Source organism: Paraburkholderia sp. A1RI-2L (assembly GCF_048957375.1).
Classification (GTDB): Bacteria; Pseudomonadota; Gammaproteobacteria; order Burkholderiales; family Burkholderiaceae; genus Paraburkholderia.
On record NZ_JARBTA010000001.1, the window covers coordinates 1,813,076 to 2,735,821 of the forward strand.

The window sequence follows — 922,746 nt, forward strand, 5'->3', positions numbered from 1 at the left end:
GCGAGCCGCGCCCTGCGAACTCCGACGAGTCGATGGGCGGCAGCGGCCCCGACGCATTGCCGAAGCTCACGAACAGGCCGAGCGGCGCAAGGCAGTCCAGCGACTTCGTGTACGTATCCTTGCCGATCGAGTCGTACACCACGGGCACACCCGCGCCGTTCGTGATCTCGCGCACGCGCTTGTGGAAGTCCTCGCGCGTATAGACGATCGCATGATCGCAGCCGTGCGCCTTCGCGATGGCGGCCTTCTCGTCCGAGCCCACCGTGCCGATCACGGTCGCGCCGAGCGCCTTGGCCCACTGGCACACGATGAGACCCACGCCGCCTGCGGCGGCCTGGATCAGGATCGTGTCGCCGGCCTTCACGCGGTACGTGCGGCGCAGCAGATATTGCGCGGTCAGGCCTTGCAGCATGATGGAGGCGGCCTGCTCGTCGCTGATCGCATCGGGCAGCCGGATCACCTGGTCCGCGCGCAGCACGCGCTCCTGCGCATACGCGCCCGGCGGACGCCCGACATACGCCACGCGATCGCCCGGCTTCACGAGCGTGACGCCCGGGCCCACCGCCACGACTTCGCCCGCGGCCTCCATGCCGAGCCCGGCGGGCAGCGGCTGCGGATAGAGCCCGGTGCGAAAGTACACGTCGATGTAATTGAGTCCGCAGGCGCGCTGCTTCACGCGGATTTCGCCCTCGCCCGGCGCGCCCACCTCGACGTCCACCCACTTCATCACTTCGGGGCCGCCGGTCTTCTCGTAACGGATTGCCTTGGTCATGCTGCCTCCTTCGTCCTGTGAATGATGGTCGTTCTGCAAACCGGGCGACGCGGCGCTCAGATCTCGTCTTTCAGACGCAGCGTGAGCACGTCGAGGATCATGCGCGCCGTCGAGATGTTGGTCGCGCACGGCACGTCATGCACGTCGCAGGCACGCACGAGTGCGTTGATGTCGGGCTCGTGCGGCTGCGGAGTCATGGGATCGCGCAGGAAGATCACCACGTCGACATTGCCCTCGGCGAGTTGCGCGCCGATCTGCAGGTCGCCGCCGTGCGGGCCCGAAAGCATGCGCTCGACGTTCAGGCCGTGTGCTGCCGCAATGCGCCCGCCCGTCGTGCCGGTCGCGAGCAGTTCGCAGCGGCGCAGCGTGTCGACGTACTCGCCGCTGAGCTTGACGATGTCGTCCTTCTTGTGATCGTGCGCGATCAGCGCGACGCGGGTAGGCATGGCCTTCTTCCTTGTATTTCGATGAGTTTGAGTGTGTCGCGCGCGTGGCCGCGCGCGACACAGAACGTACCGGATCAGAACGTTCCTGGATACGCGCCGCCGTCGATCAGCCAGTTTTGTCCCGTGATATAGCCCGCATGGACGCTGCACAGGAACGCACAGGCGCGGCCGAATTCCTCGGGCATGCCGAAGCGGCCTGCCGGAATCGCTTTCACGCGGCGCGCGCGCACTTCGTCGAGCGACAGATTGCTCGCCTTCGATTGCGCGACGATGGTGGCCTGGATGCGGTCGGTGTCGAACGAGCCCGGCAGCAGATTGTTGATCGTCACGCCCGTCGCCGCGACCTGGCGCGCGACGCCCGCAACGAAGCCCGTGAGGCCCGAGCGTGCGCCGTTCGAGAGGCCGAGCACATCGATGGGCGCCTTCACCGAGGAACTCGTGATGTTGACGATGCGCCCGAAGCCGCGCTGGCTCATGGCGTCGATAGTGGCCTGGATCAGCGCGATCGGCGTCAGCATGTTCGCTTCGAGCGCGGCGAGCCAGGCTTCGTGCGTGTAGGTGCGAAAGTCGCCCGGCGGCGGGCCGCCCGCATTGTTCACGAGAATGTCCGGCGCCGGGCAGGCGGCCAGCGCGGCGGCGCGCCCGGCCTCGGTGGTGATGTCGCAGGCCACGGCCTTGACCTCGACGCCGGTCGTCGCGCGAATCCGCGCAGCGGTTTCCTCGAGCGTTTGCGCCGTGCGCGCGACGATCGTCACGTTCACGCCCTCGGCCGCGAGCGCCTCGGCGCAGCCGCGCCCCAGTCCCTTGCTTGCGGCGCACACCAGCGCGCTGCGTCCTGCGATACCCATGTCCATCTTTACGGTCCTTGTGGTTGGCGTGACGAATCGGTGACGGCGGGGATTGCGAGGCCACCGCGCGCCACTGCGCCATTGCGGCGGCCGGCGCACCCAATTTTGCGATTCTAGAAGAATCGCGCGGCGCGTGGGACGCCGCGAGCCGCGAGCCGCGGGTCGCGGCTCGCGGGTCGCGGGTCGCGGGTCGCGGGTCGCGGGTCGCGCAGCGTGGCCCCGGCGCGCCCCCAGCACGGCACCAATCGCGCTCCGTTCCTGCCCGGTTCTCGTATACTTGCGCCTGTAGCGCGGCCCAGCGCTCGCGCGAGCCCCGCCGAACCCAGGCAGCCGGCAGCGCCGCGGCCGACACCCCCACACCCCTTGCAGCCTCGTGCGCCCCGCCATGAAACAGGACAGCCGCTTTCCGAATCTCTTCATCCTCGATCACCCGCTGATCCAGCACAAGCTCAGCCACATGCGCGACAGGGACACGTCCACTCGCACGTTCCGCGAGCTGCTGCGCGAGATCACGCTGCTGATGGGCTACGAAATCACGCGCGAGCTGCCGGTCACCACCCGCCGCGTGCAAACGCCGCTCGTCGAGATCGACGCGCCGGTGATCGCCGGCAAGAAGCTCGCGATCGTGCCGGTGCTGCGCGCGGGCGTGGGCATGTCCGACGGGCTGCTCGAGCTGATCCCGTCGGCGCGCGTGGGCCATATCGGCGTCTATCGCGCCGACGACCACCGCCCGGTCGAGTACCTCGTGCGCCTGCCCGACCTCGAGGACCGCACCTTCATCCTGTGCGATCCGATGGTCGCGACCGGCTACTCGGCGGTGCACGCAATCGACGTGCTCAAGCGCCGCGGCGTGCCGGGCGTGCGCATTCGCTTCCTCGCGCTGGTGGCCGCGCCCGAAGGCGTCGAAGTGTTTCAGCAGGCGCATCCGGACGTGCGGCTCTACGTGGCCTCGCTCGACACGCACCTGAACGAGCACGCCTATATCGTCCCGGGTCTCGGCGACGCCGGCGACCGCCTGTTCGGCACCAAGAACTGATGCCGCTGGGGGGCAGCGCCCTCGCCGCCCCGTTTCGGGCCTGCGTCGATCCCTCTTCGGGCCCGTTTCGCCCCCATCCAGGCCTGCGTCGATCCCCCTTCGGGCCCGCGTTGGCCCTGCTTCGCCGCCGTTCGCGCGCGCGAAATCCCCGCTCTGGCGCATCCAGGCCGTCGAGGGGTGCGGCCGAGCGAGCCCGGCGTGATAAAATTCAGGTCTGCCCGACCGGGTCTGGCCCGACCGGGTCTGCCTGACTGTCCCCAAAAGTCCCCAGGACTTCGCGAAACGCGCCCCAATGCGCCTGACGCGCCCCCGGCGCGCGTCCCGCACAAAGCGCCACCGGCAAGCCCGGCCGCACGCGCGAGCGCCCGCCGCGCGACGAGTGAGCGACGTGCGACCGGCTGCGGGCGACCGGCATCGGGCAGACAGACACTCACGGATGGACACACCGGCAGGCAAGCATGGGCCGCGCACGCATGAGCGCACCACGCCGGCCCCGGCATCGTATTGAAAACTGCGGTAACGACAACTGCACCATGCACGCGTGAAGCGTGCGACGGAGAAAGGTATGGCGGGTCATTCGAAATGGGCCAACATCAAGCACAAGAAGGCGGCTGCTGACGCGAAGCGCGGCAAGGTCTGGACGCGGCTCATCAAGGAAATCCAGGTCGCGGCGCGCATGGGCGGAGGCGAGATCGACTCGAACCCGCGCCTGCGCCTGGCCGTGGACAAGGCCTATGACGCCAACATGCCCAAGGACAACATCAACCGCGCGATCCAGCGCGGCGTGGGCGGCGTCGACGGCGCGAATTACGAGGAAATCCGCTACGAAGGCTACGGCATCGGCGGCGCGGCGGTGATCGTCGACACCATGACCGACAACCGCACCCGCACCGTCGCGGAAGTGCGCCACGCGTTCTCGAAGTTCGGCGGCAACATGGGCACGGACGGCTCGGTGTCGTTCATGTTCGATCACGTCGGCCAGTTCCTGTTCGCGCCGGGCACGCCCGAAGACAAGCTGTTGGACGCCGCGCTCGAAGCGGGCGCCGACGACGTCGTCACGAACGACGACGGCAGCATCGAGGTGATCTGCCCGCCCAACGACTTCCAGAAAGTGAAGGACGCGCTCGAAGGCGCGGGCTTCAAGGCCGAAATGGCCGAAGTCACGATGAAGCCGCAAACGGAAGTCGAATTCACGGGCGACGACGCGGTGAAGATGCAAAAGCTGCTCGACGCGCTCGAAAACCTGGACGATGTCCAGGAGGTGTATACCAACGCGTCGATCGACGAGGAATAAGCGGCTCGCGCCGGGCGGGCGCCGCGGCTGACCGGCCGCGCCACGCTCGGGCGCACTTGAGTCGCGGGTCTGCGATTCGCCGCACGGCGCGTGGCCGCCCGGCGCTTCGCCGCACCGACGCTTTCACGGCCGGCGCATTGACGCGCCGGCCGCAACTGTTTCTGGTTCTGGTCTTTCGGGGATTTACATGAAGTTACTCGTCGTCGGTTCTGGCGGCCGCGAACATGCGCTGGCGTGGAAGCTTGCGCAGTCGCCGCGCGTCCAGCTCGTCTACGTCGCACCGGGCAACGGCGGCACCGCGCAGGACGAGCGGCTCGCCAACGTCGACATCACGGACATCAACGAGCTCGCCGATTTCGCCGAGCGCGAACAGGTCGCCCTCACCGTGGTCGGGCCGGAAGCGCCGCTCGCGGCCGGCATCGTCAACGTGTTCCGCCAGCGCGGCCTGAAGGTGTTCGGCCCCACGAAGGAGGCCGCGCAGCTCGAAAGCTCGAAGGACTTCGCCAAGGCGTTCATGAAGCGCCACCACATCCCCACGGCCGCCTACGAGACCTTCTCGGACGCCACGGCCGCGCACGCCTACGTCGAGAAAAACGGCGCGCCCATCGTGATCAAGGCCGATGGCCTCGCCGCGGGCAAGGGCGTGGTGGTGGCGATGTCGCTGGAAGAAGCGCATCAGGCCATCGACATGATGCTCGCCGACAACAAGCTCGGCGACGCCGGCGCGCGCGTGGTGATCGAGGAATTCCTCGCAGGCGAGGAAGCGAGCTTCATCGTCATGGTGGACGGCAAGCACGTGCTCGCGCTCGCTTCGAGCCAGGACCACAAGCGCCTGCAAGACGGCGACCAGGGCCCGAACACGGGCGGCATGGGCGCCTACTCGCCCGCGCCCATCGTCACGCCGCAGCTGCACGCGCGCGTGATGCGCGAAATCATTCTGCCGACCGTGGCGGGCATGGAGAAGGAGGGCATCCGCTATACGGGCTTCCTCTACGCGGGCCTGATGATCGACGCGCAGGGCAACCCGAAGACGCTCGAATTCAACTGCCGCATGGGCGACCCGGAAACGCAGCCGATCATGGCGCGCCTGAAGGGCGACTTCTCGAAGGTCGTGGAGCACGCGATTGCGGGCACGCTCGACCAGGTCGAGCTCGAATGGGACCGCCGCACCGCACTCGGCGTCGTGCTGGCCGCGCACAATTACCCGGACACGCCGCGCAAGGGCGACCGCATCAACGACATCCCCGCCGAGACCGATGCTTCGGTTACGTTCCATGCGGGCACGCAGTTCGTGGACGGCAAGCTCGTGACCTCGGGCGGACGTGTGCTGTGCGTGGTGGGCCTCGCCGATTCCGTGCGCAGCGCGCAGAAGGTGGCTTACGAAACGGTGAACCGCATTTCGTTTGACGGCATGCAGTATCGCCACGACATCGGCTATCGCGCCGCTGGACGCAAGCAGTAAGGTGCCAGGCGCAGGCACGGCGCTCGAGCGCGGCCCGGCCTGATTTCGGCCAGGCTGCGCGGCGGGCGCCTCACCGCATGGCGAACTGCCTGAAGCCAGCGCACGCTGGCCGGCGACAGCGGGCGAACCTGCCGTTGCCCGCCACGCAGGCAAGACGAACGCTGTAGCGCCGGCCCGCCCCCGAGCAGCACGGTAAGCGGCACAACAAGCAGTGCAACAAGCGGCCGCCGCATGGGCGGCATAACCGCGAAGCCGCGCCGAACGGCGTAAGCTTGCCGCTAGCGGCCGCGCCGCGCGACCCGCACCCCGATTCCGAACCCAATCCTGGCGCAGTGCCGGCCCCGCCGCCTCGCCCGCCCACCGATGACCGAACCGACTCAAAACGGCTCTAGCCCCGTTACGCCCGCAGGCGCAACCGCAGGCGCAACCCACGATAGCGCCGCCGTACGCGCCTGGCTCTCGGGCCTGCAGACGCAGATCGCCGACACGCTCGGTGCGTTCGACGGCACGCCCTTCGCCACCGACGCATGGCAGCGCGAGCCCGGCGAGAAGCTGCGCGGCGGCGGCTGCACGCGCATTCTCGAAGGCGGCCAGTTCTTCGAGCGCGGCGGCATCGGTTTTTCCGACGTCGCGGGCGACGCCCTGCCGCCCTCGGCCACGGCCGCGCGCCCCGAGCTCAATGGGCGCGGCTTCGAGGCGATGGGCGTTTCGCTCGTGCTGCATCCGCGCAATCCGTACTGCCCGACCGTGCACATGAACGTGCGCATGCTGCTCGCCACCAAAGCCGGCGAGGCGCCGGTGTTCTGGTTCGGCGGCGGCATGGATCTCACGCCCTATTACGGCTTCGAGGAAGACGCGCAGCATTTCCACCGCGTCTGCCGCGACGCGCTCGCGCCCTACGGCGCGGATCTCTACCCGCGCTTCAAGCGCTGGTGCGATGAATATTTCTTCCTCAAGCACCGCAACGAGGCGCGCGGCGTGGGCGGCATCTTCTTCGACGATTACGCCGAAGGCGGCTTCGACCAGGCATTCGCGATGCTGCGCAGCGTGGGCGAAGGCTTCCTGAAGGCGTATCTGCCGATTATCGAAAAGCGCCGCGCCACGCCTTATGGCGAAGCCGAACGCGAATTCCAGGCGTACCGGCGCGGCCGCTACGTCGAGTTCAATCTGGTCTGGGATCGCGGCACGCACTTCGGGCTGCAAAGCGGCGGGCGCAGCGAGTCGATCCTCATGTCGATGCCGCCCTCCGCGAACTGGCGCTACGACTGGCAGCCGCAGCCGGGCACGCCCGAAGCGCGCCTGTACACCGACTTCCTGCCGGTGCGCGACTGGATCTGACGCCGTGACGCAACACCTGTCCGCCACCGCGAGTGCGCCAGCCGGCGCCCCCCCTGCGGCGCTCGCGCGCCGCGTGGGCCTGCTCGGCGGCACCTTCGATCCGATACACGAGGGCCATCTCGCGCTCGCGCGCCATTTCGCGCGCGTGCTCGGCCTGACCGAACTGATCCTGCTGCCCGCCGGCCAGCCCTGGCAGAAGCCCGAAGTGAGCGCCGCCGTTCATCGCCTTGCGATGACGCGCGCGGCGGCGGCCTCGCTCGTGCTGCCGGGCGTCACGGTCAGCGTGAGCACCGACGAGATCGAGCACGACGGCCCCACCTATACGGTGGAGACGCTGCGCCGCTGGCGCGCACGCAGCGAAAGCAACGCACAGGCGGCGCTCACGCTGCTGATGGGCGCCGATCAACTGCTGCACCTCGATTCGTGGCATGCGTGGCGCGAGCTGTTCGCGCTCGCGCATCTGGGCGTGGCGAGCCGGCCAGGCTTCAATTTCGCGGCGCTGCCAGACGCCGTGTCGGCGGAAGTGGCCGCGCGGCGCGCCAGCGCCGCCACGCTCGCGGCCACGCGCTGCGGGCATCTGCTGATCGACGCCACGCTCGCGTTCGACATTTCGGCCACCGAAATCCGGCGCGAACTGGGCGCGCGCGTGGCGGCGCAGACAACCCGGGCGGTACAGGCCGGGGCGCCCGCACACTCGCCCTCGACGACTGAACCACGCGGTGGCCGCGCCGCCGACAAGGTCCCCGCAGCAGTGTGGGACTACATCCTTCAACATCATTTGTACAGGCATCACGGGTAAATATGGACATCCGCAAACTTCAACGCGCCATCGTCGACGGTCTCGAAGACGTCAAGGCACAGGACATTCGCGTCTTCAACACGAGCCATCTGACCGAGCTGTTCGATCGCGTGATCGTCGCGAGCGGCACCTCGAACCGCCAGACCAAGGCGCTCGCCAACAGCGTGCGCGAGAAGGTCAAGGAAGCCGGCGGCGACATCGTCAGCACCGAAGGCGAGGACATCGGCGAATGGGTGCTGGTCGATTGCGGCGACGCGGTCGTCCACATCCTGCAGCCCGCGCTGCGCCAGTACTACAACCTCGAAGAGATCTGGGGCGACAAGCCGGTGCGCGTGAAGCTCGCGGCCAACACGGGCTTCACGGGCGCGCGCCCGAGCGAGCCGATCGACGACGAAGACGACGAAGAAGTCGACCTGCCCGCCGTGAAGAAGCCCGCGCGCAAGGCCGCATCGCGTCGCAGCGCGAAGTAATTCCACCATCCACGCGAAGTGAACGCGCATGCTGAATATACGTTGATGAGCACATCGATCAATACGTTGAGCACGCAGCGATCTCACAAGCGCGCCACATGGGCCACACGCATTCGTTTAGCATCATGAAACTGCATATCGTCGCCGTTGGGCACAAGATGCCGGACTGGGTGGCCGAAGGCTTCGAGGAATACACGAAGCGCATGCCGCCCGAGTTGCGCATCGAGTTGCGCGAGGTAAAGCCCGAGCAGCGCTCGTCGGGGCGTTCGGCCGAAAGCGTGATGGCCGCCGAGCGCACGCGCATCGAAGCCGCGTTGCCGAAGAACGCGCGCATCGTTGCGCTCGACGAACGCGGCAAGGACTGGACCACCATGCAGCTCGCCCAGGCGCTGCCCGGATGGCAGCAGGACGGGCGCGACGTGGCGTTCCTGATCGGCGGGGCGGATGGGCTCGATCCGCAGATCAAGACGCGCGCCGATACGCTGCTGCGCCTGTCCTCCCTCACGCTGCCCCATGCGATGGTGCGCGTGCTGCTTGCCGAGCAGCTTTACCGCGCGTGGACCATCACGCAGAATCACCCCTATCATCGCGTTTGAAGCGCTCGCGCATGGCGTCCGCCGGAATGCGCGCCGCGGAGACCCACGTGCCGCGGCCGCCCTCGCAGGTGCGAACCCGTGTGAAGCTGCGTAAAGCCGCGTGAGCCCGATCCCCGCCTCATCAAGACGTAAAAACGCCCCGATGACCACTACCGCGCCCTATCCGTTCGTCTATCTCGCCTCACAGAGCCCGCGCCGCCAGGAACTGCTGCAACAGCTCGGCGTGCGCTTCGAGCTGCTGCTGCCGCGCCCCGACGAAGACGCCGAGTCGCTCGAAGCCGTGCTGCCCGGCGAGTCCGCCGCCGTCTATGTCGAGCGCGTGTGCGCCGCCAAAGCCGATGCCGCGCGCGCCCGGCTCGTTGCGGGCGCCCACGAGCATGCGCCGATTCTCACCGCCGACACCACAGTGAGCATGGACGGCCATATCCTCGGCAAGCCGCACGACGCAGCCGATGCCTACGCGATGCTCGAACGGCTTGCCGGCCGCGAGCATGAAGTGCTCACCGCCGTGGCTGTGGTCAACGCGGAAGGCGTGTGCCTGCCGCTTGTGCTGTCGCGCTCGCACGTGCGTTTCGCCCCTGCGCTGCCCGCCGCGCTCGCACGCTACGTCGCGAGCGGCGAGCCGTTCGGCAAGGCCGGCGCATATGGCATCCAGGGGCGCGCCGCCGAGTTCGTCGAGCGAATCGACGGGTCCTATTCGGGTATCATGGGTTTGCCGCTTTTCGAAACGGCCGCCCTCCTGCGCGCCGCCGGCATCGACTTCTAAAAGCAATCATGAACGAAGAAATCCTGATCAACGTCACGCCTCAGGAGACGCGTGTTGCGCTGGTCCAGCAAGGTGCAGTCCAGGAGCTTCACGTCGAACGCACGCTGTCGCGCGGACGCGTCGGCAATGTCTATCTCGGCAAGGTCGTGCGCGTGCTGCCGGGCATGCAGTCGGCGTTCATCGACATCGGCCTCGAGCGCGCCGCGTTCCTCCACGTTGCCGATATCTGGCATCCGCGCATCGCGGGCGAGGCGCATGCAAGCGTGCATCATCAGCCCATCGAAAAGACCGTGTTCGAAGGGCAAACGCTGATGGTCCAGGTCGTGAAGGATCCGATCGGCACCAAGGGCGCGCGTCTTTCGACGCAGGTGAGCATCGCGGGCCGCACGCTCGTGTATCTGCCGCAGGAGCCGCACATCGGCATCTCGCAGAAGATCGAAAGCGAGGCGGAGCGCGAAGCCGTGCGCGCGCGCCTGACCGCCGTGCTGCCCGCCGACGAGAAAGGCGGCTATATCGTGCGCACCATCGCCGAAGACGCCACCAGCGAGGAGCTCGCCGCCGATGTCGCGTACCTGCGCAAAACGTGGACGACGATCCTCGCGCAGTCGCAGCGCATGCCGGCCACGAGCCTGCTCTATCAAGACCTCAATCTCGCGCAGCGCGTGCTGCGCGACTTCGTGAACGACGAGACCTCGCGCATTCAGGTCGATTCGCGCGAAACGTTCCAGAAGCTCACCGAGTTCGCCACCGAATTCACGCCCGCCGTGCTGGCGAAGCTGCATCACTACACGGGCGAGCGGCCGCTCTTCGACCTCTACAACATCGAGGCCGAGATCCAGCGCGCGCTCTCGCGGCGCGTGGACCTCAAGTCGGGCGGCTACCTCGTGATCGACCAGACCGAGGCGATGACAACGATCGACGTGAACACGGGCGGCTACGTGGGAGCGCGCAACTTCGACGACACGATCTTCAAGACCAATCTCGAAGCGGCGCACACCATCGCGCGCCAGTTGCGGCTGCGCAATCTGGGCGGCGTGATCATCATCGACTTCATTGACATGGAGAACGTCGAGCACCGCGATCAGGTGCTCGGCGAGTTGAAGAAAGCGCTCTCGCGCGACCGCACGCGCGTGACCGTGAACGGCTTCTCGCAACTCGGCCTCGTGGAGATGACGAGAAAGCGCACGCGCGAATCGCTCGCGCATGTGCTGTGCGAGCCCTGCCCGACCTGCCTTGGCAAGGGGCAGGTGAAGACCGCGCGCACCGTGTGCTACGACGTGCTGCGCGAGATCCTGCGCGAGTCGCGCCAGTTCAATCCGCGCGAATTTCGCGTCGTGGCTTCGCAGCAGGTGATCGATTTATTTCTCGAGGAAGAGTCGCAGCATCTCGCGATGCTGATCGACTTCATCGGCAAGCCCGTGTCGTTGCAGGTGGAGTCGAACCTGAGTCAGGAGCAGTACGATATTGTGCTGATGTAGGGGGCTGCGGGATTACTCGAGTCGGTGTGCGCCCCTAAACGCCGCTAGACGGGGTTCCAGGCACAACGCCGTTTAAAGCGTGAGTTCCGCCGAGAGTGTGTCCCACGGCGCGCGCAACCGCCCGCCTTCGCGCACGATAAGCCCGGCCGCCTCCACTGTCGCCACGTCCTCACGCACGCGCTTGTAGTCGCGCTTCAGTGCCCGCGCGAGCGCTATCACGCTCTCCGCTTCCTCGCGATGCAGATAATGCAGCAGTTCAATGCGCCGGGGCGTCAGCGCGGCGGTCATTTCCTCGAACGACATGAAGGTGACGGGCCGTTCCTCGATGTCCTCTCCCGCCGCCGCACGGTCGAACGCGCGCGCGAAGTAAACCCGGACTCTGCATTCGGCATTGTGCTGACATCGTGGGAGCCGCACGCCGCACCGCCGCCTGCCCCCACACCGCCGTCGGCCTTCGCACCGTATATCATTCGCTATTGGCCCTGCGCGACACCAGCGCAGGGCCGTCGCACGCCCTAACGGAGCACCGCAGTTGAATCACCAGCGCGCCACCCTTTCCCAACTCGGCGAGTTCGACGAGATCATCGACGTGAGAACGCCGCTCGAATACGCCGAGGACCATGTGCCCGGCGCGATCAACGCCCCCGTGCTCAGCAACGAGGAGCGCGTGCTCATCGGCACGATGTACAGGAATTCGCCCTTCGACGCCACGCGCGTAGGCGCGGCTATCGCCGCACGCAATATCGCCATGCATCTGGACACGACTTTCGCCGATCGTCCGCGCAACTGGCGCCCGCTCGTCTATTGCTGGCGCGGCGGCAAGCGCTCGGGGTCGATGACGACCATGTTCAACATGATCGGCTGGCGCGCGCGGCAGCTCGAAGGCGGCTACAAGACCTACCGGAACGCCGTGGTCGAGGCGCTCGGCATGCTGCCCGGTAGCTTGCGCTACATCGTGCTCGCGGGGCCCACGGGCAGCGGCAAGACGCGCCTGTTGCAGGCGCTCGGCCAGGCCGGCGCGCAAACGCTCGATCTCGAAGCGCTTGCCGCGCATCGCGGCTCGCTGCTCGGCGCGCTGCCCACGCGCGCGCAGCCCGCGCAAAAGTCGTTCGACACGGCGCTCGTGCAGCAACTGCGCACGTTCGACCCCGGGCAGCCCGTGTTCGTGGAAGCGGAAAGCCGGCGCATCGGCGCGATCACGCTGCCTGTCGCGCTGGTGGAGGGCATCCACGCGGCACCGTGCGTCATGGTCGAGGTCGCGCTCGAGGAGCGCGTGGCGCTTCTGCTCGCGGATTATGGCCACCTGCTCAGTGACGCGGCCTACTTCCGCGAGCAACTGCTGAAGCTCACGCCGCTGCATGGACGCGAGCGCATCGAGTCGTGGTGCCGTCTGCTGGAGGAAGGCCGCCACGCGGCGCTGTCCGAGACGCTCGTGACCGAGCACTACGATCCCGCGTACTCACGCAGCACGCGCAAACACTATCCAACGCTGGCGACGGCGCTGCGTTTCGTGTTTCATCCGATGACGGGAGAGCCAATCGAAGAAGCGCGCGCGCTGCTCACGCAACTGCACGCCGCGAATCTGCCCGGCGAGATGTCGGTGCGATAGCCCGGCCGGCGTTTGTCTGCGGCCTGGGCAATCGCCAGCGGGCAATCTTCACACGCCGCTCCGTCCTTTGACCGCGCGCCCTCTGGCGGTGCGCCCTCTGGCGGCGCGGCGGTCATCGAGCCGGTATTGGAGCGGCGCCGATGGCTTAGGGATGCGCATACATCGCGTTCCAGTCCTCCGCCGACACCTTCGCGCCGCGCGCCCCCGATTCCGTCGCGTTCGCGACACCGCCGTAGGCGCTGTTGGCATTCATCGCGGCCACCTTGGCCTGGGCGGCCTGAATCGCTTCGGGGTAATGCACCTGATCGCCGTCCCCGACGTGGTAACCGGCCTTCTGCAACTGCACGAGTTCTTCGCGCACCTGAGCGCGGGTGATGGTCGAGTGCGACTGGGCGAACGAAGCGACGGGAGCAACGAGGACAGCGGCAACAGCAACGGCTTGAATCAGGGACTTCATGATTACGACCTCCAGTTGGTTCAGGGCGGCCGATGTGCGACTGTTTGTCTGTGCATGCGGCCGATGTACGCATCGTATGCCTGTCAGAACCCAGGGTTAACGCCTAAAACCATGGAGGACTTTTCCAGACCGCAGAAGAATCACTGAAGACGCCGTGCGTCGTGCGTGGGCGGCGCGAGGCTCGAACTAGCGGGTCGGGGAGATGTCCGCCATGAGTTCGAGCAGCGCGTCCACGTGTGCCTGCACGGTGGCGTCGTACAGGACGGCGGGAGGGGGACCGCATGGGTCACCCGCGTCGGCCGGGTCGACGCGCCGTCCGCGCGCCGCGACGGCCGCCTCGATCGCACGGCGCAGATCGGCGGCATCGCCGGGTCGAAACAGATATTTGGCGCTGTCGCCGATGGCGTCGCAGCAGCCGATATTCGACGAAAAGATCACCGGCGTGCCGCACATCACCGATTCGATGCCAACGAGCCCGAACGGCTCGTAGGTCGACGCGAGGATCGAGTAATCGGCCGCGCGATAGGCGTTTTCGAGATCCTTCACATAGCCGAGATAGCGCACGCGCGCGCTCGCGCGCTCAGGCGGACGCCCCGCCACGGCCACCACGACCGGCAGATCCAGCGCGGCAAGTGCCTGCTCGATGAGCGGCAAGCCTTTGCGCTCATGGCTGCTCGACGCAAACAGCAAGACCGTTTCGTGGTCGCCGAACCCATATTGACGGCGCAGCGCAGCGCGCGTGCCGGCATCCACGGGCGAGAAGCGTTCGCCATCCACAGGCGGACAGAGCACGCGGATCTTCGCCTCGTCCACCCCATACAATTCGCGAAGTTCGGAACGCATCAATTCAGAATGCGCGACGATCACGCGCGATCGCGCATATTGCTGGCTTTCGAGCGCGATTTGCCGGCTGTCGGAGCCGCGCATCGGGCGCCTCATCGCACGCAGAAAGCCGCGGTGCGTGCCGCCGCAAATGGCGATCTCTGAGCCATCCACCCGGTTACAGCCGATCAGCACGTCCACGCCCGCGCGACGGCGCAAGGTGGCCAGCCGCCGCGAAAACCACATGTCGCGCAGCTTTCCCGGCAGCAAGGAAACGTTGATGCGGTGTGGCTCCACGAGCGCGTATTCCGGCACGGAGGGATCGAACTTGCGCGCAAAAAACACGGGCCGCACGCCGCGTGCGGCGAGACCCCGGATAAGGTCCATCGCGTAGCGTTCCAGGCCGCCGCTGTGCTTGAGCGCGTTGCAGGAGATTCCAACCTTCATGACCCGTCCGACATGTGAATTATTTTGTGCGCAGTTCTCGCGTGGGCCGATTATAAGGCGCCAGTTCCACCCAATGCCGCAGCGGACCAGGCGGCGCCTCACCCGATGCGGGACGACGCCCACAATACGGCGGGCCGCATCTCTGTCAGAGCATCGCGCATACCCAAAATCCGCTCCGGTATAATCGATCGGTTTAAGGGCAGTTGCGCCTGTCCGGCTCCGCCGGCATGACCACTGACTGCCCGTCCGATTTGTGCCGGCCGACATGAATTACGATACGACGACCTATCTTCGCCGCCTGGCTCCAATCGTTACCCTGCTGCTCGTGATTGGACCCGCCACGAATCTGGTCTGGCGCGGCGGAACGGGTTACTGCTTTTTCCTGCTGCTCGCGTTCGCGCTTCATGGCGCGTACGTGAATCGGCACGACGGCGGCTATTTCGCACCCTGGCGCGAATACCGCTGGTACACCGCCGCGATGCTCGCGCCGGTCGCCGTGGTCGCGCTCCAGCAGCCGCTGCTCGGCTACTGGGCGCCGCACCAGTTCGACGCGCTTTCGCGCTTCGCGCTCGCGCTGCCGATCTTTCTGCTGCTAAGCCGCCTGCCTTCGCGCCATCTCACGGTCATCGGCTGGGGCTGCGCGCTGGGCGCGCTCGCGGCGAGCGCCTGGGTTTTCATCGACCGCCCCCCAGGCGGCTGGAACGACACCGAGCGCCTCTCGAACTACTACACGAACGCGATTCCATTCGGCGACACCGCCCTGCTGTTCGCTTTCCTCTCGGTGTTCACCTTCGGCTGGGACCGCAAGGCGCGCCCACTCGCGCTCGTCGTCAAGCTCGCCGCGCTCGTCGCGGGCGGCTTCGTCTCCTATCTGTCGGGCACGCGCGGCGGCTGGATCGCGGTTCCCGTGTTCGCGCTCCTGCTCGGCGTGCAGTACGGATGGTTTTCACACTGGAAGCGTGTCGTCGTGACGCTGGTGCTGCTCGCCGCCGCGACCGGCGCACTGTTCGCGACCAACGGCATCCGCCACCGCGTGGCCGACGCCGGCAGCGACTTCGCCCTCATGCAGCGCGGCAACAAGGACACCTCGGTGGGCCTGCGCCTGCAGCTCTGGAACGCCTCGATCATGCTGTTCAAGCGCCATCCGGTCTATGGCGTGGGCAAGGGCCGGCTGGAACACGCGCTCGGCGATCTCGCCCAGCACGGCGAGGCGAGCCAGCAGATCGTCAATGAGCGCGCGCACAGCGACTTCTTCTCGGCCATCGCCGAAATGGGCGCGATGGGCGCGGCGGCCCTGCTGCTGCTTTACTTCGGCACGTCGGTCTATTTCTGGCGCGCGTGCCGCGCCGCGGATTCGGTCATCCGCACTGCCGGCTGCAGCGGCCTCGCAGTGTCGTTCAGCACGATCCTTTTCGGGCTCACCATCGACGTGCTGGTGCCGATTCAGGTGGTCGTCCTGATCTCGCTGCTCACCACCGTTTTCATGGCGATCGTCGTGTCGCGCAAGCGCGAACTCGAAGGCGGCGCGGCAAGCCGCTGATCATTCGGACGACGCGCCTGCCAATCGGGACCAATCGGGACCAATCGGGACCAATCGGGACCAATCGGATAGTCACGATCAGCTAGTCGATCAGACAGCAAGCAAGCGCCCGGCATCGGGCGCCTCTCTGCGACGCCTGTGATCTCTTAAGCGGCGTTCTGCTGGAACTGGATCTTGTGCAGGTGCGCGTACAGCCCGCGCTGTTCGAGCAACTGCTGATGCGAGCCGCGCTCGACAATGCGGCCCGCCTCCATCACCAGAATGCGGTCCGCGCGCTCGATGGTCGAGAGCCGATGCGCAATCACGAGCGTCGTGCGGCCCTTCATCAGCGTTTCGAGCGCCGCCTGCACGTGGCGCTCCGACTCCGAATCGAGCGCCGAAGTCGCTTCGTCGAGAATCAGGATCGGCGCGTCCTTGTAGATCGCGCGCGCGATCGCCAGACGCTGCCGCTGCCCGCCCGAGAGCTTCATGCCGTTGTCGCCGACTCGCGTCTCAACGCCTTCGGGCAGCGCCGCGATCGTGTCCCAGAGGTTGGCCGCGCGCAGCGCTTCTTCCACGCGCGCGAGATCGGCCTTCTCGCCATAGGCCACGTTGTTCGCGACCGTGTCGTTGAAGAGCGTCACGTCCTGGCTCACCATCGCGATCTGGCTGCGCAGCGCATGGATGTCGTACTCGGGCAGCGGCACGCCATCGACCAGAACCTCGCCGCCGCTCGGATCGAAAAAGCGCGGCAGCAGGTTCACGAGCGTGGTCTTGCCGCTGCCCGACGGGCCCGCCAGCGCGATCATCTCGCCCGGCGCCGCGCTGAACGTCACGCTCTCCAGGATCGAGCGCGCACCGGGCCCATAGGAGAACGACACGTTGCGGAACTCGATCTCGCCGCGCGCGCGCTCGAGCGGCTTGCCGCCGCCGGCCGGCTCGACCGGCTCGTCGATGAGGCCGAAGATCAGCTCGGCGGCCGTCATGCCGCGCTGCAACGGCTGGTTCACGTCGATCAGATGCTTGAGCGGCGAGATCACGAGCAGCATCGACGTCACGAACGCGACGAAGCCGCCCACGGTGGTCTGGTCGTGCGAGGCCTGCACCACGGCGATCGTGATGACGACCGCGAGCGCGATCGAGGCAAGAAACTGCGTAAGCGGCTGCGCGAGGCCGCCCGAGATCGTCATGCGCATCTGATAGCCGCGCAGACGCTTGCTCATCTCGCCGAAGCGGTCCATTTCGTACTGCTCGCCGTTGTGAACCTTGACGACCTTGTAGCCGCCCACCGTCTCCTCGACGATGTACGACAGCTCGTTCGTGAGCGCCTGGTGCTCGCGGTTCAGGCGGCGCAGGCGCCGGTTGATCTTGCTGACGAGCCAGCCGATGGCCGGCAGCAGCACGGCCACGATCAGCGTTAGGCGCCAGTTCAGAATGAACAGATAGCCCAGCAGAAAGATCACCGTGAGCGAGTCGCGCACGGACGTGACCAGCACGCTCAGCAGCACGCCCAGGATCTGGTTGACCTCGAACACGATGGCGTTGATGACCGTGCTCGCCGTCTCGCGCTGGAAAAACCCGACGCTCGCATGGATCATGCGCTCGAACATCTTCAGGCGCAGCTCCAGCAGGATTTTGTTGGTCATGTACTGGAGCAGATAGCCGGACGCGTATTGCGCCAGGCCGCGCACGAGCGCGAGGCCGATCACGGCGGCGGGCACGATCCATCTGGCGCTCGTGCTGCCCTTGGTGCCGAAGCCGTGGTCGAGCAGCGGCTTGAGGAGCGCCGGAATGCCGGCCTCGGTCGCGGCCACGATCGCCAGCGTGACGATGGCGGCGACCGCCACCCAGAAGAGCGGCTTGATATACGGCCAGAGGCGCCGGCCAACCGACGAGGCAGTCGACTTCGTGCCGGAGCCGATCGGCTTGCTGAGAGTGGATTGTGGGGAGGTCTCGCTCAAGGAATCCTCTGGAAAAGCGTGTGCTGGAAATGCGAGTGGAAATGCCGGCGGGACTGCATGCGTGACTGGGCCGCTAGCCCAGCCGGCCGGTTCAAGGCAGATCGTCTGACGGATGGCCCGGCGGCGCGGTACGCATTGTATACGCTTGACGCAGCACGCCGTGCGATCCGCCGGGAATGCAACAGCGGCGATCAGGCCCCGCATGCTCGCCCGCCAGCGCCCAGCCCGCTCCGGCACGTCGTCCGGCATCGTCTAGAATACGCACCTCCGCGCCCGGCTGGCCTCCAGCGGGCGCGGCGCGGTACACCGCTTCCGACATTCCTCCAGAACAGGCGTCTTTCCATGTCCGACGGACTTTCTCCGATCCGCCCGAGCGGCTCACCGCATGCCACCCTTTCGGTCATCGTGGTGGCGATGAACGAGGCGCACGACATTCGCGACTGCCTCGAATCGGTGCGCGGGCTCGCGATGGAAACCATCGTGTTCGATTCCGGCAGCACCGACGGCACGCCCGACATCTGCCGCGAGCTAGGCGCGCGCGTGTTCGAAACCGACTGGCCCGGCGACGGCCCGCAGAAGAACCGGGCGCTGGCCGAGGCGCGCGGCGACTGGGTAATCTGCCTCGACGCCGACGAGCGTCTGAGCCCCGAGCTGCGCGCCGAACTGGAACGCCTGCTCGCCGAGGGCACGACGCACGCCGCATTCAGCACGCCGCGCCGCTCGAGCTTCTGCGGGCGCTTCATGAAGCACTCGGGCTGGTGGCCCGACCGCATCGAGCGCCTGTTCCGGCGCGGCAGCGCGCGCTTCACCGACGTGCGCACCCACACGCACCTCGAGATTCAGGGCACGATCGGCCAGCTCAACGGCCCGATCATTCATATTTCGATGCCTGATCTGCACGAAGCGCTCGAAAAGACCAACGCCTATTCGACGGCCGGCGCGCTCACTATGGCCGAGGACGGCAAGCGCTCGTCGCTCGCCAAAGCGCTCGGCAAGGGCTTCTGGGCGTTCTTTCGCACCTGGGTGATACGCGCGGGATTTCTCGACGGCGCCGAGGGACTGATGCTCGCGATCAACAACGCCGAGACCACGTACTACCGCTACGTCAAGCTCGCGCTGCTCACGCGCGACGGCAAAGTCGCGAAGAAACGCTGAATCGGGGCGGAAGGACAGGCAGCGCAAGCAGCAGCCATTGCCGCTCGCGCTGCCAGAAAAGACATCGTCAGTAGACGATTTCGATGGAACTGCCCGCGAACTCGCCGCGCAGCGCCGCAATGAGTTCGTCGGTGGGCTTCACGCGCCAGGCGTCGCCCAGACGCACTTCGCCTTGCGCGCGTTCGTTGCTATAGACGATCTGCACCGCGAGGCCGTTCGGAATGGCCACGTGCTCGCGCTCGCGACCCCGGCCTCCACCATAACCTCCGCCGCCGTCGCGTCCGCCACGCCCGCGCGTTTCCACCACCGGCGCGGGCAGCGAATCATCGGGCTTCGCGCGATGCGCTTCGAGCACCGAGCGCAGCGCGAGCGCATTGGCATTGCCGTTCATCTGCACCTTCACGGCCTGCGCGTAGCGGCTGCGGGCGCGCTCCAGATCCATCACAGTGTCCACCGTGAAGCGGATGCCGCCCGTGAACGCGTCGTTGCGCGCCCCGCCCTGCACGACCAGCAGTTCGTCTTCCTTGAAGAGCGCCTTGTGTGCCTCATACTGCTCGTTGAACACCGTCACTTCGCACTGGCCGGTGCCGTCGTCGAGCAGCGCGATCAGCATCTTGCCGCGCTGGGTCATCTGCGTGCGCAGCGAGGCGATCACGCCCGCGACGAGCTTGTCGCGCCCTTCCTTGAGATCGCCGATCTTCTGGCGCACGAAGCGGCGCACTTCGTCCTTGTAGGCATCGAACAGGTGCCCGGACAGATAGAAGCCGAGCGCGCCCTTCTCTTCCTGCAGCCTGCGCTTGTCGCCCCAGGCGGGTTCGTCCACGAGTTCGTGCGCGGCCAGCGGCGCGTCGCCCATGTCGAAGAGACCCGCCTGCATGGCGTTGGCGCTCGCCTGGTCGGCGGCCTCCATCGCCATCGGCACCGACGCGAGCAGTTGCGCGCGATTCGCGTGGATCGAATCGAACGCGCCCGCGCGGATCATCGCCTCGATCGTGCGGCGATTCACGAGGCGGCGGTCGATGCGCTCGCAGAAGTCGAACAGGTCCTTGAAGAGCCCGCCTTCTTTGCGCGCGCGCAGGACTTCTTCGATGGCGTTCTGGCCGCTGCCCTTGATCGCCCCAAGGCCATAACGGATGGTGCGCGAGCGCTTGCCTTCGGCCACATGAGCATCGGCCACGGGCTCGAAGCGATACGCCGACGCGTTCACGTCCGGCGGCAGCACTTTCAAACCGTTGGTGGCGCAGTCCTCGAACAGGATCTTCACCTTGTCGGTGTCGTCCATGGCGAGCGACATGTTGGCCGCCATGAATTCGGCCGGATGGTGCGCCTTGAGCCACGCCGTGTGATAGGCGAGCAGCGCATAGGCGGCCGCGTGCGACTTGTTGAAGCCGTAGCCCGCGAACTTCTCCATCAAGTCGAAGGTCTCGTCGGCCTTCTCGCGCGTGAGACCGTTCTTCGCCGCGCCCTCCGCAAAGATCTCGCGGTGCTTGGCCATCTCCTCGGGCTTCTTCTTGCCCATCGCGCGGCGCAAAAGGTCAGCGCCGCCAAGCGAGTAGCCGCCGATGATCTGCGCCATCTGCATCACCTGCTCCTGGTAGACCATGATGCCGTAGGTCTCTTTCAGAACCGGTTCGACGCGCGGATCGGGATACTCCACCACTTCACGGCCGTGCTTGCGCGCGCAGAAGCTCGGGATCAGGTCCATCGGGCCCGGACGATACAAGGCCACGAGCGCGATGATGTCCTCGAAGCGGTCGGGCTGCGCGTCCTTCAACATGCCCTGCATGCCGCGGCTTTCCAGCTGGAACACGGCAACCGTGTTGGCCTTCTTGAGGATCTGGAAGGAAGCGGGATCGTCTAGCGGCACCTGCGCGAGCGACCAGTCTTTCTTCGACGGATCCAGCATGCGGATATAACGCTCGGCCCAGTCGAGAATCGTGAGCGTGGTGAGGCCCAGAAAGTCGAACTTCACGAGGCCGACGGCTTCCACGTCGTCCTTGTCGTACTGGCTCACGACGCCGCTTTCGTCGCCCTGGGTGTAGAGGGGGCAGAAGTCTGTGAGCTTGCCGGGCGCGATCAGCACGCCGCCCGCGTGCATGCCCACGTTACGCGTGAGACCTTCCACGAGCTGCGCGAGGTCGAGCAGCTGGTGCACTTCGTCTTCGTTGTCGTAGCGCTCTTGCAGCAGCGGCTCTTCCTTCATCGCATCGGCGATGGTGACGTGCTTGCCCGGCTTGAACGGAATCAGCTTGGCCACGCCGTCCGTGAAGTTATAGCCGAGGTCGAGCACGCGGCCGATGTCGCGCACCGCGGCCTTCGCGGCCATGGTGCCGAAGGTGGCGATCTGCGAGACGGCGTCCGCGCCGTACTTCTCCTTCACGTACTGAATGACGCGGTCGCGCCCGTGCTGGCAGAAGTCGATGTCGAAGTCGGGCATCGAGACGCGTTCCGGATTCAGGAAGCGCTCGAACAGCAGGTTGTAGCGCAGCGGATCCAGATCGGTAATGCCGAGCGCGTAAGCCACCAGCGAGCCTGCGCCCGAGCCCCGGCCCGGTCCCACCGGCACGCCGTTGTTCTTGGCCCAGTTGATGAAGTCCGCGACGATCAGGAAGTAGCCCGGGAAGCCCATCTTGATGATGGTCCCGCACTCGAATTCGAGGCGCTCGTTATAGCGTGCGCGCTCGTTCTCGCGCTCGGCTTCATCGGGATAAAGCTGCACGAGGCGTCTTTCGAGCCCCTCTTTCGAGAGCTGCACGAGATAGTCGTCGAGCGACATGCCGTCGGGCGTCGGGAAGAGCGGCAGCTTCGGCTTGCCGAGCTCGAGCGTGAGGTTGCAGCGCCGCGCGATTTCGATGGTGTTCGCAATGGCCGAGGGAATGTCCGCGAACAGCGCGACCATTTCGTCCTGGGTGCGAAACCGCTGCTCGGTCGTGAAGCGCTTCTGGCGGCGCGGATTCGCGAGAATGTCGCCCTCCGAGATGCATACGCGCGCTTCGTGCGCCGTGTATTCCTCGTCGGTCATGAACTGCATCGGATGCGTGGCCACCACTGGCAGCTTCAGTTCCGCCGCAATCGCCACAGCCTGCTCGATGTACTGTTCGGCGCCCGGCTGGCCGCAGCGCTGCAACTCGATGTAATAGCCGTTCGGGAACAGTTTCGCCCAGCGCTGCGCATGACGCTTCGCGCTTTCGACGTTGCCCGCCGCGAGTGCGAGCCCCACGTCGCCCTGCTGCGCGCCCGAGATCGCGAGCAGCCCTTCGCCCAGCCCGCTTTCGAGCCACGCGACATCGACTTCCGCGCGCCCACGATATTGATTCGTGAGCCATGCCTTGGATAGCAGTTCGCAGAGATTGAGATAACCGCGTTTGTCCTTCACGAGCAGAAGCAGACGCGAAGGTTTGTCGCGGTCGTCCGGATTCATGATCCAGACATCGCAGCCGGCAATGGGTTTGACCCCTTTGCCACGGGCTTCCGTGTAGAAACGAACGAGGCCGAATGCGTTGCCGAGGTCGGTGAGCGCGAGCGCGCCCTGGCCGTCCTTGGCCGCCGCCTTGACGAGGTCGTCGAGGCGCACGATGCCGTCGGCAATCGAGAATTCGGAGTGGACGCGGAGATGGACGAAGCGGGGATCTGACATGGGCGTGATTGTACCTCCACGGCCACGCGATTTTTGCCGTGGCCTGCGTGCCCGACCATTCGGATAAGGCCCAGCGCGGCATCGGACACGCGCAAGGCTTGCGGGGAGCGAGGCAATGCGCTGCAGGCGCTGCACGGCCCGGTTGAGGGATAATAGCGGATTACGCCCGCCGCGCCGCGGGCCCATCGGATTCAGGTTTTCAAGTTGGCCATGCGTATTCTCAATCTCTCCGCCTACCAGTTCGCGACACTCGACAAGACCGCCGAATGGCGTCCGCTCGTGCTCGAACGCTGCAAGTCGCTCGATTTGCGGGGCACCATCCTGCTCGCGCCGGAAGGCATCAATCTGTTCGTCGCGGGCGACGAAGGCAACGTGCGCGCCTTCATGGACTACATCAACCACGATCCGCTGTTCGAGGGCAAATTCGCGACCCTGCAGTTCAAGGAAAGCTTCTCGGAAACGCGCCCCTTCAACCGCATGCTGGTGCGCCTGAAGCGCGAGATCATCACCATGAAGAAGCCCGCGATCCGCCCCGAGGAAGGCCGCGCGCCATCGGTCGCGCCGGTCGTGCTCAAGACGTGGCTCGACCGCGGCTTCGACGACGAAGGCCGCCCGGTCGTCATGCTCGACACGCGCAACGCGTTCGAGGTGGACCTCGGCACGTTCGACCAGGCGCTCGACTACCGCATCGCCAAGTTCAGCGAATTCCCGGGCTTGATCGAGGCCAACCGCGCCGATCTCCAAGGCAAGACCGTGGTGTCGTTCTGCACGGGCGGAATCCGCTGCGAAAAGGCCGCGATCCACATGAAGGAAGTGGGGATCGAGCACGTGTATCAGCTCGAAGGCGGCATTCTCAAGTATTTCGAGGAAGTGGGCGGCGCGCACTACAACGGCGACTGCTTCGTATTCGATCAGCGCACCGCGCTCAACCCGCAGCTCGAAGCGACCGATACCGTGCAATGCTTTGCGTGCCGCGCGGTGGTTACGCCCGCCGGGCAGGCGTCGCCGCTTTACGTCGCGGGCAAGAGCTGCCCGGCGTGCCATCCGGAGCGCGCGGAGCCTGTTCAAGCGGCCGCCGCCACCACGCCGGCACACGCTGCGTGATGTGTGCGTGATGTGTGCGTGAGGCGCGCGTGAGCGCACCGGCTCAAACGCATCAGGGGTATCGCGGGCGCTTCGCGCCCTCGCCTACCGGACCGCTGCATTTCGGCTCGCTCGTCTCGGCGCTCGCGAGTTGGCTCGACGCGCGCGCGCATGACGGCGCGTGGCTCGTGCGCGTGGAGGACATCGACGGCCCGCGCACGGTCCCCGGCGCCGCCGAAGATATTCTCGCGACGCTGGAGCGCTTCGGCTTTCACGCCGACGAGCCGCCGCAATGGCAAAGCCAGCGCCTCGATCTTTACCGCGCGGCGCTCGACCGGTTGATTGCGGCGGGCCATGTGTATCCGTGCGGCTGCACGCGCAAGGAAATCGCCGATTCGCAACTGCACGCGCACCGGCGCAATACCACGCTGATCTATCCCGGCACCTGCCGCGCGGGACTGCACGGCAAGCCCGCGCGCGCGTGGCGTCTGCGCGTGCCGGACGACACGCCCGGGGCCGGGAGCAATCCCGCGCTGATCCGCTTCGACGACCGCTGGCAAGGACCGCAGGCGCAGGATCTGGCGACCGAAGTCGGCGACTTCGTGCTGTTGCGCGCGGACGGCCAGTGGGCGTATCAACTCGCCGTGGTGGTCGACGACGCCGCGCAGAACATCACCCATGTCGTGCGCGGCGCGGACCTGCTCGACTCCACGGCGCGCCAGATCTGGCTCCAGCGGTGCCTCGCCGTGCCCACGCCCGTGTATCTGCACGTGCCCGTCGTTACCAACGAGGAAGGCGAAAAGCTCTCGAAGCAGACCGGCGCGCAAGCGCTCGACGCCGAGCGGCCGCTCGTGGCGCTGCTCGCCGCCGCGCGCCATCTCGGGCTCGAACTGCGCGCCCCCGCGCCCGCGACGCTCGAAGCCTTTCAGGCCGATGCGATCGACGCATGGGGGCGCCGCCTCGCGCAATTAGCGGCCCGATGAAATGAGCGCATAGCCACACGATTGCAGGCAGAAATGCAAAAGCGGCGTGCCGGTCGAAACCGGCACGCCGCTTTTTTTCATCGCGCGAAGCAGAAGCCTCGCCAGGACATCAGCTTCAGGACGACGAAGACGAGGTCGGCTTGTTGCGCCACGACGAACCCAGCCCACCGAGCAGCGCCGCGAGCGGCTGCTTCTGCTTTTGCGACGCGGCGGCGGCCGGCGCGGGCTTGTCTTCGGCCGCGCTGCGCGCGCTCGGCGACGGCTCGTACGGCTTCAGGAAGAAGTCGTCGACGGGCTGCGCCGGACGGTGGTGATGCGGCCGCTCGTACGCACCGGCGCGGCGATGGCCGACGCGCTCCCCGCGTCCTTCGCGGCCTTCATGACTGTCGCGCTCGCGACGCCGGCTGCCGCCTTCGTGATGCGCAACCGGCGTGTCGACCACGAGACGCTCGACCGTCAGCGGCCGCTTGATCAGCTTTTCGATATCGGCGAGCTGCTTCTTCTCGCTCGGGCTGCACAGCGAGAGCGCGTCGCCCGAGGCGCCCGCGCGGCCCGTGCGGCCAATGCGGTGCACGTAGTCTTCGGCGTTAAAGGGCAGGTCGAAGTTGATCACGGCCGGCAATTCGGCGATGTCGAGGCCGCGCGCGGCCACGTCGGTCGCCACCAGCGCCTCGATCTCGCCGCGCTTGAACGCGTCGAGCGCCTGCATGCGCTCGTTTTGCGAGCGGTCGCCGTGAATCGCCGCGGCCACGATGCCCTGCTTCTCGATCTGGCGCGCAAGACGGCTCGCGCCGATCTTGCTGTTGCAGAACACGATCACCTGTTTCAGGCCGCGCTCGCGTATCAGCTGCACGACCGCGCCGGTTTTGTCGCCTTCGGCCACTTCGTAGACGACCTGCGTGACGTTGGTGGCCGTCGAGTTGCTGCGCGCGACCTCGATGGTCTGCGGCGTGCGCAGATAGGTGGCGGCGAGCTTCTTGATCTCTCCCGAGAAGGTCGCCGAGAACAGCAGCGTCTGGCGCTCCTTCGGCAGCAGATTCAGGATGCGCTGGAGGTCCGGCAGGAAGCCCATGTCGAGCATGCGGTCGGCTTCGTCGAGCACCAGCATCTGCACCTGGCCCAGATTCGTGGTCTTCTGCTGCACGTGGTCGAGCAGGCGGCCCGGCGTCGCAATCAGGATTTCCACACCGCGGCGCAGTTCATCCGATTGCGGATTCATGTCGACGCCGCCGAACACCACCGCACTGCGCAGCGCCGTGTGCTGCGCGTAGGTGCGCACGTTGTTGGCGACCTGGTCGGCCAGCTCGCGCGTGGGCGTGAGGATCAGCGCGCGCACCGGGTGGCGCGCGGGCGAGGCGCTCGTGCTTGCCAGCGGCAGCAGACGCTGAATGATCGGCAGCGAAAAACTCGCGGTCTTGCCGGTGCCGGTCTGCGCGGCGCCCATCACGTCGCGGCCCGTGAGGACCACGGGAATCGCCTGCGCCTGAATGGGCGTGGGCGTCGTGTAGCCCTGCTCCTTGATCGCCTTGAGGATCTCGGGTGCGAGGCCGAACTGATCGAAGGTCTCGGTGCTGGGCTTGACGGCTGTGTCGGACATGGTGGCTTCGCTATAAAGGCGCTATGCGCGCGAGGCGCGACGCGCCTCAAATATTCACTGCAGGGTACTGCCGGATTGCTTCGAAAAGTGCGGGCAAACTGGGCGAGCGTTACTGAGTTACGGCGCTGCGGGGCCGCAGCGGCTTTTTCCGCCTGGCTGCCGGCCGCAGCGGCCGCGTTGGCCGTCCAGCGGACGGCTCGCGGAAAATGCCGGCAGATTCGCGCGGGAACGCCGTCGAGTCAACTCATCGCGGTGTGCAGGGAGCGCCGGCTGCACGGCCGCGCTCGACCCGCTCGTTCCCTTGTTGCCAGCCGGTGCGCCCGGCTGTTTCAGTCGATGTCGTAACGCCTGGGCGTCTGCCTCGTCCCGGCGCTCGCGGGCGCGGCAGTCTGCCTCGTCGCCGGCCAGAACCCGCCACGAGAGCAGGCGCAATTCGGCGAAAGGCCGGTATTGTAACACCTTGGCATAAATCCCTATGGCTGGGCAGTCCGGCTTCTGCACGCCGCGCACCGGAACGGCGCGGGCGCAAAGCGCCGGGGGCCTTAGCGCATGATCGTGGCGCAACCGGAAACGAGGGGCTTGGGACTGGCTTCGGACATGTCGTCGTAGAGGTCGGCGCCGGGGCCCTTGGTCCACCAGGTATAGCGGTCGGCGACGTATTTCACGCCCGACGCGGCAATCACGCCGACAAACAGCAGCGTGCGGCCCGCAACGGGAACGAGCGCGAAGCTCTGCCCGTTGGAGCCGTTGATGTAGGTCACCTTGAAGGTCTTGCCGTCCGCGCAGGTATAGCGATAGGTGTGGCGAGACTGGGTCTGGATCTCGCGCACGTCGAGCGAGGCGGCTTGCGCGGCAGTTGCCGCAAGGCTCGCGCCGGCGCCGAGGACGGCGAACGCGAGCACGCCCGCAGCAAATCGGCGCGGCATGCGTAGACGGGCGGCAAGACGAAGGGCGGCGTCGCATCCGCGGATCATGGCGTGTTCTCCCGATACCCGGTTGGACCGGCGCGCTGCGCCGGCGTGGTGATTGGCCGTGTTGCGCCGCTGCACGGGCTTCACGGGTCAGGGGTCGATCACGTCGGCGCAGGCGTCGGTGGGCGCGGCAGCGAGGCCGCAGCCCGAGAGCGCGAAAGCGCACACCACCATCAGCCCACGCGGCCACCACAACGCGATCGACTTCTTCATTCCCAATTTCCTGCAATGGCTTGACACGATAACCCGGCGCATCGCGCCGCGCCCCGTGCATGCCTGGCCATGCACAGCGGCAGCGCGGACCGAGCGGAAAGAACAGCGATTATCCGGCGCTACGACGGCAGCACGAATGCGCCCGATCAACACGGCCTCAAGTCATGCGCCGCCACGCCAGCGCCCGTTACGACGCGCTTCCCGGCACCGGGCGCACCGCCGAGGCCGCCGCGCGTGCGCGCGAACGTGCTTCGTCGATATCGACGCCCGTCGCGAGCGCGACGCCCATGCGGCGCTTCGCGAAGCTCTCGGGCTTGCCGAACAGGCGCAGGTCCGCACCCGGCACGGCCAGCGCTTCTGTCACGCCTTCGAAGGCAATGCCGCGCGCATCCATGCCCCCGTAAATCACCGCCGATGCGCCCGGCCCGCGCGCCGTCGTATCGACGGGCAGCCCGAGAATCGCGCGCGCATGCAGTTCGAACTCGGAGAAGCGTTGCGACGCGAGCGTGACGAGCCCCGTGTCGTGCGGACGCGGGCTCACTTCCGAGAACCAGACGTCATCGCCGCGCACGAACAGCTCGACGCCAAAGAGGCCGCGGCCGCCCAGCGCCTCGGTCACCTTGTGCGCAACCTCGCGCGAGCGTTCGAGCGCCTTCGGGCTCATCGGCTGCGGCTGCCACGACTCCACATAGTCGCCGTCGACCTGGCGGTGGCCGATCGGATCGCAGAAGTACGTCTGCACGGCGCCGCTCGCCGGATCGGTCGCGCGCACGGTGAGCTGCGTGATTTCGTATTCGAAGTCGATAAAGCCCTCGACGATCACGCGGCCGTGATTCACGCGTCCGCCCGCGAGCGCGTATTGCCAGGCACGCTCGACATCGGCATCGCTCTTGAGCACCGACTGCCCCTTGCCCGAGGACGACATCACTGGCTTCACCACGCACGGGTAGCCGACCCTGACAATGCCGGCCTTCAGTTCGTCGAGCGAATCCGCGAATGCGTAAGGCGAGGTCGGCAGGCCCAGTTCCTCTGCGGCGAGACGCCGGATGCCTTCGCGGTTCATGGTGAGCTGCGCGGCGCGCGCGGTGGGGATCACCACGGCTGCGCCTTCGGCCTCGACGGCCGCCAGCGCATCGGTGGCGATGGCCTCGATCTCGGGCACCACGAGGTGCGGCCGCTCGGCGTCGATGAGCGCGCGCAGCGCCTTGGGATCGGCCATGTCGATGACGTGAGCGCGATGCGCGACCTGATGGCCGGGCGCGTTTTCGTAGCGGTCGACGGCGATCACTTCGACGCCGAGGCGTTGCAGCGCGATGATCACTTCCTTGCCGAGTTCGCCGGCGCCGAGCAGCATGACTCGGGTGGCGGAAGCGGAAAGCGGCGTGCCGATGCGAGTGCCGGTCTGCATGATGTCTCCAGGATGAGAGTGAGGCGGCGCGTGATTCGCGCGCTTCAAAGGAATGCGAATGCGAGGGAGCGCCGATGTTAACACCCCGTGCCCGGTCTCGCGCCACCCGTGCGTGAATTGAGCGGGCATTGCGCGAGAAATAGGTCCCACGCAGGTCCCACGCGCCTCGATCGAGCGCGTGAGGCAGGCTTTTGCAGATCTCCAGCGAGCCTTTGCGCTCGCATGCGGCCCCTTGGTGCGTTACGCTTACGCCTTCGCCAGTTATAAGGAACGATGCGATGCCCCACCGCTCGAGCACACGCCCCGCCGCACGCAAGATTGCGCGCCTGCTCGCCTCGCGTGCGTCATACACCGCGCCGTTCGCGGCCGCCGCTGCGGCTGCGCTCCTGCTTGCCGCCTGCAAGCTGCCGGTTCACCAGGACACGTCCGTACCGCCGCCCGACCCGTTCAATCCCGCCACGACTCAATTGCTCGACAACACGCATTGGCAACTCGTCGAATGGAAACGCGCCGACGGCACGCAGCGCGCGGTGCCCGCAGTGCCGAGCGCATCCACCGACAGCGGCGCCCCTGATGTTCGAGCCGCGCGGCCCATCACGCTCGATCTCTCGACCGGCAGCGGCCAGCGCCGTGCGAGCGGCTTCTCGGGCTGCAATCGCTACATGGGCAGCTACTCGCTCAAGAACGGGCTGCTCTCGTTTGGCCAGCTCGCGGGCACGCGCATGGCGTGCATCGGCACGGGCGGCGAAATCGAAGGCCCGTATCTCGACGCACTCGCGCACATCCAGCGTTCGGGCGTGCAAATGCGCGAACCGCAAGCACTTCTGGTCGTGCTCGAAAATGGCGACCGCCTGACCTTCGCCCAAGCGGGTGGGCCCGCTGCGGCCGGTGCGCCCGCAAGCGCGCCGTCCGCAGCGTCCGCCTCCGCCGCCATGCCCGCGAAGCAGGGCAAGTGAGGCACCGCGCCATCCGGCAGCCGCGCCCGCTTGCGGCGCAGCTCTTTTTGGCGCACCGTCTCGCACCTTGCGCGCGGCACACTGGTCCACAGTCTTCTTCCTGCTAAGTACCGCACGGTTTCCGGCGTGGTTTCCCGCAGCGGCCCGCCCTGCTTATAGCCCTGCGCGCCGGGCTTGCAGCACGCTCGCCAGGCGCCTGAGCGGCCACCCCGGTTGCGGCGCGGCAACGCGCATTGCGGTGCGCAGGGGCCTGGCGGTTACACTCGATACGTTGCACATCTTTTAAGCGTTGATCTCTGGCATGCACACGGTAGTCCCTGGCTGGTTCGGCTTATCCGCCATCTGGTTCGTCCCTCTGATCTGGCGTCTCGTGAAGTCGGTGCTGCCTGGCGGCGCGGGCTTGCGCGGCCCTGGCACGATCCGGCTTTGGCTCGGCTTTGTCTGCGTGTTGCTGGCAAGCTGCGCGCTCGAAGCCACGCTCCTGAACATCGACGGCTTCGATGCGCTCGGGCATGCGCTCGCGGGCGGGCTCGGCAAGCTGATCGGGCGTATCGCCGCGCCGCTCGCGATGGCGGCGCTGCTGTTCGTGAGCCTGCCCTGGCTCATCGATTTCCGCTGGCGCGACTTCTTCGCCTGGGCCGACGTCTCGCTCGGCCTCGGGCTCAACATCCGTCCGTCGAACAAAGAAGACGACGATGAACGCCGCAGCCGCCGCGCGTCCAGACAGGACGCCGCGCAGCCGCACGGCGCGGCGCGCTCGCGCTCGGGCTCGGGCTCGGGCTCGGGCTCGGGCTCGGGCTCGGGCTCGCATGGCATGAGCGGCCTGGGCGGCCTCGGCAAGCTGGCTAGCGGCCTTGGCAGCGGCCTGGGGCTCGGGGGCAGGACGGCTTCGGGCGCGAGGCCGGCGCAGGGCATCGGTGCCAGCAGCGCAAGCGGCACGCCTGGTGCAGGCGGCTTTGCCGAACCGCTCGATGGAGCACGCCGCAAACGTCCAACCGTATGGCGTCCGCAGATGCCGGGCAAACGCGCGGCGAGCGCCGCCGGCGTGGCAAGTGCGGCGGCAAGTGCGGCGGCGGGCGCGACGGCTCGGGACGCGGATGGCGCATTCGCGGTGAATGGCGGGACGCGTAGCAGCGCCTCGCCGTGGCGTACAGAACCGGATTTCGCGTCGCCTGAGCCAAGCCCCGCCGCCGCATGGGCGCGCTCCGAACCGACCGCCCCGGCTGGCTGGCTACGCGAGGGTCAACCGATCGATGCGCGCCGCAGCCCGGCAGCGGGCGCGAACGGTGTACCGTCCACTACCCCACCAGCCGGCTTCCCCCCCGACTCGCGCCGCCAGGCATTGGCCGACATCGGCGGCGCACCGTTCGGCGGGGCTCCGGCAGGTGGCGCGGCGCTTGCCGGCGCAGAAGGCAGCACGACGACGCGGCGCACGGCTCGGATCCCCCCGGCTGCCCCCATTGCCGCCCCGCTCTCCTCCGCGATGTCGCCGCCGATTTCACCCATGAGCGCGCCGGGCATGCGCCAGGCGGCAGCCGCCGCCACACTCGCATCGACGGCCGCAGTCACGCCGCGCGGCTTGTCCGCGCCGCGCGATCCGCTGGTTTCGCCGTTTGCGCAACCGGCCCCGGCACGCCGTAGCGCGCCGCCGCCCGTCGCGGGCAGCACCGCCGCGCGTGCAGCGGCCGCAGCCACGCCACAAGCACGCCAGCAGAAACCGCAGCGTCCGTTCGTCTGGCCGGCCAAGGGCGCATCCAACCCGGCACAGCGCGCGCCCGACGCGTCATTCAGCACCCGGTTCGGTGCGCCCGCAACGACGCCGCTCGCGGGCACCGCCACGCCGGCCTACTCCCGCCCGGCGCAGGGCACGGCATCCGCGCCGCAAGCGCCCCTCTCGACCGGCGTGCTCGAAACGCTGCGCTCGATCGAGGAAAACGCCGCGCGCTGGACGACGCTCGCGGGCGCGAGCCTCGCGCGCCGCAACACGATCGACCAGGCTACAACGCAAACGGAATTGCGCGCGAACGCCGATGCCGCCGCTGACCTGCCGGCCAGCGACGCGAGCCTCGCCACGGCAGCGCCGCTTGTCGAATCGCAGATCGCTCCGCTGCCCGAGGCGGCAGCGCTCGATAGCGCGGCTCCCGCAGATGCGGCGAACGAACCGCCTCCGCTGGCTTGCGCAGCCCCTCTGGCGCATGCGCCGGCCGAACTCGCCCAAACGCCCGCGAGCGTGCGCCGCGACGCGTCGCCGGCTCCCGCGCAACCGGAACAAACCGCTGAATCCGGCCTGGCGTCCGCTGCATCGACCGCCGCGATGCCGTCGGTCACCCCCCCCGCTGCCGAATCGGTCGCGCCGTGGACTGACGCCGACGATGCCCCGAACCCGCGCCACCCGAGCGCTCTCCCCGCGTTCCTCATCGATGCGCAAGAGGAAGACGTGCTGCCAGAGCCTGCAGCGCCCGCTGCAACGGCAACGCCGCCCGCACAGCCGCTCGCAACTTCGCCCGTCCACTGGCCGACCTTCGACAACGGCATGCCGTGGGTCATGCTCGACGACGAACCGGAAGCCGCCGAACCAGCCGCCGAACCAGCCGACGCAGCGCCTGGCCAGGCCGCTTCGGCGCCCGAGCCCACGGCTCAAGCCGCGAGCCTTGCGCCGTCGGAGAACGTTGCCCAGACAATCCGCGCCGCGCTGCCGCCTGCCACGCCGCTCCCGCATCACGATGCCGTCGACGAGACGAGCGAGCCGCCGCAGCCTGAAGCAACGCTGGACGTAACGCCCGATGTACCGGAACCGCAAAGCGCCGAAAACGTCGTCCAATTCCCGCGCGTTGCGACGGTAGCGCTGCACGCCGTGCCGTCCACGCCGGCAAGCCATGACGCGATCGCAGAGACATCGCCTGTGAACGCCGTGCAACCGGACGACACGCCAGCCGGCCACGACGCCTCGCTGCCCGCGCACCAGGCCCGCGCTTTTGCACCGGCACCCGCCGTTGAAGTGCCTTCGTTTCTGGCTCGGGTACCCGATACTGCATCCAGCACGATGCCCGACGCAACGCCGGGCGCCATGGCCACGACGCCCATTGCGCCGGCGAGTTTCGCGCCCTGCTCGCCCGTGGCGGCCCGTGCTCTGCCCACGCCGGCCCCGTTCGCTGCCGCGCCTGCCACGCCCGCGGAACCCAAGCCCGAGGCCCCTGCGCAGCCGGCTCCGCCCGCGCAGCCCGCAATCACCGCGACGCCGCCATTTGCATCGATCGGCTCCGCAAGCGCGCCCGCCGTCGCCGCTATTCAGGCATCAGCGGCAGCGCCGTTCGTTGCCCCGGCAGTCGAAGCCACGCAGCAAACCGCCGCGCACGAGGCCCCTGCGCCACTGTCGCCCGCCCCGGTTGCAACAGGCGGCTACGCCAGCATGACACCGCCGTGGGCGCAGGCAACCGCAACCGCGCTCGACCACGGCAACGGCGCGCCCGCTATACCGCCCGAAGTCCAGCCCGAAGTCCAGCCCGACGTCCAGCAAGCCCCCGCGCCGCGCCAGCCCGTGCGCGGCCACGCGCCGACCTCGTTCGAGTTCCAGCCGCTCAGCGCATCGGCGGTCGAGTTGCCCGGCATCGAACTGCTCGAGCGCGCCTCGTCCGAAATCGAGCCCGTCTCCGAGCAAAAGCTCGCCGAAACGAGCCAGCTGATCGAGCAGCGCCTGCAGGAATTCAAGGTGCCCGTGACCGTAGTGGGCGCGTCGGCGGGCCCGGTCATCACGCGCTTCGAAGTCGAGCCCGCGCTCGGCGTGCGCGGCAGCCAGATCGTCGGCCTCATGAAGGATCTTTCGCGCGGTCTCGGCCTCACGTCGATCCGCGTGGTCGAGACCATCCCCGGCAAGACCTGCATGGGGCTCGAACTGCCCAACGCGCGCCGCCAGATGATCCGCCTCTCGGAGATTCTCGAATCGGCGCCGTACCACCGCTCGCAGTCGAAGCTCACGATCGCGATGGGCAAGGACATCGTCGGCCACCCGATCGTCACCGACCTCGCCAAGGCGCCGCACATGCTCGTCGCGGGCACGACCGGCTCGGGCAAGTCGGTGGCGATCAACGCGATGATCCTCTCGCTGCTCTACAAGGCCACGCCCGAGGACGTGCGGCTCATCATGATCGACCCGAAGATGCTGGAACTTTCGGTGTACGAAGGCATTCCGCATCTGCTCGCGCCCGTGGTCACCGACATGAAGCTCGCCGCCAACGCGCTGAACTGGTGCGTGGGCGAGATGGAGAAGCGCTACCGGCTGATGTCGGCGGTGGGCGTGCGCAATCTCGCGGGCTTCAACCAGAAAATTCGCGACGCCGAAGCGCACGAGAAGAAGATCGGCAATCCGTTCTCGCTCACGCCCGAGGCGCCCGAGCCGCTCTCGCCGCTGCCGATGATCGTGGTGGTGATCGACGAGCTCGCCGACCTCATGATGGTCGCGGGCAAGAAGATCGAAGAGCTGATCGCGCGTCTCGCCCAAAAGGCGCGCGCTGCGGGCATTCATCTGATCCTCGCGACGCAGCGCCCTTCCGTGGACGTCATCACCGGTCTCATCAAGGCGAACATTCCGACGCGCGTGGCGTTCCAGGTCTCGTCGAAGATCGACTCGCGCACGATTCTCGACCAGATGGGTGCCGAGTCGCTGCTCGGCCAGGGCGACATGCTGTTCCTGCCGCCGGGCACGGGCTACCCGCAGCGCGTGCACGGCGCGTTCGTCGCCGACGAGGAAGTGCACGCCGTGGTCGAGTATCTGAAGCAGTTCGGCGAGCCCGAGTATGTCGAAGGCATCCTCGACGGCCCCGCCGGCGAAGGCGCGCCGCAGGATCTGTTCGGCGAATCGCCCGATGCGGAAGCCGATCCGCTCTACGACGAAGCGGTCGCATTCGTCGTGCGCACGCGGCGCGCGTCGATTTCCTCGGTGCAGCGGCAGTTGCGCATCGGCTACAACCGCGCCGCGCGCCTCGTCGAGCAGATGGAAGCGGCGGGCCTCGTCTCGCCGATGGGCATCAACGGCAGCCGCGAAGTGCTCGTTCCAGGAGGCCAGGCCGAGTAAGCCTCGCGATGCGTGCCGTGAGGCACGAACGCCTGAACGCAAAGCGCCGCGCCGGAGCGATACAGCGCGGCGCTTTGCTTTTTACGGCGCGACGAACTTGAAGTCGACGGGCGAGCCGATGTCGATGCGCTTCGGATTCGGCTCGAGCAGGCCCGTTTCCTGATTGCGGCGGAACACCCATGCCGTATCGCTGTTCTGATTGCCGACGATGAGCCACTGGCCGCTCGGATCGATCGCGAACTCGCGCGGCGCCTTGCCGAGGCTCGATTGACGGCCCACGCGCCTGAGCTTGCCCGTGTGGGCGTCGACGGCGAAGATCGAAATGTCGTTGGCGTCGCCGCGATTCGAGACGTACAGGAACTTGCCGTCCGGCGACAGATGCAGCGCCGCCGCACCCACCGCGCCCTTGAAAGCCGGCTCCGTCAGCTTTTCGACCTGTTCTAGCGTCAGGCGACCGTCGTGGTAAGCGAACACGCTCACCGTGGCGGCCAGTTCACTCGTGAGGTAGGCGAAGCGTCCGTCGTTGCCGAAGACGAGGTGGCGCGGTCCCGTGCCGGCCTTCACGTCGGTGTAGCGCCACTCGGCCGGGCTCACGAGACCGCGGCTGCCGTCCGGCATGTAGCGGTAGGTCCAGAGCTTGTCGGTGCCGAGATCCTGGGTGAAGAGATAGCGCCCGTCCGGCGAGAACACCGTGGAATGCACGTGCGCGCTGTCCTGACGCCCTTTCACCGGACCGCTGCCCTCGTGATGCACGGTGAGCACCGAGGCCCCGAGCTTGCCGTCCTGCTCAATGGGCAGCACCGCGAAACTGCCGCCGGGGTCCGCCGCCACCGAATAGTTGGCGACGAGGAGATAGCGCCCATCGGGTGAAAGGCTCAGATAGCATGGGTCGTTGCCTTGCGCGGACACCTTGTCGAGGAACGTAAGCTGGCCGCTCGCGGCGTCGAAGCCGAATGCGCTCACGTCGCCGCGCTGGGTCGCCGGGCCATTGTCGCCGGGCAGCTCGTTCACCGCGTAGACGAAGCGCTTGTCCTTGCTGACCACGAGATACGACGGATTCACCGTCTTCGCGACGCTCACCTGCCGGGCGTCGCCGGTTTTCGAGTCGAAGCGATAGACGTAGAGCCCCTCGCTCTTGCCGCCGGTATAGGTGCCGACGATCAAGTCATACACGCCATTGGCTGCCGTATCGGCTGATGCGCCCGCGCTGGTCTGAGCGAACGCCTGGGTGGCGGCGACTGAAGCCATGATGACGATACCCTTGATGATCTGATGAATGAGCGCGCGCCTTTTCGCGTGCGGCGCATAGTTACGATGGCGGCGATCGAGCCGGCGTGCGGGCACGGCGATTGCTGCGTCATGGACCTGAAACATGTCGACCTCCATTTTTCTTGTCGAAGCGCGAGCGCATCGGCGGCGTGAGGATTCGCGGCCCAGTATAGGAGAGCTTGCGCCAGGCTGGCCGCTGGCCGCCAGGCCAGGCCCGCTCTGCCCAGGGAGGAACCAGTCAATGAACATCCATCTTGCGATCGGCCCGCTCGTCTCGCTCATCGCCGGCATTCTGATTCTCGTTGCGCCGCGCCTGCTCAATTACATCGTTGCGCTTTATCTCATCATCATCGGGCTGGTCGGGCTCTTCGGCACCGGCGGCCACTTCGGGCATTTTTGATGCAGGCGTGCATGGCATGCAGCAAAACGCGTTGCGCGAGTCCCCCCGCACCCACTAATCTTGTGCGTGCATCTGCCGTTTCCGCTCCAGGCGCAACGCTGTCAATCTGCTTACCATGCCCGCACTCATCGAAGACTATGCAATGATCGGCGACGGCCACACGGCCGCGCTCGTGTCCCGCGAGGGCTCCATCGACTGGCTCTGCTGGCCGCGCTTCGATTCCGGCGCGTGCTTCGCGGCGCTGCTCGGCACCGAGAACAACGGCCGCTGGCTGATCGCGCCGGTCCCGCCGGCCGACGGCTCCCAGGCCACGATCAAAACCACGCGCCGTTACCGCGGCGAGACGCTGATCCTCGAAACCGATTTCGAAACGCCCGAGGGCGCCGTCACGCTCATCGATTTCATGCCGCCCGGCAATGGCTGGAGCGAACTCGTGCGGCTCGTGGTGGGCCGGCGCGGCACCGTGCGCATGCACTGCGAACTCGTGCTGCGCTTCGACTACGGTTTTTCGGTGCCCTGGGTGAGCCGCCTCGCTTACGAGAGCGGCATCAAGGCGACGGTCGGCCCCGACACCGTCGTGCTGCGCACGCCCGTCGACCTGCAAGGTGAGAACATGCGCACCGTCGCCGAATTCGATGTGAGCGAAGGCGAGCGCGTGCCGTTCTCGATGGCCTACGCGGCCTCGCATCTGCGCCTGCCGCCGCCGCGCGACCCCTTCACGGCGCTCGCGCGCACCGAGAACTTCTGGGAGGAATGGTCGGCGCGCAGCACCGTCGAAGGCCGCTGGGCCGAGCCGATCCGCCGCTCGCTCATCACGCTCAAGGCGCTCGCGTTCGAGCCCACCGGCGGCATCGTCGCCGCGCCCACCACCTCGCTGCCCGAGCAGCTGGGCGGCACGCGCAACTGGGACTACCGCTACTGCTGGCTGCGCGACGCCACCATCACGCTGCTCGCGATGATGCGCGGCGGCTACTACGACGAAGCGCGCGCCTGGCGCGCATGGCTCGGCCGCGTGATGGCGGGCTCGCCCTCGCAGTTGCAGATCATGTACGGCATTGCCGGCGAGCGCCGCCTGCCCGAGTTCGAGCTCGACTGGCTGCCCGGCTACGAAGGCGCGAAGCCGGTGCGCGTGGGCAACAACGCAGTCGGGCAGTTGCAGCTCGACGTTTATGGCGAAGTCATGAACGCGCTGCACCTCGCGCGCGTGGTCGGCCTGCAGGCCGACGAAACCGCGTGGTCGATCCAGTGCACGATGCTCGAGCACCTCGAAAAAGTCTGGACCGAGCCCGATGAAGGCATCTGGGAAACCCGCGGCGGGCGTCAGCACTTCACGTTCTCGAAGGTCATGGCGTGGGTGGCGTTCGACCGCTGCATCCGCTCGGCCGAGAAGTTCGAGCTGCCCGGCCCGCTCGATCACTGGCGCACGCTGCGCGACACCATTCACGCGACCATCTGCGAGCGCAGCTTCAATCCCTCGCTCAATTCGTTCACGCAGATCTACGGCGGCACCGACCTCGACGCGAGCCTGCTGCTGATGCCGCTGGTGAGCTTTTTGCCGGCCTCGGACCCGCGCATCGCGGGCACGGTCGCGGCCATCGAGCGCGACCTGATGGTGGAAGGTTTCGTGATGCGCTACCGCACCACCGACTTCAACGACGGCCTGCCGCCCGGCGAGGGTACCTTCCTCGCCTGCAGCTTCTGGATGGTGGACAACCTCGCGCTCCAGGGCCGCGTAGACGACGCGCGCAAGATGTACGAGCGTCTGCTTGCGCTCGCCAACGACGTGGGACTGCTCGCCGAGGAGTACGACCCGGGGGCGGGCCGGCTTGTGGGGAATTTTCCACAAGCGTTTTCTCATGTGGCCCTCGTTCATACGGGGCTGAATTTGATGCGCCACGAGCAGGACATGGCCCGGGCGACCGGGCATCCGGCCGTTGCCGGGCCTCCGCCGATCGATCCGGATCTCGCGACGGCGGCGAACGAGGCATCGTAAAAGTACGAAATCGATGCCAAACAGGTACGCAAGCGCACGAAAACCCCCATGCGCCTGCGCCAAGTGCGCTACACTTGGGAATTGGGTTGCTGCATTGCACAACGATCCGGAAGCCGCCAGGCACGGGAGGTCCGAGCCTGGCGCCGGGATCCGCATCTGCTTGCGGCAAACCGTACGCCGCGCCGTTCAGGCGGCAGGCTGCAAAGCCGATAAACAGGCTAACCGACCAACTACAGGCCGCGTTCCGTGCCGCGCGGGCGCGAACCGTCCCCGATGCTGGAGCACCCATGCTCTACCAAATCCGTGAATTTCAACGCGCCCTGCTGAGCCCGCTTACTGCGTGGGCGCAGGCCGCCTCCAAGTCGTTCTCGAATCCGGCGAGCCCGTTCTCGCTCGTGCCGGGCGCCACCCGCCTCGCGGCGGGCTACGAGCTGCTCTATCGCCTCGGCAAGGACTACGAGAAGCCCGAATTCGACATCCGCCAGATCGAGAAAGACGGCTTCAACATTCCGATCGTCGAGCAAACCATCATCGAAAAGCCGTTCTGCCGGCTGCTGCGCTTCAAGCGCTTCGCCGACGATACGACCGCCGTCGCGGCGCTCAAGGACGAGCCCGCAGTGCTCGTGTGCGCGCCGCTCTCGGGCCACCACTCGACGCTCCTGCGCGACACCGTGCGCACGCTGCTGCAGGACCACAAGGTCTACATCACCGACTGGATCGACGCGCGCATGGTCCCGCTCGAAGCCGGCCCGTTCCATCTGGACGACTACATCGCCTACATCCAGGAATTCATCCGCCATATCGGCGCGAGGAACCTGCACGTGCTTTCGGTGTGCCAGCCCACGGTGCCGGTGCTCGCGGCCATCTCGCTGATGGCGAGCCGCGGCGAGGCCACCCCGCTCACCATGACGATGATGGGCGGCCCGATCGACGCGCGCCGCAGCCCCACGACGGTCAACTCGCTCGCCACCGAGCACTCGATGGAATGGTTCGCGAACAACGTGATTCACACGGTGCCCGCCAACTATCCGGGCGAAGGGCGCGCGGTCTATCCGGGCTTCCTGCAGCATGCAGGCTTCGTCGCGATGAATCCGGGCCGCCACACCACCGCGCACTGGGACTTCTACAAGAGCCTGCTGCGCGGCGACGAAGAGGATGCCGAAGCACATCGCCGTTTCTATGACGAATACAACGCGGTGCTCGACATGGCCGCCGAGTACTACCTCGAAACCATCCGCACGGTGTTCCAGGAGTTCAGCCTCGCCGAAGGCACGTGGGACGTCGCGGGCGAGCGCGTGAAGCCGCAGGACATTCGCGAGACCGCGCTCTTCACGATCGAAGGCGAACTCGACGACATCTCGGGCTCGGGCCAGACGCACGCCGCGCACGACCTGTGCACGGGCATCGCGGAGCAGCACAAGCATCGCCTGACCGCGGAAAAGTGCGGCCACTACGGCATCTTCTCGGGCCGCCGCTGGCGCACCATCATCTATCCGCAATTGCGCGACTTCATCCGCGTGCACCAGCGCGCGAAGAAGACCGCGAAGGAAAGCGCCGTGGCGTGAGTCGCCTGAGAGGGCGCACGCGCAGCACGCAACGCCCAACCCCGCGCCTGGTTCGCACCGGGCGCGGGGTTTTTCATTTGCGCATCAAGAACGCAAGCAGCATCTCGGTGTTGAGCTGGATGATCTCGGCGCGCTCGGCGGCGGTGCTGAAGTCGCGCCCGAGCGTGGCGTTGAGCGTGTAGCGGTTGGACACGATGTAGTAGCCCATGCCCGAGAGCGTCACGTAAAGACGCAGCGGATCGACGTTCGCGCGAAACAGCCCCGCGGCCTCGCCGCGCGCGAGGATCGCGCCGAGCGTCGCGATGATCGGCGAGATCATCTCGTGTATGCGCGTGGACTTCTGCATGTAGCGCGCCTCGTGGAGGTTCTCGTTGTTTATGAGCCGCAGAAGGTCGGGATGGTCGCGGTAGTAATCCCACACGAAATGCGCGAGCCGCGTGATCGCCTCGACCGGTGCGAGCCCGGCCAGATCGAGCGCGCGTTCGGCCTCGTTCAGCGCGCCGAATGCATGCTCCAGCACGGCAGTGAACAACTGCTCCTTGCTGCCGAAGTAGTAGTACAGCATGCGCTCGTTGGTTTCCGCGCGGCGCGCGATCTGGTCGACGCGGGCTCCGAACAGGCCGCCATTCGCAAACTCTTCCGCAGCAGCAAGCAGGATGCGGCGGCGCGTGCCTTCAGGATCTCTTTTGATTTTCGTCTGATTCATGGTGGCAGGATCGCTCGATAGGCGCGGCTTTCCACGTTGCGCTGCCGGGCCTCTCCAAACCCATCGTGCGGCAGCGTGCATGGAGCGCGCCGGGTTAATGAACCTACACCCTTCGCTTCTCGATTTTTCTTTGTTTGCAGTCGTCTTGACCCCTCGCCCGACGCTGCAGATGTGACGCCGTCCTGCGGACTCGATCCAATGCCATGCGCCGATGATGCAAGCGCTGCGAGAACATTCGAATTAAGCGCTTTGATTATGGCACATGGCCCGCCGATGGCAATGCGGGAAATCGGCGATAATGCGGGCTTTGGCGCGGGGCGAGCAGCCCCTGGGCGTGCAAGCCCGAGGCGTGCGCTCGCGCAGCCACGCCGCCGCCGGCCAAGCAATCGCAACCGTGAACGATTCCAAGACACTCGCAGATCGCATCGAAGATCTGCTGCCCCAGACGCAATGCACCAAGTGCGGCTACGACGGCTGCCGGCCCTATGCCGAAGCCGTCGCCGTCGGCGCCGCGAGCTACAACCAGTGCCCGCCCGGCGGCGCCGAGGGCGTCGCGCGCCTCGCGAAGCTGCTCGGCAAGCCGGTCATTCCGATCAACCCCGTGAACGGCGCCGAGCGGCCGCGCCCGGTGGCCTTCATCGACGAGCAACTGTGCATCGGCTGCACGCTGTGCATGCAGGCATGCCCGGTCGATGCGATCGTCGGCGCGCCCAAGCAGATGCACACCATCGTCAAGGATCAATGCACGGGCTGCGACCTGTGCGTCGCCCCCTGCCCCGTGGACTGCATCGCGATGATTCCGGTAACCGGCGACGCAACGGGCTGGGACGCGTGGACCCAGCAACAAGCCGATGCAGCACGCGTGCGCCACGACCGCCGCCAGGCCCGGCTCGCCGCCGAGCGTCATGCCGCGGAAGCGCGCGCTGCCGCGCGGCGCGCAGCGGTGGCGCCCGCCGAAGCGGCTTCCGATGCGTCCGGCGCTTCGGCCGCGTCAGCCTCGCCGGCTGCGGCCTCGCCCGCCGACGACGCCGAAGCAAAGAAAAAAGCCATCATCCAGGCCGCGCTCGAACGCGCGCGGCGCAAGAAACTGGAGCTCGCCGAACGCGGCGTCGGCCCGCGCAACACCGAGCACGTGAGCGCCGACGTGCAGGCGCAAATCGACGCCGCCGAGGCCCGCCGCCGGCGTCTCGGCATCGCCGCCGACGCGGGCTCGGCCGACAGCAAGGCCGAGGGCGCAGCCACGCCCGAACAGCCCGCGCCGGACGCCGATCAGAACGACAAGCCCGCATGAACGCCACCAAGCGCCGCGCCATCTACGAGACGCTCCAGAGCATCAACCCAAACCCGACGACCGAGCTGGAGTTCACGACGCCCTTCGAACTCCTGATCGCCGTGATGCTCTCGGCGCAGGCCACCGACGTTTCGGTGAACAAGGCCATGCGCAAGATGTTTCCGGTGGCCAATACGCCGCAAGCGGTGCTCGCGCTGGGCGAGGAAGGCGTCGCCGATTACATCAAGACGATCGGCCTCTATCGCACCAAGGCGAAGAACGTCATCGCCACCTGCAAGATCCTGATCGAGCAGCACGGCGGCGAGGTTCCGCAAACGCGCGAAGCGCTCGAAGCGCTGCCGGGCGTCGGGCGCAAGACCGCGAACGTGGTGCTCAACACGGCGTTCGGCCATCCGACCATCGCCGTGGACACACATATCTTCCGCGTCGCCAACCGCACCGGCCTCGCGCCCGGCAAGGACGTCAAGGCCGTGGAAACCGCCCTGGAGAAGTTCACGCCGGCCGAGTTCCGTCAGGACGCCCATCACTGGCTGATCCTGCACGGCCGCTACGTGTGCAAGGCGCGCCGCCCGGAGTGCTGGCATTGCGTGATCGAGCCGCTGTGCGAGTTCAAGCCGAAGACGCCGCCCCCCGAACTCTGACGAACCGGCCCGGCGTAGCGACGCCCGGCGTAACGACGCCCGGCGTAAAATCGAGGCCTGAGCCACCGCATCACATGGAATCAGGCTCCGACCACCCCGCCCTCACCACTGCACGATCCAGCACCCGATGTTCAATCCCAGCCGCGACGAAGTCCGCCATTTTTTCACCGAGACCTGGCGCAAGCAGCGCGCGGGCGAGATTCTCACGCCGCTCGAGGCGATGGCCGCTGACTGGATCGTCGAGCATCCCGAGTACCACGCGCAACTCGCCGATGCCCAAGCCGCCTCCGCGCAGGACTATTCACCCGAGCGCGGGCAGAGCAATCCCTTTTTGCATCTGTCGATGCATCTCGCGATCAGCGAGCAGCTTTCGATCGATCAGCCGCCGGGCATCCGCGCGGCCCACGACCGGCTTGCGGCGCGCCTGGGCTCCACCCACGACGCGCAGCACGCCATCATGGAATGTCTCGGCGAGACGATCTGGGAAGCGCAGCGCACCAACACGCCGCCCGACACCGACGCTTACCTCGCGCGCATCGAGCGGCGCGCCTCGCGCGACTGAGCCCGGGCCGCCGCCGGCGAGCGGGCCGAAAGCGCGCAGGCCCATGCAAAAACACCCCGTGCGAGAAAGCGCCTGAAGCGCGTCTCGCACGGGGTGTTTTTGCATGAATCGCAAGCGCATCGCGCACAAACGCCATGCATGCCGCATGGCGCCTGCCGGATTGCGCTTACTTCTTCTCGACCAGATCGCCCTTGAGCGATTCGACGTAAGCAGCCAGATCCTTCAGGTCACGCTCGGAGAGGCTCTGTACCTGCGCCTGCATGATCGGATTGCTGCGGCCGAAATTCGCGTTGCCGTTGCCCATCTGATATTGGCGCAGCGCCCAAAAGATGTAGTCGGCATGCTGGCCCGCGAGCTTCGGGTAATCGGGGCTTACCGGCTTGTTCAGGTTCACGCCGTGGCAGGCCGCACAGTTGTGGCTGTCGGCGAGCACCTTGCCGTTGGAGGCATCGGCGGCCTGCGCCGATTGCACGCCGAACGCAAGCGTGAGGGCGGCCGCCGAGGCGGCCTTCAGAAGCGACGCGCGCGCAGCCGTATAGGGCTTGTTCATGAATTCTCCTGTGTCGGCCAGAGTTGGCGCTTTAGCGCCTTGCTCTGGTCCCATTGCGCTAGAGCGCCCGTGCCGGTTACTTCTCGGGATTGTTTTTCGTGGCGGCCGTCTGCGACGAGTAATAAGCCGCGATATCGGCGATGTCCTGCTCGGACAGGGACGCCGCGATCGCGTGCATGGTCCCGAAGTGGCGATCACCCTTCTTGTAGCCGTGCAGCGCGCTAGCGATGTACTGCGCGTTCTGGCCGCCCAGGATCGGCACGTGATAGACCTCGGGATAAGCGGTGCGGTAGTCGGGAATACCATGACAGCCGATACACATCGCAACCTTACCCTGCCCTGCCTTCGCGTCGCCCACGACATCCGCGTGGGCCGAGGCCGCGAAGCCCGCCAGCACTGTCAATGCGCCAAACATGACGTGCTTGCTGACAATTTTTTTCATAGCATCCAACCTGGCTTGAGGGGATTCGAACGCCCGAACCGCAGGCCACGGCCTGCGACGCATGACTGCTGTTTTACTTTTGGGTCGCCGTGCAGGCCGAAAAAAATCGGTCCGAGTATACCGCGACGCCCCGCCGCACGTCCACCGGGCTGCCGCCCGGGCAAGGCCCGCTGACGCCCGCCGGACGGGGCTCGGGCGTGAGTGAAATATTCGCGAGCGGCCTGGCGCGTGACGTGCGGGTCATCCCTGATGCGTCTCGCGCGCTGCTTGCGAGCCGCAAACGAGTGGCGCAAAGGTCCACATCGCGGGCGGACCCAACGATACGCGAGCCCCTCCCGGCCCAACACCCCTTCTGACTTATACTGAGATTTTTTTAGCGAGCGGTTCATCATGCGCGCCACGCGTTTCGAAGGCTCTTCGCAGTACGTCGCCACCGACGATCTCAAGCTCGCGGTCAATGCCGCGATCACCCTCAAACGGCCGCTGCTCATCAAGGGCGAGCCCGGCACGGGCAAGACCATGCTCGCCGAGGAAGTGGCCGCCGCGCTCGACATGCCGCTCATGCAGTGGCACATCAAGTCCACCACGAAGGCGCAACAGGGCCTCTACGAGTACGACGCGGTCTCGCGCCTGCGCGACTCGCAGCTCGGCGACGAGCGCGTGAAAGATATCGGCAACTACATCGTGAAGGGCGTGCTGTGGCAGGCGTTCGAGTCGGAGCAGCAAAGCGTGCTGCTAATCGACGAGGTCGACAAGGCCGACATCGAGTTCCCCAACGACTTGCTGCGCGAACTCGACCGCATGGAGTTCTACGTGTACGAAACGCGCGAGCTCGTGAAAGCGAAGCAGCGCCCGCTCGTCATCATCACGTCGAACAACGAGAAGGAACTGCCCGACGCGTTCCTGCGCCGCTGCTTTTTCCACTACATCAGCTTCCCCGACCCGGCCACGATGCAGCGCATCGTCGAGGTGCACTACCCCGGCATTCGCAAGGATCTGCTCAGCGCGGCCATGGAAAGCTTCTTCGAGCTGCGCAACGTCGCGGGCCTGAAGAAGAAGCCATCCACTTCCGAGCTGCTCGACTGGCTCAAGCTGCTGCTCGCCGAAGACATTCCGCCCGACGCGCTGCGCGCGGTGGACGGTTCGAAGTCGATGCCGCCGCTCGCCGGCGCGCTGCTCAAGAACGAGCAGGACATGACGCTCTTCGAGCGGCTCATCTACATGAACCGTCATAACCGCTGACCACGCGCCAAGCGCGGAGCAAGCTCGCAAGGCCGGAGAACCTGCATGCTGATCGACTTCTTTTACACGCTGCGCGACGCGAAGCTGCCGGTCTCCGTGAAGGAGTACCTCACGCTCGTCGAAGCGCTCAAGGAACGCGTGATCGCGCCTTCGCTCGACGACTTCTACTACCTCGCGCGCATGACGCTCGTGAAGGACGAGCAGTACTTCGACCGCTTCGACCAGGCCTTCGGCGCGTACTTTCGCGGCATCGAGAAAAAATCGGAGCTGGCCTTCGAGATTCCCGAAGACTGGCTCAAGAAGCGGCTCGAACGCGACTTCACGCCTGAGCAGCGCGCGCAGATCGAGGCGATGGGCGGGCTCGACAAGCTCATGGAGCGCCTCAAGGAGCTCTTCGAGGAACAGAAGGAGCGCCACGAAGGCGGCAGCAAGTGGATCGGCACGGGCGGCACCTCGCCGTTCGGCAACGGCGGCTATAACCCCGAGGGCATCCGCATCGGTGGCGAAGGCGGCCAGCGCAGCGCCGTGAAAGTGTGGGACGCGCGCGCCTACCGCGACTACGATGACCAGGTCGAGATCGGCACGCGCAACATCAAGGTCGCGCTGCGGCGCCTGCGCCGCTTCGCGCGCGAAGGCGCCGCCGAGGAACTCGATCTCGCGGGCACGATCCGCAGCACGGCGGCCAACGCGGGCTGGCTCGACCTCAAGATGGTCCCGGAGCGCCACAACAACGTGAAGGTGCTGATGCTGCTCGACGTGGGCGGCTCGATGGACGATCACATCAAGCGCACCGAAGAGCTTTTCTCGGCGGCGAAGGCCGAATTCAAGCACCTCGAGTTCTACTACTTCCACAACTGCGTCTACGACTACCTGTGGAAGAACAACCGCCGGCGCCACGCCGAGCGCACGCCCACCTGGGATCTGCTGCACAAGTTCACGCCCGACTACAAGCTGATCTTCGTCGGCGACGCCACCATGAGCCCCTATGAAGTGCTGCAGCCGGGCGGCTCGGTCGAGTACAACAACCCCGAGGCCGGCGCCGTGTGGCTGCGGCGTCTCGCCGACCAATTCCCGCATTTCGCGTGGCTCAATCCCGAGCCCGAGCGGCTATGGGAGTATCGGCAGTCGGTGTCGATCATCCGCGAGATACTCGGGCATCGCATGTATCCGCTCACCGTCGCCGGGCTCGAAACCGCCATGCGCGTGCTGAGCAAATAGCCGCGCGGCCGCACTGCATCGAAACGCCGCGCCGCGCACTCGCGGCCAGACTGTTGCGCACACAACCATAAAACCAGGAGATTTCCAGCATGACCGCGCCTTCGTCCCCGGACCTGCCATCGACATTCCGGCCCGGACCGCTGCGCCCCTTCGCCGACACCTCGGTTGCCACGATCGTCGCGGGCTTCGTCGCGATGATGACCGGCTACACCAGCTCGCTCGTGCTGATGTTCCAGGCCGGCCAGGCCGCGCACCTCTCGCCCGAGCAGATCTCCTCGTGGATCTGGTCGCTCTCGATCGGCATGGGCGTGACCACCATCGCGCTGTCGCTCTGGTACCGCGCCCCCACCGTCATTGCCTGGTCGACGCCAGGCGCGGCGCTGCTGATCAGCTCGCTGCCGCACGTGCCGTATGCCGAGGCGATCGGCGCGTATATCGTGTGCGCGCTGCTGCTCACGGCCGTGGGCGTGACCGGCTGGTTCGACGCGCTCATGAAACGCGTGCCCGCCGGCATTGCGGCGGCGCTGCTCGCGGGCATCCTGTTCGAGATCGGCATCGAGATTTTCCACGCCGCGCAGGTGCAAACGCCGCTCGTGCTCACGATGTTCTTCGCTTACCTGCTGATGAAGCGCTGGGTCGCGCGCTACGCGATCGTCGGCACGCTCGTGGTGGGCGTCGCGGCCGCCGCCGCGCTCGGGCTGCTCGACTTCAGCCACTTCCACGTGGCGCTCGCGAAGCCCGTGTTCACCATGCCCGCATTCTCGGCGTCGGCGATCGTGAGCATCGGCATTCCGCTCTTCGTCGTGGCGATGGCCTCGCAGAACGTGCCCGGCATCGCCGTGATACGCGCCGACGGCTACAACACGCCGTCCTCGCCGCTCATCGCCACGACCGGCATCGCCTCGCTCGTGCTCGCCCCGTTCGGCTCGCACGGCATCAATCTCGCGGCCATCACCGCGGCGATCTGCACCGGCCCGCATGCCCACGAAGACCGCACCAAGCGCTATATGGCGGCTGTCTGGTGCGGCATCTTCTATCTGATCGCGGGTGTCTTCGGTGCGACGATCGCGGCGCTGTTCGCGGCGTTTCCGCCCGCGCTGGTGGTGTCCATCGCGGCGCTCGCGCTGTTCGGCTCGATCATGAGCGGACTCACCAACGCGATGCAGAACCCGCACGAGCGCGAAGCGGCGCTCGTGACTTTCATGGTGACCGCTTCGGGGCTCACGCTGCTCTCGATCGGCGCGGCGTTCTGGGGGCTCGTGGCAGGCGTGATCACCCAGGTGATCCTGAACGCGCGGCGGGCGTGAAGGGGCCTGAGGGCGCGTGAGGGTGGCCGAAGCTCGCGTAATCGCATCGCCACCCGATCCGCCATAAAATGATGAGGTAAGCCGTGCCTTCCGGCACGGCATCGTGTGCCGCCCTTCGCGCCCCGCGCCACGCCAAAAGCGCGAAGCCGTTCAACTCCCACCGATGCCGGCGCACATGCGCCCACAAGGCCTGACATGACTAACGCACTCGATCAGCTCAAGCAGTACACCACCGTCGTCGCCGATACGGGCGACTTCCAGCAGTTCGTCCAGTACAAGCCCGAGGACGCGACCACCAATCCGTCGCTGATTCTCAAGGCCGTGCAGAAGGCCGAGTATCGGCCGCTGCTCGAAAAAACCGTGCGCGATCACGCGGGCGAATCGGTCGAGTCGATCATCGACCATCTGCTGGTCGCCTTCGGCACCGAGATTCTCAAGATCATTCCGGGCCGCGTCTCGACCGAAGTGGACGCGCGCCTCTCGTTCGACACGAAGAAGTCGATCGACAAAGCGCACCACATCATCGATTTGTACAAGCAGGCCGGCATCCCGCGCGAGCGCGTGCTGATCAAGCTCGCATCCACGTGGGAAGGCATCCGCGCGGCCGAGGTGCTGCAAAAGGACGGCATCCGCTGCAACATGACGCTGCTGTTCTCGCTCGCGCAGGCCACCGCATGCGCCGAGGCGGGCGCGCAGCTGATCTCGCCGTTCGTCGGCCGCATCTACGACTGGTTCAAGAAGGCCAAGGGCGCCGACTGGGACGACGCGAAGGACGGCGGCGCGAATGATCCGGGCGTGCAGTCGGTGCGCAAGATCTATGCGTACTACAAGAAGTTCGGCTACCAGACCGAGGTGATGGGCGCGAGCTTCCGCAACACCAGCCAGATCGTCGAGCTGGCCGGCTGCGACCTGCTCACGATCAGCCCGGACCTGCTGCAGAAGCTGCACGACAGCAACGAGAAGGTCGAACGCAAGCTCTCGCCGCAAGCGTTCAAGGACGCACAGATCGCGCGCGTGGCCGTGGACGAGCCGTCGTTCCGCTTCCAGCTCAACGAAGACGCGATGGCGACGGAGAAGCTCGCGGAAGGCATCCGCGCCTTCGCCGCCGATGCGATCAAGCTCGAAAAAATGATCGAGGAGCTGCGCGCGCGTTAAGCGCGCACGAGCACGCGAAAGCGTGCCTGGCCGCAGCAGCCGATTCCTTTTAAAGGGCCGCACATCCACCCTGTGCGGCCCTTTTTGCATGGCACGAAAGCCCGCAGCAGGGCGCAAATGCCATTCCCGCATGCGCTCTCGCAAACCCTGGCGACACCGGCTCCCGAAACGCGCATACGGTCACCCGAAGCGCCTAGAATCAGGCCAGCGGCGCAACATGCCGCACCATCCCCGGCCCCGCCCTGCCGCGCCCGTCACCCAGGTTGCGCGACGCTTCTTCACGGGACCGGCCATCGTGGGACCGCCCACCGGACAAGTCCGCAAGGAAATCGACGATGCAAATCCAGCCCTATCTGTTTTACAACGGCACCTGTGAGCAGGCGATCGCGTTCTACCGCGAAGCGCTCGGCGCGCAGGAGCTGTTCAAGATGCGCTTCAAGGACGCCCCGCCCGACCCCGAGCGCCCGATGCCGCCCGAGTTCGCCGAGAAGATCATGCACGCGACGCTGCAGATCGGCGACGCGCAGTTCATGATGTCGGACGGCGGTTGCATGACGCAGAACGACAAGTTCGCCGGCTTCGGCGTCTCGCTCACGGGACCCGACGCAGCCGCCGCGCAGCGCTACTTCGACGCGCTCGCCAAGGGTGGCCAGGTGACGATGCCGTTCCAGAAGACCTTCTGGTCTCCGGGCTTCGGCATGCTCACCGACAAGTTCGGCGTGCCGTGGATGGTCAGCGCGCCGCATTCCGAAAGTCCCGCCGCCTGATTGGCAACCAGGTAGTCACACCTGAGCGGCCCCGACACGCTCGCGAGCGCGCACGTCACACCATGCGGCGCCAATGCGCGCGCTCGATGTTCCATCTCGGCTCGGTTTCGAGGAGCAAGGCACGCAGTTGTCCCACCTGCTCCTCGAAACGCTGTTCGAGCCAGTAAGGCCCCTGCATCTGCGACGCGGTGTCGGGCTGCTGCTGCGGCACCACTGCGGGCATCGCCCCCGGCGCCGCGTCGAGCGGGCTCGAGCGCAGCGCCCGCGCCGCCGCCTCCGGATGATGCCGCGTGCCGCCAAAACGCAGCGCCCGGGCCGTCGCCAGCAGCGCGACGCGCACGCTCTCGCCGTACCCCGCGAAGGCCGCCCGCACGCGCTGCTGCTCGTAATGGCCCAGGCCGGTAGCCATCATTTCCAGCGAACTGAGCAGCGCGCGGTGCAGGCGCTGCACCTGCTCGAGCCGCGCGAGCGGCACATCGATTTCCCGCGCCACCGAAGGCATCAGCCCGCGCAATTGCACGAGCCGGGCGTTCAGGCGCCGGAAAGCTTCGACCTGCGCATCGGGATCCACCTGCGCGCCGCTCACCACCTGGGCATGAACGCGCGCAATCTCGCGCAAATTGTCGGCGAGCCGGTAGCGCCACGAGTAGGTGGCATGCAGCGGCAGCGCGAACGAAAACGCCAACGCGATCACGATGCCGATCATCACGTTGAGCGTGCGCCACAAGCCCGTGTCGATGAGGTTGTCGCCGTGGCCCGCGACGATGCACATCGTGATGGCCGTGAGGAGCGGCACGTAGCCCTCCTTGCCGATCGCATAGTAGCTGCACACCGCCGCGACGATCGCCATGAGCGAATAGGTGAGCCACGTGAAGCCCGTCACCGCCTGCACGATGATGAGCGTGAGGCCGATGAGCGCGCCGAGCACCGTGCCGAGCGCGCGCTCGGCGGCCTTCTTGCGAATGTTGCCGTGGTGCTGGAGCCCGCCGATCACCACGAGCAGCGTGACCGACGCCCAGATGCCGTGCGGAATGTCGATGCCCGTGGTGGCGAGAATCGACACGAGCATCGCGAGCCCCACGCGCACGCCGTGAATGATTCCGGCGTTGCGATAGCGGTAAAACGGCGAGGTGAGCGCGCGCCAGAAATTCTCCACGCGCACCCGCACGCGCGAGCGCCGACGCGGCGGCTTCCCATACGAGGCAGCGTTGGCGCCGTGGCGCGCTGCATCGCCCGAAGCGGCTGCGGGTTCGGTATCGTGGTCGTGATCGGACGTAGTCATGGTGCGCTAGCAGCCTGCTGGACGTGACGCGAGTTAGCGGAAAAAGCGGCCCCTGCAAGCATCGTGCACCGGAAAAACAAATGCCCGCAACCGTGAAGTTGCGGGCATTGCAGGCGCAACACGAATTGCGCGCCGGATCAGCCTTCCTGCACGTCGAGATAGTCCTCGGGCCGCGTGCGGTCCACGCCCTTCTGCATGCCGAACAGATGCACGAGCACCGACACCGCCACGGCAACCACGAGGTTCACGATCAGCGACCACACCGCCGCATAGCCCGGCACGGCCACGCCGAACAGGTGCACGACGAAGATCGAGCCCTTGAGGTGCAGCGAAATCGCCATCCATGTGCCAGTGACGATGCCCGCCGCCCAGCCGATCAGGAGGCCGCGCCAGTCGAGCATGCGCGTGTAGAGGCCGAGCACGATCGCGGGCAGCGTCTGGATGATCCAGATGCCGCCGAGCAGCTGCAGCTGGATCGCATACGTGAGCGGCAGGCCCAGGATGAACGCCACCGCCCCCACCTTCACGATCAGCGAAACCAGCTTGGCCACGTTGGTCTCCTGCTCGTGATTCATGTTGCGGTTGATGAACTCCTTGTGGATATTGCGCGTGTAGAGGTTGGCGGCCGCGATCGACATGATCGCCGCCGGCACCAGCGCGCCGATGCCGATAGCCGCGAACGCCACGCCCACGAACCACGACGGGAAATACTGCAGGAACAGCGCCGGCACCGCGAAATTCGGGCCGAAAGCCTTGAAGTACGGCGCATATTGCGGCATGTCCTTTACGCCCGAAGCGAGCGCCATGTAGCCGAGCAGCGCGAGCAGGCCGAGCACGAGCGAGTACGCGGGCAACATCGCCATATTCCGGCGGATGCTGTTGCCCGACGACGACGAAAGAATCGCCGTGACCGAGTGCGGATACAGGAACAGCGCGAGCGCCGAACCCACCGCCAGAGTCGCATATGCGCTATAGCCGTTCAGGCTCGTCGCATCCGGAGCCTTGAGCAGCAGCTTGGCCGGCGGCACCGCGCCGAAGATATGGCCGAAGCCGCCCAGCTGCGCGGGGATCACGATGATGGCCGCGATGATCGTGATGTAGATGAGCACGTCCTTCACCACGGCAATCATGGCCGGCGCGCGCAGGCCCGAAGTGTAGGTGTAGGCCGCAAGAATCGCGAACGCGATGATGAGCGGCAGGTCGCCGATGAAGCCCGTGGTGTCGAAACCGAGCCCGCCGATCACCACTTCGATGCCCACCAGCTGCAGCGCGATGTAAGGCATGGTCGCGACGATGCCGGTGACCGCGACGGCGAGCGCGAGCACGCGGCTGCCGTAGCGCGCGCTCACGAAGTCGGCCGAAGTGACGTAGCTGTGACGCTTGGCGATGGCCCAGAGTTTGGGAAACACCACGAACGCGAACGGGTAGATCAGGATCGTATAGGGCAGAGCGAAGAAACCCGTTGCCCCCGCACCGAACACGAGCGCCGGCACCGCCACGAAGGTGTACGCGGTATAGAGATCGCCGCCGAGCAGGAACCACGTGACGATCGTGCCGAAGCGCCGGCCGCCGAGCCCCCACTCGTCGATATGGGCGAGGTCGCCCTTGCGCCAGTGGGCGGCAAGGAAGCCGACGATCGTGACGCCGATGAACAACAGGACGAAGACGAAGGTTGCCGTAACGTTCATTGCGCACCCCCTGCCTTGCCGCTGTTCTTCGAGCGATCCTTGGTCTTGAGATAGACGAACACGGTGATGACCGCGCTGATCAGCACCCAGAGCAGCTGATACCAGTAGAAAAATGGGAAGTCCCACAGCGTGGGCTCGACCTTGTTGTACGACGGCACCCAGATCATTGCGATCCAGGGCAAGATCAACAGCCATAGCCAGTGCTTGCTGGCTTTTGCGGCGTCGGCGTCGTGAGCCATGACGTCTCCTCGTTACTTATGTAGTTATGGGGTTTTCGAGGTGGTCCGCCGCCCGATATCGAGCGGCCCCTGGCCCGCGAGATCGTGCCTCGCAAGGTCCCCGAAAGCGCAGAAAAGAGTAGCGATGCCGCAGCGACGGGTCAAGAAGGGCGGACCCCAATTTAGATCATGTTGTCAAGACACGACTGGCGGTGCGTTTGACCCTGAGTCGTCAGCATTTAGAAAGCTTGGTGATCCGAAACACAAAAAAGCCGGCCCCGTTTGTCATGGGGCCGGCCTTGCGTTGCGCGCCGCGATGCCTCGCGGGGGTGCGCGTCAGATGGCGAACGTGTCGCCGCCCTTGTCGTTCTTGTTGCTCTTGCTGTTTTCGGCGTTGGCTTCACGCAGCGCCTTCACCCACTGGTGCGCCGGCAAGCCGAGCTTGCTTTCGAGCAGGCGCGCGCGCTTCTCGAGCGCCGCCCAGCTCACTTCGAGCGCCGGACCCGAGAACGCCAGCGCAATGCGGTTGCCCTCGTGCACCTCGGGCAGCGCGATCACGCGGCCGTCGAACGCTTCCTTCAGGCGCTTCATGTTGCGCACATAGCTCGGGTGGTCGCCGAACAGGTTGATGGTCGCAATACCGGCATCGGTGAGGCACGCGCGCGCCGCACGATAGAACGCCACGCTGTCGAGCACCGGACCGCGCGCGGTCGCGTCGTAAACATCGATCTGCAGCGCGCCGATCGTGCCGTGGTTCGCGCGGTCGTGCACGAAGTCCCACGCATCGAGTTCGCGCACCGTGAGGCGTGCATCATCATGCGGCAGTTCGAACATCGTGCGCGCGGCCACCACGACGGCCGGGTTCAGCTCGATTGCCTCGACCTTCGCCGGACGCAGGTAGCGATGCGCGAACTTGGTCAGCGCCGCAGCGCCAAGACCCAGCTGCACGATGCGCGCCGGCGTGGCGAGAAACAGCAGCCAGGACATCATCTGCTGAGCGTATTCGAGCTCGATGTGCTGCGGTTTGGACAGACGCATCGCACCCTGGACCCACTCGGTGCCGAAATGCAGATAGCGCACGCCGCCCTCTTCCGAGAACGTCACGGGCGCAAAGCGCGGCTTGCGCGGCGCTTCGATGACCGGTGCGTTGTCGAGGTCGGCATCGGCGTGCTTCGAGGCGTGCTTCGAGGCGGTCTTGCTGCGGGTCTTGCTGAATGCGCGCGCTTCTGCCGAAGCACGCTTGATGAGAGTCGTCATGTGAAGATGTTTTGCTTTCTTGCTTATGAGGAGCAGATGCGGATGCGCAATCCACAGCGTTTTGGGTGCGAGTTCAAACGCAACTTGGGATGCAATGCCGGCCGCAACTGCGCGGGCGACCGAGAGCATAGCATTCGCGGCGCATCGGGCCGGTTTTAGGCGACGGCGAACTCGCCCAGCGCGCGCCATGCCGCGAGCTTCGCGGCAAAATTCATTGACGCATGAGCGGGACTACTGGACGGCATCCGCAAGATGCGAAAGCGCTGCGCGTGCGGCCCGAGAATGCGCCCGCCGATACGCGCCGCCGTGCCGCCGTTGAACGCGATCGCTTCGAGCGCGGGCAGCCCCTCGATCAACGCGATGAGATCGTTGCCTGCGTGGTCGCGGATATTGCCGTCGAGACTGCCCTCACGCCGCGCCTGCGCGACCACGTCCCACAAACCGACGCGATGTTCAAGCAGCGTTTGCAGCCTCGCGTCGTAGGCCATCGCTGGAAGGTTGGCGCCGATCACCTCGCCCACCAGATGCCAAAACCGGTTCTGCTTGTGCGCGTAGTACTGCTGATGCGCCAGCGACGCCTCGCCCGGCAGACTGCCGAGAATCAGTACGCGCGTATGCGCGTCGACGACCGGCGCAAAGCAGCGCTTGATGCTCATCCGCGAAAACCCGCTGGAGGAAGCGGCACATGCGCGGCGCGCGAGGCCGTATGGCCAAGCGGTCCGCGCTCGCGTGCCGAGTGAGTGGCGTGTGCCAGCGCCGCCGGTTGCGCATCGCCCGCCAGACACGCAAGGCGCGCCCACAACGCAGGCAGCATGCATTCCGTCACGAGGAGCGGCGCGCCATAGCGCTCGAACACGGAACGGCGCGCGACAAAGACATGCGGCACATGTCGCTGCGTTTCGCGCGCGGCCAGCGCATGCAGCGGATGCCGCGCATTCACGCGCCGGCTCACGAGCGCCGAGCGCGCGACGCCGCTATCGGTGTAAAGCAACTCCGCAAGCGGGCGTGTGCGCAGGCGGCGCATGGCTTGCCAGATACCGTGGCTCGCCGCGATCGGCGTCGCACTATGCGCGGCCACGAACGGCACGCCGTCGACTTCGAGCACGATCTCGCGCACCCACGCGCGTGCGCGCGGCGCGAGGCCGAGGGCGGCGTATTCGTCGGGCCAGGGCATGTCGACAGCTTCGCGCGTCACGCGCACGACGACATGGCCGAGCGCGCGCAGATGCGCGGTCAGCGAACCGCCGCGGGTAAGCCAGTCTTTCTGGTCGGCACTGAAGGCCGCGAGGGGCGCGACGCGCCAGTGCGCGTCGGCGGCATCGAATCGGATGAGCATGGCGCGCATTATAGGCTGCACGCATTTCAATTCGCTGCGGGGCGAGCGTCGCAACGCAGCGGCGAGAAACCATGCGTCAAAGAAAAATCCCCTTGTCGCACGAGGCTGTAAGGGGATCGGCAATTCAACACACGCCTCCTGCAAGCGAAGCGCGTGCTTTCTACATTAACCCGCCCGCGCCAGCAACAACGCATTAGTCCGCTTCACAAAGCTCGCCGGATCCTCCAGCGCGCCGCCTTCGGCCAGCATCGCCTGATCGAACAGCAGATGGCACCAGTCGCCAAAGTCCGCGCTATCGGTACGCAACGCCTTCACGAGCGGATGCTCGGGATTGACTTCGAGAATCGGCTGCATCTGCGGCGCCTGCTGGCCCGCGGCCTTGAGCATGCGCTGCAGGTAACCGCTCATGTCGCCTTCATCGGCCACGAGGCAGCTCGGCGAATCGGTCAGCCGGAACGTGAGGCGCACGTCCTTGGCCTTGCCCTTGAGCGCTTCCTTCATCTGCTCGACGAGCGGCTTGAGCTCTTCGCCCACCTTCTCCTGCTGCTGCTTTTCTTCGTCGTTGAGCGCGCCCAGATCGAGGTCGCCGCGCGCCACGCTCGCAAGCGGCTTGCCGTCGAAGTCGTTCAGGAACGACAGCATCCATTCGTCCACGCGATCGGTGAGGAGCAGCACCTCCACGCCCTTCTTGCGGAACACTTCGAGGTGCGGGCTGTTCTTCGCGGCCTGCCAGGTATCGGCGGTCACGTAGTAGATCTTCGTCTGCTCGGGCTTCATGCGCGCGACGTAGTCAGCGAGCGAGACAGTCTGCTCATCAGTGTCGTTGTGCGTCGATGCAAAGCGCAGCAGCTTTGCGATGCGCTCGCCGTTCGCCTGGTCCTCACCCACGCCTTCCTTGAGCACCTGGCCGAACTCGGTCCAGAAGGTCGCGAACTTCGCCTTGTCCTCTTCCTTCGCTTCGGCATCGGTTTGCGCCGAGGCGAGCTCTTCGAGCATCGACAGCACGCGCTTGGTCACGCCGTCGCGAATCGCCTTCACGTCGCGGCTTTCCTGCAGGATTTCGCGCGAGACGTTGAGCGGCAGATCGCTCGAATCGACCACGCCCTTCACGAAGCGCAGGTAGTTCGGCAGCAGTTGCTCGGCTTCGTCCATGATGAACACGCGCTTCACATAGAGCTTCAGGCCGCTCTTGTGATCGCGATTCCACATGTCGAACGGCGCATGCGACGGCACGTAGAGCAGTTGCGTGTATTCGCTGCGGCCCTCGACGCGGTTATGCGTCCACGCGAGCGGATTCATGTGGTCGTGCGCGAGGTGCTGGTAGAACTGCTGATACTGCTCGTCGCTGATGTCGTTCTTCGCGCGCGTCCACAGCGCGCTCGCCTGGTTGATGGTCTCGTATTCGTCCTTCGTGACCATCTCATTCTTTTCGGCGTCCCACTCTTCCTTCTTCATCTCGATGGGCAGGCCGACGTGATCCGAGTACTTCTGGATGATCGACTTGAGCTTCCATGCCGAAAGCAGTTCGTCTTCGCCTTCGCGCAGATGCAGCGTGATGGTGGTGCCGCGCTGCGCGCGCTCGATCATCTCGACCGAGAACTCGCCCTCGCCGGCGCTCGTCCAGCGCACGCCTTCGCTTGCGGGCAGGCCCGCGCGGCGCGTTTCGACGGTGATCTTGTCGGCGACGATGAAGCCCGAGTAGAAGCCCACGCCGAACTGACCGATCAGCGCCGCGTCCTTTTGCTGGTCGCCCGAGAGCTTGCCGAAGAATTCCTTGGTGCCCGAGCGCGCGATCGTGCCGAGGTTGGCCACGGCTTCGTCGTGGCTCATGCCGATGCCGTTGTCGTCGATGGTGATGGTGCGCGCGGCCTTATCGAAGCCTACGCGAATGCGCAGGTTCGGATCGCTTTCATAAAGCGCGCTGTTGGCGAGCGCTTCGAAGCGCAGCTTGTCGGCGGCGTCCGATGCATTCGAAACCAGCTCGCGCAGGAAAATTTCCTTGTTGCTGTACAGCGAATGGATCATCAGGTGCAGAAGCTGTTTCACTTCCGCCTGGAAGCTCATGGTTTCTTGTGCCATGGTCGGGAGTCCTCGTTCGTTGCAGTCAGTAGGTCGGCCGCGTGTGCAGCCACGCGACGCGTCGAGCGCGCATATGGGGACGCGCCGCGCCGGTTTCAAGGGTTTTCAGGCAGGTTTCAGGCGAATTTCAGGCGCGCCGCGCCGCCCCGTCCAGATAGCCGGCGAGAAAGGTCGGCAGCGCGGGGTCGCCGCAGTTCGCGATGTTAAAGCGCATCCACGTGGTGGGCGACTGGTGCGGCGAAAACAGGCTGCCCGGCGTGAGCAGGAAGCCTGCCTCGTGGCCCGCGGCCGTGAGGGTGTCGGCGTCCACGCCGGTGTCGGCCCACAGGAACATGCCCGCGCCCGGCGCGACGAAGAGCTTGCAGCCTGCGCGCTCGAGCATGCGCGCGGCCTTGTCGCGCACGGCGTCCAGCCGCGCGCGCAGGCGCTCTACGTGGCGCCGGTAATGGCCTTCGGTGAGCACGCGAAACAGCACCCGTTCGTTGAGCTCGGGGCTCGTCATGCCCACCAGCATTTTCTGGTCCGCGACCGCCTGCGCCACGTCGAGCGCGCTCGCGATGAAGCCCACGCGCAAATTGGGCGCGAGCGTCTTCGAAAAGCTGCCGAGGTAGATCACGCGGCGCAGCTGGTCGAGGCTCGCGAGGCGTGTGGCCGGATAGCCCGCCGGGCAGAGATCGCCGTAGATATCGTCTTCGACGACGAGAAAGTCGTACTGCTCCGCGAGGCGCAGGATGCGAAACGCCTGCGCCGCCGTGAGCGAAGTACCGGTGGGGTTCTGCAGCACCGAGTTAATGACGAGCAGCTTCGGCCGCCACGTCGCCACCAGCGCTTCGAGCGCGTCGAGGTCCGGCCCCTCGGGCGTGTACGGCATGCCCACGAGGCGCGCGCCTTGCGAGACGAAGCGGCCGAACATCTGGAACCACGCGGGGTCGCCCACCACGACGGTGTCGCCGGGCCGCACGTACAGGCGAGCCAGCAGATCGATGGCCTGAGTGACGCCCGAGACCATCACGAACTGCTCGGGCGTCGCGCCGATCTCGAACTCGGCAAGACGCGTCTGCAACTGCTGGCGCAGCGGCAGGAAGCCTTGCGGCGAACCGAAACCGAGCAGCTGCGCGCCGCTCTGGCGTCCGAGCGAGCGCATCGCCCCCGCCAGCAGCTCGCCGTCGAGCCAGCGCGCGGGCAGGTAGCCGAGCCCCGGCCCCTTTTCCGGGTGCGTCGACGAATGGAGCATGTTGCGCAGCAGCCAGACGACGTCGAGGGTGGGCGGCGGCGCGGGGTCGGCCGCCGCATCGACGCCGCTGTCGGGCGCGGCGGGACGGTGCTCCAGCGGCGCCACCACCGCAAGCCGCTCGCGCACATAGAAACCCGAGCCGCGCCGCGAATCCAGGTAGCCCTGCGCGACGAGGCGCTCATAGGCCTCCACCACCGTGAAGCGCGAGACGCCCTTGTCGAGCGCGAGCTTGCGGATGGACGGCATGCGCATGCCGGGGCGGAACACGCGCTCTTCGATGCGGCGGCGGCCCCACTGGACCAGCTGATCGACGAGTGTGGTCGTGGCGGCATCGTGCGGCGCCGGAATCTGGTCGAGAGGGACGGACGCATGGGGTACGGACGACATGGCGGCTCCGACTGTACAGAACACTATCGGAGCGATTGTACCGTTACTGTCTGCGACCATACCGGTACATTTCTTCGAATACCGACCGGTAAGGCTCGATTCCTCTGTCGCGCAATACGTCCGCGCGGGCAGGTTTCGCGCCATAATTGAAAGTTCGGCGCCCGTTCAAGCCCTCGTTCCCGACCTCAACAAGGAGACCTCATGGACCAAAGCGATCTCAAGGCTGCCCCCGCGTGGCAACTGTCCGAGCGTGCGATCAAGCTGACCAGCTCGGCGATTCGCGAAATCCTGAAGGTAACGGAACGGCCCGAGGTCATTTCATTCGCGGGCGGCCTGCCAGCGCCGGCGTCCTTCCCGGTCGAGGAAATGCGCGCAGCCGCCGACCGTATCCTGCGCGACAACCCCACCGGCGCGCTCCAGTACAGCGCGACGGAGGGTTACCTGCCGCTGCGCGAATGGGTCGCCGAGCGTTACTCGGTGGGCGGCGCCAAGATCCGCGCGTCGCAGGTGCTCATCACCACGGGCTCGCAGCAGGCGCTCGACCTGCTCGGCAAGGTGCTGGTCTCGCCGGGCAGCCCCGTGCTGGTCGAAACGCCCACCTACCTCGGCGCGCTGCAATCGTTCTCGCTCTACGAGCCGCGCTACGTGCAGGTCCCCACCGACGAGCATGGCCTCGTGCCCGAAAGCCTCACGCCGGAACTCACCCAGGGCGCGCGCCTGCTCTACGCCATCCCGAACTTCCAGAACCCGACGGGCCGCCGCCTGCCGCTCGAACGGCGCGAGGCGCTCGCCCGCTTCGCGCAGGGCGCGCCCTTCCCGGTCATCGAGGACGATCCTTACGGCGCACTCGACTACGCGGGCCAGCCGCTGCCCACGCTGCTCTCGATGGCGCCCGAACGCATCGTCCATCTGGGCTCGTTCTCGAAGGTGCTGGCGCCGGGCCTGCGCGTGGGCTACATCATCGCGCCCGAGGAGCTGCACTTCAAACTGGTGCAGGCCAAGCAGGCCACCGACCTGCACACGCCGAGCTTCACCCAGCGCGTCGTCCATGAGGTCGTGAAGGACGGCTTTCTCGACACCCATATTCCCAGGGTGCGCGCGCTCTACCGCGACCAGTGCGCGGCGATGCTCGACGCGCTCGCGCGCAACATGCCCGAGAGCGTGAGCTGGAACCGCCCCGAAGGCGGCATGTTCGTGTGGGTCTCGCTGCCCGAGGGCATCGACACCATGAAACTGCTCGAAGCAGCGGTCGCGCAAAACGTGGCCTTCGTGCCGGGCGCGCCCTTCTTCGCGAGCGAGCCGCAGCACAACAAGCTGCGCCTGTCGTTCGTGACCGTGCCGCCCGCAAAGATCGAGGAAGGCGTGGCGACGCTCGCGAAACTCATCCGCGCGCGCCTCTGAGGCGAGCGCGCTGCTCAAACCCATCTTCATTTTCACTTTTACTGCAAAAGGACTCCTGATCATGGCTGACCTCAACGTCTACGACCGCCTCAAAGAACTCGGCATCGAACTGCCGACCGCCGGCGCCCCCGCCGCGGCCTACGTGATGAGCGCGCAAAGCGGCAACACCGTGTACCTCTCGGGCCACATTGCGAAGAAGGACGGCAAGGTCTGGGCCGGCAAGCTGGGCGAGTCGCTCACGACCGAGGAAGGCAAGGCCGCCGCTCACTCGATCGCGATCGACCTGCTCGCCACGCTGCATGCCCACGTGGGCGACCTCAACAAGGTCAAGCGCATCGTCAAGCTGATGAGCCTCGTGAACTCGACGCTCACCTTCACCGAGCAGCACATCGTCACGAACGGCGCATCAGAGCTGATCGCCGACGTGTTCGGCGAGAAAGGCAAGCACGCGCGTTCGGCATTCGGCGTCGCGCAGATTCCGCTAGGCGCGTGCGTCGAGATCGAGCTGATCGCCGAAGTCGAGTAAGCATTCGGTGTATAGCTGCCCGGCCCGGTCTGTCGCGACCGGGCCGGGCTTTTTTTCGTTCTGCTCCCCGTTCTCGCGCCATGGCCCTACGCAACGTCCGCTTCAAACAGATCGACGTATTCACGTCGCATCCCTTCAAAGGCAATCCGCTCGCGGTCGTGTTCGACGCGGACGGGCTCGATACGGCGCAGATGCAAGGCATCGCGCGCTGGACCAATCTCTCCGAAACCGCGTTTCTGCTCGCCCCCACCGATGCGCGCGCCGACTATCGCGTGCGCATCTTCACGACGCAAGGCGAATTGCCCTTTGCGGGCCACCCGACGCTCGGCACGGCGCATGCGTTCCTCGACAGCGGCCCGCAGCCGAAAATGCCTGGCCGGCTCGTGCAGGAATGCGGCGCGGGCCTTATCGAGCTGGCCGCGAAGCAGCGGGCCGGACACGACGACGATGGCGCGCCGCGCTGGGCCTTCGCCGCGCCGCCCGCAACGATGACCCCGCTGCCTGAGGCGCGATACGACGCGCTGCGCGCGGCCCTGCGCACGGATGCGATCGATTTCAGCGCGCCGCCGTGCGGTGTCGACAACGGCGCGCCGTGGCTCGTCGTGCGGCTCGCCTCGGCGCCGGCGGTGCTCGCGCTCGACATCGATTACGAAGCGCTGGCGAGCGTGGCCACGAGTGTGGGCGCGCAAGGGCTCGCGGCCTATGGCGCGCATGCTGCGCAGGGGCCCGCCACCTTCGAGGTGCGCTGCCTCATGACGGATCTGGGCATAGGCGAAGACCCGGTGACCGGCAGCGCCAATGCTGCCATTGCGATGCTGCTCGCGCAGCAAGACCGCCGCCCCGGCAGCGGCTATACCGTGCGCCAGGGCACCGCGATGGGGCGCGACGGCCGCGTCTTCATCGACTACGACGATGCGGCAGGCAAGATCTGGATCGGCGGCGCGTCGCTCACGGTGGTGGACGGCACGATTCAGCTCGCATGAGCGACACGCGATCGGCACCCTTGCGATCGCTCTTCTGAACACTTGGGGCGCGCATTCACCGCGCGCGGCGCGTCCGTGCCCGCGGGCATGCATTCTGCGTGAACTCGCGCCTATCGCCCGATGCGCGGCATCCCGGCTATGCGCGACGAATAACGGGTGTCGACGTTTGCCCTCGATGGGCGCCTCGACTCGCGTATACCCAGGGAGGGATAGCTTCCTAATTCATTGTCCAACCATTAAGATCCAGACATCGGATACAACGATGCATCCGAGGGTTCTCGTTCGCGCACTCCGCGCTATTTCCACAGCCGTTTCGATGCCGCCGATCCAACCGAGCGCCTTGTTGCCGTCCCGGCCGCCGCATCAGCGGCGCGGCGGTGCGCGCGTACGGCGGGCTCCATGAGCACGCACCGGCGCCTCCTCTCGCGCGACGCCGCGCTGCGCGACGCGCCCGGGCCGGCCTACACGCGCCCGCGCACGCTGCTGGCCATCCCGGCGCTCGGCGTGCTGGTGCTGATCCTGCTATGGGCCGTGATCTTCACGCGCCTTGCGGTCGAGAAGGAAGCCGCCCAGCGCGAGGCCACGGCTTCGGCGGCCATCCTCTCGTCGGCGCTCGAGCAGCACACGGTTAAGGCGATCCATCAGGTCGACCAGATCACGCGCTTCGTGAAGTACGAGTTCGAGAAGACGCCCGAGCACTTCAATCTCTCGAGCACGGTCGAGAAAGGCGTGGTGCAGAGCGACTCGCTCGTGCAGGTGTCGATCATCGACGAGCACGGCACGCTCGTCGCCAACACCGTGGACCCGAATCCCAAGCCCATCGACCTCTCCGATCGCGAGCACTTCAAGGTGCACGAGCACGAGAACGACGATCAGCTCTATATCAGCAAGCCGGTGCTCGGCCGCGTGTCGGGCCACTGGACCTTGCAGATGACGCGCCGCCTCAATCACCCGGATGGGTCGTTCGCGGGCGTGGTGGTGGTCTCCGAAGACCCGAGCTACTTCACGAGCGACTTCTACAACAACGCCGCGATTGGCCGTGACGGCGTGATCGCCGTGATCTCGGACACCGGCGCCGTGCTCGCGCGCCGCACCGGCAACGCCGAGCGCGCGAGCGGCGCGTTCTCGGCCAGCGGCGTGTACCCGATAGCCGAGCACGTCTCGGGCACCTACACCGATCCGATCGACCACGTCACACGCATCGTCTCGTACCGCCACATCGACGGCTATCCTCTCGCGGTGCTGGTCGGCCTGTCGCAAGCCGAGCAGTTCGCCGACTACAACCACACGCGCAACGTCTACCTGATGATGGCGACGTTCATCTCGCTCGCCATGCTGTCGTTCTTCGCCGTGGCCACGGGGTTGATCGGCAAGCTGCTCGGACGCGAGCGCGAGATGTCGCAACTCGTGCAGTACGACCTGCTCACGGGCCTGCCCAACCGCTACGCCACCTTGCAGCGGCTGCGCCACGAAGTCTCGCAGCCCGGTAACCTCGGACACCTCGCGATCCTCTTCATCGACCTCGACAACTTCAAGACGGTCAACGACACGCTCGGCCACAACGCCGGCGACATCGTGCTGCAGATGAGCGCCGCGCGTCTCGCCGACGCGGTGGGTGGCGCAGGCACGCTCGCGCGTATCGGCGGCGACGAGTTCGTGGTGATCGTCAAGGGCGACGAGATCGAGAAACGCGCGAGCGCGCTCGCCGAAGTGACCAACGCTGCGTTCACGCATCCGTTCGATGTGCGCGGCAGCGCCTTCGTGCTGCATGCGAGCACGGGCATCGCGCTCTTCGCCGTGGCGCACGAGAGCGAAATCGATCTGCTCAAGAAGGCGGACCTCGCGATGTACGCCGCCAAGGAAGCCGGCCGCAACTGCTTTCGCTTTTACTCGCCGCAGCTCGCGCACCGCGCCGACCACCTGATGAAGTGGGAGCAGCAACTGCGCATCGCGCTCGGCGAAGGGCAGCTCTTTCTCGCCTATCAGCCGAAGATCGATCTGCGCCGCCGCTGCATCACGGGCTTCGAGGCGCTGGTGCGCTGGAATCATCCGCAGTACGGGCTGATTCCGGCGAGCGAATTCATTCCGGTGGCCGAGTCCACGGGCCTGATCGTGCCGGTGGGCGACTTCGTGATCCGCACCGCGTGCGCGCAGCTCGCGCAGTGGCAACAGCAAGGTTATGAAACGCTCTCGCTCGCGATCAATATCTCGGCGGTGCAATTCTGGCGCGGCGACCTCTACGAGACGGTCGCGCACGCAATCGAGGAAACCGGCATCGCGGCGCACAAGCTCGAACTGGAGATCACCGAGACTGCGATGATGGAGTATCCCGAGCTCGTCTCGGAGAAGATCTTCGCGTTGAAGCGCCTCGGCGTGCGAGTGGCGCTCGACGACTTCGGCACCGGCTATTCGTCGCTGTCCTACCTGAACCGCTTCGCCGTCGACACGCTCAAGGTGGACCGCTCGTTCGTGCAGGCGATTCCGGCCGACCGCAGCGTCTGCGTGATGGTCGCGGCCATCGTCAATCTCGCGCGCTCGCTCGGCCTCACCGTGGTCGTGGAAGGCACCGAGACCGAGGAGCAGATCGCGTGGCTCTCCGCGCTCGGTCCGATCGAGGCGCAGGGCTTCCTGTTCTCGCGGCCCGTGCCGGTGGAGGGCGTGCCCGCGCTGATCGAACGCTTCGGCGTGTGCGGCGCGGCGCTGCCGGGCGCGCAAGACGCGCGCAACGAACGCGTGAGCGACGCCCCGCAATCGCGTTGAGCGGCGCGCGGCATGTTGCGCCAGCGCCGCTTTACTGCATGATTTCTTGCGCCCGGCGCCCTATCGCGCGCCCGCCCTCGCAAAGCCCCCGAAGAACGCTTGCGCGTTGGCCTCGAGACTTTCGAGGTGATAGCCGCCTTCCTGCACGATCACCGAAGGCAGGCCCAGCGCGCCAATCGCCTGGCCGAGCTTGCCGACCCCCCCGGTGCTCACCGCCACCTTCGACTGCGGATCGTCCTTGTAGATGTCGAAGCCGAGCGCCAGCACGAGCGCGTCGGGCTGAAAGCGCTTGAGCACGCGCAGCGCCGCGCCCACGCGCTCGAAGAACGCTTCTTCCGACGCGCCGTGCGGCATCGGCAGGTTGACGTTGTAGCCCTCCCCCGCGCCCGCGCCGCGCTCGTCCTCGTAGCCCGCGACCACCGGATAGAAGTTGGTCGGGTCACCGTGGATCGACACGTAGAGCACGTCGTCGCGGCCGTAGAAAATCTCCTGCACGCCCTGGCCGTGGTGCATGTCGGTGTCGAGGATCGCCACGCGTTTGAAGCGGCCGCGCAGCGACTGCGCCGCAATGGCCGCGTTGTTCAGGTAGCAGAAACCGCCCGCCGCATCCGCGCGCGCGTGGTGGCCGGGCGGCCGGCACAGCGCGTAGCTCGCGCGCGCGCCGTCGTTGACGGTCGCCGCCGCCGCCAGCGCGCTCTGCGCCGACCAGTACGCCGCACGCCACGTGTTCGCGCCCACCGGGCAACTGCCGTCGGCGAGATAGCGCGCCGCCTGGGCAAGCACGCCGCGCAGCGGATTCGGATCGCGCACGTAGATGTTCGACATGACTTCGTCGCCCCAATCTTCGGGCATGCGCTTCCACTCAGCATGCGATTCTTCCAGGAAGCGCAGATAGTTCATGTCGTGCACGGCAGCGATCGGCGCGGTGCCGAAGTCGGCGGGCTCGCTCACCTCGAAGCCGAGCGCGTGCGCAGCGGCAACGAGGCGCGCGGCGCGCTCGGGCACTTCCTGCGGCTCGCGCATCTGGCCGCGCGAAAGATAGGTGCGGGGATGATGGAGCAGCTGTTCGGGATGAAACCAGGTCTTCATGTTCAGTAATCCTTTAGATGGGTCTCATGCACTCGCGTGTTCGCGTACGCAGGCGCGCGCGGCAACCGCGTTGAGCAGCACGTTCGTGCCCGCCGTGACATCCTCGGGCAAGGCATCCTCGGCCTCGTTGTGCGAAAGGCCGTCCACGCAAGGGATGAAGACCATCGCCGTCGGGCAATAGCGCGCGAGGTGAATCGCGTCGTGCCCCGCGCCGCTCACGATGCGCTCGTTCGGATAGCCGAGGCGCTCGACCGCGTCGGCCACGAGCGCGACGCACGCCGGGTCGAACGGCGTGGCGGGCGAAGTCCAGCAATGCGCGATCTCCACGCCGAGCCCGCGCGTGCCGCCCACTGCCGCGCACACCGCGCGCAGGTCCTGCTCCATCGCGTCGAGCTGGGCGTCGTCGGGATGGCGCAGATCGACCGTGAAGGTCACGTTGGCCGCGATCGTGTTGCGCGACGAGTTCGCGATCTGCACCTGACCGATCGTCACGAGGCCGAGCGGCGCGTGACGCGCCATCGCGCGCTCGATTTCCAGCGCCATGTGCGCCGCACAAAAAAACGCGTCCTTGCGGTAGCGCATCGGCGTGGTGCCCGCGTGCGCGGCCACGCCCGACACTGTCACGTCGAACCAGCGGATCGCCTGGCCGCCCGTCACCACGCCGATGGTCGTGCCATTCGCCTCCAGGATCGGGCCCTGCTCGATATGCGCTTCGAAGTACGCATCGACGGCCACGCCCTGCACGGGCCGCGTGCCGCGCGCCGCGCATGCGTCGAGCGCCTCGCCCAGCGTCACGCCTTGCGCATCGCGGCGCGCGAGCGCATTGTCCAGCGTCATCGCACCCGCGAACACCGCCGAGCCGAGCATCGCGGGCGTGAAGCGAGCGCCTTCCTCGTTGGTCCACGAGCAGATCTCGATGGGCTTGTCGGTCACCACGCCCGCGTCGTTGAGCGCGCGCACCACTTCGAGCGCGGCCAGCACGCCGTAGACGCCGTCGAAGCGCCCGCCCTCGGGCTGCGTGTCGAGATGGCTGCCCATCAGCACAGGTGCGGCGTGCGGGTCGGCACCCTCGCGCCGCGCGAAGAGATTGCCCACCTCGTCGGTCCACACCGTCATGCCGGCCTCGCGGCACCAGTGCGCGAACAGTTCGCGGCCGCGCTGGTCCTCTTCGGTGAGCGCGAGGCGGCGCACGCCGCCGCCCGCCGTCGCGCCGATGCGCGCCATCTCCGTGAGACTCGCCCACAGGCGCGGGCCGTCGATATGCAAAAGGTCATTCATCTGTAAGCCCAGCTCCGATCTGATAATGGCTCATATCTGCACGGATGCCTCAATGCGAACTGAGCGCTTCGGCAACCGCTTCGTCGTGCGAGTGAGCGGCACGGCGCGCATCGAGCGCGATGATGCACACCAGCGACACGCCTGCGAGGCAGGTATAGAACACCGCGAGCGGCCACCATTGGCCCACGTAGCGATGGGCGAGCCAGGTGCCGACGAGCGGCGTGAGCCCGCCGGCCACCGCGCCGCACACCTGATAGGCGAGCGAGATGGCCGAGTAGCGCACGCGCGTGGGGAACACGCCCGAGACGAAGCCCGCGATCACCGAGTAGAAGCTCGCCATGCAGACCACGGCGATGGCGATGCCGATCACCATCGGCACGACCTTGCCGCTTTGCACGAGCACGAACATCGGGTACGGCGAAAGCATGGCAGCCAGCGCCGCGCACTTGAGGAAGCGCGCGCCGCCCATGCGCTCCGCGATCCACGCCGCAAGCGGCTGCGCGAGGAACTGGATGATCGCCACCGCGAACAGGCAGTCGAGAATGAGCGAGCGCGTGATGCCGACGTACTGCGTCGTGTACGCGATCATGAAGGTGTTGGTGAAGTACACGCCCGCGATGCCGATGGTGTTCGCGCCGATGCACAGCAGCACGAGCCCCCGCGCCGAGCGGAACACTTCCGCGACCGGCAGCTTCACGGTGCGGCGCTGGTCCTTGAGCTTCTCGAACTCGGGCGACTCGTTCACGCCGAGACGGATCATGAGGCCCACCACCAGCAACGCCGCCGACGCGAGAAACGGCAAGCGCCAACCCCACGAGAGGAAGTCGGCCTTGTCGAGCGAGGTGACCGAGCGGAACACCAGCAGCGAGAGGATCAAGCCCGCGGGCGAGCCCAACTGCGCGAACGAGGCGAAAAAGTTACGGCGGCCAGCGGGCGCATGCTCGCCCGCCATCAGCACCGCGCCTCCCCACTCGCCGCCCACGGCCACGCCCTGCACGACGCGCAGCAGCACGAGCAGCACCGGCGCGAGCATGCCCACCTTCGCGTACGACGGCAGCAGACCGACACAAACGGTCGCGACGCCCATCATCATGAGCGTGGTCATGAGCGCCTTCTTGCGGCCGATGCGGTCGCCGAGATGGCCGAAGATCAGACCGCCGAGCGGCCGCGCAAAAAAGCCGACCGCGAAGGTGGCGAACGACGCCATGGTGCTCACGAAGCGGTCTTCGGACGGGAAATAGAGTTCGCCGAACACCAGCGCTGCGGCCGTGGCGTAGATGTAGAAGTCGTACCACTCGATCATGGTGCCGATGAACGCCGCTAGCGCGGCGCGCACCGGTTGGCGGGTGGATGTGTGTTGTCCGGGTGCGGTCATGGGGTTGTCTCCTGGCGCTTTTGCCCTGCTGCTACGTGCCGTAGGACTTGCAATACGCATGAAAGCTTTATCCCCTGCCAGAAAACATTAGTCAAATTTCGAGTTATTATTTAGCGTATAAATTTGACTAATACAAAGCCGGAGACGAACCCAACGCGCGTCCCTGCCACCCCGGAGAACACCCCCATGCGCGCCGATACCGCCCGCTTTCTCAACGACCGGCTCGACTGGAATCTACTGCGCACCTATCTCGCGATCATGCAGGAGCGCAGCCTGAGTCGCGCCGCCGCCCGGCTCTACGTGACGCAACCTGCCGTGAGCCAGGCGCTCAAGCGGCTCGAAGACACGCTCGGCCGCAAGCTCATCGAGCGGCGCGGCACGCATTTCGTGCCGACCCAGGCCGGCGAGGAGGTCTACCGCATCGCGAGCGACATCTACGGCACGATGTCCCAGCTCGAAACCGGGCTCGACGCGCGCACCGCCGACATCACCGGTTCGATCCGCCTGCTCACGGTCAGCCGGATCGAGTCGCGCGTCTACGACGAGTTCCTTGCCGAACTCCACTCGGCGTATCCGCGCGTCGATCTGCAGATCGAAGTGATGCGCTCGTCGGACATCATCTCGTCGCTGCTGCAAAAGACCGCGACCGCGGGCCTGAGCCTGTGCCGCACGCCGGTCGAAAAGCTCGAGATGCGCTGCTTCCTGCGCCAGCGCTATGCGATGTTCTGCGGCCGGCACCACCGGCTATTCGGCCTCTCGCAACTGACGATGGAAGACTTGCTCGCGGAGAATTTCGTGTCGTTCACGAGCGATCAGATTGGCGACAGCCTCTCGCCGCTCACGGTGTTTCGCGACCAGCGCGGCTTTACGGGGAGAATCGTGGCGTCGTCGCCGAGCCTCGACGAGGTGCGGAGGCTCATTTTCGCGGGCTATGGCATCGGCTGCCTGCCCGAGCACATCGTGAAGGACGACCTGGCGCGGCAGCGCCTGTGGCGGCTGCCGCCGGAGGAAGGGCTCGTGGATGTCGACATCCACTTGCTGTGGCATCGCGACCGCAAACAGAATGCGGCGGAAAAAGCGTTCTTCGACGCGATGGAGCGCTGCATGCAGCGTCATGCGCTCGCGGAGCGGCTGTGAAGAAGTGAGCCGGCGAGTGCACTACGTTTGACGACGGGCAGAGTGTTCAGGCAACACGTGTGTCTATGCTGATGCTCCGCTTAACCATGGAAACATTCGGAATGGCCGCCAAGCACGCTCACTCCCACCGCCCAGTAAAGACCGCCCGGCGCGGCTGGACTGAAAAACCCGTTAGCATTGTGCCGCTTCCTGTACAAAGCGCACTACGCGACGGCATGCGCGCCGAGAATATCGCTCCAACAGACTTCAACGATTTATTGTGGATCATGGCGCAGGAATCCGCCGGTGTTGTAAATGCCCGGAATGGCGCATCCACGGCTCGCGGTCTGTTCCAGTTGCTTCGGGCACAATACGGCCTGAATCCCCGCGGCGAAGCATCGTTTGGCAATGCCCAAGAAGAATGCCAAGGCGGTATCCGATACATTTACGGCCGTTATCATTCGGCGCGGGCCGCAAAGGCGTTCTGGAAAAATCACCACTGGTATTGACCCATGCGCACACGAATCCGCATCTTTGCCGCACTTGGCGTGGGCGTGCTGGCGATCTCCGCCCATGCTCAGCGTCTGCCGTCATTCGAGGATTGCCCCGTAACGGTTCAAGCGAAACACGTTACGCCGCGCCTCACATTTGCAGATGCGCGCGGCCGGCAATATAAAACTACCATTCAGGAAGCCGCAAGAGGACCGGTTGATTTTGCCGGCCGATACATCCTCGCGACCTGGGGCTGCGGAGCCGGATGCGTCATGGCCGCAGCCATCGATGCGCAATCCGGCCGTGTTACGTCGCTGCCGTTTACGGTTTCCGACTGGCCCCTCGACGTCACCGGACCGCTTTCGTATCGCGCCGATAGCTGCCTGCTTGTCGTGCGCGGAAGCCGCAACGAAAGCGCTGGGCATGGAACCTACTACTATGCGTTCGACGGCAAGACGTTCCAGCTCCGCGCCTCGACAACCGATTCAAAGCATTAAAACCCCCGCGCCATCACCGCAACGCCAATCGTCACGACGCCCAGCACGAGATTGACGATCACGAGCCGGCGCACGGTGCCCACGGCGCGCGCGCCGTCGGGCCACTTCTGCGCCTGCACCGCGCGGCGGATGCGCGGAAACACGGCGAAGCGGATATGGCCGAAGATCAGCATCATGATCACGCCGAGGCCGGCCATGGCGTGCAGTTGCCAGGTGGCGTGACCGCCGCCGAACTTCATCAGCAGAAAGCCCCCCGTGAGCAGGATCACGATCACGGCGATGCCCACCCAGTTGAAGAAGCGGCTGAACACCGACTCGATGAGCGGCAGCCGCAATTGCGGCGAGAGGTCTTCGAGCGCCGGACGCAGACAGAAGTGTGCGAACACCATGCCGCCCACCCAGACGGCCACGCTCAGCAGATGCAGGAAGAGCGCGATTTCGATCGCGTGAGCCATGCTTGAGATTCCTTGTACGTAGATTTATTGCGCCAGCACCGGACGCATGCCCGTGATGACCTTGAGCCTGGAATCCGGCGCACGGCCCTTGCGCGCGCGCTTGCCGATCTGCGGCGCGAGCACCGCGCCCGCCATCTGATCCTCGCCCGCCTTGCCGCCGCGGCCCGTGCCTTCCAGCACCACGCCCGCCGCCGTGATCGCGAGCGCGCGCACCAGCGTCTCCTTCTCCTCGAGCTGCATCAGAATGACGCCGCGCCCGCCGCCCGAGAGCGTCTTCATCTCGTCGAGGCCGAACACGAGCAGGCGTCCGCCCGACGAAAGGCACGCCACCTGGATCGCATTGGGCAGCATCGGCATCGGCGCGAGCGGCACGCAGCCTTCGTCGATCGTCATGAACGCCTTGCCGGCCTTCACGCGGCTCACGAGGTCGCCGATCTTCGCGATGAAACCAAAACCGTTGCTCGACGCGAGCAGCAGTTGCTGGTCCGCGCTCGCCGCGAAGTAATGGAGCAGATGCGTGCCCGCTTCCAGCTCGATGAGCGAGGTGACCGGCACGCCGTCGCCGCGGCCGCCCGGCAGTTGCGCGACCGATACCGAATACACGCGCCCGTTGCTGCCCCACGCGATGAGCGTATCGGGCGTGCGGCACTGGAATGCCGCATAGAGCCCGTCGCCGGCCTTGAACGTGAAGCCTTGCTGATCGAGCCCGTGGCCCTTGAGCGCGCGCACCCAGCCCTTCTGCGACACCACCACCGTAACCGGCTCGTCCACCACGCGCACTTCGAAGCTCGCGCGCTTTTCCTGCTGGATCAGCGTGCGGCGGTCGTCGCCGTACTGCTTGGCGTCGGATTCGATTTCCTTCACGATGAGCCGCTTCATCGACGACTCGTTCGCGAGCAACTCTTCGAGCTTCGCCTTCTCTTCGCGCAGCTCGGCGAGTTCCTTCTCGATCTTGATCTTTTCCAGCCGCGCCAACTGGCGCAGACGGATTTCGAGAATGTCCTCGGCCTGGCGCTCGGAGAGGCCGAACGCGCTCATCAGCGCGCTCTTGGGCTCGTCCGACTCGCGGATGATGCGGATGACCTCATCGATATTGAGGAAGACGATCATCCGCCCTTCGAGGATGTGGATGCGGTCGTCGACCTTGGTGAGGCGATGCTGCGTGCGGCGCGTGACCGTCGCGAAGCGGAACCCGATCCACTCGCCGAGGATCTCGCTGATGCCCTTCTGGCGCGGACGGCCATCGGCGCCGATCATCACGAGATTCAAAGACGCATTCGATTCGAGGCTCGTGTTGGCGAGCAGCGAATTGACGAACTCGCCCTGGTCGATCTTGCTCGTCTTCGGCTCGAACACGAGGCGCACGGGCGCGTCCTTGCCCGACTCGTCGCGCACGGCGTCGAGCAGCGCGAGCATCGACTGCTTGCTCTGCAACTGCTCGGGCGTGAGCGTCTTCTTGCCGAGCTTGAGCTTCGGATTGGTGAGCTCCTCGATCTCTTCGAGCACCTTCTGGCCCGAAGTGTTCGGCGGCAGTTCGGTCACCACGAGCTGCCACTGGCCGCGCGCGAGGTCCTCGATCTTCCAGCGCGCGCGCACCTTGAGGCTGCCGCGGCCCGATTCATAAGCCGCCGCGATTTCCGCCTCGCTCGAAATGATCTGCCCGCCGCCCGGGAAATCGGGCCCGGGCAAACGCTCCATGATCTCCGCGTGCGAAAGCTTCGGGTTCCGAATCATGGCCACGGCCGCCGCCGCGACTTCGCGCAGGTTGTGCGAGGGAATTTCCGTGGCGAGACCCACGGCGATGCCCGATGCGCCGTTGAGGAGCAGCATTGGCAAACGCGCCGGCAGGGTCTTCGGCTCCTGGAACGAGCCGTCGTAGTTCGGCATGAAATCGACGGTGCCCATGTCGATTTCGTCGAGCAGGAGCTTGGCGATGGGCGTCAAGCGCGCTTCGGTGTAGCGCATGGCCGCCGCGCCGTCGCCGTCGCGCGAGCCGAAATTGCCCTGGCCGTCGATGAGCGGATAGCGCATCGAAAAGTCCTGCGCGAGGCGCACGAGCGCGTCGTAGGCCGACTGGTCGCCGTGCGGGTGGTATTTACCGAGCACGTCGCCGACCACGCGCGCCGACTTCACGGGCTTGGCGTTGTCGCCGAGGCCCATCTCGTTCATCGCGAAGAGAATGCGCCGCTGCACCGGCTTCTGGCCGTCGCAGACGTCGGGCAGCGCGCGGCCCTTCACCACGCTCACCGCGTAGTCGAGGTAGGCGCGTTCCGCGTAGTGGCCGAGCGTGAGCGTATCGTCGTCCGGGGCGCCGGTGTCAGTGACTTCAGCAAAAAGATCGTCCATGTTTCAATCAGTCCGTATTCGTGTGCGTGGGCTTAGATGTCCGCTTCGACTTCGTTGCCCTTTTCTTCGAGCCACGAGCGGCGCGAAGCCGCCTCGCCCTTGCCCATCAGCATCGTCATGCGCGCGACGGTGGCTTCGTAATCGAGCTCGCCAAGCGCGATGGGCGACAGGCGCCGCGTGTCGGGGTTCATCGTCGTGTCCCAGAGCTGCTCGGCGCTCATTTCGCCGAGGCCCTTGAAACGGCTGATGGTCCATTGCGTTTCGCGCACGCCGTCCTTGCGCAGCTTGTCGAGAATCGCTTCGAGCTCGCCTTCGTCGAGCGCGTAGAGCTTCTGCGCGGGCTTCTTGCCGCGCGCGGGCGCATCGACGCGGAACAGCGGCGGGCGCGCCACGCACACGTGGCCGCGCTCGATCAGCTGCGGGAAATGCTTGAAGAACAACGTGAGCAGCAATACCTGGATGTGCGAACCGTCGACGTCCGCGTCCGAGAGAATGCAGATCTTGCCGTAGCGCAGGTTCGAGAGATCGACGGTGTCGTCGGGGCTGTGCGGATCGACGCCGATCGCCACCGAGATGTCGTGCACCTCGTTGTTCGCGAACAGACGGTCGCGCTCGGTCTCCCACGTGTTGAGCACCTTGCCGCGCAGCGGCAGGATGGCCTGATATTCCTTGTCGCGGCCCATCTTCGCGGAGCCGCCCGCCGAATCGCCCTCGACGAGGAAGAGCTCGTTGCGCGCGATGTCGGTCGACTCGCAGTCGGTGAGCTTGCCGGGCAGCACGGCCACGCCCGAGCTCTTGCGCTTTTCCACCTTCTGGCCCGCGCGCGTGCGCGCCTGGGCCTGCTTGATGACGAGATCGGCGAGCTTCTTGCCGTGCTCGACGTGCTGGTTGAGCCACAGTTCGAGCGCGGGACGCGAGAACGACGAAACGAGCTTCACGGCGTCGCGGCTATTGAGTCGCTCCTTGATCTGCCCCTGGAACTGCGGGTCGAGCACCTTGGCCGAGAGCACGAACGAGACGCGCGCGAACACGTCTTCGGGCAACAGCTTCACGCCCTTGGGCTGCAGATTGTGCAATTCGACAAAGCTCTTCACGGCCTGAAAGAGACCGTCGCGCAGGCCGCTTTCGTGCGTGCCGCCCGCGGGCGTCGGAATCAGGTTGACGTAGGACTCGCGCGTGAGCGGGCCTTCCTCGCTCCACGCGACCACCCACGCGGCGCCCTCGCCTTCGGCGAAGGTGTCGTCGGTGGTGCGGGCGTCGGCGTAGCGCTCGCCTTCGAAGAGCGGGATCAGCAAGTCGCTGCCGCCCATGCCTTCGAGCAGATAGCCGCGCAGGCCGTCTTCGTATTTCCACGAGAGGCGCTCGCCGGTCTTCTCGTTGACGAGCTCGACCTCGACGCCGGGCAACAGCACCGCCTTCGAGCGCAGCAGACGCTGCAGTTCGCCGAGCGGCAGATTGGCCGAGTCGAAGTACTTCGCATCGGGCCACGCGGTCACGCGCGTGCCGGTCTTCTTCTCGTCGCGCGCGGCGTTGCGCGTGGTGAGCGGCTTGACGACGTTGCCATCCGCAAAGCCGATTTCGGCGACCTTGCCGTCGCGCCAGACGGTCACGTCCAGCCGCGTCGAAAGCGCGTTGGTGACCGAGACACCCACGCCGTGCAGGCCGCCCGAGAACGTATAGGCGCCGCCGGCGGCCTTGTCGAACTTGCCGCCCGCATGCAGGCGGGTAAACACGATCTCGACGACGGGCACCTTCTCTTCGGGGTGCAAGCCGAACGGAATGCCGCGGCCGTCGTCGTCGACGGAGACGGAATGGTCGGCATGCAGCGTGACGGTGATGCGCTTGCCGAAGCCGCCGAGCGCTTCGTCGGACGCGTTGTCGATGACTTCCTGAATGATGTGCAGCGGATTCTCGGTGCGCGTGTACATGCCCGGCCGTTGCCGGACGGGCTCGAGGCCCTTGAGCACCTTGATCGACGCTTCGCTATATCCAGCGTTTGCAGCGTTTGACTTCTTCGTTGCCATGGTGATCCGCAGGGGGTTATCCGCGCGCTTGTCCACAGGTCCTGTGGACATCTGCGGGGAAAACGCGTTGAGTGTTCAAAAAAACCGTGTCGAAACAACGGGGTGAGCGCGCTGCGCAACGCCCGTGCAAACCTCGCCGGGCCGGCGCGCGCTCCCGCAGTTGTTCGAATGCGCGAGGTATTGTACTGATTTGGGCTTGCGCGGCAATTTGGAAGGGGGTCGGCCGTTCGGCCGAGGGGTAGCGAGGTGCGGGAGTCGCGTAGAATTGGGCACGTGCGGCGTGGTGCCTGCCGCCAGGAATTCAACCGGCCTGTTGCCCTGTTTGGGAGCGTGGAGTTGTTATGAAACCGTCCGAAGCCTTGCGCGCGCATCGCGCCGAAATACGCGAAATTGTCGCAAGCCATCATGCAATGAATGCGCGCGTGTTCGGCTCGTCGGCGCGCGACGAGGACGACGAGGATAGCGATCTCGATTTACTCGTCGATCCGACGCCGGAGACTACGCTTATCGATCTCGCGCAAATCCAGTTGCGCCTGGAAGCGCTCATGGGCGTGCGAGTGGACGTACTTACGCCCAAAGCGCTGCCCGAGACCTTCCGCGCACGCGTAATCGCCGAATCGGTACCGGTATGAGGAAAAAAGATCTGCGCACCCCGGATTACTTGCAGCATATCCTCGACGCCATCGAACGCATTCGCACATACACGGAGCCTCTTTCACACGATAGCTTCGAGGCAACACCGATGGCTGTCGATGCCGTCGTGCGAAACATCGAGATCATTGGCGAAGCGGCCCACAACATCACGCAAGGCGATCCTGACTTTGCGGCCGCGCACCCGGAGATACCGTGGGAGGCGATGTACGGAATGCGCAACCAGGTCTCGCACGGCTACTTTGCCGTCGACATCGACATTGTCTGGAGCACCGTACAGACCTACTTGCCCGACCTGAAACACAAGCTCTCGAAGCTGAAGCGCACATAAAAAAAGCGGCCTTCATCAGGCCGCCTTCTCTGCGCATCACATCACTTGCGCTTGCTCTCCAGCTCTTCCCACCGCTCCAGCGCAACCAGCAATTCCTCGTCGATCGCCGCATAGCGCTCGGTGAGCCGAGCCCCCTCCTGCGCATCCTTCGCGAAGATCGAGCCGTCCTCGATCTTCGCGCCGATATCCTTCTGCTCGGCCTCCAGCGCCTCGATACGTTTGGGCAGCTCTTCTAGCTCGCGCTGCTCCTTGAACGAAAGCTTCACGGTGCGCTGCGCGTTGCGGCCCGCAGCGCTCTCCTTCGGCGCGGCGGCCACGCTCGCTGCTTCCTTCGGCGCGCGCGCCTCGGCAATCTCTTGCGCACGCGCGCTCTGCGTCTGCCAGTCGGTGAAGCCGCCCACGTACTCGCGCCACTTCCCTTCGCCTTCGGAGGCGATCACCGAAGTCACCACGTTGTCGAGAAACGCGCGGTCGTGGCTCACGAGCAGCACGGTGCCGTCGTAATCGGTCAGCAGTTCTTCGAGCAGTTCGAGCGTGGGAATGTCGAGGTCGTTAGTCGGCTCGTCGAGCACCAGCACGTTCGCGGGACGCGCGAAAAGACGCGCGAGCAGCAGGCGGTTGCGCTCGCCGCCCGAGAGCGACTTCACGGGCGAGCGCGCGCGCTCGGGCGCGAACAGGAAGTCGCCCAGATAGCTCATCACGTGCTTCTTCGCGCCGTTGATCTCGACCCAGTCGCTGCCCGGGCTGATGGTGTCGGCGAGACTCTTTTCGAGGTCGAGCTGCGCGCGCATCTGGTCGAAGTACGCCACCTGGAGGTTCGTGCCCACGCGCACGGTGCCCGCGTCCGGCTTGAGCTCGCCGAGGATCAGCTTCAACAGCGTGGTCTTGCCCGCGCCGTTCGGGCCGACGAAGCCGATCTTGTCGCCTCGCATCACCGTGCCCGAGAAGTTGTCGACGATCGTGCGGTCGCCATAGCGCTTCACGACGTCGGTGAGCTCGGCGACGATCTTGCCCGACTTCTCGCCCTGCGCGACGTCGAGCTTCACGTTGCCCTGCACGTTGCGGCGCTCGGCGCGCTCGTTGCGCATCTGCACGAGCCGTGCGATGCGTCCGACGCTGCGCGTGCGGCGCGCCTCCACGCCCTTGCGGATCCACACTTCTTCCTGCGCGAGCAACTTGTCGAACTTCTCGTTTTCCACGCGCTCGACTTCGAGCTGCTGCGCCTTGCGCTCCTGATACTGCGAGAAGTTGCCCGGATACGAAAGCAGCTTGCCGCGATCGAGCTCGACGATGCGCGTGGCCACGCGGTCGAGGAACGCGCGGTCGTGGGTGATGAAGAGCAGGCTCGAGCGCTGCGCGACGAGCAGTTCTTCGAGCCAGCGGATGCCGTCGAAGTCGAGGTGGTTGGTCGGCTCATCGAGCAGCAGCACGTCGGGCTGCACGACGAGCGCGCGCGCCAGCGCCACGCGCTTTTGCATGCCGCCCGAGAGCGCGCCCACGCGCGCGTCGCCTTCGAGGCCGATTTGCGCGAGCGTGGTGGAGACGCGCGTGCGCCAGTTCCAGGCGTCGGCGTGATCGAGCGACGACTGCAGCGCGTTCATGCGCGCGAGCAGCGCGTCGTGTTCCGCGCCTTCGGGCGTGTCCGCGAGCCGGTGCGCGACCCCGTCGAATTCGTCGAGCAGCGCGCGCACGCCCGCGAGCCCCGAGGCGACTGTGTCGAACACGGTGGCGTCGGTGTCGAAATCGGGCTCCTGCGGAACGTAGACGGTCGTGAGATCCTGCTGGCGCGTGACGAGGCCGTCATCGGGTCTCGCGAGGTCGGCGACTATCGTGAGCAGCGACGACTTGCCCGCGCCATTGCGGCCGATCAGCCCGACGCGCTCGCCGGCTTCGAGCGAAAAGTCGGCGTGATCGAGCAGCGCGACGTGGCCGAACGCGAGTTGCGCGCCGGTAATGGTGTAAAGCGACATGAATGGAGAGCGTTGCCTGCGTTGGAGAGCAAGCGCGTATTGTACCGGGGCGCGCGCGGGGCCTATGAGGGGCGCATTGAGCCCCCCGGCGCGCCCCGTCGTGGCGAGGTTCGCGGGCGTAGCCGCCCGCACGGCCTACTTCACATGAACCGTGATTGTCTGGCTCCACTCGGGACCATACGACTGATGCGCGCCGTTGGCGAATTGCGCCGTGAGCGTGTGGTCGCCGGGCGGCAGTGTGACGTCGGCTTCGGACTGGCCTTTGCCGTAGTGGATCGACTTCTCGCTGGCCGGTACGACCGTGCCTTGCGGCAGCGCCGCGCCGTCGATCAGCAGATGGTGATGTCCGGTTTTGGGCGTGGTCGTGCCGGCGGGCGCAACCGTCATGCCATCGACTCCGAATTTCACGTGCACCGGGTTGCTCACCGTTGCACCGTTCTTCGGCTCGACGAAGTAGACGCCCTCGGCGCGCGCGATGCTGCTCATCGCGAGGAGTGCCGTCGTCGAGGCCATCAGCGCTGCGCCGGCCAGCCATGTCCTTCTGGTCATTGTTCGCTCCTGGGGGATTGCCCGGTGGTTGCTCAGTGGGTTGCGGTGCGATGCGTCCGCGTCCCAGCATACACCGCAAGAACTACGCCACGCGCCGCGGGTGCGCCGTTTCCGGTAACATCGCGGGTCGCCGGCCGCTCGCCCCGGCCCGTGCAACGGGGTTCATGGGGCCATATGGTGGGCAAACCAGCGGGCAAAACCGCGTCGAACCGAACGAAAAGGTGTGTGTTGTGAGCGAAGTGATCGAATACAAAAGCTGGGTCTGCCTGATCTGCGGCTGGGTCTATAACGAAGAGGAAGGTCTGCCCGACGAAGGCATCGCGGCAGGCACGCGCTTCGCGGATATCCCCGACGACTGGCGCTGCCCGCTGTGCGACGTGGGCAAGGGCGACTTCGTAGCCGTGGAATTCTGACGCGCGCGGTTCGCGACCCGCGGTGCGCGACCAGGGCACGCGGGAACGACGTTTTCGAGGTGAATGGCGTTTGCTATACTCTTGCGCCTGCACCGACTCCGCGCCATGACGGGTGACTTGGGAAACATGGCGATCCGGCGGAGTGGGAATTCGTGCGCCCCGCAGCGGATTTGACGGCTCCCTGTAGTTCAATGGATAGAACAAGTGCCTCCTAAGCGCTAGATGCAGGTTCGATTCCTGCCAGGGGGACCAGCCGCCCGCACCCATCCCCGCCTTGCCGCGCGCCCGCGCCCGCGCCCGCCTCGCAACATCTTCACTCCAGGCCGATCCCGCATGGACATCAACAAGCAACTCGCCGCCCTCACACATTCCGAACTGCAAACCGCAGGCGCCAGCCAGGCAACCGCCATCGCCGTGAGCGTTCTGCTGCGTCATCTGAGCTCGCCGGAACTCGTCAAGCTACTGTCGTCGGCGTTCGAAAATCATCAGGCCGTGATGCTGCAAACGCCCTGGCCCGAGCAGATGCTCAATTCGTTCGAGGCCACGCGCCGCTTCCTCGAAACCGCCGCGCAAGGGCCCACGCCCGAGACGCCGGCCGAATAAGCCGCCTGCCCGAACCCGCGCCCGACTGCGGGTAAACAGGGAGCCGCCCGGACCTAAAGCCGGGGCCGAAACTGCCGTAATCTTCGGACATGGACCCACTACGTCCCCTTCCGGCCGGCCACCTGATGTCGACTCTCCTCGACCAGGATATCGCCCATATTCGGCGCGTCATGCCGCTTTCGCTCTCGGGCGACCTCGCCGGGCCGATCCTCGCCCCTTCCTACTGGCGCATGCGCCTGCACCGGCTGCTCGACACCGGCCACGTCAATAAAGGCCAACTCGCCGATATCGACAGCCTGCTGCTCCAGATCGAACTGTACGAACTGAATGCCGCATCGGCGGTGACGGCCAGCCCGAAGCGCGCCGTCGGCAACGGCGATGGCCGCCGCTAGTCGCCACTAATCGCCACTAGCCACTGCTAGCGGCCGTGAGCCGCCCATCCGCCGCGCGCGGAAATCCTGGTGTCGGGGTCGTCCATCGGACATAATGTCCGCCAAAATACCCAGAGAGGACTTCGTGCACCCGGCCCATTCGCGAGACCTGCTTCAGCAGGCACGCCAGCGCTTCACCCAGCAGCAGATCGCCGCCCACGTCGGCAAGGACGTCAAAACCGTGCGACGTTGGGAAAAAGGCGAAACGCCGTGCCCCGCCATGCTCGAAGCCGCGCTGCGCGAGCTCTTGCACCGCGCCGAAACGGGCCTGGGCTCCCGCGCGAAATCGTCCAGCCGGCAGCCCGCGCGCTTTCGCTTCGTCGATCTGTTCGCGGGCATCGGCGGCATTCGCAAGGGCTTCGAGGCGCATGGCGGCGCCTGCGTCATGACGAGCGAGTGGAATCCGTTCTCCAAGAAAACCTATCTGGAAAACTACGGGCAGACGGATGGCGAAGACCATGCGTTCGTCGGCGACATCGTCGAGTTTCCCGCCGCCGAGGTGCCCGATCACGACGTGCTGCTCGCGGGCTTTCCGTGCCAGCCGTTCTCGATCGCGGGCGTTTCGAAGAAGAACGCGCTCGGCCGTCCCCACGGTTTCGAGTGCACGACGCAAGGCACGCTGTTCTTCGACGTCGCGCGCATCATCGCCGAGAAGCGGCCCGCCGCCTTCCTGCTCGAGAACGTCAAGAATCTCCTTTCGCACGACCATGGCCGCACCTTCGACGTGATCCTGCAGGTGCTGCGCGACGAACTCGGCTACGACGTGCATTACCGCGTAATCGACGGACGCCATTTCACGCCGCAGCATCGCGAGCGCATCATCATCGTCGGCTTTCGCGAGCCCACGCCGTTCACGTGGGACGCGCTCAGCCTGCCCGAGGAAGGTCCGCGTCTCGGTTCGATCCTGCACCGCACCGATGGCAGCGAGCCCCTCCTGCCATGGGACGGCGAACGCTTCTTCGATCACGCGGCGCGCCGGGTCCAGCCGAAATACACGCTCACGCCGGGACTGTGGGCCTATCTGCAGCAATACGCGGAGAAGCACCGCGCGGCCGGCAACGGCTTCGGCTACGGCCTCGCGTTTGCGGGCAGCGTCACGCGCACGCTCTCCGCGCGCTATCACAAGGACGGCAGCGAGATCCTCGTGCATCAGGGCGAAGGCCTGCGTCCGCGCCGCCTCACGCCGCGCGAATGCGCGCGCCTGATGGGCTTTCCCGACACTTTCCGCATTCCGGTGAGCGACACCCAGGCGTACCGGCAATTCGGCAATAGCGTCGTGATGCCGGTGATGCGCGAAGTGGCGCGCACGATGATGCCGCACCTCGATGCGGCGCTGACGCGCGCTGCGGCTGCGTCCGTCGATTCGGCGCAGGATTCGCCGCCCGCCTCGCCGCTCGTCCCGCCGATCGCGTCCCAACCGGCGAGCGCGCCGGCCTGAGCGCCGGCCCGGGCGAACCGCAAAAGGCGCGCCATGGTCGATGTCGTCGACACCGCCACGCGCAGCCGGATGATGTCGGGCATCCGCGCGCGCAACACGAAGCCCGAAATGCTGGTGCGCAGCCTGTTGCACCGGCGCGGCTTTCGCTTTCGGCTCGACGTGCGCGAGCTGCCGGGGCGCCCCGACATCGTGCTGCCCCGCTATCGCGCCGTGGTGTTCGTGCATGGCTGCTTCTGGCACGGCCATCAATGCGCGCTCTTCAAGTGGCCGGCCACGCGGCCGGAATTCTGGCGCGCCAAGATCGCGCGCAACCGCACCAACGACGCCAAGGCCCTCGCCGCGCTCGCGGCCCAAGGCTGGCGCGTCGCCGTGATCTGGGAATGCGCGCTGCGCGGCGCCGCGCAGGATCCGCAGGCCGTCGTCGAGCGGCTCGCGCATTGGCTCGAAGACCCGGCAAGTAGTTGGTTCGAGGCGCGTGCCTGAGCGCGTCGACGACCCGGGCATGCCCCAGGCACAGCCGGCACACGGCCATGGCGCGAGGCCCCGCAGTGATAAACTGGATCGTCTGCCGGCGCTCCCTGCAACGCGACGCCCGACCTGCGACGCCCAGCGTCCGACGCCCGCCATATCCATATCAGAATTGAACGAGAAGGAGGCAACCGATGGCTGATTTTCGACTCTGGTCCGATGACTTTCCGAGTAACGGCTTCATGCCGAAGGCGCAGGAGTTCGACGATCGGGCCTTCGGCGTCGATGGCGACAATGTTTCGCCCTCCTTGCAATGGGACGCGCCGCCCGCCGACACACAAAGCTTCGCGCTGACCGTCTACGACCCGGACGCGCCCACGGGCAGCGGCTTCTGGCACTGGGTGGTCGTCAACATCCCGGCCGACGTGCGCTCGCTCGCGCTCAACGCGGGCAAGGCCGATGGCAGCCTGTTGCCGCAAGGCGCGGTGCAGGTGCGCAACGACTACGGCACGGTGGGCTTCGGGGGCGCCGCGCCGCCGCGCGGGGACAAGCCGCACCGGTACATCTTCCGCATCCATGCGCTGAAAGTCGCGCAATTGCCGGTCACGCCGGAAACCACCAACGCAGTCGCCCGCTTCATGACGCACCTGAACGAGATGGACTCGACCACCTGGGTCGGGCTCTACGAGCTTAAGTAACGCGGAAGTCACCGCGGCTTGCGCACGCAGCGCGCCGCAACACGACACAACGCAGCACCATGAAAACGCCCGGCGGCGCACGTCAGGCTTGACGCGCGCCGCCCCTCTCATCGATGCCCACATCCACGCTTGCCGCCTCGCGCGCCGGTCCCGCCAGCCCCGTCGATCCCTCCGACGACTTCGAGACCGGGCTGCCCTTCCCGCAACGCTATTACGCGATCCTCGTCGTCGCGCTCGGCATCACGCTCGCCGTGCTCGACGGCGCGATTGCCAACGTCGCGCTGCCGACCATCGCGCATCATCTCAATGCGAGTCCCGCGAGCTCGATCTGGATCGTCAACTCGTATCAGCTTTCGGTGACGATCTCGCTGCTCCCGCTCGCCTCGCTCGGCGACCGCATCGGCTACCGGCGCGTCTACCTGTGGGGCATGGCGCTCTTCACGCTCGCTTCGCTCGGCTGCGCGCTCGCGACCTCGCTGCCTGAGCTCGCGATCGCGCGCACGGTGCAGGGCTTCGGCGGCGCCGGCATCATGAGCGTGAACACCGCGCTCGTGCGCATGATCTATCCGCGCGCGCAACTCGGGCGCGGCATCGCCATCAATGCGATGGTGGTGGCGATCGCCTCCGCAGTCGGCCCGACGCTCGCTTCGGGCGTGCTCGCGATCGCTTCGTGGCCGTGGCTGTTCGCGATCAATGTGCCGATCGGCATCGCGGCCCTCGTGCTGGGCCTGCGCGCGCTGCCCGTCAACGAACGGCACCCCGCGCCCTACGACCTGCTGAGCGCGGTGCTCAACGCCCTCGTCTTCGGGCTCCTGATCTTCGCTGTCGATGGCCTCGGCCACGGCGAGCGCCGCGCGTGGGTCGCGCTCGAATTCGCAGGGGCGCTCGTGATCGGCTGGTTCTTCGTGCGGCGCCAACTCACGCAGCCCGCGCCGCTGCTGCCCGTCGACCTGCTCGCCAACCCGGTGTTCGCGCTATCGATCGGCACCTCGATCTGCTCGTTCTGCGCGCAGATGCTCGCGTTCGTCGCGCTGCCGTTTCTGCTGCAGGAGACCTTCGGCTTTTCGCAGGTGCAGACGGGCCTGCTCATGACGCCCTGGCCGCTCGTGATCATCGGCGCGGCGCCGCTCGCGGGCGTGCTCTCCGACCGCTATCCGGCCGGCATGCTCGGCGGCGTGGGGCTCGCGCTGTTTGCGCTCGGGCTCGTTTCGCTGGCCTCGCTCGCGACGCTGCACGCGCAGCCCACCATCGTCGAGATCAGCTGGCGCATGGCGTTGTGCGGCGCGGGCTTCGGCATTTTCCAGTCGCCCAACAACCGGCAGATTCTCTCCGCCGCGCCGCGCGAGCGCAGCGGCGGCGCGAGCGGCATGCTCGGCACGGCGCGGCTCACCGGCCAGACGCTCGGAGCGGCGCTGGTCGCGCTGATCTTCGGCATCGCGCCGCAGCATGGGCCGACCGTGGCGCTCTATGTGGCGACCGCTTTCGCGGCCATTGCTGCGGTGGTGAGCGTGCTGCGGCTCGTGCCGGGGCGCGGCGCGGCCACGCTGGAATAACGACAGCCCTCCCCGTTCCCAGCCAGGCCCGCTGCATCGGCCGTACGCCGGTAGCCCGCTCGAACATGCACTAACATGGATGCATGGTAGCCGGCCCCCGGCATCCGCCGAGGGTTCGGCGCCGTTCTCCAGGCGAGTCAACCTTGCAAAGGGGGATTCCCATGTCTCTGATCGTCGCTGGCCGGTTCACGACCTTCCCCGCCGCCGAAGCCGTAGCCGAAAAGCTGTTCGCGCGCGGCTTCATCGAAGAAGACGTCAACCTGTTTTTCGTCAATCCGCGCGGACAGCACGCGCGCCATATGGCACATACCGTGCACGCGAGCGCCGCATCGACGCACCGCAAGCGCAATCTCGTCATCGGCGCGGTCGCGGGCGCCGTGGTAGGCATCGCGCTGTTCGGCGCGCTGCTGATGGCATCGCTGCCGTCCACCGCGATTGCAGCGATCGTGGGTGCGTGGCTTGGCGCACGCATCGGTGCGGGCTGGCAGCACCATGCCGAGCACGAGGAGCGCGTGCATCGTGAAGCGCGCCAGTCGGGCGTGCTGCTCACCGTGCACGTGAGCGCCGAGAATCAGGCAACAGCTGCGGAGGTCTTGCGCGAAGCCGGCGCCGATGATCTCGAGCGCGCCTCGGGGCAATGGAGCGGTGGCCACTGGGCCGACTTCGATCCGACCCGGACACCCACTCCCTATAGCCAGACGGGCGCACAGCGGGCCTGAAAACGCCGGCTGCCGATGAAAGCCGGCGGCACGTCGGGCACGGCGCGCGGCCGTGCCCGAATCGTTGCGCTCGCGCCGTGCGCGCCCGGCACACCTGGGGCAATCAGCGCGCGCGGGCTCAGTTCGCCTTGCTCGTCGTAGCGGCCTTCACCGGCGCTGCGCTGCGCGCCTTCGCGGTGACGGACGCCGCCGTCGCCACGCTGCGCAGGTCGGCGAGGAAGTTGTCGCGCCACACCGAGAGATTGTTCTCGCGCAGCAAGGCCATCATGTCCTCGTAGCGCGAGCGGCGCTCCGCGTGCGGCATCGAGAGCGCGCGCTCGAGCGCCTCGGCGGTCTGGTTCAGATCGTAAGGGTTCACGACCAGCGCGCCCGGCAACTGTTCGGCGGCGCCCGCGAACTGCGAGAGCACCAGCACCCCCGGATCTTCGGGGTCCTGCGATGCGACGTACTCCTTCGCAACCAGGTTCATACCGTCGCGCAGCGGCGCGACATAGCCCACCTGCGCCTGGCGGAACAGCGCCATCAGCAGATCGCGCTCGTACTTGCGGTTCAGGTACTGGATCGGCGTCCAGTCGAGCTGCGCGAAACGGCCGTTGATGCGGCCCGCCTCGCCTTCGAGATTGCGGCGGATCGCCTGATAGGTCTGCACGTCGGAGCGCGTGGGCGGCGCGATCTGCAGGAGCGAGACGCGGCCATGCCAGCCCGGACCGTTCAGCAGCATGCGCTCGAACGCCTGGAAGCGCTCGGCAAGCCCCTTCGAGTAATCGAGCCGGTCGACGCTCATGATGAGCTTGCGCCCGCGCATGGCGTCGCGCAGGCTGCGCACCGGCTTGCGGTCGGTGAACTGCACGGCGGACTTCGCGATCGCGTCGGGATAGATGCCGATCGGATAGGCGCCCACCTTCAGGAAGCGGTCCCATGCGTGGACCATGCCATCCTCGCTCGACGTGCCGTGGCCGCCGCGCTCGACGTAGTCGAGGAATGCCTGGCGGTCGGCGTCGGTCTGGAAGCCCACCACGTCGTAGTCGCACATGAAGCGCATCAGTTCTTCGTGCGGCGGCACCGAGCGCATTACCTCCGGCACCGGCAGCGGAATATGCAGGAAAAAGCCAATCGGGTTCTTCACGCCGAGCTCGCGCAGGCTGCGCGCGAACGGGATCAGGTGATAGTCGTGCACCCAGATGATGTCGTCGGGCTGGAGCAGCGGCTGCAACTGACGCGCGAGCGTCGCGTTCACCCGCAGATAGCCGCTGTATTCCTGGCGCTCGTAGCGCGCGAGGTCGTTGCGATAGTGAAAGGTGGGCCAGAGCGTCGTATTCGAGAAACCTTTGTAGTACTGGTCATAGTCGCGCCGGGTGAGGCCCACCGTGGCGTACGTGACGCTGCCCTGCTGCTCGATGACCGGGGCCGCCTGCTCCGTCACGGTCTCGCCGCTCCAGCCAAACCAGACTCCGCCGGTTTCCTTCAGCGCGTCGAGCACGCCGACCGCCAGCCCTCCAGCTGCGGGGCGCCCTTCCTGTGTCGGTGCAACGCGATTCGATACCACGATCAGTCTGCCCATTACGGGTGTACCTCCTGTTTCGTTGGGTCCAGGGGACGGTGCAAGAACAACTCACGCAAGAGTCGTGCCTCCCGTGAACCCAGACGCGAATCGCGGTGAAGAGCGGGCTCGCACGGCAAGTGCAAGCCGCATGCGCTCCACGCCCGGCCAACCCGGCAAATCAGGCGTCCTGTTCCGACCCCAGATCGCGCTGGTAGTCGAGTCCCTCCGCGCGCGCACCGCCCTGATTGTGATCGCCATCGGGCGGCACGCCGGGCGCCGGGCGGTTCTGTCCGGCGGGATCGTGGGTGGCGCCGGAAGCCGGACCGGCAGGGGGATCGCCGCTCTTTTCCGCAGTGTCGCGCGGGCCGCGCTTGCCCGTGTAGCGCGCCGAACGGCGCATGGCGGGATGTCTCATATCGATGCCTCCTGAGGCCTTGGCCGCGAACCGGCGGCCAAGACGGCAGTGTGCTTACAGTCTAGGGGCCGTCGCGTGAAAATGCCGGTAAAAATGGCGAAGCGTTTGTAACTCGTACATAAAAAGCACGAGTATCAGCGAACTTGCCTCGGCGACGCAGCGGTGCCCGGCCCAGCGGCGCGCGGCGCTTCGCCGGGCTCGGGCGGCGGATCGCCGATGGGCGGCGCGTCGGGCGTGTCGGGTTCGCTGGGCGGGGGGTCGTCGGGCTGCGGCGTATGCGCAAGCGAAGGCGGCATGCGCGGCGGATCGGCGGGATTCGGTAATCGGCAGGTCAGCATCGGTTGCTCCTCGTGAAGTTGCACAGAGCAGGTCACAAACCCCATACCAGCGCATCTGTCCGAGCGCAATTCCGTGCAGACCGCGCGCGTGGATGCGCGCGGCCGTCGCCGGGCGCAGGCGCTCAGGCGCCGCCTGCGGCGCGTGCGGGCGCGTCGCCCTTGCCGCTCTCATTGCCGTACTCGACGAGCCGGTTATAAAGCGTCTTCAGACTGATGCCCAGAATTTCCGCCGCACGCGTCTTCACGCCACCGCACTGCTCCAGCGTCGCGAGAATCAACTGGCGATCGGCATCGGCGAGCGAGGTGCCGAACGGGATCGTCACCGCCGTGCCCGCCACGGGCTTCGAAATCGAGATCTGCAGCGGCACGGCCGCTGTGAGATCGCCTTCGGTGCCGGCCATGATGTGCGCGCGCTGCACGTAGTTCTTCAACTCCCGCACGTTGCCCGGCCACGGATAGCCGGCCAGCGTCTCGCGCACCGCCGCGGGGAACTGCTTCTTCGTGCCGTGGCGTTCGTTGAGCTCGTCGAGGAACGCCTGGGCGAGCAGTTCCACGTCCTTGCCGCGCTCACGCAGCGGCGGCAGGCTGATCGGAAACACATTCAGCCGATGGTAGAGGTCGAGCCGCAGCTTGCCCTCCTCGACGGCCTGCTCCGGGTCGCGGTTGGTCGCCGCGATCAGGCGCACGTCAGTCTCGATCTCCTTGGTGGTGCCCACGCGCATGAACATGCCGGTCTCCAGCACGCGCAGCAGTTTCACCTGGAGCTCGATCGGCATTTCGGTGATTTCGTCGAGGAACAGCGTGCCGCCGTTCGCGCGCTCGAAATAGCCCTTGTGCTGACGATCCGCGCCCGTGAACGAGCCGCGCTCGTGGCCGAACATCTCCGACTCGATCAGGTTCGGCGAGATCGCGCCGCAGTTCACGGCGAGGAATTCGTGCTTGCGGCGCAGGCTCAGCTGATGGATGGTCTGGGCCGCCACTTCCTTGCCCGTGCCCGACTCGCCCACGAGCATCACCGACGCGGGCGTAGGTGCGACGCGGCTGATCTGGTCGTAGACCTCCTGCATCGCCGGCGAATTGCCCATCATGAGACCGAAGCGCCCCATGCGGCGCAGCTCGCCACGCAGCGTGCCGATTTCGGCCTTGAGATCGCCCGCGCGCGGCAGGCGGTTGAGGATCGCCTTCACGCGCTGAAGGTTGATCGGCTTGACCAGATAGTCGATGGCGCCCGACTTGAGCGCATCGACCGCCGTTTCCACGCTCGCGTGACCGGTGATGACAACGAGTTCCACGCCCGAACGCGGGTCGAGGTCCTGGAACAGGTCCGTGCCGCTGCCGTCGGGCAGCTTCAGATCGGTGAAGACGACGTCCGGCATCTGCCGGATCAGCTGGATGCGCGCCTCGCGCAGGTCGCCGGCCTGCGCGGTGGTGAGTCCGTCTTCGGCCACCACGGCGGCGAGCGCTTCGCGGGTTTGCGCATCGTCATCGACAATCAATACATGTGGCATCGCGTCTCGTCAGCCCTGAAAGATGAATGGCTCCCATGCGCGGCAAGCACGGGCCGCGAGGCAACGTGAGCCCGCGCCGCAAATTTCGCGGCGCATGCTGTCGCGCTGCAGGGGAGTACGAAACGGTCGGGGGCGCTCAAGACGGCGATTGAGCGGTTTTAGCTGCACTTACGCAACAATACCGCGGCCAGCACGCAACCCGAACCTCGATTGTTGTGGATATGACCATTATAGACTTAATCGAGATAGGCTTGCGCACGTTTGTCGGCGCCCTGTCGACGTACGACAGCACGGCCAGCGCACCCGTTACCCGCATGCGGTTTCAGTGTCGCGTGACCGGGTCGCTGCCTCCGTGCGGAAACGGCCAGGCCGCGCCCGGGTCGTCGTTCGACACGCCGTTGGGGGCCTCGCGCGCCGTCTTGCTGACCGTGCGAGCGGCTTTGATCGGATCGGCCATGCTCGCGCCACCGCTATCCGCAGCAGCCACACCCGGCACGCCTGCGCCGTTCTCAACCAGTGCGCCGCCCTCGCCTTCCCAGCGGCTCAGATCGCGATAAAAACTCTGCCGCTGCATGCGATGCCGTTGCGACCAGCGCAACGCCAGCATCCCTGCCGTCGCGCCCAGCGCACCCACCGCGAACAGGGTTCCAATCAGTCCAGGCTTGTTTCTTGCCATATCGCATTCTCCCAATTTCGTCGCCGGCGAAGCGGGTTCGGAACAGTTCGGCCTGCGCGGCCCAGACGCCACGCAGGATACGCGCCCGCTAGTAGCGTAGACGCGCTGCGCCAGTCCGAGTTGCACAGCATGAGACATGCCATGGGATCGAGTCCATTGCCGTGCAAGGCGCGGCAATGGTTAAATGTTTACGGGATGGAGATTCCGAGGCCGTCGGCGCCGCATCGTCCGCGCACGTCCTGGACGGCCTGTCAGGACAGACTGCGGTATAACCAATGATAGCGGCCTGCCGGCTCCGCTCCCGGACCTCGCCCACGCACCGCGCGCCTCTACGACTGGCATCGCGAGCGTTTTCCGGCTTCTGGCCGCACACCCCAATATGCAGGACGACTACGCCATGGCGTCAATCGAGCCGGGCTTGCCCGCCGCCGAACGAGACGATGAGCGCGCCGAAGGGCGCCACGAGAAGAGCAACGACGCGCGCCGCAGCGACCCGGCCGGCCCGCGTGTTGCCGGCTTGCAGCCGTACGGCTTGCTGTACGGCTCGTCGGCGATCATGCGCGAGCTTTACGGGCAGATCGAGCGCGTGGCGCTCACCGACGCCACCGCGCTGATCGTCGGCGAGTCGGGCACGGGCAAGGAACTCGTGGCGCGCACGATCCACGCGCAAAGCACCCGCCGCGACGGCCCGTTCATCGCCGTGAACTGCGGCGCGATTCCCGACGATCTGATCGAAGCCGAGCTGTTCGGCCACGAAAAAGGCAGCTTCACCGGCGCCGTGCAGGCGCGCGACGGCCACTTCGAACATGCGCGCGGCGGCACGCTGTTCCTCGACGAAGTCACCGAGATGTCGCTGCTGCATCAGGTCAAGCTGCTGCGCGCGCTCGAAACCGGCGAGTACTATCCGGTCGGCAGCAACGAGGCGATACGCGGCGACGTGCGCATCATCGCGGCCACCAATCGCGATCCGGTGACCGCCGTGAAAGAGAACGCGCTGCGCGAGGACCTGATGTATCGCCTCGCCGTGTTTCCGCTGCGCGCGCCGCCGCTGCGCGAGCGCGAGCGCGACCGCGAACTGCTCGCCCAACTCTTTCTCACCGAACTCAACGAGGAAAGCGGCACGCAAAAGGTCTTTAGCAAGCGCGCGCTCGAGACCGTGCGCAACTGGTCGTGGCCCGGCAATGTGCGCGAGCTCAAGAACGCCGTGTACCGCGCGTTCATCCTTGCGGAGAAGACCGTCGAGATCGCCCATCCGCAGCTCGTGCCGCGCGTGAAGAAGCCCGTCACCCAGGGTGACTCGATGAGCGTGTGGATCGGCACGCCGCTCGCCGACGCGCAAAAGCAGATCATCCTCGGCACGCTCAAGTACTGCGGCGGCGACAAGCGGCTCGCGGCGCGCACGCTTGGCGTGAGCCTGAAGACGCTCTACAACCGGCTCGGCAGCTACGGCGCCGAGGACGGCGACACCAGCACGCCCGACGAAAGCACGAGCGATGACGAAACGGACAACGCGCACTAAACCCACTGACGTCGATACCCACACGCCAGCACGAGCGCATCGATTCAAAACGCACACGATGGTGGCGCACGCAAGCATGTAACAACAAACGGCGCACGACGTTTTGCAATTTCTTGCACTTTCCCTATCCCCTTCGTATAGGCCATCCTGCACAATCCGCAGCACGAAAACGTGCTGGAGGCCCGCGCCGGGCAGCTTCCAGCCGCTAGCGGCAGGGAAAATGACATGCAAGAACGAAGTGCTCTGGCGTGCAATGCGCCAACGTCGGCTCCGCGAATCGCGCCTTCAGCCATCGCGGCACGCTCCCGCACCCTCGCTTCGAGTGCCCACTGGCGACGCACGGTATCGCTCACGCTGCTCGCCGCCGTGGCGAGCTTCGCCTGCTCCGCGTGCAGCTCGCTCTACTCCGAAGGCGCACAGGCGGGCGCCGGCATTGCCGGCGCGGCCATCGCCTCGAAGGTGACGAGCAACGCGGCGGTCGCCACCGGCATCGGCCTTGGCGCCGTGGCCGCCGCGAAGGCCGGCGTGCAGTATTCGGAGCGCGTGGTACACCGCAACACCCAGGACAGCATTGCGAAGGCCGCCGGCCCGCTCGACGTGGGCGGCGTGGCGCCCTGGTCCATCAGCCATTCGTTTCCCATCGAGGACGATGCGCATGGCCGCGTCACGGTAAGCCGCACGATCAGCACCGGCGCGCTCGACTGCAAGGAAATCGTGTTCTCCGTCGATCAGGACGCGACCAAGGACGCGGCGGCCTCCAGCGCGTTCTATGTGGCCTCGGTCTGCCGCGACGGCGAGACATGGAAATGGGCGTCGGCGGAGCCGGCGACCGACCGCTGGGGCGCGCTGCAATGAGCGGGGCGCACGACTTCGATGCGCGCAGGCACTGCATCCCGCGCGCCACCGCACACGTCATGCCACGCGCGGCTGCGCGTGTCGTCGCGCTTGCCGCGCTGTGCGTGAGCGTCGCGCTCGCGTCGAGCGGCTGCTCGTCGATCGGCGCGGCCAGCGGCGCGGCGGCGGCGGCGGCCACGGGCATCGTGACGGCGAACCCGGCAGTGGGCCTGGGCGTTGGTATTGCGGTGCAGGCGGCCACCGACGAGGCCGTCAACCGCTTCACGAAGAGCATGCACGCCGACCAGCAGGAAATGCTCGCCGAAACGGCCGGGCGGCTGCCCGTGGGCGGCATGGACATCTGGCGCATCAAGCACCAGTTGCCGGTGGAAAACGGTCACGGCCAGGTGCGCGTGACGCGCGCGTTTGCTTCGGCGCTCGCGCTGTGCAAGGAGTTCGTGTTCTCGGTGCAGGACGGCGAAGCCGCCAACGCGCCCGAGCAGTGGTACACGGCCAGCACCTGCCACGACCAGGGCGGCTGGAAATGGGCGACGGCCGAGCCGGCCGTGGAGCGCTGGGGCACGCTGCAATAGCGCCGGGCGGTGTCTGGGGCGGTGTTTGAATTGCGTCTGATTTGCGCCAGGCGCGTGCCTCGCCCCAACCCGCTCAGGACTCCACGTCTTCGAGACTGAAGATCTCCGACTGGTCGTTGTACGAGAAGATCTCGCCATAACGGCCCCAGTCGATCACGGTGTCGAGCGTCTCTTCCGCGGCGCCGTCCGAAAGAAAATCCTCCAGTTCCTGCTCGAAGCGCACGCGCGGCGCGCGGTGCCCGGGTCGCTCGTTGAGCACCTTCTTGATGCGCGCCGCGAGCGGCACCTGGCGCAGCAGATGCTCGGCGAACATCATCTTGCGCTCCTGCGTCCCGAATTCCGCGAACACGCGCGCGGGCGGCGTAAGCAGCACATCGCCTTCGCGCACGTCGGCGAAACCGAGGTGCTGGAGCACTTCGGCGATCGGGAACAGGTCGTCCACTTCCAGGTGCAGCGAGCGCGCGATTTCCGGCATGTCGGCGCGGCCGTGATAAGGCGCCGCCGCCAGCGTTTCGATCAGACCGGCCATCAGGTTGGTCGACACACGCGGCAGCCAGCTGCCGAGCTCGAGCCCCTTGCGGGTGGCCTCACCGGTCTGGCGGGCGGTCATCTTCGCGTAGATGTCGTCCACGAGCTTGCGGAACGCCGGGTCCAGACGGTTGCGCGGGTGCTTGAACGGCACCTTGATCTCGGCCACTACGCGCCCCGGATTCGACGACAACACCAGAATGCGGTCGCACATGAACACCGCTTCCTCGATGTTGTGCGTGACGATCAGCACCGACTTGATCGGCAAGCGCCCTTGCGTCCAGAGATCGAGCAAGTCGGTACGCAGCGTTTCGGCGGTCAGCACGTCGAGCGCCGAGAACGGCTCGTCCATCAGCATGAGCATCGGGTCCACCACAAGCGCGCGCGCGAAGCCTACGCGCTGGCGCATGCCGCCCGAAAGCTCGCGCGGGTAGGCGTTTTCGAAGCCGTCCAGACCGATCAGGTCGATGGCGGCCAGCGCCCGCTCGCGGCGCTCGCGCGCGCCCACTCCCTGCGCTTCGAGGCCCGCTTCCACGTTCTGCAGCACCGTGAGCCACGGAAACAGCGCGAAGGTCTGGAACACCATCGCCACGCCTTCGGCCGGCCCTTCGAGCGGCTTGCCGCGCCACGCGACCTCGCCGGAGGTCGGAGAAATCAGCCCCGCGATGATGCGCAGCAGCGTGGACTTGCCCGAGCCCGAGCGGCCGAGCAGCCCGACGATCTCGCCTTCGCGCAGCGAGAGATTGGCGTCGTCTAGCACGAGCAACTCGCCCTGGGTCTTGTTGAAGCCCCGGCACACGTTCTGCACGCGCAGGATTTCCTCGCCGACGCGCGGCGGAATCGGGACGCCCTGCGCGTCGCCCAGCGTAGTCGTAGTGCTTAGGGTCTTGGGGTTTTGCATCGCTTTACCTTCGAGCCTTCGATTATTCGATCAGTCGAGCCGCAGCCGGGACTCCGCGTAAGTGTAGAGGGGACGCCAGAGCACGCGGTTGAACAGCGTGACGAACAGCGACATCACGGCAATGCCGAGAATGATCTTCGGGTAGTCGCCGGCTGCCGTCATCTGCGCGATATACGCGCCCAGGCCGTGCGCAGCGACCCTGGTGTCGCCCCACTGCACGAACTCGGACACGATGCTCGCGTTCCACGCGCCGCCCGAGGCCGTGATCGCCCCCGTGACGTAGTACGGAAAAATGCCCGGCAGCATCGCCTGGCGCCACCACTGCCAGCCGCGGATGCGGAAGTTCCTGGCCGCTTCCTTGTAGTCGTTCGGATACGCCGTGGCGCCCGCAATCACGTTGAACAGGATATACCACTGCGTGCCGAGCACGATCAGCGGCGAGAGCCAGATGTCCGGGTTCAGATGGAAGCGCACGATCACGATCACGAACACCGGGAACAGCAGGTTCGCCGGGAACGCCGCGAGGAACTGCGCGAGCGGCTGCACCTTTTCGGCAAGCGCCGGACGCAGGCCGATCAGCACGCCGAGCGGCACCCAGATCACCGAGGCAATCGCGATCAGCAGCACCACGCGCAACAGCGTGATGAGGCCGAGCACGAACACATGGCCGACTTCGTCGAGCGTGACGCCGGTGCGCACGAACGCGACCACGCGCCAGACCACGTAGACCGTGAGCGCGATCACGAACACGGCCCAGATAACATCGCCGATCTTCGCGCGCAGACCTTCGCCGCGCGCCGGAGCGGGCGCCGCGATGGACGTCAGTGACGAGGTCAGCGCGGCGGGCAGCCGGAACGGCACGCGCGCGAGCGTGGCCAGCAAAAAGCCCATCGGCACGAGCGACTGATGAATCAGATGCGTGCGGCGAATCAGGTCGAGCAGCCACGACTCGGGCGCGTCGCCCGAAGAGGTGTTCTCCATGCGGAACTTGTCAGCCCACGCCACCAGCGGGCGGAACAGGAACTGGTCGTAGGCCAGGATCACCACGGTCATCGTGAGAATCACCCAGCCCACCGCGTGCAGGTTCTTCTCCGTGATCGCCTGCGCCAGGTACGCGCCGATGCCCGGCAGCGTGATCGTGTTGTTGCCCACCGTGATCGCCTCGGAGGCCACCACGAAGAACCAGCCGCCCGACATCGACATCATCATGTTCCAGATGAGACCCGGCATCGAGAACGGCACTTCGAGCTTCCAGAAACGCTGCCAGCCCGTGAGGTGAAAGCCGCGCGAGACTTCGTCCAGATCGCGCGGCACCGTGCGCAGCGACTGATAGAAGCTGAAGGTCATGTTCCACGCCTGGCTCGTGAAGATCGCGAAGATCGCCGCAAGCTCCGCGCCCAGCACGCGCGAGGGAAACAGCGCGAGAAAGAAGGTGACCGTGAACGAGATGTAGCCGAGCACCGGCACCGACTGCAGGATGTCGAGGATCGGCACCAGCACCTGGCCCGCGCGCCGGCTCTTGGCCGCGAGCGTGCCGTAGACCAGCGTGAACGCGAGCGAGGCGACCATGGCCGCGAGCATGCGCAGCGTGGTGCGCATGGCGTACTCGGGCAGGTTGGCCGGGTCGAGCGAGATCGTCTGCGTCTTGAGCGTGGCGATGGGCGCCATGGTCTCGTGAAAGCCCACCACGGCCATGGCGATCAAACAGATGATCAGCGGGAACGCCACGAAGTCCCAGCGATTGGGCAGCACGCGCCACGCCGAGGCGTTGGCCGTACGGTTCAGGTTGAAGCTGAAGTCCATTCAGGCGCTCTCCCGTGCTTGCCCGCTTCCGAAACGGCACGACACTACACAACCTTCATGACAGATTCAACCTCGCGTCCGATGCCTGCGCCTCATGGCGAAGCATGCGAGTTGCATCGACACAGTCCGCCCCAAGGCGTCCGCGGGCTCCATCGCTCCATTCGAGAGTTAAAATCGTCGCACGGCAACGGCGGTCACCTGTAAAACGGTTGTCACACGCGGCCCCCTAATGTTTCACCGATTGCCCCCGCTTTACCGGGACGCCGGGCATCCCGCCCGCTAACGCACCATCTGCACCCTGCGCGCCATGCGCCTGACCGAACCAGAAGGCCAATGAACAGGAGACTCTTGCGTCAAGCCGCCTTGCCCCCCGTGGTCACGGTGGCGGCTGTCGTGGCGCTCGCGCTCGTCTGCTGGCTGGTCGCGGGCGGGCTCGCCAACCGCATGATGCGCCAGGAGCTCGACACCGCGCTCCGCGTGCAGCGCCAGATGACGCGCTCGGTCGTCGACAACATGGCCGAGGTCATCGCGAGCGATCTCTCGATGTCGCGCGCCATCCCCGCGACCATGGCCGAAACCCACGTGGTGCAGCAGGCGCTGGTCGAGGCCGAAAATTATGCCGCGTCGCGCACGTCCACGGAACTGGTGCGGCGCGAAGCATTGCAGCACGCACCCACGCTCGCGGCCGTCAACGGCTTCCTGCACGACGCCCAGGGCTTCTCCGGCTTCGACGCCATCTGGCTCGTGAACAACAACGGCATCTGCATCGCGTCGAGCAACGCCATGGAGAAAATCTCCTACGTGGGCGTCGACATGCGGGCGCGCAACTATCTGAGCGACACCCTGCTCGGCGCGTTCTCCGAGACTTATGGCGTCGGCACTTCGAGCGGCGAGCCGGGCATCTTCGTGGCCGCGCCCGTGTACGACAACGGCCTGCTGGTGGGCGCGGTGCTCGCCAAGGTCAGCATCGCGCGGCTGCGCCACTGGGTCACCCACCCGGGCACCTTTGTGTCCGACAGCAATGGCGTGATCGTCATGGCGCACGACAGCAAGCTCGAAGGGCTCGCCATGCCCGGCTCCCATGTGCAGGAGATGAACGCCGTCGACCGCGTGAACACCTATCTGCGCGAACGCTTTAGCGAACTCCCGCTGCATGGCGCCGGCGAGGCGGCGGCGCACGAAGCGCCGTGGATATCGGAAAGTGCGGCACAGGCGCTCGTGGAATTGCCCCGCCAGCGCACCCCGGCGCTTTACGAGCAGCGCGGCGGGCTCAATTCGGGGCTCACCGCCCATCTCGTCGATCCGCTCAATGCGTGGCCCGAACTGCTCGCGAATCACCGGCGCGACCGGCTGCTGATCTTCTTTACGCTGGCGGGTTCGGTCACGCTCGCCGCCGTGATCTCGATCTCGTGGGTTCGCGAGCGGCGCCTGCACCGCGCAAGCCGGGATCTCGCGGAGCAACTGCAGGCCGCCAATTCGCTGCTGGCCGCCGAGGCGCGCCACGACGCGCTCACGGGCGCGCTCTCGCGCCGCTATTTCCTCGACCTGCTGCGCCACGAAATCGACGCGGCCTACGCGAGCGGCAAGCCGCTCTGCATGGCGATCGCCGACCTCGACCACTTCAAGCAGATCAACGACCGCTTCGGCCACCCGGCCGGCGACCGCGCGCTACAGCACTTCGTCGAGACCTGCCGCACCGAGCTGCGCTCCGACGACGCGGTCGGGCGGCTCGGCGGCGAGGAGTTCGGCATCTTGCTGCCGGCCACCACGCTCGCCGCCGGACAAGACGTGATCGAGCGGCTGCGCCGCCAGGTGAAAGCGAACGTCTGCACCGGGTTGCCCAGCGAGGCGTATCTGAGCGTGAGCATCGGCATCACGGAGCTCGCGGCGGCCCTGGACCAGCCCGAACGCCTGATGAGCCGCGCCGATCTCGCGCTCTATATGGCGAAGGCGGGAGGTCGCGACCGCTGCGAAGCGATGGCTTCGGACGGCGCCGCGCCGCCGCGCACCGCCGCGGCGACCTGGTAATCCGCGCCACCGTCCGCGCGCGCTCAGGCGCGCTCACGCGTGAGGAGGGGAAGTCACCACTCACTTAATTGTGGAACCCGTCCAGGGCTTTCCTCTCCAACGCGGTATCATCGAACGATCCGAGCGCGCGGCATCATGCGGCGCGCATCGCCGTGGCAAGTCGCTCAGCACATAGGAGGCATGCATGAAGGGAAATCTGGTCATCGTCTGCCGCGATCAGGATGCTCTCGCGTTCGACCAGCTGATGGTCGAATACGGAGCGTTTCAGACGCGCCTGTCATCGACCGCGTGGTACCTGAAGCTCGAAGCCGCACCCGAGCTGGTTCAGGAAGAAATTCTTGCCCGCCTCGGCAAGTACACGACGCACTACATCTTCGAGGCCGACAGCGTCGTCTACAACACCGTGGACAGCGAGGCCGCCGCCGCGCTCGACACGCTGTTCTCGGCCTGACGCACCCGCACGCATATCACGTGACATCCGGCGGCCTTGCCCGCCGCACTCTCCCCCGCCAATATGCGCCGCACGCCGGCGCTCACCAGATCTGCGCCGCCTCGGCAACCGTGCGTTCGACCACTTCGAACGGAAACGCCATGCGCACTTCGAGGCCGCCGCTCTCGCCATTGCCGATGGCGATCTCCCCCCCCGCGCGCCGCACGAGCCGCTCGACGATCGCGAGACCCAGGCCGCTATGGCCGTTGCCGCCGCGCGCCGGATCGAGCCGCACGAACGGGCGGCTCGCCTGCGTGAGGTCCTGGTCGGCAATGCCCCTGCCGTGGTCGCGCACGGTGAGCGTGAAATCCTGCGCCCCGCGCGCAGTCTCGATCACCACGGGCGGCGCGCCGTAGGCGTGCGCGTTGTCGAGCAGGTTCGACACCACGCGCTCGAGCGTGGCCGCGGGCAGGCGGAACACCGCTCCCGCATTCAGGCGGCGTTCGATCACGAGCGTCTCGCCGCCGACTGTACGGTAGTTGCGCGCGATGCGCTCGCACTGGTCGTCCACTTCAACGGGCTCGCTGCGGTCGGCGCCATCGTGCGCGAACACCAGGAACTGGTCGACGATATGCGCCATGGAAGCCACGTCGCGCACCACGCCGTCACGGACCTTCTGCTCGTCCATCATCTCGGCGCGCAGACGCAAGCGCGCGAGCGGCGTCTTCAGGTCGTGCGCGACTCCCGCGAGCATGACCGCGCGGTCTTTCTCGGTGCGCTCGACCTCCTTCACCATCTGGTTGAAACCGCGCGTGAGCTGGCGCATCTCGCGCGGCCCGCGCTCGGGCAAGGGCGGCACGGGCAGGCCGCGGCCGAAGCGCGCGACCGCCTGGGCGAGCGCGCGCAGCGGCTGCTGGAGCATCCAGGCGGCCACCAGCGCAGCGATCACCGCCGCCGTGAAAATGATGATGAACCACGGCACCGCGCGGTCGATCGGGCGCATCGGGCGCAGCGGCTGCGCCGGCACCACGATCCAGCGCGCATCCTGCGGACCGCGCACCCACAACATGGGCGGATGCCCGGGCGGGCCGATGCGCACGTCGGTGCCGGCCGGCATGCGGTCGCGCAGGTCGTCGATGAAGCGGCGCAGACCGGCGGGCATGTCGGGCTTGATCGCGGGCACCGCGACGCTCGCCGGGTCGACCAGCTGCACGCGCGAGGGCAGCGGCTGATCGGGCTCGCGCTGCACATGCTGACGCACGGCATCGACGAGGAACACGGCCTCTTCCACCGCGTAGCGCGACTGCATCTGGTCGCGCTCGAGGCGCATCAGCGCGAACCATGCGACGTGAGACAGGAGCAGAACGCCGATGAACAGCAGCGCGAACCGCCCAAACAGCGAATCAACCGGCCGGCGCATGGCTGGCCTGCTCGCCATCCGGCACAAAGACGTAGCCACGGCCGCGCACTGTCTGAATGAAGCGCGGCGTGGACGGGTCGGTCTCGAGAATGCGGCGCAGGCGCCACACCTGCACGTCGATGCCGCGGTCGGTGCCGTCGTACTCCGGACCATGCAGCAGCTCGAGCAGGCGCTCGCGCGTGAGCGTGCGCATCGGATGATTGACAAAGATCTTCAGGAGCGCGAACTCGCTGCCCGACAACATGATGGGCTTGCCCTCCTGCTGCAGCGTGCGCGACTGGAAGTCGAGCACGAAGCGGCCGAACGAGAACGGCTCGCGCTGCTCGGGCGCGGCGGCCGAGGGCACCGTGTGGCGCCGCCGCAGCACGGCCTGCACGCGCGCGAGCAGCTCGCGCGGGTTGAAGGGCTTGCCAAGATAGTCGTCGGCGCCAAGCTCAAGGCCGACGATGCGGTCCACGTCGTCCGCGCGCGCAGTCAGCATGATCACGGGAATATCGTCGCCCGAGGCGCGCAGCTTGCGCAGCGCCGTGAGCCCGTCCACGCCGGGCATCATGAGATCGAGCACGATCAGGTCGGGGCGCTCGCGCTCGAGCCGCCGCTCGAGCGAGCCCGCATCGTGCAGCACCGACACTTCGATCCCCTGCCGCGCCAGATAGTCGCGCAGCAGGTCGCGCAGTTCGACGTCGTCGTCGACGACCAGAATTTGAGTAGCCATGGGACGAAGTTTAACGCGCGCGAGAAAGCCGTTTGCTTACACGGACGCGCTTTGGGTTACAGGGTGTTACCGCGAAAGGCGCACGTAATGTTGCGTAATGCCGGCGGCCAGAGCGGTAACACGCGGGGCGGATCTGCTCGATACGCTAGGGACACCGGTTGCGAACGCCATCGACTTCCCTTGGCGCCGTGCCAGACCGGACACCTTCGAGGATTTGTCAGGAGCTTCACCATGAATAAGACCACTTCGCGCCTTCTCGCCATCGCCGCCACGTCGTTTGCGCTCAGCTTCGGCGCCGCCACCGCCGCCAACGCTCAAACACCGCCTCCCCCTGCCGGCCCCGGCATGATGCACGGCGGCCCGGGCATGCATGGCGGCCACGGCATGCACGGCGACTTCATGATGGGTTTCAAGAAGTTGCACGACAAGCTGAACCTGAACGCCGCGCAGGAAAAGCAATGGCAAGCCGCGCTCGATACCATGAGGCACAACCATGAAGCCATGCGCAAGAACCGCGAGCAGCTCAAGCAACAGTTCGATTCGATGAAGAGCCAGCCGATCCTCGACATGAACGCGCTGCACGCCACGCATCAGCAAGTCGAGCAGAAGGACGCGCAACTGCGCGAGCAGACCGCGCAAGCGTGGCTCGCCTTCTATAACGGCCTGAACGATCAGCAGAAGACCACGGTGAGCTCGGCGCTCAAGGAGCGCTTCGCGAAGATGGAACAGCGCCGCGAGAAGATGCGCGAGCGCTGGGAGCAGCACCAGAAGGACAACAAGAGCGCGGCTTCGGCGCCGGCGCAGTAAGCGCCTCTCGAGGCGCAGCACGGGTGGAGCACCGCGCCGGCCCTTGGCAACCACATCGGCGCAACGCCGCGGGATGCGAATCCCGCGGCGTTTTTCTTGGCGAAGCGGTAGCCGACCGCGCCGGCCCGCGCATCGGGTAAAATACCGCGCTTTTCAGCCGCCCGGTTAGGGCGCCCGTTAAGGACAACCCGCCAGGTATCGCCCATCAGGTACGGGCAACCGGCGTTGTCCGCGTCCGACCCGCATTTTTGATCGCCTAAAATGACGGCGCCCTTACTACGCGGCGCCCATGCGGCGTCGCGCCCGTATCCGCTTTGCATGGGACTGGAGTTACGCGCCAAAGCACGAATTCTGGTCTACAGGAGAATGATGAAGAAGTTCGCAGTGTGCCTCGCACTCGCCCTGTTGGCGGGCAGCGCCGCGGCCAAGGAATGGAAGACCGTGCGCATCGGCGTCGATGCGAGCTATCCGCCGTTCGAATCCAAGAACGCCAGCGGCCAGATCGTCGGATTCGACGTCGACCTGACCAAGGCCCTCTGCGCGCGCATGAACGTGAAGTGCGTCTGGGTCGAGAGCGACCTCGACGGCATCATCCCGGCGCTCAAGGCCCGCAAGTTCGACACGATCGTCTCGTCGCTGTCCGTCACCGACCAGCGCCGCCAGCAGATCGACTACTCCGACAAGCTGTTCGACGCGCCCGCGCGCATGCTCGCCAAGGCCGGCTCGCCGCTCCAGCCCACCGTCGCCTCGCTCAAGGGCAAGAACGTGGGCGTCGAGCAGGGCTCGACCCAGGAGGCCTACGCGAAGGCGCACTGGGCCGGCAAGGGCGTGAACGTCGTGACGTATCAGAATCAGGATCAGGTGTATCAGGACCTGATGTCGGGCCGCCTCGATGCGGCGCTCCAGGACGAGGTCCAGGCCGACTTCGGCTTCCTGAAGACGCCGCGCGGCAAGGGCTTCGCGTGGGCGGGCCCGGCCGTGGAGGATCCGGCGACGATCGGCGACGGCACCGCGATCGGCCTGCGCAAGGAAGATACCGACCTGAAGGCGAAATTCAATGCGGCGCTCGCCTCGATTCACAAGGACGGCACGTTCGACCGACTCGCGAAGCAGTATTTCGACTTCGATATCTATAAAGGCAAGTAAACAACAAGACGGGGACACACGGCGCTCATGGGCGCCGCCGTCGCGAAGCACGCGGCCAGCCACGCCGGCCGCGCATGAACCGACTTGAACCGCGGCAGCCTCTGCCGCGCCTTTCGCGGGGCGCCGTCCAGCGTTGCGACGCCCCGTTGAGGACTCACCTATGTTTCTTCAAGGCTACGGACCGCTGATCCTCGCCGGCACCTGGCAGACCGTCAAGCTCTCGGTGCTCTCGCTCGCGCTCTCGTTCCTGCTCGGGCTGATCGGCGCGGCGGCGAAGCTCTCGAAAAACCGCGTCGCGTATGGCGCGGGCACAGCCTACACCACGCTCATTCGCGGTGTGCCCGATCTGGTGCTGATGCTGCTGCTTTTCTACAGCATCCAGATCTGGCTGAACATGCTCACCGATTACCTGGGCTGGGACCAGATCGACATCGACCCGTTTCTCGCGGGCGTGATCGTGCTGGGCTTCATCTACGGCGCGTACTTCACCGAGACCTTCCGCGGCGCGTTTCTCGCGGTGCCGCGCGGCCAGCTCGAAGCGGGCCACGCCTATGGCATGACCAACTGGCAGGTGTTCACGCGCATCATGTTCCCGCAGATGATGCGCTTCGCGCTGCCCGGCATCGGCAACAACTGGCAAGTGCTCGTGAAGTCCACGGCACTCGTCTCGATCATCGGCCTCGCCGACGTCGTGAAGGCCAGCCAGGACGCCGGCAAGGGCACCTTGCGCTTCTTCTTCTTCACCCTGCTCGCAGGCGCGATCTACCTCGTCATCACGACCGTCTCGAACTTCGTGCTGATGTATCTCGACAAGCGCTACTCCACGGGCGTGCGCAAAGCGGATCTCTGAAACGCGCGAGGCCAAGACCATGCAAGACTTCGTCCAACTGATCCAGCAATACTGGCGCAACTATCTCTATAGCGACGGCTATCACTTCACGGGCGTCGCCATTACGGCGTGGCTGCTGGTGATTTCGATCGGCATCGGCTTCTGCCTCTCGGTGCCGCTCGCGGTCGCGCGCGTCTCGAAGCGCAAGTGGCTCGCGCGGCTCGTGTGGCTCTACACGTATGTGTTCCGCGGCACGCCGCTCTACGTGCAGCTGCTGCTCTGCTACACGGGCCTCTACAGCCTCGACATCGTGCGCAACCACGAGCTCACCAGCGCGTTCTTCCGCAGCGGCATGAACTGCACGCTGCTCGCATTCGCGCTCAACACCTGTGCGTACACCACCGAGATTTTCGCGGGCGCGATCAAGGCGACGCCCTATGGCGAGATCGAGGCCGCGCGCGCCTATGGCATGTCGCCCTTCACGCTGTATCGCCGCGTGATCCTGCCTTCGGCGCTGCGCCGCGCGCTGCCCTACTACAGCAACGAAGTCATCCTGATGCTGCACGCCACGACCGTGGCGTTCACGGCCACCGTGCCCGACATCCTGAAGATCGCGCGCGACGTGAACTCGGCGACCTACCAGTCGTTCGGCGCGTTCGGCATCGCCGCCCTGCTGTACTTGATCATTTCTTTCACGCTCGTCTGGCTGTTCCGCCAGGCCGAGCGCCGCTGGCTCGCGTATCTGCGACCTCAAGGTAAATGAGGGCAAGTGAGCCCGCACCGAGGTATTTGATGAATTCCCAGAAGCAAAAACTTTTCGTCGATTCGCTCCACAAGAAGTACGGCGACCATGAAGTCTTGAAGGGCGTTTCGCTCAAGGCGAACGCCGGCGACGTGATCAGCGTGATTGGCTCGTCCGGCTCGGGCAAGAGCACGATGCTGCGTTGCATTAACTTCCTCGAACAGCCCAACTCGGGCCGCATCGTCGTCGACGGCGAGGAAGTGGCCACGCGCGCCGACAAGCGCACCGGCGCGCTGCACGCCGCCGACCTGAAGCAACTGCAGCGCGTGCGCACCAAGCTCGCGATGGTGTTCCAGCACTTCAATCTGTGGTCGCACATGAACGTGATCGAGAACGTGATCGAGGCGCCCGTGCACGTGCTCGGCATCTCGCGCAAGGAAGCCGAGGAGCGCGCGCGCACGTATCTGGAAAAGGTCGGCCTCGCGCCGCGCGTGGAAACCCAATATCCCTCGCACCTCTCGGGCGGCCAGCAGCAGCGCGTGGCGATTGCGCGCGCGCTCGCGATGAACCCCGACGTGATGCTGTTCGACGAGCCTACCTCCGCGCTCGATCCCGAACTCGTGGGCGAAGTGCTCAAGGTGATGCAGAAGCTCGCCGAGGAAGGCCGCACGATGATCGTCGTGACGCACGAGATGGGTTTCGCGCGCAACGTCTCCAATCATGTGATGTTTCTGCACCAGGGCCGCGTGGAGGAAGAAGGCGTGCCGGCCGAAGTGTTCGCCAGTCCGAAAAGCGAGCGCCTGCGCCAGTTCCTCTCGGGCAGCCTCAAGTAAGCCGGGCCCTCATGTAGTCGACTACATGCCGTCGCGACAATGTAGTGAAAGTAGTATTTCAAGGCGCTTTCGGCGCCTTTTCTTTTTGCCTTCGGAATCCCGTTCGAACGCCTCTTTGTGCGGCCAATTTGCGCATTCCGCCTTACGCCTGACGATATTTCGCGTCAATAGTGGCAATCCTGAAGATCCTCCGCCAGCAAACGTGTGTGCCTTGTCCCGCAAGGCTTTAGACATACTTTTCAGATCGTGCGGACCACCATCCAGGAAACACGTATGGCAATTTGGCGACACCCCAGCACCCACAAGCGATTTCGGTCGCCAGCGCCCCTCTTTTTTGCTAAATTAGTAACCAAAGTAGCAAAACGAAGTTCATTAAAAGTAGTTTCACTTCAAATAAGAACGGGAGATGCCAGTCAACCAGGGGATCTGCAAGACGACTCGACCAGGTTGTCCTGCTCGCATCGTTTCCGTACGCCGATCCTCAGGTCACGCTCCCCACGCGACAACTTCTGTCCGCGGCGCCCCGAACGCGCGGACGTCATTGGCAGTACTTAGGTTGACTCTTTGACAGGGTATGGAGGAGAAAAGATGAAGAAAGCTCTGCTCGCCGCAGCGTTGATGTCGGCTGGCGTAGTCGCGCATGCGCAAAGCAGCGTGACCCTTTACGGCCGTCTGGATGCAGGTATCGCATACATGAACGGCATCGGCGCAGGCAGCGACGCCCAAGGCCGCGCCACTCATGGCACGAGCCAGGTTCAGCTCGAAAGCGGCTACTGGGGCACGAGCCTCTGGGGCATGAAGGGCGTTGAAGACATCGGCGCGGGCAACAAGGTGCTGTTCCAGTTGGAAGGCAGCTTTAGCACGGCAACCGGTCAAGGCCCAGGCGGCGGCGGTCTCTTCAATCGCTGGGCAACGGTCGGCATGGCCAACGACAACTACGGCACGCTGCTGATGGGTCGTGAGCTGTTCATCTCGAACGGCATTTGGGACTTCGATCCGTTCGGCCAGTCGAACTGGTCGTCGGCGTCGATGGTCCGTGGCCGCAACTGGCCGCAATCGAGCAACAACATTTCGTACCAGTCGCCGAAGTTCTACGGTTTCGACGTGTACGGCCAGTACTCGTTCTCGAACGCCACGAGCTGGAACGGCAACGGCACCACGTCCCAGGGTCGCCAGGACGGCCTGCAGCTGACCTACACGAACTCGCTGTTCCAGATCCGCGGCCTGTACGACGAAATCCGCAACCCGATCAACGGCCAGCTCAATGGCGACCCGACCGTGACCGACCCGGCCACCGGCCAGACCGGCGGCCCGTTCACCGCGTCGCGCGAATACACGATCATGGCGAACGTGTTCCTGGGTCCGTTCAAGGTCCAGGGCGGCTATCAGGCCATTCGCACGTCGGGAATGAACGGCGCATTCACGATGCCCGGCCAGCCGACCACGCTCGATCACGAGTGGGGTGGCGTGACGTGGCAAGCCACGCCGGCAGCCGCGCTGATCGCGGCGGTCTATCACGTCAATGCGAACAACGGCGGCGGCAATGCCACGCTCTACACGGTTGGTGGCTCGTACAACCTGTCCAAGCGCACACTGCTCGACCTCCAGGTCGCGACGGTGCAGAACAGCAAGTCGGCCAACTTCGGTCTGAACGCGAACAACCCGGGCTTGGGCGCCGGAACGGGCAACCCGCTGCCGGGCCACAGCCAGACCGGCGTGTACGCAGGCATCCAGCACTCGTTCTAATTCGCGAGAAGTCTGGACAGAACAGTTACATCGAAGTTTTCACGCTGCTGCGAGAGGCGCGTATCGGTGCGGTATCCCAACGGGTATCGCACCGTTTTTTATTTTGGGGACGGGCCGTGCGAGCGGCGCCGTCCCCTGCTTTTTCTGATTTCAGACCGCCGCTTCGTTCTCTTCGCCGGTGCGGATCCGGATCACGCGCTCGACGTCGGTGACGAAAATCTTGCCGTCGCCGATCTGCCCGTGCGCGCCGCACCAATGATTGCATCGATCACCTGGTCGGTCTGCGCGTCGGCGACCACCACCTCGATCTTCACTTTGGGCAGGAAGTCCACCACATACTCGGCGCCGCGATAAAGCTCCGTGTGGCCCTTCTGGCGGCCGAAGCCCTTCACCTCGGTCACGGTCAGGCCCGTGAGGCCCACTTCGGCAAGCGCTTCGCGCACTTCGTCGAGCTTGAACGGTTTAATGACGGCTGTAATGCGCTTCATGGCGATCCTCGTCTGTCTCAGTTTGTTTGCGGTTCGTCCGCAGGTTATCCGCGATTTTACGCTGTGCGCGACGATTTCAAGACGCAGCGGCGGGCGGCGGCACGGTCGCGCGCTCCTGATCGGGCACGCGCTCGAGATCCGCGAGCCACACGACCGACTCGGAATCGCTCGGCGCGCGCCAGTCGCCGCGCGGCGAGAGCGAGCCGCCCGAGCCCACCTTCGGCGCGTTCGGAATGCAGGTGCGCTTGAACTGGCTCGTGCGGAAGAAGCGGTCGAGGAAAATCCGCAGATTACGCTTGATGGCCGCGAGATCGTACTGATTGCGCGCGACCTTCGCGTTCTCGGGCCACGCGCCCGTCTCGCGCTCGCGCCACGCATGGCGCGCGAGGAACGCGACCTTCGAAGGCGCGAAGCCGAAGCGCAGCGTGTAGTAGAGATTGAAGTCCTGCAGCTCGTACGGGCCGATCGTGTTTTCGGTCTTCTGCTCCGGCGCGCCGTCGGTCTTGCCCGGAATCAGCTCTGGGCTGATGTCGGTGGCGAGAATCGCTTCGAGCACGTCACGCCCGCGTTCGTCACCCCGGCCGTTCTGGCCGATCTGCCCCGTCTCCGCGACCCAGCGCACGAGATGCGTGATGAGCGTCTTCGGCACGCTGGCGTTCACGTTGTAGTGCGACATGTGATCGCCCACGCCGTAGGTGCACCAGCCAAGCGCGAGCTCGGAAAGATCGCCCGTGCCGATCACGATCGCGTGGTTGAAATTGGCGAGGCGGAACAGGTGATTCGTGCGCTCGCCCGCCTGCACGTTCTCGAAGGTGATGTCGTAGCTCTCCTTGCCTTCCGAATACGGGTGGCCGAGGTCTTCGAGCATCTGCATGCAGCTCTGGCGAATATCGATCTCGCGCGCCGTGCAGCCCACCAGCGTCATGAGCTCGCGCGCCTGGCGCAGCGTGCGCTCACTCGTCGCGAAGCCAGGCATGGTGTACGCGAGAATATTGGCGCGCGGCAGCTCGAGGCGGTCCATCGCCTTCGCGCAGACCAGCAGCGCGTGCGTGGAATCGAGCCCGCCCGACACACCGATCACCACCTTCTTGATGCCGGCCTGCGAGAGCCGCTGCACGAGCGCCTGCACCTGGATGTTGTAGACCTCGTTGCAGCGCTCGTCGCGGCGCTTCGGATCGGCCGGCACATAAGGGAAACGCTCGACGCGGCGTGCGAGCGCCAGCGTCTCCTGCTCCCAGGCGCCCTTGCCTGTGGCGCCCAGCTCGCAATGGATCACGCGGAACTTCGCGATCTCGTCGGCATGACGGCGCACCGAGTCGCCGAAGGTGGTCTGCCGGATGCGCTCCTGCCGGAGCCGGTCGAGATCGACATCGGCATAGATCAGGTGCGAGTCGTCGAGGAAACGCCCGGACTGCGCGAGCAGCTCGCCGTTTTCGTAGACGAGCGCCTGGCCGTCCCAGGCCATGTCGGTGGTCGATTCGCCCTGGCCCGCCGAGGTGTACAGATACGCGGCGAGGCAGCGCGCCGACTGTTGCGAAACCAGTTGATGCCGATACCCGGCCTTGCCCACCACCACGTTCGACGCGGACAGGTTCACGAGCACCGATGCCCCCGCGAGCGCCGCGAACGACGACGGCGGAATCGGCACCCAGACGTCCTCGCAGATTTCCACGTGAAAGCGCAGGCCCGGGATCGGCGCCGCATCGAACAGCAGCGACGCGCCGAACGGCACGTCCTGGCCGGCGAGGCGCACCGTTTCGGTGCTCGCGCAATCGGCAGCGCTGAACTGGCGCGGCTCGTAGAACTCGCCGTAGTTCGGCAGATAGCTCTTGGGCACGACGCCCGCCACGCGCCCGCCCGCAACGACCGCCGCGCAGTTGAACAGCGCATGGCCGACGCGCACCGGCAACCCCACGATCATCGCGAGCGGCAGCGTGGCCGACGCGGCGGCGATCTGCGCGAGCGCGCGCTCGCACGCATCGAGCAGCGCTTGCTGGTGAAAGAGATCATCGCAGCTATAGGCGGAAAGGCCGAGCTCGGGAAACGCGATCAGCACCGCGCCGCCGTCTGCGGCCTCGCGCGCGAGCGCGAGCGTCTGTTCGGTATTGAAGGCCGGATCGGCCACGCGGCAGCGCGGCACGCCCACGGCCACGCGCGCGAAGCCATGCGAATAGAGATTGAAGAAGCGCTGTTTCATCTGGATGACCGATAAGCGATTGGGGGCATGGAGACGCTCAGGCGACGCCCAGTGGACATTCAGTCCGACTCGCGCCCTCACCCGTTCGGATGGTTTGCTTTACCATGACCGTTTGCCGCGGCGCGGCACTGCGACCAAGCCACAACGGGCACGCAAGTTGAATAAGGAACATTTCGATTATCGCACGGGCATTCTCGGCTCACCGGCCGAGGTCGACGCTGCGCAATGGAACGCGCTGCTCGCGCGCCAGGCGCAGCCGACGCCCTTTTTGCGCCACGAATTCCTCGCGGCGCTCGACGCCACGCGCTGCGCCACGCCCGACGCGGGCTGGGCACCCCAGTTCGTCACGCTCACCGACGCGCGCACGGGCCAGCTAGCCGCCGCCGCGCCCGTCTACCTGAAAGGCCACTCGTACGGCGAATACGTGTTCGACTGGGCCTGGGCCGACGCCTACAAGCGCAACGGCCTCGAGTACTACCCGAAGCTCCTGTGCGCGGTGCCCTTCACGCCCGTGCAGGGCACGCGCCTGCTGGCCGCCGACGAGCACGCGCGCCGCCATCTGGCCGCCACGCTGGTCGCGTTCGCCGAGCAGGCCGACGTCTCGTCGCTGCATGTGCTGTTTCCGAGCGCCGAAGACGCGGCCATGCTCACCGACCTCGGCATGATGCAGCGCGAAGGCGTGCAGTTTCACTGGCTCAACGACGGCTACCGCGACTTCGACGACTTTCTCTCGACGCTCGAACAGAAGAAACGCAAGAACATCCGCGCCGAGCGCCGCAAGGTGCGCGACGCGGGCCTGACGCACCGGCGCATTCGCGGCGAGGACATCCGCGACGAGCACTGGCGCTTTTTCAGCCGCTGCTACCGGCAGACCTATCGCGAGCACTTTTCGTCGCCGTATCTGAATCTCGACTTCTTCCGCGCGATTGGCGAAACGATGCCCGAGAACCTGATGCTCGTGATCGCCGAATACGAGGGCAAGCCGATCGCAAGCTCGCTCGTCGTCTACCAGCGCGACGCCGACGGCAGCGGCGGCACGCTCTACGGCCGCTATTGGGGCGCGCTCGAGCACGTGCCCTGCCTGCACTTCGAGACCGCGTACTATCAGCCGCTGGAGTTCTGCATCGAAGAGAAGCTCGCCGTGTTCGAAGGCGGCGCTCAGGGCGAGCACAAGATGGCGCGCGGCTTCATGCCCACGGTCACGCGCTCGACGCATTGGCTCGCGCATCCCGCGTTCGCCGACGCCGTCGCCCACTTTCTGCAAGGCGAGGCGAACCAGATTCATGCCTATGTGCATGAGCTGAACGAACATAATCCGTTTCGCAGCTAGATTCGGCAGCTGAGTCCGGTAGCTAGATTCGCCCCCATCACCGTTCAAACGATCATCGCCCCCCCAGTCATGCCGTGGTTCCTCTACCTGCTCGAATGCGCCGATGGCAGCGTCTACACGGGCATCGCCGTCGACGTCCAGGCGCGTTTCGCGCAGCACGCGAACGGCACCGGCGCACGCTACACGCGCTCGCGCAAGCCGGTGCGCGTGCTCGCGCAGTTCGAGCTGGCCGACCGCGCCAGCGCCCTGCGCGCCGAATACCGTGTCAAGCGCCTCACGCCGCGCGAAAAGCGTGCGCTCGCGGCTGGCGAGCGCACGCTGGAGTCGGTGCTGCCGGCGCCAGCCGAGCCGTCCGGGCGTACGGAGCCGGAGGAGGAGACGCCGGCTTAAGCGTCCACACGGACACACGCCCATCGCCGCCCATCGCCGCCCATCGCCGCCCGTCACTGCCCAAGCCTAAAGCCCGCCCCGCTTGCGCCGTTATCCTTCACAGGACCGCCGAGCGTTTGCCCTCGACGCGAGCCGTCACGTCATTCCGTAAAGCGACCGGAGCGGTAAGGCCTGATGAGACGATTCAAAATGGAGCCCTCGCGGCAGACCCCGGAGTGGCATGGACTGCGGCGCACCACGGCCGTCCTGCTGCCGCTGTGGCTGCTCGCGGTGGTGATGACGGTGATCGCGTCGATCAGCCTCGCGATCATGTCGATCCTGCTCGCCTATGTGGCCGGGGAAAGCACCTGGTCGAAAGGCCAGAAGGATGCCGTATATGCGCTCGACCGCTACGCCCGCCTCGGTGACGAAGCCGACTACCGCTCCTTCCTCGATTGGATCGCCGTGCCGCTGGGCGATCGTGCGGCCAAGCTCGAAATGAACCGGCCGCAGCCCGATGTGGCGGCGATCCGGCGCGGCTTCGAGCAGGGCCGCATCGCGGCCGCCGACGTCGACGGCATGACCTGGGGCTACCGCACGCTCAAGAACACGCCGTGGATGCGACCGGCGGTGGCGTACTGGGACATCGGCGACCGCGACATCCTGCGCCTCGCCGAAACCGGGACGCGGCTGCATGCGCTCGCGCAGGCGGGCAAGCTGCACAGCGCCGAGTCCGCCGCGCTCGTGCGCGAACTGCACGCCATCGACAGCGAGCTCGCGCCCATCGAAAACGGCTTCTCGCGATCGCTCGACGATGCCGCGCGCGCCACGCGCTCGCTTCTCACGTTCACACTCGCGGCTTGCGCGTTCTTGCTGCTCGCCGTGTTCACGCTATTCATCCGCCGCGTGCTCAAGCGCAGCGACCGTCTCGAAGCCGAGGTGCGCAAGAACGAGGAGCGCCTGAGCCTCGGCTTCACGGGCATCAACGCGGGGCTCTGGGACTGGGAGGTCGGCAGCCGCCAGTGCTACTTCTCGAACTGGCTCTACGAGCAGCTCGGCTACGACGCGAGCCCTGCCGCGGGCACCCCGTTCGACAGCGAAACCGGCCTCGTGCAACTCGTGCATCCCGACGATCTGCCTCGCGTGCGCCAGGCGCTGCGCCGTCACCTCGCGCGCGCGACGACCTTCGATGTGGAATTCCGCCTGCACACGCTGGCCGGCGGCTACTGCTGGTGCCGCGCGCGCGGGCAAGCGGTGCGCGACGCGCGCGGCCGCGCGGTGCGCATGGTCGGATGCCTGTTCGACATCTCCGATCTCAAGACGGCGGAAGCGCAGGCGCATACCGAGCACGAACTCGCGGAGGTCACGCTGGCCTCGATCGGCGAAGCCGTGATCCGCACCGACGAAGACGGGCGCGTCACCTACTGCAACGCTGTCGCCGAGCGCATCCTCGGCCGCCGCGCCGCCGCGCTCCTCGACCAGCCCTTCGGGGCTATCTGCGACCTGCGCAACGGCGCCGGCGAGGCCTGCGGCCTCGACATTGCTGGCAGCGCGCCCGCCGTGTGCGCAGCCGATGGGACCAGCGGGATAAGCGGGATAAGCGGAACAGGCGGCGGCGCGGCGGATCTCTACGTCGCGCGCCCGGACGGCTCGCGGCTCGCAGTCGACTACTCGGTCTCGAGGCTGCGCGACGCGCGGGGCGGCACCATCGGCACTGTCATTGTGCTTTACGACGTGAGCGCGCTGCGCGAGCACGCGGCGCGCCTCTCGTATCAGGCCACCCACGACGAGCTGACCGACCTGTACAACCGCCGCGAATTCGAGCAGCGGCTCGGCGCGCTGCTGGAAGGCGGCGCGGGTAGATCAGGTTTCCCAGCCATCACCGGCGAACCGCGCGAGCGCTCCGCGCACTCGGTCATGTTCCTCGACCTCGACCAGTTCAAGGTGGTCAACGATACCTGCGGCCATTCGACCGGCGACGAACTGATCCGGGAAGTCTGCAGCGTGCTGCGCAACACGCTGCGCGGCACCGACATCATCGCGCGCCTTGGCGGCGACGAATTCGGCGTGGTGCTGCCGCACTGCCCGGTCGTGCATGCATGGGCGCTCGCCGAAGACCTGCGCGAGGCCATCGCCGGCATCCGCTTCACGGGCGGCGGCCGCATCGTGCAGACGAGCGTGAGCATCGGCCTCGTCGGCGACGTGGCGAGCCTCGCCTGCGTGAAGGAAGTGATGAAGGCAGCGGACGTCGCCTGCTACATGGCAAAAAAGAAAGGACGTAACCGCGTGCACCTCTTTCGCTTCGACGACGAGGAGCTCTCCGAGGCTCACACGCAAATGGCCTGGGTCGCCGACATCAAGGCGGCGCTAGAAGACGACCAGTTCTGCCTGTTCGGCCAGGAGATCGTGCCGCTCGCACCCGACTCCGGCCCGCAGGACGCGCATGTCGAGGTGCTGCTGCGCATGCGCTCGGCCGCGGGCGCGCTGGTGAGCCCGGCGGGATTCATCGGCGCGGCGGAGCGCTTCGACCTGATGCCTGCGATCGACCGCTGGGTGATCGCGCGCGCGTTCGCGACCATCGCCGCCGGCGCGCACCGCTACGGCACCTGGTCGATCAACCTCTCGGGCGCCTCGCTCGGCGACGAGCGGCTCGCCGACTATATCGAAGAGCAGCAGCGGGTCTGGGACATTCCGTTCTCGCGCGTGTGCTTCGAGATCACGGAGACCGCCGCGATCACGAACATGCACGACGCCATCACGCTCATCTCGCGCTTGCGCGCGCATGGCTGCCGCTTCGCGCTAGACGACTTCGGCGCGGGCATGTCGTCGCTCAACTATCTGAAGCACCTGAGCGTCGACTATCTGAAGATCGACGGCAGCTTCATACGCGGCATCGTCGACAGCCCGCTCGATCAGGCCATCGTCCGCTCGATCAACGAGGTCGCGCACGCGGCCGGCAAGGAAACCATCGCCGAGTGCGTCGAGGACGCGGGAATCGTCGAGTGCATGATCGCCATGGGCGTCGACTTCGTGCAGGGCTATGCGCTCGGCAAGCCCGCGCCGCTCGACGCCCTGCGCGTGCCGCAGGCGCGCGACATGGCCGAGCTCGATTGAGCGGCCGGGCAGACGCGGCGCCAGCGCCTGGCGCGAACGCCGCGGACGAAAAAAAAGCGCCCCTTGCGGAGCGCTCTGGCCAGCGGTGCTGGCTTCGCGATTACTTCTTGAAGTTCGCGACGCCGTCGGTGATTTCCTTGTGGGCGGCTTCGATGCCGACCCAGCCTTCCACCTTGACCCACTTGCCCTTTTCGAGCGACTTGTAGTTCTCGAAGAAGTGCTTGATCTGATCCATCAGGTACGCGGGCACGTCTTCCAGCGACTTGATGTTGGCCGTCATCGGGCAGACCTTGTCGTGCGGAACGGCGATCAGCTTGGCGTCGACGCCCGACTCATCGGTCATCTGCAGCATCCCGAGCGCGCGCGAGCGCACGACCGAGCCTGCCAGCAGCGGGAACGGCGTGATCACCAGCACGTCGACGGGGTCGCCGTCACCGGAGAGCGTCTGCGGAATGAAGCCGTAGTTCACCGGATAACGCATGCCCGTGCCGACGAAGCGGTCGACGACCAGCAGGCCCAGGTCCTTGTCGGCTTCGTACTTGACCGGATCGCTTTGCGCCGGAATTTCGATGATCACGTTGAAGTCTTGCGGCAGATCCTTGCCGGCGGGGACATTTGCGAAGCTCATGAGCGCTCTCTGTTGAGAAGGGAAAAAGCGACGGTTGCATGCGCGGGGCGCGGCGCGGACCGGCACGAATCAGCACCATCGGCCAAAACGCGCACGACGCTCCAGCGTGCAACCGGACGTCGGAAGTTGGCGCCCATTATAGCCAATCGCCCGCCGCGTCCGACGGTTCGGCCCAGGGCTTTCCCGCAAGCGGATGAAGCACCTGCTGAATTGGCGTGATAATGGTCGCGCCGGAGGCTTTGCCCCTTTTGGCGTTGCTCGTTTTGCATTCCCCTTCCCTCGTTTCATCCCCCATTTACGAGGCGCATGCATGGAAGAAGCGAAGCACTTCATTGGCGGCGCGTGGCGCTCGCCCGCCAGCGGCGAGACCCTCGCCGCAATCGACCCCTCCACTGGCCAGCCGTTCGCGCAGCTCGCGCGCGGCAATGCCGCCGATATCGATGCAGCCGTATCCGCCGCGCGCGCCGCGTACGAAGGCGCCTGGGGCGCACTGAGCGCAGCGGAGCGCGGACGCTTGCTGTTCAAGCTCTCGGCGCGCGTGGCCCAGCATCAGCAGGCGCTCGCGCAGCTCGAAGCGCGCGACACCGGCAAGCCGCTCAAACAGGCGCGCGCCGACGCCGCCGCGCTCGCGCGCTACTTCGAGTTCTACGCGGGCGCCGCCGACAAGCTGCACGGCGAGACGCTGCCCTACCAGGCAGGCTATACGGTGCTCACGGTGCGCGAGCCGCATGGCGTGACCGGCCACATCGTGCCGTGGAACTATCCGATGCAGATTTTCGGGCGCAGCGTGGGCGCAGCGCTCGCGGCCGGCAACGCCTGCGTCGTGAAGCCCGCCGAGGACGCCTGTGTCTCGCTGCTCGAAGTGGCAGCGCTCGCGCACGACGCGGGTCTGCCCGCCGGCGCGCTGAACATCGTGACGGGCCTCGGTCACGAGGCGGGCGCGGCGCTCTCCGCGCACCCCGGCATCGACCACATCTCGTTCACGGGCTCGCCGCAAACGGGCAAGCTCGTCGCCCAGACAGCCGCCGGCAATCACGTGCCCGTCACGCTGGAGCTGGGCGGAAAGTCGCCGCAAATCGTGTTCGCCGATGCCGATTTCGACGCCGCGCTGCCCGTGCTCGTCGCCGCCATCGTGCAGAACGCGGGACAGACGTGCTCGGCGGGCAGCCGCGTGCTGATCGAGCGAGCCGCCTATGAGCCGCTGCTCGAACGGCTCGCGGCGGCGTTCGGAGCGTTGCGCGTCGGGCCCGCGAGCGCCGACCTCGATTGCGGGCCGCTCATCAGCGACAAGCAGCGGCGGCGCGTGCGTGCGTTTCTCGACGAAGCCCAGCGCGACGGCATCGCGACCGCTGCGCGCGGCAAGCTCGAAGCCGATGCGCCCACCGGCGGCTTCTACGAAGCGCCGGCGCTGCTGCGCGACGTGCCGCCGCAAAGCCGCCTTGCCCAGGAAGAAGTGTTCGGCCCGGTGCTCGCGGCCATGCCCTTCGACGACGAAAGCGAGGCGGTCACACTCGCCAACGGCACCCCCTACGGGCTCGTGGCAGGCGTATGGACGCGCGACGGCGCGCGCCAGATGCGCATGGCGCGGCGCGTGCGCGCGGGCCAGGTGTTCGTGAACAACTACGGTGCGGGCGGCGGCGTCGAGTTGCCGTTCGGCGGCACGCGCCTGTCCGGCTATGGGCGCGAAAAGGGCTTCGAGGCGCTGTACGGCTTCACGGTGCTGAAGACCATCGCGCTGCGGCACGGCTAGCGCGGCGTAATAGCGCTCGCGCACCTCCGCGCATAGTCAGGAAAACGGAATAAATCCACCAACACACGGAGACATCATGCGACTCAAAGGCAAGACCGCTGTCGTGACGGGCGCCGGCTCGGGCTTCGGCGAGGGCATCGCGAAGACTTACGCGCGCGAAGGCGCGAACGTCGTCGTCAACGACCTGAACGGCGCCGCCGCGCAGCGCGTCGCGAGCGAGATCGCGCTCGCGGGCGGCAAGGCCATCGCGGTGACCGGCGACATCACGCGCGAAGCCGACTGGCACGCGCTGCGCGAAGCCGCTGTCGAGGACTTCGGCAGCGTGCAGATCGTCGTCAACAATGCGGGCACCACGCATCGCAACAAGCCCGTGCTCGAAGTGAGCGAGGCCGAATTCGACCGCGTCTACGCCGTCAACGTGAAGGGCCTCTACTGGAGCGTGCGGGTGTTCGTGCCGCACTTTCGCGAGCATGGCGGCGGCGCGTTCGTCAACATCGCCTCCACGGCGGGCATCCGGCCGCGCCCGGGGCTCGTCTGGTACAACGGCAGCAAGGGCGCGATGATTGTCGCCAGCAAGGCGCTCGCCGCCGAGCTCGGTCCCGACCAGATCCGCGTGAACTGCGTGAATCCGGTGATCGGCGATACGGGCCTGACCGCCGAATTCATGGGCGTGCCCGACACGCCCGAGAACCGCCAGCGCTTTATCGCGGGCATCCCGCTCGGGCGCTTTTCCACGCCGCAGGACGTGGCCAACGCGTGCCTCTACCTCGCCTCCGACGAAGCGGCCTTCATCACCGGCGCCTGCATCGAAGTGGACGGCGGGCGCTGCGTATAGCACGTTCTGGCACGTTCCAGCGCGTTCCAGCGCGTTCCCCAGGCAGCCAGCACGACGATCGAGTCTATGGAGAAACTATGGCCAGTCCAGCGAATCACCTGCCGCAAGCAGGCGCGGGCGCTCCGCCCTCCGCCTTCGAAGAAGCCACCTACCGCAAGGTCGCGTGGCGCCTCATCCCGCTGCTGATGCTCTGCTACGTGGTCGCGTATCTGGATCGCGTCAACGTGGGTTTCGCCAAGCTGCAAATGAGCGCCGCGCTCAATCTCTCCGATGCGGTCTACGGCTTCGGAGCGGGCATTTTCTTCATCGGCTATTTTTTATTCGAAGTGCCAAGCAATGTGATCCTGCATCGCGTGGGCGCACGCGTATGGATCGCGCGCATCATGGTCACGTGGGGCCTCGTCTCCATCTTCACGATGTTCGTGACCACGCCCACCATGTTCTACGTGATGCGCTTTCTGCTCGGCTTGTGCGAAGCCGGCTTCTTCCCGGGCATCATCCTCTATCTCACGTACTGGTATCCGGCGCACCGGCGCGGCCGCATGACCACCTGGTTCATGACGGCCGTCGCGCTTTCGGGCGTGATCGGCGGCCCGGTCTCGGGCTGGATCCTCAAGTCGTTCAACGGCGTGAACGGCTGGCAGGGCTGGCAGTGGCTGTTCCTGCTCGAAGGTCTGCCTTCGATTATCGTCGGCGTGCTGGTGTTTTTCGTGCTCGACGACCGCATCGGCGACGCGAAGTGGCTGAGCGCCGAAGAACGCGCGCTGCTCGAGCGCAACATCGCCGCCGAGGACGCCACCAAGGAAAACCTCCCGCTCGCCAAGGTGCTCATCAACGCGCGCGTGCTCGTGATGAGCCTCACCTACTTCTCGTTCGTGATGGGCCTCTACGGCGTGAGCTTCTGGCTGCCCACCATCATCAAGGCGACGGGCGTAAAGGACGCGCTCATGATCGGGCTGCTTTCGGCGATTCCGTTCGCGGCGGCGGTGGTCGGCATGGTGCTCGCCGCGAAGAGCGCCGACCGCCTGCGCGAGCGCCGCTGGCATATCGCGATTCCGGCCGCGATCGGCGCGATCGGCCTCGTGCTCTCGGTCGCGTGGGCGCACGACACCACGCTCGCGATGACGGCGCTCACGATCGCCACCATCGGCATTCTCACCACGCTGCCGCTGTTCTGGAGCCTGCCCACGGCCTGGCTCGCGGGCGCCGGCGCGGCGGCGGGCATCGCGCTCATCAACTCGATCGGCAATCTCGCGGGCTTTCTGAGCCCCTATGCGGTGGGATGGCTCAAGCAGGTCACGTCGGCGAACGATTCGGGCATGTATATGCTTGCGGCGTTCATGATCCTCGGCGGCTTGCTCGCGCTGTGCGCACCCGCGAAACTGGTGAACCGCTAGCGCTGCCGCGCGCGCCAACATGCAAACGGCCGCTCGAAAGCGGCCGTTTTGCGTTGCGTTGTGAAGCGAAGCGCGCCAGGTCTTAAACGACGTTCATCGCCAGTGCGCTCTCGCGATAGTGCGTGGCCGCCTTGCCGGCGTCGCCGAGCTGCTCGTGCAGGCGTGCGAGCGCGCGATGCGAGCGGATCTTGAGCGGCTCGTTGTCGCTCGCCTCGGCGGACTTGAGCGCGGCCTCCAGGAACGACTGCGCCTTGCCCCAAAGCTGCTGCTTCAGGCACAGGCGGCCCAGCGCGAACAACAGGTCGCCGTCCTCGGGACGCTCCTTGCGCCATGCCTCGGCCTTCTGAATGAGCGGCAGCGCGTCGTTGCCCGCGGTGTCGGGATAACGGCGCAACAGGCGCGCATCCCAGCTCTGCCCCAACGCTTCTTCGACGATCTTGCGCGCCTCGTTCGGGCGGTCGAGCGCGATCAGCAGTTCTGCGGCGCAGTCGGCCAGACGCGGCGAATGACGCTCGACCGGCGTGAGCGCGTGCCAGAGCTCGAGCAACGCGTCCGCGTTGTGGCGCCGGTCGCGCAACAGGTTCTCCGCCGCGAGCTGGCGCAGGCGCACCGCCACGGCCGGATGCAGCGCCTCGCGCTTTTCCAGCGTCTTCACGAGCTTGAGCACTTCGCCCCAGTTCTTGAGCTGCTGCTGCGCGCGCAGCGCGATCTGCTGCGCGTGAATGCGGCGGCCGCCCTGCGAGCGCATTTCGGTGAGCGCGGCGAGCGCCCCGTCCGCGTCGCGCCCATCGGCGCGCATGTCGGCGGTGGCCATGAGGCGCGCTTCCTGGAGGTCGGGGTCGTCCACCTGCGTGAGCCAGTCGTCGCGGCGCGCGTACTCGTGCAGACGATGCGCGGCGTTCGCGGCGATCAGGCCCGCGGCGCCCTTGTTCTTCTCGTCGACGAGCGAATCGCGCGCGGCCTTTTCGGCCCGCGAGAAGCGGCCCGCGTAGAGATTGCCCACGGCGTCGCGCAGCGCCGAGTTGGCCTTTTCCGTGCGCATGCGCGCGCGGTAGGCGGCGACGCGGCGCGGCATCGTCACGATGTTGCGCGCAAAGCGCAAAAGCGCGTAAAGCAGCAGGAACGCGACGACGATGCCCACCACGAAGAGATTGAGCGAGACGTCCACGCGATACGGCGGGTAGACGAGCAACACCTGCCCCGCGTCGAAACGGCCCACGGTGGCGAGCGCGACGGCGACCGCGAAGAGGATCGCCAGCCAGATAAGTCCACGGATCGCCATGTATTACCCCCGGCTCCGGTATTGCTGGAGTGCCTTCAGGCTCGTGTCGAGCGTGGGCAGCGCGACCGCGCCCGAACCCGCATCCACCTGCTTGAGCAGGTCGCGCACGTTCTGTGTTTCCTTCGACGCGCTGTCGAAGTAGCGCGCGAGCGCCGTGTCGGCGGCAGCGAGGTCGGACTTGAGCGTGGGCCCGTTGCGCGACAGCAGCGACAGGCGCGCCGAAAGCAGGCGCAGCTTCAGGTTCTCGCGCACGAAGTAGCCCTGGTCGGGCGAAGTGAGCATGGCGTCGGCGTTGTCGATGCGGCGCACCTGCACGAGGCTCGCGATCTGCTTGCCGATGCCCGAGACGAAGGTGTCGAGCCACGCGCGCCAGCGCGGCTCGCCGGTGGCGGCGGCCACTTTAGCGGCGTCGAGCGGCGGGGCGACTTCGGGCTTGGTGTGCGCGACCAGCGCTTCGCCCGCGAGCGGCAGCGAGTCGACCGCGTCCAGCGCGGTATCGAGCTTGATCGCGAGGCCCGCGAGATCGGTGGATGGCGCGGCCTTGAGCTTGTCGACGTCCTGCGCGATGGCCTTGCGCACGGCGAGCGCCTGCGGGCTGTCCGAGGCGGCGAGACGCGTGTCGGCGCTTTGCAGCGCGAACAGCGCGAGCTGCGTGTTGCCGGTGAGCTGCAGCTGCTCGCTCGCGCTCGACAGCATCTGGCCGACTTCGGCGAGCGTCCATTCGTCGCGGTTGCGCGCGAGATCGGCGTACTGCTGCGCGAGCGCCTGCTGTGAGTTCTGCGCGTCGGCGATCTTGCCTTCGAGCAGCGACATCTGCTTGTCGACCTGCTGGGCGTTCGCGACGGCCTGATCGGTGCGTGCGCGCAGCGCGGCGCTCTGCTGCTCGGCTGCCTGCTGGCGCTGCATGAGCGCTGCGTCCACGCGGTCGAGCTTGCGGTTGAGCGCATAGCCGCCGGCCCCCGCGCCTGCGGCGACCAGCACCACCACGAGCCACAGGACGGCCACGCCCGCACCGCCGCGCCGCACGGGCTGCGATGAAGCGGGTGGCGTGGAGGAATAAGAGGAAGAGGCGGATGCCGGGCGCGCACTCGCGGCGGCAGGCGAAGCGCCGCTGCTGCCCTGGGATGCCGCGCCCCGATTGGAAACCTGGCTGGAATCGTTCGAATCAGTCATGCGTGGTTGTGCCGGCGACGACGCCGGGGTGTTCTGAACCGGTTGAGCTGCCTGTGCCCCACCATGAGGCGCAGCTGAATGCGCTACGGAAGAAACCGAGGATGTTGAAAGGGACAACGCAAGGCCCAGCAGCGTTTCGACGATGCGCTCGTCGCCCGCGCCGGACACCGTAATCCTATCAAAACCCAAACTGCGCGCCGTCTCGCCGATCCGCGCATGGGGCGCGACCAGCGGCGCGTGGCGCAACTCGACGAGTTCGCCTGCAGTAAGATGATCGCGCGCGAGTTCGTCGAGATTGCGCACGCCTTCGGAACTGGTCACGAGCCACGCGTGCGGCGCGCCGCCGAGCAGCGCATGCACGGTCTCCCAGACGCCGATGGGCGGCTCGGGCATGGCGCGGCGGTAGGCAGCGACGGCCTCGACTTCGGCGCCCGCCTCGCGCAGGCGCTCGGCGAGCCATTCGCGGCCGCCGTCGCCGCGCACGATCAGCACGCGCTTGCCCGCGAAAGCGTTCTCGCCGAGCGTTTTTTCGAGCGCGGCGTAGAGCGACTCGGAGTCGAAGCGCGCGGATTCCTCGTCGGCGGGACGCGCCGGGCTGATCACGCGATGCTCGGGCGCCGCGACGCCGTGACGCGCGAGGGCAGCCACGCTGGCCGGCCCCACCACGGCGACGGGCAGCGCATGCGGCCAGATCGACGAAATCGCACTGTAGTGGCCGAACGCACGGTCGACGGCGTTGGGCGAGACGAACACCACCAGCGCGTAGCGGTCGAGCGCGCCGAGCGCTTCGCGCAAGGGCGCGTCGTCGCGCACGGTTTCGATGGCGATGAGCGGGAATTCAAGCGTGCGCAGGCCGCGCGACTCGAGCTGTGCGGCAAGCGAGCGCGACTGGCCGGCCGGTCGGGTAATGACGACGGTGAACGGCCCGGCAGCACGATTGGAAGCAGCACCACCCGCGCCCGCGCGAGGGTCGGCGGGGCCGCCCCACTCATCGGGCTGCGCAGGAGCGCGCCGCGCGCGCGACGCGGCTGCCAGGGGCCGTCATCGCGCGCCCGTCTCGTCCGGCTTGCTGGCCGGCGGCGCGTTCGGCGCACGCGCATCGTCGGCGCTGGCCTCGGAAAGCGCGCGCACGATCTCGAGCGCGCCCTGGCGATCAGTCCGTCCGCGACCCGGCGCCCCAGCGCGACGGCGTCTTCAACGGTGGCCGGCGCCGTGTCGCCTTCGGCGGCGAGCACGCGGCTCGCGTCGGGCGTGGCGATCGTGCCGCGCGCGCGAGCCGCCCGTCGCGCCACTGCGCGTACGCGGCCAGCGGCACCGAGCAGCTGCCGCCGAGCGCGCGCGACACCATGCGCTCGGCCTCCACGGCCTTCGCGGTGGCGTCGTCGTGCAGCGGCGCGAGCCACGCGGCCAGATCGGCGCGATCGGCGCGGATCTCGATGCCGAGCGCGCCCTGCCCCGCCGCTGGCAGGCTGTCCGCCGGCTCCAGCAGCGCGCGGATGCGCGCGCCGAGGCCCAGGCGCTTCAGCCCCGCCGCCGCGAGAATGATGGCCGCGTAGTCGCCGCGATCGAGCTTGGCAAGGCGCGTGTCGAGGTTGCCGCGCAGCGGCTTCACGTCCAGATGCCGATAGCGCGCGCGGATCATCGACTCGCGGCGCAGGCTGGAAGTGCCCACGACGCTGCCCGGCGGCAGCGCCGCAAGCGATTCGTAATCGTTGGACACGAAGGCGTCGCGCGGGTCCTCGCGCTCCATGATGGCCGTGAGCACGAAGCCCTCGGGCAGCTCCATGGGCACGTCCTTGAGCGAATGCACGGCCAGATCGGCGCGCCCTTCGGCCAGCGCCTGCTCCAGCTCCTTGACGAACAGACCCTTGCCGCCGACTTTCGACAGCGTGCGGTCGAGAATTTGATCGCCGCGTGTCGTCATTCCGACAATTTTCACGTCGCAGGATGGATATAATTTGTGCAGCGCAGCTTGCACATGCTCGGCCTGCCACATCGCCAGGCGGCTCTCCCGCGAAGCGATCACAAGGGTGCGGGGCGTGGGCGCGGATAACATCTCGGTGTTCATGGCAAGCACATCGAATGACGGGTTCGAAAAACAGAATCGGATAACGGGCAATGTTAGCACGCGCCCCTTTTTCGGCCTGCCGCCCGCAAGCCGATGGGGCTCACGAAGCCCCTCCCCGGCAACACCGGCCCTGTCCGAACTGTCCGCACGCTGTCTCATAATATGCGCGATGCACGTGCGGCACGCGCAAGATGGCGCATTCATTCCAGGTTACACCCGTTGTACCCCTGACCGCGGCCCGCGCCGCGGCCATGCAGTTGGCAGTTCCCGATCAACTTGTCCATCTCCTGGCTAGTCCTGAGGAAAACATCGTGAAGTCTTCCGGATCGGCGCGTGCAGAGCGCCGCAACAACGCATCGCAACCCGCCTCTTCCACGGCCGCCGAAACGGCCGCCCCGTCGACGGCCAAAAAGGCCAAGTCGACGACCACCGTGAAAGCCTTGACCCCATCGACCCAATCGACGAAGGCGGCAAAGGCCACGAAAGCGGCAGACGCGACGAAGACCACGAAGGCCACCCCAACCCCCAAGGCCCTGAAAGTCACTCGAGCTGCCAAGCCCGCGGCGAAGTCGGCGGCGAAGCCCGCGACCGCCGCGCGCAACGCCCGCGCACGCGACGACAAGGACCAGCCGCTGTTCGAGGACATCCGCTACCTCGGCCGCCTGCTCGGCGAAGTGCTGCGCGAGCAGGAAGGCGACGCCGTGTTCGACGTGGTGGAAACCATCCGCCAGACCGCCGTGCGCTTTCGCCGTGAAGACGACAACACCGCCGCGCTCGCGCTGGAAAAGCAGTTGCGCGCGCTCTCGCCCGAGCAGACCGTGAGCGTGGTGCGCGCGTTCAGCTATTTCTCGCATCTCGCGAACATCGCCGAGGACCGCCATCGCAACCGCCGCCGCCGCATCCACGATCTCGCGGGCTCGGCGCCGCAGGCGGGCACCATCGCGCATTCGCTCGAACGTCTCGCGCAGGCGGGCGCGGCCGCGACGCCCGTGCTCCAGCAGTTCTTCAACGACGCGCTGATCGTGCCCGTGCTTACCGCGCACCCCACTGAAGTGCAGCGCAAGAGCACGCTCGATTCGCAGCACGACGTCGCGCGCCTGCTCGCCGAACGCGACCAGCCGCTCACGCATCGCGAGCGCGAGCAAAATGAGGCGCTGTTGCGTGCGCGCGTGACCTCGCTCTGGCAAACGCGCATGCTGCGCGACTCGCGCCTGACCGTGGGCGACGAAATCGAAAACGCGCTTTCGTACTACCACACGACCTTCCTCACCGAGATCCCAGCGCTGTACGGCGAGATCGAAACGTCGCTGAAAGAGCACGGCGTCGATGCGCGACTGCCCGCGTTCTTCCAGATGGGCAGCTGGATCGGCGGCGACCGCGACGGCAACCCGAACGTCACCGCCGCCACGCTCGAAGAAGCGAGCGAGCGCCAGGCGCAGGTGATCCTGCAGCACTACCTCGATGAAGTGCACAAGCTCGGCGCCGAGCTATCGGTGTCGAACCTGCTCGCGGGCGCGAGCGACGCGCTCAAGGCGCTCGCCGCGGCCTCGCCCGACCAGTCGCCGCACCGCGTGGACGAGCCGTACCGCCGCGCGCTGATCGGCGTCTATACGCGGCTTGCGGCCAGCGCGCGCGTGCGCCTCGGCGAAGGCGTGGTCGCCGTGCGCAGCGCGGGCCGCAACGCCCAGCCCGTGCGCGCGCAGCCCTACGCCGACGCAGCCGAGTTCTCGCGCGACCTGCATATCCTGATGGATTCGCTCGCCGAGCATCACGGCGCCTCGCTCGCGACCACGCGTCTTGCCCCGCTCATGCGCGCCGTCGACGTGTTCGGTTTCCATCTCGCGAGCATCGACTTGCGCCAGAGCTCGGACATCCACGAAGCCGTGATCGCCGAGCTGCTCGCGCGCGCGGGCGTGCAAGCCGATTACGCGTCGCTCTCCGAAGACGACAAGCAGATCGTCCTGCTTGCGCAGCTCGCCGACGCGCGCCCGCTGCGCTCGCCCTGGCTCGACTACTCGGACCTCGTGAAAAGCGAGCTCGGCGTGCTGGAGATGGCGCGCCTGACGCGCGAGAAGTTCGGCGCGCGCGCGGTGCGCAACTACATCATCTCGCACACCGAAACGGTTTCCGACCTGCTCGAAGTGATGCTGCTGCAAAAGGAAACCGGCCTCATGAGCGGGCGTCTCGGCCATGCCGACGATGCCGCGAAGGCCTCGCTGATGGTGATCCCGCTGTTCGAGACGATCCCCGACTTGCGCAACGCCACGCGCATCATGCGCGACCTGCTTGCGCTGCCGGGCATCGACAGCATCGTCGAGCACCAGGGCAACGAGCAGGAAATCATGCTCGGCTACTCGGACAGCAACAAGGACGGCGGCTTCCTCACCTCGAACTGGGAGCTCTACCGCGCCGAGCTCGCGCTCGTCGCGCTCTATCGCGAGCGCGGCATCACGCTGCGCCTGTTCCATGGCCGCGGGGGCACGGTGGGCCGCGGAGGCGGCCCGACCTACAACGCGATCCTCTCGCAGCCGCCGGGCACGGTCGAAGGCCAGATCCGCCTGACCGAGCAGGGCGAAGTCATCGCTTCGAAGTTCGGCAATCCGGAGATCGGCCGCCGCAACCTCGAAACGGTGATTGCCGCCACGCTCGAAGCCACGCTGCTGCCGATGGGCAAAGCCGCCGGCAACGCGCCGGACCAGTTGCCCGTGTTCGAAGAAACCATGCAGATGCTCTCCGATGCGGCGATGGCGGCGTACCGCTCACTCGTCTACGAGACGCCCGGCTTCACCGACTACTTCTTCGCCTCGACGCCGATCACCGAAATCGCCGAGCTCAACATTGGCAGCCGGCCCGCCTCGCGCAAGCTGCAGGACCCGAAGAACCGCAAGATCGACGACCTGCGCGCGATTCCGTGGGGCTTCTCGTGGGGCCAGTGCCGCCTGCTGCTCACCGGCTGGTACGGCTTTGGCAGCGCGGTGGCCGCGTATCTCGACGAAGCGGACAACGACGCGGAGCGCACGCGCCGCCTCGCGCTCTTCAGGAAGATGTACAAGACCTGGCCGTTCTTCTCGAACCTGCTTTCGAACATGGACATGACGCTTGCGAAGACCGATCTCGCGGTGGCGTCGCGCTATGCGCAGCTCGTCGCCGACAAGAAGCTGCGCAAGCTCGTGTTCGACCGCATCGTGGCTGAGTGGGAGCGCACCACGCGCGTGCTCGACGAGATCACGGGCGCGAGCGGCCGTCTCGCGGATAACCCGCTGCTGGCACGTTCGATCAAGAACCGCTTCCCGTATCTCGACCCGCTCAATCACTTGCAGGTCGAGCTGATCAAGCGCTATCGCGCCGGCGACCCGAGCCCGCGCGTGCGGCGCGGCATTCATCTGACGATCAACGGGATTGCGGCGGGGTTGCGCAATACGGGTTGATCTTTACGCGCATCGAGAAACGGCGTCATGCCCCTACGGGCACGACGCCGTTTTTTCTTGCGCCGATTGCGTGAAGGGCTTTAGTCGCGCCGCGTCGCCTCGATCATCAGTGCATCGAGCTTGAACGAGCCATCACTTTGGACATCGAAGTATTGCCTCACTTCATCGGGCGCACGCTCCCACATCGAGCGGATCGCGCTCACGCGCTCGGGCGGCGTGCGCATGCGCGCCACCCACGTGTCGAAGTCGAGCGCGATGCGCCAGCGCTCGGCCACCTTCGCGTCGAACCCCGCGCGATCGAGCATCGCGAGCCACTCGTCGGCGCGGTAGTCGCGAATATGCGAGGCGTCGCGCAACAACTCGATCGCCTGGATATGCGTGTCGTAAAGCGGATCGTCGATACCGGCGATGTCGATGAACTTCAGGCGCCCACCGGGCTTGAGCACGCGATGCACCTGGCGAAGAGCGCGCGGCACATCACGCCAGTGGTGCGCGCTCATGCGACTGATCGCCCAGTTGAAGGTCGCATCGGCAAACGGCAGCGACTCGGCAGCGCCCTGCTGCGTGCGGATAGTCGCGAGGCCGCGCGCCTTCGCGGCGGACTCGACCGTGGCGAGCATCGGCGCCGCAATGTCGTAGGCCACGACTTCGCGCACGTGCGGCGCCACCGCGAAGCTTGCATGCCCCGCGCCGCAACCCATGTCCAGCACCACGGCGTTGCCGCAGGTGGCCGCAAAAGTGGCGGCGAGATTGTCCAGATCCGCACCGCTCGCGTGAACCTGGCTCGTGAGATAGGCGGCGGCGGTCGAGCCGAATGCGTCGGCGACCTGATCGTGATGCTTCATCGCGTGCTCCTGTAGGTGAACGGCCTGCGCGGCAGCGAGTCCAGCGCCGCGTCAGCCGTTACAATAGAGGCCGTTTTGTACCAGTACAAGTTAAGCGATTATTCTGGTATCGCGAGCACCTGCCCCACGCCTCATGAGCCCCGACACCCCTGCCTCCGGAGCGCCGGCCGCCGACCTCGGCGCCGCCAAAACGCTCGACGCCACGCCCGCCCGTGCGCTGGGCGAATTTATCCGCGCCCACCGCGAGCGGCTCTCGCCGCAGGAAGTCGGCTTGCCGCCCGGCCCGCGCCGCCGTACGCCGGGGTTGCGCCGCGAGGAAGTCGCGCAACTGTGCGCCGTGAGCCCCACCTGGTACACGTGGATCGAGCAGGGCCGGCCCGTCTCGGCTTCGGCGGACGCGCTCGCGCGCATCGCCGTCGCGCTGCGCCTCTCGCGCGCCGAGCGCGCCTATTTGTTCGAACTGGCCGCCCAGCGCGATCCCGCCGAGCCCGATCCGTCCAGCGCTGCCGATGCACCCGCCACGCTCCTGCAAACCGTGCAACTGGTGGATGCGCCGGCCTACGTGCTCGACCGGCAGTGGACCGCGCTCGCGTGGAACGCCCACGCGGCGGACCTGTTCACGGGCTGGCTCGATGCCGGGCACGACCGCAACCTGCTGCGCTTCACCTTCACGCAGCCGCTCGGGCGCGAGTTGATCGTCGATTGGGAAACGCGCGCGCGGCGCCTCGCCGCCGAATTTCGCGCCGACTCGATCCGCCATCTGAACGACGCCCCCACGCGCGCGCTGATCGATTCGCTGCTGGCCGCGAGCGACGAGTTCGCGCGCTTCTGGGCCTCGCAGGATGTGTTCGAGCGCGAAGGCGGCCGGCGCGAGTTCAATCATCCGCGCCACGGCCGCATCGCCTACGACCAGATCACGCTCAAGCCCGCGCATCGCGAAGACCTGAAGCTGGTGGTGCTGGTGCGGCTTTGAACGCCGCGGCGCCCGGCGCTTTGCGCGCCGCCGCCGCGCATCGCTTCATGCGGCGCAGCGCCGGGCGGCCCACGCACCGGCGGCCCACTGCGCCGATGGTAAAATCGTCGTCTTTCCCGCCGTGCGCCGCGTCTGGCATCAGAATGCGCTGCTGAGCTTCCTGCCTGAGCACACGGCCCGCTTAATCACGCTCGTTCACGCCCATCACCATGACGTCCCAACTGCACAAAAAAGGCGAAGCCTGGTCGGCTCGCTTCTCCGAGCCCATGTCGGAGCTGGTCAAACGCTATACGTCGTCGGTCTTCTTCGACAAGCGCCTCGCGCTCGTCGATATCGAGGGCTCGCTCGCGCACGCGTCGATGCTGGCTGCGCAGAAGATCATCTCCGCCGATGACCTCGCCGCCATCCAGGGCGGCATGGCGCAAATCAAGGGCGAGATCGAGCGCGGCGAATTCGAATGGCTGCTCGATCTCGAAGACGTGCACCTGAACATCGAGGCGCGCCTCACGGCGCTGATCGGCGACGCGGGCAAGCGCCTGCACACGGGCCGCTCGCGCAACGACCAGGTCGCGACCGACATCCGCCTGTGGCTGCGCGGCGAGATCGACCGCATCGGCGGCCTGCTCGGCGACCTGCGAGGCGCGCTGCTCGACCTCGCCGACCAGCACGCGGGCACGATCATGCCGGGCTTCACGCACCTGCAAGTCGCGCAGCCGGTCACGTTCGGCCATCACCTGCTCGCCTACGTGGAGATGTTCACGCGCGACGCCGAGCGCATGGCCGACTGCCGCAAGCGCGTGAACCGTCTGCCGCTGGGTGCGGCAGCGCTCGCGGGCACGAGCTATCCGATTGACCGCTTCGCGGTGGCGAAGACGCTGGGCTTCGACGGCATCTGCACGAACTCGCTCGACGCCGTCTCCGACCGCGACTTCGCGATCGAATTCACGGCCGCCGCCGCACTGGTGATGACGCACGTGTCGCGCTTTTCGGAAGAACTGGTGCTGTGGATGAGCCCGCGCGTGGGCTTCATCGATCTGGCCGACCGCTTCTGCACGGGCTCGTCGATCATGCCGCAGAAGAAGAACCCGGACGTGCCCGAGCTCGCGCGCGGCAAGACCGGCCGCGTGAACGGCCACCTGATGGCGCTCCTCACGCTGATGAAGGGCCAGCCGCTCGCGTACAACAAGGACAACCAGGAAGACAAGGAGCCGCTGTTCGACACCGTCGACACGGTTGCGGACACGCTGCGCATCTTTGCGGAAATGGTCGCGGGCATCTCGGTGAAGGAGCCGGCGATGCGCGCAGCGGCGCTGCAAGGCTTCTCGACGGCCACCGACCTCGCCGACTACCTCGTGAAAAAGGGCCTGCCGTTCCGCGACGCACATGAAGCCGTGGCGCACGCGGTGCGCATCTGCGTGGACCGCAACTGCGATCTCGCGGACCTCACGCTCGACGAAATGCGCCGCGAGCTGCCGGCCGTTGCGCATCTGCTGGCCGAGGACGTGTTCGCGGTGCTCACGCTCGAAGGCTCGGTCTCGGCGCGCAATCATCCGGGCGGCACCGCGCCGGAGCAGGTGCGTGCGGCCATCGCGGCGGCACGCGCAGCGCTGAAGTAAGGGGCGCGGCGGCGCATCATTCGGGCTGGATGATGCGTCCATGAGGTCACGACAAAGCGGGCGCGCGACGAATACCGTCGCGCGCCCGCTTTGCATTGGAGCGCCGCTGCGCACTGTGTTCCCTGCAAAATGCACGAAGTGAGCGCCCGAGGTTCGCGCCCCTTCGCCTATCATGGCGCATGATCCCGGCTGGCCGACCCGCCGGCCCCCGCCCAACCTCACTCGCCCGACCCGATGATCGTCCGCCCTCACCTGCACTGGTTCCGCATGCTGCTCGCCTGGCGCGGTTCCGTGCTGCCGCAGCTTCTGCCGCGCCTCATGCTCGTGCTGGCGATCTCGATCGTGGCTGTTGCCTCCCACGACCACATCCTCAAGGTCACGGTGAATCTGAGCACGGTGCCGTTCTCGCTGATCGGCATCGCGCTCGCGGTGTTCCTCGGCTTTCGCAACAGCGCGAGCTACGACCGCTACTGGGAAGGCCGCAAGCTGTGGGGGCAAATGCTCAACCAGACGCGCTCGCTCGTGCGCGAGTCGCTCACACTCGTGCAAAGCGATGATTCTCGCGCGCACGTGCGCCCCTTCGCTGCGCTGCTCTGCGCGCTGCCGCATGCGCTGCGCCACCAGTTGCGCCGCACCGACCCACGCGCGGACCTCGAGGCGCGCCTGCCGCGCGACGTGGTGGAACGCGTGATGGCTTCGCGCTACCGTCCCATGACGCTCGTGCAATGCGCTTCCGAATGGCTGCGCGACGAAGCGCACGCGGGCCGCGTCGACGGCTACGCCGTGCTCGCCTTCGAGCACAATCTCAATGGACTTTCCGACGTGATCGGCGGCTGCGAGCGCATCGTCTCCACGCCGCTGCCGTTCGCTTATACGGTGATGATTCACCGCACGGTGTACTTCTTCTGCGCGCTGCTGCCCTTCGGGCTCGTCGACAGCATCGGCGCGCTCACGCCCATCTTCGCGGTATTCGTGGCCTACGCGTTCATGGCGCACGAAGCAATCGCCTCGCAGCTCGAAGACCCGTTCGGCACTGATGAAAACGACCTCGCGCTAAACGCGATGTCGGAGAGTATCGAGGTCGCGCTGCACGACCTGCTGGGCGACCCCACCACGCTCGCGGCGCGCGCGCCCGAGCAGTTCATCTTCGACTAAACGAACCGGCCGGGGCTGACGGCTCAGCGGTTATTCACCGTCTCCGACAAGCGCTTGAGCGTCGCAAGCCGCGCCCCGAGCAGGTCGAGGCGAGCATGCTCGTCGACGAGCGGCGTGGTCGCGTCGCGATACGCGCGCCACGCGCTTTGCGCCCGCGCGAGCGCGGGCCGCGAATGCGCCGGCATGCGCGCATACAGCTTGCGGTAATAGCGATCCAGGTCGTAGCTCACGTGCTCGCAGCGCGCATCGGCGCTACAGGCGCGCACGCGCGGCGGCGCGTCGCCCGATGCCGCCGCGGCCTGCCCGCGCAGCGAGAGCGCGCGGTCGCGCACCGGCTGCAGGCGCATATCCGCCTCGTAAAGCTGATAAGTCGAGCCGCTCGTGCTCGCAAAGGCCGCGCCGAGCAACGTGTCCTCGGCGTCGCGCCACGCTGCCCATTTGGTCTGGCTGAGTCGCCAGCGCTTTTGCTGCGCAGGCGGCAACTGCGAGACCAGTTGCGCGAGCGCCGCGTCGGCGGCGCTGTGCCATGCGGTGCGCGCCTCGTCCATGCACTGGATCTGCCCCGCCGTCGAGGAACGGTCGGCGCGCGCAAGACAGGCGCGCATGCCCGCATCGATCGGGTCGGCGGCCGCCACTTCGGCGTGCGCCGCCGGCGCTAGCGCCACCAGCCCGGCCGCCACCCCCCCTGCCACATTCGCCGCCAGCGTAGCCGCCGTTGCCAGCGCCGTCACGAAAGAACGCACCATCATGCCGCTCGACCTTCTCCTGGCGCTCAAGCGCGCACGCAATCCACGAAATACTCGATGCGGCCGTTGATGGTCTCGCCCACGAGTCCGTGGATGTCGGTGTGGAAGCCCGGGAAGCGCTCGTTGAATTCGCGCGCGAACTTCAGGTAATTCACGATCGTCTTGTTGAAGCGCTCGCCCGGAATCAAGAGCGGAATGCCCGGCGGATACGGCGTGAGCAGAATCGACGTGACGCGGCCTTCGAGTTCGTCGATCGGCACGCGGTCGATCTCGCGGTGCGCGAGCTTGGCGAACGCGTCGGACGGCTTCATCGCGGGCTCCATGTCCGAGAGATACATCTCGGTCGTGAGGCGCGCGATGTCGTTGGCGCGGTAGACGCTGTGGATCTGCTGGCACAGGTCGCGCAGGCCCACGCGCTCGTACATCGGATGCTGCGCGACGAACTCGGGCAACACGCGCCAGAGCGGCTGGTTATTGTCGTAGTCGTCCTTGAACTGCTGGAGCTCCGTGACCATCGAGTTCCAGCGGCCCTTGGTGATGCCGATCGTGAACATGATGAAGAACGAATACAGCCCCGTCTTCTCCACGATGATGCCGTGCTCGGCCAGGTACTTCGTGACGATGGCCGCGGGAATGCCGGTTTCGCCGAAGTCGCCGTCCACGTCCAGACCCGGCGTGACGATGGTCGCCTTGATCGGGTCGAGCATGTTGAAGCCCTCGGCGAGCTTGCCGAAGCCGTGCCAGCGGTCATTCGGCCTCAGCATCCAGTCTTCGCGCGAGCCGATGCCTTCCTCGGTCAGGTCGTCCGGGCCCCAGACCTGGAAGAACCAGTCGTCGCCGTATTCGGCGTCGACCTTGCGCATGGCGCGGCGGAAGTCCAGCGCCTCGGCAATCGATTCTTCGACAAGCGCGGTGCCGCCCGGCGCTTCCATCATCGCGGCGGCCACGTCGCACGACGCGATGATCGCGTACTGCGGGCTCGTGGACGTGTGCATGAGGTAGGCCTCATTGAAGCGGTGGCGATCGAACGCGCTGTCTTCCGAGTCCTGCACCACGATCTGCGAAGCCTGCGAAATGCCGGCCAGCAGCTTGTGCGTGGAGTGCGTCGCGAACACCAGCGCCTTGGTGCGCGGACGGCCCGCGCCGATCGCGTGCATGTCCTGGTAGAACGCGTGGAATTCGGCGTGCGGCAGCCAGGCTTCGTCGAAGTGCAGCGTGTCGAGCATATCGCCGAGCAGGTCCTTGATCATCTCGACGTTGTAGATCACGCCGTCGTACGTGCTTTGCGTGATCGTGAGGATGCGCGGCTTGACGTTCGGGTTCTTCGCGAGCACTTCACGGGCGAACGGATTCGCCTCGATCTTCTTGCGGATGTTTTCCGGCTTGAACTCGTCGCGCGGAATCGGGCCGATGATGCCGAAATTGTTGCGCGTGGGCGTGAGAAACACGGGAATCGCGCCCGTCATGGTGATGGCGTGCAGGATCGACTTGTGGCAGTTGCGGTCCACCAGCACGATGTCGCCCGGCGCCACGGTTGCGTGCCAGACGATCTTGTTCGACGTCGACGTGCCATTGGTCACGAAGAACACGTGGTCGGCGCTGAAGATGCGCGCCGCGTTGCGCTCCGAGGCCGCGACCGGGCCGGTGTGATCGAGCAGTTGGCCAAGTTCCTCGACCGCATTGCAGACGTCCGCGCGCAGCATGTTCTCGCCGAAGAACTGGTGGAACATCTGGCCGAGCGGGTTCTTCAGGAACGCCACGCCGCCCGAGTGGCCCGGGCAGTGCCACGAGTACGAGCCTTCGTCGGCGTACTTCACGAGTTCCTTGAAGAACGGCGGCGCCAGCGCGTCGAGATACACGCGTGCTTCGCGAATCACGTGACGCGCGACGAACTCCGGCGTGTCCTCGAACATGTGGATGAAGCCGTGCAACTCGCGCAGGATGTCGTTGGGCAGGTGGCGCGAAGTGCGCGTCTCGCCGTACAGGAAGATCGGAATGTCGGCGTTGCGCTTGCGCACCGCTTCCACGAACGCGCGCAGCGCGATGATCGCGGGCGCGTGGCCGGGCGCTTCGCCATCGGAACCTTCGACGTAGGGCAGCAGCTCGTCGTCGTCGATGGAGAGGATGAAACACGCGGCGCGGCTCGATTGCTGCGCAAACGACGTGAGGTCGCCGTAGCTCGTCAGCCCGAGGACTTCCGCGCCCTCTTTCTCGATGGCTTCGGCGAGTGCCCGGATGCCGGAACCCGAGATGTTCTCGGAGCGAAAGTCTTCGTCAATGATGACGACGGGAAAACGAAACTTCATGGGCGAATTCTCCAAAAGAAACGACCGCTGCCAGGATGCGCAGCGGTCCCCGTACGTATGCGATGGGTTTGTGGTGCGCTCGAACGTCAGGTCTTCGGCAAGGTGACGCCGTGCTGGCCTTGATATTTGCCGCCGCGATCCGCGTAAGACACCTCGCAGACCTCGTCGCTCTCGAAGAAGAGCACTTGGGCCACGCCTTCGTTCGCGTAGATTTTGGCAGGCAAAGGTGTCGTATTCGAGAATTCGAGCGTCACATAGCCCTCCCACTCGGGCTCGAACGGCGTGACGTTCACGATGATCCCGCAGCGCGCATAGGTGGACTTGCCCAGACACACGGTCAGGACATTGCGCGGAATGCGGAAGTACTCGACCGTGCGCGCGAGCGCGAACGAATTCGGCGGGATGATGCAGACGTCGCCCTTGAAGTCCACGAACGACTTTTCGTCGAAGTTCTTCGGGTCGACGATGGTCGAATTGATGTTCGTGAAGATCTTGAATTCGTCGGCGCAGCGGATGTCGTAGCCGTAGCTCGAGGTGCCGTAGCTCACGATCTTGCGGCCGTCCTCCGACATGCGAACCTGGTCGCGCACGAACGGCTCGATCATCTGCTGCTCTTCGGCCATGCGCCGGATCCACTTGTCGGATTTGATTGCCATGTTGGGCTACGGTCCAGAAAAAACGGGGAACAAAAAAGATAACGCCGGAAACCACGCAGAAACGGCGCGGGAATGGCCCGAAAGCGCGCCTCGCGCGTTCTGCCGCCCGCTTCGGGGCGCACCGCCGCTGTACGAAAGGCGCCTATTTTACGCGATGTGGATCGGCGTGCCTGGAAGTGCACGCGAGGCGCCCCTAGGCGGGGCGTCATCGCGTGCGGTACGGCCGCGCGTCACTGCGCCTTGATCACGCCGCAGGCGAGCGCCGGGCCGGTGCCGCGCGCGGGAAAGGCGTAGGGATCGATGGGGTCGCGATGCACGAGCACCGCGCGTTGCAGCACGGAGCGCACGCCGTCGAGCGAGACCTCCGGCGCCACGATGAAACCGATGGCGACGCCGTTGGAATCCGCGTGGATATTGCCGAGATCGCCCTCCACGCGCACGCCCGGCTTGAGGCGGTCAGCCGCGGGCGCGAACACGCTGCCGGCGCTCGAAGCGTCGGCAGCGTTGCAGTCGCCGCGATCGTGGACCTGGACCGCGTGGTCGCTGTCGGGCGCAAGGCCGATGAGGTTGTAGCTCACCTGCACGCCGTCCGAGCGCTCGACGAACGAGACGGTGCCCCGCACCTGGCTGCCGACGACAGGCAAGACCTGTGCGAGCGCACGCTTGTCCTGCCGGCCCATGAAGCTGGTGCAGCCGGCCAGCAGCATGCACGCCGCCACGGCCAGCACGGCTGCGCGGCCCGCGCGCCTTGCGTCTCCCCTGTCGATTCCTTTGCCCATGCAATCCTCATGTCCGCACGCGGTGCGCCCCTGCGCCCGTCGATCCGGACCCTTGAATGTCACATGATACCGCGCGCGAGGCCTTGTGCGCGCCCCGCGTGAGCGCTGCCGCACGCGCCGCAAGCCTTATGCAGCAAGGCTTAACGAGGTATGCCATGCGGCCTCGGCTCCGTATCGGCTCAAACAGGGACAGTTTGCCGGCCTGGCCCGCCAGCCGCGCGATGCGCCGCTCAGGTGTTTTGCACGACGATGGTCGGGAACTTCGAGCTCATGTCGCGCGCGCGCTCCGCGATCTGGATCGCGATACGGCGGGCGATCGCCTTGTAAGTCGCGGCCACCGAGCCAGCCGGATCGGCCACCACGCTCGGATGGCCCGAGTCGGCCTGTTCGCGAATCCCGATGTCGAGCGGCAGGCTGCCGAGCACCTCCACGCCGTACTCCTTCGCCATGCGCTCGCCGCCGCCCGCGCCGAAGATATGCTCGGCGTGACCGCAGTTCGAGCAAACGTGCACGGCCATGTTCTCGACGATGCCGAGGATCGGAATGCCCACCTTCTCGAACATCTTGAGACCCTTCTTCGCGTCGAGCAGCGCGATGTCCTGCGGCGTCGTCACGATCACCGCGCCCGTGACCGGCACCTTCTGCGAGAGCGTCAGCTGGATGTCGCCCGTGCCCGGCGGCATGTCCACCACCAGGTAGTCGAGCTCGCGCCAGTTGGTCTGGCGCAGCAACTGCTCGAGCGCCGAGGTGGCCATCGGGCCGCGCCAGACCATCGGGTTGTCCTGCTCGATCAGAAAGCCGATCGAGTTGGCCTGCACACCGTGCCCTTCGAGCGGGTCCATCGACTGGCCGTCCGGCGATTGCGGGCGGCCAACGATACCGAGCATCATCGGCAGCGACGGACCGTAGATATCCGCGTCGAGTACGCCGACCGAGGCGCCTTCGGCCGCCAGCGCGAGCGCGAGGTTCACGGCAGTCGTGCTCTTGCCCACGCCGCCCTTGCCCGAGGCCACGGCGACGACGTTCTTCACGTTCGGCAACAGCTTCACGCCGCGCTGCACGGTGTGCGCGGTAATCTCATGGCGCACCGCGACCCGGCTCCCCTTGACGCCGGGCACGCCGGCAAGCGCGCCTTCCACCTGGGCGCGGACCGCGTCGTACTGGCTCTTTGCCGGATAGCCGAGCACGATTTCGACGCCGACCGTATCGCCGTCGACCGTAACGTTTCGCACACCTTTTGCCGTTGCGTACGGCTTGCCCGTGTTCGGATCCACGAGGGCCGCCAGCGCGGCGTCGACCAATGCCCGATCAATGCTCATTCAAACTCCGTGTGCAAGAATGCGCCGGCGCCCGCGCGGCCGGAATGCCGTGAGGTGTCATGTCAGCGCCGGAAATCGCAAGAAATTGTTAAGCTGGATTGCGCAAATGCCCGAGGCAAGGCACGCTTCGCGGCATCGGCCCTTTTTGCACCGCTGCTTGTGCCGAATGTGCACTTGTCAAGCCGTCGCAAAAAAGGACCCATCATTGCCAGACGACTCGCGCATGTGCCCAAGTCGTCATTGTAGTAGTTGCAGCCGCGCGCCGTCCGAAGACCCTGAGCCGAATCGGGCCCAATCGGGAGCAGTGACCGGCACAAGCGACTGTGCAGTTCCACCCAAGAGAGGATTGAAAATGAACACAAGAATCTTGACCCGCCTGTCCGTCTTCGCCGTTGCCGGTGCGCTCGTCGCCGGTTGTGCAACCCAGCAGGGCACCAACACCGCCATCGGCACCGGTGTCGGCGCTGGCACGGGCGCGGCCATCGGCGCGATCTTCGGCGGCGGCAAGGGTGCAGCCATCGGCGCGGGCGCCGGCGCGCTGGTCGGCGGCATCACGGGCTACAACTGGACCGCCATCCACAACAAGCTCTCCGGCGCCACCAAGGGCACCGGCACGCAGATCAGCGAGCAGCCGGACGGCTCGCTCAAGCTCAACATCCCGAGCAACGTGACGTTCGACACCAACAGCTACGCGATCAAGCCGTCGTTCGCGCCGGTGCTCGACCAGGTCGCGCAGACGCTGCAGCAGAACCCGGAAGTGGTCGCGCAGGTCGTGGGCCATACGGACAACACGGGCCAGCCCGCTTACAACCAGACGCTGTCGGTCAACCGCGCGCAGAGCGTGGTCAACTACCTGGGGTCGCGCGGCATCCCGATGCAGCGCATGGCCGCCGAAGGCCGCGGCGACACCCAGCCGATCGCGGACAACAGCACCGAAGCCGGCCGCACCGCGAACCGCCGCGTGGAAATCTATCTGCGCGCGACGGCGCAGCATCAGGGGGGCTAAGCGCGCCTCGCGGCGCCGCATCAGCAATATCGCAGCGCCGGCAACACCATGAAGCGGGACGGCTGCAAGCCGTCCCGCTTGTGTTTTGGGCGTGCGCAAACTGCAGCAGGCAGGCCTTCGGGCAGACCCACGGCGAGCGAAGTTAGCGGATTGAAAAATTTTTCGAACTCTCCCCCAACTCCGCTGTCTTTCTTTACGGTACGTGTGCGGCGACGCCGCCGCGTCACCATTCTCCTCTTGTCGTTGTTGCTCCGGGGCCATCCTGCCCCGGTTTTTTTGCCTGGCATTTTTGCATGCGCGTGGGCCGTCCTTCCCCGGCCGAACGCGCCCCGCCCCCGCCCTGCTAAAATCGTTGTTTCCCCCGCAACATCGGATTCCCCCCAACTTATGTCAGCACCCGCCACCGACCTCGTCGCAGCCGGCGCGTCTACCGTTCAAAGCGGCCGCCGCCAGATCCTCGTCACGTCTGCTCTGCCCTATGCCAACGGGCAGATCCACATCGGCCATCTGGTCGAGTACATCCAGACGGACATCTGGGTTCGCGCGCTGCGAATGCATGGCCACGAGGTCTACTACGTCGGTGCCGACGACACCCACGGCACGCCCGTCATGCTGCGCGCCGAGAAGGAAGGCCTCACGCCGCAACAGCTGATCGCGCGCGTCTGGCAAGAGCACAAGCGCGACTTCGACAGCTTCGGCGTATCGTTCGACAACTACTACTCGACGGACTCCGACGAGAATCGCGTGCTCTCGGAAGCGGTATATCTGGCGCTCAAGGCGGCGGACCTCATCGAGACGCGCGACATCGAGCAGGCCTACGATCCGGTCAAGAACATGTTCCTGCCGGACCGCTTCATCAAGGGCGAGTGCCCGAAGTGCGGCGCGAAGGACCAGTACGGCGACAGCTGCGAAGTGTGCGGCTCGACCTATGCGCCCACCGACCTGAAGAACCCATATTCGGTGGTCTCCGGCGCCACGCCCATCCGCAAGACCTCGACGCACTACTTCTTCCGCCTCTCCGACCCGCGCTGTGAGCAGTTCCTGCGCGGCTGGGTGAGCGGCCTCGCGCAACCGGAAGCCACCAACAAGATGCGCGAGTGGCTCGGCGACGCGGGCGAATCGAAGCTCGCCGACTGGGACATCTCGCGCGACGCACCGTACTTCGGCTTCGAGATTCCGGGCGCCCCGGGCAAGTACTTCTACGTGTGGCTCGACGCGCCCGTCGGTTATTACGCGAGTTTCAAGAACCTGTGCGAGAAGCGCGGCCTCGACTTCGACGCGTGGGTCAAGCCCGACACGAAGACCGAGCAGTACCACTTCATCGGCAAGGACATCCTGTACTTCCACACGCTGTTCTGGCCAGCGATGCTGCAGTTCTCGGGCCATCGCACGCCCACCAACGTGTTCGCGCATGGCTTTCTCACGGTGGACGGCGCGAAGATGTCGAAGTCGCGCGGCACTTTCATCACCGCGCAAAGCTATATCGACACGGGCCTGAATCCCGAGTGGCTGCGCTACTACTTCGCGGCCAAGCTCAATAGCTCGATGGAAGACCTCGACCTGAACCTCGACGACTTCCAGGCGCGCGTGAACAGCGACCTCGTCGGCAAGTACATCAACATCGCGAGCCGCGCGGCGGGCTTCCTCATCAAGCGCTTCGAGGGCCGCGTGCAGGACAGCGCGATGAACCATCCGCTCATCGCGCAACTGCGCGCCGCGATCCCGCAGATCGCCGCGCACTACGAGGCGCGCGAGTATGGCCGCGCGCTGCGCCACACGATGGAGCTCGCCGACGCGGTGAACGCATACGTCGATACGGCCAAGCCATGGGAACAGGCGAAGGACCCGGCCAACGCGGCGGCGCTGCACGAAACCTGCAGCGTGAGCCTCGAAGCATTCCGCCTGCTTTCGCTGGCAATGAAGCCGGTGCTGCCCACGCTCGCCGAGGGTGTCGAGCAGTTCCTCGCAATCGCGCCGCTCACTTGGGCCGACGCCGGCAAGACGTTGTCGTCGCAACAACCGATCAACGCGTACAAGCACCTCATGACACGCGTGGACCCGAAGCAGATCGAAGCGCTGCTCGCCGCGAACCGCGATTCGCTGCAGGCAGCCGAAGCGCCCGCCGCCGATGCGCAGCACAAGGCAAAGGCTGCGAAGGCGGCCGCGCAAGCGAAGGCGAAAGCCGAGCCCGAACCCCCCGAAGTCATCTCCATCGACGACTTCGCGAAGATCGACCTGCGCGTGGCGCTGATCGTCGACTGCAACATCGTGGAAGGCTCGGACAAGCTGCTGCAACTCACGCTCGACGTGGGCGAAGGCAAGACGCGCAATGTGTTCTCGGGCATCCGCTCGACGTACAAGCCCGAGGACCTCAAAGGCAAGCTCACGGTGATGGTCGCGAACCTCGCGCCGCGCAAGATGAAGTTCGGTATGTCCGAAGGCATGGTGCTCGCGGCATCCGCCGCCGACGAGAAGGCCGAACCGGGCCTGTACATTCTCGAGCCGCATAGCGGCGCGAAGCCGGGCATGCGGGTGCGGTAAGGCGTAGCGCGAGGTGCGCTTCGCACCCGTGCTGGAGACGAAAAGGCACACTATGACAGTGTGCCTTTTTGTTGGGTGCTCATCCCTCGCCCGACGTCCCGCAGCGGGAAATAGCGACCTGGCCAACCTCGTTTTAGTTATACGTAAAATTGACCGTCGCCGTGGCCGTCACCGATCCCGCCGTCAACGTACCGAGCCGGTAGAACTGCGCCACCATCGGGATCGTCATCGCACCCGTGCCGTCCACCGTGCCGAGACTGACCGCGCTGTTGATGACGACCGGAGCGCCTGTCGTCGCACCTACGCTCGACGCCTTCAGAATCTGCACCCCCACCTGCGTGGCCGTTCCGGTGTTCTTCAGCACGCTGGACACGGTGTCGATCGTGCCCGTCATCGACATCGTCACGCTCGTCCCCACCGCGCAGTTCACGAGGTTCAGGTTGAACGCCGTGGCATTGCCGGTGCTGCCGACGGCGCTGAAGTCCACGAGCGGCGCGCTTCCGAGCGGCACGATCTTGTTGACTGAGGAGCTGTCCACGTCGCACGACGGCTGCCGGATCGTGCCCGCGAAGTTCAGGTTGGCGTCCGCTGCGAACGCCGATCCTGCCGCCATGGCGGCGAGCAGGGCCACTAACCATTCAAGCCTGCGCATGTTCGTACCTCCCCTCTTCAGTTTATGTGCGATTGCCGGCCACACGAACTTCAGCGCCATGCATCGCTTCGCGAATATGTCCAGGGAAATCATGTCGCTTACCTAAGTTGCCCGTCGCTCACTGACAGCTCGCACCCTCGAACACCGTCGCAGCAGCCTTGCTCTTCTCGGCCACCGGCAGGTCATAGCGCACCCTGCAGCTCTGCCCGATACCCTCGCCCCACTTCACCGTCAACTCGCCGCTCACCGCCTGGGTGTAAAACATCGCTCGGCTGCCCTGGCTCACCGTGCCAAGGTTGCCACCCTTCGCGTCCAGCACGTCCGCGCCAAACGGCACCGCGTCGCCGTTCGCGCGACGCAGGCGCATCACCACTGCGCGCCCGCGATCTTCGGTATCGAACTTCACGCGCACCACCGCGCCCGCCGTCGGCGCGAAACGCTGTTCGGTGCTCTTGAGCGTGACGCCCATCGGCAGGCCCTTCGTGTCGATGTCGATGGTGTTCATCGAGTACGGGTCCATACCGGCGATGGCCGCATGCCCATGCGAGTCCACGCGCACGCCAGGCGAAGTGGACACGCGTGCATTTGCTGCGTCCTTGGCCTCGATGACCGCGAACGTGTCGCCGGTCTGCGGCGAAAGCACCACACCGCCCTCGTAGGCGACGATCGAGCCCGTGAGGCCGCCGCCCGCCTGCATGTAGCCGTTGGTATAGCCGGCGTTCGCCCGCATTTGCGTGTACCGGCTCAAATAGCCCGCATTCATGCTGACGTTGCCGTTGTTCCGGTTGCCCGACGTGTAACCTGCCGTGACGCCGTAGTTAAATGCGTTGTCGGTGCCCGCCGTGCCGGTGAACGTCTCCTGGATCTGGTTGCTGCCGTCGCGAGAATCGTGGGTGTAGCTCGTCGACGTATTGGCGATCTTCGAACCGAGGTCGAGCGGAATGTTCAGCGTCAGCATCACGCGGTTGTCCCAGCGCCCGGAATCGATATCGAGCTCGCGCGACGCGGACACACCCACGCCGATACGGCGGATATTGGTGTTGTAGCCCACCTGGTACGAAGTATCGTTGCCCGACTTGTTCCAGTAGTTACGCGTGTAGCCCGACGCGTACACCGAGCCCCAACTGCCGAGATTCTGGTTGAGCGTGAGCTGCAGACGCCCTTTCTGGACACCGTTGTTCGTATCCGCAATGCCACGCGCCGAAAGATCGCGCAACGTCATGGCATCCGAAAGGTTCAGAAAGCCTCTCGTGGAATAGCGGTAGGCCGCGAGCGTCACGTCCGTGCTGGTGGGCTCGAACACCCGCGAGTATGAAAGCCGCAAGCTCTGCCCGCTGCGACTCCCCTGGCGGGGCAGGCTCGTGTTCGCCTGGGTCACGTCGAACGAGAAGGCGCCCACCGGCGTATCGAGCGCCGTGCCGGCCGCCGCGGAGAAATAGCCATCGCCCGCGATCGTGCCGCCATATAGCGTGACGAAATTGTTCAGGCCGTGCTGTACGGTTGCCTGGAAGACGAACGGATGATCGCCCACGCTCGTGTTGCGATACTGGCCGACGGCCACGTTGTAGCGCCAGCGGCCATCGCGCAGCGCGTTCACGGGCGCTGCATACGGCACTGAGGACACGTGCTCGCTGCCGTCGGCTTCGGTCACGACGACCTGCAAATCGCCGCCGTAGCCGGTCGGATAGAGGTCGTCGATGACGAACGGCCCAGGCGCGACCGTAGTCTCGTAAATGATGTTGCCGTTCTGCCTGACCTCGACCTTCGCGTTGCTGTTCGCGATGCCGCGCACGGTCGGCGCATAGCCGCGCTGCGACTCCGGGTACATGCGGTCGTCGGTGCCGATCTGCGCGCCGCGCACGCCGAACGAGTCGAAGATCGAGCCATCCGTGTACGAATCGCCCAGCGTCAGCTGGCTCTTGATGGGCGTAAACGAGCGTTGCAGATAGGTCTGCATACTCTGGACGTGCGTGCCGGCGCCCGAGTTGCTCGTGATGTTGCCGTTGTAGCGGAAGCGCCAGGCGCCCACGTTGACGCCGGTATTGAGGCCAAGATAGGCCTGAGTATTCGACAGACCGCTGCCGGCCGTGTGGTAGACGTTGGCGTTGTACTGAACGGTCGCCGCCGGCACGCCGTTATCCCAGTACTTTGGATCGACCCAGCCGCGCGCGTTGCGGCTCATCATTGCCTGCGGGATGGTCACGTCGAGCCGCTGCTCGCCCATGTCGAACGTCGCCGTCGCCTGCGGAATCAGTTCGGGCAGCGGCGCGGCGCCATGGTCCGCGGATGCTGCGTCGAGCTTCGCGCGCGCCGCGTCGCCCAGGCGCGTAACGTCCACGCCCGCACGGGTGAGCAGATCGAAATCGAATACTGGCTGGACGTTGTGATTCCGGCCGCCCATGTCGCACAAATTGACGTCCGTCACGCCAATCCAGATCCCGTTCACGTACAGCGCCGCGCGATAGCGACCCGGCGCCGCGACGTTGCCTTTCGCGAAGCGGGAAATGTCCAGATTCTCCGCGCCGCTGCCAGTCAGGAACTGCGCATTGAACTCCACGGCCTGGGGCTCGACCACGCGCGCAGGCACAATCTCGGTGGCCGATACCGCAGGTACTGGAGACCCGGCATTGAGCGCCGCGTGGCGGGCTTCGCTTGCTGCAGCAGGAGCCGTCGGGACCACGGACGCGGTGTCCGTATCGATCGACAACCGTGTGGCAGTGACGACCGGGGCCGCCACACCCATCAGGTTCGGCACGGAGGCAGGCAAGCCATCGGCACTCGCCGGCGGCGTGTCGCGTTGCGCGTCGGCGGACCCGCCCGACTCTGGCTGCGCGGCGCGGAGGGACTCAGGAAGCACGTCCGCCTGGGCATGAACAGCGGCGAACGCGAGCATCACTGCCACGCTGGCCTGACTCAGGGAAGGAGCGTCGGCATGTACGCGCCTGGAGTGACGGGTTTTAGGGTTTCGATTGTCCATGGTGAGTCGGATTCGCGGGCAAAGCTGTCCCCTGCCGGTGGTCGGGCCACCTGCTCCCGGACTGTCTGATTCGCGAAGATTTATGCTGTTATGGGCACACCGGAATACATGCCCTGTCCCGGCAGGCCCTTTCCGACTGACGAAAGTTTCGTAATCCTTCGCAGTTTCAATATGGTTTGCCTGCGACTTTTGCAGGGCACGGCGTTATTGCAACGCCGCTTCGTGCTTCATCGGGCCACCGTAGTCGTTCAGCGTCGTGAACGAAACCTTGCCCCCCGCAGCAGGCGCGGCGGACAGCGGCAGCGCGAGTTCGCCGCCCGGGGCCACCATGCCGCCTGCATCGAACTTCGGGGCATGCAGACCTTCGCCCACCTGGGCTTCGATGATCGTGACGTGATACGGCGTGGGGTTCGAGATCAACAGTACGGGCTTGCCATCCTGCGTGCCGGCACGCCAAACGAGCTTGCCCGGCGCGTCGTCGGCCTTGCCTTGCAGTCCCACGGGACGGAAGAAGAATTTCAGGCGCGAGCGGAAAGCCAGCTGCACATAGTTCGGACCGGCAAGTTCCGCCGTGGGCTTGGGCGGCACTTCGAGCATGTTGAACCACAGCAGGGTCTCGCGGTCTTGAGGCATCGCCTCGCCGGTGTACGCCATGCGGATGGTCTGCGACTTGCCCGGGTCGATGCGCGCGAGCGGCGGCGTCATCACGAAAGGAAGATCGAGCTTGCTCGGATCGGCTTTGGGATCGCCCTTGTCGAGCCACACCTGAATCAACGCGGGCGACTTGCCGACGTTCGAAAGCTTGAGCGTCACTTCGCTATCTGTCGCGTTGTAGATAACGCGCGTACCCGCGATGACGACGGACGCTTGTGCCGCACAAGGCAACATCGCGCCCAGGACCAGCAGGCAGGCGGCCATGGCGCTGCTGAGAAGTTTTCTGATATTCACGGCATTTGACCCGATAGCGAATATTGAGACAGCGGCTGCAACCTTCCTTTCATCAGTTATCCTCATGGACGGATGGCCGATAAGCCCTCCGTCCACTGCCAGCGATTACTCGTAAGCCATCGAGTAAGTGACGTTGGTCGTCACGCTGCCGGCGCTTGCATTGCCGGTCGGCGAGATGTACTGCGCTGCGTACTGCAGGCTGGCCTTGCCGCTAGCGATCGAGACCGACTGCGAATTTTGCGAACCATCGACTTTGCTGACGTCGATCGGCTTCTGGGCGCCGTTGTAGTCAACCAGTTGCACTTCCACGTTCGTGGCCGTGCCGTTGTTCAGCAAGTTGCCGTCCGGCAGCGTGTTCGCGCCGTACTCCCAGAACGTGTGCACCTTGCCGGTGTCCGGCGTGCAGTTCGTCAGTGCGATGTTGAACCCCGTCGAACCCGCGGTTGAGCCCGCCGCGGCAAGTTCCGATGCAGAGAGAGTCGGCAGCGTGACCGTGAAGTTGTTGCCCTGGCCATTGCCGCTCACGTCGCAGGTGTTGGACGTCAGTTGACCGTTGATCGTGAGGACACCGCCGTTGCTGGCGGGTGCGGCATGCGCAACCGAAGCGGCCAGGCCCATCGCCGCGACGATCAGGGGAACAGCGATTTTTTTCATGAGGAATGCTCCAGGATGTCACCGGGGTGACGGAAAACGCATTGTGAAATGAAGTCTATTGATCACCGAAAGCGTGCTGAACCCGAACGTCCGCCGGTGTGCGGTAACGAAGGCATCTACACTCAGCCGCTCGCCCCGATTGATGAGGCCCTCGAATTGTTGTCGGAGACACCATGAAATTTCCATAGGAACATTCTGAAACAAACGCCTTGCAAGTCAGGTTTATCTAGTTTCAGATGTCAATCTACTGCGCTTGTCGTGTTTAATTTTGACGAAAATCTGACGGTAAGCACTACTGATACGTCATGGTCAAGGTCATCGACGTGTTGGCCGTGCCGGCCACCACGGTCGCCGCAGTCTGGTAGTAGCGCGCCCTCATGGCAATCGCGTAGCTACCGCCCGTGCTGGTGTTGTAAGCACTGAAGGTCTTCACCGTGCCCAGCGGAAACACCGCGCCGGCGCCGTCGAGCAACTGGACGCCAACGCCCGCCGCACCGGAACCGCCGTCGAGCGCCACCACGGAATTGCCGGCGTTGAGCACAGCCGTTACGGGATCGATCCGGTACGTGATGCTCTTCATGCCTGCCGGGCAGTTCGAAAGCGTGATATTGAACGATGTCGAAGTTGTGAACGTGTTGATTCCCTTGAACTCCGAAAGCAGGTGATCACCGAGAGGAACCGTCACATCGGGCGTCGTGCACGCCGCGGCCGTCACGACGATGTCGTTGGCAAGCACCATGTCGACGACGTTCAGTCCGCCGATGGCCCCGTACGCAACCACCGTTCCGCCTGGCACGACCGTTCCGGCTGGAACCGTGCCGACCTTGATCAGGCGAAAGGCATGCGGCGTGTTGTATGGCGAGCCGGATCCGCTATAGGTGTAGGTTCCATAGGACGTTGCGGGCGTGCCGTTGTAGATCCACTGAAACGCCAATCCTGTGGGATTGCCATTGGAGTAGATCGGAAACTGGTTCGCGCCTATACCAGGCTGAGGCCCGAGATTGCCCAGAATGCCGGAGGGCGCGGAACTCGGGCAGGTGACGTAGGCATTCCCGCCCGGCGAGACATTGGGCGACGTGTACAAGGTGCCATTCGCCGCATCCCGGCTGACGGTGAGCGTCGCCGGAACCGGCATGACGATGGTCTGCTCGCTGCCGCCCGAGCTGAAATTGCAGGTTGCCGCGAAGACCGGCGCGGATAAGCCTCCCAGAGACAGCGCAAGGACCATCAGACACGTTTTTACTGAACCGGACATACCTGTCTCTCCGTCGCGCAAGCTCGCGCCGCCAGTTTCGTGAAGGAATGACGGCGACGACACGGTTCACGACGGCCAAAGCCTGGATTTCAGCCGCTCGACGCCTCATTGCGAAATGACCTTCAAACTACGGAGCCACACGCCGAGGCACCATGAGACTATTCTGAATTTGTATAGGCCCGCATAAGATTTCTCTTTTATCCCGGTCGAAAAGCCGTGTCAGCATAGCGCCAACATGGCTCAATGCTCCTTTTCTTCTCCCTCGAGACCTTCGGTTTCCCTGCGGTTTCCTTACTGGGCAGACAAGGCTGAACCGGGCCAGTACATTCTCGATCCGCATAGCGCTGCCTCAATCGGCTGGCGGCGGTGGCACGGGGAAGTTCGATTCCACAACGGCTGCTGGTACTGCCCGTTGCCCACCAGAATGACAACGCTGAACCTCCGCTACCACCGGATGCGGTCGTAGCGCCTTGTATAGAGCACGTCCGCGCCATAGAACGTGCCGCCGTAAGCGGTCACCGACCAATAGCGCGTGAGGTTGATGGTGGCCTTGATCGCGTTCGACGCCGACTGCAGCCCTTGCTCGTAGCCGAGCACGAACCGTTCGTTGATGGCTTTGGACACCATCACGACCTCCGGATCGGTGAGGCCGACCTCGCTGCGCCCGATCGAGAATTCGTCGAGCCCGATGCTCTGCGCGATGCGCTTGCCCTGCTCGCTGCCGAGCAGCGCCAGCGCCGTCGTCATCGCGTTCTGCTGGCCGACGTTGTTGCCCTGGTCGGTGCCGTGGCCAAACAGCAGCCACGAAAGCTTGTCGCTGTCAGGCACGTTCGGCTCGGAAACGAGCTTCGCCACCGGCGCCTGGACCGTTCCGGTCACCTGCACGCCCGCCTCGACCTGCTGGTTGCGCCGCATCGCGAGGATGTTGATGCCCGGATTGCCGACCGGTCCGTTGAAGGTGAAGAAGCCGTTCTCGATGTTGAGCTTGGTGCCGAACGCCGTGTACGTGGATCCTTCGGTCACGCGCACGTTGCCGACCGCGCGCAGCGGCACATCGGGCGCGCTATTCACGGTGATCGTGCCGGCCAGTCCCAGGTCCGCGCCCTGGCCATGGAAGCGGAAGTCGCGCCCGAGGCTGATGGCGATGTTCGAGCGCGGCGAGAAGCGCGGCGCGGGTTTTTTCGACGCCGTCTCTTCGATCGGCGGCGGCACGCCGCCCGTGGTCGTGCCGTCGGGGCGCACGATCACGACGTCATCGCCGAGCGCGGGCGCCGCTGACTCGGGCATGTCGAAGCGCGCGTGATCGACGGTGAACTTGCCATCGATCTGCATGCCGCCCAGATGCCCCCCATTGGCGATGGTCGCGCTGCCCGACAGCGACAGCTTGCGGTCGGGCGAAGCAAAAAGCTCGAGCTTGTCAGCGATGATGCTCGCGGTGAGATCGGGCTCCGCATTGTCGAGCCGCACGCGGCCCGTCGCGCGCAGCGTGCCGCTCGTCGCGCCGTGGAACTCGACCTGCTGGAAGTCGACGAGATTCTTCGAGAGCGCGATGCGGATCACGCCGTCCTTCAGCTCGACGCCCTGATCGACGACCGTGGCGGAAATGCCGTCGCCGACGAGCGAGCCCGTGAGGTTCGGCTTCGCGACCGTGCCGCCCAGCGCGAGGTCGAGCGCGAGATGGCCGTCGAGCAGATAGCTCGGGCCCAGCAGGCCGCCGGTGGTCTTGAGCGAGGGCACGTTCGCCTTGATCGTGCCGCCGAGCGGGGCTTCGTCGGCTATCGTGAGGATGCCGTCGCGCGCCACCAGCGTGGTGTTAGTGTCGATGTCGAGCACGCCCACGCGGCTCGCCTGCGCATGCGCCGTGAACGTGAGCCGGTTGCCGCCGCTGAAGGCGGCGCGCGCATGTAGATCGCCGATGCCGAGCGAGGCAAACCCGCGCCCGATCTCGGTCGTGATGTCGCCCGAGCGGCGCTTCAGCTGCACATAGCCGCTCGCGCTCTGGCCGAGCGAGAAGTCCCAGTCGCCATCGAAGATCAGGTCCGATCTGAGCGTGGACGGCACTCCCGTGAACTGCTGGCGCAACTGCAGGATGCGCGCGACCGAGACGTTCGTGAGCGCGCCCGCCGAGCGGATGCGGCCATGATCGAGGTCGAACGACGTCAAGTCGAGCAAGGCGCCAACGGCCGCGATGCGCGTCGCGCCAAGCGTGAGCTTGCCCGGTCCCGCGCTCACCGTCACCGGCGCCTCCAGTTTCACACCCGGCACGCCGCGATTCTCGAGTTGCGTCACCGTGCCGTCCCAGCGCGTGCCTTCGCGGGTGTCCGAGAGCTTGCCGTTGGCCGCCACCGCGACGTCGATCGGCTGCCCCTGCAGCCTGCCCTTCGCGCTCGCGGTGAGCGTGTGCTTCGCGCGCGTGCCGACAAGGCGCGCGCTCAGCGTCGTGATGTCGACGCCCGCCACGGCGATGCCGCTCGCATCGGCGCTGAAGGCGAGCGCGCCGTTCGCGCCGTCGCGCGCCTCGGCGCGGCCCTCGGCGTGGCCGACGCGGTTCTCGCCGAACACCACGTTCTCGGCCTTGTAGTCGAGCATCACGTCGGGATGCGCAAACGTGCCAGTCAGGTCGCCGCTCGCCGCCAGCTGGCCCGCGACGCCGAAGCCGAGCCGGTCGAGCTGCGGCGCGTCCACGCGAAAGCGCAGGCGGTCGCCGCGCGCGCCGAAGCTGCCCTGCAGGTCGACGGTGTTGCCCGCGACCGAGAGGTTCGCGCGGCTCGGCAGGATGCGCGAGCCCGCGAGCTGGACGAGGCCCTCGCCGGTGAGCGGCAAGTCGTCGTAGACGCTCGGGCCGAGCTTGAACTCGGCCTTCGTCGTGAAGGCGGGCGCAAGCATGCCGCTTGCACTGAGCGTGCCGTTCACGCGCGCCGTGATGCGGCGCGCCGGGGCCTTCGGCGCGGCTTTGCGCAGCGCCGCTTTCGGCGGGGGCGTTTTGGGGGCGGCGGCTTGCGTGGCGTTTCGAGTGGCGTTTCGAGTGGCGTTTCGAGTGGCGCTTTGAGTCGCGCTTTGGGTCGCGCTTTGGGTCGCGCTTTGGGTCGTGTTGCGCGCGACATTCTGCGCGTCCGCCTGCTCGCTCGTCTGGGCCGGATTGAGCGCGGGGTTCATCGCCGGATTGAGCGCGAGGTTGCGCTTCGGATTCAGGGCGTTCTTTTCCGCGGCGCGCTGCGCATCGGTAGGCGCCGCGGGCTGCGCCGCCTTGTGCGCCGCGTCTGTGCGCGCCGGCGCCTGCGACGTCAGCGAGAGCGGATCGAAATCGGTCAGCACCGCCTTGAGCGTGTAGCTCGAATTGGCGTCATGCTTGAGCGCGCCCGAGAGGTCGAGACGTCCGGCACCCGAACTCAGCCGCACGTCGTTGAACGCGAGGCGCGCGGGATCCTGCGTCGCCTTGCCTTGCAGGCGCAGCGCGGCCTTCGGATCGGCGAGATCGAGTGCGACGCTCTGCGCGTCGCCGGCGAGGCGCACCGTGACCGGTCCCGCGAGCTGGGTCGGGATCACGCTTGCTTCGATCGCGTTCAGGTCGAGTGCCGCCACCTTGAGGTCGAAGCGGCCATTGCGCCCGCTCAGCACGCCGCCGCCCGTCACCGTGGCGTTCTTCACGAGCCGCACGTTCAGGTTCGAGAGGCGCTGCGTGTGCGCATCGAGCACGACGTTCGTGTGCGCGTCGATGAGCGGCAGCAGATGCGCGTCGATGGCGCCCGGCTTTGCGTTGACGATCGACACCGTGCCCGCGACCGTGAAGCCCGCTGCGTTGGCGTTCTCGTGACGCGCCGCGGCGCTGGAAGCGCCCGATGCACCTGATGCGAAGCCTGCGGCGAGAGCCGGTGCAGAGGCCGACGCGCCGGCAGACGCGCCAGCCGAAGCGACCCGCGCCTTCGCCGGCTTCGCCATCCTCCCCGCCAATGCATCCGACGCGCCCTTCGCCCCGGACGCCGCAGCCTGCGACGCCGCCTCAGGCATGAACGGCTTGACCCCGCCCTGCGCGGGCGCGAGGTCGGCGCGCAGCGCGAGGTCGGCGAACGGCGCGCCCGGCGAAAACGCCTGGGGGTTCACGTGATCGAAGGCCAGCGTCACGCGCTTGAGCGGCACTGCGGCGAACGGCGCCGCCTCGGCGTGGGCTTGCCCCGTCAGCTTCATGCCGCTCGCCGCGATATCGGCGGTGAGCGCCTCCAGCGACCCGCCGAGGCGTGCGCTCACCTGCACGTCCTCCTTGTTGACCTTGCCCGCATAGCCGAGGTCGCCCGAGAGCGCGAACGGCCGCACGCCGTCGAGCTTCGCGCTCGCGTTCACCGCGCCAAATGGCGTGTCGAGCTGCTCGACGGCCGCCTCGTGATGCCGCCCGTCACTGCGCGCGTGGAATGCGAAGTTCGAGAACTCAGTGGCCGAGGCCCCTTCGTGCAATGTGAGCTTCGCCACGCGCAAATCGCGAATCTCGAGCGCGAGCGGCAGCCGCAGGTCGCCCGGCAGCGTCATTGGCGACGAAGGCTTGGTGGACGGCACGATGCGCGCGTCGATGTCGCCCACATGCAGATAATCGAGCACGAAGCGCCAGGGCCGCCCCTCGTGGATCTCCAGCGCCCACTGGCCGCTCGCGCGGTCGACCGCGAAAGTCGTGCCGTCCTTGCCGCGCCAGCGCACGTCGCGCAGGCGCAGGCCCGTTGCGAGCGTGCCGCCATCGAGCCGGCCTGCCAGTTGCCCGCCCAGCGCCTTGACGGCGACGCGCCAGGCCCAGGCCGTGCCGCGCTCGGTCGTCGCCACGCCATAGACGAGCCCGGCCACCAGCGCCACGATCAGCACGGGCGCCGCAACCGCCCACGCAAGCGATTTCCACAGGCGGCGCCGGCGGCGCGGCGGCGGCGCATCTGCGCCACCGCTGCGGTTCGCGCCATCGCCGCCCGGTGGTGTTCCGGAGGGCGGCGCCCCGCCACCCTCCGAGGGCGCGGCAAACGCCACCGCAGGCACGGGCCAGCCCGCGCGACGCCAGCGTTCGCGCGCGCTCATGCGGCGCCCCGCACGGCGGAACGCCCGTTGGCGGAGCGCCCCCTGGCGGGCAGCGGCGTCGAAACAGCGCGAAACGTGGCGAGCGTCATGATCAGAAAGCGATACCGAGAGTCACGTAGGGCCGCACTCGGCGGTCGCGAAAGCCGTACGCGAGGTCGAGATTGACCGGGCCGACGGGGCTGCGCCAGCGCGCGCCGAAACCGGCGCCCGGATAGAAGACCTTTTCTCCCCACGTGTCGGTGGCGGTGCCGACATCGAAGAAGACCGCGCCGCCCCAGTCGTGATTGAACCAGTGCTGATATTCCGCCGACCCGGTCACGAGATACTTGGTCGGCAGAACCGAGCCGTCGACGTTGTCGCCGATGCTCTGGAACGCATAGCCGCGCACCGAGTTCGAACCGCCCGCGCGGAACAGCAGCGACGCCGGCACGTTCGACGAGCTGCTTCCCGTGAAGACGCCGCCCATCTCGCCACGAAACAGCACGATGTCGTCGCGGCCGATCGGCAGGTACTGCTGGCCGCGCATGTAGCCGCGCACAAAGGTGGCGTCGGAGCCCGCGCCCTTCACGCCGAAACCCGCCTCCACGCGCACGAGGTTGCCGGAGCGGGGAAACAGCGGGTCGTCGACGTTGCGGCGCGTCCACGACCACTGAGGCATCAGCGCGCGGGCCATGGTGGGCGGCCCGGCGTTCTGGTAGAGGCGGTCCTGGTAGTAGAGCAGCGAATACGCAAAGTCGATGTTCTGCGACGTGCGCGTGCGCTGCACGCCCGCGCGCAGGCTGTAGATCGTGGTGTCCGAGACATCGGTGGTCGTGTACGACGCGAGCACGCTGTTGGTCCACGCACGCTCGCCCGGCGGCATCGATAGCTGGATCTGGCCGTACTTCTGGATCTGGTCGAGCCGGCCCGAAAGCTGCAGCGGCCATGCCGAACCAAAGGTGTTCAGATACGTGTACGAGCCTTGGACATGCGCGCCGGTATCGGTCGAATAGCCCACGCCGCCGCGGAAATTGTTGTACGGATATTCGCTCACCTTCACGTGCAGCGGCGTCTGATCGGGCTTTTGCGGGTTGTCGTCGACGTCGATGGCCACGCTCGCGTAGTACGGCGTGTTCTGGACCTGGCGCTGCAGTTCGGTCACGCGGTGGACGTCGTAGATTTCGCCGGGCGTGATCGGGTTCACGTTGTTCACGATCCGCCCTGGATAGCGCCGCGTGCCCGAGACGTCGATCTGCCCCATCGTGAAGGTCGGGCCGCTGTCGAATGTGACGGAAAGTTTCGCGTCATGCTTGAGCGGGTCGATGCGCGCCTCGGAGCGCACGATCTTCGCGCCCAGGTAGCGGCGCGCCTGCAGCGCCCTGAGCGCCGCGCTCTTGGCGCCGTTCCAGCCGGATTGCGTGAAGGCTTCGCCCTCGTGCAGCGAGAACGCAAAACGCGTGGCGTTTTCCTGCGCGGGATCCTCGGTCAGCACCGGCCCGGTGAAGGTCAGGCTCACCGCCGCGATGATCGTGCGCGGGCCCGCATCCACGTGCACGATCACGCGACGCTTGCCGTTTTCGCCGCTGCGCACGTCGGTTCGCACGACCGGCGTGAAATAGCCTTCCGTGGACGCAAGGTCGCGCACCTGCTGCGGCGTGGCCGTGATGAGAAAGTCGAACTGGTCGTCGCTGACGCCTGGCCGCGTGGAAAAGCGCGCGATGTCGAGGTGCGCTTCGAGCAGCTTGGCCAGTTCGCGCGGCGAGGTCTGGACTTCGACGTCGTAATAGGTGCGCTTGTGCGACCACGGCAGCAAATCGACCAGATCGGCCCGCGCGGGCGCCGCGCTCATGAGGCTGACGAGAAGGCTCACGGCGAGCCACGCGGCGAAGCGCAGCGAGCGCGTCCGCGCGCGCGCAAGGCGTGCGACGCGCGCGGCGCGTACAATGCGCCCGCCGATGACGCGCCGCGCAACGGCGTGCCCGTGCCGCGTCACCCGCGAGGGACGCTGCTTCACGCGCAACGCTTCGTTCACCCTTCCCGCCAAACAAAACCTCCAGCCGTCGTTCTTTTTCCATTGCACACGCCTGGCGCGGGCGCAAACGTGTTATTTCACCACATCGGCGCTCGAAAACCCCAGGATGCGGCGCAAAAAGGGCCGCAAGAAGCGGGGTAACCGGGCACCATGGCCGCCCGGGGCGCGGCTCCAGCGTCGCCCGTCCGGATGTTCCGCGTCCCGCGCTTGCGGTAAAATTCCCGCCGACACGCGTCAATCACACTGAATCGCACTAATCGCAAACTACCCGCGACGGACATTCGCCATGTATCAGTCGGAAATCACGCAGTTCCTGAATCAACTCAAAGAGCAGAAGCCCGGCCTGGAAGAGCAGCAGCGCAAAGGCCGTGCGCTCCTTTGGGACAAGCAGCCGCTCGACCTCGACGAGCGCGAGCGCCAGCAAGCCTCGCGCGTCAAGCAAACGCCCTACGTCTACTACCAGAACTTCTGATGGCCGAGGCCGACGGGGCCGACATGGCTAACGAGGCCGAAGGGAAGGCCGCCGCGGGTCATGCCCTTCCGGCCGCAGCCGAAGCGCATCACGCTGCGGCGGGCCCGGCCAGCGCGGGTGACGCACTCACCGCTCCCGCCACGGATTCGACGCCCGACACGGTCGACGGCGTCGCTTTCGCACGCCTGTACGGCGAGCCGCTCTTCAAGCTTCCGCAAGACCTCTACATTCCGCCCGACGCGCTCGAAGTCTTCCTCGAAACGTTCGAAGGCCCGCTCGATCTGCTGCTCTACCTGATCCGCAAGCAGAACTTCAACGTGCTCGACATCCCGATGGCGGATGTCACGACGCAATACCTCGGCTACGTCGAGCAGCTGCGCAAGACCAACCTCGAGCTCGCCGCCGAATATCTGCTGATGGCGGCCATGCTCATCGAGATCAAGTCGCGCATGCTGCTGCCGGTCAAGAAGGCCGACACGGGCGAGGAAGCCGAAGACCCGCGCGCCGAACTCGTGCGGCGCCTGCTCGAATACGAGCAGATGAAGCTCGCCGCGCAGCGCATCGACCGTCTGCCGCAGCTCGGCCGCGACTTCCTGCGCGCCGAGGTCCATATCGAGCAGAGCATCACGCCGCGCTTTCCCGACGTGGACAGCAACGACCTGCGCGCCGCATGGGCCGACGTCATCAAGCGCGCGAAGCTGGTCCAGCACCACAAGATCTCGCGCGAGGAGCTCTCGGTGCGCGAGCACATGAGCGTGATCCTGCGCAGGCTCCAGGGCGCACGCTTCATGGAGTTCTCCGAGCTCTTCGACACCACGCGCGGCGTGCCCGTGGTGGTCGTGAACTTCATCGCCATGCTCGAGCTCGCGCGCGAGTCGCTCATCGAGATTACCCAGGCCGAGCCGTTTGCGCCGATCTACGTGCGCCTCGCCTATCTCCCGGCCTAGCGGCCCGCCCGGCGCTCCGCCTGACGCTCGATGAAGGGGCGATAAGACTCCATCAAGGCAGGCCAGGATAACCCCCCATCCGGAACGGCTGCGCCGCGCGCGCAAATCCTCTACAATCGCCCGCGCCTGCCCCTGACGGGCCGGGCACGCCATCCGGGCGGCCGCGCCGCGCGCCATCCGCTTGCCGCAACCCGTCTTGCCCCGTGCGAGGCATAACGCATCCGATCATGAAAGTCATCAGCTCGATTCAGGAACTGCGCGACCAGTTGCGCGGCCAAAACCGCACCGCGTTCGTGCCGACCATGGGCAACCTGCACGAAGGCCACCTTTCGCTGATGCGCCTCGCGCGCCAGCACGGCGACCCGGTGGTCGCCAGCATCTTCGTGAATCGCCTGCAGTTTGGCCCGAACGAAGACTTCGACAAATACCCGCGCACGCTCCAGGACGACATCGAGAAGCTGCAAAAGGAAAACGTCTACGTGCTGTTCGCGCCCACCGAGGCCGACATGTATCCGCAGCCCCAGGAATACCGCGTGCATCCGCCGCACAATCTGGGCGACATTCTCGAAGGCGAGTTCCGGCCCGGCTTTTTCGAAGGCGTGTGCACGGTCGTCATGAAGCTGATGTCGTGCGTGCAGCCGCGCGTGGCGGTGTTCGGCAAGAAGGATTACCAGCAGCTGATGATCGTGCGGGCGATGTGCCAGCAGTTCGCGCTGCCGACCGAAATCATTGCCGCCGAAACCGTGCGCGACACCGACGGCCTCGCGCTCAGCTCGCGCAACCGCTATCTCTCGCCCGCCGAGCGCGCGGAAGCGCCGCAACTGGCGCTCGCGCTGCGCGGGATTCGCGAAGCCGTGCTCTCGGGCCGCCGCGACTTCCAGCAACTCGAACTCGAAGCGATGGCCGCGCTCGCCGCGCGCGGCTGGCAGCCCGACTACATCGCCATCCGCAAGCGCGCGAACCTGCTGCCCCCCGCAGCCGGCGTTGCCGCCGATACGGATGCGCCGCTCGTCGTGCTGGCCGCGGCCAAGCTGGGCCCCACGCGCCTGATCGACAATCTCGAGATCTGAGCGCGGCGCGCCGTTTCATACGTTTTCCAGCCGATTTTTCCCGTATTACCCGTGGCGGGCCGCGCGCCCGCTCGCATGAGGAGACTCACCATGCAACGCCATATGCTTAAGTCGAAGATTCACCGCGTCGCCGTCACGCACTGCGAGCTGCACTACGAAGGCTCGTGCGCGATCGACGAGAACCTGCTCGAAGCGGCGAACATCGTCGAAAACGAGCGCATCGACATCTGGAACATCAACAACGGCGAGCGCTTCACGACCTACGCGATCAAGGGCGAGCGCGGCAGCGGCATGATTTCGCTGAACGGCTCGGCCGCGCGCCGCGCGCAACTGGGCGACCTCGTGATCATCGCGGCTTTCGCGAATGTGGAAGAAGAAGAGCTGAAGGCGGGCTGGAAGCCGGACCTCGTGTTCGTCGACGAGAACAACCGCATCAAGGGCAGCCGCGACCACGTGCCGACGCAAAGCTGGACCTGATCGCGCCAAACCCGGGCGGCCTCGGCCTTGAGCGCCGGCGCCGCCCGCAGGCAAGGCAGGCGCCGCCGGGGTTGCCGCTTATTTGCTGCTCACTTGGCATTTACCCACTCGATAATCGAGCGCCACTGGTCGAGATCCTTCTCCACGCGGCTTTTCGCGACGTCCCATAGCGTGAGGCCGTGGGCGGCCATCTGCACGTAGTTCTGCGTGTCGCGCACATAGCCCAGCACGGGCAAGTCCAGCCCCTCCACGAAACGCTGCAGCTGCTCGGCCGAGCGCGTGCGCGCGTCCACCCGCATGCCCACCACGCCCACCTTGATGGCGCCCTTTCTCACCGCCTTTTCCTTGGCGAGCCGGTCGAGAAAGTCCTTGGTCGCGAGAATGTCGAACATCGAGGGCTGCAGCGGCACGATCACCTTGTCCGCGAGCGCGACGATCGCGGCGAGCCGGTTGCCGTGCAGCCCCGCCGGCGTGTCGATGATGGCGTGCTCGAGCCCCTTGGGCGGTTTCGCCGGGTTATCGAGATCGACGCTCCAGCTCTCGATGGCGGGCAGCGTCTCGGGCCGCAGGTCGAGCCATGCGTGCGCCGACTGCTGCCGGTCGAGATCCGCGAGCGCGACCCACTCGCCTTGTGCCGCAAAATAGCCGGCCAGATTGGTGGACAGCGTGCTCTTGCCAACGCCGCCCTTGGGGTTCGCCACCACGATCACCGTCATGAATGCTCCCGTCAGGATGGCTGGCGCGCGGGCCAGCCGGTTTGCCGATTCTGCCGAATTCTGCCGATTTCGCTTCCGCCGAGCCGCCGCTGCCACGCCGTTGCGCGCGCGAGCCGCCGGGAAGCCGCGCGGCACACCGATGCGCCGACGCAACCGTCCGATAATATCGGCAAATGCGGCGGCGCCGAAGTCCGGGCCGGTGCCTGCGTCGAGCTTCGCCCCTATTTTCCGACAATCAAGGAACCCTCCTGCCATGAGCATCTTGCGCACCGATATCACCATCGATTCCCTGCACCAGCGCCAGCGCGGCCGGCTGCCCGAGCTGATCGGCTTTCGCGCGGTCGCGCTCGACCAGGGTCTGCTGCGCGCCGAACTCGATATCCGCAGCGAACTGCTCGCGCCCAATGGCTTCCTGCATGCCGCCACGGTCATCTGCCTCGCCGATACGGCCTGTGGCTATGGCTGCTTCGCGCACCTGCCGCCAGGCGCGCAGAATTTCACCACCATCGAGCTCAAGAGCAACTTTCTGGGCACGGCGCGCGAAGGCACGCTGAGCGTGGTCGCGACCGGCGTGCATCTCGGGCGCAGCACGCAAATCTGGGATGCCACCGTGACAGGCCCGGACGGCAAAACCACCGCACTGTTCCGTTGCACGCAGATGGTGCTGTACTGAAGCGGCAGGCCTCGCTGAAATGCGCCGTTTTCAGCCCCTCGCGCCGTAAAGGCGTGCCAGGCTACGCGCTCCCGCCGCGCTCGCCGTCAATCTGCCAGAGAAGAGGCTGTTCACATTAGAAGCAGGCTTGCGCGGGCCGCTACAATCGCACGATGATTTCACGCGACTTCACCTTCATCGTCGGCGGCGCGCGTTCGGGCAAGAGCGCCTACGCCGAACGCCTCGCCACCGAAAGCGGCCTGCCAGTCACCTATATCGCCACCGCCAGCATGCCCGGTGGCGCGCATGCCGATGCCGAATTCGCCGCGCGTGTCGCGCATCATCGCGCGCGGCGGCCCGCCCATTGGGGGCTGATCGTCGCGCCGCACGATCTCGCGGGCGCGCTGGACGCCGCGGCCACGCCCGGCCAGTGCGTGCTGATCGATTGCCTCACGCTCTGGCTCGCCAACCTGCTGTGCCCGCCCGAGTCCGAGACGCCGCTGCCCGACTGGCGCGCCCGCCTCGACGCCTTCGCCGCCGCCTGCGAGCGCGCAAAGCGCGCCGACTGCACCGTGCTCGTGGTGAGCAACGAGATCGGCATGGGCGTGGTGCCGATGGGCGCGGCCACGCGCCTTTACGTCGATGAACTCGGCCGCCTGAACCAGCGCATCGCCGCGCTCGCCGACCGCGCGACGCTCGTGGCGGCCGGTTTGCCGCTCGTGCTCAAAGCGCCGCCGTCGTGCTGACAACGCTGAGCCGGCCCGCCACCGCCGCCCTCGCCGTTGCCGGCGTAGTGGTCGACCGCTGGCTTGGCGAGCCGCGCCGCGCGCATCCGCTGGTCGCGTTCGGCGCGCTCGCGAACCACATCGAAAAGCGGCTGAACACCGGCCGGCGCGGCCGCCCGCTCACCCAGGCGCTCTTCGTGGCGGCTTGCGCCGCGTTCGCACCCGGAACCGCCCGTGCCGGCGCGATCAGCGCCGTCGACGACGCCGGCGAAACCGTCACGCTCGCCGCGCCCGCACAGCGCGTCATCAGCCTCTCGCCGCACGCAACCGAGTTGATCTACGCAGCGGGCGGCGGCGCGAGGCTGGTGGGCGCGGTCGCCTACAGCGATTACCCGCCGCAGGCGCGAAGCGTGCCCCGCGTCGGCGACAATCGCGCATTCGACCTCGAACGCATCGCCGCGCTCAAGCCCGACCTGATCGTCGTGTGGCGGCATGGCAATGCGCAGCAGCAGATCGACCGTCTGCACGAGCTGCACATCCCGCTCTTCTTCAGCGAACCGCGACGGCTCGACGATGTGGCGACCTCGCTCACGCGGCTCGGCGCGCTGCTCGGCACGGAAAAAACCGCTGCGGAAGCGGCGCTCGCGTATCGCAGCACCATCGCGCAATTGCGCATGCGTTACGCGCAGCGCGCGCCGGTGAAGGTGTTTTACGAAGTCTGGGACCGGCCGCTCATGACGATCAACGGCGAGCACATGATCAGCGACGTAATCGCGCTATGCGGCGGACGCAACGTCTTTGCCTCGCTGCATCCGCTGGTGCCCACGCTCTCCACCGAAGCCGTACTGGCCGCCAATCCCGATGCGATCGTCACCGCGTCGCAAGGCGCAACGGCGCCGGCCCAGCCGCTGCCCGCGCTCGCGCACTGGCGCGCGTGGCCCCAGATGCATGCAGTGGCGCGCGGCAATCTCTTCGCCATCGACGGCGATCTGCTCACGCGGCCCGGGCCGCGCATCGCACAAGGCGCAGCGCAGTTATGCGAGGATCTCGATCGCGCGCGTTCGCGCGATGCAAACACCAATTAGTCTGGAATCCGAATAAACCGGCAGTGCACATCACGCGTTCCAGCGCGCGAGCTGCCACTCGCCGCCCGACGCCTCGCGGCGCAGCGTGACGATCGCCGCCATGGCGAGCGGCCAGCGTGCGCAGCGCTCGAGCGGAAAATCCAATGCGCGCGCGGCAACCGCGCGAATCACGCCCGCATGCGCCACCGCCCACACGCGCTCGTGCGCCCCGGCGTCGAGCGCATCGAACCACGTCGACACTCGCGCGTAGAACTGCGCGACGCTCTCGCCGCCGTGTGTGCGCGCCTGCGCGAAATCGGCGGCCCAGGCGTCGATCTGCGCACGCTCGATGGCGTCCCAGCGCTGCATCTCCCACGCACCGAAGTCCATCTCCGCGAGACGCGCATCTTCATGCGCAGCCATGCCGTCGTGCATCTGCCCGAGCAAGCGCGCCACGCTCGCGCAACGCACGAGCGGGCTCGTTTCGATACGTTGCGGCGCGCGCACGGCGAGCGCGGCGAGGCGAGCGGCAATCGATGCCGCGCCGGCATCGGCGGCTGCGGCAAGCGCGACGTCGGACTTGCCGTAGCACACGCCTGCCTCCACCGCCACGGCAGGATGACGAATCAGGACGAGATCCAAGCGAGCCCCATCAGATAGATCGCAAGCTCGAACACCTGCTGCGCGAAGCCGAGGCAATCGCCCGTATAGCCGCCGATGCGCCGCACGAAATACCGCCCAAGCCCATAGCGCAGCACGCCGAGCACCGCGAGCGTCGCCACACCCGCACGCCAGTCCGGCCACGCGGGCCAAAAGAGCCACGGCAGGCCGAACACGAACGCGCAGCCGAGCGAGCGCGCGCTCATGCGCTGCGCGAGCGGCTTGGCCTTGCCATCGGGCCGCACGTAATCGAGCGAGACGAGGTAGCTGATGGCGAGCGCGCGGCTCGCGGCATGGCCGGCGAGCATGAGCGTGGCGGCGCGCAACGGCGGCAGCGCGGCCAGCGTCTGCCACTTCAGCGCGAGCGAGATCACGATGCCGATGGCGCCAAACGCGCCGATGCGCGAGTCGTGCATGATGCGCAGCACGTCCTCGCGCTGATACGCGCCGCCGAATGCGTCGATGCAATCGGCAAGACCGTCTTCATGGAATGCGCCGGTCGCGAGGAGCGTCGCGGCCATCGAGAGCAGCACCGCCACGCTCGCGGGAAACACGTGGAGCGCCGCGAGGTACACGAGCGCCGCCAGCGCGCCGATCAACGCGCCGACGAGCGGAAAATAGCGCGCCGCCGCGTTCAGCCATTGCGGCTCGAAACCGACCCAGCGCGGCACCGGCACGCGCGTGAAATAGCCGAGCGCCGTGAAGAAGTAACGCAGTTCCGCGAGCGGATTCAATGCCCACGCTCGCTGCGCTCGTCCACGCCAGCGGACTCGAAGCTCGCCATTTCATTGAGAAACGCCACGGCCGCGCGCAGGAGCGGCACCGCCAGCGCGGCGCCCGTGCCCTCGCCCAGACGCAGATCGAGCGCGAGCAGCTCGCGCGCGCCGAAATGATCGAGCATGCGACGATGCCCCGCCTCGTTCGACGCATGCGCGAACACGCAGTAATCGCGCACGTGCGGCGCGAGCGCATCCGCCACCAGCAGTGCCGCAGTCGCGATGAAGCCATCGACGAGAATCGCCATGCGCTGGCGCGCCGCTTCGAGAAACGCGCCCGTCATCATCGCGATCTCGAAGCCGCCGAAGGTTGCGAGCACATCGATCGGCTCGCGCGCATTCGGGTGACGCGCGAGCGCCGCCGCGAGCACATTGCGCTTGCGCGCGAGGCCCGCGTTGTCGAGCCCCGTGCCGCGCCCCACGCATTCGTCGATGGGCACGCCGCACAGGCGGCTCATCAGGCACGCAGCCGACGACGTATTCGCAATGCCCATCTCGCCGAAACCGATCACGTTGGTGCCGAGCGCCGCGTGATGACGCACGCGCGCCGCGCCCGCCGCGAGCGCAGCAATGGCCTCGTCGCGCGTCATCGCCGCTTCGTGCGCGAAGTTGCGCGTGCCGCGCGCGACCGGCACCGAGACGAGCTTAGAACCCTCAGTTGACGGCGGCAGCGGCGGCAATGGCGTTGCGACGCCGGCATCGACGACCTCCAGCTCGAGCCCGGCCACGCCGCTGAACGCGTTGATGGCCGCGCCGCCCGCGATGAAGTTCGCGACCATCTGTGCAGTCACCGCCTGCGGATACGGGCTCACGCCTTCGTTGGCGATGCCGTGGTCGCCGGCGAACACGATCATCGCGGGACGCTCGACACTCGGGCGCGTAGTGCGCTGGATCAGGCCGAGTTGGCGCGCGAGCGCCTCGAGACGGCCAAGGCTGCCCGGCGGCTTGGTCTTGGTATCGATGAGGTGCTGAAGCTCTTCGCGCAGCGACGGATCGAGCGGCTCGACAGCCAGCAATTCGGAAAGCGTTGAAGTCATGTTGGTTTCAGTTCGGTTCAATGCGCGGTTCAATGCGCTGTTCAATACCGCTCGCGCGCGCAAAAGGCGTCAGCGCTGGCGTGGAAGTTCGAAAGCGGCGACGAGCGCCTCGTGCGCGCCCTCGCGGATCAGCCTGAGCGGGTGGCCGAAGGCCGCGCTCGCGCGCTCCGCCGTGAGCACGTCGCGCACCGCGCCCGCGAAGCAGCCGCCACGGCCGTCGAGCAGCAGGGCGTGCGTCGCGTAGCGCCGTGCAAGATTGAGATCGTGACAGGAAAACACGACCGCGCGCGACCCGGTATTCACCCAGTGCGAAAGCGCTTCCAGGCACGCGATCTGATGATGCAGATCCAGATGCGAGAGCGGTTCGTCGAGCAGCAAAAGCGGCGCGCCCTGGCAGAGCACCGCCGCCAGTGCGACGCGCTGGCGCTCGCCGCCCGAGAGCGAAAGCACGTCGCGCGCGGCGAGGGTCTCGAGACCGAGCAGCGCGAGCGCGGCGTGCGCGGCGGCGCGGTCGTCTTCGCTTTCCCATCCCCAGCCCGCGAGGTGCGGATAGCGGTTGAGCAGCACTGTATCGAGCACGCTTGCGCTGAATGCATCGCGCACGTCCTGCGGCATCAACGCGCGGCGTTGCGCGAGGCGTACCGGCAGCCAGTCGCGCAACGCAATGCCGTCGACTTCGACGTGGCCAGCCGCGCTCTCGCGCAACCCCGCGAGCGTTGCGATCAAGGTGGTCTTGCCCGCGCCGTTCGCGCCGGCCACGCACCAGATCTCGCCCGCGCCGAAGCGCTGCGTGAGGCCTTCGACCAGCGTGCGCGCGCCCGTGCGCAGCGTGAGCGCATGCACGGCGAGCGGCGGCTTTTCGTGAGCCGGGTCGTAACCTGGAGCGCGGCGGCCAGCGTTGCTGCTCATGGCGTGCGCCTTTTGAGCAACATCCACAGGAACACGGGCACGCCCGCGAGCGCGGTCACGACGCCCACGGGCAACTGCGTGGGCGCGGCAATCGTGCGCGCGACGAGATCGGCGCCCATCACCGCGAGACCGCCCGCGAGCGCGGCTGCGGGCACGAGCATGCGCTGGTCGTTGCCGAACGCGAGCCGCAACATGTGCGGCACGACGAGCCCGACGAAGCCGATGGTGCCGCCCGTTGTGACGGCCGCCGCCGCCGCGAGCGATGCCGCGAGATAAACGCCCACGCGCAAGCGCAGCACCGGCACGCCGAGCGCCTGGGCGGCCGCGTCGCCGCGCAGCAGGACGTTCAGGCGCGGCGCGGCGCTCACGCCGAATGCAAGCACGAGCGCAAGCGCCATCAGCGCAGGCCATGGCATGCCGGCGCCATTGAGGTCGCCGGTGAGCCAGAACAGCATGCCACGCAGGCTCGCTTCAGGCGCGAGCGTCAGCAGCAGCGTGATCAGCGCGCCCCACCCCGCCGCCGTCACCGCGCCCGTGAGCAACAGACGCGGAGAACTGTCCTGCGGTTCGCCGCGCCAAAGCTCGCGGCGCGCGAGGCCGAGCACGAGCAGGATCGACACGAAAGCGCCCGCGCAGGCGCTCGTTTGCACGACCCACCACGCCGCGCCCGCGATCATCGCCACCAGCGCGAATGCGGCAGCGCCACCCGAGACGCCGAGCACGTAGGGTTCGGCGAGCGGATTGCGCAACAGCACCTGAAGCAGCGCGCCCGCGAGCGCGAGCAACGCGCCACACGCGAAGCCGCCGAGCGCGCGCGGCAAGCGCAGCGTGCGCACGATCTCGCTTGCCATGTCGTTGGTGCTTTGTGTGGCCGTCGTGCCCGGCGTGGCGGGCACGAGCGCATGCAGCGCCTGCGCGAGCGTCACCGGCACGCTGCCGATCGCAAGCGACGCCACGAACACTGCGAGCGCGGCCACGGCAAGCACACACCAGATCGTTGCCGCGCGGCGCGCATTCATCGTGCGACGCAACACATTGGCGCCAGAAGCGCGCGGCAAGGCCGGCGCAGAGGTGCTGCGCGATTTATCGGAGTTGACGGTTCGCATCGTCGAAAGGAGTCGATCCCGGGACACTGACACGCGCGATCGCTAGAGGGCGAAACGGGGCCGGCAAGTGCAGGAGGGCCCCGTGCGGGCGTCAAGAAAGCGCCATTATTGCGCGAAACGCGGTGACAACCACGATATGAAGGCCGGCCTCGCGCATGGTGCAAGATGCGTTCCCGGGCGTCGCCTGCCCACACATGGCGGTTCAAAAACAGCAAGAAGCCACCATGAAGCGGTGCTGTTACGTCTGGAAACGTCGCAGTTATCGGAATACGCGACAATCCGCGCTAGAATGCCTGTCTTTAGAGGACGCAGCAGATGCTCAACGAACTCGAAACACTCTCACAAAACATCGGGCGGCTGATCGAGATTAATCAGCGCCATCATGAAGCACGCGTGGCGCTCGAAGAGCAACTCGCGCAATTGCAGGCGCAATGCGAAGCGACCCGCGCCGAACTCGAACAGGTGCGCGAAGAGCGCAACGCGCTGCAGGCCGAGCGCGATGGGCTCTCGGCCAAGATCGACGACGCCCAGGTCCGTCTGAACGCGATCCTCGAAAAGCTGCCGCGCGCGCGCACGGGCGCGGAGCGCGACAACCAGCTCGACTTGCTCGAGCCGTCGCAAAACGCCAGCGACGAAGGCACGGGTCAAAACGCGGCTCGCCACGGAGAAAATGCATGACGACCAAACAGATCGAAGCGACGATTCTCGGCCAAAGCTATCGCCTCGCCTGTTCGCCGGAAACCGAAGGCGCGCTGCTCGAAGCCGTGGCGCGCGTGGACGCGGAAATGTCGAAGATCCGCAATCACAGCAACGTGCGCGGCACGGACCGCATCGCCGTGATGGCCGCGCTCTCGATCGCATCGGAATTGCTGCGTTTGCAGACGAGCGTGCGGCACGGCGAAGCATTCCCAGCGGAAGAAATCCGTCGTACAATGCACCAAATGAATGAGCAGCTTGGCGCAGTCATCCAGCAGTACGGGGTTCAATAAAACCCGCTACATAAAGGATTAAAATCGCGCTAAAGTGATGTTCACGAAAACGTCCACAAGACGTTTTCGAACAGCAGCACACAGCAGAGCAACAAACAGTTTAGTCAGCTTCCCTGCCTGGTTCGCCAAGGTCATATATTCCTTGAACCAATGCCATGTGCACGGTTGCGGAAATTTGTAGCACGGGCGTGCGCGTCACTAGTCTGATGTACCCGATGTGCTGCTAACTGCGACCAATTCTGAACCTCCGGTTCAGGATGCCGGCCTAGCGGCTAAGGCGGGGACCTATTCAAACGGCATCGGACTCACGTCCGGTGCCGTTTTCCTTTTGTATTTTCCTTTTTGTGCTTCCCTTTTGGCGTTCCCTGCGCCAACGCTGTTTCCCCCTCCACTTCCGACGTGTTACTTCGAGTCATGCGCTACTGGCTGATGAAGTCCGAACCCGACGAAGCAAGCATCGACGATCTCGCGAACGCCCCGCAGCGCACGCTGCCATGGACCGGCGTGCGCAACTATCAGGCGCGCAATTTCATGCGCGACACCATGCAGATCGGCGATGGCGTGCTCTTCTACCATTCGAGCTGCCCCGAGCCCGGCATCGCGGGTCTCGCACAAGTCTCGTCCACGCCGTACCCCGATCCCACGCAATTCGATCCGAAAAGCCCTTACTACGACGCGAAATCCACGCAGGAAACGCCGCGCTGGATGCTCGTCGACGTGGTGTTCAAGAAGAAGTGCCCGCTCATTGCGCTCGCCGCGTTGCGCGAGCACGAGGCACTCGCCGGCATGCGCGTGCTCGCCAAGGGCAATCGCCTGTCCATCACGCCGGTCACCCAGGCCGAATGGGACTTCATCACCAGGCGGCTGATGTAAGTCTCGACATGAGCCGTTGACGTGCGCGTGCAGCCAATCTTTAATGATTGCAAAGCCGCCCTGCTCCGGCGGGAACCCTGCGCGGCCCACCCCGCCTAACGAACACGCAAACGGCACGCACGTGCCGTTTTGCGAATCTGTTCTGCCAGGAGCCCCAATATGAAGAAAAAAACTGTCGTCACGCTCGCCGCCGCACTCGCAGCCGCTGTACCGCTAGCCATGACACTCGCGCCGGGCGCCGCATTCGCGCAGAGCGAAGCGCGCTATCAACCGGCGGGCGTACTTTCGCTTTCCGCCCAGGCAAGCGCCGAGATCCCCCAGGACGTCGTCACGATCACGTTGTTCTACGAGCAGGAAGCGAAGGATCCCGCATCGCTCACGACCACGCTCAATCAGCGCGCCGACCAGGCGCTGCAAAAAGCCAAGGGCGTCGCGGGCGTGACTGCACGCTCGGGCCAGTTCTCGATCTATCCGTCGACCGATCGCGACGGGCGCATTTCGGCATGGCGCGGCCGCACGGAAGTCGTGCTCGAATCGCACGACTTCGCCGCCGCCTCGAAACTCGCCGGCGATATCGCTTCGGTGATGCAGGTGGGCAACGTGCAGTTCTCGCTTTCGCCCGAAGCGCAGCGCGCCGCCGAGCAAAAGCTCTCGGGCCAGGCGATCGCCTCGTTTCGCGAGCAGGCGGCCGCGAATGCGCGCGCATTCGGCTATAGCAGCTACACGGTCCGCGACGTGAACGTGGGCCATCAAGGCGTAATGCCGCGTCCGATCATGATGATGAACGCGCGCGCCATGTCGGCCGACGCGAAGGCCGCACCGCCGATGCCGCTCGAAGGCGGCACGTCCACCGTCACGGTCAACGTGTCGGGCTCGGTGCAGATGAAGTAACGCGCGCCCGGCGCACAACAAAAAAGAAAGCCACGGCAAAACCGTGGCTTTCTTCATGGTGCGTTCAGTGCAGCGCGAGTCGCATCAACCGCGGCATCAGCTCCTGGCACTCACGGCTTGCTGCGCACCGTTGTCGCGTTTGGCGCGGCGATAGACCCAAATCATCATCAGCACGCCCACGACGATCATCGGCAACGAGAGCCATTGCCCCATCGAAAAACCCAACGCGAGCAAACCGAGGAAATCGTCGGGCTCGCGAGCGAACTCCACGGTGAAGCGCGCGAGACCATAGCCGATCAGGAACATCGCCGAAATCGCGCCCACGGGACGCTGCTTGCGCGCGAACAGAATCAGCACGATGAAGAGCGCAATGCCCTCGAGGGCGATTTCATAGAGCTCGGACGGGTGACGCGGCAGCAAATGATATTGTGCGAACACCTCGTTCAGATGCCACTGCGCAGCCTGTTGCGGATGCGCGGCAAGCCACGCGGCGTCGTCGTTGGCGGCGCCCGGGAACAGCATGGCCCACGGCGCGTCCGGCGAGGTCACGCGGCCCCACAGCTCGCCGTTGATGAAGTTGCCAAGACGCCCTGCGGCGAGCCCCGTGGGCACCATCGGCGCGACGAAGTCGGTGACCTGCAGCCAGGTGCGCCCGCGCTGCCACGCGAACAGGACCATCGCGAAAGTCACGCCGAGAAAGCCGCCGTGGAACGACATGCCGCCTTCCCACACCTTGAAGATGTCGAGCGGATGCGCGAAGTACCAGCTCGCCTTGTAGAACACGACGTAGCCGAGGCGCCCGCCGAGCACCGTGCCGAGCACGCCGTAGAACAGCATGTCGTCGATGTCCTTGACGGTCCAGCCCTGCGCGGCCACGTAAGGCAGACGCAGGCGCAGCCGGCCGATCACGATCGCGAGGATGAAGCCGACGAGATACATGAGGCCGTACCAGCGCACGGCGAGCGGCCCCAGATGAATGGCGATGGGGTCGAAATTCGGGTGGATGAGCATCGTGAAATCAGTGCTTGTCGGCGGTGAGGTTTGAAATCGAGTTGTAAAAATCAGCACAAAAATGCGCGGCGCGTGCGTTGGACGGCTTCAAGGCTGCACAGTTCGCTTCGCGTGCTGCGGCGACACATTATCGCCGAGACGAGCGGGCATGAACCAAAACGCGCCTCCCACGCGGCTCACTGCGGGTTCACTGCGGGTTCGGGGGACAGATGGCGCGGAGAATATATTGGACATTGTGCTCGCGAAACTCCATTCTTCTTCGCACACGCCGGCGCATTCCCCAGAGCCCCCAGCCCGGCAACCGACAAGATTCGAGACACTGTCACGGAGCGTCCCCATGGCCTATAACCGTCGTTCGAAGCACATTACGCAAGGCGTCGCCCGCTCGCCGAACCGGTCGATGTATTACGCGCTCGGCTATGAAAAGGCCGACTTCGACAAGCCGATGATCGGCATCGCCAACGGCCACTCGACCATCACGCCCTGCAACGCGGGCCTGCAGCGCCTCGCGGACGCGGCCGTCGCGGCGGTCAAGGGCGCAAACGCCAATCCGCAGATCTTCGGCACGCCCACGATCTCGGACGGCATGTCGATGGGCACCGAGGGCATGAAGTACTCGCTCGTCTCGCGCGAGGTGATCGCCGACTGTATCGAGACCTGCGTGCAGGGCCAGTGGATGGATGGCGTAGTCGTGATCGGCGGCTGCGACAAGAACATGCCCGGCGGCATGATCGCGCTCGCGCGCATCAACGTGCCCGGCATCTACGTGTACGGCGGCACGATCCGCCCCGGCAACTGGAAGGGCAAGGACCTGACCATCGTGTCGGCGTTCGAGGCCGTGGGCGAGTTCACCGCGGGCCGCATGACCGAGGAGGACTTCGAGGGCGTCGAGAAAAACGCGTGCCCGTCCACGGGTTCGTGCGGCGGCATGTACACGGCCAACACGATGAGCTCCTCGTTCGAGGCGCTCGGCATGTCGCTCCTGTATTCGTCGACGATGGCCAACCCAGATGAGGAAAAGGTCGATTCGGCCGCCGAGTCGGCGCGCGTGCTCGTCGAGGCGGTCAAGAAGGACCTCAAGCCGCGCGACATCATCACGAAGAAGTCGATCGAGAATGCCGTGGCGCTGATCATGGCCACGGGCGGCTCGACCAACGCGGTGCTGCACTATCTTGCCATTGCGCATGCCGCGGAAATCGACTGGAGCATCGACGACTTCGAGCGCATGCGCAAGAAAGTGCCGGTGATCTGCGATCTGAAGCCTTCGGGCCAGTATGTGGCGACCGATCTGCACAAGGCCGGCGGTATTCCCCAGGTGCTCAAGATCCTGCTCGACGCAGGCCTGTTGCACGGCGAGTGCATGACCATCACCGGCAAGACCATCGCCGAGGAACTGAAGGACGTGCCGGCGAAGCCGCGCGCCGATCAAAAGGTCATCTTCCCGATCGACCAGGCGCTCTATAAGGAAGGCCACCTCGCGATCCTCAAGGGCAACCTCGCGCTTGATGGCGCCGTCGCCAAGATCACGGGCCTGAAAAATCCCGTGATCACCGGCCCGGCGCGCGTGTTCGACGACGAGCAAAGCGCAATGGAAGCGATCCTCGCCGACAAGATCAAGGCCGGCGATGTGGTGGTGCTGCGCTACCTCGGCCCGAAGGGCGGCCCGGGCATGCCGGAGATGCTCGCGCCCACCTCGGCGATCATCGGCAAGGGGCTCGGCGAATCCGTGGGGCTCATCACCGACGGCCGCTTCTCGGGCGGCACGTGGGGCATGGTGGTGGGCCACGTCGCGCCCGAAGCGTTCGAAGGCGGCGCCATCGCGCTCGTGCAGGAGGGCGACTCGATCACCATCGACGCGCACCAGCTGCTGCTGCAACTGAATATCGACGACGCCGAACTCGCGCGCCGCCGCGCGGCCTGGAAACAGCCGGCGCCGCGCTACACGCGGGGCGTGCTCGCGAAATACGCCGCGCTGGCGCGTCCCGCGAACAAGGGTGCGGTCACGGGCTGAGAACCGGAGGCCGAGAACCCGCGGAGCTGAGAACGATCAGACCCGCGGCAGGCGCAAAATCGGCGCAACGTAAAGGCGTCGGGGACGCCGTAAGGAGGGCGCACGGACCGTGCGCCCTTTGCTCTTATAATGCGACCACACGGCCGGCGAACAAGCTGGCGGAGACCAGTATGAAACTGAAGTCGCACGCGAAGAACGACACAGCGACGCCCGTTGCCGCGCTGGCGCTGGCATTGGCGCTAGCCACGACGAGCGCCCACGCACAGAACGGTCCGGGCCCGAGCGGGCTTGCCCTCGCGCAACAGCAGAACTGCATGAGCTGCCATTCGGTGACGCGCACCTTCATGGGCCCGTCGCTCCACCACGTCGCGGCGAAGTACGCGGACAAGGCCGACGCGCAAAGCTATCTCGCGCGCAAGATCCTGGAAGGCAGCAACGGCGTGTGGGGCTCGGTGCCCATGCCCGCGAACACCCAATTGACTTCCGCTCAGGCGGCCTCGCTCGCGAACTGGATCCTCACGCTGAAATAATCCATACGGGCCTGCGTGCAGCACGGCCCGCCGCAAAACCGCTTCAGGCCGCCGGAGGCGTCGATTGCGCCGCGCGCGCGGCCAGTTCCTCGCGCACCGCAGCCTTCACCCAGCCCTTCAATTCAGCTTCGAGCGCGAGACCGATTTCGCGTGACACCTGCCCGACGATCCAGTGCGCGTGCTCCTGCATTGCCGCGGCGCAGCGCGCCTCGATCACGTCGCGCCCATCGCCAGTGAGCCAGCTCATGGCCCGTCCGCTCAGCCGTTCGACGAGCGCTTCGGCGTCGGGAGGAAGGGGGCTATCGGGAACTTCGGCGCACACGCCAGCCCTCGGCTCGGGTGTGGATGCCTGTGCCGACACGGTCTCGAACGGCGACCCATGACGACCGCGCAGCAGGTTGCCCTGCACGAGCGGTTCATTCAGCATCGGGATCTCGGGTTCGTCAGCGCGATGAAAATCGGACACGATCACCTCCTTTGGATTTCGATCAAACAATAAAGGAGAGACAAGCAGCCGGCGTGCCGGGTTCAATAGGGGTCAAGCGCCCTGCTTGTAGTTGTTCAACGCATAGCCGCGGTCGCGGTAGAAGCGGTAGCGCTCGCGCCCCGAGGCGAGCTCCTCGGGCGTGTCGCCGATCACTTCGAGCAGGCGCTCGAAGCGCGCGAACTGCGGCGGGACCGCCGAGCCCAGGTTGAGCAGCACGCCATGATGCGGCGCCTGCTCGAGATCCGCGCTCAGCACGATGGGCGTTTGCGCGGCGTGCGCGCTGCCGGCCATGCAGTGCGGCACGAAATCGAGCGGCGAAAAAGTCCACAGCATCTCGTCGAACGCGCGCAGGCGCGCGGGCTCGGCCAGCACGACAGCTTGCTGGCCGGCCTGATACGCCTTGCGCACGAGCCGGCACGCGTACATCAGCGAATCGCCGACGTTCGTGTGGAAGTCGATGCGCGTCATTGCCCTGCGCGACCGTCCGCGGCCCGATCGATCAAGAACTGCGCGAGCAGCGGCACGGGACGGCCCGTCGCGCCCTTCGCCGCGCCGCTCTTCCATGCGGTGCCCGCGATGTCGAGGTGAGCCCACGGATAGTTTTGCGTGAAGCGCGAGAGGAAGCACGCCGCCGTCACGCTGCCCGCCGGACGGCCGCCGATATTGGCGAGATCGGCGAAATTCGACTTGAGCTGGTCCTGGTACTCCTCGTCGAGCGGCAGGCGCCACGCCGGATCGATCGCCTCGCGCGAAGCATCGAGCAATTCGCCCGCGAGTGCATCGTCCGTCGAGAACAGGCCGCTGTTGTGATGGCCGAGCGCGATGATGCAAGCGCCCGTGAGCGTGGCGATGTCGATCACGGCGGCCGGCTTGAAGCGTTCGGCATAGGTGAGCGCGTCGCACAGGATCAGGCGGCCTTCGGCGTCGGTGTTGAGTACCTCGACCGTGAGGCCCGCCATCGTCGTGACGATGTCGCCGGGCTTCGTGGCGTTGCCCGCGGGCATGTTCTCGCAGGTGGGAATGATGCCGATCACGTTGAGCTTCAGGCCCATTTCGGCGACTGCGCGCAGCGTGCCGAGCACCGAGCCCGCACCGCACATGTCGTATTTCATCTCGTCCATGCCCTCGCCGGGCTTGAGCGAGATGCCGCCCGTGTCGAACGTGATGCCCTTGCCCACCAGCACGACCGGCGCGGCCTTCGCGCTCGCGCCCTGGTAGTGCAGCACGATGAATTGCGGCGGCTCGACCGACCCCTTTGTAACAGAAAGAAACGATCCCATCTTGAGCGCTTCGATCTGGCGCTGGCCGAGCACTTCGACCTTGAGCTTCCAGTCGCGCGCGAGCTTCTTGGCCGTGGCCGCGAGGTAGGTGGGCGTGCAGACGTTGCCCGGCAGATTGCCGAGGTCGCGCGTGAGGTCCATGCCGTTGGCGAGCGCCACGGCCTGCTTGCCGGCGAGCTTCGCGGCCTTTTCGTCCGCGGCGTCGACGCTGAAGACCACGCGCTTGAGCGCGCGCTGCGCGAGCTCAGGCTTGCTCTTCATCTGCGTGAAGCGGTAGGTCTCGTTGCGCAGCGCAAGGATTGCAGCGCGCACGCCCCAGTCGCTCGTGCGATCCTTGACGGGCAGCTGTGCGAGCGTGAACGTGACCTGTGCGATCTTGGTGCCGAGAATCGCGCGCCACGCGGCCTTGACGGCCTCGCCATAGGCCTTCTGGCCGAATGCATCCTGCTTGCCGAGGCCGACGAGCAGCACGCGCGAAGCGCCGATGCCGGTCACTTCCGGCAGAAACAGCGTCGAGCCGGCCTTGCCGTCGATGTCGCCGGACTTCACGAGGCGAACGATTGCGCCGCCGATGGCGCGGTCGATCACGAATGCCGGGCCCGAAAGGGTCTGCGCCTCGAAGACGCCCACCACGACGCAATCCGACTTGCCAGTCAGGAAGGGACCTTCCCCGCCTTTGCTCCAGTCACAGGCTTTTATGCTAAAGTCCATCGCGCTTGTCCTCGGATAAAATCAGGGCTTAGGATGAAAGCCGCAATTATCCGCTATTTTTCCCGCGGCGGCTCCCGAGCCGTTGCGCGAGCCGCGCGCCGCCCGGCGCGGGCCGCCCGCCCTCTTCATCAACAATGATCTTCGAACGTTCCCTGCAGCGAGAACTCGCGTATACGGCCGGCGCCGTGTTCATGGTTCTGCTCACGATCATGCTGACGACGATGATGATCCGCATCGTCGGCTTCGCGGCTTCCGGCCAGATCGACCCGCGCGACGTGCTGGTCCTGATCGGCCTGACCGTGATCGGCTATCTCGCGGTGATGCTGATCGTCACGCTCTTCGTGTCGATCCTGTTTGTGCTCACGCGCTGGTACAAGGATTCCGAAATGGTCGTCTGGCTCGCCTCCGGGGTGAGCCTCACGCGCCTCATCAAGCCGATCGCCGTTTTTTCGACGCCGATCATCCTGCTGATCGTGTTTTTCGCCTTCGTCGGCTGGCCGTGGTCGAACGCGCAAAGCAAGCTGATCCGCGCGCGCTTTCAGCAGCGCGATGAAGTATCGCTCCTCGCGCCGGGCCAGTTCCGCGAATCGCCCACCACGCACCGCGTGTTCTTCATCGAGAGCATGAACCCCGACAAGGGCCGCGTGGACAATGTGTTCGTCACGAGCACCGAAAACGGCAAGGTCAACGTGATCGTCTCGAAGACCGGCCACACCGAAACCGAGAAGAACGGCGACCGCTTCGTCGTGCTCGAGAACGGCCGCCGCTACGACGGCGAGCCCGGCCACCCCGACTTCCGCATCACCGAGTTCCAGCGCTACGGCGTCAAGGTCCAGAGCCAGCCCGTGGTCGCCACGCCCACGGCGAGCAGCACCTCCACGCTGGATCTGCTGCGCAATCCGAGCGGCGACAATCTCGGCGAATTCGCCTGGCGCGCGGGCCTGCCGCTCATCGCGATCAACCTGATGCTGCTCGCAATCCCGCTCGCGTATCAAAACCCGCGCCGCGGGCGCACCATCAATCTCGTGATGGCCGTGCTGATCTACCTCACCTACTCGAACTTGCTCAACGTCGTGCAATCGCAGGTCGAGCAGGGCAAGATGCTGTTCGGCGTCGGCCTCGTCGCGCTGCACGTCGTGGTGCTCGCGCTGGTCGTCTTCATCTTCTGGCTGCGCGTGCGCAACCGGCCGCTCTTCACGCGCGCGATGTTCCAGCGCACGTCCCAGGGGAGCTGACCGATGCGCATCTACGAGAAGTATTTCGCACGCCAGGTCTACGTGACCTTCGTGTTCATCCTGTTTGCGTTTTCGGGTCTGTTCTTTTTCTTCGACCTGATCAACGAGCTGAACTCGGTCGGCCACGGCAACTACAAGTTCATGTACGCGGTGCTGCGCGTCTCGCTGCAGGCGCCGTCGCGGCTCTACGAGATCATTCCGGTGGCGGCGCTCATCGCCGCGATCTACGTGTTCGCGCAGATGGCCGCCAATTCCGAGTACACGATCTTTCGCGTGTCCGGTCTCGCGACCGGTCAAGCGCTGCGCTCGCTCCTGAAGATCGGCATTCCGCTCGTGCTGCTCACCTACCTCATGGGCGAAGTGATCGGGCCGTACACCGATCAGCTCTCCGAGCGCGTGCGCCTCGAGGCGCTCGGCTCCGCCGTGTCGTCCGACTTCAAGTCGGGGGTGTGGGTGAAGGACACGCTCACCGCGCGCGCCGACGGCCAACAGGCCACGCGCTTCGTCAACGTGGGCGAACTGCTGCCCGACGCGACGATCACCAACGTGCGCATCTACGAATTCGATTCGCAGTTCAGGCTCTCGAACGTGCGCGTCGCGAAGAGCGGCAAGTATCAGCCGCCGGGGCACTGGCTGCTCAAGGACGTGACGGATACCCAGCTCATCAGCGTGACGCCGCCGCCGAGCCAGCCCACGGATGCGCTCAATCCGGTCTATCGCGCGCAGCAAACCGCCGTGCCCGAGTACTCGCTGCGCTCGGAGCTCACGCCGCAGATTCTTTCGGTGCTGCTGGTCTCGCCCGATCGCATGTCGATGTTCAACCTGTTCCGCTATATCCAGCACCTTGCGGAAAACCATCAGGACACGCAGCGCTACGAGATCGCGTTCTGGCGCAAGCTGATCTACCCGTTCGCGGTGTTCGTGATGCTGGTGCTCTCGCTGCCGTTCGCGTACCTGCATACGCGCGCGGGCGTGGTGGGCATCAAGGTGTTCGGCGGGATCATGCTCGGCATGAGCTTCCAGCTCGTGAACACGCTGTTCTCGCACATCGGTACACTGAACACGTGGCCTGCGCCGCTCACTGCAGCGACGCCGGGTCTCATCTATCTGGCGCTCGGGTTGTTCAGCCTGAAATGGGTCGACCGGCACTAACGTCGATCTGACGCGCGGGTATCGATTAGCGGCCAGACCACGCTCCTCAGGAAAATACGGCGATGGGCACGCACGGCATGATCCTCTTCGGCCACGGCGCGCGCGATGCGCGCTGGAAAGAGCCGTTCACGCGGCTCGCGGGCAAGCTCGCCGCCACGCGCGGCGCGGCGCGGCCCGTGAGTCTCGCCTTCCTCGAACTCATGACGCCGAGCCTGCCCGAGGCCATCGCCGAACAAGCGGCGCTGGGCTGCGACGCCATCACGGTGGTGCCGGTGTTTTTCGGCCAGGGCGGCCATATCCGGCGCGACCTGCCCGCACTCATCGCGCAATGCCAGGCGGCGCATCCGCACGTGCGGCTCTCGTGCGCGAGCGCCGTGGGCGAGGACGACGGCGTGCTCGACGCGATCGTGCAGTACTGTCTCGCGCAAGAGCATGACTAGAACGCACTAACGCCTGCACCAAAGCAAACGGGCCGCTTCATTCAGCGGCCCGTCGCACGTTCTGCTACCCCTGTTGTTTTTCGTTGCCTCATGCGGCCCGACAGCCCGGCATCTCGTCCCGGGTCTCGTCTTCAGCCTGCGACTGCTGCACCGACCGCTCGGCAAAAGCCTCGCCGATCATGAGCAGGCTCGGCTGTGCCGGATCGAGCCAGTCGTGCGCCTCGCCCGCTTCGAGCCCCGCGAGCGTCAGCGTGAGCGTGCGTTCGCGCGCCGTGCTGCAGGCCTCGACGATCGCCACGGGCGTCGCGCCCGCGCGGCCCGCTTCGATCAACTGCCGGGCGATCTCCGGCGCGCTGTCGCGGCCCATGTAGAACACCAGCGAATCGGCATTGACCTGCTCGCGGATCTCCTCGCTGCCCGCTGCGCGCGAGTACGTCGCAAGCGCGACGCTGCGCGACACGCCGCGCAGCGTGAGCGAGCGTTGCAGCGTGGCCGCGCTCGCCAGCGCGGCCGTGATGCCCGGCACGATCTCGTACTCGATGCCCGCCGCTTCGAGCGCGCGCATCTCTTCGTCGGCGCGGCCGAACAGCATCGGGTCGCCGCCCTTCAGGCGCACCACCACGTCGTGCTCGCGCGCCGCATCGACGATCTGCTTGTTGATGAAGTGCTGCGCCGTCGAGCGCTGGCCGCAACGCTTGCCGACCGCGATGAATTTCGCGTCCTGCGGGGCGTAATCCAGCATCGCCGGCTCGACGAGCGCATCGTGCAGCACGACCTGCGCCCGCGCGAGCAGACGCGCGCCGCGCACCGTGATGAGGTCCGCCGCACCTGGTCCGGCGCCGATCAGATAAACCTTGCCCATTTGCCTCGTTGACTCCTGTGTCGGCGCGCCGCCATCGAACCCTGGCGGCGGCGCGCTGTCACCTACGCGCCGTGCCGCGTCAGGCGGCAACCGCGCGAATCATGCCTGCGGCCACCGTGTGGTGCGTCGCCTCGTCGATGAGGACGAACGCGCCGGTGCCGGGGTGCACATCATACAGGTCCGCTACGACCGGCCTTTGCAGCGTGAGCGCCACGCGGCCGATGTCGTTCATCGCGAGGTTGTGGCGGTCGGTGGCGTGCGAGAGCGTGTGCACGTCGAGCACTTCCTTGACCGCGCCGATCTTCGCGAACACCGTGCTGGTGGTCTGCTTGAGCAGATACTTGCGCTGCGACGAGAGCGGCTCTTCGTCGAACCAGCAGAGGTCCGCTTCGAGCTTCTTCGCGGGCTCCACCGTGTCGTTTGCCGGCACGAAAGTGTCGCCGCGCGAAACGTCCACATCTTCGGCGAGACGGATCGTGACGGTCTGGCCCGCGAACGCGCGGTCGACCTGCGCCGTGCCGCCCGGCACCGGCGCGATGATCTCGGCCACCGTAGCCGCACGCCCCGCCGGCAGCACCGTGATGGCGTCGCCAATCTTCACTTCGCCCGCTTCGATGCGGCCCATGTAGCCGCGGAAGTCGTCGGCGCTCGAGCCGTCCTGGCGCGCAACCCACTGCACCGGGAAGCGCAGCGCGTCGCCCGTGGCCTGCTCGACCGGCAGCGCCTCGAGCACGTCGAGCAGCGGCTCGCCCGCGTACCACGGCATGCGCTCGCTCGCGGCCACGATGTTATCGCCCTTGAGCGCCGAAACCGGCACGAAGCGCACGTTCTCCAGACCGAGCTGGCGCGCGAGCGCGACGTAGGCGTCGCGGATCAGATCGAAGGTGGCTTCGCTGTAGTCGACCAGATCCATCTTGTTGATCGCGACGATCACGTGCTGGAGGCCCAGCAGCTTGACGATCGCGCTGTGGCGCTTGGTTTGCGGCAGCAATTGCGTCACGCCGTTCTCGACCGTCACGCGCGTGGCGTCGATCAGGATGATCGCGGCGTGGGCCGTGGAAGCGCCCGTGACCATGTTGCGCGTGTACTGCTCGTGGCCCGGCGTGTCGGCGATGATGAACTTGCGCCGTGCCGTGGCGAAGTAGCGGTACGCCACGTCGATCGTGATGCCCTGCTCGCGCTCGGCTTCGAGGCCGTCGGTGAGCAGCGACAGGTCGATCTCGTCGCCCACGGTGCGCTTGTTCTTCGCGCGCGAGAGCGCCGAGAGCTGGTCGCTCAGGACTGCTTTGCTGTCGTACAGCAGGCGGCCGATCAGCGTGCTCTTGCCGTCGTCCACGCTGCCCGCCGTGATGAAGCGCAGCACGCCGAGGTCTTCAGGTTGGTGCGTCGTAACCATATTCGTTTCTTCCTCTGCGTGCTCTTTAGAAATAACCTTGCTTCTTGCGCTGTTCCATCGCGGCTTCCGACGCCTGGTCGTCCATGCGCGTCGCGCCGCGTTCCGTGATTTCGGTCACGGCCGTCTCGGCGATGATCTTCTCGACGTTGTCGGCATCGCTTTCCACCGGGCATGTGCAGCTGATGTCGCCCACCGTGCGGAAACGCACCTGCGCCATTTCGCTGACTTCGCCATCCTTCATCGGCGTGAGCGGCGTGACCGGCACGAGCAGGCCGTTGCGGCGCACGATCTCGCGCTGGTGCGCGTAGTAGATCGACGGCAGTTCGAGCTTCTCGCGCTCGATGTACTGCCACACGTCCAGCTCGGTCCAGTTGGAAATCGGGAACACGCGCAGATGCTCGCCCTTGTGCAGGCGTGCGTTGTAGATGCTCCACAGTTCCGGGCGCTGCGCCTTCGGGTCCCACTGGCCGAATTCGTCGCGGAACGAGAAAATGCGCTCCTTCGCGCGAGCCTTCTCTTCGTCACGGCGCGCACCGCCGATCATCGCCGTGTAGCCGTATTGCTCGATGGTTTCGAGCAGCGTGACGGCCTGGGCGGCGTTGCGCGAATCGGTTTCGCGGCGCAGGCGCACGGTGCCCTTCTTGATCGAATCCTCGACGTGGCCCACCACGAGCTCGGCGCCGATTTCGGCGGCGCGGCGATCGCGGAAGTCGATCACCTCTTCGTAGTTGTGGCCCGTGTCGATGTGCACGAGCGGGAACGGCAGCGAGGTCTTGCGGTTCGCGCCGAGGCCGAAGGCCTTGAGCGCCAGCGCCAGCACCACCACCGAGTCCTTGCCGCCCGAGAACAGCAGCGCGGGCTTGCTGCACTCGGCAACGAGTTCGCGCAGGATGTGGATCGACTCGGCTTCGAGCCAGTCGAGATGGTCCATGCGGTTCGCCGTGACCTGGAGCGGTGCGTTCACTGCGGAATCGAGCGTCGTGCTCATGTTCGGATCCTTCGTCTAGGCGCCCCCGTTGATGGGACGCGGTGCTCTGTGTTCGACTTCGCGCCGCCTTTGCAGGCATTGGCGCGACAACCTTCAAATCTAGTTCGCCTGGCCGGCGGCTGGCGCTTGCACAACCGGAATCGCGGAAACCGACGTGATGTGCAGCCCGCATTCCTTCGTGTCGCGCGACTCCCACCACCAGCGCCCCGCCCGGCTGTCTTCGCCCGGACGCACGGCCCGCGTACAGGGCTCACAGCCGATGCTCGGGTAACCGCGCGCGTGCAGCGGGTTCACCGGCACGTCGAAGGCGCGCAGATACGTCCACACCTCGGCTTCGGTCCAGTCCGCGAGCGGATTGAACTTGGCGATGCCGCGCGCGCCGTCCTGCTCTTCCTCGTGCAGCTCGGCACGCGTCACCGACTGCTCGCGACGCTGACCCGTGACCCAGGCCGAAACGTCCGAAAGCGCGCGGTTCAGCGGCTCGACCTTGCGGATCTCGCAGCAGCGCTTGCGCAGATCGATGCTCTCGTAAAACGCATTCAGGCCATGCTGCGCGACGTATTCATCGACGGCGTCCTGTTGCGGATGGAACTGCTCGATCTCGTAGCCGTAGCGCTCGCGCACGCTGTCGACCATGCCGAGCGTTTCCGCATGCAGGCGGCCCGTGTTCAGCGAGAAGACACCGATCTTCACGCCGCGCGAGAGGATCGCGTGGGTGAGCAGCATGTCTTCGGCTGCGAGGCTGCTCGCGAGCTTCACGCTGGCGTGGCGCGCGGCGATCGAATCGAGCAGCGCGTCGAGGCGCTCGATCTTCGCCTGCAGTTCAGCCGGGATGTCGTTGGCCGTTGTGTCCAAAGCGGTGCTCATGCTGCAGCGCCTTGTTGGGCTGCCAGCGCGGCACGGCGGCGGAACAGCGGCGACGGCTCGTCGAACGCGCCCTGGTATTGCACCGTGAACTCGGTGAATGCGTTGAGCGCGTCGTTGATGTCCTTGTCGGCGCGCAGCGCGTACGCATCGAAGCCGCAGCGCTCATAGAAGCGCAGCTGGTCGCGCAGCACGTCGCCGATCGCGCGCAGTTCGCCCTTGTAGCCAAAGCGCTCGCGCAACAGACGCGCGATCGAATAGCCGCGGCCATCGCGGAACACCGGGAAGTCCACGCCGATCAGCGCGATCTTCTCGAAGTCGCCGGCGATGTCGGCCGGTTCGCTGTCCGGCGCGAGCCACACGCCCAGTTCGTCCTTGCCGCGCGAAGCGACCAGCGCGTCGCGCTCGGCCTGCCACAGCGCGAGCGGCACCAGCACCTTGCCGGCGGGCAGCGCCGACACTTCAGGCAGGGCGCCGTCTTCGGCCGCACGCACGACTTGCCACGTGTCTTCAACGATCTCGCGATTTTTGATGATCAATGCCATTGCTCTTACTCTCGTGTCTCGTTGCGTTCAGGCGTGGGCCGGCTGGCGCGATGCGTACACGCGCTCCTTGAAGGGCGCGATGCCGATACGGTCGTACGTGTCGATGAAGCGCTCGCCGTCGATGCGGTGCTCGACGAACGTGTCGATCACCTTTTGCACCACCTCGGGCATCTCTTCAGCCGAGAACGACGGGCCGATCACGCGGCCAAGGCGCGTGCCGCTGGCGCCGTTGCCCTGCTCGCCGCCGAGCGTGACCTGATACCACTCGGAGCCGTCCTTATCCACGCCCAGCACGCCGATATTGCCGACGTGGTGGTGACCGCACGCATTGATGCAGCCCGAGATGTTCAGCGACAGGTCGCCCAGGTCGTAGACGTAGTCGAGGTTCTCGAAGCGCTCCTGGATCGCGAGCGCGATGGGGATCGACTTCGCATTCGCGAGCGAGCAGAAGTCGCCGCCCGGGCACGCGATGATGTCGGTCAACAAGCCGATGTTCGGCGTGGCGAAGCCTTGCTCCTTCGCCTTTTCCCACACTGCGAAGAGGTCGCGCTTCTTGACGTCGGCGAGAACCAGGTTCTGCTCGTGCGAGATACGGATCTTGCCGAACGCGTATTCGTCGGCCCAGTCGGCCACGGCTTCCATTTGCTTGTCGGTGGCGTCACCGGGCGCGACCTTGCCCGTCTTGAGCGAGAACGTCACCGATGCATAGCCCGGCACGCGGTGCGGACGCACGTTGCGCTCGACCCAGCGCGCGAACGCGCGGTTCTCGAGCAGATGCTTCTCGTACGAGGCGTCCGTATCGGCGAGCTTCTCGTAGGCCGGCGGCACGAAATATTGCGCCACGCGGTCGAGCTCGGCTTGCGTGAGCGTCGAGGGGCCGTCCTTCAGATGCTGCCACTCCTCTTCGACTTGCTCGGCGAACTTCGCCGGCGAGAGCGCCTTCACGAGGATCTTGATACGCGCCTTGTAGATGTTGTCGCGGCGGCCATAGCGGTTGTACACGCGCAGCACGGCTTCGCAGTAGGTCAGCAGATGCTGCCACGGCAGGTCGCGCTTGATGATGGCACCGACGATCGGCGTGCGGCCGAGGCCACCGCCCGCGAGGATGCTCGCGACCACTTCGCCCTTCTCGTTACGGTCGAGATAGACGCCCAGGTCGTGGATCTGCACGGCCACGCGGTCTTCCTTCGTACCGCAGACGGCGATCTTGAACTTGCGCGGCAGCCACGCGAACTCGGGGTGAAACGTCGACCACTGGCGCAGGATCTCGGCCCACGGACGCGGATCGACGATCTCGTCGGGCGCGACGCCCGCGAACTGGTCGGCGGTGATGTTGCGAATGCAGTTACCCGAAGTCTGGATGGCGTGCATCTGCACCGAGGCGAGCTTGCGCAGGATTTCCGGCGTCTCTTCGAGCTTGATCCAGTTGTACTGGACGTTCGTGCGCGTCGAGAAGTGGCCATACCCACGGTCGTGCTCGCGGGCGATGCGGCCGAGCATGCGCAACTGGTCGCTGCGCAGGTTGCCGTACGGCACCGCGATGCGATGCATGTAGGCGTGGCGCTGATAGTACAGGCCGTTCTGCAGGCGCAGCGGGCGGAATTCTTCTTCGCTCAACTCGCCCGAGAGGCGCCGGCGAACCTGGTCGCTGTATTGCGCGACGCGTTCGTCAACGATGGTCTGGTCGTACTGATCGTATTGGTACATTCGGGGACCCCAGGGTTGTTCATTCGCAGCGTTCCGGTTACGCCGCGCGCTCCGATTCGATTCGACCGTCTTGATCTGGCTTCCGGTTGGCGTGCTTGAAATGCGCCGTTCCTTTGCTAATGACCAAAACAGATATCCATATTGGAAAACTTGGAGGAATGGTAATAAACTCGCCTTATAATTCAAACGATCTAAAAATCAGGTTGATATGCCAAGGGGTTATATATGAACCTCCACCAGTTCCGTTTCGTGCGCGAGGCCGTGCGCCAGAATTTCAATCTCACGGAAGCGGCCAAGGCCCTGTATACAAGCCAGCCGGGCGTCTCGAAGGCCATCATCGAGCTGGAGGATGAACTCGGGGTCGAAATCTTTACGCGCCATGGCAAGCGCGTGCGCTCGCTCACGGAGCCAGGACGCATCATCCTTGCCTCTGTTGAGCGCATCCTGCAGGAGGTGGAAAGCCTCAAGCGCGTGGGCAAGGACTACGCCGCGCAGGATCAGGGCAACCTGACCATCGCCGCCACGCACACTCAGGCGCGCTATTCGCTGCCGGCCGCCATCGCGGAATTCAAGCGGCGCTTCCCGAAGGTCCACCTTTCAATTCTGCAAGGCAGCCCCACCCAGGTGGCCGAGATGGTGCTGCACGACCAGGCCGACCTCTGCATCGCGACCGAGGCCATTTCCGGCTACAAGGAACTGGTGTCGCTGCCCTGCTTCACCTGGCACCATGTGGCGATGATGCTGCCGGACCATCCGCTGCTCGAGCGCAAGCCGCTCTCGCTCGACGATCTGGCCCAATTTCCGCTGATCACTTATGACAATGCGTTCGCGGGCCGCACCAAGATCAACGACGCGTTCCGCCTGCGCGGCCTCTCGCCCGACATCGTGCTCGAGGCCATCGACGCGGACGTGATCAAGACCTACGTGGAACTGGGTCTGGGCGTGGGCATCATGGCCGATATCGCGTTCAACGCCGAACGCGACCGCCATCTGCGCGCCGTGCCGGTGGGGCATCTGTTCGGCAGCAACGTGACGCGGGTGGCCCTCAAACAGGGCGCGTACCTGCGCAGCTACGTCTATACGCTGGTGGAATTGCTCTCGCCGAGCCTGAACCGCAAGCTGATCGAGCAGGCGCTCAAGGGCGAGCACGAGACCTACGAGCTGTAACGGCGCGCGAGCGCCGGAAGAAACCACAACGCAACACGACAACAACGCTTTTCGCTTCATATCCTCCTGGAGACCCATCGCATGAAGCTGCAACCGCGCCTGATTCCGTCCTTGTGCTCGTTTGTGCGCTCGCCCCTCGGCGCGCTACGCCCGCTCGCAGCGGCTGCCGCGCTGGCGACGGCCGCGTTCGCGCCCGCCGCGCACGCCGACCTCAAGGTCGGCATCGATCTGTCGAGCACCGGCCCCGCCGCGGCCATCGGCATCACGAGCAAGAACGCCATCCTGATGTGGCCCCCGGAGATCGCAGGCCAGAAGACCGACTACATCGTGCTCGACGACGGCTCCGACCCTGGCGCGGCGGTGCGCAACATCCGCAAGCTCATCAACGAGGACCACGTCGACGTGATCGTGGGGCCGAACATCACGCCGGCCGCGCTCGCCGCGCTCGACCCCGTGGCCGAAGCCAAAACGCCGATGATCACGCTGGTGGGTTCGGCCTCGGTGGTCGAGCCGCAGCAAGGCGCGCGCGTATGGGCCTTCAAGATGGCGCAGACCGACGCCGCCATGGCCGACGTGATGACGCACTACATGGCCGCGCACGGCGTGAAGACCGTGGGCTTCATCGGCTTTGCCGACAGCTACGGCGACAGCTGGCTCAACGAGTTCACGAAGTTCGCGAAGGACCGCAACATCCAGATCGTGGCGACCGAGCGCTTTAACCGCACCGACGCCAGCGTGACCGGCCAGATCCTCAAGCTGATGGCCGCGAAACCCGACGCCGTGCTGATCGCGGGCGCCGGCACGCCCACGGTGCTGCCGCAGCGCACACTGGTCGAGCGCGGCTACAAGGGCGCGATCTATCAGACCCACGGCATCGCCACGCCGGAGTTCATCAAGCTCGGCGGCAAGGACGTGGAAGGCACGCTGTTCCCGACGCAGCCCGTGGTGGTCGCGCGCACGCTGCCGGCGGACCACCCGGCGCACAAGGCCGCGCTAGCGTTCGTCGATGCTTATGAGGCGAAATACGGCCCGGGCACGGTCACGCAGTTCGCTGGCGACGCCGCCGGCGTCTACCCGCGCCTTCAGGATGCGGTGAAGCGCGCGCTCAAGACCGCCCAGCCCGGCACCGAGGCGTTTCGCGTGGCGCTGCGCCGGGAGCTCGAAGGCGCCCACGAGCTGGTGGTGCCCAACGGCGTGGTCAACACCAGCGAAAAGGACCACGTGGGCCTCGACCAGCGCGCGAGCGTGATGGGCACGATACGCGGCGGCAAGTTCGTGTATCTCGCGCAGTGATTCGGGTTGCCGGCTGGTTCGGCGGGCTCGGCCGGTTCGCTAGCCGGCAACAGCCGGCCAGCGCGGGCGGCGGCCGTTCGAGCTTCAAGTTTTACTCCCGCGAGCGGGCGCAAGGCCCGGCCGCGGGTCTTCCAGCGCCTCGCGCGCCTTCGCGCGGAACCAGGCATCGTGCGTGGCCGGATCGAGCGCGAAGTCGAGGGGCAAAGCGCCTTCGTTCGCGACGCTCGTGAGCAGGATGCGCACGGCGTCCGAAACCGTGAGCCCCATGTTTTCGAGCACCGCCGACGCGCGCTCCTTGAGCGCCGGATCGACGCGCACCTGGACCAATGCGCTTGCGCCCATCCCCCAACTCCTTCGCGTGATGTTCGAAGCCACCCTGTAATTCATCTGTATTACGCCAGACATGCTGTTCCTTTGAAGCGGGTTAGAGACGCTTCGAGTTTCGCTGCCCGATGCGTTCGCGCACATTCGTCCGAATGGCCAGGCGGGCCTCCCCACGCATTCGAGCCAGGACAAATACTGATCCGCTTGTGCATTTCCAGCGCCGGCCGCAAGGCGCGGCGCGAAAGCCCTTTGGTACAATCTCGCGGTTGCCTGGCACCGTTTTCAGCGTGTGTTTGCTGGTTTTCCGAGGCCTGGCCATCTGCACAGAACCCGAACCATAACGCCGAGTCACCATGAATATCGAACAAGCGCGTTTCAACATGATCGAGCAGCAGATTCGCCCCTGGGACGTGCTCGACCAGGACGTCCTGAACCTCCTTTCGATCGTCAAGCGAGAGCATTTCGTCCCCGCGGCCTATGTCGATCTCGCGTTCGCCGACCTCGAAGTGCCACTGCCCAACGGTCAGCACATGCTGGCGCCGCGCGTCGAGGCGCGCGTGCTCCAGGAGCTCGCGGTGAAAAAGCACGAGAGCGTGCTCGAGATCGGCGCGGGTTCGGGCTACATGGCGGCGCTGCTCGCGCATCGCGCTCAGAAGGTGCTGAGCGTGGAGATCGACCCGGAACTCGCCGAATTCGCGCGTGCCAACTTCGTGAAGAACGGCGTGCTCAACGCCGAAGTCGTGCAGGGCGACGGCTCGCGCGGCTGGGCCGCGAATGCGCCCTACGACGTGATCTGCGTCTCGGGCGGCCTGCCGGTGGTGCCGCAGGAACTGCTCGAACAATTGAAGGTGGGCGGGCGGCTGGCCGCTTTCGTCGGCGACGCGCCGGTCATGGAAGCGCAGATCATCACGCGCATGGACGAGAAGCAATACCGCATCGCGACCGTGTTCGAAACGTATGTCGAGCCGCTCGAGAACGCAGTGCAGCCCTCGCGTTTCAAGTTTTAAACCACGGTGTTTCCGGCGGGCCGCATAAGCGGCTCGTCTCATTTCTACGACTGAGTCTCCCATGCAGAATCTGACCGCCCCCGCCCTCGCCGAATGGCTCGCCGACACCTCGCGCGGCGCCCCCGTGCTGCTCGACGTGCGCGAGCCGTGGGAAATCCAGACCGCCAGCATCGCCGGCAGCGTCCCGATCCCGATGGCCCAGATTCCGGCGCGCAGCGAAGAACTGGACGACGAAGCGCAGATCGTCTGCATCTGCCACCACGGCGCGCGCAGCGCCCAGGTCGCGATGTTCCTCGAGTCGCGCGGCTTCACGAAGGTGTTCAACCTGCAAGGCGGCATCGACGCGTGGTCGCGCCAGGTCGATCCGAAGGTGCCCACCTACTGATCGCTCACGGTTCACCGACGAATCGCGCGAGGCATGGCCGGCGCGTGATGCGCTACCCTGCGCATCCAGTCGCCGCCCGCACCTGCCCCATATTTTCCGCATGCCGCTTCACGAAGATCTCGCCGCGCCCGCCAGCCCCGCCTCGCGCAACCCGATTCATCACGAATGGGCCGCGAAACTCGAACTCGGCTTCGAGCTTCGCGGCGAGCGCACGACGCTCGCGCACCGGCTGCACACGGGACCGTTGCGCGTGCAACGACCGCTCTATCCCGAAGGCGATGCGATCTGTCACGCGGTGATCGTGCATCCGCCGGCGGGCATCGCGGGTGGCGACCGGCTCGACATCGACGTGAATGTCGGCGCTGGCGCTCATGCCGTGCTCACCACGCCGGGCGCCACCAAGTGGTACAAGTCCAATGGCCGCGTGGCGCGCCAGCGCATCAAGCTGCGCGTGGGCGCGAACGCCAGTCTCGACTGGCTGCCGCAGAACAATCTCGTCTTCGATCACGCGCACGCCGAGCTCGACTTCTCGCTCACGCTCGCCGAAAGCGCGACGGCGATCGGCTGGGACGCCGTGCAACTCGGCCGCCAGGCCGCCGGCGAGCGCTGGTCGGCCGGCATGGTGCGCTCGCTCACTCGGGTCGCGCGCGCCGCCGCACCCGGTGCTGACGAACAACTCCTCTGGTTCGAACGCGCGCTCATGGACGCCGCCGACCCGCTGCGCGACGCTCCCCAGGGCCTCGCCGGCTATCCGGCGTTCGGCATGCTGTGGGCCGTTGGCCCGGCCTGCAACGAGGCGCTCGCGCAAGACCTCGCGCTCACGCTCCCCTTCGACGACGCGCTGCGCGCGGGCGCCACCTGCGTTGCGCCAGGCGTGCTGCTGGTGCGCGTCATCGCGCGCTCGATGGAGCCGCTGCAGCAAACGCTCGCGCAGTGCTGGAGCCGGCTGCGCCCGATCGTGCACGGCGTAACGGCAGCGCCGCTGCGCCTCTGGACGACCTGACCCCCACCGCCCCTTTCACGCACCACGTCGGCGCGTCTATACGCCATCGAAGCGCATCGATGCATCAACAAGGTGCGCAAATTCCGCGCGAAGGTGCATTCAAAGTGTCCCGTCATTGGCATACACCTTGCGTAATGCCTGCATCGCCATGTCCGCGCGATCCCAAGGAACTGCAAGCTGCCCGTAACCTCGCTGCCGTAAGCTGACGCGGCACGATCGGGCCCGGATGGTTGGCCCCCGGTTAGCCGTTCCAACTTATTAAAAACGATGAAGCTCACGCCACGCGAGAAAGACAAGCTCCTGATCTTCACCGCCGCGCTGCTCGCCGAACGGCGTCGCGCGCGCGGCCTCAAGCTCAACTATCCGGAAGCGGTCGCCTTCATCAGCGCCGCGCTGATGGAAGCCGCCCGCGACGGCAAGACCGTCGCCGAGGTCATGCACTACGGCACCACGCTGCTCACGCGCGACGACGTGATGGAAGGCGTGCCCGAGATGATCCCCGACATTCAGGTCGAGGCCACCTTCCCCGACGGCACGAAGCTCGTGACCGTCCACCATCCGATTCCTTGAGAGTGCCGCTCATGATCCCCGGCGAAATGCTGATCGACGACGGCGAAATCGAGCTCAACGCGGGCCGCGAAACCGTGACCGTGACCGTCGCGAACACCGGCGACCGCCCCGTGCAGGTCGGTTCGCACTATCACTTCTACGAAGTCAACGAAGCGCTCTCGTTCGAGCGCGAGGCCGCGCGCGGCTTTCGCCTGAACATTGCGGCGGGCACCGCCGTGCGCTTCGAGCCCGGCCAGGAGCGCACCGTCGAGCTGGTCGCGTTCGCGGGCGAGCGCGCCGTCTACGGCTTCAACGGCAAGGTCATGGGCCCGCTCTGAGCGCGGCGCCCGCCTCCGAATTCATCAGGATTCCGATATGACATTGAAGATCGGCCGCCGCGCCTACGCGGAAATGTTCGGCCCCACGACCGGCGACCGCGTGCGTCTCGCCGACACCGCCCTGCTCATCGAGATCGAACGCGACTACACGGTCTACGGCGACGAAGTGAAGTTCGGCGGCGGCAAGGTGATCCGCGACGGCATGGGCCAGTCGCAGCGCCTCGCAGCCGAGGTGGCCGACACGGTCGTGACCAACGCCGTGATCGTCGACCACTGGGGCATCGTGAAAGCCGACATCGGCATCAAGGACGGCCGAGTCTGGCGCATCGGCAAGGCCGGCAATCCCGACGTGCAGCCGGGCGTGACGATCCCCATTGGCGCCTCGACCGAAGTGATCGCCGGCGAAGGCCAGATCGTGACGGCGGGCGGCATCGACACGCACATCCACTTCATCAGCCCGCAGCAGATCGACGAGGCACTCGCCTCGGGCGTCACGACGATGATCGGCGGCGGCACCGGCCCCGCCACCGGCACCAACGCCACGACCTGCACGCCGGGCCCGTGGCACATGGAGCGCATGCTGCAGGCCGCCGACGGCTGGCCGATCAACCTCGGCTTTCTCGGCAAGGGCAACGTGAGTCTGCCAAAACCCGCCGAAGAGCAAATCGCCGCGGGCGCGATCGGCCTGAAGCTGCACGAAGACTGGGGCTCGACGCCCGCGGCCATCGACAACTGCCTCACCGTCGCCGACGCCACCGACACCCAGGTGGCCATTCACACCGACACGCTCAACGAAGGCGGCTTCGTCGAAGCGACGGTGAACGCGTTCAAGGGCCGCACGATCCACACGTACCACACCGAAGGCGCGGGCGGCGGCCACGCGCCCGACATCATCAAGGTATGCGGCGAGGCCAACGTGCTGCCCTCGTCGACCAATCCCACGCGCCCCTACACGATCAACACGCTCGACGAGCATCTCGACATGCTGATGGTGTGCCATCACCTCGACCCGTCGATTGCCGAGGACATCGCGTTCGCCGAGTCGCGCATCCGCCGCGAGACCATCGCCGCCGAAGACATCCTGCACGACCTCGGCGCACTCTCGATGCTCTCTTCGGATTCCCAGGCGATGGGCCGCGTGGGCGAAGTCATCATCCGCACGTGGCAGACCGCACACAAGATGAAGGTGCAGCGCGGCGCGTTGCCCGAGGATGGGGGTGCCAACAGCGCGCGCAACGACAACTTCCGTGTGAAGCGCTATGTCGCGAAGTACACGATCAACCCGGCGCTCACGCATGGCATCGCGCACGAGCTCGGCTCGATCGAGCCCGGCAAGTGGGCCGACCTGGTGTTCTGGGATCCGGCGTTCTTCGGCGTCAAGCCGGCGATGATCCTCAAGGGCGGCATGATCGCGATGGCGCAGATGGGCGACCCGAACGCATCGATTCCCACGCCGCAGCCCGTGCATTATCGCGAGATGTTCGGCACGCGCGGGCGCGCGCTCACGCAGACCTCGCTCACGTTCGTCTCGCAGCTTGCGCTCGACAAAGGCATGCCCGAGCGCTACGGCCTGCAAAAGCGCATAGTGGCGGTACGCAACTGCCGCAACGTCACGAAAGCCGACATGATCCACAACGCGTGGCAACCTTCGATCAGTGTCGATCCCGAAACCTATCAGGTGATCGCAGACGGCCAGTTGCTGACCTGCGAGCCCGCCACGGTGCTGCCGATGGCGCAGCGCTATTTCCTGTTCTGAAGCCTGAAAACGCTAGTCCGACATGCGCACGATAGACAAACGACTCAACGCGAAGCTCGCACCCGTGCTGATCAAGCGCGCGCCCACGCTCACGCTGGCGTACGACGCGCGCTGCAAGAGCCGCTTCGCGGCCACGCTCGATTCGGGTGAGGAAGTGGGTGTAGTGCTGCCGCGCGGCACGGTGCTGCGCGACGGCGACATGCTGGTCGCCGACGACGGCGGCCTCGTGCGCGTGATCGCCGCGCAGCAAAGCGTGCTGCTCGTGCGCGCGCCCGAGCGCCTCACGCTCATGCGCGCCGCGTATCACCTCGGCAACCGCCATACGCCCGTGGAAGTGGACATCGACGCACTCAAGCTCGAAGCCGATCCAGTGCTCGAAGACATGCTCAAGCGCCTCGGTGCGCGGGTCGAGCGCGCCGAGTTGCCGTTCCAGCCCGAAGCCGGCGCTTATGGCGGAGGACATCGTCATGGTCACGACGAAACCTTCGCCGAAGACTATGCACTCGCGCAAAGCGTGTTCGACGAGCATCACGGGCATGCCCACCATCATGACCATGGCGACCACGCACACGGCGCCGACTGCGGCCACGATCACGGTCATTGCGACGGCCACGCGCACGACCACAGCCATGAACATCGCTGAGCTCACCGCGCTGCTGCATCTCGCTTCGCCGGCGCTGCCGATCGGCGCGTTCAGCTATTCGCAGGGGCTCGAAGCGGCCATCGACGCCGGGCTCGTCGCCAACGCCGACGACGCCGCGCACTGGATCGCAGGCGGCCTCGCGAACGTGCTCGCGCCCGGCGAGCTGCCGTTCATCGCGCATCAGCTCGAACGCTGGCGCACACACGACGCCGATGCGCTGATCGAAGTGAACGAGGAATTCGTCGCGAGCCGCGAATCGGCGGAGCTGCGCCGCGAGACCTCGCAGATGGGCTGGTCGCTGCGCCAGCTTTGCGCTCAGCTCGAATGGGGCGATGCCGCGCGCCGCGCGACGCTCGAATGCATGACGCCCATCGCGCAGCCCACCGCATTTGCCTTTGCGGCCTTCGCGCATGACGCGTCGGCCGACGCCACGCTCGCGGCCTATGCGTTCAGCTGGGTCGAGAACCAGGTCGCCGCCGCGCTCAAGGCGGTGCCGCTCGGGCAGGTCGCGGGGCAGCGCATCGTGGTCGCGCTGCGGCCAGCCATCGAAAGCGCGGTCGCGCGCGCGCTCGCCACGCCGCCCGACGCGCTCAACACCTTCGCGCCCCAGCTCGGCATTCTGAGCGCACGGCACGAATCGCAATACTCGCGGCTCTTTCGCTCCTAGCGCTCCTAGCCGTCTGACTGAACACACACACACACGCACACGAACCATGAATCCGCACTCCAGACGTACCAGGAAACTGCCGCCGCTGCGCGTCGGCGTAGGCGGCCCGGTGGGCTCCGGCAAGACCACGCTGCTCGAAATGCTCTGCAAGACGATGCGCGAGCGCTACGATCTCGTCGCCATCACCAACGACATCTACACGAAGGAAGACCAGCGCCTCCTGACCGTCGCGGGCGCCCTGCCCGCCGAGCGCATCATGGGCGTGGAGACCGGCGGCTGCCCGCACACGGCAATCCGCGAAGACGCGTCGATCAACCTCGAAGCCGTCGACCAGATGCTCACGCGCTTTCCCGACGCGGACATCGTCTTTATCGAATCCGGCGGCGACAATCTCGCGGCCACCTTCAGCCCCGAGCTTTCGGACCTCACGATCTATGTGATCGACGTGGCGGGCGGCGAGAAGATTCCGCGCAAGGGCGGCCCCGGCATCACGAAGTCGGACCTGCTCGTCATCAACAAGACCGATCTCGCGCCGCTCGTGGGTGCCAATCTCGACGTGATGGCCTCGGATGCGAAGAAGATGCGCGGCGAGCGCCCGTTCGTGATGTGCAACCTGAAGGCGCTCGAGGGCCTCGATCAGGTAATCGCGTTTATCGAAAAGCAGGGACTGCTAATCAATGGCGGATGCAGCGGAACCGGACCACGGTGACACGCACCGGCGCGGGGCCGAATCTGGAGCCCAGACGGGTGCTCAAGCGCTGATCAACGCCGCGCGCGAAACGCCCCGTCGAGCTCCGCCTGTCCAGTGCTCGCGCCACCTGTTCCCCGACCCTCATTCCATCCTGCGGCCTCGCAAAACACGCAGTGCTTTTGCATGGCGATCGCACAATCGTCGGCGTACCTCGCCGCGATAACCCATCCACTCTCCCTCCCCGTTTTCACCCAACCGCCTTCCTTTCAGGCGGAAATATCTGCCGAAAACATTCTGTAATCATCTGATCAAAAAGCCGTTTATAAGGCAAAAACTGGCGCCGCTTTACGCCTCTATTCAACGGATCACATGAATGCGACCGGCAATACGATTCGCATCAGGGAAGGCATTCACACCGGATGCCAGGCCGCGTGCAATGGGCTCAAGCTTGCGGGCCAATTGCCGTTAAAGAGTCTCGGGGGATGAGTTCGTCCTCCTTCGGGGCCAGTCGGCATAGCAAGCATTGTCACGCAAGCGTTACTTCAACAAGGAGTCCTCTCATGCTGCGTTTTATTCGTTCCATCTCGCGCGACGAGCGCGGCGTCAGCTCGCTGGAATATGCGGTTCTTGGCGGCATCATCGTCGCTGTCCTGGTCGCGCTCGGTACGTACCTGTCCGGTAACACGGGTTTCCAGGCGCTTTTCCAGACGCTGATCACCAAGGCAACCAACGCAATCTAGCGCTCGTGATGCTCCGGCACAGCATGAACAGTGCAAGCCGGAGACCGTCTTCCTCGCATATACGGCAAACGATGTTTTACCTGGGCATAGTGAAAGCGGCTGCGAGCATGACTCTCGTCATGCTCGCAGGTTGCGATCTGCGCATGCGGCGTTTGCCAAATACCGCCGTGGCCGCATTCGCCGCCCTGTATTTCGTCAGCGCCGCGATGACAGGGTTCGGCCGAGCCGCGTGCGAGATCCATGTGGCGGCGGGCGTGGCGGCGCTTGTCGTGGCTGCGGTGATGTTTCGATTGGGCTGGCTCGGCGGCGGCGATGTGAAGCTCGCCGCTGCGGTCTTCCTCTGGGCAGGGCCGCAATCGTGGCCGGTGCTGGTAGTCGTTTCGACATGCGGATTGTTTGTGGCCCTTGTCATGCTCGCAGTAGCCTGCATGCAGCGCATTCCCGCCCTCGCGGGTGTGAGCGTGCGGCTTGGCTGGATCGCACCGGCGCGCGGCGTCCCCTATGGCGTTGCGCTCGCGTTGGGCGGCCTGGTCGCGGTCTGGCTGCAGCCCGCATCCGGCCATCGCACGACGCTTGCCATGTTGCAACTGCTTGTTTAGTTCAACCGAAGTCTCGCCCGCCGCGTCTACGCCGCTTGCCCGAATACAACGCCGCCCATATGCAAAATTTCATCAAGCTAGTCGCGCTCGTTGTCATCGCCGCGATTGGCGCATTCATCATCCGCGCGCTGTTCATTGCCGCATCGAACCCGAAAGCCGCGGCTCATGCGTCCACGGTGCACGTGCGCGCCGCAGCCGACGATTTGCCGGACGGATTGCTGCTGCGCGACGCGGACCTCGTATGGAAAGCGGTGCCACGTGATCAGGTTCCGTCCGGCGCACTCGTCGAAGAGGCCACCGAAGCCGGCAACCCCAAAGACCTCAAGGGCGATCTGCTACGGCACGCGGTTCGCGCAGGAACGCCGCTTGGCGTGGCCGACGTGATCTTGCCGGGCGCTCCAGGTTTTCTTGCAGCGGCGCTCAAGCCCGGCATGCGCGCGATCTCGGTTGCCGTCGATGACGTGTCGGGCAACGCCGGGCTCATTCAGCCCGGCGATTATGTCGACATCCTGCTCACACAGCAGATGCGCACCGAAACAGGTATTCATGTCGATCCCGCGCGCGCCGTCGAATCGGAAACGGTTGCCGAGCGCGTGCGCGTACTCGCGGTCGGCACAGCGTTTCGTCGTCCGAAGGATGATGACGGCGCCCCGAGCACCAATGCCCGCACCGTGACTATCGAGGTCACGCCGGCGAGCGCACAGTCGATCACGGTGGCAGCGCACCTCGGCACGCTCTCGCTTGCGCTGCGCAGTTTCGCTACGCGCGACAGGCACGCACCGGACGCCGAGGACATCGCCATGGCGCACACGCCGCCCGTATGGGCCGGAGACGTCTCGCGCGCGCTACGCGGCATGAGCGCGCCGGCAACAGCACCGCGCCAGACGAAAGCACCGGCACAGGCGCCGCATGTCGTCATCTACCGCGGCTCGAAGGTCGAGCAGGCAGACGGCGAATTGCCCGGCAGCACTTCCACTGGCGCGCCGGGGGTGCCGCCGCTGCCTGGCGGCATGCCGCCCGCGGCGCCCACTCCGTCCGGGACACCCGTCACGCCCGCACAGGCGCAAGCGGCCCCCGCCCCTGCCGCAGGATCATAGGACGACACATGTTCAGCCTCACATACGGCAAGCTGCTTTCACACGGTGCGCAGCGCCACGCTAGCGGCCGCCCTGCCGTCACCGCCCTGTTCGGCGCGCTGCTTGCCATGGCCATACTCGCCGGCCCGGGAGCGGATGCTGCACGGGCAAAAGAGCCCGCGGCGCCCGCCGATGTGCTGTCGGTCGCCGCAGGCAGCGGCACGTTAATCGAATTGCCGCAACCCGCTGTTGCCGTCTTCGTTGCCGACCCGAACGTTGCCGATGTCCATGTGCCGACGCCGCGCTCGGTTTTCGTGCTCGGCAAGAAGTCCGGCACGACGACACTCTTCGCACTCGGCCCCAACAATCGGGAAATCCTGCGCAAGACAATCAGCGTGTCCACGGATACGGCTTCGATCCAGCGTCTTATCGACGCGCGCTTTCCCAAACTCGCGGTGACAGTGTCGGGCGCGCCCGGCTCATTGATGGTGACCGGCGCGGTGCCGAGCGCAGCGGATGCCGATGCCATCGTCCAGACGCTGCAGCCGTATCTTCACGCCAACGAGCAACTCGTGAACCGCCTCTCGATCGCGCACCCGATCCAGGTGCTGCTGCGCGTGCGCATTACCGAGGTGGATCGCAACATCACGCAACAGCTCGGCATCAACTGGAATGCCATTGCCGCGAGCGGCAACTTCTTCGGTGGGCTGTTCAACGGGCGCGCCATCCTGGACGCGACGACGAATCTCTTCAACCTCCAGTCCAACGGCGCGTACTCGGTGCTTGGCGGATTCAAGGTCGGCAAGACGAACATCCAAGGCGTGCTCGACGCGCTCGATCAGGAAGGCTTGCTGACCATGCTGGCCGAGCCGAACCTGACGGCGATGTCGGGTCAAACGGCGAGCTTCCTCGCCGGGGGCGAGTTGCCGATCCCCGTGCCGCAGAGCGGCACGACGAGCACGATCACGGTCGAGTACAAGCCTTACGGCGTCGCGCTGAATTTCACGCCTACCGTCCTCGCCGACAACCGCATCAGCCTGAACGTGCGGCCTGAAGTCAGCCAGATCGACCCGAGCAACAGCGTCACGCTGAACTCGATCGTGGTGCCGGCGCTATCGGTTCGCCGCATGGAGACCACCGTCGAGCTCTCGAGCGGGCAGAGCTTCGCAATCGGCGGACTCTTGCAGAGCTCGACAAGCGATGTGCTCTCCCAGCTTCCCGGTGTGGGCAGTCTGCCCGTTCTCGGCAAGCTGTTCTCGTCGACGAAATACCAGAACGACAAGTCGGAGCTCGTCGTCATCGTGACGCCGTATATCGTCGGGCCGACCGGGCCGGGCCAGTTGCACGGCGCGCTGGACGATGTCATCACGCCCAGCAGCGACATCGAGTTTGCCGTGCGCCAGTCGCTCTCGATCGACCCGCTTTCGGGTAATTCGCCGCGCCTTGTTGGCGCTGCGGGCTTCGTTTACTGACACTGACATGGGAACCATGATGAAGCCCCGGCTCTCGCTCGTTGCCACGATTCTCGCCGGCGTGGTCAGCACCGGCCTCGCGTCCTGCATGTCGGCGCAGCCGCCGATTGGCATGCCCGATCCGTCGGTGATCGGCTTTGCCCCCGGCGACGGCGGCCACGCGACGCCCCCGGCGTGCGCGGCGCTCAACCAGCGCTCCGGCATGCTCGATGCCGGACAGGCGCGGCCCGGCGTGGCGTTCGGCTGCGCGACCTACTCGAACCTGGCCGCGATGCTCGCGCGGCCGGCTGACCTCGTCGCACCCGTGCCGTACGCGGGCGCGGACGCGCCGCTCGCCGCGAGCGCAGTGCGGCGCTACGAGGAGGACCGGACGAAACCGCTGAACTCCGACTATTCGAGCGCTACGTCATCTTCGCCGTCCTCGTCGAACTCGTCGACGGGATCCCGATAACGGAGCGTGCACCCATGGGCGTTTTCGAATCGACCATCCTCAAACGCCGGGCACAGCCGTCCGGCGCCGAAAAACTCATCGCCGTCGTCGCCGACGCGCAAAGCACGGAAGTCATCAAAAGCGTCGTCATCGATCAGGGCATCGCGACCTCGCATGTCACGCTCGGCTCGCTCGACGATGCGGTCGCGGTCATGTCTTCGCTCAAGGAGTCGCCGCGTCATCTGATCGTCGATATCACCGGATCGACAATGCCGATTTCCGATCTGACGCGGCTCGCCGAGGCCGTCGATCCTTCGGTCGCCGTCATTGTCGTGGGCGAGCGCAACGATGTCGGGCTCTTTCGCAGCCTGTTGCACATCGGCGTGCATGACTATCTCGTCAAGCCGCTCACTGCGGAGCTCGTGCGGCGCGCGCTCACATCCACGGGCGGCGGCGCGTCGACACGCATGGGCAAGGTGCTCTCGTTCGTGGGCGCGCGAGGCGGCGTCGGCGTCACGACGATCACAACGGCGCTCGCGTCTCATCTCGCCGATGCAACGCGGCGCCGCATTGCCTACATCGACCTCGACCCTTACGGCGGTGCGGCCACTTCGATGCTCGGCGTCGCCGCCAACAACGGCCTCATCGAATTACTGCAAAACCCGCAGCGGCTCGATCAGCAATTGATCAATCAGGCTTTCGTCGCGCAGAGCGACCGCCTTCTCGTGCTGGCCTCGGAACTTCCGTACAACCAGGAGTTCACCCTGCGCCAGGGTGCGCTAGGCGAGCTCGTCGCGATGCTCAAGCACCACTTTCACTACATCATGCTCGACCTGCCGGGGCGCGCCGGCCGGGTCGTCGAGGAAGCCCTCGACGCGAGCTCGACGATCCACGTGGTGGCCGATCTCTCCGTGCATTCGGCACGCGAAGCGGCACGCCTTTGCCGTTTTGCCCAAACGCTCGACAGCACGCCCGCCATCACGGTGTTGCTCAACGAGGCGCGGCAACCCGTGTCAGGACGCGTTCGCGAGGACGATTTCGTCAACGCGCTCGCACGCGGCTCCGTGCATTCGCTGCCCTACGAGCCGCAGAGCCTCGCGCTCGCGGAAAACCTCGGCGAAGCACCAACGCTTGCCAACGCACAACGCTCGCCGTTCGCCGCGGCCATCGTGTCGCTCGCCAATGCGATCACGGGCAGCGAGGCGGCCGTGCCACGCGAGCCGTGGTACAAGCGCCTCGTGCCCACGCGGAGGGCAAGCTGATGTTCGGCCGCCGCAACCCCCTCGCCGGCTGCCCCTCGCCCGCTTCAGGCGCATCAGCGGCATCAGGCGCATGCGCCGCATCCGCCGATGACCCAGGCAGCGCGGCCTGCGCCGCCGCTGCCGCCGAGCCGCAAGAAGGCAGGCGCGAAGCGCCGCTGGCCTCGCTGGCAGGGCCGCACGCCGCCGCCAGCCTCTCGAGCGCGGACCGCCACGAAGCGCTGATCCGCTCCGAGACGTTCAAGGCGATTCGTTCGGCCGTCTTTTCATCGATGAACATGTCGGCGGCGCTCATGATGTCGCGCGCCGAAGTGCGCACGGGCATCGAGCAGATCGCAGCCGAGACGACGGCGCGCGAGCGTTTGTCGCTGACGCTGACCGAGCAGACGCTCGCCGTCGATGAGATTCTCAACGACATGTTCGGCATCGGGCCGATCGAGCCGCTGCTCGCCGACGAGCGGGTCACCGACATTCTCGTGAACGGGCCGGACCAGGTCTACGTGGAGCGCGGCGGCCGCCTCGAGCTCACGCCGCTGAAGTTCCGCGACAACGCGCACGTCATCAACGTGGCGCAGCGCATCGCGGCGGCAATCGGGCGGCGCGTCGACGAAAGCAGTCCGATGGTCGATGCGCGTCTTGCCGACGGCAGCCGCGTCAACGTCGTGCTGCCGCCGATCGCCCTGCGCGGCGCATCGATCTCGATCCGCAAGTTCGCCAAGCGCAACATCACGCTCGGCCGCATGGCGCAGCAGGGCAATATCTCGACGCAGATGGTGGACGTGCTGCGCATCGCCACCGCGTGCCGCCTGAACGTCGTGATATCGGGCGGCACCGGCTCCGGCAAGACCACCCTGCTCAATGCGCTCTCGCGCTTCATCGACGAAGCCGAGCGCGTGGTCACGATCGAGGACGCCGCCGAGCTGCAACTCCAGCAGCCGCACGTCGTGAGTCTCGAGACGCGCCCCGAAAACAGCGAAGGCTTGGGCGGCATCTCGCAGCGCGACCTCGTTCGCAACGCGCTGCGTATGCGCCCGGACCGGCTCATCCTCGGCGAGACGCGCGGCACTGAAGCATTCGACGTGCTGCAGGCAATGAATACGGGCCACGACGGATCGATGACGACGATCCACGCGAACACGCCGCGCGATGCGATCACGCGGCTCGAGAGCATGGTGATGATGGCCAACGGCAATCTGCCGCTAATGTCGATTCGCAGACAGATCGCCAGCGCCGTCCATCTGATCCTGCAGGTCGAGCGCATGCGTGACGGCGTGCGGCGCGTGACCCACGTGACCGAGATCGCGGGCATGGAAGGCGACGTCGTCATCACGCAGGACCTGTTCACCTTCCGCTACAACGGCACCGCTTACGAAGAGCAGGTGCGCGGGACGTTCGAATGCTCGTCGCTGCGGCCCGTGTTCGCTCAGCGCGCTGCTTACTTCGGCCTCGAAGAGGCGCTGCTCACGGCGATGCAATCATGAGATCCGCGGACATCATCGGCTTTGGCGCCTTCTTTGCTCTCGTGATGGTCGGGCTCATCGTCCATTCCTTGCGCAGCATCGCCCGCCAGCAGCCGCGCACGCGCATCCGCGCGCGCGTAATCACGGTACGCGATGAGAGCAAGGCCGCCCTCGTCGAGCACGACGCGAAGCAGCAGGCGCAACTGCTGCAGCCCAAGCGCCGCTTCGCGAATCAGGACGCCCTTTTTGCGATCATCCCGGCCTGGCACGAACGCATCCATACGGTCAGTGGGCCGGGCGGCATTCGTGCGCTTTACGTCGTCGCGATCGTGGCGCTCATGGCGTCGGTGATCGGCACCGCGCTCGCTCCCGTGGGCCCCGTACTGCGTGTGCTCGGCTGCATCGTCATCCCCGTGCTTGTCGTGCGCGCGGCCTACCAGTGGTTGATCGCGCGTTTCAGGAACCGCTTTCTCGCGATCTTTCCCGATACGATCGACCTCATCATCCGCGCGGTGCGCGCCGGCATTCCCGTTGTGCAGGCGATCTGCGTGGCAGGGGTCGAAAGCGACGAGCCGGTTCGGACGACCTTTCGCGCGATGGGCGATGCCCTGCTCGTTGGCGCCGACCTGAAAGACGTGCTCGAACAGGCAGCAGCGCGCATGCGGCTCGCCGACTTCTCGTTCTTTACCGTTTGCCTGATCTTGCAGCGCGAAACGGGCGGCAATCTCGGCGATACGCTCGAGAACCTTTCGGGGATCGTGCGCATGCGGCGCGACATCCGCGCAAAAAGCAAGGCGCTCACGGCGGAGGGACGGCTCGCGAGCAAGATGATTGCAGCCGTGCCGTTCGCGCTCATGGGGTTTATCTACATCGTGAATCGGCCCTACCTGGACATGCTCACGCATACCCGGGCCGGACACAAGATCCTCACCCTCGCCGCCGTGCTGCTCACGATCGGACTTTGGCTCATCAACAAGATTTCGAACCTGGACACCTCGCGATGATGAACGCCGACTTCTGGCGCAATGCCGCCTTGCTCGTCCTGCTTGCCGGCTTCACGCTGTGGCTCGCCATGCGCGACAAGGGCCAGCGCGCGCGCATTGCCCAGCGCACACGGCAAGCCGTGGCCCGCGTGGGCGTCATGGGCGTCGACAGCAGCGCGACGGCCGATGTCGCCAAACGCATGCCGCAGCGCTTCGCAAGACGCATCGCCGCACTCGGCGAGCGGCTGCCGGTCGTGCAGGCCGAAGACCGCGCCAAAGTCGCCATGCGTCTTGCCAGCGCGGGATTTCGCGACCACCGCGCGGTGGCGGTTCTCTCGGGGCTCAAGATCGTCGTGGGCGCCTGTTTCGCGCTCGGCGCCATCGCCCTTGGCGGGCATCTGCCCGCGGCCGGCCAGATATTCGTGATCCGGGCGCTGCTGATGGCGGGCGCATTCGTCATCGGCATGATGTTGCCGGAATATGCGCTCGCGTTCTTCGTCCGGCATCGTCGCCGCGCCATCGCGGCCGCGCTGCCCGATGCGCTCGACCTGCTCGTTGTCTGCACCAACGCGGGCAATAGCCTCGTCGTCGCCATCAAGCGCGTGGCGCGCGAGCTGCGCGTGATCTGCCCGCCGCTCGCCGATGAATTCACGGTCACGGCGGACGAGCTCAGCATCGGCAGCGACACCGCGCAGGCGCTCAATGCGATGTCGGCGCGAGTCGGCCTGTCCACCATGCGCGCACTGGTGACCACCCTCGTGCAGTCGCAAAAGTACGGCACACCGATCACGCAATCGCTGCGCACGCTGTCGCGCACCGAGCGGGCCATGCAGATGGTCGCGCTCGAGGAAAAGGCCGCCAAGCTCGCACCAAAAATGACCATGCCGATGATGTTTTTCATCATGCCGACCGTCTCGCTCATTGCGGCGGGCCCAGCCGTCATTCGGCTCATCGCCGTGTTCCGCGGCCATTGAGCGCTTCAGGAATGCAGGAGTTCAAATTGATCCCATCTCGACCCATGCCTGCGCGCAGGACACTCACCGCGCTGCTGACGCTGCTGGCACCGCTGGCCGCCGCGCTGCTCGCCACGGGATGCGCCAGCAATCACTTCGTGACGCCGCAGCCTGCCGCCACGCACCTGCCCGATGCGCAAGCCGACATGCATGTCGCCGAAAGCGCGCTCGAAGCCGGAGATACGCAGCTGGCCATATCGCTTTTCGGCAAGCAGTTGAAGGCCGATCCGCAATCGAAAGCCGCCCAGCTCGGCCTCGGCGACGCGATGTATCAAAGTGGCGATCTCGCGCGCGCCGGCGTCCTCTATGCGCGGGTTGCAGCCAGTGCGCCGGACGATGCGCGCGCCATGCTCGGGCTCGCACGCGTCGCGCTGCGCCAGCGACGGCTCGACGAAGCCGAGCAGCGCTACCGGAAACTGCTCGCGGCTCACCCTGAGCATGCCGTAGCCGCCGAAGGCCTGGGCGCGACGCTCGATCTCGAAGGCAAGCACCCTCAAGCGCAGGCGGTCTATCGGGCCGCCTTGCAGCAACACCCGGAAGTCGCAGGCCTCAAGGCGGACCTGGGCCTCTCGCTCATCCTGGCGGGTGACGTGCGCGCCGGCGCCAATGTCCTGCTCGATGTCGCGGGCTTGCCCGACGCGCCGCCCCAGGCGCGCGAGAACCTCGCGCTGGCCTACGGATTGCTCGGCAACAACGAGGCCGCGAGGCGTATCCTGGTCACCGACATGCCGCCCGACTCGGCGGATGACAATCTGCGCTTCTACCGGCAACTGCGCGAGCGCCTTGCCGCCGCCGGGCCAGATGCGAGCGCTGCGGGTGCGGCGCAAACCCAGCCGGTATCGGCAGCGAGCGTCGCGCGTGTCGGAGCGCTCCAATGAAGGCGCGCGGGCGCGCGAGCCCCGGCGCCCGCGTTCATGCGCGCGGCGTCGTCTCGCTCGAATTCGTGCTGGTGCTGCCGTTCCTGCTGATGATGCTCTTTGGCATCGTCGACGTGAGCATGCTCCTTTGCGACAAGGCCGTCATCACGAATGCCGCCGGGGAAGCGGCGCGCCAGGGCGTAGTGCTGCGCGTGCCGACCTACACGCAAACCCAGATCAGGAATGTCGCGCTCGCCTATACGAACAACGGTCTGGTAACCAGCGGCACCGCCACGCCTCCAACCGTGACGGTGAGCCCCGCAGGGGGCTGCGCAACGGCCGGCAGCAGCAATCCGCTTCAGGTGAGCATCGCGTACACCTACAACGGGGTCGTGCTCGGCTCGGCGTTGAGCGTGCTGACAGGCCCCATCACCGTTACCGCCGTCGCGGTGAAAAACTGTGAATAACCGCGTGTCTTCCAGCGTGTCTTCCCGCGCGCCGTCCCGCGTGCCTCCGGGCCGGGCAGCAGCCGCCCGCTATCGGTCGCCGGTGCGCCACGGCCGGCGCCCGCACCCGCACCCGTTGGCAACGGCACGATCGCGCTCGCGCGGGGCGGTCACGCTCTGGTTCCTGTTGACGTTCACCGCCCTGCTGATCATTGGCGCCTTTGCGATCGACTTGCCGCGTGTCTTCACGGTCAGCGGCGAACTGCAAAACGGCGCTGACGCGGCGGCACTCGCCGGGGCCGGGGCGCTCTCCCGGGGCAGCACGAGCGGACCGAACTGGACGGCGGCGGCCGCGTCCGCCACGACCGCCATCGCGTTGAACAAGTCGGATGGTGTCACGCTTTCCAGCGGCGCGGTCAAAGCGGGATATTGGGACGTCGCGGCATCCTCGCCCACGCTGCTCGCCCCAAGCCAGGTCACGCTGCCAGCGCCATCGGGGCAAATGCCCGAACCCGCGGTGCAGGTGACGATCGCCCGCAATGCCTCGAGCAACGGCGGGCTGGTGTCGCTGCTGCTCGGCTCGCTGCTCGGCGTACCGACGACGGCCGACAGCGCAACGGCCGTCGCGATCATCGCACCGCCGTCCACGGTGCCGGCCGGATCGCTCTTTCCCGTGGTCATGGATCAGTGCGTGTACAACCAGTACTGGGATTCAAAAACGAATGCGCCCAAAGTCGACGCGAAAGGCCAGCCTTACGAGTTCCAGATCGGCAACGGTCAAACCTATGGCTCGTCGTGCGAGGCGGGACAGTGGACGTCGTTCAACACGATCGCCAACGACACGACCGCGATCATCAATCTGATCAATTCCGGCAATCCGACCTCGCTGTCGATCGGAGACAACATCTACGTCCAGCCGGGCGTCAAGGACGTCGTCTATAGCAACGTCCCCACCGGAACCACTGTCCTCCTGCCGGTCGGCACGCAAATCGCGAGCAAGACGTCCGTCCCGATCGTCGCATTCGCCGCTTTATATATCGACAGCTCGGTCGGTCAGAACAGCAAATACATCCAGGGGCACTTCGTAGCAGGCTACACGATGCGGACCCAGGGAACCGGCGTCTCCACGTCGGACTACGGTGGCTATGTCGCGCCGCGTCTTGCGTTCTGAGCCGACCATTAAAGATCGAACGACGCCGACGCCCGTTCGGGCAACAACGTGGCAAGCACGTCCACCGTGCGCCCCGTGGCGCCGCGATGACGCGCCGCGAACGCCGCTGCCGCTGCGGCCATGGCCACGCGGCGCGGCTTGTCGTTGAAGAGTTCGCGCAAGGCGCGCGCGAGATCGGCGGGATCCTGCACTTGCAGCGCCGCGCCGGCCGCAACAGCGTCGGCAGTGGCCTGGGTGAAGTTGAACACGTGCGGGCCGATCAGCACCGGCACGCCCACCGCGCACGCCTCGATCAGATTCTGGCCGCCCAGCGGCAGCAAGCTTCCGCCGATAAACGCGAGATCGGCGGCGGCGTAATACGCGCCCATCTCGCCCATCGAGTCGCCGAGCAGCACGTTCACGTCCTGCGGCAGCGCGCGCACGCCTTCATGCGGCGCGGCGGAGCCCACCTTCGAAGCGGATGGCGTCGGGTTTGGAGCCGGGTTCTGAACCCAGCGCGAGCGCCGCTCGAGCTTGAGATTCTTGCGCGCGACAAGCGCGGCCACCTCGTCGAAACGCTGCGGATGGCGCGGCACGAGAATCAGCAGCGCATCTTCTACGCCCAGCGCCGCGAACGCCTGCAGCACCAGTTCCTCTTCGCCTTCGCGCGTGCTTGCCGCCACCCACACGGGCCGCGCGCCAATCGCGCGGCGCCAGTCACGCCCGCGCGCCACCACCGCGGCAGGGCTCGCCATATCGAACTTCAGATTGCCGAGCACGCTCACGTTGCGTGCGCCCAGTGCGCAGAGGCGCTCGGCATCCGCCGGGCTTTGCGCGAGCACGCGCGTGAAGCCGCCGAACACCTCGCGCACATGCGCGCCGAACTTCGCCGCGCGCTTGAACGAGCGCGCCGACATGCGCGCATTCGTGAGCACGAGCGGCACGTCGGCGTGCTTGCATTCGTCGATGAGCGTCGGCCACACCTCGGTCTCCATCACGAGTCCGAGCGACGGACGCCATGCGCGCAAGAAGCGCCGCACGGCATGCGGCATGTCGTAGGGCAGGTAGCAGCGCAGCACGCGATCGCCGAACAGTTGCTCGCCCGCCGCACGCCCGCCGGGCGTCATGTGCGTGAGCAGGACGCGCGCGTCGGGGCGCGCCGCCAGCAAGGCGTCGACGAGCGGCTGCGCCGCGCGCGTCTCGCCCACGGATACCGCATGCACCCAGATGAGCGGCGCGTCGTCCTCGGGCACGCGCCCGATGCCAAAGCCGAAACGCTCGCCGATGTGCTCGCGATAGCCGCGCTCGCGCCGCGAGCGGATGAAAAGACGCAGCACCGCGAGCGGCGCGATCAGCCACCAGGCCGCGCGATAGACGGCCCTCAGCATCGGGCCTCCGCGACGCGAGGCATCATGCCCGCCCAGGCGAGCGAACCCGCGATGAAATTCAAGCCCGGCTTCAAACGAGTTCCTTGCCCTTGATACGCTGGAGAATGCCGAGCGGCGCCCATTCCGGATGCACCATGTCTTTCGCGGGCAGGAAGAAGGTCTGCTCCATCATGAACTGGCCGGACATGACCGCATGCGACGCATGATCGGAGAAGCACACCCACACGCAGCCCGGCGGAAAATTGATGGTCTCCTGCGGAGCCGTCTTCTGATAGTCGAGATCGGCCTTCATGCTGTCGTGCAGGTTCAGCATCAGATGGTCGTACTCGCTGCGCGGCGACTTGGTGATGTGCAGCAGGTTCTGCAGCCAGGCCGAGCCCGGCATCTGCGGCTTGATGTTCGGCAGGAAGCGCCGCGCCATGTCCTCGAACGGCTCGCCCACGCGCCATACGCGCGGCACGCCGTGCGGGTTCACGTTGGTGAACACGCGCAGGATGCGCTCGCCATAGTTCGGGCGCGACGGAAAGGCGTCCACGTGCAGGCGCGAATCGTCCTTGCGCCACGAGGTCTGGCGCGTTTCCACCTGATGCAGGCGCAGGCTCGTGGGCGCGACGCGCAGCTTGCCGCTGTATTCCGGAAAGAGCCCGTCGACGAGCGTGCGCGCACAGGCCTGATAGCGCGCGACCATGGCGCGCACCGCCGACTGCGTGACCGTGTCGCCCAGCACGCCGCGCAGCGCGCCGCCGTTCGGGTCGAGGCTGATGTTCTTGCGCTTGGGGTCCGCAATGGCCGGATCGAGCAGCGCGCGCTCGCCGCCCTCGACCGGAAACTCGAGCTTCGGGAAATACAGGACCTTGCCCTGCTCGACGGCATCGAGCAGCGTCTCGCGCGGCTGCGAAAGATATTGGCCGTGCCAGTCGGCGGAAGTGATTTCGATGATCTGGGATTCGTTCATGGTCGCCCCTGGGAAGCGATGGATCGGGTTGCCGGGCGGGATGCCCGGCGCCGACCCTTATACCGCGCGCGCCGCGTGGCGCGCCTTGATGTGCGTTGACGTGCCTTGATGCGACCTGATGCGACTTGATGTGACCTCGGGCGCGCAGCCTGCTCAAAGCAGGCCGAAGCCCGCCAGCGCGCCCTTCACCTGCGCGAGCGTGGGCGGCTGCCCCGCCGTGCCGAGATTGACGACCTTCGGCGACCAATAGCCGCCGGTGCGCCAGGCGGTCGCGAAATTGTACAACTCGACCGTCGGGCGCTTGAGCGCCGCCGCGATGTGCACGAGACCGGTGTCCACGCCCACCGTGGCCGCCGCGCCGTCGATCAGGCCGACCACGGCTGGCAGAGAGAGCCTGGGCGGCACGATGGCCGCCTCGCCGAACTCGCGCGCGAGGCGCTCGCTCGTCGCGCGCTCCGCCTCGCTGCCCCACGGCAGCACGATCGACGCGCCGCGGCGCACGAGCGCCTGGCCCAGCTCGATCCAGTGCGCGTCGGGCCACTGCTTGTCGGCGCGCGAAGTGGCGTGCACGAACACCACATAGGGCACCGGCAGATTCAGGCCGACCGCCGCGAGCGCCTGCGCTGCGCGGTAGGTGTCGAGGCCGAACTCGATGTCGTCGGCGGGCTGCGGCGGCGGCAGCTCCAGTGCGCCCGCAACCAGTTGGCGCGTGCGCTCGACCACATGCGTGCGGGGCTCGATGCGGATCGAGCGCTTGTAAAAGAGGCGCACCGGCCATTCGTAGCCCGCGCCGTCGGTGCGATTTCCGAGGCCAACGAGCGGCCCGCGCGCCCAGCTCGCGACCCAGGCGGTCTTGATGAGCCCCTGGCAGTCGATCACGAGGTCGTACTTCTCGGCGGCGAGCGCGCGGCGAAACGCGCCGATCTCGCGCCAGTTGGCCGCCGAGAAGAGCCCCTTGCGCCAGCGGCGCAGCGAAAACGGAATCGCGCGGCGCACGCCGTGCACGAGCTCGACGAGCGACTGGAAGCTTTCTTCGACGAGCCAGTCGATTTGGGCGTCGGGATACCGCCGCCGGATATCGGCGATGGCGGGCATGTTGTGGACGACGTCGCCAAGCGACGACACGCGCACGATGAGGATCTTTTGCACGCTCAAGGCAGAAATAGGCGGACTGATTAAAAGGTCCGCAATTTTAGCGCGTCAAACGAAGTTAAGCGAAAAAGCGGGAAGAAAGTGCGGATATGGGCGCTGGAATCGGCGCCCGAAGAGCATCGAAGCAGCAAGCCGCGGGCAAGAGAAAGGCGCGGCGCCGATCGCCGCGCCCGAGTTGCCGGGCATGCATGTCGAAGTGTGCTGCCTGGGCTACGGAAAATCCTTCCTACTGGACCAGTCTCGGCGGCGTGTAAGCGCCGTAACTCGGCCCGACCCCTCCCGAATTGGGTGTCTCGCAATGACTCATGTCGTTGCTCATCTGCACGAGCACATAGGGATTCGCGCCGTTACTCGCATCGAGAATGTGCAGGCAAGCAAATGCCAGGACCGGCTGAAACCCGCTCGTCGACGGATCGGCCACCACCACGACCGTCGCCCATGCGCATTGACCATTGCCCGCCGCGCTACAGGCCGCAGTCGCGTTGAAGATCGAGTTTTTCTCGCCCGTCTGAATCCACGTCCCCGGCTGAGCACCGACGGAGAAGCCGGTGCTGTTGCCACTCGTCAGCAGGCTAGTGGCATAGCTGGCACTGTTGTCGTTGACATTGAATGTCGTCCACTGGCCGGATTGACAAGTTCCGTACTGGTAAGCGGACCCTATCCGGAAGATGTACGGCTGTCCCGCGATCTGCGGGTCCGAAAAGCCGGACACGGTGCCGGTGGTGGGCGAAGTCAGCGGTGAATCGGTCGACGAACTCCAGTAGGTGTTGTACAAGCACTGCGACATCGCCAGTGGAAACAACCCGCCTGGCCCCACATTGCCGGGCGAAGAAAGCACGGCCGTCGCCACTGCACTGGCTTTCAGGATATTGACCCCGAGCACGCCGCTCAGAAAGCCCGACACCGCTCCGTTCGCGTTTGACCCGTTTTTATTGATCGTCACCTGCACGGCGGGCAGGTCGTTCGAGCCCGGTGTGAACGGCAGCGCTTCGAGGCCGTAGGGCGTGCCCGTGGCGTTCCAGTATCCGGTCGCTACCGTGCTGGCTTGCACATAGGCACCCTGGACCTGGTTGGTCGAGGTCGACGTCGAGAACGTCGAAGCTGTTGCCGACGCGGTCGTAAAATCCGGCTGGGTCGCGCTGGTATTGCCGCATTCGCTGCGCGGTTTCAGACAACCCGCGCCCGCCAGCGCGGCCGCATCGGCCGCGTTCTGGAGCTCGTTGCGAGCGACCATCAGATTGCCGATGTCGATGGCGAGCGCCGCGGTTCCCAGCAGGAAGACCATGAACACAGCGACCGTGACGGCCACTGCCCCTTTCTGTTTCCCTTTGCTCCCCCTGCGCATGATCGTCCCCTTTATTCGTTATTCATGACAGTGGTGGCGGTCAGCGTAATCGGCCCCGTGATGGGGGCCACCATCCGTCCCAAAGCCAGCCCGCTGTACTGATAGGAGACGGTCACCGTAAGCGGTTGACCGAACGTGCCGCCGGTGCCAGACGTGGTGACCACCGGCGTATTTTGCGAGCCGAACGTCAGCAGGTAGTTCGAGGTGTAGTTCGTCACGACGTTCTGCACGTCGGTCGAGGTGGCCTTCGGACTCTTCAGCACGATTCCGGCGCGCGCGCCCTCCCGGCTGGCGTTGGTAAGGACCGCTTTGTCGTACAGGAACAAGCCCATTTCGATGATGCCGAACACCAGCAGCAGCAGCACCGGCAGCACGACGGCGAACTCGACCATGGCCACCCCGCGCTGCGCGCGCCACAGGCGCCCGCGCACGGGGCTCACTGCCCCCCTTCTTCCTCGTACCGCGCGTAACTGAAGGCGTAGCGCGCCGGTCTTTGCTGGTTCCATAGGTCCCCCGATCAAATCGCCCATACCGGGCCAGGTCCTGCCACATCGTCCGTTACGGCCGCCGGTTAGCCGCCCATTGCCGGAAGCATGGTCCGGTAGATATGCAGCATCGCCGGCCCCATCAGCACCACCAGCAGCGCGGGAAAGATGCAGAACATCAGCGGAAACAGCAGCTTGAGCGCGATTTTCGCGGCCTTCTCCTCGGCAAGCATGCGACGGCGCGTGCGCAGCGTGTCCGAGAGCACGCGCAGCGAATCGCCAATGCTCGTGCCGAAACGCTCCGCCTGGATGAGCATCGTGCTGAACGAATCGACATCGTCCACGCCCGTGCGCAGGGCAAAGTTGCGCAGCGCTTTTTCCTTCGCATACCCCGAGCGCATTTCCAGCAGCGTGAGCTCCATCTCGCTCGCCACCACCGCACTGCGCAATTTGATCTCTTCCGCGACGCGCATCAGCGCAGCATCGAGGCCGAGCCCCGCTTCGACGCAGACGGTCAACAGATCGATTGCGTCGGGGAAGTCCTCGAAAATCACCCGCTTGCGGCGCGCCACAGCGCGCCCGAGGACGAAGGCCGGCAGGTAGTAGCCGAAGCTCACCAGACTCACGAGGACCACCGCGAAGCTCGTGACCGAACTCGCCCCACCGCCGCCGAGCATCCACATGGCCGCCATGGTGGGCAAGAGCAGCGCCAGCACCGTGCGGGTCCCAAAGTAGGTCGCCACGGCACCCGGCGTGCGCCAGCCGGCGTTCATCAAGCGCACGCGCAACGCCGAAACCTCCCAGCCCTCCTTGGGCGCAGAGAGCTTCGAAAGCGGCTCCGTGACGTGCACGAGCTTTTCGTACCAGGGCTCGTCCCCACCGTCCGGCTGGGCACTGGGAGCAGCCGCGCCGCCCCCGCCCGCCTGTTCGATGCGCCTGCGCATGGTTCGGGGCGCGAAGAGATACATGGCGCCCAAACTCAGGCCGAACACACCGGCAAAGAGACAGACCAGCAACATCAACCGCGTCGTATCGAGCGCTAACATGGCTCCCCCTTTTTCGAATTTCCTGCTGGCGCGAAGCCTGACGTTTTCAGACGTGAATGCGCACGATGCGGCGCACCCATATGGTGCCGATCACCATCAGCACCGAAACGCCTTCGAGCAGCATCACGCCTGTCGGGTCCTTCCACAGCACCTCGAGAAAATCCGGATTGAGGAAGGCAATGGCTCCTGCCGTAAAGACCGGCAGCAGACACAGCACCCGCGCCGAGAGCACCCCTTCCGCGGCGAGCACGCGCACCTTGTCGAACAGCTTGAAGCGCTCGCGCACGAGGCTCGCAATGCTGTCCAGCAGCTCTGCCAGGTTGCCGCCGGTCTCGCGCTGGATCAGCACGGCGATGACGAAGTAACGCAGGTCCCCCACCGGCACGCGCTGCGCAAGGCCCAACAACGCGTCGTTGAGCGAGACGCCATAGTTGATCTCGTCGAACGTGACGCGAAACTCGGCGCCCATGGGGTCGGCGAACTCGGTGCCGACCATGTCGATGGCCCCCGTGAACGCATGACCCGAGCGCAGTGCGCGCGCGAGCATGTCGCAGGCATCCGGCAACTGCTTTTGAAAGCGCAGCAACCGCTTTGCGCGCCGACGGCTCACGTACAGCAACGGAAGCAGCGCGGAGGCGCCCGCGGCCGCCGCCAGCATCGCAAACGGCACGCGAACGAACAGCCCCACGACGAGCACGAAAACCGGCATCACCGCACAGAGTGCGATGAGGCGCGCTGCGGTCCAGGAGATGCCCGACTGTTGCACCCATGCCTCGAACGAGCGGATCTTCGGCACGAGCAGCAAGGCGCGGCCGAAAAGTGTCGACCCATCGAGCCGCCGCGCCTTGAGGATGGACATCGTCTCCTTGCGTCCCGTGCCCCCCGTGGCCACGGCCTCGAGGCGCGCTTCGAGACGGCGCGCGACGGCGCCATGCCGGCTGTTCCACCATTCCCACGCGCCTTGGGCTGCGAGCACTACCGCCACGAAGAGCAGCAGGATCGCCAGAAAGAAAGTTGTGCTCATGCCACGCTCCCCCGCAAGAACGTCGAGAACATCAAGCCGTTTCGAAACGGCGGCCCGGTTCGAAAATCTGGTCCGGCACGTTCACCCCAAACGCCGCAAAGCGTTCGCAGAACTTCGGACGCACGCCGGTCGCGCAAAAGTAGCCGCGCACGTTGCCATTTGAATCCATGCCGGTGCGCTTGAACGTGAAGATTTCCTGCATGTTGACGATGTCGCCTTCCATGCCGGTCAGCTCCGAAATGCTCATGATCTTGCGGCGGCCGTCGGTGAGGCGCGCGGCCTGCACGACCACCGAAATTGCCGACGAGATCTGGTGGCGCATCGTGCGCGGCGGCAACGACAGGCCGCCCAGGCTGATCATGTTTTCGAGCCGCGTAAGCGCGTCGCGCGGCGTGTTGGCGTGGATCGTCGCAAGCGACCCTTCGTGGCCGGTGTTCATGGCGTTGAGCATGTCGAGCGCTTCCGCGCCGCGCACTTCGCCAAGGATGATGCGGTCCGGGCGCATACGCAGCGCATTGCGCACGAGCGCGCGCTGGGTGATCTCGCCGCGCCCCTCGATGTTCGGCGGGCGCGTTTCGAGCCGCAGCACGTGATCCTGGCGCAGTTGAAGTTCGGCCGCATCCTCGATCGTGACAATGCGCTCGTCGTTCGGAATGAAGCCTGAGAGCACGTTGAGCAGCGTCGTCTTGCCGCTGCCAGTGCCGCCCGACACGAGAATGTTGACCTTGGCGCGCGCAAGCCCCTCCAGCACCTGGGCCATGGGCGGCGTGAGCGTCTGCAGCTCGATCAGATCCGAGACCTGCAGCGGCGAGACCGCGAACCGCCGGATCGAGACGAGCGGCCCGTCCACGGCCGAAGGCGGAATAATGGCGTTCACGCGCGAGCCATCGGGCAGGCGCGCGTCCACCATCGGGCTCGACTCGTCGATGCGCCGTCCCACGCGCGAGACGATCTTCTCGATCACCTTCATGAGGTGAGCGTCATCGTAAAAGTTGACGTCGGTGAGCTCGAGCTTGCCACGCCGCTCCACGAACGTCTGGCGCCACGTGTTCACGAGAATGTCCGAGACCGTGGGGTCGCGCAGCAGCGGCTCGAGCGGACCGAATCCGAACATCTCGTCATACACGTCGATGGCGAGCTGCTTGCGTTCGATGTCGTTCGCCAGCGCCTTCTGATCTTCGAGTATCCGGCCGACCAGCGCACCGATCTCACTGCGGATCTGCTCCTGAGGCATGCGCGAAAGACGCTCGAGCTCGACGCGTTCGAGCACCGCCTGGTGGATTTCGTACTTCAGCTTCTGATACGCCTCGGTTTTCACCCTGGCAGGCGCGGAGGCTGCGGCTGTAGCGCCGATACCGGCGCCGGCGCTGACGCCGGTATCGGCACGCTCGACGATCGTCGGCTCGAAGCGCTGCGCAAAGATTTGCTCGCGAAGAGACATGTTTTTTCTCCTTTACATCAAGCCGAATTTGGCTGGCGCCTGACGACCGATCAGGCGTGCGAACAACGAGTCGCCTTTGCCGCGCGATGCCGTGTCCGTGGCATTCGAGGCCGCCACACTGGTCGCCAGCGCGCGCAGGCTGCGCGTCACCGCGCTGCCGGGCGCCACCACGGAAATCGGCAAACCTTGGTTGACCGCTTCGGATACGGCACGCGCATCGTCCGGAATGACCTGGAACGGCTTGACGCCAAGCACGCTTTCGGCGGCCTCGCGCACACGCTCGCCGTGTTTGGTCTGGCGGTTGAGCAGCACACGAATCCGTTCAGGCCCATAGCCGAGTGATTGCAGGATCTCCTGCAGACGGCGGCCTGCCCGGAAGTGCGGCATGCTCGCCTGCAAGACGATATGGATCTCGTCACTGCGGTCCAGTGCAAGCATGGAAAGCGGATTGATGGTCTGCCCGAGATCGAGGACCACGCAGTCGTAACGCGGCATCGCGACACCAAGCACCCATTCGAGCCGGTCCTGACGCATTTCGCTCGCCTTGATCGGGTCGCCCGCGCCAGCCAGGATGTCGAAGTTCTCGGCGACATGGATCACGCTCGCATCGAAGAACGCCACGTCCATGCGGTCCACTTCCGCGCACAACTGGGGCAGCGTCGAGGGCGGCGTCTGCTCCGTCACGAGGAACGCGGCGTCCGCGTAAAGCTGGTTCAGATCGATCAGCAGCACGCGCTGGTTCTGCGTCTGCGAGACGATGTGCGCCACGTTCGCCGCGATGAAGCTCGTCCCCACGCCGCCCTTGCACGACATGTACGACACGATGCGCGTCGAGCGAGCACTGCCCTGCGCGCGCTGACCGATCGCGCGCTGCAGCGCATCGCCTATCGCCACGGGGTCCAGCGGCCCCGTGATCACGTCCCGGAAACCCGCGCGCATCGCCGCAATGAGCGCGTCCGGTGACGCCTCCGGAATCAGCAGCATGCACAGGAGCCGGTCGCGACGGCGGCACAGCTCCGTCACGGAAGGCAGCTGCGCCTCCTGCAATCCCCTCGCATCGACGATCAGGACATCGAATGCATCGAGCGTGTCGCCACGCTCGACGAGATCGAACGGCGTGCCAACGGTACGCGTCGTGCGGTAGGGACCGCATCCCGCGATCACGCGCATGATCTGCGCGAGCCGCTCGGTGTCCGTGGAAGTAATGAGTATGTCGATCATGATCGTATGCCCCGGTTTGGTCTCGTTCTCCGGCCTGTCGTGCGTGCCCCGGCTTATTGCCCCGAGCTCACGCCAATCGTGTAGGGCGACGCGGACACCGGCGGCTGCGTAAAGGACTTGTCGTATCGGTCCATCGCCGCCGCAGCGGCCTTGCCGTCCACCCCCGGCTGCGAGCTGACGTGCATGGCCGCGTCCGGGTCGATGATCTGCGCTTGCATCGAGTGGTGCAGCGCTTCGCCGAAATGCGCTTCCCAGATGGGCGAGCTGGTCATGCAACCGCCAAGCGCAACGCCAAGCGGCGCGATCAGCAGAGCCCGGCGAAAGAATGCGAAAGTATCGAGTTTCATGCTGGTCTCCTGATCGCCGGGTCAATGAACGACGGTTTGGTTCGACGCGATACGCGCGGCTTCCTGCTCGATGCGCTGCGCATGCGCTGCGTTGTCGTCGCCCGCTGACGGCGCGAGAGACTGCACGCTCACCTGCTGTGTGGCGACCGGCTGTGTAACCGTTTCCTCGGGCGCCGGCCCGGAGGACGCCGGCGCCTCGCGCCGCGAAGAGACCTGCGGTGCGGGCAGCGCCGCGGGCGCGGCCGGCGCCGGCGCAGGTGCGGCTGGCGCAGCCGGCGTGGCCTGAGTGCCCGCGGGTGCCGCAGGTGCCGCCGGTGCAAAGCGTCCCTCGTTGCGCTTGGCACGGCCTTCCATGTTGCCCGTCGCGTACACGTCGGCCTCGAGGGGCTCCGAGAAGCTGTCCGTGGGCATCTGAAGTTGCGCGATACTCTTCACGGGCTTCACGAGGTGCGGCGTAATGATGAAGATCAGCTCCGAGCGGTCGTGCTGGAACGAAGTGCTGCGCATCAGCGCGCCCAGCACCGGAATTTCACCGAGGCCAGGCACGGCCTTGAGCGAGCCCGTAATGTTGTTGTTGATCAGCCCGCCGATCGCGAACGACTCGCCATCAGCCATCTGGACCGTGGTGGACGCGCGCCGCGTCGTAATGAGCGGCAGGATGCTCACGCCGCTCACGTTCGACGCGCTCAACGTGACGCCCGTGGGCGACAGCTCCGAGACCTCCGGTGCCACCTTCAGGTTGATGCGGCCGTTGCCGAGCACCGTCGGCGTAAACTTGAGCCCTACGCCGAACTCCTCCTGCTGCAGGGTGATCGCCGTGGCCGAAGTGCCGCCGCCGCTTTGCGGCACGGGGATGAAAATCTTGCCGCCGGCGAGGAAAGTGGCTTCCTGACCGCTGATGGTGACAAGGTTCGGCTCCGCGAGGATCTTCACGAGGTTGTCGGTCTTCTGCGCATCCACGGCGAGGTTGAACGGCCGGTTATTCGCCTTGGAGGCCAGGAATGCGCTCGAGACGCCCGCGAGGAGATTGCTCACGAGCGCGCCTGTCCACGACCCGAAGCCGCCCTGGATATTGATTGCCGAGCCAAGCTGATCGATCAGGGTCTTGTCGACTTCGGCGACCTTCACTTCGAGCATGACCTGCTGTGGAGCGTCGACGCTCATCATGTTGATCACGCCGCCCGACTTCGATCCGTTGCCGCCGCTCACGCCGAACACCCTGGCGATTTCCATGACCTGCTGCGCCGCCTGTGCGCTCGACACATGACCGGCGAGCACGATGTTGTCGGCAGCCGTGGAAACCCGGATGTCGCGCTCTTGCGGCATGAGTTGCGCGAGCGCGGTCTGGAGCCCGCCCGAATCGGCGCTGACGATCACGTCGATCACCTGACACGCACCGCTCTTGCCCTGGATGATCATGTTGGTGGTCCCGACCGACTGGCCAACCAGGTAGAGCGTCTGCGGCGAAACCATGGTCGCCTGCGCGATCTCCGGATTGCCGATCGTGCGATTTCGCACCGGCTCGTCGATCGGCACAAGCGTCGACTTGCCAAGCGGCACGACCACGTTGCTCTCGCCGCGAATGGCCCCGACGCAGCTCGGTCCGTGCAGCGGTCCCGCCACGGCCTTGGGCGCGGCGTTGGCGCCCTGCGCGGGTCCCATGCTGATGGTCATCTGCACGGGGCCCTTGCCCACGGGCACCTGGGCAGTCGAAGCGGACTTCTCCTGCGCCGCGTTCCCGGCCTGCTCCTGCGCCCAGCCAGGTGTCGCGTTCATCAACCCCGCGCACACCCAGGCCAGCGTCGCGACGCGCCACGTACCGATGTCCTTGCAGGCCCCCGTGGACCCCACCTTTACTTTGGTATCCATATCGTTATACCCCGTGTTTTACCAGCGTTCTAGTAGCGGCTTCGCCGCTATCGCAACCTGTCCCGGGTGGTCAACGCCGGGCTTGGACGGCCGCTCTGCAGTGCTTCAGAAACACTCCTGACTACCCGTGACGCCCGACAGAACGCCAATGCAATCACGCTTGACCTGCGCATGGGCCACGTACTTCACCCGCACCGGACGAGCCGGCTCGGGCGCCGACGCCGGCAGCGGCGCGGCCTGCCCCAGCAGCGTCTGCTTGGTCACACCGTCCGTGACGAGCTTTTTGTCGTCCACCTGGTTGCGCAGGACGAGTGAGAGCGTCCCCACGCTTCGCGCCAGATCGAGTTTCTCCGCCTGCTCGGGCGTCACCTCGAGGGTCACGGCGTTCACGACCTTCGGCGCGGTGTCGTCGCGGTTGACCTGCTGCGCGACGGCGAGCACCAGGATCTTTTCGAGCACGATCTTCGAGATGCTCTGGTCCTGCGTCTCGGTCTTTTTCTGCGGCTCCTGGGTGTTGACGATCACGTCGACGTAGTTACCCGGCAACGCAAAGCCGGCTACGCCCACCACGTCGTTCACGCGCACCGTAATCGCTCGCCGCCCCTCGCCAATCACTGCGGACAGACCGCCTTTCGTGCCCACGGGCGCCAGCTTCGAAGCGAGCACCGGTTCACCACGCGCGAGGCTCGCGCGCACGACCCGGCCGTCAAGGTCCTTCGGCGCACTGAATGTTCCGGGTGGGAGGCTGTCCTTGGGCCAGTTGACCGTCCGGATCATCGTTTCATTGATTGGCTGACCGAGATTGATGTCGTCGGATGCGACGGCAACGGGTACCGTGGCCCCCGAGGACGTCTGAAGCAACCATTTGGAAGCGAACACCACTGCGGCCAAGCCGGCCAACAGGGCAATCGCGAGCATGGCAAGCGCGCGGCCGTTTTTCATGACAACCCCCATATGCTTTCGAGAAAATTCGATCTCTTTCGAGCCCCAAGTCGCCGCCGGGGCACGTTACCGCCAGACACTGCGCTGCGGCCAGCGCTTTAATGCACCATGGCAAACAGCGCCGCTACCGTTCCCGCGCCGATCGCCACACCATAGGGAATCGACCCGACCGACTCCCGCGTCACCTGCGTGCCAGGCGACACACCCGGCACGCGCATGAACCGGCCGGACCCCGCGAGCAACGCCGCGACGTTTCCGATCAGCCGGACCAACCGCCCTCGCATCAAGGCGACGCCGAATGACCACACCCCACCGATAATGAAGGTGTTCACTGCGATATCAACTGTTGCAGCCGCCCCCAGCCAGGCGCCCAGCATCATCAGCAACTTGACGTCACCGGCAGCCATGCCCCGCAGCAGGTAGAACGGCAGCAACAGCGCGAACCCGGTCGCTGCGCCGCTCAGCCAGATCGCGCTGCCCGAGAGCGCTCCGCGCAGCGCGATCTGGACCGCGAGCGCTGACACAAGCCCCAGCATGATCAGCCGGTTCGGAATCCGGCGGCTGACGAGGTCCGTGCTGGCAGCGAGTATCACCAGCGCGATCACGCACAGCGGAACGGGTTGCGGCGGCAATGAAACCGAAAGCAATGTGAAATCCATTTGTCCGCTCCCCGGCCAGGTTCTTTTAGACTGCTGCGGCAATGTCGGAGAACACGTTCTGGAGCACCGAGCCAATGGTCGCGATGCTGGCGATCAGCAGGACCGTGATCAGGCCCGCGAGAATCCCGTACTCCAGAGCCGTAATACCCTCTTCGTCGCGAATGAAGCCCTTAGCTTGAGCGATGATCCTTTGCATTTCGATCTCCCTGAAAGTGAACTGCTGAGCCCCGTTCCCTGTGGGTTTGAGGGCTGGTTGGACTACCTCGCTGTGGGCAGCTCAGTAGTCGCGTTCGCACTTTGTACCCGTCCGAAACCAATAACTTTGTGCGATCGGCAACATCTGAAGTCATTTCCTGAAACTGCCCTTCCATCGCAAAACCCTATTCGGAAAGCCTTGTGGCGCGGGCCCTGACTCATGACATACGACGCTGTTGCCGGGACGCATGGTCTCCCGACGTTTCCGGATCCGGTCTCGAGTATTTCCAGTTACAAAGGTCCGCTTCTGGTGACACTGGGCGAGTGTGGCGCGCGCGGCAAACCCACTCGCCCATACATCGGTTAGACCGCTGCGGCAACGTCGGAGAACACGTTCTTGAGCACCGAGCCGATCGTTGCGATGCTGGCGATCAGCAAGATGGTGATCAGACCGGCGAGGATCCCGTACTCGAGAGCCGTAATGCCGTCTTCGTCACGAACAAAATTCTTTGCCTGAGCGATGATGTTTTGCATTTTTGATCTCCAAATGGATGTGTACATCGTTAACCCCCGTTCCATGTGGTTTTGAGGGTGATGGGACTACGTCACTCAACCTGGCGGACTAGTCCCGGGTGCAGTTTTACGCGACTCAAATTAATAGCTTTGTGCGATCGACCACGCCTGAAACCATTTCCCGCTCCTGCTCTTGATTGCAAAACCGCATTCGGAAATGCTTCACGTCGCGAACCCGCCTCATGGCACACGACGCTGCTCGAAGGACGCCCGGCTTCCAGACGTTTCCGAATGCGGTCTCGAGCAGTTCCAGCTTCAACGTCCGTTTGTTGTGAAAGTGAGCGAGTGTGGCGCGCGTTGCCAGCCCACTCGCAAACGCGTTCGCTAGACGGCCGAGGCGATGTCGGAGAACACGTTCTTGAGTACCGAGCCGATCGTTGCGATGCTGGCGATCAGCAGGACCGTGATCAGGCCTGCCAGGATGCCGTACTCAAGAGCCGTAATGCCGTTTTCATCACGAACAAAGTTCTTTGCCTGGGCGATGATCTTGTTCATTTTGATCTCCGAATGGATGTGAACATGGTTAACCCCCGTTCCATGTGGTTTTGAGGGCAGGTGGGACTACGTCACTGGCTCGCGCCGTAGCCTCAGGCGCAGTTCTACGCGACCCAAACCGATACATGTGTGCGCTCGGACACACCCGCAACAATGACGCGTACGCCGGCGCTCATATTCGGTACTTTTGACCTTCGACATGTGGGGCACCTCGCTTAACGAACGCGCCGCGACCCCTCATCTCCCGCTCGCGACCGGTCGCGCGCGCACGCAACTTCGGCCCGCAAGTCGAAATATGCGACCCGGACCTTCAGCACGGTCGATCCGTTCCCGCCAGTGTTCGCTCCCGAACGCTGGCGACGCACTCTGTGTTGCTCCGAAAACGCCCTGCTCACCATAATCCCGCAACACGCCAGGACTGCCATGCATCACACCACTGGCGAGTACGGGGCAAAAAAAACGGCGGCGGCGCCGCCAAGCCGAAAAATTCAGCGGGGGCTGAAAAAAATGCGACCACTAGAGTGGAATGCCACACGTTCGCACTCGATAGCGTGCTCCTGGCTTTCTCGGGAACGGCTCATTGTTTACAGCACCGCCATGCTCGTCATGGGCGTCGGCTTCGTGGGGCTGTGGGCGGTGGTGACTCGCGGCTTTTCCGACACAGGCGGATGGAGCCCAGGCTCCGATCTGCGCGTGTTCTGGTCGGCCAGCCACGCGGTCCTTCACGGCCAGGCCGCCACGGTCTTCGACTACTCGGCGTTCTCCCGAATCGTGATCGCAGCAACGGGCGGCCTGCCCAAGAGCGCGTTTGTCCCCTGGCTCTACCCCCCCACGTTTCTGCTATTCATCACGCCACTCGCGCTGTTGCCGCTTCCGCTTGCCTACTTTGCCTTCCTTGCCGCGAGCGCTTCGGCGTATGTCTGCGCAACCGTTCGTGTCTCCGGGCTCGCACAGGGCACGCTCGGCATCGCGACGGCCCGCTATATCGTGCTCGCCATGCCCTGTGTATTGGTGTGCGCCATCTTCGGGCAGAACGGTTTGATTACGGCAGCGCTGGCCGCGCTCGCCATCGCATCGATCGAGCGGCGTCCCGTGATCGCCGGAATTTGCATCGGACTGCTGGCGATCAAGCCGCAGTTGGGCATCTTGTTCCCACTCGTTCTGGTCGCGGCACGGGCGTGGAAGGTGTTCGGATACGCCGCCGTGACAGCCGTGCTCCTTGCTCTTGCAAGCGTGATGCTTTGCGGGCCGGCTTCGCTTCGGCTGTTTGCCGGGAACGTCGGAATGGCACGCGAGCTTCTGCTCGAGCACGACGTCCGTTTCTGGCTCGCTTCTCCGTCCGTGTTCGCTTCGCTCCGGCTCATGGACGCATCGCTGATCGTGGCGAGACTCGCGCAAGCAGTCGTTGCCATCATCGCCATCTGCAGCGCATGGAAGGTCTGGCGCACGACGCGCGACACCGCCATGCGCGCGGCCGCGCTCGCGACTGCCACGCTGATTGTCAACCCCTATGTCTGGCACTACGACCTGACGTGGTTCGGACTGGCATGCGCCAGTCTGCTCGCGACCGGATTGCGTCGCGGATGGCTGGCCGGCGAACAGCCCGTGCTGCTCCTCGCCTGGCTCCTTCCCGCATACGAGTTCTTCAATCAGGTTCTCAGACTGCCGCAAGTCGGCCCGGTCATTCTGTTGCTCATGCTGCTCGTGGTGCTGCGCCGCGCGCGCATCGAACGCACCCATTCCATTACGCGCGAGGCCACTCAATGAACCAGACGACCCTCCGTGAACTGACCGGCACCGCCAAGGCGGCGCCCGCTCAGTCGCCCGACAGCAGCACGCCCCGCTCGCACTGGTTGAGCGGGCAACGCCTGTGGATCTATCCGCTTGCCGCACTCATCTACTACCTTGGGGTTGCGCTTGCGTACCTGTATCACCTGGTGTGGCTGAAGGATCCACAGATGAGCGTGCTCGCCGTGGACTGCCTGCCGTTCTGGAGCGCCTCGCATCTTGCCCTGCAGGGACATGCGGCGGATGCCTATAACCTCAGTATCCTGACGCCCATCGAGGAGCATGTGGCCGGCCGCCCCGTCGGCGTCCTCCCCTGGCTCTACCCGCCGACATTTCTGCTGTTCGTCTATCCGCTGGCGCTGCTGCCGTTCACAATTTCGGCTCCCATCTTCCTGTTCGGCACGCTCGCCCTGTTCGTCAAGGTGACCACGACGATCGTGCCCCACCCGCGCACCGCACTCATCGCGATTGCCTTCCCGGGTTCCGCGCTCGTGCTGACGTCCGGCCAAAACGGATTGCTTACCGCATCGCTGGTGGGGCTCGGTCTGGTGCTGCTGCGCCGCCGCCCGATACTCGCCGGCCTGTGCTTTGCACTCGTTGCCATGAAGCCGCAACTTGCTGTGCTGATTCCGCTTGCGCTGCTCGCTTCGCGCTCGTGGCGCGCACTGGGCGCGATGGTCGCAGGCGTGGCAATTTCAATGGCGCTCGCGTTACTGGCGTTCGGCAGTGAAACGTTCGTCGCGTTCCTTCACAACGTGGCGCTCGCCAACAGCTACGTCGAAACCGGACGGGCACTGCTGTTTCGAGTGCCCACGTTGTTCGCAGCATTCAAGCTGCTCCATGCGCCAACCGCCCTCGCCGCTGCGGCGCAAGCCCTGTCTGTCGTTTGCGCCGCCTCGGCCGTCTGCTATGCATGGGGCCGCCCGAGCGCCTTCGGTCTGCGCGCTGCGGTACTCGTGTGCGCCAGCTTGATGGTGAGCCCGTACCTCTACGATTACGACCTCGCATGGTATGGAATCCTCATCGCATGGATGATCGCGCACGCTAAAGAACACGGTTTCCAGAGCGGACAACGTGAATGGCTGGCCGTACTCTGGCTCGCGCCCATCGCCGGACTCACGCTCGTGTCGAATCTACACGTCCCGTTCACCCCACTCATCTCGATTGCCACGCTCTGGATGCTGGTCGCGCAGATTGCGCGCGAGCGCAACACGCAGGCCATCGCCACTACCGCGAACTCGTTGTAACAAGGGAGCCAACGTCATGAACAGGCCTATTGCAGAGGAAACGCGCCGCTCCAGATCCGCGTTCTCGAACCCTCTCGTCTCCATCGTTGCCCCGTTCTACAACGAGGAAGACGGTGTCGAGGCATTTTTCACGCAAATCATCGCGACGCTGGAGTCGGTCGAATCGATCCGCTTCGAGATTGTCTGCGTGAACGACGGCAGCCGCGATGCCACACTCGACAGACTGGTCCACGTGAGCCAGCGCGACAGGCGCGTGCGGATCATCGATCTCTCGCGCAACTTCGGCAAGGAGGCGGCGCTCACAGCGGGCCTCGACGAAGCCGCTGGCGACGCTGTTATCGTCATCGATGCGGACTTGCAGGATCCGCCTTCGTTGATCCCCCAGATGATCGAGCGTTGGCGCGAAGGCGCCGAGGTCGTGCTCGCCCGACGCGCGAACCGCGCCTGCGACTCCTTCCTCAAACGCACGACCGCGGCGTTGTTCTATCGCGTTCACAACGCACTCTCGGAACTCAAGATTCCCGAGAACGTTGGAGACTTCAGGCTGATGGATCGCCAGGTGGTGAATGCACTGCGCAGCCTTCCGGAGCGTCATCGGTTCATGAAGGGGCTGTTCGCGTGGGTCGGGTTCAATTCGGTGACCATCGACTATGAACGCACGCCACGCACCGCAGGTAAAACCAAGTTCTCGGGATGGCGCCTGTGGAATTTCGCGCTGGAAGGCATTACGAGCTTTAGCACCGTGCCTTTGCGCAGCTGGACGTATATTGGCTGCGCGATAGCAGCACTGGCGTTTTGCTACGGCGGTTTTATGGTCGCTCGCACGTTGCTGTTCGGCAATCCGGTCCCCGGTTACGCTTCCCTGATCTCCGTCGTGCTGTTCATGAGCGGCATTCAGTTGACAGGCATCGGTGTCATTGGCGAATACATCGGGCGCATTTATGACGAGTCGAAAGAGCGGCCCATCTACCTCGTGCGCCGGCGCTACGAGTCGCGTAGCAAGATCAGCACCTTGCCAGTCGAACGTGCAGAAGTCCATTCCAGAGGCGCGGCGCTGGAGCTGGTTCGCGGACGCAGTGCGTCGCAGGTCCGGGCAGCTGGCCGGTGATCATGCGTCGAGCGGGGGTCGCTGTCGACGGGGACGGCCTGGCGACGCGTGTCGTATCCGAGTTCAACCTGCGGCTGTTGCGGCAGGACAGAAAACGTGGCTGCCCCGCGAGCGCCATTGCGCTGTGTAGCGCGGCATTATTTATTCTGCAGGTCACTCTGATCGGAATCTCGGCAGCGGCCTATTCTCATGCATGCCTTGCGCGACCACGCAGGGCATACAGCGCGCATCCTTGAAAGCTCCCACAGTAAAAAGAGCGGAGGGCGGCTTGAAAACTACAAATCGGAGCCTCGAAGGCCTGCGGGGTGCCGCTGCACTGCTCGTCGTATTCTTCCACATCGGCCTTTTATCGCCCTTCTCAGCAATCACCCGCAACGGTTATCTCGCGGTTGACCTCTTCTTTGTGCTGAGCGGGTTTGTGATCTGCTCTGCCTATGTAGACCGGCTGAAAACGGGGCAAGACGTATGGCGCTTCGTCGTGCGCCGCAGCGGGCGATTGTGGCCGCTACATATTGTTTCCGCCATTCTCGCTTGCGCATTCCTAGGCATGATTTTCGCGCTCGGTGGCAGGCCCCCCCATATGCCAACAGGCGGGGAAACGATGGCGATCGTGACCATGACCCAGGGACTGGCTTTTCCCGATCGCGACATTGGCAATCTGGTTGCCTGGAGCACTGGCGATGAGTTCTACGTGTATCTGCTCTTCGCGGTAATCTGTCTGCGTATGCGACGCTGGCGTCGAATAATTTTCGCTGTCGCTGCTGCAACAGGATTTGCCGTAGTCCTTTACGTCGACGCAGGAACTTGCGTTTCGATCCAGCACTGCATGGATCTGCATTCCTCCTTCGGCTGGGCACGATGCCTTGCAGGATTCTTTGTCGGTGCGCTGCTTGCTCTCTCGCGAACCCATCTCCGGTGGTTTGACACGCCAGCCGTCCAGATCGCTTTGGCCATTGGCAGCTTTGTGTTCCTCGCTAGCGCGTCTGAATTTCCTCTCGCAGCCTTCGCGGCGCCCCTCGTGTTCGCCGCACTTATCGCGTCGCTCGTTAGCGACCGCGGGCCACTGGCAACCATTCTCCAAACTCGCCCCATGCAGTATCTCGGGAGAATTTCCTACGCCTTGTATCTAGGTCATGGCGTAATTGTGCTTCCGTTTGCCTCATGGCTGAAACAAAGCAAGTACGCAGTTGATTATCAATTGATTGCTATTGCCGTACTCGTCTTCGTGTCATTTGCGCTTGCCCATCTCTTGCACCGGTATATCGAAGTCCCTTGCCGCGACCGCATCTACGCATGGTCCGACGTGCGTATCGGCCATGACAGGACCACGCTATCGCGGGATTGCCCCGAAGATTGCGGCCGTCATCCTGATAAATCAATCGGATAAAGTAACGGCGTAATCGAGGCCGACTGGTTGGATTGCACTCTTGAACAGTACCGCAGAAAAGAGGGAATCGTAACCGGGAACCCGATTGCCGTAGAGCAACTGATAAGCGAGGCTCAGCGAGAGTGGCTGCGCTCTCCTGCCGCAACCGCGCAGGCACACATGTTAGCGTTTACGGCTCGTTGGCCCATATAGCGCCGCATCACTACCAGCAGCAGTGCAAAAACGATGAACGGCACATAAGCGCCGGCCGCCCAACCTCCGGGCGTATAAGAGACGAGCGGTGACAGCCACGCACTCACCATCACGACGGTGTCGCCCCGAATCCAGCCGTTGCGGGTGCCGTCTCGCACGAGCCACAAAATCGGCAAACCCAGCAATAGCAAGTCGTAGGGCATCAGATAAGTTGGGACCAGCAGCGTCGCGAGCACGAGCGCCGACGCCCGCAACTCGAAACTCGCGCGCGTGGCCCACAGCCAGGCAACGGCACTAGCAGCCAGCGCAGCCATGATCGCGTGAAGTAGATACGCGGTTGGTACAGCCACGCCGAAATGACGTGCCGTGCCGAACACCGTCAAAATCCCGCGCGGCCAGCGATCCGAATACTGAACGACGAACTGGTTAAAGGCGGGGAGCGCCTCGGCAAATCGAGCGAACGTACTGAACCCAAGCACAAGCCCCGAGAGTGCGCAAAACACGCCCACGCTCAGCGCCGCCGATACGAATGCGCGCCAATTCCTGCTGAACAGCAGCGCAACGGGGATCATGAGTCCGAGTTGCGGCTTGATAGCAAGCAAACCGAAAAAAATTCCTCCGAGCCATGGCCGCCTCTCTAGACAGACGAGGCCGAGTCCCATTAGTGCAAACGTCAGAAACGAGTTCTGCCCAGCACCTACCGTCACCCAGATTGCAGGAAACGCGATGACCGGCAGCCACCAGGACAGGTCCCGTACTGGCGGCAGAATGCGTGCGCACGCCTTGAACGCGAAGGCAATCCCGGCCAGGAGGTACGCGATGCACGATACCTGGAACGGCAACAAGGCTGCCGGAAGCATGACAAGCAGGAACGTTGGAGGATAGGTCCACGGGGTGACAAACGGCGACGGCAGCATGTTTTGAAGTGGCAGGGCGATCGGCTCGATCAGAGCGGTGTCGAACGCATTGACTGCCGGACCGTGCAACGCGAGCCAGGAGGCGCTCCAGAATACGGCGAAATCCCAGCCAGGCGGACTGATGTTGGGCACCGGGTCGATCGCCCCAAGCCATATCCGCAGAGAAAAGTAACCGATATTGACTAGTAGCACGAACGCCGCGTAGGCGCGGATACGTTGCGCATCGAGCCAGCGGGGTGGTCGATTCAACGCCCCGGAGGCGGATTGAACGGGATCGTGCATGGTCAGGCTGCCTGATAGGTCCATCGTGCATGCAAAACGTAGGATAGCGCAGGAATGCAGATGACAACAGCGAAGGTAGGCAGCCAGATCGTCTGCCGCCCGCACAGCAACGGAATCAGCGCAGCGGCCAGAAAACCCGCGATCGAGACCGTGGCAAAGCGCAGGAAACGCGCGACGGTCGGACGCGAGGAAAAGCTCCACAGCGTCTGCAGCAAAAACGAGACAATGTTGGCGACAACGAACGCCGCAACGTTAGCGACGGTAGAGTCACGAACCAGCCAGTTGAACACCGACCAGGCGACTGAGACATGAACGCCGGTCGCAATGCCCCCCGAAATTCCAAACCTGATGATCCGCGGCATCCCCCGTCGCTCCTTGAAATGCGCGACGCTTGGGCCGGCAGGTCATGGCGCTCTACCCTTTAGTCAGGTGGCGCGCCTCGTGCCGGTCGTGCCTCGCGATAGCTTGTATCTCGAGTATGAGGGATTCGCGAGCCGCGCAGCAGCTGGAATAACTGCTGGATCGTTCGCGAACCCACACACTGCAGTCAAATCAGCCATGTGCGGGTTCGCCATCCACGTGCCGTCCCTACTGACATGCGTTTGCAAAAGTGTCCGAATTTATGTCGATATCGGAACCCAAGATCAGGGTCATCCGATCAATTTTCGATACTCCGGCCATAGTCGTCGGAGCAATTACGCAAAAGCGGTGCTGCGTTCTCATGCGTGCGAGAGTCCGCCCATGCATAAATCCGGTCACGAAAGGGGATTTCTACGTACTTGTGCATAAAGTGGGTCAGTGTTAACGACGCGAACAAGAACGCCACCGCGCCAGTAAGCTGATAGCCAATTCTATAGTTGCCATGCAAAAGCCATTCCGTGAGCGGCATGACGAATACGGCGTGACTGAGATACATGGCGTAGGAAGTCCTGCCGAGATATTGCATGGGGCGCGCTTGCAGGAGCGTCGCCAGTGGTCCGTTGTCGGAAATGAGAGCCGCAATGAGCGTGCCGAACACTAGAGGTGCCGTAAAAGCCAACAGCGGAATCGCGTATGCACCCATCATGAGCGCAGGAGCGCAGATTGCCACTGCCACCTGAATCTTCGGTGTACATGGCGACCGGAGGCGCTCCCTTGAAAAAGCAATCAATACGCCGATAAAGAAACCGCAAATGCATCGTGCCCATCCAAAGTTGGAAGCCAGATCCATGCAGTGGCGGTTAGATACGCATGTACCGGCGTCGACAAATATGGCGATGGCAAGGCCGATAGCTGCAAAAGCAAATGCAAAAGCAATCTGCACGTGGCGGCGTGCAACCAGGCTGATGGCAGCGAACAGGAGATAGACGTAAAACTCGTCGCTGGTACTCCATGCGTTCGGGTTGCCGAACGAGTGGATGACGATACTCAGACCCTGAGTCATTGTGACAATTGACAGAGCTTCCGCGCCCGTCGGTGCGAATACGCCGCTGTGGGTGAGGATCAGCGGCAATCCGCCGATCACATAATAGAGGACTGCGGTAGAGATATGCAACGGCCACAGCCGCCCGAAGCGGCGCACGACGAAGCGCCACACGTCGTACCCCGACTCCAAGCGCTCCCCGTATGCTGAACAGATGACGAATCCGCTTAGCACGAAAAAAAGATCGACCGCGAGATAGCCGTTTCGAATGACACCGGGGACGTGTGACACCTGGCCCAGATGAAAGAGCACGACGAGCAACGCTGCTGCTCCGCGCAGGCCTTCGAGGCTTCGATTTGTTCTATGCACGTTGGTCTCCCGCTGCGGGCGGTTTCCTCACACATGAATTCTGGGACTTCCCCCGGAAACCGAATGTGTGACAGCGTACAACTGAATCGCAGTTGAATTACCAACCGACGATCGCGCGGTAAAACTGTGCCTGGAAGAACGAGATTAGTCATTCATTCGCTGCCAGCCCGGTCTCGTTTCGGCCCCGGATGGCAGGCATTTTCTCCGCAAAAGCGTAGATCTGCTCCCGTAGTGGAATCTCAATGTATCGATGCAAGAAATGTGCGAGCGCAAAGGAGGCGAATAAGAAGCCTGCACAGCAGCCTGCCCGCCATGCCAATTGATGCCCCGGAACGTCGACCATGTTTATAAAGTAAACCAGGAAGACGGCATGGCTCAGATACAGTGCATAAGATACCTCTCCAAGGTATTGCAGCGGTCGCTTGCGCAGCAGGCCGGCTACGGGCCCACTATCTCGCGCTAACGAGGCGACGAGCAGGCCGAAGACAACCGGCGCCCCGAAGGCCAATGGCGGGACAACGGCTGCAATCTGAAGCAGCACCAGAGCACCAACCGCAGCGATCACCTGGCATTTTTGCGACGTCACTAAATGTAGGGCGTTGCCGTGCCGAGCCACAAGTGCGCCAAGGAAAAAGCCAGCCAGGCAGCGCGCCCAGCCGAAAGAGTAGGTCATGTCATAGCAAGCGCCATGTGTAAAGCAATAATCGGCGTTGATCCGGAAGGCTATCAGGGCGCCTATGATCGCGAAGGCAGCAAACAGCACGAACGCCCGCACGCGCAGTGCAATGCATGTCACCGCGAAAACAACGTAAACGTAAAGCTCGTCCCCTGCGCTCCAGCTGACACTGTTCCCGATGTTGTGGTCAAAAAGATTGAACCCGTTTGTCATCGTGAGCAGCGAAACGAATTCCGCTAGCGTAGGTACCAGAACTGGTTGATGGGACGTGACTGCGTGCAAGGAGAGCAAGCCATAGAAGAGCACGGATGAGAGTACGTGCAGCGGCCAGAGCCGTCCAATGCGACGAACCACGAAGCGGAAGACCTCGCGGCTGTTCGTCACGCGAGATGCGTAAGCAGAACAGATCACATACCCGCTTAGGACGAAGAAGAGGTCGACGCAGAGATATCCATTCTGAACGACTCCAGAGTAGGCGGACAGTATCTTCATGTGAAAAAGCACGACCAGGAGCGCCGCCGTACCGCGCAGGCCTTCGAGGCTTCGGTTCGTTGTATGCAAGTTGCCCTCCCGTCAGGCGGTTTCCTCATACATGGAATTCTGGGCTTCCTTCCAGGGCGTCACGTTCAAGGCACCGACACCCTCCCCGGGCAAACCGTGAATCGCTTGCAGTGCGGCAACTCTGTATCACGACGCGGTGTGGGTAATGCAGGCGTGGTGACGTGACCGCACGCGGATTTCCTGAATGAAGCGCCGGGCGACGACTGTCATCAAGACGACCAGCAAGACCACTGCCCACCGGCTCTTGAAAGGCGTGAACCACGTAATCAGTGACGCAAGAGGGGCGAGCCATGCGAGCACCGCAACGACATATTCCACGCGAGCGGGCCGAGGTGAATTCCGAAGATCATCAGCTAGATAAAGAATGGCTAACAGGAGCCATGCCAGATCGTAGTACAGCAAATAAATCGGCATCAACAATGCGGTCGTAACGGCTGCCGCCTTCGCCAGCGATGAGTGCGGCTTGCGCAGCCATATCGAGATCGTGAACAGCAACGAGCCCAAGGCAACCAAGGCGTGAAGCGCGTACGCGACGCCGATGCTGACCCCTGAGTGACGCGCGATCGCGAAGACCGTAGGCATGGCGTCCCATAGGTTGGCATAGTTGTTCTGGACTGCGGAGTTGAACCATGCGGCCATCTCGAAGAAGCGAAGCCAGAGAGGCATACCGAAAACGATTCTACTCACAAGGCAAAGAAGTGCTGCCGTCACTCCGGCAGCAAAAAACGCCTTGAAGTTCCGGCTGAACAGGAAAAGCAGAGGAAATATGGGCGCGAGTTGCGGCTTGATGATAAGAAGTCCAGCACACACACCGGCTGCAATCGGCCGTTTCTCGAGTAACCCCAGCGCGCCGGCGGCGAGCGCGAGCGTGATCAGCGAATTCTGACCATGAATGGTGGCGACCCAAATGCCGGGAAATGCGATAACGGCCGCCCATGGCAGCGGCCTGGATTTCATCATTGGTGCGCACGCTAACAGACAGCACGCGATGCTAGCGCAGCAGAACAACGCATACGCCGCAGGGTATGGAAGTATCGCGAGCGGAAAGATAAGCAGCTGAAACGGAGGGGGATAAACCCAGAGGGCACACGGGCTTTCCACTCCGGTGCCCTGAAGCAAGGTGTTTTCGACCGCATGCAGGAGATCTGGATTGAATGCAGCAATGGCCCCTTGATGTATGGAAATAAAGGAGGCGCTCCAGAACACACGGAAGTCGAGACCGGGAGGCGGCACGTTGCGAGTGTGCAATAGCCAGCACGATACGACCCAGACCCCGATCACCACGAGTTGCCCGACAAGCAATGCGCTGCTGTACACCGCGATTCTTTCTCGCGTGAAGAAAGCAGATTGCTGGACCTCCCGGCGAACAATGGCTTTCAAGAGGCCCCCGATTGGTATGTTATGAGTGGCGATTCACCCGTCGGGAGATTGTGTAGGGGGAAAACGAAATAAGGTGTGTGCCAGCGAACACCCGTATAGCAAGTTAAACGACCAGCCGTCCACGGGCGGGGTATTTCGGGGTCGTCGCAGGAGGCCCATGAGGAGCCAACCGTAGAAAAAAGCACGGCGCCGGGCGGTGAAACCGCGCGGCGCCGCGTCAGGCTCTACTTCGAATACAGCGTCAGGACGGCGTCAAACGCACACTGAAGCCTCAGAACGGCAGCTTCGCGTCCGGCTTCTCGGCCAGAATCACGCGCTTGAAGTCGGCCTGAATGCGCGCAAGCGCCGCATCGTTATCGGCCTCGAAGCGCATGACCACGACCGGCGTCGTGTTCGACGAACGCGCCAGGCCGAAGCCGTCCGGATACTCCACCCGCAGGCCGTCGATCGTAATGACGTCGTCGGCGCCCGTGAACTTCGCGTTCTGCTGAAGCTTCGCGATCAGCGCGAAGTTCTCGCCCTCTTCGAGCTTGAGCTGGAGCTCCGGCGTGGAGTGCGAATTCGGCAGATCGTTGAGCAGCTTGCTCGGGTCGGCCACGCGCGTCAGGATCTCGAGCAGACGCGCGCCCGTGTACAGGCCATCGTCGAAACCGTACCAGCGGTCCTTGAAGAACACGTGGCCGCTCATTTCGCCGGCCAGCGGCGCGCCGGTCTCGCGCAGCTTCGCCTTCACGAGCGAGTGGCCCGTCTTCCACATGAGCGGCTCGCCGCCCTTCTCCTTCACCCACTTCGCGAGATTGCGCGTGCACTTCACGTCGTAAATGATCTGCTTGCCCGGATTGCGCGAGAGCACTTCCTCGGCGAACAGCATGAGTTGGCGATCCGGATAGATGATCTCGCCGTCCTTCGTCACCACGCCGAGACGGTCGCCGTCGCCGTCGAACGCGAAGCCCACTTCGGCGTCGGTTTCCTTGAGCGCGCGAATCACGTCCTGCAGGTTCTCGGGGTGCGCCGGGTCCGGATGGTGGTTCGGGAAGGTGCCGTCCACTTCGGTGAAGAGCTCGACCAGTTCGCAGCCGAGCGCCTTGAACAGGCGCGGCGCGAGCGCGCCCGCTACGCCATTGCCGGTATCCACGACGATCTTCATCGGGCGCGCGAGTTTCACGTCGCCCACGATGCGCGCCACATATTCATCGGCGATGTCGTAGTCGGCATAGGTGCCCGAACCCGACTCGAAACGCTCGTCGACGATGCGCTGATAGAGCGCCTGAATCTGGTCGCCATAAATGGCCTTGCCGCGCAGGACCATCTTGAAGCCGTTGTAGTCGGGCGGATTGTGGCTGCCCGTGACCACGATGCACGAGTCGATGCTGCGCTCGCCCGAGGCGAGCTTGAGCGGCACGCTGGCCGCGAAATAGCCGACCGGCGTGGGCACCATGCCCACGTTGACGACATCCACGCCCGCGGCGCGCAGGCCATCGGCCAGCGCCGCCGAGAGATCCGGCCCCGAAAGACGGCCGTCCCGCGCGATCACCACCGCATCGCCGCCCTGCGCACGCACCTCGCTGCCGAACGCCCGACCGATCGCGCGTGCGGTGTCGGTGTCGAGCGTCTTGCCGATCACGCCACGGATGTCATAGGCCTTGAAAATCGATTGAGAAATCATGGTGAGGCTCACAGTGCGATAGAAAGTCGGAGTGTATTCGTAACATGGTTCACCCGGCTGGCGGGGCCAGTGGTTACGAAAAGTCGGAATCGTTACAACTATAATTGCCGTTTTTTGGCGTCGGCCGTTGCCCGGCCGAGGCTCTTGTTGGTTACCTGTGGGTTACCTGTCGGTCATTCTGCTGATTACGCACCTATTTTAATGCCTCGCTGTTTCCTTCAGACGACAAAAGCCGCGCCGGGCCCGGCAGGACTGGACCTGGCCGCATGCCCCCGCACGCGGCGTGCCCGCCTCAACGCAAGCGCTACAGGCACCACGGGCACCACAGGCACCACGGGCGCGTTCCGCCGATGCTGACCCTCAAACGCTACGCGAACCCCGACGTCATGCGCGCGGTCGCCAACATCGTGTGGCTCGGCCTCGAGCGCGTCACGCAGATCGCCGTGGCCATCGTCATCAGCGGCGTGCTCGCGCGCTATTTCGGGCCGGATGTATTCGGCAAATGGCAATACGCCAACACGCTGCTGCTCGTGCTCGCGCCCATCACCTGGGTCTGCGGCGCTGAAATTCTCGTGCCGACCATCGTAAACAAACCTCGCGAGGAACTGGGCACGGTGCTCGGCAGCGCCTTCGCGCTGCGCATCGGCGTCTCGGCGGCGGCGCTCGCCGTCACCTGGGGCGGCATCGCGCTGGGCGTGACCGACCCGCTCGTCGGCGCGATGCTGGCCGGGCTCGCCGTCACGATGCTGTTTCGCGAGCCGTTCGTCGGCGTGATCAACGCCTGGCTGCAGAGCATGACGTACAGCAAGCCGCAGTTGCTCGCGAGCATGAGCACGGCCGTGGTCAAGGCGCTGCTCGTGTTGCTGCTCGCGCGCGCGGCCTTCGCGCCCGCCAGCTTCGGCTGGCTCTGGGCGCTCGAGTCGGCGGCCATCGGCGCGGCGCTCGTGCTCTATTACCGGCGCCAACACGGCGGCAAGCTCGGCTGGCACGTGGACCGCGCGCTCCTCAAGCATTTCGCGACCGCGGGCACCGTGTTCTGGCTCGGGCTCATCTGCATGTACCTGTTCCTGAAGCTCGACCGGCTCATGCTCGAGCGCACCATCTCGTTCGCCGATCTCGGCCGCTACTCCGCCGCGCAGCAGCTCAACGAAAACTGGATCACGCTCGCGCTCATGCTCTCGCAGACGATCGCACCCGCCTTCGTCTATCGCGTGCAGCAGACCGCGCAGCTGCGCCGCAACCTCGTGCGTCTCTTCGCGATGACCGCCGCGCTGATGGTTGCGGGCGCACTCGTGCTCGACGCGCTCGCGGGCTTCATCATCGGCCACGTGTTCGGGCCGGACTATGCGGGCGCAATCGGCATCTTCCGCTGGGCCGTGTGGCTTTCGCTGCCCGCGGGCGTCGAGGCGATCGGCAACCTCGTCGTGCTCAAATATCAGGCGAAGTTCGTGCTGCTCGCCAAATGGCTGCTCGCTCTCGCGGTGGCATTCGCCGTGAACCTTGTGGCGATCCCGCGCATGGGCGCCTACGGCGCGCTCGTCGGGCTCGCGTGCGGCTATCTCGCGGCGGCTTGCGTGAACTTCTATTACATCCGCTTCAAGTTGGCTTCATGACGAACTCCCCCGCTGCCGCGCCCGCCGATCGATGGAGCGGTACCCGCACCGGCGCACTCGCCGATGTGGCCGTGCTGATGCCCGCCTTCAACGGCCAGGCCGACGTCGAACGCACGCTCGCCTCGTTCGAGGAAAATGCGCCGGTGTACGCGCTCATCGTCGACGACGGCAGCACGCCGCCGATCGTCGCACCGAGCGTCCCGGGCATGCAAGTCGACGTGCTGCGCATGCCGCAAAACGGCGGGATCGAGCGGGCACTCAAGGCTGGCGTGGAAGCGCTCGCGGCACGTGGCTTTCGCTACGCGGCGCGCATCGATTCGGGCGACCTCGCCGCGCCGCAGCGGCTTGCGAAGCAGCGCGCACGTATGGAAGCGGAGCCCCGGCTTGCCGCGCTGGGGACGTGGACGCAGGTGGTGAACCGCGCAGGGGCCCCGCTCTTCATGCTGCGGCCCGCCGCCGATGCGCGCACGCTGCATCGAACGCGCATGCTGCGCTCGCCGCTCGTGCATCCTTCGGTGATGCTGAGAATCGACGCGGTGTTGGCGGTCGGGAATTATCGCGTGCAGTATCCCGCCGCCGAGGACCTCGATTTGTTTTTGCGGCTGATGCAACGCTATGACTGCGCGAATCTGCCTGAGCTCGGACTTTATTACGAGCTCAACGAAGGCGGTATCAGCGCGACGAAGCGGCGGCGGCAGATTGTGTCCACGCTGCGTTTACAGGTGCGTTATCTGAACGTGCTGAATTGGCGCGACTGGGCGGGGATTGGGAAAAGCCTGCTGCATTTCGTGACGCCGTATGGCGCGTTGCAGAGGATGAAGCGGGCGGTGTTTGTGCGCGGAGCGTGACGCGCCTGCATGATCGTTGCGCGAACAACACCGCTCGATAGAAATACGGCCCTTTGCGCGAAGAATCGAAACGCGCATGTTTCAGGACTGAACGTTTCTATGCACCGCGCTCGCAGTGCGACGCAGCTGAATCAAATCCGAACGATTCCATGCACGCCCCGGCTATGCGGCCGGGGCTCCGGACGCGCGTGTTTCAGCATGGAGTCATTTCCGCCCCCTGCGCCGAAACGAAGAATAATCAAATCAATTCAATGAGTTGCAAGTTAATCAAGGTCAGCCGGCGGCGCTGCTCAGATGACGCGTCGTACATATCTGAAACAAAAACGCGGGGATACGCCGGCGAGTTCGCGCCGTAACGCTCGCGCGCTCGCGGTTTGCAGCGCCTTGGCACATACCGTGCTTGGCCGGATGAGCCGTGCCGCGTGACGCATACAACCGATATCGCGAACGCAGCGGGCCTACGGGGTCGGCAAGACGAGCCAGCAGTCGCTATGGGAAGCGACCAACAACAAGCGGTTCGGCAGCCGGAATGACAAAACACGAAGCGGGAAAAGCCGCTTCGCACGGGGACCAATCATGCTAGCCCTTCAATCGGATCTGCACGGCAACCACTTGCTCGGCGCATTGCCGTCACACGAATGGCACGCACTCGCACCGCACCTCGAACTCGTCCATCTACGTACCGAGCAATTGCTTTGCGATTCCGGCCAGCGCATTCACCACGCTTATTTTCCGACCACGGCAATCATCTCCATACTTTCGACGATGCAAGACGGCAGCTCGGTGGAAATCGCTGCGATCGGCCGCGAAGGCATGACCGGCGTGCCCGTGCTCACGGGCGGCGAAGCCATGCCCAATCGCGTGCAGGTGCAATGCACGGGCTTTGCGTATCGCATGAGTGCACAAGATCTCAGAGAACACTTCGCGCGCTCGGACTTCCTGCGCCGCCTCATGCTGCTCTATATGCACGTACTGCTCACGCAAGTGGCACAAACCGCGGCCTGTAACCGCCATCATTCGCTCAGCCAGCAACTCTGCCGCTGGCTGCTGATCGAAGTGGACCGCGTGGCTTCGAACGACCTGACGGTCACGCAGCAGCTCATCGCCGACATGCTTGGCGTGCGCCGCGAAGGCGTCACCGAAGCGGCCGGCAAGCTGCACAACGAAGGCCTGATCCATCACAGCCGCGGTCGCATCCGCGTGCTCGACCGCAAGGGTCTCGAAGCCCGGGCCTGCGAGTGCTACGGCCTCGTGCGCCGCGAGTTCGACCGACTCTTGCCACTCCTTCACGAAGAAAAGGTGGAGTGAAGCGCTGCACACGAAAGCGGCATCGGTGCGACCAGCGATTGAACCGTTCCACCGCAAAAAGAAGCCGTATTGGTTCGTTTGCCGACAAACATTCATTTACAACGCCCCCAAACTGTCACGATTCACCGTTGGCGGAATCAATGCAGAAGCAGGAATTGCGGGGGAGTCGTTCATGGGCCGCAGTACGCACTGGCTGAATCGGGAGCGAATCAAAATCTACCCGCGAATCGTGCTGGGTCTGATTGTAGTCGTCTTCATTGCCTGGGTTCTGCTGTCGAAGGATATGCTGGACCTGCAAGGCAAACCCCTCGGCGCCGACTTTATTGCGTTTTGGGCTGCCTCTCATATTGCACTTGCCGGGCATGCTGAGGATGCCTACAACCTCTCGTCGCTATTCAAGGCCGTGCAGGTTGCGGTGCCTGCCTCGCAGTCAATCTTCGGCTGGTACTATCCGCCCAGCTTCTATTTGGTCGTGCTGCCACTGGCACTACTGCCCTACCTGGCGGCATATTTGACTTTCATTCTGTCGACACTGACCTGCTATCTGCTGGTCTTGCGTCGCATCGTCTTCAACACGACAGCGAAGTGGTGTCTGGCGGCGTTCCCCGGCTTATGGATGAATGTCTTTCATGGTCAGAACGCATTCCTCACAGCGGCGCTCGCCGGGGCCGCAATGCTTTGCCTCAGGCGGCGGCCCGTCCTGGCCGGCGTGTTCATCGGACTGCTCACGCTGAAGCCTCAACTTGCCGTGCTATTTCCGGTTGCGTTACTCGCGATCGGCGCGTGGCGTACATTGATCTCCGCCGCTTTGACTGCCTTGTGCTTCTTCGGTCTCGGTACCGCAGTGCTGGGGGCCGACACGATCCGTGGATGCATTGCCAGCCTGGGTGATGCGCGGCACTTTCTCGAAAGCGGCGTGCTCCCCTGGGCCAAGATGCCGAGCGTCTTCGCGTTCCTGCGATTACTCGGCACGCCCGTCATCGGCGCGTACGCCGTGCATGGCCTGGTCGCGGCGTGCGCCGTGTTTGCCGTGTGGTATGTGTGGCGCCGTTGCGCTGACTGGGAACTGCGCGGCGCCGCCCTCTTTGCAGCGACGTTCCTTTGCAGCCCTTACATGTATGACTATGACCTCGCATGGCTGGCGTTTCCGATCGGCTGGCTGGCACTGACTGGCTTGCGCATCGGCTGGCTACGCGGTGAACGGGAAGTACTCGTGGCGGCGTGGTTATTACCGTTGGCGATGGACCCGGTCGCGACTGTGCTGCATGTTCAAGTTGCTCCGTTTGTCCTGATCGCGCTGCTGGTAATCGCCGTGCGTCGTGCAGCCAGGTCGCCAAGAACGGCCTCTATGGTCGTTCAAAGCCAAAATAGCGGATTCATTTCGGCACAATAGCTTTCATGCTCGATGCGCTCGCGAGCTTCATCATCGGTCGAGTGCCTGGCCCGGTGGAGCAGGTGTGTTGAGCACGACGAGATCGCGAATTGGCTGCTCGTGGTCGCTGACGAGAACCAGGTTACAGGCCGAGCTATTCGTTATCGAGTGCGATCGACACAAGCAGCAGCAGTACGGACGACCAGACGAACAGATCTCCAAACAGATTGGACGTACCGAATCCAGCACCTGCCATCACGCTCGACAGCCAGAAAGTGAATGCACTCATCATGAGCACAGCATGATGAAGGTTACATTGCGTCGCTTTGCTTCTGCTGTCGCTTTCTTCGCGTCGCTGTGCATCATCGAGTGAAGAACCATTGTCATCAATTTCCGCATTGCGCAGCGGGGACGTGAAATGTTTCCATGTCCGCGCGGGGCGCGTCCGTGCGCAAGCCCATACAGCGTCGTATCTAACATGACTTTCACAATGTTCCCCGTTGGGCAGTAATCAGTAAGTCACGATTCGGCCAGCGCCGGCCCGCTGCATCAAGTCCACAGCATTAACCTGAACGCAATGACCGAGCTGGGCATGCCGGTGACAATGCCGTGCCGCACAGGCTCCGCGGCACCGACTTTGCGGATTAATGGAAGTCGCGTTTTGTGGCGGCCGATGGCCTTGCACAGTCGGCACACCCAACCGTATATGCGTCGCCTGGGCCGGTGACTGTCGGGAATTTTTCGCCGTTTAGACAGCCTCGCTTTCACGCGGAGAGAATGCGCTTCTTCAGGCTGAAATCCTCCGCCCTGAAGGGCGGAGGATTTCGGTAGCAGGCAGCCGCGAGGTGCGGCTGTTCACTGCAATGCCTTTCCAGGCACCCGCAGACGATTGACTTCTAGTGCGTACCGCCGTGCCCGCCGTTGCCGTTGCCGTTGCCGTTGCCGTTGCCTTGACCGCCGTTGCCGTGGCCACCGCTACCCTGGCCACCGTTGCCCTGACCGGCCCCCCCTTGGCCTCCGGTGCCCTGACCACCGGTACCCTGGCCACCGGTACCGTGGCCTCCGCTACCCTGGCCCCCGTTGCCCTGACCACCGGTACCCTGGCCACCATTGCCGTGGCCGCCGCTTCCCTGGCCGCCGTTGCCCTGGCCGCCGTTGCCCTGACCACCGCTGCCCTGACCACCGGTACCGTGGCCACCGCCTCCCTGGCCACCACTTCCCCGGCCGCCGCTACCTTGGCCTCCGCTACCGTGACCACCGCTTCCCTGACCACCACCACCCTGACCACCGCTACCATGGCCGCCGCTACCTTGGCCGCCGCTTCCCCGGCCGCCGCTTCCCTGGCCTCCGCTACCTTGGCCGCCGCTTCCCGGCCTCCGCTACCTTGGCCTCCGCTACCTTGGCCGCCGCTACCTTGGCCGCCGCTACCGTGGCCGCCACTTCCCCGGCCACCGCTTCCCCGGCCGCCACTTCCCCGCCGCCGCTTCCCTGGCCGCCACTTCCCCGGCCGCCGCTTCCCGGCCGCCGCTTCCCTGGCCGCCACTTCCGTGACCACCGCTTCCCTGACCGCCGCCACCCTGACCGCCGCCACCCTGACCACCGCTACCGTGGCCGCCGTTGCCCTGACCACCGCTTCCCTGGCCGCCAGCACCTTGCGAACCGCCACCCTGACTACTGCCACCCTGACCGCCGGCACCTTGCGAACCGCCACCCTGTCCACCGCCACCCTGTCCACCGCCACCCTGACCGCCAGCACCTTGCGAACCGCTACCCTGACTACTGCCACCTTGACCGCCGGTACCTTGCGCCCCGCTACCTTGGCCGCTGCCGGTCTGTGCCCCCGCACCCTGACCACCGGCACCCTGCTGGCCACCGCTGCTTGAACTACCCGCGGTGGTACCTCCCATGCCACTACCGGTTGTTCCAGTGTCACCAGCGCCACCGTTTGCAACTCCTGCGTTGGCTGCCCCCAAATTTGCACCGACACTGCCAGAGAGGCCGCCCCCACTGCCAACACCCGAATTTCCGGTGCCGCCGCCCGTGCCGCCGTCCGTCGCAACGCCTCCCGTGCCGGGCCCACCCGAGCCGCTGCCATCGCCCGGTCCCTGTCCCGGGCTCGCAGCCGAGCCGACGCCTACTCCCGTCCCACGCGCGCCGCCTGGCATCTGCGGACCGGCCGCAGCGAAAGCATCAGCTGCGCCCATAGACCAATCGATACTGCCTTGCCGAAATGACAGACCTACGCCATCTGCGAGGACGTCGGGCGCGTTCCCTGCAGTGGATGGACTGGCCACCGCCGTCGCCGCTTGCAAACTAACCGCCAGCATCGCCAGAACTGGCACCCATTCCTTACCCCCCCGGGCCTTGGTTTTCATTTTGGATTCCCAATTAACCATTCTTCGACGTCGATCATGGACGCCTCTCAAGCAGCGCCACTGATCGCTCAGCGTGGCCGCCCCCCTTTTACGTGTCGTTAAGGTATCCGGGACACAGAGAGCGAACCGTTCGCTACCTCACTGAGCGATTGAAAGCGGGAGGAAATCCGAAATAACGAATCCGACAGGCGAGGGCTGGGTAGCCCAGCCTCAGGAAGTTCGCCGATTCGACAGTTGACACGTTGCGCAGCCAACGATCACTTTGGCAGTGATGTCGCGATTGGGCGTTCGGCGAGTGAAGGAGTGGATCAGCCGTTCGAATGACGGCATGGCGGTGTGTGCGGCCGACAACATTTGGCCGCGGCCGATTGCGCGTAAACGCGAGGCAATCGGCCAATCGGTAGACTTCGGTGCTTTTAGGACCGTCGATCGACGGCAGGACACATGACGAGATGCATCAACCCGCGCCAACAGCGTACCGCGCGACGCGTTTCATCATCGAATCGCAGCCGTGAAGTTGTTCGACCGTCAGATATTCATCGGGTTTGTGCCCTTGATCCATGCTGCCCGGGCCGCACACGACAGCAGGAATGCCCGCGAAGTTGAATAGCCCGCCCTCGGATCCGTACGCTACCGTACCAAACTCCTGGGAGTCGCTTAGCATTGCCAGAATACGCGCCGCTTCGCTGTCTGGCGGCGTGGCGAGCCCTGGATAGGCGCAAAGCAATTCGAAGCGGATCTCGGTATCGGATTTCACGGCGCGCATCTTCGGTAGCAGTTCCGTTCGCGCATACGTCTGCAAATCGTCGGCAACCTGGTTTGCGTCGAAGCCCGGCAGCGCGCGCACTTCGAAATCGAATTCGCATTCCGCCGGCACGATGTTGAGCGCGCGGCCACCTTTGATGACGCCCGTCTGCACCGTGGAATACGGCGGATCGAAGCGCTCGTCATGATGCTCCGGCCGCGCCAGGCGCTCGCCTATCTCCTCCAGGCGACTGATCAGACGCGCCGCGTGCTGAATGGCGTTGACGCCATACGGCGCATACGCGGAATGGCAAGCCGCGCCCTTCACCTGGCAGCGCATCGCGAGTTTGCCCTTGTGGCCCAGCACGGGCTTCAGTTCGGTGGGCTCACCGATCAGACACAACAGCGGCTTGTGCGGACGCCTTTCCAGCTCGGCGAGCATCGGCCTCACGCCGAGGCATCCGACTTCTTCGTCGTAAGAAAACGCGAGATGCACCGGAATCTTCAATTCGCTTTCGAGGAACAGCGGCACCGCCGCCAAAGCCGACGCGAGATAGCCCTTCATATCGGCCGTACCACGTCCGTAGAGCCGCCCGTCTTGCTCGGTGAGCCTGAACGGATCGACACTCCACGCTTGTCCGTCGACCGGCACGACATCCGTATGCCCCGACAGCACGATCCCGCCACGATCGCGCGGCCCGATGGTTGCGAACAGGTTCGCCTTCGTACGCTCCGGGTTGTAGAACAGTTCGCACTCGACGTGCAGTTGCGCGAGGTAATCGCGAATAAACTCGATCAGCTTCAGATTCGAATCGCGACTGACCGTCGCGAAGTCAACCAGACTTTCGAGCAGATCGCGGCTCGTCGTTTCACTCATCGCCAGGGACTCCGTAGCTTGGCGCGGCGGTCGGGTTCAATGCGCGAGTCACGTAGTCCTGCATCTGCGGCTGGTACGCGTGCCAGAGCCCATCGAGCTTGCCGATGGGATCGTCATCGGCCCAATCGACGCGCAGATCGACGAGCGGCCAGCTCTGCTCTCCGGCGATTTTCAGCGCGGCCGAATGCACGGGCCCTGCTTCGCCGCCCGCCGCGAGCGCCGCATGCATCGCCGCAAGCAATCGGTCGGCGAGGTGACGCGACGCATTCTCGAACGCGGGAATCATCGCCTCGATCACATGAACGCCCGAGAGCATGTTGCCCGCCGCGACGCACTGCTTGCCCGCGACCGCGTGATATGTGCCGAGCGCTTGCTTGCCGCTGAAAAACGCGGTGCGTCCTTGTGCATCGACCACCGTCACCTGCCGGTACTCGCTCCATTCGCTCTCGCCCAGCGCTCGATCCAGCGCTGCCGCCGGGTCGAGCTTCGCACTCTCCATATGATCGAGGATCCGCGGCCCGAGCGCGGGCAGCGTGACGTTCTGCGTCGCGACCACGCCAACGCCCGCGCGCACCCACGGACAGCGCGCGCCCACCGCGATGCTCGATGAACTGATCGCAATGCCAAGCTGGCCGGTCCGCTCGCAACGCCCGACGATAGAAAAAGTCATGTCCTCTCCTTTAACGCCCCTTTAACACCCCTTTAACGTCTTTCAGGCCTGCGGCGGCACCCATCCGTCGGGAATGACGGCGATCACGTCGATTTCCATCAGCCATTCCGGCTGCCCCAGCGCCACGACAGTGAGACCGGTGGAAATGGGGAATACGCCCTTGAGCCATTTGCCGACTTCGCGATACACGGGCTCGCGAAAGCGCACGTCGGTGAGATAGGTTGTCGTCTTGACGATATGCGAGAGATCGCTGCCCGCCTCTTCGAGCAACTGCTTCACGTTCTTCATCGCCTGCTCGGCCTGCGCGCGCGGATCGCCGAGACCGACGAGATTGCCGTCGAAGTCCGTGCCGATCTGGCCGCGCACGTAGACGGTGTTGCCGGCACGCACGGCCTGGCAAAGATCGTTGTCGAGCGATTGATTGGGGTACGTATCCTTCGTGTTGAACATGCGGATACGGGTATGCGTAGGTTGACTCATCGATGCACCTTGCTGGATATGTTCGAAATCAGTTCACGCCCATCTCGCTGACCTTGCGGACCTTCGATTCGTCGGATGCGCTCTCGACGCTTTCGACGCGCTTGTCTTCCACATGGCGTTGCGGCGTATCGTAATAGGTCTGGTATTTGCGCTGCGTGACGATGTGGTCGGCAATATGCTTCGCATCGTGCCACACGCCCCAGATAAACGCGGAGCCGCGGCGCGAAAGCCATGGCAGACCGAGGAAATAGATGCCCGGCTCCTTCGCGACGCCGCGCTGATGTTTGGGCTTGCCCTTCTCGTCGAACGTATCGACTTTCAGCCAGTTGAAGTCGACCGCATAACCGGTGGCCCAGATGATCGACGTCACGCCTGCCTTCGCCAGATCGAGTTCGGAAAGCGGATGCGTCATGCACTCCGGATCGGGGCCAATGATGCGCGCTTCGGGCTCCTCGGGAAGATCGAGGCCGTTGCGTCGAGCATAGGCATCGGCTGCATCGAGCAGCGACAGATAGTTCTCGTCGCCGCGGCGGATGTTATCGGCGAGATCGGCCTCGAACGTAACGGCCGTGCCGTTGAACGATTTCGTCAGGCCCACGAGCGTGATGCCCTGCTGCGCGAGGCGCCTGAAGTCGACCGTATGACCGCCGCGCGCGCCGCTCACCGCAATGGTCACGTGCTCGCGGCCCGGCTTCATGACTTCCGCGTCCCATTCGCCGAGCACGCCGAGCCACCAGCAGAAGTCGCGTCCGCGATACCCGCGCGGCGGACGATCGTGCGCGCCCACCGACAAATAGACGCGTCGCCCCGAACGCTGCAATTCATCGGCGATCTGCACGCCCGACGATCCGGCGCCGACCACCAGCACGCCGCCTTCAGGCAATTGCTGCGGATTGCGATAGTCGGCGGAGTGGATCTGCGTGAGTCGATCCGAGGTTGGCGCGATGGGCGGAATCACTGGCCGCTGAAACGGTCCGGTCGCAACGACGACGCGCTGCGCTTCGAACGTTCCGTCCGTTGTATCGACGGTAAAGCCGGGCCGCCCGACATTGCGCACGACCTTCTTTACTTCGACGCCGGTGCGAATTGGCGCGTCGAACTTCTTCGCATAGGCAACAAAATAGTCTGCGATCTGCTCTTTCCCCGGGAAGCCGTCGGGATTGAAATCAGCGAATTCGAGGTTGGGAAAACGATCGTGCCAGGCAGGCCCGTTGGCGACGAGCGAATCCCATCGCCCGGTGCGCCAGCGTTCGGCGATGCGATCGCGCTCGAGCACGATATGCGGGACGCCGAGCTTGCCCAGGTGCTCGCTCATGGCGATACCAGCTTGCCCTGCGCCCACAACGAGCGTGTCCGTTGCCTTTATTTCGACTGTCATGGCTGAGTCCTTCGAAGGAGCAAAGTTCGGTGTGCTTGCGTCGGCTTCGCGCCGCCTCCAGACACCCTGCGTAATCTTTCGGATAGGAATCTACGCCCGCTTGCAAAATCCGAAAAATATATTAAAAAAATGCAGAGCATCGGATTCGGCTATGCAGTGATTTTTGATCACTTCACAATGCGATCCATCTGAGGACGTCAACCCGGAGCGAAGCTTATGGAAAGTCAGCCGTTGCGTTACTCGCTGCGCCAGTTGCGGTACTTCGTGGTGACTGCCGAAGTCCTGTCGTTCACGGCCGCTGCAAAGCGGCTGCATATTTCGCAGCCATCCATCTCGACCGCTCTGGCCGATCTGGAGATTTCATTCGGCGTGCAGTTGTTCATCCGGCATCATGCGAGCGGCCTGTCGCTCACTCAGGCGGGGCGCGATCTTCTCGGCCAGGCACGCAATCTCCTGAAGATTGCCGAAGAACTGCAGATGACCGCCACCGAAATGGACGGTGGCATGACGGGATCGATTGCGCTCGGCTGCCTCGTTTCTCTGGCGCCGCCGCTAATGCCGGGGCTCATCAGCCGCTTTACGAGCGAGCATAGCGGCATCAGTTTTCGCACCGTCGAGGCGCATCAGGACGAGCTATTAAAAGGCCTGCACGACGGTTCGCTCGATATCGTGCTCACCTACAGTCTCGACCTGACCGAAGACATCGCGTTTACCCCACTGCTCCCCTTGCCGCCTTACGCGATCCTGCCGGCCACGCATCGGCTCGCGCGCGCGCGCAAGGTATCGCTGCAGGATCTGATCGACGAACCCTACGTGATGCTGGACCTGCCGCACAGCCGGGACTATTTCGCCGCGCTCTTCGATGCCGTAGGCAGCCGGCCCGTGCCGGCTTTTCGTTCGTCGCAGCCCGAAGTGGTGCGGGGGATGGTCGCCAACGGGCTTGGCTACAGCATCCTGAACTTCCCGCTGAGTTCGACGCGAACCGTCGACGGCAGCGAGTTCGTGATCAAGCGATTCAGGGACAACGTCAACGCAACGACGCTCGGGATCGCCCAATCAAAAACGATGAAAGCGCGCCAGGTAGTGGCCCGGTTCTCATCGTTTAGCGAAAGCTATATACGCCGCCTGAAGCTCGACACGTGACGGACCATCACAACGGCGCGCACTTGCTTCGCAAGCCTGCATAGCCAAATCCTGTCTTTAGTATCCGAAAACAATATTTTGACTGGTAATTTGGCTTGGTAGATTACCTGTCAGACGAGACGATTAAAGCGCAGATTTTCCCCGTAGCGCGAACGCACTCGACATCAGGAGCGCCTCATGGAAAACCCCACCGTGCACACCGTGCAAATGGCAGCCCATGCTTTGGTCGACGCACTTGTGACCGGCTGCGAACGACCATTCAGCGATGCTCGCTCGATGCCTCCCGGCGTGTACACGTCGCCCGAGTTCCTGTCGCTCGAAGAGCGCGCGATCTTTGCGAAGGAATGGCAATGCGTGGGGCGTGCAAGCGCGCTGAAGGCGCCTGGCGACTACCTCACCGCGAACATCGCGTCTCAACCGGTCGTCGTGGTGCGCGACGAAAAGATGGGGCTGCGCGCAATGTCGAATGTGTGCCTGCATCGCATGTCTGTTCTGCTCGAAGGCCGAGGGAACATACGACGGATCATCTGTCCGTATCACGCGTGGAATTATGGGCTCGACGGCGCACTGAAGGGCGCACCCCTGATGGACCAGCAAGTGGGCTTCTGCAAGGAAAGCTACCGGTTGCCGGCGATCCGCTGCGAAGAATGGCAAGGCTGGATCTACGTGACACTCGATCAAGACGCACAGCCGGTTCATCAGCAGCTCGCGCAACTGAGCGACCTGATTGGCGCTTACGGCATGACGGACTACATCGAGACCTTTTATGAAGAGCACGTCTGGGATACCAACTGGAAAATCCTCGCCGAAAACTTCATGGAAAGCTATCACCTGCCGATGCTGCACCGCGCAACGGTCGGGCCGCATTCCAGACTCGAAGAGATGGAATGCCCGCCGGGTTATCCCGCGTTCAACTATCACTGGATCACGAAGGAAGCGTCGCTTCCCATCGGGAACGCTCATCCCGACAACAACCGCCTGACCGGACACTGGCGCAAGACCACCGCGCTGCTCGCGATCTATCCGACGCATCTCATCACCCTGACGCCGGGTTACTTCTGGTATCTGGTGTTGCAGCCGCAGGGCGTCGGCCGTGTGCATATCCGCTTCGGCGGCGGGCTTGCGCCCGAATTCATCGCCGATCCCGAAGCCAACGCGCACATGGCGACGCTCAAGACACTGCTCGACGAAGTGAATGCGGAAGACAAGCGCGGCGTGGAAGCGGTATTTCGTGGCGTGCATGCGCCGCTTGCCAAGCCCGGGCACCTGAGCCACCTCGAACGTCCGAACTTTGACTTCGCCCGTTATCTCGCGTCGAAGCTCACTGCGCGTTAATCGAAGCACCCTCGACAGGACGCTATCACGATGTCTAACCCATCCTTCATTTCGTTCTCAGGTGTGAGCAAGTCGTACGACGGCGTGAATTACGTGGTCGACGATTTGAACCTTGATGTGCGAAAGGGCGAGTTTCTGTCGCTGCTTGGTCCGTCGGGGTCGGGCAAAACGACCACGCTCATGATGCTTGCGGGCTTCGAGTCGCCCACGCAAGGCGAAATACGCCTCGACGGAAAGCGTCTCGACGACAAGCCACCGCACCAGCGTGACATCGGCATGGTCTTTCAAAACTATGCGCTCTTTCCGCATCTCACGATTGCGGAGAACGTCGCATTTCCCTTATCCGTGCGACGTGTGAGCCGCGCAGACCAGAAAGTGCGCGTGAAGCGAGCGCTGGAGATGATCGAGTTGCCGCATCTGGCCAACCGGCGTCCAGCGCAACTCTCGGGTGGACAACAGCAGCGCGTGGCGCTGGCGCGCGCACTCGTCTTCGAACCGAGCGTCGTCCTCATGGACGAGCCGCTCGGCGCGCTCGACAAGCGGCTGCGCGAAACCATGCAGTACGAAATCATGCGACTGCATCGCGAGTTGTCGCTCACCATCGTCTACGTGACGCACGATCAGGCGGAAGCCTTGACCATGTCCGATCGGGTCGCGGTCTTTTCCGATGGTCGCATCCAGCAGGCCGCGTCGCCCACCGAGCTCTATGAAAACGCGCGCAACGCCTTCGTCGCGAACTTCGTGGGCGAGAACAACGGCCTGCGCGGACGCGTCGTGACGGTGAATGACAACTGGGCGACCCTCATGCTCTCGGATGGCAGCGTCATTCGCGGCCGCTGTGAACAAGACCTGAGCGAAGGAAACGAGGCGATGCTCGCCTTGCGTCCCGAGCGCGCGCATATTCGCGGCGCGGAGGAAACAGAAGCCGACACGCATAGCAACGTCGTGCGCGCCAGGGTACAGGAACTCGTGTATTGCGGCGATCACCACCGGGTGCATTTGACGCTCGGCGCGCGCGACGCGCTCGTTGTAAAGGTCCCCAACACGCAACGCCACAGCTTGCCGGCGGCCGGCGACACCATCGAGGTGGCCTGGCGCCACGACGACTGCAAGATTCTCGCTGCGAGCGCACCTCGCAGCGCCCCCGCAGTGCCTCCCCCAGCATCGCCCTCACCTTCCATCATCTCGACCGCACCCGCAGGAGCCAACTGATATGCGCACTCACATCAAAGCACAATGCGCTGCACTCGCTGTAGTCGCCTTCGCTTCCGTTTCGGCGCAAGCTGCGCAGACGCTCAATGTCGTCACCTTCGGCGGCGCCTATGAGGCGGCGGCGAAAAAGGCCTATTTCGATCCATTCACGCAATCGACCGGCGTCAATTTTTCGCTGGAATCGTACGATGGCGGCCTCGCGAAGCTTTCGGCGATGGAGCAGGCGAAAAACACGACATGGGATCTCATCGATCTCGAGAGCAATGACGCGATCACGGCCTGCGACGAAGGGCTCCTCAAGAAGTTCGACAAGAAGAGTCTTGGCAATACGAGCGATTTCATTGCCGGATCCATCAGCGACTGCGCGGTGGCAAGCATGGTGTGGTCCACGGTCTACGCCTACGATGCGAGCAAGCTCAAGACTGCGCCGCAGACCATCAGCGACTTCTTCGACTTGAAGAAATTCCCCGGCAAGCGGGGCTTGCGCAAGTCGCCGAAGGGTTCGATGGAATGGGCGCTCATTGCCGATGGCGTGGATCCGAAAGACGTCTACAAGGTGCTCGGAACGCCTGCGGGCGTCGACCGTGCCTTCAAGAAGCTCGACACGATCAAGAAGAACATCGTGTGGTGGGAGTCCGGTGCGCAGGCGCCTCAGCTGCTCGCCGACGGCGCCGTCGTGATGACACAGGCGTACAACGGCCGAATCGACGACGCCGCGAAGAAGGATCAGAAGCCGTTCAAGATCGTCTGGGACGCGCAGGTCTACGACTATGAATGGTGGGGAATTCCGGCGGGCGCAAAGCATGCCGACGAGGCCGCGAAGTTCATCGCGTTCGCATCGCAGCCGAAAGCCTATGCCGATCTTTCGAAGTACATCGCGTATGCGCCGCCGCGCAAGGACGCGATTGCGCTCGTGGACAAACAACGGCTCGCCGATCTGCCGACCGCGCCGGATAACTTCAAGCGCGCCATCCAGATCAATTCGACCTTCTGGGCCGATAACGCCGACGAGATCAACAAGCGCTTCCAGGTTTGGCTGACGCAGTAATTCCGCAGTAAAACGCCCATCGAAAGAGAGCCCGCTGTGACCGCGACTACCCATAAGCCCATGACGGCCAGTTCTCCGGCCACGGGCTCTCCGACGAGAGCCGCCGGCCGCGCGTCTTATCAAAAGGCGCAACGCCGTGCTTCGATTCGAGCGCTGATGCTGGCGCTTCCGCTCATCGTGTTCCTGCTGTCGACGTTCATTGCACCCATCGCGCTTTTGCTCGCCCGCAGCGTGCAGAACAGCGAAGTGCCCGACAGCATGCCAGCGCTATCCCGCGCGCTCGATGCATGGGACGGCCTTGGCGTGCCCGACGAACACACGTTCGCCCTGCTCGCATCCGGAATAAAGGACGCGCAGCAAAGCGGAGAACTCGGCACTGTCGCGAGACGCATGAACTTCGCGCAACCGGAATTCCGCAGCCTGCTGTTGAAAACGGCGCGCGGCGTTCGCCACGATGCGCCTGCCGCGTGGAAGCCGGCGCTGATCGAAATCGATGAACGCTGGAACTCGCCCGAGACGTGGCGTCTGCTCAAACGTGCCGCCACCTCGCCGACGCCCGACTATCTCTTGAACGCCGTAGACGCGAAGGTGACGCCCCAGGGCTCGATCGTCTCGCTGCCGGCGAACGCCACGGTCTATCGCGAAGCGTTCTTGCGCACGATCTCCATCAGCTTCACCGTCACCTTGCTTTGCTTGCTGCTCGGTTATCCCGTTGCGTGGCTGCTCGCGAATCTGCCCGAGAAAAGCAGCAGCAAACTGATGCTGTTCGTCATCGTGCCGTTCTGGACCTCGCTGCTGGTGCGCACGACGGCGTGGTACGTGCTCCTGCAACCGGGCGGTGTCGTCAACAGCCTGCTGATGAGCCTCGGCCTCGTGACGCATCCTGTAGCGCTCGTTTTCAATCGCACAGGCGTGTTGATCGGCATGACGCACGTGCTGCTGCCATACATGATCCTCGCGATTTTTTCGGTGATGAAAGGCGTTTCGCCAGTGTATCTGCGCGCCGCCAGGTCGCTGGGCGCGCACCCCTTCACGGCTTTCGTGCGCGTCTATATTCCCCAGACTTTGCCAGGCGTCGGAGCGGGATGCTTCCTTGTGTTCGTGCTGGCGCTCGGCTATTACATCACCCCGGCCCTGCTCGGCGGCGCGGGCGACGAGATGATCAGCCAACTCATCGCGAACCAGACGAACACGCAACTCAACTGGGGACTCGCGGGCGCGCTATCGGCCTATCTCGTGATCTTTACCGCGATTTTCTATTTCATCTTCAATCGCATCGTCGGAATCGACCGTTTGCGGTTTGGTTGAGGCATATACCGCACCCGTATAGCCAGAGGAACGATCATGCAAGACAAACGCAATACGGTACTAACGGAGCGCGTCGCTTTCCGCTGGGCACGCGTGCATTGCGCGCTCGTTCTGTTCTTTCTGGTCGCGCCGATTCTCGCGATCATTCCGCTCTCGTTCAACTCCGGCTCGTACTTTTCATATCCGCTGCAAGGATTCTCGCTGCGCTGGTATGAGCAGGCACTCACGAGTGCGGACTGGCAACTTGCGCTTCTGAACAGTGTCGGGATAGGCGCTGCGTCCACGCTGATTGCGACCTGTCTCGGGACGCTGGCAGCGCTCGGCCTGTCGCGAACGCAGTTTCCGCTACGTTCGATCGTCATGCCGATCATCATCTCCCCGATGATCGTGCCGATTGTCGTCGTCGCGGCGGGCTTCTATCTCGTGTTCGCTCCGCTCGGGCTCGTGAATTCGTACCCCGGTGTTATTCTTGCGCACGCCGCGCTCGGCACGCCGTTTGTGGTCATCACGGTGACGGCGTCGCTGCTGTCTTTCGATCAGAGCCTGCTGCGCGCAGCGTCCGGGCTAGGTGCGCCGCCATGGGTCGCGTTCAGGCGCGTGACGCTTCCGATGATCACACCTGCGGTAGCGACGGGAAGCGTATTCGCTTTTGCAACTTCGTTCGATGAAGTGATCGTCATTCTGTTCATCGGCGGCCCCAATCAAAAGACCGTTCCGCGACAGATGTGGAGCGGCATCAGGGACTCCATCGATCCGTCGATTCTGGCCGTGGCGACCATGCTGATCGTGTTCGCGGTGCTGTTGTTCATGAGCATCAACTGGCTGCGTAGCCGCGCTGCAGCCGCGAGTCAGACGCTAATCTGATCTGCCCAGGAAGGGGCGAAACGGCTCAGGAATCGGACATCGAGCGAAATCGGCTCTCGGCGTACTCCAGGAACAATCGAGCGGGCACGGTCAGCTGATTTCGTTTCAACCAGGCAGCCACCAGGGCTGAACCGGCTACCGGCTCCTTGATCTGGACCGCAACGACTTCGTGCCCGTCATAGGTAGTCGGTGCGTGCGGGCGCGTGACCAGAAGGGAATATCCGAACCCCTGACCCACCATGCCGCGAACCAGTTCCAGCGACGGCGAACGGAACCCGACTTTCGGGCTTAGCCCGTAAGGTTCGAACAGAGCGACAAAATAGTCTCTGCTCGGTGCGACATCGAGCAGAATCAGTGGCTCGTCGCATAGATCGAAGAGACTGACCTGCCCTGCTCCAGCCAGCCGGTGCGTCGCCGGCAACAAGACATACGGAGCCTGGCCCGCCGCCAGTATGTGCGTGGAGAGCGTCTCGTCGAGTCCTGGCTCGTACACCACGACAAGATCGAAGCGACCTTTCTCGAGCCCTTGCAAAAGCTCATCCTGATCTCCATCCCGCACCTTGATTTCGATGCCGGGGTAAAGCGTGTTGAAGCCGCGGATCAAACCCGGAAGATACAGCGGTGCGAATGTCTCGAAACAGCCGATGTCCACTCGGCCCGATGAAACATCCCCATCGGCAAGCGCGTTTTGCTCGAATTCGTGTACGGACTGAAGAAGCGCCTTCGCGCGCTCATAGAAGCGCGTGCCAGCCGGAGTCAGTGAAATACCCTGCGCGTGATGCCGGATGATGAGCTGTGTGCCGAACCCTTCTTCGAGGCTCTTGACGGCAACCGATATGGCCGGCTGCGCGATAAAGAGTTTTCGCGAGGCCTCCGCAACGCTCCCGTAGTCCACCGTGGCAACGAAGTATTTAAGCTGGCGCAACGTGAATGGAGGCGACATTCGGGCTCGCTGGGTATGTGCTGAAGCCATGAATGATAGCGGTGGCCGAACTATCTCGGCTACCCAACGCATTCGCCCGTTTCCTGAGGCAGTCCTGCATAGAGAAAAGCTGGGAAGCGCATTGAAAAACAATGGTTTCCCCGTTGTTTTAACCCGATTACTTTATGAGCATCGGCGCTCGACCGGGTCAGGAGATTGAACAGTGATGAATGCGCCAGCAGTTGTAGCTACCGATATCCTTGCGCCAGGCGACCGGGCGCTGCTGGACCGGCTGTCGACATTGTCGCGGCCCCCCGGTCGCGCGACGCACGGCATGCCAGGGGCGTTCTATACCTCCGCTCACTTCGCTGAACTCGAACGACAACGCGTCTTTCGACGCACCTGGGTTTGCGTCGGCCACGCGGGCGAAATTCCTGATGCAGGTGACTACTACACGACTGAAATAGTCGGAGAACCGCTGCTGGTTCAGCGCGACGCGCAGGGTGAAATTCATGTGCTCGCGAACGTGTGCCGGCATCGCGGCAATCTGGTTGCGCTCGGCCGTGGCAATGCGCGCGTGCACGCTTGCGCGTATCACGCGTGGAGCTACGAACTCAACGGCAGGCTCAAACGCGCTCCGCTGATGCAAGATTGCAAGGATCTCGATGCCGCGCGATGCGCGCTGCCAAAAATCCATTCGACGATCTGGCAAAATTTCATCTTCGTGAACATCGATGGCAACGCGCCGTCGCTCGGCGATGCGCTTCGTCCTCTCGAGGCTCATATCCGCAACTATCACAACGAGGGTCGCGAGCTTTACCACTTCCAGGAGGAGGTCTGGAACACAAACTGGAAGTGTCTGGCGGAGAACTTCATGGAGGGCTATCACCTGAACGCCACCCATCCACGAACCTTGAGGCCGGTGACGCCAACCGAGCTTTGCGAATACGTGCCCGGAAACGGCCACTTCTCGGCCTATCGCGCGCACTACACACTCGACTCGCCTCAGCGCGCGCCATTTCACGAAAGCCTCACGCAGATCGAACGGCGATCCAGTTTTCTCTTCAGCGTTTTTCCCAACCTCGTCGTCACCTACATGCCTCATCAGACGATCTATCTTTGCCTGAGGCCAGCTGCAACCGATCAGGTCGCGCTGAGGTGGGGTATCGCCGGGCACGAACGCGCACCGGGAAAGGACAGCATCGAACGATACGTTGCGTTCGCCAACGCGTTCAATGCCGAAGACCGTGCAAAGCTGGAGACGTTGCAAAAAGGGCTGAGTTCGACGTTTTATTCGCCCGGGCCACTCTCCGCCGAGAATCTGGAAGGCACGCTACGCGACTTTTATAGCTTCATAGCGCACCGGATCTGTGACTGATGCCGAATATGCCTTCCACCGCTTTGGCGCCATGCACGATCAGACGACGAACGGAAATTCCTCTTCCGGCAGCGGATCGCCCGGAGCGAGTCGATCGGCCAGATGGCGGTACGGCGGCGAAGTTTCGCCGCCTCTGTCGACATACACTGCATTGTCGCCGAGCCAGCGAAACGACACCACGCGCCGGGAAATGGACCTCGACCGATTTCCCGGGGCACCGTGCACCGTGAGATAGTTAAAGGCCACTGCGTCGCCGGGCTTCAGATCCCAACCAAGAATCTCGTAGTCGCTGCGATGAGCGTCGATGTCCGGCATTTCTTCCAGTGCATCAGTGTTGCGGTCATACGCGATACCCGTAAATTTCCGCGGTCGAAAGAGTTTTCCCCAGCGATGCGAGCCGGCGACGAATTCGAGCGTGGTTTCGCGCGGCACAGGATCGAGCGGCACCCACATGCTCACCGACTGCTCGGCGCTCACGCAATAGTAGGGTTCGTCGTGATGCCAGGGCGTGATCTTGTCCGCGCCCGCCTCCTTGACGAGAACGTGCTCGTGAAAGATGCGCGCGCGCTTCGATGCCATCAGGTCTCTTGCGATGCGTCCCGCCGGGCTTTCCTCGACGAACCGGCGAAACGGCTCGATACGCTGCCAGTTGCAATAGTCTCCGAAGAACCGTCCTGACGACGTGCCCTTGGTGTAGTCGCGAAAGTCTGGCCCGGGGTGCTTTTCGTTGAAGTCCACGCCATCGCGCAAAACGTCCACCCAGTCAGTGAACACGCCCCGCAAAACCGTCACTCCATCGCGTGCAAATGCTTCTCGCTCGGCGCTCGACATGCTTGTCTCCTCTCGGTTCGGTGGTGTAGAGGGAGAGTGACACGACATGTTGCTTCACGAAATTAACAAAATCCTATAACCGAACCAGCAAAGTCTTATGCCGGTGCTGTGCGCGTTTTAGGGGATCCAGCACGCGCTCGCGTTGACTTCGCGGATCAATGGAAACACGTTTTGCGGCGGGGCGTGAGTCTGCCCCGTTGGGACAGCCGGTCGTATATGCGTTGCGCGTACCGGTGGTCGTCTAAAATTTCCTCCCGTCCTTCCGCCCCGTTTTCAGGAGGGGAGAATGAGCTTCTCCCGGTTGAAATCCTCCGTCCCTGTGAGGGACGGGGGATTTCTGGAACAAGCAGGCGCCAGTGGTTGATTGTTTGCTAGTGCAAACCACGTCCGCCGCTACCTTGACCGCAATCGTATGGAATAACTCGACGCAGCCTTGCAGCTCATTTGACACGACGAAGGCGAAGAGGTCCAAGGGACCGGTTGGAGCGTCACGCCGGATACCGGCGACACTCTACAACCACTGCAGAAGCACTGGCAGCAAAACAGGCACGACAAACGCCGTGAACACCCCGTTCAGCCCCATGCCAAGACCTGAGAACGCGCCCATCTCCTCGCTCACCTGAAACGCCCGCGCTGTCCCGATGCCGTGCGAGGCCACGCCGATCGCAAAACCGCGCACCTCGGGCTCGCGCACCTTCACGACATCGAGAATCCAGCGCGCGTTCACCGCCCCAAAAACGCCCGTCGAGATCACGAGCACCGCAGTGAGCGAGGGAATGCCGCCTACCTTCTCGGCGACGGCCATGGCGATGGGTGTCGTGACCGACTTCGGCGCGAGCGACGCAAGCGTTTGATGCGAAGCACCGAACATCTTGGCGATGCCGACTGCTGAAGCGATTGCGGTAAGCGAGCCCGCCACGAGTCCGCCAAGAAGCGGCAGAGCGCTACGCTTGAGCTTGCCCCACTGCCGATACAGCGGCAGCGCAAGCGCCACCGTTGCGGGCCCGAGCAGGAAGTGGACAAACTGAGCGCCCTCGAAATAGGTGCGATACGGCGTATCGGTGATCTTCAGCGCGACGACCACGATTGCCACCGCAATCAGCACCGGGTTGGCGAGCGGGTTGTGTTTCGCGCGGGTGTAGATGCTCAGCGCGATCAGGTACGCGACGAGCGTGACCGTGAGACCGAGCAGCGGCGAGGCTGCGAGATACACCCAGATAGCGTCGAGCTTCGCGAGCGGCAGATGCGGATTCATTACGCGCTCTCCCCTGCGTTATCGCGGCCACGCTGACGCCGCAGCAGCGCACGGGTGACGAGCGCAGTTACTGCGATGCCAAGCGTCGTACTCACGACAAGGCTCGCGATCACCGCAAGCGCCTCGCCGCGCACGGCCTGTGCAGAGACCATGATGCCCACGCCCGCCGGAATGAAGAGCAGCGAAAGATGGCGCAGCAGCTCGAGCGCGGTGGGCTCGAGCGCCTCGGCCGCATCGGGCCGGAATATCGCAAACGCGAACAGCAGCAACATGCCAATCACGGGACCGGGAACGGGCAGCGAGAACACGTAGGAAACGCTCTCACCAAGACACTGGAAGATCAGGAGAGCGGCCAGGGAACGGAGCATGGATGGGACTCGGAGAAAATAGCGCACTGCGGCGGGCCGCGCGGCCGGCAGTTTAGCCGAGGAGAGGCGAACGCGCAGCGCGGCAAGCAACCCACGGTATTTGGCGGGACACGGTTGAGCGCTCCGACGAGGCTCAACCACGCTCGGCTAAAATGGGGCCCCGGCGACGCGGCACGCAAGAGCCATGCCCCAGCCTCATCCATTCATCGACGCTCATCAGCGAACAAGCCTTCGTGAATTCCCCCGCTGCCCCATCCGCACTAGCCCAGCGCGAAGCTCCAAGCCGACGGCTCCCGTTGCACATCGCCCTTGTCTGCAACACCGCGTGGGCGATCTATACCTATCGCCAGGGCTTCCTGCGCGCACTCAACGCAGCCGGCGCGCAAGTCACGATCATCGCGCCGCGCGACCGCACGTTCGAGCCGCTTGCGGCGATGGGCTGCAACTGTGTCGACCTGCCCGTCGCTTCGAAGGGCACGAATCCGCTCGACGACCTGCGCACGCTGCTCGCCCTCTTCAAGCACTATCGCGCGCTCAAGCCTGACGTCGTGTTTCATTACACGATCAAGCCGAATATTTACGGCTCGGTCGCCGCGTGGCTCGCGCGCGTGCCATCGGTGGCGGTGACGACGGGGCTCGGCTACGTGTTCATCCAGAAGAGCCGTGCGGCGCAGGTGGCCAAGCGCCTCTACCGCTTCGCCTTCCGGTTCCCTCGCGAAGTCTGGTTCCTGAATCGCGATGACGAAGCCGCCTTCCAGCAAGAAAACCTGCTCGTGCATCCCGAGCGCGCGCGCCTGCTGCACGGCGAAGGCGTTGATCTGGACGAATATGCGTTCGCCCCGCTGCCGGAGCGCGAAGCGTTTGCATTCGTGCTGATCGGCCGGCTGCTCTGGGACAAGGGCGTGGGCGAGTACGTCGAAGCCGCGCGCCAGTTGCGCGCGCGCTATCCGCATGCGCGGTTTCGTCTGCTGGGCCCGGTAGGTGTCGACAATCCGAGCGCCATTACGCGCGAGGAGGTCGCCGCGTGGGAACGCGAAGGCGTAATCGAGTACCTGGGCGAAACCGCCGATGTGCGCCCTTATATCGCCGATGCGGACTGTGTCGTCCTGCCGTCGTACCGGGAAGGCGTGCCGCGCACGCTCATGGAAGCGAGTGCAATGGGCCGCCCGATCGTGGCGACCGACGTGCCTGGCTGTCGCGAAGTGGTGACGGATGGCGAAAACGGCCTGCTCTGCGCGGCACGTGACGCGGCATCGCTCGCGGGCGCGCTTTCTCGCATGCTCGATATGACCCCATCAGCGCGCGCCGCCATGGCCGAGCGGGGCCGAAAAAAAATTGCAAAAGAATTCGACGAACGGGTTGTGGTACAACGCTACCGGGAACTGATCCGGGAATTGACCGGATTGACGTTTTGAACAGTTAGAGCGATCACACGGGAATATCCAATGGCAGCAATAAACTCCAAAGGCACGATCCTCGTTACAGGCGGCGCCGGTTTTATCGGCTCGCACACGAGTCTTGAGTTGCTCAACGACGGCTATGAAGTGGTCGTGGTCGACAATCTCGTGAACAGCCGCCAGGAATCGCTTGCACGCGTCACGCAGATTACCGGCAAGCCAGTCGCCTTCTACGAAGCAGATGTGCGCGACGCGCAAGCCCTCAATCGCATTTTTGAAGCGCACAAGATCACCGGCGTGATCCACTTCGCGGCACTCAAGGCCGTAGGCGAATCGGTCGCCAAGCCCATCGAGTACTATCGTAACAACATCGACGGGCTGCTCGTGGTGCTCGACGTCATGCGCCAGCACGGCGTCAAGCAGTTCGTGTTCAGCTCGTCCGCAACCGTGTACGGCGTGCCCGAACGCTCGCCCATCGACGAGAACTTCCCGCTTTCGGCCACGAACCCGTATGGCCAGTCCAAGCTGATCGCCGAGCAGATTCTGCGCGACGTCGAGATTTCGGACCCGACCTGGCGCATTGCAGTGCTGCGCTATTTCAATCCAGTGGGCGCGCATGAGAGCGGCTTGATCGGCGAAGATCCGGCCGGCATCCCGAACAATCTCATGCCGTATGTCGCACAAGTGGCGGTGGGCAAACTTGAAAAGCTACGCGTGTTCGGCGGCGATTATCCGACCCCGGATGGGACCGGCGTGCGCGATTACATTCACGTGGTCGACTTGGCCCAAGGGCACCTCAAGGCGCTGGATGCGCTCGTGTCTCTCGACAAGGGCTTTGTCGTGAATCTCGGCACCGGCCAGGGCTATAGCGTGATCGACGTCGTGAAGGCGTTCGAGAAGGCTTCGGGCCGCCCCGTCCCCTATGAAATCGTTGCACGCCGGCCTGGCGATATCGCAGAGTGCTACGCGAATCCCGCAACTGCCGAAAAACTGATTGGCTGGAAAGCGCAGTTCGGGATCGAGCGCATGTGCGTCGATCACTGGCGCTGGCAGGAGAAGAATCCGCGGGGGTTTGAGTAAGGGTGATCCCAATCTACCGGTACCGCCGATCCAAGGCTGAGGCCTCTACCGGTACGAAAGCAGCCCACCAGGAAACGATCGCACAGGGCAGCCACTCATACCTGCATCGCCATGGCGATGCAGGTATGAGTGGCTGCCTACTGAGCGCGCGTACCGTCAGGACGCGCGCCGCGACGAAAACGCGCGCCGCCACCCCGAGATAATTGTTTCGACGATCGCCGCCGAGGGGAACCGCGCCAGTGCGTGCTCGCGTCCGCTTCGGGCCATGGTCTCCAGTTCGAGCTGGCCATCGAACACGCTTTCGAGCATATCGGCAAGCTCGTCTTCCGACTGGTAGGTGAGCATGTCGCGGCCGTGAATGAAATGCGTCTCCAGAATTTCGTTGGGACCGGCGATCACGCCAGCGCCCGCCGTGAATGCGGCAAGCGCGCGTTCATGAAATCCGGTGTGGTGCTGAACCGGACAGACCACGCATTTCGCGTCGCTCATGGTGCGCAACAGGTCCGGAAACGATCTCTCACCGATCGAGTTCATTCGGGTATGCGGGTAGCGCTCGCGCACGTCATAGTCAGATATAACCGTCACCGGCAAGTGATTGAGAGCCCTGACGAGACGATCTCGTCGCTCAAACTTGACGAAGTCCCCAACCGACGTGACCAGGAAGCGCACTTCCGCATCTCGCATGTCGGCGTTAATGCCAGCCTCCTGACACGCCATCAGAACCTGAACAAGTGGATCGATCCTCAGGTCGCTGAGCGAGAAATCCACGACGCTCTCGAAGATTTCGCGAAACACGCGGTCTCTGTAATTGCGCATATAGGTGTACCGCTCGCGAACCTCGTCCGAACGGGAAAGCCCGACAGGAAGCAGAACGTCGATGCTGCGCGACGCGTGTGGACACTCTCCTTCAGTGATCGTGTTCGCAAACGTGATGCTGGGCACGGCTTGCACGTTCTTTGCTCCGAGCAATCGCGCGATGTGAGCGTAGGTGTAATCGGTACAAAGCAGCCGCCTGAATTCGCCAACCGAACCGATCTGATGCGCCATCGATTCATGTACGGGGCAATCATGCATGAAATCGAATAGCGTTTTGCCGTAGTACTCGAACACCGATCCGAGAACGCCAGGCGTTCCCGCCGCGTACATAAGTTCCGAACCGAATCCGTTGAAGCAGACGAAAAAAACACAGTGTTTGTCCCGAACTGCCTCCGACACGGCTCTGACATCGCGAAGGTAATCAAGGCTGAGTACATGCAAGCCTTGCGCGAGAAACGCAGGTGCGAGTTCGCTCGCGAAACATTCGCTATGTCGATACTTGTCCTTGTCGCCACACGTGAGCACGACGGCGTAGTCATCAGCATTGAAGTTTCGTGTGCCCATCGAAGCGCCTGAGTCGTCGTTGCTCATTTATGCACCTTGCGGTTCTGATACAAGCGCCACAAACGATAGCTCGCGCGCGAAGACCCCGCACGCCGCGACATCGCGCAACCCGGACGAAACACCCCAAATTCGGCACGCTCTAGCGTGCCAAGTGGCGCATCGCCGTCCGGCTTCCTCTGTTCCGGCGCCGCGGTACGCAAATGGGACGAAGGCGCATCGAGCACTTGCAACGCCTTGGCCGCATCCGAAGAACGCATAGCCTCAAGCTCGTTAGTGAGAGTAGCAAGACGCGCACTGAGCGAAGCGTTCTCATTGCGCACCGACTCGAATCCTTTGGCGAGGGTCGCGTAGGCGGCTGCGAGATTATCGTGCCGCGTCAAGGCATCCTGCAGATTGACGTTCAGTTGACGCAACACCTCTTTTTCCACTGCGAGCGCCTGCCGCCCATTCTCGCGGACGGACTCTAAAACTTTGGAGTCCATCAGGCTCATCTGCGGCGACGGACGCACGATCAACGCTTCCGGTTGCAGCAGTTGCTCAAGGATCACACGCGAGCGCTGCCATAGCTGGCGGTCTGTGTCGAACACGTCGAGAAACTTTCGCCAGTTCGCATAGGCCATTTCGTAAAGCTTGTCTGGATCGCTCAGCAGCCCTGACAGCTTCCGGACAGTCTCGTCCGTGTCAAAATCGACAAGCACAATGTCCTGGCCGTCCGAAAACGCCACATTGAGGTTCAACGGATCGCTCACGCAATTGAGCACACCGCGAAAGCCGGCTTCCATACATGCACCGGTCGGAAAACCGTCGAATGCGCCTGCGTCGATTTCCGACGGCCTGTTCACGGACAATATGATGTCCATGCGCGGGTAGAACTCTTTGAAGAAGCTGCCCGACTGCTTGCCGTGAAACGTAATGCGATCCGCAGCGCGGTCTAGCGGAATCTGATCCGGTGTGTAGTCACCCACGACATGGAAACGCACCGCCGCGAATTGTGCGCTCAGCGCCTTCGCGACAGCCACGAACTTGTCGTAGCCCTTCTTTTTTGTATCGTCGCCATAACGATGTGCAACGAAGCAGATGTCGAGCGTGTCCTTGTCCCGCGCGAATAGTTTCTTGTCGCGCGTGAAGTCGAATCCGTTGCGCGTGTCGTAGACACCACCATAAATGAGTTTGATCTTTTGCGGATCGCAACCAATCTTCTCCAGCAGATAATCGACCGAAAGCCTTTGCGTCACGATGATCTTGCGGCATAACGGCGAATGTACGATCTCGCGCAGCTTTTCGTCGCTCGAAGCCACATTTGGCTCGAAACCGCCCCCTGGATAAAGCTGCAGCACGAACGGAATCCGGCGCTCCGTCAAATTCGGAAATACTTGCCACGCGTTATTCAGGAACGTAATGTATGCCAGCTTCGGCACAATTGAAGTGAACTCGGAAAAGCGTTCAATCTTCGCCTTGACGGATTCTTCGAGTTCGCTTTGCGCAAGCTGCTCATCGAAGTCAAGATTCGAGAGCCAAGCGTGCCAACCTTCAGTCGACAAAAGCACAGGGGAACTGAAATAGTTCAGATAGTGCCTATACTCCAAGGTTCGGAATGGCGAAAAATCGCACGGCAACATCTCGTCGATGATCAATAAATCGCAATAGCGCAAGCTCACGGTAAATTGTCTATCAAATTGATTTGAATTTACTGTCGCGCAGAGCGCGACAACCTAAGCCGTACGACGTCGAACGATGCGCTAGCGTCCCGAGCATGTTCGGTAAGCGGGCGCATTTATCCTGCAGGAAATGATGGTTGAGTTGCCGCCGGTGTGCTAGCAGCATGCTTCACATTGCATGCCGACGTAGGTTGCCCCTCCACATCCGTCGCTTTTTTGCGCCTGGTATCGTGCTCTATATCCCTGGCCGCCCTTCACGATACACGAACCACATCTTTTAACATACTCGCTGACCACCAAACAAAATGAAGGCCGAGGCGGCAGAGAGGGAGCACGTGATCTGTCACCCTAACTCACGCGGAGCCTCACGGCCATTTTCTGCTTTATTCGTCGAAGTGGCAGAAAGCGTTCTCGTAGGCGTCGAGCATCGCGTCGCGACCAAAACGCTCGTGCGCGAGCGCGAACGAGGTTTGCTTCAATCGTTGCAGGGCTTCAGGGTGTGCGGTCCATTCACGCAGAAGATCTGCAATCCGTGGCGTTTCACGCGGTGACGCGAGGTAGCCGTTGCGTCCCTCTTCGATCATCTCTGGCAAGCCACCAACCGGCGAGGCGATCACGGGCACGCCACACGCGTTGGCCTCCATGACGATATTGGGCCGTCCGTCGAACTTCGACGGTACGACAAGCACGTCAAGGTTATGCAGCGCCTCGGGAGTATGCTCAACGAAGCCCTTGAACCTGATGCGCGAACGCGCCCCGCTTTCCTCGATTCGCTGACGCACAGCATCGGCCTGATTACCGCTGCCGTAGAGTTCAAAGACCAGGCCAGGATCATTTTCAGCGAGCACTTCCGCCATCGACACGAATCCGAGGGGGTTCTTCTCGTCTGACATTCGGCCAACGTAGCCCACCACGAGTGAACGACTCGCCACGCGCAGCTTCGAAGGATGGAACTTCGTGAGATCGACGCCGTTATTTACGACGACTATGTTCGGGCTCTCCTTGAGTGAAGAGCCTTCGACGAAGCGTCGCATGTACTCGCTCTCCACAATCACGCCGTCGTAACAATTTTCGTAGAGGAAGTGATTGATGGTGTGCCCGAACTCGTTGTACAGGGTGTCGACGAGCCGAATTTCCGGGCGTCGCTCCTTAATGTACGGGAGTTGATGGTAGAGGTCATTGGCACCGATTTGCAGAACCAGATCGATCCCGCGATTGTCGATTTCCTTCAGCAGCACTTGCGGCCGATGTGGATGATTCACTCCGATCAGATCGAGCGCGCAGCCATCGGCGGCGAAGTCCTCGAGCGCATCCGGCTTGTATACGGACGACGCGTCATCGCAGAAAGCGATCGTCACCTGGAAACCGCGCGACCGCATCGCGCGCATGACGTTGATCGACAGCGCCCCCTGAACGAGGAACGGAAGAAGTACGAGTATTTTTGGCTTGTTCATTGCTGCAAGCGTAGAGTGACCGAAGATCCGGGCCATTCCGAGTGGACGGGCGCTGATCGCTCAGAGAAAGAACAACAGGCTCAGGAAGCGCGCGCGACGTTCATGTACTCGCGCTCCCAAGTCTGGCTGTGCTGCCGCCAGTATTCGGCTGCAGCAACCTGAGCCGCAACCTCCTTTTGCAGCGTCCGCACGTCTTGATACGGGCCAGCACCGTCGCTGAACAACGCCATCGCGCGGCGACCCGTCGTCAGCCACTCCGCGTCATGTTCAGGACTCGAGAGGGTCGACTTGAAACTCGCGAAATCTCCGATCTCTGTCGCCTGCATCATCATGCCCATCAACCGATAGCGCTGGATCGGGAGAAGGCGGCTCAGTTCCTGATTCCGGCAGACCCAAGCCAGAATGCGCTGAATCGTCGGGTACAAGGAGCGTTGCTCCGCAAGCGGCATCAGGTTGCGCAACATCGCATAGGCAATTTCGAGCAGCGTGCCGAGCGGATCGGCATGCGTCACGCCACTCGAGTGCAACCGCAGAAAGGTGAGCTTCTCGGGTACCGTCGCAATGCCGCAGCCTTCGCGCAAGGCGCGCGTCCAGAGCTCGTAGTCGGGAGCGCGCGCCATGTTCGGATCGTCAAGACCGATGCGCATATGCGCCGAGCGCCGCATCATGACCGATGAGCGGCATAGATTGTTAGTGCCGACCCACGTATCCACGCGACCGAACTCATGCGGCTGATTGACCGTACCTTCGAGGACTTCGGCGTTGGCATGCGGGGCGCCGTCCGCATCGAGAAAAACGACGTAGCTGCCGATGATATCCACATCCGGATGCTTCTCCGCGAATTCGAGCTGAACTTCTGCCTTGTGAGGTGCGATCCAGTCATCCGCATCCAGATTGACGAGCCATTCGCCGCGCGCAGCCGATACAGCGCGGTTGTAGCTGCCCGCGCCGCCAAGATTCTTTTCATTGCACAGCAGCCGAATCCGCGGATCGCGGAAGCTCTTCACGACTTCCACCGAGTTGTCCTTCGAGCAATCGTCGACAACCACGATCTCGAAGTCCTGAATGGTCTGGCGCAGAATGCTTCGAATCGTATGATCGATATAGTGCTCGTAGTTGTAGGACAGAACGATGTAGGAAAGGAGAGGCGTCATGGCAAGCACCGAACGATTCGATCCAGATCGACGTCGGAAAGGAGGTTATGGAAAGGCAGGCCGATCACCCGATGCGAAATCGACTCCGTAGTCGTCAGATCGCCGCGCGGCAAGTCAGCGAATGCCGGATGCTTGTGACAGCCAAAGCCCCACCATCGACGCCATTCGACCTGCTCCTCGTCGAGCCGCGAGATGGTTTGCGTTACCGAATCCGTTGGCAATATCACATTTAGGGTCATCGTGAGCCAGTTTTCGCCCACGTGTTCCTGAAGACGGGAGCGCTTGCCGGAATCAAGGCGCGCACGGTAGCCGTCTGTGAGGCGCTGCAACTCCGCGAGCCGTTCAGGTAATGCGTCGAGCACAGCCAAACCGACCGCGCCAGCGTATTCGGAAATGCGGTAGTTGCCCGCGCGAATGGCCGATACACGCTCTGCGCCGAGGAAGCCGAAACCCGTGATCGCACTTGCGCGCTCGATCAATTCCTTGTCCGAACAGAGGATCGCACCACCTTCGCCGATGCCCAGTGCCTTGGTGGCGTGCAGACTAACGCATAGTGGCTGTCTGCCCACCGATTTGATCGACGTCGTCGCCGCAGCCGCATCGAAGACGACCGGGACTCCGGTCTCTTCTTCGAACGCCTGCCATGCGGCCTGATCGGGCGGCGCACCGAACGCACTCACGACCAGCACCGCCGCGGGTTGCTCGTCGAGTTCGCGCAGCGCGGCTCTCGCCAGTTCCGGCGTCAGCGTAAGCGTCTGCTCGGACACGTCGAGCAAATAAGGCGTGAGCCCGGCGTTGCAGACTGCATGCGCACTCGCGATAAAGGTATAAGAAGGCATCAGGCAATAGCGCGCGCCCGGACGAGCCCGGATTCTCAGCACGACTTCGATCGCCGTCGTGCCGTTGCTCGTGAGGGTGGCACCCGCCGCCCCAGTTAATGCACTCAGACGGTCGCGAAATTCGGTCGCGAGCGGGCCATAATTGCTGTATGTCCGCTTCTCGTCGATACGCCTGAGGTAAGGCAGGATTGCATCGGCCGTCGGCAGTTGGGGAATCAGAACCTTAATCTTTCCGTTACTCATATTTGCTCTATATCTCAGGTCGGTTGAGCATTCGCTCAGACTGCATAATCTCAACTCGCGGCCGTCCGGGCCGCGCCGCCGCGATTGAAGGCGCGTAGCCCAATCAGTGCGTTCATGCGCCCTGCGGCTGTCTTCTGACGATGGGTCGCGCGGGAACGCCTACCACCGTAGCGCCCTGCTCGACGTCGCGGATCACGGCCGCGCCCGCGCCCACGGTCGACCATGCACCTACTACGATACCGGGCGCCACCACCGCGCCGACGCCAAGATTGGCCCCTTCCTCGATCGTCACCCTGCCCGCGAGCGACACGCCCGGGCCAAGGCTTGCGAAGTCGCCAACGCGGCAATCGTGCGAAATGTTGCAGCCCGGATTGATCAGCGCATGCCGCCCGATCGTGACGTCGGTCGTCATGCTGACGCGTCCGATGATCATCGCTCCAGCAGCGATATCGACATACGGGCCGATCGTGGCCGCAGGGTGAATTACGCTCACATAGTCGGCGTGCGGATCGAGCATCTGCGACAGCCTGCGGCGATGACCGTTCACACCAACGGCGAGCACATAACGCGCGTCGCAACGCGTGTCCCCCGCTCCTTGCACAATCTCCCGCACGGAAACTCCACGAATGGGCTCGCCAGCAAACCCGGGCTCGACGAGGAAGCATTGCACTTCATCGCCGAGCAAGCGCAGCGCTGCGAGAACCTCGCGGCCCAGTGCTCCGGCGCCTACGATCTTGACCGGCTTCATTTCACCCCTCGAGATCCGATGCCGACGGCGTGCCCGGCTTAACGTGCGCATCAGCCAGCAGCGCATCGAACGCGCTTTCGTAGGCGCGCAACATGACGTTCATATCCAGACGTTGCTCAGCATAGCTGCGCGCCTTGCGCTTGATCTCGCCGAGCAGCCGCGGATTCACCGCAAGTTCATGCACGCGGTTCGCGAAGGCCGCATAGTCGCCCGGTGCGCACAGGTAGCCGGTAACGCCCTCTTCCACCATTTCCGGCAATCCCCCGACACGGGACGCGATCACCGCCGTGCCACTAGCGAGCGCTTCCATCACGGCATTGGGCCGGCCATCAACGCGCGACGGCACGAGCAGGATGTCGCAGGCGCTCATATAACTCCCTACGTCGCCGACCGGACCCGCGATGATGAACCGATCAGGCGTGAGTCCGGCATGCTGCGCGGCCGCGCGGACGGCGCTCTCCAGCACGCCACCGCCGAGCATGATGAACACAACAGGCAGATCGGCTGGCATCCTCCTGGCGATCTCTACGATGGCCAGCGGGTCCTTTTCCTCCGACCAGCGGCCCGAGAATCCGACGAGGACGGCGTCCGCAGGCACGCTCAGTTCACGCAGGAGCGCGCTATCGTCCAGCACCGGACGGAATGCGTCGAGATCTACACCGCTCATGATGCGCTTGATTCGCTCCGGCGCCTCTCCTGCATCGATCAGCCATTGGCGCACCTCGTCATTTTCGACGAGATGCATATCGATAACGTTCGAATAGCGCCGGTTGTTCGCCGTATGACCCACGGTATTGAAAAGCAGATCGGCGACCTTCAGGTCCGGGAATCGCTGCGTTAGTGCAGGCAGGTAATCGTAAAAAAATATGCTGCCCGCGTTCCACAGGACGTTGATATGGCGACTCGCGAACAGGTAATCGACGAAGTCCTTCCAGCGATCCTGCGGCAGGAAGCGTGGCAAATGATAGATCTCGCTGGTGAACGGCCGGAACCATTCGGTCGTGTCACCGTGAACCGTATCGACCGGCACCGTCGAGACAATAATGATGCGCCAGGCGTGCTCTGCAAGACGACCAGCGATCTTGCTCAGCAGACGTTCCGCGCCGCCGAGGATGAGACACGGCACAGTCAGCACGAGAGTCGGACGCTGCTCATCCACCAGTGCCGTGCGCAGCATGTTGCTAAGCGGCTTGGGGACGCGGCGGTCTTGCGAGATGCGTTGCCGCGACCTGGCGAGCGCCTCGGGCGAAAGTACATCGGCATTGAACTCGCTGACGTAGCTCGCCTGCGCTTCGTTGTCGATGACGGAACTACCCTTGCTCAACGTCTCGCCGTGCGTTCGGTAGAGCAGCAACGGCTCGCGGAAATTGAGGAATCGCGCCCCGAGTGCCGCAAGGCGTGTCCAGAACAGCCAGTCTTCGTGGATATGGCCGTACTGGGGATCCGAATCCCGGAATCCGCCCGCCGCCCTCCACAACGAGCGCGGGTACACTGAGCACGTCAGAATGGAATTTGCCTTGAGTAAGCTGGCAAGATCCGGCTGCTCCGTGGGTGCGAACACATCACTACGTTCACCGAAGTATTCCATCCCCGGCGAGACGACGTCATAGCCGTATTGTTCGAGCAGAAAGACCGCCTTCTCGAGGTATGTCGGATCGAGGCGATCGTCCGCGTCGAGGCAGCACACGTACTTGCCCCGCGCGTGACTGATGCCGAAGTTGCGATTTGCACCGGCTCGATGCGCCTTGTCCTGCAACAGCACGCGGATCCGATCCGACGCACCTTCGATGAGGGAATCGAAGTACCGCCGCGACTGGACCGCAGTCGAACCGCCCTCCACGATGATGATTTCGACGTCCTGAAAGGTCTGTGCCTCGACGGACGCAACCGCCTCGCGCACGAGATGGCCGTAGTTGAAACATGGAATGATCACGCTAACGAGCGGTCGTTCGGCAGGCCATACAGGGCCGCGCACGTCACTTTCCAATTCCGGAGCGAAGTTTTCGACGGGCAGCAGTCTCGCTCGAGGAGCCTCGATCGTTGCGGTCGCGCGCGCCGCAGCAGCCTGCTCTTCGGCGAAAGCGATCCGGCGGCGCTTAACTTCACGCAAGTTGGCGCGCAACTTCAGTTTAGCCGTCCACCACATGACGCGGGCGAATTGGCGCGCACGTCTCGCGGCCTGCGGATACCGAATAAGCATATTACGAATTGGTGCCGTCGCGCGCCAGAACGAACTGTTGCGCATGGCTTCGTAGTCGCCATAGAACGTCAGCAGCCGCTGCTCTGCCTGAATCGCCCGAAGCTCCGCGCCATTCGCCCGCGCTTCGAGGAGGGCCGAGCGTTCCATCTCGTACGCAACTGCCTGGTTCGCTTGTGCGACATTTAGCTTCCCGTCACGCACGACGACATCGAGCTTCGCCACGAGCCGGCCGGTCTGGGCCTCCAGTTGCTCGGACTTCTTCCTCCACGACTGTTCCCATCGCAATGCACGATCGAATTGCTCGTCGCGGCTGGCTTTGAGCGACTCGATCTGCTCGCCGCTGTCATGCAGCTGACGTAAATCGGACGCCCACAGCCGCGCAGCCTTTTCCAGCAGCTCAGCGCTAATCTCGGACGGCTTCACACGCTCGAGGTCACGGATCAACCCACTCGTGGCACGGCGTAGATGTTGAACGTTGAAATACAGGCGCGCCAGCCGCTCCTCGGGTGAAAGGTTGTCCACCTCCGGCTGCAGCAATTTGCCAAGTACGCTTTGCAGCCGCTGTGCAAGATCCGTATTGGCTGTCAGAAAGCCAACGAAAATAGGGGCATAATCGTCCTCAGGCAGTTCTGCCTGAATCAGCTGACATCCGTGTTCGGCGGCAAGCCGCTTAAGGCATGCAGCGTTCGGATAGAAGCGCTGCAACGGCCCCGGCTGTTCATCTTTCAGCGCACGCAGCGTAGCGACGCTCAATAGCGCGACACCTGCAGGCAGAATGCAGTCTACTAGTTGCCCGAACGCCAGACCGAAGTCATCGGCATGACCAAGCACGCCCGTCGAGACGACGATGTCGTGCTGGCTGCTCACTGCTGCAGGCGGCCTCGTAATAGGCTGCAACTCGTCAATGATTTGTGCTCCGGAGTCCACCTCGCGACGGGCGGCGTCGAGCCCTGCGCTACTCGGCGAATATGACACGGCCGCTGGACGGCTCATCACGTCCCCGTTTCCCGCCGCGTGGTCGTACACGCGGCGTCCCGGTCCGCCGACGAGCGCCAGAAGTCGCTCGATCCACTCTGGTCGCTCACCCATCGCGGCAGTCTTCGCCTTGCCAGAATCGTCGCCGACAACGCCAAGGCCGCAGATACGGCATTGAAAGACCTGCGAACCGTCGGATCGAATGGCGAACGGAGCAAATTGCCGGCCTCCACAGCCGGTGCAAGGTAAAAGGTTATATTTCGGCTGACCCATAGTGTTTCGTTTAAACCGAGTTGGAAGCGGCACGCGAGAATTCGGTCTTTTTGCAGCAATTTTCTGGGTAGGCCTGACCGTGCTTTCCAACGTCACACGCCCTACTGGCGCATACGCCTCAATGCCGAGACTGGGTTCTGCGGCAATCCCATGATAGATCGTACCTAAGAACATTCGCACGGGCGACACGCCGCGCGTCGCTCAGTTGCGGCCATCCCTTATGCGCGACAAGCGTAGATTTGCGGGCGGTCGGCTGGATAGGCAAGTTTGTCATTCCCGAATCATCGGTGTGGCGACAAAACACATGCACCCGTTCGACGTAGCATCGGTAACTCAATGCTTCTAAAGGGCCAAATAATCTCACAACTGCCTGACCAGTTCCACCCACAATGCCTACCCGGAAACCCCTGCCGTCAAATCGGGACATGTTCGCGCAAATCCGTGCGTCGCATACCACTGCCGGGTGGTCGCAGCAATACGAGGCGCGCCGCGCTTTACCTCAATCGCAAACTGCAACTGAACAATAAACCCGGAACAGATCGCCACCCGCACCGCCTGCTTTACTTTACCTTCCTGTTCCTTTCGTCCCCCCAACCGACCGAATATTCAAGCGGCCCCGCACGCGCATCTCTGCGTCAATCTGCCGCCCTCGGGCACGCCAACGAGTTCGTATGGTGCCTAGGCTCGCATCATTCCAGCGTACCGGGGTGAGGGACGTGATCGGTTCGGTATCCTTGCGCGTCACGCGCATGTGCATCGGCGGCGACAGAATTTCGCCGAAAGTCGACGCGCGCGAAGGACCTGCGCCAGGCGCCGTCATTCTTGCAAGGAGTTGCCTCGCAATCCCCGCATTCAACTTCAGCCTGCCGCGCGCGCTGGCGCTCCACCCACACTCTGCAGCTTCGGCGCACTCGAAGGCTGATACTCGGGCACCCAACGGCGCAAATCCCGACGCACTTCATCATCGGTGGGCACGCGGTGCTGCATCAACCAAGGCAATAGCTCGTCGAGGAGGTGTTCCGGCACCTCACGTGCGCGTGCAATACGCAGTTTGGGATGCGGCGTGCGCGTCGTGGTTTCATCGTCGGCAAGCAGTTCTTCGTAAAGCTTCTCGCCAGGCCGCAAGCCCGTAAAGGCAATACGAATATGCTCGTCGGTGAATCCGTATAGTCGAATCAGATCACGCGCGAGATCGACGATCTTGACCGGCTTGCCCATGTCGAGAATGAAAATTTCGCCACCATGCCCCATGCTCGACGCCTGCAGCACAAGTTGCGAAGCCTCGGGAATCGTCATGAAAAAGCGTGTGATCTCTGGATGTGTGACCGTGACTGGCCCACCCTTCGCGATCTGCTGCTGGAACTTCGGAATCACGCTGCCCGCACTACCCAGCACGTTGCCAAAGCGCACCGTCTCGAACTGGGTGCGCTCGCTCGTTTGCTGCAACGCCTGGCAGGCCATCTCCGCAAGCCGCTTGCTCGCGCCCATCACGTTCGTCGGGTTGACGGCCTTGTCAGTCGAAATAAGCACAAAATGCCGGACCTGGTGCTTGATGGCCGCCCGCGCCACGCGATACGTGCCCAACACGTTGTTGCGAATCGCCTGCCACGCGTTGAGCTCTTCCATCAGTGGGACGTGTTTGTATGCGGCGGCGTGGAACACGATGTGGGGCGTGTAGCGCGCCATCACTTGATCCAGCAATAATGCGTCCTTTGCATCGCCGATGATGGGAATGACGGAAAGCTCGGGGAAACGCTCGCGAAACTCCTCCGTAAGCCGGTACATCGCATATTCGGAGAGATCGACTGCAACGAGTTGTGCGGGCACGAAGCGCAGAATCTGGCGGCATAGCTCGGAGCCGATCGAACCGCCAGCCCCCGTGACCATGACCACTCGCCCGCTCAAGAGAGCCCCGACATGCGGCGTATCGATGTTGACCGCGTCTCGTCCAAGCAGGTCTTCGAGGTCGATGTTGCGCACCTGCGAAAGGAAACCCTGGCCGGGTGCGAGCTCCGTCAACGCAGGCAGCATCAGCGCCTTCACACCCGCGCGCAGACACTGTGAGGCGACATGCCGCTGCACCTCCGCCGACGCGGAAGGAATCGCGATGATGGCGAATTCGCAGCGCAGCGTGGCAGCCCAGTGTTCGATCTCGCTGATGGGCCCGAGCACCTTGTAGCCGTAGATCTCGCGCCCCTTCTTGGCCGGGTCGTCGTCGAGCAAGCCCACGAGGCGCCACTCTGCCGAACGGGATAACTCACGCGCGAGACTCGCGCCGGCCCCGCCCGCGCCCGCGACGATCACGGGCTTTCCCTGCGCAACGAGACCACCGTACAGATAGAACTCTTTCGACGCGCGATAGAGTGCGCGCGCGCCGCCCATGACGAAAAACAGCAGAAGCGGAGAGACGATCAACACCGAGCGCGGGATGATCGGCGACGGCTGCAGCATGACCGAGGCCACCATGACGATAAGCGCAGCCGAAGCGATCGCCTTCGAAATGCGCATCAAATCGGGCAGACTCGCGAAGACCCACATGCCGCGATACAGCCCAAAAATACGGAACATGACGGCATAGACCGGCAGCACCCAAACGATGTTCTCGACGGCACCGTGCCAAAATTCATTCGGTACGGACGCGTTGAAGCGCAAAAGATAGGCCGTCAGCCATGCAGCGGCGACCGCGCCTATATCGAAGAGAAAGGCGCTGAATGAGAGCCAGGAGGCTTTATTGCGGAGCATCAGCGTTCGACCTCAGGGTTGTCGGGTGAGGGACCGGAAACGGCGCCAGCGCACATCAATTGCCGCTCCCATCAGGACTAGAATGACAGCCCAAACTGCAACGATCCGCCACTGCAGGGCCGTGGACAATGCCAAGGCCCAAAGAGCAAGTATTATGCCGATAAACATGACCAGATACCATGCCAGTGCCGTTGCTGCGTGACCAGCCCCAAGGCGAATCATGCGTTGGTAATAATGTTCGCGGTGCGCTTGCCAAAATTTTTCGCCGTGCAGCAGGCGGCGGATCAAGGTCGCCGAGGCATCGCCGATAAAGGGCGAGAACACGAGTGCCGGGAACCAGATCGGCCAGGCTCCGCTGCGCCAACCCCAGTACCCAAGCGCGCCGGCGAGAAAGCCCGTGGGGATCGACCCGGCATCCCCAAGAAAGATCTTCGCCGGATGAAAATTGAAGAGCAAAAACCCTCCCGCCGCACCGGCGACCGCGGCGCAAGCACAACTCAATTCACGCGTTGGCGCCGGCCCAAGCAACGCTGCAACCGCATACGCGCCGAAGCCAAGCAGCGCCATGCCGCCAGCAAGACCATCGGAGCCGTCCATAAAATTGTAAAGATTGACTAGCCACAACATCAAGAATGCCAAGCCGGCGAGAAACCACCATGGAACCGGGGCCGGATAGATGACGATCAGTGCCAGTACCGCAACGAAATGCGCAGCAAAGCGCGCGCGCGCGGGCAGGCCGCGACGGTCGTCGATCTGTGAGACCGCAGCCAGGAAGGCAACGCCAACGCCAATGAGCCATAGCGACGGGGCAAGAAGGAATATCGCAAGCACGACCACCGGCATCATGCCCCAACCGCCCACGCGGGGAGTCGGCCGCTCATGAAGCGAACGCTCGTTCGGAATATCCGTGGCCAGGCGCCACGCAAGTCCTGTATTAAGCAGTACGCGTAGCACCGCTGCGCATAACGCGGCGCAAGCAACGGCGGTCGTCGCGGCGCATAGAAAAGTCGACATCTGTGCCTGCAACATTAGCTTCAGCGCTCCCCAGTAATTCAATGCATGGAGCGATACCAGCGCGCCGTCGCGGCTAGTCCTTCGTCCAAGGTATAAGGGCCGTTCCATCCGAGCGTCTCGCGAATATGCGAATCGTCGACTCTCAGGCTCTGGGTCAGGCGGTGCATTTGCGCGCTGCGCCCAGTCAGTGCGCCTGCTGCACGCAACAGTGCTACCGGTACAGCCAGGAGCCGCGCAGGACGGCCTAGATGGCCGCCCAATAAGCGCAGAAGCCCGGCTACGGACGGATCCTGGTCATCGCGCACATAGAAGCAGGCGTTCGAAGCACGCGGGTCGGTGGCGCAGTGCAGCAGCGCATCCGCAAGGTTTTCCACGTAGACGAGGCTGCGACGCGCATCGACCGCCCCGAGTGGCAGCGGCAGACGTCGCCACAGCGCATTCATCATCTGCAGGAAGTTTGCGCCCACACCCGGGCCATATACGAGCGGCGGCCGCACGATCACGATCTCAAGACCACTCTGTTCGCCATATTGCCAGAGTGCGTCCTCCGCCTGCAGTTTTGACAGACCATACGCATCATCAGGGGCCGCCGGCATGGACTCTGCAAGCGGCGCGCCGCCGTCAAACTCGGCTGCCGCCTTCACGCTGCTCACGAACACAATGCGCCGTGCTCCACGCTCGCGGGCCGCACGCGCCAGCCGCAGCGTACCTTCGACGTTGGTAGCGCGAAACGCCGCCAGCGGATCCGCCGCCGTGTCGTTCATCACGTGCACGCGCGCCGCGAGGTGCACAACGCAGTCCACCTGCACGTCCGCAGGCCACACAGCGCCGATGCCATCGAAATCGGCAGGCGCATGGACCCATCCGCGCACTCCCGGCACGCACCCACCGGGGCGCCGCACGAGCGCGGTCACGTCATGACCCTGTTCGTGCGCGAGCCTGCTGAATGCGCGCCCGACGAAACCGTTGGCACCACTCACGACGATACGGGTCACCATAGCCTCCAGCCGAAGCGGTTGAAAAACCGGAAAGCCGAAACCCCGAACATCTTGATATGCGCCCAGCCTTTGCGCGACGCGCCGCCGCCGTGGTGAACGACCTGCACGGCAGGGACGTATGCGATCCGCGCGACCTCGTGCGTGCGCAGGCTGAGATCGTAATCCTCAAAATACAGGAAGTAGCGCGGATCGAAGCCCTCGAGGCGCTTGAGAACTTCGGTGCGGAAGAACATGAAGCAGCCGCTGGCGATAGGTGGATCCCAAAGCGGGTCGGATTCCGTGATGACATCTCGCATTTCGTAACGCGCGAGCCGTGCCGAGAAACGCCGTCTCACACCGGCCGGCGCGAAGCCGCGCACGAGCAGGTCAGTGAGCGTTGGGAAGCGGCGGCACAGATACTGCAGCCCGCCGTCGTCGTCGCGAATGCTCGGTGTCAGCAAACCTGTGTCCGGATGCGCGTCGAGAAACCCAAGTGCGACGAACAAGGCAGAAGGCGCAATATCGATGTCGGGATTCAGAACGAGATGATAGCGGCTGGAAGTCTGCTCAATCGCAAGGTTGTGGCCGCGTCCGTAGCCGACGTTGCCGTGTCCCGAAATCGTCGAGGAACTGACACCGCTTGCGCTCAATGCGCGCTGCGCATCCGACACGTCTCCGAGCCCCCCGTTGTCGACAAGCACGAGACGCGCCGCGAAACCCGGCACGCGCTCGCGCACGTACTCGCAAGCCTGCGCGAGGCTCGACATCGTGCGCGCCAGCAGCGCTTCGTTTGGCCGGTATACGACGACTGAAATGGAAAGGCTCGCGGCCTCGGTTGGCGGCAATTCTTTTGAACTCATGCTGGGAGTACCTGATTCCTGTTTAAAGCGCGCGCTCGCGCTAACTGATCGCCCGACATGTTCACGTCTGTCGCTCAAAAGACCTTCGCACCGCCCTTTCCTGCTAATCCATCACATAGCCCCTGCCACATCCGCAGCAACCTGAGCCGTCGCGGCGCGACGCCCAACCCGAAAAACACCATCGAGCCGATCATGCGAACGACCAAAAACGTACGCCATGCGCTCGGCATCGCGTTACTGCGCAACACGAGTATCGTATTGCGGCACATATAGTAGTCACGCATCGGCGAATGTACGAACGCTTCGCGCCAGCGCCCCATCCAGACGGGAATCACCTCATCGCCAAGCGAATGGTCGAGATACGCATCGCGCACCGCGAACAGCTGATAGCGATGACTGGCCGCGCGCAGGCACCATTCGGTATCCACGTGATCGATGAACAGACGTTCGTCCATGCCGCCAACGGCATCGAGCACATCGCCTCGCACCAGCGTGCCGGACGCGATCAGAAAGTCGACGCGCTGCGCGGCATCACCTTCTGCGCTCATCGGCACGCGGGCAAGCCAGAACCGGCCAGCGACGATAAAACGAGCATGTGTGCGCGTCCGACGATCGACCGTAACGGGGCCGACCGCACCGACACGTACGCCGCGCGCACGCAACTGCAGGTCCGACGCCAGCAGGCGCTGCACCATGTCATGGCCCGGAATGCTGTCGTGATCGAGCAGCAGCACATACTGGCCTTCGGGCGGCACGCCGTCGAACAGGCTCCGCATTCGCTCGATACCGCGATTCTGCGCGGTCGCAATGCCCGCGTTGTCGCCGAGCGCGTCCACGACGCAGTCGAATCGGCTCGCAAGTTCGTTCAAGCGCTCTACCACATGCGGCTGCGAACCGTTGTCGACGATCACGATCCGGTCGACCTGGGGCCTCAGCGATGCCAGCATGGCATCAAGCGTCGGTATGTCAGGGTTGTACGTAACAATCACCGCGGCAACGCAGACGCCATCATGCGCGCTGGGTTCCGGCACGATGGCGTGAGTCGAAGTCATCAATTACGTGCACCGTAGAAGCGCTTTGCGGCGCGTGCCATTTTCGCCCTGGCCCGGGCGCGTAGAACCAGCGCACGAATGCGGGTATGCCCGAACCAGCGACGGGCGCGAATGTACGCGACGCCTGCACGGCCTGTCTTCGTGCCGATGTCGACCGCTTTTGACTCCTCCGCGAATTTCAGCAGAAATTCACGCCAGTGGTCTGCAACGACATTCTGTGCGTAGTGCGTGCGGATGTCCGCATACGCGGCATCTGCGATGCGCTTACGCAATGGTGTGTCGGCAATCAGCTTCTCAAGCGCCTGAAACCACGCCTCAGGGCTATGCTCGACCAGCATGCCGGTCACGCCATCAGTCACGCTTTCCTTGTACGGCGACGTGTTCGTGTAGATGCCCGCGATCCGCATGGCGCCATATTCGCGGTACTTGTTGTTGGTCTTGTACAGATTCGACGCGAGGTCAGCCATCGGTGCAAGTCCAATGTCCAGTCCATACGACGCCTTCATACGAATAAAATCCGAATACGACGCGACGTGCGGCACGAACGTGACCCGCTTCCTGCCAACCAGTTCCGGCGGGCAATAGCCGAAGAACACCAGCGTGACATGTGCGAAGGTATCGAGCACGCGCTCGAGCGCCGGCAGAATCTCGATAAAGTCGTCGGCGCGCGTAATACTGCCCGCGAAGCCCACGCGCACCTCACCAGCCGGTTTGACTGGCGCAGGCAGACCGTCGATCAGCGAGAAGTCGAATGGTGCATTCAGTTGCACAAGCCGCGCGGACGGATAGCGCTCCTTGATGTATTCGCCCAGGCGCGGTGCATTGACGATAACGTGCCGAGCCTCCTCGATCGAGCGGTCGAGCGTAGTGCGCACAGGCGCACTCTGGTAGAACTGCGCTATCGGGGTCTCCCCGGTCAGTTCCCAGAAATTGTCGTCGATATAATAGACGAACGGCACGCCGTGCATGCGCATCCAGTCGAGCATCGGCAACGACGCAGGGCTCGCGGTCCGGCTAAGGATCACGAGACCGCCTTCATCGAGCGCTTCCGGCGTGAATTGCGGCAGCAGCAACCGCGTGATCTGTCCGCTCTCGCCGAGTGCCTCGGTGATGAGCCGCTGGATGATCTGATTGGTCGGAATATCACCCTCGACAACGAACTTGACGTCGAGTAGCGCCGGATCCGGCGTGAGCGCTCCGTCGGCGCCTAATAGCGACCGGCCCTTCTTGCGCGTTGGATCTGGCGGCAGAATTTCCATGAACGGGCTCGGCGGCCCGTAAAACATCCCGAGCCCCCTTCGGTTCACGATTTCGTAGACGTAGACGGGCGTCGATGTACGACACCGCACCCGGATGCGCCAGATCGCATTCGCGTCGATCTCCACGGGATCGAACACGAAGCGCACAGGCTGGCTGAGGTCCGCGCGCGCAAGATCGCGCTCTACGCGCGCGACGCGCTGCCCGGCAGGCGAGATCAGATCGACCGTCACTTTGCCCGCCCCAAGCCCATCGGTCGCAAAGGCAAAGGCAACACCGCCGAGCGTGCCGGCGGGCAGCACGACGTCATAGTCACGGTGCGGCACCATGTGCAGGCTGTCGCTAAATTCCAGCGTGCCGCCCCTGCGGCGCCAGCCGTAGTTCGACGTATCGCGCTTGAGCGCCCAGAACGCAGGGCTGCAGTACTCCCAAAGATCCAACGGACGGGCAAGCACGCGGTGGCGCCACGAATAGCGGCGCATATGGCGCAACGCATGCAATTCTTCGAGACTGCGCGCCCAGGCGCCGTTCTGGTCGTGAGCGGCGGCGCCGGTCGACACGCCGTGCATCAGAGCGTCGAGACGACGGACCTGACGCGGCCATGAAGGCACGCCCCACGCAGCCGCGGCGATACTGCGCAGTGTGGCGACGTTGACATCACCAGAAAATTCGCGCATGCAAAAGTCGTCGTTGTTTCGCTTGGTGCGTGCGGCATCGACGCGCCCATCGACGATCCGGCGCAGCACCGCGTACCAGTCGTCTTCTTCGAAAGGCCGATCCACCATCACTGCAAGCGAACCGTCTTCGATATCCATATACGGGTCTGTGCGCGGCAGCACCGCAACCGCATCGACGAGGGCCGCCGTCAGCAGCGGATGCAGCGTCTTGTAGCGGTTGTTGAGCGTCTTGCCAGGCGCAAGCAGCAGGTAATCCGGTGACAACGATGCAAAGCGGCGCAGCGCGAATGCATAGCCGGGATCCCACGGGAGCAGCGTGACGCGCAGCGAAGCCGGCAAGCCGTCGAGTCTGCCGTCGCTGCCGGTGCCCGGAGCAATGAAATGAATGCGCTGCCCTTCACTAGCGATTTTTGCCAGCGCGGGCAGGATGACATCCCATACTGCGCTAGAGCGATGCAGACCGCCCATGAACGCGAACACCACTTCGCCATCGTCGGCGATGCGGCGCCCAGCGGTTAGCTGCGCGCGAGTAAGCTCGACATCGGCACAGACCACCGGGAAATGCAGCAAGCGCGGATGCATGTTGCGCTCGCGGAAATACTCTATGAGGGGTGTGCTGCTGAGCAATACACCGTCGAATTGGCTCAGGTCCTTGCGCAACGCATCGATGGTGAAATCTTCGCCGTCCATACGCGCCTCGCCATTCTCGACGAGTACCGGCATGTTGTCGTCGAGGAAGTAGTACGCCGGCACGGCGACCTCTCGCGCTGCGTCAAGCCAAGCACGGTAGTGGCGGATGGCCCGCGACACGATCAGCACGCTTGCGCCAGCGAGCACGCTCAAGTCGGGATTGGGTCCGTGCTCTACCACTCGTACGCGGTGCTGCCACGGTTCCGGAAGCATGTCGAAGTAAAGCGCGGTGGACGCGTCATACCGCAACGTCACAATCAGGATGCAGCCTTCTGTGCCGCCGGCGGCGGCGTCGCCGCCTACCCGCCCGTGCGCCAAGTCCAGCGCGAGATCCGTGCAGACCTCACGCGTGGTCCGACCGTGTGCCGGATTCGGCGCGATCATGTCGTAACTGCCAATATTTCGCGGCAGAAGGCGCTCATTGCGCCGCGTGCGCATCCACTCTTCGAGCGCCCATCCATCCTGGCCCAAGGGTGCCGCAGGACTGCTCGTCACGCCGACCGCGACATCAACCGCCTTGAGTTCGAAGCGCTCCGACAAACGGCGCCAGAAGTCCCACTCGGCGGCCTGTGCAAGTAGAACATGGGGATCAACGAACCCGATCGCATCGACGGCCTCGCGAGGGATCAGGACCGCGTGCCGTCCGATGAAGTTACGGGTGCGCAGTACGGCCATCGACTGGCCGCCACCGGAAGCCGCCGACACCACGGTTACACCGCTGCCCGCTTCGGCGCGCTCCACTGTTTCGACATAGCCGAATGGAATCACTGCGGGATCGGCACGCGTGCACGCGAGCAACGCGGCCAGCGCATCTTCGTGAAACACGTCGCCGCTACGAGCAAGAACGAACCACGGCGCGCGCGCATGCGTGAATGCCTCGATCCAACCCACGGCCGGAACGCCGATGGCGTACGCACGACGCGATACAACGATGTGCGGATCGCGCGCACGCGCTGTCTCTAGCCACTGCGCCACCTGCGCACTGCCGGAATCGTCGACGATGACAAGCTGGACGGCCGTGAGGGTTTGGCTCAGCACGGACTCGACGCTCAACGCGAGTTCTCGCGTATCGTTCGCCCCCGCGTACAGCAAAACGGAAATGTCGGGCTGCGAGCTATCTGACTCGGCAAACCATCGAGTATCGCGGATTACCGTTTCGATTTTCATTGCGTTTCCTTCCACATCTCTGCACCCTGCATCCCGTTCGCCCTTGCCATCGCCGCCTGCGAACCTTGCTAACTTATTGCCCCGCCTTTCTCTCGTATTCCCCAAGCACCTGCTTCGCGGGGCCATCCATCACGATCTCTCCCTTGCGCAGCCAGATCACGCGCTCACAGAACGATTCCAGCATTTCAAGGCTATGACTGGAGAAGACGAGGATTTTTCCCTGCTCCATGAACTCATGCATCCGCCGCTTTGCCTTGTTCGCGAACTGCACGTCGCCCGCACCCATCACTTCGTCAAGCAGCAAAATTTCCGGGTTGATCGCCGTGGAGACCGAGAACGCCAGCCGGATAAACATACCGGCCGAATACGTCTTGACCGGATAATCCAGAAACTCGCCAAGTTCGGAAAACTCGCCAATCTGCTGGATCCGTTCCTCGACCTGGGCTGGCGTGAGCCCGAGCAACATGCCACGAATGCGGATGTTGTCCCAGCCCGTCTGCGTCATCTCGAAACCGGTCGCGAGCTCGAACATCGCAGACACGTGACCATTGATCACGGTGGCACCCGAAGTCGGCGGATAAATACCCGCCATGACCTTCAGGATCGTGCTTTTGCCAGCGCCGTTAAGGCCAATCAGGCCAACGCGCTCCCCGTGCTCGATTTCAAGATTGATGCCTTTGAGCGCATGCACGTAGCGCTTCTCGCCCCCCCCGTTACGCGCCTTCCTGCCACGCAGCGCATTGAGCATTGTGGATTTCAGGCTGTCGGTACGCGCGGACACGTCGAACGTGACGTCAACGTCACGCAAGCTGATTTTCAGATTCTGCGTCATAGCACGTACACGATCCGCCGAGACATTTTCTTCACCACAACGACCGCGAGAATGCCGACCACAGCACAATAGCCGAGAGCCACGTATATGACCTCGCGTGGAGCAGCTTCGCTGTTGAGCAGCGGATAGCGCATGATCTCGATCAGGTAGTAAAGCGGGTTAAACGCATAGATGAACGACAGACCGCGATCCTTGAGCATCGCAACGGTAAACATCACCGGCGTCATATAAAAAAGGATCTGCATCAGACTGCCGAGAAGGTGCGGCAAATCGCGGAAACGCACACCGACGTGCGCAACAATGACCACATGGAAGAAGTTAATCGCGAGAAACAACGCAAAACCGGGAATCGCCCAAAGCGCCCCCCAGCCAATATGGCGCTCGTAGAAGGCCACCACCACGAAGTAGACCAGCAGCCCTATCATGAACACGATTGTGTATGGGACAAGTGCCCGAAATAGATAGATTGGCTTCGGAAACGGAAACTGCTTGATATAGCCTTCCGCCACCACGAACGCCATCGAGCCTTCGACCAGGGATGAGCCGATGAACGTCCAGATCACGATGCCGAGCGTGAGGAACGGCAAGAACTCATTCATCGGCTGATGAAACAGGCGGCCATATATCAACCCGACGGCGCCGATCACAGCCGCGAGATTCACGAGAATCCACCCCGGCCCGAGTGCCGAACTGCGAAACCGGCTCTTCATGTCCTGAAGCCCCATGTGAAGCCAAACACGCCAAAGCTTGGCAGCGCTGACGAACTCCTTCAATGATGAGCTCGCACTAGCACTGTTATAGGTAACCATTAATTCTCCGATCCATTCGAATCAAACCGTCTGCACGCCCGCGCTCTTCGAAGCCAAGCTTCTCGTACAGGCGGCACGCCCGCTCATTGGACTCGAGCACGTCCAGATAAACGGCAGCGAGCGACAGTTCACTTGCAGCGAATCGCATCAGCACACTGATCGCTTCCTTCATCACCCCTTGCCCCAAAAACTCGGGCGATGCGACAAAACGGCCGATCTCGGCCGTTCGCGCGCCGCGGTCGATCGCATAGATTGCGACCTGGCCCACCCGCTCTCCGGTGGCGGCCAGTTCGGCGATGAAGACGAGATCGTCCGACTTTTCGCTATAGCGCACGAACCATCCATGATGCTGTTCATACGCGAGCAGGTCGGAATTCTTGAACTGCTCGCGCGCACCGTCCCGGTTGCGCCATTCCAGCGTAGCTGGCAGATCGGCCTCGGTGAGCAGGCGCAGCCGGATGCGCCCATGCGTGTACGGTTCGTACGCGTACTTCATGCGGCGTAGCGGATGATGAGGTCGGCGATCAACTCGACGTCCTTGTGCGTTACACCCATGTGCATCGGCAGCGAAAGGATTTCATTCGATGCGGCGTGCGCCTTCGGGCATTGACCCTTGCCGCTTTCGTACATGCGGTACTCTGTGTTGTCGCGGTAGTGGACGCCCGGGTAAACCTCATGCTCGTTCAGCGCGAGCATCAGCTCGTCACGATTCTTGACACGAATCTGGAACAGATGGCGCGACGATTCGCAACCGTCCGCGATCTTGACCAGGCGGATATTCTCGCGGCCTGACAGCAGATCCTCGTACCAACGCGCGAGTTGGCGACGATACGCGTTGTCGTTGTCCAGGTATTTCAGCTGGACGAGGCCGATTGCGGCCATGATCGAATTCCCGTGGTACTTATAGCCGACTTCCTCGACGTCATACATCCACTTGTAGGCACCCTGCGACGCAGTACGGGCGTACGTATCCTTGTTGATGCCGAGCCAGCTCATCTTGCGCACGCGTGCGTCGTCTTCGGCGTCCTGGAAGCAGATCATGCCCGAGTCGGCCGTCGGCAGGTTCTTCACTGCCTGGAAGCTGAAGACAGTGACGTCGGCATCATGGCCGACGTGCTTGCGCTCGTGGCGTGTGCCAGACATATGCGCTGCGTCCAGAATGACCTTGATGCCGCGTTCCCGGCATAGCTTGAGCACGCGCTCATATTGGCCAACGTTGCCGCCGATGCCCACGAAAATGACCGCGCGCGTCTTGTCAGTGATGCGCGCTTCGACGCTCGCCGGGTCGAGGCACAACGAATCGTCAACGTCCGCGAAGACCGGCGTGAGGTTCGAATAGAGGATTGCGTGGTTCGACGACACAAAGGTCAGCGGCGTCGTGATGACTTCGTCACCGTCGGCCCAGCCGTACTTCGTCTTGAACAGTTCGACCGCCAGGTGCAGACCAACGGTGTTCGAGCTCAGGAAGTGAGCGTGCGGCAACCCGGTGTAGGCTTTCCATGCGTCTTCGAACTGGTTGGTCTTGAAGCCGAGTCCCGTCCAGCCCTTTTCCAGGCACTCGCGGATGGCTTCCAGGCACTCGTCGACGCGAAAGTGCGGCACAAACAATTGAATGGCCATGGTAATACTCCTTATCTTTACTCGAAGACTTCGGCGTCTGCCAGCGTGAGCGCCTGCCGGTCTTTCTGTGAGAGGGTCGGCTCGCCGTCGATCGGCCAGTCGATCTTGAGCGCCGGGTCGTTCCAGAGGAGCGAGCGCTCGTATTGCGGTGCGTAATAATCCGTCGTCTTGTACAGGAACTCAGCGTACTCGGAGAGTACAACAAACCCATGCGCGAAGCCTTCGGGCACCCAGAGCTGCCTGCGATTCTCCGCAGACAGTTCAACGCCGACCCAGCGCCCGAAATTCGGCGAGCTGCGACGGATGTCGACGGCGACGTCAAATACGCTGCCGGAGACGACCCGCACCAGCTTGCCCTGCGGATTCTGAATCTGGTAATGCAACCCGCGCAGCACATTTTTTGCCGAGCGCGAGTGATTGTCCTGGACAAATTCGCGTTCTACACCAGTGCATTCTTTGAAAGCCTTCGCGTTGAAGCTCTCGTAGAAAAAACCGCGCTCGTCGCCAAAGCATTTCGGCTCCAGAACGAAGACTTCCGGCAGCGCTGTCGATTGGCAGGTGAAATTCATGCCACTGACTCCTTAAGCAACCGGCTCAGATAACGACCGTACTCGTTCTTCGAGAGTTCGCCAGCAAGCTGCCCCAAGTCATCGGCGGAAATCCACTTGTTGCGGTAGGCGATCTCTTCCGGACACGCGACCATCAGGCCCTGCCGCTTCTGCAGCGTCGAGATGAACGTCGACGCCTCCTGCAGCGAATCGTGCGTGCCTGTATCGAGCCACGCGTAGCCGCGGCCCATGATCTCGACGTTGAGTTGTTGCGCGCGCAAGTATCTCAGATTGACATCGGTGATTTCCAGTTCTCCACGCGCCGACGGCTTAATATCGGCCGCGATGTCGCATACCTGGTTATCGTAAAAGTAGAGGCCTGTCACCGCATAGTTCGAGCGCGGCTCCTTCGGCTTTTCTTCGAGCGACATCGCGCGGAAATTCTCGTCGAATTCGACAACGCCATAGCGCTCCGGATCGTGCACGTGATACGCGAACACGCTCGCCCCGCTTTTGACAGCCGTGGCGCGTGCCATCAGCGCATTGAGATCGTGGCCGTGGAAGATGTTGTCGCCGAGAATAAGCGCCGACGGATCGTTGCCAACGAAGTCCTTGCCGATGATAAACGCCTGCGCGAGACCGTCCGGAGACGGCTGTACCGCATACTGGATGTTGAGCCCCCAGCGGTTGCCATCACCCAGCATGTCCGCGAAGCGCGGTGTGTCCTGCGGCGTCGAGATAATCAGGATGTCGCGGATTCCCGCGAGCATCAGCGTGCTTAGCGGGTAGTAGATCATCGGCTTGTCGTAGACCGGCAGCAACTGCTTCGATACCGAACGCGTGATCGGATAGAGGCGAGTTCCAGAGCCTCCTGCCAGGATAATTCCTTTACGTTTCATCTGTCTCTCGGATAATTGGCCCTACACCCGCATTACGCCATGAGCTGTGCTGCTTCCACCAGCTGATCGATGACGTAGTCCACGCCGCGCTCCCAAGCCGGCAGCGTAATGCCGAACGTTTCACACAGCTTCGCGGTATCCAGTCGCGAATTTGCCGGTCGGGGCGCCGCGCTCGAATACTCGCTCGCAGAAATCGGACGCACCGCGTCCTCGGAGACGCACAACTGGACACCCTTCGCACGCAGTAAGCGGAGCGCATGATCGGCATATCCAAACCAGGTCGTCTCGCCCGCCGGTGCGGCATGATAAACGCCCGACGGGAACTGCTCCGGCGCAGAAAGATACTGCGCGATCATTACGGCGCTAATGTCTGCGATCAGGTGAACCGGGGTCGGCGCGCCGAACTGGTCGGCCACGATCGACAATGCATCGCGGCGGCGCGCAGCGCCAATGATCGTCTTCAGGAAGTTGCTGCCATGCAGGCCGAATACCCAGCTCGTGCGAATAATCGCATGCGTGGCGCCGCTCACCTCAACCGCGCGCTCGCCATCGAGCTTCGATTGCCCATACACCGACACCGGATTGGGCGCGTCGGACTCCTGATACCAACCTTCCTTTGCCCCGTCGAACACATAGTCCGTCGAATAATGGATCACGAGGCTGCCGAGCCGAGCCGCCTCGCGGGCAATCAACGCCGGACCTTCGGCGTTGACTGCATGTGCCAGCTCACGATCGGACTCGGCGCGATCAACTGCCGTGTAGCCAGCGGCGTTCACGACGATCCGGGGCCGCAGCGCTTGCATGACCTGAACGATCTTCGCCTCGTCCGTCACGTCGAGCGCGGCGCGATCCAGCGCCGTCACATCGCCCAAGAGGCTCAACGCGCGACGCAACTCAAATCCGAGCTGCCCCTGTGCGCCCGTCAGCAGAATCGCTGGGCGCATCAACACGCCATCATTAGCCATACTGGCGCGACACCCACTTGACGTACTCGCCCGACGCAACTTCATTGACCCACGCCTGGTTATCCAGGTACCAGCGCACCGTCTTCGCAAGACCCGTCTCGAACGTCTCGGCCGGCTTCCAGCCCAGCTCGCGCTCGAGCTTGCGCGCGTCGATCGCATAGCGGCGGTCATGGCCAGGGCGATCCGTCACGTAGGTAATCTGGTCGCGATACGAGCCCACAGCCTTCGGCCGCATCTCGTCGAGCAGGTCGCACAGCGTGTGCACGACCTCGAGGTTCTTCTTCTCGTTCCAGCCGCCCACGTTGTAGGTCTCGCCGCTCTTGCCGCGCGCGAGCACTTCACGGATCGCGCTGCAGTGGTCGCCCACGTAGAGCCAGTCGCGCACGTTCTGGCCATCGCCATACACGGGCAGCGGCTTGCCAGCGAGCGCGTTGGCAATCATCAGCGGAATAAGCTTTTCGGGGAACTGGTACGGACCGTAGTTGTTCGAGCAGTTCGTGGTGAGCACCGGCAGCCCGTACGTGTGGTGGTAAGCACGCACGAGATGGTCCGAGCCGGCCTTGGTGGCCGAATACGGGCTGTTCGGGGCGTACGGGGTGGTTTCGGAGAATTGCGGGTCGGTTGCAGAAAGCGAGCCGAACACTTCGTCCGTGGACACGTGCAGGAAACGGAAAGCGGCCTTTTCTGCCTCGGGCAGGGTGTTCCAGTACTGGCGCGTGGCTTCGAGCAGCGTGAAGGTGCCGACCACATTGGTCTGAACAAAGTCAGCCGGACCATGGATCGAGCGGTCGACGTGGCTTTCCGCAGCGAAATGCAGCACGGCGCGCGGCTTGTGCTCGGCGAGCAGCGCGTCGAGCGCGGCGCGATCGCAGATGTCCACGCGCGCAAACACGTGCTTCGGATTGCCCTGCAGCGAGCGCAAGGTTCCAAGATTGCCCGCGTAGGTCAGCTTGTCTACGTTCAGAACGGCTTCGTCGGATTGACGGAACCAGTCAAGCACAAAGTTGGCGCCGATAAAGCCGGCACCGCCCGTTACCAGGATCATGGAACTCCCTTTTTTGACGCGAGATTGGAGGCTGGTCTGGCGCATATCCCCGTGGCCAGACGCTCGAAAGAATGCTGTAAAAGTGGGCTTCAGGCAGGATATCGCCTGGTTATAGCCACGCAGCATACTTTGACTCTGATTTTGTAACAGCAATTATACGGACAGCTTGAGCGAAAGCCATACCCCTAACATCTTGAAACAGCTTGACAATTTCTGTCCTTTTCGCTCCGGCACGTAAATATTCGATTGCCGTTCCACAACTCGCCTGCGTCAATTTGCGCCAGAACAAACCCGACAATTCAGCCGCACTCATACCGCAATCGTTTTCCTGTGATACCGTCACTCTCTTGTCCCGACATCCTGTCACGCTCACCCGCAGCTGATCCGCACCTGTTTCCGTTTCGATGACCAAGCTCGCGCCCTTTCCGCCGCCTCTCGCTTTTGGCGATCTTCAAGGCTGTCTTACCCCATTCCGTGAGCTGCTTGCCAAGGCTGGCCCTTCCGCCGACACCCCGCTCTGGTTCGCGGGCGACCTCATCAATCGCGGTCCCGACTCGCTCGAGACGCTGCGCGAGGTGATCGCGCTCGGCGATCGGGCGGTGGCGGTGCTCGGCAATCACGATCTGCACCTGCTTTCCGTCGCGGCGGGCATCCGCAAGTCGAAAAAGGGCGACACCATCGACGACATCCTGAGCGCTCCCGATGCCGAGGACCTTCTGCACTGGGTGCGTCATCGTCCGATAGCGCATTACCAGCATGGCATGCTGATGGTGCACGCCGGCGTGCTGCCGCAATGGGATGTCGAACTCACGCTGGAACTCGCGCGCGACCTCGAAAAGGCGTTGCGCGGCGATAGCTGGAAAGAAGTGCTGGCCGGCCTCTACGGCAACGAGCCCAACCGCTGGTCGAAGAATTTGAAGGGGATCGAGCGGCTGCGCATCACCTGCAGCGCGCTCACGCGCATGCGCTTTTGCGATGCCGATGGCGTCATGGACTTCTCCACGAGCGGCGGGCTCGATTCCGCTCCGCCGGGTTTCATGCCGTGGTTCGACGTGCCGGGCCGCAAGACCGATGACGCCACCGTGGTGTTCGGCCATTGGGCGGCGCTTGGCCTCACGTTGCGCGAAAAGCTGATCGGCCTGGACTCGGGCTGCGTCTGGGGCGCGCGTCTTTCGGCGGTCAGCCTGCAAGCCGATCCCCACCAGCGCGTGCTCACTCAGGTGCCCTGCTCGAACTGCCGCGCGATCTCGGGCTGAACGAGCGGCGCGCAGCGCCCTGCCTCAACCGTCAACCTCGCTGCGCAGCCCCTGCCTGTCCACCCGCCCCGGCGAGCGCAGCACTTCCAGCGCCTCCCCCACCGCTCCCTGCGCTTGCGCCGCGAGCCTGCGGCGATCATCGCCCGGCTCGATCGCCTCGCATACATACACGTGCGCCGTGATCGGCCCGGCCTTGAGCAACATATCGAGCGACTCTTTGAGCGAGACATCGCCGATATACGCGGGTGCCGCCGACTGCCGCCCCTGCGCGTCTTCGTAGAGAATGCAAATGGGCTGCACGGGCGTGCCCGCCGACACCGGCGCCTGGAACATATTCGCGTGAAACGGCTTGATCGCGAGACCGTCGGTGGTCGTGCCCTCCGGGAACACGCACATCAATTCGCCGCGTCCAAGGCGCGCCGCCAGTTCGTGCATGATGCGGTGCGCGTCGCTGCGCCTCTCGCGCTCGATGAACACGGTGTCCAGATTCTGCGCGAACCAGCCGATCAGCGGCCAATTGCGGATCTCGGCCTTCGAGACGAACGGCGTCGGCCGCCACGCGTTGATCACGTAGATGTCGATCCACGAAATGTGATTGCTCACGACGAGCGCGCCCGCATCGAGCCGCGCCGCGTCGTTATGCACGACGATTTTCATGCCGCACAGTTCGAGCATCCGGCGCGACCAGGCGCGGTTCATGGCGTGGCGCGCCTGGGGCGTCGCGCGCGGAAAGCGCACGCCGACGGTCCAGGCGCCGCGCAGCAGGTGCCCGAGCAGCCGGGCTTTACGTATAAAGAGCCTCATGGGGATATGAATGTCGATGGCCGTCGCGAGTGTGCTCGATGATCCTCAATGATGTCCGGCGTCGCGCTCGAAGCCGACGCGCCCCGCCACCAGCGTTGCGCGCACCACGGCGGGCAGTTCGTAGCCGAGGAACGGCGTGTTGTGCCCCTGGCTCTTGAGCGCGCGCGGATCGACGCGCCAGTGTGCGTTCGCGTCGAACACGCAAAGGTCGGCGGCTGCGCCTACGGCAAGGCGCCCTGCCTCACGCTGCATCACCCCGGCGGGCGCCGAAGTGATCGATGAAAGCGCCTTCGCAAGCGGCACGCCCGCTTCCTGCGCCCACTTCACCGTTAGCGAAAGCAGCAGTTCGAGCCCGCTCGCGCCCGGCGTGGCTTCGGCGAACGGCAGCAGCTTCTCGTCGTCGTCCACGGGCGTGTGCTGCGAGCAGATCGCGTCGATGGTGCCATCGGCAAGGCCTGCGCGAATCGCTTCGCGGTCGCGTTGCTGGCGCAACGGCGGGTCGAGGCGGAACTGGGCGTCGAAGTAGCCGATGTCCATGTCGATCAGATGCACGTGGTTGGCCGTCACATCGCAGGTCACTGGCAGGCCTTCGGCCTTCGCCGCGCGCATGAGCTCAACGCCCGCCGCCGACGAAAGATGTTGCACGTGCACGCGCGCACCGGTCACGCGCATCAGTTCGAAGAGCGTGAAGAGCGCGATGGTCTCCGCGCTCACCGGCACGCCCGACAGCCCGAGCCGCGAAGCCAGCGCGCCGCTCGCGGCCACGCCGCCCTTCGCGAGATACGCGTCCTGGGGGCGCAGCCACACGGCGTAGCCGTAGGTGCTCGCATACTGGAGCGCGCGCAGCAGGACCTGGGTGTCGGCAATCGGCTTGTCGGCCTGCGTGAAGCCGATGCAGCCGGCCTCCGTGAGCGAAACCATCTCGGTGATCACGCCGCCCTTCAGGCCGACCGTGAGCGCGCCGAGCGGATATACATGCGCGCGTTCGAGCTTGCCCGCGCGGTACCTGAGCATCTCGACGAGGCCCGCTTCGTCGAGCACCGGATCGGTGTCGGGCGGACACACGAGGCTCGTCACGCCGCCCGCGAGCGCCGCGTTCATTTCCGAGTCGAGCGTGGCCTTGTGCTCGTAGCCCGGCTCGCGCAGCCGCGCGCTCAGGTCGACGAAACCCGGCGCGACCATGAGGCCCTTCGCGTCGAGCGTTCGGTCCGCCTGAAAACCGGCGGGCGCGGCGCCGAGCGCGGCAATCTTGCCGTCGGCGATATACACGTCCTGCTGCGTTTCAGTTCCGCTCGCTGGATCGATCAGCGTGCCGCCTTGAATCTGAATCTTCATGCCCTGCCCTTGTTGTTCTCGCCCGTTCATTCGTTGTTCCCGGCGACGATGCCCATCACCGCCATGCGCACCGCAATGCCGAAGCTCACCTGGTTGAGGATCACCGACTGCGGGCCATCCGCGACCTGCGAGTCGATTTCGACGCCGCGGTTCATCGGCCCCGGGTGCATCACGATTGCATCGGGCGCGGCGAGCGCGAGCCGCTCGGGCGTCAAGCCCCAGCTCTTGAAGTACTCCTGCGCCGACGGCAGCAGCGCCCCGCTCATGCGCTCGTTCTGCAGGCGCAGCATGATGATGACGTCGACGTCCTTGAGCCCCTCGTCGAGGTTGTGGAACACGCGCACGCCCATCTGCTCGAGCCCGCCCGGCAGCAGCGTGCGCGGGCCAATCGCGCGCACTTCGGGCACGCCGAGCGTGGTGAGCGCGTGAATGTCCGAGCGCGCGACGCGCGAATGCAGGATGTCGCCGACGATCGCCACGCGCAGGTTCGTGAAATCGCGCTTGTAATGGCGGATCGTGTACATGTCGAGCAGGCCCTGCGTCGGGTGCGCGTGGCGGCCGTCGCCGGCGTTGATCACGTGCACGTGCGGCGCGCAATGCTCGGCGATCAGGTACGGCGCGCCGCTCGAGGCGTGGCGAACGACGAACATGTCGGCGTGCATCGCCGAGAGATTGCCGATGGTGTCGAGCAGCGACTCGCCCTTGCTCGTCGACGAGGCGTTGATGTTCAGGTTGAGCACGTCCGCCGAGAGACGCTTGGCCGCGATTTCGAAAGTCGTGCGCGTGCGCGTGGAGTTCTCGAAGAACAGGTTGAATACCGACTTGCCGCGCAATAGCGGCACCTTCTTCACGTCGCGGTCGGTGACGCTCACGAACTGCGTGGCAGTGTCGAGAATGTGCGTGAGGATCGCGCGCGGCAGCCCCTCGATCGTGAGCAGATGCTTGAGCTCGCCGTTCTTCGTGAGCTGCGGATTGCCCTTGAGAAAGCCATAGCGAAAGCGCTTGTCGTCCGGTACGTCCGGGGCCGGCGTGGGCTGTGTGTTCATCGCGAAATTCCTGCGCGGGTGTCTGACTGGGTCTGGCCGGGTCGTGTCGGATCCGGCCTGTTGTATGGGGTTCGGTGATGTCGCCCGAGCGTAGCGTTGCTCAGGCAAGGGGTTCAATGCGCGTCGCGAGGTTCGACGCGCAACACGAAGCGGCCATCGTCGGCGCGCTCGAGCACGAGCGTCGAGTCCGGGTCAGTCTGCTGCGCCTCGCCGCCTGTGAAGCGCGCCGCCACGGGCAACTCGCGCCCGCCGCGGTCGACGAGCACGGCCAGCTCGACCGAAGCGGGCCGGCCATAGTCGTAGAGTTCGTTGAGCGCCGCGCGCACGGTGCGCCCGGTGTGCAGCACGTCGTCGACGAGCAGGATGCGGCGGCCTTCCACTTCGAACGGCAGCGCGGTCGGGCTCGCCTGGCTGTGCAGGCCCTTCTTCGCGTAGTCGTCACGATGCAGTGCGACGTTCACCACGCCCCACTGCGCGGCTCCGAGGTCGTGCGCGAGCCGCTCGGCCAGCCACGCGCCGCCGCTATGGATGCCGGCAATCGCCACGCCATCGGGCGCACCGAACGTGCCGGCCGGGTAAGCCGCGCGAATCTGCTCGAGAACGGCGCGGTACAGCGCCTCGGCGTCGGGTGTGTTCATCGGGTGAATTGGGGCGGGGGTTTGTCGACAATCTCGTCGAGGTACTGCTGGAGGATCACACAGGCCGCTTCGGCGTCCACATGCTCCGCGCGTTCGCCGCGCTCGCGCAGGCGCGCTTCGGCGTCGACGGAGGAATAGCGCTCGTCCACCCAGACCACGGGCAGATTGAAACGGCCGTTCAGTTGATTGCCGAAGCGTTTGGCCAGCTTCGTCATGACATGCGGCGTGCCGTCGGGATGGCACGGCAGGCCCACCACCAGCAGATCGGGCTGCCATTCGCGCAGCAGCGCGCTGACGGCTTCGAAGCGATAGTCGATGCTGCGGTTCTGGATCACGGTGAGCGCGCGGGCGCTGCGCGTGAGCACATTGCCGAGCGCCACGCCGATGCGCTTCTCGCCGTAGTCGAACGCCAGCAAGGTCGCCTCGGCGGCGCCTCGCCCCGCGGCCACGCTCATGCGTGGCCCGCCTCGCCCGAAAGCATCGTCGACGAAATGCCGAGCAGCGCGAGCGCCGCTTCGAAGCGTTCCTCGGCGGGCACGTCGAAAACGATCTTCGGATCGGCTTCGACCGTGAGCCAGCCGTTCTTCGAGATCTCGTCTTCGAGCTGGCCCGCGCCCCAGCCGGCATGGCCGAGCGTGAGCAGGAACTGCTCGGGGCCGGTGCCGCTGGCGACGGCTTCGAGCACGTCCTTCGAGGTGGTCATTTCGAGGCCGCCGGGCACCGACATCGACGAGGTGTAGTTGGTGCCGGTCTTGGGCGCATGCAGGACGAAGCCGCGCTCCGTCTGCACCGGGCCGCCGAAATAGACGGGTACGTGCAGCAGCGGTTCGATTTCGAGCTTGAGGTCGATGCGCGAGAACAGCGCTTCCAGATCGATATCGGTAGGACGATTGATCACGAGGCCGAGCGCGCCGCGCTCGGAATGATCGCAAAGGTAGACCACCGTTCCTGAAAACGTGGGGTCCGCCATGTTGGGCATGGCGATCAGGAACTGGTTGGTCAGATTGATGCGATCGTTACTCTTGGACATGGTTTGAATTCTAGCAAAGACGGTACGGAACGGCGGTTGGCCTCAACGCCTTTCTGGGTCCCGGTCGGGCCGAGCTCCGTAGCAAGGAGATGATCACTCTATCATGCGCAGGCTACACGGCTGCAACGCCGCCGGTGCGTGCGCGGACGCACCAGTACGCCAAACGGACGACGGAAAAAACGATGCGCCTCAACGCGGCGCGAGTTGCGCCGCCGCGCCCGTTGCGCCAGCGCCACTGGTTGCGCCCGCCGCAATTGCCGCGCCAAGGGCGCGCACTGCCGCGCTCGCATCGGGTTGCGCGACGCCCGCCGCCACCTTGTGCAACATCGCGCGCAGCGCCTCGTTGGCGTGCTCGATCGCCTGCGCGCCAGGTGCTTCCACGGCCACATGGCCTGAGGCTGCTTGCGCCCCCTGCGCCCCGCCAGCGGCCGAATGCGCGGTGCGCCGCCAGGCCAGGCCGAGCGCGTCGGAGAGCAGGCCCACGTGGCCAAGCCCGAGCGCCCACGCCGCCGCGCCGATGCGATACGCCGCATCCGCCGCCACGAGCGCCGCCGGGGAATTCGCGGGCGCACCGGCAGGCCGCAGCGAAAGTGCGCGAGACGCTGTGCCTAGCTCCAGCATGGCGGCATCGGCGGTCTGCAGGAAATCTTCGTAAGCGTTGCCGTTCACCACGAGCGCGCCCAGCTCGCGCGTGGGCGCCACGCGCGCCGCCAGCGCGTCGGCCTGCGCGCTGCCCGCCTCCCACAGCGCCTCGGACGCCTGGGTGCCCGCAACATGCCAGTCCACGGTCAGGCCGTAGTCGAGCAACAGATCGACATCGGCGGTGTCTTCCGCAGCGGCGCCGAAGAGCGCGTAATCGCGCCACAACACCGCGAGCGCCACGCACACGAACGACTGCGGCGCGACGCGCAGGCCACGCGCCTGCTCCGCAATCAGCAGATTGCAACGCGCGTAAAACGAGCGCATGGGACCATCGCCCCAGATCGTCACGCCGTTGCGCAGCATCCGGGCACAAGCCGAAGCAAGACGCCAGAAGTCGTAGGTATTGGCGCTCGCGAGTTCCGCGATGCAGGCGTCCATCTCGCCGAACGCGGCCTGCGCGAACTGCTCCGCCGCGCGGCTGCCATTGGCCATCCGCGCCTTCAACGCGGGCAGCAAAGCTGCCTCGTAGCGCGCCCGAATCTGCGCGAGCCGCTGCCCCGGTTGCGCGGCCAGCGTGGCGACCGCGACGGGCCGGCCGGACAGCGCGACATCCTCATAAGCAAGCACGACGCCCGCTCCATGCGAGGCGAGCGCCTCGAACAGCACGCGCTGGCGCGCATACAGCACCGGCGAGCACGACAGTTCACGCAGATTGTGACGCTCGAGCGCGGCGACCAGATCCATCAGCGCATCGCGAAACGCCTCGCGAATGTGCCCCTCGTCTGCTCCATCGTGATCGTGCGCGGGGCGCGGCGGCATGCCGGGCGGCGGCGGCGCGGGCACCGATGCCGCCAGCGCAAGCGGCGAGGCCAGCAGCAACGTGTCCGCAAAACGCGCCGCCGCGAACCAGCCCGCGTCGCGCAACGCGCGCGCCGCCTGGCGCAGCGGCCGCGCGACATCGCGCTGCTCGTCGAGCGCGGCAAGCGCCTGGGTGAGCGCCGCATGCGCGAACGGCACTTGCCCGCCACGCGGATTGGGCAACGCTTCGAAACGGGCAACCGACGTCGTATGAAGGCTCATGGGCAGCGCCAGGAACAGTTGTGCGATACGGTGCGAAAAGCGGCTAGCCGGCCGGCTGACCGACTACCGCCTCGCGCGAATACCGGCGGGGTCAGGCAAAAAAGCGCGGGCGCCAGCCACGGACGCCAGGGGCGCCGGTAAAACGTTCGATAACGGTACTAACAACAACTGACGACGATCAGGCCAAAGCCTCGCACGAGACGCCTCAGATCTGGACCATCTCGAAGTCTTCCTTGCGTGCGCCGCACTCAGGACAGGTCCAGTTGATGGGAACGTCCTCCCAGCGCGTGCCGGGGGCGATGCCTTCGTCTGGCAAACCGGCTTCTTCATCGTAGATCCAGCCGCAGATCAGGCACATCCAGCTTCTATATTCCATTCTTATGCCGCGTCGAAAAGTCCAAAAAACCGCCTGCGGACAAGCGCCGCGGACGATCGGGAAAACTGTCTGAAAACAGGAGCCATGATGGTACCGTGTTGCCGATTCCATGCCTAGCAACTGTGGCCGCGCCCGAGTCGCGCGCCTCGCACGCCGTCCCGACGTGAAAATCCCTCGCGTGTGGCAGGTCATCCGTCCCCGGCAACGCCCGCGAGGCCGCATAATCGAACCGTCGGCGCGAGATAGCCGCCGTCACCCGCAGCAACCACGAGCCAACCTAACATTCCCGTCAACGCACATGCCCGGCGACACCCCTCCCATCGTCCTTACCTTCGGCCTTTCCGATCCGACCGGCGGCGGCGGCCTGCAAGCCGATCTGCTCACGCTCGCCAGCATGGGCTGCCACGGCGTGAGCGTGCTCACCGGCTACACCGTGCGCGACTCGGCCGGATGCGACGAAGTCACCGGTCTCGACCCCGAAACCGTCGCGGCCCAGGCACGCATGCTGCTAGAAGACATGCCGGTGTCGGCGTTCAAGGTGGGCGCGGGCACGCGCGCCGAAGTGGTGAGCGCAATCGCCGAAGTGGTCGCTGACTACGACGAGTTGCCGCTCGTTGTCGCGCCCGACTTCACGCTCGACGACGAGCACGTGCTCGCCGCCGACGAGCTGCGCGAAGTCGTCACCGATCTGCTGGTGCCGCAAACCACCGTGCTGGTCGCCGACGTCTCGGTGCTGCTCGCGCTCGCGCAGCCCGACGGCGACGCCGATACGCCCAGCATCGACACCGCGATCTCGCATCTGCTCGCCACGGGCTGCGAATACATTCTCTCGATGGAAACGGGCTCGCACCGCGTGGTGAACACGCTCTATAGCGAAGAGGGACAGTTGCGCCAGGACTTCTGGGACCGCTCGAACCAGCCGATGATGGGGCTGTCCGACACGCTCGGCGCGGCGATCGCCGCGTTGCTCGCGAACGGCCAGGAACCGCCTGAGGCGGTACGCGAGGCGCAGGAGTACCTCTATCAGGCCGTGCAGAATGCGTTCCGGCCGGGTATGGGTGCGTGGATGCCGGACCGGTTTTTTTGGGCGCGGAGTAATGATGCGGAAGGTGACGCCGAGGGCGACGAAGCGTCGCCAGATAACGCCTGATTCCAGACCGCATCCGGACTGCAAAACGAAAAACCCCGCAGCGATAAACTGCGGGGTTTTTCTTTCGGGCTTGGGGAAACGCACCTCACGACGCGTCCCCCGCACTTCAATGTAATCGGGCGTTAAGCCTCGATTACATGTCCATGCCCATGCCGCCCATGCCGCCGGGCATGCCGCCAGGCATCGGAGCATCTTCCTTCGGCACTTCCGCAACAGCTGCGTCCGTCGTCAGCAGCAGGCCTGCGACCGAAGCTGCGTTTTGCAGCGCGGTGCGCGTGACCTTCGTCGGGTCGACCACGCCGGCTTCGACCATGTCGACGTACTCGCCCGTCGCTGCGTTGTAGCCGTAGTTGCCCTGGCCAGCTGCAACAGCTGCCACGACCACCGAAGCTTCTTCGCCGCCGTTCGTGACGATCTGGCGCAGCGGCTCTTCCATTGCCCGCAGGACGATCTTGATACCTGCGTCCTGGTCTGCGTTGGCGCCCTTGACGTTCGCGATTGCCGTGCGTGCACGGATCAGCGCGACGCCGCCGCCGGGGACGATGCCTTCTTCAACGGCAGCACGGGTTGCGTGCAGCGCGTCTTCCACGCGTGCCTTCTTTTCCTTCATTTCGACTTCGGTCGCAGCGCCGACCTTGATCACTGCAACGCCGCCTGCCAGCTTGGCAACGCGCTCTTGCAGCTTTTCACGGTCGTAGTCCGAGGTCGCTTCTTCGATCTGCGTGCGGATTTGCTTCACGCGCGCTTCGATGTTCACGGCTTCGCCTGCGCCGTCGATGATCGTCGTGTTTTCCTTGCCCACTTCGATGCGCTTCGCTTGACCGAGCTCGTTCAGCGTTGCCTTTTCGAGCGTGAGGCCGGTTTCTTCAGCGATGACCTGACCGCCGGTCAGAATCGCGATGTCTTCCAGCATGGCCTTGCGACGGTCGCCGAAGCCCGGAGCCTTCACAGCAACGGTCTTCAGGATGCCGCGGATGTTGTTGACGACCAGCGTGGCCAGTGCCTCGCCTTCGACGTCTTCAGCGATGATCAGCAGCGGACGGCCAGCCTTCGCGACTTGTTCCAGAACCGGCAGCAGGTCACGGATGTTCGAGATCTTCTTGTCGAACAGCAGGACGAACGGGTTTTCCAGGACGGCGACTTGCTTGTCCGGGTTGTTGATGAAGTACGGCGAGAGGTAGCCGCGGTCGAACTGCATGCCTTCGACGACTTCCAGTTCGTCTTGCAGCGACTTGCCGTCTTCGACGGTGATGACGCCTTCCTTGCCGACCTTGTCCATCGCTTCAGCGATGCGATCGCCGATCGACGTGTCGCTGTTCGCCGAGATCGAGCCGACTTGCGCGATTTCCTTGTTGGTCGTGCAGGGCTTGCTGACCTTGCGCAGTTCGTCGATAGCTGCTGCGACGGCCTTGTCGATGCCGCGCTTGAGGTCCATCGGGTTCATGCCCGATGCGACGTACTTCATGCCTTCGCGCACGATCGACTGGGCCAGGACCGTAGCGGTCGTGGTGCCGTCACCGGCGTTGTCGCTGGTCTTGGAAGCGACTTCCTTGACCATTTGCGCGCCCATGTTCTGGAGCTTGTCCTTGAGCTCGATTTCCTTTGCGACCGAGACACCGTCCTTGGTGACCGTCGGGCCGCCGAACGAGCGCTCGAGGACCACGTTGCGGCCCTTCGGACCCAGCGTGACCTTCACTGCGTTGGCGAGAATGTTCACGCCTTCAACCATCTTGGAACGGGCGGAATCGCCGAACACGACGTCTTTAGCTGCCATCTTCTAACTCCTTGAATTCTTGATGAATGAGCGGTGGTCTGAACTTACTTGTTCACCACGGCCATGATGTCTTCTTCGCGCATCACGAGCAGTTCGTTGCCGTCGACCTTGACGGTCTGGCCTGCGTACTTGCCGAACAGGACGCGGTCGCCGACCTTCACGTCGAGCGCGATCAGGGCGCCCTTGTCGTCGCGCTTGCCCGGGCCGATGGCCAGGACTTCACCTTGATCCGGCTTTTCTGCCGCTGCGTCCGGGATCACGATGCCCGAAGCGGTCTTGGTTTCTTGATCCAGGCGCTTGACGATCACGCGATCATGCAAAGGACGAAGGTTCATGGATAGATCCTCTATCTTGGTTGGGACTTGAAGAGACAAAACCTGGCTGACGACAACCACCAGCCAGCGATGTTTGGCACCAGAGTTGTTAGCACTCTCATGCGGTGAGTGCTAATTATATGGACGGGGAATGACAAATTCAAGAACGGGCCGGATGGGTTTTTTTGGCACACCGCGGTGGCCGGCGAGCCCACGATTCCGAGCCTCGGGCACCCGAACCCGAGCTCGCCAAACGGGCGCAAGCCGCGGAATCATGGTCATTTTTATCATTAAAAACAAAGATTTATATTAACCACCCGCTGACCCACGAGTCTTCTGACGATAGCTAACACATGACAGGCTGACGCATCCTTCAAATCATGCCCCAATTTCACGACGCGCCCCAGGGGAATCCCTAAACATCGAGCAAGTATTGAGGTCTTGATCAAATTCCTGGCGAACCCCAGCCTCATTGATCATTGATGTATGACCTGGATCCGCCCCGACTTGACCGCTATCTTCAAGACCTCCCAATCGGCTTCATTGCGGTCGGCGTAAGCGAGCGCGAATCGCTCGACTGCCTCGTCGAAAGCACTCGACTTGCCGATATAGCCGCAGATGAGTGCCGGATCGCCCGCCTTGGCCATCGAATGGGCCAGCGCGTGCGCGCAGGAGACCGCATATTCCCCGAGATCCTCGGCACCGAAGGTGGTGAAATCGAATGCGCCTTTCATGTCCCGCAACTGGCGCACGTAGCAGTCGTTTCCGGTGTGCCGCATCTTCGACCACCCGAGAAAGATATCGCTCGCCGACTGCAGCAGGCGCTGTCCGTTCACCACACGCTGGCCGTGGTTCGGAAAACGGCTCGGCGGCACATAGCCCTCCAGCACGGAGGCGCGCGCCTCCTTCAATTGAAGGAATAGCGGGGACTCGCCATCGGCCATGAACAGCGCCTGATAGCACCGCGTCCCGACCGAGCCAATGCCCACGACCCGAATGGCCACATCCACGAGTTCATAGCGGTCGAACAGTGCGCGCCTGTCATCGGGGAGCGTCAAGCGGTAGTCGGCGAAAAACCGCCGGACCTGCGCCTCGTACTGCTTTTGGTCGTGCGGGCTCGCCAGGGGAACGTGATACACGAGCGGCGCCACGTCCTTGATGCGCAGCTTGCCGTTGACGATCTCGGTGGCATGCCCCATCTCGGAACGCGACGACTGCAGCCGCGCCTTCTCGATCACCGCCAGTTCTTTCTGTTTTTCCTCCAGCGTATCGGCAATCGCGAGCATGCTCGCGGCCCTGAACTGGTAGTACCAGACGTCGAGCGTATCCATCTGGCTGAACCTGACGATCTGCTGCCGAAACGTCTCGCACAGCCGCCGCACCACGGCGCGCTGATCGCGCGTCGCCAATCCGCGTTCGCGCGCGGCGATCACGAACGAGGTCGCCAGCCTGCGCAGATCCCAGTCGAACGGGCCGGGCAGCGTTTCGTCGAAGTCGTTGGGCCCGAACAGGATGCGCCGCTCCGGGCTCGCGAACAGTCCGAAGTTCGCGAGGTGCGCATCGCCGCCCAGCTGCACGGTCACGCCGGAATGCGGCAGCTTCGAAAGGTCATGGGCCATCAGCGGCGCGGCGCCGCGATAGAACGCAAACGGATTCGCGACCATGCGCCCGTAGCGAATCGGTATCAGCTCGGGCACCCGCCCCACGTTGGACGCGTCGAGCAACGCGAGCGGATCCCGATCGTCGAGCCGGCACACCGCCAGCTTCGCGCGCGGCGCCATTTTGCGCGCCGCCTTGCCGCGCCCGATTCGCGACGCCAGCGAGCCGCGCCCGCCAAACAGCATGGACGGATCATCCAGCACAGCCACGGCTCCCGGGCCAGCGGGTTCTTTCGCAGGTTCATTGCGCTTGTCTGCAGCGGTTTTAGCCACGCGTCATCCCCTCTTCCTGTTCGTTGGCTTCAGCCTGGTTTCGCATCGTCGGGCGAAGCCGCCGGTGTGTCCGGAGCAACGTTGCTGAGCGCCTCGATCGCGGCATCGACCGTCGCGAAGATCTCGCGATGCGCGCCTCGCGCACGCAGCGCCTTGTAGCGCTCGATCTCACGGCGCACGCCGGTTGGAAGCGCGACGGCCGCAATGCCGATACCGCGCCGGTCGAGCTCCTCAGCCAACTGGATCAACGCCTTGCCGCCCGTGTAGTCGATGTTGTTGATCACCGACGCATCGATCACCACCCAGCGCGGCGCCGGATTCGCGCCGTTCACGAGCATCAGCACTTCCTCGGTGAAGCGTCCGGTATTCGCATAGAAGAGATCCGCTTCGAACCGGTAGACGACGATGCCTGGCACCGCGAACAGATTCGGCTCGACGCGATGCGGAACCCAGTGGCCGGAGGGACTGCGCGTGAGCACGCGCGTATGCAGGCGGTAGCTATGCCGCACATGAGCGATCAGCGACAGCACGACGGCGGCGAGAATGCCGTGCATCACATCGACGAACACGACCACGCCCGCCGTCAGCGAGGCGACGATCAACTCGTCTTTCTGCATGCGATAGAGCTCGGCCAAACCTTTCGCGTCGATCAGCTTCACGCCGATCATGAAAACGATCGCCGATAATACCGCCGCGGGCAGCAGGCTCAGCGGGCGCGTGAGGAACAGCAGCACCAGCAGCACGATGGCGGCCGTCGTGAGATGCGCGATCTGGGTGCGGCCGCCCGCTTCGTCGACCATCTCGGTCTTGGTCGGACTGCCATTCACGACGAAGGTCCCCGTGAAGGCCGCCGCGGCGTTCGCGGCGGCGAGCCCGACGAGGTCCGCGTTGTCGTCGCCCTTCTCGTTGTAACGGTTGGCATAGGCGCGCGCGGTCGCCGCGCTCTGCGCAATGATGACGATGAAGCACGAGGCGGCCGTGACCAGCACCTCGTTGATATCGGCCGCCGCCAGGCGCGGCAGGAACAGCGACGGCAGGCCGCCCGGCACGTTGCCCGTTACCGCGATGCCACGCCCCGCGAAATCGAAGACGCCGCTCGCGAGGATCGAGCCGATCACGGCAATCAGCGCACCCGGCGCGCGCGGCGCGAAACGCTTGCAGCCGATGATCACCGCCAGCACGCTGAACGAAAGCGCCGCGGTTGCAGCGTGCGCTGCGGGGATGCGCTCGAACGCCGAGACCGCTTGCATGATCGGACCATGCCCCTCTTTCGGCAGCCCGATCAGCCCGGCGAACTCGCCGGCGGCGACCTGCACGCCCACGCCGGTCAGAAAGCCGATCAGTGCGCTGCGAGAAAGAAAGTCGGCCAGAAACCCCAGCCGGAACACTCGCGCGATCACGAGCATCACGGCAACGGTGAGGGCCACCGTGCTGGTGAGCCCGACGTATTTCGGACTTCCCAACGCAGCGACGGTCGTCAGTTCGCCCGCAAGGATCGCTGCGGTTGCGGAGTCCGCGGCGACCACCAGTTGCCGCGACGCACCCAGCACCGCGAACGCGATCAGCGGCAGCAATATCGTATAGAGCCCGGTCACGGTGGGCGTGCCGGAAATCTTCGTGTACCCCATCACCTCGGGAATGCCGAGCGCAGCGAGCGTGATGCCCGCAATGATGTCGTGTGGCAACTGGGCAGGCTTGACTGGCAAAACGCCTTGCAGAAATGGCAGGCGATGCGAACGGGACTCCGTGGCAGCAGCCGGTTTCATTTCGTCGCCTCCACCCGGGTGTCGTGGCGAAATTGCTCCATTCCTGAACGCTGCCCCCTGAAAACCATTTGTCAGGAAATGCGGCAGGGGATGGGATCCGATCGAGACAACAGCAAACCTGATTCGAGACTGACACCGTCGTCTCTTTTATACGAATAGTCAATAGTTCGGGACACTACGCTCCGCTCGGGCACACCGCGAAATGCAGGAACGACACTGGGTTAGCTAGCGAACGGAAACAATCGATAGCTGTTGATAGCTTCCCTGAAAACAACGCGCGTCGAAGAGGCTTTGATCCAAACCCTGCCTCATCTTGTTTGATTCCTGGCCGCGTCCGGTGAATGCCGCCGATCCCGACTTGGCGCTGGACCAACGTCCGCGCTCCCGGCGCGCTTCGATTCGAGCCGGTCGCATTCGTTACGCCGTTTCCGGTATCCGAAGCTATCTTCAACGCGATTCGAGGTCGTTGAGAGATGACGCATTTTATCGATTTCGAAGCAGATGCCGCGTCGCCCATCGGGTGCGAGCCGTTTGATCTCATCGTAGTTGGCAGCGGAGCGGCCGGATTGACCATCGTGCGCGAACTGTCCGGCCTTGGGCTGAAGATTCTACTGCTGGAAAGCGGTGGACTCCAGGAGTCCTCCAGCCACGAGGCGCTGAACAAGGTGGAAGTACAGGGTGCCCTCAACGACGCGAGCATGCGCGAAGCGCGTCAGAAATTCCACGCATATCAATTGAAGTTCTGGAGCGCCGAAATCCAGAAGTTCGGCGTCCGATGCCGTGTGCTGGGGGGATCGACGACTGGCTGGGCGGGCAAGGTTGCGCCCTTCGACACGACGGATTTTATTCAGCGCGACTGGATACCGAACTCCGGATGGCCAATCGATTCCGCCACCATCGCACCTTATATCGACCGGGCGGCCGATTGGCTCGACCTGGGGCCGACCATCCACGACCGCACGTTCTGGGGCACCGCGAAACTAAAGGAACCAGCCGAAGTCTCGCGAATGCAGCACTTGACGTCCTTCTTCTGGCAATTCTCCCGCTCTCGTCACGACGCAAAGGACATCATGCGATTCGGGCCAGACTTCATGCGAGAAGCACATGACAACGTGACGGTCCTTTTTAACGCGACGGTCTCCGCGGTGAATGTCGATGCAGACGGGATAACGGGCGTGCACATCATCTCGTCGCTCTCAGGCAGCAGGAGGCGAACCATTGAATCGGCGCATGTGGTGCTTGCCGCCGGCGCGATAGAAAATGCCCGCCTGCTGCTCATGTCTAAAGATCTCACGGGCGGCGCGCTGGGAAACCAGCATGACGTCGTCGGACGCTACCTGACGGACCATCCGTGCATTGCGCTGGGCGTTGTTTCGCCCGATAGCCACGCTCGTGTCGCCACATTGCTGGGATTTTTTCCACTGCGCCTGAAGTATCGGGCCTTTATGTATTTTCACGGACTCGCTCTTCGCCATGAGGTGCAACAAGGCGAGCGTCTGCCCAACATGGCCGTTTTTGCGCACATGCATATTTCGGATGATGATCCAATGGTCGCGCTCAAGCGCTTGATCAGGCGGCAGAGCGAGCATCCCGTGTCGGACATGCTGTTGGTCGTGAAAAGTTCGGGAATCGTCTTGAGTCTCATCGGTCGCAAAATCCTGGGCAGCCAGAAAGTGCCCTACCGGCTACGCCGCGCGATTGCAGACGCCGCAGTTCTGCTGAATGCCAATTTTGTGGCGCGAGACTATGTGACCAAAGGCACGGCGAGAAAGATCGAAGCGCTGACGCTAAATCTGATCTGCGAGCAAACACCACTGCCCGAAAACCGTATCACCCTCTCCGACAAGCGCGATCGCCTCGAACTCCCGCTTGCCCATGTCACCTGGGAGCCGGGAGTTTTCATGAGGCGCTCCGTGCTGAGGTTCTCGCAACTGCTGAAACAGGATCTATCCGCCGCAGGTATCGGCTTTGAATTTGCTCCGGATCTGGCAACCGGCGACATGACGAAGCTCGTCTTGCACGATATGGCCCATACCGCCGGGACTACGCGAATGGGCATGAACCCCGCGACGAGCGTCGTGGACGACACGTGTCAGGTACATGGCATACGCGGCCTTTACGTGGCAGGCGCTTCTATCTTCCCGACGAGCGGACATGCCAATCCGACGATGGTCATCATGGCTCTCGCGATCCGGTTGGCCGACCATCTTAAAACCCGAGTGGTCGCGCATCGCCTGACACACTTCGAGAGCTGACGCATCCCTGCATTGCTTAAGGGCGGGAATGACGCCGACGCCAGACGCAAAAAGGCCCGCAGTTCATCACTGCGGGCCCTTTTTTGCGCGGGCGGTGGACCGCCCGGGCAACCGTTCTTGTTCGGCCTGGCAGCATAGGGATACGTCTCACGATGCGCCCATGCTTTCAAAGAACCCACATTTATCAAACGTTGAGCCAACTTACAGGAAAGCCTCTTCATCGAATAGGCTAAATCTACCGTTATGCGTGCGACGGCGCACGAACGCACCCATTCCTTGATCTCCACAATATGCGTCACGCATGCAGCGCGACTGTCCTGGGGCATCAATCCGACGCAAACACACCCTCGTTCATACAAGAGCGAAATCAGGAAATCAGGCACGAGATGAGGCGCGACTTCGAAAATCTCTATGGAGTGAGCGTAATAATTCCACACTACAGTCGTGTTGATTTTCTTTTTATCGCCATAGAATCAATATCCAGACAAACCATCGCTCCGCGCGAAATTATTGTTATAGATGATGCATCGGGACTGCAATTCGAATTGCCAAGTCATTGTGGAGACAAGATAGCGTTGCGCCTGATTCGCGAGCCCGAGAATCGCGGAGCGGCGTGGTGTCGAAACAGGGGCATAGAGGAAGCGACTGGTGACCTGATCGCTTTTTTGGATGCGGATGACCGATGGCTACCGGACAAGCTGGAACGATGCATCGCCGCGCTTGGCCCCAAGCCTCCACAGCACGCCGCGCGGGTGTTGTTCAGCAACGTCATGCTCGTCGACGGGAGCCGGCGCATACCTGGCAACCCGTTCCCATACGATGGTCAATCGATGTTTGACTTCATTTTATTGGAAGGCGGATATTGCCAAACTTCATCTATTATGATGTGGCGCCATCAGTATCCGCTGATTAGCTTCGACGCATCTTTGCGTCGTCATCAAGATTGGGATTTTGCAATCAATGCGGAGATGGTGGGCAGCGAATTCATCTATATGCACGAGGCCCTGGTTGAATACTCGTTGAGCGCAAATGCCAAAAGACTATCTGCCGGGACCAATTGCGAGCCAAGCTGGAAATTTCTTAGAAAATACGAAAAATTCATGTCAAAGCAGCACGTGTCCTGGTTCGTATTCAACGTATTGATTTACAAGAACCTCGATTTACTGTCCAGATTTCATATCGCCAGAAAACTTATGGCGAATGAAATAAAACTACCAGGAAAAGGAAAGATATCATATTTTATGCGATTGATTGTCGGGAGAAGCGGAATCAATATGATCAAGCGAATGAAGCAAAAAATTTGAATTCGACGCATTACTCGACCAGGTTATCCATGTCCGAATGTAGACACTCCGGCAGCCTTGCTCCGCGGAGCATCTGGCTGCCAGGACCCTCCGCCAGTTCGCGCCCATCGATCCTGTAGAATCGGCAAGCACCGCCGACAATTGATTCCAGGCATGCAATGTCCTCTCCTCCCCTACCACCGCCCTCGTCACAAGACGTGCATATCTGGCAGTGGGATCTCGATGACTGCGGCGATTTCAATCTGGACTGGCAGATATTGTCCGCACACGAACGCGAGCGCGCCGACAAATTCCGCTTCCCACTGCATCGCCATCGCTACGTGGCGGGACGAGGCGAGCTCAGGCGAATCCTCGGCCGCTATCTGGCGCTACCGCCTCAGGCAATCGCGCTTGGCTACGGCCCGGAAGGCAAGCCTTTTTGCGCGGCCCAGCCGCCCGAGGGGAGAATTTGCTTCAACCTCAGCCACAGCGAGAATACGGCGGTTCTTGCAATCTCGAGTGGTTTCGAGGTCGGCGTCGATGTCGAGCTCGTTCGCCCGATCGAAGAGTCGATGCCCCTTGAAGTCTTTTCCCCCCGGGAACGCGCCGAGTTCACCGCCCTAGCACATGGCGAACGGCAAACCATTTTCTTTGAAACCTGGGTGCGCAAAGAAGCCTGTCTGAAAGCACTAGGCACCGGCTTCATCCTGCCTGCCAGCCACTTCGAGTTCGATCTTTCCAGCCGCGGTGACACGACACCCCGCCTGGTCGGCGGCAACGCACTGGAAGCAACACATTGGCGCATTCGAACCCTCCCGGTGAGTCCGGCCTGTGTCGGAGCGGTGGCGGCCCGGCGCACGGGCTGGTCAATTCTTAAGATGAATTGAGCGGCAGCGCCCGCAGGAGCCGCCCTTACGACTGCGCGCCCATTCGGGCGTTCGCTTTTGCGGCTTCGCCGGCATTGCGTTGCCCACCGAACACAGTCGTGCTGCCTGGGCCGCTAGACTCACTGACAGCTAAGGCCAGAGTGTGAGGCGGCTGCCTTGGGGTTGTGGGTCCCGGACGACAGGGGGTGTGATGGCTCCGAGCAACAGCAGATACGATGCCCTCGACGGTTTGAGAGGCGTCGCCGCCATTGCAGTGATGCTGCTGCATATTACCCAGGGCGCCATATTCAAGAACGCGTACGCGGCGGTCGATCTCTTCTTCATGCTGAGCGGCTTTGTCATTGCTCACTCTTATCGCGCACGGCTCCTCGGCGGCATGACGGCATATGAATATGTAAAAAGACGCATTATCCGACTCTATCCCATGCTCGTGATTTCGTTGCTGCTGGGCTTGCCCGTGTTGATCGAGGCAGGAACGCTCGGCATATCGAACTATCCGATGCGCAGCATCATCTCTGGAACCATCTCCAACCTGTTCTTCACGCCGTACATTGCCCATTACGGCACCGCGAACATGGCGACGGCGGGCGCCGATAGCGCAGCCTATCTCACGGTCGGCGAAATATTCCCGACCAATCCCCCCGCGTGGTCGCTTTTCTTTGAAATGGTGGCAAGCATTGCGTTCGTGTTCATCGTCCGGCTGGGCAGGCCCGCAATGCTCAAGATCATCTTCGCGAGCGGCCTCATGCTTCTAATATCAGGTATCCTTACCAGTTTCGAGATTCATGGGCACTCAATCGTCGATCTCGAGGATGGTTCGGTTGGCAGCGGAATCGATGGCGGATTCTATCGCGTAATATTCGGCTTCACGATTGGCGTCCTGCTCCATAAGACAAAAATCTCCGGCGTCGATCTCCGCGTCATAGATGGACTGAAACAAGTGCTTCGCAATTCATACGGCTTGTATGTCGCGGCACTGCTCCTGTTCATGTTTCCGCTGTCGCTTCGCGGCATGTACCCGGTGTTCGCCATTTTCTGCGTTGCACCCTGCCTGGTGATGGTCGGCGCCAATCTCGCCTGTGCGGGCGTGTTCGAAGCGAAAATCGCGCGGTTTCTCGGCTGGCTCTCCTACCCGATTTATCTCCTGCATTTTCCGATCGGCCGAGCCGTATACATGCTTGTCGGCATGCCCAACGGATCGGTGATCGTTCCGGCACTCGTCACATGCGCAGTCACGCTCGTGAGCGCAATCATCGTGACGCGATACGTCGAGGAGCCCGTGCGCGCTTTCCTGTCGAAGCGATTTACAGGACAACCGGCCATGACACCGAGTGGATTGACGGATCGGAACGCTGGATGAGCACAGCGCATGGGGCGCATGGCTGTGCGAGACGCGGCCCGCCCCGACGTGGCAGGTCCTGCAAGCCATACATCGGGTTCGTGCGTCTTCGCCACGCTGACGTTGCATTGTTCTGGGCCTGGTGCGGCCACTATCTCTTCGATTCCGTTGCCGGCTCGCATTAGCGGCACGCGGGACCATGCCTCGTCGGCACCTTGGTGTAGTGATTGTTGCATCGCAATGTATGTACGAAGGCGAACGGATCGGTAACCCGCAAGAAGATTAAATTTGACTTACAGCACATGCCGCGCTTGAGACACGGATCAGACGCGCATCGCCTCGTGCTGCTTGCACCAGCGTGACCGGCCGCCGATCGGTGTGCGAATAGCGCTCGCATCGCGAGACGTGACTCATTGCAAGGCCCCTCATCACCATCATTGGAGAGCGGCAAATGTCACATAGAGATGGATTGTCAGGCGCCCTGCCGGGCGAAACCGATCGCGGACCTTGCCTGGCAGCACGCTTCGATGCCATATGTGCTGAGTATGCCGATCATCTCGCCGTGATCGACGCAACAGGCGAAGAAAGCTATGCCACACTCGCCGGGCGTTCGGCCCGCCTTGCCACCATCCTGAGCCGCCAGGGACTCGAACGAGGCGAGCGCTGCGCCATCATGGTTCCGCGCAGTCGGGACACGCTGGCTTTGATGCTCGCGATCCTGCGTCTTGGAGCCGTCTATGTGCCGCTCGATCCGGCCTATCCCAGGGCGCAGCTCGATTTCATCGTTTCAGATTGCTCGCCCAAGCTTATCGTTGCCGAAGGCGCGGCTCTCGCAGACGTTGGCGGGCTCGATGGAGTACTAATCGATCTCGCGGATATCGTAGCGTCATCGGAGGCTGCCGAACCCGCCACGCTCCGGGCCTGCGGTGGAGACGATCCTGCCTACATCATGTACACCTCCGGCTCGACCGGCAAGCCGAAGGGTGTGATCGTGCCGCACCGCGCGATTTTGCGCCTGGTGCACGATCAGTCTTTCACTGAGCTCTCGTCGCGCACCCGCTTTCTCAACCTCGCGCCGCTCGCCTTCGATGCAAGCACACTGGAAATCTGGGGTCCGCTTCTCAACGGCGGCTGCGCCGCCATCATCAACGAGGTTCAGCCCTCGCTCGACACGATCGCCGCCGAAATGGCGCGGCTCGGCGTCACGAGCGCCTGGTTCACAGCCGGCCTTTTCAATGCGCTCGCCGACTATCAGCTGGAAGCCTTCCAGCCACTCAAGGAAGTGCTCACCGGCGGAGACGTGCTCTCGCCCGTCCATGTGCGCAAGGTCATGCAGGCGCACGCGGGGCTGCAGATCATCAACGGCTACGGTCCGACCGAAAACACGACCTTCACGTGCTGCTACCGCATTCCGCGCGACGGCGAGGCCCTGGCCCATGGCGAGGCCATTCCCATCGGCGAGGCCATCGCAGGCACGCGCGTCTACATCGTGGACGACAAGCTTGAGCCTGTTGAGGAGGGAGAAGTCGGTGAGCTCGTCACGGGCGGTGACGGCGTTGCGCTTGGCTACCTCAATCGCCCGGAACTGACTGCGGAAAAATTCGTCGACGACGTTTTCAACCCCGGCGCCAAACTCTACCGTACCGGCGACCTGGTCCGCCAGCGCCCGGACGGTGCCATTGCTTTCCTGGGACGCAACGACCGGCAGATCAAGATCGCCGGCAAACGCATCGAGCTAGACGAAATCGAACACGCATTGCGCGTGGCGCCCGGCGTGGCCGACGCCGCCGTGGCGGCATTCGAAGGCCGCACGGGCAAGTCCATCGCCGGCTTCGTGAAGGCCGACGTGGCCGATGTCGCCGAGGGTGCCGAGGGTGCCGTCTTCCTGAGCGGCTTGCGCGCCCATCTCAAGACGGCATTGCCCGACTACATGGTGCCGGCGGAACTGCGCGTCCTCGCGGCCTTTCCCTTGACACCGAACGGCAAGATCGATCGCAAAGCCCTGCTTGCGGGACTTGATACGCAAGCCGAATCACCGGCCGGGCCGCAGCCGGTCAATGACGATATCGCCGACAAGCTCGCGGCGGTTTTCGAGAGTCTTCTCGGCAAACCCGTCGATCGCCGCGCGAACTTCTTCGACCTTGGGCTGCGCTCGCTCGACCTGATGCGCGCGCACGCCATCATCATGCGCGACGTAGCGTCAACGATCGCACTGGTAGACCTGTTTCGTCATCCGAATGTTGACGCGCTGGCCGCCCATATGCGCGCCACGCTCGACAACGCCAACGGTCTCGCAGTCCAGCCCCGCGGTGACACGCATGGCGGGGCGATCGCCGTGATCGGCATGGCGGGACGCTTTCCCGGGGCGCAAAACGTCTCGGAGCTTTGGGGCAATATCCTCGCGGGGCGCGACTGCGTCACGCATTTCGACGTGGCGGAGCTGGAAGACAGTTTCGACGAGGGCGCGAGGCGCGAAGAAAGTTATGTGAAAGCGCGGCCGATTCTTCCGGACGTCGACCGCTTCGACGCCGGCTTCTTTGGAATGCTCGCGCGCGAAGCGGCACTCACCGACCCGCAACAACGGCTCTTTCTCGAGATTGCCTGGGAGGCGTTCGAAGACGCCGGATACGATCCAGCGACGATTGCTGGCGCCGTCGGGGTGTTCGCCGGCACCTCGATGAACACCTACTTCCTCAAGCACGTCTTGTCCGACCGCGCGGTCATCGACGAATTCACGAGCCAGTTTCAGATCGGCGAGTATCAAAAGCTCGTCGGCGCCGGCGATTTTGTCGCCACGCGCACCGCCTACAAGCTGGGCCTGACCGGCCCCGCTATCTCGGTACAGACGGCATGCTCGACCTCGATGACAGCGATTGGCCTCGCCGTCGAGAACCTTCGCGCGGGCCGCTGCGAAATGGCGCTGGCTGGCGGCGTGTCGATCACCTTCCCGCAAAAGCGCGGCTACTTCTACGAGGAAGGCGGAATGGGCGCGCCCGATGGCATTTGCCGCCCGTTCGATGCCGATGCCAGGGGCACGGTGTTCGGCAGCGGCGCCGGCGTCGTCTTGCTCAAGCGGCTTGACGACGCCATCGCCGACGAGGATCCAATCTATGCCGTGATCCGTGGCGTCGGCATCAACAACGACGGCTCCGACAAGGTAGGCTTCACGGCACCCAGTGTCGATGCGCAGGCCCGCGCCATTGCCATCGCCCACGCGGAGGCCGGTATCGATCCGGCGTCCGTTGGCTATATCGAAACTCATGGCACGGCGACACCATTAGGAGACCCGATTGAGTTCGCCGGCCTCGTCCAGGCATTCCGCCTCGGCGGCGTCGAGGGCGGCCAGTTCTGCGCGCTCGGCTCGGCCAAAGCCAATGTCGGACATCTCGACGCGGCGGCTGGCGTAACGGGTTTCATATCGGCGGCACTCGCCCTGCGCCACCATACCCTGCCGCCGCTCACGCATTTTCGCTCGCCCAATCCGGCCATCGATGCAGCCAACAGTCCCTTCTTCTTCAACACGGCGGCACGTCCATGGGCGCAAGGGCCCACACCGCGCCGCGCCGGCGTGAGTTCGTTCGGCGTCGGCGGCACGAACGTCCACGTAGTGCTTGAAGAAGCGCCATGCCGTGCCAGCGCGTGCGAGGCGGAAGAAGGGCTCCAGATCTTGCCGCTTTCCGCGCGCAGCGCACCTGCGCTCGATCGCGCGAAGGCAAGGCTCGCCGGCCATCTGGCGGCCCATCCCGCGCTCTCGCTCGCAGACGTGGCCGCGACGCTCCAAACGGGTCGCCGTGCCTTTACCCACCGCGCCGTGGTCATCGCCGACAGCCTCGATCAGGCACAGGCGAAGCTTCAGAAGGGTGCCATCGAAGCCCAGGCGCCTCAGACCCCGCCAGCGGTGGTCTTTATGTTTCCCGGCCAGGGCGCCCAGTATCCTGGCATGGGAGAAGCGCTCTATCGCACCGAGCCGGTCTATCGCCAGTGGATCGACAAGGGCGCCCAGGCGCTGATGCCGCACCTGGGGCTGGACATCCGCACACTGATGTTCAGCGATGCGGCCCAGGGGGACGACGCCGCGCACCCCATCCGTTCGACAATCTACGCGCAGCCGGCGCTGTTCCTCGTCGAATACGCGCTGGCGCAACTGTGGATCTCGCGCGGCATCAAGCCGGCGGCCATGATTGGCCATAGCATCGGCGAACTGGTCGCGGCCTGCGTGGCCGAGGCGATCGCCTTCGACGACGCGCTGTACCTGATTGCCAGGCGTGGCGCGCTCATGCAGTCGGCCGAACCGGGCGCGATGCTCGTCGTGCGCCTTTCGGAAGCCGAATTGCGGCCGCTTCTGCCCGCCGATGTCGATCTGGCCGCCATCAATGCGCCGACGCTCAGCGTCGTGGCCGGCCCCTTCGCGGCCATCGAGGCCTTCGAGGCCACGCTCAAGGCGAGCGACATCGAGCATCGACGCCTGCACACCTCGCATGCCTTCCACTCGCGCATGATGTCCGGCGTCGTCGAAGCGCTTGCGACGGTCGCCGACAGCCTGTCTTTCGCACCGCCAAAGACCCCGTATGTATCCTCGGTGACCGGGCAGTGGGCGGCCATGGATCAGCCCGTGTCGGGACGTTACTGGGCCAGCCATTGCCGGGACGTCGTGCGCTTTGGCGATGCGCTCACCACCGCGACGGCAGAAGGCAAGCCGCTTCTGCTCGAAATCGGCCCCGGCCGGACGCTGACGACCTTCGCCATGCAAGGGTTGTCGAAGGACCGCTATCTCGCCGCGGTTGCCTCCCTGCCTGATTTCGCCATGCGCGACCGGGAACTTGCCGTCCTCGCCGATGCGACCGGGCGGCTGTGGATCAACGGCGTCACGCCGATCTGGAAAACCGTCCAGACCGAAGGTGCGCGCCGCATCGTGCTGCCGACTTACCCCTTCGAACCCGAACGGCATTGGATTGAAGCGCCCGGAGCCGGGTCTGCAGCTGGATCGGCAGTTCGGTCGGCCGTTGCGCCTGCACCTGCTTGCGCAACCGCGAGCGCAGCGACCACCGCAGCTGCCATTGCCCTTCAACCGACTGCGGAAGCCGCGCCAATAGCCGCGCCGGCCTCGTCCGCCGCCATCACCGACATCGCCCAGACCGCCATGGCCCAAACCGCCCCAATCGACCGCAAACCGCGTCTCGTCGCCGAACTGGCATCGCTTCTTGCCGAGATGTCCGGCGAGGCGCCGGATACGTCCAACCCGGATGTGACCTTCTGGGATCTCGGTTACGACTCGCTCTTCATGGGGCAAGTCTCCCGCCAGCTTCGCCGCCGCTACGATGTCACGATCAGCTTCCGGCAAATCATGAGCGACTATCCCACGCTGCCTGCCCTGGCGGCGTTCCTCGATGGCGCTTTGCCGCCCGATCCCGAGCAGCCGGTCGCGCCCGTCACGGCCGCTGCGCCCGCCGCTGCATCCTCCGCTGCACCCGCCGCTGCCGCAACGGCCGCCGCGAGCGCGCCGCCTGCCGCTGCGGCACCGGCAGCTTCCATCGTTGCCACGCAATTGGCCGGCGTGCCGGCGGCGGGCGACCTCCACGCGGTCATCCGCGACCAGCTCGCTGCGATGCAGTCCCTGATGGCGCGTCAGCTCGAGATGCTTCAAGGGACGCCGCTCGCGCTCCAGCAACCCTCGGCGGCGGCACCCGCCCCGTCTGCGGCGCCAATCCAGCTCGCAGCCGCACCTGCGGCGCCGGTGCACGACGCCGCCTCGCGCGCCACCAGCCCCGAGATCAAGTTCGACGAGAGCCGGCCATCGCGCTTTAACGCGTACAAGCCCGGCGCAACCAGCTCGGCGCAGATGACCGCTGCCCAGACGGCGTTCGTCGCGGATCTGGCGGCGCGCTACTCGGCGAAGACGCTCACCTCCAAGGCGCGCACCCAGTCTTATCGCGCTGTGCTTGCTGACCCGCGCACTGCCAGTGGCTTTCGCGAGGAATGGAAGGAGCTCGTCTATCCCATCGTCGCCCAGCGCTCGAAGGGCTCGAAGATCTGGGACGTCGACGGCAATGAATATATCGATCTGGTCAACGGCTATGGTCAAACCGCGTTTGGCCATACGCCGGATTTCGTGGTGGAAGCGGTCAACGCCCAGATGGCCGAGGGCTTCGCCATCGGCCCGCAGTCCCCGCTTGCGGGCGAAGTCGCCCAGATGTTCGCCGAAATGACCGGGCATCAGCGCGTCACGTTCTGCAATACCGGTTCCGAGGCCGTGATGGCAGCAATGCGTCTCGCACGCACGGTGACCGGCAAGGACAAGGTCGTCTGCTTCGACGGCGACTATCACGGCCAGTTCGATGAAGTCCTCGTCAAGCCAGGCAGCGAAGCGGGCCAGCCGCGTGCGTTCCCGGTCGCGCCGGGCATCCCGCAGAGCTCCGTGGGCAATATGCTCGTGCTGCCCTACGCGAGGCCCGAAAGCCTCGAGTGGATCAAAGCCAACATCGACGACATCGCCGCTGTCCTGATCGAGCCCGTGCAATCGCGCCACCCCAACCTGCGGCCGAGGGACTTCGTGCAGCAACTGCGCGAGCTCACGGCGGCCAACGACTCCGCCCTGATCTTCGACGAGGTCGTGACCGGCTTTCGCGTCCATCCGGCCGGCATGCAAGGCTACTGGGGCATCAAGGGCGACATGGCGACCTATGGCAAGGTAGTCGGCGGCGGCCTGCCCGTCGGGGTGCTCGCCGGCAGCGCGCAATTCATGGACGCGCTAGACGGCGGCCAGTGGCAATTCGGCGATGCATCGGTGCCCGAAGTCCCGCCCACCTTCTTCGCCGGCACGTTCGTGCGTCATCCCCTCGTCCTGGCGGCGATGAAAGCCGTGCTGCTGCATCTGAAGGAGGCGGGCCCGGCGCTGCAGGCAACGCTTGGCGCGCGCATGGACGGCCTCGTGCAGCGTATCAATGCCCATCTGGAGAAAGTCGGCATCGCCACGCGGGCGGAATGCTTCTCGAGCTGGTTCTATATCAACTTTGCGGGCGAGGACCGCCTGGGCAGTCTGTTCTTTGCCTATATGCGCTACCTCGGCATCCACATCATGGAAGGCTTCCCGTGCTTTTTGACCACGAGCCATTCGGATGAGGACATCCGCAGGATTGGTGACGCCTTCATCGAAACCCTCGCGGCGCTCCAGGCCGTGGGCATTCTCGGCGGAACGACGCAAGCCCTCGCTGGCACGCAGCCGGCCGAACGCGAGCCGCTCGTGCAATCGCCGCTCACCGAGCCCCAGAAAGAAATCTGGATGTCGGCTCAGCAGGGTCACGAAGCATCGCTCGTGTTCAACGAGTCATTCACGCTCGAACTCACGGGCAAGCTGAACGAGGCCGCTTTCGAGCGCGCCTTCAATGCGACCGTTGCGCGCCACGATGCGTTGCGCGCGCACTTCTCGCGCATCGGGACCACGATGTACGCGGATGCGGCCACAACCGTTCCGCTCGTGCTCATCGATCTCCTGGGCCACGCCGATGCGGCAGGCGAACTCGCGGAGATTGTCGATGCGGAAGCGCGCGAAGTCTTCGATCTCACCCGCGCGCCGCTCGCGCGCGCCGCGCTCGTGCGCCTTGAAGCCCAGAAGTGGGCCTTCGTGTTCACGGCCCATCACATTGTCTGTGACGGATGGTCGATCAATATCATCCTGCGCGACCTGGCTGCCCTCTACGCAGCCGAAGTGTGGGGCACGCAGCCGCAACTCGACGAAGTGCAGAGCTTCCTCGCCTTCGCCAAGGCACAGGACGAGGCCGGCGTCGATGGACAAACGCGTGAATTCTGGTTGAATCTCCATCGCGACCCGGCACCGCAGCCCGAACTGCCCGGCGACCGCCCGCGCCCGGCGCTCAAGAGCTTTAACGGCGCATCGACCACACGCCATCTCGGTGCCGATCTGCTCAAGCAGGTCAAGACCGCTGCCTCGAAGCAAGGCTGCTCGCTCTTCGCCGCCCTGTTCGGCGCGGCCCAGGTGCTGTTTGGCAGGCTGTCCGGCAATGACGATGTCGTCATCGCTGCGCCCATGGCGGGCCAGTCTCAAGCCGGCGAAGCGCTGCTGGTCGGGCACTGCGTGAACTTCCTGCCCTTGCGCGTGAGGTTCGAGCGCGACAAGCCTTTCGCCACGCACATGAAGGCCGTGCGCGACCATCTCTACGACGCGGGTGACCGGCAGAACTACACCTATGGCGCGCTGGTGCGCGACCTCGGCATCAAGCGCGATTTCAACCGCCTTCCGCTCACCGATCTGCAGTTCAACCTGGAGAAGGTCGACGGCGAGCTCGACATGGCCGGCGTGACGACGCGCTTTACGCCGAACGCGAAGGCCTACAGCAACTTCGATCTGTTCCTGAACGTGATCGAATCGGCGCACGGCCTGCGTCTGGACTGCGATTTCAACACCGACATCTATGACGAGTCGACGATCCAGCGCTGGCTTGGCCACTACGAGACCTTGCTGGGCGCGATCGCGCGCGATCCCGAAACGCCGGTCGCCGCATTGCCGCTCTTGCGCGAAGAAGAGATCCACCATCTTCGCGACGAGCTGAACGCTTCCCTGTGCGGCTTCGATTTGTCGCAGACGGTCCCGGCGATGATCGCCACGCAGGGCCGCCAGACGCCCGATACGACCGCCGTATCTGACGAAACTGCAAGCCTGTCCTATGGCGATCTCGACGCACTCGCGAACCAGATCGCGCGCCGGCTCGTGGCGGCGAACATCGCGCCGCACTCACGCGTCGCCATCGCGATGGACCGGACGGCGTTGACCGTGGCCGCCATGATTGGCGTGTGGCGAGCCGGTTGTGCCTATGTGCCCCTCGACATGACGATGCCGCCTGCACGCGTGCGCCAGATCCTCGACGGCGCTGAGCCCGCCGCCATCCTCAGCGATCAAATCAGTCGCCTCGCGCTCGAAGCGGGCGCACATCGCGTGCTGAATCTCGAGGCCCTCCTCGAGCAAAGCGATGACGAAGCCGTGCCTTTGCCCGTCGTGTCCGATGCGCATTCGGCCTACGTGATCTTCACTTCGGGCTCGACCGGGCAACCCAAGGGCGTAGAGATTGGCCATCGCGCGCTGAGCAACTTCCTGTTGTCGATGGCGCAAGCCCCCGGCTTCACGGCGAGGGACAGCATCGTCGCGGTCACCACGTTCTCCTTCGATATTTCGGGGCTCGAACTATTCCTGCCGCTCATCGTGGGTGGGCAAACCTTCATCGCCGGCCATGCAGAGGTGCGCACCGGCTACGAGCTGGTGACGCGGCTAAAAGAGGAAGCCGCCACCGTCTTGCAGGCGACGCCAACACTTTGGCGCATGCTGCTGGAGGCGGGCTTCAAGGCACCGAAGGGCTTCAAGATCCTTTGCGGCGGTGAGCCGTTGCCACGCGATCTCGCCGACGCGCTGCTCGCAACCGGCGCTCAGGTGTGGAACCTCTACGGCCCGACCGAGACGACAATCTGGTCTTCGGCTTCTCGAGTGGACGCGAACGGACCTGTGGTGATCGGCGCTCCGCTCGCCAATACGGAACTGCATGTGCTGACCGACGACCTGCATCTGGCGCCGCAAGGCGTGAGCGGCGAACTGTGGATTGGCGGTGCGGGCCTGGCGAAGGGGTACTTCAACCGCCCCGATCTCACCGACGCCGCCTTCAAGTCGGTCGCGATCGAAGGCGCCGCGCCGCGCCGGCTCTACCGCACCGGCGATCTCGCCAAGCGGCTCGCCGACGGCTCACTGCAGCACCTCGGCCGTCGCGATCAGCAAATCAAGCTGCGGGGATTCCGGATCGAGATCGAGGAGATCGAGGCGGCCTTGCGTCAGGCGCCGGGTGTTGCCGCGGCGGCCGTCGCGCTGCATACGGTCAGCGGCAATGCCCGCCTCGTGGGCTACCTTGTCGATGCGAGCTCCGGGAAGGCCGACCACGCGGCGGTAGCGGCGCATGTTGGCGCGCAGTTGCCTGCCTACATGGTGCCCACCTTGTGGATGACGCTCGACGCGCTGCCTCAGACCAGCAATGGCAAGCTCGACCGCAAAGCCCTGCCCGTGCCAACGCCGGACATGGTGGCCACGCCCGTGCGCCAGCCGCATGCCGCGCTCAAGGTGGTCCCGCACTCCCCCATGCCGAGCGAAGCGGCGGCAATCGACACTACACTCTCCGAGCCTGTGTCGGCCGAGTCAGTGGCCGATTCAGTGGCCGACTCAGCGGCCGACTCAGCGGCGGACTCAGCGGCGGACTTGGTGGCCGAAACAGCAGCCGATTCAGTGACCGACCCGGTGACCGACTCCGCGGCCAATGCAGCAGCCGAACCCGCTGCCATGACGCCGACTCAGGACGCCATCGCCGCGGTCTGGCGCGATGTCCTCGGCCTGCAGTACATCGACATCGACCAGAAGTTCTTCAGCCTTGGCGCGGACAGCCTCCAGCTCTTTCGCATCGTCGCGCGAATGAACGAACGCGGGCTGGGCGTGGATGCGCGCCAACTCATGAAGAACGTGACGATCGCCGAACTGGCCGCGAGCCTCGATGGCACGCAGGCGCAGGAGCCGACGCAGGCTCCGGCCGTGATGCGGCCTTCGATTCTCAACTTCAAGCGCAGGCATGCCGAGGGGTGAGCGATGAACGGGATAGCCTTGAACATCGCCGATACTCAAGAGCTCGAGACCGGCTACGCCCTCTTCCCGGCAACCGCCTGCCAGGTACGGTTCTGGCATGAGCAGAGGGCATCGCCGAACGCCTCGGCGCTGAACATCGCCTTCCGGCTGCAGCTGTCGGGGCCGCTGAAAGCCGCGAGTCTCGAACAGGTGCTCGGCGAGCTGGTCGCGCGGCACGAGATCTTGCGTACCGGCTTCCTGATGACGGGCGCAGGGCTGCGCCAGCAAGTCTGGAGCGACGTGCCCTTCCAGCTCGAAGTGGTCGACCTCGCGGGCATCGAGGAAAATGCCGCCCTTGCACAAGCCGAGCGAGTCGGTCGGGAGCAGGCCCGCACACCGTTCGAATTGACCTCGCGCTCCTTCTTTCGGGCTGTATGGCTGCCCAGGTCGGTCACGCAGGGAGAGTTGCAGCTGACCTTCCACTCGCTCGTCATGGACGGCTGGTCGCTTGGGATCCTCGTGCGCGAGCTCGTGGAAGGGCTTGCCGCATTGCATGGCGGCCACGCCCCCGAACTGCCCGATGTCGAGCTTCACCATGGCGACTATGCGCTATGGAAGGAAGAGTTCCTGGCGAGCGGCGCGCTCGATCGTGCGCGCGCCCATTGGCGCGAGGAGCTTCGGGATTTCAGCCGCTTCGACGTGCCCGGAGATCGTCCCCGACCTCAGGAGCGACGCTTCCAGGGCGTGATTCGCTCCACGCTGCTGCCCGGCGCGCTGAGCGAGCGCCTGATAGCAGCCGCCAAGGCCCAGGGGGTGACGCTCTTCAGCGTGGCGGCGGCGGGCCTTGCAATGGCGCTGCAAGCGGCGGCGGGCCAGACCCGCGTTGCCATGGGCACCCAGATGTCGCTGCGGGATCAGCAGGAGCTGGAGGGCGTGGTCGGCCCGCTCATCAATACGGTGATCCTTCGCCTCGACGTTCCCGAAGGCAGCACGCTCGCCTCCGTCACCGCGCAGTGTGGCGCGAAGCTCAGTGAAGCCATCGAACATCTCCATTTGCCGTTCGAGGAGATGATGGAGCTGGCTGGCGAAGTTTCCGAAAAGGATCGTCCGCCACTTTGCTCCGTCAATTTCGCTCTGCAAAAGAGTTTTGTCGGCATGGACGATGAAGTCCGCCGGCACGATTTTGCCGCCACGACCTCGCCCTCATTCAATGCGGGCGCGCTCTACGACCTCAATTTTTTCATGGTGCGGCGCCCGGATGGCTGGCGCATCTCCTGTGAAGGCGACACGGATCTCTACGATGTGGAGACGATCGACCGCCATATCGCAAAGTGGCGCGAGGTGCTGGAAACCGTCGAGATCGTGGCGCAACGGCCATTGGCGCCGGTTCACGTCAATGTGCCTGGCAAAGGGACGCCGGGAGCCGTGGCAGGCGTGGGCGCCAGTGGATTCATGAGTCAGGCCGAGCTGGAGGCGAAAGCGCGCAATATCGTTCAGTTCAACGAGCAAGCGCCGGGAACGCCCATCATCGCGCTCAACAACACGGCCGTGCTCTTCGGGCTGGCTCAGCAGTTCGCCTGTGAGCGGCCGCTCATCGACATCCCGATGGTGCCCGAAGGCGCCCCGCGCGAGTTCCCGCAGCGGGCCTTCCAGGATATCGCAGCGGATGCCGTGCGGCTCATCAGGCTCGCACGGCCACGAGGCCCCTATATCCTCATGGGGCACTGCGTGCTGGGCGCGATGTCGCTGGAGGCGGCCCATCAGCTGCGGCGCGAGGGCGAAACGGTGGAGCTCATCATCCTCAACGATTCCTGGTGCCCGGGTTATCGCGAAACGATGCCCTGGTACGACCGGCAGCTGCGCAAAATGCAGGTGCGCGCAGACAACATCCCGCGCGACTTTCGCAAGGCCATGCGCGGCGAGACCTCCATGGCAGCCTTCCTCAACCAGTACCGGATCGTGCGTTGGCTCCACATTGCAGACGTTGCGCTGAAGCTTGGCCTGATCAAGGGCGACGCTTCAGAGCATCTCGTTGCCGAGAATCGCTGGTACATCGAGTATCTGCTGGCTCAGCAGGCGCGATATCGTCCAGCGCCCTATGACGGCGACGTGCAAATCTTCCGCAGCGATCAAGCGCTCAAGGGGAGGCTGTTCGCCTGGGATCTGGGATGGCGATCGGTGGTAACGGGCACTCTGGTCGTGACCCCGGTCCCGGGCATGCACGACCAGATCTTCCGCCCGGCAGGCGCCGCGGTCATTGCAAAACAACTACATGAGCGCCTGAGCGGAATCGGGCCCAACCCTGCAGTCGACGACGCTCCAGGCGAGCAGGATGTTCCCACGGCAGACCTGAATCGCGCCAATGCCTAGAGGCCGGTGGGTTGCCGAGCGGCTTGATAAAGACTGCTGGGCACGCCGTGGCGTGTCCCAGCAGACCGGGCGATAGCTGATTTGCGCGAAGCGTTCGTGAACCGAAGCGCGATCGAAATGAGAAGCGACTGTGCGGGCGACGCATGCGACGCCCGCGTGTGCGCTCAGCGCTTGACCAGCCGCCGGACCGCGTTCAGCGGCGATATCAATCTGCTCACTGGCGAGTAGACAACATCGGAAAAGGACTTCGGATTGCGGTGCTCCAGCGTCGAGATGGCCCGCCTCTTCAAGCTGTCACGCAATGGCGAAAGTCCGGGCGGCAACGGCTTGATGCCCATCTTGCGCAGAAGGTAGTTGGCCTGATAGACCCGGGCACGTCGCTCGAGCGACTTCATGCAGTAGTTGATGCTGAGGCTCACCGAGATATTGTCGCCGTTTTTTACCCAGTGCGGCGCCAATGAGGGGTGATGCACCACCTCCCCCGGGGAGAGCCGATAGACCGTGCCGCGATCCTGCAGTTGCGGGCGATACAGCGCCGCCTCGAAGTTGCCGCTGTAATAACGCTCGATCTCCTGCTCCGGCACCAACTCGCGATCGGTCGCAGGAAAAAGACAGACGTCCTTCGAGCCCTGCAACTGGAAAAGGAAGTTGGTCTCGTGATCGATATGAAAAGGCGTGGCGATCCTGGGCGAGGTGAGCAGCAGTGTCATCGACACCCAGGTCATATCCTTGCGTAGCGGCCAGCCAGACAGGTCCTCGAGTTCGGATGTAACGACATCAAGCACCTGCGCATACTCGGGGTCGTAATCCTGCGCCCGGGTGAGCTTGATCCATGTGCCGTTTTCGCCAAGACGGGAAACCGTCTCGGCCAGTTGCTCGCTGCGCGACAAAGCGCTGAATTTTTTGTCGATGGTGCCGTGCTTAAGCGCACAGAAATGACCATCTTTTCTGTCAATCATCCGCTTGGCGAGCTCGACGAGTCGAGGGATCTCGAACAAGCCGCTTTCGTGCAACGTATGATTGAATTTGAACGGATGCAAATTGAAATTACTTTTGAATTCTTTCTCGCAGACCCGAAGAATGTTCTCATCGGCGCGGAGTTGGTGTGACGAATTCGCCGAGACGGTACCATCGCTGAAAACAGACATGGCACACCTTCATAGGTTGGGGAGCACTGCTTGTTGGAGAGCACTGCTTTCAGGCTACGCCCCCGCATGGCGGCCAGATGTGCGCTGACGAACACCTGTATTCATTTCGGATCACCCTGGCTTGCGCCCACCTCCTCGCGCACCCGCGAAGCTGACTGCGCGCTTTCAGCAAAGCTCGGTTGCAGAAACGCGATGACCTCGGCATCGGTGATCGGCTTGATATGCAAACCCAATGCGGCATTCAGGGAAGCCACGAGGTGCTGCGTCCAAAGGGTATTCCAGACGACCCCGGCATGACTGTCCGACACGACGGCGTTGTGCGGATCGTCGCCGGACGTATTGGTGATTGCCCAGCCTGGTGACAGACGCACCGTCTTGTAATACGGGCGGCCCTGTGGGTCGCGCGTGCCCCACAGGCTCCTGAACCAGGCGCGATCATCAAGAAAGTAGACATGGGGATTTGCCGCGGCCAACTTGCGCAAGCCATCATCGAATAGATCCATGCCAGCATCGATATTGGCCATTTGCCTGGCCGATTGCCAATTATCGAACTCTGCGGACCAGTCCGCGTTGCTGAGTACGCCCACGAGCACAATGTAGGTGTCCGGATGGTGCGCGCGGATCAACGCGACTGCCGCGCCGATTTCCTTGATACAAGCGTCGACGAGAGCCCGGGGATGCGCTGCATTCCGGTCACGGGACAACTCGTCGAGTACGCCGTGCGCACCGATATCGTTGATGCCGATGCGGATCAAGACGATGCCGCCTCGCCAGGCCTGCGGCTCCGTGTTCATCAAGTCCACGAGCCGGATCGCCTCGCGCAGCGGATGTCCCATCAACTGGTTGCAGGTCGCGCCGCTGACTGCAAAGTTGTAGCGGTAGTCGTCTTTGGGGGGCGTGCGGGCAAGCAAGCCGAAGGCTTCGTCGAAATAGGCGCGATATTTTCCGGTTCCCCACGCGCCCCATTTGCCCAGGTCAATCTGGTCGCCGCGCAGTCGCCCAAGCACCTCGGTCCACTGCCAGGTGGTCGCACGCCGGGGGCCCCCTCGCGCGTCAGGATCGCCCAACATCAACGTGTCATGGTAGGACTGGCTATCGGAATCCCCGAGCACGGCAAATCGTATCCTGCCAGAGTCCCCCGCAGCCCCTGCACTCTCTGCGGACCCGACAGCAACGGCGGCTGAAGGCGAGCGCAGCAGACTGGGCACGGCCAGTCGTGCAGCGATGAGGCCGGCCAGGGTCATCGTGCCGCAGACCGCAACCACCACCACTTTACGCAAGCGAGACATAGCACACGGTTTTCCCATGTATCGGCCGTGAACATGCCGGTTCAACACCGGCCGCCCAACTCAGTTTCACGAAGTCAGTACCGGTTGGCGCATTCGCGATCGCTTGCCCTCGAACCAGGCAAGCACCGGTTTTTCGATGTACAGGTGAACACCCAGTGCGAACATGACCGCCATCCCTGCAACGCAGCATGCCGCCACGTAAAGGCTGAGCGCGTGGTGGAAGGTCCCGGATTTGATCGCCTTGGCGAACAGGATCATGAAAAATCCGTGTGTGAGGTAGAGGACATAGGAAGCGTTTCCGAGCACGGTCAAGGCACGCCCCGCCCTGCCGCCGCTATCGACCGATTGCGCGAATGCGGCTACGAGAAGCGTCGCCGGAATCCCCCAGGCCCACCATCTGAGAGAGAACGGCAGGCCCGATGTGGCTTCACTGGGCGAGGCCAGCGCAGCCCACCAAAAGAGCGCGACACACGTCATCGACACGATCCATTTCAAGCGCAGGCCCGATTCCGGCAGCCTCGCGCTTGCCATGCCAAGGAAGATGCCACCCAAAAACTCGATCACGATCGGGTTGCCGTAATACTGGCCTTGTGCGGTGGCCCCTGCCAGATCGAGCGCTATCGGAACACCCGCGAGCAGGGCGGCGATCAGCGCCACGCGGTACCTTTGCCACGGAAGACACAGCACAGCGGTACAAATGAGGTAAAAATAAAATTCATAGACGAGTGTCCACGCCACGCCGAGCACCAATCCAGCCGATGTCGTGGGGGGAAGCAATAGCACCGACTCGCCGAGGCCAACGGCACCGATCTGCACGTGCCGATACGCGATCCCGCTGCAAGACAGCGCAACGACAATGGCAAGACACGCCCAATAGGGCGGCATGATGCGCGTAAACCGACGGGCGAAGAAGCGCCTCGCTGATGCTTGCGATGAAAAGCCTCGCGTCGTGTGCCACATCACCAGCCCACTGATGACGAAGAAAATGTCGACGCCGCACGCGCCCACGCGCTGCACACTCGGGAATACGTGCGTCAGCGAACTTCCCGAAGCCTCTTCAAGGATATGGTGCGCCAACACCGCAAAGGCGGCAACGAAGCGCAGATGTTGCAGGCCATAGAGTCTGGTATGACGTTCCATACGGGCCGCCAATAGAGCGATGCGGTTGGAAATGCGGAAATCACGGGCTCGCGGCTGGGGTTTCTGACCACGAGCCCTATGGGCGGTATTGCCCGTTCGTGAGGATCAAAGAGGCCAAATTCGGGAGCCTCCGTCATTCAAACTCCGTCGACATACGTGGACCGAATTTTTATTCGGCCGCTATGCCAGACACGCAGCGTTTCAACCCAGTAATAAGCGCCGCGCAAAGGCGATTTCAATCTCTCGAGCCAGCCGGCGCGATGATCCGTCTCGGATCGCGCCGCTCCGATATCAGAGGCCATCCCCTTGCCCCCATGTTTTAGCAACATGTCCTGGATGCATGGCGCAGGGTGCCATTGAAACACGGACATTTCGTCCAGATCGCCGTCAAACATGACGAGATCCACTGCGCGATCCGCTCGCGCAAAACGCTCGACCATCCTGCGGCACCCATCTCTCGAAATGATATAGGCGGCGGTGCCCGAGTGATTGCTCCGTAACCGGTGCAGTCCCGTGTGACCCGGCAAATTCACGCCTTGCCTGTCAACGAATATCCCCGCCAGGAATGTCTCCAGCTTTATGATGTCGTAGCAAAATCCTCGGGATATTTTCTCCTGGATGGATTCGACAAGCATTCTTGCGTCCCGGCAGAAGTGAACATCATCCTCGAGCACGAGCGCATGATCGATGCCTTCGTCCAGCACCTTTTTCCAGATGGTGTAGTGACTGAGCGCGAGTCCCTTTTCGGGCGCGGTGCACTTGCCGCGCAGCAATGGCAGCGCCAGTGTTCGACTCATGGCTTCTATGTGCGCGGGCCCCAAAGCGGGAAACCGTTCCCAGGCATAGCCCAGCCTGTCGAGCTGCTCCGCCATGTGGCTTAGTCTGTCGGTGGACCTGTCGAGATTGATGACGAATATCTTCATTGACTCCGGCAACGTGCTGCGTTGCCCCCCCCTTTTTTGCGTCGCATGCGAATATCGGCGTCGGCGCTCGCCTTGACACATGCCGCGCTTAGCCTTGACCAATCGTAAGAAGGCTTTCTATTACCGGTCGGTGGGTTGCCCAACAATTCCGGGCGGGAAAGGCTGTCTCGCGACCACCGCGCACCGCCACTCGTGGCAGTCTGGGAGACTCGGCTGAAAGCCGCCGCTGGGGTACGCAAGCGCACAAACAAGGCCACGATCCACCAGGCACAATTGATCTAACCTGTTTGCCGGGCGGCAGCGCGCTGTTCCGGGATGGCCCAGACTGCCACATATCATGACCGCCAAGCCCACACTCAAACGAAACGTAATCTTCAACTTTCTGGGTAGCGTGCTACCCATTTTTGTTTCGCTCGTCAGTACGCCGGTCTATCTGCATCACATTGGCGCGGAGCGCTTCGGCGTACTCGCCATTCTCTGGATGCTTCAGGGATATTTCGGATTCTTCGATCTCGGCCTGTCCTTCGCCGCATCCAACCGCATTGCACAGCTTTCCGACGCGACGCCTGCCGAGCGGGAATCCGTATTCTGGACCGCGTTGCTGCTCAACCTGGGCTTCGGTCTCGTCGGGGCGCTCCTGTTGTTTGCGCTCATGCACGTCATGCTCGCGCAATTCGACATCGGTCCCCTGCTGAGTGCGGAACTCAGGCCCGCGCAGGCCTGGATCTGCGCTCTCGTGCCGCTTACGAACGTGATTGCCGCATGCAATGGGGCGATGTCGGGGCGCGAACAGTTTGGCATCGCCAATGCCGTGCAGTTTGTCGTCATGATGCTGTTCCAGCTGCTACCGCTATGCGTTGCGATCGTGTTCGGACCGAACCTGCACTATCTCGTGTTCGCGACCCTCTTTGCCAGCGTGATCTCGCTCATCATCACGTTTTGCACAATGGCCTATGTTTTCCCGCTGCGGCTTGCCGCTGGGCCCAACCGCAAGCATGTGCGGCCGCTCTTTTCCTATGGCGCCTGGATCAGCATTACCGGTTTCGCGACGCCGGTGCTCGAGACGGCCGATCGATTGCTGATCGGCCATGTGCTGGGCCCACAAGCCGTGACCTACTATCAGGTGCCGTTCAGCCTTGCTGTACGCGCGCGTCTGGTGCCAACCGTCATCACCCGCACGCTGTTCCCGCGACTGTCCGCCCTCGGCGGTCACGATGCCGCCCAGCTTTCCCTGCTCGCCCTGCGCGGGCTCACGCTCGTGATGACGCCGGCCATCGTGTTCGGCATCTTTCTGATGCGACCGTTTCTTTCGTTGTGGGTGGGCCACGACTTCGCGAACAGTGCATCCTCGGTTGGCGAGACCATTCTGCTCGGCGTCTGGATCAATTGCCTCGCGGCTGTTCTGTCTTGTCATTTGCAGGCTGAGGGGCGACCGGGCGTCGTGGCACGATTTCAGCTAGTCGAAATCGTGCTTTTTATCGCCGGCCTCTGGTGGGCGCTTCATGCCTTCGGCGTACTGGGTGCAGCCCTTGCGTGGAGCGGGCGATGCGCGCTCGATGGCGCCCTGCTCTTTTGGGCCGCGCATTTCGGCCGGCAACACCTTCGCCAAATCGTGGTGCCCGCACTGTTGATTCTCGCCGCCTACGGGAGTTCGTTCGTGCTGGATTCGCTTTCGCTCGCGGGCGTGGCGGCCTGGGCGGGACTCACCTGCGCGGCCATCGCATGGTCGATTTCGGCAGAGCCTGGGGTCTGCGCGCAAATCGTCCCGGTGCTCGCGTCTTTCTTCCAGCGCAATCGCGAGCGCATCTGGAAAAGAAAACGCGCTCAGGTAGCGCGCAACGAGATCGCCCCCAAACGCACAGCGCGCGAAAGCAGTCAGCAGCCCATGTCTTCCGAAGCGATACCCGAAGCTGCGGCTTGCGGCGACACGCGTTTGCGCAGCAATGCATCCAGTGTTACGGAGACATGCATCGGACGGACCCTGCGTTAGGGCAGCCTTGATTTCACGCATCTGGCCATCTGCGGGTCGTCAGCTCCGATCAGGGCATCGGAGCCCTCGTCCGAGCGCACATGACATTTATCGAACGGCGCGCGATCGCCGTGTCCATCGAAAGTGCGTCCTGGAGTTTTCTGGCTGGTGGCCGCGTGGCCAGTTGATCGGTGGCGCATCGCGCTGGGCGACTGGCTGGCTCGCCCGACTATAGGTCAAAGCCCATCTTCGGGAATGATCGCCCTGTCGTGCGCTGCATTCAGGCGAGCCGCCGCGGTTCCAGCGCACGGCTCGGAGCGCTTCGCAAGGCGAGGGCTAGGTCTGCGCTGCCACGCGTTCGAAGTAATAACCGTAGTAACTATCGACTTCGTACTCGGTCTTGAAGGGGATGCGCATGCGGCGCTCGTTCAGGTCCCAGTGATCCCGCACGCGATAGCCAAGGGCCTGCATGTCGGCGACCAGACGCCCGATCGATTCCACCCGGTACGGGCACACCGCAACCCCTAGGTTCTGCAAGGTGAAGAATGCTTTTTGGGGGTGCAAGGGTATGAGATTGAACAAAACGTGGCGCGGCGGATGCGAAAGCTCGCCAATCAGCGTCGGCAAGCTATATCCAAGGTACTGCAACGCGCCGGTGCTGATTAGCACATCAAAGCCGTCCGCTCCGTGAGGCGTTTCGCAGAATTTCAGCGCGCCCAGTTTGTCGCGTTCCGAGGCAAGGCGCCTGCCGGCGGCTACCACGTGAGGCAGGTCATGCACGCACCAAACCAGGTCGGCCGGAAATGAAATGTAATGCTGATATCCGTAGTAGGCGAGACCCAGGTGGCCGCCGATATCGAATATCCGGCGCCCCCCTGCACTCAAGATCTGGTTGATCCAGAAGAGCGCTGGGTAGTCGCATGTCCGCAGCGAATGCAATTGATCCAGATATCTCGTGGTCACTTCTTCGACGTCGTAGGTCGAGGGCAATTTCGCCGAAGAAATACGCTGCGCCTCGTCGAGCGCGTCCTCATAAGTGTCGTAGACGCCAAAGTACAGGTTTCCGCTGCGATAGGGCTCGCGAAAATAGCGTCGGTACAGAGGCGCACTCAAGAGCCTGATGCCAGGCAGCTCCGAGATCTCACGCGCGATGCGCAGTAGCCCACGACGCAGGTGCTGTCGTCTCACGGCGGAATCGTATGTGCTCATACCGATCTCCTGACACGATGTGGATTTTGAGTACCTTCTAAACGGGCGCCAGGTGCCCGGCGGTGCGTCTATCAGGCAGCGCACACAAAGAGGTCGAAGCGCCAGCAGGCGCAGATATGGACCGTGCTTCTAGGCTACTACCCGGCCCATCAGCCAGATGTGCGTTGACGAACATCCGCCGCGCTGGCCCAGGGCGACCCGGTCGAGCGTGGCGTGCCCTGACATGAGGTTGCACCGTGATGAGACGCTCGACCTCCTGGTGCCGAAAGCATTACTGATTGGCCGCTTTCACCGCTTCCAGCAGCTCTCGTGCGGCCCTTTCCCAGGTAAAAGCGGCGGCATGCCGGCGACCTTCGGCGATCAATGCTTCACGCAGCGCTTCATCGTCGAGCACCGTGCGGATCTTCAGACTCCACGCATGCGGATCGAACGGGTCCGCATAGAGCGCGGCGTCGCCACAAACCTCAGGAAGTGCGCCGAGCGGAGCGGCAAGAACCGGGCAGCCGAGCACCATGGCCTCCAATGGCGGCAGGCCAAATCCTTCGGTTAGCGAAGGGAAGGCAAGCGCCCCCGCATTGCTCATCAAGCCCGCCAGTTCCGGGTCGGAAACGCGGCCCGCGAATCGCACATTCGGAGGCACGACGTGCCCGAGCGCTTCGAAGTCGGCTTTTGTCGCCCCCCCGAACAGCACGAGTGCAACGTCCCGAAGCGCCGGCGCTGAAAAGGCCTTGAGCAGAACGGCGATGTTCTTGTGCTTCTGGGTGTTGGCGAGCGCGAGAACATAGCGCCTCGATTCAAGGTTCAAAGCCGCCAGCGGCCGCGCGTCGGGCTGGACGAGCAGGACGTGGTCGCAGCCGTTATGTATGACCGTGATCTTTTCCGCGCTGGCAATGCCGTATCGCACGAGCTCGCCTTTGGAGAACTCCGAGACGGTAAAGATAATCTTGTGCCGTCTGCCTATGAAAAAGAAAAGGAATTTGTACCAGAGCCGAAAACCCGGCGAATAGGAATCCGGCGCGGAATAGACCTGGGCGTCGTGAATCATCGTCGCGGAGTCACGGTGCAACAGGGGCCCGAGGTTGCAGAGATTGAGGATGAAGTCCTTTCTGCGCGCCATCGGAAGATAGCATTGCTCCCACGCTATGCGGTGCATCCTGCGAGCCAGCGCGTTTTCGCGGACGCACAGAATATTGCGGTAAGGTGGAACGTCGATGCGATTTCTCACCACCAGCGCATAGTCGACGCCATTGCCGGTTTGCTTCGCTATCAACGCATCGGTCGCGGCGATCAACTGTTCGGCCACCCTGTGCACACCCGTCGGCGCGGCCCCGAAGAATTTGCCGTTGAACGCTATCGTCCTGTACGGCGCGGCGCTCATAGCTTCTCCGCTCGCTCAGGTGTCAGCCTTCCTCGCATACAGTCCCAAAAGCCGATCAGATTGCCGCTCAGCCGGCCACGGCGGTCGATCCAGGGCTCCGGCGCGAGGCTACGCACCACATTGCTGGCGACGTTGCGCACGACATGATCGAGCGCATCGCGCACAGACATCGTCTTCCTGCTCACCAGATAGAGTGGATTGACGACCTGCGAATAGCCCAGTTTGCGCCCCGACACCCGCCCACCTTTGGTTCCCAGGTGCACGCCGACCGCGCTGGTGATACGCACGACGCGTCCCCCCCGGTTGCGGATCTGGCCTCCGAAATCACGGTCCTCCTGCCAGCCGTAGAGTACAAGGCGCTCGTCAAAACGCAGGCCGGCAATGCTGCTTGCCCGGAACGCCATGTTGCAGCCATAGGGCCCCCGGGTGGGAATCACCGTCAACGCCTGCCTCGCCGTGCTCGCGCGCGCGAGAATAGCCTGCCCCTGTTCAATGGACAGACCCGGCCCGTGGATGCCGTCCGCGAGTAGCGTGCCCGTAACACAGGCGATAGTGGGATCGCTGTTTAGCGCATCGACGATTTCGGAAATCCACGTGCGATGCATGAGGAAATCATCGTCCAGGAAAATCACGACGTCGAAGCCGGCCGGCACATGATTCAGTGCCGTATTGCGTTGAACGGTAAGGCCGGGCCGTCCCTTGACCACGAGTAATCCGGGGCGATCTGCAAGGTCGCCGGCATCCTCGTTCAACACGCAGGAAACGATGATCAGCTCCGGCTTCAGCGTCTGCGCATCCACGGAAGCGATGACATGCTTAAGGAGTTCTGCGCGGCCCCGCGTGGCGAAAATCAGGCAGATTCTTGGCGCTTTTCCGGGCGACGGCCGGATGCATTTTCTCGACACGGTTTCCCCCGGGCTGACACTCGATTCCATCGCTTACCTCATTGTTCAAGAGTCCGTAGCGGACTGTTGTTCGCGGCCTGGGCACGCGTCGTGGCGCCAGCGAGAGCGCGCCTGCCGCAGCCGCAATCAGGTAGAAACACACTCCAAGCTCGAATACCCCGCCAGACGCCGAAGCGACGATCAACGCCGAGATCGTGCTATGCCGGGCTGCGTAGCAAACCGCGCGCTCTGTGAACGGGTACTGGGGCGACACCGGCAAGAACAGCGTTTTGCCGATGAATAGCCCATAGCACACGACCCCCACGATGCCGAGGCTTGCCAGCAGCACCACGAGGAAACTCGACGCGCGAATGCTGCCGAGGCCGACACCGATTCCATAGGTATCGAAGAAGTTGGTCACGCCCTGGGCGTTCCACCCCATTCGCTCGACGCCCGACGAGCTAGCGGCCTTGCTCAATATCGTGGTGTCGACGAATTGCGCGAGCGTGTCGGCCACCACAGGGAGGAAAAGCACGACATAGAGCGCCCCGAGCGCGGCCAGGCACACGCCCATGATCCACATACGGTGCTTGCGCGCGCAAGCGGCACGAGCAACGCGCTGAGGGCGACTAAACAGCAGCACGACCAGATACCCACCGAGCCCGACATAGGCGCTCCCTGAGGTGGACAGCAACAGCAGCGCCCCCGACGCGGCGGCCAGCATGGCGGACCATCTTGGACGAAAGCCGACCAGCCAGAGATTGAGACAAAAGACAAAGAGCGGAACCGTGAAGCCCGAAAAGCCCGACGTTTCGCTGAATGTCCCGCTGATACGGACCAATCCCTCCATCTCGGCGCCGGTCAGGTACGCGAACTGAGCGGTCTTCACGAACGAAAGCGCATCTACGCCAACAGCGTGCGACGCAATGTCGATCACGCCGGCGAGTACATCGAGCGCGGTGAGCAGAAGAATCGCGTTCGCGAGCGTGCGGTACACACCGCGAAATTGCAGAAACGCGTACATGCAGCAATACACGAGCGTGTCTGCAATTAAATAGACTGCCTGCGATAAATTCCCCGAAACAGGCGCGAGCGGACGCAGCAGGATGTCCAGGCCGGCGCCGCTGGCATCGCGGTCGACCGGGAACACCAGCGTAGAGCCGGCCAGCAACCGCGGCAGCACGATGGCGCCTGCGACTCCCCACACGCAGGTGCAGAGCAGCCAAAATCCTGGCTTGTCCAAAGAGAAGGCGTCAGCGAGCTTGCGCCCACCGACGAGATTGAAGGCTCTCAATGCGAAGAAGGCGAGAAAGAGTTGCGCCGGCATCACACCCGTCGCACCCAACGACAGCGCAAGCGCGCATCCGAATAGCGCGTACACCGCCATCCCGTAGATCACGCCGCGATACGACGCATAGAGCGCCGCCAATCCGCTGACGATGACTACGATTCCGAATATCGACAATCCCACTTGCCTCGCCCCCATCCGCTCGCCGCACGCGTACGTGCGCAAGCGCTCTTGTCTCGCGCTGCTTCAGGCAGAACGCCAACGCCGGGCCGGCGGCTCGCTGGGCGCCTCGTTGCCCTCCATTGCGCGCTCGACGACACCCAGGAATTCACGCCTGAAACGGTCCGCCGCAAAGCGCATGGCATTGCGGCGGCACACGTCCGGGCGGAACGGCTGATGTTGCTCGAAGCGCTCCACCGCATCGACAATCGATGCGACGTTCTGCTCGCCGAAAAGGAGCCCGGTACTGCGTTCCGGATCCGTCGAATCGATGACGATTTCCCGCACACCGCCACGGCCAAACGCAATGACCGGCGTCCCGCAGGCTTGCGCCTCGACCACCGAGATGCCGAAATCCTCTTCCGCCGCGAAGACAAACGCCTGTGCGCGCTGCATATAGTCGATCAGTACCGCGTCGGGCTGATAGCCGAGCAGCGTCACATTGGCCGCCGCCGCTGCACCGGCGCGCGCCAGATCGGGGCCTTCGCCGATCACCACGAGACGCCGCGAGGGCATTGCTGAGAACGCCTCGACGATGAGCGGAACGCGCTTGTAAGGCACCATACGCGAGGCCGTGAGATAGAAGTCCTCATGCTGTGTGCGCAATTCGAAGCGCTCGACGTCGACCGGTGGATAAACGACGACAGCTTCGCTACCGTAGGCCTTGCGGATGCGCCGCCCCACGAAGGCGGAATTGGCGACAAAGGCATCGACGCCATGCGCGGTGCGCTGATCCCAGATGCGCATGTAATGAAGCAGGGAGCGCGCGATCCAGCTCTTCACTCCGCGCTCGAGGCCCGCTTCGGCCAGATATTGATGCTGCAAGTCCCAGGCGTAGCGAATGGGTGAATGCACGTAGCTCACATGAACCTGATCCGGACCGGTCAACACGCCCTTGGCCACCGCGTGGCTCGACGAAATCACCAGATCGTAGGACGAGAGATCGAACTGCTCGATCGCCAGCGGCATGAGCGGAAGGTAGTGGCGAAACGCTTTGCGCGCACGAGGCAGATGCTGAATGAACGAGGTCGTCGCATGTTTTCCGCCCAATGCACTGCGCTGCGACTCGGGGAAAAAATCAACGACACTGTAGAGATCGGCGTGCGGAAACAATTGAAGTATCTGCTCGACGACCTTCTCCGAGCCCGCGTAGGCGGTGAACCAGTCGTGCACGAGCGCCACGCGTCCGAAACGGCGCGTGTCGTTCGCAGGCGGAGGAGCGAGGGTTACATTAGCCACGGCGAAATCTCCTCGATCAGTTTGACGACTGTGGCGCGCCAGGTCAGTTCCGCGGTCCGCGCACGACCACGCTCGCGCAGACTCGCACGCAACGCGGCGTCGCCCGTGATCCGTTCGAGCAGGTGCGCGAGCTCGGCTGGATCGTCTGGCGAGGTGTAGAGAATCGCATCGCCGCACGCCTCCTGCACCGCAGGCAAGCGCGAAGCGATGACGGGACAGCCGAGCGCCAGCGCCTCGACGGGCGGCAGCCCGAAGCCTTCGTAGCGCGACGGATACACGAAACATGCTGCGCGCCGGTACAGCGCGGCCAACGCACCATCGCTCACATAACCGAGGTGCTTCACGAACCCGGGCAGCGCATCCTGGCCACTGCCATAGACCCGGGTATCGCCCCCGCCCACGACCACGATGTCGAACTGCGCGTCGGGAATCAGGCGCGCAGCCTCGGCAACGAGTTGAAAATTCTTGTGTCGGTTCATGCTTCCCACCGCGAGCACGAACGGACGCCCGTTCAGCGTAGGCGTGACCTCCCCTTCATCTTGTTGCACGCGCAACATATGTTCGCCGCTCTCAGGCACCACACCGATCTTTCCGGCTGGAATCCGATAAGCGTCGCATAGCTCGCGCCGCGAGAACTCCGACACGGTGATCACCCGCTGCGACACGCGGCCGAGGTGCGGCACCATCAGGCGGTACCAGGCCACGAAGGACCGACTGTAGCTGTCGGGAACGCGTGCTGGCGCCGCATCGTGCAGCACCGTCACCTGGCGCCTGCACAGCAGCGGCCCAGAATTGCATAGATTGAGCAGCAGCCTCCCGCGCGCTGCCTGCGGCAACGCGAACTGCTCCCAGCGCAGGCCGCCGCCTTTACCGCTCGCCCGAAGCCGGACATACCGAAACGGATTCACCATGCCTGCCACGGCTTCCGGCACGACGATTTCAGCCCGCACTTCGGCGACCAGCGGCTCGCGGGCCTCGAGCATCTGGTCAAGCGCACGAATCGTTTCGAAGGCAAAGCGATCGACCCCCGTCGCGCGGCGAGCGAGGAAACGGCCATTGATCAGCAGATTGGGAAAGCCTACGGGTTTCATCGACGGATTCCAGGACATCGTTCAGGCCCGGTCACCTTCCGCCCGCAAGGTCACCTTGCCAAAAACGACCGGAGTAGACGGGCTCACGTGATGCGAGTCATTGATCCAGAGTGTGACCGACGCGCATGAGTAAAAATGTTCGCCGCCGCGCATCCGACGTCAGTTTGCGAACCACGTTGCGCGGCCCTTGCACGGGTCGCGTTCGAGAGCGCTCGGCGGTTGAATCCGGGAGATGAGCTAACGCTCGGGAAATTTTCCGGCTGCATGGCTTGCGCCGCACAGCCGTTGAAATTCGTACTGCGACATAAATCCAGATGCGCTTACCGGTTCGCCGGCCCCACGTCCTTCGCAAACCCGTAGCTAGCGTAGCCGTACGTGCCGTATTGGTTGCCGTAGCGGCCAGGGCGCGATGTCATGTCGTTGAAGATCACGCCGCGAATCGGGACGCCAACCTGTTCCAGGCGACGCACGGACTCGCGCAGATCGGCCACGCTCGTCGCGCCCTGGCGCGCGACCACGAACACCGTGCCCGCGAGCTTGCCGACGATCCCCGCATCCGCGACCGGCAAAATCGGCGGCGCGTCGATCAGCACGAGGTCATACGCGTCATTGGCCCAGGCCACGAACTCAGTGAAACTGTCTTCGCGCAGCAGCTCGCTCGCATTGGTCACGTAGCCGCCCGTCGGGACGAAGTCGACGCCTGGCATGACTTCGCGGCACACCGCTTCGCCAAAGTTCTGACTGCGGTCGACGATGTCCGTCACGCCAGGGGCGCTTGGCACACCCACGTGGCGGTTCAGCGAGCCGCGCCGCAGATCGGCGTCGATCAACAGCACCCGCTTGCCAGATGCGCCAAACACCGCCGCCAGATTGACCGAGACGAACGACTTGCCCACCATCGGCGTCGGCCCCGCCAGCAGCACGACATGATTAGCCGCATCGGCCAGCGAATATTCGAGCGCACTGCGGAAGCTTCGCAGGCTTTCAACCGCTGCATCGAACATGGCCGTACGAGCAAGCACCGTGTTCACGCCCGGAGCCGTGCGCGGCAGACGCCGCGTAAGGGATTGCTGAATGCGGCTGCGCGGCACGGCTGCATAAACGGCCAGGCCGGTGTGCACTTCAATTTCGTCCACCATGGACACGCCGCGGTTGAGCCGTTGACGCAGCAGCACGATGGCGGCACCGACAAAAAGGCCCGTGAAGAACGCCGCGACCACCAGAACGACGCGCTTGGGCCGAACGGGTTGTTCCCCTGGCACCGCAGCGTCGATCATGCGCACGTTCGACACACGGCCGGCCTTGAGCAGACGCATCTGCTCGCGGTTGTTCAGCAGATTCGTATAGATGTTCGTATCGACGGTCACTTCCCGCTGCAGGCGCACAAGGCCCTGTTCTACGGGCGGCAGCGCACGCGTCTGCCCCACGAGGTCGCCGAGCGACTTCTGCGCTTCGGCCAGTTGTCCGTCCACGGCGACCACGGCAGGATTGTCCGGCGTGAAGCGAGCCATCAATTGCGCGCGCTGCTGGCGCAGATCGGCGATGCGCTGCTGGGCGAGTGCCGAGCTTTGCAACAACGCTGTCGCTTCGGCACCCAGGTTCACCGCGCCATGCTGCGAGCGGAACGTGTTGTACTCGTTCTCTGCCTTCTCGAGCTGCGCCTTGAGCATCGGGAGTTGCTGGTCGAGAAAGGCAATGGACTTCTGCGCTTCCTCCTGCGTGCGCTGCGCGTTCTGCCGGATATATTCAGTGCCGATCGCGTTGAGAATGGTACTGGTGAGGACCGGGTCGTCGCCTTCCAGCGCAACGCCTATAACATCGGATTCCTTACCTTTTTCGGAAATCAGCAGCGCGGTTTGCAAGGTCTGGATTGCACGCAGTTCGGACAGGCGCATCAGATCAAAGGTCGCTCCTGGCTGCCCATCGATGCGGTTCACCAGCAGATCGATCGCACCGCCCACAGCCTGCGCGTGAAGGGGTTCGCCCACACGCCCTTCGAGCCTGATGCTGCCGGAGGACAGTGTATAAGCGCCGTCGCCCTGATAGTTCAGGAGGAATGGGCTGCCGTACAGGCGATCCGGCACATCGAATTGCGTCACGTCGATGGCTTCATTGGTCCACGCGTAACCGCCCCATCCCGACCATCCGTTCAGATTCAGATGTCGCGCGGCCCAGCGACCCACGAGCGGAAAATAGTGCGGCGTCGCGCGGATATAAAGTTTCGTCGCATTCACCGCCGACGATACGACCAGCCGCGAGCGCAACACTTCTATCTCTGCCGTGGCTGCGGTCTTGATCGCAAACTGCGCGGAAAGGTCGGCGAGTGCCGTTTTTGCGGGGTTCTGCCCTTCCTCCACCTGGATGAGCATGTCCGATTGGTAGACAGCGGGCGCCAGCAGCGCATACGTGCAGCCGATCAGCGTGAAGATCGCCGTCACGATCAGGATCGTCCGGCGTCCCGCGTACAGCACGTCGAGCAGATTGCTCATATGCCCGCCCTCGGGCGCCTGCGGTAAAACCACCTCGGCAGGGCCCTCAAGCATGTAATCGCGATGAATCATCTTTTCCTCTTTATACGGTGACGCGCTGCCGTGGCGGGCGCGCGTTCATGCCGCTATCAAAAACCCACCGCTCGGCTGGCCGCGGCGGCTTGGGTCGTGGGCAAAATCAGGCTGATGACGCGGCTCCACTTCACGAGCGCTGACGTATCGACGAAAACGACGTCGTTGGGCTTCAGATCAAACGAATCGGCCGTGGCCATCGCGGCGGCATTGCTGGCATCGAGATGAAAAACGACCGGCTTGCCGGTATCGCGACCACGCACGACATAAACCTGCGAGGCATCGCCCGACGCCTGATTGATCCCGCCCGCGTTGCCGAGCGCCTCGTTCAGTGACATATGTCCATTGTTGAAGACCACCCCGCCGGGGCGTTCCACCTCGCCGACCACGAATACCTTGCTGTCCGTCTGCGCATAGACGCGCACGAGGTCGCCGTCGCGCAGAACGACGCGATCAGGATTGAAGCCCTTGCGAATCATGTCGGGCATGTCCACTTCCACGGTGGTGTCCCCGCGCGTCACCGCGACATGCGAACGGTCGGCGTTGTTGGTGAATCCGCCCGCCCGGTTAATCGCCTCCGGCAAAGTCATGGGCCGGTCGTTGAGCACTTCCACGCCCGGCGTTTTGACTTCCCCATCCAGATAAACGCGTTTGCTGCGGTAGGTCTGGATGCGCACGGTGACTTGCGGCTCACGCACGTAGCGCGCGAGCTTCGCCGCAAGGGCATCGCGCACGCCCATTTCCGAGAGACCCTCAACCTTCATGGGCCCTATGTAGGCATACTGAATAAAGCCGTTGGTATCGACGGTATAGCCCGGAGCGACAGAACTGGCGCCATTGGCGGCATCGGCGCCGCCGCCCGCAAAAGGCAGGTTGAGCTCGGGATGGTCCCACACCACGATGCTGAGAATGTCCCCCGGACCGATCTCGTATGGCTTGGGCGTGGCAAAGAGCTTCTCCACATCGGCGGGAATGCCCTTGGGCCGCTGCTCAGCCTCTTTTTCCACAAGATGGCTCGTGATCTCTATGACCTGGCCGGGTGGCGCACCCACGACCCCCTTGGCCACCATGCTATCCGGCACCTGCGAGCCGGGTACCGTACTGGCCGTGGCTGCGGCACCGCCTGGTGGCGCACTGACCGTCATGCCCGGCGCCAACGCGCAACCGCCCAACCCCGCGAGCGCCAGCCAGGCGACGCACGCGGCCTGGCGCCGCAACATTGACGACACTGCGCGATTGTGCGCAACGCACGCGGGAGCCACTCCGCTCGACTGCTTCGCATTCAGTCCCATTGCGATACTCCACATCCCGCTACATCCATCCCCGTTGCCCACACGCGGGGCGTTCCCGATGTTCCAGGAAGCCCGCATCCTTATCTGGCCGCGTCCTTACGCTGCTCAATACGCGCCGTTACCATGAATCACCACGAAGAAGGTCTTGAACAGAATTCCCATGTCCGTGCGGAAGGTCCAGTTTTTCACGTAGGAGACGTCCAGCAGTACCCGTGTCGCGTAGTCGATGTCATTGCGTCCGCTCACCTGCCACAGGCCAGTGATCCCGGGCGTCACCATCAGGTAGTACTGGCTGGCCTCGCCGTAGCGCTCCAGTTCCTGGTCGATAACCGGCCTCGGCCCGACAAAGCTCATTTCGCCGCGCAACACGTTCCAGATTTGCGGCAGTTCGTCGAGGCTCGTGCGCCGCAGAAAGTGGCCGATCCGCGTCACACGCACATCGTTCTTGAGCTTGAATTCGCGCTCCCATTCGGCACGCGCCTCGGGATCGTTCGCGAGTAGTTCCTTGAGCACCTGCTCCGAGTTGACGACCATCGACCGAAACTTCAGACAACGAAATGTCTTGCCGTGACGCCCCACGCGGGTATGCCCATACAACGCGGGCCCGCCGTCGAGCCTGACCAATAGCGCGATGACAAGCAGCACTGGCAAAAGTACGACGATGCCTGCCACCGCAGCGACGATGTCGAAGATCCGCTTCATCGCATGTCCAAGGACGGCACTGCGCACCGCACTGCGCGGCGCGATCTCGAGCGGCTCGCGGCGCCACCACGCACGCGTGAGCCGCAGCACGCTGAATTCCGCAAAGAACAGCGTGTGCGACGCCAGCAGGGCAATGCCGGTCGTCAGCGTCCAGTAGATGAACCACGGCAACGACAGCAGATGATCATGATGGATTGCGTAAAGCAGCACGAGTCCACAGAACTGCACGGCGAGCCAGGCGAGCGCCGTGCGGCCCGCAACGCTGAAAAGCGAACGGCTGCCGCGCGAACCATAGGTCCCACAGGCCGGGAACACCGACAAGGCGAGCGCTGCGCAGAACGCCACCAGCGCTGGGTCAGGGTGATGCACGGCACCTACATGCGCAAAATTCGGGTTCAGGTGGACTGCGCCTACTGCGCCAAGCACAATCAGCGCGATGTCGATCGCGCGCTGCGTTAGTTCAGACATATCCCTACCCCAGTGCGAGTCGTATTCGTCAGACTGTCGTGGTCGGTCGCGATGGGCTGCTGCGAGAGAACGACCTGATAAGCCACAACAACACGATACGAAACGAGCACGCGGGGATCCGTGCGCAATCCCACCAACTTCGCACGATCGTGTTCAGATGCCTTGATGGTTGAATGCGCAGCGTATTCGCCACGTCAATTCTGAATACGAATGCGGTCCGCGCAGCAGCGTGCGAATCCGCAAGCGCGGAGCGCATTTGCATTCATGCGTGCGCCCCTGTGTGCTTCTGTGCACGCGGGCCGGTCGCCAGCGGGAGATGGGTTGCAATTGAATATGCGCATGACTTGTCATGCGCATCCGTTCGCGATCCCACACACGAGGACTCCAGGACACGTCAAAATGTCTGCGCCGCAGAAACAGCGGTTCAGCGACGCCCGCGTGAAGCAAGGTGCTCGAAACCGGCAGTCGCACCACGCGAGGAATGCGCCGTGAAGGATTACTTAGTAACTCGCTCCAGCCTGCTTGCTCGCGCAGCCGTCCGGTATCGTTCCCGATACTCGTGCATCACCCGCTGGCGCTTGCAGCCTGGCACGCGCATGGCGCATGTTTTCGCGATCCTTGGCGCGCTCGCGTGCGCATCGTTGGCGCAGGGAAGCGATGCGATGCGCGTAATGCCCGCCGACGCTTTCCTCGACACGCTTGCCGTCAACACGCACGTCAATTACACGGACGGCGCCTACGCGAATGTGCAGAACATCGCCGACGATCTGGCGTGGCTGGGCATTCGTCATGTTCGCGACGCGTCGCCGGCCAGCGGAGCCGCGCCGTTCTCGAGCTATGTCTATCTCGCGCAGCGCGGCATCAAATTCGACTTCCTCGTACATGGGGACATCAGCGAGTCGATCGAACAAATCGCGCGCCTGAGCACAGCAGTGCCCGGCAGCATCGCGAGCGTCGAAGGCTTAAACGAGATCAATAACTGGCCGCCCACCTATCGCGGCCTTACCGGCACCCCCGCCGGACTCGCCGTCCAGCGCGAGATCTATACGCGCGTACACGCCAGCCCGGAACTCGCGGGCGTGAGCGTCTACGACCTCACTGGCTACGAAACCAAGCCGGTCGAGTCCCGCGCGAACGCCGCCGATTACGCGAACCAGCACTTCTATCCGCAAAACGGCGAACAGCCGTCCTACGAGGCAAACGGCGACAGGTGGCTGGGCAATGCCATCGACAGCGTCAAGAAGTTCCAACTGCCGATCGCGATTACCGAATTCGGATACTTCTCGATGCCTCAGTCTGGCTGGTACATGCTGGGTGTCGATGAGCCGACGCAGGCCAAAGGCATACTCAATGGCTATATGGGCGCGGCGGCGGCAGGCGTGAAGCGGACCTATGTCTATGAACTCCTGGACCAGAAGCCCGATCCGCAGAAGAAAAACAACGAGATGCACTTCGGTCTTTTTCGCAACGACAACAGCCCGAAGCCCGTGGCTCACGCGATCCGCAATCTCACGTCGATTCTGCGGGCGGACGCCGTGCATCGGGCCAACGGGGCAGTGCCGGGCACATTGGCCTGGTCGCTATCTGGCATGCCGGTGTCGGCAAACAGTCTGCTGCTGCAGAAGAAGGACGGCCGCGTCGTGCTGGTACTGTGGAATGAAACGCGGATTTGGGATCGCGCGGCAGGCACCCCGCTCACGAGCCCACCCGCGAATGTGGAAGTCGACTTTGGAGCGACAGCGAGCCGCGTCGACCTTTACGATCCGAGTGTATCGGCGGCACCGCTCGCCACCCACCGGGAGGTGCGCAAGCTCGGCGTGGCCGTACCCGACCACCCGGTCCTGCTCGAAGTAACCCTTGGTGGCCAGCCCCGCTCCTGAGCCTGATGGCGACGTCAACGCTTCACGAAATTGCGCAGCGCGAAAAACGGCCTGTACACGCAGGGGCAGGCGGCGTAGAGGAACATGCGGACCTTGAAGCCCATCTTCACGCCCGGCGTGCGCAGCATCAGCCCGAGCTTCGCGCCGAAGCCGCGCGCCGCGAACACGTCGCGCGCGTAGTGTTCGCGCGCGAGCTTGGGCACGAGCAGCGCGCGCATCGGCTGGCCAACGCCCGCAATCTGCGCATCGTGCTGAAACTGCTCCGACTCGACGAGGCCGAACGCCGTGGTGAGCTTCACGCGCGCAATGAACTGCTCGACGGTGCGATAGCGCCTCTTGCCCGAAAGGCCGCCGCGCCGGTAGCGCACGAGCGGCTCGCGCAGGCTGTGCGCGCCGCCCGACATGATCGCGCGAAACGTCATGATCTGGTCTTCGGCCATGGCGCCCGGCAGCATCGGCCCGAAGCGCTCGAACAGACGCCGCGACCATGCATGCGCCGCGCCCACCAGCCACGGGCGCTCGCGCGCCCAGTCGTCGAAATTCTTGTACTGGTCGAGATCGGTGGGCGCGATGCGGCCCGCCTGCCCCGCAGCGCTCTCGAACTCTTCGAGGTCGGAAGCGATGAGGTCCGGACGCCGCCCCAGCGCGTTCCAGCAATCGACGAGGCGCGCGCAGCGCTCGGGCACCGAGACGTCGTCGCCGGCGGTCACCACGAGCAGGTCGCCCTGGCTCATGGCGGCGAGCTTCGAGAGATGCGCGCTGATGCCCGCGTTCCGCTCATTGCGATTGAGCACGAGCCGATGCGGACCGCGATAATCGCGCACGGCCGCTTCGATGGCGGCCCACGTGCCGTCGGTCGAGCAATCGTCGGAGATCAGGATTTCCAGCGGCGACCAGGTCTGCGCCAGCGCACCGGCGATGGCGTCGGCCACCACATTCGCCTGGTTATAGGCAATCAGCAGCATCGAGACGAGCGGGCGCGAAGCGTCGTTCGCGCGTGGCTCACTGCGTTCGGCGGGTCCTTGATCTTGCGAGTGATCCTGAGGCATCGGCAATGACGAGCCCGCGAGCGCGGGCAAATGAGTTTGAGCGCGGGGTTCGATCGCGCCCGTGATGGGCTTGCGGGGCTCCCGGGGCTCCCGCCCCGGCGCGGGCGCCATACTATCACGCGCGCGCCCCGCCTTTCGGCCCGCGCTACAGCCCGGCCGACTGCACCCCGCCTGCCCCGCCCAAGGCGAACACCGGCTCGCCGTTCACGGCCCGCGCGATCCACTCCTCGGCGCTCGCGAGATCGATGCCCCGGGCCGCAAACCATGCGTCGTCGTAATAGGTCGACCGGTAGCGCTCGCCGCTGTCGCACAAGAGGCTCACGATCGAGCCCGACTCGCCGCGCGCCTTCATGCGCCCGGCCAGCCACAGCACGCCGACAAAGTTCGTTCCCGTCGAGCCGCCCACGCGCTTGCCGAGCCGCCCCGCCAGGTAACGCATGGCCGCGAACGAGAGCGCGTCGGGCACCTTCACCATGGCGTCGATGCAGGTGGGAATGAATGAGCGCTCCACACGCGGGCGGCCGATGCCCTCCACGCGCGAGCCGATGTCGTGCGTGAGCCCGGCCTCGGGCCGCCCCGCCAGCACACTGCGGAAATAGTCGAAGAACACCGAGTTCTCGGGGTCGGCGCAAAGCACGCGCGTGAGGTGCCGCGTGTAGCGCACGTAGCGCCCGAGCGTGGCGATCGTGCCGCCGGTGCCGCCGCTCGACACGAGCCACGCCGGCACGGGATGCTCCTCGGCCGCCATTTGCCGGAAAATCGATTCGGCGATGTTGTTGTTGGCGCGCCAGTCGGTCGCGCGCTCGGCGTAGGTAAACTGGTCCATGAAGTGGCCGCCCAGCGACTGCGCGATGCGGTGCGACTCCTCGTAGATCTCCGAGGCCTTGTTCACGAGATGGCAGCGCCCGCCGTAGAACTCGATCTCCTCGATCTTCTGGCGCGACGTGCTGGCCGGGATCACCGCGACGAACGGCAGCCCGAGCAAGCGCGCGAAGTAGGCTTCGGAAATCGCGGTCGAGCCGCTCGACGCCTCCACCACGGTGCTCTTCCCGTGAAGCCAGCCGTTGCACAGCGCGTAGAGAAACAGCGAGCGCGCGAGACGGTGCTTGAGGCTTCCGGTGGGATGGCTCGATTCGTCCTTCAGATAGAAGCGCAGATCGGGATAGCCCGGCAGGTCGAGCGGCACGAGATGCGTATCGGCGGAGCGGTTGAAGTCCGCGTCGATCTTGCGGATCGCTTCGCGGACCCAGGCGGAATGGGGCATGGGCGGATCCCGTCAAATGAAGGTCCGGCCATCATGGCACAAGGGTGCGCGCCGGGTTTCGAAGCTGCGCGCGGCGAGCCGGCGCCACGCCCGCGCGCCTTCGGCACGGGCCGCGCACCGGACGCGCCGCGCCGCCTTTGTATAATCGTGGATTCCGTCTTCCTGCCCTGCGTTCACCTTTCATGCTTAGTTTCGCACTCGGCTTTCTTGTCTCGCTGCTGGTCACGCTGCTGATCGTGCGTTACGCGCATCTGCATGAAAAATTCTCCGTCGACTCCGACCTCGCCGGCGTGCAGAAATTCCACGCGCGACCCGTGCCGCGCATCGGCGGCACGGGCATCCTCGTCGGGCTCATCGTCGCGGCAACGCAGCTGCATTTCACGTATCCGGCCGTGTCGGGCGGCATTCTCGGCATCGTCGCATGCGGGCTGCCCGCGTTCGCGTCCGGGCTCGTCGAGGACCTCACCAAGAAAGTCTCGCCGCTCGCGCGCCTCGTCTGCACCATGGCCGCTGCCGCGCTCGCGTACTTCCTGCTCGACATCGCGGTCACGCGCATCAGCGTGCCGCCGCTCGACTTCCTGCTCTCATACGCGGTCATTTCCTGCACCATCACCGTGCTGGCCGTGGCGGCGCTCGCCAACGCGATCAACATCATCGACGGCTTCAACGGCCTCGCCTCGATGGTCGCGTTCATGATGTTCGCCTCGCTCGCCTACGTCGCGTTCCAGGTGCACGACGCGGTCGTGCTCTCGGCCTCGTTCATCATGATGGGCGCGGTGCTGGGCTTCTTCATCTGGAACTTCCCGGCCGGCCTGATCTTTCTCGGCGATGGCGGCGCGTACTTCATCGGCTTCATGCTCGGCGAGCTGGCGATCCTGCTCGTGATGCGCAACCGCGACGTCTCGGCGTGGTATCCAGTGCTGCTCTTCATGTACCCGATCTTCGAGACCTGCTTCTCGATCTACCGGAAGAAGTTCGTGCGCGGCATGTCACCGGGCATTCCCGACGGCGTGCACCTGCACATGCTCGTCTACAAGCGGCTGATGCGCTGGGCCGTCGGCGCGCGCACCGCGCGCGAACTCACGCGCCGCAATTCGCTCACTTCGCCGTATCTGTGGCTGCTGTGCCTCGTGGCCGTAATTCCGGCCACGCTGTTCTGGCGCCACACGCTGCACCTGTTCTGCTTCGTGGTGGTGTTTGCGCTCACTTACGTCTGGCTCTATGTGAGCATCGTGCGGTTTCGCTCGCCCAAGTGGCTCGTGGTGCGCAAGCATCAGCGGCGGATCTGAGCGGCCCAGGGGCAAATGCCGCGGAAATATGTGCTTACGCATACGTCCCCACATCGAACGTACAATTCCGGCACGCGCCGCGCTGGCCCCGCCGGGCCAGCCCAGCGAGCGCCCGAACATTCGTCGTAATCCGTCGTCGTCAACATAAAAGGAAAACCAGAATGCGCCGCTATCTCGCGATTGCTCTCGCTCTCTTCACTGTCACGCTGGCCGCCTGCAACACCATGGCCGGCTTCGGCCAGGATCTTTCGAAGGGCGGCAACGCCATCACGAATTCGGCCGAAAAAGCCAAGTAAGCTCGCCTGACCGCCGGAACCGGCCGCCAACGACGCTTGAGCGATGTTTGCGGCCGGTTCCGTTCGTTTTGCCGAGTGCGTTTTTGCGTACCTTGCAGCCCGTTTGACCCTCAGCCGCGCGCGAACTCCCGCAGCCGCGCCACTTCCGCCTCCAGTTCCCGCACGCGCGCCTCGCGCCGCTGCGCCGCCGTCTCCATCTCGCGGATCCGTTCATCGCGCTCGTCGAGCGCCGCCTTCACGTCCTGCGCCTCGAAACGCTGCGGAATATGCTGCGGGCAATTGCTGTCCCACGCCGCGACCGAAAAACGGATCGCCCGTTCGGCGCGCGCCTTGTAGCCCGCCGGCATGAGCCGCTGCACCAGCGCCGCATCCTCTACGACGCGCGCCTCGCCCCAGATCTTGATGCGCCTGCGCCGCGCGTAATCGATCAGGAACAGATACGCCTTCGGGTTGTCCGTCAAATTACCGAGGGTGATGTATTGCTGATTGCCGATGAAGTCCGCGAACGCGATGGTGCGCGCGTCCAGCACCTGCAGGAAACCCGCCGGACCGCCGCGATGCTGGATGTAGGGCTGGCCGTCGGCGTTCGCCGTGGCGAGGAACACGCTGCGCTGCGCCTCGATGAACGTGCTCACGTCGGGCGTGAGGTCGGTGCCGAAGCCGCGCTGCGCTTCCATGCGCGCATAGAGGTCGCGCGAGCCAAGGCGCGCCTGCATGGCCTTCACGGTGGGGGTGAACGCGATGTCGCTCGGATAGCGGATTGCGGACGTATTCATCTGCGGCTCCTTCGCTGCACACTCTGGAGCCTGCAAGATAGATCCTTCCGTTGGGAAACAGAATCCGGCATCGGCTGGAATCATCCTCCCAAAATCCGGAAAGACGCGGACATGCCGCAAACGTGCCGCCCCACCCATGCCGCGGCAGGAGGCGCGCCCGATGCGGCACTCGCCCATGTCGCGCCGCCGCAAACCGCGAACGCGCTACCCTTGAAACTCGCGCCGCGCCGCGCGAGTCCACTCACCGCTTCGGCCGTCCACTGCGCCGAGGCACTGGCAGGGAGACACGCATGTCGAACATGATCTGGGTCGTCGTCGCCAACCGCGTGACCGCGCGCATCTTCGCAACGGAAAACCCGCAAGGAACCATCGAGGAAATCGAAACGCTGCTCCATCCGGAAGGCCGTGTGCGCGAGCAGAGCCTCGTGACCGACCGCTCGGGGCGCACCGAGCGCGCCACCGCCGGCCGCCAGCAGAGCGATCCCGACACCACGCACCACGAACACGAGACCAGCCTGTTCGCCTCGCAGGTCGCGACCACGCTGGGCCAGGCGCGCCACGCGGGCCGCTACGGCACGCTCGTGCTAGCCGCGCCGCCAGCGTTCCTCGGCGCGCTGCGCAAAGCGCTCGACGCGCAGACGCGCAGCCTCGTCACGCTCGAACTCGACAAGGACCTCGCGCTGCTCGACGCGCGCACCTTGCGCACGCATTTTCCGGAGCGCTTCGTACGGGCGCAGACCTGAGGCGCCTCTGCGGACGTCTGCGGACTTTGCGTGCCGGCCTCACTCGCCGCGACGGCAATCCGGTGGCGACAACGCACATTCAGCTCCGGAAATGGACGATGCATGTGCGCACGCAGCCGATGGAATGCTCGCCCGCCAGCTTGCCGAAAAGGCGATCAGCGCGATGGTGCGCGGCGCGGGCGACTTCACGCCGCAGGCTTGTAGTAGCGGATTGCGCAACCCGCGCCGCCTCTCTTCAAAGCGCGTTCAACGGAATCTTGAGATAGCGCACGCCGTTGTCCTCGGGCTCGGGCATGCGCCCCGCGCGGATGTTCACCTGGATCGACGGCAGGATCAGGTTGGGCATGGCGAGCGTGCGGTCGCGCGCGGTGCGCATCTGCACGAAGGCTTCCTCGGTTACGCCGTCGTGCAGGTGGATGTTGGCGCGGCGCTGGTCGCCCACCGTGGTTTCGAAGCACGGGCCGCGCGTCTCAGGCGGATAGTCGTGGCACATGAAGAGGCGCGTCTCGCCCGGCAGATCCAGCAGCTTGCGCACCGAGCGGTACAGCGTGTGCGCGTCGCCGCCCGGGAAGTCGCAGCGCGCCGAACCCACGTCGGGCATGAACAGCGTGTCGCCAACGAACACCGCGTCGCCGATCTGATAGGCGAGGTCCGCGGGCGTGTGGCCCGGCACGTGCATCGCGCGCGCGGCGAGCGGGCCGACTTCGAAACGCTCTTCGTCCTTGAAGAGGTGGTCGAACTCGCGGCCGTCGGCGGCTATCGTGGCGCCCAGGTTGAAGACCGTGCGGAACACGCCCTGCACCTCGCGAATGTGCTCGCCAATCGAGATTTGGCCGCCCAGTTGCTGCTTCAGGTACGGCGCTGCCGATAGATGGTCGGCGTGCGCATGCGTCTCGAGCAGCCATTGCGTCGAGAGCGCGTGTTCGCGCACGAACGCGACCACGCGGTCGGCCGATTCCGTGGACGTGCGCCCCGACTTCGGGTCGTAGTCGAGCACCGGATCGACGATCGCGCACGCCGACCCGCGCCCAGAATGCACCACGTAGGTGACGGTGGACGTGACCGGGTCGAAGAACGGCTCGACGAGCGTGGCGTGCGTGGCGTGCGTAGCCACGGGGACAGAAGTGGGGATGGACTCGGACATCGGGAACTCCATTTGGCCGGATGTGTTGCCGAAAAGGGGTTGAATGAAGGTCGGGTTGCGTGGCGGTTGCGCGGTCGAATACCGGTTTGCCCGGCCCACAATTCATTGACTGACATACTATAAATTTATATAATGTTTGTCAATGAACTGTCAGTTGGCGCACGTCAACCTCAGTGCTCACCATTCCATTGCGTGTCAGACGCCTGCATACATGAACCCATCGCTTACTTCTGAAGCGCGCGAGACACTGCGCGAATCCGCCGAGAAGTGCTGTGCGCTGCTCAAAGCGCTCGCGCACGAAGACCGCCTGCTGCTCTTGTGCCAGCTCACCGAAGGCGAGCGCAACGTGGGCGAGCTCGAAGCGCTCGTCGGCGTGCATCAGCCGAGCCTCTCGCAGCATCTCGGCGTGCTGCGCGAAGAAGGCCTCGTCGAGACGCGCCGCGAAGGCAAGTACATCTACTATCGCCTCGCCAGCCACGAGGTCATCCAGGTCATGCAGACGCTCTCCAGCCTCTACTGCGGCCGGCTGAAGTCAACTTCGGCTTCCTCGACACATTCAGAGCCATCGGTATGAGCCTCGATCTCGCCCACTTCACGCCGCTCGCTTCCCTCGCGGGCGGCCTCATGATCGGCGCGGCCGCCGCGCTCCTCGTGCTCGGCAACGGGCGCGTCGCGGGCATCAGCGGCATCGTCGGCACGCTGCTGCAAGGCGCGCGCACGGAACCTGGGGGCCGCGCCTGGCGCGTCGCGTTCATCGCGGGCCTGTTCGCCGCGCCGTGGCTCTGGCGGCTTGTCGTCGGCATCAGCGCAGGGGCCGGCAGCGCGGCCTGGTTGCCCACCATCGCGCCCACCATCGCCGCCTCGCCCGCCACGCTCGTCGTCGCCGGGCTGCTGGTGGGCCTGGGCACGCGCTACGGCTCGGGCTGCACGAGCGGCCACGGCGTGTGCGGCATCGCGCGCGGCTCGCTGCGCTCGCTCGTCGCCACCGGCGTCTTCATGGCTGCCGGCTTCGTCACCGTGTTCACGGTGCGCCACCTCGCAGGAGGCTGATATGAATCCACGCAACATCACTGCCTTCGCTAGCGGCCTGCTGTTCGGCCTCGGCTTGATCGTGTCGGGCATGGCGAACCCGGCCAAGGTGCTAGCCTTTCTCGATCTGGCCGGGCGCTGGGATCCGTCGCTCGCCTTCGTGATGGTGGGCGCCATCGCCATCGCGAGCATCGGCTTTCGCCTCGCGCGCGCTCGCACCACCAGCGTGCTCGGCGCACCCATGCAATTGCCCACGGCACGCCACCTCGATCCGCGCTTGATCGGCGGCGCGCTCGTCTTCGGCGCGGGCTGGGGCCTCGCGGGCTTCTGCCCCGGCCCCGCGCTCGTCAGCGCCGCGAGCGGCCAGCCGCGCGCGTGGCTCTTCGTGGCCGCGATGCTCGCCGGCATGGCCATCTTCGCCGCACTCGAGCGCGTGGCCGCGAATCGCAGTCAACAGCGCCGTCAATCTACAAGCTAGCCAGGAGTTTTCGAGATCATGCAAATCGTGCAACACGACGCGCGCTTCGCCAGCGCCGACCAGATCACGCCCGCCGACCTCGCCGAGATTGCCGCAGCGGGCTACCGCTCGATCATCTGCAACCGGCCCGATGGCGAAGGCGGCCCGTCGCAACCGGCTTCGGCGCTGATCCGCGAGGCCGCGAAGCAGCTCGGCCTGCAATTCGCGTATCTGCCCGTCACGCCGGGCAAGATCGGCCCCGATGAAATCGCCCGCTTCGAGCAACTGCTCGCCGACATGCCCGCGCCCGTGCTCGGGTACTGCCGCACCGGCAACCGCGCGACCAATCTGTGGCAGTTCGCGCAGGCGAGCACGCAAGCCCATCCCGTCCCCGCGCCGGTCGAGGCGGGCCACCCGGCCGCCGCCGCATGGGATTCGGGCAACGCCGTCGACAAAACCGCTGCGCAAAGCGGCGACAAGGCCGCCGCATCGAGCGGCGCGGGCAAGCGCTGGGACGTCGTCGTGATCGGCGGAGGCTCTGCGGGCATCAGCGTTACCGCGAGCCTGCTGCGCCGCCAGCCGGGCTTGAGCATCGCAATCGTCGAGCCCAGGGATCACCACGACTATCAGCCCGCGTGGACGCTGGTGGGCGGCGGCGCCTTCGACGTGAAGAAAACGCGCCGCCCGATGGCGAGCGTGATCCCGCGCGGCGCGACGTGGATCCGCGCGGCGGCCGAGCGCGTCGAGCCGCATGCCGATCTCGTGCGCCTCTCGAACGGCGAGACCCTGACGTACCGCCAGCTCGTCGTGGCCCCTGGGCTGCGCCTCGCGTGGGAGCGCATCGACGGGCTCGAAGCGACGCTCGGCCAGAACGGCGTCACCTCGAACTACCGCTACGATCTCGCGCCCTATACGTGGGACCTCGTGCAGAAGATGCGCGGCGGCACCGCGCTCTTCACGCAGCCGGCCATGCCGATCAAATGCGCGGGCGCGCCGCAAAAAGCCATGTACCTGGCCTGCGACCACTGGCTCAGAACCGGCGTGCTCGACAAGGTGAACGTGGAATTCGACCTCGCCGGCGCGGTGCTGTTCGGCGTGCCGACCTTCGTGCCGCCGCTCATGGAGTACGTGAAGCGCTACGACGCAAAGCTCGCGTTCACGTCGAATCTGGTCGCCATCGACGGGCCCGCGCGGCGCGCCACCTTCGAAGCAAAGGACGCCGACGGCAACGTCACGCGCATTGAAAAGCGCTTCGACATGATCCACGTGGTGCCGCCGCAGGTGCCGCCCGACTTCGTCCGCGACAGCGAGCTCGCCGACGCGGCGGGCTGGTGCGAAGTCGATCACGCCACGCTCCAGCATCCGCGCTGGCTCAACGTGTTCTCGCTTGGCGACGTGTGCTCGGCGCCCAACGCGAAGACGGCGGCGGCGGCGCGCAAGCAGGCGGTGATCGTCGCGGAGAATCTGCTCGCCGCGCGCGCGGGCCAGCCGCCACGCTACCGCTACGACGGCTATGGCTCGTGCCCGCTCACGGTCGAGAAGGGCAAGGTCGTGCTGGCCGAGTTCGGCTACGGCGGCAAGCTGCTGCCCACCTTCGCGCTCGAACCTGCGCAGCCGCGCCGTCTCATGTGGTTCCTCAAGGCCACCGTGCTGCCGCGTTTTTACTGGAGTGGCATGCTCAAGGGCCGCGAGTGGTTCACCGGGGCGCGGGCGTCCGAGGCGCAGCACTGAGGCGCTAACGCGCTAACCGCGACAGAAAAAGGAGATCACCGCCCATGGACGCCACCACGCTCGCAAGCGCCGCGCTCGGCTCGGTCGTCGGGCTCATCCTCGCGCTCACGGGTGCGGGCGGGGCCATCGTCGCCGTGCCGCTGCTCGTATTCGGCCTCGGGCTCGGCGTCGCGCAAGCCGCGCCGATTGGGCTCTTCGCGGTCGCGCTCGCGGCGGGCATCGGCGCCCTGCTGGCGCTGCGCGACGGCACGGTGCGCTACAAGGCCGCCGCGCTGATGGCCGTCGCCGGCGCGCTCATCTCGCCCGCCGGGCTGTGGGTCGCGCACCGCGTGCCAGACGCGCCGCTCATGCTCGTGTTCGCGCTCGTGATGATGCGCGTGGCGTGGCGCATGTTCCGCCAGCAGCGGGCTCAGGAAAACGGCGCAGCGCGCGCCCCGCAAGGCGAGCCCTGTCCGACCGACCTGCCCTGCCGGCTGAACCTCGAACGCGGCAAGCTCGACTGGACCGCGCCCTGCGCGCGGGCGCTCGCGCTCTCGGGCGCGATGGCCGGCTTTCTCTCGGGGCTGCTCGGCGTGGGCGGCGGCTTCGTGATCGTGCCCGCGCTCAAGCGCGCGTCGGACATTCCGATGCAGGGCATCGTGGCCACCTCGCTCGCGGTGATCGCGCTGGTCTCGACGGCGGGCGTGGCCGCGTCGGCGGCCAGCGGCAATATGCTCTGGCTAAACGCGCTGCCCTTCGCGGCGGGTGCGCTCGCCGGCATGCTGGGCGGACGCGGCTTCGCGCGGCACGTGAGCGGCGCGCGGCTGCAGCAGTCGTTCGCGGTGTTCGCGGGCTGCGTGGCGCTGGGCATGGCCGTGAAGGCCGTTCATGCGATCGCGCTTGCGGGCGCGATCTGAAATCTGAAACCGGCGTGAAAACCCGCGCACGCCTGCCGCATCACCCCTCGAAATCGAGCCCGCCCAGCAGCACTTCCGGCTCGCCTTGCGTGCGCGAGGCGAAGTCCAGCGGGCGCGCAGTCTCCCACGAGGCCAGCTTGCGCCTGAGCGCGTCCAGATAATGCGCGAAGCGCGCCTCGCCGCCAGGCCCCATGAGGCGCTCGACCTCATCGACGTCCCATGTGAGCGACACGTTCAACGCAAACCCATATGGATGCCGAAGCTCGCTCGGCGCGCCCAGGATGCGCACGCGCGTGGGATGCCCGCGCCCCTCGCCCGGCACGACCTCCACGCGCACCGAGGGGCCGAAATGGCTCGCGAGCGCGGCAGCGACACGCGGCGCGAATTCAACTTCGAAACGGTAAGCGGCTACGCTAGTCATGCGCGGGTGTCTCCCATTTTGGGTGTTTCAGGTGCGTTGCGCGTCCGGCGTCAGGCTGTCTCGCGAGCGCGCCGCATCGCGAGAAGCGTAGCGCGCAGCCCCTCGAACGAATAGAGCGCGAGCGCGACCCAGATCGCCGCGTAGCCGATCGCGCGCACCGAGCCGAACGGCTCGCCGTACACGAGCACCCCGGTGAGCAGCTGGAGCGTGGGCGTGACGTACTGGATCAGGCCGAGCATCGACAGCGCAATGCGCCGCGCCGCCGCCGCGAAGAGCAGCAGCGGCACGGCCGTGATCGGTCCGGCGGCGACCAGCAGCAGCTTGATCCCGAGCGACGCATGCCCGAAATGGCTCGCGCCGGCCATGCCGATGATCGTCAGGTAGACGATGGCGACCGGAAACAGCAGCACCGTCTCGAGCGCCAGCCCTTCGAGCGCGCCGAGCTGCGCGGTCTTGCGCAACAGGCCGTAACCGCCGAAGGTCAGCGCCAGCGCGAGACTGATCCACGGCGGCGCGCCGTTCTGCCAGGTGAGCCACGCCACGCCGAGCGCCGCGACCGCCACGGCGCACCACTGAACCGCCCGCAGCCGCTCGCGCAAAAACGCATAGCCGAACAGCACGTTGACGAGCGGATTGATGAAATAGCCGAGGCTAGCCTCGACGATATGCCCTGCGTTCACGGCCCAGATGTAGATGCCCCAGTTGGCCGAGAGCAGCACGGCGCTGGCGGCGAAGCGCGCGATGAGGCGCTTGTCGCTCAGCGCGGGCCGCAGCCATGCCCAGCGGTGCCGCACCAGCAGCACGAGGACGATGAACACGAGCGACCATGCCATGCGATGCGCGAGCATCTCGAGCGCGGGAATCTGGTGGAGCGTCTTGAAGTAGACGGGAAAGAGGCCCCAGATGGTGAAGGCGCACAGGGCGTAGGCGATGCCGGGATTCATGAGTGGATTTATCGTGGCGAGGCGTGGCGAGGCGGTGCAGGCAAGCGGCGATGTTATTCCGCGAATTTGGAAGGGGATTCAAACCAACCCCAGCGCCGATCCGCCGGTTTTGCGACAATAGCGGATTTTCGCCGCCAGCCTTTGCCGCTGTCCAGCCTGACGCGACGCCCAGTTTGGGTATGCGTGAGCGTTGCCGCGTCATCCGCGAGGCGTGAACCCGCGGCCCCGTCGGCCGGCGGCCCACTCTTTTCAACAGGAAAGCTGCGCGTTTTCGCGCGCGCCCGCGATGGTCCTACCTCATATCGATCCGCTCTATTCGCTCTCCGGCCTGCTGGTCGGGTTTCTGGTCGGCCTGACGGGCGTGGGCGGCGGCTCGCTGATGACACCGATCCTCGTGCTGCTGTTCCACGTGCATCCCGCCACTGCCGTGGGCACCGACCTGCTCTACGCGGCGGCGACGAAATCGGCGGGCACGCTCGTGCACGGGCTCAAGGGCTCGGTGGACTGGCGCGTGACGCTGCGCCTCGCGACGGGCAGCGTGCCGGCGGCCACCATCACGCTGATCCTGCTGCACCGCTACGGCATGGACACGCCGCGCGCCGGGCATCTGATCCAGTCGGTGCTGGGAGCGGCGCTGCTCATCACCGCGGTCGCGCTGATCTTCCGGCCGCAGCTCGCCGCGTTCGCCTCGCGCCACCGCCACGGGCCCAGCGAGGCGCGCACGCTGTTCTTCACGATCTTCACGGGCGCGGTGCTGGGCGTGCTGGTGTCGCTGACCTCGGTGGGCGCGGGCGCGATCGGCGTGACCGTGCTGCTGCTGCTCTATCCGACGCTGCCAACGCTGCGCATCGTCGGCTCCGACGTGGCGCACGCCGTGCCGCTCACGCTACTCGCGGGCGCGGGGCACTGGCTGCTCGGCTCCATCGACTGGTCGATGCTGCTCTCGCTGCTGTGCGGCTCGCTGCCTGGCATCGCGATCGGCAGCATGCTGTCCTCGCGCGCACCCGAAAAGCTGCTGCGCGGCCTGCTCGCCGCGACGCTCACGCTAGTGGGCGCGCGCCTCGTGCTCGCCTGACCGGCGCGGCAGCCGGAACAGCTGCGCCGCTCAAGCGTGCGGTGCGCTGCTGAAGAAGCGGCCGTTCAGATCGGTCTCGAACTGGCGCAGCCACTGGCCGCGCGCGTCGATGCGGTAGGCCTGCGCCCAGGCTCCGCGCCGCACGATCACGAGCTCGCTGTGCTCGGGATCGTCCGGATCAGTTTCTCCATGGACATCGAAGTGAATCGGAGCAAAGCCGTGCCGCGCGCACGCCAGCTCGAACGCCGCCCGGTCGACGAGCGGCAAATCGGTGTAGCTGTGAATAATCATGGCATTTCCCCGCGATGAGGCCGCGCGCGCCTCTGTAGAGTCCGCGCAACTACAACGTATACCCCCAATCGCAGGATTGCTGTGTGTCAGTCCACACAGGCGAGCGGGACATCGATGAACGGCGCCTTCCGCGTGACAATAAAACGGGCCCCGGCAACCTGCCGGGGCCCGTCCGCACGGATCGTGCCCGCGCTTTATCCGCATGCGCGGCCAAGCGCGGCTTACCGCGGGTATTACTGCTGCATGACCGTGAGCTTGTTCGACACCGACTTCACGCCGGCCACGCCCTGGGCGACCTCACCCGCCTTGTCGATCTGCGCCTGAGCGGGCACCGAGCCCGTGAGCACGACCGCACCGTTGTGCGAGCGCACAGTGATGTTCGCGACGTTGATGCCCTGGGTCTTCGAGAGCGCCTTGCGCACCGCGTAGCCGAGCTTGCGGTCGACCTTCTTGCTCGAGGTCGGGGCCGCTGCCGCCGGAGCCGCTGCCGTTGCGGCAGCCGCACCGCTCGCCGCCGAATTGTCCTGGGCGTACACGCTGCAGGCGACCGTCACGCAGGCTACTGCCGTCAGCGTCTTCAGAAAAGCGACCGATTTCATGTTTTCTCCTTGTTGCTTTCGCGTTGTTGCTTCGCTCGTTGCGAGGATAGACCGCCTTCCGGGGCGGGCGGACTGGCCGTCCGCCAGACCCGGTTCGGCGGCTTCGTTACGACACCCACGGGCAGCGGGCGAGCACGCGAAGCGCGCCCGGACACTGCCATGGTCCGGACACGCTGCTGCGAGAGGCAAGGATTGAGTGGCACGCGACGGCACATTGGACCGTTGCGACGGCAGTGGCGGCGCGCGGCGGCTGTTCCGGTCTGTTCTCGCCGGTGTGCCGGTAGCCCGCGCCTGCTTCGATTGCCTGATTACGCCAGATAGTTTGTTATGGGTTGCACGGCCTCGCGGCGCGTGCCGCATGGCGCAAGCGCCATGGCGACCCACAATTTAGCCTGGGTGAAGCGCGAGTGCAAAGAGTTTAGCGGCACGGGCCGCGGCGGACATGCCGTTGCAACGTCCAATCTCGGGTAACATCGGCTGGCATGGCGCTGGCGCGCATTCCGGCACGACACCGGACGCAACCCAGGACGCATCGCGCCGCGCAATTTTTTTCCTGAATTTCCCGAGGCCCCAGCCCTTCCCCAATGAAGTTCCCCACCGGCCGCAAACCTCCCACCCATCTCGTCGCGCGCTTCGTGGCGATTTCATGGCGCGATCTGGCGGTCTCGTTCGGCCCCATCCTGTTGATCAGCGCCGCCGCGATCTGGCTGGCCGTGCGCCTGATCCAGCCCGCCCCGCCCAGCACGCTCACACTGAGCGCGGGCCCCCAGGGCAGCACATTCTGGAACGCCGCCCAGAAGTACAAGACGATCCTCGCGCGCAACAACATCACCGTGAACGTGCTCGAATCGGAAGGTTCGGCGCAAAACCTCCAGCGTCTGTCCGACCCGGCCTCGCACGTGGACGTCGCATTCGTGCAGGACGGACTGGCGAGCACGCCGCCCGAGGGCCTGGCTTCGCTCGGCAGCGTGGCCTACGTGCCGCTCGCGGTGTTCTATCACGGGCCGCCCGTGCGGCTGCTCTCCGAGTTCGAAGGCGAGCGCATCGCCATCGGCGCCGAGGGCAGCGGCACGCGCGAGCTCGCGCTCAAGCTGCTCAAGGCCAACGGCATCGAGCCGGGCGGCAAGACCAAACTGCTGCCGCTCTCGGGCGACGACGCCGCGCGCGCGCTCGTCGAGGGCAAGATCGATGTCGCCTTTCTCGCGGGCGACTCCGCGCAGCCGCCGGTCATGGGGCGCCTGATGCGCATGCCGGGCGTGCGCTTCTTCGACTTCGCCCAGGCCGACGCCTACGCGCGGCGCTTCCCGTACCTCACGGCCATCACGATCCCGATGGGCGCGTTCGATTTCGGCCGCAACCTGCCCGCCGCGCCACTGCATTTCATCGCGCCGACGGCCGAGCTGGTCGCGCGCGATTCACTCCATCCGGCGCTCTCCGACCTCCTGATCGAAGCGGCCAAGCAGGTGCACGGCAAATCGTCCCTGTTGCAGCGCGCGGGCGAATTCCCCGCGCCGCGCGCGCAGGACTTCCCGATCAGCGACGACGCCGCGCGCTACTACAAGTCGGGCAAGAGCTTCCTGTACCGCGTGCTGCCCTTCTGGCTCGCGAGCCTCGCCGACCGCCTGATCGTGGTGCTCGTGCCGATCATCGTGGTGCTGATCCCTGGCTTGCGGCTCGTGCCGAGCCTTTACGCGTGGCGGGTAAAATCGCGCATCTACCGCTGGTACGGCTCGCTCATCGCGCTCGAGCGCGCCGCGAACACCGACAACTCGCCCGCCGAGCGGCGCGCGCTCACGCGCCAGCTCGACAAGATCGAGGAGTCCGTGAATGGCATGAAGATGCCGCTCGCCTACGCGGGCCAGTTCTACGTGCTGCGCGAACATATCGGCTTCGTGCGCGAGCGGCTGCTGGCCGTGCGCGAGCGGCTGTCGGCCATGGACGATGAAATGGGCGATGAAAGCGGCAGCCACAGCAGCGGCCACAGCGGCGATGGCGTCCGGACGTGACCCACGCGCCGGCGCGCAAGACCGGCGCGTCTGCGCGGCGAAAAAAAGCAGCACGCAGCAGCCAATTCGATCGATACTCGCGATCACTACTCGAAAAGCGGGCCGCCGACGCGGCCCACAAGAAGCTCATATCGGAGGAACAGCATGATCAGCGGCATCGACGCCAACCGGCCAGCCTGGTTCTACGACTTCGTGTCGCCGTTCTCGTATCTGCTGCTGGAGCAATACGACAAATGGCCGGGCTTCGACTTCGCGCCCACGCCGGTGCTGCTAAGCGACCTGTACCGCCACTGGGGCACGCCGTACGGCTCGACGATTCCGGCCAAGCGCGTGTTCACCTACCGGCACGCGTTGTTTCGCGCGGAGCAGCTCGGCATTCCGTTCAAGATGCCGCCCGCGCATCCGTTCGACTCGGTCAAGCCGATGCTGCTCGCCATCGCCGCCGGCGGCGAGTTCGCGTGCGTGCGCGAGATCTTCCGCTTCATCTGGCGCGAGGGGCGCGACCCGTCGAGCGACGAGGGCTTCGAGCAACTGTGCGAACGCGTGGGCATCGCGCACGGCGAAGCGATGATCGAGCAGGAATCGGTGCGCGCGCAACTACGCCGCAACACCAACGACGCGATTTCGCTGGGCGTGTTCGGCGTGCCTACCTTCTGGATGAACAAGCAGCTCTTCTGGGGCGAGGACACGCTGCCGATGGTGCTCTACTGCGCGCGCACGCCGAACTGGCTCGACTCGCGCGAGGTGAAGCGCATCAGTTCGCTGCCTTCGGGGCTCACGAAGCAGGACAAGGCGTAAGGCGGGTGTAGCGCGGATGCAGCGCACCGCGCTCGGTCACCCAGGCGGCACGGCGCGCGCGCCTGCCCTGCTGATGCCGGTCATACCAGGCGCCCTATGGCGGCTGCGCACTCAGCGGAATATCGTTATATGTCGAGCCGCGCGCACGAAGTGCACCAAAACGCGCGGCACCTCCCCCGAGCATACGCATCGCCATGGACGACACTGCCCTTTCTCTCGACATCTGGCTCGTGCGCGTGCTGCGCACGCTGCTGATCGAGCGCAGCGTCACGCAGGCCGCGCTACGGCTGAATCAAACCCAGCCGGCAATCAGCACGGCGCTGCGGCGGCTGCGCGAAATTCTCGGCGACCCCATCCTCGTGCGCGGCAAGGCGGGCATGGTGCCGACCGAATACGGCGAGTCGCTGCTGCAACACGCGCAACGCGTGCTGCGCGACGTCGACTTCGTGGCCACGCCCCACGGCGACTTCGACCCGGAGCGCTCCAAACGCATCTTCCGCGTGGCCGCGCCCGACTACCTCAACGACTTCTTCATGCCGACGCTGATCGCCTGCTTTCGCGAAGCAGCGCCTTCGGCGCGTCTGGAGATCATCTCGCTGTCGCCTTCGCTCGATCATCACGCGGCGCTGGAGGCGGGCGAGATCGACATCGTGATCGGCAACTGGCCCAAGCCCGACCCGCACTTCTCGCGCAGCGACCTGTTCACCGACAAGATCGTCTGCATGATGCGCGCCGACCATCCGCTCGCGCGCGCGCCGCTCACACGCGACGCGTATCTCGCTGCGGCGCATCTGGCGCCCACGCCCTATACCGGCGCGAACGCGAGCCCCGTCGACCTGGGCTTCGCGAAGGCCGGCGCGCACCGGCGCATCGTCGCGACGCTGCCCTACTTCGGGCTCGCGCCCCAGGTGCTGCTGCAATCGGATCTGATCTTCACGACCACGCGCCGCTTCGCGACGCATTACGCCCGGCTTTTGCCGATCGCGGTGGTCGAGCCGCCGTTGGCGTTTCCGCGCATTCGCTGCTATCAGCTGTGGCATCCGCAACCGGACCGGCCGAGCGATATCGACTGGCTGCGCGGGTTGATCGAGAAGGTGTCGGCGACGCTCACCGAGCCGGTGAGGAAGGCGAAGGCGAAGCCGCGCAAGGCGGATGCCAGCTAAGTCCAGACAAAAAAACACCCCAACCGCAGGATAAGGTCCAGCGTTTGGGGCGCAACTCACGGCAGAAATGAAATTTTTTCGTCCACCTGCCCATGCCCGGGTTCAGGTGGACGCTCGACCTCACACTCGCGCGAACCTGGCCGCGCTCGCGGCCTCGCCCGCAGCGGCGAGCGGCATGCGCATCTGCATCAGCTGCGCAGCCACCGCAATCGCAATCGACGAAGGCGCCTTGTCGACGATGCCCGGCACGCCGATCGGGCAAGTCATCTCGCCCATGCGCTCCGCCGCCACGCCGCGATCGATCAGGCGGCGCTCGAACTTCACCCGCTTGGTCTTCGAGCCGATCAGCCCGAACCACGCGAAGTCGCCGCGCTCCATGATGCGCAACGACAGATCGAAATCGAGCGCGTGATTGTGCGTCATCACGATGAAGTACGCGCCCGGCGGCGCTTCGTCGACGATTGCGGCCGGCGAGTCGGTCGCCTCGACTTGCACGTTGGCCGGCACTTCGTCGGGAAAGAGCTCGTCGCGCTCGTCCACCCACTGCACCACGCACGGCAGCATGCCGAGCAGCGTGACCAGTGCATGGCCCACATGCCCCGCGCCGAACAGCACGATGTGCATCGGCCCATAGTGGGGCACCGGCGTGCCGCGCCGACCGATCACGACGCGCCCCGCGGCATCGATCCGTTCACAGTGGTTCGCGCTTTTATTCGCACTGCTGCTCATCTGACGAGACTCCTTCAAAGCATCACGCTAGTTCACACTCAGCCGCGTGCCATCGTCCGCACCGCGCGCACGCCCTTCAAGATTTCCTCGGCGGTCGCGGGTGCATTCATCGGCGGATTGAAGCGGTGGTCGGCCACGCTCGCCACGGCGTCGCGAATCGCGAAGAACACCGAGAACGGCAGCAAGAGCGGCGGCTCGCCCACGGCCTTCGAGCGATGAATGCTGTTCTCGACGTTGCGGTTCTTGAACAGCTTCACGTTGAACTCGACAGGCGTGTCGTTCACGGTCGGGATCTTGTAGGTAGACGGCGCGTGCGTCATGAGCTTGCCGTCCGGCTTCCACCACAGTTCCTCGGTCGTGAGCCAGCCCATGCCCTGAATGAAGCCGCCTTCCACCTGCCCCACGTCGAGCGCGGGGTTGATCGAGTCGCCCGCGTCGTACAGCGCGTCGGCGCGCAGCACGCGCATTTCGCCCGTGAGCGTGTCGATCACGACTTCGGAAACCGCCGCGCCATACGCGTAATAGTAGAACGGGCGGCCTTGCAGCGTCTTCTGGTCCCAATACAGCTTGGGCGTTGCGTAGAAGCCGTCTGACCACAATTGCACGCGCGCGAAATAAGCCTTCGAAACAAGCGTCTCGAACGGCACGATCTCGTCGCCGACAATCACGGTGTCGTTGGCGAAGCGCACCTCGGCGGCGCTCACGCGGCCCTCGCCCCACGTGGCGGCCGCGAGCGTGGCCAGCCGCTCGCGCAGCTGGCGCGCGGCGTCCTGCGCGGCCTTGCCGTTCAGGTCGGTGCCCGTCGATGCGGCAGTGGCCGAGGTGTTGGCCACCTTGCTCGTGTCGGTGGCGCTCACGCGCACGCGGCCGAACTCGATGCCAAGCTCGTGCGCCACCACCTGCGCGACCTTGGTGTTCAGGCCCTGGCCCATTTCCGTGCCGCCGTGATTCACGAGCACGGAACCGTCGGTGTAGATATGGACGAGCGCGCCCGCCTGGTTGAAGTGCGTGACGTTGAACGCGATGCCGAACTTCACCGGCGTGAGCGCGATGCCCTTCTTCAGCACCTCGTTGTTCGCGTTGAATTCGCGGATCGCCGCGCGGCGCGCGTGATAGCCGCTCGTTTCCACGAGTTCGTCGATGAGCTCGTGAATCACGTTGTCATCGATCGTCTGGCCGTACGGCGTCAGGTTCTTGTCCGTCTTGCCGTAGAGATTGCGCTTGCGCACCTCGAGCGAGTCGAGGCCGAGCGAGCGCGCGACGTCGTCGATGATGTACTCGATCGCGAACGCGCCCTGCGGGCCGCCGAAGCCGCGGAACGCGGTGTTCGACTGCGTATTGGTCTTGCCGCAGTAGCCGGCGATGGAGACGTCGGGCAGCCAGTAGGTGTTGTCGAAGTGGCAGACGGCGCGCGTCATCACCGGGCCGGACAGGTCGGCCGAGAAGCCGCAGCGCGAGGTCATGTCGACCGAAATGCCGTCGATCGTGCCCTCGTCGTCGTAGCCTACTTCATACGTATAGTGGAAGTCGTGGCGCTTGCCCGTGATCATCATGTCGTCGTCGCGGTCCGGACGCAGCTTCACGGGGCACAGCAGCTTCCACGCGGCAAGCGCCGCGCAGCACGCAAAAATGCCCGACTGCGATTCCTTGCCGCCGAAGCCGCCGCCCATGCGCCGGCATTCCACCAGCACATTGTGCGAGTGCACGCCCAGCACGTGCGCGACCAGATGCTGCATCTCGCTCGGGTGCTGCGTCGAGCACCAGACGTGCATGCCGTCGTCGTCCTTCGGCACTGCGTAGGCAATCTGGCCTTCCAGATAGAACTGCTCCTGGCCGCCCAGCAGCATTTCGCCTTCGTGGCGATGCGCGGCGCGTGCAGCGCGCGTGGCGGCATCGCCGCGTGCCAGCTTCATCGGCGGCAGCACGTATTGCTCGGCGGCGCGCGCCTGCTGCGCGGTGAGCACGGCAGGCAATTCTTCGTATTTCACTTCGGCGCGGCGCGCGGCCTGGCGCGCGATGTCGTGCGAGGTCGCCACCACGATGAACATCGGCTGGCCCACGTACTGCACTACGCCATCGGCCAGAATCGGATCGTCGTGGATGATCGGGCCGCAGTCGTTCACGCCCGGAATGTCGCCGGCGGTGAGCACGGCCACCACGCCCGGCGTCGCGCGCACCTTGGCGAGATCCATCGAGACGATGCGCGCATGCGCCTTCTGCGAGAGGCCAAGCGCCGCGTGCAGCGTGCCCGCCACGAGCGGAATGTCGTCGGTGTAGGTCGCGCGCCCGCTCACGTGCAGGTGCGCCGATTCGTGCGCACGCGAGACGTGCACCTGCGCGAAATCTTCAAGCGCCTTCGCTTCTTCCAGGAACGGTTCGGCTTGCTGGTTCATTGTTTCGATCTCCGTATGTTGTCCGTTTCCTGGGGGGTCAAGCAGCGCTTTGTGCACATTCGGCCGCGACGGCGCGCACGTTGAGTGCTTGCGGCGCGAGCGGATTGTTCGGGCGCGTTTCGAGCCAGAAGCGATACAGCGTGTTCTTCGCGGCTTCGAGGCGGTAGTCGCTCGTCGCGCGCATGTCGGAGAGCGGGGCGTAGTCGTTGGCGAGCGCGATCATCGCGGCCTGCGCGGTGGCTTCGTGCCATTGAGCGTCGGCGAGCACGCCTTCGGCGTGGGTCGCACGCTTGGGCGTCGCGGCCATGCCGCCGAACGCGATGCGCGGCTCACGGATCGTGTCGCCGTCGGCGATGAAAGCGTACGCGGCGCACACGGCCGAAATGTCGGAGTCGAAGCGCTTCGAGATCTTATAGGTGCGGAACTGCAGGTTCGCACGTGCGCCGGTGCGGGTCGGCACTTTCAGCGCGAGCACGAACTCGTGCTCGGCCATGTCCTTCTTCTGATAAGCGAGGTACAGGTCTTCGAGCGGCATCTCGCGCACCGTGTCGCCGCCGCGCAGCACCACGCGTGCGCCCAGCGCGATCAGGCCCGGCATCGAGTCGCCGATCGGCGAGCCGTTCGCGACGTTGCCGCCGATCGTGCCCGCGTTGCGGATCGGCAGCGAAGCAAAGCGCTGCCACATCTCTTCGAGCTCGGGATAGTGCTTCGCGAGTTCGGCATAGCCGCGCTCGACGGTGACGCCCGCGCCGATCTCGATCCACGCGTCGCTCACCTCGATCTGGCGCATCGCCTCGACCTGGCCCACGTAGACGATGTCACCGAGTTCGCGCATCTGCTTGGTGACCCACAGGCCGATGTCGGTGCTGCCCGCGAGAATGCGCGCGTTGGGGCGCGCGGCCTTGATCGCGGCGAACGCGTCGACGGTGCGCGGCGCGTCGTATTGCTGGCCGTCGTGCTCGTAGTGGAAGGTCTCGCCGCGCTCGAGCGTGGCGAGCGTCTGTGCGAGCGCCTTCACGTCGATGGGCGCCTTGGGCGCGTCAGCCTTGAACATCTGCTCGGCGGCGTCGAGGATCGGACGATAGCCGGTGCAGCGGCACAGATTGCCGGTCAGCGCGTTGGCGATCTCGTCGCGCGAGGGCACGCTGCATGCGGCCTTGCGGGGACAGCCGTGGCCGGCCTGGGCGCCTTGAGTACCCTGCGCGGCGTGCTCATGGCCATGCTTTTCGTAGAGCGCCCACATCGACATGACGAAACCCGGCGTGCAGAAGCCGCATTGCGAGCCATGGCAATCCACCATCGCCTGCTGCACGGGGTGCAGCGAGCCGTCGGGCTGGCGCAGGTCTTCGACGGTGAAGAGCGCCTTGCCGTCGAGCGTCGGCAGGAACTGGATACAGGCATTGACGGCCTTGAAGCTCACGCCGCCTTCGGCCGTGCGCTCGCCGACGACGACCGTGCACGCGCCGCAGTCGCCTTCCGCACAGCCCTCCTTGGTGCCGGTGCAGTGCGCGTCTTCGCGCAGGTACTGGAGAACAGTACGGGTGACGTCCGCGTCGCTGACTTCACGGATCGCGTTACGGTGATAAAAGCGGATCGGCTGACTCATGGTTTTTCGTCTCGTCGTGTTCTGCGGCTCGCAGGACGCCCCGAATGGAGGTGTGTGCGCCGCGCTTCTGTGGACGGTACGAAAATTAACACTGCCAATATCGCGAACCCATAGGCAGAGGTACATGTGGGTTATATCGTTATCGCGATGAATCGTCGGGCCGGGCGCGGGCTGTGCTTATATGTCTGGAGGGTGGCCGAAACGCGCTATTTTTCGTGAAATTCGTGCGAATCGGCCAGAAAGCGGTGGAAAAATGCCCGGCGTCGCCCCGCTGAACGCTTTCGCGTCACCAGCAAAAGAACCGGTTCCATGGGACAATCTCGCCTTTCCCGCCGTTATCCATCCGTATTTCCCCCATGTCCGCCGAGTCAGCGCCCCAGCGCAATGCCGCATCGACGACCTTGCAGATCATTCCGGTCGTCTTTTTCACCTTCCTCTGCTATCTGACCATCGGCATTCCGCTCGCGGTCCTGCCGGGCTACGTGCACAACGACCTCGGCTTCAGCACGATCGTGGCCGGCGGCGCAATCAGCGTGCAGTACATCGCGACGCTCTGCTCGCGGGCGCTGGCCGGGCGCTCGGCCGATACGCTCGGCCCCAAGAAGACGGTCACCATCGGCATGATCCTCTGCGGCGCGAGCGGCATGCTGCTGCTGCTCGCCACGCTCGTCGCGCACTGGCCAGCGCTCTCGCTCGCGCTGCTCGTGACGAGCCGGCTGGTGCTCGGCTGCGGCGAGAGTCTCGTCGGCACCGGCGCGATTCTCTGGGGCATTGGCCGCGTGGGCACCGCGAACAACGCGCGCGTGATCTCGTGGAACGGCATCGCCACCTACGGCGCGCTGGCGCTCGGCGCGCCGCTCGGCGTGGAAATGGCGCATTTCCTCGGCTTCTGGTCGCTGGGCGTTTCGGTGATCGCGCTGGCCGCGCTCGGCTTCTGGCTCGCGCGCCCGATGGCGCCGGTGCCGATCGTGCATGGCGAGCGCATGCCTTATCGCAGCGTGCTCACGCGCGTGCTGCCGCATGGCCTCGGCCTTGCGCTAGGCTCGGCGGGCTTCGGTTCGATCGCCACCTTCATCACGCTGTTCTACGCGGCTCGCCACTGGCCCAACGCGGCCTTCGCGCTCACGCTGTTCGGCCTCATGTTCATTGGCGCGCGCCTGTTGTTTTCGAACACGATCAAGACCTTCGGCGGCTTTCGCGTAGCCATCGCCTCGTTCTCGTGCGAATGCGCGGGGCTGGTGCTGCTGTGGCTCGCGCCCACGCCCACGGTCGCGCTGATGGGCGCGGCGCTCACGGGCTTCGGTTTCGCGCTGGTGTTCCCGGCGCTGGGCGTGGAGGCGGTCAGTCTCGTGCCGGCCGCTAGCCGTGGCGCGGCATTGTCGGCGTATTCGGTGTTTCTCGACCTCTCGCTCGGCATCACCGGGCCGCTCGCGGGCTATGTGGCCAATCTGTTCGGCTACGGGTCGGTGTATCTGTTCGCGGCCATCGCGGCTGCCGCGGGCGTAGCGCTTTCCGTCTCGCTGCATCGCAAGAGCGTGCGCGGCACCGCATCGCAAGCGGAATAACGGCTCGAAACAAGAAACCGCCCCCGGTGCGCCTGCGCCGGGGGCGGTTCGTTTCCGGGTTCCAGGGCGAAGCGGCATCGCGCCGCCGCGCCCGTCCTCCTTACTTCTTCACGGCATTCGGGTCGAGCTTCTTGCCGGTGGCCTCGTTGTAACGCTGCACGTACTCCTCGGTGAGCTTGCGCATCGCGCGGCCGATCTTGCGGTAATCGGCTTCGTTCAAGTTCGCGAGGGACACGCGGCCCGACGGATGCGCCGTGCCGAAGCCCTTGCCCGGCAGCAGCACGACGCGCGCCTCACTGGCGAGGCGGAACAGCAACTCATTGGGCTGAACCTGCTTGAGGAGCCAGTCGACGAAATCGCGGCCGAAGCGCTTCTCGCCGAAATACTCCATGTCGATGATCGTGTAGTAGTCGACCTGATTCGGATCGCCACCGTCGAAGGGGATGCCCATTTCCTCGTAGAGCGCGCGCTTGCGGCTACGGATCAGGCGCTTCAACGCGTTCTTGTACGCGTCGGGCGTATCCATCAGCGAGAACAACGAGAACAGCACCATCTGCACCTGCTGCGGCGTCGAGAGGCCGGCCGTGTGATTGAGCGCGACGGTGCGGCTGTCCGCGACCAGACGGTCGATGAACTTGAGCTTGTCCGGCTCTGTCGTGATCGACTTGTAGCGCTCGTGCAGGATCTTCTTCTCATCCTTCGGGAGCTTCGCGATCGCGGCGTCGAGCACGTTGTCCTGATGCGTCGCGATCGTGCCCAGACGCCAGCCCGTCGCACCGAAGTACTTCGAGTAGGAGTACACGAGAATCGTGTTCTTGGGCGCGAGCGCGAACAGCGAGACGAAGTTGTCGGCGAAGGTGCCATACACGTCGTCGGTGAGGAGGATGAGGTCGGGGCGCTCCTTGACGATCTCGGCGACGTATTCGAGGCTCTCGTCGCTGATCTTCACCGAAGGCGGATTGCTCGGATTCACGAGGAAGAACGCCTTGATCTTCGGATCGCGCAGCTTGTCCAGCTCCTTCTTCGAGTACTGCCAGTTGTTCTCGACGGTCGCGTTGAGGTGCACGACGTTGAGCTGGTAGTCGTTGAGCTCGGGAATTTCGATGTACGGCGTGAAGATCGGCATGCCGAGCGCGATGGTGTCGCCCGGCTTGATCAGGAAGTTCTCGCGCATCGTGTTGAAGATGTACGTCATGGCCGCGGTGCCGCCTTCCACCGCGAACACGTCGAACTCGCCCACGAACGGATGCTTGCCAACCATCTCGCGCCGCAGGTATTGGCCGACGATGATCTCCGAGAGCTTGAGCATGCGGTCCGGCACGGGATAGTTGCAGGCCAGAATGCCCTCACACATTTCGTACAGGAAGTCGCCCGCCGACAGGCCCAGCTGGTCGCGCACGTACGACACCGCGCCGCCGATGAAATCGATGCCGGGCTGGCCCTTGTTTTCGCGCAGGAACTGGTCGAAGCGCTCGACGATGCCGGCGCGCTGCGGGAAGCCGCCCACCCCCTCGGGCATATAGGAGAACGAGCGCTCCGACTCGCGCATGGCGAACAGGCCCAGTTGCCAGAAGCCGTGACGCGGAATCGTGGCGAGGAAGTTGGGATTGCCGCGGCCCGCATTGAGCATCGAATAATTGGCCGGGCGCTCGGTTGCGCCGCCGCCCGCCGCCTTGATCAGCTCGTCCTTGAGCTCGAACGGGCTCAGTGCTTCGATGCCTGACTTTGCCTTCGATTCAGCTTTACCTTTTGCCATGATGCTCTCCGTTGGAAGACGTTGAGCGTGCCGCCGCTGCATGTGCTCGATGCACAGTGCGAGTGCGGCACGCGACTTCGACTAATCGATGCAAGCGGGCCTGCGTCTTGAGAACTTCCCGCGCGGCCGACCTGCGCGGCCCGCTTGACTTCATGTCACACAAGACCCACCACGAGCGGCCCGAGCAGCGTGAGCAGCACGTTGGCGATCGCATAGGTGATGGCGAACGGCGCCGTGGGCACGGCGCTCTCGGCCTTGTCGAGAATGCCGCCGAAGGCCGGGTTCGCGCTGCGGGAGCCGGACAGCGCGCCCGCGAGAATCGCCGCGTTGTTGTACTTGAGGACGTAGCGGCCAAACAGCATCGTGAGAATGAGCGGCACGATGGTCACGACCACGCCGAGCAGGAAGATCGTGATGCCGCTCTGCTTGATCGTCACCACCGCCTGCAGGCCCGAATTGAGCCCCACCACGGCAACGAACGCCGCCAGACCGAAGTCCTTGAGCAGTTGCGAGGCGGCCGGCGGCATCACGCCGTACATCGGGTGCTTGCCGCGCATCCAGCCGAACAGCAGCCCCGCGAGCAGGCAGCCGCCGCCCGAGCCGAGCGTGAGCGGAATGCCCGCCACGTTCACGACGACCAGGCCGACCAGCAGACCAAGCACCAGACCCACGCCCATGTAGATGAAGTCGGTCTTGTTGCTGTAGGCGAGCTCGTAGCCGGCGGCCTGCGCGACGCGCTTCGTGTCGGTTGCCGTGCCATAGACGGTGACCACGTCGCCGTGCTCGAGCTTCGAGCCCGGCAGCAGCGCCACGGGCTGCCCGGCGCGCTCGATCTTCTCGATGTACACACCGTGACGCAGGTCGCGGTCGACGTTCTTGCGCACTTCGCCGATCGTCGTGTGGTTCATGCCCTTCTTCGTGAACACGATCTGGCGCGTCTGCATCACGAGGCTCATGCCGCCCGAGTCCGGCATTTCCGGACCGATCAGCGCGCCCACTTCGACCATCTGCTCGCGGCGGCCCACGACCAGCACGAGGTCGTCGCGGCTCAGCACGAACTCGGGCGTGGCGTCGACGACCTTGCCCGAGCGGCGGATTTTCTCTATGGCGACGAAATCCTGCTGGGCCAGTTCGATCTGCTTGACCGTCTTGCCGGCTGCAGCTTCCACGCGGAACACGCGGCCGAACAACTCGGGCAGCGCAGTGAGCTGGCCCGGCCCCGCCGAGGCATTGCCGCCCGCCATTTCGCGCTCGGCGTCCATGGAGGCATCTTTGAGGCTGCGGCCCATGAACTTCGGCAGGATGTTCACGCAGACGATGATCGCGCCGAGCGAGCCGAACACGTAGGTCACGGCGTAGCCGATCGCGACATCGGCCTGCATGGCCTTCACCTGGTCGGGCGGCAGGCCGAGACGCGCGATGGCGTCGCCCGCCGTGCCGATGATCGCCGACTGCGTCATGCCGCCCGCGGCGAGACCGGCGGCGAGGCCCTTGTTGAGGTGAAAGAGCTTCGCGCATACGAGCACGGTGACGAGACCCGCGACGGCCATGAACACGGCCATGGCGATTTCGCGCAGCGTCTTGCGGTTGAGCGAGTTGAAGAAGCCCGGACCGGAGTCGTAGCCCACGGCGTAGATGAAGACCGCGAACATCACCGCCTTCACGCCGTTGTCGATCGTCACGCCAACCTGACTGATCACCACGGCGGCGAGCAGCGACCCGCCTACGCCGCCAAGCTGGAACTTGCCGAAGTTGATCTGCCCGACCCAGTAGCCAACGGCCAGTGAGAGGAATAAGGCGATTTCCGGGGATTTGTGAAAGATGTCATGTAGCCATTCCATCGTGCCCTCGCATGGGTAGAAGTGACTGCTTGCTGCCGTTGAAGCAGGACGGCCAGTTGGACAACCGGTTGAAACCGGACGGACGACCTGACGAAAGCGCGTCAAAATTAACGCGGCCATCATCGGCCACGAACGGACCCGGTACGCGCCATGTGCTCAAGCGCGGCACGCACCGCTGATCAGCCGAAATCAGCCGAATTTCGTTGCAAGCGCAACCACCACGGGCCCCATGAGCGGCAACAAAATATTCGACAGTGCGTAGGTGATCGTGTAGCCGATCACCGGAATCGAGTTGCCGGTCACGCCCACCAGCGCACTGATTGCCGGGGTGCTGCACTGCTGCCCCGCGATCGCGCCGAGCAGCATCGGGGTTTCGAGCTTGAGAAACATGCGCCCGATCCAGAGGGACATGAGACCGGGAATCAGCACCATCATGATGCCGACGAGCGGCAGCGCGAGACCGTATTCGCGCACGAGCTTGATGGCGTCCGGGCCAGCGGAGAGACCCACGGCCGCGATGAAGGTCGCGAGGCCGAAATCCTTGAGCACCTGCGCCGCCGCCGAGGGCAGCGAGCCGACCACCGGGAAATGCGAGCGCAGCCAGCCGAAGAACAGCCCCGAAAGCAGGCACCCGCCGCCCGTGCCGAGCTCGAGCGCGACGCCGCCCAGCTTCACGCCGAAGCGGCCGATGATCATGCCCACGAGCACGCCGAGGCCGAGGTAGACGAAGTCGGTCTTCTGGGTCTGCTGGATCACATAGCCGAGGCGCTTCGCGCCGCGCGCGACGTCGCCGGGCGCGCCGATCAGCGTGAGCACGTCGCCGCGGCGCACCATGGTGCCGGGCAGCGCGGGCAGCGCGGCGTCCAGACGCGTGATCGCGCCCACGTAGATGCCGCGCCCGTCTTCGGGCGAAGCGCGCTCGCGCATCTGCGCGAGCGTGAGGCCGTCGGCGTCGCGGCGCGTGAGCATCACGTCCATGCGCTGCGCGAACAGTTTTACGAAACCCTCGCCCGAAACCTCGGCGCCAAGGCTGCCCGACGCCTCCACCACGGCCTCGCGCCGCCCGCCGATGAACACGATGTCGCCCGCCTGCAGCACAGTTTGCGCGACCGCGTCGATCTCCTGCTTGCCGCGCACGATGCGCTCGACCGTGACGTTGTTGCCGAAGCGCGCCTCGAATGCCGAGACATGGGCGCCCGCTGCCTGCCCGACCTCGAACGCGCGCGCCTCGAGCAGCGGCAGCGCGAGCCGCTGGCCTTCGTCGAGCACGCCGTCGCCGCCAAGCTTGCGAAAAAGGCGTGCGGCCTCTTCGCGCAGGTTCACGCGCAACAGGAGCGGCGCGATCTGGCTCGTGAACAGCACGATGGTGATCAAACCAAAGAGGTAGCTCACGCTATAGGCGGTCACCACGTGCGCCTGCAGGGTGCTCACCTGGGCGTCGCTCAAGCCCAGCCTGGAGATCGCTTCGGAAGCCGTGCCGATCACCGCCGACTCGGTGGCGGCTCCGGCCAGCAGGCCGGCCGCGGTGCCCGCGTCGAGCTTCATCACGACGACTGCGATCATGATGAGCGTCATGACCGAGACGATCTCGATGATCGAAAGGAATCCATAGCGCCAGCCGCGCCCGATGTTCGCGAAGAATTGCGGGCCGCCCGTGAAGCCGAGCGCGAAGATGAACAACGCAAAGGCAACGTTCTTGAGATCGGGCGAGATGCGCGCGCCCGTCTGGCCCAGCACGAGCGCGACGATCAGCGTGCCACACACGCCGCCGAGCGAAATCGGCCCAAAACGGATCGAACCGATCAAATAACCCAGCGCGAGACTGACGAACAGGGCAATCTCGGGCTGCGACTTCAGCAATTCGACGATCATGTCTGGTCCGCCGATTTACGTTTTAGTTTTCAGAAAAATGCATTAAGAAAACATGCACTCAGCATGCACGTCTCTGTTCCGGTGCTTCGCAGCTATTTTGCGCGAAGCACAAAAAAACCTCGCCCGACCGAATCAAGCTTGTGTGAAAAATGCTGGACAAAGCCGAAACCAGATTTTCAACGCATCGACAACAAACATTCTGCAACCGCAGCGCCCAAAGGCCGGCTCAGGCCGGATCTGAGCCGGGCGCGGCGAGATTCACTCCGGCAATGTCATCGCGCATGGCAAGCATGCGGGTGAATTATGCAATTGATTCCGCGATCGACGTCGATTGCGTGTCCACTGTTCGCGTCATTGCCCAAATACTCTAATGTATTGCCAGGAATGCTATTCCTTTACGAGCGTGAAACGCCGGCACTGTTTGCGATAAATATTGCAATTCCTTACAACTGTCAATATTATTTTCCTTCCAATATCGCCACCGCAATCGCACAACAGGGCTGAATCTAGCGCGCACATTGACGTCATCTCCGCAATGCCAAACGGAATGCCCTTAATCGGGTAAATGCAATCAGCATACGAGGCGAAATTCCATGAACCAGATACACGCCATGCGCGTCTTCGTCACGGTTGCGCAATCACAAAGCTTTCGCCGGGCCGCGCAGCAACTCGATGTCTCGAATGCCCTGGTCACCCGCTCGGTCGCCATGCTAGAAGCGCATTTGCATACCCGGCTGATCAACCGCACCACGCGCAATCTGTCGCTTACCGAAGCGGGTGAACGCTATCTCGAAGGCTGCCGCAGCGTGCTCGACGAACTGGACCACCTCGAAAATGCGCTCGCGCACACCGAGCGCGAGCCCGGCGGCACGCTGCGCGTGGCCGCGGCCAGCACGCTGTCGCTCGTCACGCTCACGCCGCTCATCGACGGCTACCGGCGGCGCTACCCGCGCGTGAACGTGCGCCTCACGCTCGCCGAGCGGCGAATTTCGCTCGTCGAGGACGGCTTCGACGTGGGCATCGTCTCGGCCTCGCCCACGCGCGACGGCGACCCGGATCTCGTCGAGCGGACGCTCGGCGTGGCAACGTTCGTGCCATGCGCGTCGCCCGGCTGGCTTGCCGAGCATGGCGAGCCGCGCACGCCCTCGCAACTCGCGCGCCACGCGGCGGTCACCCTGCCGCCCGAGGCGCGCAGCGTCACCTGGCAATTCGCAAGGCCCGGCGAGCATGCGCAGCAGGTCACGCTGCGGCCCGCCTATGCCGTCAACAACATGCTGATGGTGCGGCACGCCGCGCTCGCGGGCATGGGCCCGGCTATCGTGCCGACGTCGCTCGTCGCCGAAGACCTCGCCGCCGGCACGCTCGTGCGCCTGTTGCCCGAGTACGAGATCGACGACCCCGACGCCAACATGTCGATCGTCTATCCGAATCGCCAATATCTGCCCGCGAAAACGCTGCGCTTCGTCGACTACGCCATCGAGCATTTCCAGCGTGCGAGCGACGCCTACGAGCGAAACACATTCACGCCCGCGGCACTCCCGGCATCCGGTCACGCCGCCCCGCGGCCCGTGAACGGCACACTCGGCAGCGGTGCGGCGCTGCATATGTCGAACGGCGTCTGAGGGCTCGCCTGGCGCCGGTTACATGTTGCCAGGCGCTAACCCGATACAAGCGCGGCGCAAACCCAACACCGCTACGCAGGCCCTGGTGCCGCGCCCCGCCCGCGTTCTTCCAGTCCGATGGCGCCACACTGTTCGCGCAGCAGCGGCGCTTCGCGCTCATGCACCTCCACCGGCAGCCACTTCGCACCCGCCCACGAGAGGTAGCGCGCACGATGCTGGCCGTTGCGAAACGCCACCACGCCCTCGTGCGCGAGGCCGAGCCACCCCGCGAGCCCGGCCGCGCGCCGCTTCACGATCGTCACGTAGGGCATTTGCGGCACCCGCTCGTTGCGCGGGTCGAGAAATTCGCGGATGCCGCGCACCTTGCCCACGTGCCAGTCATCAACGGGCTTGAGCACGTAATCGGTGTCGTCGCGGTCCGCACAGACCAGCAGCTTGTACAGATCGACGACCACCACCTCGTGCCGCGTGCCGGCGGTCGCAAACACGCGCTTCAAACGTACGTGATCGTAGGGATGACGTCCGGGCACCGGCACGATCCAGAAAGGTCCGGACGCAGACGGCAGCAGCGGTGGCGGAATCGATGGCATTTCGATGGGCGTGGACAGGGACGTCTGCGGCATGCGTCAGGCACATCCTCTTGTAGCGGTGAAAAGGGGCCTAAGCTACGGGGGATATGTGAATCCCTCGTGACCTATGCGCGGCGAATGAAGGCTGCCCGCACCCCGGAAAAAGCTGACGAAACACGCACCCATCGCATGCCGCAAACACCGCTCGCTGCTTCTTGAAGGTCGCCGTGCGAGCCGCTAAATTTAAATTCGACAGCCGCTTCGAGCCCCCCACCGATCGACCGGCTGCCTGCATCGCCCGCACCGAGCGCCGCCAGAATCGCCTACGTCATCTGTTGCACGATGGTGCATTCCCTGGACGAAACATCGCCGCGCACGACCCATGATGCTGCATCAGGGGACCTCCCATGCCGACGGATCGAATCATCCGGTTCGCGGATTTCGAGCTCGACGTCGAGCGCTACCAGCTTCGCCGCGCGGGCGAAGCGGTGCGGCTGGAGCGGCTGCCGATGGACCTCCTGATCCTGCTCGCAACGCGCCATGGCGAGTTGATCTCGCGCGCGGACATCGTCGAGCGGCTATGGCACGGCAATCCCTGGCGCGACACCGAGAACGGCATCAACACCGCGATCCGCAAGATTCGCATCGCGCTCGCCGACGACCCGGCGCAGCCGCGCCATCTCGTCACGGTGAAGGGCAAGGGCTACCGGCTCGACGGCGCCAGCTTCGCGGACCCGGCAGCCGCCGCGGAGCCCAGCGTCGTGCACAACGCGGTGCGCGTGCTGGTGCTGCCGTTTGCAAACCTCACCGGCGACGGCAAGGAAGAGTCGCTGTGCAGCGCGCTCGCCGACGAAATCTCGGCTACGCTCGGCGCGCTCGGCGCGGACCGTCTGCGCATGATCGCGCGCACGACTGCCGCGCGCTATCGCGACACGTCCAAGAGCATCGGCGAGATCGCGCGCGAGCTCAAACTCGACTACGTGCTCGAAGGCTCGTTCTCGCGCGAAGCGCACAAGGTGCGCATTCTCACGCGCCTGATTCGCTGCGCGGACGAAGTGCAGATCTGGAGCCGCGCACACGAACCGGTTTCGCAAGGCGCGCTCGACCTCCTCAAGGAGGCCGCCGACGCGCTTGCGCAGGAGCTCGCCTCCAAGCTCTCCGAACAGCAGCGCTCGCTGCTCGCGCGGCGGCTGCCCGTCGATCCCGCTGCGCACGACGCCTATGTGCGCGGGCGTTACTTCTGGTACCGGCGTGTGCATTTCGATGCGGGGTTCTGCGCCCAGCACGGCGTCGACGGCGAAGACTTCGCGCGCAGCCGCGCCTATTTTGAAGCGGCACTCGAGCACGACCCGAACTATGCGCTCGGTTACGCCGGGCTCTCGAACTACTATGGGGCGTCGGTCGTGCACGGCCTGTTCGCGCCCGACGACGGCTGGCCCATCGCACGCGCCCTCGCACAAAGCGCGCTCGAGCTCGACCCCGATCTGCCCGAAGCCCATCACGCGCTGGCTGCGGCGCGCTACTTCTTCGACTGGGACTGGCCGCGCGCCGAGGCCGGCTTCAAGGAAGCACTGCGGCGCAATCCGAGCTACCCGGAGGCACACCGGCTCTACGCACGGCTGCTGCTCGCAGCGGGCCGCCATGCCGAAGGCCAGGCCGCGATGGCGCGCGCCGAGAAAATCGATCCGCACGCATTCCAGGGCTCGCGCGCGTTCGGCATGGTCCTCGCGGGGCAGCACGCGCAAGTCGTTAGCGAATATCTCTCGCCGGGCCATATGGAACATTCACCGCTCGTGTACCAGGTGCTGGCAACCGCGTTCGAAGTCAAGAAACTCTTTGCGCAGGCCGTGGACGCAACCGCGGAAGCGCTCGATTGCTGCAATCTGCACGCACGCTCGGCGGCCGTGCGCATGCATTGGGAAACGGGCGGCTATGACGCGGTGCTGCACTGGTATCTGGACGACCTGCTGGCGCGACGGCGCAGGCAATACACCTCGCCCTTGCTGATTGCCGAGGCCTATGCGCGGCTCGCCCAGCCCAAGGAAATGTTCCAGTGGCTGGACGCGGCGCTCGCCGAGCGCAGTTCGCGCCTGTGCGAGTTGCGCATGAATCCGTGGTTCCAGCCGTATCGCGCAAGCGGGCGCATGCGGCGCATCGAGCAGCACATCGGCGACGGGTCCATGCATTGAACTGCGCGAAGGAACGGATCTTAAGCGATCCTCACGGACGCACAAAGGGCGCTTTTTCAAGCGCCCTTTGTGCGTCTATTGGCCGGTTCGGCCGGGGTTTCGTTCGAGGTCTCCGTGCTCGTCTCAATTGCCGTGATAGAGGCCGTTGTTCAGGCGGTCGCGCTCACCCGACTTGATCGAGCGTTCCAGGTCCTGATACACCTGCGCATGCGACATCGATAGCGGCGCCCCCGCGGCGCTATTGGTCATGGGCATACCGCCCACGTCCTGCGAAGCCGACGGCCCGCCCTGTGACGGATCGGACGACGTATCGGCAAGCGCGATTCCTGCGAAGAAAGCGGCCGAGCAGGCCACTGCGATGCGTACGGTGCTCATCGTGTTCATGTCATCGCTCCAGGAGAAAAGCGCATGCACCCCACCCGCCATGCGCAACGCGGACGAAACCAGTAGTCCCCCCGCAAGCTGAAGAATGGGCATTGCACCGGATAACGCGCACTGGATCGTAGGCCAATGGTGCGGCCCGTCTGCGGGGCGCACCATGGACGCAACCTGAAGAAATCGTCAAGGCCATCCGCAGCAGGACGCTGTTACGTAAGAAGAACGCAAGCCACGCGGAACGCTCGCGCCGCGCCAACCGCACCCGTAGTAGGATCTCGCCCGATGAAAACCATCTTCACCCGCGACTTCCTCGCACTGATCCTGAGCGTGGCCGTGGTCGGCCTCGGTTCCGGCGCAACCCTGCCGCTCACCGCCCTCGCCCTCACCGACGCCGGCTACGGCGCCGCCATCGTCGGCTTGCTCACCGCCGCGCAAGCGTTCGGCGGGCTGCTCGTGGTGCCGGCCACGGCGTGGATCTCCACGCGCTTCGGCTCGCGCCAGGTGATCGTGGGTTCGGTGCTGGCCGCCGCCGTCGCCACCGCGCTCATGCAGTTCGGCTCGAACCTGTGGCTCTGGGCGCTCTTGCGCATGGCCTGCGGCGCGGCGCTGATGCTGCTGTTCACGATCAGCGAAGCATGGGTGAACGAGCTCGCCGACGACACCAATCGCGGCCGCGTGGTCGGCATCTACGCGACTACCTTCACGCTGTTTCAGATGTCCGGCCCGGTGCTGGTGAGCCAGATCGAGGGATTCACGGCGTGGCGCTTCGCGATCTGCGGCGCAATCTTCCTCGTCGCACTGCCGACGCTTGCCGCCATCCGCACGAGCGCACAGACCGCCGACCTGCGCGAACCGCACGGCAGCTGGCGCCATATCCTGCCGAAGATGCCCGCGCTCATCGTCGCCACGGGGTTCTTCGCGCTCTTCGACACGCTCGCGCTCTCGCTCTTGCCGCTCTTCGCGATGGGCCACGGCATCGACAGCGAAACGGCGGTGCTGTTCGCCTCGGTCGTGCTGCTCGGCGACACGACGATGCAGTTCCCGATTGGCTGGCTCGCCGACCGGCTCGGCCGCGAGCGCGTGCACGCGCTGATGGGCGTGCTCGTGGCGGTACTCTTGCCGTTGCTGCCATTGGCGGTCGCGGCGCCGTGGCTGCGCTGGCCCCTGCTTTTCGTGCTGGGCGCGGCGGCAGGCTCGATCTACACGCTCGCCATCGTGGCGTGCGGCGAGCGCTTCGAAGGCGTGGCGCTGGTATCGGCAAGCGCTCTCGTGAGCGCCTCGTGGAGCGCGGCGAGCTTCGGCGGGCCGATCGTCACCGGGGCACTGATGGAGCGCGCAGGTCACGACGCCATGCTGTGGGTGCTGTTCGCATGTGCATTGATGTTTCTCGGGACGCTGCGCTGGGAACGCGCGCGGGGAATCATGCGCGCGAAGGCTTGATGAGCCGACGCCAAGCCGGCGCCGGCGCGCTTTCCTCGTTACTTCAACGCCGGCAAAATCTTGCCGACGCACTCTCCGAACCCCACGCGATAACCTTCGCCCTGGCACCAGCCCGCGAGCGTGAGTTCGTCGCCGTCTTCGATGAAGCCGCGCGTGCCGCCGCTCTTCAATTCAAGCGGATGCTTGCCGTTCCACGTGAGTTCGAGCAGGCTGCCGAACGAATCGGGCGTGGAGCCCGAGATCGTGCCCGAGCCCATCAAATCGCCCACGCGCGTGTTGCACCCGGCCACCGTGTGATGCGCGAGCTGCTGCGCCATCGTCCAGTACATGTGCCGGAAATTCGTGCGCGCGATCGAGGTGGCCTCGCTCGCCCCTTCGGGACGCAGCAGCACTTCGAGCGCGATGTCGAACGCATGATTGCCCGCATGACGCAGATAGTCGAGCGGCTGCGGCTCCTGCGCCGGCTGCGCGACGCGAAACGGCTCCAGCGCGTCAAGCGTCACGACCCACGGCGAGATCGTGGTGGCAAAGCCCTTCGAGTTGAACGGCCCGAGCGGCACGTATTCCCACTGCTGGATATCGCGCGCGCTCCAGTCGTTGAGCAGCACCATACCGAAGATATGCGCCTCTGCGTTCTCGCATGCGATCGGCTCGCCAAGCGCATTGCCACGCCCGACGATGAAGCCCGTCTCCAGTTCGATGTCGAGCTTGCGGCACGCGCCGAACACCGGACGCTCCTGGTCGGGCAGCTTCAGCTGGCCATTGGGGCGGCGCACCGGCGTGCCGCTCACCACCACCGACGAAGCGCGCCCGTTATAGCCGATCGGCATCTCGGACCAGTTCGGCAGCAGCGCATTCTTCGGATCACGAAACATCGAGCCTACATTCGTCGCATGCTCCTTCGACGAATAGAAGTCCGTATAGCCGGGAATCTCCACGGGCAGATGCAGCTTCGCATCGGCGAGCTTCACGAACGCGCGTTGGCGCAGACCCGCATCGTCGCGCAGCGTGGCGCCGCTCGTCGTGTCGCGCGCGAGCAGCGACGAAAGCTGCACGCGCACACTGCGCCACGCATCGCGGCCAAGCGCGATGAAATCGTTCAGCGAGGCACGCGCGAAAACGTTCTCGCTCCCCGGGGATCCGGCCGGCACGCGCAGCAATCCGGCCTCGTGCAGCACCGCCAGGTCCATGACCGAGTCGCCGATCGCTACGCCCACGCGCGCGTTCTCCTGGCTTGCCGTGCTGAACACGCCGAACGGCAGGTTCTGAATCGGGAAATCACAGGCCGCATCGTTTGCGCTTTCGATCCAGCTCTTGCGCTGCGGATCGAGCGTTGCCTGCACATCGGCGGGAATGGGATTGCTCATTGCTGCTCCGGATTGAAGTGTTTCTTGAGGCCTTGCCAGCACTCGTAGTAATGCGCCTGCAGTTGCGCCGTTTCGAGCGCGAAGCGCGTCGGGCGAATCAGCGTGCGGGTTTCGAACATGAACGCCATCGTGTCGGCGACCTTGTTGGGTTTGCTCGTATCGATGCTCGAAGCCTTCTCGAAGGTCTCGGCATCGGGGCCGTGGCCCGTCATGCAGTTGTGCAGGCTCGCGCCGCCCGGCACGAAGCCCTCGGCCTTCGCGTCGTACACGCCGTGCACGAGGCCCATGAACTCGCTCGCGACGTTGCGGTGATACCAGGGCGGACGGAAGGTGTTCTCGGCCGCGAGCCAGCGCGGCGGGAAGATCACGAAGTCGATCGCGTCGACGCCCGGGGTATCGGTGGGCGACTGCAGCACGAGGAAGATCGACGGATCCGGGTGGTCGTAGCTGATCGAGCCGATGGTGTTGTAGCGGCGCAGATCGTATTTGTACGGCGCGTAGTTGCCGTGCCACGCGACCACGTCGAGCGGCGAATGACCGATGTCGGCGCGCCAGAGCTCGCCGTTCAGTTTCGTCACGAGCTCGAACTGCCCTTCGCGGTCTTCATAGGCCGCGCGCGGCGTGAGGAAGTCGCGCGGGTTCGCCAGCCCGTTCGAGCCGATCACGCCCAGGTCGGGCAGACGCAGCAGCGCGCCGAAGTTTTCGCAGATATAGCCGCGTGCCTCGCCATCGGGCAGTTCGACCGTAAAGCGCACGCCGCGTGGAATCACCGCGATCTCGAAGGGCTCGACGTCGAGGCGGCCCATCTCCGTGCGGATGGCAAGGCGCCCTTGTTGCGGGACGATCAGCAGCTCACCGTCGGTGTTGTAGAAGAAGCGGTCGGTCATCGGGCGGTTCGCCGCGTACAGATGAATCGCACAGCCGCTCATCGAGGCCGCCGAGCCGTTGCCGGCCATCGTCACCCAGCCGTCGATGAAATCGGTGGGCGCCGTGGGCATCGGCAGCGGATCCCAGCGCAATTGATTGGGCGGCGTAGGCGGCACGCCGCCGAAATCGGCAACGAGGCGCGGCGCGCGGCCTGCGTCGCCATCGACGTTCGTACGGGCCGCAAGCGGCGTAAACGGCTGATGCACCGCGCCAGGGCGGATCCGGTAGAACCACGTCCGGCGATTGTGCGCGCGCGGCGCGGTGAAGGCCGTGCCCGAAAGCTGCTCGGCGTAGAGGCCATAAGCGCAACGCTGCGGCGAATTCTGGCCATCAGGCAAGGCGCCGGACAGCGCCTCGGTCGCAAACTCATTGCAAAAGCCGCTCATATAGCGATCGGCCGCCGTGTCTGACCCGCTTTTTCCTGGTGCTCTCTGAGTTACGTCCCGCAAGGGTGCATTCATCACTGTCTCTCCACGTTTTACCGGCGAAGGTTGCCGCGCGATTTACGAATAGTAAAACGGATTATGATTAGTGAAATTACATGTAAACCCTGGTTTCCTCGGGCGCAGCCCCGGAAATGCGTCTCTGCGTGGATATCGTTATCACTAATCGGTGCATGCCGAAGCGTCCCAGGCTGCTACCATCAAGCCATACGGCCCTGTCGCCGCGACAACACAACCGGCGCGGGCCGCCCGCGCATTCCCGTTACGCCACATTCATCGCGTCATGATCGCTCCAACCATTCCCGAGCTCGTCGTTCGCGCTGCCAATCACCCATTTCTCGGCGAGCACCTGACGATGGGCAGCGGCACGCATCACGCGGAGGCCGTCGCGCACCGCAAAGGCGTGGAGCTCCTGAGCGCCTACGAGCCGATCTACGACATCAGCGTGCACGGCGGCGCGCAGTCGCTCACAGCGGACCTTTCACTGGCTTCGCGCTTCGGCGACGAACTCGGCTTCCAGGCGGTGACGCTGCGCGAGCACGACGGCAAGACCGAGCTCTTCGATCCATTCGCCACCACGGTCGACGACCCGGAGCTCGTCGCGCTCGACCGCTGCGTGCGCGCGCTCCACGCGATCAACTTTCTCGGCTCGCAGCAGCACGGGCTGCTGTTTCTGCGCGTGCACGAGCAACTGCTCAAGAGCGTGAAGTACGACCACGGGCGGCACTTTTCGAATGTGCTGGTCTCGTTCGGGCTGAACCCGGGGCGCGTGGTGATCGAATTACCGGAGGCGGCGGTCGCGCACCGGACCTTCGTCGGTTATCTGACGAAGAGCTATCAGCGCTATGGGTTCAAGGTGGCGGGCAATCTGCCCAACGCGGGGCAGATTCTTTCCGTGTCGGACATGGCGCGGCTCGACTTCCTGAAGATGGATGCGAGCGCGGCGCTGCGCGATTCGATGGTGAAGCCGCTGGTGAGCTACGCGGCGCGGCTGCGCATTCCGCTGATCTTCAATCGCGTGGTGGACGCCCCGCAGTTCGAGCAGTTGCAGCAGTACGACGTGCGCTTCGTGCAAGGGCCCGTCTTCGCCACGCAGCACAGCGCGGCGTAGTGCCGATACACGAAGGGTTGCGAGGGTCTACAGGCTGAGAGGTTCCTGCTCCAGCTCCACGCCGAAGCGCTCGAACACGTCACGGCGGATCGCCTGTGCCAGCTCGATGATGTCGTTGCCGGTGGCGCCGCCGAGATTCACGAGCACGAGCGCCTGCCGCTCATGCACGGCCGCCCCGCGCAGCGTGCGGCCTTTCCAGCCGCATTGATCGATCAGCCAGCCTGCGGCGAGCTTCACGCGGCCATCCGCCTGCGGGTACGAGACGATGCGCGGCTCGCGCACGACGAGCGAGTCGAACTGCTGCGCGTCGATCACTGGATTCTTGAAAAAACTACCCGCATTGCCGAGCGCGAGCGGATCGGGCAACTTCGCGCGGCGCACCGCGACCACGGCGTCGAATACGTCGCGCGCGCACCGCGCCTCCGACAGCCCGCGCTGCGCAAGCTCGCGCGCGAGGTCGGCATAACCGGCGTTGGGTCGCCACGCCTTCGGCAAACGAAAGGTCACCGAGGTAATCAGGAAACGGTCGAGCCCTTCCTGCTTGAAGAAGCTGTCGCGATAGCCGAAGCGGCAATCGGCGGCGTCGAACTCGTATGGCGTGCCGGACTCGATCTCGATCGCGCGCACGCTCGCGCAGCGCTCGGCCATTTCCAGTCCATAGGCGCCGATGTTCTGAATCGGCGCCGCGCCCACCGTGCCGGGAATCAGCGCGAGGTTTTCGAGGCCCGGCATGCCCGCGTCGAGCGTCCACGCCACGAAGTCGTGCCAGTTCTCGCCGGCGCCGGCTTCGACGTACCAGGCGTCGCTGTCCTCGCGCGTCACGCGCTTGCCCGCCAGCGCGACGAGCAGCACGAGGCCATCGAAGTCGCGCGTGAGCACGACATTGCTGCCGCCGCCCAGCACCAGCCTGCGCAGGCCCTGGGCACGCGGATCGCGCACGGCGGCGGCCAGATCGGCCTCGCTCTCGATGCGGCAGGCAAAGCGCGCGCGCACGTCGAAGCCGAAGGTGTTGTGCTCGCGCAGCGGGTAGCCGGCGGCGAACCACACCGGGGACGGAACGACGGACGTGGCGGAAGCAGGCATCGAGGATGGATGTGACACGAAAATACCGGAGACGAAAAAACGGGCGCTGAAGACGAACGACGCAAACCGGAAAACACACACCCGCGCGATGCGAAGCAGCAGGCACGCCGGCTGCGAAGCCGCCGGCACACAACGCCGCGCCGCCTTGGGCAAACGCGGCGGCGCCGGTAAAATGGCGTCGGTCCGTGATTATAGCGAGTACAGGGCGCCGCACCGGCGAGCCCCGCTGCGGCCCGCGAGCCGCACAATACGTGCCGCTCGTGCACCACTCGCACTTTTGGGAGAAAGCAATGCCATCGTTTGACGTCGTCAGCGAAGCCAACATGATCGAAGTAAAGAACGCCGTCGAGCAATCCAACAAGGAGATCTCCACGCGCTTCGACTTCAAGGGCTCGGATGCGCGCGTCGAGCAAAAGGAACGCGAACTGACCGCGTTCGCCGACGACGATTTCAAGCTCGGCCAGGTCAAGGACGTGCTGGTGTCGAAAATGGCCAAGCGCAACGTGGATGTGCGCTTCCTCGACTACGGCAAGATCGAGAAGATCGGCGGAGACAAGGTCAAGCAGGTCATCACCGTGAAGAAGGGTGTCTCGGGCGACCTCGCCAAGAAGATCGTCAAGCTCGTCAAGGAAAGCAAGATCAAGGTTCAGGCCAGCATCCAGGGCGATGCCGTGCGGGTAGCCGGCACCAAGCGCGACGACCTGCAAAGCGTGATTGCCATGCTGCGCAAGGACGTGACCGATACGCCGCTCGACTTCAATAACTTCCGCGACTGATTCGTCGCGCCGGGCCGCATGTTTTGCGGCCATTCACGGCTTTCCGCGGTTTTTCACACGATCGCTCGCCACGAGGCGGCTCGCACCGCCTCGTTCTCACGCCCCCTTCTGTCTGCCTAGTCGCTCGTCGTGACGAGCGGCATCAGCGTCTCGCCCGTCTCCAGCAGCGTCTTGAGATTCGACAGGATGCGCGGCCAGCCGCCCGACACGGCCTCGATGAACTTCGAGCCCGGACGCTCCATGCGATGCGTAACCGTGAGCTTCACGGCGTACTCCACCTGCTCGATCTGCAACGTGCACAGGGAATCGCCCTCGGCGTTCAGTTCCGGGCGGAACATGTTGCGCCAGCGGATCACGAGACGATGCGGCGCGTTCGACTCGACGATCTCGCCCGAATCGGCCACCCGGCCATCAGAAAAGCGCAGCGACCACGGCGAGCCGGCCTGCCAGTCGCACTCGTGATGCATGCCGAACCAGTACCGCTCCGTGAACGCAGGGCTGGTGAGCGCGTCCCATAGCCCTTGTGGCGTGGCGCGCATGAACGTGACGTAGACGAACACGGATTCGCTCACCGCGCCGCCCTTTTCGCTCTTTTCACCCTTGCCACTCACGTGGCCTTCACTGTTGCTCATGATGGCTACCTCCGTTTCCTTCGAGCGCGCGGCTGGGTGCGACGAGTGCATCCGCAACACGCCAGTCGAGGTCTCCTGAGCGCACAAGGCAGGCGGCTACTTGCGCGGCCGGACTTTCCCGTGCCGCCCGGGTCGCGGCGTCGAACTGCTCGTAGCTGATATCGACCATGTGTGCAGTTCTCCATGCTGCAATACTTTGCCATTCCCTGCACAAGCGCCCGACTTCCGGTTCGATCGCGCCAGCAAGGCGCACGGCCGGCGTCAACGCGCAGGCAAAAAACGGCGCCGTAGCGCCGTCCCTTTCCTGCCGCTCTCTCGCACACCTTCCCGCGACTGGTGGCGTGCTCAATCGAGCCTGAACTGCCCCACCGTCTGCGCGAGGTTCGCGGCCTGTCCGCGCAGCGCGGCGGCGGCGGCCGTCGACTGCTCGACGAGCGCCGCATTCTGCTGGACCATCTCGTCAAGCTGGCTCACCGCGCGGTTCACCTCCTGGATGCCGCGCGTCTGCTCGCCGGCTGCCTGGGTCACCTCGGAAATGATGGTGGTTACGTTCGACACGTTCGCAAGGATCTCGTCCATCGTCTCACCAGCGCTGCGCACGAGTTGCGAGCCCGAATTCACGCTCGCCACCGTCGACTCGATCAGCGCCTTGATCTCGCGCGCGGCCTGCGCGCTGCGCTGTGCGAGGCTGCGCACCTCGCCCGCCACGACTGCGAAGCCGCGCCCCTGCTCGCCGGCGCGCGCCGCCTCCACCGCCGCGTTCAGCGCGAGAATGTTGGTTTGAAAAGCAATGCCGTCGATCACGCCGATGATGTCGGCGATTTTCACCGAGGCGTGCTCGATCGCGCCCATCGTGTCCACCACGTCCGAAATCACCGCGCCGCCGCGCGAGGCCACCGCCGAGGCCGACGACGCCGTCACGTCCGCCTGCTGCGCCGCGTTGGCGGACTGCGCCACCGTCGCCGTGATCTGCTCCATCGAGGCCGCGGTTTGCTGGAGGCTCGCCGCCGCCGACTCGGTGCGGCCCGAGAGATCGACGTTGCCTGCGGCGATCTCGTCGCTCGCCGTGCGCACCGATTCGCTCGCATCACGGATGTGGCGCATCACGTCGCGCAGCTTGTCCATGAACGCGTTGAACGCGCGCGCGATCTGCGCGACTTCGTCGTCGCCCGCCGCGGGCAGGCGCTGCGTGAGATCGCCCTCGCCCTTGCCGATGGCGTCCATCGCATCGCGCACGCGCGAAAGGCGCTGGAACGACACCGCCGTCACCGCGCCGACCACCAGCGCCGCCACCACCGCGATCACCACCAGCGCGGCGAGCGAGGCCGTGAGGAGCGAGCGCATGCCCGCCGTGGCCTCGGCGCGATCGAGCGCGACCACCAAGCGCCAGTCCGTACCCGCGATCGGCTGCGCGCGCATCAACCGGGCATCGCCGCCCGCCTCGACCACGAGCGGCGCACGCGCCGCGAACAGCGCGGCCAGCTTGTCGCCCGTGAGCGCGGGCGCGATTTCGGTGACGGGCTTGAGCGTGAGCTTCGCGTCGTTGTGCGCGACGATCTGGCCCGCGCTGTCGATCAGCATGCCGAAGCTCGCGGGCGTCGGACGAATCGCGCGCACGTTGGCGATCACGCTGTCCATGACGACGTCGCCGGAAACGACGGCCTTCACGGCGCCCTCGCGGATCACGGGCTGCGCGAACGACACCACGAGCTTGCCCGTGGCCGCATCCACGTACGGCGGCGTCACCACGCCCTTGCCCGCCGCCACCGCCTGCTGGTACCAGGGCCGGCCGGTCGGATCGTAACCGGCGGGAATGCCGGCGCTGTCGGCGAACTTCGCGCTCTTGTCGGGGTAGCCCACGTAGACGTCGAGGAAGCCGCCGGCGGCGGCGACCTGCTTGAGCATGGGCACGGGATCGGGTTGCAGCACGGCGTCCTGCAGGGAATCGATCATGTGCGCATGGCTTGCGACCCATTCGCCGATGCCCCGCGCGTGGCTGTCCTCGACGGCCGTGAGCGTGGCGTCGATCGAATCCCGGTTGTGCGAATCTGCAACGATGTAGTCGAGCGCCGTGTTGGCCGCCAGCGCGGCGACGACGATAACGACGCATAGCGCGACGATGCGCGCCCGAATGGTGGTGAACATAGAACGAAAGGCGCCGTATGAAGATGAGTGAATCGAGCTGCGGTATCGATCTGCGATACCTGCGGCAAAAATCGAAGATCCACGCGTTTACGGCGTCCAGCGCACAAGACTTGAGCCCGGTTTATCGGAGCGCGCGCAACGACGCGGCCCCTTCCCGGTTTCCTCCCGGTTTATTTGCTTGCCGCGGCTTTCTTCTTGTCGCCGATACGGCTCTCAGTGCCGCTCACGAGCTTCGAGATATTGGTCCGATGGCGCCAGAACAGCAGCACGCTCATCGCGAGAATCGCGAGCGCCATCACGTGTGCGCCGAACATGAGCACGCAAAAAAACGGCGCGAACACCGCGGCCGCGAGCGCCGCCAGCGACGAATAGCGCGTGAAGAACGCGACGATCAGCCAGGTGAGCAGCGTGGCGCCCCCCAGCACCGGGCTCACGGCGAGCAGCACGCCCGCGGCGGTCGCCACGCCCTTGCCGCCCTGGAAACGGAAGAACACCGGATACAGGTGGCCAAGGAACACGGCAATGACCGACACGGCCACGGCCGTCTCGCCCAGACCGAAACGCGGCCCGAAGCGCATCGTGAGCCAGACCGCGAGCCAGCCCTTGAACGCGTCGCCGATCAGCGTGAGGATGGCGGCCTTCTTGTTGCCGCTGCGCAGGACGTTGGTCGCGCCCGGGTTGCCGGAGCCATAGGAGCGCGGGTCGTCGAGGCCCATGACGGCGCTCACGACCACGGCAAACGAAATCGAGCCGATCAGATAGGCAGCAACGGCAACAAACAGGTTGTACATGCACGAAACCCGAAGGAAGAAAAACAAAGCGCGGCGCCCCGGTGCGGATAAGCGGGGGTTGCGCGCGCGAAGACGCTCATTCTACCGAAGCGCGGGCGGCTCTTGCCGCCACCCCAGGGCAATCAGGGAACGCGGGGGGCGGCCTGCGCGTGCCCGGACACCGCCATCACTCAACTCCGGGCGTCGCCACGCCGGGCGTCGCTACGCTTGCGCACTGCACCGGTTTAGCCCCCAGCAGCGCCGTGAGCACGGCGGGCGCAAGGCTCACGAGATAGCCGCGCCGGCCGCCGTTGAGCCAGATCTGGTCGAGTTCGAGAATGCTCGATTCGACGTACACGGGCATCGTTTTCTTCGTGCCGAACGGCGAGGTGCCGCCCACGAGGTAACCCGAGTGGCGGTTCGCGACCTCGGGCTTGCAGGGCTCGACGCGCTTGGCGCCAATCTGCCGCGCGAGGTTCTTGGTGGAGACCTTGCGGTCGCCGTGCATGAGGACGATTAGCGGCTTTGCGTGCTCGTCCTCCATCACGAGGGTCTTGACGACGCGATGCTCGTCCACGCCGAGCTGGCGCGCGGATTCGCCCGTGCCGCCGTGCTCGACGTACTCGTAGGGATGCTCGCCGAACGCCACGCCCGCGCGGCGCAGCATCTGCGTGGCGGGCGTTTCGGAGACATGTTTCGATTTGCTCATGGCGCGCATTTTAATGTGCAACGGCGCCCCGTGGTGGCGTTGCAAGCGGCGTTGCATGTGCCGTTGAAGGCCCGCACCACGGCACCCTACCCGCGCGGATGATGCGCTTCGTGCAATTGCCGCAAGCGCTCGCGCGCGACGTGCGTATAGATCTGCGTCGTGGAGATGTCGCTATGGCCGAGCAGCAGTTGCACCACGCGCAGGTCCGCGCCGTGATTGAGCAGATGCGTGGCGAACGCGTGGCGCAAGGTGTGCGGCGAAAGCGGCGCGTGCACGCCCGCGTTGAGCGCGTGGCGCTTGATGATGTTCCAGAACTGCTGGCGCGTCATGCCCTCGGCGCGCGCGGTGACGAACAGCGCATCGGCCGGGCGCGCACCGAGCAGCGCGGGCCGCGCCTCGCGCAGATAGCGGGTGATCCATGCCGCGGCCTCTTCTCCGAAAGGAATCAGGCGCTCCTTCGAGCCCTTGCCGAGCACGCGCACGACGCCTTCGTTCAGACCCACCTCGACCGTCTTGAGCGTGACGAGCTCGGTCACGCGCAGGCCGCTCGCGTACATCAGCTCGAGCATCGTGCGGTCGCGCAGGCCGAGCGGCGTGGCCACATCGGGCGCGTTCAGCAACGCTTCGACCTGCGCCTCGCTGAGCGTCGACGGAAAGCGCGGCGCCTGCTTCGCCGAGCGCACGCGCACGGTCGGGTCCACGCTCACGCGCCGCTCGCGCAAGGCCCAGCCGAAGTAGCGCCGGAATACCGAAAGACGCCGGTTCGCCGAGGTCGATTTGTCGTCCTTGCGGCGCGCGCTGTAGGCGAGCAGATCGTCCTCGCGCACTGTGTCGAGGCCGTGCGAGCGCGCCTGCGCGAGCCACTCGGCAAAGAGGCGCAAATCGCGCCGGTAGGCGTCGAGCGTGTTGCGCGAGAGGCCGTGCTCGAGCCACATGGCGTCGCAGAAGGTGTCGATGGCGAGCAGGCTTGCGGAAAGCGCCTGCGCGGAGGCTGGAGCCAGCGCGGGAGCTTCGGCTTCCTGCATGCCGTTCATCGCGCCTGTCATCGCGCCTGTCATCGGATCGTTACGCCTTCATGGTTAAGCAGCCAGCGCTTCACGTCGCGAAAGAAGCCGTCGCCGCCGTGATGCGCGAAGCCGCCGATGCCGCTCGCCGACACCACGCGGTGACACGGAATCACGATCGGAAAAGGATTCGAGCCGCAGGCCTGCCCCACCGCACGCGCGCTGATGCTGCCGATGCGCTTCGCGAGCGTGCCGTAGGTGAGCACCTCGCCCGCCCCGATCGCGCTGATGCCGCCCCATACGCGGCGCTGAAACGCCGTGCCGAGCGGCGCGAGTGGCAAGTCGAAGTCTGTTTGCGCGCTCGCGAAATAGCGCGTGATCTGCACGGCCGCGCGCTCGGCGAGCGGGCAATCGGGCGCGAGCGCACGTGTAGATTCGGGCAGATAGACGATCTCGCGCACCGCGCCATCGCCGGTGCGAATGCCGACCTTGCCGAACGGCGCTTCGATTACTGCGTTGAACATCGCTTCTCCTTACCTCGATCCCGTGCAAGCTCGATACGTGCGCCAGTCTAAGCCGCTTCCAGCGCCCATTGCACATGCTCGCGCACCAGCGCAGAAGCATCGTGCTCGCGCGCGCGCAACGCCGCCACGATCGCCGCCCGGCCTTCCTGCCGATCCTGCCGATCCTGCCGATCCTGCCCATCGTGGCCGTCACGCGGCGCACGCAGCGCATTGCCCATCGCCACGGCGAGATTGCGCAACCACGCCTCGTGGCCGATGCGCCGGATCGCGCTGCCCTGCATGCGCTCGTCGAACTGCGCGGCACTCCAGCCGAAAAGCTCGACGAGACTCGCCCGGTCGAGCCCGTGGCGCACATCGAAATCCGCGACCGGCGCGGCTTGCGCGAACTTGTTCCACGGACACACGAGCTGGCAGTCGTCGCAGCCGTAGACACGATTGCCGATCAGCTCGCGCAATTCCAGGGGAATGCTGCCCTTCAATTCGATCGTCAGATAGGAAATGCAGCGCCGCGCATCGACGCGGTACGGCCCGACGATCGCCCCCGTCGGGCAGGCGCCGATGCAGCGCGTGCAGCTGCCGCAATGCGCGCCGGGCTGCTCGGGCGCCTGCGAGGCGTGATCCCGCGCGCCCTGCACGTTCTGCACCTGCACGTGTTGCGCCGCGTCCGCATCGATGGGCAACGGCACGTCCACGTAAATTTCGCCGAGAAAGAACAGCGAGCCCGCATCGCGTTGCAAGAGCAAGGTGTGCTTGCCGCGCCAGCCGATGCCGGCCTTCTGCGCGAGCTCGACTTCGAGCACCGGCGCGGAATCGGTGAACACGCGAAAGCCAAACGCGCCGATCTCGGCCTCGATGCGCTCGGCCAGCTGCTGCAGCCGCGCGCGCAGCACCTTGTGATAGTCGCGGCCGCGCGCGTAGATCGACACCACGGCCGCGTGCGGATCGTCCAGCCGCGCTCGCTCGTGCTGCCGCCAGTCCTCCGAAAGCATTTTGTCGGCGAGCGTGGCGGCGGGCAAATAGGCCATGCGCGCAGTGATGACGCGTCGCGTACCGGCCACAAGCTCTGCGGGCCTTGCGCGTTTCATCCCATGTTTGGCCATATAATCCATCTCGCCATGGCAGTCTGCTTCGAGCCACGCAGCAAGGCCCGCCTCGGCATGAGATAGATCGGTGTCGCTGATGCCGATCGCACCGAACCCCAGTTCGCGTCCCCATGCGCGGATGCGATCCGCGAGTGCGGCCAGCGCCGCTTCATCGAGCGGCGCAGTCTCATCGCGCGGCGCTAACCTGCCGGCTCCCGACATGGCACCGCCCGCTGCAGCCGCTTGTGCTGTCGACGGTGCAGCCAACGGCGCGGGCGAATTCGCCGATGTCTCGACCGGCGTGCGCGCATCGACCAAATCGTGCGCTTCGTGCTGATCGTGCGAATTGTCGTGCATCGGGTTCGAAGGGGAATGCGAGGGATTCATTACGCTATTTTACGAGAATGCCCGGAACACCCGACATGCCCGGACACGACCACGCGAGCCTGCCTGGCGCGCCCATTCTGCTCGAACGCCGCTTCGCGCTCGCGGATGAAGCCGCCACCGATGCGTTCGGCGCGCGCTTCGCGCACGCGCTCGAAAGCCTGTGCACGCAAGAATCCGGCCTTGCGCAGTTCAGCGGCCTGCACGTGCAGCTTTTCGGCGACCTGGGCGCAGGCAAGACCTCGCTCGTGCGCGCCGCGCTGCGCGCGCTCGGCCATGCCGGACGGGTGCGCAGCCCGACCTATACGCTCGTCGAGCCCTATACGGTGGCCACGGCGAGCGGGGAACTCCAGCTCTATCACTTCGATCTCTATCGTTTTAGCGACCCGGCCGAATGGGCCGACGCCGGCTTTCGCGAATATTTCGCGCAAGGGGCGGTGTGTCTCGTCGAATGGCCGCAACGCGCGGGCGGCCTGCTCGGCGTGCCGGACCTCGTGTTCCATCTCGAACCGGGTCCGTACGGTGAAGGCCGCGTGCTCACCGCGTACGCATACAGCGCATCAGGAAAGGCATGTCTAGAAAGATGTTAATCAAACCGTTCCGCTCGATCGAATCCGCGGCCACCGCCACCCACAACTGGCGGCGCAGGCAGATTCTGAAAGCGGGCGCGTCCACGCTGATGCTCGGCCTCACGGTCGCGGCGCCACGTCTCGCGTGGGCAACATCGGTGATCGGCGTGCGCGTGTGGCCCGCGCGCGACTACACGCGCGTCACCATCGAGTCGGATCAGCCGCTGCAGAACTCGCAGCAATTGCTGCAAGGCCCCGACCGGCTCGTCGTCGACCTGAACGGCCTCGACCTCGACGACGCGCTCAAGAATCTCGTCTCCAAGATCACGCCGAACGATCCGCAGATCCAGGCCGTGCGCGTGGGCCAGTATCAGCCGCACGTGGTGCGCATGGTGTTCGACCTCAAGGGGTCGGTCAAGCCGCAGGTCTTCAATCTGCAGCCCGTGGGTTCGTACAAGTACCGGCTCGTGTTCGACCTCTATCCGGCGGTCGCGCCCGATCCGCTCATGGAGCTGCTTGCCCAGACCGAGCGCAAGCAGCAGCAACTCGACTCGCGCGAAGCGATGGGCAACCAGGCGCCGCCTGCGCCACCCTCTACGCTCGCGGGTCCCAACAACCCGCCCGTGCACGATAACAGCGATGCCTTTTTCGAGCGCTACGCGCAGAACGATGCGGGCTCGAACACGCCGGGCACGCCAGCAACGCCGTCCTCGCCGCACCCGACGGTGCCGCCAGTCGTGCCGCCGGCGACGATCCTGCCACGCCCGAAGCCCGCGCCGAAGCCACCCGTCATCGCGCAGGACAACGACAGCGGCCCGGCGGACGACAATTACGGTTTCACCACGCCGAAATCCAGCAAGGGCGGCACCACGCGTCTCCTGACGGTGGCGATCGACCCCGGCCACGGCGGCGAGGATCCCGGTGCAATCGGCGGCGCAGGCACGTACGAAAAGCACATCGCGCTCGACATCGCGAAGAAGCTGCGCGTAAAAATCGACGCGCAGCCCAACATGCGCGCGATGATGACGCGCGACGCCGACTTTTTCGTGCCGCTGAACGTGCGCGTGCAGAAAGCGCGCCGCGTGGGCGCCGACCTGTTCGTGTCGATCCACGCCGACGCGTTCACCACGCCGGAGGCGCGCGGCTCGTCGGTGTTCGCGCTTTCCGAGCACGGCGCGTCGAGCGCGGCCGCGCGCTGGATGGCGAACAAGGAGAACTCGTCGGACCAGATCGGCGGAATCAACGTGAAGACGGCAGACGCATACGTGAACCGTGCGCTCTTCGACATGTCGACCACGGCGCAGATTCGCGACTCGCTGCGCTACGGCGGCTTCGTGCTCAACGAAGTCGGCTCGATCAACAAGCTGCACAAGGGCTCGGTCGAGCAGGCGGGCTTCGCGGTGCTCAAGGCGCCCGACATTCCGTCGATCCTCGTGGAGACGGCTTTCATCAGCAATCCCGAGGAAGAGCAGAAGCTCAACGACAACGCCTATCGCGACAAGATGGCGAACGCCATCCTCAAGGGCATCACGCGCTACTTCGCGGCGAATCCGCCGCTCGCGAAGAGCCGGATGACGTAAGCCAGGCCACACGAATTGCCGCGAACTTCCGAAGCGAGCGGCAAGTGGCGACCAAGCGGCGAACGTCTGCGTTCAGGAACGCGCGGCCAGCATCGACGCCAGCCGCGCCCCGACCCGCCCGCCGAACACATTCACGGCCAGCCCGGCCATCACGAGCGCCGCGCCGCCGATCTGGGCGGCGGAAAGACGCTCGCCGAGCAGCAGCGCCGCGGCCGCCAGCCCGACGATCGGCACGAGCAGCGAAAACGGCGCGACCTGGCTTGCCGGATACTTCGAGAGCAGCCGGCTCCAGAGGCTGTAGCCGAGTATCGTGGCCACGAACGCGAGATAGACGATGGCGCCGATCGAATCGACGCCGATGCCGCCGAGCGCCGCCTCGATGCGCTGCGGCCCCTCGACAAGGTACGAAAGCGCGAGAAACGGCAGCGGCGGAATCAGGCTCCCCCATACCACGAGCCCGACGAGATCCACTTTCCCCGCCTTCTTCGTGACGATGTTGCCGAGCGCCCACATGCAGGCCGAGCACAGCGTGAGCAAGAAGCCGGCCACGGTCATCGCCTGCGCGCCTGGGCCCGCGGCCGCGGAAGACGATTGCAGGCCGATCACCGCCAGCCCGCACGCCGCGATCAGCAAACCGAACACGTTCTGCGCGCGAAAGCGCTCGCCAAGGAAAATCGCCGCGAACACGAGCGTGAAGAACGCCTGCGCCTGCAGCACGACCGAGGCGAGCCCGGCGGGCATGCCCACGTACATGGCCGTGAAGAGAAACACGAACTGGCCGAACGAGATCGTCGCGCCATAAGCGAGCAGCCAGCGCAGCGGCAATTTCGGGCGCTTGACGAACAGCACCGCCGGAAACGCCGCCAGCAGAAAGCGCAACGCGCCGAGCAACAGCGGCGGCACGCCGTGCAGCCCCACCTTGATCACCACGAAATTCACGCCCCACGCGAGTACGACCACGAGCGCACTCAGCAAGTCCTTCGGTGACATCTCCGGCTCCGCTTATTGTTCAGTCGAAACTGCGAGTTTACCGGCCAGCGCGCGCTCGTGCTCGCGTCCCGCGCGGCGCCCCGGCGAGGCCGGCGTTAGAATGAGCGCCTGCTCGCGCGCCGCGCCCTCCGCACTGCCCTCCGCCGTGCCTCCCCGCCGTGCCTCCATTCGTGCCGTCCAACTTATCAAGGAAGTGTTCATGTCCTCATCGATCAAAGCGGTTCTCAAGCCCCATCAGCGCGACATCGGCAATCTCTATGTGCGCCGCGTGCTGCCCGCGATGGCCGCGCGCCTCGTCGGCCCGTTCATCTTCTTCGACCACATGGGGCCGGCCACGCTCGCGCCCGGCGCCGGCGTCGACGTGCGCCCGCATCCGCATATCGGTCTCGCCACCGTCACCTATCTGTTCGACGGCGCGCTCATGCATCGCGACAGCATCGGCTCGGCGCAGAAGATCGTCCCCGGCGACGTCAACTGGATGACGGCCGGGCGCGGCATCGTCCATTCGGAGCGCACGCCCGATGAAGCGCGCCAGAGCGGCTTCACCATGCACGGCATCCAGACCTGGGTGGCGCTGCCGCTCGAGCACGAAGACACCGAGCCGTCGTTCTTCCATCACGCCGCCGACACGCTGCCGAACCTCGAGCGCAACGGCGTCTCGATGCGCGTGATCGCGGGCACGGCGTTCGGCGCGACCTCGCCCGTCGCGACCTTCTCGGGCACGCTCTACGTGGCCGCCGACTTCGCGCCCGGCGGCGCCATCGCGCTCGACGCCGAGCACGAGGAGCGCGGCGTCTATCTCGTCGAAGGCGACCTGTCGATCGACGGCACGCCGCTCGAGCAATACACGATGGCCGTGCTGGAACCGGGCGAAACCGTCACGCTCGCGAGCACCGGCGGGGCACGCGTGATGCTGCTCGGAGGCGAGAAGCTCGCGGGCGAGCGCTTCATCGAATGGAATTTCGTCGCCAGTTCGCGCGAGAAGATCGAGGCCGCCAAGCACGCGTGGACACGCCAGGAAATGGGGCACGTTCCCGGCGAGACCGAATGGATTCCGCTGCCCGAAAAGAAACCGCAGCATTGAAGCGCGCCGATCCGCCCTCATCTTATGCCCATCGTGCGCAATGGATTTTCCCCAACGAGGACCTGATGGATACCACCCTGGCCACTTTTGAAAAGGACGTGATCGAAGCGTCGGCGCTCGCGCCGGTGCTGGTCGACTTCTGGGCGCCCTGGTGCGGCCCGTGCAAGACGCTCGGACCGTTGCTCGAAAAACTCGAAGCCGAATACGCAGGCAAATGGAAGCTCGTGAAGGTCAACGTCGACGAGAACCAGGAGCTCGCCGCGCACTTCCAGGTGCGCAGCATTCCGCACGTCGTGGCGTTCGTCGACCAGCAGGCGGTCGACCAGTTCATCGGCATGCTGTCCGAGGGGCAGTTGCGCGAGTTCCTCGACCGGCTGATCCCGGATTCCGCGCTTGCCGCGCGCCAGGCCGCCGAGCAAGCGCTGGCCGAAGGCCGCCGCGAGGATGCTTACGAGGCGCTGCAAGCCGCGCTCGCGTTCGACCCGGGCATGGAAGACGCCCGCATGGACCTGATCGAGCTGCTGCTCGCCGACAACCGCGCCGATGAAGCGCACAAGGAAGTCGAGCTGCTCTCGCCCAAGACCACGCAGGGCATCGACCCGCGCTTTAACGCGCTCAAGACGCGTCTCGACGCGCTCGACGCCGCCGCGGACCTGCCGCCCACCGATGCGCTCGAAGCTCGCGTGGCCGCGCACCCCGAGGACCTCGAAGCGCGCTTCGACCTCGCGAGCGCGCTGATCGCGCGGCGCAAATACGCGGGCGCGCTCGAACACCTGCTCGAGATCGTCAAGCGCGACCGCGCGTTCCGAGAGGACATCGGCCGCAAGACCATGCTCTCGGTGTTCGATCTCGCGTCGCATCAGCCGCAGCTCGTGAGCGAATGGCGGCGCAAGCTGAGCGCCACGCTGAACTGAGCACGCAGTACTCAGCACGCGAATGCAAAAAAGCACGGCCAGATGGCCGTGCTTTTTTTACGCCCACACCCGAGGCAACTTCATAGGCAACTTCAGCCCGCCGCGCTCCGATGTGCAAGCGTGCGCAGCACATACGCCGCAGCAGCAAAACCGAAGCTCGCCGTCACGCACACGCTCGAACCAAAGCCCGCGCAATTCAGGCCCACGGGCCCATGGTGGCCCGGCGAAGTGCTCACGTGCTCGGCCTCGTTGTCGATGTCGCACACGGCCGCTTCGGGGTAGATGAGCGGCTCGTCGGAATACACGGCGCTCACCTTGAAACGCGCCTTGGGGCCGCGCGGAAAACCATGGTGCTTGCGCAATTGCCCGCGCACCTTCGAGAGCAGCGGGTCCTGAATCGTGAGCGCGAGGTCGTCGATGCGAATGCGCGTGGGATCGAGCTGGCCGCCCGCCCCGCCCACGGTGATGAGCGGCACGCGGTGCTCGACGCACCAGGCGATCAGCGCGGTCTTGGTGCGCACGCTGTCGATGGCGTCCACGACGAAATCGAAGCCGCCGCAGAGCAGCGCATCGAAATTCGACGGCTCGACGAAATCCTCGACGAGCCGCACGTCGCAGGCCGGATCGATAAGCTTGATGCGCTCGGCCATGGCCTCGACCTTCGGCTTGCCGTAATTGCCGTCGAGCGCGTGAATCTGCCGGTTGGTATTGCTCTCCGCGACGTTGTCCAGATCGATGAGCGTGAGCGTGCCGATCGCGCTGCGCGCGAGCGCCTCCGCGACCCACGACCCCACCCCGCCAATGCCGATCACGGCAACGTGCGCGCGCTCGAAGGCTGCCAGCGCGGGTGCGCCGTAAAGCCGCGCCACGCCGCCAAAGCGGCGCGCCCGGTCGGCAACATCGGTTGAAGCGGGCGCGGTAAGATCGGCGAGGCCGGTCGAACCGGCTGCAGCGGAAAGCGGAGTACTGGACATGGCGATAGCGGGTCGAAAGCGGACCGATCGCGCACTGCCACGGTCCCAGGCAGCCGGTATTTTGCCCGATCGCGATCAAACGCGCGCGGCCCCGCCCGTTCGCCACCGCCTTCGCAGTATGTTCGCGCTGTCTTCTGTATATACTTGTCCGCATTGAAGCGTTTGCATAAAAATGACCTCGCTCGCCCACCTCCGCAAGAATTACTCACTCGGTTCGCTCGACACCTCCGACGTCGACCCCGACCCGATCCGCCAATTCCAGACCTGGTTCAGCCAGGCGCTCGACGCCAGGCTGCCCGAACCCAACGCGATGACCGTCGCAACCGTCGACCAGCAAGGCCGCCCCGCCGCGCGCATCCTGCTGATCAAGGGCGTGGACGAGCGCGGTTTCGTTTTCTTCACCAACTACGACAGCCGCAAGGGCCGCGAGCTTGCCGCCAATCCGCACGCGGCGCTGCTGTTTCACTGGATCGAGCTCGAGCGCCAGGTGCGCATCGAAGGCCGGGTCGAAAAAACCAGCGATGCGGAAAGCGATGCGTATTTCCACTCGCGCCCGCTCGGCTCGCGCATTGGCGCGTGGGCCTCGGAGCAGAGCGAGGTGATCGGCAGCCGCGCCGAGCTCGAAGCGCGCGAGCGCGAGATCAGCGCGCAGTACGGCGAGCAACCGCCGCGTCCGCCGCATTGGGGCGGCTACCGGCTCGTGCCGAGCGCCATCGAGTTCTGGCAAGGACGTCCGTCGCGGCTGCACGACCGCATCCGCTATACGCGGGACAACGCACGGGACGGCTCAACGTGGCACATCGAGCGGCTAGCGCCCTGAGCGGACCGGACAAGCCGGCGCACGTCCCGAAGGTTCCACCAGCCTGATCCGCAATACCACGCAGTACTGTGCAGCACTCTGCAACACCCCAGCATCACGCGCGCCGCGCTTCGCCGCGGCGCAGCGCCAGTCAGTCAGTCAGTCAGTTTTGCCTCGTAACACGCCTTGCAATTCGCTTTTGTCTTTGAGCCTCAATCGTTCATCTGACACGGAGAGAAACGCATGTTCTGGGAGAAAAAACTCGCTCAATGGGTCGACGAAGTGCGCCACAAGGCCAACCTGCCCGCGCGGCTCGTGCTGTGGAGCGGCCAGCAATATGATTTCGGCCACTTCGCTGCCCCGCAGGTCACGCTGAAGGTCAATAGCGCGGCAGCGCTGCCGCTGCTGCTCGAGCCGAGCCTCGACAATCTCGGCGAGGCCTACGTGAAGGGCAAGATCGACATCGAAGGCAAGCTCGCCGACATCATCGCCATCGGCTACTCGCTCGCGCACAACACCATCACGAGCGCAGGCAAGCTCGCGCGGGTGCGCCGCTACTTCACGCACTCGAAGCACTCCGACCAGAGGGCCATCCAGTACCACTACGACGTCTCGAACGCGTTCTACAAGCTGTGGCTCGACGAAAACATGGTCTATTCGTGCGCCTACTTCGAGAACGGCGACGAAGACCTCGCCGCCGCGCAACTCAAGAAGATCGACCACATCCTCACCAAAATCCAGCTGCAGCCGGGCCAGACGCTGCTCGACATCGGCTGCGGCTGGGGCGCGCTCGTGCTGCGCGCCGCGCAGAAGTTCGGCGCGCGCTGCGTGGGCGTGACGCTCTCGCAAAACCAGTTCGACCTCGCCACCGAGCGCGTAAAGGCCGCGGGCCTCGCCGATCGCATCGAGATCCGTCTGCAGGATTATCGCGATATTCAGGGCCAGTTCGACCGCATCACGAGCGTAGGGATGTTCGAGCACGTCGGGCGCAAGAACCTGCCTGGTTATTTCACCAAGGTGCGCGAACTGCTCGCCGACGATGGCATCGCCATGAACCACGGCATCACGTCGACCGATGCCGAGAGCGGCGAGGCGGCGCTGGGCGCTGGCGAGTTCATCGACCGCTATGTGTTCCCCGACGGCGAGCTGCCGCACATCGGCCTCGCGCTCGAAGCGGCGCAGCGCGGCGGTCTCGAGGCGGTTGACGTGGAGAGCCTGCGCCGTCACTATGCGCACACGCTTGGAATCTGGGCGGAGAACTTCGAGGCACACGCCGAGGAAGCGAAAACGCTCGTCGACGACGAGAAGTTCCGCATCTGGCGCGTCTATCTGGCCGGCTGCGCCTACGCGTTCGAGCACGACGACGTGTCGATCTACCAGATCGTCTGCCGCAAGGCCGGCCGCAATGCGAATACGCTGCCGTGGTCGCGCCGGTATATGTACGAGAAGCCGCTTTGACGCGGCTTTGGCGTCAGGCAGGTGGGGTGGCAGCCGCGCTGCTGCGTTCGCGCCGGACGTAGCCGGACGTAGCCGGACGTTTTGCCGGACGGCGCGCATCGGCTCGGCCCACCCACGCGCATCGCTGCGAGCGGCTTCGGCTACACGATCGCCATCACGACTCACACGCATGAACGAAAGCGACGACGGCCTTTTCGGGGCATTGGAAAACGATAGCTCCGGCGCGGGGCGCAACCCGGCGCAGGCCTCGCCGCGAACGGGCGCCACCGGCCGCCGCACGCCGCGGAGCACGCGCGAGAACTCGCCACCCGATACCCAGACGGACCTGTTCGGCTTCGTGCCGCCCGAGCCATCGGCGGGGCGTGCAGCGCGCAGAAACACCGATGCCGACGCATCCGCGACAGAAGCCGACGACAGCGCACAGCAGACAATTACGGCAAAGCCCGCCAAAGCGCCGAAATCGACGCCCGCCGCCGACTCGCCCGCCCCGCGCCGCCGCGCGAAAGGCGTGCTGCCGGCGGTTCCCGGCCAAGACGTGCTCGACCTCGCCGCGGAGCTGCCGCCGGGCGTGCGCCTGGGCACGTCGTCGTGGTCGTTTCCGGGCTGGCGCGGCATCGTCTACGGCGACGACTACAGCAATTCGAAGCTCGCGCGCGATGGGCTCGCGGCCTATGGCGCGCATCCGCTGCTGCGCTCGGTGAGCATCGACCGCTCGTTCTACGCGCCGCTCACCGTCACCGATTACCTGCGCTACGCGCAGCAGGTGCCGGACCACTTCCGCTTCATCGTGAAGGCGCCCGCGCTCATCACCGATGCGAGCGTGCGCGGCGATCGCGGCGAGCCCGTCTCGGCCAACCCCTGCTTCCTGAACGCCGATCTCGCCGCCCGCGAATTCGTCGAGCCGTGCCTTGCAGGGCTCGGCGCGAAAGCCGGTGCGCTCGTGTTCCAGTTCCCGCCGCTGCCCGATCAACTGCTTGCGGATCCAGCCGCGTTCATCGAGCGCCTCGCGGCGTTTCTCGCCGCGCTGCCGCCACTGCCCGCAGTTGCTTCGGCACCGCCGGTAGACGCCGAAGCCGGCGAAGCGGCTTCAAGCGGCGCACTCCCTAGCGACGGCCCCTGTTACGCGGTCGAGATCCGCGACGGCATTCTGCTCACACCGCGTTTCGTGCGCGCGCTGCGCGCCGCGGGCGTGCGCTACTGCGTGGGATTGCACGCCCGCATGCCGGACCCGCTGCGCCAGGCTGCAGCGCTCGCGCTGATGGACGGCGAAGCGCCCGCAGGCCCGCTGATCGTGCGCTGGAGCCTGCACAGCGGCTTCAAGTATGAGCAGGCGAAGGCGCGCTACGAGCCCTTCGACAAGCTCGTCGACGAAGACCCCCACACGCGCGACGCCCTCGCCGAACTGGCCGCGCGCTATGCGATCGCCGGCCAGCCGGTGCTGATCACGACCAACAACAAGGCCGAGGGCTCGGCACCGCTGACTTGCGCGAAGCTCGCGCGCGCCATCGTCGACGAGATGCTGCGCATGCGCGGCGACGGCGCCTGAAGCGCTACGTCACTCGGCCTTGAGCCGGTGCGCGAACTTCTGGCGGAACTTGGCCACCTTGGGCGCCACCACGAACGCGCAATAACCCTGATTCGGGTGCTGCGCGAAGTAGTTCTGGTGATACGCCTCGGCCGGGAAATAGTTGCCGTTGAGCGGCAGCACCTGCGTGACGATCTCGCCGTCGTACACACCCTCTGCTTTCAACTCGCGAATGGCCTGCAGCGCCGTCTCGCGCTGCGCCTCCGAGTGCGTGAAGACCACCGAGCGGTACTGGGTGCCGACGTCGTTGCCCTGGCGGTTCAACTGGGTCGGATCGTGAATCGCGAAGAAGATGTCCAGAATCTCGCGGTAGCCGATCTTCGCCGGATCGAAATCCACTTTCACGACTTCGGCGTGGCCGGTGTCGCCATCGCACACCTGCTCATAGGACGGGTTCGGGGCATGGCCGCCCGCGTAGCCCGATTCCACCGCCATTACGCCATCCACGCGCAGAAAAACCGCTTCCAGGCACCAGAAACATCCGCCGCCGAGCGTGGCGGTTTCGATCGTCTGAGTCATGCTGAACTCTCCATTGTTGCCGCGCGGGCCCTCCCGCTTCGGGGCCCTCGCACATTTGCGGGGATTGCCGCTCCGTCCCTGCGCCGTCTCGCGCAACCAGGCCGATGAGCCGTCGCCCGCCGCTTTTCGTTAAAATTGGGACAATTCGCCGAAATTACACATGACGTTCACATCGACTTCCGCTTGCGCCGCCGGTACCGCTCACGCCGCGTGCGCCGCCATCCCCGTCCAGCCCGCGCCGGACACGCGCCCCAACGCCCGGGGCCTGCGCTCATGACCCGCCGCGCCAGCCCGCCCAACTTCGACGACGGCGCGTTCCGCCGTGCGCTCAGCCAGTTCGCCACCGGTGTGACGGTCATCACGACGCGCGCGCCCGACGGCCAGCTGATCGGCATCACCGCGAGCTCGTTCAACTCCGTCTCGCTCACGCCACCGCTCGTGCTGTGGAGTCTCGCCACGCGATCGGCTTCGATGCCGGTGTTCCGCAGCAACAGCCATTATGTGGTGAATGTGCTCGCCGCGTCGCAGCTCGACTTGTGCAAGCGCTTCGCCACCGTGAAGGGCGACCGCTTCGAAGGCGTCTCGCATGCGGCCGGCGACTCCGGCATGCCCGTGCTCGACGGCGCCATCGCCTGGTTCGAGTGCCATAACCGCAGCCGCTACGACGAAGGCGATCACGTGATCTTCGTCGGCGAGGTTGAGCGCTGCGGCGTTCGCGAACCCGGCAAGGACGACCAGGGCAGCGCCGCGCCGCTCGTCTTCCACGGCGGCGCATTTCACCAGCTGCAACCGCTCTAGACCCGCTCCAGGCGAGCCAAACGCAACCGAAGCGGCGTTATGAAGCCTTCGGCTCGCCGCGATGGGCGATCAGGTCGACCGGCAGCCCCGCCTCGACCTTGAGCGTCGTGAGCACGATATTCGAGCGGATATCCATCACGCCCGGCGCCTTGTAGAGCTTGTTGAGCACGAAGTCCGAGTAGTGCTTGAGGTTGTGCGCGAGCACGCGCAGCAGATAGTGCGTCTCGCCGGTCACCACATAAGCGCCCACCACTTCGGGCCAGTCGCGCAGCGCGGAGACGAAGCGCTCGTGCCAGCTCTCCTGGTCGTTGCGCATCGAGACCTGCACGAAGGCCTCCATTTCGAAGCCGAGCACTTCCCGATTCAGGCACGCGCGATAGCGCTCCACCACGCCCTGCTCCTCCAGCAAGCGCAGCCGCCGCAGGCACGCGGAAGGCGACAGCGAAATACGCTCGGCCAGATCGAGATTGCTGATGCGCCCCTCGTTCTGAAGCACCGCAAGAATCCGGCAATCGGTTGCATCAAGCGAGATAGCGTTCATATTTGGTCTCCGTTCCCGTCTTGAATCAAATTATGTGCCAAGAACTGTAGCGTATGACGTTTTTTTCGCAAGCACATTTCGCGACGAGTTGCCTATCATTCGAAAAACATTGAGACAACCTCGTCAACGCGATGAACGACCTCTGGGACATTTCCCCGCCCATCCGCCCCGAAACGCCCGTCTGGCCAGGCGACACGCCCGTTGGCGTCGAGCGCGTCTGGCGCATGGAAGCCGGCTCGCCGGTCAACGTGGCGCGCGTGACGCTTTCGCCTCACACCGGCGCGCACACCGACGCCCCGCTGCACTACGACGAAGCGGGCGCGCCCATCGGCGCGGTGCCGCTCGACGCCTATATCGGCGCGTGCCGCGTGATTCATTGCGTGGGTGCCGCGCCGCTCGTGCGGCCCGAGCATGTGCAAGCGGCGCTCGCTGGCATCCCGCCGCGCGTGCTGCTGCGCACCTACGCCAAGGCCCCGCAGGAGCGCTGGGACAGCGCGTTTTGCGCCGTCGCGCCCGAGACGATCGACCTGCTGGCTGAGCACGGCGTGCGCCTGATCGGCATCGACACGCCCTCGCTCGACCCGCAGGAATCGAAGACGATGGACGCGCACCACCGCATCCGCGCGCACCGCATGGCGATTCTCGAAGGCATCGTGCTCGACGCCATCGCGCCCGGCGACTACGAACTGATCGCGCTGCCGCTGAAATTCGCCACGCTCGATGCCAGCCCCGTGCGCGCCGTGCTGCGCACGCTGTCCGAGCGCCAATGAACCTTTGCTACCTCCGCCCCAACACCTCACTGCCCCGAAGAACCCCTATGAACGACCGTAACGAAGCCCTGGCGCTCGATCGCGCCGATCCGCTCGCCGCGCTGCGCGAGCAATTCGCGCTCGCGCCCGAAACCATCTATCTCGACGGCAACTCGCTCGGCGTGCCGCCGCGAGCCAGTGCCGCGCGCGCACAAGCCGTGATCGGCGGCGAATGGGGTGAGGGCCTCATCCGCAGCTGGAATACGGCGGGCTGGTTCGCCATGCCGCGGCGCCTCGGCAACAAGCTCGCCCCGCTGATCGGCGCGGCAGAAGATGAAGTCGTGGTCACCGACACCATTTCCATCAATCTCTTCAAGGCGCTTTCCGCCGCGCTGCGCGTCGCAAACGCGCGCGATCCCAAGCGCCGCGTGATCGTCTCCGAGCGCTCGAATTTCCCGAGCGACCTGTACATCGCGCAAGGGCTCATCGAGCAGCTCGACCGCGGCTATGAGCTGCGCCTCGTCGACGACCCGAGCGAGCTGCACGCTGCCGTCCGCGAAGACGTGGCCGTCGCGATGATCACGCACGTGAACTACCGCACCGGCGAAATGCACGACATGCGCGCGCTCACCGCGCACATTCATGCGCAAGGCGCGCTCGCGCTGTGGGACCTCGCGCACTCGGCGGGCGCGGTGCCCGTGGACCTGAACGGCGTGAACGCCGATTACGCGGTCGGCTGCACGTACAAGTACCTGAACGGTGGCCCAGGGTCGCCCGGCTTCGTGTGGGTGGCCAAGCGCAATCAGGACACGTTCTCGCAGCCGCTTTCGGGCTGGTGGGGTCACAAGTCGCCGTTCGAGATGAACCCCGTCTACCGACCGGACAACGGCGTCGGCCGCTATCTGTGCGGTACGCAGCCGATCGTTTCGATGGCGCTCATCGAATGCGGCCTCGATGTCTTCCTGCAGACCGACATGCAGGCGATCCGCCGCAAGTCGCTCGCGCTCACCGACCTCTTCATCGAGCTCGTAGAGACGCGCTGCAAGGAATACCCGCTCACGCTCGTCACGCCGCGCGAGCATGCACGACGCGGCTCGCACGTGAGCTTCGAACATCCGCACGGCTATGAAGTGATGCAGGCGCTGATCGCGCGCGGCGTGATCGGCGATTATCGCGAGCCGCACGTGCTGCGCTTTGGCTTCACGCCGCTGTACCTGCGTTACGTCGATGTGTGGGACGCCGTCGAGACGCTGCGCGACGTGCTCGCGACCGAAAGCTGGCGCAAGCCCGAATTCGCCGCACGCGGCGCGGTGACCTGAGGAGCGCGAAATGACCGATCACATGCACATTCCCGGCGTGCCCGACACCGACTCCTCCCGCACGCCTTCCAGCGCCCCGAATGCCAGCCCGAATGCCAGCGAGCCCGCGCGCGGCGGCTGCCCGTTCGGGCATGGCGCAGCGGCTTCCGCCGCGCCCGTCGCTGCGCAGCCAGGCGAAGGCTGGCACGACGCGCAGCTCGACTTCTCGAAGTCGATGAGCTATGGCGATTACCTCTCGCTCGACTCGGTGCTCAACGCGCAGCATCCGCTCTCGCCCGATCACAACGAGATGCTGTTCATCGTCCAGCATCAGACGAGCGAACTGTGGATGAAGCTCGCGCTCTACGAATTGCGCGCGGCTCTCGCGTGCGTGCATCGCGACGAACTGCCTCCTGCGTTCAAGCAGCTCGCGCGCGTCTCGCGCATTCTCGAACAGCTGGTGCAGGCATGGAATGTTTTGTCCACGCTCACGCCGTCCGAGTACACGGCGATGCGGCCGTATCTGGGCGCTTCGTCGGGGTTCCAGTCGTATCAATACCGGCAGATCGAATTTCTGCTGGGCAACAAGAATGCGCAGATGCTCAAGCCGCACGAGCATCGGCCTGAGGTTCTTGCGCAGGTCAAGGCCACGCTAGAAGCGCCTTCGTTTTATGACGAGGTGATTCGCCTGCTGGCGCGGCGCGGCTTTGCGATCGCGCCGGAACGCCTCGCTCGCGACTGGACGCAGCCGACGCTGCACGATGCGTCGGTGGAAGCGGCCTGGCTCGAGGTCTATCGCAATCCTTCGCAGTACTGGGATCTGTATGAAATGGCCGAGGAACTCGTAGATCTCGAGGATGCGTTCCGGCAGTGGCGGTTCCGCCATGTCACGACGGTCGAGCGGATTATCGGCTTCAAGCAGGGAACCGGTGGGACGAGTGGCGCGCCTTATCTGCGGAAGATGCTGGATGTCGTGCTGTTTCCGGAGCTTTGGCATGTGAGGACGGTGTTGTAAGGCCACGCACACACCAGAAATGAATTCGCGCCGGCCGGCGGGACTTTGGTAAGCCCGCTGGACCGGCGCGAATGTTTTGTGCCGCCAGGAGTGCGCGCGTCAAACCACTACAGTCTGCGCCTCGCCTTCCTTGCTCTCACGCACCACGCCAATCTTCCACACCTGCTCGCCCGCGGCAGCCAGCAGCGAAGCCGCCGCGTCGGCCTGATCGGCCGCCACGATCACGGCCATGCCGATGCCGCAGTTGAACACGCGGTGCATTTCCGCATCGGCCACGCCGCCATGCTTCTGCAGCCACGAGAACAGCGGCGGCAGCGGCCATGCCGCGTGGTTCAGCTCTGCGGTGAGGCCCTCGCGCAGCACGCGCGGGATGTTCTCCACCAGACCGCCGCCGGTGATGTGCGCCATGCCCTTCACAGCAATGGTTTCCATCAGCTTGAGTAGCGGCTTCACGTAGATGCGCGTGGGCGCCATCAGCGCGTCCGCCAGCGAGCGGCCGTCGAAGTCGGCGTTCATGTCCGGGTTCGCACGCTCGATGATCTTGCGCACGAGCGAGAAGCCGTTCGAATGGATGCCGCTCGACGCGAGACCCAGCACGACGTCGCCGGGGACGATCGTGCTGCCGTCGATGATCTTGCTCTTCTCCACCGCGCCAACCGCGAAGCCCGCGAGATCGTATTCGCCGTCGGGGTACATGCCCGGCATTTCCGCCGTTTCGCCGCCGATCAGCGCGCAGCCCGAGAGCTCGCAGCCCTGGGCGATGCCCTTCACGACCGTGGCGGCCGTATCCACATCAAGCTTGCCGCAGGCGAAGTAGTCGAGGAAGAACAGCGGCTCGGCGCCCTGCACGAGGATGTCGTTCACGCTCATGGCGACGAGATCCTGGCCGACCGTGTCGTGTTTGTTCAGATGAAACGCGAGGCGCAGCTTGGTGCCCACGCCGTCGGTGCCCGACACGAGCACGGGCTCCTTGTACTTCTTCGGCACTTCGAAGAGCGCGCCGAATCCGCCGATGCCGCCCATCACGCCTTCGCGCAGGGTCTTCTTCGCAAAGGGCTTGATGCGATCGACGAGCGCGTCGCCCGCGTCGATGTCCACGCCCGCGTCACGGTAGGAGAGGCCTTGCTCCTGCGCTTGGTCCTGATTAGCGGGGCCGGATTTCGGTTGATTCATGGGGAAGAGGCAGAAGGTCGGTAAAATGCGATTTTAACCGATTGACGGCTCCCCGCCGCCGCCGCTTGCGTCAGGACGCGCGAGTTTTTGGTCGTAGCGGGATGGGCCTGTCAGCGGGAAACCACGTTTTGTCGCCGAACCTGCCTATTTTCAAGCGATAACTGACACACCGCCTTCGGCCAGACACACCGTGCAGCGACAGCTAACGCTCGATCTCGGCACCCCGCCGCCATCGACCTTCGACAACTTTCATACCGGCGCCAATGCGGAGCTGGTCGCGCGGCTGCGCGGGCTCGACGCCGCGCTCGCGGCAGGCCCCGCCGTGGACCCGAAGACCGACCGCACGTTCTATGTCTGGGGGGAGCCCGGCAACGGCCGCTCGCATCTGCTGCACGCGCTCGCGTTCGAGGCGCCGCCTGGCCACGTCCGCTACATCGGGCCGAAGAGCGGTCTCGCCGCGTTTACGTTCGATGCCCGCGTGCCGATTTACGCGGTCGACGACTGCGACGCGCTCTCGGGCGCCCAGCAGATCGCCCTGTTCAATCTGTTCAACGAGGTGCGTTCGCACCCGAACACGGCGCTCGTCGCGACCGGTAACGCGCCGCCGATGGGGCTCGCCGTGCGCGAGGACCTGCGCACGCGCCTTGGCTGGGGTCTCGTGTTCCACCTCGCGCCGCTCTCGGACGCGGGCAAGGCTGCCGTGCTCAAGCAGGCGGCGCGCGAGCGCGGCATCAATCTCGCCGACGACGTGCCCGCTTACCTGCTCACGCACTTCCGGCGCGACATGCCGAGCCTGATGCGCCTGCTCGACGCGCTCGACCGCTTCTCGCTCGAGCAAAAGCGCGCGGTAACGCTGCCGCTGCTGCGCACGATGCTGGCGAATAGCGAGGCGGGGCCGGGCGAAACGGATGCCGCCGCCGTTGCGCGCATCGAAGCCGCAACGGCCGCTGACCATCTGGACGAGGCCAGAACGACGCCGCAGACGGAAGAACACAACGCGCCCGCGCATGCCGGCAACCATGCGCAAGGCGTCGAGCTGGAGCTATTTCCGTCTCACGACACACCGAACGCCGCAGCCCCGGCGGAGCCGTCCAGCGCTGCGTACGAAGCGCCGCGGGCGCCCGCGCTGCAACCGCGCGCGCCGCTCGGCGCGCCGCCGTTCCAGCCGCCGACCGACAATGTCGAAGGCGAACTGGGGGCCAGATTCCGCGACGTCGTCCACCGCGAGCTGGGCGCCGAACTCCAGGGTGAAGTGGAAGCCGATGTCAGCGGCGAGATGAACGGCGAGCTCGATGGCGACCTCGATCCCTCCACCGAGCCTGCCGATCCCGCCACGTCCACCGAGCCCGCCGCGTCCACCGAGCCCGCCGATCCAGCACCGCCCGGCGCCACGCGCGAAGCCCCGCCCGCCGAGCCCGCGGCGGCGAATCCACCGGCGTCGGCGCCGGCGTCCGAACCCTCTTCCGTATCGCCGGACGCCGCAGCCGGCGCCGGCAACGGCATCACCCGCTTCAAGTAAAATGAGCGCCCATGGCTAATCTCGCACTTTTTGATCTCGATCACACGCTGATCCCCACTGACAGCGACTACGAATGGGGCCGCTTCATGGTGAAGCTTGGCATCGTCGACGCCGAACGCTTCGCGGAGCAGAACGACCGCTTCTACGCCGACTACAAGGCCGGCCAGCTCGACATCCAGGCGTACCTGCTCGCCATGCTCACGCCGCTCGCGAAGTATTCGCGCGCGCAGTTGAAGGAATGGCACGACCAGTATATGCACGAGGTGATCAACCCGACCATCGTGCCGGCCGCGCTCGAACTCGTGAAACAGCACAAGGAAGCGGGCGACCTCTGCTGCGTGGTCACGGCCACCAACGAATTCATCACGGCGCCCATCGCCGGGGTGTTCGGCGTGGACAAGCTGATCGCCTGCGAAGTCGAAACCGTGGACGGCCATCCGGCGTCTGCCTTCACCGGCCGACCGACCGGCACGCCGAGCTACCGCGAGGGCAAGATCGTGCGCGTGGAGGCCTGGCTGGCCTCGCTCGGCAAGCGCTGGTCCGATTTCGAGCACAGCTACTTCTATAGCGACTCGCACAACGACATTCCGCTGCTCGAAAAAGTCACCGACCCGATCGCGACCAACCCCGACGACACCCTGCGCGCGCATGCGCAACAAGCAGGCTGGCGCATCCTCGATTTGTTCCAGGCATCGTGATCAAGAAATTCATCCGCAAACTGTTTGGCCAGGACGACGCCTCCGCGACCCAGGGCGCCCCGGCCAGCGACACCGCATTGGCTGCGGCGTCGCATGAAAGCGAAGCCGCGGGCGAGGCCACGACGCGCCCGCGCCGCAAGACGGTCACCGCGAAGAAAGCCACCAGGCCCGGCGCGGGCCAGGGCGCCGGCGACCCGGCCACGCCCGTCGTCCTCTCCGCCGATATCCACGGCATCGATCCCTCGCTCATCTCGCGTAACGCCGTACGCGTGACCGACGGCCTGCAGCAAGCGGGCTTTCGCGCGTTCATCGTGGGCGGTGCGGTGCGCGACCTGCTGCTCGGCGTCGCGCCCAAGGACTTCGACGTGGCCACCGACGCCACGCCCGATCAGGTGCAGAAGCTGTTCCGCCGTGCCCGCATCATCGGCCGGCGCTTCCAGATTGTGCACGTGCAGTTTGGCCAGGAGATCATCGAAGTCTCGACCTTCCGCGCGCTCGTGGACGCTCCGCCCGCCGAGGCCGCCGGTGGAGCGGGCCACAAGCGCCTGCGCCGCGACGAGCTCGACCGCAAGACGCACCACGTGGACGCGAGCGGCCGGGTGCTGCGCGACAACGTCTGGGGCGAGCAGCACGAAGACGCCACGCGCCGCGACTTCACGATCAACGCGATGTACTACGACCCGTCCACGCAGACGGTGCTCGACTATCACAACGGCATGGCCGACATGCGCGCGCGCCTGCTGCGCATGATCGGCGACCCGGCCACGCGCTTCCGCGAAGACCCGGTGCGCATGATGCGCGTGGTGCGTTTCGCGGCGAAGCTCGGCTTTGAGATCGAAGCCCACACGCGTGCGCCGATCCAGGAGCTCGCGGACCTCATCAACAACGTGCCGGCGGCGCGTCTGTTCGACGAGATGCTCAAGCTGCTGCTCTCGGGCCACGCGCTCGAGTGCCTCAAGTGGCTGCGCAAGGAAGGCCTCCATCACGGCCTGCTGCCCCTGCTCGACGTGATTCTCGAGCAGCCGCAGGGCGAGCGCTTCATCACGCTCGCGCTCTCGAACACCGATGCGCGCGTGCGCGCGGGCAAGCCGGTCTCGCCGGGCTTCCTGTTCGCGACGCTGCTGTGGCACGACGTGCAGCAGCGCCTGCAGCAATACACGGCCGAGGGCGAATTCCCCGTGCCGGCGCTGCATCGCGCGATGGACGACGTGATCGACGCGCAAACCGAAAAGCTCGCGATCCATCGCCGCTACTCGTCGGACATGCGCGAGATCTGGGGCCTGCAACTGCGCCTCGAAAAACGCGGCCGCAGCGCGATCAAGCTGCTGGAACACCCTCGCTTCAGAGCGGGGTATGATTTCCTCCTGTTGCGCTGCGAATCGGGCGAGCTCGACGCCGAAGTGGGCCAGTGGTGGACCGACTTCATCAGCGGCGACCCGGCCGCACGCGAGACGCTGCTCGCCCAAGGCGGCAGCAAGGAACGCGCGCCGCGCAAGCGCCGCCGCCGTGGCGGCGCGAAGAACCGCAAGACGGGCGAAGCCGCCGCGGGCGCCGAAAGCGCCGCAGCGGCCTCCGTCGATGGCGGGGGCAACGACGAGCCGCACGAGGACTGAAGCCATGCAGCACGCAACCCGGCGCAGGCAGGTCGAATGCACTCGCGCAACACAGGAAGTGAAGCCATGACGGTTGCCTGGCTCGGAATCGGCGCGAATCTGGGGGATGCTCGCCAGACCCTCAAGGACACGGTGGTGTGTCTCGCGCAGCAGCACACCATCACCGTGCTCGCCAAATCGAGTCTGTACCGCACCGCGCCCATCGACGCGGGCGGCGACGACTATTTCAACTGCGTCGTGAAGCTCGATACACGGCTAACGGTGCGCGAGCTGCTCGGCCTGTGCCATCGCATCGAGCACCACTTCGGCCGCGAGCGTCCGTTTCGCAACGCGCCGCGCACGCTCGACATCGACATCCTGCTGTACGGCGAAGCGATCATCGACGAGCCCGACCTGATCGTGCCGCATCCGCGCATGACGGGCCGCGCGTTCGTGCTCGCGCCGCTCGCCGAGATCGATCCCGAGCTCGCCATTCCGGGCCAGGGCGTGGTCAGCAGCTTCTTGCCCGCCGTCGCGCAACAGCGCATCGAAAAATTGAAGCCGCTGTGCCAGTGTCTCGCCGACCCCGAAGCGGGCAAGTCCACGGGCGTTGCGGCCGATCCCAGCGATTCCGCCGCCTCCGCCGATAACACGCCGCGCTCTTCGGGCACCTGCCGATGAGCACGCCTCTGTCTTTCGCCACCACGGTCTCCGCACGCCCCGCCGCGCTCCAGTACATTGCGATCGAAGGGCCGATCGGCTCGGGCAAGACGCCGCTCGCGACGCGTCTGGCCGAGCGCTGGTCGATGCAGACGCTGCTCGGCTCGCGCGCGGACAACCCGTTTCTCGAACGCTTCTACCGTGACACGTCGCGCCACGCGCTGGCCGCGCAACTCGCGGTGGCGCTGCAGCGCGAGCATCTGTCGCGGCAAGTGGCTGCGCAGCTTGCCGCCGGCACCCCGCTCGTGACGAATTTCCTTGCCGAGCGCAACGAGCTGTTCGCGCGCCTGACGCTCGCCGAAGAAGAGCTGCAGCTGTTTCAGGCACTCGCCGCGCGCCTGCGCGTGGCGTCGCCGCCGCCCGACCTCGTGGTGTATCTGCAGGCGAGCCCTGAAGCGCTCTATGCGCGCATCCAGAAACGCGCGGTGGCGGCGGAGCAGCACATCTCCGACACCTTCCTGCGGGCGCTGTGCGACAGCTACAACGAATTTTTCTATCATTACGACCGTGCGCCGGTGCTGACAGTGGGCGTCGAGAATCTGAACCCGCTCGACTCCGACGCGGACCTTGCGCTGATCGTCGAGCGTATCGAATCGATGCGCGGCCGCAAGGAATCGTTCGTCAAGGGCGCGACGCTTTGAGCGGCGCGCCGTCCGGCATTCCCTTTCCCTAACGGACTCCCCATGACTTACCTGCAGGAAACGAGCCGTAGCGCGGTCACCGTGCCCAAGCTCCAGGCGATGCGCGACGCTGGCGAGAAGATCTCGATGCTCACGTGCTACGACGCGAGCTTCTCGGCGCTATGCGACCGCGCAGGCGTGGATACGGTGCTGATCGGCGACTCGCTCGGCAATGTGCTCCAGGGCCATGCCACGACGCTGCCCGTCACCATCGACGACATCGCCTATCACACGGCCTGCGTCGCGCGCGCGCAACCGAAGGCGCTGATCATCGCCGATCTGCCGTTCGGCACGTTCGGCACACCCGAGGACGCCTTCGCGAATTCGGTGAAGCTCATGCGTGCGGGCGCGCAGATGGTGAAAATCGAGGGCGGCGAGTGGCTCGCGCCCACGGTGAAAATGCTGGTCGAGCGCGCGGTGCCGGTGTGCGCGCACATCGGCCTCACGCCGCAATCGGTGCACGCGTTCGGCGGCTTCAAGGTGCAGGGCAAGACCGATGCGGCCGCCGTGCAGCTCGTGCGCGACGCGCTGGCGCTCGAAGCCGCGGGCGCTCAGCTCGTGGTGATCGAGGCGGTGCCGGCGACGCTCGGCGCACAAGTCACGAAGCAGTTGCGCATTCCGACCATCGGCATTGGCGCGGGCCTCGATTGCTCGGGCCAGGTGCTCGTGCTGCACGACATGCTCGGGATCTTCCCCGGCAAGCGTCCGCGCTTCGTGAAGGACTTCATGGCGGGACAGCCCGATATCGAATCGGCCGTGCGCGCCTATGTGACGGCGGTGAAGGAAGGCACGTTCCCTGGACCCGAGCACGCGTTCTGATCGCGTGCTGCCTCAAAAGAAAAAAGCGCGCCCTTGCTGGGCGCGCTTTTTTTATGCCGGTGCGTCTACCACGCGCTCATCGAATCAAGCGCAAATCAAGTGCGTATCAAGCGCGTATCAAGCGCGCCGCCACGGCCCCGCGCAGCGCGTTGGTCAGCACGAGCGCCTCGGCGTTCAGCACGTCGTCGCGCGTAAGCACACGCTCGCGCGCCCCGAACGCCGCATCGTCGAGCAGCACGCCGCGCATAACGCCGGGCAACAGCCCCGACGCCAGCGGCGGCGTCCACCATTGCCCATCGCGCTTCACGAACACGTTCGAGCGCCCGCCTTCGGTCAGCTCGTCGCGCTCGTTGAAGAACAGCATGTCGAAGCCACCCTGCGTTTCGGCCTCGCGCCATGCGCGGTCGAACTCGGCGCGCCGCGTCGACTTGTGCAACAGCAGCGCATCGCCTGACGCAACTGGCGCGAAGCCGTGATCCGGCGCGAGCAGCACGCCAACGGTGTCGTGAGCGAGCGGGGCAAGCGGCGCGCTGGTCAGCGTTGCCACGCCACTCTTGCCGAGCGCGAGCCGCAGCCGATGCGGCACGTCCGCTTCCGAGAACGCAGCACACGCCTCAACGAGACGCTCGCGCAACGCTTCCACATCGCACGGAAAACCGAACCAGGCCGCCCCCGCCGCAAGCCGCGCGAGATGGCGCTCGATATGACGCACGCCCTGCGCGCGCGTCGCATACATCGTTTCGAAGAGTTCGATGCCGGGATCGGCCTCGGTGAGAAAACGCGCTTTCAAGCGGCACTCGTCGTATTCATCGGCCGCTACGCTGTCCAGCACGATGCCCGCGCCCACGCCCATCTCGCCGCGCCGCATTGCGCCATCGCCGGCGCTGGGGGCGTCGAGCGTGAGCGTGCGGATCACGACCGAGAGACAGAAATCACCACAGGCCTCGCCTTCTCCAGGAGCGTCCAGCCAGCCGATGGTGCCCGTGTAGAGCCCGCGCGGGCTATGCTCGAGCGCCTCGATCAATTCCATCGTGTGGTGCTTGGGCGCGCCCGTGATCGAGCCGCATGGGAACAGTGCGCGCATCGCGTCGGCGAAGGTCGTGCCGGGGCGCAGTTTCGCCTCCACCGTGGAGGTCATCTGCCAGACCGAGGCATACGGCTCCACGCTGAAGAGCGCGGGCACGCGCACCGATCCCGTCTGCGCGACGCGTGACACGTCGTTGCGCAGCAAGTCGACGATCATCACGTTTTCGGCGCGATTCTTGGGGTCGCTCGCGAGGAATTGCGCGGCGGCGGCATCTTCGGCGGCATCGGCGCGACGCGCGGTGGTGCCTTTCATCGGCTTCGCGCGCAACGTTTCGCCGTGCTTCTCGACGAACAGTTCCGGCGAGCACGAGAGCACCCAGCGATCGCCCGGCAACGCGATGAGCGCGCCGTAACGCACGCGCTGGCGCTCGCGCAGGCGCCGGTACAACGCCACCGGTGCGCCGAACGCCTCGAAGCCCAACCGGTACGTGTAGTTAATCTGATACGAGTCGCCGATGCGAAGCGCGTCCTGCACCGCACCGATGTCGCGCTCGAAGCGCTCGCGGTCGACGCCCATCGTCACACCGGCAATGCCAGCCGGCGCGGGGGCCGCGCTGCCCTCGCGCGCGGCGAGCCACGCGTCGGTCTCGTCGCGCGAAAGCCGCTCGCAGCGCGCGAACAATAAAAAACGCAACGCGGCGTGGCCGTGCTGCGTTTCGCTAGATGAGGCGTCGCGCTTCGCGAATTCGAGCGCGCGCCCGAATTCGTAGTCGCCGAGCACGAGCGCATGAAGGGCCGCGCCTGCTCCTGCACTCAATGCTGCATTGACTTCGCGGCACGCCGCGTCGAGATCCGCCGCGCGCTCGCACGCGATCTCGCGCACGAACCCCGTATACAGGCGGCTCGAACGGCTCGCCGCCGTCGAGTCGCCATCGTCGAGCAGCGCGAAAATCGCGTCGCTGGCCGCGCCGCCTTGATTCACTGCCATTGAACGTTACCGCCTGCCTGCTACCGCACGAAATCCCGACGCGTGCATTAATCGAAGAAGCTCTTTACGCGGTCGAACCAGCTCTTGCTCTGCGGACTGTGGCGCGAGCCACCTTCCACGAGCGACTTCTCGAACTGCTGGAGCAAATCGCGTTGCTGCTCGGTGAGCTTGACCGGCGTTTCGACCTGCACATGCACGTACAGATCGCCGGCGATACTCGAACGCAGACCCTTGATGCCCTTGCCGCGCAGACGGAAAGTCTTGCCCGACTGCGTGCCCTCGGGCACCGTGAAGCTCGCGCGGCCTGCCAGCGTCGGCACTTCGATCTCGCCGCCGAGCGCCGCCGTGGTGAACGGAATCGGCATCTGGCAATGGAGGTCGTCGCCGTCGCGCTCGAAGACCGCGTGCTGCTTGATGTGGATCTCGACATAGAGATCGCCCGACGGCCCGCCGTTGATGCCCGGCTCGCCGTTGCCGGCCGAGCGAATGCGCATCCCGTCGTCGATGCCCGCCGGAATCTTCACTTCGAGCGTCTTGGTTTCCTTCACCTTGCCCGCGCCGTGGCAATTCGTGCAAGGCTCGGGAATATAGGAGCCCGTGCCGTGGCACTTCGGGCAGGTCTGCTGGATGCTGAAGAAGCCCTGCGACATGCGCACCTGGCCCGAACCGTGACAGGTCGGACAGGATTCAGGCTTGGTGCCGGGCTTCGCGCCCGAGCCGTGGCAGACCTCGCAGCTGCTCCAGCCCGGCACGCGAATTTGCGTCTCGTAGCCGTGCGCCGCCTGCTCCAGCGTGATTTCCATGCTGTAGCGCAGGTCCGCGCCGCGATACACCTGCGGGCCGCCGCGCGCGCCACGGCCACCGCCGGCCGCCTGGCCGAAAATATCGCCGAAGATGTCACCGAAAGCGTCCGCGAAACCACCGAAGCCCTGCGCACCCGCGCCGCCCATGTTGGGATCGACACCCGCATGGCCGTACTGGTCGTAAGCCGCGCGCTTTTGCGAGTCCGACAGCATCTCGTAGGCTTCTTTCACCTCCTTGAAATGCTCTTCCGCATCCTTGCTGTCCGGATTGCGGTCGGGGTGATACTTCATCGCAAGCTTGCGATACGCCTTCTTGATTTCGTCGTCGCTCGCGTTCTTCGCGACGCCCAGAACCTCGTAGTAATCCCGTTTCGCCATATCGGTTCAACGCCGGCCGCGCACCTTTCCCGCACGCGCCGGCTCCTCTTGAATGCTGGATCTCGTGACCCGTTTGCCGCTCCTTCGCACCTTCCGCGCGCGGGCGCTTTCGCGCCCCGGCGGCCCCTGCAAGAGAACGGCCTCCATAAAACAAATGTGCCCGGAGAGCCAAAAGGCCCGCCAGGCGCTGCAATGCCGAAGCGCATCGTAACCGATGCGGCCGGGCTTGGGTCGGCTCAGTCCTTTCGATCCGGGCCGCTGATCGAAGCATCCAGAGCGAAGCGCGCCGGATGCCCTGGCCCTGAACGAGCAGACTTAGTCCTTCTTGACTTCCTTGAACTCGGCGTCGACCACGTCTTCGGCGGCATGCTGCGGGTTGGCTTCGGCGCCCGCGGCACCTGCAGCCGCACCCGCCGCGCCTTGCGCCGCCTGCATGTCGGCGTACATCTTCTCGCCGAGCTTCTGCGACGCTGCCGACAGCGCCTCGACCTTCGCTTCGATCGTCGCCTTGTCGGCCGACGTGTCCTTCAGCGTGTCTTCAAGTTCCTTCAACGCGGCTTCGATCTTTTCCTTCTCGCTGGCGTCGATCTTGTCACCGTACTCGGCCACGGCCTTCTTCGTGCTGTGAACCAGCGCGTCGCCCTGGTTGCGTGCGTCGGCCAGCTCGCGCAGACGGTGATCTTCTTCCGCGTTCGCTTCGGCGTCCTTCACCATCTTCTCGATTTCGGCTTCCGACAGGCCCGAGTTCGCCTTGATGGTGATGCGGTTTTCCTTGCCGGTCGCCTTGTCCTTCGCGCCGACGTGCAGAATGCCGTTCGCGTCGATGTCGAAGCTCACTTCGATCTGCGGCACGCCGCGCGGTGCGGGCGGAATACCTTCGAGGTTGAACTCGCCCAGCAGCTTGTTGCCAGCCGCCATTTCGCGTTCGCCCTGGAACACCTTGATCGTCACGGCGCCCTGGTTGTCGTCGGCCGTCGAGTAGACCTGTGCGTGCTTGGTGGGGATCGTGGTGTTCTTGTTGATCATCTTCGTCATGACGCCGCCGAGCGTCTCGATACCGAGCGAGAGCGGAGTGACGTCGAGGAGCAGCACGTCCTTGCGGTCGCCCGAGAGAACCTGACCCTGAATCGCAGCGCCCACGGCCACGGCTTCGTCCGGGTTCACGTCACGGCGCGGATCCTTGCCGAAGAATTCCTTCACCTTCTCCTGCACCTTCGGCATACGCGTCTGGCCGCCGACGAGAATCACGTCGTCGATGTCGCCGACCTTCACGCCCGCGTCCTTGATCGCCACGCGGCACGGCTCGATGGTGCGCTCGATCAGGTCTTCGACCAGCGCTTCCAGCTTGGCGCGCGTGATCTTGAGGTTCAAGTGCTTCGGGCCCGAGGCATCCGCCGTGATGTACGGCAGGTTGATTTCGGTCTGCTGGCCCGACGACAGTTCGATCTTGGCCTTTTCAGCAGCTTCCTTCAGGCGCTGCAGCGCGAGCACGTCCTTCGAGAGGTCTACGCCCTGCTCCTTCTTGAACTCGCCGATGATGTAGTCGATGATGCGCTGGTCGAAGTCTTCGCCGCCGAGGAATGTGTCGCCGTTGGTCGAGAGCACTTCGAACTGCATTTCACCGTCAACGTCTGCGATCTCGATGATCGAGATGTCGAACGTGCCGCCGCCCAGGTCGAACACGGCGATCTTGCGGTCGCCCTTTTCGGCCTTGTCCAGACCGAACGCGAGTGCAGCCGCGGTCGGCTCGTTGATGATGCGCTTGACTTCCAGCCCGGCGATGCGGCCGGCGTCCTTGGTGGCCTGACGCTGGCTGTCGTTGAAGTACGCGGGAACCGTGATCACGGCTTCGGTGACCGGCTCGCCGAGGTAGTCTTCAGCGGTCTTCTTCATCTTGCGCAGCACTTCGGCCGACACCTGCGACGGCGCGAGATTGTTGCCATGCGCCTGGACCCATGCGTCGCCGTTGTCGTGCTTGACGATCTTGTAGGGCATCAGGTTGATGTCCTTCTGCACTTCCTTCTCGTCGAAGCGGCGGCCGATCAGGCGCTTGACCGCGTACAGCGTGTTCTTCGGGTTCGTGACCGACTGACGCTTGGCCGGCGCGCCGACCAGCACTTCGTTGTCGTCCATGTAAGCGATGATCGACGGCGTCGTGCGAGCGCCTTCCGAGTTCTCGATCACCTTGACCTGATTGCCTTCCATCAGCGCCACACACGAATTGGTGGTGCCGAGGTCGATGCCGATGATTTTGCCCATTTTGTCAATTCTCCAGATTTTGATCGCTGTGCGTTCGCCGCGTCTCGCGTGGTGCGGGGGCGTTCGCCTCAGCTCAATTCGGTTTGTTTCAATTCACTGTTGCCCAAATAGGTGCCGCAAGGATGTTTTCAAGAGCTTTGGGCTATGAATTCCTTAATTTTTTTCGATCGGCGGCGTGTCGCTCGAAACAGCGCCGCCCAGACTTTCCAACGCCTTACAAAACAACGGCGAATCGACCGGCAGACGCCTTACTTCGGCTGCGAAACCGTGACCAACGCAGGGCGCAGCACGCGGTCGGCAATCACATAACCTTTTTGCAGCACCGCGACGACCGTGTTCGCCTCCTGCTCCGAAGGCACCATCGAGATGGCCTGATGGCGATGCGGATCGAACTTCTCGCCCACCGGGTTGATCTGCATCACCTTGCCCTTCTCGAGCGCGCCGATCAGTTGCTTGAGCGTCAGCTCGACGCCTTCGTTGACCTTCGCGAGGTCGTCCGAACCATGCGCCAGCGCGGCTTCGAGGCTGTCCATGACCGGCAGCAGATGCTCGGCGAAGCTCTCGATGGCGAACTTGTGCGCCTTGGCAACGTCTTCCTGACCGCGGCGGCGGACGTTTTCCGTCTCGGCCTTGGCGCGGATGAATGCATCCTGCAGTTCGGCGACCTTCGCCTGGGCCTCTGCCAGCGCTGCTTGCGCGTCGCCTTCGGGCGCCTGCGCGGCGCCTTCGGCCGCGGATTGTTGCGGCTGAGCAGCGGCTTGCGACGCCTCGTCCGCGGGCGTGGGGTTCTGGCTCGTCGGGTTCTCTTGCGTGTTTTCCATGTCGCTGAACGTCGTTGAATAGTAAAAGGGGAAACAAGGCGCGGACCGTTCTGGCCAGCTCGTTTGCTACGCCGGCGCGCGTTGCGCCAACGCTACAGCCGCCCTTGTCCATCGCGACAGCACGTGGGTGCCGGATCATTTATTTCAAGGGCCTCGCGAGGTTTTTTTATACATGGATCAAACCGCCGAAATCGCTCGTTACAACCATTACTGCAGTGCCGCAACAATGAAATTGAGTACGGGGCAACCCTGACCTACACTCAGGAACAGGTGCTGCTCACAGGGCGTTTACCCTGAGTCCGGCACCGCACCGATGGGGCCCTGCTGTTGCGTCTGTGGCCCATGTATTGGCCGTTTTGCAGCTTTTCTTCCCTTGGGGGAGTACCGTGAAACTGACCTTTGCCATCTCGGTGGTCGCTTTGGTACTCATCGCCGGGACCACCACCATCTGCATGTCCGGCGTCGTGAACGAAAATACGACGGAATACGGGGGCGTTCACGCCACAATGGAAGCGCTCTTCAATCCTCACGCGAAAGTTTGTCGATAGTGCGACGGTCGCGCTTGGTGGGCCTGCCGTGCAGCACGGCGGCGGGCTCGCGAAAGAGCCGCCTGCGCTCCTGTTCGGCCGTGCGCTGCGCACGGCCGGCCTCTGTCTCCGCATAGAGCGTCTGGGCAATGCTCGCCGGGCCGCGCACCTCGCAGATGCCGAGCACCTGCACCTCCCATACCGCGTGATCGATCTCGATCTTCACGAAGTCGCCTACGCGCACGTCCCGGGAAGCCTTCACGACATCGCCGCCGATCCGCACGCGGCCTTTGCCGATGGCGTCCGACGCCTGCGAGCGCGTCTTGAAGAAGCGCGCGGCCCAAAGCCATTTGTCGATGCGCAGACGCGCGCCGGGTTCGGTCGAAATCTTGTAATTCATGGATGCTTCCTGATTGAGCGCCGCTAAAGTCCCGCGCTCAGGCCGTCGCGCCGGCTGGAACCGGCGCCCGCACCGGCCAGCCCTGCAGGTTCTGCGCAACGATTTCGCCGAGCGCTGCGATCCACGCAGGCGACGCGTTCAGGCACGGAATACGGTGGAACTCCTTGCCGCCGCCATGCAGGAACTCGTCGCGGACCTCCATGCCGATTTCCTCGATGGTCTCGAGGCAGTCCGCCGTAAAACCAGGACAGAACACGTCGGCGCGGCGCACGCCGCCCTGTCCGAGCTCCTTGAGCGTCGGCGCGGTATAGGGCTGCAGCCACTGCGCGCGCCCGAAGCGGGACTGGAACGTGACGCGGCATTCCACCGGCGTGAGTTCGAGCGCATGCATGAGGAGCGAGGCCGTCTGCTGGCATTGATCGTGGTACGGGTCGCCGAGATCGAGCGTGCGGCTCGGCACGCCGTGAAAACTCAGCACGAGGCGATCTCCCGCCGCGAAGTCGGGGCGGCCGTGCGCCTGCCAGTACTCCCGCACCTGCGTCGCGAGCGCCCCGATATAAGCCGGATGGTCGTGATATGCGCGCACCGTGCGAATTTCCGGCTGGTTGCGCATGCGCCGCAGTTTGGCGAACGCCGCGTCGAAAGCCGTGGCCGTGGTCGACGCCGAGTATTGCGGATACATCGGCATGAGCAAAATGCGCTCGGCGCCGGCGAGCTTGAGCTGGCTGAGCATCGCCGCGATATCGGGCGTGCCGTAGCGCATCGCATGGTCCACGAGCACGGCGTAGTCGTTCAGATGCAGCAGATGGCGCAAGCCGTCGGCCTGCTTCTGCGTGTGCACGCGCAGCGGGGAGCCTTCGGGCGTCCAGACCGCCGCGTATTTCTTCGCCGACGAACGGCTGCGAAACGGCAGGATCAGCCCGCGCAGGATGACCTGCCAGATGGGCGCGGGAATCTCGACCACGCGCGGATCGGAAAGGAACTGCGCCAGATAGCGGCGCACGGCGCGCGGCGTGGGCGCGTCGGGCGTGCCCAGATTGATGAGCAGCACCGCGACGCGATGCGCACCGGCTGACTGCAGGGGTCGCTCCAGGTCGAAACGCATAGGCGGTCAGGGACGCCGCGCTTCAAGGCGCGGCAAAGGTTGCACCAGTGCGCATTATAGCGGGCGTGACTTGCGCCGGGCCGGCTCCAAAGCCCGCTCACGAGGCGCGGGATGCACGGCGGCGGCGCACGCCAACCCCCCACCGTTAGCCATTCGGCCAGTGGCGCGCGGCCCGGCTCCGGGCGATGATCGGTGCAAAGGGAAACGCGGGCAAACCGCGCGGCAAGCGCTTTCAGCTCTGGCTAAGCGTGAGCGAGAGCAGGCGCGCGGTGATGTCCACGATCGGAATCACGCGGTTGTAGGCCATGCGCGTCGGGCCGATCACGCCGAGCGTGCCGACAATCTTGCCGTTCACTTCGTAGGGCGCGGTCACCACGCTCATTTCCTCGATCGGCACGAGGTTCGACTCGCCGCCAATGAAGATCTGCACGCCCTGGGCGTGGCTCGACACGTCGAGCAGCTGCAGGAGACTCGTTTTCTGGTCGAACACGTCGAAGAGCTTGCGCAGGCGCGCCATGTCCGACGACAGATCGGCCACTTCGAGCAGGTTGCGCTCGCCGGAAATGAGCACGGTCTCGCCAGTATCGGTTTCGTCGGTGCTCGCGGTCACGGCAGCGTGCATGAGCGTGGTCATGTCGCCGCGCAGCGCGTCGATCTCTTCGCGCAGGCGCCGCCGCACCTCGTCGAACGAAAGTCCGGCGAAGTGCGCGTTGATGTAATTGGAGGCTTCGATGAGCTCGGAAGGCGTGAAGTCGCGCTGCGTCGCCATGATGCGGTTCTGCACGTCGCCTTCGGGCGTCACGATGATGAGCAGGATTCGCTTGTCCGACAGGCGCATGAACTCGACCTGCTTGAACACGTGCGTGCGCCGCGGCGTGAGCACCACGCCAGCGAACTGCGAGAGATTCGAGAGTACGCTGGCCGCCGCCGCCACCACCTTTTGCGGCTCGCCGGGGCGCAGCGTGGTCTTGACCGCCCGCGTGAGCGCGTCGTCGTCGGCCGAGGGCTCGACGGTGAGCAGGGTGTCGACGAACAGGCGGTAGCCGCGCGGCGTGGGCACGCGCCCTGCCGAGGTATGGGGGCTCGACACAAGCCCCAGCTCCTCGAGGTCCGACATCACGTTGCGGATCGTCGCCGGGCTCAGCTCCAGGCCGGAAAAGCGCGACAGCGTGCGCGAGCCGACCGGCTGACCTTCGGCGATGTAGCGCTCAATCAGCGTTTTGAGGAGGGTTTGTGCGCGAGGGTCTAGCATGACTGAAAATTCTAGCCTAATGCCGGGTTGGCGGCGAGTCCGCCCGCGCTCGCGCCTGCGGCCCGGCCGTCCGGAAACCGTGGCAGCCTGCGCACTGTTTTGGCCGGTCTGTCATCGCCGCGTCACGCCGGCCTGCAAAAAAGGGGCGCAGCCCCTGCCCACGCCCCGTGGACAAGGGCTGCCAGGTTCTTTTCGAGACCCGACTATGGTGTAATGCCGGCATGCAGATCCAGAAGATCCAGAGCCAGTTCAAAACGGTTGCGCTCGTCGGGCGCAGCAATACGCAAGGCATCGGCGAGCCGCTGATGGCGCTCGCCCACACGATTTCGCAGCGCGGCTTCGACGTGGTGTTCGAAGCGCACACCGCCCAGGAAATCGGCGCCACCGGCTATCCTGCGCTGCAGATCGCCGAAATCGGCGCGCGCGCAGACGTAGCCGTGGTCCTCGGCGGCGACGGCACGATGCTCGGCACCGGCCGCCAGCTCGCGCCCTACCGCACGCCGCTCATCGGCATCAACCACGGGCGTCTGGGCTTCATCACCGACATCCCGTTCGCCGACATGCAGGAAGTCGTGCCGCAACTGCTCGCGGGCAGCTTCGAGCGCGAGGAGCGCTCGCTGCTCGAATCACGCATTACGCGCGGCGGCGACCCGATCTACCACGCCCTTGCGTTCAACGACGTGGTGGTGAACCGCAGCGGCGTTTCAGGCATGGCGGAACTGCGCGTGCACGTGGACGGCCGCTTCATGTACAACCAGCGCTCGGACGGGCTGATCGTCGCCACGCCCACTGGCTCGACCGCCTATTCGCTCTCGTCGCAGGGGCCGTTGCTGCATCCGCAGTTGCAGGGCATCGTGCTCGTGCCGATTGCGCCGCACGCGCTCTCGAACCGCCCGATCGTGCTCCCCGACGACTGCAAGGTCAGCATCCAGATCATTGCGGGACGCGACGTCAACGTGAACTTCGACATGCAGTCGTTCACGGCCCTCGAACTCAACGACGTAATCGAGGTGCGCCGCTCGCGCCATACCGTGCCTTTCCTGCACCCGGTCGGCTACAGCTATTTCCGGACGCTGCGCCAGAAGCTGCACTGGAACGAACACCCCTCGCTGCAAGACGACCCGGAAGACTGACGCCGCCATGCTCCGCCATCTTTCGATCCGCGACTTCGTGATCGTCGCCGCGCTCGACCTTGAATTCGATAACGGCTTTTCCGTTTTCTCCGGCGAAACCGGCGCGGGCAAGTCGATCCTGATCGACGCCCTTGCGCTCACGCTCGGCGCGCGCGCCGACGCCGGCGTGGTGCGCACGGGCGAAAGCCGCGCCGACATCACCGCCGAGTTCGACGCCGCGCCGCACGTGGCGCAGTGGCTCGACGAGCAGGCGCTCGCCACGCCCGACGGCGAGGACACCGTAATGCTGCGCCGCGTAGTCGACAGCGGCGGGCGCTCGCGCGCGTTCATCAACGGCACGCCGGCCACGCTCGCGCAACTGCGCGAGGTGGGCGAGCGCCTCGTCGACATTCACGGCCAGCACGCACATCAGTTGCTCATGCGCCCCGACGCGCAGCGCGAGCTGTTCGACACGCACGCGGGCCTGGTCGACACGGCTACCGCCGTCACGCGCGCGTGGCGCGCCGCCCGCGACGCGCGCCTCGCCGTGCAAACCGCGATGTCGCGCGACCGGGAACTCCAGCTCGAGCGCGAGCGCCTTGCCTGGCAACTCGCCGAACTCGACAAACTCGCGCCGCAGCCCGGCGAGTGGGAAGAGGTGAACGCCGAGCACGTACGGCTCGCGAATTCGGCGAATCTGATCGAAGGCGTGCAAGGCGCGCTCGCGGCGCTCTCCGAATCCGACGAGGCGATGATCTCGCATCTGAACTCGATCGTCTCGAAGCTGCGCGATCTCGCCGAAGTCGATCCCGCGCTTGGCGACGCGCTCGCCGCGCTCGAACCCGCGGCGATCCAGTTGCAGGAAGCGGCCTACTCCCTCTCCCATTACGCCCAACGGCTCGATCTCGATCCGCAACGGCTCGCGCAGGTCGAGCACCGGCTCGACGCGCTGCACTCGGCGGCACGCAAGTTCCGCCTGCAGGCCGAATCGCTGCCCGAGGAACACGCGGCGCGCCGCGCCCAGCTTGCGGCGCTCGACGCCGCCTCCGACCTCGACGTGCTGCGTGCCGCCGCCGACAAGGCGCACGAGGCGTATCTCACCGAGGCCCGCCAGCTTTCGAAAGCGCGCGCGAAGGCCGCCAAGGCGCTTGGCGCGGCGGTCACGCAGGGCATGCAGGAATTGTCGATGGCGGGCGGCAGCTTCGAGGTCGCGCTGGTGCCGCTCGGCAGCAGCGCGAACGGCGAGCCGATCGGCAGCGCGCATGGTCTCGAGCAGATCGAATTTCGCGTGGCCGGCCACGCGGGCGTGCCGCTGCGCCCGCTCGCGAAGATCGCCTCGGGCGGTGAACTCGCGCGCATCAGCCTCGCACTCGCCGTGATCGCGAGCGCCGCGAGCCCCACGCCCACGCTGATCTTCGACGAAGTGGACACCGGCATCGGCGGCGGCGTCGCCGAGGTGGTCGGGCGCTTGCTGCATCAGCTCGGCCGCCAGCGCCAGGTGCTGTGCGTCACGCACCTGCCCCAGGTTGCCGCGCGCGGCGATCACCACTTCCAGGTCTCGAAGTCCGGCGACGGCAATGGCGGCACCGTCTCGGTCGTCACGCCGCTCGACAGACCGGGCCGCGTGGAGGAAGTCGCGCGCATGCTCGGCGGGCTGGAGATCACCGCCACCACGCGCCGGCACGCGAAGGAGATGCTGGCGGCTTGAGCCCGCCCGAAGGCCAGCGCAAATGCGCTGACGCACAGCGCGCGCTTCCTGCAGTGCAGGCGTGGCGGCAATCGCCACGCCAGTGAGCTTCCTTCCCTAACTGTTTTCCGCCCTCACCGGCTGCGGCGCCGCGCGCACCGCCTTGCGCACCTTCGCGACCTCGGCGGCGCTCACCGCCGGCGCACGATTGCCCCAGCTCGAACGCACGAAGGTCAGCACGTCGGCGATATCGCGGTCGGTGAGACGCTCCGCAAAGCCAGGCATGCCGAACTGTGTCGGCGCAGCCTTCGTCCACGGCATCCGGCCGCCCTTGAGCACAATGTGGATCAGCGAGGTCGGATCGTCGCTGTTGACCACGGAACTCAAGGCAAGCGTCGGGAACGTGCTCTCGTAACCGCTGCCGCTCGTGCGGTGGCAAGCCGCGCAGTTGTCCACGAAGGTCAGCGCACCATTGCTACGATCCGCGCCCGCGCGCAGCTTCCGGGTGGCGGTGGGGTCCGCTGCCAGCGCCGACCCATCCGCATGAGCAGGCGAAAGCGTCTTGAGATAGGCCGCAATCGCCGCAAGATCCGCATCGCTCATGTTCTGCGTGCTGCGCCCGACGACTTCCGCCATGCCGCCGAATGCCGCCGCGTGGGCATTGCGCCCGCTCCTGAGGAACGCGACGATCTGCTCCGGCTCCCATTCGCCAAGACCGTCCTTGCGGTCGCCGCGCAGGTTCTTCGCCAGATAGCCATCGACCACGCCGCCGGACAGGAACAGCCGGGAATCGTCGGTCAGCGCCTTCTCCTGGAGCCCGAAGCCGCGCGGCGTGTGGCAGGTGCCGCAATGCGCGGGGCCTTCCACCAGATAGCGGCCGCGCGCGACCATGCCATCGGTGGCGCCGGGTGCGCTGTCGTTCACGACATCGGGCGCGAACGCCATGCGCCAGAAGCGCAGCGGCCAGCGCATCGAAAGCGGCCACGCAATGCCCGTAGCCTTGTTCTGCTGCTCGACTGGCGCGACGTCGTGCATCAGATACGCGTACAACGCCTTGACGTCCGAGGGCGGCATCTTCGCGTAGGAGACGTAAGGCATCGCGGGATACAGCGTCGAGCCGTCCTTCGCGATGCCGCGACGCACGGCGCGGTCGAACGCTGCGAAGCTATAGCCGCCAATGCCCGTCGTCCTGTCGGGCGTGATATTGGGCGAGTAGATCGTGCCGATCGGCGAGGCGATGGCCACGCCGCCCGCATACGGCTTGCCGCCTTTGGCCGTATGGCAGGCGATGCAGTCGGCGGCCGTCGCGAGGTAGCGTCCCTGTTCGATCAGTTGCGCTTGAGCGCCCGCTGACAGCGCGAGAGGCTGCTGTACCTTCGCCGGCACGCTGGCCGGCTGCGGCTGCTCCTGGGCAAGCCCATGCGCGGCCCACGCAGCGGCGGCCAGCAGCGCGGACGATACCGCCGCCATCGTCATTTTCTTCATCGTCATGGCCTTCTCCTCAAGCCTGCACCAGCGGTGCGGGATGCTTCAGGTATTGCTCGCGGATTGCCTTCGCCGCGTGCCAGGCGAGCGCCACCACAAGGCCGGTCGGGTTGTAGCCCATGTTCTGCGGAAACGCCGATGCGCCCGTGACGAACACATTGGGCACGTCCCAGCTCTGCAAATACTTGTTGACCACACTCGTTTGCGGCGACGCCCCCATCACCGCCCCGCCCGTCGTGTGCGTCGATTGATAAAGGCGCGTGTCGTAGTGCTGCCCCTTGACGCGCACCGCCTTGAAATACGCCTCGGGCTTCATCGCCTTCGCGACCTCCTCCATGCGGCTGCCCATGTAGCCGAGCATGGCGTACTCGTTGTCGTGCCAGTCGAAAGTCATGCGCAGGAGCGGCAGGCCGTGCGCGTCGCGATAGCTCGGATCGAGATCGAGGTAAGCGTCGCGGTACGGCATGACCGAGCCCGAAATGCCGATCGACATGAAACGCTGATACGCATCGGCCACGCCCTCCTTCCATTTCGCGCCCCAGGCGGGCGTGCCGGGTACGGTCGCCGCCTGCTGGATCGGACGCCCGCCGGAGCGCGCGTGACGGATGTTCGCGCCGCCGACGAAGCCAAGCGGACCGTGATCGAACTGGTCGCCGTTCAGGTCGTCCAGGGCGACGCCGCCCGCGCCCGTGCCAATGAACGGGTTAAGCTGCGTGCCCTTGGGCAGCAGCACGTTCACCGCGCCGTTCATCTGGTACGCGTAATTGCGGCCCACGACGCCCTCGCCGGTCTTCGGGTCGTATGGCTTGCCGATGCCGGACAGCAACAGAAGACGCACGTTGTGCATCTGGAACGCCGAGAGGATCACGAGGTCGGCGCCCTGCTCGACCTCGCGGCCCTGGGCGTCGATGTAGGTCACACCGGTTGCCCGCGTCTTGTCCGCATCGAGCAGCACCTTCGTCACATACGCATTGGTTCGCAGTTCGAAGTTGGGCTTTTTCAGCAGCACCGGCAGGATAGTGGTCTGCGGCGAGGCTTTCGAGTACATATAGCAGCCGAAATCCTCGCAGAAACCGCAGAAGTTGCACGGTCCGAGACGCACGCCGTACGGATTCGTATACGGTTGCGAGCAGTTGGCGGCGGGCGCCGGATAGGGATGAAACCCCGCTTCGCGCGCGGCCTGCTCGAACAGCGTCGCGCCATAGCCGTTCTTGAGCGCGGGCGTGGGATATTCGCTCGTGCGGCGTCCCTCGAGCGGGTTGCCGCCCGCCTGGATCGTCCCGTTCAGGTTGCCGGCCCGGCCGGACGTCCCGAACACCTTCTCCGCGTAATCGAAGTGCGGCTCGAGTTCGTCGTAGGTCACGCCGAAGTCCTGCACCTGCATGCCTTCGGGCATGAACCGCTTGCCGTAGCGCTCCTCATAGCGCGTGCGCAACTGCAACTCTTCCGGCAACACGCGATAGTGCATGCCGTTCCAGTGAAAGCCCGCGCCGCCCACGCCATTGCCGAGGTAGAACGAGCCGTGCTGGCGATACGGCACGGCGAGATCGTTCACGCCGTGCCGTATCGTCACCGTTTCCTTCGAGAGATCCTGGAACAGCTTGCCGCGCACGGCGTACTTGAGTTCGTCGATGACCTTGGGGTAGGCGGCGTCGGTGGGCGTATCACGCATGTCGCCGCGCTCCAGCGCGACGACGTCGAGACCCGCATCGGTCAGTTCCTGGGCGAGAATCGCACCGGTCCAGCCAAGCCCCACGATCACGCAATCGACATGCTTCTTCTTGATGCTCATTTCGCTTCACCCCCGTCTTCCGTCGATCGACACCGGCCCGTATGGGTACTTCGCCCCAGGCTGATCGATCCAGTCCGCGTAATCTGCGCGCGTGCCCGGAAAGCCAATCGTCTTCCAGCCCACCATGCCCTTGTTGCCGCCATAGATCGGATCGGCAAAGAAGCCTTCCTTCGTATTACTTAACAAAAATGCAAAGAAGGTGGCTGAAGGAACCGCTTCGAATTCGATCTTTCCATGCTCCATCTGGCCGAGCACGGCGTCCTGATCGGCCGCTGCGAGTTGCGCGAATGGCTTGCCGCCATAGTGCCGGCGGCAGTGCTCGTCGCAGGCTTTGATGCCGTGACGATAAATCTCGCGTGGCGCGAGATTCAACTGGAAGCCGAGTTCCGGCGGCTGGTCCGGATGGAACGGGCCATGCATGTACCAGATCTTGCCGTGCCCGTATGGCGTATCCATCTGGTTGTCGATGTACTCGGGCACGCCGGCCTTGAGCGCGCCGGGACCCGAGGCGTCTTCGGGAATCAGGCGATCGACGGCGGCCTGGAGAAAGCGCCACTCGTCGGCGGTGAAGTATTCGGGATGCGATGCATGGCCGGCGCCGTCGTCCGCCGCGGCCGTCGCGGCGGACGGCGCCGCAGCATCGCTGCAAGCCGTGAGCGACAGCGCGCCGCCGGTGGCGACCGAAGCAGCAGGCACGACGGCCAGCATCTGCCGCAAGAAGCGGCGACGCGGTTCGTGAGTGTTTGACATGACGTGTTCCGGTTTGGCCTGCGACGCGGGGAAACCGGCGCCGGCACCGCGAAGCGCGGGCCAGTCGCGACGCACTTGCTGTGCGTTTTTCGATTTGGATGCGCAGGCAACGATCGATATGAGGCGTTGATATGCCAGTGGCGTCAGCACCTTAAACGATGCGCAGGCCTTTGCGAGTGGCCAGCCGGGTGTTTCATCCAGATGGATTGATACAAGTCAGACGGCGCCCGACAAGTCACTCGGCGGACACCGTCAAATCCGACGGATAAATGTTAAATATAGGAGCGAAACCGATGGAGATATTTCAATGGCAAATCCGATGCAATTACATTGCATACCTAAACATCTAGAAGCCGCTTCCGAAAACTGGAAATCGACGGCGACGCGGCGTGCGCAAACAGCAAGCCGCGTCGCTCGCCGCTCCTTAGCCCTGCTCCCCAAACACCCGTTTCCAGAGCGCCAGCACGGCTTGGCGCTCGCGCTCGACCCGCGCGGGATCGACGCGCGCCGCCTCCATGCCGTCGAGCCTTAACTGGTGCTGGAGCTTGCGATAGAGCCGGTAAGCCGAGCCGATCGTGTCGGCCTCCTCCTCGCTCATCAGCCCGAAGCGCGAGACCTCGCGCAGGAGCGCGATATTGCCCGTGTTGCGGATCAGCTCGGGGTCCTGCGCCGCGTGCAGCAGCACCCAGTACTGCACGAGGAATTCGATATCGACCATGCCGCCGCGGTCGTGCTTCAGATCGAATAGCTCGGTGCGGTTCGGGTGGCCGTCTTCCACGCGCTGGCGCATTTCGACGATCTCCCGGGCGAGCAGCGCCGCATCGCGCGGTGTCGTGAGCACCTGCACGCGAATCGCCTCGAAAGCATTGCCGATGTCCGCGTCGCCCGCCGAAAAACGCGCGCGCGTGAGCGCCTGGTGCTCCCACACCCACGCGGTATTTGCGGCGTCGCCCTCGCGCAACTGGTAGCGCCGGAACGAGCCGAGATCGGTGACCAGCAGCCCCGATTCGCCGTTGGGCCGCAGGCGCAGATCGACGTCGAACAGCGTGCCCGCGCCCGTGGAGGTCGTGAGCCAGGTGATGAGCCGCCGCGCGAACGTCGCGTAGATCTCCGAGGCGCGCTCGTCCTCGTCGTCGTAGAGGAAGATGAGATCGAGATCCGACGCGTAGCCCAGTTCCTTGCCGCCGAGCTTGCCGTAGGCGATCGCGGCGAAGCGCGGCACCTCGCGGTGGCGCTTCGCGAACTGCTTCCACACGGTTTCGATGGTCACGTCGAGCACCGCGTCCGCGAGCTCGGAGAGCCGGTCGCTCACGTGCTCGACCGACAGCCGGCCCGCGAGGTCGTTGAGCAGGATGCGGAACACCTCGGCCTGGTGCGCGTGGCGCAGCAGGTCCATCTGCTGCTCGACGTCGGCAGCGGCCGCCAGGCGCGCGCGCAGCAGACGCGAAAACGCCGGCCAGTCGAACGGCGTGGCGACCGCTTCGTCGTCGAGCAACTCGTCGAGCAGTTGCGGATGGCGGACCAGATAGCCCGCCGCCCAGCGCGACGCGCCCAGCACCTTGAGCACGCGATTGAGCGCATCCGGATATTCGGTGAGCAGTGCGAGATACGCGCCGCGCCGGATCACGGCTTCGAGCAGATCGAACATGCGCGCGAGCGTGTCGCCGCGCCGCTCGCGCGGTTCCAGCGTGCGCGCCGCTTCGAGCGCGCGCTGCGCGACGCTGTCGAAGCGCTCGCGGCTCTTCTCGGGCAGCCCCGTATAGCGCGACGACTGCCACAGCCCGCGCAGGCGCGCGAGCAGCGGCGCGGGATCGTCGATGCCGAGTTCCGCGAGACGTTCGAGCAGCGTGCCGTCGGCGCCCTCTTCGGTTAGCGCGTCGCTCCAGACCCAGGCGGCCGCGCCGTCCCCGGGCGCGCCGCAGCCGCTGTCGCCGCTCACTTTGTCGGAGAAAATCTGGTCGAACTGGCGCTCGACCTTCTCGCGATGCGCGTCGAGCACCGTCATCAGCGCGGCGTAGTCGTCAAAGCCCATCGACTTCGCGAGGGCCACGCGCTCTTCGGGATCGACGGGCATCGCATGGGTCTGCGCGTCATCGCGGTATTGCAGCCGGTGTTCGAGCTCGCGCAGGAAGTTATAGGCGCTCGTGAGCTCGCTGCAAACCTCGGGCGCGATCAGCCCGCGCGCCGCCGCGTAGCCGAGCACCGCGAGCGTCGGGCGCACCCGAAAGCCCGCGTCCTGGCCGCCGCGAATCAACTGGAACACCTGCGCGCTGAACTCGATCTCGCGGATGCCGCCGCGCCCGAGCTTGATGTCGTCGGCCTTGTCGGGGCGCATGGAGGCGCGGCGCTGCGCTTCATGGCGGATCTGCATGTGCAGCGAGCGGATCGCGCTGATCACGCCGAAGTCCAGATAGCGCCGGTAGACGAACGGCTTCACGAGCCCTTCGAGCTGCGAGGCGAGCCGCAGCGCGCTTTCGCTCGACGTCTCGGAGACGAGCCGCCCCTTGATCCACGCATAGCGCTCCCACTCGCGGCCCTGCACGTAGAAGTACTCCTCGAGCATGCCGAGGCTGCATACGAGCGGACCCGAGTCGCCGTTGGGGCGCAGCCGCATGTCGACGCGAAACACGAAGCCGTCCGCCGTCACGTCGGAGAGCGCGCCGATGAGGCGCTTGCCCACGCGCGCGAAGAAGTCCTGGGTGGCGATGGGCGAGCGCTGGCCGCCCGTGGTTTCGCCGTCGTCCTCGTAGACGAAGATCAGGTCGATGTCCGACGACACATTGAGCTCGCGCCCGCCGAGCTTGCCCATGCCCACCACGCCCAGCGTCAGGCGCTCGCCGTTCGGCCCGCGCGGCTCGCCGAAGACCGCCTCGAGGTCCGCGCTCACGACCGCCAGCGCGCGCTGGATCGTCAGTTCGGCGAGATCGGTCATGGCGCCGGTGACCTCGACGACATCGGCCGCGCCGGCGAGGTCGCGCTCCATCACCGCGCCGATGACCTCGGCGCGCAACTGGCGCAGCGCCTTCTTCAACTGCTCGTCGGTGAGCGGCGCAGCGGCGACGGGGATGGCATTATCCACATTGGCCGCATTGGCCGGGCCGCCGCGCGCCTCGTCGCACAACGCATCGAGCCGCGCGGACAGCGTCGCGCGCGTGAGCGGCGCAGCCGCAAGCGCCTGAACCTGATCGGCCAGGCCAGCGCGGGCCGCATAGGCACGCGCCGCATAACGCGAATATTGGGAACTCAGAAGGGAAATGTCAGTCATGGTGGATCTTTGCCCGGCTCGTGGAGCGGGGGTTGGGTGGAGGATGGGTCAACACCGGCATTGCGTCAGCCGCCCCCGCCGCCGTGCCAAAAACCCCGTGCACCAGCGCGCGACAGGCCATCCCGGCTTCCCCGGATGGCCGGCTCCATGGCCCCCTGTGATACATTTCGACGTCAGAACGCAACGCTACCATACCCCACCCGCCGCAGCATGTCCGAGCGTAACGACCCCGCGGGCCAGCATCAAACCGGACATGCCAGCCGGGAAAATGCAGGCGTGGGCTCACAGCACCATCACCCTGTCCTGCGCCACACGTTCCGCGTGCTGGCCGGCATCGCACTCGTCCTTTATTTCATCGTCGCGGTGCTGCTGCTCGGCCTGCGCTATGTCGTGCTGCCTTACGTGGACGATTTTCGTCCGCGCATCGAAAAGCTGGTCTCCGACAAGATCCACGCCGAGTTTCGCATCGGCAAGCTCTCGCCTCACTGGTCGGGCTTCCAGCCCGGCATCGACGTCGCGGGCCTGACGATCCGCGACCGCCACGGCAACCTCGCGCTGAACGTCCCGCACGCAACCGCCGCGGTCTCGTGGCGCTCGCTCGTGAGCTTCGAGCTGTTGCTCTCCAGCGTCGTGGTCGAGCGCCCCGACGTGCTGATCGCGCGCGAGGACGACGGCATGCTCACGGTCGCCGGCGTGCCGGTGCCCACGGCGCATACGGGCAACGCCACCTTTACGACCTGGCTCATGCGCCAGCAGGCCATCGTGCTGCGCGGCGGCACGCTGCGCTGGCACGACGCCACGCGCGACGCGCCCGAGCTCAAGCTCTCGGACATTCGCCTCGCCATCCTCAACGACGGCTACGACCACCGCGTCGCGCTGCAAGCGCCCGCCGAGGGCACGGTGCTGCACGGGCCGCTCGACTTCCGCGCGCACTTCCGGCACGCGCGCAACGCGCAGGCGGGCAAGCCGCTCGACTGGAGCGGCGACGCCTACGTCTCGACCGGCCCTGTGGACCTGCCCACGCTGGCACGCTACATCGCCTTGCCGCTCACGACCTATGCCGGGCGCATCAACAATGCAATCTGGGCGCACTTCGAGGCGGGCCGCATCAAGTCCGCCGACGGCGTGCTGAGCGGCAACGACATCGCGCTGCGCGTGAAGGCGACCCAGCCGCGCCTCGACCTGCCGGTCGCGCAATTCAGTTGGCGCATCGCGGCCGAGCCCGGCGACTACACCCTGCAAATGCGCGATTTCCATGCCGAGCTCGGGCAACCGCCGCTCGACGACGGCACGCCGCTCACGCGCTCGCTCGCGTTCACGACGCTGGACGGACATATGCGCCAGCAGTCGCTGCAGCACGGCCAGCTCCTTTCGGTCAATGGCGACCGCATCGATCTGGGCATCCTCGCCGAATTCATGCGCGCGCTGCCATTGCCGGGGCGCGTGCAGAACGCGCTCGTGCGCTTCAATCCGCAAGGCGTGATCGCCAATTACGATCTCGCGCTGGAGCGCGCAAGCCCCGAGGGCGGCGAAGCGGCCGCCGAGCAGCGCGACAAGAGCGTCGAGCCCATCGTCCACTATCGCTTCAAGGGCGACCTGCAAGGCATCAGCGTGGCAGCCCAGGAGCCGGGGCCCGGCCTCACGCCGCGCGGCCATCCGCGCGCGGGCCTGCCCGGCATCGAGAACCTCTGGGGGAAAATCGACGCCGACGAATCGCGCGGCTCGCTACACCTCGACACGGCCGCGAGCACGCTCACGCTGCCGGGCGTATTCGACGATCCGCGCCTGAAGTTCGACCGCCTGTGGGGCGCGATGACCTGGACGATCGCCGCGCAGCGCCAGCCCGGCGACAAGCTCAAGGCGTTCGCGGTCAACGTGAGCGAGCTGGGCGTGCAGAACGCCGACGCGCGCGCGACCATGACCGCGCACTACACGAACCCCGGCCACGGACGCGGCGCGCTCGACCTCGTCGCCAAATTCGATACGGCGCAGGTCAAGGCCATCGCGCGCTATCTGCCCACCAGCATCCCTGAGAAGACCCGCGTCTATCTGGGCCACGGGCTGCAGGCGGGGGTCTCGAAAGGCGGGACCATCGAGATCCATGGAGATCTCGCCAAATTCCCCTACTCGCGCGACCCGGAGGCGGGCCAGTTCCGCATCGTCGCGCCGTTCCAGAACGGGCGCTTCGAGCCGACGCCGTTTCCGCCGCGCACGCTGCGCAACGGCGCGCCGAACGTCTGGCCCGCGTTCGACGGCATCGACGGCGTGTTCCAGCTTCACGAGAACAAGCTGCGCTTCGACGTCGCGCGCGGTCATTACCGCAACTTCGTGCTGCGCGACGTGACCGGGCGCATCGACGAACTCGGCATCAAGGGCTCCGACATCGTGATCGAGGGCGCGGGGCGCGGGCCGCTCGCGGACCTGCTCGATTATGCGGACAACAGCTCGATCGGCGCGATGTCGAAACACGCGACCGAGAAGGTGCAGGCGCAGGGGCCGGCCACGCTCGCGCTCAAGCTCACGATCCCGCGCAAGCCGATGCCCACGGTGAAGGTGGCTGGCGCCATCGGCTTGGAGAACGACACGCTCACGGCCAATAACGTGCCGCCGCTGTCCAGCCTCACCGGCAAAGTGCACTTCACGAACCGCAGCGCGCAGGTGGAGCGGCTCACGGGACGCTTCCTTGGCGGCGAGGTGCGCGCGAACGGCGGCCTGAGCGATGACGGCCGCTATCACGTGAACGTGGCCGGCAACGTGGCCGTCGACGCGGCGCGCGGGCTGAACCTGCACGGCACGGCGGCGGCGGTGCTTGGCCGCTTTTCGGGCTCGGCGCCGTGGTCGCTCTCGGTGGCGGGCGAGCGCGGCCATCTGCCCGACGTGAAGGCGCACTCGGATCTGACCGATCTCGCGATCGACTTGCCCGCGCCATTCGGCAAGACCGCGGGCGCGCCCATGCCGCTGCGCTTCGAGCTGCAGCCCGGCGCCGGCGACGGCAGCGACACGGAGACGACGGCCGCCGCCGACGTCCCGCTGTACGAGCATGCCGATCTCACGCTCGGGCCGCTCGCGGCGCGCTACGTGCTGCGCCGCAATCCGGGCCACGTGCCAGGCGTGGTGCGCGGCGTGATCGCCATGAACCGGCCCGCCGATCTGCCCAGCGAAGGCGTGGTCGCGGTGGTCGACGTGCCCACCTTCAACGCCGACGCATGGCGCGGGGTGGCGCAGGAGCTGCGCGGCAGCGCGGCAGCAAGCGAAGCCGCGGCTGCAGCGGCGCCGCCCGCATCGCAGGCGGCGGCAAACGCCCGCCCGCCACAACCCGCATCGCAGACAACGGCGAGCGCCGGGAACACCGCAAGCGCAACGAGCACAGCAAGCGCGCCCCAAGCCGCATCGACAGCAAGCGCCGAAAGCCCAACCACCGCGCCCGTCCCCGGCGGCGCGTTCGCATCCTATCTGCCCTCGCGCTTCGCGGTCCACGTCGGCATGCTCACGCTGCTCAAGCGTCACTGGGAAAACGTGATCGTGGGCGCCACGCGCACCGGCAAGCAATGGCAGGCCAACGTCGCGTCGAATCAGGTCTCGGGCCACGTCGCGTGGAAGCCGGGCCCCGTGGCGGGCTCGCCCGGCACGCTCGAAGCGCAGCTCGCCCGCCTCGTCGTGCCCGCCGCGACCGAGAACGATCTGCTCGGCCAGGCCATGTCGCAGCGCGCCCAGAACATGCCGTCGATCGACCTCGTCGTGAACCAGCTCATCGTGCGCGACCACGACTTCGGCCGCCTGCAGATGAGCGCCCACAATTACGTCGACAACGGCGTGCCGGTCTGGCAGCTCGACAACCTCGACATCACCAACCCTGACGCGCACTTCACCGCGACCGAGAACTGGCGAGCCGTGGGCGACGAAGCACCCCCCGCCGACACCGCGGGCGGCGCGAGCGAAACACCGCGCCGCACCGCGCTCGACTTCCACCTCGACATCAAGAACGCGGGCTCGCTGCTCGAACGCGCGGGCGTCGCGCATGTGGTCAGGGACGGGCAAGGCACGTTGAGCGGCAAGCTCGCGTGGCGCGGCGGCCCGACGGCGCTCGACTATCCGACGCTTGAAGGCAGCCTCGCGCTCGACCTGCACCACGGCCAGATTCTCAAGATCAATCAGGGGGTGGCGTCGCTGCTCGGGGTGCTGAGCCTGCAAAGCTTCGCGCACTTTCCCGAGATGGATTTCCACGACCTGTTCGGGCCGGGCCTGCCGTTCACGAGCGTGACGGGCACCGGACAGATCCAGAACGGCGTCGGCCGCACCGACGACTTCAAGCTCGTGACTGCGCCGGGCCGCGCGCAGATGGCCGGCACCATCGACCTCGCCCACAAGACCCAGGATCTGCGTGTGCACGTCGTGCCCACGGTGAGCGCCGGCGCGGGCGTGATCGCCGCGACGATCATCAACCCGTTCTTCGGGCTTGGCGCGCTGATCGCCGATATCGTGCTCCTGCATACCGTCGAAGTGGCATTCGCGCGAACCTATGCGATCACGGGTTCGTGGTCCAAACCGCATGTCGAGCGACTGCCGGACGATCAGGGTAAGATGAATACGCCGGTTCCGGCGGCGGCGCATTGAGCGGCGCAGCGGCTTGCCGCGCGCCTTCGTGCCGTGTACCGCAACCGGCCCCCCCCGTCTCTCTTCTCAAGAGCCGTCGATGAGCCATCCCCCCTCTCCCGCAACGCCCGTCCCCAGTAGTCTCAGTGACTCTGGCAGCACGCGGTTTCGCGTCGCCGCGTTGCAGATGGTCAGCACGCCCGATCGCGAGCGCAACCTGGCCGACGCCGAGGGCCTGATCGGAGAGGCCGCCAGTCAGGGCGCGCGCCTCGTGCTGCTGCCGGAATACTTCTGCTTCATGGGCCACAAGGACACCGACAAGCTCGCCATCCGCGAAGCTTACGAAGACGGCCCGATCCAGCGCTTTCTCGCCGCTGCCGCGAAGCGCCACGGCGTCTGGATCATCGGCGGCACGCTGCCGCTGAAAGCGCCCGAAGAAAACCGCGTGCTGAACACCACGCTCGTGTTCGATCCGAGCGGCGCGGAGCGCGCACGCTACGACAAGATTCACCTCTTCAGCTTCGAAAAAGGCGCCGAATCGTTCGACGAAGCGCGCACGATCCGCCCCGGCGCCGAGGTGCGCACCTTCGACGCGCCGTTCGGCCGCGTCGGCCTGTCGGTCTGCTACGATCTGCGCTTTCCCGAGCTTTACCGGCGCATGGGCGACTGCGCGCTGATGGTGGTGCCGTCGGCGTTCACGTACACCACGGGCCGCGCGCACTGGGAGACGCTGCTGCGCGCCCGCGCGGTCGAGAACCAGTGCTACGTGCTCGCGGCGGCGCAAGGCGGCCAGCACGAGAACGGCCGCCGCACATGGGGCCATAGCATGCTGATCGACCCGTGGGGCGAGATCCTCGACGTGCGCGACGAAAACCCCGGCGTGGTGATCGGCGACATCGACCTGGAACGCATGGCCGCCGTGCGCGCAAGCCTGCCGGCCTGGCGGCATCGCGTGCTGGGCAACCCCTGAGACGCCATCCACGAACCGTAAACGAGGCGCTTGAATTCAAGGCGTTTCACCCGAACCTATTCCGACAGACACCGCTAACTGAGATTGCTAACTGAGCGCATGAACATCATCGAACCCGGCATCCGCAATCTGGCGACCGCGAAGGACCTGCTCCTTACGCCCTACGGCCTCGACGAGGCAGTGCTCACGCGCACGCTCGGCGAGATTTTCACGCACCGCGTCGACTACGCCGACCTCTACTTCCAGACCACGCGCAGCGAGGCCTGGAGTCTGGAAGAAGGCATCGTCAAGTCGGGCAGCTTCAGCATCGACCAGGGCGTGGGCGTGCGCGCCGTGTCCGGCGAGCGCACCGCCTTCGCCTACTCCGACGACCTCTCGCCCGAGGCGATCCGCCAGGCCGCCATCGCCACGCGCTCGATCGCGCAGGCCGGCGGCGGCAAGCAGAAGATCCAGGCGGCCACCTCGCTCAAGGGCATCGCGGGCCGCGACCTCTACCTGCCCGCCGATCCGCTCAACTCGCTCGACGCCACCGAGAAAGTGAAGCTGCTCGAGCGCATCGAGCAGATGGCGCGCGGGCGCGACCCGCGCATCAGCCAGGTGATGGCCGCGCTCGCGGGCGAATACGACGTGGTGCTGGTCGCGCGCAGCGACGGCGCGCTCGCCGCCGACATTCGCCCGCTGGTGCGCGTCTCTGTCACAGTGATCGCCGAGCAGAACGGTCGCCGCGAGATCGGCAGCGGCGGCGGCGGCGGTCGCTTCGACTACGCGTATTTCACCGACGAGGTGCTCTCGAAGTACGTCGACGATGCCGTGCACGCGGCGCTGGTCAATCTGGAAGCGCGTCCGGCCCCGGCTGGCGCGATGTCGGTGGTGCTCGGCCCGGGCTGGCCCGGCGTGCTGCTGCACGAAGCCATCGGCCACGGGCTCGAGGGCGACTTCAACCGCAAGGGATCGTCCGCGTTCGCGGGACGCATCGGCGAGCGGGTGGCGGCCAAGGGCGTCACCGTGGTCGACGACGGCACGCTGCCCAACCGCCGCGGGTCGCTGAACATCGACGACGAAGGCAACCCCACGCAGTGCACGACGCTGATCGAGGACGGCATCCTCAAGGGCTACATTCAGGACTCGCTCAACGCGCGCCTCATGAAGATGCCCGTGACCGGCAACGCGCGCCGCGAGTCGTACGCCGCGCTGCCGATGCCGCGCATGACCAACACCTACATGCTCAACGGCGACAAGGATCCGCAGGAGATCATCGCCTCGGTCAAAAACGGGCTCTACGCCGTGAACTTCGGCGGCGGCCAGGTCGACATCACCAACGGCAAGTTCGTGTTCTCGGCCTCCGAGGCCTACATGATCGAGAACGGCAAAGTCACCTACCCCGTGAAGGGCGCGACGCTGATCGGCAGCGGCCCGGAATCGCTCAAGTACGTGAGCATGATCGGCAACGACATGCGCCTCGACTCAGGCGTGGGCGTGTGCGGCAAGGAGGGCCAGAGCGTGCCGGTGGGCGTGGGCCAGCCGACGCTGCGCATCGATCGCATGACGGTGGGCGGCACGGTCTAAGCGTCCAGAACTGCAGGATTCATGCGCGGCGATGCGGAAAAACCGCATCGTAGCGCGGATTTTCTGCAGCTAGCGCTGGTAGCGCGCGGATAATCCGCATTTTTTCACGACCCAGCTTGTCAGCCACGAGAAGCTCGGGTTATAAAGGCATTCACCCTTTTCGACGTAACGAACGTTTTCGAGTCCGAATCCGCCATGTTCGCCACGAAGTTTTATTTTTACTTTTTTTGGTATCTCAGACCGCTGGCGGATCGAGAGGGTTGACAGTACGCGCAGGAACCCGAATACACGAAAAACCGCCAGCAAAGCCTGGCGGTTTTTTTTCGCCCCACAGTTTCGTCATCGAGCACGACGCACGCTACACACCGGATCAGGAGAAAACGACCATGCCCCCGCACAACACCGACGATGTCCGCATCCGCGAACTCAAGGAACTCACGCCGCCCGCTCACCTGATCCGCGAATTCCCGTGCTCGGAAGCCGCCTCCACGCTGATCTTCGAGTCGCGCCGCGCCCTGCACCGCATCCTGCACGGCATGGACGACCGCCTGATCGTGATCATCGGGCCGTGCTCGATTCACGACACCAAGGCCGCGCTCGAATACGCGAACAAGCTCGTGGAGCAGCGCACGCGCTTCAAGAACGAGCTCGAGATCGTGATGCGCGTGTACTTCGAAAAGCCGCGCACGACGGTGGGCTGGAAGGGCCTCATCAACGATCCGTACATGGACAACAGCTTCAAGATCAATGACGGCCTGCGCACCGCGCGCGAGTTGCTCGTCTCGATCAACGAGCTCGGCCTGCCGGCGGGCACCGAGTACCTCGACATGATCAGCCCGCAGTACATCGCCGACCTCGTTTCGTGGGGCGCGATCGGCGCGCGCACGACCGAGTCGCAGGTGCACCGCGAACTGGCCTCGGGTCTCTCGTGCCCGGTCGGCTTCAAGAACGGCACCGACGGTAACGTCAAGATCGCCGTGGACGCGATCAAGGCCGCCTCGCAGCCGCACCATTTCCTCTCGGTGACGAAGGGCGGCCATTCGGCCATCGTCTCGACAGCCGGCAACGAGGACTGCCACGTGATCCTGCGCGGCGGCAAGACGCCGAACTACGACGCGCAAAGCGTGGACGTGGCGTGCAGCGACATCGGCAAGGCGGGCCTCGCGGCGCGCCTGATGATCGACGCGAGCCACGCGAACAGCTCGAAGAAGCACGAGAACCAGATTCCCGTGTGCGCCGACATCGGCCGCCAGGTCGCGGCCGGCGACGAGCGCATCGTCGGCGTGATGGTGGAGTCGCACCTCGTGGCGGGCCGCCAGGATCTCAAGGAAGGCTGCGAGCTGACCTACGGCCAGAGCATCACCGATGCCTGCATCGGCTGGGACGAAAGCGTGGGCGTGCTCGAAGGGCTCGCCGAAGCGGTCAAGCAGCGCCGCGTCGCGCGCGGCAGCGGTAACTGAGCCGTTTTTCGCGCTGCAACGAAAAATGCCCCGGCGCTGAACGGCACCGGGGCATTTTTTTGTCCGCGGGAAACGCGGCTGCGAGCGCCGCAGTGCTTCAGTCGAGCATGCCCGAACCGAAGATCTCCGTGTAGATGCGCGCGGGATCGACGCCGCGAGCGACCAGCGCGTCGCGCTGCGCGCGCATGAACGCGACCGGGCCGCAAACGTAGTAATCGGCATCCGGCAGGATCGCTTCGGCGGCGATGCGATCGAGCTCGACGCGGCCTTCGAAGTCGTAGTCGATGCCCACGCGGTCCTGTGCGCCCACTTCTTCGTAGAACACCGCGACCTTCACGTTCGGATGCTCGGCCGCGGCGCGGCGCATCCACTCGCCGAACGCGTGCACGTCACGGTTGCGGCAGGCGTGCACGAAGGTCACCTTGCGCTCGCTGCGCTCGGCCAGCAGCGTGGCCAGCATCGACGCCATCGGCGTGATGCCCACGCCGCCGCTCATCAGCACGACCGGCGAGGCCTTCTTGCGATCGAGCTTGAATTCACCCATCGGCGCGCTCACGTGCACGACCGCGCCTTCCTCCACGCCGTCATGCATCAGGTTCGAGACGTGGCCCGGCTCGACTTCGCCCCGGCCGTCCTCGCGCTTGACCGAGATGCGCAGCCAGCGGCCGTGTGGTGCGTCGGAGAGGCTGTACTGGCGCGGCTGGTCGACGCCCAGCTTGTCGACATAGCGTGTCACGCTTACGTACTGGCCCGGCTCGAAGCCGCCCGCCGGCGCGCCGTCCGCGGGCGCGAGGTAGAACGACGTGATCTCGTCGCTTTCGACGTGCTTGCGCATCACCTTGAACGGACGGAAGCCGCTCCACGGCGCGGCTTCGTAGAGCTTCGCCTCGGCGCCGATCATGATGTTCGCGAGCTGCTCGTAAGCCACCGCCCACGCGTCGAGCGTGGGTTGATCGACGGCGTCGCCCAGCACGTCCACCACCGCGCCCAGCAAATGCCGCCCGACGATCGGATAGTGCTCCGGACGGATGTTCAGGCTCGCATGCTTGTTCGCGATGTGCGAGACCGCGCCGCCGAGCGCGCCGAGGTTGTCGATGTTCGCCGCGTAGGCATAGACCGCGCGCGCGAGCGTCTCCGGCTGGCTGCCGCTCTTCTGGTGCGTCTGGTTGAAGAGGTTCTTCAGTTCTGGATGCGCATTGAACATCCGCGTGTAGAAGTGCTTCGTGATGGTGGTGCCGTGTTCGGCGAAAACAGGCGCGGTGGCCTTGACGCGGGCGATCTGGTCGGCGGTGAGCGCAGTCATTGAGGCTTCTCCTTGTTAAACATGCGGATACGATACATGTTTAATGAGATACGCCGCCCCAGGCATTTTGTCGCACCACAGCATTTTCCGCGTTGCGGGATGCGGGCAGCATGGCGGTCCGGCTTTGCAGGCCGGCCGCCCGTATTCCACGCCCGTGCTTCGGTCCCGTTATTTGCTGGAGCCGGTGTCGGGCTCGCTGCCCGGTTTATCCGCTGATTCACCCGACGCCGCGCCGCGGTCGTGAAGCCAGAGCACATCGGCGCCGCCGGCCGCGCGGTTGAGCACGCGCGCGAGCACGAACATCAGGTCGGAGAGCCGGTTCACATAGCGGCGCGGCGTTTGCGCGAGCGGCGCGGCCGATTTCCCCGCCCCGTCTGCCCCACCCGCCGCGCTCGCGTCCTGCGCCGCGCCGAGCGCGACGATCATGCGCTCCGCGCGCCGGCACACGGTGCGGCAGACGTGCGCGAGTGCCGCCGCGCGCGAGCCTCCCGGCAAGATGAACTCCTTGAGCGGCGGCAGCGTGGCGTTGTACTCGGCCAGCCAGCCATCGAGGCGCTCGAGTTGCGCGTCCGTGACGATGGTGTGCCCGGGCATGCACAACTCGCCGCCCAGGTCGAACAGGTCGTGCTGGATGTCCGTGAGCGCGGCGCGCACGTCGTCCGGCAGCGTCTCGCACAGCAGCACGCCGATGTGCGAATTTAGTTCGTCGACCTCGCCGATCGCAGCGATGCGCGCGTCGTCCTTGCGCACGCGGCTGCCGTCGCCGAGGCCCGTCGTGCCGTCGTCGCCGGTGCGCGTCACGATCTTGCTCAGGCGGTTGCCCATGGTATGTCTCTCCGAATAGCAAACTGATTGAAGCGCAATTGTGCCGAACCCGGCCTGCATGGGCCAAGGCCTGTTTGCGGGCCTGTTCGCGAGCGAGCCGTGGGCAGCGGACCGCGTCCTCAAACGTTGGGCGTAAAATGAACCGCGCTCCGAATTCCACCACGCGTTACGTTCAAATGAAGGAGACCCCCGCGTGAATCATCCCGCGCCGCCGGCCTTTGCACGCCGCCCGTTCCCCACCGATCTCCTCGACAAACTGCGCAGCGCGTTCGGCGAACGCGTCTCCACGTCCGAAGCCGTGCGCGCGCATCATGGCCGCGACGAATCGCGCTTCGACCCGCAACTGCCCGACGCCGTCGTGTTCGCGCAGAACACCGAGGAAGTCCAGTCGATCGTGAAGCTGTGCGCGCAATATGGCGTGCCCATCATTCCCTACGGCAACGGCTCGTCGCTCGAAGGCCATCTGCTCGCGGTGCAGGGCGGCGTCTCGATCGACCTCTCGCAGATGAACCGCGTGCTCTCGATCAACGCCGAAGACCTCACCGTCACCGTGGAGCCCGGCATCTCGCGCAAGGCGCTCAACGAAGCGCTGCGCGACACCGGCCTCTTCTTCCCGATCGACCCGGGCGCGGATGCGAGCATCGGCGGCATGTCGGCAACGCGCGCTTCCGGCACCAACGCCGTGCGCTACGGCACGATGCGCGAGAACGTGCTGGGCCTCACCGCCGTGCTTGCGGACGGCCGCGTCATCAAGACCGGCACACGCGCGCGCAAGTCGTCGGCGGGGTATGACCTCACGCGTCTCTTCGTGGGCTCCGAAGGCACGCTCGGCGTGATCACCGAAATCACCGTGCGGCTTTATCCTCAGCCCGAAGCGGTGTCGGCGGCGGTATGCGCGTTTGCCTCCATGGCCGAGGCCGTGCGCACGGTCATCGAAACGATTCAGATGGGCGTGCCGATCGCGCGCGTGGAATTCATCGACTCGCTCGCAGTGCGCGCGATCAATCGCCACTCGAACCTGACGCTGCGCGAAAAGCACACGCTGTTCTTCGAGTTCCATGGCACCGAAGCTGGCGTCGCCGAACAGGCACAGCTCGTGCAGGAACTGGCCGCGCAAAACGGCGGCGAGGGTTTCGAATGGGCGACCCGCCCCGAAGACCGCAGCCGCCTGTGGAACGCGCGCCACAGCGCCTACTTCGCGATGCTGCAACTGCGGCCCGGCTGCCGCGCCGTGACGACCGACGTATGCGTGCCGATCTCGCGCCTCGCCGAATGCGTGGTGGAGACGGAGGCCGACCTCAAGGCCTCGCCGCTACCCTGCCCGATCGTGGGCCACGTGGGCGACGGCAACTTCCATGTCGCGATCCTGATCGACCCGGACAAACCCGAGGAAATCGAGGAAGCCGAGCGCCTGAACCACCTGATCGTGCAGCGCGCGATCAGGATGGACGGCACCTGCACGGGCGAGCACGGCGTGGGCCTGCACAAGATGGACTTCCTCGTGGAAGAGCATGGCGCCGACACGGTCGACACGATGCGCGCCATCAAGCACGCACTCGATCCGCACAATCTGATGAACCCCGGCAAGATCTTCAGCTGGGCGGCATAACACGCAGTCAACAATCATCCTGCATGGGAGCGGAGAAGACATGAACGCACCGGAGGCGAAGTTGCCGGAACTCACGCCGGAAGTGCTCGCGCAGCGACAGCGCGAAGTGGTTCAGGCGTTGATGGCGGTACTGCCAGCGCACTGCCTGCTGCACCGCGAAGAAGACACGGTAGCCTATGAATGCGACGGTCTTGCGGCCTACCGGCGCCTGCCGCTTGCCGTGGCGCTGCCGGAAACGGAATCGCAGGTGCAGCGCATCGTGCAGATCTGCCGGCGCCTGGACGTGCCTGTCGTGCCGCGCGGCGCGGGCACGGGCCTCTCGGGCGGCGCCATGCCCATCCGCCACGGCATCGTGCTCTCGCTCGCGCGCTTCAAGCGCATTCTCGAAGTCGATCCCTACGCGCGCACGGCCACGGTGCAGCCCGGCGTGCGCAACCTCGCGGTGTCCGAAGCGGCTGCGCCTTACGGCCTTTATTACGCGCCCGATCCGTCCTCGCAGATCGCCTGCACGATCGGCGGCAACGTCTCCGAGAACTCGGGCGGCGTGCATTGCCTCAAGTACGGCCTTACGGTGCACAACGTGCTGCGCGTGCGCGCGGTGACGATGGATGCCGAGATCGTGGAATTCGGCTCGCTCGCCCCCGACGCGCCAGGCCTCGATCTGCTCGCGGTGATGATCGGCAGCGAGGGCATGTTCGCCATCGTCACCGAGGTCACGGTCAAGCTGATTCCGCGCCCGCAGACGGCGCAAGTCATCATGGCGAGCTTCGACGACGTCGTGAAAGGCGGCGACGCGGTGGCGGGCATCGTTGCCGCAGGCATCATTCCTGCCGGCCTCGAGATGATGGACAAGCCCGCCACGCGCGCCGTGGAAGAGTTTGTCAACGCGGGCTACGACCTCGACGCCGCCGCGATTCTGCTGTGCGAATCCGATGGCACCCCCGAGGAAGTCGCCGAGGAGATCGCGCGCATGACGGTCGTGCTGCGCGAGCACGGCGCGACCCGCATCCAGATATCGCGCACCGAGGAGGAGCGGCTGCGGTTCTGGTCCGGCCGCAAGAACGCGTTTCCGGCGGCGGGCCGTATTTCGCCAGACTATTACTGCATGGACGGCACTGTGCCGCGCCGCGCGATTGGACCGCTGCTTGCGCGCATCCACCAAATGGAAACGCAATACCGGCTGCGCTGCATCAATGTGTTCCATGCGGGCGACGGCAACATGCACCCGCTCATCCTCTTCAACGGCAACGACCTCGACGAGTGGCACCGCGCCGAGGCGTTCGGCGCGGATATCCTCGAAGCCTGCGTGGAACTGGGCGGCACGGTCACGGGCGAGCACGGCGTGGGCATCGAGAAGATCAATTCGATGTGCGTGCAGTTCTCGCGCGAGGAGCGCGACGCGTTTCATGCCGTGAAGCACGCGTTCGACCCGGCCGGCCTGCTCAATCCCGACAAGGGCATTCCCACGCGCGCGCGCTGCGCCGAGTACGGCAGGATGCACGTGCGTGGAAACCTGCTGCCGCATCCGGATCTGCCGCGCTTCTAAACCGCACCTTCAGGCCGCGCTTTCAAGCCGCATTAGCAGGTCCGGCGTGCGCACCGCGAGCCGGTGCGCACGCTGAAATGCAAGATGCATGACCCATGCGGGCCTGCCCCGGGTTGCCAGAGTGAGGCGCGTCAGTACAATCGAGCGAACCACAACGACAAACGCGCCATGGAAATCATGGAAGAGGACGATATCGTCACGACGTGGTCCGAGCGCATTCGCGCGGCCACCGCGGACGGACACACGCTGCGCATACGCGGCGGCGGCACAAAAGACTGGTATGGCCAGACACTCGAAGGCGAAGTGCTGGATACGCGCTCGTACCGGGGCATCATTTCTTACGACCCGGCCGAGCTCGTCATTACCGCGCGCGCCGGCACGCCGCTCATCGAAATCGAGCACGCGCTCGCGACGCACGGCCAGATGCTCCCCTTCGAGCCGCCCCACTTCGGCCCGCAGGCCACCTTCGGCGGCTGCGTCGCCGCTGGCATTGCCGGGCCGCGCCGCGCAAGCGCGGGTGCCGCGCGCGACTTCGTGCTGGGCGCGGTCGTCATGAACGGCCACGGCGAGGTGCTGCATTTCGGCGGCCAGGTCGTGAAGAACGTGGCCGGATATGACGTCTCGCGACTGATGGCAGGCTCGCTCGGCACGCTTGGCCTGATTCTCGAGCTATCGGTGAAAGTGCTGCCCTTGGCGCAAGCCGAGACCACGCTCAAGTTCGACATGAACGGCACGGACGCCGTGCGCAAGCTCAACGAATGGGGCGGCCGGCCGCTGCCGATGACCGCGAGCGCCTGGCGCAACGGCACGCTGGCCGTGCGCCTCGCGGGCGCGGAGGCCGGCGTGAAGGCCGCGCGCGCGCTGCTGGGCGGCGAAGTCGTGGATGCCGTGGAAGCCGAGCGCTTCTGGGCGGGACTGCGCGAGCAGACCGACCCGTTTTTTGCCTCGATCGCGCCGGACGCCGCGCTGTGGCGTCTCGCCCTGCCCTCGATTGCCGAGCCGTTGCAACTGCCGGGCACGCAACTGATGGAATGGGGCGGCGCGCAGCGCTGGTGGATCACCGAAACCGATGCGCAAACGGTGCGCATCAGCGCGAAGCAGGCCGGCGGCCATGCCACGATGTTCCGCACGGGCGCCAACTACGACCGCAGCGCCGGGGTGTTCACGCCGCTGCCCGCGCCGCTCATGAAGATCCACCGCGGCCTGAAGGCTGCGTTCGACCCGGCCCGCATCTTCAATCGCGGACGCCTTTATTCCGACTTCTGACAAGACCTTCACGCCGCAATGCAGACGAACCTCGCGGACTTCATTCGCAACACTCCCGACGGCGACGAAGCCGACGCGATCCTGCGCAAGTGCGTGCACTGCGGCTTCTGTACCGCGACCTGCCCGACTTATCAGTTGCTTGGCGACGAGCTCGACGGCCCGCGCGGACGCATCTATCTGATGAAACAGATGGTGGAAGGCGCGCCGGTCACGAAAAGCACGCTCACCCACCTCGACCGCTGCCTGACCTGCCGCAGTTGCGAGACCACCTGCCCTTCCGGCGTGCAATACGGCCGGCTCGTGGAAGTGGGCCGCAAGCACGCCGAGCAGATGGTGTCGCGTCCGTTGCGCCAGCGTCTCGTGCGCCGCTTCCTCGCGGGCTTCCTGCCCAGCCGCATGCTGTTCTCGCCTACCATGCGCGTGGCCCAGCAAATGCGCGCACTGCTGCCGCGCCGCCTGCGCGACAAGGTGCCGGTGCGCCAGCGCGCGCTCGCATGGCCCACCACGAAGCACCCGCGCAAGATGCTGATGCTCGCGGGCTGCGTGCAGCCTTCGATGATGCCGAACATCAACGCGGCCACGGCGCGCGTGCTCGACGCGCTCGGCATCGAAACCGTGGTGGCGCCGCAAGCCGGCTGCTGCGGCGCTATCCGCCTGCATCTGGGCTACGTGGACGACGCGCTCCACGACGTGCGCGCGAACATCGACGCCTGGTGGCCGTACGTCGAGCAAGGCGTGGAAGCGATCGTCATGAACGCCTCGGGCTGCGGCGCGACGGTCAAGGAATACGCGCACCTGCTGCGCAACGATCCGGCCTATGCGGACAAGGCGCGGCGCATTGCCGGGCTCACGCGCGATCTCTCGGAGATCCTGCCCGCGTTCCAGGACCAGCTCCTCGCCGCCACGCGCCGGCGCGGCATTCACACCGTGGCGTATCACCCGCCCTGCACGCTGCAGCACGGCCAGCAACTGCGCGGCGGCGTGGAGAAGGTGCTCGCCGCGCTGGGCATCGACGTGCGGCTGCCCGTGGACAGCCACCTGTGCTGCGGCTCCGCCGGCACTTATTCGATCACGCAGCCGCGCCTGTCCTACACGCTGCGCAATCAGAAGGTGGAGCGGCTCAAGGCGCTGGAGCCGCAACTGATCGTTTCGGCGAACATCGGCTGCATCGCGCACCTGCAAAGCGGCACGACCATTCCGGTCACGCACTGGATCGAACTTGTGGAACATATGCTGGCGGCCAATTGAATCCCGCGGTTTCGATGACGATCCAGCATAGCGAGACGCAACGCTCGCCAACAGTCGGCCAATCGGCATAGGGCTTTCGACAAGCCGCAAAGCGGATTTCATGCGCCGGGCGCGGTCCGAATGGTCCGTATAATTGCCCTTTCGCACCCATGCGCCACTTGCGGCTGCGCAGCCAGCCTCCATGCCGATGACCGATTTCGCCCACAATCTCGAAGCCGTCCGCCAGCGCATCGCCGCCGCCGCGCGCAATGCCGGCCGCGCGCCGGAATCCGTCGCGCTGCTCGCGGTATCGAAAACCTTTCCGGCACAGGACGTGCGCGCCGCACACGCAGCGGGCCAGCACGCTTTCGGCGAGAACTACGTGCAGGAAGCCGTCGACAAGATCGAGGCGCTCGCCGACCTGCGCGCCAGTCTCGAATGGCATTTCATCGGACCATTGCAGTCGAACAAGACGCGCCTCGTGGCCGAGCGCTTCGACTGGGTGCATTCCGTCGACCGCCTCAAGATCGCGCAGCGCCTGTCCGAGCAGCGCCCGGCCGGCATGGCGCCGCTCAACGTGTGCCTGCAGGTGAACGTGAGCGGAGAGGCCACCAAGAGCGGCGTCGCCCCGCAGGAAGCCGCGCAGGTCGCGCACGCGATTGCCGCGCTGCCGAATCTGCGCCTGCGCGGGCTGATGTCGATCCCGGAGCCCGAAGCCACGCTCGAGGCGCAGCGCGCGCCGCATCGGCAGTTGCGTGAACTACTCGACTCACTGCGCGACTCACTACACGATTCGTTGCGCACCGACGGCCTCACGCTCGACACGCTCTCGATGGGCATGTCGGCGGACCTCGAAGCCGCCGTGCTCGAAGGCGCGACCATCGTGCGCGTCGGCACCGCGATCTTCGGCACACGCGATTACTCCCACTGATTCACTGACGCTCACCATCACCATGAAAATTGCCTTCATCGGCGGCGGCAACATGGCCGCTGCAATCATCGGCGGCTTGATCCGCAAGGGCGTGTCCGCCAGCGACCTGTACGCGATCGATCCCAACCAAGACGCGCGCAAGCGCAGCGCGGATCAGTTCGGCATCCGCACCGGCGCGGCCCCTGACAGCACGCTCGCCGAATACGACGCCATCCTGCTCGCAGTGAAGCCGCAGATCGCCAAGGCGGTGGCGCAATCGCTCGCGCCGCACCTTGGCGCGCATCAGGTCGTGATCAGCATCATGGCGGGCATCCGCATCGAAGATCTGTCGCGCTGGCTGGACGGCCACGCGCGCGTCGTGCGCACGATGCCCAACACGCCCGCGTTGATCGGCATGGGCGCGACGGGCCTCTGTGCCGGCAGCGGCGTCGACGCGGCAGGCCGCGAACTGGCGTCGAACGTGCTCGGCGCAGTGAGCCAGACCGTCTGGTTCGACGACGAGAGCAAGATCGACGCCGTCACGGCCATTTCGGGCAGCGGCCCGGCCTACGTGTTCTATTTCATCGAAGCGCTCGAAGCCGCGGCCCGCGAACTCGGCATGGACGAGCAGCAAGGCCGAGCGCTCGCCATCGCCACCTTCACGGGCGCGGCGCAGCTCGCGCTGCAGTCGGACGAGCCGCCCGGCGTGCTGCGCGAGCGCGTGACGTCGAAGGGCGGCACCACCGCCGCGGCGCTCGCGTCGTTCGACGCGTCGGCCATCAAGGACGCGATCGTGCGCGGCGCGCTGGCCGCCGACGCGCGGGCGAAGGAGATGGGCGAAGAATTCGGCAAGCAGTAATTCGCCGGGCCTGCCAGGCCGCCCACGTAAAAAAGCGCCCATGGGCGCTTTTTTAACAACTGGTCCGGGCGGAGCCGGATCGGCTACATCGCGCCCGCAGCGTAGTGCGCCGCGATCCCCGCAAACAGCGCGCCGCCCAGCCAGTTGTTATGGCGGAACGCTGCGAAGCACGGCATGCGCTCGCGGTCCTTGATCAGCGTGTAGTGGTAGATCGCGCAGCCCGCCGCCGCCGCCCAGCCGAGCCAGTACAGCGCGCCCAATTGCAGCGTCGCGCCCACCCAGACGTAGATGCCGAGCGTGGCCGCATAACAGAGCATGACTGCGAGCACGTCGAACCGGCCGAACGTGAGCGCGGAGGTGCGGATGCCGATCTTGATGTCGTCGTCGCGGTCGACCATCGCGTATTCGGTGTCGTAGGCCACCGACCAGAACACGTTCGCGACGAGCATGATCCACGCGAGCATCGGCACCTGATCCTGGATGGCGGCAAACGCCATCGGAATGCCAAAGCCGAACGCGATGCCCAGATACGCCTGCGGAATTGCGAAAAAGCGCTTCGTGAACGGATACGACCCCGCCACGAACAGCGCCACCACCGAAAGCTGCTTGGTGAGCGCATTGAGCGGCAGGATCAGCAGGAACGAAACGAACGCGAGCACGATGGCAATCGCCACCGCTTCCCATGCGTGGATGCGGCCCGAGGTGATGGGCCGCTCGGCCGTGCGCTTCACGTGGCGGTCGAAGTCGCGGTCGGCGTAGTCGTTGATCGCGCAGCCCGCCGAGCGCATGAGCACCGTGCCCACCGTGAAGATCACAAGCAGCGAGAGCGACGGATGGCCATTCGAGGCGATCCACAGCGCGTTGAGCGTCGGCCACAGCAGCAGCAGGCTGCCGATCGGCTTGTCCATGCGGACGAGCCGCAGATAGAGCGGGAGTCGGGCGAACATGATGGGAACGGGAAAAACAATGCCGCCTATTGTAGGCGAGAGCGGCGATGCGCCGCCGCCCGCCCATCATCGGGCCCGCAATCGTCCCCCACGCCGGCGGGCCAGCATCGATCCCCGCATCAAGGCCAGCATCAGCCCAGCATCGAGCGCAACATCCACGCCGTCTTCTCGTGCGTCTGCATGCGCTGCGTGAGCAAGTCGGCGGTCGGCTCGTCATTGGCGGCTTCCGTCGCCGGGAAGATCGCGCGCGCGGTGCGCACCACGGCTTCCTGGCCTTCCACGAGCTGGCGAATCATGTCCTCGGCGGCCGGCACGCCATCGGCTTCCGGAATCGACGAGAGCTTCGCGAAATCCTTGTAGCTGCCCGGCGCGTGCACGCCCAGCGCGCGAATACGCTCGGCGATGGCATCCACGGCCAGCGCCAGTTCGTTGTACTGCGTCTCGAACATCAGATGGAGCGTGTTGAACATCGGCCCCGTGACATTCCAGTGGAAGTTGTGCGTCTTCAGATACAGCGTGTAGGTGTCCGCGAGCAGATGCGAAAGCCCCTGCGCGATCTTCTTGCGATCCTTGTCGCTAATGCCGATGTTCACGTGCTGCACAACAGGTTTCTTAGCCATGAGAACTCCTTTCGGTTATTCGGGCTCAATGGCCCATCAGGGTGACGAGGTGCGCGAGCCCTTGCGTAGCGGGCGCCAATGCAACGCCGCGCCCCATCTCTCTTTCGCGACTACCGCGCCGCCTTGCGCGTCTCGGCGAGCGCGGCCATCGCCGCGATCACGCCTTGTGCGTATGCCGGATCGGCGCGGCGGAAATGCTCGATCTGCCGCTGCACGACGTCGTCGGGCACGCCCTTGATGGCTCGCGCGATATTGCCGAAGAGCCGTTCGCGCTGGCCCGCATCGAACAGGCGGAACAGCGCGCCTGGCTGGCTGTAGTAATCGTCGTCCTCGCGGTGATCGTAGTGACCGACCGCCCCCGCCGCGAGCGCCGGCTCGCCGGTCTGCGGACGCTGCGCAAAGTCGCCGAAGCGGCTCGGCTCGTAGTTCACGGTGCCGCCGAGGTTGCCATCGGTGCGCAGCGCGCCGTCACGATGGAACGAGTGGAACGGGCAGCGCGGCGCGTTCACCGGAATCTGATGGTGATTGACACCGAGGCGATAACGCTGCGTATCGCCATACGAGAACAGACGCCCCTGCAACAGACGGTCCGGCGAGAAGCCGATGCCCGGCACTACGTTGGCGGGCGTGAACGCGGCCTGCTCGACATCGGCGAAATAGTTCTCCGGATTGCGATTGAGCTCGATCGTGCCCACGTCGATCAACGGGTAATCCTTGTGCGGCCACACCTTCGTGATGTCGAACGGGTTGTACGGAACCCTGGCGGCATCGGCCTCGGGCATCACCTGAATACGGAAATGCCACTTCGGGAAGTTCCCCTTCTCGATCTCGTTGTAGAGATCGCGCTGCGCGGACTCGCGGTCTTGCGCGACCACCTGCGCCGCTTCGGCGTCCGTGAAGTTCTCCACGCCCTGCGCCGACTTGAAGTGGAACTTCACGTAGAAGCGCTCGTTGTTCGCGTTGATGAACGAGAACGTGTGCGAGCCGAAGCCATGCTGCTGCCGGTAGTTCTTCGGAATGCCGCGATCGCTCATGACGATCGTGACCTGATGCAGCGACTCCGGGTGACGCGACCAGAAGTCCCACGCGGCGACGTTGCTGCGCAGGTTCGTGCGCGGATCGCGCTTTTGCGTGTGGATGAAATCCGGGAACTTGAGCGGATCGCGAATGAAGAACACCGGCGTGTTGTTGCCGACGACGTCCCAGTTGCCCTCTTCCGTGTAGAACTTGATCGAGAAGCCGCGCACGTCGCGTTCGGCGTCGGCGGCGCCGCGCTCGCCCGCGACCGTCGAAAAGCGCATGAAAAGCGGTGTTTCCTTGCCGACTTCGCTAAACACTTTGGCCTTCGTATAGCGCGAGATGTCGTGCGTGACCTTGAGCGTGCCGAACGCGCCGGAACCCTTTGCGTGCACGCGGCGCTCGGGAATCACTTCGCGGTCGAAGTGTGCGAGTTTTTCGATGAGCCACACGTCCTGCAGCATCACGGGACCGCGCGGGCCGGCGGTGAGCGAATTCTGGTTGTCGACGACGGGCGCGCCTGCTGCTGAGGTAAGGGTACGGTCTGTCATTCTGGACTCCTGATAAGAGTGGGTAGGTCGGTCAGGCGGCGAGCGCCCGGTCAACGAGCAACGAAAACGCGACAGTACGCAGACCCTTAATGACGCTCGCTGAGGCGGGCGCCTGAGTCATTACGGCGACGGTATTGGGAACGTTGGTTTGCATCGCTTTCTCCAGTTCGTCCTGAGTGGATCGGTGTGAAGAACTTTATCAAACGCTATTGACAATAGAAATTTGATTTATTTAATCTATCGAATAGGCGTGACTTATTGGGGGTCGCGCGATAGAAAGCGAAGGGGAAAGTCGGGAAGGTAAGCATGGCCCCACGCGCAATGGACGCGCGGGGCGATAAAACCCAGGCGTGCCTCAAGCCGCCTCGGCGGGCGCTTCGACCCGCTTCACGCCCGGCAGCTCGCAGGCGTGAATCGCATCGACAATCGCCTCGATTGCCGGCATCCGCGTGAAGCTCTTGCGCCACGCCAGCACGACCCGGCGGTCCGGCACCGGCTCGTCGAACGGCACGTACGAAAGCAGGCCCGAATCCACGCCGCCCGCATGCGGCTTCACCTCGGTGACCGACATGCGCGGCAGCACCGTGATGCCCACGCCGCTTGCCACCATATGGCGGATCGTCTCAAGCGACGAGCCTTCGAAGGTCTTCTGGATGCCGTCGGCGTTCTGCGAAAAGCGCATCAGCTCGGGACAGACGCCCAGTACGTGGTCGCGGAAGCAATGGCCGCTGCCGAGCAGCAGCATGGTTTCCTGCTTGAGGTCGTCGGGGTCGATCTTTTCGCGCTGCTCCCACGCATGGCCCGAGGGCAGCGCGACCACGAACGGCTCGTCGTAGAGCGCACGCAGCGTAAGCCCGGTTTCGGGAAACGGCAGCGCCATGATGGCCACGTCGATCTCGCCTTGCTTGAGCAGCTCGATCAGCTTGAGCGTGTAGTTCTCCTGCAGCATCAGCGGCATCTGCGGCACGCGCTTGATCATCTGCTTGACGAGCGTGGGCAGCAGGTACGGGCCGATCGTATAGATCACGCCCAGACGCAGCGGGCCAACGAGCGGGTCCTTGCCCTGCTTCGCGATTTCCTTGATGGCGAGCGTCTGCTCGAGCACGCGCTGCGCCTGCGTCACGATTTGCTCGCCGATGGGCGTCACGCTCACTTCGCTCGTGCCGCGCTCGAAAATCTGTACGTTCAGCTCGTCTTCGAGCTTCTTGATTGCCACTGACAAGGTTGGCTGGCTCACGAAGCACGCCTCGGCGGCCCGTCCGAAGTGGCGCTCGCGGGCAACAGCAACGATGTATTTCAGTTCTGTGAGCGTCATTTCTTTGGGGACCAATCAAAAGAGGTGAATCAATAGTTTGTACTTATACACCTATGGCGGTCATTCGCCAATAATCAACACCCCTATGCGGGGCGGGATCACATGAACGCTCAGACGGCACAGCGGCGCTCGGGTTCCGCGCATGTGTCACTTGCGCTGGCGACGACGTCCGCAGTCAGCCCGGTGCCTTCGTCAGGCCTTCAGGTACTGCTCGCGCGCACCGAGCCAGCGGTTCAGATGCTTCGTGACGACGTGCGGCCATTCGCGCAGCAGACACTCCGCCGCGTCTCGCGCGGGGTCGATCAGCCAGGCGTCGTTTTCGAGGTTCGCGAAGCGCAGCATGGCCGCGCCCGACTGGCGCGCGCCGAGGAACTCGCCGGGACCGCGAATCTCCAGATCGCGGCGCGCGATCTCGAAGCCGTCGGTGGTCTCGCGCATGGTTTGCAGCCGCGCGCGTCCGGTCAGCGAGAGCGGCCCGCTATAAAGCAGCAGGCACACCGACGCCGCACTGCCGCGCCCCACTCGTCCGCGCAACTGGTGCAGTTGCGCGAGCCCGAAACGCTCGGCGTGCTCGATCACCATCAGTGAGGCGTTGGGCACGTCCACGCCCACTTCGATCACCGTGGTCGCGACCAGCAGCTGCACTTCGTTGCGCGAAAACGCGTCCATCACGGCGGCCTTGTCCACCGACGCAAGCCGCCCGTGCACGAGCCCGACCGTGAGCTCGGGCAGCGCGGCCACGAGCGTTTCATAAGTCTCCACCGCGGTCTGCAGCTGCAGCGTCTCGCTTTCCTCGATCAGCGGACACACCCAGTACACCTGGCGCCCTGTGAGCGCCGCCGCGCGCACGCGCGCGATCACCTCTTCGCGGCGAGAGTCTGAGATCAGCTTCGTGAGAATGGGCGTGCGGCCGGGCGGCAGCTCGTCGATGGTGGAGACGTCGAGGTCCGCGTAATACGTCATGGCGAGCGTGCGCGGGATGGGCGTCGCCGACATCATCAACTGGTGCGGCTGGAACTCGCGCGCGGGCGCGGCAGCCGTTCTCTGCCCCGTGGCCTGCTCCGGCGTCTTCGCGTTCTGGGCCTTGGCGCGCAGCGCGAGTCGCTGCTCGACGCCGAAGCGATGCTGTTCGTCGACGATCACCAGACCGAGCCGCGCGAATTCCACGGCGTCCTGAATGATCGCGTGCGTGCCGATCACCAGTTGCGCGGTGCCCAGCGCCGCGGCTTCGAGCGCGGCGCGCTTTTCCTTCGCCTTGAGGCTGCCCGAGAGCCACGCCACCTGCACGCCGAGCGGCTCGAGCCAACCGCGCAGCTTGCGCGCGTGCTGCTCCGCGAGGATTTCGGTGGGCGCCATGAGCGCGGCCTGATAGCCAGCGTCGATGGCCTGCGCGGCCGCGAGCGCCGCGACGACGGTCTTGCCGCTGCCCACGTCGCCTTGCAGCAGACGCTGCATCGGGTGCGGCTCTTCGAGGTCGCGCGCGATCTCCTCGACCACGCGCTGCTGCGCCCCGGTGAGCGTGAACGGCAGCGCCGCGCGCAGGCGCGCGAGCAGCGCCGTGCCCGAATCGCGTCCGGCCACGTGGCGCGCCATCGCGGGCGCGGCGCGCGTGCGGCGCTCCTCGTGCGCGCGCTTGAGCGAAAGCTGCTGCGCGAGCAGTTCGTCGAACTTGATGCGCGTCCACGCGGGGTGCGTGCCGTCGATCAACTCGTGCTCGTCGGCGTCCACGGGCGGATGGTGCAGCGTCTTCACCGCATCCATCAGTTGCGGCAGATTGAGCGGCGCCAGGAACTCGCGCGCAACGGCTTCGGGCAGGAGTTCAGGCAGCGAGGCGCGCGAGAGCGCATTGTCGATCGCCTTGCGCAAATACGCCTGGCTCACGCCGGCCGTCGACGGATAAACCGGCGTGAGCGCCTGCGGCAGCGGCGTCTCGCCTTCCACGACCTTCACCGCCGGATGCACCATCTCCATGCCGAAGAAGCCGCCGCGCACGTCGCCGCGCACGCGCAGGCGCTTGCCCACGGCCATTTGCGTGACCTGCGAGCCGTAGAAGTTCAGAAAGCGCAGATGCAGTTCGTCGCCGCCCGCGCGCTCCGGGTCGCGCAGCTTCACGAGCAACTGGCGGCGCGGGCGATAGGCGATCTCGTTGTCGAACACCACGCCTTCGGTCTGCGCCATGCCGCCCGGCAACAGCTCGCCGATGGGCGTGAGCGTGGTCTCGTCCTCGTAGCGCATCGGCAGATGCAGCACGAGGTCGATGTCACGCGTGAGGCCGAGCTTGGCGAGGCGGTCAGCGGTTTTGGCGAGCTTGGGCTTGGGCTTGTCCTTGGCCGTAGCGCCCTCGCCGCCTTTCGCTGTGGCTTTGTCCGTGGCTTTGTCGGCGGATGGCTTGCGGGCCGCGCGTTTGCGCGGCGCTGCGGTTTGCGGCGCTTGCGGCTCGCGCACGTCGTCGTGCGCTTCGCTCGTGGCATCGGCTTGGGAAATCAATCGGCTAACGGACGAGGGCATGAGCAGCTTCGCAAGTACAATATCGGCTTTCCGGCAAGGCGCGGCGCGTAACGCGCGACTCGCGCGTTCCACGGGCATGTCCCAAACGCGCGGGCACGTCCCGCAATCATAGCCGCTCGCTGTACGCAGGCGGCCATTGCGGCCGCATTTTGGGGCGCAACCGCGGGCCATCGCCCGGCGGTTCATCGGCTCGAAAGCAGCGCACCCCGGGTCTTAAGCCGTATTTCCGTTTCATCAGTCCGCATGTTCAAGCTTTCCGATTTCGACTTCGATCTCCCTGCCGAGCTGATCGCTCAAACCGCCCTGCCCGAGCGCAGCGCGAGCCGTCTGCTGGAGGTGGACAACACCGCGCAGTTGCCACGCCAACCCGCGCGCCTCACCGACCGCCGCTTCGCGGAGCTGCCCGCGTGCATCGCGCCCGGCGACCTGCTCGTGTTCAACGATACCAAGGTGCTCAAGGCGCGCTTCTTCGGCCAGAAGGCCAGCGGCGGCAAGATCGAGGTGCTCGTCGAGCGCCTGACCGGCGCGCGCACGGCGCTCGCGCAGATCCGCGCGAGCAAGAGCCCGGGGCCCGGCACCGTGCTGCGTCTGGCCGATGCGTTCGACGTCACGGTGGGCGAGCGCGTGGAACCGTTCTACACGCTGCATTTCCCCGACGACTGCCTCACGCTGATCGAGCAATTCGGCCGTCTGCCGCTGCCGCCCTACATCACGCACGACGCCGACGCGAACGACGAGACGCGTTACCAGACCGTGTTCGCGCAAAACCCGGGCGCGGTGGCCGCGCCCACGGCGGGCCTGCATTTCGACGACGCGCTCCTCGCGCGGCTCGACGCGCAAGGCGTTGAGCGCGCCACGCTCACGCTGCACGTGGGCGCGGGCACGTTCCAGCCGGTGCGCGTGGAGAACATCGCCGATCACACGATGCACAGCGAGTGGTATCAGCTGCCGCAATCGCTCGTCGACAAGATCGCCGCCACGCGTGCGCGCGGCGGCCGCGTGATCGCGGTGGGCACCACCTCGATGCGCGCGCTCGAAGCCGCCGCGCGCGATGCGGCGAACGCGGGCCGGGAACTCGCCGCCACGTCCGCCGAGACCGACATCTTCATCACGCCGGGATACCAGTTCCGCGTGGTGGACCGGCTCGTCACGAACTTTCACCTGCCGAAGTCGACGCTCCTGATGCTGGTTTCGGCGTTCGCGGGCATCGAGACGATCCGCGCCGCCTATCGTCACGCGATCGAAGAGCGTTATCGCTTCTTCAGCTATGGTGACGCGATGCTGCTGAGCAGAACCGAAAACGCGCTCAGCGCCTGACAGGGTTCGCACACTTTTCCCAAGCCGTCGCGCGTAACACATACGTGCGACGGCGTTTCACTATCTGCGCCGGACTGTTTTCCGGTTGCACAGGAGTTACCGCATGACCGACGGTCATCCAAACAACGCACGCGCCGAACACGGCGCATACCTGGGCGAACGCCCGCAAAACGGCCTGAAATTCGAACTGCTCGGCACCGACGGCCAGGCACGCCGTGGCCGCGTCACGCTCAATCACGGCGTGGTCGAAACGCCGATCTTCATGCCGGTGGGCACCTACGGCACCGTGAAGGCCACCCAGCCGCGCGAGCTCGAGGAGATGCAGGCGAAGATCATCCTCGGCAACACCTTCCACCTGTGGCTGCGCCCGGGTCTGGAAACGATCGAGGCGCACGGCGGCCTGCACCGCTTCATGGGCTGGAACCGGCCGATCCTCACCGATTCGGGCGGCTTCCAGGTGTTCTCGCTCGGCGACCTGCGCAAGATCTCGGAAGACGGCGTGCGCTTCGCCTCGCCCGTGAACGGCGACAAGCTGTTCCTCTCGCCCGAAGTGTCGATGCAGATCCAGAAGGTGCTGAACTCGGACATCGTCATGCAGTTCGACGAATGCACGCCCTACGCGACCAACGGCGTGCCGACCACGCACAAGGAGGCGGCCGATTCCATGCGCATGTCGATGCGCTGGGCGCAGCGCTCGATCAACGAGTTCAATCGCCTTGGCAATCCGAATGCCCTCTTCGGCATCGTGCAGGGCGGCATGTTCGAGGACCTGCGCGACGAATCGCTCGCCGGCCTCTCGCAGATGCCGTTCCACGGCTACGCGATCGGCGGACTTTCGGTGGGCGAGCCCAAGGAAGACATGATGCGCGTGCTGGAATACATCGCGCCGAAGCTGCCCGCCGACAAGCCGCACTACCTGATGGGCGTGGGCACGCCCGAAGACCTGGTGGCGGGCGTGGCCTCGGGCGTCGACATGTTCGACTGCGTGATGCCCACGCGCAACGCGCGCAACGGCTGGATCTTCACGCGCTTTGGCGACATCAAGATCCGCAACGCCGTGCACCGCAACTCGCTGCGCCCGCTCGACGAGCAATGCGGCTGCTACACCTGCCGCAACTTCACGCGCGGCTACCTGCACCATCTGCACCGCGTGGGCGAGATTCTCGGCGCGCAGCTCAACACGATCCACAACCTGCACTACTACCTCGAGCTGATGAGCGAGATGCGCACGGCCATCGAAACGAAGACGTTCGAGGCGTTCAGGACGCGTTTTGCCGAAAACCGCGCGCGCGGCGTGGATTGAGCGCGGTCGTGGCGGAAGTGTTGGCCGCGGCGCTTTCGAAGCTTTCCGATATCGGAATACGACGAGCGCCGCCAGACTTTACAATTACCTTTCGCTTCGATGGTGCTTCATGAGCGCTTTTCCGGCCAGGCCAAACGCGTCGCATCCCACCCAGGCGGGCCAATACGTGATAACAGCTTGATCGGAAAGCCCATTTTGCGCCGTCGTCGCGTATCTTGCCGGTGGTAGAATATCCGGCTCGCTTTTTGATCGTATCTTTGATCGTAGTGATCGTATAAACGGAGAGACCAACGTGTCGTTCATTTCCAATGCCTTCGCCCAAGGCTCCGCAGTCGGCGGCGCAGAATCGAGCCTGATGAGCTTCCTGCCGCTCATTCTGATGTTCGCCGTGCTGTACTTCATCATGATTCGTCCGCAGATGAAGCGCCAGAAGGAACACCGCAACATGCTCGCCGCCATGGCCAAGGGCGACGAAGTCATCACGAGCGGCGGCATCGTCGGCAAGGTGACCAAGGTTAGCGAAGCCTACGTCGGCGTCGAAATCGCGGACGGCACGGAAATCACCGTGCAGAAGTCGTCGGTCTCGACCATCCTGCCGAAGGGCACGATCAAGTCGCTGTAAGCCTTTAGCGATCGTCTTCTCCAGGCCGCTGCGTTTATCGGTGGCCTTGCGCGTCCGGCCCTGCCGCTGAAACGCCCGCAAGGGCATCATGAAGGCGCGGTCGGACGCGCGCACATCGTGCAGGCCATTTCCCTCCCCCGTTGGGCCAACCAATGAACCGTTACCCCCTCTGGAAATATGTCGTGATGCTGGTGGCGCTCGTCATCGGCCTCGTGTACACATTGCCCAATTTCTTCGGCGAAGCGCCGGCGGTCCAGGTATCGAGCGGCAAAGCCACCGTCAAGCTGGACTCGGGCACGCTCGCGCAGATCGAAGCCGCGCTGCCCGCGAACAACATCAAGGCCGACGACGTCACGTTCGACAACTCGTCGCTGAACGCGAACATCCGCGTGCGCGTCGCCGACACGGACACGCAGCTGCGTCTGAAGGACGTGCTCGCGAAGACGCTGAACCCCGACCCGAACGACCCGAGCTACATCGTCGCGCTGAACCTGCAAAGCGCCTCGCCCCGCTGGCTGACGGCGCTGCACGCGCTGCCGATGTACCTCGGTCTGGACCTGCGCGGCGGCGTGCACTTCCTGCTGCAGGTCGACATGAACGGCGCGCTCAACAAGAAGCTCGACTCCGACGCTTCGGACGCACGCACCATCCTGCGCGACAAGAACATCCGCGACGGCGGCGTGAACCGCGTCAACCAGAGCGTCGTGATCAACTTCGCCGACCCGGCCGTGGCCGAGCAGGCGCGCAAGGTGCTCTCGGGCTCGAGCGGCGTCGCCGAGCTCGTCTGGGCCACGCAGAACGCGCCCGATGGCGGCGCGCAGCTCGTCGGCACCTTCACGCCGGCCGTGAAGAAGTCGGTGCAGGACGCCGCGCTCAAGCAGAACATCACCACGCTGCATAACCGCGTGAACGAACTCGGCGTGGCCGAGCCCGTAATCCAGCAGCAAGGCAACGACCGCATCGTGGTCGAGCTGCCGGGCGTGCAGGACACCGCGAAGGCGAAGGACATCATCGGCCGCACGGCCACGCTCGAAGCGCGTCTCGCCGACCCGAACGGCCTGCATCCGAACCCGTCCGATCCGGTGCCGCCGGGCGACGAGCTCTTCACGCAAGGCAACGTCGGCCCCGTGCTGCTGCGCAAGCAGGTGATCTTCACGGGCGACCGCATCATCGACGCCTCGGCGGGCTTCGACGAGCACAACCGCCCGTCGGTGAACATCCGTCTCGACTCGGCGGGCGGGCGCTCGGTGCGCAGCGTCTCGCGCGACAACATCGGCAAGCCGATGGCGATGGTGCTGTTCGAGAAGGGCAAGGGTGAAGTGCTCACGGTGGCCACGATCCAGTCGGAGCTCGGCGACCGCTTCCAGATCACGGGCCAGCCCACGCCGCAGGCGGCCGCCGACCTCGCGCTGCTGCTGCGCGCGGGCTCGCTCGCCGCGCCCATGGACATCATCGAGGAACGCACGGTCGGTCCGAGCCTGGGCGCGGACAACATCCGCAAGGGTTTCGACTCGGTGGTCTACGGCTTTGCCGCGATCGCCGTTTTCATGATCTGCTACTACCTGCTGTTCGGCCTGATCTCGATGATCGGCCTCTCGGTGAACCTGCTGCTGCTCGTGGCCGTGCTCTCGCTGATGCAGGCCACGCTCACATTGCCGGGCATCGCGGCTATCGCGCTCGCGCTCGGCATGGCGATCGACGCGAACGTGCTGATCAACGAGCGCGTGCGCGAAGAACTGCGCCACGGCGCGCCGCCGCAACTGGCCATTCAGAACGGCTATGCGCACGCCTGGGCCACGATTCTCGACTCGAACGTGACCACGCTCATCGCCGGTCTCGCGCTGCTCGCGTTCGGCTCGGGCCCGGTGCGCGGCTTCGCGATCGTGCACTGCATCGGCATTCTCACTTCGATGTTCTCGGCGGTGTTCTTCTCGCGCGGCATTGTGAATCTCTGGTACGGCGGCAAGAAGAAGCTCAAGTCGCTGGCCGTGGGCCAGGTGTGGCGTCCGGAACCCGAAACTGCAGGTGCGCCCGCGCTGGGCGCGTCCGACGCCGGCACGGATCTCGGCCGTGCCATGGCAACGGCTGCGAAGCCTCGCGAAACCGGAAAAGCCGCGGCGAAAGCCGGCTCCAAGGGCGCCGTGCGCGCCAAGCCGGTCGTGCGCCGCCGCAACAATCCTGGCGACCCCGGCACGCCGGGCTCGTCGCGCTGACACGGAGTCGAGAACATGGAATTTTTCCGCATCCGCAAAGACATCCCGTTCATGAAGCACGCGTTGATCTTCAACGCGATTTCCTTCATCACGTTCATCGCGGCGGTGTTCTTCCTGTTTCACCGCGGCCTGCATCTGTCGATCGAATTCACGGGTGGCACGGTCATCGAGGTGCAGTATCCGCAGGCGGTCCCGCTCGAGCCCGTGCGCGATTCGCTCGCGAAGATCGGCTATAACGACGCCCAGGTGCAGAACTTCGGCACCTCGCGCGACGTGTTGATCCGCCTGCCGATCAAGCAGGGCCTCTCCTCGGCGCAGCAAAGCGACCAGGTGATGTCCACGCTCAAGGCCGACAATGCGCAGGTGCAGTTGCAGCGCGTGGAATTCGTCGGCCCGCAGGTCGGCAAGGAACTCGCCACGGACGGCCTGCTGGCGCTCGCGTGCGTGGTCGCCGGCATCATCATCTATCTGTCGTTCCGCTTCGAGTGGAAGTACGCCGTGGCCGGCGTGATCGCCAACCTGCACGACGTGGTGATCATTCTCGGCTTCTTCGCGTTCTTCCAGTGGGAGTTCTCGCTCTCCGTGCTCGCTGCGGTGCTCGCGGTGCTCGGCTACTCGGTGAACGAGTCGGTGGTTATCTTCGACCGGATTCGCGAGACCTTCCGGCGCGAGCGCAAGATGACCGTCATGGAAGTCATCAACCACGCGATCACCAGCACGATGTCGCGAACCATCATTACCCACGGCTGTACGGAAATGATGGTGCTCTCCATGTTCTTCTTCGGCGGCCCGACGCTGCACTACTTCGCGCTTGCGCTGACGGTGGGCATCCTGTTCGGCATCTACTCGTCGGTGTTCGTGGCCGCGTCGCTCTCGATGTGGCTCGGCGTGAAGCGCGAGGATCTCATCAAGGACAAGAAAGAGAAGTACGATCCGAACGATCCGAACGCGGGCGCCCAGGTTTAAACCCTGCCCGGCGTCGCATACGATCGAACGCGATCGAACGCGATCGAACGCAATGGAAAGCAAAAAGCCGGTTCTCGCGAACCGGCTTTTTTTTCGCGCGTTGCTCACTCGTTGGCCGCTACTTGCGCGTAACGACGATGTGAAACTTGATCAGCACTTCGTCCGCAACGGTCGAGGTGTCCTTCCACTCTCCCGTGCCAATGTCGAACGCGAGCCGATGAATGGGCAGCGTGCCGTCGAAGGTCTGCGTCGCGCCCTGCTGGGTGAGCACAACCGGCGCCACGACGGGCTGCGTATGCCCCTTGATCGTCATGTTGCCGCTCACGCTGTACTGGTTCGGACCCGTCGGCGTGATCGACGTGGAGACGAAAGTGGCCTGCGGGTAGGCCTTCGCGTCGAACCATTGGGGACCGCGCACCGAATCGTTGTAGCTCGCGTCGCCGAGATCGTAACTGCCGGTATCGACCGTCAGGCGCGCCGTGCCCGCCGCCGGCTTCGCCGGATCGAAGTTGATCTGCGCATCGAACTTCGTGAAGCGGCCCTCCACGGGCACGCTCATTTGCCGCGAGACGGCCACGATCGTGCTCTTGCCCGCGTCCATTTGCGCCCAGACCGCACTGCTCGCGGCCAGCAGCGCCGGCACCACGAGCACGCGGGTCACGATGGCCACGGCGCGTGCGAGCGCCGCCCGCACCTTGCCCGCGCGCGCCCGGCCTCCAGCCAAACGCGCGATTGCGATCAATGCTTCCATGCTCTTCCCCACCCCGGGCGCCGGGAGCCTCCGCCAATGGTACCCGCCGCCCGCGCGAGCCCCTGGAGGGATGGCCGGTCACTCGGCCGCTCAGAACGAAAGATAACCTGGCGGCGCGCATGCATGCACCTGCGGGATCGCGCGTTGCTCCGCCCGCGTGATGCGGCGCAACACGGGAATGCGGCAAGACCCGCGACGGGAAGCCCGCTTGCCTACTTGCGTTGGCGCACAACTGTGGCACAGCCGCGGTACGCAATAGCAACAAACATGGCACACTCTCGCGCCGCTCGGGCGGTGACGCAGCCCGCCGCCTCCGCTCGCCGAAGCACGTATTGCCGGCCTCCTTTGGTAACATGGCCGGCAGTGCAGATGCCGTGCCGTTGCGGCACCAGCGCTTTTCGTTCCTTTCACGTCGTTTTGCGTCTTCTGCCCGCATGGCCCTGGACAATCTGATCGCGTGTCACGAATGCGACGCGCTCTACCAAAAGCCTCGCCTGCTCGGGCGACAAAGCGCACGCTGCACGCGTTGCGGCGCCACGCTCTATAGCAGCGCGTCGTCGCAGCTCGACCGCATCTGCGCCATCACCGTCGCCGCGCTCGTCACGTTCGTCATCGCCCAGTCGTTTCCCATCATCGAGCTCGATGCCAACGGAATCGTCTCGCAGTCGAGCCTCTTCGGCGCGCTCGTGGTGCTGTGGAACGAGAACATGCAGATCGTCGCGGTGATGGTCTTTTGCGCCACCATCCTTAGCCCGCTCACGGAACTGGTCGCGCTGCTCTATGTACTCCTGCCGATCCGGCGCGGCGTCATTCCACCGGGATTCAACCTCGTGCTGCGCACGATCCAGTTCGTGCGTCCCTGGGGCATGCTCGAAGTCTTCATGCTGGGCGTGCTCATCACCATCGTGAAGATGGTGAGCCTTGCCCGCGTGATTCCGGAAACCGCGCTGTTCGCGTTCGGCACGCTCACGCTCATGATCACCGTGGTCCTGACCTTCGACGCACGCACGCTATGGGACATCGCCGACGACCTGCGCGAACGCCAGCGTGCCGCGCGACTGGGCGGCGCAGGGCCGGCGGACAGCGGAACGGGGTCGGGCGGCGGACCCGACATCGGCCCGGACGGACCAAGCGGACCAAGCGGACCAAGCGGACCAAGCGGACCAAGCGGACCAAACGGCCCGAAGCTCCCGAACCACCCGCTCTCCAGCCCCGAAATTCGCGATCCGGCCGCGCCGAAGCAGCCCGGCGGCAGCGCCGACGCCTCTGGCTTGAGCCCTCGATGAACCCAACGAACCCCCAGCGCACCGAGGCAACCCGATGAAATTCGTCACCGCCAGCGACGCCGGCCTCGTCTCCTGCCACGCCTGCGGCCACGTGCAACCGCGCGAGCGCCAGGCCGCCCATGTACGCTGCGCGCGCTGCCACTCGCCGATGCACGTGCGCACCCCCGACAGCCTCACGCGCACCTGGGCACTGCTGTTCGCCGCCGCGATCCTGTACATCCCCGCGAATCTGCTGCCGGTGATGCACACGGCCTCGCTCATCGGCGATGAGGACGACACCATCATGAGCGGCGTCGCCTACTTCTGGACCTCGGGCGACGCGCCGCTCGCGGTGATCGTCTTCATCGCGAGCATTCTCGTGCCCATGCTCAAGCTCTCCGTGCTCGCGCTGCTTTGCCTCACGGCGCAGCGCCGCTCCCGGTGGCGCCCCGCCGAGCGCACGAAGCTCTACAGGCTCGTCGAGTTCATCGGCCGCTGGTCGATGCTGGACGTGTTCGTTGTCACACTGACCGTCGCGCTGGTACGCTTCCAGTCGCTTGCGGTGATTACGGCGGGGCCCGGCGCGATTGCGTTCGGCTCGGTCGTGATCCTGACGATGCTGGCGTCGATGCAGTTCGATCCGCGCCTCATCTGGGATCCGGTAGACGAAGACAAACAGCAACCGCCGCAACACTCTCAGGATCGCCCTCATGATTAGTCCGCAAGGACCGAACCCGCCTTCAGGAGGCGGCTCGCTGCCGCCTGACCTCCCCGAGCCGGACATCGTCAAGCCGAGGCGCTGGCTCCCTTCCCTCGTCTGGATCGTGCCGCTCGTCGCGGCGTTGATCGGCATCGCACTCGTGGTGAAATCGGTGACCTCGCGCGGCCCGACCATCACGATCAGCTTCCTGAGCGCCGAGGGACTGGAGCCCGGCAAAACCAAGGTCAAATACAAGGACGTCGATATCGGCTCGGTGCGCGCCATCAAGCTTTCGCCGAATCTCTCGCGCGTGCTGGTGACCGTGGAGCTCACCAAGGACGCAGAAAAATTCGCCAAAAAGGACAGCCACTTCTGGGTCGTGCGCGCGCGCATCGGCGCGAGCGGCGTCTCGGGTCTCGGCACGCTGCTCTCGGGCTCCTACATTGGCGCCGACCCGGGCCGCTCGGAAGATACCGCGAGCGACTTCGTCGGGCTCGAGACGCCTCCCGCCGTGACCATCGACGAAAAGGGCCACCGCTACACGCTGCATAGCGAAGCGCTCGGCTCGCTCGATATCGGCACGCCCATTTTCTACCGGCGCATCCAGGTGGGCCAGGTGACGGGCTACTCGCTCGACAAGGACGGCAACGGCGTCACCGTGCAGGTGTTCGTGAGCGCGCCCTACGATCAGTACGTGGGCACCAACACGCGCTGGTGGCACGCGAGCGGCGTGAATGTGCAGCTCGATTCGAACGGCATCAAGATCAACACGCAATCGCTCGCGACCGTGGTGGTAGGCGGCCTCGCGTTCCAGGCGCCGTCGGGTCAGGGAATGGGCCCGCAGGCACCCGACAACTCGACCTTCACGCTCGCCGCCGACGAGGCCGAAGCCATGCGCGAGCCGGACGGCGCGCCGCAGCGCGTGGTGATGTACTTCAACCAGTCGCTGCGCGGCCTTTCGGTGGGCGCACCAGTCGACTTCCGCGGCATCGTGCTCGGCCAGGTGACGGGCATCGGCATCGAGTACGACCCGAAGGAGCGCAACTTCACGATGCCGGTGACGATGGACCTGTATCCGCAACGCCTCGCACGACGCGTTCACGGCGAGGCGCCCGTACCGGGCACGCCGCAAGGCCAGGAGCTCGTCAAGCGGCTGGTCGCGCGCGGCCTGCGCGGCCAGTTGCGCACCGGCAACCTGATCACCGGCCAGCTCTACGTCGCGCTCGACATCTTCCCGAAGGCGCCGGCCGCGAAGGTGGACTTCGACCACGTTCCGATGGAACTGCCGACGATCCCGAACTCGCTCGAGGAACTGCAGGCACAAGTCGCCGACATCGCGAAGAAGCTCGACAAGATCCCGTTCGATCAGATCGGCAACAACCTGAACGACTCGCTGAAGAACGCGAACCAGTTGTTCGGCAAGGTCAACGACGAGATCCTGCCGCAGATGCGCGGCACGCTCGACCAGGCGCAGAAGACCTTCAACGCCGCGCAGTCCACGCTGCAGCAGGATTCGCCGCTGCAATCGGACGTGCATCAGGCGCTGCAGGAACTCACGCGCACGCTGCAATCCCTCAACGCGCTCTCCGACTATCTGGAGCGTCATCCCGAATCGCTGCTGCGCGGCAAATCAGGAGACAAGCCATGACGTTTCGCCGGCTCCCCCTGCGGCTCCCGGCAGCCCCAGCCCTCGCAGCGCTCGCCCTCGTGGCCGCGCTCGCGGGCTGCGCCTCGCCCGGCAGCCGCTTCTACACGCTGAGCCCCACTGACGACGCCGCACACGCGAGCGTCGCCTCGACCACGGGCAATCAAGCGTTGCTCGTGGCGGTGGCGCCGGTCGACGTCCCGCCGCAGGTCGCAAAGCTGCAGTTCGTCGTGCAGAACGACGCCAACCAGGTCAAGGTGCTCGAGCAGGAACGCTGGGCCTCGCTGCCCGGAGACGAAATCCGCCGCGCGCTCTCCGGCGATCTCACGCAGCAGCTCGGCGCCATCGACGTGTACGGCTCGCCGCATCCCGAGGACGTGCCGGTCTATCGCGTGAGCGTGAACGTTCAGCGCTTCGAATCGTGGCCGGGCTCGCATGCCCTCATCGACGCGGTCTGGAGCGTGCGCGCACTCGACTCGCAGACGGTCATGACCTGCCGCAGCGTGCTCAACGAACCCATCGGCGACGGCTATGACGCGCTCGTAGTCGGCCACCGGCGCGCGGTGGCGGCGCTCTCGCAGGCCATCGCGAGCGGCGTGCGCACGCTCGCCGCCGCGCCGCAGGCGAGCGCGACGTCCAGCACCAGGACCACGGCGAAGAACGGCGCGAAGGCCTCTTCCGCGCACCTGCCGCCCGCGACCAGCATCGCCTGCCCGCAGGCCGTGTCCACCGCCGCAACGGCGGGCTGAGTCCCAGCGCGGACACCCGAGCGGACGCGGCCCGCCGCGTCCGTATTCGCGTTCCCTCCCGCTCCTCGCATGCGCACTAGCACACGCTAATACGCAATAGTGCGCATTAGCGCGCACAACGCCATGATCACCCCACGGCGCCCGCCGGCTTGGCCGCCGCCCCTGTGCGCCAACGCTGCCACGGCGCGCGCTCGCTCCCGTGTGCCGCCAAACGGCTCGCATCGGCCGCTTTCGCGCTGTCCAACTCGAACCGCCCAATCCGCGCGAGCCGCGATAATGCCGCTTTACCCTACTGCCTGACGCATTGGTATGTTTCGTTCGCTCAAGACGCTCTGGAAGAAATGGCGCGCTTCGCGCAGTGCAGTTCAGCAACTCGATGCGTTGCTCGCCATCGCGGATGCCGATGCCCCCTACGCGGAACGCAGCGACTGGCTGATCGAACTCGCACACTGGATCCACCGGCGCGGCCAGCTCGACACCGATGCCCCCGCAGCCGCCGCCACCGCGCCCGATGCGCCGCTGCGCGCGCCGCCCGAGCATGCGCGCGTGCGCTACCTGCTGCACGTGCTGGACCGCAATCCGGCATGGAAGGCCAACGTCGGCGCGATGGTGCGCAAGCTGATGCGCGAAAGCGACAGCATCACCCTGCTCTGCGACGCAGGCATGCCGGTCCACTCGAACCTGTTCGGCGCGCTCGTGGGCCGGATGCAGGCGCAGTTGATCCCGCCCGCGCCGAACCGCCGCGACCTCGCAGCGCTCTTCACGCTGATGTTCCCGTCGCCCCACGACCCCGAGTGGATCGCCACACTGCCGCGCGACCTGCTCGCCCGGCTGCGGACCCTGATCGCCGAGCCCGGCGCGGTGCAGCCGGAAGCGGCGGTCGAACCCGCCGTCGCCCCGGCCCAGCTTCCCGACGAAGACGGCGCGGGCGCCGCGCGCCCTGTCGCTTCAGCAGCGCTGCCCAACGAGTTCTCGCTGGACCTGCTCACGGCGCTGCACAACCTGACCTGCCAGATCAGCTCGACGGGTCTCTCGCCGACGGTGCGCAGCCGCCTTTCGAACGAAGACGCGCACGTCGCCGTCGAAAAGCTGTCGTTCTTCCGGCTCACGCGCGCGATGCTCGCAGTGGAAAACGCACGCGACGCGGGCGAGCCCACGCGGCTGCTGCAGGAAGTGACGTGGCTGCGCCTCTTGCTCGACGACTGCCGCAAAGCCACCGACGGCGTCTTCGCGCATCTCTACCGCCACGGCGTGCGCGTGGACACGGTGTTCCAGGTCCAGCGCATGCGCATGCGCATCGTGCGCGCGGAGCGTCTGCTCGACGCGTGGATGGCCGCCGACGATCCCGCGACGCAGGCGCGCCTCGTTGCCGATCTCGTCCGCGCGAACCAGAAAAGCCAGAGCATGGCCCACCTCGTGCGCAGCAACTTCGCGCTGCTTTCGCGCAAGGTGGTGGAGCTCTCCGCCGACACGGGCGAGCATTACATCGCGCGCGACCGCGCCGAATACCTCACGATGCTGCGCATGGCGGCGGGCGGCGGCCTCGTCACGGCGGTGACGGTCTACGTGAAATTCGGCATCACGGGCGCGCACCTGCCCTCGATGATCGAAGGACTCTTCGCGGGCATCAACTACGCGCTGAGCTTTCTCGTCATGCACTTCTGTCACTTTTCGCTCGCGACCAAGCAGCCCGCGATGACCGCGCCCACGCTCGCGCGCGAACTCGACGGCGCCAACGAGCCCGCGGGGCGCGCGCGCTTCGTGTCGTCGGTGGTGGCGCTGATCCGCACCCAGGCCGCCGCCGTGCTCGGCAACGTGCTGCTCGTATTCCCGGCCTGTCTCGCGATCCAGCTCGCGTTCGGCTGGCTGTTCCACGCGAACCTGATCGCGCCGGCGAAGGCGCACGCAACGCTCCAATCGTTCTCGCTAATCGGCCCGACGCCGTTCTACGCCGCGCTCACCGGCGTGCTGCTGTGGGCGTCGAGTCTGTTCGCCGGCTGGGCCGACAACTGGTTCGTGCTGCATCGCGTCGAGGACGCGCTCGCGTGGAACCGGCGCCTGCGCATGACGCTGGGCGCACCGGGCGCCGCGCGCCTCGCACGCTTTTGCCGCGTGAACGTGGCGGGCGTATGGGGCAACGTCGTGCTGGGCATGATGCTCGGCCTCGTGCCGGCGATCGTTTCGGCCGTCGCGTTCCACTTCGAAGTGCGCCACGTGACGCTCTCGGCGGGCTCGATCGGCGTGGCGCTCGGCGTGCTCGGCACGGCTACGCTCAAAACCGGCGAGCTCTGGTGGGCCGTGGCCGGCGTGGCGAGCATGGCCGTTCTCAACGTGACGGTGAGCTTCGCGCTCGCGCTGCACATGGCGGTGCGCTCACGCGACCTCGGGCGTCAGGACGTGCGTCCGCTCATGCGTGCGTTCTGGCGGCGCGTGACGCGCCATCCGATCGATCTGGTGTGGCCGATCCGGCGGGGGCGCGGCGCGAATCAGGAGGGCTGAAAGCCAATGAAAGGCATCGTGCCGTGAGCTGCCGGACGATAAGACGGGATGGGCGTGGAAGACGCCCCGAGCAATGGCGCGGCATGCAAACCCAGTGGAATCTTTGGCAAGTCCGCCGGCCCTCGCGTGAGAATCAGGCCGCTCGCACGGCCGGCCGCCTGAAGGGACTCACGCCAACCCGCGTACAATAGCGCCTTCCTCGCAGCGTCCCCTCTCTTCTCATGTCTTTCGATTTCTTTGCTCCCTGCCCGCGCGGCCTCGAAGCCCCGCTCGCCGCCGAACTGGCCGAAATCGCGCAGCGGCGCCTGCCGCCCGGCGCGCTCCAGGTGGGCGCCGAAGTGCCCGGCGGCGTGCATTTTCGCGGCAACTGGGCCGGCGGCATGGCCGCGAACCTGCATTCGCGCATTGCCAGCCGCGTGCTCCTGAAAATCGCCCAGCGGCCCTATCGCGGCGAGCAGGACATCTATGCGCTCGCGCGCGAGCAGCAATGGGAAAAATGGTTCTCGCCGAACGAGACCATCCGCATCGACATCACCGCGATCAAGTCGCCGCTGCGCAGCCTCGAATTCGCCACCCTGCGCGTGAAGGACGCGATCTGCGACCGCATGCGCGACAAGGCCGGCGCGCGCCCCAGCGTCGATACCGCCTATCCCGACGTGCGCGTGTTCGCCTTCCTCACCGCGAACGATTGCACGCTCTACCTCGACACCTCGGGCGAGCCGCTCTTCAAACGCGGCTGGCGTCTGGACAAGGGCGCCGCGCCCCTGCGCGAGAATCTCGCCGCCGGCATCCTGCGCCTCACGGGCTGGACGCCCGAGATGCCGCTCTATGACCCGATGTGCGGCAGCGGCACGTTTCTGGCGGAAGCCGCCCAGGTCGCGCTCGACATCGCGCCGGGGCTGTCGCGCAGCTTCGGCTTCGAGCGTCTGAAGCAGGCCGACACCGCCGCGTGGCGCCATCTGAAGAGCGAGGCGAACACGTTGCGCAACACCGCCATGAGCCGCGCGACGGAGCTGCGCATTTTCGGCAGCGACATTTCCGACGTCATGCTGGAGAAGGCGCGCGCCAACTTCGCGCGCGCGGGTCTTGGCGAGGTGCCGCTCAAGCAGCTCGATGCGCGCAACATGACGCCGCCCGCGGAAGGCAACGGGATTCTCGTGGCGAATCCGCCGTATGGCGAGCGTATCGAGGTGCGCGGGCGCAACGCGCGCGGCGAAGCCCGCGCGCCACGCAGCGACGACTACGAGGAGCAAGAGGCCTTCCGCCGCGTCCATACCGACGCACCCGACGCCGAATTCTTCCAGGCGCTCGGCGACGCGCTCAAGCAGCGCTTCACGGGCTGGCGCGCGTTCTTCCTGACCTCGGACCGCAAGCTGCCTGGGCAGCTGCGTCTGCGCGAAGCGGCCAAGACGCCGCTCTTCAACGGCGCGCTCGAATGCCGCCTGTTCCGCTTCGACCTGATCGCGGGCAGCGTGCGCCAGCGCCCTGCCGGCGCCGGCCAGGACGCCGCCGCTGGCAAGAACCCGGACAGCGCCGGCCCAAACAGCTAACGAGCCGCACGATGTAACCCCTGCGCCGCGTCCGCGTTTCAGACGCGCGCAGGCCCGACCGCCGCTCCGCCCGGTTCGACGGGCAGCGGATATCCTTGGTACTCCGGAAAGAGTCTCGGCAGCAGGAAGACCGGCAGCGAATACCGCGAAAAGCAGCGCGACGTGGAAGCCGGGTGAATCAGATGCAGGCAGCTCGCCTGGGTGTCGTCGGCGGCGAGCACTTTCTGTCCCGACTCCACCACGCGGCGGATGAAGCTCTCGTCTTCGCCGAGGTTGACGTCGTCAAAGCGCGCGATGTCGAAGAGCGCCTTGCGGTAAACGTATGCGAAACCATAGAAAAGAATGAAATCGGCGCCGATCTGCATCTTCTCGTGGAAGGTCACCGTGCCCACTTCCTTGCCCTTGAGCACGTAATGCAGGCCCACGCGCGCATTCAGGTCCATATAGCCCAGAAACTGCGTATGCGGCGCGTACATCCAGAACGTCGATAGCTTCATGAGCTGCGCGCCGCTTTCGCGCAACAGCCGCGCCATGGTCGCGAGATAGTGCGAGGCGTAATGATCGTCGTCGTCGAAATGGGCGATCAACTCGCCGCGCGACTCGCCCACGAGGAAATTGCGCTTCGCGCCGATCGACATAGGCATCTTCGACCAGTAGTAGCGCACGCGCGGGTCGGTGTCGGCGAGCTGGCGCATGAAGGCGCTGGGCTGGGGGCTGTCGTCGAGCACGAGCCACTCCCAGTCGACCTGCTGACGCGCCACACAGCGCGCGATCGCCGGCAGAAAGGCCGCGCGGTTGGCCGTGGGCGTGATGATGGAGATGTTTGGAGACATGAAGCGCAAGGCAGGCCACGAGCCGCCGGATCGAAAGAACAAGGAAGAATCAATCCGTCGATTACAGCAGATTTGCGCGCGCCTCTCTCTCGAAAACGCCTGCCGGCATAGCGCGGCGCAGCGCGGTGAACGTGCTGTCAAAGCTACTGACAACACGTTGTCAGCAGCCCCACGGCACACTCCTTCCTACGCCAGCCCGCGCGACATCACGTGCGTTGCGGGCAGGCCGGCGCCACGGCATCCCGCCAGCCGCCGCCATTTCACCGCATCCGTCATCGACACCATTGGCATCCGAGGAGCGCATCATGTCGACCGAAGTTTCCCGTGTCATCTCGTGGTTCGAAATCCCCGCACACGATCTGGACCGTGCCGCCACCTTTTACGAAACCGCCCTCGATACGTCGCTGCAGCGCGAAGTGGTCGGCGGCGTGCCGATGGCGCTGTTCTCGCATACGGAAGCCGAAACCGGCGGCTGCATCGTGTTCAATCCGCGCGACGCCAAGCCGGACCCGAAAGGCGTGCTCGTGTATCTGAACGCGCAGCCGTCGATCACGGCCGTGCTCGAGCGCGTGGAAAAGGCCGGCGGCAAGAAGCAAGGCCCTGCCGTGGAGCTGCCCAACAACTACGGCTATATCGGCTTCTTCATCGATACCGAAGGCAACCGCGTCGGCTTGCACGCTGCCAAGCTGGGCTGAGCGCTGGGGCGCTATCATCCTCGGGACCGTTTCCGGTCATGCTTGCGGCCACACGGTTCTTCGCTGTCCGGACCGGCCGTTTTAAGCGGCCGTTTCAAGCGGCCATCCCAACTGGCCGTCCGAGCTGCCCGTCCGAACCAGTCGACCGTTCTGGCCCACCCCCAACGACCCACCCATGACCCGCCGAGCCGACCGCCTGTTCCGCATCGCCGAGCTGCTGCGCGGCCGCCGTCTCACTACCGCGCAGCAGCTCGCGCAGTGGCTCGAGGTGTCGCCGCGCACCGTCTATCGCGACGTGCGCGACCTGCAGCTTTCGGGCGTGCCGATCGAAGGCGAAGCGGGCATCGGCTACCGGCTCGCGCGCACGGCAAGCCTGCCGCCGCTCACCTTCACGGCCGACGAGCTCACCGCGCTCGCCGTGGGCGCGCGCATGGCCGAATCGTGGGGCGGCGCGGTGCTCGCGGGCGGGGCGCGCGGCGCGCTCGCGAAGATCGCCGCGGCCATGCCCGCCGACAAGCGCGCGGTGCTCGAACGCATCGCCGTGTTCGTGCCGTCGTATCACGTCGATCCCGCGTATTCGGAGAAAGTGGACGCGCTGCATCGCGCCGTCGATTCGCGGCTGGTGGTGCGCTTCGCGTATTGCGACCGCATCGGCGCGCATACGCAGCGGCGCATCTGGCCGCTCGGGCTCGTGTACTGGGGGGCGCAGTGGACAGTCGGCGCGTGGTGCGAAATGCGGGAGGATTTCCGCAACTTCAACATCGCGCGGATGAACGACGTGGAAGTGCTCGAGCCGTTTCCCGACGTGAGCGGGAGACGGCTCGGCGATTATTTGCGGCGCGTAGAAGCACCGTCGACGTAACACCGCGCGGGGTACGCGTGACGGTCTGATCCAGGCGTAAAAAAAGCGCGCATCGCTGCGCGCTTTTGTGTAGCCAGGAAACTTCGGCGATGGCGCTTATTCCACCGCCTTCACCATCTCCTCGATCACCTTCTTCGCGTCGCCGAATACCATCATGGTCTTGTCCATGTAGAACAGTTCGTTGTCGAGCCCGGCGTAACCCGCCGCCATCGAGCGCTTGTTCACGATGATCGTGCGCGCCTTGTAGGCCTCGATGATCGGCATGCCCGCGATCGGCGACTTCGGATCGTTCTTCGCCGCCGGATTCACCACGTCGTTCGCGCCCAGCACCAGCACCACGTCGGTCTGGCCGAACTCGTTGTTGATGTCCTCCATCTCGAACACCATGTCGTAGGGCACTTCCGCTTCCGCGAGCAGCACGTTCATGTGGCCCGGCATGCGGCCCGCCACGGGGTGAATGGCGTAGCGCACGTCCACGCCCTTCTCCACCAGCTTGTCCGTGAGCTCCTTCAAGGCATGCTGCGCGCGCGCGACCGCCAGCCCGTAGCCCGGCACGATCACGACGCTCTCGGCATTGCCCAGCATGAACGCGGCGTCGTCCGCCGAGCCCGACTTCACCGGACGCTGCTCCTGCGCGCCGCCCGCCGATGCCCCGCCCGCCTCGGCGCCAAAGCCGCCCAGCAGCACATTGAAGAACGAGCGGTTCATCGCGTGGCACATGATGTACGAGAGAATCGCGCCCGACGAGCCCACCAGCGAGCCCGCGATGATCAGCATCGCGTTGTTCAGCGAGAAGCCGATACCCGCCGCCGCCCAGCCCGAGTACGAGTTCAGCATCGACACCACGACGGGCATGTCCGCCCCGCCGATCGGGATGATGATGAGCACACCGAGCGCGAACGCGATCGCCGTCATGATGATGAACGGCAGCCACGACTGCGTGAGGAAGAACAGAATGCCGAAGCCGATCATGCCCAGCGCGAGCATCAGGTTGATCAGGTGCTGCCCCGGATAAACGACCGGTGCGCCCTGGAACAGGCGGAACTTGTACTTGCCCGAGAGCTTGCCGAAGGCGATCACCGAACCCGAGAACGTGATCGCGCCCACGAAGGTGCCGATGAACAGTTCGATGCGGTTGCCGTAAGGCAGGAAGCCCGGATACGGCGCGTCCTCGGCCACGAGCCCGAACGCGGCCGGCTCCGAGACCACCGCATACGCGATGCACACCGCCGCGAGACCGATCAGCGAGTGCATGGCGGCAACGAGCTCCGGCATCTTGGTCATCTCGACGCGCGCGGCCACGAATGCCCCCAGGCCGCCGCCCACCACCAGCGCCCCGAACAGCAGCCCGAGGCCGAGCCCGAGGTTCGAGCCGAACTGGGCCGACTGCTTCGCAATCAGCGCAACCGTGGTGAGAATGGCGATGGCCATGCCCACCATGCCGAACATGTTGCCGGCGCGCGCGGTGCGCGGGTTCGAGAGACCCTTGAGCGCCTGGATAAAGCAGACCGACGCCACCAGATAGAGCAGCGTAACGACGTTCATGCTCATCATGCGCCCTCCTTGCTGCCGGACGCGGCCTTCTTCGGCTCCTTCTTGCGGAACATTTCGAGCATGCGCCGCGTGACGAGGAAGCCGCCGAACACGTTCACCGCGGCGAGCAGCACGGCGAAGGTGCCGAAGAACTTGCCGGCGCCGCCCACCGTGAGGCCGGTCGCCAGCATCGCGCCCACGATCACGATGGCCGAGATCGCATTGGTCACGGCCATGAGCGGCGTATGCAGCGCGGGCGTGACGTTCCATACGACGTGATAGCCCACATACACGGCCAGCACGAAGATGATCAGGTTGATGACGGTATGGTTGATCAGTTCCATTGCCGGGTCTCCTCAGGTCTTGCGCGTGACGGTGCCGTCGCGGGCCAGCAGCGTGGCCGCGACGATGTCGTCCGCGAGATCGATATTGAGCGCGCCTTCCTTCGTGACGATCAGCTTCAGGAAGTCGAGCAGGTTGCGCGCGTAGAGCGACGAGGCATCGGCGGCCACCATCGACGCGAGATTCGTGTAGCCGCAGATCTGCACGCCGTGGTGCGTGACCACCTTGTCGGCTTCGGTGAGCGGACAGTTGCCGCCGCGCCGGCCGGTGGCCGGATCGGCGACGGGGCCGCGCCCGGCCGCGAGGTCGATCACGACCGAACCCGGCTTCATCGCCTGCACGGTGTCGGCGGGCAGCAGCGTGGGCGCGTCGCGGCCCGGGATCAGCGCGGTCGAGATGACGATATCGGCTTGCTTCGCGCGCTCGTGCACCAGCGCCGACTGGCGCGCGAGCCACGAGGGCGGCATCGGGCGCGCGTAGCCGCCCACGCCCTGCGCCGCTTCGCGCTCCTCATCGGTTTCGTAGGGCACGTCGATGAATTTCGCGCCCAGCGACTCGATCTGCTCTTTCACCGCCGGACGCACGTCCGAAGCCTCGATCACGGCGCCCAGACGCTTCGCGGTGGCGATCGCCTGCAAGCCCGCCACGCCCGCGCCGAGGATCAGCACGCGCGCGGCCTTCACCGTGCCGGCCGCGGTCATGAGCATCGGCATGAAGCGCGGATAAAGATTGGACGCCACGAGCACCGCCTTGTAGCCGGCGATGTTGGCCTGCGAGGACAGCACGTCGAGACTCTGCGCGCGCGTGGTGCGCGGCGCGGCTTCGAGCGCGAACGCCGTCACGCCCGCTTCGGCGAGCTTCTGGGCATTTTCCGCATTGAAGGGATCGAGCATGCCGACCAGCACCGCACCGCGCTTCATGAACGCGAGCTCGCTGACCGAGGGCGACTGGACCTTGAGCACGAGCTCGGCGCCGAAGGCGGCGGCCGCGTCGGCAATCTGCGCGCCCGCGGCCGTGTAGGCATCATCGGGAAAGCTCGCGCCAACGCCGGCGCCTGCCTGAATAGTGACCGTGTGACCCTGCGCGACGTACTTCTTGACTGTCTCCGGCGTCGCGGCCACGCGGGTTTCGTTCGCCCGCGTCTCTGCGGGCACTCCGATATGCATCGCTGTTTCCTCCTCGACCTGCTTTCTTTCTAATCTGGCTCTAATCGAGCGGAGTGAAGCCGGCGAGACCCGCCGGCTTTCTATTGCAACGGCAAACTGCCGCACCACTTTAACCGAAACCGCGAGCGCGACTGAAGCCGAAATTGCGCGTTTTTGTGCACTGCACACAACACTTTTAGATGTCCGACCGGACGGTCGACGATACCCCGCATAGGGCGCCTTCGTGCCCCCATGCGCACTGGATAGCGGGACCGGGCGCGCGATCCGGCCCCCGGCAGTCTTGGGCGGGTGCCGGTAAAATAGCGGCCCATGAATGATGAAACCTGGGCACCCCACGTCACCGTGGCGTCAATCGTCGAGCGCGACGGGCGCTTTCTGCTCGTCGAGGAGCACACGCCGGCCGGCTTGCGCCTGAATCAGCCCGCCGGGCATCTGGAAGCCGGCGAGACGCTCCATGAGGCGGTCGTGCGCGAAACGCTCGAAGAAACCGCTTATATGTTCGCGCCCGAGGCACTGGTCGGCATGTACATGACACATTTCGGCAAGCCCGGTGAAAGCGGCACGACATATCTGCGCTTCACTTACTGCGGCAGCGTCGCGAGCGAGCCGCAGCCGCGCGCGCTCGATCCGGACATCGTCCGCGCGCTGTGGATGAGCGCCGATGAGCTGCGCGCCGCGAGCGCGCGCCACCGCACGCCGCTCGTCATGCAATGCGTCGACGATTACCTCGCGGGCAAGCGCGTGTCGCTCGATTTCGTGCACACCCACGCGGTCGGGCCGAAGGCAGGTCCGAAAGTGAAACCCCGGGATTGAAAGCAGCAACAAGGCAGCAGACAAATGAGCAAACGTAAGGTCGTGGTAGGCATGTCGGGCGGCGTCGATTCGTCGGTTACCGCATGGCTGCTCAAGGAGCAGGGGTTCGACGTCGTCGGTCTCTTCATGAAGAACTGGGAAGACGACGACGACGGCGAGTACTGCTCGACGCGCCAGGACTGGATCGACGTGGTGTCGGTCGCGGACCTGATCGGCATCGACGTCGAGGCGGTCAACTTCGCCGCCGAGTACAAGGACCGCGTGTTTGCGGAGTTCCTGCGCGAATACTCGGCGGGCCGCACGCCGAACCCCGACGTGCTCTGCAACGCCGAGATCAAGTTCAAGGCCTTCCTCGATCACGCGATGTCGCTGGGCGCGCAAACCATCGCCACGGGCCATTACGCGCGCGTGCGTCAGAACGAACGCAACGGACGCTTCGAACTGCTGAAGGCGCTCGATCACACGAAAGATCAGTCGTACTTCCTGCATCGCCTGAACCAGGCGCAGCTTTCGAAGACGATGTTCCCGCTGGGCGAAATTCCCAAGACGAAGGTGCGCGAGATCGCCGAACAGATCGGCTTGCCGAACGCGAAGAAAAAGGATTCGACTGGCATCTGCTTCATTGGCGAGCGGCCGTTCCGCGATTTCCTGAACCGCTATCTGCCCACGAAGCCCGGCCCGATGATGACGCCCGAAGGCAAGGTCGTGGGCGAGCATATCGGCCTCGCGTTCTATACGTTCGGGCAGCGCAAGGGCATTGGCCTGGGCGGCAGCAAGGACGGCAGCGGCGACCCGTGGTTCGTGGCGGGCAAGGACATGGCCGCCAATACGCTCTACGTCGTGCAGGGCCACGATCATCCGTGGCTGCTCGCGCACGGGCTGCGCGCGGGCAATGTGAGCTGGGTCGCGGGCGAGCCGCCCGCCGACGGCCATGCATGCGGCGCGAAGACGCGTTACCGCCAGACCGACGCGCCCTGCACGTTCAAGGCCGCGTGCGTAGATGGGGAAAGCGGCGAAGGCCAGTTCGCGCTGCACTTCCCAAGCGCGCAATGGGCCGTGACACCGGGCCAGTCGGCGGTGCTCTACGACGGCGACGTGTGCCTCGGCGGCGGCATCATCGAAGCCGTGACGACGCTGGAGCCGCATGTGCCCGCCGTGCCGCCCCCCGTCGCGCCGAAGAAAAAGCGCACGCCGCGCAAGAAATCGGCACAGTTCGCTGCCTCGGCCGCGCGAGATTTGGCTTAATTTCTGGCTTATTGTCTGGCTTACTTCCTGGCTTACTTCCTGGCTTAAGGCCTGACACGAGCGCACTCGCGCGGCGCACCCGGTGCCGCGCGTTTTCCCCTCCTTACGATCGTACGATCGGCCCCTTCGGTTTCACGCCGGCTTTTTGTCTTCCTGCCGGCCAGATTCACCAACTTGCGGCATCATTCGGGCACCGTCGCGCCTCACCCGGGCGCGGCCGGCGCGCGCGGCCGCAACCCGCCTCGCGCAGCGAATCAAAAGATCGAGGAGTCCCCACCCATGTTTTCCCGACGTTACCTTGCCATGTGGTGCGCGGTGCTGCTGCTGGCAGCCTGCGTGCTTGCAGCGGCGCTCCATCATCTGTCGTGGCTGTGCGCCGTCGTGCCGGCGCTCATCGTCGCGCTCGGCATCTGGGACATGACCCAGCAGCGCCACGCCATCCTGCGCAACTATCCGCTCTGGGGTCATCTGCGCTTTCTGTTCGAGTTCGTGCGTCCCGAAATCCGCCAGTACTTCGTCGAAGACGACACCGACGAAAAACCCTTCTCGCTCGTGCAGCGCAGCGTGGTCTACCAGCGCTCGAAGAACGTCGTCGACAGCCGCCCGTACGGCACCGAGCTCGACGTGAAGGCCGTAGGCCACGAGTGGATCAGCCATTCGCTCGCGCCGACCAAACTCGCGGGCAGCGACTTCCGCGTGCTGGTGGGCGTGCAGCGCGCGCAGCCGTATTCGATGTCGATTTTCAACATCTCGGCGATGAGCTTCGGCGCGCTATCCGCCAACGCCATCCGCGCGCTCAACCTGGGCGCGAAGAAAGGCGGCTTCGCGCACGACACCGGCGAAGGCTCGATGTCGAAGTACCACCGCGAGAACGGCGGCGACATCATCTGGGAAGTCGCCTCGGGCTACTTCGGCTGCCGCAACGACGACGGCACCTTCAGCGCCGAAAAATTTCAGCGCCTCGCCCAGGAGCCACAGGTGAAGATGATCGAGGTGAAGCTCTCGCAGGGCGCGAAGCCGGGCCACGGCGGCATGCTGCTGGCCGCCAAGGTCACGCCCGAGATTGCCGAGACGCGCGGCATTCCGATCGGCCAGGATTGCGTCTCGCCCGCGCGCCATTCGGAGTTCTCCACGCCGCGCGGCCTGCTCGAATTCGTCGAGCGCCTGCGCAAGCTCTCGGGCGGCAAGCCCACCGGCTTCAAGCTGTGCATCGGCCACCCGTGGGAGTTCTTCGGCATCGCCAAGGCCATGCTCGAAACCGGCATCTTGCCCGACTTCATCGTCGTGGACGGCGCCGAAGGCGGCACGGGCGCCGCGCCCATCGAGTTCACCGATCACATCGGCACGCCGCTGCAGGAGGGCCTGCTGCTCGTGCACAACACGCTCGTGGGCATCGGCCTGCGCGACAAAATCAAGATTGGTGCAAGCGGCAAGATCATCACCGCATTCGATATCGCCAAGACGCTCGCGATCGGCGCGGACTGGATCAACTCGGCGCGCGGCTTCATGTTCGCGGTGGGCTGCATCCAGGCGCAGAAGTGCCATTCGGACCGCTGCCCCACCGGCGTCGCGACCCAGGACCCGGCACGCCAGCGCGCACTGAACGTGCCGGACAAGGGTGAGCGCGTCTACTACTTCCATCGCAACACGCTGCACGCGCTGCAGGAAATCCTCCAGGCCGCGGGACTCGAGAGCCCCGCCGATCTGCGCGCGCATCACATCGTGCGCCGTGTTTCGTCGTATGAAGTCAAGCTGATGTCGGAACTGCTCAAGTACCTGAAGCCTGGCGACCTCATCGAAGGGCGTTACCGCTATCAGCTGTACGAGAAGTGGTGGCCGGTCGCGCGCAGCGATTCGTTCGTGCCGGATATCGACAAGATGGGCTGACGCCCGGATGGTTGCGCGCGCAACGCCATGGCGGCGTGCGCGCGTCCTGCGTAACGAGGTGTTTGACGTGTTTCACGCCTGCGGCACGGTATCGGCGAACGACGGCCGCTGCATGAGCTTGTCGAAATGCCGGGCGAGATTCGGATGCGGCTCGCGCCAGTCGAGCTCCGGCATGCGGAAGTCGAGATAGCCGAGCGCGCAGCCCACCGCGATGTCGGCGAGCGTGTAGCGGTTGCCCGCGCACCACGCATTGCCCGCAAGACCCTTGGCCATCGCGTTCAAGCCCTCGCGAATTTTGCGCTGCTGGCGCGCGACCCATGCCTCGCTGCGCTGCTCGGGCTCGCGCTGCGTGCCTTCCAGGCGGATCAGCACGGCGGCGTCGAGCATGCCGTCGGCGAGCGCCTCCCAGCACCGCACCTCCACGCGCTCGCGCCCGCCCTGCGGAATCAGCTTGCCGACCGGCGAGAGCATGTCGACGTACTCGCAGATCACGCGCGAATCGAACACGGCTTCGCCGTCCTCCATCACGAGACACGGCACCTTGCCGAGCGGGTTGAAATCGTGAATCGCCGTGTCGGCGCCCCACACGTTTTCAAGCACCAGCTTGTAGTCGATTTTCTTTTCGGCGAGCGTGATCCGCGCCTTGCGGACGTACGGGCTGCCGAGCGAACCGATAAGTTTCATCACACCTGCCTTTTCTGGAATCCGGCGAAAGTATACGTTGGAATGCCCTGATTCTGACGGGTCGCCTTCGCTAGCAGCAGATTTCTCCGATCAGCGTTGTCGGCTCGATGCAACAACGCACGCGAGCGGCCCCCGGCGACGCGCGTGCTGCACAGAAGCCACTGCGCAGGCGCAACTACGCAGGCGCTACAATCGCAAGATGGACACGACCCTCACGGAAAGCGCCTCGGCCGCCTCGCGCGCCGCAGCCGATGCGCCGCGCGGCCCCGATGGCGGCGCCGCGCTGTACCGCGCGCGCCGCGAACGCGTGCTCGCCGCGCTGCGCGCCAAAGGCGGCGGCGTGGCGCTGGTGCCCACCGCGCCCGAGGCGCTGCGCAACCGCGACACCGAATATCCGTATCGGCACGACAGCTACTTCTATTACCTCACCGGCTTCACCGAGCCCGAGGCGCTGCTCGTGCTCGACGCGAGCGCGGGCGAGAACCAGCCCGCCACGATCCTGTTCTGCCGCGCGAAGAACGTCGAGCGCGAGACGTGGGAAGGCTTTCGCTTCGGGCCCGACGGCGCGCGCGAGGCATTCGGCTTCGACGCCGCGTTTGCCGTCGACGATATCGACACCCAGGTGCCGCGCCTGATCGCCGATCGCCCGGCGCTCCATTACGCGCTGGCGGCCTCGGACCGCTTCGACGCGCAGGTCAAGCGCTGGATCGACGCCGTGCGCGCGCAGTCGCGCAGCGGCGTTGCCGCGCCGGCTGCCGCGTACGACCTCGTGCCGCTGCTCGACGACATGCGCATCGTCAAGGACGCACACGAGCTCGACACCATGCGCCGCGCCGCGAAAATTTCGGCGCTCGCGCACGTGCGCGCCATGCAGGCGTGCCGCCCCGGCATGCGCGAATACGAGCTCGAAGCCGAGCTGCTCTACACATTCCGCAAGCACGGCGCGCAGGCGCCCGCCTACGGCTCGATCGTCGCGACGGGCGCGAACGCCTGCGTGCTCCACTACCCGGCCGGCAACGCGGTGGTGCGCGAAGGGGACCTGATCCTGATCGACGCCGCCTGCGAGCTGAACGGCTACGCCTCGGACATCACGCGCACCTTTCCCGCGAGCGGGCGCTACACGAGCGCCCAGCGCGAGCTCTACGAGATCGTGCTCGCGGCTCAGCAGGCCGCCATCGACGCCACGCGCGCGGGCGTGAACTTCGAGGCGCCGCACGAGGCCGCCGTGCGCGTGCTCGCGCAAGGGCTGCTCGACACGGGCATCGTGGACAAGCAGCGCTTTGCCAGCGTCGACGACGTGATCGCGGAGCGCGCCTACGCGCGCTTCTATATGCATCGCACCGGGCACTGGCTCGGCATGGATGTGCACGACGCGGGCGACTATCTTGAGCGCGGCGAACGCGACGCGAATGCCGCCTCTGCCAATACCAATACCAATACCAATACCAATATCAATACCCCTGCCGCCGCCGCGCCACCCTGGCGCACGCTGCGGCCCGGCATGACGCTCACGATCGAGCCCGGCCTCTACGTGCGCGCCGCCGAAGACGTGCCCGAGCGCTACTGGGACATCGGCATCCGCATCGAGGACGACGCCATCGTGACCGCCGCCGGCTGCGAGCTGATCACGCGCGACGTGCCCGTGGCCGCCGACGAAATCGAGGCGCTGATGCAGGACGCGCGACGCGGCGCGTGAGCGCACTTAAAATGCCAACGATCTGAAGCGAACGCAGCGACATGAATGCAGCGAACACCCCGGCAGGCGGGGCCACGAGCGGGATGATGAGCGGGACCGCAAGCGCAGCCACGCACGCGCCCAACGAATATGACGTGATCATCGTCGGCGCGGGTCCGGTCGGGCTCGCGCTCGCCGGCTGGCTCGCGCGGCGCAGCGCGACGGCGGCCCTCTCGGTCGCGTTGATCGACGCGCGCGAACCCGACGACAGCGCCGGCGACCCGCGCGCCATCGCGGTCTCGCAGGGCAGCCGCACGCTGCTGCAGGCGCTCGCGTGGCCGCAGGACGCAACGCCGATCGAGCGCATCCACGTCTCGCAGCGCGGCCACTTCGGCCGCACGCTGATCGACCGGCACGACTACGACCTGCCCGCGCTTGGCTATGTCGCGCGCTACGGCGCGATCGTGCAGTCGCTCGCGCAGGCGGTGCGCGGCACGCGCGTGCACTGGCTGCACCACACGCACGCGCACGCACCGGTCGTCGAACACGACGGCGTGACGCTGCCCGTGCAAAGCGCGGGCGTCATGCGCACGCTGCGCGCGTGCATTCTCGTGAACGCGGAAGGCGGGCTCTATCGGGCGCAAACCGCGCACCAGCCGCCGCGCACCGGCACGGACGGTAACGACGAACAAGGCGAAACCGCCGATGCTTCGGGCGAGGCCGGCTCCGCCACCGCCACCGCCACCGCCACCGCCACCGCCACCGCCACCGCCACGGACACGGACACGCGCAAGCGCACCCGCGACTACGGCCAGACCGCGCTGGTCGGCGTGGTGACGGTTTCTTCGCCGCAGCCGCACGTGGCTTGGGAGCGCTTCACGAACGAAGGCCCGATCGCGCTATTGCCGATCGGCGGCGTGCGCGGCGCGGACTACGCGCTCGTGTGGTGCTCGTCGCCGGTCGAGGCCGAGCGCCGTGCCCAGCTTTCCGACGCCGATTTCCTCGCCGCGCTCGGCGCCGCCTTCGGCACGCGGCTGGGGCGCTTCACGCAGATCCATGGCCGCGCGGCGTTCCCACTCGGCCTGAACGCGCTCGACACGCTGGTGAGCGGCAACAACCGCATCGCGGCCGTGGGCAACGCGGCGCAAACGCTGCATCCGGTGGCCGGCCAGGGCCTGAATCTCGGCCTGCGCGATGCCCACGCGCTCGCCGATGCCCTTGCGCAACACAGCGCGACCCCGCATGCGCTCGCCGACTTCGCGGGCCGCCGCGCGTTCGACCGGCGCATGACGATCGGCGCGACGGACATGCTCGCGCGCCTGTTCACCATCGATTTCGCGCCGCTCGCTGCGCTGCGCGGCCTCGCGCTCACGGCGCTCGAGCTCGCGCCGCCGGTGAAGACGGCGCTCGCGCGGCAGATGATGTTCGGGCAGCGGAATTAACAGGACGAATCGGCGCTCACTCTGAAAGGGTCGAATCGCGTTTCATATCAAGGTGTTGCGCCCGAGCCTTGGCCCGTCTGCCAGAACAACACCAGGGTCCACAAGCCGAGACCGCCCATCTCGTTAACGCTAAAATATGCGTTTCCCCTTTTCGAGCCGCCGCCGCGCCGATGCCTTCGACGTTCATCGAAGCCAGCCGGGCGCGCTGCCGCTTTCGTCCGTGCATCATGTTCACAATTGGCCGACACACCCTGCGCAACAACCTGTTCGTCGCCCCCATGGCGGGCGTCACGGACCGGCCGTTCCGCCAGCTGTGCAAGCGGCTGGGCGCGGGCTATGCGGTTTCGGAGATGGTCGCGTCCAACGCGCAGCTCTGGAAGAGCGAAAAGACCATGCGCCGCGCCAATCACGCGGGCGAGGTCGAGCCCATCGCCGTGCAGATCGCCGGCGCGGACCCGGAGATGATGGCCGAAGCGGCGCGCTATAACGTAGCGAACGGCGCGCAGATCATCGACATCAACATGGGCTGCCCGGCCAAGAAGGTCTGCAACGTGGCGGCCGGCTCCGCGCTGCTGCAAAACGAGCCGCTCGTCGCGCGCATCGTGAAGGCCGTGGTGGACGCCGTGGGCATCGGCCCCGACGCCGTGCCCGTCACGCTCAAGATCCGCACGGGCTGGGACCGCGAGCACCGCAACGCGCTCACCATCGCGCGCATTGCGGAGGAAAGCGGCATTTCCATGCTCACCATGCACGGGCGCACGCGCGCCGACCTCTACCACGGCGAAGCCGAGTACGAAACGATTGCCGCAGTGAAGGCCGCCGCGCGCATTCCGGTGGTCGCCAACGGCGACATCACGAAGCCGCAGAAGGCGTGCGACGTGCTCGCCTTCACCGGCGCCGACGCCATCATGATCGGCCGCGCGGCGCAGGGCCGCCCGTGGCTCTTTCGCGAGATCGAGCATTTTCTCGCGACCGGCGAAGTGCTGCCGCCCCCGCGCGTGGACGAGATCCAGGCGATCATGAACGAGCACCTCGAAGACCACTACGCGTTTTATGGCGAATTTACGGGTGTGCGTACTGCGCGCAAGCATATCGGCTGGTACACTCGCGGCCTTTGCGGCGCCAATGCGTTCCGGCATCGCATGAACACGCTGGACACCACGCGCGACCAACTCGCCGCCGTCAACCAGTTCTTCGACGAGCAAAAGGCCGTTTCCGAGCGCCTCGTCTATGTCGACGACGAAACCGGCGCCCACGGCGAGCGCGAACCCACCGATCGACTGGCAGCATGAGCAAGCACAATATCGAACAATCCGTCCGCGAGAGCCTGGGGATTTATTTCCAGGATCTCGACGGCAGCAACCCGCACGACGTCTACGAAATGGTGATGGCGTGCGTCGAAAAACCGATGCTCGAGGTGGTGCTCGAGCAGGCAGGCGGCAACCAGTCGCTGGCCGCCGAGTATCTCGGCATCAACCGCAACACGCTGCGCAAGAAGCTTCAGCAGCACGGCCTGCTGTAACGGCCCCTGCAACAACCGTCATCGCTCCACGGACGGTACTGGACTTCCGGCGCGGACTCCTCGATCCCTCGGCAAATTCTCCCCATCATGATCAAGCAAGCGCTCATCTCCGTTTCCGACAAGGCTGGCATCGTCGATTTCGCGAAATCGCTGTCGGACCTCGGCGTCAAGATCCTGTCGACCGGCGGCACCGCGAAACTGCTCGCGGACGCGGGCCTCAACGTCACCGAAGTGGCTGACTACACTGGCTTTCCGGAAATGCTCGATGGGCGCGTGAAGACGCTGCACCCGAAGGTTCACGGCGGCATTCTCGCGCGCCGCGACCTGCCCGAGCACATGGCCGCGCTCGAAAAGCACGACATCCCGACGATCGACCTGCTGGTGGTGAACCTCTACCCGTTCGTCCAGACGATCTCGAAGGACGAGTGCTCGCTCGAAGACGCGATCGAGAACATCGACATCGGCGGCCCGACCATGCTGCGCTCGGCCGCGAAGAACCATCGCGACGTGACCGTGGTGGTCGATCCCGCCGACTACGCGAAGGTGCTCGAAGAAATGCGCGCGAACGGCAACGCCGTGAGCTACGCCACCAACTTCCGCCTCGCGACCAAGGTGTTCTCGCACACGGCGCAGTACGACGGCGCGATCACGAATTACCTCACGAGCCTCACGAATTCGCTCGAGCACAGGGAGCGCAATACCTATCCGGCCGTGCTGAACCTCGCGTTCGACAAGGTCCAGGACCTGCGCTACGGCGAGAACCCGCACCAGAGCGCCGCGTTCTACCGCGATCTTTCGACGCCGGCCGGCGCGCTCGCGAACTACATGCAGATCCAGGGCAAGGAACTCTCGTACAACAACATCGCCGACTCGGACGCCGCGTGGGAATGCGTGAAGACCTTCGACGCGCCGGCCTGCGTGATCATCAAGCACGCGAATCCGTGCGGCGTGGCCGTGGGCGCGGACGCGCTCGAAGCGTATTCGAAGGCGTTCCAGACCGACCCGACCTCGGCGTTCGGCGGCATCATCGCGTTCAACCGCGAAGTGGACGAAGCTGCGGCGCAGGCAGTCTCGAAGCAGTTCGTCGAAGTACTGATCGCGCCGTCGTTCTCGGCAGCCGCCAAGGCCGTGTTCGCCGCGAAGCAGAACGTGCGCCTGCTCGAGATCGCTTTGGGAGAAGGCCATAACGCATTCGACTTCAAGCGCGTGGGCGGCGGCCTGCTGGTGCAATCGCTCGACGCGAAGAACGTGCAGCCGCACGAGCTGCGCGTGGTGACCAAGCGCCACCCGACGCCGAAGGAAATGGACGATCTGATGTTCGCGTGGCGCGTCGCGAAGTTCGTGAAGTCCAACGCCATCGTGTTCTGCGCCAACGGCATGACGATGGGCGTGGGCGCGGGCCAGATGAGCCGCGTGGACTCGGCACGCATCGCCAGCATCAAGGCCGAGAACGCGGGTCTGAAGCTCGCGGGCACGGCCGTGGCGTCGGATGCGTTCTTCCCGTTCCGTGACGGCCTCGACGTGGTGGTCAACGCGGGCGCGACCTGCGTGATCCAGCCGGGCGGCTCGATGCGCGACGACGAGGTGATCGCCGCCGCCGACGAGCACAACATCGCCATGGTGATGACGGGCATCCGCCACTTCCGTCACTAATCGCCCCGGCGCGCGAGACGCGCCGATACTGCGAGAAGCCCGCCGGACCTCGCGTCCCGCGGGTTTTTCTTTACGCCGCGCCCGGCGTTCCCGCGTGCCGCCAAGGCTCGCGGCCGCTGTGCCGTTCGTTGTACCATCGCAGGCACATCCTCGACACACAGCGCTTTCCCCCGCATTTCATGAGAATTCTCGGCATCGACCCCGGCTTGCGCGTGACCGGCTTCGGCGTGATCGAGCGTCACGGTCACCAGCTCACGTATGTCGCAAGCGGCGTCATCCGCACCGCCGATGCCGATCTGCCCACGCGCCTCGGCACCATCTTCGAAGGCGTCTCCACGCTGATCCGCCAGCACGCGCCCGACCAGGCCGCCATCGAAAAGGTCTTCGTCAACGTCAATCCGCAGTCGACGCTGCTGCTCGGCCAGGCGCGCGGCGCGGCCATCTGCGGGCTCGTCTCGGGTGGCGTGCCGGTGGCCGAATACACCGCGCTGCAACTGAAGCAGGCCGTCGTGGGCTATGGCCGCGCGACCAAGGAGCAGATGCAGCAGATGGTCGTGCGCCTGCTCGCGCTCACGGGCACGCCCGGCACCGATGCCGCCGACGCGCTCGGTATGGCGATCTGCCACGCACATAGCGGCGACACGCTCGCGGCGCTCGGCGGTATCGCGCCCACGCTCGCGAAGAAGGGCGTGCGCGTGCGGCGCGGACGGTTGATCGGCTAAACAACGCCCCTGGCCATCAGGCCAACGTTCAGAGGAAGCGCGCCGCGCAGCAGCGCGCTCCGCTACACTCTGCCCTTTCCCACATCACTGAACTTGCCATGATCGGTCGCATTGCCGGCGTATTGCTGGAAAAGAACCCGCCGCACCTGCTCATCGACTGCAACGGCATCGGCTACGAAGTCGACGTGCCGATGAGCACGTTCTACAACCTGCCCGGGACCGGCGAAAAAGTCGTACTGCTCACGCAGATGATCGTGCGCGACGACGCGCACCTGCTTTACGGCTTCGGCACCGCGCAGGAGCGCGCGACGTTTCGCGAACTGCTCAAGATCACCGGCATCGGCGCGCGCATGGCGCTGGCCGTACTCTCGGGCATGAGCGTGCACGATCTCTCGCAGGCCGTGACGCTGCAGGACTCGGCGCGCCTCACGCGCGTGCCCGGCATCGGCAAGAAAACCGCCGAGCGCCTGCTGCTCGAACTCAAGGGCAAGCTCGGCGCGGATCTGGGCGCGATGGCCGCGGCGGCGTCGCCCTCGGACCACGCGAACGACATCCTCAACGCGCTGCTCGCGCTCGGCTATTCGGAGAAAGAAGCGCTCGCCGCCATCAAGAGCGTGCCGGCCGGCACGGGCGTCTCCGAAGGCATCAAGCTCGCGCTGAAGGTGCTCTCGAAGGCGTGAGGGCCGCGTGATGCCGCATGATGGCTGCGTGATGGCTGCGTGATGATGCTGCCTTGTGGCGGCGCGCGGTGCGTGCGATACGCGTGGTACAGCGCGGTACAATCGCTGCATGATCGAAACCGACAAACTCGCCGCTAGCGGTGGCGCCAGCCCCAGCCGCGTGATCGCCGCCACGCCGGCCTCGTCCAACGAGGAGGCGTTCGAGCGCGCGCTGCGCCCGCGCCAGCTCGACGAATACGTTGGCCAGGAAAAGGTGCGCGGCCAGCTCGAAATATTCATCGAGGCCGCCAAACGCCGTTCTGAACCGCTCGACCACGTGCTGCTGTTCGGGCCGCCGGGCCTCGGCAAGACCACGCTCGCGCACATCATCGCGCGCGAAATGGGTGTCAATCTGCGGCAGACCTCGGGCCCCGTGCTCGAACGCGCGGGCGACCTCGCGGCGCTGCTCACCAACCTCGAAGCCAACGACGTGCTGTTCATCGACGAAATCCACCGGCTCTCGCCGGTCGTCGAGGAAATTCTGTATCCGGCGCTCGAGGACTATCAGATCGACATCATGATCGGCGAAGGGCCGGCCGCGCGCAGCGTGAAGCTCGACCTTCAGCCCTTCACGCTGGTGGGCGCAACCACGCGCGCGGGCATGCTCACGAACCCGCTGCGCGACCGCTTCGGCATCGTCTCGCGGCTCGAGTTCTACAACGCAAGCGAGCTCTCGCGCATCGTGCAGCGCTCGTCGGCGCTGCTCGGCGCGCATATTCATCCTGACGGCGCGCTTGAAATCGCGCGCCGCTCGCGCGGCACGCCGCGTATCGCCAACCGCCTGCTGCGCCGCGTGCGCGATTACGCCGAAGTGAAGGCCGACGGCACGATCACCGCGCAAGTGGCCGACGCCGCGCTCAAGATGCTCGACGTCGATCCTGTGGGCTTCGACCTGATGGACCGCAAGCTGCTCGAAGCGATCCTGCACAAGTTCGACGGCGGCCCGGTGGGCGTGGACAATCTGGCGGCCGCCATTGGCGAAGAGCGCGACACGATCGAGGACGTGCTGGAACCGTACCTGATCCAGCAAGGCTTCCTGCAGCGCACGCCGCGCGGACGTGTGGCCACCCAGCTCACCTACCGGCACTTCGGCCTCGTCGTGCCCGACGACGCATCGACGGGCGGCGACTGGAGCCCGGACGCGTCGTAAGGCGCGGCAAGGCGCACAGCGCGAACGAGAGCACGATGTCCGATCACGCCGGCCGTCCCCCCAACGCTCCCGAACCGACTGGCCTCGTCGGCCAGATCGCGCGGCGCCTGCGCATGACGCTCGCCGAAAACGTCACGCATCTCACCACGGGCAGCGGCCCGAAGCTCGACTACTCGTCGCCCCCCGGCGACCCGGGTCTGTTCGGCCCGAACGCCATCTGCTGGAAAGTGCATGCCGACTTCGCCGCGATGATGGCGGGCGGCATCAGCGCCCTGCTGCTGCAAGCGCTGCACCCGCTCGCGCTCGCGGGCGTGTGGGACCACTCGACGTTTCGCAGCGACATTCTCGGCCGGCTGCGCCGCACCGCGACCTTTATCGCCGGCACCACCTACGGCAGCCGCGCCGATGCGCTCGCGCTCATCGAGCGCGTGAAGACCATTCACCTCGCGGTGACGGGCACCGCACCCGATGGCCGCGCGTATCGCGCAAGCGACCCCGCGCTGCTCACGTGGGTGCATGTGGCCGAGGTATCGAGCTTTCTGGCCGCCTATTTGCGCTACGTGAATCCCGCGCTGCCTGGCGAGGCGCAGGATCAGTACTACTCGGAAGTCGCGCTCATCGCACAGTTGCTGGGCGCGACCGAAGTGCCGCGCTCGCGCGCTGAAGTCGCGGCCTATCTGCAAGCGATGCAGCCCGAGCTCGTCGCCAGCGAGCGCACGCGCGAAGTCGTGCGCGTGCTGATGGAAGTGCCGGTGCCGCGCCCGGCGATGCGCCCCGCAGGCGCGTTGCTGCGTAATGCGGGCATCGACCTCCTGCCGCCGTTCGCCCAGCAGATGCTCGGCTTCGACCGCTTCGCGCTCGCCCGCCGCGCGATGGTGCAGCCGGGCATGCGCGCGGTCGCGCCCATGCTGCGCTGGGCGCTTGTCAATGGCGTCTCGAAACGCGCGCGCCGGCGCGCAGCCGCGCCACCAGCGCCCTGAATCTCTCCTCGTTGTGCTCGCCATGAAAAAACGGCCAGGCTGCTTGCGCAGGCTGGCCGCTTCATCGGAAACCTCATCCGGTCGAGGACCGGACGTTGCTTACATCTTCACCACGTCGAGCAGCGACTTCTTGCCCGCCTTGTAGTTGTAGAGCGAAATCACGCCGTGCTTGAGGTCGCCCTTCGAATCGAACACTGTCTCGCCGATCACACCCTTGTAGTCGGTGCCCGGGATCTGCGCGAGGACCTTCGCGGGATCGGTCGAGTTCGCGCGCTTCATTGCGTCGACGACGATGTACACCGCGTCGTAGGTGAACGGCGCATCGTATTCGACCGCGTGGCCAAAGCGCTTCTGGTATTTCGCCGAGAACGCCGCTCCGCCTTCCATGCGCTCGAGCGCCATGCCCGCTTGCGAGCAGACGATGTTGTCGGAAGCCGAGCCCGCGAGTTGCGCGAGGCTTTCCGTGCACACGCCGTCGCCGGCCAGCACCTTCGCGCGCAGGCCAAGCTGGCGTGCCTGCTTGGCGAACGGGCCGCCGGTGGCGTCCATGCCGCCGTACATGATCGCGTCGGGATTCTCACCCTTGATCTTGGTGAGAATCGCGCGGAAATCGACGGCCTTGTCGTTGGTCGCATCGTGCGAGACGACCCTCATGCCGAGCGACTTCGCGGTCTTCTCGAACTCGTTCGCGAGGCCCTGGCCGTAGGCGGTCGAATCGTCGACCACGGCCACCGTCTTCACGTTCAGGCTTTTCGCGGCGTAGTTGGCCAGCGCGGGACCTTGCTGCGCGTCGGTCGCAACCACGCGATAGGTGGTCTTGAAGCCCTGCTGCGTGTAGGTCGGGTTCGTCGACGAGGGCGAGATCTGCACGATGCCCGCGTCGCTATAGATCTTCGAGGCGGGAATCGACGCGCCCGAATTCAGGTGGCCGATCACAGCCACGACCTTGTCGTCGACGAGCTTCTGCGCGACCTGGGTCGCCTGGCGCGGGTCGGCGCCGTCGTCCTGGCCGTCGAGCGCGAGCGTGACCTTCTGGCCGCCGATCGTGAGGCCCTTGGCGTTGATCTCTTCGATGGCGAGACGCGCGCCGTTTTCGTTGTCCTTGCCGAGGTGCGCCGAGCCGCCCGTGAGCGGGCCGACATGACCGATCTTGACGACCTGGTCAGCGGAAGCGTTGGCCGACGCAGTGGCCAAACTCGCCGCGAACGCCACGACAGCGGCGCTCACCGGCAACAGCTTGTGAAGCTTGAACGTCATTAAGAATCTCCTGCGGTTGTTCTTGAAACTGCGCTTCGTTTTTTCGTCTGCAAACCTGGCCTTGCCAACACCGCATGCACGGGGTGCGCGCATCCCTCTTCAACGCACGGCAAAGCGCAATGGTCTGGCAAATGGTATCAGGCGCTCCCGCTTTGCGGTTGGCCTTTGGAAAGCAATTGAAAGCAACAGGTAAGAGACTTGACGTCCGCAGCGGGCGCTGCACGCGCGAAATGCGCCGGTCGAGCGACGAGCGGCGCGGCGAACCTCTTGGGGCTCAGCGGTTCGCTCAGGAGGAACGCTTGAAGCTGTCGTCGTCGCTTGGGCTCGGCAGATGCATGACGTCGCCCCACGCGAGCACGCGCGCTTGCGTCGCCGCGCCGTCGCGCTCGAAATCGACGACGTTCACGCTCGTGTTCAAGAGCGGCCACGCGCGCGGCGCGTCGAGCGCGAGACCGTTCGCGAAACGATAGATGCAATCGAGCACGCCGCCATGCGCGACGCAGGCGATGCGCCCCCCGGTGTGCTTCGCGAGGATCGGCTCGAGCGCGTGCAGCACGCGGTGGTAGAACACGCGTTGCGACTCGCCCTCGGGCGGCGAGAAACCGGGGTCGCGGGTTTGCCAGTGTGCGTATTCGTCGGGAAAGCGCTCGGCGATCTGGTCGCTGTCATGGCCCTGGAACGCGCCGTAGTTGCGCTCGCGCAGGCCTTCGGTGAGCTGGAGCGTCAGTCCGAGCGCATCGGCGACCGGCTGGGCCGTTTGTTGCGCGCGCATCAGGTCGCTCGACCAGATCGCGTCGAGGCGCACGCCCGCGCACGCCTCGTTCGCACAACGCGCGGCGAGCAATTGGGCCTGCTCGATGCCGCTCTCGGCGAGCGGGATATCGATGTGCCCCTGAATGCGCTTGATGCGGTTCCAGGCTGTTTCGCCGTGGCGGATAAAGAGGATCTGCGTGGTCATGATGAATTGCGCACTTTCAATTGCGCGCTTTAATTGCGCACTTGCAGCCAGAACGTAACGGGCCCGTCATTGACGAGCGAAACCTGCATGTCGGCGCCGAACTCGCCGGTCTCGACCGTGGGGTGCTTTGCGCGCGCGGCGGCAACGAAGTAGTCGAATAGACGCCGCCCCTCGTCGGGCGGCGCGGCGGGCGTGAAGCTCGGGCGCAGGCCGCTGTTGGTATCGGCGGCGAGGGTGAACTGCGAGACCAGCAGGAGGCCGCCCGCCGCACCGTTGCCGTCGATGTTCTGCACCGGCAGATTCATCTTGCCCGCGGCGTCGCTGAACACGCGGTAGCCCAGCAGTTTCGCGAGCAGCTTGTCGGCGTTTGCTTCAGTGTCGCCGCGCTCCGCGCAAACCAGCGCGAGCAGGCCCTGGCCGATCGCGCCGGTCACGCGCTCCGCAGGGCCATCGGCGACGCGGACTTCGGCGCGGCGCACGCGTTGAATCAGCGCAATCATCGCGTGCGCTCCACGTCCAGAACGCGAATCGTCATCACGCGGTCAGCGTCACGCGCGCGAAGCGGCGCTTGCCCACCTGCACGACGAACTCGCCCGCGTCGACCTTCAGGCCCTTGTCGGACACGGTGGCGCCATCGATCTTCACGCCGCCCTGCTCGATGTTGCGCAGCGCCTCGCTCGTGGACGGCACGAGCCCCGCCTGCTTGAGCAGCTGGCCAATGGCGAGCGGCGCGCCCGCGAGCGTGACCGACGGGATATCGTCGGGCACGCCGCCCTTCGCGCGGTGGTTGAAGTCTTCGAGCGCGCGCTCGGCGTCGGCCTGCGAGTGAAAGCGCGCAACGATTTCCTGCGCGAGCAGCACCTTGAAGTCGCGCGGGTTGCGGCCCGCTTCGATCTCGCTCTTGAAGCCTTCGATTTCGTCCATCGGACGGAACGAGAGCAGCGTGAAGTAACGCCACATCAGCGTGTCCGAGATGCTCATGAGCTTGCCGAACATGTCGTTGGGCTTCTCGCTGATGCCGACGTAGTTGTTCTTCGACTTCGACATCTTCTCGACGCCGTCGAGGCCTTCGAGCAGCGGCATCGTCAAAATGCACTGCTGCTCCTGACCGTACTGCTTCTGCAATTCGCGGCCGACGAGCAGGTTGAACTTCTGGTCCGTGCCGCCGAGCTCCAGATCCGCATTGAGCGCGACCGAGTCGTAGCCCTGCATCAGCGGATAGAGGAATTCGTGGATCGAGATGGGCACGCCGCTCTGGAAGCGCTTGGTGAAGTCCTCGCGCTCGAGAATGCGCGCGACCGTGTAGCGCGACGCGAGCTTGATCATGCCGTCGGCGCCGAGCGGCATCGACCATTCGCTGTTGTAGCGGATCTCGGTTTTTTCGCGGTCGAGCACGAGCGCGGCCTGCTCGAAGTACGTTTTCGCGTTCGACTCGATCTGCTCGCGCGTGAGCGGCGGACGCGTGGCGTTGCGCCCCGACGGGTCGCCGATCAGCGAGGTGAAGTCGCCGATCAGGAAGATCACGGTGTGGCCGAGATCCTGAAGCTGGCGCATCTTGTTGAGCACGACCGTGTGACCGATGTGGATGTCGGGCGCAGTCGGATCGAGACCGAGCTTGATGCGCAGCGGCTTGCCCGTGGCGGCGCTGCGGGCAAGCTTCTGCTGGAATTCTTCTTCGATCAGCAGTTCGTCGACGCCGCGTTTGGTGACGGCGAGCGCGTGACGGACTTCGTCAGTGACCGGAAAGGCGTCTTTGGCGCCGCTGTTAGGAGTGGACTCGGTGCTCATGCTTCGATCGTTTCGTTGGGTTTAGACCGGGATTTTACGTGATTCGCGCGACAAGGCGGCTTACGCTCAATGGCCATTGCCGCGATAATCACCGTCAGAATCCCTTCCCGCACTCACGAAAGGAGCATCAACGTGGCGCCCGCACGCAAAGACAGCGCATACCCAGCCGACGGCGTGTATTTCGGCCTGATGTCCGGTACCAGCATGGACGGCGTGGACGGCATCGCCGTGCGATTCGAACACGGCAAGCGGCCCGTGGTGCTCGCGGAGGCCTTCGTGGGCTTCGCGCAGGGCCTGCGCGACGCGCTCTTTTCGCTGCAGCAGCCCGGTGAGAACGAGATCGTGCGTGCCTCGCTCGCGGGCAATGCGCTCGCGGCCCGCTATGCGGTCTGCTGCCACGAGCTGCTGCGCTCGGGCAATCTCTCCTCGGACGAGGTGCGCGCCATCGGCGCCCACGGCCAGACCGTCCGCCATCGGCCCGAGAAGGGCTTTACGGTGCAGATCCAGAATCCCGCGCTGCTCGCGGAGCTCGCACACATCGACGTGATCGCCGACTTCCGCAGCCGCGACGTCGCTTCGGGCGGTCAGGGCGCGCCGCTCGTGCCGGCGTTTCACGCGACGCTGTTCGGCTCGCTCGACGAAACGCGCGTCGTCTGCAATCTCGGCGGCATCAGCAACATCACGGTGCTCTCGTCGACGGGCGCGGTGCGCGGCTTTGACTGCGGGCCGGCCAACGCCCTGCTCGACCTGTGGGCCGAGCGGCATCTGGGCAAGCCCTACGACGACAACGGCCAGTTCGCGGCGAGCGGCGCGCTGCATCAGCCGCTGCTGAACGTGCTGCTCGACGAGCCGTTCTTCGAGCAGCCACCGCCCAAGAGCACGGGGCGCGATCTTTTCAACGCGCAATGGCTCGATCAAAAACTGAAGGGCTTCGAATCGCTCGCGCCGGCCGACGTGCAGGCTTCCCTCGTCGCGCTCACGGCGGTGAGCGTCGCGCGCGAAATCGAGCGTCATGCGGGGGATTGCCGGACCGTTTACGTGTGCGGCGGCGGCGCGCGCAACAAGGCGTTGATGAGCGCACTGCAAAAGGCGCTGGAAACCAGCGGCGTGGCCGGCGTGCCGGTCGCGACAACCGGGGCGCTAGGCGTGCCGCCGCAGCAGGTCGAGCCGCTCGCCTTTGCGTGGCTCGCGATGCGCTGCGTCGCACGCGAGCCGGGCAACCTGCCGGCCGTAACGGGCGCGGCGGGCGAACGCGTGCTGGGTGCGATTTATCCGAAATAGAAAGCCCGCGCATGAATTCGCGAGCGCAGAAATGAAAAACGGGGCTTGATGCCCCGTTTTTTTACTGCCGGACGTGTGCGCTCAAACCGAGAACGACGAGCCGCAACCGCAGGTGGTCGTGGCGTTCGGGTTCTTGATGACGAACTGCGCACCGTTCAGATCGTCCTTATAGTCGATCTCGGCGCCGATGAGGTACTGATAGCTCATCGAATCGATCAGCAACTGGACGCCGTTCTTGTTCATCACGGTATCGTCTTCGTTGACGGCCTCGTCGAACGTGAATCCGTACTGGAAGCCCGAACAGCCGCCGCCCTGCACGAACACACGCAGCTTCAGCTCCGGATTGCCTTCCTCGTCGATCAGTTGCTTGACCTTGTCAGCCGCTGCGTCGGTAAAGACGAAGGGACCGGGCATTTCAGTCACGGGGGTCTCGGTGACAGCGTTCATTCGAACTCTCCAAAAAAGCTTCTAGTCGCTATTGTAGGGCTCTTCCGCAGTTCGTGCTGAAACCCACGAAATCAAGGGGTTTTCGCCACTTGTTTGCGGCCGGGCATAAATGGATGCCCATCAAACGAAAAAGCCGTCCGGCGCATGAGCGCGGACGGCTTTTGCAGCAGCGCTGCGCCCGGTGAAGAGCGCCGCGCCGAAGCGCAAATTAACGCTTCGAGAACTGCTTGCGGCGACGTGCCTTGTGGAAACCGACCTTCTTACGTTCCACTTCACGTGCATCGCGGGTCACGAAGCCAGCTTGCGACAGTGCCGGCTTGAGCGTTGCGTCGTAGTCCATCAGCGCGCGCGTGATGCCGTGGCGAACTGCGCCGGCCTGGCCGGTTTCGCCGCCGCCGTTCACGTTCACCTTGATGTCGAACGTCGTGGCGTGGTTCGTGAGTTCCAGCGGCTGACGCACGATCATGAGCGACGTTTCGCGCGAGAAGTAGTCGGCGATGGGCTTGCCATTGACGATGATGTCGCCCTTGCCCGACTTGATGAAGACACGAGCGACGGCGCTCTTGCGGCGGCCCGTACCGTAATTCCAGTTACCGATCATGTGGGCTCCCCTTAGATCTCGAGCGCCTTCGGCTGTTGTGCCGAGTGCGGGTGCGTTGCGTCTGCGTAGACCTTCAGCTTCTTGATCATCGCGTAGCCGAGCGGGCCCTTGGGCAGCATGCCCTTCACGGCCTTCTCGAGCGCACGGCCCGGGAAGCGCTCTTGCATCTTGCCGAACGTCGTTTCGTAGATACCGCCCGGGTAGCCCGAGTGACGGTAGTACTTCTTGTCGGTGGTCTTGTTGCCCGTGACCTTCAGCTTGCCGGCGTTGATGATGATGATGAAATCACCCGTGTCGACGTGCGGGGTGAACTCAGGCTTGTGCTTGCCGCGAAGACGGCGTGCCACTTCGCTGGCGACACGGCCGAGAACCTTATCCGTCGCGTCAATCACGTACCATTCGCGCTGCACTTCATGTGCCTTGGCGGAAAAAGTCTTCATGATCGATCCAAAAAATATGCTGTGCCCTGTTTTTTGGTCCTGCTTGTGTAGTGACGCTCGTTGACGTCGGCGCAGGCTCTCCCTGGTTCGGGTTGCCCCGTCTCCGCTCGGACATGGATGCGGAGAACCTACGATTATAAAGGGAAAATTGGCGCGTCGTCAAAGTTTTCGCGCGCCGGCGCAGGGGCGGCGCCAAAAACAGCGGACGAAAAAAAGCCCAAGCGCGTTTGCCTGGGCTTAATCCACCTTTTGGAGGAGGGTGGAGGAGACATGCTGAGGTGTCGTGAAACACGACAACCAATGAGACGAATTATACGGATCGACCTTGTGCGACGCAAGGGAATTTGCATCATGAAAACATACACCATAATATGAAATAAAAGTGCGGCGCGCATCCATATTTTCCATATAAAAATCAACGCGTTAAAAATAAACATAGGCAAAACGACATGCATCGACTAGAGCACCCCCCAATTACACGAGGGAAATCCGACTTATTCGGAAGATGTCGCGCCGCAGCATTCAAGCCGGGCGCATGACTCGCATGCACCCTGTCCTCCCGGACATACCAGTAGGGCCGGGCTACAATGCCGGCTGAATCGAGAAATTTGCGCAGGGGCAAACGCATGGAATGCAAAGTAAGCTGGATGGGTCAGGATGGCATGGCATTCGCAGCCGAAACGGGTAGTGGCCATCTCGTCAACATGGACGGCGCGCCGGAAGGCGGCGGCCACAATCTCGCGCCGCGCCCGATGGAAATGGTGCTGCTCGGCACGGGCGGCTGCACGGCCTACGACGTGGTCCTGATTCTGAAGAAGAGCCGCCAGGAAGTTACCGGCTGCAACGTGACGCTGAAGGCCGAACGCGCGAGCGAAGACCCCAAGGTCTTCACGAAGATCCATTTCCACTTCACCGTGACCGGCAAGAACCTGAATCCGGCCACCGTCGAGCGCGCGATCAATCTCTCGCACGACAAGTACTGCTCGGCGTCGATCATGATCGGCAAGACTGCCGAGATCACGCACTCGTTCGAGATCGTCGCAGCCTAAGATCTGCGGCGAAAATCGGCGGCAAAAGAAAAAGCCGGCGCGGTTCTTCAATGAACCGCGCCGGCTTTTTGCGTGAATGAGGCGGCAAAGCAGGCCGATAAGCCGGATTCTGTGCACGCGCCGCGCCCGAAGGCACGCCGCGCGTGGCAGCCATTCCTCTAGGCGCGCCATTGCTGACGCGCTCAAGCTTCCTACCCGCAGACGAGACGGGGGCCCCGTCCTGCATCTCGAAGATGCGCGCCTGCCTACTTGGAATTGCTCCGGGTGGAGGTTACCGTGCCGTCTACGTCGCCGCAGACGCGGTGCGCTCTTACCGCACCGTTTCACCCTTACCTGATCCCGACCGAAATCGGGCCATCGGCGGTCTGTTCTCTGTTGCCCTGTTCCGCGTGTCGCCACGGATGGCCGTTAGCCATCACCCTGCCCTGTGGAGTCCGGACTTTCCTCGCCCCCTCGGCGTGAACCTCGGGGCCGCGACTGCCTGGCCTGCTTTGCGAGGCGCGATATTAGCACGGGTGAGTCCGTCGCGCGCAGTGCCTGCCGAATGCGCCGGGCACCTCACGCGACGCACTTAGCGTGCGCGCCGGCCCGGGCGAAATACGGCGGTGTCGTTGTAGAACGACGGGTCTTCGTTCGGCGCCCACCAGCCCGGAATGCCCAGCACTGGCAGCGGCGAGAAGCTGCGCCCGTTCAGATGCGCGTCGGCGGCGAGCGTCGCGCTCACCGTTTCGTCCAGATACGCGTTTCGCTGCGCGCGCGGCCACGCAAAGTACGCCGGCGGAACGTCGATTACCCACGCGTGCGCCGTGCACGCGGCATAGGGCACGATCAGCTTCTCCAGCAACGCATGGCCGAATACGTGGACCTCGCAGCGCACCAGCGGGTGTGCCACGGTGGCCGTTGCCCCCGTCGTCATCGCCGCGGTCTCCCATGCAGAGAGTCCCTCGACGAACAACGCGCGCCAGTCGAAGCCGCGCAACGCCTGTGTGAGCGCAGGATCGGCGCTCGCGAACAGCACTGCGTTCTCGTCGAATAACGTCAGCGCGTCGCGCACGCCGCCGCGCGTGGGCCCCACGCCGAGCACGTCGATCGCCGCCGCCTGGCGCGCGTTGAGCGCCGCCTTGATGCGCGGGAACGCAAACCAGGCCAGCGCGTTAAAGAAGTCGTGGAGATTGTGGCGCGTGGGCACGCACCCCGTCGCGGCAATGTGGGCCTCGTAGGCGGCGCCTTCGGGCAGATCGTCCTGCGCGATGAATGCGAGCCGCTGGCCGCGGCCCGTGAACTGTTGCGCGGCGCACGCATCGGCGTTCAGCTCGTCGAGATAGTGCGCATAGCCCGCCAGCGCGGCTTGCTGCCAGCGCCGGCCGCGCGCCTCGTGCTGGGCGAACCAGGGGCGCGCCCAGTCGATGTCGGCGAAACTGCCTTCTGGCAAAGTCCGGCGCGCCGCGCCGGGCTTTGGCGCTCCGGGCGTCGCTGCGCCGGGCATCGCTACGTTCAAATCAGCTTCCAGCCGATCGTCTCGCCGCCACGCAGCGGCACGACGGGCGCGTCGCCAACGCTGATTTCCGCCGGCAGCGTCCATGGCTCGCGGCGCAGCGTGACGGTTTCCGCACTGCGCGGCAGCCCGTAAAAATCGGCGCCGAAAAAGCTCGCAAAGCCCTCGAGCTTGTCGAGCGCGCCGGCGTTGTCGAACGCCTCGGCATAGAGTTCGAGCGCGTGCAGCGCCGTATAGCAGCCCGCGCAGCCGCATGCGTGCTCCTTCAGGCCCTTCGGGTGCGGCGCACTATCGGTGCCGAGGAAAAAGCGCGCGTCGCCCGAGGTAGCCGCCTCGACGAGCGCCACGCGATGCGTCTCGCGCTTGAGCACCGGCAGGCAGAAGTAATGCGGACGAATGCCGCCTTGGAACAGCGCGTTGCGGTTGTACAGCAGGTGGTGCGCCGTGATCGTCGCGCCCAGCAGGCCGGGCGCCGCGTGGTCCGCGCGAATGTAATCGACGGCGTCCTTGGTCGTGATGTGTTCGAAGACCACCTTCAGGGCCGGAAAATCGCGGCGCAGCGGCGTCATCACGCGGTCAATGAAAATCTTCTCGCGGTCGAACAGATCGATGTCGGCGCTCGTCACTTCACCGTGCACCAGCAGCGGCATGCCCACTTCCTGCATCGCCTCGAGGGTCGGCGCGCATTTGCGGATGTCGGTCACGCCCGCGTCCGAATTGGTGGTCGCGCCCGCCGGGTAAAGCTTCACGCCATGCACGAAGCCGCTCGCCTTCGCGAGGCGGATTTCCTCGGGCGGCGTGTTGTCGGTGAGATAGAGCGTCATTAGCGGCTCGAACTTCGCGCCCGCGGGCAACGCTGCGAGAATGCGCTCGCGGTAGGCCGCGGCCTGCGCGGTCGTCGTGACCGGAGGCTTCAGGTTCGGCATGATGATCGCGCGGCCGAACTGGCGCGCCGTATGCGGCAGCACCGCTGCAAGCATCGCGCCGTCGCGCACGTGCAGGTGCCAGTCGTCAGGGCGGGCTAGCGTGAGAGTCGTGGGTGTGGAAGCGTTCATGGCTAGTGTGAGGCGCGGTGCGCCACGGATGATCGGACTGCGAAATCAGGGTGCAAAGCACGGGGCTGCAAGGCGTTGGACGCCAGGCGCGGCGTCGCGCGCGCACGACAGTCCGCGCGGCAACCCGCACGCGGCCATCATGCGCCAATGCCGCGCCGGTGCGCTTAAGCGAGCGCCGGGAATGTGTCCGACAAATTTCGTACTGGCGCGCCGCAGCCCGGTGATATGCTTGGAAAATCGTCATTGTACCGGGTCGCCCTTCACGGGGAGCACGCCAGAGCTCCCGCACCCCGTACCTGCGTTACGTACGTACCATAAGCATCATGTGCCAACTTCTCGGAATGAACTGCGCCGCGCCAACGGACGTCACGTTCTCCTTCACAGGATTCGCGGCGCGCGGCGGCGCCACCGACCACCATGCCGACGGCTGGGGCATCGCATTCTTCGAGGACAAGGCCTGCCGCCTGTTCATCGACCACGAGGCGTCGGCGCGCTCGCCCATCGCCGAAATGGTCAAGCGCTACCCGATCAAGTCGCGCAACACCATCGCCCACATCCGCAAGGCCACCCAGGGGCATACGTCGCTCGAGAACAGCCATCCGTTCCAGCGCGAGCTCTGGGGCCGCCACTGGATCTTCGCGCACAACGGCGACCTGCAGGACTTCAATCCGGTCATGACGGACGTCTATCAGCCGGTCGGCACCACCGATAGCGAACTGGCTTTCTGCACGCTGTTGCAAGGCCTGCGCAAGGCTCATCCGGGGACCCAGCCGCCGCTCGACGAACTGTTCGCGACGCTGGAATCGCTAACGCGCGAAATTACCCAGTTCGGCGTGTTCAACTTCCTGCTGTCGAACGGCCAGGCGCTGTTCGCCCATTGCTCCACGCATCTGTACTACCTCGTGCGCAGTTGGCCGTTTTCCACCGCGCATCTGGTCGATGCCGATGTCTCGATCGACTTCGCCAAATACACCACGCCCGAAGACCGCGTGTCGGTGATCGCCACCGCGCCGCTCACCGACAACGAGATCTGGACGCGCTTCGCCCCCGGCGATCTGCTGATGTTCCAGCATGGCGACGTCGTCGCGCGCAGGAGCGTGCCGGTGCCGCAAAAGGTGCTCGACAAGCTCAAGAATCCGTCGACGGACGCCTCGGCGAGCGCATCGCGCGTGGCCGCCCAGCCGGGTGCGGTGGACCCGCAAGTCGTCGCCGCCTTGCAGACCTGGGGCGAATGACGCGGCGCTCATGCCCGAACGAAAAAACCGCGCAAGGCTCGAAGGCCTGCGCGGTTTTTTTATGCCTCGCGGCGCGAAACACTCAGTGCAGGATCTTCGCGAGAAAGTCCTTCGCGCGGTCCGACTTCGGATTCGCGAAGAAGTCTTCCTTGCGGTCGTCCTCCACGATGAGCCCCTTGTCCATGAAGATCACGCGGTGCGCGACCTTCTTGGCGAAGCCCATTTCGTGCGTCACGCACATCATGGTCATGCCTTCCTGCGCGAGCTCCACCATCACGTCGAGCACCTCGTTGATCATCTCGGGGTCGAGCGCCGAGGTAGGCTCATCGAACAGCATCGCGATGGGATCCATCGACAGCGCGCGCGCAATCGCCACGCGCTGCTGCTGACCGCCCGAGAGCTGGCCCGGGAATTTGTCCGCATGCGCGCGCAGGCCCACGCGGTCGAGCAGCTTCAGGCCCTTCGTGGTGGCCTCGTCCTTGCCGCGACCAAGCACCTTGATTTGCGCGAGTGTGAGGTTCTCGGTGATCGACAGGTGCGGGAACAGCTCGAAGTGCTGGAACACCATGCCCACTTTCGCGCGCAGCTTCGAGAGATTGGTGCGCTTGTCGCCCACCGACTGGCCGTTCACGAGGATCTCGCCCTGCTGGAACGGCTCGAGTCCGTTGACGGTCTTGATGAGCGTGGATTTGCCCGAGCCCGACGGCCCGCACACCACCACCACCTCGCCCTTCTTCACTTCCGTCGTGCAGTCGGTCAGCACCTGGAACGGGCCGTACCACTTCGAAACGTTCTTAATTGAAATCATCTTGCGACCTTTTTCTGAAGACTTTTCACAAGGGTCGACGCGATCACGCAGATCACGAAATAGCATGCGCCCGCGAACAGTACCATCTCGACCATCGTCCCGTCACGGTCGCCGATATTGGTGGCGGTGCGGAAGAAGTCAGCGAGGCTGATCACGTAGACGAGCGAGGTATCCTGAAACAGCACGATGGCCTGCGTGAGCAACAGCGGCACCATCGCCCGGAACGCCTGCGGCAGCACCACGTAGCGCATTGCCTGGCCGTAGCGCATGCCGAGCGCGAACGAGGCATTCACCTGCCCGCGCGGCACCGCCTGAATGCCGGCGCGGATGATCTCCGAATAATACGCGGCCTCGAACAGCGAGAACGCGACCATTGCGGAAGCCAGCCGAATGTCGATATCGGGCGAGAGGCCGAGCACATTCTGCAGCAACTGCGGCACGATCAGGAAGAACCACAGCAGGACCATCACGAGCGGAATCGAGCGGAACACCGTGACATAGCCCTGAGCGAACCAGGCGAGCAGCTTCACGCCCGAGAGGCGCATGAGCGCGATCAGCGTGCCCCACAGAATCCCCACGACGATCGCGCAGACCGTGATCTTGAAGGTGACGATGGCGCCGGTCCACAACGTCGGCAGCGCGCCCGGAATACCGCTCCAGTCGAAATGATGCATCACTTGCCTCCGATATAGCCGGGCAGCCTGGACTTCGCCTCGACCCAGCGCATCAACGCCATGACGATCAGGTTGATCAGCACGTAGGCGAGCGTGACCGAGATGAACGACTCATAGCTTTGCGCGGTGTAGTCGACGAGCTGGCGCGCCTGCGCGGAAAGATCGAGCAGGCCGATGGTCGACGCCACCGCCGAGTTCTTGAAGATGTTGAGAAACTCGGAGGTGAGCGGCGGCACGATGATGCGGTAAGCCACCGGCAGCAGGACGTAACGATACGTCTGCCACTGCGTGAAGCCCATCGCGAGACCGGCGGCACGCTGGCCGCGCGGCAACGCGTTGATGCCCGAGCGCACCTGCTCGCACACGCGCGCCGCCGTGAAGAGCCCGAGACAGATCACCGACGACGTAAAGAACTGCACGCCGGGCGGCAGTTGCTTGAACGCGTTGCCAAGCGACGGCGGCACGATTTCCGGCAGCACGAAGTACCAGATGAAGAACTGCGCGATAAGCGGGATGTTGCGGAAGATCGCGACATAGACGGTGCCCGCGGCGGCCGCGTACTTGTTCGGCACCGTGCGCAGCACGCCGAACAACGAGCCGACGATGAGCGCGATCACCCACGCGCAGAGCGACACCGACACCGTCACCCAGAGGCCCGAGATGATCCAGCCGAGATAGGTGGTGGGTTCGCCCGTCGAGACCGGGCTGAGCAATATGCCCCAGTTCCAGTGGTAGGACATGAAGAGCCTCCAACAAAAAGAACGGAAGAAGCGCGGCTTCTTCCGTTCTGTTTTACACGCCGATCAGGCTTCTCGCCCAGATCAGTCGATTGCCTTGTCGTTCGGGCTCTTGAAGAGCGCCTTCATGTCGTCGCTTTCCGGGAAGTTCAGGTTGAGGCCCTTCGGCGGAATCGGCGATTCGAACCACTTCTTGTAGATCGCATCGGCTTGTCCCGAGGTCTCGACCTTCGCGATGGCGTCGTCGGCGACCTTCTTGAACTCCGGGTCGTTCTTGCGCATCATGCAGCCGTAGGCCTCATGCGATTGCGGCGTGCCGACGATCACGAAATCGCCAGGATTGTTCGACTTCGCGCGCTCGCCCGCGAGCAGTGCGTCGTCCATCATGAATGCGGCTGCGCGGCCCGTGGAGAGCGTCATGAACGACTCGCCATGGTCCTTCGCGCTGATGATGTTCATGCCCAGGCTCTTGTCCTGGTTCATCTTGCGCAGGAGGCGCTCGGACGTCGTGCCTGCCGTCGTCACGACGGTCTTGCCCTTGAGGTCGGCGAAGTCCTTGATGCCCGAATCCTTCTTCGTCATGAGACGCGTGCCGATCACGAAGATCGTGTTCGTGAAGGCGGCCTGCTGCTGGCGTTCGGCGTTATTGGTCGTGGAGCCGCACTCGATGTCGATCGTGCCGTTCTGCACGAGCGGAATGCGGTTCTGCGAGGTGATCGGCACCATCTTGACCTTGAGGTTCGGCATATTCAGCTTCTGCTTCACCGCCTCGACGATCTTCATCGCGAAGTCTTGCGAGTAGCCGACCACGTTCTGCTTGTCGTCATAGTACGAAAACGGAATCGACGATTCACGGTGACCCAGCGAGATGACGCCCGTGTCCTTGATTTTCTTGAGCGTGCCCGAGTCCTGCGCATGTGCGCTCACGGCAACGAAACCGAGGGTGGCGAGAACGAGCGCAGCCTTTTTGATTTTCATCCTTGATCTCCTTGGCAAGAATCGCCGCCAGTGTAGCAAAGTAATTTTATTGAAAGAATTAAGGTGGACCCTGGCGCTGGCATGAATGTTTTATACACCGCCAATGCAAAAGCAGGCGGCCCTTTTTGAGGGCCGCCTGCCTTCTTTCAGCAACGATTCAAAACGTAATTTTTACCGCCGCCGGATGATTTGCGCTTCGGGGGTGCGCTCCGAAGTTGCGCTTCGATCAGGGGTACAGGCCGCGCATTTCGCGCGCCATCAAGATGCGCTTACATGCAACGATGAACGCCGCCGTACGCATCGACACGCCCTGCTCGCTCGCCACCTGCCAGACCGCCGTGAATGCTTCGCGCATCACGCGCTCGAGACGCTCGTTGATCTCGGACTCGGTCCAGAAGAAGCTCGAGAAGTCCTGCACCCATTCGAAGTACGAAACGGTCACGCCACCCGCGTTCGCCACGACGTCCGGAATGATGAGGACGCCCTTGTCGTGCAGGATGTCGTCGGCGGCCGTCGTGGTCGGGCCGTTCGCGCCTTCCACGATGATCTTCGTGCGGATCTTGCCCGCGTTGTGCTCGGTGATCTGGTTTTCCAGCGCGGCCGGAATCAGGATATCGGTTTCGATGGTCCAGAATTCTTCGTTGCTGAGCATGTCCGCGCCCGGGAAACCTGCCACGCCACCCGTCTTGCCCACGTGCTCGAGCAGCGCTGCTGCGTCCATGCCGGTCGACTTGTAGAGCGAGCCGGTGTGATCCTGCACGGCCACGATCTTCGCACCCGCTTCCTGGAACAGACGTGCGGCGATGCCGCCCACGTTGCCGAAGCCCTGCACGGCGATGCGTGCGCCTTCGATCGACAGACCCTTGCGGCGCGCCGCTTCGCAGCCCACGACGAACACGCCGCGGCCGGTTGCCTCGCGCCGGCCCAACGAGCCGCCGAGCGAGATGGGCTTGCCCGTCACGACGCCCGTGGCCGTCTGGCCCTGGTTCATCGAGTAGGTGTCCATCATCCACGCCATGATCTGCTCGTTCGTGTTCACGTCCGGCGCAGGAATGTCAGTGTTCGGTCCGATGATGATGCCGATCTCGCTGGTGTAGCGGCGCGTCACGCGCTCGAGTTCGCCACGCGAGAGCGTGCGCGGATCGACGCGGATACCGCCCTTCGCGCCGCCGTATGGCACGTTCACTGCAGCGTTCTTCACCGACATCCACGCGGAGAGCGCCATCACTTCGGAGAGCGTAACGTCCTGGTGGTAACGCACGCCGCCCTTGCCGGGACCGCGTGAAACGTTGTGCTGCACGCGATAGCCTTCGAAATGCGCAACGGTGCCGTTATCGAGTTCGATCGGGCAGTCCACGATCAGGATGCGCTTCGGACGCTTGAGCGTTTCGAGCCAGCGCGACAGCGAGCCGAGATACGGCGCCACGCGGTCGACCTGACGAAGATAGTTGCCCCACGGACCAAGATCGTCCGCGTGAAGGTAAGAAGGAACCGACGACACTGCAGACTGCGATTGGGAAGACATGAACGCTCCGGCGATCGATGAAGTGGAGCCATTGTCAGAAAACGCCCACACGAAATCCAATGCCGTTTGATCATCCCGTTATGCATTTCATGCATAACGTTTTCAAAATCGAAAAAACGTGTCGCGCCCGGTTGGTGCTCAGTTGCGCGCAACCTCGTCGCTCACGACGTTCCACAATGCGCGCACGAGCGCTTCGCGCGCGTCCTCGCCCTGCGAGGCGAGCTTGTCGCGGTAGAGCCGAATCTCCATGTCGATCGTGAACTGGCCCTCAGGCACGCCGCGCGTGCCGCGATCGAGCCGGATCAGCTTGCCCTGCGCGACGGCGTCCTCCACCGCGCTATGCGGCAGGAACGCGATGCCGTGGCCCGCGAGCGCCATGGCCTTGAGGCCTTCGGCCATGTCGGTTTCATAGACGCGGTCCAGATACAGCCGCCCCGGCGCATTGGAGACGATCACCTCGGTCATGCGGCCCAGATAGGCGTTCGGCGTATAGGAGAGATACGGTGTGGGCGCATCGGCCGTGCCGGGCAACGTATAGCGCGCGCGGCCCGCGCGCTGCGGCGCCGAGTACGGGCTGATGGGTTCGATGCCGAGCGTGAGCGTGTCGTAGCGCGCGGGGTCGAGCGTCACCGGGTGGCTCGGATGGTGATAGCCCATCACGAGATCGCAGCCGCCCTCCACGAGCGAGAGCACCGCGTCGTGCACGTTCAGCGCGCGCAGGCGCGTATGGATCCGGCCGAGCTTCGCTTCGATACGTTGGAGCCAGCGCGGGAAATACGTGAGCGAGAGCGTATGCGGCACCGCGAATTCGATCGTCGCGGCGGGCGTGGCGGTATGGCCGCGCAGCACGGTGCGCGCTTCGTGAAACTGCGAAAGCATCGCGAGCGCCTGCTCGTAGAACACCTGGCCCGCGGAAGTCAGCCGTGTGGGATAGACCGAACGATCGATCAGTTCGGTGCCGAGCCACGCTTCGAGTGCCTGGATACGGCGCGAGAATGCCGGCTGCGTGACGTGCCGCAGCTCGGCCGAGCGGCTGAAACTATGCGTCTCCGCCAGTGAAACAAAGTCTTCGAGCCATTTGAGTTCCATGCGAAGCCACAGTGCGGATGAGAAGTCCGCATTCTAGGCCCGCTCGCGCCTGCATGGGATGCTTTCAGCCCGGTACGGCTCGGTTCGAGCGGTCGTGAGCGCCGCCTTCAGTTCGGTCACCACGCTGTCCCAATCGCCGAGCGTGGTTTGCCGGAACAGCCGCGCCGATGGATACCAGACCGAATCGGTGCGCTCCATGCCCCAACGCCAGTCGGGCTGTGCGGCAAGCAGCACCCACACCGGCTTGCCGAGCGCGCCCGCGAGATGCGCAACCGAGGTATCGACGGTAATCACGAGATCGAGGCTTTCGATGAGCGCCGCGGTGCTCGCAAAATCGTGGAGATCGTCGCCGAGCGCGTGCAGCGGCCAGCGCCCTGCGACCTCGGCGAGCTGCGCGGCACCGGGCCCCTTCTGGATCGCCAACCACGCGTTGCCCGCGAGCGCGGCGAGCGGCAGCAAGGACGTGAGCGGCACCGAGCGGAACGTGTCGAACAGGTGAAGCGGATTGCCGGCCCAGACCAGCCCGATGCAGCGCGGCGCGCCGCCAGCGAGGGCCTCTACGCGCGCGCGCCAGGCGGTGGCCTGCGCGGCATCGGCGTGCATGTAGGGCACCGGCGCATGGATCGGCCGGCCAGGAAACTTCAGCGGCAAGCTCATCACATCGCACCAGTAGTCGTAGCGCATACTGATCGCTTCGTCGGCCGGCGCGGCGTCGAGCACATTCGCCACGCCCGGCACGGCCGCGGCGAGCGCGGCCAGTTCCGGCGCGACCCACGCGTCGACCTGCGCGCCCATCTCCGCCAGCAGACCCGCATAGCGCACGAACTGGATCTGGTCGCCCACGCCCTGTTCGCGCGCAATCAGGAAGCGCTTGCCCGCGAGCGGCTCACCCTGCCATTCGGCGCACGGCAGCTTGCGGTAATTGGGCTTGCCGGTCGTCGTGGTCTTGCGGTGCTCGAAAAGCGGCCAGCCCCCGGCATATTCGCCGCGGCGCAGCATCAGCATGCCGAGCTGGAACTGCGGCTCCGGCAAGCCCGGACTGATTTCGAGCGCGCGGCGATAGTTCACCTCGGCCTCGTCGTAACGTGCGAGCGCTGTGAGCGCGAACGCGAGATTGTTCACGGCGCCCGCTGCGTCGGGCTTGAGCGCCATGGCGCGCCGATAGTGAGGAATCGCTTCCGCATAACGATGCATTGCGTCGTAGACGTAACCCAACTCGAAATGCGCATTGGCGTTCTCCGGCTCGAGCACGACCATCCGCTCGAAGCAGGCGGCGGCCTGTGCGTGTTCCTTGGCCAAGCGCAGGAGCTTGCCGAGATGCGTGAGCGTTTTCGTATCGTCTGGATCGAGTGCGCGCGCATCCTGATATTGCGCGACCGCCTCCGGCGCGCGGCCGGCCTTTTCGAGCGCGCGGCCCAGATTGAACGCGAAATGCGCCGAGTGCGGGTCGAGCAAGCGAGCCCGCCGATAGTGCTGCTCCGCGCAGGCGAGATCGCCGAGATCCATCAGCGCATTGCCAAGATTGTTGTGCGCATTCGCAAACTCGGGCGCGATCTCGATGGCCTTGCGTTGCAGCGCGGCAGCTGCCGCGTGATCGCCCAGCCGCGCCGCGACCACGCCACGATTGCCCAGCAACTCGGCGTCGCCGGGCGCCTGCGCAAGCGCGCGATCCATCAGTTGCGCGGCGCGTTCGGGGTCGCCGTGATTGAGTGCCAGCACGCCGAAGTAATGCAGCGCGGCGGGATGATCAGGCTGCAGGTCGAGAATGCGCGCGTAGAACGCCTGCGCGTCGCCCAGCCGGCCGGCGCGGTGATGCGCAAGGCCGGCTTCGAGCAGCGCGGCAATCTCATGGCGGGGCGCGGGAGAGATATCGTGGTTCATGCGAGGTGCAAAAACAAAAAGCGACCGAAGCCGCAAACCGCGCCACTCTATATCCGTCTCGTATATCACCATCGTCCCGTGCGGCATCCGATGGCACCCAACGGCACCCCGGTGCGTCACGCTTGGGGGAATCGCTCCGGCCCCTGTCAGCGTGGTGATAAAATATGCGGCTCCCCCCGGTTCCTTTCTGACCGTAACGCCATACGTTACGTCCCCATCATGTCCGATACTCGTCCCGATACCCTCTTCGCGCTCAACGCGCTCTCCCCGCTCGACGGCCGCTACGCCTCGAAAACCGAAGCCCTGCGCGACTGGTTGTCGGAAGCCGCGTTCATGCGCAACCGCGTGACCGTCGAAATCCACTGGCTCATCGCGCTCTCGCAAGCCGGTTTCGCGGAAGTGCCGCGCTTTTCGGCAGCCTCGGAGCAATTCCTGCTCAAGCTCGCCGAGAACTTCACGGCGCACGACGCCGCGCGCATCAAGGACATCGAGCGCGTGACGAACCACGACGTGAAGGCCGTCGAGTACTGGCTCAAGGAATCGGTGAAGGGCCAGCCGGAACTGGAGCGCGCGAGCGAGTTCATCCACTTCGCCTGCACCTCGGAAGACATCAACAACACCTCGCACGGCTTGATGCTCGCGGGCGCTCGCGAGCACGTGATCCTGCCGGCGCTGCGCTCGGTGCATCAGCGCCTCGTCGCGCTCGCGCACGCGCAGGCCGACCAGCCGATGCTCTCGCGCACGCACGGCCAGCCCGCCAGCCCGACCACGCTCGGCAAGGAAGTCGCCAACGTCGCGGCGCGTCTTGCGCGCGCGATCCAGCGCATCGAGAAGGTCGAACTGCTCGGCAAGATGAACGGCGCGGTGGGCAACTTCAACGCGCATCTCTCGGCGTATCCGGAATTCGACTGGGAAGCGTTCTCGAAGGACGTCGTCGAAAAGCGCCTGAAGCTCACCTTCAACCCGTACACGATCCAGATCGAGCCGCACGACTACATGGCGGAACTGTTCGACGCCATCGCGCGCGCCAACACGATCCTGCTCGACCTCGACCGCGACGTGTGGGGCTACATCTCGGTCGGCTACTTCAAGCAGAAGACCAAGGCCGGCGAGATCGGCTCGTCGACGATGCCGCACAAGGTCAACCCGATCGACTTCGAGAACTCGGAAGGCAACCTCGGCCTCGCCAACGCCACGCTGCGCCACCTCGCGGACAAACTCCCGGTCTCGCGCTGGCAGCGCGACCTCACCGACTCGACGGTGCTGCGCAACATCGGCGTCGCGTTCGGCTACTCGCTGCTCGCGTACGACTCGCTGATCCGCGGTCTGGACAAGCTCGAAGTGAACCCGCTGCGCCTGAACGAAGATCTCGACGCCACGTGGGAAGTGCTGGCCGAGCCGGTGCAGACGGTCATGCGCCGCTACGGCATCGAAAACCCGTATGAGCAGTTGAAGGAGCTCACGCGCGGCAAGGGCATCACGCGCGAAGCGCTGCAGACCTTCGTGAGCGGTCTTGCGATTCCGGAAGACGCGAAGCAGCGTCTGATGGCGATGACGCCGGCTTCGTACGTCGGCAAGGCGGCGGAACTGGCCAAGCGTATTTCGTAAGCCAACTACCCGCCGTCTCAACAAAAAGGCGCTTCGTTCATTGCGAACGAAGCGCCTTTTTTACATCCACACAAAGCGCAGCGATCAACTCGCGCGGCGCGTCTCCAGCTGCGTGATCACCTCATCGACGATCTGTTCGGGCGTGTGCTCGATGCTCACCTCGATCGCCTCGTCCGGTCCCGGCGCTTCGAGCGTGTCGAGCTGGCTTTGCAGCAAGGACGGATCGAAGAAGTGGCCCGTGCGCGACGCGAGGCGCTCGTGCAGCACCTCGAAGCTGCCCTTCAGATAAACGAAGAACACGTCGCGGTCGCTGCCGCGCAGGATGTCGCGATACGACCGCTTGAGCGACGAGCATGTGAACACTGCCGTCTCCTGCGCGCGCTGCTTTTCCTCGATGGCTGCGCGGATCGTGCGCAGCCACGGCCAGCGGTCGTCGTCGGTGAGCGGGATGCCGTCGTGCATCTTCTTCTTGTTGGCTTCGCTATGGAAAGCGTCGCCGTCGGTGAAGCTGCAGTGCAGGCGCTCGGCCAGCAACTCGCCGATGCGGGTCTTGCCCGCGCCCGACACGCCCATCGCGATCAGAATCATTGCTGCGCCCTCTTCTCTTTACACCACGCTCGCCAGCACAAAGGTCAGCCCGAGACCCATCAGCGAAATAATAGTCTCGCACAGCGACCAGGTCTTGAACGTCTGGCCGACCGTCATGCCGAAGTATTCCTTGATCAGCCAGAAGCCGCCGTCGTTGACGTGCGAAAAGATCAGCGAGCCCGAGCCCGTCGCGAGCACCAGCAGCTCGGGGCTCACAGCCGCGCCGCTCGCGGCCGCAACCGGCGCGACGATGCCGCAGGCCGTCGTCATGGCAACGGTAGCCGAGCCGGTCGCGAGACGGATCAGCGCCGCGACGAACCAGCCGAACAACAGCGGCGAAAGATGCGCCGACTGCGCCACCGCGACGATCTCCTTCGAGATGCCGCCGTCCATCAGCACGCGGCCGAAGCCGCCGCCCGCGCCCACGATGAGCGTGATGCCAGCGATCGGTGCGAGGCAGTCGCCGCAGAACTTCTGGATCTGCGCGCGGTTGAAGCCGCGTTGCGCGCCGAAGGTCCAGAAGCTGACCAGCACCGCAATCAGCAGCGCGACGTCCGAAGTACCGACAAAGTGCAGCAGACTGTTCGGCAGGGTCTTGGGCGTGAACACGAGGTCGGCCCAGCTGCCGATCAGCATCAGGATCACCGGCAGCAGAATCGTGAAGAGCGTGATGCCGAAGCTGGGCAGCTCGTGATCGGCCTTGATCTTCATGTCGCCGATGAACTGGTCCGCGAGCGGATTGTTCTCGGGCAGCTTGACCGCGCGGTGAATGAGCAGCGCGAACAGCGGGCCGGCGACGATCGCGGTCGGAATCCCGACGATCAGGCCGTACGCGATGGTCTTGCCGATGTCGGCGTGATACGCCTGCACCGCGAGCAGCGCGGCCGGGTGCGGCGGAATCAGGCCGTGCACGACCGACAGGCCCGCGACCATCGGCAAGCCGACGAGCAGCAGCGATTTGCCCGTGCGCTTGGCGACGTTGAACGCGATCGGAATCAGCAGCACGAAGCCGACTTCGAAGAACACCGGCAAGCCCACGATGATCGCGACGAACATCATTGCCCAGTGGATGTTCTTCTCGCCGAACCAGCTGATCAGCGTCGTGGCGACGCGCTCGGCGCCGCCCGATTCGGCCATCATCTTGCCGAGCATGGTGCCGAGGCCCACCACGATGGCAATGTGGCCGAGCGTATTGCCGTTGCCGGTTTCGAACGATTTGACGATCGTATCCATCGGCATGCCGGCAGCAAGGCCGAGCAGCAACGAAACGATGATCAGGACAAGGAACGGATAAACCTTCCAGCGCGTGATCATGAAGATCAGCGCAGCGATCGCGACGACCGCGTAAATCAGCAGCGTACTGCCGTGGGCCACTCCCATGAGGCTCTTCTCCTGTTAGTTGTCTTTGTTCTTCCGCAGCGGCGCGAGCACGTCACCAGGCTGCACGGAAGGGCTCGGCTGTCGAGGGGCCGAGGTCGTAGAGGTTATAGCGGCTTTCTGAGCCGCGTGCGTGAAAAACGGGCGCAAGACAGTCGAGCCGCGCAGGCCATGCGCCCCGAAGGGCGCTGCCTGCGCGGCTCGCGGATGCAGCAGAACGAAACCGGGGCGCGAACGTCCGGAATACCGCCCGCCACATGCAACGTCAGCGCACCGGGCGCGACAGCTCGCTCGCGGCGCGCGCAAGGCGCGTCACTTCAGCCCAGTCCTGGGCGGCGAGCGCCGCCTTCGGCGTGAGCCACGAGCCCCCCACGCAGACCACATTGGGCAGCGCGAGGAAGTTGATCGCCGATTCGGCGGTGATGCCGCCCGTGGGGCAGATCTTGAGCGTCGGGAACGGGCCATGGAAGGCCTGCAGCATGTTGAGGCCGCCCGCAGGCACCGCCGGGAAAAACTTGACGATCTCGTAGCCGAGCTCCATCGCCACGATGATGTCCGTCGGCGTCATGACGCCGGGCAGCAGCGGCAGCCCCGCATCGAGCGATGCCTGATGAATCTCGCGCGTGAGGCCCGGCGAGACGCCGAACTGCGCACCGGCCTTTTTTGCGAGCGCGCAATGCTCGGGCTTCGTGATCGTACCCACGCCTACGACGATGTCCGGCGCGATCTGCGCAGCACGCTCGATTGCCTGGAGACCGGCCGCCGTGCGCAGCGTGATCTCCAGCACCTTCACGCCGCCCGCATGCAGCGCGCGCGAAACGTGCTCGCCTTGCTCGGGCGTGTCGAATGCCAGCACCGGGATCACCGGGCCGAGGCGGACAATGTCGGCCACCGTGCTTGTTGCCATGATCAGGCTCCTTGATGATGAATTCAGTTTGTCGTGCTGTTCGCGCCGCTCAGTGCGTCGCTCAGTGCGGCGCGCGTGCTGCAGCGGTGGCAGCAGCCGGCGTGGCCCGCGCTTCACCGACGAGCGATCCGAACACCGACGCGCCCAGCTCCGCGGGCGCGGCAGCAGCGCGGAACACGCCGAACAGTTCGCGGCCAAAGCCCACTTCGTTGCTTTCCTGGTGCGCGGGCTGCGCGACGGGGCGCGCGTTCCACTCGGCCTCGTCCACCTCCACGTCCAGCACGCCCGCGACCGCGTCGATCACGACGATGTCGCCATTGCGCACCTTGCCGATCGGCCCATGCAGCAGCGTTTCGGGCGAAATGTGGATCACGGCCGGCACCTTGCCTGACGCGCCCGACATGCGCCCATCGGTCACGAGCGCGACGTGGAAGCCCTTGTCCTGCAGCACGCCGAGCAGCGGCGTGAGGCGGTGCAACTCCGGCATCCCGTTGGCGCGCGCGCCCTGGAAGCGCACGACGGCCACGAAATCGCGCTCGAGTTCGCCGCGATCGAACGCTTCCTGCACGGCCTCCTGCGATTCGAACACGATGGCCGGCGCACGCACGAGGCGATGGTCGGGCGCCACCGCCGAAATCTTGATGACGCCGCGGCCGATGCGGCCTTGCATCAGACGCAGGCCTCCGTCGGGCTGGAACGGCTCGGCAAGCGGACGCAGCACGGCCGTATCGGCGCTCTTCTCGACCGCCGGCACCCACGCGAGCTTGCCGTCGAGCAGCTTCGGCTCTTCGGTGTAGTGGCGCAGGCCCTCGCCCGCCACCGTCTTCACGTCTTCATGCAGCAGGCCGCCGTCGAGCAGCTCGCGCACGAGGAAGGCGATGCCGCCCGCCGCATGGAAATGATTCACATCGGCCTTGCCGTTCGGATAGACGCGCGCGAGCAGCGGCACCGCAGCCGAAAGCTCGTCGAAGTCGTTCCAGTCGATGATGATGCCCGCCGCGCGCGCCATCGCCACGAGGTGCAGCGTATGGTTGGTCGAACCGCCCGTCGCCATCAGCGCGACGATGCCGTTGATCACCGCCTTCTCGTCGATCACGTGGCCGATCGGCGTGTAATTGCCGCGCTCGACTGTGAGCTCGAGCACGCGGCGCGCAGCCGCTGCCGTGAGTTCGTCACGCAGCGGCGTGTGCGGATGGATGAACGCCGAGCCCGGCAGATGCAGGCCCATGACCTCCATCAGCATCTGATTGCTGTTGGCCGTGCCGTAGAACGTGCAGGTGCCGTGGCCGTGGTATGCCGCGGCCTCGGATTCGAGCAGCGCCTCGCGGTCGCACTGGCCCGTCGCGAACTTCTGGCGCACCTTCGCTTTGTCGTCGTTCGAGATGCCGCTCGTCATCGGGCCGGCGGGCACGAAAATCGTGGGCAGATGACCGAATTGCAGCGCGCCGATCAAGAGGCCCGGCACGATCTTGTCGCACACGCCAAGGCACAGCGCCGCGTCGAACATATTGTGCGTGAGCGCCACGGCCGTGCTCATCGCAATCACTTCGCGCGAGAATAGCGACAGCTCCATGCCGGCATTGCCTTGCGTGACGCCGTCGCACATCGCGGGCACGCCGCCCGCGAACTGCGCGACGCCGCCCACTTCGCGAGCGGCCTTCTTGATGATGTCGGGGAAATCTTTGTAGGGGGCGTGCGCCGAAAGCATCTCGTTATAAGACGAGACGATGCCGATGTTAGGCTCGCGGATCGCCTTGATGGCGATCTTGTCGCGCCCTTCGAGACCGGCGAAACCGTGCGCGAGATTCGCGCACGACAGCGCGCCGCGCGCCGGGAAATGGCCCTGCGCCGCTGCAATGCGCGCGAGATAGGCCTCGCGTGTCGGCTTGCTGCGCTCGATCACGCGCCGCGTGACCTTCATCAACTGCGAATGCGGGGAAACCATCGAATCTCCTTCCATTTTTATCTCGCGGGACGCTCGGGGACACATCGCGCGATCCGGTCAGCGATGCGGCGATGTTAGTAGAAAAACTACAAGCCCGCAATCCCAGTTTTGCCTGGAAAGTTGAATCATGCAAACGCTGAACACCCAATACCTACGGGAATACGCCTTGCTCCGGTTAAACCCCGCTTGCAACTTCCCAGCGATCCTTGTAGTTTTTGTACAAACCAATCGACCCGCTATTGTCAGCGGATCTTTCAGCATAGTGCGAGTTTCCCGATGCTGCTGTCCCAAGTGAAGGCCATCCACGAACAGTTGCGCCCGTCCGAGCGCAAGCTCGCCGATTACATCGTCGAAGCACCGCGAGAACTGCTCGACCTTTCCATGACCGAGGTCGCGCAACGTGCGGGCGTGAGCCAGCCGACCATCGCGCGCTTTTGCCACGCACTCGGGTTCTCGGGATTTCGGGAGTTCAAGATTCGCCTCGCGCAAGCCGTGGCCGCCGATCTGCCCACGGAAATGCCTGCGGTTTACCGCGACGTGAGCCCGGACGAGCCCGTGTCCGGTGTCGCGGCCAAAGTGCTCGACCGGACGATCGGCGCACTCGTGCAGGTGCGCAACAACCTGTCCACGGACGCGCTCGGCGCCGCGATCGACCTGCTCGCCAAGGCATCGCGCATCGAGTTCTATGGCGCGGGGGGTTCCGGCATCGCGGCGCAGGACATGCAGCACAAGTTCTTTCGACTCGGCATGCCGAGCGTCGCTTATTCCGATCCGCACACATTCCTGATGTCGGCCGCGCTGCTCGGGCCGGGCGACGTGGTCGTCGCCATCTCGAACACCGGACGCACGCGCGACGTGGTGGATGCGGCGCAAACAGCGCTCGACCGCGGCGCGAAGGTGATCGCGATTACGCACGGCACGTCGCCGCTTGCGCGCCTCGCGAGCGTGGGCCTGCACGCGAATGTCGACGAAGACACCGACGTCTTCTCGCCGATGACCTCGCGCACCTCGCACCTCGCGATAGGCGACATTCTTGCGGTGGGTGTGGCGCTGCAGCGAGGCCCGGCACTAGCCGAAAAGCTCGCCAACGCGAAGGACATCATCGCGCGGCGCCGGCTGGACGCGAACAGCTAAACACATCGCGCGACGGGCTGCGCCGAAAATCGTGCCCCCAATAGAAAAAGCGGACTCACGAAGGAGTCCGCTTTGTTTTTTCGGCTGAAACTACGGGCCTGGCAATAGCAGTGTCCTGGCTCACCAGAAGCGGATGTCCCGCTCCTGGATTGCCATCAGACACTTACCACTGGTACGACATACCCGCGCCGTAGGTAGCCCCGCCACTTGCTGCATAGCCACCGCCCAGCTTCACCTTGATGTTCTGGGTGATGCGGGCCGTTGCCCCGATTGCAGCCGCCTGGTAGCCCTGGAAGTTGGCCGTACCGACACCGACCGCAATGGTCTTGCCCTGGTCGACGTCCGGGATCATAGTCAGCGCGGTTGCTGCCGCGACACCACCGTAGGCATTACGCGCCACGGAACTCAAGCCGCTCTGGAGCGAATTCATGCCGCTCTGGAACTGCCCCATGTTTACCGCGTCAGTCGGGTTGACGCCCGCTGCGACATTGGTGATCCGGCGCTCGTTACCCGCCGAACCAACAGACACCGTGTTCGCTTCGTCCGCCACCGAGTTCGCACCCAGCGCGACCGAGTTGTCCGCCTTAGCCGCGGCCTTGTCGCCCATTGCGGTCGAGTTCGCGCCCGTTGCCGTTGCGCCGCCGCCCGCCGCGATCGAGTTGGAGCCCGTGGCCGAAGCCGGGCCGCTCGTCGAGTTGGTCGACATGTATTCAGAACCGGTGATGTTGATGTTCTGAATGGCCTGGTTCAGGTTCGAGACTTCCACGTTCGTCGCGTACAACTGCGCACCCGTGACAGCGTCCGTGCTGCTGGCCGAAAGTTCGCCATCCTGCAGGTTGGTCAGCTTGACCGCCGTGGACGCGTCCGTGCCGCCCAGCGTGATCTTGTCGTGAGCCGACGAGTCATACTGAACCGCATTGGCCACCGAGCCCGCGATGTTGGTCACCGTGTTCTCGATGTTAGTCACGCGGCCGTCAAGACTCGTAAGCGCACCACCCACGTTGGTGTACGTGCCGCCGCCGATCACGAAAGTCGGTGCCGAGATCGAACCGTCAGCGTTGACCGTCGAACCACCGCCCAGCGAGTCGGCCGTGCTCGACGCAACGTTGTACAGCTGTGCGCCGTTGATCGCGTCGGTGCTGCTCGACGTGACGGCGCCCGCGGCGACGTTGTGCAGCTTGACTGGCGCGGTCGCGCCGATGCCGCCGAACGTGACCGAACCCTTCGTGGCGTCGTCGTAGGCAACGAACGAATTCGTCACGTTACCCGAGCTGTCCACGATCGCGCCCATCGCCTGAAGCTGTGCGACGTTCACGGCATCGTTGGCTGTCACACCGTTCGCCACGTTATGGATGGCAACCGGCGTGGTCGAACCCTTGCCGCCCAGGGTGATCGAGGACTTCGACGTGTCGTCGTAGGCCACGAACGCATTCGTCACGTTGCCGGAGGTGTCGACAGTCATGCCCATCGCTTCGAGCTGAGCGAGGTTCACTGCGTCGCTGGCTTCCGAGGCGTTTGCGAGGTTCGTTACCTTGACAGGACCGCTCGTGGAGTTTTTACCGCCCAGCGTGATCTTGTCGTGCGCCGATGAGTCGTACATTACCGCATCAACACTGCCACCACCGGCGTAAGCCGCGACTGCGTCGATTGCCGTACCGACGTCGTAGTACGAACTACCGTCCACGACATAGGTAGGTGCGGTGATCGTGCCGTCGGCGTTGACCTTCGTTTTGCCACCGAGCGCGGTAGCCGTCGAGTTAGCCAAGCCAAAGAGCTGCGAGCCATTCACCGCGTCGAAGCTCGCCATGCTCACCGTGCCGTTAGCCACGTTGTGCAGCGCCACCGGCGTGGCCGAACCCTTGCCGCCAAACGTGACCGAGCCCTTCGACGTGTCGTCGTACGCTACGAACGCGTTCGTCACGTTGCCCGAGCTGTCCGTCGTTGCACCCAGCGCGTACAGCTGTGCGCCATTCACCGCGTCGTAGCTCGATGCGCTCAGCGCGCCGTTTGCCACGTTGTGCAGCGCTACCGGCGTGGTCGAGCCCTTGCCGCCGAACGTGACCGAGCCCTTCGACGTGTCGTCGTACGCTACGAACGCATTCGTCACGTTGCCCGAGCTGTCCGTCGTCGCACCCAGCGCGTACAGCTGTGCGCCATTCACCGCGTCGTAGCTCGATGCGCTCACCTGGCCATTCGCCACGTTCGTCAGCGTGACCGGTACGGTCGAACCCACGCCGCCAAACGTCACCTTGTCGTGTGCGGGCGTGTCATACACCACGCCATTCACGTTGCCTGAGCCGGCCTTTGCATTGATGGCATCCAGCGCCTTGCCCACGTCGGAGTATGAGTTGCCGTCCAGCACGTAATTCGGCGCAATGATCGAGCCGTCCGTTGAGCTCACGCCCGCACCGCCGCCTAGCGCAGTCGTGATGCCCTTGAGCTGCGAGACGTTCACGGCGTCATTTGCCGTGACCCCGGCCGCAACGTTGTGCAGCGCCACCGGCGTGGTCGAACCCTTGCCGCCAAACGTGACCGAGCCCTTCGACGTGTCGTCGTACGCTACGAACGCGTTCGTCACGTTGCCCGAGCTGTCCGTCGTCGCACCCAACGCGTACAGCTGTGCGCCGTTCACTGCGTCGTAGCTCGATGCGCTCACCGCGCCGTTTGCCACGTTGTGCAGCGCCACCGGCGTGGTCGAACCCTTGCCGCCAAACGTGACCGAGCCCTTCGACGTGTCGTCGTACGCTACGAACGCGTTCGTCACGTTGCCCGAGCTGTCCGTCGTTGCACCCAGCGCGTACAGCTGTGCGCCATTCACTGCGTCGTAGCTTGACGCGCTCACCTGGCCGTTCGCCACGTTCGTCAGCGAGACCGGCGCATGGCCCGTGCCACCAAACGTCACCTTGTCGTGTGCCGGCGTGTCATATACCACGCCATCCGGCGAGCCGCCTCCCTTTGCGTTGATAGCCGCCAGCGCAGAGCCCACATCCGAGTATGAACTGCCGTTCAGCACGTAATTCGGTGCAATGATCGAGCCATCCGCTGAGCTCACGCCCGCGCCGCCGCCGAGTGCATTCGTGATGCCCTTGATCTGCGAAACGTTCACAGCGTCGGTATCGTTCTGGCCTGCCGACATGTTCACAATACGACGCGTATTGGCCTGGCTCTGAACCGTGGTAACAGAGTTGTCCGGATTGACCACTGTACGCGTAGCCGTGCCATCGCTACCCACCGAAACCGTGTTCGCGACATTGGCGACCGAACCCGAACCCAGCGCCACCGAGTCGCCTGCCGTGGCCAGCGACTGGATACCCACCGCCGTGCTGCCGCCACCGTCCGCTTCCGTATTCGAACCGATGGCAATGCTGCCGGCACCGTTCGCGCGCGCGACGTCGGTCGGTGACGTCGAGCCAACTGCGTTACCGGTACCGCGGACCTGCGAGTAATATGCCGCCGTCTTGTACGGAGCCCCGGTCGCCGTCGAGAGATCGACCCCCGACCCCTGCGACGCACCCAGCAGCATGCGCGACGATCTGAGCAGCATATTCGGCGCCATCACGCTGGCCTCGCCCTGCCCATTCATGATGTCCCACACCTGGCCAACGTTTGCCGCGTCCGTATCCTGAATACCGGATGCAACGTTACTGATGACCGTGCCCTTGGGCAAGAATCCGTCATTACGGTTGCTGTTGCGGTAGTAGATGCTGTTGCCGGTGCCCGGCTCCAGCGTAACGGTCGGCGAACCCGAAGCAATCGAACTCTGGTCGTACGTAACCGCCTTGTTCAGCACGGATCCCGTCGACGAATCGACCTGGAACCCTGCCGAGGTCAATTGACCCACGTTCACGGCGTCATTGGTCGTGATACCGGCCGCAACGTTGTGCAGCGCCACCGGCACGGTCGCGCTCGTGCCGCCGAGCGTCACCGAGTTGTGTGCGGACGAGTCGTAGACCACCGCATCAGCGATCTTGCCGTTGATGTTGGTGATGTCACCCTGGATGTTGGTGACGTCGCCCGCGAGGTCCGAAATGCTCGAGTTCGTGGCGTAGAGTTGGCCGCCGTTGACTGCGTCGGTGCTGTCAGCCGAGAGTGTGCCGTTCGCGACGTTGTGCAGCGCGACCGGCGCGCTTGCGTCCTTACCGCCGAGCGTCAGCGAATCGTGCGCGGACGAATCGTAGGTCACCACATCAGCGATTTTGCCATTGATGTTGGTGATGTCGCCCTGGATATTGGTGACGTCGCCCGCGAGGTTCGACACGTTCTGATTGGTAGCGAACAACTGCGCCCCGTTCACCGCGTCGGTGCTCGATGCGTTCAGCTTGGCGTCCGCAACATTGGTGAGCGTTACGGTCTTGCTTGCGTTCGTTCCGCCCAGCGTCACCTTGTCGTGCGCCGAGGTGTCATACATCACCGCGTTGGCCACCTCGCCCGCCAGGTTTGTCACGCCCTGGTCCACCGCGCTCAGCGCTGAGCCCACGTCCGTGTATGTACCGCCCGACAGCGCATATGTCGGAGCCGCGACCGAGCCGTCGGCATTCACGGTAGCGCCACCACCCAACGCACTCGTCACGCCCTTGAGCTGCGACACGTTCACCGCATCGGTGTCGCTCTGGCCAGCGGCCATGTTTACGACACGGCGCGCGTTGGCCTGACTCGTCACATAGCTCGTGCTGCCGTCCGGGTTGACCACCGCACGCGTGGCCGTGCCATCGCTACCCACCGAAACCGTGTTCGTTAGATTGGCGACCGAGCCCGAACCCAGTGCCACCGAGTCGTTCGCCGTTGCCAGCGACTGGATACCCACCGCCGTGCTGCCGCCACCGTCCGCTTCCGTATTCGAGCCGATGGCAATGCTGCCAGCGCCGTTCGCGCGCGCGACGTCGGTCGGCGATGTCGAGCCAGACGCGTTGCCGGTACCACGAACCTGGGAGTAGTACGCCGCGGTCTTGTACGGCAGCCCGTCCGCGGTGGAAAGATCAACGCCGGAGCCCCCCGGCGATGCGCCCAACCGCATGGCGCCGGCCTTGAGCAGATTCGGCGTCTGTTGCAGGCCGCCCGGGATTTGGGAGGCGATCATGTCGGCCACCTGGCCCACGTTGGTCGCATCGGTATCCTGAATGCCGTCCGCCACATTGCTGATGACCGTGCCCTTCGGCAAAAAGCCCTGGGTACGATCGCCATTCACGAAGTAGGCGCTGTTACCCTGGCCCGGATCGAGAACGATCTGTGCGTTCGCCGTGCCAATGGTATTCGGCACATAGAGGACCGCCGGGTTGCTCACCGTGCCGTCGGCTGCGACGTTGAAACCGCCATAGGTATAACCGGTCGGATTCGACGACGAGGCCTGTGCGCCCCAACCAGCCGTGGTCAACGTGTTCTGGATCTTGGTGACGCTGTTGTCGATGTTCGTGACCGATGTGCTTACGTCATTGAGCTGCGCGCCGTTCACCGCATCGGTGCTGTTGGCACTCACGACACCGTTCGCCACGTTGTGCAACGCGACCGGCGCCGTAGCGCCCACCCCGCCCAAGGTCACCGACGTATCTGCCGGCGAATCGTAACGGACCGCGTCTTTGACCGCTCCGTCACCAAGTGCCGCCAGAGCCGACCCTACATCGTTATAGGTGGAGCCGGAAAGCACATACGAGGGCGCGCTAATGGAGCCATCCGCCCCGACAGCCGCCCCGCCGCCGAAATTCTTCGCCACGCTCGAGATCGAGCCGTAGAGCTGCGAGCCGTTGACCGCGTCCGCGCTGGCCGACGAGATTTCGCCGGGCGCAAGTTGCACGATCTTCTGGTTGCTCATCGTGACGACATCATGGAACGTCGTGGGCCCGTAGACCTGGACGTCCGTTCCCTTGATGTTGAGCAAGCCGCTTTGATAGCCGGCAACTTGCGCCGTCGAAGCGTCAAAACCGTAGCCGCCCTTGGTATCGCCTGCATTGTTCAGGGAGAAAGCGAGCCCGTCACTCGTGCCCGTGCTGCCGGACGAACAATTCAGCGACTGGCTGCCGCCCGACGAGCCCCAGGAATAGCCGCTCGAGCCCGAGCAGATTTCCAGACCGCCTTGCCCGACGGTGCCGACAGTTGCCGAAAACGCGTGCGCCGACAGCAGGCTAGTCGCAACTCCCATCGCTCCGGTGGCCAGAACAATCGGCTTCGACGAGCGCTTGCTCCGCGATGCGACGTTTTCCTGGACGGCAACCCACGTCCCCGTGGACTCATTCCAGATTGATCGATATGTCTTGTTCATTCTTTGCCTTACCTTGATTAAAGACGGGATCCCAACCGGCGCCTACGCACCCCACGCAGACGCATTACGAGCGGATTCACAAACCGCCCTAATGCAACTCCCTTGAGCCGGAAAAATCGCCGCGTTATACGAACGACGAACGAAAAATCATTTCCCGGGCGGGCTTAAAAATCTGACGCCGTCAGATTTAACTGAGAATTTTCGGCGCAGCCCATTACTCAAGAGGCATTAACAAGGCGTAACTCTATTAACCAGGCAAAACAGCGAATATAAGAAAATTCCCAAACCAACAAGCCGATCAAAAATGCGGACAACCCATGCGGAATAAGGCCATTCAGTGTGCCGAGGATGCTAACAAATCATCCAAATCGGGCTTGATCATTGAATGAAAATAAAACAGAGGGGCTACAGATTTAACTGAGCAACAACAACCACCAGATCAGTCAATCCCTATCAGAATCTCTCACACACGAAGCTAATACGTCAGAAATAGCCCTACAGATTCTTATTTTAAAACCGCCAAAATGAGAGCACTCCATATAAAATCATATTATTTATTTATATATTCTGATATCTCCACAGAAGACGCTATCACACTTAAACACGCAGACCACCCTCGGTTATTCGCGAAATAGCGGCGCAATGTCGCATGACGCTTCGTGTTGCACATTGGCCACGCGAGCCGCTTCTCCGTTTTTGAGACTCGTCCTATATCTGACGATCCGTAGGATAAGTACACTTTCTACGTCGGGAAACGCAGACACCACGTCCTGCGTGCCACGTATGGCTTTCGCGCTCAGTGCCTCTTTGGCCGGCTACCGCCGGCGATCATGCGATCGTTTCCCGTTTTTGCGAACCGCAGGGTTCGCCGGATCGAACCAGGAAACGCCATGAAACATCTGTTCGCCGTCGCCGCCTCGTGCGTGGCAGCCACTACCGTTTTCGCCTCCGTCCCGAGCAATCCCGTTGCGAGCGAAGCGGTTCAACTGCAGATCCTCGAGCAGCAATGGACCAGGGCGGCCGCCACGGGCGACCGCTCCATGCTCAACGATCTGCTGGACGATAAGTTCCTCGAAGTCCTGCCTAATGGCATGCATCGCTCGAAGCGCGATTTGCTCGCCGCCGCGGCACTTGCGCCGGGCGGCTCGCAGGTGCTCGAGGACGTACGCGTTCAGGTGCTTGGCGATCTGGCCGTCGTCACCGGCATCAACCGCTATACGCCCGCGCCGGGCTTCAAGCCGGTCGAATACCGCTTTGCCGATGTTTTCATGAAGCGTGACGACGGCTGGCGCGTCGTCGGCGCGCGCATGCGCCGCAAGGAGTCGGGCACCATCTGAGAGCGCCCGTCAGGGGGAAGGATGGAAGCAGGGAAGCGCGAATCAGAACGGCTTGATGACGACCAGCGCCACCGCCGCCAGCATGCCGAGCACCGGTAGCTCGTTGAACATGCGATACCACTTGTCGGAGCGTCGGTTCTCGCCGCGCTCGAAGGTCTTGAGCAAGCGCCCGCAATACGCGTGATAAACGATGAGCAGCAACACCACGCCCACTTTCGCGTGGATCCACCCCTGACCGCGGCCGATCCCCACTACGAGCCACAGCCATAGCCCGCACAACAGCGCGGGCACGGCGATCATCGTCATGAAGCGGTAGAGCTTGCGGGCCATGATCAGCAGGCGCTGGACGGCTGCGGGTTCGGTTTCCATCGCGAGATTCACGAAGATGCGCGGCAGGTAGAACAGGCCAGCGAACCACGAGGCAATCAGAACGATGTGAAACGTCTTGACCCAGAGCATCGGCGATCCTTGTTGTTATTGGCGTATCGAATTAAGGAGGGCGGCGCGCCCCGCATTGCACGCGCCGTGCGACTTATTGCCGCCCTTCGCCGTGGCCCAGCACGACGTACTTGAGCGAGGTCAGCCCTTCCAGGCCGACCGGGCCGCGCGCGTGCAGTTTGTCGTTGGAGATGCCGATCTCCGCGCCCAGGCCGAACTCGAAGCCATCGGCGAAACGCGTCGAGGCGTTCACCATCACGCTCGCTGAATCCACTTCGCGCAGGAAGCGCATCGCGCGGTCGTGATCTTCGGTGACGATGGCGTCGGTGTGATGCGAGCCGTAGTGGTTGATGTGCTCGACAGCCTGATCGAGGTTGTCGACGATCTTGACCGCCAGCACCGGCGCGAGATACTCGGTGCGCCAGTCTTCCTCGGTGGCGTCCACGAGCGGGCCGATGTTCGCGTCCGCGAAAATCGCGCGCGCGCCGGCATCCACGCGCAGTTCCACGCCCTTGTCGCGATAGAGACGGCCAAGCGGCGGCAGCACCTCGTGCGCGATGCCGCGCGCGACCAGCAGCGTCTCCATCGTGTTGCAGGTGCCGTAGCGGTGCGTCTTGGCGTTGTCGCAGACGGTGAGCGCCTTCGCGAAATCGGCGCGATCGTCCACATAGACGTGGCATATGCCGTCGAGGTGCTTGATCATCGGCACACGCGCTTCGGCCATCAAACGCTCGATCAGGCTCTTGCCGCCGCGCGGCACGATCACGTCAACGAACTCCGTCATGGTGATGAGCTTGCCGACCGCCGCGCGATCGGCGGTTTCCACCACCTGCACCGCGTCCTGCGGCAGGCCGGCCGCCGCCAACCCTTCGCCGATCAGCTTCGCGAGCGCCGTATTGCACTCGAGCGCCTCGGAGCCGCCGCGCAGAATGGTCGCGTTGCCCGACTTCAGGCACAGTGCTGCGGCGTCGATGGTCACGTTCGGGCGCGATTCGTAGATGATGCCGATCACGCCCAGCGGCACGCGCATCTGGCCGACCTGAATGCCGCTCGGACGGAACTTGAGGTTGCTGATCTCGCCGATCGGGTCGGGCAGCGCCACCACCTGGCGCAGGCCTTCCACCATGGTCTTGAGCGCCTTGTCGGAGAGCGTGAGGCGATCGATGAACGCCGCATCGTGGCCCTTTTCCTTCGCGCGCGCGAGGTCGCGGGCATTGGCGTCCTTCAGTTGCTGCGCCTCGCGCTCGATCGCCTGCGCAACGGCTTCCAGCGCAGCGTTCTTTGCGGCCGTCGAGGCCCGGGCCATCGCGCGCGAAGCATTGCGGGCGCGGCGGCCGAGGTCGGTCATGTACTGGTCGATATCCATGGTTTCTGTCGTGATGCGGCGCAACCGGTCGATGCTGTATGAGGCTGCGCGGTTCAGGTTAGGTCGATTTTAAGGCCAGCCGGCCGGCTTTGCTGAGCATGCGCCGGTATGGGGTACGGCTGGCGCGGCGCACCGGCGGGCTGGAACAGGCGGCGCGGCGCGCCCCCTTGCGATGCCGATAGCAGCTGCCGGAACGGGACGTCCGGCCAGCACAACTAGCCTGGCCTGCGCCCCGGCCCTGCGGTGCGCGCGTCGGGAGGCGGCAGCGGCCGCCGCAGCCGCCGCGGCTGGGCTCGCCGCCGGGCCGCCGGTTGCGCGCGCCCCGAAGCCCCGGCGCCGCGCGCGGACGGCCCTGAACGCGCCGGCGCGCCGGTGCCGCGTGGCGCGGCGACCGTCATCGCCAGCTCGAACAGGCCGTCCCAGGCATCGGGCGGCAACGCGTCGCGCCAGTCGGCGCGCGAATGCCCGGAAAGCCCCTTGACCTGCCGGTCGAGCCGCGCCGCGAGCGCGAGGCCGCGTTCGAGCGTCGCCTCGGTCAGCCTCGAGAGCGCGGGTCCGATGAGCCGCTCGCGCGGCCCCCAGACACGGTTCTCGCGCAACAGCATCGCGAGCGGCTTGCCCGCTGCGACACCGCGCTTGATGCGCAAGAGCGTGCGGACTTCTTCGACGACGGCCCACAGCACCAGCACCGAAGCCTCGCCTTCGCCTTGCAGGCCATCAAGCATGCGCGCGAGGCGCCCGACGTCGCCGGTGAGCATCGCTTCGTTGAGCTTGAAAACGTCGTAGCGCGCGACGTTGAGCACGGCGTCGTGAATCTGCTCGAAGCTCAGCACGCCCTCGGGGTACAGCAGCCCAAGCTTCTGGATTTCCTGATGCGCCGCAAGCAGGTTGCCTTCCACGCGTTCCGCAACGAATTGCAGCGCACGCCGTCCGTCCTCGCCAGGCGCCACGCGTTGTCCCTGAAGCGCGAGACGCTGACCGATCCAGTTCGGCAGCGCCGCGCGCTCGACCGGATCGATCTTGATCGCCACGCCGCTGTCCGCCAACGCCGTGAACCACGCCGACTTTTGCGTGGCGGCGTCGAGGCGCGGCAGGGTGATGAGCGTCAGCACGTCGGGGTTCGCCGCCGCTTTTGCCGATGCGGCGAGTGTCTTGAGCGCATCAGCGCCTTCCTTGCCGGGCTTGCCCGATGGAATGCGCAACTCCACCAGTTGGCGATCGCCGAAAAGCGACATCGACTGGCTTGCGCCAAGCAGCGCACTCCAGTCGAATCCGCGCTCGACCGTGAACACCGAACGGTCGGTAAAGCCCGCGGCGCGCGCACTCGCGCGGATGCGGTCGCACGCTTCCTGGGCGAGCAGATGCTCGTCGCCGAAGACGACGTACAGACCCGCCATCCCTTTGGCGAGGTGCGGCTCGAGTGCGTCCAGTCGCAGTTGCATAAGGTGCGCTTCAGGAGAAGGACGAGACGCGCATCACAGCGGCGGCGGCGGCAGCGGCGCGCGGGGCGCGACGCCCGGCACGACCTGGGCCGGCGTGGGGTGCAGGGTCTTCAGAACCGCAAGACGGCGCGTGAGCTGGTCGACGGCGTCGTTCTGCATGTCGGCGTAGAGCAGATCGGATTCGGAGACCTTCGCGGTCGCGTACTGGTCGCTATAGGTCATCGCGCGATTGAGCGCGATCGTGCTCGGCTGGATCAGCGGGGAGCCATCCGGCGCCGTGAGCGTGTAGTTCAACGAATAGTTGACCTGATATTCCTCGACCACGCCGAGCGAATTCAGCGTAAGCGTGCTGAAGCTGCGCGATTCGGTCACGCGCAGCACGGCGTCGGCATTGGCCGTCGAGTCGACCACCACCGAATCGCTGCCGCCTTCGACCATGCGCGTGAGGCGCGCCGTCACGGGCGCCGACGCGCCAACGACGGCGAGGCGCTTGAACGCGTAATTCTGCTCGCCACGCAGCTGGAACCCGCACGCCGAAAGCATCAGCGCGCTGCCCGCCAGTAACAGGAACGATCTGCGAATCACCTGGACTCCCTGGTTCAGAACGGCGGTGGCGCTGTTGATCGCGCGCCGCCGCCAGCACGTCATGTCAGACCACGACGTTCACGAGACGGCCCGGCACGACGATGATCTTCTTCGGCGCGCGCCCTTCGGCGAACTTCGCGAACATCTCGTGTGCGAGCGCGGCCGCTTCGATTGCGTCCTTCGGCGCATCCTTGGCCACGGTGACGGCGCCGCGCACCTTGCCGTTCACCTGCAGCACGAGCTCGATCTCGGCCTGCTCCAGCGCCCTTTCGTCGACCTTCGGCCACGGCGCATCGAGCAGCGTGCCGTATTCGTCGGCATAGCCGAGCGCCTTCCAGAGCTCGAACGTGAGGTGCGGCACGACCGGATACAGCACGCGCAGCAGCACGCCGAAGGTCTCGCGCTGCACGCCCGCGCCCGCCCCCTTCGCGCTTTCGATCGCGTTGAGCATCTTCATCGCCGCCGACACGACCGTGTTGTACTGCAGACGCTGATAGTCGAAGTCGGCCTGCTTGAGCACGCCATACACTTCGCGGCGCACCGTCTTCTCGACATCGCTGAGCGCCGCTGCGTCGAGCGGCGCGCGCGACTTGATCGCCGCAGCGTTCGCATAGCCGAACGTCCAGACGCGGCGCAGGAAGCGGCTCGCACCCTCCACGCCCGCGCCCGACCATTCGAGCTGCTGCTCGGGTGGAGCGGCGAACATCGTGAACAGACGCGCCGTGTCCGCGCCGTACTGGTCGATCAGCACTTGCGGGTCGACGCCGTTGTTCTTCGACTTCGACATCTTCTCGACGCCGCCCAGCACCACGCTCTGGCCATCACTGTTGAGCGTCGCGCCAACCGGGCGGCCCTTGTCGTCGTGCGTGACGGTGACGTCGGCCGGGTTGTACCAGGTCTTCTTGCCCGACGCATCTTCGCGGTAGAACGTCTCGTTGAGCACCATGCCCTGGGTGAGCAGGTTCTTCGCGGGTTCGCCGAACTTCACGAGGCCGAGGTCGCGCGAGACCTTCGCCCAGAAGCGCGAATACAAGAGGTGCAGGATCGCGTGCTCGATGCCGCCGATGTATTGGTCCATCGGCATCCAGTAGTCGGTGCGCTCGTCGACCATGGCCTTCGCGTCGGGTGCCGCATAGCGGTAGAAGTACCACGACGAATCGACGAACGTGTCCATGGTGTCGGTTTCGCGCTTCGCATCGGCGCCGCACGTCGGACACTTGCAGTTCAGGAATGCTTCGGACTTCGCGAGCGGGTTGCCCGTGCCGTCCGGCACGAGGTCTTCGGGCAGCACGACTGGCAGATCCTGCTCGGGCACCGGCACGTCGCCGCAGCTCGGGCAATGGATGATGGGGATCGGCGTGCCCCAGTAGCGCTGGCGCGAAATTCCCCAGTCGCGCAGACGCCACGTTACCTGCTTGTCGCCGTAGCCGTGCGCCTTGAGGTCGGCTGCGACGGCGTCCACGGCCTGCTGATAGTTCAGGCCATCGAACTTGCCGCTGTTGATGCAGACCGCGCGCTCCTTCTCGCCGTACCACTCCTGCCAGCCGTCGAGCGAGTAGGTCTCGCCTTCCGCCGCGATCACCTGCTTGATCGGCAAGTCGTACTTCTTCGCAAACGCAAAATCGCGCTCGTCGTGGCCCGGCACGCCCATCACCGCGCCTTCGCCATAGCTCATCAGCACATAGTTGCCGATCCACACCGGCACTTGCTCGTTCGTGATCGGGTGGGTGACCGTGAAGCCCGTGTCGACGCCCTTCTTCTCCATCGTCGCCATATCGGCTTCGGCCACGCCGCCGCGCTTGCATTCGTCGATGAACGGCAGCAGCTCCGGCTTTTCCTGCGCGAGGCGCGTGGCAAGCGGGTGCTCGGCCGCGATCGCGCAGAAGGTCACGCCCATGATGGTGTCGGCGCGCGTGGTGAACACGCGCAGCAGCTTCTTCTCGCCGTCGAGCTCGTACGGGAAGCCGAAGTTCACGCCGAAGCTCTTGCCGATCCAGTTCTGCTGCATGATCTTGACGCGCTCGGGCCAGCCGAGGCCGTCGAGATCGCCCAGCAGCTCATCGGCGTATTGCGTGATGCGCAGGTAGTACATCGGGATTTCGCGCTTTTCCACGAGCGCGCCCGAGCGCCAGCCGCGCCCGTCGATCACCTGCTCGTTGGCGAGCACGGTCTGATCGACCGGGTCCCAGTTCACCGTGCCGGTCTTCTTGTAGGCGATGCCCTTCTCCAGCATCTTCAGGAAGAACCACTGGTTCCACTTGTAGTAGTCGGGCTTGCAGGTGGCGATTTCGCGCGACCAGTCGATCGCGAGGCCCATCGACTGCATCTGGCCCTTCATGTACTCGATATTGTCGTAGGTCCACTTCGCCGGCGGCACGCCGTTGGCCATCGCGGCGTTTTCGGCGGGCATGCCGAACGCGTCCCAGCCCATCGGCATCAGCGTGTTGTAGCCGTTCATGCGCAGATAGCGGTACATCACGTCGTTGATCGTGTAGTTCCGCACGTGACCCATGTGCAGCTTGCCCGACGGATACGGCAGCATCGAGACGCAATAGAACTTGGGCTTGTCGGCCGTTTCGGCCGTCCGGTAAGCGTCGCTGACGCGCCATTCGCCTTGCGCGGCGGATTCGACGTCGGAGGGAACGTATTTTTCGAGCATGGTGTGGATGGGGAACGCGGATTCGGGCGGATTCAGCCGGGCCGGTCGTGCGCGGCCAGGACACAAGCCCGGGCGGGGCGCTCGCTGGCTGCGGCAGGTTCAGCAGCCCCGCTTTTTTCAGGGAAACGATGATTATACCGTCGAGTTGGCCGCGCTTTCCGCTGCCGCTTCGCATGGCGGGATTCCGGGCCGGCCGGCGCGGCTGGCGAGGACTCGGTGCTGGCCGCTCAATGCTGACCGGACGGCGGCTCGGTCACGAAGCCGATGCGCGCCAGCCCGGCCTGCTGCGCGGCGCCCATGACCTGGGCGATCACTTCATAACGCGTTTCGCGCGCGGCGCGCAATTGCAGTTCGGGCTGCTGCGCCTCGGACGCCTTGCCCGCGGCGGTGAAGCGCGTGCGCAGCTCGTCGAGCGAAATGCGCTGCGCATTCCAGTAGAGCTTGCCCGTTGCGTCGATGGAGAGCGTGACGGTCTGCGGCGTCTGCTGCACGGGCGCAGCCGCGACTTGCGGCAGATCGAGCCGGATGGCGTGGGTGAAGAGCGGCGCCGTAATGATGAAGATGACGAGCAGCACGAGCATGACGTCGATGAGCGGTGTCATGTTGATATCGGCCATCGGCGCCGAGTCGCGCTTATTCTCGAGTCCGCCAAATGCCATGTGTGTCGTTCCTCGCGGGTTGCCGGCCGGGCAGTCCAGCCGATGAGCGGATCAGAACGATCCGGCACGCACGTCTTCGCGCGGCACGCCTTGCGCGCCTTCGCGGCGCGGCGCGGCACCCTCGGGCGCGCAGGCCCAGGCATGCAGATCGTGCGCGAAGCCGTCGAGATCGTCGCCGAGCTGGCGCGCGAGGCGGCCCAGCACGTTATAGGCGAGCACCGCGGGAATCGCCACCACAAGGCCGAACGCCGTCATGATGAGCGCCTCGCCCACGGGCCCGGCCACGTTTTCGATCATCGCCTGGCCGCTCGTCGCAATGCTGCCGAGCGCGTGATAGATGCCCCAGACCGTGCCGAGCAAGCCGACGAAAGGCGCCGTGCTGCCCACCGAGGCCAGCAGCACTTGCCCGAACTCGAGCCGCCGCTGCGACGCCTGGAGCGCGCCGCGCAGCACCCGCAGCACGCGTTCGCCGCGGTCCACGCGCGCGAGCAGCGCACCGGTCGTGTCGGCCTCGGCGCAGGCGAGCGCCGCCTCGGCAAGCGGCAGGAACACGCGCTCGCGGTCGAGCGCGCGCATTGCGCTCACACCGTCAGCAAGCGAATGCGCCTGCCAGAACCGCGCGACCGCGCGAGGCCCCTGACGCTTCGCGCGCACCAGCACCCAGCTCTTCACCAGCAGAAAGCACCAGCTCGCAATCGACATGGCCAGCAGCACCCACGCCACGGCGTGCGTAACCGCGTCGCTCGTCTGCAGATAGTGGATGACCCCAGTACTCGCTGCCATTGAATCTCGCCTGCCTCCGTGTCACTTGCCTGCTGTTGCCGGCCCCGCGCGGCGCGCACGCGGCGCCACACGCGCCAATGTCGCTCAGCGCAAGCCGAGCACGTCCTGCATATCGTACAGGCCCGTGGGCTTGTCCTGCAGAAAGCGCGCGGCGCGCAAGCTGCCTTGCGCGTAAGACTGGCGGTTCGACGACTTGTGCGTGATCTCGATGCGCTCGCCGATGCCCGCGAACAGCACGGTATGGTCGCCCACGATGTCACCGCCGCGAATCGCCGAAAAGCCGATCGTCGAAGGATCGCGCTCGCCGGTCACACCATGACGGCCGTACACTGCGCAGTCGTCGAGATCGCGCCCGAGCGCACGCGCCACGGCTTCGCCCATCGCAAGCGCGGTGCCCGAGGGCGCATCGACCTTATGGCGATGGTGCGCCTCGATGATCTCGATGTCGTAACCGGTCTCGAAAAAGCGCGCCGCGTATTCGAGCAGCTTGAGCGTGACGTTCACGCCCACGCTCATGTTGGCCGCGAACACGATGCCGATCTTCTGCGCGGCGGCGCCGAGCTGGGCCTTTTGCTGCGCGTCGAAACCCGTCGTGCCGATCACCATTTTCACGCCGTGGCGCTGCGCGGCCTCCAGATGGACGAGCGTGCCTTCGGGGCGTGTGAAGTCGATCAGGCAGTCGCTTTGCGCAAAGACCTGCTCGATGTCGTCGGTGATGTGCACGCCGGTTTCCTTGCCGAGGAACGCGCCCGCGTCCTTGCCGATGGCGGCCGAGCCCTTGTGTTCGAGCGCGCCCGAAAGCGTGATTTCGGGGGTATTCAGGACCGTTTCGATGAGCATGTGGCCCATGCGGCCCGATGCTCCGGCGATTGCGATTTTCATGGCTCTTCCTGCGAACGTGAAACCGGCAGCCCCGCCAGCGCAAACCCGTCGATGACCGTGCAGCGATCAAGCAGACGCGCCGCCGAGGCGGGGGCATTGCCAAAAAGCACGGCGGCCCGAAGCCGCCGATGGAATGCCTGGCGCGTGGCCAGGCCCTTGTATTACCCGAGTCACCCGAGCCGAATCGCTGCGGATCGACCCGAGTCGGCGCGCAGCGACATCAGCCGCCCGATCCCGACGTCGAATTCGCGGGCGGCGCGGTGAGCGGGGCGTTCTGCGACGGCGGCAGCGGATTCGACTCGGTATCGCCGGTGCCCTGTGCGCCCGGGGCCGGGCCCACGGGATTCGTCGGCGGCACGCCCTGGATCTGCGGCATCGGCTTGCGCTGCAACTGAATCTGCGACGGCATCGTGCCCACGCCCTGCGGCAGCGCGGACGAAGTCGGCGTGCCCGCACGCACCGACGGCGTCAGGCTCGAAGGCATCTGCACCGCTTCCGTGGCGCGATTCGCGGCTGCGGCGGCCTGTGCGTTCGCGTCGAGCGGCAATTGCGAGGTCGCGGTGCCGAGTTCCGAGGACGGCGTGCGCGCCGTGTCGCCGACAGTCGGGCCCGTGGCGCTAGAGGCCGAGGCCTGCGCGGCCGCAGGCGCCGATGCACCCGAAGCCGGCGCAGCCGCGACGGCCTTGACCTTCTTGCCCGATTTGTCGCCGTCGATTTCGGCCAGCAATTCGAGATTCGACGGCAGATCTTCGCCGCCCGACCAGCTCGCCACGCGGTCGCCCTCGAACATCACGACGAAGTCGCGCTGCTGGACCACGGCGGTCGAGCCCCGCTTGAAGTAGAAGACGTAGTCCCAGCGATTCGCATGGAACATGTCGGTCAGGAGCGGCGTACCGAGCAATTGCTTGACTTCGGCGCGCGACATGCCCGCATGCATCTGCGCGGCGGCTTCCTTCGAGACGAAGTTGCCCTGCACGATGGTGATGCGATACGGCGTGATGCTTTGGGCAAAACGCTGGGTCACGCTGTCATAAGTACTGCAACCGGCGAGCGTTGCGAACGCGGCCGCAGCCAGCAGGGTGCACGCCACGCGGCGGCCGCTCAGGCGGCGGCCCATCGTTGTGAATTCTGGAATCATTTCCCTCACCGTGCGGGCTTGTCGCGAAGCCGCGCGTATCCTGTAGACGTTCGTTTGAGTTCCGCCAAAAATGCCCGGGACGGCAAAAACCCGTTAACATAAGAACCCAGCATTGTACTCCAGGGACTTATCGTCATGACCAATCCAACCGATCTCAAGAACATCGGCCTCAAGGCGACACTGCCTCGCCTGAAGATCCTGGAGATTTTTCAGCATAGCGCCGTGCGTCACCTCACCGCCGAAGACGTGTACCGCAACCTGCTGAACGAAGAACTCGACATCGGCCTTGCCACGGTTTACCGGGTGCTCACGCAATTCGAGCAGGCGGGCCTGCTGACCCGCAGCAACTTCGAATCGGGCAAGGCCGTCTTCGAACTCAACGAAGGCAGCCACCACGACCATCTCGTATGCCTCGATTGTGGCCTCGTCGAGGAATTCTTCGACCCCGAAATCGAAAAGCGCCAGCAATCAATTGCTAACGAACGTGGCTTCAAGCTGCAGGAGCACGCACTCGCGCTGTACGGCGCGTGCACGAAGGAAAATTGCCCGCACCGCAAGCACTGAGCGGGCCGCGCGTGGTCGCGGGGCGGGGAACCCGACCCGCACGCATCAACAAAAACACCACAGCAAGACCCGCTGTGGTGTTTTTGTTTGGCGCGAAGATTTTAAGAAGCGTTGAGGCTGGTGCGATTTAGCGCGTGCGCCGCGGGACCCAGCCTTGTCCCGAGGGCGCATTGCCGCTGCGCCGGAACTCAGGCAAGCACGGCAGCCTCGGTCGCATGCACGAGCCGCCAGACCCCATCCAGCGCCACCTCATCGCAATTCGGCTGCTGGCCGCCACGGTCGACCACGAGAAAATCGCTCACGCGGTCGAACGCGAGCAGCGGGTGGTGCCAGACGCCTTTCGCATAATTGACGCCCTGCCCGCCCTCGACCCAGAACGCGCGCAGTTGCGTCGGATCGAGTTCGCCCGCCGGCGCGACGACCACGGCGTAGCGCACCTCGCCGAGCGGCACGAACGCCTGGCTGCCCAGCGGATGCCGCTCCATCATCGAGATCTCGACCGGCCAGGCGCGCGGCTGGGCGCGAAATACGCTGACGATGGGCCGGCCGCCGGCCTCGCATGTATCGATCGACGCCAGATCGTGAAAGCGCTCGGTGGTGCCGCCGTTGATCGGGAAATGACGCGCGCCGTCGAGTGCGATCACGTCGCCGAATGGCGCGAAAGCCTCGCGCGTCAAAGGTTCCAGCAGCAGGGTTTTCATGCGTGCTCCTTGTTCAAAAGCCAGTGCGCGGCTTCAAAGCGCGTGGGCAGGCTTGCCGCCGAGCGCCGAAGCGTCCTCGGCAGCATCGTCCTCGCCCGCCGGCACATACAGGTAGCCCGGCTCGAGGTTGAGCACGCGCTTCGCACGCGCCTTGTCGATGTCACGCTCCCACACCGCGACCACCACCGTGGCAACGCAGTTGCCGATCAGGTTCGTGAGCGCGCGGGCGATGCCGACAAACCAGTCCACCGGCAGAATCAGCACGAGGCCGAGCACGGGGATCGCGGGAATCGCGGACAGCGTGGCGGCGAGAATCACGATTGCCGAGCCCGGAATGCCGTGCGCGCCCTTGGACGTGATGAGCGACACGAGCACCACCACGATCAGGTCGTGCACCGAAAGCGGCGTATTGGTGGCCTGCGCGATGAAGATCACCGCGAGCGTGAGGTAGATCGAAAAGCCGTCGAGATTGAACGAATAGCCGGTCGGAATCACGAGGCCGACGGTGGAATCCTTCACGCCCATCCATTCGAGCTTGCGCATGATCTGCGGCAGCACGGCGTCGGACGATGCGGTGCCGAGCACGATCGACAGCTCTTCACGCAGATAGCGGATCAGCTTGAATACGTTGAAGCCCGCGAGGCGCATCACAATGCCGAGCACGACTGCGACGAACACGATGCAGCTCGCGTAGAACACGACCACGAGAAAACCGAGCTGCTTGAGCGAAGCCACGCCATAGGTGCCGGTCGTAAACGCGATCGCGCCGAGCACGCCGAGCGGTGCGAGCTTGATGATGAAGCCCATCACGCGGAAGAACACCTGCGAGAGCTCGTCGATGAGCACGTTCACGCGCTGGGCCTTCGGGCCGAGCAGCGAGAGCGCGCTGCCGAACAGCACCGAAAACACGAGGATCTGCAGGATATCGCCCTTCGCGAAGGCATCGAACGCCGTGTCGGGAATGATCTTCAGCAGAAAGCCCGCCGTGTCCTTCAGGCTCTTGGCATGCTCGGTGTAGGTCGCGAGCGAGGCCGCGTCGAGCGAATGCAGGTCAACGTTCATGCCGGCGCCCGGACGCGTGACATACGCGAGCACGGCGCCGATCAGGAGCGCGATGGTCGTCATAATCTCAAAGTAGACCACCGACTTCAGCCCGACCCGCCCCACCTTCTTCAGATCGCCCGCGTGCGCCATGCCGCTCACCACTACGCAGAACACGATGGGGCCGATCACCATCTTGATGAGCTTGAGAAAGCCGTCGCCGAGCGGCCGCAGGGATTGGGCGAAATGGGGAAATACCGCGCCGACTACGATGCCCAGCACAAGGGCAATCACTACGCGGCCAAACAGGGAATTGAGGAACTTCGTCACGACTTTCTCCTTCGAGCAGGGGGAGCGGGCAACTGTTCTTACTGGTCTGACCAGTACTGTTATGGCAAATAGTAGAAAGCCGATATACTGGAGTCAAGAATGCGCTGCGCGGTGTTTACCCTTGCGTCGCCTGCCCAGCCCGCTGCTCCGGACTACAATACCGGTCAGACCACGCGAGGGTTCCGAGCCGTCCGATGAAGAACGTTCCGCACACCGTCACCGATGCCGCCATTGCCACGATCCGCACCCGGATCGAAGCTGGCCTGTATCCGGTTGGCAGCCTGCTGCCCGCCCAGCGGCAACTCTCCGAGGAGCTGGCGATCAGCCGCGCGTCGCTGCGAGAGGCGCTCTCCACGCTCGAAGCGCTCGGCATGTTGTCGATCCGCGCGGGCAAGGGCGTCTACGTCACGAGCGCGCAGGCCACGAGTGCTCACCCGTGGCGTTTTGCCGACCAGTCGTCGCTGCCCGACACCTACCAGATGCGCTACGCGCTCGAAGGCTTCGCCGCGCGCATGGCGGCGCTCGCGATCAGCGACATCGATATCGCCTGGCTGGAGCACAACACCGACACCCTCCACGAAGCACTCGCCTGCGACGAACTCGACGAAGCCGCGCAACTGGACTTCGAGTTCCATATGCGCATCGTGAATCTCGCGGGCAATGCGGCGATCGAATCGATCCTGCGCAACAGCGCCGACATCATGAAAGAGAGCCAGCGCATGCCGTTCTACCGGCGCGAGCTCGTGCTCTCTACCCATCGGGAACACAGCCTGATCGTGGCGGCGCTCAAGGCGCGTGACGGCGCCGCGGCGGGTTCGGCCATCGAGGCCCACATCGCCAATGCCGCCCAGCGCGCGGGCGTCTATTTCCCGAGACCGCCCGCGCCCGCCGCTGTTCCCGCTCCTTTTCCCGCTCCTGCCGCCGCCATCGACGAAAAAAAGTAGGGGCGAAAAAAAACCGCCCGGTCGATGGGCGGTTTCTTCATCGCGCGCACCGGACCGCGAGGCCCGGTGGCACGGCAATACAGACTTACTTCGCGTTCGCGAGCGCAATCGCCGTGTCCAGCATGCGGTTCGAGAAGCCCCACTCGTTGTCGTACCAGCTCGACACCTTCACGAGACGGCCCGAGACCTTCGTGAGCGTGGCGTCGAACGTCGACGATGCCGGGTTGTGGTTGAAGTCGATCGAAACCAGCGGTGCGTCGTTGTAGCCGAGGATACCCTTGAGCGCGCCTTCCGAAGCTTCCTTCATGATCGCGTTGACTTCTTCAACCGTCGTGTCGCGCTTGGCGATGAACGACAGATCGACGACCGACACGTTGATGGTCGGGACGCGGATCGCGTAGCCGTCCAGCTTGCCGTTAAGCTCCGGCAGCACGAGGCCGACTGCCGCAGCCGCGCCCGTCTTCGTCGGGATCTGGCTTTGCGTGGCCGAACGCGCGCGGCGCAGGTCCTCGTGGTACACGTCGGTCAGGACCTGGTCGTTCGTGTACGCGTGGATCGTCGTCATCAGGCCGGTTTCGAGGCCGATCTTGTCGTTCAGCGGCTTGACGAGCGGCGCCAGGCAGTTGGTCGTGCACGATGCGTTCGAGATGACCGTGTGCTCGGCCTTCAGCACGTTGTGGTTCACGCCGTAGACGATCGTTGCGTCGACGTCCTTGCCGCCCGGCGCCGAGATGATCACCTTCTTCGCGCCGCCCTTCAGGTGGGCGCTGGCCTTTTCCTTGGTCGTGAAAAAGCCCGTGCATTCCATTACGACGTCGACACCCAGCTCGCCCCACGGCAGCTCGGCCGGGTTGCGGTTGGCCAGCACGCGGATCTTGTCGCCGTTCACGACGAGGTAGTCGCCGTCCACCGAAACTTCACCCGGGAACTTGCCGTGCGCGGTGTCGTATTGCGTCAGATGCGCGTTGGTCTTCGCATCACCGAGGTCGTTGATCGCAACGATCTGGATGTCGTGCTTCTTGCCGTTCTCGTAGAACGCGCGAAGCGTGTTACGGCCAATGCGGCCGTAGCCGTTGATAGCGACGCGGATCGTCATGGTTCATCTCCTGATGAGTAAAAATTCTGGTGCCGCTGCTGCAGGCGCTATGGCGCGTACAGCAAAAGGCCCGCGCAAGGCGGGCCGTATAGCAATACTTAGTTGTCCAGCGCAGCCTTGGCCGTCGCGACAACGTGTTCGACCGTGAAGCCGAAGTGCTTGAACAGCACGCCTGCCGGAGCCGATTCGCCGAACGTGTCGATGCCAACCACGCCGCCTTCGAGGCCCACGTACTTGCGCCAGAAGTCGGTCACGCCGGCTTCGATCGCGACGCGGCGCACGCCCTTGGGCAGCACGCGCTCCTTGTATTCGGCGTCTTGCTTGTCGAACACGTTGGTGGACGGCATGGACACCACGCGTGCGCCAATGCCTTCGCGCTGCAGCGCCTCGACGGCCTTCATCGCCAGTTCGACTTCCGAGCCCGTCGCGATCAGGATGATCTTGCGGCTCGGAATATCGTCGTTCCAGTCCTTGAGCACGTAGCCGCCCTTCGCGATGTTGGCGATCTGCGCATCGGTGCGCTCGTTGAACGCGAGGTTCTGGCGGCTGAACACGAGGCTCGACGGGCCATGGTGGGCAATCGATTCGGTCCAGGCCACCGCGGTTTCGACCGTGTCGGCCGGACGCCAGAGCGTCATGTTCGGAATCAGGCGCAGGCTCGCGACCTGCTCGATCGACTGGTGCGTCGGGCCGTCTTCGCCAAGGCCGATCGAGTCGTGCGTGAACACGAAGATCGACGGGCACTTCATCAGCGCGGCCACGCGCAGCGCGTTGCGGCTGTAATCCGAGAACGTCAGGAAGGTGCCGCCGAACGGCTTGTAGCCGCCGTGCAGCGTGAGGCCGTTGAGCGCCGCGCTCATGCCGAACTCGCGCACGCCGTAGTTGATGTGGTTGCCCCACTGAATGCCAGTCTCGCCCGCCTTCGGCGCGCGCACGGGCTTCGAGGCCTTCCAGTTGGTGAGGTTCGAGCCGGTCAGGTCAGCCGAGCCGCCGAGCAGTTCCGGCAGCACCGCGGCAAGCCCTTCGATGGCTTGCTGCGAGGCCTTGCGCGTAGCGACGGTTTCCTTGCGCGAATCCGCGCCGGCGATGATCTGGGCAGCCTTCTGCGCCCAGTCGGCGGGCAGCTTGCCGGCCATGCGGCGCGTGAACTCCGCGGCTTCGGCCGGGTACTTCGACTGGTACGCGGCGAACGAATCGTTCCACGCGGCTTCGAACTTCGCGCCGGAAGCCTTGGCGTCCCAGTCTGCGTAGACTTCCTGCGGCAGCGTGAACGGCTCCCACTTCCAGCCCGCGGCTTCGCGCCACTTTGCGATTTCTTCGCCGCCGAGCGCCGCGCCGTGCACGTCGTGGCCGCCCTGCTTGGTGGGCGCGCCCTTGCCGATGATGGTCTTGCAGCAGATCAGCGTGGGCTTGTCCGAGGCCTTCGCCTTCTGGATGGCTGCGTCGACGGCGTCCACGTCGTGGCCGTCCACGTGCGGGATCACGTTCCAGCCGTAGGCTTCGAAGCGCTCGGGCGTGTTGTCGTGGAACCAGTTGACCACGTCGCCGTCGATCGAGATGCCATTGTCGTCGTAGAGCGCGATCAGCTTGTTCAGCTTGAGCGTGCCGGCGAGCGAGCAGGCTTCGTGCGAGATGCCTTCCATCAGGCAGCCGTCACCAAGGAACACGTAGGTGTGATGATCGACGATCTTCGCGTCCGCCTTGTTGAACTCGGCGGCGAGCAGCGCTTCAGCCAGCGCCATGCCGACCGCGTTCGCAATACCCTGGCCGAGCGGGCCCGTGGTGGTCTCGACGCCCGGCGTGATGCCGAATTCCGGGTGGCCCGGCGTCTTCGAGTGCAGTTGACGGAAGTTCTTCAGTTCCGCCATCGGCAGGTCGTAGCCGGTCAGGTGCAGCAGCGAGTACAGCAGCATCGAGCCGTGGCCGTTCGACAGCACGAAACGGTCGCGGTCGCTCCAGTGCGGGTTGGCCGGGTTGTGGCGCAGATGACGCGACCACAGCGCGACGGCGATCTCGGCCATGCCCATGGGCATGCCGGGGTGACCGGAGTTCGCTTGCTGAACGGCGTCCATGGACAGCGCGCGAATCGCATTGGCCATCAATTGGGTGGTAGCGGGGGAGGACGAGGTCGTCATGTCGAGTCCGGGGAACGAGGGCAAAAACGGCTTGGGCGACTGCATTCAGCAGCGTTCGCGCGGCAGCGCACGGTTCCGGAAGCTCGGCAGAAATGTTCGCTGCGGCGCGCGATGCGGCGCCAGGAAGACGCAAACGGCCAGAGCAAATGGACAGGGCTGCAAAGGGCGATATTCTAACAGATCGTGCGGATTTTCCCTGGCTGCAGGACCTGGCGATGTACGCCACTGCCCCGAAATCGGCAGCAGACCCGCCCGGGTTACATTTCATCGCACCCGATGCGCGCCGCGAGGCGGCGGTCGCCCTGCCGGCTGCCCGTATAATGTGGCTACTACCCTGATTTACACCCCAATCAGGCCCGATTTATATTCATTTGTAACGTGACGCCGACATTGCGCTCGCCGGTTTTGTGCGCACGCTGCATGAGCTGGGCCGAATGCACCGCCAGCCCCCGTTTCACCGGCTCTCCCCTCGCTCGATACTACCTTGACCTTGCCGCGCCTCCTTCGCCCCTCCCCGATACGCAGTAAGGTTTTCCCGACACGCGCACACGCGCCCGCCCACGTCCGGGGCGTGGTTGTAAGCCGCACGCCCGCGCGCAGCGCGCCTGACGGCGCTTCGGTCCTCCCGCGACAAACTAGGCCAATTCCTACAGATTTAGGATGTGCAACGTTGGAGAATCGCAGCGTTCATCACATTTTCGCGTGCCATCCGACCCAGACAGCCTCCAACAACCCGCTCGTCCCTCAACCCGAATCTGGAGATATCCGATGACCCCACCCCGCCCCGCAGGCGTGCCGTGGCTGACGCCGTATCTGACGGTGCGCGACGCGCGCGACGCAATCCAATTTTTTCGGGCGGCGTTCGGTTTTGCGGTGCGCGATTGCGTGGAAGACGACGGTGCGGTCATGCATGTGGAAATGACGTATCACGATCAGCTGATCGTGATGTTCGCGCCGGAGGGCGCATTCGGTTCGACGGCGCGCACGCCGAAGAGCGCGAACGCGGTCGCCCCCCAATCCTTTTACCTTTACGTCGACAATGTCGACGCGGTGTATGCGCGAGCGCTGGACGCTGGCGCGAAATCGTTGAGCGAGCCGCAGGACCAATTTTGGGGTGACCGTTTTGCTCAGGTCGAAGACCTCGACGGCTACCGCTGGGCGCTTGCTCGCCATCTGTCATGAAGCAATGAGAACTTGTCTTATGCCCCGTTTTTTCGTCGGAAACTCCCTGCAGTCCGGCGACGTCTTCACTCTCCCGGATGAAGTGACGCGACACGTTCAGGTGCTGCGGCTGCAGCCCGGCGACACGATCGTGCTGTTCAACGGCGTGGGTGGTGAATACAGCGCCGAAATCATCTCCATGGAGCGCCGCGACACACAAGTGCGCGTAGGCCCGTTCCGCGACGTCGAGACCGAGCCGCCGTACCGGCTCACGCTCGCGCAAGGCATTGCCGGCAGCGACAAGATGGACTGGCTGATCGAAAAGGCTGTCGAGCTGGGCGCGACGAACTTCGTGCCGCTCACCACCTCGCGCAGCGTCGTGCGCCTCGTGGGCGAACGCGCCGTGCGCCGCCAGGTTCACTGGCAGCGCATCGTCCAGGCGTCGTGCGAGCAATGCGGACGCAATCGCATGCCCGAAGTCGCCGCCACCCGCGAAATCGGCACCTGGCTCGGCTCACTGCCCAAAACGCCTGCCGAAGGCGAGTTGCGCGTGCTGCTTTCGCCGCGCGCGAACGTCTCGTTCGCCACCCTGCCCAACACCCCGCCGCAAGGCGAGATCACGGTGCTGGTCGGCCCCGAAGGCGGGTTCTCATCGCCCGAAGAAGCGGCGGCGCTCGATCACGGCTTTATCGCCGTGGGGCTCGGGCCCCGCATCCTGCGCACCGAGACGGCAGGCATCGCCGTGCTCGCGGCGCTGGCCGCGCGCTGGGGTGGCTGGTAAAAATGACAAGGCCCGCCGCATGGGATCATGCGGCGGGCCTGCGTATTTTTGTCGCGAGAATGCGACGATATTCAGATAGCAGACGAATTGGCCAGCAGCGCCGTCAAAAGCCACGCATCGCTCAGGCGAACGAATAAAAGACGCGGAACGGCACCTTGCGCTCGCCCCAGTACTCCGAAGCTTCGCGGAACACGTCGAGCAGCGTCTCGCGCCCGTCTTTGTCGAACTTCTGCGCGATCGGCAGGCCATCGAGCACGATCACAAAACCGGGTTGTTCACCGGCTTTTTGCACCAAATCGGTCAGGCAGTCGTACAAGCCATCGTAGTTCTTCCCGAAATGCTTCGGAAACAGAAACGATGTGGCAATGGTTTCGAGCACTTCCTGCTTGGTCTGCGCACTGGCGCAATACGCATAGAGGAAATGCTGTTGCAGCCGCTGCGCCTCGTCGGCGAGATCCTGCACGCGGAACGCACGGATCGATTGGACGATATTCGGCCGCACGGTCGCAAACAGGTCCATGGCCTCCTCGTTCGATGAATTTGCCTCACCCCTGCGCGCGGCTTCGCGCTGCTGGTCGTCGTGATGCATCTGCATAACGCGCTGGAACAGGTTGCCCTCGCCGGACGCGAACAGATCGCTCGCGACCCGCGGGTCGTGCGCGTAAGTGTTATCGCTCATGCCGCTTTTCCCGGTGTCATTCAACAATTCGCTTAAAACTGGCGTAGTGGTCGTCGGTGTAGTAGCAGTTGTCCGTGCGCCTGAGCGGACCGCCGCAGACAATGCGCCGCGCGCCGCGGTTGTGTGCTCGGGGCGTCGGGACAGTGTATTCGTGGTAATAACCGCGCCGATGCTTCGGCAACTGCTGCTCGTAATTGCCGAACACGATGCCATCCTTCTCAAACGGATAAGGCCCGCCTTCGGCAACCAGACTGAGTGTATTGACCGCTTCGCGCGGCAATTCGCCCACGCTCACGGTGCCTGACGACACCCCCGATGCTCCGGCATCGTCCGGCGCCTGAGTGCGCGCCACTGCGCCTTGCGAGCACACCAGCGCCGCCGCCAGAAACGCTGCCGACGCAACGGATGCCAGCCGCTGAATATCGCGCGAACGACGCCAGAAATTCCCGCAAAAACAATGACTTACATGTACAGACTCGGCCGATGCAGCAGTGTTTTCGAGCGTTGAAACAGCAGGCAGTCCTATGCGTACCATCTTTGGATTCCTGCCTCTCCGATCACGCGCTCGACGATCATTAAAGATGTAAGGGTATCGCTAATGGACCTTGGAAGCAATCTCGCACCGGCGACGACAAACAGGGCTTGACCGCGCACAAGCGGCCAGATGGTAAATTTTACAATTAGGGAGAGGGTGCCGGAACGCGGCCGGACATTGGCCTGAAGGGCGCCGGAATACCGGCGGCGAGCAGTGCCGCCGGTGTAAAACCCAAAGCCGCGGAGATACGGCTTGACGAAAACCCGACGCGGAAAACTTAACGCGTGGCGTTCACATCGGCGACCAGCAGCGCGGTCATGTTGACAATCCGGCGCACGGTGGCCGAAGCAGTCAGGACGTGCACCGGCTTGGCCGCGCCGAGCAGCATCGGGCCAATGGCGATGTTGTTGCCCGCCGCCGTCTTCAGCAGGTTGTACGAAATGTTCGCCGCATCGATGTTCGGCATGATGAGCAGGTTCGCGTCGCCCTCGAGCGTCGAATCCGGCAGGATCTCGCGGCGCATGTTCGCGTCGAGCGCGACGTCGCCATGCATCTCGCCGTCCACTTGGAGGTCCGGCGCGCGCTCCTTGAGAATCTCCAGCAGATCGCGCATCTTCTGCGCCGACGGCGCGAGGCTCGAGCCGAAGTTCGAATGCGAGCACAGCGCGACCTTCGGCTCGATGCCGAAGCGGCGCACTTCCTCCGCCGCCATGATGGTGATTTCGGCAAGCTGCTCGGGCGTCGGGTCGACGTTCACGTGCGTGTCGACGATGAAAATCTGCCGGTTCGGCAACACCAGCGCGTTCATCGCCGCGTAGACGTTGCAGCCCTCCTTCTTCCCGATCACTTGATCGATGAAGTGCAAATGGCGGTGCGTCGTGCTGACCGTGCCGCAGAGCATGCCATCAGCCTCGCCCTTTTCCACCAGCATCGAGCCGATCAGCGTGGTGCGGCGGCGCATTTCGAGCTTCGCCATTTGCTGCGTGATGCCCTTGCGCGCCATGAGCTTCGCGTAGCTCTGCCAGAAGTCGCGATAGCGCGCATCGTGGTCGGTGTTGACGACCGTGTAGTCGTGCCCCGCGACCAGACGCAGCCCATAGCGCGCGATGCGCTCCTCGATCACTGCCGGACGGCCGATCAGGATGGGCGTCGCGAGTTTCTCGTCGACCACGATCTGCACCGCGCGCAGGATGCGCTCCTCTTCGCCTTCGGCGAACACGATGCGCTTCTTCCCCGGCTCGGCGGCGCGCGCGAGCTGGAAGATCGGCTTCATGGTCGTGCCGCTGTGATAGACGAACTGCTGCAGGTGCTGCATGTAGGCATCCATGTCCTCGATCGGACGGGTCGCCACGCCCGAATCCATCGCGGCCTTGGCGACGGCCGGCGCGATCTTCACGATCAGGCGCGGATCGAACGGCTTCGGAATCAGATATTCGGGTCCGAATTGCAGGTCCTGGATGCCGTAAGCCGTGGCCACGACATCGCTCTGCTCCTGGCGCGCCAGTTCCGCGATCGCATTCACGGCGGCGATTTCCATCTCGCGCGTGATGGTGGTCGCGCCCACGTCGAGCGCGCCGCGGAAGATGAACGGGAAGCACAGGACGTTGTTCACCTGGTTCGGGTAATCCGTGCGGCCCGTGGCCAGCACCGCGTCCGGGCGCACCTCGAGCGCGAGCTCCGGCAGGATTTCCGGCGTGGGATTGGCGAGCGCGAGAATGAGCGGCTTCTCGGCCATCTGCTTGACCATGTCCTGCTTGAGCACACCGCCCGCGGACAGGCCGAGGAAAATGTCGGCCCCTTCGATTACTTCGGCGAGCGTGCGCGCGCTGGTTTCGCGTGCGAAGCGCTCCTTGTCCGGATCCATCAGCTCGGTGCGGCCCTTGTAGACCACGCCCGCGAGATCGGTCACGTAGATGTTTTCGAGCGGCAAGCCGAGGTCGACGAGCAGGTCGAGACACGCCAGCGCCGCCGCGCCCGCGCCCGAGGCCACGAGCTTCACCTGCTTGATGTCCTTGCCCACGACCTTCAGGCCGTTGGTGAACGCAGCCGCCACCACGATGGCCGTGCCGTGCTGGTCGTCGTGGAAGACCGGAATCTTCATGCGCTTGCGCGCTTCACGTTCGACGATGAAGCACTCCGGCGCCTTGATGTCTTCCAGATTGATGCCGCCGAAGGTGGGCTCGAGCGCGGCGATCACGTCCACGAGCTTGTGCGGGTCCGTCTCGTTCAGCTCGATGTCGAACACGTCGATGCCGGCGAACTTCTTGAACAGCACCGCCTTGCCTTCCATGACCGGCTTCGAGGCGAGCGGCCCGATATTGCCGAGGCCGAGCACGGCCGTGCCGTTCGACACGACGCCCACGAGGTTGCTGCGCGCCGTGAAGCGCGCGGCGTTCAGCGGATTCTCGACGATCGCCTCGCACGCGAACGCAACACCCGGCGAGTACGCGAGCGAGAGGTCGCGCTGGTTGATCATTTGCTTGGTCGGCGCAATCGCGATCTTTCCCGGCGCAGGAAATTCGTGATAGTCGAGGGCGGCTTCGCGAAGCTTGTTCGTGGCGGAATTCGACATGGCGGGCAGGCCTTGAGTGCGGACTAGAATGGCAAAATCTGGATCGATCGCATTGTAGCGCCAATCCCTGAAGGCATTCCTTACAGTTCGGGCGCGCCTGCTGCGACCGCAATGAGGGGAACGCCCCTGCCGGCGCGGCTCGCGCCGGACCACCCAAGTCATTCGTCATAGACCATTCGTCATGCTTTCCGAGTTTTCCCTGATCGACCGTTATTTCGCGCGACGCGCACGCACGAACACGCGCCGCGCCGCGCTCGGCATCGGCGACGACTGCGCGCTGATCGCGCCCGCCGCCGGCGAGATGCTGGCCGTCTCCACGGACATGCTCGTGGAAGGCCGTCACTTTCTTCCCGATGTCGACCCTCGCGCGCTCGGCCACAAGGCGCTCGCCGTGAATCTCTCCGATCTCGCCGCGATGGGCGCCGCGCCGCTCGGCTTCACGCTCGCGTTCGCGCTGCCCAAGCCGCGCGAGGACTGGCTCGAAGCGTTCAGCCACGGGCTTTTCGAGCTGGCCGACCGCTACGGCTGCGAATTGATCGGCGGCGACACCACTGCCGGGCCGCTCAATCTATGCATCACGGTGTTCGGCTCGGTGCGTCCGAACGATGCCCTGCGGCGCGACGCGGCCCAGCCCGGCGACGACATCTGGGTGTCGGGCACGCCGGGCGACGCCCGCGCGGGTCTCGGCATGCTGCGTGGAGAGTGGCCGCAAACGCCGATCGATCGCGCCGATGCCGCGCATTTTCGCCATGCGCTCGAATATCCCGAGCCGCGCGTCGCGCTCGGCCTCGCGCTCGCGGGCGTTGCGCGCGCGGCGCTCGACATCTCCGACGGCCTCGCGGGCGACCTGCGGCACATCCTCGAGCGCTCGCGCGTGAATGCCGAGATCGACGTGGACGCGCTGCCGCTCTCGGCCGCGCTCACGCGCCTGCCGCGCGCGCTGCAACTGCAATGCGCGCTGGCCGGCGGCGACGACTACGAACTCTGCTTCACGGCAGCGCAAGCGCAGCGCGAGGCCGTCGAGGCAGCGGCGCAACAGGCCAGCGAACGCGTGACGCGCATCGGTACAATCACTTCATCCGAGACGGTTGGATCGCCCCTCGCGCCCGCGATCACGTGGCGCGACGCCTCGGGTGCGCCGCTCAACCTGACGTTGCAAGGCTTCGACCACTTTCATGCAGACTGACCCTACGCCCTCGCCCGTCGACAAACTCGCGACGGCCGGCCAGCCCGCCCCTGCCGGCGCGAGCGCCGCGGCCGCGAGCGCGGAACCCCGCCGCGCCGACGCGCGCTTCATGCTCACGCATCCGCTGCATCTGATCTCGCTCGGCTTCGGCGCCGGACTCTCGCGGCTCGCGCCAGGCGCGGCCGGCACCCTCTTCGCGTGGGCCGCCTTCGAAGTGCTCAACCGCTACTTCACGGTGCTCGACTGGGGCCTGTTGATCGTCGTGGGCTTCCTCGGCGGCATCGGCATCACCGGGTTCACCGCGAAAATGCTGCGCAGCGAAGATCCGCCCGCCATCGTCTGGGGTGAAATCGTCGCGTTCTGGCTCGTGCTGCTGATGATCACGCCCATCGACTTCATGGGCAAATTCTGGGCGTTCGTCGTGTTTCGTTTCTTCGACATGGTGAAGCCGCCGCCCATCCGCTATTTCGAGCGGCGCTTCACGGGCGGCTTCGGCATCATGCTCGACGACCTCATTGCCGCATTCTTCACGCTGCTCGTGATCGCGCTCTGGCGCATGTCGGTCTGAGGCCGCGCACGCCGCCGCCCCCAAGCCACACTCGAAAAAACACAAACCGGCACACCGCTACGGACATTTCCCCATGCCTACCGACTCCGTCGTTCACCAACTCGCCATTCGCGCCGGCAATAAGCTGCGCGACGCACGGCTTATGCTCGCCACGGCCGAATCCTGTACCGGCGGCATGGTCGCCACTGCCATCACCGATATTTCCGGCAGCAGCGGCTGGTTCGACCGCGGCTTCGTCACGTACTCGAATCAGGCGAAGACGGAGATGATCGGCGTGCCCGCCGAGCTCATCGAAAAACACGGCGCCGTGAGCGAACCGGTCGCGCGCGCGATGGCCGAAGGCGCGCTGCGCAACAGCCGGGCACAAGTTTCGCTCGCCATCACGGGCATTGCCGGGCCGGGCGGCGGCACGCCGGAAAAGCCGGTCGGCATGGTGTCGTTCGGCTGGAGCAACCGGCTGCACACGAGCGTCGAAACGCTGGTCTTCAAGGGCGACCGCGAGCAGATCCGCGTGCAGGCCGCCACCCACGCACTGCGCGGGCTGCTTGCGCTGATCGACGAGAAGGAGCGCTAGAAGCGTCTGGCCGGGTCGAACGCTGGACGCCCGCGGATAACCGCCCCGACGGGAACCCAACCGCTTCATGCAATCGACAAGGAGCCCAGCACCCATGACTACCGTCAAGTCAACCGAACTGGCCAGCGCCGGCAATCCCGTCGACGAACTGATCCGCCACTTCGGGCTCGAACCCCATCCTGAAGGCGGCTACTACAGCGAAACCTACCGTTCGGACAAGTTGATCCGCCGCGACGGCGCACCGGCCAGCGAAGGCCCGCGCACGGCCTCGACCGCGATCTACTTCCTCCTCGCGAACGGCGCTTACTCGACCTGGCACCGGATCCGCTCCGACGAACTCTGGCATTTCTACGCGGGCTCGCCCATCGAGATTCACTCGATCGACGAGCGCGGCGTGCTATCCACGCGCAAGCTCGGCCAAGCGCTCGACCATCCGGGCACGGTTTTTCAGGCCGTGGTGCCGGCGGGACACTGGTTCGCGGCGCGTTGCTGCGACCCGTCCACGTATGCTCTCGTGGGCTGCACGGTGGCGCCGGGGTTCGAGTTCAGCGAGTTCGAGATTGCGGATGTGAATGCGCTCGTCGACAAATATCCGCTGCATCGCACGATTATCGAGCTATTCAGAAAGCCGGCGGCGGTGATGGCAGCTTCAAAGGATTGAGCTGCGCACAAAAAAAGAAGCGGCGCTCCCATGGATGCGCCGCAAAAGCCCTGCCAAATGTGCAGACGGTGACCTAAACCATCCGCGACACGCTCCCTACAGCGTGTTCCGTTTCACCGCCGCCTGACTGGCGACGATCGCCATTCGTCGACCGGGAACGAGATGTTTGCTGACGGAGGAAATCTCTCTTCCTACATCTCGCCCCGTGTTGACTCAGATATTACTGAGGGACTGCTGGGCTTTTAATAAGAATGCTCTTAAAAATTTTTAAGGGACAAGGACACTTCTTGATATCCGGAGACCCGAATACAGACTTCAGCGTACAGCACCGATGCGGACCGGCTCCATGCACCGGTCCGCGTCCGCATCAGCGATACGCATTGATCTTGTCGCGCGTATCCTGCGCGGCTTTTGCAGCCGCCAGCGCATAATCCTCGCCCTTGCTCGCGTAGATGATCGCGCGCGACGAGTTGATGAGCATGCCCGTGCCATTGGCACTGCGGCCCGCCTTCACCGTGGCTTCGACGTCGCCGCCTTGCGCGCCGATGCCGGGAATCAGCAGCGGCATGTCGCCGACGAGCGCGCGCACCGTCTCGATTTCCTTCGGGAACGTCGCGCCCACCACGAGGCCGAGCTCGCCGCTCGCGTTCCACTTTTGCGCCGCGAGCGAGGCCACGATCTGGTAGAGCGGCTTGCCATCGACGGTGAGGAATTGCAGATCGGAGCCGCCGGGGTTAGAGGTGCGGCACAGCACGATCACGCCCTTGCCCTCATGCGCCAGCCACGGCTCGATCGAGTCGAAGCCCATATAGGGATTGACCGTCACCGCATCGGCCTTGAAGCGCTCGAACGCCTCGCGCGCGTACTGCTCGGCGGTGCTGCCGATGTCGCCGCGCTTGGCGTCGAGGATCACGGGCAGGCCCGGATGCTTCTCGTGGATATGGGCGATCAGCGCTTCGAGCTGGTCTTCGGCGCGATGCGCGGCGAAGTACGCGATCTGCGGCTTGAACGAGCATGCATAGGGCGCCGTGGCATCGACGATGTCACGGCAGAATTCGAAGATCGCGTCGCTGCGGCCCGCCAGCGCGGCCGGGAATTTCGTGGGCTCGGGGTCGAGGCCGACGCACAGCAGCGAGCCGGTGCGCTGCCAGGCGGCACCGAGGGTCTGTGTAAAGGAAGTCATGGTGAAGACTCGCGGTGAGCCGGTGTAGGGAAAACGGCGCGTATTTTACCCGGCTTGGCGGCCGGCATCGCGCCGCGCCACGAACACCGCGGCCCCGGCGGCATCGGTCAACAACAGTCAGCCCGCCGCGCGCCGTCCGCGCGACCCCTTCGCGCCTCGCGCCCCGGCCCGTCCACGCGCGCCCTCGCGGTGCGGATTCGCCGTCGCACGCATATCCATGCGCTCGACGGTGAAGCTGAATGTGCGCACGAGCCGCTCGCCGTGACCCAGCACGGTCATCCCATGCGCCCCGCCGCCGCCTTCGAGATTGACCGCGTTGATCGGATGATCGACGGGCTCGAAGCAGAAGAAGCGCTCGCCGGGCGGCGTGTAGAGCACGTAATAGTCGGTGTTCGCGCAGATCGAGAGCGACAGCCGGCGGCGTTCCCAGACCACGGCGGCGCGCCCGCTCCAGCCGCTGAAGGCGTGGTTCACCAGTTGCGCCGGCAACGGATACGCCACGCCGAACTGCCACGCGGGCGGGGCGGGCACGTGGCGCACCGGCAGCCAGTCGGCGCCCGATAGCCACAGGCCGCTCGCGGGCGCCGAAAGCTCGGTGCTCGCGTCGCGTGCAAGGAACGGATGCACGCCCAGGCCGAACGGCAACGCTTCGCGGCCCGTGTTCTCCACTTCCAGCGTCATCGCAAGCGTCGCGCCGTCGAGCGCATAGGTGAGCACGGCGCGATAGGCGTAGGGCTCGCCGTCACTGCGATCGAGCACGAGGCGCACGCGCTCGCGATCGGCCTCCTCGATACTCCAGTGCGCGAGCCACCCATCGCCGTGGATCGGCAACGGCTCGCTCGCGCGATTGCGCGGCACTTCGATCTTCCGTCCGCCAAACTGAAAGCGCCCCGCGCCGATACGATTCGAATACGGCAGCAGCGGGTAGCACGCAAGTTCGTTCGGGTCCATGCGTGCGTTCACGCGCTCGCAGCGCCGGAATACCGGCTCGAGCGCGCCTTCGCTGCGCCAGTCGAAGCGCGTGATGCCGCCGCCCAGTTGCGGCGCGACGTCGAGTCTCAGATACGCGTTCGCCAGCGTCACACAGGCCACGTCGCCCGTGCCTGCCGCACCAATCGCCACCGCCGAGGTGCTCGGCCCCGCGAGGACTGGATGGGTGGCGGCTTCGAGCCGCGCACGCCGTGCAGCGGCAGGTGACACCGCGGAAGCCGTTGAGGCGGACGAGGCGCCAGGCCGACGCACAGCGGAATTCGCAACGCTCATGAGATGCTCCTCGAGAGGCTTGATCGATCGCCGCCGCAACAGGCGGCTCACCGGTGGCCTGCCGGCACCGTGCTCGCGCGTCTTGCCTGCTCGTGCACGGGTCCTGCGGCCGCTTCTTGTGTTCGCCCTGCTCTTTCTTTATCGGGTGCTTTCTGTTGCCGAACTACAACGCGTCTACACGCGCTGGCCACCTTGCAAAACGGTTCCAGCGCGATTCCGGCGCAACGCTCGATACCTTCAATCAAGCGCGCCGAGCGCCTTGAAACGGCGGCTCAACAAGACCCGCATGGCTGATTCGGACTGCGAAGACACCGCCCGCATACGGCTCACGCGCCAGCGTCGCCGGTTCCATTTCCGCACGCGCGCTCGTGACATAAAGCGTGTCCAGCAACACTCCGCCGAGGGTAACGCAGCTAGGCTGCGCTGTGGGAATCTTTACGCGCGTAGTTTCCACGCCATCCGCACCGTAGCGCACCACGCGCCCGCCGCCCCATTGCGCGTTCCACAACCCGCCTTCTGCATCGACGGTCGAGCCGTCCGGCACGCCGGTCTCGTCCGTCAGCGTGGTAAAGACGCGCAGGTTTGCAATCGTCCCGTCCACACCGCCCGCGTTGTAATCGCACGCACAGATCTTGCGCGTGAGCGAATCGCAGTAATACATCGTCGATCCGTCGGGGCTGAACGCGATGCTGTTCGAAATCGCCGGCGCGGGCAACGGCAGGCGCTCGAGCGTAAGGTCGCGATTCAAACGATAGAACCCGCCGATTGCCTGCATCGGCGTTGCCTCGTACTTCGTGCCGAACACGAAACGCCCCTCGCGGTCGCAGCGCCCGTCATTGAGGCGCGTGGGCACGCCCGGCTCGACCTCGACGATGGTGTCGACCACGCCCGTTTCCAGATCGAAGAACGCCAGCCGCGACTCGAGGCCCAGCAGCAGCGTGCGCGCGTCCTCGCAAAGCGCGAAGCACGCGAGGCGCTCCGGCATCGCCCACGTCACGTGCTGGTCCTCGCGCACGTCGTAGCGCCACAAACGCTTGCCTTCGATGTCGGTCCAATACAGCCGGCCGCTGCGCGCGCACCATGTCGCGCCTTCGCCCAGCTCGCATTTCGCATCCACCAGCAGCGCGGCCGACGCGTTGTCCGGTGCCTTTGCGTGATCGCTTCGGTGACCGCTTCGGTTCGCGCTCAAGCCCAGCCTCCGTCCACCACCATCTCCTGTGCGGTGATCATGCGGCTGTCGTCGGCCGCGAGAAAAAGCGCCATGCGCGCGAGGTCCTCGGGCCGCAGTTCGGCGTCGATGCATTGCCCGCGCTTGATGTTCTCGCGCCCTTCGTCGGTGAGCCACAGGCGTCGCTGCTTCTCGGTCATCACCCAGCCCGGCAAGAGCGAATTCACGCGGATGCCGTATTGCCCGAGGTCTTTCGCGAGCCCGCGCGTGAGCCCCTGCACCGCCGATTTGCTCATCGTGTAGACCGGCAGATCGGCCTGCTTGAGCATCCAGCTGATCGAGCCGAGGTTGATGATCGAGCCCGCGCGTGCGGCCTTCATGTCCTCCGCTACTGCCTGCACCGCGAAAAGTTGATGCCGCAAGTTCACGGCGACCCCGGCGTCGAACGACTCGGGCGTGACTTCGGCGAGCGTATGCCGGCGGTCATTCGCGGCATTGTTCACGAGCACCTCGATGGGCCCGAGTGCCGCTTTCACATCGGCGATGGCCGCGCGCAGCGCGGCGATATCGGTGAGGTCGCAGGCGAGAAAGAGCGGCTTGTGGCGCGAATCGCCGAGCGTATCGGCCAGCGCCTGGCCCGCGCTCACATCGATATCGAAGAACGCCACGCGCGCGCCCTGGGCGGCGAAGTGCTCGACGAACGAGGCGCCGATGCCAGTCGCACCGCCCGTTATCAACACCACGCGGCCCGCGAGGCTCGGGTAGCGTGCATAGCCTTCATGCGCGTTGCTGGAAGACATTGTCATATCGATTCCTGATTAATCGCTCCGTTAATCGCCCGATCGCAGGCTTCAATCACGCGCGCCACGATTCTTCAACTGGTCGAGCAGAACCGCCGCGAGCAGGATCGCGCCACGCACCAGGTACTGGTAGAACGCGTCAATGTTGAGCAGGTTCATCACGTTCTCGACCGTGCCCATGATGAGCACGCCGATCACCACGCCCGAGATCGTCGCGCGGCCACCGAGCAGCGACACGCCGCCCAGCACGCACGCGGAAATCACGTTCAGCTCGAAGCCTTCGGCTGCGTTCGGCTGCCCCGAGGTGATGCGCGAAGCGAGAATCACGCCCGCGAGCGCCGTCACCGCGCCCTGGATCAGGAAGATCCACACGCGCGTGCGCTCGACCTTGATGCCCGCGAGCCGCGAAGCTTCCGGATTGCCGCCGATGGCGAGCGTATTGCGCCCGTACACGGTCTGGTTGAGCATCACGCCGAACACGATGAAGCACACGAGCGTGACCCAGATCGGCAGTTGCACGCCGAAGAACGATGCCGTGCCCATGGCGATGAAGGTGTCTGAGGACACGCCCACGGCCTGGCCATGCGAGACGATGAAGCCGAGCCCGCGCACGATCTCCATGGTCGCGAGCGTGGTGATCAGCGCATTGATGCGCAGATACGCGATCACCGCGCCGTTCACGAAGCCGATCGCGGCCCCCGCAGCCACGGCGGCAACGATCGCGATGAAGGTGTTATTGGTGGCGTTGAGCACCATCGCGCAGAGCACGCCAGCGAACGCGACAGTCGAGCCCACGGAAAGATCGAAGTCGCGCGAGGCGAGACAGAACATCATCGTGCAGGCCACCATGCCGATCTGCGAGATCGACAGCGCGAGGCCAAGCATGTTCTCGATCGAGAAGAAATGATCGACGGTCAGCGACATCGTGATGAACATGATCGCGAAGATCACGATGAGGCTGTACTCGGTGATCTGCTGCCACCACTTCTGCTTGTCGCTGGCCTTCGGAATCAGCGCTTCGGCGGCGCTGTGCGCGACGCTCTTCGCTGCATCGGCGGCTTCGGCCGCCAGGTTTTCTCTCGCTTGCATTTCAGTCACTCCTCCCCGTCCACTCATGCGGCTTTTGCCTGCGCGCCCTGCGGCAGCGCAAGGTCCAGCACCGCATGTTCGCTCGCCGCGCTGCGCGGCAACTCGCCGGAAATGCGGCCTTCGCGCATGACCACGATGCGGTCCGACACGCCAAGCACCTCCGGCAATTCCGATGACACCATCACGATCGCGCAGCCGCGCGCAGCCAGCTGGTAGATCACGTTGTAGATTTCGTGCTTCGCACCGACGTCGATGCCGCGCGTGGGCTCGTCGAGAATCACCACTTTGAGGTCGGGCTCGGCGAGCCAGCGCGACAGAATCGCCTTCTGCTGGTTGCCGCCCGAAAGAAAGCGGATCTTCTGGCGGCGGCTCGGCGTCTTGATCTTCAGCAGCTTGATGAAGCGGTCGGCCGTTTCGGCTTCCTTCTTGCGATCGAGAAACATGCCCGCGCGCAGGAAATGGCGGCGGCAGCTGATGTTGATGTTCTCCGATACCGTTGCCATCGCAACGATCCCCTGTTCCTTGCGGTCTTCCGGGCACAGCACGATGCCATGGCGAATCGCGTCGCTCGCGCACTTCACGCGGACCGGCTTGCCGTCGAGTTCGATCTCGCCCGCACGCCGCTTGTGCGTGCCGTAGATCAGCTGCATGAGCTCGCTGCGACCCGCGCCCACGAGCCCGAAAAAGCCGACGATCTCGCCCGCCTTGACTTCGAAGCTGGCCGCCTCGTTGAGCGGATGCCCTTCGATGCCGCGCACCGCGAAGCGCACCTTGCCATGCTCGCGCGGCGAGTAGTTGTAGATGTCGCTGATCTCGCGACCCACCATTTCGGCCACGAGCGTCGTGCGCTTGACCTCTTCGAGCTTCTCATGCGAGGCGATCTTGCGGCCGTCGCGGAAAATCGTGCAGGCATTGCAGAGCTCGTAAATCTCGTCCATGCGATGCGAGATGTAGATAAGCGCGCGGTTATCGGCACGCAGCTCGCGCACGAGCTTGAAAAGCACTTCGGTCTCGCGGTGCGAGAGCGAACTCGTGGGCTCGTCGAGCGCGAGCACGCGCGCATTGCGCAGCAGCGCCTTGCAGATTTCCACCATCTGGCGCTGCGCGATGGAGAGCTTGCGCAGCTTCGCGGCGGGATCGAGATCCACGCCCATCGCGCCAAGCCGCTCGCGCACGAACCGGCGCGCCTCGCCGCGCTTCACCCAGCCGAGCGCATTGGGCAGCGCGCCCAGCAACAGATTCTCCGCGACCGTGAGGTCGGGCACATATTGCAGCTCCTGGTGAATCACGGCAATGCCCGCGCCGATCGACGCGGCCGCATCGGCGAAGCGCACCTCGTTGCCATCCATCAGGATGCGGCCCGAATCGGGCTGATACTCGCCGCCGAGGATTTTCAGCAGCGTGGACTTGCCCGCGCCGTTCTCGCCCATCAAGCCATGCACTTCGCCCGCATGCACGTCGAACGACACGCCATCGAGCGCGCGCACGCCGGGAAACACCTTGCCGATATTGTCAAAACGCAGTGTCGCTGACACTTCGGTTTCCTCTCATTCGATTCACTGCCGATTCGCCGCATACGGCCGGCGCGCGCGCTTCGCCTGCTTCGCTCGCACGCCGGCCGCCCTGCAGTGGGAAATACCTCAAACCCTTTCCTTCGCGTGAAAGCTTTTCTTTCCTACTTCGAGGCAAGTCCCATCTGCTCGCGCACCTGACCCACGTTGTCGCGCGTCGCCAGCATGCCGGTCGTGAGCGTGAGCATCGGCGGGGTCTTGCCTTGCGTGATCCACGCGTACATGAGCTCCGACGTCTCCTCGCCGTGGCGCTTCGGGCTGATGATGACCGTGCCGAAGAAGCCGGTCGGCTCGGGCTTCTTGAACTCGTTGAGCGCGGAGTCCGAGCCGCCGATGCCGATGCCGATCATGTTGTCGGCCTTGAAGCCGCGGCCTTCCGCAGCGCGCACGGCGCCCAGCACGGCTTCGTCGTTCAGGCCGTAGGCCACCCAGTGCTTGAACTGCGGGTTCTTGGTGAGCGCGATATTGGCGGCGTTGAAGGCGTTCTCCGTATCGGTCTTGGCCTGCGGCGCGGCGATGATGTTGGCCTTCGGGAAGCCCGCGGCCACCAGCGCGTCGGTCGCGCCCGTCGTGCGGTCATGCGCGGTCGGCAACTGCTCGTAGGTCACGTCGATGGCGCCCACGTCCTTCATGTCCCAGCCGCGCTTCTTGATCTCGGCAGCAATGCCGTCGCCCACCTGCTTGCCGATGTTGTAGGCGGAGATGCCCATGTGCGGCACGGCTTCGATCGGTTTGCCCGCGCCGTCGACGAGGCGGTCGTCCACGGTCATCATCTTGAGCTTGTCGGCCTTGGCCTTGGCGACGATGCCCGGCCCGAGCTTCACGTCGGGCGTGCAGATGATGAAGCCCTGGGCCTTTTGCGCCGCGAGATTGTCGATCGCGCTCATGACCTTCTCGCCCGAAGGCGCGCCGATCTTCACGAGCGTGAAGCCATCCTTCTTGGCAGCCATCTCGGCAAACTTCCACTCGTCCTGGAACCACGGCTCTTCGGGCTGCTTCACCAGAAAGCCGATCTTGACCGGGTCGGCGGCCTGCGCAACAGGGGCCTGTGCGAGCATCGCGGTCGTTGCGGCGGCCAACAGCGTGAGGAAAATCCTGCGTTGCATGGTGTCTGTCTCCTGTCTTCTTCAGTCACGGGAAGGTAGCGGCCGCTTTTTCTTCATCCGCCCGCGCGCGGCCAGCGCTGCGGCGAAGGTCCTGCGTGTTCTTTTCTTCTCTACTCGTGATGCAGCGCCGTGCGTCCGCCATCGATCGTGATGCAGCTCGCGTTGATGAACGGCGCTTCGTCCGAGGCGAGGAACACGGCTGTCATCGCGACCTCCTCCGGCCGGCCGATGCGCTTCATCGGCGGCAATTCGAGCGTCGCGCGGCGTGCCGCCTCGGGGTCGGGCTGCGCGTTCCACCAGTCGTGCGTGAGTTGCGTTTCGATGTAGCCCGGCGCGATCGCGTTCACGCGCACGTTCTTCGGCGCGTATTCGATGCCGAGGGCCCGCGTGAGGCCGATCACGCCGTGCTTCGCAACCGGGTACGGGAAGCAGCCCGGAATGATCTGGAACGCGTGCGTCGAGGCGATGTTCACGATGCTGCCTGCGCGGCGCTCGATCATGCCGGGCAGCACGGCGCGGCAGCCGTTCCAGACGCCGTCCAGATCGACGGCGAAGCAGCGGCGCCAGTCGTCGTCGGTCATCGTGAGCGGGTCCGCGAACACGTTGATGCCCGCGTTGTTCACGAGCACGTCGACGGGGCCGAACGCGCGCCCGGCGGCGGCCACTGCTGCTTGCATCGACGTTGCTTGCGTGACGTCGGTAGGCACCGCGAGCGTGCGCGCGCCGGGCTGCGCCTGCGCGATCTCGCGCGCCGTGGCCTCGGCGCTCGCGCCGTCGAGCTCGGCAAGCACGACCGCCGCGCCCTCGGCCGCAAACGCGCGCGCGATCGCGGCACCGATGCCGCGTCCCGCGCCGGTCACGATCGCGACCTTGCCGTCCAGGCGGTTCACGCTTTCGCTCCTTGCACGCCGGCTTGTGCGTTTTGGGTGGCGCGCCAGCCCGCGATGAACGCGAGCGCATTCGCACGCGTCGCCGCCACGTCCTGGCCCGGCTTGTAGAGCGCGGACCCCAGGCCGAAGCCGCTCGCGCCCGCCGCCAGCTGCGGCCCCATGTTGTCCGGCTTCACGCCGCCCACGGGCAGAAGCGGCACGACGCCGGGAATGACCGCGCGCCATGCCTTCGTCACCTCGGGGCCCAGTTGCTCGGCGGGGAACATCTTGAGCGCATCGGCGCCGTATTTGAGCGCCGCGAACGCTTCGGTCGGCGTCGCCACGCCCGGCACGCAGGCGAGGCCTTGCAGTTTGGCCGCGAGAATCACGTCGGTGTCCGCGTGCGGCATCACGATCAGTTCGCCGCCGGCAGCCTTGACGTCGCGCACGTGCGCCGTCGTGAGCACCGTGCCCGCACCGATCATGGCGTCGGCGGGCAGCGCCGCGCGCAGCGCCGCGATGCTCTCGAGCGGCGACGGCGAATTGAGCGGCACCTCGATGAGCCGGAAGCCTGCCTCGTAGAGCGCGCGGCCATGGTCGGCAGCTTCGGCGGGCTGGATGCCGCGCATGATCGCGACCATCCGGCAGGCGCCAAATGCGGCCATGAAGCCTGCGTGAGGCGTGTACGGGGCCGGCAAGTTCAAGTCGGGTTCCATCGTGCGTAGTCCTGTGAGTTGCTTTCTGCCCGGCTCACGCCGTCTGGTTCGTCTGGTTCGTTGGCGCCACGAGGCCCGCGCGCACCGCGATGCGCCACAGCCCGCGCTCGGTCGCCCGATGCACGATCTGCGCGCCGCCGCAGCCGAACTGCGCGAGCGCGAGCCGATAGCGCTCACACAGCGCATCGGCGCCAATCAGGCGCGGCGCGCATGCCGCCAGCTCCACGTCGCGGCGCGCGAGCACTGCGTCGAGCCCCGCCAGTTCGTGACCAATCAGGAGGCCCGAGAGATAGTCGGGCTGCTCATCGGCGGCAAGCTGATCGGTGAGGCCCAGCGTGCGCGTGCTGAACGCAGTCGCCAGCACGCCCGCACAACCGTGTTCGCGCGCCACCGTCACGCCGCGCAGGAACGCCGCCGTATCGGGCGTGGCGGGCCGCTTCATGGTGCGGCCGAGGATCGTGTGCGCCGTGAGCGCCGCGTAGACTTCGCCCGTCATGAAGGTGTAGAAGCGCGCAATGCGCGCGCCCTCCACCACCACCCATTTCGCGTGCGTGCCGGGCAAGCCGATCAGCGCCGGCTGCGCCGAAGGGTGTTTCGTGGATGGGCTCGACTGATCCGCATCGATCTGCGCACCCAAAGCGCCAAAGATCTGCGTTTCCTCGCCGCGCATGACATTGGGCAACGCGCCCGGCTCCAGCACGCCCGGCACCACGGCCACCTCCACACCGCTGGCCGTGCGCACCCTGACGATGCCGGCCACCAGCGCGTCTTCGCCTGCGGGCGTTTCCACATACGGCGCCGACACCCAGCCCTGTGCGCTGCCGACCATGCCCGCCGCGAGCACCGGCAGCGCGCTCGACTGCGCGAGCCACACGCCGCAAGCCTCGTCGAACGCGGCGTCGAAACCGCCTTCTTCTGCCGGCACCGGCAGATTCATGATCCCAGCCGTCGACATGCGCGTGTCGAGCACTTCGCCCGCCGCATCGAACAAATACGCGCGCAGCGAAGTCGTGCCCCAATCGAGCGCGATGAGCGCCGCTGGTTTCGCCCTGGCGGCATCCGGTTTGCCCTGCGCCCTGCGCGCCGCCGTGGTATGCGCGCTCATCGTCGGATCCGGCGCGTCGCGGGCTGCGGCACGCGCCAGCCGAGCTCCTGCGAGATCGCGCGCGCCTCGCGCTGCACGACCGCAATCAGTTCGTCCATGCGTTCGAGCGGCATGTAGGGAATCGTGCTCGCCACGGATAGCGCCGCCACGATCGCCCCCGACGCATCGCGCACCGGCGCGGCCACGCAGCGAATCGAAATTTCGTTTTCCTCGAGATCGAACGTGTAGCCGCCGGCCGAGTACGTGGCCATGCGCTTGAGAAAGGTATCGGGATCGAGATTGTGATCGGGGCGAAAGCTCACGCCCGCCAGCGCGCGCCGCGACGCCTCGAACAAGTCGCGCCACGACTGCGGCGAGAGATCCAGCATCATCGCCTTGCCGATGCCCGTGGACGCGAGCGGCATGCGGTGCCCCACGCGCGAGCGCATTTCGAGGCCGCGCTGGCCGGGGATCTTGTCGATGTAGAGCACGTCGTCGCCATCGCGCACGCCGAGGTGAATCGTGTCGAGCGTCGCCTCGGCGAGCGCTTCGAGATGCGTGCGCGCGACGGCCGTGAGCGGCATTTGCTCTAGCGCGATCGTGCCGAGTTCGATGAGCTTGGGTCCGAGCAGATAGCCGCCCTGCACCTGGCGCAGATAGCGCGCCTGCACGAGGCTGGAAACAAGCCGGTGCGTGGTGCTGCGCGTCGTGCCGAGCACGGCGCCGAACGAGCGCAGATCGCGCACGCCGGCAGCGGCGGCTTCGAGAATGGCGAGGCCGCGCAGGAGCGTCTGCGTGCCGGCTTGCGCCGAGCCGTCGAGCAGCGCGCCCGGCAGGCCGACGATTTCGTCGGCGCCGGCGCGGGATTTGGCTTGTGATTGCGCGCGGCCAGCGGCGCCTGGAGCGTCCGCGGCGGATTCAGCGGCCGACTCTGCCTCGGCATTCGTAAAGCGTTCGGCGAAATTCGGGGACATCGCTTTGTTCATGGCGAGGCCGTTCAGAAAGACGGGGATAAACGCACGGCGTCAAGCGACAGCCTGCGGACCATGGTGCGAATCGCTGGGGCGCGCTTTTGCGCGCGACGGTGGACGGCACAAGGCCACGCGATTCGCGGACTGGAACATGGCTGACGTCTCCGATGCTTGCCCGCTGAACCGCACGCATTGCGCGGCCGCGAGCTTTTGTCTGGGCTATGCCGACTGCCAACTGCCACCCGCTGTCTGGGGCGTGTGGCGCGTCATGTCGGATGGATCGGATTGTAGATCGGTTTTTCCGCGATCTCCAATATGTGATTGGGGCGCTCACATATTGGGAATTTCATCCCATGACCGGGTGGCTAACGGCATGTCGCTGGACGTCCAAAGATGCCGGCAATGAGAATAAAAAAACGGCCGCCAGATCGCCGGGCGGCCGCTTGTACGGTTTTTGCGTGCTTGTCGCACAGTGATCAACGACATTCACGAAGCGCTCTCACGCGCCACCCGCATTACTTCCCTGCCGGCGCCTTGTAAGCGACGCAATCGACTTCGACCTTGCAGTCCACCACCATGCTCGACTGCACGCAGGCGCGCGCCGGCGGATGCTCGCCGAAGTACTCGCGGAACACCTTGTTGAACGACTGGAAGTCGCGCGCATCGTCGAGCCACACGCCGCAGCGCACCACGTGCTCCGCGCCATAGCCCGCTTCCTTCAGGATTGCGAAAAGGTTCTGGATGGCTTTATGCGATTGCTCGACGATGCCGCCGTTGATCACCTCGCCGCCTTCCATCGGCGTCTGGCCCGAGACATACAGCCAGCCGTCGGCCTCCACCGCGCGCGCGAACGGCAGATGTTGTCCGCCCTGGCCCTTGCCGCCTTCTGCTCCAATTCGTTTCATCGTTTGCTCCTTTGAGTTCGCCTGGCGCGCAACCATGTGCGCGAAAAAATAACTTAGAAAACCTGAGCGTCACGCGTGCCCCGCGCGACAAAGTGGCCCGCGCGTTCGCCGGTTGGCTGGCCGTCGCGGTACGACAGCACGCCGTTCACCCACACTGCGTCGATGCCTTCCGCCACCTGCTGCGGCTGCTCGAAAGTCGCGGCGTCGCGCACCTTCGCGGGATCGAACAGCACGAGGTCGGCATGCCAGCCCACGTGCACCTCGCCGCGCTGCGTGAGACCGAAGCGCCGCGCCGACAAACCCGTCATCTTGCGCACCGCCTCTTCGAGCGGCAGCAGCGCAACGTCGCGCGCGTAATGGCCCAGCACGCGCGGGAATGCGCCCCACAGGCGCGGATGCGGCAGCGGGTCGTTGGGCAGGCCGTCCGAGCCCACCATCGTCGCGGGATGCGAGAGGATGCGGCGCACATCGTCCTCGGACATGTTGTGATAGACCGCGCCCGCTGGCTGCAAGCGCTTGCCGGCCTCCTGCTGCGAGACGCCCCACTCGGCCGCGATGTCCTTGATGAGCTTGCCCGCCTGCTCGGGATGCGGCGTCGACCACGTGATCGTGATGTCGATGTCGCCCGTCACCTGCTTGAGATCGAGCGTCGATGAACTGCGGCTGTACGGATAGCAATCGCAGCCCACCGGCTGATACTTGCGCGCGCCTTCGAGCGACGCGAGCACTTCCGCGCTGCGCCCCCAGTTCGACGGGCCCGCGCATTTGAGGTGTGAAATGACGACCGGCACGCGCGCGTGCTTGCCGATGTAATACGCCTCCTCCATGGCTTCGAGGATGGCGTCGAATTCGGTGCGCATGTGCGTCGTGTAGAGCGCGCCGGCGGCGGCGAGCGGCTCCGCAAGCGAGAGGACTTCTTCGGTCGACGCCGCGAAGGCGTTGCCATACGCGAGGCCCGTGGAGAGTCCGAGCGCGCCATGCGTGAGCGCCTCTTCGAGCTGCGCGCGCATGGCCGCGATCTCGTCGCCGGTGGCGGCGCGCTTGAGATCGTCCATGTGGTTGCTGCGCAGCGCCGTATGACCGATCAGCGCGCCCACGTTCACCGCGGGCTTCGCGGCGTTCACGGCGTCGACGTACGCCGCGAAGGTCGGGTACTGGAACGCGTCGCGCTCGCCGAGCAGATTCATCGGATCGGGGGGGCCGCCATCGGCAGGATCGCCCTGGAGCGACACCGGCGCAGCGCTGATCCCGCAGTTGCCGACGACCACCGTGGTCACGCCCTGGCTGATCTTGGGCAACATCTGCGGCGAGCGGATCACGTGCGTGTCGTCGTGCGTATGGACGTCGATGAAGCCTGGCGCAAGCGCGCGCCCCTCGGCCTCGATCACTTCCTCCGCCAGCCAGTTCGACAGATTGCCGATGGCGGCGATGCGCCCGTCGCGCAGCGCGACATCGCGCTCGACGCCCGGCGCGCCCGTGCCGTCGTACAACATGGCGCCGAAGATCAGGGTGTCGGCGGCTTCCGGATGCGAATGCATGGCACAGTCTCCTGTCGATAGCGCGTGCGGCGTTGGCGGCTCGCGCGTATTGGGGTTCAGTCGCCCAGTGGTTGACGCTCGCCGCCGCGCCCGGCAATGCCGCGATGCGTGTCGAGCGTAAGCTTCATGCGGCGCAGCAATTCGCGGCTCGCTTCAGGCTGCGCCAGCGCGAGCTCCGTCACGAGCACGTCGATCGCCATCATCATCGCGTATCGCGAGGACGAGGGCTTGTAAATGAAATCGGTCTCGCTCGCGACGAGCGGAACGAGCCAGTCGGCGAGCGCGGCCAGCGGCGATGCCGGCGCGGTAAGCGCGACCAGCTTCGCGCCGTAGTCGCGCGCGATGCGGCACGCATCGAGCAGCTCGGGCACGCGTCCTGTTACGGAAAGCGCGATCACGACACAATCGGACGATAGCGTGCTTGCGACCATCCGCTGCAGCAAGCTGTCCTGATACGACGCGACCGGCCGGCCGAGGCGCACGAGGCGAAAGCGCATTTCGTCGGCGAGCGCGCTGGAACCGCCGCCCATGCCGAACACATAGATCATGCGCGCCTTGGCCAGCTCAGCGGCGACCTCGGCAAACGGCGCGTGGCGCAGCAGCCCATGATTGCGCGCGAGCGCTGCGTGGATTTCGTCGTAGACGCGCGTGGCGAGCCCATCTTCGGGCTGTGCCGCCGGCGACGCCGCCCCGCGGCGTGGTTTGCCAGATCCGCCTTTGCCCGCGCCCCGGCGGCTGCCTTCGTCCTGAGCCGCGCGCAAGAATCGCTCGCCCACGGCGGCGGCCTGGGCGAGCCGCAGCTTGAGCTCGCGCACATCGTGACAGCCCACCGCCTTCGCAAAGCGTGTGACGGAGGCCACGCTCACGCCCGCGCGCCGCGCCAGCTCGCCGATGCTCGCCCGCGAGGCGGCAGCGAGGTCGTCGAGAATCAGGGCCGCGACATCGCGCTCGGCCGGACGCAAATCCGGCGCGCATTGCGCGATTCGGGCGACGATGTCGAAACGTCCCGGTTCGGCGGCTGAATTCATGTTTTGTTAATAAATAACATTTCCCGAACCGATGGTACTTTGTGTACTATCTCCAAGTCAACGCCGGACCTGCAATGCATGCACGGTTTCCTTGCGGGCCGGCGCAACGGACCGTAGATGGAGCGAACGGAAATGAAAGTTACAAACTATCAGAGTGCAACGATCGACCCGAACAGCAAGGGCCTTGGCAACCTGCCGGGCGCAAGCGTGCCGCTGGGCGACGCTGCGCGCCTCGAATGGAATCTGCTCGCCGAGGACGTGAGCTTGCCGGCGGCGGTCCTGTATGCGGACCGCGTCGAGCACAACCTCAAGTGGATGCAGGACTTCGTCACGCACTACGGCGTGAAGCTCGCGCCGCACGGCAAGACCACGATGGCGCCGCAACTGTTTCGCCGCCAGATGGAAACGGGCGCGTGGGGTATCACGCTCGCCACGGCGCATCAGACGCGCGCCGCGTATCGCGGCGGCATCTCGCGCGTGCTGATGGCGAATCAGCTCGTGGGCCGTCACAACATGGCGATCATCGCCGAATTGCTGAGCGATCCCGATTTCGAGTTTTTCTGCCTCGTGGACACGGTGGAAGGCGTCGAGCAACTGGGCGAATTCTTCCGCGCCTCGCATCGCACGCTGCAAGTGCTGCTCGAACTGGGCGTGCCGCGCGGACGCACCGGCGTGCGCGACGCGGACTCGCGCCGCGCCGTGATCGACGCGATCGCGCGCTATCCGGATTCGCTCCAGCTCGCGGGCGTGGAGATCTACGAGGGCATCCTCAAGGAAGAGAGCGAGGTGCGCACCTTCCTGCGCGACGCGCTCAACGTAACCGAGGAACTCGCCGCCGCCGGCCGCTTCTCGCGTTCGCCGGCACTGCTTTCGGGCGCGGGATCCGCATGGTACGACGTGGTGGCCGAGGAATTCGCGAAAGCCTCGCAGGCCGGCACAATCGACGTCGTGCTGCGCCCCGGCTGCTATCTCACGCACGACGTGGGCGTCTACAAGCAGGCGCAGTCGCAGATCCTCACGCGCAATCCGGTCGCGCGCGAGATGGGCGTGGCGCTGCTGCCGGCGCTGCAGTTGTGGGCCTATGTCCAGTCGATTCCGGAGCCGGGGCGCGCGATCATCGGCTTCGGCAAACGCGACGCCGCCTTCGACGCAGGCTTTCCAGAGCCGACGCGCCACTATCGTCCTTCACGCGATGGCGCAAGCATGCCGCGCGAAATCGCCGCGAACGAGGGCTGGGAAATCTTCCAGATGATGGATCAGCACGCCTATCTGCAGATTCCGGGCGGCGCGGACATCAAGGTCGGCGACATGATCGGCTTCGACATTTCGCACCCCTGCCTCACGTTCGACCGGTGGCGCCAGGTGCTGATGGTCGACGGGCAATATCGCGTGACGGAAGTGATCGAAACGTTCTTCTGATCGTTCTGCGGTTCGATTCACTCCGGCCCACGGCGGCCAGGCGCTTGCAGCCTGGCCGGCTGATGGCCGGTGACTTGAGCGCTCGACTCAAGCGCCTTCCTTCGCTTCGGCGGCCTCGGCTTGCGCCACTGCCACGCTAATCCGTTCTTCCATCATCCGCAGTGCGCTCGACAGCGCCGTGAGCGCATCGTCAGGCAATGACATCGTCTGGTTCAGGAACGCGTTGCGCCGCGGCAGACTCGCCTCGACAGCATCGTGCCCCGCCTGGGTGAGCTGCACATTGGTAATGCGGTTGTCGCGCGCGTCGGCGCTGCGCGCGATCCAGCCCAGCGCCTCAAGCGGCTTCAATTGCCGCGTGAGCGCGCCCGGGTCCACGCGCAGACGCTCGACGAGCCGCTTCTGCGACGACTCGCCATTCTGCTCATGCAGCGCCATCAAAATGCGCCAGCGCGGCAGCGGATGCCCCACCTGCGCCTCGAACGCGGACATGAACGTGCGGTAGGTTCGTCCGAACTGCTGGACGATGGCGACGCGATCCTGTGTTTCCATGCTGTGTGTTCCTGCCTGTCTTCCTGTCTCTGGCGGCGAGCCGTGCGTGCCTCACTGCCTTGTTCTGCGTCCCGACGCATCGCCAGCCCTCAGTCGGCGTGGATCACGGGCTCGATCTTGCGCTGAAGCCTGATGGGCGGCACGCGCCGCGTCTGCCAGATCGACACCAGCGCGATCACTGCAGCCACCGCAATCCCCAGATGAATCGCGCCCACCAGCGCCTCGCGCGCGGCCTCCAGCAACGGCGCGCCATTGTGCCCGGCCTTGGCGAGTTCGCCAATCAGCACGTGCTGTGCGTCGCGGTTGATGAGGATCTGCGGGTCGGCGAGCTGGGCGAACCAGTGCGTCGCGTGATCGGCATCCAGTGCCTTGTGCACGCCGCCCTTGTAAAGCTGCGTGACCATCGTGCCGGTCAGCGCGGTGCCGAACATCCCGCCGATCATGCGCAACGACTGCAGCAGCGCCGTGGCAATGCCCAGATGCTCGCGGCCCGCGGTCTGCTGCGCGAACACGGTGAGATTCGGCATCACGAAGCCGAGCCCGATGCCGCCCACGATCATCAGCGCCATCAAGAGCACGCGCGGCGTGTTGTGCGACGCCAGGGCGACCGCGAAGCAGGCGAACGCGAGCATCCCAAAGCCGATGTAGAGCATCCGGTTCGGATTGCGGATGCGCGACACGACGCGTCCGTTCGCGATGCTGCCGATCGTGATGAACACCACGAGCGGCGTGATGACCATGCCAGCCTCGTTCGGCGTCATGCCAAAGCCGCCCTGGAACAGCAGCGGCGCATAGAACAGCAGCGAGAACATGGTGAAGCCGCCCAGCACCGCCAGCTTGAAGAGCGCGTTGAGGCTCGCGTTGCGGAACATGTCGACGGGCAGGATCGCCTGCGGGCAGCGCCGCTCCCACTGCCACAGCGCCCAGCCCGAGGCCGCGGCCAGCACGAGCAGGCCCAGCGCGGAAAACGTCACGCCGTGCGCGGGTAGCCGCTCGACGAACAGTTGCAGGCTACCGAGCGTCACGGCGATCAGCAGCGCGCCTGGCCAATCGAGCCGCATGCGCTCCTTATGCACGACATGGCGCAAATGCGGCAGATAGCGCCAGACGAAGAACAGCGAAAGCAGCCCGACCGGCAGGTTCACGTAGAACACCGAACGCCAGCCGTAATACTGCGTGAGAAAGCCGCCGAGCGAAGGCCCCACCGCGTTGGCGATGCCGAACGCCGAACTCATCAGCACCTGCCATTTCAGGCGCACGACCGAATCAGGAAAGAGATCGGGAATGCACGCGAACGCCGTGCCCACCAGCATGCCGCCGCCGATGCCCTGCAGGCCGCGCGCGAGCACGAGGAACATCATGCTGTTGGCCGCGCCGCACAGAACCGAGGCGCCCGTGAAGACGACGATCGACGCGATCACGAATGGCTTGCGCCCGTAATAGTCGCCGAGCCGACCAAAAATAGGGACGGTGATGACAGAGGTGAGCAGATAGGACGTGGCGACCCACGCGTAAAGCTCGAAGCCGCGCAGTTCGGCGACGATGGTGGGCAGCGCCGTGCCAACGACGGTCTGGTCCAGTGCAACCAGCATGCTCACAAAGGAGACGCCGAGCATCGCCAGCAGCGACTCCCGGAACGGCAGCACCTGCCCGCTCGAATGATGGGCGGCAGTACGGACGGCCATTTTTGATCCCGCAATGATTGATACGTCAAAGAATTGAAATCATAGCACGATGCGATCCACTACACTGGGCGTCGAGGAGCACTTGCCGAACCGCTTTCCCGGGAGATTTATGGGGCCGTATTCTGATTTTTCCGAAGCCGATCTTGCCGCGCTCAAGCGCGCGAAGCACGAATTGGAAACGCCGCCGCTCGGCATGAAGCTCGCCGCGATCGTCGGTGCGCCGGTCGAGAAACTGATCGCCAAGCTGCCCGCCGTGGCCAACGACAAGGTCAACGACGCCACCCAGGCAGCGCTGCGCAAATGCCTGCAGCTGGCGCTCAAGACACTTGGCAAACCGGGCGAGCGGGCGCCCGGGATCGCCGATGCAAGCGCAGCCGCTGAATCGACATCAATCGCCACAACAATCGCACAGCACGCAGGCCCACCGGGCGCGAAGCCGAGCAACCTGCTGCACAAGTTCGCGGTCGCCACGACGGGCGCGGCGGGCGGCGCGTTCGGCCTGTTCGCGTTGCCGGTGGAGCTACCCGTCACGACGACGTTAATGTTCCGCTCGATTTGCGACGTCGCGCGCAGCGAAGGCGAGGACCTCGCGAGCGCCGACACTCAACTCCAGTGCCTGACCGTGTTCGGCATGGGCGGACGCTCGGCCGCCGACGACGAAGCCGATTTCGGCTACTTCATCGTGCGCGGCGCGCTGGCGCAGGCGGTATCGAAAGCGTCGTCGGAAATGGCGACCAAGGGCTTCGCCGCGCACGGCTCGACTGCGCTGCTCAAGCTCATGCAGACCGTGGCCGCGCGCTTTTCCGTGCAGGTCAGCGAACAGGTGGCCGCGAAATCGATTCCGGCCATCGGCGCGGTGCTCGGCGCCATGGTGAACACCGTGTTCATCGATCACTTCCAGAACGTCGCACACGGCCATTTCACCGTGCGCAGGCTCGAGCGGCGCTACGGCGAAGCCACCGTCCGCGCGGCCTACGAAGAGATCGACGTCACGCTCGATTGAGCCGCTCGATGCGCGCCCGGTGGTGTGCTCAATTGCGCCCCCGCCCCAGGCTCCGTTTGCATGTGTGCGCTCTTCTGCGCACGGGCGGTGTCGTCGGCCGTCGTCACGCGCTTCACGAAGCGCGCGGTCTCGTCGAGCGCACGCCGCGCCTCGGGCATGAACGGCGCGTAAATCGGCCAGACATGCGGTAGACCGCGCCCGATCTTGCACTCGACACTCACGCCGGCAGCCTGTGCGCGTTCCGCCACCCGGCGCGTGTCGTCGAGCAGCGTCTCGGTGCTGCCCGCCAGCATGAAGAGCGGCGGCAAGCCGTGGAGATCGGCGTAAAGCGGCGAAGCATGGGGATCGGTCGCGCTCGTCTCGCCGAGGTAAAGCGGCGCAACGCGCGCGAACACGTCGCCGCAGAACATGGGATCGCGCCCGTCGTTTTCGCGTATCGACGCGCCTGTGACGGCGAGATCGGTCCACGGCGAGTAGAGCACCGCGCCGGCCGGCAGCGGATCGCCGGCGTCGCGCAAGGCGACGAGCGTGGCGAGCGCGAGCCCGCCGCCCGCCGAATCGCCCGCGATCACAAGCGACTGGGCACGCGCGCCGTCAGCCAGCAAGCGCCGATAAGCAGCCACTGCGTCAACCAGTGCCGCCGGAAACGGATGCTCGGGCGCAAGACGATAGTCGAGCGAAAAAAGGTCGGCTTCGGCGCGTGTGGCGAGGCCGAAGGTGATGGCACGGTGCGTCTTCGGCGAGCAGAAGTAATAACCGCCACCGTGCAAATAGAGGATCGTGCGCGGCGCCCCACCCTCGCGCACGAGCCATTCGCCACTCGATGGCGCGTCGGCTGCGCTGCGCTCGCTGGCGGCCCGATACTGCTCGCGTAATTGCCAACCCTTGGGGACCTGAGGCAGCCATACGCGTTTCGCGGTTTGCGCGCGTACGCGTGCGACATCGATCGGGCCGCGCGTCGCCGGAAGAAAGCTGCGGCGCAAGAACCAGCAGATCAACCTGCTTTGCAAACTCATGGGGCACGGCTCCTCGCAATGCGCTCACTACGCGCGCAACCCAGCGGATGCTCAGTTCGCCGGCAGCACCTGCCCGCGAATTTCGCCGGACGGGTTCTGTTGCGTATGCACGTTGAAATACCACTGGCCGGCCATCAGATCGGTGACCTGCTTTTCGTTGAGCGTTGCGGAACCCTTGATCGGAGTGGCAAGTTCACCCTTCGGAATCGGCACCTGTACGTTCGCGTTCTGGCCGACGGGCGCGGGACCATGGAAATGCGCACCGGTCACCGGCCCCGACAGGCCTTCGTAAGTGATGGTCCAGTTCAGCGATTTTGTCGAGGTGTCGAACGTGGCATTGAGCATGCCGTGGCCGTGACTCACACGCGGCGGCACTTCGCTGGAAGGTTCGAGATCGGCCTTCAGCGCAACGGTATCGGCAAACGCGGCACTGGAAGCAAGGACACACAGGGCGAGAGCAAACTGCAGCGGACGAAGCGCTTTCATGGGAATTCTCCGTTTGTTGTGGCGCGCTGCACCATCAGGCGGCAGCCACCTCGTCACATGCTAGAGCAAATCCGGAAAAGGCGTCCGATCCGGCATGATCGACGGCCATGAAAACGCTGGAATGAAAAGTGCGGGACAAAAAAAGAGCGCCGCGAGCGGCGCTCTTAACCCAAGTACTACCTTCTACTGCTTTTCTTCGTAATGGGTTCTGCAGCCCGGAAGCCGGGCCGCCCGCATCATTAGAAGCGGTGACGGATACCGGTCGTGACGATACCCTGATTCTTCGACGACGAGTAGTTGTCCGCGCCCTGGTAGCCCACCTGCGTGATACCCACTGCAGCCTGACCGGCACCCCAAACGCCCACGCCCTCGAGGTACACGTCCGTGCGCTTCGAGAGCGCGTAGTCGGCTTGCAGGCCGAACTGGTTCCAGTGCGCGGTTTGGCCACCGCCCGCGTTGGAGAGGATCGAACCGTTCGCGTTGGTATAGGTGTACATCGCGCCGATGCCGAGTGCCGGCGTCAGGTTGTAATGCACGTTGGCTTCGATGTTGTTGTAGCGGATCGACAGGTTGTCGTTCAAGCCGTTCAGGCGCGATTGCGTGAACACCACGCCACCGACAGCAGGACCATAGGTATAGCTCACGCCACCGCCCCAAACGCGCGCGCGCTGGGCGCTGCCGAACAGGCCGAACTGGTCGTTGGTGACCGCACCATTGGGGTTGTTCAAGGTGCCCGTGTTGTTGGCCTGCAGGTAAGCCGCAGCGACGCGCAGGCCGCTATTGGCGTAGCTCATGCCGGCGCTATACGCGCGGTTGTTCGCGAAGCCTGCCTGGTTAGAGAACGCGTACGCGCCACCGAACTGGAAACCCGAGAGATTTGGGCTGGTGTACTTGATCGCGTTGTTCAGCGAGAACGTGGCATTTCCGTTGTCGTTGTCGCCCACGTGTGCCGTGTACGTGCCGCCCCACGTGCCGACAGCCATGAGCGGGCCAAGGTAGTCGACCACGGAGTCGTACTGGCGGCCGAACGTCAGCGTGCCGTACTGATCCTGCGTGAGACCGACGAAAGCCTGACGGTTGAACAGGCTGCTGTTATTTGCCTGACGGCCGTTCGCCACGTTAATGCCGCTTTCGAGGGTGAAGATCGTCTTCAGGCCGCCACCGAGATCTTCCGTGCCACGCAGGCCCCAACGGCTCTGCTGAATGTTGCCGCTGCCCAGAGCGTATTTGGTGTTGCCATCCACGTTGGTCGTGTAGACGAAGCCGGCATCGACGATGCCGTAGAGCGTCACGCTGCTTTGCGCGTACGACGCCGATGCGAAAGTCGCGACAACTGCGGCCGCGATAGCCAGACTCTTTTTCATATGCTTCCTTAGATGCAAAGCCTTTCGGCAAAAATAGACGCCGTCGCCGGCAATACGCCGGCTCGCTTGATCCCACAGCACCGCAAACGTTAGTGCCGCATTGATACGCAGCCCAAAGTTTATTGGCGTCACTTTCAAGCCAGCCATCCCGATCCAAGGCAAAAGTTTTTTTGAAGAAGTCGAATACTGCCGTGACGCTCGCCGCAATCGCTTGCCACTCAATGCGCGCGCTTAATCTTGAATTCACGCGCGCGAGAATCGATCACACACTATCCCGATATAACGTTGCCGCCCAGCAACATAATTAATTCAAGACAATTAACGGTTTAGGAACAGTCTCATTCCTTAGGGCATAGCCCTGTCGGTACTATCCGGCAACGCTCGCGTCGCAGTCCTGCGCCGAGCCTCATGTGTACGCAGGAAAACATCGCTTCAACGCAGCCAATCCCGTCAGCCCCATGTCAATGCGACCCAAAGCCATGAATCAGCTTCAGGCGATGCGCGTATTCGTGAGCGTCGCCGAACACGGCTCGTTCGGTCGCGCTGCGGCAAGCCTCGATCTTTCGAACGCCGTTGTCACGCGCTATGTCGCACTGCTGGAGGCGCATCTTCACACCCGCCTCATCAACCGCAATACGCGCAGCATTTCGCTGACCGAGGCAGGCAACGCGTATGCCCAGGCGTGCCGTCATATGCTCGAGGACCTGGAACGCGTCGAAACGCAGATCGCGCATGGCGTGTCTGTGCCCTCGGGCACACTGCGCGTGGTCGCGCACGCCTCGTTCTCGCTGCATGACCTCACGCCCCTGCTCAAGCAGTATCTCGCCGAATTCACACAGGTCCGGCTCACGCTCACGCTGTTGCACCGCCCCGTCGATCTCATCGAAGAAGGCTTCGACGTGGGCATTGTCGCGCCGCGCCAGGTCAGCGGCGGCACACTGATCCGGCGTCCGCTCGTTTCGGTCACGCCGGTTGCGGTCGCCTCGCCCGCCTATCTCGACGGCCGCCGCGCACCGCGGCATCCCGCAGAACTCACGCACCATACGCTGCTTGCGCCGTCCATCGACATTCACGGCAACGAATGGCAGTTCGCGAGCGCCGATGGCGTGCGTGAGGCGGTGCGGATCGAGCCGGCCTATGCCGTCAACAATTCGGTGATGCTGCGTCAGGCGGCTCTCGCGGGGATGGGCATCACGATCCTGCCGGCAAACCAGGTGGACACCGATCTCGCGCTGGGCACGCTCGTGCGCGTGCTCGACGACTACCAGATCCGCGACGCCGATAAGGAACTCTCGCTCGTCTATCCCGGGCGACGTCACATCCCCGCGAAAACGCGAACGTTCGTGGACTTCACCGTCGAGTGGTTTCGCGGCCAGGACGCTTCTCGCCAGACGATTACCGAGATATCCGGCAATAAATAATTGATCGCTTTTATCTCGATTTCTGGCGGCGTGCGAACTATGCTTTCTTTTGCGAGAAGTGACTCTTCATCGAAGGGTCTCCAACCTTGAACGCGGCTTCGGCCGCGTTTTTTTCGCCGGCTTTCCGCCCGTGGCCCGGTCCGTGCGCAGGCGGAGCGCTCAGGCGAGCAACGCAGCCTGCTGCTCGATGCCGTCGAGCATCGCGTGGCAGGTGCGGATGAGCGCGAACCCTTCCTCGCGCAATTGCTCCGACGTATGCGTGTTCATGTGAGCGCGCCAGGTTTCGAGCACCGCGAGCAGTGCAGGATAGTGCAGCACGCCCACCGCACCCGCGAGCCGGTGATGCCATTCGCGCAGGCGCGCGATGTCGATGTCCTTCAACAACTCCGGCAGCAAATCCAGATCGTCGCGCATCGCGCTGACGAACGAGCCCAGCAACGTCTTCACCGTCGCCTCGCTGCCCCACACCTCGATCATATGCGCGAGATCGAGCGGCTCGGCCACGCCCGCTTCGCCGGCTTCGTCCGACATGGCGGCATCGTCGCGCGTTCCGGCGCCGGCGCGCGGACACGGCGCGGCTTGCTCCTGCGCGACACGCAGCGCGTTCTCCGCGCCGAACCAGCGCGCGAGCTGGTCGCGCAGCGTCGCGACACGCGTGGGCTTAATGAGGCACTCGTCGATGCCGGCCTCGCGGCACAGCCGCAAGTTTTCGGGCGCGGTGTTCGCCGTGATGGCGAGAATCGGCAGACGCGGCGTCGCGCACGCAGCCTTGCCTTTCTTGCGCGCCTCGGCCGCTTCGACCTCGCGTATCCGCCGCGCAAGGTCATAGCCCGATACATTCGGCATATGGCAATCGGTTATCAAACAACCGTAGCACTCCTTCTCCAGCGCCTCGAGCGCCTGCGCACCGTCGTCGACCACGTCGCATGCAAAGCCCAGCAGCGCGAGCTGATGGCGAATCAGCTCCTGATTCACCGGATGGTCCTCGGCGACGAGAATCAGACGCCCCGCCGCGCGCTCCTTCTCGCGATCGGGCGCCGCGAGCACCGTTTCCGCCGCCAGCGCGGGCCGCACAGCGACCGCGGGCAGACCGGTGAGCGCCATCGCACAAGCGGCGCCTAAACCGCGCCACGAAAGCGGATTGACGCTCACCCGCACACCGCTCTCCACCACCCGGTAGCCGCTCGGCTTGGGATTCTCGGTCAGACAGACGACCGGCACGCCCAGCCCGTCGAACACGCCCGCGAGCGCCTCCGAGACGAACACGAGATCGACGCCGCCATGGGCCGTCAGCTTGCGCATGGCGGCGTGGCCGCGCGGGCCTGATTCGATGCGCGTCATCTTCATGCCGAGCGACACGCCGAAATGCATGAGCGCGCCGGCCACGCGGGCATCGTCACACACCACGAGCGCGCGCTTGCCGCGCAAGCCGTTCGCGTGGCCGGCCTGCGCTTCGAGCGGCAATTCGATATGCAGTTCGAGACTGGTGCCCTTGCCGACCTCGCTGCGCAACTCGAGCGTGCCGCCCATCAGGGCCGCGAGCTTGCGACTGATCGTCAGGCCCAGTCCGGTGCCGCCAAAGCGCCGCGTGGTGGACGTTTCCGCCTGCACGAACGGCTCGAAAAGCTGGGCCTGCGCCTCGGGTGCAATGCCGATACCCGTGTCGGTCACCGTGATCGAGATGCGCTGGCGCCGCGCCTTGCCGCGCGGGCTCGCCACGTCGCGCGCCGTCACGCTCACGCTCACCTCCCCATGAGGCGTGAACTTGATCGCATTGCTGAGCAGGTTGAACAAAATCTGCCGCAGACGCACGCTATCGCCGCGCAGCAGCGCCCCCACGCTCGCCGTGACGTCCACGCGCATCTTGAGTCCCTTCTCGTGCGCCCGCCCCGCCAGCAAGCCCACGGCGTTGTCGACGAGCTCGCGCATGTCGAACGGCTCCGAGGCAATCGCGAGGCGCCCGGCCTGAATCTTCGAGTAGTCGAGCAGGTCGTCGAGGATCTGCAAAAGCGCGCCCGCCGACTCGTGCACCATGCGGACCATCTGCGTCTGATCGGGATTGAGCGGCGTGCGCTCGAGCACCTCCACGAGACCGAGCACGCCGTTCATGGGCGTGCGGATCTCGTGGCTCATCATCGCGAGAAAGTCATCCTTGGCGCGCGACGCGGCCTCGGCAAGGTCGCGCGCGCGCGCGAGTTCGTCGGCACGGGCATGCTCGACATTCGCGTCCACCGCGTAGCCGCTCCAGACCACCGTGCCGTCTTCGCCGCGCCGCGGCACGAATTCCGCGCGCACCCAGAGCAATCCCGCCGCACCGTGGAAGCGGAATTCGGTGTTCACCGGCGTGAGCAAACGCGCCGATCGTTCGAGCGCCGCCGCAAGCCGCGCGCGATCACGCCGATTCACCCGCGCGAGATCGAGCGCGCTCGCACGCATGAGTTGCGCGGCGGCGTCGCCGAGCAAACGCTGCGTGTCGCCGCCGAGGTATGGGAATGCGTAGCGGCCATCGGTGCCGCGCCGCAGTTGAAATACGATCGCGGGCAGCGAGCGCGTGACGTCCGAGAGCAGCCGTTCGGACGCGCGCGCGCGCATCTCGGCGCGGCGAATCTCGGTGATGTCGATCATCGTGCCGAGCACGCACAGCGGCGCATTGCGTGCGTCGCGGCACAGGCGTGTCCAGAAGATGCCGTGACGTTTGCCGGCTTCGGGTGCGCCGGAACAGCCCGGGCCGTCGAATACGAACTCGATGCGCTGGCCCTTGCCTTCTTCGAGCGTCTTTTTGTAGAGATCGTCCACCCGCAGACTGTTTTCCGCGCCCCACGCCGCCACCGCGGTCCCGGTGCGGCCAAGCACCTCGCCGCGCCGCACGCCGGTCATCTCTTCGTATGCGCGATTCACCGACAGGTAACGGTTTTCGAGGTCGCGCACACCTAGCGGGTACGGAATCATCTCCATCATGGTGTCCTGCAACTCGACCTGCTTCGCGAGCACGTGCTCGGCGCGGCGGCGGCGGCGCATTTCGCGCTGCAAGAGCACGTAGGCCCGCAGCGTCACGAGCAGCACCACGCCGAACGCGATCAGGAGCGGCAAGAGCCTGAGCGCATTGACGCTCCACCCGCCGCTGCGCTCGGCGGCCACCGCCGTCCAGCGGTTGCGAATCTCCTGCTGCTCGACGGGCGACATCGCGTCGAGCGCGCGGTCGATGAGGGCCTTGAGCGGCGCGAGGTCGGTGCGCACCGCGAAGGCCGTCGCGCCATCCGTGCCGATCGCGCCCACCACCTTGAGCGATTCGAGGTACTGGCGGCTGAGCGGTCCGTCGAGTGCCGCGGCGTCGCCAACCAGCAAGTCCGCGTCGTTGCGCTGGACCAGCGCGAGCCCTTGTGCGAGCGTGTCGGCGCGCACCGCGCTCATGAGCGGCACCTCGCCAAACAGCACCTGCGCCGCCGGCGCGTGCGGCGCCAGCACCACCCGGCGACCGGCGTAATCGTTCAGGCTGCGCGCCATCGGCTCGTCTCGGCGGCCAACGATCACGAGCGGATAGCGTTCGAAGGCCTGGGTATAGAGCGTGTCAGCGGGCAATCCGCCATCGCCCACCGTGGTCGCCAGCATGGCAAATTCGCCACGCTGGAACGCGCTGTCCGCATCCGGCCAGCTGGTCGCCGGCACGCGCTCAAAACTCACGCCCAGCTTGCGGCTCAGATAATTGAGGTAGTCGCTCGCCATGCCCGTGACTTCCCCGCGCCGGCTCGCATGGCTAAACGGCAGCCAGTCCGTGTCGATTCCCACCTTCAACGGCGGCAGCGAACGCAGCCATGCGCGCTCGCCGGCGTCGAGGACGAACGGCGGCGAATGCCGCTCCGCACCGAATCCAGCGCCCTCGGCACTGTCGAGCCAGCGCGCCCGCAGCGCAGCCGCCACGGCTGGCCGCACACCGCCTGCGGCCAGGTTCAACCGATCGCGCAACGCCATCTTCGAGACCGGCACCGCGAAGCGCAGCTCGCGCACCTTGATGCGCTCCTCGTAGGCGACCCGCAAACCGCGGTAGTCGTTGTGGCGGGCGAGCTGATAGCGCACGGCGGGCGCGAAACCCGCGTAGACGTCGGCGCGGCCCTCGGCGACGGCATGCATGGACAGGCTCGTGTCGGCAAACGCAAGAATTTGCGCTTGCGGAAAGCGCTCGCGCAACAGTGGTTCGAGGACATAGCCGCTCTCGACGGCGATGCGCGCGCGCGCAAAGCGGTTGGGCGTGGTGGCGATCGCCTCGTTGCCCACGCGCGTGACGAGTGCAACATTACCGCTCAGATAAGGCACGCTGAACGCGAGGCAGCGCTCGCGCTGGACGTTGCGCGCGAGGCTCAAGACGATATCGAATTCAGCGGCGCACGCGCCCGCGAGCAACGCGGTCATATTGGGATAGACGCGCGGCACGAGCTTCACCCGCGAGCCAACGACGAGCCGCAGATAGTCGGCGCTGAAGCCGCTCAAAGTGTTGCCTTCGAGCAGCTCGAACGGCGCCCAGCCTCCCGCGACGACGCCGACGACGAGCACCTTGGGAAAAACACCCGGCTCGCTCGCCGGGGTTGAGAAATCGACCGTCAGGCCCGACTGGAGCGGTGTGTGGGCCGATGATCCGGCGGACTGCGCCGCGCCGGTTTGCCCGGCGCGCGCAGGACCGCCCATCGCGAGGCAAAACAGAAAGCACGCGAACAGCGTCAGGCGAAGCATCTGGGCAAGCGCAGCAATCGGCGCGCGGGTCACCGGCGGCAAAGACGGCAAAGGCAGCACACACCGGACAACCAGTCGAACCGGCGACATCGCTTTCATGGAGGCGTGGGCAGCTGCGCTCAAGCGTCGCCGAGCGCCCCGCCCGCGCTCGCGTCCGGATTTGTCCGACGTTGCATCAGCAACCTGTAACAAACACCCGCAATCACGCCGCCCAGCATCGGCGCCGCCCAGAAAAGCCAGAGTTGATCGAGCGCCCAGTCGCCGACGAAAAGCGCTGGCCCCGTCGAGCGGGCAGGATTCATGCCGCCGTTGCTCACCGGAATGGCAATCAGGTAGATGACCGCGAAACACGCGCCCAGCGCGGCGGGCGCCGACTTGCGGCGCTGCGGTGCTGCCGACACGACAAGATGAACGAGCACGAATGCAAACGTCATGACCAGTTCGACGGCAAACACCGCGGCGAATGCGTACTCGGAAGGCGAATGCTCGTCGTAACCATTGCTGCCGAAGTCCGAGACCACGAAGGCGAAGCCCGGCCGGCCGCTCGCGACGGCGGCGAGCAGCGCCGCACCCGCGAGCGCGCCGACGGTTTGCGCAGCGACGTACGGCGCGACGTCACGGGCGGGAAAGCGACCCGAAATGGTGTAGCCGATCGTGACAGCGGGATTGAAATGCGCGCTCGACGCGCGCCCCGATGCATAGCTCGCGACGGCAAGCGCAAGACCAAATGCCGCCGCCATGTCGAAGACGTTCCAGCCCTGTGCCGGCGCGCTGGCATTGAGCGCGGCGCTCGCACAGCCCACGAACACGAGCCATGCCGTGCCTGCGCCTTCCACTGCCAAACGCCTACCGAGCTTCATTGTCTTGCCTCCGTGCCCCGCCGCTCCTACCTGCAAACCGGCGCGCGACCCTCTTGCAGGCATGCACGGCGGCTCGCCAGCGATGTCAGAGGCGGAATCGAATGAGAGTCGCGCTGTACGACAGTTCGCGCGTTGAGTGGGAAATTATGATCAGACGACTCTCATTGCCGGATAGGACAACTCTTAAAAATCGGATGACATGACGGGCTTCAGCATGACAAATTCTGACAAACGACAACATGCGCGCCTGTCAGGTTCGCCTCAACCCTTTGAGAAACCGCGGCTATGAGGCGCGTGCGGCCGCGCCCTCATCAGGAGGTCTCGTCTTGGACGACACCGCACTCGATCGCGAATCGATACAGCTCGATGTCGCTGTTGAGCGCGAGTTTTTTCATTGCCGCGCACTTCTGGGCGCTGATGGTTTTGACGCTGCGCCCGAGCAGGCTGGCAATTTCCGTGACGCCGAGCCCACCGGCGTAGTGCGTGAACACTTCGAACTCCCGCCGCGACAGCACCTGATGCACGTGAGCCCGCCGCTGCTCACGCGACGCCTTTTCCAGCAGATCGCGCACCACGGGACCGACGTATTGCTCGTGCGCCATGGCCGAAGCGATGGCAACAGGAATCAGGTCGATGCGGTCGCGCTTGCTGAGCACTGCCTCGACATCGAGTTCGATCGCGCTGCGCAGCGCAGTGGCATCGTTTTCCATGGTGAGCACGACCACGGGCTTGCCCGCATGCTCGCCCTGGAAGCTGCGGATTGCATCGTGTCCCTCCTCGCGCCCTTCGCCTGGCATGTAGAGATCCATCAGCACGAGGTCGAACTCATGCCGGGCGGCCTCTTGAAAGAGTTGCGCCACCGATTGCGCGCGAGCGACGATCCGCACGTTCGGCAGCGTGGCGATCAGGTTGTCGAGCGCGAACAGCACGAGCGGATGATCGTCGGCGACGATGACGCGCACAGGCAACGCCCGATCGCCTACATCCGGCAACGCCAGCTCCTGCAGGCTGCGCACGCCGCCCTCGCGGCCGAATCCCGACGTCAGGTGGGCAGGCCAGACACGGGCCTGGGTAGTTGGCGGCGAGCTCATAGGAGTCCGTGGGCCCGCACGAAGGCGAACAGGCCTGCATCGTTGTTCACGCCAAGCTTCGCCATGGCATCGCGCTTCTGGCGGCTCACGGTGCGCACGTCCCGATCCAGCGCCCGTGCGATCTCGGTGATCGTACGGCCGTGGACGAACTGACGGACCACCTCAGACTCGCGTGGCGAGAGGCGCGGCGCGCGCGTGCTTTCCGCACGTTCCGCTCCTGCAGCGGCGAGCGCTTCGAGGATCGGCGGACTCACGTAGCGCAGGCCGCTACCCGCGCCGCGCACCGCGCCGGTGAGTTCGTCGATGGGCTCGCTCTTGCGGATCAGCGCCGTGACACCCGTGTTCATCACGGCGCGCAGGATGGCGACGTTCGTGATGCTGGTCAACACGACGATGCGGTACTGCGGCCAGTCACGGCACAGGCGCCGCACAAGATGCAAACCATCTTCGGCCTCGCCGGCATCGCCCGGCATGGTGAGATCGGTCAGCACGATGTCGCACGGTACGCATTCGAGTGTGCGAAAAAGCGCGCCCGGGCCTGACGCTTCGCCGACGACCTGTATGTCTCCCGTTGCTTCGAGCGCGGAGCGTACGCCCAGCAGAACGAAAGGGTGATCGTCGGCAAGGACGACTCTTAGTTTCAAGGTGGCTCTCTCTCGATGTAGTAGGGGTATCGGATCGGCCCAGGTGTGCCCGATCTTGTAGCCGGGACTCACGATGCCTGTGTTGCGCGAGGCACAATCTTTCTGGAGCCGTCATCTGAACATCGATTAAAGATTCCCTGAATCAGAGATTTCCGAAACGTCAAAGCTTCTTTAACCGCAAAAAAGATTCAGTTATACGAATCAAATTTAAAGCCTTATTCCGGATTGCATCGAACGTCTTTCGTTATGTCGGAGTATGCCGCACGCAGCGACGGTCAACATGCCGCTTCCACCTTCGCCTTTCCCTTCGACTTGTGCGAATGCGTGACGACTGTGCTGACGGTATCTGACGGACACGACGAGCGTGCAAATGCGGGCCACGCCAGTGCCGCACATGCGGATGCCCAAAGCCAGACAGCGGGTGGCCAGCCCAATGCCGATTGCAGTACCGGAATAGCCGAAGGTGCGATCCTCGCCTGTGCCGTCATGTGACGGTATCGCCGAGCGCCGTGATCGAAAGCAGTGCTGATGAAAATGTTTTCGACATCGACCTTTCGCTGCGCATGGTGGACACGCGCGGCAAGCGCGCCGGGGCTAGCGCGCAGCCACGTGGCGCCCGATCACGACGCCGCGCCCGTCAGTGCCGCGAAGCGCAGCAGATCGACATTGCCGCCCGAGATCACGATACCCACGCGCTTGCCGCGCACGTCCACCTTGCGGTGCAGGACCGCAGCCGCCGCGAGGCAACCCGTGGGCTCGACCACGAGCTTCATGCGGCTCGCGAAAAACTTCATCGTCTCGACGAGTTCCGTGTCGCTCACGGTCACGATCTCGCTCACGCGCTCGCGGATCACCGCGAACGTATAGCCGCCCAGATGCTGCGTCTGGGCGCCGTCGGCAATGGTCCTGGGCGTGTCGATGTGGACGATCGAGCCCGCCTGCAGGCTGCGCTGGCCGTCGTTGCCCGCCTCGGGCTCGACGCCGATCACCGTGCAGCGCGGCGCGAGCGCATGCGCCGACGTTGCGCAGCCCGAGAGCAGCCCGCCGCCGCCAAGCGGCGTGAGCAGCACGTCGAGCTCGCCCGCGTCCTCGAATAGCTCCTTCGCCGCGGTGCCCTGCCCCGCCATCACGTGCGGGTGGTCGTAAGGCGGAATGAGCGTGAGGCCGCGCTCGGCGGCAAGACGCTGGCCGAGTGCTTCGCGGTCCTCGGTATAGCGGTCGTAGAAAACGACTTCGCCGCCATAGCCGCGCGTTGCCTCCACCTTCACCGCAGGCGCGTCCCGCGGCATCACGATCACGGCCTTCACGCCCAGCAGCTGCGCCGAGAGCGCGATCGCCTGTGCATGATTGCCCGACGAAAACGTGATCACCCCGCCCGCCTTCTGCTCCGGCGTGAACTGCGCAATGGCGTTATAGGCGCCGCGGAACTTGAACGCGCCCATACGCTGGAGGTTCTCGCACTTGAAGAACAGCGCCGCGTCCGCGAGCGCGTTCGCCGTGCGCGAGGTCAGCACAGGCGTGCGGTGCGCGACGCCGCGGATACGCTCGTGCGCGGCGGCCACGTCATCAAAGGAAATCGGCAGTGTGCTCATGGTCGGTGCTCATTGGGTAGGTGGAAGCAGACGGCGGAATGCGCCTCGCGGGGCAGCGAAATTGCCATGATAAAAAAAACCTCGCCCACGGGCGAGGTTCAAGGCAAGACACGAGGCCGAGCGTCAGACCGCAAAGCGTTCGCTGGCAAATTGCGCGGCAGGCACGCCTGCCGCTGCCGCCACTGCCTGTGCGGCACTCACCATGCCGGGCGGGCCACAGACATAAAGATCGGGCGGCTCGTCAGCCGATGCGAGCGCCACTTGCAGCGCCTCGACCGGCGTGCCGTGAAAGCCTCGCCACGCCGAGCCGCCCTCGCGCACGCATAGTTCGACGTGCAATTGCGCAAGCTCCGCCTGCAGCCGCCCGAGTTCTTCGGCCATGAAGAGCTCGCTCTCACGGTTCACGCCGAAGAACAGCCGCGCGTCGTTCATTTCCTGAAACTCGGCCATGCGGCGCAGCATCGAGAGCACCGGCGCGAGCCCCGTGCCGCCCGCCACGAACCAGCGCGGGCGCAGGCTTTCCGCAAAGAGGCCGAAGCCGCCCTGCGGCCCATGCACGGTGAGCGCGTCGCCCACCTGGGCACGCTCGCGCAGGTATGACGAAAACACGCCTTCAGGACGCAGGCGGATCAGCAGCTCGAGCCGCCCATCCCAGTTGCTCGTGTTGGCGAGCGAGAACGGCCGGCGCACGCCGCTTTCAGGCAGCTCCAGTTCGACGAATTGCCCCGCTTCGAACTCGGCGGCGCTGCCGTGGGCGTCGTCGGGTTCGAGACCCAGTTCGAGGCGGAGCGTATCGTCCGCGAGCGTCTCCAGTGCGGCGATGCGCGCACCACGCACGGCGACAGGCTGCAACAGTACCTTCGTGCCGTCATAGGGCGCGGCAATGCTCAAGTCGCTGCGCGGCGTCGTGCAGCACAGCAAGACCGCGCGCGGATCGGCTGGCGGCAGCGCATCCACACTGTGCGCGCCGAGCGTGTAGTCGCCTTCGGCCACGCTCGCATGGCACGCGCCGCAACTGCCGCGCCGGCACTGCGACGGCAGCGTGATCTGCGCCGCCGCGGCCGCCGCCAGCACGTCCTGCTCCGGCTCGCAAGCAAACGCGAACGCCTGGCCGTCGCGCGTGGTGATTTCGATTCGATAGCTCATGAATGCCTCAGCGCCGGTGCGTTTTTACGCTGCTTTGCGTTCGAGCGCGGCGGCAAGATCGGCATGCGCGTCGCCGATCGGCTGAATCCCGAACTGCTCGACGAGGATCTGCAGCACGCCCGGCGTGAGGAAAGCCGGCAAGGTCGGTCCCAGGCGGATGTTGCGAATGCCGAGCGAGAGCAGCGTCAGCAGCACCGCGGCGGCCTTCTGCTCGAACCACGAGATCACGAGCGAGAGCGGCAGGTCGTTCACGCCGCACTCGAAAGCGTCTGCAAGCGCGACGGCAATGCGGATGGCCGAATAGCTATCGTTGCACTGGCCGAGGTCGAGCAGACGCGGAATGCCGCCGATGTCGCCGAACGCGTGCCGGTTGAAGCGGTACTTGTTGCAGCCCAGCGTCATGACGACGGTGTCGTCGGGCGCGGCCTCGGCGAAGTCGGTGTAATAGTTGCGGCCGGGCGCTGCGCCGTCGCAACCGCCGATCAAAAAGAAGTGGCGGATCTGGCCGGCCTTCACGGCGTCGATTACCTTGTCAGCCACGCCGAGCACGGTATGGCGAGCAAAGCCGATCGTGATGGTTTCCTCGGGCGCCGTCTCGTGAAAGCCGGGCAAGGCGAGCGCCGCCTGCACGAGCGGCGCATACGCGCCATGTTCGAGATGGCGCACGCCGGGCCAGCCCACCGGACCGGTCGTGAAGACGCGCTGACGGTATTGCGGCAGCGGCTCGATCAGGCAGTTCGAGGTCATCAGCACGGGGCCGGGAAAGTTTGCGAAATCCGCCTGCTGGTCCTGCCACGCGCCGCCGTAGTTGCCGGCGAGGTGCGAGTAGGCCTTGAGCTTCGGATAGGCGTGCGCGGGCAGCATCTCGCCGTGCGTGTAGATCTGCACGCCGCTATCCCTGGTGGCTTCGAGCAAGGCTTCGAGGTCGCCCAGATCGTGGCCGGAAACGAGGATCGCCTTGCCCGCCACCGGCGTCATGCGCACGACCGTGGGCTGCTGGTTGCCGAAGCGGCCCGTATTGGCGGCGTCGAGCAATTCCATCACCTTGAGGTTCAGGCTGCCGAGCGCGAGCGAATGCTCGAGCAGTTCGCTGGCCTCCTCGGGCTCGCGCGCGAGGAATTCGAGCGCGGCTTCCACCCCTGCATACACTTCTTCGCTTTCGTAGCCGAGCACGCGGGCGTGATGCGCATAGGCGCAAACGCCCTTCAAGCCGTAGAGCACCAGTGCGCGCAGGCCGACGATGTCGGCGCCCAGCGTGTCGAGCCCCGCATTCACGCCCACGAGCCTTGCTTGCGCCTGCAACTCCGCGATGTTCGCGCCAGGTTGCCAGCGCGCCGGGCCGGCCGGCTCCTGCACCGCCACGCCCTGCGCAGAGGCCTGCGTCTCGTAGGCCTGCTTCACGCGGTCGCGATGCTGTGCGGCTTCGCGCAGCATTCCCACGAAGCGCGCCGCATTGAAGTTCACATTGGTCAGCGTCGTGAACATGGCGTAGAGGATAAAGCGGTCGGCTTCGCGGTCGGCGCTGCCGACGCCGCGGGCAAGCGCGTTGTACTGGGCGATGCCCTTGGCCGCGTGGATCAGCAGGTCTTGCAGGTCCGCCGTGGTGGCGTCCTTGCCGCAGTTGCCCTTTGCCGACGCGCAACCTGGCGTTGCGTTGCTGCGGTCGGTCTGTTCACATTGATAGCAAAACACGGCTTTCTCCTTTTCTTGTGGGTGACGGCGCTGGTGCGATGTCGATGGGATGTATCGACTGTCAGATCGCGATGAAGGGCCTTGTAAGATGCAAATTTGAAGCATCTTTTAAATGGTCACTCCGGCGAGAAAGTTCTGCCGTGATGTAGATCAAAAAAACAGGTCTGTCATAGAACCATTTGGGTGTGCAAAAACGCCGCAGTTGCTGTGCGCAACGCGGCTCTGTGCATCAAGACCCTGGCGATAGTTTGAATATGGGCTGCAAGAATTCGGAGAATCCGGTCAGCATGATCTGCACACCGATGCACAGCAGCAGAAAGGCCGAGATGCGCTCGGCGATACGCGTTCCCTCAATGCCCAAGTGCCGCGCGAACCACCCCGCGCGACCGAAAAGCTGCCAGATCACGCCGGCCACCAGCACCGCCACGACCACCGAAATCAGGCTGCTCAGCAAGAAGTCCTCCAGTTGCTGCGAGTACCTCGCGTTCAGCGCGATGGCGGTGGCAATCGTTCCCGGGCCAATGGTCAATGGCATCGTGAGCGGGAAGAACGCCTTGTCCAGCGGACTGGCGGCTGCGATCGGTCGCGCCTGAACGGCATCGTCAGGGGGGATGTCGGGCGCATTGAGCATCTGCCAGCCGCTCACGGTCACCGTCAGGCCGCCGCCAATGCGCAATGCCGCCATCGATATCCCGAAGAAGTTCAGGATGCGCGTGCCCACGAAAAACGTGACGAGCAGCACGATCATCGAATTGATCGCCACTCGCCTCGCGAGCTTCACGCGGCCATCGTCGCTCAGCGATTGCGTGCGATCGAGAAAGACAAAGGCCATGCCGAGCGGATTGATGATGGCGATCAGACCGGTAAATCCAAACAGGATCTGCGAGACGACGTTAGTCATGAGGCGCAAGGGAGGCGGTTGACGTGAAACCGGCCGCCTTTCATGACGGCGAGCCGCTTTTTCTCGTCCTGAAGGAGCGCGAGGCCATCCAGCGGATTGCCGTCGAGCACGAGCAGATCGGCAAACGCACCCGGCACGATCTCCCCCACCTGGCCCGCAAGCCCCATGATCCCGGCGTTGACGGCGGTGGCGCTCCTGAGAATCTGCGCTGGCGACATGACGCGTTCGCGCAAGGTCAGCTCTTCGAGTTGATCGACCATCATGTCGCCCAGCAGGTCGGTCCCAAGACCGATTTTGACGCCGGCGTCCTGGGCGATTTTCAGCGCATGGAGGCCCTGATCCGTCACGATGGCCGTCTTGTGCAGCATGGCGTCGGACCAGCCCAGCGCCTTGCCGCGACGCGTGATGGCCGCATACGTGGAAAGCGTGGGCACGAGACAAGCGTCATGATCCACCATCATGCGCGCCGTGTTCTCGTCGATCAGATTGCCGTGCTCGATCGAGCGCACCCCGCACTGCACCGCGCGCTGAATCGCCTCGGGCGAATAGGCATGCGCCATGACATAAGTCTTCGCGGCCCGCGCCTCCTCGACGATCGCCCGCATCTCCTCGATGGAGAACTGCGTGCCATCGAGCGGATCATTCGGCGTGGAAACGCCCCCGCCAGCCATGACCTTGATATGGTGCGCGCCATTGCGAATTTCCTCGCGCACGGCGCGCCGCACGGCGGGAACGCCATCGGCGACATGGCCCAGCAGGCCGAGCGCGCCGCAGCACACGCAACGCATTCCCTGGAAAAACTCCGGACGCGGGTCGCCATGGCCGCCGGTCTGCGAAATGGCGCGGCCCGCAATGTACAGGCGCGGCCCGGCGAAATGACCGTTTTCGACGGCGCGCACGAGGCCGCTGTCGGCGCCGCCCGCATCGCGCACGGTCGTGAAGCCACGCGAAAGCATCGCATCGAGCACGTCCTTCGTTTGGGCCGTGATCAATGATTGTGGAATCAACGTGAGCTGAAAGAAGTCCGACACGGTCGCAGTAACGTGGACATGCGCATCGATCAAACCGGGTAGCAGCACGCGGCCGTCCAGGTCGAAAACCTGGTCGTCGTGCAAGGCGGGCATGGGAGGCGACGAGAATGACACCGCCTCGATCTTTTCATCTTCGACGACGACCGTCGCATGGGGCTTGAGCGTGGCCTCTGCACTGTCGAACAACCGTGCATTGCGGAAAACGATGCGTGACATGGCGTGATGGACTCCAAAGCTCGACACAGGACTTTCAGGCTAATTCCCGGCCGGGCGCGCCTCAATAACATCGTTCGCGCGGTCTCGTTGCGTTGAAGACAACAGCCTCGGAGGTATGCAATGAAATCCTGCTCTGGCCAGCCGAATATGGATGGCATCACGATTGGCCGACTTCGCTACCTTCACGAGGTCGTGAATCGCGCGGGTGTGCGCAAAGCCGCCGACCATCTCGGTGTCGCGCCGTCGTCAGTCAGCCGGCAACTGGCGCAACTCGAACACTCGGCACGCATGCCCCTGCTGGAGCCTGACCGGCGCGTCATCAAACCCACCGAAGCCGGCAAGCTTCTGCTCGACTACTACACCGGCTACATCGCACGGAGAGAAACCCTGGCCGCCCGCCTGGCCGGCTTGCAAGCCGGCGACGACGGCCATGTCGAGATCGGCCTGGTACAGGGGCTCGCCGGCGGCCTCATGCGCGACGCGCTCTATCGTCTGCATGAGCGGCACCCCGCGCTTACCGTATCGCTGCGGCTGGGCGGCATGGACGACATCGTGCAATGGCTCGAACAGGACGCCATTCATCTGGGCATTACTTACGGGCCGCCGCTCGATACGCGTCTGGCGCAAGTGAAAAAGGCCATCAGCGTGACCCGGCCGATGTGCGCCGTCGTTCCACCGGGCCATGTGCTGGCCAGCCTGCGGGAAGTCTGCGTCGACGCACTGCTGCCGTATGCTTTTGCGTTGGCTGGGTCCGCTTATGGCACGCGAAAAATCATGCAGCAAATCGAGCGGGAAGAAGCCTGCACGTTCCAGTTGCTGCTCGAGACCAATCATCTGATCGGGTTACAGAACTTTGTTGTCGCCGGTCTCGGCGTAACCGTGCTACCCGCTTTTGCGGTGCAAAACGAACTGGATCAGGGCAAGCTCGCGGCTCTGCCTGTCGCACACGCGCTAGCGCGACGCGCGCAGATGCAGTTGCTCGTGCGGCCCGGGCGGGCGTTGCCCGAGAGCGCGCAAGCGTTGCAGCGGCTGTTGACACGGCAGTTGCGGGGGCGGCAGGCATAGGCAGCAACGCCGGCCCCCGCCTGCACGCACACCGCAAATAAAAACCCCCGCACGAAGGCGGGGGTTGATCTTTACAGCGTCGGGCTATCGGACCTAGAACGGAATATCGTCGTCCATCTCGTCGAAGCCGCCGCCAGCGGGCGCGCTCGAACGGCCGCCGCCGCCGCCGCCACCACCGCCACTCGCGCGCGGCGCGCCACCACCCGCTGCGCGGCCACCGCCGCGCGGAGCCGACTGCTCGCGGCTATAGCCGCCGTCGTCGCCCATGTCGCCGCCCGACGAGCCGCCGCCGCTGCTGCGGCCGCCCAGCATCTGCATCTGGTCAGCGACGATTTCCGTCGAATAGCGGTCGGTGCCGTCCTGCGCTTGCCACTTGCGCGTGCGAATACGGCCTTCGATATACACCGACGAACCCTTCTTCAGGTATTCGGAAACGATCTCGGCCAGACGGCCGAAGAACGCCACGCGGTGCCATTCGGTCATTTCCTTGAACTCGCCGGACGCTTTGTCCTTGTAGCGGTCGGTGGTCGCGAGGCGGATGTTCGCCACAGCGTCGCCGCTGGGCAGATAGCGCACTTCCGGTTCGGCGCCGAGGTTGCCGACGAGGATCACCTTGTTCACGGATGCCATGAGTTTCTCCTGTTGATTCCGTTGCGAGGAGCGGCCACGCGTTTTCGCGCATCGGCTTGAGATTGCGATGCACCGCGCGCGGACCGCCTTTCGCGAAAATTGTTGCTGCGAACGCCGGGTTCGCTTCAAAGCATAGGGCGGGCACGACCGTGGCCCCGGCCCATCAGGCGCGCTTGGTCGGCGCCTTCAGCGGCACTTTCATATAGGCCGCGATTATAAGCCAGCAGAACACGAGCCCCGAGCACGTATAGAACACCGCGCTCGCGCTGCCGTGCTTGAGCAGCCAGCCGCCCACCACGCCGCCGAGCGCGAGCCCGATCGACTGGGTGGTGTTATAGACGCCCGTGGCCGCGCCCTTGCGGTTGCCCGGTGCGAGCTTGGACACCAGCGAGGGCTGCGAGGCTTCGAGAATATTGAACCCGAGAAAGTACACGAACAGCACGGTCGCCACGATTGCTATGGTATGCGCAAGCGAGCCGAGCAGAAGCTGGCCGATCAGGATAAGCCCAATGGCCGAGCACAGCACAGCCTTCATCTTGCCCCGCTTTTCCGCGGCGATGATGGCAGGCACCATCAGGACGAACGAGACGCCCATCACCGGCAGATAAATTTTCCAGTGTGACGCCACAGGCAGGCCCGCGTCCACGAGCAGGCGCGGCACGACGAGAAAGAGCGCGGTCTGCGTGGCATGCAACACGAGCACGCCGAAGTTCAGGCGCAGCAGTTCCACGTTGTGCAGGACTTCGGCGAACGGCGCGCGCACATGCACGGGTTTGGGCGCATCGGGCACGATCCACAGCACGACGCCCACGGCGAGAATCGAGAACACGCCCACGAGGGCGAACAGGCCGCTCATGCCGACCCAGTGGAACACGATGGGCGCGCCCACGATCGCCACCGCGAAGGACATGCCGATCGAGCCGCCCACCATCGCCATGGCCTTGGTGCGGTGCTCCTCGGAAGTGAGGTCGGCGATGAACGCGAGCACCGCCGAGGAAATCGCCCCCATGCCCTGAATCACCCGCCCGACGATGATCCACGTGATGTCGTGCGCGAAAGCCGCCACGAAGCTGCCGAGGGCAAAGATCACGAGGCCGATGACGATCACCGGCTTGCGGCCCATCTTGTCCGAAAGCCAGCCATAAAAGATATACAGGAGCGATTGCGTGACACCGTAGGCCCCGAGCGCAATGCCGACGAGCAGCACGTTGTCGCCGCCGGGAATGGTTTTCGCGTAGACCGAAAATACCGGCATGATCATGAAGAGGCCGAGCATGCGCAACGCGAAGATCGCGGCGAGCGACACGGTCGCGCGCATTTCCGGCGCGCTCATGCGTGAAGAAGTAGCGGGTGAATTGGAGGACATCGGAGCGTTTTCTGATTGCGCCGCCGCTGCGCGCGCGTTTTCTGGCCTTGGGGCAGGCGAAGCGGGCATCGGGCGAGCTTCGCGGCGTTGTCATTGCGGCCGTGGCGGCCTTGCAGGGACGACAGCGATGCGGGCAGCCCCCATGTCGGCCAGAATTCGCGCTTCTGCGCTTACGCTGGCCCCACGCCTGAAACGATCCCCGGCTGCTTCCTGTCGATCTTCTTTCGCGCCCCATGCGCAGCCTCGCTATGGCCATCCGGGACCTTTCAAAGACCTTCAGCAAGCCGTAACGGCGGTCTGGAAAAGTCGTTATAGTAGCAGGTTTAGCCTCCCTTTCTCCCGCAGGTTCATGGAACAAATCCGTATCCGTGGGGCCCGAACCCACAACCTGAAGAACGTCAATCTGGACCTGCCGCGCCACAAGCTCGTGGTGATCACCGGGCTTTCGGGCTCGGGCAAGTCGTCGCTGGCGTTCGACACGCTTTACGCGGAAGGCCAGCGGCGCTACGTGGAAAGCCTTTCGGCCTACGCGCGCCAGTTCCTGCAACTGATGGAGAAGCCCGACGTCGACCTGATCGAGGGCCTGTCGCCGGCGATTTCCATCGAGCAGAAGGCCACCTCGCACAACCCGCGCTCGACGGTGGGCACGGTCACCGAGATTCACGACTACCTGCGCCTGCTCTACGCGCGCGTGGGCACGCCCTACTGCCCCGACCACGAGATTCCGCTTGAGGCACAAAGCGTCTCGCAGATGGTGGACGCCGCGCTCGCGCTGCCCGAAGAGACCAAGCTGATGATCCTCGCGCCCGTGGTCGCCGACCGCAAGGGCGAGCACGCCGAGCTCTTCGACGACATGCAGGCGCAGGGCTTCGTGCGCTTTCGCGTGCGCTCGGGCGGCGGCACCGCCAATGAAGGCGAGGCGAAGATCTATGAAGTCGAGTCGCTGCCCAAGCTCAAGAAGAGCGAGCGCCACACCATCGACGTGGTGGTCGACCGCCTGAAGGTGCGCCCCGACATGAAGCAGCGTCTGGCGGAGTCGTTCGAAACTGCGCTGCGCCTCGCCGACGGCCGCGCCATCGCGCTCGAAATGGACACCCACCGCGAGCACCTGTTCAGCTCGAAGTTCGCCTGCCCGATCTGCTCGTATTCGCTGCCGGAACTGGAGCCGCGCCTCTTCTCGTTCAACAACCCGATGGGCGCTTGCCCCGAATGCGACGGCCTCGGCCAGATCACGTTCTTCGATCCGAAGCGCGTGGTCGCGCATCCGTCGCTCTCGCTCGCCGCGGGCGCGGTGAAGGGCTGGGACCGGCGCAACCAGTTCTACTTCCAGATGCTGCAAAGCCTCGCGGTGTTCTACGATTTCGACATCGACGCCGCGTTCGAGGACCTGCCCGAAAAGGTGCGCAAGGTCCTGCTCTACGGCTCGGGCAAGCAGGAAATCCCGTTCTCATACATCAACGAGCGCGGCCGCACCTCGGTGCGCGAGCATGTATTCGAAGGGATCATCCCGAACCTGGAGCGCCGCTACCGCGAGACCGATTCGTCCGCGGTGCGCGAGGAACTGGCGAAATACCAGAACAACCAGGCCTGCCCGCACTGCAAAGGCACGCGCCTGCGCCGCGAGGCGCGTTTCGTGCGGATCGGCTCCAGTGAAGACGCGCGCGCGATCTACGAGGTGAGCGGCTGGCCGCTGCGCGACACGCTCGGCTATTTCCAGACGCTGCGCCTCGAAGGCGCCAAGCGCGAGATCGCGGACAAAGTCGTCAAGGAGATCGTCGCGCGCCTGATGTTCCTGAATAACGTGGGCCTCGACTATCTCTCGCTCGAGCGCAGCGCGGAAACGCTCTCGGGCGGCGAGGCGCAGCGCATCCGCCTCGCCTCGCAGATCGGCTCGGGCCTCACCGGCGTGATGTACGTGCTCGACGAGCCGTCCATCGGCCTGCATCAGCGCGACAACGACCGTCTCATCTCCACGCTCAAGCATCTGCGCGACCTGGGCAATTCGGTGATCGTCGTCGAGCACGACGAGGACATGATCCGTATGGCCGACTATGTCGTGGACATGGGCCCGGGCGCCGGCGAGCACGGCGGCATGGTGATCGCCGAAGGCACGCCGAAGGAGGTGGAGAACGACCCGGCCTCGATGACCGGCCAGTACCTCTCGGGCGCGCGCCGCATCGATTATCCGGACGAACGCATCGAACCCGGCGAGCGGCGCCTGCGCATCGTCGAAGCCTACGGCAACAACCTCAAGCACGTGACGCTCGACCTGCCGGTGGGCCTGCTCACCTGCGTGACGGGCGTCTCGGGCTCGGGCAAGTCCACGCTGATCAACGACACGCTCTATCACGCGGTGTCGCAGCATTTGTACGGGTCGTCGGCGCAGCCCGCGCCGTTCGAGGCCATCGAGGGGCTCGAGCATTTCGACAAGGTCATCAACGTCGACCAGTCGCCGATCGGCCGCACGCCGCGCTCGAATCCGGCCACCTACACGGGGCTTTTCACGCCCATCCGCGAGTTGTTCGCGGGCGTGCCGGCGGCCAAGGAACGCGGCTACGAATCAGGCCGCTTCTCGTTCAACGTGAAGGGCGGCCGCTGCGAAAGCTGCCAGGGCGACGGCGTGCTGAAGGTCGAAATGCACTTCCTGCCCGATGTCTACGTGCCCTGCGATGTCTGCCACGGCAAGCGCTACAACCGCGAGACGCTGGAGATCCAGTACAAGGGCCGGAACATCAGCGAAGTGCTCGACATGACGGTCGAGGCGGCCTATGAGTTCTTCAAGGCCGTACCGGTCGTGGCGCGCAAGCTCAAGACGCTGCTCGACGTGGGCCTTGGCTATATCCGTCTCGGCCAGTCGGCCACCACGCTGTCGGGCGGCGAGGCGCAGCGCGTGAAGCTGTCGCTGGAGCTCTCGAAGCGCGATACGGGCCGCACGCTGTATATACTCGACGAGCCGACCACGGGCCTGCATTTCCACGACATCGCACTACTGCTGGAAGTGATCCACCGGCTTCGCGACCAGGGCAATACAGTGGTGATCATCGAGCATAATCTCGATGTCATCAAAACCGCCGACTGGATCGTGGACATGGGCCCCGAAGGCGGTGCGGGCGGCGGCCAGATCGTGGCCCAGGGCACGCCCGAGCAGGTCGCGAAGGCCAAGGCGAGCTTCACGGGCCGCTATCTCGCGCCGCTGCTCAAGCGCCAGGTGGCCGCGCTTGACGCGGCTTCGGGGAAATAGGCCATCGAAATGGTTGCGGCGGCCATGGCCGCGGCAACCCCGGCTGTAGCAACAACAGAGCGGGGGCGCTGGCGTCCCCGCGGTCTGAAGACGGAATACACCCAACATGGTCAAGCGCAACGAAGCGACCGACGATAAACAGGTGCGCGACCTGCGGCCAAGACCGGTCAGGCTCACGAGCGACATGAGCCTGCCGAAACTCTCGGCGGTGGAAATTGGCAGCTATGTGGCCGCGCTCGCCGGATTGTGGGCGGTGCTGCACCTGAACCTGCTTGGCGCGCTGCTCGCGGGGATGCTCGTCTTTCAGCTCGTGCACACCATCGCGCCGCTGATCGAGCGGCGCATGTCGAGCCAGCGCGCGCGCTGGCTCTCGGTCGTGCTGGTTTCCATTGTGATCGTGGGCGTGCTCACGGGCCTCACCGTGGGCGTCATCGAACAGTTTGAAAACGACGTGCCGAGCGTCCAGAAAGTGATGGCGCAGATGATGACGTTCGTCGACCAGGCGCGCGCGCGGATTCCCGACGCCATCGCGGCCTATCTGCCCGTGGACGTCGCCCAGATGAAGCTCAAGGCCATCGCGCTCATGCACGAGCACGCCACCCAGCTCGGCCAGGGCGGCAAGAACGCCGCGCGCATCTTCGGGCATATCGTGATCGGCATGATCATCGGCGCGATTGTCGCCATCGGCACGCAGAAGAACGCCACGCGGCTGCCGCTCTCGACCGCCTTCGTCACGCGCGTGTCGCGCTTTGCCGATGCGTTCCGCCGCATCGTGTTCGCCCAGGTGAAGATCTCGGCCATCAACACGGTGTTCACCGGGCTCTTCCTGCTGCTCGTGCTGCCGCTCTTTCACGCGCCGCTGCCGCTCGCGAAGATGCTCGTCGTGGTGACCTTCGTGGTCGGCTTGCTGCCCGTGATCGGCAACCTGATCTCGAATACGCTGATCGTCGCGATCGCGCTGACCGTGAGCCTGCCTGCGGCGGTCACGGCGCTCGCGTTCCTGATCGTGATTCACAAGCTCGAGTATTTCCTGAACGCGCGCATCGTGGGCGGCCAGATCGAGGCGCGCACGTGGGAGCTGCTGGTCGCGATGCTCGTGATGGAAGCCGCGTTCGGCATCCAGGGCGTGATTGCCGCGCCTATCTTCTACGCCTACATCAAGCGCGAGCTGATCTATTTGCGGCTCGTTTGAGCCTCTGGCGTCTGGCAAGGCGGCACGCGCCGCCTCATCCCTCGCGCGGCTCGCCCGCGCCGTCCGCCATGCCCTCGTGCCCCACCGCGTAGACGGCCACCTGCACACGGCTCGAGAGGTTCAGCTTGCGCAAGATGTTGCGCACGTGAATCTTCACCGTGCTTTCGGCCAGATCGAGCGTGCGCGCGATCTCCTTGTTGCTCGCCCCGCGCGCGAGCTCGCGCACGATGTCGCGCTCGCGCGCGGTGAGCGTCTCGCCGCTCGTGCGCGGCGCGCTGGGCGCGCTCGGCGCCGCCGCCGGCTTGCGCATCTGCTCGACCAGCTTCGCCGTCATGTGCTCGGTGATCACCGGCTGGCCGGCGGCCGCCTTGCGAATGGCCGCGACGAGCGCCTCCGCGTCGATGCTCTTGAGCAGGAAGCCGCTCGCGCCCGCGCGCATCGCCGCGGTGAGCTCGTCGGCTTCCTCGGAGACGGTCAGCATGACAACGGCGGCATCGGGCAGGTCCTGCACCAGCAATTGCAGCGTTTCGAGCCCCGAGAGGCCGGGCATGTTCAAATCGAGCAGGATCACGTCGGGCTCGTGCTGCTGCGCGCGCTTGAGGCCTTCGACGCCGTCCGAGGCTTCCCCCACCACTTCGAGGTCTGGCTGGCGTTGCAAGAGCGCGCTCACGCCCGAGCGAAAAAGCGTGTGGTCGTCGATGAGCAGAATGCGGATGGTCATGGCCTGAAATTCAGATTGTGGCGATTCGGTCTGTGGTGGCGCGAAGCCCGGCGCGTAGGGTAGATCACAAGCGAATAAAGCCGATCAAGCCGCCTTGCGGCTCGCGGCCGGCAGCACGAGCTCCACGCGCGAGCCGCGCCCCGGCGCGCTGTCGAGCGCAAGCGTTCCCGCAAGACGCTTGGCGCGCTCGCGCATGATATGGAAACCGACATGGGCCTCGCCGCGCGCGGCAATGTCGGCAGGATCGTAGCCTACGCCATCGTCTTCGATGGTGAGGCGGAAGTCGCGCCGGTTGACGACGCTCACATGCACGTGCTGCGCCTCGGCATGTTTGCGGATGTTAGAAAGCGCCTCCTGCAGCACGAACAGGACCTGGAGTTGCTGATCGGCCGGCAGCGGCGGGCCGCCCTCGTCGCGATAATCGAGTGTGAGCTCGGCATCCGACTGGCGCCGAAAGCGCGCCACCGTATCGTCCACCGCGGGCCGCAGCGCGCCCGACTCGAGCTTCGAGCGGAAGTTCAGCAGCAGCTCGCGCACGTCGTCGTAGCTCTCCTTCACGCCGCCCGCGAGCAGCGGCACGATCTCGCGCGCTTCGTCGAGATTGCCGTCGGCCACGGCGCCATCGAGCAGGTGCACCTGCATCTTCAGAAAGCTCAGCCCTTGCGCAATGCTATCGTGCAGCCCCTGGGCGACGAGGTTGCGCTCCTCCGAAACCGCGAGCTGGCGCGCGAGCGCCGCGAGGCGCCGGTTCTTCAGTGCGACGCCGAGATGTCGGCCGAGCGTTTGCAGCAACTGGACTTCCGAGGGCGGCATATCGCGCTCGCGCCGAAAGTGCAGCGAGAACGTGCCGAGCGGCTCGCTCTGCGAAACGATGCCGAACACCGCGACGCTCGCAAAACCCGCGCGCAGGCAATGCTGCGCGTGCTCGCGCTCGGCGTCGCTCATGGCGGGCATGCGCCCCTTGGCGCCCGTGCCTGCAACCAGGTTACGCAGATCGACCACCACCACCGGCTCTTCCGCCGATGCGGCACCGCATGCGCAGTCTTGCGCGGGCATGCATTGTTCGGCGCGCACGAGTTCCTCGGGCAGGCCTTCGGCGACCAGCAGATGCAGATTGTCGTCCTCGGCCGAGGCGATACGCACCGTTCCGCCGTCGGCCTCGAACTCGCGCATGAGGCGCGTGAGGAAGTCGCGGCACAGCGGCTCGACCGGCCCCGGCGTATTGAGAAAAGCCGCCATTTCGTACAGGATGCGCAGCTCGCGGTTTTGCGCCGCCAGTTGCGCGGTCTTCACGTCCACGCGCGCAGCAAGGTCCTGATACAGCGCTTGCAGCTCGGCGACCATCTGGTTGAAGCCCTGCGCGAGATGGCCGAATTCGTCGCGCGTATCGACGGGCAGGCGCGTATCGAACTCCTGCGCCTCGATGCGCGCGAGCCCGTCCTGCAGGCGCTGCACGGGCACCACGAACCACAGGTAAAGCAGATAGACGATCGCCACGGTGCCCACGCACGAGAGCGCGGCGAGCGCGATCTGCGAAGTGCGCAGCCACGCCGTCTTGCGCGCGTTCTCGCGCTCGATCAGCACGACGAGTTGATTGGCGTCATCGACGAAGCCGGGCAGCAGCGCGAGGTACGCCGACGGCGCACCCACGCCCGCAACACGGTCGCGCTGCGCGGCCGGCTCGAGCCGTTCGTGCCACGACGTGGCAACCCGGTCGAATTGCCGGCGAATCAGCACGTCGTCGGGCAGGAATAGCGGGCGAGCCGCATTGCCTTCGTGCAACTGGTGCAGGGTCTCGTTGAGCTGGCCAATCTGCGCGTCGAGCCGCGAAGGGTTGCCCTGACGGCTCTCCCACAATTCGATAGCCACCGCATTCGCGCGCATGCGCAGGCTGCCGGCGTCGTTGATCGCGGCACCCGCGCCTTCGAGCTGCCACGAGAGCCAGAGCGTGCCGCCGATCATCGTGAGCACGATGGCGAGCACGACCGTGGAGAGCACGACGATGCGCGTGGACAGGCGCCGGCGGAAGGGCGCCAGCGAGCCGGCTGAAGTGGCGGCTCCGGCAGCCGCCAGGTGCGGCCCGGAGCAGGCGGCGGAATCGGGAGAACGGGTCATCGCCATAAAAGACACGGAGAACGAAGTGCGGCGCGCGGGCGCCGGTATTCCTCATTATCGGTTGACGTATCGCAAACAGCACGACCAGCGGCCAGATTGGCCTTGAACTGCGACACTATGCGCCAGTTCGCCGCGGCGTGCCAGCCGGATGCCCGGCGAAGAAGCACAAAAAAAGGGAGCTCGCGTATCGCTCGCTCCCCGCAAAAGAACGGCCGATCCCCACGGCCGCCCAGAGGCAACTACAGCAACCTCAGCAATTTCAGCAACCTCGCTATGAAGACACGGAAGACGGGCCGGCGGCCCGCCTCAGGCGCGTGCCTAGCGGCTGCGCACGACCTGCCATGCCCGCGACAGATAGGTGACCGAGGCCAGCCCGCTCCATACGTGCACGAGACGCGTGAACGGGAAGATCACGAACAGCGTCATGCCCATGAACAGATGCAGGCGGAACACGAGCGGCGCATCGAGCACGTAGCTTGCGGCGTCGCCGCGGAACGTCACGATGTGCTGCGCCCAGGTCATGAGACGCACCATCATGGCGCCATCCATGTGGCTGGCCGACGCACCGATCGTCGTGAGCCCGAGCAGCAGCGTGACGAGGATCCACAACAGCAGCACCTTGTCGCCGAAACGTGTGACCGCCGAGATGCGAGCGTTCGTGAAGCGGCGGTGCAGCAAGATCGCGAGACCCGCGAGACACATGGTGCCCATCACGCCGCCAGCGATCATCGCCAGCAACTGCTTGGCCTGATGCGGCACGCCGAGCCAGTCCCAGACCGCCACAGGCGTGAGCAGGCCCACGAAGTGCCCGGCGAAGAGCCCGAGGATACCGATGTGGAAAAGGATATTGCCCAGACGCAGTTGCCCGCGATAGAGCAATTGCGAGCTGTCGGCCTTCCACGTGTACTGCTCGCGCTCGAAGCGCGCGAGCGAGCCGAACAGGAAGATCGATGCGGCGATATACGGATAGATGCCGAACAGAAACTGGTTGAACATGTTCATTGCATTTCCTTTGTGCGACCGGGCATGGCGGACGAAGCTGCATACGCCGTGCGCGGGTGGAACTGGACGATCTGCGGCGCGTTCGCGGCGCCCGCGCCGAACGGCTGCAGGAGGGGCTCGACGCCGTCGGCGCCCGTGCCGAAGCGCTCGAGCGCTTCGTCCATGTCGCGTATCGGCGCGCCGGTGATCGGCAGCGGCTCGACCACGCTCATCTCGCACAGCACGGTGAAGATGGCGGCGTAGGGGCTCTCGTCTCGCTCGAGCTGCTTGCCGAGCGCGGCGAGCACGTGAATCGCTTCGCCGAGCAGCGCGCTGGCTTCTTCGTCGCCGATCAGGCCGAGCACTTCGAGAAAGAGCGGCACGTAATCGGGCAACTCGCTCGCCGTGACATCGAGTCCGAAGCTGCGATATTCGTCGAGCAGATCGACCATCGCCTGGCCACGCGCGCGGCTTTCGCCGTGCACGTGCTCGAACAGATGAAGCGAGTGGCGCGGATTGCGGTCGAACGTCGCCACGTAGATTTCCTGCGACTCCGTGAGCGAGCGCTCGCGCAGCGCCGCGATGAGCGGCGCAAGTTCGCGCACGGCGAACGGCCCGTGCGGCGACGTGGCGAGCACGCCCTCGATTTCGTCGAGCGCATCGAGCAGGGGCTGCTCGGGATAGTCAAGCAGCGCGGAGAGAACGGAATAGATCGACATGATGGTGCCCTCCTCAGCTTTCCGACGTCGCCTTGCGGCGTGACTTCGGCATATCGGCGAACACCACGCTGCCCTCGTGCTTCGCGCCGAAGAGCGAGCCATCCGAAACGCCGCCCGAGCACCCGTTGCCGAACGAGAAGCCGCAACTGCCCTTCTCATTGAACGAGTCTTCGACCATTTCCTTGTGCGACGACGGCACGACGAAGCGGTCCTCGTAGTTCGCGATCGCCATGGTGCGATACATGTCCTCGACCTGTTCGGCGGTGAGGCCCGCGCGCTTGAGCAGCGCGTTGTCGTTCACCCCGTCCACCGACTGCGTGCGCTTGTACGCGCGCATCGTCAGCATACGGTTGAGCGCCGAAATCACGGGCTTCTCGTCGCCGGCGGTGAGCAGATTCGCGAGATAGCGCATGGGAATGCGCAGGCTCGCCACATCGGGAATCACGCCGTCCATGCCGATATGGCCCGCGTCCGCGGCCGACTGGATCGGCGAGAGCGGCGGCACGTACCAGACCATCGGCAGCGTGCGGTACTCGGGATGCAGCGGGAACGCAATCTTCCACTCGACTGCCATGCGGTACACGGGCGACTTCACGGCCGCATCGAGCCAGCTCTGTGGCACGCCCTGGCGCAGCGCCTCAGCGCGGATGGCCGGATCGTGCGGATCGAGGAACACATCGAGTTGCGACTGATACAGGTCCTGCGTCGATTCCACCGATGCCGCTTCGCCAATGCGATCCGCGTCGTAAAGCATCACGCCCAGATAGCGGATGCGGCCCACGCAGGTTTCCGAACACACCGTCGGCTGACCCGCTTCGATGCGCGGATAGCAGAAGATGCACTTCTCGGCCTTGCCGCTCTTCCAGTTGAAGTACATCTTCTTGTACGGGCAGCCCGAAATGCACATGCGCCAGCCGCGGCACTTGTCCTGGTCGACGAGCACGATGCCGTCGTCCTCGCGCTTGTAGACCGAGCCCGAAGGGCACGACGCCACGCACGCCGGGTTCAGGCAGTGCTCGCACAGACGCGGCAGATACATCATGAAGGTGTTCTCGAAGAACGAGTACATCTCCTTCTGCACGTTCTCGAAGAGCTGGTCGCGGCTGCGCGATTCGAACTCGCCGCCGAGGTCGTCTTCCCAGTTAGGACCCCAATGGATCTTGTCCATCTTCTTGCCGGTGATCACCGAGACGGGGCGCGCGGTGGGCGGCGTCTCCGAGAGACCGGCCTTTTGCAGATGCTCGTAGTCGTAGGTGAACGGCTCGTAATAATCGTCGATGGCCGGCAGATTCGGGTTGGCGAAGAGGTTGGCGAGCACCTTGAGCTTCGGCCCCTGGCGCGGCTCGAGCTTGCCGGAGGCATTGCGCATCCAGCCGCCCTTCCACTTCTCCTGGTTTTCCCATTCCTTCGGATAGCCGATGCCGGGCTTCGTCTCGACATTGTTGAACCACGCGTACTCGACGCCGTCGCGTGAAGTCCACACGTTCTTGCACGTGACGGAGCACGTATGGCAGCCGATGCACTTGTCCAGATTCAGGACCATCGCCACCTGAGCGCGGATTTTCATGATGCTGCTCCTTCCTTCATCGGGCCTTCGAGCCACTCGACCTTCTTCATCTTGCGAACGATCACGTACTCGTCGCGATTGCTGCCGACCGTGCCGTAGTAGTTGAAGCCGTAGGCCAACTGTGCGTAACCGCCGATCATGTGCGTGGGCTTGAGCACCGTGCGCGTGACCGAGTTGTGAATGCCGCCGCGCTTGCCGCTCGTTTCCGCGCCTGGCACGTTGATGATCTTTTCCTGGGCGTGATACATGAGGCACATGCCGCGCGGCACACGCTGGCTCACCACGACGCGCGCGGTGAGTGTGCCGTTCACGTTGAACACTTCGACCCAGTCGTTATCGACGAGACCCGCTTCCTTCGCCTCGGCTTCCGAGACCCACACGTGCGGGCCGCCGCGCGAGAGCGTGAGCATGCGCAGGTTGTCGGTGTAGGTCGAGTGAATGCCCCACTTCTGGTGCGGCGTAATCCAGTTCAGCACCAGTTCGCTCTCGCCGTTGGGCTTCGCACCCAGCATCGGCGCAATCGTCTTGGTGTCGATGGCGGGCTTGTAGTTGCAGAAGCCCTCGCCGAAGTCGAGCATCCAGCGGTGATCCTGATAGAACTGCTGGCGACCCGTGAGCGTGCGCCATGGAATCAGCTCGTGCACATTCGTGTAGCCGGCGTTGTAGCTCACCTCCTCGGATTCGAGACCCGACCACGTGGGCGCGGAGATGATCTTGCGCGGCTGCGCCTGCACGTCGCGGAAGCGGATCTTGTCGTGCTCGCGGCCTTCGGCGAGGTGCGTGTGGTCGCGGCCCGTGATCTTCGAGAGTGCGTCCCACGCCTTCACCGCGACGTGGCCGTTGGTTTCGGGCGCGAAGGTGAGAATCATCTCCGCGGCATCGATGGCCGTCTCGAGGCGCGGGCGTCCTGCCGTCACGCCTGAGCGCGCATCGCCATGGGTGCCCGTGAGGTGAGCGAGTTCGCCCACTTCATGCTGGGTGTTCCAGTTGATGCCCTTGCCGCCGTTGCCGAGCTTGTCGAGCAGCGGCCCGACCGAGGTGAACTTGTTGTAGATCTCGCGGTAGTCGCGCTCCACCACCGTCATCGACGGCGCGGTCTTGCCCGGAATCAGATCGCATTCGCCATGGCGCCAGTCCTTCGGCTCGAACGCCTGGCCGAGCTCGCCCGGCGTGTCGTGCATCAGCGGCGTGCAAACGAGGTCGGTACGCGTGCCGAGGTGCTCGCCGCCGATCTCCGAAAACTTCTTCGCGATCGCCTTATAGATCTCCCAGTCGGTCTTGCTTTCCCACAGCGGCTGCACGGCCTCGGAAAGCGGGTGGATGAACGGATGCATGTCGGACGTGTTGAGGTCGTCCTTCTCGTAGAACGTGGCCGTCGGCAGCACGATGTCGCCGTACAGGCACGTGGTGCTCATGCGGAAATCGAGCACCGCGAGCAGATCGAGCTTGCCCTCGGCCGCCGCGCGCACCTTCACTTCGGACGGCTTGATCGCGTCGGCTTCGTCGCCGAACAGCGCGTTCTGCGTGCCGAGCAGGTACTTCAAAAAGTACTCGTGGCCCTTGCCCGAGCTGCCGAGAATATTCGAGCGCCACACGAACATGTTGCGCGGGAAATTCGCCGGATTGTCGGGATCGTCGCAGGCGAAGTTCAATTCGCCGGACTTCAGCTTATCGACCGTGTACTGCACCGGCGGCACGCCCGCGCGCTTCGCGGCGTCCATCACGTCGAGCGGGTTTGCGCCCAGCTGCGGCGCGGAAGGCAGCCAGCCCATGCGCTCGGACTTCGCGTTGAGGTCGAGCATCGACAGGTTCTTGTAGCGCTTGCGATCGGCGCCCGGCCCGAGGATCTCGTCGAGCTCGACTTTCTCGTGGCGCCACTGGCTCGTGTGGTTGTAGAAGAACGACGTGCCGTTCATCTGGCGCGGCGGGCGCTGCCAGTCGAGCGCGAACGCGAGCGGCGCCCAGCCGAATTGCGGACGCAGCTTTTCCTGGCCCACGTAGTGCGCCCAGCCGCCGCCGCTCTGGCCGACACAGCCGCACATCATCAGCAGATTGATGATGCCGCGGTAAATCATGTCGTTGTGGTACCAGTGATTGAGGGCCGCGCCCACGATCACCATGCTCTTGCCATGCGTGCGATCGGCGTTGTCGGCGAATTCGCGCGCCACCTGGATCACGAGCTTGCGCGGCACCGTGGTGTGCTTCTCCTGCCATGCGGGCGTGCAAGGCACGTCGTCATCGTAAGAGGACGCCACGTTCGGGCCGCCGAGGCCCTGGTCGACGCCGTAGTTGGCCATCTGCAGGTCGTACACGGTCGCGACCAGTGCGCTCGTGCCGTCCGCGAGCGCCACGCGCTTCGCGGGCACGCGGCGCGCGAGCAGCGCACCGTGTTCGCCGCCGAAATACGGGAAGCTCACTTCGACCACTTCGTCATGCTGATCGATCAGCGAGAGGCGCGGATCGATCTCGCGGCCGCTGCCGCCATCCTTCATTTCGAGGTTCCAGCGGCCCACCTTCTTGCCGCCATCGTGCTCGCCTTCTCCCCAGCGGAAGCCGATCGAGCCGTTCGGCGCGACGATATCGCCAGTGGCCGCGTCGATCGCGAGCGTCTTCCATTGCGGGTTGTTCGCTTCGTCGAGATTGCCGGCGAGCTGCGAGGCGCGCAGGAACTGGTCCGGTACGACCACGCCATCGCGCTCGGCGAGCGTGACGAGCAAGGGCATGTCGGTGTACTGCTTCACGTAATCGCGGAAGTAGGTGGACTTGGCCGAAGCGTGGAATTCCTTGAGCACCACGTGACCCATCGCGAGCGCGAGCGCCGCGTCGGTGCCCTGCTTCGGCGCGAGCCAGATGTCGCCGAACTTCACCATCTCGCCAAAGTCCGACGAGACCGCTACCGTCTTGGTGCCCTTGTAACGGACCTCGGTGTAAAAGTGGGCGTCGGGCGTGCGCGTCTGCGGAACGTTCGAGCCCCACACCATCAGATACGTGGAGTTGTACCAATCGGCCGATTCCGGCACGTCGGTCTGTTCGCCCCAAACCTGCGGCGAGGACGGCGGCAAATCGCAATACCAGTCGTAGAACGAAAGACATGCGCCGCCGATCAGGCTCAGGTAGCGCGCACCCGCCGCATACGAGACCATCGACATCGCGGGAATCGGCGAGAAGCCGATCACGCGGTCCGGGCCATATTCACCGACGGTATAGGCGTTGGCCGCCGCAATCATTTCGGTGGCCGTATCCCAGTCGGCGCGCACGAAGCCACCCTGGCCGCGCGCACGCTTGTAGCGCGCCGCCTTCTCGGGATTTTCGACGATCGAGGCCCACGCCTTGACCGGGTCGAGCGTGCGGCGCGCATCGCGCCACATGTCCATCAAGCGGCCGCGGATCATCGGATACTTCACGCGCTGTGCCGAGTAGACGTACCAGCTATACGAGGCGCCACGCGGACACCCGCGCGGCTCATGATTGGGCAGGTCGGCGCGCGTGCGCGGGTAGTCGGTCTGCTGCGTTTCCCACGTGATCAGGCCGTTCTTCACGTAGACCTTCCACGAGCACGAGCCCGTGCAGTTCACGCCGTGGGTCGAACGCACGACCTTGTCGTGCTGCCAGCGGCTGCGATAGCCGTCTTCCCACTTGCGGTCTTCGTTCACCACCGCGCCATGACCATTGGAAAAGGTCGACTTCACACGCGACATGAACTTCAACCGGTCCAGAAAGTAACTCATACGATGCTCCGGGACTGCTGATGTTTTGTCTTCGACTGCGCCTGCCGTTTCGCGCCGCTTGCACGTCTTGCGCGTGCCGTTCGCGTGCAACCCGCGGGCCGTCGGTTTTCGAAAATCACTTTTTGAGTATGCCGGGCAGGCGTCGACCTGCCCATTCATCAGGGGGAGAGTGCGCGTGGCGCATCGGGAGTAGGCCCCTCGCGCCCCACTACTCCTGAAGGACTAGTTCGGCCGGCGGCCTCAGCACGGCATCGAGGCGTTGCGGCGTGCGTAGAAGAACCACGTCACGAGCGCGCACACCACGTAGAAGCCGATGAAGCACACGAGCGCCATCACGGGAGAGCCGGTCATGTCGAGCGAGGTGCCAAAGCTCTTCGGGATGAAGAAGCCGCCGTATGCACCCATCGCGCCCGCAAAGCCCAGCACCGCCGCCGATTCCTTGCTCGCCTCGGCGAGCGCGCTGTGCTTTGCAGGAGCGCCCTTGCCCTCGGCCGCGCGCTGATGCTGCGTGAGGAAGATCACGGGAATCATGCGGAAGGTCGAGCCGTTGCCGATGCCGGTCAGCGCGAACAACACCACGAACATCGCGAGGAATCCGCCAAAGCTGCCTTGCGCGCCACCCAGCGCACCGCCCGGAAGGAAGGCGATCACGCCCACCACTGCCGCGATCATCGTCACGAAGGTCCACAGCGTCACGCGCGCGCCGCCCATCTTGTCCGAGATCCAGCCGCCGACCGGACGCGTGAGGGCGCCTGCGAGCGGCCCGAGGAACGCCCATGCAGTCGGGTTGATCGCGGGGAATTCAGCCTTGGTCAAGAGCGCGAGACCCGCCGAGAAGCCAATGAACGAACCGAACGTGCCGACATAGAGGAAGCACATGATCCAGTTGTGCGCGCGGCGGAAGATCACGGCCTGCTCGCTGAACGAAGCCTTCGCATCGGCGATGTCGTTCATGCCGAACCATGCGGCGAGCGACGACACGATGATGAGCGGCACCCAGACGAAGCCCGCGTTCTGCAGCCAGATGCTGTGTTCGACGCCGTCCTTCACATACGTCTGGCCGTCGCCGAGCAGGCCCGCGAACACGGCCGTCGAGATCACGATGGGCGTGACGAACTGCACGACCGAGACCCCCAGATTGCCGATGCCCGCATTCAGGCCGGTGGCGAAACCCTTGCGCGCCTTCGGGAAGAAGAAGCTGATGTTCGCCATCGACGAGCTGAAGTTCGCGCCGCCGAAGCCGCACAGGAGCGCGAGCACGAGCAGCGTCGTATAGGACGTGGACGGGTCGCGCAGCGCGAAGCCCATGCCGATGGCTGGGATCAGCAGGCTCGCCGTGGAGATAGCGGTAAAGCGGCGGCCACCGAAGATCGGCACGAGGAACGAATAGAAGATGCGCAGCGTGGCGCCCGAGAGCGCCGGCAGCGCCGTGAGCCAGAACAGCTCGTTCTTGGTGAAGTGGAAACCTCCCTTGTCGAGATTGACGACCGTAACGCTCCACAGCGACCACACGACGAACGCCAGCATCAGCGCGGGAATCGAGATCCAGAGGTTACGTGTGGCGATCTGCTCGCCGGAAGCTTCCCAGAACTTGGTGTTCTCGGGCTCCCACTTGGTCAGAAGATATTTGGACATGGTTGTGCTCGTACAGTGAGCGCCGCCCACGCGGCGCGTTAAATCATTCGTGCTGCCCATTCCGGGCTGGCCAATTAGTGATGCGAAGCTTCCTTCAGCGTGGCGACCTCGCTCTCCTCCTTGCGCTCCAGCACCGCACGGCCATGCGCGACCGCCTCGGGGCGGAACGAGAAGTGCATGAAGAGCAGGCTGACCACGGTGGCGCCGAACATCAGCATGAAACAGGTGGTGCGCACGCCAGTGAGGTCCACCAGCAGGCCGAACAGGATCGGCAGGATGAAGCCCGCGAGACCGCCGGCGAGGCCTACCACACCGGATACCGCGCCGATGTTGTCGGTGTACTCGTCGCCGATGAATTTGAAGACCGAGGCCTTGCCCACCGCCATCGCAATGCCCACGATGAACATGAGCACCGTGTAGAACACCGGGCCGGTGCTGATGTGCAGGCCAAGCGGGCCATGCGCGCTGTGAATCACGAAGTCGGTCGGCGGATAGCTCAGCAGAAAGAAGCAGCCGAGCGAGACCCACATCACGGCCCACGTGGTGCGATACGCGCCGTAGCGGTCGGAGAGCCAGCCGCCGATCGCGCGCAGCACGCCGCCGGGCAGGGAGAAGCACGCCGCGAGGAAAGCCGCCTGCTCGATACCGAAGCCATACTGGTTCACGTAGTACTGCGGCATCCACAGCGAAAGGCCCACATAGCCGCCGAACACCACCGAGTAGTACTGGGAATAGCGCAGCACGCGCGGATCGGTAAGCACGCGCATCTGGCTCGCCACGTTGGTCGAACTCGCGACGCGATGCGCGGGATTGCTAGCCGAGAACACCCAGAACAGCAACGCGGTGACGAGCATCGCAACCGAATAAACCTTCGGCACGATGGTCCATGACCCCGCGGCGACGATCAGCACCGGCGCGACGAATTTATTGAGCGCCGCGCCCGAGTTGCCCGCACCGAAGATGCCCATGGCGAAGCCTTGGCGCGACTTCGGGAACCAGCGCGCGACATAGGGCGTGCCAACGGAGAACGAAGCGCCCGCGAAGCCCACGAACAGCCCGAGCACCAGGAATTGCCACAGTTGCGTCGCGTACGACACGAGCCAGATCGGCACGACCGTGGCAATCATGGTGAGGAAGAAAACGATGCGGCCGCCAAAGCGGTCCGTCCAGATGCCGAGCGGCACGCGGGCAAGTGATCCGGTGAGCACCGGCATCGCGGCGATCAGGCCGAATTCGGTGTCGGTGAGATGGAGTTGCTGCTTGAGAGGAATGCCCAGGATCGCAAACATCATCCAGACAGCAAAGCAGATCGTGAACGCGAAGGTACTCGAACCGAGCACGCGCCAGGCGCGGCTGTCTGGTACGGCATCCGCCTGCGGGGAAAGGGCGGCTTTCATGGTGTTTCCTTTTCTTGTCGGATTGATGTAACAAGATTAGGAAGCACCGCACCTGACGACTATTACTCGCAGGTAGGACGAGACGATCCGCCGCTAGGTCTTAGGGAGTAGTCCGAGGGAGTGGAGCGGTGTTGAGGAAGGGACCGCGAGATGCGGTTACACCGGCTAGCAATAAGAGTAATTCGAAAATCCGCAGCGTGCGCATTGCACGCTACGGCAAGGTGTCGCAACAACGAGAACGAGATTTCGAAATTACCGGAACACCACGGTCTTATGCCCGTTCAGCACGATGCGATGTTCGACATGCCACTTCACCGCGCGCGCGAGCGTCACGCACTCCACGTCGCGGCCGATCGCCGTGAGCTGTTCTGGCGTCATGTTGTGATCCACGCGTTCGACTTCCTGCTCGATGATCGGGCCTTCGTCGAGATCGGACGTCACATAGTGCGCCGTCGCGCCAATCAGCTTCACGCCGCGGTCGAACGCCTGATAGTAAGGCTTCGCGCCCTTGAAGCTCGGCAGGAACGAATGGTGAATGTTGATCGCGCGGCCTTCGAGCGCATCGCACAGCTGCGGCGAGAGAATCTGCATGTAGCGCGCGAGCACCACGAGGTCGGCGCCCTCGCCGTTCACCACATCGAGCACGCGCGCTTCCTGCGCGGCCTTGTCCGCATCGCTGCCGCCGAGCAGCGGGAAATGATGGAACGGAATGTTGTAGCTCGCCGCGAGTTGATAGAAGTCCTTGTGATTCGAGATGATCGCGGGAATCTCGATGGACAACTGACCGGTGCGATAGCGGAACAGCAGATCGTTGAGGCAGTGGCCGATCTTCGAAACCATGATGACCACGCGCGGCTTCACGTTCGCGTCGTGCAGTTCCCAGCGCATGCCGAATTCGTCGGCAAGCGGCGCGAAAGCGGCGCGCAGGCCGTCGAGACCGGGGTCGCCGCCCACTTGCTGAAAGTGCACGCGCATGAAGAACTCGCCCGTGTGGCTATCGCCGAACTGGGCCGAGTCGAGAATGTTGCTGCCGCGCTCGAACAGGAAGCCCGACACGGCATGCACGATGCCCGGCCGGTCGGCGCACGACAGTTTGAGAATGAAGCTGTGATCGGTCGACATGACCCTGGTTACTCCCGTCAATTACCTGGTGATTCAAAAGGGCTTTGGGCTTTTACAGAAAAACCGGCGCCCTTTCACAGCGTCGGCGGTTCGAAGATCGCGGCGATGCCCTCGCATGCGTCTTCGTCTATCCATCGGCGGCGCAGCAGCAGATCGAGCGTCGCGAGGCTCGCGTCCACCGTCATCTTGCCCTCCTCGATCCAGCGCGCGGCTTCGTCGATGCGCGCGAGGCAGTGCTCGCCGACTTCGCCGTCCTGATTGTGCGGCACGAAGTCAGCGGGCAGCGCGAGGTCGTAGACGAAGATCTGCTCGGCCTGGGTGCCCTCGGGCAACGATTGCAGCACGTGCACGGTGCGTCCCGGCCGCGCCTGCGAGGCCAGCTCGGCGGCAATGCCCGCCTCTTCCCAGCACTCCTTCACGAGCGTGGCCTCGATGCCGAAGCCCCAGCCGATGCCGCCCGCCACGACGTTGTCCAGCATGCCGGGGTCGGTGGCCTTGGTGTCGCTGCGGCGCGCGATCCACAACTGCGGCGCGCGAGTCGACGCGAAGCCCGCGTATTCTACGATGCCGTTCAAATGCACCGCGTACGTCATCGTGCCGAAAAAGCGCGAGGCGGCGCGCTCGATAAAAGCGAGCGGCGCTGCGTCGAAGGCGTTGCGGATCGCGTAAGTTTCGTTGCGCCAGCCGGGAATGCGGCCCTCGGCGGCCAGCGCGCCGATCACGGCGGCGAGCGCCGCGCTCTTCGCCGTCACGCTGTCGAACTCCGCGGCGAGTGTAACGTGCGCCTCGTCGATCTCGAAGATGTCGGGCCAGCGTGCGAGCAACGCGACGTCGCCGCGGCGAATCCAGCCCACGCGTTCGTCGCCGAAGAAAAACGGCAGATGCGCGCTCGCATCGAAACGGCGCGCGTCGGTAATGCAAGGCAAGGTCATGTCGTAGAGCTCCAGACGTCGTGCGGATGCATCAGTCGCGCAGCGCGATGCGCATGCCGATGGCGATGAAGGTCAGCCCCGCGAGCCGGTCGAGCCACACGCCGGCGCGCGGCCGGCGCTTGAGCCAGCCGCCGATGGTGCCCGCGCACAGGCCGAACAGCGAGAACACCACGACGGTCTGCGCCATGAACACGAGACCGAGTTCGAGCATTTGCAGCGTGACGCTTTGCGCGCCATGCGTATCGACGAATTGCGGCAGGAACACGACGAAGAACAGCGTCACCTTCGGGTTCATCACATTGCCGAGCACGCTCTGGCGAAAAATCGCGGAAAGCGGCTGGCGCGGCCGGTCGCCCGCCGCGGCGAGCCCCCGGCTCCTGAGCGCCTTCACGCCAATCCAGACGAGGTACGCGGCGCCCGCGAGCTTGAGGATCTGGAACGCGAGCGGCGACGAGCGCAGCACGGCGGCAATGCCAAGCGCGGCGAGCGTGGTGTGGAACGTCACGCCCGCGGCAAAGCCGAGCGCGGCCACGAGGCCTGCGGCGCGACCCTGCGAAATGCCGCGCGCGAGCACCTGCAGGTTGTCGGGGCCGGGCGCGAAGGTGATCGCAAGCGAGGTGGCGAGAAAGAGCGCGAAATTGGGCATGGGCTCAGTCCATTGGGGGAATCAAGATCAGCGCAGCGGCCGCTTAATGACCGCTTAACGACCGCTTAATAACCGCTAAACGACCGCTTAATGACCACCAAACGCGGTCACGGTGAAGAGCGGCAAGCCCGCTTCGGTGAGCAGCTTCGAGCCGCCCAGGTCCGGCAGGTCGATGATCGCTGCGCCCTCCACCACCGTCGCGCCGAGGCGCTCGAGCAGCAGCTTGCCCGCGAGCATGGTTCCGCCCGTCGCGATCAGGTCGTCGACGATCACCACGCGATCGCCCTTGCGGCAAGCGTCATCGTGAATCTCGACAGTGGATTCGCCGTATTCGAGCTTGTAGGTCTCCGAAACCGTCTTGTACGGCAGCTTGCCGATCTTGCGGATCGGAATGAAGCCCACGTTCAGTTCGTACGCAACGATCGGCCCGATGATGAAGCCGCGCGCGTCGAGCCCGGCCACGTAATCGAGCTTGGCATCGACATAACGCTCCACGAACAGGTCGATCAGCACGCGCAAGCCCTTCGGGTGGCCGATGAGCGGCGTGATATCGCGGAATTGCACCCCCGGCTGAGGCCAGTCGGGCACCGTGCGGATCAGGCTGTTGACGAACCGTGAGGCTTCGGCGCTCGCGTTCGCAGGTGCGTTGGACATGATTGCTCCGGGTAATGACAAGAATAGAGATGCGGGTTCTAGCGGTTTCTGATCGTCGGGACGGAACCCTGACCATTCTGCGGCCCAAATGGCTGGACCTTCGCTCAGGCCGTCGCGCCCGCGCCGGCGGCGCCCGCCTTGCGATGGCGCGACAGGAGTTCCTCGGCTTGCGCCAGTTGCTCGGGCAAGCCGCGCAGCACGACGATGTCGGCTTCGCGCAGCTTCGTCGACGGGTCGGGCTCCACGCCGCGAATGCCGTGCCGGCGGATCGCCGTCACCTCCACGCCGAGGTCGAACAGCCCCAGATCGGCGAGCGTGCGGCCCACCGCCTCGGCGCGCGCGTCGACCGGTACGGATTGTAGCCGCACCTGCTCGTGACCGTCCTCGCCTGCATCGTCGGTGCCGTGGAAGTAGCCGCGCAGCAGGCTGTAGCGCTCGTCGCGCATTTCTTCCACGCGCCGCACCACGCGACGCATCGGCACGCCCATCACCACGAGCATGTGCGAGGCGAGCATCAGGCTGCCTTCCACGATCTCGGGAATCACCTCGGTCGCACCGGCTGCGAGCAGGCGCTCGAGATCGGCATCGTCCACGGTGCGCACGATCACGGGCAAGGTAGGTTCCAGTTCGTGGATGTGGTGCAGCACCCGCAGCGCGGACTGCGTGTTCGCATACGTAATCGCCACCGCCGCCGCGCGGTGAATGCCCGCCGCCACCAGCGACTCGCGCCGCGCCGCATCGCCGAACACCACCGACTCGCCGGCCGCCGCCGCCGCCGCCACACGATCGGGGTCGAGGTCGAGTGCCACGTACGAAAGCCCTTCGTATTCGAGCATGCGCGCGAGGTTCTGCCCCGCACGGCCGTAACCGCACACGATTACGTGGCCGCTCTGCTTGATGCTCTGCGTGGCGATGCGCGTCATCATCAGCGACTGCTGCATCCATTCCGTCGACGACAGGCGCAATACGATGCGGTCGGCGTTCTGGATCAGGAACGGCGCGGCGAGCATCGAGAGCAGCATCGCCGCGAGAATCGCCTGAAGCAGGACGGGATCGACGAGATGCTTGTCCAGAATGAGGTTCAGCAGCACGAAGCCGAATTCGCCGGCCTGCGCAAGACCGAGGCCGGTGCGCATCGCCACGCCCGGCGAGGCACCGAAGAGGCGCGTGAGCGCCGTGATGGTGACGGCCTTGAGCACCACCGGCCCGATCACGAACGCGGCCACCATGAACGGGTGCTGCCAGATCACGTGCGGGTTGAGCAGCATGCCCGTGGTCACGAAGAAGAGCCCGAGCAGCACGTCGCGAAACGGCTTGATGTCCTCTTCCACCTGATGCTTGTACGGCGTCTCGGCGATCAGCATGCCCGCGATGAACGCGCCGAGCGCGAGCGAGAGGCCGAATTTATCGGTGATGAACGCCGCGCCCAGCGTGACGAGCAGCACGTTGAGCACGAACAGCTCCTGCGAGCGGCGCCGCGCGACCACGTTGAACCAGCGCGTCATGAACTTCTGCCCGACGATGAGCAGAATGCCGAGCGCGAGCACGATCTTGATGGCCGCCATGCCGAGCGACTCGACGAGCGATGCCGACGAACCGCCGAACGCCGCGATCACGATGAGCAGCGGCACCACGGCGAGATCCTGGAACAGCAGCACGCCGAGAATGTTGCGGCCATGCTCGGATTCGATCTCCAGACGCTCCGCCAGCATCTTGCTCACGATGGCCGTGGACGACATGGCAAGCGCGCCGCCGAGCGCGATACAGGCCTGCCAGGTAATGTGCACCCACGGCGCGAGCGCGAGCCCGACCAGCAGCGCGACCGCGATCGTGCCCATGACCTGCGAGAGCCCGAGGCCGAACACGGCCCGCCGCATGGTGCGCAGCTTCGAGAGGGAGAACTCGAGGCCAATCGAGAACATCAGGAACACGACGCCGAACTCGGCCAGATTCTGCGCGCCCGCCGTGTTCGGCACGATGCCGAGCGCCTGCGGACCGACCAGAATGCCGACCGTGAGATAGCCGAGCATCGGCGGCAAGTTCAGATAACGGAACAGCACGACGCCAACCACCGAGGCGAGCAGCAGAAACAACGTCATTTCCAGCGGGGAAATCATCGTGTGAAGCGTCCTCGGTCGTGAATGTGGCGGCGATGCAAACGAAATGAATATTGCCCGCGCCGGTCGGGTCCATGATCGGCGCAAATCGGGATTAAAGGGAAGTACCGCGGAAGAGGGGCGCAAAGGCGGCAAAAGCCGGCGCTTTGGCACTGAGAGCGCCGGCGCGGCGCTCATACGCCTTTGCTATACTCCGCGAATGATAGCGAAAATCAATGGCGATCGGGCGCTGAAGCTCGCTCGCGACGTGCTCGACATCGAAGCCGACGCCGTGCGCGGACTTCGCGACCGGCTCGACGACAACTTCGTCGGCGCGGTCGACCTCATCCTCAGTTGCCGCGGACGCGTAGTCGTCTCCGGTATCGGCAAATCGGGCCACATTGCCCGCAAACTCGCGGCCACGCTCGCCTCCACCGGCACGCCGGCGTTCTTCGTTCATCCTGCCGAAGCGAGCCACGGCGACCTCGGCATGGTGACCGCCGACGACGTGTTCGTCGGCCTGTCCAACTCCGGCGAATCGGAAGAGCTCGTCGCCATCCTGCCGCTCGTCAAGCGCATCGGCGCGAAGCTCATCGGCATGACGGGCAACCGCCCGCAGTCCACGCTCGGCAGACTCTGCGACGTGCATCTGGACGCCGGCGTCGAGAAGGAAGCCTGCCCGCTGAATCTCGCGCCCACGGCCAGCACAACGGCGGCGCTCGCGCTTTCCGACGCGCTCGCGGTCGCGGTGCTCGATGCGCGCGGCTTCGGCGCCGACGACTTCGCGCGCTCCCATCCCGGCGGCGCGCTCGGCCGGCGCCTGCTCACCTACGTTCGCGACGTGATGCGCACGGGCGACGCCATCCCGAAGGTGCGCGGCGACGCCACGGTGCGCGACGCGCTCTTTCAGCTCACCGCCAAACGCATGGGCATGACCGCCATCGTCGATGAAGAAGACCGCGTGGCCGGCATCTTCACCGACGGCGACCTGCGCCGCGTGCTCGAACGCGTGGGCGATTTCCGCGATCTGCCGATCGCCCAGGTGATGACGAAGGGCCCGCGCACGATCGGCCCCGACCAGCTCGCGGTGCAAGCCGTGGAACTGATGGAGCGCCATCGCATCAATCAGATGCTGGTGGTGGACGCCGAGGGCATGCTCATCGGCGCGCTCAACATGCACGACCTGTTCTCCAAGAAGGTGATCTGATGAATGCGGCCCCCGGGCTTGACGCGAACGCGCGTGCCGCGCGCGTGCGCTTGATGATTTTCGACGTCGACGGCGTGCTGACCGACGGCGGCCTGCTGTTCACGGGCGCGGGCGACACCATGAAAGGCTTCAACTCGCTCGACGGACACGGCGCGAAGCTCTTGCGCGAAGCCGGCATCGACACGGCCATCATCACCGGGCGCCGCTCGGAGATCGTCGCGTTGCGCGCGAAGGAGCTGCGCATCACGCATCTGTATCAGGGCGTCGAGGACAAGCGCGTCGCGTTCGAGACGCTACTCGCCGAAACCGGCATCACGCGCGAGCAGTGCGGCTACATGGGCGACGACTGGCCCGATCTCGGCGTGATGCTCCAGTGCGGCTTTGGCGCGGCGCCCGCGAACGCGCATCCGGACGTGCTCGCGCGCGCACACTGGGTCACCGACAAAACCGGCGGCCACGGCGCCGTGCGCGAAGTCGCCGACCTGATCCTGCGCGCCCAGGGCCATTACGACGCCATGCTCGCGGCGGCGTGCGCCCCGCACTCGCCGCACACAGCGGAGTCGCGCGCGGAGTCCCGATGAACCAGCAGAAGTTTCGCCTCACCTCGCTCGTGCCGGTGATCTGCGTGGCGGTGCTCGCCGGCTTCACTTGGTGGCTGATTCAGGCCGTCAAGCCGCGCGAGAACGAAGCCGCGCCGCGCCCGCTCACGCACACGCCCGACTATTTCGCCGACAACTTCTCGGTCTCCGAGCTCGACCAGTCGGGCTCCACGCAATACCGCCTCACCGCCGAGCACATGGTGCATTACGAGGACGACTCGAACAGCGACCTCACGATGCCCGCGGTGCGCGCGTTCCAGCCGGGCAAGCCGGTGGTCACGGCCACGGGCAAGCGCGGCAGGGTCAACGGCGACGCCTCGATCGTCGACCTGTACGACAACGCACGCATTCTGCGCGCAGCCGGCCCGGGCGACCCCGACATGCAGGCTGATTCCGAGCATTTCCGCGTGCTCGTGAACGACGATGTGATCCTGACCGAAAAGCCGGTTAAACTTCGTCGCGGCCAGTCGGTCATGACGGCCACCAGCGGCATGAACTACAACAACGTCACCCGGGTCATCCAGCTCTTCGGCAATGTCCGCGGCGCGATCGCCCCGGCTGATTCCGGCGGCTCGTCCTGATCCCCCGGGCCGTCCACCCAAGGCACGACTGCATGAACGATTCGCTTCCCCGACCTTTGTCCGGCCGCCCGCACGCGCAGGGCTGGCGCCGCGCTGCGTTCGCGACGCTGGCCGCGCTCGCGACCGCGCTGCCGCTCGCATGCATCGCGCCCGCCGCGCACGCCGAGAAAGCCGACAAGGACAAGCCGCTCAACATCGAAGCGGACAACATGACGTACGACGATCTGAAGCAACAGACCGTCTTCACGGGTCACGTGATCGCCACGAAGGGCACGATCATGATCAAGGCCGACAAGCTCGTCGTCACGCAAGACCCGCAGGGCTATCAGTACGCCACCGGCACGGTGGCGCCAGGCACGCCCGAAGCCAACCTCGCGTATTTCCGCCAGAAGCGCGAGGGCATCGACGAATACGTCGACGGCACCGCCGAGCGCATCGACTACGACGGCAAGCAGGATCTCACCACGCTCACCACGCGCGCGACAGTGCGTCGCCTGCAGGGCCTCTCGACGGTGATGGACACGGTCCACGGCAGCGTCATCACCTATGACGGCCAGAACGACTTCTACACCGCGAAGTCGGGCTCGGACGTCGCCGGCCCCGGCAATCCGAAGGGCCGCGTGCGCGCGATGCTCTCGCCGCGCAACGGCGGCGCACAGCCGCTCTCCGGCGGCCCGGCCACGCTCGCGCCCTCCACGACACTCAAGGGAGCGCCGCAACAGTGAACACCGCCACCGTCTCCCCCATCCATCAGCGCACGGCCGCGGGCAAGACGAGCTCGCTCGTCGTGCGCAACCTCAAGAAGCGCTATGGCTCGCGCACCGTCGTCAAGGACGTTTCGCTCGACGTGAAAAGCGGCGAGGTGGTCGGACTGCTCGGACCCAACGGCGCGGGCAAGACCACGTCGTTCTATATGATCGTCGGCCTCGTGCCGCTCGACGCGGGCGAGATCGACCTCGACGGCGAGTCCATCAGCCTTTTGCCGATCCACAAGCGCGCGGCGCTCGGCCTTTCGTATTTGCCGCAGGAAGCGTCCGTGTTCCGCAAGCTCACCGTGGAAGAGAACATCCGCGCGGTGCTGGAACTGCAGACCGACGGGCACGGCAAGCGTCTCTCGAAGGACACCATCGCCACGCGCTCGGACGCGCTCCTCGACGAACTCCAGATCGGCCATTTGCGCGACAATCCGGCGCTCTCGCTTTCGGGCGGCGAGCGCCGCCGCGTGGAAATCGCACGCGCGCTCGCAACCGATCCGAGCTTCATCCTGCTCGACGAGCCGTTTGCAGGCGTCGACCCGATCGCCGTGCTGGAAATCCAGAAGATCGTGAAGTTCCTGAAGCAGCGCAACATCGGCGTGCTGATCACGGACCACAACGTGCGCGAGACGCTCGGCATCTGCGACCACGCGTACATCATCAGCGACGGCAGCGTGCTCGCCGCAGGCGCCCCCGGCGAGATCATCGAGAACGAGAACGTTCGCCGCGTCTATCTCGGCGAGCATTTCCGCATGTGACACGCCGATCCGGGGCGCGCCAGACACCCCGCGCGCCCCGGCCTTGCTCGCCATACCGAGCCGAGCAAGGCCGCCCGGCGCCGCCGGCCGCGCCCCCTCATTTCCGAGAGTTTTCCGTTGTTCCTGCCTGCTGGCGTCGGCTCCGTCCGCCCAGTGAAGTTCATGCGCCGCGCATCGTACAGGCGTGCGCGCGAGTATCCCGCGCGCTTGTTTGCGCACCAAATTCGCGCTTGCAGCCGCCCTGCGCACTCCCCTCGGGCACGCGCGTTTTCGCGTATGTCGCGTGGTATCGCGAGCGTGGCAAACTCTTTACAATGAATCGCACACTGCCATGAAAGCCAGCCTCCAACTCCGCCTCTCGCAGCACCTCGCGCTCACTCCGCAGCTACAACAGTCGATCCGGCTGCTGCAGCTGTCGACGCTCGAACTGCAACAGGAGGTCGCCACGGCGATCGCGCAGAACCCCTTGCTCGAGAACGAGGACGACTGGATCGCCAGCCCGCTGCGCGTGGCGGCGGACGGCTCGGTCATCGCCCAGCCGCCAGCGCCCTCGGGCGCCGAGCCGATGCAGGGCGCGGGCAACGGCGCAACTTCGTCTGCCAGCGGCGGCGAAAGCGGCGAAGGCGACCCCCAGGGCGTGGACGAATACGACGGGCTCGGCGGCGATGCGAATGGCGAGGCAAGCCAGTGGAACCTGGACGACTACGGCCGCTCCGGCAGCGCCTCCGACGACGACGACCTGCCGCCGCTTCAGATACACGAATCGACCACCACGCTGCGCGACCATCTGATGGCGCAGTTGCGCGAAACCAATGCGAGCCAGCGCGACCGCGCGCTCATTACGTTCCTGATCGAATCGCTCGACGACGACGGCTACCTCTCGTCAACCTGTGAAGAGATTCTTGCCGATATCCCGGAAGAGCTGGAAGTCGATGCCGACGAACTGAACGCGGCGCTCGCGCTGCTGCACAGCTTCGACCCGGCCGGCGTGGGTGCGCGCTCGGCTTCGGAGTGCCTGAAGCTGCAGTTGTTGCGCGTCAATCCGTCTCCCACGCGTACGCTCGCCCTCGAAATCGTGTCGAATCATCTGGAACTACTCGCTGCGCGCGACTTCACGCGTTTGCGCAAGCAACTGAAGGCCGGCGACGACGAATTGCGCGAGGCGCATACGCTGATCCGCTCGCTCGAACCGTTTCCGGGCGCGGCGTACGGCAAGGCCGAAGCCGACTATGTGGTACCGGACATCATCGTGAAGAAGTCCGGCCAGAACTGGCACGCCGAACTCAATCCGGAAGTCGTGCCCAAGCTGCGCATCAACCACCTGTACGCCAACATCCTGCGCAACAACCGGGGCGATCCGGGCAGCGGGTCGCTGCGGCAGCAGTTGCAGGAAGCGCGCTGGCTCATCAAGAACATCCAGCAGCGCTTCGATACGATCCTGCGCGTCGCGCAGGCGATCGTCGAGCGTCAGAAGAATTTTTTCGTGCATGGCGAGATTGCCATGCGCCCCTTGGTTTTGAGGGAGATTGCTGATACGCTGGGCCTACACGAATCTACTGTCTCGCGTGTGACAACCGGTAAATACATGCTGACTCCATTCGGGACACTTGAATTTAAGTACTTCTTCGGATCGCATGTTTCAACGGACACGGGAGGCGCCGCATCATCTACCGCCATTCGTGCCCTCATCAAGCAACTCATAGGAGCCGAGAACACCAAATCCCCTCTTTCGGACAGCCGCATAGCCGAACTGCTGGCGGAACAGGGTTTCGTGGTTGCGCGACGCACTGTCGCGAAGTACCGCGAGGCGCTGAAGATCCCGGCGGTTAATCTGCGCAAGTCTCTTTAAGCCTGTTCCGGCCTTTGCGGAATGGGCATTTTCCGGCCGCGGCGCCAGTTGGCGGAGATGGCCAGTCGGGCTAGCCCCCTCGTGACGGCCTTTCGGGGAGCCGAACGACCTGGGCGAGTCAGTCGACCGGCACAGCCGCGCTTCACGCGTCACGCGGCCAATAGCCTGGAGAAGCACTATGAATCTGAAGATCAGTGGACACCATCTCGAAGTAACGCCAGCGTTGCGAGAATACGTGATCACCAAACTGGACAGGGTGCTAAGACATTTCGATCAGGTCATCGATGGCAATGTGGTCCTCTCGGTCGACAACCACAAGGAAAAGGACAAGAGACAGAAGGTTGAAGTGAACCTTCATCTGAAAGGCAAGGATATTTTTGTGGAAAGCGCGAACGGCGACATGTACGCCGCCATCGATCTCGTGGTCGATAAACTCGATCGTCAGGTCGTGCGCCACAAGGATCGCCTGCAAGGGCATCAGCACGAATCGCTCAAGTATCAGCCGGCTGCTCCGGTCGAAGTTCCGCCGCAATAACGCAGTGAACATCCGGAGTTGATTCAACCCCGTTTGCTGGCTTGAGCAAATGCGCGAAATCTGGCCTCAGCCAGATCTCCAGCAGGCCGCCAACGAAGCCGCCCTCGCCGGGCGGCTTTTTCGTGGACCGTTTCGTGGACCTTCCCGAGCACAGGATCCGTATGTCCGGCATCGAACGGTGCTCGAGAGTGCAACCGTGCAACAATGGTTGCGCCGATGCATGGCGCATCGCACCATCGGCCAGTACGCTTGTTCTATAATGGTCCAGTCACTTTCGGGGTAATACGTCCCCATGGTCCCGGCATCGCGCTGGTCGTGCCAGGCGAGGTGCCGGCTGCGCAGGGTTTGTCCTGCGCGCAACGGCGTGTCGCCTCGCGCATCAGCTGCGCCGATTGTCGGGGTGAGGAGCATTCAGGCCACGTTTTCGCCTGCCAACATGAATCGTTTAGCCAAAATACTTCCCATCGAGAACGTCGTCGTCGGTCTGTCCGTTACCAGCAAGAAGCGCGTCTTCGAACAAGCTGGCCTGATCTTCGAAAACCAGAACGGCATCGCCCGCAGCACGGTTACCGACAATCTGTTCGCGCGCGAGCGTCTCGGCTCCACCGGCCTCGGTGAAGGCGTGGCCATTCCGCACGGCCGCATCAAGGGCCTGAAGCAGCCGCTCGCCGCCTTCGTGCGGCTTGCCGAGCCGATTCCCTTCGAAGCGCCCGATGGCCAGCCCGTCTCGCTCCTCATTTTTCTGCTCGTGCCGGAACAGGCCACGCAGCAGCACCTTGAAATTCTGTCCGAGATCGCCCAACTGCTGTCGGATCGCGAAACACGCGAACGGCTGCATACTGAGGAAGATCGCGAGACGTTGCATCGACTGCTCACCCAGTGGCAACCTTGATGTAACGCGCGGCCCCTGATGTAACTCGTGGCTTTTTGCGCATTTGGCGCCAGGACTCATGGACACTTCCAGCATCAACGCCCAAAGCATCTTCGACGACAACGCCACCACGCTGAAGCTTAGCTGGCTGACGGGGCACGAAGGCTGGGAACGCGGCTTTTCGGCCGAGACGGTGGCAACGGCGACGGCCAGCGCGGACCTCGTCGGCCACCTGAACCTGATCCACCCGAACCGCATCCAGGTGCTCGGCGACGCCGAAATCCATTACTACCAGCGCCAGACCGACGAAGACCGCTCGCGCCACATGGCCGAGCTCATCGCGCTCGAGCCGCCGTTCCTCGTAGTCGCCGACGGCATGACCGCGCCGCCCGAACTGGTGCTGCGCTGCACGCGCTCCTCCACGCCGCTCTTCACCACGCCCATGTCGGCGGCCACGGTGATCGACAGCCTGCGCCTCTACATGTCGCGCATCCTCGCGCCGCGCGCGACGCTGCATGGCGTATTCCTCGACATTCTCGGCATGGGCGTGCTGCTGACCGGCGACTCGGGCCTCGGCAAGAGTGAACTCGGCCTCGAACTCATCAGCCGCGGCCACGGCCTCGTGGCTGACGACGCCGTGGACTTCGTGCGCCTCGGCCCCGATTTCGTCGAAGGCCGCTGCCCTCCGCTCCTGCAGAACCTGCTCGAGGTGCGCGGCCTGGGTCTGCTCGACATCAAGACGATCTTCGGCGAGACCGCCGTGCGCCGGAAGATGAAGCTCAAGCTCATCGTGCAACTGGTGAGGCGGCCCGACGGTGAATTCCAGCGCTTGCCGCTCGAAAGCCAGACCGTGGACGTGCTCGGCCTGCCCATCAGCAAGGTCACGATCCAGGTGGCGGCTGGGCGCAACCTCGCGGTGCTCGTCGAGGCCGCCGTGCGCAACACCATCCTGCAATTGCGCGGCATCGACACCCTGCGCGACTTCATGGACCGCCAGCGTCTCGCCATGCAGGATCCGGACAGCCAGTTCCCCGGCAAGCTGATCTGATTCGGCAAACGCGCCCATGACGCGCGATCTGTGCGCCGCAGCGTCATCACCGGCGCATAGATCGAATGCTATGATGACCCAATCGGGTTCATCCTCTTTCTCATGCGTATCATCCTGCTCACCGGCATTTCGGGCTCCGGCAAGTCAGTGGCGCTGAATGCGCTCGAAGACGTCGGCTATTTCTGCGTCGACAATCTGCCTCCGCGCTTTCTGCCGCAGCTTGCCCAATATCTCTCCGAAGACGGCTACGAGCGTCTCGCGGTTGCGATCGACGCGCGCTCGAGCTCCTCGTTCGAGGACATGCCGGAGATGATCCGCGACCTCGCGCGCGAGCACGATGTGCGCGTGCTGTTCCTCAATGCGAGCACGCAGTCGCTCATTCAGCGCTTTTCCGAGACGCGCCGCCGCCATCCGCTTTCCGGGTCCGTCGCGCACGACGCCAACGTCGGCATGCTCAAGTCGCTTGAAGAGGCCATCGAGCACGAGCGCGAATTGGTCGCCAATCTCGCCGAATTCGGCCATCAGGTCGACACGAGCAACCTGAGCGCCAACGCCCTGCGTCAGTGGATCAAGGTATTCGTCGAAGGCGGGCGCGGCTCGCTGATGCTCACCTTCGAATCGTTCGGCTTCAAGCGCGGCGTGCCGCTGGACGCCGACCTCGTGTTCGACGTGCGCACGCTGCCGAACCCGCATTACGATGCCCGCCTGCGACCGCTCACCGGGCTCGATGCGCCCGTGATCGAGTTTTTGGACGCGCAGCCGGCCGTCCACGAAATGATCGACGATATCTACGCGTTCGTCGCGAAATGGCTGCCGCATTTCCGCGACGACAATCGCAGCTACCTGACCGTCGCGATCGGCTGCACCGGCGGCCAGCATCGCTCGGTCTACATTGCCCAGACGCTCGCCACACGCTTCGCCGGCGAGTCAAACGTCATCGTGCGTCATCGCGACGCGCCACTCGACGTCGGAGAATCGTCCCGGCTGATCGCCTAACGCGGCCGCGTCGCGCGGCCCTTAACCGAAAGCGTTGCGCCATGTCCTCTTCTCCTGCCGTGCTCGCCGATTTGCCGCTCTTTCCGCTGCATACGGTGCTCTTCCCCGGCGGCTTGTTGCCGCTGAAGATCTTCGAAGCGCGTTATCTGGATATGGCGCGCGAATGTCTGCGCGAGAAAACACCGTTCGGCGTATGCCTGATCAAGAGCGGCGCCGAGGTCGCGCAACCCGACGAAGTCGCCGCGGTTCCCGAAAGCGTGGGCTGTCTCGCCGAAATCGAGCAGTGCGATGTCGAAACTTTCGGCATGCTGCACATTCGCGCGCACGGCACGCGGCGCTTCAGACTGCTCTCGCATCGCGCGGAAGCAGACGGCTTGCTGGTAGGCATGGCCGAGCCGCTACCCGAGGACATTCCGCTCGAAGGCGCGGAGCATCTCGCACGCTTCGGCGCGTGCGCCGAGGTGCTGGAGCGCATCATCGCGACGATCCGCGAGCGCGATGCGGCGAGTCTGCCGTTCGCGGAGCCATTCCGGCTCGACGATCCGTCGTGGGTCTCCAACCGCCTCGCGGAGGTCCTGCCAATTGCATTGCGCGCACGGCAGAAGCTGATGGAACTCAACGACGCCGGTGCGCGCATCGACGTCGTGCATCACTACATGCAGCAGCATCAGTTGCTGTAACGCTCACTGCCTACGTTTTTGCATCAGATCAACGAACCGCGCAGGCCGTCGAGCAGCTTGCGCACCGGCGCGGGCACGCCGTAAGCGTCGATCTCGCGCAGCGGGACCCACGCCGTTTCCGCCTCATTCGCCGCGAGCCCGGCGCCCTTGCGCTCGAGTTCGATCATGCGCGGCTCGATGTCGAGCTTGAAGTGCGTGAACGTATGCGTGAGCGACGCGAGCGGCGAAGCTTTCGCGCTCGCGCCGAGCCGCTGCGCGCGGTCGGCCAGCGCCGCTTCGCCCGCGGCTTCGGGCAGGCTCCACAGACCGCCCCAGATGCCCGTGGGCGGGCGCTTCTCCAGCATCACCGCGTCGCCGTCGAGCAGCACGAGCATCCACGTGCGGCGCGTGGGCACGGCTTTCTTCGGACGCGCAGCGGGCAACTGGCGCTGGCGGCCTGTCGTCTTCGCCACGCAGTCGCTCGCAAAAGGGCAGCACTCGCAATCGGGCTTGCCGCGCGTGCACAGCGTCGCGCCAAGATCCATCAGCCCCTGGGTGTAGGCGCTCACCTCGGCGTCGCTGGCATCGGCGCCCGGCACGAGCGATTCGGCGAGCGTCCACATCGCGTTCTCCACGCGCTTCTCGCCGGGAAAGCCTTCCACGCCGAACACCCGCGCCAGCACACGCTTCACGTTGCCATCGAGAATCGTCGCGCGCGCGCCGAACGCGAACGACGCGATCGCCGCCGCCGTCGAGCGGCCGATGCCGGGCAAATCGGCGAGCCCTTCGACCGTCGATGGGAACCGGCCGCCGTGCTCCTGCGCGACCACCTGCGCGCATCGATACAGATTGCGCGCACGAGAGTAGTAGCCGAGCCCGGCCCATAGCGCCATCACGTCGTCGATGGGCGCGGCCGCGAGCGTCTCGACCGTGGGAAAGCGTTCGAGAAAGCGCGCGTAATACGGAATCACCGTGGAAACCTGCGTCTGCTGCAGCATGATTTCCGAGAGCCAGATGCGATAGGGGTCGCGCGTGTTCTGCCATGGCAGATCGTGGCGGCCGTGTTCGCGCTGCCACGCAATCAGGCGTGGCGCGAAACTCGCGAGCAGGTCGTCCGGATACGTGCCGGCAGCGGGCTTTTCGGTAGATGCGGATGAAAGATACATGGAAGAGCTTGCAGGAGAAACCTGCCCTCAGCGCTGACAGCGCGGACAGAAATAGGTCGACCGCTGGCCCTGCACGATCTGTGTGATCGGCGTGCCGCACACGCGGCAAGGCTGGCTCGCGCGGTCATAAACGAAATATTCGAGCTGGAAGTAGCCGCTTTCACCGTTGCTGCCGACAAAATCGCGCAGCGTGCTGCCGCCCTTCTCGATGGCCGAGGCCAGCACGGCGCGCACGGCGTCCGCGAGCAGTTCGTAGCGCGCGAGCGAGACGCGGCCCGCTGCCGTGGTCGGCCGGATGCCCGCGCGAAACAGGCTTTCCGATGCGTAGATATTGCCGACGCCCACCACGATGTCGCCGGCGAGCAGCGCCTGCTTGACGGACACCTTACGGCCGCGCGTCTCGCGAAACAGCAGTGCGCCCGAGAATGCTGGCGTAAACGGCTCGATGCCGAGATTCGCAAGGAGCGGATGGCCAAGCACGTCGCCCGCCTCGCGCGGATGCCAGAGCACGGCGCCGAAGCGGCGCGGATCGCGAAAACGCAGCGTGAAGTCGTCGAAGAACCAGTCGACGTGATCGTGCTTCTCCGCGGCCGGCGGCTTTGGAAGATTGCGTAATACGCGCAGCGTGCCGGTCATGCCAAGATGAACGATGAACCAGCCCTCGTCGACCTCGAACAGCAAGTACTTGCCACGCCGGCCCACGGAACGAATCGTGCGCCCGCGCAGCGTGCGCGCGAGCGTGGCCGGCACAGGCCAGCGCAGGGCCGGATTGCGCACCTCGACGCGCTCGACGCGCCGGCCCGCTACCCACGGCTCGATGCCCCTGCGGGTGACTTCAACTTCTGGCAGTTCTGGCATGTCTAAAAAGGGGTGAGAGGTTGTGCCGGAACAATCCGGCGAGCGTAACCGCGCTGGTCTGCAACTTGCGTCGCCGTTGTGCGCGTATTGTATCCAGCGCGTTACAATCGACCGAAACATTCGACGGAATTCCATGGAACTGTCTTTCGTAAAGCTGTTTGCGAAGCGCTCGCTGCGGGGCTTCAAAGCGGGCTCCAAGGCGGCAGCGCCGCGTCTGCGCGAAGCGCGTCAACTACGCGTCCCGGGTCCCCGGCGCCTGATCGGCGCTGCGGTGCTCGCGGCCTGGGCGTTGACGACATCGAGCGCGTACGCACAGGATCGGACCCCCACCTCGGACGACACTTCCGTCACCATGCCGGATGTGTTCGGGCCCGCTTCGCCCGACGAAAAGAAGGACCTGCCGGGCGTCGCGCTCTCGAGCCAGATCGTCTTCCAGGTGCTTGCCGCTGAAATCGCGTTGCAGCGCAATCAGCCGGCGCCGGCCTACCAGACCTATCTCGCACTCGCCCGCGACACGCACGACCCGCGCATGGCGCAACGCGCGACGGAAATTGCGCTCGCGGCGCAAAGCCCCACCGACGCGCTCACCGCCGTGCAGCTCTGGCAGCAGTACGCGCCGGATTCGGAGCGTGCCGCGCAGCTGGACGCCTCGCTGCTCGTGCTTGCGGGCAAGCCCGCCGAGGCGCAGCCGCTGCTCGCGCGCGAGTTGGCCCGCGTGCCGGCGGAAAGCCGCAGCCAGGCGCTGCTCTCGTTGCAACTGCTGCTCTCGCGCGGCCCGAATCGCGCAGGCGGCCTCGATGTGCTCAAAGCGCTGCTCAAGGACGACATGAACCGTCCCGAGGCGCAACTCGCCCTCGGACGCCAGCAACTGCTCGTCGACGACGTGCCGGCCGCGCGTAAATCGTTCGAGCAGGCGCTCGCCATCAAGCCCGACTATCTGCCCGCCGCACTGATGCTCGCGCAGATGGGCCCGGAAGAGCGCCAGGAAGGCATCGCGTCGATCGAAAAATTTGTTCAGCAGAATCCGAAGTCGCGTGAAGGACGTCTTGCGCTCGCGCAAACCTACCTCGCCGCAGACCGCCTCGACGACGCGAAAAAGCAGTTCGAGTTTCTGCACAAGGCCAATTCGACGGACCTGATGCCACTGATGGCGCTCTCGCTCATCGACGTGCAGCAGAAGAAGTACGACGAGGCCAAGCAATATTTGGTGCAGTACACGCAGGTGGCGGAAAAAACGCCGGGCGCGGATCCGGGCCAGGGCTACATTTATCTCGCGCAACTCGCCGCCGAGCAAAAGGACGACGCGGGGGCGCAGCAGTGGCTCAACAAGATTCAGCCCAGCAGCCAGCAGTATGTGCCTGCGCAGATTACGCGTGCGCAGATGCTCGACAAGCAGGGCAAGGTCGACGAGGCACGCCGTCAGCTCGCGAGCATCCAGTCCGACGACCCACGCGACCAGGCGCTGATTGCGCGCACGGACGCCGCCATCCTGTTCGACGCGAAGCGCTATGCGGAAGCGGAATCGCGCCTCGCCAAGGCCACCGCCGACTTCCCGGACGACCCCGATCTCACCTATGACTACGCCATGGCCGCCGAAAAGACCGGCCACTACGAAGTCATGGAAGCGCAGTTGCGCAAGTTGATCAAGACGCAGCCCGACAACCCGCAGGCCTACAATGCGCTCGGCTACTCGCTCGCGGACCGCAACCAGCGCCTGCCGGAAGCGGACAAGCTGGTCGAAAAAGCTTCGTCGCTCGCCCCTGACGACGCGTTCATCATGGACAGCGTGGGCTGGGTGAAGTACCGCATGGGCGACAACGCCGACGCCATCAAGCTATTGCGCAAGGCCTACAGCCTGCAGCCGAACGCCGAGATCGGCGCGCACCTCGGCGAGGTGCTGTGGAGGAATGGCGACCAGGACGGTGCGCGCAAGGCCTGGCGCGAGGCGCGCAAGCTCGAACCCGACAACGACACACTCCTGAAGACGCTCAAGCGCTTCCAGGTCAACGATCTCTGATGGCTGAATTTCAACCGCATCTCCACCCCACCGCCTCTGCCGCTGCGAGACGCGCCTCGCGACTGATCCCGCGGCCGGCGCTGGGCGTGGCGGCGGCCGGGCTGCTCGCCGGATTGCTCACGCTCGCGGGCTGCGCGACGCAAGTGCCGCGTGAACCGTCCACGGCTCGCGCCACGACGTCGCTCACCACGCAAACGAGCCGCGCCTACCATGGCCGCTTCGCCGTTCAATACGATGACCAGAACGGCCAGCAGCGCAACGCCTACGGCAATTTCGACTGGCACGAAGCCGATTCGACCGTGACACTGCAACTGCTCAATCCGCTTGGGCAGACGCTTGCCGTCGTCACATCGTCGCCGGGCCAGGCCACGCTCGAATTGCCGAACAAGCAGCCGCTCACCGCCGACAACGTCAGCACGCTGATGCAGCAGGCGCTCGGTTTCGCGCTGCCGGTGGAAGGTTTGCGCTACTGGCTGCAGCCGTCGGTCGCCCCCACGTCGCGCGCGCATACGACGCCCGACGCGAAAGATCCGCTGCGCCTCGCGCAGATTCAGCAGGATGGCTGGACCATCGACTATCTCGCCTACGCAGACGCCCCCGCCACCGGCGTCAAGCGCGTGAACCTCATGCGCGACGACCCGCCGCTTCAGATCAAACTCGTGCTCGACCAGTAAAGGAATTGCGCCCTGCGGCGGCAAGCGCGATGCGCGCGCCGCCGCAAGGCGCCTACCCGCATCATGACCGAAACCCAGGACTCGCTGCGCGACTGCCTCGCGCCCGCGAAACTCAATCTCTTCCTGCACATCACGGGTCGCCGGCCCAACGGCTATCACGACCTGCAAACCGTCTTCCAGTTGCTCGATTGGGGCGACACGCTGCATTTCACGCGCCGCCTCGACGGCCGCATCACCCGCACCACGGAGGTTGATGGCGTCCCCGCCGAGCAGGACCTTACCGTGCGCGCCGCGACGTTGCTCAAGCAACATACCGGCACGAACGAAGGCGTCGAAATCGACATCGAAAAGCGTCTGCCGATGGGCGCAGGCCTTGGCGGCGGCAGCTCGGATGCGGCCACCACGCTGCTCGCACTCAATCGCCTATGGAAGCTCAACCTGCCGCGCGAGGAACTGCAGGCGCTCGCGCTCAAACTCGGCGCCGACGTGCCCTTCTTCGTCTTCGGGAAAAATGCATTCGCTGAGGGTGTTGGCGAGGCGCTGGAGGCTGTACAATTGCCCCCGCGCCACTTTTTGGTGGTGACACCGCGAGTTCATGTTCCTACCGCTGAAATTTTTTCAGAAAAGTCATTGACAAGGGACACAAGAGCCTGCACAATAGCAGTCTTTCTTGCACTGCAAGCAACGCAGAAGGGATGGCCAGACAACTTCGGCCAAAACGACATGCAAGCGGTTGTCGCAGGAAAATACGCGGAAGTAGCGCAGGTGCTCAGATGTTTTGAAAACATCGCTCCAGCGCGGATGACCGGGTCGGGCGCAAGTGTTTTCGCAGCGTTCGCCAGTCGGGCTGAAGCAGAAGTCGCGCAAGCGCGGCTTCCGGCAGACTGGAGAAGTGCAGTGACGTCGAGCCTGGACACGCATCCACTCTTCGCTTTCGCGGCATAGTTTTGCGTGGCTGATCGTCCTACCGGTCAGTCAAGCTCGAAGTTGAGTGTAGGGGAGTCGCCAAGTTGGTTAAGGCACCGGATTTTGATTCCGGCATGCGAGGGTTCGAGTCCTTCCTCCCCTGCCAAAAATTCTAAAGCAGTTCACCCAAGTAGTTCCTCTCGCCCCCCCAAGTCCGCAGCAGGTGCATGATGAGCAGCCATGACGGCCTGATGGTTTTTACTGGCAACGCGAATCCCGCGCTTGCACAGGAAGTCGTCAAGATCCTCGGTATTCCCCTCGGTAAGGCTATGGTTAGCCGCTTCTCCGACGGTGAAATCCAAGTCGAAATCCAGGAAAACGTGCGTGGCAAGGACGTCTTCGTCCTTCAGTCGACCAGCGCACCGACCAACGACAACCTGATGGAACTGATGATCATGGTCGATGCGCTCAAGCGCGCATCCGCAGGCCGGATCACCGCAGCCATTCCCTATTTCGGCTATGCCCGTCAAGACCGCCGCCCCCGTTCGGCGCGCGTGGCCATCTCGGCGAAGGTCGTAGCGAACATGCTGGAAATCGCGGGCGTCGAGCGGATCATCACGATGGATCTGCACGCTGACCAGATCCAGGGTTTCTTCGATATTCCCGTCGACAACATCTACGCAACGCCTGTGCTGCTCGGCGATCTGCGCAAGCAGAACTACGAGAACCTGCTGGTCGTTTCGCCGGACGTCGGCGGCGTGGTGCGCGCTCGTGCGCTCGCCAAGCAACTGAACTGCGATCTCGCGATCATCGACAAGCGTCGCCCGAAGGCGAATGTCTCCGAAGTGATGAACATCATCGGTGAAGTCGAAGGCCGGACCTGCGTGATCATGGACGACATGGTCGACACCGCCGGCACGCTCTGCAAGGCAGCGCAAGTGCTCAAGGAACGCGGCGCGAAGAAGGTGTTCGCTTACGCCACGCACCCGGTGCTCTCGGGTGGCGCGGGCGAGCGCATCGCCGCTTCGGCGCTCGACGAACTGGTCGTGACCGACACCATCGCGCTGGGCGAAGAGGCCCGGTCGTGCGCGAAGATCCGTTCGCTCACGAGCGCGGGTCTGCTGGCGGAAACGTTCTCGCGTATCCGCCGCGGCGACTCGGTGATGTCGCTGTTCGCGGAAAGCTAAAGAGATTCACGCCGAAGCGCGGCATTCGCAAGGATGCCGCGCTTTGGTGTAATCGGCGCAAGCGGACGAAGGTTTGCGCCGCATCGCAGGGGCCTTCTGGTGGATATCCAGCCGAAAGGACCCCGTTTTATTTGCTGCCTGGTCGCGGGCAGTGCATCAACTGAGAACATCATGAAAGTCATCGCTTTCGAACGCAATCTGCAAGGTACGGGTGCGAGCCGCCGCCTGCGCAATGCTGGCAAGACCCCTGGCATCGTTTACGGTGTCGGCGCCGAGCCGCAACTGATCGAACTCGATCACAACGCGCTGTGGCACGCCCTGAAGAAGGAAGCTTTCCACTCGTCGATCCTCGACCTCGAAGTGGCCGGCAAGTCGCAGCAAGTCCTGCTGCGCGACGTGCAATACCACCCGTTCCGTCAGCTCGTGCTGCACGTGGACTTCCAGCGCGTGGATCCGAACAAGAAGATCCACACGAAGGTGCCCCTGCACTTCATGAACCAGGAAACCAACCCGGCCGTGAAGCTGGGCGGCGCGATCATCTCGCACGTTCTGGCTGAAATCGAAGTCCAGTGCCTGCCGAGCCAACTGCCGGAATTCCTCGAAGTCGACCTCGCGAAGATCGAAGCCGGCCAATCGCTGCACGCCAAGGACATCACGCTGCCCGCAGGCGTCACGCTGGTCCCGCACGTCGAAGCCGAAAACCCGGTGGTCGCGTCGGCACCCGTGCCGGCTGGCGCTCAAGCGGCTGCTGAAGGCGAAGAAGCAGCGGCTGAGTAAGTGCCCAGCAAGAATTAAGCTGATCCTCTCGATCCGTTTCAAAGAAACGGACGACGTGACCCGCCGCGGTTCGCCCCGGCGGGTTTTTTTTCGCAGCTTTTTCGTACACTTGCGGATTGTTTCAATGAATTCTGCAGGCGGAATACCACAATGATCAGGTTGATCGTCGGGCTCGGCAATCCGGGCGCCGAATACACGGCAACGCGACACAACGCGGGCTTCTGGCTCGTGGACCAGCTCGCGCGTGAAGCCGGCACGACGCTGCGCGACGAGCGGCGTTTCCATGGCCACTATGCGAAGGCGCGCCTGTACGGCGAGGAAGTGCATCTGCTCGAGCCGCAGACCTATATGAACCGTTCGGGCCAGTCGGTCGTCGCGCTCGCGAACTTCTTCAAGATCCTGCCCGATGAGATCCTCGTCGCGCACGACGAACTCGACCTTCAGCCCGGCACCGTCAAGCTCAAGCTCGGCGGCGGCAGCGGCGGCCACAACGGCCTGAAGGACATTTCCGCACATCTGTCGACGCAGCAATACTGGCGCTTGCGCATCGGCATCGGCCATCCGCGCGACCTGATTCCCGAAGGCGCGCGCGCTGGCGCCAAGCCCGACGTGGCGAACTATGTGCTCAAGCCGCCGCGCCGCGAAGAGCAGGACGTGATCGACGCGTCGATCGAGCGGGCGCTCGCAGTCATGCCCACGTTCGTGAAGGGCGAGGCCGAGCGCGCGGTCATGCAGTTGCACCGCAACGGCTGATTTCGGCGCGCGTGGCTTTCATCGCGTCCATCCTCTGCAAGCCACCTCGAAGTATCGAAGGAGAGCAACTTGAGTCGTTACTGGAGTGACATCGTCCACCGCCTCGTGCCCTACGTGCCGGGCGAACAGCCCGCGCTCGCGAAGCCGGTGAAGCTCAATACCAACGAGAATCCGTACCCGCCCTCGCCGCGCGTGCTCGAAGCGATTCGCGCCGAACTCGGCGAAACGGCCGAGTCGCTGCGCCGCTATCCGGACCCGGTCGCCAAGCGCCTGCGCGCCGCTGTGGCCGCGCATCACGGCATTCGCGCGGATCAGGTGTTCGTGGGCAACGGCTCCGACGAGGTGCTCGCACATGCGTTCCAGGCGCTGCTCAAGCACGACAAGCCGATTCTCTTTCCCGACATCACGTACAGCTTCTACCCGACCTATGCGCGCCTTTACGGGGTCGAGTACCGCACCGTGCCGCTCGACGCGCAGTTCGCGATTCGCGTCGACGACTATCTGCCCGCGAATGGCGCAACGAATGGCGGCGTGATTTTCCCGAATCCGAACGCGCCCACGGGCCACGCGCTGCCACTCGCGGAAGTCGAGCGGCTCGTAGCAGGCAACGCCGATTCCGTCGTGGTGCTGGACGAGGCCTATGTCGATTTCGGCACGCAATCGGCCATCGCGCTGATCGACCGCTACCCCAACCTGCTGGTCGTGCATACGACCTCGAAGTCGCGCTCGCTCGCGGGCATGCGCGTGGGTTTCGCGTTCGGCCATGCCGATCTGATCGACGCACTCAATCGCGTGAAAGACAGCTTCAACTCGTACCCGCTCGACCGCCTCGCGCAAGCTGCGGCGACCGCGGCCTACGAGGACGCAGAGTGGCTGGAAACCACCAGCAAGCGGGTCATGGAAAGCCGCGAGCGGCTGAGCGCTGCGCTCGCGGCGCTCGGCTTCGAGGTCGTGCCCTCGGCGGCCAATTTCGTGTTCGCAAGGCATCCCGCGCACGATGCGGCGCAAATTTCCGCGAAGCTGCGCGAGAAGGAAATCTTCGTGCGCCACTTCAACGCGCCGCGGGTGAACCAGCACCTGCGTATCTCGATCGGAACCGACGACGAGTGCAATGCATTGATCGACGCCCTAAAATCGATCGTCGGATAAAAAGTCCGCATGAAATAAAAAACGCGCCTCGATTGAGGCGCGTTAGTCATTTCTGCCTGGCTTTTATTCCAAAGCCGCCAGCGCTTCAAGCATTCTTCGCCGCAGTGAGCGCACGGTACTTCTCCATCAATTGCTCGTGCGACTCCGCATGCTCCGGATTTTTCGGAATGCACTCGACGGGACAGACCTGGATGCACTGCGGCTCATCGAAATGGCCAACACATTCGGTGCACTTGTTCGGATCGATCACGTAGATTTCCGGGCCCATCGAAATTGCATCGTTCGGGCACTCGGGCTCGCAGACGTCGCAATTGATGCACTCGTCGGTAATCATCAGGGCCATGCTGCCACCAACTTTCCTAGAAAAAACAATATATTATAGCGTTTTAGCCTTCCGCACGGTCGTGCAAAATTCCCCGAAATCCATGTTTTTGAGTTGCGGCTGAGTTGCACAGGTGTTGCAGATTTTGCAGCGCGCAAAGTCGAGATAGCACGTCAAGCCATGAGCAACAAGACGTTTTCCGCACAATTGCGACGTTTGCGAGCCCGAGTGCCCGAACGACGCCATTTCGATGGGCGCGGAAATCTACGTGGTCGACCGAACTGCTCTGATTGCGGCCCAACGTAGGTTGCATTAACGTTTCCCCTACGGCTTGCCAAACGAGCCGCCATGCGTTTTGCAGGCCTGCTCGACGCCTGGGCCTGCCTCACGCTCAAGCAAAGCGCCAGAACGCCAACGATGGCGGGTTCAAACAATCAGCACTTACCGCTCAGTTCGGCCGAGCGCGCAAACCTGACGTACTATCGCTGGTCCGATAGGCAACACATGCAACAGGCGGAAGACGAATACAGTAATCGATTGACAGGAATAGCATCGGAAAATGCAAAAGATAGCGGACAAGTGTGTCGAGCTAATAGAAGCGTTGAAGCAAACTTATCAGGAAAGTTCGATTCCTCAAGACATACCATTCAGGGCTCGCTTCTTAGACTCACTGAAACAGTACATCGGACGCGATCATTGGGAAGTGGCTGAAGAATTGTACGGCGACATGCCGTCAAAATCCCAGACAGAAAAGGAAACAGCTCATATTGCTGTAGCTTGCTTGCTGGCGGACATGGCGTTCAACATCCATAAAAAAAATCCGGATAAAGCTCTGGATTATCTATGTCGCGCATACCTGGCAGCCGGTTGGGCCATTAACTCAACCGTTGAGCCGAGAGTACTCAAAAGAGAGCGTACCAACAGCAGTCGAAATGCCGCCAACGCGCGACATCAACAGGGGAAAATCGTCAGACAGTACGCTGAACAGCTTGTGCGCACATGGGCCGGTGACACCCCGTTGACGAATCCCAGCAATGCCGCACGCAGCCTTAAAAAGGCGGTAAACGACTATGCTATCGAGCGCTTCCGCAACGCAACTGATCCGAGCGATCCGTTCTACAACAAGAGCGACCCTCGCGTTCTGGCTACCGGTGAAGACAAAGGCAAGGCCAAGGATCCCTACAGCGAACGGACCCTGCGCGGTTGGTTCAAGGGCCTAGATTTCGAGCAATAGTACTTTCTGTAGTAGCAAAATCCCCCTAAAAATTGTCACGTGCGAGCATCTGCCAGGAAGGTTGGCAGATGCTCGCACACGCAGATAGCGCCCATTCCACCTCCAATTTACAGTTGGCCCTGTCGAAATTATCGACTCAACCAAATTCTTAATTGGAGGTATAAATGCTTCACCACGATCACACGGACACCACCGCAGCGGAAAATACCGAAACTAGCCATCCGAAATTTGAAATTTCAGATGCCACGTTCCTCGATAAAATTTCCGGACTGCAAGCCGAGCACGCCCGTTCCAAAACAGCCCTGTGGGACATGCTTGCGCGCGGTCTCGGTCTGTTTCAAACCGAGATCAAGCAGGCATCGGCCGAAACTCGCTTCGCGAACGTGCAAGCGCTCAAGGACCAATGCACGCAGCGAGAGATTCGCTTTACGACAAACACATCACCGCTCACGATGATGCTCAAACTGATCGTCAGCGACAACCGGCAACTTGCTGCGGGCTACGCGCTCGTCCTCAACGCTGCCGACCAACAGGGGCAAACGAAAGACACGTTTATTTCATGGCTTAAGGAAGCCGGCGGCATCGAAAGGGTAAGGAAAACCTACGATGCCAGCGGCACGCTCAGGGCCGTAAAGAGTCTGACCAATCCGGCCGATCTTGCCGAACAAGGCCGCAAGCGAGTCGGAACTAACATTCTCTGCTCGGTCGATGCATTGTCGCTCGCCGACGCCGGACTGGAGACCGTCACAGCGGACACCATGCGTACCGCAATTGTCATGCTTCACGCTGACGGCAGCATGTCCGTTCGTGCAATCGTCACGGATAAAGGCGCGCTAGACCGGGCGTATGCCGCATACGCGAACGAGCATGTGTCGGGTGACGCCGCCCCCGATTCGGACAACACCACCAACTAATTAACCACGGGCGTCAAAGGAAGATTCGACGCCCATATCAATAGGATAACTTATTATGTTGAAACTCAGTAATATGACATACCCCTCGCAAGTCACACACGATCAAATCAAGATGGTGCTGTCGCCGACCTATCAATTCCCAGCAAATGGGAAGAGCGGGCTGATCTTGTACGGCCCGTATGGGACCGGAAAAACCACCGTTGCTGAGCTTTTGCCAGCGGCAATCGAAGCGAAGCACTCGACCGAAAGGCCTTATATCCGGCCCGAAGCATGTCGTCCAAGCCATAATGGCGTCGATCTGATTGCTTCGATCTCCGAGCAGATCGCCCGGTTTCCGATGAGCGGGACGCATCATTACATCATTCTTGATGAGGTCGATAATTTGACGCCCGCTGCGATGCAGCAGGCGTTGTTGCGTAAATCAGGCGTAGAGACGACATGATCTGTGTGCTCTCAATCTCAGGCGATACGGACGGACTGCGGGCGAGCGAGGGCTACCATGCGATTGAGTACACCCGCACGGATTGATACCTCGGTGGCTTGCGAGCCCGTCGCGCGCGCCCACAGACAGGAGCCCGTGAGTACCTTGAGCCGGTACATCAAGGTCTCGGCGAGCGATCGCCGGTGGTAGCCGCTCGCCTGCTTCCATTCGCGCCTGCTGCTTCCTTCGATAGCGGCAATAGCTGCATTGCGCCAGGTGGCGCCGGGCGTGCGGTCTGGCCACGGCTTCGCTCCCTCGCGCGGCGGAATCGACGGGCTGGCGCCACGCGCGGCGATCTGCGCGTGACAAGGCTTGGTGTCGTAAGCGCCATCGCCTGCGATGGTATCGATCATTACATCAGCCGGAATCTGGTCGAGCAGATCGGGCAACACTTCGCCATCGCCTTCGTCCTGATGGGTCATCAGCGCGGCGCAGATCTGGCCTGTGTTCGCATCCATCGCGAGGTGCACCTTGCGCCAGGTGCGACGCTTGGACCAGCCATGCTTGCGCACCTTCCACTCGCCTTCGCCGTAAACCTTCAGCCCGGTGCTGTCGATCACGAGGTGCATGGGCTCATGGGGACGTTGCGCCGGCAGCGCGACCTTGAGGGTCTGGGCGCGACGGCTCAAGGTCGTGTAGTTGGGTACCGGCAAGCTCGGAAAGGCGAGCTTGCGCAAGCTCTGGGCGAAGCCTTGCAGTGCGCGCAGCGGCAGATGAAAGACTTGCTTGAGACTGAGCAGCATCTGGATCGCTGCATCGCTGTAGACACGCGGTCGGCCGTGCCTGGTCGGGCCAGCCTCGGGTACCTGCGTCAGTACGCCTTCATCAATCCACATGGTTACATCGCCTCTTGCGATCAAGCCCGCGTTGTAATCCCGCCAGTTCCTGACGCGGTACACCCCTTTGGGTTCGCTGGCCTTGCGTTCGTCCTTGCGCATCTTCTCGGGGAAAAAATCGAGAATCTACGCAGCTCGATGCGAAGTTAACATCCTGGTCAACCCGAGCGTTGCACGTAAACGTCAGTCCACCTGGAAGCGCCCCAATTTCTGCAACAACGCCGATGCAGCAATTGAAAAGTGCGATGAATCGGCCTTACGGGAGTCACAATCACGATGCAGTTTTCATCATGACCACAAATCATATTGACAAAATCGATCAAGGTGTCATCGGCCGTAGCCGACTAATCTCGTTCGAGCCGATGAGTATGTCCGTTTGGATTCCCCTCGCGCGTCAGGTCCTGTTTGACAGTGGTGTTACCAATATCAGCAGCGTTACAGACGGATTTATTCGACGGCGGATTATCACAAGGGGAAATAATCCTCGTGCGATCCTCGATAACTGCCAAGAGGTGGCCCATCTGTTGAATAGCAACTCGCAGATGTGGGCGCTTGCGCAGCAACCGTAATCGAAAAGCGCGAGTCTGTTCGGGCGTTTTTCCGGACAGACTATCAAACGTCGGTTTCATTGACGCTTCGGGGTCGTCAGCCTTTTCTTGATGATGCGATACCCCCTCGCTACCATCTTTTTGTCCCGGCATTCCATACGATGCCGCTCCGATAAAGTTTCGTAGCTTGGGGTTAAATGTTCGCAATCACACGCTTTCACAATTTCATGTCTCTGTTTCAAGGGCGGTACGCTACCGTCCTTGCAAAGTCGCTCGGCACGTCGGTGTTCGCGGCAAAGGCGCTCGATATCGGATTGTCCACCGGCGAAATCTCGCTCGATAAACTGCACCTCCTACTTGATTGTAGTCGGGGACAGGCAATCGGTGCCGCGTTCGACTTGCAGGAGCACGGGCTAGCCCGAGTCATCGAATCGACAAAAAGCCGCAACGGAGAATACTTCCTAGTGCCCGTCGATGCACGATGCGAAGCTGCCCGCCTCTACCGCGTCAAGCTGGAACGACTCGGCCGCGATATCGGCCTGTCCGATGCTCTGGAAAAGACGCTTCCGGCTCTGCGGGTGATCTTCATGGAAGCCCTATCCGCGATGGAAGCGAATCGACTCAGGCGATAACGTCGGCGACGCCCGTCTACCACCGGTCCCAATAGCCACCCGTGTCACGATCCGAGTTCCGCAACGCGGCCTCATACCTCAGGCGACAGAGCCTGACACCCGCTATTCTCATTTTGCCGTTCGGATTTCCGAGGAATGCTTCCAACTCGCGATACGCGGACACATCTCTGTCGATGGGAAGATCGATGTAAATCTGTCCGCGATAAGACATGATCAGCGTCGGGACCACCACGTGCCCACAAGCCTTCCACTCGATCCCCCGCTTGTCGAGCCACTCAACAATCTGCTGCCGCGCATCAAGTCCAGGCCACTCGAACCCTGTCACGAGACAGCCGCTTTCCTTTGGCATCGACACGATGAAATTCGATGAACAAGACGTCTCGGCGCTTCTGCCGAGCAATGGCGCCAATGTGTTCGAAAATCGCCGGCATTGATCACAGCACACGGGCAAGTATCCGCCGCTGAGCCTGATACTGTACGTTTTGCGCATCACCTTGCAGTTCTTCAAGTGCTTTCGTCAGCACGTCCTGATACGTTGGTAACAACGCCGCCAACTGCTCGGTAACCCCCGCGTCGGCCGCTAGATTGAATACCAGTTGATCATATCCCTCGAATCCGAACAGTCGCCCCCGGATCGGTTTCAACACCCGCTGTCGATTGTCGTTACCCTCTTCCGTTATCTCGATGTACCCGAGGTGTCGCAGGTCAAATGCAGCGCCGATGACTTGCCCCTGACTTCCGCCCAGGATGCAGCTCAACTCGTGAAGGGTCACGCCGGGAAACGTTCGGATCAAGCCCAAGGCACGAGCGGCCATCGGCGTCATCTGTAGTGCATGGCCAAGCGCCGATGCTCGGCAGCTTTCGTAGACCGACATGAACGTATGGAACTGGGAAAGTGAATCGCTTGTGGTCATAGGCCATTGATTTTTCGAAATAAAATCTCCCGAGCGGCTTTCACTTACGCCCAGACCGCTCACGCAACCTCTCTAAGATACGAAAACAGTCTCAAAAATTCAACCACTTTGGAATTAAATATTCCTATAAGGGTGTTCATCATTATTGGAATGAGGTCGACCATGGTGGCCTATGACTACACGCTCCGCGCCCCCTGCCGATGAAACCCAAGATGCGTTGCTTGCCGCTCGGGTTGGGACTGCCATTGCAGAACAACGACGTGCACGCGGGTTGACGCAAGCCAAGCTTGCGGAGATGATCGATCTGGAACAGGAAGCGGTCAGTCGGTGGGAACGAGGAACGCGTGTGCCGACGTTGCATCGGCTCCAGCAGCTCAGCGACGCCCTAGACTGCTCGGTAGACCAGCTATTGCAGCGCGGTTCGAAGCGTCCGGACGACCAGATGGCCATGATCGCGGACGCACTTGAGGGTCTGGATAACGACGAGCGCCTGCTCGTCGTGAATTTCGTCCAGCAATTAGCCGGGATGCTGAAGACAAAGCACCGCTCCAAAAGTAATCGGCGCAAGTAGCGGCGCCACTGAAAATAGGTCCAGAGTAGTCGAGCTTTACGAAGTCACGGAAACGAACGCCGTTAGCTTTTCATGCGATTTTCGAGACGGCAGTATTCGAGGTAAACGGTCCTAGCAAAGCACAGATAGTCGATTTCGGCCAAGAACGGCATGTCCATGCCAATGGCCGCTCGGCTCGACTAAACCTCTAAGTCGGCCCAAGCGAGATTTCCGCTAAGCTGCTGGTCAGGTCTTGGGGTCTGTAAGAACACCGAACGTCAACTCAAAACAATCCAAATTTCTATGGCCACTGCTCTTCAGGCAATTCCGCCGCAAGTCGAACAGGAAATTACAAAGAAATTCACCAAGGCCCAAGACCGGCTCGTCTTGCAGGCGTCTGATATGTCTCTGGAAACAGTCGCATCAATGGTCGAGAGTGGTGCGATCGATACGCAGCCTGCATATCAAAGACGAGAGCGGTGGAGCATTAAGCGGCAATCCGCGCTGATCGAGTCTTTCCTGCTGAACATTCCCATTCCCCCTGTCTACCTTGCGGAAGAAGAGTATGGGCAGTATACCGTTATCGATGGAAAACAACGCCTCTCCACGATCAGGCGATTTATGCGCAATGAATTCTCGCTGACGGAACTCGAAAAATTCAAGGAGCTGACCGGAGTATTCTTTGACCAGCTTCCCCAGTCTCCTAAGAATGCTCTTTCGATTCGCCCCTATGTTCGCGTAATCACCCTGTTGAAGCAATCCGATCCGGATCTTAAGTACGAGGTTTTTGAGCGGCTCAATACCGGAGGCGAGGCCCTTTTTCCACAAGAAATCAGAAATGCCGCGTTTCGCGGGAAATTCAATGACTTGCTAATCGATCTCTCCTCGGATTCTTTTTTGAGAAAGCAACTCAAGATAATAAAGAACACCGAGCCAGCATATCTTCAAATGCAAGATGTCGAATACGTCCTGCGCTTCTTCACTATGCATGGCGCTTGGGAAGATTTTTCGGGTGACTACAGAAGATCAATGGACAAATTTATGGAGGAGCATCGGTCGCCTAATGCGCAACAGTTGACGGCATTTAGGAAATTATTTGGTGAATCGTTAAGACGATGCGAGATTCTTTGGGGAGAAGACGCATTCAAGCGATACGATGGCGGGGTCGCGCGCAACCAATTCCTAGCTGGCATGTACGACGCACAGATGGTAGGAGTTTCGCTATTGAGTGCTGCGAAGGTAAAACGACTCGCTACTCGGATCGCACAGGTTCGTAAAGCAACAAAGAAGCTCTTTGAGTCTGGGGATTTCGAGGGTTGGGTCAGATCTGCAACAAATACGCGCTCGAGCGTGGAAGGACGTATCAAAGCAGTTCGCGACACGCTAAGCTCACTCGCCTGAGGTTCGTATGTCAAGCGCTCGAGAGAATTTCCTGAGCCGGATCGGGGCAATCCGGGACATCTTGGCGAATCCCCTATCGGTTGATACGACGCCCGTCCCCACTCCGAGTAGCTCCGCTGTCGTAGTACGCAACGGTTGCATGGTTATGCTGTTTTGTGCATTAGAGGGCTTCGTTCGGGATCGAAGCCTAGAATGCGCGACCGCGATTGATCAAACCACAGTACCCTATACGCATCTTCCCGTTGGGCTGAAGGTCGCGTCATTAATAGCAACGTTTGAAGGATTGGCTAACTTGCCGCGCAGTATGCCCGTTGCCGATAAGATCTCAGAATTTGAACAGGCAGCATCCGCTGTTGCTGCAGGCTCCCTTGGTTCACCGTACCAATTTACTCGATACTCATTTGCGCGGGACAAATCGAATGTGGGTGCCGACGACATTTCAACGATTGCAAAACGTTTCGGAGTGGCTAATTTTTGGAATGCTGCCGGTACTGTGTGCTTTAAGGCAGGCATTGCCGTTCAAGGCAATTTTGACGACCTATTCAAACAGCTAGCAATCGAGCGGCATAAAGCGGCTCACGTATCTATGCACAGCGTCCCGCACGCCCGTTTATCAGCTTTCGTGTGGGATACGCTCGCTTGTGCGCTGGCGTTCGATGCATTGCTCTCGACAGCGACAATGAAACTCAGCACGTCACAGATTGCGACAGGCGTTGCTCCGGCGGCTGTTACAGGAGCCGACGTTGACTTTTTGGCGGTAAAGCCTCGTCCGGACGGCAAATGGGCCGCCATCCTGCCGCAAAGAACCAAGGCGCTGTTTCTGGAATCGACCCGAGAGGCCGCGCTTGCCCGAGCCGTGCAAGTCTCTACCACGCGGAAACTGTCGATAATTTGCCACGATAGTGCCGGCCGAGCATCCGCGTGGAGATCTCTCATCGGGTAAAAGCACCTTACGGAACCCGTTTCATCGAGCCATGACTGCCGCAACGCAGGCAACCGTCGTTGCTGCTCCAGTTGTGATTCGTGCAACGATGATCGCGGCATCCAACGGTACCGCAATTGGTACAGCGGTAGATATTCGCACCGTGTTGACCTGCATAGTTTGCGATACGCCCGGGACAGCTTGCCATGTGTGATTTCCCCTTCAGTTGATTAAACGCCTGCCACTCTGAACAGGTCTGCTTTGTCCGACGGCGCAAACCGCGCGATGCCGATACGCCGGTTGAACAGTTGGACTGCTTTATCGAGATACTGCTGATCGGTCAGCCGGTGCATGTCCTGTCCGAGCGACCAGCCATTACCGAGTACGTGCGTCAGGTCCGGCCTGCTCTCGTGCCTGAACGCAAGCGCAAACCGGCGACGTGCTTCTATCTGAGCAGAGCTGTATCGACTCATCACACGAGATCCACGGCCTTACGCTGCATCTCGTCGTTGACGTCGATGTACCGCTGCGTCGTCGAAATATCTCGATGTCCTGCTAGCGACATCAACACTCGCACGCCTACGCCCTTGCTTGCCAGATTCGTGATGAACGACCGTCGGCCGGAATGGCTGCTCGCGCCCTGAATGCCCGCTTCCTTGTAGAGCCAGTGGAAGTACTGGCAGAGCGTGTTAGCTGTGAACCCGGCCCGCTTCTGCGTATAGAACAGCGGTTGTTCAGGTAGCGGATTCTTCAAGCTCGCAACATACGCGGCCAGTTCCCGTCGTAACTTCTGCCCGAGAAAAACCGTGCGTGCATGTCGGCCCTTCGTCTGTTCTGGTGCAAGTCGAATTTCTGACTTGATCGAACCATCCGTATCGAGCACGTCGCCCACGAACAGCGCGGCGACTTCGCCAACACGCATACCGGCCCAATGCGTCAGTAGCACCATCGCCCGATTGCGCAACGCATGCCGCCGGAACGAGACGTAGGTCAGTACCTGCTTTAGTTCTCTTTCGGTGAATGTCTTGGCCTGCTTCATTTCCCCTCTGAGCAAATAAAATCCATGCCCAGAGGATGTATTCTTTAGTTATACGGATCAACAAAGGAATGACGCCGCGTAGGCATCAGAGGAATCAAGCACCTACGCAACAACCAAAGGTTTTAGCAGAAACCTTTGATTTCGACATGCCGCTGATATGGAGTGTTGGTTAAACCAACAAGTGACTTAGCGCTGCCGCTGAAATTGTCGGTCGACCGGACAATTTTCCTTCAAGTAACGCCGTTGAAGTGGAAGCAGAGGTAAAGGAGGAGAGGGATGGATGTTATGTGCATCAGGTTATTTCCTATCGCATGCTCCATCCGTTCCTTGTTCGTCGTATCGCTCACATGCAGATGTCTGTAACTTCTTCGTGTCCTTCTTCATGGGATCTATCAGAGGAGTTATTCATCGGAATCTATAACCGTAGTAAATCATTAAAGAACATCGTATGCAGAGGTTCTTCGTTTTGAAAGCTGCGAGGGCCGTAAACCATCACGCAGCTAGGCATTTCTGTCGGAACGTTATTCCTTGGGGAGATGGACGTTGTCGTAGTCCACATTGTCGGCATCGCCCATGCCGACCTCTTTTGTGATGTAGTTAATCCAACCATCCGCTTCCAGCGGTTGGACGTCGATTTCGGCATAACCGAAATCTGTTTTTAGCCATGCAGCATGGATCATGCTGGTGATCTGCGCATCCTCGTACTCTGGACGGAAGTTTCCGATCATGCAGTGGTAGTGCAGGCGTTTGTCGGTTGCGAGACCTTCTATAACAGGAATGACATGGACACTTACACCAAATCGTTTGGCTGCTTTCCCATATACGGCTATGCTCAAATTGCGAAGGAATAGCCTGAAATTCTCTTTCGCTTCGATTTCCGTCAGATGCTGTCTGGTCAATCCCTTTGTGGTCATGACCTCACGTGATTGCTTCATCGTGAGCGTAACGGCATGAGTGAAGCTCGATGCATGCTTACGCATCCACTCCTGCGTCTCTCGCTTTATTTCTTCGTTCTTTTTTGCCATAGCTATATTTAGTGCAGCTAGGACAAAACAGCCTATATAACCGAAAAATTCTGTTGATTTCACCAGTGACCGAATACATCCTCCTCTGTATCGAAACGGTATAGGAGGAATACATGAGCGCAATCGCAAATCTGAAGATCGTCGCCGCGAAACGACCCAGTACACTGCCGCAGATCGTGCAGCGCCGTAACCGGCTGATCGCGCAAATCTGGGAACAAACGGAACTGGCGAAGGCTCAACAGGCCGGAACGTCGTTTACACCGACGAAGTTCCGTTCGGTGAAGGATGCCGAAACCGGCGAACGCCGTAACGTTGAAGTGCAGAAGCGCGTCCGTGCCTGGTGGTGGACCGCTGAGAATGGCCGCGTCCACATGTTCGTCAAGTACGGGGCCAAGACGCTGGAACTTGCCAAGGGCAAACAGGCGATTGAAGTCGGTACGCTGGACGATCTGATCCCGACTCTCGACACGCTCAAGGCTGCAGTCGTCGCCGGTGAACTCGATGCTCAGATCGAGACCATCAGCGGTCAGATGCGCTCAGGTTTCGTCAGCAAGAAATGACGCAAATGGGGAGTCCGGAAATCGGACTTCCCATTCGATCGGTGAGACTGCGCATTCCAAGCTGTCTGCTGTAGCTCTACAACGCCGACGCGTCGCTAGCATCACTAGCGAAGTCAATTGAACCTATCCGAGCCTTTAGCGCTTCAAAGTCTGTGCATGGATAAGAAAACGCGATGAATTCTGTATCGTGAGCGTGGTTCAAGGCGATTGAGGGTGGATCAAAGCCCCCCATAAATAGGAGCTGAGCCGACTGATCCACTGACAGCGATGAGGTTACCTGCCCGGATAGAAAAAGCACCACATCGTCGAATGGCATACCGACCGGCGGTAGCACCATCAAGCCTGCACGATCAATCCCATCGGATGTCTTAATTACAGGGATTGCGCCTGGAACGATGATTTCCGGGAAGTTTATTCCCGACAGCGGAAATCGCCATGCGGTCAGCTTTATAGCAGGCACATCGTTCGGCAAGTTGAACGTCAGTTGCCTAGCCTTTGCACTGGGAAGATAGGGAAAGCTATCGAACTCTTGAACCTGTATGGTAAATAGATGCCCTTTTTGCTCGGTCAGGGGCACTGACCTCCGCCGAATCTCTGTTTTCACCTTTCCGTCTTGAGAAAAATGAGCCTCGCCATCGGTGTGGTGAGAATACTTCACCAGATGACTAGCTACCTTTCCCCCCTCAGATAAGTCGATGTTCGTGGGATAATTAGTGCCCGCGATCAATTTTGCTCGACACAAAATTCCTTCTGTCGAGCGAAATCCGGGAAAAAAGACATAGATACTGCCGTCGCGGGCGAACATGATCTTCGCGATGCGGCGCATCGTGCCGGAAACGCCGAATACGACGTCGAAATCTTTGAATCGCGTAATGGATAGGTCGGTCTTAAGCATTTTGCCCCCCGTATCGACCGTCTTTTCGGAAGACGAGTGGACCTGCGCATCATTGATCTGATTCGCTCGGCTCCATCCTATCTAAGTGTTCGGTAAGCGCGGTAGGTCGCCCGCGAGCCATGCAACAAGGCGCTCATGCCAGTTCAATGTGACATTGGGCTCGCGATCGAGCCTGATGCACTCGCCAAGATGCGCCGGATTGCAAAGCGCACCCAATACTGCCGAATCTTGTTTCTGGATTTCTACTAGCTGCTCGGCAATCTCTGCGTCAGAGAGCGATCTCGATTTTGCCAAAAGGCGGTCGTAAGCATCGCGTTGCGTCGCAGCCAGCATCTGTTTGACCGCAGGCTGATAGACAATTACAAACACCGTGATGGCGCAAAGTGACGTTGCAATCGCGTACTGCAACCAATTCGGAACGTTGGCGAAGACAGACGCTCCGAGAAAAAGCTGTGCAAAAGACGTTCCGCGATCAATGCGACCTAACAAGGTTGACGTCATACGCTCAAGGCGCGCGGAATAGCCGAGCTGAAAGATCAACTCGTCGCGTTCCAATTTCTACCCCTTCGGCTTGGGATTCGGTTTCGCAGGCGGCTTCACAGGCGGCACTGGTTGACGCGACACGTGACCAGGCACAACGGTTTGTCCGCTGGGTTTGGGCGCTGGAGCCCGCAGCGCATGATCAAACGTCGGCGTTCCAACAGGCTTCTTTGGTGTTGCCATATGCTCTCCGCTAGGTTCAATTGTTATGCATGTTGGCTAACCGATGCATCATTTCTGAGGGGGAGGATTCGGATTTGTTTTGGGAGCCGGGACGGGCTGCCGAGGTACGTGAACTTGGCCGGGTAACGGCGTAGTTTGCTGCCGAGGCTGAGGCACCGGTGCTCGTAACATGTGTTCGAGGCTTATATTCCCGAGATCTGATTTTTTGGGGGTCGTCATTGAACTTCACAGTCCGTCAGGCAGGAACTGAAATCCTACCATGTGACGATCCCGGACATCGGTACGGAATTTCGATCTAGCGGCAGGCCAACTAACATAGATTGTCGGCAATCTTGGCCGAGCCCGAATGACGGATTTGATGGGCCGATCATAGTCTCCGCTTGCATAAATACCTGCACACCACTACGGCGACAATGACGATGAGATACCACGACATCCTGACCCACGCCGGCCTGCATGAAATCGCAGACCTTGAGCAGCAGCGCATCAAAGCGCAGAAGCAATCCGCTAAACGCCAGACCGCCGCAGCGAAGCGTGCGGACTTGACGCATCGAATCGACAAGTTAAAAAAACAGCTTTCCGACCTCAACGCCAAGCCGATCCGACCGGCATCCGAAAAATGTCGGTCGAACCGACGTTTTCCACAGGCGCAAGACAGTGGTCAACGTCGGTACGCTCGCGGATCTCGCCCCGACAATCGAAATGATCAGACGCCGTTTCTCGCCGACTTGATATCAAGTAGGTTAATCTGATCGATCTTGTCCTTGTGAATGACGATGGTCAGCTTCGCAGGATACTTAAATCTCATTTCGCTGATTCTGAACGTCCACAGCATTATCTTCAGCAAGTCTTCGTCGCCAATGTTTTTGTGTCCCTTGATGCGTGTTATTCCCGACCCAAAGACAGTGGTCGAAACGCTCTTTTGAGCGTATACGTTGTTTACCTTGTCCCAGAAATTTATCAGAAACTCTAGATACTCTGGCATCGTCAACAATGCCCTGTTGCTTTCATCAAATTTCGAAAACGCGGTAAGGAGATAGTCATCATAAATACAGACTGTCCCGATTTGATACTGCTTCTTTTTACCCTGCTTTCGATCATCGTTGTTCCCTACGATCTCACCGGGATCGAAAGCATAGTTCTCAATGTGGCGATCCAATTCTGAGACAGGGGCGCCTAGATACTTCTGGATGAAGATACCGTTGAGGGACTCTTCGCCGATGACCTTGTTATCTACAAGCGTATCGAAGTATTCATTGAAGGCGATTGCTTTCAATCCCGGCTGCTGGAAGATGTCGCCCACCTTGACTGTAACCTTGCTCCCCTCTACGTTTATGTCAATACTGTTCAGATTGTTCGACCAAACCCAAATCACCAAATAGATTGCAACCAGAAGCGCTAGGAAAAGCCAACCGCCACGCAATTTCCAATCACTTGGAATATCGACAAACAGCACGACCACCGAAAGCGTACTGCCAATGACGGACGTGCTCCCGAGAAATTTCTTGATAACTCGCTTATCAAAGAAGTTAACTTTTGCCATGGACCGGGCGGCTCGCTCTAGACGTTAGGTGTTTACGTTGTATATCGATAGATATCTGGACTCGCCTTGCTACCGACAAAAAAGTCACTATCCAGCAGAGCATTCTTAATAAGACTCTTTTGCATCGGAACGTGAAGTGTTGGCACTTTGTTCATCGAGTCACGGAAAATTGGAAGATTATTCCAAAGATTTCTCACTGCCTGCTTCAACACTCCGCTCGCCAGAAGACTCTCCTTCGTTTCGTACTCGGGGTAGATAACGATGACCGGTAGCCCTTGGTCATTGATGCCGTAGTCGACCTCCTCCCTGAGTGCCCGGGAATTTTTTGTGGTGGAACTCAGAATTAGGACGACATTCTTGGAGCTTCGAAGACGCTCCCTGAGTCTCGGCTTCAATGTCGATTCCCAATTACTACCGTCGCGGACGCTGTAAGTTTTATCGTGCGCATCATTAAAAGGAAAGGAAGCGTCAGCCCCTTTCCACGTCCGCAGAAGATTATAGAAACAAAAATCCTTCGTCGCATGAGCACCCAACGCACTGGAATTGAACGGCTCAGCGACATAAAAGGCGGTGTAATTTCCGTTTCGATACGCCATAGCAACTCCCCCAATCCATAGGAAAAGCCAATGCATTCTAAGTTCGATATGCCCGCTTCTCACATTAGTGAGAATTTCGGACAACCGGCGCGACGCTACCGAGCCGGCCCCAGGAAAAATCAATATTGAGTCGGTGGCCAGATGCGCTCGGAAACGTAGCGCGAAGCCCCCCCCTTCGAAGCCTTCGGTGATAAATTCACCTGTCTCGCGAAATAGGCACTCACAAATTGTCTTTCAACCAGATCGAGCCCTTGTCGCCAAATCCGCGCCATGCCCCTACGCCTGACGCTTGAGCAACGAAAAGCTTGTCATCACGATGCATGTGCGGCGACAACGTGTCCCGAACTTCGACCGCCGTCTTGCTCGTGACGATTACCCACGTCGAATCCAAGTGGTGCCACCAGTTAGAAAAGGAGGTCTTCAGCGCATCAATGAGATTCGCGTAGTCGTGACCGTCTTTATGCGTTAGGTCGTAGCCGACAATGAAAGTGGCCATGGAAGCACCCGTACTAAATGTCAGAGAACCCGCAATCGCCCGGAAACACTGATTCCGGGCGATATACCGCACCGTTATTTCTTCGGAGGTTTTCCTGCCCCATTATGCGCAGGGCGATCCATCTGATAGGTCTGACCGGGTTTCGGCGTCGGCGGCAATGGCTTGCCCTTCACCGCCGTACGTTCTTGTCCGGTATCCCCGCCACGCGGACCCACTATCCCGTATTCGCCTGAACGTGGCGCGGGCTGCCCAGGCTTCAATCTGCTCGCCATACTTCTACTCCTATGACGATCGCGCGATCATTTGCAACGATGCTTTACGGTTTATGTTCGCGCTCAACCTTAAAATAGCCACCTGTCGCTTCGGAAGAGTCTTGGCGGCTGACCGGACGACGGATCTGCACTTTTTGCTGCCCAGATCGATCGCCGGTAAACAGTACCGTAAACTTTTCGTCCGATGAAGGCCGAAATACCAAATAAGCCAACGAAAAGTTTCAGCTACGCAAGATGTTGTGCCGCACAACGTTGGCGCCATTCGATATAGCTCGCCGAAGAATCGTCGTACATCGCAAGCTGTCCCCGCTCCAAACTTGGCTCGGACGGCCCATGCGCATCCATCCGCTGCATAAATATTCGAGCAACCAATGGAATAACGACGATGAGATACCACGAAATCCTGACCTACGCCGGTCTGCGCGAAGTAGCAGACCTTGAACAACAGCGCATCAAAGCGCAGCAGCAAGCCGCCAAGCGTCAGACCGCCGCAGCGAAGCGTGCCGACTTGACGCACCGAATCCAGAAGCTGCAAAAGCAGCTATCCGACCTCAACGCAAAGCCGATCTGATCAGCGTCCGGCCAATTGTCGGTCGAACCGACGTTTGCAAGCAAAACAAGCCCTGTTCGCACGTAATCGAACAGGGCTTCGTCGTCAGAGAACTGCGTTTTTCGAGATTTCTCTTGTGTACGGTATACACAAGTTATCAGGGCTTATCCGAGCTTCTTCGCCAGTTCGCTCGCCGACGTGTGGTAGTACCGACTCAGCATCTGAACGTTGGAATGTCCGGTCACGGATGCAAGCTCGATCACGTTCGGCAGCTTTTTAGCAAGACTCGTCGTTGCCATGTGCCGTAGATCGTGAAAGTGAAAGTTCTCGATTCCGGCACGCTTGCACGCTCGCGGCCACGCACATAAGACAACGTTCTGGCTGATCGGAATAACGCGCTCGTCGATGCGCTCCAACTCCTCCAGAATCGCAATCGCGGCACTGCTCAATGGAACATACCGATCCCTACCATTTTTCGTCATCGGCAGATAGGCCGTGCGCTGATCGAAATCGACGTGCCTCCATTCCAGAGACAGCAATTCGCCCTGCCGCATCGCTGTCTCCAGCGCAAGCTTCACGAGCGGGAGCAGCCACCTGCTCCGTAATTCATGGCGCTCCGCATGCAGTTCATGCAGGAGGCGATCAAGCTCGGCAGGCTTCAATATGCGATTCCGCCCAGGCGGCAATCGGGGCTTTTTCACAAGCTTCGTCGGATTGCTTACTGAGAGTCCCCATTCACGTTGCGCATGCGTAATCACGGCGCTGATCGTCGCGAGTTCGCGGCAGACGCACGAGTTGGTAGCCACCTTGAGACGTTGATCACGGTAATCAGCCAGCAGACTGGCCGTCAGATTGCGCATGCTGTACTCGGCGATCTTGTGGCGCAGCATTTTGCCGATCCGATATTCTTCGCTGCGCCTGCTACGCTTGGTCGGCGTGATCGATTCCTTGTAACGCTCCAGCAGTTTGCCGAAGGTTATGTCGGTCGTACCTGCCGGATCGACCCACGTTCCGTCGTCCATCGACGTTTCGACGGAACGTGCCCAGACTTGCCCTTCTGCCTTCGTCGCAAATGATTTGTACTGCGTAGGAAATCCCTTGCGATTAACTTTGACTTGCCAGCGTCCGCTGCGCTGACTGAATGTCGCCATGTTTTTGCCTCTGAGTTGCAGTTGAGTTGCAAAAACATGATTTCGGACAATTGGAAAAGCTGGAAAGCCTCAGCCCATGGTCAAATCAATGATATGACCCCAATTTTCAATTGATGCACTCGTCGGTAATCATCAGGGCCATACTACTCTCACGTTTCCCTTCAAAAACAATTAATTATAGCGCTGCGACCGCAACGATGCCGGGGCGTCCAAGCACGCAGCCGCGCGCCTGCGGCCACTTGAGAGAAGCAAAAAAGGCGGCGCCGCACAAATAATGGCTACGGCGGGTGCCGCTCGAACTCAGGCGTTGATCACGCCGGGCCGCCGAGCGCGGCCACCTTGTCCTGGAGTCGCTTTTCCACTGAGGGGAACACGAACTTGCTGACATCACCGCCCAATTGGGCGATTTCGCGCACGATCGTGCCCGAAATGAACTGATATTGATCCGATGGCGTCATGAACATCGTTTCAACATCGGGCAGCAGGTAGCGGTTCATGCCCGCCATCTGGAACTCGTATTCAAAGTCCGACACGGCGCGCAAGCCGCGCACGATCACGCGTGCGTTGTTATTGCGCACAAAATCCTTGAGCAGGCCCTTGAAGCTCATGACCTGAACGTTCGGATAGTGGCCGAGCACCTCATGCGCAATGTCGAGCCGCTCTTCGAGCGAGAAGAACGGCTTCTTGTTGCGGCTGTCGGCGACACCGACCACCAGCGTGTCGAAAATGCTCGACGCGCGCCGCACGAGATCTTCGTGACCGCGCGTGAGCGGATCGAACGTACCGGGGTACACGGCGACTACCATGAGGCTTCTCCTCTCAACTGAAATGGGGCGCAATGCGCGGTTGATACGCCGCATGCGCAAGTGCCTGCGTGGCGCCAGAATCCGCCCGCCCGCTTCCTTATCGAACGCGCATTATTCCTCATTTTCGCGTTGCAGCAAATGATAGTGAACCGCCCCTGCCTTGCCCTCGCGCACCACGCTCCAGCCCCCCAACGCGGGCTGCGCCGCGGGATCCACGGGCTCGCCAGACTCCACGTAGAGCCAGCCATCAGGCGCGACGAGGGGCGCCGCCAGTTCAAGCGAGCGCACGAGCAGCGCGGCATCGCCAAACGGCGGATCGAGGAACACGACGTCGAACGATCCCGGCGCGAGACTGGCGGCGAGCCGCAGCGCGTCGGCTTCGGCCACTTCGATCATGCGCGCCGCCAGATGCGCCTGGTTCGCGCGCAATTGCGCGGCCGCGCGCGCGTTGCGCTCGACCATCACCACACGCGCCGCGCCGCGCGACGCCGCTTCGAAGCCGAGCGCGCCGCTGCCCGCGAACAGGTCTAGGCAGCGCTGGCCATCGAGGCGCTGGCCGAGCCAGTTGAAGAGCGTTTCGCGCACGCGGTCGGGCGTGGGCCGCAGGCCCTCGAGATCGAGCACTGGGAGCGGCGTGCGTTTCCAGTCGCCGCCGATGATGCGGATCGTGTGCGTGCCGCCGGCACGGCCGGCTTGCGCGCCGGGTTTTGCGCCAAGAGCGGCGCGCGCACCTTGCGGGCGCGGGGAAGATGAACGGGCCATGCGCTTTTTTTCTGAGTGAATCGGTGCCGATCTGCGCCGGCAGACACCGCGCCGGCCAATGCGCGAACGTTACCACAGGGCCGGGCGCGCGCTGGATATCTACCGCACGTCTGCAGCAACGACGCGCCGGGAAGCGCCTGATAAAATGACGTGTTTTCCACGCGTTGCCCGCCACGTTGCCCACTTGTGCCACGTCGATGAGCGACGTCGATGACCGTTCCTCGGTCAGACCCGCAGCGCGTTTTCCTCACACCAGACCATGTTCAGTTTCTTCAAACGACTCCGGGGCTCAAAGGGCGCCGGAAACGAGGCGGCCGAAACCGACGCGGCGCCCGAAGCGCCAGCGACGCCCGACGCATCGGCGCCCGCCCTGCCCGACGACCACTCTTCCGCTGCACCGGTCTCCATGGCGCCCCCAGCCGAGGCGGTCGAAGCCCAGGGCACCTACGAAAACGAAGCCGTCGAAATCGTCCCGCCGCCCGCGCCCGACGCCAGCGCGAAAAAGTCATGGCTCTCGCGCCTGAAGTCCGGGCTTTCGAAGACCAGCTCGAACATTCAGAGCATCTTCGTCAACGCCAAGATCGACGATGACCTTTACGAAGAGCTCGAGACCGCACTGCTGATGTCCGACGCGGGCGTCGACGCGACCGAGTACCTGCTGGAAACGCTGCGCCAGAAAGTGCGCGCCGAGCGCCTGACCGACGCCCAGCAAGTGAAGAATGCGTTGCGCCAGTTGCTCGTCGACCTGCTCAAGCCACTCGAAAGATCGCTGATGCTGGGCCGCGCGCAGCCGCTCGTGATGATGATCGCGGGCGTGAACGGTGCGGGCAAGACCACGAGCATCGGCAAGCTCGCCAAACATATGCAGAGCTTCAACCAGAGCGTGCTGCTGGCTGCTGGCGACACGTTCCGCGCCGCCGCGCGCGAACAGCTCGCGATCTGGGGCGAGCGCAACAACGTGACGGTCGTGCAGCAGGAAAGCGGCGACCCCGCCGCCGTGATCTTCGACGCAGTGAGCGCGGCGCGCGCGCGCGGCATCAATGTGGTAATGGCTGATACGGCCGGCCGTCTGCCCACGCAGCTGCATCTCATGGACGAGCTCAAGAAGGTCAAGCGCGTGATCGGCAAGGCGCTCGACGGCGCGCCGCACGAAGTGCTGCTCGTGATCGACGCGAACACGGGCCAGAACGCGCTCACGCAGGTAAAAGTATTCGACGATGCGCTCGACCTGACCGGCCTCATCGTCACCAAGCTCGACGGCACCGCGAAGGGCGGCATTCTCGCTGCCATCGCGCGTCAGCGTCCGATCCCGGTGTACTTCATCGGCGTGGGCGAGAAGGTCGAGGACCTTCAGCCGTTCGTGGCCGAAGAATTCGCGGATGCGCTGCTCGGGAACTGATCCTATCCCGCTGCAAGGACGAATTGATGCACATGCAAAAGGCGTCGTTCTCGCGAACGACGCCTTTTTTCATGCGCTCATGCACAAGCGGGACAAGCGCGCCCGCGCCCGCGTCACTCGGCGTCCGGTTGCACGCCCGGCGCGGCGCGCACGAACGCATCGAGCTGCACCGCATGGTCGTGGATGCGCTGGATGGTCGGATAGCGCGCCGTGTCGATCTTGAAGCGATGCGCGTTGTAAATCTGCGGCACGAGGCACAGGTCGGCGAGAGTCGGCGTATCGCCGTAGCAGAGCTTGCCCGTGCGCGGATCGTTCGCAAGGCGCTGCTCCAGCGTGGCGAAGCCAGCTTCGATCCAGTGCCGATACCAGGCATCCTTGGCTGCATCATCCACGCCCAGCGTGTGCTTCAGGTATCTCAGCACGCGCAGATTGTCGAGCGGATGAATTTCGCACGCGATCTGCAGCGCAATCGAGCGCACGTGTGCGCGGTCGGCGGGCGACTTCGGCAACAACGGCGGCTCGGGATGCGTTTCCTCGAGATACTCGATGATCGCCAGCGATTGCTGAATCGTATGATTCTCGTCGTCGATGAGCGTCGGCACGATCGCATCGGGATTGACCTTGCGGTACGCGGGCTTCAGTTGCTCGCCGCCCTCGCGCACCAGATGCACCGGCACGTACTCGTACGGCAGGTTCTTCAGGTTCAGCGCGATGCGTACGCGATACGATGCCGAACTACGAAAATAGCTGTAAAGCTTCATGCTCCCCTCATGTCTTTTGTCGATCGGAGTGATTGCTTTGGCACTTACTCCGGTCCCATGCAAAGCTCGTGCTCCGGTCCCATGCAGAGCTTGCCGGTCCTCTGTCTCGCTTCACACCACGCGCACGGAGAACTCGCCGATGCCGTCCACGCCGCCCTTCATCACATCGCCCGGCTTCACCGCACCAACGCCTTCCGGCGTGCCCGTATAGATCAGATCGCCCGCCTTCAGCTCGAAGAGCGTGGAGAGAAACGCGATGGTGTCGGCAACGGGCCAGATCATCTGCGAAATGTCGGAGCGCTGCTTCTCCTCGCCGTTCACCGAGAGCCAGATCGCGCCATTAGCCATCCGGCCGACGTCCGCCACGCGATGAATCGGGCCGATGGGCGCGGAATGGTCGAAACCCTTCGCGATATCCCACGGGCGGCCGAGCTTCTTCGCTTCGGCCTGCAAGTCGCGGCGCGTCATGTCGAGTCCGAGCGCATAGCCGAATACGTGGTCGAGCGCGTGCTCGACCGGAATATTCTTGCCGCCCTTACCGAGCGCGGCGACCAGTTCCATCTCGAAGTGGACATTCTGCGACTGCGTGGGATACGGGAATTCGGCGGTCGTGCCGGGCGCGACGTAGAGCAGCGCATCGGCGGGCTTGGCGAAAAAGAACGGCGGCTCGCGGCTCGGATCGTGGCCCATCTCACGCGCGTGCGCCTCGTAATTGCGACCGACGCAGTAGATGCGGCGCACCGGAAAGTGCACATCGCTGCCTGCCACGGGCACGGCGGCTTGCGGTACCGGGTCGAATACGTATGTCATCGGGTTCTCCATCTTGGGATGCGCCGCGCGCCGCTCAAAGCGCACGGCAAGCGAGCGAGCCGCACAGGCACATCGATAACGCCCGCGCGACGTAGAACGCGAGTGTAACGCGCTGCGGAGACGATGCGCCGCGGCGCTCGTGCGATACTTGCCGCATCTTCTTTTGCTCTGGACTACCTGGACCGATTCAGACCGAGCCGGTCCAACTTACAGATGCAAGCAGTCCGGACCCGCCCCAATCGCTCCAATCGCTCCAATCGCCCCAATCGCCCCAATCGCTCCATTCACCACGCCGCCATGAACGCCCCCGATTCCACCGACACCTTCTCCTGCGCCCGCTTCATCAAGGAGATCGGCCGCGGGCCGCACGGTGCGCGTTCGCTGTCGCCGGAAGACACGCAGGCGCTCTACACGGCGATGCTCGACGGCCGCGTGCCCGAGCTCGAACTGGGTGCGGTGCTGCTCGCCTACCGGCTCAAGGGCGAGACCGCCGACGAACTCGCCTCGATGCTCGCCGCCGCACACGCGTCGTTCACGCCCATCGCGGTAGCCGAGGGCGCGTATCGCCCGGTGTCGATTCCGAGCTACAACGGCGCGCGCAAACAGCCGAACCTCGTGCCGCTGCTCGCGCTGCTGCTAGCGCGCGAAGGCGTGCCGACGCTTGTGCACGGCGTCGCCGAAGATCCGGGCCGCGTGACGAGCGCGGAAATCTTCGCCGCACTGAACCTGCCCGCCGCGCACGATCACGCCGAAATCGAGGCTCAGCTTGGCGAGCGCCGCGTGGCATTCGCGTCGATCGAAACGCTCGCGCCGAGGCTCGCGCGTCTCCTGTCGCTGCGCAGGCGCATGGGCGTGCGCAATTCCACGCATACGCTCGTCAAGCTGCTGCAGCCGTTCGCGCACCCCGGGCTGCGGCTCGTGAACTACACGCATCCCGCCTATCGCGAAAGCCTGAGCGCCCTGTTCGCGGCGCACGCCGATGCAGCCGTGGGCGGCGCGCTACTCGCGCGCGGCACCGAAGGCGAAGCGGTCGCCGACACGCGCCGCCAGGTGCAGGTGGACTGGCTACACGACGGTGTCTGCGAGACCTTGATCGAGCCTGTGCGCTCGTCACCGGATACGCCCGAAGTCGACTTGCCCGAAGGCCGTGACGCCCCCACGACGGCAACCTGGATCGAAGCGGTGCTGCGCGGCCATGCGCCGGTGCCCGACGCCATTGCCCGCCAGGTCGAAACCATCAAGCGCATCGCGAAGCGCGTTTAGGTACGACGCTTAGGTACGACGCTTAGGTACGGCGTTTAGGTACGGCGTTTAGGCCCACGCTGGTCAACGTAGCGTAGCGAATTCGCTGTTGACACATTCGCCGGTCCTGACTTACATTGGACGAATGCGTTCCTTTCCGAACACCCTCCGAATTACCTCCGGCCGCCTAGCGGCCCTATCGCTACGTCTAGCGTAAGCCAGGCGTAGCGCTGCACGACCACCTCTCCGGTCGGCAGTCCTCCCAAGCAGTTCTCGCAGTACCCCAAACCGCAGTTTCTCTACAACCTAGTCGTCTGCATTCGTCCGTTTACCGTTCGGACGAGTCGCGAGGGTCAAAATGCACGTTGCATGGGCTTCGTTCACGTCCTTTTTTGCCGCGCCGGTTACCGCCGTCCCCGTGGCCTGCTTCTTCGCGTCCGTGGTTGCCGCCCGTTCGCCGGAAGTTGTGCGCTCCGTTGCGTACATCGTGCCTCGTCGTCAGCAAGCCAGCCGCTCGCTGCCGACCACCATCGCAAACGACACCATGAAGAACGAGGCATGTCATGTTGCGTAATCCCGCCGAGAAATACCGCCCTTTCCCCGCCATCCGTTTGAACGGCCGCCGATGGCCAACCCGCACCGTCGAGCACGCGCCCATCTGGATGAGCACCGACCTGCGCGATGGCAACCAGTCGCTGATCGAGCCGATGAGCATCGAGCAGAAGCTCGAGTTCTTCGAAATGCTGGTCGAGATCGGCTTCAAGGAGATCGAAGTCGGCTTTCCGTCGGCGTCGCAAACCGACTTCGATTTCGTGCGCAAGCTGATCGACGAAAAGCGCATTCCCGATGACGTGACGATCGAAGTGCTCGTGCAATCGCGCGAAGAACTCATCGCCCGCACGTTCGAGGCGCTCGAAGGCGCACCGCGCGCGATCGTGCACCTCTACAACGCGATCTGCCCGTCGTTCCGCAAGATCGTGTTCGGGCAATCGAAGGACGAGGTGAAAGCGCTTGCCGTGGAAGGCACGCGCCTGATCCGCGAATACGCCGACGCGCGCCCCGACACGCACTGGATCTACCAGTACTCGCCCGAGACCTTCAGCATGAGCGAGCTTTCGTTCGCGCGCGAAGTCTGCGACGCCGTCGCCCAGACCTGGCGCCCGACGCACGATCACAAGATGATCGTGAATCTGCCCGCGACGGTCGAAGCCGCGATGCCCAACGTCTACGCGGACCAGATCGAGTGGATGGACCGCAACCTCGCATACCGCGACAGCATCGTGCTCTCGGTGCATCCGCACAACGACCGCGGCACGGCCGTGGCCGCCGCCGAAATGGCGCTGCTCGCGGGCGCGGACCGCATCGAGGGGTGCCTGTTCGGCAACGGCGAGCGCACCGGCAATGTCGATCTCGTCACGCTCGCAATGAATCTCTATACGCAAGGCATCGACCCGGGCCTCGACTTCTCCGATATCGACGCCGTGCGCCGCGTGGTCGAGCGCTGCAACCAGTTGCCGGTGCATCCACGCCACCCGTATGCGGGCGACCTCGTGTTCACGGCGTTTTCGGGCTCGCATCAGGACGCGATCCGCAAGGGCTTTGCGCAGCAACAACCCGACGCCGTCTGGGAAGTGCCCTATCTGCCGATCGATCCCGCCGATCTCGGCCGCAGCTACGACGCCGTGATCCGCGTGAACAGCCAGTCGGGCAAGGGCGGCGCCACCTGGCTGCTCGAGCGCGGCATGGGCTTCACGCCGCCGCGCCGCGTGCAGATCGAATTCAGCCACGCCGTGCAGACGGTCACCGACGGCTCGGGCGAGGAAATTTCGGGCGACGCAATTTGCGCGCTCTTCACGCGCGAATACCTCGAGACGCACGGTCCAGCCACGCACGCCGGCGCGGGGCGGGTGCGCTGGGAAGGCCGCGACGTCGCCATGCCGGCAGCGGCGCAGATCGATCAGGCCCACGCCCAGGCAATGGCCGGGGCGATTGCGGCAGCCTCGGGGGAAAGCGTCGAAATCACTTCATTCGAAACCATGCGCACGACGCAGGGCGCCACGGCGGTATTCGTCGGTTGCCGCGTGGGCGGCCAGCCGCTGCGTCACGGCGCCGGCGTGGCCGACGACGCCGCCCATGCGGCTGTCGCCGCCGTGGTGAGCGCGGTCAACCGCGCCGCCTGGCCTCGGGTTGACCAGCGCGCGGCGGCCTGATTACACCGGCATGCATGCCGCTCCTCGCACAGACGCGGCGGCATGGTGAAACCAGCGGTTCGGCAGAAAGCAGTACCCGGGCTTAGCGTTGAGCGCCGGCGGCAAAACGGGCCGTCGGCGTGCGCCCGATACGCTCAGCAAGCGATATCGGCGAGTGGACCTACCGGTCGTCACTCGACAGCGCAACGCGTCGCCTGCCACGCGAGCAGACGCCAGTGGCCATCCTCCTGGGTCTGAATCGCCGTGTAGGCAATGGGATAGAGCAACGCGCCGTTGTTCGCTTCCATTTCGATCAGCGCGCGGCCCGAGATCACGCAGGCCTCGCGCCCCACCGGCAGCACATCCTGCGACTGGATCTCGATCTGGCGATAGCGGCGGCGCCCCGCCGTGATCGCATCGATGAACTGCTGCTTGGTCTCTCGTTTGCCGTTCGTGTGGATGAAGGTGGCGTTGTCGGAGAGGAGTTGTTCCAGCGACGAGCCGTCGCCGTCCACCATTGCGCGAAACCGCTCGCGCTCCAACCCGCGAATCGCATCGATTATTTTTGCAGCCATTGCTCGAGCCCCTTGCGCAAGAGTCCGCATCGTCGCGTCGATCCGCGCCGAAGATTTCTCGCACGCGCCTCGATGAAATTTATACCAGGTTTTGACGCATGGAAACTTGCGATCAAAAGCATCGCCTCCATCCAGGATAAATCATCGCCAATGCGCAGCGCGACGTGCCTGACCGGCCATGAATGTCGCATCGCAGCACTTTTGGGCCGCCCCGTTGTCTATTGAACAGATCCCGGCGGAGAAATTAGGGCCATGATAAAGGCGTGACCCCAGGGTGTCAGCCGCCTCTGGAGCGCATCGCGATTCCCGGCTTTTTCCTCGACTTCATCCGCGACGGATGGCAACGCGTTCTAGAGTATTTCTTCGGCCTTCAGTGTCTTCCAGGACTGCACCGCGCGGCAAACCCCGTCCAGCTTGCCTCTCGCGGATTCGTCGAAATCTATCGAAACAAATATTTCGATAGGAGTGAACGGAACCTTGAAGTCCCTACAGACTCGAAGTATTAGCACTCGTTAATTGAGAGTGCTAACATCCACCGTGGAGTCGATGTCTGACTTTCGCAAGATCCCTTAGGAGTTCGCTACGTGAGCAACGCAATGACCATGACCCTTCCGAGTGTGCTTAGCCCGTCGTCGGCCAAGGCCGGGGGTTCGGGTGTACTGGCGCTCGCGAACGCTTCCATGCTGCCCGGCCAGCTCGGCAACATCGACGCCTACATTCAGGCCGTGAACCGGATCCCGATGTTGACGCCGCAAGAGGAGCGCCAATTCGCGACCGAGTTTCGCGAGCAAAACAATCTCGAAGGCGCGCGCCGTCTTGTGCTGTCGCACCTGCGCCTCGTGGTGTCCATCGCGCGCAATTACCTGGGCTACGGCCTGCCGCATGCCGACCTGATCCAGGAAGGCAATATCGGCCTGATGAAGGCTGTGAAGCGCTTTGACCCCGAGCAGAACGTACGTCTCGTGTCCTACGCCATGCACTGGATCAAGGCGGAGATTCACGAGTACATCCTGCGCAACTGGCGCATGGTGAAGGTCGCCACGACCAAGGCGCAGCGCAAGCTGTTCTTCAACCTGCGCAGCCACAAGCAGGGCCTGCAGTCGTTCACGCCCGAGGAAATCGACGGCCTCGCGCAGGAACTGAACGTGAAGCGCGAAGAAGTCGTGGAGATGGAAACGCGCCTTTCGGGTTCGGACATCGCGCTCGAAAGCCAGACCGAAGACGGCGAAGAGTCGTTCGCCCCGATCGCCTGGCTCTCCGACTCGCATAGCGAGCCCACCGCCGTGATCGCCTCGCGCCAACGCGACCGCCTGCAATCGGACGGCATTGCAAGCGCTCTGGAAGCCCTCGATGCGCGCAGCCGCCGCATCATCGAGGCGCGCTGGCTGAACGTCGACGACGACGGCTCGGGCGGCTCGACGCTGCACGAACTGGCCGACGAATTCGGCGTCTCGGCCGAGCGCATCCGCCAGATCGAAGCCAGCGCCATGAAGAAGATGCGCACTGCGCTGGCCGAGTACGCCTAAGCTTCAGCTGAGACACTGAGTCGCACGAAGCCGCGAGAAGGCCGCGCCACGAGGCTCGGCACGCAAAGCCCCACTCTTACCGAGAGTGGGGCTTTTTCTTTTGCCCTACAGTAATTCGTACATCTTCATGCCGTAATTTCCCATTTCTTCGTAAGATGATTTCATGTGTGATTCGGCCCTAATCTGACATCGTCATGATTCCAACCTCCGGTTCGCCTGCGCGTGCGCGACCGTTGCTGCGCGTGCGCTTGCTTCAGTGGGCTCGCGGCCCGACCTTCAGCCGCGACATCGTTCTCGTCCTCGCCCTCAAGCTTGTGCTGCTGATGGCGCTCAAATACGCATTTTTTAGCCATCCGCAGGCCGAGAACATGAGCATGCCGCCGGCAGCGGTCGCCCAAGCCCTCCTCTCCGTGCCCATGCAGCCCGGTGCCAGTCCGCCCGGAGCACCTCCATCTCAAAGGGATCTGCGCCATGCCAATTAGCGAAACCGTTGATCTATCGCGGCTGCAGTTCGCGGTCACCGCGCTCTACCACTTCCTGTTCGTGCCGCTCACGCTGGGCCTGTCATGGCTCCTCGTCATCATGGAATCGGTCTATGTGATGACCGGCAAAGCCATCTACAAGGACATGACGCAGTTCTGGGGCAAGCTCTTCGCGATCAATTTCGTGATGGGTGTCACCACGGGACTCACGATGGAATTCCAGTTCGGCACCAACTGGTCGTACTACTCGCACTACGTGGGCGATATCTTCGGCGTGCCGCTCGCCGTGGAAGGATTGGCCGCGTTCTTCCTCGAGTCGACCTTCGTGGGCCTGTTCTTCTTCGGCTGGAACCGCATGTCGAAGGGCGGGCATTTGCTCACCACGTTCTTCGTCGCGCTCGGCTCGAATCTTTCCGCACTGTGGATTCTCATCGCCAATGGCTGGATGCAGAACCCCGTGGGCGCTGCGTTCAACTACGAAACCATGCGAATGGAGCTCACGAGCCTCTTCCAGGTGATCTTCAACCCGGTCGCCCAGGTGAAGTTCGTGCATACGGTGTCTGCCGGCTACGTGACTGCGTCGATGTTCGTGCTCGGCATTTCGTCGTGGTATCTGCTGCGCCGCCGCGACGTGGATTTCGCGCTGCGCTCGTTCGCGATTGCCGCGGGCTTCGGTCTTGCGTCGACGCTTTGCGTAATCGTGCTCGGCGACGAATCGGGCTATCGCACAGGCGAGGTCCAGCAGGTCAAGCTGGCCGCCATCGAAGCCGAATGGGACACCGCGCCCGCTCCGGCGCCGTTCACGCTGTTCGGCATCCCTAACCAGAACGAAGAGCGCACCGACTACGCCATCCGCATCCCATACCTGATGGGCATCATCGCCACGCGCTCGATCGACGAGCCGGTGATCGGCCTGAAGGATCTGATGGGGCGCGCGGAAGTGCGTATCCAGAACGGCATGCTCGCCTACGCCGCGCTGCAAAAGATGAAGGAAGGCAGCGCCGACACGGCCACGCGCGACGTATTCGAAGCGCACAAGGCCGACCTCGGCTACGGCCTGCTCCTGAAGCAATTCGCACCGAATGTGGTCGACGCCACGCCCGCGCAGATCAAAGCCGCCGCAAAGCATTCGATTCCGCCCGTCGCTCCGGTGTTCTGGTCGTTCCGCGTGATGGTGGCGCTCGGCATGCTGTTCCTCGCGACCTTCGTGCTCGCGTTCTGGTTCTGCGCGCAGCGCACGCTGCTCAAGGAAAATCGCCGCTGGTTCCTGCGCTGGGTAGTGTGGGCGATTCCCCTGCCGTGGCTCGCGGCGGAGTTCGGCTGGGTCGTAGCCGAGCTTGGCCGCCAGCCGTGGACCATCGCCGAAGTGCTGCCCACCCACCTTTCGGTGTCGAGCCTCGCTCCCGGCGACGTATGGCTGAGCCTCGCAGGCTTCGTGGTGTTCTACACGGCGCTCTTCATCATCGAAATCACGCTGATGTTCAAGTACGCGCGCCTCGGCCCGTCGGCGCTTAATACCGGACGCTACTTCCACGAGCAAGGCGCGGCGGCCAGCAACCGCGTCTCGTGATGGCTGTGTCGTCAGGAACACCAGCGAAACACACAGGAACCACACCATGGACTACGCAACGCTCAAAGTGATCTGGTGGGTGCTGATCGGCGTGCTCTTGATCGGCTTCTCGCTCACCGACGGCTTCGACATGGGCGCCGCCGTGCTGCTGCCCTTCATCGGCAAAACCGATGCGGAGCGCCGCATCGTCATCAACACGGTGGGGGCGACCTGGGAGGGCAATCAGGTCTGGCTCATCACTGCAGGCGGCGCGATGTTCGCCGCCTGGCCGCTCGTCTACGCGGCATCGTTCTCGGGCTTCTACTTCGCGATGCTGCTCGTGCTCTTCGCGCTGTTCTTCCGACCCGTGGGATTCGACTATCGCGGCAAGCGCGAGAATCCGAAATGGCGCAACGCGTGGGACTGGGCGCTGTTCGTCGGCGGCTTCGTGCCGGCGCTCGTGTTCGGCGTGGCGTTCGGCAATCTGCTCGAAGGCGTGCCGTTCAGCTATGACTCCGACCTGCGCGTGACCTATCACGGCAGCTTCTTCGCCTTGCTCAATCCGTTCGCGCTGTTGTGCGGGCTCGTGAGCCTCGCCATGCTCACGGCGCACGGCGCTGCGTTCGTGAAATTGAAAAGCGAGGGCGTGGTGGCCGCGCGCGCGTCAAAGGCGCTGCGCATTGCCTCGGCGCTCGCGGTCGTGTTTTTCGTGGTGGCGGGCGCGCTCGTGGCGACGGTGATCGGCGGCTACGCGATCACGACGCCCGCACCGTACGACAGCGTCGCCAATCCGCTCCTGAAAAGCGTCGAACCCCGCACGGGCCTGTGGCTCAGCAACTACGGACTCTATCCGTGGATGGCGATCGCGCCGGCGCTTGGCATTCTCGGCGGCGTGATCGCATGCGTGCTGGCAGGCTCGCGGCTCGAAAAGACGGCCTTCGCCGGCACCTCGCTGTTGATCGTCGGCGTGATTCTCACGGCGGGCTTCTCGATGTTTCCGTTCATCATGCCTTCGTCGCTGGACCCGCGTTCGAGCCTCACGGTGTGGGATTCCACCTCCAGCAAGACCACGCTCGAAATCATGCTGGTGGCCGTGATCATCTTCCTGCCGATCGTGCTCGCCTACACCACCTGGGCGTACCGCATCATGCGCGGCAAGGTGACCGTCGAGACCGTCGAGGACAAGCGCAATTCGTTGTATTGAACAAGCCGCCGCGCGGCCCGGCGGCGGGCCGCAACGCAATCTACACAGGAGTGGCAACGATGTGGTACTTCACCTGGATATTGGGGATCGGCGTGGCGCTCGGCTTCGGGATCATCAACGTGATGTGGCTCGATCAGCAGCACGTGGTGGACGGTGCCGACGATAGCGCGGAGTGAGGCTCGGACCCGTGTTCGAGAAATGAATAAACCGGCGCGAGCGCCGGTTTGTTCATTGCAACAAGAAGCAGTTCAGGCTGCCTGCAAGGCGAGTTCACGCGCATAACGCTGCGCCGCGCTGCCCACGACGATGTGCAGCGTATCCGCCGACACCCAGGCCACATCGAGCGCGCCAAGCTGGGCACGATCGACCGCAGCCGGATCGCGCACGATCACGCGCAAGCGCGTGACCGCGACCGCATCGAGCGACACGATGTTCGCCACGCCGCCCAGCACGGCCAGCCAACGCGACGGATTCGGGTCGAGCGGACCGGTTTCATCGTTCGTGACAGCAGAGGACTGTGCCGCAGCCTGCGGAACCGCCTGCGCCACCGGCGCCGCCTTCACCGCAGCCGCAGCCGGGCGGCCGCTGGCGATCTCGCGACGGATCTCGTCGGCAATCATGTCGGCCTCCGGCCCGATGATGACCTGCACGCTTTCGCCGCCGCGCTTGAGCACGCCGCGCGCGCCGATTGCCTTGAGCGCCGGCTCGGACACGTGTGCCGGATCGGCCACGGTGAGACGCAGGCGCGTCGTGCACGCATCGACTACCTTCAGATTGGCCGCACCGCCGAGCGCATCGATATAGCGCGCCGCGCGCGAGAGCGATGTGGCCGCTGCCACGCCGGCAGCCGGCGCTTCCACGCCCGACATCGACGACGCGATGGCCGTGTCGCCGGCCGAGGCTTCGCGGCCCGGCGTCGGCAGATTGAAGCGGCGGATGAAGAAGCGGAACAGCACGTAATACACCACCGCATAGGCGATGCCGAGCAGAATCGCTTCCCAGCCGTGCGTCGAAAGACCGTAGTTCAGCACGTAGTCGATCGCACCCGCCGAGAACGTGAAGCCGAGTTTGATGTTCAGCAGCGAGCAGATCGCCAGCGACAGCCCCGTGAGCACCGCGTGGATGCCGTAGAGCACCGGCGCGAGGAACATGAAGGTGAACTCGATCGGCTCGGTCACGCCCGTGAGGAACGAGGTGAGCGCCATCGAGAGCAGCAGGCCGCCCACCATTGCGCGGCGCTCCTTGGGCGCCTCGTGCAGCATTGCGAGACACGCGGCCGGCAGGCCGAACATCATCACCGGGAAGAAGCCGGCCATGAAGCCGCCCGCGGTGGGGTCGCCCGCGAAGAAGCGGTGCAGGTCACCGGTCACGGCCGCGCCGCCGGCGGCGGGCGTGAACGAGCCGAACACGAACCACACGAGCGAGTTCAGGATGTGATGCAGGCCGGTCACGAGCAGCAGGCGGTTCAGCAAGCCATAGACGAAGGTGCCGATCGCGCCCGCCGTGGTGAGCCAGTGGCCCGCCGTGTCGATCGCGCTCTGCACCGGCCCCCACGCATAGCCGAACACGATGCCGAGCACGAGACACACGAGCCCCGTCACGATCGGCACGAAGCGCTTGCCGCCGAAGAAGGCAAGGAATTCGGGCAGCTTGATGTCCTTGAAGCGGTTGTACAACATGCCCGCCACGACGCCGGCCACCACGCCCGAGAGCACGCCCATGTTGAGCTTGTCGTTGATGTCCTTCATCACGGCGGTCTCGACCAGATAGCCGAGCGCGCCCGCCAGCGCCGCCACGCCGTTATTGTCCTTCGCGAAGCCCGCCGCGATGCCGATGGCGAACAGCAGCGGCAGATTGTCGAAGATCGCGCCGCCTGCGTCGGCGATGATCTTGATGTTGAGCATGTCGGCCTGCCCGAAGCGCAGCAGAATGCCGGCCACCGGCAGCACTGCGATCGGGAGCATCAGCGCGCGGCCGAGGCTCTGAATCTTGAGAAACGGATTGCCATCCATTGAACTGCCTCCAGTCCCTGTCTCTTGCGTGAAGAAAACGAGGTGAGATAAACCGGCGCGCGATCGCTGCGCCCGCCGGCGGGTTTTATTCAGGAAATCGAACGGTTAAAAGTGCCCGCTACCGGGTAAATGAAGTGGCTGATTGCTCAGCCACCCGGGAAATCAGTCGAGCGGCCAGTGTGTGCGGCTTGCCGCGCGCACCGCCTGCGCCGACTCCAGCGCGAGCACCTCGAATGCACGCGCACGGCACTGGCCGTAGTCGAGCTTGCGCACGCGCGCCTTGATCGACGGCACGGACACCGGATCGACCGACAGCTCGGTCACGCCAAGACCGACGAGCAGCGGCACCGCAAGCGGGTCGCCCGCCAGCGCGCCGCATACGCCGACCCATTTGCCATGCTTGCTCGCGCCCTCCACCGCCACGGAGACGAGGCGCAGCACGGCCGGATGCAGGCCGTCGGCCTGCGCCGCCAGATCGGGCTGGCAGCGGTCCATGGCGAGCGTGTACTGCGTGAGGTCGTTGGTGCCGATCGAGAGGAAATCGGCGTGACGCGCGAGCTGGTCGGCCAGCAGCGCGGCCGAGGGCACCTCGATCATCACGCCCACTTCGATGCGGCCAGTGCGGCCCGCTTCGCGAGCGAACGTGTCGATGCGCTCGCGCAGGCGCACGAGCTCGCCCATGTCGGTGACCATCGGCAGCAGGATGCGCACGGCGCCCAAGGGTTCGACCGCGAGCAGGCCGCGCAACTGGTCGTCGAGCAGGTCGGGGCGCACCTGCGCGAGGCGGATGCCGCGCAGGCCCAGCGCGGGGTTCGGCTCCGGCGGCAGGGTCAGATAGTCGACTTCCTTGTCCGCGCCCACGTCGAGCGTGCGGATGATGGCCGTGCGTCCACCCAGCGCGTCGGCGATCGCCTGGTAGCCCTCGCGATGCTCGTCCACCGTGGGCGCGGCCTGGCGATGGATGAACATGAGTTCGGTGCGCAGCAGGCCCACGGAGTCCGCGCCGTTGTCGACGGCGGTGCGTGCGTCATCGAGCGTCGCGATATTCGCGGCGACTTCGACCGCATGGCCGTCGCGCGTGGCCGCGGCCTCATGCGAGGTGCGCCGGTTCGCTTCACGCACGCCCGCGAGGCGCTGCTTCTCGGCACGGGCGCGTTCGACGTCCTGCGTGCTCGGTGCGAAGGCCAGGCTGCCGGCGCCCGCGTCCACCACGACCGTCGTGCCTTCTTCGATCTTGTGCAGCGCGTCGCCGAGCGCGACGAGCGCCGGGATGCCGGCCTGGCGCGCGATGATCGCTGCATGCGAGGTCGCACCGCCGCGCGCCATCACGAGCGCGGTGACGCGCTTGCGGTCGAGCGAGGCGAGATCGGAAGGCGTGAACTCGTCGGCCGCGAGCACGGCTTCTTCAGGCAGCTCGCGTTGTGCCCCACCCTGCGCGTTGCCTGCGCCACTCGCGTTTGCGAGCGCCCGCAGCACGCGCTTTTCGAGATCGCGTAGATCGGCGGCACGTTCCGCGAGCAGCGGGTCGTCCACCTTGCCGAGCACCGCGATCTGCGCGCGGATCGCTTCGCGCCACGCGAAGCCAGCGCTCTTGCCGAGGCTGATGAGGTCGCGCGCGGCGTCGATGAGCGTCGGATCTTCGAGCAGCACGCGGTGCATCTGGAAGATGCCCGCTTCGCTGATCGCGCCGCGCTGCGAGGCTCCGCGCACGGAAGTGTCCAACTCGGCGTCGACGGACGCAACGGCCTTGTCGAGCAGTCGGCTTTCAGCGGCCGACGGGCCGCTTGCGAGCTCGGCGGGAACGAGTTCGGCGTCGTCCCAGCGCACCAGCTTGCCGACGGCCACGCCCGGCGCCGCGCACACGCCAGCCAGCGTGCCCGGCGCGCCGCGCGCGGCCTGCCGTGCGGCGCCGGCCGCACCCGCGGCACTGGCGGCGCTCGCCACGGCGGCGGCCGGCGCCGGCGACAATTGCCGCGCGGGCGCTTCGCCGCCTTCGCCCGGCGCTTCGCGCAGGAGTTCGCTGGCGACGGCATCGACGGCCTTCTGCGCCTCGCGGCCCATGCCGACCAGTTCGATGGTCGAGCCCTCGCCCGCGCCCAGCCCGAGCAGGCCCACCACGCTTTCGATGGCCGCCTTGCGCTCGCCGTAGCGCACTTCCACGCGCGCCTCGATCCCGCGCACCGCTTCACGCGCACGCGCCGCGGGCCGCGCATGGAGGCCGCCTGCATGCGTAAGCGTCACGCTGCGGCGCACTTCATTCGTCACGACCTCCGCAACACTGGCCGCGGCCACCGCGCCGTCGCGCGCGCGCAGCACGAGCAGCGGCGTCTTGCCGGCCTCGACATGCCCGGCAACGCCCGCGCGCTCGATCACTTCGAACGCATCGGAGTTCGCCACGGCTATGACGGAGACGAGGCTAGGCGCGTTGCACGCCACGACGTCGAGATCGAATTCGATCAGCAGATCGCCGCGACGCACCAGGGCGCCCTGCTCGACCTTCGGCGTAAAGCCCTTGCCGTTCAGCTCGACCGTGTCGATGCCGATATGCACGAGCACCTGCGCACCCTCGGCGGTCTGCAGCGTGACGGCATGGCCGGTGCGCGCAAGGTGCATGATCGTGCCGTCGCACGGCGAGACGAGCCGGCCGGCAAGCGGATCGATGCCGATGCCGTCGCCGAACAGGCCTTCCGAGAAAACCGGATCGGGCACCGAGGCGAGCGGCACGACTGGGCCGCTCAACGGCGCGATCAGTTCGATACGGCCCGCGGCGGAATTTTCCGGCTTCATCAGGCGAGACTCCTGGGTGCGTTCCATCAGCATTCCAATCTAGTGGGTTTCGGTGACTTTGTTCAGGTAGCGCGGTTCGTCCGGGTTGCGGCCGCGCGCGGCGGCGAGGCTCGCCGCCATTACGTAGAACGAAAGAATGGCGGCGATCGGATCGAGCGCCGGGTCAGCCGTCGTGACGAGCGGCAGCGTGGCGTGCTGCACTTCGGCGGGCGCCGCGAGCAGCACGCGCGCGCCGCGCTGTTGCATGTCGCGCGCGAACTGCACGAGCCCCGCCTGCTCCGGTCCACGCGGTGCGAACACCAGCAGCGGATAGTCGTGGTCGATGAGCTCCATCGGGCCGTGGCGCACCTCGGCGCTCGAGAACGCTTCGGCCTGGATGCTCGAGGTCTCCTTGAGCTTGAGCGCCGCTTCCTGCGCGATGGCAAGCGCCGGGCCGCGGCCGATCACGATCATCTGCGAGACGTCGCGCAGTTCGTCCACGGCCTTCGACCAGTCGAGCGCGCCCGCGCGATCGAGCGCCTCGGGCAGCGCGCGCACGGCGTCGAGCAGCGCGGCGTCGCGCTGCCAGAACGCCACGAGTTGCGCCGACATCGCGAGCATCGCGATATAGCTCTTGGTCGCGGCGACGCTCAGCTCCGGGCCCGCGAGCAAGGGCAGTTCCGCGCCCGCGGCATCCGCGAGCGGCGAGCCGGCCACGTTGACCATCGCCGCCGTGAGCGCGCCCGCGTCGTGGAGCGCGCGCATCGTCGCGACCAGATCAGGACTCCTTCCTGATTGGGAGAAAGCTAAGGCAAACTGGCCCTTTACGCGTAATGGCGCTTGTTGCAGCGTGGCGATCGACATGGGAATCGAGGCCACCGGCACACCGATGCGGCTCATGGTGAGCGCAGCGAAATAGCTCGCTGCGTGGTCCGAGCTGCCGCGCGCAACCGTGAGCGCAACCTGGCGCGGCTCGGCATCGAGCGCGCGGGCGAGCGCCTCGACGCGCGAGGTGTCCGCGAGTTGCGCGGCGACTACGCCAGCCGAGGCCAGCGCTTCTTTAAGCATATTCGACAATCGATTCTCCTTCGACGTAGGTCGCGGTAAGCGTCAGTTCACGGTCGAATACATTGACATCGGCCCATGCGCCGCGCGCGAGGCGGCCACGGTCTTCGATGCCGAGATAGTCGGCCGCATAGCGCGACAGGCGCGCGGAAACATCTGCAATCGGCAGGCCAATCGATACGAGATTGCGCAAGGCCTGGTCCATGGTGAGGGTGCTGCCGGCCAGCGTGCCATCGGCAAGACGCACGCCGCCGAGGCACTTGGTCACGTGCTGGCTGCCAAGGCGGTATTCGCCATCGGGCATGCCGGTTGCCGAGGTGCTGTCGGTCACCACGTAAAGGCGCGGAATTGCGCGCAGCGCCGCGCGGATCGCGCCCGGGTGCACGTGCAGCAGGTCGGGGATGATCTCCGCGTACTCCGCGTGCGCGAGCGCCGCGCCGACCAGACCCGGATTGCGGTGATGCAACGGCGACATCGCATTGAAGAGATGCGTGAAGCCGCGCGCGCCGTGCTTGAGCGCGGCCACGGCGTCGTCGTAGGTCGCGAGCGAGTGGCCGAGCTGCACACGCACGCCGCGCGCGGCCATCTCGCCGATGATCTCGATATGGCCCGCGATTTCCGGCGCCACGGTCACCACGCGGATCGGCGCGATCGACAGATACTTGAGCACTTCGTCGAGCACGGCGGACACTGCCGCGTCGGGCTGTGCGCCCAGCTTGCCCGGATTGATGTACGGCCCTTCCAGATGCACGCCCAGCACGCGCGCGCCGCCCGGCGTGCGCTGCCGCGCCACGTCGCCAAGGCTCGACACCACGCTCATCAACTCGTCGCGCGGCGCGGTCATGGTGGTGGCGAGCAGGCTCGTCGTGCCGTAGCGCGCGTGCGTGCGCGCGATGGTTTCGATGGCGTCGCCCGCTTCCATGACGTCGGCGCCGCCGCCGCCATGCACGTGCAGGTCGATGAAGCCTGGCAGGAGGTAAGGCGCGTCGTTCTTCGCCGGATCGGCGGCCTCGCCCTCGATCGACGTGATGCGTCCGTTTTCGAACGTGAGCGTGCCGTTGATCCAACCTTCAGGGGTAAGAATGTTTCCGCTCAGCATGAGATTTTTCCGATTTTGCGCACGACAAATTGGGGTGCGCGGTGAGTCGTGACGATGACGTGCATGAGAGATTCGTGGCGCGGCGTTGCGTTCCCGTGAGTTGCTGTCGCTACTGCATTCATTGCCTGAGCTCCGCGACGAAGTCGTAAAAACCGTCCCGGCAATAAGTGTCGGTGAGCTCGATGGCATGCTGATCGCGCGAAAAGCCCACGCGCGTGATCACGAGCAGCGCCGCACGCGGCTCTACATCCATCAGCCTGGCGATTTCGTCCGTCGCGTTGACCGCGCGAAAGTGCTGGAGCGCGCGCACGACCGGCACGCCGCGCCCTTCGAGATACGCATAGAGCGAGCCGTCGATTGCGCCTGGGTCCGGCACGATGGACGCTGGCAGCGCCGAATGCTCGACGGCCATCACGATGCCATCCGCGCGGCGCAAGCGGCGCAGGCTTGCAACGGAGGCGCCGGGCGAAAGCCCGAGCTGCACGATCTCCTCGCGGTGAGCAGCACGCACCTCGCGCTCCAGCCATACCGAATCGGGCGTGAAGCCGCGCTGCTCCATCTTCTTCGTGAAACCAGTCAAGCGCGAAAGCGGATCTTCCACGCGCGGCGTAATGAAGCTGCCCGCGCCGCGTGCGCGCCGGATCAGCCCCTGCTCGACCAGCAGCTCGATGGCCTTGCGCGCCGTGATGCGCGAAACGCCAATGGCATCCGAGAGCGTGCGCTCCGACGGCAGCGCCTCGCCCGCCGACCACACGCCGCAATGAATGGCCGTCGCAAGATTGCGCGCCAGCTGCAGATAAAGCGGCGTGATGTTGCGCGCATCGGGCATCAGGGCAGACCAACGGGTTTCCATGGAACTCCGGCCAGCGGTTGGACAGATCGTGGGGCATCCGGGCAGGCCATCTGGCACTTTCGACATTGTCTTCATGGCATCGGCCCGGTGCAAATTTGAGCCCATTATATAACCACAATAATACCAGTCAACAGGTGTGGCGGCCGTACGCATATTGAATAAAATTACATAATAATCAAATAGTTATTGTTTATTTATGATGAGACAGGCGTCGGCGCGGGGGATCGGGATTTTCCCTGGAAAGATACCTGTGGGCTCTCTTTAAGAGGCCGGAGGGCTATTTCGCTACCAGACGGTTAGCGGGTGCCAAGACTGTTGGGTAAGCGCCCTGCCGAAAATGCGGACGCAAAAAAAGCCGCTTCCAGGAAGCGGCTTTTACGTTTGCTGGATCACCAGCGCGGCGGCTTAAACACAGCGTGAGGGTTCCGCATCGCTCAGAACGACGGGATCATCGAACCCTTGAACTCGCTCTTGATGAACTGGCGCACGTCTTCCGACTGATACGCTGCGACCAGCTTCTTCACCCACGGCTTGTCCTTGTCCTGGGCGCGCACGGCGATCAGGTTCGCGTACGGGCTGTGTGTGTCTTCCAGCGCGATGGCGTCCTTGGTCGGCTGCAGGCCGGCGGCCAGCGCGTAGTTCGTGTTGATGACGGCGGCGTCCACGTCGCCGAGCGCGCGCGGCAGCTGCGCGGCGTCCAGCTCGACGAGCTTCACCTTCTTCGGGTTCTCGGCAACGTCGAGCGGCGTCGCGTTGTTGCCGTTCGTGCCCGCGCCAGCGCGCAGCTTGATCACGCCCTTGTTCTGCAGGAGCAGCAGCGCGCGGTTCTCGTTCGACGGATCGTTCGGCACCGCGACCTTCGCACCTTGCGGCAGCTCGTTCAGCGACTTGAGCTTCTTCGAGTACACGCCGATCGGCGAAATGTACGTGAGGCCCACGCTCACGAGCTTATAACCGCGCTGCTTGACCTGGCCGTCGAGGTACGGTCCGGTCTGGAAGCTGTTGGCGTCGAGGTCGCCCGAGTCGAGCGCCGCGTTCGGCTGCACGTAGTCGTTGAATTCGATGACCTTCACGTTCAGGCCTTCGCGCCTGGCGACCTTCTGGACCACGGCCCAGACCTGGGCGTCCGGACCGGAGACGGTCCCGACCTTGATAACCTTGTCGTCGGCGTGGGCGCCGAAGCTGGCCGTGAGCGTGGTGGCGGCGGCGAAGCCGGCGAGGAGAGCTTTAATCAGATTTCTGCGCTGCATGGCGATGATGTTCCCGCTGGTTGCGTGTTTGTTCCTTCCTGTCCCAGCTGCAGAGGCATTGTGTGCCCTCGGCCGGGTGGACGTGAATGGTCTCATATGGCCCCGGTCGCGCGAAATAAAGAATTCGCATACGAATATTCCACGGCGCCGGACGACGCCGGCGCATTGGGCGAACCGAGGGTATCGGAGGCCGGACGGCCTCAGTCGTTGGCGTCTAGCAGGATCTTCAGATCGTGCAGCCAGGGCGTGACGCCCTGGCCATCGCGCGCGAACAGCCGCAGCTTGCCGGTGGTGTCGAACACGTAGCTCGCGGCGGTGTGATCCATCGTGTAGCCGTCGGGCGTATTGCCGGGCACCTTCGCGTAGTAGACGCGGAAGTCCTTGGTGATCTGCTTGAGCTGCTCTTCGTTGGCCGGGCGCAGCGCGATGAAGGTGGGATTGAACGCGCTTACGTACTGGCCCAGGATCGCGGCGCTGTCACGTTCGGGATCGACGCTCACGAACAGCACCTGCACGCGCTTCGCGGCATCGGGCCCGAGTTGCTGGAGGGCCTGGGACAGCTCGGCCATGGTGGTCGGGCATACGTCCGGGCAATGCGTGTAGCCGAAGAACAGCACGACCACCTTGCCCTTGAAGTCCGCGAGCGAGCGCATCTTGCCGCTCGAGTCTGGCAGCGAGAAGTCCTTGCCGAACTGCGTGTTGCCGGTGATGTCGAGGTTCGAGAACGATGGCGGCTGCTGGCCGCAGCCTTCGAGCAGCAACGTGCCGCCGAGCGCGCCTGCCGCAGCGAGCGCAACAAGCGTGACACGCGCGGCACGCGCTGCGCGCGCGAACGTTGAATGGATCATGTCGTTACATCCCGATGAAGGCGCGCACGTAGTGGTCGACGAGCAGCGCGGCGAACAGCACCGAGAGGTAAACGATCGAATAGCGGAAAGTCTTGCGGGCGAGTGCGTCCGAATACTCGACATAGATTTTCCACGCGTAGGCGAGGAACACTGCACCGAGCAAAACCGCCGCAGCCAGGTACAGCACGCCGCTCATGCCCGAGATATAGGGCATCAACGTGACCGCGAACAGGATCAAGGTGTAGAGCAGGATATGCAGGCGCGTGTACTTCTCGCCGTGCGTGTTGGGCAGCATCGGCAGGCCGGCGTTTTCGTAGTCCTTGCGGCGGTAGAGCGCGAGTGCCCAGAAATGCGGCGGCGTCCACACGAAGATGATGAGCACGAGAATCCAGGCGTCGGCGGGCACGTGGCCCGTGACAGCTGCCCAGCCGAGCGCCGGCGGCATCGCGCCCGAGGCGCCGCCGATCACGATGTTCTGCGGCGTGGCGGGCTTGAGCAGCAGCGTGTAGATGATCGCGTAGCCGATGAAGGTCGCGACCGTGAGCCACATGGTGAGCGGATTGGCGAACGTGTACAGCACCCACATGCCAAGGCCGCCGATCGCCGCGGAGAACATCAGGATCTGCGCACTGGTGATCTCGCCTCGCGCCGAAGGACGCCAGGAGGTGCGCCGCATGCGGGCGTCCACCTTCTGCTCGACCAGACAGTTGATCGCGAAGGCCGCGCCCGCCGTCAGCCAGATCCCGACGGTGCCCCCGACCAGCTGTTTCCAGGGCACCATGCCCGGAACGGCGAGGAACATGCCAATGATCGCGCAGAACACGGCCAATTGAGTGACGCGGGGCTTCGTGAGCGCAAGATACTGCGAAATCCGGCTACCGGGCGTCTGAGAGAAGGTTGTACTTTCCATAGGGCGGGGTCACACCGCAGCGGTGTCGCGCGCAGGGAGAACGGCGCGGCCGGGGCGGCTACAAGCAATTCGAAAGTTTAGCACGACGACCAGAAGCAGCAGGATCGCCGCGCCACCGTTGTGCGCCACTGCCACGGGCAGCGGCCACTGCAGCACGATGTTGGATAGCCCGGTCAGAAACTGGATCGCGATCACGATCATGATCCAGTTAGCGGGGCGTCGCAGCGAAGCGTAACGCCGCAACTTGAGGGCGAACCATACCAGATAAGCGACCACGATGAACGCGAAGGTGCGATGCGTCCAATGGATCGCCACGAGCGCGTCCTGAGTGATCACGTCGCCGTTGCCGTCCATGCCGAGCGCACGCCAGAGATGGAAGCCATGATGGAAGTCCATCGGCGGGATCCATGCGCCGTTACAGGTCGGAAAGTCCGTGCACGCGAGCACCGCGTAGTTCGTGCTCACCCAGCCGCCCAGCGCGATTTGCACGACGAGCAGTACGAGCGCCACCAGCGCGGCCACGCGCCAGCGCGCAGCGTCGGGCTCGTACGCGGGCAGCGGCGTCATGCGCGCGGCGAGCCACGCGAGCGCGCCAAGCAGCATGAGACCGAGCAAGAGGTGCGTAGTGACGATGATGGGTTGCAGTTTCATCGTCACGGTCCAGGCGCCGAACGCGCCTTGCACGACGATCAGGCCGAGCAGCGCCGTGGGCCACCACGGCGACACATGCAGCGGCAGGCGTTTGATGCGCGCGCGCCAGGCGATCGCCGTCTGGGCGATGATGAGGACGCCGATGGCCATCGCGAAGTAGCGGTGGATCATCTCGATCCACGCCTTGGTCATGCTCACGGGGCCACTGGGCATGGCGAGGTGCGCGGCCGCGATCTGCGCATGCGCGATGAACGGCGACGAGGTGCCATAGCAGCCGGGCCAGTCAGGACAGCCGAGACCCGAATCGGTGAGGCGCGTGAAGCCACCGAACATCACGAGGTCGAGCGTCATGAAGGTCGTGAGCCACACGAGCTTGCGGAACTTGTCGTCGTCGGCCTTCACCCAGACCCACGACAGCGGCAACAACGCGATGCACAGACCAATCAGGCCCAGCTCAAGGATAAACATCTTTCGTACTCTTCTCTGTCAGACTCGCGCTGCGCACCTTAACCGATACGCGACCACTTCAGTAGTTTGGTCACGTCCTGTTTGATCCTGGACGGATCCGGCTGCTCCGGGAAACGCATCATCAGGTTGCCGTTCGGGTCGACCAGATAGATGTGATCGGTGTCTTTCGTCTTGTCGGTCGCCGGCAGCCAAGCAGCCACCGAGGCCGAGTCGGCGCGCAACATGCGCGTGTCCGGATAGGCGGTCTTCACCACAGCCGGCACCGGCGCGTCGTCCGTGCGCAGCCAGACCGTGACGACGCGCTCGCGCTCCGCGCCTTGCGTCGCCCGCACCTGGCGCATGAAGTAGAGCTTCTGCGCGCAGGCCTGCCCGCACGCGCCGCCGTCCACCGAAATCATCAGCCAATGGCCCTTCAGCGAGTCGAGCGGCACTTCGCGGCCATCGTCGCCTGTCACCATCAGCGCGGACGGAATCGTGCGTTGCGGCTCGATCAGCGTGCCGTAGCTCGTCGAGCCGCCCTTCGGCTTGATCACGTAGTAGGTGAAATACGAGATCGCGATGGGCGCGCCGCAGATCAGCGCGATCAGCAGCAGCATCCAGCGGCCGCGCTGCCACGAGCCTTTCTTTTGAGCCCCATTCGGCAATGCGCCCTTTGGCGGAGCGCCCTTTGGCGGAGCGCCCTTTGGCGGCGATGCGTTGCGCGAAACCTGGGATGAATCGGGAGAATGCGTCGACACTGCTTGAACCTCGTTTCTGTCGCTTCCAGTTATTCATGCGCTGCGATGCTGCAGCAGCCATTCGTCGCCCGGCGAATCGTCGCCCGGCTAATCATCAGGCGTCCTTCGTGCCGTGAGCCGACTCCGTGCCATGCCCCTTAATGCGCTCTTTTGTCGCAGCCCGGCGAGCCGCGTAAAGGCCGAATCCGAGCGCTGCGGCCGCCATGCCCCACCACTGGAGCATGTAACCGTAGTTGCGTTCGACATCGGTAGCCGGCACAGGCCAGTCGCGCACGAGGCCGTCCTTCAAGGCCGGCACAGCGTCCGTCTGCTGGATCACGAAGGGCTGCAACGGCAGTCCAGTTTCCGCCGCATAGGAGGCGACGCCGAGATTCTGCCGTATCTTCTTTTGCGCTGCAGAGCCGCCCGCCCCTAGTTCGAAGGCACGCGAGGCATCGGCGCGCGCAATGCCCACCACTTCGACCGGCTCCCTTGGGGTCAGATAAGGCGCGATCTGCTCGCGATCCTGGATGTTGCGCGGGAGCCAACCGCGATTCACGAGCACGTAGCCACCGCCCTCCAGTTTAAGCGGCATCACCACGTAAAAGCCTGGCTGGTCGTTATACGGACGATTGTCGAGATACACCACGCGCTCGGGCATGAACGTGCCCTTTGCGCGCACCCGATGAAACTCGATGTCCGTCAGCGGAATCGGCTCGGCGCCCACGCTCTGAGGGTTCGCATTCTCATAACGCGTGATCTGCGCCTGCAGCGCTTCCTTCTGATGGGCGCGGTCGCGTTGCCAGAAGCCGAGCCGGATGGTCACGGCCATCACTGTCAGGATGAGCAGCGCGGGAATGAGACGGATCTTCATCGGGCACATCCAATGCACTGCATTCGAATGGCCGAACCCTGCCCCCGGGGACACGGTGCGATAATGAGACAGGCGTTTTCAGGCATGCCAACTTCAGTGAACTTCATGCACATACTTGTCCCCATTGCGTTCGTGCTGATCATCGCGAGCATGATCTCGGCGCTTTACTTCATGATGCACGACCGCGGCCGCAGCAAGCGAATGGTGTGGTCGCTCGCGACGCGCGTCGGTCTGTCCATCTCGCTTTTCCTCTTCATTCTCTTCGCGCACTGGATGGGCTGGATCCAGTCCACCGGAATTCCGTACGGCCGCTGAGTTCAGCCATCGGCTCACCGCCGCGCCCACGCCTCGCCCCGCCATCGCGCGACCTTCCGCATCATCCGGTTCTGCAAAAGCCAAGGCGCCGCGCCGACAGTGTCGGGGCGGCGCCTTGTTTTATTACGCCCGCAGCGTGCGCGTTACAGCCAGTACACGACGACGTAGAGGCCGAGCCAGACTACGTCCACGAAGTGCCAGTACCATGCGGCGCCCTCGAATGCGAAGTGGTGTTCAGCTGTGAAGTGGCCGCGAATCAAGCGGACCAGCACCACCGCAAGCATCGTGCCGCCGAGGAACACGTGAAAGCCGTGGAAGCCCGTGAGCAGGAAGAACGTCGAACCGTAGATGCCCGAGGCAAGCGTGAGATTCAGTTCGTTGTACGCGTGGACATACTCGAAAACCTGCAGGCACAGGAAGCACAGGCCCAGGACGATCGTTGCCCCGAGCCACGCAATGGTCTTGTTGCGGTGGTCGTCGCGCAGTGCGTGGTGAGCCACCGTGAGCGTCGCGCCCGAGGAGAGCAGCAGCGCCGTGTTGATGGTCGGCACCGGCCACGGCGTCATCGAACGGAAGTGCGAGACGAGCGCCGCCGGGCCATTGTTCGGCCACACCGCCGTGAAGTCCGGCCAGATCAGCTTGTAGTCGAGGCTGCCGAGCTGATGCAGGGCAATCTGGCGCGCGTAGAAGAGCGCACCGAAGAACGCGCCGAAGAACATCACTTCGGAGAAGATGAACCAGCTCATGCTCCATCGATACGACTTGTCGACACGCTTGCCATACATGCCGCCTTCCGACTCGGCGATAGCGTCGCCGAACCAGTGCCACAGCGTGAAGAGCACCCACAGCAAACCGGCGGCCACGCCGATCGGCCCCCACGACTCGCCGTTGATCCACGACGCCAGCGACGCAAGCATGATCAGAAGACCAATGGACGCGCTGATCGGATGCCGCGACGGGTGCGGTACGAAGTAGTACGGGCTATCGTTTTGGCCGCTCATGCCTGATTCTCCAATTTCCAGTTGCTCCGGACAGTGCCGGCTTTTGCCGACTGTTGTTGCCGGCGGTCTGTCTTCGTTATTCGTTTTCGCCTTCAGGCGCGAGCGCATGCGTTCCGCATGCTGCCCCGCGCTACGCCTGGCCCACCACCGCGTGCACGATCAACAGCAACACGACGATAAAGATTGCCGCGCCGATGATCCCCGCTGCAATCAGCGCCAGCGGGTGCAGTTGAGCCGCGTCCGATTCGAGGTCGGCGCGCCTGCGTATGCCGAAGAACGACCACCCCACGGCTTTCGCCAGTTGCAGCAAGCCGCTCTTCTTCTGCTTTGCCGCGCCGGCCTCCTGGCTGGCGCCGCCGCGTTCTTCCTTTCTATCGTTGCCGTTCATGCGCGTCGTCCCGGTGGGCTCACGCCTCGCTCATCTCATGCGCCAGCCGACTGCTTCGGCGGCTGCGGCACTGCGGGCTTGTTCAGTTCGAAGAACGTGTACGACAGCGTGATCGTCTTCACGTCCTTCGGCAGTTTCGGATCGATCACGAACACCACCGGCATGCGCTTCGTCTCGTTCGCCTTCAGGGTCTGCTGCGTGAAGCAGAAGCACTCGATCTTGCGAAAGTATTCCGTCGCCTGCTTCGGCGCGTAGCTCGGAATCGCCTGCGCGTCGATCGTGCGCCCTTCGTTGTTCGAAATGTCGTACATCACCGTCATGACTTCGCCCGGGTGCACCTCGAGGCTCGTCTGTTCCGGCTTGAAACCCAGCAGCCCGCGCGCGTTCGCATCGAACTCCACCGAGATCGTGCGCGTCATGTCGACCTGCGTGTTGCGCGCCTCGCGCGCGGTGACGTCACGCTGCACGAGATTGTTGATGCCGGTGATCTGGCAAATCGCGCGGTACATCGGGATGAGCGCAAAACCGAAACCAAACATCAGGAACGCGATCACCACGAGCTTGATGAGCATCGAGCGGTTGAACCCGCGATCACTGCCAGTGCGATCTGAAAACTTCGGCGTGGACATCGAACTTCCTCGTACGTACACCGGCGCTCAACGCGATGCGAAGCGCCTCTTGCTGCTGGCCTCAATGAGCGCCGAAATACACCTGGTTCAGAACGACACCCAGAAAAAAGACGCCGACGACAGCCAGCAAAATCAGGCCGAGCCGCAGGTTGCCCGAGCGGATCTGTTCGGGTGTACGTCTTTTTTGTGGATTCCGGGTCATGCTTGTGTTGCGCAGTTGCTGCGGGATGTCTCGCGTCCGGCCGCGCACGGCGGCCGGACGCCCAGGACCGATGGCTTACTCGACCGTCGGCGGATTTTCGAAGGTGTGGAACGGGGCCGGGCTCGGCACGGTCCACTCGAGGCCGGTCGCGCCATCCCAGGGCTTGTCCGAGGCCTTTTCCAGCTCGCCGCCACCACGGTATGCCGGCAGCGCCACGAAGAACAGGAAGTACACCTGCGAGAGGCCGAAGCCGAACGCACCAATCGTGATGACCTGGTTCCAGTCGGTGAACTGGGCCGGATAGTCGGCGTAGCGACGCGGCATCCCGGCGAGGCCGACGAAGTGCATCGGCAGGAACGCGAGGTTAAAGAAGATCAGCGAGCACCAGAAGTGGATCTTGCCGCGCATCTCGTTGTACATCCAGCCGGTCCACTTCGGCGCCCAGTAGTACCACCCCGAGAACAGCGCGAACAGCGACCCCGCCACCAGCACGTAATGGAAGTGCGCAACGACGAAATAGGTTCCGTGATACTGGATGTCGAGCGGCGCCATGGCGAGCATCAGACCCGAGAGGCCGCCGAACGTGAACACGATCAGGAAGCCCACGGCGAACAGCATCGGCGTTTCGAACGACAGCGCGCCGCGCCACATCGTCGCCACCCAGTTGAACACCTTCACGCCCGTCGGGACCGCGATCAGCATGGTCGCGTACATGAAGAACAGCTGGCCCGTGACCGGCATGCCGGTCGCGAACATGTGGTGCGCCCAGACCATGAACGAGAGAATCGCGATCGACGCCGTGGCGTACACCATCGAGCTATAGCCGAACAGCGGCTTGCGCGAGAACGCCGGAATCACCTGCGACACGATCCCGAACGCCGGCAAGATCATGATGTAGACCTCGGGGTGGCCGAAGAACCAGAAGATGTGCTGGTACATGACCGGGTCGCCGCCGCCTGCCGCATTGAAGAAGCTCGTGCCGAAGTGACGGTCGAACAGCAGCATCGTGATCGCGCCTGCGAGCACCGGCATCACGGCGATCAGCAGGTACGCGGTGATCAGCCAGGTCCACGCGAACATCGGCATCTTCATGAGCGTCATGCCCGGTGCGCGCATGTTCAGGATCGTCACGACGATGTTGATGCCGCCCATGATCGACGACGCGCCCATGATGTGCACCGCGAAGATCGCGAAGTCCATGCCCGGGCCCATCTGCGTGGAAAGCGGCGCATAGAGCGTCCAGCCCGCGGCGGTCGCGCCGCCCGGCGTGAAGAACGAACCCACGAGCAGCACGGCGGCGGCCGGCAGCAGCCAGAAGCTGAAGTTGTTCATGCGCGCGAACGCCATGTCCGATGCGCCGATCTGCAGCGGCACCATCCAGTTCGCGAAGCCCACGAATGCCGGCATGATCGCGCCGAACACCATGATGAGGCCGTGCATGGTGGTGAGCTGATTGAAGAACTCGGGGCGCATGATCTGCAGGCCCGGCTCGAACAGCTCGGCACGGATGGCCAGAGCCATCACACCGCCCGACAGGAACATCACGAACGAAAAAAGCAGATACAGCGTTCCGATGTCCTTGTGGTTCGTGGCGAACAGCCAGCGTCGCCACCCGTGGGGCGTCTCGTGGGCGTGGTCCCCGTGCACATGACCGTGGCCCGCTACATCGTGTCCGATGCTAGACATGACTCTCTCCTGAAGCGAATTGCTTTGCGTCTCTTACTACTGTGTTGGCCTATGCGACTGACTGTTCTTTTCACGGCCCGGTGCGCGCCTCTATCCTTCTTTTCGCACGCCGGCGCCGATCAGCCCCCGCTCAGGCTGCCGGGCTGATTTCCACGCGCCGTGCTTCTTTCGCGTCGGCGCCGCCGGTAACCGTCTCCGGCTTCTTGAGGATGATGTGATCCTCGGCGATGCCCGCCGCTTTCAGCGCATCGCGCACAGCCTGCGCGCGATGCTTGGCGAGTTCCGCGTTGGTGTCTGCCTTGCCGCTCGCGTCGGTGAAACCCGAGAGCGTGAACTTCGCGTCCGGATGCGCCTTCGCATAGTCGGCCGCAGCCTGGATTGCGTCTTTCGCGTCGGCCGGCAGCGTGCTCTTGCCGACTTCGAAATAGATGCTGGCCGGGAGCGCCGCTGCGTTGCTCTGCGCTGCGCCCGAAGCCTGCTCGGCGCCGCTTGCCGCGCCCGCCTGTTCCGCGCCGCTGGCTTGCGCTGCCGGCGCAGCTTCCGCCGCCGCTTGCGCGCCGCCTTCGGGCATCTTGCCGTTGCGTGCATCGGCGACCTGGCGCGGTTGCAGCATGTCGCCCATGTGGTTGCCCCATGCGTTGCGCTCGAACGTGATCACCGAGGCGATCTCGACATCGTTCAGCGTGGGCGCCCACGACGGCATCGCAGCCTTGCCGTGCAGGACGATGTTCACGTGGCCGGCGATCGGGCCGTTGGCGATCTTGCTGCCGTCGAGCGCCGGGAACGCGCCCGCGCCCTTGCCGTTAGCCTGGTGGCAGGCCGCGCAGTTCGCTGCGTAGACCTTCTCGCCCCGCTCCTTGAGCTCGGCCATCGTGTAGGTCTTGTTGGGATCGTCGCTGGCGGCAGCCATCTTCGCCTTTTGCGTATCCACCCACTTTGCATAGTCCTCGTCGGACAACACCTCGACCACGACCGGCATGAACGCGTGTTCCTTGCCGCACAGTTCGGTACAGAAGCCGCGATAGGTGCCCACCTTCTCCGCCTTGAACCAGGTGTCGCGCACGAAGCCCGGAATGGCATCCTGCTTCACGCCGAACGCGGGCACGTACCACGAGTGCACAACGTCGTTGGCGGTCGTGATGATGCGGATCTTCTTGTTGACCGGCACGACGAGCGGGTTATCGACTTCCTGCAGATACGTGTCGCTGATCGGCGCCAGGCCGTTCACTTGCGAGCGCGGCGTCGTGAGCGTCGAAATGAAGCTGATGCCCTCGCCCGGGCCCTTCACGTAGTCGTAGCCCCACTTCCACTGGTAGCCGGTGACTTTGACGGTGACGTCGGCGTTGGTCGTGTCCTTCATGGCGACGACAGCCTTGGTGGCCGGCAGTGCCATCAGCACGACGATCACGAACGGCACGATCGTCCAGATGATTTCAACGGTCGTGCTCTCGTGAAAATGCGAAGCTTTATGGCCCTTCGATTTACGGTGTGCGTACATCGAATAGAACATGACGCCGAATACACCGATAAAAATCACGGCGCACAACAGCAGCATCATCATGTGCAGGTTATAAAGCTCTTCTGCGATGCGCGTGACGGGCGGCTGGAAATTGATCTCATTGACGGCGGGGCCGCCCGGACTGTCTCCGACAGCGAGTGCCGAGCCGGCGACGAGGAGTCCGCTGCACGCCAGCACGCCCTGTAGGGCTCGCTTGATTGTTTTCATAGCTTCCTTACCCATAAATTCCATTCAAACCCTCGACCCCGCAGGAAGGTTCTGCAACCAGGTCACGCCCTGGGTGCGCGTCATTTAAAGACTCGCACGCTGAATGAACCCCACCCTGCCACGCGTTTGCGCATTCAAGCGGCGCGCGCGAGCCACATGCGCAGTTCCCGCGCGAACTGCGCACGCCGATACTGCGGCAAATGCAAACCGACTGCGACCGCCTGGCCGCGGGACACGAGACGTACCGGATCGCGTGGGGTCGCGCCCGGTTCGACCCGGACCCAGCGGGGATTGAATTCGAACTGCGTGAGCGCTTCGGCGCTCATCTGCTCGATCACCAGCCGGTTCGGATAAAGCCTGATACGTTCGTAATCGACAGCATGGCGCGCATACACCAAAAACGCGCCACCCGCTACCAACAGATCGATGCCTGTAAACGGCAATACCAGCCAGGCGCCACGGATCAACAACAGAACGGCGATCGCGATGGAAACTAGCGCCAGCGATACATAGAACAATACGAATTGCCTGGGCGAAACCGAGCAGTTGCGCTTCATGATCCAGTCCTTCAGGACCGGCTCCGGACTCGCCAGCAGATCAGACGTCTGCATTGCTCGCCTCCCCCACTGCAACACTCGCAGACTATCGCCGCTTGCTGCCTTACACAACTGCGGGAGATCTGGACTTGCTGCGTAAGATTTAGGGCGGCAATCGATGCAGCAACCGACGCATTATAGGCGCGATCCCGAGCACCCACAAGCAAGCCGCAATCTGCCGCAAACCCAATACCGACGGGGCTTTCAGCGGTTTTTCGATAATTTTTCGAGGGCTTTTCGGGCGCTAATTTCAGGCATAACGAAAGCCCCCCTTATCACGTTAGCGATTCCTGGTCGGACCACGTCCAATATCTTCTATGCGTACGATACCGTGACCTTCCGCTGTCGTGCGAGGCACAGCCTTCCACGCGTGCCCATAGATTATTTCGAAGGTGAGCGCAATCGTACCTGCGTTAGGTCCATCCTTCAAACGGCGTGCCTCCAGCGCGTCCGCGAGCGAGCGATTGAGACGCCGCGAGGCGAGCCCTTCGGCGTGGTCGCTTTCATGACGCTCATGGCCTTCGCGCGAGAATACGCGGTTAAACGGATAAGCGCCCCAGCGGCGCACATCGGCGAGCAGCTTCTCCGGCGTCTTGTACGTGACAGTAAGCGTCTCCTGGTCCATCACCGGAATCTCGAAGCCGTTCTCGACGAGCATGTCGCCGAGATCGTGCATGTCGACGAAATCGATCACGTGAGGCCGCGTGGGCACGCCATGCGCGGCTTCGACTTCGGCCCAGGCGCCGCGCAATTCCTTGAGCGTGTCTGGGCCGAGCGTGCTGAACATGAGCAGGCCGTTCACCTTGAGCACGCGCTGCCATTCGCCGAACACGAGATCGGGACGTGGGTGCCAATGCAAGGCGAGATTCGACCAGAGCAGCTCGAACGCTTCACGCGCAAACGGCAACTCGGCAAAGTCGGCCTGCGCGAAACGCGGACCGCGCGCGCCGAGCGCACGGCCAATCGAAGCGGGAAGAAAACGCCGCCAGCTCGTGTCGCCGGCGTCATGCGCACGGGCGCGCTCGAGCATCGCGAAAGAGAGGTCGGTGCCGAATACGGGTGCTTCGGGAAAGCGCTCGCGCAGATGGGGAAGGTCGTCGCCGGGTCCGCAGCCCATGTCGAGCACGCTCGCGGGATTCACCTTGATGTATTCGAGGCGCTCGCGCATGCGTCCGGCGATTTCGCGCGGCAAGAACGCAACCTCGTCGAACGTCGCCGCACGGCGGTCGAATATCCGTCGAAGATATCGCGATTCGTAGGCCGGACGGCCGGGTCTGGGGTGAGACGGAGACATGTCGGTCGTATTGGCGAAGTCTGCGAAGTATACTCGCTCACTCTCATTCCTTCAGTCGCGAGTCTCGAACCTGGTCCGGGCCGTCCATCCATGCCGCAGCAGCACGCACCGTCACCCGCTTCGGCGTCAAGCCAATCGCCCGCATTGCGGCGTGCTTGTACTGCGGAAAAAACCGGAGCGAAAGCGCAGGCTTTGCGACGCGCCTTGGCGCGCGTGCGGCTCAGCGCGCGAACGCACTGGCCGCGGCTTACCGGGTTCGTGCTGCCCAATCTGTGTCCATTATGCGGCAATTTGTCGCGCTACACGTCCAGGGCATCCAACGGCATGCACAGCAGCACGCGCGCCGTGCTGTGCGCGGCTTGCGATGCGGCGTACTGGAATGAGGCGCGTCTGCGCTGCACCGTTTGCGCGCTGCCGCTTTCGGGCATGCGTCGCGCAACGCGGCACGCGCGGGCCGGCGAGCGCTACCGGTGTGACGCTTGCGTGAAATCACCGCCCGCGTTCGACGCCACGCTGGCGCTCGCGGACTATCGCGCCCCGCTCGATGCGCTCGCGCTCGGCCTGAAGTTTCGCGCGCGGCTCGCGCTCGGAGAAGAATTCGCGCGGCGTCTCGCACACGCGGCCGTCGACGCGCTCGATACCGGCGACGCACCTGGTCTCATCATGCCGGTGCCGCTCTCGCGCGAACGTCTGATCGAGCGCGGCTACAACCAGGCATGGGAGATCGCGCGACCGCTCGCCCGCGCGCTCGGCACGCGCGCCGACGTTACCCTGGTGCGCCGCACGCTGCACACGGCGGCGCAATCGAAGCTCGACCGCGAAACCCGCCGCCGCAACGTGGGCCGTGCGTTCGCGCTCACGCGCGCGGACCATGGCTTGAGCGGCCTGCATGTAGGCGTGGTCGACGACGTGATGACCTCGGGCGCAACACTCGATGCGCTCGCGCATACGCTCAAGGCAGCGGGCGCGCGCCGCGTGACGAATTTCGTCGCGCTGCGCACGCCGAAGGACTGAACCTCGCCTTTTCGCCGTTTTTCGTTTTTATCGTTTTTTTCAGACTCCCATCGCCATGTTCAATGTCGTTCTCGTCGAACCGGAAATTCCACCGAACACCGGCAACGTGATCCGCCTGTGCGCGAACACCGGCGCGCGGCTGCATCTGATCGAGCCGCTCGGCTTCCCGCTCGACGACGCGAAAATGCGCCGCGCCGGCCTCGACTATCACGAATACGCGCAAATGCACGTGCACCGCAACTGGGATGCCTTCATTGCCGCCGAAACGCCCGACCCATCGCGCATGTTCGCGTTCACGACGCGCGGCTCGGGGCGCTTTCACGATCACGCATTCTTGCCGGGCGACTGGTTCGTGTTCGGCGCGGAAACGCGCGGGTTGCCCGACGCGCTGCTCGAACGTTTCGCGCCCGAGCAGCGCGTGCGCCTGCCGATGCGGCCTGGCAACCGCAGCCTGAATCTGTCGAACACCGTGGCCGTGGTCGCGTTCGAAGCATGGCGTCAGTCAGGCTTCGAAGGTGGGGAATGAAGGATGAGCGAAGCGCGCACGCTCAGTGCGCATTCAGCGCAAACTCAACTCGCGCACGTAACGTGCGTGCATCGCTTCGTCGAAGCACGCGAATACGGCTCGCTCGAACGAGCGCTCGGCACTGAGCACGTCGACCACGGTCTGCACCGCGATCTTCACGGCCTCGTCGGGCGGAAAGCGATAAATGCCGCAACTGATCGCCGGAAACGCAATGCTCTTCACATCTGCTGCACGCGCGCATTCGAGTGAGCGCCGATAGCACGACGCGAGCAACGACGCCTCGTCGCGCGCGCCGCCGTTCCAGACGGGCCCGACCGTGTGAATCACATGTTTCGCGGGGAGCCGGTAGCCGGCGGTGATCTTTGCGTCGCCGGTCGAGCAGCCGTTCAGCGTCTCGCATTCGCGCAGCAACTGCGGCCCGGCTGCGCGATGGATCGCGCCATCCACGCCGCCGCCGCCCAGCAGCGACGTGTTCGCGGCGTTCACGATGGCGTCGACATGCAGCGTAGTGATGTCGACGACTTGCGCTTCGATACGGCAATTTCCAATGGTGAGCATGACGGTCCTCCGGTTCCAGGCACAGCGATTCGCGTTGAGGCCGGCGGCTAAAGCCTGAGCGCGACGCCGGGAGCCGGAAGAAATCGCGCCCTACTCCGCCTTCGCGTCGCGCCTGAGCAGTGCACTCACGGCATCGCGCGCAGCCACGCCATCGAACAGCACGGCGCATACCGCCTCGGTAATCGGCATTTCGATATTGTGCGCGCGCGCGAGGGCAAGCACGGCGCGCGCGCAGCGCACGCCTTCGGCCACATGGCCGAGCGCGCCGAGGATGTCGTCGAGCGTGCGGCCGCTCGCAAGCTGCTTGCCCACAGTGCGGTTGCGCGAGAGGTCGCCCGTCGCGGTGAGGATGAGGTCGCCGAGGCCCGTGAGGCCGTTGAAGGTCTCGGCGCGCCCGCCGAGCGTCACGCCAAGGCGCGTCATCTCCGCGAGACCGCGCGTGATGAGCGCGGCGCGCGCATTCAGGCCGAGGCCGAGGCCGTCGGAGATGCCGGTCGCAATTGCGAGCACGTTCTTGACCGCGCCGCCCACTTCCACGCCCACGACGTCGTCGCCGGTATAGATGCGCATCGCGCGATGATGGAAGGCAGCGAGCGTACGCTCGCGGCAGGCGGCCGACGCGCTCGCGACCGTTAGCGCGACCGGCAGGCCCTCGCCCACCTCGCGCGCGAAGCTCGGCCCCGAAAGCACGCCGTTGCTCGGGTGCCCGGGCAGTTCGGCCGCCACGACCTGATGCGGCATGAGCTGCGAATCGGCCTCGAAGCCCTTGCACAGCCACACGAAGTGCGCGGGCACGCGGTTCATGCCGCGCATGGCGCGCAGCATGTCGCGCAGACCCGCCACGGGCGTGCCGAGCACGACCAGATCCGCCTCGCCTGACGCATGGTCGAGCGCGGCGGCCAGATCCGTTTCGTAGTGGAGTTTCTTTGGCAGCGAGATGCCCGCGAGATAGCGGGCGTTCTCATGCGTCTGGCGCATTGCATTGACGAGCGCGGCATCGCGCGCCCACAACACCGTGTCATGCGCCTGGGCCAGGTGCCCTGCCAGCGCGGTGCCCCACGCTCCGGCGCCGAGAACGGCCACTTTCATTCCGATACTCCGCACCGGTGATTTCGTTTCAGCGCTCAATGCGTGGCGTTGCTCGCGCCTTCCTGTTGCTGCGCGATCTGCTGAAGGCGTTGCTCGTAGAGCGCCTGGAAGTTGATCTCGGCCAGGTGGATCGGCGGGAAGCCCGCACGCGTGATCGCGTCGGCAATGTTCGAGCGCAGGTACGGGAACAGGATGGTCGGGCAAGCGATGCCGACGAGCGGATCGATCTGTTCCGCCGGGATGTTGCGGATGTCGAAAATGCCCGCTTGCTTGGCTTCGATCAGGAACGCCACCTTGTCCTTGATCTTCGCGGTCACCGTGCCGGTCACGAGAATCTCGAACACCGATTCCGCGAGACGCTCGGCCTTCACGTCGACTTCCACTTCCACCGAAGGCATATCCTGCTCGAGGAAGATGGCCGGCGAATTCGGCTGCTCGAGCGACAGGTCCTTGAGGTAGATGCGCTGGATGTTGAAGAACGGCTGGTTGTTCTCGTCAGACATGGTGTATGGCTTCCTGATTAAATTGAGTTGCAACCGCACAGTATCGCTTCGTCTCGCTAAACCGAGGCAATGCCGTGCAGCCGCAATGAGCAGCAACAGACGACAACGCGCCCGCGCAAGCCTTGCCGGCTCGCGCGGGCGAAAAACCGTGGCGCGCTGACGCGCCGTTTAAAACTGCGTCAGGCTGCTGCTTCGAGCAGCGGCATCAAGCCGCCGGCGCGGTCGAGCGCGGAGAGGTCATCGTAACCGCCCACATGCGTCTCGCCGATGAAAACCTGCGGTACCGTCCGGCGGCCGGTGCGCGTCATCATCTCTTCGCGGCGCGCCGGGTCCCGGTCGATCAGCACCTTCTCGATATGGTCGACGCCGCGCGACTTTAAAAGACGCTCGGCCATCTGGCAATACGGGCACACCTGGGTGCTGTACATGACCACCTTGTTCACTTCGAAGCTCCTTGTTTCACGACCGGCATGCCGGCCTGCTGCCAGGCGTTCACGCCGCCGTCCAGCACGTGGACTTCGGCAAAACCGGCATCCTTCACGAGGCGCTGCGCCTTGTGCGACTGCTGGCCCGTCTGGCAGACCAGCAACACCGGGTTGCTCTTGTTCTTCACGAACTGGGCAACCTTGGTCTGCAGCTCGCCGAATTCCAGATGGCGGGCAGCGGGCAGGTGGCCCTTCGCGAAGTCGTCCGCGGAACGCAGATCGATCACCACCGCGTTGCGGCGGTTGATGAGCTGCGTCGCCTCGGCGGCGGAAACGCCGCTGCGCCCGCCCCGCTTGAGCGTCGGCCACAGGAGCAACGCTCCTGAGATGAGGACGATCGCGATGAGTACAAGGTTGATGTAATTGGTAAAGAACGTCACGGATGATCCGCCGGGAAAAAGAGAAATCGGTGAGAAACTGATTCGGGCAATCCGCTCATTATAAAATAACCGTTTGTCGCAAGGTTGCCGCCCACCAGCCCGGGTGCGCAATCGCGTATGCGACCCGCAGGACCGGACCGCCGCAGCGAGGCAGCCGCACGACCGGCGCCCCAGGCGCACCCCGGCCCCGATTACCGCTTCCTTCACTACCGACCGTCATTTTCATGTTCAAACTTGTACTCATCCGCCACGGCGAATCGACGTGGAACAAGGAAAACCGCTTCACCGGCTGGGTCGACGTCGACCTGACCGAAAAGGGTAATCTCGAAGCGCAGCAGGCCGGCCAGCTGCTCAGGGCGTCGGGCTATTCGTTCGACATCGCGTACACGTCCGTGCTCAAGCGCGCGATCCGCACGCTCTGGCACGTGCAGGACCAGATGGACGAAATGTACCTGCCCGTGGTCCACTCGTGGCGCCTGAACGAACGTCACTACGGTGCGCTTTCGGGCCTGAACAAGGCGGAAACCGCCGCCAAATACGGCGACGATCAGGTGCTGGTCTGGCGCCGCAGCTACGACACGCCGCCGCCCGCGCTCGAGCCCGCCGACCCGCGCACGGCCTACGACGATCCGCGCTACGCGAAGGTGCCGCGCGAAGAGCTGCCGCTCACCGAGTGCCTGAAGGACACGGTGGCACGCGTGCTGCCGCTGTGGAACGAATCGATCGCGCCGGCCATCAAGGCGGGCAAGAAGGTCGTGATTGCCGCGCACGGCAACTCGATCCGCGCACTCGTGAAGTATCTCGACAATATTTCGGACTCGGACATCGTCGGCCTGAACATTCCGAACGGTGTGCCGCTCGTGTATGAACTCGACGAGAACCTCAAGCCCATCAAGCACTACTATCTGGGCGACGCCGACGCCATCGCGAAGGCCGCAGCCGCCGTCGCGAACCAGGGCAAGAAGGCCGGCTAAGTCCCACAAGCCCTCCAAGCCTTTTCTCGCCCGTATTGCATCGAAACCGCCGCCCCGCCAGTCGCGCTGGGGCGGCGGTTCAGCAGCAGTTCTGCGGCAACTCACTCCCGTGTCTCAAGCGTTTCAAGCGGGTAAATCCTTCCGCGTTTCCGGCTTCGCTGATAAACCTGCCACCTCGCGGCCAGCCCACCGCCACCGCGCTGCCAGTTTCCCGCCAGCCCCGCGCCTGGCAAGACCTGGCGGCACGCAATGTGCGACCCCCGCTGCGTCTGGACTGTCGAACCCGCAACGTTCGCCCGCGCCCTGCCGCTCGAATCGCGCTCGCGGACATCACCTCCGTCAGCCCCAATCGCGCCTTATACACAGAGCGGTCAAGTGTGCAGTTATACTTGTCCGTCGCTTTTCCATTAGACGCTGCCCCGCGCCTTTCGACCGCACGCAACAATCTCTATGCGAAAGAACCTCAAAAACATCGGCCTGATCGCTGCTGGCCTCGCGACCGGCGTATTTGCCACTTTGCAGATCTCCGCTTCGGCGCAGCAAACCCAGCAAACCGTGATCGAGCCGCTGCCGCTCGACCAGCTCCGGCTCTTCGCCGAAGTGTTCGGCCAGATCAAGCATGAGTACGTCACGCCGGTCGACGACAAGAAGCTCCTCACCGCCGCCATCAAGGGCATGGTGTCGAGCCTCGACCCGCACTCGTCGTATCTCGACAAGACCGACTATCAAGAGCTCCAGGAGCAGACCAAGGGTCGCTTCGCCGGCCTCGGCATCGAGATTTCGTCGGAAGACGGTTTGATCAAGGTCATCTCGCCGATTGAAGACACGCCCGCGTTCCGCGCCGGCATCCGTCCGGGAGACCTCATCACGCGCATCAACGACAAGCCCGTGCGTGGCATGACGCTCGACCAGGCCGTCAAGCAGATGCGCGGCGACCCGGGCACGAAGGTCACGCTCACGATCTTCCGCAAGACCGACGACCGCACCTTCCCGCTCACCATCACGCGCGCCATCATCAAGGTGCAGAGCGTGAAGTCGAAGATCCTGCAGCCGGGCTACGCCTATGTGCGCATCACGAGCTTCCAGGAACGCACGGTCCCCGACCTCGCCGCGAAGCTCCAGGACATCGCGCGCCAGGAACCGAATCTCAAGGGCTTCATTCTCGATCTGCGCAACAACGGCGGCGGCCTGCTGCAAAGCGCCGTGGGCGTGGCGGGCGCGTTCCTGCCTCCGGATTCGGTCGTGGTGTCCACGAACGGCCAAATCCCGGACTCCAAGCAGGTCTACCGCGACACCTACGAGAACTACCGCCTGCCTTCGTTCGACGGCGACCCGCTCAAGAACGAGCCGGCTGAGTTCAAGACCGTGCCGATGATCGTGCTGACCAACGCCTATTCGGCTTCGGCTTCGGAAATCGTGGCGGGCGCGCTGCAGGACCAGAAGCGTGCGCTCATCATCGGCAAGACGACGTTCGGCAAGGGCTCGGTGCAGACCGTGCGTCCGATGACCGCCGACACGGCGCTGCGCCTGACCACGGCGTACTACTACACGCCGAGCGGGCGCTCGATCCAGAACAAGGGCATCCGTCCTGACATTCCGGTCGATCAATACGCCGAGGGCGATCCGGACGACGCACTCGTGACGCGCGAGGTCGATTACCAGAACCACCTTGCGAACACGCAGGATCCGAACGAGAAGAAGGAACAGGAAGCGCGCGAGCAGGAGCGCATGGACATGCTGCGCCAGCTCGAGGAGCAGAACGACAAGAAGACGCCGGAGCAGCGTCAGAAGGACCGCGAGCGCAAGCCCGTCGAGTTCGGCACGGCCGACGACTTCATGCTCCAGCAGGCGGTGAACAAGCTCCAGGGCAAGCCGGTGACGGAGTCGAAGTCGCTGATGGAACGCCGGCTCGCGCAGCAGAAGCCGCCGAAGTCGGCTTCTGCGCCGATCGCCGTGCAGCCGTCCGCCTCCGCGCCAGCGGCGGGCTCCCCAGCCGCACCGGCCTCCGCGCCGGCGAAGTAATACCGGCGTCCGGCCAGTGGCTTCACCGCTGGCTCGCCGTGTGTTCGCCTTTGTGCATCACCGTCCTCGCGGCCCGCGCAACGTGGGCCGCGAGGACGAAGCGCCCCGCGCCAGTACAATGAGGTTTCCGTACTCCCGGCGCGCGTCACGGCTCCCCGCCCATCGCAGCGCCCCAGCTCCGTGCGCATCGCGATGAACGACGACCAACTCCTCCGCTATTCCCGCCATATCCTCGTCGACGAGATCGGCATCGAGGCGCAGCAGCGCTTTCTCGACGCGCATGCGCTCGTGATCGGCGCGGGCGGCCTCGGCTCGCCGGCGGCCATGTATCTCGCGGCCTCGGGCGTGGGCACACTCACGCTCGTCGATAACGACACTGTCGACCTCACCAATCTGCAGCGGCAGATCATGCACGAGACGGCTTCGGTGGGCCACGCCAAGGTCGAGTCGGGCCGCGACGCCATCGCGCGCCTGAATCCCGAGGTGAAGGTCCATGCCGTGCAGGCGCGCATCGACGATGCGTGGCTAGATGCCCACGTGCCGGGCGCGAGCGTCGTGCTCGACTGCACCGACAACTTCGCCACGCGCCACGCCATCAACCGCGCGTGCGTGAAGCATGGCGTGCCACTCGTCTCGGGCGCGGCGTTGCGCTTCGACGGGCAGATCAGCACTTTCGATTTCCGCGACGCGGCCTCGCCCTGCTACGCGTGCGTGTTCCCCGAGGACCAGCCCTTCGAGGAAGTCGCGTGCTCAACGATGGGCGTGTTTGCGCCCACGGTGGGGATCATCGGTGCGATGCAGGCCGCCGAGGCGCTGCGTGTGATCGGCGAGATCGGCACGCCGCTCGTCGGCCGGCTGATGATGCTGGACTCGCTGCGCATGGAATGGAACACGATGCGTGTCGCGCGTCAGCCCGATTGTCCGGTGTGCGGCGAGCGCCACGGCTGAGCGCGCTTTTGCCAAGGCGGCTCGCGAGCGCCACAAACCGGCTACGCGAGCGCGAGCCGCTCCAGCGCCGCCTGCAGTTCCTCGGGCTCATAGGCCGCCAGCACGTCGGCCACCGGCTTCTCGAGCGCCTTGATCTGCGAGCGCAGGATCTCCTGCTTCACCACGAGCAACTGGCTCGGATGCATCGAGAATTCGGTGAGCCCCATGCCGAGCAGCAGGCGCGTGAGCTGCGGATCGCCGGCCATCTCCCCGCACACCGAGACCGGTACGCCCACGCGCTTGGCCTCGCGCAGCGTATGCGCGATCAACTGCAGCACGGCCGGATGCAGCGGGTCGTAGAGATCGGCCACGGCATTGTCGGCGCGGTCGATCGCCAGCGTGTACTGGATCAGGTCGTTAGTGCCGATCGAAAGGAAATCCAGACGCCGCAGGAACATCGGCAGCGCCAGCGCCGCCGCCGGAATCTCGATCATCGCGCCCACTTGCACGTTCGGGTCGTAGGCGAGCCCCGCATCGTCGAGCTGGCGCTTGGCCTCGCGAATGAGGTCGAGTGTCTGGTCGATCTGCTGCGCGTGCGCGAGCATCGGCACCAGGATCTTGACCGTGCCGAACGCCGACGCGCGCAAGATCGCGCGCAATTGCGTAAGGAACATCTGCGGCTCGGACAGGCTCCAGCGGATCGCGCGCAGGCCGAGCGCCGGGTTCGCGGCGGTCTCGTAGCCATCGCCTCCGCCTATCGAGTCGAGCGGCTTGTCCGCGCCCACGTCGATCGTGCGAATCGTCACGGGCAGCCCGTTCATCAACTCGGCCGCCCGGCGGTAGGCGACGAACTGCTCCTCCTCCTCAGGCAACCGGTCCTTGTGGTTCATGAACAGGAACTCGGTGCGGAACAGGCCCACGCCCGTCGCGCCGGCGTCGAGCGCCGCCTGCGCGTCCTCGGGCAGCTCGATGTTCGCGTAGAGCTCGATCTTCGCGCCGCACAATGTTTGCGTGGGCGAGAACTTCAGGCGCTGCAGCTTGCGCCGCTCGAGCGCCATCTCACTTTGCCGGTAGGTGTACTCCTCCAGCACGATGGGCGCGGGATCGACGATCACGACGCCGTGGTCGCCATCGACGATGATGAGGTCGTCCTGGCGAATCAGTGCGCTGGCCTGCTGCACGCCCACGGCGGCCGGAATGCCGAGACTGCGCGCGACGATCGCCGTATGCGAGGTGCGGCCGCCCAGATCGGTGACGAAGCCCTGAAACGTCTGCCCCTTGAACTGCAGCATGTCGGCAGGCGCGATGTCGTGCGCAACCACGATCATCTCGTCGCAGCCGCCGTGCAGCGCCGCGGGCGAGGCGCCCGCGAGCGCCTTCAGCACGCGCTCGGCCACCTGCTCGATGTCGGCCTTGCGCTCGCGCAGGTATTCGTCCTCGACATCGTCGAAATGGCGCGTGAGGCGTTCGAGCTGCTCGGTGAGCGCCCACTCCACATTGAAGCGGCGCGTGCGGATGAGGTCGATGGTCTCCTGAACGAGCATGACGTCTTTCAGGATCATGAGATGCACGTCGATGAAGGCGCCCATTTCGGTGGGCGCGTCGGCGGCGAGGTCGGCGCGCAGTATATCGAGCTCGCGCTCGACGAGCGCGAGCGCGGCGCGAAAGCGCTCGATTTCGCCTTCGATCTGCGGCGGCTCGATCAGATAGTGGTCGACGTCGAGCGCAGCCGGGGCGATCAGATACGCTCGCCCGATGGCAATACCGCGTGATACGGGAATCCCATGCAGCGTGAACGGCACGCGCACCTCCTCTGGTTATGTGATGCCGCGGCAAACCGCTGCAATGCGCTCTCTCTGACCCCGACTTTTATTATAAATTCCGCAGCGCGCCGATGTTGCCTCGCGCGGCCCGACAATAAAAACGCCGCGAACAAGCGCGGCGTCGTGGAGGTGGCGTGGCGGCAGTCCGTGGCGCCGGCAATGATCAGAGCGGCAGCAAGTACCGGGAAGACATAGCACGCCGATACGTGGAATTCACTGGCCTTCGCCGAATTTGTCGGCGATGAGCTGGAGCATCGCGCCCATGGCGTCGGCTTCGTCCGGGCCTTCGGTTTCGATCAGCACCGTGCTGCCGATGCCTGCCGCCAGCATCATCACGCCCATGATGCTCTTGGCGTTGATCCGGCGGCCATTGCGGCTCATCCAGATTTCCGACTGATAGTTGCCGGCCAGTTGCGTCAGCTTCGCCGACGCGCGTGCATGCAGGCCGAGTTTGTTCACGATGGTCGTTTCTTGTTGCAGCATAGTTCGTCGATCCAGGCGCAGTGTGTTGATGTAATGCTCGGTGATTGTGCGTCGCTCGCGCGGGACGTGCGCGCTGTGCGGCCGCTGCGTTTGGCGGTTTTGCCCATGCGGGTTGCCCCCGTAGCTGGCAACCCCAGTTGGCAACCCGCCGTTGGCAACCCGGCCGACCGGTCACCTGCCGGCGGCCAGACCGATTGCCAGCTCAGGCCGCGCCGGCAGGCTTCAGGACTCCGGCAGCAAAGCCGCTCGGCGCCTTGGCGCTTTCCGTTCCGCCCGCGAGGCTTGCTGCGCCCGCCGCGGCCTGCTCCGCCGCATCGGCGGCAGCCTCGGCGCACGGCGTGGGTGCGCAGCCGCATTCGGGCGCGGGCGTGCCCGGCCCGATCGTCTGAATGCCCTTGCTCGCACCTGCAAGCGCTTTTTCCACCAGCATATCGAGCGACGTCGTGCGGTAGCACACGGCGCGCACGAGCATCGGCAGATTGACGCCCGCCAGCACGCGCACCTGTGGCACGGTGGCAAGCCGGGCAGCGATATTCGAAGGCGTGGCGCCGAACATGTCGGTGAGCACGAGCGCGCCGTTCTCCTCGCGCAGACGCTCGATTTCGGACGTCGCCTGCGCGACCACCTCGGCGGGGTCGCTGTCGGGCAACACATCGAGCGCGCCGATGCGCGCCGGACAGCCACCATAGATATGAGCGATGCACTCGCGCAGCGCGGTGGCGAGCGGTGCGTGGGCGATGATCAGAATTCCTGCCATATCAGTACTCGCCGGGCCGCCCCAAGGGTACTGACACCCCCTCGGGGGGCAGCGAACGCAGGGCGCGTTGGGGGTAGTTCATATTTCAGCGTGACTGCAAATGACGGCTTCAGTTGATGCCGGGCCTGTCCCGGCAGCGCCGAACCTGTGGCCAGCCGTGAGCCAGCAGGGTCGGAACACACGCCGCGCGGCAACCCGGGCGCGCCTTGAAACACATCTCGAGGCACACCGGACAACCGCCGCGCAACGCAGGCTCGCGGCATTGTAACAGGGTCATTTTCGCGCACACCAAGCGGTTTTGCTCGTAGTTTTGCGTTGCGAAATACTCATGCGCCGGACACCCCCGGCTATACAGGCCGCAGCCCTCATCAACTACATGGCGCCGCCGCGCGGGGAATCAAGCCGCCGCGCGCTCCAGCGCGTCGACGAACATCGCTGCCACGTCGAAGCCGGTCTGCTCCATGATTTCGCGAAAGCAGGTCGGGCTCGTCACGTTGACTTCGGTGAGCCAGTCACCAATAGCATCGAGCCCCACGAGCAGCAGGCCGCGTGCCGCGAGCACCGGTCCGAGCGCCCTCGCGATCTCCATGTCGCGCGCGGTGAGCGGCTGCGCGACGCCCAGGCCGCCCGCCGCGAGGTTGCCGCGCACCTCGTTGCCCTGCGGAATGCGCGCGAGCGAATACGGCACCGGCTCCCCGCCGATCAACAGGATGCGCTTGTCGCCGGCCTTGATTTCGGGGATGAACTTCTGCGCCATCACGCTGCGCGCGCCGTCGTGGCTCAGCATTTCGATGATCGAGCCGAGGTTCATGCCGTCCGCCTTCACGCGGAACACGCCCATGCCGCCCATGCCGTCGAGCGGCTTGAGGATCACGTCCTGATGCTCTTCGTGGAACTTGCGCAGCCGCGCCGCGCTGCGCGTGACGAGCGTGGGCGCAACGAACTGCGGAAATTCGCCGATGGCGAGCTTTTCCGAGTGATCGCGAATCGATTGCGGCTTGTTGAAGATCTTCGCGCCCGCGCGCTCGGCGATTTCGAGCAGCCACGTGGAGGTCACATACTCCATGTCGAACGGGGGGTCCTTGCGCATGATGACCGCATCGAAACCGGTAAGCGCGCGCTCGTCCTGCGTGGCCTTGAACCAGGTTTCACGATGCAGGTCCGCCGTGTCGCCGACAATCTCGAAGCGCCGCACGTCGGCTTCGACCTGGCCGTTCACCCATGCCAGATGCTGGGGCTCGCACGCAAACAGCGTATGGCCGCGCTTCGCGGCCTCGGCCATCATCGCGTAAGTCGAGTCCTTGTAGATCTTGAACCGCTCGAGCGGATCGGCGATGAAGAGAATGTCCATATCGTCTCTGCCTTGTCCCTGCCTGGTGCCCGCTTCGTGCGGGGCGTTATGACGGCAACGCCCGCTCAGGGCGGGCGCTGCGTTGAATTTTCCGAAAAACGACGGTCGCGAGGTTTACACCTGAATCGCCTCGGGGTCGGTCTTCTCCAGCTCGACCGACGCCGCGAGCAAGCCCAGACGCGCCACCACGCCGTACATGTAGAAGCGGTTGGGCGGCGCCGCGCCCGGCTTCGCGCGCGTGTCGGGCAGCGCCGTGTGCTCGAAGCCGAGCGGCACGTAGTGCATGCCCGGCGCATTCAGATTCTGGTCGCGCTCGCGGCTGCCATGCGCGCGGTAGAAACCGCCCACCACATAGCGGTCGATCATGTAGACGACCGGCTCGGCCACTTCGTCGCCGATATGCTCGAACGTGTAGACGCCCTCCTGCACGATCACGTCGCGCACTTCGAGTCCGTCCTTCGTGGCCGACATCTTCGCACGTTCGCGCTTGGTGAGCGCGGCGACCTCGGAGGCGTCGTGCACCGTCATCACGCCGCGGCCGTCGGTGCCGGCGTCGGACTTGATCACCACGTAGGGTTTTTCGGTGATGCCATACTCGCGATACTTCTTCGCGATCTTCTTGAGCACCGCGTCGATAGACGCCGCCAGCTTCTCCTCGCCCGTGCGCGCCTCGAAATCGACGCCTTCCACGTGCGCGAAGTACGGATTGATCATCCACGGATCGACGCCCACCATCTTCGCGAACTTCTTCGCCACGTCGTCGTAGCAGGAAAAGTGCGTGGACTTGCGGCGCACCGCCCAGCCAGCGTGCAGCGGCGGCAGCACGTATTGCTCGTGCAGGTTCTCCAGCACCGGCGGAATGCCGCCCGAGAGATCGTTGTTCAGCAGGATCGAGCACGGATCGAAGTTCTTCAGACCCAAACGCCGCTGCGAGCGCTCGAGTGGCTCGAGCACGATCTTCTGGCCATCCGCGAGCGAGATCGTGACCGGCCCGGCGATGGTTTCGTCGAGCGTGCCGAAGCGCACGTTCAGGCCCGCCTGGCGCATGATCGTGGCCAAGCGCGCGACGTTCTCCAGATAGAACGCATTGCGCGTGTGCATCTCGGGGATCACGAGCAGGTTCTTGGCGTCCGGGCAGATTTTTTCGATGGCCGCCATGGCGGCCTGCACGGCGAGCGGCAGCACTTCCTGCGGCAGGCAGTTGAAGGCGCCCGGAAACAGATTGGTGTCGACCGGCGCGAGCTTGAAGCCGGCGTTGCGCAAGTCCACCGAACAGTAGAACGGCGGCGTGTGCTCCATCCATTCAAGGCGGAACCAGCGCTCGATGGACGGCGTCGCGTCGAGGATGCGCTGCTCGAGTTCGAGAAGCGGACCGTTCAACGCCGTAACCAGATGCGGGACCATAAGGTAATACTCGCGGACAAAAGCTGATTGAGGGTAAGCAAACCGGGAGCGTATCTGGGGACGATTGCAGTGGTTGCAAGACGGCCTTTCCCTTACTGTTCATAGGGTTATAGCCGCCACGCCCTGCTCCCGGCCATGCGCCCCACCATCCAGAACGAATATCCATTCTGGACCGCGCGCAGGGTCCGGCGCAATGGAGACACACGAAAAGAAGGGGCACTAACGCCAACGTGAAGGAAATCAGGCTTATTCCCTTCTCGCATTGCGTGCGCCCTGAAAAAGAAAAAGGGCCCGCCGTGTGAGGCGGGCCCAGGTCGCTGCGCTCCGTACTGCCTGCTTGCTATTCTTTGCTGCTTATCGATTCAACCCTGCGCGGCACGCTCATTCCACGCGTTCGCCGTGCAGAACCACGTCGAGGCCTTCGCGCTCTTCTTCTTCGCTCACGCGCAGGCCCATCACCATGTCGATCACCTTGAGCAGGACGAAGCTCACCACGCCGCTGTAGACGAGGGTCGTGAGCACGCCCTTGGCCTGGAGGATGACGCTGCCATCCGCGCCGCCGATGTCCTTCACCGCGAACACGCCGGTCAGCAGCGCACCGATGATGCCGCCCACGCCGTGCACGCCGAACGCGTCGAGCGAATCGTCATAGTTGAACTTGTGCTTGAGCCAGGTGGCCGACCAGAAGCAGACCACGCCCGCCACCACGCCGATCACGATCGCGCCCATCACGCCGACGAAGCCCGACGCCGGCGTCACGGCCACGAGCCCCGCCACCGCGCCCGAAGCGATGCCGAGCACCGAGGGCTTGCCCTTGGCGATCCACTCCGCGAACATCCAGCCGAGCGCCGCGCAGGCGGTCGCCACTTGCGTCGTGAGCATCGCGAAGCCGGCACGGCCGTCGGCGGCGACTGCCGAGCCCGCGTTGAAGCCGAACCAGCCCACCCACAGCATGGCCGCGCCGATCAGCGTGAGCACGAGGTTGTGCGGCGCCATGGCTTCGCGGCCATAGCCCACGCGCTTGCCGAGCACGATGCAGCACACGAGACCCGCGATGCCGGCGTTGATGTGCACCACCGTGCCGCCTGCGAAGTCGAGAATGCCTGCGCTCGCGAGCCAGCCCGTCGGCTCCCACACGATGTGCGCGATCGGCGCGTAGACGATGATCGACCACAGCGACATGAACACGAGCATCGCCGAGAACTTCATGCGGTCGGCGAACGCGCCGGTGATGAGCGCCGGCGTGATGATCGCGAACGTCATTTGATAAACGAAGTACACGGTCTCGGGGATGGTCGGCGCGAGGTGGCTCACGGTGAGCGTCGTCGCCTTGTCGCCCTTGATGTAGTTCATGCCCTCGAGGAACACGCGCGAGAAGCCGCCGATGAACGCGTTGCCCGGCGTGAACGCGAGGGTGTAACCCACCACCGTCCAGATCACCGTCACGAGGCAGGTGATCGCGAAGCTCTGCATGAGCGTCGCGAGCACGTTCTTCTTGCGGACCATGCCGCCGTAGAAGAGCGCGAGGCCCGGAATCGTCATGAACAGGACGAGCGCGGTGGAGGTGAGCATCCACGCGGTGTCGCCCGAGTTGATCTTCGACGAATCCACCGAGAACGGCGCGGTCGGAGCCGCGGGCGCGGCTGCTGCAGCCGAGGCGTCGGCGGGCGCGCTTGCAGCGGGGGCGGCTGCGGCCGCCGGGGCCGATGCTGCGGGCGCGGAGGCCGCGGGAGCCGATGCAGCCGGCGCGGAGGCTGCGGTGGGTGCGGACGCATCGTCGGCCAGTGCGGCGCCGATGCCGCCGGCCAGCAGCGAGCCGGCCATCAGCAGGGACATCAAAAGTTTGCGCATCTCGGTTTCCTCTAGTCTCTCTCGTCTGTCACAAGGACTTTATTGGGTACTCACAGCGCGTCGGCGCCGGTCTCGCCGGTGCGGATGCGAATGACTTGTTCGATGGGGGCGACGAAGATCTTGCCGTCGCCGATCTTGCCGGTGCGGGCGGCGCGCTCGATCGCCTCGATGGCCTGATCGACGATGTCGTCGGAGACGGCGGCTTCGATCTTGACCTTGGGCAGGAAATCGACGACGTATTCCGCGCCCCGGTATAGCTCGGTGTGCCCCTTCTGACGGCCGAAGCCCTTCACCTCGGTGACCGTGATCCCCGAGACGCCAATAGCCGAGAGGGCCTCGCGCGCCTCATCGAGCTTGAACGGCTTGATGATTGCTGTGATTAGTTTCATGTAGTCCTCGTTGCGGTTGCTGTGCCGTTGTTCCGTAGTGATGCCGTATGCGTGATTCAGTGCGAAGCAGTATTAGCAACACCCGTGCCAATTAGCGCGGACCGCTTTTCTGATGGATTTCGATGCACGAATTCCGCAAGCCGTGGACAATGCCGATCCACGCATGCCAATCCCCGCCACGCGGGCGGGCGCGGCCTGCGCCGGGGTCCTGGCCGGACGGCCAGCGCGCGGGCCGCGCGGTGGCGGCGCCAGTCGATCGTTGCTAGAGTGTTTTCAGTCAGGCCGGCGCGGCGCCCGGGCCTCGCAGGCGTGTCAGCGCCCCATATCAGGTGCCGCAGGCACATGGCGGGCGCGCCGTGCACCAGTTGCGTTCACGCGCTGCACGCCTCGCACCAGGATTGGTCACGATCCAAAGCGAGGCACAGTCGAAACGAAATCTGCACACTTTTTGTGCAGCGAATTGATTAAGTAGTAAGGGGAACCGAATGAAACAGCCAAACGACGTATTCAACGATCTGCAATCGAAAATGGGCGAGCTCTTGAAGAACTCGCCGGCGCGCGACGTCGAGCGCAATGTGCGCGCCATGCTCTCACAAGGCTTTTCGAAGCTCGATCTCGTCACCCGCGAAGAATTCGACGCGCAGACGCAAGTGCTGGTGCGCACGCGTCAGCGCCTCGAAGAACTCGAGCGCCGCGTGGCCGAACTCGAACAGAAGCAGCCGGTGACTGGCCAGTCATCCTGATTAAATCGGTGCACCACCGCTAAGGCAAGCGAGCCGTAACCGTTCCGCAATGGAACCGTAAAGGGGCACGCGCCTCACCAGCCTGGCGCATGAAGGGTGGCTTCATCGGCTCACCGTCATGTGCCCCTTCCGGAGATTTCCATGTCGCTTGCCGTGGTGCGCAGCCGCGCGCCGGCTGCTGGCCGCGCGCCCGATGTGACCGTAGAAGTCCATCTTGCCAATGGGTTGCCGTCGTTTTCGATCGTCGGCCTGCCCGACCTCGAAGTGCGCGAAAGCCGTGAACGCGTGCGCGCGGCACTCTCTAACTGCGGCTTCGACTTTCCCGTGCGCCGCATCACCGTGAATCTCGCGCCCGCCGACTTGCCGAAAGAGTCGGGCCGCTTCGACTTGCCCATCGCACTCGGCATTCTCGCCGCGAGCGGTCAGATTCCCGCTGCGTCGCTCACGCCCGCGCGCGAATTCGCGGGCGAACTCTCGCTCTCGGGCGCGGTGCGCCCCATGCGCGGCGCGTTCGCGATGGCATGCGGCACAGCGCGCGCGCAACCCGGCGCGCCGCAACCGCCCGAAACGCATGACGCGGCGCCCGCTCACGCCCGTTTCGAAGCATTGGGCTCGTGCGCGCGCACACCCGAGCTCTACCTGCCCGCCGACAATGCTGCCGAGGCCGCGCTCGTACCCGGCGTGGATGTCTATGCCGTTGCCGACCTGCGCACGCTCTGCGCGCATCTTTCGGGCGAAGAGGGCGCGTGCCTCGCGCCCGTGCGAGCCGCCGCGCTCGACGCGGCACCAGCCACGCCGCCCCCCGATATGGCCGACGTGATCGGCCAGCGCGGCGCGCGCCGCGCGCTCGAAGTCGCGGCAGCGGGCGGCCACCATCTGTTAATGATCGGGCCGCCGGGCGCGGGCAAGTCGATGCTCGCCGCGCGCCTGCCCGGCCTCCTGCCGCCGATGACCGACACCGAGGCGCTCGCCAGCGCCGCCCTGCTTTCGGCGAGCTCGTTCGGTTTCTCGCCGCAGCAATGGCGGCGGCGGCCGTTTCGCGCGCCGCACCACTCGTCCAGCGCGGCGGCGCTGATCGGCGGACGCAATCCGCCTCAGCCCGGCGAGATCACGCTCGCCCATTCAGGTGTCCTGTTTCTCGATGAATTGCCCGAGTTCGACCGCCACGTGCTGGAGACTTTGCGCGAACCCCTCGAAGCAGGCTCGATCACCATCTCGCGCGCGGCGTGGCAGACCGACTTTCCCGCCGCCTGCCAGCTGGTCGCCGCCATGAATCCCTGTCCGTGCGGCTGGCGCGGCGACCCTTCGGGGCGCTGCCGCTGCACGCCCGAGGCGGCGGCGCGCTATCGCCGCAAACTCTCGGGGCCGCTACTCGACCGCATCGACATCCAGATCGAGATTCCCGCGCTCCCGCCTGCCGAACTCGCCTCGCGCGCCAACGCGCCCGGCGAACCGAGCGCGGCCGTGGCCGCCCGCGTGGCAGCAGCGCGCGGGCGCCAGATCGCCCGCCAGGGCAAGACCAATCGCGAATTGAGCGGACGCGAGACCGACTCGGTCTGTCGCCCCGATGCAGCGGGCGAAGCACTGCTGCGCGAGGCTGGCGAGCGCTTCGGCTGGTCGGCGCGCGCATACTATCGCGCGCTCAAGGTAGCGCGCACGATCGCCGACCTCGCGGATGCGCCCATGCCCGATGCAGCACACGTCGCGGAAGCGGTGCAGTATCGGCGCGTATTTAGCGATCAGTAGTACGCATTAACGGGGACGCATCAGCGCGGACTGAGAATGCGCGCAGCTGGCGCCGAAACGCGACTTCAACCTTCAGATGGATCAAAAAAAGGAAGTCAAGACTTGACTTATGCACATTTTGTCGTGTGAGCAGCAATTTCTTGCACGATTCGCGTTCAGCGTAGACAAAAAACGCAAGCCATTGATTTTTATACAATTAAAGTTCTGCCGAAAAGCACGCCAAACTAACAAAAAGCCCACAGCGTGGCCTTTTGCGAGCGATGATCCGTCTTTTTCCACAAAGTTACCCACAGGACCTGTGGGTAACTCGCAAACCTTCAATGAAATCCGGGAATTAGCCCGTAAACCCAGGATTACACATTGACTTTCGGCTGCAATCGCTTGTCGCTCCGTAATCCTAAGATGCTCTCAATGGAGCTTGAACGATTGGAAGAACTGATCGACCTGCTCGGGCGCCGGCTGCTCGCGGCCCACGATCGCCAACTGGTAGGCATGCGCCCCTTTGGCGACGAGCCGCGCGTGGATCGTGCGCTGGTCCTCCGTCGCCCCGGCCTTGCCCGCGAGTTCCATGTCGACGCCCTCGACCGAGCCTCCCGCCTCGACCGGCACCGCTACCGCGCGCGTCTGGGGCATCGCGCCCACGTTGTGCGCAAGCCCCGCGCTCAGGTACGCCAGCGCTTTTTGCTGCGTGGCCGGCTGCGCGTCAGGCAGGTCGAGCGTGCCGACCACGAACACCGCGCCGCTCACCTCGGCGGTCTGGACCCGCATGCGCATCGGTGTGCCGGCCACGTCGAGGCTGCGCTGATCCGAGCCGGGCTTGGCGGGCATATCGACGCTATAGCCGCTTGCATCGTTCGAAATCGTGCGCCAGTCGTAGGTGGGCGAACAGGCGATGAGCGGCGCGAGCACACCCGCCAGCGCAAGCCCGGCCGCCGCGCGAACGACAGCAGTGCGCAGGAACATGAGCAAGGGCGACGGCACAAACCACGAAAGACGGGCGCGGGAGAAAACGTTGGAGACCATAAGACGCGAACGGAGGCGGCCAAAAAGTGTGAGGGAACGAGCAAACGGCTGAGCGGGACATTATCCCTGGCTTATGCCCACCCGTGCCGATGCAACCGCTATGCCGGGAAATTCGGCGCTACAATAGTTCGGCTCATTTCCGCGCCCAGAGGCGCCCGAGGCTTCATTCATGTCCGCATCCCCGACACCTCCGAAGGCGCGCTCCAGCGCGATCCGCAGCATCGGCGCCTTAGTGGTTGCAGCCGCTCTGGCCATCGCCGGCTATTTCGCGTTCTTCGGCAGCCAGCAACGCGTGCCCGACGCCACCTTCACGCTGCTCTCCGGTCAAAAGGTCTCGACCGCCGATCTCAAGGGCAAGGTCTATCTCGTCAACTTCTGGGCGACGAGCTGCACCACCTGCATGAAGGAAATGCCCCAGATGATCCAGACCTATAACCGGTTCAAGGGCGAAGGCCTCGAATTCGTCGCCGTGGCGATGAACTACGACGCGCCCATGTACGTCGTCAATTACGCGCAGACGCGCCAGTTGCCGTTCAAGGTGGCCATGGACGACGGCTCGGCGGCCAAACAGTTCGGCAACGTCCAGCTCACGCCCACCACCTTCGTGATCGACCGTGACGGCAAGATTCTCAAGCGCTACGTGGGCGAGCCGAAATTCGCGGAACTCGACGCATTGCTGCAAAAGGCGCTGGCGACCTGACGCGCCTCGCACACGAGGCAGCGCCGGACACAAACGGCAGCGGAAAATCCGCTGCCGTTTTCGTTTGCGCCACCCTCGCTCACTTCACCCGCGCGCGTCGCTCTCCCCCCGCGCCACCAGCCCATAACGGCGCATCTTCTCGTAGAGCGTGGCCTTCGCCATCTGCAACCGCTCGGCGGCGTGCGCGACCGCGCCGTGCGTCTGCTGGAGCGCGTCGGCAATCAGCGCGCGCTCGTACTGCTCGACGCGCTCCTTGAGCGGCAGCGCGTCGGCGGCGCCGCTCGCGGCCTGTGTCGCAACATCGTCGGGAATGCCAAGCACATAGCGGTCCGCCGCGTTGCGCAGCTCGCGCACGTTACCCGGCCAGTCGCGCTGCGCGAGGCGCATGCGGTCGCGCTCGGTCAACAGCGGCGCAGGGCGCTGGTAACGCACCGCCGCATCCAGCAGGAAGTGCTCGAAGAGCGGCACGATGTCTTCGCGGCGCTCGGCGAGCGGCGGCAACGCGATCGTCACCACGTTCAGGCGATATAGCAAATCGCGCCGAAAGGTGCCCGCCGCGACGTGCTCCAGCATGTCGCCCTTGGCCGCCGCGATCACGCGCAAGTCCACGCGCACCGGCTGGTTCGAGCCGAGGCGCTCCAGCACGCCGTCCTGCAGCACGCGCAAGAGCTTCACCTGGAGCGCGAGCGGCATGCTTTCGATCTCGTCGAGAAAGAGCGTGCCGCCCGTGGCGTGCTCGAGCTTGCCGATGCGCCGCTTGGCTGCGCCCGTGAACGCGCCGGGTTCATAGCCGAACATCTCCGATTCGAACATCGGCTCGGGCAGCGCGCCGCAGTTCACGGCCACGAATGGCTTGTCGCGACGCGGCGAGAGCTCGTGCAGGCTGCGCGCGATTAGCTCCTTGCCGGCACCGGTGTCGCCGTTGATGAGCACCGAAGCATCCGTGGGCGCGATGTTGGCGATCAGCCGCCGCACCTGCTCGATCGCCGGACTCTTGCCGATGATGCGCGGCGCAAGCGTGTCCTGCCCTGCCAGCTCGCGGCGCAGCGCGAGGTTTTCGAGCATCAGCGTGCGGCGCTCCAGCGCGCGCCGCACTGTTTCGATCAGGCGCTCGGAAGCGAACGGCTTCTCGATGAAATCGTAGGCGCCGTCGCGCATCGCCTGCACGGCCATCGAGATGTCGCCGTGCCCCGTGACGAGGATCACCGGCACGTCGGGCGCATGCTCGTGGCACTGCGCGAGCAGATCGAGCCCGCTCATGCCGGGCAAGCGGATGTCGCTCACCACGACGCCGGCGAACTCGGCGTCCACGAGCGGCAGCGCGGCCTCGGCATTGGCGAAGCCGGCCGCGTCGAAGCCCGCGAGCTGCAGGCTCTGCACGCCGGCGCGCCGCACCAGTTCCTCGTCCTCCACATAGAGCACCCGGCCGGGCATCGAGCTGATCATGTTCGTTCGCCTTCCTTAATTCAGTGTTGCATGCCGTTCGCGGGCGGCGGCGTGGGTTCGTTGGCTGCCGCGAGGGCCGCATTCACTCGCGTGCGGCGCAGCGTCAGCACGAAGCAGGCACCACCCGGCGCCGCACAATTCGTCTCACCATCGATCGCCCCCTCGGGGGCGTTGTACGCCGCGAGCGTGCCGCCGCAATCGCGCGCAATCGACGAAGAGATCGCCAGCCCCAAGCCCAAGCCCTGCCCCATCTCCTTCGTGGTGAAGAACGGCTCGAACAGGCGCGGCATGACCTCGGCGGGAATGCCCGGCCCGTTGTCGCACACGACGATCTCGATGGTCGCCGGCCGCGCGCGCACGTCGATGGCGATGCGGGGCGCGCTCGTCCCGGCGACCGCGTCGAGCGCGTTGCCGATCAGGTTGATGAGCACCTGCTCGAGCCGCAGGTCATCGCACTGCGCGACCAGTTCGGGATAGTCGTTGTGCGTATCGAGCGGCGCGCTGGCGGCGTCGCCGTCGGTGACGGTGAGCACGACGCTCACGCCGTCGAGACGCTTGCCGAGCAGCCCGAGCGCATTGCGCAGCGCGCGCGCCACCGGCGAGCGCTGGCTCTTCGGCTTCGCGCGCCCCACGAACAGCTTGAGCTGATTCACGATCTTGCCCATGCGCTCGGTGAGCGAGCCGATCGCTTCCAGATTCTCGTGCGCCACGTCATACTGGCCGCGCTCCAGAAACACGCGGGTGTTGTCCGAGAAGCTGCGCAGCGCCGCGAGCGGCTGATTGAGCTCGTGCGTGATGCCCGCCGCCATCTGTCCGAGCGCGGCGAGCTTGCTCGCCTGGATCAGCTCGTCCTGAGTCGCGCGCAGCTCCGCCTCGGTGCGCGTGCGCTCGGCCACTTCGAGCTGCAGGCGCTCGTTGGCCTGCGAGAGATCGGCGGTGCGCTCGGCCACGCGATCATTGAGCATGGCGTAGGCCTTTTGCAGCATCGCGCGGCTGCGCAGCACTTCCTGCACACGCGCGCGGCGCATGCGCCAGTAGAACGCCAGCAGGCACAGCGAGACGTAGCCGAAGCCCGTCATGATCGTCGCGTTGCGCGCCGCGTCCTGCACCGGGTCGACCGGCGACATCGTCACGAGATGCCAGTCGGGCTCGCCGAGCGCGCGGCGCGTCTCCAGATAGCGCGGCGCGCGCAGGCCGCTGCCGATGCGCACGATATCGGCGCCGCCCTCCAGCACGCGCTCCACGCTCACCGGCAGCGGCGCAATGTCCTGACGCGCGTACTGGCGCGTCTCGTCGATGGAGGCCACCACGTCGGCGGGCAGCGGGCGCACCGTGCGGTACTTCCACGCGTTCACCGAGGAGAGAAAGATCACGCCGTGATCGTCGGTGACGAGCAGCGGCTCGGAGCTGTCCGTGCCCGGAAACCATTCGAGGTTGAGCTTGACCACCGCCACGCCGACGATCTTGCCGTTGCGCCGCACCGGCTGCGAAATGTAGTAGCCCGGATCGTGCGAAATCGTGCCGATGCCGAAAAAGCGCCCCACGCCGCCCTTGGCGGCCTCGATGAAGTACGGCCGGAACTGGTAGCCCACGCCCACGAAGCTGTCCGGCCCGCGCCAATTGCTCGCGGCGATGCACAGGCCATCGGCGCGGATGATGTAGGTCGTGGTGGCGCGCGCGTGGCGGTTCACGTCCTCGAGATAGCGGTTGGCCTGCGCGACCCAGTCGGGTTTCGGGTCGGCGAGCACGTCCTGCACGAGCGGATGCGCGCCCACCAGGTACGGCAGCGATTCGTAGCGCTCGAGCGTGCTCTTGAGCGCCGCGGTCGTGCGGCCGTTGCGCACGGCGGCGTTGCGGCGCAGCGCGTCGATGCCGGTCTGCCAGGCAAGCGACCACGCGAGCGTGCACACCGCCACGAGCCCGACGGCGAGCATGAACAACAGGATGAGACGGCGCGTCACGAAGGAGGCTTCCGGAGGATCGTGCGGGGATGAGGGCAATTGTGGCACACGCTTACCGCGCGAGGCGGCCCACGGTGAGGGACGGAAGCCGAAAAGGAAGGCGCCGGGGAATACGGAAGCGAACAGGCGCGCGGATAGCCGCGCGAACCGGGAAACCAGGGAAAACGGCGCGCGCCGGCTGGCGGCACGCGCTATCAAACAGGTACAGCGTCAGGTCATACGGAAGGCAGCGGCACGGCGGCCCACACCGCCGCACCGCACGGGCTTACACGCGCGCGCTCTCCTTCACATCCTCCGCCTGACCCGACAGCGCTGCGCGCAGCTTGCTGCGATCGAGCTCCTTCTCCCATGCCGAGACCACGACCGTCGCCACGCCGTTGCCGACGATGTTGGTGAGCGCGCGGCACTCGCTCATAAAGCGGTCGATGCCGAGGATCAGCACCATGCCCGAGAGCGGAATGGTCGGCACCACGGCGAGCGTTGCCGCGAGCGTGATGAAGCCCGCGCCGGTCACGCCGCTCGCGCCCTTCGAGGTGAGCATCGTCACTGCGAGCAGCGTGAGCTGCTGGGTCCACGTGAGATCGGTGTTGGTCGCCTGGGCGATGAAGAGCACCGCCATCGTCATGTAGATGTTGGTGCCGTCGAGGTTGAACGAATAGCCGGTCGGCACCACGAGGCCCACGACCGAGCGCGAGCAGCCGAGGCGTTCGAGCTTCTCCATCAGTTGCGGCAGCGCCGACTCCGACGAGCTCGTGCCCAGCACGATCAGCAGTTCTTCCTTGATGTAGGAAACGAAGCGGATGATCGAGAAGCCCGTGAAGCGCGCGATCGCGCCGAGCACCACCAGCACGAACACCACCGAGGTGAGATAGAACGTACCGATCAGCTTGAGCATCGGCAGGAGCGAGCCCACGCCGTACTTGCCGATAGTGAACGCCATCGCGCCGAATGCGCCGATGGGGGCGAGCTTCGTGACGATCTTGACGATGCCGAACAGCACGCCCGAGACGCTCTCGATGAAGTCGGTCACCACGCGGCCGCGATCGCCCAGGTGCGCGAGCACCGAGCCGAACAACAGCGCGATGAGCAGGATCTGCAGGATTTCGCCTTGCGCGAACGCCGAGAACATCGTGTCCGGAATGATGTGCATCAGGAAGTCGACAGTGCTCTGGCCATGCGCCTTCGCCGCGTAGCTCGCCACGGCCTTGCCGTCGAGCGTGTTGACATCGACGTTGAAGCCCGCGCCCGGCTTGAGCAAGTGCGTGGCCGCAAGACCGAGCACCAACGCGAAGGTCGAGACGATCTCGAAGTAGAGCAGCGCCTTGCCGCCCACGCGGCCCACCTTCTTCATGTCCTCCATGCCGGCGATGCCGGTCACGACGGTACAGAAGATGATCGGCCCGATCACCATCTTGATGAGCTTGATGAAGGCGTCGCCGAGCGGCTTCATGTCGATGGCGATGGCCGGCGAGTAGTGGCCGAGAACGATGCCGATGATGATCGCCACGATCACCTGGACGTAAAGGACTTTGTGCAGAGGTTTCTTCACGATTGGATCCTGCAAATGAGTTAAGCCGATGGCCGCGCTTTTACGTGCGCCTTGCCGCGACAGGTCTAAACGGGGGGATCAGCGAAACCAGAGGTAGGGATCGGACATCGGCTGTCTCCTTGTGTTTTTTGTCACGGCCTGAGTAGCCGCGCGATCTATAGAGCAAGGTTGATGCCAGCAACGCGCAGCGCCTTCAGCCTTGATGGGTAAGGCCTCTGCGTCTTGAAAGTGTAGGAAGAATCTGGATTTCCAGAAACGGAACTGGACAGCGTCCGGGTTTCCGGAACACGGGAGAAATGGGGACGGGCGGCGAGCGGTTCTAATTTATCTGCGATAGCTAAAGACGCACCAATGACGCCGCTGAAGCATTGCCTTTCGTGCGGGAGCGGAAGCAAAGGGCAAAAAAAAGCCCGCTTCAGCGGGCTTTTTCGCGTGCGAGACAACGCGGGCTTATCAAACCACCCCAGCGCCATGCGCCTGCACATCGGCGTGATAGCTCGAACGCACCATCGCGCCGACGGCCGCGTGCGTGAAGCCCATCTTGTACGCCTCTTCCTCATACATCTTGAAGGTGTCGGGATGCACGTACTCGCGCACCGGCAGGTGATGCTCCGACGGCTGGAGATACTGGCCGATCGTCAGCATGTCGACGTCGTGCTCACGCAGGTCGCGCATGACCTGGAGGATCTCTTCCGGCGTCTCGCCAAGGCCCACCATCAGGCCCGACTTGGTCGCGACCTCGGGATGCAGCGCCTTGAAGTCCTTCAGCAGCTTGAGCGAATGCGCGTAATCCGAACCAGGACGCGCTTCCTTGTAAAGACGCGGCACCGTTTCGAGATTGTGGTTCATGACATCGGGCGGCGCGGCGTTGAGAATGCCGATGGCGCGGTCCAGACGGCCCCGGAAGTCGGGCGTGAGAATCTCGATGCGCGTTTCCGGCGACTGCTCGCGCACCTGGCGGATGCATTCGACGAAGTGGCCGGCGCCGCCGTCACGCAGGTCGTCGCGGTCGACGCTCGTGATCACGACGTACTTGAGCTTGAGCGCGCCGATGGTGCGCGCGAGGTTGGCCGGCTCGTCCGGATCGAGCGGGTCAGGGCGGCCATGGCCGACGTCGCAGAACGGGCAGCGGCGCGTGCACTTGTCGCCCATGATCATGAACGTGGCGGTGCCCTTGCCGAAACATTCGCCGATGTTCGGGCAGCTCGCTTCCTCGCACACCGTGTGCAGGTTGTGCTCGCGCAGGATGTTCTTGATCTCGTAGAAACGCGAATTGCCGGTGGCCGCCTTCACGCGGATCCACTCGGGCTTCTTGAGCTTCTCGATCGGGATCACCTTGATCGGAATGCGCGAGGTCTTGGCCTGCGCCTTCTGTTTCGCGGTGGCGTCGTAGGGTACGGCGTCGGCGGGTGTCGCTGCAGTGTTTTCAGCAGAATTCGCGGTTACGTCAGTCATTCGTTTCGATCCAGTCAGGCCGCCGGTGCAACGCCGGCCTGCGGTTGCGGCGGTTGTCCGCCCATGGTGGCCGATGTGGCCGGGTTCACCCCGGCCGCGGGTGCGGCTGAAGGGTCTGAGGCAGCGGCTTCGGCCACCGAAAGCGCTGATGAAAGGGTCGAATCCCAATGTGCGGCGAGATTCGCCTCGAGCCGGGCCGCCAGTGTGGCGGCCACGTCTTGCCAGGACGCTTGCGCGCCCAGCGTGGCCATGTCGACGGTTTCGAGGCCTGCATACCCGCACGGGTTGATCGCGAGGAACGGGCTCAAGTCCATCGAGACGTTCAGGCTCACGCCGTGATAGCTGCAGCCGTGGCTAATCTTCAGGCCGAGTGCTCCGACCTTGGCGCCCACATGGGCCGCGCTGGGTCCGGGTGCGCCTTCTGGCACATAGATCCCGGGCGCGCCGGCCTTGCGTTCGCCCGCGAGATTATACGCCGCCAGCGTTTCGATCACGGCCTGCTCGATGAGCGTGACGAGCTCGCGCACCATCAGCTTGCGCCGCCGCAGGTCGAGCAGCAGATACGCCACGACCTGGCCCGGCCCGTGATAGGTGATCTGGCCGCCGCGGTCGATCTGCACGAGCGGAATGCCGCTATTGGCAATCAGCAGGTGCTCGGGCTTGCCGGCCTGGCCGAGCGTGAAGACGGGTGGATGTTCGACGAGCCAGATTTCATCGGGCGTTTCTGCGTCGCGCTGCGCGGTGAATTCGCGCATGGCGTCGAAGCTCGTCTGGTAGGCCTCGTTGCCGCGCCAGCGCAAGATGAGCGGCGCGAAGCGCTCGCCCGTCGAGGCAGACACGGATGAGGGTGAAGTTGGGGAGGCTGAAACCGGGGTGGCGCACATGATCCCCGAAGTTTACCTAATTCGGGACAAGCGCGCCGAGCTCCCTCGGCCGGGCACCTCTCGTCGGGCACCTCAAACCGTGCGCCATCCGTCGCCGGCGTGGATGCCCCAACGCGCCGCGAGACGCGCGGCCCAGTCGAGCACGCGCTCGCTCACACGCGCCGGCGTCGCGAACGCGACCCAAGCCGCCCCGCCCTGCTCCGCGCCGATCCACAGCCGCTCGCCGCGCCGCAGCCGCAGCGTGTGGCCGGGTTCGAGCCAGTAGTCGGCGGTGTCGTCGCTGCGCGTGACCCAGACCGCGCCGCAGCGCACGGTCAGCCGCGTGCTGTGCGCCACCCGCACCGAAGCCACTTGATCCGCCGCCACTTCAAACGTGATATCCGAAGAAATTTCTCTCATTTTCGCCTCCGAAGGTGCCGCATCCATGGCTACAATCGTAGGCGCAGCAAGGGATCGGGCAAAACGATCAATTTTCACGGCTATGTGAGAAAAATTGCGATGGACCTGCGCCAGCTTCCAGCGCTCAACGCCCTCAAGGCGTTTGAGGCCGCCGCCCGCCACGAAAGCTTTTCGCGCGCCGCCGACGAGTTATTCGTCACGCACGGCGCGGTCAGCCACCAGATCCGCGCGCTCGAGGGCGAGCTCGGCATCGCGCTGTTCGCCCGCGACGGCAAGCGCGTGCGCCTCACCGACACGGGCCGCCGCTACGCGGGCCAGGTGCGCGACGCGCTCGCCCAACTGGCGCTCGCCACCCAGGAGATCCGGGCGGGCGACCGCGACCGGCGCCTCGTGGTGTCGATGCTCTCGTCGTTCGCCGCCCGCTGGGTCACGCCGCGCATTGGCCGCTTTATCGAGGCCCATCCGCAATGGGACGTCGAGCTGCAATCGACGAACTCGCTCGTCGATTTCGCGCGCGACGATGTCGACGTGGCCGTGCGCTTCGGCTACGGCCACTATCCCGGGCTGCACGCCGAACTCCTGCTCGACGAGATCTTCTTTCCCGCGTGCTCGCCGGACTTCAACGGCGGCAAGCTGCCCGAGGACCCGCGCGAGCTGGCGAAGCTGCCCCTTCTGCGCTCCGACGACGAACTCTGGCGCCCCTGGTTCGACGCGGCCGGCATGCACGACATACCCGAGCCCAAGCGCGGCGTGCTCTACCAGGACTCGTCGAACCTGCTGCAGGCCGCCATGGACGGCCAGGGCATCGCGCTCGTGCGGCGCTCGCTCGCGATGCACGAGATCACGCGCGGGCGGCTCGTGCGGCTTTTCAAGGACATCGACGGACCAAGCCCGTGGCGCTACTACTTCATCTGCACGCAGCAGCGCATGCAGACCGAGCGCGTGCAGGCGTTTCGCGACTGGGTGTTCGACGAAGTCGCGCGCTTCCGGCGGCTCTATGAGAACGCCTGCGAAGCGGGCCCGCTGATGACGGCCGCCGCCGCGGCCCTGCGCGCACGCGAGGACGATGCGCTTTGAATCCGCGCTTTGAATCCGCGCTTTGAATCCGCGCTTTGAATCCGCGCTTTGAATCCGTAAACGCAACAAAGGCCGCCCGAAAGCAGCCCTTGCAACATACCCTCGCCAGCGCAACGCCGCGAGGTTTTACAGCACGATCTTCACCATCGGATGCCCGGTGAGCGCGCGATAGATATCGTCGAGATGCGCCTGGCTCGTCGTGCGCACGGTCACCGTGAGGCCCGTGTAGTTGCCGCCGCTCGACGGCCGCGATTCGATGGTCGCGGCGTCGAAGCTGCTGTCGAATTCGCGCAGCACGGCGACGATCGTGTCCTGAAACTCCGGATGCGTCTTGCCCATCACCTTGATGGGGAAATCGCAGGGGAATTCGATCAGGGATTCTTTGGCCGGCGCCTGAGCGCCGCCGTTCAGTACAGATGCAGTCATATTTCCACTTCCCTTAGCGTCTCATCGTGCGGCGCGGGCTTACTTGCCAGCTGCCGCATGAGCTTCGCGCGCCGCGAGCATCGCGTGCGCCTCGCGCGCTTTCGCGCGTTGATAACCCCCGTAAAGCGCCGCGAAGACCGGCCCCGGCTTGCCATTGCCCACCGCCTGACCATCGAGCGCGACCACCGGCAGGATTTCCTTGGTCGCCGAAGTCACGAGCATTTCGTCTGCGGCCCGCAGCGCCGCTTCGTCGATCTCGCGCGCCTCGAAGCGAATCCCGCACTCCTGCGCCAGTTCCTCGACGAGCCCGTAGCGGATGCCTTCGAGAATCTTGTTGCTGCGCGGCGGCGCGTAAAGCGCGCCGTCCTTCACGATCCACACGTTCGACGAAGACCCTTCGGTCAGCCAGCCGTCGCGCAGCTGGATCGTCTCGAACACGCCGTGCTCCACCGCGTTCTGCGCCATCAGCACATTGCCGAGCAGCGAGGTCGACTTGATGTCGCAATTGAGCCAGCGGCGGTCCTCGGCCGTGACGCAGGCCACGCCGCTCGCGCGCTGCGCGGCGCTGGGCAGCACGAGCGGGCTGACCATCACGAGCACGGTGGGCTTCGCGCCCGCCGGGAACGCGTGGCCGCGCTTCGCCACGCCGCGCGTCACCTGCAGGTAGACGTTCGCGTGCGCATCGCGCTCGAGTGCGCCCGCGACCTCGTTCGCCTCGATCACGCGCGCGATGAGCGCACGCCAGCCGGCCTGGTCGTTCGGATTCGCAATGCCCACCTTGTCCAGTGAGCGCGCAAGCCGCGCGAGATGCTGCGCGATGCGAAACGGCACGCGCAGCTTGGCCGCGCCGCCCCCGGCTTCGTGCGTATCCAGCGCGTAGGCCGGCACTACTTCGTAGATGCCGTCGCCGAAGATGAAGCCGCGGTCGAGCACCGGCACGCGCGCTTCGGAAAGCGGCGTGAGCTCGCCGCCGCGCCCACAGTCGAGCCAGACGAGCGGCTCGGCTTCATGCGCGGCCGTTGTCGATGCGTCCATTTACTATTTACTTCTTCTTGTTGAACATGAGCATGAGCGAATCCCACACGCGGCCCGCAATGCCGGCTTGCGGCACCGCCTGGAGAGCGACCAGCGGGAATTGCGCGAGGACCTTGCCGTCGGCGCCGACGAACTTCGCCGTGCCCACCTGCTGCCCGTCCGCGAGCGGCGCGATCAGCGGGGTCGTGATCTCGACCTGCGGCTTGGCCTTGTCGGCGGCGCCCTTGGGCAGCGTCACGAACTGATCCTTCTTCACGCCCACCTTCACGGAATCCGTCGCACCCTTGTAGACGCGCGGCGTGGCCACGGCCTGGTTCGCCGCATAGATGCGCGTGCTGTCGTAGGCGCTATAGCCGTAGTTCAGCATCTTCATGCTGTCCTGAACCCGGTCGTGCTCCTTTTGCTCGCCCATCATCACCGAGACGAGACGGCGGTCGCCGCCGCCCGCGAGCGGACGCTTGGCCGACGCGATCAGGCAGTAGCCCGCCGCCTTGGTGTGGCCGGTCTTCAGGCCGTCGACGGTCGGGTCGATCCACAGCAGGCGGTTGCGGTTCGGCTGCTTGATCTTGTTGTACGTGAACTCCTTCACCGAGAAGATGCTGTAGTACTCGGGATAGTCGCGGATCATGCGCGCGGAGAGCGTGGCAAGGTCGCCGGCCGTCGTGTAGTGATTCGGGTCGGGCATGCCGTTCACGTCGGCGAAATGCGTGTGCGCCATGCCGAGCTTCTGCGCCTCGGCGTTCATCATGTTGACGAAGTTCGCCTCGCTGCCGCCCACGAGCTCCGCGAGTGCGATCGCCGCATCGTTGCCCGACTGCACGATCATGCCGTACACGAGGTCATGCACCGACACCGGCTTGTTCGCCTCGATGAACATGCGCGATTCGTCGGTGCGCACGCGGCGCACGGCTTCGCTCGGCGTGACGATCTGCTCCATCGTGATCTTCTTGGCCTGCAGCGCCTCGAACACGAGGTAGGCGGTCATCAGCTTCGTGAGCGAGGCCGGCTCGACGCGCTCGTCGGCGTTGCCCGAGGCGAGCACCTGGTTCGCGGTAGCGTCCATGAGCACCCACGAGCGCGCGTTCACCGCGGGCGGCGGCACCTGCGCGAACGCGCTCGCGCTCGCGAGGAGCGCGGCGGGCAGCATGGCGCCGAGCGTGACGTTGCGGACAGTGGAGGAAGAGACGAAGAAGGATTGCTGGCCGGAGGAGAGAAAACGCATAAGGTTCAGGTCGAACGGATTGGGGTCGGGATGAACGTTGCGCGCCACGGGGCGCGCAGATGGGAGGCCGAAGTCAGGAGCCAAAGTGGGGAGCTAACTGCGGCGCCTCGCTCTCACACGCCGGACTACAGGAAAACGGGCGCGGCGGTGCGCAAAAAAGACGGCCCATTATACGCGCCACGTGATGGCGTTTTTCCAACTGGGCACACGTTTGCGCGTACCTGTCGCGCATTTCGTACTTCATCTATCACATCAACGCCAGGCGTCGACGATGATGCGCTTGAGGATGTGCAGCTTGCGATGCAGAAAGTGTTCTGCCCCTGGAATCACGACAATCGGCAGCTCCTGCGGGCGCGCCCATTCGTACACGGAGAGAATCGGCACGGTTTCGTCGAGCTCGCCGTGAATCAGCAGCGTGTCCTCGCGCACCGGCGCGACTTCCCAGCGGCTGGCCGCGGTGCCCACGAACACCATGCGCTCGATCTGGCCGCCGGCTTCCTGATAGCGCTTCGCCACGTGCGAAAGCACGAAGGTGCCGAAAGAGAAGCCCGCGAGCACGAGCGGCATGTCGGCCTGGCCCGGCTGCGCGCGCATGTAGCCGATGAGTTCGAGCAGGTCGTCCTGTTCGCCGATGCCGTTGTCATGCGTGCCGGCCGTGGTGCCGACGCCGCGAAAGTTCGACCGGTAAGTCACGTAGCCGAGCTGCACGAGCGTGCGCGCGAGGGTCTGCGCGACCTTGTTGTCCATGGTGCCGCCAAACAGCGGATGCGGATGCGCGACAAGCGCGATGCCGCGCACGGGCGTGTTCGCGTCGGGCCTGTCGAGCGCGCATTCGATCTGGCCGACGGGGCCGTCGATATGGAATTTTTCGGTTTGTGCGTTCATCGTTGCGGATCTTGCGTGATGTTCTTAGCGGTCGATCTTCAGGCGCTCGACCACCTGGCCGTTCTGCAGATGCGAGACGACGATTTCCTCGATGTCGCTCTCGTCGACATAGGTGTACCAGGTGCCTTCGGGATACACGACGACAGTGGGGCCCTCCTCGCAGCGGTCGAGGCAGCCGGCCTTGTTGATGCGCACCTTGCCCGGACCTGCGAGGCCCAGCTCCTTCACGCGCTTTTTCGCGTATTCCTGCATCGCCTGCGCGTTACAGTTCGCGCAGCTCGGACGATCGGCGCCCGGGTCGCGCTGGTTCAGGCAGAAAAAGACGTGGTGTTGATAAAACGAATCGGTCATGGCGAGGGATACCGGTGAAGTGTCGGGCGCGGCGCGCGTGTCGTTCGGCTCATGGTTGAATCACGTTCGCGCGCGGCTGGTGCAGTGCGGTTGGCAGAATGCGATCGATTATAGCGAGCGCGGCGCGAACGCTTCTCGCGCCATCCGCGTGCGTGCGGGACGAGAGGCCGCGCCTCGATGGCCACACTCAGCGGCTGGAGCGCACCCGATTCCGTGCGCGCCGCGCAAGCCACGCGCGTTCCAGCGAGAACGCCGTCCAGCCGAGCGCCGCCCAGGGCCACATCCACGCGAGCCAGCGCGCCAGCCCGTTGAAGTGCAGATAGCGGCCCTGACGCCAGTCGGCGAGCAGCACGTCGAAATAGGGACTCACCGGCAGCAGGTTCACGAGCACGAGCGAGACGGCCAGCGCCGCCGTCGCGGCGGCGGCGCGCGCCGTGCGCGGCAGGTACAGCGCGAGAAAGGCCGCGAGCGTGCCCCAGCCGAGACCCGCGAGCGCGCCGGGCGTGGCCCAGTCGAACAGCAGGCCGCTTTGCGACTGCAGGAAAGTCGCGCCCGCTTTCACGACGAGCGTGGTCGCGATCAGCAGCACGATGAGCCGCGCGCGCGGTGCACGAGCGCGCATCGGCAGCGAGGCGAACGCCGCCGCGCCGAACAGGTTGAGCGCGGTGACAAGCGTCTCCCACTCCGATTCCGGCAGGCGCGCGACCAGCGCATCGGGCCACGCGCTCAGGTGCCACGCGGCGGGGACCCAGGCGAGCACCGCGCCTTGCATCGAAGCGTCGAAGCGCTCCCAGAGCGCGCGCGGCCAGTCGCCCATGCCGAACAGACGCGGCGCCGGAAACATCGTCGCGAACGGCCACAGCGCGGCCAGCACCATCAGCGCGCCAGCGTCGCGCTCGAACCAGCGAAAGCGCAGCCGTCGCAGGAAGCCGCGTTCGAGCAGCGCGCCCGTGGCCGGCGCGGCGATCGCCGCGCCGAGCAACGCGCCGAGCACGTTGGTGGCGAGGTCGAGATTCGAGGCGACGCGCGTGGGCAGATACGTCTGCACCGCCTCCATGACGCCCGACAGCAGCACGCCGCCGAGCGTGGCGAGCGCGACCGCCAGCAAGCCGCGGCAGCGCGGCCAGGCGGCGAGCACGGCCAGCGCGCCGAACGGCACGTAGCCGAGCACGTTGGTGACGACGTCGAAGACGGTCCAGTATTTCGGAAAGGGATCGCCGAGATAGTCGAAGGGACCGAGCCCGAGCGAGCGCCAGCCCGAGAACGGATACCACGAGGCGTAGACGATCAGTGCGGTGTAGAGCGCAAACGCCTGACGCGAGAGCGTAGAAGCCTGGCGCGGCAGCGCTTCGGGTTTGGGTGACGACATACCGCCAGTACCACCTCTTCTGATGCGTCCGGCCAGCCAGCGCGCCCGGACCTCGCGTTTCTCAAGGCGTGCCGGCGAACGCCTGGGCGCTCACCCACGCGCCGACCTGGCCCGCAAAATCGTCGCTCGCCGCGCGCAGCGCCGCCACGCCGCCTGCGGCGTCGGGCGTGCTCGCGGGTGCGCGCGCGACGAACGAGCGCTGCGCAATGACCTTGCCGCCGCGCATGAGCGTCGCGCGCGCGGCCAGCACGCCGGCGCTTTGCGTCGATGAGTCGAACACCTGCTCGAACTCGGTGAGCTCGACCTTCAGCAGGGGCGCCGGCACGGCATCGGCGCCCGAGAGCACGGTGGCGCGCGAGCCGAGCGCGCTGCGCAGGCGCAGCGTGAGCAGGCGCGCGGGCGACATCGTCCAGCGGCTGTCCGCGTAGCGGCCGGTGCGCTGCGAGTCGCCATTCAGGCGGTAGAGGATGCCGTCGTGGTCGAGCGTCGGCGGCGCGTTCACTTCGAGCACCTTCAGCGGCGGCAGTGAGGCCGGCGAAGGCGCAGTCGGAGCGGACGGAGCAGACAGTGACGCCGCCGATGGGCTCGCCGCCTCCTGTTGCGGCCCGAGGTCGTAGTGGACCTCGGAAAGCGTGACGGAGCGGCCGGCGCACGCCGCCAGCATGCCGATGGCGAGCGCCGCGAGCGCGGCGCGATAAAGCCTCGGAAACGAGCGTGACGAAGTGGCTTGGCGTGACATTGCGGTTCCTTCCTGAAATGGCTTGCTGCGGTTCTTGCCGGTTTTTGCCCGAAGCGGCTTCGCGCCGGCTATTTCCCGTCCATTACTTCGCGCCCGCGCCGGCGGGCCAGGCAAAGCCCGGCTCGCCCGGCCCCGGCGCGGGCTGCGGCGCGCCGCCGAACAGCAAGCTGTTCGGGCTCGTGCTGAAGGTGCCTGCGGCCCGGTCCACCGAGCGCATCGCCGAGCGCACGTCCTCGGTCAGCGAGTCGACGCGCGGCAGCGTGTCATAGCCCACCCGCGCCGAGAGCTCCTGGATCGACGCATCGATCGAGCTCAGCGCCTGCCCCGCCTGGGCCGCCGCCGTGCCGGCCTTGTTCAGGTTGGTCAGGAACGGGCCGTCCGGGCGGTTCAGGCCGATAACGAGCTGATTGGTCGATTGCAGCGTCTTGCGCAGGTCCGTGACCGTGCCCGGCAGGAGCTTGGTGGCCGGCTCCAGTTGCTGCGCAATGATGTTCATACTGTCCGCGGCCTGCTGCACGCTGTTGACCGCCGCCATGATCTGCTTGCGGTTCTCCTCGCTCAGCATCTGGTCGGCGTCGGAGGCGATGCTGTCGAGCTTGCGCAGCAGCGCGTCGCCGCGCCGCTGCAACTGGTCGAGCAAGCCCGGGCGCAGCGGGATCTCGGCCACGTGCTTCTCCGACGAAACCAGCGGCGACAGATCGAGGCCGTTGTCGTCGAGCTGCACGAAGGCGATGCCCGTCACGCCCTGCAGCGCGAGCGAGCCGAAGGTGGAGCGCGTCATCGGCGCCTTCTGGTCGACCAGCACGCGGATGCGGATCTGCCCAGGATGGCTTGGATCGAATTTGATCGACTGGACCTTGCCGACGTCGAGCCCGCGGTAGCGCACGGCCGCATCGGGATAGAGCCCCGTCACGTTGCTGCGCGAGATCAGGTCGTAGGGCACGCGCACCGTACGGTCGGCGCTGAAGAACACGACCGCGAACGCAATCACCACCAGCAGACCGATTGTGAAGGCGCCCGCCCAGAACGCATGCGCTTTGTTTTCCATCGTCAGATTCCCTTGTTGGCGACGACTGCCGCCCTCAACCGCGCCACCGCCGGCGCGCCGATCCGTGCCGCCAGGAACGCAGCACGGCGCCGCTCGCGCGCACCCGTGCAGCCTCGCGTGATGCGCCTCAGCATGGCTTGGCGCCCACCGAAGCCGACGCGAGCGCCGCCGGCGGCAGCTTCGCGCGCCGCTCGGGCGGCAGCGCCTGCAGCGCGCGCCGGCCGCGCATGCCCAAAAAATATTCGCGGATGAACGGGTCGTCCACGCACGCAGCCTCCTCCACGGGCGCGGCCACCAGCACCTTGCGCTCGGCGATCACGGCCACGCGCGTGGACAGCGCGACCATGGCGTCGAGGTCGTGCGTGATCAGCACGACCGTGAGACCGAGCGCGCGATGCAGCGTGCTGATGAGCTCCACCACTTCGTCCGACGAACGCGGGTCGAGCCCCGCCGTCGGCTCGTCGAGAAACAGCAGTTCCGGCTCCAGCACGATCGCGCGCGCGAGGCCCACGCGCTTGACCATGCCGCCCGAGAGCGCGGCCGGCGGCTTCGAAGCGTGCTTGCACGGCAAGCCGACCATTTCGAGCTTGAGCATCACGATGTCGCGCAACAGGTCCGCCGGCACCTTGCCGAGCTCGCGCACCGGCTGCGCCACGTTGTCGAACACCGACAGCGACGAGAACAGCGCGCCGTGCTGGAACAGCATGCCGATGCGCGTGCGCATGAGGCGCGCGCGCTCGGGCTCGATCGTCGAGATGTCTTCGCCGAACATCTTGATGGTGCCCGAGGTGGGCCGCTCGAGGCCGAGGATCTGGCGCACGAGCGTGGTCTTGCCCGAGCCCGAGCCGCCCACGATCGTGACGATCTCGCCGCGGCGGATGTCGAGGTTCAGATGCTGATGGACGATGTTGCGCCCATAGCGCTTGGTGAGATCGCGCACCTCGATGATGGGCTCGCCGATGACCGGCAACGGCAAGTCCTCGACCGCGCCCTTGAGCGGCGTGGTCATCGTGCCGGTCGTGGTCAGCGTGCCGGGCGCGCCCATCGTACGGGAGGCGCCGGGTGTTGCGGGTGTGCCGATCGCGCTCATGACAGCCCCACGTTCTGGAACAGAATCGCGAACACGGCGTCGGCAAGGATCACGATGGTGATGGAAGTCACGACCGAAGTGGTCGTGCCTTCGCCGAGGCTCTGCGAGTTCGCTTTGATGCGAAAGCCGAAGTGGCAGCCCACGATCGCCACCAGCATGCCGAACGCCACGCCCTTGCCCAGCCCGATCCACAGGTTCGCGATCGGCACCACGCCCGGCAGCGAGCGCACGAAGTACGAGATGTCGATGGCGAGCACCGCCTTGGCTGCGAGCGCGCCGCCGAGCAGCGCGATGATGTCGGTCCACATCACCAGCAGCGGCATGGCCACGCCCAGCGCGATCACGCGCGGCAGGATCAGGCGCAGGCCGTGCGAGATGCCCATCACGCGCATGGCGTCGAGCTCCTCGGTCACGCGCATCACGCCGATCTGCGCGGTGATGGCCGAGCCCGAGCGCCCCGCGACCAGAATGGCCGAGAGCACCGGCCCGAGCTCGCGGATCACCGCGAGGCCGAGAATATTCACGATGTACTGGTTCGCCCCGAAGAGCCGCAACTGCTGCGCCGACAGATACGAGAGCACGATGCCGATCAGAAATGCGACGAGCGCCGTGATCGGTAACGCACGCGCGCCGGCGTTATAGATGTTCGCGGAAATCTCGATCCAGGGCGTGACCTTCGGCTTGCGCAGGATGAGGAGCAGATCGAGCACCACGCGGCCGAGCATGGCCAGGCCGCCGTACAGATGATCGCCGAACGAAAACATCGCAAGGCCGAGTTGCGTGACGGGGCCGGTGCGCACCACGCGCTCGGCGGGCTCGCGCACCGAATCGAGCAGCGCAATGCGCTCGAAGATGTCGCGCTGCGTGTCGGACAGCGCGACGAGATCGGCCGGCAGCTTGTGGCCCCAGACGCGCCAGAGCGCCTGGCCGCCCACGTGATCCATGCGCTCGATACGGGAGAGATCCCATTGCCCGATGCGCTCGTCAACGAGCGTGCCCAGACGCCGCGCCGCGCCGCCATTGTCGCGGTCGCGCGCGAGCGCCAGCGCGGTCCATTGACCGGACAGGCGCACGATTTTTCCGTGGGTGCCGGCCGCGATTTCGAGGCCGGGCGGCATCTCTTGAGTCAAGGCGGGACGCTCGGGCAAAAGAAGAAGTGATCAACCATTGTAGCGAACGAGCCCCGTTTCGTCGGTCGGGACGCACACCGATCCGAGCGCCCGCGCGAAGCGCATACTGCGCTCATGGCTCGCTGTGGACAAGGCTGTGGATGACCTGTTGGCAGCCTGTTAGCAGCCTGTGGGCGCGTTGTGGAATGCCCGAATATCGAGCGTGGCCGAGCGCATGTCGATCGACGCACGCCATCCCGACGCCTGTGGATGATTCCGTGGATAACCTGTGGGCCAGCTGTGGGCAGCCTGTGAATTGCCTGCATAACAGGCAAAGCCCGGGATGAAATCCGCGTACGCGGCACGGTTGGCCGCCACTACAATACGAGACCATGATGACCCCTACCAATACTCCGAGCGCCGACGACTGGCGCATCGACCGGGACCGCGCGGTGACGCTGTTCGGCCCGGCCGCGAACGACTGGCCCATCGAGATCGTCGAGGAAACCGGCTCGACCAACGCCGACCTGACGACGCGCCTGAAGGCGCTGCCGCATCGCGCCGACGCGCTCGCGCGCCCGATCGTGCGAGTGGCCTATCTGCAAACGGCGGGACGCGGCCGGCGTGGCCGTAGCTGGGTCGCCCAGCCCGGCGACGCGCTGCTGTTCTCGATCGGCTGCGTGCTGCCGCGCCCGATCGAAGGCCTCGCGGGGTTGAGCCTCGCGATCGGCTCGGCGCTCGTGGACGGCTTGCGCACGCTGCCCGTGGCCGCGCCCGGCCAGATCGCGCTCAAGTGGCCCAACGACGTGCTGCTCGAAGGCGACAAGCTGGTCGGCATCCTCGTCGAAACCGCGTGGAGCACGGCCGATGCGACGGCGGTGGTGATTGGCATCGGCACGAACGTGCGCCATCCGGAGGCGCTGGCGGCGAAGGTCGACGCGCTCAACGCCGACCCGGCCTCGCAGCAGGCCGCGCCGGTGCCGGGCGCCGCGCCCACCGCGCTCTCGCGCGTGTGGCCCGCCGCCAATCTCACCGATGTGCTCGCCGCCGAGCTCAACGCGCTCGAAAGCGCGCTGCAACGCTTCGGCACGGCGGGCTTCGCGCCGTTCCAGGCGCGCTGGAACGCGTGCCACGCCTATGCGGGCCGCGAGGTCGCGCTCTACGAGCAAGGCGCCGAGATCTTGCGCGGCGTGGCCGTGGGCGTGGATGAGAGCGGCCAGTTGCTCGTCGATACTGCACGCGGCCGCGAGGCCGTCACGACCGGCGATATTTCCCTGCGGCTCGCGGGCAACGGCGCATGAGCGGTACGCGCAGCGCCCCGCATGCCGGCCCGTCCCCGTATCTGCTGATCGACGCAGGCAATAGCCGGATCAAATGGGCGCTGGTGGCCGCCGACGGCTCGCGCCTGCATGCGGGCGCGTCGAGCCACGACGCGGCCCCGGACATTTCATCGCCCGGCGCGGCGGCTGCCTCAACTGTTGCCCCAGCCGTTACCCCGGCCGTGCGCGACTTCGCCGACTGGTCGGCGCTGCCCGCACCTGGCGGCGCGTGGATCTCGAACGTCGCGGGCGCGGCGGTGGCGCAGCGCATCGACGCCGCACTCGACGCCCACTGGCCAGGCCTCGCCCGCACGCTGATCCGCTCGGCCCGGCAGCAATGCGGCGTGACGAACAGCTACACGACGCCCGACGCACTCGGCAGCGATCGCTGGGCCGGCATGATCGGCGCGCACGCGGCGTTTCCGGACGAACCGCTGCTCATCGCCACCTTCGGCACCGCAACCACACTTGAGGCATTGCGCGCCGACGGCACCTTCGAGGGCGGCCTGATCGCGCCGGGCTGGTCGCTCATGATGCGCTCGCTGGGCGAGCACACGGCGCAATTGCCGGTGCTCGACGCGCATAACGCGCGCGGTCTGATCGGCGCGGCGCAGGGCGAGCCTCGCTCCGGCGCGGGCATGAACGCGGAGCCAGCGGCGGCTTCATCGACACTTGGCCCACTCTTCGCGACCGACACGAAACGCTCGATCTCGGCCGGTTGCGCGCTCGCCCAGGCGAGCCTGATCGAGCGCGCCTGGGCCGATTTGCAAGATGCGTGGAAAATGCCGGTCCGGCTGGTCGTGAGCGGCGGCGCGGCCGCCGAAGTGACAGCAGCGCTGAAGGTGCCGCATACTCGCCACGATGCATTGGTGCTCGCGGGCCTCGCAGTGATCGCGATGCAATCCTGAGCGCGCCCGGGCGCGCATGCTGCCGCACGGCGCGGCGGCGAACTTCACGAACGATATCGACGGAGTCTCACACGATGCTGCGCTGGCTGATCGCCATTCTGATTCTCGCCAACCTGCTCGCCTTCGGGGCGGTCCGCGGCCTGTTCGGCCCGGCCCCGCTGACGACCACGAGCGGCAACAAGCAACTGAACCGGCAGATCCACCCGGAAGGCCTGCTGGTTCGGCCGATCAAGGCCTCGGAGTCGGTGGACGTGCCCGTGGTGGGCGGCCCGATGGCCGATCCCGCCGTCAAGGCCTCCGAACTCTCGACGCAGTAATCCGGCCCGGCTGGCCTCGTCGGGCGCGCGAGCATGCAGCCGTGCGCCCGACGACCAAACCGCTCAGCCCTGCTGCGCGCGCACTTTCTGCAGCAGCTTGGTGGTCGAGCGGTCGTGCTCGAAGGCGATGGCGAGCGCGCGGCCGCCCCAGCCGCGCACGAGTGCCGACTCGGGCAGCGCATCCATGTCGTAGTCGCCGCCCTTGACGAGAATGTCGGGATGTACGGCCTCGATCAGCTCGATCGGCGTTTGCTCGCCGAATTGCACCACCCAGTCCACGCTCTCCAGCGCCGCCAGTAGCGCCATGCGATCATGCTCATTGTTGATCGGGCGGTCGTCGCCCTTGCCGAGCATGCGCACCGAGGCATCGCTGTTCACGCCGACGATCAGCGTCGCGCCCAGCGCCTTCGCATCGGCGAGATAGGTGACATGCCCGCGATGCAGGATGTCGAAAACGCCGTTGGTGAACACCACCGGGCCGGTCAGCGAGGCGCGCCGCTGCGCGAGCGCTTCGCGGGTCGTGATCTTGCGTTCGAAGGAAGCGGGCATGGGATTCGAATGGATCGCGGTTGAGAACGGAAGGAAGAAAAAGCACGCCGATAAAAAAAACAGCCCGTCACGCGCGAGCGCTCCGGGCTGTCGGGTTCGCCGCGCCGCGGCGGGCGCGAGACGAACGGTGTTCAGCGGTGCACGGACAGTCAGGCTGTCAGGCCGGCTGCTGCGCACCCTGTTCGCCCTGCAGGCGCTGCACCACTTCCTTGCGGTAGCGGTTGAGTTCCTGCGCCGTGCTGAACGTGCGCTCGAACAGGATCGACAGGTTGTGCAGGATGCGCTCGACCACCTTCTTTTCCCAGCCGTCGTCGAAGCGGATTTGCTCGTCGAGCCAGCGCTCGAGCCATTCCGGATCGGGCAGGCGCGACTGCACGGTGTCGCGCGGGAACAGCGCCTGGTTCACGTGCAGGTTGGTGGGGTGCAGCGGCTTTTCGGTGCGGCGCGCCGAGGCCATCAGCACGCCGATCTTCGCGAACGCCGCGCGCGCGCCGTCGCCGAAGTTGTTGAGCGCCTTCTTCATGTAGCGCAGGTAGGCGCCGCCGTGGCGGGCCTCGTCGCGCGAGATGGTTTCGTAGATCGCCTTGATGACCGGCTCGGTGTGCCATTCGGCTGCACGGCGGTACCAGTGATTCAGGCGGATCTCGCCGCAGAAGTGCAGCATGAGCGTCTCGAGCGGCGGCGCCGGATCGAACGTGAAGCGCACGGCGTGCAGCTCCTCCTCGGTGGGCACGAGCTCCGGCTTGAAGCGGCGCAGGTACTCCATCAGCACCAGCGAGTGCTTCTGCTCCTCGAAGAACCACACGCTCATGAACGCGGAGAAGTCACTGTCATGATGGTTGTCGCGCAGGAACATCTCCGTGGCCGGCAACGCGGACCATTCGGTGATCGCGTTCATCTTGATGGTCTGAGCCTGCTCGTCGGTGAGGAGCGACGCATCGAACTTATCCCATGGAATGTCCTTTTCCATGTCCCAACGGACCGATTCGAGCGATTTGTAAAGTTCCGGATAAAGCATCGTGTTCATAGTCCCGCCCCTGTTCTGCGCATGACGACTTCTATCGTGCCGCCCGCGGCGCGCGTCGCGTTGGCTTCCTCGCGCGTGCCCACAGGCGAAAACATTTAATTTTACGCGGTTACCGGCCGCCCGGACGCAATTACACCCCGCTAAACAGATTACTTCCTGTCGAGTGGCAATCTGTAATGCCGGATTGAATGGCGCCGTGATGGATTCTGGGTAATTCACCCTGCCTTGAACCCGGCTGCCGGAATTGTCGCGGGATACCTCCCCGTGGGCGGCCCGGCAATATGCGGCAAATTGCCGCAATCGCTACGCCAAACGCACGCCCCACGACGGTCGGAAAAACCTTACACGATGATAGCACGCCGATCTTTCAGTTCCGGCGCGCCTCCGGGTGCCCATGCACCACGCCTGCGGGCAAGTCCGACGGCTGCTTGAGCCATGCCAAAAGGATCTCGCGCTGGGCGAGCGTGTCGCGATAACCGAGTTCGATCAGCTCCTGAGTAAAAGCGCTTTCGAACAGCAGATAGCTCGCAAATGCTGCGCCCGACGCACGATTGCCGCCCACCGCGCCCAGCAGCATGCGCACCGAGAGCGGCAACTCGTGCAAATGGCGTGCGGCAACCAGTTCGATGCGCTCGCTCGGCCGGATTGCGAGCACGTCGATGTGCCGCCAGCCGCTTTCCGGATCGACCGTGTGCGGCAAGTGCAGCACCATGCGGTTCACGTGCTCGATGCGCTCGATATCGGCGCTCAGCGCGTCGAGAAACACGCTCGCGAGCACCTGCTGGCCAACCTGCGCGAGCGTCGGATAGGCGTCGATGTCGGGGCGCGCGGCCGGCACCTCGGGCGCGCTCGCAGTCGCGCCGATCACGACGATGCGTTGTGCGCCGAAATGGATGGCCGGCGAAAGCGGCGCGATCTGGCGGATCGAGCCGTCGCCGAAATACTCGTGATGGCCGTCGAGTTCGAGGCGCACCGCGGGGAACACATAGGGAATCGCCGCCGAAGCCAGCAGATGCGCGGGCGTGAGCGCGACCATGCGCGCCGTGCGCTGCGCGCGCCGCCACGCGCTGATCGGCTCGCTCGCCTGATAGAAGGTCAGATGCCGGCCCGACGAGTAGCTGAGCGCCGTCACGGAAAGCGCGTGCAGGAGCCGCTCGTCAAGCATCTGCTCGATGCGGTGGAAGTTGAGCGTGTCCGCCAGAAAATGCGCGAGCGGTGTGTTGTCGAACAGCGTGCGCGGCGTGCGCCGCGCGGCGAGGCCGAAGGTGGCCCAGCCGAACATGAGCGCCGCAAGCCAGCGCGCCCCCGCCGCGGCGACGCCGGGCACGTCGGCGCGATACACCTGGGCGGCGTTCAGCGAGGACCAGATCTCGACAAGGCGCTGGGCGCCATGCAGGAAATGATCGGCGTGGCTGGCGATGGAAGTGGCGTTGATCGCGCCCGCCGAGGTGCCGCAGATCACCGTGAACGGCATCGCGCGCCGCGACGGCTCGGCCTGCGCGGCAAGTTCCGCGAGCGCGCGCAGCGCGCCGGCCTGGTAGGCCGCGCGTGCGCCGCCGCCCATCATCACGAGCGCAAGCCGCATGACGCCGACGCTCCCCGTGTGCTTCGTCCCGCAGGACGAAATGGCTGTTGACTGCCCTTACCGTGTCGCGACCCGGTTTTACTCGGGTTGCGCCGGCGGGCGCTTCGCGCTTCGCGCAGCCGTCTTGCCCGCGCTGCCGCCACCACTGCTGCTGCCACTGCCTGTGCGTTTGGCCGCCGGCTTCGCGCGCGGCGCGGCCGCTTCGGCGGCAGCCTGCGCCGCCTCGGCCGCCGCCGCGGGCTGGGCCATCGCGAACTGCGCAAGCTGATTGAACTGCGACTGCAACAGGTTCCACCACGACGAGGCGTCGAAGCCCGGCGGCGGCGACGCACCGGCGCCCGCCCCATCGGCGCCCGCCGCCTGCCCGGCCTCTGCGGATTCGGCGCCCGACTGCGGGCGCGCAGCGCGCGGCTCGGGTTCCGGTGCACTCTGGGTGCTCGACGAACTCATCTGCGACTGCGCAAACGCACCGAACGCACGCAGCGTGGACAGCGTCGCGCGCTGCACCTCGAGCGCCTGGATCGCGGACTGCAGCATGCTCAGGTTCAGGTTGAGCCACTGCTCGACGGCGCGCAGGTCGGTGATGCGCTTGTCGAGCTCCTCGATGTTGGTGAGCGGCGTCATCATGTCGGACATCATCGACAGCGACGGCCCGAGCCCCTGCGCCGCGCCCGGCTCGCTGCCGGGAAAGGCGCTGCCGAACGGCGTGAGGCGCATCATCCCCCACATGCGGTCGAGCATTTCAGCGGGCGGAAAGCCGGGAAAGCCCGGGAACGGCGGCACGGTGCCTGCGGATTCGGTCATGCGGAGTCTCCCTCGCGATGTTGGCGGCCCTGCGGGCCGGCCAGTGTGGGCAGCGGCTTGCGGTGCGCGGCGCGTCTAGCCACACACGGCGCAAAGCGCGGATAGTCTGCTTCGATCATACCGCGCGGCCGCGGTCCCGTTAGAACGGATCGCCGCCCGGAAATTCCGGTGCGCGCCGCTCGCGCAGCGATTTCACGCCCTCGTGCACGTCGGGTCCGGCAAAGCCCATGAATTCGAGCGCCAGCGACGTGTCGAAATTCGGCCCCGCCTGGCGCAGCCAGTTGTTGAGCGCGTACTTGGTCCAGCGCAGCGCGGTCTGCGAGCCGTTCGCAAGGCGCTTCGCGACCTCGAACGCCTTGGGCAGCAGATCGTTCTCGTCCACCGCGAGCGAGACGAGGCCGATGCGCTCGGCCTCCTCGCCGCTCACCGGTTCGCACAACAGCAGGTAGTACTTCGCCTTCGCCATGCCGCACAGGAGCGGCCAGACGATCGCCGCATGGTCGCCCGCCGCCACGCCAAGGCGCGTGTGCCCGTCGATGATGCGCGCCGACTTCGCCGCAACGGAGATGTCGGCGAGCAGGCCCGCGACGAGCCCCGCGCCCACCGCCGGACCATGCATCGCCGAAACGATGGGCTTGCTGCAATTGATCACGTTGTAGACGAGGTCGCGCGCCTCGCGCCAGACGCGCGCGCGCACGTCGAAATGCGTGGCCATGTCCTCGACGAGCGCAAGGTCGCCGCCCGCCGAAAAGCCCTTGCCCTCGCCGCGGATCACGGCGACACGCGCGTCGGGGTCGCGGTCGACGTCGCGCCAGATTTCGGCCAGCTCGCGATGCATGCTGGCGTCGGCGGTGGCGAGGCCGCTCTTGTTCGCGCCTTCGCCGCTCATCACGATTTCGACAATGCCGTGCTCGTGCCGACGCACGCGCAGCGCGTGATAGTGGGCGTAAAAAGGATCGTTCATGGGCGGTTCCTCGATTGTTTCGGATTGCAGAATCATTGGATGCGATATCGACGCGACATCAACGCGGCTGGTAGACCCATTTGCCGTCCTGGATCTCGACCATCACGCGCGCCCGCGCGTCGAGCCCCAGATGGTCCGTGGCGCTCATATTGACGACGCCGTTGGTGGTATGCAGGTCGCGCGTCGACTCGATAGCGTCGCGCAGCGCCTGACGAAACGCCTTCGTGCCCGGCTCAGCCGACTTGAGCGCAACCGGAATCGCGCTGCCGAGCACCAGGCCCGCATCCCACGCATAGGCGCCGAACGCCGACACCGACCCGGCGCCGTGTTGTGATTCGTAGCGCGAAATATAGTCGAGCGCGAGACGCCGCGCGGGCTCGCCCGCAGGCAGTTGCGCAGCCACCAGCACCGGGCTCGCGGGCAGGAACGTGCCGTTGCAGTCGGCGCCGCACACGCGCAGGAAGTCGCGATTGCCCACGCCGTGATTGTGATAGATGAGCCCCTTGTAGCCGCGTTCCTTGAGCGCCTTGGGCGGAAGCGCGGCGGGCGTGCCGGCCGCGCCCACCACGACGGCGTCGGGCTTCGCCGCGACGATCTTCAGCGCCTGGCCCGTCACGCTCGGGTCGGTGCGATTGAAGCGCTCGCTCGCGACGATCTTGATGCCGCGCGCCTGCGTGGCTTTCGCGACTTCCGCATAAAAGGCCTCGCCGAGCGCATCGGCCTGGCCGATGTAGGCGACGGTCTTCACGTTGTGCGCAGCCGCGTGCTCGGCGATCGCGGCGGCCATCATCGCGTCGGTCTGCGGCGTCTTGAACATCCAGTGGCGCTTGTCGTCGACGGGCTCGATGATCTTCGCCGACGACGCCAGCGAAATCGCAGGCGTCTCGCTTTGCGCGACTACGTCGAGCATCGCGAGCGTGTTCGGCGTGATCGAGGAACCGACGATGACGTCCACGTGCTGTTCGTCGATCAGCTTTCTCGTGTCCTGCACGGCCTGGGTGGTGTCGGAAGCGTCGTCGAGCACGATGTACTGGATCTGCTGGCCCGCGATCTGGGTGGGCAGCATGGCCACCGTGTCGCGCTCGGGAATGCCGAGCGAAGCGGCCGGGCCGGTGAGCGAGAGCACGAGTCCGACCTTGACCTGCGCGAGCACGAGCGTGGGGGCGAGAAGGCTGGCGAGCGCCGCGCATGGCGCAGCCAGCCTGAATGCCAGCGAGCCAGCAAAACGACGGGGGCGAAGAAGCTTCACGGTGTCTCCTTGTGTTTGTCGAGCGTATTCTGCGTACGGCTTCGAGTGGGCAGTGTAGCCGCAAGCGAAGCGTGCGGAATCGGGCTAAACCCCCGCTTAATCCCTCCCGGACAACTCAGGCGGACTCAGCCCCCGGCGCCACCGCCTGATCGATCGCACCGAAAATCGAGTGGCCCGCTTCGTCGAGCATTTCGATCTTCACGGTGTCGCCGAACTTCATGAATTCGGTGCGCACCTCGCCATGCTCGATCGTCTCGAGACAGCGCTTCTCGGCAATGCAGCAGTAGCCGCGCTTCGCATCCTTGTTCGAGACCGTGCCCGACCCGACGATCGCCCCGGCGCGCAGATTGCGCGTCTTTGCCGCGTGCGCGATCAACTGGCCGAAGTGGAACACCATGTCGGTGCCCGCGTCGGGCTGGCCGACCTTCTTGCCGTTCCAGTACACCAGCATCGGCAGATGCACGCGACCCTCGCGCCAGTGCTCGCCGAGTTCGTCGGGCGTCACGACCACGGGCGCGAACGACGAGGCCGGCTTGCTCTGGAAAAAGCCGAAGCCCTTCGCGAGTTCGGCGGGAATCAGGTTGCGCAGCGAGACATCGTTCACGAGCCCGACGAGCCGCACCGCCCTGAGCGCTTCCTCGGGGCTCGCGCCCATCGGCACGTCGCCGGTGATGACGGCGACTTCAGCCTCGAAGTCGATGCCCCACGCTTCCGATGCGCACACGATGTCGTCGGTCGGGCCGATGAAATCGTCACTGCCGCCCTGGTACATGAGCGGATCGGTCCAGAACTCGGGTGGCATCTGCGCGCCGCGCGCGCGGCGCACGAGCTCGACGTGGTTCACATAGGACGAGCCGTCCGCCCACTGGTAGGCGCGCGGCAGCGGCGCCATGCACTGGCGGGCGTCGAAGCTGAAGGCGTTGCGCGCGCGGCCGTGGTTGAGCGTGTCGTAGAGATCGAGCAGTTGCGGCGCGTAGAAGCGCCAATCGTCGAGCACACGCTGCAGCGTGGGCGCGATCGCGTCGGCAATGGCGGCGCTGCGCAAGTCGCGGGAAACGACGATCAGCTGACCGTCGCGGGTGCCGTCCTTCAGCGTGGCGAGTTTCATGGAATGGGGCGTGGATGACGATAGAGGAAATGTATTCTACGATGGTGAATCGATGCGGCCCAAGCGGGACCGCGCACTGGATTTCGAACACCACGACCCGAACGACTTCATGCCGCCGTCTTCCCGATCCGCACGTTCCGCCGGCGCACCGGCCGCGCCCGCCACGCCCGCCGACGACGCCATCGACCTCGACGATGCAACCGACGCACAAGACGGCGCCGACACCGGCGAAGAGAAACTGCGCTCGGGGATTCAGTCGATCGAAGTGGGCTTTCGCCTCCTCGAGGTGCTGACCAACGAGCCGCGCGCGATGATGCTGCGCGACCTCGCGCAGCGCGCGGGCATGAGCCCGGCGAAGGCGCATCGTTATCTCGTGAGCTTCATGCGGCTCGGCGTGGTCGCGCAGGATCCGCTCTCGGGCCGCTACGAACTGGGCGGCTTCGCGCTGCAACTCGGGCTCGCACGCCTTGCACGCGTGGACGGCGTGAAGCTCGCGCGCATTGCGCTCGCCGAACTGCGCGACGCGCTCGACATCACCGTGGGCATTGCGGTATGGGGCAATCAGGGGCCGACGGTCGTGCACTGGATGGAATCGAACCATCCGGCCAAGGCCTCGCTCAAGCTCGGCGATGTCATGCCCATGCTCAGCTCCGCCACGGGGCTGCTGTTTGCCGCCTACCTGCCGCGCAGCAAAACCGGGCCGATGATCGAACGCGAACTCGGCAGCGCGCAGCATTACGTGTCGGGCTCGACGCCGCGCTCTCATGAAGAACTGGAGCGCGCGCTGGCCGAAGTGCGCGAACACGGCGCCGCGCGCGTCGAAGGCATGCTGCTGCCGACCATCCATGCGTTCTGCACGCCTGTCTTCGACGCCACGGGCGACCTCGCGCTCGGGCTCATCGCGCTCGGCCACGAAGGCGCGTTCGACATCGCCTGGAATGGCGTCGTCGATACCGCGTTGCGCGCGTGCGCGCGGAAGCTCTCGTACGAATTGGGGTACAGCCCTGTTGAACGCTGAGGGGCCGAAGCGGTCGAGGCTTTCTGCAGCCAACACGCGTGCCGTGTCACAGTAACGGGCTCGCAGTCGTCGCCCTCTCTACACGCTGGTGCGCCTTCAGTCCTATTTGAGCCCGATGTCCACGTCCACCGCAAACCGCCAGGTCGATCGCCCCGCGCCGCCGCGCCGCTCGCGCGCATGGCGCTGGGCGGCCGTGTTCGTCGCGGTGAGCGTGCTGCACTGGGTCGCGGCGCAATGGTTCGAGCGTCATCACGGCGCGCCGCCACCGCTCGCGCCGGCGCGCGTGCCCGTGCAGGTGACGCTGCTCAAAACCGAGCGTATCGAGCAGCAGGCGCGGCCCGCCGCGCCTGCTGCGGCACAACCGAAGCCCGCGGCGCCCGCGCATCCGAAGCGCGCGGCGAGCCCGCCGCACACGCTGCATGCCATCACGCCGCCCGCGCCGCATCCCAAGACGACCGCCGCGCCCGAAGCGCCGCAAGCCGCATCGAGTCCTGCCACGCAGAGCGCAGCGGAAAGCGCCGCGAATGGCACAAGCGGCGCAAGCGGCACGGCGGCCGCGAACGGCAACGGCAGCACCCCCGCCGCCCAGGCAGATCAGGCCTCGCATGGCGTGAAATTCTCGGTGCCGCCTTCGGGCGAGCTTCAATACGACACGTTCTTTAACGGCGCACGCAATCAGCCCGGCACGATCCACTGGAAAAGCGACGGCAAGCGCTACGAGATGGTGGTGGCGGTGCCCCTGCCCTTCGTCGGCACGTTCAGCTGGACGAGCCGCGGCCATGTGGATGCGTTCGGCCTCGCGCCCGAGCAGTACATCGAAAAGCGCGGCAGCCGCCCCGAAAACTTCACGATCTTCAATCGCGAGGAGAAGCAGATCGTTTTTACGCGCACGCCGAATTCGCTCGCGCTGCCCGACGGCGCGCAGGACCGCTTCAGCATGGTGATGCAGCTCGCGAGCCTCGTGCGCGGCGACCCCGACGCCTACAAGCCCGGCGTCACGCGCGAGTTCTACGTGGCCGACAACGACAGCGGCGAAACCTGGCCCATCGCCACCATCGGCGACGAAACGGTGAGCACGGATCACGGCTTCGTCACGGCGCGCCACTTCATGCGGCTGCCGCGCCACGAGGGCGACAAGCGCCGCATCGACGTGTGGCTCGCACCCGCGCTCGGCTGGCTGCCGGTACGGCTCGTGCAGACCGAACCGAACGGCACGCAGATCGAACTGCTGTGGCGCGGCGCGCTCAACGTGCCGCCCGCGAATGGAACGATAAACAGCACGATAAACGGCACGGCCGGCGGCGCAACGAACACCACCCCGGGCGATGCGAAGCCGGACATGCCAGCCAGCGCCGCGACCGCTCCGGCTGTGACGGATGAAGCGGCGCCGCCCACCACGAACGGCGGCACGCCGGGCGCCGCGCCGCCGTCGGCAGCGCCTGCGCTCGTGCCGCCGTCGCCGGAGGCACAAGCCATGCAGCCGGCAGCGCCATCGACGCCAACTCCCGCCGCGCCACCGGCCACGCGGGACACGACGCCGCTGCCCGCCGCCGACGCGCCCATGCACCCCTGAGCGCCCTGCCACACACAAGCACACAATAAAGTCGCCCATATGCGACGATGCCGGCCCATCTGCCTACACGTTTGCGCGAAATGGCGCATACTGAAAATCATCGAAGCGTTCGTGGCTGCATGCCGCGAGCGACAAAGAACGACTAGACGAATCCACTGAGGAAAAGCTTCGAACCCATCCGCTGATGCGCCCGCCGCGAGACACAACGAGACAGCGCGCGCAGCCGGACAGCAGCACATGACGATGCAACACGGTTAGCGCCATGAACGCCGCCCCGCCCGCGCACACCTTTCGTACGCAGCGTTCGCGACACGGAAACGACGTTCGCGCAGGGACTCGCAATCGGCTGGACTCCCGACCCCATGGTCAAGGAGGAACGCATGCAAGCGACTGTCAACGGCATCGATACGCGCTACGTCTTCGAAGACCGCAGCGGTGGCCCCGCGTTGACGTTCATTCACCAGCTCGGCGGCGACCTCACCGTATGGGACACCCTCGCGGGCCATTTCCGGCATCGCTATAGCGTGCTGCGCTACGACGTGCGCGGCCACGGCGCGAGCGCGGTCTCGCGCGAGGCTTTCGGCTTTCGCGAACTCGCTGACGACCTCGCGGCGCTGCTCGACGCACAAGGCATCGAGAAGACGCATCTCGTCGGCATGTCGATGGGCGGCATGATCGCGCAACAGTTCGCGCTCGACCATACGACACCCGACACAGCATCCGACGCGCAGGCGGGCGCGAACTCGCGTGCGCATTCGCTCACGCTCTGCGATACCGCGAGCCGCACTGAACCCGAGGCGCGCCCGGCATGGGACGAGCGTGCCGCGCTGGTTCGCCGCGAAGGTCTGGCCGCGCTCGCCGACACGACGATGGCGCGCTGGCTGACCGCCGGCTTCCGTCTCACGCATCGCGATACTGCCGCACAAATATGTGACGTTTTATTACGCACACCTGCCGAAGGTTATGCGCGCGCGTGCGAGGCGCTGCGCGATTTCGATGTTCACGAACGGCTTGCGCAGTTGTGCGTGCCAACGCTTGCGGTGGCGGGACGCCACGACACCGGCACGCCGCCCGCATTCACTGAAGCACTGGCGCAAGCCATACCCGGTGCGCGCTTCGAAATGCTCGATGCAGCACATCTGGCCCCTGTAGAGGAATGTCACAGTTTCGCAGCCCTGCTCGAAACGTTTCTTGGGCAGCATGTCTAAATGATGCGCCCGGTTTGTTGCACCCTGGGAAAGGAGAAAAAGGCGGAAATAGGGAAGGCAATCGGATAGAGAGGTGATGTGGGACCCACCCCTTGAATTCCCGAACGAACGCTCCATGTATCGATACAAGCAGTGAGGGAGCACAGGAAAAAGGAGTGTCGCCATGCAAATGATCTACAACAGTCCCAACTATTGCGTCGTCGAGTTTCCCCCGCAGGATGGCCATATCGCCATGCGCTCGGGAGGCTATGAGATCGTCGACAAAAATGCGCGGCGTGAAATTTTCATCGACGGCGCAATGGCCGCGCGGTTTCGCGAAGACGTGCAGAAGCTGATGGACGAGGAGCAGTCGCTCGACGAGGTAGATGAATTCCTCGGACAGTTCGACAGCCTCATGCAGCAACCGGTCGTGCTTCACTGACGCGGCCCGCTTCGCGTCGCGGTTCCAGTGCTCACGTCCGCGGTTGAACCCACAGTTAAACACACGGCGCCCACGCTCGAGCAACATCCTGGCAATACATAGCGCCCTCACCGCAATACCGGCAACACCCCGCTCAGGGAACCCCGCCCGGCCGCAAGCCGCGCGGGGTTTTCATTTTCCGGGGGCGGCCAGGTGGCGCGCCAGCGGGGCTCCCCCGCTACCGTTACAATGACAGGTTTCCCAGTCCAACCGGCGCTTTTGCCCGCCCGCCATCCATGAACCAGCCTGCCGAACACGCCTCGCGCCCCGCCGGGACCGCCCCGGGCGCTACCCCGTACACACGCGGCGCCGCGCTGCCCGCGCTGCTCGCTTCGCGCATCCTGATCCTCGACGGCGCGATGGGCACGATGATCCAGCGCTACAAGCTCGACGAAGCCGCCTACCGCGGCGAACGCTTCAAGGACTATCCGCGCGACATCAAGGGCAACAACGAGCTGCTCTCGATCACGCAACCGCAGGTCATCAGCGAGATTCACGAGCAGTATCTCGCGGCAGGCGCCGACATCATCGAGACCAACACCTTCGGCGCGACCACCGTGGCGCAGGACGACTACGGCATGGGCGAGCTTGCCGTCGAGATGAATCTCGAATCGGCGAAGCTCGCGCGCGCAGCGTGCGAAAAGTACTCGACGCCCGACAAGCCGCGCTTCGTTGCGGGCGCCATCGGACCGACGCCGAAAACCGCGAGCATCTCGCCCGACGTGAACGATCCGGGCGCGCGCAACGTCACGTTCGAAGAGCTGCGCCGCGCGTATTACGAGCAGGCCAAGGCGCTGATGGACGGCGGCTGCGACCTGTTCCTCGTCGAGACGATCTTCGACACGCTCAACGCCAAGGCCGCGCTGTTCGCGCTCGACCAGCTGTTCGAAGACACCGGAGAGAATCTGCCCATCATGATCTCGGGCACCGTCACCGACGCGTCGGGCCGCATTCTCTCGGGCCAGACCGTCGAGGCGTTCTGGAATTCGCTGCGTCACGCGAAGCCGCTCACGTTCGGTTTGAACTGCGCACTCGGCGCCGCGCTCATGCGCCCGTACGTCGCCGAGCTCGCGAAGCTGTGCGACACCTACGTGTCGTGCTATCCGAATGCGGGCCTGCCCAACCCGATGAGCGACACCGGCTTCGACGAGACGCCGGCGGATACCTCGGCGCTCCTGAAGGAATTCGCCTCGGCCGGCCTTGTGAACGTCGCGGGCGGCTGCTGCGGCACGACGCCCGAGCACATCGCCGCGATCGCGAAGGCACTCGCCGAAATCAAGCCGCGCCGCTGGCCCGGTCAATATCGCGACGCCGCATAACGAAGCGCCCACGCGCCGATTCACCACGACACTCTGACGACCCGGTCCCACGCCATGACTGACCATACCCTGCGACTCTCCGGCCTCGAACCCTTCAACGTGAACGAAGGCTCGCTGTTCATCAACGTGGGCGAGCGCACCAACGTGACCGGCTCGAAGGCCTTCGCGCGCATGATCCTCAACGGCCAGTTCGACGAGGCGCTCGCCGTCGCGCGCCAGCAGGTCGAGAACGGCGCGCAGATCATCGACGTCAACATGGACGAAGCCATGCTCGACTCGAAGGCCGCGATGGTGCGCTTCATGAACCTGATCGCCTCCGAGCCCGACATCGCGCGCGTGCCGATCATGATCGACTCGTCGAAGTGGGACGTGATCGAAGCAGGCCTGCAGTGCGTGCAGGGCAAGGCGATCGTCAACTCGATCTCGCTGAAGGAAGGCAAGGAGCCGTTCCTCCATCACGCGAAGCTGATCCGCCGCTACGGCGCGGCGGCCGTCGTGATGGCCTTCGACGAGCAGGGCCAGGCCGACACCTTCCAGCGCAAGACCGAGATCTGCAAGCGCTCCTATGAAATCCTCGTGAACGAAGCGGGTTTCGCGCCCGAGGACATCATCTTCGACCCGAACATCTTCGCGGTGGCCACGGGCATCGAGGAGCACAACAACTACGCGGTCGACTTTATCGAAGCCACGCGCTGGATCAAGCAGAACCTCCCGCACGCGAAGGTGAGCGGCGGCGTATCGAACGTGTCGTTCTCGTTCCGCGGCAACGACCCGGTGCGCGAAGCCATCCACACGGTGTTCCTCTACTACGCCATTCAGGCGGGCATGGACATGGGCATCGTGAACGCGGGCCAGTTGGGCGTGTACGCCGATCTCGACGCCGAGTTGCGCGATCGAGTGGAAGACGTGGTGCTCAACCGCCGCGCCGACGCCACCGACCGCCTGCTCGAAATCGCCGACAAGTTCAAGACCGGCGCCGCGAAGAAGGAAGAGAACCTCGAGTGGCGCAACCAGGAGGTCGAGAAGCGTCTCGCGCATGCGCTCGTGCACGGCATCACGAACTTCATCGTCGAGGACACCGAAGAAGCGCGCGTGAAGATCATGGGTGGCGGCGGACGGCCGATCAACGTGATCGAAGGCCCGCTCATGGACGGCATGAACATCGTCGGCGACCTGTTCGGCCAGGGCAAGATGTTCCTGCCGCAGGTGGTGAAGTCGGCGCGCGTGATGAAGCAGGCCGTGGCGCACCTGATTCCGTTCATCGAGGAAGAAAAGCGCAAGCTCGCGGAAGCGGGCGGCGACGTGCGCGCGAAGGGCAAGATCGTGATCGCCACCGTGAAGGGCGACGTGCACGACATCGGCAAGAACATCGTTTCGGTCGTGCTCCAGTGCAATAACTTCGAAGTGGTCAACATGGGCGTGATGGTCCCGTGCAACGAGATCCTCGCGAAGGCGAAGGTCGAAGGCGCGGACATCATCGGCCTTTCCGGCCTCATCACGCCGTCGCTCGAAGAGATGGCCTACGTGGCCTCCGAAATGCAGCGCGACGACTATTTCCGCGTGAAGAAGATTCCGCTCCTGATCGGCGGTGCGACCACCTCGCGCGTGCACACTGCCGTGAAGATCGCGCCGAACTACGAAGGCCCGGTGGTGTACGTGCCGGACGCGTCGCGCTCGGTCTCGGTGGCATCGAGCCTGCTCTCGGATGAAGGCGCAACGAAGTACATCGACGAGCTCAAGACCGACTACGACCGCATCCGCGACCAGCACGCCAACAAGAAGGCGCTGCCCATGGTCACGCTCGAAGAGGCGCGCGCGAACAAGACGAAGATCGACTGGGCGAGCTTCCAGCCCGTGAAGCCGAAGTTCCTCGGCCGCCGCGTGTTCAAGAACTTCGACCTCAACGAACTCGCCAACTACATCGACTGGGGCCCGTTCTTCCAGACCTGGGATCTCGCGGGCCCGTATCCGCAGATTCTCAACGACGAGATCGTGGGCGAGTCGGCGCGCAAGGTCTTCTCCGACGCCAAGTCGATGCTCTCGCGCCTGATCCAGGGCCGCTGGCTCACGGCCAACGGCGTGATCGCGCTGCTGCCGGCGAACACCGTGAACGACGACGACATCGAGATTTACACCGACGAGTCGCGCACCCAGGTCGCGCTCACGTGGCGCAATCTGCGCCAGCAGTCGGTGCGTCCGGTGGTCGATGGCGTGATGCGCCCGAACCGCTCGCTCGCCGACTTCATCGCGCCGAAGGATTCGGGCGTGGCCGACTATATCGGCATGTTCGCGGTTACGGCGGGCATCGGCGTGAGCGAGAAGGAAGCGCAATTCCAGAAGGATCTCGACGACTACAGCTCGATCATGCTCAAGGCGCTCGCGGACCGCTTCGCCGAAGCGTTCGCCGAGGCGATGCACGCGCGCGTGCGCCGCGACCTGTGGGGCTATGCTGCCAACGAGACGCTCGACAACGACGCGCTGATCGCGGAGAAGTACGCGGGCATTCGCCCGGCGCCGGGCTACCCGGCGTGCCCGGACCACCTCGTGAAGCGCGACATGTTCGAGTTCCTGCAGGCGGAGGAAGTTGGCATGACGGTGACGGAATCGCTCGCGATGCTGCCGGCGGCGAGCGTTTCGGGCTTCTATCTCGCGCATCCGGACAGCACGTACTTCTCGGTGGGCAAGATCGGCCAGGATCAGCTCGCCGATTTTGCGCGCCGCATGGCGCTCTCCCCCGAGGACGCGCGGCGCGCGCTCGCGCCGCTGCTCTAAAACACCGGCGCCGCTACGCTGACATATGGAAATCGAAAGGCCGAGTATTTCGCGCACGCAAATTCTCGGTTTTTTTTCGGTTTTGTAAGATGTCCGCGCAGCACCCCAAGCCCAACGCGGCACGCATCCTCTGGCGCCGCTCCGGCTCGTTCATCAGCAAGTCCTTAAAAGTCGTCCGGAGAAATCATATGAAGAAGCTGATGTTGATGTTGACCGCCTTCGGCGTCGCGGCACTCTCGCAGCCGTCGTTCGCCCAGCAGCCGGCCGCCGTGCACCAGGAGGCAAGCGACGCCTCGTCGTATTCGGCCCCCACCCAGAAGCACGTGAAGAAGCCGAAGAAGCAGAAGGCTCAAAAGGGTGCCGCCTCGGCAGCAGCGCCGGCAGCCGCCAGCCAGTAAGCCACGCGTACTGGAGTCGCGAGTACCAAAGCAAAGAGCCCGCACAGTTCGCTGTGCGGGCTCTTTGCTTTCGGGATGCCGGTTCGGGTGCGCGGGTCAAAGACCCCAAAGGACGTCGTTGTCTTCCTGTTTCGCCGCACGCAGCATGTCGAGGAACGGAAACGCGCGTTGCGCGAGGCCCGGGGGCAATTCGTGAGGCTCGTGACCGTCCTCGCCTTCGTGGAAATGCCCCTCGTGCTCGGCACGTTCCTTCTTGTCGGTGGCGATGGCGGCTTCGAGCTTGCTGATGGCGGTGTCGAGCTCGTCGTGCGTGATCACGCCGCGCGGGCCGAGCCGCTTGCCGATGATACCGAGGAGGTACTGAGCGAGGTTTTCCAGCATCGTCACGTCGGGCGCTGCGTGGCATTTGAACGTAACCAGCATATCTGCTCTCTCCTTTGTGTTTTTCGGGGCCCGCTTCGGGCTTCTCGTTCCACATCTCTTTTCACATATTAGCACCTGCTAAAATCCGTCTGGACGGAATTACCCGCAGGGCGCGACCACGCGCAAGATCTGCCCAAAGCGGCGCGAGGCGCGATGCCGGAGCCTCGCCGCTGGCCCGCCGCCGCGTCTGCCAGCCCCGCCCCCCACTACCCGCACAGGACCTGCAACAAGCATGCTGCCCGCACAGAAACTGACCCTGGAGACCTTGCTCGCCGACGCCGTCGCCAAGGTGGCCCAGGCCTCCGAAGGCGCCGCCGAAGCCGCATTCATCGTTCCCGCCATCGCGCTCGAGCGCCCGAAGGTCGCCGCGCACGGCGACATCGCCTGCAACGTGGCGATGCAGCTCGCCAAGCCGCTGCGCACCAATCCGCGCGCGCTCGCCCAGCAGATCGTCGACGCCGTCAAGACGCTGCCCGCCGCAGCCGGCCTGATCGCCGAGGCCGAAGTGGCCGGCCCCGGCTTCATCAACCTGCGCCTCACCCCCGATGCCAAGCGCGCCGTGCTGAACGCCGTGTTCGCCGAAGGCGCCGCGTTCGGCCAGTCGAAGCGCGAAGCCGGCCGGCACGTGCTGGTCGAGTTCGTCTCGGCCAACCCCACGGGCCCGCTGCACGTCGGCCACGGCCGCCAGGCCGCGCTCGGCGACGCCATCTCGAACGTGCTCGCCTCGCAGGGCTACGACGTGCATCGCGAGTTCTACTACAACGACGCAGGCGTGCAGATCGCCAACCTCGCCATCTCCACCCAGGCGCGCGCGCGGGGCCTCAAGCCCGGCGACGCGGGCTGGCCCGAAGCGGCGTACAACGGCGAATACATCGCTGACATCGCGCGCGACTACCTGGCGGGCGAAACCGTCGCCGCCAAGGACGGCGAGCCCGTGAAGGGCGCGCGCGACCCCGAGGACCTCGACGCGATCCGCCGCTTCGCCGTTGCGTATCTGCGCCACGAGCAGGATCTGGATCTGCAGGCGTTCGGCGTAAAGTTCGACCGCTATTACCTCGAATCGTCGCTGTACACGGAAGGCCGCGTCGAGAAGACCGTCGAGGCGCTCGTCGCCTCGGGCCAGACTTACGAGCAGGACGGCGCGCTGTGGCTCAAGACCACCGACTACGGCGACGACAAGGACCGCGTGATGCGCAAGTCCGACGGCACCTACACGTACTTCCTGCCCGACGTCGCCTACCACGTGACCAAGTGGGAGCGCGGCTTCACCAAGGTCATCAACATCCAGGGCTCGGACCACCACGGCACCATCGCGCGCGTGCGCGCGGGCCTGCAGGCGCTCGGCGTGGGCATCCCGAAGGGCTACCCCGACTACGTGCTGCACAAGATGGTCACCGTGATGCGCGATGGCCAGGAAGTGAAGATCTCCAAGCGCGCGGGCAGCTACGTGACCGTGCGCGACCTGATCGAATGGTCGGGCGGCGCGAACCCGGGCAGCGAAGTCGCGCCCGACCTGCTGGACGAAGCCACCATCCGCCGCGGCCGCGACGCCGTGCGCTTCTTCCTCATCTCGCGCAAGGCCGACACCGAGTTCGTGTTCGACATCGACCTCGCGCTGAAGGAAAACGACGAAAACCCCGTGTACTACGTGCAGTACGCGCATGCACGCATCTCGTCGATTCTCGGCGACTGGCAAGGCAAGCACGGCGGCAAGCTGGCCGCGCTGCCCAAGGTCGACCTCGCGCCGCTCGACAGCGAGCGCGCGCTCGCGCTCATCGCGAAGCTCGGCGAGTTCCCCGACATGCTCACGCATGCCGCCACGGAGCTCGCGCCGCACGCCGTGGCGTTCTATCTGCGCGAACTCGCGGCTGAGTTTCACTCGTTCTACAATGCCGAACGCGTTCTCGTCGACGATGCCGCCGTGCGCGACGCGCGCGTGGCGCTGCTTGCAGCCACGCGCCAGGTGCTCGCAAACGGCCTCGCCGTGATCGGCGTGTCGGCGCCCGAGCGCATGTAACACGACTCGCTTCGCATGCGGCGCGCCGGCAGCCAACCCGCCGCCGGCGCGCCGCGCGAGGCCGCACACGACATGTTTGGGGCGCATCCGCACGCGGATACGCGCCGTTCCAGATTCTCTTGTTTGCAGGTGATTCAGACGATGGCAAAACCGCGCCGCAGTACGAAGCAGCAGTCGAAACAGTCCGGGGGTACTTTTCTCGGTGTCGTGCTGGGCCTGATTGTCGGCCTTGCGATCGCGGTGGTCGTGGCGCTCTATATCACGCGCTCGCCCACGCCATTCGTCGCGAAGGTCGCGCCACCCAGCGACGCGAGCCAGGCCGAGCAATACGATCCGAACCGCGTGCTGCAAGGCAAGACGCCGGGCCAGCCGGTGCCGCCGCAGGCCGCGCAAAGCACGCCGCCGAACACCGCGCCGGGCCAGACCACGAACCAGTCGCAATCCTCGGGCATGCTCGAAGAGCCGCAGATCGTCGAAGTGCCGCCGTCGGCTTCCGCTGACAACGGCGCGGATCACAGCAACAGCGCCAATAACGGCGTCGCAGTCGCGCCGAAGCCCTCGACCGGCAGCAATGCCTCGGCCGCCGCGCCGAAACCGCAAGCGCCGAGCGCGCCCGCGCAGCAGCTCGCCAACAATCAGCCGCAGAAGGCGCCTAACGCCATCCCCGCGCCGAATGCAAACGGCGCAAAACCCACGCAGCCCGGCGCCCCCGCAGCCGGCGAAGCCAACACCGGCTACTTCCTGCAGGTGGGCGCGTACAAGACCGCGGCGGACGCCGAGCAACAGCGCGCGCGTCTCGCGTTCCAGGGATTCGAGTCGAAGGTGACGCAGCGCGACGCGGGCGGTGTCACGTACTACCGCGTGCGCATCGGGCCGTTCTCGAAATTCGAAGACATGAACTCGAACCGTCAGCGCCTGTCTGATGCCGGAATCGACACCGCTGTGATCCGCTTCACGAAGCAGTAACCCATCAGATGCATCACCCGCGCGAGCGCGCATGACGCGCTCGCGCACCGCCTCGCCGGACGCCGCCGGCTCCGTTCACTGGAATAACACGCTATGAAACGACTTCTCGGAACGCTTTTGGTCTCGCTCTCGATGCTGGCCGGCACGGCCCACGCCTCGCCCGAAGCGCCGGTCGCCGGCAAGGACTACACGGTCCTCAAGGCCGTGCAGCCGCTCGACGTGCCCGCGGGCAAGATCCAGGTCATCGAGTTCATGTGGTACGGCTGCCCGCACTGCAACGAGTTCGACCCGCTGCTCGAAGACTGGATCAAGAAGCAAGGCCCGGACGTCGTGTTCAAGCGCGTGCCGGTGGCATTCCGCGACGACTTCATCCCGCATTCGAAGATGCTCTACGCGCTCGACGCGCTCGGCCTCACGCAGAAACTCACGCCGGTCATCTTCCATGAGATTCACGTGAACAAGAACTACCTGCTCACGCCCGAAGACCAGGCGAAGTTCCTCGCCACGCAAGGCGTCGATCCGAAGAAGTACATGGAAGCGTACAACTCGTTCTCGACGCAAAGCGACCTCCAGCGCGGCAAGGCCATGGAAACCGCGTACAAGATCGACGGCGTGCCGACCATCGCGATCCAGGGCAAGTACGAGACGGGTCCGGCCGCCACCAACAGCCTGCCGGGCACGCTCCAGGTGATGGACTTCATCATCTCGCAAATCCGCGCCAAGAAGATGTGAGCCCGCGCGCCGGCATGACTTCCCCCTTGAAGGTCTTCATCACCGGCGCGTCGAGCGGCATCGGCGCTGCGCTCGCCGCCGAATACGCGCGGCGCGGCGCCATCCTCGGGCTCGTCGCGCGCCGCGCCGATGCGCTCGAGGCCTTCCGTGATTCTCATCCGCAGCACCCCGTCTCCCTCTATTGCGCCGATGTGCGCGACGCCGATGCGCTCGCGGCCGCCGCGCGCGCCTTCATCGCCGAGCACGGCCTGCCCGACGTGGTGATCGCCAACGCGGGCGTGAGCCGTGGCGTGCTCACCGGTCACGGCGACCTCGCCACCTTCCGCGAGGTGATGGACACCAACTACTTCGGCATGGTCGCCACCTTCGAACCGTTCGCCGAGGCGATGGCGCAAGCGCGGCGCGGCACGCTCATGGGCATCGCGAGCGTAGCGGGCGTGCGCGGGCTGCCGGGCTCGGGCGCCTACAGCGCCTCGAAGGCGGCGGCGTTTGCGTATCTGGAGTCGCTGCGCGTGGAGATGCGGCCGTTCAAGGTGCGCGTGGTGACGATCGCGCCTGGCTACATCCGCACGCCCATGACGGCGAAGAACCCGTACCGCATGCCGTTCCTCATGGACGCCGACCGCTTCGCCGCCAAGGCCGCTGACGCTATCGCGCGCGGCACCGCCTTCGCAGTGTTCCCCTGGCCGATGCGCGTGGTCGCGGCGCTGCTCCGCGTGCTGCCGCGCTGGCTCTACGACCGCGCGTTCGAACGCGCCCCGCGCAAGCCGCGCGCCGCCCAGCATTGACCGCCCGCGGCCAGTCCGCACAATCGCTCCGCGCAACCGCGCTACAACCGCCCCACGACCGCCCCGCGCGATCGCGCCCCATATGGGTATGCCGATTATGTTGTTGTCTGCGCAATGTCCCTTCGTTAAGCTTGGCCGGCTATAAAGCCAAACGGAGACCCCATGCGCATCCTCTCGCCCGCTCCCGTGCTCGCCGCCGCGCTTGGCGCGGCGCTCGCCTGCGCGGCCCTGCCCGCGCTCGCGAAACCGCTCACGGTGTGCACGGAATCGAGCCCGGACGGCTTCGACGTCGTGCAGTTCAACTCGCTCGTGACCACCAACGCATCCGCCGACGTGATCTTCAATTCGCTCGTCGCCTACGACGAAGCGCAGAAGAAAGTGGTGCCCGCGCTCGCGCAGTCGTGGGACGTAAGCGCGGACGGCCTGACCTACACGTTCCATCTGCGTCCGAACGTGCAGTTTCAGACCACCGAATGGTTCAAGCCCACGCGCGCGCTCAGCGCCGACGACGTCGTCTTCACCTTCGAGCGCATGCTCGACCCCGACAATCCGTGGCACAAGGTGGCGGGCGCGAGCGGTTTCCCGCATGCGCAGTCGATGGGCCTGCCGAAGCTCATCAAGTCGATCACCAAAGTCGACGCGAACACGGTGAAGTTCGAGCTCAACGAGCCCAACGCCACCTTCTTGCCGATCCTCACGATGGGCTTCGCGTCGATCTACTCGTCCGAGTACGCCGAGCAGCTGCTCAAGGCCGGCAAGCAGATCGACCTGAACGCGAAGCCCGTGGGCACCGGCCCGTTCGTGCTCAAGAGCTACACGAAGGACGCGGTGATCCGCTACGACGCGAACCCCACGTACTGGGGGACCAAGCCCAAGGTGGAGCGCCTCATCTACGCGATCACGCCCGACGCCGCCGTGCGCGCGCAAAAGGTGAAGGCCGGCGAATGCCAGATTGCGCTCTCGCCCAAGCCCCAGGACGTGGCCGACGCCAAAACCGACAAAGCGCTCAAGGTCGTGCAGACGCCCGCGTTCATGACAGCCTTCGTCGCGCTCAACACGCAGAAGAAGCCGCTCGATAACCCGAAGGTGCGCCAGGCGCTGAACCTCGCGTTCGACCGCACGACGTATCTCAAGGCGATCTTCGACAACACGGCCACGCCCGCGACCAACCCGTGGCCGCCCATCACCTGGGGCTACGACAAGTCGATCTCGCCGTATCCGCACGACATCGCGAAGGCAAAGCAGTTGCTCGCCGAGGCCGGCGTGCCCAACGGCTTCGCGACCACGATCTGGGTGCGCCCGAACGGCAGTGTCCTGAACCCGAACCCGCGCGCGGGCGCCGAACTGCTGCAGGCCGATTTCGCGAAGATCGGCGTGAAAGCGGAGATCAAGGTGATCGAGTGGGGCGAGCTCATCAAGGAGGCGAAGCAAGGCCAGCACGACACGCTGTTCATGGGCTGGGCCGGCGACAACGGCGACCCCGACAACTACCTCTCGCCGCTCTTTAGCTGCAACGCGGTGAAGTCGGGCATCAACTTCGCGCGCTTCTGCGATCCGCAGCTCGACAAGCTGATCGCCGACGGCAAGACCACCGCCGACCAGGCGCAGCGCGCGAAGGACTATGAAGCCGCGCAGAAGATCATCCACGATCAGGCGCTATGGATTCCGCTTGGCTATCCCACGGCCGCGGCCATCACGCGCACCAACGTGAGCGGCTATCAGGTAAGCCCGTTCGGACGGCAGAACTTTGGGGGCGTTTCGGTGCAGTGATAGGTGCGCATTGCACCGTCGCGCAAAAAAGCCGGAGCATGTCTCCGGCTTTTTTGCGTCTCGAGGCATGCCTGGCGGGGTGGTACCGCACTCGTTACCCACGCCTGAAATACGCAACATCTTGCGTCCAATCAGGGCGCGTCACTTTTTTTCACGAAGCGGTACCGCACCCCGAAAGGCCCTGTTTTACGGGGCTTTTCGCGCGCACACTCGCGCTCGAAAGCGCGCCTTGGGCCCGCATGACCTCGCGACACCGAGACGATTGTTGCAGTTTTGTAATCCACGGCGCCGCAGCCCGGATTAGATTGGAGGTGTCCATTCAACGAGCCAAAGGAGACTCGAATGAACGCGAAACTCATTGCCGCATTGGGTGCGGGCGCAACGATTCTCGCCATCTCGCAAACCGCGACGGCCGGCGTCTCCGTGGGACTCGCCGTTGGCGTGCCGGTTTATACGGCGCCCGCGCCGGTCTATACGGCGCCGGCTTACGCGGCACCGGCTTATGTGGGCTGGCGCGACGACGACCGCCGCTGGGACGAGCGTCGCTGGAACGAGCGCCGCTGGGAAGACCATCGCTGGAACGACCATCATTGGGGCCACGACCGCCGCTGGGACGATCGTGACCGCGACTACGGCTACCGCCGCTGGTAAGCGAACGGGGCGAGCGCGTGAAGCCTGCGCGCTCAGGCCATGATGTGCGAGCCGCCGTCGACGTAGACCGTATTGCCGGTCAGGCGGCGGGCGTAGCGCGTCGCGAGCCAGGCCGTCGCGTAGCCGACGTCCATGATGTCGACGAGTTCGCCTAGCGGCGCGCGCTCGACGGCTTCCGCGAGCATGCGGTCGAAATCAGGCAGGCCGGAGGCGGCACGCGTCTTGAGCGGCCCCGGCGAGATCGCATGCACGCGAATGCCGAGCGGCCCGAGCTCATAGGCGAGGTAGCGGCACGAGGCTTCCAGCGCCGCCTTCACCGGTCCCATCAAGCTGTAATTCGGCACGACGCGATTCGCGCCGTCGTAGCTCATTGCGAACAGCGTGCCGCCGCGCGGCATCAGCGGCGCGGCGCGCTTCGCCATGCGGATGAACGAGTGGCACGAGACGTCCATCGCATACGCGAAACCTTGCGCCGACGATTCGAGCAGGCCGCCCTGGAGGTCGGCCTTCGGCGCGTTGGCGATCGAATGCAACACGATATCGAGCGTGCCCCACTGCTCGCGCACCGCGTCGAAGACAGCGTCGAACTGCGCCTCGTCCTCGACGTCGAGCGGCAGCAGCATTGCCGCGCCTAGCTGGTTCGCCAGCGGCTCGACATAAGGCTTGGCCTTGTCGTTGAGGTACGTGAGCGCGAGCTCGGCGCCCAGCTCCGCAAATGCGCGCGCGCAGCCGTAGGCAATCGATTCGGCGTTCGCCACGCCCGTCACGAGAGCGCGCATGCCTGCAAGCGGCTGGTCTGGAAGAGTTTGCATGGATGGCCTCGACGATCTGTCGCGAAGCGGCGCGGGTTCGATGCCCGCCCGATTCACGGTTCGCGGTTCGGCGCGCTCGCACGCGTGGCGGTCCACATGCGCGAGCGCGTTCTCTCAGGTTCTTTGTTCACGTGCCCGGCGTATTTGCCGCGCGCGCTTTTTACCAGCTCATTTTTCAGGCTTACTTGCCCGCGCCGGACGATGCGCGGCGGCGGGCCGCACGCGCGGGCTTCGCTAGCGGCGCGCGCGAAGTCGCGGGTTCGGCGGTGGGCTTCGTCGGCTTCGAAGCTTTCTTCACCGTTGCCGTCTTCGTTGTCGCCGCGCTCTTCGAGGCCTTTGCCGGTTTCGCATCGCCAGCGTTGTCCACCTTGCCCACTCTGCCCGTGCCGCCCGCGTCATTGCCGCTTCCCGGCGGCGGCGGCAACGGCTCCTTCTCGCTGCCCGGCTCCACGCCCAGCACGCGCTGAACCTCGGCGAAACGTTCCGCCCGCTCGCCATCGAGCGGCGCCGAGGCCGTCGCCACCTGGTACACCACCGAAAGCAGCAAGCGGCGCGTGCGCATGTCCGGCACCAGCTCGGGAAGCGCCTCGATGGCGGCATTCGCGTCGAGCTGCACGATCGCCCCCTGGCGGCGCGCCGACTCCTTCAACTCGGCGATGCTCGGCTGGCGATCGCCCATGTATTCGCGCGCGAGTTCGCGCATGCGCTGGAACGGGCGGTACTGGACCACGCGCATCTCATCGGCGAGATAGGCCATGATGCGCATGAAAGCATCGACGGGCGTGCCCTTGTTCACGTGCTCGCGCGCGGCGCGCAGGCGCTGCTGCGCGAGTTCCTTGCGCAACGCCGTGAGCGGCGGCGCGACCGGGTCGAGCGGCGTATTGGGCACAACGCCCACCCACGCCTGCACCCAAGGCGCCGTGTAGATGCGGTAGAAGGTGTCTTCGATCCATGTGTCGCGCGCGTCGCGCCACGCGTCCCACGCGCCTTCAATGCTCGCCGATACCTGCTGCTCGATCAGCGTGAACGGATTGTCGGGCGCGGCCGGCACGCGGTTCGCACGCACCGCCTGCGCCATGGCGGGCAGCATGCCGAGCGCCGGGTTCGCGTCGCTGAACAGGCTGCGCTCCACGCGCGCCGGATGCGTCTCGCGCAGCAGGTGCGCCGAAAGCGCGGTGCTCGACGCGCGCACGAACGGCGACACATAGAGGTCGTAAAAGCGCTGACTATTCTCCGCGATGCGGCGCACGACTTCGAACGGCTGTTCGTCGTCGCGGCCATCGTCGAGCGCGAGAATATCGTCGATGGTGCGGCGCTCGAAGCGGATCTCGTAGCGCCCTTCGAGCGCTTCGAGCCGCCCGGCCTGTGGCGCCGAGTCGGTGATCTTCGCTTCGTAGAGGCCCGGCGGCAGCACGTCGATCAGATCGAGCGCCGAAAATAGTTCGGTATGCTCTTTATTCGCCACGCTCGCCGAAACGAAGATGCCCAGGTGCCCCACCTTGTCGTGCAGGCAGTAGACGATCACCTGCTCGTTCGCGACGATCTCGTCCACGCTCGCGTAGAGATCGGGAATCCAGTTGAGCGCTTGCTGCGGCGGGGTGATGTTGTCGCCCCACGAAGCGAGCACGATGATCGGCGTGCGGATGTTGCGCAGATCCACCGGCGCGCGCGCGTGCTTCGCGTAGACCTTGTTGCGCGTGAGGTGATTGCCGACGAACAGGTTCTGCACGATCCAGTCGATCTCGGCGCGGTTGAGCTGATAATGCCCGCCCCACCAGCGCTCGAATTCGAGGAAACGCTCGCGCTCGGTATCGACTTTCGCGTAGAGGTTGTAGAGCTTGCCCCAGAACGTGTTGGCCGGATTGAGATTCTCGAAGTTCTGCACCAGATGCGCGCCGTCGAAATGGCCGTCGCCAAGATCGGCGGCAAGCGACGACATCCACGAGCCGCCCAGCATGCCGCCCGAGTAGCGCATGGGGTTCTTGCCGCGCACGCCGGCCCAGTAAGACAGCGGCGAGCCCGCGAGCATCAGCGGCCCGACCAGCGTTGGCGCGGACGCCGCGACCAGCGCCGCGGCCCAGCCGCCCTGGCAGTTGCCGATCACGAAGGGCTGGCCGTCCGCGTCGGGGTGCAGCTCGCGCACCTTGCGCAGGAACACGATTTCCGCCTCGCCCACCGACTGGATCGTCTGCGTTTCGGTCGGCACCGGGAAGAAGGTCACGAAGTAGCACGGATGGCCCTTGCGCAGCGCGATGCCCACTTCGCTGTCCATCTTGAAGCCCGCGATGCCTGGGCCATGCCCCGCGCGCGGGTCGATCACGACGAACGGGCGCATGCGCGCATCGGTCTCTACGCCCGCTTCAGGCTTGATGCGCAGCAGCGCGTAGTTGCACGGATCCTCGAGCTCGCGGCCATCGACAATCACTTCATAGTCGAACGCGAGCACCGGCGGCATGCCGGCCTTCTCGTGCAGCCAGGTCTGGTTGCCGCGCTCGCGCAGCACGTCGAGGAACAGGACGCTGCGCTGCCAGGCATCGAACAGGTAGTCGAACAGCGGCTGGAGCGCTGCGGGCGCCGCGGCGGGCAGCGCGGGCGGGGTGGGCATGCCGGGCATGGACGCCGCGCCGGCAGACTCGGCGAACGCGTCGAAGAGGGGCTGGAAAGGCTGGAAGGACTGCACGGCCTCGAAACCCGGCAACGGCCAGAGCGGCCACAGAGAACGGCGTGGGGAAGTAGGCGAGGAATCGGACGAGAGCGCAGGCGAGAAAGCGGATACTGCCACGTGACAAATCTCCTATAACGGGGCGTGCATGGCGTGCGCACGACAGTCATGCTGCACTGCAGTATTTCAATCTAGGCAGAGTTTTGCGCCAAGTCAAGCCGTGCGGGATCGCGCGCGCGCTTCATGATCGCGCGGCGGCGTGAAGAGCGCGTGACAGACCGTGCCGGCGCGCCCGCCCAAGCCGTTGCATGGATGATGCGCCGTGCATTGGGGGCAGTAAGCCGCACGCCGTGGCTGCACACTTTGCGGCCGGCGCGAGATGCGCTGGACTACACTGTTAGCGCTTTGCGCGCCGCAACATGAACGCGTGAAGGCGCGCTGCCGCGCCACCGTGGTTTCGCTTGCTCAAGACCTGCTCACGGCCATTTCGTGCTGACTTTCGTGCCGATTTTTGCGCCCGCGAGAGGCCCTGGCTTCGGATGAGAGACAGATATGACTGCAACGCCCGACAAGTATTCCGCCCTTCTGGCCCGCTGCGCGGGCCTCGCGCCCGTGCCCACAGCGGTTGCGCACCCCTGCGATGTCTCGTCGCTCACGGGCGCGATCGACGCCGCCAACCTCGGCCTCATCGAGCCGCTCCTGGTCGGCCCCGAGGCGAAGATCCGCTCGGTGGCGCAAGAAGCGCGGCTCTCGCTCGAAAACGTCAAGATCGTGGATGTGCCGCACAGCCACGCCGCCGCCGAACGCGCGGTGCTCGCGGTGCGCGAGGGCGAAGCCGAGCTGCTCATGAAGGGCAGCCTGCACTCCGACGAACTGCTGCACGAAGTGGCGCGGGGCGCGAGCGGCCTGCGCACCGAGCGCCGCCTCTCGCACGTGTTCGCGATGGACGTGCCCGCGTATCACAAGCCGCTCTTCATCACCGACGCCGCCGTCAACATCTTCCCCAAGCTCGCCGACAAAGCCGACATCGTGCGCAACGCCATCGATCTCGTGCAGGCGCTCGGCATCGCCACGCCGAAGGTCGCGATCCTCGCAGCGGTGGAGACGGTCTCCGACAAGATGCCCTCGACCATCGAGGCGGCCGCGCTGTGCAAGATGGCCGACCGCGGCCAGATCGTGGGCGGCCTGCTCGACGGTCCGCTCGCCTTCGACAACGCGATCAACGCCGAGGCCGCGCGCATCAAGGGCATCACCTCGCAGGTCGCGGGCGACCCCGACATCCTGCTGGTGCCCGACCTCGAAGCGGGCAACATGCTCGCCAAGCAGCTCACCTTTCTTGCCGGCGCGGAATCGGCGGGCATCGTGCTCGGCGCGCGGGTGCCCGTCATCCTCACGAGCCGAGCCGACACCGTGCGCGCGCGCATCGGCAGTTGCGCGATCGCGGTGCTGCTCGCCCACGCGCGGCGCACGCGCATGACCACGGAGGCCCTGTGAGCACGACGCCGGCTTTTCCCTCCTCCGCGAACCATGCGCACGGCGAAGGCCAGATCGTGCTGGTCGTGAACGCGGGCTCGTCGAGCATCAAGTGCTCGGTGTATCGCGTCGTCGACGATCCTCGCGCGGAAGGCGGCGCGCGCGCGATTTTCGGCGCGGGCGGCCAGATCGAAGGCATCGGCGTGGCGCCGCGCGTGGTCGCGCGCATGGCCGACGGCCGGCTCATCGTCGACGAGAAGTTTCCGGTCGCCCAAGTCGCCGACCACGACGCCGCGTTCCGCCTGCTGCGCCTCGTGCTCGCGGTGGGCCTGCGCGACACGCCGCCCGCCGCGATCGGCCACCGCGTGGTGCACGGCGGCACGCACTTCAAGGACGCGGTGCTCATCGACGACAAGGTGATCGAAGAACTCGACTCGCTCACGCCGCTCGCGCCGCTGCATCAGCCGCACAATCTCGCGGCGATCCGCGCAGTGCGCACGGCCGCGCCAGACCTGCCGCAGGTGGCCTGCTTCGATACGGCCTTTCACGCGGGAAACGGCATCATGGCGCAGCTCTTCGCGCTGCCGTACCACTACTACGAGGAAGGCATCCGCCGCTACGGCTTTCATGGCCTCTCGTACGAGTACATCGCGCACTACCTGCACGCCACCGAGCCCGACGTCGCGCGCGGCCGCGTGGTGGTCGCGCATCTGGGCAACGGCGCGAGCCTGTGCTCGATGAAAGACGGCAAGAGCGTCGAGACCACCATGGGCCTCACCGCGCTGGACGGCCTGCCGATGGGCACGCGCAGCGGCGCCATCGATGCGGGCGCGGTGCTCTGGATGATGGCGCGCGGCATGGGCTACGACGAGATCGAGAAGCTGCTGTACCAGGAGTCCGGCCTCAAGGGCCTCTCGGGCGTGAGCAGTGACATGCGCGAACTGCTCGCGAGCGACAACGAGCGGGCCCGGCTCGCCATCGACTTCTACACGTACCGCATCGCCCAGGAAGTGGGCAAGCTCGCCGTCGGGTTGGGCGGGCTCGATGCGCTGGTGATGACGGGCGGAATCGGCGAGCATGCCGCACCGATTCGCGCGCAGGTGTGCGAACGGCTCGCGCCGTTGTTCGGCATCGCGCTCGACGCGGCGGCCAACGACGCCGGCAAGGAGCGCGTGAGCTCGCGCGAAAGCCGCGTGCCGGTCTTCGCGATCCGCACCGACGAGGAAGGGATGATCGCGCTGCACACGGCGCGTCTGCTGCGCGAAGCGCTGGCGCACTGATGCCGCGCCGGCGGGCGAGCAGGCTGCGGACCGGTTGAGACTCAGGCGAGCTTCAACCGGTCGCTCACGCCGAAGTCGCTGCCGGTATGCAGACGCCTCGGCGCTTCGCAATGCACGAGCGTATCGACCAAATACTTCGCGCGCGGCCACGGCCCGAACCCCGCCGCCGTGTTGACATGCCCCGCGTCGCCGAGATTCACGAACGCGCTGCCCAATTGCTGCGCGAGGCGCTGCGCGCCTTCGAGCGGCATCCACGGGTCGGTCTCGCTGCCGATCAGGATCGCTGGCATGGGAAGCCGGCGCGCCTCGAAAGCGCCGGCAAAGCGAAACTTCTCCGGGCTCGCAGGCGCGACGAGCAGCGTACCGACCACGTAGGCGGCAACCGTCCCCTGTTGAAGCGCGTGCGCCGCCACGAGGCAGCCATAACTGTGCGCCGCGAGCACGAACGGACCCCGCTCGCGCGCGAGCAGCCGCGCGAGCGCATGGCTCCAGCGCGCCAGATCGGGCGCATCCCAGTCGTCCTGCTCCACGCGCAGCGAGCGCGCGAACTGGCGCTCGAGCCAGCTTTGCCAATGCGCGCCCTCGCTGCCGTGCAGGCCCGGCACGGTGACGAGTCTGGGCGGCCAGCGCGAAGCACACGAAGAAGCGGCGTGCGAAAGCATGATTTTTTCCTTGCTTCGACGGATCGTGAACGGATTGTGATCCGCCGCCCCTGCGCGCCAAACCAATTTTTTCCGCTTTGCTTTTTCTCGCTCCGGCCACGGCGCGGTACCGCGCGGAGAAAGACGGCGGCTTACGGCATGAAAAAGTAGAATGTGGCGACTGATCCCACTCGTCTCACGATTTCCACCATCCGCAGGGAACGAACCGCGATGAAAATTCTGTTCTGGCTCCCGCAAGCCGACGCCACCGCCTGGCTCGACGGTCTCTCGCGCGCCCTGCCCGGCGCCGAGTTGCGCGCATGGCAGCCCGGCGATACGGCCCCCGCCGATTACGCCGTGGTCTGGCATCCGCAGCGCGAGCTGTTCGCCGCGCGCCCGGGCCTGCGCGCGGTCTTCAATCTGGGCGCGGGCGTCGACGCGATTCTCGCGCTCGAACGCGATCATCCGGGCACGCTGCCGAAAGACGCGCTGCTCGTGCGCCTCGAAGACTCGGGCATGGCGCCGCAAATGGCCGAATACGTGCAGCACGCGGTGCTGCGCTACCTGCGCCGCTTCGACGAATACGCGCTGCAGCAGGCGCGCCGCGAATGGCACGTGCTCGCGCCGCATCCGCTCGAGACCTTCATGGTGGGCGTGCTGGGCCTCGGCGTGCTGGGCGCGCACGTCGCGCGCGCAGTGGCCTCGCTCGGCGTGCCGGTGCGCGGCTTCTCGCGCAGCGCGAAAGCCCTCGATGGCATCGAGACCTTCTCGGGCGAGCTGCGCGGCCCGCAGTTCGACGCGTTCCTCGCCGACGTGAAAGTGCTCGTGAACCTGCTGCCCGCCACGCCCGACACCGAAAACGTGCTCGACGCGAACACCTTCGGCAAGCTCCCGCGCGGCGCGTATCTCGTGAACGTCGCGCGCGGCGCGCATCTGGTGGAACAGGATCTCGTCGATGCCCTCGCGAACGGCGCGCTCTCGGCCGCCACGCTCGACGTGTTCCGCCACGAGCCGCTCGCGGACGATCACCCGTTCTGGCGCGAGCCGCGCATCACGATTACGCCTCATAGCTCGGCGCTCACACTGCGCGAGGAAGCGATCTCGCAGGTCGCGGACAAGATCGCAGCGCTCGCGCGCGGAGAAACGGTGAGCGGGATCGTGAATACGGCGCGCGGATATTGAGGCGCGAGAACACAGTATTGGAGACAGACATGGCAACCCTCCCCACCGCAGTCAAAATCGTCGAAGTCGGACCGCGCGACGGTCTGCAAAACGAAAAGGAATTCGTGCCCACCGCCGTGAAGATCGAGCTGATCGACCGGCTCTCGAAGGCGGGCTTTCCGAACATCGAAGCGGCCTCGTTCGTTTCGCCGAAATGGGTCCCGCAGATGGCCGACGGCGCCGAAGTCATGGCCGGCATCGCGCGCCGCGAGGGCGCGATCTATTCGGTGCTCACGCCGAATCTGCGCGGCTTCGAAGGCGCACTCGCCGCGCGCGCGGACGAGATCGTGATCTTCGGCGCCGCGAGTGAGGCGTTCTCGCAGAAGAACATCAACTGCTCGATCGCAGAAAGCATCGAGCGCTTCGCGCCCGTGGCCGAAGCGGCGAAGGCCGCCGGCGTGCGCATTCGCGGCAGCGTCTCGTGCTCGTTCGGCTGCCCGTACCAGGGCGAGGTGCCGGTGGCGTCAGTCGTCGACGTGGTGCAGCGCTTCGCGGCGCTCGGCTGCGACGAGATCGATATCGCCGACACCATCGGCGTGGGCACCGCGAAGCGCGTGCACGAAGTGTTCGAGGCGGTCACCAAAGTGTTCCCGCGCGAGCGCCTCTCGGGCCACTTCCACGACACCTATGGCCAGGCGCTCGCCAATATCTACGCCGCGCTCGAAGCAGGCATCGAAATCTTTCACGCCTCGGTGGCGGGGCTCGGCGGCTGTCCGTACGCAAAGGGCGCGACCGGCAACGTGGCGACCGAAGACGTGCTGTACCTGATGAACGGCCTCGGTATTCATACGGGCATCGACCTCGACCAGGTGGTGGAAGCCGGCGACTTCATTTCGAAGGCCATCGGCCGCGCCAACGTCTCGCGCGCCGGCAAGGCGCTGCTCGCGAAGAAACAGAGCGCCGCGGCATGTGCTTGAGTTGCAACCATTGCAGCACGAAGGAAATCACGACATGACGGAAACGCTCATCAACTCGGAAAAAGACGGCTTCGAAGCCCTGCCCGATTCCGCACGCCGCGTCGCGCTGCTCCTGCGCGAGCGCGGCCACGCGAAGCCGGTCGTGCTGCTGCCCGAGACCGGCAAGACCTCGGCGGAAGCGGCGGCCGGGCTCGGCTGCGAAGTCGCGCAAATCGCCAAGTCGATCCTGTTTCGCCGCCGCAAGGACGATGCGCCCGTGCTCGTGATCGCGAGCGGCGCCAATCGCGTCGATGAAAAGAAGGTCGAGGCGCACGTGGGCGAAGTGGGCCGCGCCGACGCGAAGTTCGTGCGCGAGATGACCGGCTATGCGATTGGCGGCGTGTGCCCGATCGGCCACGCCACTGCGCCCGTCACGCTGATCGACGCCGACCTGTTCGCGCTCGAGAGCCTGTGGGCCGCGGCGGGCCATCCGCATGCGGTGTTCAATCTTTCGCCGCAAGAGCTTGCGGCGCTCACCGGCGCGCCCGTGGTGGACGTCGCGCTGCGCGACGCATGAACTCGAACCGGAGCCCAACGCGCGCGATCGCCCAGGCGCCCTCGCCCTGCATCAACGTATGCCGCATGCACGAGCCGAGCGGCCTGTGCGAAGGGTGCCTGCGCACGATCGACGAGATCGTTGCATGGTCCACGCTCGACCACGCCGCGAAGCGCGCCGTATGGGACGCGATCGAGACGCGCCACGCGCAGTGGATGTGTCGGCCCGGAGTTAGCGCTTCAGCGCTTACTCCGGCCCCACGCACCGCGCGCGACGCGGCAAAAGCAGGAGACGCCCGATGACCATAGGCACCGGCGCGCCCGCCCGTGTCGTGACGATCGGCGAGACGTTTCGCTCCACGCTCGCGCTTTCGCCCGACACGGTGAAGTCGTTCGCCACGCTCGTGAACGACCTGAACCCGCTGCACCACGACGACGCCTACGCCGCGCAGAGCCGCTTCGGCGGTTTGATTGCCTCGGGCACGCAACCCACCGCGCATTTCATGGCGCTGCTCGCCACGCATTTTTCGCAGTACGCGCAGCCGCTCGGCCTCGAATTCGACATGAAGCTCAAGCGCGCGGCGCACGCCCATGACGTGCTCACCTTCGAATGGCGCGTCGTGGAGGCCCACTGGAAAGCCAGCCTGAACGGCGATCTCGTGAAGCTCGAAGGCACGGCCGTGAACCAGAACGGTGAAACGCTCGTGGTGGGCCGCTCGACGATCCTCGTGATGCCGAAGCCTCAGGCACCGGCAAGCGAAGCGGCCACGCGATGAGCCACGCTGCACATCCCCCCGCCGCCACGCTGCCGCCATCGACCCGCGTGTTCGAGCGCGGCTGGCTCTCGTCGAACAACGTGCTGCTCGTCGATGAAACCCGCGCGGCGCTCGTCGACACGGGCTACGCCACGCATGCCGCGCAAACCGTCGCGCTCGTGCAGCACGCGCTTGCGGGGCGCGCGCTCGATACGATCGTCAACACCCATCTGCACTCGGATCATTGCGGCGGCAACGCGCGCTTGCAGGCGCAATGGACCTGCGAGACGCTCATCCCGGCCGCCAGCGCGAGCGCCGTGCGCGCCTGGGACGAAACGCGGCTGTCCTTTCTCGCCACCGGCCAGACCTGCGAGCGCTTCGCTTTCACGGGCACGCTCGCGCCGGGTGCGCGCGTGACGCTTGGCGGCTTCGAGTGGGAGGTGATCGGCGCACCCGGCCACGACCCCGATTCGCTGATGCTGTATGCCGCCGGGCCGCGCGTGCTGATCAGCGCCGACGCGCTCTGGGAGCACGGCTTCGGCGTGATTTTTCCGGAACTCGAAGGCGCAAGCGGTTTTGCGGAGCAGCGCGCGGTGCTGGACGCCATCGCGCAACTCGACGTGGCCGTGGTGATTCCGGGCCATGGCGCGCCATTTTCGAATGTGAGGGCCGCGCTCGACCGCGCCTATGCGCGCCTCGCCTGGCTGAGCGCCGATCCCGCGCGCAACGCCAAAAACGCGCTCAAGGTGCTAATCGTGTTCAAGCTGCTCGAAGTGCGCACGATGACGTTCGCGGCGCTGGACACGATGCTCGCCGAGGCGGCAATCATGCGCGCGGCGGCGCGGCAGCTCGCACCCGAAGGCGCCTGGCCCGCGCTGATGCGCGAACTGGCCGGGGAGCTCGCGAAAAGCGGTGCGCTCGTGATGGGCGAGAACGGGGTCGAAGCGCCCGCCGGCATGGCTTGACCCACTCGCCCCGCACCGATCCACGCATCGTGCGCGCGCCAGCAAAAAAAACGCTCGCCCTGTTTTCGGGGGCGAGCGTGAGTATCGTGCTCTGACGTGATCAAACTGTCGAGCCGATCATACTCGCGCGCGAATTTGCGTCGCATCGGTGATTTCCCTACAGACTGCTATCGGCACCCGATTCAAAACGTTTGCGCAACGAATCGCATGCGCAATTAATTCGAAATCCGAATCGATTAAAAATCGTGGCGAATCGTGGCAAATAATCGGCGCCACACGTTCACGAACATTTCACCAGCCGAGTTGCAGGCGCAACCATTCGAACAGGTGCGAGCACAAGTACAACCCGAGCCCGATCGTCCCGCCGATCACCGTGCCGTTCACGCGGATTTCCTGCAAGTCCTTGCCGATCTTCAGCTCGAGCAGGCGCGCGGTGTCGCGCGTATCCCAGTTCCGCACCGTGTCGCGAATGTGATGCGTAAGGTAGCGCGCGAAATCGGGCGCCATCGCACGCGCGGCGTCTTCGAGATGGCGGTTGATCGACTCGCGCAAATCCGCGTCGGCGGCCAGCGACTCGCCGAGCCAGCGGCCGGTCGCCACCACCTTCGCATGCAGCGTCGAATCGGGGCGATCCAGATCGTCGCGCAGCCACGCCCGCAGGCTGCCCCATAGCGCACCGGTGTACTCGTTGAGCGCGCTGCCTTCGCGCAGGCTGGCTTTCAGCTCCTCACCCTTGCGCAGGAACGCGGGATCGCTTTTCAGCTGCACCACGAGCTTATGCACCACCTCGTCGAACTTCTGGCGCAAGTGGTGCTCGCGGTCCGCGCTCACCTGCAGCAGCAAACGGTTCACCGCACTTTCCAGCACGCGCGCACCGCTGTCGCCGATCCATTCCGAGGGCAGGAGCTTTTCGGTCAGCGGAAACTCGCCCTTGAGCCCGTCGACGATGCGCGCCGCCACGAACGTGCGCGTGCTCTCCTCGGCCAGCAAGGCGCCTAGCTGATCGAGCATCTTGTCGAGCAGTTCCTGATGGCGACCGTCTTTCGTGAGCGTGTCGAGCAGCGCGCCCGCCGACTTCGAAAGATCGACCTTGTCGAGCGCCGCGTGCAGGCCGTCGCGGATGAAGGCCTGGATGCGCGCGTCGTCGGTGAGGCCGAGCAGGCCCGACATCAGCCGCACCGCGTAGTCGCCCAGATGCTGCGCGTTGCTCGGCGCGGTGAGCCAGGACGAGAGGCGCTCGACCGGGTCGTGGCGGCGGATCAGCTCGACTAGCGCATCCACGTTGAGAAACCGGTCGTGCACGAATACGGCGAGCTCGTCGGCGATGCGATCCTTGTTGCGCGGAATCACGCCCGTGCGCGCGGCGATGAACGGGATCGGCACGCGCCGGAACAGCGCGACCACGGCGAACCAGTCGGCGAGCGCGCCCACCATGGACGCTTCGCTGACCGCCTTGATGCCGTCGACCACCACGCCCGGCGGCGCGAGCGCCATGGCGACGAACACCAGCGCAGCCGCCACCAGCAGCAGCAGGGCGCGGCGCTTGGCGCGCTTGAGTTCGGCTTCGTCGTGGCTGGCGTCGGAGAGGGTCATGCGCTGGTGCATCGTCGTGGTCGGGAAACCGCGACATTATGCGGCCAGCGTGCCCGCAACGCCGCGCACGCCACATTCGTGACTCGCCGCGCACATCAGGTCACGCCAATGGCGCCTCAAGCGGACGACGCCTTGCGCCGCGGCGGCACGATCCGCCAACCGAGATTGACGCCCGCCGCCGCAAGCAGGATGAGCGCCGCGCCTGCGACCTGGATCCAGGCGAGGCGCTGCCCGAACGCGAGCCAGTCGACGAAGATCGCCACCACGGGGTAGATGAACGAAAGCGCGCCGGTCATTGCCGTGGGCAGCTTCTGGATCGCGCCATAGAGCAGCACGTACATCACGCCCGTGTGCACGATGCCGAGCGTGGCGATCTGCGCCCAGTGCACGGGCGTGGCGGGCAGCGTGTCGTAGCGGATGAACGGCGCGAGCACGAGCGCGCCGAAGCCAAGCTGCACGAGCGCGATCAGATGCGGCGGCGTGCCTTTGAGACGGCGCGTGATGATCGACGAAATGGCGTAGAGGAACGCGGCGCCGGCCGCGCACGCCACGCCCTGCAAATACTCGCCCGGCACGGCCAGCACGGCCGGCTGCACTTCGACCACGCCCACGAGCCCGACGAAGGCGAGCGCGAGCCATGCGACGGTAGATGCGCTCACGCGCTCGCCCAGCACGAGCGCCCCGAGGCCGACGAGCATGAAGGGCTGCGTATTGTAGACGGCGGTGGCCATCGAAATGGAGGCGCGCGAATAGGCGGCGAACAGCAGCACCCAGTTGGCGACGATGGCCGCGCCTCCCGCCATGGCGAGCGCGAGCGTGCGCCAGGGCAGCCTGCGCCGTAACAGGCCGAGCGCCGCGCAAGCGAGCGCCAGCGTCGCGCCGCCGAGCACGCAGCGCATGAACGCCACGTTGATCGGCGCCTGCTGCGAATCGACGACGAGCCAGCCGATGGTGCCGGACATCAGCATCGCGGCGACCATCTCGGCCGCGCCGCGGCGAACTTCTGGGGAAGACATGACTGGGTGCTCCGCGTGAGTATCTGCCTGAAAGTTTACTCAGCACGAAGCGCGGAATACATGGCTAAACTAAGGTCGATAGATTAAATTGCCTTCGAATCGAAGGCTGGCAAACAAATATGCAAGCGAACATGCAGGTGAATCCATGAACAAACGCCCCGCCGCGCCTGCGCCCATCGCGCTCGACGAGATCGACCGCGCGTTGCTCGCCGCGCTCGCCGAAGATGGCCGCGCGAGCGTGAGCGACCTGGCCCGCCAGATCGGGCTTTCCGCGCCGAGCACATCGGAGCGCCTGCGCAGACTCGAAGCTCAGGGCGTGATCGGCGGCTACACCGTGCGCATCGACCCGCGCGCGCTCGGTTATACGCTGCAGGCGATCGTGCGCGTGAAGCCCCTGCCGGGGCAGTTGCATCTGGTCGAAGAAGTGATCCGCCGCATTCCCGAGTTCATCGAGTGCGACAAGGTCACCGGCGACGACTGCTTCATCGCCCGGCTTTATCTGCATTCGATCGACCAGCTCGACGAAATCCTCAACAAGGTCACCGAGCGCGCGGAAACCAGCACCGCCATCGTCAAGTCCACGCCCGTGGCGCGCCGCCTGCCGCCGCTCGGCTGAACGCGTCGGCGCGGCGCGTGACGCACTCACTCCTGACGCTCGGTCGCCTCGAAGAACGAGAGCATTTCTCCCACCAGCGCCTCATGCGCTTCCTCGGGAATGTAGTGGCCGCACGGCAGCGCGCGGCCGCTCACGTCGCGCGCCACCTTGCGCCACTCCGCGAGCGGCTCGAAGCAGCGCTCGACCACGCCATGCTCGCCCCACAGCACCCGCAGCGGACACGCGACCTTGTGGCCGCGCTCGATATCGGCGCGATCGTGGTCGAGGTCGATGGTCGCGGAAGCGCGGTAGTCCTCGCACATCGCGTGCACCGCGCCGGGCTGGCGCAGCGCCGCGCGATAAGCGCCGAGCGCCTTGGGCGCGAAGGGGGCCAGGCCCGCATGGCGGCTGCCCATCACGCGCTCGATATAGGCGTCGGGATTCGCGCCGATCAGCGCCTCGGGCAGCGGCTCGGGCTGGATCAGGAAGAACCAGTGGAAATAGAGCGTGGCGAACTCGCGATTGGTCTGCTCGTACATCGCGAGCGTGGGCGCGATGTCGAGCAGCATCAGCCGCTCGACGGCGTCGGCGTGGTCGAGCGCCATGCGATGCGCGACGCGCGCGCCGCGATCGTGCCCGCACACGAGAAAACGCTCGAAGCCGAAGTGGCGCATGACCTCGACCTGGTCGGCGGCCATCGCGCGTTTCGAATAGGCCGCGTGGCTCGCGTCGCTCGTGGGCCTGGACGACGCGCCGTAGCCGCGCAGGTCGGTGGCGATCACCGTGAAGTGCTGCGCGAGATCCGCCGCACAGCGATGCCAGATCATGTGCGTCTGCGGATGGCCGTGCAGGAGCAGCAGCGGCGGCCCCTCGCCGCCACGGAGTCCGTGAATCTCAACGCCATCCGCGGTGCGAACGGTGAAAGGCGTGTATCCGTCGAACGGCATGTCGCGTCTCCATCGTCTATTTGTTGGTCTCAGGGTATTGTAGGAGGGGGGCGCAATGCGCCATCGCAAATTCGGGCACGAAAAGCTAGAAACCGAACACTCCCTCGACTTGCCAGGAGACCTCGCCATGGCATTGCCCGCCGTCTTGCAGAACCTCTCGTTGCCTGTCGTCGGCGCGCCGATGTTCATCGTGAGCTACCCCGAACTCGTGCTCGCGCAGTGCAAGGCCGGCATCGTCGGCTCGTTTCCGGCGCTCAATGCGCGCCCCGCCGAACGGCTGGACGAATGGCTCACGCAGATCCAGGCGCAGCTCGCCGCGCACAAGGCCGCGAACCCGGACGCCGTGATCGGCCCGATCGCCGTGAACCAGATCGTGCATCAGTCGAATACGCGGCTCGAGCACGACGTGCGCGTGTGCGTGGAGCACCAGGTGCCGATCTTCATCACGAGCCTGCGCGCGCCGCCCAGGGAGCTGCTCGACGCCGTGCACAGCTACGGCGGTGTCGTGCTGCACGACGTCATCAATCTGCGCCATGCCGGCAAGGCGCTCGAAGCGGGCGTGGACGGCCTCATTCTGGTTGCGGCGGGCGCGGGCGGGCACGCTGGCACGACCTCGCCGTTCGCGCTGGTGGGCGAAGTGCGGCGCCTGTTCGACGGCCCCATCGTGCTCTCGGGCGCGATCGCCAATGGCGGCTCGATCCTCGCCGCCCAGGCCATGGGCGCCGATCTCGCCTACATGGGCACGCGCTTCATCGCCACGCGCGAAGCGCATGCCGTGGAAGGGTACAAGCACGCGATCCTCGAAGCCAAGGCCGCCGACATCGTCTACACGAACCTGTTCACGGGCGTGCACGGCAACTACATCCGCGAGAGCATCGTCAACGCGGGGCTCGACCCGGACGCGCTGCCCGAGTCGGACAAATCGAAGATGAACTTCGGCGGCGACAAGGCCAAGGCCTGGAAAGACATCTGGGGCGCGGGCCAGGGCGTGGGGCTGATGGACGATGTGCCCTCGGTCGCCGAACTCGTCGCGCGCCTGAAGAGCGAGTACGACGAGACCCGCGCGCGGCTCGGGATCGGGATCGGGATCGCGCGCTGACGCGGCCGGCTGATTCCGCAAACGCTGCGGCGGCGTCGGGCGCGCGCCGCCTGCTTACGCCTTCCCGTTCGCAGCCGCGCGAGCCGCTGCCTCGCGAATCTCCTCGACGCCCGGCCATAACGGGCGCTCGCCAAAGCGCTCCGCGAGGAAATCCACGAACGAGCGCACTTTCGCCGACAAGTGCCGGCGGCTCGCGTAGACCGCATAGATGGGCAGCTCGCGCGGCGGCAGCGCATCGACGAGCAGCGGCACGAGGCGGCCTTGCGCGATGTCGTCGCCGATCACCTCGGTGCCGAGCATCGAGAGCCCGCCGCCCTGCAGCAGCACCACGCGCAGCGCCTCCAGGTGATTGACGATCAGATTGCCGCCGGGCTTGGGCCGCACCTGCCGCGCGCCGCCCTCCGCGAACGGCGCGAGCTCCGCCGCCGAGGCGCCCGCGTAATGCACGAACTTGTGCTGCGCGAGATCGGCGACGCTCTTCGGCACGCCGTGGCGGCGCAGATACTCGGGCGCGGCGCACAGCACGATATGCGCGGTCGCGAGCGACCGCGCGATCAGCGACGACGCCTTCAGCCCCGAAGGCGCCGCGCGAATCGCCACGTCGAAGCCTTCGTCGATCAGCTCGACAACGCGGTCCGAGAGCGTGATGTCGACGGTGACCTGCGGGAAGCCGGCCGCATAATCGGCCACCGCGCCCATCACGTGGCGCAGGCCGAACGCCGTGAGCGACGACACGCGCAGGCGCCCCTGCGGCACCACGCTCGCGGCGCCCACGGCCTGGCCTGCTTCGTCGAGCTCGGTGAGCGCCTGGGCCACGCGCTCGTAGTATTCGCGGCCCGCCTCGGTGGGGGCGACGCGGCGCGTCGTGCGGTTCAACAGGCGCGCGCCGAGCTGCTGCTCGAGATGCATCACGTGCTTGCTCGCCATGGCGGCGGACATGTCCATGCGCTCGGCCGCCGCCACGAAACTCCCCGCCTCCACCACCTGCCGGAACACTTTCATGCTGACAAGGGTATCCATCACGCCGCCCTTTTCGCCAAATTCAAATTCATCAAAAACCCGTCCCCAGGATTGTGCATGCCGCTCAAAAAAACAAAACCCCGCGCTGCGGACAGCGCGGGGTTTCTGCCTTATGGGCTTCAGGCTCGGGGGCGCTTAGAACTTGGCGCGCAGGCCCACGCCGTAGGTCTGACCCGACGACATGTTGTCGAAGTGGTCGTACATATAGGCCGCGTAGACGTCGGTGCGCTTCGAAAGCGGGTAGTCGTAGCCGATCGCCGCGGTCGAGCGTGTCTGGTTCAGGCCGCCGCTGTCGCGCGAGTACGCGTACGAGGCCATCACCGTGCCCGTGCCGAGCGGCACCGTCACACCGCCCTGCGCCGTATTCACGTGCCAGCTGTTGAGGTCGCTGTTGTTGTTCGTGTACATGTACTGGCCGAAGAACTTCACGAACTTCAGGTCGTACGACAGGCCCACCTGGCCGATGCTCTGGCTGCGCAGGCCCTGGATGACCGTATCGCCGCTTACGATGCTGCCGATGTCGCCCGGCGTGTTGTTGAAGTTCACGTATTGCCAGACCGCCGTGGCGGCGAACGGGCCATTGAAGTACAGGCCCTGGACGCTCCACTTCTTCTTGCCGTTTTGGCCAGCCGTGTTGCCGAGCGAGTATACAGCCGTGCCCGACAGGCCGTTGAAGTTCGGCGTCGAGTACTGGATCGAGTTGTTCCAGCCCGAATCGCCCACCGCGCCCTGGTCGGTCGTGTAGCTCGGGAACGTCGAGAGCCCGAGGTACGTGTGGAAGATCATCGGCGAGAACGTGTACGAATCGACGAACGGGTTGAACAGAATCGTCGAGATGAACAGCGGCGTCGTCACGCGGCCCGCCACAACCGTACCGAACGGCGACTCGATGCCGACATACGCGTTGCGTGCGAAGAAGGTGTCGCCCTGGAAGCGGCCGAACTGGCCGTTCTGCGCGCGGAAGAAGCTTTCCATCTTGAAGACCGCCTTATAGCCGCCGCCCAGGTCTTCAGCGCCCTTCAAGCCCCAGTAGGACGTCGACATGCCGCCGCCGCCGACGTTCCAGGCCGTCTTGCCATCCGGGAAGCGCGTGGCCCCGACCCATTCGTCGACCTGGCCATAGAGCGAGACGCTCGACTGCGCGAATGCCGACGACGATGCGGCGGCAAGCATGGCGGCAATGACACCCGCCTTGAGAGGCGTGCGCAGCGCGCGGCTGACGGCTTTTTTCATGGGTTCTCCTGTCTCTTTGTCAAAAAAGTGATTGGTTGGCGGCTTTGGCGCTCGTGCAAACCGTTTGTTATGTCGCCGTTCGCTGGCGTCGCCGTTCTGGGCGGGACCATCTTTGCGGACCAGATTGATGGACAAAAATATCGATTGTTATCGCCGGTATATCGATCCGCATAGTTTGCTGTCGGCAAACCCCGGTTCGACCGGTTCCAGCAGCCGTTTTGCCGGGGTGCGGCAACGCCGGCGCCAGGCCGGACACCCGCGTGGACTGGACTTCGGCCCGTTTTTTGCTGCTCTGCGGCTCCGCCGTCCGGGCACCATCCTCATGAAGCCGGAATTTGATGATGAAAGGGTATGGTATGACGAGAAATTTCCGACAAAGTGTGGTATCCACGCGTCAGTTTTGAGACTCGCAGGGACGAGCGATATCGACCGGACACGCCGTCCGGACGGTCGGTTGGGCTGACGCGGGATCCGATTTGATCGATGCTGCCTGCAGCGCGCGCGAAAAGCGCCGATGGGAAGCGGCAGAAGATGCCTGGAGAACTGCGTGAAAAGCGGGGGTAGCGGCCCTAGTTACGATAAGGCGCCGGCATCGGGGGACGCGGGACCTCGCCGCCGCCGCGCTGGAATGGGCGGAACGTGCTGCGCTCTTCGTTGTAGCGCGCGACGTCTTCGCGAATGGAGCCGGCGCGTACCGGCGAATCGGCCGGCGGACGGGGGACCTGACGCGATTCCGCGCTCACGGGCTGAATCGGGCTGTGATAGCCGCCGAAGCCATTGCCATAGGGGTTGCTGTTGAAACCGCCGGCACGGCGCTCCTGCGAGTGAGCGCCCTGACGCTCGCGCCAGCCGCCCTGGTCGGCCACGCGCATCGGCCCGCCACCGTAGTGTCCACTGTAATGTCCGCCTGGCGCGCGGCCGTAACCCGCGCTGCCGCCACGCGGGCTACCCCATTGCATTGGCATGGCCGGACGCGAAGCTCCGCGCATCATGGGCGCGGACTGAAAGCCGCCGCCATGAAAATCGCCGCCACCGTGACCGGCCAGGGCAGGCTGGACATGGGCGAACACAACGAGGGCCGCTAATCCGGCCCCCAAGCCCCACTGTCCAATCTTTGACAACCCTGCGCGCATTGTGTGTCGATCACCTGCCCGACGTTCAGCATGGCTTAACGCCATTCGGGCCATGGCGAGCCGTTCCGGGAAGCGTATATGTCACGCAACAATTGCTGCCGCAACGGTTTTTGACTCTTCCTTGACGGTAATTTATGGGCGTCCTGAAAGGGTGTCGAGCCAAAAAATGTTATGCCGTCGGAAGGGTTGTAACACCATGTTACTGCACGATTTTTTGGTCTTTGGGGACATGACGTGCGGGCGTGTTTCATGCTTGCGAGCAGCCTCGCCCAAGCTGCCGGAAGCCCGTCCGGCGGGGCTTTGCCGGCAACGGGCGCGCCTTCGCTGCGCTGCGTTTCGCACCGGGTGTTTTGCATGACGAATGAATGGCGCCCATGCCCGCTCGCCCCCCCTTGTCTCGCGTCGGCCACACCATGGCGGTTGTTTCTGAAAGCCGTCCTCTCATGCAAAACGATCATTAATCGATTCTTCAAATGAATTTGCTTTTTCAATCGCGCTGGGCCGACAATAGAGGCCCTGATTCCTCCCGTGGCGCCCCGACCGAATGAAAGTGCGCCGTGGTGCGCACTTGAGACTGATCGATGGTTCGTCCGAAATTCCTGCCCGATAACTTCACGCTGTGCCTGATCGGCACGGTGATTCTCGCCAGCCTGCTGCCCGTGCACGGCCTGGCCACCAAGCCTTTCAATTGGCTCACCAACGTCGCGGTCGGTCTGCTGTTCTTCCTGCACGGCGCCAAGCTCTCGCGCGAAGCCATCGTGGCGGGCGCCACGCACTGGCGTCTGCACATCGTCGTGCTCACGAGCACGTTCATCTTCTTCCCGCTGCTCGGGCTCGCGCTCAAGCCCGTGCTCTCGCCGCTCGTCACACCCACGCTTTACATGGGCGTGCTGTTCCTGTGCACGCTGCCCTCGACCGTGCAGTCGTCCATCGCGTTCACCTCGATCGCGCGCGGCAACGTGCCCGCCGCCGTGTGCAGCGCATCGGCGTCGAGCCTGATCGGCATCTTCGTCACGCCCGCGCTCGTGAGCCTCGTCGTCACGAACCAGGCCGCGGGCAGCACATCGGCCTGGCATACGGTCTGGAACATCGTGCTGCAGTTGCTCGTGCCGTTCGTCGCGGGGCAATTGCTGCGGCCCGTGATCGGCCGCTGGATCGAGCGCAACCGCAGCGTGCTTAAGTTCGTCGATCAGGGCTCGATCCTGCTGGTGGTCTATGGCGCGTTCTCCGAGGCGATCAACCAGGGGCTCTGGCACCATACGTCGATTGCGGCGCTCGGCGGCCTGGTGGTGATCAGCGCGGTGCTGCTCGCGCTCGCGCTCGGCGCCACCATGTTCACGAGCAAAAAGCTCGGCTTTTCCCGCGCCGACCAGATCACGATCATCTTCTGCGGCTCGAAGAAGAGCCTCGCGTCCGGCGTGCCGATGGCCAAGGTGATCTTCGCCTCGAACGCCGTGGGCGCGGTGGTGCTGCCGCTCATGCTGTTCCATCAGCTCCAGCTGATGGTATGCGCAGCGCTCGCGCAGCGCTGGGGCGCCCGCGACATGAGCGTCGAGCACGCCGAAGCCGGCGACGAGTCGCGCGCGGCGCGCGGCGAGCGGGCAGTGGCGGGAGGAAGGCAATAATCGACAAGCCGCAGGCGAAGCGGCGCCCGGAAACCACCGGCGCATCAATCAAAGAGGCCGGCGCGGAGTGATCCACGCCGGCCTCTTTGCCTTTGCATGGGAAACATGGCAATGCGCGTCTAGACCTGCCCGGTCAACACGAGCCACAACATGACGATCACCCCGGCGCCCACGGTGCCAGATGGCCCGTAGCCCCATGTACGGCTGTACGGCCACGCAGGGACGGAGGCAACCAGAAGCAGGACCAAAAATAGCAATAGGGATATGCCGCGCAAGGGACCCTCCGGGTAAAGCAATGACCTGCGGCAGTGTGCAACTGACGTTCCCGCGGTCTGTTTATCTGTTTTTACTAAACATGTAAATCTACGTTTGTTCACGTAATTACGGGTATTTACCGGCGGTTTATGCGGCATTTCAAGGTTGCGCGGCCATATTTTTACTATACAATCGCCGCACATCTGGCCATATCGCGGCACGCGTGCCGCGCGGCATCAGCAAGCGCGCACAGGGACCATGGGGACAACCATTCGTGACGTCGCGCAGGCGGCCAACGTGTCGATCGGCACGGTCTCCCGCGCGCTGAAGAACCAACCGGGCTTGTCGGAGCCCACGCGAGCGCGCATCGTCGAAGTCGCGCGCTCGCTCGGCTACGACTGCGGGCAACTGCGCCCGCGCATCCGCCGCCTCACGTTCCTGCTGCACCGCCAGCACAACAACTTCGCCGCGAGCCCGTTTTTCTCGCACGTCCTGCACGGTGTGGAAGACGCCTGCCGCGAGCACGGCATCGTGCCCGCCCTGCTCACCGCCGGTCCCACCGACGACACCATCCAGCAACTGCGCCTGCACGCGCCCGACGCCATCGCCGTGGCCGGTTTCGTCGAGCCCGAGACGCTCGCCGCGCTGGTCGCGCTGCATCGCCCGCTCGTGCTGATCGACCTGTGGGCGCAGGGCCTGCGCTCGGTGAACATCGACAACGCGGCGGGCGCGGCGCTCGCCATGCATCATCTGTTCAGCAAGGGGCGCCGGCGCGTGGCGTTCATCGGCGGCTCGCTCGCGCACTACAGCATCGCCCGGCGCGCGCTCGGCTATCGGCGCGCGTTCTTCGAAGCGGGGCTGCTGTTCGATCCGTCGCTGGAAACCTGCATCGATGGCGGGCTCGATCCCGACACCGGCGCGGCGCTCGCGATGCAGCGTCTGCTCGACGCCGCGCATAGCGCGCGCGGCCCGCTGCCCGACGCCGTGTTCGCCTTCAACGATGCCGCCGCGCTCGCCGCCATGCGCGTGTGCCAGGCCGCCGGCCTGCGCGTGCCGCAAGACATCGCGATCATCGGCTTCGACGACATTGCCGGCGCGTCGCACGCCGCGCCCGCGCTCTCGACCATCGCCGTCGACAAGGAAGCGCTCGGGCGGCGCGGCGTCGAGTTGCTGCTCGAAGAAGCACCCGCAGCCAACGAAATCGTGCTGCCCGTGCGGCTCATCGAGCGCGCGAGCACCGCCGCCAGCGAACGCACCGAGGCGGCGGCAAGCACCTTGTCGCGGACCGGGCCGCCTGCCGAAGCCGTCCTGCAGAATCCACTCCAAGCCTGGTCAGCCGTCACGCCAGGCCAAGCCCAGACGAGAAAGCCATGACGAAGCCTTCCAACGCGGTCTCTTCCCAACCGGCCAGGCTTGCCCCGGCAGCCGCTGCGGGCGCACCCGCGGTCGCGAGCTTTCGCGACCGCGCGTTCCTGCTCGGCCACGTCGAGGACACGCTGCGCTTCTATGCGCCCAACGTGTTCGACGGCACCGGCGGCTTCTTCCATTACTTCCGTGACGACGGCTCGATCTACAACGCCCACTCGCGCCACCTCGTGAGCAGTTGCCGCTTCGTCTTTAATTACGCGATGGCGTACCGCGAGTTCGGCGACCCGCTCCACCTGGAATACGCGCGCCACGGCCTGCAGTTCCTGCGCGAAGGCCATTGGGATCCGCATCACGAGGGCTACGACTGGGAGATCGACTGGCGCGACGGCAAGAAGCGCACGCTCGACGCCACGCGCCACTGCTATGGCCTCGCCTTCGTGCTGCTCGCCTATGCGCACGCGGCGATGGCAGGCATCGAAGAAGCCCGGCCGATGATCGGCGCCACCTTCGAGCTCATGGAGCACCGCTTCTGGGACGGCGCGGCGGGCCTCTACGCCGACGAGGCCAGCGCCGACTGGATCATGTCGAGCTATCGCGGCCAGAACGCGAACATGCACACCACCGAGGCGCTGCTCGCCGCCTACGACGCGACCGGCCACCTCGTCTATCTCGACCGCGCCGAGCGCGTCGCATCGAACATCACGCTGCGCCAGGCGAAGCTCTCGCAAGGTCTCGTGTGGGAGCACTTTCACGCCGACTGGTCGGTGGACTGGCACTACAACGAAGAGGACAGCTCGAACATCTTCCGTCCGTGGGGCTTCCAGCCAGGGCATCAAACCGAATGGGCAAAGCTGCTCATGATTCTCGAGCGCCATCGTCCGCTGCCGTGGCTGCTGCCGCGCGCGATCGAATTGTTCGACGCGGCCATGGCGCACGCCTGGGACGACGATCACGGCGGGCTCTACTACGGCTTCGGCCCGGACGGCACGGTGTGCGACCACGACAAGTACTTCTGGGTCCAGGCCGAGACCTTCGCCGCCGCCGCGCTGCTCGCGAAGCGCACCGGCAACGAGCGCTTCTGGGACTGGCACGACGAGATCTGGCGCTACAGCTGGGCGCATTTCGTCGATCATCGTTTCGGCGCGTGGTACCGCATACTCACCTGCGACAACCGCAAGTACAGTGACGAGAAAAGCCCTGCGGGCAAGACCGATTACCACACGATGGGCGCATGCTACGAAGTCCTGAACGCCTTGCCGGGCCGCGGCATGGCGCCCGTCATCGGCACCGCGGCAGGCAGCGAAGCGGCGTTCGCGCAAGCCAGTTGCACCACCGGCACCGACGGCAACGCCTGAGCATCAGCGAAGATTCAGCGAAGGAATTGAGAAGGAACAAGCGATGAGCACCTGCAACACTGGCCCCGACTTCTCGTCCGGCTTCCCCGCCTTCATCTCGGCGGGCGACATCCTCACCGATCTCGTGCGCGCTCCCGCGCCCGAAGGCGCGCCGCACGCGTCGAGCGCGCCGGGCATGGATTCGCACTGGCGCGCGCATCCCGGCGGCGCCGGCTGGAACGTGGCGCGCGCGGTGGCGCGCCTCGGCCTGCCAACCGCATGCGCGGGCGCGCTCGGCACCGACAACTTCTCCGACGAGCTCTGGAACGCGAGCGTCGCCGCCGGCCTCGACATGCGCTTCATGCAGCGCGTCGAGCGCGCGCCGCTGCTCGCGATCGTGCACCAGACGCATCCGCCCGCGTACTACTTCATCGGCGAGAACAGCGCCGACCTCGCCTTCGATCCGGCGAAGCTGCCCGAAGGCTGGCGCGCGCACGCGAAGTGGGCGCACTTCGGCTGCATCAGCCTCGTGCGCCAGCCGCTCGGCGAAACGCTCGCGACGCTCGCGGCGCAATTGCGCGAGGCCGGCGTGAAGATCAGCTTCGACCCGAACTACCGCAACCTGATGGCGCACGGCTATGAGCCGATCCTGCGCCGCATGGCCGCGCTCGCCGACCTCATCAAGGTGTCCGACGAAGATTTGCGCATGCTGTTCGCCGATAAGAGCGAAGCCGAGGCCATCGCGGCGATGCGTGCGCTAAACCCCGCCGCGACGCTGCTCGTCACGCGCGGCTCGCAGCCCGCGACGCTCTATGCCGGCGATGCGGTGATCGAAGCGGCCCCGCCGCGCGTCGAGGTGGCCGATACGGTGGGCGCGGGCGACGCGTCCATCGGCGGGCTGCTTTTCAGCCTGATGAGCGCGCCGCGGCGCGAGTGGCGCCAGCATCTGGCGTTCGCGCTCGCCGCCGGCGCCGCCGCGTGCCGCCGGCCCGGCGCGCATTCGCCCACGCTCGACGAGGTCGTCGCGCTACTCGCGGATTAACGCACTGGCCCAACCCGCGCCGCGCGCGATGCGCGGCGCAACACTGACATGAAAGCGCCTTGTCAGCGTCACGAGCGTGCCCCGCAGGCGAAGAATCAACGTGCTAGCATGGAAGCTCCTTTCACGAGGAGCCCGCCATGGAAGACGTCAGCTACACCAAGGGGATCTATACGGCAGTCGCCTCCGTGCGGCCCATGAACGCCGGCCAGTACCAGGGCCTGGTCTCCCTGGCGCGCGACGACGGCGAGGAGCTCGAGAACGCCATCTACGAAGTAGAGAGCGCCTCTGGCACGCCTGAGGAAGCGCTCGAAGAAGCGAAGGCGCTCGCGCATCGCATTCTCGGCGAACTCGAACTGTAAGGCGCAAGAGAGGCAATCTCGAACCGCGCGGGGCGGCGATCCTGTCCCCGGCGGTCCTCTTCGGCCGGCAGCCATGACGCCAAAGCGCGCTTGCTCCGGCCGGCAGGAGACGAACATGGCCGAACAACTCTTTCTCTACGGCGTCTACGCTATCCACGTGCATCCGCTCGAACTGCAGGGCGCGCGCTGGGACGCCGAATACCAGATCACGCACCGCGACAAGCCCGTGCAGCCATGGGTCACGATTGGCGGCAACGCGGGCTTCGAGGCCTCCGCCGAAGCCGTCGATGCCGCGCGCCGCCAGGCCATCGCCGACATCGAGCACGGCGCTGGCATTCCCAAGCCGCACGCATTTCCGTGACCGGCGCACTCGCGCCGCACGCATCCGAATTTTGGCTTGAACCTGGCTTGATCCCGCACAGAAGCGCTGCGCGCGCGACGGCTTGCCCTGCATCTCCGGGATTGCTACGCTTGCCTCCTCATTTCGCTCCCCCCTGAAGAAGGGACCACCATGACATCCGAAATGCCGGGGCGCGACGCCTGCGAAAATGCCGGCGCCGACATGCAGGCCGTACAGGACGCTTCCGCCGCCCACGCGCCGCCCGCGAACGCGGCGGATGTGCAGCCCGAGGAAACCTCGACCGACACGCTGTGCAAGGGCGCATCCCCTGCGTCGGCATCGGCCACGCCCAAACCCAAATCCAAACCCGAAGAGGCCCCTCGCCGTACCGCGCGAACACTGGAATTCGGCGCGCGGAAAATTCTCGTCTACGGCATGCCCGTGCAGACCTGGCGCGACTTTTATCACTTCGCGCTGCAGATGCGCTGGCTCACGTTCTTCGCCTCGCTCGCCGGCCTCTTCGTGCTGCTCAACGGCCTCTTCGCGTGCCTCTATCAGCTGGGCGATGCGCCCATCGCCAACCAGTTTCCGCAAGGCTTTCTCGGTGCCTTCTTCTTCAGCGTCGAGACACTCGCGACGGTCGGCTACGGCGACATGCATCCGCAAACCGTCTATGCCCACCTCGTCGCGACGCTCGAGATCTTCGTCGGCATGTCGGGGGTCGCGTTGGCCACGGGGCTCGTGTTCGCGCGCTTCTCGCGCCCGCGCGCCAAAATCCTGTTTGCGAACCAGGTGGTCGTGCATCCGATCGAAGGCCGCTTGACGCTGATGGCGCGCGCCGCCAACGCGCGCCAGAACGTGATTGCCGAAGCGCAGGCGAAGCTGCGCCTGATCCGCGTCGAAACCTCGTCGGACGGCTACACCGCGCGGCGCATCTACGACCTCAAGCTCGTGCGCTCGGAGCATCCGCTCTTCACGCTCGGCTGGAATCTCATGCACGTGATCGACGAATCGAGCCCGCTGTTCGGCGCCACGCCCGACATGCTCGCGAACCAGAGCGCGGCGCTGCACGTCGTGATCGAAGGTTCGGACGAGTCGACCGCGCAGACCATGCAGGCGCGCCATATCTGGTCGGATGCGCAAATCCGCTGGCAATACCGCTACGTCGATCTGATGAGCGACGTGAACGGCGTGAGCACCATCGACTACACGCACTTTCACGAGGTCGTGGAATTCGACGACGCCAGGCCATACGGGCCGAGCGTGATCTGAAGCCGGTTCCTCCCGGGCGTCCGAAACGCTGTAGGGGAAATCCTTCTCAAAATTACCCCGTGACGGGTAGCTTATCGCGCGAATACCTGCCGCGCCTGGTGAGTTAGCAAAATATTTCCGTCATTGGCGAGAAAAAATAGAGTCTTCCTCGCCGCCCTCCACGAAGGGCGTGCGACAGCAATAGCCTTGCATGGGATCGCAGTAAGCGCTGAAGCGCCAACTGCGATCGACAAAACGGAGACTCCTCATGACCGCGCGCCCCGCGTTCGGCGACACGCCTGCCACGCCCCCTCTCGCTGACTACAAGCTCACCGACAACCTCACCGCCACGCGCGGCCGCATCTTCCTCACCGGCACCCAGGCGCTCATCCGCCTGCCGCTCATGCAGCGCGCGCTCGACCGCGCGCATGGGCTGAACACGGCAGGCTTTATCAGCGGCTATCGCGGCTCGCCGCTCGGCATGGTCGATCAGCAGGCGTGGAAGGCGAAGAAGCTGCTCGAAGCCGCCGACGTGCGCTTCCTGCCCGCCATCAACGAGGAATTGGGAGGCACCGCCGTGCTCGGCACCCAGCGCGTGGAAGCCGACCCCGAGCGCACCGTCGAAGGCGTGTTCGCGATGTGGTACGGCAAGGGCCCGGGCGTCGACCGCGCCGGCGACGCGCTCAAGCATGGCAACGCCTATGGCTCATCGCCACACGGCGGCGTGCTCGTGGTGGCGGGCGACGATCATGGCTGCGTGTCGTCGTCGATGCCGCATCAGAGCGACTTCGCGATGATGGCGTGGCACATGCCAATCGTGAATCCGTCGAACATCGCCGACATGCTCGAGTTCGGCCTGTACGGCTGGGCACTCTCGCGCTACTCGGGCGCATGGGTGGGCTACAAGGCGATTTCCGAAACGGTGGAATCGGGCTCGACCGTCGATCTCGATGCTGTAAAAACCGACTGGCAGGCGCCTGAGTTGGCAACATCGGGCTTCACGCCGCCGCCCGGCGGCCTGCACAATCGCTGGCCCGATCTGCCGAGCCTCTCGATCGAGCAGCGCCTCGCGGCCAAGCTCGACGCCGTGCGCCACTTCGCGCGCGCGAACAGCATCGACAAGTGGATCGCGCCGAGCCCCCACGCGGACGTGGGCATCGTGACCTGCGGCAAGGCGCATCTCGACCTCATGGAAGCGCTGCGCCGCCTCGACCTCACGGTCGACGACCTCGACCGCGCGGGTGTGCGCATCTACAAAGTGGGGCTTTCGTTCCCGCTGGAGATGTCGCGCATCGACGCCTTCGTTTCGGGGCTCGCCAATGTGCTCGTGATCGAAGAGAAGGGCCCCGTCATCGAGCAGCAGATCAAGGACCATCTCTACAACCGCAAGGACGGTGCGCGCCCGGCTATCGTCGGCAAGCACGCCGAGGACGGCACGCTGCTGCTCTCCGATCTGGGCGAATTGCGCCCTTCGCGCATCCTGCCCGTGTTCGCCGCGTGGCTCGCGCAGCACAAACCCGCGCTCGACCGCCGCGAGCGCGTGGTCGATCTCGTCGCGCCGCAGATTCTCTCGAACGTCGCCGATGCCGTGAAGCGCACGCCCTACTTCTGCTCGGGCTGCCCGCACAACACCTCGACCAAGGTGCCCGAAGGCTCGATCGCGCAGGCCGGCATCGGCTGTCACTTCATGGCTTCGTGGATGGAACGCGACACCACGGGCCTGATCCAGATGGGCGGCGAAGGCGTGGACTGGGCCTCGCATTCGATGTTCACGAACACGCGTCATGTGTTCCAGAATCTCGGCGACGGCACCTACTTTCATTCAGGCATCCTTGCGATTCGCCAGGCCGTGGCCGCGAAGGCCAACATCACCTACAAGATCCTCTACAACGATGCCGTGGCGATGACGGGCGGCCAGCCCGTCGACGGCAGCATCTCCGTGCCGCAGATCGCGCGCCAGGTGGAGGCCGAGGGCGTCTCACGCTTCGTGGTGGTGAGCGACGAGCCCGAGAAATACGATGGCCATCACGGCATGTTCCCGAAGGGCACGACCTTCCATCACCGCAGCGAGCTCGACACCGTGCAGCGCGAACTGCGCGACACGCCGGGCGTGACCGTGCTGATCTACGACCAGACCTGCGCCGCCGAAAAGCGCCGCCGCCGCAAGAAGGGCGAATTCCCCGATCCGGACAAGCGCCTCTTCATCAACGAGGAAGTCTGCGAAGGCTGCGGCGATTGCGGCGTGCAGTCGAACTGCCTCTCGGTCGAGCCCGTGGAAACGGAACTGGGCCGCAAGCGCCGCATCGATCAGTCGTCGTGCAACAAGGACTATTCGTGCGTGAACGGCTTCTGCCCGAGCTTCGTCACCATTGAAGGCGGCAAGCTCAAGAAGGCCGCGGGCGCCGCGTTCGATCCGCAGGCGCTCGCGGCGCGCGTGAATGCGCTGCCGGTTCCGGCCACGCATCTGGACAACGCGCCTTACGACATTCTCGTGACCGGCGTGGGCGGCACGGGCGTGGTGACGGTGGGCGCGCTCATCAGCATGGCCGCGCATCTGGAGGGCAAGAGCGCTTCGGTGCTCGACTTCATGGGCTTCGCGCAAAAGGGCGGCTCGGTGCTGTCGTTCGTGCGCTTCGCCGCGACCGATGCGCTGCTCAACCAGGTGCGCATCGACACGCAGCAGGCCGACCTGCTGCTCGCCTGCGACATGGTGGTGGGCGCTAGCGCCGACGCGCTGCAAACCGTGCGCCACGACCGCACGCGCATCGTCGTGAACACGCACGAGATTCCGAACGCGGCGTTCGTGCAGAACCCCGAGGCGAACCTGCACGCCGACGCCCTGCTCGCGAAGATGCGCCATGCGGCCACTAACGGCGCAACGCCGGCTCAAGATCCGCTTTCGACGTGCGATGCCCAGGCGCTCGCGCAACGCTTCCTCGGCGACACGATCGGCGCGAACATCCTGATGCTCGGCTTCGCGTGGCAGCTCGGCCTCGTGCCGGTGTCGCTCGCGGCGCTCACGCGCGCGATCGAGCTGAACAACGTGGCCGTGCAGGCGAACCTGTTCGCGTTCTCGATCGGGCGACTCGCCGCCGCCGACGCCACCGCGCTCGAAGCGCTGGACATGCAGCGCACGGCGGCTGCGAAGGCCACGGTGCGCAAGCTCACGCAAACGCTCGACGAACTGATCGCCGACCGCGAGCAGCGTCTGCTCGCCTATGGCGGCGCGCGCTACGTGAAGCGTTATCGCGCGCTGGTCGATGCCGCGCGCCGCGCGGATTCATCCGCCGATCAGGCGCTCGCGCGCGCCGTCGCTGCCACGTTCTACAAGCTGCTCGCCGTGAAGGACGAATACGAAGTGGCGCGCCTGCACGCCGATCCGGCCTTCCGCACCTCGCTCGAAGCGCAGTTCGAAGGCCGTGCGGGCAGCGACTTCACGGTGAAGTTCAATCTCGCGCCGCCGCTCGTCGCGCGCGAGAAGAACGGCCAGCATCCGCGCAAGATCCAGTTCGGCCAGTGGCTATGGACCGGGCTCGCGCTGCTCGCGAAGGGACGCGGCTTGCGCGGCACGTGGCTCGACCCGTTCGGCAAGACGCTCGAGCGGCGCATGGAACGCGCCCTCGCCGACGACTACGAGGCGACGCTGCGCGGCGCGCTCGCGAATGTCACCGCCGGCGATACCGCCGACCGGGCCGCCGATCTCGCAAAATTCGCGAGCCTGCATCAGCGCGTGCGCGGCTATGGCCACGTGAAGCTCGCGAATCTCGCCTCGGTCAAGCGCAGCGAACGCGAACTCGCCACGCGCCTGAACATCGACGTGAAGACGAGCGCGGCTGTCGACGAGGCGCTTGCGTCGTTCAAGGGTGTGGGTGCGTTGCGCGGCATTCCCGTGGTGGTTGCGAAGTAGGCGGCGCGGTCGTCAAGATGCAAACGGCGCGAGTGCCTCACACTCGCGCCGTTTTTTCGTCGATAGTCGATCTCTTCGGTCCGTCCGGCCCGCGCTCAGGCCGGCTCTTCAGCAAACCAATCCACGTCGCCGCACAGCACGCACAGGCGGTCGCCCACCTGCACCGCCATCGAGAGCGTCACGCACGGCAGCGCCTCGTTGATCGAGAGATACGGCGAGCTCGTGTGCACACGTCCCGGCGCCACCAGCGCGGCGCGGAAGTACGGTCGGCGCAGCCAGTTCGCGCCCTGTGCGTCGTCGAGCGGCAGGAAGCGCGCATCGTGCTCGGCGCGGTCCACGCGCAGCACCACGTTGCACCCCGCCTGACGCCCGTTTGCGTCGAGCAGGAAGCAGCGCGCCGCGTGATCGAGCGCGAGGAAATTCCAGCACACCTCCTCCAGCGCTTCGCCTGCGCCAAGGCGCTCGGCCGCGCGCTCGAACGCGCGCACGTAGGGTGCAAGACGGCTTGCCGTGCCGCGCTCGCGTGCTTCGGTCTGCTCACGATAGCGCTCGGTGGCCTCGGCGATCACGGCTTGCGCGTGCACCGCGTCGGTCAGACCCGGCGCGGGCCGCGCGAAGAAAAAGCCTTGCACGAAGTCGGCGTTGCACGACAGCGCGAGCTGCGCCTCCTGCTCCGTTTCCACGCCCTCGATCAGCACCAGCTTGCCCGCTTCGTGCAGCAACGCAACCAGCGCGGGCAGCGTCGCGGCCATGTCGGCGCGATGCGCGGCGTGCAGCAGCATGATGCGGTCGAGCTTCACGATATCGGGATTCAGCTGCCACACGCGGCCGATGTCGACATGCCCCGCGCCGAAGTCGTCTAGCGCCACGAGAAAGCCGCGCTCGCGAAACTCGGCCACCGCGTGCGCGAGCACGTCGAGATCGATGGCCCCGGTCTTGTCCGCACTCTGCGCGCCCTGCGCGTCCGGCACGTCGAGCACTTCGAGCACGATGCGCCGCGGCGGCAAATCGAGCCGCCGCAGGTTCGCGAGCAGCGCCGCCGCGTGATAAGGGTCGGTCAGCGTGCCCGGATGCACGTTCAGAAACAACCACTCGCGCTCGGCGCCCAGCAACGCGAAGTTCTCCAGATGCAACGCCTGCGCGAGCCGGTCCACCTGGAGCGCCTCGCCCACGCGCGCGGCAGCGCCGAACACGTCGAGCGGCGAGACCGGCCGGTCGAGCGCGTCGTGCGCGCGCAAGAATCCTTCGTAGCCGATCGCGCGCATATGCGAGAGGCTGAAAACGGGCTGAAACACGCTCGTGAGCGTGAGCTCGCCGTGATGTGCGCTATAGCGCTCGAGCCCCGATGCGACGCTCAGGTCGAAGCCATGAGGCGCCGTGGCCGTTTTGTCGTGTTGCTCTGTGCTCATGCTTTCCTCTTCGCGCAAGTTGATCGCCGCGGCACGCGTGCCGGCGGTCCCTGCGTTGCGCCTCCTGCGATCAGGTCAAGCAAGGTTCGTGCGCACGCACGCCGCGCGCTGCCCGCGCGCATGCGCGGCCAGCGGGCATGCAACGTCTCCCGGCGCACCAACTTCGTGCATCACACGCGGCCGCACCTGCATGACGCGGAGCGTGCCACTCATCCGCGCAGCCCCTGCCCGCTTCGCGGCGCGGGAGGCCGCCCTCGGGCTAAACTGCCCGCCAGCCGATGCCTGGCTGGCCAGGCACCTCCGCATTCGTTCGCAACGCTTCCGCATTAAAGGGACACACTCAAAGGACGCATTACCGGGACCGGGACGCCCTACCGGTACGCATCGCGTCCTCGCCTTACGTCATCGATGGAAACCATTTTCACCGTTCTCATTCTGCTCCTTGCCGTGGCACTTTCGGGCGTCATCGTGCGTCTGTTGCCCGTCAAGCTGCCACTGCCGCTCTTGCAGATCGCCATCGGCGCATTGCTCACGTTTCCGCACATCAATCCGCACGTCACGTTCGATCCCGATATCTTCATGGCGCTGTTCATCCCGCCGCTGCTGTTCGCGGACGGCTGGCGCATCCCCAAGCGCGAATTCTTCATGCAGCGCCGCGCGATCCTGATGCTCGCGCTCGGCCTCGTGCTGTTCACCGTGGTGGCGGTGGGCTATTTCGTGCACTGGCTCGTGCCGCAGATCTCGCTGCCAGTGGCCTTCGCGCTCGCCGCCGTGCTCTCGCCCACCGACGCCGTCGCGCTCTCGGCCATCGCCGGCAAGGACAGGATTCCCGCGCAGCTCATGCACATCCTCGAAGGCGAAGCGCTGATGAACGATGCGTCCGGCCTCGTCGCGCTCAAGTTCGCCGTGGCCGCCGCGCTCACCGGCTACTTCTCGCTGCGCGACGCCACGCTCAGTTTCTTCGTGATCGCGGCGGGCGGGCTTGCGGTGGGCGCGGCGATCGGCTGGCTGTTCAGCTTCGCGTCCGCCCGCTTTCTGAACATGACCAGCGAGGGCGATCCCGCGCCCGGCGTCGTGATGACGCTGCTGATTCCGTTCGCGGCCTATCTCTTCGCGGAGCACCTTGAAGTCTCGGGCGTGCTCGCCGCCGTGGCCGCCGGGATGATGATGAACTACGCGAGCGTCGCGCACATGGGACCGGTGTCCTCGCGCGTGCGCGCGAACAGCACCTGGCAGATGATCGAGTTCGTCTTCAACGGCATGGTGTTCACGCTGCTCGGGCTGCAGTTCCCCGGCATTCTCGGCAAGGCGCTGCTCGAGGCGCATCACACGAGCAACATGCAGATGATGCGTCTCATCGGCTATATCGCCGCCGTGCTCGCAGCGCTCTACGCGATGCGCTTCGGCTGGGTGTGGCTGCTGCGCTGGGTAGCGAGCCGCAGCGCAGCGCGACAGGGCATGGCCAACGCGGTGCCGGGCCTGCGCACCGTGGCGATCACAACCGTGGCCGGCGTGCGCGGCGCGGTCACGCTCGCGGGCGTGCTCTCGCTGCCCGTGGCGCTCGCGAGCGGCGCACCGCTGCCCGGGCGCGACACCGCCATTTTCATCGCCTCGGGCGTGATTCTCGCCTCGCTAATGGTGGCGATCGTGGGTCTGCCGCTGCTGCTGCGCGGCGTGAAGCGCGGCGCGCATCCGGCGCACGCAGCCGAAGAGCGCGCTGCGCGCGCCCAGGCGGCACAAGCCGCGATTCGCGCCGTGGATGGGCTGCACGAGAAAGCCACCGAGGACATGGACGAATCGCAAGCCGCCTACGCCGCGGATGTCACGGCGCGCGTCATGGACACCTACCGGCGCCGCCTCGCGACGCTCGACGCCGACCGCGACCGCGCCAAACACGCGCGCGAGTCGGAAGCGCTCGAACTGCAGATGCGCCTCGCGGCCATGCGCGCCGAACGCGCGACGCTGCTCGACCTGCGCAACCGGCAGACGATCAACGACGAGACGCTCTCGAAGCTGATGCGCGAAGTGGATCTTTCGGAAACCGCGATGACCACGCGCGGACGCAATCGGGGATAAGGGATAGTGGGCATGCCACGCGGCTGCTTACCCAGCGAGCCTCTGGCTGTCCCACACCCCGAGGTGAATGACGCGTTCCAGCATGCCTACCGTGAGCGCTTCCTTCTCATACTTTTTCCCCTGTGCTTTTGAAAACGGCAAAAGAAGGATTGAGAACAGGTTAAATCCCTTTTCCACTGCGGTATAGAAAAACAATTCTTCTGGATTTAGATTCTGGTGGGTTCCATATCTATAAGTAGTGACAGGTGTATCTATAGCTGCGCTCATATTTCACCCAATAAATACACAATCAGATGAAATTTGCACTGCTGGTGATCCGCAGTCGCAATAGATCCTTGAGCCAACTCCAGTTCCAAGCAAATATGCTCAAAGAGCAAAAAACGCGACGCCCTTTCATAAAGGGTGTCGCGTTTTTATTCGTATTTGCAGCGTGGCGACGCCAAACGCGCGCCGTTCGCAAAGAGATGGCTCGCCCTAAACCGCCGCTTCCTGCGCCGGCTTCTTGCGCAACAGCGCGTACAGAATGATCGCGCCGAAGGTCGCGGTGCCAATGCCGCCGAGCCCGAAATTGCCGAGCTTGAGCGAGAAGTCACCGGCGCCGAGCACGAGCGTGACGGCGGCCACGATCAAGTTGCGGTTATCCGAGAAGTCGACGCGGTTGACGACCCAGATGCGCGCGCCCGTCACAGCGATCAAACCGAACACGACGATGGACGTGCCGCCGAGCACCGGCCCCGGAATCGTCTGGATCACCGCGCCGAACTTCGGCGAGAAGCCGAGCGCGAGCGCGATGACCGCCGCAATTGCAAACACCAGCGTCGAATAGATCTTGGTGACGGCCATCACGCCGATGTTCTCCGCGTAGGTGGTCATGCCCGTGCCGCCCGAGAAGCCCGAGACGAGGGTGCCGAGACCATCGCCGATGAACGCGCGGCCCACGTAGCGGTCGAGGTTCTGGCCGGTCATCGCGGAGACGGCCTTGATGTGGCCGAGATTTTCGGCCACGAGAATCACGGCGATGGGCACGAGCATCGTCATCGCATGCGGATCGAACACCGGCGCGGTGAACTTCGGCATGCCGAACCAGGCCGCGTTGCCGACGATCGCGAAGTCGATCGGCTTGCCCATGCCCATGCCGTTGGTCACGACCGCATAGATCGCATAGGCGATCGCGAGCCCCACGAGAATCAGGAGACGCTGCAGCATGCCGCGCGTGAAGACGGCCACGCCGCCCACGCAGAGGATGGTGACGAGCGCCATCCACGAATCGAACTGCGAGGCGCTGACGCCCTTCACGGCGATAGGCGCGAGATTCAGGCCGATCACGGCGACGATCGCGCCGGTCACCACGGGCGGCATGAGCGTTTCGATCCACGCCGTGCCGACGACCGAAACGAGCACGCCGATCAGCGCGTAGACCACGCCGCACGCGATGATGCCGCCGAGCGCGACCGGAATGTTGGTGTTCGGCCCGTGGCCACTGTAGCCCGTGACGGCAATCACGAGGCCGATGAACGCGAAGCTCGAGCCGAGGTAGCTGGGCACGCGCCCGCCGACCAGGACGAAGAACAGCAGCGTGGCGATACCCGACATGAAGATGCACAGGTTCGGATCGAAGCCCATGAGCAGCGGCGCGAGCACTGTCGAGCCGAACATGGCGACGACGTGCTGCACGCCCATCGCAAACATCTGCGGCCAGGGCAGGCGTTCGTCAGGCGCGACGATGCCATTCGCGGCGCTCGTTTGCACGCGCCAGCGGGGAAAGTATGAATCGGACATGGGCTCCTCTTGTGGCCGTTGTCGACCGTTGTTGGTCGTCCTGCACCGGTGACTGCAATGGCTGCCGGTGCGGTCGGGTTTTGTCTGGGTTTCGTCTTTTCGGGAGAGAAATCTCGCGCGAGTGTACGGAGCCGCAAACGGCGTGGCAAGGCGGACTTGCGAGCCCGCGCCTGTGAACCGGGCTACAGCGCGCAAAGCCCCGCCTGACGGGTGTTTCGGACTACTCCTATATCGACGGAAATAGCCGCGGCCTAGACTACATCTACTGCGTGACCCCATGACAGTTCATGCAGCGGTTGTAAATGTAAACTCTCCGACTTCCCGCTCATGCCCACGTGGCCTGAGCGGCTTTTTTTTGCCCGGGTATTTTTAATACGCTGATCCGGCGCGGCTGATGATGACGCCGCGCCGGCAGGTTATGGCTAGTTGCGGCCTCAAGCGAACGCGCCTTGCGCGAGTTCCCGTACGTAGTCGCGCACGCCCTCGGGCCAATCCACGCTCCACGCCTCGAAGCGCGCACGCTCGCCCGCATACAGCGCGCGCAGCGCCTCCTCGTATCCAGGCAGGTTGCCCGCCAGCGCGGTCATGAAACGGTGCACCGCCTCTTGCGACGTCCGCACGCGGTCCTTCGCCTCGCTCGCATGACGCGCGCTCTCCACGAGCCGCCGCAGCACCACCGACGCGCCGCCCGGCTGCGCCGCCAGCCAATCCCAATGGCGCGGCAGCAACGTGACCTCGCGCGCGACAACGCCAAGCTTGGGCCGGCCCCGGCCGCGCGGCGCGTCTTCGCCGGGGTCGTCAGGCTGCGTTTGTTGGTCGTCTTCAGTGCGGGCTTGCCATACCGCATCGGCGGCGAGGCGCGCGGCTATGTCCGCGGGGCGGCCGCGCAAATCGAACTCCACCGGCTTCGCGTCGCGGTCGTCGAAAACCAGCACCTGCGCGGTCCCCCCACCCTCCAGCACAGCCTTCACCGCCAGCGCCACTTCGCGCGGCGCGCCGCGCGCGATTAGCCGCGTGCCGGCAAAGGCCGTCACGCGAGGGCCGCTTGACGCGGCTTCATTTGTCATTGCCATGACTTGCTCCTGTATCGAATCACGGAGCGAATATTATCCGGGTAAATTTGAAAGCGCAATATCACCCGGGTAATAATTTGCTGCACCTCAATTGCAGCGCGCGAACGCGTCATCCGCTGTGCAAGCCCACGATCGCGCCCGCCTCGATCCACGTGCGCCAATGGCTTGCGAAGTCGAACGCCTCGTCGACGGCGAATGCCCGTTCGAGCGCTTCGTCGAGCGTCGCGCCGCGCTGAAGCGCCACGAACGCCTCGTGCGCTGCCTGCGTGTGCGCAAGCGCAGTGGGACGCCAACGCGGACGCACGACAAGCACCCAACCCGGTGTATCGACGCGGTCGGGCCACGCATGCTGGCGCGCTCCTTCACGCGCTTTGTCGCCGAGGTTTTGATCGCCTTGCTGATGCGCGCGCCAAATAGCAAGCGCTGCGTAATTCGAGGCCAGCGCGACACATGCCGGATGCACGGCGAGCCGCGACGACATGAGCCGCTCCGCGCCGATCGCCTGCCACTGCGCCGGCGCGAGCGGCTCGGCATCGGCGGCGAAGGCGGCCATGTGCAGCGCCCATTCGAGCCGCGCAACGTCGCCGAAATATGCGTAGCGCGCATCGGTTTCGTAGCGCTCGATGAAGACCGGCAAAGCCGCGCCGAAGCGATTCAGATCCGCGTCGCGCGATGGATGCGCCCGCGCATAAGCGAGCGCGAGTGCATCGAAGTAAGCCTCTCCGACGAGCGCCGCGAGCACCGGATACGCGCTCGCCAGCGCAGCGCGCCGTGCGGCGCGCACGTTGCCGCGATAAAGGCCAAGACGTTCGTGTGCGGCACCAATCGAAGCGCCTGGGCGCAGGTGTGCCGCGGCCAGCGCGGCATCGGCGGAGGGATCGTCGAGCGCGGCGGCAAAGGCCGCCTGCATCGACACCAGCGATTCATCGGCGCTCATGCGCGCACCTGCACGCTCGCGAGCGGATCGCGCGCAATGCACGTCATGCGCTCGCGCGCGAGCCTCGCTTCGTCGAGCAGAACATCGAGCGGCGGCACGCCGGTGTCCCATTCGATCAGCGCGGGCACCGCGCCGAATCGGCGCAACGCGGCCTCATAAAGCGTCCAGACTTCTGGCGCGACGCGCGAGCCGTGATCGTCGATCACCGCGGCCTCCGTCACGCGATGCCCCGCGAGATGCAACTCGCCCACCGCCTCGCGCGGCAATGCGGCCATCGCCGCGAGGGCGTCCTCGCCGTGATTGCATTGGTTCACGTAGAGATTGTTCACATCGAGCAGCACGCCGCAGCCGGTGCGGCGCGCCAGCTCGGCCAGAAAAGTCATCTCGCCAAGGGTGTCGTCGCGAAAGCGCACGTACGTGGAGACGTTTTCGATCAGCACGCGCCGGCGCAGCGTGTCCTGCATTCGCGCGACGCGCGCGCACAGATGATCGAGCGACGCCTGCGTGAGCGGCATCGGCAAAAGATCGTGGAGCGCGGCGTGGGGCATCGCGCCCCAGCATAGATGCTCCGAAACGAGCGCCGGTTCGATGCGCTCGACGAGACGCTTGAGACGTGCGAGATGCGTGTCGTCGAGTCGAGCCGCCGAGCCAAGCCCGAGGCCCACCCCGTGCAGACTCACGGGCGCATCGCGGCGCACCGTTTCGAGCACGTGCAGGTCGTAGCCGCCATCGCCGAAATAGTTCTCGCTATGGACCTCGACCCAGCAGACCGGCGGCGGCGCCTCCATGAACGCGCCGTAGTGCGCGTGGCGCAAACCGATGCCGACGCCTTGCGCCTCACTCGTGCGCGAAGGTGAATGCATCATCGTGCTCATGCCGCGCCTTGCTTACGTTTCCGGCGTGCCGCCGAGCTTTTCGCAAGTGCCCTTGGGCATCGTCTTGAAGTCGCCCTTGTCGTAATCGACCTTGGCCTGGCCCGCGCAATCATGCACGCCGGTCTTGCTCGCGCAATCGTTCTGGCCAGCCTTGGCGACGCCATAGCAGTTCACCGTATCGGCGGCGTTCGCGACGCCTGCCGCTGCAAGACCCGCCAGCGCAGCGGCCATCACGGCCTGACGGCTCAATGCGTTTTTCATCGGAAATCTCCCTGAAGGTAACGAGAGGCGCGTGAGCCGCGCCGCACGGCCTCTCGCGCAATATTTTGCCTCACCTTTGGCTCCGCAAAGCTTGCCCCCGCATCGGCACGCCCAAAGCTCAGCACGGCCTGAGCCAGCGGCGATTATCTTCATTTTTGCAATGATATTTGCCGTATCTCGATATTTATCTTCGAACCTCGTAGCAATAAAGTTACATCAACGAATCGAACAAACCAATTGTTACGGTTCTAAAGATAAACCTTGGAGGTTATTGATCATGAAGACCCTGATTGCTGCAGCCCTTGCCGCTACCGTTCTTGCCGCCCCGGCTCTGTCGTTCGCTCAACAAAGCCAGCCGCTGACCCGCGCCCAGGTGCGCGCAGAACTCGTGCAACTCGAACAGGCCGGCTATCGCCCGGGCGTCTCGAGCCCGTACTACCCTGCCGACATTCAAGCCGCACAAGCGAAGGTCGCGCAGCAGAGCGCAACGGCCGAAGCCACGGCCTACGGCGCATCGACCAACGGCTCGACGCAAGCCGGCAGCCGCGTGACGCCGGCCAAGTCGGTCTACTTCGGCCAGTAAGCAACTGTCGAGGGCAGTGCCCCGCCCAGCGGGGCGCTGCGAGAAGCACACCGGACGGGCCCGCTCTCGATCGAATTGGAGAGCGGGCCCGTCAGTTTTTGCGCAATCGAATTAGATGACGTCGCCTCGCGGCATCTCGAGCGCCGCGCGCGACGCTCGCACAGAAAACCTCCGCCGCCGGTAAACCGGCGGCTTGCCCGGACACACGTTGTCCGGGCCTTTTTCCTCACCTCTGTCTCGTTGACTCCGCCCGCCGGTTACTCCGTGGAAACGGCATCGGCACGCACGCCGCTTTGCGCGGGATCCGCGCGCTTGAGCCGCGCAAGACGTCCGCTCGCCGCCTGAACCAGCATGGCGACCGCCACCGCTTCGGCGAATGCCAGCGTCGCCGACTGATGTTGCAGTCCCAGCGACAACACCAGACAGAACGCCGCAAACCCGAAGCGCCCGAGCACCATCCCGCGCAGCAGCGCAATCACGAACGCCGCGCCGTGCGCGCGATGCGACGACACCGCCATCACGCTGCTGAGCAACGGAAACACCGCGAACAGACCGCTCCACACGGGGCCGAGGCGCGTGGACAAGGCCGTGACGGACAGCGTAAGCGCAGCGCCGGCCGCCATGCGCCCGGCGAGATCGGCGCGCGCGAGCGGCGCGCCGGCAGCCACCACGGTGCTGCGCGGCAGGAACGCCTGGCCAAACAGCGTAGCGGCCAGCGCCACGCCCAAGGCCCACGGCCACGACACCGGCAAGCGCGACAGCACGCACGCGGCGGCGAACCACGCAGCGAAGGCCACCGCGAGCGCCAACCACCAGGGCCGCGCGCGGCACGTCCATGCATAAGCGAAATTGAACGCCTCGGACGCGAGGATCGCGTAAAGCGAGAGCGTGACGGCGCGCGCGCCAAACGCATTGCCGTGCTCCATCACGAGCAGCCAGAGAATCGGACCCGCGATCACGGGCAACCCGGCTAGCCAGCCCGCAACCTTCGGCCCCCAGTGCTTGCCGGCCATCGAGACGAACAACAGGAAGAGCGGGACGAGCGTGAGCTTGAGCGCGAGCATCGGGGCAGAAGACCGCCATGAGGACGGCGATGAGGAGAGAACGGCCGATGGTAGCAGCGCACGCGCGAATGCGCTGACCGGCGCCCTGACTGCCTGGATTCACGCGCCGGCCATCATGCAGCGACCGGCGCGCGAACACGCGCGCCCGAAAGCGCGCCGGGATCAGAAGCGGTGGCGGATACCCGTGGCGACCACGAGCTGGTTACGTCCGCTGGCAGGATCGAACGAATTGATGGCTGCGGGCGCGCCCGCTGTCGCGCGTTGATAGATCGTTTCGGCGTAGGCGTCGGTGCGCTTCGAGAACTGATAGACCGCCTGCAGCGCGCCCTCGTGCCAGCGCGCGTCCGCGCCCTTCGTGTAGACGTACATGCCCGCGAGCGCCACCGCCGGCGTGACTTGCCAGACCGCGTTGACCTCGTAGTTGCTGAACGCGACGGACGGCAGCCCAAAGCCGCTTTGCGCATCGACGACACCGGTCTGAATCGAGCGCGACCACGCCGCGCCGAGCGTCACATCGCCGATCACATAGTTCCCCCCGACGCCGATGGTGTCCTGCTTGCCGACGAAAGTATCGATGACCGAACCCGCCGTGTCCCCCGATCCCGGCAGCGCGAACGGATCGTAAGCGCCGTTGTCGGTCGCGCCGCGGCCATTGTTGTGCAGCCACGCAACGCCCGCGCTGAACGCGCCGCCCGAATAGTTCGCGCCGATGCCGTAGGCGCGGTTATCGGCGAAACGGCCCGCGCCGTTCGAGAACGCGTACATACCGCCGAACGTGAAGCCGCCATAGTTCGCGCTCGCGTACTTGATGGCGTTCGCGGCGAGGTACGAATTGTTGGCGTTGTCGTTGTCGAACGGATGCGCGAACGCGGTGCCGCCGACGCCGCCCGTCAGCGTGAAGGGCGCGAAATAATCGTGGACCGAGTCGTACTGGCGACCGAGCGTGAGCGTGCCGAACGTCTCCGATTGGAGGCCGACGTAGTACGGGTGATCGTTGCGCGCCTCGCCGCTGGCCGGCGCGAAACCGTGCTCGAGACGGAACAGCGCCTTCATGCCGCCGCCGAGATCCTCGCTGCCTTGCAGGCCCCAGAAGCTGCCGTCGACGAGACCCGAGGTGAGCTGATATTGCGAGTGTCCGCCGACGTTGTTCGCATAGGCGAGGCCCGCGTCGATCTCGCCATAGAGCGTGACGGTGGATTGAGCCTGCGCGGATGCGCTCAGGCTGAGAAAACTAGCGGCGCAGGCGGCGGCAAGCGCAGCCTTCTTGTGCGAAGGGCGAGTCATGAGAGTGCTGGACGGTGAATGGTTGTGGCTTGTTGCGGCGCAGGGACGGTACGGTGCGGCAGCGCTGTTCAGGCGCGCGCACGACCTGCTGACCTTACACTCTGGAAATGTTAATAAGAATCGTATTCATTACGCAATGCCTATCTGAGCGCAAGGCGGAATTTTTGAGGAAGCGATGGGGATGTGCAACGAAAGAGTTGATCCAGCGGGGAGCTTGTGGTGCGAGTGTGACGCTGCAAGCTGGACGCGGCGTTCTTGGCGAACGCGAGTTGACTCCGGGCGCAGCGTGGATGCTGCACCGCGAGTGTGCGCGTTAAGGCTGCCCGGCTGGGGCTGTTAGTTGCGGTTTGGCTAGTAGCCGTGGGTCACGAGCGAAAGCACCGAAAGATCGGGATGCGTGCCCTCGATGATGCTCCGGCCCACATGTGCCGCCTCTTCCACCGCTTCTTGCTCGCTGCGGAAGGTTTCCTCGCCGTCCGGATGGTACGGGACCGAGTGGCCCGGCCGTGTGATGTCCGCGCCTGGGTGGCAGACATAGGCAGTGTAGGTATAGCGCGTGCCGCCTTCCTGGGCCGGCATCGCGCTGACGTGGATCTCGAAACCTTCGTAATCAACTTTTTGAGTCTCAAGCTGCGCGGCGGGCATGGTGGCCTCCGAGGGACTGGGTGCGGGCGGGTGGCCCGGGGCATAGGGTTTAGTTTAGGGCACTGGGACGGGTTGGGTTGCTGCGGTGCGGGGGCTTGCTGGAGTCGATTTATTGGGCTGTCGCCTAGAATCCCTGGGTGATTGGGTTTGTCGTTTTGCTCATTTGTGACTGCGTGGAGGGTGGATATGGCTACGGGTACTGTTCGAATTCATCGTGTTTTTACGGCGCCGCCTGAGCGGGTTTATCGCGCGTTTCTGGATGCCGCCGCGTTGGCTAAATGGCTGCCGCCGAATGGGTTTACCGGGACCGTGCATCAGCTTGATGCGGTTGTGGGCGGGAAGTATCGGATGTCTTTTACGAACTTCACCAATGGCGCCAGTCACTCGTTTGGTGGGGAGTATCTGGAGCTCGTGCCGGGGGAGCGGATTCGGTATACGGGCGTGTTTGATGATCCGAATTTGCCTGGGGTGATGGAGACTACGGTTTCGCTGCGTGCTGTGTTTTGCGGGACGGAGTTGAATGCGGTGCAGGAAGGGATTCCTGAGATTATTCCGGTTGAGGCTTGTTATCTTGGGTGGCAGGAGTCGGTGGCGTTGTTGAAGACGCTGGTGGAGGCGGAGATTCGGGAGCCTTAGAAGGACAAACCCCGGTGGAGGCCGGGGTTTTCGTTTGTAGTTCTACTTAATCCTGCGTGATCACAAGTTTGCCTTGGTGCACTTCTACCCTTACGCGCCGCCCTGCTTCGAAGCCTGCGAGTTCTAGCCATCGACCGGCTAGCTTGATCCATGGGTACAGCGGTGGATCGGCTCGGGTTCGCGCGTTGATGCGGCGATATCGCCAGTACTGCTGAATGGTTACGTGACGCACGGGATGTTCGTGCGATGCATTAAGATTGGCATCAGCCATGGTCAACTCCTGAGGTGAGTTGGTTTTGGTTAGCGGGTCATGAGTGCTGGTAACACGCATGGCCCGCGCTTCGTTTACAGCCTTGCCGTCGATGGCAGCTGTCAAGGCTTGCTTGACGACTGCCTCAACAACGCCTGCTGCCTACACGTCGATTACAGCGTTGAATTTCCCTCCGCTGCTGCGTTTTTAATACGGCATCCTATTTATTTAAAATAATAACACGGATTACAAAAATTATATTTGATTTTATTCAATGTATGATTTTATTTTTAAAAACCAACGCATTCACATCGGGGTTTCGCGCGGCGGTCTTATCACAACCATATGTACGGCTATCACCGCCTTAAATTACTCGCCAGTTGAAGCTCAATCGATCACGGGGACGGCAGGATGCTTCCCGATCATGATATTCTGGCGCTCAACTGTGCGAGCAGGTAGCCACCCTCCTCAAGGAACTCGGGAATTCCGGCCACGACTTGCAGCGCCGTCTGCTCGTCATAGGCGTGGCTAGTCTTGCTCCACATCTCCCCGTATTTCTTCCAATTCGACCAATCCCCCAGTAGCTAGCCTCGCTCATTGCCGCTGCGGATTAGGTCCTGGAAATTTATCGCATCGAACTCGACCGGATTAGCAGAAGCCATCCCCATGAAGCGCTTCAACATTTTGTGACTGATCTCGTACGTGAATTCGAAACAGTGAATCAGGCCATCCCGAATTTGAAGGTCAGTGATGTCAAGTTGATAGCGCTCCCAGCCCTCCTTCAGGCGAAACAGGGCTCTTTCGAACGGTGTCAGGTTAAGTCCATCGATACCCATGGCTATCCCCTTGGTCTATCCACTCGAGCTGGCCAGTGGCTAGCCAGATCGAACGAAAGCTGTCGGTGGTGGCGGATCGAGAGCAGATATACCGTGCCTTTGATCTGCGCATACAGCAGCAAATAGTGCGTCATCACGTATTCGCGCAGCTCGCCGCCTTCGGCAATGGTGTTTAATTGTTGGGTCAGACGAGCGATGCCGTTGCTCGTTTCCACGGAATGAATTGGGCGTTCGAGGAAGGACCGGCCCATGCCGGAAAAGCGCTCGAGATTGGGAACAACGGTTTCCGTCAGTTCGTCCAGGAGCGCATCAAAGGCCTGCGGGACTTTGGCTTCTCGCAGGAACGCTTCGATTTCATCGAGATTGTGCTCGAAGTTAGCAGTGAGTTTGACGGTGTGGCGGGCTGTCACGGCACGAATCTGGTCGTTAGCCGGTTGTTCTGGTGCGACGCTGCTTGAGGGCGGAGAGAGCGCTACGAGCCTCTTTGACGTTGTTGGCAGCCACATCTGCCAAGCCCTTGCTGGCATCTGCGATTAACAGCAAGTGGATGCGTTCCCGCTCCAGTTGATGATAGTAATCCAGCCTCTGCGCATCGATGATGGCAACGTAGCTCTCGCCGTTCTTTGTGACGATTTTCTCAGCACCGGCTTTTACTTGGTCGGCCAGTTCGGACAGATTGGCTCTAGCGTGGGACAGCGGGATCACGTCGCGGGCTGAGATGGGCATGGCTCACTCCCTAGGCAGCTATTTTGTACAGAATAGCGTACATGATACCGCGATTCGTCCGGCGTCGTCATCGCATGCCCCCGGTGCCAACGAAAACCACTGAAACAGAACGAAAACAAAAAACCGCGAGACAACCCTACATGGTGTTTCCGAACTTCTTCGGCGCTACCTAGATGTTCTGCTGGGCGACCAGCATACGATTGCGGAATGCTTCTTGGTGCCCGGATGTTGTATCGAATGTGCCAGCCATTGCTGAATCCATCGGCACGCACTCGGGTCCGGGAACAGGTGAGTCATCAAAGTGAGCCAGGGGCCGGCGTCACCTGGGGCAGCCGCAAAGGCGAATCCCTCCCACAGATTCAGTGCTCCGTTTGCCATGATCATGGGTTCCTGCGGCTCGAATGCAAGGCAGGAGTGTTGTCTGCGTTCCGGCCATTTGAGCCACGCGGTTCCCAGTTCGACGTACGTCTTGCCGGACAGGAATTGACGGTTTCCCTGGTCGATCCGGAATGCGGATACCGGCACAAATTCCCTTGAAGCGATTCGCCAGATTGCAGGTGGAGTTTGAATCCACGCAAATTGTCCGTTTAAGTCACGCAAGGCGGCTTCGAGGGTATCCGCTGCCGTCGCGCGCGCCTCGGCTTCGCGTTTTGAAATACTCGAACAGATTGTTCGTACTTCCAGGCGGTCGAGCGGTGGTTTGCACTTGGCGACATTGTGCGCCTGAACCCGCTCGAACAGATCTTCCCCGGTTAGTCCAGCATGCGCGAAATGCCCGGCCACGCGGGTCAGCCCATCGTTGCGGCTTCCCTCCGAAATCACTGCGTCAAGGTCAACTTTCCCCGCACCGAGGTTCGATTCCAGAGCTGCAGCCTGATCTGACGGCGCACCATTGATCCAGTTGACAGCTCCCGGATCAGCGCCCGTCACCGCAGCGCAGACGTTGGCAAGGAACGCATCGGGGTTGAGCCAAGTACCCTCGTTGTGCTCATGAAACGCGTCTGCAGCACGCTCAGGGTGCACGGAAGGCAGGTAGTAGAAGCGCGACGGATTCTTGCACGCCTTGTCCGCAAGACCACCCGTCAATTCATTGGTGGCAGTGGACCAGAATCGTGACCATTCAGCCGGGAATACGTCGCGCGTGAGGGGGAAGATCACCCGCGAACACTGCCGCGCTGGCGTATGACTATGTGTGCTGTGAGCCACCCATTCGTATTGGCTGATTGCGCCACGAATTGCATCCAGTGGGATGCCATCCAGATCAAGCACAAGGCAACTGATAGCGACGACGTTAACGTCTGCGCGCGTCGTTCCGGGGTTGAAACGTACGGGACAAAAGCCGGGCATTTGCTCTTTGTACGGACCCGAAAAATGGCTTTCAAATATCTGTTGGACCATGGACCAGGAGCGCTCTCCCGCCCGTAGTGGCGTCGTTTCCGTCAACTTGGAGAAGAGGGAAAACGCAAGCCGCCGGTCGGAACGTGAAGGCTGGATTTCACTCATCTGTGCTCCCTTCGAAATCTATGAGGAACGGCAGGCCGTCGCGTCTCGCTACCTCAGAGACCAGCTCGCGGAGGGCCCTTGCTACGGAAATCCAGCTCGCCTCGGGAACGAACATACCGCTGGCTTCAACCAGATTCTCCGCAGTGCAGTCCAGCATCGTCAGACCGGTGGCGCAGGCGTTGCACACTGCGACGATCTCGACGCCGACAATTTTCTTCCCGTTTCTGCGAATGCTCGTTCCGAAGCGCTCACCATCATGCTGAGCACCGCAGTTGCCGCAAGTAGTCAAACGGCCAATCGCATGAATCAGAGGCAGGATGAACGGGACGGTCGCAGAAATGTCTTCCACGAACTGCTGCGCCGTGTAGCGGCAGGAATTGCGTGTCGTGCACCTCATGCGCTATCTCCCGCTGCTTTCTGAATGAGTTGCCTGATGTCCTCTACTCTCCATGCCGTGATGCGTGCACCGAGCGTTTTGATCGGGGGCGGATAGCGCCCGGTACGGACACCCTCCCACCAGGTGGACTTGCCGACGGGGATCAGTGCCGGGATAGGCGGATTTGCCAGGGGGTCGCCGATGATCTGGCGGAGACGCAGGTAACCGGTTTCGGGGAGTTGGTGCATTTCGTGTGATCCGTTGATGGCTGTACGAGGACACCATCGTATTTTCCGGAACAACATCGTTCCACCCGCCTAGGTTACATATTTAGGCATCCTTATTGGCATTGACAATCTTCGCCACATCTGCGTCGACCAGGCACGTGTCAAAAAGAGCTGCATTGGTAATATTCGCGACAGCGCTGTGCAGCGGCCTGCCGTACTCAGATCCAATAAACATCGAGAGCTCGCGGACAAAGTGCAGTTTTCGGAAATCTTCAGGTCGCCGGGGAACTCGGCCGACGATGCGCGGTATCGACATCGCTTCTTCCGCCAGTTTTGCAGCCTGAATGCGCAGTTTGTCCAAGATGTCAACAAGGGGCGGCCATTCGCGCAATTCGGTGTGCGCATGCGCAACGCGCGCCATTTCGTTCAGATCGTCCCATCCGGTTATCCCATTGGCATCCATCGTCTCGGCGGAAAAAAATTCGTACACCAACTTATCCAGCGGGCCGTTTGCGATAGCGCTTGCCAGCTGCTGCGTCAGGTCAACAACCCGCCGGTACCTTTCCTTTTCCTCCAGACGGCTCTTTACACGCGGCTTCCGGCTGGCTTGCTCAAACACGACAATCGCGCGAAACAGTTTCGTGGCGTGACCAGGGTGCTTCTCGTATTCCTCAAGCGCATCCCACGCCCATCGTATGGCAACGGGCGGATCGCAGTATGGCTTCGTGTCTCGACCAGGACGCTTCGCGTGTTTCTCAAGCGTGCCCCATGCCGATTCCATGCCAACGTGTGTAATTAGGCGTTCAAGCAGGGCGTTGCCCTTCAGCACCGACCTGCTCTCGTACAGATCAATGAGCTCCTTCGGTGCCGATTTGACGTAACGTACCATTCGTGTCATGCGCTCCGCTTCAGTTCGTCTGGGATTCCGCACGTAGCGGCATCTTTTTTTGTCGATTCGATAGGACTAGAAAATATACTCCAATCGGCCATCGTGACGGGCCGCCTTTCAGCCCATCGGTCCAGGCGCAGCGCAATTCATCGCATCACTCCGGACATGAATGGATTGTACTGCTAAGTTTTTATTTTCAAACCAACCGGACGCATCACGGTGCGTCAGTCGCGAAACAACGGATTTTGCGGGATACCGGGACGACGTATTAGATCGGCGTGCAGCCGGGCTCAGGTATTTGTTATCCCGCTGCCCCAAACTTTCCCGAAACAATTCTCGCGCCGGCCTTCAGCCGGTCGAGATAGTCGGCCCACTGCTGCATCATGGTCCGACGTTCCGTCAGGAATCTGGTGCGGTTATAGGCCGTGCCCAAGGCATCGGGCACCTTGTGTGCAAGCTGGTGCTCGATGACTTCCGGCTTGAAATGAAGCTCCTCGTGCAGGATCGTGCGTGCCATCGCCCGGAAGCCGTGCCCGGTGATCTCGGTCTTGGTGTCATACCCCATCCGGCGCAACGCGGCATTGACAGCTGCCCCACTCATCGGCTTGCGCGGATCGCGACCCGGGAACACATTGCGCCGCTGCCCGGTCAGGGCATACAGTTCGCGCAAGATCGCCACCGCCTGGCTCGGCAGCGGAACGAGGTGCTCTGTTCTGGTCTTGGTGACCAGGTAGCGCCACTCCGCCTTGTCGAGATCAAAGGCTGCCCACTCCGCCATGCGGAGCTCGCCCGGTCGCACGAAGAGCATTGGCGCCAGCTGCAGGGCGCACTTGACGACGAAGGTGCCCCTGAATGCCTCAATCGCGCGCAGCAACTCGGCGACATCCTTCGGATCCGTGAGGGCGGCAAAATTCTGATGCGTGACCGGCGCGAGCGCACCCCGCAGGTCGCCTGAAGGATCACGCTCGGCGCGTCCTGTTGCGACGGCGTACCGGAAGATCTGCCCACAGTTCTGCTTGGCCCGCAGCGCCGTGTCGAGCGCACCCCGGTCCTCGATCCGGCGCAGGACCGTCAGCAGTTCGGGGGCCGTGATCTCGGCAACCGGCCGCGCGCCCAGCCAGGGGAAGACGTCGTTTTCCAGCCGCTGGATGATCTTGCTGGAGTGGCTGTCAGCCCACGTGGGCGCGAATTTCGCGAACCACTCACGGGCAATGACCTCGAACGAATTGGCTGCGCGCCCTAGGTTCGAAGCTTTTTCAGCTTTTCGGGTTGCGCTCGGATCAACACCTTTCGCCAGTTCCTTGCGGGCCTTGTCCCGCCCCTCCCTTGCGTCCTTCAGGCTCACGTCCGGGTAGACGCCCAGCGCCAGCAGCTTTTCCTTTCCGTCGAACCGGTATTTGAGCCGCCAGAGTTTGCCGCCCGTCGGAGCGATGAGCAGGAATAGCCCTCCGCCATCGAACAGCTTGCGAGGCTTGTCGTCGGGTTTCGCGTTGCGGATCGTCGTGTCGGTAAGAGCCATTGGGGGTATCGCCCTCGGGCAGCAGGGTGGATACCCCAAGAAGTACCCCAATCTGCGGCCGGATTTGAGTGGATCGTACCGGACATTATAGGCAATAAAAAACCCCGCGAGCCTTGCTGGCTGCGGGGTTTCTGGACTTCCCTGGATTTCGTCGTACGTATTCTTGGTGGAGCGGAGGAGGATCGAACTCCCGACCTTCGCATTGCGAACGCGACGCTCTCCCAGCTGAGCTACCGCCCCACGATTCAATCGATTCTAGCACAGCAATTTCCGCTTGTGCCAAGCACCAAAATTGCGCGACCTCAACCTTAAGAGCCCGCGAAAACGCGCGCATTACTTGGAAGCAGAGAAATCCGGCGCCCCAGCCAAAACCCAGGCCACCACATCCTTCACATCCCCCGCACTCATCCGCGGATGCGCGGGCATAGGAACCGCGCCCCAAACCCCAGCGCCCCCATCCCGTACCTTCTTCTCGAGCTTGCCCTGCGCACCAGCATCACCCTTGTACTTAGCAGCAATATCCTTAAACGAAGGCCCGACGAGCTTCCGATCCACCGCATGACACCCCATGCAAGCATTGGAGCGCGCAACAACCGCCCCGTTACCCACAGCAGCAGCATCAGCAGCAAAAGCCGGAGCCCCTCCTGCAACGGCAGCAAGCACCGCCCCCCCAGCAATCCACCGCCCAGGCGCAACCAAAGCACGCATCACCATCACATCGTCTTCCCATTGCTACCCGGACGCACCGGCGCAGAATCCTTCACCGGCGCGGGCGATTGCACATCGAGCGGTTTGGAACTCACCCCCGCGTCAGGCACCGCGCCCACAGTCGGCGCATCGGCGGCGCTCACCGGCGCTGTCGTCGCGCCATTGCCGCTAGCCGATGCATTCGCCGCAGCCGCCTGCGCCGGCTGAATGTACTGATAGCACTTCACCACCTGCATCACGCCAGGCACCGTGCTCGCAGCGTTCGCGCCAATGTTGCCTTCCTGCGTGGTCACGAGGCCCATCAAATAGATAATGCCGCGCTCGCTCACCACCTTGAAGTTGTTCGCCGAGATGTCCTTATAGGCAATCAGCTCGCTCTTCACGCGCCCTTCGAGGTAAGAGTCGTTGGCGCGCGACGAGAACGAGCTCGCCGGCTGAACCGCCAGTTCGTTGATGACCGATCCCACGTTCGCGACGCCACGCACGAGGGTCTCGGCTTTCTGCTTCGATGCGTCGTCGGGCACCTCGCCCGTTATCAGCACGCGCTGGTTGAACACGGCCACGTTCACGTGCGAGCTATCGGGCAGGCCGCTGCTCAGGTTCGAGAGCGCCTTCACCTGGATCTCGCGGTCTTCGGTCTGCGAGCCCACGGTGCGCCGGTCGGTTGCCACCAGCGCTGTGCCGCCCGCCGCCGCGCCCGCGACGGCGAGGAAGCAACCCTGCAGGCTCGCGCACAGCGAGGCTGCGAAGCCGATCGTCAGCGTGGTCCGGGCCAGCGCGCGCATCTTGCTGTTTCTGCTCATCAACTCCCTCTCCTTCGTCCTTCGCGGTCAGTCTTCGCCCAGCAGCATCGCGTCGATGCCGTCGCACAGGCAGTGGATCGTTAGCAGGTGCACTTCCTGGATGCGCGCGGTCCGATCGGACGGCACGCTCAGATGGATGTCGGTATCGGCGAGCGCATCGTTGACCATGCCGCCACCTTTGCCGGTCAGCGCAATCACGATCATTTCGCGCTCGTGCGCGACTTCGATGGCGGCCAGCACGTTCGCCGAGTTGCCCGAGGTCGTGATGGCGAGCAGCACGTCGCCGGGCTGGCCGAGCGCACGCACTTGCCGCGCGAACACCTGGTCATAGGCGTAGTCATTCGCCAGCGCCGTGAGCACGGAGGCATCGGTCGTGAGCGCGAGCGCGGGCAGGCTCGGGCGTTCGCGCTCGAAGCGGCCGATCAGTTCGGCGGCGAAGTGCTGGGCGTCAGCGGCCGAGCCGCCATTGCCGCATGCGAGTATTTTGTTGCCGTTCGCCAGCGCGGCGAACATCGTGTCGACCGCGGCGGCAATCGGCACGGCCAGGGCTTCCATCGCGGCGAGCTTGACGGCTGCGCTGTCGCGAAAGTGCTGTTGAATTCGTTCGACGGACATCGACTCTCTAATCTGTACTGCGGGTATCGCGAATATTCCGCGTGATTGCGGCGTGCCGCAAGTTTAGCGCACTCACGCTCGTTCTCTTCCGGCGTTCTTTTCCGCTCGCGCTTTCCATACCGATTTTTTCGCGCTCGGCGTCGTGCGTGAACGCGCGTCGCCGTATCGGCTTGCACTTCCTCCGCTCAACGTCCATCTTCGCGAAACGCATCGCGCAGCCACGCGAGGCGCCCGCCGTCGAACGTCACCACGTCGAAGCGGCACGCCAGCGGCAACGCCTCGCGTGCATGCGCGCGCATCGCGAGGCTCGTCAGGTAATGGCGCGCCGCCCGCAAGATGCGCTGCTGCTTGTGCCAGCCCACGCTCGCCGCCGCGCCGCCGTAACCGTGCCACGTGCGTGCGCGCACTTCCACAAAAACAAGCGTGCCGTCGCGATCGCGCATCACCAGGTCCAGTTCGCCGGCACGGCAATGCACGTTGCGCGCGACCAGCACGAGGCGCTGACGCTGCAAAAAAGCGAGTGCGTGCGATTCAAAACGCGCACCTGCCTCGCGGCGTTCGGCATTGGACCGGCCGCGCGCGTAAAAGTTGTCGCAAGGTGGACTCGAAAGTTCATCCGCACCTGCGCGCGTGCGCGAGGCGCGTATGCCGCTCTCGCGCTGCCGCGTGCCCTGTTCCGCTGCGACTTTCCCCACATGGCACAATGACGGCCTCTTTTCCTGCGTTCGCCGTGTCATGACGTCCCTCCTCGAACTCGCCCAGGCCCAGCAATATCCCGCCGCCACGCTGTACGTTGTAGCGACGCCCATCGGCAACGCGGCCGACATCACCTTGCGCGCGCTGCATGTGCTCGGTCTCGTCGATCGCATCGCCGCCGAGGACACGCGCAACACGGGCCAGCTGCTCGCGCGCTACGGCATTTCGAAGCCGCTCATCGCCGTGCACGAGCACAACGAGCGCGAAGCGGCGCTGCGCGTGATCGAGCATCTGCGCGCGGGCGAGCGCGTGGCCTGCGTCTCGGACGCGGGCACGCCCGGCATCTCGGACCCCGGCGCGAAGCTCGTCGATGCAGTGCGTGCCGCCGGTTTCCAGGTCGTGCCGCTGCCGGGCGCGAGCGCGCTCGCCACGGCGCTTTCCGCAGCCGGCGACTGGGTCGCGACCTTCACGTTCCTCGGCTTTCTGCCGTCCAAGCCCAAGCAACGCGCGGCCGCGTTGCAAGCGCTGGAAACGCATGCGAATGCGATGGTGTTCTATGAAGCGCCGCATCGCATTGTCGAAACCGTGCAGGCACTCGCCGATGCATTCGGCCCGGCGCGGCGTCTGCTGATCGCCCGCGAGTTGACGAAGCTACATGAGGCGCTCTGGTGCGGCACCCTGGCCGAAGGGCCAGCGTGGCTGGCCGCCGATGCAAATCGTCAGCGCGGTGAGTTCGTGCTGGTCGTGGAGGGCGCGAGCGCGCAGTCGCCTGGCGACGCCGATCACGATGCGCTACTGCGTGTGCTGCTGGGGGAAGTGCCGCTGAAGGGCGCGGCAAAGATCGCGGCGGCGCTCACCGGCGCGTCGCGCAACGCGCTCTATGCGCGAGCGCTGGAGCTGAAGAACGAAGGCGGCGAGGAAGACGTCAACTAAGCGTCGATAACCGCAACGAGCCGCATCGGGCCATGCGGCTGCAAAACACGGCAGAAAAGCGCCGCAGAAAAACCGAAGGGCCGCGTCGATCGATCGACGCGGCCCTTCATGTTTGCAATCTCAGCGTGGCGAATCTCAGTTGGTGCTCGAGTTTGCTGCCAGCATTTCGGCTTGCGCGGCCTTCGCTTCCTGGCGCGAGAGACCTTCGATGTTCACCTTCGCGGTGCCCGCATGCTGGAGGCCCAGCATCTTCGCTGCCGCATAGGACAGATCGAGAACGCGGCCACGCACGTACGGCCCGCGGTCGTTGATCTTCACCACGACGGACTTCGACGTAGCGGGGACGCTCACGCGCACATAGGAGCCGAGCGGCAGCGTGCGATGCGCAGCGGTCAGCGCCTTCATGTCGAAGCGTTCGCCGCTCGCGGTCTTGCGGCCATGGAACGCGCGGCCGTACCACGAGGCGCGGCCGGTCTGATGGAACGAGCCGACGTCAGGCGTGCTGTCGTCGATCGGTTGTGCGTCGGCAAGCGAGTTGCCCTTGCCGGCGCCTGCTGCAGGCAGCGTCCCGAACGCGGAGCCGTAGCTCTGCGGAGCGGCGAACGCCGTGTGCGCGTCCTTGGTGCTGAGCGCGTTGCCCTGCGCATGGTCCTGCTGACCAGGCGGCATGGCACAACCGGCCAGCACGGACACGGCTGCGAGACTCCCGAGTCGTCGTCGAGAAAGTCCGAATTTCATAAGTTAGCCATCGTGTTTCGGAGCCGTCCCGCGCCTTGGTTGCGCGTTCGCGGATGACTCCGGCGGTCGCAGGCAAAAGAACACCCCTCCCGCCGATCGATGAAAAAAGGCGAGCGAATGCCAATACCCGGATGCAGCCCCATATGCCGCTAACCGCTGGTTTTCTTTCACGTCTGGCGCAGCCTGTCCCCGGCAGCCTGACCAGACCCCACATGCCGCCATCGAACGCGATGTACACGTTCAGGCGCGCCGGTAACACACGGCGCACAGGAACGGCGGCGTAGGCCCCACCCAGCGTCACGGCAGCAAGGCCGTGGCAGGCGCGTAGCACCTGGCTGGGCAAGACGTGCGGTGCCGAACGGATCGGCACCTGATTTGCCATCTTGTAAGGCAGCCTGTTTAGCCAGCCTTCCTCGACGGCACTGCTTGACGGCGATGCATCGAGACCCGTTTTAAACTGCGGGTCACATCGTCCAGTGAATGCACGCGTAACGTGCTTGATGCGTCGCATTATACCTAAAAGTAATTCTTGCCATCCTTCCCTGGTAGAAAACTCCATGATTTTTCACTATTGATGTAACAAAGCCGTTTGTCTTACTCATCCACGGGCCTTGTCTGACAAGGCTGACAGATGCTCTCCAGCAAGCCGAGGCGACGTCTTGCGCGCCCCGGTACAATCGGGTCTTTGGCCTGTACAGATCCCCGCAACACCGTCATCCAAGAGCCGCGCGCATGAAAGTCACGCTTATTCCCGTCACGCCGTTCCAGCAAAACAGTTCGCTTCTCGTCTGTGAGGCAACGCGGCGCGCCGCCGTGGTCGATCCGGGCGGCGACCTCGATCGCGTCGAGGCCGAGATCGCGCGCCAAGGCGTGCAGCTCGAAAAGGTGCTGCTCACGCACGGCCACCTCGATCACTGCGCGGGCGCCAAAGAACTCGCCGAAAAGTTCGGCGTGCCGATCATCGGACCGCATGAGGACGAGCGCTTCTGGATCGATCAGTTGCCGCAGCAAAGCGAGCGCTTCGGCTTTGGCCATGCGCAGGCGTTCGAGCCCGACCGCTGGCTCGCGGACGGCGACACCGTGCAGTTTGGAGATGAAGAGCTGGAGGTCTATCACTGTCCCGGCCACACGCCCGGGCACGTCGTGTTCTTCAGCCGCAAGCATGATCTCGCGCTGGTGGGCGATGTGCTGTTCGCGGGCTCGATCGGCCGCACCGACTTTCCGCGTGGCAATCACGCGGACCTGATCCGCTCGATCCGCGAGAAGCTTTGGCCGCTCGGCAACGATGTCACGTTCGTGCCGGGCCACGGCCCGGTTTCGACCTTCGGCGAGGAGCGCCGCACGAATCCGTATGTAGCAGACAGCGTGCCCGGCGTTTCGGGCGGTGCGAGCCACACCCGCTGGGGTTGAGCGCCGGACCGCGCTCGCCAGCAGCGCCTTGAACCTGTTATCGAATCCAGCCCATGAGTCCAGCGAATCAAGCCGCCATTGAAGAGATCTACGTCAGCACCGACGTCGAGGCCGACGGTCCCATCCCCGGCCCGCACTCGATGCTGAGCTTCGCGTCGGCGGCCTACACTGCCGACAAGCGTCTGGTCGCCACGTTCTCGGCGAATCTCGCCACGCTCGAAGGCGCGGCGCCGCATCCGGTGCAGGCCGCGTGGTGGGAAACGCAGCCCGAGGCATGGGCTGCGTGCCGCAAGGATCTGCAGGACCCGGCCGAAGCGCTCAATGCCTATGTGGATTGGGTGGAGGCGCTGCCCGGCAAGCCGGTGTTCGTGGCCATGCCGGCGGGCTTCGATTTCACCTTCATGTTCTGGTACATGATGCGCTTCGCGGGGCGCTGTCCGTTCTCGTGGTCGGCGCTCGACATCAAGACGCTCGCGTTCGCCATGACAGGCCTGCCGTACCGCAAGTGCATCAAGCCGCGCTTTCCGAAGCACTGGTTCGACGATCACCCGCACACCCACGTCGCGCTCGACGACGCCATCGAGCAAGGCGCGCTGTTCTGCAACATGCTCGCCGATCTGCGCGCGCAGCAGGCCGCGCCAGCAGCCGGCTCAGATCTCGATGATGGGGACACCTCGGGGCAGAAAGCCGCCATCTGACCGTCAAATTTAGGGAATCTCCCTCGTCACGCGCGGTTTGCATTGCGTTTCGTTTTTCCGGCCTCTAACATTCGGAAATACGGCGACGCACATGGAGGCGCATTTGACACTCGATACGTTCTCTCAGAAGATCCTGCGCCTTTTGCAGCTCGACGCGCGCCGCTCGGTGCAGGAAATCTCCGATCAGGTGGGCCTCTCCAGCACGCCGTGCTGGCGCCGCATCAAGGACATGGAGCAGTCGGGCGTGATCCAGCGCTACACGGCGCTGCTCGATCGCGAGAAGCTCGGCCTGCACGTCTGTGCGCTCGCGCATATTCACCTCACGCGGCACACCGAAGGCGGCGTCGAGGCGTTCGAGCGCGAGATCGCGACCTGCCCCGAAGTGACCGAGTGCTACAGCACGACCGGCGAATCGGATTACATCCTCAAGATCGTCGCGCCGGACATCAAGGCCTACGACACCTTTCTGCACGAGCGCATCTTCCGCATTCCCGCTGTCGCGCAGGTGCGCACGAGCGTCGTGCTGCGGGAAATCAAGTTCGATACGCAATTGCCGCTGTGAGCCTTAGCGCCTCGCCCGGCCCGGCTGGCTAACGCGGCACTACGCGCCCGCCGGCCCCGGGCCTGCCGTCGGCGCTTTCAGCGGCGTCGCGGACCGCACCGCCTCCACCTTGCTCGCGCCGAGCTTTCGCGCGAGCGCCTGCATGTCGATGCCGTCGAGACGCCCCGCTTCGCCCCGCGCCGCCAGCACGACCTGAATTTCGAGGCCCGTGCTCAGGTAGTGGAGCGTGACCGCCTCCACGCGCACGCCGTGCGCCGCAAGCGCCTCGCGCAGCGCATTCACGACTTCGCTGCGCGGCGGCAGGTCCGCGACCGAGCGCACGTGCATGTCGTCCTCGGGATCGACGTGGATCAGCGCGTCGAGCACACGCGGATCCTTGAGCAGGCGCGCGCGCGCCATCTCCGCAATGTAGTGCCCTTCCGAAACTGAAATCAGCGGATCGACGAGGATATGCGCGTCCACGAGCGCGAGGTCGCCGGTCTTGCGCGTGCGCAGCTCGTGCACGTCGAGCACGCCGGGCGTGCCGACCAGCGTGGTGCGCAAGTCGGCGGTGGTCGCTTCGTCGAGCGCGCGATCGGAGAGATCCTGGAGCGCGTCCCAGCCGAACACCCAACCCATGCGCGCGACCATGAAGCCGACGATGGCCGCCGCGATTGGATCGAGCAGCCGCACGCCCATGAGGCTGCCCACGATACCGATGGCGACCACGAGCGACGATGCCGCGTCGGAACGCGCATGCCACGCGTTGGCGATCAGCATGGCCGAGCGCACGCGCTGCGCCTCGCGCAGCATGTAGCGAAAGAGTGCCTCCTTGGACACCAGCACGAACACGGCCACCGCAAGCGCGCTTGCGTGGACCGGCGGAATGTCGCCGAGATTGGCAATGCGCGTGCCGGCGCGCGCGAGCATACCCACGCCCACGGCAATCAGCAATGCGCCGAGAAATAATGAGGCTACCGTTTCATAACGGCTGTGGCCGTAATTGTGATCGGCGTCTGGCTTTGCGCCGCTATGGCGGTTCGCAAGCAGCACGACGAAATCGGAAACGAGATCGGAGAGCGAATGAATGCCGTCGGCGATCAAGGCCTGCGAATGCGCAAACACGCCAACCGCGATTTGCAGCACGACCAGCACCGAATTGACGCCGACGCTGACAAACGTGGTCTTGCGCGCGACGCGCTGTTTATCCGATGACGATATGGCAGTGGCGGAGGACATGCGTTACAAAGCGCGAGGTGGAATAGCCGCCATTGTAATGTCCCTACCATGACCAATTGGAGATAACCTTGGAATTTTCTTTTAAATCAGCCGATTACGAGAACACCTCGTATTCGCGTTTACCCACGAAGAACAATGCCGCAAGGCGTTGGCAAGCTATTGGCAAGGTATTGGCAGGAGGGCAACAAAAAAGCCGCGCTTGCCCCGTGACGGCGCGGCTTTTTCGCTTTGCGGGCCGCAGGGCCCATCGCCAAAACGGCAGAAGGCGATTTATTACTTCTGAATCAGGAAATCGTCGCGGTCCTTGCCGGCAATCCAGCGCGGCGGCTTGCCACGGCCCGACCACGTGCTGCCGCTTTCAGGGTCACGGTATTTCGGAGCGACGCTTGCGCGCGAGCGGCTGGCTGCCTTGGCGCCCTTGCCTGCTGCGCGACCGCCGCCGAGTTCGGCCAGCGTAATGCCGTAATCGGCCATTTTCTGCTTGATCTCGTCGAGGACTTCGGCATATTCACGCGCCTTCGCCTCTTCAATCTGCTTCTCCAGCTTTTCTCGCTGAGCGAGGAGTTCCTTGTAGGAAGACATAGGTATCCTGGTGGTTTGTTAATTAATGGCTACCAATCTTGCGTCAGTATGCCCATTGACAGGTGATTTGCCTCGGAATTTGCAGGCGAGATTAACACAGAATCGAATGTCGCGAAAAGCGCAGGCAATAAAAATAATTAAAACGTTTTAGATATCGTAGAGCATCGCACCAGGCCGCGAAGACCTGCCATTTCATGCAAATCGGTATTTTTGCCCAATATCCAATTTTTCAGATAAATCCTGCTCTCATAATTCGCAGGACATGAAAATTAATCGAGAAAAAATCCACAAACATTTCATCTCATGCGAACTTTCGGCAGCACCCATGAATTATCTCTAAATTACGCAACGCACTAGAAGTGGCGGTGAACAGCCTCCGCAGCCTTCTAGACAAAATACTCAGCTTGCATGCCGTGCGAGGCAATCGGCTATCACGGCATGCAAGGATTGCGCGTCGCTCTGCGGCGCCTCGAAAACATAGCGTGTGCGCACGCCATCGATGCCGAGGTCGGCGCCGTAGCGGTCCACGCCCAGCAACGCGAGCCCGTCTCGCCGTTTCGGATGCGCTTCGAAGAAGCGGATCAATGCATCTTCCTCGTCGGCGCAAAGCGGATCGAGCGGGTCGAGATCCGCGCCGTCGAGCCAGCCCATCGCGCCAAAGCCGCCGATATAGCGCAAGCGCTCCACGCGCATTGTCCAGAACGTGAAGTCGCCGAGCGCAAGGTAGCGCGCGGCGTCCGGCTGATACCGCAGGTAGCGGCGCGCGAGCGCGTCGAGGTCAAAATCGGCGTCAAAATCGATGCTCCCGCCGCCTTCGGTCCCGCTAGGCTCGAACCGGCCGAGCAGTGTCATGCGCGGCGCGCTCAGCACATCGTCGCCGCTCATCTGCGCGACGAGGAATCCTGCGCGCGAGTCACTCTGCAGATTGCGCGTGTGCTCGGCGAGCCGGCTCACGAGGATGACCGGGCGGTGGCGCGCATCGGGCACGAACGGCAGCAGCGTCGGGTAAGGAAAGCCGAGCGGTTCGCGCGCGTGGGTGGCGAGCGTGCCGGTGGCGGCCTGATGCAGCAGGTGCAGCGGAGCGTGAGCGGGAATCTTCAAGGAGTGTTCTCGATCGGTGAGGGGGTCGATGGGCGCGGCGCGATCCCATTATTAGAACAGGCCGCGCGGCCGCGAGCAGCCCATGCGCGCCTTCGCTAGAATTTCCGCTCGCCTTTCAAAAAGCTGATTCGCTGTTGTCCACCCCAGGATCTTCCGTGTCCGACCACTTGCCCGACTCGTCCCTCGCACAACAGCCCCATGCTGTTCATCGCGCGCTGCCCGCCGCCACGCGCCAGCGCGCGCGCGTCGCGACCATGGCGCTCTTTTTCATCGCGGGGATGATGTACGCGTCCTGGGGCGTGCACGTGCCCACGGTGCGCGACAAATTCCACCTGAGCGCGGCACTGCTCTCGTATGCGCTCTTCGCCGTGGCGGGCGGTTCGATCGCGGCCATGACGACCATCGCCGGATGGATCACGCGCGTCGGCACGCGCCGCGCCTGCCTCACGGGCGGCCTCACCATGTCGGTGTGCGGCGCGCTGATTCTCGTCGTGCCGTACTACTGGATGCTGCTCGTCGTGCTTGCGGCGTTCGGCATGGGCATGGCCACACTCGACGTCGCCATGAACGCCGAGGCGAGCGCCGTCGAGGAAGCCGTCGGCAAGCCGATCATGTCGGCGCTGCACGGCATGTTCAGCCTGGGCGGCATGGCGGGCGCCGCCGTCGGCGGCGCGCTGCTCGCGCACGGCATGGCGCCTGCGCTGCATCTGTTCCTCGCTTCGGTGGTGGCTGCGCTCGTGCTCGTCGTGTCATGCCCCGCCGTGCTGCCGCACGTGCCGCACGCCACCCACGGCGAGCACGCCAAAACCGGCAACCGCTGGCGCACGCCCGCGCTGTGGGCACTGGGCGCAATCGCATTGATCGCGCTGATCGCCGAAGGCGCGATGTACGACTGGGCCACGGTCTACATGCGTGACGTCGTGCTCTCGACGCCGGCGCTGGCGAGCGCCGCCTACGCCGCGTTCTCGGGCGGCATGGCCGCCGCGCGCTTCGCCGGCGACGCCGTGCGCGCACGCTTCGGCGCGCCGCAGCTCGTATTCGCGAGCGCCTCGCTCGCCTGCGCCGGCATGATCGGCGCGCTGCTGCTGCCGGATTCGTTTGCCGCGCTCACGGGCTTCACGCTCATGGGGCTCGGCCTCGCGAACATGATGCCGGTGCTGTTCGCCGCCGCGGCGCGCGTCAAAGGCATCCATGCCGCCGAGGGCCTCGCGCACGTCGCGGGCATCGCTTACTTCGGGCTGCTGTTCGGTCCGGTCGTGATCGGCGGCATTACGCAGGTGACCAATCTCACCGTCGGGCTCGCCGTCGTCGCGCTGTGCGCCGCGCTGGTGGCGTTCGCCGGGCCGAAGGTGCTCAGGCGGCTGGGGATTTGACGCTTGCGCCGCGCGCAGCGCTGTTCGTGGAGCGATTGCGCCTTCCAGAACAAAACAAAAGCCCGCGAGTCGAGAAACCCGCGGGCTTTGCGCTTGCGACCATGAAGTCGAGCAGGTGACGATTTACATCTTCACCACGTCGAGCAGCGACTTCTTGCCCGCCTTGTAGTTGTACAGCGAGATCACGCCGTGCTTGAGGTCGCCCTTCGAATCGAAGGTCGTCTCGCCAATCACGCCCTTGTAGTCCGTAGCCGGCATGGCGGCGAGGATCTTGGCCGGATCGGTCGAGTTGGCGCGCTTCATCGCGTCGACGATGATGTACACCGCGTCATACGTGAACGGCGCGTAGATCTGGATCGGCTGGCCGAAGCGCTTCTCGAACTTCGCTTCGAACGCCTTGCCGCCCGGCATCTTTTCGAGCGCCATGCCCGCTTCCGAGCACACGATGTTGTCGGTCGCGTCGCCGGCGAGGTCGGCGAGCTTGTCGGTACAGACGCCGTCGCCCGCGAGCACCTTGGCGCGCAGACCAAGCTGCTTGGCTTGCTTGGCGAACGGGCCGCCGGTGGCGTCCATGCCGCCGTACATGATTGCGTCGGGGTTCTCGCCCTTGATCTTGGTGAGAATGGCGCGGAAGTCCACGGCCTTGTCGTTGGTCGCGTCATGCGAGACCACCTTCATGCCGAGCGACTTGGCAGTCTTCTCGAACTCGTTCGCGAGACCCTGGCCGTAAGCCGTCGAGTCGTCGACGATCGCCACGCTCTTGAGCTTCATGGTCTTGGCCGCGTAGTTCGCGAGCGCCGGGCCCTGCTGGGCGTCGGTCGCCACCACGCGATAGGTGGTCTTGAAACCCTGCTGCGTGTAGGCCGGGTTGGTGGCCGACGGCGAGATCTGCACGATGCCCGCATCGCTGTAGATCTTCGAAGCCGGGATCGAGGTGCCCGAGTTCAGGTGGCCCACGACCGCGACGACCTTGTCGTCGACGAGCTTCTGCGCGACCTGCGTGGCCGTGCGCGGGTCGGCCGCGTCGTCCTGCGCGTCGAGCACCAGCGTGACCTTCTGGCCGTTGATCGTCAGGCCCTTCGCGTTGATTTCCTCCACAGCGAGGCGCGCGCCATTTTCGTTGTCCTTGCCAAGGTGCGCGATACCGCCCGTCAGCGGTGCGACGTGGCCGATCTTGACCGTTTCGTCAGCGCTCGATGCCGTTGCAAACGACGCGAACAAAACGACTGCCGCGCTAATCGGCAACAGCTTGTGAAGCTTGATATTCATGTAAGTCTCCGGTTTCGAACCAACAGCAACGTAATCGCCCAGTGCTCCCGCGCCCCGAACGTGTCGCTCCCCGTGCGGACGACCACGCGGATGCATCCTTGATGCACCTGGCCCGTATGGCGAAAAGCCCGCTCATGGCAGACCGCCCATCCATACTTGCGCGCAAGTGTAGGTGATCAAATTAATTTGGAGTATTTTTTTCAGATATCGGGGCGAGTACCAATAGTCTTTCACCCGAGTACTTCGAAACCCTGGTCAATCGCCCCGCCAGCCTTGTCCTGCAAGGGTCTTAGAGGAGGTTTGCAATCTTTTCGAAAGCATTTTCCAGGGTGCGCCCGAATATTTTTCGGGATTTTTGGCGAGTTACGCGAGGCATGGTAAATGCGCTGCCGGCCACGATAACGTTTGCTTTTTGAATTCCGGCACTCGCTTCCGGATTAGCTGAAATTAAAGTCAGCCTTCGATTAATTCGCAGCACCCACGAATCGTTGCGCAGTCCAGGATCTGCCGGATCAAAAAGGCCGCAGGCGCCAAAAGCGATTAATCGCGATCATTACGATCGGCTTGCGCACGGCGCGCTGCAGGCCGCGCGCCGCCATGGCAAACTGGCTCCCCGTTTTTGCACCACCCCATTCGCGTAGAAGGAGAGCAATGTGAGCGTTTCGACCAAGTGGATCGACATTTCCGCCGGCAAGGACAGTTTCGGCGCATATCTCGCCCTGCCCAAGGGCGGCAAGGGTCCGGGCATCGTCATCATTCAGGAGATCTTCGGCGTGAACGGCCACATTCGCGACGTGGTCGAGCAATACGCGCTCGACGGCTACGTGGCGATCGCCCCCGACATCTTCTGGCGCACCGCGCCGCGCGTCGAACTCGACTATGTGGGCGCGGACCGCGAGCGCGGCATCGAGCTGATGAAGAAGACCGACATGAATCTAGTTGTCGAGGACATCGCCGCGACGGCCGCCACGTTGCGCAAGCTGCCCGAGTGCACCGGCAAGGTCGCTGCCATCGGCTATTGCCTGGGCGGCCGGCTCGCGTATCTGGCCGCGGCGAGCGGCTCCGTGGATGCGGCGGTCTCGTACTATGGCGGCGGCATCCACACGCAGCTCGATCTCGCCGACCAGATCAAGCAGCCGATGCTGTTCCATTACGCCGAGCTCGACCACGGCATTCCGCTCGACGCAGTGGGCCAGGTGAAGGAGCGCTTCGCCGGCCGCGACAACGCCGAATTCCATCTCTACCCGGGCGCCGATCATGGCTTCAACTGCTCGGTGCGCGCGTCGTACAACCAGAATGCGTCGGCGCTCGCGCACGGCCGCACGCTCGCGTTCCTCGCGCAAAACCTGTAAATAAACCGCCGGGGCGCGCAAGCGCGGCACAGGAAGCGGCCATTGCGGCAGAATCGTTGCAATGGCCGCTTTCGTTTCAGTGCGCCCAATCCCACGATGCCCCCAAGGAGTGCGCGCCTTGCAGTCCGACTATCTGGAATACGACGCCATCGGCCTGGCCGAACTCGTGCAGCGCCGCGAAGTGAGCGCGCGCGAGCTGCTCGACACCGCGATCGCGCGCGCCGAGGCCGCCAATCCCGCGATTAATTCGATCGTGCTCAAGGACTACGATGCCGCGCGCAAGCGCGCGCTGCGCATCGAAGCGGGCGGCAATGGCGTCGATGCCCTCGCGCAAGGGCCGCTCGCCGGCGTGCCGTTTCTCGTCAAGGACCTGGGCGCGGCGGTCGCCGGTCTGCGCATGACGCTCGGCAGCCGCCACTATCGCCATTACGTGCCGGCAGCGGACGCGCCCGTGGTCGAGCGTTTTCGCGCCGCGGGCCTGAATCTGTTCGGCAAGACGAGCGCCTCGGAACTTGGCCAGATGCCCTACACGGAGCCCGAGCTGTTCGGCCCGTGCCGCAACCCGTGGAATCTCGATCACACGCCGGGCGGCTCGAGCGGCGGCGCGGCCGCCTCGGTCGCGGCCGGCATCGTGCCGCTCGCACACGCCTCGGACGGCGGCGGTTCGATCCGCATTCCCGCCTCGTGTTGCGGGCTCTTCGGCCTGAAGCCTTCGCGCGGCAATCAGCCGCCTTCGGATCTGCCGCCCTCGCCGGGCGGACTGGGCGTCGACCTCGCCGTGTCGCGCAGCGTGCGCGACAGCGCGCTCATGCTCGATCTGCTCGCCGGCGACCCCGCGATCGCGCCTGGCGCGCCGGGCACTTTTCTCGCGGCGGCGCGCGAACCGCTCGACGGTGGCAAGCCGCTCGCCGTCGCCTTTATCACCGATCCGCTGTTCGCCGATGCGCTTTCGCCCGACGTGCGCGAAGCGCTCGACGACGCTGCCGCGCTGCTCGCCTCGCTCGGCCACAACGTGGAGCCGGTGCAGCTCAAGGTAGATTTCGCGGCGGCGCGCGAGGCGTTCCTGATGCTGTGGTCGGTGGTGGCCGAGAAGTACGTGCTCGACGCCGACACGATCACGGGCACGAAGCCGCGCCGCCAGGACTTCGAGATCGCGACATGGGCGATGGCGCATATCGGCCGCAAGCTGGGCGAGCAGGCGCTGCCCGCCGCGCTCGAGACGCAGCAGCGCATCACGGCGCAAGTCGCCGACTTGATGACGCGTTTCGACGTGATTCTGTGCGCGACGCTGGCCGCGCCGCCGGTGAAAATCGGCGCACTGAAACCCACGTCTTCGGAACGCATGCAGATGCGCGCCGTCACCGCGATGCCGGTGGAAACGCTAATGAAAAAACTATTGACGGAATCCGCGAACAAGGCGTTCGCGTGGGCGGGCTGCACCGAGCTGTTCAATATGACGGGGCAGCCTTCGATGTCGGTGCCGCTCGCGTGGAATGCGCGGGGCCTGCCGATCGGCGTGCAATTCGCGGCGCGTGAAGGCAACGATGCCTTGCTGCTGCGCCTCGCGGCTCAGCTCGAAGCGGCGCGCCCGTGGTTCGGACGGCGGCCGCCTCTGCTGATGGCGCGTACCTAGGCCAGCGCACATCCGGCTTGGGTGAAACCGGTGCGCGCGCATCGATCCGTGCAATGCGCCGCGCGACCTGCTTCGAGCCTGCATGACTCCGAGGCTCGTGCGCCAGGGCCTATCAGGCCTTCTTGTTGTAGGCGCTGCACCAGCCCTTGCCTGCAACCTGCTTGCCCGGGAACATCGGGCACGGGGCGTAGGCGTCGGTGGGCTTGCCTTGATAGAACGTGCAGTTGCTGCAATCCTGGCCGGCGGCGTACTTCGCGAACTTGGCCTTGTCGACCTTCGTTGCGTCGGCCTTGTAGCCGAGAGCCTGGGCGGTGGGTTCGGATTCACCAAGCTTCGGCGCGTCGGCGAAAGCCTGACGCGACAGCGCAACGGTTGCGGCAACGCCAACACTCGTGATCAGAAAGCTGCGGCGGGACGATTTCATGAGCAGTACTCCAATATTGTGGGCACACCGTTCTGCCGACGGCGTGGCGTGAAGAATAACAACGAAGCCGCCTTGCGTGCATCATGAATTCCGGACATAAGCAATTCGCATCCTGGCAATAAGGGGATGCGAGCCGGGTGTGCTGGGTGTGCTGGGCGTGCTGGGTGTGCCGGGCGTGCTGGGCGCGTCAGGCGAGCCCGGCCACCTCGCACACGCGCTGCGCGATGGCGAGCGATGCCGTGAGCCCCGGCGACTCGATGCCGAACAAATTCACGAGCCCACGCACGCCGTGCGCCGCGCCGCCCTGAATCATGAAATCGGCAGCGTTCTCGCCCGGGCCCGAGAGCTTGGGCCGGATGCCGGCGTAGGCGGGTTGCAGCGCGCCGTCAGGCAAGCCCGGCCAGTAGCTGCGGATCTGCGCGTAGAAGGCGTCGGCGCGGCGCGGATCGACGTCGTAGTCGATCGAATCGATCCACTCCACGTCGGGACCGAAGCGCGCCTGCCCGCCGAGATCCAGCGTGAGATGCACGCCGAGCCCGGCCTCGTTGGGCATCGGATAGATGAGGCGCGAAAACGGCACGCGCCCCGAGACGCTGAAATAATTGCCGCGCGCGAGATAAAGGGGTGGAATGTGGCGCGGATCGAGCCCGCGGACGCGTTTCGCGATCCGGGTAGCATGCAGGCCCGCGCTATTGATGAGGCACGCCGCGCGGATTTCGGTGGGGGCCTCGCCGCCGGTCCTGATCACGAAGCCGTTCGCGCTCGCGTCCACCGACTCGACCGGCGACTTGAGCGCGATCACGGCGCCGTCGCGTTCGGCGTCGCCTTGCAAGGCCAGCATCAGCTGATGACTGTCGACGATGCCCGTCTGCGGGGAGTACACCGCCGCCACGCATTCGAGCGCGGGCTCGAGCGCCAGCGCCTCGGTCTTGTTGATGCGCGTGAGATCGAACACGCCGTTTTCCTTGCCGCGCGCCTGAATCGCTTCGAGCTGCGCAACCTGGGCGGCCGTCGTGGCCACGAGCAGCTTGCCGCAGCGCGCATGCGCGACGTTGCGCGCTTCGCAGTACTCGTAGAGCATCTCGCGCCCGCGCACGCACAGGGTCGCCTTGAGCGAGCCGCGCGGGTAGTAGAGTCCCGCGTGAATCACCTCGCTGTTGCGCGAGCTGGTGCTGGTGCCGATGGCGTCGGCGGCCTCCAGCACGATCACCTCGCGTCCGCGCGCCGCCAGCGCGCGCGCCACGGCGAGGCCGACCACGCCCGCGCCAATCACCACACATTCGATCTGATCCATGTCGCTGCGTCCGCATCCGGCGAATTAGGCGGCGGCGCCTCCCTGACGCCGCCATCAGAAAAATTGTAGACCGAGGGCGGGGTGGGTTTAAATCGAATAGATAACGAATATGCGGGCAAATCCACTGATCGCGCACGCGCGCGGGCCGTGGCACACCGCGGCTATCGATGGGCGTTGGCGATTAAATACTGCCCATCGTTGCGAAAAAAATAATAATTGGTTCCTGAACCGACCTCGAAATGCCCCACTGTTGCCTCTATATTGCAAATAGTTACACACGCCGCGATTGAAGCTGCGCGGGGTCTGCGCATTTGAAATGCATCGTTGCGGTCCAGTGTTTGCGAACCCGGTATAGGATCGAAGGTCTCAAGGAACCCGCCCCGCTATTGGGAACCGGCACAACCGGTTCACACGGCACGCGTGCATGGAGCCTGCCCACATGACGTTGTTGAAGCATTGTCTCGCCGCTACCCTGGTCGCCGCTGCTGCCGCGTTCGTGACCGCAAGCGCGCAAACGCGAACAGAGGGCGTGATCCAGCCCGCGACTCCGGCCTCGCAGCCGGTCGTGCACGCCGTCCCAGCCCCGACTTCCGGGACCGCCCAACCACCGGCGGCGCAGCCGGCCCCACAATCGAAATCACAGCCCGCTCCGCAGGCTGCTCCGGCGCCCCAGGCAGCACCGAAGCCCGCGCCAAAGCCCGCTTCAAAACCCGTGCACAAGCCCGTGCATAAGCCCGTTCACAAGCCGGCTTATGAGCCAGCGTATGAACCGGCTCCGCAGAACAATGCGCAGCCCATCGCCCAACCGGGGCCTGCGGCAGAACCCCCGATACTGCATACGCCAGCGCCGCAACCCACCGCGCAGCCAACGCCGCAGCCGGCCGTGCCGCCAGCGCCGACGCCACAACCCGTCCCGCAACCCGTCCCGCAACCCGCGCCGCGCCCTGCGATGCCGCCAGCGCCCGCTCCGCAACCGGCCCCGCTGCCCGCTGCGCAGCCAGCGCCGGCCACCCCGCTGCCGCCCCATGCTCAGCCTGCGTCCGCGCCGCAGCCGTACGCGCAACCGGGCGTGCAACCGGGCGTGCAGCCGGTGGTCACCTGGACGCTGCAGGTGATCCGCGACGGCCAGCTGATCGACTCGTTCGACGGCACCACCACGGTGGGCCAGGCGCGCACCGATACGCATCACAATGTCGTCTCGCACCGGGTCGGCTGCAAGGACGAGGTCGCAGGCAGCATCGACCTGCAGCGCACGATCACGGTCTCGCCGTTGCGTGCGAACGCGACCCAGTCGATCCTCTCGATCGAAGCCCAGGAGACACTCGAAGACGACTCCGCGCGGCAAAGCCCGTCCGGCTGCAAGTTGCCGCCGCAGCCGCGCCAGGTGAACGCCAGCCATCCGGGGCTCGTCGTGCCGGCCGGCCAATGGGTCAGCTGGCCGATCGTCGACAAGGATCCCGCGCTGGCGTACCGGGTGCGCGCAAGCCTCGCACCGCCGTCACAGCAGCCCTGAGAGGCTGGCCTGAAGCTCGCGCCGCTCGTCGGCGCCGGTCTAAACTGAACTGAACTGAACTGGGCTGAACTGAAGCGCGATGCGCCGGCCGCAACCCAAAACCGCACGAAACTGTCGTAAGAACCCGTTGTAACAAGCGCATGCGAAACCTCGAACAACCCCTCATCGACGCAGTGCCGGCCAATACCCGGGACTTCGTCGCGGTGAGCTGGAACCTGCACAAGGGCCGCTCACCGCTCGGCTTTCAGGCATGGCAGGCCATGCGGCGCTGGGTGCAGTCCACCCACGCCGACGTCTGGTTCCTTCAGGAGGCGATGGCGCGGCGTCTGCCGCAGCCGGTGCTCTCCACGGCTTTCGGCGCGGAGCTCGGCGACCCGCTGGCGGACGTCTGGCACTGCCAGGCCACCGAAATCGCCGACGCGCTCGAGCTGCAAATCGCGCTCGGGCCGAATGTGTTCAAGCCTTCGTGGCGGCATGGCAATGCGATCCTGTCGCCGCATCCGCTCGATCTGGGCGGCCGCTGGGACATCTCGGCACATCGTTTCGAACGGCGCGGCCTGCTCGTCGCGCGCGCCAGCGTGGCGGGCCAGTCGGTCACGCTGCTGTGCGCGCACCTCGCGCTCACGCGCAGCGCGCGCCTGCGGCAGATGAACTGGATCGCGCACTGGATCGCCAAGGAAGCGCCGCAAGGGCCGCTCGTGCTCGCGGGCGACTTCAACGACTGGCGCAACGACTCGGTGCCGATCTTCGCGGAGCATGGCCTGCACGAAGTCGCGACGCTGCTCGGCGAGCCGGCGCGCACGTTTCCGGCGTTCTCGCCCGCGCTCGCGCTCGACAAGATGTTCGTGCGCGGCCTGAAACCGGTCGAGCTGATCCAGCCCGCGCAGGAAACGGCCTGGCTGTCCGACCACCTGCCGTACATGGCGCGGCTGCGGCTCGAATAACTCGAATAACGCTCCGGGCGCCAGGAACGCCACACCACATCGCGCCGCGAACGCCCGCACAGCCCCACGAGTTGCGAATGCAATCGCGCAATCGCGCTAATATGTCGCGTCGCGCGCCCTCGGAGTGCGCCCTTCCCATTCGGCTTCATCCGGCTGCTTCACATGCACCTCTTCGCCACGCTGCTCCAGATCGCCATCGTCTATTTGTTCGCGCTCGTCAGCCCGGGACCGAACTTCTTCATGGTGACGCAGCTTTCGCTCGCGGGGCGGCGCAGTCTCGGCATTGCCTCGGCGTTCGGCGTGGGCACGGGCTCCACGTTGTGGGCCGCGCTCGCCATGCTGGGCTTCGCCGCGGTGCTCCAGCATATCGAGTGGCTCTATCACGGCGTGCGCGTCGCCGGCGCGCTGTATCTGCTCTGGTTCGGCATCAAGCTGCTGCGCTCGGGCGCGCGCCGGGACTCGGACGCGGCAAACGCCGCAAATGCGGCAGCCGATGCGACCGAAGCCACCAATGCCACCAACGCCACGCTCGCGGCCCCGCTGCCGCCGCCGGACCGGCGTGCCTGGCTGCGCACATGGCGCGCGGGCTTTCTCACCTGCCTCACGAACCCGAAATCCTGCGTGTTCTGGACCAGCGTGTTCGCGGCGATCTTTCCGGCGCATCCGCCGGCATGGTTCTACGGCGCGGCGCTCGCGCTCGTGGCGACGATGTCGTTCGGCTATCACTCGAGCCTTGCGCTGCTGTTCGCCGACCATCGCACGCAACGCAGCTACAAGCGGCTGCGCCGCCCCATCGACGCATTCTGCGGCGCGGCGCTGATCGGCCTCGCCGCGAAGCTCGCCGCCGATCGCTGAGGTCCTCGCGCGCGCCGAAACTGCCCCGCCAGCAGGGTCTCTGCTGCGGTGCGTCGAACCTTCCGGTATCATTCGAACCAACATTCGAGCCTGCCCCAACGGGCGAACCAGCCCGTCCGAAGGGCTGCGGGACTCCCAGGCGGGACTCCCGGTTTTTCGCGCCCTTGCGCCGCACCCCGCCGCAGCCGGTTTTATCGCTTCGCGACATCTTGCCTAACGCAGGTCACCGCTCCCGTTAGACGCGGCGCAGCCCATAAGGCACGCTCGCGTTAAAATGGCAAACTGCGCCTCGTTCGCAATGGGACGGCCAACAAGCTGGCAAAAACGGGGCACGAATTCGAATCAAAGCGGGAATTCAAGCGGAGCGCCCAGCAAGGCGCACGCCGCGCATCGTCAAACCGAGCCCTACATGCACTTGTCATGCGCGGCCGGAAGGAACGCCCCGTCCGGCGGACCTTGTTTCGCATCATCAGGAACCATGAGCAAACACACCGAAGAAACCGTTCTGAGCGTGCATCACTGGACCGACACGCTTTTCAGCTTCACCTGCACGCGCGACCAGGCCCTGCGTTTCGACAACGGCCAGTTCACCATGGTCGGCCTCGAGGTCGAAGGCAAGCCACTGATGCGCGCGTACTCGCTCGCGAGCGCGAACTATGAAGAGCATCTCGAGTTTCTGAGCATCAAGGTGCCGGACGGCCCGCTCACGTCGCGCCTGCAGCACCTGAAGGTGGGCGACAAGGTTCTGATCGGCAAGAAGCCCGTCGGCACGCTGGTGGCCGACAACCTGCTGCCCGGCAAGGTCCTGTGGCTGCTCTCGACCGGCACGGGCCTCGCGCCCTTCATGTCGATCATCAAGGACCCGGACATTTACGACCGTTACGAAAAGATCGTGCTCACGCACACCTGCCGTTTCGTCGACGAACTCGCGTACAAGGAATTCATCACCGAAGAACTGCGCGAGCACGAATACCTGGGCGAGATCGTTCGCGAGAAGCTCGTCTACTACCCGACCGTGACGCGCGAAGTGTTCGACAACCGCGGCCGCATCACCGAACTGATCGACACCGGCAAGCTGTTCAGCGACCTCGACCTGCCTGGGTTCACGCCCGAGCGCGACCGCATCATGCTGTGCGGCAGCACGCACATGCTGCGCGACACCGTCGCACTGCTCGAAAAGGCCGGCCTCAAGGAAGGCAGCAATAACGCGCCGGGCCACTATGTCGTGGAAAAGGCGTTTGTGGGCTAAGTCGTGGGCTAAAAACCGCTACTCGCGGTCTTTGCCAGACACAGGAACCGGAGCCTCGCGCTCCGGTTTTTTTTTTGGCCCTGACAAATCTCAGCACCGCTTTCCAAACCCTGCTCGCCCGTTACATTTCTGGCGGATTTCGCGCCATCCCCGTGTCAGCCTTTTTCCTACACCGCGAGCCCCGGCCAACTTCACACGGTTTCCCAGCTTTCGCCGCTAAGTATTGTCCTGACTGAAGTTTCCCGATTTTTCAGTTATCATCGCGGCGCACCATCGGTCATGTCGGAGGGCTTGGCAGGGGCCAATCCATGTTGTTACTGGATGTAAATTTCGTTACGCCCCGCCGCGCCAGCCAGAACAGAAAAGGACCGATTCCTGAACGGGAAATCACGGGGGATGGATGGATACGTCGAATCGCGCGGCGCTTGATGCCAGCGCGCCTCGCGCGAATGCGCCGGGCGCGCGTGCCCTCCACGCGGCAGGCCGCCTCCCCTTCCTCGCCAGCGCCGAAGGCACGCGCGCGACGCTCGATGCCATCGCGCGCGTGCAGGAGCGGATCGCCGCAGCCGGCGCGGCCCGCGTCGACGCCGACGAAGCCGCGCGCCACCGGCTCGCGCGGGAACTGCACGACAGCGTCGGCGCCGAACTGACGGCCACGCGTTTCGCCCTTGAGAACGTCCACACCTGGCTGCCCGCCGATGCGCCGCCTCAATGCGCCGAGGCGCTCGCACTCGTCATGCGCTCGCTGGACTGCGCCACCGACGCCGTGCGCCACGTGCTCGACGGGTTGCACGCCCCCGAACTGCACGCGGGCCTCGTCGACGCGCTCGCGAACTGGACACGCGACTTCGCCTCGCGCACCGGCCTTGCCGCGCGCTTCCTCGCGAGCTCGTCGGTCGACGCATTGACGCCTTCGACCGCCGCGCCCCACGCCACCGGATTCGCCCGCGACGACGAAGCGCGCCTCGCGCGCCTGCCCGCCGAGGCGGCGCTCGCGGTGTTCCGCGTCGCGCAGGAAGCGCTCACTAACGTCGCTCGCCACGCCCAGGCCACGCAGGTCGAAGTGCGCCTGACCAGCACGCCGAGCGAGCTGATCGTGAGCGTGATCGATGACGGCGTCGGCCTCTCGCGCGAAGCCGCACGGTGCGCCAGGCGGCAATGCGGGCAAGCCTCGTCGAGCAGCCAGGGAGGTCCGGGCAGCGCGAACAGCCGCAGCGCCTATGGCATCGCCGGCATGCGCGAGCGCTGCGCCGCCTTTGGCGGCACGCTGCGCACCACCCCGGCTCGCCACGCCGCCGCCCGCCGCCTGGCCGCCGACCCGGCACGCCCCGGCACGACCGTCGAAGCACGCTTCCTTTGGGAGACGCTGCTCTCGCGCCCGTGCGCCGAACCCGTGGCAGACCAACTGAAGGGCATCCGCTCATGACCCTGCGCATCCTGCTCGTCGACGATCACGCCGTGGTGCGCCAGGGCGTGCGTCAGCTGCTGCTCGACCGTGGCGTCGCGAGTGAAGTGATCGAGGCGCCCAGCGGCGCGCAAGCGCTCGCCGCCGTCGCGAAGCACGCCTGCGATGTGGTGCTGCTCGACATCTCGCTGCCCGACATGAACGGCATCGAAGTGCTCAAGCGCGCGAAGAAAAAGGTGCCGCGCGTGCCGGTGCTGATGTTCTCCATGTATCGCGAAGACCAGTACGCCGTGCGCGCGCTGAAGGCGGGCGCGTCGGGCTATCTCTCGAAGACGGTGGACGCCGCGCAGATGATCGCCGCGATCCAGCAGGTCGCGAGCGGCCGCAAATACGTGAGCCCCGCGATGGCCGAAGCGCTCGCCGAGTATGTTCTCGTCGACGGCGAGCAGCTGCCGCACGAAAAGCTCTCCGACCGCGAGTACCAGACGCTATGCATGCTCGCCTCGGGCAAGCGCCTCACCGACATCGCGCGCACGCTCTCGCTCTCGGTGAAGACCGTGAGCGTCTACCGCACGCGGCTGCTCGAAAAGATGAAGCTCACCAATAACGCCGAGCTCACTTTCTACGTGATGAGCAACCGGCTCGTCGATATCGCGCCCGCGCCGGCGCTCTGAGCCCGCGCCTCGCCAGCGAGGCGCTTCGCGATTACGTCACGATCGGACGCCCCCATGCATGGCGCAACGAATGCGTTACTAAAACGCGCTCCCGCCATAAGCCGTTGATCCGGAAATGAACCGCGTCTATACGGTGAGCTTCGTGCAAAGAATGCACGCGCTTGCGCCCCTTTGCAGTGGAATCGACCTCCTCCCCCACGCCGAATCCATGCCACGCCTGTGCGGTTGGCACAGCCGCCAAGCTCCGATCCACTAAAATTCAGGGTTTCCTCGCCAGTGCGTTTTACCGGCGTTTTACCTGGAGTTCTCCGCCCAATGTCCCTCTTTCGCAAGAAAAACGTCGAACACATGCTGCAGGCAAGCGCCAAGGGCGCCGGCCTGAAGAAGACGCTCGGCGCACTGGACCTCACCTTTCTTGGCGTCGGCGCAATTATCGGCACCGGCATTTTCGTGCTGACCGGCACCGGCGCCGTGCAGGCCGGCCCCGCGCTGATGCTCGCGTTCATCATCGCCGCCGTGGCCTGCTGCTTCGCGGCGCTCGCCTACGCCGAGTTCGCCTCGACCATTCCCGTGGCGGGCTCGATCTACACCTACTCGTACGCCACGCTCGGCGAGCTGGTCGCCTGGATCATCGGCTGGGACCTGATGCTCGAGTACGGGCTGGCCACCTCCGCGGTCTCGGTGGGCTGGTCGGGCTATCTGCAGTCGCTGCTCTCGGGCTTCGGCGTGACGCTGCCCACGGCCCTCACCGCCGCTCCCGGCGCCGTGCCCGGCGCGTTCACGCTGTTCAACCTGCCCGCCTTCCTCGTGATGATGGTGATCACGGCGCTGCTCTCCATCGGCGTGCGCGAATCCACCCGCATCAACAACATCATGGTGGCGATCAAGGTCACGGTCGTGCTGCTCGTGATCGCCGTGGGCGCCTTCCACGTGACGCCCGCAAACTGGCATCCGTTCATGCCGCACGGCTGGGACGGCGTGTTCGGCGCCGCCGCCGTGATGTTCTTCGCGTTCATCGGCTTCGACTCGGTGTCCTCGGCCGCCGAAGAGGTCAAGAATCCGAAGCGCGACCTGCCCGTGGGCATCATCGCGTCGCTCGTGGTGTGCGCGGTGCTGTATGTGGCCGTCGCGGCCGTCGTCACGGGCATCGTGCCGTGGCAGCAATTCGCCGGCATCGCTCACCCGGTTTCGTATGCGCTGCAGGTGGCTGGCCAGAAATGGGTCGCCGGTTTCATCGACCTGGGCGCCGTGCTCGGCATGCTCACCGTGATTCTCGTGATGAGCTACGGCCAGACCCGCATCATCTTCGCCATGTCGCGCGACGGCCTGTTGCCCGCCAAGCTCTCGAAGGTGCATCCTCGCTTTGCCACGCCCTTCTTCACCACCTGGCTCGTGGGCATCTTCTTCGGCCTGATCGGCGCGCTCGTGCCGCTGAACGTGCTGGCCGAGCTCATCAACATCGGCACGCTCGCCGCGTTCTCGATGGTCTCGATCGCCGTGCTCGTCCTGCGCCGCACCCACCCCGATCTGCCGCGCGCGTTCCGCTGCCCTGGCGTCCCTGTCGTGCCGGTGCTCGCAGTGGCTTCGTGCCTGTTCCTCATGCTCAATCTCGCGTGGATCACGTGGGTCGCGTTCGTGGTGTGGCTGGTGATCGGCCTCGCGATCTATTTCCTCTATTCGCGCCGTCATTCGCGCCTCGCGCATCATCCGCACGAGCACTGAAAACCGCACGCGTTAGCGTCGATTTCGCGACACTGCAACGGCCCGTCCGGTCTCCGGCGCGGGCCGTTTTTGCATGGTACGCAGGAGTAAAAGCGCGGGCTGCGCGAAATGGGAAAGTGTGCTTTACTGTCCGGGCATCGCTTTCGCCGCACCACGCATCGCGCATCACGCACCATCCAGGCAGTATCCAGGCATCACTGAACAGCAAAGCACCAGCCGGACCCTCAAAACCCCGCTTCCGTCCAGCCTGCCCGCCATCGCGCGCGGCAAACGCCTCGCGCCCGCCGCGCGGCGCAACCTGGGCGAAAGACAGCAGGCGGCAAGAACGGGGCAATTGGTGAATGCGGGCCCAGGCCGGTCCCTATTATCCATAGGAGACAGTCAATGGCGATCAGTCTCAGCCTGACGGTCAACGGCAAGCCCGTGACCGCCGAAGTCGAACCCCACACGCTATTAGTCCAGTTCCTGCGCGAGCAGCTACGCCTCACCGGCACGCACGTCGGCTGCGATACCGCGCAGTGCGGCGCCTGCACCGTCCACCTCGACGGCCGCGCGATCAAGTCCTGCAACCAGCTTGCCGTGCAGTGCGAGGGCAAGGCCGTGACCACGATCGAAGGGCTCTCGACGAATGGTGCGCTCCACCCGATGCAAGAGGCCTTTCGTGAATGCCATGGCCTGCAGTGCGGCTTCTGCACGCCGGGCATGGTGATGAGCGCCACCGCGCTCGCCGCCGAAAAACCGGATCTCACCGAAGCCGACGTGCGCGCGGGTCTCGACGGCAATCTGTGCCGCTGCACGGGCTATCACAATATCGTGAAGGCCGTGCTCGAAGGCGCCGAAGGCATGCGCGCCGGCACCGCTGCCACCTCGACGGCAGCGTAAGGGGAGAATCGCCATGAACGCACCCGACTCCCAAACGCCGCGCATGATCGGCGCCCCGGTCAAGCGCAAGGAAGACTATCGCTTCCTCACCGGCGCGGGCCAGTACACCGACGACGTCGTCCTGCCCGCCCAGACTTACGCCGTGTTCGTGCGCTCGCCGCACGCGCACGCGCGCATCAAGAGCATCGATACCAGTGCCGCCAGGGCTGCGCCCGGCGTGGTGGCCGTGTTCACCGGCGCGGACCTCGCCGCCGGGAACGTGGGCGGCCTGCCGTGCGGCTGGCTGATCCACAGCATCGACGGCACGCCCATGCACGAGCCGCCGCATCCTGTGATCGCGCATGAGAAGGCGCGCCACGTGGGCGACCAGGTCGCGCTCGTGATCGCCGAATCGATGAAGGCCGCGAAGGACGCCGCCGAGCTCGTCGAGATCGACTACGAGGAGTTGCCCGCCATCGTCGACACCGCGCATGCCGCCGACGCAGGCCAGCCGCTCGTGCACGACGGCGTGCCGAACAACACCTGCTACACGTGGGGCCACGGCGACAAGGCCGCCACCGACGCCGCCTTCGCCCAGGCCGCGCACGTCACGACGCTCGACATCGTGAACAACCGGCTCATCCCGAACGCGATCGAGCCGCGCGCCGTGAACGCGAGCTACAGCAAACACGACGACAGCTACACCGTCTACGTCGCGAACCAGAACCCGCACGTCGAGCGCCTCCTGATGGCCGCGTTCGTGCTCGGGCTGCCGGAGACGAAGCTGCGCATCGTCGCGCCCGACGTGGGCGGCGGCTTCGGCTCGAAGATCTTTCTCTATGCCGAGGATGTGGCGCTCACCTGGGCCGCGAAGAAGATCGGCCGTCCCATTAAGTGGACCGCGGAGCGCAGCGAGTCGTTCGTCTCCGACGCCCATGGCCGCGACCACGTGACGAAGGCCGAGCTCGCGCTCGACAAGGACGGCAAGTTCCTCGCCATGCGCGTGCACACTACGGCGAACATGGGCGCGTATCTCTCGACCTTCGCCTCCAGCGTGCCGACGATCCTCTACGCGACGCTGCTCGCGGGCCAGTACACCACGCCCGCGATCTACGCAGAGGTGAAGGCGGTGTTCACGAACACGGTGCCCGTGGATGCGTATCGCGGCGCGGGCCGCCCCGAGGCGACCTACGTGGTCGAGCGCCTGGTGGAGACCGCCGCGCGCGAGATGAACATCGACCCAGCCGAGATCCGCCGCCGCAACTTCATCACGAGCTTCCCGTACGCCACGCCTGTGGGCCTCACTTACGACATCGGCGATTACGAGGCGTGCCTGTCGCGCGCGCTCGAACTTGCCGACGTGAAGGGTTTTCCCGCGCGGCGCGATGCCTCGAAGGCGAACGGCAAGCTGCGCGGCCTCGGCCACTCGTGCTACATCGAGGCGTGCGGCCTCGCGCCGTCGAATATCGCCGGAGCGCTGGGCGCACGCGCGGGCCTGTTCGAAGCGGGCGAGATCCGCGTGAATCCCACAGGCTCGGTCACCGTCTTCACGGGCTCGCATAGCCACGGCCAGGGCCATGAGACGACCTTCGCGCAGGTGGTGTCCGAGCGTCTGGGCGTGCCCATCGAGCAGATCGAGATCGTGCACGGCGACACCGCGCGCATTCCGTTCGGCATGGGCACCTACGGCTCGCGCTCGATCGCGGTGGGCGGCTCGGCCATCATGAAGGCGCTCGACAAGATCGAAGCGAAGGCGAAGAAGATTGCCGCGCATATGCTCGAAGCGGGCGTGGAAGACATCGAGTTCGCCGATGGCGTGTTCCGCGTCGCGGGCACCGACCGCACCAAGGCCTTCGCCGAAATCGCGCTCTCGGCCTACGTGCCGCACAACTATCCGCTCGAAACGCTGGAGCCCGGGCTCGACGAAAGCGCGTTCTACGACCCCACAAACTTCACCTATCCGTCGGGTGCGTACCTCTGCGAAGTGGAAGTCGATCCCGACACGGGCGAGACGCGCATCGAGCGCTTCACCGCCGTGGACGACTTCGGCAACGTCATCAATCCGATGATCGTCGAAGGCCAGGTGCATGGCGGGCTCGGCCAGGGCATCGGCCAGGCGATGCTCGAGCGCTGCGTCTACGACAACGAGAGCGGCCAGCTGCTCTCGGGCTCGTACATGGATTACGCGATGCCGCATGCGTCGGACGTGCCGTCGTTCACCGTGGAAACCGCGAAGGGCACGCCATGCACGCACAATCCGCTCGGCGTGAAAGGCTGCGGCGAGGCGGGCGCGATCGGCTCGCCGCCAGCCGTCATCAACGCGATCCTCGATGCGCTGGCCCCCCTCGGCGTGAAGGACCTGCAGATGCCGGCCACGCCGCATCGCGTGTGGTCAGCGATTCAAACTGCGCAAGCCGCACAATCCACGTCGGCGTCACAACAACCTTGAGCGGAGGCGCACCATGTATTCATTCGATTACCAGCGCGCCAGCGACGCGCAAGGCGCGGTGAAGACACTCAATGCCGACCCCGACGCCAAATTCCTCGCGGGCGGCCAGAGCCTGCTCGCGGCGATGAAGCTGCGCCTCGCGCAGCCTTCGACGCTCGTGGACGTCACGCGCATTCCCGCGCTCAAGGCCGTGCAGGTGGACGGCAAGTTGGTGAAGATCGGCGCGGCGGTCTGCCATGCCGATGTCGCAGCGAACGCGCAGATCCTGGCCACGCTGCCGGCGCTCGCACAACTGGCCGCCGGCATCGGCGACCGGCAGGTGCGCGCGCTCGGCACGCTGGGCGGCTCGCTCGCCAACGACGACCCCGCCGCCGACTACCCCGCGGCCGTGCTCGGTCTGAACGCCACGGTGGTGACGGACCGCCGGCGCATCGCCGCTGACGACTTCTTCCTCGGCATGTACGAGACCGCGCTCGAACCCGACGAGCTGATCGTCGCGGTGGAGTTTCCGGTGCCGCAGCGCGCCGCCTACGAGAAGTTCAACAACCCGGCCTCGCATTTCGCGTTGACGGGCGTGTTCGTCGCGCAGTCGGCAGATGGGTCCGTGCGCGTGGCCATCACGGGCGCGGCGTCCTCGGTGTTCCGCGCTACCGCGCTCGAGGACGCGCTCAAGGCGAGCTTCACGCCCGCCGCGGCGCGCGCGGTGAGCATCGCGCCTGACGAGCTCAACACCGATCTGCACGCGAGCGCCGCTTACCGCGCCCATCTGATCCCGGTGCTGGCTGCGCGCGCGGTGACCAAAGCGCTCGGTTAGGCCCGCTGCCCACGGCCGCTCGCCCGCGCGACGCGTGGCGCGAGCGGCCGCTTATCGCCGACGTATTGCTCGCGTATCGTCCACGTATTTCCAGCCCCATCCAAACCCGCCATGCTCCCCGCCACGATCGACCACACGCTCTCGCAACTCGAAGCGCACGGCTATTTCGCGAGCCGCGAGCTGGCCACGGCGCTCTTTCTCGCGCTCAAGATGGAGCGCCCGCTGTTTCTCGAAGGCGAGCCCGGCGTGGGCAAAACCGAGCTCGCGAAGGCCGCGGCCGCGCTCACCGGCACGACGCTGCTGCGCCTGCAATGCTACGAGGGGCTCGACACGGCCAGCGCGCTCTACGAGTGGGACTATCCGCGCCAGATCATGGCGCTGCGGCTGGCCGAAGCCTCGGGCGAGAAGCCGCGCAGCGACACGCTCTATCGCGACGAATTCCTCCTAAAGCGCCCGCTGCTGCAAGCGCTCGAACCGGACCCGCATCATCCCGGCGCGCGCCGCGTGCTGCTGATCGACGAAATCGACCGCGCCGATGAACCCTTCGAAGCCTTCCTGCTCGAGCTTCTTTCGGATTTCCAGATATCGATTCCCGAGTACGGCACGGTGCGCGCGAGCGTGCCGCCGCTCGTCGTCGTCACGTCCAATCGCACGCGCGAGGTGCACGACGCGCTCAAGCGGCGCTGCCTCTATCAGTGGCTCGGCTACCCCGAGAGCGCACGGGAGCTTGCCATCGTCGCGGCGCGCGCGCCTGAAACCAGCGCGGAACTCCAGCGCCGCGCCGTGGCGTTCGTGCATCAACTGCGCTCGATGGATTTGTTCAAGGCGCCCGGCATTGCCGAAACCATCGACTGGTGCCGTGCGCTCGCGGCGCTATCGGTCACCGAACTCGACCCGCAGTCGGTGCAGGACACGCTGGGCGTGCTGCTCAAGTATCAGGACGATCTCGCGCAGCTCGACACGCAGCGGATCGCCCAAACGCTTGCGCTTGCGGAGTGACGCCGATGGTGCACGCGCCGAACCGCTCGAACGCCACACCGGAAACACCGGAAACACCGGAAACACCGGAAACACCGGAAACACCGGAAACACCGGAAACACCGGAAACACCGGAAACACCGGAAACACCGGAAACACCGGAAGCGCAGGCGGCGCCTCGGACGCCCGCCCGCCCCGCTGCACGCGGCGCACCCGCATCGCACGAACCGCACGAACCGCCGCCGATGTTCGCGCGCAATGTGGTCCATTTCGTGCGTGTGCTGCGCGGCGCGGGCTTGCCGATGTCGAGCGCGCGCGCCGTGGATGCGCTCGAAGCGCTGAGCTTCATCGACCTCACGCGCCGCGACGATGTGCGCGCCGCGCTGGCCGCCCTGCTCACCGCCGCGCCCGACGAGCGCGAGCTCTTCGACGCCGCGTTCGAGCTGTTCTGGCGCGACCCCGACTGGGAGGGCAAGCTGCGCGCGCTGCTGCTGCCGAAGGTGCAGGGCGCATTGCCGCCGCCGCGCCGCAACAATCGTCTTGCCGACGCGCTCGCGGCCCGCGCGGCCTCGCGCCCGGCCACTCAGGCGCCGCCGGCCCACGAGGAGCACGAACTGCGCGCGCATGCGAGCTTCAGCGCCGAAGAGCGCCTGCGCCACCGCGACTTCGACACGCTTTGCGCCGACGAATGGCGCGCGCTGCGCCACCTGATCCGCGCGCGGCGACTGCCGCTCGCGACCGAGCGCACGCGGCGCCTCAAGGCGTCGTCGCACGGCACGCATGCGGATTTGCGCGCGAGCGCGCGCCATGCCGTGCGCGCGGGCGGCGACTGGACCGTCTGGAAATACCGCGCATGCGTCGAGCGCCGCGTGCCGCTCGTGCTGCTGCTCGACATCTCCGGGTCGATGAGCAGCTATTCGCGCGCCGTGCTCTACTTTTGCCACGCGCTGCTGCAATCGCGCGAGCGCTTGCAGGTGTTCCTGTTCGGCACGCGCTTGACGCACGCCACGCGGGCGCTGCGCGAACGCGACCCCGATGTCGCGCTGGCGCAACTCGCCGCGCAGGTGGCGGACTGGTCGGGCGGCACGCGCATCGGCGAGACGCTCGCGCAGTTCAACCGGCGCTGGGCGCGCCGCGTGCTCGGCGGGCGCGCCACGGTGCTGATGGTCACCGACGGCCTCGATCACGACCCGGGCAGCGCGCTCGCCGAGGAAATGGCGCGCCTGCACCGCTTCGCGCATCGCGTGGTGTGGCTCAATCCGCTGCTGCGCTATCGCGGTTTCGAGCCGAAGGCACGCGGCGTGCAGGCGATGCTGCCGCATGTGGACGCGCACTATCGCGTCCACAATCTGGAGAGCCTGGAAGCGTTCGGCCGCAGCCTGCAGGACACATCCCACGGATCAACGCACAGATCAAGACAAGGAGCGAGACAATGGAGCTGAGCGAAAGCCACACGCTGCCGGTGCCGCAGCAGCACGCGTGGGAAGCCCTCAACGACACGGCGATACTCAAGGTGTGCATTCCGGGATGCGAGAGCATCGATGCCGATGGCGAGAACGCGTATGCTGTGGCCCTTACGGCCGCGATCGGGCCCGTGAAAGCGCGCTTCAAGGGCCGCATGCAGCTCGCCGACATCGAAGCGCCGCGCAGCTACACGATCCAGTTCGAGGGCCAGGGCGGCGCGGCGGGCTTCGGCAAGGGCGACGCGCGCGTGACGCTCGAACCCGCGGGCGAGGACGCCACCACGCTCAGCTATACGGCTAGCGCGCAGGTGGGCGGCAAGCTCGCGCAAATCGGCTCGCGTCTGGTGGACGGCGCGGCGCGCAAGATCGCCGCCGAGTTCTTCAAGCGCTTCACCGAGCAGCTTGGCCAGGGCGCGCAAGCCGGCGGCGCGCAAAGCGATGAAGCCGCCGCGCAACAGACAGCCGAAACGACTGACAAAACACAAGCCGCCAGCGACGCCGAAGGCACGGGCGGCGACGAACCGCAAAAGAGGAAACGATCATGGACAGCGTGGATCTCGAAGTCCTGAAATCCAGCGAACGCTGGCTCGAGGAAGGCCACCGCGCCTTGCTGGTGACGGTGGTGAAGACATGGGGCTCGTCGCCGCGTCCGGAAGGCGCGATGCTCGTCGTGCGCGACGACGGCCTCGTGGTGGGCTCGGTCTCGGGCGGCTGCATCGAAGACGATCTGATCGACCGCGTGCGCCGCGAAGGCATCGACATCGTCACGCCCGAGGCCGTGAAGTACGGCATCACGGCGCAAGAAGCGCATCGCTTCGGGCTGCCGTGCGGCGGCACGATCCAGCTCGTGCTGGAGCCGCTCACCCTGGCGTCGGGCATCGGTGCGCTGCTCGCAGCGGTGGAGCGCGGCGAGCTGGTGGCTCGCACGCTCGACCTCGCCAGCGGCCAGGCGTCGCTCGGCCCCGCGAGCGCCACCGACGGCGTGGATTTCGACGGCAAGCGCCTGCTCACGATCCACGGCCCGCGCTACCGCATGCTCGTAATCGGCGCGGGGCAGCTCTCGCGCTACCTGTGCCAGATCGCGGTGGGGCTCGACTATCACGTGACGGTGTGCGACCCGCGCGAGGAATACACCGACACGTGGGACGTGCCCGGCACCACGCTCGTGCGCACCATGCCCGACGACACCGTGCTCGACATGAAGCTCGACGAGCGCTGCGCCGTGATCGCGCTCACGCACGACCCCAAGCTCGACGACCTCGCGCTCATGGAAGCGCTCAAGACGCGCGCGTTTTACGTGGGCGCGCTAGGTTCGCGGCGCAACAACGCGGCGCGGCGCGAACGGCTCAAGGAGTTCGATCTGAACGATGCCGAGCTCGCGCGGCTGCACGGGCCGGTGGGCATCTACATCGGCAGCCGCACGCCGCCCGAAATCGCCGTGTCGATCCTCGCCGAAGTCACCGCGGCGAAGAATGGCGTTTCGCTGCCCACCCTGCTCCAGGTCGAAGGCGCGAAGGCCGCGCGCGAGCAGGCCGCGAGCGCCGGGTCGAGCTGCGACGTCTGAAGCGCCCCGACCGGCAGGCGTGACGCTGCGCGTGCGCCCGCTTCAGGCGCCGCGCGAACCCGCGCCGCGCCCATCCTCGTGATTCTTGCTGCGTTCGCGTGCGCCGTACGGCTTGAGCCACTGTCCGAGCCGCGTGCGCACCAGCCGCATCGCGCGCGTCCATCCCGCCGGGCGCGGGTCGGCGAGCATGCTCAGCGCCCGCGCATAGTCGAGCGTCAGGCCGGGCGTCCACGCCATGGTCTGGCCGCGCTTGCGCAGCTGCGCGGCCACCCAGAGCTCCGGCGTCGCCAGCATGCGCACAAAGGCGAGCCAGCCGCCGCCCCACACGCGCGGCGTCGCGCCTTCGAGCGCCGCCTCCAGCGCGTGCGAGACCGTGCTCGAACAGTTGCGATGCGTGAGGTTGTAAGTCGTGTCGGCGCGATAGTGCTGCCAGAAGCGCGCGAGCCGCTGCGCATCGTAGTTGCGGATGCGCACCTTGCGCGTAGACGGGCACCATGCTTTCGACTCAGTCGCGTAATCGGGCTGGAACAGGCCCGGCACGTCGTTCTCCGCGGTCGCCCGCAAGAGGCGCGAGAACTCGTCGGGCGAGCGGTCGATCTCGACGGCGGGATACAGGCTGATGTACAAGTTCTCGGGCGCCTCCAGCGCCGCGTGACCGGTCGAGATCACGCCGTCGCGGTCCACGGCCGCGATATAGCGGTCGATCAACGGCTGGCGCCGCGCCTCGGCCTTCGAGGTGCCCACGGGCGTCCACACGTGCACGGTGAGTGCGTGCTCGTGGTCCTCGGGCGGCCCGTCGAACACGGTGTGCGTCAGCCGCGCCTCAACTCCGTCCTTCCCGGCCTTCGTGCCCACGGCGCTCGCCGCGAGCGCCGCCGCGCCGCTCTGCGCCACTGCCGGATTCACGCCGAGCCGCCGCGCGCGCAAGGCGAGCAGCAACAGGTTCCAGCCGGTGAAGATCAGGGCGAGGCCAAGGCAATACGGCACCGTGCCCCTGTAATGCGTGGGATACGGCTGATACAGAAAGATCGCGATGGCGATTTCGAGCACGCCGCCCGCCACCGCGAATTTCCAGGTGCGGTAGCGCACGACCCAGGCGGAAGCGATCTGCAGCAGGCCATCGGCAAGAAAGAGCGTCGCGAACACCATCGAAAGGATGAACGGCGCATGCCGGTAGCCCGAGAGAATGAGCCCGGCGGTGAGACAGAACGCGAGCCCCTTCACGTAGCGCAGCGTACGCTGGCCACCCATGCCGGTCCACGCGACGGCGAGCGTCGCGAGCCCTTCGACGAGCAGCAGCCAGCCGAACGGCGTGACGCGAAAATACAGCACGCCGTCGAGCGCATCGACGAAGAGCCCGGCGCCGATCGCAGCGCTCACCGCGCCCGCGATCAGCACCCCGCGCCAACGTGCGCGCAGGTAATCGACGCCCAGCAGGATCATCATGAGCCGCACCATCGTTCACTCCGCGTTGGCGGTTTTCATGGGTGCGATGCTACGCTCCACCGGCGCGTGTCTGCCCTCAAGGTGCGCAGTGCGTACACGCGAAGCGGGTTTTCGGTTGCGCGCGCAAGTGTGCGAAAGCACATGCAGCCAAGCGCAAATGCGCGCTAGAGCAGCCCGAACGCCAACGCAGCCGCCACCGACCCAGCCACCAGCGCGACGCCCGTGATGCGGCGGCGATTGAGCTCGGTCCACAGCAGCACGCCAGTCAGCGAAAGCAGGATGAGGCTGCCCGCGATGGTGTCCATGAGCAGCACCCAGCCCATGCTCATGCCCACGCCTTTGTGCAGATTGGTGAGCGTCGCGAGGAATGCGCTCTCGGTGCGCCGCACGGCGACGGTGCTGTCGCCCACCCAGTACTCCGCGGCCACGCTCTGGCGCGGCCCCATCAGCATGAGCTGCCAGAACTCGGGCTGCACGACGCTGCGCGCGCCCCACGCGACCGGATGCGCGCGCTCGCGGCGGATCTTGCCGGGCTTGCCGTCGAACGCGAGTTCGTGCTGGAGCCAGCGCGCGAGCGCCTCGGGCGTGGCGGGACGCTCGGCGGGCAGCGCGAGCCGCAGCTGCGTGACCTGCGGCGCGCCCGTCGAAATATGCATCGGCCCGGCGCGATGGTTGAGCAAAAAGCCCGTCACGCCGAATAGCAACCCCAGCACGGCGCCCCATAGTCCCACCCAGCCATGCACCGTGCGCAGCCATTTGATGAAGTTCGCGCGGCGCGAGCGCTTGCGCCGCGCGGCGAATTCGGCGGCATCGAGGGGCTGGGCGGCGCGGTGCGGGGGATCGATGCGAACGCCAGCGCCAGCTTCGGCGCTCGGGGTTTCGATCAGGGGCTCGTCAAGACGGGCGTTCAAGACACGACTCCGGATACGGCACACCAACGTCGTGCGCCAGATCAATAATTGAAAATGAGAATAATTATTATTACATAAACAGAAGGCGAGACGTAAAGGCAAGGCGTGCGTAATGAGCGGCATCCGCTTGACAAGGAAATTGCGTGACTTTTAAGTGAAGGTATTGCGCCGAATACCTGCGAGAGCCGTCTCATAACCACAACGCCGCTCACGGAACGCCGCCATGCGCCACGTCCTCGTTCTTTATCTGGCTGTCCTCGGTTCGGCCTGCGGCGCACGAGCGGCGGAAATACCCGCGCCTGGCGCGGCCCCTGCGCAGACTGCGGCGCCCACGGCCGGCAACGCTGCCGACCAGGCGCCCTACACCAACGAGTCGGAGACGCAGACCTTCACCATCAACGCCGACGGCTCCTTCACCAAGGTCGACGCGCTCACGCTGCGCATCAATACCGAGGCGGGCATTGCGCGCGCGGGCCAGTACTACGTGTGGTTCAACCGCGGCATGGCGCGCGTCGATGTGGTGGAGGCATGGACCGAGGACGCCCATGGCCAGCGCCACGACGTGCGGCCCGAACAGATCCGCGACGTGCAGGAAGTACGCTCCTTCGACGCCCCGATGTTCCAGGACGTGCAGGACAAGGTCATCGTGTTCCCGGCCGTCGAGCCCGGCGCGCGCGTGCATCTCACGTGGCGCAAGACCCAGCGCGTGCCGCTCGTGCCCGGCTGGTTCAGCGACTTCACGCCGCCCGACATGGCGCCCACGCACAATTTCCGCGTGATCTACGACTTGCCCACGAAGGTGCCGCTCTACGCCGACGCGCGCGGCTTCACCGTGCTCGAGCCGGTCACGGCGAACGGCCGCACGCGCTACGAATACCGCTATGACAAGGCGAATTTCGCGCGCCTCGAATATGGTTCGGTTTCCTACGTAAGCTATGGCGACCGGCTGATGGTTTCCACCTTCCCCGATTACGCGGCATTCGCGAAGGTGTACCGCGAGGCCTCCGCCGATGCGGCCGCGCGCGACGCAAACGTGGTGCGGCTGGCGCACACGCTCACGGCGCACGATGCCACGCCGCGCGCGAAAGCTCAAACGCTCTACGACTGGGTCCGCCGCAATATCCGCTACGTGGCGGTCAATGTCGGGCGCGGCGAGATCGTGCCGCATCGCGCGACCGAGGTGCTCGCGAACCGCTACGGCGACTGCAAGGACCACGTCGCGCTCTATGGCGCGCTGCTCGACGCGGTGGGTGTGCGCAACGTGCCCGCGCTCCTGAACAGCGGCACGATCTACACGCTGCCTTCGGTGCCGGGCTTCGGTGTGATCAACCACGTCATCACATGGCTGCCCGACCTCGAGCTTTTCGCGGACTCCACGGCGAATAACGTCGAGTTCGGCTATCTGCCTTCGACGGACATGAACCGCGAGACCGTGCTCGCCGGCGACGGCACGCTCATGCGCACGCCGGCCACCGAACTGACCGCGCGCGACAGCGATCTCGACATCACCGTCGCGCCCGATGGCTCGGCGCGCTTCGTCTATCGCCTCGAGTCCAAAGGCTGGGCCGCGGAGCAGACGCGCAGCGTGCTGCGTCTGCAAACGCCCGCGCAGCGCGAGGAATCGCTGCAGTGGGAACTGCGCAACGCGAACCTGCGCGGCAGCGCCCTGCTCGCGTCGAGCCCGCTCGACGCCACCTCAGGACCGCTCGTGGTGACGCTCACGGGCACGCTGGACGGTTTCGTCGACCCGCTGATGACCACGCCGGTGCCCACGCTCACGAGCCTCGTGGGCGGCATCGACGCGAATCTGCGCTACTGGCTCGGCGAGACGCGCCGCACGCAGCCGTTCGTGTGCCGCAACGTGGCCGTGACCGAGCGCACGCGCATCGAATTGCCGCCGGGGCTGCGCGTGCTCGACATGCCGTCGGCGCAGCACGCCGCCACGACGCTGATCGACTACAGCTCGCAATACACGCTCGATACCCACGCCAACGTGCTGCGCGTGATGCGCACGGGCCGCACGCATTTTCCGAGCGACGTGTGCAGTCCCGCCGATTTCGCGCAGATGCGCGCCACCTTCGAGACGATGGCGCGCGACCTGCGCGCCCCGCTGATCGTCAAGCCCGTTGCGGCAAAACCGGCAGCGGGCGCGCTGGAGATCGAGGCGCCGCAGGCCTCGGTGCCACGCATGTAGTGATTGCGGCTCAAACGGATGATCAAACCGGCCAGAGCGGCCCTTCCTGCATCGCGCCGATCTGCTCGCGCAATTCGAGAATGCGCTCTTCCCAGTAGCGCTGCGTGTTGAACCATGGGAATGCCGCCGGAAAGGCGGGATCGCTCCAGCGCCGCGCGAGCCAGGCCGAGTAGTGAATGAGCCGCAACGTGCGCAGCGCTTCGGTCAAATGCAGCTCGCGCTGATCGAATTCGCAGAAGTCTTCATAGCCGGCGAGCAGATCCGCGAGTGCGCGCGAGGCGTCCGCGCGGTCGCCGGGCAGCAGCAGCCACAAATCCTGGATAGCGGGACCCATGCGGCTGTCGTCGAAGTCGACGAAATGCGGCCCCGCATCGGTCCAGAGCACGTTGCTCGGGTGGCAGTCGCCGTGCAGACGCAGCTTGCGCACGTCGCCAGCGCGCTCGAACGCGGCCTCCACGCCTTGCAGCGCGAGCGCAACGACCGCTTCCCACGCTTCGCGCACGTCGGCGGGCACGAAGCCGTGTTCGAGCAGGTACGCGCGCGGCTCGTAGCCATAGCTCGCGATGTCGATCGATGGGCGTGCCCGGTACGGCTGGGTCGCGCCCAGCGCGTGAATGCGTCCAATGAAGCGCCCTATCCATTCGAGCGTATCGCTGCGGTCGAGGTCGGGCGCGCGGCCGCCGCGCCGCTCGAAGAGTGCGAAGCGATAGCCCTCGTGCTCGTGCAGCGTGCGGCCCTCGAGCACGAGTGCGGGCACGGCGGGAATCTCGCGCGCGGCAAGCTCGGCCACGAACGCGTGCTCTTCGAGAATGGCTTCGTTGCTCCAGCGCTCGGGACGATAGAACTTCACGACGAGCGGCGCTTCGTCCTCCACGCCGATCTGGTAGACGCGGTTCTCGTAGCTGTTGAGCGCCAGCATGCGGCCGTCGGTGCGGCGGCCCGCCGGCATCAGGACGCCATCGACGGCGTCGAGCACGCACTCGGGTGTGAGGCGGGCGTAAGGTGCGGCCGAACCCGCTTCCGGAGGCTCGCCCGATGCAAATGTGGTTGGATCGTTCATCTGCGCATTGTGCATCGTGCGCGCCGCGGCGGCGAGGTCCGGTCAAACTCGCAAGTCAAACTCGCAGGTCAAATCCGGCACAAGTTCAGGCTGAATCAGGGCGCGCTCAATGCAGATTCGCGCCGGCGGGCATGACGTGCTCGCCCGTGTCTATCAGATCCACCAGAAAAAAGGGTTCGGTGTTGAGCTGCTTCGACGCGCCAGGCTCCCCCACGTACCAGGTAACCATGGCCATGTCGCCGAGAATGCGCATCACGATACCGCGCGCGCCATGAGGCACTGCGATATGCACGGTGCGGACGATAGAACCGACTTGCATGATGTTTCCCCGTTCCCATTCCATTGCCGGCCTCCCCGCAAGAAAGGCCAGTCAGTGTGCTGACAAAAACTGGTGCGCTTTCGACGTTGCGCACACATCCAACCTGCTCCGGCGAGCCGCGTTCGCGCTTGATTCGCGCTTGATTCGCGCTTGATTCGCGCTTCTTTCACACTTCTTTCGCCCTTGAGACGTGACACGGACCTGACACGGACCCAACCGGTTTACGCATTTTTGCCTCATTTCGGCTACTTGCGCAAAGCAAAAATAGAGGGGCGGCTCGCGCCCCCATTCGACTTACGAATTCCTGACTGTAACAGATGGTAATCGCCACCCGGCGCGCTTGTGGAGCGCCGGCTGCAAAAGTACTCTGACTATTACTGGCAGGCGTTATAGTCCTGCCAAAAGGCGCAAGCTTGGCACGAACGGATAAAAACGCAGACAAACGGCGCGTGATCGATGCACCAGCCGCCGCCCCAAACAGCCACATGAGCAGCCACGCGCCCCGCGCGAACGCTCGCCGCCCGATCCGGTAACAGCATGACAACTGCGCGGGCACCGCGCGATAGCTGCGTGCTGATATCGGCCATAACACCGCCACCCGCGAAGGAAGCTGCCGTTTCATGTGGATCGTCAGGCTCGCACTCAAGCGCCCCTACACGTTCATCGTGCTGGCGCTCCTGCTCCTGATCGTCGGCCCGCTGACGATCCTGCGCACGCCCACGGACATCTTCCCGAACATCGACATTCCCGTGCTCTCGGTCATCTGGACCTACACGGGCCTGCCCGCCGACGAGATGTCCAGACGCATCGCCATCAACTACGAACGCGGACTCTCGGTGGCCGTCAACGACATCGAGCACACCGAGTCCACCTCGCTCAACGGCGTGACGGTCGTGAAGATCTTCTTCCAGCCGCATGCCAACGTGCAGGAGGCGCTGGCCGAAGTCACCGCGCTCTCGCAGGCGCAATTGCGCTCGCTGCCGCCGGGCATCAACCCGCCGTTCATCCTGCGCTACAACGCCTCGACGGTGCCGATCCTGCGCCTGTCGCTGTCCTCGCCGCTGCTCACCGAGCAGGAGTTGTTCGACTACGGCAACAACTTCCTCAAAACGCAGCTCGCCACGGTGCCGGGCGCCTCGGCGCCGCTGCCCTATGGCGGCAAGCAGCGGCAGATCATGGTCGATATCGACCAGCGCGCATTGCAGCAGCACAACCTCTCGCCGATGGACGTGGTGAACGCCATCAGCGCGCAGAATCTCATCCTGCCCTCGGGCACGGCGAAGATCGGCGCGTCCGAATATTCGGTGCTGATGAACGCGAGCCCCAACACCATAGCGGGCCTGAACGACATCCCCGTGAAAACCACGGCGGCGGGCACGATCTATATTCGCGACGTCGCGCACGTGCGCGACGGCTTCGTGCCGCAGACCAACATCGTGCGCGTGAACGGCCAGCGCGCGGCGCTGCTCACCATCAACAAGAGCGGCAACACGTCCACGCTCGAAATCGTCGACCGCATCAAGGCGATGATGCCGGTGCTGCACAATCTCGTGCCGCCCTCGTTCAACATCGACCCGGTCGCGGACCAGTCGCTGTTCGTGCGCGCCGCCGTGCAGGGCGTGCTGCGCGAGGCGCTCATCGCCGCCGCGCTCACCGCGCTCATGATCCTGCTGTTTCTCGGCAACTGGCGCGCGACGCTCATCATCGCGATCTCCATTCCGCTGTCGATGATCACCTCGATCATCGTGCTCGCGGCGCTCGGCGAGACCATCAATATCATGACGCTCGGCGGTCTCGCGCTCGCCGTCGGCATACTCGTTGACGACGCAACTGTCGCCATCGAGAACATCAGCCAGCAGCTCGAACAGGGCAAGACGCTCGAGCAAGCGATTCTCGACGGCGCGCACCAGATAGCGGTGCCCACGCTCGTCTCCACGCTCTCGATTTGCATCGTGTTCGTGCCGATGTTCCTGCTCACGGGCGTCGCGCATTATCTGTTCATTCCGCTCGCCGAGGCCGTGGTGTTCGCGATGCTCGCGTCGTACTTCTTCTCGCGCACGCTCGTGCCCACGCTCGCGAAGTATCTGCTGCGCTATCACCACAAGCCCGCCGACCTCCATCACATGCATGCGGGCACGCGCAATCCGTTCATGCGCCTCCACCTTGCGTTCGAGCGCGGCTTCGAGCGCATGCGCGTGCGCTATCGCGCGTTTCTCGCCGCGCGCGTCGCGCATCCCGTGTGGTTCGTGGCGGCGTTTCTCGCCTGCTGCGGCGCCTCGCTGCTGTTGCTGCCGTTTCTCGGCCGCGACTTCTTTCCGCAAGTGGATGCGGGCACGATCGCGCTGCATCTGCGCGCCAAGACCGGCACGCGCGTGGAGGAAACCGCCGTCATCACCGATCGCATCGACAAGCGCATCCGCCAGCTGATTCCCGCGCGCGAGCTGCATTCGATCATCGACAACATCGGCCTGCCGGTCTCGGGCATCAATCTCTCGTACAGCAACACCGGCACGATCGGCACCTCGGACGCCGACGTGCTGATCTCGCTCGCCGAAAACCACCACCCCACGGCGGATTACGTGCGGCTGCTGCGGCGCACGCTCAACGACGAATTCCCGGGCGTCCAGTTCGCCTTCCTGCCCGCCGACATCGTGAGCCAGACGCTGAACTTCGGCATGCCCGCGCCGATCGACGTGCAGATCACGGGCCGCGACGTGGATGCCAACCGCGCATACGCGGCGCGCCTGCTCGCGAAACTGCGCAGCGTGCCGGGTCTCGCCGACGCGCGCATCCAGCAGCCCGCCGACCTGCCGCGCCTCTTCATCGACGTGGACCGCACGCGCGCGCAGCAAGCGGGCTTCACGCAGAAGGACGTGGCGAGCGACCTGCTCATCACGCTCTCGGGCAGCCAGCAGACCACGCCCACGTTCTGGCTCAACCCGATGAACGGCGTGAGCTACAACGTCATCACCGAAGCGCCGCAATACACGATCGATTCGCTGCAGTCACTCGCGAACATTCCGCTCACCGCGAACGGGCGCAGCAACATTCTCGGCTCGCTCGCGAGCATGCGGCGCGTGTCCGGGGACGCGGTCGTCACGCACTACAACGCGCAGACCACCATCGACATCTACGCGAGCGCGGACCGCCGCGATCTGGGCGCGGTCTCCGACGACGTCCAGAAAATCATCGCCGGATCGCACGGCGACCTGCCCAAGGGCTCGACGCTCAGCCTGCGCGGCCAGGTCGACACCATGAACAATTCGTTCTCCGGATTGCTGGGCGGCCTCGTGTTCGCCATCGCGCTCGTCTACCTGCTGATCGTCGTGAACTTCCAGTCGTGGCTCGATCCGCTCATCATCATCTCGGCGCTGCCCGGCGCGCTCGCGGGCATCGTCTGGATACTGTTCCTCACGCACACCACGGTTTCCATTCCCGCGCTCACGGGCGCCATCATGTGCATCGGCATCGCCACGGCGAACTCGATTCTCGTGATCAGCTTCGCGCGCGAGCAGTTGCGCGAGCACGGCGACGCCGCGCGCGCCGCCATCGAGGCGGGCTTCACGCGCTTTCGCCCGGTGCTGATGACGGCGCTCGCGATGGTGATCGGCATGGTGCCGATGGCCATTGGACTCGGCGAAGGCGGCGAGCAGAACGCGCCGCTCGGGCGCGCCGTGATCGGCGGGCTCACGGTGGGCACGCTCGCGACGCTCATCTTCGTGCCCGTGGTGTTCTCGCTCGTGTACCGCAAGCTCGGCGAGCACCGCCAGCGCGCCATCGAAAACGCAGTGCCCAAATCATGACGACGATGCTCTTTTCTCCAACTACCCGGAGCCGCCATGCAGCCCGGCCACGCTGACACGCCGCCGCCGGATCCACGCGATCCGCACGGTCCACGCCGGGCACGGCGCTGGCCGCTCGTGCTCGCGGCGCTCGCGGTGATCGCGCTTGCCGCGCAAGGCATCTGGTCGCGTTTGAACGCGCACGCGGCGCTCGAGCGCGAAGCACAACGCGCGAGCACACTGAGCGTGCAGGTGGTCACGCCGCAACGCTCCGCGCATGCGCTCGACCTCGTGCTGCCCGGCAACGTGCAGGCGTTTCTCGACACGCCCATCTATGCGCGCACCAATGGCTATCTGCGCAAGTGGTATGCGGATATCGGCGCGCACGTGAAGGCGGGCCAACTGCTCGCCGAAATCGACGCGCCCGAAGTTGACGACCAGTTGCGCGCCGCGCGCGCCGATCTCGCGAACGCCGAGGCGAACTACGCGCTCGCGAAAACGACCGCCGATCGCTGGACGCAGATGCTCCAGACCCGTTCGGTGGCGAAGCAGGACGCGGACGAGAAGCAAGCCGACATGCTCGCGAAAAAGGCGACGCTCGACGCGGCGCGCTACAACGTCTCGCGGCTCTCGCAGTTGCAGTCGTACGAGAAGGTGAGCGCGCCGTTCGACGGCATCGTCACGGCGCGCAATACCGACGTGGGCGCGCTGATCGACGCGGGCAGCTCGGGCGGCCAGCAAAAGGAGCTGTTCCATGTCGCGCAGGCCGACCGCCTGCGCGTCTATGCGAACGTGCCGCAAGCCTACGCGCAGCAGATCCGACCGAACCAGCACGCGTATCTCACGCTCAACGAGACGCAAGGCAAGCGCTACCCGGGCGTGGTCGCGCGCACGGCGGGCGCGGTCGACCCGCAGCAGCGCACGCTGCTCGTGGAAGTGGACGTCGACAATCCCAACGGCGACCTGCTGCCCGGCGCCTACGCGCAAGTGCATTTCGCGCTCGACGGCAGCGCCACGCCGCTCACGCTGCCGGGCAACGCGTTCCTGTTCCGGCCCGATGGCGTGAAGGTCGCGACGGTGGGCGAGAACGGGCACGTGAAGCTCGTCGATGTCACGCTCGGCACCGACTTCGGCACGCGCGTGGCGGTGGCCGCGGGGCTCACCGGTAGCGAGCGCGTGATCGTGAATCCGCAGGACTCGATCGTCGATGGGACGCCGGTGCGCATCGTCGGGAAGGCGGCGTCGTGAGGCAAATATTGCTCTGCCTTGCGCTTGGCGCCGCGCTCGCGGGTTGCAAGGTCGGCCCCGACTACATGCGCCCGCAGATCGGCGTCGCCGCCACCTACAAGGAACTCGAAGGCTCCGGCTGGACCAGCGCGCAGCCCGCCGATACCGCGCCGCGCGGCACCTGGTGGTCGATCTACGGCGACGCGCAACTCGATGCGCTCGAAGCGCAGGTCGAGCGGGCGAATCAGAACGTGCAGGCCGCCCAGGCGCACTTTCGCGCCGCACGTGCGAACGTCGCCCAGCAACGCTCGGCCTTTTTCCCGACCGTGACCGCGGGCGTGGGCTTCACGCGCACGCGGACCTCGCAGAACATCGAGTTCAAGTCGACGGCGGGCCGCACGATCAACGACTACCTCGTGGGTCTCGACGCCACCTGGGAGCCCGACGTCTGGGGCCGCGTCGCGCGCGGCGTGGAAAGCGCGCAGGCCAACGCCCAGGCGAGCGCCGCCGATATGCAGGCGGTGCTGCTCTCGATGCAGGCCGAACTCGCGACCGATTACTTCGAGCTGCGCGGCCTCGACCGCGAACGCCAGTTGCTGGAAGACACGCTCGCCGCTTACCGCGAGTCACTCGCGCTCACGCAACACCGCTACGAAGGCGGCATCGCCACCGACGCCGACGTGGGCCAGGCGCAGACGCAATTGCAGACCACCGAGGCGCAGGCGATCGATCTGGGCGTGCAGCGCGCGCAACTCGAACACGCCATTGCAATCCTCACGGGGCAGTCGCCCTCCACCTTCGCGCTGCCCGTGCTGCCCGGCGCGCCGCTCACTGCGCAGGCGCTGGTCGCGCCGCCGGGCGTGCCGTCGACGCTGCTGGAGCGCCGCCCCGACATCGCCGCCGCCGAGCGCCGCGTGGCCGCCGCAAACGCCCAGGTGGGCGTGGCCACGGCAGCGTTCTTCCCGAGCCTTGTGCTCGCAGTCACGGGCGGACTGGAGGCGACCAACTTCAGCCAGTGGCTCGTCGCGCCCGCGCGCTTCTGGTCGCTCGGCCCGGCGCTCGCCGGCACGCTGCTCGACTTCGGCGGACGCGCCGCCGTGCGCGACGCGGCGCGCGCGCAATACGACGAGAACGTCGCGCAGTATCGCGAGACCGTGCTCGACGCATTCGGCCAGGTCGAGGACAACCTCGCCACCTTGCGCGTGCTCGAACAGGAGGCCGTCGCGCAGGACCGCGCGGTGGACGCCGCGAAGCGCACGCTTGCGATCGTCGAGAACCGCTACAAGAGCGGCGCGATCACCTATCTCGACGTGGTGGCCGCGCAAACCACGGCGCTCAACAACGAGCGCCAGGCCGTGAGCATCGCGCGCCGGCGTCTCGCGGCGAGCGTCGCGCTCGTGAAGGCGCTGGGCGGCGGCTGGAGCACGGCGGCGCTGCCCACCGACGACGCGCTCGTGCACCCGCACGAGCCCGCGAACGGCGGCACGCCGCCATAAAGCGGCGCGGCTAGCCTGCAATAGGGCAAGGCATGGATCGTGCGGAAGGCGTATCGTTGCGCCTTTGCCTGCCTTTGCCTGCCTTTTCCATTTCCCCCCAGGAGTTCGAGTCGTGACTGCATCACCGGGCGTTGGGCGCAACACCGCCGCACCCAACGCCGCGCCATCCACCCTTCCCTTTATCGAGCGCGGCACGCCCGCCTTCTGGCGCGCGAGCCTCGCGCTGCTGTTCGCGGGCTACGCCACCTTTTCGCTGCTCTATTGCGTGCAGCCGCTGCTGCCCGCGTTCTCGCAGGCGTTCGGCGTGAGCCCCGCGCAGAGCAGCCTCGCGCTCTCGTTCACCACGGCGGCGCTCGCCTGCGCGATCTTCGTGGCGGGCTTCGTCTCCGAAGGCTGGAGCCGGCGCGGCATGATGACCGCCTCGCTCAGCATCTCCTCGCTGCTCACGCTCGCGGTGGCGTTCGTGCCCCACTGGCACACGCTGCTCGTGCTGCGCACGCTCGAAGGCGTCGCGCTCGGCGGCGTGCCCGCGGTCGCCATGGCGTGGCTCGCCGAAGAGATGCACCCCGACGGCCTCGGCCTCTCGATGGGCCTCTACGTGGGCGGCACGGCCATCGGCGGGATGGCGGGGCGCGTGATCACCGGCATCTGCACCGACCTGTTCGGCTGGCGCGTGGCCGTGGCCGTGATCGGCGTGCTCGGGCTCGCCTCGATGTCCGCGTTTCGGGCGCTGCTGCCGCCCTCGCGCCATTTCGCGCCGAGAAGCGGACTCGGCTTCGCCCATCACCGTGCGGCGCTCATGCGCCATTTCGCGCGGCCCGGCTTGCCCGTGCTGTTCGCGCTCGGCTTCGTGCTGATGGGCAGCTTCGTCACGCTCTACAACTACATCGGCTACCGGCTGATCGCGCCGCCCTACAACCTGAGCCAGGCCGCTATCGGCGCGATCTTCATCGTCTATCTGACCGGCGTGGTCGCCTCGCCGTGGTCGGGCCGCATGGCCGACAGGCTCGGCCGCTCGCCCGTGCTGATCGCCGCGATCGTGCTGATGCTCGCGGGCGTCGTGCTCACGATGTTCGCGCCGCTCGGCATGATCGTGGCGGGCATCGGCTGCCTCACCATCGGCTTCTTCGCGGGGCATGCGGTGGCCAGCGGCTGGGTCGGCCGCCTCGCGCGCGAAGCGAAGGGCCAGGCCGCGGCGCTCTACCTGCTCGCGTATTACCTCGGCTCGAGCATCATGGGGTCGATCGGCGGGCACTTCTGGGCCAGTCTGGGCTGGGGCGGCGTGGCAGGGCTTGTCATGGCGCTGCTCGTCGCGGGGCTGGCCGGGGCGTGGCAGCTGCGTGAACGGGAGCGCGCCGGAGCGGCCTGAAACGGCAGGCGCGCCATGCGTTTGAGTTACCATGCCATCGACGAAAGCTGAACGTAATGTTGGCGGACTCCCCACGAATTGCGCGCTGTACCGCGTGCGTCGGCGCAAAGCGCCGCCAGACGGGACTGCGGGCCGCAAAGCCTGCGCCGCGGCTGGGCATGGGTTCCGCCTTGTTCGCTAGCCTCTCCTATACTCGATTGAGGCCCGCAGCCGCAGTGGCGCACAGCGCCCGATTACTGCGATGGCCGACATGACCCACTTGCATGGGACAGGAGACGAGCATGGAAGGCTATTTCACGATCGGCGACTTCATCATGATCATCCCGATGGCCCTGGCCGGTGCGCTCTTCCTCGGCGCGGTGCCCTGCGCAACCGAATTCAAGCACAACACGCTGCGGGTGATCGGCGCGCTGATCGGTGCGCTATGCGCCGTTGCGCTGGTGGAAACACTGCCCGCGCTGATGTAGCGCCACGACGCTTCGCGGCCACTCGCTGTTCGCTATCCGTTTGCGTTCACTGCCGGTCGCGCGCTTCTGCGGCCGCCGTCAGCACGCTCCCCCTGCCCGGCTGCAACCCCTTGAATTGCCGCAGCGCCGCATGCCAATACGGTATGCGCGCTGCACTGAGGCGGCGTCTTCGGCGCGCGCGAGCGCGGGCAACGCCACCCATGGCAGCGTCGGATGTAGATGATGCTGGCGATGCAGATGATGATTCATGAGCAGCACGCCCACCCCGCGCGGCACCCGAAAATCGCGCGCGCGGCCGGGTTCGTCCAGCGCCACGCCGTAATGCGGCAGGTTGTCGGCGAGCGACAGCCATAGCCCGCGAAGATACATCGTCACCAGCAGCACCGGCCAGGCCTTTCCGTAGAGCGCGAAGGCGAACCCATAAAGCGCGAGCGCACCAAGCCCGTCGCGGCGCGCACGGCGGCGCCTCACGGGGTCGGCAACGTGGTTGCCGAAGAGCCGCTGCACGATCGGCCCCTGCGCCCCGTGTGCGCCCACGCCGCGTGCAACCAGTGCCTGCGCCATGCGCGCCGGCACGAACGCCAGCAATGGTGCACACAACTCGGCCGCGTAAAGCCCGCCCAGCAGCCTCGCATACCACGCCATGCAGCGCAGCCAGCGCGGGCCGCGCGCATCGTCGACGTCGGGGCGATCGAACGCCTCGCGCGTGAAGCGGTGATGCATCAGGTGTCCGAAACGTACCGCGTCGAACGGAATCGCCAGGCTAATCGAGAGCAGGCGTGCAACGGCTTCGTTGGCGCGCCGCGAGGCAAGCAGCTGCCCGTGGATCCCCTCGTGGATCAAACCCCAGTGGATCGGCGTGGCGAGCACGACAAGCACGACCGGCAAGAGCGAGACCCAGAGCGCGAGCGACGCTCCCCCCGCCGCACACAGAAGCAGCGGCAAGCCGAATAGCTGATACGCGAGCGCCAACCCGGCCACGGCAATGAGCGCGGCATTCGCTCCCAGATGCGGCGTGCGCCGCGAAGCCTGCGCAGTGAGGCGCGCTGCGGACGGCGCTTCGGCATCGGCAGATACGGGGCGAACGGCGCTCGTGGACTCCATCGGCACTCCTTGGGGGCAAAACTGCCGCGACGTTAGCAGCGCCGCATGACAGGCCGAAGACGTGCCGAACGGGAAGACACGAAACCTGTCGACGAAAAAAAACCGCCTCGCATGAAGCGAAGCGGTTCTTCAAGACGCTGCCGCCCAACGAGCGGGACTGCGGTCTTCAGATGTGCTGATCCGTCGACGGCTTCTCCCACAGATTCACGCCGCCTTCGGTCGCGTTGCGGTCGATCTCCGCGAGTTCCTCCTGCGAGAATTCGAGGTTCTTCAGCGCAGCGACGTTCTCGCGCACCTGCTCCGCGCGGCTCGCGCCGATCAGCGCCGAGGTCACGCGGCCGCCGCGCAGCGTCCACGCGATCGCCATCTGCGCGAGGCTCTGGCCGCGCCGCTGCGCGAGTTCGTTGAGCTTGCGCACGTGCTCGATGTTCTGCGCGCTCAGGTGCTCGCTCTTGAGCGAGCCGCCGCCCGGCCGGTTCACGCGTGCATCTTCAGGCACGCCGTTCAGGTACTTGTTCGTCAGCAGCCCCTGCGCAAGCGGCGTGAACGCAATGCTGCCCGTGCCGAGACTGTCGAGCGTGTCTAGCAGCTCGTGCTCGATCCAGCGGTTGAGCATGTTGTACGACGGTTGATGGATCAGCAGCGGCACCTTGTATTCGGCCAGCAGCTTCGCCATCTCGCGCGTCTTCGCAGCTGAATACGACGAGATGCCCACATAGAGCGCCTTGCCCTGCTGAACCGCGGTAGCGAGCGCGCCGGCGGTTTCCTCCAGCGGCGTCTCCACGTCGAAGCGGTGCGAGTAGAAGATGTCGACGTAATCGAGACCCAAGCGCTTGAGGCTCTGGTCGAGGCTCGCGAGCACGTACTTGCGCGAGCCGCCGCCCTGGCCGTAGGGGCCCGGCCACATGTCCCAGCCGGCCTTCGACGAGATCAGCAGCTCGTCGCGATAGGGGCGGAAATCGTCCCGGAAAATGCGGCCGAAATTGGTTTCGGCACTACCGTAGGGCGGGCCGTAATTGTTCGCGAGATCGAAGTGCGTGATGCCGAGATCGAAGGCCGTGCGCAGGATTTCACGCTGCGTCGCAATCGGCGTGGTATCGCCGAAGTTGTGCCAGAGCCCGAGCGACAGCGCCGGCAGTTTGAGTCCCGACTTGCCGCAAAAGCGGTATTGCATCTCCGAATAGCGTTCAGCAGCGGCTTCGTAGGCCATGGTTCGAATCCTCGACGAAATGAGGGGGTAACAGGGTCCGGCAATGCGTCCGGCCAGTGCGCGGGGTTGTCATGGTAGCCAATCCCCACGCAGGCTGCAGATGCCCACCATGTGGGACTCGCGAATGGACGCCGCAGCGACGCTCGCCTACACTGCGGCGTTCGTCATACCCCGGGAGGTTTTCATGGTCAAAGCGATTTCGTGCGCGCTGATCGCCTGCGGCGTCGTGCTGCTCTACTTTGGCGGCCAGTCGTTTCACTCGTTATCGAACGACGTCTCGCGCCTCGTCACCGGCGCGCCCACCGACCGCACGATGATCCTGATCGCGGCCGGCGTGGCCGCGACCATTGCCGGCATTACCGGTCTCGCGGTTTCCGGGCGCCGGCGCTAGGCGCGCGGCGCGCCCCGCGCGCTCACACCAGCTTCACCTCGGGCAACGAGGCCGAGCGCGTGCCCGGCAGCGGTACGTTGCTCGCGCCGTGGTAGGTGAACACCAGCGAGAACTTCACGTCGCCGCTCAGGTTCTGGCCCGCCGAGTGCAGCGTGTTGCAATGGAAGAACACGACGTCGCCCGCCTTGAGCGCGGGCGACGTCGCGCGCTCGATCCATGCCTGATTCTCGGGCAGGTCGGCGCGGAAGAATTTGGCGGCGTCGAAACGCTCTGAGGTGAACGGCTCCGTGTGCGAGCCCGGCACCAGCCACAGCCCGCCGTTTTCGACCGTCTCGTTCCCCAGCGCGAGCCACACCGACACCAGATCGTCGCGCTCGAACGACCAGTAGCGCGAATCGCGATGCCAGCCCGTGAGGCTGCCATACATGGGGTGCTTGGTCATCATGCAGTTGTGATGGGCGCGCGAGAGCACTGGCTCTTCGCCGAAATACAACTCCATCCAGCCTGCGATCTCGGGCGAGGTCGCCCACTCGCGAAAGCGCGCATGGCGCGCGTACGCATCGAGCAGGCGGCGCACCGTATGGCCGCCAGGCGAGTCTTTCGACTCCGGCGCGCCGGGATAACGCAGATCGGCTTCGAATTCGAGCGGCGCGGCGGCCGCCTGCAACTGCTCCTGCGCCACGCGCTTGAGTTCGTCGCACCGCTCAGGCGAGACGAGCCCCGGCACGACCACGAAACCGCGCTCGCGCAGCGCCTGCACCTGTTCCTTTTTGGATTGGACTGACATAGGACTTCCGTTGTTCGAGGCCTGCGAGGACCGCATCCATGAAAGGCTGCGGCAATGGCGGCGCCGGTTCAACTTGTTCTGACTTCGCGCGCGCCAATCGCTCGATTGTAAAACGTGCGCGCGCACGCGGAAGGGGTGTCCGTGCACAAACCTGATGCAAATGCACCGCGATGGCGACAAGGGCCACGATGGCGCAACTACAACGCAACTACAACGCAACTGCGGCGCAACTCCGGCGACCTGCCACGCACATGATCAAGCACGGGTATTAACCGACTTTCGGGCGTCATGATTCGCGTGTAGTCTGCGCGCATGCAGTTTCATCACCCAGAATATCGATTGCGCGCGCGGGCCGCCACCGAAGCCCTGTCCATCGGGGCCGCGCGATACCCGAACATGCGCCAGCCATGCGCGATGCCTGAGCCCGCGGTCCGCTCCGATGCGCCACCGTCTGCTTCACGCACCCCGTACGATCCATCCCGTGACTTGCATCACCGTGACCGTCGTGAAGATGGGCACGTTTGCTGCTGGAATCGATGTGCCGCGCAAAACCTCGCACAAGGCGCACTCTGAACCCGACACCACACACGCCATGCATACCCTTTTCAGCACCCGCCGCATGACCCATGCCGCCCTGAAAGCGGCACGCCCCGCTCGTCGTCACGTCATGCGCGCCCTGCGCCATCACGCCGCGCGCACGCGCGCGCTTGCGCAGCAGGTGCGCGACGCCCGCGCCGTGGACGGCATGCGCACCTGGTTCCATTCGTTCTTCTCGGTGCTGCGCCTGCGCGCGGGCGCACGCCACTTCTCGCTGCGCACGCTGCTGTACCGTCCCAACTCGACGCTGCGCGCGCTCGCGGCACCCGCCACCGTGCATACGGCGCGCAACGCCCGCCGCCCGCGCCGCATGGGCGCCAGCAGCACGGGCTGGTTCGGCTTCGCCATGCGCTGACAACAACCCGCGCCAGATAAAAAACCCCGCCAGGGCGCACGCCCAGGCGGGGTTTTTCTTTCTTCATACGCGCCCGACAAAGCCGGCGAGCGCCGGCCTGCGTGCGGCGTGCTTACGCGAGCGCGCCCACCGGTTCCGTGCCGGCGGCCTCGGCCAATGCGAGCGCCTTGTCCGTGGCTTCCCACGAGAATTCCGGCTCTTCGCGACCGAAATGACCATATGCCGCGGTCTTTTCGTAGACCGGACGCAGCAGGTCGAGCATCTGGATGATGCCCTTCGGACGCAGATCGAAGTGCTCGCGCACGAGCTTCGTGATGGTGGCGTCCGAGACCTTGCCCGTGCCGAACGTGTTGACCATGACCGAGGTGGGCTCGGCCACGCCAATCGCGTACGAGACTTGGATCAGGCAGCGCGAGGCAAGCCCGGCGGCCACGATGTTCTTGGCCACGTAGCGGCCCGCATATGCGGCCGAACGGTCGACCTTCGACGGATCCTTGCCCGAGAACGCACCGCCGCCGTGCGGCGCTGCGCCGCCGTAGGTATCGACGATGATCTTGCGGCCCGTGAGACCGCAATCGCCCTGCGGACCGCCGATCACGAAGCGGCCGGTCGGGTTCACGAGGAACTTGATGTCGCCCTTGATGAGCTCGCGCGGCAGGACCGGCTTGATGATCTCTTCGATCACGGCTTCGCGCAGCGTGGCGAGGTCGGTTTCCGGCGAGTGCTGCGTGGAGAGCACGACGGTATCGATCGCATGCGGCTTGCCGTCCACGTAGCGCACGGTGACCTGCGACTTCGCGTCCGGACGCAGCCAGGGCAGGCGGCCGTCGCGGCGCAGGTTCGACTGACGCTCGACCAGACGGTGCGAGAGGTGGATCGGCAGCGGCATCAGTTCGGGCGTTTCGTCGCACGCATAGCCGAACATCAGGCCCTGGTCGCCCGCGCCCTGATCGAGGTTGTTGTCGTGCGCGCGGTCCACGCCCTGGGCGATGTCCGGCGACTGCTTGTCGTAGGCGACGAGCACCGCGCAGCCGCGGTAGTCGATGCCGTAATCGGTGTTGTCGTAGCCGATGCGCTTGATCGTGTCGCGCGCGACCTGGATGTAGTCGACGTTGGCCGTGGTGGTGATTTCACCGGCAAGCACGACGAGACCCGTGTTGCACAGCGTTTCAGCCGCTACGCGCGAGTATTTGTCCTGCGTGAGGATGGCGTCGAGGATCGCGTCCGAGATCTGGTCGGCGACCTTGTCCGGATGGCCTTCGGAGACGGATTCGGAAGTGAAGAAATAGTCGTTTGCCACGTGTCAGGCTCCTTGTAGCTGGTGACGGTTATATTCACGTAGCCAACTTCGGGAGCTTTGAAGCGGCGACGCTTTAGCGGATTACCTGCCCGGTTGGCCCACGCAGCAGCGCCCGAAATATCCGACGCTGATGGCTGCATGGCAACCGGCTTCGCCCCGCAAGTTGTCTATTAACTCGGCGAAGCCCTTATTATAGCGACTTCCCTAATTTGCCGCAGAGTCATACCGCGTGCCAACCAACGCAACGTTCCATTTATCCGCGCATGCCATGAGGACCGTGCATGCTCGCTAAGCTCGGCTCCCGCCTCGCTATTGGCTTGCTCAAGCTGCTCGCGATCCTGCCCTATGGACTCGTCGCCCGTTTCGGCGACGGCCTCGGCTGGCTGCTCTACCAGATTCCGAGCAGCCGCAAGCGCGTCGTCCATACCAACCTGCGCCTGTGCTTTCCCGAGTGGAGCGAGGAAAAGCGCGAGGAAGTCGCCGGCCTGCATTTTCGCCACGCGATCCGCAGCTACATCGAGCGCAGCGTGCAGTGGTTCGGCACCGCGCAAAAGCTGGAAAAGCTGATCGAGCTCGACAGCGAAATCGACCTCACCGATCCCGATCTGCCGCCCACGCTGTTTCTCGGGCTGCACTTCGTCGGCATCGAGGCGGGCTCGATGTTCCTCAATTACTCGCTGCACCGCCCGTGCGGCTCGCTCTACCAGCCGTTTTCGAACCCCGAGTTCGAAGCCGCCGCGAAGGCGGGCCGCAGCCGCTTCGGCGCCGAGATGGCAAGCCGCGCGGACGCCGCACGCATCGTGCTGCGCTGGCTGCGCGACAAAAAGCCCGTGATGCTCGGCGCGGACATGGACTATGGCATGCGCAACTCGACCTTCGTGCCGTTCTTCGGCGTGCCCGCGTGCACGCTGACCGCCGTGGGACGTCTCGCCAAGGTGGGCCGCGCCCAGGTCGTGCCGTTCATCGGCGAGGTGCTGCCCAATTACAAGGGTTATCGGCTCAAGGTCTTCAAACCTTGGGACCACTACCCCACCGGCGACGACGAGCAGGACGCGCGCCGCATGAACGCCTTCCTCGAAGAGCAGATTCCGCGCATTCCCGAGCAGTACTACTGGGTTCACAAGCGCTTCAAGACGCGCCCTCCCGGCGAGCCGGGCGTGTACTGACGTCCGCGGCCAGCGCGCGGCATTCGGGCGCGCGTCGCTTACAATGACGGGATGAAACTCAAGTTCACCAAGATGCACGGCGCCGGCAACGACTTCGTCGTGCTCGACGGCTATAGCCAGCCCATTGCGCTAACGCCCGAGCGCGTGAGAGCGCTCGCGAACCGCCACTTCGGCGTGGGCGCCGATCAGCTGCTGCTGGTCGAAAAGCCCACTGTCGAAGGCGTCGACTTCCGCTATCGCATCTTCAATTGCGACGGCGGCGAGGTCGAGCACTGCGGCAACGGCGCGCGCTGCTTCGTGAAATTCGTGCGCGACCGCAAGCTCACCGACGCCAACCGTGTGCGCGTGCAAGTGCAAAAAGGCGTGATCACGCTCGTCATGCAGGACAACGGCGAGGTCGTGGTCGACATGGGCAGCCCGGTATTCGAGCCGTCGGACGTGCCGTTCGACGCAAGCGGGCTCCAAGGCCGCCACGAAGGCAACGACACGCTCTGGCCGCTCGAAGTGAACGGCCAGACGCGCTGGATCTCGGCGGTGTCGATGGGCAATCCGCACGCGGTGCAGGTGGTCGACGACGCAGAGGCGTTCGCCGTGCTCGCCGACGGCCCCGTGATCGAGGCCCACCCGCGCTTTCCGAACAAGGTAAACGCGGGCTTCATGCAGATCGTCTCGCGCCACGAGGTGCGGCTGCGCGTCTACGAGCGCGGCGCGGGCGAAACGCTCGCGTGCGGCACGGGCGCGTGCGCAGCGGTGGCGGCCGGCATCCGCCGCGGCCTGCTCGATTCGCCCGTGAAGGTGCATACGCACGGCGGCATGCTCACGATCGCCTGGGACGGCTCGCGCGACGAATCCGCCGCGCTGACGATGGCGGGTCCAGCCACGACCGTCTTCGAAGGCGAGATCGAACTCGCCGACGCGTTGTCGAACTGACGTTTGCCGGGCGGCCCGCGAGCCACATCGGCGCTGCCCCAACCCCGCATGGCGCGCTCGCCGCGCGCCGCCTCTTCATCGAACGCGCCACCAACATGAACGATCGCGAAGTCGCCGACTACCTGCTCGCCAATCCCGATTTCTTCGTTGAGCACGCCGAACTGCTGGCAACCATCAAGCTCGGCAATCCTCACGGCAAGGCAGCCGTGTCCCTGCAGGAGCGCCAGATGGAGATGCTGCGCGAAAAGAACAAGCATCTGGAACTGCGCCTTTCCGAATTGCTGCGCTACGGCCACGAAAACGACACGCTCTCCGTGAAGACGGTGCACTGGGTCGCGCATGTGCTCGCCGAGCGCGACCCGCACGCGCTGCCGCGCCTGATCGCCGAACAGCTACGCCAGGAGTTCGACGTGCCGCAGGCGGCGTTGCGCCTGTGGGACGTGGCCGATGCCTATGCGCAAGCGAGCTTCGCGAAGCACACGGGCGAGGAAGTCCGCCTCTTCGCCAACAGCCTCGAAGTGCCGTATTGCGGCGCGAACACCGGCTTCGAAGCGGCGCAATGGCTCGATGGCGACGCGGGCGCGCCGCAGTCGGTGGCGATCATCGCGCTGCGCCGGCGCGTGAGCGCCGAAGAGCGCGATCCGAGCGGCGAGGCATTCGGCCTGCTGGTGCTCGGCTCACCCGATCCGCGCCGCTTTCACGACGGCATGGCCACCGATTTGCTGCGCAAGATCGGCACGCTCGCGAGCGCAGGGCTCACGCGGCTGCTGCCGCATTAAAGCGACCGCTCCCACGCGCAGGCCGCAACAGTGAACCCAACCGACCCGATCGCCGACTATCTCGATGAACTCGAGCACGTGCGCCGGCTTTCGGCGCACACGTTGCGCGGCTATGCGCACGAGCTCGACGAACTCAAGAAGCTCGCGAACGGCAGTCCGCTCGAAAAAGTCACGTCCGTCGAAGTGCGCGGCGCCGCCGTGCGCGCCCATGCGAGCGGCCTCTCGGCGCGCTCGATCGCGCATCGGCTCTCGGTCTGGCGCGCGTTCTACCGCTGGCTCGCGGGCCGCATCGCGCTCGACGCGAATCCGGTGGCGGCAGTGCGCGCGCCCAAGCGCGAGAAGACGCTGCCCAAGGCGCTCTCCGTCGACGACACCATGAAGCTCATGGATGCGCCCAGCGCGGCGGCCCAAGCCGGCGAAAACGCCGCCGGCAGCGTCGAGGCGCTGCGCGATCATGCCATGCTCGAGCTGTTCTACTCGTCGGGGCTGCGCCTCGCCGAACTCGTGGGGCTCGACGCGCGCTACGTGAAGCGCGACGGCTATGAATCGGCAGGCTGGCTCAAGCGCGACGCCGCCGAAGTGGAAGTGCACGGCAAAGGCGGGCGGCATCGCATCGTGCCCGTCGGCAAGAAGGCGCTGGAAGCGCTCGACGCCTGGCTCGCCGTGCGCGGCGCCTGGATCAAGCACGACGACGCCCCGCTCTTTCTCTCCGTGCGCGGCAACCGCATGGCGCCGGGCGTCGTGCGCGAGCGCGTGAAGCGCGCCGCGCTCGCCGCCGGCATTCCGGCGAACGTCCATCCGCACGTGCTGCGGCACTCGTTCGCGACGCATCTGCTGCAGTCGAGCGGCGATCTGCGCGCCGTGCAGGAGCTGCTGGGCCACGCGAACATCGCGGCCACCCAGGTCTATACGTCGCTCGATTTCCAGCATCTCGCGAAGGTTTACGACACCGCGCATCCACGTGCCAAAAAGCGCGACTGAGCGCGAGCCTTGCCTCGCCCGGTCGTGTCATCGCTGCGTCACCGGGCCTCGCCCTTGTATCGAACCCATCATGAATATCGTCACTCTCAAGCCGTCGAAAGAAAAATCCCTGCTGCGCCGCCATCCGTGGGTCTACGCCAACGCCATCGAGCGCGTCGAGGGCAAGCCAGCACCGGGCGCGACCGTGATCGTGCGCGCGCATGACGGCCGCTTTCTCGCGCGCGCCGCCTACAGCCCGCATTCGCAGATCCGCGCGCGCGTCTGGAGCTTCGACGAAAACGAGCCCATCGATCACGCGTTCTTCAAGCGCCGCGTGCAGCGCGCGCTCGCGCATCGTCAGGCGATGGTGAGCGGCACGGGCGCGGTGCGCCTGATCTTCGGCGAGGCGGACGGCCTGCCCGGCGTGATCGTCGACTACTACAAAGAGGACGCCGCAGGGGAAAACGCACGCGGACAGCTCGTCTGCCAGTTCATGGCGGCAGGCGTCGAGGCATGGAAGGAAGCAATCGTCGCGGCGCTCACGGCAGCCACCGGCTGCCCGAACGTGTACGAGCGCTCGGACGTCTCGATCCGCGAAAAGGAAGGGCTCGAGCAGATCACGGGCCTGCTGGCCGGCGACGAGCCGCCCGAAACCATCGTGACCAGCGAGAACGGCGTGCGCTATCACGTGGACGTGCGCAACGGCCACAAGACCGGCTTCTACGTCGATCAGCGCGACAACCGCGCGCTCGTGCAGACCTTCGCGCAAGACCGCGACGTGCTCAACTGCTTCTGCTACACCGGCGGCTTCTCGCTCGCGGCGATGAAGGGCGGCGCGAAGCGCGTGGTGTCGATCGACTCGTCGGGCGAGGCGCTCGCCACCGCGCAGAAGAACATGGCGGCGAACGGCTTCGACGCAGCCCGTGCGACCTGGCTCGACGCCGACGCCTTCAAGACGCTGCGCCGCTTGCACGAGGAAGGCGAGCGCTTCGATCTCGTGGTGCTCGATCCGCCCAAGTTCGCGGCCTCGCGCGAGCACGTGGACCGCGCCGCGCGCGCCTACAAGGACATCAATCTCACCGGCTTCAAGCTGCTGCGTCCGGGCGGCCTGCTGTTCACGTACTCGTGCTCGGGCGCGATTGATGCGGAGCTGTTCCAGAAGATCGTTGCGGGCGCGGCCGCCGATACCAAGGTCGATGCGCGCATCCTCAAGCGCCTTGGCGCGGGCGTCGATCATCCGCTGCTCGCGGCCTTCCCCGAAGGGGAGTATCTGAAGGGGCTGCTGCTGCAGGTGCTGTAAAAAACCCGCGCGGAAAATACAACAGGGCCCCGGCCGGAAGGCCGTGGACCCTGCGTTTCGCTGCATTTTGTGTTCGCCGGCCTTGCGGCCGGCTCGCACTAGCGAGGCATTACCACTGATAGCCCGCGCCGACCACCACACCGGTGTTGCCGGTCGTGCTGGTATTCGCCGACAGCTTGCCGACCCACTTGTTGTTCTCGGTCACGTACGAGACACCGAGCGCGCCGCCCGTCTGGCCACCGTAACGGCCGCCGGCCATGGCAACCATCATCTTGCCCGGCTGCGTCGGCTGCGGCAGACCCGCGACAGCCATCGCCGCCGCCGTGCCGGCGTAGGAGCGGCGCAGCACGTCGTGCACCGAATCCTGCAGCCCCGAGAGACTCTGCGACATGTTCGACATGCTCTGCGAGATACGCTGGTCGGCGTAGTTCTCGGCCTGCTTCTGCGCGTCGTTCAACTGGTTCACGTTCACGGCGTCGGTGCCCGCGGTACCGGCGGCCACGTTCGTCACTTGACGCTCGCTGCCCGCGGCGCCCACCGAAACCGTGTTGGCGCGATCAGCCACCGAGCCCGCGCCCAGCGCGACCGAGTTGTCCGCCGTTGCCGACGCGTTCACGCCGACTGCCACCGCATTCATGCCGCTGGCGCTGGCCTTCGCGCCCATCGCCGTCGCGTACACACCGCTCGCGCTGGCCGCTTCCGTGTTCTTGTCGCCATAGGCGGCGAACAGCGGATTGCGCGCATTTTCCGCGGCGGCTGCGGCATTGGCCACGGCGACGTTCAGGTTGTCGACCGACGAGTTCATGTTGCCGACCACCGCATTGAGCTGACCGACGTTGACCGCGTCCATATCGGCGACACCCGCTGCAACGTTGTGGATCGTCGTGCCGCCAGCCACGTTGTTGCCGAGCGTGAGGTTGCTGTAGTCGGCCGTGCCGTCAGGATTCTGGTCATACGTCACCGCGACCTTCGACGAACCGTCCGCAGCGATCAGGCCGGACTTCTTCATCTGCGAGACGTTCACCGCGTCGGTGTCGGCCGTGCCGGCTGCGACGTTGGTGATCTGGCGCTCAGCGCCTGCGGCGCCCACCGAGACCGTGTTCTCGCGATCGGCCACCGAGCCTGCGCCCAGCGCCACGGCGTTATCCGCAGTCGTCGACGCGTTCGCGCCCATTGCGACCGAGTTGGCCGTGCCGGCCGACGCGTTCATGCCGAACGCGAGAGCGTTCATGCCGCTAGCCGCAGCGTTCGCACCGAACGCCATCGAACCGGCGCCGGAAGCCAATGCCTTCGAGCCCATGGCGACCGACTCGTCACCCTCGGCGCCTGCGCCGTTGCCCGAAGCAACCGCATTCACGCCGCTAGCCGCGGCGCTCTCGCCGAACGCCATCGAGCCTGCGCCCGAGGCCGTGGCCTGTGCGCCCATCGCGACCGAATTGTCACCCTCGGCGTTCGCGCCGTTGCCAGAAGCCATGGCGTTCTCGCCGGCGGCGGCTGCATTCGCGCCCAGCGCGATCGAGCCGCTGCCCGTTGCCGTAGCGAGCGTGCCCAGCGCGATCGAATCATCACCGGCTGCCGTGGCGGCGATGCCCGATGCAAACGAACCCTGGCCGGTAGCCGCCGAGTTGATGCCGAACGCCACCGCGCCCGCGCCGTTCGCAACCGCGCCCCAGCCCTGGGCCACCGTGCCCAGGCCATTGGCGTGCGAGCCGCAGCCCATGGCGATCGAATTCATGCCGTAAGCCTGAGTCTGCGCCACGCCGCTGCCGCTTTCCGTCACGTAGCCGGCGGTCATCGAGGTGAAACCCTTGATGCCGGCCTGGCCCGCGCCGGCGTTCGACAGGTCGTCGTAGTTGGCCGCCGAATTCTGCACGCCGAAGCCGTAGATGCCGTTCTTATAGCTGTTGGCCAGACCGTCGCCGTACACCTTCTGGGCGTCGATGTCGGTGAGCAGGTTGCAGTCGCCGTCGCCGACCATGGCGAGCGAGTTGGCCGATGCCGCTGCCCCCTTGCCACCCGCGCTACCGCCCATGGACGACGTGCCGGACTGGACCGTCTGCATGCCGTTGTCCGAAATCGACACGGAGGCCTGTGCCAGCTCGGACATTGCGCCCGTCGAGACAAGGAGTGCGCCCGCCACGAGCATGGCGCCCGACTTCGCGCGCGCCGGCTTGCCGCGCGCAGCGGTCAATTCCGATGCCGCCACCCACGTACCCAGCACCTTGTTATAAACGCTGCGATAAACCTTGTTCATAAAATCCTCAATAATGTTTCAATAAAGCAAGCAGTTAATCCAGATTCTCATTAATTGGAGAAACGGGGAAACACGATCAATCCAGCATTCGCCAACCCATTAATGAGACATAGAGCCGAATAACACCGGCCCATGTTTCATGGAAATACAAGACATCGTGCTGGCTACTGGATGGATAACAGGGCCGCAAACAACCGGCGTCTATTCCCGACTCCGGCACGGCGCGCGCTAAAAACAATCTCCGTGAGCGCTGCTTATCAGCGACGCGCACGCCGGATCAAACCGGAGGGTTTCCTCGTTGGTAATTGCTGTCGGCAGTTGAATTAAACGCGGTTTGCCAGGCTGAAACACTAGGACGATTTCTAAACTCAAGGATTTGTTGCAAAGATGTGAATCTATAAGAGCATCGATTAAATTGAGATGACTGAAATTAATGAGATAAACCGCTTCGACAATCCCGGCGCAGCCGCCCGCCCCCGAACGGTTACCTCCTGCAGCGCAAGGCTGGTGCAAGCGCGAGCCGGCCAGATATGTTCCAATACGTCGTTATCTTGTAACGCTCGGCTCCCGCGCCGCATCCCACCCCGATTCCAGGCATTCAAGGCACATAGCATGATTCCAGTCACCATCCTGACCGGCTTTCTCGGCAGCGGCAAAACCACCTTGCTCAAGCGCATCCTGAACGAGCAGCACGGCATGAAGATCGCCGTGATCGAAAACGAATTCGGCGAAGAGAACATCGACAATGAAATCCTGGTGCAGGACAGCCAGGAGCAGATCATCCAGATGAGCAACGGCTGCATCTGCTGCACGATCCGCGGCGACCTCGCGCGCGTACTCGGCGATCTCGCCCAGCAAAAGCGCGACGGCAAGCTCGATTTCGACCGCGTCGTGATCGAGACCACGGGCCTCGCAAATCCGGGCCCGGTCGCGCAGACGTTCTTCATGGATAACGAGATCGCCGGCGAATTTTTGCTCGACGCCATCATCACGCTCGTCGACGCCAAGCACGGCAACCATCAGCTCGACGAGCACGAAGTCGTGCAGCGCCAGGTCGGTTTCGCCGACCGCCTGTTCGTCACGAAGGCCGATCTCGTCGACGCCCGTGAACTCGACGACCTGCGCCATCGCCTGATGCACATGAATCCGCGCGCGCAAATCCGCGAGGTGAATTTCGGCGAGGCGGACATCAAGGAAGTGTTCGATCTGCGCGGCTTCAATCTGAATGCCAAGCTCGAGATCGACCCCGACTTCCTCGCTGAAGACGATCACAATCATGCGCATCATGACCACGATCATGATCACGAGCACGAGCACGCCGGATGCGACCACGATCACGGCAAGTGCAATCACGAAGGCCACGACCATGGCCACCACCATCATCACGCGCATCACGACGACAAGATCAAGTCGTTCGTGTACCGCAGCGACCGTCCGTTCGATCCGAACCGCCTCGAGGACTTCCTCGGCGGCATCTTGCAGATCTACGGCGAGCGCCTGCTGCGCTACAAGGGCGTGCTCTACATGAAGGGCGTGGACCGCAAGGTGGTGTTCCAGGGCGTGCACCAGCTGATGGGCAGCGACCTCGCCGCGAAGTGGCTGCCGATCGAGAAGAAGAGCAGCAAGATGGTGTTTATCGGCATCGAGTTGCCGCAGGACCTCATCACCGACGGCCTCGACGCCTGCCTCGCCTGACGCGCTGCGCCGCAGCACGGCTCGTTCGTCAGCATGCCCCCAAACGCCCGGCCCATGGCCGGGCGTTGTCGTCTGGCTAGCACGGCTGGGTAAAATCGCCTTTCTCCGCTGCGCATGTCAAATAACGTACCCGACCATCGCTTTTTCACGATGGGCGCGTTATATTTTCTGGATATCGAACGTTGACGAGAGCCGCCAACTTGGGATTTTCCCGCTTGCGGCGCGAGTTTGCGGTTCGGTTACAATACGGCCCCACTGGAAAGAGAGGCGCCCCGGGATTTCCCTTTCAGCGGATTCCGGCAGGAGATGGCCTCCCCGGCCGCGCATCGCGTCGCAGCGCGCAGCCGGTACGAAATATGCCTCAGGAGCATCTAAAAACGGTTTCCAGAGGAGTTCGGCCCCGCAGCGGCGCTTAGGCGTCACGACAGTTCATCGTCCCGTCTCGCCGGCGCGCACATTGGCGCGATACAGCGCGCGGTAAAGTGGGAGAAGCCACTGCGGGCAACACAAAAGTGCAGGCAAGATGTGCCAGTTTTGCCTCACTCATTGAAGAAGCAAGCCAGATGACGACGAAACGACTCTTGACCGAAGCCGAAATCCTGAAGATGAGCGACAAGGATTACATGAACGAGGATCAGCTCGCCTTCTTCAAGAACCGGCTCGAACAGCTGCAGGCGGAGATCCTCCGCAATGCGGGCCAGACCACCGAGAATCTGCGCGAAACGGTCATCGTGCCAGATCCGGCCGATCGCGCGACGATCGAGGAAGAGCATGCGCTCGAACTGCGCACGCGCGACCGAGAGCGCAAGCTGCTGAAGAAGGTGCAGCAATCGATCGCGCGCATCGAATCGGGCGATTACGGATGGTGCGAGGAAACCGGCGAGCCGATCGGCATTCCGCGTCTGCTCGCACGCCCGACCGCCACGCTCTCGCTCGAAGCGCAAGAGCGCCGCGAACTGCGCCAGAAGCTGTTCGGCGATTGATTGGCTGCCGGCGCCGCCGCGCGGCGGGTGCCGGAATTTTCTGCCTTCCTAGTCGAAGCGCACGGAGTCCCGTGCGCTTTTTTATTTGCATCTGACGCTGCGCAGGCGTTCGCGCCCGGCTTTCTCCCACGCTTGTCTCACGGTTATCTCGATTTCTGCGCCGCGAGCCCTTGAACTGCCCGCTGCCGCCCTAAACTCCATTCGATACGCTCGCTCGCGCGCCCCGCGCGACTAGAGCGGCGTGTACCGAATCCGACAATGCGGCACGGCTGCAAAGGCCGCGTCGCACCAGCCTCTGCCTGGCATCAACGGTAAAAAGGAACGCACATGGAGCAATTTCACGGCACGACGATCGTATCCGTGCGGCGCGGCGACAAGGTCGCGCTCGGCGGCGACGGCCAGGTCACTCTCGGCAACATCGTCATGAAGGGTGGCGCGAAGAAGGTCCGGCGCATTTACGGCGGCAAGGTGATGGTGGGCTTCGCGGGCGGCACGGCTGATGCGTTCTCGCTGCTCGACCGCTTCGAAGCCAAGCTCGAAAAGCATCAAGGCAATCTCACGCGCGCGGCCGTCGAACTCGCCAAGGACTGGCGCACCGACCGCATGCTGCGCCGCCTCGAAGCCATGCTGATCGCCGCCGACGCCAGCACTACGCTCGTCATCACCGGCAACGGCGACGTGCTTGACCCCGAAGAAGGCATCTGCGCAATCGGCTCGGGCGGCGCGTATGCGCAGGCCGCGGCCCGCGCGCTCGTGGAGAACACTGCACTCTCGCCGCGCGAGGTCGTCGAAAAATCGCTCCAGATCGCGGGCGACATGTGCATCTACACGAATCACAACCGCGTGATCGAAACCATCGAGTAACCGCCGCACAGACGAGAAGGAATCAGGATGAGCACCATGACCCCCGCCGAGATCGTCTCGGAACTCGACAAGCACATCATCGGCCAGACGAAGGCGAAGAAGTCGGTGGCCGTCGCGCTGCGCAACCGCTGGCGCCGCCAGCAGGTGGCCGACCCGCTGCGCCAGGAAATCACTCCGAAGAACATCCTCATGATCGGGCCGACTGGCGTCGGCAAGACCGAAATCGCGCGGCGTCTGGCCAAGCTCGCCGACGCGCCCTTCATCAAGATCGAAGCAACCAAGTTCACCGAAGTGGGCTACGTGGGCCGCGACGTGGACAGCATCGTGCGCGACCTGATCGAAATCTCGGTGAAGCAAACGCGCGAGTCGGAAATGCGCAAGGTGCGCAGCAAGGCCACCGATCAAGCGGAAGACCGCATCCTCGACATCCTGCTGCCGAGCGCGCGCCCGGTGGGCTTCGGCTCTTCGTCGGCCGAACCGGGCCAAAGCGAAGGCGACAACGCCACGCGCCAGACCTTCCGCAAACGCCTGCGCGAAGGTCAGCTCGACGACAAGGAAATCGAGCTCGACGTCGAGCAGCCGCAAGTGGGCATGGACATCATGGGGCCGCCGGGCATGGAAGACATGACCGAGCAAATCCGCTCGATGTTCGCCAATCTCGGCGGTGGCAAAAAGATGCGCCGCAAGCTCAAGGTGAAGGAAGCGCTCAAGGTCCTCACCGACGAAGAAGCGGCCAAGATGCTCAACGACGAAGAGGTCAAGACCAAGGCAGTGCAGAACGTCGAGCAGAACGGCATCGTGTTTCTCGACGAAATCGACAAAATCGCCTCGCGCAACAACGAAGGCAGCGGCGGCGAAGTCTCGCGCCAGGGCGTGCAGCGCGATCTGCTGCCGCTCGTCGAAGGCACGACCATCAACACGAAGTACGGGATGGTGAAGACCGATCACATCCTGTTCATCGCGAGCGGCGCGTTCCATCTCTCGAAGCCGAGCGATCTGATTCCCGAACTGCAAGGGCGCTTTCCGATCCGCGTCGAACTCGATTCGCTCTCCGTGAAGGACTTCGAAGCGATTCTGGTCGCCACCGACGCCAGCCTCGTCAAGCAATATCAGGCGCTGCTCGCCACCGAGGACGTGCAACTCGATTTCGCCGACGACGGCATTCGCCGCCTCGCGGAAATCGCTTACGCCGTCAACGAGAAGACCGAGAACATCGGCGCGCGCCGTCTCTATACGGTCATCGAAAAGCTGCTCGAAGACGTGTCGTTCGCGGCCGGCAATCATGCGGGCCAGAGCGTGGTCATCGATGCGGCCTATGTCGACAAGGCGCTCGGCGAAGTCGCGCAGGATGAGGATCTCTCGCGCTATGTGCTGTAACGGTTTGTGGGCGCGCGGGTAAAACGCGCGAACTTGATCGAAGCCCGCCGCGTGTGCGGGCGTACAACGAAAAAGGGGCTCCGCACACTGGCGGAGCCCCTTTTCTTTTACGCGTGGCTTGCGCGCGCTTTTGCGCTTATTGGCGCACCGGCCGCTTCGCGAGCTTGCGCTGCAGCGTGCGCCGATGCATGTTGAGCGCGCGCGCCGTGGCCGAAATATTGCCGCCGTGCTCGGCCAGCACGCGCTGAATGTGCTCCCATTCGAGGCGCGCGACCGATAGCGGCGCGGGATGCTCGATGGCCGCCTCGGCCTGTAGCGCGCTGGCGTCGCCTTGCAGCGCGGTGAGAATCATTTCCACGTTCGCGGGCTTGGCGAGATAGTTGTCGGCGCCATCCTTCACGGCCTGCACCGCCGTGGCGATGCTCGCGTAACCCGTGAGCACGAGCATGCGCGCATCGGGCTGCAGGTTGCGCAACGGCGCGATCAGCGAAAGACCCGAGTCGTTGCCGAGATGCAGGTCGACGGTAATCTGCGAGAACTTCTGCTGATTCGCGAAACGAATCGCTTCTTCGGCATTGTGCGCCTGCTGCACCTGGTAGCCGCGTCGCGTGAGGCCGCGCGTCAGGATGTCGGAAAACACCTCGTCGTCGTCGATCACCAGGAAATTCATATCGCTCATACTGCTTCTCCGTGTTATCAGGCGGCGTCGGGCCGGCCTGGCCCTTCGCCAATTTCCGAACTCTGCGCCGCCGCGCCTGCGCTAGCCGCCTCGCCCGCCCGGGTCTCTGTCTTCGCCGGCACATGCAGCACTGCGCGCGTGCCGCGCCATTTGCGCGGGCGCGCAGCAGCCTGGCCCGCGCCCGGCACCTCGCGCGCGCCTGCGTCAGGCTGCCCGGCGTCGAGCGCGGCGTCTTTCCCGGCGACGGCGCCCGCATCGCCGAGATCGATCGAACCGCCCAACCGCGCCGCCGACGAAAACGCGAGATACAGCCCCACGCCGTGACCGCCCTGCGTGCTTTCCACGGGCGCCGCGCCAAGCGACGCGCGCAGCGCCGCCGGGATGCCCGGCCCCGCATCGCAAACCTCGAAATCGATGTAGCCGGCGCGCGTCGTTGCGCGCAGCGTGACGAAGTCGCGGCTCGCGCGCGCGGCGTTGTCGAGCAGGATCGTGAGGATCTGGCCGACCGCAACGGTGTCGTCGAGACACAATTCGGCAGGCGCATTACCAAGGAGTTCGAACTTTACGTGCGGATGGCGCAGCCGCCATTGCTCGACGAACGGCCCTAGCCATTCGCTCACGGCCTGGCGGCTGCCCGCCGACGACGCGCGACTGCGCAGGCGCGCGAGCGCCGAGGTGCACAGCGTGATCTGCTTGTCGAGCAGTTCGAGGTCGGCGCCATACGGCTGGAGCCCTTTGTCGGTGCGGGCGATGTCACGCAGTTCTTCGGTCAGCATCGCGATGCTCGAGAGCGGCGTACCGATCTCGTGCGCGACCGTGGCTGCCTGCACGCCGAGCGCGACCGCGCGTTCGTCGCGCAGGAGGCGCTGCTGCGCGTCAGCGAGCGCGGCTTCGCGCTGGCGCAGCGCGCGCGACATGCGCGCGACGAACCACACGATGAGCGCCACACTCACCATGAAGTTCACCCACATGCCCCCGCGGTAGTAATCGAAGAGATTCGCGGGATTGTCGAGATTGAGCGGGACGTTGTCGAACCCGAGCAGTATGTAGCAAGCCACGGCGAAGCACGCGAGCCACGCGGTGAGATACCACGGCAGCACGGCCGCCGCGATGGCGAGCGAAGGCAGATAGAGCGAAACGAACGGATTGGTCGTGCCGCCCGAAAGGAACAGCAGCGCGGAGAGCGCGCCCAGGTCGACCCAGATCTGGCCGAACAATTCGAGATTGGATTCAGGGCGATCTTGCGTGACGCGCAGCCAGGTCACGCCGTTGAACGCCACTTCCATGGCGATCACGAACAGCATCGCGGGCAGCGGCAACGTCACGCCGAACATGAATTGCACAAAGGCGATCGTGCAGAGCTGGCCGATGATGGCGAGACTGCGCAGCCAGAACAAATGGCTGAGATTGACGCTAGCACTGACGGTTATGCGATGCATCGTGCCAGTTTACCTGTTCGGACTCGTCTGATTCATTATCTTGAAAAGGTTTGCTTCAATCTAAGTCATCCTCTGGCTACATTCGATGTGACATTTTCCGACAGGGTGACCTGGTCAAATGCAAACTCTTCTTCCTGGCACGCTTGCACACGTGCGCGACCTCTTTCTCGATTTCGTCGATGCCGCAACCGTTGAAGCAACCGTTGAAGCAACCGAAGCCTCGACCGATGGCGAAACCGAAGTGGCCCGCGAACTGCTGGCGAAAATGCGCGCCTCGCTGCGCGGTCTCGACGACGATGCGCTGATGCTCATCGCAGCCAGCGCCCGGGAGCCCGCACTGGCCAGCGAGGCCATCCGCCTGAGCGCCGCGATCGCGAGACTCGAACCGCAGCGCGCCGCCGCATGGTTCGCCGCCGGGCTTGCGCTGCAGTTCGCCAACCGCCACGCAGAAGCACTCCCGCCCTACCGCCATGCACTCGCGATCCAGCGAACGTTTCCCAGTTTGCGAAACAATCTTGCTGGCGCCTTGGTACAAGTCAATATCGAACGCAATAGCCGGGAAATCCTGGCATTGCTCGAAGAGTCCGTCGCGGCAAACCCGGAGGACACCAATGCCTGGATCAATCTCAGCCGGGTGCTGCCCACCGACACCGACATCGCGCGCCCGCTAGCGGCGGGTCGTCGGGCACTTGCACTCGCGCCGCATAGCGCGCTGGCCGCGAACAATTACGCGATGGCGTGCCGGGAAGCCCAGCAATGGGACGAAGCCGAACTGGCCGCGCGCAACGCTTGCCAGTATGCGCCGAACGACGCATCGATGCGCCTTAACCTGTCGATGATCCAGCTCATGCGCGGTAACTTTGCCGAGGGCTGGCACGGACACGAGGTGCGCTGGCAGGGGGCGAGCGAGCTGGCCGGCGGCCGCCCGGCCTTCCCCAAACCCGAATGGCGGGGCGAGCCGCTAGCCGGCCGCACGCTGCTGGTGTGGGGCGAACAAGGCAAGGGCGACCTGCTGCAGTTCTGCCGTTATGTGCCGATGCTCGCCGAGCGAGTGCATCGCGAAGGCGGCCGGCTGGTCTGGAATTCGTTTCCGGAGATGGGCGCGCTGCTCTCGCGCAGCCTGGGCGGACATTGCGATCTTTACTGTGTGGGCGGCCCGGTCGCCACGCTGCCGACCTACGACTGCGAAGTGTCGCTGCTGAGCCTGCCGTTGATTTTCGGCACGCGCGAGGACACGATCCCAGGTCCGGCGCGCTATCTCGCGCCGGACCCCGCCGCAGCGGCGCGCTGGCGCGAGCGGCTCGCGGGCGAGCGGCGCCTGAAGGTCGGGCTCGCGTGGACGGGCAGCCTCACGCACAAACGCAATCCGTTCCGGCGCATTGGACTCGAGCACTTCGCAACACAGTTCGCAGCAAATTTCGCAGCCGCCCTACCTGAGGTGGCGTTCTATTCACTGCAGCCTGGCGCGGGCGCCGAGATCGAGGCCGTGCGCAAGGCAGGCTTCGAGATCGCGGATTTCAGCGCCGAGTGGCGCACCTTCGACGACACCGCAGCGTTCGTCGACTCGCTCGATCTCGTGATCTCGGTCTGCACGTCGAGCGCGCATCTGGCGGGCGCGCTGGGTCGGCGCACGTGGGTGCTGCTGGACGTGAACCCGCACTGGGTCTGGGGACTGGAGCGGCGCGACAGCCCGTGGTATCCGCACACGACGCTGTATCGGCAAAAGCGGTTTCGCGAGTGGGAGCCCGTTCTGGACGAGGTGAGCGCCGACCTCGCGAAACTCGCCGGCGAGCATCGGGCAAAGCAGGCACGATGACGGCGTATTGCATGGCTCAGCGGCCCGGCGACTCAGCGGCTTTCGCCAGCGCCCCGGGCCGCCGCCCCCGCGGCAACGGCAGCGGCAAGACACTCGGGACACAGACAGCGTCCGCGCGGGTCGAGCTGGCTCGCCGGCGCGGCGGGCAGCGTCTTGCACCAGCAGTCGAAGGGGTCGGTGTCCCTGCCGCAATCGAAGACACTGCCGCAACGCGGGCAACGCGCGCGCTTCACGGCATGGGCAGGGCTTGCGGGGGCGGTCATGGCGGCGCGCTCCTGGCGAGGCCGGATTCAGTGATGGGAAAATGATGCCACAGGACCGCACAGCCGCCTGTGGCCCACTCATCGTACGCATTTTAGTGAAAATAGCGTGCGATCGCTCAAAATTCGCTTCAATTGTGCGCAACCCAACGCCCCGGCGCCACCTTGTTGCACGCTCTTGCGCCGCCGTGCCGAAAACCCTGTTGCACCGCGCCAGTCCTGTACAATTCGCCCTGTTTCAACCGCGCTTTCGCGAGCGCGCCTATTTTCACCCGTTTTCCGCTCCGTTTTCCTGTCCAGTCCCGCCGCCATGTCCGAGCCCATCGACCTCTCGCAGATCGCGCCCACCCTGAAAGCCGAAATCCTGGCTGAAGCGCTGCCCTACATCCGCCAGTATCACGGCAAGACCGTCGTGATCAAGTACGGCGGCAATGCCATGACCGAGGAGCGGCTCAAGCAGGGCTTCGCGCGCGACGTCATCCTGCTCAAGCTCGTTGGCATCAATCCGGTCATCGTGCACGGCGGCGGCCCGCAGATCGACACGGCGCTCAAGAAGATCGGCAAGCAAGGCACGTTCATCCAGGGCATGCGCGTCACGGACGAAGAAACCATGGAAGTCGTCGAGTGGGTGCTCGGCGGCGAGGTGCAGCAGGACATCGTCACGCTCATCAATCACTTCGGCGGCCACGCGGTCGGCCTGACCGGCAAGGACGGCGGCCTGATCCACGCGCGCAAGCTGATGATGCCGGACCGCGACAACCCCGGTCAGTACATCGACATCGGCCAGGTGGGCGAAGTCGACGCGATCAACCCAGCCGTCGTGAAGGCGCTCCAGGACGACGCGTTCATTCCGGTGATCTCGCCGATCGGCTTCGGCGAGGACGGCCTCTCGTACAACATCAACGCCGATCTGGTGGCGGGCAAGCTCGCGGTGGTGCTCAACGCCGAGAAGCTCGTGATGATGACGAACATCCCCGGCGTGATGGACAAGGCAGGCAATCTGCTCACCGACCTTTCGGCACGCGAGATCGACGCGCTTTTCGAAGACGGCACGATCTCGGGCGGCATGCTGCCGAAGATCTCGTCGGCGCTCGACGCGGCCAAGAGCGGCGTGCGCTCGGTGCACATCATCGACGGCCGCATCGAGCACTCGGTGCTGCTCGAAATCCTGACCGAGCAGCCGTTCGGCACGATGATCCGCTCGCACTGAATCGGCTTCGGGCGCCGCACGGGCGATTCCGCCACGGCGCCCTCCTCCCCTCGCGCGGCGCCCGCGCAACGCCAACCTTCGCATGATGAACGTCTCACGCCCGCTTCGCCGCCGGCCGTTGCATGCCGGGCAGCGCAACTGGAGCGCCGGCGACAGCGCCCCGAGCCATGGCGCCCCCGTCTGGCTCTTCGACCTCGACAACACGCTGCACTGCGCCTCGCACGCGATCTTCCCGGCCATCAACCGGGGCATGACGCAGTACATCATCGACGCGCTCGGCGTGAGCCGCGACGTCGCGAACCATCTGCGCACGAGCTACACGCATCGATACGGCGCGGCACTGCTGGGCCTCACGCGCCATCATCGAATCGATCCGCACGACTTCCTGAAGGTCGTGCACACCTTCGACGACCTGCCCGCGATGCTGCGCGCCGAGCGCGGCCTCGCGCGCATGCTCGCGGCGCTGCCCGGTCGCAAGATCGTGCTGACCAACGGCCCCGCCGACTACGCGCACGCGGTGCTCGCGGCGCTCGGCATCGAGCGGCAGTTCGAGCGCGTCGTGGCGATCGAGCACATGCGCACGCGCGACCGCTGGCGCGCCAAGCCCGACCACACGATGCTGCGCAAGACGCTGCGCGATGCGCGCGTCGCGTTCGCCGACGCGATCCTCGTCGAGGACACGCGCGGGCATCTGAAGCGCTACAAGCGCCTCGGCATCCGCACGGTCTGGATCACGGGGCATCTACCCGCACACGTGGCGAGCGGCGGGCGGCCCCACTATGTCGATCATTGCGTTCGTTCGCTAAAATCGCTCGGACGCGGTCTGCGCAGCGGGGCATTGCGCAGCAGGCGACAATAAACGGCAGGACCAACGGCAAGACTCAAGCGGCCGGGCGCATTCGCAGCCTGCGGGCCGCACTCAGGGGGCGACCTTCATGCAGCCGACCGAAACGCGTGACGCCGCCGTGGCGGCAAGCGCAGCAGCCGAATCTCCAGACGCCGCGCCTCGGCGCGGCAGCCGTCCAAAGCCGGGCGAGCGCCGCGTGCACATTCTCCAGACGCTCGCCTCGATGCTCGAAGCGCCGCGGGGGGAGAGGATCACCACCGCCGCACTGGCCGCGCGCCTGAACGTCTCTGAAGCCGCGCTCTATCGCCATTTCGCGAGCAAGGCCCAGATGTTCGAGGGCCTCATCGACTTCATCGAGCAGACGCTGTTCCAGCTCATCAACCAGATCGTCGCGAAGGAGCCGAGCGGCGCGCTGCAGGCGCGCGCGATTGCCTTGATGCTGCTTCAATTTTCGGCGAAGAACGCCGGCATGACGCGCGTGCTGACCTGCGAAGCGCTCGTGGGCGAGCATGAGCGCCTCGCCGAGCGCGTGAACCAGATGCTCGACCGCATCGAGGCCACGCTGCGCCAGTGTCTGCGCGTGAGCCTGGCTGAGCAAGCGCAGGCCGAAGGCGGCACGGCCGACGGGCGCGTTTCGAAAACCGGTTACGATCCCGCTGTTCGCGCCAATCTCCTCGTCCGCTATGTCATCGGCAGTTGGCACCGTTACGCGCAAAGCGGCTTCAAGCGCTCCCCCAGCGAGCATGCCGACGAGCAGATCCGCGTGATTCTTCAATAGCCGGACGGCGCCCACGAGGCGCGGTCTGGCCGACAAGGAAAACACGCATGAACCGACCGACGCCTCCCGCCGCCCTGCCCATTCTCGCCAGCCTCTCCGCCCATTGGGGCTGGCTGCTCGCACGCGGCATCGCCGCCATTCTGTTCGGCGTGCTCGCCTACGCCTGGCCCGGCCTCACCGTGCTCACGCTCGCCCTCGTCTGGGGCGCTTACGCAATCGTCGACGGCGCCTTCGCGCTGCTCTATGGCGCGCGCGGCGGCGGCTCGCGGCGCTGGTCATACGTGTTCGTGGGCGCGATCGGCGTGCTCGCGGGGCTCGTGGCATTCTTCTGGCCCGGCGAAACCGCCATCATCCTCGTGATGATCATCGGCTTCTGGGCGCTCGCCGTGGGCTTCTTCGAGATCGTCTACGCCATCCAGTACCGGCATGCAATTGCGCATCCGTGGGTGGTCGGCCTCTCGGGGGTGCTCTCCGTTGCACTGGGCATCTTTATCGTCATGTTCCCGGGCGCGGGTGCACTCTCGCTCATCTGGCTGATCGCCAGCTTTGCGGTTCTTTACGGCATCTTGATGATCGTCGCGTCGCTCCAGTTGCGGCGCTGGCACAACGCCCATCCGCGCGGCGTCTGAGCCCGCGAGGCATGCGCGCGGGCGGGCGGCTGCGGGAGCGCCGGTTCGTCCGCGTCATTGTGCCCAGGCGTTTTCCGTTATACTTTGCGCTCGTTGTGCATCACCCACGCGCCGATTTGCTGACTCGATTGCGGGCGCGTGAACTTCAGGCATCGGCCTGAGGTTCGATATAAATGCGGCTAAAGAGGTCGTCAGCTGCGCCCGCACTGCGCGCCCGCCGACGCCGTTTAGCCGCCCAGAAACCCAGGCGGAACGAATGGAATCGATCGGCATCGTCGCTCCTCAAACACTGCATTTCGACGAGCCCCTGCAACTGCAGAACGGCACGGCGCTCGCCGGGTACGACCTCGTGGTCGAAACCTACGGCACGCTCAACGCCGCGCGCAGCAACGCGGTGCTCGTCTGCCACGCGCTCAACGCGTCGCATCATGTCGCGGGCGTCTACGCGGACAACCCCAAAGACGTCGGCTGGTGGGACAACATGGTCGGCCCCGGCAAGCCGCTCGACACCAACCGCTTCTTCGTGATCGGCGTGAACAATCTGGGCTCGTGCTTCGGCTCGACCGGACCGATGAGCGTCGACCCCGCCACGGGCAAGCCGTGGGGCGCGCGCTTTCCGGTGGTCACGGTGGAAGACTGGGTGGACGCCCAGGCACGCGTGGCCGACCGCTTCGGCATCGAGAAGTTTGCCGCGGTGATGGGCGGCAGCCTCGGCGGCATGCAGGCGCTCGCGTGGAGCCTGCGCTATCCCGATCGCCTCGGGCATTGCATCGTGGTGGCCTCCACGCCCAAGCTTTCGGCGCAGAACATCGCGTTCAACGAAGTGGCCCGCTCGTCGATCCTCTCGGACCCCGACTTCCACGGCGGCGACTACTACGCGCACAACGTGAAGCCCAGGCGCGGCCTGCGCGTGGCGCGCATGATCGGCCACATCACCTATCTCTCGGACGACGACATGGCCGCCAAATTCGGCCGTGCGCTGCGCCGCGCCGAGGGCGCCGTGAACGACTACAACTTCAACTTCGACGTGGAGTTCGAGGTGGAGTCGTATCTGCGCTACCAGGGCGACAAGTTCGCCGATTACTTCGACGCGAATACGTATCTGCTCATTACGCGCGCGCTCGACTACTTCGATCCCGCGAAGGACTTCGACGGCGATCTCACGCGCGCGCTCGCGCACACCAAGGCGAAGTACCTCGTGGCGAGCTTTTCCACCGACTGGCGCTTCGCGCCCGCGCGCTCGCGCGAACTGGTGAAGGCGCTGCTCGACCACAAGCGCCAGGTGACCTACGCCGAGATCGACGCGCCGCACGGCCACGACGCCTTCCTGCTCGACGACGCGCGCTATCACGGCGTCATGCGCGCTTATTACGAACGCATTGCCAACGAGGTGGGCGCATGAACCAGAGCGCATTCGACAGTCTTTCGGCCCGTCCCGACTTTCGCACGATCGCGCGCTGGGTCGAGCCGCGCTCGACCGTGCTCGACCTCGGCTGCGGCGACGGCGCGCTGCTTTCGCTGCTCGCTGAAGAGCTCGAATGCACGGGCTACGGCATCGAGCTCAACGACGCGGGCGTGCTCGCCTCGGTGAGCAACGGCATCAACGTGATCCAGCAGAATCTCGAGGACGGCCTGCGCCTATTCGAAGATGCGAGCTTCGACTTCGCGATCCTCTCGCAAACCTTGCAGACCATTCACCAGACCGCCGCGATCCTGCGCGAGACGGCGCGCGTGGGCAAGGAGTGCATTGTCTCGTTCCCGAACTTCGGCTACTGGCCACACCGCCTTTCGGTGCTGAACGGGCGCATGCCGGTTTCGAAGTCGCTGCCTTACCAGTGGCACAACACGCCGAACGTGCGCGTGCTCACGGTGAAGGACTTCGAGGCGCTCGCGCCCGAGGTCGGCATCGAGATTCTCGACCGCGCCGTGCTGCACGGAGGCCAGACGGTTCGATGGGGCGTGAACTGGCGTGGTAGTCTTGCGGTCTATCGCGTGAAGAAAGCGTGAGAAAGCGGCGACACCGGCAGCGGTGTCGCGCACCCTTCACGGATCACCGACCAGCAAACCACGCTGGTCACCCGCTGGTCACCGCGCCGCCGCCCTCCGACGACACTCTGCCGATATCCCGGACCCCATGCAGAATCCGCCCCAAGAGGCCGCCACGGACACCCCGCAGACGTCCCAGGCGTCCGATGTAACCCAGACGCCTCTGGCATCACACAACCTGGACGCACACGAAGACCACCCCGGCTGGCGCGCGTACCTGAATACGCACATGCTGATCTGCGTGTTTCTTGGCTTCACCTCGGGGTTGCCGCTCTTTACGCTCGTCTATCTGGTGCAGGCGTGGCTGCGCTCGGAAGGCGTCAACCTCAAGGAAATCGGCCTGTTCGCGCTGATCCAGTTCCCCTATACGTGGAAGTTCGTCTGGGCGCCGCTCATGGACCGTTACGTGCCGCGTCTGCCCGGCTGGCGCCCGGGGCGCCGGCGCGGCTGGATGCTCGTCACGCAGATTCTCGTGGCGGGGGCGATTGCCACGCTCGGCTTCGTTTCGCCGAAGGAGTCGATCTGGACCGTGGCCGCGCTCACCGCGCTCGTGGCGTTCTTCGGCGCGAGCCAGGACATCGCCATCGACGCCTACCGGCGCGAGCTGCTCAAGGACACCGAGCAAGGCCTCGGCAATGCGGTGCACGTGAACGCGTACAAGATCGCGGCGCTCGTGCCGGGTTCGCTCGCGCTGATTCTCTCCGATCATCTGCCGTGGAGCACCGTGTTCGTCGTGACGGCGGTGTTCATGATTCCCGGCATGATCATGTCGCTGGTGGTGAGCGAGCCGGAAGTGCACGGCGCGCCGCCGAAGAACCTGCGCGAAGCCATCGTGCAGCCGTTCGCCGAATTCGTGAAACGCGACGGTCTGGGCGCGGCACTCTTCGTGCTCGCTTTCATCTTCCTGTACAAGCTCGGCGACACCATGGCCACGACGCTTTCGACGTCGTTCTTCCTCGATATCGGCTACTCGCGCACCGAGATCGGCGTGATCGCCAAGATGACCGCGTTCGGCGCGAGTCTCGCGGGCGGCATCATCGGCGGCGTGGCGCTCGTGAAGATCGGCATCGGACGCGGTCTGTGGATCTTCGGCTTCCTGCAGATGGTCTCGACGCTCGGCTTCGCCTGGCTCGCGCAGCTCGGCCCGGGCTCCCTCACGCTCGCGCTCATTCAGGACGCCCTCCATGGCGTCGCGCAACTCGCCAGCGCCGTCGGCCTGCACGCGCAGCTCGCGCTTGACCCGCGCGCCGCCGCGCTCGCGCTCGTCTACGGCCTCGAGACGTTCGCGACCGGCCTCACGCTCGCCGCGTTCACCGCGTATATCGCCAGCACCACCGATCCGCGCTATACGGCGACGCAATTCGCGCTGTTCACGAGCCTCGCCTCGGTGCCGCGCACGCTCGCGTCCGCAGCCAGCGGTTATGTGGTCGCGAAGATCGGCTGGTTCGATTACTTCATCGTCTGCACGGTGCTCGCGGTACCGGGTATGCTGCTGCTCATTCGTATCGCCCCGTGGAGAATCCGGAAGTGAAGTCCCGCCAGCATGCCGTGCCCGCCCGCCACCCGACGCATCACCGTCCGGGGTGGAGCAGCACGCTCGCGCGGGCGCTCGCCGCAGCGCTGCCCATGTGGGGTGTCCTGCATGCGGGTCTTGCCGGCGCCGCTGAGGCCGCTGCCGGCAGTTCTAGCGCGAATGGATCCGCGAGCACATCGGCGAGCGTCCCGGCCAATTCGACCTCGGTGCCCTCCACGCCGGCCGCGCTCGCGAGCGCGGCCGAGGCCATCGGCACAGCTGCGGCTACTTCCGGCGCGAATGCGCAGCCAGCGCAGGCGCAGGCCGGCAGTGCTTCTGCGTCCGCCAACGCCACGTCCGGCGGACCGAACACGGGCCGCGTCGTGCGTTTTGGCAACATCGCGGCGTTTCGCAACCTGATCCCGTCGCCGATGCTCGAAGCGCAGGCCGCTGCCGAATACACCGAGATCGTGCGCGGCGCAGCGCACTCGAAACTGCTCTACCCCGACTCTGATCCGCACGCGCAGCGCGTGCGCCAGCTCGTCGACCGGCTCGCGCCCTATGCGCTCAAATGGAGCGATCGCGTGAAAAACTGGAAGTGGGAAGTGGCGGTGATCCGCTCGCCGGACATCCGCATGTACTGTCTGCCGGGCGGCAAGATCGTGGTGTACGGCGGCGTGCTCGACCGCGTGAAGCTCAACGACAACGAACTCGGCATGCTGCTCGGCCACGAGATCGCGCATGCGGTGCGCGAGCATGTGCGCGAGCGGCTCGGCGAGCAGCAGGCCGCGCAGATCGAGGCGGGCGTGGTGCCGCAACTGTTCGGGCTCGCGGATCTCGGCATGTTCCCGCTCGGCATCGGCTCGCGTCTCGTGGAGATGCATTATGGCCGCGACGACGAAACCGAAGCCGACGTGATCGGCAGCGACATCGCCGCCCGCGCGGGCTTCGATCCGCGCGCGGCGCTCACGGTCTGGGACAAGCTCGCCACGGCCACGCGCGCCGACCGCGACCAGGGCTTCATTTACGTGCATCCGTATCCGCCGGCGCGGCGCGCGGACATCGCCAAGCGGCTCGTCGACATGATGCCGCTCTACGCGAAGGCAATCGGCAAGCCATTGGCCAGCCTGTCCGACTATCAGGGCATTCCGGTGCCGAAGCGCTCGAAGGTGACGGCCACAGCTGCGCCCTGACGAGCGCGCGAGGCGGCCTCGAGCCGCCCTACGCGCTCAGCGCTTCTTGATCTTGTAGTCGTAATCGATGGTCAGCGGCGCATGGTCGCTGAACTTGATGTCCTTGAAAATGGACGTGTGCTTCGCTGTCGCCGCGATGCCGGGCGTCGCGATCTCGTAGTCGATGCGCCACCCCACGTTCTTCGCGTAGGCCTGGCCACGGTTGCTCCACCACGTGTACTGCTCGGGGCGCGGATCGAGCGTGCGGAACACGTCGACGTAGCCCACGTCGTCGAAAAGCTTGGTGAGCCAAGCGCGCTCTTCGGGCAGGCAGCCCGAATTCTTCTGGTTGCCCTTCCAGTTCTTGATGTCGATTTCCTTGTGAACGATATTGACGTCGCCGCACAGGATCACCTCGCGCTCGCGCTTGAGGGCTTCGAGATGCGGCAGGAACGCGTCCATGAAGCGGTACTTCGCCTGCTGGCGTTCCTCGCCGCTCGAACCCGACGGCACGTACACCGAAATCACCGAGAGCTTGCCGAAACGCGTCTCGACGTAACGGCCTTCCACGTCGAACTCCTCGCTGCCGAAGCCGATGATCACATCGTCGGGTTCATGGCGCGTGTAGACGCCCGCGCCGCTATAGCCCTTCTTCACGGCGTGCTGGAAATAGCCCTTGAAATCGTGCGGCGCCATGAATTCGGGCGTCATGTCGTCCTGCGAGCACTTGATTTCCTGCACGCAGAGCACGTCGGCGTTCTGCTCGCCGAACCATTCGAAGAAACCCTTCTTCGCCGCGGAGCGGATGCCATTGAGGTTCGCGGTGATCACACGCAGCATGTCTTCAGTCCTTTTGATTTGCGCGGTTGGGAGATGGGGGAGCGCATTGAGCCGCCCTGGCGTCGCTCTGCAGTCGCTCCGAAGCGTCATTCGACCTTCACGCCCGCGAGCTCGGCCTTGGCCGGCGGAAACTCGAGCTTCAGTCCGTCCATCAGACGCAGCAGCAACTCGGCCACCATCACATTGCGATGCGTCTTCGAATCGGCGGGAATCACGTACCACGGTGCGACTTCCGTCGACGTGGCCGCGAGCGCATCGCGATACGCCGCCTGGTAGGCGTCCCAGTGCTTGCGCGCCTCGATATCGGAAAGATCGAATTTCCAGTGCTTGGTGGGGTCGTCGATGCGCGCCTGGATGCGGCGGCGTTGCTCGTCTTTCGAAATATGCAGCCAGCACTTGATGATGGTCGTGCCGTTCTCCACGAGCATGGCCTCGAAGTCGCGGATCTGCCGGTAGCGGCGCTCGCATTCGTCCATGTCGATCTGGCGCATCACGCGCGGCACGAGCACGTCTTCGTAGTGGCTGCGGTTGAAGACGGCCAGTTCCCCGGCGGCGGGCACCTGCATATGCACGCGCCAGAGGAAGTCGTGCGCCGACTCGATGGGCGTAGGCGCGCGAAACGGCACGATGCGCAGCCCGAGCGGGTCGACCTCGTGGAACACGCCGCGCACGGTGCCGTCCTTGCCGCTCGTGTCCATGCCCTGGAGCACGAGCAGCACGCGATGGTGACGCTGCGCATGCAGGCGCTCCTGCAGCTCGTCGAGCCTTGCGCCGATTTCCGCGAGGCGCTCGCGGTCGCCATCCTTGCTGCCGGTCGAGAACGGCTTCGCGGTCGGGTCGATCGCCTCGGGCGCGAACTTCTCCGCTTTCTTGTCGCCGGCATACGGCACACGGTAATCGTCGAGACTCGGGGACTTCGCCATGCGCTGCACTCCTCCTTGTTGCTGGACCCTGAAACGGCAAGGCGGCACCGCACGCCATGCGCGCGACGCCGCCCCACAACGACTTGCGTCAACCCGAACGCCAGCCCGGCTCGATCAGCCCAGCTTCTTCTTCAGCAGTTCGTTGACTTGCTGCGGATTGGCCTTGCCCTTGGTGGCCTTCATCGCCTGGCCGATCAGCGCGTTGAACGCCTTTTCCTTGCCCGCGCGGAATTCCTCGACCGACTTCTGGTTCGCCGCGAGCACCTCGTCGATGATCGCTTCGAGCGCGCCCGTATCCGAAATCTGCTTGAGGCCCTTCGCTTCGATGATGCGATCCGCTGCGGCAACGTCTGCGGCCTTCTCGTCCCACATCGCCTGGAACACTTCCTTGGCGATCTTGTTCGAGATCGTGCCGTCGGCGATGCGCTGGAGCAGCAGCGCGAACTGCGCGGCCGAGACCGGCGAGGCGCCGATGTCGAGGCCTTCGCGGTTCAGCTGCGAGGACACTTCGCCCATCAGCCAGTTCGCGGCGGCCTTCGCCTGGGCAGCGCCGGTCTTCGCCACGACCGCTTCGAAGTACGCCGCCATCGCCTTGCTCGACGTGAGCACGTTCGCATCGTACGGCGTCACGCCGTACTGCTCGACGAAGCGTGTTTGCATCGTCGCGGGCAACTCGGGCATCTCGCCCTTCACCCGCTCGACCCACGTCGCATCGATCACGAGCGGCATGAGGTCGGGGTCGGGGAAATAGCGGTAGTCGTGCGCGTCTTCCTTGCTGCGCATCGAGCGCGTCTCGCGCTTGTCCGGGTCGTACAGACGCGTCTCCTGCACCACGGTGCCGCCGTCTTCGATCAGCTCGATCTGGCGGCGCACTTCGTACTGGATCGCTTCTTCGAGGAAGCGGAACGAGTTCAGGTTCTTGATCTCGGCGCGCGTGCCGAATTCCTTCTGGCCGACCGGGCGCACCGAAACGTTCGCGTCGCAGCGGAACGAGCCTTCCTGCATGTTGCCGTCGCAAATGCCGAGCCACACGACCAGCGTGTGCAGCGACTTCGCGTATGCCACCGCTTCGGCGGCGCTGCGCATTTCAGGTTCCGTGACGATCTCGAGCAGCGGCGTGCCGGCGCGGTTCAGGTCGATGCCCGTCATGCCCGCGAAGTCTTCGTGCAGCGACTTGCCCGCGTCTTCTTCGAGGTGCGCGCGCGTGAGATTGATGGTCTTCTCGTACGCTTCCTTGCCGGCCTTTTCGTTGGCGGGCACCTGGATCGTGATCTGCCCGCCCTGCACGACCGGAATCTCGTACTGGCTGATCTGATAGCCCTTCGGCAGATCCGGGTAGAAGTAGTTCTTGCGCGCAAAGATGCTGCGCGGCGCAACCGTCGCGTTGATCGCGAGGCCGAAGCGGATCGCGCGCTCGACCGCGCCGCGGTTCATCACCGGCAGCACGCCCGGCAGCGCGAGATCGACGGGGCAGGCCTGCGTGTTCGGGGCCGCGCCGAATTGCGTCGATGCGCCCGAGAAGATCTTCGACGCCGTCGACAATTGCGCGTGCGTCTCGAGACCGATAACGACTTCCCATTGCGTGCTCATGCTTTACACCCCTGCCGGCGCCTTGCGATGCCATTCGGTCGCGCGCTGGAAAGCGTCGGCGACCTGCAGCATGCGGGCCTCGTTGAAATAGTTGCCGACGATCTGCAGACCGACCGGACGTTGCGCGTTCGCACCGGCGCCGAAGCCGCACGGCACGCTCATGCCGGGCAGGCCCGCGAGGCTCGTGGAGAGCGTGTAGATGTCGGCGAGATACATCTGCAAAGGATCGTCGCCCTTCGCGCCGAGATCCCACGCCACGCTCGGGGCCACCGGCCCCATGATGACGTCGCACTGCTTGAACGCTTCCTGGAAGTCCTGCGCGATGATGCGGCGGATCTTCTGCGCCTGCAGGTAGTAAGCGTCGTAGTAGCCGTGCGAAAGCACGTAGGTGCCCACCAGAATGCGGCGCTTCACTTCGTGGCCGAAGCCCTCGGCGCGCGACTTCTTGTACATGTCGAGCAGGTCGGTGTACTCGGCCGCGCGATGGCCGAAGCGCACGCCGTCGAAGCGCGAGAGGTTCGACGAGGCTTCCGCCGGCGCGATCACATAGTAAACGGGGATCGAGAGCTCGGTCTTCGGCAGCGTGACTTCCACGAGCATGGCGCCGAGCGATTCGTAGACCTTGAGCGCGGCGTCGATGGCCGCGCGCACGTCGTCGGCGAGGCCCGCGCCGAAGTATTCCTTCGGCAGGCCGATGCGCAGGTCCGCGAGCGGCTTGTCAGCCGTTGCGTTCGCGCTCCACGTCTGGCCGAGGTGGCGCGTGTAGTCTTCGTCGTCGCGTTGCAGGCTCGTGGAGTCGCGCTCGTCGAAGCCCGCCATCGCGTTGAGCAGGAGCGCGCAGTCGGCGGCGCTGTGCGCCATCGGGCCGCCCTGGTCCAGCGACGACGCAAACGCGATCATGCCGTAGCGCGACACGCGGCCATAGGTAGGCTTGATGCCCGTGATGCCCGAGAACGACGCGGGCTGACGGATCGAGCCGCCCGTGTCGGTGCCGGTCGCGGCCACGGCCAGGCGCGCGGCCACGGCAGCTGCCGAGCCGCCCGACGAGCCACCCGGCACGGCCTGCTTGTCCCACGGGTTCTTCACCGCGCCGAAATGCGAGTTCTCGTTGGACGAGCCCATCGCGAATTCGTCCATGTTGGTCTTGCCGACGCAGACCATGCCCGCGCGCTCGAGACGCGTCACGACGGTCGCGTCGAACGGGCTCACGTAATTGGCGAGCATCTTCGAGCCGGCGGTCGAGCGCCAGCCGCGCGTGACGAACACGTCCTTGTGCGCGAGCGGAATGCCGGTCAGCGGGCCGGCGTTGCCGCCCGCGATGAGCGCGTCGGCGGCTTTGGCCTGCGCGAGCGTGAGCTCGGGATTGACGTCGACGAAGGCATTCAGATCTTGATTCGCATCAATTCGGCTCAAAAAATGCTGAGCCAGTTCGACGGCGGAGCATGCCTTTGCGGCCAGTGCGGCGCGCAATTCGGTCAAACTTTTGTCATGCATTGTCGTGATTCCTGGAAGAACGTAACGGCGCGTCCACAACGTTTCGCGCCGCCGGGGGCGCCTCGCACGCGAGTACGGGCTGCGCCGGATTCGGGTTTCCGTATTCGTGAAGTTAAGGTTATCTAACTCGAACTTCATCGAAAATGACGGGAAATTAGCGCGTGTTTACTCAATCACGCGCGGCACGAGGTAAAGTCCGTCCTGTACCGCGGGCGCGGGGCGCTGAAAGGCGTCGCGGTCCACGGTTTCGGTTACCGCGTCCTCGCGCAGTCGCAGCGCGACGTCTTCGATCTGCTCGATCGGATGCGCGAGCGGCGCGATGCCCGTCGTGTCCACGGCCTGCATCTGCTCGACGAGCCCGAAGAAGTTATTCAGGCGCTCGAGCGTATTGCCGGCCTCGGCTTCGGCCAGTTCGAGGCGCGCAAGATGCGCGATGCGCTTCACATCGGTCAGGGTCAGGGCCATGCGGTCACCGGAAAAAAAGAGGCTGAGGCAGTGCGGAAAAATCAGTGCTGCAACAGCGGTTTATCGCCCCGGATCCGGGGGTAGAGAAAAGCTTCGACGAAGTCAAAAACTGCCCTTCGGATCCTGCAAAACAGGCAAAATTATAAGGTATCATTACGCGTTCGACTCAAACCCGGACCGCCTTGCGCCCGCCTTTCATCCCTGATCGCTGCAATGAGCGCTCAGGCGGCGCCCAGCGTGGCCAACTCCGGTAACCATTCCCGCAGTTTCAGGCTCCTCGCGGCGGCGCTTTCCGCCCGTCCTGAGGCTGTTATTTTTTCCGCTGCCGCCCCGTGACCCGCTCGTCCCAAGGTCGGCCACAAGCGAGACAGGATTTTTGAATGTTCGGTTTTCTGCGTAGCTATTTCTCCAACGATCTCGCGATCGACCTCGGCACCGCCAACACCCTGATCTACATGCGCGGCAAGGGCATCGTCCTCGACGAACCCTCGGTCGTGTCCATTCGCCAGGAAGGCGGCCCCAACGGCAAGAAGACGATCCAGGCGGTCGGCAAGGAAGCCAAGCAGATGCTTGGCAAGGTGCCGGGCAACATCGAAGCCATCCGCCCGATGAAGGACGGCGTGATCGCCGACTTCACCGTCACCGAGCAGATGATCAAGCAGTTCATCAAGACTGCACACGAATCGCGCATGTTCTCGCCGTCGCCGCGCATCATCATTTGCGTGCCGTGCGGCTCCACCCAGGTCGAGCGCCGCGCGATCAAGGAAGCCGCGCACGGCGCCGGCGCCTCGCAGGTCTATCTCATTGAAGAACCCATGGCCGCGGCCATCGGCGCGGGCCTGCCGGTTTCGGAAGCCACCGGCTCGATGGTCGTCGACATCGGCGGCGGCACGACCGAAGTGGGCGTGATCTCGCTCGGCGGCATCGTCTACAAGGGCTCGGTGCGCGTGGGCGGCGACAAGTTCGACGAGGCCATCGTCAACTACATCCGCCGCAACTACGGCATGCTGATCGGCGAGCAAACCGCCGAGGCCATCAAGAAGGAAATCGGCTCGGCGTTCCCCGGCTCCGAAGTCAAGGAAATGGAAGTGAAGGGCCGCAACCTGTCGGAAGGCATTCCGCGCAGCTTCACGATTTCGAGCAACGAAATCCTCGAAGCGCTCACCGACCCGCTGAACCAGATCGTCTCGTCCGTGAAGATCGCCCTCGAGCAAACGCCGCCGGAACTGGGCGCCGACATCGCCGAGCGCGGCATGATGCTCACGGGCGGCGGCGCGCTGCTGCGCGACCTCGACCGTCTGCTCGCCGAGGAAACCGGCCTGCCGGTGCTGGTGGCAGAAGATCCGCTCACCTGCGTGGTGCGCGGCTCGGGCATGGCGCTCGAGCGCATGGACAAGCTCGGCAGCATCTTCTCGTACGAGTAAGCGCGCTGCCGCGTTGCATAGCCGCAGTGCCCAGCCAGTGCCCGGCTACGGGCAAAGGCTGCGCAATTGAAGCACACTTGGCTGCGGCGGCACGCACACCGCCGCACCGTCCGCAACGCGGCGCCGACCATGGCGCCGCTGTTGCGTTTTACGTCTCATCGTTAGTTTCACCGAACCGCACACGCGCCCGGCGCCGACCATGGAATACAGTCCGCCGCCTTTATTCAAGCAAGGCCCCTCGGCACTCGCACGGCTAATCTTCTTCGTCGTTCTGTCGATTGCGCTGCTGATCTCCGACGCCCGCTTCAAGACCCTCGAAGTCGTGCGCGGCGTGCTCGGCGCAGGTCTTTACCCGCTGCAACGCGCCGCCCTCGTGCCGCGCGACCTCTTCATGGGCGCGGCCGACCTCGCCGTGACGAGCGCCGCGTTGCGCCAGGACAACGCCAAACTGCACGCGCGCAATCTACAGCTCTCGCAGCAAGCCAACGACGCGGCCACGCTCGCCGCCGAAAACGCGCATCTGCGCGCGCTGCTGCAGCTTTCACAGCGCATCGGCGCGCAAACCACGCCCGCCGAGATCCAGTACGACACACGCGACCCGTTCACGCAGAAGGTCGTGATCGGCGGCGGCACCCAGCAGGGCGTGCAGGACGGCGCGCCTGTCGTAAGCGAAGACGGCGTGATCGGGCAGGTCACGCGGGTGTTCCCGATGCAGTCCGAGGTCACGCTCGTGACCGACAAAGACCAGGCAGTGCCGGTCGAGATCGTGCGCACCGGCCTGCGCAGCGTGATCTACGGCACGGCCAAGGGCGATCTGCTCGACCTGCGCTTCGTGCCGATCAGCGCCGACGTGCAAGTGGGCGACGAACTCGTGACGAGCGGTCTCGACGGCGTGTATCCGCAAGGGCTGCCGGTCGCGAAGGTGCTGCGCATCGACAAGCAGGCCGACACGGCGTTTGCGCGCGTGATCTGCGTGCCGCTCGCGGCGGTTCGGGGCGCGCGCGAGGTGCTGGTGCTGCATTTCGTGGCGCAAGTGCCGCCCAATCCGATCGAGGCCGCCGAAGCCGCTTCTGCCGCTGCCGCCGCCGAGGCCAAGGACGCGAAGAAGAAAAAGTCGAAGGCTGCGGACAAGAAGGCCGACGACAAATCGAAGCCTGCTGGAGCCAAGCCCGCCGCTAATGCATCAACCGGCGCACCCACCGGCGCGCCGGCGCCCCAGGCGAAGACCCAGGCGAAGACCCAGGCGGCGGAACATGCGAGCACTGCGGCGAAGTCGCCTGCAGCCGCGCCCGCGAAGCCGCAGGGGGGACATTGATGACGCGCCCGCAATACATCCTGCAGCCGGTCAACCCGTATTTCATCGCGTTCAGCCTCGCGGCCGCGTTCCTGCTGAACCTGCTGCCCTGGGGCAAGCTGCCGGGCATTCCGGACTTCGTCGCGCTCGTGCTGCTGTTCTGGAACATTCATCAGCCGCGCAAGGTCGGCATGGGCATCGCGTTCTGCCTCGGGCTGCTGATGGACGTGCACAACGCGAACCTGCTGGGTGAGCACGCGCTCGCCTACACGCTGCTCTCCTATGGCGCGATCACGATTCATCGCCGCGTGCTCTGGATGTCGCTCGGCGTGCAGATGTTCGCCGTCATGCCGATGCTCGTCGGCGCGCAGATCGTGCCGTTCGTGGTGCGCCTCCTGATGGGCGCGCCGTTCCCCGGCTGGGGCTATCTGATCAGCGGCTTCGTGGAGGCCGTGCTCTGGCCGCTCGCCAGCATCGTGCTGCTGCTGCCGCAGCGCCGCCCCGTCGACCCCGACGACACCCGGCCCATTTGAGCGGCGCGCACGCCGCTTCCCGTTGAAGACGCAATCGATGACCCATCCTTACCACCGGCACGATCGGCCCGCCGCAGCGCCTGAGCGAGGCGCGGGCCCCGCTGCTCCGAGCGCATGACCGAATTCAAGGACACCCAGCAGCAGCTCACGAAATTCCGCCTGCGCGTCGCGGCGGCGGGCGTGTTCGTGTTCGTCTGCTTCGGGCTGATCGCGTTCCGGTTCCTCTGGCTGCAAGTCTGGAACCACAACAAGTACTCGCTGCAGGCCGACGAGAACCGCATCTCGGTCGCGCCCATCGTGCCGAACCGCGGCATCATCACCGACCGCAACGGCGTCGTGCTCGCGAAGAACTACTCGGCGTACACACTCGAAATCACGCCCTCGAAGCTCACCGACACGCTCGACAACACCATCGACGAACTCTCGACGGTGATCCCGATCGACGCGCGCGACCGCCGCCGCTTCAAGAAGCTGCTCGAGGACTCGAAGAACTTCGAGAGCCTGCCGATCCGCACCCGCCTCACCGACGAGGAAGTCTCACGCTTCACCGCGCAGCGCTTTCGCTTTCCCGGCGTGGAGGTGCGCGCGCGCCTGTTCCGTCAATACCCGCTCGGCACCACGGCCGCGCACGTGATCGGCTATATCGGCCGCATCTCGCAGCGCGACCAGGAACGCATCGACGACATGAGCGACAAGAATGACGAGGATCCCGAGCATTACGATCCGCGGCTCGACGCGAACAACTACAAGGGCACCGACTACATCGGCAAGATCGGCGTCGAGCAGAGCTACGAAACGGAGCTGCACGGCCTGACCGGCTTCGAGGAAGTCGAGGTGACCGCGGGCGGGCGCCCCGTGCGCACGCTCAAGCGCACCCAGGCCACGCCCGGCAACAATCTCGTGCTCTCGCTCGACATCGGCTTGCAGCAAGTGGCCGAGCAGGCCTTCGCGGGCAAGCGCGGCGCGCTCGTGGCGATCGAGCCGTCCACGGGCGACATTCTCGCGTTCGTTTCGGCGCCGAGCTTCGACCCGAACTCGTTCGTGGACGGCATCGACCAGCAGACCTGGGACGCGCTGAACAACTCGCCCGATCACCCGCTCCTGAACCGGCCGCTGCACGGCACCTACCCGCCGGGCTCGACCTACAAGCCATTCATGGCGCTCGCCGCGCTCACGCTGCACAAGCGCACGCCGGGCTGGGGCTTCTCGGACCCGGGCTTCTACATGTTCGGCGGCCATCGCTTCAACAACGATGTGCGCTCCGGCCAGGGCTGGGTCGACATGAACAAGGCGATCATGGTGTCGAACGACACCTACTTCTTCATGCTCGCGCACGACCTGGGCGTGGACAACATCGCGAACTTCATGAAGCCGCTCGGCTTTGGCCAGTTGACCGGCATCGACATCGCGGGCGAGGCACGCGGCATCCTGCCCTCCACCGAGTGGAAGCGCAAAGCCTATCGCCGGCCCGAGCAACAGCGCTGGTACGAAGGCGAGACCATCAGCCTTGGCATCGGCCAGGGCTACAACTCGTTCACGATCCTGCAACTCGCCCACGCGACGGCCACGCTCGCCAATAACGGCGTCCTCATGAAGCCCCACCTCGTGAAGGAGATCGAAAATCCGATCACGAAGGCGCAGCACCTCACCGTGCCGAACGAAAGCGGCCGGCTGAACGTGAAACAGTCCGATATCGACGTCGTGAAGCGCGGCATGGAAAACGTCGACATGAACCCCTCAGGCACGGCCTACGCGGTCTTCAAAAACGCGCCCTACACCTCGGCGGGCAAGACCGGCACGGCGCAGGTGTTCTCGCTGCAGGGCGGCAAGTATCAGGCGCATGCGCTCGCCGAGCATCTGCGCGACCACGCGCTCTTCATTGCGTTCGCGCCCGCCGAAAAGCCGCAGATCGCCGTCGCGCTGATCGTCGAGAACGGCGGCTGGGGTGCGCAGTCAGCGGGTCCGATCGCGCGGCGCGTGCTCGATTACTGGCTCGTCGACCGCCTGAAGCCAGGCGTCGAGCAGGCTGCCGTGGCCGAGGCGGCCTCGGCCACGCAGGATGCGTCCGCGCCCACCATCGGCGGTGCGCCGCTGGCCAGCTCGGGGACCACAGGAACAACGCCGGTCAGGGTTGCGGCGGGCTTCACGCCACTGCCGATTCCCGGCGCGGCTTCGGCAGCCGAAGCGGCTTCGGCTGCGGCGGCGGCTTCGGCTGCTGCGGCGGCCTCCGAAGCTTCTGCGGCTGCGGCCACATCGGGCGCCTCCGCCGGACCGTGCCCGGCGCCGCGCCGGCACGAGCCGGTGCATCCAGCCCGCCAGCGCGAGCGCCCGCGAGAAAACGCACAAGCCGAGCGCCGGGCCGGCCGCCCCCGAGGCCCCCCAAGGCACCGATGCCGTGAGCGGCGGCACCGCGACCGCCACGCCTGGCACTGCGGCGCCGGACAACGAAGCTGCGGCCCAGCGGCCCGGCGCTGCCTCGCTGCCCCGCCATTTCGGCCCAGGTCCGCATCGCCCGCGCCGCCCCGCCAGCGCGCCCGACGCGGCCACGCTCGCGCCGCAGCCCTTGCCCGCCACGGGCGGCATCGACGAGTAAGGAATTCCCATGCCTTTCTTCCAGTTCGAAAAGATCGACAAGCGCGCCGTGCTGGACGCGTTGCGCAAGATGTTCGTGGGCTTCGATCGCCCGCTCGCGCTCACGGTGTTCCTGCTGCTGTGCGTGGGCATGGTCACGCTGTATAGCGCAACCCTCGACATGCCGGGCCGCGTCGAAGACCAGCTGCGCAACATCATGTTTACCTTCGTGCTGATGTGGGCGCTCGCCAATGTCCCACCCACCACGCTCATGCGCTTCGCGGTGCCGGTCTACACGTTCGGCATCGCCCTGCTGATCGCGGTCGCGCTATTCGGCCTCACGCGCAAGGGCGCAAAGCGCTGGATTAACGTGGGGGTCGTGATCCAGCCTTCCGAGATTCTCAAGATCGCCACGCCGCTCATGCTCGCGTGGTACTACCAGCGCCGCGAAGGCGTGATGCGCTGGTACGACTTCGTGGTCGGCTTCGTGATCCTGCTCGTGCCGGTGGGGCTGATCGCCAAGCAGCCGGACCTCGGCACCGCCGTGCTCGTGTTCGCTGCGGGCTTCTTCGTAATTTATTTCGCGGGGCTCTCGTTCAAGCTGATCGTGCCGGTGCTCATTGCAGGCGTGATTGCCGTGGCGTCGATCGCGGCGTTCCAGGACAAGATCTGCCAGCCGCAGGTGAACTGGCCGCTCCTGCACGATTACCAGAAACACCGCATCTGCACGCTGCTCGACCCGACTTCCGACCCGCTCGGCAAGGGCTTCCACACGATTCAGGCGGTGATCGCCATCGGCTCGGGCGGCCCGCTCGGCAAGGGCTGGCTCAAGGGCACGCAGTCGCATCTGGAGTTCATCCCCGAGAAACACACTGACTTCATCTTCGCGGTGTTCTCGGAGGAGTTCGGCATGGCGGGCGGGATCGTGCTGCTCACGCTCTACATGTGCCTGATCGCACGCGGGCTCTATATCGCCGCCAACGGCGCGACGCTATTCGGGCGATTATTGGCCGGCTCGCTCACGATGGCGTTCTTCACCTATGCGTTCGTGAATATCGGCATGGTGAGCGGCATCCTGCCCGTGGTGGGCGTGCCGCTGCCGTTCATGAGCTACGGCGGCACCGCGCTCACGACGCTCGGCGTCGCCATCGGGCTGATCATGAGCGTCGGGCGGCAGAAGCGGCTGATGCAGAGCTAGGCCTGCCGTCTTCCACACCCACCGCACTCATTGCGGCGGTGCCGCCTTCATCAGTTGCGCGCTCAACTGCTTGTACTTGAGCAGCGCCACCTGGTCGCCCTGCGCGGCCGCCGCCGCATAGTAGGCGCGCGCGACGTTCAGGTTCTTCGGCACGCCGTCGCCGCCGCGCTCGTAGAACGAGCCGGTCACGTACTGCGCCGTCATGTCGCCGCCCTCGGCGGCCTTCTTGTACCAGTAGAACGCCTGCTTGTTGTCGCGCGACGTGCCGCGCCCATCGAGGAACTGGTTCGCCAGCGCGAGCTCGGCCTGCACGTGGCCCTGCTTCGCGGCCTTCAGGAACCACTGATGCGCCAGCGCCGGGTCGCGCTCGACGAAATCGCCGTCGTCGTACATCTTGCCGTAGACGTACTGCGCATGGGACATGTTCGCGTCGGCGGCCTTGCGCAGCCACTTGCGGCCCTCGCCCACGTCGGCGCCGCCGCCCTCGCCGTTGATCAGCATCATCGCGTAGTTGAACTCGGCGAGCCGGTTGCCGCGCTCGGCGGCGGCCTTGAATTCGGCGCGCGCGCCCGCGAGATTGCCGGCGTTGTAGTCGGCCACGGCGTTGGCCGTCTGCGGATCGGATTGCGCACCTGCAACGGGTTTCGTGACGGCCGCGCTTGCACCCGCGCTTGGCCCTGTACGTGCACCTGCACTCGCGCTCGCTGCCCCTGCGGCACCGGCCGCCATCGCCTGGCCGCTTGCGCCAAACGCCGCGCCAGCGACACAAGCCGCCGCCACCACGCCGACAAACTGTGCGCGCAACGCTTTCGGACACTTCATGACCTCGCCTCCTGGAGCGCCTGGCGCGTCGCGCGCATGAGCCAGATGACATCGGCGGCGAGCGCGACGAAGTTGAAGCCCATCTCGCGATACTGCTTCGCCTGCGCGGCATCCATTGCAAAGATGCCCGCCCCCACGCCTGCCGCACGCGCTGCGGCAACGATGCGCGTCATCGCAGCAACGACGTCAGGGTGCTTCGAATCGCCCAGATGGCCGAGGCTTGCGGCAAGATCGGCAGGCCCGGCGAAGAGACAATCGACGCCCGGCACCACTGCGATTTTCTCGACCTCGCCGAGTGCCGCCGCCGATTCGATCTGGATGATCGAGGCGACTTGCGCGTTCGCGCCATGCAGATAATCGCGCCGCATGCCGTAGGCCGCCGCGCGCACCACGCCCGCGACGCCGCGCTGGCCGCCCGGCGCATCGGCATCGGGATATTGGGTGTAGCTCACCACACGGGCGGCTTCGTCGGCGGAGGTCACGTTGGGAAACATCACCGTACGCACGCCCGCGTCGAGCACGCGCTTGACGAGCCACGGCTCGTTCGCCTGGATGCGCACGACCGGCTCGGTCGGCAAATGGGCCGCCGCGATCGCACGTAATTGCGCGATGACGTCGCTGCTGTCGTTGGGCGAATGCTCCATGTCGATCAGCAGCCAGTCGAAACCGGCGTGCGCGAGCGCCTCGGCGGCGGTCTCGCTGCCCATCGAAAGCCACAGGCCGTAAAGCGGCTCAGCTTCCTTGAGGCGTTCCTTGAGGGGATTGGTGAAGGTGCTCATTGCCGTGCTCCCGGCGAGTTGCGGGACGCGCGCGTCCCGCGCGGGCCTGGCGGCCCGGCAGCGCCGCAGCCGGCATGTCTCGCTCCGTTGTGTTGTCGGGCCGCGCGGACGCGGGCCTTGCCGGAACGATCATACCGCGACAAAAGTTTGAGGGCCGGGCGGAAAACCCGGCCTTAGGGCTCGGCGCGGGCCTCGATGCCGGCGCTCAATCGCGCGTGACTTCAGCCCAGCAATTCGGCGTTTCGTACAGACGCAGCTTTTGCAGTTGCAGATTCACGCCGTAATGCGCGTCGTAAACGTTAGCGAGGATCTCGAACGCGATGGCCGCGAGATTTTCCACGGTCGGAATGCGGTCGATCACGACCGTCTTGTGACCCGGCAACGTTTCGAGAAAACCGCGCACCTGCGCGTCGTCTTCGAAGACGATGAACGCGTGATCCCACAGATCGACGAGATGCTGGTTCGCGAGCGCCTTCACGTCGGCGAAATCCATCACCATGCCGCGGTCGGGCGCGCCTTCCGTTTCGACGGTGTCGCCTTGCAGCGTGACTTCCAGCACGTAGCGATGGCCGTGCAGGTTGCGACACTGGCTGCGGTGGTCGGGAATGCGGTGGCCCGCGTCGAATTCGAGTTTTCGGGTGATCGTCAGCACGGCGCTTTTAACCAGTCAGGCAAGGAATCAGGGGATGCTCAGGGAATGTTCAGGTACTTGTGAGTCTGCATCGACAGGCGCCATTGCGGATGGCGCTTGCACCAGTCGATCGCGAGCTTCGTGTTCAGGTCGCGCGACGGGCCGTCCATCGGCTGAACGAGGAAATACTCGAAATCGAGCTTCGCATAGTCGGCGAGGCGCTGGTTGTCCTGGGGCACCACCACCTTCAACTCGTTGCCCTTCGTGACGACGAGCGGCGCGTCGGCCTTCGGGCTCACGCAGATCCAGTCGATGGTATCCAGCACGGGCAGCGAACCATTGGTTTCAATGGCGATCTCGAAGCCGGCGGCATGCAGCGCATCGACGAACGGCTGGTCGATCTGCAGCATCGGCTCGCCGCCGGTGCACACGACGAAGCGGTTGCCCTCGCCTTCGGGCCAGAGCGACGCGATCATCGCGACGAGTTCCTCGGGCGTGCGGTACTTGCCGCCGTTCTCGCCGTCGGTGCCCACGAAATCGGTGTCGCAGAAACGACAGACCGCCGTTTCACGGTCTTCCTCACGGCCCGACCACAAGTTGCAGCCGGCGAACCGGCAAAACACGGCCGGACGTCCGGCGTTCGCGCCCTCGCCCTGCAATGTGTAGAAAATTTCCTTTACTGCGTACGTCATGCTTACTGCCTGATCATGTTCAATGCGCGCGTTCACTGCGCATGTTCCCTGCGGGTCGACGCGCTGGGAGCGGGTTATTTCGGGCGCTGATTGTCTTGCTGTCTTCGTTCGGCGGGACGCGCCGCCCGTGCGCCGCCCCGCTCATGCTGCCACGCCATGCAAAAGCGCGTGGCGCGCCCGTCATCGGTTCAGACCGGCGCTTGCGTCACCTGCTCGCCCGCGAGGTACGCTTCGTAGCCGCGCTTGCGCAACTTGCACGCCGGGCATTCGCCGCAGCCGAAGCCCCAGTCGTTGAGCTCGGCGCGCTCGCCCACGTAGCACGTATGGGTTTCCACGCGCACCAGTTCGACCAGCGCCTCACCGCCCAGTTTCTGCGCGAGACGCCACGTGTCGGCCTTGTCGAGCCACATGAGCGGCGTTTCGATCACGAGGCGGGTTTCCATGCCCAGATTGAGCGTGACTTGCAGCGCCTTCATGGTGTCGTCGCGGCAGTCGGGATAGCCCGAGAAGTCGGTTTCGCACATGCCGCCCACGAGGAACTTGAGCCCGCGCCGGTAAGCAATCGCCGCGGCGATCTGCATGAACATCAGATTGCGGCCCGGCACGAAGGTGTTCGGCAAGCCGTTGGCCGCCGTCTCGATCTCGATTTCGCGCGTCATGGCCGTGTCGCTGATCGAGCCCAGCACCGAGAGATCGATCATGTGATCGTCGCCCAGGCGCTCGCCCCACTCGGGGAACGTCTGCGCAACGGCTGCGCGAAAGCCTTCACGGCATTCCAGTTCGACGCGATGACGCTGGCCATAATCGAAGCCTAGCGTCTCGACAGTGTCGTAGCGGTCGAGCGCCCAGGCAAGGCACGTAGCCGAGTCCTGGCCGCCGGAAAACAGCACGAGCGCGCCGTTCCTGGGTTCTGTTCGAGTCACCGTGAAACTCCGTATCAAGAGGTTCCGCGCGGTCGCAAGCCTTGAAAACCCGCCGTGCGGACCCGCGCAGGTCTTTCTCCCGCGCAGGCCAATGCAGTATAGGCCGCTGTATTTTTGCGAATATCGGCGCTACTTTATACCGCTGATATTCCATCCGCTGTGTTCGACCCGAACAGGGCGCACCGTACGCGGGCACAACGAAAAAGCCCCAGGAATCGTGCGATCTCCTGGGGCTGCATTCTGGTGGCCTGGGACGGAATCGAACCATCGACACGCGGATTTTCAATCCGCTGCTCTACCAACTGAGCTACCGGGCCAACGAAGAAAGAAGAGTATAGCGATCCTGACAGGACTGCGCAAGAGCTTTCGCAAAAAAAATGGCTTACTCGCCCTTGCTCTTGCCGAGGTCCACACCGAGCTGCTTGAGCTTGCGATACAGGTGCGTGCGCTCGAGGCCGGTTTTCTCGGCCACGCGCGTCATGCTGCCGTTCTCGCGCGCGAGGTGATACTCGAAGTAGGCGCGCTCGAACGCGTCGCGCGCATCGCGCAACGGGATGTCGAACGAGATCGACGCCACGCCCGCGGCGGCCGCGCCGCCCGACGCGCCGTCGGCACCCAGCACCGGCAGCGCCGCCGCCGACGCCACCACGGCCGGCCCGCCCGCCGCCGGCTTGGCTGCACCGGGCGCCGTCGCCGGAACCGGCGCGGCGGTGCCGCGTGCGAGCCCCTGCTCGACCGCCTTCAACAGCTTTTGCAGCGCAATCGGCTTTTCGAGGAAGTTGAGCGCGCCGATTTTGGTCGCCTCGACCGCCGTGTCGATCGTCGCATGCCCCGACATCATGATGACAGGCATCGTTAACTGGCCCTGCGCGGCCCATTCCTTGAGCAGCGTCACGCCATCGGTGTCCGGCATCCAGATATCGAGCAGCACCAGGTCCGGCACCTGACGCTGACGGAATTCGCGCGCCTGCTCCGCGTCCTCCGCGAGCTCCACGACGTGTCCTTCGTCGCTGAGGATCTCCGAGAGCAATTCCCGGATGCCCATTTCATCGTCTACCACCAGGATGGTTGCCATTTACGCTGCCCTTGTCTGCACTGTTGCTTTTGATCCCTGCTCCGTTGCCGCGCGCGCCGCCTTTGCAGTGCCGCGCGTGGCGGCATCAGGCGTTGCGCCCGGGTGGGTGTCCGGGTTGGCGTCATCCGCCAGTTGGAGAAAGAGGATCGAGATCTGCGCGCCCTCTATCGCATCGCCCGCTTTCATGCGATTGCGGATGTCGATGCGCGCGCCGTGCTCGTCGATGATCTTCTTCACCATCGCGAGCCCGAGCCCTGTTCCTTTGGCCTTGGTTGTCACATAGGGTTCGAATGCGCGCGTGAGAATGCGCGCCGGGAAACCGGGCCCGTTGTCCGATACCGTGAGACGCACCGCGACGCGCGTGTGGCCGTCCGCGTCCGGATCGCCGTATTCTACGGCCCGCGTCTCCAGTGTCACGCGCGGCGTCTCGACATCGGCCACTGCGTCTTGTGCATTTTGCAAAAGGTTGTGAATCACCTGGCGCAATTGCGTGGCGTCGCCGCGGATCACCGGCAGCGCGGAAAGCTCGACCTTGATCGTGCTCTTGCCTTCTTCCGCGCCGTACAGCGTGAGCACTTCGCTCACGAGATCGTTCAGTTGCAGGCTCGCGAGCACCGCCGGCGGCGTGCGCGCGTAGTCGCGGAAATTGTCGACCATCTGCTTCATCGCCGCGACCTGATTGACGATGGTGGTCGCGCCGCGCTTGAGCACTTCGGCGTCCGAGGGGGCGAGCTTGTCGGTGAGCTTCATCTGCAGGCGCTCGGCGGATAGCTGAATCGGCGTGAGCGGATTCTTGATCTCGTGCGCGAGACGCCGCGCGACTTCGCCCCACGCGACCGAGCGCTGCGCCGAAATCACATCGGAGATATCGTCGAACACCACCACGTAGCCCGAGGTCTGCATGTCGCCGGCGTCGCGGCCCGTGTCGGAAACGAGGCGCGCGCCGCGCACGAGCAGCGTGAGCGGATCGGTCTCGCCCGCCACCGGCACGGAAAACTGCTGCTGCCAGTGGCCGTGATCCACGTCGCCGCCTTCGCGATCGGTGCGCGACGCCTCCTGGTCGGCGAAGGCCTTGCGCACCATCGCCGCGAAGTCCCCGAGCGCCGCCACATGATCGATGGGCAGGCCCAGCTGCGCCTGGAACGGATGGCGGAAGATGCGCTCCCCGCCGGGGTTCGCCGTCGTCAGCCGGAACTGGCGGTCGAACACGAACACGCCTGCCGTGAGATTCGCGAGGATGCTCTCGAGATACGCCTTCGAATGCTCGAGCGCGACGCGGTTCTTCTCCACGGCCTGGCGCGCTTCGGAAAGCTGGCGCGTCATCGCGTTGAACGACTGCGTGAGGAAGCCCAGTTCGTCGCGCGACTTGATCTCGCGCTTGGGCGTGTAGTCGCCCTCGGTCACTTCCTTGGTGCCCTGCGCGAGCAGGAAGAGCGGACGTGCGAGCTGGTTGCCGAGCGCGAGCGCCAGCATCATCGCAACGAAGGTGGCGAGAAAGAGCGCGAGCGTGAGCGTGCCGATATACATCTTGCGCAAGCCCGTGCGGCCCAGCGCCTTTTCCTGGTACTCGCGATAGGCGCGCTGCACGGCGTCGGCGTTGCGCGCAAGCGCGGCGGGCACCGGCTGCTCCAGTTGCAGGAAGCGCTCGGCCGGTTGCAGGTCGGTGGTGTTCGCATCGGGAATGCGCGTGACGACGCGCAGCCGCAGCGCGCCCTTCGGACCGTGCAGACGCGGGTCGCCATCGACTTCGCCTTCGATCGCCGCGTAGCCGCGCCCGCGCGCCTGATCGATCATGAGCGCGGTGGGCAGGTCGGCCGGCATCAGCGAGGAGAAGTTGCTCGAAGCCTGCGCGACGACGTGCATCTCCGGCGCCGCGCCCGACATGCTGCGCACCGGCTCGACGATGGTGGCGTCCTGCACGCCGAACTGGTCACGCGCGCGCAGCAGCGTGAGCGTGGTGCCCGCGGCCTGGCCGGTCGCGATCTGCTCGGCCATCAGACGCGCCTTGGTTTGCAGATCGGAGAGCGAGGCGTCGAGCATGCCGCGCCCGAGATTCAGGCCCGCCGTGAGCGCCGTCTCCACGTTCACGTCGAACCACGACTCGATCGAGCGCGAGACGAACTGATACGAGACGACGTAGATGATGCCGCCCGGCACCACGCCCACGAGCGCGAAGAAAAACGCGAGTTTGGCCAGCAAGCGCGTGCCGAACTTGCCGCGCCGCAAGCGCACGACGATCACGATCACGAGCGCCGTGACCACCAGGAGAAAGATCAGCGCGACGCCGATGTTGGCCGCATAGAGCCAGCCGTAGTAGCGGTCGAAGAACTCGGTGTTCGCGCTCGCGGCGGCAAGCAGCACGAGCAGCAGCGTCGCGGTGAGCGCAACCGTGGACACGAGCAGCCGGATGACGATGCCGCTGACACTGGTGGCGCGGCGCACTTTATTTAGCACGTTCGGTCACCGTGAAGTTAAAGCGCTTCCAGTCGGAAGCGAGGTTCCAGTCGCGGTTGTTGACCGCATCGATCTGGAACGGCTTGGGCATGAGCGCGACGTCGAGTTGCATGCGCACCGACGCCGTATAGGTTTCGCCCGGATGCACCTGCTTGTTGTCGATCACGTGCCACGACGTGACGTGCTTGATGACGGCGAGCGCGTCGGCCAGCGTCGCAAAGCCGAGCTGCAGCCCGCCGCTCGACACGCGGTACTCGCGCGTGAGCGGCTGGAACGAGAGGCGAATGCTTTGCGAGACGCTCGCGGGCTGCTCGTCGAACCAGTACCAGCGCGGGCGCGTGAGTTCGAAGTCGGTGGTGAAGTAGAGCGGAATGCCCTTGTTGACCGCATCTTCCAGGCTGCTATTGAGCTCGAAATCGAAGCGCGCATCGAGGCTCCAGCCGGAGCCGTCGGCTTGCAGCGACGCCCGTTGCACCGAGATCGAATCGGCGCGCGCCGGCTTGACGGCCAGCAGGCCGAAAGCCAGCGCGATCCCGATCAGGATCGCAAAGCGTTGCGGGAAGAAGCGTTTGATGATCACCGTTTCTGGAAGCGCGCGTAGAAGAAGCCGTCGTGATCCGCGGTGCGATCGGGAACGGGGCAGGCGTCGTTCTGCACTTGCGCATCGCGCCGCGCCACGCTGGCTGCGCCACTCTGTGCCCCCCCGGCCGGCGCGCCGTCGGTCGCCGGCAGCAGTTGCCCCGGCGCGTCCAATCGTACCGCATCCGCGTGGGTGCTTTCAAACCAGCTCGCCTGCGCCTCGCCTTCCTCGGGGAAGATCGAGCACGTCACGTAAAGCAACTCGCCGCCCGGCTTGAGCAAGGCCCACAGCGCCTCGACGATGCGGCGCTGCTCCTGCACCAGCGCAGCGATGTCGCTTTGACGGCGCAGCCAGCGAATGTCGGGATGGCGGCGCACGATGCCCGAAGCGGAGCACGGCACGTCCGCGAGAATGCGGTCGAACGGCGCGCCGTCGAACCAGCTTTCGGGCGCACCCGCGTCGCCGATCACGACGCGCGCGCGCCAGGCGGGTGGGGGTGCATCGTCATCGGCTTCGTCGTCAGCCTGGTCGTGCACCTCCTCAGCCGAAAAACCCAAACGCGCAAAGTTTTCGCCGATGCGCGCCGCGCGCGTGGCATCGCTTTCGAGTGCGATCAAGTCGATGTCGGCGAGTTCGAGCAGATGGCCGCTCTTGCCGCCGGGCGCCGCGCACGCATCGAGCACGCGCATGCCGTCGCGCACGCCCATGATTTGCGCGGCGATTTGCGCGCCGGCGTCTTGCACCGAGGCGTCGCCGGCCATGAAGCCGGGAATGCGGTCGACCGGCAGCGGCGCGGCAAGGCGCACGGCGTGCTCGCCGATCTGCGTCGCGGCGATGTTTTCATCGGCCAGACGTTGCAGATAGTCGGACGTGCTCGCGCGGCGCGCGTTCACGCGCAGCGTGAGCGGCCCCTGCGTGTTGCCCGCTTCGAGAATCGCCTGCCAACGGTCGGGCCACGCCTTGCGGATCGCGTCGATCCACCATTGCGGATAATTCCAGCGCGCGACCTCGTCGCCCTGGGCGGCGGCCAGCGCGCTCTCGCGCTCGCGCAGGAAACCGCGCAGCACCGCATTCACGAGGCCTTTCGCGAAGGCGATGTCGCGGCGCGCGCCGATCGCGCGCACGGCCTGATCGACGACGGTAAACGGCGTGTAGGCGGCGTGCGCCTCGTCGTCGACGAGCAGTGCGAGCGCGCACGCGAGCAGGTTCGTCACGGGCGGCGGCGGCGCCTTGCTCACACGCTGCTTGATCAGCCAGTCCACGGTGCCGAGGCGTCGCATCGTGCGATACGCGATGTCCTGCACAGCGCCGCGCGCCGTCGCTGCGAACTCGTGCGCAAGCGCGCCGAAAGCGCTCGTGAGCGCCGCCGGCAAAGCCGCGCCCGCGCGCACCGCACCCACGATATGCGCCGCCGTGTCGAGCGCGAAGCCGAGCGATTCGGGAGCCAGATGGACGGCTTGATGCGCGGCGGCCTTGCGCGGCGTGGCCTGATCCGACCGGCGCGCCGGCGAGGCGGGACGCCCTGCACGCTTGGCACGTGGCTGGGCAGACGGCGATGAGCCGGACGGGCGGCGCGAGGAGCTGGATGTCATGGAAAAACCGGGAGCGGGCCGCGCCGGGGCGCGGCGAATCGTGCAAAAAGCAAACCACAAGCGAGCCATTGTAGCGTGGCGCGAACGCAACGCTGCTCGCCGGGCCGAATCGGCAAGGCACCGCACTGCTGCGCGCCCGCCATGCACCAATAAAAAAGGCAGACCGTGGGGACTGCCCCGGGTCTGCCTTTCTCCGCCTTTCGCTCGCGCCGCGCTGTTTCAGTCGAAGCGGCCCGTGCGCGCCATCTCCATAAGACGCGCGATGCGCTCCTCGGTGGCGGGGTGCGTCGAGAACAAATTCGCAACGGCACCGCCCGAAAGCGGATTCATTATCATCATCTGCGCCGTGGACGGATGCTGCTCGGCCGCCGGGAACGGAATGCCCTGCGCGTAGCGATGGATCTTGTCGAGCGCCGATGCAAGCGCCTGCGGATCGCCCGAAATCTGCGCGCCGCCGCGATCGGCCTCGAACTCGCGCGCCCGCGAGATCGCCATCTGGATGAGCGCGCCCGCGATCGGCGCGAGCAGCGCAACCGCAATGCTGGCGATCGGGTTCGCGGGACGGCCGTTCTCGTCGCGGCCGCCGAAGATCATCGCGAAATTGGCGAGCGCCGAGATCGCGCCGGCCATGGTGGCCGTGATCGTCGAAATGAGGATGTCGCGGTGCTTCACGTGCGCGAGCTCGTGGGCCATCACGCCGCGCATCTCGCGCTCGGAAAGCACGCGCAGGATGCCGGTGGTGGCGGCCACTGCCGCATGCTCGGGATTGCGGCCCGTGGCGAACGCGTTGGGCGCGTCTTCGTTGATCAGGTAGACGCGCGGCATCGGAATGTTCGCGCGCGTGGCCAGCTCGCGGACCATGCGATAGAACTGCGGCGCCGTGGTCTCGTCGACTTCCTGTGCGTTGTACATGCGCAGGACCATCTTGTCCGAGAACCAGTACGAGAAGAAGTTCATGGCGAGCGCGAACATGAGCGCGAGCATCATGCCGCGCTGCCCGCCCATCATTCCGCCAATCACGATGAAAAGGGCCGTAATCGCGGCCATCAACATCGCGGTTTTGACCCAGTTGAACATGTGCTGTGCTCCTTCACCCAATGGGAATCAAGTCGGGGATCAAATCGTCAAACACCCGCCAGCAGCGGCCGGCGAGCGCATTGTAAGCGATTTGTTAGATATGGGCGGATCGGAAAAATTCAATCTCACCGCGTGGCCGTGGCGAGCCGCAGGCCGAGCCCGACAAACGCAGAGCCCACCGTGCGGTCGAGCCACTTTCTGATGCCGGGCTTGCCGGAGAAGCGCTGCGTCACGCTGCCCGCGATCCAGGCGACGAAGCTGTTCCAGATCGTGCTCATGACGACGAACACGACGCCGAGCGCGAGGAACGCGAGCACCTTGTGCGGGCTCGTCACGCTCACGAACTGCGGGAAAAACGACACAAAGAACAGCACGACTTTCGGGTTGAGCACGTTGGTCCAGAAACCCGAGAGGAAAAGCTGGCGCAGCGGACGCGGCGCAGCGGCGCGCGGGGCGAACTCCGTGGCGCTAGCCGAGGCGCTTTGCTTCGCGAAGATCAGGCGCACGCCGAGGTACACCAGGTAGCATGCGCCCACGAGCTTGATGACCGTAAACGCCGTGGCCGAGGCCACGAGCAGCGCGGTCAGCCCGAACGCGCAGGCCAGCGCATGCACGCAGCAGCCCGCGGAAATGCCCAGCGCCGAGACGAGCCCAGCGCTGCGGCCTTGCGCGACGCTGCGCCCGACGATGTAGGCCGTGTCGGGGCCGGGCGTAACGTTCAGGAGAAAAACGGCGACGAGGAAGAAGCCAAAATGAGTAATGCCAAACATGACGTTTTTCCTGCAAAACGACTCGGGAAAAGGGTTCGAGCCGTCCTGTGCAGCCGTCTCGACAACGCTCCTGAATTCTAACGCGCGCGGCGGCGCGTGTATCGCCCCGCCTTCAGGTTGGGCGCCTACGCGGCCCCGGCGCCGGTGTCAGTCAGCGCGAAGCGCTGGCCAGCCGCGAGCGGCATGCCGGCGAGGAATTCGCGCGCCGGCAGGCGTTTCCCACCCGGCTTCTGCAGCTGCGTCACGCGCAGCGCGCCCTCGCCGCACGCCACAACGACGCCGCCAGGCGAGGCTTCGAGGATCTGGCCCGGCACGGCTGCGGCGGGCACCTTGATGCCGTCGGCCGGCTCGGCCGACCACAGCTTGAGCAGCGCGCCATCCAGTGTGGCCGCGCCGCCCGGGAACGGATCGAACGCGCGAATCTGCCGTGCCAGCGCCTCGGCGGAACGGCGGAAGTCGAGTGCGGCCTCCTGCTTGCCGATTTTCTCGGCATAGGTGACGCCCTCGGCCGGTTGCGGGACCACGGGCAGAACGCCATCGCGCTCGAGCCGGATCAGCCCCTCCACCACGAGTTCCGCGCCCAGCTTCGCGAGGCGGTCGTGCAGCGTCGCGGTCGTGTCCGTGGACGCGATGGGCGTGCGCACTTCCGAGATCATCGGGCCGGTGTCGAGGCCCGCATCCATCTGCATGAGGGTGATGCCGGTCTCGGCATCGCCGGCCTCGATCGCGCGGTGGATCGGTGCCGCGCCGCGCCAGCGCGGCAAGATCGATCCGTGAATGTTGATGCAGCCGCGCGGCGGAATATCGAGCACATCCTGCGGAAGCAACAGGCCATAAGCAGCCACCACCATCACGTCGTGCGGCGTCGCGCGCAGCAGTTCCAGCGCCGCGGCGGCTTCCTCGGGGTACTTGCCCGCGCGCCGCAGCGAAGGCGGCTGCGCCACGGCGATCCCGTGCTCCTGCGCGTAGCGTTTGACCGGACTCGCCTGGAGCTTCATCCCGCGACCCGCGGGCCGGTCGGGCTGGGTCAGCACGAGTGGCACGGCAAACCCCGCCTCGTGGATCGCGGCGAGCGCGGCGGCGGCGAATTCCGGCGTACCGGCAAAAATCACGCGAAGAGAATGGCTCATGCTCATGGGCGCTGGAAGAAGATCGGCGAATGAAGAAAAGGACGGTGCGGCGCGCGAACCTTACATCGCGCGCTCGAGCTTCTTCATCTTGCTCCTGATGCGCGTCTGCTTGAGCGACGAGAGGTACTCGACGAACACCTTGCCCATCAAGTGATCCATTTCGTGCTGGATGCACACGGCGAGCAGGCCTTCGCAGTCGACCTCCCAGGTCTCGCCCTTCTCGTTGAGCGCCCGCACGCGCACCTTTTCGGCGCGCTCGACCTCGTCATAGATGCCCGGCACCGAGAGGCAGCCCTCTTCGTGCACTTCGCGCTCATTGCTCGCCCAGACGATTTCCGGGTTGATGAACACGAGCAATTCGTTGTGCGTGTCGGAGACGTCGATCACGACGACGCGCTCGTGCACGTCGACCTGGGTGGCGGCAAGCCCCACGCCAGGTGCGGCGTACATGGTCTCGGCCATGTCGGCGACGAGCTTGCGGATACGGTCGTTGACCACCTCGACGGGCTTGGCAACCTTGTGCAGGCGCTTGTCCGGGTAATGAAGAATGTTCAGTAGAGCCATGGTTTGACAGGTTCCTGGTTGGGCGCCGCGAGCCGCGCGCTCGCGCGCGAACTGGCCATTCGGCCAACTGGTGCGCCCCTCGCGGAATACAGAAGATAGACGGTCAGATCGATGTGCGGGCAACTGGCGGCGGGCAAAAAGCGCGGTGCCAGCAGCACGCCGTGACGATGCGTCACAGCGACGCAAACAAATTTCGGATGGTGAAAATTTTAACACGACGGGCTTGACTTCGCCCGCCGACGGAGAATCGCCGATGCTCGCTACCTTGCCGCTCGGGGCCGACGAACTCAGCGCCTGGCTGCGCCTCGCGAACGCACGGGGCCTGAAGCCGGCTGCGCTGCGTGCGCTGCTCGGCGCGTTCGGGCTCCCTCAGCGCGTGCTCGCGCAGCCGTTCGGAGCGCTTGCGGCCGCTGCCGGCAACGAGGCCGCCCGCGCCGTGCTTGCACCGCCGGCTGCCGGCTTCGCGCAACAAGTCTCCGCCGTGACCGCATGGTGCAGACAACCGCGCAACGCGCTTGTCACACTCGCCGATCCCGCGTATCCGCCCCGCCTCCTGACGATGCCCGACCCGCCGCCGCTCCTCTACGTGACAGGGCGGCTCGATCTGCTGCATGCGCGCAGCGTGGCCGTGGTGGGCAGCCGCAGCGCCACGCCGCAAGCGCTCGAAGACGCCGCGCGCTTCGCGCGCACGCTCGCCGCGGCGGGCGTAACGATCGTCTCGGGCCTGGCGCTCGGCGTCGACGGCGCGGCGCACCAGGGCGCACTCGGCGAGCCCGGCGGCACCGTCGCCGTCACCGGCACGGGCGCCGACCTCGTCTATCCCGTCGCACATCACGCGCTTGCGGCCCAGATCGCCGAACGTGGCGCGATCGTCACCGAATGGCCACTCGGCACGCCCGCGCGTTCCGCGAACTTTCCGCAGCGCAACCGCGTGATCGCCGCGCTGGTGGAGGGCGTAATCGTAGTCGAAGCGGCCATGCGCTCAGGCTCGCTCATCACCGCGCGCCTCGCCAATGAAATGGGACGCGACGTGTTCGCGCTGCCCGGCTCAGTCCACGCGCCGCTTTCGCGCGGATGTCATCGGCTGATCAAGGAAGGCGCGCAGCTGGTCGAGACACCGGAGGAAGTGCTCGAAGCGCTGCGCTTCACGCAACCGGCGCCGCGCGCCGCGCGAGCCAGGGCGTCGCGCAAACAAACCACAGCATGCGCAGCGACGCTTCCATTGGAATTCGAAGCGCAGCTCGACGGCCTCGCGCGAGACCGCGCCCCAGCCGGTCCACTGGCCGAGGCGAAACCCTCCAAGGCAGCGACGGCGACCACGCTCGGGCCCGAGGCCTCCTCACTGCTCGCCGCGCTAGGCCACGCGCCCGCCACGCTTGAAATCCTCGCGCAGCGCACCGACATGACCGAAGCGGTCCTGCAAGCCACGCTGCTGCGGCTCGAACTGGCCGGGCACATCAGCACGCTGCCCGGCGGGCAGTTTATGCGGGCGTCCCACTGCTAGCCCGCCGCCGTGTTACATTCGCGCCAAATACCCGCCCAACGTCCACACTCTATATATAAGAGAACGCAAGGAACGATCATGCCCGCGCTTGACCTCGACACCGACGCCGACCAGATCGCCGAGCGCGTCGCCAACCGCGACACGCTGTTCGTCGCCTGTCTATGCGCGCAGTGGTGCGGCACCTGCCGCGATTACCGGGCCACCTTCGACCGTATCGCCGAGGGCCATCCCGAGATCTGCTTTGCCTGGATCGATATTGAAACGCACGCTGACCGCTTCGACGACCTCGACGTGGAAAACTTCCCGACCATCCTCATCGAGGACAGCAAGGCCACGCGGTTTTTCGGCACGGTGCTGCCGCACGCCGCGGTGGTCGAGCGCATGCTCGCCGATCTCACCGCGCTGCCAGGCGTCGCCGATGCACCGAAGCTGCGGCCCGCGCTGGCCGACGCCTAAGGCGCGCCTCGCGAATCGCCAACGCCGGGACCGCCAGGCGCCGTCCGGCACTTGTTCCGACCCCATGCTTGCCCGCCACCGCGCCGCGCCCTTATGATGGGCGCCCGAAGACGCCCCCAGGGCTCCATGCAAGCAACCTCGCTCCGATGACAAGAAAATCGCCGTCTGCGCGCCATGTGCTATAAAGCGGTCGTTAAGCGAGAGGCGAAACGCGCCGCGCCGGCCACGCAGCCGATTTAGACCGGATAGCCGCGGGGCGCGATTCATATCCAAAGCCCGGATCAACCACACACAGCCAGTCATGTCCAAAGCCCTGATCATCGCCGAGAAGCCATCTGTCGCGAACGATATCGCGCGCGCTTTGGGCGGATTTACCAAGCATGACGAGTACTTCGAAAGCGACGACTACGTGCTTTCCTCGGCGGTTGGCCACCTGCTGGAAATCGCCGCGCCCGAAGAGTACGAGGTCAAGCGAGGCAAATGGAGCTTCGCGCATCTGCCGGTCATCCCACCGCATTTCGACTTGAACCCGATTGCCAAGAGCGAATCGCGGCTCAAGGTGCTCAACAAGCTGATGAAGCGCAAGGATGTCGACCGTCTGATCAACGCATGCGACGCGGGCCGCGAAGGCGAGCTGATTTTCCGCCTGATTGCGCAGCACGCGAAGGCGAAGCAGCCGGTCCAGCGCCTGTGGCTCCAGTCGATGACGCCACAGGCGATCCGCGACGGCTTCGCGAACCTGCGCAGCGACGACGACATGCAGCCGCTCGCCGACGCCGCCCGCTGCCGCTCGGAAGCCGATTGGCTCGTGGGCATCAACGGCACGCGCGCGATGACCGCCTTCAACAGCAAGGGTGGCGGCTTCTTCCTGACCACGGTTGGCCGCGTTCAGACGCCAACTTTGTCGATCGTCGTCGAACGCGAAGAGAAAATCCGCCGTTTCGTGCCGCGAGACTACTGGGAAGTGCGCGCGGAGTTCGTCTGTGCGGCTGGCTTCTATGAAGGCCGCTGGTACGACCCGAAATTCAAGAAGGACGAGCTCGACCCGGAAAAGCGCGACTCGCGGCTCTGGAGCCTGCCGGCCGCCGAAACCATCGTGGCCGCCTGCCATGGCCGCGAAGGCACGGTCACGGAAGAATCGAAGCCGTCGACCCAGCTCTCGCCCGCGCTCTTCGATCTGACGAGTCTGCAGCGCGAGGCCAACGGCCGCTTCGGCTTTTCGGCCAAGAACACGCTCGGCCTCGCCCAGGCGCTGTACGAAAAGCACAAGGTGCTCACCTACCCGCGTACCGATTCGCGCGCGCTGCCGGAGGATTACCTCGGCACCGTGAAGGAGACGCTGGAGATGCTCAAGGAGAGCAACAACTACCTGCCGCACGCCAAGCAGGTGCTCGACAAAGGCTGGGTGAAGCCGAACAAGCGCATCTTCGATAACTCGAAGATCAGCGACCACTTCGCCATCATCCCCACGCTGCAGGCGCCGAAGTCACTCTCGGAACCCGAGCAGAAGCTCTACGACCTCGTGGTGAAGCGCTTCCTCGCGGTATTCTTCCCGGCTGCGGAATACCGCGTGACCACGCGTATCACCGAAGTGGCCGGCCATCACTTCAAGACCGAAGGCAAGGTGCTGGTCGAGCCGGGCTGGCTGCAAGTCTACGGCCGCGACACGGGCGGCGACGACGCCAACCTCGTGCCGGTGCAGAAGGACGAGAAGGTCAAGACCGAGAAGATCGCGGCGCATCAGCTCGTGACCAAGCCGCCCGCACGCTACAACGAAGCGACGCTGCTGTCGGCCATGGAAGGGGCCGGCAAGCTCGTGGACGACGAGGAACTGCGCGAGGCGATGGCCGCCAAGGGCCTCGGCACGCCGGCCACGCGCGCGGCGATCATCGAAGGCCTGCTCGGCGAAAAGTATCTGGTGCGCGAGGGCCGCGAGCTGATTCCCACGGCCAAGGCGTTCCAGCTCATGACGCTGTTGCGCGGCCTCGACGTGAAGGAACTTACCGCGCCGGAATTGACCGGCGAGTGGGAATACAAGCTCTCGCAGATGGAGCGCGGCAAGCTTCCGCGCGACGCGTTCATGCAGGAAATTGCCCGCATGACGCAGACCATCGTGAAGCGCGCGAAAGAGTACGACTCCGACACCATTCCCGGCGACTACGCGACGCTGGAAACGCCGTGCCCCAACTGCGGCGGCCAGGTTAAGGAAAATTACCGCCGTTTTGCGTGCACGAAGTGCGAATTTTCGATCTCGAAAATCCCGGGAGGCCGCCAGTTCGAAATCCCGGAAGTGGAAGAGCTGCTGCAGAACAAGACCATCGGCCCGCTCTCAGGCTTCCGCAGCAAGATGGGCCGGCCGTTCTCGGCGATCCTCAAGCTCTCTTTCGACGACGATGTCAAGAACTTCAAGCTCGAGTTCGACTTCGGCCAGGACACGAGCGGCGAGGACGGCGAGGCGCCCGACTTCTCGCAGCAGGAGCCCGTGGGCGCGTGCCCGAAGTGCAAGGCCCGCGTGTTTGAGCACGGCATGAGCTACGTCTGCGAGAACTCGGTTGCGAATCCGAAGACCTGCGACTTCCGCTCGGGCAAGGTGATCTTGCAACAGGAAATCGCGCGCGAGCAGATGGCGAAGCTGCTGTCGGAAGGACGCACGGACTTGCTGACGAACTTCAAGTCCTCGCGTACAGGCCGCAACTTCAAGGCGTTTCTGGTGAAGCAGCCTGACGGCAAGATCGGCTTCGAGTTCGAGAAGAAGGAGCCGGGCGCCAAGACTGCGGCGAAGACCGCTGCGAAGAAGTCCACCGCTAAGGCTGGGACCGACGAAGCCGCCAACGACGCGGCCAGCGAAAACGACGCCGCAGAAACGAGCGCAAAACCAGCGCGCAAGACGGCTGCCGCCAAGACCGCGCCTGCGAAAAAGACCGCCGCGCGCAAAACGGCGGCGCGCAAGACCGGTTCGTAATCGCTGGGACCTGCGGCAGGCGGGCGGCGGCACGCATGCAAAAAAGCGCAGCTTCTCACGAAGCTGCGCTTTTTTATTTCCGTTCCAAAGCAAACTAAGCGCCCAATCAGGCCCTTCTGGCCCTTGATAAGCGAAATACCGCGCTTATAGCGGCGACAACGCCGTCGGCCGCGTGCGCGCGGCCGCGCGCGGCGCCTTCGAGGGGCGCTCGCTTTGCACGCCGTGGTGCTCGCCGTCGAGCAGATCGGAAATTGACTCCGAGCCGTCGAACGCCTCGGGCGCCGTTGCGTGCGCCGCGCCGTTCACCGGGCGCGTAAGCCCGTCCTTGATCCATTGCTCGCCGAGCTGGCTGTTCGGCGTCTGGCTAAAATGCTCGACAAGATGGTCGATGAAGGTGCGCACCTTCGCAGGCAAGTGGCGGCGGCTAGGGTACGCGACGTTGATCTCGACCTGCGGCAGCCGATATTCGCCGAGCAGACGCACGAGACGCCCGCGCGTCATGTCGCGCCCGATCAGGTAGCTCGGCAGGATCGTGATGCCCATGCCGAGCAGCGCGAACTGGCGCAGCATCTCGGTGTTGTTCGCGATGATCACGTTGCTCGGGCGCACGCGCACTTCGCCTTCCGGCCCCGTGAAGACCCGCTCGTCGCCCCAGTACTCCGACGGCAGGGAAAGCGACGGATGCTCCATCAGGTGCTCGGGGCGCGTGGGCGTGCCGTGCTTCTCCAGATAAGCCGGCGTGGCGCACACGGTCATGCAGCCGGTCGTGAGACGGCGCGTGACGATGCTCGCGCTGCGCATCTGGCGCGCGGTCACGACGCCCAGGTCGAAGCCTTCTTCGACGAGATCGACCTGACGGTCGACCAGCGTAACGTCGGGGACCACCTGCGGGTAACGCTGCGTGTACGTCTGCAACACGGGCGCGAGATTGTGCAGCCCGAACACCACCGGTGCCACGATGCGCAGTGTGCCGACCGGCTCATGATTGCGCGCCACCACCATCTGCTCGACGTCTTCGAGTTCGTCGAGAATCTGGCGAGCCCGTTCGAGATAGACTTGGCCCGATTCAGTGAGGGAAAGGCTGCGGGTCGTGCGGTTGAGCAAACGCGTGCCGAGCCGCCCTTCGAGGTCGGCGACGTGACGCGTTGCAACCGCATTGGAGATATCCATCGCGGAAGCCGCCCGGGCAAAACTGCCGAGGTCGGCCACCTTGACGAATACTCGCATCGACTGCAAATGATCCATGTGACAACTCCTGCCTGTTACTTGGCTGCCAGAAGACGGCAGCGGAAACCGCGAATTCTCCTACGACACGAGAATTCGTGCAGAAGTTGCCTAAGATTGCCGGAATTTCTTTACGATTTTCTCGACTTTCACTTATTACGCATTGTTACAGCGGCGATTGTTTCCAGAATCGAAACAACACTAGTAAATACTTACCCTCACTTCGCCTGAAATTCAAAGACGCGTCTCCAGCGCCGTCCGCGCATCGTTCAGTGCGGGCGGCAAGCCGTGGGCGAGCTTGGCGAAAAGCTCGGCGTGCAACGCGAGTTCGGCGCGCCACGCCTCGGCGTCGACCGAAATCACCTGTTCATACTGTGCAGGCGTGAAATTCAGGCCGTGCCAGTTCAGATCGTCGTAGCGCGGCGAAATGCCGAACGCATGATCTTCGCCCTCGGCCTTACCCTCGATGCGGCGCACCATCCATTCGAGCACGCGCGCGTTCTCGCCGAAGCCCGGCCAGACGAACTTGCCGTCCTCGCCCTTGCGGAACCAGTTCACGCAGAAAATGCGCGGCTGCGTCGCGCCCAGCTTCGAGAGGCGCTCGCCCACCTTGAGCCAGTGGCCAAAGTAATCGGCCATGTTGTAGCCGCAGAACGGCAGCATCGCGAACGGATCGCGCCGCACCACGCCCTGCTGCCCGGCAGCCGCCGCGGTGGTCTCGGAGCCCATGGTCGCGGCCATGTACACGCCCTCGGTCCAGTCGCGCGCCTCGGTCACGAGCGGCACCGTAGTCGAACGGCGACCGCCAAACAGGAAGGCGTCGATGGCCACGCCCTTCGGATCTTCCCAGGCGGGATCGATCGACGGGCACTGCGAGGCGGGCGCCGTGAAACGCGCATTCGGATGCGCAGCCTTGCGACCGGTCTCCTTGCCAATGGCCGGCGTCCAGTCGTTGCCCTGCCAGTCGATCACGTGCGCGGGCGGCTCGTCGGTCATGCCTTCCCACCAGACGTCGCCGTCGTCGGTGAGCGCGACGTTCGTGAAGATCACGTTCTCCTTGAGCGTCGCCATGGCATTGAAGTTGGTCTTTTCGCTCGTGCCCGGCGCGACGCCGAAATAGCCGGCTTCCGGGTTGATCGCGTAGAGACGGCCATCGGCGCCCGGCTTGATCCAGGCAATATCGTCGCCGATCGTGGTGATTTCCCAGCCGTTCATTGCTGCCGGCGGAATCAGCATGGCGAAGTTGGTCTTGCCGCACGCCGACGGGAACGCCGCCGCGACGTGATATTTGCGCCCTTCGGGCGAGCGCACGCCGAGAATCAGCATATGCTCGGCGAGCCAGCCTTCGTCGCGGCCCATCGTCGAGGCGATGCGCAACGCAAAGCACTTCTTGCCGAGCAGTGCGTTGCCGCCGTAGCCCGAGCCATAGCTCCAGATTTCGCGCGTTTCCGGGAAATGGACGATGTATTTCGTATCGTTGCACGGCCACGGCACGTCTTTGTCGCCCGTCGCCTGCGGCGCGCCGACGCTGTGCACGCATGGCACGAACGCGCCGTCCTCGCCGAGCACGTCGTACACGGCGCGGCCCATGCGCGTCATGATGCGCATATTCACGGCCACGTACGGGCTATCCGAAAGCTCGACGCCGATATGCGCGATGGGCGAGCCGAGCGGCCCCATCGAGAACGGCACCACATACATCGTGCGTCCGCGCATGGAGCCGGCGAACAGGCCGTCGAGGGTCGCGCGCATCTCGGCGGGCGCCATCCAGTTGTTGGTCGGGCCGGCATCTTCCTTCTTCTCGCAGCAGATGAAGGTGCGATCCTCCACGCGCGCCACGTCCGACGGATCAGAGCAGGCCAGATACGAGTTCGGGCGTTTTTGCGGATTGAGGCGGCGCATCGTGCCCGCGTCGACCATCTGCTGACACAGGCGGTCATACTCCTCCTGCGAACCATCGCACCAGACGATGCGCTCGGGTTGGGTATGGGCGGCAACCCTCTGAACCCACTCGACCAGTTTCCGGTGCCGGACCCAGGCCGGTGCTTGTACAGCAGCCTGAGCGGGGAAGTCAGGATGATTCATCGATATGTCTCCATGGGGGCTTATGAAAATCGATTCGGGCCCTTTCGACGCTGCATGCGAGAGGCTCGGCTGCGCTAACCACCCTCTTCATTCGCGCAGCCAGGCCGGTCGTCAAGACCCTGACAGCGAGGGTTCGCAACCGTCTGTAAAGCGGCTTGCATCAGAACCCTTCAAGCTGATAAAAGGGGGAAAATTCTCACTCAAACCCGATCTGGCCGTACCGGGCGCTACTGCCTGAAACATCAGCAATGGATAGCAAATGCAATACCCGCCTGTTCCGCGTGCCGGAAGGCACCCTTGTATTCATACCAGCCTACTGCACGCTGCATAGTGGGATAACCACCAGATAAACATCGAGTCGCACCGAGATGTGCGCCACCACCACCCAAGCTGCCATGAAAATTGCCATCCTTGACGACTACCAGGACGCCGTCCGCAAGCTCGACTGCTTTCAATTGCTTGCCGATCACGATGTCAAGGTCTTCAACAACACCGTGCGCGGTCTCGGCCAGCTCGCGAGCCGCCTCGCGGAAGTCGACGCGCTCGTGCTGATCCGCGAACGCACGCGCATCCCCGCGCAATTGCTCGATAAACTCCCGCATCTGCGCATGATCAGCCAGACGGGCAAAGCCGGCCCGCACATCGACATTGCAGCGTGCAGCGAGCGCGGGATCGCCGTGCTCGAAGGCACCGGCTCGCCGGTCGCACCCGCCGAACTCACGTGGGCGCTCATCATGGCCGCGCAGCGGCGCATTCCGCAGTACGTGGCCAATCTCAAGCAAGGCGCGTGGCAGCAGTCAGGCCTCAAGACTTCGGCGATGCCGCCCAATTTCGGCCTCGGCCAGGTGCTGTGCGGGCAGACGCTAGGCATTTGGGGCTACGGCAAGATCGGGCGCCTCGTGGCCGGCTACGGCAAGGCGTTCGGCATGCGCGTGGTCGTGTGGGGCCGCGAGCACTCGCTCGAAGCGGCGCGCGCCGACGGCTACGAAGCGGCCGCCAGCCGTGAGGCGCTGTTCGAGGAGAGCGACGTTCTCTCGCTGCACCTGCGCCTGCACGACGACACGCGCGGCATCGTCAAGCAGGAAGACCTGTTGCGCATGAAACCGACTGCATTGCTCGTCAATACGAGCCGCGCGGAGCTGCTGGAAGAAAATGCGCTGCTTGGGGCGCTCTCGCACAACCGGCCGGGCATGGTCGCCATCGACGTGTTCGAGAGCGAGCCGATCCTCCAGGGCTACAGCCTGCTGCGCATGGAAAACGTGATCTGCACGCCGCACATCGGCTATGTGGAACGCGAGAGCTATGAGCTCTACTTCGGCGCGGCGTTCCGCAACATCCTCGCGTTCGATGCGGGCGATTACTCGCACGTCGCGAATCCCGAAGCGCTGCAAGGCGTGCGCCGCCGGTAGTCACACAAGCGGCGAAAGAACGACAAGGCGGCCCAGGCCGCCTTTTTTCATGATGCGCGCAACGTTCGCGCCTTTACGCGTGCTCGGCGGCCTCGAACACCTCGGGCAAACGCTCGAGGAAACGCTCGCCGTCCTCGGCGCCCAGGTTGTAGGCATGCTGCATCTGCTGCGAGCTCGTGTAGTCCCAGCTCGAAATCGGCACCCGGGACGAAGGCTGCACATACAGGCGCTGCTGCTCGCTGCCAGCTTCACCGCCCGCCCCGCGCGTGCGGTGCTTCACGACGAACATCTGCGGACGCGGATATAGGCGCGTCACCATCACGAGCACGCGGCCCGGCGTGTCGTCGAGCGCGCCCACGGGGACATTGTCGACCATGCCGCCATCGAGCACTGGCCGGCCGTTGCGGCGCAGAACCGGCGTGAAGGGCGGCGTGCAGGAGGACTGCAGCACGAGATCGGCGAGGTCGTCCACGCGCTCGCAATCCTGCGCGACCACGAATTCTGGATGAAAGCCGAGCTTGCGCCCGAGCGTGGGATGCAGCGTCTTGCGGACGTGCTTCTCGATGTTGTACGCAATGAGCCCTGCCGCGACGGCGCTGCGCGCGCCGAGCCAGCGCGGCAGATGCGAAACGCCGATGCGGATCTCGGGCGCATCCTGCAGCCTCGCGAAATGCGGGCCGTAGATGTCGAGCAGCGCCTGGCGATAAATGCGGTAGTGCGGAAACACCGACTCGCCGCGCAGCAGGTTGCCCCAATAGGCATTGCGCGTGTTGTGCTTGAGCGCTTGCGCGTAATAGCGCATGACCCATTGCGAGTCGCGCACGTAGAGCATGCAGGCGGTGGCCGCGCCCGCCGAAATGCCGGTAATCACGCGCGGATGAATCCGCAACTCGGGCTGCAAGACGTCCCAGAACCCCGCCTGCCACCAGCAACGATTGCCGCCGCCAGCAAAGACCACTTGATCGAACATGCGCCCTCTATCTTTCAGATCGTGCCGAAGGCTAGAGCTTAGTCGAGGAGTGCGTAAGTCGAGGTCGCGTGGACGGCCATACGACCCTCTTCGTCATAGAGTTCTATTTCGCCAAACACCAGATTGCGGCCCATGCGCAGCACCCGTGCAGTGATTGTCACGTCGCCCTTGCGCACGGCGCGCATGAAATTGGTGTTGAGCGCCACGGTGGTCATGGGCTTGAACTCGCCGAGCGCTGCGGTAATGGCGACGATCATCGCCGTATCCGCGGCCGCCATGAAGACCTGACCGCAGATCCCGCCGCCCGAATGGCGCAGCTCGCCAGAAAACGGCAGCCGCATCGTGGCGCTCTCCTCCGTGACCTCGACCGGCCTCATCCTGAGCGCCTTCACCCACGGCGCCAGCACGCGCTCGAGCAGCGCGTCGATTGCCTTTTCGTCCATCGTCTTATGCCTTCTGGTCTGGAATTCATGCCGCGCGGCAAGGTCGCCCGATCGGGTCCGCCGGGCGGTTCAGACAGCGGGATCGGTTAGCACGACGCGGCTCGCCGGCTGCGAATCAGCGCGACGTGGCGACATCATACCGGGAGGCATCGCCCATGGCCCAACACGACATAATTTCGGCACGACGCCTGAACCGCGCCCGCTCTTCGCCGATGGAGCGCCAACGGCCCAACGACGACTTTTCAGGAATTTTGCGAAAAAGGCTTGCCAACTATCAAAAAGCCATGCATAATCTTTTTTCTGTTGGGGGCGTTAGCTCAGTTGGTAGAGCAGCGGACTCTTAATCCGTAGGTCGAGTGTTCGAGTCACTCACGCCCCACCAGCGAATTCATGTAAAAAGCCCGGTCTCTGACCGGGCTTTTTGCTTTTCCGCGCCTGCCTCGGCACGGAGCACACGACTAACAACGGCTTCAAACCACCGCCAACCGCGCTTGCCTCGTGCGCACAGCGAGGCGCGCCGCCACCTTCGATTGCGGCAGCCAGCGACCCAGCACCTCGAAACCGTCGAGCTGACGCAAAAGCGTATCCACGGTCGCAAGCTGAGCGTGAGTCAAATGATTTTGCTGGAGCAAGGTATGCAGCCGATTGCGCCAGTATTCGATGCCCATGACCGGCTCTTCGAAGTCGCCCGCGAGCGAGAGCGGCATCACGCGTGCAATGTGCGCGATTTCTTGTTCGACAAATGTCATGGTGCACCCCGTATGGACGACTGCGTTTCTAATCGTATGACGGTACTGTAGGACGGCCACGGGGCGGCGCCAGCCTACTCGAACGGATAGGTGTAAATCCAATGCAAAATGCACGCGCTGGCACATACCATGCTTATTGCGCATGCGCCGCGACAACCGTTGTGCAAGCGTTTTAGGACTGCTCCGATGGGGGTTTTCTGACATACATCAGATGATGGTGCCATCGAAAACACTCTTGGGCAGTTGTCATGCACGGGCATCCCACCGACAAACTCGTCGCCGGCGCAATCGTCGGCGCAATCATCACCGCGCTTCTCGTTGTGCTGCTGGTCTGGGCCGATTTCCCCTCTGATCGCCACTACGGCGCACTCGTCCGGCTAGCCGTGCCGGCCATGATTTCGGCCTGTCTATTGTTCCCGCGCCCGCTGCTGCACCGCACTGTGCTGCGCGAGCGGCGCGACGCCGGCATGCTCGACGAAGACCTGAATCTGCTGATCGTCGGCCGCGCGCTCGGTCTGATCGGCGGCCTGGTCTTCGGCATCTCGCTCGCGTCCGAAATCCTCTGACGCCTCGCGCGGGCGCGCCCGGCTTAGAGAAACGGCTTGCCGTCCACCTGCTCGTAGACGGCGTTGCCGTCGTCGTCTTCGAACTGCTCGAGGTAATTGCGGGCGCCGCACAGCGGGCAACGGAACAGAGGGCCTTGGCCCTCGTTCTTGATCACCACCTCGTTTTGCTCCCACGGGGTGCCGCACGACTGATTGCGGCAGACAAATGTACTCGACATGCAAACTCTCCTTGCTGTTACGGGTGCAAAGCCTACAGCATGCGCGCCGCCCGCGCCGCTTTTTTCCGCGCAGCTCACCCGCGTTGTGCCTCTGTTGTTCCTCTACTGTTCCTTTTCTGAACAGCGTCGCACCGTGCTGCTCCGCCACGGCACAGCTAACGCATGCGTCCTCACATCGCGGAGCAGCGCACGACGCCCTTTTTGCACCCCGACAATCCCTCAAACGCCCGCCACACGGTGATTGCGTGCTCATTGGCATGGTTCTGGCGTTAATGCGCTCCGGTTGCGCGGCGGTCAGCATCATCAGGACCCGCGCCCGTCCATATCGATAGAGACAAGCGAGGAGCACACAGATGAATCACGCGGACATGCAGTTTCTGAGCACCGAATTCCCCTACAAGAAACAGTACGGCAACTTCATCGGCGGCGAATGGGTGGCGCCGCTCGGCGGCGAATATTTCGACGATATCTCGCCCATCACCGGCCATCCGTTCACCTCGATTCCGCGCTCGCGCGAAGCCGATGTCGAGCTCGCGCTCGATGCCGCGCACAAGGCCAAGACTGCGTGGGGCAAGACCTCGTCGACCGAGCGCGCCAACGTGCTCAATCGCATCGCCGATCGCCTCGAACAAAACCTGCAAAAGCTCGCGATAGCCGAAACCATCGATAACGGCAAACCGCTGCGCGAGACGCTCGCCGCCGACATTCCGCTCGCCATCGACCATTTCCGCTACTTCGCGAGCTGCGTGCGCGCGCAGGAAGGCGGCATTTCGGAGATCGATCACGACACCGTCGCCTATCACTTTCACGAGCCGCTCGGCGTGGTGGGCCAGATCATCCCGTGGAACTTCCCGATCCTGATGGCCGCCTGGAAGCTCGCGCCCGCGCTCGCCGCCGGCAATTGCGTGGTGCTCAAACCCGCCGAGCAGACGCCCGCATCGCTACTCGTGCTCGTCGAACTGATTCAGGATCTGCTGCCGCCGGGCGTGCTCAACGTGGTGAACGGCTTCGGTCTCGAAGCGGGCAAGCCGCTCGCATCGAGCCGCCGCATCGCCAAGATCGCCTTCACGGGCGAGACCACCACGGGCCGCCTGATCATGCAGTACGCGAGCCAGAACCTCATTCCCGTGACGCTTGAACTGGGCGGCAAGAGCCCGAACATCTTCTTCGCCGACGTGCTCGACCACGACGACAGCTACTTCGACAAGGCGCTCGAAGGCTTCGCGATGTTCGCGCTCAACCAGGGCGAGGTGTGCACCTGCCCGTCGCGCGTGCTGATCGACGAGAAGATCTATGACCGCTTCATGGAGCGCGCGCTCAAGCGCGTGGCCGCGATCCAGCAAGGCCACCCGCTCGACCCGAAGACGATGATCGGCGCCCAGGCCTCGCAGGAGCAACTGGAGAAGATCCTCTCGTACGTGGACCTCGGCAAGCAGGAAGGCGCTCAATGCCTGATCGGCGGCGAGCGCAACAAACTCGCGGGCGAGCTCGGCGACGGCTACTACGTGAAGCCCACGGTTTTCCGCGGCCACAACAAGATGCGCATCTTCCAGGAAGAGATCTTCGGCCCGGTCGTTTCCGTGACGACCTTCAAGACCGAAGAGGAAGCGCTGGAAATCGCCAACGACACGCTTTATGGCCTCGGCGCCGGGGTGTGGACGCGTGACGGCACGCGCGCGTATCGCTTCGGCCGCGAGATTCAGGCGGGGCGCGTGTGGACCAACTGCTATCACGCATATCCGGCGCACGCGGCGTTCGGCGGTTACAAGCAGTCGGGCATCGGCCGCGAAAACCACAAGATGATGCTCGACCACTATCAGCAAACGAAGAACCTGCTCGTCAGCTATAGCGACAAGCCGCTGGGCTTCTTCTGATTCCGATCCGATCGCGATCGTGATCGCCGGGTAGCCAGGCCGACCGGGATGAGCCGTCTTCCCGGCCGCTCTGGCGCCGATTGACGGAGGACCGCCATATGGTTGCACGCGTTACCGCCACGCCGGCTGCGCTCGCATTGATCGGGCAGCTCGAACGCGAGCACGGTGCTCTGCTGTTTCATCAATCGGGCGGCTGCTGTGACGGCAGCGCGCCGATGTGTTTTCCTGCCGGCGAGTTCATGGTCGGCAGCGCCGACGTGCAGCTCGGCGAGATCGGCGGGATGCCGTTTTATATGACCGAAGCGCAGTTCGAGTACTGGCAGCATACGCAGCTCGTCATCGACGCAGTGCCCGGCAACGGCGGCATGTTCTCGCTCGAGCGGCCGACGGGGCTGCGCTTTCTCACGCGTTCGCGGCTTTATGACGACGACGAGCGCGCTTGGCTCGATACCCATCCGGTGAGACGGGTCGCCCTGTGAGCCTCCGGGAGCTTTAGCGGCGCATGCATCTGAGGTGCCTGATCCGGGAAAGAACGTCTCTCCAAACGCGGTGCTATCTTGGAGCGGATGAACCTGCGCGGCCCGTGCGGCCGCCGAACCTGGAGACTCCATCATGCAACACCGCGAAGTCAAGCTCGTCACCCTGGATCAGCTCGATCTGCTTGCCGTCAGCCACGTGGGCCCGTACATGAAGATTGGAGACGCGTTCTATACGCTCGCGCAATGGCTCAGCGAGCGCAAGGTGCGAACCTCCGGCGCGCGCATGGTCGGCATCTACTACGACGATCCCAATCAGGTCGAGGCATCGAAGCTGCGCTCGAAAGCAGCCATTCATCTGGAGCAGCCGACGGATGTCGACATCATTGCGCCCGTCGAGAAAATCCATCTGCGTGGCGGCGAGCACGCAATGCTGCTGCACAAGGGGCCATATGAGGGTCTCGGCGACGCGTGGATGTGGTTTTACAACGACTGGCTGCCGAAGTCCGGACGCAAGGCCGATTTTTCGACGCCATCGTTCGAAGTCTATTTGAATACGCCGGATGAAGCGGCACCCGATGATTTGCGCACGGAGTTGTATATCCGGCTGATTTGATTGGCGTGGTTCGATGCCGCCGGTCCAGGCAGTTCCGGCGGCTGAAGCCACTTCCGGTGCGGGGGTTCTAAGGTTTTTTAATTTATGTATACGTAAACGTAGTAATAGTTAACAAGCCCCTGGGTTTCCTGTGGATAACCAGG

At 65.0% G+C, this 922,746-nt stretch carries 811 protein-coding genes, 5 tRNA genes, 2 other RNA genes and 5 pseudogenes (1 of these 823 running past the window's edge); 376 read left to right on the plus strand and 447 right to left on the minus strand.

The window, feature by feature from the left end; translation table 11 throughout:
- From PWP93_RS08420 to PWP93_RS08430, 3 genes are all read right to left on the minus strand, one after another.
- A protein-coding gene (locus tag PWP93_RS08420; protein ID WP_421023518.1) for a quinone oxidoreductase family protein crosses the window boundary here: on the minus strand, positions 1-772 show its 5' portion. The gene continues 203 nt to the left of window position 1, outside the view; only the first 772 of its 975 coding nucleotides appear in the window; the start codon lies at positions 770-772; its stop codon lies off the left edge, out of view.
- A gap of 56 nt (positions 773-828) precedes the next feature.
- On the minus strand, positions 829-1,218 hold the full coding sequence (locus tag PWP93_RS08425) for a methylglyoxal synthase (RefSeq protein WP_421023517.1): 390 nt from the start codon (positions 1,216-1,218) through the stop codon (positions 829-831).
- 74 nt (positions 1,219-1,292) lie between these two features.
- Positions 1,293-2,072 (minus strand): SDR family oxidoreductase, encoded by a 780-nt coding sequence (locus tag PWP93_RS08430; RefSeq protein ID WP_421044122.1) that lies wholly within the window; start codon positions 2,070-2,072, stop codon positions 1,293-1,295.
- A gap of 379 nt (positions 2,073-2,451) precedes the next feature.
- Here PWP93_RS08430 and upp point away from each other — a divergent pair, with 379 nt between their 5' ends.
- The 9 genes from upp (at position 2,452) to rng (ending at position 11,305) form a co-directional block, all read left to right on the plus strand.
- Positions 2,452-3,102: a uracil phosphoribosyltransferase gene (gene upp / locus PWP93_RS08435; protein ID WP_421044123.1), complete on the plus strand. Its 651-nt coding sequence runs from the start codon at positions 2,452-2,454 to the stop codon at positions 3,100-3,102.
- A 565-nt stretch (positions 3,103-3,667) separates the two neighbouring features.
- Complete coding sequence (locus PWP93_RS08440; RefSeq protein ID WP_421044124.1) at positions 3,668-4,396, plus strand: YebC/PmpR family DNA-binding transcriptional regulator; 729 nt, start codon at positions 3,668-3,670, stop codon at positions 4,394-4,396.
- A gap of 187 nt (positions 4,397-4,583) precedes the next feature.
- The gene (gene purD / locus PWP93_RS08445) at positions 4,584-5,858 is read left to right on the plus strand and encodes a phosphoribosylamine--glycine ligase (protein WP_421023513.1); all 1,275 of its coding nucleotides are present in this window, start codon (positions 4,584-4,586) and stop codon (positions 5,856-5,858) included.
- 363 nt (positions 5,859-6,221) lie between these two features.
- Positions 6,222-7,196, plus strand: coding sequence for an oxygen-dependent coproporphyrinogen oxidase (gene hemF / locus PWP93_RS08450; RefSeq protein WP_421044125.1), 975 nt, complete (start codon positions 6,222-6,224; stop codon positions 7,194-7,196).
- A gap of 4 nt (positions 7,197-7,200) precedes the next feature.
- Positions 7,201-7,995 carry a nicotinate-nucleotide adenylyltransferase gene (locus tag PWP93_RS08455; RefSeq protein WP_421044126.1) on the plus strand — a complete coding sequence of 265 codons (795 nt, stop codon included), beginning with the start codon at positions 7,201-7,203 and terminating at the stop codon, positions 7,993-7,995.
- Positions 7,996-7,997: 2 nt separating this feature from the next.
- Positions 7,998-8,465 carry a ribosome silencing factor gene (gene rsfS, locus PWP93_RS08460; protein ID WP_421023510.1) on the plus strand — a complete coding sequence of 156 codons (468 nt, stop codon included), beginning with the start codon at positions 7,998-8,000 and terminating at the stop codon, positions 8,463-8,465.
- Between the two features lie 125 nt (positions 8,466-8,590).
- Complete coding sequence (gene rlmH, locus PWP93_RS08465) at positions 8,591-9,061, plus strand: 23S rRNA (pseudouridine(1915)-N(3))-methyltransferase RlmH (protein ID WP_421044127.1); 471 nt, start codon at positions 8,591-8,593, stop codon at positions 9,059-9,061.
- A gap of 142 nt (positions 9,062-9,203) precedes the next feature.
- Positions 9,204-9,827, plus strand: coding sequence for a Maf family protein (locus PWP93_RS08470; RefSeq protein WP_421044128.1), 624 nt, complete (start codon positions 9,204-9,206; stop codon positions 9,825-9,827).
- A gap of 8 nt (positions 9,828-9,835) precedes the next feature.
- Positions 9,836-11,305 carry a ribonuclease G gene (rng, locus tag PWP93_RS08475; protein ID WP_421023508.1) on the plus strand — a complete coding sequence of 490 codons (1,470 nt, stop codon included), beginning with the start codon at positions 9,836-9,838 and terminating at the stop codon, positions 11,303-11,305.
- A 72-nt stretch (positions 11,306-11,377) separates the two neighbouring features.
- Here rng and PWP93_RS08480 read toward each other — a convergent pair whose 3' ends face one another.
- A complete protein-coding gene (locus PWP93_RS08480; RefSeq protein ID WP_421044129.1) occupies positions 11,378-11,722 on the minus strand; it encodes a hypothetical protein in 345 nt (114 codons plus the stop codon).
- A 115-nt stretch (positions 11,723-11,837) separates the two neighbouring features.
- Here PWP93_RS08480 and mnmH point away from each other — a divergent pair, with 115 nt between their 5' ends.
- Positions 11,838-12,914: a tRNA 2-selenouridine(34) synthase MnmH gene (gene mnmH / locus PWP93_RS08485; protein ID WP_421044130.1), complete on the plus strand. Its 1,077-nt coding sequence runs from the start codon at positions 11,838-11,840 to the stop codon at positions 12,912-12,914.
- Between the two features lie 145 nt (positions 12,915-13,059).
- Here the strand turns inward: mnmH and PWP93_RS08490 are convergent, their stop codons facing one another.
- Together PWP93_RS08490 and PWP93_RS08495 are read right to left on the minus strand one after the other, a co-directional pair.
- Complete coding sequence (locus PWP93_RS08490) at positions 13,060-13,371, minus strand: DUF4148 domain-containing protein (protein ID WP_421044131.1); 312 nt, start codon at positions 13,369-13,371, stop codon at positions 13,060-13,062.
- A 186-nt stretch (positions 13,372-13,557) separates the two neighbouring features.
- On the minus strand, positions 13,558-14,640 hold the full coding sequence (locus PWP93_RS08495) for a glycosyltransferase family 4 protein (protein WP_421045042.1): 1,083 nt from the start codon (positions 14,638-14,640) through the stop codon (positions 13,558-13,560).
- A 265-nt stretch (positions 14,641-14,905) separates the two neighbouring features.
- On the opposite strand from PWP93_RS08495, the gene PWP93_RS08500 reads away from it, so the two are divergent.
- Positions 14,906-16,180 (plus strand): O-antigen ligase family protein, encoded by a 1,275-nt coding sequence (locus tag PWP93_RS08500; RefSeq protein ID WP_421044132.1) that lies wholly within the window; start codon positions 14,906-14,908, stop codon positions 16,178-16,180.
- Between the two features lie 146 nt (positions 16,181-16,326).
- Here the strand turns inward: PWP93_RS08500 and msbA are convergent, their stop codons facing one another.
- The gene (gene msbA / locus PWP93_RS08505) at positions 16,327-18,081 is read right to left on the minus strand and encodes a lipid A export permease/ATP-binding protein MsbA (protein WP_421045043.1); all 1,755 of its coding nucleotides are present in this window, start codon (positions 18,079-18,081) and stop codon (positions 16,327-16,329) included.
- A gap of 381 nt (positions 18,082-18,462) precedes the next feature.
- Here msbA and PWP93_RS08510 point away from each other — a divergent pair, with 381 nt between their 5' ends.
- Positions 18,463-19,275, plus strand: a complete 813-nt coding sequence (locus PWP93_RS08510) for a glycosyltransferase family 2 protein (protein ID WP_421044133.1) — start codon at positions 18,463-18,465, stop codon at positions 19,273-19,275.
- Between the two features lie 67 nt (positions 19,276-19,342).
- On the opposite strand, the gene dnaE is transcribed toward PWP93_RS08510, so the two are convergent.
- Entirely contained in the window at positions 19,343-22,921 is a 3,579-nt protein-coding gene (gene dnaE / locus PWP93_RS08515; RefSeq protein ID WP_421045044.1) for a DNA polymerase III subunit alpha, read from the minus strand.
- 201 nt (positions 22,922-23,122) lie between these two features.
- Between dnaE and PWP93_RS08520 the strand changes: the two genes are divergently transcribed.
- Entirely contained in the window at positions 23,123-24,016 is an 894-nt protein-coding gene (locus PWP93_RS08520; protein WP_421044134.1) for a sulfurtransferase, read from the plus strand.
- 29 nt (positions 24,017-24,045) lie between these two features.
- Positions 24,046-24,978, plus strand: a complete 933-nt coding sequence (gene gluQRS, locus PWP93_RS08525) for a tRNA glutamyl-Q(34) synthetase GluQRS (protein WP_421044135.1) — start codon at positions 24,046-24,048, stop codon at positions 24,976-24,978.
- Between the two features lie 115 nt (positions 24,979-25,093).
- Here gluQRS and PWP93_RS08530 read toward each other — a convergent pair whose 3' ends face one another.
- The 4 genes from PWP93_RS08530 to purT form a co-directional block, all read right to left on the minus strand.
- The gene (locus PWP93_RS08530; RefSeq protein ID WP_421044136.1) at positions 25,094-26,575 is read right to left on the minus strand and encodes a DEAD/DEAH box helicase; all 1,482 of its coding nucleotides are present in this window, start codon (positions 26,573-26,575) and stop codon (positions 25,094-25,096) included.
- 542 nt (positions 26,576-27,117) lie between these two features.
- Entirely contained in the window at positions 27,118-27,501 is a 384-nt protein-coding gene (locus tag PWP93_RS08535; protein ID WP_421045045.1) for an MliC family protein, read from the minus strand.
- Positions 27,502-27,636: 135 nt separating this feature from the next.
- Complete coding sequence (locus tag PWP93_RS08540) at positions 27,637-27,759, minus strand: hypothetical protein (RefSeq protein ID WP_421044137.1); 123 nt, start codon at positions 27,757-27,759, stop codon at positions 27,637-27,639.
- Positions 27,760-27,946: 187 nt separating this feature from the next.
- Complete coding sequence (purT, locus tag PWP93_RS08545; protein ID WP_421044138.1) at positions 27,947-29,167, minus strand: formate-dependent phosphoribosylglycinamide formyltransferase; 1,221 nt, start codon at positions 29,165-29,167, stop codon at positions 27,947-27,949.
- A 278-nt stretch (positions 29,168-29,445) separates the two neighbouring features.
- Between purT and PWP93_RS08550 the strand changes: the two genes are divergently transcribed.
- Positions 29,446-30,123 (plus strand): META domain-containing protein, encoded by a 678-nt coding sequence (locus PWP93_RS08550; protein ID WP_421044139.1) that lies wholly within the window; start codon positions 29,446-29,448, stop codon positions 30,121-30,123.
- Positions 30,124-30,424: 301 nt separating this feature from the next.
- Positions 30,425-35,194 (plus strand): DNA translocase FtsK, encoded by a 4,770-nt coding sequence (locus tag PWP93_RS08555; protein ID WP_421044140.1) that lies wholly within the window; start codon positions 30,425-30,427, stop codon positions 35,192-35,194.
- A gap of 81 nt (positions 35,195-35,275) precedes the next feature.
- On the opposite strand, the gene PWP93_RS08560 is transcribed toward PWP93_RS08555, so the two are convergent.
- Entirely contained in the window at positions 35,276-36,568 is a 1,293-nt protein-coding gene (locus PWP93_RS08560) for a lactonase family protein (protein ID WP_421044141.1), read from the minus strand.
- Positions 36,569-36,704: 136 nt separating this feature from the next.
- On the opposite strand from PWP93_RS08560, the gene PWP93_RS08565 reads away from it, so the two are divergent.
- The 3 genes from PWP93_RS08565 to PWP93_RS08575 all read left to right on the plus strand — a co-directional run bounded on the left by PWP93_RS08565 (position 36,705) and on the right by PWP93_RS08575 (position 40,421).
- Positions 36,705-36,863 (plus strand): DUF3096 domain-containing protein, encoded by a 159-nt coding sequence (locus PWP93_RS08565; RefSeq protein ID WP_421023493.1) that lies wholly within the window; start codon positions 36,705-36,707, stop codon positions 36,861-36,863.
- Between the two features lie 115 nt (positions 36,864-36,978).
- Positions 36,979-38,856 (plus strand): glycoside hydrolase family 15 protein, encoded by a 1,878-nt coding sequence (locus PWP93_RS08570; RefSeq protein ID WP_421044142.1) that lies wholly within the window; start codon positions 36,979-36,981, stop codon positions 38,854-38,856.
- Positions 38,857-39,143: 287 nt separating this feature from the next.
- A complete protein-coding gene (locus PWP93_RS08575) occupies positions 39,144-40,421 on the plus strand; it encodes a polyhydroxyalkanoate depolymerase (protein WP_421044143.1) in 1,278 nt (425 codons plus the stop codon).
- A 73-nt stretch (positions 40,422-40,494) separates the two neighbouring features.
- On the opposite strand, the gene PWP93_RS08580 is transcribed toward PWP93_RS08575, so the two are convergent.
- Entirely contained in the window at positions 40,495-41,127 is a 633-nt protein-coding gene (locus PWP93_RS08580; protein ID WP_421044144.1) for a TetR/AcrR family transcriptional regulator, read from the minus strand.
- Positions 41,128-41,425: 298 nt separating this feature from the next.
- On the opposite strand from PWP93_RS08580, the gene rsxB reads away from it, so the two are divergent.
- The 3 genes from rsxB to PWP93_RS08595 all read left to right on the plus strand — a co-directional run bounded on the left by rsxB (position 41,426) and on the right by PWP93_RS08595 (position 43,621).
- The gene (gene rsxB / locus PWP93_RS08585) at positions 41,426-42,418 is read left to right on the plus strand and encodes an electron transport complex subunit RsxB (RefSeq protein ID WP_421044145.1); all 993 of its coding nucleotides are present in this window, start codon (positions 41,426-41,428) and stop codon (positions 42,416-42,418) included.
- Positions 42,415-43,059: an endonuclease III gene (gene nth, locus PWP93_RS08590; protein ID WP_421044146.1), complete on the plus strand. Its 645-nt coding sequence runs from the start codon at positions 42,415-42,417 to the stop codon at positions 43,057-43,059. Before rsxB ends, nth begins: the two co-directional genes overlap by 4 nt.
- A 127-nt stretch (positions 43,060-43,186) precedes the next feature.
- The gene (locus tag PWP93_RS08595) at positions 43,187-43,621 is read left to right on the plus strand and encodes a DUF1841 family protein (RefSeq protein ID WP_421044147.1); all 435 of its coding nucleotides are present in this window, start codon (positions 43,187-43,189) and stop codon (positions 43,619-43,621) included.
- 166 nt (positions 43,622-43,787) lie between these two features.
- On the opposite strand, the gene PWP93_RS08600 is transcribed toward PWP93_RS08595, so the two are convergent.
- The gene (locus PWP93_RS08600; protein ID WP_421023486.1) at positions 43,788-44,171 is read right to left on the minus strand and encodes a c-type cytochrome; all 384 of its coding nucleotides are present in this window, start codon (positions 44,169-44,171) and stop codon (positions 43,788-43,790) included.
- A 76-nt stretch (positions 44,172-44,247) separates the two neighbouring features.
- Positions 44,248-44,613, minus strand: coding sequence for a c-type cytochrome (locus PWP93_RS08605; protein WP_213296775.1), 366 nt, complete (start codon positions 44,611-44,613; stop codon positions 44,248-44,250).
- A gap of 390 nt (positions 44,614-45,003) precedes the next feature.
- Between PWP93_RS08605 and PWP93_RS08610 the strand changes: the two genes are divergently transcribed.
- The 5 genes from PWP93_RS08610 (at position 45,004) to PWP93_RS08630 (ending at position 50,302) form a co-directional block, all read left to right on the plus strand.
- Complete coding sequence (locus PWP93_RS08610) at positions 45,004-45,855, plus strand: AAA family ATPase (RefSeq protein ID WP_421023485.1); 852 nt, start codon at positions 45,004-45,006, stop codon at positions 45,853-45,855.
- A gap of 45 nt (positions 45,856-45,900) precedes the next feature.
- A complete protein-coding gene (locus PWP93_RS08615; RefSeq protein ID WP_421023484.1) occupies positions 45,901-47,073 on the plus strand; it encodes a vWA domain-containing protein in 1,173 nt (390 codons plus the stop codon).
- 89 nt (positions 47,074-47,162) lie between these two features.
- Positions 47,163-48,380 carry a benzoate/H(+) symporter BenE family transporter gene (locus tag PWP93_RS08620; protein ID WP_421044148.1) on the plus strand — a complete coding sequence of 406 codons (1,218 nt, stop codon included), beginning with the start codon at positions 47,163-47,165 and terminating at the stop codon, positions 48,378-48,380.
- Positions 48,381-48,575: 195 nt separating this feature from the next.
- Positions 48,576-49,535, plus strand: a complete 960-nt coding sequence (gene tal / locus PWP93_RS08625) for a transaldolase (protein WP_421044149.1) — start codon at positions 48,576-48,578, stop codon at positions 49,533-49,535.
- Between the two features lie 335 nt (positions 49,536-49,870).
- Positions 49,871-50,302, plus strand: a complete 432-nt coding sequence (locus PWP93_RS08630) for a VOC family protein (protein WP_421044150.1) — start codon at positions 49,871-49,873, stop codon at positions 50,300-50,302.
- 55 nt (positions 50,303-50,357) lie between these two features.
- Here PWP93_RS08630 and PWP93_RS08635 read toward each other — a convergent pair whose 3' ends face one another.
- The 8 genes from PWP93_RS08635 to PWP93_RS08670 form a co-directional block, all read right to left on the minus strand.
- The gene (locus PWP93_RS08635; RefSeq protein ID WP_421044151.1) at positions 50,358-51,584 is read right to left on the minus strand and encodes an FUSC family protein; all 1,227 of its coding nucleotides are present in this window, start codon (positions 51,582-51,584) and stop codon (positions 50,358-50,360) included.
- 137 nt (positions 51,585-51,721) lie between these two features.
- Positions 51,722-53,272: a monocarboxylate uptake permease MctP gene (gene mctP, locus PWP93_RS08640; protein ID WP_421023479.1), complete on the minus strand. Its 1,551-nt coding sequence runs from the start codon at positions 53,270-53,272 to the stop codon at positions 51,722-51,724.
- Positions 53,269-53,511, minus strand: a complete 243-nt coding sequence (locus tag PWP93_RS08645) for a DUF3311 domain-containing protein (protein ID WP_421044152.1) — start codon at positions 53,509-53,511, stop codon at positions 53,269-53,271. Before PWP93_RS08645 ends, mctP begins: the two co-directional genes overlap by 4 nt.
- Before the next feature lie 315 nt (positions 53,512-53,826).
- Positions 53,827-54,747: a spermidine synthase gene (locus PWP93_RS08650; RefSeq protein WP_421044153.1), complete on the minus strand. Its 921-nt coding sequence runs from the start codon at positions 54,745-54,747 to the stop codon at positions 53,827-53,829.
- Positions 54,748-54,902: 155 nt separating this feature from the next.
- Positions 54,903-55,403, minus strand: a complete 501-nt coding sequence (locus PWP93_RS08655; protein WP_421044154.1) for a DNA-deoxyinosine glycosylase — start codon at positions 55,401-55,403, stop codon at positions 54,903-54,905.
- Positions 55,400-56,083: a chorismate--pyruvate lyase family protein gene (locus PWP93_RS08660; protein ID WP_421044155.1), complete on the minus strand. Its 684-nt coding sequence runs from the start codon at positions 56,081-56,083 to the stop codon at positions 55,400-55,402. The genes PWP93_RS08655 and PWP93_RS08660 overlap by 4 nt, the downstream gene beginning before the upstream one ends.
- A 165-nt stretch (positions 56,084-56,248) precedes the next feature.
- Positions 56,249-58,162 (minus strand): molecular chaperone HtpG, encoded by a 1,914-nt coding sequence (gene htpG, locus PWP93_RS08665; protein WP_421044156.1) that lies wholly within the window; start codon positions 58,160-58,162, stop codon positions 56,249-56,251.
- A 127-nt stretch (positions 58,163-58,289) separates the two neighbouring features.
- Complete coding sequence (locus PWP93_RS08670; RefSeq protein ID WP_421044157.1) at positions 58,290-59,783, minus strand: PLP-dependent aminotransferase family protein; 1,494 nt, start codon at positions 59,781-59,783, stop codon at positions 58,290-58,292.
- A gap of 201 nt (positions 59,784-59,984) precedes the next feature.
- On the opposite strand from PWP93_RS08670, the gene PWP93_RS08675 reads away from it, so the two are divergent.
- From PWP93_RS08675 to PWP93_RS08690, 4 genes are all read left to right on the plus strand, one after another.
- Positions 59,985-61,184 carry a PLP-dependent aminotransferase family protein gene (locus tag PWP93_RS08675; RefSeq protein ID WP_421044158.1) on the plus strand — a complete coding sequence of 400 codons (1,200 nt, stop codon included), beginning with the start codon at positions 59,985-59,987 and terminating at the stop codon, positions 61,182-61,184.
- Between the two features lie 61 nt (positions 61,185-61,245).
- Positions 61,246-61,710, plus strand: a complete 465-nt coding sequence (locus tag PWP93_RS08680) for a RidA family protein (RefSeq protein WP_413186635.1) — start codon at positions 61,246-61,248, stop codon at positions 61,708-61,710.
- Between the two features lie 80 nt (positions 61,711-61,790).
- Positions 61,791-62,693 carry a PhzF family phenazine biosynthesis protein gene (locus PWP93_RS08685; RefSeq protein ID WP_421044159.1) on the plus strand — a complete coding sequence of 301 codons (903 nt, stop codon included), beginning with the start codon at positions 61,791-61,793 and terminating at the stop codon, positions 62,691-62,693.
- Positions 62,694-63,092: 399 nt separating this feature from the next.
- Entirely contained in the window at positions 63,093-65,453 is a 2,361-nt protein-coding gene (locus PWP93_RS08690) for a bifunctional diguanylate cyclase/phosphodiesterase (protein ID WP_421044160.1), read from the plus strand.
- Between the two features lie 60 nt (positions 65,454-65,513).
- Here the strand turns inward: PWP93_RS08690 and PWP93_RS08695 are convergent, their stop codons facing one another.
- The 3 genes from PWP93_RS08695 to PWP93_RS08705 are packed head-to-tail and all read right to left on the minus strand — an operon-like array spanning position 65,514 to position 69,195.
- Positions 65,514-66,542 (minus strand): histone deacetylase family protein, encoded by a 1,029-nt coding sequence (locus PWP93_RS08695; RefSeq protein WP_421044161.1) that lies wholly within the window; start codon positions 66,540-66,542, stop codon positions 65,514-65,516.
- Between the two features lie 24 nt (positions 66,543-66,566).
- Positions 66,567-67,820, minus strand: coding sequence for a Zn-dependent hydrolase (locus PWP93_RS08700; protein ID WP_421044162.1), 1,254 nt, complete (start codon positions 67,818-67,820; stop codon positions 66,567-66,569).
- Positions 67,821-67,869: 49 nt separating this feature from the next.
- Positions 67,870-69,195: an MFS transporter gene (locus tag PWP93_RS08705; protein ID WP_421044163.1), complete on the minus strand. Its 1,326-nt coding sequence runs from the start codon at positions 69,193-69,195 to the stop codon at positions 67,870-67,872.
- 186 nt (positions 69,196-69,381) lie between these two features.
- On the opposite strand from PWP93_RS08705, the gene PWP93_RS08710 reads away from it, so the two are divergent.
- From PWP93_RS08710 to PWP93_RS08720, 3 genes are all read left to right on the plus strand, one after another.
- Positions 69,382-70,332 carry a LysR family transcriptional regulator gene (locus PWP93_RS08710; RefSeq protein WP_421044164.1) on the plus strand — a complete coding sequence of 317 codons (951 nt, stop codon included), beginning with the start codon at positions 69,382-69,384 and terminating at the stop codon, positions 70,330-70,332.
- A 101-nt stretch (positions 70,333-70,433) separates the two neighbouring features.
- Entirely contained in the window at positions 70,434-70,820 is a 387-nt protein-coding gene (locus tag PWP93_RS08715) for a hypothetical protein (RefSeq protein ID WP_421044165.1), read from the plus strand.
- 3 nt (positions 70,821-70,823) lie between these two features.
- On the plus strand, positions 70,824-71,300 hold the full coding sequence (locus tag PWP93_RS08720; RefSeq protein ID WP_421044166.1) for a hypothetical protein: 477 nt from the start codon (positions 70,824-70,826) through the stop codon (positions 71,298-71,300).
- Here the strand turns inward: PWP93_RS08720 and PWP93_RS08725 are convergent.
- Genes PWP93_RS08725 through PWP93_RS08735 form a run of 3 tightly spaced genes read right to left on the minus strand, consistent with a single transcriptional unit; the run spans position 71,297 to position 76,125 of the window.
- Positions 71,297-71,755 (minus strand): DUF4149 domain-containing protein, encoded by a 459-nt coding sequence (locus tag PWP93_RS08725; protein WP_421044167.1) that lies wholly within the window; start codon positions 71,753-71,755, stop codon positions 71,297-71,299. The two genes, PWP93_RS08720 and PWP93_RS08725, sit on opposite strands and share 4 nt — an antisense overlap.
- A 24-nt stretch (positions 71,756-71,779) precedes the next feature.
- Positions 71,780-74,101 carry a DNA topoisomerase IV subunit A gene (gene parC, locus PWP93_RS08730; protein ID WP_421044168.1) on the minus strand — a complete coding sequence of 774 codons (2,322 nt, stop codon included), beginning with the start codon at positions 74,099-74,101 and terminating at the stop codon, positions 71,780-71,782.
- Positions 74,102-74,133: 32 nt separating this feature from the next.
- Positions 74,134-76,125 (minus strand): DNA topoisomerase IV subunit B, encoded by a 1,992-nt coding sequence (locus PWP93_RS08735; RefSeq protein WP_421044169.1) that lies wholly within the window; start codon positions 76,123-76,125, stop codon positions 74,134-74,136.
- A gap of 341 nt (positions 76,126-76,466) precedes the next feature.
- Between PWP93_RS08735 and PWP93_RS08740 the strand changes: the two genes are divergently transcribed.
- Both PWP93_RS08740 and PWP93_RS08745 read left to right on the plus strand, forming a co-directional pair.
- Entirely contained in the window at positions 76,467-76,757 is a 291-nt protein-coding gene (locus tag PWP93_RS08740) for a nucleotidyltransferase family protein (protein WP_421044170.1), read from the plus strand.
- On the plus strand, positions 76,754-77,107 hold the full coding sequence (locus PWP93_RS08745) for a DUF86 domain-containing protein (protein ID WP_421044171.1): 354 nt from the start codon (positions 76,754-76,756) through the stop codon (positions 77,105-77,107). The genes PWP93_RS08740 and PWP93_RS08745 overlap by 4 nt, the downstream gene beginning before the upstream one ends.
- 41 nt (positions 77,108-77,148) lie before the next feature.
- Here the strand turns inward: PWP93_RS08745 and PWP93_RS08750 are convergent, their stop codons facing one another.
- Together PWP93_RS08750 and PWP93_RS08755 are read right to left on the minus strand one after the other, a co-directional pair.
- Positions 77,149-79,077, minus strand: a complete 1,929-nt coding sequence (locus PWP93_RS08750) for an ATP-binding cassette domain-containing protein (RefSeq protein ID WP_421044172.1) — start codon at positions 79,075-79,077, stop codon at positions 77,149-77,151.
- 135 nt (positions 79,078-79,212) lie between these two features.
- Entirely contained in the window at positions 79,213-79,626 is a 414-nt protein-coding gene (locus tag PWP93_RS08755) for a DUF4399 domain-containing protein (protein WP_421044173.1), read from the minus strand.
- Between the two features lie 230 nt (positions 79,627-79,856).
- Here PWP93_RS08755 and PWP93_RS08760 point away from each other — a divergent pair, with 230 nt between their 5' ends.
- From PWP93_RS08760 to PWP93_RS08800, 9 genes are all read left to right on the plus strand, one after another.
- Positions 79,857-80,039 (plus strand): rubredoxin, encoded by a 183-nt coding sequence (locus PWP93_RS08760; RefSeq protein ID WP_213296839.1) that lies wholly within the window; start codon positions 79,857-79,859, stop codon positions 80,037-80,039.
- Positions 80,040-80,216: 177 nt separating this feature from the next.
- Positions 80,217-80,291: transfer RNA gene (locus tag PWP93_RS08765), tRNA-Arg, on the plus strand.
- An 81-nt stretch (positions 80,292-80,372) separates the two neighbouring features.
- On the plus strand, positions 80,373-80,642 hold the full coding sequence (locus PWP93_RS08770) for a hypothetical protein (RefSeq protein ID WP_421044174.1): 270 nt from the start codon (positions 80,373-80,375) through the stop codon (positions 80,640-80,642).
- Between the two features lie 125 nt (positions 80,643-80,767).
- Positions 80,768-81,034, plus strand: a complete 267-nt coding sequence (locus PWP93_RS08775; RefSeq protein WP_421023453.1) for a hypothetical protein — start codon at positions 80,768-80,770, stop codon at positions 81,032-81,034.
- 94 nt (positions 81,035-81,128) lie between these two features.
- Entirely contained in the window at positions 81,129-82,511 is a 1,383-nt protein-coding gene (gene dcm, locus PWP93_RS08780; protein ID WP_421044175.1) for a DNA (cytosine-5-)-methyltransferase, read from the plus strand.
- Between the two features lie 33 nt (positions 82,512-82,544).
- Positions 82,545-82,994, plus strand: coding sequence for a very short patch repair endonuclease (locus PWP93_RS08785; protein WP_421044176.1), 450 nt, complete (start codon positions 82,545-82,547; stop codon positions 82,992-82,994).
- A gap of 179 nt (positions 82,995-83,173) precedes the next feature.
- A complete protein-coding gene (locus tag PWP93_RS08790) occupies positions 83,174-83,677 on the plus strand; it encodes a YbhB/YbcL family Raf kinase inhibitor-like protein (protein WP_421023450.1) in 504 nt (167 codons plus the stop codon).
- Positions 83,678-83,790: 113 nt separating this feature from the next.
- Positions 83,791-85,230, plus strand: a complete 1,440-nt coding sequence (locus PWP93_RS08795) for an MFS transporter (protein ID WP_421044177.1) — start codon at positions 83,791-83,793, stop codon at positions 85,228-85,230.
- 161 nt (positions 85,231-85,391) lie between these two features.
- On the plus strand, positions 85,392-85,949 hold the full coding sequence (locus tag PWP93_RS08800) for a glycine zipper domain-containing protein (protein WP_421044178.1): 558 nt from the start codon (positions 85,392-85,394) through the stop codon (positions 85,947-85,949).
- Between the two features lie 118 nt (positions 85,950-86,067).
- Here the strand turns inward: PWP93_RS08800 and otsA are convergent, their stop codons facing one another.
- From otsA to PWP93_RS08825, 5 genes are all read right to left on the minus strand, one after another.
- Positions 86,068-87,510, minus strand: a complete 1,443-nt coding sequence (gene otsA, locus PWP93_RS08805) for an alpha,alpha-trehalose-phosphate synthase (UDP-forming) (RefSeq protein ID WP_421044179.1) — start codon at positions 87,508-87,510, stop codon at positions 86,068-86,070.
- A gap of 160 nt (positions 87,511-87,670) precedes the next feature.
- The gene (locus tag PWP93_RS08810) at positions 87,671-87,907 is read right to left on the minus strand and encodes a hypothetical protein (protein ID WP_421044180.1); all 237 of its coding nucleotides are present in this window, start codon (positions 87,905-87,907) and stop codon (positions 87,671-87,673) included.
- A 134-nt stretch (positions 87,908-88,041) separates the two neighbouring features.
- Positions 88,042-88,245 carry a hypothetical protein gene (locus PWP93_RS08815; protein ID WP_421044181.1) on the minus strand — a complete coding sequence of 68 codons (204 nt, stop codon included), beginning with the start codon at positions 88,243-88,245 and terminating at the stop codon, positions 88,042-88,044.
- A gap of 122 nt (positions 88,246-88,367) precedes the next feature.
- On the minus strand, positions 88,368-89,753 hold the full coding sequence (locus PWP93_RS08820; RefSeq protein WP_421044182.1) for a sigma-54-dependent transcriptional regulator: 1,386 nt from the start codon (positions 89,751-89,753) through the stop codon (positions 88,368-88,370).
- A 322-nt stretch (positions 89,754-90,075) separates the two neighbouring features.
- A complete protein-coding gene (locus PWP93_RS08825; protein ID WP_421044183.1) occupies positions 90,076-90,429 on the minus strand; it encodes a hypothetical protein in 354 nt (117 codons plus the stop codon).
- Positions 90,430-90,826: 397 nt separating this feature from the next.
- Here PWP93_RS08825 and PWP93_RS08830 point away from each other — a divergent pair, with 397 nt between their 5' ends.
- From PWP93_RS08830 to PWP93_RS08840, 3 genes are all read left to right on the plus strand, one after another.
- Complete coding sequence (locus PWP93_RS08830) at positions 90,827-91,948, plus strand: sigma-54 interaction domain-containing protein (RefSeq protein ID WP_421044184.1); 1,122 nt, start codon at positions 90,827-90,829, stop codon at positions 91,946-91,948.
- Positions 91,949-92,173: 225 nt separating this feature from the next.
- Entirely contained in the window at positions 92,174-92,803 is a 630-nt protein-coding gene (locus PWP93_RS08835; RefSeq protein ID WP_421044185.1) for a hypothetical protein, read from the plus strand.
- Positions 92,800-93,375 carry a hypothetical protein gene (locus tag PWP93_RS08840; RefSeq protein WP_421044186.1) on the plus strand — a complete coding sequence of 192 codons (576 nt, stop codon included), beginning with the start codon at positions 92,800-92,802 and terminating at the stop codon, positions 93,373-93,375. Before PWP93_RS08835 ends, PWP93_RS08840 begins: the two co-directional genes overlap by 4 nt.
- A 73-nt stretch (positions 93,376-93,448) precedes the next feature.
- Here the strand turns inward: PWP93_RS08840 and PWP93_RS08845 are convergent, their stop codons facing one another.
- Together PWP93_RS08845 and PWP93_RS08850 are read right to left on the minus strand one after the other, a co-directional pair.
- Entirely contained in the window at positions 93,449-94,804 is a 1,356-nt protein-coding gene (locus tag PWP93_RS08845) for an AAA-associated domain-containing protein (RefSeq protein ID WP_421044187.1), read from the minus strand.
- Positions 94,805-94,834: 30 nt separating this feature from the next.
- Positions 94,835-96,607: an ABC transporter permease gene (locus tag PWP93_RS08850; RefSeq protein ID WP_421044188.1), complete on the minus strand. Its 1,773-nt coding sequence runs from the start codon at positions 96,605-96,607 to the stop codon at positions 94,835-94,837.
- Between the two features lie 333 nt (positions 96,608-96,940).
- Between PWP93_RS08850 and PWP93_RS08855 the strand changes: the two genes are divergently transcribed.
- Both PWP93_RS08855 and PWP93_RS08860 read left to right on the plus strand, forming a co-directional pair.
- Positions 96,941-98,635, plus strand: a complete 1,695-nt coding sequence (locus PWP93_RS08855; protein ID WP_421044189.1) for a sensor domain-containing diguanylate cyclase — start codon at positions 96,941-96,943, stop codon at positions 98,633-98,635.
- 184 nt (positions 98,636-98,819) lie between these two features.
- On the plus strand, positions 98,820-99,086 hold the full coding sequence (locus tag PWP93_RS08860) for a hypothetical protein (RefSeq protein WP_028219326.1): 267 nt from the start codon (positions 98,820-98,822) through the stop codon (positions 99,084-99,086).
- Positions 99,087-99,168: 82 nt separating this feature from the next.
- Here the strand turns inward: PWP93_RS08860 and PWP93_RS08865 are convergent, their stop codons facing one another.
- Positions 99,169-100,485, minus strand: a complete 1,317-nt coding sequence (locus tag PWP93_RS08865; RefSeq protein WP_421044190.1) for an ATP-binding protein — start codon at positions 100,483-100,485, stop codon at positions 99,169-99,171.
- Complete coding sequence (locus tag PWP93_RS08870) at positions 100,469-101,200, minus strand: response regulator (RefSeq protein WP_421044191.1); 732 nt, start codon at positions 101,198-101,200, stop codon at positions 100,469-100,471. Before PWP93_RS08870 ends, PWP93_RS08865 begins: the two co-directional genes overlap by 17 nt.
- A 231-nt stretch (positions 101,201-101,431) precedes the next feature.
- Here PWP93_RS08870 and PWP93_RS08875 point away from each other — a divergent pair, with 231 nt between their 5' ends.
- The 6 genes from PWP93_RS08875 to PWP93_RS08900 all read left to right on the plus strand — a co-directional run bounded on the left by PWP93_RS08875 (position 101,432) and on the right by PWP93_RS08900 (position 107,303).
- Positions 101,432-102,007, plus strand: a complete 576-nt coding sequence (locus tag PWP93_RS08875) for a Spy/CpxP family protein refolding chaperone (RefSeq protein WP_421044192.1) — start codon at positions 101,432-101,434, stop codon at positions 102,005-102,007.
- A gap of 369 nt (positions 102,008-102,376) precedes the next feature.
- Positions 102,377-103,153 carry an ABC transporter substrate-binding protein gene (locus PWP93_RS08880; protein WP_421044193.1) on the plus strand — a complete coding sequence of 259 codons (777 nt, stop codon included), beginning with the start codon at positions 102,377-102,379 and terminating at the stop codon, positions 103,151-103,153.
- Between the two features lie 160 nt (positions 103,154-103,313).
- Positions 103,314-104,003, plus strand: coding sequence for an ABC transporter permease (locus PWP93_RS08885; RefSeq protein WP_421023427.1), 690 nt, complete (start codon positions 103,314-103,316; stop codon positions 104,001-104,003).
- A gap of 19 nt (positions 104,004-104,022) precedes the next feature.
- Positions 104,023-104,745 (plus strand): ABC transporter permease, encoded by a 723-nt coding sequence (locus tag PWP93_RS08890; RefSeq protein WP_035527343.1) that lies wholly within the window; start codon positions 104,023-104,025, stop codon positions 104,743-104,745.
- Positions 104,746-104,774: 29 nt separating this feature from the next.
- On the plus strand, positions 104,775-105,557 hold the full coding sequence (locus tag PWP93_RS08895; RefSeq protein ID WP_421044194.1) for an ABC transporter ATP-binding protein: 783 nt from the start codon (positions 104,775-104,777) through the stop codon (positions 105,555-105,557).
- Between the two features lie 588 nt (positions 105,558-106,145).
- Positions 106,146-107,303 carry a porin gene (locus tag PWP93_RS08900; RefSeq protein WP_421044195.1) on the plus strand — a complete coding sequence of 386 codons (1,158 nt, stop codon included), beginning with the start codon at positions 106,146-106,148 and terminating at the stop codon, positions 107,301-107,303.
- 150 nt (positions 107,304-107,453) lie between these two features.
- Here PWP93_RS08900 and PWP93_RS08905 read toward each other — a convergent pair.
- A pseudogene (locus PWP93_RS08905) lies at positions 107,454-107,791 on the minus strand (P-II family nitrogen regulator).
- A gap of 76 nt (positions 107,792-107,867) precedes the next feature.
- A complete protein-coding gene (locus PWP93_RS08910) occupies positions 107,868-109,988 on the minus strand; it encodes an NAD(+) synthase (RefSeq protein ID WP_421044196.1) in 2,121 nt (706 codons plus the stop codon).
- A gap of 157 nt (positions 109,989-110,145) precedes the next feature.
- Between PWP93_RS08910 and PWP93_RS08915 the strand changes: the two genes are divergently transcribed.
- The 3 genes from PWP93_RS08915 to PWP93_RS08925 all read left to right on the plus strand — a co-directional run bounded on the left by PWP93_RS08915 (position 110,146) and on the right by PWP93_RS08925 (position 114,801).
- Positions 110,146-111,318 (plus strand): GNAT family N-acetyltransferase, encoded by a 1,173-nt coding sequence (locus PWP93_RS08915; protein WP_421044198.1) that lies wholly within the window; start codon positions 110,146-110,148, stop codon positions 111,316-111,318.
- 69 nt (positions 111,319-111,387) lie between these two features.
- Positions 111,388-111,708 carry a GIY-YIG nuclease family protein gene (locus tag PWP93_RS08920; protein WP_421044199.1) on the plus strand — a complete coding sequence of 107 codons (321 nt, stop codon included), beginning with the start codon at positions 111,388-111,390 and terminating at the stop codon, positions 111,706-111,708.
- A 174-nt stretch (positions 111,709-111,882) separates the two neighbouring features.
- Positions 111,883-114,801, plus strand: coding sequence for an EAL domain-containing protein (locus tag PWP93_RS08925; protein WP_421044200.1), 2,919 nt, complete (start codon positions 111,883-111,885; stop codon positions 114,799-114,801).
- 100 nt (positions 114,802-114,901) lie between these two features.
- Here the strand turns inward: PWP93_RS08925 and ppa are convergent, their stop codons facing one another.
- Entirely contained in the window at positions 114,902-115,429 is a 528-nt protein-coding gene (gene ppa / locus PWP93_RS08930; protein ID WP_129561469.1) for an inorganic diphosphatase, read from the minus strand.
- 310 nt (positions 115,430-115,739) lie between these two features.
- Here ppa and PWP93_RS08935 point away from each other — a divergent pair, with 310 nt between their 5' ends.
- From PWP93_RS08935 to PWP93_RS08945, 3 genes are all read left to right on the plus strand, one after another.
- Positions 115,740-117,179, plus strand: coding sequence for an aldehyde dehydrogenase family protein (locus PWP93_RS08935; protein ID WP_421044201.1), 1,440 nt, complete (start codon positions 115,740-115,742; stop codon positions 117,177-117,179).
- 76 nt (positions 117,180-117,255) lie between these two features.
- Positions 117,256-118,014, plus strand: coding sequence for an SDR family oxidoreductase (locus PWP93_RS08940; protein WP_421044202.1), 759 nt, complete (start codon positions 117,256-117,258; stop codon positions 118,012-118,014).
- Positions 118,015-118,091: 77 nt separating this feature from the next.
- Positions 118,092-119,411 (plus strand): MFS transporter, encoded by a 1,320-nt coding sequence (locus PWP93_RS08945; protein WP_421044203.1) that lies wholly within the window; start codon positions 118,092-118,094, stop codon positions 119,409-119,411.
- A gap of 82 nt (positions 119,412-119,493) precedes the next feature.
- Here the strand turns inward: PWP93_RS08945 and PWP93_RS08950 are convergent, their stop codons facing one another.
- From PWP93_RS08950 to hemC, 3 genes and pseudogenes are all read right to left on the minus strand, one after another.
- Positions 119,494-120,693, minus strand: a complete 1,200-nt coding sequence (locus PWP93_RS08950; protein ID WP_421044204.1) for a heme biosynthesis protein HemY — start codon at positions 120,691-120,693, stop codon at positions 119,494-119,496.
- Positions 120,694-120,696: 3 nt separating this feature from the next.
- Positions 120,697-122,901, minus strand: a complete 2,205-nt coding sequence (gene hemDX / locus PWP93_RS08955) for a fused uroporphyrinogen-III synthase HemD/membrane protein HemX (protein ID WP_421045046.1) — start codon at positions 122,899-122,901, stop codon at positions 120,697-120,699.
- Positions 122,902-122,907: 6 nt separating this feature from the next.
- A pseudogene (gene hemC, locus PWP93_RS08960) lies at positions 122,908-123,934 on the minus strand (hydroxymethylbilane synthase).
- 311 nt (positions 123,935-124,245) lie between these two features.
- Between hemC and ppc the strand changes: the two are divergent.
- On the plus strand, positions 124,246-127,362 hold the full coding sequence (gene ppc / locus PWP93_RS08965; RefSeq protein WP_421044205.1) for a phosphoenolpyruvate carboxylase: 3,117 nt from the start codon (positions 124,246-124,248) through the stop codon (positions 127,360-127,362).
- An 80-nt stretch (positions 127,363-127,442) separates the two neighbouring features.
- On the opposite strand, the gene PWP93_RS08970 is transcribed toward ppc, so the two are convergent.
- On the minus strand, positions 127,443-128,207 hold the full coding sequence (locus PWP93_RS08970; protein WP_421044206.1) for a methyltransferase domain-containing protein: 765 nt from the start codon (positions 128,205-128,207) through the stop codon (positions 127,443-127,445).
- A 133-nt stretch (positions 128,208-128,340) separates the two neighbouring features.
- Between PWP93_RS08970 and PWP93_RS08975 the strand changes: the two genes are divergently transcribed.
- From PWP93_RS08975 to PWP93_RS08985, 3 genes are all read left to right on the plus strand, one after another.
- The gene (locus tag PWP93_RS08975; protein WP_421044207.1) at positions 128,341-129,180 is read left to right on the plus strand and encodes a helix-turn-helix transcriptional regulator; all 840 of its coding nucleotides are present in this window, start codon (positions 128,341-128,343) and stop codon (positions 129,178-129,180) included.
- Between the two features lie 209 nt (positions 129,181-129,389).
- Positions 129,390-130,796: an argininosuccinate lyase gene (gene argH / locus PWP93_RS08980; RefSeq protein ID WP_421044208.1), complete on the plus strand. Its 1,407-nt coding sequence runs from the start codon at positions 129,390-129,392 to the stop codon at positions 130,794-130,796.
- Positions 130,797-131,030: 234 nt separating this feature from the next.
- Positions 131,031-131,951 (plus strand): bestrophin family protein, encoded by a 921-nt coding sequence (locus PWP93_RS08985; RefSeq protein ID WP_421044209.1) that lies wholly within the window; start codon positions 131,031-131,033, stop codon positions 131,949-131,951.
- 23 nt (positions 131,952-131,974) lie between these two features.
- Here PWP93_RS08985 and PWP93_RS08990 read toward each other — a convergent pair whose 3' ends face one another.
- The 5 genes from PWP93_RS08990 to apbC form a co-directional block, all read right to left on the minus strand.
- Positions 131,975-132,697: a lysozyme inhibitor LprI family protein gene (locus PWP93_RS08990; protein ID WP_421045047.1), complete on the minus strand. Its 723-nt coding sequence runs from the start codon at positions 132,695-132,697 to the stop codon at positions 131,975-131,977.
- A gap of 26 nt (positions 132,698-132,723) precedes the next feature.
- Positions 132,724-135,003 (minus strand): Orn/Lys/Arg decarboxylase N-terminal domain-containing protein, encoded by a 2,280-nt coding sequence (locus tag PWP93_RS08995; RefSeq protein WP_421044210.1) that lies wholly within the window; start codon positions 135,001-135,003, stop codon positions 132,724-132,726.
- Positions 135,004-135,089: 86 nt separating this feature from the next.
- The gene (gene dcd, locus PWP93_RS09000; protein WP_129561453.1) at positions 135,090-135,659 is read right to left on the minus strand and encodes a dCTP deaminase; all 570 of its coding nucleotides are present in this window, start codon (positions 135,657-135,659) and stop codon (positions 135,090-135,092) included.
- A 230-nt stretch (positions 135,660-135,889) separates the two neighbouring features.
- Positions 135,890-136,438, minus strand: a complete 549-nt coding sequence (locus tag PWP93_RS09005) for a superoxide dismutase family protein (RefSeq protein ID WP_421044211.1) — start codon at positions 136,436-136,438, stop codon at positions 135,890-135,892.
- Between the two features lie 230 nt (positions 136,439-136,668).
- The gene (gene apbC, locus PWP93_RS09010; protein WP_421044212.1) at positions 136,669-137,757 is read right to left on the minus strand and encodes an iron-sulfur cluster carrier protein ApbC; all 1,089 of its coding nucleotides are present in this window, start codon (positions 137,755-137,757) and stop codon (positions 136,669-136,671) included.
- 352 nt (positions 137,758-138,109) lie between these two features.
- Between apbC and PWP93_RS09015 the strand changes: the two genes are divergently transcribed.
- Both PWP93_RS09015 and metG read left to right on the plus strand, forming a co-directional pair.
- Complete coding sequence (locus PWP93_RS09015; protein WP_421044213.1) at positions 138,110-138,763, plus strand: OmpA family protein; 654 nt, start codon at positions 138,110-138,112, stop codon at positions 138,761-138,763.
- Between the two features lie 387 nt (positions 138,764-139,150).
- Positions 139,151-141,304, plus strand: coding sequence for a methionine--tRNA ligase (gene metG, locus PWP93_RS09020; RefSeq protein ID WP_421044214.1), 2,154 nt, complete (start codon positions 139,151-139,153; stop codon positions 141,302-141,304).
- Positions 141,305-141,437: 133 nt separating this feature from the next.
- On the opposite strand, the gene PWP93_RS09025 is transcribed toward metG, so the two are convergent.
- From PWP93_RS09025 to PWP93_RS09055, 7 genes are all read right to left on the minus strand, one after another.
- Complete coding sequence (locus PWP93_RS09025; protein WP_421044216.1) at positions 141,438-141,956, minus strand: fimbrial protein; 519 nt, start codon at positions 141,954-141,956, stop codon at positions 141,438-141,440.
- A 118-nt stretch (positions 141,957-142,074) separates the two neighbouring features.
- On the minus strand, positions 142,075-144,849 hold the full coding sequence (locus tag PWP93_RS09030; RefSeq protein ID WP_421045048.1) for a fimbria/pilus outer membrane usher protein: 2,775 nt from the start codon (positions 144,847-144,849) through the stop codon (positions 142,075-142,077).
- Positions 144,850-145,137: 288 nt separating this feature from the next.
- A complete protein-coding gene (locus PWP93_RS09035) occupies positions 145,138-145,881 on the minus strand; it encodes a molecular chaperone (RefSeq protein ID WP_421044217.1) in 744 nt (247 codons plus the stop codon).
- Between the two features lie 105 nt (positions 145,882-145,986).
- A complete protein-coding gene (locus PWP93_RS09040; protein WP_421044219.1) occupies positions 145,987-146,535 on the minus strand; it encodes a fimbrial protein in 549 nt (182 codons plus the stop codon).
- A gap of 292 nt (positions 146,536-146,827) precedes the next feature.
- Positions 146,828-147,790, minus strand: coding sequence for a fimbrial protein (locus PWP93_RS09045; protein WP_421044220.1), 963 nt, complete (start codon positions 147,788-147,790; stop codon positions 146,828-146,830).
- Positions 147,791-148,234: 444 nt separating this feature from the next.
- Positions 148,235-152,839, minus strand: coding sequence for a translocation/assembly module TamB domain-containing protein (locus PWP93_RS09050; protein ID WP_421044221.1), 4,605 nt, complete (start codon positions 152,837-152,839; stop codon positions 148,235-148,237).
- Between the two features lie 91 nt (positions 152,840-152,930).
- Positions 152,931-154,667 (minus strand): autotransporter assembly complex protein TamA, encoded by a 1,737-nt coding sequence (locus PWP93_RS09055; RefSeq protein WP_421045049.1) that lies wholly within the window; start codon positions 154,665-154,667, stop codon positions 152,931-152,933.
- Positions 154,668-155,136: 469 nt separating this feature from the next.
- On the opposite strand from PWP93_RS09055, the gene PWP93_RS09060 reads away from it, so the two are divergent.
- The 4 genes from PWP93_RS09060 to panD all read left to right on the plus strand — a co-directional run bounded on the left by PWP93_RS09060 (position 155,137) and on the right by panD (position 157,816).
- Entirely contained in the window at positions 155,137-155,322 is a 186-nt protein-coding gene (locus tag PWP93_RS09060; RefSeq protein WP_129561447.1) for a DUF3460 family protein, read from the plus strand.
- Positions 155,323-155,345: 23 nt separating this feature from the next.
- On the plus strand, positions 155,346-156,269 hold the full coding sequence (locus tag PWP93_RS09065) for a segregation and condensation protein A (protein ID WP_421045050.1): 924 nt from the start codon (positions 155,346-155,348) through the stop codon (positions 156,267-156,269).
- Between the two features lie 227 nt (positions 156,270-156,496).
- The gene (panC, locus tag PWP93_RS09070; RefSeq protein WP_421044222.1) at positions 156,497-157,339 is read left to right on the plus strand and encodes a pantoate--beta-alanine ligase; all 843 of its coding nucleotides are present in this window, start codon (positions 156,497-156,499) and stop codon (positions 157,337-157,339) included.
- 90 nt (positions 157,340-157,429) lie between these two features.
- Positions 157,430-157,816 carry an aspartate 1-decarboxylase gene (gene panD, locus PWP93_RS09075; protein WP_028221186.1) on the plus strand — a complete coding sequence of 129 codons (387 nt, stop codon included), beginning with the start codon at positions 157,430-157,432 and terminating at the stop codon, positions 157,814-157,816.
- Between the two features lie 89 nt (positions 157,817-157,905).
- Here panD and PWP93_RS09080 read toward each other — a convergent pair whose 3' ends face one another.
- Positions 157,906-158,532, minus strand: coding sequence for an AAA family ATPase (locus PWP93_RS09080; protein ID WP_421045051.1), 627 nt, complete (start codon positions 158,530-158,532; stop codon positions 157,906-157,908).
- A gap of 253 nt (positions 158,533-158,785) precedes the next feature.
- On the opposite strand from PWP93_RS09080, the gene PWP93_RS09085 reads away from it, so the two are divergent.
- From PWP93_RS09085 to PWP93_RS09095, 3 genes are all read left to right on the plus strand, one after another.
- Positions 158,786-159,205: a PaaI family thioesterase gene (locus tag PWP93_RS09085; protein WP_421044223.1), complete on the plus strand. Its 420-nt coding sequence runs from the start codon at positions 158,786-158,788 to the stop codon at positions 159,203-159,205.
- A 152-nt stretch (positions 159,206-159,357) separates the two neighbouring features.
- On the plus strand, positions 159,358-159,930 hold the full coding sequence (gene cobU / locus PWP93_RS09090; protein ID WP_421023397.1) for a bifunctional adenosylcobinamide kinase/adenosylcobinamide-phosphate guanylyltransferase: 573 nt from the start codon (positions 159,358-159,360) through the stop codon (positions 159,928-159,930).
- A 131-nt stretch (positions 159,931-160,061) separates the two neighbouring features.
- Entirely contained in the window at positions 160,062-160,994 is a 933-nt protein-coding gene (locus PWP93_RS09095) for a cobalamin-binding protein (RefSeq protein WP_421045052.1), read from the plus strand.
- Between the two features lie 30 nt (positions 160,995-161,024).
- Here PWP93_RS09095 and cobC read toward each other — a convergent pair whose 3' ends face one another.
- The 5 genes from cobC to PWP93_RS09120 all read right to left on the minus strand — a co-directional run bounded on the left by cobC (position 161,025) and on the right by PWP93_RS09120 (position 165,461).
- On the minus strand, positions 161,025-161,615 hold the full coding sequence (gene cobC / locus PWP93_RS09100) for an alpha-ribazole phosphatase (protein ID WP_421044224.1): 591 nt from the start codon (positions 161,613-161,615) through the stop codon (positions 161,025-161,027).
- Positions 161,600-162,367, minus strand: coding sequence for an adenosylcobinamide-GDP ribazoletransferase (locus PWP93_RS09105; RefSeq protein WP_421044225.1), 768 nt, complete (start codon positions 162,365-162,367; stop codon positions 161,600-161,602). Before PWP93_RS09105 ends, cobC begins: the two co-directional genes overlap by 16 nt.
- On the minus strand, positions 162,364-163,446 hold the full coding sequence (cobT, locus tag PWP93_RS09110) for a nicotinate-nucleotide--dimethylbenzimidazole phosphoribosyltransferase (RefSeq protein ID WP_421044226.1): 1,083 nt from the start codon (positions 163,444-163,446) through the stop codon (positions 162,364-162,366). The genes PWP93_RS09105 and cobT overlap by 4 nt, the downstream gene beginning before the upstream one ends.
- A gap of 69 nt (positions 163,447-163,515) precedes the next feature.
- Complete coding sequence (locus PWP93_RS09115) at positions 163,516-164,355, minus strand: ABC transporter ATP-binding protein (RefSeq protein ID WP_421044227.1); 840 nt, start codon at positions 164,353-164,355, stop codon at positions 163,516-163,518.
- A complete protein-coding gene (locus tag PWP93_RS09120; protein WP_421044228.1) occupies positions 164,352-165,461 on the minus strand; it encodes a FecCD family ABC transporter permease in 1,110 nt (369 codons plus the stop codon). The genes PWP93_RS09115 and PWP93_RS09120 overlap by 4 nt, the downstream gene beginning before the upstream one ends.
- Before the next feature lie 315 nt (positions 165,462-165,776).
- Between PWP93_RS09120 and PWP93_RS09125 the strand changes: the two genes are divergently transcribed.
- The 5 genes from PWP93_RS09125 (at position 165,777) to PWP93_RS09145 (ending at position 168,214) form a co-directional block, all read left to right on the plus strand.
- A complete protein-coding gene (locus PWP93_RS09125; RefSeq protein ID WP_421044229.1) occupies positions 165,777-166,139 on the plus strand; it encodes an ATPase in 363 nt (120 codons plus the stop codon).
- Positions 166,136-166,450 (plus strand): cell division protein ZapA, encoded by a 315-nt coding sequence (locus PWP93_RS09130; RefSeq protein ID WP_129561435.1) that lies wholly within the window; start codon positions 166,136-166,138, stop codon positions 166,448-166,450. Before PWP93_RS09125 ends, PWP93_RS09130 begins: the two co-directional genes overlap by 4 nt.
- Positions 166,451-166,557: 107 nt before the next feature.
- Positions 166,558-166,738, plus strand: a non-coding RNA gene (gene ssrS, locus PWP93_RS09135) — 6S RNA.
- Between the two features lie 126 nt (positions 166,739-166,864).
- Positions 166,865-167,323 (plus strand): EVE domain-containing protein, encoded by a 459-nt coding sequence (locus tag PWP93_RS09140; protein ID WP_421044230.1) that lies wholly within the window; start codon positions 166,865-166,867, stop codon positions 167,321-167,323.
- A gap of 159 nt (positions 167,324-167,482) precedes the next feature.
- A complete protein-coding gene (locus tag PWP93_RS09145; protein WP_421044231.1) occupies positions 167,483-168,214 on the plus strand; it encodes an SIMPL domain-containing protein in 732 nt (243 codons plus the stop codon).
- 96 nt (positions 168,215-168,310) lie between these two features.
- Here PWP93_RS09145 and lgt read toward each other — a convergent pair whose 3' ends face one another.
- Positions 168,311-169,225, minus strand: a complete 915-nt coding sequence (gene lgt, locus PWP93_RS09150) for a prolipoprotein diacylglyceryl transferase (protein ID WP_421023387.1) — start codon at positions 169,223-169,225, stop codon at positions 168,311-168,313.
- Between the two features lie 337 nt (positions 169,226-169,562).
- Between lgt and ilvD the strand changes: the two genes are divergently transcribed.
- Positions 169,563-171,236: a dihydroxy-acid dehydratase gene (gene ilvD / locus PWP93_RS09155; protein WP_421044232.1), complete on the plus strand. Its 1,674-nt coding sequence runs from the start codon at positions 169,563-169,565 to the stop codon at positions 171,234-171,236.
- 170 nt (positions 171,237-171,406) lie between these two features.
- Positions 171,407-171,766, plus strand: a complete 360-nt coding sequence (locus tag PWP93_RS09160) for a c-type cytochrome (protein ID WP_421044233.1) — start codon at positions 171,407-171,409, stop codon at positions 171,764-171,766.
- Between the two features lie 43 nt (positions 171,767-171,809).
- On the opposite strand, the gene PWP93_RS09165 is transcribed toward PWP93_RS09160, so the two are convergent.
- The 3 genes from PWP93_RS09165 to PWP93_RS09175 all read right to left on the minus strand — a co-directional run bounded on the left by PWP93_RS09165 (position 171,810) and on the right by PWP93_RS09175 (position 174,244).
- The gene (locus tag PWP93_RS09165; RefSeq protein WP_421044234.1) at positions 171,810-172,232 is read right to left on the minus strand and encodes a DUF2486 family protein; all 423 of its coding nucleotides are present in this window, start codon (positions 172,230-172,232) and stop codon (positions 171,810-171,812) included.
- A gap of 72 nt (positions 172,233-172,304) precedes the next feature.
- Positions 172,305-172,721, minus strand: a complete 417-nt coding sequence (locus PWP93_RS09170; RefSeq protein ID WP_421044235.1) for a DNA polymerase III subunit chi — start codon at positions 172,719-172,721, stop codon at positions 172,305-172,307.
- Positions 172,718-174,244, minus strand: coding sequence for a leucyl aminopeptidase (locus tag PWP93_RS09175; protein ID WP_421044236.1), 1,527 nt, complete (start codon positions 174,242-174,244; stop codon positions 172,718-172,720). The genes PWP93_RS09170 and PWP93_RS09175 overlap by 4 nt, the downstream gene beginning before the upstream one ends.
- Before the next feature lie 134 nt (positions 174,245-174,378).
- Between PWP93_RS09175 and lptF the strand changes: the two genes are divergently transcribed.
- The 3 genes from lptF to PWP93_RS09190 all read left to right on the plus strand — a co-directional run bounded on the left by lptF (position 174,379) and on the right by PWP93_RS09190 (position 177,071).
- Entirely contained in the window at positions 174,379-175,479 is a 1,101-nt protein-coding gene (gene lptF, locus PWP93_RS09180) for an LPS export ABC transporter permease LptF (protein WP_421044237.1), read from the plus strand.
- Positions 175,480-175,482: 3 nt separating this feature from the next.
- A complete protein-coding gene (gene lptG / locus PWP93_RS09185) occupies positions 175,483-176,631 on the plus strand; it encodes an LPS export ABC transporter permease LptG (protein ID WP_421044238.1) in 1,149 nt (382 codons plus the stop codon).
- 62 nt (positions 176,632-176,693) lie between these two features.
- The gene (locus PWP93_RS09190; protein WP_421044239.1) at positions 176,694-177,071 is read left to right on the plus strand and encodes a sirohydrochlorin chelatase; all 378 of its coding nucleotides are present in this window, start codon (positions 176,694-176,696) and stop codon (positions 177,069-177,071) included.
- An 88-nt stretch (positions 177,072-177,159) separates the two neighbouring features.
- Here PWP93_RS09190 and cobA read toward each other — a convergent pair whose 3' ends face one another.
- The 6 genes from cobA to PWP93_RS09220 all read right to left on the minus strand — a co-directional run bounded on the left by cobA (position 177,160) and on the right by PWP93_RS09220 (position 183,433).
- Complete coding sequence (cobA, locus tag PWP93_RS09195; RefSeq protein WP_421044240.1) at positions 177,160-177,933, minus strand: uroporphyrinogen-III C-methyltransferase; 774 nt, start codon at positions 177,931-177,933, stop codon at positions 177,160-177,162.
- Between the two features lie 79 nt (positions 177,934-178,012).
- Positions 178,013-179,329, minus strand: a complete 1,317-nt coding sequence (locus tag PWP93_RS09200) for a sulfate adenylyltransferase subunit 1 (protein WP_421044241.1) — start codon at positions 179,327-179,329, stop codon at positions 178,013-178,015.
- Between the two features lie 25 nt (positions 179,330-179,354).
- Positions 179,355-180,317, minus strand: a complete 963-nt coding sequence (gene cysD, locus PWP93_RS09205; protein WP_421044242.1) for a sulfate adenylyltransferase subunit CysD — start codon at positions 180,315-180,317, stop codon at positions 179,355-179,357.
- Between the two features lie 99 nt (positions 180,318-180,416).
- The gene (locus PWP93_RS09210) at positions 180,417-181,184 is read right to left on the minus strand and encodes a phosphoadenylyl-sulfate reductase (RefSeq protein WP_421044243.1); all 768 of its coding nucleotides are present in this window, start codon (positions 181,182-181,184) and stop codon (positions 180,417-180,419) included.
- Positions 181,181-181,726, minus strand: coding sequence for a DUF934 domain-containing protein (locus tag PWP93_RS09215; RefSeq protein ID WP_421044244.1), 546 nt, complete (start codon positions 181,724-181,726; stop codon positions 181,181-181,183). Before PWP93_RS09215 ends, PWP93_RS09210 begins: the two co-directional genes overlap by 4 nt.
- 27 nt (positions 181,727-181,753) lie before the next feature.
- A complete protein-coding gene (locus PWP93_RS09220) occupies positions 181,754-183,433 on the minus strand; it encodes a nitrite/sulfite reductase (protein WP_421023372.1) in 1,680 nt (559 codons plus the stop codon).
- Between the two features lie 225 nt (positions 183,434-183,658).
- On the opposite strand from PWP93_RS09220, the gene PWP93_RS09225 reads away from it, so the two are divergent.
- Complete coding sequence (locus PWP93_RS09225; RefSeq protein WP_035527474.1) at positions 183,659-184,600, plus strand: CysB family HTH-type transcriptional regulator; 942 nt, start codon at positions 183,659-183,661, stop codon at positions 184,598-184,600.
- 81 nt (positions 184,601-184,681) lie between these two features.
- The gene (locus PWP93_RS09230) at positions 184,682-185,893 is read left to right on the plus strand and encodes an ABC transporter substrate-binding protein (protein ID WP_421044245.1); all 1,212 of its coding nucleotides are present in this window, start codon (positions 184,682-184,684) and stop codon (positions 185,891-185,893) included.
- An 84-nt stretch (positions 185,894-185,977) separates the two neighbouring features.
- Here the strand turns inward: PWP93_RS09230 and PWP93_RS09235 are convergent, their stop codons facing one another.
- Complete coding sequence (locus PWP93_RS09235; RefSeq protein WP_421044246.1) at positions 185,978-186,235, minus strand: type II toxin-antitoxin system RelB/DinJ family antitoxin; 258 nt, start codon at positions 186,233-186,235, stop codon at positions 185,978-185,980.
- 335 nt (positions 186,236-186,570) lie between these two features.
- Here PWP93_RS09235 and PWP93_RS09240 point away from each other — a divergent pair, with 335 nt between their 5' ends.
- The 21 genes from PWP93_RS09240 to PWP93_RS09340 all read left to right on the plus strand — a co-directional run bounded on the left by PWP93_RS09240 (position 186,571) and on the right by PWP93_RS09340 (position 204,762).
- Positions 186,571-187,224: a protein-L-isoaspartate O-methyltransferase family protein gene (locus PWP93_RS09240; RefSeq protein WP_421023369.1), complete on the plus strand. Its 654-nt coding sequence runs from the start codon at positions 186,571-186,573 to the stop codon at positions 187,222-187,224.
- Between the two features lie 61 nt (positions 187,225-187,285).
- Positions 187,286-187,609 (plus strand): rhodanese-like domain-containing protein, encoded by a 324-nt coding sequence (locus PWP93_RS09245; RefSeq protein ID WP_421044247.1) that lies wholly within the window; start codon positions 187,286-187,288, stop codon positions 187,607-187,609.
- Between the two features lie 100 nt (positions 187,610-187,709).
- Positions 187,710-188,612, plus strand: a complete 903-nt coding sequence (locus PWP93_RS09250; RefSeq protein WP_421044248.1) for an urease accessory protein UreD — start codon at positions 187,710-187,712, stop codon at positions 188,610-188,612.
- Between the two features lie 267 nt (positions 188,613-188,879).
- Entirely contained in the window at positions 188,880-189,182 is a 303-nt protein-coding gene (ureA, locus tag PWP93_RS09255) for an urease subunit gamma (protein ID WP_017773123.1), read from the plus strand.
- A gap of 11 nt (positions 189,183-189,193) precedes the next feature.
- Complete coding sequence (locus PWP93_RS09260) at positions 189,194-189,499, plus strand: urease subunit beta (protein ID WP_213297028.1); 306 nt, start codon at positions 189,194-189,196, stop codon at positions 189,497-189,499.
- A 37-nt stretch (positions 189,500-189,536) separates the two neighbouring features.
- Positions 189,537-191,255 (plus strand): urease subunit alpha, encoded by a 1,719-nt coding sequence (gene ureC / locus PWP93_RS09265; RefSeq protein ID WP_421044249.1) that lies wholly within the window; start codon positions 189,537-189,539, stop codon positions 191,253-191,255.
- Positions 191,256-191,277: 22 nt separating this feature from the next.
- Entirely contained in the window at positions 191,278-191,898 is a 621-nt protein-coding gene (gene ureE / locus PWP93_RS09270) for an urease accessory protein UreE (RefSeq protein WP_421044250.1), read from the plus strand.
- Positions 191,885-192,565: an urease accessory protein UreF gene (locus PWP93_RS09275; RefSeq protein ID WP_421045053.1), complete on the plus strand. Its 681-nt coding sequence runs from the start codon at positions 191,885-191,887 to the stop codon at positions 192,563-192,565. Before ureE ends, PWP93_RS09275 begins: the two co-directional genes overlap by 14 nt.
- Before the next feature lie 46 nt (positions 192,566-192,611).
- Complete coding sequence (gene ureG / locus PWP93_RS09280; RefSeq protein WP_421044251.1) at positions 192,612-193,274, plus strand: urease accessory protein UreG; 663 nt, start codon at positions 192,612-192,614, stop codon at positions 193,272-193,274.
- Positions 193,275-193,816: 542 nt separating this feature from the next.
- Positions 193,817-193,996 (plus strand): Flp family type IVb pilin, encoded by a 180-nt coding sequence (locus PWP93_RS09285; RefSeq protein ID WP_421044252.1) that lies wholly within the window; start codon positions 193,817-193,819, stop codon positions 193,994-193,996.
- 107 nt (positions 193,997-194,103) lie between these two features.
- Complete coding sequence (locus PWP93_RS09290; protein WP_421044253.1) at positions 194,104-194,595, plus strand: A24 family peptidase; 492 nt, start codon at positions 194,104-194,106, stop codon at positions 194,593-194,595.
- 59 nt (positions 194,596-194,654) lie between these two features.
- Positions 194,655-195,692 (plus strand): Flp pilus assembly protein CpaB, encoded by a 1,038-nt coding sequence (gene cpaB, locus PWP93_RS09295; RefSeq protein ID WP_421044254.1) that lies wholly within the window; start codon positions 194,655-194,657, stop codon positions 195,690-195,692.
- A gap of 8 nt (positions 195,693-195,700) precedes the next feature.
- Positions 195,701-197,143, plus strand: a complete 1,443-nt coding sequence (locus PWP93_RS09300) for a type II and III secretion system protein family protein (RefSeq protein ID WP_421044255.1) — start codon at positions 195,701-195,703, stop codon at positions 197,141-197,143.
- Between the two features lie 7 nt (positions 197,144-197,150).
- Entirely contained in the window at positions 197,151-197,594 is a 444-nt protein-coding gene (locus PWP93_RS09305) for a CpaD family pilus assembly lipoprotein (RefSeq protein ID WP_421044256.1), read from the plus strand.
- A 14-nt stretch (positions 197,595-197,608) separates the two neighbouring features.
- The gene (locus tag PWP93_RS09310; protein ID WP_421044257.1) at positions 197,609-198,835 is read left to right on the plus strand and encodes an AAA family ATPase; all 1,227 of its coding nucleotides are present in this window, start codon (positions 197,609-197,611) and stop codon (positions 198,833-198,835) included.
- On the plus strand, positions 198,835-200,313 hold the full coding sequence (locus PWP93_RS09315; protein ID WP_421044258.1) for a CpaF family protein: 1,479 nt from the start codon (positions 198,835-198,837) through the stop codon (positions 200,311-200,313). Before PWP93_RS09310 ends, PWP93_RS09315 begins: the two co-directional genes overlap by 1 nt.
- On the plus strand, positions 200,310-201,296 hold the full coding sequence (locus tag PWP93_RS09320; protein WP_421044259.1) for a type II secretion system F family protein: 987 nt from the start codon (positions 200,310-200,312) through the stop codon (positions 201,294-201,296). Before PWP93_RS09315 ends, PWP93_RS09320 begins: the two co-directional genes overlap by 4 nt.
- The gene (locus PWP93_RS09325; protein ID WP_421023355.1) at positions 201,293-202,249 is read left to right on the plus strand and encodes a type II secretion system F family protein; all 957 of its coding nucleotides are present in this window, start codon (positions 201,293-201,295) and stop codon (positions 202,247-202,249) included. Before PWP93_RS09320 ends, PWP93_RS09325 begins: the two co-directional genes overlap by 4 nt.
- 44 nt (positions 202,250-202,293) lie before the next feature.
- Positions 202,294-203,166 carry a tetratricopeptide repeat protein gene (locus tag PWP93_RS09330; protein WP_421045054.1) on the plus strand — a complete coding sequence of 291 codons (873 nt, stop codon included), beginning with the start codon at positions 202,294-202,296 and terminating at the stop codon, positions 203,164-203,166.
- Positions 203,163-203,612 (plus strand): TadE/TadG family type IV pilus assembly protein, encoded by a 450-nt coding sequence (locus PWP93_RS09335; protein ID WP_421042321.1) that lies wholly within the window; start codon positions 203,163-203,165, stop codon positions 203,610-203,612. The genes PWP93_RS09330 and PWP93_RS09335 overlap by 4 nt, the downstream gene beginning before the upstream one ends.
- Positions 203,613-203,727: 115 nt before the next feature.
- Positions 203,728-204,762: a TadG family pilus assembly protein gene (locus PWP93_RS09340; RefSeq protein ID WP_421045055.1), complete on the plus strand. Its 1,035-nt coding sequence runs from the start codon at positions 203,728-203,730 to the stop codon at positions 204,760-204,762.
- Between the two features lie 8 nt (positions 204,763-204,770).
- On the opposite strand, the gene waaA is transcribed toward PWP93_RS09340, so the two are convergent.
- The 16 genes from waaA to PWP93_RS09420 form a co-directional block, all read right to left on the minus strand.
- On the minus strand, positions 204,771-206,129 hold the full coding sequence (waaA, locus tag PWP93_RS09345) for a lipid IV(A) 3-deoxy-D-manno-octulosonic acid transferase (RefSeq protein ID WP_421044260.1): 1,359 nt from the start codon (positions 206,127-206,129) through the stop codon (positions 204,771-204,773).
- A gap of 70 nt (positions 206,130-206,199) precedes the next feature.
- The gene (locus PWP93_RS09350; protein WP_421044261.1) at positions 206,200-207,084 is read right to left on the minus strand and encodes a Kdo hydroxylase family protein; all 885 of its coding nucleotides are present in this window, start codon (positions 207,082-207,084) and stop codon (positions 206,200-206,202) included.
- 153 nt (positions 207,085-207,237) lie between these two features.
- Positions 207,238-208,233 carry a lipopolysaccharide heptosyltransferase I gene (waaC, locus tag PWP93_RS09355; RefSeq protein ID WP_421044262.1) on the minus strand — a complete coding sequence of 332 codons (996 nt, stop codon included), beginning with the start codon at positions 208,231-208,233 and terminating at the stop codon, positions 207,238-207,240.
- Between the two features lie 229 nt (positions 208,234-208,462).
- Complete coding sequence (locus tag PWP93_RS09360) at positions 208,463-209,545, minus strand: pilus assembly protein TadG-related protein (RefSeq protein ID WP_421044263.1); 1,083 nt, start codon at positions 209,543-209,545, stop codon at positions 208,463-208,465.
- Positions 209,546-209,592: 47 nt separating this feature from the next.
- Complete coding sequence (locus PWP93_RS09365; RefSeq protein ID WP_421044264.1) at positions 209,593-210,021, minus strand: TadE/TadG family type IV pilus assembly protein; 429 nt, start codon at positions 210,019-210,021, stop codon at positions 209,593-209,595.
- Between the two features lie 131 nt (positions 210,022-210,152).
- Positions 210,153-211,112 carry a type II secretion system F family protein gene (locus PWP93_RS09370; RefSeq protein ID WP_421044265.1) on the minus strand — a complete coding sequence of 320 codons (960 nt, stop codon included), beginning with the start codon at positions 211,110-211,112 and terminating at the stop codon, positions 210,153-210,155.
- Between the two features lie 46 nt (positions 211,113-211,158).
- The gene (locus PWP93_RS09375; RefSeq protein ID WP_421044266.1) at positions 211,159-212,136 is read right to left on the minus strand and encodes a type II secretion system F family protein; all 978 of its coding nucleotides are present in this window, start codon (positions 212,134-212,136) and stop codon (positions 211,159-211,161) included.
- Positions 212,137-212,167: 31 nt separating this feature from the next.
- Positions 212,168-213,577 carry a CpaF family protein gene (locus PWP93_RS09380; RefSeq protein WP_421044267.1) on the minus strand — a complete coding sequence of 470 codons (1,410 nt, stop codon included), beginning with the start codon at positions 213,575-213,577 and terminating at the stop codon, positions 212,168-212,170.
- Between the two features lie 12 nt (positions 213,578-213,589).
- Positions 213,590-214,798 carry an AAA family ATPase gene (locus tag PWP93_RS09385; protein WP_421044268.1) on the minus strand — a complete coding sequence of 403 codons (1,209 nt, stop codon included), beginning with the start codon at positions 214,796-214,798 and terminating at the stop codon, positions 213,590-213,592.
- A 53-nt stretch (positions 214,799-214,851) separates the two neighbouring features.
- Complete coding sequence (locus tag PWP93_RS09390) at positions 214,852-215,145, minus strand: hypothetical protein (protein ID WP_421044269.1); 294 nt, start codon at positions 215,143-215,145, stop codon at positions 214,852-214,854.
- A 21-nt stretch (positions 215,146-215,166) separates the two neighbouring features.
- Complete coding sequence (locus PWP93_RS09395; RefSeq protein ID WP_421044270.1) at positions 215,167-217,014, minus strand: type II and III secretion system protein family protein; 1,848 nt, start codon at positions 217,012-217,014, stop codon at positions 215,167-215,169.
- Between the two features lie 105 nt (positions 217,015-217,119).
- Complete coding sequence (gene cpaB / locus PWP93_RS09400) at positions 217,120-217,956, minus strand: Flp pilus assembly protein CpaB (protein ID WP_421044271.1); 837 nt, start codon at positions 217,954-217,956, stop codon at positions 217,120-217,122.
- 98 nt (positions 217,957-218,054) lie between these two features.
- Positions 218,055-218,615, minus strand: a complete 561-nt coding sequence (locus PWP93_RS09405) for an A24 family peptidase (RefSeq protein WP_421044272.1) — start codon at positions 218,613-218,615, stop codon at positions 218,055-218,057.
- Between the two features lie 25 nt (positions 218,616-218,640).
- Positions 218,641-218,811 (minus strand): Flp family type IVb pilin, encoded by a 171-nt coding sequence (locus tag PWP93_RS09410; RefSeq protein WP_421044273.1) that lies wholly within the window; start codon positions 218,809-218,811, stop codon positions 218,641-218,643.
- Between the two features lie 362 nt (positions 218,812-219,173).
- Complete coding sequence (locus PWP93_RS09415) at positions 219,174-219,344, minus strand: Flp family type IVb pilin (protein ID WP_421044274.1); 171 nt, start codon at positions 219,342-219,344, stop codon at positions 219,174-219,176.
- Positions 219,345-219,707: 363 nt separating this feature from the next.
- A complete protein-coding gene (locus PWP93_RS09420) occupies positions 219,708-219,878 on the minus strand; it encodes a Flp family type IVb pilin (RefSeq protein ID WP_084225499.1) in 171 nt (56 codons plus the stop codon).
- 336 nt (positions 219,879-220,214) lie between these two features.
- On the opposite strand from PWP93_RS09420, the gene PWP93_RS09425 reads away from it, so the two are divergent.
- The 4 genes from PWP93_RS09425 to PWP93_RS09440 all read left to right on the plus strand — a co-directional run bounded on the left by PWP93_RS09425 (position 220,215) and on the right by PWP93_RS09440 (position 225,408).
- Positions 220,215-221,645 (plus strand): glycosyltransferase family 87 protein, encoded by a 1,431-nt coding sequence (locus tag PWP93_RS09425; RefSeq protein WP_421044275.1) that lies wholly within the window; start codon positions 220,215-220,217, stop codon positions 221,643-221,645.
- A complete protein-coding gene (locus PWP93_RS09430) occupies positions 221,642-222,913 on the plus strand; it encodes a glycosyltransferase family 87 protein (RefSeq protein ID WP_421044276.1) in 1,272 nt (423 codons plus the stop codon). The genes PWP93_RS09425 and PWP93_RS09430 overlap by 4 nt, the downstream gene beginning before the upstream one ends.
- A gap of 16 nt (positions 222,914-222,929) precedes the next feature.
- Entirely contained in the window at positions 222,930-224,021 is a 1,092-nt protein-coding gene (locus PWP93_RS09435; protein ID WP_421045056.1) for a glycosyltransferase family 2 protein, read from the plus strand.
- Positions 224,022-224,289: 268 nt separating this feature from the next.
- Entirely contained in the window at positions 224,290-225,408 is a 1,119-nt protein-coding gene (locus tag PWP93_RS09440) for an acyltransferase family protein (RefSeq protein ID WP_421044277.1), read from the plus strand.
- A 113-nt stretch (positions 225,409-225,521) separates the two neighbouring features.
- Here the strand turns inward: PWP93_RS09440 and PWP93_RS09445 are convergent, their stop codons facing one another.
- The 6 genes from PWP93_RS09445 to PWP93_RS09470 form a co-directional block, all read right to left on the minus strand.
- The gene (locus PWP93_RS09445; RefSeq protein ID WP_421044278.1) at positions 225,522-226,799 is read right to left on the minus strand and encodes a glycosyltransferase family 87 protein; all 1,278 of its coding nucleotides are present in this window, start codon (positions 226,797-226,799) and stop codon (positions 225,522-225,524) included.
- 2 nt (positions 226,800-226,801) lie between these two features.
- Positions 226,802-227,161 carry a GtrA family protein gene (locus tag PWP93_RS09450; protein ID WP_421044279.1) on the minus strand — a complete coding sequence of 120 codons (360 nt, stop codon included), beginning with the start codon at positions 227,159-227,161 and terminating at the stop codon, positions 226,802-226,804.
- Between the two features lie 296 nt (positions 227,162-227,457).
- On the minus strand, positions 227,458-228,570 hold the full coding sequence (locus tag PWP93_RS09455) for an acyltransferase family protein (RefSeq protein ID WP_421044280.1): 1,113 nt from the start codon (positions 228,568-228,570) through the stop codon (positions 227,458-227,460).
- Positions 228,571-228,718: 148 nt separating this feature from the next.
- Positions 228,719-229,807, minus strand: coding sequence for an acyltransferase family protein (locus tag PWP93_RS09460; RefSeq protein WP_421044281.1), 1,089 nt, complete (start codon positions 229,805-229,807; stop codon positions 228,719-228,721).
- Between the two features lie 126 nt (positions 229,808-229,933).
- Entirely contained in the window at positions 229,934-231,187 is a 1,254-nt protein-coding gene (locus PWP93_RS09465; RefSeq protein ID WP_421044282.1) for a glycosyltransferase family 87 protein, read from the minus strand.
- A gap of 271 nt (positions 231,188-231,458) precedes the next feature.
- Positions 231,459-232,853, minus strand: a complete 1,395-nt coding sequence (locus tag PWP93_RS09470) for a phosphomannomutase/phosphoglucomutase (protein WP_421044283.1) — start codon at positions 232,851-232,853, stop codon at positions 231,459-231,461.
- Between the two features lie 350 nt (positions 232,854-233,203).
- Between PWP93_RS09470 and PWP93_RS09475 the strand changes: the two genes are divergently transcribed.
- The 4 genes from PWP93_RS09475 (at position 233,204) to PWP93_RS09490 (ending at position 238,015) form a co-directional block, all read left to right on the plus strand.
- Positions 233,204-234,466: an oligosaccharide flippase family protein gene (locus PWP93_RS09475; protein ID WP_421044284.1), complete on the plus strand. Its 1,263-nt coding sequence runs from the start codon at positions 233,204-233,206 to the stop codon at positions 234,464-234,466.
- Positions 234,463-235,314, plus strand: coding sequence for a glycosyltransferase (locus PWP93_RS09480; protein ID WP_421044285.1), 852 nt, complete (start codon positions 234,463-234,465; stop codon positions 235,312-235,314). Before PWP93_RS09475 ends, PWP93_RS09480 begins: the two co-directional genes overlap by 4 nt.
- A gap of 576 nt (positions 235,315-235,890) precedes the next feature.
- Complete coding sequence (locus PWP93_RS09485) at positions 235,891-236,622, plus strand: Crp/Fnr family transcriptional regulator (RefSeq protein ID WP_421044286.1); 732 nt, start codon at positions 235,891-235,893, stop codon at positions 236,620-236,622.
- Between the two features lie 25 nt (positions 236,623-236,647).
- Positions 236,648-238,015 carry a glycosyltransferase family 87 protein gene (locus PWP93_RS09490; RefSeq protein WP_421044287.1) on the plus strand — a complete coding sequence of 456 codons (1,368 nt, stop codon included), beginning with the start codon at positions 236,648-236,650 and terminating at the stop codon, positions 238,013-238,015.
- Between the two features lie 133 nt (positions 238,016-238,148).
- On the opposite strand, the gene PWP93_RS09495 is transcribed toward PWP93_RS09490, so the two are convergent.
- Positions 238,149-238,286, minus strand: a complete 138-nt coding sequence (locus PWP93_RS09495) for a hypothetical protein (protein ID WP_421044288.1) — start codon at positions 238,284-238,286, stop codon at positions 238,149-238,151.
- Between the two features lie 1,255 nt (positions 238,287-239,541).
- On the opposite strand from PWP93_RS09495, the gene PWP93_RS09500 reads away from it, so the two are divergent.
- On the plus strand, positions 239,542-239,877 hold the full coding sequence (locus PWP93_RS09500) for a hypothetical protein (protein WP_421044289.1): 336 nt from the start codon (positions 239,542-239,544) through the stop codon (positions 239,875-239,877).
- 949 nt (positions 239,878-240,826) lie between these two features.
- On the opposite strand, the gene argE is transcribed toward PWP93_RS09500, so the two are convergent.
- Genes argE through PWP93_RS09520 form a run of 4 tightly spaced genes read right to left on the minus strand, consistent with a single transcriptional unit; the run spans position 240,827 to position 244,518 of the window.
- A complete protein-coding gene (gene argE / locus PWP93_RS09505; protein WP_421044290.1) occupies positions 240,827-241,990 on the minus strand; it encodes an acetylornithine deacetylase in 1,164 nt (387 codons plus the stop codon).
- Positions 241,983-242,660 (minus strand): DUF1028 domain-containing protein, encoded by a 678-nt coding sequence (locus tag PWP93_RS09510; protein WP_421044291.1) that lies wholly within the window; start codon positions 242,658-242,660, stop codon positions 241,983-241,985. Before PWP93_RS09510 ends, argE begins: the two co-directional genes overlap by 8 nt.
- A gap of 42 nt (positions 242,661-242,702) precedes the next feature.
- A complete protein-coding gene (locus tag PWP93_RS09515; RefSeq protein ID WP_035526458.1) occupies positions 242,703-243,140 on the minus strand; it encodes a RidA family protein in 438 nt (145 codons plus the stop codon).
- 28 nt (positions 243,141-243,168) lie between these two features.
- Positions 243,169-244,518: a flavin-containing monooxygenase gene (locus PWP93_RS09520; RefSeq protein ID WP_421044292.1), complete on the minus strand. Its 1,350-nt coding sequence runs from the start codon at positions 244,516-244,518 to the stop codon at positions 243,169-243,171.
- Positions 244,519-244,734: 216 nt separating this feature from the next.
- Here PWP93_RS09520 and PWP93_RS09525 point away from each other — a divergent pair, with 216 nt between their 5' ends.
- The 6 genes from PWP93_RS09525 (at position 244,735) to PWP93_RS09550 (ending at position 251,428) form a co-directional block, all read left to right on the plus strand.
- The gene (locus PWP93_RS09525) at positions 244,735-245,661 is read left to right on the plus strand and encodes a LysR substrate-binding domain-containing protein (RefSeq protein WP_421044293.1); all 927 of its coding nucleotides are present in this window, start codon (positions 244,735-244,737) and stop codon (positions 245,659-245,661) included.
- Between the two features lie 177 nt (positions 245,662-245,838).
- Positions 245,839-246,996 (plus strand): SRPBCC family protein, encoded by a 1,158-nt coding sequence (locus PWP93_RS09530; protein ID WP_421044294.1) that lies wholly within the window; start codon positions 245,839-245,841, stop codon positions 246,994-246,996.
- A 30-nt stretch (positions 246,997-247,026) separates the two neighbouring features.
- On the plus strand, positions 247,027-248,208 hold the full coding sequence (locus tag PWP93_RS09535) for an ABC transporter ATP-binding protein (RefSeq protein WP_421044295.1): 1,182 nt from the start codon (positions 247,027-247,029) through the stop codon (positions 248,206-248,208).
- A 1-nt stretch (position 248,209) separates the two neighbouring features.
- The gene (locus PWP93_RS09540) at positions 248,210-249,256 is read left to right on the plus strand and encodes a polyamine ABC transporter substrate-binding protein (RefSeq protein WP_421044296.1); all 1,047 of its coding nucleotides are present in this window, start codon (positions 248,210-248,212) and stop codon (positions 249,254-249,256) included.
- A gap of 60 nt (positions 249,257-249,316) precedes the next feature.
- On the plus strand, positions 249,317-250,564 hold the full coding sequence (locus PWP93_RS09545) for an ABC transporter permease (RefSeq protein WP_421044297.1): 1,248 nt from the start codon (positions 249,317-249,319) through the stop codon (positions 250,562-250,564).
- Between the two features lie 36 nt (positions 250,565-250,600).
- On the plus strand, positions 250,601-251,428 hold the full coding sequence (locus tag PWP93_RS09550) for an ABC transporter permease (RefSeq protein ID WP_421044298.1): 828 nt from the start codon (positions 250,601-250,603) through the stop codon (positions 251,426-251,428).
- 25 nt (positions 251,429-251,453) lie between these two features.
- Here PWP93_RS09550 and PWP93_RS09555 read toward each other — a convergent pair whose 3' ends face one another.
- Complete coding sequence (locus tag PWP93_RS09555; protein WP_421044299.1) at positions 251,454-252,371, minus strand: LysR family transcriptional regulator; 918 nt, start codon at positions 252,369-252,371, stop codon at positions 251,454-251,456.
- Between the two features lie 205 nt (positions 252,372-252,576).
- On the opposite strand from PWP93_RS09555, the gene PWP93_RS09560 reads away from it, so the two are divergent.
- Positions 252,577-253,728 carry an aromatic ring-hydroxylating oxygenase subunit alpha gene (locus tag PWP93_RS09560; protein WP_421044300.1) on the plus strand — a complete coding sequence of 384 codons (1,152 nt, stop codon included), beginning with the start codon at positions 252,577-252,579 and terminating at the stop codon, positions 253,726-253,728.
- A 39-nt stretch (positions 253,729-253,767) separates the two neighbouring features.
- On the opposite strand, the gene PWP93_RS09565 is transcribed toward PWP93_RS09560, so the two are convergent.
- The 3 genes from PWP93_RS09565 to PWP93_RS09575 form a co-directional block, all read right to left on the minus strand.
- Positions 253,768-254,559: a phytanoyl-CoA dioxygenase family protein gene (locus tag PWP93_RS09565; RefSeq protein ID WP_421044301.1), complete on the minus strand. Its 792-nt coding sequence runs from the start codon at positions 254,557-254,559 to the stop codon at positions 253,768-253,770.
- Positions 254,560-255,070: 511 nt separating this feature from the next.
- Positions 255,071-255,814: an LrgB family protein gene (locus PWP93_RS09570; RefSeq protein WP_421044302.1), complete on the minus strand. Its 744-nt coding sequence runs from the start codon at positions 255,812-255,814 to the stop codon at positions 255,071-255,073.
- Complete coding sequence (locus PWP93_RS09575; RefSeq protein WP_421044303.1) at positions 255,814-256,182, minus strand: CidA/LrgA family protein; 369 nt, start codon at positions 256,180-256,182, stop codon at positions 255,814-255,816. Before PWP93_RS09575 ends, PWP93_RS09570 begins: the two co-directional genes overlap by 1 nt.
- A gap of 152 nt (positions 256,183-256,334) precedes the next feature.
- Between PWP93_RS09575 and PWP93_RS09580 the strand changes: the two genes are divergently transcribed.
- Together PWP93_RS09580 and galE are read left to right on the plus strand one after the other, a co-directional pair.
- Positions 256,335-257,597, plus strand: a complete 1,263-nt coding sequence (locus PWP93_RS09580; RefSeq protein WP_421044304.1) for a glycosyltransferase family 4 protein — start codon at positions 256,335-256,337, stop codon at positions 257,595-257,597.
- Between the two features lie 39 nt (positions 257,598-257,636).
- A complete protein-coding gene (gene galE, locus PWP93_RS09585) occupies positions 257,637-258,659 on the plus strand; it encodes a UDP-glucose 4-epimerase GalE (RefSeq protein WP_421045057.1) in 1,023 nt (340 codons plus the stop codon).
- A 156-nt stretch (positions 258,660-258,815) separates the two neighbouring features.
- On the opposite strand, the gene PWP93_RS09590 is transcribed toward galE, so the two are convergent.
- The 22 genes from PWP93_RS09590 to PWP93_RS09695 all read right to left on the minus strand — a co-directional run bounded on the left by PWP93_RS09590 (position 258,816) and on the right by PWP93_RS09695 (position 287,149).
- A complete protein-coding gene (locus PWP93_RS09590) occupies positions 258,816-260,066 on the minus strand; it encodes a glycosyltransferase (RefSeq protein WP_421044305.1) in 1,251 nt (416 codons plus the stop codon).
- Entirely contained in the window at positions 260,063-261,697 is a 1,635-nt protein-coding gene (locus tag PWP93_RS09595) for a glycosyltransferase family 4 protein (protein ID WP_421044306.1), read from the minus strand. Before PWP93_RS09595 ends, PWP93_RS09590 begins: the two co-directional genes overlap by 4 nt.
- 383 nt (positions 261,698-262,080) lie before the next feature.
- A complete protein-coding gene (locus PWP93_RS09600) occupies positions 262,081-263,151 on the minus strand; it encodes a glycosyltransferase (RefSeq protein ID WP_421044307.1) in 1,071 nt (356 codons plus the stop codon).
- Between the two features lie 80 nt (positions 263,152-263,231).
- Positions 263,232-264,305, minus strand: a complete 1,074-nt coding sequence (locus tag PWP93_RS09605) for a glycosyltransferase family 2 protein (RefSeq protein WP_421044308.1) — start codon at positions 264,303-264,305, stop codon at positions 263,232-263,234.
- Entirely contained in the window at positions 264,302-265,441 is a 1,140-nt protein-coding gene (locus tag PWP93_RS09610) for a DegT/DnrJ/EryC1/StrS family aminotransferase (protein ID WP_421044309.1), read from the minus strand. Before PWP93_RS09610 ends, PWP93_RS09605 begins: the two co-directional genes overlap by 4 nt.
- A 58-nt stretch (positions 265,442-265,499) precedes the next feature.
- Positions 265,500-266,135, minus strand: a complete 636-nt coding sequence (locus tag PWP93_RS09615; protein ID WP_421044310.1) for a NeuD/PglB/VioB family sugar acetyltransferase — start codon at positions 266,133-266,135, stop codon at positions 265,500-265,502.
- A 1-nt stretch (position 266,136) separates the two neighbouring features.
- Entirely contained in the window at positions 266,137-269,583 is a 3,447-nt protein-coding gene (locus PWP93_RS09620; protein ID WP_421044311.1) for a glycosyltransferase, read from the minus strand.
- An 858-nt stretch (positions 269,584-270,441) separates the two neighbouring features.
- Positions 270,442-272,325: a polysaccharide biosynthesis protein gene (locus PWP93_RS09625; RefSeq protein ID WP_421044312.1), complete on the minus strand. Its 1,884-nt coding sequence runs from the start codon at positions 272,323-272,325 to the stop codon at positions 270,442-270,444.
- Between the two features lie 12 nt (positions 272,326-272,337).
- Positions 272,338-273,339 (minus strand): MraY family glycosyltransferase, encoded by a 1,002-nt coding sequence (locus PWP93_RS09630; protein WP_421044313.1) that lies wholly within the window; start codon positions 273,337-273,339, stop codon positions 272,338-272,340.
- Between the two features lie 38 nt (positions 273,340-273,377).
- Positions 273,378-274,334 (minus strand): NAD-dependent epimerase/dehydratase family protein, encoded by a 957-nt coding sequence (locus tag PWP93_RS09635; protein ID WP_421045058.1) that lies wholly within the window; start codon positions 274,332-274,334, stop codon positions 273,378-273,380.
- Complete coding sequence (locus PWP93_RS09640) at positions 274,331-275,176, minus strand: glycosyltransferase family 2 protein (RefSeq protein ID WP_421044314.1); 846 nt, start codon at positions 275,174-275,176, stop codon at positions 274,331-274,333. Before PWP93_RS09640 ends, PWP93_RS09635 begins: the two co-directional genes overlap by 4 nt.
- 74 nt (positions 275,177-275,250) lie before the next feature.
- Entirely contained in the window at positions 275,251-276,228 is a 978-nt protein-coding gene (locus tag PWP93_RS09645; protein WP_421044315.1) for a rhamnosyltransferase, read from the minus strand.
- The gene (locus PWP93_RS09650) at positions 276,228-280,019 is read right to left on the minus strand and encodes a glycosyltransferase (protein WP_421044316.1); all 3,792 of its coding nucleotides are present in this window, start codon (positions 280,017-280,019) and stop codon (positions 276,228-276,230) included. Before PWP93_RS09650 ends, PWP93_RS09645 begins: the two co-directional genes overlap by 1 nt.
- A gap of 73 nt (positions 280,020-280,092) precedes the next feature.
- Complete coding sequence (locus tag PWP93_RS09655; RefSeq protein WP_421044317.1) at positions 280,093-280,851, minus strand: ABC transporter ATP-binding protein; 759 nt, start codon at positions 280,849-280,851, stop codon at positions 280,093-280,095.
- Entirely contained in the window at positions 280,848-281,624 is a 777-nt protein-coding gene (locus tag PWP93_RS09660) for an ABC transporter permease (protein WP_421044318.1), read from the minus strand. Before PWP93_RS09660 ends, PWP93_RS09655 begins: the two co-directional genes overlap by 4 nt.
- A 22-nt stretch (positions 281,625-281,646) precedes the next feature.
- Complete coding sequence (locus PWP93_RS09665) at positions 281,647-282,156, minus strand: GNAT family N-acetyltransferase (RefSeq protein ID WP_421044319.1); 510 nt, start codon at positions 282,154-282,156, stop codon at positions 281,647-281,649.
- Positions 282,153-283,280, minus strand: a complete 1,128-nt coding sequence (locus PWP93_RS09670; protein WP_421044320.1) for a DegT/DnrJ/EryC1/StrS family aminotransferase — start codon at positions 283,278-283,280, stop codon at positions 282,153-282,155. The genes PWP93_RS09665 and PWP93_RS09670 overlap by 4 nt, the downstream gene beginning before the upstream one ends.
- 17 nt (positions 283,281-283,297) lie before the next feature.
- Positions 283,298-283,849 (minus strand): dTDP-4-dehydrorhamnose 3,5-epimerase, encoded by a 552-nt coding sequence (gene rfbC / locus PWP93_RS09675; RefSeq protein WP_421044321.1) that lies wholly within the window; start codon positions 283,847-283,849, stop codon positions 283,298-283,300.
- Positions 283,846-284,727 carry a glucose-1-phosphate thymidylyltransferase RfbA gene (gene rfbA / locus PWP93_RS09680; RefSeq protein WP_421044322.1) on the minus strand — a complete coding sequence of 294 codons (882 nt, stop codon included), beginning with the start codon at positions 284,725-284,727 and terminating at the stop codon, positions 283,846-283,848. The genes rfbC and rfbA overlap by 4 nt, the downstream gene beginning before the upstream one ends.
- A 32-nt stretch (positions 284,728-284,759) precedes the next feature.
- A complete protein-coding gene (rfbD, locus tag PWP93_RS09685; protein WP_421044323.1) occupies positions 284,760-285,671 on the minus strand; it encodes a dTDP-4-dehydrorhamnose reductase in 912 nt (303 codons plus the stop codon).
- Between the two features lie 13 nt (positions 285,672-285,684).
- Positions 285,685-286,737, minus strand: a complete 1,053-nt coding sequence (rfbB, locus tag PWP93_RS09690; RefSeq protein WP_421044324.1) for a dTDP-glucose 4,6-dehydratase — start codon at positions 286,735-286,737, stop codon at positions 285,685-285,687.
- Positions 286,738-286,846: 109 nt separating this feature from the next.
- A complete protein-coding gene (locus PWP93_RS09695; protein ID WP_421044325.1) occupies positions 286,847-287,149 on the minus strand; it encodes a hypothetical protein in 303 nt (100 codons plus the stop codon).
- Here PWP93_RS09695 and PWP93_RS09700 point away from each other — a divergent pair.
- Positions 287,142-287,993 carry a symmetrical bis(5'-nucleosyl)-tetraphosphatase gene (locus PWP93_RS09700; RefSeq protein ID WP_421044326.1) on the plus strand — a complete coding sequence of 284 codons (852 nt, stop codon included), beginning with the start codon at positions 287,142-287,144 and terminating at the stop codon, positions 287,991-287,993. The two genes, PWP93_RS09695 and PWP93_RS09700, sit on opposite strands and share 8 nt — an antisense overlap.
- 24 nt (positions 287,994-288,017) lie before the next feature.
- Here the strand turns inward: PWP93_RS09700 and PWP93_RS09705 are convergent, their stop codons facing one another.
- From PWP93_RS09705 to PWP93_RS09740, 8 genes are all read right to left on the minus strand, one after another.
- The gene (locus PWP93_RS09705) at positions 288,018-288,797 is read right to left on the minus strand and encodes a lysophospholipid acyltransferase family protein (protein WP_421044327.1); all 780 of its coding nucleotides are present in this window, start codon (positions 288,795-288,797) and stop codon (positions 288,018-288,020) included.
- A gap of 45 nt (positions 288,798-288,842) precedes the next feature.
- Positions 288,843-290,132, minus strand: a complete 1,290-nt coding sequence (locus PWP93_RS09710) for a dihydroorotase (protein WP_421044328.1) — start codon at positions 290,130-290,132, stop codon at positions 288,843-288,845.
- 26 nt (positions 290,133-290,158) lie between these two features.
- The gene (locus PWP93_RS09715) at positions 290,159-291,178 is read right to left on the minus strand and encodes an aspartate carbamoyltransferase catalytic subunit (protein ID WP_421042417.1); all 1,020 of its coding nucleotides are present in this window, start codon (positions 291,176-291,178) and stop codon (positions 290,159-290,161) included.
- A 113-nt stretch (positions 291,179-291,291) separates the two neighbouring features.
- Positions 291,292-291,816: a bifunctional pyr operon transcriptional regulator/uracil phosphoribosyltransferase PyrR gene (pyrR, locus tag PWP93_RS09720; protein ID WP_421044329.1), complete on the minus strand. Its 525-nt coding sequence runs from the start codon at positions 291,814-291,816 to the stop codon at positions 291,292-291,294.
- Positions 291,813-292,271 (minus strand): Holliday junction resolvase RuvX, encoded by a 459-nt coding sequence (ruvX, locus tag PWP93_RS09725; RefSeq protein WP_421044330.1) that lies wholly within the window; start codon positions 292,269-292,271, stop codon positions 291,813-291,815. Before ruvX ends, pyrR begins: the two co-directional genes overlap by 4 nt.
- Entirely contained in the window at positions 292,268-292,846 is a 579-nt protein-coding gene (locus PWP93_RS09730; RefSeq protein ID WP_035526577.1) for a YqgE/AlgH family protein, read from the minus strand. Before PWP93_RS09730 ends, ruvX begins: the two co-directional genes overlap by 4 nt.
- Positions 292,847-293,035: 189 nt before the next feature.
- On the minus strand, positions 293,036-294,568 hold the full coding sequence (locus PWP93_RS09735; RefSeq protein WP_421044331.1) for a hypothetical protein: 1,533 nt from the start codon (positions 294,566-294,568) through the stop codon (positions 293,036-293,038).
- A gap of 205 nt (positions 294,569-294,773) precedes the next feature.
- On the minus strand, positions 294,774-294,944 hold the full coding sequence (locus PWP93_RS09740; RefSeq protein WP_008342674.1) for a rubredoxin: 171 nt from the start codon (positions 294,942-294,944) through the stop codon (positions 294,774-294,776).
- Positions 294,945-295,242: 298 nt separating this feature from the next.
- Between PWP93_RS09740 and PWP93_RS09745 the strand changes: the two genes are divergently transcribed.
- Complete coding sequence (locus tag PWP93_RS09745) at positions 295,243-296,094, plus strand: hydroxymethylpyrimidine/phosphomethylpyrimidine kinase (RefSeq protein ID WP_421044332.1); 852 nt, start codon at positions 295,243-295,245, stop codon at positions 296,092-296,094.
- 133 nt (positions 296,095-296,227) lie between these two features.
- Here the strand turns inward: PWP93_RS09745 and groL are convergent, their stop codons facing one another.
- The 4 genes from groL to PWP93_RS09765 all read right to left on the minus strand — a co-directional run bounded on the left by groL (position 296,228) and on the right by PWP93_RS09765 (position 301,879).
- Entirely contained in the window at positions 296,228-297,868 is a 1,641-nt protein-coding gene (groL, locus tag PWP93_RS09750) for a chaperonin GroEL (protein ID WP_421044333.1), read from the minus strand.
- A gap of 44 nt (positions 297,869-297,912) precedes the next feature.
- Positions 297,913-298,203, minus strand: a complete 291-nt coding sequence (gene groES, locus PWP93_RS09755; protein WP_028202123.1) for a co-chaperone GroES — start codon at positions 298,201-298,203, stop codon at positions 297,913-297,915.
- A 455-nt stretch (positions 298,204-298,658) separates the two neighbouring features.
- Positions 298,659-300,050 carry a DUF2252 domain-containing protein gene (locus PWP93_RS09760; RefSeq protein ID WP_421044334.1) on the minus strand — a complete coding sequence of 464 codons (1,392 nt, stop codon included), beginning with the start codon at positions 300,048-300,050 and terminating at the stop codon, positions 298,659-298,661.
- A 92-nt stretch (positions 300,051-300,142) separates the two neighbouring features.
- Positions 300,143-301,879, minus strand: a complete 1,737-nt coding sequence (locus tag PWP93_RS09765; protein ID WP_421044335.1) for a SulP family inorganic anion transporter — start codon at positions 301,877-301,879, stop codon at positions 300,143-300,145.
- Between the two features lie 473 nt (positions 301,880-302,352).
- Here PWP93_RS09765 and PWP93_RS09770 point away from each other — a divergent pair, with 473 nt between their 5' ends.
- The 6 genes from PWP93_RS09770 to PWP93_RS09795 all read left to right on the plus strand — a co-directional run bounded on the left by PWP93_RS09770 (position 302,353) and on the right by PWP93_RS09795 (position 320,619).
- Positions 302,353-304,134 carry an FAD-dependent oxidoreductase gene (locus PWP93_RS09770; RefSeq protein WP_421044336.1) on the plus strand — a complete coding sequence of 594 codons (1,782 nt, stop codon included), beginning with the start codon at positions 302,353-302,355 and terminating at the stop codon, positions 304,132-304,134.
- Positions 304,135-304,520: 386 nt separating this feature from the next.
- Complete coding sequence (locus tag PWP93_RS09775; protein WP_421044337.1) at positions 304,521-305,438, plus strand: glycosyltransferase family 2 protein; 918 nt, start codon at positions 304,521-304,523, stop codon at positions 305,436-305,438.
- A 197-nt stretch (positions 305,439-305,635) separates the two neighbouring features.
- Positions 305,636-306,304, plus strand: coding sequence for a 4'-phosphopantetheinyl transferase family protein (locus PWP93_RS09780; RefSeq protein WP_421044338.1), 669 nt, complete (start codon positions 305,636-305,638; stop codon positions 306,302-306,304).
- Between the two features lie 190 nt (positions 306,305-306,494).
- Entirely contained in the window at positions 306,495-307,664 is a 1,170-nt protein-coding gene (locus PWP93_RS09785) for an acyltransferase family protein (RefSeq protein WP_421044339.1), read from the plus strand.
- 430 nt (positions 307,665-308,094) lie between these two features.
- Positions 308,095-318,270 (plus strand): amino acid adenylation domain-containing protein, encoded by a 10,176-nt coding sequence (locus PWP93_RS09790; protein WP_421044340.1) that lies wholly within the window; start codon positions 308,095-308,097, stop codon positions 318,268-318,270.
- Between the two features lie 18 nt (positions 318,271-318,288).
- Positions 318,289-320,619 (plus strand): condensation domain-containing protein, encoded by a 2,331-nt coding sequence (locus PWP93_RS09795; RefSeq protein ID WP_421044341.1) that lies wholly within the window; start codon positions 318,289-318,291, stop codon positions 320,617-320,619.
- A gap of 164 nt (positions 320,620-320,783) precedes the next feature.
- On the opposite strand, the gene PWP93_RS09800 is transcribed toward PWP93_RS09795, so the two are convergent.
- The 4 genes from PWP93_RS09800 to PWP93_RS09815 all read right to left on the minus strand — a co-directional run bounded on the left by PWP93_RS09800 (position 320,784) and on the right by PWP93_RS09815 (position 325,119).
- On the minus strand, positions 320,784-321,767 hold the full coding sequence (locus PWP93_RS09800) for a cupin-like domain-containing protein (protein ID WP_421044342.1): 984 nt from the start codon (positions 321,765-321,767) through the stop codon (positions 320,784-320,786).
- 101 nt (positions 321,768-321,868) lie between these two features.
- Positions 321,869-323,056 carry a GDSL-type esterase/lipase family protein gene (locus tag PWP93_RS09805; RefSeq protein WP_421044343.1) on the minus strand — a complete coding sequence of 396 codons (1,188 nt, stop codon included), beginning with the start codon at positions 323,054-323,056 and terminating at the stop codon, positions 321,869-321,871.
- Between the two features lie 66 nt (positions 323,057-323,122).
- Entirely contained in the window at positions 323,123-324,196 is a 1,074-nt protein-coding gene (locus PWP93_RS09810) for an acyltransferase family protein (protein WP_421044344.1), read from the minus strand.
- A 137-nt stretch (positions 324,197-324,333) separates the two neighbouring features.
- Positions 324,334-325,119: a glycosyltransferase family 25 protein gene (locus PWP93_RS09815; protein WP_421044345.1), complete on the minus strand. Its 786-nt coding sequence runs from the start codon at positions 325,117-325,119 to the stop codon at positions 324,334-324,336.
- A gap of 337 nt (positions 325,120-325,456) precedes the next feature.
- Here PWP93_RS09815 and PWP93_RS09820 point away from each other — a divergent pair, with 337 nt between their 5' ends.
- Positions 325,457-327,109, plus strand: a complete 1,653-nt coding sequence (locus PWP93_RS09820; protein WP_421044346.1) for a flippase — start codon at positions 325,457-325,459, stop codon at positions 327,107-327,109.
- A 315-nt stretch (positions 327,110-327,424) separates the two neighbouring features.
- Here PWP93_RS09820 and PWP93_RS09825 read toward each other — a convergent pair whose 3' ends face one another.
- From PWP93_RS09825 to PWP93_RS09865, 9 genes are all read right to left on the minus strand, one after another.
- Positions 327,425-328,297 (minus strand): methyltransferase, TIGR04325 family, encoded by an 873-nt coding sequence (locus PWP93_RS09825; RefSeq protein WP_421044347.1) that lies wholly within the window; start codon positions 328,295-328,297, stop codon positions 327,425-327,427.
- A gap of 271 nt (positions 328,298-328,568) precedes the next feature.
- Positions 328,569-329,675 carry a glycosyltransferase family 4 protein gene (locus tag PWP93_RS09830; RefSeq protein WP_421044348.1) on the minus strand — a complete coding sequence of 369 codons (1,107 nt, stop codon included), beginning with the start codon at positions 329,673-329,675 and terminating at the stop codon, positions 328,569-328,571.
- Positions 329,672-330,610, minus strand: a complete 939-nt coding sequence (locus PWP93_RS09835) for a glycosyltransferase family 2 protein (protein WP_421044349.1) — start codon at positions 330,608-330,610, stop codon at positions 329,672-329,674. Before PWP93_RS09835 ends, PWP93_RS09830 begins: the two co-directional genes overlap by 4 nt.
- Positions 330,492-331,886, minus strand: a complete 1,395-nt coding sequence (locus tag PWP93_RS09840) for a hypothetical protein (RefSeq protein WP_421044350.1) — start codon at positions 331,884-331,886, stop codon at positions 330,492-330,494. The genes PWP93_RS09835 and PWP93_RS09840 overlap by 119 nt, the downstream gene beginning before the upstream one ends.
- 207 nt (positions 331,887-332,093) lie before the next feature.
- A complete protein-coding gene (locus PWP93_RS09845; protein WP_421044351.1) occupies positions 332,094-333,305 on the minus strand; it encodes a glycosyltransferase family 4 protein in 1,212 nt (403 codons plus the stop codon).
- Positions 333,293-334,396 carry a glycosyltransferase family 4 protein gene (locus PWP93_RS09850; RefSeq protein WP_421044352.1) on the minus strand — a complete coding sequence of 368 codons (1,104 nt, stop codon included), beginning with the start codon at positions 334,394-334,396 and terminating at the stop codon, positions 333,293-333,295. Before PWP93_RS09850 ends, PWP93_RS09845 begins: the two co-directional genes overlap by 13 nt.
- 320 nt (positions 334,397-334,716) lie before the next feature.
- Complete coding sequence (locus PWP93_RS09855) at positions 334,717-336,957, minus strand: polysaccharide biosynthesis tyrosine autokinase (protein WP_421044353.1); 2,241 nt, start codon at positions 336,955-336,957, stop codon at positions 334,717-334,719.
- A gap of 56 nt (positions 336,958-337,013) precedes the next feature.
- Positions 337,014-338,177, minus strand: coding sequence for a polysaccharide biosynthesis/export family protein (locus PWP93_RS09860; RefSeq protein WP_421044354.1), 1,164 nt, complete (start codon positions 338,175-338,177; stop codon positions 337,014-337,016).
- Positions 338,178-338,354: 177 nt separating this feature from the next.
- A complete protein-coding gene (locus PWP93_RS09865; protein ID WP_421044355.1) occupies positions 338,355-339,419 on the minus strand; it encodes a sugar transferase in 1,065 nt (354 codons plus the stop codon).
- Positions 339,420-340,015: 596 nt separating this feature from the next.
- Here PWP93_RS09865 and PWP93_RS09870 point away from each other — a divergent pair.
- Complete coding sequence (locus PWP93_RS09870; protein ID WP_421044356.1) at positions 340,016-341,299, plus strand: calcium-binding protein; 1,284 nt, start codon at positions 340,016-340,018, stop codon at positions 341,297-341,299.
- A 14-nt stretch (positions 341,300-341,313) separates the two neighbouring features.
- On the opposite strand, the gene PWP93_RS09875 is transcribed toward PWP93_RS09870, so the two are convergent.
- Positions 341,314-342,348 (minus strand): glycosyltransferase family 2 protein, encoded by a 1,035-nt coding sequence (locus PWP93_RS09875; protein WP_421044357.1) that lies wholly within the window; start codon positions 342,346-342,348, stop codon positions 341,314-341,316.
- 145 nt (positions 342,349-342,493) lie between these two features.
- Positions 342,494-343,612 carry a PLP-dependent cysteine synthase family protein gene (locus tag PWP93_RS09880; protein WP_421044358.1) on the minus strand — a complete coding sequence of 373 codons (1,119 nt, stop codon included), beginning with the start codon at positions 343,610-343,612 and terminating at the stop codon, positions 342,494-342,496.
- Positions 343,613-343,794: 182 nt separating this feature from the next.
- Between PWP93_RS09880 and PWP93_RS09885 the strand changes: the two genes are divergently transcribed.
- Both PWP93_RS09885 and PWP93_RS09890 read left to right on the plus strand, forming a co-directional pair.
- A complete protein-coding gene (locus PWP93_RS09885; RefSeq protein ID WP_421044359.1) occupies positions 343,795-344,901 on the plus strand; it encodes an MraY family glycosyltransferase in 1,107 nt (368 codons plus the stop codon).
- A gap of 161 nt (positions 344,902-345,062) precedes the next feature.
- Positions 345,063-345,197 (plus strand): entericidin A/B family lipoprotein, encoded by a 135-nt coding sequence (locus PWP93_RS09890; RefSeq protein WP_035526646.1) that lies wholly within the window; start codon positions 345,063-345,065, stop codon positions 345,195-345,197.
- A gap of 110 nt (positions 345,198-345,307) precedes the next feature.
- Here PWP93_RS09890 and PWP93_RS09895 read toward each other — a convergent pair whose 3' ends face one another.
- Positions 345,308-345,973 (minus strand): pyridoxamine 5'-phosphate oxidase family protein, encoded by a 666-nt coding sequence (locus PWP93_RS09895; protein ID WP_421044360.1) that lies wholly within the window; start codon positions 345,971-345,973, stop codon positions 345,308-345,310.
- A 290-nt stretch (positions 345,974-346,263) separates the two neighbouring features.
- Here PWP93_RS09895 and PWP93_RS09900 point away from each other — a divergent pair, with 290 nt between their 5' ends.
- A complete protein-coding gene (locus tag PWP93_RS09900) occupies positions 346,264-346,716 on the plus strand; it encodes a host attachment protein (protein WP_421044361.1) in 453 nt (150 codons plus the stop codon).
- Between the two features lie 235 nt (positions 346,717-346,951).
- On the opposite strand, the gene PWP93_RS09905 is transcribed toward PWP93_RS09900, so the two are convergent.
- Complete coding sequence (locus PWP93_RS09905) at positions 346,952-347,860, minus strand: MBL fold metallo-hydrolase (protein WP_421042449.1); 909 nt, start codon at positions 347,858-347,860, stop codon at positions 346,952-346,954.
- Positions 347,861-348,071: 211 nt separating this feature from the next.
- On the opposite strand from PWP93_RS09905, the gene PWP93_RS09910 reads away from it, so the two are divergent.
- Genes PWP93_RS09910 through PWP93_RS09930 form a run of 5 tightly spaced genes read left to right on the plus strand, consistent with a single transcriptional unit; the run spans position 348,072 to position 351,973 of the window.
- On the plus strand, positions 348,072-348,434 hold the full coding sequence (locus tag PWP93_RS09910) for a metalloregulator ArsR/SmtB family transcription factor (protein WP_421044362.1): 363 nt from the start codon (positions 348,072-348,074) through the stop codon (positions 348,432-348,434).
- The gene (locus PWP93_RS09915; protein WP_421044363.1) at positions 348,431-348,910 is read left to right on the plus strand and encodes a YeeE/YedE family protein; all 480 of its coding nucleotides are present in this window, start codon (positions 348,431-348,433) and stop codon (positions 348,908-348,910) included. Before PWP93_RS09910 ends, PWP93_RS09915 begins: the two co-directional genes overlap by 4 nt.
- A gap of 1 nt (position 348,911) precedes the next feature.
- Complete coding sequence (locus PWP93_RS09920) at positions 348,912-349,367, plus strand: DUF6691 family protein (RefSeq protein WP_421044364.1); 456 nt, start codon at positions 348,912-348,914, stop codon at positions 349,365-349,367.
- Positions 349,368-349,385: 18 nt separating this feature from the next.
- On the plus strand, positions 349,386-351,077 hold the full coding sequence (locus PWP93_RS09925) for a TIGR01244 family sulfur transferase (RefSeq protein WP_421044365.1): 1,692 nt from the start codon (positions 349,386-349,388) through the stop codon (positions 351,075-351,077).
- Between the two features lie 44 nt (positions 351,078-351,121).
- Complete coding sequence (locus PWP93_RS09930) at positions 351,122-351,973, plus strand: sulfite exporter TauE/SafE family protein (protein WP_421044366.1); 852 nt, start codon at positions 351,122-351,124, stop codon at positions 351,971-351,973.
- 40 nt (positions 351,974-352,013) lie between these two features.
- On the opposite strand, the gene PWP93_RS09935 is transcribed toward PWP93_RS09930, so the two are convergent.
- Positions 352,014-352,394: a DUF5594 family protein gene (locus tag PWP93_RS09935; RefSeq protein WP_421044367.1), complete on the minus strand. Its 381-nt coding sequence runs from the start codon at positions 352,392-352,394 to the stop codon at positions 352,014-352,016.
- A 50-nt stretch (positions 352,395-352,444) separates the two neighbouring features.
- The gene (gene rarD, locus PWP93_RS09940) at positions 352,445-353,338 is read right to left on the minus strand and encodes an EamA family transporter RarD (RefSeq protein ID WP_421044368.1); all 894 of its coding nucleotides are present in this window, start codon (positions 353,336-353,338) and stop codon (positions 352,445-352,447) included.
- Positions 353,339-353,624: 286 nt separating this feature from the next.
- Between rarD and PWP93_RS09945 the strand changes: the two genes are divergently transcribed.
- Entirely contained in the window at positions 353,625-354,413 is a 789-nt protein-coding gene (locus PWP93_RS09945) for a sulfite exporter TauE/SafE family protein (RefSeq protein WP_035526674.1), read from the plus strand.
- A 30-nt stretch (positions 354,414-354,443) separates the two neighbouring features.
- Here the strand turns inward: PWP93_RS09945 and PWP93_RS09950 are convergent, their stop codons facing one another.
- Both PWP93_RS09950 and PWP93_RS09955 read right to left on the minus strand, forming a co-directional pair.
- Positions 354,444-354,704, minus strand: a complete 261-nt coding sequence (locus PWP93_RS09950; RefSeq protein ID WP_213297376.1) for a hypothetical protein — start codon at positions 354,702-354,704, stop codon at positions 354,444-354,446.
- Between the two features lie 233 nt (positions 354,705-354,937).
- Positions 354,938-355,303, minus strand: coding sequence for a BON domain-containing protein (locus tag PWP93_RS09955; RefSeq protein WP_421023166.1), 366 nt, complete (start codon positions 355,301-355,303; stop codon positions 354,938-354,940).
- 584 nt (positions 355,304-355,887) lie between these two features.
- Here PWP93_RS09955 and PWP93_RS09960 point away from each other — a divergent pair.
- From PWP93_RS09960 to PWP93_RS09970, 3 genes are all read left to right on the plus strand, one after another.
- A complete protein-coding gene (locus tag PWP93_RS09960; protein WP_421044369.1) occupies positions 355,888-357,309 on the plus strand; it encodes a TAXI family TRAP transporter solute-binding subunit in 1,422 nt (473 codons plus the stop codon).
- Between the two features lie 144 nt (positions 357,310-357,453).
- Positions 357,454-358,107, plus strand: a complete 654-nt coding sequence (locus tag PWP93_RS09965; protein ID WP_421044370.1) for a 2-hydroxychromene-2-carboxylate isomerase — start codon at positions 357,454-357,456, stop codon at positions 358,105-358,107.
- A 194-nt stretch (positions 358,108-358,301) separates the two neighbouring features.
- Positions 358,302-359,270: a LysR family transcriptional regulator gene (locus PWP93_RS09970; protein ID WP_421044371.1), complete on the plus strand. Its 969-nt coding sequence runs from the start codon at positions 358,302-358,304 to the stop codon at positions 359,268-359,270.
- Positions 359,271-359,390: 120 nt separating this feature from the next.
- Here PWP93_RS09970 and xdhC read toward each other — a convergent pair whose 3' ends face one another.
- Genes xdhC through xdhA form a run of 3 tightly spaced genes read right to left on the minus strand, consistent with a single transcriptional unit; the run spans position 359,391 to position 363,998 of the window.
- Complete coding sequence (gene xdhC / locus PWP93_RS09975; RefSeq protein ID WP_421044372.1) at positions 359,391-359,999, minus strand: xanthine dehydrogenase accessory protein XdhC; 609 nt, start codon at positions 359,997-359,999, stop codon at positions 359,391-359,393.
- Positions 360,000-360,037: 38 nt separating this feature from the next.
- Positions 360,038-362,392, minus strand: coding sequence for a xanthine dehydrogenase molybdopterin binding subunit (xdhB, locus tag PWP93_RS09980; RefSeq protein WP_421044373.1), 2,355 nt, complete (start codon positions 362,390-362,392; stop codon positions 360,038-360,040).
- A gap of 37 nt (positions 362,393-362,429) precedes the next feature.
- Positions 362,430-363,998: a xanthine dehydrogenase small subunit gene (xdhA, locus tag PWP93_RS09985; protein ID WP_421044374.1), complete on the minus strand. Its 1,569-nt coding sequence runs from the start codon at positions 363,996-363,998 to the stop codon at positions 362,430-362,432.
- A gap of 356 nt (positions 363,999-364,354) precedes the next feature.
- On the opposite strand from xdhA, the gene PWP93_RS09990 reads away from it, so the two are divergent.
- A complete protein-coding gene (locus PWP93_RS09990) occupies positions 364,355-365,563 on the plus strand; it encodes an MFS transporter (RefSeq protein WP_421044375.1) in 1,209 nt (402 codons plus the stop codon).
- Positions 365,564-365,663: 100 nt separating this feature from the next.
- Here the strand turns inward: PWP93_RS09990 and PWP93_RS09995 are convergent, their stop codons facing one another.
- The 3 genes from PWP93_RS09995 to aspT (PWP93_RS10005) all read right to left on the minus strand — a co-directional run bounded on the left by PWP93_RS09995 (position 365,664) and on the right by aspT (PWP93_RS10005) (position 371,032).
- Positions 365,664-367,319, minus strand: coding sequence for a bifunctional aspartate transaminase/aspartate 4-decarboxylase (locus PWP93_RS09995; protein ID WP_421044376.1), 1,656 nt, complete (start codon positions 367,317-367,319; stop codon positions 365,664-365,666).
- A 155-nt stretch (positions 367,320-367,474) separates the two neighbouring features.
- A complete protein-coding gene (gene aspT, locus PWP93_RS10000; RefSeq protein ID WP_421044377.1) occupies positions 367,475-369,160 on the minus strand; it encodes an aspartate-alanine antiporter in 1,686 nt (561 codons plus the stop codon).
- 189 nt (positions 369,161-369,349) lie between these two features.
- The gene (gene aspT, locus PWP93_RS10005) at positions 369,350-371,032 is read right to left on the minus strand and encodes an aspartate-alanine antiporter (RefSeq protein ID WP_421044378.1); all 1,683 of its coding nucleotides are present in this window, start codon (positions 371,030-371,032) and stop codon (positions 369,350-369,352) included.
- A 593-nt stretch (positions 371,033-371,625) separates the two neighbouring features.
- Between aspT (PWP93_RS10005) and PWP93_RS10010 the strand changes: the two genes are divergently transcribed.
- Positions 371,626-372,654, plus strand: coding sequence for a LysR substrate-binding domain-containing protein (locus tag PWP93_RS10010; protein ID WP_421044379.1), 1,029 nt, complete (start codon positions 371,626-371,628; stop codon positions 372,652-372,654).
- Positions 372,655-372,725: 71 nt separating this feature from the next.
- On the opposite strand, the gene PWP93_RS10015 is transcribed toward PWP93_RS10010, so the two are convergent.
- Entirely contained in the window at positions 372,726-373,277 is a 552-nt protein-coding gene (locus tag PWP93_RS10015; protein ID WP_421044380.1) for a plasmid fertility inhibition factor family protein, read from the minus strand.
- Between the two features lie 353 nt (positions 373,278-373,630).
- Here PWP93_RS10015 and PWP93_RS10020 point away from each other — a divergent pair, with 353 nt between their 5' ends.
- Positions 373,631-375,412 carry a winged helix-turn-helix domain-containing protein gene (locus PWP93_RS10020; RefSeq protein ID WP_421044381.1) on the plus strand — a complete coding sequence of 594 codons (1,782 nt, stop codon included), beginning with the start codon at positions 373,631-373,633 and terminating at the stop codon, positions 375,410-375,412.
- 123 nt (positions 375,413-375,535) lie between these two features.
- Here PWP93_RS10020 and PWP93_RS10025 read toward each other — a convergent pair whose 3' ends face one another.
- The gene (locus tag PWP93_RS10025) at positions 375,536-375,796 is read right to left on the minus strand and encodes a hypothetical protein (protein WP_421042472.1); all 261 of its coding nucleotides are present in this window, start codon (positions 375,794-375,796) and stop codon (positions 375,536-375,538) included.
- A gap of 276 nt (positions 375,797-376,072) precedes the next feature.
- Between PWP93_RS10025 and PWP93_RS10030 the strand changes: the two genes are divergently transcribed.
- Positions 376,073-377,230, plus strand: a complete 1,158-nt coding sequence (locus tag PWP93_RS10030) for an MFS transporter (RefSeq protein ID WP_421044382.1) — start codon at positions 376,073-376,075, stop codon at positions 377,228-377,230.
- 38 nt (positions 377,231-377,268) lie between these two features.
- Here PWP93_RS10030 and fahA read toward each other — a convergent pair whose 3' ends face one another.
- Positions 377,269-378,597: a fumarylacetoacetase gene (fahA, locus tag PWP93_RS10035; RefSeq protein ID WP_421044383.1), complete on the minus strand. Its 1,329-nt coding sequence runs from the start codon at positions 378,595-378,597 to the stop codon at positions 377,269-377,271.
- Positions 378,594-379,910, minus strand: coding sequence for a homogentisate 1,2-dioxygenase (hmgA, locus tag PWP93_RS10040; RefSeq protein WP_421044384.1), 1,317 nt, complete (start codon positions 379,908-379,910; stop codon positions 378,594-378,596). Before hmgA ends, fahA begins: the two co-directional genes overlap by 4 nt.
- A 340-nt stretch (positions 379,911-380,250) precedes the next feature.
- Here hmgA and PWP93_RS10045 point away from each other — a divergent pair, with 340 nt between their 5' ends.
- Positions 380,251-381,078: an EAL domain-containing protein gene (locus PWP93_RS10045; RefSeq protein ID WP_421044385.1), complete on the plus strand. Its 828-nt coding sequence runs from the start codon at positions 380,251-380,253 to the stop codon at positions 381,076-381,078.
- Between the two features lie 27 nt (positions 381,079-381,105).
- Here PWP93_RS10045 and murB read toward each other — a convergent pair whose 3' ends face one another.
- Entirely contained in the window at positions 381,106-382,179 is a 1,074-nt protein-coding gene (gene murB / locus PWP93_RS10050; RefSeq protein ID WP_421044386.1) for a UDP-N-acetylmuramate dehydrogenase, read from the minus strand.
- A 272-nt stretch (positions 382,180-382,451) separates the two neighbouring features.
- Between murB and PWP93_RS10055 the strand changes: the two genes are divergently transcribed.
- On the plus strand, positions 382,452-382,937 hold the full coding sequence (locus PWP93_RS10055; protein WP_421023147.1) for a YajQ family cyclic di-GMP-binding protein: 486 nt from the start codon (positions 382,452-382,454) through the stop codon (positions 382,935-382,937).
- A gap of 116 nt (positions 382,938-383,053) precedes the next feature.
- Here the strand turns inward: PWP93_RS10055 and PWP93_RS10060 are convergent, their stop codons facing one another.
- The 8 genes from PWP93_RS10060 to queG all read right to left on the minus strand — a co-directional run bounded on the left by PWP93_RS10060 (position 383,054) and on the right by queG (position 390,025).
- A complete protein-coding gene (locus PWP93_RS10060; protein ID WP_421045059.1) occupies positions 383,054-383,509 on the minus strand; it encodes an SRPBCC family protein in 456 nt (151 codons plus the stop codon).
- Between the two features lie 46 nt (positions 383,510-383,555).
- On the minus strand, positions 383,556-383,738 hold the full coding sequence (locus PWP93_RS10065) for a hypothetical protein (protein ID WP_421044387.1): 183 nt from the start codon (positions 383,736-383,738) through the stop codon (positions 383,556-383,558).
- A 176-nt stretch (positions 383,739-383,914) separates the two neighbouring features.
- A complete protein-coding gene (locus PWP93_RS10070) occupies positions 383,915-385,714 on the minus strand; it encodes a methyl-accepting chemotaxis protein (RefSeq protein WP_421044388.1) in 1,800 nt (599 codons plus the stop codon).
- Between the two features lie 170 nt (positions 385,715-385,884).
- Positions 385,885-386,505 (minus strand): glycerol-3-phosphate 1-O-acyltransferase PlsY, encoded by a 621-nt coding sequence (gene plsY / locus PWP93_RS10075; protein ID WP_035526722.1) that lies wholly within the window; start codon positions 386,503-386,505, stop codon positions 385,885-385,887.
- Between the two features lie 166 nt (positions 386,506-386,671).
- Positions 386,672-387,193, minus strand: a complete 522-nt coding sequence (gene ybaK / locus PWP93_RS10080; RefSeq protein WP_421044389.1) for a Cys-tRNA(Pro) deacylase — start codon at positions 387,191-387,193, stop codon at positions 386,672-386,674.
- 86 nt (positions 387,194-387,279) lie between these two features.
- Positions 387,280-388,218 (minus strand): site-specific tyrosine recombinase XerD, encoded by a 939-nt coding sequence (gene xerD, locus PWP93_RS10085; RefSeq protein WP_421045060.1) that lies wholly within the window; start codon positions 388,216-388,218, stop codon positions 387,280-387,282.
- A gap of 29 nt (positions 388,219-388,247) precedes the next feature.
- Entirely contained in the window at positions 388,248-388,721 is a 474-nt protein-coding gene (locus PWP93_RS10090) for a methylated-DNA--[protein]-cysteine S-methyltransferase (protein WP_421044390.1), read from the minus strand.
- Between the two features lie 47 nt (positions 388,722-388,768).
- Entirely contained in the window at positions 388,769-390,025 is a 1,257-nt protein-coding gene (gene queG / locus PWP93_RS10095; RefSeq protein ID WP_421045061.1) for a tRNA epoxyqueuosine(34) reductase QueG, read from the minus strand.
- 182 nt (positions 390,026-390,207) lie between these two features.
- Between queG and tsaE the strand changes: the two genes are divergently transcribed.
- On the plus strand, positions 390,208-390,777 hold the full coding sequence (gene tsaE / locus PWP93_RS10100; RefSeq protein WP_421044391.1) for a tRNA (adenosine(37)-N6)-threonylcarbamoyltransferase complex ATPase subunit type 1 TsaE: 570 nt from the start codon (positions 390,208-390,210) through the stop codon (positions 390,775-390,777).
- A complete protein-coding gene (locus PWP93_RS10105; RefSeq protein ID WP_421044392.1) occupies positions 390,759-392,336 on the plus strand; it encodes an N-acetylmuramoyl-L-alanine amidase in 1,578 nt (525 codons plus the stop codon). The genes tsaE and PWP93_RS10105 overlap by 19 nt, the downstream gene beginning before the upstream one ends.
- A 72-nt stretch (positions 392,337-392,408) precedes the next feature.
- On the opposite strand, the gene PWP93_RS10110 is transcribed toward PWP93_RS10105, so the two are convergent.
- Entirely contained in the window at positions 392,409-393,326 is a 918-nt protein-coding gene (locus tag PWP93_RS10110; protein ID WP_421023108.1) for an EamA family transporter, read from the minus strand.
- 199 nt (positions 393,327-393,525) lie between these two features.
- On the opposite strand from PWP93_RS10110, the gene PWP93_RS10115 reads away from it, so the two are divergent.
- Together PWP93_RS10115 and trxA are read left to right on the plus strand one after the other, a co-directional pair.
- On the plus strand, positions 393,526-394,410 hold the full coding sequence (locus PWP93_RS10115; protein WP_421044393.1) for a pirin family protein: 885 nt from the start codon (positions 393,526-393,528) through the stop codon (positions 394,408-394,410).
- Positions 394,411-394,475: 65 nt separating this feature from the next.
- Positions 394,476-395,324 (plus strand): thioredoxin, encoded by an 849-nt coding sequence (trxA, locus tag PWP93_RS10120; protein ID WP_421044394.1) that lies wholly within the window; start codon positions 394,476-394,478, stop codon positions 395,322-395,324.
- Positions 395,325-395,416: 92 nt separating this feature from the next.
- On the opposite strand, the gene PWP93_RS10125 is transcribed toward trxA, so the two are convergent.
- On the minus strand, positions 395,417-396,298 hold the full coding sequence (locus tag PWP93_RS10125; protein ID WP_421044395.1) for a tRNA threonylcarbamoyladenosine dehydratase: 882 nt from the start codon (positions 396,296-396,298) through the stop codon (positions 395,417-395,419).
- Between the two features lie 172 nt (positions 396,299-396,470).
- On the opposite strand from PWP93_RS10125, the gene pdxH reads away from it, so the two are divergent.
- From pdxH to PWP93_RS10140, 3 genes are all read left to right on the plus strand, one after another.
- Complete coding sequence (pdxH, locus tag PWP93_RS10130) at positions 396,471-397,118, plus strand: pyridoxamine 5'-phosphate oxidase (protein ID WP_421044396.1); 648 nt, start codon at positions 396,471-396,473, stop codon at positions 397,116-397,118.
- A gap of 222 nt (positions 397,119-397,340) precedes the next feature.
- Positions 397,341-398,555 (plus strand): class I SAM-dependent methyltransferase, encoded by a 1,215-nt coding sequence (locus tag PWP93_RS10135; protein ID WP_421044397.1) that lies wholly within the window; start codon positions 397,341-397,343, stop codon positions 398,553-398,555.
- A gap of 169 nt (positions 398,556-398,724) precedes the next feature.
- Positions 398,725-400,101, plus strand: a complete 1,377-nt coding sequence (locus PWP93_RS10140; RefSeq protein WP_421044398.1) for a DUF72 domain-containing protein — start codon at positions 398,725-398,727, stop codon at positions 400,099-400,101.
- A gap of 9 nt (positions 400,102-400,110) precedes the next feature.
- Here the strand turns inward: PWP93_RS10140 and msrA are convergent, their stop codons facing one another.
- On the minus strand, positions 400,111-400,659 hold the full coding sequence (msrA, locus tag PWP93_RS10145) for a peptide-methionine (S)-S-oxide reductase MsrA (RefSeq protein ID WP_421044399.1): 549 nt from the start codon (positions 400,657-400,659) through the stop codon (positions 400,111-400,113).
- 273 nt (positions 400,660-400,932) lie between these two features.
- On the opposite strand from msrA, the gene PWP93_RS10150 reads away from it, so the two are divergent.
- On the plus strand, positions 400,933-401,457 hold the full coding sequence (locus PWP93_RS10150) for a flavin reductase family protein (protein WP_421042491.1): 525 nt from the start codon (positions 400,933-400,935) through the stop codon (positions 401,455-401,457).
- A gap of 37 nt (positions 401,458-401,494) precedes the next feature.
- On the opposite strand, the gene PWP93_RS10155 is transcribed toward PWP93_RS10150, so the two are convergent.
- Positions 401,495-401,998, minus strand: coding sequence for an Lrp/AsnC family transcriptional regulator (locus tag PWP93_RS10155; protein WP_421042492.1), 504 nt, complete (start codon positions 401,996-401,998; stop codon positions 401,495-401,497).
- A 131-nt stretch (positions 401,999-402,129) separates the two neighbouring features.
- Here PWP93_RS10155 and kynB point away from each other — a divergent pair, with 131 nt between their 5' ends.
- The 3 genes from kynB to kynA are packed head-to-tail and all read left to right on the plus strand — an operon-like array spanning position 402,130 to position 405,060.
- Positions 402,130-402,768 carry an arylformamidase gene (kynB, locus tag PWP93_RS10160; RefSeq protein WP_421044400.1) on the plus strand — a complete coding sequence of 213 codons (639 nt, stop codon included), beginning with the start codon at positions 402,130-402,132 and terminating at the stop codon, positions 402,766-402,768.
- Positions 402,769-402,815: 47 nt separating this feature from the next.
- Positions 402,816-404,066 (plus strand): kynureninase, encoded by a 1,251-nt coding sequence (gene kynU, locus PWP93_RS10165; protein ID WP_421044401.1) that lies wholly within the window; start codon positions 402,816-402,818, stop codon positions 404,064-404,066.
- A gap of 10 nt (positions 404,067-404,076) precedes the next feature.
- Positions 404,077-405,060, plus strand: coding sequence for a tryptophan 2,3-dioxygenase (kynA, locus tag PWP93_RS10170; RefSeq protein WP_421044402.1), 984 nt, complete (start codon positions 404,077-404,079; stop codon positions 405,058-405,060).
- Positions 405,061-405,159: 99 nt separating this feature from the next.
- On the opposite strand, the gene purM is transcribed toward kynA, so the two are convergent.
- Positions 405,160-406,233 (minus strand): phosphoribosylformylglycinamidine cyclo-ligase, encoded by a 1,074-nt coding sequence (purM, locus tag PWP93_RS10175; protein WP_421042496.1) that lies wholly within the window; start codon positions 406,231-406,233, stop codon positions 405,160-405,162.
- Between the two features lie 190 nt (positions 406,234-406,423).
- Between purM and hda the strand changes: the two are divergent.
- From hda to panB, 6 genes and pseudogenes are all read left to right on the plus strand, one after another.
- Positions 406,424-407,143 (plus strand): annotated as a pseudogene (hda, locus tag PWP93_RS10180) (DnaA regulatory inactivator Hda); the annotation flags it as partial.
- 620 nt (positions 407,144-407,763) lie between these two features.
- The gene (locus PWP93_RS10185; RefSeq protein ID WP_421044403.1) at positions 407,764-408,450 is read left to right on the plus strand and encodes an HAD family hydrolase; all 687 of its coding nucleotides are present in this window, start codon (positions 407,764-407,766) and stop codon (positions 408,448-408,450) included.
- Positions 408,447-410,063, plus strand: a complete 1,617-nt coding sequence (gene pcnB, locus PWP93_RS10190; RefSeq protein WP_421044404.1) for a polynucleotide adenylyltransferase PcnB — start codon at positions 408,447-408,449, stop codon at positions 410,061-410,063. The genes PWP93_RS10185 and pcnB overlap by 4 nt, the downstream gene beginning before the upstream one ends.
- Before the next feature lie 66 nt (positions 410,064-410,129).
- Positions 410,130-410,723, plus strand: coding sequence for a 2-amino-4-hydroxy-6-hydroxymethyldihydropteridine diphosphokinase (gene folK, locus PWP93_RS10195; RefSeq protein WP_421044405.1), 594 nt, complete (start codon positions 410,130-410,132; stop codon positions 410,721-410,723).
- Positions 410,720-411,403, plus strand: coding sequence for a deoxynucleoside kinase (locus PWP93_RS10200; RefSeq protein WP_421044406.1), 684 nt, complete (start codon positions 410,720-410,722; stop codon positions 411,401-411,403). Before folK ends, PWP93_RS10200 begins: the two co-directional genes overlap by 4 nt.
- A gap of 42 nt (positions 411,404-411,445) precedes the next feature.
- A complete protein-coding gene (panB, locus tag PWP93_RS10205; protein ID WP_421044407.1) occupies positions 411,446-412,261 on the plus strand; it encodes a 3-methyl-2-oxobutanoate hydroxymethyltransferase in 816 nt (271 codons plus the stop codon).
- A 106-nt stretch (positions 412,262-412,367) separates the two neighbouring features.
- Here panB and pabB read toward each other — a convergent pair whose 3' ends face one another.
- The 7 genes from pabB to hrcA all read right to left on the minus strand — a co-directional run bounded on the left by pabB (position 412,368) and on the right by hrcA (position 421,820).
- Positions 412,368-414,275 (minus strand): aminodeoxychorismate synthase component I, encoded by a 1,908-nt coding sequence (gene pabB, locus PWP93_RS10210; protein WP_421044408.1) that lies wholly within the window; start codon positions 414,273-414,275, stop codon positions 412,368-412,370.
- A 47-nt stretch (positions 414,276-414,322) separates the two neighbouring features.
- On the minus strand, positions 414,323-415,456 hold the full coding sequence (dnaJ, locus tag PWP93_RS10215; RefSeq protein ID WP_421044409.1) for a molecular chaperone DnaJ: 1,134 nt from the start codon (positions 415,454-415,456) through the stop codon (positions 414,323-414,325).
- 315 nt (positions 415,457-415,771) lie between these two features.
- Positions 415,772-417,715 carry a molecular chaperone DnaK gene (gene dnaK, locus PWP93_RS10220; protein WP_421044410.1) on the minus strand — a complete coding sequence of 648 codons (1,944 nt, stop codon included), beginning with the start codon at positions 417,713-417,715 and terminating at the stop codon, positions 415,772-415,774.
- Positions 417,716-417,963: 248 nt separating this feature from the next.
- Positions 417,964-418,536, minus strand: a complete 573-nt coding sequence (gene grpE, locus PWP93_RS10225) for a nucleotide exchange factor GrpE (RefSeq protein WP_421044411.1) — start codon at positions 418,534-418,536, stop codon at positions 417,964-417,966.
- Positions 418,537-419,055: 519 nt separating this feature from the next.
- Positions 419,056-419,463: an RNA-binding S4 domain-containing protein gene (locus tag PWP93_RS10230; protein ID WP_421044412.1), complete on the minus strand. Its 408-nt coding sequence runs from the start codon at positions 419,461-419,463 to the stop codon at positions 419,056-419,058.
- A 37-nt stretch (positions 419,464-419,500) separates the two neighbouring features.
- The gene (gene hemH / locus PWP93_RS10235) at positions 419,501-420,568 is read right to left on the minus strand and encodes a ferrochelatase (protein WP_421042508.1); all 1,068 of its coding nucleotides are present in this window, start codon (positions 420,566-420,568) and stop codon (positions 419,501-419,503) included.
- Between the two features lie 232 nt (positions 420,569-420,800).
- On the minus strand, positions 420,801-421,820 hold the full coding sequence (hrcA, locus tag PWP93_RS10240; protein WP_421023079.1) for a heat-inducible transcriptional repressor HrcA: 1,020 nt from the start codon (positions 421,818-421,820) through the stop codon (positions 420,801-420,803).
- 221 nt (positions 421,821-422,041) lie between these two features.
- Here hrcA and PWP93_RS10245 point away from each other — a divergent pair, with 221 nt between their 5' ends.
- Both PWP93_RS10245 and recN read left to right on the plus strand, forming a co-directional pair.
- Positions 422,042-422,953: an NAD kinase gene (locus PWP93_RS10245; protein WP_035526806.1), complete on the plus strand. Its 912-nt coding sequence runs from the start codon at positions 422,042-422,044 to the stop codon at positions 422,951-422,953.
- Between the two features lie 7 nt (positions 422,954-422,960).
- Positions 422,961-424,640, plus strand: coding sequence for a DNA repair protein RecN (recN, locus tag PWP93_RS10250; RefSeq protein ID WP_421044413.1), 1,680 nt, complete (start codon positions 422,961-422,963; stop codon positions 424,638-424,640).
- Positions 424,641-424,736: 96 nt separating this feature from the next.
- Here the strand turns inward: recN and PWP93_RS10255 are convergent, their stop codons facing one another.
- From PWP93_RS10255 to glnE, 4 genes are all read right to left on the minus strand, one after another.
- Complete coding sequence (locus tag PWP93_RS10255) at positions 424,737-426,104, minus strand: c-type cytochrome (protein WP_421045062.1); 1,368 nt, start codon at positions 426,102-426,104, stop codon at positions 424,737-424,739.
- A 16-nt stretch (positions 426,105-426,120) separates the two neighbouring features.
- Positions 426,121-427,896 carry a GMC family oxidoreductase gene (locus tag PWP93_RS10260; protein ID WP_421044414.1) on the minus strand — a complete coding sequence of 592 codons (1,776 nt, stop codon included), beginning with the start codon at positions 427,894-427,896 and terminating at the stop codon, positions 426,121-426,123.
- Positions 427,897-427,902: 6 nt separating this feature from the next.
- A complete protein-coding gene (locus PWP93_RS10265) occupies positions 427,903-428,646 on the minus strand; it encodes a gluconate 2-dehydrogenase subunit 3 family protein (RefSeq protein WP_421044415.1) in 744 nt (247 codons plus the stop codon).
- Positions 428,647-429,070: 424 nt separating this feature from the next.
- Positions 429,071-431,911 (minus strand): bifunctional [glutamate--ammonia ligase]-adenylyl-L-tyrosine phosphorylase/[glutamate--ammonia-ligase] adenylyltransferase, encoded by a 2,841-nt coding sequence (gene glnE, locus PWP93_RS10270; protein WP_421044416.1) that lies wholly within the window; start codon positions 431,909-431,911, stop codon positions 429,071-429,073.
- A 210-nt stretch (positions 431,912-432,121) separates the two neighbouring features.
- On the opposite strand from glnE, the gene PWP93_RS10275 reads away from it, so the two are divergent.
- From PWP93_RS10275 to aroG, 4 genes are all read left to right on the plus strand, one after another.
- Entirely contained in the window at positions 432,122-436,525 is a 4,404-nt protein-coding gene (locus PWP93_RS10275; protein WP_421044417.1) for a YhdP family protein, read from the plus strand.
- 79 nt (positions 436,526-436,604) lie between these two features.
- Entirely contained in the window at positions 436,605-437,474 is an 870-nt protein-coding gene (locus tag PWP93_RS10280; protein WP_421044418.1) for a carbon-nitrogen hydrolase family protein, read from the plus strand.
- A gap of 99 nt (positions 437,475-437,573) precedes the next feature.
- Positions 437,574-439,040, plus strand: coding sequence for a metalloprotease TldD (tldD, locus tag PWP93_RS10285; protein ID WP_421044419.1), 1,467 nt, complete (start codon positions 437,574-437,576; stop codon positions 439,038-439,040).
- A 386-nt stretch (positions 439,041-439,426) separates the two neighbouring features.
- Positions 439,427-440,500 carry a 3-deoxy-7-phosphoheptulonate synthase AroG gene (gene aroG / locus PWP93_RS10290; RefSeq protein WP_421042516.1) on the plus strand — a complete coding sequence of 358 codons (1,074 nt, stop codon included), beginning with the start codon at positions 439,427-439,429 and terminating at the stop codon, positions 440,498-440,500.
- A gap of 97 nt (positions 440,501-440,597) precedes the next feature.
- Here aroG and hmpA read toward each other — a convergent pair whose 3' ends face one another.
- Together hmpA and PWP93_RS10300 are read right to left on the minus strand one after the other, a co-directional pair.
- Complete coding sequence (hmpA, locus tag PWP93_RS10295; protein ID WP_421044420.1) at positions 440,598-441,803, minus strand: NO-inducible flavohemoprotein; 1,206 nt, start codon at positions 441,801-441,803, stop codon at positions 440,598-440,600.
- A gap of 168 nt (positions 441,804-441,971) precedes the next feature.
- Positions 441,972-442,628 (minus strand): cob(I)yrinic acid a,c-diamide adenosyltransferase, encoded by a 657-nt coding sequence (locus tag PWP93_RS10300; protein ID WP_421044421.1) that lies wholly within the window; start codon positions 442,626-442,628, stop codon positions 441,972-441,974.
- A gap of 193 nt (positions 442,629-442,821) precedes the next feature.
- Here PWP93_RS10300 and PWP93_RS10305 point away from each other — a divergent pair, with 193 nt between their 5' ends.
- The 6 genes from PWP93_RS10305 to proC all read left to right on the plus strand — a co-directional run bounded on the left by PWP93_RS10305 (position 442,822) and on the right by proC (position 450,045).
- The gene (locus PWP93_RS10305; RefSeq protein ID WP_421044422.1) at positions 442,822-444,237 is read left to right on the plus strand and encodes an FAD-binding oxidoreductase; all 1,416 of its coding nucleotides are present in this window, start codon (positions 442,822-442,824) and stop codon (positions 444,235-444,237) included.
- 40 nt (positions 444,238-444,277) lie between these two features.
- Positions 444,278-445,783 (plus strand): FAD-linked oxidase C-terminal domain-containing protein, encoded by a 1,506-nt coding sequence (locus tag PWP93_RS10310; RefSeq protein ID WP_421044423.1) that lies wholly within the window; start codon positions 444,278-444,280, stop codon positions 445,781-445,783.
- Between the two features lie 177 nt (positions 445,784-445,960).
- On the plus strand, positions 445,961-447,049 hold the full coding sequence (glcE, locus tag PWP93_RS10315; RefSeq protein ID WP_421045063.1) for a glycolate oxidase subunit GlcE: 1,089 nt from the start codon (positions 445,961-445,963) through the stop codon (positions 447,047-447,049).
- Between the two features lie 18 nt (positions 447,050-447,067).
- Positions 447,068-448,297, plus strand: coding sequence for a glycolate oxidase subunit GlcF (gene glcF / locus PWP93_RS10320; protein ID WP_421023066.1), 1,230 nt, complete (start codon positions 447,068-447,070; stop codon positions 448,295-448,297).
- Between the two features lie 187 nt (positions 448,298-448,484).
- A complete protein-coding gene (locus tag PWP93_RS10325; RefSeq protein ID WP_421045064.1) occupies positions 448,485-449,207 on the plus strand; it encodes a YggS family pyridoxal phosphate-dependent enzyme in 723 nt (240 codons plus the stop codon).
- A 22-nt stretch (positions 449,208-449,229) separates the two neighbouring features.
- Positions 449,230-450,045, plus strand: a complete 816-nt coding sequence (gene proC / locus PWP93_RS10330) for a pyrroline-5-carboxylate reductase (protein WP_421044424.1) — start codon at positions 449,230-449,232, stop codon at positions 450,043-450,045.
- Between the two features lie 83 nt (positions 450,046-450,128).
- Here the strand turns inward: proC and ubiA are convergent, their stop codons facing one another.
- From ubiA to recG, 6 genes are all read right to left on the minus strand, one after another.
- On the minus strand, positions 450,129-450,992 hold the full coding sequence (gene ubiA, locus PWP93_RS10335) for a 4-hydroxybenzoate octaprenyltransferase (RefSeq protein WP_421023064.1): 864 nt from the start codon (positions 450,990-450,992) through the stop codon (positions 450,129-450,131).
- Positions 450,993-451,123: 131 nt separating this feature from the next.
- On the minus strand, positions 451,124-451,612 hold the full coding sequence (locus PWP93_RS10340; protein WP_413186334.1) for a Dps family protein: 489 nt from the start codon (positions 451,610-451,612) through the stop codon (positions 451,124-451,126).
- A gap of 110 nt (positions 451,613-451,722) precedes the next feature.
- Positions 451,723-453,180 carry a catalase gene (locus PWP93_RS10345; RefSeq protein WP_421044425.1) on the minus strand — a complete coding sequence of 486 codons (1,458 nt, stop codon included), beginning with the start codon at positions 453,178-453,180 and terminating at the stop codon, positions 451,723-451,725.
- Positions 453,181-453,211: 31 nt separating this feature from the next.
- On the minus strand, positions 453,212-453,334 hold the full coding sequence (locus PWP93_RS10350; RefSeq protein ID WP_421023060.1) for a hypothetical protein: 123 nt from the start codon (positions 453,332-453,334) through the stop codon (positions 453,212-453,214).
- A 201-nt stretch (positions 453,335-453,535) separates the two neighbouring features.
- Complete coding sequence (locus PWP93_RS10355; protein ID WP_421023059.1) at positions 453,536-454,495, minus strand: LysR substrate-binding domain-containing protein; 960 nt, start codon at positions 454,493-454,495, stop codon at positions 453,536-453,538.
- A gap of 192 nt (positions 454,496-454,687) precedes the next feature.
- Positions 454,688-457,081, minus strand: coding sequence for an ATP-dependent DNA helicase RecG (gene recG, locus PWP93_RS10360; RefSeq protein ID WP_421044426.1), 2,394 nt, complete (start codon positions 457,079-457,081; stop codon positions 454,688-454,690).
- 165 nt (positions 457,082-457,246) lie between these two features.
- Here recG and queA point away from each other — a divergent pair, with 165 nt between their 5' ends.
- The 5 genes from queA (at position 457,247) to secF (ending at position 463,424) form a co-directional block, all read left to right on the plus strand.
- Positions 457,247-458,320 (plus strand): tRNA preQ1(34) S-adenosylmethionine ribosyltransferase-isomerase QueA, encoded by a 1,074-nt coding sequence (queA, locus tag PWP93_RS10365; RefSeq protein WP_421023057.1) that lies wholly within the window; start codon positions 457,247-457,249, stop codon positions 458,318-458,320.
- A gap of 103 nt (positions 458,321-458,423) precedes the next feature.
- Positions 458,424-459,623 (plus strand): tRNA guanosine(34) transglycosylase Tgt, encoded by a 1,200-nt coding sequence (gene tgt / locus PWP93_RS10370; protein WP_421044427.1) that lies wholly within the window; start codon positions 458,424-458,426, stop codon positions 459,621-459,623.
- Between the two features lie 292 nt (positions 459,624-459,915).
- Positions 459,916-460,245, plus strand: a complete 330-nt coding sequence (gene yajC, locus PWP93_RS10375) for a preprotein translocase subunit YajC (protein ID WP_035526866.1) — start codon at positions 459,916-459,918, stop codon at positions 460,243-460,245.
- A 152-nt stretch (positions 460,246-460,397) separates the two neighbouring features.
- Positions 460,398-462,458, plus strand: a complete 2,061-nt coding sequence (gene secD / locus PWP93_RS10380) for a protein translocase subunit SecD (RefSeq protein WP_421044428.1) — start codon at positions 460,398-460,400, stop codon at positions 462,456-462,458.
- 15 nt (positions 462,459-462,473) lie between these two features.
- Entirely contained in the window at positions 462,474-463,424 is a 951-nt protein-coding gene (gene secF / locus PWP93_RS10385; protein WP_421023054.1) for a protein translocase subunit SecF, read from the plus strand.
- A gap of 118 nt (positions 463,425-463,542) precedes the next feature.
- On the opposite strand, the gene PWP93_RS10390 is transcribed toward secF, so the two are convergent.
- Entirely contained in the window at positions 463,543-464,025 is a 483-nt protein-coding gene (locus PWP93_RS10390; protein ID WP_421045065.1) for a YceI family protein, read from the minus strand.
- 584 nt (positions 464,026-464,609) lie between these two features.
- On the opposite strand from PWP93_RS10390, the gene PWP93_RS10395 reads away from it, so the two are divergent.
- The 6 genes from PWP93_RS10395 (at position 464,610) to PWP93_RS10420 (ending at position 472,583) form a co-directional block, all read left to right on the plus strand.
- On the plus strand, positions 464,610-465,461 hold the full coding sequence (locus PWP93_RS10395; protein ID WP_421044429.1) for a paraquat-inducible protein A: 852 nt from the start codon (positions 464,610-464,612) through the stop codon (positions 465,459-465,461).
- Positions 465,462-465,495: 34 nt separating this feature from the next.
- A complete protein-coding gene (locus PWP93_RS10400) occupies positions 465,496-466,158 on the plus strand; it encodes a paraquat-inducible protein A (RefSeq protein ID WP_421044430.1) in 663 nt (220 codons plus the stop codon).
- Positions 466,151-467,788 (plus strand): intermembrane transport protein PqiB, encoded by a 1,638-nt coding sequence (locus PWP93_RS10405; protein ID WP_421023051.1) that lies wholly within the window; start codon positions 466,151-466,153, stop codon positions 467,786-467,788. The genes PWP93_RS10400 and PWP93_RS10405 overlap by 8 nt, the downstream gene beginning before the upstream one ends.
- On the plus strand, positions 467,785-468,534 hold the full coding sequence (locus PWP93_RS10410) for a PqiC family protein (RefSeq protein ID WP_421044431.1): 750 nt from the start codon (positions 467,785-467,787) through the stop codon (positions 468,532-468,534). Before PWP93_RS10405 ends, PWP93_RS10410 begins: the two co-directional genes overlap by 4 nt.
- 309 nt (positions 468,535-468,843) lie before the next feature.
- Positions 468,844-471,033 (plus strand): site-specific recombinase, encoded by a 2,190-nt coding sequence (locus PWP93_RS10415; RefSeq protein ID WP_421044432.1) that lies wholly within the window; start codon positions 468,844-468,846, stop codon positions 471,031-471,033.
- A gap of 221 nt (positions 471,034-471,254) precedes the next feature.
- Positions 471,255-472,583 (plus strand): THUMP domain-containing class I SAM-dependent RNA methyltransferase, encoded by a 1,329-nt coding sequence (locus PWP93_RS10420; RefSeq protein ID WP_421023048.1) that lies wholly within the window; start codon positions 471,255-471,257, stop codon positions 472,581-472,583.
- A gap of 38 nt (positions 472,584-472,621) precedes the next feature.
- Here PWP93_RS10420 and PWP93_RS10425 read toward each other — a convergent pair whose 3' ends face one another.
- Complete coding sequence (locus tag PWP93_RS10425) at positions 472,622-473,416, minus strand: glycosyltransferase family 2 protein (RefSeq protein WP_421044433.1); 795 nt, start codon at positions 473,414-473,416, stop codon at positions 472,622-472,624.
- Positions 473,417-473,721: 305 nt separating this feature from the next.
- On the opposite strand from PWP93_RS10425, the gene PWP93_RS10430 reads away from it, so the two are divergent.
- Positions 473,722-474,111 (plus strand): VOC family protein, encoded by a 390-nt coding sequence (locus tag PWP93_RS10430; RefSeq protein ID WP_421023046.1) that lies wholly within the window; start codon positions 473,722-473,724, stop codon positions 474,109-474,111.
- Positions 474,112-474,286: 175 nt separating this feature from the next.
- A complete protein-coding gene (locus PWP93_RS10435) occupies positions 474,287-474,973 on the plus strand; it encodes a helix-turn-helix transcriptional regulator (protein ID WP_421023045.1) in 687 nt (228 codons plus the stop codon).
- Between the two features lie 96 nt (positions 474,974-475,069).
- On the opposite strand, the gene PWP93_RS10440 is transcribed toward PWP93_RS10435, so the two are convergent.
- Genes PWP93_RS10440 through PWP93_RS10450 form a run of 3 tightly spaced genes read right to left on the minus strand, consistent with a single transcriptional unit; the run spans position 475,070 to position 478,014 of the window.
- Positions 475,070-476,524 (minus strand): NAD(P)(+) transhydrogenase (Re/Si-specific) subunit beta, encoded by a 1,455-nt coding sequence (locus tag PWP93_RS10440; protein WP_421045066.1) that lies wholly within the window; start codon positions 476,522-476,524, stop codon positions 475,070-475,072.
- Complete coding sequence (locus tag PWP93_RS10445) at positions 476,524-476,850, minus strand: NAD(P) transhydrogenase subunit alpha (RefSeq protein ID WP_413186317.1); 327 nt, start codon at positions 476,848-476,850, stop codon at positions 476,524-476,526. The genes PWP93_RS10440 and PWP93_RS10445 overlap by 1 nt, the downstream gene beginning before the upstream one ends.
- Positions 476,851-476,862: 12 nt before the next feature.
- Positions 476,863-478,014, minus strand: coding sequence for a Re/Si-specific NAD(P)(+) transhydrogenase subunit alpha (locus PWP93_RS10450; protein WP_421044434.1), 1,152 nt, complete (start codon positions 478,012-478,014; stop codon positions 476,863-476,865).
- Positions 478,015-478,323: 309 nt separating this feature from the next.
- On the opposite strand from PWP93_RS10450, the gene PWP93_RS10455 reads away from it, so the two are divergent.
- The 3 genes from PWP93_RS10455 to PWP93_RS10465 all read left to right on the plus strand — a co-directional run bounded on the left by PWP93_RS10455 (position 478,324) and on the right by PWP93_RS10465 (position 481,959).
- Positions 478,324-478,827 (plus strand): NUDIX hydrolase, encoded by a 504-nt coding sequence (locus PWP93_RS10455; protein ID WP_421044435.1) that lies wholly within the window; start codon positions 478,324-478,326, stop codon positions 478,825-478,827.
- Positions 478,828-478,851: 24 nt separating this feature from the next.
- The gene (mnmA, locus tag PWP93_RS10460; protein WP_421044436.1) at positions 478,852-480,072 is read left to right on the plus strand and encodes a tRNA 2-thiouridine(34) synthase MnmA; all 1,221 of its coding nucleotides are present in this window, start codon (positions 478,852-478,854) and stop codon (positions 480,070-480,072) included.
- A 279-nt stretch (positions 480,073-480,351) separates the two neighbouring features.
- Positions 480,352-481,959 carry an FMN-binding glutamate synthase family protein gene (locus PWP93_RS10465; protein WP_421044437.1) on the plus strand — a complete coding sequence of 536 codons (1,608 nt, stop codon included), beginning with the start codon at positions 480,352-480,354 and terminating at the stop codon, positions 481,957-481,959.
- Between the two features lie 72 nt (positions 481,960-482,031).
- Here the strand turns inward: PWP93_RS10465 and PWP93_RS10470 are convergent, their stop codons facing one another.
- The gene (locus tag PWP93_RS10470; RefSeq protein WP_421044438.1) at positions 482,032-482,643 is read right to left on the minus strand and encodes a glutathione S-transferase C-terminal domain-containing protein; all 612 of its coding nucleotides are present in this window, start codon (positions 482,641-482,643) and stop codon (positions 482,032-482,034) included.
- 199 nt (positions 482,644-482,842) lie between these two features.
- Between PWP93_RS10470 and PWP93_RS10475 the strand changes: the two genes are divergently transcribed.
- The 9 genes from PWP93_RS10475 to PWP93_RS10515 all read left to right on the plus strand — a co-directional run bounded on the left by PWP93_RS10475 (position 482,843) and on the right by PWP93_RS10515 (position 492,506).
- Positions 482,843-484,339: an aminopeptidase P N-terminal domain-containing protein gene (locus tag PWP93_RS10475; protein ID WP_421044439.1), complete on the plus strand. Its 1,497-nt coding sequence runs from the start codon at positions 482,843-482,845 to the stop codon at positions 484,337-484,339.
- 83 nt (positions 484,340-484,422) lie between these two features.
- Positions 484,423-485,760, plus strand: coding sequence for a UbiH/UbiF/VisC/COQ6 family ubiquinone biosynthesis hydroxylase (locus tag PWP93_RS10480; RefSeq protein WP_421045067.1), 1,338 nt, complete (start codon positions 484,423-484,425; stop codon positions 485,758-485,760).
- A 227-nt stretch (positions 485,761-485,987) separates the two neighbouring features.
- The gene (dusB, locus tag PWP93_RS10485; RefSeq protein WP_421045068.1) at positions 485,988-487,052 is read left to right on the plus strand and encodes a tRNA dihydrouridine synthase DusB; all 1,065 of its coding nucleotides are present in this window, start codon (positions 485,988-485,990) and stop codon (positions 487,050-487,052) included.
- Entirely contained in the window at positions 487,049-487,282 is a 234-nt protein-coding gene (locus tag PWP93_RS10490; RefSeq protein WP_028216158.1) for a Fis family transcriptional regulator, read from the plus strand. The genes dusB and PWP93_RS10490 overlap by 4 nt, the downstream gene beginning before the upstream one ends.
- A gap of 87 nt (positions 487,283-487,369) precedes the next feature.
- Positions 487,370-488,935 carry a bifunctional phosphoribosylaminoimidazolecarboxamide formyltransferase/IMP cyclohydrolase gene (purH, locus tag PWP93_RS10495; protein ID WP_421044440.1) on the plus strand — a complete coding sequence of 522 codons (1,566 nt, stop codon included), beginning with the start codon at positions 487,370-487,372 and terminating at the stop codon, positions 488,933-488,935.
- 179 nt (positions 488,936-489,114) lie between these two features.
- Positions 489,115-489,657, plus strand: a complete 543-nt coding sequence (ruvC, locus tag PWP93_RS10500; RefSeq protein WP_421044441.1) for a crossover junction endodeoxyribonuclease RuvC — start codon at positions 489,115-489,117, stop codon at positions 489,655-489,657.
- A 98-nt stretch (positions 489,658-489,755) separates the two neighbouring features.
- Entirely contained in the window at positions 489,756-490,337 is a 582-nt protein-coding gene (gene ruvA, locus PWP93_RS10505; RefSeq protein WP_421044442.1) for a Holliday junction branch migration protein RuvA, read from the plus strand.
- A 109-nt stretch (positions 490,338-490,446) separates the two neighbouring features.
- Entirely contained in the window at positions 490,447-491,526 is a 1,080-nt protein-coding gene (gene ruvB, locus PWP93_RS10510; protein ID WP_421044443.1) for a Holliday junction branch migration DNA helicase RuvB, read from the plus strand.
- Positions 491,527-491,561: 35 nt separating this feature from the next.
- Positions 491,562-492,506 carry an oxygenase MpaB family protein gene (locus PWP93_RS10515; protein WP_421044444.1) on the plus strand — a complete coding sequence of 315 codons (945 nt, stop codon included), beginning with the start codon at positions 491,562-491,564 and terminating at the stop codon, positions 492,504-492,506.
- 99 nt (positions 492,507-492,605) lie between these two features.
- On the opposite strand, the gene PWP93_RS10520 is transcribed toward PWP93_RS10515, so the two are convergent.
- The 4 genes from PWP93_RS10520 to tyrS all read right to left on the minus strand — a co-directional run bounded on the left by PWP93_RS10520 (position 492,606) and on the right by tyrS (position 496,509).
- On the minus strand, positions 492,606-493,763 hold the full coding sequence (locus tag PWP93_RS10520) for a branched-chain amino acid ABC transporter substrate-binding protein (RefSeq protein WP_421044445.1): 1,158 nt from the start codon (positions 493,761-493,763) through the stop codon (positions 492,606-492,608).
- 286 nt (positions 493,764-494,049) lie between these two features.
- Positions 494,050-494,721, minus strand: coding sequence for a histidine phosphatase family protein (locus tag PWP93_RS10525; RefSeq protein WP_421044446.1), 672 nt, complete (start codon positions 494,719-494,721; stop codon positions 494,050-494,052).
- Positions 494,722-494,750: 29 nt separating this feature from the next.
- Positions 494,751-495,221: a D-aminoacyl-tRNA deacylase gene (dtd, locus tag PWP93_RS10530; RefSeq protein WP_421044447.1), complete on the minus strand. Its 471-nt coding sequence runs from the start codon at positions 495,219-495,221 to the stop codon at positions 494,751-494,753.
- 34 nt (positions 495,222-495,255) lie between these two features.
- On the minus strand, positions 495,256-496,509 hold the full coding sequence (gene tyrS, locus PWP93_RS10535; protein WP_421044448.1) for a tyrosine--tRNA ligase: 1,254 nt from the start codon (positions 496,507-496,509) through the stop codon (positions 495,256-495,258).
- Between the two features lie 69 nt (positions 496,510-496,578).
- On the opposite strand from tyrS, the gene PWP93_RS10540 reads away from it, so the two are divergent.
- Complete coding sequence (locus tag PWP93_RS10540) at positions 496,579-497,790, plus strand: anhydro-N-acetylmuramic acid kinase (RefSeq protein WP_421044449.1); 1,212 nt, start codon at positions 496,579-496,581, stop codon at positions 497,788-497,790.
- A gap of 81 nt (positions 497,791-497,871) precedes the next feature.
- On the opposite strand, the gene erpA is transcribed toward PWP93_RS10540, so the two are convergent.
- The 3 genes from erpA to rplM all read right to left on the minus strand — a co-directional run bounded on the left by erpA (position 497,872) and on the right by rplM (position 499,278).
- A complete protein-coding gene (gene erpA, locus PWP93_RS10545) occupies positions 497,872-498,237 on the minus strand; it encodes an iron-sulfur cluster insertion protein ErpA (RefSeq protein WP_421023027.1) in 366 nt (121 codons plus the stop codon).
- Between the two features lie 208 nt (positions 498,238-498,445).
- Positions 498,446-498,838 carry a 30S ribosomal protein S9 gene (rpsI, locus tag PWP93_RS10550; protein WP_028216172.1) on the minus strand — a complete coding sequence of 131 codons (393 nt, stop codon included), beginning with the start codon at positions 498,836-498,838 and terminating at the stop codon, positions 498,446-498,448.
- An 11-nt stretch (positions 498,839-498,849) separates the two neighbouring features.
- On the minus strand, positions 498,850-499,278 hold the full coding sequence (gene rplM / locus PWP93_RS10555) for a 50S ribosomal protein L13 (RefSeq protein ID WP_027795838.1): 429 nt from the start codon (positions 499,276-499,278) through the stop codon (positions 498,850-498,852).
- Positions 499,279-499,904: 626 nt separating this feature from the next.
- Between rplM and PWP93_RS10560 the strand changes: the two genes are divergently transcribed.
- Complete coding sequence (locus PWP93_RS10560) at positions 499,905-500,327, plus strand: OsmC family protein (protein ID WP_421044450.1); 423 nt, start codon at positions 499,905-499,907, stop codon at positions 500,325-500,327.
- A gap of 82 nt (positions 500,328-500,409) precedes the next feature.
- Here the strand turns inward: PWP93_RS10560 and rnpB are convergent.
- From rnpB to pyrC, 3 genes are all read right to left on the minus strand, one after another.
- Positions 500,410-500,820: RNase P RNA component class A (gene rnpB / locus PWP93_RS10565), an RNA gene on the minus strand.
- A gap of 78 nt (positions 500,821-500,898) precedes the next feature.
- On the minus strand, positions 500,899-501,825 hold the full coding sequence (locus PWP93_RS10570) for a DUF3025 domain-containing protein (RefSeq protein WP_421044451.1): 927 nt from the start codon (positions 501,823-501,825) through the stop codon (positions 500,899-500,901).
- A complete protein-coding gene (gene pyrC / locus PWP93_RS10575) occupies positions 501,822-502,877 on the minus strand; it encodes a dihydroorotase (RefSeq protein WP_421044452.1) in 1,056 nt (351 codons plus the stop codon). Before pyrC ends, PWP93_RS10570 begins: the two co-directional genes overlap by 4 nt.
- 323 nt (positions 502,878-503,200) lie before the next feature.
- On the opposite strand from pyrC, the gene PWP93_RS10580 reads away from it, so the two are divergent.
- Entirely contained in the window at positions 503,201-504,112 is a 912-nt protein-coding gene (locus PWP93_RS10580; protein ID WP_421044453.1) for a class II glutamine amidotransferase, read from the plus strand.
- Between the two features lie 82 nt (positions 504,113-504,194).
- Here the strand turns inward: PWP93_RS10580 and PWP93_RS10585 are convergent, their stop codons facing one another.
- The 7 genes from PWP93_RS10585 to PWP93_RS10615 all read right to left on the minus strand — a co-directional run bounded on the left by PWP93_RS10585 (position 504,195) and on the right by PWP93_RS10615 (position 511,804).
- Positions 504,195-504,920: an amino acid ABC transporter ATP-binding protein gene (locus PWP93_RS10585; protein ID WP_421023023.1), complete on the minus strand. Its 726-nt coding sequence runs from the start codon at positions 504,918-504,920 to the stop codon at positions 504,195-504,197.
- On the minus strand, positions 504,917-505,594 hold the full coding sequence (gene gltK, locus PWP93_RS10590; protein WP_421023022.1) for a glutamate/aspartate ABC transporter permease GltK: 678 nt from the start codon (positions 505,592-505,594) through the stop codon (positions 504,917-504,919). Before gltK ends, PWP93_RS10585 begins: the two co-directional genes overlap by 4 nt.
- Positions 505,594-506,334 carry an amino acid ABC transporter permease gene (locus tag PWP93_RS10595; protein WP_421044454.1) on the minus strand — a complete coding sequence of 247 codons (741 nt, stop codon included), beginning with the start codon at positions 506,332-506,334 and terminating at the stop codon, positions 505,594-505,596. The genes gltK and PWP93_RS10595 overlap by 1 nt, the downstream gene beginning before the upstream one ends.
- An 81-nt stretch (positions 506,335-506,415) precedes the next feature.
- Positions 506,416-507,309: a glutamate/aspartate ABC transporter substrate-binding protein gene (locus PWP93_RS10600; RefSeq protein ID WP_421023020.1), complete on the minus strand. Its 894-nt coding sequence runs from the start codon at positions 507,307-507,309 to the stop codon at positions 506,416-506,418.
- A 226-nt stretch (positions 507,310-507,535) separates the two neighbouring features.
- On the minus strand, positions 507,536-508,834 hold the full coding sequence (locus PWP93_RS10605) for a Glu/Leu/Phe/Val family dehydrogenase (protein WP_421044455.1): 1,299 nt from the start codon (positions 508,832-508,834) through the stop codon (positions 507,536-507,538).
- Between the two features lie 138 nt (positions 508,835-508,972).
- Positions 508,973-509,923, minus strand: a complete 951-nt coding sequence (locus PWP93_RS10610; protein WP_421044456.1) for a LysR family transcriptional regulator — start codon at positions 509,921-509,923, stop codon at positions 508,973-508,975.
- A 33-nt stretch (positions 509,924-509,956) separates the two neighbouring features.
- Positions 509,957-511,804 carry a tetratricopeptide repeat protein gene (locus PWP93_RS10615; RefSeq protein ID WP_421044457.1) on the minus strand — a complete coding sequence of 616 codons (1,848 nt, stop codon included), beginning with the start codon at positions 511,802-511,804 and terminating at the stop codon, positions 509,957-509,959.
- A 219-nt stretch (positions 511,805-512,023) separates the two neighbouring features.
- Between PWP93_RS10615 and purB the strand changes: the two genes are divergently transcribed.
- The gene (purB, locus tag PWP93_RS10620) at positions 512,024-513,412 is read left to right on the plus strand and encodes an adenylosuccinate lyase (RefSeq protein ID WP_421023016.1); all 1,389 of its coding nucleotides are present in this window, start codon (positions 512,024-512,026) and stop codon (positions 513,410-513,412) included.
- Between the two features lie 84 nt (positions 513,413-513,496).
- Here purB and PWP93_RS10625 read toward each other — a convergent pair whose 3' ends face one another.
- From PWP93_RS10625 to edd, 4 genes are all read right to left on the minus strand, one after another.
- On the minus strand, positions 513,497-514,000 hold the full coding sequence (locus PWP93_RS10625) for a gluconokinase (RefSeq protein WP_421044458.1): 504 nt from the start codon (positions 513,998-514,000) through the stop codon (positions 513,497-513,499).
- Between the two features lie 18 nt (positions 514,001-514,018).
- Positions 514,019-515,380: a gluconate:H+ symporter gene (locus tag PWP93_RS10630; protein WP_421044459.1), complete on the minus strand. Its 1,362-nt coding sequence runs from the start codon at positions 515,378-515,380 to the stop codon at positions 514,019-514,021.
- 262 nt (positions 515,381-515,642) lie between these two features.
- Positions 515,643-516,284: a bifunctional 4-hydroxy-2-oxoglutarate aldolase/2-dehydro-3-deoxy-phosphogluconate aldolase gene (eda, locus tag PWP93_RS10635; protein WP_421042554.1), complete on the minus strand. Its 642-nt coding sequence runs from the start codon at positions 516,282-516,284 to the stop codon at positions 515,643-515,645.
- A 61-nt stretch (positions 516,285-516,345) separates the two neighbouring features.
- Entirely contained in the window at positions 516,346-518,229 is a 1,884-nt protein-coding gene (gene edd, locus PWP93_RS10640) for a phosphogluconate dehydratase (protein WP_421044460.1), read from the minus strand.
- Positions 518,230-518,505: 276 nt separating this feature from the next.
- On the opposite strand from edd, the gene PWP93_RS10645 reads away from it, so the two are divergent.
- A complete protein-coding gene (locus PWP93_RS10645) occupies positions 518,506-519,363 on the plus strand; it encodes a MurR/RpiR family transcriptional regulator (RefSeq protein WP_421023011.1) in 858 nt (285 codons plus the stop codon).
- A 163-nt stretch (positions 519,364-519,526) separates the two neighbouring features.
- Here PWP93_RS10645 and PWP93_RS10650 read toward each other — a convergent pair whose 3' ends face one another.
- The gene (locus tag PWP93_RS10650; protein ID WP_421044461.1) at positions 519,527-525,616 is read right to left on the minus strand and encodes a YadA-like family protein; all 6,090 of its coding nucleotides are present in this window, start codon (positions 525,614-525,616) and stop codon (positions 519,527-519,529) included.
- A gap of 890 nt (positions 525,617-526,506) precedes the next feature.
- Here PWP93_RS10650 and PWP93_RS10655 point away from each other — a divergent pair.
- On the plus strand, positions 526,507-526,953 hold the full coding sequence (locus PWP93_RS10655; RefSeq protein WP_421044462.1) for a nuclear transport factor 2 family protein: 447 nt from the start codon (positions 526,507-526,509) through the stop codon (positions 526,951-526,953).
- A 42-nt stretch (positions 526,954-526,995) separates the two neighbouring features.
- Here the strand turns inward: PWP93_RS10655 and PWP93_RS10660 are convergent, their stop codons facing one another.
- The 9 genes from PWP93_RS10660 to PWP93_RS10700 form a co-directional block, all read right to left on the minus strand.
- Positions 526,996-527,412, minus strand: a complete 417-nt coding sequence (locus tag PWP93_RS10660) for a CopD family protein (RefSeq protein ID WP_421044463.1) — start codon at positions 527,410-527,412, stop codon at positions 526,996-526,998.
- 73 nt (positions 527,413-527,485) lie between these two features.
- Positions 527,486-528,757, minus strand: a complete 1,272-nt coding sequence (locus tag PWP93_RS10665; protein ID WP_421044464.1) for a glutamate-5-semialdehyde dehydrogenase — start codon at positions 528,755-528,757, stop codon at positions 527,486-527,488.
- A gap of 215 nt (positions 528,758-528,972) precedes the next feature.
- Entirely contained in the window at positions 528,973-530,199 is a 1,227-nt protein-coding gene (gene holA, locus PWP93_RS10670; RefSeq protein WP_421044465.1) for a DNA polymerase III subunit delta, read from the minus strand.
- A gap of 33 nt (positions 530,200-530,232) precedes the next feature.
- Complete coding sequence (gene lptE / locus PWP93_RS10675) at positions 530,233-530,784, minus strand: LPS assembly lipoprotein LptE (protein ID WP_421023004.1); 552 nt, start codon at positions 530,782-530,784, stop codon at positions 530,233-530,235.
- A gap of 64 nt (positions 530,785-530,848) precedes the next feature.
- Positions 530,849-533,443, minus strand: a complete 2,595-nt coding sequence (gene leuS / locus PWP93_RS10680; protein ID WP_421044466.1) for a leucine--tRNA ligase — start codon at positions 533,441-533,443, stop codon at positions 530,849-530,851.
- 227 nt (positions 533,444-533,670) lie between these two features.
- The gene (locus PWP93_RS10685; protein ID WP_421044467.1) at positions 533,671-534,102 is read right to left on the minus strand and encodes an ExbD/TolR family protein; all 432 of its coding nucleotides are present in this window, start codon (positions 534,100-534,102) and stop codon (positions 533,671-533,673) included.
- A 51-nt stretch (positions 534,103-534,153) separates the two neighbouring features.
- A complete protein-coding gene (locus PWP93_RS10690; RefSeq protein WP_421023001.1) occupies positions 534,154-534,885 on the minus strand; it encodes a MotA/TolQ/ExbB proton channel family protein in 732 nt (243 codons plus the stop codon).
- An 84-nt stretch (positions 534,886-534,969) separates the two neighbouring features.
- A complete protein-coding gene (gene dapB, locus PWP93_RS10695; protein ID WP_421042566.1) occupies positions 534,970-535,767 on the minus strand; it encodes a 4-hydroxy-tetrahydrodipicolinate reductase in 798 nt (265 codons plus the stop codon).
- Positions 535,768-535,987: 220 nt separating this feature from the next.
- Positions 535,988-536,905 (minus strand): outer membrane protein assembly factor BamE, encoded by a 918-nt coding sequence (locus tag PWP93_RS10700; RefSeq protein ID WP_421044468.1) that lies wholly within the window; start codon positions 536,903-536,905, stop codon positions 535,988-535,990.
- Positions 536,906-537,040: 135 nt separating this feature from the next.
- Between PWP93_RS10700 and fur the strand changes: the two genes are divergently transcribed.
- Positions 537,041-537,469, plus strand: coding sequence for a ferric iron uptake transcriptional regulator (gene fur, locus PWP93_RS10705; RefSeq protein WP_035534104.1), 429 nt, complete (start codon positions 537,041-537,043; stop codon positions 537,467-537,469).
- Between the two features lie 188 nt (positions 537,470-537,657).
- Here the strand turns inward: fur and PWP93_RS10710 are convergent, their stop codons facing one another.
- Both PWP93_RS10710 and PWP93_RS10715 read right to left on the minus strand, forming a co-directional pair.
- Positions 537,658-538,170, minus strand: coding sequence for an ureidoglycolate lyase (locus PWP93_RS10710; protein WP_421044469.1), 513 nt, complete (start codon positions 538,168-538,170; stop codon positions 537,658-537,660).
- Between the two features lie 33 nt (positions 538,171-538,203).
- On the minus strand, positions 538,204-539,541 hold the full coding sequence (locus PWP93_RS10715) for a C4-dicarboxylate transporter DctA (protein ID WP_421022997.1): 1,338 nt from the start codon (positions 539,539-539,541) through the stop codon (positions 538,204-538,206).
- 194 nt (positions 539,542-539,735) lie between these two features.
- On the opposite strand from PWP93_RS10715, the gene PWP93_RS10720 reads away from it, so the two are divergent.
- Positions 539,736-540,485 carry a FadR/GntR family transcriptional regulator gene (locus PWP93_RS10720; RefSeq protein ID WP_421044470.1) on the plus strand — a complete coding sequence of 250 codons (750 nt, stop codon included), beginning with the start codon at positions 539,736-539,738 and terminating at the stop codon, positions 540,483-540,485.
- 85 nt (positions 540,486-540,570) lie between these two features.
- On the opposite strand, the gene gap is transcribed toward PWP93_RS10720, so the two are convergent.
- On the minus strand, positions 540,571-541,581 hold the full coding sequence (gene gap, locus PWP93_RS10725) for a type I glyceraldehyde-3-phosphate dehydrogenase (protein ID WP_421044471.1): 1,011 nt from the start codon (positions 541,579-541,581) through the stop codon (positions 540,571-540,573).
- A gap of 98 nt (positions 541,582-541,679) precedes the next feature.
- A complete protein-coding gene (gene tkt, locus PWP93_RS10730; RefSeq protein ID WP_421022994.1) occupies positions 541,680-543,761 on the minus strand; it encodes a transketolase in 2,082 nt (693 codons plus the stop codon).
- 723 nt (positions 543,762-544,484) lie between these two features.
- On the opposite strand from tkt, the gene PWP93_RS10735 reads away from it, so the two are divergent.
- Both PWP93_RS10735 and PWP93_RS10740 read left to right on the plus strand, forming a co-directional pair.
- Positions 544,485-544,898 carry a VOC family protein gene (locus tag PWP93_RS10735; RefSeq protein WP_421022993.1) on the plus strand — a complete coding sequence of 138 codons (414 nt, stop codon included), beginning with the start codon at positions 544,485-544,487 and terminating at the stop codon, positions 544,896-544,898.
- 19 nt (positions 544,899-544,917) lie between these two features.
- On the plus strand, positions 544,918-545,658 hold the full coding sequence (locus PWP93_RS10740; RefSeq protein ID WP_421022992.1) for a 16S rRNA (uracil(1498)-N(3))-methyltransferase: 741 nt from the start codon (positions 544,918-544,920) through the stop codon (positions 545,656-545,658).
- A gap of 121 nt (positions 545,659-545,779) precedes the next feature.
- Here PWP93_RS10740 and PWP93_RS10745 read toward each other — a convergent pair whose 3' ends face one another.
- The 3 genes from PWP93_RS10745 to PWP93_RS10755 all read right to left on the minus strand — a co-directional run bounded on the left by PWP93_RS10745 (position 545,780) and on the right by PWP93_RS10755 (position 549,444).
- A complete protein-coding gene (locus PWP93_RS10745; protein WP_421022991.1) occupies positions 545,780-546,337 on the minus strand; it encodes a barstar family protein in 558 nt (185 codons plus the stop codon).
- A gap of 16 nt (positions 546,338-546,353) precedes the next feature.
- Entirely contained in the window at positions 546,354-546,749 is a 396-nt protein-coding gene (locus PWP93_RS10750) for a ribonuclease (protein ID WP_129563268.1), read from the minus strand.
- 400 nt (positions 546,750-547,149) lie between these two features.
- The gene (locus tag PWP93_RS10755) at positions 547,150-549,444 is read right to left on the minus strand and encodes an NADP-dependent malic enzyme (protein WP_421044472.1); all 2,295 of its coding nucleotides are present in this window, start codon (positions 549,442-549,444) and stop codon (positions 547,150-547,152) included.
- A gap of 181 nt (positions 549,445-549,625) precedes the next feature.
- Between PWP93_RS10755 and thiL the strand changes: the two genes are divergently transcribed.
- From thiL to PWP93_RS10775, 4 genes are all read left to right on the plus strand, one after another.
- Entirely contained in the window at positions 549,626-550,630 is a 1,005-nt protein-coding gene (gene thiL / locus PWP93_RS10760) for a thiamine-phosphate kinase (RefSeq protein ID WP_421044473.1), read from the plus strand.
- Positions 550,620-551,198 (plus strand): phosphatidylglycerophosphatase A, encoded by a 579-nt coding sequence (locus PWP93_RS10765; protein ID WP_421044474.1) that lies wholly within the window; start codon positions 550,620-550,622, stop codon positions 551,196-551,198. Before thiL ends, PWP93_RS10765 begins: the two co-directional genes overlap by 11 nt.
- 73 nt (positions 551,199-551,271) lie before the next feature.
- A complete protein-coding gene (locus PWP93_RS10770; RefSeq protein WP_421022987.1) occupies positions 551,272-551,772 on the plus strand; it encodes a CinA family protein in 501 nt (166 codons plus the stop codon).
- A gap of 94 nt (positions 551,773-551,866) precedes the next feature.
- Positions 551,867-552,433 (plus strand): cupin domain-containing protein, encoded by a 567-nt coding sequence (locus PWP93_RS10775; RefSeq protein ID WP_421044475.1) that lies wholly within the window; start codon positions 551,867-551,869, stop codon positions 552,431-552,433.
- A gap of 367 nt (positions 552,434-552,800) precedes the next feature.
- Here PWP93_RS10775 and pyrF read toward each other — a convergent pair whose 3' ends face one another.
- The 14 genes from pyrF to PWP93_RS10845 all read right to left on the minus strand — a co-directional run bounded on the left by pyrF (position 552,801) and on the right by PWP93_RS10845 (position 567,724).
- The gene (gene pyrF, locus PWP93_RS10780) at positions 552,801-553,616 is read right to left on the minus strand and encodes an orotidine-5'-phosphate decarboxylase (RefSeq protein ID WP_421042580.1); all 816 of its coding nucleotides are present in this window, start codon (positions 553,614-553,616) and stop codon (positions 552,801-552,803) included.
- Positions 553,617-553,733: 117 nt separating this feature from the next.
- The gene (locus PWP93_RS10785; RefSeq protein WP_421044476.1) at positions 553,734-554,879 is read right to left on the minus strand and encodes an aldose 1-epimerase; all 1,146 of its coding nucleotides are present in this window, start codon (positions 554,877-554,879) and stop codon (positions 553,734-553,736) included.
- A 241-nt stretch (positions 554,880-555,120) separates the two neighbouring features.
- The gene (locus tag PWP93_RS10790; protein WP_421044477.1) at positions 555,121-556,068 is read right to left on the minus strand and encodes an SMP-30/gluconolactonase/LRE family protein; all 948 of its coding nucleotides are present in this window, start codon (positions 556,066-556,068) and stop codon (positions 555,121-555,123) included.
- A complete protein-coding gene (locus PWP93_RS10795) occupies positions 556,065-556,853 on the minus strand; it encodes an SDR family NAD(P)-dependent oxidoreductase (protein WP_421044478.1) in 789 nt (262 codons plus the stop codon). The genes PWP93_RS10790 and PWP93_RS10795 overlap by 4 nt, the downstream gene beginning before the upstream one ends.
- A 45-nt stretch (positions 556,854-556,898) precedes the next feature.
- Positions 556,899-557,936 carry an L-arabinose ABC transporter permease AraH gene (gene araH, locus PWP93_RS10800; protein ID WP_421022975.1) on the minus strand — a complete coding sequence of 346 codons (1,038 nt, stop codon included), beginning with the start codon at positions 557,934-557,936 and terminating at the stop codon, positions 556,899-556,901.
- Positions 557,937-557,959: 23 nt separating this feature from the next.
- The gene (araG, locus tag PWP93_RS10805) at positions 557,960-559,471 is read right to left on the minus strand and encodes an L-arabinose ABC transporter ATP-binding protein AraG (protein WP_421044479.1); all 1,512 of its coding nucleotides are present in this window, start codon (positions 559,469-559,471) and stop codon (positions 557,960-557,962) included.
- 140 nt (positions 559,472-559,611) lie between these two features.
- Positions 559,612-560,613, minus strand: coding sequence for an arabinose ABC transporter substrate-binding protein (locus PWP93_RS10810; RefSeq protein ID WP_035534120.1), 1,002 nt, complete (start codon positions 560,611-560,613; stop codon positions 559,612-559,614).
- A 110-nt stretch (positions 560,614-560,723) separates the two neighbouring features.
- Complete coding sequence (locus PWP93_RS10815; RefSeq protein WP_421044480.1) at positions 560,724-561,503, minus strand: SDR family oxidoreductase; 780 nt, start codon at positions 561,501-561,503, stop codon at positions 560,724-560,726.
- Entirely contained in the window at positions 561,500-562,198 is a 699-nt protein-coding gene (locus PWP93_RS10820) for a 2-dehydro-3-deoxy-6-phosphogalactonate aldolase (protein WP_421044481.1), read from the minus strand. Before PWP93_RS10820 ends, PWP93_RS10815 begins: the two co-directional genes overlap by 4 nt.
- A 34-nt stretch (positions 562,199-562,232) precedes the next feature.
- Positions 562,233-563,303 carry a 2-dehydro-3-deoxygalactonokinase gene (locus tag PWP93_RS10825; protein ID WP_421044482.1) on the minus strand — a complete coding sequence of 357 codons (1,071 nt, stop codon included), beginning with the start codon at positions 563,301-563,303 and terminating at the stop codon, positions 562,233-562,235.
- Positions 563,300-564,268, minus strand: a complete 969-nt coding sequence (locus tag PWP93_RS10830) for an IclR family transcriptional regulator (protein ID WP_421022969.1) — start codon at positions 564,266-564,268, stop codon at positions 563,300-563,302. The genes PWP93_RS10825 and PWP93_RS10830 overlap by 4 nt, the downstream gene beginning before the upstream one ends.
- Positions 564,269-564,768: 500 nt before the next feature.
- On the minus strand, positions 564,769-565,158 hold the full coding sequence (locus tag PWP93_RS10835; protein ID WP_028216230.1) for a RidA family protein: 390 nt from the start codon (positions 565,156-565,158) through the stop codon (positions 564,769-564,771).
- 53 nt (positions 565,159-565,211) lie between these two features.
- On the minus strand, positions 565,212-566,696 hold the full coding sequence (locus PWP93_RS10840) for an N-acyl-D-amino-acid deacylase family protein (protein WP_421044483.1): 1,485 nt from the start codon (positions 566,694-566,696) through the stop codon (positions 565,212-565,214).
- A gap of 56 nt (positions 566,697-566,752) precedes the next feature.
- The gene (locus tag PWP93_RS10845; RefSeq protein WP_421044484.1) at positions 566,753-567,724 is read right to left on the minus strand and encodes a MurR/RpiR family transcriptional regulator; all 972 of its coding nucleotides are present in this window, start codon (positions 567,722-567,724) and stop codon (positions 566,753-566,755) included.
- A 132-nt stretch (positions 567,725-567,856) separates the two neighbouring features.
- On the opposite strand from PWP93_RS10845, the gene PWP93_RS10850 reads away from it, so the two are divergent.
- A complete protein-coding gene (locus tag PWP93_RS10850) occupies positions 567,857-569,143 on the plus strand; it encodes an amino acid deaminase (RefSeq protein WP_421044485.1) in 1,287 nt (428 codons plus the stop codon).
- Between the two features lie 87 nt (positions 569,144-569,230).
- On the opposite strand, the gene PWP93_RS10855 is transcribed toward PWP93_RS10850, so the two are convergent.
- Together PWP93_RS10855 and PWP93_RS10860 are read right to left on the minus strand one after the other, a co-directional pair.
- Positions 569,231-569,692 (minus strand): MarR family winged helix-turn-helix transcriptional regulator, encoded by a 462-nt coding sequence (locus PWP93_RS10855; RefSeq protein WP_421022965.1) that lies wholly within the window; start codon positions 569,690-569,692, stop codon positions 569,231-569,233.
- Between the two features lie 89 nt (positions 569,693-569,781).
- Entirely contained in the window at positions 569,782-571,377 is a 1,596-nt protein-coding gene (locus PWP93_RS10860) for an MDR family MFS transporter (protein ID WP_421022964.1), read from the minus strand.
- A 109-nt stretch (positions 571,378-571,486) separates the two neighbouring features.
- Between PWP93_RS10860 and PWP93_RS10865 the strand changes: the two genes are divergently transcribed.
- Complete coding sequence (locus PWP93_RS10865; protein WP_421044486.1) at positions 571,487-572,380, plus strand: EcsC family protein; 894 nt, start codon at positions 571,487-571,489, stop codon at positions 572,378-572,380.
- Here the strand turns inward: PWP93_RS10865 and PWP93_RS10870 are convergent.
- The 3 genes from PWP93_RS10870 to PWP93_RS10880 form a co-directional block, all read right to left on the minus strand.
- Positions 572,350-573,396, minus strand: a complete 1,047-nt coding sequence (locus tag PWP93_RS10870) for an alpha/beta hydrolase (RefSeq protein WP_421044487.1) — start codon at positions 573,394-573,396, stop codon at positions 572,350-572,352. The two genes, PWP93_RS10865 and PWP93_RS10870, sit on opposite strands and share 31 nt — an antisense overlap.
- Before the next feature lie 51 nt (positions 573,397-573,447).
- A complete protein-coding gene (locus tag PWP93_RS10875; RefSeq protein ID WP_421022961.1) occupies positions 573,448-573,882 on the minus strand; it encodes a CHRD domain-containing protein in 435 nt (144 codons plus the stop codon).
- A 239-nt stretch (positions 573,883-574,121) separates the two neighbouring features.
- Positions 574,122-575,246 carry a porin gene (locus PWP93_RS10880; protein WP_421044488.1) on the minus strand — a complete coding sequence of 375 codons (1,125 nt, stop codon included), beginning with the start codon at positions 575,244-575,246 and terminating at the stop codon, positions 574,122-574,124.
- A 479-nt stretch (positions 575,247-575,725) separates the two neighbouring features.
- Here PWP93_RS10880 and PWP93_RS10885 point away from each other — a divergent pair, with 479 nt between their 5' ends.
- Positions 575,726-576,667 carry a LysR family transcriptional regulator gene (locus PWP93_RS10885; protein ID WP_421042595.1) on the plus strand — a complete coding sequence of 314 codons (942 nt, stop codon included), beginning with the start codon at positions 575,726-575,728 and terminating at the stop codon, positions 576,665-576,667.
- Between the two features lie 159 nt (positions 576,668-576,826).
- Here PWP93_RS10885 and PWP93_RS10890 read toward each other — a convergent pair whose 3' ends face one another.
- The 9 genes from PWP93_RS10890 to PWP93_RS10930 all read right to left on the minus strand — a co-directional run bounded on the left by PWP93_RS10890 (position 576,827) and on the right by PWP93_RS10930 (position 590,565).
- Positions 576,827-581,392, minus strand: coding sequence for an ATP-binding protein (locus PWP93_RS10890; protein ID WP_421044489.1), 4,566 nt, complete (start codon positions 581,390-581,392; stop codon positions 576,827-576,829).
- Between the two features lie 119 nt (positions 581,393-581,511).
- Positions 581,512-582,252, minus strand: coding sequence for an aquaporin (locus PWP93_RS10895; protein WP_421044490.1), 741 nt, complete (start codon positions 582,250-582,252; stop codon positions 581,512-581,514).
- Between the two features lie 311 nt (positions 582,253-582,563).
- Entirely contained in the window at positions 582,564-583,181 is a 618-nt protein-coding gene (locus tag PWP93_RS10900; RefSeq protein ID WP_421025156.1) for a response regulator, read from the minus strand.
- A 158-nt stretch (positions 583,182-583,339) separates the two neighbouring features.
- The gene (locus tag PWP93_RS10905; RefSeq protein ID WP_421044491.1) at positions 583,340-583,987 is read right to left on the minus strand and encodes a response regulator; all 648 of its coding nucleotides are present in this window, start codon (positions 583,985-583,987) and stop codon (positions 583,340-583,342) included.
- A 620-nt stretch (positions 583,988-584,607) separates the two neighbouring features.
- Positions 584,608-585,579 carry a threo-3-hydroxy-L-aspartate ammonia-lyase gene (locus PWP93_RS10910; RefSeq protein WP_421044492.1) on the minus strand — a complete coding sequence of 324 codons (972 nt, stop codon included), beginning with the start codon at positions 585,577-585,579 and terminating at the stop codon, positions 584,608-584,610.
- Between the two features lie 123 nt (positions 585,580-585,702).
- Positions 585,703-586,725: a 2Fe-2S iron-sulfur cluster binding domain-containing protein gene (locus PWP93_RS10915; RefSeq protein ID WP_421044493.1), complete on the minus strand. Its 1,023-nt coding sequence runs from the start codon at positions 586,723-586,725 to the stop codon at positions 585,703-585,705.
- A 24-nt stretch (positions 586,726-586,749) separates the two neighbouring features.
- Positions 586,750-588,417, minus strand: a complete 1,668-nt coding sequence (gene hcp / locus PWP93_RS10920) for a hydroxylamine reductase (protein ID WP_421044494.1) — start codon at positions 588,415-588,417, stop codon at positions 586,750-586,752.
- A 229-nt stretch (positions 588,418-588,646) separates the two neighbouring features.
- Positions 588,647-589,318, minus strand: coding sequence for a MarC family protein (locus tag PWP93_RS10925; protein WP_421044495.1), 672 nt, complete (start codon positions 589,316-589,318; stop codon positions 588,647-588,649).
- On the minus strand, positions 589,315-590,565 hold the full coding sequence (locus tag PWP93_RS10930; protein WP_421044496.1) for an amidohydrolase family protein: 1,251 nt from the start codon (positions 590,563-590,565) through the stop codon (positions 589,315-589,317). Before PWP93_RS10930 ends, PWP93_RS10925 begins: the two co-directional genes overlap by 4 nt.
- 147 nt (positions 590,566-590,712) lie before the next feature.
- On the opposite strand from PWP93_RS10930, the gene PWP93_RS10935 reads away from it, so the two are divergent.
- Positions 590,713-591,630 carry a LysR family transcriptional regulator gene (locus tag PWP93_RS10935; RefSeq protein ID WP_421044497.1) on the plus strand — a complete coding sequence of 306 codons (918 nt, stop codon included), beginning with the start codon at positions 590,713-590,715 and terminating at the stop codon, positions 591,628-591,630.
- A gap of 93 nt (positions 591,631-591,723) precedes the next feature.
- Here the strand turns inward: PWP93_RS10935 and PWP93_RS10940 are convergent, their stop codons facing one another.
- Complete coding sequence (locus PWP93_RS10940; RefSeq protein ID WP_421044498.1) at positions 591,724-592,260, minus strand: single-stranded DNA-binding protein; 537 nt, start codon at positions 592,258-592,260, stop codon at positions 591,724-591,726.
- 163 nt (positions 592,261-592,423) lie between these two features.
- Entirely contained in the window at positions 592,424-593,626 is a 1,203-nt protein-coding gene (locus PWP93_RS10945) for an MFS transporter (protein WP_421022947.1), read from the minus strand.
- A gap of 349 nt (positions 593,627-593,975) precedes the next feature.
- Between PWP93_RS10945 and uvrA the strand changes: the two genes are divergently transcribed.
- Together uvrA and PWP93_RS10955 are read left to right on the plus strand one after the other, a co-directional pair.
- On the plus strand, positions 593,976-596,867 hold the full coding sequence (uvrA, locus tag PWP93_RS10950) for an excinuclease ABC subunit UvrA (protein ID WP_421044499.1): 2,892 nt from the start codon (positions 593,976-593,978) through the stop codon (positions 596,865-596,867).
- 106 nt (positions 596,868-596,973) lie between these two features.
- On the plus strand, positions 596,974-598,059 hold the full coding sequence (locus PWP93_RS10955; protein WP_421022945.1) for an AI-2E family transporter: 1,086 nt from the start codon (positions 596,974-596,976) through the stop codon (positions 598,057-598,059).
- Between the two features lie 34 nt (positions 598,060-598,093).
- On the opposite strand, the gene PWP93_RS10960 is transcribed toward PWP93_RS10955, so the two are convergent.
- From PWP93_RS10960 to PWP93_RS11020, 13 genes are all read right to left on the minus strand, one after another.
- Entirely contained in the window at positions 598,094-598,780 is a 687-nt protein-coding gene (locus PWP93_RS10960) for a response regulator (RefSeq protein WP_421022944.1), read from the minus strand.
- A gap of 84 nt (positions 598,781-598,864) precedes the next feature.
- Positions 598,865-600,895, minus strand: a complete 2,031-nt coding sequence (locus tag PWP93_RS10965) for a type IV pili methyl-accepting chemotaxis transducer N-terminal domain-containing protein (protein ID WP_421044500.1) — start codon at positions 600,893-600,895, stop codon at positions 598,865-598,867.
- 318 nt (positions 600,896-601,213) lie between these two features.
- The gene (gene narI, locus PWP93_RS10970) at positions 601,214-601,897 is read right to left on the minus strand and encodes a respiratory nitrate reductase subunit gamma (protein ID WP_421044501.1); all 684 of its coding nucleotides are present in this window, start codon (positions 601,895-601,897) and stop codon (positions 601,214-601,216) included.
- The gene (gene narJ, locus PWP93_RS10975) at positions 601,894-602,595 is read right to left on the minus strand and encodes a nitrate reductase molybdenum cofactor assembly chaperone (protein WP_421044502.1); all 702 of its coding nucleotides are present in this window, start codon (positions 602,593-602,595) and stop codon (positions 601,894-601,896) included. The genes narI and narJ overlap by 4 nt, the downstream gene beginning before the upstream one ends.
- 13 nt (positions 602,596-602,608) lie before the next feature.
- Positions 602,609-604,162, minus strand: coding sequence for a nitrate reductase subunit beta (gene narH / locus PWP93_RS10980; RefSeq protein WP_421044503.1), 1,554 nt, complete (start codon positions 604,160-604,162; stop codon positions 602,609-602,611).
- Positions 604,159-607,890, minus strand: coding sequence for a nitrate reductase subunit alpha (locus PWP93_RS10985; protein WP_421044504.1), 3,732 nt, complete (start codon positions 607,888-607,890; stop codon positions 604,159-604,161). Before PWP93_RS10985 ends, narH begins: the two co-directional genes overlap by 4 nt.
- Positions 607,891-608,130: 240 nt before the next feature.
- On the minus strand, positions 608,131-609,525 hold the full coding sequence (locus tag PWP93_RS10990; protein ID WP_421022938.1) for a NarK family nitrate/nitrite MFS transporter: 1,395 nt from the start codon (positions 609,523-609,525) through the stop codon (positions 608,131-608,133).
- Between the two features lie 74 nt (positions 609,526-609,599).
- Positions 609,600-610,922: an MFS transporter gene (locus PWP93_RS10995; protein ID WP_421044505.1), complete on the minus strand. Its 1,323-nt coding sequence runs from the start codon at positions 610,920-610,922 to the stop codon at positions 609,600-609,602.
- A 252-nt stretch (positions 610,923-611,174) separates the two neighbouring features.
- A complete protein-coding gene (purU, locus tag PWP93_RS11000) occupies positions 611,175-612,044 on the minus strand; it encodes a formyltetrahydrofolate deformylase (protein WP_421022936.1) in 870 nt (289 codons plus the stop codon).
- Between the two features lie 74 nt (positions 612,045-612,118).
- Entirely contained in the window at positions 612,119-612,976 is an 858-nt protein-coding gene (locus PWP93_RS11005; RefSeq protein WP_421044506.1) for a DUF4743 domain-containing protein, read from the minus strand.
- Positions 612,977-613,007: 31 nt separating this feature from the next.
- A complete protein-coding gene (locus PWP93_RS11010; RefSeq protein WP_421022934.1) occupies positions 613,008-613,622 on the minus strand; it encodes a LysE family translocator in 615 nt (204 codons plus the stop codon).
- A gap of 87 nt (positions 613,623-613,709) precedes the next feature.
- Positions 613,710-614,276: an adenine phosphoribosyltransferase gene (locus PWP93_RS11015; protein WP_421044507.1), complete on the minus strand. Its 567-nt coding sequence runs from the start codon at positions 614,274-614,276 to the stop codon at positions 613,710-613,712.
- 104 nt (positions 614,277-614,380) lie between these two features.
- Entirely contained in the window at positions 614,381-616,393 is a 2,013-nt protein-coding gene (locus tag PWP93_RS11020) for a cation:proton antiporter (protein WP_421042610.1), read from the minus strand.
- Positions 616,394-616,592: 199 nt separating this feature from the next.
- On the opposite strand from PWP93_RS11020, the gene kdsD reads away from it, so the two are divergent.
- The 11 genes from kdsD (at position 616,593) to PWP93_RS11075 (ending at position 626,251) form a co-directional block, all read left to right on the plus strand.
- Entirely contained in the window at positions 616,593-617,579 is a 987-nt protein-coding gene (gene kdsD / locus PWP93_RS11025; protein ID WP_421022931.1) for an arabinose 5-phosphate isomerase KdsD, read from the plus strand.
- Entirely contained in the window at positions 617,579-618,160 is a 582-nt protein-coding gene (locus PWP93_RS11030) for a KdsC family phosphatase (protein ID WP_421044508.1), read from the plus strand. The genes kdsD and PWP93_RS11030 overlap by 1 nt, the downstream gene beginning before the upstream one ends.
- Complete coding sequence (gene lptC / locus PWP93_RS11035) at positions 618,157-618,759, plus strand: LPS export ABC transporter periplasmic protein LptC (protein ID WP_421022929.1); 603 nt, start codon at positions 618,157-618,159, stop codon at positions 618,757-618,759. Before PWP93_RS11030 ends, lptC begins: the two co-directional genes overlap by 4 nt.
- Positions 618,760-618,791: 32 nt before the next feature.
- Positions 618,792-619,484, plus strand: coding sequence for a lipopolysaccharide transport periplasmic protein LptA (gene lptA / locus PWP93_RS11040; protein WP_421022928.1), 693 nt, complete (start codon positions 618,792-618,794; stop codon positions 619,482-619,484).
- A gap of 20 nt (positions 619,485-619,504) precedes the next feature.
- Positions 619,505-620,272 (plus strand): LPS export ABC transporter ATP-binding protein, encoded by a 768-nt coding sequence (lptB, locus tag PWP93_RS11045; RefSeq protein WP_421025155.1) that lies wholly within the window; start codon positions 619,505-619,507, stop codon positions 620,270-620,272.
- Positions 620,273-620,603: 331 nt separating this feature from the next.
- Positions 620,604-622,121 carry an RNA polymerase factor sigma-54 gene (locus tag PWP93_RS11050; RefSeq protein ID WP_421044509.1) on the plus strand — a complete coding sequence of 506 codons (1,518 nt, stop codon included), beginning with the start codon at positions 620,604-620,606 and terminating at the stop codon, positions 622,119-622,121.
- 178 nt (positions 622,122-622,299) lie between these two features.
- Positions 622,300-622,656, plus strand: coding sequence for a ribosome hibernation-promoting factor, HPF/YfiA family (gene hpf, locus PWP93_RS11055; RefSeq protein ID WP_035523833.1), 357 nt, complete (start codon positions 622,300-622,302; stop codon positions 622,654-622,656).
- Between the two features lie 436 nt (positions 622,657-623,092).
- Positions 623,093-623,548: a PTS IIA-like nitrogen regulatory protein PtsN gene (ptsN, locus tag PWP93_RS11060; protein WP_174220076.1), complete on the plus strand. Its 456-nt coding sequence runs from the start codon at positions 623,093-623,095 to the stop codon at positions 623,546-623,548.
- 58 nt (positions 623,549-623,606) lie between these two features.
- Positions 623,607-624,575, plus strand: coding sequence for an HPr(Ser) kinase/phosphatase (gene hprK, locus PWP93_RS11065; protein ID WP_027795920.1), 969 nt, complete (start codon positions 623,607-623,609; stop codon positions 624,573-624,575).
- Between the two features lie 102 nt (positions 624,576-624,677).
- Positions 624,678-625,571 (plus strand): RNase adapter RapZ, encoded by an 894-nt coding sequence (gene rapZ / locus PWP93_RS11070; protein ID WP_421022926.1) that lies wholly within the window; start codon positions 624,678-624,680, stop codon positions 625,569-625,571.
- Between the two features lie 41 nt (positions 625,572-625,612).
- The gene (locus PWP93_RS11075; protein ID WP_421022925.1) at positions 625,613-626,251 is read left to right on the plus strand and encodes an LON peptidase substrate-binding domain-containing protein; all 639 of its coding nucleotides are present in this window, start codon (positions 625,613-625,615) and stop codon (positions 626,249-626,251) included.
- Between the two features lie 23 nt (positions 626,252-626,274).
- Here the strand turns inward: PWP93_RS11075 and mutY are convergent, their stop codons facing one another.
- Both mutY and mutM read right to left on the minus strand, forming a co-directional pair.
- The gene (gene mutY / locus PWP93_RS11080) at positions 626,275-627,396 is read right to left on the minus strand and encodes an A/G-specific adenine glycosylase (RefSeq protein ID WP_421044510.1); all 1,122 of its coding nucleotides are present in this window, start codon (positions 627,394-627,396) and stop codon (positions 626,275-626,277) included.
- 27 nt (positions 627,397-627,423) lie between these two features.
- Positions 627,424-628,254: a bifunctional DNA-formamidopyrimidine glycosylase/DNA-(apurinic or apyrimidinic site) lyase gene (gene mutM, locus PWP93_RS11085; protein WP_421022923.1), complete on the minus strand. Its 831-nt coding sequence runs from the start codon at positions 628,252-628,254 to the stop codon at positions 627,424-627,426.
- Positions 628,255-628,387: 133 nt separating this feature from the next.
- Here mutM and PWP93_RS11090 point away from each other — a divergent pair, with 133 nt between their 5' ends.
- The 8 genes from PWP93_RS11090 (at position 628,388) to hisC (ending at position 635,717) form a co-directional block, all read left to right on the plus strand.
- Positions 628,388-630,271, plus strand: coding sequence for a tetratricopeptide repeat protein (locus tag PWP93_RS11090; protein WP_421044511.1), 1,884 nt, complete (start codon positions 628,388-628,390; stop codon positions 630,269-630,271).
- Positions 630,271-630,945: a lipoprotein insertase outer membrane protein LolB gene (lolB, locus tag PWP93_RS11095; RefSeq protein WP_421022921.1), complete on the plus strand. Its 675-nt coding sequence runs from the start codon at positions 630,271-630,273 to the stop codon at positions 630,943-630,945. The genes PWP93_RS11090 and lolB overlap by 1 nt, the downstream gene beginning before the upstream one ends.
- A 63-nt stretch (positions 630,946-631,008) precedes the next feature.
- The gene (ispE, locus tag PWP93_RS11100) at positions 631,009-631,890 is read left to right on the plus strand and encodes a 4-(cytidine 5'-diphospho)-2-C-methyl-D-erythritol kinase (protein ID WP_421044512.1); all 882 of its coding nucleotides are present in this window, start codon (positions 631,009-631,011) and stop codon (positions 631,888-631,890) included.
- A 50-nt stretch (positions 631,891-631,940) separates the two neighbouring features.
- Positions 631,941-632,017, plus strand: a tRNA-Gln gene (locus PWP93_RS11105).
- Positions 632,018-632,081: 64 nt separating this feature from the next.
- Entirely contained in the window at positions 632,082-633,038 is a 957-nt protein-coding gene (locus PWP93_RS11110) for a ribose-phosphate pyrophosphokinase (RefSeq protein WP_421025153.1), read from the plus strand.
- 171 nt (positions 633,039-633,209) lie between these two features.
- Positions 633,210-633,815, plus strand: coding sequence for a 50S ribosomal protein L25/general stress protein Ctc (locus PWP93_RS11115; RefSeq protein WP_421022919.1), 606 nt, complete (start codon positions 633,210-633,212; stop codon positions 633,813-633,815).
- Positions 633,816-633,965: 150 nt separating this feature from the next.
- On the plus strand, positions 633,966-634,568 hold the full coding sequence (pth, locus tag PWP93_RS11120; RefSeq protein WP_421044513.1) for an aminoacyl-tRNA hydrolase: 603 nt from the start codon (positions 633,966-633,968) through the stop codon (positions 634,566-634,568).
- 69 nt (positions 634,569-634,637) lie between these two features.
- Entirely contained in the window at positions 634,638-635,717 is a 1,080-nt protein-coding gene (gene hisC, locus PWP93_RS11125; protein ID WP_421044514.1) for a histidinol-phosphate transaminase, read from the plus strand.
- An 85-nt stretch (positions 635,718-635,802) separates the two neighbouring features.
- On the opposite strand, the gene PWP93_RS11130 is transcribed toward hisC, so the two are convergent.
- The gene (locus PWP93_RS11130; RefSeq protein WP_421022916.1) at positions 635,803-636,060 is read right to left on the minus strand and encodes a YfhL family 4Fe-4S dicluster ferredoxin; all 258 of its coding nucleotides are present in this window, start codon (positions 636,058-636,060) and stop codon (positions 635,803-635,805) included.
- Between the two features lie 184 nt (positions 636,061-636,244).
- Here PWP93_RS11130 and PWP93_RS11135 point away from each other — a divergent pair.
- The 4 genes and pseudogenes from PWP93_RS11135 to PWP93_RS11150 form a co-directional block, all read left to right on the plus strand.
- Positions 636,245-636,316 (plus strand): annotated as a pseudogene (locus PWP93_RS11135) (ferredoxin); the annotation flags it as partial.
- 282 nt (positions 636,317-636,598) lie between these two features.
- The gene (locus tag PWP93_RS11140; RefSeq protein WP_421044515.1) at positions 636,599-637,273 is read left to right on the plus strand and encodes a hypothetical protein; all 675 of its coding nucleotides are present in this window, start codon (positions 636,599-636,601) and stop codon (positions 637,271-637,273) included.
- A gap of 164 nt (positions 637,274-637,437) precedes the next feature.
- Complete coding sequence (locus PWP93_RS11145) at positions 637,438-638,187, plus strand: hypothetical protein (RefSeq protein WP_421044516.1); 750 nt, start codon at positions 637,438-637,440, stop codon at positions 638,185-638,187.
- 55 nt (positions 638,188-638,242) lie between these two features.
- Positions 638,243-638,629 carry an AAA family ATPase gene (locus PWP93_RS11150; protein WP_421044517.1) on the plus strand — a complete coding sequence of 129 codons (387 nt, stop codon included), beginning with the start codon at positions 638,243-638,245 and terminating at the stop codon, positions 638,627-638,629.
- Between the two features lie 17 nt (positions 638,630-638,646).
- Here the strand turns inward: PWP93_RS11150 and PWP93_RS11155 are convergent, their stop codons facing one another.
- Positions 638,647-639,606, minus strand: a complete 960-nt coding sequence (locus tag PWP93_RS11155; RefSeq protein WP_421026637.1) for an IS5 family transposase — start codon at positions 639,604-639,606, stop codon at positions 638,647-638,649.
- Positions 639,607-639,794: 188 nt separating this feature from the next.
- Here PWP93_RS11155 and PWP93_RS11160 point away from each other — a divergent pair, with 188 nt between their 5' ends.
- Together PWP93_RS11160 and PWP93_RS11165 are read left to right on the plus strand one after the other, a co-directional pair.
- Positions 639,795-640,073 (plus strand): hypothetical protein, encoded by a 279-nt coding sequence (locus PWP93_RS11160; protein WP_421044518.1) that lies wholly within the window; start codon positions 639,795-639,797, stop codon positions 640,071-640,073.
- Positions 640,074-640,279: 206 nt separating this feature from the next.
- Entirely contained in the window at positions 640,280-640,684 is a 405-nt protein-coding gene (locus tag PWP93_RS11165) for a hypothetical protein (RefSeq protein WP_421044519.1), read from the plus strand.
- A gap of 434 nt (positions 640,685-641,118) precedes the next feature.
- Here the strand turns inward: PWP93_RS11165 and PWP93_RS11170 are convergent, their stop codons facing one another.
- Positions 641,119-641,661 (minus strand): MarR family transcriptional regulator, encoded by a 543-nt coding sequence (locus PWP93_RS11170; protein ID WP_421044520.1) that lies wholly within the window; start codon positions 641,659-641,661, stop codon positions 641,119-641,121.
- 109 nt (positions 641,662-641,770) lie between these two features.
- On the opposite strand from PWP93_RS11170, the gene PWP93_RS11175 reads away from it, so the two are divergent.
- From PWP93_RS11175 to PWP93_RS11185, 3 genes are all read left to right on the plus strand, one after another.
- Positions 641,771-642,169 carry a helix-turn-helix domain-containing protein gene (locus PWP93_RS11175; protein WP_421044521.1) on the plus strand — a complete coding sequence of 133 codons (399 nt, stop codon included), beginning with the start codon at positions 641,771-641,773 and terminating at the stop codon, positions 642,167-642,169.
- 282 nt (positions 642,170-642,451) lie between these two features.
- A complete protein-coding gene (locus PWP93_RS11180; protein ID WP_421044522.1) occupies positions 642,452-643,549 on the plus strand; it encodes a DUF262 domain-containing protein in 1,098 nt (365 codons plus the stop codon).
- Positions 643,550-643,688: 139 nt separating this feature from the next.
- Positions 643,689-644,492, plus strand: a complete 804-nt coding sequence (locus PWP93_RS11185; RefSeq protein WP_421044523.1) for a hypothetical protein — start codon at positions 643,689-643,691, stop codon at positions 644,490-644,492.
- A gap of 209 nt (positions 644,493-644,701) precedes the next feature.
- Here the strand turns inward: PWP93_RS11185 and PWP93_RS11190 are convergent, their stop codons facing one another.
- The 3 genes from PWP93_RS11190 to PWP93_RS11200 form a co-directional block, all read right to left on the minus strand.
- On the minus strand, positions 644,702-644,944 hold the full coding sequence (locus tag PWP93_RS11190; protein ID WP_421044524.1) for a hypothetical protein: 243 nt from the start codon (positions 644,942-644,944) through the stop codon (positions 644,702-644,704).
- Positions 644,944-645,510 carry a tyrosine-type recombinase/integrase gene (locus PWP93_RS11195; protein WP_421044525.1) on the minus strand — a complete coding sequence of 189 codons (567 nt, stop codon included), beginning with the start codon at positions 645,508-645,510 and terminating at the stop codon, positions 644,944-644,946. Before PWP93_RS11195 ends, PWP93_RS11190 begins: the two co-directional genes overlap by 1 nt.
- A 521-nt stretch (positions 645,511-646,031) precedes the next feature.
- The gene (locus PWP93_RS11200; RefSeq protein WP_421044526.1) at positions 646,032-646,535 is read right to left on the minus strand and encodes a hypothetical protein; all 504 of its coding nucleotides are present in this window, start codon (positions 646,533-646,535) and stop codon (positions 646,032-646,034) included.
- A 113-nt stretch (positions 646,536-646,648) separates the two neighbouring features.
- On the opposite strand from PWP93_RS11200, the gene PWP93_RS11205 reads away from it, so the two are divergent.
- Complete coding sequence (locus tag PWP93_RS11205; protein ID WP_421044527.1) at positions 646,649-647,095, plus strand: DUF6641 family protein; 447 nt, start codon at positions 646,649-646,651, stop codon at positions 647,093-647,095.
- A gap of 76 nt (positions 647,096-647,171) precedes the next feature.
- On the opposite strand, the gene PWP93_RS11210 is transcribed toward PWP93_RS11205, so the two are convergent.
- A complete protein-coding gene (locus PWP93_RS11210; protein ID WP_421044528.1) occupies positions 647,172-647,990 on the minus strand; it encodes a hypothetical protein in 819 nt (272 codons plus the stop codon).
- A gap of 81 nt (positions 647,991-648,071) precedes the next feature.
- The gene (locus PWP93_RS11215; protein WP_421044529.1) at positions 648,072-648,545 is read right to left on the minus strand and encodes a hypothetical protein; all 474 of its coding nucleotides are present in this window, start codon (positions 648,543-648,545) and stop codon (positions 648,072-648,074) included.
- Positions 648,546-649,132: 587 nt separating this feature from the next.
- On the opposite strand from PWP93_RS11215, the gene PWP93_RS11220 reads away from it, so the two are divergent.
- Complete coding sequence (locus PWP93_RS11220; protein WP_421044530.1) at positions 649,133-649,465, plus strand: hypothetical protein; 333 nt, start codon at positions 649,133-649,135, stop codon at positions 649,463-649,465.
- On the opposite strand, the gene PWP93_RS11225 is transcribed toward PWP93_RS11220, so the two are convergent.
- The 3 genes from PWP93_RS11225 to PWP93_RS11235 all read right to left on the minus strand — a co-directional run bounded on the left by PWP93_RS11225 (position 649,420) and on the right by PWP93_RS11235 (position 651,348).
- The gene (locus PWP93_RS11225; RefSeq protein WP_421044531.1) at positions 649,420-650,256 is read right to left on the minus strand and encodes a macro domain-containing protein; all 837 of its coding nucleotides are present in this window, start codon (positions 650,254-650,256) and stop codon (positions 649,420-649,422) included. The genes PWP93_RS11220 and PWP93_RS11225 overlap by 46 nt on opposite strands.
- A 32-nt stretch (positions 650,257-650,288) precedes the next feature.
- Positions 650,289-650,888: a TIR domain-containing protein gene (locus tag PWP93_RS11230; RefSeq protein WP_421044532.1), complete on the minus strand. Its 600-nt coding sequence runs from the start codon at positions 650,886-650,888 to the stop codon at positions 650,289-650,291.
- 184 nt (positions 650,889-651,072) lie between these two features.
- Entirely contained in the window at positions 651,073-651,348 is a 276-nt protein-coding gene (locus PWP93_RS11235) for a CRISPR-associated protein Cas2 (RefSeq protein WP_421044533.1), read from the minus strand.
- A gap of 657 nt (positions 651,349-652,005) precedes the next feature.
- On the opposite strand from PWP93_RS11235, the gene PWP93_RS11240 reads away from it, so the two are divergent.
- Positions 652,006-652,191, plus strand: coding sequence for a hypothetical protein (locus PWP93_RS11240; protein WP_421044534.1), 186 nt, complete (start codon positions 652,006-652,008; stop codon positions 652,189-652,191).
- A 143-nt stretch (positions 652,192-652,334) separates the two neighbouring features.
- Here PWP93_RS11240 and PWP93_RS11245 read toward each other — a convergent pair whose 3' ends face one another.
- The 4 genes from PWP93_RS11245 to PWP93_RS11260 form a co-directional block, all read right to left on the minus strand.
- Positions 652,335-653,321, minus strand: coding sequence for a tyrosine-type recombinase/integrase (locus PWP93_RS11245; protein ID WP_421044535.1), 987 nt, complete (start codon positions 653,319-653,321; stop codon positions 652,335-652,337).
- A 311-nt stretch (positions 653,322-653,632) separates the two neighbouring features.
- A complete protein-coding gene (coaD, locus tag PWP93_RS11250; RefSeq protein WP_213297710.1) occupies positions 653,633-654,127 on the minus strand; it encodes a pantetheine-phosphate adenylyltransferase in 495 nt (164 codons plus the stop codon).
- Between the two features lie 111 nt (positions 654,128-654,238).
- Positions 654,239-654,889, minus strand: coding sequence for a 16S rRNA (guanine(966)-N(2))-methyltransferase RsmD (rsmD, locus tag PWP93_RS11255; protein WP_421044536.1), 651 nt, complete (start codon positions 654,887-654,889; stop codon positions 654,239-654,241).
- A 225-nt stretch (positions 654,890-655,114) separates the two neighbouring features.
- Positions 655,115-655,297 carry a hypothetical protein gene (locus PWP93_RS11260; RefSeq protein ID WP_421042616.1) on the minus strand — a complete coding sequence of 61 codons (183 nt, stop codon included), beginning with the start codon at positions 655,295-655,297 and terminating at the stop codon, positions 655,115-655,117.
- Here PWP93_RS11260 and ftsY point away from each other — a divergent pair.
- Positions 655,296-656,288: a signal recognition particle-docking protein FtsY gene (ftsY, locus tag PWP93_RS11265; RefSeq protein ID WP_421044537.1), complete on the plus strand. Its 993-nt coding sequence runs from the start codon at positions 655,296-655,298 to the stop codon at positions 656,286-656,288. The two genes, PWP93_RS11260 and ftsY, sit on opposite strands and share 2 nt — an antisense overlap.
- Before the next feature lie 113 nt (positions 656,289-656,401).
- On the opposite strand, the gene maiA is transcribed toward ftsY, so the two are convergent.
- Both maiA and PWP93_RS11275 read right to left on the minus strand, forming a co-directional pair.
- Positions 656,402-657,049 carry a maleylacetoacetate isomerase gene (gene maiA, locus PWP93_RS11270; protein ID WP_421022913.1) on the minus strand — a complete coding sequence of 216 codons (648 nt, stop codon included), beginning with the start codon at positions 657,047-657,049 and terminating at the stop codon, positions 656,402-656,404.
- A 111-nt stretch (positions 657,050-657,160) separates the two neighbouring features.
- Positions 657,161-657,859: a fumarylacetoacetate hydrolase family protein gene (locus PWP93_RS11275; RefSeq protein WP_421044538.1), complete on the minus strand. Its 699-nt coding sequence runs from the start codon at positions 657,857-657,859 to the stop codon at positions 657,161-657,163.
- Positions 657,860-658,156: 297 nt separating this feature from the next.
- Between PWP93_RS11275 and ybiB the strand changes: the two genes are divergently transcribed.
- The gene (ybiB, locus tag PWP93_RS11280; protein ID WP_421044539.1) at positions 658,157-659,122 is read left to right on the plus strand and encodes a DNA-binding protein YbiB; all 966 of its coding nucleotides are present in this window, start codon (positions 658,157-658,159) and stop codon (positions 659,120-659,122) included.
- A gap of 542 nt (positions 659,123-659,664) precedes the next feature.
- Positions 659,665-661,311, plus strand: coding sequence for a 2-isopropylmalate synthase (gene leuA, locus PWP93_RS11285; RefSeq protein WP_421044540.1), 1,647 nt, complete (start codon positions 659,665-659,667; stop codon positions 661,309-661,311).
- A gap of 170 nt (positions 661,312-661,481) precedes the next feature.
- On the opposite strand, the gene PWP93_RS11290 is transcribed toward leuA, so the two are convergent.
- A complete protein-coding gene (locus tag PWP93_RS11290; protein ID WP_129561084.1) occupies positions 661,482-661,865 on the minus strand; it encodes a nuclear transport factor 2 family protein in 384 nt (127 codons plus the stop codon).
- A gap of 584 nt (positions 661,866-662,449) precedes the next feature.
- Here PWP93_RS11290 and rpoH point away from each other — a divergent pair.
- The 5 genes from rpoH (at position 662,450) to cydX (ending at position 666,802) form a co-directional block, all read left to right on the plus strand.
- Positions 662,450-663,391: an RNA polymerase sigma factor RpoH gene (rpoH, locus tag PWP93_RS11295; RefSeq protein WP_421044541.1), complete on the plus strand. Its 942-nt coding sequence runs from the start codon at positions 662,450-662,452 to the stop codon at positions 663,389-663,391.
- A gap of 194 nt (positions 663,392-663,585) precedes the next feature.
- Positions 663,586-663,873, plus strand: a complete 288-nt coding sequence (gene cydP / locus PWP93_RS11300) for a cytochrome oxidase putative small subunit CydP (RefSeq protein WP_421044542.1) — start codon at positions 663,586-663,588, stop codon at positions 663,871-663,873.
- Entirely contained in the window at positions 663,863-665,443 is a 1,581-nt protein-coding gene (locus PWP93_RS11305) for a cytochrome ubiquinol oxidase subunit I (protein ID WP_421022907.1), read from the plus strand. Before cydP ends, PWP93_RS11305 begins: the two co-directional genes overlap by 11 nt.
- Positions 665,444-665,489: 46 nt before the next feature.
- Positions 665,490-666,626, plus strand: coding sequence for a cytochrome d ubiquinol oxidase subunit II (gene cydB, locus PWP93_RS11310; RefSeq protein WP_421044543.1), 1,137 nt, complete (start codon positions 665,490-665,492; stop codon positions 666,624-666,626).
- A gap of 59 nt (positions 666,627-666,685) precedes the next feature.
- Positions 666,686-666,802 (plus strand): cytochrome bd-I oxidase subunit CydX, encoded by a 117-nt coding sequence (cydX, locus tag PWP93_RS11315; protein ID WP_421022905.1) that lies wholly within the window; start codon positions 666,686-666,688, stop codon positions 666,800-666,802.
- A 72-nt stretch (positions 666,803-666,874) separates the two neighbouring features.
- Here cydX and nagE read toward each other — a convergent pair whose 3' ends face one another.
- The 11 genes from nagE to PWP93_RS11370 form a co-directional block, all read right to left on the minus strand.
- A complete protein-coding gene (gene nagE, locus PWP93_RS11320) occupies positions 666,875-668,638 on the minus strand; it encodes an N-acetylglucosamine-specific PTS transporter subunit IIBC (protein ID WP_421044544.1) in 1,764 nt (587 codons plus the stop codon).
- A gap of 162 nt (positions 668,639-668,800) precedes the next feature.
- Positions 668,801-671,452 (minus strand): phosphoenolpyruvate--protein phosphotransferase, encoded by a 2,652-nt coding sequence (gene ptsP, locus PWP93_RS11325; RefSeq protein ID WP_421044545.1) that lies wholly within the window; start codon positions 671,450-671,452, stop codon positions 668,801-668,803.
- A gap of 12 nt (positions 671,453-671,464) precedes the next feature.
- The gene (locus PWP93_RS11330; RefSeq protein WP_421045069.1) at positions 671,465-672,472 is read right to left on the minus strand and encodes an SIS domain-containing protein; all 1,008 of its coding nucleotides are present in this window, start codon (positions 672,470-672,472) and stop codon (positions 671,465-671,467) included.
- The gene (gene nagA, locus PWP93_RS11335; RefSeq protein WP_421022902.1) at positions 672,465-673,568 is read right to left on the minus strand and encodes an N-acetylglucosamine-6-phosphate deacetylase; all 1,104 of its coding nucleotides are present in this window, start codon (positions 673,566-673,568) and stop codon (positions 672,465-672,467) included. Before nagA ends, PWP93_RS11330 begins: the two co-directional genes overlap by 8 nt.
- Positions 673,569-673,686: 118 nt before the next feature.
- Positions 673,687-674,421, minus strand: coding sequence for a GntR family transcriptional regulator (locus tag PWP93_RS11340; RefSeq protein WP_421044546.1), 735 nt, complete (start codon positions 674,419-674,421; stop codon positions 673,687-673,689).
- A 434-nt stretch (positions 674,422-674,855) separates the two neighbouring features.
- A complete protein-coding gene (locus PWP93_RS11345; protein ID WP_421044547.1) occupies positions 674,856-675,671 on the minus strand; it encodes a MetQ/NlpA family ABC transporter substrate-binding protein in 816 nt (271 codons plus the stop codon).
- A gap of 200 nt (positions 675,672-675,871) precedes the next feature.
- On the minus strand, positions 675,872-676,519 hold the full coding sequence (locus PWP93_RS11350) for an SCO family protein (protein WP_421044548.1): 648 nt from the start codon (positions 676,517-676,519) through the stop codon (positions 675,872-675,874).
- 4 nt (positions 676,520-676,523) lie between these two features.
- The gene (gene cyoE / locus PWP93_RS11355; protein WP_421022898.1) at positions 676,524-677,429 is read right to left on the minus strand and encodes a heme o synthase; all 906 of its coding nucleotides are present in this window, start codon (positions 677,427-677,429) and stop codon (positions 676,524-676,526) included.
- A gap of 9 nt (positions 677,430-677,438) precedes the next feature.
- Positions 677,439-678,548: a COX15/CtaA family protein gene (locus PWP93_RS11360; protein ID WP_421044549.1), complete on the minus strand. Its 1,110-nt coding sequence runs from the start codon at positions 678,546-678,548 to the stop codon at positions 677,439-677,441.
- Positions 678,549-678,586: 38 nt separating this feature from the next.
- Positions 678,587-679,144, minus strand: coding sequence for an SCO family protein (locus tag PWP93_RS11365; RefSeq protein ID WP_421044550.1), 558 nt, complete (start codon positions 679,142-679,144; stop codon positions 678,587-678,589).
- Positions 679,145-679,379: 235 nt separating this feature from the next.
- Positions 679,380-680,138: an SURF1 family protein gene (locus PWP93_RS11370; RefSeq protein WP_421044551.1), complete on the minus strand. Its 759-nt coding sequence runs from the start codon at positions 680,136-680,138 to the stop codon at positions 679,380-679,382.
- A 105-nt stretch (positions 680,139-680,243) separates the two neighbouring features.
- Between PWP93_RS11370 and PWP93_RS11375 the strand changes: the two genes are divergently transcribed.
- Entirely contained in the window at positions 680,244-680,453 is a 210-nt protein-coding gene (locus tag PWP93_RS11375) for a twin transmembrane helix small protein (protein WP_035524088.1), read from the plus strand.
- A 143-nt stretch (positions 680,454-680,596) separates the two neighbouring features.
- On the opposite strand, the gene PWP93_RS11380 is transcribed toward PWP93_RS11375, so the two are convergent.
- The 8 genes from PWP93_RS11380 to PWP93_RS11415 form a co-directional block, all read right to left on the minus strand.
- Entirely contained in the window at positions 680,597-681,454 is an 858-nt protein-coding gene (locus PWP93_RS11380) for a cytochrome c oxidase subunit 3 (RefSeq protein WP_421022894.1), read from the minus strand.
- 130 nt (positions 681,455-681,584) lie between these two features.
- Entirely contained in the window at positions 681,585-681,842 is a 258-nt protein-coding gene (locus tag PWP93_RS11385) for a DUF2970 domain-containing protein (protein WP_421022893.1), read from the minus strand.
- 35 nt (positions 681,843-681,877) lie between these two features.
- Entirely contained in the window at positions 681,878-682,471 is a 594-nt protein-coding gene (locus PWP93_RS11390) for a cytochrome c oxidase assembly protein (protein WP_421022892.1), read from the minus strand.
- 61 nt (positions 682,472-682,532) lie between these two features.
- Positions 682,533-682,673 (minus strand): cytochrome oxidase small assembly protein, encoded by a 141-nt coding sequence (locus tag PWP93_RS11395; RefSeq protein ID WP_421044552.1) that lies wholly within the window; start codon positions 682,671-682,673, stop codon positions 682,533-682,535.
- 75 nt (positions 682,674-682,748) lie between these two features.
- Complete coding sequence (gene ctaD, locus PWP93_RS11400; RefSeq protein ID WP_421022891.1) at positions 682,749-684,359, minus strand: cytochrome c oxidase subunit I; 1,611 nt, start codon at positions 684,357-684,359, stop codon at positions 682,749-682,751.
- 130 nt (positions 684,360-684,489) lie between these two features.
- Positions 684,490-686,109, minus strand: a complete 1,620-nt coding sequence (gene coxB, locus PWP93_RS11405; protein WP_421044553.1) for a cytochrome c oxidase subunit II — start codon at positions 686,107-686,109, stop codon at positions 684,490-684,492.
- Positions 686,110-686,219: 110 nt separating this feature from the next.
- Complete coding sequence (locus PWP93_RS11410; RefSeq protein ID WP_421022889.1) at positions 686,220-686,696, minus strand: DUF2244 domain-containing protein; 477 nt, start codon at positions 686,694-686,696, stop codon at positions 686,220-686,222.
- Between the two features lie 265 nt (positions 686,697-686,961).
- Entirely contained in the window at positions 686,962-687,975 is a 1,014-nt protein-coding gene (locus PWP93_RS11415) for a methyltransferase domain-containing protein (RefSeq protein ID WP_421022888.1), read from the minus strand.
- Positions 687,976-688,179: 204 nt separating this feature from the next.
- On the opposite strand from PWP93_RS11415, the gene PWP93_RS11420 reads away from it, so the two are divergent.
- On the plus strand, positions 688,180-688,989 hold the full coding sequence (locus PWP93_RS11420) for a ComF family protein (protein WP_421045070.1): 810 nt from the start codon (positions 688,180-688,182) through the stop codon (positions 688,987-688,989).
- 55 nt (positions 688,990-689,044) lie between these two features.
- Entirely contained in the window at positions 689,045-689,515 is a 471-nt protein-coding gene (trmL, locus tag PWP93_RS11425) for a tRNA (uridine(34)/cytosine(34)/5-carboxymethylaminomethyluridine(34)-2'-O)-methyltransferase TrmL (RefSeq protein WP_421044554.1), read from the plus strand.
- 33 nt (positions 689,516-689,548) lie between these two features.
- Here the strand turns inward: trmL and PWP93_RS11430 are convergent, their stop codons facing one another.
- The 5 genes from PWP93_RS11430 to PWP93_RS11450 form a co-directional block, all read right to left on the minus strand.
- A complete protein-coding gene (locus PWP93_RS11430) occupies positions 689,549-690,073 on the minus strand; it encodes an O-acetyl-ADP-ribose deacetylase (protein WP_421044555.1) in 525 nt (174 codons plus the stop codon).
- Positions 690,074-690,163: 90 nt separating this feature from the next.
- Complete coding sequence (locus tag PWP93_RS11435; RefSeq protein WP_421044556.1) at positions 690,164-691,162, minus strand: NAD(P)H-dependent glycerol-3-phosphate dehydrogenase; 999 nt, start codon at positions 691,160-691,162, stop codon at positions 690,164-690,166.
- 35 nt (positions 691,163-691,197) lie between these two features.
- On the minus strand, positions 691,198-691,665 hold the full coding sequence (secB, locus tag PWP93_RS11440; RefSeq protein WP_035523721.1) for a protein-export chaperone SecB: 468 nt from the start codon (positions 691,663-691,665) through the stop codon (positions 691,198-691,200).
- Between the two features lie 179 nt (positions 691,666-691,844).
- The gene (grxC, locus tag PWP93_RS11445; protein ID WP_238467058.1) at positions 691,845-692,108 is read right to left on the minus strand and encodes a glutaredoxin 3; all 264 of its coding nucleotides are present in this window, start codon (positions 692,106-692,108) and stop codon (positions 691,845-691,847) included.
- Complete coding sequence (locus tag PWP93_RS11450) at positions 692,105-692,530, minus strand: rhodanese-like domain-containing protein (protein ID WP_421022884.1); 426 nt, start codon at positions 692,528-692,530, stop codon at positions 692,105-692,107. The genes grxC and PWP93_RS11450 overlap by 4 nt, the downstream gene beginning before the upstream one ends.
- Before the next feature lie 224 nt (positions 692,531-692,754).
- On the opposite strand from PWP93_RS11450, the gene gpmA reads away from it, so the two are divergent.
- The 3 genes from gpmA (at position 692,755) to PWP93_RS11465 (ending at position 696,474) form a co-directional block, all read left to right on the plus strand.
- Positions 692,755-693,504, plus strand: coding sequence for a 2,3-diphosphoglycerate-dependent phosphoglycerate mutase (gene gpmA / locus PWP93_RS11455; RefSeq protein ID WP_421044557.1), 750 nt, complete (start codon positions 692,755-692,757; stop codon positions 693,502-693,504).
- Positions 693,505-693,954: 450 nt separating this feature from the next.
- On the plus strand, positions 693,955-695,526 hold the full coding sequence (locus PWP93_RS11460) for a S41 family peptidase (protein ID WP_421022882.1): 1,572 nt from the start codon (positions 693,955-693,957) through the stop codon (positions 695,524-695,526).
- 192 nt (positions 695,527-695,718) lie between these two features.
- A complete protein-coding gene (locus PWP93_RS11465; RefSeq protein WP_421044558.1) occupies positions 695,719-696,474 on the plus strand; it encodes a HesA/MoeB/ThiF family protein in 756 nt (251 codons plus the stop codon).
- Between the two features lie 41 nt (positions 696,475-696,515).
- On the opposite strand, the gene ptsP (PWP93_RS11470) is transcribed toward PWP93_RS11465, so the two are convergent.
- The 7 genes from ptsP (PWP93_RS11470) to PWP93_RS11500 all read right to left on the minus strand — a co-directional run bounded on the left by ptsP (PWP93_RS11470) (position 696,516) and on the right by PWP93_RS11500 (position 704,511).
- Positions 696,516-698,255: a phosphoenolpyruvate--protein phosphotransferase gene (ptsP, locus tag PWP93_RS11470; RefSeq protein WP_421022880.1), complete on the minus strand. Its 1,740-nt coding sequence runs from the start codon at positions 698,253-698,255 to the stop codon at positions 696,516-696,518.
- A gap of 234 nt (positions 698,256-698,489) precedes the next feature.
- Positions 698,490-698,759 carry an HPr family phosphocarrier protein gene (locus PWP93_RS11475; protein ID WP_421044559.1) on the minus strand — a complete coding sequence of 90 codons (270 nt, stop codon included), beginning with the start codon at positions 698,757-698,759 and terminating at the stop codon, positions 698,490-698,492.
- 202 nt (positions 698,760-698,961) lie between these two features.
- Positions 698,962-699,516 (minus strand): PTS sugar transporter subunit IIA, encoded by a 555-nt coding sequence (locus PWP93_RS11480; protein ID WP_421022879.1) that lies wholly within the window; start codon positions 699,514-699,516, stop codon positions 698,962-698,964.
- A 397-nt stretch (positions 699,517-699,913) separates the two neighbouring features.
- Positions 699,914-700,867: a glutathione synthase gene (gene gshB, locus PWP93_RS11485; protein WP_421044560.1), complete on the minus strand. Its 954-nt coding sequence runs from the start codon at positions 700,865-700,867 to the stop codon at positions 699,914-699,916.
- A 114-nt stretch (positions 700,868-700,981) separates the two neighbouring features.
- Positions 700,982-702,271 (minus strand): glutamate--cysteine ligase, encoded by a 1,290-nt coding sequence (gshA, locus tag PWP93_RS11490; RefSeq protein ID WP_421022877.1) that lies wholly within the window; start codon positions 702,269-702,271, stop codon positions 700,982-700,984.
- A 381-nt stretch (positions 702,272-702,652) separates the two neighbouring features.
- Entirely contained in the window at positions 702,653-704,122 is a 1,470-nt protein-coding gene (locus tag PWP93_RS11495) for an ammonium transporter (RefSeq protein ID WP_421044561.1), read from the minus strand.
- 50 nt (positions 704,123-704,172) lie between these two features.
- Positions 704,173-704,511, minus strand: a complete 339-nt coding sequence (locus PWP93_RS11500; protein WP_238467048.1) for a P-II family nitrogen regulator — start codon at positions 704,509-704,511, stop codon at positions 704,173-704,175.
- Between the two features lie 485 nt (positions 704,512-704,996).
- Here PWP93_RS11500 and PWP93_RS11505 point away from each other — a divergent pair, with 485 nt between their 5' ends.
- Both PWP93_RS11505 and PWP93_RS11510 read left to right on the plus strand, forming a co-directional pair.
- Entirely contained in the window at positions 704,997-705,254 is a 258-nt protein-coding gene (locus tag PWP93_RS11505; RefSeq protein WP_176329236.1) for an accessory factor UbiK family protein, read from the plus strand.
- Positions 705,255-705,395: 141 nt separating this feature from the next.
- The gene (locus PWP93_RS11510; RefSeq protein WP_421044562.1) at positions 705,396-707,000 is read left to right on the plus strand and encodes a YifB family Mg chelatase-like AAA ATPase; all 1,605 of its coding nucleotides are present in this window, start codon (positions 705,396-705,398) and stop codon (positions 706,998-707,000) included.
- A 408-nt stretch (positions 707,001-707,408) separates the two neighbouring features.
- Here the strand turns inward: PWP93_RS11510 and PWP93_RS11515 are convergent, their stop codons facing one another.
- Complete coding sequence (locus PWP93_RS11515; protein ID WP_421044563.1) at positions 707,409-707,963, minus strand: hypothetical protein; 555 nt, start codon at positions 707,961-707,963, stop codon at positions 707,409-707,411.
- 229 nt (positions 707,964-708,192) lie between these two features.
- Between PWP93_RS11515 and PWP93_RS11520 the strand changes: the two genes are divergently transcribed.
- Positions 708,193-708,723, plus strand: coding sequence for a TlpA disulfide reductase family protein (locus PWP93_RS11520; protein ID WP_421022863.1), 531 nt, complete (start codon positions 708,193-708,195; stop codon positions 708,721-708,723).
- A gap of 84 nt (positions 708,724-708,807) precedes the next feature.
- On the opposite strand, the gene PWP93_RS11525 is transcribed toward PWP93_RS11520, so the two are convergent.
- The 6 genes from PWP93_RS11525 to PWP93_RS11550 all read right to left on the minus strand — a co-directional run bounded on the left by PWP93_RS11525 (position 708,808) and on the right by PWP93_RS11550 (position 716,417).
- A complete protein-coding gene (locus PWP93_RS11525; protein ID WP_421044564.1) occupies positions 708,808-710,169 on the minus strand; it encodes a sigma-54-dependent transcriptional regulator in 1,362 nt (453 codons plus the stop codon).
- 20 nt (positions 710,170-710,189) lie between these two features.
- A complete protein-coding gene (locus PWP93_RS11530) occupies positions 710,190-712,178 on the minus strand; it encodes a sensor histidine kinase (protein WP_421044565.1) in 1,989 nt (662 codons plus the stop codon).
- Between the two features lie 217 nt (positions 712,179-712,395).
- On the minus strand, positions 712,396-713,679 hold the full coding sequence (locus tag PWP93_RS11535; RefSeq protein ID WP_421044566.1) for a dicarboxylate/amino acid:cation symporter: 1,284 nt from the start codon (positions 713,677-713,679) through the stop codon (positions 712,396-712,398).
- 453 nt (positions 713,680-714,132) lie between these two features.
- A complete protein-coding gene (gene lipA, locus PWP93_RS11540) occupies positions 714,133-715,134 on the minus strand; it encodes a lipoyl synthase (RefSeq protein WP_421044567.1) in 1,002 nt (333 codons plus the stop codon).
- Positions 715,135-715,148: 14 nt separating this feature from the next.
- Entirely contained in the window at positions 715,149-716,018 is an 870-nt protein-coding gene (lipB, locus tag PWP93_RS11545) for a lipoyl(octanoyl) transferase LipB (RefSeq protein WP_421044568.1), read from the minus strand.
- Between the two features lie 72 nt (positions 716,019-716,090).
- Positions 716,091-716,417: a DUF2917 domain-containing protein gene (locus PWP93_RS11550; RefSeq protein ID WP_421022857.1), complete on the minus strand. Its 327-nt coding sequence runs from the start codon at positions 716,415-716,417 to the stop codon at positions 716,091-716,093.
- A 99-nt stretch (positions 716,418-716,516) separates the two neighbouring features.
- On the opposite strand from PWP93_RS11550, the gene PWP93_RS11555 reads away from it, so the two are divergent.
- The gene (locus PWP93_RS11555) at positions 716,517-717,494 is read left to right on the plus strand and encodes a transcriptional regulator GcvA (protein WP_421044569.1); all 978 of its coding nucleotides are present in this window, start codon (positions 716,517-716,519) and stop codon (positions 717,492-717,494) included.
- 126 nt (positions 717,495-717,620) lie between these two features.
- Here the strand turns inward: PWP93_RS11555 and PWP93_RS11560 are convergent, their stop codons facing one another.
- The 10 genes from PWP93_RS11560 to PWP93_RS11605 all read right to left on the minus strand — a co-directional run bounded on the left by PWP93_RS11560 (position 717,621) and on the right by PWP93_RS11605 (position 726,777).
- Positions 717,621-717,920, minus strand: coding sequence for a DUF493 family protein (locus tag PWP93_RS11560; protein ID WP_421022855.1), 300 nt, complete (start codon positions 717,918-717,920; stop codon positions 717,621-717,623).
- A 39-nt stretch (positions 717,921-717,959) separates the two neighbouring features.
- Positions 717,960-718,955 carry a D-amino acid aminotransferase gene (locus PWP93_RS11565; RefSeq protein ID WP_421044570.1) on the minus strand — a complete coding sequence of 332 codons (996 nt, stop codon included), beginning with the start codon at positions 718,953-718,955 and terminating at the stop codon, positions 717,960-717,962.
- Between the two features lie 7 nt (positions 718,956-718,962).
- Entirely contained in the window at positions 718,963-720,177 is a 1,215-nt protein-coding gene (locus PWP93_RS11570; RefSeq protein ID WP_421025149.1) for a D-alanyl-D-alanine carboxypeptidase family protein, read from the minus strand.
- 252 nt (positions 720,178-720,429) lie between these two features.
- Positions 720,430-721,062 (minus strand): alpha/beta hydrolase, encoded by a 633-nt coding sequence (locus PWP93_RS11575; RefSeq protein WP_421022853.1) that lies wholly within the window; start codon positions 721,060-721,062, stop codon positions 720,430-720,432.
- A 24-nt stretch (positions 721,063-721,086) separates the two neighbouring features.
- A complete protein-coding gene (locus tag PWP93_RS11580) occupies positions 721,087-721,413 on the minus strand; it encodes a (2Fe-2S) ferredoxin domain-containing protein (protein WP_035524047.1) in 327 nt (108 codons plus the stop codon).
- A gap of 187 nt (positions 721,414-721,600) precedes the next feature.
- Entirely contained in the window at positions 721,601-722,782 is a 1,182-nt protein-coding gene (locus tag PWP93_RS11585; protein ID WP_421044571.1) for a VanZ family protein, read from the minus strand.
- A 61-nt stretch (positions 722,783-722,843) separates the two neighbouring features.
- A complete protein-coding gene (locus PWP93_RS11590) occupies positions 722,844-723,521 on the minus strand; it encodes an ABC-type transport auxiliary lipoprotein family protein (protein ID WP_421044572.1) in 678 nt (225 codons plus the stop codon).
- Between the two features lie 82 nt (positions 723,522-723,603).
- Complete coding sequence (locus PWP93_RS11595) at positions 723,604-724,569, minus strand: MlaD family protein (RefSeq protein WP_421044573.1); 966 nt, start codon at positions 724,567-724,569, stop codon at positions 723,604-723,606.
- Between the two features lie 127 nt (positions 724,570-724,696).
- Positions 724,697-725,578 (minus strand): ABC transporter ATP-binding protein, encoded by an 882-nt coding sequence (locus tag PWP93_RS11600; protein WP_421045071.1) that lies wholly within the window; start codon positions 725,576-725,578, stop codon positions 724,697-724,699.
- 77 nt (positions 725,579-725,655) lie between these two features.
- Complete coding sequence (locus tag PWP93_RS11605; protein ID WP_421045072.1) at positions 725,656-726,777, minus strand: MlaE family ABC transporter permease; 1,122 nt, start codon at positions 726,775-726,777, stop codon at positions 725,656-725,658.
- 383 nt (positions 726,778-727,160) lie between these two features.
- On the opposite strand from PWP93_RS11605, the gene PWP93_RS11610 reads away from it, so the two are divergent.
- The 3 genes from PWP93_RS11610 to PWP93_RS11620 all read left to right on the plus strand — a co-directional run bounded on the left by PWP93_RS11610 (position 727,161) and on the right by PWP93_RS11620 (position 729,312).
- On the plus strand, positions 727,161-728,069 hold the full coding sequence (locus PWP93_RS11610) for a biotin--[acetyl-CoA-carboxylase] ligase (RefSeq protein ID WP_421044574.1): 909 nt from the start codon (positions 727,161-727,163) through the stop codon (positions 728,067-728,069).
- Entirely contained in the window at positions 728,066-728,995 is a 930-nt protein-coding gene (locus PWP93_RS11615; RefSeq protein WP_421044575.1) for a type III pantothenate kinase, read from the plus strand. The genes PWP93_RS11610 and PWP93_RS11615 overlap by 4 nt, the downstream gene beginning before the upstream one ends.
- Positions 728,996-729,069: 74 nt before the next feature.
- A complete protein-coding gene (locus tag PWP93_RS11620) occupies positions 729,070-729,312 on the plus strand; it encodes a hypothetical protein (protein WP_421044576.1) in 243 nt (80 codons plus the stop codon).
- Positions 729,313-729,375: 63 nt separating this feature from the next.
- Here PWP93_RS11620 and rfaE2 read toward each other — a convergent pair whose 3' ends face one another.
- From rfaE2 to PWP93_RS11655, 7 genes are all read right to left on the minus strand, one after another.
- Positions 729,376-729,861, minus strand: coding sequence for a D-glycero-beta-D-manno-heptose 1-phosphate adenylyltransferase (gene rfaE2 / locus PWP93_RS11625; protein ID WP_421022846.1), 486 nt, complete (start codon positions 729,859-729,861; stop codon positions 729,376-729,378).
- Between the two features lie 157 nt (positions 729,862-730,018).
- A complete protein-coding gene (locus PWP93_RS11630; protein ID WP_421025146.1) occupies positions 730,019-730,879 on the minus strand; it encodes a ferritin-like domain-containing protein in 861 nt (286 codons plus the stop codon).
- Positions 730,880-731,255: 376 nt separating this feature from the next.
- Complete coding sequence (locus tag PWP93_RS11635) at positions 731,256-732,473, minus strand: patatin-like phospholipase family protein (RefSeq protein ID WP_421022845.1); 1,218 nt, start codon at positions 732,471-732,473, stop codon at positions 731,256-731,258.
- Between the two features lie 78 nt (positions 732,474-732,551).
- Positions 732,552-733,277, minus strand: coding sequence for a PhaM family polyhydroxyalkanoate granule multifunctional regulatory protein (locus PWP93_RS11640; RefSeq protein ID WP_421044577.1), 726 nt, complete (start codon positions 733,275-733,277; stop codon positions 732,552-732,554).
- A 139-nt stretch (positions 733,278-733,416) separates the two neighbouring features.
- Positions 733,417-734,241 carry an enoyl-CoA hydratase/isomerase family protein gene (locus PWP93_RS11645; RefSeq protein WP_421022843.1) on the minus strand — a complete coding sequence of 275 codons (825 nt, stop codon included), beginning with the start codon at positions 734,239-734,241 and terminating at the stop codon, positions 733,417-733,419.
- Between the two features lie 58 nt (positions 734,242-734,299).
- Positions 734,300-735,490 carry an ABC transporter substrate-binding protein gene (locus PWP93_RS11650; RefSeq protein WP_421044578.1) on the minus strand — a complete coding sequence of 397 codons (1,191 nt, stop codon included), beginning with the start codon at positions 735,488-735,490 and terminating at the stop codon, positions 734,300-734,302.
- A 115-nt stretch (positions 735,491-735,605) separates the two neighbouring features.
- Positions 735,606-736,598 carry a fumarylacetoacetate hydrolase family protein gene (locus PWP93_RS11655; protein ID WP_421044579.1) on the minus strand — a complete coding sequence of 331 codons (993 nt, stop codon included), beginning with the start codon at positions 736,596-736,598 and terminating at the stop codon, positions 735,606-735,608.
- A 109-nt stretch (positions 736,599-736,707) separates the two neighbouring features.
- Here PWP93_RS11655 and PWP93_RS11660 point away from each other — a divergent pair, with 109 nt between their 5' ends.
- The 7 genes from PWP93_RS11660 to PWP93_RS11690 all read left to right on the plus strand — a co-directional run bounded on the left by PWP93_RS11660 (position 736,708) and on the right by PWP93_RS11690 (position 745,346).
- Positions 736,708-737,616: an IclR family transcriptional regulator gene (locus PWP93_RS11660; protein WP_421045073.1), complete on the plus strand. Its 909-nt coding sequence runs from the start codon at positions 736,708-736,710 to the stop codon at positions 737,614-737,616.
- 115 nt (positions 737,617-737,731) lie between these two features.
- Positions 737,732-739,189: a DUF3108 domain-containing protein gene (locus PWP93_RS11665; protein ID WP_421044580.1), complete on the plus strand. Its 1,458-nt coding sequence runs from the start codon at positions 737,732-737,734 to the stop codon at positions 739,187-739,189.
- A gap of 380 nt (positions 739,190-739,569) precedes the next feature.
- Entirely contained in the window at positions 739,570-740,397 is an 828-nt protein-coding gene (locus PWP93_RS11670) for an alpha/beta fold hydrolase (RefSeq protein ID WP_421044581.1), read from the plus strand.
- A gap of 163 nt (positions 740,398-740,560) precedes the next feature.
- Positions 740,561-740,818: a DUF3567 domain-containing protein gene (locus PWP93_RS11675; RefSeq protein WP_213297865.1), complete on the plus strand. Its 258-nt coding sequence runs from the start codon at positions 740,561-740,563 to the stop codon at positions 740,816-740,818.
- A 275-nt stretch (positions 740,819-741,093) separates the two neighbouring features.
- Positions 741,094-742,176 (plus strand): homocysteine S-methyltransferase family protein, encoded by a 1,083-nt coding sequence (locus PWP93_RS11680; protein WP_421022838.1) that lies wholly within the window; start codon positions 741,094-741,096, stop codon positions 742,174-742,176.
- Positions 742,177-742,209: 33 nt separating this feature from the next.
- Complete coding sequence (gene metH, locus PWP93_RS11685; protein WP_421045074.1) at positions 742,210-744,948, plus strand: methionine synthase; 2,739 nt, start codon at positions 742,210-742,212, stop codon at positions 744,946-744,948.
- Positions 744,949-745,136: 188 nt separating this feature from the next.
- Entirely contained in the window at positions 745,137-745,346 is a 210-nt protein-coding gene (locus PWP93_RS11690; protein ID WP_421022837.1) for an acid-shock protein, read from the plus strand.
- Positions 745,347-745,442: 96 nt separating this feature from the next.
- On the opposite strand, the gene PWP93_RS11695 is transcribed toward PWP93_RS11690, so the two are convergent.
- The gene (locus tag PWP93_RS11695) at positions 745,443-745,769 is read right to left on the minus strand and encodes a DUF1840 domain-containing protein (protein ID WP_213297874.1); all 327 of its coding nucleotides are present in this window, start codon (positions 745,767-745,769) and stop codon (positions 745,443-745,445) included.
- Between the two features lie 232 nt (positions 745,770-746,001).
- On the opposite strand from PWP93_RS11695, the gene argS reads away from it, so the two are divergent.
- From argS to PWP93_RS11725, 6 genes are all read left to right on the plus strand, one after another.
- On the plus strand, positions 746,002-747,786 hold the full coding sequence (argS, locus tag PWP93_RS11700; protein ID WP_421044582.1) for an arginine--tRNA ligase: 1,785 nt from the start codon (positions 746,002-746,004) through the stop codon (positions 747,784-747,786).
- A 141-nt stretch (positions 747,787-747,927) separates the two neighbouring features.
- The gene (locus tag PWP93_RS11705; RefSeq protein WP_421044583.1) at positions 747,928-748,752 is read left to right on the plus strand and encodes an SPOR domain-containing protein; all 825 of its coding nucleotides are present in this window, start codon (positions 747,928-747,930) and stop codon (positions 748,750-748,752) included.
- 93 nt (positions 748,753-748,845) lie between these two features.
- Positions 748,846-749,484 (plus strand): thiol:disulfide interchange protein DsbA/DsbL, encoded by a 639-nt coding sequence (locus PWP93_RS11710; RefSeq protein ID WP_421044584.1) that lies wholly within the window; start codon positions 748,846-748,848, stop codon positions 749,482-749,484.
- A 14-nt stretch (positions 749,485-749,498) separates the two neighbouring features.
- Positions 749,499-750,272: an SDR family oxidoreductase gene (locus PWP93_RS11715; protein WP_421044585.1), complete on the plus strand. Its 774-nt coding sequence runs from the start codon at positions 749,499-749,501 to the stop codon at positions 750,270-750,272.
- A gap of 162 nt (positions 750,273-750,434) precedes the next feature.
- Complete coding sequence (locus PWP93_RS11720; protein WP_421044586.1) at positions 750,435-752,042, plus strand: ABC transporter substrate-binding protein; 1,608 nt, start codon at positions 750,435-750,437, stop codon at positions 752,040-752,042.
- Between the two features lie 342 nt (positions 752,043-752,384).
- A complete protein-coding gene (locus PWP93_RS11725; RefSeq protein WP_421044587.1) occupies positions 752,385-752,693 on the plus strand; it encodes a hypothetical protein in 309 nt (102 codons plus the stop codon).
- 32 nt (positions 752,694-752,725) lie between these two features.
- Here PWP93_RS11725 and fabI read toward each other — a convergent pair whose 3' ends face one another.
- A complete protein-coding gene (gene fabI / locus PWP93_RS11730) occupies positions 752,726-753,505 on the minus strand; it encodes an enoyl-ACP reductase FabI (protein ID WP_421044588.1) in 780 nt (259 codons plus the stop codon).
- A 181-nt stretch (positions 753,506-753,686) separates the two neighbouring features.
- Positions 753,687-756,287 (minus strand): DUF3141 domain-containing protein, encoded by a 2,601-nt coding sequence (locus PWP93_RS11735; protein WP_421044589.1) that lies wholly within the window; start codon positions 756,285-756,287, stop codon positions 753,687-753,689.
- 432 nt (positions 756,288-756,719) lie between these two features.
- On the opposite strand from PWP93_RS11735, the gene PWP93_RS11740 reads away from it, so the two are divergent.
- Together PWP93_RS11740 and PWP93_RS11745 are read left to right on the plus strand one after the other, a co-directional pair.
- The gene (locus PWP93_RS11740) at positions 756,720-757,661 is read left to right on the plus strand and encodes a bifunctional enoyl-CoA hydratase/phosphate acetyltransferase (RefSeq protein WP_421044590.1); all 942 of its coding nucleotides are present in this window, start codon (positions 756,720-756,722) and stop codon (positions 757,659-757,661) included.
- Positions 757,658-758,920 (plus strand): acetate/propionate family kinase, encoded by a 1,263-nt coding sequence (locus PWP93_RS11745; protein WP_421022828.1) that lies wholly within the window; start codon positions 757,658-757,660, stop codon positions 758,918-758,920. The genes PWP93_RS11740 and PWP93_RS11745 overlap by 4 nt, the downstream gene beginning before the upstream one ends.
- 41 nt (positions 758,921-758,961) lie before the next feature.
- Here the strand turns inward: PWP93_RS11745 and PWP93_RS11750 are convergent, their stop codons facing one another.
- The gene (locus tag PWP93_RS11750; RefSeq protein WP_421044591.1) at positions 758,962-759,582 is read right to left on the minus strand and encodes an RBBP9/YdeN family alpha/beta hydrolase; all 621 of its coding nucleotides are present in this window, start codon (positions 759,580-759,582) and stop codon (positions 758,962-758,964) included.
- Between the two features lie 210 nt (positions 759,583-759,792).
- Between PWP93_RS11750 and PWP93_RS11755 the strand changes: the two genes are divergently transcribed.
- The 6 genes from PWP93_RS11755 to PWP93_RS11780 are packed head-to-tail and all read left to right on the plus strand — an operon-like array spanning position 759,793 to position 763,953.
- Positions 759,793-760,743, plus strand: a complete 951-nt coding sequence (locus PWP93_RS11755; RefSeq protein WP_421044592.1) for a 2-hydroxyacid dehydrogenase — start codon at positions 759,793-759,795, stop codon at positions 760,741-760,743.
- Between the two features lie 29 nt (positions 760,744-760,772).
- Positions 760,773-761,699, plus strand: a complete 927-nt coding sequence (locus PWP93_RS11760; RefSeq protein ID WP_421022825.1) for a hydroxymethylglutaryl-CoA lyase — start codon at positions 760,773-760,775, stop codon at positions 761,697-761,699.
- A gap of 34 nt (positions 761,700-761,733) precedes the next feature.
- Positions 761,734-762,255 (plus strand): YbaK/EbsC family protein, encoded by a 522-nt coding sequence (locus PWP93_RS11765; RefSeq protein WP_421044593.1) that lies wholly within the window; start codon positions 761,734-761,736, stop codon positions 762,253-762,255.
- Complete coding sequence (locus PWP93_RS11770; protein WP_421044594.1) at positions 762,252-762,536, plus strand: DUF1289 domain-containing protein; 285 nt, start codon at positions 762,252-762,254, stop codon at positions 762,534-762,536. Before PWP93_RS11765 ends, PWP93_RS11770 begins: the two co-directional genes overlap by 4 nt.
- Positions 762,533-763,009, plus strand: a complete 477-nt coding sequence (locus PWP93_RS11775) for a MaoC family dehydratase (RefSeq protein WP_421044595.1) — start codon at positions 762,533-762,535, stop codon at positions 763,007-763,009. The genes PWP93_RS11770 and PWP93_RS11775 overlap by 4 nt, the downstream gene beginning before the upstream one ends.
- Positions 763,006-763,953, plus strand: coding sequence for an MBL fold metallo-hydrolase (locus tag PWP93_RS11780; RefSeq protein WP_421044596.1), 948 nt, complete (start codon positions 763,006-763,008; stop codon positions 763,951-763,953). The genes PWP93_RS11775 and PWP93_RS11780 overlap by 4 nt, the downstream gene beginning before the upstream one ends.
- Positions 763,954-764,244: 291 nt before the next feature.
- Here the strand turns inward: PWP93_RS11780 and PWP93_RS11785 are convergent, their stop codons facing one another.
- Together PWP93_RS11785 and PWP93_RS11790 are read right to left on the minus strand one after the other, a co-directional pair.
- Entirely contained in the window at positions 764,245-765,546 is a 1,302-nt protein-coding gene (locus PWP93_RS11785) for a DUF445 domain-containing protein (RefSeq protein ID WP_421044597.1), read from the minus strand.
- Positions 765,547-765,662: 116 nt separating this feature from the next.
- Positions 765,663-766,562, minus strand: coding sequence for a DMT family transporter (locus PWP93_RS11790; RefSeq protein ID WP_421044598.1), 900 nt, complete (start codon positions 766,560-766,562; stop codon positions 765,663-765,665).
- 145 nt (positions 766,563-766,707) lie between these two features.
- Between PWP93_RS11790 and PWP93_RS11795 the strand changes: the two genes are divergently transcribed.
- A complete protein-coding gene (locus PWP93_RS11795) occupies positions 766,708-767,178 on the plus strand; it encodes an Lrp/AsnC family transcriptional regulator (protein ID WP_421044599.1) in 471 nt (156 codons plus the stop codon).
- Positions 767,179-767,204: 26 nt separating this feature from the next.
- Here the strand turns inward: PWP93_RS11795 and PWP93_RS11800 are convergent, their stop codons facing one another.
- Positions 767,205-768,104 (minus strand): alpha/beta fold hydrolase, encoded by a 900-nt coding sequence (locus tag PWP93_RS11800; RefSeq protein WP_421044600.1) that lies wholly within the window; start codon positions 768,102-768,104, stop codon positions 767,205-767,207.
- Between the two features lie 127 nt (positions 768,105-768,231).
- Here PWP93_RS11800 and PWP93_RS11805 point away from each other — a divergent pair, with 127 nt between their 5' ends.
- On the plus strand, positions 768,232-769,203 hold the full coding sequence (locus tag PWP93_RS11805) for an NAD(P)H-dependent flavin oxidoreductase (protein ID WP_421044601.1): 972 nt from the start codon (positions 768,232-768,234) through the stop codon (positions 769,201-769,203).
- 54 nt (positions 769,204-769,257) lie between these two features.
- On the opposite strand, the gene PWP93_RS11810 is transcribed toward PWP93_RS11805, so the two are convergent.
- Together PWP93_RS11810 and PWP93_RS11815 are read right to left on the minus strand one after the other, a co-directional pair.
- The gene (locus PWP93_RS11810) at positions 769,258-770,223 is read right to left on the minus strand and encodes a LysR family transcriptional regulator (protein ID WP_421044602.1); all 966 of its coding nucleotides are present in this window, start codon (positions 770,221-770,223) and stop codon (positions 769,258-769,260) included.
- A gap of 135 nt (positions 770,224-770,358) precedes the next feature.
- Positions 770,359-771,456, minus strand: a complete 1,098-nt coding sequence (locus PWP93_RS11815; RefSeq protein WP_421022814.1) for a porin — start codon at positions 771,454-771,456, stop codon at positions 770,359-770,361.
- Positions 771,457-771,583: 127 nt separating this feature from the next.
- Here PWP93_RS11815 and PWP93_RS11820 point away from each other — a divergent pair, with 127 nt between their 5' ends.
- Positions 771,584-771,919: a hypothetical protein gene (locus PWP93_RS11820; protein WP_421044603.1), complete on the plus strand. Its 336-nt coding sequence runs from the start codon at positions 771,584-771,586 to the stop codon at positions 771,917-771,919.
- Positions 771,920-772,025: 106 nt separating this feature from the next.
- On the opposite strand, the gene PWP93_RS11825 is transcribed toward PWP93_RS11820, so the two are convergent.
- The gene (locus tag PWP93_RS11825; protein ID WP_421022812.1) at positions 772,026-772,421 is read right to left on the minus strand and encodes a hypothetical protein; all 396 of its coding nucleotides are present in this window, start codon (positions 772,419-772,421) and stop codon (positions 772,026-772,028) included.
- Between the two features lie 749 nt (positions 772,422-773,170).
- On the opposite strand from PWP93_RS11825, the gene PWP93_RS11830 reads away from it, so the two are divergent.
- Positions 773,171-774,214 carry a bile acid:sodium symporter family protein gene (locus PWP93_RS11830; protein WP_421022811.1) on the plus strand — a complete coding sequence of 348 codons (1,044 nt, stop codon included), beginning with the start codon at positions 773,171-773,173 and terminating at the stop codon, positions 774,212-774,214.
- A gap of 119 nt (positions 774,215-774,333) precedes the next feature.
- Here the strand turns inward: PWP93_RS11830 and PWP93_RS11835 are convergent, their stop codons facing one another.
- Complete coding sequence (locus PWP93_RS11835) at positions 774,334-774,672, minus strand: DUF3309 domain-containing protein (protein WP_421044604.1); 339 nt, start codon at positions 774,670-774,672, stop codon at positions 774,334-774,336.
- 55 nt (positions 774,673-774,727) lie between these two features.
- On the opposite strand from PWP93_RS11835, the gene PWP93_RS11840 reads away from it, so the two are divergent.
- From PWP93_RS11840 to PWP93_RS11870, 7 genes are all read left to right on the plus strand, one after another.
- Positions 774,728-775,843 (plus strand): LacI family DNA-binding transcriptional regulator, encoded by a 1,116-nt coding sequence (locus PWP93_RS11840; RefSeq protein WP_421044605.1) that lies wholly within the window; start codon positions 774,728-774,730, stop codon positions 775,841-775,843.
- Positions 775,840-777,192 (plus strand): AGE family epimerase/isomerase, encoded by a 1,353-nt coding sequence (locus PWP93_RS11845; protein WP_421044606.1) that lies wholly within the window; start codon positions 775,840-775,842, stop codon positions 777,190-777,192. The genes PWP93_RS11840 and PWP93_RS11845 overlap by 4 nt, the downstream gene beginning before the upstream one ends.
- A 43-nt stretch (positions 777,193-777,235) precedes the next feature.
- Positions 777,236-778,213 (plus strand): carbohydrate kinase family protein, encoded by a 978-nt coding sequence (locus tag PWP93_RS11850; protein ID WP_421044607.1) that lies wholly within the window; start codon positions 777,236-777,238, stop codon positions 778,211-778,213.
- A 137-nt stretch (positions 778,214-778,350) separates the two neighbouring features.
- Positions 778,351-778,572: a hypothetical protein gene (locus tag PWP93_RS11855; protein ID WP_421022806.1), complete on the plus strand. Its 222-nt coding sequence runs from the start codon at positions 778,351-778,353 to the stop codon at positions 778,570-778,572.
- Between the two features lie 115 nt (positions 778,573-778,687).
- Positions 778,688-778,933: a hypothetical protein gene (locus PWP93_RS11860; protein WP_213297956.1), complete on the plus strand. Its 246-nt coding sequence runs from the start codon at positions 778,688-778,690 to the stop codon at positions 778,931-778,933.
- A gap of 150 nt (positions 778,934-779,083) precedes the next feature.
- Positions 779,084-780,184: an ion channel gene (locus PWP93_RS11865; RefSeq protein ID WP_421044608.1), complete on the plus strand. Its 1,101-nt coding sequence runs from the start codon at positions 779,084-779,086 to the stop codon at positions 780,182-780,184.
- Positions 780,185-780,431: 247 nt separating this feature from the next.
- Positions 780,432-784,070: an indolepyruvate ferredoxin oxidoreductase family protein gene (locus PWP93_RS11870; protein ID WP_421044609.1), complete on the plus strand. Its 3,639-nt coding sequence runs from the start codon at positions 780,432-780,434 to the stop codon at positions 784,068-784,070.
- Positions 784,071-784,165: 95 nt separating this feature from the next.
- Here PWP93_RS11870 and PWP93_RS11875 read toward each other — a convergent pair whose 3' ends face one another.
- Positions 784,166-785,479 carry an EAL domain-containing protein gene (locus PWP93_RS11875; RefSeq protein ID WP_421044610.1) on the minus strand — a complete coding sequence of 438 codons (1,314 nt, stop codon included), beginning with the start codon at positions 785,477-785,479 and terminating at the stop codon, positions 784,166-784,168.
- Positions 785,480-785,887: 408 nt separating this feature from the next.
- On the opposite strand from PWP93_RS11875, the gene PWP93_RS11880 reads away from it, so the two are divergent.
- A complete protein-coding gene (locus PWP93_RS11880; RefSeq protein WP_421044611.1) occupies positions 785,888-787,555 on the plus strand; it encodes a Na+/H+ antiporter in 1,668 nt (555 codons plus the stop codon).
- A gap of 27 nt (positions 787,556-787,582) precedes the next feature.
- Here PWP93_RS11880 and PWP93_RS11885 read toward each other — a convergent pair whose 3' ends face one another.
- The 6 genes from PWP93_RS11885 to PWP93_RS11910 form a co-directional block, all read right to left on the minus strand.
- Entirely contained in the window at positions 787,583-787,822 is a 240-nt protein-coding gene (locus PWP93_RS11885; protein ID WP_421044612.1) for a hypothetical protein, read from the minus strand.
- Between the two features lie 207 nt (positions 787,823-788,029).
- Positions 788,030-789,334: a solute carrier family 23 protein gene (locus PWP93_RS11890; RefSeq protein ID WP_421044613.1), complete on the minus strand. Its 1,305-nt coding sequence runs from the start codon at positions 789,332-789,334 to the stop codon at positions 788,030-788,032.
- Positions 789,335-789,768: 434 nt separating this feature from the next.
- Complete coding sequence (locus PWP93_RS11895) at positions 789,769-790,407, minus strand: DUF2239 family protein (protein WP_421044614.1); 639 nt, start codon at positions 790,405-790,407, stop codon at positions 789,769-789,771.
- Between the two features lie 109 nt (positions 790,408-790,516).
- Positions 790,517-791,344 carry a putative DNA-binding domain-containing protein gene (locus PWP93_RS11900; RefSeq protein WP_421044615.1) on the minus strand — a complete coding sequence of 276 codons (828 nt, stop codon included), beginning with the start codon at positions 791,342-791,344 and terminating at the stop codon, positions 790,517-790,519.
- A complete protein-coding gene (locus PWP93_RS11905; RefSeq protein ID WP_421044616.1) occupies positions 791,341-792,219 on the minus strand; it encodes a DUF692 domain-containing protein in 879 nt (292 codons plus the stop codon). Before PWP93_RS11905 ends, PWP93_RS11900 begins: the two co-directional genes overlap by 4 nt.
- 12 nt (positions 792,220-792,231) lie before the next feature.
- Positions 792,232-792,480: a DUF2282 domain-containing protein gene (locus tag PWP93_RS11910; protein WP_421044617.1), complete on the minus strand. Its 249-nt coding sequence runs from the start codon at positions 792,478-792,480 to the stop codon at positions 792,232-792,234.
- A gap of 277 nt (positions 792,481-792,757) precedes the next feature.
- Here PWP93_RS11910 and PWP93_RS11915 point away from each other — a divergent pair, with 277 nt between their 5' ends.
- Positions 792,758-793,063, plus strand: coding sequence for a DUF4148 domain-containing protein (locus PWP93_RS11915; RefSeq protein WP_421022794.1), 306 nt, complete (start codon positions 792,758-792,760; stop codon positions 793,061-793,063).
- A gap of 257 nt (positions 793,064-793,320) precedes the next feature.
- Here the strand turns inward: PWP93_RS11915 and PWP93_RS11920 are convergent, their stop codons facing one another.
- The 3 genes from PWP93_RS11920 to PWP93_RS11930 form a co-directional block, all read right to left on the minus strand.
- Positions 793,321-794,127, minus strand: coding sequence for a hypothetical protein (locus PWP93_RS11920; RefSeq protein WP_421022793.1), 807 nt, complete (start codon positions 794,125-794,127; stop codon positions 793,321-793,323).
- 162 nt (positions 794,128-794,289) lie between these two features.
- Positions 794,290-795,411: a porin gene (locus tag PWP93_RS11925; RefSeq protein ID WP_421044618.1), complete on the minus strand. Its 1,122-nt coding sequence runs from the start codon at positions 795,409-795,411 to the stop codon at positions 794,290-794,292.
- Positions 795,412-795,762: 351 nt separating this feature from the next.
- On the minus strand, positions 795,763-796,056 hold the full coding sequence (locus tag PWP93_RS11930; protein ID WP_421044619.1) for a hypothetical protein: 294 nt from the start codon (positions 796,054-796,056) through the stop codon (positions 795,763-795,765).
- 186 nt (positions 796,057-796,242) lie between these two features.
- On the opposite strand from PWP93_RS11930, the gene PWP93_RS11935 reads away from it, so the two are divergent.
- The gene (locus PWP93_RS11935) at positions 796,243-796,692 is read left to right on the plus strand and encodes an SRPBCC family protein (protein ID WP_421022790.1); all 450 of its coding nucleotides are present in this window, start codon (positions 796,243-796,245) and stop codon (positions 796,690-796,692) included.
- Positions 796,693-796,738: 46 nt separating this feature from the next.
- Here the strand turns inward: PWP93_RS11935 and PWP93_RS11940 are convergent, their stop codons facing one another.
- The 14 genes and pseudogenes from PWP93_RS11940 to PWP93_RS12005 all read right to left on the minus strand — a co-directional run bounded on the left by PWP93_RS11940 (position 796,739) and on the right by PWP93_RS12005 (position 805,881).
- The gene (locus PWP93_RS11940) at positions 796,739-796,963 is read right to left on the minus strand and encodes a SymE family type I addiction module toxin (protein WP_421044620.1); all 225 of its coding nucleotides are present in this window, start codon (positions 796,961-796,963) and stop codon (positions 796,739-796,741) included.
- Between the two features lie 401 nt (positions 796,964-797,364).
- Positions 797,365-797,778 (minus strand): annotated as a pseudogene (locus PWP93_RS11945) (HI0074 family nucleotidyltransferase substrate-binding subunit).
- Positions 797,779-797,780: 2 nt separating this feature from the next.
- Positions 797,781-798,188 carry a type II toxin-antitoxin system RelE/ParE family toxin gene (locus tag PWP93_RS11950; RefSeq protein WP_421044621.1) on the minus strand — a complete coding sequence of 136 codons (408 nt, stop codon included), beginning with the start codon at positions 798,186-798,188 and terminating at the stop codon, positions 797,781-797,783.
- A 16-nt stretch (positions 798,189-798,204) separates the two neighbouring features.
- A complete protein-coding gene (locus PWP93_RS11955; protein WP_421044622.1) occupies positions 798,205-798,504 on the minus strand; it encodes a type II toxin-antitoxin system Phd/YefM family antitoxin in 300 nt (99 codons plus the stop codon).
- 165 nt (positions 798,505-798,669) lie between these two features.
- A complete protein-coding gene (locus PWP93_RS11960) occupies positions 798,670-800,007 on the minus strand; it encodes a primase alpha helix C-terminal domain-containing protein (RefSeq protein ID WP_421044623.1) in 1,338 nt (445 codons plus the stop codon).
- Complete coding sequence (locus PWP93_RS11965; RefSeq protein WP_421044624.1) at positions 800,000-800,356, minus strand: hypothetical protein; 357 nt, start codon at positions 800,354-800,356, stop codon at positions 800,000-800,002. The genes PWP93_RS11960 and PWP93_RS11965 overlap by 8 nt, the downstream gene beginning before the upstream one ends.
- Positions 800,357-800,400: 44 nt before the next feature.
- Positions 800,401-800,631, minus strand: a complete 231-nt coding sequence (locus tag PWP93_RS11970) for a helix-turn-helix transcriptional regulator (RefSeq protein WP_421044625.1) — start codon at positions 800,629-800,631, stop codon at positions 800,401-800,403.
- 82 nt (positions 800,632-800,713) lie between these two features.
- Positions 800,714-801,499, minus strand: a complete 786-nt coding sequence (locus PWP93_RS11975) for a hypothetical protein (RefSeq protein ID WP_421044626.1) — start codon at positions 801,497-801,499, stop codon at positions 800,714-800,716.
- 301 nt (positions 801,500-801,800) lie between these two features.
- The gene (locus tag PWP93_RS11980) at positions 801,801-803,018 is read right to left on the minus strand and encodes a tyrosine-type recombinase/integrase (protein WP_421044627.1); all 1,218 of its coding nucleotides are present in this window, start codon (positions 803,016-803,018) and stop codon (positions 801,801-801,803) included.
- A gap of 164 nt (positions 803,019-803,182) precedes the next feature.
- Positions 803,183-803,258 (minus strand) — tRNA-Ala (locus tag PWP93_RS11985).
- 93 nt (positions 803,259-803,351) lie between these two features.
- On the minus strand, positions 803,352-803,726 hold the full coding sequence (locus PWP93_RS11990; RefSeq protein ID WP_421045075.1) for a c-type cytochrome: 375 nt from the start codon (positions 803,724-803,726) through the stop codon (positions 803,352-803,354).
- A gap of 5 nt (positions 803,727-803,731) precedes the next feature.
- A complete protein-coding gene (locus PWP93_RS11995; RefSeq protein WP_421044628.1) occupies positions 803,732-804,529 on the minus strand; it encodes a BON domain-containing protein in 798 nt (265 codons plus the stop codon).
- 27 nt (positions 804,530-804,556) lie between these two features.
- Complete coding sequence (locus tag PWP93_RS12000) at positions 804,557-805,144, minus strand: phosphoheptose isomerase (RefSeq protein WP_035523528.1); 588 nt, start codon at positions 805,142-805,144, stop codon at positions 804,557-804,559.
- A 185-nt stretch (positions 805,145-805,329) separates the two neighbouring features.
- Complete coding sequence (locus PWP93_RS12005) at positions 805,330-805,881, minus strand: YraN family protein (RefSeq protein WP_421044629.1); 552 nt, start codon at positions 805,879-805,881, stop codon at positions 805,330-805,332.
- Here PWP93_RS12005 and rsmI point away from each other — a divergent pair.
- Positions 805,880-806,773 (plus strand): 16S rRNA (cytidine(1402)-2'-O)-methyltransferase, encoded by an 894-nt coding sequence (gene rsmI, locus PWP93_RS12010; RefSeq protein ID WP_421044630.1) that lies wholly within the window; start codon positions 805,880-805,882, stop codon positions 806,771-806,773. The two genes, PWP93_RS12005 and rsmI, sit on opposite strands and share 2 nt — an antisense overlap.
- Before the next feature lie 135 nt (positions 806,774-806,908).
- Here rsmI and PWP93_RS12015 read toward each other — a convergent pair whose 3' ends face one another.
- Positions 806,909-807,511 (minus strand): septal ring lytic transglycosylase RlpA family protein, encoded by a 603-nt coding sequence (locus tag PWP93_RS12015; RefSeq protein ID WP_421044631.1) that lies wholly within the window; start codon positions 807,509-807,511, stop codon positions 806,909-806,911.
- 732 nt (positions 807,512-808,243) lie between these two features.
- Between PWP93_RS12015 and PWP93_RS12020 the strand changes: the two genes are divergently transcribed.
- The 3 genes from PWP93_RS12020 to PWP93_RS12030 all read left to right on the plus strand — a co-directional run bounded on the left by PWP93_RS12020 (position 808,244) and on the right by PWP93_RS12030 (position 810,181).
- Positions 808,244-808,921: an MBL fold metallo-hydrolase gene (locus PWP93_RS12020; RefSeq protein WP_421044632.1), complete on the plus strand. Its 678-nt coding sequence runs from the start codon at positions 808,244-808,246 to the stop codon at positions 808,919-808,921.
- 53 nt (positions 808,922-808,974) lie between these two features.
- Entirely contained in the window at positions 808,975-809,619 is a 645-nt protein-coding gene (locus tag PWP93_RS12025) for an exonuclease (RefSeq protein ID WP_421044633.1), read from the plus strand.
- A 91-nt stretch (positions 809,620-809,710) separates the two neighbouring features.
- Positions 809,711-810,181, plus strand: coding sequence for an Lrp/AsnC family transcriptional regulator (locus PWP93_RS12030; RefSeq protein WP_174220033.1), 471 nt, complete (start codon positions 809,711-809,713; stop codon positions 810,179-810,181).
- Positions 810,182-810,220: 39 nt separating this feature from the next.
- Here the strand turns inward: PWP93_RS12030 and PWP93_RS12035 are convergent, their stop codons facing one another.
- The 3 genes from PWP93_RS12035 to PWP93_RS12045 all read right to left on the minus strand — a co-directional run bounded on the left by PWP93_RS12035 (position 810,221) and on the right by PWP93_RS12045 (position 813,082).
- Positions 810,221-811,399 carry a cation diffusion facilitator family transporter gene (locus PWP93_RS12035; protein ID WP_421044634.1) on the minus strand — a complete coding sequence of 393 codons (1,179 nt, stop codon included), beginning with the start codon at positions 811,397-811,399 and terminating at the stop codon, positions 810,221-810,223.
- 273 nt (positions 811,400-811,672) lie between these two features.
- Complete coding sequence (locus PWP93_RS12040) at positions 811,673-811,981, minus strand: H-NS family nucleoid-associated regulatory protein (RefSeq protein ID WP_035523518.1); 309 nt, start codon at positions 811,979-811,981, stop codon at positions 811,673-811,675.
- Positions 811,982-812,380: 399 nt separating this feature from the next.
- Positions 812,381-813,082 carry a HugZ family protein gene (locus tag PWP93_RS12045; protein WP_421044635.1) on the minus strand — a complete coding sequence of 234 codons (702 nt, stop codon included), beginning with the start codon at positions 813,080-813,082 and terminating at the stop codon, positions 812,381-812,383.
- Positions 813,083-813,336: 254 nt separating this feature from the next.
- On the opposite strand from PWP93_RS12045, the gene PWP93_RS12050 reads away from it, so the two are divergent.
- On the plus strand, positions 813,337-814,455 hold the full coding sequence (locus PWP93_RS12050) for an MFS transporter (protein WP_421045076.1): 1,119 nt from the start codon (positions 813,337-813,339) through the stop codon (positions 814,453-814,455).
- Positions 814,456-814,578: 123 nt separating this feature from the next.
- On the opposite strand, the gene PWP93_RS12055 is transcribed toward PWP93_RS12050, so the two are convergent.
- A complete protein-coding gene (locus tag PWP93_RS12055; RefSeq protein WP_421022728.1) occupies positions 814,579-815,724 on the minus strand; it encodes a branched-chain amino acid ABC transporter substrate-binding protein in 1,146 nt (381 codons plus the stop codon).
- A 653-nt stretch (positions 815,725-816,377) separates the two neighbouring features.
- Between PWP93_RS12055 and PWP93_RS12060 the strand changes: the two genes are divergently transcribed.
- Together PWP93_RS12060 and PWP93_RS12065 are read left to right on the plus strand one after the other, a co-directional pair.
- Positions 816,378-817,076, plus strand: coding sequence for a dienelactone hydrolase family protein (locus PWP93_RS12060; protein WP_421022727.1), 699 nt, complete (start codon positions 816,378-816,380; stop codon positions 817,074-817,076).
- A gap of 61 nt (positions 817,077-817,137) precedes the next feature.
- Positions 817,138-818,709 (plus strand): amidase, encoded by a 1,572-nt coding sequence (locus PWP93_RS12065; protein WP_421044636.1) that lies wholly within the window; start codon positions 817,138-817,140, stop codon positions 818,707-818,709.
- Between the two features lie 112 nt (positions 818,710-818,821).
- On the opposite strand, the gene PWP93_RS12070 is transcribed toward PWP93_RS12065, so the two are convergent.
- Positions 818,822-819,133: a high-potential iron-sulfur protein gene (locus PWP93_RS12070; protein ID WP_213298120.1), complete on the minus strand. Its 312-nt coding sequence runs from the start codon at positions 819,131-819,133 to the stop codon at positions 818,822-818,824.
- A 187-nt stretch (positions 819,134-819,320) separates the two neighbouring features.
- Complete coding sequence (locus tag PWP93_RS12075) at positions 819,321-820,427, minus strand: NAD(P)/FAD-dependent oxidoreductase (protein ID WP_421044637.1); 1,107 nt, start codon at positions 820,425-820,427, stop codon at positions 819,321-819,323.
- A gap of 949 nt (positions 820,428-821,376) precedes the next feature.
- Between PWP93_RS12075 and PWP93_RS12080 the strand changes: the two genes are divergently transcribed.
- From PWP93_RS12080 to PWP93_RS12145, 14 genes are all read left to right on the plus strand, one after another.
- Positions 821,377-821,940 (plus strand): hypothetical protein, encoded by a 564-nt coding sequence (locus tag PWP93_RS12080; protein WP_421044638.1) that lies wholly within the window; start codon positions 821,377-821,379, stop codon positions 821,938-821,940.
- Between the two features lie 140 nt (positions 821,941-822,080).
- On the plus strand, positions 822,081-822,884 hold the full coding sequence (locus PWP93_RS12085) for an endonuclease/exonuclease/phosphatase family protein (protein ID WP_421022723.1): 804 nt from the start codon (positions 822,081-822,083) through the stop codon (positions 822,882-822,884).
- A gap of 162 nt (positions 822,885-823,046) precedes the next feature.
- The gene (locus tag PWP93_RS12090) at positions 823,047-823,739 is read left to right on the plus strand and encodes a LysE family translocator (protein ID WP_421044639.1); all 693 of its coding nucleotides are present in this window, start codon (positions 823,047-823,049) and stop codon (positions 823,737-823,739) included.
- A 478-nt stretch (positions 823,740-824,217) separates the two neighbouring features.
- Entirely contained in the window at positions 824,218-824,988 is a 771-nt protein-coding gene (locus PWP93_RS12095) for a ferredoxin--NADP reductase (protein ID WP_421022721.1), read from the plus strand.
- 400 nt (positions 824,989-825,388) lie between these two features.
- Positions 825,389-826,414: a sensor histidine kinase gene (locus tag PWP93_RS12100; protein WP_421044640.1), complete on the plus strand. Its 1,026-nt coding sequence runs from the start codon at positions 825,389-825,391 to the stop codon at positions 826,412-826,414.
- On the plus strand, positions 826,411-827,067 hold the full coding sequence (gene rqpR, locus PWP93_RS12105; protein ID WP_421022719.1) for a response regulator transcription factor RqpR: 657 nt from the start codon (positions 826,411-826,413) through the stop codon (positions 827,065-827,067). The genes PWP93_RS12100 and rqpR overlap by 4 nt, the downstream gene beginning before the upstream one ends.
- A 315-nt stretch (positions 827,068-827,382) precedes the next feature.
- Positions 827,383-828,789 (plus strand): amino acid permease, encoded by a 1,407-nt coding sequence (locus PWP93_RS12110; RefSeq protein WP_421022718.1) that lies wholly within the window; start codon positions 827,383-827,385, stop codon positions 828,787-828,789.
- A 384-nt stretch (positions 828,790-829,173) separates the two neighbouring features.
- Positions 829,174-829,671, plus strand: a complete 498-nt coding sequence (locus tag PWP93_RS12115) for a (2Fe-2S)-binding protein (RefSeq protein ID WP_421044641.1) — start codon at positions 829,174-829,176, stop codon at positions 829,669-829,671.
- A gap of 13 nt (positions 829,672-829,684) precedes the next feature.
- Entirely contained in the window at positions 829,685-832,099 is a 2,415-nt protein-coding gene (locus PWP93_RS12120; protein WP_421044642.1) for a xanthine dehydrogenase family protein molybdopterin-binding subunit, read from the plus strand.
- Between the two features lie 13 nt (positions 832,100-832,112).
- Positions 832,113-832,913: an FAD binding domain-containing protein gene (locus PWP93_RS12125; RefSeq protein ID WP_421044643.1), complete on the plus strand. Its 801-nt coding sequence runs from the start codon at positions 832,113-832,115 to the stop codon at positions 832,911-832,913.
- 111 nt (positions 832,914-833,024) lie between these two features.
- Positions 833,025-833,912 (plus strand): AAA family ATPase, encoded by an 888-nt coding sequence (locus tag PWP93_RS12130; protein WP_421044644.1) that lies wholly within the window; start codon positions 833,025-833,027, stop codon positions 833,910-833,912.
- Between the two features lie 224 nt (positions 833,913-834,136).
- Entirely contained in the window at positions 834,137-835,333 is a 1,197-nt protein-coding gene (locus PWP93_RS12135; protein WP_421045077.1) for a vWA domain-containing protein, read from the plus strand.
- Positions 835,324-835,923 carry a CoxG family protein gene (locus PWP93_RS12140; protein ID WP_421044645.1) on the plus strand — a complete coding sequence of 200 codons (600 nt, stop codon included), beginning with the start codon at positions 835,324-835,326 and terminating at the stop codon, positions 835,921-835,923. Before PWP93_RS12135 ends, PWP93_RS12140 begins: the two co-directional genes overlap by 10 nt.
- Positions 835,896-836,918 carry an XdhC family protein gene (locus PWP93_RS12145; RefSeq protein WP_421044646.1) on the plus strand — a complete coding sequence of 341 codons (1,023 nt, stop codon included), beginning with the start codon at positions 835,896-835,898 and terminating at the stop codon, positions 836,916-836,918. Before PWP93_RS12140 ends, PWP93_RS12145 begins: the two co-directional genes overlap by 28 nt.
- A gap of 42 nt (positions 836,919-836,960) precedes the next feature.
- On the opposite strand, the gene PWP93_RS12150 is transcribed toward PWP93_RS12145, so the two are convergent.
- On the minus strand, positions 836,961-838,376 hold the full coding sequence (locus PWP93_RS12150; protein ID WP_421044647.1) for an HdeD family acid-resistance protein: 1,416 nt from the start codon (positions 838,374-838,376) through the stop codon (positions 836,961-836,963).
- 152 nt (positions 838,377-838,528) lie between these two features.
- The gene (locus PWP93_RS12155) at positions 838,529-839,251 is read right to left on the minus strand and encodes a PepSY-associated TM helix domain-containing protein (RefSeq protein ID WP_421045078.1); all 723 of its coding nucleotides are present in this window, start codon (positions 839,249-839,251) and stop codon (positions 838,529-838,531) included.
- A gap of 247 nt (positions 839,252-839,498) precedes the next feature.
- On the opposite strand from PWP93_RS12155, the gene PWP93_RS12160 reads away from it, so the two are divergent.
- Positions 839,499-841,469, plus strand: coding sequence for a DUF3857 domain-containing transglutaminase family protein (locus PWP93_RS12160; protein ID WP_421044648.1), 1,971 nt, complete (start codon positions 839,499-839,501; stop codon positions 841,467-841,469).
- 22 nt (positions 841,470-841,491) lie between these two features.
- On the opposite strand, the gene PWP93_RS12165 is transcribed toward PWP93_RS12160, so the two are convergent.
- Together PWP93_RS12165 and PWP93_RS12170 are read right to left on the minus strand one after the other, a co-directional pair.
- Positions 841,492-842,529, minus strand: coding sequence for a serine/threonine protein kinase (locus PWP93_RS12165; protein WP_421022709.1), 1,038 nt, complete (start codon positions 842,527-842,529; stop codon positions 841,492-841,494).
- A 106-nt stretch (positions 842,530-842,635) separates the two neighbouring features.
- Positions 842,636-842,848, minus strand: coding sequence for a hypothetical protein (locus PWP93_RS12170; RefSeq protein ID WP_035523464.1), 213 nt, complete (start codon positions 842,846-842,848; stop codon positions 842,636-842,638).
- 620 nt (positions 842,849-843,468) lie between these two features.
- Between PWP93_RS12170 and PWP93_RS12175 the strand changes: the two genes are divergently transcribed.
- The 5 genes from PWP93_RS12175 to PWP93_RS12195 all read left to right on the plus strand — a co-directional run bounded on the left by PWP93_RS12175 (position 843,469) and on the right by PWP93_RS12195 (position 851,189).
- Positions 843,469-846,651 (plus strand): efflux RND transporter permease subunit, encoded by a 3,183-nt coding sequence (locus tag PWP93_RS12175; RefSeq protein WP_421044649.1) that lies wholly within the window; start codon positions 843,469-843,471, stop codon positions 846,649-846,651.
- A gap of 36 nt (positions 846,652-846,687) precedes the next feature.
- On the plus strand, positions 846,688-847,878 hold the full coding sequence (locus PWP93_RS12180; RefSeq protein WP_421044650.1) for an efflux RND transporter periplasmic adaptor subunit: 1,191 nt from the start codon (positions 846,688-846,690) through the stop codon (positions 847,876-847,878).
- The gene (locus tag PWP93_RS12185; RefSeq protein ID WP_421044651.1) at positions 847,875-849,353 is read left to right on the plus strand and encodes an efflux transporter outer membrane subunit; all 1,479 of its coding nucleotides are present in this window, start codon (positions 847,875-847,877) and stop codon (positions 849,351-849,353) included. The genes PWP93_RS12180 and PWP93_RS12185 overlap by 4 nt, the downstream gene beginning before the upstream one ends.
- A 112-nt stretch (positions 849,354-849,465) precedes the next feature.
- Positions 849,466-850,722 carry an MFS transporter gene (locus tag PWP93_RS12190; RefSeq protein ID WP_421044652.1) on the plus strand — a complete coding sequence of 419 codons (1,257 nt, stop codon included), beginning with the start codon at positions 849,466-849,468 and terminating at the stop codon, positions 850,720-850,722.
- Positions 850,723-851,003: 281 nt separating this feature from the next.
- Positions 851,004-851,189, plus strand: coding sequence for a hypothetical protein (locus tag PWP93_RS12195; RefSeq protein WP_421022705.1), 186 nt, complete (start codon positions 851,004-851,006; stop codon positions 851,187-851,189).
- A gap of 78 nt (positions 851,190-851,267) precedes the next feature.
- Here the strand turns inward: PWP93_RS12195 and PWP93_RS12200 are convergent, their stop codons facing one another.
- Both PWP93_RS12200 and mgrA read right to left on the minus strand, forming a co-directional pair.
- Positions 851,268-852,293 carry a fatty acid desaturase gene (locus PWP93_RS12200; protein WP_421044653.1) on the minus strand — a complete coding sequence of 342 codons (1,026 nt, stop codon included), beginning with the start codon at positions 852,291-852,293 and terminating at the stop codon, positions 851,268-851,270.
- 166 nt (positions 852,294-852,459) lie between these two features.
- Entirely contained in the window at positions 852,460-853,503 is a 1,044-nt protein-coding gene (gene mgrA, locus PWP93_RS12205; protein ID WP_421044654.1) for an L-glyceraldehyde 3-phosphate reductase, read from the minus strand.
- A 184-nt stretch (positions 853,504-853,687) separates the two neighbouring features.
- On the opposite strand from mgrA, the gene PWP93_RS12210 reads away from it, so the two are divergent.
- A complete protein-coding gene (locus tag PWP93_RS12210; protein ID WP_421022702.1) occupies positions 853,688-853,894 on the plus strand; it encodes a DUF3185 family protein in 207 nt (68 codons plus the stop codon).
- Between the two features lie 22 nt (positions 853,895-853,916).
- Here the strand turns inward: PWP93_RS12210 and PWP93_RS12215 are convergent, their stop codons facing one another.
- On the minus strand, positions 853,917-854,681 hold the full coding sequence (locus tag PWP93_RS12215; protein WP_421044655.1) for a phytanoyl-CoA dioxygenase family protein: 765 nt from the start codon (positions 854,679-854,681) through the stop codon (positions 853,917-853,919).
- Between the two features lie 592 nt (positions 854,682-855,273).
- Here PWP93_RS12215 and PWP93_RS12220 point away from each other — a divergent pair.
- Entirely contained in the window at positions 855,274-855,633 is a 360-nt protein-coding gene (locus PWP93_RS12220) for a hypothetical protein (RefSeq protein ID WP_421045079.1), read from the plus strand.
- A 112-nt stretch (positions 855,634-855,745) separates the two neighbouring features.
- On the opposite strand, the gene metK is transcribed toward PWP93_RS12220, so the two are convergent.
- Positions 855,746-856,933, minus strand: a complete 1,188-nt coding sequence (metK, locus tag PWP93_RS12225) for a methionine adenosyltransferase (protein ID WP_035523442.1) — start codon at positions 856,931-856,933, stop codon at positions 855,746-855,748.
- Between the two features lie 281 nt (positions 856,934-857,214).
- On the opposite strand from metK, the gene PWP93_RS12230 reads away from it, so the two are divergent.
- The 5 genes from PWP93_RS12230 to PWP93_RS12250 all read left to right on the plus strand — a co-directional run bounded on the left by PWP93_RS12230 (position 857,215) and on the right by PWP93_RS12250 (position 862,068).
- The gene (locus PWP93_RS12230) at positions 857,215-858,099 is read left to right on the plus strand and encodes a lipid A biosynthesis lauroyl acyltransferase (RefSeq protein ID WP_421044656.1); all 885 of its coding nucleotides are present in this window, start codon (positions 857,215-857,217) and stop codon (positions 858,097-858,099) included.
- 51 nt (positions 858,100-858,150) lie between these two features.
- Complete coding sequence (gene dapF / locus PWP93_RS12235; protein ID WP_421044657.1) at positions 858,151-859,029, plus strand: diaminopimelate epimerase; 879 nt, start codon at positions 858,151-858,153, stop codon at positions 859,027-859,029.
- 95 nt (positions 859,030-859,124) lie between these two features.
- Positions 859,125-859,808, plus strand: a complete 684-nt coding sequence (locus PWP93_RS12240; protein ID WP_421044658.1) for a DUF484 family protein — start codon at positions 859,125-859,127, stop codon at positions 859,806-859,808.
- Positions 859,809-859,838: 30 nt separating this feature from the next.
- The gene (locus tag PWP93_RS12245; protein WP_421044659.1) at positions 859,839-860,789 is read left to right on the plus strand and encodes a tyrosine recombinase XerC; all 951 of its coding nucleotides are present in this window, start codon (positions 859,839-859,841) and stop codon (positions 860,787-860,789) included.
- A 70-nt stretch (positions 860,790-860,859) separates the two neighbouring features.
- Positions 860,860-862,068, plus strand: coding sequence for a class I SAM-dependent rRNA methyltransferase (locus tag PWP93_RS12250; RefSeq protein ID WP_421044660.1), 1,209 nt, complete (start codon positions 860,860-860,862; stop codon positions 862,066-862,068).
- Positions 862,069-862,177: 109 nt separating this feature from the next.
- Here PWP93_RS12250 and PWP93_RS12255 read toward each other — a convergent pair whose 3' ends face one another.
- Positions 862,178-864,322, minus strand: a complete 2,145-nt coding sequence (locus PWP93_RS12255) for a YadA family autotransporter adhesin (protein WP_421044661.1) — start codon at positions 864,320-864,322, stop codon at positions 862,178-862,180.
- Positions 864,323-864,934: 612 nt separating this feature from the next.
- Here PWP93_RS12255 and PWP93_RS12260 point away from each other — a divergent pair.
- From PWP93_RS12260 to hslU, 4 genes are all read left to right on the plus strand, one after another.
- On the plus strand, positions 864,935-866,017 hold the full coding sequence (locus tag PWP93_RS12260; protein ID WP_421044662.1) for a CobW family GTP-binding protein: 1,083 nt from the start codon (positions 864,935-864,937) through the stop codon (positions 866,015-866,017).
- Positions 866,018-866,580: 563 nt separating this feature from the next.
- Complete coding sequence (gene dksA, locus PWP93_RS12265; protein WP_027815854.1) at positions 866,581-867,000, plus strand: RNA polymerase-binding protein DksA; 420 nt, start codon at positions 866,581-866,583, stop codon at positions 866,998-867,000.
- Between the two features lie 327 nt (positions 867,001-867,327).
- The gene (gene hslV / locus PWP93_RS12270) at positions 867,328-867,864 is read left to right on the plus strand and encodes an ATP-dependent protease subunit HslV (protein ID WP_421044663.1); all 537 of its coding nucleotides are present in this window, start codon (positions 867,328-867,330) and stop codon (positions 867,862-867,864) included.
- 27 nt (positions 867,865-867,891) lie between these two features.
- Positions 867,892-869,241 carry an ATP-dependent protease ATPase subunit HslU gene (gene hslU, locus PWP93_RS12275; RefSeq protein WP_421044664.1) on the plus strand — a complete coding sequence of 450 codons (1,350 nt, stop codon included), beginning with the start codon at positions 867,892-867,894 and terminating at the stop codon, positions 869,239-869,241.
- 136 nt (positions 869,242-869,377) lie between these two features.
- Here the strand turns inward: hslU and PWP93_RS12280 are convergent, their stop codons facing one another.
- Together PWP93_RS12280 and PWP93_RS12285 are read right to left on the minus strand one after the other, a co-directional pair.
- Positions 869,378-869,920, minus strand: a complete 543-nt coding sequence (locus PWP93_RS12280; protein ID WP_322061294.1) for a response regulator transcription factor — start codon at positions 869,918-869,920, stop codon at positions 869,378-869,380.
- Positions 869,921-869,937: 17 nt separating this feature from the next.
- Complete coding sequence (locus PWP93_RS12285; protein WP_421022690.1) at positions 869,938-871,359, minus strand: ATP-binding protein; 1,422 nt, start codon at positions 871,357-871,359, stop codon at positions 869,938-869,940.
- Positions 871,360-871,477: 118 nt separating this feature from the next.
- Between PWP93_RS12285 and PWP93_RS12290 the strand changes: the two genes are divergently transcribed.
- On the plus strand, positions 871,478-873,175 hold the full coding sequence (locus PWP93_RS12290; protein ID WP_421044665.1) for a hypothetical protein: 1,698 nt from the start codon (positions 871,478-871,480) through the stop codon (positions 873,173-873,175).
- Between the two features lie 32 nt (positions 873,176-873,207).
- On the opposite strand, the gene PWP93_RS12295 is transcribed toward PWP93_RS12290, so the two are convergent.
- Entirely contained in the window at positions 873,208-873,438 is a 231-nt protein-coding gene (locus PWP93_RS12295) for a cysteine-rich CWC family protein (RefSeq protein WP_421022688.1), read from the minus strand.
- Between the two features lie 307 nt (positions 873,439-873,745).
- Here PWP93_RS12295 and argB point away from each other — a divergent pair, with 307 nt between their 5' ends.
- From argB to PWP93_RS12335, 8 genes are all read left to right on the plus strand, one after another.
- The gene (argB, locus tag PWP93_RS12300) at positions 873,746-874,645 is read left to right on the plus strand and encodes an acetylglutamate kinase (RefSeq protein ID WP_421022687.1); all 900 of its coding nucleotides are present in this window, start codon (positions 873,746-873,748) and stop codon (positions 874,643-874,645) included.
- An 85-nt stretch (positions 874,646-874,730) separates the two neighbouring features.
- A complete protein-coding gene (locus tag PWP93_RS12305) occupies positions 874,731-875,504 on the plus strand; it encodes a pyrimidine 5'-nucleotidase (RefSeq protein ID WP_421045080.1) in 774 nt (257 codons plus the stop codon).
- Between the two features lie 76 nt (positions 875,505-875,580).
- Positions 875,581-876,270, plus strand: a complete 690-nt coding sequence (gene slmA / locus PWP93_RS12310; RefSeq protein WP_421044666.1) for a nucleoid occlusion factor SlmA — start codon at positions 875,581-875,583, stop codon at positions 876,268-876,270.
- A gap of 47 nt (positions 876,271-876,317) precedes the next feature.
- Positions 876,318-876,899, plus strand: a complete 582-nt coding sequence (locus tag PWP93_RS12315; RefSeq protein ID WP_421022685.1) for an HdeD family acid-resistance protein — start codon at positions 876,318-876,320, stop codon at positions 876,897-876,899.
- A gap of 256 nt (positions 876,900-877,155) precedes the next feature.
- Positions 877,156-878,301 carry a homoserine O-succinyltransferase MetX gene (metX, locus tag PWP93_RS12320; RefSeq protein ID WP_421022684.1) on the plus strand — a complete coding sequence of 382 codons (1,146 nt, stop codon included), beginning with the start codon at positions 877,156-877,158 and terminating at the stop codon, positions 878,299-878,301.
- Positions 878,298-878,906 (plus strand): methionine biosynthesis protein MetW, encoded by a 609-nt coding sequence (gene metW / locus PWP93_RS12325; RefSeq protein WP_421044667.1) that lies wholly within the window; start codon positions 878,298-878,300, stop codon positions 878,904-878,906. Before metX ends, metW begins: the two co-directional genes overlap by 4 nt.
- A 127-nt stretch (positions 878,907-879,033) precedes the next feature.
- Complete coding sequence (locus PWP93_RS12330) at positions 879,034-880,476, plus strand: AmpG family muropeptide MFS transporter (protein ID WP_421044668.1); 1,443 nt, start codon at positions 879,034-879,036, stop codon at positions 880,474-880,476.
- A complete protein-coding gene (locus PWP93_RS12335) occupies positions 880,473-881,651 on the plus strand; it encodes a M48 family metallopeptidase (RefSeq protein WP_421044669.1) in 1,179 nt (392 codons plus the stop codon). Before PWP93_RS12330 ends, PWP93_RS12335 begins: the two co-directional genes overlap by 4 nt.
- A 36-nt stretch (positions 881,652-881,687) precedes the next feature.
- Here PWP93_RS12335 and PWP93_RS12340 read toward each other — a convergent pair whose 3' ends face one another.
- From PWP93_RS12340 to gatC, 5 genes are all read right to left on the minus strand, one after another.
- Entirely contained in the window at positions 881,688-882,470 is a 783-nt protein-coding gene (locus tag PWP93_RS12340) for an exodeoxyribonuclease III (RefSeq protein WP_421022680.1), read from the minus strand.
- A gap of 86 nt (positions 882,471-882,556) precedes the next feature.
- Positions 882,557-883,393 carry a PPK2 family polyphosphate kinase gene (locus PWP93_RS12345; RefSeq protein WP_421044670.1) on the minus strand — a complete coding sequence of 279 codons (837 nt, stop codon included), beginning with the start codon at positions 883,391-883,393 and terminating at the stop codon, positions 882,557-882,559.
- A gap of 114 nt (positions 883,394-883,507) precedes the next feature.
- The gene (gene gatB, locus PWP93_RS12350) at positions 883,508-884,983 is read right to left on the minus strand and encodes an Asp-tRNA(Asn)/Glu-tRNA(Gln) amidotransferase subunit GatB (RefSeq protein WP_421044671.1); all 1,476 of its coding nucleotides are present in this window, start codon (positions 884,981-884,983) and stop codon (positions 883,508-883,510) included.
- 3 nt (positions 884,984-884,986) lie between these two features.
- Positions 884,987-886,477, minus strand: a complete 1,491-nt coding sequence (gene gatA / locus PWP93_RS12355) for an Asp-tRNA(Asn)/Glu-tRNA(Gln) amidotransferase subunit GatA (RefSeq protein WP_421044672.1) — start codon at positions 886,475-886,477, stop codon at positions 884,987-884,989.
- 165 nt (positions 886,478-886,642) lie between these two features.
- Entirely contained in the window at positions 886,643-886,942 is a 300-nt protein-coding gene (gatC, locus tag PWP93_RS12360) for an Asp-tRNA(Asn)/Glu-tRNA(Gln) amidotransferase subunit GatC (RefSeq protein WP_028217261.1), read from the minus strand.
- A gap of 380 nt (positions 886,943-887,322) precedes the next feature.
- Between gatC and PWP93_RS12365 the strand changes: the two genes are divergently transcribed.
- From PWP93_RS12365 to rodA, 5 genes are all read left to right on the plus strand, one after another.
- Positions 887,323-888,366, plus strand: a complete 1,044-nt coding sequence (locus tag PWP93_RS12365; protein ID WP_004189550.1) for a rod shape-determining protein — start codon at positions 887,323-887,325, stop codon at positions 888,364-888,366.
- A gap of 199 nt (positions 888,367-888,565) precedes the next feature.
- Entirely contained in the window at positions 888,566-889,681 is a 1,116-nt protein-coding gene (gene mreC / locus PWP93_RS12370; RefSeq protein WP_421044673.1) for a rod shape-determining protein MreC, read from the plus strand.
- Positions 889,681-890,193: a rod shape-determining protein MreD gene (gene mreD, locus PWP93_RS12375; RefSeq protein ID WP_421022674.1), complete on the plus strand. Its 513-nt coding sequence runs from the start codon at positions 889,681-889,683 to the stop codon at positions 890,191-890,193. Before mreC ends, mreD begins: the two co-directional genes overlap by 1 nt.
- 114 nt (positions 890,194-890,307) lie before the next feature.
- Positions 890,308-892,932, plus strand: coding sequence for a penicillin-binding protein 2 (mrdA, locus tag PWP93_RS12380; protein ID WP_421044674.1), 2,625 nt, complete (start codon positions 890,308-890,310; stop codon positions 892,930-892,932).
- The gene (gene rodA, locus PWP93_RS12385) at positions 892,856-893,962 is read left to right on the plus strand and encodes a rod shape-determining protein RodA (RefSeq protein ID WP_421045081.1); all 1,107 of its coding nucleotides are present in this window, start codon (positions 892,856-892,858) and stop codon (positions 893,960-893,962) included. The genes mrdA and rodA overlap by 77 nt, the downstream gene beginning before the upstream one ends.
- Positions 893,963-893,989: 27 nt before the next feature.
- On the opposite strand, the gene PWP93_RS12390 is transcribed toward rodA, so the two are convergent.
- The 14 genes from PWP93_RS12390 to def all read right to left on the minus strand — a co-directional run bounded on the left by PWP93_RS12390 (position 893,990) and on the right by def (position 907,051).
- On the minus strand, positions 893,990-894,784 hold the full coding sequence (locus tag PWP93_RS12390) for a tetratricopeptide repeat protein (RefSeq protein WP_421044675.1): 795 nt from the start codon (positions 894,782-894,784) through the stop codon (positions 893,990-893,992).
- Positions 894,781-895,563 (minus strand): HpcH/HpaI aldolase family protein, encoded by a 783-nt coding sequence (locus PWP93_RS12395; RefSeq protein ID WP_421022671.1) that lies wholly within the window; start codon positions 895,561-895,563, stop codon positions 894,781-894,783. The genes PWP93_RS12390 and PWP93_RS12395 overlap by 4 nt, the downstream gene beginning before the upstream one ends.
- 205 nt (positions 895,564-895,768) lie before the next feature.
- Positions 895,769-896,212, minus strand: a complete 444-nt coding sequence (gene queD, locus PWP93_RS12400; RefSeq protein WP_421025134.1) for a 6-carboxytetrahydropterin synthase QueD — start codon at positions 896,210-896,212, stop codon at positions 895,769-895,771.
- Between the two features lie 41 nt (positions 896,213-896,253).
- Entirely contained in the window at positions 896,254-896,886 is a 633-nt protein-coding gene (queE, locus tag PWP93_RS12405; protein WP_421044676.1) for a 7-carboxy-7-deazaguanine synthase, read from the minus strand.
- A gap of 188 nt (positions 896,887-897,074) precedes the next feature.
- Positions 897,075-897,809: a 7-cyano-7-deazaguanine synthase QueC gene (gene queC, locus PWP93_RS12410; protein ID WP_421044677.1), complete on the minus strand. Its 735-nt coding sequence runs from the start codon at positions 897,807-897,809 to the stop codon at positions 897,075-897,077.
- A gap of 241 nt (positions 897,810-898,050) precedes the next feature.
- Positions 898,051-898,126, minus strand: a tRNA-Phe gene (locus PWP93_RS12415).
- A 65-nt stretch (positions 898,127-898,191) separates the two neighbouring features.
- On the minus strand, positions 898,192-898,884 hold the full coding sequence (gene esaR, locus PWP93_RS12420; RefSeq protein WP_421044678.1) for a response regulator transcription factor EsaR: 693 nt from the start codon (positions 898,882-898,884) through the stop codon (positions 898,192-898,194).
- Positions 898,885-901,338, minus strand: a complete 2,454-nt coding sequence (locus tag PWP93_RS12425; protein ID WP_421044679.1) for an ATP-binding protein — start codon at positions 901,336-901,338, stop codon at positions 898,885-898,887.
- The gene (locus PWP93_RS12430) at positions 901,328-901,918 is read right to left on the minus strand and encodes a DUF4390 domain-containing protein (RefSeq protein ID WP_421044680.1); all 591 of its coding nucleotides are present in this window, start codon (positions 901,916-901,918) and stop codon (positions 901,328-901,330) included. The genes PWP93_RS12425 and PWP93_RS12430 overlap by 11 nt, the downstream gene beginning before the upstream one ends.
- A complete protein-coding gene (gene rsmB, locus PWP93_RS12435; RefSeq protein WP_421044681.1) occupies positions 901,915-903,510 on the minus strand; it encodes a 16S rRNA (cytosine(967)-C(5))-methyltransferase in 1,596 nt (531 codons plus the stop codon). The genes PWP93_RS12430 and rsmB overlap by 4 nt, the downstream gene beginning before the upstream one ends.
- A gap of 219 nt (positions 903,511-903,729) precedes the next feature.
- Complete coding sequence (gene htpX, locus PWP93_RS12440) at positions 903,730-904,587, minus strand: zinc metalloprotease HtpX (RefSeq protein WP_035523362.1); 858 nt, start codon at positions 904,585-904,587, stop codon at positions 903,730-903,732.
- A 125-nt stretch (positions 904,588-904,712) separates the two neighbouring features.
- On the minus strand, positions 904,713-905,357 hold the full coding sequence (locus PWP93_RS12445) for a LysE family translocator (protein ID WP_421044682.1): 645 nt from the start codon (positions 905,355-905,357) through the stop codon (positions 904,713-904,715).
- Positions 905,358-905,482: 125 nt separating this feature from the next.
- Positions 905,483-906,487, minus strand: coding sequence for a methionyl-tRNA formyltransferase (gene fmt, locus PWP93_RS12450; protein ID WP_421044683.1), 1,005 nt, complete (start codon positions 906,485-906,487; stop codon positions 905,483-905,485).
- Between the two features lie 60 nt (positions 906,488-906,547).
- Positions 906,548-907,051, minus strand: coding sequence for a peptide deformylase (gene def, locus PWP93_RS12455; protein ID WP_421022660.1), 504 nt, complete (start codon positions 907,049-907,051; stop codon positions 906,548-906,550).
- 253 nt (positions 907,052-907,304) lie between these two features.
- On the opposite strand from def, the gene dprA reads away from it, so the two are divergent.
- The 3 genes from dprA (at position 907,305) to PWP93_RS12470 (ending at position 911,973) form a co-directional block, all read left to right on the plus strand.
- Positions 907,305-908,555, plus strand: coding sequence for a DNA-processing protein DprA (gene dprA / locus PWP93_RS12460; protein ID WP_421044684.1), 1,251 nt, complete (start codon positions 907,305-907,307; stop codon positions 908,553-908,555).
- 78 nt (positions 908,556-908,633) lie between these two features.
- Positions 908,634-909,011: a thioredoxin family protein gene (locus PWP93_RS12465; protein ID WP_421044685.1), complete on the plus strand. Its 378-nt coding sequence runs from the start codon at positions 908,634-908,636 to the stop codon at positions 909,009-909,011.
- Positions 909,012-909,312: 301 nt separating this feature from the next.
- The gene (locus PWP93_RS12470) at positions 909,313-911,973 is read left to right on the plus strand and encodes a DNA topoisomerase III (protein ID WP_421044686.1); all 2,661 of its coding nucleotides are present in this window, start codon (positions 909,313-909,315) and stop codon (positions 911,971-911,973) included.
- 144 nt (positions 911,974-912,117) lie between these two features.
- On the opposite strand, the gene PWP93_RS12475 is transcribed toward PWP93_RS12470, so the two are convergent.
- The gene (locus PWP93_RS12475; RefSeq protein WP_421044687.1) at positions 912,118-913,218 is read right to left on the minus strand and encodes a LysR family transcriptional regulator; all 1,101 of its coding nucleotides are present in this window, start codon (positions 913,216-913,218) and stop codon (positions 912,118-912,120) included.
- A 213-nt stretch (positions 913,219-913,431) separates the two neighbouring features.
- Positions 913,432-915,282, minus strand: a complete 1,851-nt coding sequence (locus tag PWP93_RS12480) for a phosphoenolpyruvate carboxykinase (GTP) (protein WP_421044688.1) — start codon at positions 915,280-915,282, stop codon at positions 913,432-913,434.
- 395 nt (positions 915,283-915,677) lie between these two features.
- Between PWP93_RS12480 and PWP93_RS12485 the strand changes: the two genes are divergently transcribed.
- Entirely contained in the window at positions 915,678-916,691 is a 1,014-nt protein-coding gene (locus PWP93_RS12485) for a D-2-hydroxyacid dehydrogenase family protein (RefSeq protein WP_421022654.1), read from the plus strand.
- 73 nt (positions 916,692-916,764) lie between these two features.
- On the opposite strand, the gene PWP93_RS12490 is transcribed toward PWP93_RS12485, so the two are convergent.
- Positions 916,765-917,661, minus strand: a complete 897-nt coding sequence (locus PWP93_RS12490) for a patatin-like phospholipase family protein (RefSeq protein ID WP_421044689.1) — start codon at positions 917,659-917,661, stop codon at positions 916,765-916,767.
- Positions 917,662-917,699: 38 nt separating this feature from the next.
- Positions 917,700-918,104 carry a PaaI family thioesterase gene (locus PWP93_RS12495; RefSeq protein ID WP_035523333.1) on the minus strand — a complete coding sequence of 135 codons (405 nt, stop codon included), beginning with the start codon at positions 918,102-918,104 and terminating at the stop codon, positions 917,700-917,702.
- Between the two features lie 306 nt (positions 918,105-918,410).
- On the opposite strand from PWP93_RS12495, the gene PWP93_RS12500 reads away from it, so the two are divergent.
- Positions 918,411-918,486 (plus strand) — tRNA-Lys (locus PWP93_RS12500).
- Positions 918,487-918,574: 88 nt separating this feature from the next.
- On the opposite strand, the gene PWP93_RS12505 is transcribed toward PWP93_RS12500, so the two are convergent.
- Complete coding sequence (locus PWP93_RS12505; protein ID WP_421044690.1) at positions 918,575-918,853, minus strand: hypothetical protein; 279 nt, start codon at positions 918,851-918,853, stop codon at positions 918,575-918,577.
- A gap of 248 nt (positions 918,854-919,101) precedes the next feature.
- Here PWP93_RS12505 and PWP93_RS12510 point away from each other — a divergent pair, with 248 nt between their 5' ends.
- Positions 919,102-919,419 (plus strand): hypothetical protein, encoded by a 318-nt coding sequence (locus PWP93_RS12510; protein WP_421044691.1) that lies wholly within the window; start codon positions 919,102-919,104, stop codon positions 919,417-919,419.
- Between the two features lie 23 nt (positions 919,420-919,442).
- On the opposite strand, the gene PWP93_RS12515 is transcribed toward PWP93_RS12510, so the two are convergent.
- Positions 919,443-919,637, minus strand: coding sequence for a hypothetical protein (locus PWP93_RS12515; RefSeq protein WP_421022650.1), 195 nt, complete (start codon positions 919,635-919,637; stop codon positions 919,443-919,445).
- Between the two features lie 353 nt (positions 919,638-919,990).
- Between PWP93_RS12515 and adh the strand changes: the two genes are divergently transcribed.
- From adh to PWP93_RS12530, 3 genes are all read left to right on the plus strand, one after another.
- Positions 919,991-921,511 carry an aldehyde dehydrogenase gene (adh, locus tag PWP93_RS12520; protein WP_421022649.1) on the plus strand — a complete coding sequence of 507 codons (1,521 nt, stop codon included), beginning with the start codon at positions 919,991-919,993 and terminating at the stop codon, positions 921,509-921,511.
- 98 nt (positions 921,512-921,609) lie between these two features.
- Positions 921,610-921,990: a DUF779 domain-containing protein gene (locus tag PWP93_RS12525; protein WP_421044692.1), complete on the plus strand. Its 381-nt coding sequence runs from the start codon at positions 921,610-921,612 to the stop codon at positions 921,988-921,990.
- Positions 921,991-922,123: 133 nt separating this feature from the next.
- Positions 922,124-922,603 (plus strand): AraC family transcriptional regulator, encoded by a 480-nt coding sequence (locus PWP93_RS12530; RefSeq protein ID WP_421022647.1) that lies wholly within the window; start codon positions 922,124-922,126, stop codon positions 922,601-922,603.
- Positions 922,604-922,746: the final 143 nt, after the last annotated feature.

Excerpts from the sequence above, each read along its gene's own strand:
- PWP93_RS08510 (WP_421044133.1), top strand. The coding sequence starts at position 18,463 with ATGTCCGACGGACTTTCTCCGATCCGCCCGAGCGGCTCACCGCATGCC.
- PWP93_RS09525 (WP_421044293.1), top strand. The coding sequence starts at position 244,735 with ATGGAAAGTCAGCCGTTGCGTTACTCGCTGCGCCAGTTGCGGTACTTC.
- PWP93_RS10645 (WP_421023011.1), top strand. The coding sequence starts at position 518,506 with ATGCTGCTGTCCCAAGTGAAGGCCATCCACGAACAGTTGCGCCCGTCC.
- PWP93_RS11525 (WP_421044564.1), bottom strand. The coding sequence starts at position 710,169 with ATGATCAGCTCGATGCCCGGCCGGGTGCTCTATGTGGAGGACGAGGAA.
- glcF (WP_421023066.1), top strand. The coding sequence starts at position 447,068 with ATGCAGACGAACCTCGCGGACTTCATTCGCAACACTCCCGACGGCGAC.
- cobT (WP_421044226.1), bottom strand. The coding sequence starts at position 163,446 with ATGACTTCAACGCTTTCCGAATTGCTGGCTGTCGAGCCGCTCGATCCG.
- PWP93_RS11550 (WP_421022857.1), bottom strand. The coding sequence starts at position 716,417 with ATGAGAGAAATTTCTTCGGATATCACGTTTGAAGTGGCGGCGGATCAA.
- PWP93_RS11590 (WP_421044572.1), bottom strand. The coding sequence starts at position 723,521 with ATGTCACGCCAAGCCACTTCGTCACGCTCGTTTCCGAGGCTTTATCGC.
- PWP93_RS10300 (WP_421044421.1), bottom strand. The coding sequence starts at position 442,628 with ATGGGCAACCGCCTGAGCAAGATCGTGACGCGCACCGGCGACGACGGC.
- hmpA (WP_421044420.1), bottom strand. The coding sequence starts at position 441,803 with ATGACTGCGCTCACCGCCGACCAGATCGCCCGCGTCAAGGCCACCGCG.
- PWP93_RS12230 (WP_421044656.1), top strand. The coding sequence starts at position 857,215 with ATGCTCGCTAAGCTCGGCTCCCGCCTCGCTATTGGCTTGCTCAAGCTG.
- hrcA (WP_421023079.1), bottom strand. The coding sequence starts at position 421,820 with ATGCTAGACCCTCGCGCACAAACCCTCCTCAAAACGCTGATTGAGCGC.
- PWP93_RS08785 (WP_421044176.1), top strand. The coding sequence starts at position 82,545 with ATGGTCGATGTCGTCGACACCGCCACGCGCAGCCGGATGATGTCGGGC.
- ureA (WP_017773123.1), top strand. The coding sequence starts at position 188,880 with ATGAAGCTCACGCCACGCGAGAAAGACAAGCTCCTGATCTTCACCGCC.
- PWP93_RS09570 (WP_421044302.1), bottom strand. The coding sequence starts at position 255,814 with ATGAATCCGCATCTGCCGCTCGCGAAGCTCGACGCTATCTGGGTGTAT.
- PWP93_RS11655 (WP_421044579.1), bottom strand. The coding sequence starts at position 736,598 with ATGAAACTCGCCACGCTGAAGGACGGCACCCGCGACGGTCAGCTGATC.
- PWP93_RS10710 (WP_421044469.1), bottom strand. The coding sequence starts at position 538,170 with ATGAAAACCCTGCTGCTGGAACCTTTGACGCGCGAGGCTTTCGCGCCA.
- PWP93_RS11475 (WP_421044559.1), bottom strand. The coding sequence starts at position 698,759 with ATGCTGCAACAAGAAACGACCATCGTGAACAAACTCGGCCTGCATGCA.
- PWP93_RS08500 (WP_421044132.1), top strand. The coding sequence starts at position 14,906 with ATGAATTACGATACGACGACCTATCTTCGCCGCCTGGCTCCAATCGTT.
- PWP93_RS12255 (WP_421044661.1), bottom strand. The coding sequence starts at position 864,322 with ATGAACAAGGTTTATCGCAGCGTTTATAACAAGGTGCTGGGTACGTGG.
- PWP93_RS11725 (WP_421044587.1), top strand. The coding sequence starts at position 752,385 with ATGAACGCGAAACTCATTGCCGCATTGGGTGCGGGCGCAACGATTCTC.
- PWP93_RS11410 (WP_421022889.1), bottom strand. The coding sequence starts at position 686,696 with ATGCAGACGTCTGATCTGCTGGCGAGTCCGGAGCCGGTCCTGAAGGAC.
- PWP93_RS10150 (WP_421042491.1), top strand. The coding sequence starts at position 400,933 with ATGACCCGCCGCGCCAGCCCGCCCAACTTCGACGACGGCGCGTTCCGC.
- PWP93_RS10185 (WP_421044403.1), top strand. The coding sequence starts at position 407,764 with ATGGCTAATCTCGCACTTTTTGATCTCGATCACACGCTGATCCCCACT.
- PWP93_RS10870 (WP_421044487.1), bottom strand. The coding sequence starts at position 573,396 with ATGAGTTTGCAAAGCAGGTTGATCTGCTGGTTCTTGCGCCGCAGCTTT.
- PWP93_RS11750 (WP_421044591.1), bottom strand. The coding sequence starts at position 759,582 with ATGCTTTCGCACGCCGCTTCTTCGTGTGCTTCGCGCTGGCCGCCCAGA.
- PWP93_RS09735 (WP_421044331.1), bottom strand. The coding sequence starts at position 294,568 with ATGAGCCTTCATACGACGTCGGTTGCCCGTTTCGAAGCGTTGCCCAAT.
- narH (WP_421044503.1), bottom strand. The coding sequence starts at position 604,162 with ATGAAAATCCGCGCTCAGGTGGCGATGGTCCTGAATCTGGACAAGTGC.
- PWP93_RS11020 (WP_421042610.1), bottom strand. The coding sequence starts at position 616,393 with ATGATTTCCCCGCTGGAAATGACGTTGTTTCTGCTGCTCGCCTCGGTG.
- PWP93_RS11520 (WP_421022863.1), top strand. The coding sequence starts at position 708,193 with ATGTCCGCATCCCCGACACCTCCGAAGGCGCGCTCCAGCGCGATCCGC.
- PWP93_RS10540 (WP_421044449.1), top strand. The coding sequence starts at position 496,579 with ATGGCCATTGCCGCGATAATCACCGTCAGAATCCCTTCCCGCACTCAC.
- PWP93_RS08795 (WP_421044177.1), top strand. The coding sequence starts at position 83,791 with ATGCCCACATCCACGCTTGCCGCCTCGCGCGCCGGTCCCGCCAGCCCC.
- PWP93_RS08540 (WP_421044137.1), bottom strand. The coding sequence starts at position 27,759 with ATGAAGAAGTCGATCGCGTTGTGGTGGCCGCGTGGGCTGATGGTGGTG.
- PWP93_RS09115 (WP_421044227.1), bottom strand. The coding sequence starts at position 164,355 with ATGAGCAGCAACGCTGGCCGCCGCGCTCCAGGTTACGACCCGGCTCAC.
- cysD (WP_421044242.1), bottom strand. The coding sequence starts at position 180,317 with ATGAGCACGACGCTCGATTCCGCAGTGAACGCACCGCTCCAGGTCACG.
- PWP93_RS09705 (WP_421044327.1), bottom strand. The coding sequence starts at position 288,797 with ATGAGGCTCTTTATACGTAAAGCCCGGCTGCTCGGGCACCTGCTGCGC.
- PWP93_RS09715 (WP_421042417.1), bottom strand. The coding sequence starts at position 291,178 with ATGAACACACAGCCCACGCCGGCCCCGGACGTACCGGACGACAAGCGC.
- PWP93_RS10755 (WP_421044472.1), bottom strand. The coding sequence starts at position 549,444 with ATGTCGAATTCCGCCACGAACAAGCTTCGCGAAGCCGCCCTCGACTAT.
- lipA (WP_421044567.1), bottom strand. The coding sequence starts at position 715,134 with ATGACTGACGTAACCGCGAATTCTGCTGAAAACACTGCAGCGACACCC.
- PWP93_RS11175 (WP_421044521.1), top strand. The coding sequence starts at position 641,771 with ATGACTACACGCTCCGCGCCCCCTGCCGATGAAACCCAAGATGCGTTG.
- PWP93_RS10960 (WP_421022944.1), bottom strand. The coding sequence starts at position 598,780 with ATGACCATCCGCATTCTGCTCATCGACGACCACACGCTTTTTCGCTCG.
- PWP93_RS10795 (WP_421044478.1), bottom strand. The coding sequence starts at position 556,853 with ATGACAATGTCTTCCAGCAACGCGCATGAAGGCTATGCACGCTACCCG.
- folK (WP_421044405.1), top strand. The coding sequence starts at position 410,130 with ATGACGGTTGCCTGGCTCGGAATCGGCGCGAATCTGGGGGATGCTCGC.
- PWP93_RS10520 (WP_421044445.1), bottom strand. The coding sequence starts at position 493,763 with ATGACGTTCAAGCTTCACAAGCTGTTGCCGGTGAGCGCCGCTGTCGTG.
- PWP93_RS08685 (WP_421044159.1), top strand. The coding sequence starts at position 61,791 with ATGGCCCTACGCAACGTCCGCTTCAAACAGATCGACGTATTCACGTCG.
- PWP93_RS11815 (WP_421022814.1), bottom strand. The coding sequence starts at position 771,456 with ATGAAAAAAGCCGTCAGCCGCGCGCTGCGCACGCCTCTCAAGGCGGGT.
- PWP93_RS09380 (WP_421044267.1), bottom strand. The coding sequence starts at position 213,577 with ATGTCTCTTCGCGAGCAAATCTTTGCGCAGCGCTTCGAGCCGACGATC.
- PWP93_RS09565 (WP_421044301.1), bottom strand. The coding sequence starts at position 254,559 with ATGTCGAGCGCCGAGCGAGAAGCATTTGCACGCGATGGAGTGACGGTT.
- PWP93_RS09290 (WP_421044253.1), top strand. The coding sequence starts at position 194,104 with ATGACTCTCGTCATGCTCGCAGGTTGCGATCTGCGCATGCGGCGTTTG.
- PWP93_RS09275 (WP_421045053.1), top strand. The coding sequence starts at position 191,885 with ATGAACATCGCTGAGCTCACCGCGCTGCTGCATCTCGCTTCGCCGGCG.
- hmgA (WP_421044384.1), bottom strand. The coding sequence starts at position 379,910 with ATGAGCGGCTTTTGCAATGAGTTTGCGACCGAGGCGCTGTCCGGCGCC.
- PWP93_RS12505 (WP_421044690.1), bottom strand. The coding sequence starts at position 918,853 with ATGACATTTGTCGAACAAGAAATCGCGCACATTGCACGCGTGATGCCG.
- hemF (WP_421044125.1), top strand. The coding sequence starts at position 6,222 with ATGACCGAACCGACTCAAAACGGCTCTAGCCCCGTTACGCCCGCAGGC.
- narJ (WP_421044502.1), bottom strand. The coding sequence starts at position 602,595 with ATGTCGATCTATTCCGTTCTCTCCGCGCTGCTTGACTATCCCGAGCAG.
- PWP93_RS08875 (WP_421044192.1), top strand. The coding sequence starts at position 101,432 with ATGAATAAGACCACTTCGCGCCTTCTCGCCATCGCCGCCACGTCGTTT.
- PWP93_RS11345 (WP_421044547.1), bottom strand. The coding sequence starts at position 675,671 with ATGCAGCGCAGAAATCTGATTAAAGCTCTCCTCGCCGGCTTCGCCGCC.
- PWP93_RS12465 (WP_421044685.1), top strand. The coding sequence starts at position 908,634 with ATGCCCGCGCTTGACCTCGACACCGACGCCGACCAGATCGCCGAGCGC.
- lptA (WP_421022928.1), top strand. The coding sequence starts at position 618,792 with ATGAACGATTCGCTTCCCCGACCTTTGTCCGGCCGCCCGCACGCGCAG.
- dnaJ (WP_421044409.1), bottom strand. The coding sequence starts at position 415,456 with ATGGCGAAACGGGATTACTACGAGGTTCTGGGCGTCGCGAAGAACGCG.
- PWP93_RS12145 (WP_421044646.1), top strand. The coding sequence starts at position 835,896 with ATGGACAGCGTGGATCTCGAAGTCCTGAAATCCAGCGAACGCTGGCTC.
- PWP93_RS11940 (WP_421044620.1), bottom strand. The coding sequence starts at position 796,963 with ATGGCTGATGCCAATCTTAATGCATCGCACGAACATCCCGTGCGTCAC.
- PWP93_RS12165 (WP_421022709.1), bottom strand. The coding sequence starts at position 842,529 with ATGAACGATCCAACCACATTTGCATCGGGCGAGCCTCCGGAAGCGGGT.
- PWP93_RS12090 (WP_421044639.1), top strand. The coding sequence starts at position 823,047 with ATGCACCTCTTCGCCACGCTGCTCCAGATCGCCATCGTCTATTTGTTC.
- PWP93_RS10055 (WP_421023147.1), top strand. The coding sequence starts at position 382,452 with ATGCCATCGTTTGACGTCGTCAGCGAAGCCAACATGATCGAAGTAAAG.
- PWP93_RS10660 (WP_421044463.1), bottom strand. The coding sequence starts at position 527,412 with ATGCTCTGGGTCAAGACGTTTCACATCGTTCTGATTGCCTCGTGGTTC.
- PWP93_RS10420 (WP_421023048.1), top strand. The coding sequence starts at position 471,255 with ATGTCTTTCGATTTCTTTGCTCCCTGCCCGCGCGGCCTCGAAGCCCCG.
- PWP93_RS12315 (WP_421022685.1), top strand. The coding sequence starts at position 876,318 with ATGAACCGACCGACGCCTCCCGCCGCCCTGCCCATTCTCGCCAGCCTC.
- PWP93_RS10915 (WP_421044493.1), bottom strand. The coding sequence starts at position 586,725 with ATGAGCTATCGAATCGAAATCACCACGCGCGACGGCCAGGCGTTCGCG.
- PWP93_RS09510 (WP_421044291.1), bottom strand. The coding sequence starts at position 242,660 with ATGACTTTTTCTATCGTCGGGCGTTGCGAGCGGACCGGCCAGCTTGGC.
- lgt (WP_421023387.1), bottom strand. The coding sequence starts at position 169,225 with ATGCTCATCCACCCGAATTTCGACCCCATCGCCATTCATCTGGGGCCG.
- PWP93_RS10020 (WP_421044381.1), top strand. The coding sequence starts at position 373,631 with ATGCCGACGGATCGAATCATCCGGTTCGCGGATTTCGAGCTCGACGTC.
- PWP93_RS11935 (WP_421022790.1), top strand. The coding sequence starts at position 796,243 with ATGGCTACGGGTACTGTTCGAATTCATCGTGTTTTTACGGCGCCGCCT.
- dtd (WP_421044447.1), bottom strand. The coding sequence starts at position 495,221 with ATGATTGCGCTGATTCAACGCGTGCGCCGCGCCGAAGTCCGCGTCGCC.
- kynU (WP_421044401.1), top strand. The coding sequence starts at position 402,816 with ATGAACGACCGTAACGAAGCCCTGGCGCTCGATCGCGCCGATCCGCTC.
- PWP93_RS11760 (WP_421022825.1), top strand. The coding sequence starts at position 760,773 with ATGGCAACCCTCCCCACCGCAGTCAAAATCGTCGAAGTCGGACCGCGC.
- PWP93_RS11825 (WP_421022812.1), bottom strand. The coding sequence starts at position 772,421 with ATGCCAATGCAATGGGGTAGCCCGCGTGGCGGCAGCGCGGGTTACGGC.
- PWP93_RS09970 (WP_421044371.1), top strand. The coding sequence starts at position 358,302 with ATGGACGACACTGCCCTTTCTCTCGACATCTGGCTCGTGCGCGTGCTG.
- rqpR (WP_421022719.1), top strand. The coding sequence starts at position 826,411 with ATGACCCTGCGCATCCTGCTCGTCGACGATCACGCCGTGGTGCGCCAG.
- PWP93_RS11435 (WP_421044556.1), bottom strand. The coding sequence starts at position 691,162 with ATGAAAGTGGCCGTTCTCGGCGCCGGAGCGTGGGGCACCGCGCTGGCA.
- PWP93_RS11820 (WP_421044603.1), top strand. The coding sequence starts at position 771,584 with ATGGACAAAAATATCGATTGTTATCGCCGGTATATCGATCCGCATAGT.
- PWP93_RS10875 (WP_421022961.1), bottom strand. The coding sequence starts at position 573,882 with ATGAAAGCGCTTCGTCCGCTGCAGTTTGCTCTCGCCCTGTGTGTCCTT.
- PWP93_RS09860 (WP_421044354.1), bottom strand. The coding sequence starts at position 338,177 with ATGTTGCGGCGCCAGGCCGCGTGCGTCGCCTGGCTGGCGCTCGCGGGG.
- PWP93_RS08950 (WP_421044204.1), bottom strand. The coding sequence starts at position 120,693 with ATGGCGATCCGTGGACTTATCTGGCTGGCGATCCTCTTCGCGGTCGCC.
- PWP93_RS10865 (WP_421044486.1), top strand. The coding sequence starts at position 571,487 with ATGGGGCCGTATTCTGATTTTTCCGAAGCCGATCTTGCCGCGCTCAAG.
- PWP93_RS10825 (WP_421044482.1), bottom strand. The coding sequence starts at position 563,303 with ATGAGCGCGCATACCACGGCGGCGCGCAGGGCGCAGGGCAAACCGGAT.
- PWP93_RS11230 (WP_421044532.1), bottom strand. The coding sequence starts at position 650,888 with ATGCATTGGCTTTTCCTATGGATTGGGGGAGTTGCTATGGCGTATCGA.
- PWP93_RS10325 (WP_421045064.1), top strand. The coding sequence starts at position 448,485 with ATGACCGATTTCGCCCACAATCTCGAAGCCGTCCGCCAGCGCATCGCC.
- rsmB (WP_421044681.1), bottom strand. The coding sequence starts at position 903,510 with ATGACATCCAGCTCCTCGCGCCGCCCGTCCGGCTCATCGCCGTCTGCC.
- PWP93_RS11165 (WP_421044519.1), top strand. The coding sequence starts at position 640,280 with ATGTCTCTGTTTCAAGGGCGGTACGCTACCGTCCTTGCAAAGTCGCTC.
- PWP93_RS09225 (WP_035527474.1), top strand. The coding sequence starts at position 183,659 with ATGAACCTCCACCAGTTCCGTTTCGTGCGCGAGGCCGTGCGCCAGAAT.
- PWP93_RS12495 (WP_035523333.1), bottom strand. The coding sequence starts at position 918,104 with ATGGACGAAAAGGCAATCGACGCGCTGCTCGAGCGCGTGCTGGCGCCG.
- queE (WP_421044676.1), bottom strand. The coding sequence starts at position 896,886 with ATGACGTACGCAGTAAAGGAAATTTTCTACACATTGCAGGGCGAGGGC.
- narI (WP_421044501.1), bottom strand. The coding sequence starts at position 601,897 with ATGAACATGTTCAACCAGTTTCTGTTCGGCATCTATCCGTATATCGCC.
- PWP93_RS09835 (WP_421044349.1), bottom strand. The coding sequence starts at position 330,610 with ATGGAATCGAGTGTCAGCCCGGGGGAAACCGTGTCGAGAAAATGCATC.
- PWP93_RS09935 (WP_421044367.1), bottom strand. The coding sequence starts at position 352,394 with ATGACTAGCGTAGCCGCTTACCGTTTCGAAGTTGAATTCGCGCCGCGT.
- PWP93_RS11130 (WP_421022916.1), bottom strand. The coding sequence starts at position 636,060 with ATGGCCCTGATGATTACCGACGAGTGCATCAATTGCGACGTCTGCGAG.
- upp (WP_421044123.1), top strand. The coding sequence starts at position 2,452 with ATGAAACAGGACAGCCGCTTTCCGAATCTCTTCATCCTCGATCACCCG.
- PWP93_RS09300 (WP_421044255.1), top strand. The coding sequence starts at position 195,701 with ATGTTCAGCCTCACATACGGCAAGCTGCTTTCACACGGTGCGCAGCGC.
- PWP93_RS12295 (WP_421022688.1), bottom strand. The coding sequence starts at position 873,438 with ATGACCGCCCCCGCAAGCCCTGCCCATGCCGTGAAGCGCGCGCGTTGC.
- cyoE (WP_421022898.1), bottom strand. The coding sequence starts at position 677,429 with ATGGAAAGTACAACCTTCTCTCAGACGCCCGGTAGCCGGATTTCGCAG.
- PWP93_RS08925 (WP_421044200.1), top strand. The coding sequence starts at position 111,883 with ATGAGACGATTCAAAATGGAGCCCTCGCGGCAGACCCCGGAGTGGCAT.
- PWP93_RS11765 (WP_421044593.1), top strand. The coding sequence starts at position 761,734 with ATGACGGAAACGCTCATCAACTCGGAAAAAGACGGCTTCGAAGCCCTG.
- PWP93_RS10140 (WP_421044398.1), top strand. The coding sequence starts at position 398,725 with ATGAACGAAAGCGACGACGGCCTTTTCGGGGCATTGGAAAACGATAGC.
- esaR (WP_421044678.1), bottom strand. The coding sequence starts at position 898,884 with ATGGCAACCATCCTGGTGGTAGACGATGAAATGGGCATCCGGGAATTG.
- PWP93_RS12195 (WP_421022705.1), top strand. The coding sequence starts at position 851,004 with ATGGAAGGCTATTTCACGATCGGCGACTTCATCATGATCATCCCGATG.
- PWP93_RS10125 (WP_421044395.1), bottom strand. The coding sequence starts at position 396,298 with ATGTCCAGTACTCCGCTTTCCGCTGCAGCCGGTTCGACCGGCCTCGCC.
- PWP93_RS12160 (WP_421044648.1), top strand. The coding sequence starts at position 839,499 with ATGCGCCACGTCCTCGTTCTTTATCTGGCTGTCCTCGGTTCGGCCTGC.
- PWP93_RS08860 (WP_028219326.1), top strand. The coding sequence starts at position 98,820 with ATGAAGGGAAATCTGGTCATCGTCTGCCGCGATCAGGATGCTCTCGCG.
- PWP93_RS12170 (WP_035523464.1), bottom strand. The coding sequence starts at position 842,848 with ATGCAAGTCGGTTCTATCGTCCGCACCGTGCATATCGCAGTGCCTCAT.
- htpX (WP_035523362.1), bottom strand. The coding sequence starts at position 904,587 with ATGTTCAACTGGGTCAAAACCGCGATGTTGATGGCCGCGATTACGGCC.
- PWP93_RS10910 (WP_421044492.1), bottom strand. The coding sequence starts at position 585,579 with ATGAGCACACTGCCGATTTCCTTTGATGACGTGGCCGCCGCGCACGAG.
- mreD (WP_421022674.1), top strand. The coding sequence starts at position 889,681 with ATGACGCGCCCGCAATACATCCTGCAGCCGGTCAACCCGTATTTCATC.
- PWP93_RS08910 (WP_421044196.1), bottom strand. The coding sequence starts at position 109,988 with ATGAAACAGCGCTTCTTCAATCTCTATTCGCATGGCTTCGCGCGCGTG.
- PWP93_RS08855 (WP_421044189.1), top strand. The coding sequence starts at position 96,941 with ATGAACAGGAGACTCTTGCGTCAAGCCGCCTTGCCCCCCGTGGTCACG.
- apbC (WP_421044212.1), bottom strand. The coding sequence starts at position 137,757 with ATGAGCATTGATCGGGCATTGGTCGACGCCGCGCTGGCGGCCCTCGTG.
- PWP93_RS09905 (WP_421042449.1), bottom strand. The coding sequence starts at position 347,860 with ATGTCCGAGTCCATCCCCACTTCTGTCCCCGTGGCTACGCACGCCACG.
- PWP93_RS09515 (WP_035526458.1), bottom strand. The coding sequence starts at position 243,140 with ATGAGTCAACCTACGCATACCCGTATCCGCATGTTCAACACGAAGGAT.
- lptF (WP_421044237.1), top strand. The coding sequence starts at position 174,379 with ATGATCTTCGAACGTTCCCTGCAGCGAGAACTCGCGTATACGGCCGGC.
- PWP93_RS10860 (WP_421022964.1), bottom strand. The coding sequence starts at position 571,377 with ATGGCCGTCCGTACTGCCGCCCATCATTCGAGCGGGCAGGTGCTGCCG.
- PWP93_RS09210 (WP_421044243.1), bottom strand. The coding sequence starts at position 181,184 with ATGAGCACCGCTTTGGACACAACGGCCAACGACATCCCGGCTGAACTG.
- PWP93_RS08830 (WP_421044184.1), top strand. The coding sequence starts at position 90,827 with ATGGCGTCAATCGAGCCGGGCTTGCCCGCCGCCGAACGAGACGATGAG.
- PWP93_RS08940 (WP_421044202.1), top strand. The coding sequence starts at position 117,256 with ATGCGACTCAAAGGCAAGACCGCTGTCGTGACGGGCGCCGGCTCGGGC.
- PWP93_RS11830 (WP_421022811.1), top strand. The coding sequence starts at position 773,171 with ATGGTTCGTCCGAAATTCCTGCCCGATAACTTCACGCTGTGCCTGATC.
- PWP93_RS09590 (WP_421044305.1), bottom strand. The coding sequence starts at position 260,066 with ATGAGCAACGACGACTCAGGCGCTTCGATGGGCACACGAAACTTCAAT.
- PWP93_RS11200 (WP_421044526.1), bottom strand. The coding sequence starts at position 646,535 with ATGGCAAAAAAGAACGAAGAAATAAAGCGAGAGACGCAGGAGTGGATG.
- PWP93_RS10630 (WP_421044459.1), bottom strand. The coding sequence starts at position 515,380 with ATGGGAGTGGCCCACGGCAGTACGCTGCTGATTTACGCGGTCGTCGCG.
- PWP93_RS11955 (WP_421044622.1), bottom strand. The coding sequence starts at position 798,504 with ATGCCCATCTCAGCCCGCGACGTGATCCCGCTGTCCCACGCTAGAGCC.
- PWP93_RS11180 (WP_421044522.1), top strand. The coding sequence starts at position 642,452 with ATGGCCACTGCTCTTCAGGCAATTCCGCCGCAAGTCGAACAGGAAATT.
- PWP93_RS11790 (WP_421044598.1), bottom strand. The coding sequence starts at position 766,562 with ATGTCTTCCCCAGAAGTTCGCCGCGGCGCGGCCGAGATGGTCGCCGCG.
- cydX (WP_421022905.1), top strand. The coding sequence starts at position 666,686 with ATGTGGTACTTCACCTGGATATTGGGGATCGGCGTGGCGCTCGGCTTC.
- PWP93_RS10135 (WP_421044397.1), top strand. The coding sequence starts at position 397,341 with ATGTTCTGGGAGAAAAAACTCGCTCAATGGGTCGACGAAGTGCGCCAC.
- PWP93_RS11210 (WP_421044528.1), bottom strand. The coding sequence starts at position 647,990 with ATGCTTAAGACCGACCTATCCATTACGCGATTCAAAGATTTCGACGTC.
- PWP93_RS09395 (WP_421044270.1), bottom strand. The coding sequence starts at position 217,014 with ATGGATACCAAAGTAAAGGTGGGGTCCACGGGGGCCTGCAAGGACATC.
- PWP93_RS09160 (WP_421044233.1), top strand. The coding sequence starts at position 171,407 with ATGAAACTGAAGTCGCACGCGAAGAACGACACAGCGACGCCCGTTGCC.
- mgrA (WP_421044654.1), bottom strand. The coding sequence starts at position 853,503 with ATGGCCTACGAAGCCGCTGCTGAACGCTATTCGGAGATGCAATACCGC.
- PWP93_RS10840 (WP_421044483.1), bottom strand. The coding sequence starts at position 566,696 with ATGCATTCGCATCCGGAAGCCGCCGACACCCTGATCTTCGGCGCCATG.
- PWP93_RS09880 (WP_421044358.1), bottom strand. The coding sequence starts at position 343,612 with ATGCCCCATTCCGCCTGGGTCCGCGAAGCGATCCGCAAGATCGACGCG.
- PWP93_RS09640 (WP_421044314.1), bottom strand. The coding sequence starts at position 275,176 with ATGAGTTCAAAAGAATTGCCGCCAACCGAGGCCGCGAGCCTTTCCATT.
- PWP93_RS12210 (WP_421022702.1), top strand. The coding sequence starts at position 853,688 with ATGGTCAAAGCGATTTCGTGCGCGCTGATCGCCTGCGGCGTCGTGCTG.
- PWP93_RS12525 (WP_421044692.1), top strand. The coding sequence starts at position 921,610 with ATGGTTGCACGCGTTACCGCCACGCCGGCTGCGCTCGCATTGATCGGG.
- PWP93_RS10245 (WP_035526806.1), top strand. The coding sequence starts at position 422,042 with ATGCAGATCCAGAAGATCCAGAGCCAGTTCAAAACGGTTGCGCTCGTC.
- PWP93_RS11980 (WP_421044627.1), bottom strand. The coding sequence starts at position 803,018 with ATGGCTCTTACCGACACGACGATCCGCAACGCGAAACCCGACGACAAG.
- PWP93_RS09065 (WP_421045050.1), top strand. The coding sequence starts at position 155,346 with ATGGCTAACGAGGCCGAAGGGAAGGCCGCCGCGGGTCATGCCCTTCCG.
- PWP93_RS12150 (WP_421044647.1), bottom strand. The coding sequence starts at position 838,376 with ATGGTGCGGCTCATGATGATCCTGCTGGGCGTCGATTACCTGCGCGCA.
- PWP93_RS09825 (WP_421044347.1), bottom strand. The coding sequence starts at position 328,297 with ATGAGCACATACGATTCCGCCGTGAGACGACAGCACCTGCGTCGTGGG.
- PWP93_RS08620 (WP_421044148.1), top strand. The coding sequence starts at position 47,163 with ATGACCGCGCCTTCGTCCCCGGACCTGCCATCGACATTCCGGCCCGGA.
- PWP93_RS11495 (WP_421044561.1), bottom strand. The coding sequence starts at position 704,122 with ATGCGCAAACTTTTGATGTCCCTGCTGATGGCCGGCTCGCTGCTGGCC.
- PWP93_RS11610 (WP_421044574.1), top strand. The coding sequence starts at position 727,161 with ATGATGACCCCTACCAATACTCCGAGCGCCGACGACTGGCGCATCGAC.
- PWP93_RS09405 (WP_421044272.1), bottom strand. The coding sequence starts at position 218,615 with ATGGATTTCACATTGCTTTCGGTTTCATTGCCGCCGCAACCCGTTCCG.
- dksA (WP_027815854.1), top strand. The coding sequence starts at position 866,581 with ATGACGACGAAACGACTCTTGACCGAAGCCGAAATCCTGAAGATGAGC.
- PWP93_RS11840 (WP_421044605.1), top strand. The coding sequence starts at position 774,728 with ATGGGGACAACCATTCGTGACGTCGCGCAGGCGGCCAACGTGTCGATC.
- PWP93_RS11465 (WP_421044558.1), top strand. The coding sequence starts at position 695,719 with ATGAACGACGACCAACTCCTCCGCTATTCCCGCCATATCCTCGTCGAC.
- PWP93_RS11560 (WP_421022855.1), bottom strand. The coding sequence starts at position 717,920 with ATGACTGCATCTGTACTGAACGGCGGCGCTCAGGCGCCGGCCAAAGAA.
- PWP93_RS08560 (WP_421044141.1), bottom strand. The coding sequence starts at position 36,568 with ATGTTTCAGGTCCATGACGCAGCAATCGCCGTGCCCGCACGCCGGCTC.
- purB (WP_421023016.1), top strand. The coding sequence starts at position 512,024 with ATGTCCGATACTCGTCCCGATACCCTCTTCGCGCTCAACGCGCTCTCC.
- kynB (WP_421044400.1), top strand. The coding sequence starts at position 402,130 with ATGAACGACCTCTGGGACATTTCCCCGCCCATCCGCCCCGAAACGCCC.
- PWP93_RS12200 (WP_421044653.1), bottom strand. The coding sequence starts at position 852,293 with ATGGAGTCCACGAGCGCCGTTCGCCCCGTATCTGCCGATGCCGAAGCG.
- PWP93_RS09325 (WP_421023355.1), top strand. The coding sequence starts at position 201,293 with ATGATGAACGCCGACTTCTGGCGCAATGCCGCCTTGCTCGTCCTGCTT.
- PWP93_RS08580 (WP_421044144.1), bottom strand. The coding sequence starts at position 41,127 with ATGAATCAGACGAAAATCAAAAGAGATCCTGAAGGCACGCGCCGCCGC.
- PWP93_RS11350 (WP_421044548.1), bottom strand. The coding sequence starts at position 676,519 with ATGATCCATTCAACGTTCGCGCGCGCAGCGCGTGCCGCGCGTGTCACG.
- PWP93_RS11190 (WP_421044524.1), bottom strand. The coding sequence starts at position 644,944 with ATGAGTCGATACAGCTCTGCTCAGATAGAAGCACGTCGCCGGTTTGCG.
- rfaE2 (WP_421022846.1), bottom strand. The coding sequence starts at position 729,861 with ATGCCCGCTTCCTTCGAACGCAAGATCACGACCCGCGAAGCGCTCGCG.
- recG (WP_421044426.1), bottom strand. The coding sequence starts at position 457,081 with ATGCCCGTGGAACGCGCGAGTCGCGCGTTACGCGCCGCGCCTTGCCGG.
- PWP93_RS08775 (WP_421023453.1), top strand. The coding sequence starts at position 80,768 with ATGTCGACTCTCCTCGACCAGGATATCGCCCATATTCGGCGCGTCATG.
- PWP93_RS09990 (WP_421044375.1), top strand. The coding sequence starts at position 364,355 with ATGTCCGCCGAGTCAGCGCCCCAGCGCAATGCCGCATCGACGACCTTG.
- PWP93_RS08595 (WP_421044147.1), top strand. The coding sequence starts at position 43,187 with ATGTTCAATCCCAGCCGCGACGAAGTCCGCCATTTTTTCACCGAGACC.
- tldD (WP_421044419.1), top strand. The coding sequence starts at position 437,574 with ATGAACATCATCGAACCCGGCATCCGCAATCTGGCGACCGCGAAGGAC.
- PWP93_RS09620 (WP_421044311.1), bottom strand. The coding sequence starts at position 269,583 with ATGGGTCAGCCGAAATATAACCTTTTACCTTGCACCGGCTGTGGAGGC.
- PWP93_RS12530 (WP_421022647.1), top strand. The coding sequence starts at position 922,124 with ATGCAACACCGCGAAGTCAAGCTCGTCACCCTGGATCAGCTCGATCTG.
- PWP93_RS11900 (WP_421044615.1), bottom strand. The coding sequence starts at position 791,344 with ATGAGCGCCGATGAATCGCTGGTGTCGATGCAGGCGGCCTTTGCCGCC.
- PWP93_RS11795 (WP_421044599.1), top strand. The coding sequence starts at position 766,708 with ATGAACAAACGCCCCGCCGCGCCTGCGCCCATCGCGCTCGACGAGATC.
- PWP93_RS12095 (WP_421022721.1), top strand. The coding sequence starts at position 824,218 with ATGAGCAAACACACCGAAGAAACCGTTCTGAGCGTGCATCACTGGACC.
- PWP93_RS10310 (WP_421044423.1), top strand. The coding sequence starts at position 444,278 with ATGAACGCACCGGAGGCGAAGTTGCCGGAACTCACGCCGGAAGTGCTC.
- holA (WP_421044465.1), bottom strand. The coding sequence starts at position 530,199 with ATGCAACTGCGACTGGACGCACTCGAGCCGCACCTCGCCAAAGGGATG.
- gatA (WP_421044672.1), bottom strand. The coding sequence starts at position 886,477 with ATGCATGACAAAAGTTTGACCGAATTGCGCGCCGCACTGGCCGCAAAG.
- PWP93_RS11390 (WP_421022892.1), bottom strand. The coding sequence starts at position 682,471 with ATGTCCACGCCGAAGTTTTCAGATCGCACTGGCAGTGATCGCGGGTTC.
- PWP93_RS10995 (WP_421044505.1), bottom strand. The coding sequence starts at position 610,922 with ATGAAAGCCGCCCTTTCCCCGCAGGCGGATGCCGTACCAGACAGCCGC.
- PWP93_RS09470 (WP_421044283.1), bottom strand. The coding sequence starts at position 232,853 with ATGATTTCTCAATCGATTTTCAAGGCCTATGACATCCGTGGCGTGATC.
- PWP93_RS11595 (WP_421044573.1), bottom strand. The coding sequence starts at position 724,569 with ATGGAAAACAAAGCGCATGCGTTCTGGGCGGGCGCCTTCACAATCGGT.
- PWP93_RS09870 (WP_421044356.1), top strand. The coding sequence starts at position 340,016 with ATGGCGCATGTTTTCGCGATCCTTGGCGCGCTCGCGTGCGCATCGTTG.
- cobA (WP_421044240.1), bottom strand. The coding sequence starts at position 177,933 with ATGGGCAAGGTTTATCTGATCGGCGCCGGACCAGGTGCGGCGGACCTC.
- PWP93_RS09820 (WP_421044346.1), top strand. The coding sequence starts at position 325,457 with ATGACCGCCAAGCCCACACTCAAACGAAACGTAATCTTCAACTTTCTG.
- PWP93_RS10340 (WP_413186334.1), bottom strand. The coding sequence starts at position 451,612 with ATGGCTAAGAAACCTGTTGTGCAGCACGTGAACATCGGCATTAGCGAC.
- ubiA (WP_421023064.1), bottom strand. The coding sequence starts at position 450,992 with ATGTTCGCCCGACTCCCGCTCTATCTGCGGCTCGTCCGCATGGACAAG.
- PWP93_RS12030 (WP_174220033.1), top strand. The coding sequence starts at position 809,711 with ATGGAGGCGCATTTGACACTCGATACGTTCTCTCAGAAGATCCTGCGC.
- PWP93_RS11670 (WP_421044581.1), top strand. The coding sequence starts at position 739,570 with ATGCAAGCGACTGTCAACGGCATCGATACGCGCTACGTCTTCGAAGAC.
- PWP93_RS11235 (WP_421044533.1), bottom strand. The coding sequence starts at position 651,348 with ATGGCCACTTTCATTGTCGGCTACGACCTAACGCATAAAGACGGTCAC.
- hpf (WP_035523833.1), top strand. The coding sequence starts at position 622,300 with ATGAATCTGAAGATCAGTGGACACCATCTCGAAGTAACGCCAGCGTTG.
- uvrA (WP_421044499.1), top strand. The coding sequence starts at position 593,976 with ATGGAACAAATCCGTATCCGTGGGGCCCGAACCCACAACCTGAAGAAC.
- PWP93_RS08700 (WP_421044162.1), bottom strand. The coding sequence starts at position 67,820 with ATGAATGACCTTTTGCATATCGACGGCCCGCGCCTGTGGGCGAGTCTC.
- PWP93_RS11575 (WP_421022853.1), bottom strand. The coding sequence starts at position 721,062 with ATGAACGCACAAACCGAAAAATTCCATATCGACGGCCCCGTCGGCCAG.
- PWP93_RS10105 (WP_421044392.1), top strand. The coding sequence starts at position 390,759 with ATGTCTAGAAAGATGTTAATCAAACCGTTCCGCTCGATCGAATCCGCG.
- PWP93_RS08705 (WP_421044163.1), bottom strand. The coding sequence starts at position 69,195 with ATGACCGCACCCGGACAACACACATCCACCCGCCAACCGGTGCGCGCC.
- PWP93_RS12130 (WP_421044644.1), top strand. The coding sequence starts at position 833,025 with ATGCTCCCCGCCACGATCGACCACACGCTCTCGCAACTCGAAGCGCAC.
- PWP93_RS09435 (WP_421045056.1), top strand. The coding sequence starts at position 222,930 with ATGAACAGGCCTATTGCAGAGGAAACGCGCCGCTCCAGATCCGCGTTC.
- PWP93_RS08810 (WP_421044180.1), bottom strand. The coding sequence starts at position 87,907 with ATGAGACATCCCGCCATGCGCCGTTCGGCGCGCTACACGGGCAAGCGC.
- PWP93_RS12180 (WP_421044650.1), top strand. The coding sequence starts at position 846,688 with ATGCAGCCCGGCCACGCTGACACGCCGCCGCCGGATCCACGCGATCCG.
- glnE (WP_421044416.1), bottom strand. The coding sequence starts at position 431,911 with ATGACTGACATTTCCCTTCTGAGTTCCCAATATTCGCGTTATGCGGCG.
- PWP93_RS09730 (WP_035526577.1), bottom strand. The coding sequence starts at position 292,846 with ATGTCCAAGAGTAACGATCGCATCAATCTGACCAACCAGTTCCTGATC.
- PWP93_RS08570 (WP_421044142.1), top strand. The coding sequence starts at position 36,979 with ATGCCCGCACTCATCGAAGACTATGCAATGATCGGCGACGGCCACACG.
- PWP93_RS10115 (WP_421044393.1), top strand. The coding sequence starts at position 393,526 with ATGTCCTCATCGATCAAAGCGGTTCTCAAGCCCCATCAGCGCGACATC.
- PWP93_RS09815 (WP_421044345.1), bottom strand. The coding sequence starts at position 325,119 with ATGAAGATATTCGTCATCAATCTCGACAGGTCCACCGACAGACTAAGC.
- PWP93_RS11600 (WP_421045071.1), bottom strand. The coding sequence starts at position 725,578 with ATGACCACGCCGCTCAAGGGCGCGGTCGAGGACTTGCCGTTGCCGGTC.
- PWP93_RS10445 (WP_413186317.1), bottom strand. The coding sequence starts at position 476,850 with ATGGAACTGATCAACCATACCGTCATCAACCTGATCATCTTCGTGCTG.
- PWP93_RS09800 (WP_421044342.1), bottom strand. The coding sequence starts at position 321,767 with ATGTCTGTTTTCAGCGATGGTACCGTCTCGGCGAATTCGTCACACCAA.
- PWP93_RS08555 (WP_421044140.1), top strand. The coding sequence starts at position 30,425 with ATGCACACGGTAGTCCCTGGCTGGTTCGGCTTATCCGCCATCTGGTTC.
- PWP93_RS08715 (WP_421044165.1), top strand. The coding sequence starts at position 70,434 with ATGGCCGCCAAGCACGCTCACTCCCACCGCCCAGTAAAGACCGCCCGG.
- PWP93_RS10585 (WP_421023023.1), bottom strand. The coding sequence starts at position 504,920 with ATGATTTCAATTAAGAACGTTTCGAAGTGGTACGGCCCGTTCCAGGTG.
- PWP93_RS10600 (WP_421023020.1), bottom strand. The coding sequence starts at position 507,309 with ATGAAAATCAAAAAGGCTGCGCTCGTTCTCGCCACCCTCGGTTTCGTT.
- hemH (WP_421042508.1), bottom strand. The coding sequence starts at position 420,568 with ATGCGTTTCGACCTGGAGCGACCCCTGCAGTCAGCCGGTGCGCATCGC.
- rfbA (WP_421044322.1), bottom strand. The coding sequence starts at position 284,727 with ATGAAACGTAAAGGAATTATCCTGGCAGGAGGCTCTGGAACTCGCCTC.
- ruvC (WP_421044441.1), top strand. The coding sequence starts at position 489,115 with ATGAGAATTCTCGGCATCGACCCCGGCTTGCGCGTGACCGGCTTCGGC.
- PWP93_RS12135 (WP_421045077.1), top strand. The coding sequence starts at position 834,137 with ATGTTCGCGCGCAATGTGGTCCATTTCGTGCGTGTGCTGCGCGGCGCG.
- PWP93_RS09330 (WP_421045054.1), top strand. The coding sequence starts at position 202,294 with ATGCCTGCGCGCAGGACACTCACCGCGCTGCTGACGCTGCTGGCACCG.
- PWP93_RS10990 (WP_421022938.1), bottom strand. The coding sequence starts at position 609,525 with ATGTCCAAATATCTTCTGACCAAGTGGGAGCCCGAGAACACCAAGTTC.
- PWP93_RS09085 (WP_421044223.1), top strand. The coding sequence starts at position 158,786 with ATGAGCATCTTGCGCACCGATATCACCATCGATTCCCTGCACCAGCGC.
- PWP93_RS10110 (WP_421023108.1), bottom strand. The coding sequence starts at position 393,326 with ATGTCACCGAAGGACTTGCTGAGTGCGCTCGTGGTCGTACTCGCGTGG.
- PWP93_RS09125 (WP_421044229.1), top strand. The coding sequence starts at position 165,777 with ATGCTCAACGAACTCGAAACACTCTCACAAAACATCGGGCGGCTGATC.
- PWP93_RS11510 (WP_421044562.1), top strand. The coding sequence starts at position 705,396 with ATGTCGCTTGCCGTGGTGCGCAGCCGCGCGCCGGCTGCTGGCCGCGCG.
- PWP93_RS11680 (WP_421022838.1), top strand. The coding sequence starts at position 741,094 with ATGAACCAGCCTGCCGAACACGCCTCGCGCCCCGCCGGGACCGCCCCG.
- ilvD (WP_421044232.1), top strand. The coding sequence starts at position 169,563 with ATGGCCTATAACCGTCGTTCGAAGCACATTACGCAAGGCGTCGCCCGC.
- PWP93_RS09145 (WP_421044231.1), top strand. The coding sequence starts at position 167,483 with ATGAAGAAAAAAACTGTCGTCACGCTCGCCGCCGCACTCGCAGCCGCT.
- PWP93_RS12510 (WP_421044691.1), top strand. The coding sequence starts at position 919,102 with ATGCACGGGCATCCCACCGACAAACTCGTCGCCGGCGCAATCGTCGGC.
- glcE (WP_421045063.1), top strand. The coding sequence starts at position 445,961 with ATGGAAGAGGACGATATCGTCACGACGTGGTCCGAGCGCATTCGCGCG.
- PWP93_RS10955 (WP_421022945.1), top strand. The coding sequence starts at position 596,974 with ATGGTCAAGCGCAACGAAGCGACCGACGATAAACAGGTGCGCGACCTG.
- PWP93_RS11375 (WP_035524088.1), top strand. The coding sequence starts at position 680,244 with ATGCACATACTTGTCCCCATTGCGTTCGTGCTGATCATCGCGAGCATG.
- PWP93_RS10580 (WP_421044453.1), top strand. The coding sequence starts at position 503,201 with ATGTGCCAACTTCTCGGAATGAACTGCGCCGCGCCAACGGACGTCACG.
- PWP93_RS10475 (WP_421044439.1), top strand. The coding sequence starts at position 482,843 with ATGGACACGACCCTCACGGAAAGCGCCTCGGCCGCCTCGCGCGCCGCA.
- PWP93_RS09850 (WP_421044352.1), bottom strand. The coding sequence starts at position 334,396 with ATGAAACCCGTAGGCTTTCCCAATCTGCTGATCAATGGCCGTTTCCTC.
- PWP93_RS12240 (WP_421044658.1), top strand. The coding sequence starts at position 859,125 with ATGAACGATCGCGAAGTCGCCGACTACCTGCTCGCCAATCCCGATTTC.
- PWP93_RS08790 (WP_421023450.1), top strand. The coding sequence starts at position 83,174 with ATGGCTGATTTTCGACTCTGGTCCGATGACTTTCCGAGTAACGGCTTC.
- PWP93_RS10470 (WP_421044438.1), bottom strand. The coding sequence starts at position 482,643 with ATGAAACTTATCGGTTCGCTCGGCAGCCCGTACGTCCGCAAGGCGCGG.
- PWP93_RS09060 (WP_129561447.1), top strand. The coding sequence starts at position 155,137 with ATGTATCAGTCGGAAATCACGCAGTTCCTGAATCAACTCAAAGAGCAG.
- ybiB (WP_421044539.1), top strand. The coding sequence starts at position 658,157 with ATGAACGCCCCCGATTCCACCGACACCTTCTCCTGCGCCCGCTTCATC.
- ureG (WP_421044251.1), top strand. The coding sequence starts at position 192,612 with ATGAATCCGCACTCCAGACGTACCAGGAAACTGCCGCCGCTGCGCGTC.
- trmL (WP_421044554.1), top strand. The coding sequence starts at position 689,045 with ATGTTCAATGTCGTTCTCGTCGAACCGGAAATTCCACCGAACACCGGC.
- slmA (WP_421044666.1), top strand. The coding sequence starts at position 875,581 with ATGCAGCCGACCGAAACGCGTGACGCCGCCGTGGCGGCAAGCGCAGCA.
- PWP93_RS10065 (WP_421044387.1), bottom strand. The coding sequence starts at position 383,738 with ATGGTCGATATCAGCTACGAGCAGTTCGACGCCGCGACCCGGGCGGCA.
- PWP93_RS09900 (WP_421044361.1), top strand. The coding sequence starts at position 346,264 with ATGTCGAACATGATCTGGGTCGTCGTCGCCAACCGCGTGACCGCGCGC.
- gatB (WP_421044671.1), bottom strand. The coding sequence starts at position 884,983 with ATGAGCACGCAATGGGAAGTCGTTATCGGTCTCGAGACGCACGCGCAA.
- aspT (WP_421044378.1), bottom strand. The coding sequence starts at position 371,032 with ATGATCGTCGAATTGCTGAAGTCGCAGCCCGAGATTGCCCTGTTCGTC.
- PWP93_RS10010 (WP_421044379.1), top strand. The coding sequence starts at position 371,626 with ATGAACCAGATACACGCCATGCGCGTCTTCGTCACGGTTGCGCAATCA.
- PWP93_RS10735 (WP_421022993.1), top strand. The coding sequence starts at position 544,485 with ATGACCCCACCCCGCCCCGCAGGCGTGCCGTGGCTGACGCCGTATCTG.
- PWP93_RS10400 (WP_421044430.1), top strand. The coding sequence starts at position 465,496 with ATGAAATTCGTCACCGCCAGCGACGCCGGCCTCGTCTCCTGCCACGCC.
- cydB (WP_421044543.1), top strand. The coding sequence starts at position 665,490 with ATGGACTACGCAACGCTCAAAGTGATCTGGTGGGTGCTGATCGGCGTG.
- PWP93_RS10740 (WP_421022992.1), top strand. The coding sequence starts at position 544,918 with ATGCCCCGTTTTTTCGTCGGAAACTCCCTGCAGTCCGGCGACGTCTTC.
- PWP93_RS11515 (WP_421044563.1), bottom strand. The coding sequence starts at position 707,963 with ATGTTCCTGCGCACTGCTGTCGTTCGCGCGGCGGCCGGGCTTGCGCTG.
- PWP93_RS12390 (WP_421044675.1), bottom strand. The coding sequence starts at position 894,784 with ATGAAGTGTCCGAAAGCGTTGCGCGCACAGTTTGTCGGCGTGGTGGCG.
- cobU (WP_421023397.1), top strand. The coding sequence starts at position 159,358 with ATGATTTCACGCGACTTCACCTTCATCGTCGGCGGCGCGCGTTCGGGC.
- PWP93_RS10440 (WP_421045066.1), bottom strand. The coding sequence starts at position 476,524 with ATGAGCATGAACGTCGTTACGCTGCTCTATCTGGTGGCGTCGGTCTGC.
- PWP93_RS10155 (WP_421042492.1), bottom strand. The coding sequence starts at position 401,998 with ATGAACGCTATCTCGCTTGATGCAACCGATTGCCGGATTCTTGCGGTG.
- mreC (WP_421044673.1), top strand. The coding sequence starts at position 888,566 with ATGGAATACAGTCCGCCGCCTTTATTCAAGCAAGGCCCCTCGGCACTC.
- PWP93_RS10045 (WP_421044385.1), top strand. The coding sequence starts at position 380,251 with ATGATCGCTCCAACCATTCCCGAGCTCGTCGTTCGCGCTGCCAATCAC.
- PWP93_RS10615 (WP_421044457.1), bottom strand. The coding sequence starts at position 511,804 with ATGAACCACGATATCTCTCCCGCGCCCCGCCATGAGATTGCCGCGCTG.
- PWP93_RS08880 (WP_421044193.1), top strand. The coding sequence starts at position 102,377 with ATGAAGAAGTTCGCAGTGTGCCTCGCACTCGCCCTGTTGGCGGGCAGC.
- PWP93_RS11395 (WP_421044552.1), bottom strand. The coding sequence starts at position 682,673 with ATGACCCGGAATCCACAAAAAAGACGTACACCCGAACAGATCCGCTCG.
- dprA (WP_421044684.1), top strand. The coding sequence starts at position 907,305 with ATGCTCGCTACCTTGCCGCTCGGGGCCGACGAACTCAGCGCCTGGCTG.
- PWP93_RS08615 (WP_421023484.1), top strand. The coding sequence starts at position 45,901 with ATGCTGATCGACTTCTTTTACACGCTGCGCGACGCGAAGCTGCCGGTC.
- PWP93_RS09865 (WP_421044355.1), bottom strand. The coding sequence starts at position 339,419 with ATGTCTGAACTAACGCAGCGCGCGATCGACATCGCGCTGATTGTGCTT.
- adh (WP_421022649.1), top strand. The coding sequence starts at position 919,991 with ATGAATCACGCGGACATGCAGTTTCTGAGCACCGAATTCCCCTACAAG.
- PWP93_RS11330 (WP_421045069.1), bottom strand. The coding sequence starts at position 672,472 with ATGCTTAAAGAAGCGCTGGCCTCGGCTGGCGTAGTCGCCGCGCAACTC.
- PWP93_RS10395 (WP_421044429.1), top strand. The coding sequence starts at position 464,610 with ATGGCCCTGGACAATCTGATCGCGTGTCACGAATGCGACGCGCTCTAC.
- PWP93_RS11555 (WP_421044569.1), top strand. The coding sequence starts at position 716,517 with ATGGACCTGCGCCAGCTTCCAGCGCTCAACGCCCTCAAGGCGTTTGAG.
- PWP93_RS09965 (WP_421044370.1), top strand. The coding sequence starts at position 357,454 with ATGATCAGCGGCATCGACGCCAACCGGCCAGCCTGGTTCTACGACTTC.
- PWP93_RS09740 (WP_008342674.1), bottom strand. The coding sequence starts at position 294,944 with ATGGAATATAGAAGCTGGATGTGCCTGATCTGCGGCTGGATCTACGAT.
- PWP93_RS09140 (WP_421044230.1), top strand. The coding sequence starts at position 166,865 with ATGCGCTACTGGCTGATGAAGTCCGAACCCGACGAAGCAAGCATCGAC.
- PWP93_RS11740 (WP_421044590.1), top strand. The coding sequence starts at position 756,720 with ATGACTGCAACGCCCGACAAGTATTCCGCCCTTCTGGCCCGCTGCGCG.
- pth (WP_421044513.1), top strand. The coding sequence starts at position 633,966 with ATGATCAGGTTGATCGTCGGGCTCGGCAATCCGGGCGCCGAATACACG.
- PWP93_RS09285 (WP_421044252.1), top strand. The coding sequence starts at position 193,817 with ATGCTGCGTTTTATTCGTTCCATCTCGCGCGACGAGCGCGGCGTCAGC.
- PWP93_RS11975 (WP_421044626.1), bottom strand. The coding sequence starts at position 801,499 with ATGGTACGTTACGTCAAATCGGCACCGAAGGAGCTCATTGATCTGTAC.
- PWP93_RS12345 (WP_421044670.1), bottom strand. The coding sequence starts at position 883,393 with ATGGCGAAGTCCCCGAGTCTCGACGATTACCGTGTGCCGTATGCCGGC.
- PWP93_RS10560 (WP_421044450.1), top strand. The coding sequence starts at position 499,905 with ATGGAATGCAAAGTAAGCTGGATGGGTCAGGATGGCATGGCATTCGCA.
- PWP93_RS09410 (WP_421044273.1), bottom strand. The coding sequence starts at position 218,811 with ATGCAAAGGATCATCGCTCAAGCTAAGGGCTTCATTCGCGACGAAGAG.
- PWP93_RS09605 (WP_421044308.1), bottom strand. The coding sequence starts at position 264,305 with ATGACGCCTCTCCTTTCCTACATCGTTCTGTCCTACAACTACGAGCAC.
- PWP93_RS11570 (WP_421025149.1), bottom strand. The coding sequence starts at position 720,177 with ATGCGTTTTCTCTCCTCCGGCCAGCAATCCTTCTTCGTCTCTTCCTCC.
- PWP93_RS09170 (WP_421044235.1), bottom strand. The coding sequence starts at position 172,721 with ATGACGCGCATCGACTTCCACACGAACGTCGGCGATTCGCTGATGTAC.
- PWP93_RS11620 (WP_421044576.1), top strand. The coding sequence starts at position 729,070 with ATGCTGCGCTGGCTGATCGCCATTCTGATTCTCGCCAACCTGCTCGCC.
- PWP93_RS11635 (WP_421022845.1), bottom strand. The coding sequence starts at position 732,473 with ATGCGGCTTGCGCTCGTGATGATGGGCGGCGGCGCACGCGCGGCCTAC.
- PWP93_RS11915 (WP_421022794.1), top strand. The coding sequence starts at position 792,758 with ATGAAGACCCTGATTGCTGCAGCCCTTGCCGCTACCGTTCTTGCCGCC.
- PWP93_RS10965 (WP_421044500.1), bottom strand. The coding sequence starts at position 600,895 with ATGACCCGTTCTCCCGATTCCGCCGCCTGCTCCGGGCCGCACCTGGCG.
- PWP93_RS11875 (WP_421044610.1), bottom strand. The coding sequence starts at position 785,479 with ATGAGCACAGAGCAACACGACAAAACGGCCACGGCGCCTCATGGCTTC.
- PWP93_RS08920 (WP_421044199.1), top strand. The coding sequence starts at position 111,388 with ATGCCGTGGTTCCTCTACCTGCTCGAATGCGCCGATGGCAGCGTCTAC.
- PWP93_RS12260 (WP_421044662.1), top strand. The coding sequence starts at position 864,935 with ATGATTCCAGTCACCATCCTGACCGGCTTTCTCGGCAGCGGCAAAACC.
- PWP93_RS09080 (WP_421045051.1), bottom strand. The coding sequence starts at position 158,532 with ATGACGGTGATCGTGGTGGCGAACCCCAAGGGCGGCGTTGGCAAGAGC.
- PWP93_RS11845 (WP_421044606.1), top strand. The coding sequence starts at position 775,840 with ATGACGAAGCCTTCCAACGCGGTCTCTTCCCAACCGGCCAGGCTTGCC.
- PWP93_RS10595 (WP_421044454.1), bottom strand. The coding sequence starts at position 506,334 with ATGTCCTACCACTGGAACTGGGGCATATTGCTCAGCCCGGTCTCGACG.
- ppa (WP_129561469.1), bottom strand. The coding sequence starts at position 115,429 with ATGAGCTTCGCAAATGTCCCCGCCGGCAAGGATCTGCCGCAAGACTTC.
- PWP93_RS08835 (WP_421044185.1), top strand. The coding sequence starts at position 92,174 with ATGCAAGAACGAAGTGCTCTGGCGTGCAATGCGCCAACGTCGGCTCCG.
- PWP93_RS12290 (WP_421044665.1), top strand. The coding sequence starts at position 871,478 with ATGCAAACTCTTCTTCCTGGCACGCTTGCACACGTGCGCGACCTCTTT.
- PWP93_RS11155 (WP_421026637.1), bottom strand. The coding sequence starts at position 639,606 with ATGCGCAAGGACGAACGCAAGGCCAGCGAACCCAAAGGGGTGTACCGC.
- PWP93_RS09445 (WP_421044278.1), bottom strand. The coding sequence starts at position 226,799 with ATGCACGATCCCGTTCAATCCGCCTCCGGGGCGTTGAATCGACCACCC.
- PWP93_RS09805 (WP_421044343.1), bottom strand. The coding sequence starts at position 323,056 with ATGTCTCGCTTGCGTAAAGTGGTGGTGGTTGCGGTCTGCGGCACGATG.
- PWP93_RS08520 (WP_421044134.1), top strand. The coding sequence starts at position 23,123 with ATGCGTATTCTCAATCTCTCCGCCTACCAGTTCGCGACACTCGACAAG.
- PWP93_RS08430 (WP_421044122.1), bottom strand. The coding sequence starts at position 2,072 with ATGGACATGGGTATCGCAGGACGCAGCGCGCTGGTGTGCGCCGCAAGC.
- PWP93_RS08645 (WP_421044152.1), bottom strand. The coding sequence starts at position 53,511 with ATGGCTCACGACGCCGACGCCGCAAAAGCCAGCAAGCACTGGCTATGG.
- PWP93_RS08845 (WP_421044187.1), bottom strand. The coding sequence starts at position 94,804 with ATGCAAAACCCCAAGACCCTAAGCACTACGACTACGCTGGGCGACGCG.
- PWP93_RS09630 (WP_421044313.1), bottom strand. The coding sequence starts at position 273,339 with ATGTCGACTTTTCTATGCGCCGCGACGACCGCCGTTGCTTGCGCCGCG.
- PWP93_RS08680 (WP_413186635.1), top strand. The coding sequence starts at position 61,246 with ATGGCTGACCTCAACGTCTACGACCGCCTCAAAGAACTCGGCATCGAA.
- PWP93_RS09120 (WP_421044228.1), bottom strand. The coding sequence starts at position 165,461 with ATGCGAACCGTCAACTCCGATAAATCGCGCAGCACCTCTGCGCCGGCC.
- PWP93_RS11145 (WP_421044516.1), top strand. The coding sequence starts at position 637,438 with ATGCTTCACCACGATCACACGGACACCACCGCAGCGGAAAATACCGAA.
- rfbB (WP_421044324.1), bottom strand. The coding sequence starts at position 286,737 with ATGATCCTGGTAACGGGCGGTGCCGGCTTTATCGGCGCCAACTTTGTG.
- rpsI (WP_028216172.1), bottom strand. The coding sequence starts at position 498,838 with ATGATCGGTAACTGGAATTACGGTACGGGCCGCCGCAAGAGCGCCGTC.
- PWP93_RS10830 (WP_421022969.1), bottom strand. The coding sequence starts at position 564,268 with ATGAACAAAGCGATGTCCCCGAATTTCGCCGAACGCTTTACGAATGCC.
- PWP93_RS10230 (WP_421044412.1), bottom strand. The coding sequence starts at position 419,463 with ATGAATTACAAGATTTCGACCGAACCCGGCGCGCGTCTGCGCATCGAC.
- PWP93_RS11240 (WP_421044534.1), top strand. The coding sequence starts at position 652,006 with ATGAGATACCACGAAATCCTGACCTACGCCGGTCTGCGCGAAGTAGCA.
- PWP93_RS09550 (WP_421044298.1), top strand. The coding sequence starts at position 250,601 with ATGCAAGACAAACGCAATACGGTACTAACGGAGCGCGTCGCTTTCCGC.
- PWP93_RS09960 (WP_421044369.1), top strand. The coding sequence starts at position 355,888 with ATGAAGTTCCCCACCGGCCGCAAACCTCCCACCCATCTCGTCGCGCGC.
- PWP93_RS08470 (WP_421044128.1), top strand. The coding sequence starts at position 9,204 with ATGACCACTACCGCGCCCTATCCGTTCGTCTATCTCGCCTCACAGAGC.
- PWP93_RS10810 (WP_035534120.1), bottom strand. The coding sequence starts at position 560,613 with ATGCAACGCAGGATTTTCCTCACGCTGTTGGCCGCCGCAACGACCGCG.
- PWP93_RS11580 (WP_035524047.1), bottom strand. The coding sequence starts at position 721,413 with ATGACCGATTCGTTTTATCAACACCACGTCTTTTTCTGCCTGAACCAG.
- PWP93_RS09005 (WP_421044211.1), bottom strand. The coding sequence starts at position 136,438 with ATGGGCAAAGGAATCGACAGGGGAGACGCAAGGCGCGCGGGCCGCGCA.
- ptsN (WP_174220076.1), top strand. The coding sequence starts at position 623,093 with ATGAATCGTTTAGCCAAAATACTTCCCATCGAGAACGTCGTCGTCGGT.
- PWP93_RS09710 (WP_421044328.1), bottom strand. The coding sequence starts at position 290,132 with ATGAAGATTCAGATTCAAGGCGGCACGCTGATCGATCCAGCGAGCGGA.
- PWP93_RS11605 (WP_421045072.1), bottom strand. The coding sequence starts at position 726,777 with ATGCCGCCCGGCCTCGAAATCGCGGCCGGCACCCACGGAAAAATCGTG.
- fabI (WP_421044588.1), bottom strand. The coding sequence starts at position 753,505 with ATGCAAACTCTTCCAGACCAGCCGCTTGCAGGCATGCGCGCTCTCGTG.
- groL (WP_421044333.1), bottom strand. The coding sequence starts at position 297,868 with ATGGCAGCTAAAGACGTCGTGTTCGGCGATTCCGCCCGTTCCAAGATG.
- PWP93_RS11645 (WP_421022843.1), bottom strand. The coding sequence starts at position 734,241 with ATGAACGATCCTTTTTACGCCCACTATCACGCGCTGCGCGTGCGTCGG.
- kynA (WP_421044402.1), top strand. The coding sequence starts at position 404,077 with ATGACCGATCACATGCACATTCCCGGCGTGCCCGACACCGACTCCTCC.
- PWP93_RS10015 (WP_421044380.1), bottom strand. The coding sequence starts at position 373,277 with ATGCCGCAGACGTCCCTGTCCACGCCCATCGAAATGCCATCGATTCCG.
- nagA (WP_421022902.1), bottom strand. The coding sequence starts at position 673,568 with ATGCTGAGCGGAAACATTCTTACCCCTGAAGGTTGGATCAACGGCACG.
- PWP93_RS10685 (WP_421044467.1), bottom strand. The coding sequence starts at position 534,102 with ATGGCATTTGGCGGACTCGAGAATAAGCGCGACTCGGCGCCGATGGCC.
- PWP93_RS10450 (WP_421044434.1), bottom strand. The coding sequence starts at position 478,014 with ATGCATATCGGAGTGCCCGCAGAGACGCGGGCGAACGAAACCCGCGTG.
- dcm (WP_421044175.1), top strand. The coding sequence starts at position 81,129 with ATGTCCGCCAAAATACCCAGAGAGGACTTCGTGCACCCGGCCCATTCG.
- PWP93_RS11115 (WP_421022919.1), top strand. The coding sequence starts at position 633,210 with ATGAAAGTCATCGCTTTCGAACGCAATCTGCAAGGTACGGGTGCGAGC.
- PWP93_RS12120 (WP_421044642.1), top strand. The coding sequence starts at position 829,685 with ATGAACGCACCCGACTCCCAAACGCCGCGCATGATCGGCGCCCCGGTC.
- panC (WP_421044222.1), top strand. The coding sequence starts at position 156,497 with ATGAAAGTCATCAGCTCGATTCAGGAACTGCGCGACCAGTTGCGCGGC.
- PWP93_RS11090 (WP_421044511.1), top strand. The coding sequence starts at position 628,388 with ATGGAACTGTCTTTCGTAAAGCTGTTTGCGAAGCGCTCGCTGCGGGGC.
- PWP93_RS09895 (WP_421044360.1), bottom strand. The coding sequence starts at position 345,973 with ATGAATACGTCCGCAATCCGCTATCCGAGCGACATCGCGTTCACCCCC.
- PWP93_RS09350 (WP_421044261.1), bottom strand. The coding sequence starts at position 207,084 with ATGAACGAATCCCAGATCATCGAAATCACTTCCGCCGACTGGCACGGC.
- PWP93_RS10030 (WP_421044382.1), top strand. The coding sequence starts at position 376,073 with ATGAAAACCATCTTCACCCGCGACTTCCTCGCACTGATCCTGAGCGTG.
- ctaD (WP_421022891.1), bottom strand. The coding sequence starts at position 684,359 with ATGTCTAGCATCGGACACGATGTAGCGGGCCACGGTCATGTGCACGGG.
- PWP93_RS08870 (WP_421044191.1), bottom strand. The coding sequence starts at position 101,200 with ATGGCTACTCAAATTCTGGTCGTCGACGACGACGTCGAACTGCGCGAC.
- PWP93_RS12485 (WP_421022654.1), top strand. The coding sequence starts at position 915,678 with ATGAAAATTGCCATCCTTGACGACTACCAGGACGCCGTCCGCAAGCTC.
- PWP93_RS12075 (WP_421044637.1), bottom strand. The coding sequence starts at position 820,427 with ATGGATCAGATCGAATGTGTGGTGATTGGCGCGGGCGTGGTCGGCCTC.
- ispE (WP_421044512.1), top strand. The coding sequence starts at position 631,009 with ATGACCGAAACCCAGGACTCGCTGCGCGACTGCCTCGCGCCCGCGAAA.
- PWP93_RS10605 (WP_421044455.1), bottom strand. The coding sequence starts at position 508,834 with ATGTCTTCCCAATCGCAGTCTGCAGTGTCGTCGGTTCCTTCTTACCTT.
- PWP93_RS11370 (WP_421044551.1), bottom strand. The coding sequence starts at position 680,138 with ATGAAGATCCGTCTCATTCCCGCGCTGCTCATCCTGACAGTGATGGCC.
- PWP93_RS09625 (WP_421044312.1), bottom strand. The coding sequence starts at position 272,325 with ATGCTCCGCAATAAAGCCTCCTGGCTCTCATTCAGCGCCTTTCTCTTC.
- mrdA (WP_421044674.1), top strand. The coding sequence starts at position 890,308 with ATGACCGAATTCAAGGACACCCAGCAGCAGCTCACGAAATTCCGCCTG.
- PWP93_RS08610 (WP_421023485.1), top strand. The coding sequence starts at position 45,004 with ATGCGCGCCACGCGTTTCGAAGGCTCTTCGCAGTACGTCGCCACCGAC.
- xerD (WP_421045060.1), bottom strand. The coding sequence starts at position 388,218 with ATGCAGGAAGCCGAAGCTCCCGCGCTGGCTCCAGCCTCCGCGCAGGCG.
- rsxB (WP_421044145.1), top strand. The coding sequence starts at position 41,426 with ATGCGGGCTTTGGCGCGGGGCGAGCAGCCCCTGGGCGTGCAAGCCCGA.
- ruvX (WP_421044330.1), bottom strand. The coding sequence starts at position 292,271 with ATGAGCGTGGCCGCGGGGCGAGGCGCCGCCGAGGCGACCTTGCTGGCG.
- PWP93_RS09175 (WP_421044236.1), bottom strand. The coding sequence starts at position 174,244 with ATGGACTTTAGCATAAAAGCCTGTGACTGGAGCAAAGGCGGGGAAGGT.
- PWP93_RS08840 (WP_421044186.1), top strand. The coding sequence starts at position 92,800 with ATGAGCGGGGCGCACGACTTCGATGCGCGCAGGCACTGCATCCCGCGC.
- PWP93_RS08440 (WP_421044124.1), top strand. The coding sequence starts at position 3,668 with ATGGCGGGTCATTCGAAATGGGCCAACATCAAGCACAAGAAGGCGGCT.
- PWP93_RS09385 (WP_421044268.1), bottom strand. The coding sequence starts at position 214,798 with ATGATCGACATACTCATTACTTCCACGGACACCGAGCGGCTCGCGCAG.
- PWP93_RS09955 (WP_421023166.1), bottom strand. The coding sequence starts at position 355,303 with ATGAAATCGGTCGCTTTTCTGAAGACGCTGACGGCAGTAGCCTGCGTG.
- PWP93_RS08970 (WP_421044206.1), bottom strand. The coding sequence starts at position 128,207 with ATGAAGCATCACGATCAGGTCGCCGACGCATTCGGCTCGACCGCCGCC.
- argH (WP_421044208.1), top strand. The coding sequence starts at position 129,390 with ATGACGTCCCAACTGCACAAAAAAGGCGAAGCCTGGTCGGCTCGCTTC.
- PWP93_RS11810 (WP_421044602.1), bottom strand. The coding sequence starts at position 770,223 with ATGGATACCCTTGTCAGCATGAAAGTGTTCCGGCAGGTGGTGGAGGCG.
- PWP93_RS08735 (WP_421044169.1), bottom strand. The coding sequence starts at position 76,125 with ATGGCAACGAAGAAGTCAAACGCTGCAAACGCTGGATATAGCGAAGCG.
- PWP93_RS09785 (WP_421044339.1), top strand. The coding sequence starts at position 306,495 with ATGGCTCCGAGCAACAGCAGATACGATGCCCTCGACGGTTTGAGAGGC.
- PWP93_RS09810 (WP_421044344.1), bottom strand. The coding sequence starts at position 324,196 with ATGGAACGTCATACCAGACTCTATGGCCTGCAACATCTGCGCTTCGTT.
- PWP93_RS08850 (WP_421044188.1), bottom strand. The coding sequence starts at position 96,607 with ATGGACTTCAGCTTCAACCTGAACCGTACGGCCAACGCCTCGGCGTGG.
- PWP93_RS11030 (WP_421044508.1), top strand. The coding sequence starts at position 617,579 with ATGAATGCGGCCCCCGGGCTTGACGCGAACGCGCGTGCCGCGCGCGTG.
- PWP93_RS09485 (WP_421044286.1), top strand. The coding sequence starts at position 235,891 with ATGCTAGCCCTTCAATCGGATCTGCACGGCAACCACTTGCTCGGCGCA.
- PWP93_RS09250 (WP_421044248.1), top strand. The coding sequence starts at position 187,710 with ATGCCGCTTCACGAAGATCTCGCCGCGCCCGCCAGCCCCGCCTCGCGC.
- PWP93_RS09475 (WP_421044284.1), top strand. The coding sequence starts at position 233,204 with ATGCTGACCCTCAAACGCTACGCGAACCCCGACGTCATGCGCGCGGTC.
- PWP93_RS12445 (WP_421044682.1), bottom strand. The coding sequence starts at position 905,357 with ATGTTTGGCATTACTCATTTTGGCTTCTTCCTCGTCGCCGTTTTTCTC.
- PWP93_RS11505 (WP_176329236.1), top strand. The coding sequence starts at position 704,997 with ATGAAACAGCCAAACGACGTATTCAACGATCTGCAATCGAAAATGGGC.
- PWP93_RS10665 (WP_421044464.1), bottom strand. The coding sequence starts at position 528,757 with ATGGATATCGACCAGTACATGACCGACCTCGGCCGCCGCGCCCGCAAT.
- PWP93_RS12110 (WP_421022718.1), top strand. The coding sequence starts at position 827,383 with ATGTCCCTCTTTCGCAAGAAAAACGTCGAACACATGCTGCAGGCAAGC.
- hslV (WP_421044663.1), top strand. The coding sequence starts at position 867,328 with ATGGAGCAATTTCACGGCACGACGATCGTATCCGTGCGGCGCGGCGAC.
- PWP93_RS11245 (WP_421044535.1), bottom strand. The coding sequence starts at position 653,321 with ATGGCGACATTCAGTCAGCGCAGCGGACGCTGGCAAGTCAAAGTTAAT.
- gshA (WP_421022877.1), bottom strand. The coding sequence starts at position 702,271 with ATGGTCCCGCATCTGGTTACGGCGTTGAACGGTCCGCTTCTCGAACTC.
- PWP93_RS08565 (WP_421023493.1), top strand. The coding sequence starts at position 36,705 with ATGAACATCCATCTTGCGATCGGCCCGCTCGTCTCGCTCATCGCCGGC.
- PWP93_RS09600 (WP_421044307.1), bottom strand. The coding sequence starts at position 263,151 with ATGAACAAGCCAAAAATACTCGTACTTCTTCCGTTCCTCGTTCAGGGG.
- PWP93_RS12175 (WP_421044649.1), top strand. The coding sequence starts at position 843,469 with ATGTGGATCGTCAGGCTCGCACTCAAGCGCCCCTACACGTTCATCGTG.
- PWP93_RS12305 (WP_421045080.1), top strand. The coding sequence starts at position 874,731 with ATGAACGTCTCACGCCCGCTTCGCCGCCGGCCGTTGCATGCCGGGCAG.
- PWP93_RS09495 (WP_421044288.1), bottom strand. The coding sequence starts at position 238,286 with ATGATGAGTGCATTCACTTTCTGGCTGTCGAGCGTGATGGCAGGTGCT.
- PWP93_RS11675 (WP_213297865.1), top strand. The coding sequence starts at position 740,561 with ATGCAAATGATCTACAACAGTCCCAACTATTGCGTCGTCGAGTTTCCC.
- PWP93_RS09545 (WP_421044297.1), top strand. The coding sequence starts at position 249,317 with ATGACGGCCAGTTCTCCGGCCACGGGCTCTCCGACGAGAGCCGCCGGC.
- PWP93_RS09335 (WP_421042321.1), top strand. The coding sequence starts at position 203,163 with ATGAAGGCGCGCGGGCGCGCGAGCCCCGGCGCCCGCGTTCATGCGCGC.
- cpaB (WP_421044254.1), top strand. The coding sequence starts at position 194,655 with ATGCAAAATTTCATCAAGCTAGTCGCGCTCGTTGTCATCGCCGCGATT.
- PWP93_RS09700 (WP_421044326.1), top strand. The coding sequence starts at position 287,142 with ATGACCAAGCTCGCGCCCTTTCCGCCGCCTCTCGCTTTTGGCGATCTT.
- nagE (WP_421044544.1), bottom strand. The coding sequence starts at position 668,638 with ATGGATGGCAATCCGTTTCTCAAGATTCAGAGCCTCGGCCGCGCGCTG.
- def (WP_421022660.1), bottom strand. The coding sequence starts at position 907,051 with ATGGCTCTACTGAACATTCTTCATTACCCGGACAAGCGCCTGCACAAG.
- PWP93_RS09540 (WP_421044296.1), top strand. The coding sequence starts at position 248,210 with ATGCGCACTCACATCAAAGCACAATGCGCTGCACTCGCTGTAGTCGCC.
- PWP93_RS11360 (WP_421044549.1), bottom strand. The coding sequence starts at position 678,548 with ATGTTTATCCTTGAGCTGGGCCTGATTGGTCTGTGCATCGCGTTGTTG.
- grpE (WP_421044411.1), bottom strand. The coding sequence starts at position 418,536 with ATGGAAAACACGCAAGAGAACCCGACGAGCCAGAACCCCACGCCCGCG.
- cpaB (WP_421044271.1), bottom strand. The coding sequence starts at position 217,956 with ATGAAAAACGGCCGCGCGCTTGCCATGCTCGCGATTGCCCTGTTGGCC.
- PWP93_RS11565 (WP_421044570.1), bottom strand. The coding sequence starts at position 718,955 with ATGGACGCATCGACAACGGCCGCGCATGAAGCCGAGCCGCTCGTCTGG.
- PWP93_RS11785 (WP_421044597.1), bottom strand. The coding sequence starts at position 765,546 with ATGACCCTCTCCGACGCCAGCCACGACGAAGCCGAACTCAAGCGCGCC.
- PWP93_RS08670 (WP_421044157.1), bottom strand. The coding sequence starts at position 59,783 with ATGTCGTCCGTACCCCATGCGTCCGTCCCTCTCGACCAGATTCCGGCG.
- PWP93_RS08495 (WP_421045042.1), bottom strand. The coding sequence starts at position 14,640 with ATGAAGGTTGGAATCTCCTGCAACGCGCTCAAGCACAGCGGCGGCCTG.
- PWP93_RS09840 (WP_421044350.1), bottom strand. The coding sequence starts at position 331,886 with ATGCCGGCGCAACTCTTTCTCGCCTTCTTCGCATTGAGAGCCTTCAAT.
- hslU (WP_421044664.1), top strand. The coding sequence starts at position 867,892 with ATGAGCACCATGACCCCCGCCGAGATCGTCTCGGAACTCGACAAGCAC.
- pabB (WP_421044408.1), bottom strand. The coding sequence starts at position 414,275 with ATGGCAGTGAATCAAGGCGGCGCGGCCAGCGACGCGATTTTCGCGCTG.
- purD (WP_421023513.1), top strand. The coding sequence starts at position 4,584 with ATGAAGTTACTCGTCGTCGGTTCTGGCGGCCGCGAACATGCGCTGGCG.
- PWP93_RS09375 (WP_421044266.1), bottom strand. The coding sequence starts at position 212,136 with ATGAGCACAACTTTCTTTCTGGCGATCCTGCTGCTCTTCGTGGCGGTA.
- eda (WP_421042554.1), bottom strand. The coding sequence starts at position 516,284 with ATGGCAACAAGCACGGTGGCCGACATTGTCCGCCTCGGCCCGGTGATC.
- PWP93_RS10515 (WP_421044444.1), top strand. The coding sequence starts at position 491,562 with ATGTCCGATCACGCCGGCCGTCCCCCCAACGCTCCCGAACCGACTGGC.
- PWP93_RS12475 (WP_421044687.1), bottom strand. The coding sequence starts at position 913,218 with ATGGATCATTTGCAGTCGATGCGAGTATTCGTCAAGGTGGCCGACCTC.
- tgt (WP_421044427.1), top strand. The coding sequence starts at position 458,424 with ATGACCGACGGTCATCCAAACAACGCACGCGCCGAACACGGCGCATAC.
- PWP93_RS09215 (WP_421044244.1), bottom strand. The coding sequence starts at position 181,726 with ATGGCATTGATCATCAAAAATCGCGAGATCGTTGAAGACACGTGGCAA.
- PWP93_RS11480 (WP_421022879.1), bottom strand. The coding sequence starts at position 699,516 with ATGGCAGGAATTCTGATCATCGCCCACGCACCGCTCGCCACCGCGCTG.
- araH (WP_421022975.1), bottom strand. The coding sequence starts at position 557,936 with ATGCAAGCGAGAGAAAACCTGGCGGCCGAAGCCGCCGATGCAGCGAAG.
- PWP93_RS09045 (WP_421044220.1), bottom strand. The coding sequence starts at position 147,790 with ATGTCCGGTTCAGTAAAAACGTGTCTGATGGTCCTTGCGCTGTCTCTG.
- dcd (WP_129561453.1), bottom strand. The coding sequence starts at position 135,659 with ATGGCAATCAAATCCGACAAGTGGATCCGGCGCATGGCCGAAGAGCAG.
- PWP93_RS11885 (WP_421044612.1), bottom strand. The coding sequence starts at position 787,822 with ATGAGCGCAGCTATAGATACACCTGTCACTACTTATAGATATGGAACC.
- PWP93_RS09650 (WP_421044316.1), bottom strand. The coding sequence starts at position 280,019 with ATGAAAATCGAAACGGTAATCCGCGATACTCGATGGTTTGCCGAGTCA.
- gshB (WP_421044560.1), bottom strand. The coding sequence starts at position 700,867 with ATGGACATTCTCTTCATCGCCGATCCGCTCGAGCGGTTCAAGATCTAC.
- PWP93_RS12340 (WP_421022680.1), bottom strand. The coding sequence starts at position 882,470 with ATGCTGCGTGTGATCACCGCGAACCTCAATGGCATCCGCTCCGCGGCG.
- PWP93_RS09220 (WP_421023372.1), bottom strand. The coding sequence starts at position 183,433 with ATGTACCAATACGATCAGTACGACCAGACCATCGTTGACGAACGCGTC.
- PWP93_RS08995 (WP_421044210.1), bottom strand. The coding sequence starts at position 135,003 with ATGAAGTTTCGTTTTCCCGTCGTCATCATTGACGAAGACTTTCGCTCC.
- PWP93_RS12025 (WP_421044633.1), top strand. The coding sequence starts at position 808,975 with ATGAGTCCAGCGAATCAAGCCGCCATTGAAGAGATCTACGTCAGCACC.
- PWP93_RS12065 (WP_421044636.1), top strand. The coding sequence starts at position 817,138 with ATGGCCGCTTTCGTTTCAGTGCGCCCAATCCCACGATGCCCCCAAGGA.
- PWP93_RS09885 (WP_421044359.1), top strand. The coding sequence starts at position 343,795 with ATGCTTAGTTTCGCACTCGGCTTTCTTGTCTCGCTGCTGGTCACGCTG.
- PWP93_RS11770 (WP_421044594.1), top strand. The coding sequence starts at position 762,252 with ATGAACTCGAACCGGAGCCCAACGCGCGCGATCGCCCAGGCGCCCTCG.
- PWP93_RS09130 (WP_129561435.1), top strand. The coding sequence starts at position 166,136 with ATGACGACCAAACAGATCGAAGCGACGATTCTCGGCCAAAGCTATCGC.
- PWP93_RS10935 (WP_421044497.1), top strand. The coding sequence starts at position 590,713 with ATGGATGGCATCACGATTGGCCGACTTCGCTACCTTCACGAGGTCGTG.
- pyrR (WP_421044329.1), bottom strand. The coding sequence starts at position 291,816 with ATGAACACACCCGACGCCGAGGCGCTGTACCGCGCCGTTCTCGAGCAG.
- fahA (WP_421044383.1), bottom strand. The coding sequence starts at position 378,597 with ATGAGCAATCCCATTCCCGCCGATGTGCAGGCAACGCTCGATCCGCAG.
- PWP93_RS10345 (WP_421044425.1), bottom strand. The coding sequence starts at position 453,180 with ATGACAGACCGTACCCTTACCTCAGCAGCAGGCGCGCCCGTCGTCGAC.
- PWP93_RS09745 (WP_421044332.1), top strand. The coding sequence starts at position 295,243 with ATGCCCGGCGACACCCCTCCCATCGTCCTTACCTTCGGCCTTTCCGAT.
- PWP93_RS08660 (WP_421044155.1), bottom strand. The coding sequence starts at position 56,083 with ATGCTCATCCGATTCGATGCCGCCGACGCGCACTGGCGCGTCGCGCCC.
- PWP93_RS11870 (WP_421044609.1), top strand. The coding sequence starts at position 780,432 with ATGACCGCGCGCCCCGCGTTCGGCGACACGCCTGCCACGCCCCCTCTC.
- PWP93_RS09915 (WP_421044363.1), top strand. The coding sequence starts at position 348,431 with ATGAGCCTCGATCTCGCCCACTTCACGCCGCTCGCTTCCCTCGCGGGC.
- maiA (WP_421022913.1), bottom strand. The coding sequence starts at position 657,049 with ATGAAGCTTTACAGCTATTTTCGTAGTTCGGCATCGTATCGCGTACGC.
- PWP93_RS11660 (WP_421045073.1), top strand. The coding sequence starts at position 736,708 with ATGCCGCCGTCTTCCCGATCCGCACGTTCCGCCGGCGCACCGGCCGCG.
- rarD (WP_421044368.1), bottom strand. The coding sequence starts at position 353,338 with ATGAATCCCGGCATCGCCTACGCCCTGTGCGCCTTCACCATCTGGGGC.
- PWP93_RS11755 (WP_421044592.1), top strand. The coding sequence starts at position 759,793 with ATGAAAATTCTGTTCTGGCTCCCGCAAGCCGACGCCACCGCCTGGCTC.
- PWP93_RS11005 (WP_421044506.1), bottom strand. The coding sequence starts at position 612,976 with ATGACCTTGCCTTGCATTACCGACGCGCGCCGTTTCGATGCGAGCGCG.
- pyrF (WP_421042580.1), bottom strand. The coding sequence starts at position 553,616 with ATGACTTCCTTTACACAGACCCTCGGTGCCGCCTGGCAGCGCACCGGC.
- mutM (WP_421022923.1), bottom strand. The coding sequence starts at position 628,254 with ATGCCAGAACTGCCAGAAGTTGAAGTCACCCGCAGGGGCATCGAGCCG.
- rapZ (WP_421022926.1), top strand. The coding sequence starts at position 624,678 with ATGCGTATCATCCTGCTCACCGGCATTTCGGGCTCCGGCAAGTCAGTG.
- PWP93_RS09450 (WP_421044279.1), bottom strand. The coding sequence starts at position 227,161 with ATGCCGCGGATCATCAGGTTTGGAATTTCGGGGGGCATTGCGACCGGC.
- thiL (WP_421044473.1), top strand. The coding sequence starts at position 549,626 with ATGCTTTCCGAGTTTTCCCTGATCGACCGTTATTTCGCGCGACGCGCA.
- PWP93_RS11910 (WP_421044617.1), bottom strand. The coding sequence starts at position 792,480 with ATGAAAAACGCATTGAGCCGTCAGGCCGTGATGGCCGCTGCGCTGGCG.
- PWP93_RS12050 (WP_421045076.1), top strand. The coding sequence starts at position 813,337 with ATGGCGCTCTTTTTCATCGCGGGGATGATGTACGCGTCCTGGGGCGTG.
- tal (WP_421044149.1), top strand. The coding sequence starts at position 48,576 with ATGACTAACGCACTCGATCAGCTCAAGCAGTACACCACCGTCGTCGCC.
- rsmD (WP_421044536.1), bottom strand. The coding sequence starts at position 654,889 with ATGGCCCGTTCATCTTCCCCGCGCCCGCAAGGTGCGCGCGCCGCTCTT.
- PWP93_RS12330 (WP_421044668.1), top strand. The coding sequence starts at position 879,034 with ATGCAGAATCCGCCCCAAGAGGCCGCCACGGACACCCCGCAGACGTCC.
- PWP93_RS10690 (WP_421023001.1), bottom strand. The coding sequence starts at position 534,885 with ATGGCAGCGAGTACTGGGGTCATCCACTATCTGCAGACGAGCGACGCG.
- PWP93_RS08820 (WP_421044182.1), bottom strand. The coding sequence starts at position 89,753 with ATGCCACATGTATTGATTGTCGATGACGATGCGCAAACCCGCGAAGCG.
- PWP93_RS11365 (WP_421044550.1), bottom strand. The coding sequence starts at position 679,144 with ATGCTGCTGCTGATCGCGCTGATCTGCGGCGCGCCCATCGCGATCTCG.
- PWP93_RS10435 (WP_421023045.1), top strand. The coding sequence starts at position 474,287 with ATGACCCGCCGAGCCGACCGCCTGTTCCGCATCGCCGAGCTGCTGCGC.
- gltK (WP_421023022.1), bottom strand. The coding sequence starts at position 505,594 with ATGCATCATTTCGACTGGAGCGGTATTCCGGGCGCGCTGCCGACGTTG.
- PWP93_RS12285 (WP_421022690.1), bottom strand. The coding sequence starts at position 871,359 with ATGCATCGCATAACCGTCAGTGCTAGCGTCAATCTCAGCCATTTGTTC.
- tsaE (WP_421044391.1), top strand. The coding sequence starts at position 390,208 with ATGCCCGGAACACCCGACATGCCCGGACACGACCACGCGAGCCTGCCT.
- PWP93_RS09645 (WP_421044315.1), bottom strand. The coding sequence starts at position 276,228 with ATGACTTCGACTCACGCCATCGTGCCGGAACCCAGCGCGCATGATGGC.
- PWP93_RS10985 (WP_421044504.1), bottom strand. The coding sequence starts at position 607,890 with ATGAGTTACTTTCTGGACCGGTTGAAGTTCATGTCGCGTGTGAAGTCG.
- PWP93_RS10650 (WP_421044461.1), bottom strand. The coding sequence starts at position 525,616 with ATGAACAAGACATATCGATCAATCTGGAATGAGTCCACGGGGACGTGG.
- PWP93_RS12280 (WP_322061294.1), bottom strand. The coding sequence starts at position 869,920 with ATGAGCGATATGAATTTCCTGGTGATCGACGACGACGAGGTGTTTTCC.
- PWP93_RS09025 (WP_421044216.1), bottom strand. The coding sequence starts at position 141,956 with ATGCGCAGGCTTGAATGGTTAGTGGCCCTGCTCGCCGCCATGGCGGCA.
- PWP93_RS11690 (WP_421022837.1), top strand. The coding sequence starts at position 745,137 with ATGAAGAAGCTGATGTTGATGTTGACCGCCTTCGGCGTCGCGGCACTC.
- PWP93_RS08745 (WP_421044171.1), top strand. The coding sequence starts at position 76,754 with ATGAGGAAAAAAGATCTGCGCACCCCGGATTACTTGCAGCATATCCTC.
- PWP93_RS10405 (WP_421023051.1), top strand. The coding sequence starts at position 466,151 with ATGATTAGTCCGCAAGGACCGAACCCGCCTTCAGGAGGCGGCTCGCTG.
- PWP93_RS11150 (WP_421044517.1), top strand. The coding sequence starts at position 638,243 with ATGTTGAAACTCAGTAATATGACATACCCCTCGCAAGTCACACACGAT.
- PWP93_RS11720 (WP_421044586.1), top strand. The coding sequence starts at position 750,435 with ATGCGCATCCTCTCGCCCGCTCCCGTGCTCGCCGCCGCGCTTGGCGCG.
- PWP93_RS11705 (WP_421044583.1), top strand. The coding sequence starts at position 747,928 with ATGGCAAAACCGCGCCGCAGTACGAAGCAGCAGTCGAAACAGTCCGGG.
- PWP93_RS12115 (WP_421044641.1), top strand. The coding sequence starts at position 829,174 with ATGGCGATCAGTCTCAGCCTGACGGTCAACGGCAAGCCCGTGACCGCC.
- proC (WP_421044424.1), top strand. The coding sequence starts at position 449,230 with ATGAAAATTGCCTTCATCGGCGGCGGCAACATGGCCGCTGCAATCATC.
- PWP93_RS08635 (WP_421044151.1), bottom strand. The coding sequence starts at position 51,584 with ATGACTACGTCCGATCACGACCACGATACCGAACCCGCAGCCGCTTCG.
- PWP93_RS09530 (WP_421044294.1), top strand. The coding sequence starts at position 245,839 with ATGGAAAACCCCACCGTGCACACCGTGCAAATGGCAGCCCATGCTTTG.
- dapB (WP_421042566.1), bottom strand. The coding sequence starts at position 535,767 with ATGAAAATCGCAATCGCCGGAGCATCGGGCCGCATGGGCCACATGCTC.
- PWP93_RS09310 (WP_421044257.1), top strand. The coding sequence starts at position 197,609 with ATGGGCGTTTTCGAATCGACCATCCTCAAACGCCGGGCACAGCCGTCC.
- PWP93_RS09655 (WP_421044317.1), bottom strand. The coding sequence starts at position 280,851 with ATGACGCAGAATCTGAAAATCAGCTTGCGTGACGTTGACGTCACGTTC.
- PWP93_RS09580 (WP_421044304.1), top strand. The coding sequence starts at position 256,335 with ATGGGGCCCCGGCGACGCGGCACGCAAGAGCCATGCCCCAGCCTCATC.
- PWP93_RS11305 (WP_421022907.1), top strand. The coding sequence starts at position 663,863 with ATGCCAATTAGCGAAACCGTTGATCTATCGCGGCTGCAGTTCGCGGTC.
- purM (WP_421042496.1), bottom strand. The coding sequence starts at position 406,233 with ATGAATCAACCGAAATCCGGCCCCGCTAATCAGGACCAAGCGCAGGAG.
- otsA (WP_421044179.1), bottom strand. The coding sequence starts at position 87,510 with ATGGGCAGACTGATCGTGGTATCGAATCGCGTTGCACCGACACAGGAA.
- PWP93_RS11460 (WP_421022882.1), top strand. The coding sequence starts at position 693,955 with ATGCGAAAGAACCTCAAAAACATCGGCCTGATCGCTGCTGGCCTCGCG.
- fur (WP_035534104.1), top strand. The coding sequence starts at position 537,041 with ATGACCAATCCAACCGATCTCAAGAACATCGGCCTCAAGGCGACACTG.
- PWP93_RS10090 (WP_421044390.1), bottom strand. The coding sequence starts at position 388,721 with ATGTTCAACGCAGTAATCGAAGCGCCGTTCGGCAAGGTCGGCATTCGC.
- PWP93_RS10610 (WP_421044456.1), bottom strand. The coding sequence starts at position 509,923 with ATGGAACTCAAATGGCTCGAAGACTTTGTTTCACTGGCGGAGACGCAT.
- PWP93_RS11860 (WP_213297956.1), top strand. The coding sequence starts at position 778,688 with ATGGCCGAACAACTCTTTCTCTACGGCGTCTACGCTATCCACGTGCAT.
- PWP93_RS10490 (WP_028216158.1), top strand. The coding sequence starts at position 487,049 with ATGAGCAAGCACAATATCGAACAATCCGTCCGCGAGAGCCTGGGGATT.
- argS (WP_421044582.1), top strand. The coding sequence starts at position 746,002 with ATGCTGCCCGCACAGAAACTGACCCTGGAGACCTTGCTCGCCGACGCC.
- fmt (WP_421044683.1), bottom strand. The coding sequence starts at position 906,487 with ATGAGCCATTCTCTTCGCGTGATTTTTGCCGGTACGCCGGAATTCGCC.
- groES (WP_028202123.1), bottom strand. The coding sequence starts at position 298,203 with ATGAACCTTCGTCCTTTGCATGATCGCGTGATCGTCAAGCGCCTGGAT.
- PWP93_RS08720 (WP_421044166.1), top strand. The coding sequence starts at position 70,824 with ATGCGCACACGAATCCGCATCTTTGCCGCACTTGGCGTGGGCGTGCTG.
- PWP93_RS11780 (WP_421044596.1), top strand. The coding sequence starts at position 763,006 with ATGAGCCACGCTGCACATCCCCCCGCCGCCACGCTGCCGCCATCGACC.
- PWP93_RS08630 (WP_421044150.1), top strand. The coding sequence starts at position 49,871 with ATGCAAATCCAGCCCTATCTGTTTTACAACGGCACCTGTGAGCAGGCG.
- PWP93_RS11850 (WP_421044607.1), top strand. The coding sequence starts at position 777,236 with ATGAGCACCTGCAACACTGGCCCCGACTTCTCGTCCGGCTTCCCCGCC.
- PWP93_RS12515 (WP_421022650.1), bottom strand. The coding sequence starts at position 919,637 with ATGTCGAGTACATTTGTCTGCCGCAATCAGTCGTGCGGCACCCCGTGG.
- PWP93_RS09030 (WP_421045048.1), bottom strand. The coding sequence starts at position 144,849 with ATGCTCGCGTTCGCCGCTGTTCATGCCCAGGCGGACGTGCTTCCTGAG.
- PWP93_RS10655 (WP_421044462.1), top strand. The coding sequence starts at position 526,507 with ATGAAACATCTGTTCGCCGTCGCCGCCTCGTGCGTGGCAGCCACTACC.
- PWP93_RS09950 (WP_213297376.1), bottom strand. The coding sequence starts at position 354,704 with ATGATTATTCACAGCTACACCGATTTGCCGCTCGTCGACCGGGCGGCG.
- PWP93_RS10480 (WP_421045067.1), top strand. The coding sequence starts at position 484,423 with ATGATGAGCGGGACCGCAAGCGCAGCCACGCACGCGCCCAACGAATAT.
- PWP93_RS10845 (WP_421044484.1), bottom strand. The coding sequence starts at position 567,724 with ATGAATTCAGCCGCCGAACCGGGACGTTTCGACATCGTCGCCCGAATC.
- PWP93_RS10455 (WP_421044435.1), top strand. The coding sequence starts at position 478,324 with ATGAATGATGAAACCTGGGCACCCCACGTCACCGTGGCGTCAATCGTC.
- rng (WP_421023508.1), top strand. The coding sequence starts at position 9,836 with ATGAACGAAGAAATCCTGATCAACGTCACGCCTCAGGAGACGCGTGTT.
- PWP93_RS11260 (WP_421042616.1), bottom strand. The coding sequence starts at position 655,297 with ATGGAGACCGGTGCAGCGGAAGAGTGGTCGTCGGGCAGGGCGGGCGCC.
- metX (WP_421022684.1), top strand. The coding sequence starts at position 877,156 with ATGGAATCGATCGGCATCGTCGCTCCTCAAACACTGCATTTCGACGAG.
- PWP93_RS11710 (WP_421044584.1), top strand. The coding sequence starts at position 748,846 with ATGAAACGACTTCTCGGAACGCTTTTGGTCTCGCTCTCGATGCTGGCC.
- PWP93_RS10885 (WP_421042595.1), top strand. The coding sequence starts at position 575,726 with ATGAATCAGCTTCAGGCGATGCGCGTATTCGTGAGCGTCGCCGAACAC.
- PWP93_RS09420 (WP_084225499.1), bottom strand. The coding sequence starts at position 219,878 with ATGAACAAGATCATCGCCCAGGCAAAGAACTTTGTTCGTGATGAAAAC.
- PWP93_RS11715 (WP_421044585.1), top strand. The coding sequence starts at position 749,499 with ATGACTTCCCCCTTGAAGGTCTTCATCACCGGCGCGTCGAGCGGCATC.
- coxB (WP_421044553.1), bottom strand. The coding sequence starts at position 686,109 with ATGGAATTTATGGGTAAGGAAGCTATGAAAACAATCAAGCGAGCCCTA.
- msrA (WP_421044399.1), bottom strand. The coding sequence starts at position 400,659 with ATGACTCAGACGATCGAAACCGCCACGCTCGGCGGCGGATGTTTCTGG.
- PWP93_RS10275 (WP_421044417.1), top strand. The coding sequence starts at position 432,122 with ATGTCCGAGCGTAACGACCCCGCGGGCCAGCATCAAACCGGACATGCC.
- secD (WP_421044428.1), top strand. The coding sequence starts at position 460,398 with ATGAACCGTTACCCCCTCTGGAAATATGTCGTGATGCTGGTGGCGCTC.
- PWP93_RS11185 (WP_421044523.1), top strand. The coding sequence starts at position 643,689 with ATGGTTATGCTGTTTTGTGCATTAGAGGGCTTCGTTCGGGATCGAAGC.
- PWP93_RS10835 (WP_028216230.1), bottom strand. The coding sequence starts at position 565,158 with ATGAAACGAATTGGAGCAGAAGGCGGCAAGGGCCAGGGCGGACAACAT.
- PWP93_RS11630 (WP_421025146.1), bottom strand. The coding sequence starts at position 730,879 with ATGCTTTATCCGGAACTTTACAAATCGCTCGAATCGGTCCGTTGGGAC.
- PWP93_RS10880 (WP_421044488.1), bottom strand. The coding sequence starts at position 575,246 with ATGAAAAAGAGTCTGGCTATCGCGGCCGCAGTTGTCGCGACTTTCGCA.
- PWP93_RS10770 (WP_421022987.1), top strand. The coding sequence starts at position 551,272 with ATGCCTACCGACTCCGTCGTTCACCAACTCGCCATTCGCGCCGGCAAT.
- PWP93_RS08655 (WP_421044154.1), bottom strand. The coding sequence starts at position 55,403 with ATGAGCATCAAGCGCTGCTTTGCGCCGGTCGTCGACGCGCATACGCGC.
- hprK (WP_027795920.1), top strand. The coding sequence starts at position 623,607 with ATGGACACTTCCAGCATCAACGCCCAAAGCATCTTCGACGACAACGCC.
- trxA (WP_421044394.1), top strand. The coding sequence starts at position 394,476 with ATGGATACCACCCTGGCCACTTTTGAAAAGGACGTGATCGAAGCGTCG.
- PWP93_RS12070 (WP_213298120.1), bottom strand. The coding sequence starts at position 819,133 with ATGAAATCGTCCCGCCGCAGCTTTCTGATCACGAGTGTTGGCGTTGCC.
- PWP93_RS08975 (WP_421044207.1), top strand. The coding sequence starts at position 128,341 with ATGAGCCCCGACACCCCTGCCTCCGGAGCGCCGGCCGCCGACCTCGGC.
- PWP93_RS08535 (WP_421045045.1), bottom strand. The coding sequence starts at position 27,501 with ATGCCGCGCCGATTTGCTGCGGGCGTGCTCGCGTTCGCCGTCCTCGGC.
- PWP93_RS11665 (WP_421044580.1), top strand. The coding sequence starts at position 737,732 with ATGTCCACGTCCACCGCAAACCGCCAGGTCGATCGCCCCGCGCCGCCG.
- rfbC (WP_421044321.1), bottom strand. The coding sequence starts at position 283,849 with ATGAATTTCACCTGCCAATCGACAGCGCTGCCGGAAGTCTTCGTTCTG.
- PWP93_RS11925 (WP_421044618.1), bottom strand. The coding sequence starts at position 795,411 with ATGACTCGCCCTTCGCACAAGAAGGCTGCGCTTGCCGCCGCCTGCGCC.
- leuA (WP_421044540.1), top strand. The coding sequence starts at position 659,665 with ATGTTGCGTAATCCCGCCGAGAAATACCGCCCTTTCCCCGCCATCCGT.
- PWP93_RS10025 (WP_421042472.1), bottom strand. The coding sequence starts at position 375,796 with ATGAACACGATGAGCACCGTACGCATCGCAGTGGCCTGCTCGGCCGCT.
- PWP93_RS12395 (WP_421022671.1), bottom strand. The coding sequence starts at position 895,563 with ATGAGCACCTTCACCAATCCCCTCAAGGAACGCCTCAAGGAAGCTGAG.
- PWP93_RS12000 (WP_035523528.1), bottom strand. The coding sequence starts at position 805,144 with ATGTCCGTCGAACGAATTCAACAGCACTTTCGCGACAGCGCAGCCGTC.
- PWP93_RS12480 (WP_421044688.1), bottom strand. The coding sequence starts at position 915,282 with ATGAATCATCCTGACTTCCCCGCTCAGGCTGCTGTACAAGCACCGGCC.
- PWP93_RS08770 (WP_421044174.1), top strand. The coding sequence starts at position 80,373 with ATGGACATCAACAAGCAACTCGCCGCCCTCACACATTCCGAACTGCAA.
- xdhC (WP_421044372.1), bottom strand. The coding sequence starts at position 359,999 with ATGAGCAGCAGTGCGAATAAAAGCGCGAACCACTGTGAACGGATCGAT.
- PWP93_RS11905 (WP_421044616.1), bottom strand. The coding sequence starts at position 792,219 with ATGAGCACGATGATGCATTCACCTTCGCGCACGAGTGAGGCGCAAGGC.
- PWP93_RS12015 (WP_421044631.1), bottom strand. The coding sequence starts at position 807,511 with ATGAAATTCGGACTTTCTCGACGACGACTCGGGAGTCTCGCAGCCGTG.
- PWP93_RS08530 (WP_421044136.1), bottom strand. The coding sequence starts at position 26,575 with ATGTCCGACACAGCCGTCAAGCCCAGCACCGAGACCTTCGATCAGTTC.
- PWP93_RS12220 (WP_421045079.1), top strand. The coding sequence starts at position 855,274 with ATGCATACCCTTTTCAGCACCCGCCGCATGACCCATGCCGCCCTGAAA.
- PWP93_RS11615 (WP_421044575.1), top strand. The coding sequence starts at position 728,066 with ATGAGCGGTACGCGCAGCGCCCCGCATGCCGGCCCGTCCCCGTATCTG.
- PWP93_RS09920 (WP_421044364.1), top strand. The coding sequence starts at position 348,912 with ATGAATCCACGCAACATCACTGCCTTCGCTAGCGGCCTGCTGTTCGGC.
- PWP93_RS12100 (WP_421044640.1), top strand. The coding sequence starts at position 825,389 with ATGGATACGTCGAATCGCGCGGCGCTTGATGCCAGCGCGCCTCGCGCG.
- PWP93_RS09830 (WP_421044348.1), bottom strand. The coding sequence starts at position 329,675 with ATGAGCGCCGCGCCGTACAGGACGATAGCGTTCAACGGCAAATTCTTC.
- PWP93_RS11775 (WP_421044595.1), top strand. The coding sequence starts at position 762,533 with ATGACCATAGGCACCGGCGCGCCCGCCCGTGTCGTGACGATCGGCGAG.
- PWP93_RS12365 (WP_004189550.1), top strand. The coding sequence starts at position 887,323 with ATGTTCGGTTTTCTGCGTAGCTATTTCTCCAACGATCTCGCGATCGAC.
- PWP93_RS08900 (WP_421044195.1), top strand. The coding sequence starts at position 106,146 with ATGAAGAAAGCTCTGCTCGCCGCAGCGTTGATGTCGGCTGGCGTAGTC.
- PWP93_RS10465 (WP_421044437.1), top strand. The coding sequence starts at position 480,352 with ATGTTTTCCCGACGTTACCTTGCCATGTGGTGCGCGGTGCTGCTGCTG.
- PWP93_RS12020 (WP_421044632.1), top strand. The coding sequence starts at position 808,244 with ATGAAAGTCACGCTTATTCCCGTCACGCCGTTCCAGCAAAACAGTTCG.
- lptG (WP_421044238.1), top strand. The coding sequence starts at position 175,483 with ATGCGCATCTACGAGAAGTATTTCGCACGCCAGGTCTACGTGACCTTC.
- mutY (WP_421044510.1), bottom strand. The coding sequence starts at position 627,396 with ATGTATCTTTCATCCGCATCTACCGAAAAGCCCGCTGCCGGCACGTAT.
- PWP93_RS11195 (WP_421044525.1), bottom strand. The coding sequence starts at position 645,510 with ATGAAGCAGGCCAAGACATTCACCGAAAGAGAACTAAAGCAGGTACTG.
- PWP93_RS09790 (WP_421044340.1), top strand. The coding sequence starts at position 308,095 with ATGTCACATAGAGATGGATTGTCAGGCGCCCTGCCGGGCGAAACCGAT.
- panD (WP_028221186.1), top strand. The coding sequence starts at position 157,430 with ATGCAACGCCATATGCTTAAGTCGAAGATTCACCGCGTCGCCGTCACG.
- PWP93_RS10820 (WP_421044481.1), bottom strand. The coding sequence starts at position 562,198 with ATGGAACCCGACTTGAACTTGCCGGCCCCGTACACGCCTCACGCAGGC.
- PWP93_RS11075 (WP_421022925.1), top strand. The coding sequence starts at position 625,613 with ATGTCCTCTTCTCCTGCCGTGCTCGCCGATTTGCCGCTCTTTCCGCTG.
- dapF (WP_421044657.1), top strand. The coding sequence starts at position 858,151 with ATGAAACTCAAGTTCACCAAGATGCACGGCGCCGGCAACGACTTCGTC.
- tkt (WP_421022994.1), bottom strand. The coding sequence starts at position 543,761 with ATGCAGTCGCCCAAGCCGTTTTTGCCCTCGTTCCCCGGACTCGACATG.
- PWP93_RS11880 (WP_421044611.1), top strand. The coding sequence starts at position 785,888 with ATGGAAACCATTTTCACCGTTCTCATTCTGCTCCTTGCCGTGGCACTT.
- gap (WP_421044471.1), bottom strand. The coding sequence starts at position 541,581 with ATGACGATCCGCGTCGCTATCAACGGCTACGGCCGCATTGGCCGTAAC.
- queG (WP_421045061.1), bottom strand. The coding sequence starts at position 390,025 with ATGTCGGGAGCCGGCAGGTTAGCGCCGCGCGATGAGACTGCGCCGCTC.
- dnaK (WP_421044410.1), bottom strand. The coding sequence starts at position 417,715 with ATGGGCAAAATCATCGGCATCGACCTCGGCACCACCAATTCGTGTGTG.
- PWP93_RS09390 (WP_421044269.1), bottom strand. The coding sequence starts at position 215,145 with ATGAAACTCGATACTTTCGCATTCTTTCGCCGGGCTCTGCTGATCGCG.
- PWP93_RS08690 (WP_421044160.1), top strand. The coding sequence starts at position 63,093 with ATGAGCACGCACCGGCGCCTCCTCTCGCGCGACGCCGCGCTGCGCGAC.
- rfbD (WP_421044323.1), bottom strand. The coding sequence starts at position 285,671 with ATGCGCCCAGCGATTCTGCTGACGGGCGCACAGGGGCAGCTCGGATTT.
- PWP93_RS08865 (WP_421044190.1), bottom strand. The coding sequence starts at position 100,485 with ATGCGCCGGCCGGTTGATTCGCTGTTTGGGCGGTTCGCGCTGCTGTTC.
- PWP93_RS10410 (WP_421044431.1), top strand. The coding sequence starts at position 467,785 with ATGACGTTTCGCCGGCTCCCCCTGCGGCTCCCGGCAGCCCCAGCCCTC.
- PWP93_RS11930 (WP_421044619.1), bottom strand. The coding sequence starts at position 796,056 with ATGCCCGCCGCGCAGCTTGAGACTCAAAAAGTTGATTACGAAGGTTTC.
- PWP93_RS11970 (WP_421044625.1), bottom strand. The coding sequence starts at position 800,631 with ATGCACCAACTCCCCGAAACCGGTTACCTGCGTCTCCGCCAGATCATC.
- ureC (WP_421044249.1), top strand. The coding sequence starts at position 189,537 with ATGACATTGAAGATCGGCCGCCGCGCCTACGCGGAAATGTTCGGCCCC.
- PWP93_RS09670 (WP_421044320.1), bottom strand. The coding sequence starts at position 283,280 with ATGGCCATTCAATTGTTTGTGCCGCACTTTCGCGTCGACGAGTGCCTG.
- PWP93_RS10265 (WP_421044415.1), bottom strand. The coding sequence starts at position 428,646 with ATGTCAAACACTCACGAACCGCGTCGCCGCTTCTTGCGGCAGATGCTG.
- panB (WP_421044407.1), top strand. The coding sequence starts at position 411,446 with ATGACTTACCTGCAGGAAACGAGCCGTAGCGCGGTCACCGTGCCCAAG.
- PWP93_RS11640 (WP_421044577.1), bottom strand. The coding sequence starts at position 733,277 with ATGACCGAATCCGCAGGCACCGTGCCGCCGTTCCCGGGCTTTCCCGGC.
- PWP93_RS11290 (WP_129561084.1), bottom strand. The coding sequence starts at position 661,865 with ATGGCTGCAAAAATAATCGATGCGATTCGCGGGTTGGAGCGCGAGCGG.
- edd (WP_421044460.1), bottom strand. The coding sequence starts at position 518,229 with ATGGTTTCCCCGCATTCGCAGTTGATGAAGGTCACGCGGCGCGTGATC.
- PWP93_RS11960 (WP_421044623.1), bottom strand. The coding sequence starts at position 800,007 with ATGAGTGAAATCCAGCCTTCACGTTCCGACCGGCGGCTTGCGTTTTCC.
- PWP93_RS11500 (WP_238467048.1), bottom strand. The coding sequence starts at position 704,511 with ATGAAACTAATCACAGCAATCATCAAGCCGTTCAAGCTCGATGAGGCG.
- kdsD (WP_421022931.1), top strand. The coding sequence starts at position 616,593 with ATGATAGCGAAAATCAATGGCGATCGGGCGCTGAAGCTCGCTCGCGAC.
- PWP93_RS11865 (WP_421044608.1), top strand. The coding sequence starts at position 779,084 with ATGACATCCGAAATGCCGGGGCGCGACGCCTGCGAAAATGCCGGCGCC.
- PWP93_RS08550 (WP_421044139.1), top strand. The coding sequence starts at position 29,446 with ATGCCCCACCGCTCGAGCACACGCCCCGCCGCACGCAAGATTGCGCGC.
- ruvA (WP_421044442.1), top strand. The coding sequence starts at position 489,756 with ATGATCGGTCGCATTGCCGGCGTATTGCTGGAAAAGAACCCGCCGCAC.
- PWP93_RS08825 (WP_421044183.1), bottom strand. The coding sequence starts at position 90,429 with ATGGCAAGAAACAAGCCTGGACTGATTGGAACCCTGTTCGCGGTGGGT.
- PWP93_RS09200 (WP_421044241.1), bottom strand. The coding sequence starts at position 179,329 with ATGGTTACGACGCACCAACCTGAAGACCTCGGCGTGCTGCGCTTCATC.
- PWP93_RS10850 (WP_421044485.1), top strand. The coding sequence starts at position 567,857 with ATGAAAGTTACAAACTATCAGAGTGCAACGATCGACCCGAACAGCAAG.
- argB (WP_421022687.1), top strand. The coding sequence starts at position 873,746 with ATGTCCGAGCCCATCGACCTCTCGCAGATCGCGCCCACCCTGAAAGCC.
- rsfS (WP_421023510.1), top strand. The coding sequence starts at position 7,998 with ATGGACATCCGCAAACTTCAACGCGCCATCGTCGACGGTCTCGAAGAC.
- PWP93_RS08935 (WP_421044201.1), top strand. The coding sequence starts at position 115,740 with ATGGAAGAAGCGAAGCACTTCATTGGCGGCGCGTGGCGCTCGCCCGCC.
- PWP93_RS11895 (WP_421044614.1), bottom strand. The coding sequence starts at position 790,407 with ATGGCAATGACAAATGAAGCCGCGTCAAGCGGCCCTCGCGTGACGGCC.
- PWP93_RS10945 (WP_421022947.1), bottom strand. The coding sequence starts at position 593,626 with ATGTCCTCCAATTCACCCGCTACTTCTTCACGCATGAGCGCGCCGGAA.
- PWP93_RS11890 (WP_421044613.1), bottom strand. The coding sequence starts at position 789,334 with ATGTCCGATTCATACTTTCCCCGCTGGCGCGTGCAAACGAGCGCCGCG.
- rsmI (WP_421044630.1), top strand. The coding sequence starts at position 805,880 with ATGACGTCCCTCCTCGAACTCGCCCAGGCCCAGCAATATCCCGCCGCC.
- gpmA (WP_421044557.1), top strand. The coding sequence starts at position 692,755 with ATGTTCAAACTTGTACTCATCCGCCACGGCGAATCGACGTGGAACAAG.
- PWP93_RS08740 (WP_421044170.1), top strand. The coding sequence starts at position 76,467 with ATGAAACCGTCCGAAGCCTTGCGCGCGCATCGCGCCGAAATACGCGAA.
- PWP93_RS11140 (WP_421044515.1), top strand. The coding sequence starts at position 636,599 with ATGCAAAAGATAGCGGACAAGTGTGTCGAGCTAATAGAAGCGTTGAAG.
- purT (WP_421044138.1), bottom strand. The coding sequence starts at position 29,167 with ATGCAGACCGGCACTCGCATCGGCACGCCGCTTTCCGCTTCCGCCACC.
- secF (WP_421023054.1), top strand. The coding sequence starts at position 462,474 with ATGGAATTTTTCCGCATCCGCAAAGACATCCCGTTCATGAAGCACGCG.
- PWP93_RS12040 (WP_035523518.1), bottom strand. The coding sequence starts at position 811,981 with ATGTCTTCCTACAAGGAACTCCTCGCTCAGCGAGAAAAGCTGGAGAAG.
- PWP93_RS11920 (WP_421022793.1), bottom strand. The coding sequence starts at position 794,127 with ATGCTCGCGCTCAAGCTCACGCTCGTCCCGCTCTTCCTGTTGTTCGTC.
- secB (WP_035523721.1), bottom strand. The coding sequence starts at position 691,665 with ATGTCTGACGAGAACAACCAGCCGTTCTTCAACATCCAGCGCATCTAC.
- PWP93_RS09305 (WP_421044256.1), top strand. The coding sequence starts at position 197,151 with ATGGGAACCATGATGAAGCCCCGGCTCTCGCTCGTTGCCACGATTCTC.
- leuS (WP_421044466.1), bottom strand. The coding sequence starts at position 533,443 with ATGCTCGAAAAATACGTTCCCTCCGACGTCGAATCCGCCGCGCAAGGC.
- PWP93_RS09575 (WP_421044303.1), bottom strand. The coding sequence starts at position 256,182 with ATGCTCCGTTCCCTGGCCGCTCTCCTGATCTTCCAGTGTCTTGGTGAG.
- PWP93_RS09415 (WP_421044274.1), bottom strand. The coding sequence starts at position 219,344 with ATGCAAAACATCATCGCTCAGGCAAAGAATTTTGTTCGTGACGAAGAC.
- PWP93_RS10930 (WP_421044496.1), bottom strand. The coding sequence starts at position 590,565 with ATGTCACGCATCGTTTTCCGCAATGCACGGTTGTTCGACAGTGCAGAG.
- PWP93_RS10775 (WP_421044475.1), top strand. The coding sequence starts at position 551,867 with ATGACTACCGTCAAGTCAACCGAACTGGCCAGCGCCGGCAATCCCGTC.
- PWP93_RS10765 (WP_421044474.1), top strand. The coding sequence starts at position 550,620 with ATGCAGACTGACCCTACGCCCTCGCCCGTCGACAAACTCGCGACGGCC.
- PWP93_RS08710 (WP_421044164.1), top strand. The coding sequence starts at position 69,382 with ATGCGCGCCGATACCGCCCGCTTTCTCAACGACCGGCTCGACTGGAAT.
- PWP93_RS09315 (WP_421044258.1), top strand. The coding sequence starts at position 198,835 with ATGTTCGGCCGCCGCAACCCCCTCGCCGGCTGCCCCTCGCCCGCTTCA.
- PWP93_RS09535 (WP_421044295.1), top strand. The coding sequence starts at position 247,027 with ATGTCTAACCCATCCTTCATTTCGTTCTCAGGTGTGAGCAAGTCGTAC.
- PWP93_RS11225 (WP_421044531.1), bottom strand. The coding sequence starts at position 650,256 with ATGGCAAAAGTTAACTTCTTTGATAAGCGAGTTATCAAGAAATTTCTC.
- coaD (WP_213297710.1), bottom strand. The coding sequence starts at position 654,127 with ATGGTAGTCGCCGTGTACCCCGGTACGTTCGATCCGCTCACGCGCGGT.
- PWP93_RS12085 (WP_421022723.1), top strand. The coding sequence starts at position 822,081 with ATGCGAAACCTCGAACAACCCCTCATCGACGCAGTGCCGGCCAATACC.
- PWP93_RS10720 (WP_421044470.1), top strand. The coding sequence starts at position 539,736 with ATGAAGAACGTTCCGCACACCGTCACCGATGCCGCCATTGCCACGATC.
- PWP93_RS09925 (WP_421044365.1), top strand. The coding sequence starts at position 349,386 with ATGCAAATCGTGCAACACGACGCGCGCTTCGCCAGCGCCGACCAGATC.
- PWP93_RS11110 (WP_421025153.1), top strand. The coding sequence starts at position 632,082 with ATGAGCAGCCATGACGGCCTGATGGTTTTTACTGGCAACGCGAATCCC.
- PWP93_RS10925 (WP_421044495.1), bottom strand. The coding sequence starts at position 589,318 with ATGACTAACGTCGTCTCGCAGATCCTGTTTGGATTTACCGGTCTGATC.
- htpG (WP_421044156.1), bottom strand. The coding sequence starts at position 58,162 with ATGGCACAAGAAACCATGAGCTTCCAGGCGGAAGTGAAACAGCTTCTG.
- PWP93_RS09555 (WP_421044299.1), bottom strand. The coding sequence starts at position 252,371 with ATGTCGCCTCCATTCACGTTGCGCCAGCTTAAATACTTCGTTGCCACG.
- xdhA (WP_421044374.1), bottom strand. The coding sequence starts at position 363,998 with ATGAGTCAGCCGATCCGCTTTTATCACCGTAACGCGATCCGTGAAGTC.
- PWP93_RS10280 (WP_421044418.1), top strand. The coding sequence starts at position 436,605 with ATGAGCCATCCCCCCTCTCCCGCAACGCCCGTCCCCAGTAGTCTCAGT.
- PWP93_RS10855 (WP_421022965.1), bottom strand. The coding sequence starts at position 569,692 with ATGGAAACACAGGATCGCGTCGCCATCGTCCAGCAGTTCGGACGAACC.
- PWP93_RS11800 (WP_421044600.1), bottom strand. The coding sequence starts at position 768,104 with ATGCCGTTCGACGGATACACGCCTTTCACCGTTCGCACCGCGGATGGC.
- PWP93_RS11275 (WP_421044538.1), bottom strand. The coding sequence starts at position 657,859 with ATGACATACGTATTCGACCCGGTACCGCAAGCCGCCGTGCCCGTGGCA.
- PWP93_RS09560 (WP_421044300.1), top strand. The coding sequence starts at position 252,577 with ATGAATGCGCCAGCAGTTGTAGCTACCGATATCCTTGCGCCAGGCGAC.
- erpA (WP_421023027.1), bottom strand. The coding sequence starts at position 498,237 with ATGAACGCTGTCACCGAGACCCCCGTGACTGAAATGCCCGGTCCCTTC.
- recN (WP_421044413.1), top strand. The coding sequence starts at position 422,961 with ATGCTCCGCCATCTTTCGATCCGCGACTTCGTGATCGTCGCCGCGCTC.
- PWP93_RS12140 (WP_421044645.1), top strand. The coding sequence starts at position 835,324 with ATGGAGCTGAGCGAAAGCCACACGCTGCCGGTGCCGCAGCAGCACGCG.
- PWP93_RS08490 (WP_421044131.1), bottom strand. The coding sequence starts at position 13,371 with ATGAAGTCCCTGATTCAAGCCGTTGCTGTTGCCGCTGTCCTCGTTGCT.
- PWP93_RS11835 (WP_421044604.1), bottom strand. The coding sequence starts at position 774,672 with ATGTGCGGCGATTGTATAGTAAAAATATGGCCGCGCAACCTTGAAATG.
- PWP93_RS08425 (WP_421023517.1), bottom strand. The coding sequence starts at position 1,218 with ATGCCTACCCGCGTCGCGCTGATCGCGCACGATCACAAGAAGGACGAC.
- lipB (WP_421044568.1), bottom strand. The coding sequence starts at position 716,018 with ATGTGCGCCACCCCGGTTTCAGCCTCCCCAACTTCACCCTCATCCGTG.
- PWP93_RS08895 (WP_421044194.1), top strand. The coding sequence starts at position 104,775 with ATGAATTCCCAGAAGCAAAAACTTTTCGTCGATTCGCTCCACAAGAAG.
- PWP93_RS12250 (WP_421044660.1), top strand. The coding sequence starts at position 860,860 with ATGAATATCGTCACTCTCAAGCCGTCGAAAGAAAAATCCCTGCTGCGC.
- PWP93_RS08990 (WP_421045047.1), bottom strand. The coding sequence starts at position 132,697 with ATGGTGCGTTCTTTCGTGACGGCGCTGGCAACGGCGGCTACGCTGGCG.
- PWP93_RS11050 (WP_421044509.1), top strand. The coding sequence starts at position 620,604 with ATGAAAGCCAGCCTCCAACTCCGCCTCTCGCAGCACCTCGCGCTCACT.
- PWP93_RS09235 (WP_421044246.1), bottom strand. The coding sequence starts at position 186,235 with ATGGGCGCAAGCGCATTGGTCCAGGTGCGCGTCGATCCGGCGCTCAAG.
- dusB (WP_421045068.1), top strand. The coding sequence starts at position 485,988 with ATGTTCACAATTGGCCGACACACCCTGCGCAACAACCTGTTCGTCGCC.
- PWP93_RS12035 (WP_421044634.1), bottom strand. The coding sequence starts at position 811,399 with ATGTCCTCCGCCACTGCCATATCGTCATCGGATAAACAGCGCGTCGCG.
- PWP93_RS12490 (WP_421044689.1), bottom strand. The coding sequence starts at position 917,661 with ATGTTCGATCAAGTGGTCTTTGCTGGCGGCGGCAATCGTTGCTGGTGG.
- queA (WP_421023057.1), top strand. The coding sequence starts at position 457,247 with ATGTTCAAGCTTTCCGATTTCGACTTCGATCTCCCTGCCGAGCTGATC.
- metG (WP_421044214.1), top strand. The coding sequence starts at position 139,151 with ATGTCAGCACCCGCCACCGACCTCGTCGCAGCCGGCGCGTCTACCGTT.
- PWP93_RS08605 (WP_213296775.1), bottom strand. The coding sequence starts at position 44,613 with ATGAAAAAAATTGTCAGCAAGCACGTCATGTTTGGCGCATTGACAGTG.
- PWP93_RS09260 (WP_213297028.1), top strand. The coding sequence starts at position 189,194 with ATGATCCCCGGCGAAATGCTGATCGACGACGGCGAAATCGAGCTCAAC.
- PWP93_RS09520 (WP_421044292.1), bottom strand. The coding sequence starts at position 244,518 with ATGACAGTCGAAATAAAGGCAACGGACACGCTCGTTGTGGGCGCAGGG.
- PWP93_RS09370 (WP_421044265.1), bottom strand. The coding sequence starts at position 211,112 with ATGTTAGCGCTCGATACGACGCGGTTGATGTTGCTGGTCTGTCTCTTT.
- lolB (WP_421022921.1), top strand. The coding sequence starts at position 630,271 with ATGGCTGAATTTCAACCGCATCTCCACCCCACCGCCTCTGCCGCTGCG.
- PWP93_RS12055 (WP_421022728.1), bottom strand. The coding sequence starts at position 815,724 with ATGAATATCAAGCTTCACAAGCTGTTGCCGATTAGCGCGGCAGTCGTT.
- PWP93_RS09480 (WP_421044285.1), top strand. The coding sequence starts at position 234,463 with ATGACGAACTCCCCCGCTGCCGCGCCCGCCGATCGATGGAGCGGTACC.
- tyrS (WP_421044448.1), bottom strand. The coding sequence starts at position 496,509 with ATGAGCACCGAGTCCACTCCTAACAGCGGCGCCAAAGACGCCTTTCCG.
- pyrC (WP_421044452.1), bottom strand. The coding sequence starts at position 502,877 with ATGAACGCTTCCACACCCACGACTCTCACGCTAGCCCGCCCTGACGAC.
- PWP93_RS08675 (WP_421044158.1), top strand. The coding sequence starts at position 59,985 with ATGGACCAAAGCGATCTCAAGGCTGCCCCCGCGTGGCAACTGTCCGAG.
- PWP93_RS10700 (WP_421044468.1), bottom strand. The coding sequence starts at position 536,905 with ATGATTCCAGAATTCACAACGATGGGCCGCCGCCTGAGCGGCCGCCGC.
- aroG (WP_421042516.1), top strand. The coding sequence starts at position 439,427 with ATGCCCCCGCACAACACCGACGATGTCCGCATCCGCGAACTCAAGGAA.
- PWP93_RS08575 (WP_421044143.1), top strand. The coding sequence starts at position 39,144 with ATGCTCTACCAAATCCGTGAATTTCAACGCGCCCTGCTGAGCCCGCTT.
- PWP93_RS12080 (WP_421044638.1), top strand. The coding sequence starts at position 821,377 with ATGCCGCCAGCGCCCGCTCCGCAACCGGCCCCGCTGCCCGCTGCGCAG.
- PWP93_RS11995 (WP_421044628.1), bottom strand. The coding sequence starts at position 804,529 with ATGAGCAGAAACAGCAAGATGCGCGCGCTGGCCCGGACCACGCTGACG.
- aspT (WP_421044377.1), bottom strand. The coding sequence starts at position 369,160 with ATGGAATGGCTACATGACATCTTTCACAAATCCCCGGAAATCGCCTTA.
- PWP93_RS08750 (WP_421044172.1), bottom strand. The coding sequence starts at position 79,077 with ATGTCGCTTTACACCATTACCGGCGCGCAACTCGCGTTCGGCCACGTC.
- PWP93_RS08890 (WP_035527343.1), top strand. The coding sequence starts at position 104,023 with ATGCAAGACTTCGTCCAACTGATCCAGCAATACTGGCGCAACTATCTC.
- PWP93_RS11380 (WP_421022894.1), bottom strand. The coding sequence starts at position 681,454 with ATGAGCGGCCAAAACGATAGCCCGTACTACTTCGTACCGCACCCGTCG.
- PWP93_RS10415 (WP_421044432.1), top strand. The coding sequence starts at position 468,844 with ATGTTTCGTTCGCTCAAGACGCTCTGGAAGAAATGGCGCGCTTCGCGC.
- PWP93_RS10940 (WP_421044498.1), bottom strand. The coding sequence starts at position 592,260 with ATGGCATCCGTGAACAAGGTGATCCTCGTCGGCAACCTCGGCGCCGAA.
- ptsP (WP_421044545.1), bottom strand. The coding sequence starts at position 671,452 with ATGGAACGCACCCAGGAGTCTCGCCTGATGAAGCCGGAAAATTCCGCC.
- PWP93_RS09430 (WP_421044276.1), top strand. The coding sequence starts at position 221,642 with ATGAACCAGACGACCCTCCGTGAACTGACCGGCACCGCCAAGGCGGCG.
- PWP93_RS10355 (WP_421023059.1), bottom strand. The coding sequence starts at position 454,495 with ATGACGCTCACAGAACTGAAATACATCGTTGCTGTTGCCCGCGAGCGC.
- PWP93_RS12125 (WP_421044643.1), top strand. The coding sequence starts at position 832,113 with ATGTATTCATTCGATTACCAGCGCGCCAGCGACGCGCAAGGCGCGGTG.
- argE (WP_421044290.1), bottom strand. The coding sequence starts at position 241,990 with ATGAGTGAAACGACGAGCCGCGATCTGCTCGAAAGTCTGGTTGACTTC.
- PWP93_RS09875 (WP_421044357.1), bottom strand. The coding sequence starts at position 342,348 with ATGCCTCAGGATCACTCGCAAGATCAAGGACCCGCCGAACGCAGTGAG.
- PWP93_RS08815 (WP_421044181.1), bottom strand. The coding sequence starts at position 88,245 with ATGCTGACCTGCCGATTACCGAATCCCGCCGATCCGCCGCGCATGCCG.
- PWP93_RS09230 (WP_421044245.1), top strand. The coding sequence starts at position 184,682 with ATGAAGCTGCAACCGCGCCTGATTCCGTCCTTGTGCTCGTTTGTGCGC.
- PWP93_RS09890 (WP_035526646.1), top strand. The coding sequence starts at position 345,063 with ATGCGCCGCTATCTCGCGATTGCTCTCGCTCTCTTCACTGTCACGCTG.
- PWP93_RS08755 (WP_421044173.1), bottom strand. The coding sequence starts at position 79,626 with ATGACCAGAAGGACATGGCTGGCCGGCGCAGCGCTGATGGCCTCGACG.
- PWP93_RS08800 (WP_421044178.1), top strand. The coding sequence starts at position 85,392 with ATGTCTCTGATCGTCGCTGGCCGGTTCACGACCTTCCCCGCCGCCGAA.
- ybaK (WP_421044389.1), bottom strand. The coding sequence starts at position 387,193 with ATGAGCAAATCGAAACATGTCTCCGAAACGCCCGCCACGCAGATGCTG.
- PWP93_RS10890 (WP_421044489.1), bottom strand. The coding sequence starts at position 581,392 with ATGCTTCGCCTGACGCTGTTCGCGTGCTTTCTGTTTTGCCTCGCGATG.
- mnmA (WP_421044436.1), top strand. The coding sequence starts at position 478,852 with ATGAGCAAACGTAAGGTCGTGGTAGGCATGTCGGGCGGCGTCGATTCG.
- PWP93_RS11855 (WP_421022806.1), top strand. The coding sequence starts at position 778,351 with ATGGAAGACGTCAGCTACACCAAGGGGATCTATACGGCAGTCGCCTCC.
- PWP93_RS09775 (WP_421044337.1), top strand. The coding sequence starts at position 304,521 with ATGAGGCGCGACTTCGAAAATCTCTATGGAGTGAGCGTAATAATTCCA.
- PWP93_RS09855 (WP_421044353.1), bottom strand. The coding sequence starts at position 336,957 with ATGATTCATCGCGATTACATGCTTGAGGGCCCTGCCGAGGTGGTTTTA.
- PWP93_RS08650 (WP_421044153.1), bottom strand. The coding sequence starts at position 54,747 with ATGACGACTCTCATCAAGCGTGCTTCGGCAGAAGCGCGCGCATTCAGC.
- PWP93_RS11385 (WP_421022893.1), bottom strand. The coding sequence starts at position 681,842 with ATGAACGGCAACGATAGAAAGGAAGAACGCGGCGGCGCCAGCCAGGAG.
- ureE (WP_421044250.1), top strand. The coding sequence starts at position 191,278 with ATGCGCACGATAGACAAACGACTCAACGCGAAGCTCGCACCCGTGCTG.
- rplM (WP_027795838.1), bottom strand. The coding sequence starts at position 499,278 with ATGAAGACTTTTTCCGCCAAGGCACATGAAGTGCAGCGCGAATGGTAC.
- rodA (WP_421045081.1), top strand. The coding sequence starts at position 892,856 with ATGTTCGTGGGCTTCGATCGCCCGCTCGCGCTCACGGTGTTCCTGCTG.
- purH (WP_421044440.1), top strand. The coding sequence starts at position 487,370 with ATGATCAAGCAAGCGCTCATCTCCGTTTCCGACAAGGCTGGCATCGTC.
- purU (WP_421022936.1), bottom strand. The coding sequence starts at position 612,044 with ATGTCGACCGATCACAGCTTCATTCTCAAACTGTCGTGCGCCGACCGG.
- PWP93_RS09245 (WP_421044247.1), top strand. The coding sequence starts at position 187,286 with ATGCAGAATCTGACCGCCCCCGCCCTCGCCGAATGGCTCGCCGACACC.
- PWP93_RS10895 (WP_421044490.1), bottom strand. The coding sequence starts at position 582,252 with ATGAAGCTCGGTAGGCGTTTGGCAGTGGAAGGCGCAGGCACGGCATGG.
- PWP93_RS11205 (WP_421044527.1), top strand. The coding sequence starts at position 646,649 with ATGAGCGCAATCGCAAATCTGAAGATCGTCGCCGCGAAACGACCCAGT.
- PWP93_RS11340 (WP_421044546.1), bottom strand. The coding sequence starts at position 674,421 with ATGGAAACCCGTTGGTCTGCCCTGATGCCCGATGCGCGCAACATCACG.
- rlmH (WP_421044127.1), top strand. The coding sequence starts at position 8,591 with ATGAAACTGCATATCGTCGCCGTTGGGCACAAGATGCCGGACTGGGTG.
- metW (WP_421044667.1), top strand. The coding sequence starts at position 878,298 with ATGAACCAGAGCGCATTCGACAGTCTTTCGGCCCGTCCCGACTTTCGC.
- PWP93_RS11160 (WP_421044518.1), top strand. The coding sequence starts at position 639,795 with ATGACCACAAATCATATTGACAAAATCGATCAAGGTGTCATCGGCCGT.
- cydP (WP_421044542.1), top strand. The coding sequence starts at position 663,586 with ATGATTCCAACCTCCGGTTCGCCTGCGCGTGCGCGACCGTTGCTGCGC.
- PWP93_RS09015 (WP_421044213.1), top strand. The coding sequence starts at position 138,110 with ATGAACACAAGAATCTTGACCCGCCTGTCCGTCTTCGCCGTTGCCGGT.
- nth (WP_421044146.1), top strand. The coding sequence starts at position 42,415 with ATGAACGCCACCAAGCGCCGCGCCATCTACGAGACGCTCCAGAGCATC.
- PWP93_RS12470 (WP_421044686.1), top strand. The coding sequence starts at position 909,313 with ATGTCCAAAGCCCTGATCATCGCCGAGAAGCCATCTGTCGCGAACGAT.
- PWP93_RS09040 (WP_421044219.1), bottom strand. The coding sequence starts at position 146,535 with ATGAAAAAAATCGCTGTTCCCCTGATCGTCGCGGCGATGGGCCTGGCC.
- PWP93_RS10745 (WP_421022991.1), bottom strand. The coding sequence starts at position 546,337 with ATGAGCGATAACACTTACGCGCACGACCCGCGGGTCGCGAGCGATCTG.
- PWP93_RS10200 (WP_421044406.1), top strand. The coding sequence starts at position 410,720 with ATGAGCACGCCTCTGTCTTTCGCCACCACGGTCTCCGCACGCCCCGCC.
- PWP93_RS11990 (WP_421045075.1), bottom strand. The coding sequence starts at position 803,726 with ATGCGTGCTTTGGTTGCGCCTGGGCGGTGGATTGCTGGGGGGGCGGTG.
- PWP93_RS11415 (WP_421022888.1), bottom strand. The coding sequence starts at position 687,975 with ATGTCTCCGTCTCACCCCAGACCCGGCCGTCCGGCCTACGAATCGCGA.
- PWP93_RS09050 (WP_421044221.1), bottom strand. The coding sequence starts at position 152,839 with ATGAGCGCGCGCGAACGCTGGCGTCGCGCGGGCTGGCCCGTGCCTGCG.
- PWP93_RS10625 (WP_421044458.1), bottom strand. The coding sequence starts at position 514,000 with ATGATTCTGATCGCGATGGGCGTGTCGGGCGCGGGCAAGACCCGCATC.
- PWP93_RS11015 (WP_421044507.1), bottom strand. The coding sequence starts at position 614,276 with ATGTCCAACGCACCTGCGAACGCGAGCGCCGAAGCCTCACGGTTCGTC.
- gatC (WP_028217261.1), bottom strand. The coding sequence starts at position 886,942 with ATGGCCCTGACCCTGACCGATGTGAAGCGCATCGCGCATCTTGCGCGC.
- PWP93_RS09765 (WP_421044335.1), bottom strand. The coding sequence starts at position 301,879 with ATGAAACCGGCTGCTGCCACGGAGTCCCGTTCGCATCGCCTGCCATTT.
- PWP93_RS10525 (WP_421044446.1), bottom strand. The coding sequence starts at position 494,721 with ATGACCACGCAGATCCTCTTTATCCGCCACGGCGAAACAGCCTGGAAC.
- parC (WP_421044168.1), bottom strand. The coding sequence starts at position 74,101 with ATGGACGATCTTTTTGCTGAAGTCACTGACACCGGCGCCCCGGACGAC.
- PWP93_RS08725 (WP_421044167.1), bottom strand. The coding sequence starts at position 71,755 with ATGGCTCACGCGATCGAAATCGCGCTCTTCCTGCATCTGCTGAGCGTG.
- PWP93_RS11010 (WP_421022934.1), bottom strand. The coding sequence starts at position 613,622 with ATGCCCAATTTCGCGCTCTTTCTCGCCACCTCGCTTGCGATCACCTTC.
- PWP93_RS10260 (WP_421044414.1), bottom strand. The coding sequence starts at position 427,896 with ATGAGCATCAAGAAGAAGCATGTCGATTGCGTGATCGTGGGGCTTGGC.
- PWP93_RS09615 (WP_421044310.1), bottom strand. The coding sequence starts at position 266,135 with ATGAAGCCGGTCAAGATCGTAGGCGCCGGAGCACTGGGCCGCGAGGTT.
- PWP93_RS09665 (WP_421044319.1), bottom strand. The coding sequence starts at position 282,156 with ATGAAGTACGCGTACGAACCGTACACGCATGGGCGCATCCGGCTGCGC.
- PWP93_RS09320 (WP_421044259.1), top strand. The coding sequence starts at position 200,310 with ATGAGATCCGCGGACATCATCGGCTTTGGCGCCTTCTTTGCTCTCGTG.
- PWP93_RS09190 (WP_421044239.1), top strand. The coding sequence starts at position 176,694 with ATGGGCACGCACGGCATGATCCTCTTCGGCCACGGCGCGCGCGATGCG.
- PWP93_RS12005 (WP_421044629.1), bottom strand. The coding sequence starts at position 805,881 with ATGACACGGCGAACGCAGGAAAAGAGGCCGTCATTGTGCCATGTGGGG.
- PWP93_RS11585 (WP_421044571.1), bottom strand. The coding sequence starts at position 722,782 with ATGTCGTCACCCAAACCCGAAGCGCTGCCGCGCCAGGCTTCTACGCTC.
- waaA (WP_421044260.1), bottom strand. The coding sequence starts at position 206,129 with ATGCTGAGGGCCGTCTATCGCGCGGCCTGGTGGCTGATCGCGCCGCTC.
- PWP93_RS10390 (WP_421045065.1), bottom strand. The coding sequence starts at position 464,025 with ATGGACGCGGGCAAGAGCACGATCGTGGCCGTCTCGCGGCAAATGAGC.
- lptC (WP_421022929.1), top strand. The coding sequence starts at position 618,157 with ATGAACCAGCAGAAGTTTCGCCTCACCTCGCTCGTGCCGGTGATCTGC.
- PWP93_RS09770 (WP_421044336.1), top strand. The coding sequence starts at position 302,353 with ATGACGCATTTTATCGATTTCGAAGCAGATGCCGCGTCGCCCATCGGG.
- mctP (WP_421023479.1), bottom strand. The coding sequence starts at position 53,272 with ATGAACGTTACGGCAACCTTCGTCTTCGTCCTGTTGTTCATCGGCGTC.
- plsY (WP_035526722.1), bottom strand. The coding sequence starts at position 386,505 with ATGTACAACCTGTTTGTTGCCGTTGCTGCCTATCTGATCGGCTCGATT.
- PWP93_RS10430 (WP_421023046.1), top strand. The coding sequence starts at position 473,722 with ATGTCGACCGAAGTTTCCCGTGTCATCTCGTGGTTCGAAATCCCCGCA.
- PWP93_RS10785 (WP_421044476.1), bottom strand. The coding sequence starts at position 554,879 with ATGAGCGTTGCGAATTCCGCTGTGCGTCGGCCTGGCGCCTCGTCCGCC.
- PWP93_RS10425 (WP_421044433.1), bottom strand. The coding sequence starts at position 473,416 with ATGTCTCCAAACATCTCCATCATCACGCCCACGGCCAACCGCGCGGCC.
- PWP93_RS08885 (WP_421023427.1), top strand. The coding sequence starts at position 103,314 with ATGTTTCTTCAAGGCTACGGACCGCTGATCCTCGCCGGCACCTGGCAG.
- PWP93_RS09910 (WP_421044362.1), top strand. The coding sequence starts at position 348,072 with ATGAACCCATCGCTTACTTCTGAAGCGCGCGAGACACTGCGCGAATCC.
- PWP93_RS08945 (WP_421044203.1), top strand. The coding sequence starts at position 118,092 with ATGGCCAGTCCAGCGAATCACCTGCCGCAAGCAGGCGCGGGCGCTCCG.
- xdhB (WP_421044373.1), bottom strand. The coding sequence starts at position 362,392 with ATGAACCAGCAAGCCGAACCGTTCCTGGAAGAAGCGAAGGCGCTTGAA.
- PWP93_RS09055 (WP_421045049.1), bottom strand. The coding sequence starts at position 154,667 with ATGAGCGCGGCGCCCGCGCGGGCCGATCTGGTCGATTTGCTGCCGTGG.
- PWP93_RS11220 (WP_421044530.1), top strand. The coding sequence starts at position 649,133 with ATGAGATACCACGACATCCTGACCCACGCCGGCCTGCATGAAATCGCA.
- PWP93_RS09240 (WP_421023369.1), top strand. The coding sequence starts at position 186,571 with ATGAATATCGAACAAGCGCGTTTCAACATGATCGAGCAGCAGATTCGC.
- PWP93_RS09945 (WP_035526674.1), top strand. The coding sequence starts at position 353,625 with ATGGTCCTACCTCATATCGATCCGCTCTATTCGCTCTCCGGCCTGCTG.
- PWP93_RS11430 (WP_421044555.1), bottom strand. The coding sequence starts at position 690,073 with ATGCTCACCATTGGAAATTGCCGTATCGAAGCGCAAGTCGTCGACATC.
- PWP93_RS09995 (WP_421044376.1), bottom strand. The coding sequence starts at position 367,319 with ATGGCAAAAGGTAAAGCTGAATCGAAGGCAAAGTCAGGCATCGAAGCA.
- ftsY (WP_421044537.1), top strand. The coding sequence starts at position 655,296 with ATGGCGCCCCCAGCCGAGGCGGTCGAAGCCCAGGGCACCTACGAAAAC.
- PWP93_RS10070 (WP_421044388.1), bottom strand. The coding sequence starts at position 385,714 with ATGTTCACCACCATTCGGGCGCGCATCGTCGCGCTATGCGTCGTTATC.
- PWP93_RS08985 (WP_421044209.1), top strand. The coding sequence starts at position 131,031 with ATGATCGTCCGCCCTCACCTGCACTGGTTCCGCATGCTGCTCGCCTGG.
- pdxH (WP_421044396.1), top strand. The coding sequence starts at position 396,471 with ATGACCTCGCTCGCCCACCTCCGCAAGAATTACTCACTCGGTTCGCTC.
- PWP93_RS10350 (WP_421023060.1), bottom strand. The coding sequence starts at position 453,334 with ATGCAAACCAACGTTCCCAATACCGTCGCCGTAATGACTCAGGCGCCC.
- PWP93_RS12215 (WP_421044655.1), bottom strand. The coding sequence starts at position 854,681 with ATGTCAGTCCAATCCAAAAAGGAACAGGTGCAGGCGCTGCGCGAGCGC.
- PWP93_RS08695 (WP_421044161.1), bottom strand. The coding sequence starts at position 66,542 with ATGAAGACCTGGTTTCATCCCGAACAGCTGCTCCATCATCCCCGCACC.
- PWP93_RS10255 (WP_421045062.1), bottom strand. The coding sequence starts at position 426,104 with ATGAAGAAAATGACGATGGCGGCGGTATCGTCCGCGCTGCTGGCCGCC.
- ruvB (WP_421044443.1), top strand. The coding sequence starts at position 490,447 with ATGATCGAAACCGACAAACTCGCCGCTAGCGGTGGCGCCAGCCCCAGC.
- PWP93_RS11805 (WP_421044601.1), top strand. The coding sequence starts at position 768,232 with ATGGCATTGCCCGCCGTCTTGCAGAACCTCTCGTTGCCTGTCGTCGGC.
- PWP93_RS11695 (WP_213297874.1), bottom strand. The coding sequence starts at position 745,769 with ATGCTGGTTACGTTCAAATGCCACGCAGCGCCCGACGTGACGATGCTG.
- PWP93_RS08600 (WP_421023486.1), bottom strand. The coding sequence starts at position 44,171 with ATGAACAAGCCCTATACGGCTGCGCGCGCGTCGCTTCTGAAGGCCGCC.
- PWP93_RS09930 (WP_421044366.1), top strand. The coding sequence starts at position 351,122 with ATGGACGCCACCACGCTCGCAAGCGCCGCGCTCGGCTCGGTCGTCGGG.